This is a genomic window from Rufibacter glacialis (genome assembly GCF_008271745.1).
Lineage (GTDB): Bacteria > Bacteroidota > Bacteroidia > Cytophagales > Hymenobacteraceae > Nibribacter > Nibribacter glacialis.
Genome location: NZ_VKKZ01000020.1, coordinates 57,672 through 856,613, shown reverse-complemented (window position 1 = coordinate 856,613; position 798,942 = coordinate 57,672). Strand labels below are relative to the sequence as shown.

642 protein-coding genes, 7 tRNA genes, 1 rRNA gene, 2 other RNA genes and 1 pseudogene are annotated in these 798,942 nt (G+C 51.0%); 323 read left to right on the top strand and 330 right to left on the bottom strand.

Annotated elements, in window-relative coordinates:
• Positions 1–9: 9 nt before the first annotated feature.
• Both rrf and FOE74_RS11710 read left to right on the top strand, forming a co-directional pair.
• A 5S ribosomal RNA gene (rrf, locus tag FOE74_RS11715) occupies positions 10–121 on the top strand.
• 1,058 nt (positions 122–1,179) lie between these two features.
• Complete coding sequence (locus FOE74_RS11710) at positions 1,180–1,650, top strand: CHRD domain-containing protein (protein ID WP_149098771.1); 471 nt, start codon at positions 1,180–1,182, stop codon at positions 1,648–1,650.
• 575 nt (positions 1,651–2,225) lie between these two features.
• On the opposite strand, the gene FOE74_RS11705 is transcribed toward FOE74_RS11710, so the two are convergent.
• On the bottom strand, positions 2,226–3,473 hold the full coding sequence (locus FOE74_RS11705) for a PQQ-dependent sugar dehydrogenase (RefSeq protein ID WP_149098770.1): 1,248 nt from the start codon (positions 3,471–3,473) through the stop codon (positions 2,226–2,228).
• A 223-nt stretch (positions 3,474–3,696) separates the two neighbouring features.
• On the opposite strand from FOE74_RS11705, the gene FOE74_RS11700 reads away from it, so the two are divergent.
• The 9 genes from FOE74_RS11700 to pgl all read left to right on the top strand — a co-directional run bounded on the left by FOE74_RS11700 (position 3,697) and on the right by pgl (position 14,244).
• The gene (locus tag FOE74_RS11700) at positions 3,697–4,350 is read left to right on the top strand and encodes a hypothetical protein (RefSeq protein ID WP_149098769.1); all 654 of its coding nucleotides are present in this window, start codon (positions 3,697–3,699) and stop codon (positions 4,348–4,350) included.
• 98 nt (positions 4,351–4,448) lie between these two features.
• Positions 4,449–5,534: an FUSC family protein gene (locus tag FOE74_RS11695; protein ID WP_149098768.1), complete on the top strand. Its 1,086-nt coding sequence runs from the start codon at positions 4,449–4,451 to the stop codon at positions 5,532–5,534.
• A gap of 298 nt (positions 5,535–5,832) precedes the next feature.
• Entirely contained in the window at positions 5,833–6,462 is a 630-nt protein-coding gene (locus FOE74_RS11690; protein WP_192576610.1) for a serine hydrolase domain-containing protein, read from the top strand.
• Between the two features lie 494 nt (positions 6,463–6,956).
• Complete coding sequence (locus FOE74_RS11680) at positions 6,957–8,465, top strand: sensor histidine kinase (RefSeq protein WP_149098766.1); 1,509 nt, start codon at positions 6,957–6,959, stop codon at positions 8,463–8,465.
• Between the two features lie 28 nt (positions 8,466–8,493).
• A complete protein-coding gene (locus FOE74_RS11675) occupies positions 8,494–9,174 on the top strand; it encodes a LytR/AlgR family response regulator transcription factor (RefSeq protein ID WP_149098765.1) in 681 nt (226 codons plus the stop codon).
• A gap of 232 nt (positions 9,175–9,406) precedes the next feature.
• The gene (locus tag FOE74_RS11670; RefSeq protein WP_149098764.1) at positions 9,407–9,892 is read left to right on the top strand and encodes a hypothetical protein; all 486 of its coding nucleotides are present in this window, start codon (positions 9,407–9,409) and stop codon (positions 9,890–9,892) included.
• 634 nt (positions 9,893–10,526) lie between these two features.
• Positions 10,527–11,936, top strand: a complete 1,410-nt coding sequence (gene gndA, locus FOE74_RS11665) for an NADP-dependent phosphogluconate dehydrogenase (protein WP_149098763.1) — start codon at positions 10,527–10,529, stop codon at positions 11,934–11,936.
• 34 nt (positions 11,937–11,970) lie between these two features.
• Entirely contained in the window at positions 11,971–13,506 is a 1,536-nt protein-coding gene (gene zwf / locus FOE74_RS11660) for a glucose-6-phosphate dehydrogenase (RefSeq protein WP_149098762.1), read from the top strand.
• Between the two features lie 9 nt (positions 13,507–13,515).
• Entirely contained in the window at positions 13,516–14,244 is a 729-nt protein-coding gene (gene pgl / locus FOE74_RS11655) for a 6-phosphogluconolactonase (protein WP_149098761.1), read from the top strand.
• A 275-nt stretch (positions 14,245–14,519) separates the two neighbouring features.
• Here pgl and FOE74_RS11650 read toward each other — a convergent pair whose 3' ends face one another.
• Both FOE74_RS11650 and FOE74_RS11645 read right to left on the bottom strand, forming a co-directional pair.
• A complete protein-coding gene (locus tag FOE74_RS11650) occupies positions 14,520–15,362 on the bottom strand; it encodes a transglutaminase-like domain-containing protein (protein WP_149098760.1) in 843 nt (280 codons plus the stop codon).
• Positions 15,359–16,102, bottom strand: coding sequence for a peptidase (locus FOE74_RS11645; protein WP_149098759.1), 744 nt, complete (start codon positions 16,100–16,102; stop codon positions 15,359–15,361). Before FOE74_RS11645 ends, FOE74_RS11650 begins: the two co-directional genes overlap by 4 nt.
• A gap of 661 nt (positions 16,103–16,763) precedes the next feature.
• Between FOE74_RS11645 and FOE74_RS11640 the strand changes: the two genes are divergently transcribed.
• The 5 genes from FOE74_RS11640 to FOE74_RS11620 all read left to right on the top strand — a co-directional run bounded on the left by FOE74_RS11640 (position 16,764) and on the right by FOE74_RS11620 (position 22,351).
• A complete protein-coding gene (locus FOE74_RS11640) occupies positions 16,764–17,222 on the top strand; it encodes a phosphatidylglycerophosphatase A family protein (RefSeq protein ID WP_149098758.1) in 459 nt (152 codons plus the stop codon).
• A 264-nt stretch (positions 17,223–17,486) separates the two neighbouring features.
• Complete coding sequence (locus tag FOE74_RS11635) at positions 17,487–20,093, top strand: DUF5686 and carboxypeptidase-like regulatory domain-containing protein (protein WP_149098757.1); 2,607 nt, start codon at positions 17,487–17,489, stop codon at positions 20,091–20,093.
• A 180-nt stretch (positions 20,094–20,273) separates the two neighbouring features.
• Positions 20,274–21,083, top strand: coding sequence for a metallophosphoesterase family protein (locus tag FOE74_RS11630; protein WP_149098756.1), 810 nt, complete (start codon positions 20,274–20,276; stop codon positions 21,081–21,083).
• Between the two features lies 1 nt (position 21,084).
• Positions 21,085–21,687, top strand: coding sequence for a hypothetical protein (locus tag FOE74_RS11625; RefSeq protein WP_149098755.1), 603 nt, complete (start codon positions 21,085–21,087; stop codon positions 21,685–21,687).
• Positions 21,688–21,697: 10 nt separating this feature from the next.
• Entirely contained in the window at positions 21,698–22,351 is a 654-nt protein-coding gene (locus tag FOE74_RS11620) for an HAD family hydrolase (RefSeq protein ID WP_149098754.1), read from the top strand.
• 89 nt (positions 22,352–22,440) lie between these two features.
• Here the strand turns inward: FOE74_RS11620 and FOE74_RS11615 are convergent, their stop codons facing one another.
• Positions 22,441–23,577 (bottom strand): formylglycine-generating enzyme family protein, encoded by a 1,137-nt coding sequence (locus tag FOE74_RS11615; protein WP_149098753.1) that lies wholly within the window; start codon positions 23,575–23,577, stop codon positions 22,441–22,443.
• Positions 23,578–23,777: 200 nt separating this feature from the next.
• Positions 23,778–24,857: a LacI family DNA-binding transcriptional regulator gene (locus FOE74_RS11610; protein ID WP_149098752.1), complete on the bottom strand. Its 1,080-nt coding sequence runs from the start codon at positions 24,855–24,857 to the stop codon at positions 23,778–23,780.
• 753 nt (positions 24,858–25,610) lie between these two features.
• Between FOE74_RS11610 and FOE74_RS11605 the strand changes: the two genes are divergently transcribed.
• From FOE74_RS11605 to FOE74_RS11585, 5 genes are all read left to right on the top strand, one after another.
• On the top strand, positions 25,611–27,158 hold the full coding sequence (locus FOE74_RS11605) for a sulfatase family protein (RefSeq protein WP_149098751.1): 1,548 nt from the start codon (positions 25,611–25,613) through the stop codon (positions 27,156–27,158).
• Positions 27,159–27,526: 368 nt separating this feature from the next.
• Complete coding sequence (locus tag FOE74_RS11600; RefSeq protein WP_225840779.1) at positions 27,527–29,164, top strand: beta-N-acetylhexosaminidase; 1,638 nt, start codon at positions 27,527–27,529, stop codon at positions 29,162–29,164.
• 107 nt (positions 29,165–29,271) lie between these two features.
• Positions 29,272–31,299: a glycoside hydrolase family 2 protein gene (locus FOE74_RS11595; protein ID WP_149098749.1), complete on the top strand. Its 2,028-nt coding sequence runs from the start codon at positions 29,272–29,274 to the stop codon at positions 31,297–31,299.
• A gap of 340 nt (positions 31,300–31,639) precedes the next feature.
• Positions 31,640–35,050, top strand: coding sequence for a LamG-like jellyroll fold domain-containing protein (locus FOE74_RS11590; protein WP_149098748.1), 3,411 nt, complete (start codon positions 31,640–31,642; stop codon positions 35,048–35,050).
• Between the two features lie 442 nt (positions 35,051–35,492).
• On the top strand, positions 35,493–36,101 hold the full coding sequence (locus FOE74_RS11585) for a TetR/AcrR family transcriptional regulator (protein WP_149098747.1): 609 nt from the start codon (positions 35,493–35,495) through the stop codon (positions 36,099–36,101).
• A 141-nt stretch (positions 36,102–36,242) separates the two neighbouring features.
• Here the strand turns inward: FOE74_RS11585 and FOE74_RS11580 are convergent, their stop codons facing one another.
• On the bottom strand, positions 36,243–37,118 hold the full coding sequence (locus tag FOE74_RS11580) for an AraC family transcriptional regulator (protein WP_149098746.1): 876 nt from the start codon (positions 37,116–37,118) through the stop codon (positions 36,243–36,245).
• Positions 37,119–37,491: 373 nt separating this feature from the next.
• Here FOE74_RS11580 and fucP point away from each other — a divergent pair, with 373 nt between their 5' ends.
• From fucP to FOE74_RS11525, 11 genes are all read left to right on the top strand, one after another.
• The gene (gene fucP, locus FOE74_RS11575) at positions 37,492–38,829 is read left to right on the top strand and encodes an L-fucose:H+ symporter permease (protein WP_149098745.1); all 1,338 of its coding nucleotides are present in this window, start codon (positions 37,492–37,494) and stop codon (positions 38,827–38,829) included.
• A 20-nt stretch (positions 38,830–38,849) separates the two neighbouring features.
• Complete coding sequence (locus FOE74_RS11570) at positions 38,850–39,179, top strand: L-rhamnose mutarotase (protein ID WP_149098744.1); 330 nt, start codon at positions 38,850–38,852, stop codon at positions 39,177–39,179.
• Positions 39,176–39,919 carry a (Fe-S)-binding protein gene (locus FOE74_RS11565; RefSeq protein ID WP_149098743.1) on the top strand — a complete coding sequence of 248 codons (744 nt, stop codon included), beginning with the start codon at positions 39,176–39,178 and terminating at the stop codon, positions 39,917–39,919. Before FOE74_RS11570 ends, FOE74_RS11565 begins: the two co-directional genes overlap by 4 nt.
• The gene (locus tag FOE74_RS11560; RefSeq protein WP_149098742.1) at positions 39,900–41,300 is read left to right on the top strand and encodes a lactate utilization protein B; all 1,401 of its coding nucleotides are present in this window, start codon (positions 39,900–39,902) and stop codon (positions 41,298–41,300) included. Before FOE74_RS11565 ends, FOE74_RS11560 begins: the two co-directional genes overlap by 20 nt.
• Entirely contained in the window at positions 41,297–41,893 is a 597-nt protein-coding gene (locus FOE74_RS11555; RefSeq protein WP_149098741.1) for a LutC/YkgG family protein, read from the top strand. Before FOE74_RS11560 ends, FOE74_RS11555 begins: the two co-directional genes overlap by 4 nt.
• The gene (locus FOE74_RS11550; RefSeq protein ID WP_225840778.1) at positions 41,890–43,548 is read left to right on the top strand and encodes a UxaA family hydrolase; all 1,659 of its coding nucleotides are present in this window, start codon (positions 41,890–41,892) and stop codon (positions 43,546–43,548) included. Before FOE74_RS11555 ends, FOE74_RS11550 begins: the two co-directional genes overlap by 4 nt.
• Before the next feature lie 17 nt (positions 43,549–43,565).
• On the top strand, positions 43,566–44,327 hold the full coding sequence (locus FOE74_RS11545; protein WP_149098740.1) for an SDR family NAD(P)-dependent oxidoreductase: 762 nt from the start codon (positions 43,566–43,568) through the stop codon (positions 44,325–44,327).
• 29 nt (positions 44,328–44,356) lie between these two features.
• Positions 44,357–45,214: a fumarylacetoacetate hydrolase family protein gene (locus FOE74_RS11540; protein WP_149098739.1), complete on the top strand. Its 858-nt coding sequence runs from the start codon at positions 44,357–44,359 to the stop codon at positions 45,212–45,214.
• The gene (locus FOE74_RS11535) at positions 45,201–46,034 is read left to right on the top strand and encodes an amidohydrolase family protein (protein ID WP_149098738.1); all 834 of its coding nucleotides are present in this window, start codon (positions 45,201–45,203) and stop codon (positions 46,032–46,034) included. The genes FOE74_RS11540 and FOE74_RS11535 overlap by 14 nt, the downstream gene beginning before the upstream one ends.
• A gap of 11 nt (positions 46,035–46,045) precedes the next feature.
• A complete protein-coding gene (locus FOE74_RS11530) occupies positions 46,046–46,828 on the top strand; it encodes an L-fucose dehydrogenase (protein ID WP_149098737.1) in 783 nt (260 codons plus the stop codon).
• A 627-nt stretch (positions 46,829–47,455) separates the two neighbouring features.
• Positions 47,456–48,916 (top strand): sulfatase family protein, encoded by a 1,461-nt coding sequence (locus FOE74_RS11525; protein WP_149098736.1) that lies wholly within the window; start codon positions 47,456–47,458, stop codon positions 48,914–48,916.
• A gap of 57 nt (positions 48,917–48,973) precedes the next feature.
• On the opposite strand, the gene FOE74_RS11520 is transcribed toward FOE74_RS11525, so the two are convergent.
• The 6 genes from FOE74_RS11520 to FOE74_RS11495 all read right to left on the bottom strand — a co-directional run bounded on the left by FOE74_RS11520 (position 48,974) and on the right by FOE74_RS11495 (position 55,331).
• A complete protein-coding gene (locus tag FOE74_RS11520) occupies positions 48,974–50,032 on the bottom strand; it encodes a ComEC/Rec2 family competence protein (RefSeq protein ID WP_149098735.1) in 1,059 nt (352 codons plus the stop codon).
• A gap of 182 nt (positions 50,033–50,214) precedes the next feature.
• A complete protein-coding gene (locus tag FOE74_RS11515) occupies positions 50,215–50,871 on the bottom strand; it encodes a response regulator transcription factor (protein ID WP_225840777.1) in 657 nt (218 codons plus the stop codon).
• A 4-nt stretch (positions 50,872–50,875) separates the two neighbouring features.
• Positions 50,876–51,643 carry a sensor histidine kinase gene (locus FOE74_RS11510; protein ID WP_149098734.1) on the bottom strand — a complete coding sequence of 256 codons (768 nt, stop codon included), beginning with the start codon at positions 51,641–51,643 and terminating at the stop codon, positions 50,876–50,878.
• 13 nt (positions 51,644–51,656) lie between these two features.
• On the bottom strand, positions 51,657–52,319 hold the full coding sequence (locus tag FOE74_RS11505) for a hypothetical protein (protein ID WP_149098733.1): 663 nt from the start codon (positions 52,317–52,319) through the stop codon (positions 51,657–51,659).
• Between the two features lie 1,072 nt (positions 52,320–53,391).
• Positions 53,392–54,834, bottom strand: coding sequence for a family 43 glycosylhydrolase (locus FOE74_RS11500; protein ID WP_149098732.1), 1,443 nt, complete (start codon positions 54,832–54,834; stop codon positions 53,392–53,394).
• A gap of 143 nt (positions 54,835–54,977) precedes the next feature.
• Positions 54,978–55,331, bottom strand: a complete 354-nt coding sequence (locus FOE74_RS11495; protein WP_149098731.1) for a hypothetical protein — start codon at positions 55,329–55,331, stop codon at positions 54,978–54,980.
• 418 nt (positions 55,332–55,749) lie between these two features.
• On the opposite strand from FOE74_RS11495, the gene FOE74_RS11490 reads away from it, so the two are divergent.
• From FOE74_RS11490 to FOE74_RS11425, 14 genes are all read left to right on the top strand, one after another.
• Positions 55,750–59,004, top strand: a complete 3,255-nt coding sequence (locus FOE74_RS11490; RefSeq protein ID WP_149098730.1) for a tetratricopeptide repeat protein — start codon at positions 55,750–55,752, stop codon at positions 59,002–59,004.
• A gap of 1,017 nt (positions 59,005–60,021) precedes the next feature.
• A complete protein-coding gene (locus FOE74_RS11485; protein WP_149098729.1) occupies positions 60,022–62,493 on the top strand; it encodes a metallophosphoesterase family protein in 2,472 nt (823 codons plus the stop codon).
• Positions 62,494–62,504: 11 nt separating this feature from the next.
• Positions 62,505–66,047, top strand: a complete 3,543-nt coding sequence (locus tag FOE74_RS11480) for a DUF6603 domain-containing protein (RefSeq protein ID WP_149098728.1) — start codon at positions 62,505–62,507, stop codon at positions 66,045–66,047.
• Positions 66,048–66,065: 18 nt separating this feature from the next.
• Positions 66,066–69,350 (top strand): hypothetical protein, encoded by a 3,285-nt coding sequence (locus FOE74_RS11475; RefSeq protein WP_149098727.1) that lies wholly within the window; start codon positions 66,066–66,068, stop codon positions 69,348–69,350.
• A gap of 9 nt (positions 69,351–69,359) precedes the next feature.
• Positions 69,360–74,213: a hypothetical protein gene (locus FOE74_RS11470; protein WP_149098726.1), complete on the top strand. Its 4,854-nt coding sequence runs from the start codon at positions 69,360–69,362 to the stop codon at positions 74,211–74,213.
• A gap of 33 nt (positions 74,214–74,246) precedes the next feature.
• On the top strand, positions 74,247–75,986 hold the full coding sequence (locus FOE74_RS11465) for a hypothetical protein (protein ID WP_149098725.1): 1,740 nt from the start codon (positions 74,247–74,249) through the stop codon (positions 75,984–75,986).
• A gap of 745 nt (positions 75,987–76,731) precedes the next feature.
• Complete coding sequence (locus FOE74_RS11460) at positions 76,732–77,724, top strand: peptidoglycan-binding domain-containing protein (protein WP_149098724.1); 993 nt, start codon at positions 76,732–76,734, stop codon at positions 77,722–77,724.
• A gap of 503 nt (positions 77,725–78,227) precedes the next feature.
• Entirely contained in the window at positions 78,228–81,710 is a 3,483-nt protein-coding gene (locus FOE74_RS11455) for a patatin-like phospholipase family protein (RefSeq protein WP_225840776.1), read from the top strand.
• A 481-nt stretch (positions 81,711–82,191) separates the two neighbouring features.
• Positions 82,192–82,485 carry a hypothetical protein gene (locus FOE74_RS11450; RefSeq protein WP_149098723.1) on the top strand — a complete coding sequence of 98 codons (294 nt, stop codon included), beginning with the start codon at positions 82,192–82,194 and terminating at the stop codon, positions 82,483–82,485.
• Between the two features lie 248 nt (positions 82,486–82,733).
• Positions 82,734–83,345 carry an RNA polymerase sigma factor gene (locus FOE74_RS11445; RefSeq protein WP_149098722.1) on the top strand — a complete coding sequence of 204 codons (612 nt, stop codon included), beginning with the start codon at positions 82,734–82,736 and terminating at the stop codon, positions 83,343–83,345.
• Between the two features lie 219 nt (positions 83,346–83,564).
• Positions 83,565–84,929 (top strand): BNR repeat-containing protein, encoded by a 1,365-nt coding sequence (locus FOE74_RS11440; protein ID WP_149098721.1) that lies wholly within the window; start codon positions 83,565–83,567, stop codon positions 84,927–84,929.
• A 71-nt stretch (positions 84,930–85,000) separates the two neighbouring features.
• Entirely contained in the window at positions 85,001–86,152 is a 1,152-nt protein-coding gene (locus FOE74_RS11435; RefSeq protein ID WP_149098720.1) for a glycoside hydrolase family 88/105 protein, read from the top strand.
• 161 nt (positions 86,153–86,313) lie between these two features.
• Complete coding sequence (locus FOE74_RS11430) at positions 86,314–88,359, top strand: DUF2264 domain-containing protein (protein ID WP_149098719.1); 2,046 nt, start codon at positions 86,314–86,316, stop codon at positions 88,357–88,359.
• A gap of 230 nt (positions 88,360–88,589) precedes the next feature.
• A complete protein-coding gene (locus FOE74_RS11425; protein WP_372427413.1) occupies positions 88,590–89,414 on the top strand; it encodes a 3-keto-disaccharide hydrolase in 825 nt (274 codons plus the stop codon).
• Positions 89,415–89,972: 558 nt separating this feature from the next.
• Here FOE74_RS11425 and FOE74_RS11420 read toward each other — a convergent pair.
• A complete protein-coding gene (locus FOE74_RS11420) occupies positions 89,973–92,849 on the bottom strand; it encodes an outer membrane beta-barrel protein (RefSeq protein ID WP_149098718.1) in 2,877 nt (958 codons plus the stop codon).
• A 338-nt stretch (positions 92,850–93,187) separates the two neighbouring features.
• Here FOE74_RS11420 and FOE74_RS11415 point away from each other — a divergent pair, with 338 nt between their 5' ends.
• A complete protein-coding gene (locus tag FOE74_RS11415) occupies positions 93,188–95,530 on the top strand; it encodes a beta-galactosidase (protein ID WP_149098717.1) in 2,343 nt (780 codons plus the stop codon).
• 55 nt (positions 95,531–95,585) lie between these two features.
• On the opposite strand, the gene FOE74_RS11410 is transcribed toward FOE74_RS11415, so the two are convergent.
• Positions 95,586–95,888 (bottom strand): hypothetical protein, encoded by a 303-nt coding sequence (locus tag FOE74_RS11410; RefSeq protein ID WP_149098716.1) that lies wholly within the window; start codon positions 95,886–95,888, stop codon positions 95,586–95,588.
• A 92-nt stretch (positions 95,889–95,980) separates the two neighbouring features.
• Positions 95,981–96,901, bottom strand: coding sequence for a toxin-antitoxin system YwqK family antitoxin (locus FOE74_RS11405; protein ID WP_188686645.1), 921 nt, complete (start codon positions 96,899–96,901; stop codon positions 95,981–95,983).
• A gap of 227 nt (positions 96,902–97,128) precedes the next feature.
• Here FOE74_RS11405 and FOE74_RS11400 point away from each other — a divergent pair, with 227 nt between their 5' ends.
• Positions 97,129–98,658: a DUF6770 family protein gene (locus FOE74_RS11400; protein WP_149098714.1), complete on the top strand. Its 1,530-nt coding sequence runs from the start codon at positions 97,129–97,131 to the stop codon at positions 98,656–98,658.
• Between the two features lie 563 nt (positions 98,659–99,221).
• On the opposite strand, the gene FOE74_RS11395 is transcribed toward FOE74_RS11400, so the two are convergent.
• Both FOE74_RS11395 and FOE74_RS11390 read right to left on the bottom strand, forming a co-directional pair.
• On the bottom strand, positions 99,222–99,947 hold the full coding sequence (locus FOE74_RS11395; RefSeq protein ID WP_149098713.1) for a LytR/AlgR family response regulator transcription factor: 726 nt from the start codon (positions 99,945–99,947) through the stop codon (positions 99,222–99,224).
• Positions 99,916–100,956 carry a sensor histidine kinase gene (locus FOE74_RS11390; RefSeq protein WP_149098712.1) on the bottom strand — a complete coding sequence of 347 codons (1,041 nt, stop codon included), beginning with the start codon at positions 100,954–100,956 and terminating at the stop codon, positions 99,916–99,918. The genes FOE74_RS11395 and FOE74_RS11390 overlap by 32 nt, the downstream gene beginning before the upstream one ends.
• Before the next feature lie 489 nt (positions 100,957–101,445).
• Here FOE74_RS11390 and FOE74_RS11385 point away from each other — a divergent pair, with 489 nt between their 5' ends.
• Together FOE74_RS11385 and FOE74_RS11380 are read left to right on the top strand one after the other, a co-directional pair.
• On the top strand, positions 101,446–102,375 hold the full coding sequence (locus tag FOE74_RS11385) for an ABC transporter ATP-binding protein (RefSeq protein WP_149098711.1): 930 nt from the start codon (positions 101,446–101,448) through the stop codon (positions 102,373–102,375).
• Positions 102,372–105,995 carry an ABC transporter permease/M1 family aminopeptidase gene (locus FOE74_RS11380; protein WP_149098710.1) on the top strand — a complete coding sequence of 1,208 codons (3,624 nt, stop codon included), beginning with the start codon at positions 102,372–102,374 and terminating at the stop codon, positions 105,993–105,995. The genes FOE74_RS11385 and FOE74_RS11380 overlap by 4 nt, the downstream gene beginning before the upstream one ends.
• Before the next feature lie 213 nt (positions 105,996–106,208).
• Here the strand turns inward: FOE74_RS11380 and FOE74_RS11375 are convergent, their stop codons facing one another.
• A complete protein-coding gene (locus FOE74_RS11375; RefSeq protein ID WP_149098709.1) occupies positions 106,209–107,732 on the bottom strand; it encodes an ArnT family glycosyltransferase in 1,524 nt (507 codons plus the stop codon).
• Between the two features lie 572 nt (positions 107,733–108,304).
• On the opposite strand from FOE74_RS11375, the gene FOE74_RS11370 reads away from it, so the two are divergent.
• Both FOE74_RS11370 and FOE74_RS11365 read left to right on the top strand, forming a co-directional pair.
• Positions 108,305–108,880, top strand: coding sequence for a hypothetical protein (locus tag FOE74_RS11370; RefSeq protein ID WP_149098708.1), 576 nt, complete (start codon positions 108,305–108,307; stop codon positions 108,878–108,880).
• Positions 108,881–108,897: 17 nt separating this feature from the next.
• Positions 108,898–109,485 (top strand): OmpA family protein, encoded by a 588-nt coding sequence (locus FOE74_RS11365; protein WP_192576608.1) that lies wholly within the window; start codon positions 108,898–108,900, stop codon positions 109,483–109,485.
• A gap of 262 nt (positions 109,486–109,747) precedes the next feature.
• Here the strand turns inward: FOE74_RS11365 and FOE74_RS11360 are convergent, their stop codons facing one another.
• From FOE74_RS11360 to FOE74_RS11330, 7 genes are all read right to left on the bottom strand, one after another.
• Complete coding sequence (locus FOE74_RS11360) at positions 109,748–109,930, bottom strand: lysozyme inhibitor LprI family protein (RefSeq protein ID WP_192576607.1); 183 nt, start codon at positions 109,928–109,930, stop codon at positions 109,748–109,750.
• Between the two features lie 150 nt (positions 109,931–110,080).
• The gene (locus FOE74_RS11355; RefSeq protein WP_149098705.1) at positions 110,081–110,509 is read right to left on the bottom strand and encodes a hypothetical protein; all 429 of its coding nucleotides are present in this window, start codon (positions 110,507–110,509) and stop codon (positions 110,081–110,083) included.
• Positions 110,510–110,635: 126 nt separating this feature from the next.
• On the bottom strand, positions 110,636–111,244 hold the full coding sequence (locus tag FOE74_RS11350; protein WP_149098704.1) for a hypothetical protein: 609 nt from the start codon (positions 111,242–111,244) through the stop codon (positions 110,636–110,638).
• 91 nt (positions 111,245–111,335) lie between these two features.
• Positions 111,336–111,842, bottom strand: a complete 507-nt coding sequence (locus tag FOE74_RS11345) for a hypothetical protein (protein WP_149098703.1) — start codon at positions 111,840–111,842, stop codon at positions 111,336–111,338.
• Positions 111,843–111,845: 3 nt separating this feature from the next.
• Complete coding sequence (locus tag FOE74_RS11340; RefSeq protein WP_149098702.1) at positions 111,846–112,376, bottom strand: hypothetical protein; 531 nt, start codon at positions 112,374–112,376, stop codon at positions 111,846–111,848.
• 673 nt (positions 112,377–113,049) lie between these two features.
• Positions 113,050–114,117: an SDR family oxidoreductase gene (locus FOE74_RS11335; protein WP_149098701.1), complete on the bottom strand. Its 1,068-nt coding sequence runs from the start codon at positions 114,115–114,117 to the stop codon at positions 113,050–113,052.
• Positions 114,118–114,202: 85 nt separating this feature from the next.
• The gene (locus FOE74_RS11330; RefSeq protein ID WP_149098700.1) at positions 114,203–114,553 is read right to left on the bottom strand and encodes a winged helix-turn-helix transcriptional regulator; all 351 of its coding nucleotides are present in this window, start codon (positions 114,551–114,553) and stop codon (positions 114,203–114,205) included.
• Positions 114,554–114,794: 241 nt separating this feature from the next.
• Between FOE74_RS11330 and FOE74_RS11325 the strand changes: the two genes are divergently transcribed.
• Positions 114,795–115,928 (top strand): LLM class flavin-dependent oxidoreductase, encoded by a 1,134-nt coding sequence (locus FOE74_RS11325; protein WP_149098699.1) that lies wholly within the window; start codon positions 114,795–114,797, stop codon positions 115,926–115,928.
• A gap of 15 nt (positions 115,929–115,943) precedes the next feature.
• On the opposite strand, the gene FOE74_RS11320 is transcribed toward FOE74_RS11325, so the two are convergent.
• The gene (locus FOE74_RS11320; RefSeq protein WP_225840775.1) at positions 115,944–116,171 is read right to left on the bottom strand and encodes a winged helix-turn-helix transcriptional regulator; all 228 of its coding nucleotides are present in this window, start codon (positions 116,169–116,171) and stop codon (positions 115,944–115,946) included.
• Positions 116,172–116,290: 119 nt separating this feature from the next.
• Here FOE74_RS11320 and FOE74_RS11315 point away from each other — a divergent pair, with 119 nt between their 5' ends.
• The 20 genes from FOE74_RS11315 to FOE74_RS11225 all read left to right on the top strand — a co-directional run bounded on the left by FOE74_RS11315 (position 116,291) and on the right by FOE74_RS11225 (position 145,759).
• Positions 116,291–117,007, top strand: a complete 717-nt coding sequence (locus tag FOE74_RS11315) for a nitroreductase (protein WP_149098698.1) — start codon at positions 116,291–116,293, stop codon at positions 117,005–117,007.
• Between the two features lie 16 nt (positions 117,008–117,023).
• Positions 117,024–118,034, top strand: a complete 1,011-nt coding sequence (locus tag FOE74_RS11310; RefSeq protein WP_149098697.1) for a zinc-dependent alcohol dehydrogenase family protein — start codon at positions 117,024–117,026, stop codon at positions 118,032–118,034.
• A gap of 137 nt (positions 118,035–118,171) precedes the next feature.
• Complete coding sequence (locus tag FOE74_RS11305) at positions 118,172–119,515, top strand: NtaA/DmoA family FMN-dependent monooxygenase (protein ID WP_188686642.1); 1,344 nt, start codon at positions 118,172–118,174, stop codon at positions 119,513–119,515.
• Between the two features lie 11 nt (positions 119,516–119,526).
• Positions 119,527–120,279 (top strand): NADPH-dependent F420 reductase, encoded by a 753-nt coding sequence (locus FOE74_RS11300; protein WP_149098695.1) that lies wholly within the window; start codon positions 119,527–119,529, stop codon positions 120,277–120,279.
• Positions 120,280–120,297: 18 nt separating this feature from the next.
• Positions 120,298–120,723 (top strand): organic hydroperoxide resistance protein, encoded by a 426-nt coding sequence (locus FOE74_RS11295; RefSeq protein WP_149098694.1) that lies wholly within the window; start codon positions 120,298–120,300, stop codon positions 120,721–120,723.
• A 57-nt stretch (positions 120,724–120,780) separates the two neighbouring features.
• Positions 120,781–121,833, top strand: a complete 1,053-nt coding sequence (locus FOE74_RS11290) for an LLM class flavin-dependent oxidoreductase (protein WP_149098693.1) — start codon at positions 120,781–120,783, stop codon at positions 121,831–121,833.
• A gap of 170 nt (positions 121,834–122,003) precedes the next feature.
• On the top strand, positions 122,004–122,912 hold the full coding sequence (locus FOE74_RS11285) for an NmrA family NAD(P)-binding protein (RefSeq protein WP_149098692.1): 909 nt from the start codon (positions 122,004–122,006) through the stop codon (positions 122,910–122,912).
• A gap of 1,099 nt (positions 122,913–124,011) precedes the next feature.
• A complete protein-coding gene (gene tyrS, locus FOE74_RS11280; protein WP_149098691.1) occupies positions 124,012–125,217 on the top strand; it encodes a tyrosine--tRNA ligase in 1,206 nt (401 codons plus the stop codon).
• A gap of 400 nt (positions 125,218–125,617) precedes the next feature.
• A complete protein-coding gene (locus FOE74_RS11275) occupies positions 125,618–125,959 on the top strand; it encodes a superinfection immunity protein (RefSeq protein WP_225840774.1) in 342 nt (113 codons plus the stop codon).
• Positions 125,960–126,369: 410 nt separating this feature from the next.
• Positions 126,370–128,472 carry a hypothetical protein gene (locus tag FOE74_RS11270; protein WP_149098690.1) on the top strand — a complete coding sequence of 701 codons (2,103 nt, stop codon included), beginning with the start codon at positions 126,370–126,372 and terminating at the stop codon, positions 128,470–128,472.
• Between the two features lie 158 nt (positions 128,473–128,630).
• Positions 128,631–129,824: an AVAST type 1 anti-phage system MBL fold metallo-hydrolase Avs1a gene (avs1a, locus tag FOE74_RS11265; RefSeq protein ID WP_149098689.1), complete on the top strand. Its 1,194-nt coding sequence runs from the start codon at positions 128,631–128,633 to the stop codon at positions 129,822–129,824.
• Positions 129,821–135,646, top strand: a complete 5,826-nt coding sequence (locus tag FOE74_RS11260) for a S1 family peptidase (RefSeq protein ID WP_188686625.1) — start codon at positions 129,821–129,823, stop codon at positions 135,644–135,646. The genes avs1a and FOE74_RS11260 overlap by 4 nt, the downstream gene beginning before the upstream one ends.
• Positions 135,643–135,888 carry an AVAST type 1 anti-phage system protein Avs1c gene (gene avs1c, locus FOE74_RS21700; protein ID WP_372427404.1) on the top strand — a complete coding sequence of 82 codons (246 nt, stop codon included), beginning with the start codon at positions 135,643–135,645 and terminating at the stop codon, positions 135,886–135,888. Before FOE74_RS11260 ends, avs1c (FOE74_RS21700) begins: the two co-directional genes overlap by 4 nt.
• The gene (gene avs1c / locus FOE74_RS11255) at positions 135,845–136,120 is read left to right on the top strand and encodes an AVAST type 1 anti-phage system protein Avs1c (protein ID WP_149098687.1); all 276 of its coding nucleotides are present in this window, start codon (positions 135,845–135,847) and stop codon (positions 136,118–136,120) included. Before avs1c (FOE74_RS21700) ends, avs1c (FOE74_RS11255) begins: the two co-directional genes overlap by 44 nt.
• A 1,577-nt stretch (positions 136,121–137,697) precedes the next feature.
• Complete coding sequence (locus tag FOE74_RS11250; protein ID WP_188686621.1) at positions 137,698–138,978, top strand: tyrosine-type recombinase/integrase; 1,281 nt, start codon at positions 137,698–137,700, stop codon at positions 138,976–138,978.
• On the top strand, positions 138,971–139,744 hold the full coding sequence (locus FOE74_RS11245; RefSeq protein ID WP_192576606.1) for a hypothetical protein: 774 nt from the start codon (positions 138,971–138,973) through the stop codon (positions 139,742–139,744). The genes FOE74_RS11250 and FOE74_RS11245 overlap by 8 nt, the downstream gene beginning before the upstream one ends.
• A gap of 51 nt (positions 139,745–139,795) precedes the next feature.
• Positions 139,796–140,080, top strand: a complete 285-nt coding sequence (locus tag FOE74_RS11240; RefSeq protein ID WP_188686619.1) for a helix-turn-helix domain-containing protein — start codon at positions 139,796–139,798, stop codon at positions 140,078–140,080.
• Between the two features lie 63 nt (positions 140,081–140,143).
• Positions 140,144–140,614 carry a hypothetical protein gene (locus FOE74_RS11235; RefSeq protein WP_149098683.1) on the top strand — a complete coding sequence of 157 codons (471 nt, stop codon included), beginning with the start codon at positions 140,144–140,146 and terminating at the stop codon, positions 140,612–140,614.
• A gap of 50 nt (positions 140,615–140,664) precedes the next feature.
• On the top strand, positions 140,665–142,017 hold the full coding sequence (locus FOE74_RS11230) for a primase-helicase family protein (protein ID WP_149098682.1): 1,353 nt from the start codon (positions 140,665–140,667) through the stop codon (positions 142,015–142,017).
• 463 nt (positions 142,018–142,480) lie between these two features.
• Positions 142,481–145,759: a type ISP restriction/modification enzyme gene (locus tag FOE74_RS11225; protein ID WP_149098681.1), complete on the top strand. Its 3,279-nt coding sequence runs from the start codon at positions 142,481–142,483 to the stop codon at positions 145,757–145,759.
• 1,082 nt (positions 145,760–146,841) lie between these two features.
• Here FOE74_RS11225 and FOE74_RS11220 read toward each other — a convergent pair.
• Positions 146,842–146,925 (bottom strand) — tRNA-Leu (locus FOE74_RS11220).
• 46 nt (positions 146,926–146,971) lie between these two features.
• Positions 146,972–147,511 (bottom strand): iron-sulfur cluster co-chaperone HscB C-terminal domain-containing protein, encoded by a 540-nt coding sequence (locus FOE74_RS11215; RefSeq protein WP_149098680.1) that lies wholly within the window; start codon positions 147,509–147,511, stop codon positions 146,972–146,974.
• A gap of 365 nt (positions 147,512–147,876) precedes the next feature.
• On the opposite strand from FOE74_RS11215, the gene FOE74_RS11210 reads away from it, so the two are divergent.
• Positions 147,877–148,560 carry a response regulator transcription factor gene (locus tag FOE74_RS11210; protein WP_149098679.1) on the top strand — a complete coding sequence of 228 codons (684 nt, stop codon included), beginning with the start codon at positions 147,877–147,879 and terminating at the stop codon, positions 148,558–148,560.
• Positions 148,557–149,927, top strand: coding sequence for a sensor histidine kinase (locus FOE74_RS11205; protein WP_149098678.1), 1,371 nt, complete (start codon positions 148,557–148,559; stop codon positions 149,925–149,927). The genes FOE74_RS11210 and FOE74_RS11205 overlap by 4 nt, the downstream gene beginning before the upstream one ends.
• Positions 149,928–150,086: 159 nt before the next feature.
• Here the strand turns inward: FOE74_RS11205 and FOE74_RS11200 are convergent, their stop codons facing one another.
• The 6 genes from FOE74_RS11200 to FOE74_RS11175 all read right to left on the bottom strand — a co-directional run bounded on the left by FOE74_RS11200 (position 150,087) and on the right by FOE74_RS11175 (position 158,361).
• Complete coding sequence (locus tag FOE74_RS11200) at positions 150,087–150,776, bottom strand: hypothetical protein (protein WP_149098677.1); 690 nt, start codon at positions 150,774–150,776, stop codon at positions 150,087–150,089.
• Positions 150,777–151,031: 255 nt separating this feature from the next.
• The gene (locus FOE74_RS11195; protein ID WP_149098676.1) at positions 151,032–154,172 is read right to left on the bottom strand and encodes an efflux RND transporter permease subunit; all 3,141 of its coding nucleotides are present in this window, start codon (positions 154,170–154,172) and stop codon (positions 151,032–151,034) included.
• Between the two features lie 115 nt (positions 154,173–154,287).
• Complete coding sequence (locus FOE74_RS11190) at positions 154,288–155,397, bottom strand: efflux RND transporter periplasmic adaptor subunit (RefSeq protein ID WP_149098675.1); 1,110 nt, start codon at positions 155,395–155,397, stop codon at positions 154,288–154,290.
• A 26-nt stretch (positions 155,398–155,423) separates the two neighbouring features.
• On the bottom strand, positions 155,424–156,734 hold the full coding sequence (locus FOE74_RS11185) for a TolC family protein (protein ID WP_188686616.1): 1,311 nt from the start codon (positions 156,732–156,734) through the stop codon (positions 155,424–155,426).
• Between the two features lie 146 nt (positions 156,735–156,880).
• On the bottom strand, positions 156,881–157,171 hold the full coding sequence (locus tag FOE74_RS11180; RefSeq protein WP_149098673.1) for a putative quinol monooxygenase: 291 nt from the start codon (positions 157,169–157,171) through the stop codon (positions 156,881–156,883).
• Between the two features lie 407 nt (positions 157,172–157,578).
• Complete coding sequence (locus tag FOE74_RS11175; protein WP_149098672.1) at positions 157,579–158,361, bottom strand: SAM hydrolase/SAM-dependent halogenase family protein; 783 nt, start codon at positions 158,359–158,361, stop codon at positions 157,579–157,581.
• A gap of 109 nt (positions 158,362–158,470) precedes the next feature.
• On the opposite strand from FOE74_RS11175, the gene FOE74_RS11170 reads away from it, so the two are divergent.
• The 5 genes from FOE74_RS11170 to FOE74_RS11150 all read left to right on the top strand — a co-directional run bounded on the left by FOE74_RS11170 (position 158,471) and on the right by FOE74_RS11150 (position 165,844).
• A complete protein-coding gene (locus FOE74_RS11170) occupies positions 158,471–159,511 on the top strand; it encodes a PhoH family protein (protein ID WP_149098671.1) in 1,041 nt (346 codons plus the stop codon).
• A 76-nt stretch (positions 159,512–159,587) separates the two neighbouring features.
• Positions 159,588–160,022 (top strand): GNAT family N-acetyltransferase, encoded by a 435-nt coding sequence (locus FOE74_RS11165; RefSeq protein ID WP_149098670.1) that lies wholly within the window; start codon positions 159,588–159,590, stop codon positions 160,020–160,022.
• On the top strand, positions 160,015–162,123 hold the full coding sequence (locus FOE74_RS11160) for a ComEC/Rec2 family competence protein (RefSeq protein ID WP_149098669.1): 2,109 nt from the start codon (positions 160,015–160,017) through the stop codon (positions 162,121–162,123). Before FOE74_RS11165 ends, FOE74_RS11160 begins: the two co-directional genes overlap by 8 nt.
• A gap of 504 nt (positions 162,124–162,627) precedes the next feature.
• Positions 162,628–163,446 (top strand): hypothetical protein, encoded by an 819-nt coding sequence (locus FOE74_RS11155; RefSeq protein ID WP_149098668.1) that lies wholly within the window; start codon positions 162,628–162,630, stop codon positions 163,444–163,446.
• A 484-nt stretch (positions 163,447–163,930) separates the two neighbouring features.
• Positions 163,931–165,844 carry a RecQ family ATP-dependent DNA helicase gene (locus FOE74_RS11150; protein ID WP_149098667.1) on the top strand — a complete coding sequence of 638 codons (1,914 nt, stop codon included), beginning with the start codon at positions 163,931–163,933 and terminating at the stop codon, positions 165,842–165,844.
• 514 nt (positions 165,845–166,358) lie between these two features.
• On the opposite strand, the gene FOE74_RS11145 is transcribed toward FOE74_RS11150, so the two are convergent.
• The gene (locus tag FOE74_RS11145) at positions 166,359–167,567 is read right to left on the bottom strand and encodes a phosphoglycerate kinase (protein WP_149098666.1); all 1,209 of its coding nucleotides are present in this window, start codon (positions 167,565–167,567) and stop codon (positions 166,359–166,361) included.
• Between the two features lie 186 nt (positions 167,568–167,753).
• Positions 167,754–168,335, bottom strand: a complete 582-nt coding sequence (locus FOE74_RS11140; RefSeq protein ID WP_225840773.1) for a hypothetical protein — start codon at positions 168,333–168,335, stop codon at positions 167,754–167,756.
• A gap of 350 nt (positions 168,336–168,685) precedes the next feature.
• Here FOE74_RS11140 and FOE74_RS11135 point away from each other — a divergent pair, with 350 nt between their 5' ends.
• Genes FOE74_RS11135 through FOE74_RS11120 form a run of 4 tightly spaced genes read left to right on the top strand, consistent with a single transcriptional unit; the run spans position 168,686 to position 174,333 of the window.
• Positions 168,686–171,385 carry a D-alanine--D-alanine ligase family protein gene (locus FOE74_RS11135; RefSeq protein ID WP_149098665.1) on the top strand — a complete coding sequence of 900 codons (2,700 nt, stop codon included), beginning with the start codon at positions 168,686–168,688 and terminating at the stop codon, positions 171,383–171,385.
• A gap of 4 nt (positions 171,386–171,389) precedes the next feature.
• Complete coding sequence (locus tag FOE74_RS11130; RefSeq protein WP_149098664.1) at positions 171,390–172,184, top strand: PASTA domain-containing protein; 795 nt, start codon at positions 171,390–171,392, stop codon at positions 172,182–172,184.
• A gap of 8 nt (positions 172,185–172,192) precedes the next feature.
• Positions 172,193–174,028 carry a T9SS type A sorting domain-containing protein gene (locus FOE74_RS11125; RefSeq protein ID WP_149098663.1) on the top strand — a complete coding sequence of 612 codons (1,836 nt, stop codon included), beginning with the start codon at positions 172,193–172,195 and terminating at the stop codon, positions 174,026–174,028.
• The gene (locus FOE74_RS11120; RefSeq protein WP_149098662.1) at positions 174,025–174,333 is read left to right on the top strand and encodes a rhodanese-like domain-containing protein; all 309 of its coding nucleotides are present in this window, start codon (positions 174,025–174,027) and stop codon (positions 174,331–174,333) included. The genes FOE74_RS11125 and FOE74_RS11120 overlap by 4 nt, the downstream gene beginning before the upstream one ends.
• A gap of 322 nt (positions 174,334–174,655) precedes the next feature.
• Here FOE74_RS11120 and FOE74_RS11115 read toward each other — a convergent pair whose 3' ends face one another.
• Complete coding sequence (locus FOE74_RS11115; RefSeq protein ID WP_149098661.1) at positions 174,656–175,780, bottom strand: site-2 protease family protein; 1,125 nt, start codon at positions 175,778–175,780, stop codon at positions 174,656–174,658.
• On the bottom strand, positions 175,770–176,414 hold the full coding sequence (locus FOE74_RS11110; RefSeq protein ID WP_149098660.1) for an HAD family hydrolase: 645 nt from the start codon (positions 176,412–176,414) through the stop codon (positions 175,770–175,772). The genes FOE74_RS11115 and FOE74_RS11110 overlap by 11 nt, the downstream gene beginning before the upstream one ends.
• Before the next feature lie 72 nt (positions 176,415–176,486).
• On the opposite strand from FOE74_RS11110, the gene FOE74_RS11105 reads away from it, so the two are divergent.
• Positions 176,487–176,560, top strand: a tRNA-Ile gene (locus tag FOE74_RS11105).
• Positions 176,561–177,054: 494 nt separating this feature from the next.
• On the opposite strand, the gene FOE74_RS21695 is transcribed toward FOE74_RS11105, so the two are convergent.
• Positions 177,055–177,177 (bottom strand): hypothetical protein, encoded by a 123-nt coding sequence (locus FOE74_RS21695; RefSeq protein ID WP_225840782.1) that lies wholly within the window; start codon positions 177,175–177,177, stop codon positions 177,055–177,057.
• 37 nt (positions 177,178–177,214) lie between these two features.
• The gene (locus FOE74_RS11095; protein ID WP_149098659.1) at positions 177,215–177,643 is read right to left on the bottom strand and encodes a hypothetical protein; all 429 of its coding nucleotides are present in this window, start codon (positions 177,641–177,643) and stop codon (positions 177,215–177,217) included.
• A gap of 415 nt (positions 177,644–178,058) precedes the next feature.
• Between FOE74_RS11095 and FOE74_RS11090 the strand changes: the two genes are divergently transcribed.
• The 5 genes from FOE74_RS11090 to FOE74_RS11070 are packed head-to-tail and all read left to right on the top strand — an operon-like array spanning position 178,059 to position 182,176.
• Positions 178,059–178,454, top strand: a complete 396-nt coding sequence (locus FOE74_RS11090; RefSeq protein WP_149098658.1) for a hypothetical protein — start codon at positions 178,059–178,061, stop codon at positions 178,452–178,454.
• Positions 178,455–179,654, top strand: a complete 1,200-nt coding sequence (locus FOE74_RS11085) for a PfkB family carbohydrate kinase (RefSeq protein ID WP_149098657.1) — start codon at positions 178,455–178,457, stop codon at positions 179,652–179,654.
• Positions 179,654–180,280, top strand: a complete 627-nt coding sequence (locus tag FOE74_RS11080; RefSeq protein ID WP_149098656.1) for a 7-cyano-7-deazaguanine synthase — start codon at positions 179,654–179,656, stop codon at positions 180,278–180,280. The genes FOE74_RS11085 and FOE74_RS11080 overlap by 1 nt, the downstream gene beginning before the upstream one ends.
• Positions 180,264–181,235, top strand: coding sequence for an AAA family ATPase (locus FOE74_RS11075; protein ID WP_149098655.1), 972 nt, complete (start codon positions 180,264–180,266; stop codon positions 181,233–181,235). Before FOE74_RS11080 ends, FOE74_RS11075 begins: the two co-directional genes overlap by 17 nt.
• A gap of 2 nt (positions 181,236–181,237) precedes the next feature.
• On the top strand, positions 181,238–182,176 hold the full coding sequence (locus FOE74_RS11070) for a DUF4435 domain-containing protein (protein ID WP_149098654.1): 939 nt from the start codon (positions 181,238–181,240) through the stop codon (positions 182,174–182,176).
• A 597-nt stretch (positions 182,177–182,773) separates the two neighbouring features.
• Here the strand turns inward: FOE74_RS11070 and FOE74_RS11060 are convergent.
• A complete protein-coding gene (locus FOE74_RS11060; RefSeq protein WP_149098652.1) occupies positions 182,774–184,078 on the bottom strand; it encodes an McrC family protein in 1,305 nt (434 codons plus the stop codon).
• A 3-nt stretch (positions 184,079–184,081) separates the two neighbouring features.
• A complete protein-coding gene (locus FOE74_RS11055) occupies positions 184,082–186,718 on the bottom strand; it encodes an McrB family protein (RefSeq protein WP_149098651.1) in 2,637 nt (878 codons plus the stop codon).
• A 384-nt stretch (positions 186,719–187,102) separates the two neighbouring features.
• Here FOE74_RS11055 and FOE74_RS11050 point away from each other — a divergent pair, with 384 nt between their 5' ends.
• The 5 genes from FOE74_RS11050 to FOE74_RS11030 all read left to right on the top strand — a co-directional run bounded on the left by FOE74_RS11050 (position 187,103) and on the right by FOE74_RS11030 (position 198,247).
• The gene (locus tag FOE74_RS11050; protein WP_149098650.1) at positions 187,103–189,196 is read left to right on the top strand and encodes a type I restriction-modification system subunit M; all 2,094 of its coding nucleotides are present in this window, start codon (positions 187,103–187,105) and stop codon (positions 189,194–189,196) included.
• Positions 189,193–190,356, top strand: coding sequence for a restriction endonuclease subunit S (locus FOE74_RS11045; protein WP_149098649.1), 1,164 nt, complete (start codon positions 189,193–189,195; stop codon positions 190,354–190,356). Before FOE74_RS11050 ends, FOE74_RS11045 begins: the two co-directional genes overlap by 4 nt.
• On the top strand, positions 190,353–193,559 hold the full coding sequence (locus tag FOE74_RS11040) for a type I restriction endonuclease subunit R (RefSeq protein ID WP_149098648.1): 3,207 nt from the start codon (positions 190,353–190,355) through the stop codon (positions 193,557–193,559). Before FOE74_RS11045 ends, FOE74_RS11040 begins: the two co-directional genes overlap by 4 nt.
• Positions 193,560–193,602: 43 nt before the next feature.
• Positions 193,603–196,971 (top strand): AAA domain-containing protein, encoded by a 3,369-nt coding sequence (locus FOE74_RS11035; protein WP_149098647.1) that lies wholly within the window; start codon positions 193,603–193,605, stop codon positions 196,969–196,971.
• A 199-nt stretch (positions 196,972–197,170) separates the two neighbouring features.
• Positions 197,171–198,247 carry a PDDEXK nuclease domain-containing protein gene (locus FOE74_RS11030; protein ID WP_188686612.1) on the top strand — a complete coding sequence of 359 codons (1,077 nt, stop codon included), beginning with the start codon at positions 197,171–197,173 and terminating at the stop codon, positions 198,245–198,247.
• Between the two features lie 417 nt (positions 198,248–198,664).
• On the opposite strand, the gene FOE74_RS11025 is transcribed toward FOE74_RS11030, so the two are convergent.
• The 7 genes from FOE74_RS11025 to FOE74_RS10995 all read right to left on the bottom strand — a co-directional run bounded on the left by FOE74_RS11025 (position 198,665) and on the right by FOE74_RS10995 (position 204,823).
• Positions 198,665–199,054, bottom strand: a complete 390-nt coding sequence (locus FOE74_RS11025; protein WP_149098646.1) for a hypothetical protein — start codon at positions 199,052–199,054, stop codon at positions 198,665–198,667.
• A 156-nt stretch (positions 199,055–199,210) separates the two neighbouring features.
• A complete protein-coding gene (locus FOE74_RS11020) occupies positions 199,211–200,098 on the bottom strand; it encodes a BT4734/BF3469 family protein (protein WP_188686610.1) in 888 nt (295 codons plus the stop codon).
• A 26-nt stretch (positions 200,099–200,124) separates the two neighbouring features.
• Positions 200,125–201,588 (bottom strand): DUF3987 domain-containing protein, encoded by a 1,464-nt coding sequence (locus FOE74_RS11015; protein ID WP_149098644.1) that lies wholly within the window; start codon positions 201,586–201,588, stop codon positions 200,125–200,127.
• Between the two features lie 5 nt (positions 201,589–201,593).
• Positions 201,594–202,310, bottom strand: coding sequence for a hypothetical protein (locus tag FOE74_RS11010; protein WP_149098643.1), 717 nt, complete (start codon positions 202,308–202,310; stop codon positions 201,594–201,596).
• Between the two features lie 11 nt (positions 202,311–202,321).
• A complete protein-coding gene (locus tag FOE74_RS11005) occupies positions 202,322–202,666 on the bottom strand; it encodes a helix-turn-helix domain-containing protein (RefSeq protein ID WP_149098642.1) in 345 nt (114 codons plus the stop codon).
• Between the two features lie 83 nt (positions 202,667–202,749).
• Positions 202,750–203,580 (bottom strand): hypothetical protein, encoded by an 831-nt coding sequence (locus FOE74_RS11000; protein WP_149098641.1) that lies wholly within the window; start codon positions 203,578–203,580, stop codon positions 202,750–202,752.
• A 7-nt stretch (positions 203,581–203,587) separates the two neighbouring features.
• Positions 203,588–204,823 carry a tyrosine-type recombinase/integrase gene (locus FOE74_RS10995; RefSeq protein ID WP_149098640.1) on the bottom strand — a complete coding sequence of 412 codons (1,236 nt, stop codon included), beginning with the start codon at positions 204,821–204,823 and terminating at the stop codon, positions 203,588–203,590.
• Positions 204,824–205,414: 591 nt separating this feature from the next.
• Between FOE74_RS10995 and FOE74_RS10990 the strand changes: the two genes are divergently transcribed.
• A complete protein-coding gene (locus FOE74_RS10990; RefSeq protein ID WP_149098639.1) occupies positions 205,415–206,461 on the top strand; it encodes a glycoside hydrolase family 43 protein in 1,047 nt (348 codons plus the stop codon).
• Positions 206,462–206,578: 117 nt separating this feature from the next.
• Here FOE74_RS10990 and FOE74_RS10985 read toward each other — a convergent pair whose 3' ends face one another.
• A complete protein-coding gene (locus FOE74_RS10985) occupies positions 206,579–207,457 on the bottom strand; it encodes an AraC family transcriptional regulator (RefSeq protein WP_149098638.1) in 879 nt (292 codons plus the stop codon).
• 616 nt (positions 207,458–208,073) lie between these two features.
• Here FOE74_RS10985 and FOE74_RS10980 point away from each other — a divergent pair.
• On the top strand, positions 208,074–208,364 hold the full coding sequence (locus FOE74_RS10980) for a DUF983 domain-containing protein (RefSeq protein WP_229726169.1): 291 nt from the start codon (positions 208,074–208,076) through the stop codon (positions 208,362–208,364).
• Between the two features lie 111 nt (positions 208,365–208,475).
• Here FOE74_RS10980 and FOE74_RS10975 read toward each other — a convergent pair whose 3' ends face one another.
• The 4 genes from FOE74_RS10975 to FOE74_RS10960 all read right to left on the bottom strand — a co-directional run bounded on the left by FOE74_RS10975 (position 208,476) and on the right by FOE74_RS10960 (position 214,937).
• Positions 208,476–208,913 (bottom strand): hypothetical protein, encoded by a 438-nt coding sequence (locus tag FOE74_RS10975; RefSeq protein WP_149098637.1) that lies wholly within the window; start codon positions 208,911–208,913, stop codon positions 208,476–208,478.
• A gap of 285 nt (positions 208,914–209,198) precedes the next feature.
• Positions 209,199–210,920, bottom strand: a complete 1,722-nt coding sequence (locus FOE74_RS10970) for an amidohydrolase family protein (RefSeq protein WP_149098636.1) — start codon at positions 210,918–210,920, stop codon at positions 209,199–209,201.
• Positions 210,920–213,865, bottom strand: coding sequence for a S8 family serine peptidase (locus FOE74_RS10965; protein ID WP_149098635.1), 2,946 nt, complete (start codon positions 213,863–213,865; stop codon positions 210,920–210,922). The genes FOE74_RS10970 and FOE74_RS10965 overlap by 1 nt, the downstream gene beginning before the upstream one ends.
• A gap of 721 nt (positions 213,866–214,586) precedes the next feature.
• On the bottom strand, positions 214,587–214,937 hold the full coding sequence (locus FOE74_RS10960) for a hypothetical protein (protein ID WP_149098634.1): 351 nt from the start codon (positions 214,935–214,937) through the stop codon (positions 214,587–214,589).
• Between the two features lie 769 nt (positions 214,938–215,706).
• Here FOE74_RS10960 and FOE74_RS10955 point away from each other — a divergent pair.
• The 7 genes from FOE74_RS10955 to FOE74_RS10925 all read left to right on the top strand — a co-directional run bounded on the left by FOE74_RS10955 (position 215,707) and on the right by FOE74_RS10925 (position 225,056).
• The gene (locus FOE74_RS10955) at positions 215,707–216,210 is read left to right on the top strand and encodes a cupin domain-containing protein (protein ID WP_149098633.1); all 504 of its coding nucleotides are present in this window, start codon (positions 215,707–215,709) and stop codon (positions 216,208–216,210) included.
• Between the two features lie 761 nt (positions 216,211–216,971).
• On the top strand, positions 216,972–218,630 hold the full coding sequence (gene glgP / locus FOE74_RS10950) for an alpha-glucan family phosphorylase (protein WP_149098632.1): 1,659 nt from the start codon (positions 216,972–216,974) through the stop codon (positions 218,628–218,630).
• Between the two features lie 282 nt (positions 218,631–218,912).
• Positions 218,913–220,139 (top strand): Bcr/CflA family multidrug efflux MFS transporter, encoded by a 1,227-nt coding sequence (locus FOE74_RS10945; RefSeq protein WP_149098631.1) that lies wholly within the window; start codon positions 218,913–218,915, stop codon positions 220,137–220,139.
• Positions 220,140–220,397: 258 nt separating this feature from the next.
• Positions 220,398–221,081 (top strand): response regulator, encoded by a 684-nt coding sequence (locus tag FOE74_RS10940; RefSeq protein ID WP_149098630.1) that lies wholly within the window; start codon positions 220,398–220,400, stop codon positions 221,079–221,081.
• Positions 221,078–222,463, top strand: a complete 1,386-nt coding sequence (locus FOE74_RS10935; protein ID WP_149098629.1) for a sensor histidine kinase — start codon at positions 221,078–221,080, stop codon at positions 222,461–222,463. The genes FOE74_RS10940 and FOE74_RS10935 overlap by 4 nt, the downstream gene beginning before the upstream one ends.
• A 344-nt stretch (positions 222,464–222,807) precedes the next feature.
• Positions 222,808–224,370: a SulP family inorganic anion transporter gene (locus tag FOE74_RS10930; RefSeq protein WP_149098628.1), complete on the top strand. Its 1,563-nt coding sequence runs from the start codon at positions 222,808–222,810 to the stop codon at positions 224,368–224,370.
• A 14-nt stretch (positions 224,371–224,384) separates the two neighbouring features.
• Complete coding sequence (locus FOE74_RS10925; protein WP_225840772.1) at positions 224,385–225,056, top strand: carbonic anhydrase; 672 nt, start codon at positions 224,385–224,387, stop codon at positions 225,054–225,056.
• 78 nt (positions 225,057–225,134) lie between these two features.
• On the opposite strand, the gene FOE74_RS10920 is transcribed toward FOE74_RS10925, so the two are convergent.
• Positions 225,135–226,526 carry a hypothetical protein gene (locus FOE74_RS10920; protein ID WP_149098627.1) on the bottom strand — a complete coding sequence of 464 codons (1,392 nt, stop codon included), beginning with the start codon at positions 226,524–226,526 and terminating at the stop codon, positions 225,135–225,137.
• Between the two features lie 312 nt (positions 226,527–226,838).
• Between FOE74_RS10920 and FOE74_RS10915 the strand changes: the two genes are divergently transcribed.
• From FOE74_RS10915 to FOE74_RS10900, 4 genes are all read left to right on the top strand, one after another.
• Positions 226,839–229,298, top strand: coding sequence for a type IA DNA topoisomerase (locus FOE74_RS10915; RefSeq protein WP_149098626.1), 2,460 nt, complete (start codon positions 226,839–226,841; stop codon positions 229,296–229,298).
• Positions 229,299–229,565: 267 nt separating this feature from the next.
• On the top strand, positions 229,566–230,552 hold the full coding sequence (locus FOE74_RS10910) for a septal ring lytic transglycosylase RlpA family protein (protein ID WP_149098625.1): 987 nt from the start codon (positions 229,566–229,568) through the stop codon (positions 230,550–230,552).
• A gap of 181 nt (positions 230,553–230,733) precedes the next feature.
• A complete protein-coding gene (locus tag FOE74_RS10905) occupies positions 230,734–231,513 on the top strand; it encodes a TIGR02757 family protein (protein ID WP_149098624.1) in 780 nt (259 codons plus the stop codon).
• Positions 231,514–231,688: 175 nt separating this feature from the next.
• Positions 231,689–234,097, top strand: a complete 2,409-nt coding sequence (locus tag FOE74_RS10900; protein WP_149098623.1) for an endonuclease MutS2 — start codon at positions 231,689–231,691, stop codon at positions 234,095–234,097.
• A gap of 131 nt (positions 234,098–234,228) precedes the next feature.
• Here the strand turns inward: FOE74_RS10900 and FOE74_RS10895 are convergent, their stop codons facing one another.
• From FOE74_RS10895 to FOE74_RS10885, 3 genes are all read right to left on the bottom strand, one after another.
• A complete protein-coding gene (locus FOE74_RS10895; RefSeq protein WP_149098622.1) occupies positions 234,229–234,567 on the bottom strand; it encodes a hypothetical protein in 339 nt (112 codons plus the stop codon).
• Between the two features lie 31 nt (positions 234,568–234,598).
• Entirely contained in the window at positions 234,599–235,618 is a 1,020-nt protein-coding gene (gene murB / locus FOE74_RS10890; protein WP_149098621.1) for a UDP-N-acetylmuramate dehydrogenase, read from the bottom strand.
• Positions 235,619–235,767: 149 nt separating this feature from the next.
• Positions 235,768–237,063 carry a sugar MFS transporter gene (locus FOE74_RS10885; RefSeq protein WP_149098620.1) on the bottom strand — a complete coding sequence of 432 codons (1,296 nt, stop codon included), beginning with the start codon at positions 237,061–237,063 and terminating at the stop codon, positions 235,768–235,770.
• A 250-nt stretch (positions 237,064–237,313) separates the two neighbouring features.
• Between FOE74_RS10885 and FOE74_RS10880 the strand changes: the two genes are divergently transcribed.
• Positions 237,314–238,498 carry a THUMP domain-containing class I SAM-dependent RNA methyltransferase gene (locus tag FOE74_RS10880; RefSeq protein WP_149098619.1) on the top strand — a complete coding sequence of 395 codons (1,185 nt, stop codon included), beginning with the start codon at positions 237,314–237,316 and terminating at the stop codon, positions 238,496–238,498.
• 59 nt (positions 238,499–238,557) lie between these two features.
• On the opposite strand, the gene FOE74_RS10875 is transcribed toward FOE74_RS10880, so the two are convergent.
• From FOE74_RS10875 to FOE74_RS10860, 4 genes are all read right to left on the bottom strand, one after another.
• Complete coding sequence (locus FOE74_RS10875) at positions 238,558–239,355, bottom strand: DUF4349 domain-containing protein (RefSeq protein WP_188686606.1); 798 nt, start codon at positions 239,353–239,355, stop codon at positions 238,558–238,560.
• A gap of 201 nt (positions 239,356–239,556) precedes the next feature.
• Positions 239,557–240,861, bottom strand: a complete 1,305-nt coding sequence (murA, locus tag FOE74_RS10870) for a UDP-N-acetylglucosamine 1-carboxyvinyltransferase (protein ID WP_149098617.1) — start codon at positions 240,859–240,861, stop codon at positions 239,557–239,559.
• Positions 240,862–240,867: 6 nt separating this feature from the next.
• Entirely contained in the window at positions 240,868–241,536 is a 669-nt protein-coding gene (locus FOE74_RS10865; RefSeq protein ID WP_149098616.1) for a DUF4290 domain-containing protein, read from the bottom strand.
• 192 nt (positions 241,537–241,728) lie between these two features.
• The gene (locus FOE74_RS10860) at positions 241,729–243,966 is read right to left on the bottom strand and encodes an ATP-dependent helicase (protein ID WP_149098615.1); all 2,238 of its coding nucleotides are present in this window, start codon (positions 243,964–243,966) and stop codon (positions 241,729–241,731) included.
• 326 nt (positions 243,967–244,292) lie between these two features.
• On the opposite strand from FOE74_RS10860, the gene FOE74_RS10855 reads away from it, so the two are divergent.
• Both FOE74_RS10855 and FOE74_RS10850 read left to right on the top strand, forming a co-directional pair.
• The gene (locus FOE74_RS10855; protein WP_149098614.1) at positions 244,293–244,721 is read left to right on the top strand and encodes an STAS/SEC14 domain-containing protein; all 429 of its coding nucleotides are present in this window, start codon (positions 244,293–244,295) and stop codon (positions 244,719–244,721) included.
• A gap of 130 nt (positions 244,722–244,851) precedes the next feature.
• Positions 244,852–245,427 (top strand): DUF3109 family protein, encoded by a 576-nt coding sequence (locus FOE74_RS10850; protein ID WP_149098613.1) that lies wholly within the window; start codon positions 244,852–244,854, stop codon positions 245,425–245,427.
• An 86-nt stretch (positions 245,428–245,513) separates the two neighbouring features.
• Here the strand turns inward: FOE74_RS10850 and FOE74_RS10845 are convergent, their stop codons facing one another.
• From FOE74_RS10845 to FOE74_RS10785, 13 genes are all read right to left on the bottom strand, one after another.
• Positions 245,514–246,113, bottom strand: coding sequence for a DUF6340 family protein (locus tag FOE74_RS10845; protein ID WP_149098612.1), 600 nt, complete (start codon positions 246,111–246,113; stop codon positions 245,514–245,516).
• Positions 246,114–246,122: 9 nt separating this feature from the next.
• Complete coding sequence (locus FOE74_RS10840; RefSeq protein ID WP_149098611.1) at positions 246,123–246,401, bottom strand: hypothetical protein; 279 nt, start codon at positions 246,399–246,401, stop codon at positions 246,123–246,125.
• 184 nt (positions 246,402–246,585) lie between these two features.
• The gene (gene accC / locus FOE74_RS10835) at positions 246,586–247,929 is read right to left on the bottom strand and encodes an acetyl-CoA carboxylase biotin carboxylase subunit (protein ID WP_149098610.1); all 1,344 of its coding nucleotides are present in this window, start codon (positions 247,927–247,929) and stop codon (positions 246,586–246,588) included.
• Positions 247,930–248,044: 115 nt separating this feature from the next.
• Positions 248,045–248,527, bottom strand: a complete 483-nt coding sequence (gene accB / locus FOE74_RS10830) for an acetyl-CoA carboxylase biotin carboxyl carrier protein (RefSeq protein ID WP_149098609.1) — start codon at positions 248,525–248,527, stop codon at positions 248,045–248,047.
• 4 nt (positions 248,528–248,531) lie between these two features.
• Positions 248,532–249,095 (bottom strand): elongation factor P, encoded by a 564-nt coding sequence (efp, locus tag FOE74_RS10825; RefSeq protein WP_149098608.1) that lies wholly within the window; start codon positions 249,093–249,095, stop codon positions 248,532–248,534.
• 123 nt (positions 249,096–249,218) lie between these two features.
• Complete coding sequence (locus FOE74_RS10820) at positions 249,219–250,217, bottom strand: beta-ketoacyl-ACP synthase III (protein WP_149098607.1); 999 nt, start codon at positions 250,215–250,217, stop codon at positions 249,219–249,221.
• Between the two features lie 36 nt (positions 250,218–250,253).
• Entirely contained in the window at positions 250,254–251,195 is a 942-nt protein-coding gene (gene plsX, locus FOE74_RS10815) for a phosphate acyltransferase PlsX (RefSeq protein ID WP_149098606.1), read from the bottom strand.
• Positions 251,196–251,259: 64 nt separating this feature from the next.
• Positions 251,260–251,454, bottom strand: a complete 195-nt coding sequence (gene rpmF, locus FOE74_RS10810) for a 50S ribosomal protein L32 (protein ID WP_062544815.1) — start codon at positions 251,452–251,454, stop codon at positions 251,260–251,262.
• Positions 251,455–251,486: 32 nt separating this feature from the next.
• Positions 251,487–252,044 carry a YceD family protein gene (locus FOE74_RS10805; protein WP_149098605.1) on the bottom strand — a complete coding sequence of 186 codons (558 nt, stop codon included), beginning with the start codon at positions 252,042–252,044 and terminating at the stop codon, positions 251,487–251,489.
• Positions 252,045–252,397: 353 nt separating this feature from the next.
• Positions 252,398–252,865 carry a DUF3368 domain-containing protein gene (locus FOE74_RS10800; protein ID WP_149098604.1) on the bottom strand — a complete coding sequence of 156 codons (468 nt, stop codon included), beginning with the start codon at positions 252,863–252,865 and terminating at the stop codon, positions 252,398–252,400.
• Positions 252,849–253,076 (bottom strand): UPF0175 family protein, encoded by a 228-nt coding sequence (locus tag FOE74_RS10795; protein ID WP_149098603.1) that lies wholly within the window; start codon positions 253,074–253,076, stop codon positions 252,849–252,851. Before FOE74_RS10795 ends, FOE74_RS10800 begins: the two co-directional genes overlap by 17 nt.
• Before the next feature lie 116 nt (positions 253,077–253,192).
• Positions 253,193–254,200, bottom strand: a complete 1,008-nt coding sequence (pdxA, locus tag FOE74_RS10790; RefSeq protein ID WP_149098602.1) for a 4-hydroxythreonine-4-phosphate dehydrogenase PdxA — start codon at positions 254,198–254,200, stop codon at positions 253,193–253,195.
• A 4-nt stretch (positions 254,201–254,204) separates the two neighbouring features.
• A complete protein-coding gene (locus FOE74_RS10785) occupies positions 254,205–255,641 on the bottom strand; it encodes a leucyl aminopeptidase family protein (protein WP_149098601.1) in 1,437 nt (478 codons plus the stop codon).
• A gap of 55 nt (positions 255,642–255,696) precedes the next feature.
• On the opposite strand from FOE74_RS10785, the gene rsmA reads away from it, so the two are divergent.
• From rsmA to FOE74_RS10770, 3 genes are read left to right on the top strand one after another with little or no spacing between them, the layout of a single operon-like run.
• Positions 255,697–256,479, top strand: coding sequence for a 16S rRNA (adenine(1518)-N(6)/adenine(1519)-N(6))-dimethyltransferase RsmA (rsmA, locus tag FOE74_RS10780; RefSeq protein ID WP_149098600.1), 783 nt, complete (start codon positions 255,697–255,699; stop codon positions 256,477–256,479).
• Positions 256,469–257,821 carry a magnesium transporter gene (gene mgtE, locus FOE74_RS10775; protein WP_149098599.1) on the top strand — a complete coding sequence of 451 codons (1,353 nt, stop codon included), beginning with the start codon at positions 256,469–256,471 and terminating at the stop codon, positions 257,819–257,821. The genes rsmA and mgtE overlap by 11 nt, the downstream gene beginning before the upstream one ends.
• 49 nt (positions 257,822–257,870) lie before the next feature.
• Positions 257,871–258,842: an NAD(P)-dependent oxidoreductase gene (locus FOE74_RS10770; RefSeq protein ID WP_149098598.1), complete on the top strand. Its 972-nt coding sequence runs from the start codon at positions 257,871–257,873 to the stop codon at positions 258,840–258,842.
• Between the two features lie 497 nt (positions 258,843–259,339).
• On the opposite strand, the gene FOE74_RS10765 is transcribed toward FOE74_RS10770, so the two are convergent.
• Positions 259,340–260,665, bottom strand: coding sequence for a type IX secretion system plug protein (locus FOE74_RS10765; RefSeq protein WP_149098597.1), 1,326 nt, complete (start codon positions 260,663–260,665; stop codon positions 259,340–259,342).
• Positions 260,666–260,873: 208 nt separating this feature from the next.
• Positions 260,874–262,805, bottom strand: a complete 1,932-nt coding sequence (locus FOE74_RS10760) for an ABC-F family ATP-binding cassette domain-containing protein (RefSeq protein ID WP_149098596.1) — start codon at positions 262,803–262,805, stop codon at positions 260,874–260,876.
• Positions 262,806–263,049: 244 nt separating this feature from the next.
• Here FOE74_RS10760 and FOE74_RS10755 point away from each other — a divergent pair, with 244 nt between their 5' ends.
• Positions 263,050–263,634: a 2'-5' RNA ligase family protein gene (locus FOE74_RS10755; protein WP_149098595.1), complete on the top strand. Its 585-nt coding sequence runs from the start codon at positions 263,050–263,052 to the stop codon at positions 263,632–263,634.
• Between the two features lie 17 nt (positions 263,635–263,651).
• Here the strand turns inward: FOE74_RS10755 and FOE74_RS10750 are convergent, their stop codons facing one another.
• The 4 genes from FOE74_RS10750 to hslV all read right to left on the bottom strand — a co-directional run bounded on the left by FOE74_RS10750 (position 263,652) and on the right by hslV (position 267,990).
• Positions 263,652–265,091 (bottom strand): pyridoxal phosphate-dependent decarboxylase family protein, encoded by a 1,440-nt coding sequence (locus FOE74_RS10750; RefSeq protein WP_149098802.1) that lies wholly within the window; start codon positions 265,089–265,091, stop codon positions 263,652–263,654.
• Between the two features lie 183 nt (positions 265,092–265,274).
• Positions 265,275–265,868: a DUF4136 domain-containing protein gene (locus tag FOE74_RS10745; protein ID WP_149098594.1), complete on the bottom strand. Its 594-nt coding sequence runs from the start codon at positions 265,866–265,868 to the stop codon at positions 265,275–265,277.
• A 510-nt stretch (positions 265,869–266,378) separates the two neighbouring features.
• Positions 266,379–267,350: a deoxyhypusine synthase family protein gene (locus FOE74_RS10740; RefSeq protein ID WP_149098593.1), complete on the bottom strand. Its 972-nt coding sequence runs from the start codon at positions 267,348–267,350 to the stop codon at positions 266,379–266,381.
• Positions 267,351–267,450: 100 nt separating this feature from the next.
• Positions 267,451–267,990 (bottom strand): ATP-dependent protease subunit HslV, encoded by a 540-nt coding sequence (hslV, locus tag FOE74_RS10735; RefSeq protein WP_149098592.1) that lies wholly within the window; start codon positions 267,988–267,990, stop codon positions 267,451–267,453.
• Positions 267,991–268,310: 320 nt separating this feature from the next.
• Between hslV and nagB the strand changes: the two genes are divergently transcribed.
• Positions 268,311–270,233 carry a glucosamine-6-phosphate deaminase gene (gene nagB, locus FOE74_RS10730; protein WP_149098591.1) on the top strand — a complete coding sequence of 641 codons (1,923 nt, stop codon included), beginning with the start codon at positions 268,311–268,313 and terminating at the stop codon, positions 270,231–270,233.
• 589 nt (positions 270,234–270,822) lie between these two features.
• On the opposite strand, the gene FOE74_RS10725 is transcribed toward nagB, so the two are convergent.
• Together FOE74_RS10725 and FOE74_RS10720 are read right to left on the bottom strand one after the other, a co-directional pair.
• Positions 270,823–272,565: a pyruvate dehydrogenase complex dihydrolipoamide acetyltransferase gene (locus FOE74_RS10725; protein WP_149098590.1), complete on the bottom strand. Its 1,743-nt coding sequence runs from the start codon at positions 272,563–272,565 to the stop codon at positions 270,823–270,825.
• Positions 272,566–272,702: 137 nt separating this feature from the next.
• Complete coding sequence (locus FOE74_RS10720) at positions 272,703–273,317, bottom strand: histidine phosphatase family protein (protein ID WP_149098589.1); 615 nt, start codon at positions 273,315–273,317, stop codon at positions 272,703–272,705.
• A gap of 52 nt (positions 273,318–273,369) precedes the next feature.
• On the opposite strand from FOE74_RS10720, the gene FOE74_RS10715 reads away from it, so the two are divergent.
• From FOE74_RS10715 to dnaN, 9 genes are all read left to right on the top strand, one after another.
• Positions 273,370–273,789: a hotdog fold thioesterase gene (locus tag FOE74_RS10715; protein WP_149098588.1), complete on the top strand. Its 420-nt coding sequence runs from the start codon at positions 273,370–273,372 to the stop codon at positions 273,787–273,789.
• A gap of 6 nt (positions 273,790–273,795) precedes the next feature.
• Entirely contained in the window at positions 273,796–275,010 is a 1,215-nt protein-coding gene (locus tag FOE74_RS10710; RefSeq protein ID WP_149098587.1) for a chorismate-binding protein, read from the top strand.
• Positions 275,007–276,716 carry a 2-succinyl-5-enolpyruvyl-6-hydroxy-3-cyclohexene-1-carboxylic-acid synthase gene (menD, locus tag FOE74_RS10705; protein WP_149098586.1) on the top strand — a complete coding sequence of 570 codons (1,710 nt, stop codon included), beginning with the start codon at positions 275,007–275,009 and terminating at the stop codon, positions 276,714–276,716. The genes FOE74_RS10710 and menD overlap by 4 nt, the downstream gene beginning before the upstream one ends.
• A gap of 107 nt (positions 276,717–276,823) precedes the next feature.
• The gene (locus FOE74_RS10700; protein WP_149098585.1) at positions 276,824–277,345 is read left to right on the top strand and encodes a DoxX family protein; all 522 of its coding nucleotides are present in this window, start codon (positions 276,824–276,826) and stop codon (positions 277,343–277,345) included.
• A gap of 170 nt (positions 277,346–277,515) precedes the next feature.
• Entirely contained in the window at positions 277,516–277,983 is a 468-nt protein-coding gene (locus FOE74_RS10695; RefSeq protein WP_149098584.1) for a DoxX family protein, read from the top strand.
• Between the two features lie 99 nt (positions 277,984–278,082).
• On the top strand, positions 278,083–278,907 hold the full coding sequence (gene menB / locus FOE74_RS10690) for a 1,4-dihydroxy-2-naphthoyl-CoA synthase (RefSeq protein ID WP_149098583.1): 825 nt from the start codon (positions 278,083–278,085) through the stop codon (positions 278,905–278,907).
• Between the two features lie 256 nt (positions 278,908–279,163).
• Positions 279,164–280,258 carry an AMP-binding protein gene (locus tag FOE74_RS10685; protein ID WP_149098582.1) on the top strand — a complete coding sequence of 365 codons (1,095 nt, stop codon included), beginning with the start codon at positions 279,164–279,166 and terminating at the stop codon, positions 280,256–280,258.
• Between the two features lie 248 nt (positions 280,259–280,506).
• The gene (locus tag FOE74_RS10680; RefSeq protein ID WP_149098581.1) at positions 280,507–281,253 is read left to right on the top strand and encodes a hypothetical protein; all 747 of its coding nucleotides are present in this window, start codon (positions 280,507–280,509) and stop codon (positions 281,251–281,253) included.
• A 423-nt stretch (positions 281,254–281,676) separates the two neighbouring features.
• Complete coding sequence (gene dnaN / locus FOE74_RS10675) at positions 281,677–282,801, top strand: DNA polymerase III subunit beta (RefSeq protein ID WP_149098580.1); 1,125 nt, start codon at positions 281,677–281,679, stop codon at positions 282,799–282,801.
• Between the two features lie 99 nt (positions 282,802–282,900).
• Here dnaN and FOE74_RS10670 read toward each other — a convergent pair whose 3' ends face one another.
• Entirely contained in the window at positions 282,901–283,758 is an 858-nt protein-coding gene (locus tag FOE74_RS10670) for an energy transducer TonB (RefSeq protein ID WP_149098579.1), read from the bottom strand.
• A 396-nt stretch (positions 283,759–284,154) separates the two neighbouring features.
• On the opposite strand from FOE74_RS10670, the gene gldC reads away from it, so the two are divergent.
• Positions 284,155–284,505, top strand: coding sequence for a gliding motility protein GldC (gene gldC, locus FOE74_RS10665; RefSeq protein WP_149098578.1), 351 nt, complete (start codon positions 284,155–284,157; stop codon positions 284,503–284,505).
• Between the two features lie 63 nt (positions 284,506–284,568).
• On the opposite strand, the gene FOE74_RS10660 is transcribed toward gldC, so the two are convergent.
• From FOE74_RS10660 to guaA, 8 genes are all read right to left on the bottom strand, one after another.
• Positions 284,569–285,045, bottom strand: a complete 477-nt coding sequence (locus FOE74_RS10660; RefSeq protein WP_149098577.1) for a hypothetical protein — start codon at positions 285,043–285,045, stop codon at positions 284,569–284,571.
• 221 nt (positions 285,046–285,266) lie between these two features.
• A complete protein-coding gene (gene dcd, locus FOE74_RS10655; RefSeq protein WP_149098576.1) occupies positions 285,267–285,803 on the bottom strand; it encodes a dCTP deaminase in 537 nt (178 codons plus the stop codon).
• 202 nt (positions 285,804–286,005) lie between these two features.
• Complete coding sequence (locus tag FOE74_RS10650) at positions 286,006–286,974, bottom strand: glycoside hydrolase family 5 protein (RefSeq protein ID WP_149098575.1); 969 nt, start codon at positions 286,972–286,974, stop codon at positions 286,006–286,008.
• 180 nt (positions 286,975–287,154) lie between these two features.
• A complete protein-coding gene (locus tag FOE74_RS10645) occupies positions 287,155–287,559 on the bottom strand; it encodes an acyl-CoA thioesterase (RefSeq protein WP_149098574.1) in 405 nt (134 codons plus the stop codon).
• A gap of 77 nt (positions 287,560–287,636) precedes the next feature.
• Positions 287,637–288,944 carry an NCS2 family permease gene (locus FOE74_RS10640; protein WP_149098573.1) on the bottom strand — a complete coding sequence of 436 codons (1,308 nt, stop codon included), beginning with the start codon at positions 288,942–288,944 and terminating at the stop codon, positions 287,637–287,639.
• Positions 288,945–289,148: 204 nt separating this feature from the next.
• Positions 289,149–290,447 (bottom strand): glutamate-1-semialdehyde 2,1-aminomutase, encoded by a 1,299-nt coding sequence (hemL, locus tag FOE74_RS10635; RefSeq protein WP_149098572.1) that lies wholly within the window; start codon positions 290,445–290,447, stop codon positions 289,149–289,151.
• Positions 290,448–290,648: 201 nt separating this feature from the next.
• Complete coding sequence (locus FOE74_RS10630; RefSeq protein WP_149098571.1) at positions 290,649–292,331, bottom strand: ABC transporter substrate-binding protein; 1,683 nt, start codon at positions 292,329–292,331, stop codon at positions 290,649–290,651.
• Between the two features lie 27 nt (positions 292,332–292,358).
• A complete protein-coding gene (gene guaA, locus FOE74_RS10625; RefSeq protein WP_149098570.1) occupies positions 292,359–293,888 on the bottom strand; it encodes a glutamine-hydrolyzing GMP synthase in 1,530 nt (509 codons plus the stop codon).
• A gap of 299 nt (positions 293,889–294,187) precedes the next feature.
• On the opposite strand from guaA, the gene FOE74_RS10620 reads away from it, so the two are divergent.
• The 7 genes from FOE74_RS10620 (at position 294,188) to FOE74_RS10590 (ending at position 299,891) form a co-directional block, all read left to right on the top strand.
• A complete protein-coding gene (locus tag FOE74_RS10620) occupies positions 294,188–294,850 on the top strand; it encodes a hypothetical protein (RefSeq protein WP_149098569.1) in 663 nt (220 codons plus the stop codon).
• Between the two features lie 259 nt (positions 294,851–295,109).
• Positions 295,110–295,209: signal recognition particle sRNA small type (gene ffs / locus FOE74_RS10615), an RNA gene on the top strand.
• Between the two features lie 531 nt (positions 295,210–295,740).
• The gene (locus tag FOE74_RS10610) at positions 295,741–296,985 is read left to right on the top strand and encodes a PAS domain-containing sensor histidine kinase (protein WP_149098568.1); all 1,245 of its coding nucleotides are present in this window, start codon (positions 295,741–295,743) and stop codon (positions 296,983–296,985) included.
• A gap of 259 nt (positions 296,986–297,244) precedes the next feature.
• Positions 297,245–297,901: a fructose-6-phosphate aldolase gene (fsa, locus tag FOE74_RS10605; protein WP_149098567.1), complete on the top strand. Its 657-nt coding sequence runs from the start codon at positions 297,245–297,247 to the stop codon at positions 297,899–297,901.
• A 90-nt stretch (positions 297,902–297,991) separates the two neighbouring features.
• Positions 297,992–298,195, top strand: coding sequence for a fructose-6-phosphate aldolase (locus FOE74_RS10600; RefSeq protein WP_149098566.1), 204 nt, complete (start codon positions 297,992–297,994; stop codon positions 298,193–298,195).
• A gap of 105 nt (positions 298,196–298,300) precedes the next feature.
• Positions 298,301–299,011: a cell division ATP-binding protein FtsE gene (locus tag FOE74_RS10595; protein ID WP_149098565.1), complete on the top strand. Its 711-nt coding sequence runs from the start codon at positions 298,301–298,303 to the stop codon at positions 299,009–299,011.
• Entirely contained in the window at positions 299,001–299,891 is an 891-nt protein-coding gene (locus FOE74_RS10590; RefSeq protein WP_149098564.1) for a glycosyltransferase family 2 protein, read from the top strand. The genes FOE74_RS10595 and FOE74_RS10590 overlap by 11 nt, the downstream gene beginning before the upstream one ends.
• Positions 299,892–299,995: 104 nt before the next feature.
• Here the strand turns inward: FOE74_RS10590 and FOE74_RS10585 are convergent, their stop codons facing one another.
• On the bottom strand, positions 299,996–300,847 hold the full coding sequence (locus FOE74_RS10585) for a DUF6565 domain-containing protein (RefSeq protein ID WP_149098563.1): 852 nt from the start codon (positions 300,845–300,847) through the stop codon (positions 299,996–299,998).
• 253 nt (positions 300,848–301,100) lie between these two features.
• On the opposite strand from FOE74_RS10585, the gene FOE74_RS10580 reads away from it, so the two are divergent.
• From FOE74_RS10580 to FOE74_RS10565, 4 genes are all read left to right on the top strand, one after another.
• Positions 301,101–302,231 (top strand): DegT/DnrJ/EryC1/StrS family aminotransferase, encoded by a 1,131-nt coding sequence (locus tag FOE74_RS10580; protein WP_225840771.1) that lies wholly within the window; start codon positions 301,101–301,103, stop codon positions 302,229–302,231.
• Between the two features lie 97 nt (positions 302,232–302,328).
• The gene (locus tag FOE74_RS10575; protein WP_149098562.1) at positions 302,329–303,360 is read left to right on the top strand and encodes a Gfo/Idh/MocA family protein; all 1,032 of its coding nucleotides are present in this window, start codon (positions 302,329–302,331) and stop codon (positions 303,358–303,360) included.
• An 83-nt stretch (positions 303,361–303,443) separates the two neighbouring features.
• On the top strand, positions 303,444–304,130 hold the full coding sequence (locus FOE74_RS10570) for a class I SAM-dependent methyltransferase (protein WP_149098561.1): 687 nt from the start codon (positions 303,444–303,446) through the stop codon (positions 304,128–304,130).
• 23 nt (positions 304,131–304,153) lie between these two features.
• Entirely contained in the window at positions 304,154–305,230 is a 1,077-nt protein-coding gene (locus FOE74_RS10565) for a glycosyltransferase family 4 protein (protein ID WP_149098560.1), read from the top strand.
• A gap of 79 nt (positions 305,231–305,309) precedes the next feature.
• Here FOE74_RS10565 and FOE74_RS10560 read toward each other — a convergent pair whose 3' ends face one another.
• From FOE74_RS10560 to FOE74_RS10550, 3 genes are all read right to left on the bottom strand, one after another.
• Positions 305,310–306,797 (bottom strand): lipopolysaccharide biosynthesis protein, encoded by a 1,488-nt coding sequence (locus FOE74_RS10560; protein WP_149098559.1) that lies wholly within the window; start codon positions 306,795–306,797, stop codon positions 305,310–305,312.
• Positions 306,798–306,925: 128 nt separating this feature from the next.
• Positions 306,926–308,251: a polysaccharide deacetylase family protein gene (locus FOE74_RS10555; protein WP_149098558.1), complete on the bottom strand. Its 1,326-nt coding sequence runs from the start codon at positions 308,249–308,251 to the stop codon at positions 306,926–306,928.
• Positions 308,252–308,331: 80 nt separating this feature from the next.
• Entirely contained in the window at positions 308,332–309,651 is a 1,320-nt protein-coding gene (locus FOE74_RS10550) for a glycosyltransferase family 4 protein (protein WP_225840770.1), read from the bottom strand.
• Between the two features lie 219 nt (positions 309,652–309,870).
• Here FOE74_RS10550 and ffh point away from each other — a divergent pair, with 219 nt between their 5' ends.
• Positions 309,871–311,208, top strand: a complete 1,338-nt coding sequence (gene ffh, locus FOE74_RS10545; RefSeq protein WP_149098557.1) for a signal recognition particle protein — start codon at positions 309,871–309,873, stop codon at positions 311,206–311,208.
• A 204-nt stretch (positions 311,209–311,412) separates the two neighbouring features.
• Here the strand turns inward: ffh and FOE74_RS10540 are convergent, their stop codons facing one another.
• The 8 genes from FOE74_RS10540 to FOE74_RS10505 form a co-directional block, all read right to left on the bottom strand.
• Positions 311,413–312,171 carry an OBAP family protein gene (locus tag FOE74_RS10540; RefSeq protein ID WP_149098556.1) on the bottom strand — a complete coding sequence of 253 codons (759 nt, stop codon included), beginning with the start codon at positions 312,169–312,171 and terminating at the stop codon, positions 311,413–311,415.
• A 292-nt stretch (positions 312,172–312,463) separates the two neighbouring features.
• The gene (locus FOE74_RS10535) at positions 312,464–312,946 is read right to left on the bottom strand and encodes a nucleoside deaminase (protein ID WP_225840769.1); all 483 of its coding nucleotides are present in this window, start codon (positions 312,944–312,946) and stop codon (positions 312,464–312,466) included.
• A 67-nt stretch (positions 312,947–313,013) separates the two neighbouring features.
• On the bottom strand, positions 313,014–313,535 hold the full coding sequence (locus tag FOE74_RS10530; protein ID WP_149098555.1) for a DinB family protein: 522 nt from the start codon (positions 313,533–313,535) through the stop codon (positions 313,014–313,016).
• Between the two features lie 65 nt (positions 313,536–313,600).
• On the bottom strand, positions 313,601–315,934 hold the full coding sequence (locus FOE74_RS10525; RefSeq protein WP_149098554.1) for a hybrid sensor histidine kinase/response regulator: 2,334 nt from the start codon (positions 315,932–315,934) through the stop codon (positions 313,601–313,603).
• Between the two features lie 11 nt (positions 315,935–315,945).
• On the bottom strand, positions 315,946–316,374 hold the full coding sequence (locus FOE74_RS10520; RefSeq protein ID WP_149098553.1) for a response regulator: 429 nt from the start codon (positions 316,372–316,374) through the stop codon (positions 315,946–315,948).
• 59 nt (positions 316,375–316,433) lie between these two features.
• Complete coding sequence (locus FOE74_RS10515) at positions 316,434–316,847, bottom strand: response regulator (RefSeq protein ID WP_149098552.1); 414 nt, start codon at positions 316,845–316,847, stop codon at positions 316,434–316,436.
• An 87-nt stretch (positions 316,848–316,934) separates the two neighbouring features.
• Positions 316,935–317,657, bottom strand: a complete 723-nt coding sequence (locus FOE74_RS10510; RefSeq protein WP_149098551.1) for a sensor histidine kinase — start codon at positions 317,655–317,657, stop codon at positions 316,935–316,937.
• Positions 317,650–319,161, bottom strand: a complete 1,512-nt coding sequence (locus FOE74_RS10505; RefSeq protein WP_149098550.1) for a sensor histidine kinase — start codon at positions 319,159–319,161, stop codon at positions 317,650–317,652. The genes FOE74_RS10510 and FOE74_RS10505 overlap by 8 nt, the downstream gene beginning before the upstream one ends.
• A 413-nt stretch (positions 319,162–319,574) precedes the next feature.
• Here FOE74_RS10505 and FOE74_RS10500 point away from each other — a divergent pair, with 413 nt between their 5' ends.
• The gene (locus tag FOE74_RS10500) at positions 319,575–320,291 is read left to right on the top strand and encodes a class I SAM-dependent methyltransferase (RefSeq protein WP_149098549.1); all 717 of its coding nucleotides are present in this window, start codon (positions 319,575–319,577) and stop codon (positions 320,289–320,291) included.
• Positions 320,292–320,387: 96 nt separating this feature from the next.
• Here FOE74_RS10500 and FOE74_RS10495 read toward each other — a convergent pair whose 3' ends face one another.
• The 3 genes from FOE74_RS10495 to FOE74_RS10485 form a co-directional block, all read right to left on the bottom strand.
• Positions 320,388–320,807 carry a hypothetical protein gene (locus FOE74_RS10495; protein ID WP_149098548.1) on the bottom strand — a complete coding sequence of 140 codons (420 nt, stop codon included), beginning with the start codon at positions 320,805–320,807 and terminating at the stop codon, positions 320,388–320,390.
• Positions 320,808–320,910: 103 nt separating this feature from the next.
• Complete coding sequence (locus FOE74_RS10490; RefSeq protein ID WP_149098547.1) at positions 320,911–321,894, bottom strand: pyruvate dehydrogenase complex E1 component subunit beta; 984 nt, start codon at positions 321,892–321,894, stop codon at positions 320,911–320,913.
• A 153-nt stretch (positions 321,895–322,047) separates the two neighbouring features.
• Positions 322,048–323,754: a tetratricopeptide repeat protein gene (locus tag FOE74_RS10485; protein ID WP_149098546.1), complete on the bottom strand. Its 1,707-nt coding sequence runs from the start codon at positions 323,752–323,754 to the stop codon at positions 322,048–322,050.
• A 207-nt stretch (positions 323,755–323,961) separates the two neighbouring features.
• Between FOE74_RS10485 and FOE74_RS10480 the strand changes: the two genes are divergently transcribed.
• Complete coding sequence (locus FOE74_RS10480; RefSeq protein WP_149098545.1) at positions 323,962–324,180, top strand: PspC domain-containing protein; 219 nt, start codon at positions 323,962–323,964, stop codon at positions 324,178–324,180.
• Here the strand turns inward: FOE74_RS10480 and FOE74_RS10475 are convergent.
• From FOE74_RS10475 to FOE74_RS10415, 13 genes are all read right to left on the bottom strand, one after another.
• Positions 324,145–325,203 carry a glycosyltransferase family 2 protein gene (locus FOE74_RS10475; RefSeq protein ID WP_225840768.1) on the bottom strand — a complete coding sequence of 353 codons (1,059 nt, stop codon included), beginning with the start codon at positions 325,201–325,203 and terminating at the stop codon, positions 324,145–324,147. The genes FOE74_RS10480 and FOE74_RS10475 overlap by 36 nt on opposite strands.
• Positions 325,193–325,528, bottom strand: coding sequence for a YbaB/EbfC family nucleoid-associated protein (locus FOE74_RS10470; RefSeq protein ID WP_149098544.1), 336 nt, complete (start codon positions 325,526–325,528; stop codon positions 325,193–325,195). The genes FOE74_RS10475 and FOE74_RS10470 overlap by 11 nt, the downstream gene beginning before the upstream one ends.
• A gap of 220 nt (positions 325,529–325,748) precedes the next feature.
• Entirely contained in the window at positions 325,749–326,792 is a 1,044-nt protein-coding gene (locus FOE74_RS10465; protein ID WP_149098543.1) for an acyltransferase family protein, read from the bottom strand.
• Positions 326,793–327,076: 284 nt separating this feature from the next.
• Positions 327,077–328,723, bottom strand: coding sequence for a T9SS type B sorting domain-containing protein (locus tag FOE74_RS10460; RefSeq protein ID WP_149098542.1), 1,647 nt, complete (start codon positions 328,721–328,723; stop codon positions 327,077–327,079).
• A complete protein-coding gene (gene hutH, locus FOE74_RS10455) occupies positions 328,720–330,225 on the bottom strand; it encodes a histidine ammonia-lyase (protein WP_149098541.1) in 1,506 nt (501 codons plus the stop codon). Before hutH ends, FOE74_RS10460 begins: the two co-directional genes overlap by 4 nt.
• Positions 330,225–331,607 carry a histidine--tRNA ligase gene (gene hisS, locus FOE74_RS10450; protein ID WP_149098540.1) on the bottom strand — a complete coding sequence of 461 codons (1,383 nt, stop codon included), beginning with the start codon at positions 331,605–331,607 and terminating at the stop codon, positions 330,225–330,227. The genes hutH and hisS overlap by 1 nt, the downstream gene beginning before the upstream one ends.
• A gap of 245 nt (positions 331,608–331,852) precedes the next feature.
• Positions 331,853–333,130 carry an O-antigen ligase family protein gene (locus tag FOE74_RS10445; protein WP_149098539.1) on the bottom strand — a complete coding sequence of 426 codons (1,278 nt, stop codon included), beginning with the start codon at positions 333,128–333,130 and terminating at the stop codon, positions 331,853–331,855.
• Positions 333,108–334,223 (bottom strand): glycosyltransferase family 4 protein, encoded by a 1,116-nt coding sequence (locus FOE74_RS10440; protein ID WP_188686602.1) that lies wholly within the window; start codon positions 334,221–334,223, stop codon positions 333,108–333,110. Before FOE74_RS10440 ends, FOE74_RS10445 begins: the two co-directional genes overlap by 23 nt.
• Positions 334,224–334,296: 73 nt before the next feature.
• Positions 334,297–335,418: a glycosyltransferase family 4 protein gene (locus tag FOE74_RS10435; protein WP_149098537.1), complete on the bottom strand. Its 1,122-nt coding sequence runs from the start codon at positions 335,416–335,418 to the stop codon at positions 334,297–334,299.
• A complete protein-coding gene (locus FOE74_RS10430) occupies positions 335,399–336,709 on the bottom strand; it encodes an O-antigen ligase family protein (protein ID WP_149098536.1) in 1,311 nt (436 codons plus the stop codon). The genes FOE74_RS10435 and FOE74_RS10430 overlap by 20 nt, the downstream gene beginning before the upstream one ends.
• On the bottom strand, positions 336,706–337,743 hold the full coding sequence (locus FOE74_RS10425) for a glycosyltransferase family 2 protein (protein ID WP_149098535.1): 1,038 nt from the start codon (positions 337,741–337,743) through the stop codon (positions 336,706–336,708). The genes FOE74_RS10430 and FOE74_RS10425 overlap by 4 nt, the downstream gene beginning before the upstream one ends.
• Before the next feature lie 56 nt (positions 337,744–337,799).
• Positions 337,800–338,669: a glycosyltransferase family 2 protein gene (locus tag FOE74_RS10420; RefSeq protein ID WP_149098534.1), complete on the bottom strand. Its 870-nt coding sequence runs from the start codon at positions 338,667–338,669 to the stop codon at positions 337,800–337,802.
• 127 nt (positions 338,670–338,796) lie between these two features.
• The gene (locus FOE74_RS10415) at positions 338,797–340,098 is read right to left on the bottom strand and encodes an oligosaccharide flippase family protein (protein WP_188686599.1); all 1,302 of its coding nucleotides are present in this window, start codon (positions 340,096–340,098) and stop codon (positions 338,797–338,799) included.
• 296 nt (positions 340,099–340,394) lie between these two features.
• On the opposite strand from FOE74_RS10415, the gene FOE74_RS10410 reads away from it, so the two are divergent.
• A complete protein-coding gene (locus FOE74_RS10410; RefSeq protein WP_149098532.1) occupies positions 340,395–341,279 on the top strand; it encodes a hypothetical protein in 885 nt (294 codons plus the stop codon).
• Between the two features lie 99 nt (positions 341,280–341,378).
• On the opposite strand, the gene FOE74_RS10405 is transcribed toward FOE74_RS10410, so the two are convergent.
• The 10 genes from FOE74_RS10405 to FOE74_RS10360 form a co-directional block, all read right to left on the bottom strand.
• Positions 341,379–342,932 (bottom strand): bifunctional GNAT family N-acetyltransferase/carbon-nitrogen hydrolase family protein, encoded by a 1,554-nt coding sequence (locus FOE74_RS10405; protein WP_149098531.1) that lies wholly within the window; start codon positions 342,930–342,932, stop codon positions 341,379–341,381.
• 240 nt (positions 342,933–343,172) lie between these two features.
• Positions 343,173–343,829 carry a 3-oxoacid CoA-transferase subunit B gene (locus FOE74_RS10400; protein ID WP_149098530.1) on the bottom strand — a complete coding sequence of 219 codons (657 nt, stop codon included), beginning with the start codon at positions 343,827–343,829 and terminating at the stop codon, positions 343,173–343,175.
• A gap of 148 nt (positions 343,830–343,977) precedes the next feature.
• Positions 343,978–344,334 carry a four helix bundle protein gene (locus FOE74_RS10395; RefSeq protein WP_149098529.1) on the bottom strand — a complete coding sequence of 119 codons (357 nt, stop codon included), beginning with the start codon at positions 344,332–344,334 and terminating at the stop codon, positions 343,978–343,980.
• Between the two features lie 82 nt (positions 344,335–344,416).
• Positions 344,417–345,127, bottom strand: a complete 711-nt coding sequence (locus FOE74_RS10390; protein ID WP_149098528.1) for a CoA transferase subunit A — start codon at positions 345,125–345,127, stop codon at positions 344,417–344,419.
• Positions 345,128–345,253: 126 nt separating this feature from the next.
• Positions 345,254–345,658 (bottom strand): hypothetical protein, encoded by a 405-nt coding sequence (locus tag FOE74_RS10385; RefSeq protein ID WP_149098527.1) that lies wholly within the window; start codon positions 345,656–345,658, stop codon positions 345,254–345,256.
• Between the two features lie 96 nt (positions 345,659–345,754).
• Entirely contained in the window at positions 345,755–346,681 is a 927-nt protein-coding gene (locus FOE74_RS10380) for a bifunctional riboflavin kinase/FAD synthetase (protein WP_149098526.1), read from the bottom strand.
• On the bottom strand, positions 346,659–347,369 hold the full coding sequence (truB, locus tag FOE74_RS10375; protein WP_149098525.1) for a tRNA pseudouridine(55) synthase TruB: 711 nt from the start codon (positions 347,367–347,369) through the stop codon (positions 346,659–346,661). Before truB ends, FOE74_RS10380 begins: the two co-directional genes overlap by 23 nt.
• Positions 347,369–348,211, bottom strand: coding sequence for an undecaprenyl-diphosphate phosphatase (locus tag FOE74_RS10370; RefSeq protein WP_149098524.1), 843 nt, complete (start codon positions 348,209–348,211; stop codon positions 347,369–347,371). Before FOE74_RS10370 ends, truB begins: the two co-directional genes overlap by 1 nt.
• The gene (locus FOE74_RS10365) at positions 348,212–348,433 is read right to left on the bottom strand and encodes a DUF3098 domain-containing protein (RefSeq protein WP_149098523.1); all 222 of its coding nucleotides are present in this window, start codon (positions 348,431–348,433) and stop codon (positions 348,212–348,214) included.
• Between the two features lie 16 nt (positions 348,434–348,449).
• A complete protein-coding gene (locus tag FOE74_RS10360) occupies positions 348,450–349,349 on the bottom strand; it encodes a cell division protein FtsX (protein WP_149098522.1) in 900 nt (299 codons plus the stop codon).
• A 211-nt stretch (positions 349,350–349,560) separates the two neighbouring features.
• Here FOE74_RS10360 and FOE74_RS21210 point away from each other — a divergent pair, with 211 nt between their 5' ends.
• The gene (locus FOE74_RS21210) at positions 349,561–349,734 is read left to right on the top strand and encodes a hypothetical protein (protein ID WP_188686582.1); all 174 of its coding nucleotides are present in this window, start codon (positions 349,561–349,563) and stop codon (positions 349,732–349,734) included.
• Between the two features lie 53 nt (positions 349,735–349,787).
• Here the strand turns inward: FOE74_RS21210 and FOE74_RS10355 are convergent, their stop codons facing one another.
• On the bottom strand, positions 349,788–354,359 hold the full coding sequence (locus FOE74_RS10355; RefSeq protein ID WP_149098521.1) for a translocation/assembly module TamB domain-containing protein: 4,572 nt from the start codon (positions 354,357–354,359) through the stop codon (positions 349,788–349,790).
• A 96-nt stretch (positions 354,360–354,455) separates the two neighbouring features.
• On the opposite strand from FOE74_RS10355, the gene tsaD reads away from it, so the two are divergent.
• Positions 354,456–355,460: a tRNA (adenosine(37)-N6)-threonylcarbamoyltransferase complex transferase subunit TsaD gene (gene tsaD / locus FOE74_RS10350; RefSeq protein WP_149098520.1), complete on the top strand. Its 1,005-nt coding sequence runs from the start codon at positions 354,456–354,458 to the stop codon at positions 355,458–355,460.
• 289 nt (positions 355,461–355,749) lie between these two features.
• Here tsaD and FOE74_RS10345 read toward each other — a convergent pair whose 3' ends face one another.
• Complete coding sequence (locus FOE74_RS10345; protein ID WP_149098519.1) at positions 355,750–355,998, bottom strand: hypothetical protein; 249 nt, start codon at positions 355,996–355,998, stop codon at positions 355,750–355,752.
• A 178-nt stretch (positions 355,999–356,176) separates the two neighbouring features.
• Between FOE74_RS10345 and FOE74_RS10340 the strand changes: the two genes are divergently transcribed.
• The 4 genes from FOE74_RS10340 (at position 356,177) to FOE74_RS10325 (ending at position 361,462) form a co-directional block, all read left to right on the top strand.
• A complete protein-coding gene (locus FOE74_RS10340) occupies positions 356,177–357,649 on the top strand; it encodes a M14 family metallopeptidase (protein ID WP_225840767.1) in 1,473 nt (490 codons plus the stop codon).
• Between the two features lie 103 nt (positions 357,650–357,752).
• On the top strand, positions 357,753–358,826 hold the full coding sequence (locus FOE74_RS10335) for a DUF1611 domain-containing protein (protein WP_149098518.1): 1,074 nt from the start codon (positions 357,753–357,755) through the stop codon (positions 358,824–358,826).
• Entirely contained in the window at positions 358,823–359,890 is a 1,068-nt protein-coding gene (locus tag FOE74_RS10330; RefSeq protein ID WP_149098517.1) for a mandelate racemase/muconate lactonizing enzyme family protein, read from the top strand. Before FOE74_RS10335 ends, FOE74_RS10330 begins: the two co-directional genes overlap by 4 nt.
• A 339-nt stretch (positions 359,891–360,229) precedes the next feature.
• Positions 360,230–361,462 carry a nucleoside recognition domain-containing protein gene (locus FOE74_RS10325; protein WP_149098516.1) on the top strand — a complete coding sequence of 411 codons (1,233 nt, stop codon included), beginning with the start codon at positions 360,230–360,232 and terminating at the stop codon, positions 361,460–361,462.
• Between the two features lie 152 nt (positions 361,463–361,614).
• Here FOE74_RS10325 and FOE74_RS10320 read toward each other — a convergent pair whose 3' ends face one another.
• Genes FOE74_RS10320 through FOE74_RS10310 form a run of 3 tightly spaced genes read right to left on the bottom strand, consistent with a single transcriptional unit; the run spans position 361,615 to position 366,723 of the window.
• Positions 361,615–362,094, bottom strand: coding sequence for a hypothetical protein (locus FOE74_RS10320; protein WP_149098515.1), 480 nt, complete (start codon positions 362,092–362,094; stop codon positions 361,615–361,617).
• A gap of 20 nt (positions 362,095–362,114) precedes the next feature.
• Positions 362,115–363,617 (bottom strand): SusD/RagB family nutrient-binding outer membrane lipoprotein, encoded by a 1,503-nt coding sequence (locus tag FOE74_RS10315; RefSeq protein WP_149098514.1) that lies wholly within the window; start codon positions 363,615–363,617, stop codon positions 362,115–362,117.
• Between the two features lie 7 nt (positions 363,618–363,624).
• Positions 363,625–366,723 (bottom strand): SusC/RagA family TonB-linked outer membrane protein, encoded by a 3,099-nt coding sequence (locus FOE74_RS10310; protein WP_149098513.1) that lies wholly within the window; start codon positions 366,721–366,723, stop codon positions 363,625–363,627.
• A gap of 162 nt (positions 366,724–366,885) precedes the next feature.
• On the opposite strand from FOE74_RS10310, the gene FOE74_RS10305 reads away from it, so the two are divergent.
• Positions 366,886–367,917 (top strand): MBL fold metallo-hydrolase, encoded by a 1,032-nt coding sequence (locus tag FOE74_RS10305; protein WP_149098512.1) that lies wholly within the window; start codon positions 366,886–366,888, stop codon positions 367,915–367,917.
• 203 nt (positions 367,918–368,120) lie between these two features.
• Positions 368,121–368,357 (top strand): hypothetical protein, encoded by a 237-nt coding sequence (locus FOE74_RS10300; RefSeq protein WP_149098511.1) that lies wholly within the window; start codon positions 368,121–368,123, stop codon positions 368,355–368,357.
• A gap of 73 nt (positions 368,358–368,430) precedes the next feature.
• Here the strand turns inward: FOE74_RS10300 and FOE74_RS10295 are convergent, their stop codons facing one another.
• Complete coding sequence (locus FOE74_RS10295; RefSeq protein ID WP_149098510.1) at positions 368,431–369,687, bottom strand: serine hydrolase; 1,257 nt, start codon at positions 369,685–369,687, stop codon at positions 368,431–368,433.
• A 369-nt stretch (positions 369,688–370,056) separates the two neighbouring features.
• Here FOE74_RS10295 and FOE74_RS10290 point away from each other — a divergent pair, with 369 nt between their 5' ends.
• From FOE74_RS10290 to cphA, 9 genes are all read left to right on the top strand, one after another.
• Complete coding sequence (locus FOE74_RS10290) at positions 370,057–370,452, top strand: thioesterase family protein (protein ID WP_149098509.1); 396 nt, start codon at positions 370,057–370,059, stop codon at positions 370,450–370,452.
• Positions 370,453–370,926: an SsrA-binding protein SmpB gene (gene smpB / locus FOE74_RS10285; RefSeq protein WP_149098508.1), complete on the top strand. Its 474-nt coding sequence runs from the start codon at positions 370,453–370,455 to the stop codon at positions 370,924–370,926.
• A 308-nt stretch (positions 370,927–371,234) separates the two neighbouring features.
• On the top strand, positions 371,235–372,014 hold the full coding sequence (locus tag FOE74_RS10280; RefSeq protein ID WP_225840766.1) for a C40 family peptidase: 780 nt from the start codon (positions 371,235–371,237) through the stop codon (positions 372,012–372,014).
• 95 nt (positions 372,015–372,109) lie between these two features.
• A complete protein-coding gene (locus FOE74_RS10275; protein ID WP_149098507.1) occupies positions 372,110–372,619 on the top strand; it encodes an HNH endonuclease in 510 nt (169 codons plus the stop codon).
• Positions 372,583–373,275, top strand: a complete 693-nt coding sequence (locus FOE74_RS10270) for a hypothetical protein (protein WP_188686576.1) — start codon at positions 372,583–372,585, stop codon at positions 373,273–373,275. The genes FOE74_RS10275 and FOE74_RS10270 overlap by 37 nt, the downstream gene beginning before the upstream one ends.
• A gap of 283 nt (positions 373,276–373,558) precedes the next feature.
• Positions 373,559–375,451, top strand: a complete 1,893-nt coding sequence (gene rpsA, locus FOE74_RS10265) for a 30S ribosomal protein S1 (RefSeq protein ID WP_149098505.1) — start codon at positions 373,559–373,561, stop codon at positions 375,449–375,451.
• A gap of 134 nt (positions 375,452–375,585) precedes the next feature.
• A tRNA-Cys gene (locus FOE74_RS10260) sits at positions 375,586–375,656 on the top strand.
• Positions 375,657–376,325: 669 nt separating this feature from the next.
• Positions 376,326–377,225 carry a cyanophycinase gene (locus FOE74_RS10255; protein WP_149098504.1) on the top strand — a complete coding sequence of 300 codons (900 nt, stop codon included), beginning with the start codon at positions 376,326–376,328 and terminating at the stop codon, positions 377,223–377,225.
• A gap of 42 nt (positions 377,226–377,267) precedes the next feature.
• Positions 377,268–379,898: a cyanophycin synthetase gene (gene cphA, locus FOE74_RS10250; RefSeq protein ID WP_149098503.1), complete on the top strand. Its 2,631-nt coding sequence runs from the start codon at positions 377,268–377,270 to the stop codon at positions 379,896–379,898.
• Between the two features lie 380 nt (positions 379,899–380,278).
• Here cphA and FOE74_RS10245 read toward each other — a convergent pair whose 3' ends face one another.
• Positions 380,279–381,220, bottom strand: a complete 942-nt coding sequence (locus FOE74_RS10245) for a hypothetical protein (RefSeq protein WP_149098502.1) — start codon at positions 381,218–381,220, stop codon at positions 380,279–380,281.
• Positions 381,221–381,327: 107 nt separating this feature from the next.
• Between FOE74_RS10245 and FOE74_RS10240 the strand changes: the two genes are divergently transcribed.
• Positions 381,328–381,945 carry a methyltransferase gene (locus FOE74_RS10240; protein WP_149098501.1) on the top strand — a complete coding sequence of 206 codons (618 nt, stop codon included), beginning with the start codon at positions 381,328–381,330 and terminating at the stop codon, positions 381,943–381,945.
• 159 nt (positions 381,946–382,104) lie between these two features.
• Positions 382,105–382,926 (top strand): 3-deoxy-8-phosphooctulonate synthase, encoded by an 822-nt coding sequence (gene kdsA / locus FOE74_RS10235; RefSeq protein ID WP_149098500.1) that lies wholly within the window; start codon positions 382,105–382,107, stop codon positions 382,924–382,926.
• Positions 382,927–382,994: 68 nt separating this feature from the next.
• Here kdsA and FOE74_RS10230 read toward each other — a convergent pair whose 3' ends face one another.
• Both FOE74_RS10230 and apaG read right to left on the bottom strand, forming a co-directional pair.
• On the bottom strand, positions 382,995–383,765 hold the full coding sequence (locus FOE74_RS10230; protein WP_149098499.1) for an O-methyltransferase: 771 nt from the start codon (positions 383,763–383,765) through the stop codon (positions 382,995–382,997).
• A 29-nt stretch (positions 383,766–383,794) separates the two neighbouring features.
• Complete coding sequence (apaG, locus tag FOE74_RS10225) at positions 383,795–384,181, bottom strand: Co2+/Mg2+ efflux protein ApaG (RefSeq protein WP_149098498.1); 387 nt, start codon at positions 384,179–384,181, stop codon at positions 383,795–383,797.
• A 107-nt stretch (positions 384,182–384,288) separates the two neighbouring features.
• On the opposite strand from apaG, the gene ung reads away from it, so the two are divergent.
• On the top strand, positions 384,289–384,951 hold the full coding sequence (gene ung / locus FOE74_RS10220; protein ID WP_149098497.1) for a uracil-DNA glycosylase: 663 nt from the start codon (positions 384,289–384,291) through the stop codon (positions 384,949–384,951).
• Positions 384,952–385,276: 325 nt separating this feature from the next.
• On the opposite strand, the gene FOE74_RS21465 is transcribed toward ung, so the two are convergent.
• The 14 genes from FOE74_RS21465 to FOE74_RS10155 all read right to left on the bottom strand — a co-directional run bounded on the left by FOE74_RS21465 (position 385,277) and on the right by FOE74_RS10155 (position 402,394).
• Positions 385,277–385,954 (bottom strand): polysaccharide deacetylase family protein, encoded by a 678-nt coding sequence (locus FOE74_RS21465; protein ID WP_225840781.1) that lies wholly within the window; start codon positions 385,952–385,954, stop codon positions 385,277–385,279.
• Positions 385,955–385,974: 20 nt separating this feature from the next.
• On the bottom strand, positions 385,975–387,804 hold the full coding sequence (locus FOE74_RS10215) for a glycoside hydrolase family 9 protein (RefSeq protein WP_225840765.1): 1,830 nt from the start codon (positions 387,802–387,804) through the stop codon (positions 385,975–385,977).
• A 159-nt stretch (positions 387,805–387,963) separates the two neighbouring features.
• Positions 387,964–389,070, bottom strand: a complete 1,107-nt coding sequence (lepB, locus tag FOE74_RS10210) for a signal peptidase I (protein ID WP_149098496.1) — start codon at positions 389,068–389,070, stop codon at positions 387,964–387,966.
• Between the two features lie 10 nt (positions 389,071–389,080).
• On the bottom strand, positions 389,081–389,797 hold the full coding sequence (gene dapB, locus FOE74_RS10205; protein WP_149098495.1) for a 4-hydroxy-tetrahydrodipicolinate reductase: 717 nt from the start codon (positions 389,795–389,797) through the stop codon (positions 389,081–389,083).
• Between the two features lie 4 nt (positions 389,798–389,801).
• Positions 389,802–390,461: a DUF5683 domain-containing protein gene (locus FOE74_RS10200; protein WP_149098494.1), complete on the bottom strand. Its 660-nt coding sequence runs from the start codon at positions 390,459–390,461 to the stop codon at positions 389,802–389,804.
• A gap of 1 nt (position 390,462) precedes the next feature.
• The gene (locus FOE74_RS10195) at positions 390,463–391,383 is read right to left on the bottom strand and encodes a ParB/RepB/Spo0J family partition protein (RefSeq protein ID WP_149098493.1); all 921 of its coding nucleotides are present in this window, start codon (positions 391,381–391,383) and stop codon (positions 390,463–390,465) included.
• A gap of 23 nt (positions 391,384–391,406) precedes the next feature.
• Positions 391,407–392,186 carry a ParA family protein gene (locus tag FOE74_RS10190; protein ID WP_149098492.1) on the bottom strand — a complete coding sequence of 260 codons (780 nt, stop codon included), beginning with the start codon at positions 392,184–392,186 and terminating at the stop codon, positions 391,407–391,409.
• A gap of 8 nt (positions 392,187–392,194) precedes the next feature.
• The gene (locus FOE74_RS10185) at positions 392,195–392,875 is read right to left on the bottom strand and encodes a metal-dependent hydrolase (protein WP_149098491.1); all 681 of its coding nucleotides are present in this window, start codon (positions 392,873–392,875) and stop codon (positions 392,195–392,197) included.
• A 671-nt stretch (positions 392,876–393,546) separates the two neighbouring features.
• Positions 393,547–395,367 carry a membrane protein insertase YidC gene (gene yidC, locus FOE74_RS10180; RefSeq protein ID WP_149098490.1) on the bottom strand — a complete coding sequence of 607 codons (1,821 nt, stop codon included), beginning with the start codon at positions 395,365–395,367 and terminating at the stop codon, positions 393,547–393,549.
• 15 nt (positions 395,368–395,382) lie between these two features.
• A complete protein-coding gene (locus FOE74_RS10175; RefSeq protein ID WP_149098489.1) occupies positions 395,383–397,005 on the bottom strand; it encodes a CTP synthase in 1,623 nt (540 codons plus the stop codon).
• Between the two features lie 240 nt (positions 397,006–397,245).
• Positions 397,246–398,727, bottom strand: coding sequence for a glycogen-binding domain-containing protein (locus FOE74_RS10170; protein ID WP_188686574.1), 1,482 nt, complete (start codon positions 398,725–398,727; stop codon positions 397,246–397,248).
• A complete protein-coding gene (locus tag FOE74_RS10165) occupies positions 398,724–399,755 on the bottom strand; it encodes an aspartyl protease family protein (protein ID WP_149098487.1) in 1,032 nt (343 codons plus the stop codon). The genes FOE74_RS10170 and FOE74_RS10165 overlap by 4 nt, the downstream gene beginning before the upstream one ends.
• Before the next feature lie 185 nt (positions 399,756–399,940).
• On the bottom strand, positions 399,941–401,113 hold the full coding sequence (locus tag FOE74_RS10160; protein ID WP_192576605.1) for a hypothetical protein: 1,173 nt from the start codon (positions 401,111–401,113) through the stop codon (positions 399,941–399,943).
• 252 nt (positions 401,114–401,365) lie between these two features.
• The gene (locus FOE74_RS10155) at positions 401,366–402,394 is read right to left on the bottom strand and encodes a threonine aldolase family protein (protein WP_149098485.1); all 1,029 of its coding nucleotides are present in this window, start codon (positions 402,392–402,394) and stop codon (positions 401,366–401,368) included.
• Positions 402,395–402,470: 76 nt separating this feature from the next.
• On the opposite strand from FOE74_RS10155, the gene FOE74_RS10150 reads away from it, so the two are divergent.
• On the top strand, positions 402,471–402,650 hold the full coding sequence (locus tag FOE74_RS10150; RefSeq protein ID WP_149098484.1) for a hypothetical protein: 180 nt from the start codon (positions 402,471–402,473) through the stop codon (positions 402,648–402,650).
• Between the two features lie 100 nt (positions 402,651–402,750).
• Here the strand turns inward: FOE74_RS10150 and FOE74_RS10145 are convergent, their stop codons facing one another.
• Both FOE74_RS10145 and pyrE read right to left on the bottom strand, forming a co-directional pair.
• Positions 402,751–403,248 (bottom strand): metallophosphoesterase family protein, encoded by a 498-nt coding sequence (locus FOE74_RS10145; protein ID WP_149098483.1) that lies wholly within the window; start codon positions 403,246–403,248, stop codon positions 402,751–402,753.
• Between the two features lie 202 nt (positions 403,249–403,450).
• Entirely contained in the window at positions 403,451–404,089 is a 639-nt protein-coding gene (pyrE, locus tag FOE74_RS10140) for an orotate phosphoribosyltransferase (RefSeq protein WP_149098482.1), read from the bottom strand.
• Between the two features lie 113 nt (positions 404,090–404,202).
• On the opposite strand from pyrE, the gene FOE74_RS10135 reads away from it, so the two are divergent.
• Complete coding sequence (locus FOE74_RS10135) at positions 404,203–404,886, top strand: NUDIX hydrolase (protein WP_149098481.1); 684 nt, start codon at positions 404,203–404,205, stop codon at positions 404,884–404,886.
• Here the strand turns inward: FOE74_RS10135 and coaD are convergent.
• The 3 genes from coaD to FOE74_RS10120 all read right to left on the bottom strand — a co-directional run bounded on the left by coaD (position 404,840) and on the right by FOE74_RS10120 (position 408,913).
• Positions 404,840–405,319 carry a pantetheine-phosphate adenylyltransferase gene (gene coaD, locus FOE74_RS10130; protein ID WP_149098480.1) on the bottom strand — a complete coding sequence of 160 codons (480 nt, stop codon included), beginning with the start codon at positions 405,317–405,319 and terminating at the stop codon, positions 404,840–404,842. The genes FOE74_RS10135 and coaD overlap by 47 nt on opposite strands.
• A 644-nt stretch (positions 405,320–405,963) precedes the next feature.
• The gene (locus FOE74_RS10125; protein WP_149098479.1) at positions 405,964–406,701 is read right to left on the bottom strand and encodes a response regulator transcription factor; all 738 of its coding nucleotides are present in this window, start codon (positions 406,699–406,701) and stop codon (positions 405,964–405,966) included.
• 31 nt (positions 406,702–406,732) lie between these two features.
• Positions 406,733–408,913, bottom strand: coding sequence for a sensor histidine kinase (locus FOE74_RS10120; protein ID WP_149098478.1), 2,181 nt, complete (start codon positions 408,911–408,913; stop codon positions 406,733–406,735).
• Between the two features lie 147 nt (positions 408,914–409,060).
• On the opposite strand from FOE74_RS10120, the gene FOE74_RS10115 reads away from it, so the two are divergent.
• The 3 genes from FOE74_RS10115 to FOE74_RS10105 all read left to right on the top strand — a co-directional run bounded on the left by FOE74_RS10115 (position 409,061) and on the right by FOE74_RS10105 (position 412,933).
• Complete coding sequence (locus FOE74_RS10115) at positions 409,061–410,128, top strand: T9SS type A sorting domain-containing protein (RefSeq protein WP_149098477.1); 1,068 nt, start codon at positions 409,061–409,063, stop codon at positions 410,126–410,128.
• 102 nt (positions 410,129–410,230) lie between these two features.
• Entirely contained in the window at positions 410,231–412,225 is a 1,995-nt protein-coding gene (locus FOE74_RS10110; protein ID WP_149098476.1) for a M1 family aminopeptidase, read from the top strand.
• A 231-nt stretch (positions 412,226–412,456) separates the two neighbouring features.
• Positions 412,457–412,933, top strand: a complete 477-nt coding sequence (locus FOE74_RS10105) for a GreA/GreB family elongation factor (protein WP_149098475.1) — start codon at positions 412,457–412,459, stop codon at positions 412,931–412,933.
• A 107-nt stretch (positions 412,934–413,040) separates the two neighbouring features.
• On the opposite strand, the gene FOE74_RS10100 is transcribed toward FOE74_RS10105, so the two are convergent.
• A complete protein-coding gene (locus tag FOE74_RS10100) occupies positions 413,041–413,469 on the bottom strand; it encodes a DUF2147 domain-containing protein (RefSeq protein ID WP_149098474.1) in 429 nt (142 codons plus the stop codon).
• Between the two features lie 118 nt (positions 413,470–413,587).
• On the opposite strand from FOE74_RS10100, the gene FOE74_RS10095 reads away from it, so the two are divergent.
• Entirely contained in the window at positions 413,588–413,944 is a 357-nt protein-coding gene (locus tag FOE74_RS10095) for a hypothetical protein (protein WP_149098473.1), read from the top strand.
• A gap of 605 nt (positions 413,945–414,549) precedes the next feature.
• On the opposite strand, the gene FOE74_RS10090 is transcribed toward FOE74_RS10095, so the two are convergent.
• Complete coding sequence (locus FOE74_RS10090; protein WP_188686571.1) at positions 414,550–415,152, bottom strand: C40 family peptidase; 603 nt, start codon at positions 415,150–415,152, stop codon at positions 414,550–414,552.
• 126 nt (positions 415,153–415,278) lie between these two features.
• Between FOE74_RS10090 and FOE74_RS10085 the strand changes: the two genes are divergently transcribed.
• Entirely contained in the window at positions 415,279–417,081 is a 1,803-nt protein-coding gene (locus FOE74_RS10085) for a M61 family metallopeptidase (RefSeq protein WP_149098471.1), read from the top strand.
• A 144-nt stretch (positions 417,082–417,225) separates the two neighbouring features.
• Here FOE74_RS10085 and FOE74_RS10080 read toward each other — a convergent pair whose 3' ends face one another.
• Entirely contained in the window at positions 417,226–419,172 is a 1,947-nt protein-coding gene (locus FOE74_RS10080; RefSeq protein WP_149098470.1) for a KUP/HAK/KT family potassium transporter, read from the bottom strand.
• A 416-nt stretch (positions 419,173–419,588) separates the two neighbouring features.
• On the opposite strand from FOE74_RS10080, the gene FOE74_RS10075 reads away from it, so the two are divergent.
• Positions 419,589–419,957, top strand: coding sequence for a hypothetical protein (locus FOE74_RS10075; protein WP_149098469.1), 369 nt, complete (start codon positions 419,589–419,591; stop codon positions 419,955–419,957).
• Between the two features lie 210 nt (positions 419,958–420,167).
• On the opposite strand, the gene FOE74_RS10070 is transcribed toward FOE74_RS10075, so the two are convergent.
• The 3 genes from FOE74_RS10070 to FOE74_RS10065 form a co-directional block, all read right to left on the bottom strand.
• On the bottom strand, positions 420,168–420,791 hold the full coding sequence (locus tag FOE74_RS10070) for an FKBP-type peptidyl-prolyl cis-trans isomerase (RefSeq protein WP_149098468.1): 624 nt from the start codon (positions 420,789–420,791) through the stop codon (positions 420,168–420,170).
• A 103-nt stretch (positions 420,792–420,894) separates the two neighbouring features.
• Positions 420,895–421,023: a hypothetical protein gene (locus tag FOE74_RS21565; RefSeq protein WP_262713745.1), complete on the bottom strand. Its 129-nt coding sequence runs from the start codon at positions 421,021–421,023 to the stop codon at positions 420,895–420,897.
• Between the two features lie 182 nt (positions 421,024–421,205).
• Complete coding sequence (locus tag FOE74_RS10065; RefSeq protein WP_149098467.1) at positions 421,206–424,619, bottom strand: methylmalonyl-CoA mutase family protein; 3,414 nt, start codon at positions 424,617–424,619, stop codon at positions 421,206–421,208.
• A 186-nt stretch (positions 424,620–424,805) separates the two neighbouring features.
• Between FOE74_RS10065 and FOE74_RS10060 the strand changes: the two genes are divergently transcribed.
• Positions 424,806–425,432, top strand: a complete 627-nt coding sequence (locus tag FOE74_RS10060; RefSeq protein WP_149098466.1) for a trimeric intracellular cation channel family protein — start codon at positions 424,806–424,808, stop codon at positions 425,430–425,432.
• 56 nt (positions 425,433–425,488) lie between these two features.
• Here the strand turns inward: FOE74_RS10060 and FOE74_RS10055 are convergent, their stop codons facing one another.
• From FOE74_RS10055 to FOE74_RS10005, 10 genes are all read right to left on the bottom strand, one after another.
• On the bottom strand, positions 425,489–426,046 hold the full coding sequence (locus FOE74_RS10055; RefSeq protein ID WP_149098465.1) for a DUF1003 domain-containing protein: 558 nt from the start codon (positions 426,044–426,046) through the stop codon (positions 425,489–425,491).
• 508 nt (positions 426,047–426,554) lie between these two features.
• Positions 426,555–427,970 (bottom strand): B12-binding domain-containing radical SAM protein, encoded by a 1,416-nt coding sequence (locus tag FOE74_RS10050; RefSeq protein WP_149098464.1) that lies wholly within the window; start codon positions 427,968–427,970, stop codon positions 426,555–426,557.
• Between the two features lie 136 nt (positions 427,971–428,106).
• A complete protein-coding gene (locus tag FOE74_RS10045; RefSeq protein WP_188686569.1) occupies positions 428,107–429,726 on the bottom strand; it encodes a serine hydrolase domain-containing protein in 1,620 nt (539 codons plus the stop codon).
• Positions 429,727–430,109: 383 nt separating this feature from the next.
• On the bottom strand, positions 430,110–430,382 hold the full coding sequence (locus FOE74_RS10040; protein ID WP_149098462.1) for a hypothetical protein: 273 nt from the start codon (positions 430,380–430,382) through the stop codon (positions 430,110–430,112).
• A 96-nt stretch (positions 430,383–430,478) separates the two neighbouring features.
• The gene (locus tag FOE74_RS10035; RefSeq protein WP_149098461.1) at positions 430,479–430,769 is read right to left on the bottom strand and encodes a hypothetical protein; all 291 of its coding nucleotides are present in this window, start codon (positions 430,767–430,769) and stop codon (positions 430,479–430,481) included.
• 82 nt (positions 430,770–430,851) lie between these two features.
• Positions 430,852–432,096, bottom strand: coding sequence for a DUF4153 domain-containing protein (locus FOE74_RS10030; protein ID WP_149098460.1), 1,245 nt, complete (start codon positions 432,094–432,096; stop codon positions 430,852–430,854).
• A 474-nt stretch (positions 432,097–432,570) separates the two neighbouring features.
• Positions 432,571–432,879, bottom strand: coding sequence for a winged helix-turn-helix domain-containing protein (locus tag FOE74_RS10020; RefSeq protein ID WP_149098458.1), 309 nt, complete (start codon positions 432,877–432,879; stop codon positions 432,571–432,573).
• A 7-nt stretch (positions 432,880–432,886) separates the two neighbouring features.
• Entirely contained in the window at positions 432,887–433,510 is a 624-nt protein-coding gene (locus tag FOE74_RS10015) for a hypothetical protein (RefSeq protein ID WP_149098457.1), read from the bottom strand.
• 315 nt (positions 433,511–433,825) lie between these two features.
• Positions 433,826–434,317 carry a VOC family protein gene (locus tag FOE74_RS10010; RefSeq protein WP_149098456.1) on the bottom strand — a complete coding sequence of 164 codons (492 nt, stop codon included), beginning with the start codon at positions 434,315–434,317 and terminating at the stop codon, positions 433,826–433,828.
• A gap of 109 nt (positions 434,318–434,426) precedes the next feature.
• Positions 434,427–435,131 carry a class I SAM-dependent methyltransferase gene (locus FOE74_RS10005; RefSeq protein WP_149098455.1) on the bottom strand — a complete coding sequence of 235 codons (705 nt, stop codon included), beginning with the start codon at positions 435,129–435,131 and terminating at the stop codon, positions 434,427–434,429.
• 339 nt (positions 435,132–435,470) lie between these two features.
• Here FOE74_RS10005 and lepA point away from each other — a divergent pair, with 339 nt between their 5' ends.
• The 3 genes from lepA (at position 435,471) to FOE74_RS09990 (ending at position 439,155) form a co-directional block, all read left to right on the top strand.
• Positions 435,471–437,258: a translation elongation factor 4 gene (gene lepA, locus FOE74_RS10000; RefSeq protein ID WP_149098454.1), complete on the top strand. Its 1,788-nt coding sequence runs from the start codon at positions 435,471–435,473 to the stop codon at positions 437,256–437,258.
• A gap of 55 nt (positions 437,259–437,313) precedes the next feature.
• Positions 437,314–438,045 carry a DUF4184 family protein gene (locus FOE74_RS09995; protein WP_149098453.1) on the top strand — a complete coding sequence of 244 codons (732 nt, stop codon included), beginning with the start codon at positions 437,314–437,316 and terminating at the stop codon, positions 438,043–438,045.
• A 228-nt stretch (positions 438,046–438,273) separates the two neighbouring features.
• Positions 438,274–439,155: a bifunctional 5,10-methylenetetrahydrofolate dehydrogenase/5,10-methenyltetrahydrofolate cyclohydrolase gene (locus FOE74_RS09990; protein WP_149098452.1), complete on the top strand. Its 882-nt coding sequence runs from the start codon at positions 438,274–438,276 to the stop codon at positions 439,153–439,155.
• Positions 439,156–439,721: 566 nt separating this feature from the next.
• On the opposite strand, the gene thrC is transcribed toward FOE74_RS09990, so the two are convergent.
• From thrC to FOE74_RS09975, 3 genes are all read right to left on the bottom strand, one after another.
• Positions 439,722–441,041 carry a threonine synthase gene (thrC, locus tag FOE74_RS09985; RefSeq protein WP_149098451.1) on the bottom strand — a complete coding sequence of 440 codons (1,320 nt, stop codon included), beginning with the start codon at positions 441,039–441,041 and terminating at the stop codon, positions 439,722–439,724.
• Positions 441,038–442,003, bottom strand: coding sequence for a homoserine kinase (locus FOE74_RS09980; protein WP_149098450.1), 966 nt, complete (start codon positions 442,001–442,003; stop codon positions 441,038–441,040). Before FOE74_RS09980 ends, thrC begins: the two co-directional genes overlap by 4 nt.
• A 117-nt stretch (positions 442,004–442,120) precedes the next feature.
• Positions 442,121–443,527, bottom strand: coding sequence for an aspartate kinase (locus FOE74_RS09975; protein WP_149098449.1), 1,407 nt, complete (start codon positions 443,525–443,527; stop codon positions 442,121–442,123).
• Between the two features lie 570 nt (positions 443,528–444,097).
• Between FOE74_RS09975 and FOE74_RS09970 the strand changes: the two genes are divergently transcribed.
• Positions 444,098–444,679 carry a 7-carboxy-7-deazaguanine synthase QueE gene (locus FOE74_RS09970; RefSeq protein WP_149098795.1) on the top strand — a complete coding sequence of 194 codons (582 nt, stop codon included), beginning with the start codon at positions 444,098–444,100 and terminating at the stop codon, positions 444,677–444,679.
• 3 nt (positions 444,680–444,682) lie between these two features.
• A complete protein-coding gene (locus FOE74_RS09965) occupies positions 444,683–446,608 on the top strand; it encodes an OmpA family protein (RefSeq protein ID WP_149098448.1) in 1,926 nt (641 codons plus the stop codon).
• Between the two features lie 209 nt (positions 446,609–446,817).
• On the opposite strand, the gene FOE74_RS09960 is transcribed toward FOE74_RS09965, so the two are convergent.
• The 3 genes from FOE74_RS09960 to ligA form a co-directional block, all read right to left on the bottom strand.
• A complete protein-coding gene (locus FOE74_RS09960; RefSeq protein ID WP_225840764.1) occupies positions 446,818–447,777 on the bottom strand; it encodes a gamma-glutamyl-gamma-aminobutyrate hydrolase family protein in 960 nt (319 codons plus the stop codon).
• A complete protein-coding gene (locus FOE74_RS09955) occupies positions 447,765–448,772 on the bottom strand; it encodes an amidoligase family protein (RefSeq protein WP_149098447.1) in 1,008 nt (335 codons plus the stop codon). The genes FOE74_RS09960 and FOE74_RS09955 overlap by 13 nt, the downstream gene beginning before the upstream one ends.
• 312 nt (positions 448,773–449,084) lie before the next feature.
• On the bottom strand, positions 449,085–451,136 hold the full coding sequence (ligA, locus tag FOE74_RS09950; protein ID WP_149098446.1) for an NAD-dependent DNA ligase LigA: 2,052 nt from the start codon (positions 451,134–451,136) through the stop codon (positions 449,085–449,087).
• A 142-nt stretch (positions 451,137–451,278) separates the two neighbouring features.
• Between ligA and FOE74_RS09945 the strand changes: the two genes are divergently transcribed.
• Both FOE74_RS09945 and FOE74_RS09940 read left to right on the top strand, forming a co-directional pair.
• Positions 451,279–451,809 (top strand): gluconokinase, encoded by a 531-nt coding sequence (locus FOE74_RS09945; protein WP_225840763.1) that lies wholly within the window; start codon positions 451,279–451,281, stop codon positions 451,807–451,809.
• A 716-nt stretch (positions 451,810–452,525) separates the two neighbouring features.
• Positions 452,526–453,671 carry a DEAD/DEAH box helicase gene (locus FOE74_RS09940; protein ID WP_149098445.1) on the top strand — a complete coding sequence of 382 codons (1,146 nt, stop codon included), beginning with the start codon at positions 452,526–452,528 and terminating at the stop codon, positions 453,669–453,671.
• Positions 453,672–453,765: 94 nt separating this feature from the next.
• On the opposite strand, the gene FOE74_RS09935 is transcribed toward FOE74_RS09940, so the two are convergent.
• On the bottom strand, positions 453,766–454,482 hold the full coding sequence (locus tag FOE74_RS09935) for a 3-ketoacyl-ACP reductase (protein WP_149098444.1): 717 nt from the start codon (positions 454,480–454,482) through the stop codon (positions 453,766–453,768).
• 679 nt (positions 454,483–455,161) lie between these two features.
• On the opposite strand from FOE74_RS09935, the gene FOE74_RS09930 reads away from it, so the two are divergent.
• Positions 455,162–455,962: an alpha/beta fold hydrolase gene (locus FOE74_RS09930; RefSeq protein WP_149098443.1), complete on the top strand. Its 801-nt coding sequence runs from the start codon at positions 455,162–455,164 to the stop codon at positions 455,960–455,962.
• A 68-nt stretch (positions 455,963–456,030) separates the two neighbouring features.
• A complete protein-coding gene (locus tag FOE74_RS09925; protein ID WP_192576604.1) occupies positions 456,031–456,447 on the top strand; it encodes a hypothetical protein in 417 nt (138 codons plus the stop codon).
• 100 nt (positions 456,448–456,547) lie between these two features.
• On the opposite strand, the gene FOE74_RS09920 is transcribed toward FOE74_RS09925, so the two are convergent.
• Together FOE74_RS09920 and FOE74_RS09915 are read right to left on the bottom strand one after the other, a co-directional pair.
• The gene (locus tag FOE74_RS09920; protein WP_149098441.1) at positions 456,548–457,045 is read right to left on the bottom strand and encodes a DUF4920 domain-containing protein; all 498 of its coding nucleotides are present in this window, start codon (positions 457,043–457,045) and stop codon (positions 456,548–456,550) included.
• A 65-nt stretch (positions 457,046–457,110) separates the two neighbouring features.
• Entirely contained in the window at positions 457,111–457,854 is a 744-nt protein-coding gene (locus FOE74_RS09915) for a TapB family protein (protein WP_192576603.1), read from the bottom strand.
• A gap of 145 nt (positions 457,855–457,999) precedes the next feature.
• On the opposite strand from FOE74_RS09915, the gene FOE74_RS09910 reads away from it, so the two are divergent.
• The 3 genes from FOE74_RS09910 to FOE74_RS09900 all read left to right on the top strand — a co-directional run bounded on the left by FOE74_RS09910 (position 458,000) and on the right by FOE74_RS09900 (position 459,394).
• The gene (locus tag FOE74_RS09910) at positions 458,000–458,209 is read left to right on the top strand and encodes a hypothetical protein (protein WP_149098439.1); all 210 of its coding nucleotides are present in this window, start codon (positions 458,000–458,002) and stop codon (positions 458,207–458,209) included.
• Positions 458,210–458,211: 2 nt separating this feature from the next.
• Positions 458,212–458,562: a hypothetical protein gene (locus FOE74_RS09905; protein ID WP_149098438.1), complete on the top strand. Its 351-nt coding sequence runs from the start codon at positions 458,212–458,214 to the stop codon at positions 458,560–458,562.
• Between the two features lie 199 nt (positions 458,563–458,761).
• Positions 458,762–459,394 carry a cytochrome c oxidase subunit 3 gene (locus FOE74_RS09900; RefSeq protein ID WP_149098437.1) on the top strand — a complete coding sequence of 211 codons (633 nt, stop codon included), beginning with the start codon at positions 458,762–458,764 and terminating at the stop codon, positions 459,392–459,394.
• A 152-nt stretch (positions 459,395–459,546) separates the two neighbouring features.
• On the opposite strand, the gene FOE74_RS09895 is transcribed toward FOE74_RS09900, so the two are convergent.
• The 3 genes from FOE74_RS09895 to FOE74_RS09885 all read right to left on the bottom strand — a co-directional run bounded on the left by FOE74_RS09895 (position 459,547) and on the right by FOE74_RS09885 (position 462,963).
• Entirely contained in the window at positions 459,547–460,434 is an 888-nt protein-coding gene (locus tag FOE74_RS09895) for a DUF3822 family protein (RefSeq protein ID WP_188686566.1), read from the bottom strand.
• 257 nt (positions 460,435–460,691) lie between these two features.
• Positions 460,692–461,828, bottom strand: coding sequence for an FAD-dependent monooxygenase (locus tag FOE74_RS09890; RefSeq protein ID WP_149098435.1), 1,137 nt, complete (start codon positions 461,826–461,828; stop codon positions 460,692–460,694).
• 49 nt (positions 461,829–461,877) lie between these two features.
• On the bottom strand, positions 461,878–462,963 hold the full coding sequence (locus FOE74_RS09885) for a 3-oxoacyl-ACP synthase III family protein (RefSeq protein ID WP_149098434.1): 1,086 nt from the start codon (positions 462,961–462,963) through the stop codon (positions 461,878–461,880).
• 25 nt (positions 462,964–462,988) lie between these two features.
• Here FOE74_RS09885 and FOE74_RS09880 point away from each other — a divergent pair, with 25 nt between their 5' ends.
• Positions 462,989–463,216, top strand: coding sequence for a hypothetical protein (locus FOE74_RS09880; protein WP_149098433.1), 228 nt, complete (start codon positions 462,989–462,991; stop codon positions 463,214–463,216).
• Between the two features lie 441 nt (positions 463,217–463,657).
• Here the strand turns inward: FOE74_RS09880 and FOE74_RS09875 are convergent, their stop codons facing one another.
• From FOE74_RS09875 to FOE74_RS09865, 3 genes are all read right to left on the bottom strand, one after another.
• A complete protein-coding gene (locus FOE74_RS09875; RefSeq protein WP_149098432.1) occupies positions 463,658–466,078 on the bottom strand; it encodes a TonB-dependent receptor in 2,421 nt (806 codons plus the stop codon).
• A 536-nt stretch (positions 466,079–466,614) separates the two neighbouring features.
• The gene (locus FOE74_RS09870) at positions 466,615–466,962 is read right to left on the bottom strand and encodes an MmcQ/YjbR family DNA-binding protein (RefSeq protein ID WP_149098431.1); all 348 of its coding nucleotides are present in this window, start codon (positions 466,960–466,962) and stop codon (positions 466,615–466,617) included.
• Positions 466,963–467,041: 79 nt separating this feature from the next.
• On the bottom strand, positions 467,042–467,860 hold the full coding sequence (locus FOE74_RS09865) for an ion transporter (protein WP_149098430.1): 819 nt from the start codon (positions 467,858–467,860) through the stop codon (positions 467,042–467,044).
• 372 nt (positions 467,861–468,232) lie between these two features.
• Between FOE74_RS09865 and FOE74_RS09860 the strand changes: the two genes are divergently transcribed.
• On the top strand, positions 468,233–470,077 hold the full coding sequence (locus FOE74_RS09860; protein WP_149098429.1) for a glycoside hydrolase family 10 protein: 1,845 nt from the start codon (positions 468,233–468,235) through the stop codon (positions 470,075–470,077).
• Between the two features lie 337 nt (positions 470,078–470,414).
• Here the strand turns inward: FOE74_RS09860 and FOE74_RS09855 are convergent, their stop codons facing one another.
• The 18 genes from FOE74_RS09855 to FOE74_RS09770 all read right to left on the bottom strand — a co-directional run bounded on the left by FOE74_RS09855 (position 470,415) and on the right by FOE74_RS09770 (position 490,559).
• A complete protein-coding gene (locus tag FOE74_RS09855) occupies positions 470,415–471,287 on the bottom strand; it encodes an alpha/beta hydrolase (protein ID WP_149098428.1) in 873 nt (290 codons plus the stop codon).
• A gap of 224 nt (positions 471,288–471,511) precedes the next feature.
• Positions 471,512–472,252 (bottom strand): metallophosphoesterase, encoded by a 741-nt coding sequence (locus FOE74_RS09850; protein ID WP_225840762.1) that lies wholly within the window; start codon positions 472,250–472,252, stop codon positions 471,512–471,514.
• 190 nt (positions 472,253–472,442) lie between these two features.
• Positions 472,443–472,958 (bottom strand): hypothetical protein, encoded by a 516-nt coding sequence (locus tag FOE74_RS09845; protein WP_149098426.1) that lies wholly within the window; start codon positions 472,956–472,958, stop codon positions 472,443–472,445.
• A gap of 57 nt (positions 472,959–473,015) precedes the next feature.
• Positions 473,016–473,765, bottom strand: coding sequence for an arylamine N-acetyltransferase family protein (locus FOE74_RS09840; protein WP_149098425.1), 750 nt, complete (start codon positions 473,763–473,765; stop codon positions 473,016–473,018).
• The gene (locus tag FOE74_RS09835; RefSeq protein WP_149098424.1) at positions 473,758–474,267 is read right to left on the bottom strand and encodes a flavodoxin family protein; all 510 of its coding nucleotides are present in this window, start codon (positions 474,265–474,267) and stop codon (positions 473,758–473,760) included. Before FOE74_RS09835 ends, FOE74_RS09840 begins: the two co-directional genes overlap by 8 nt.
• A 131-nt stretch (positions 474,268–474,398) precedes the next feature.
• The gene (locus FOE74_RS09830; protein ID WP_149098423.1) at positions 474,399–474,620 is read right to left on the bottom strand and encodes a hypothetical protein; all 222 of its coding nucleotides are present in this window, start codon (positions 474,618–474,620) and stop codon (positions 474,399–474,401) included.
• A 210-nt stretch (positions 474,621–474,830) separates the two neighbouring features.
• Complete coding sequence (locus FOE74_RS09825) at positions 474,831–475,844, bottom strand: zinc-binding alcohol dehydrogenase family protein (RefSeq protein ID WP_149098422.1); 1,014 nt, start codon at positions 475,842–475,844, stop codon at positions 474,831–474,833.
• A gap of 467 nt (positions 475,845–476,311) precedes the next feature.
• Positions 476,312–476,932 carry a hypothetical protein gene (locus tag FOE74_RS09820; RefSeq protein WP_149098421.1) on the bottom strand — a complete coding sequence of 207 codons (621 nt, stop codon included), beginning with the start codon at positions 476,930–476,932 and terminating at the stop codon, positions 476,312–476,314.
• Positions 476,901–477,638, bottom strand: a complete 738-nt coding sequence (locus tag FOE74_RS09815) for a hypothetical protein (RefSeq protein WP_225840761.1) — start codon at positions 477,636–477,638, stop codon at positions 476,901–476,903. Before FOE74_RS09815 ends, FOE74_RS09820 begins: the two co-directional genes overlap by 32 nt.
• Positions 477,635–477,916, bottom strand: coding sequence for an SRPBCC family protein (locus tag FOE74_RS09810; RefSeq protein WP_225840760.1), 282 nt, complete (start codon positions 477,914–477,916; stop codon positions 477,635–477,637). Before FOE74_RS09810 ends, FOE74_RS09815 begins: the two co-directional genes overlap by 4 nt.
• 240 nt (positions 477,917–478,156) lie before the next feature.
• Complete coding sequence (locus FOE74_RS09805; RefSeq protein WP_149098420.1) at positions 478,157–478,801, bottom strand: HNH endonuclease; 645 nt, start codon at positions 478,799–478,801, stop codon at positions 478,157–478,159.
• Positions 478,798–480,018 carry an AAA family ATPase gene (locus FOE74_RS09800; RefSeq protein ID WP_149098419.1) on the bottom strand — a complete coding sequence of 407 codons (1,221 nt, stop codon included), beginning with the start codon at positions 480,016–480,018 and terminating at the stop codon, positions 478,798–478,800. Before FOE74_RS09800 ends, FOE74_RS09805 begins: the two co-directional genes overlap by 4 nt.
• 199 nt (positions 480,019–480,217) lie before the next feature.
• Positions 480,218–483,160, bottom strand: coding sequence for an FAD-binding and (Fe-S)-binding domain-containing protein (locus FOE74_RS09795; protein WP_149098418.1), 2,943 nt, complete (start codon positions 483,158–483,160; stop codon positions 480,218–480,220).
• Between the two features lie 289 nt (positions 483,161–483,449).
• Positions 483,450–484,259: a hypothetical protein gene (locus FOE74_RS09790; RefSeq protein WP_149098417.1), complete on the bottom strand. Its 810-nt coding sequence runs from the start codon at positions 484,257–484,259 to the stop codon at positions 483,450–483,452.
• 259 nt (positions 484,260–484,518) lie between these two features.
• Complete coding sequence (locus FOE74_RS09785) at positions 484,519–484,932, bottom strand: SRPBCC family protein (RefSeq protein ID WP_225840759.1); 414 nt, start codon at positions 484,930–484,932, stop codon at positions 484,519–484,521.
• Between the two features lie 70 nt (positions 484,933–485,002).
• On the bottom strand, positions 485,003–487,939 hold the full coding sequence (locus tag FOE74_RS09780; protein ID WP_149098416.1) for an outer membrane beta-barrel protein: 2,937 nt from the start codon (positions 487,937–487,939) through the stop codon (positions 485,003–485,005).
• 157 nt (positions 487,940–488,096) lie between these two features.
• Positions 488,097–489,092, bottom strand: a complete 996-nt coding sequence (locus FOE74_RS09775) for an alpha/beta fold hydrolase (protein ID WP_149098415.1) — start codon at positions 489,090–489,092, stop codon at positions 488,097–488,099.
• Between the two features lie 156 nt (positions 489,093–489,248).
• On the bottom strand, positions 489,249–490,559 hold the full coding sequence (locus tag FOE74_RS09770; RefSeq protein ID WP_149098414.1) for a PQQ-dependent sugar dehydrogenase: 1,311 nt from the start codon (positions 490,557–490,559) through the stop codon (positions 489,249–489,251).
• A 768-nt stretch (positions 490,560–491,327) separates the two neighbouring features.
• On the opposite strand from FOE74_RS09770, the gene FOE74_RS09765 reads away from it, so the two are divergent.
• Positions 491,328–491,576, top strand: a complete 249-nt coding sequence (locus tag FOE74_RS09765) for a hypothetical protein (protein WP_149098413.1) — start codon at positions 491,328–491,330, stop codon at positions 491,574–491,576.
• 40 nt (positions 491,577–491,616) lie between these two features.
• On the opposite strand, the gene FOE74_RS09760 is transcribed toward FOE74_RS09765, so the two are convergent.
• From FOE74_RS09760 to rnpB, 7 genes are all read right to left on the bottom strand, one after another.
• Positions 491,617–491,922, bottom strand: coding sequence for a hypothetical protein (locus tag FOE74_RS09760; RefSeq protein WP_149098412.1), 306 nt, complete (start codon positions 491,920–491,922; stop codon positions 491,617–491,619).
• A 498-nt stretch (positions 491,923–492,420) separates the two neighbouring features.
• A complete protein-coding gene (locus FOE74_RS09755; RefSeq protein ID WP_149098411.1) occupies positions 492,421–493,524 on the bottom strand; it encodes a chorismate mutase in 1,104 nt (367 codons plus the stop codon).
• On the bottom strand, positions 493,521–494,714 hold the full coding sequence (locus FOE74_RS09750; protein ID WP_149098410.1) for a pyridoxal phosphate-dependent aminotransferase: 1,194 nt from the start codon (positions 494,712–494,714) through the stop codon (positions 493,521–493,523). Before FOE74_RS09750 ends, FOE74_RS09755 begins: the two co-directional genes overlap by 4 nt.
• Entirely contained in the window at positions 494,711–495,604 is an 894-nt protein-coding gene (locus FOE74_RS09745) for a prephenate dehydratase (protein ID WP_149098409.1), read from the bottom strand. The genes FOE74_RS09750 and FOE74_RS09745 overlap by 4 nt, the downstream gene beginning before the upstream one ends.
• Positions 495,605–495,951: 347 nt before the next feature.
• Positions 495,952–496,584, bottom strand: coding sequence for an START domain-containing protein (locus FOE74_RS09740; protein ID WP_149098408.1), 633 nt, complete (start codon positions 496,582–496,584; stop codon positions 495,952–495,954).
• Between the two features lie 85 nt (positions 496,585–496,669).
• A complete protein-coding gene (locus tag FOE74_RS09735) occupies positions 496,670–497,296 on the bottom strand; it encodes a carbonic anhydrase family protein (protein ID WP_149098407.1) in 627 nt (208 codons plus the stop codon).
• 485 nt (positions 497,297–497,781) lie between these two features.
• An RNA gene (gene rnpB, locus FOE74_RS09730) (RNase P RNA component class A) lies at positions 497,782–498,241 on the bottom strand.
• Between the two features lie 378 nt (positions 498,242–498,619).
• Here rnpB and FOE74_RS09725 point away from each other — a divergent pair.
• A complete protein-coding gene (locus tag FOE74_RS09725) occupies positions 498,620–500,473 on the top strand; it encodes a pyruvate kinase (protein WP_149098406.1) in 1,854 nt (617 codons plus the stop codon).
• A 446-nt stretch (positions 500,474–500,919) separates the two neighbouring features.
• On the opposite strand, the gene FOE74_RS09720 is transcribed toward FOE74_RS09725, so the two are convergent.
• Complete coding sequence (locus FOE74_RS09720; RefSeq protein ID WP_149098405.1) at positions 500,920–501,882, bottom strand: Smr/MutS family protein; 963 nt, start codon at positions 501,880–501,882, stop codon at positions 500,920–500,922.
• A 360-nt stretch (positions 501,883–502,242) separates the two neighbouring features.
• On the opposite strand from FOE74_RS09720, the gene FOE74_RS09715 reads away from it, so the two are divergent.
• Complete coding sequence (locus tag FOE74_RS09715; RefSeq protein ID WP_149098404.1) at positions 502,243–502,965, top strand: hypothetical protein; 723 nt, start codon at positions 502,243–502,245, stop codon at positions 502,963–502,965.
• A gap of 746 nt (positions 502,966–503,711) precedes the next feature.
• Here FOE74_RS09715 and FOE74_RS09710 read toward each other — a convergent pair.
• Positions 503,712–504,653, bottom strand: coding sequence for a DUF2279 domain-containing protein (locus FOE74_RS09710; protein ID WP_225840758.1), 942 nt, complete (start codon positions 504,651–504,653; stop codon positions 503,712–503,714).
• 413 nt (positions 504,654–505,066) lie between these two features.
• On the opposite strand from FOE74_RS09710, the gene FOE74_RS09705 reads away from it, so the two are divergent.
• The 9 genes from FOE74_RS09705 (at position 505,067) to FOE74_RS09665 (ending at position 514,471) form a co-directional block, all read left to right on the top strand.
• Entirely contained in the window at positions 505,067–506,479 is a 1,413-nt protein-coding gene (locus tag FOE74_RS09705; RefSeq protein ID WP_149098403.1) for an anthranilate synthase component I family protein, read from the top strand.
• 99 nt (positions 506,480–506,578) lie between these two features.
• Positions 506,579–507,202 (top strand): anthranilate synthase component II, encoded by a 624-nt coding sequence (locus FOE74_RS09700; protein WP_149098402.1) that lies wholly within the window; start codon positions 506,579–506,581, stop codon positions 507,200–507,202.
• Positions 507,199–508,185, top strand: a complete 987-nt coding sequence (trpD, locus tag FOE74_RS09695; RefSeq protein ID WP_149098401.1) for an anthranilate phosphoribosyltransferase — start codon at positions 507,199–507,201, stop codon at positions 508,183–508,185. The genes FOE74_RS09700 and trpD overlap by 4 nt, the downstream gene beginning before the upstream one ends.
• 13 nt (positions 508,186–508,198) lie before the next feature.
• Entirely contained in the window at positions 508,199–509,017 is an 819-nt protein-coding gene (gene trpC / locus FOE74_RS09690) for an indole-3-glycerol phosphate synthase TrpC (protein WP_149098790.1), read from the top strand.
• Positions 509,018–509,231: 214 nt separating this feature from the next.
• The gene (locus FOE74_RS09685) at positions 509,232–509,867 is read left to right on the top strand and encodes a phosphoribosylanthranilate isomerase (RefSeq protein ID WP_149098400.1); all 636 of its coding nucleotides are present in this window, start codon (positions 509,232–509,234) and stop codon (positions 509,865–509,867) included.
• A gap of 69 nt (positions 509,868–509,936) precedes the next feature.
• A complete protein-coding gene (gene trpB, locus FOE74_RS09680) occupies positions 509,937–511,133 on the top strand; it encodes a tryptophan synthase subunit beta (protein ID WP_149098399.1) in 1,197 nt (398 codons plus the stop codon).
• On the top strand, positions 511,120–511,896 hold the full coding sequence (gene trpA / locus FOE74_RS09675) for a tryptophan synthase subunit alpha (RefSeq protein WP_149098398.1): 777 nt from the start codon (positions 511,120–511,122) through the stop codon (positions 511,894–511,896). The genes trpB and trpA overlap by 14 nt, the downstream gene beginning before the upstream one ends.
• A 326-nt stretch (positions 511,897–512,222) precedes the next feature.
• Positions 512,223–513,236, top strand: a complete 1,014-nt coding sequence (gene aroF / locus FOE74_RS09670) for a 3-deoxy-7-phosphoheptulonate synthase (protein WP_149098397.1) — start codon at positions 512,223–512,225, stop codon at positions 513,234–513,236.
• A 482-nt stretch (positions 513,237–513,718) separates the two neighbouring features.
• Positions 513,719–514,471 carry a hypothetical protein gene (locus FOE74_RS09665; RefSeq protein ID WP_149098396.1) on the top strand — a complete coding sequence of 251 codons (753 nt, stop codon included), beginning with the start codon at positions 513,719–513,721 and terminating at the stop codon, positions 514,469–514,471.
• A 206-nt stretch (positions 514,472–514,677) separates the two neighbouring features.
• Here FOE74_RS09665 and asnB read toward each other — a convergent pair whose 3' ends face one another.
• From asnB to FOE74_RS09640, 5 genes are all read right to left on the bottom strand, one after another.
• Complete coding sequence (asnB, locus tag FOE74_RS09660; protein ID WP_149098395.1) at positions 514,678–516,363, bottom strand: asparagine synthase B; 1,686 nt, start codon at positions 516,361–516,363, stop codon at positions 514,678–514,680.
• A 435-nt stretch (positions 516,364–516,798) separates the two neighbouring features.
• Entirely contained in the window at positions 516,799–517,245 is a 447-nt protein-coding gene (arr, locus tag FOE74_RS09655; RefSeq protein WP_149098394.1) for an NAD(+)--rifampin ADP-ribosyltransferase, read from the bottom strand.
• A gap of 269 nt (positions 517,246–517,514) precedes the next feature.
• The gene (locus FOE74_RS09650) at positions 517,515–518,072 is read right to left on the bottom strand and encodes a hypothetical protein (protein WP_149098393.1); all 558 of its coding nucleotides are present in this window, start codon (positions 518,070–518,072) and stop codon (positions 517,515–517,517) included.
• A 57-nt stretch (positions 518,073–518,129) separates the two neighbouring features.
• The gene (locus FOE74_RS09645) at positions 518,130–518,687 is read right to left on the bottom strand and encodes a DUF6624 domain-containing protein (RefSeq protein WP_149098392.1); all 558 of its coding nucleotides are present in this window, start codon (positions 518,685–518,687) and stop codon (positions 518,130–518,132) included.
• A 674-nt stretch (positions 518,688–519,361) separates the two neighbouring features.
• Positions 519,362–520,042: an arylesterase gene (locus FOE74_RS09640; protein WP_149098391.1), complete on the bottom strand. Its 681-nt coding sequence runs from the start codon at positions 520,040–520,042 to the stop codon at positions 519,362–519,364.
• Positions 520,043–520,195: 153 nt separating this feature from the next.
• Between FOE74_RS09640 and FOE74_RS09635 the strand changes: the two genes are divergently transcribed.
• Together FOE74_RS09635 and FOE74_RS09630 are read left to right on the top strand one after the other, a co-directional pair.
• Entirely contained in the window at positions 520,196–520,882 is a 687-nt protein-coding gene (locus FOE74_RS09635) for an ABC transporter ATP-binding protein (protein ID WP_149098390.1), read from the top strand.
• A gap of 270 nt (positions 520,883–521,152) precedes the next feature.
• The gene (locus FOE74_RS09630; RefSeq protein ID WP_149098389.1) at positions 521,153–523,690 is read left to right on the top strand and encodes an ABC transporter permease; all 2,538 of its coding nucleotides are present in this window, start codon (positions 521,153–521,155) and stop codon (positions 523,688–523,690) included.
• On the opposite strand, the gene FOE74_RS21205 is transcribed toward FOE74_RS09630, so the two are convergent.
• Both FOE74_RS21205 and FOE74_RS09625 read right to left on the bottom strand, forming a co-directional pair.
• Positions 523,679–523,855: a hypothetical protein gene (locus tag FOE74_RS21205; RefSeq protein WP_188686563.1), complete on the bottom strand. Its 177-nt coding sequence runs from the start codon at positions 523,853–523,855 to the stop codon at positions 523,679–523,681. The two genes, FOE74_RS09630 and FOE74_RS21205, sit on opposite strands and share 12 nt — an antisense overlap.
• Before the next feature lie 502 nt (positions 523,856–524,357).
• Complete coding sequence (locus FOE74_RS09625; protein ID WP_149098388.1) at positions 524,358–524,828, bottom strand: Mpo1 family 2-hydroxy fatty acid dioxygenase; 471 nt, start codon at positions 524,826–524,828, stop codon at positions 524,358–524,360.
• A 745-nt stretch (positions 524,829–525,573) separates the two neighbouring features.
• Between FOE74_RS09625 and FOE74_RS09620 the strand changes: the two genes are divergently transcribed.
• The 18 genes from FOE74_RS09620 (at position 525,574) to FOE74_RS09535 (ending at position 542,782) form a co-directional block, all read left to right on the top strand.
• Positions 525,574–526,251, top strand: coding sequence for a response regulator transcription factor (locus tag FOE74_RS09620; protein ID WP_149098387.1), 678 nt, complete (start codon positions 525,574–525,576; stop codon positions 526,249–526,251).
• 1 nt (position 526,252) lies between these two features.
• A complete protein-coding gene (locus tag FOE74_RS09615) occupies positions 526,253–527,647 on the top strand; it encodes a HAMP domain-containing sensor histidine kinase (protein WP_149098386.1) in 1,395 nt (464 codons plus the stop codon).
• 406 nt (positions 527,648–528,053) lie between these two features.
• Positions 528,054–529,451 carry a porin gene (locus tag FOE74_RS09610; RefSeq protein ID WP_225840757.1) on the top strand — a complete coding sequence of 466 codons (1,398 nt, stop codon included), beginning with the start codon at positions 528,054–528,056 and terminating at the stop codon, positions 529,449–529,451.
• Positions 529,452–529,481: 30 nt separating this feature from the next.
• Entirely contained in the window at positions 529,482–529,787 is a 306-nt protein-coding gene (gene ureA, locus FOE74_RS09605; RefSeq protein WP_149098385.1) for an urease subunit gamma, read from the top strand.
• Between the two features lie 31 nt (positions 529,788–529,818).
• Complete coding sequence (locus FOE74_RS09600; RefSeq protein ID WP_149098384.1) at positions 529,819–530,232, top strand: urease subunit beta; 414 nt, start codon at positions 529,819–529,821, stop codon at positions 530,230–530,232.
• A gap of 26 nt (positions 530,233–530,258) precedes the next feature.
• Entirely contained in the window at positions 530,259–532,094 is a 1,836-nt protein-coding gene (gene ureC / locus FOE74_RS09595; RefSeq protein WP_149098383.1) for an urease subunit alpha, read from the top strand.
• Between the two features lie 62 nt (positions 532,095–532,156).
• Positions 532,157–532,636: an urease accessory protein UreE gene (locus tag FOE74_RS09590; protein WP_149098382.1), complete on the top strand. Its 480-nt coding sequence runs from the start codon at positions 532,157–532,159 to the stop codon at positions 532,634–532,636.
• 9 nt (positions 532,637–532,645) lie between these two features.
• Positions 532,646–533,332, top strand: a complete 687-nt coding sequence (locus FOE74_RS09585; protein ID WP_149098381.1) for an urease accessory protein UreF — start codon at positions 532,646–532,648, stop codon at positions 533,330–533,332.
• Between the two features lie 36 nt (positions 533,333–533,368).
• Positions 533,369–533,995, top strand: a complete 627-nt coding sequence (gene ureG, locus FOE74_RS09580; protein WP_149098380.1) for an urease accessory protein UreG — start codon at positions 533,369–533,371, stop codon at positions 533,993–533,995.
• The gene (locus FOE74_RS09575) at positions 533,988–534,896 is read left to right on the top strand and encodes an urease accessory protein UreD (RefSeq protein WP_149098379.1); all 909 of its coding nucleotides are present in this window, start codon (positions 533,988–533,990) and stop codon (positions 534,894–534,896) included. Before ureG ends, FOE74_RS09575 begins: the two co-directional genes overlap by 8 nt.
• 63 nt (positions 534,897–534,959) lie before the next feature.
• On the top strand, positions 534,960–535,304 hold the full coding sequence (locus FOE74_RS09570) for a hydrogenase maturation nickel metallochaperone HypA/HybF (RefSeq protein ID WP_149098378.1): 345 nt from the start codon (positions 534,960–534,962) through the stop codon (positions 535,302–535,304).
• A gap of 19 nt (positions 535,305–535,323) precedes the next feature.
• Complete coding sequence (hypB, locus tag FOE74_RS09565; protein ID WP_225840756.1) at positions 535,324–536,040, top strand: hydrogenase nickel incorporation protein HypB; 717 nt, start codon at positions 535,324–535,326, stop codon at positions 536,038–536,040.
• A gap of 29 nt (positions 536,041–536,069) precedes the next feature.
• Positions 536,070–536,531: an urease accessory protein UreE gene (locus FOE74_RS09560; protein ID WP_188686560.1), complete on the top strand. Its 462-nt coding sequence runs from the start codon at positions 536,070–536,072 to the stop codon at positions 536,529–536,531.
• 466 nt (positions 536,532–536,997) lie between these two features.
• Positions 536,998–538,008 (top strand): ABC transporter substrate-binding protein, encoded by a 1,011-nt coding sequence (locus FOE74_RS09555; protein ID WP_149098376.1) that lies wholly within the window; start codon positions 536,998–537,000, stop codon positions 538,006–538,008.
• Positions 538,005–539,009, top strand: a complete 1,005-nt coding sequence (locus FOE74_RS09550; protein ID WP_149098375.1) for a FecCD family ABC transporter permease — start codon at positions 538,005–538,007, stop codon at positions 539,007–539,009. The genes FOE74_RS09555 and FOE74_RS09550 overlap by 4 nt, the downstream gene beginning before the upstream one ends.
• On the top strand, positions 539,006–539,767 hold the full coding sequence (locus FOE74_RS09545) for an ABC transporter ATP-binding protein (protein WP_149098374.1): 762 nt from the start codon (positions 539,006–539,008) through the stop codon (positions 539,765–539,767). The genes FOE74_RS09550 and FOE74_RS09545 overlap by 4 nt, the downstream gene beginning before the upstream one ends.
• Positions 539,768–539,773: 6 nt before the next feature.
• The gene (locus FOE74_RS09540; RefSeq protein ID WP_149098373.1) at positions 539,774–540,313 is read left to right on the top strand and encodes a GNAT family N-acetyltransferase; all 540 of its coding nucleotides are present in this window, start codon (positions 539,774–539,776) and stop codon (positions 540,311–540,313) included.
• A gap of 24 nt (positions 540,314–540,337) precedes the next feature.
• Complete coding sequence (locus FOE74_RS09535; protein WP_149098372.1) at positions 540,338–542,782, top strand: TonB-dependent receptor; 2,445 nt, start codon at positions 540,338–540,340, stop codon at positions 542,780–542,782.
• A 138-nt stretch (positions 542,783–542,920) separates the two neighbouring features.
• Here the strand turns inward: FOE74_RS09535 and FOE74_RS09530 are convergent, their stop codons facing one another.
• Positions 542,921–544,447, bottom strand: a complete 1,527-nt coding sequence (locus FOE74_RS09530) for a hypothetical protein (protein ID WP_149098371.1) — start codon at positions 544,445–544,447, stop codon at positions 542,921–542,923.
• Between the two features lie 232 nt (positions 544,448–544,679).
• Here FOE74_RS09530 and FOE74_RS09525 point away from each other — a divergent pair, with 232 nt between their 5' ends.
• Positions 544,680–546,842 carry a dipeptidyl peptidase 3 gene (locus FOE74_RS09525; protein WP_225840755.1) on the top strand — a complete coding sequence of 721 codons (2,163 nt, stop codon included), beginning with the start codon at positions 544,680–544,682 and terminating at the stop codon, positions 546,840–546,842.
• Positions 546,843–546,934: 92 nt separating this feature from the next.
• Here the strand turns inward: FOE74_RS09525 and FOE74_RS09520 are convergent, their stop codons facing one another.
• The 4 genes from FOE74_RS09520 to FOE74_RS09505 all read right to left on the bottom strand — a co-directional run bounded on the left by FOE74_RS09520 (position 546,935) and on the right by FOE74_RS09505 (position 551,202).
• Complete coding sequence (locus tag FOE74_RS09520; RefSeq protein WP_149098370.1) at positions 546,935–547,483, bottom strand: DinB family protein; 549 nt, start codon at positions 547,481–547,483, stop codon at positions 546,935–546,937.
• Positions 547,484–547,563: 80 nt separating this feature from the next.
• Complete coding sequence (locus FOE74_RS21630) at positions 547,564–549,057, bottom strand: OmpA family protein (protein WP_149098369.1); 1,494 nt, start codon at positions 549,055–549,057, stop codon at positions 547,564–547,566.
• A 280-nt stretch (positions 549,058–549,337) separates the two neighbouring features.
• Entirely contained in the window at positions 549,338–550,435 is a 1,098-nt protein-coding gene (gene ychF, locus FOE74_RS09510; protein WP_149098368.1) for a redox-regulated ATPase YchF, read from the bottom strand.
• Positions 550,436–550,869: 434 nt separating this feature from the next.
• A complete protein-coding gene (locus FOE74_RS09505; protein ID WP_149098786.1) occupies positions 550,870–551,202 on the bottom strand; it encodes a DUF3276 family protein in 333 nt (110 codons plus the stop codon).
• A gap of 458 nt (positions 551,203–551,660) precedes the next feature.
• Between FOE74_RS09505 and FOE74_RS09500 the strand changes: the two genes are divergently transcribed.
• Positions 551,661–552,578 carry a DUF58 domain-containing protein gene (locus FOE74_RS09500; RefSeq protein ID WP_149098367.1) on the top strand — a complete coding sequence of 306 codons (918 nt, stop codon included), beginning with the start codon at positions 551,661–551,663 and terminating at the stop codon, positions 552,576–552,578.
• A 155-nt stretch (positions 552,579–552,733) separates the two neighbouring features.
• Here FOE74_RS09500 and FOE74_RS09495 read toward each other — a convergent pair whose 3' ends face one another.
• Positions 552,734–553,360, bottom strand: coding sequence for a DNA-3-methyladenine glycosylase family protein (locus FOE74_RS09495; RefSeq protein WP_149098366.1), 627 nt, complete (start codon positions 553,358–553,360; stop codon positions 552,734–552,736).
• A 418-nt stretch (positions 553,361–553,778) separates the two neighbouring features.
• On the opposite strand from FOE74_RS09495, the gene FOE74_RS09490 reads away from it, so the two are divergent.
• Positions 553,779–554,627 carry a hydroxymethylglutaryl-CoA lyase gene (locus tag FOE74_RS09490; protein WP_149098365.1) on the top strand — a complete coding sequence of 283 codons (849 nt, stop codon included), beginning with the start codon at positions 553,779–553,781 and terminating at the stop codon, positions 554,625–554,627.
• Positions 554,628–554,638: 11 nt separating this feature from the next.
• Positions 554,639–555,376 carry a (Fe-S)-binding protein gene (locus FOE74_RS09485; protein WP_149098364.1) on the top strand — a complete coding sequence of 246 codons (738 nt, stop codon included), beginning with the start codon at positions 554,639–554,641 and terminating at the stop codon, positions 555,374–555,376.
• A gap of 675 nt (positions 555,377–556,051) precedes the next feature.
• On the opposite strand, the gene FOE74_RS09480 is transcribed toward FOE74_RS09485, so the two are convergent.
• From FOE74_RS09480 to FOE74_RS09465, 4 genes are all read right to left on the bottom strand, one after another.
• Positions 556,052–557,011 carry an alpha/beta hydrolase gene (locus tag FOE74_RS09480; protein ID WP_149098363.1) on the bottom strand — a complete coding sequence of 320 codons (960 nt, stop codon included), beginning with the start codon at positions 557,009–557,011 and terminating at the stop codon, positions 556,052–556,054.
• A 31-nt stretch (positions 557,012–557,042) separates the two neighbouring features.
• The gene (gene dapA, locus FOE74_RS09475) at positions 557,043–557,921 is read right to left on the bottom strand and encodes a 4-hydroxy-tetrahydrodipicolinate synthase (RefSeq protein WP_149098362.1); all 879 of its coding nucleotides are present in this window, start codon (positions 557,919–557,921) and stop codon (positions 557,043–557,045) included.
• A gap of 286 nt (positions 557,922–558,207) precedes the next feature.
• A complete protein-coding gene (locus FOE74_RS09470) occupies positions 558,208–558,936 on the bottom strand; it encodes a LytR/AlgR family response regulator transcription factor (protein WP_149098361.1) in 729 nt (242 codons plus the stop codon).
• Positions 558,937–558,953: 17 nt separating this feature from the next.
• Positions 558,954–560,006, bottom strand: coding sequence for a sensor histidine kinase (locus tag FOE74_RS09465; RefSeq protein WP_149098360.1), 1,053 nt, complete (start codon positions 560,004–560,006; stop codon positions 558,954–558,956).
• 204 nt (positions 560,007–560,210) lie between these two features.
• Here FOE74_RS09465 and FOE74_RS09460 point away from each other — a divergent pair, with 204 nt between their 5' ends.
• Genes FOE74_RS09460 through FOE74_RS09450 form a run of 3 tightly spaced genes read left to right on the top strand, consistent with a single transcriptional unit; the run spans position 560,211 to position 562,181 of the window.
• Entirely contained in the window at positions 560,211–561,170 is a 960-nt protein-coding gene (locus FOE74_RS09460) for an ABC transporter ATP-binding protein (protein WP_149098359.1), read from the top strand.
• A gap of 4 nt (positions 561,171–561,174) precedes the next feature.
• On the top strand, positions 561,175–561,951 hold the full coding sequence (locus tag FOE74_RS09455; RefSeq protein ID WP_149098358.1) for an ABC transporter permease: 777 nt from the start codon (positions 561,175–561,177) through the stop codon (positions 561,949–561,951).
• Positions 561,952–561,995: 44 nt separating this feature from the next.
• Complete coding sequence (locus FOE74_RS09450) at positions 561,996–562,181, top strand: hypothetical protein (protein ID WP_149098357.1); 186 nt, start codon at positions 561,996–561,998, stop codon at positions 562,179–562,181.
• Between the two features lie 7 nt (positions 562,182–562,188).
• On the opposite strand, the gene FOE74_RS09445 is transcribed toward FOE74_RS09450, so the two are convergent.
• The 3 genes from FOE74_RS09445 to FOE74_RS09435 all read right to left on the bottom strand — a co-directional run bounded on the left by FOE74_RS09445 (position 562,189) and on the right by FOE74_RS09435 (position 564,236).
• Complete coding sequence (locus tag FOE74_RS09445; RefSeq protein ID WP_149098356.1) at positions 562,189–562,812, bottom strand: AlbA family DNA-binding domain-containing protein; 624 nt, start codon at positions 562,810–562,812, stop codon at positions 562,189–562,191.
• Positions 562,813–562,848: 36 nt separating this feature from the next.
• Positions 562,849–563,706, bottom strand: a complete 858-nt coding sequence (locus FOE74_RS09440) for an SDR family oxidoreductase (protein ID WP_149098355.1) — start codon at positions 563,704–563,706, stop codon at positions 562,849–562,851.
• 143 nt (positions 563,707–563,849) lie between these two features.
• Positions 563,850–564,236 carry a DUF3127 domain-containing protein gene (locus tag FOE74_RS09435; RefSeq protein WP_149098354.1) on the bottom strand — a complete coding sequence of 129 codons (387 nt, stop codon included), beginning with the start codon at positions 564,234–564,236 and terminating at the stop codon, positions 563,850–563,852.
• A 186-nt stretch (positions 564,237–564,422) separates the two neighbouring features.
• On the opposite strand from FOE74_RS09435, the gene FOE74_RS09430 reads away from it, so the two are divergent.
• Entirely contained in the window at positions 564,423–565,364 is a 942-nt protein-coding gene (locus FOE74_RS09430; protein ID WP_149098353.1) for an isoaspartyl peptidase/L-asparaginase family protein, read from the top strand.
• Between the two features lie 283 nt (positions 565,365–565,647).
• Here the strand turns inward: FOE74_RS09430 and FOE74_RS09425 are convergent, their stop codons facing one another.
• Entirely contained in the window at positions 565,648–566,532 is an 885-nt protein-coding gene (locus FOE74_RS09425; RefSeq protein ID WP_149098352.1) for a cyanophycinase, read from the bottom strand.
• A 330-nt stretch (positions 566,533–566,862) separates the two neighbouring features.
• Here FOE74_RS09425 and FOE74_RS09420 point away from each other — a divergent pair, with 330 nt between their 5' ends.
• A complete protein-coding gene (locus FOE74_RS09420; RefSeq protein WP_149098351.1) occupies positions 566,863–567,357 on the top strand; it encodes a YciE/YciF ferroxidase family protein in 495 nt (164 codons plus the stop codon).
• A gap of 72 nt (positions 567,358–567,429) precedes the next feature.
• Here FOE74_RS09420 and FOE74_RS09415 read toward each other — a convergent pair whose 3' ends face one another.
• Positions 567,430–569,226: a M1 family metallopeptidase gene (locus FOE74_RS09415; RefSeq protein ID WP_149098350.1), complete on the bottom strand. Its 1,797-nt coding sequence runs from the start codon at positions 569,224–569,226 to the stop codon at positions 567,430–567,432.
• A 279-nt stretch (positions 569,227–569,505) separates the two neighbouring features.
• Here FOE74_RS09415 and FOE74_RS09410 point away from each other — a divergent pair, with 279 nt between their 5' ends.
• Entirely contained in the window at positions 569,506–571,179 is a 1,674-nt protein-coding gene (locus tag FOE74_RS09410; RefSeq protein ID WP_149098349.1) for a L,D-transpeptidase family protein, read from the top strand.
• A 1,398-nt stretch (positions 571,180–572,577) separates the two neighbouring features.
• Positions 572,578–573,009, top strand: a complete 432-nt coding sequence (locus FOE74_RS09405; RefSeq protein WP_149098348.1) for a hypothetical protein — start codon at positions 572,578–572,580, stop codon at positions 573,007–573,009.
• A 457-nt stretch (positions 573,010–573,466) separates the two neighbouring features.
• Here FOE74_RS09405 and FOE74_RS09400 read toward each other — a convergent pair.
• From FOE74_RS09400 to FOE74_RS09390, 3 genes are all read right to left on the bottom strand, one after another.
• Positions 573,467–573,540 (bottom strand) — tRNA-Asp (locus FOE74_RS09400).
• Positions 573,541–573,656: 116 nt separating this feature from the next.
• A complete protein-coding gene (locus FOE74_RS09395) occupies positions 573,657–573,986 on the bottom strand; it encodes a hypothetical protein (RefSeq protein ID WP_149098347.1) in 330 nt (109 codons plus the stop codon).
• Positions 573,987–574,512: 526 nt separating this feature from the next.
• Positions 574,513–574,586 (bottom strand) — tRNA-Asp (locus tag FOE74_RS09390).
• Between the two features lie 234 nt (positions 574,587–574,820).
• On the opposite strand from FOE74_RS09390, the gene FOE74_RS09385 reads away from it, so the two are divergent.
• The 5 genes from FOE74_RS09385 (at position 574,821) to FOE74_RS09365 (ending at position 578,783) form a co-directional block, all read left to right on the top strand.
• The gene (locus FOE74_RS09385; protein WP_149098346.1) at positions 574,821–575,768 is read left to right on the top strand and encodes an acetyl-CoA carboxylase carboxyltransferase subunit alpha; all 948 of its coding nucleotides are present in this window, start codon (positions 574,821–574,823) and stop codon (positions 575,766–575,768) included.
• A 49-nt stretch (positions 575,769–575,817) separates the two neighbouring features.
• Complete coding sequence (locus tag FOE74_RS09380) at positions 575,818–576,660, top strand: MBL fold metallo-hydrolase (protein ID WP_149098785.1); 843 nt, start codon at positions 575,818–575,820, stop codon at positions 576,658–576,660.
• Between the two features lies 1 nt (position 576,661).
• Complete coding sequence (locus FOE74_RS09375; RefSeq protein WP_149098345.1) at positions 576,662–577,444, top strand: patatin-like phospholipase family protein; 783 nt, start codon at positions 576,662–576,664, stop codon at positions 577,442–577,444.
• 92 nt (positions 577,445–577,536) lie between these two features.
• A complete protein-coding gene (locus tag FOE74_RS09370; RefSeq protein ID WP_149098344.1) occupies positions 577,537–578,157 on the top strand; it encodes a hypothetical protein in 621 nt (206 codons plus the stop codon).
• A 167-nt stretch (positions 578,158–578,324) separates the two neighbouring features.
• Positions 578,325–578,783 carry a 1-acyl-sn-glycerol-3-phosphate acyltransferase gene (locus tag FOE74_RS09365; RefSeq protein WP_308422692.1) on the top strand — a complete coding sequence of 153 codons (459 nt, stop codon included), beginning with the start codon at positions 578,325–578,327 and terminating at the stop codon, positions 578,781–578,783.
• A gap of 211 nt (positions 578,784–578,994) precedes the next feature.
• Here the strand turns inward: FOE74_RS09365 and FOE74_RS09360 are convergent, their stop codons facing one another.
• From FOE74_RS09360 to pckA, 5 genes are all read right to left on the bottom strand, one after another.
• Positions 578,995–579,228, bottom strand: coding sequence for a hypothetical protein (locus FOE74_RS09360; RefSeq protein ID WP_149098342.1), 234 nt, complete (start codon positions 579,226–579,228; stop codon positions 578,995–578,997).
• A 513-nt stretch (positions 579,229–579,741) separates the two neighbouring features.
• Positions 579,742–583,302, bottom strand: a complete 3,561-nt coding sequence (gene smc, locus FOE74_RS09355; RefSeq protein ID WP_149098341.1) for a chromosome segregation protein SMC — start codon at positions 583,300–583,302, stop codon at positions 579,742–579,744.
• Between the two features lie 497 nt (positions 583,303–583,799).
• Complete coding sequence (locus FOE74_RS09350) at positions 583,800–584,465, bottom strand: DUF4159 domain-containing protein (protein WP_149098340.1); 666 nt, start codon at positions 584,463–584,465, stop codon at positions 583,800–583,802.
• Between the two features lie 27 nt (positions 584,466–584,492).
• Positions 584,493–585,206 carry a 16S rRNA (uracil(1498)-N(3))-methyltransferase gene (locus tag FOE74_RS09345; protein ID WP_149098339.1) on the bottom strand — a complete coding sequence of 238 codons (714 nt, stop codon included), beginning with the start codon at positions 585,204–585,206 and terminating at the stop codon, positions 584,493–584,495.
• A 123-nt stretch (positions 585,207–585,329) separates the two neighbouring features.
• Positions 585,330–586,943: a phosphoenolpyruvate carboxykinase (ATP) gene (gene pckA / locus FOE74_RS09340; RefSeq protein ID WP_149098338.1), complete on the bottom strand. Its 1,614-nt coding sequence runs from the start codon at positions 586,941–586,943 to the stop codon at positions 585,330–585,332.
• Between the two features lie 222 nt (positions 586,944–587,165).
• Between pckA and FOE74_RS09335 the strand changes: the two genes are divergently transcribed.
• The 3 genes from FOE74_RS09335 to FOE74_RS09325 all read left to right on the top strand — a co-directional run bounded on the left by FOE74_RS09335 (position 587,166) and on the right by FOE74_RS09325 (position 590,452).
• Positions 587,166–588,755, top strand: a complete 1,590-nt coding sequence (locus FOE74_RS09335; RefSeq protein WP_149098337.1) for a peptide MFS transporter — start codon at positions 587,166–587,168, stop codon at positions 588,753–588,755.
• A 143-nt stretch (positions 588,756–588,898) separates the two neighbouring features.
• A complete protein-coding gene (locus FOE74_RS09330) occupies positions 588,899–589,741 on the top strand; it encodes a glycoside hydrolase family 25 protein (protein ID WP_149098336.1) in 843 nt (280 codons plus the stop codon).
• Between the two features lie 117 nt (positions 589,742–589,858).
• A complete protein-coding gene (locus FOE74_RS09325; protein ID WP_192576602.1) occupies positions 589,859–590,452 on the top strand; it encodes a hypothetical protein in 594 nt (197 codons plus the stop codon).
• Between the two features lie 129 nt (positions 590,453–590,581).
• Here the strand turns inward: FOE74_RS09325 and groL are convergent, their stop codons facing one another.
• The 10 genes from groL to FOE74_RS09275 all read right to left on the bottom strand — a co-directional run bounded on the left by groL (position 590,582) and on the right by FOE74_RS09275 (position 601,846).
• Positions 590,582–592,225 (bottom strand): chaperonin GroEL, encoded by a 1,644-nt coding sequence (gene groL / locus FOE74_RS09320; RefSeq protein ID WP_149098334.1) that lies wholly within the window; start codon positions 592,223–592,225, stop codon positions 590,582–590,584.
• Positions 592,226–592,269: 44 nt separating this feature from the next.
• Positions 592,270–592,560 carry a co-chaperone GroES gene (groES, locus tag FOE74_RS09315; RefSeq protein ID WP_062546033.1) on the bottom strand — a complete coding sequence of 97 codons (291 nt, stop codon included), beginning with the start codon at positions 592,558–592,560 and terminating at the stop codon, positions 592,270–592,272.
• 316 nt (positions 592,561–592,876) lie between these two features.
• Positions 592,877–593,266 (bottom strand): preprotein translocase subunit SecG, encoded by a 390-nt coding sequence (secG, locus tag FOE74_RS09310; protein ID WP_149098333.1) that lies wholly within the window; start codon positions 593,264–593,266, stop codon positions 592,877–592,879.
• 7 nt (positions 593,267–593,273) lie between these two features.
• Positions 593,274–594,890: a hypothetical protein gene (locus FOE74_RS09305; protein ID WP_188686554.1), complete on the bottom strand. Its 1,617-nt coding sequence runs from the start codon at positions 594,888–594,890 to the stop codon at positions 593,274–593,276.
• A gap of 110 nt (positions 594,891–595,000) precedes the next feature.
• A complete protein-coding gene (lptE, locus tag FOE74_RS09300; RefSeq protein WP_225840754.1) occupies positions 595,001–595,537 on the bottom strand; it encodes an LPS assembly lipoprotein LptE in 537 nt (178 codons plus the stop codon).
• Entirely contained in the window at positions 595,524–596,798 is a 1,275-nt protein-coding gene (locus FOE74_RS09295) for a sigma-54 interaction domain-containing protein (protein ID WP_149098331.1), read from the bottom strand. The genes lptE and FOE74_RS09295 overlap by 14 nt, the downstream gene beginning before the upstream one ends.
• A 101-nt stretch (positions 596,799–596,899) precedes the next feature.
• Positions 596,900–598,333 (bottom strand): tRNA (N6-isopentenyl adenosine(37)-C2)-methylthiotransferase MiaB, encoded by a 1,434-nt coding sequence (gene miaB, locus FOE74_RS09290; protein ID WP_149098330.1) that lies wholly within the window; start codon positions 598,331–598,333, stop codon positions 596,900–596,902.
• A gap of 153 nt (positions 598,334–598,486) precedes the next feature.
• Complete coding sequence (pabB, locus tag FOE74_RS09285; protein ID WP_149098329.1) at positions 598,487–599,782, bottom strand: aminodeoxychorismate synthase component I; 1,296 nt, start codon at positions 599,780–599,782, stop codon at positions 598,487–598,489.
• 222 nt (positions 599,783–600,004) lie between these two features.
• Positions 600,005–600,742, bottom strand: a complete 738-nt coding sequence (locus FOE74_RS09280) for a zinc ribbon domain-containing protein (RefSeq protein ID WP_149098328.1) — start codon at positions 600,740–600,742, stop codon at positions 600,005–600,007.
• Between the two features lie 6 nt (positions 600,743–600,748).
• Positions 600,749–601,846, bottom strand: coding sequence for a Nif3-like dinuclear metal center hexameric protein (locus FOE74_RS09275; RefSeq protein ID WP_149098327.1), 1,098 nt, complete (start codon positions 601,844–601,846; stop codon positions 600,749–600,751).
• 60 nt (positions 601,847–601,906) lie between these two features.
• Between FOE74_RS09275 and lpxK the strand changes: the two genes are divergently transcribed.
• The 3 genes from lpxK to miaE all read left to right on the top strand — a co-directional run bounded on the left by lpxK (position 601,907) and on the right by miaE (position 605,895).
• Entirely contained in the window at positions 601,907–602,968 is a 1,062-nt protein-coding gene (gene lpxK, locus FOE74_RS09270) for a tetraacyldisaccharide 4'-kinase (protein ID WP_149098326.1), read from the top strand.
• A 16-nt stretch (positions 602,969–602,984) separates the two neighbouring features.
• Positions 602,985–604,937 (top strand): putative porin, encoded by a 1,953-nt coding sequence (locus FOE74_RS09265; protein WP_149098325.1) that lies wholly within the window; start codon positions 602,985–602,987, stop codon positions 604,935–604,937.
• A 364-nt stretch (positions 604,938–605,301) separates the two neighbouring features.
• On the top strand, positions 605,302–605,895 hold the full coding sequence (gene miaE, locus FOE74_RS09260; RefSeq protein WP_262713744.1) for a tRNA-(ms[2]io[6]A)-hydroxylase: 594 nt from the start codon (positions 605,302–605,304) through the stop codon (positions 605,893–605,895).
• 319 nt (positions 605,896–606,214) lie between these two features.
• Here miaE and FOE74_RS09255 read toward each other — a convergent pair whose 3' ends face one another.
• A complete protein-coding gene (locus tag FOE74_RS09255; RefSeq protein WP_372428175.1) occupies positions 606,215–607,486 on the bottom strand; it encodes an asparagine synthetase B in 1,272 nt (423 codons plus the stop codon).
• A gap of 127 nt (positions 607,487–607,613) precedes the next feature.
• Here FOE74_RS09255 and FOE74_RS09250 point away from each other — a divergent pair, with 127 nt between their 5' ends.
• Both FOE74_RS09250 and FOE74_RS09245 read left to right on the top strand, forming a co-directional pair.
• Positions 607,614–608,846 carry an ABC transporter permease gene (locus FOE74_RS09250; protein ID WP_149098324.1) on the top strand — a complete coding sequence of 411 codons (1,233 nt, stop codon included), beginning with the start codon at positions 607,614–607,616 and terminating at the stop codon, positions 608,844–608,846.
• A gap of 131 nt (positions 608,847–608,977) precedes the next feature.
• The gene (locus tag FOE74_RS09245) at positions 608,978–610,300 is read left to right on the top strand and encodes a chloride channel protein (RefSeq protein ID WP_149098323.1); all 1,323 of its coding nucleotides are present in this window, start codon (positions 608,978–608,980) and stop codon (positions 610,298–610,300) included.
• A 76-nt stretch (positions 610,301–610,376) separates the two neighbouring features.
• Here the strand turns inward: FOE74_RS09245 and FOE74_RS09240 are convergent, their stop codons facing one another.
• The 4 genes from FOE74_RS09240 to FOE74_RS09230 all read right to left on the bottom strand — a co-directional run bounded on the left by FOE74_RS09240 (position 610,377) and on the right by FOE74_RS09230 (position 616,546).
• Entirely contained in the window at positions 610,377–610,991 is a 615-nt protein-coding gene (locus FOE74_RS09240; RefSeq protein WP_225840753.1) for an OmpH family outer membrane protein, read from the bottom strand.
• Between the two features lie 160 nt (positions 610,992–611,151).
• On the bottom strand, positions 611,152–613,593 hold the full coding sequence (locus tag FOE74_RS09235; protein ID WP_149098322.1) for an outer membrane beta-barrel family protein: 2,442 nt from the start codon (positions 613,591–613,593) through the stop codon (positions 611,152–611,154).
• Positions 613,594–613,679: 86 nt separating this feature from the next.
• Positions 613,680–613,835 carry a hypothetical protein gene (locus tag FOE74_RS21200; RefSeq protein ID WP_188686551.1) on the bottom strand — a complete coding sequence of 52 codons (156 nt, stop codon included), beginning with the start codon at positions 613,833–613,835 and terminating at the stop codon, positions 613,680–613,682.
• Positions 613,836–614,107: 272 nt separating this feature from the next.
• On the bottom strand, positions 614,108–616,546 hold the full coding sequence (locus FOE74_RS09230; RefSeq protein ID WP_149098321.1) for a TonB-dependent receptor: 2,439 nt from the start codon (positions 616,544–616,546) through the stop codon (positions 614,108–614,110).
• A 679-nt stretch (positions 616,547–617,225) separates the two neighbouring features.
• Here FOE74_RS09230 and FOE74_RS09225 point away from each other — a divergent pair.
• Positions 617,226–618,284: a bile acid:sodium symporter family protein gene (locus tag FOE74_RS09225; protein WP_149098320.1), complete on the top strand. Its 1,059-nt coding sequence runs from the start codon at positions 617,226–617,228 to the stop codon at positions 618,282–618,284.
• 104 nt (positions 618,285–618,388) lie between these two features.
• Here FOE74_RS09225 and mtaB read toward each other — a convergent pair whose 3' ends face one another.
• A complete protein-coding gene (gene mtaB / locus FOE74_RS09220; protein ID WP_149098319.1) occupies positions 618,389–619,708 on the bottom strand; it encodes a tRNA (N(6)-L-threonylcarbamoyladenosine(37)-C(2))-methylthiotransferase MtaB in 1,320 nt (439 codons plus the stop codon).
• Positions 619,709–620,059: 351 nt separating this feature from the next.
• Positions 620,060–621,907 (bottom strand): LTA synthase family protein, encoded by a 1,848-nt coding sequence (locus FOE74_RS09215; protein ID WP_149098318.1) that lies wholly within the window; start codon positions 621,905–621,907, stop codon positions 620,060–620,062.
• 241 nt (positions 621,908–622,148) lie between these two features.
• Between FOE74_RS09215 and FOE74_RS09210 the strand changes: the two genes are divergently transcribed.
• Complete coding sequence (locus FOE74_RS09210) at positions 622,149–624,341, top strand: glutamine synthetase III family protein (protein ID WP_149098317.1); 2,193 nt, start codon at positions 622,149–622,151, stop codon at positions 624,339–624,341.
• A 115-nt stretch (positions 624,342–624,456) separates the two neighbouring features.
• Here the strand turns inward: FOE74_RS09210 and FOE74_RS09205 are convergent, their stop codons facing one another.
• On the bottom strand, positions 624,457–624,948 hold the full coding sequence (locus FOE74_RS09205; protein ID WP_149098316.1) for a hypothetical protein: 492 nt from the start codon (positions 624,946–624,948) through the stop codon (positions 624,457–624,459).
• Between the two features lie 121 nt (positions 624,949–625,069).
• Here FOE74_RS09205 and FOE74_RS09200 point away from each other — a divergent pair, with 121 nt between their 5' ends.
• Complete coding sequence (locus FOE74_RS09200) at positions 625,070–625,444, top strand: hypothetical protein (protein ID WP_149098315.1); 375 nt, start codon at positions 625,070–625,072, stop codon at positions 625,442–625,444.
• 95 nt (positions 625,445–625,539) lie between these two features.
• Here the strand turns inward: FOE74_RS09200 and FOE74_RS09195 are convergent, their stop codons facing one another.
• Positions 625,540–626,022 (bottom strand): hypothetical protein, encoded by a 483-nt coding sequence (locus tag FOE74_RS09195; RefSeq protein WP_149098314.1) that lies wholly within the window; start codon positions 626,020–626,022, stop codon positions 625,540–625,542.
• Between the two features lie 383 nt (positions 626,023–626,405).
• Between FOE74_RS09195 and ispG the strand changes: the two genes are divergently transcribed.
• From ispG to FOE74_RS09185, 3 genes are all read left to right on the top strand, one after another.
• Entirely contained in the window at positions 626,406–628,397 is a 1,992-nt protein-coding gene (gene ispG / locus FOE74_RS09190) for a (E)-4-hydroxy-3-methylbut-2-enyl-diphosphate synthase (protein ID WP_188686549.1), read from the top strand.
• An 83-nt stretch (positions 628,398–628,480) separates the two neighbouring features.
• Positions 628,481–628,651 (top strand): DUF6728 family protein, encoded by a 171-nt coding sequence (locus FOE74_RS21195; RefSeq protein ID WP_188686546.1) that lies wholly within the window; start codon positions 628,481–628,483, stop codon positions 628,649–628,651.
• A gap of 77 nt (positions 628,652–628,728) precedes the next feature.
• Entirely contained in the window at positions 628,729–629,124 is a 396-nt protein-coding gene (locus tag FOE74_RS09185; protein WP_149098313.1) for an MmcQ/YjbR family DNA-binding protein, read from the top strand.
• A gap of 132 nt (positions 629,125–629,256) precedes the next feature.
• On the opposite strand, the gene FOE74_RS09180 is transcribed toward FOE74_RS09185, so the two are convergent.
• Positions 629,257–629,553, bottom strand: a complete 297-nt coding sequence (locus tag FOE74_RS09180; protein ID WP_149098312.1) for a hypothetical protein — start codon at positions 629,551–629,553, stop codon at positions 629,257–629,259.
• A gap of 173 nt (positions 629,554–629,726) precedes the next feature.
• Entirely contained in the window at positions 629,727–632,498 is a 2,772-nt protein-coding gene (gene leuS, locus FOE74_RS09175; RefSeq protein ID WP_149098311.1) for a leucine--tRNA ligase, read from the bottom strand.
• Between the two features lie 492 nt (positions 632,499–632,990).
• Here leuS and FOE74_RS09170 point away from each other — a divergent pair, with 492 nt between their 5' ends.
• Complete coding sequence (locus FOE74_RS09170) at positions 632,991–633,647, top strand: PKD domain-containing protein (RefSeq protein ID WP_149098310.1); 657 nt, start codon at positions 632,991–632,993, stop codon at positions 633,645–633,647.
• 100 nt (positions 633,648–633,747) lie between these two features.
• Here the strand turns inward: FOE74_RS09170 and FOE74_RS09165 are convergent, their stop codons facing one another.
• Complete coding sequence (locus tag FOE74_RS09165) at positions 633,748–634,479, bottom strand: spheroidene monooxygenase (RefSeq protein ID WP_149098309.1); 732 nt, start codon at positions 634,477–634,479, stop codon at positions 633,748–633,750.
• Between the two features lie 119 nt (positions 634,480–634,598).
• Complete coding sequence (locus FOE74_RS09160) at positions 634,599–635,099, bottom strand: pyridoxamine 5'-phosphate oxidase family protein (RefSeq protein ID WP_149098308.1); 501 nt, start codon at positions 635,097–635,099, stop codon at positions 634,599–634,601.
• A gap of 118 nt (positions 635,100–635,217) precedes the next feature.
• Here FOE74_RS09160 and FOE74_RS09155 point away from each other — a divergent pair, with 118 nt between their 5' ends.
• Entirely contained in the window at positions 635,218–635,808 is a 591-nt protein-coding gene (locus FOE74_RS09155) for an acyl carrier protein phosphodiesterase (RefSeq protein ID WP_149098307.1), read from the top strand.
• A gap of 563 nt (positions 635,809–636,371) precedes the next feature.
• Here FOE74_RS09155 and FOE74_RS09150 read toward each other — a convergent pair.
• The 4 genes from FOE74_RS09150 to FOE74_RS09135 form a co-directional block, all read right to left on the bottom strand.
• Positions 636,372–636,884, bottom strand: a complete 513-nt coding sequence (locus tag FOE74_RS09150; protein ID WP_149098306.1) for an FKBP-type peptidyl-prolyl cis-trans isomerase — start codon at positions 636,882–636,884, stop codon at positions 636,372–636,374.
• Positions 636,885–637,070: 186 nt separating this feature from the next.
• On the bottom strand, positions 637,071–639,026 hold the full coding sequence (locus FOE74_RS09145; RefSeq protein ID WP_149098305.1) for an AAA domain-containing protein: 1,956 nt from the start codon (positions 639,024–639,026) through the stop codon (positions 637,071–637,073).
• A gap of 104 nt (positions 639,027–639,130) precedes the next feature.
• Positions 639,131–639,496, bottom strand: a complete 366-nt coding sequence (locus FOE74_RS09140) for a hypothetical protein (RefSeq protein WP_149098304.1) — start codon at positions 639,494–639,496, stop codon at positions 639,131–639,133.
• Positions 639,493–640,311 carry a hypothetical protein gene (locus FOE74_RS09135; protein WP_149098303.1) on the bottom strand — a complete coding sequence of 273 codons (819 nt, stop codon included), beginning with the start codon at positions 640,309–640,311 and terminating at the stop codon, positions 639,493–639,495. Before FOE74_RS09135 ends, FOE74_RS09140 begins: the two co-directional genes overlap by 4 nt.
• A gap of 663 nt (positions 640,312–640,974) precedes the next feature.
• On the opposite strand from FOE74_RS09135, the gene glgX reads away from it, so the two are divergent.
• The 3 genes from glgX to treY all read left to right on the top strand — a co-directional run bounded on the left by glgX (position 640,975) and on the right by treY (position 649,724).
• Positions 640,975–643,122 carry a glycogen debranching protein GlgX gene (gene glgX, locus FOE74_RS09130; protein WP_149098302.1) on the top strand — a complete coding sequence of 716 codons (2,148 nt, stop codon included), beginning with the start codon at positions 640,975–640,977 and terminating at the stop codon, positions 643,120–643,122.
• A complete protein-coding gene (gene treZ, locus FOE74_RS09125) occupies positions 643,115–644,953 on the top strand; it encodes a malto-oligosyltrehalose trehalohydrolase (RefSeq protein WP_149098301.1) in 1,839 nt (612 codons plus the stop codon). The genes glgX and treZ overlap by 8 nt, the downstream gene beginning before the upstream one ends.
• 538 nt (positions 644,954–645,491) lie before the next feature.
• A complete protein-coding gene (gene treY / locus FOE74_RS09120; RefSeq protein ID WP_149098300.1) occupies positions 645,492–649,724 on the top strand; it encodes a malto-oligosyltrehalose synthase in 4,233 nt (1,410 codons plus the stop codon).
• 231 nt (positions 649,725–649,955) lie between these two features.
• Here the strand turns inward: treY and FOE74_RS09115 are convergent, their stop codons facing one another.
• Positions 649,956–650,303, bottom strand: a complete 348-nt coding sequence (locus FOE74_RS09115; protein ID WP_149098299.1) for a type II toxin-antitoxin system PemK/MazF family toxin — start codon at positions 650,301–650,303, stop codon at positions 649,956–649,958.
• Complete coding sequence (locus FOE74_RS09110; protein ID WP_149098298.1) at positions 650,284–650,523, bottom strand: hypothetical protein; 240 nt, start codon at positions 650,521–650,523, stop codon at positions 650,284–650,286. Before FOE74_RS09110 ends, FOE74_RS09115 begins: the two co-directional genes overlap by 20 nt.
• Positions 650,524–650,910: 387 nt before the next feature.
• Here FOE74_RS09110 and FOE74_RS09105 point away from each other — a divergent pair, with 387 nt between their 5' ends.
• Positions 650,911–651,393: a DUF2911 domain-containing protein gene (locus FOE74_RS09105; RefSeq protein WP_225840752.1), complete on the top strand. Its 483-nt coding sequence runs from the start codon at positions 650,911–650,913 to the stop codon at positions 651,391–651,393.
• A 420-nt stretch (positions 651,394–651,813) separates the two neighbouring features.
• Here FOE74_RS09105 and FOE74_RS09100 read toward each other — a convergent pair whose 3' ends face one another.
• A complete protein-coding gene (locus tag FOE74_RS09100; protein WP_149098296.1) occupies positions 651,814–652,077 on the bottom strand; it encodes a TFIIB-type zinc ribbon-containing protein in 264 nt (87 codons plus the stop codon).
• Between the two features lie 249 nt (positions 652,078–652,326).
• Between FOE74_RS09100 and FOE74_RS09095 the strand changes: the two genes are divergently transcribed.
• On the top strand, positions 652,327–653,028 hold the full coding sequence (locus FOE74_RS09095) for an MgtC/SapB family protein (protein WP_149098295.1): 702 nt from the start codon (positions 652,327–652,329) through the stop codon (positions 653,026–653,028).
• A 164-nt stretch (positions 653,029–653,192) separates the two neighbouring features.
• Here the strand turns inward: FOE74_RS09095 and FOE74_RS09090 are convergent, their stop codons facing one another.
• The 8 genes from FOE74_RS09090 to FOE74_RS09055 all read right to left on the bottom strand — a co-directional run bounded on the left by FOE74_RS09090 (position 653,193) and on the right by FOE74_RS09055 (position 663,387).
• Positions 653,193–653,969: a DUF3307 domain-containing protein gene (locus tag FOE74_RS09090; RefSeq protein WP_149098294.1), complete on the bottom strand. Its 777-nt coding sequence runs from the start codon at positions 653,967–653,969 to the stop codon at positions 653,193–653,195.
• A complete protein-coding gene (locus FOE74_RS09085) occupies positions 653,969–654,694 on the bottom strand; it encodes a hypothetical protein (protein ID WP_149098293.1) in 726 nt (241 codons plus the stop codon). Before FOE74_RS09085 ends, FOE74_RS09090 begins: the two co-directional genes overlap by 1 nt.
• Positions 654,695–655,062: 368 nt before the next feature.
• Positions 655,063–655,290, bottom strand: a complete 228-nt coding sequence (locus FOE74_RS09080; protein ID WP_149098292.1) for a hypothetical protein — start codon at positions 655,288–655,290, stop codon at positions 655,063–655,065.
• Between the two features lie 190 nt (positions 655,291–655,480).
• Positions 655,481–656,314, bottom strand: a complete 834-nt coding sequence (locus tag FOE74_RS09075; protein ID WP_149098291.1) for an MBL fold metallo-hydrolase — start codon at positions 656,312–656,314, stop codon at positions 655,481–655,483.
• Positions 656,315–656,426: 112 nt separating this feature from the next.
• The gene (locus tag FOE74_RS09070) at positions 656,427–657,353 is read right to left on the bottom strand and encodes a helix-turn-helix domain-containing protein (RefSeq protein ID WP_225840751.1); all 927 of its coding nucleotides are present in this window, start codon (positions 657,351–657,353) and stop codon (positions 656,427–656,429) included.
• Positions 657,354–657,600: 247 nt separating this feature from the next.
• Entirely contained in the window at positions 657,601–659,877 is a 2,277-nt protein-coding gene (locus FOE74_RS09065; RefSeq protein WP_149098290.1) for a TonB-dependent receptor, read from the bottom strand.
• A gap of 9 nt (positions 659,878–659,886) precedes the next feature.
• A complete protein-coding gene (locus FOE74_RS09060; RefSeq protein ID WP_149098289.1) occupies positions 659,887–661,230 on the bottom strand; it encodes a tetratricopeptide repeat protein in 1,344 nt (447 codons plus the stop codon).
• A gap of 69 nt (positions 661,231–661,299) precedes the next feature.
• Entirely contained in the window at positions 661,300–663,387 is a 2,088-nt protein-coding gene (locus tag FOE74_RS09055; RefSeq protein WP_149098288.1) for a T9SS type A sorting domain-containing protein, read from the bottom strand.
• Between the two features lie 792 nt (positions 663,388–664,179).
• On the opposite strand from FOE74_RS09055, the gene thpR reads away from it, so the two are divergent.
• The 3 genes from thpR (at position 664,180) to FOE74_RS09040 (ending at position 667,437) form a co-directional block, all read left to right on the top strand.
• Positions 664,180–664,725, top strand: a complete 546-nt coding sequence (gene thpR, locus FOE74_RS09050; protein ID WP_149098287.1) for an RNA 2',3'-cyclic phosphodiesterase — start codon at positions 664,180–664,182, stop codon at positions 664,723–664,725.
• Positions 664,726–665,507: 782 nt separating this feature from the next.
• Entirely contained in the window at positions 665,508–666,125 is a 618-nt protein-coding gene (locus tag FOE74_RS09045; protein WP_149098286.1) for a pseudouridine synthase, read from the top strand.
• Between the two features lie 448 nt (positions 666,126–666,573).
• Positions 666,574–667,437 (top strand): MBL fold metallo-hydrolase, encoded by an 864-nt coding sequence (locus FOE74_RS09040; protein WP_149098285.1) that lies wholly within the window; start codon positions 666,574–666,576, stop codon positions 667,435–667,437.
• 116 nt (positions 667,438–667,553) lie between these two features.
• Here FOE74_RS09040 and FOE74_RS09035 read toward each other — a convergent pair whose 3' ends face one another.
• Positions 667,554–668,036 (bottom strand): DUF4126 family protein, encoded by a 483-nt coding sequence (locus tag FOE74_RS09035; RefSeq protein WP_225840750.1) that lies wholly within the window; start codon positions 668,034–668,036, stop codon positions 667,554–667,556.
• Between the two features lie 350 nt (positions 668,037–668,386).
• On the opposite strand from FOE74_RS09035, the gene FOE74_RS09030 reads away from it, so the two are divergent.
• Positions 668,387–670,237: a serine hydrolase domain-containing protein gene (locus FOE74_RS09030; protein ID WP_149098284.1), complete on the top strand. Its 1,851-nt coding sequence runs from the start codon at positions 668,387–668,389 to the stop codon at positions 670,235–670,237.
• A gap of 85 nt (positions 670,238–670,322) precedes the next feature.
• Complete coding sequence (gene msrA / locus FOE74_RS09025) at positions 670,323–670,877, top strand: peptide-methionine (S)-S-oxide reductase MsrA (protein WP_149098283.1); 555 nt, start codon at positions 670,323–670,325, stop codon at positions 670,875–670,877.
• A gap of 238 nt (positions 670,878–671,115) precedes the next feature.
• On the opposite strand, the gene FOE74_RS09020 is transcribed toward msrA, so the two are convergent.
• A complete protein-coding gene (locus FOE74_RS09020) occupies positions 671,116–671,991 on the bottom strand; it encodes an aldo/keto reductase (protein ID WP_149098282.1) in 876 nt (291 codons plus the stop codon).
• A gap of 474 nt (positions 671,992–672,465) precedes the next feature.
• Here FOE74_RS09020 and FOE74_RS09015 point away from each other — a divergent pair, with 474 nt between their 5' ends.
• A complete protein-coding gene (locus FOE74_RS09015; protein WP_149098281.1) occupies positions 672,466–673,218 on the top strand; it encodes a Mut7-C RNAse domain-containing protein in 753 nt (250 codons plus the stop codon).
• Positions 673,219–673,321: 103 nt separating this feature from the next.
• Here the strand turns inward: FOE74_RS09015 and FOE74_RS09010 are convergent, their stop codons facing one another.
• Together FOE74_RS09010 and FOE74_RS09005 are read right to left on the bottom strand one after the other, a co-directional pair.
• On the bottom strand, positions 673,322–674,740 hold the full coding sequence (locus FOE74_RS09010) for an SDR family oxidoreductase (protein WP_149098280.1): 1,419 nt from the start codon (positions 674,738–674,740) through the stop codon (positions 673,322–673,324).
• A gap of 237 nt (positions 674,741–674,977) precedes the next feature.
• Positions 674,978–675,484, bottom strand: a complete 507-nt coding sequence (locus FOE74_RS09005; RefSeq protein ID WP_149098279.1) for a 2'-5' RNA ligase family protein — start codon at positions 675,482–675,484, stop codon at positions 674,978–674,980.
• A 140-nt stretch (positions 675,485–675,624) separates the two neighbouring features.
• On the opposite strand from FOE74_RS09005, the gene FOE74_RS09000 reads away from it, so the two are divergent.
• The 4 genes from FOE74_RS09000 (at position 675,625) to FOE74_RS08985 (ending at position 679,485) form a co-directional block, all read left to right on the top strand.
• On the top strand, positions 675,625–676,287 hold the full coding sequence (locus FOE74_RS09000; RefSeq protein ID WP_149098278.1) for a transmembrane-type terpene cyclase: 663 nt from the start codon (positions 675,625–675,627) through the stop codon (positions 676,285–676,287).
• A gap of 256 nt (positions 676,288–676,543) precedes the next feature.
• The gene (locus FOE74_RS08995) at positions 676,544–677,440 is read left to right on the top strand and encodes an aldo/keto reductase (protein WP_149098277.1); all 897 of its coding nucleotides are present in this window, start codon (positions 676,544–676,546) and stop codon (positions 677,438–677,440) included.
• A gap of 214 nt (positions 677,441–677,654) precedes the next feature.
• Entirely contained in the window at positions 677,655–678,641 is a 987-nt protein-coding gene (locus FOE74_RS08990) for an aldo/keto reductase (protein WP_149098276.1), read from the top strand.
• A 382-nt stretch (positions 678,642–679,023) separates the two neighbouring features.
• Entirely contained in the window at positions 679,024–679,485 is a 462-nt protein-coding gene (locus tag FOE74_RS08985; RefSeq protein ID WP_149098275.1) for a DUF4268 domain-containing protein, read from the top strand.
• Between the two features lie 129 nt (positions 679,486–679,614).
• Here the strand turns inward: FOE74_RS08985 and FOE74_RS08980 are convergent, their stop codons facing one another.
• The 11 genes from FOE74_RS08980 to FOE74_RS08930 all read right to left on the bottom strand — a co-directional run bounded on the left by FOE74_RS08980 (position 679,615) and on the right by FOE74_RS08930 (position 688,053).
• On the bottom strand, positions 679,615–679,938 hold the full coding sequence (locus FOE74_RS08980) for a hypothetical protein (protein WP_149098274.1): 324 nt from the start codon (positions 679,936–679,938) through the stop codon (positions 679,615–679,617).
• 162 nt (positions 679,939–680,100) lie between these two features.
• Positions 680,101–681,288 carry a molybdopterin molybdotransferase MoeA gene (locus tag FOE74_RS08975; protein WP_149098273.1) on the bottom strand — a complete coding sequence of 396 codons (1,188 nt, stop codon included), beginning with the start codon at positions 681,286–681,288 and terminating at the stop codon, positions 680,101–680,103.
• 18 nt (positions 681,289–681,306) lie between these two features.
• The gene (locus FOE74_RS08970; RefSeq protein WP_149098272.1) at positions 681,307–682,071 is read right to left on the bottom strand and encodes a sulfite exporter TauE/SafE family protein; all 765 of its coding nucleotides are present in this window, start codon (positions 682,069–682,071) and stop codon (positions 681,307–681,309) included.
• Positions 682,071–683,159, bottom strand: coding sequence for a HesA/MoeB/ThiF family protein (locus FOE74_RS08965; RefSeq protein ID WP_149098271.1), 1,089 nt, complete (start codon positions 683,157–683,159; stop codon positions 682,071–682,073). Before FOE74_RS08965 ends, FOE74_RS08970 begins: the two co-directional genes overlap by 1 nt.
• Positions 683,143–683,745 (bottom strand): NTP transferase domain-containing protein, encoded by a 603-nt coding sequence (locus tag FOE74_RS08960; RefSeq protein WP_149098270.1) that lies wholly within the window; start codon positions 683,743–683,745, stop codon positions 683,143–683,145. Before FOE74_RS08960 ends, FOE74_RS08965 begins: the two co-directional genes overlap by 17 nt.
• Complete coding sequence (gene moaC / locus FOE74_RS08955; protein ID WP_149098269.1) at positions 683,732–684,211, bottom strand: cyclic pyranopterin monophosphate synthase MoaC; 480 nt, start codon at positions 684,209–684,211, stop codon at positions 683,732–683,734. The genes FOE74_RS08960 and moaC overlap by 14 nt, the downstream gene beginning before the upstream one ends.
• A gap of 178 nt (positions 684,212–684,389) precedes the next feature.
• Positions 684,390–685,382, bottom strand: a complete 993-nt coding sequence (gene moaA, locus FOE74_RS08950; RefSeq protein ID WP_225840749.1) for a GTP 3',8-cyclase MoaA — start codon at positions 685,380–685,382, stop codon at positions 684,390–684,392.
• A gap of 8 nt (positions 685,383–685,390) precedes the next feature.
• Positions 685,391–685,801, bottom strand: a complete 411-nt coding sequence (locus FOE74_RS08945; protein WP_225840748.1) for a molybdenum cofactor biosynthesis protein MoaE — start codon at positions 685,799–685,801, stop codon at positions 685,391–685,393.
• Between the two features lie 10 nt (positions 685,802–685,811).
• Positions 685,812–686,051, bottom strand: coding sequence for a molybdopterin converting factor subunit 1 (moaD, locus tag FOE74_RS08940; protein ID WP_149098267.1), 240 nt, complete (start codon positions 686,049–686,051; stop codon positions 685,812–685,814).
• A gap of 241 nt (positions 686,052–686,292) precedes the next feature.
• Positions 686,293–686,889, bottom strand: coding sequence for a nucleotidyltransferase family protein (locus FOE74_RS08935; RefSeq protein WP_149098266.1), 597 nt, complete (start codon positions 686,887–686,889; stop codon positions 686,293–686,295).
• Between the two features lie 21 nt (positions 686,890–686,910).
• Positions 686,911–688,053, bottom strand: coding sequence for an XdhC family protein (locus FOE74_RS08930; RefSeq protein ID WP_149098265.1), 1,143 nt, complete (start codon positions 688,051–688,053; stop codon positions 686,911–686,913).
• Between the two features lie 788 nt (positions 688,054–688,841).
• Here FOE74_RS08930 and FOE74_RS08925 point away from each other — a divergent pair.
• Genes FOE74_RS08925 through FOE74_RS08915 form a run of 3 tightly spaced genes read left to right on the top strand, consistent with a single transcriptional unit; the run spans position 688,842 to position 691,667 of the window.
• Entirely contained in the window at positions 688,842–690,209 is a 1,368-nt protein-coding gene (locus tag FOE74_RS08925) for a sensor histidine kinase (RefSeq protein ID WP_149098264.1), read from the top strand.
• 37 nt (positions 690,210–690,246) lie between these two features.
• Positions 690,247–690,624 (top strand): response regulator, encoded by a 378-nt coding sequence (locus FOE74_RS08920; RefSeq protein WP_149098263.1) that lies wholly within the window; start codon positions 690,247–690,249, stop codon positions 690,622–690,624.
• On the top strand, positions 690,624–691,667 hold the full coding sequence (locus FOE74_RS08915) for an adenylate/guanylate cyclase domain-containing protein (RefSeq protein WP_149098262.1): 1,044 nt from the start codon (positions 690,624–690,626) through the stop codon (positions 691,665–691,667). The genes FOE74_RS08920 and FOE74_RS08915 overlap by 1 nt, the downstream gene beginning before the upstream one ends.
• A gap of 51 nt (positions 691,668–691,718) precedes the next feature.
• On the opposite strand, the gene FOE74_RS08910 is transcribed toward FOE74_RS08915, so the two are convergent.
• From FOE74_RS08910 to FOE74_RS08890, 5 genes are all read right to left on the bottom strand, one after another.
• Positions 691,719–692,183 (bottom strand): hypothetical protein, encoded by a 465-nt coding sequence (locus FOE74_RS08910; RefSeq protein ID WP_149098261.1) that lies wholly within the window; start codon positions 692,181–692,183, stop codon positions 691,719–691,721.
• A 366-nt stretch (positions 692,184–692,549) separates the two neighbouring features.
• Complete coding sequence (locus FOE74_RS08905) at positions 692,550–692,798, bottom strand: hypothetical protein (protein WP_149098260.1); 249 nt, start codon at positions 692,796–692,798, stop codon at positions 692,550–692,552.
• Positions 692,799–693,086: 288 nt separating this feature from the next.
• On the bottom strand, positions 693,087–693,533 hold the full coding sequence (locus FOE74_RS08900) for a hypothetical protein (protein ID WP_149098259.1): 447 nt from the start codon (positions 693,531–693,533) through the stop codon (positions 693,087–693,089).
• Between the two features lie 360 nt (positions 693,534–693,893).
• Entirely contained in the window at positions 693,894–694,085 is a 192-nt protein-coding gene (locus FOE74_RS08895) for a cold-shock protein (RefSeq protein ID WP_149098258.1), read from the bottom strand.
• Between the two features lie 189 nt (positions 694,086–694,274).
• Positions 694,275–697,001 (bottom strand): S8/S53 family peptidase, encoded by a 2,727-nt coding sequence (locus tag FOE74_RS08890; protein WP_149098257.1) that lies wholly within the window; start codon positions 696,999–697,001, stop codon positions 694,275–694,277.
• A gap of 735 nt (positions 697,002–697,736) precedes the next feature.
• On the opposite strand from FOE74_RS08890, the gene FOE74_RS08885 reads away from it, so the two are divergent.
• From FOE74_RS08885 to pncA, 16 genes are all read left to right on the top strand, one after another.
• Positions 697,737–698,327, top strand: a complete 591-nt coding sequence (locus FOE74_RS08885; protein ID WP_149098256.1) for a TetR/AcrR family transcriptional regulator — start codon at positions 697,737–697,739, stop codon at positions 698,325–698,327.
• On the top strand, positions 698,324–699,400 hold the full coding sequence (paaE, locus tag FOE74_RS08880) for a 1,2-phenylacetyl-CoA epoxidase subunit PaaE (RefSeq protein WP_149098255.1): 1,077 nt from the start codon (positions 698,324–698,326) through the stop codon (positions 699,398–699,400). The genes FOE74_RS08885 and paaE overlap by 4 nt, the downstream gene beginning before the upstream one ends.
• Before the next feature lie 167 nt (positions 699,401–699,567).
• Entirely contained in the window at positions 699,568–700,518 is a 951-nt protein-coding gene (gene paaA / locus FOE74_RS08875) for a 1,2-phenylacetyl-CoA epoxidase subunit PaaA (protein ID WP_149098254.1), read from the top strand.
• Between the two features lie 51 nt (positions 700,519–700,569).
• Entirely contained in the window at positions 700,570–700,860 is a 291-nt protein-coding gene (gene paaB, locus FOE74_RS08870; RefSeq protein ID WP_149098253.1) for a 1,2-phenylacetyl-CoA epoxidase subunit PaaB, read from the top strand.
• A 5-nt stretch (positions 700,861–700,865) separates the two neighbouring features.
• Entirely contained in the window at positions 700,866–701,669 is an 804-nt protein-coding gene (paaC, locus tag FOE74_RS08865) for a 1,2-phenylacetyl-CoA epoxidase subunit PaaC (RefSeq protein WP_149098252.1), read from the top strand.
• 260 nt (positions 701,670–701,929) lie between these two features.
• Positions 701,930–702,421 carry a 1,2-phenylacetyl-CoA epoxidase subunit PaaD gene (gene paaD / locus FOE74_RS08860; protein ID WP_149098251.1) on the top strand — a complete coding sequence of 164 codons (492 nt, stop codon included), beginning with the start codon at positions 701,930–701,932 and terminating at the stop codon, positions 702,419–702,421.
• Positions 702,422–702,425: 4 nt separating this feature from the next.
• Positions 702,426–703,211: an enoyl-CoA hydratase-related protein gene (locus FOE74_RS08855; RefSeq protein ID WP_149098250.1), complete on the top strand. Its 786-nt coding sequence runs from the start codon at positions 702,426–702,428 to the stop codon at positions 703,209–703,211.
• Positions 703,208–704,365 (top strand): 3-hydroxyacyl-CoA dehydrogenase NAD-binding domain-containing protein, encoded by a 1,158-nt coding sequence (locus FOE74_RS08850; RefSeq protein WP_149098249.1) that lies wholly within the window; start codon positions 703,208–703,210, stop codon positions 704,363–704,365. The genes FOE74_RS08855 and FOE74_RS08850 overlap by 4 nt, the downstream gene beginning before the upstream one ends.
• Before the next feature lie 328 nt (positions 704,366–704,693).
• A complete protein-coding gene (pcaF, locus tag FOE74_RS08845; protein ID WP_149098248.1) occupies positions 704,694–705,899 on the top strand; it encodes a 3-oxoadipyl-CoA thiolase in 1,206 nt (401 codons plus the stop codon).
• The gene (locus tag FOE74_RS08840) at positions 705,896–706,492 is read left to right on the top strand and encodes an acyltransferase (protein ID WP_149098247.1); all 597 of its coding nucleotides are present in this window, start codon (positions 705,896–705,898) and stop codon (positions 706,490–706,492) included. The genes pcaF and FOE74_RS08840 overlap by 4 nt, the downstream gene beginning before the upstream one ends.
• Positions 706,493–706,810: 318 nt before the next feature.
• The gene (paaZ, locus tag FOE74_RS08835) at positions 706,811–708,862 is read left to right on the top strand and encodes a phenylacetic acid degradation bifunctional protein PaaZ (RefSeq protein WP_149098246.1); all 2,052 of its coding nucleotides are present in this window, start codon (positions 706,811–706,813) and stop codon (positions 708,860–708,862) included.
• Positions 708,863–709,197: 335 nt separating this feature from the next.
• Positions 709,198–709,968, top strand: a complete 771-nt coding sequence (locus tag FOE74_RS08830; RefSeq protein ID WP_149098245.1) for an enoyl-CoA hydratase/isomerase family protein — start codon at positions 709,198–709,200, stop codon at positions 709,966–709,968.
• Between the two features lie 88 nt (positions 709,969–710,056).
• The gene (gene proB, locus FOE74_RS08825; protein WP_149098244.1) at positions 710,057–711,154 is read left to right on the top strand and encodes a glutamate 5-kinase; all 1,098 of its coding nucleotides are present in this window, start codon (positions 710,057–710,059) and stop codon (positions 711,152–711,154) included.
• Positions 711,155–711,222: 68 nt separating this feature from the next.
• Positions 711,223–712,470 (top strand): glutamate-5-semialdehyde dehydrogenase, encoded by a 1,248-nt coding sequence (locus FOE74_RS08820; protein WP_149098243.1) that lies wholly within the window; start codon positions 711,223–711,225, stop codon positions 712,468–712,470.
• A 90-nt stretch (positions 712,471–712,560) separates the two neighbouring features.
• Positions 712,561–713,187: a peptidoglycan recognition protein family protein gene (locus FOE74_RS08815; RefSeq protein ID WP_225840747.1), complete on the top strand. Its 627-nt coding sequence runs from the start codon at positions 712,561–712,563 to the stop codon at positions 713,185–713,187.
• 29 nt (positions 713,188–713,216) lie between these two features.
• Positions 713,217–713,828: a bifunctional nicotinamidase/pyrazinamidase gene (gene pncA / locus FOE74_RS08810; RefSeq protein ID WP_149098242.1), complete on the top strand. Its 612-nt coding sequence runs from the start codon at positions 713,217–713,219 to the stop codon at positions 713,826–713,828.
• 55 nt (positions 713,829–713,883) lie between these two features.
• Here the strand turns inward: pncA and FOE74_RS08805 are convergent, their stop codons facing one another.
• The gene (locus tag FOE74_RS08805) at positions 713,884–715,365 is read right to left on the bottom strand and encodes a nicotinate phosphoribosyltransferase (protein WP_149098241.1); all 1,482 of its coding nucleotides are present in this window, start codon (positions 715,363–715,365) and stop codon (positions 713,884–713,886) included.
• A 288-nt stretch (positions 715,366–715,653) separates the two neighbouring features.
• On the opposite strand from FOE74_RS08805, the gene FOE74_RS08800 reads away from it, so the two are divergent.
• The 5 genes from FOE74_RS08800 to FOE74_RS08780 all read left to right on the top strand — a co-directional run bounded on the left by FOE74_RS08800 (position 715,654) and on the right by FOE74_RS08780 (position 720,759).
• The gene (locus FOE74_RS08800; protein WP_149098240.1) at positions 715,654–715,980 is read left to right on the top strand and encodes a hypothetical protein; all 327 of its coding nucleotides are present in this window, start codon (positions 715,654–715,656) and stop codon (positions 715,978–715,980) included.
• A 310-nt stretch (positions 715,981–716,290) separates the two neighbouring features.
• Positions 716,291–716,653: a cupin domain-containing protein gene (locus FOE74_RS08795; protein ID WP_149098239.1), complete on the top strand. Its 363-nt coding sequence runs from the start codon at positions 716,291–716,293 to the stop codon at positions 716,651–716,653.
• A gap of 35 nt (positions 716,654–716,688) precedes the next feature.
• Entirely contained in the window at positions 716,689–717,594 is a 906-nt protein-coding gene (locus FOE74_RS08790; RefSeq protein WP_149098238.1) for a LysR family transcriptional regulator, read from the top strand.
• Positions 717,595–717,664: 70 nt separating this feature from the next.
• Positions 717,665–718,861 (top strand): threonine synthase, encoded by a 1,197-nt coding sequence (locus tag FOE74_RS08785; protein ID WP_149098237.1) that lies wholly within the window; start codon positions 717,665–717,667, stop codon positions 718,859–718,861.
• 698 nt (positions 718,862–719,559) lie between these two features.
• Entirely contained in the window at positions 719,560–720,759 is a 1,200-nt protein-coding gene (locus tag FOE74_RS08780; protein WP_149098236.1) for a dipeptidase, read from the top strand.
• 56 nt (positions 720,760–720,815) lie between these two features.
• Here FOE74_RS08780 and FOE74_RS08775 read toward each other — a convergent pair whose 3' ends face one another.
• The 3 genes from FOE74_RS08775 to FOE74_RS08765 all read right to left on the bottom strand — a co-directional run bounded on the left by FOE74_RS08775 (position 720,816) and on the right by FOE74_RS08765 (position 723,292).
• On the bottom strand, positions 720,816–721,634 hold the full coding sequence (locus FOE74_RS08775; RefSeq protein WP_149098235.1) for an aminotransferase class IV: 819 nt from the start codon (positions 721,632–721,634) through the stop codon (positions 720,816–720,818).
• Between the two features lie 54 nt (positions 721,635–721,688).
• Complete coding sequence (dprA, locus tag FOE74_RS08770; protein ID WP_149098234.1) at positions 721,689–722,813, bottom strand: DNA-processing protein DprA; 1,125 nt, start codon at positions 722,811–722,813, stop codon at positions 721,689–721,691.
• A gap of 140 nt (positions 722,814–722,953) precedes the next feature.
• Complete coding sequence (locus FOE74_RS08765) at positions 722,954–723,292, bottom strand: MerR family transcriptional regulator (RefSeq protein ID WP_149098233.1); 339 nt, start codon at positions 723,290–723,292, stop codon at positions 722,954–722,956.
• A 265-nt stretch (positions 723,293–723,557) separates the two neighbouring features.
• Between FOE74_RS08765 and alaS the strand changes: the two genes are divergently transcribed.
• From alaS to FOE74_RS08750, 3 genes are all read left to right on the top strand, one after another.
• Positions 723,558–726,179 (top strand): alanine--tRNA ligase, encoded by a 2,622-nt coding sequence (alaS, locus tag FOE74_RS08760; protein ID WP_149098232.1) that lies wholly within the window; start codon positions 723,558–723,560, stop codon positions 726,177–726,179.
• Positions 726,180–726,521: 342 nt separating this feature from the next.
• Complete coding sequence (gene gatB, locus FOE74_RS08755; RefSeq protein ID WP_149098231.1) at positions 726,522–727,979, top strand: Asp-tRNA(Asn)/Glu-tRNA(Gln) amidotransferase subunit GatB; 1,458 nt, start codon at positions 726,522–726,524, stop codon at positions 727,977–727,979.
• 18 nt (positions 727,980–727,997) lie between these two features.
• On the top strand, positions 727,998–729,122 hold the full coding sequence (locus FOE74_RS08750) for a TlpA disulfide reductase family protein (protein ID WP_149098230.1): 1,125 nt from the start codon (positions 727,998–728,000) through the stop codon (positions 729,120–729,122).
• 74 nt (positions 729,123–729,196) lie between these two features.
• On the opposite strand, the gene FOE74_RS08745 is transcribed toward FOE74_RS08750, so the two are convergent.
• The 3 genes from FOE74_RS08745 to FOE74_RS08735 all read right to left on the bottom strand — a co-directional run bounded on the left by FOE74_RS08745 (position 729,197) and on the right by FOE74_RS08735 (position 731,178).
• Positions 729,197–729,853, bottom strand: a complete 657-nt coding sequence (locus tag FOE74_RS08745; protein ID WP_149098229.1) for a hypothetical protein — start codon at positions 729,851–729,853, stop codon at positions 729,197–729,199.
• A gap of 28 nt (positions 729,854–729,881) precedes the next feature.
• A complete protein-coding gene (locus tag FOE74_RS08740) occupies positions 729,882–730,403 on the bottom strand; it encodes an acyl-CoA thioesterase (protein WP_149098228.1) in 522 nt (173 codons plus the stop codon).
• A gap of 124 nt (positions 730,404–730,527) precedes the next feature.
• Positions 730,528–731,178, bottom strand: a complete 651-nt coding sequence (locus tag FOE74_RS08735) for a protein-L-isoaspartate(D-aspartate) O-methyltransferase (RefSeq protein ID WP_149098227.1) — start codon at positions 731,176–731,178, stop codon at positions 730,528–730,530.
• Positions 731,179–731,361: 183 nt separating this feature from the next.
• Here FOE74_RS08735 and FOE74_RS08730 point away from each other — a divergent pair, with 183 nt between their 5' ends.
• Positions 731,362–732,768: a sugar transferase gene (locus tag FOE74_RS08730; protein WP_149098226.1), complete on the top strand. Its 1,407-nt coding sequence runs from the start codon at positions 731,362–731,364 to the stop codon at positions 732,766–732,768.
• A 199-nt stretch (positions 732,769–732,967) separates the two neighbouring features.
• Entirely contained in the window at positions 732,968–733,555 is a 588-nt protein-coding gene (locus FOE74_RS08725) for a riboflavin synthase (protein WP_149098225.1), read from the top strand.
• A gap of 77 nt (positions 733,556–733,632) precedes the next feature.
• Here the strand turns inward: FOE74_RS08725 and FOE74_RS08720 are convergent, their stop codons facing one another.
• On the bottom strand, positions 733,633–734,205 hold the full coding sequence (locus FOE74_RS08720) for a phosphatase PAP2 family protein (RefSeq protein ID WP_149098224.1): 573 nt from the start codon (positions 734,203–734,205) through the stop codon (positions 733,633–733,635).
• A 3-nt stretch (positions 734,206–734,208) separates the two neighbouring features.
• Positions 734,209–735,105, bottom strand: coding sequence for an oxygen-dependent coproporphyrinogen oxidase (gene hemF, locus FOE74_RS08715; RefSeq protein WP_149098223.1), 897 nt, complete (start codon positions 735,103–735,105; stop codon positions 734,209–734,211).
• A 131-nt stretch (positions 735,106–735,236) separates the two neighbouring features.
• Here hemF and FOE74_RS08710 point away from each other — a divergent pair, with 131 nt between their 5' ends.
• Positions 735,237–737,318: an alpha-ketoacid dehydrogenase subunit alpha/beta gene (locus FOE74_RS08710; RefSeq protein ID WP_149098222.1), complete on the top strand. Its 2,082-nt coding sequence runs from the start codon at positions 735,237–735,239 to the stop codon at positions 737,316–737,318.
• Positions 737,319–737,464: 146 nt separating this feature from the next.
• Here FOE74_RS08710 and tamL read toward each other — a convergent pair whose 3' ends face one another.
• The gene (gene tamL, locus FOE74_RS08705) at positions 737,465–739,876 is read right to left on the bottom strand and encodes a translocation and assembly module lipoprotein TamL (RefSeq protein WP_192576600.1); all 2,412 of its coding nucleotides are present in this window, start codon (positions 739,874–739,876) and stop codon (positions 737,465–737,467) included.
• Positions 739,877–739,928: 52 nt separating this feature from the next.
• On the opposite strand from tamL, the gene FOE74_RS08700 reads away from it, so the two are divergent.
• Complete coding sequence (locus FOE74_RS08700; RefSeq protein WP_149098220.1) at positions 739,929–740,675, top strand: RNA methyltransferase; 747 nt, start codon at positions 739,929–739,931, stop codon at positions 740,673–740,675.
• 329 nt (positions 740,676–741,004) lie between these two features.
• Here the strand turns inward: FOE74_RS08700 and FOE74_RS08695 are convergent, their stop codons facing one another.
• From FOE74_RS08695 to FOE74_RS08685, 3 genes are read right to left on the bottom strand one after another with little or no spacing between them, the layout of a single operon-like run.
• Positions 741,005–742,153: an outer membrane beta-barrel protein gene (locus tag FOE74_RS08695; RefSeq protein ID WP_149098219.1), complete on the bottom strand. Its 1,149-nt coding sequence runs from the start codon at positions 742,151–742,153 to the stop codon at positions 741,005–741,007.
• A 12-nt stretch (positions 742,154–742,165) separates the two neighbouring features.
• Positions 742,166–743,080: a hypothetical protein gene (locus FOE74_RS08690; RefSeq protein WP_149098218.1), complete on the bottom strand. Its 915-nt coding sequence runs from the start codon at positions 743,078–743,080 to the stop codon at positions 742,166–742,168.
• 12 nt (positions 743,081–743,092) lie between these two features.
• Positions 743,093–743,632 carry an RNA polymerase sigma factor gene (locus tag FOE74_RS08685; RefSeq protein WP_149098217.1) on the bottom strand — a complete coding sequence of 180 codons (540 nt, stop codon included), beginning with the start codon at positions 743,630–743,632 and terminating at the stop codon, positions 743,093–743,095.
• 392 nt (positions 743,633–744,024) lie between these two features.
• Here FOE74_RS08685 and FOE74_RS08680 point away from each other — a divergent pair, with 392 nt between their 5' ends.
• The gene (locus FOE74_RS08680) at positions 744,025–744,360 is read left to right on the top strand and encodes a rhodanese-like domain-containing protein (RefSeq protein ID WP_225840746.1); all 336 of its coding nucleotides are present in this window, start codon (positions 744,025–744,027) and stop codon (positions 744,358–744,360) included.
• 89 nt (positions 744,361–744,449) lie between these two features.
• Here FOE74_RS08680 and FOE74_RS08675 read toward each other — a convergent pair whose 3' ends face one another.
• Together FOE74_RS08675 and FOE74_RS08670 are read right to left on the bottom strand one after the other, a co-directional pair.
• Complete coding sequence (locus tag FOE74_RS08675) at positions 744,450–744,809, bottom strand: CoA-binding protein (RefSeq protein ID WP_149098215.1); 360 nt, start codon at positions 744,807–744,809, stop codon at positions 744,450–744,452.
• Between the two features lie 73 nt (positions 744,810–744,882).
• A complete protein-coding gene (locus FOE74_RS08670; RefSeq protein ID WP_149098214.1) occupies positions 744,883–746,460 on the bottom strand; it encodes an NAD(P)/FAD-dependent oxidoreductase in 1,578 nt (525 codons plus the stop codon).
• Between the two features lie 615 nt (positions 746,461–747,075).
• Here FOE74_RS08670 and FOE74_RS08665 point away from each other — a divergent pair.
• Positions 747,076–750,201, top strand: a complete 3,126-nt coding sequence (locus FOE74_RS08665; protein WP_149098213.1) for a SusC/RagA family TonB-linked outer membrane protein — start codon at positions 747,076–747,078, stop codon at positions 750,199–750,201.
• Between the two features lie 23 nt (positions 750,202–750,224).
• Positions 750,225–751,700: a RagB/SusD family nutrient uptake outer membrane protein gene (locus FOE74_RS08660; protein ID WP_149098212.1), complete on the top strand. Its 1,476-nt coding sequence runs from the start codon at positions 750,225–750,227 to the stop codon at positions 751,698–751,700.
• Between the two features lie 575 nt (positions 751,701–752,275).
• Here FOE74_RS08660 and FOE74_RS08655 read toward each other — a convergent pair.
• A complete protein-coding gene (locus tag FOE74_RS08655; protein WP_149098211.1) occupies positions 752,276–753,244 on the bottom strand; it encodes a tryptophan 2,3-dioxygenase family protein in 969 nt (322 codons plus the stop codon).
• A 223-nt stretch (positions 753,245–753,467) separates the two neighbouring features.
• Between FOE74_RS08655 and sdaAB the strand changes: the two genes are divergently transcribed.
• From sdaAB to FOE74_RS08635, 4 genes are read left to right on the top strand one after another with little or no spacing between them, the layout of a single operon-like run.
• A complete protein-coding gene (gene sdaAB / locus FOE74_RS08650; RefSeq protein ID WP_149098210.1) occupies positions 753,468–754,148 on the top strand; it encodes an L-serine ammonia-lyase, iron-sulfur-dependent subunit beta in 681 nt (226 codons plus the stop codon).
• Positions 754,149–755,615 (top strand): TolC family protein, encoded by a 1,467-nt coding sequence (locus FOE74_RS08645; RefSeq protein ID WP_149098209.1) that lies wholly within the window; start codon positions 754,149–754,151, stop codon positions 755,613–755,615.
• Between the two features lie 7 nt (positions 755,616–755,622).
• Positions 755,623–757,005 carry an efflux RND transporter periplasmic adaptor subunit gene (locus tag FOE74_RS08640; protein ID WP_149098208.1) on the top strand — a complete coding sequence of 461 codons (1,383 nt, stop codon included), beginning with the start codon at positions 755,623–755,625 and terminating at the stop codon, positions 757,003–757,005.
• Positions 757,002–758,006, top strand: coding sequence for an NAD(P)H-dependent glycerol-3-phosphate dehydrogenase (locus tag FOE74_RS08635; protein ID WP_372428190.1), 1,005 nt, complete (start codon positions 757,002–757,004; stop codon positions 758,004–758,006). Before FOE74_RS08640 ends, FOE74_RS08635 begins: the two co-directional genes overlap by 4 nt.
• A gap of 274 nt (positions 758,007–758,280) precedes the next feature.
• On the opposite strand, the gene FOE74_RS08630 is transcribed toward FOE74_RS08635, so the two are convergent.
• Genes FOE74_RS08630 through pdxH form a run of 3 tightly spaced genes read right to left on the bottom strand, consistent with a single transcriptional unit; the run spans position 758,281 to position 760,810 of the window.
• Complete coding sequence (locus FOE74_RS08630) at positions 758,281–758,850, bottom strand: Maf family nucleotide pyrophosphatase (RefSeq protein WP_149098206.1); 570 nt, start codon at positions 758,848–758,850, stop codon at positions 758,281–758,283.
• Positions 758,837–760,114, bottom strand: a complete 1,278-nt coding sequence (locus FOE74_RS08625) for a DUF1015 domain-containing protein (protein WP_149098205.1) — start codon at positions 760,112–760,114, stop codon at positions 758,837–758,839. Before FOE74_RS08625 ends, FOE74_RS08630 begins: the two co-directional genes overlap by 14 nt.
• A gap of 42 nt (positions 760,115–760,156) precedes the next feature.
• Positions 760,157–760,810, bottom strand: a complete 654-nt coding sequence (gene pdxH / locus FOE74_RS08620; RefSeq protein ID WP_149098204.1) for a pyridoxamine 5'-phosphate oxidase — start codon at positions 760,808–760,810, stop codon at positions 760,157–760,159.
• 215 nt (positions 760,811–761,025) lie between these two features.
• Between pdxH and FOE74_RS08615 the strand changes: the two genes are divergently transcribed.
• The 5 genes from FOE74_RS08615 to FOE74_RS08595 all read left to right on the top strand — a co-directional run bounded on the left by FOE74_RS08615 (position 761,026) and on the right by FOE74_RS08595 (position 764,434).
• Positions 761,026–761,580, top strand: a complete 555-nt coding sequence (locus tag FOE74_RS08615; protein WP_308422687.1) for a YqgE/AlgH family protein — start codon at positions 761,026–761,028, stop codon at positions 761,578–761,580.
• A gap of 112 nt (positions 761,581–761,692) precedes the next feature.
• Positions 761,693–763,828, top strand: coding sequence for a DUF349 domain-containing protein (locus FOE74_RS08610; protein WP_188686539.1), 2,136 nt, complete (start codon positions 761,693–761,695; stop codon positions 763,826–763,828).
• 130 nt (positions 763,829–763,958) lie between these two features.
• Positions 763,959–764,031 (top strand) — tRNA-Thr (locus tag FOE74_RS08605).
• A 101-nt stretch (positions 764,032–764,132) separates the two neighbouring features.
• Positions 764,133–764,205 (top strand) — tRNA-Thr (locus tag FOE74_RS08600).
• Between the two features lie 19 nt (positions 764,206–764,224).
• Entirely contained in the window at positions 764,225–764,434 is a 210-nt protein-coding gene (locus FOE74_RS08595) for a hypothetical protein (RefSeq protein ID WP_149098202.1), read from the top strand.
• An 83-nt stretch (positions 764,435–764,517) separates the two neighbouring features.
• Here FOE74_RS08595 and FOE74_RS08590 read toward each other — a convergent pair whose 3' ends face one another.
• Complete coding sequence (locus FOE74_RS08590) at positions 764,518–764,883, bottom strand: cupin domain-containing protein (RefSeq protein ID WP_149098201.1); 366 nt, start codon at positions 764,881–764,883, stop codon at positions 764,518–764,520.
• A 334-nt stretch (positions 764,884–765,217) separates the two neighbouring features.
• On the opposite strand from FOE74_RS08590, the gene FOE74_RS08585 reads away from it, so the two are divergent.
• From FOE74_RS08585 to FOE74_RS08555, 7 genes are all read left to right on the top strand, one after another.
• Entirely contained in the window at positions 765,218–766,594 is a 1,377-nt protein-coding gene (locus FOE74_RS08585) for a hypothetical protein (protein WP_149098200.1), read from the top strand.
• A 2-nt stretch (positions 766,595–766,596) separates the two neighbouring features.
• Positions 766,597–767,010, top strand: a complete 414-nt coding sequence (locus FOE74_RS08580; protein WP_149098199.1) for a hypothetical protein — start codon at positions 766,597–766,599, stop codon at positions 767,008–767,010.
• A 3-nt stretch (positions 767,011–767,013) separates the two neighbouring features.
• A complete protein-coding gene (locus FOE74_RS08575; protein WP_149098198.1) occupies positions 767,014–768,465 on the top strand; it encodes a hypothetical protein in 1,452 nt (483 codons plus the stop codon).
• Between the two features lie 290 nt (positions 768,466–768,755).
• Complete coding sequence (locus FOE74_RS08570) at positions 768,756–772,211, top strand: hypothetical protein (protein WP_149098197.1); 3,456 nt, start codon at positions 768,756–768,758, stop codon at positions 772,209–772,211.
• Positions 772,212–772,299: 88 nt separating this feature from the next.
• The gene (locus tag FOE74_RS08565) at positions 772,300–773,328 is read left to right on the top strand and encodes a hypothetical protein (RefSeq protein WP_149098196.1); all 1,029 of its coding nucleotides are present in this window, start codon (positions 772,300–772,302) and stop codon (positions 773,326–773,328) included.
• 247 nt (positions 773,329–773,575) lie between these two features.
• Complete coding sequence (locus tag FOE74_RS08560) at positions 773,576–775,330, top strand: hypothetical protein (protein ID WP_149098195.1); 1,755 nt, start codon at positions 773,576–773,578, stop codon at positions 775,328–775,330.
• Positions 775,331–775,336: 6 nt separating this feature from the next.
• Positions 775,337–775,996, top strand: coding sequence for an OmpA family protein (locus tag FOE74_RS08555; RefSeq protein WP_149098194.1), 660 nt, complete (start codon positions 775,337–775,339; stop codon positions 775,994–775,996).
• A 138-nt stretch (positions 775,997–776,134) separates the two neighbouring features.
• Here FOE74_RS08555 and FOE74_RS08550 read toward each other — a convergent pair whose 3' ends face one another.
• Entirely contained in the window at positions 776,135–777,229 is a 1,095-nt protein-coding gene (locus FOE74_RS08550; RefSeq protein ID WP_149098193.1) for a BamA/TamA family outer membrane protein, read from the bottom strand.
• Between the two features lie 298 nt (positions 777,230–777,527).
• Here FOE74_RS08550 and FOE74_RS08545 point away from each other — a divergent pair, with 298 nt between their 5' ends.
• The 4 genes from FOE74_RS08545 (at position 777,528) to FOE74_RS08530 (ending at position 782,542) form a co-directional block, all read left to right on the top strand.
• Positions 777,528–778,313: a DUF547 domain-containing protein gene (locus FOE74_RS08545; protein ID WP_149098192.1), complete on the top strand. Its 786-nt coding sequence runs from the start codon at positions 777,528–777,530 to the stop codon at positions 778,311–778,313.
• A 99-nt stretch (positions 778,314–778,412) separates the two neighbouring features.
• Positions 778,413–779,099, top strand: coding sequence for an HD domain-containing protein (locus tag FOE74_RS08540; protein WP_149098191.1), 687 nt, complete (start codon positions 778,413–778,415; stop codon positions 779,097–779,099).
• A gap of 19 nt (positions 779,100–779,118) precedes the next feature.
• Positions 779,119–780,780 (top strand): M14 family metallopeptidase, encoded by a 1,662-nt coding sequence (locus FOE74_RS08535; protein ID WP_149098190.1) that lies wholly within the window; start codon positions 779,119–779,121, stop codon positions 780,778–780,780.
• 10 nt (positions 780,781–780,790) lie between these two features.
• Positions 780,791–782,542: a M14 family metallopeptidase gene (locus FOE74_RS08530; protein WP_149098189.1), complete on the top strand. Its 1,752-nt coding sequence runs from the start codon at positions 780,791–780,793 to the stop codon at positions 782,540–782,542.
• An 82-nt stretch (positions 782,543–782,624) separates the two neighbouring features.
• Here the strand turns inward: FOE74_RS08530 and FOE74_RS08525 are convergent, their stop codons facing one another.
• Complete coding sequence (locus FOE74_RS08525) at positions 782,625–783,389, bottom strand: hypothetical protein (protein WP_149098188.1); 765 nt, start codon at positions 783,387–783,389, stop codon at positions 782,625–782,627.
• 129 nt (positions 783,390–783,518) lie between these two features.
• Between FOE74_RS08525 and FOE74_RS08520 the strand changes: the two genes are divergently transcribed.
• From FOE74_RS08520 to FOE74_RS08500, 5 genes are all read left to right on the top strand, one after another.
• Entirely contained in the window at positions 783,519–783,776 is a 258-nt protein-coding gene (locus FOE74_RS08520) for a hypothetical protein (protein ID WP_149098187.1), read from the top strand.
• A gap of 70 nt (positions 783,777–783,846) precedes the next feature.
• Positions 783,847–786,441: a DNA gyrase subunit A gene (gyrA, locus tag FOE74_RS08515; protein WP_149098186.1), complete on the top strand. Its 2,595-nt coding sequence runs from the start codon at positions 783,847–783,849 to the stop codon at positions 786,439–786,441.
• Between the two features lie 97 nt (positions 786,442–786,538).
• Positions 786,539–787,645 carry a tetratricopeptide repeat protein gene (locus FOE74_RS08510; RefSeq protein ID WP_192576599.1) on the top strand — a complete coding sequence of 369 codons (1,107 nt, stop codon included), beginning with the start codon at positions 786,539–786,541 and terminating at the stop codon, positions 787,643–787,645.
• Between the two features lie 140 nt (positions 787,646–787,785).
• Complete coding sequence (locus tag FOE74_RS08505; protein ID WP_149098184.1) at positions 787,786–788,187, top strand: methylglyoxal synthase; 402 nt, start codon at positions 787,786–787,788, stop codon at positions 788,185–788,187.
• 141 nt (positions 788,188–788,328) lie between these two features.
• On the top strand, positions 788,329–788,826 hold the full coding sequence (locus tag FOE74_RS08500; RefSeq protein ID WP_225840745.1) for a DUF4136 domain-containing protein: 498 nt from the start codon (positions 788,329–788,331) through the stop codon (positions 788,824–788,826).
• Between the two features lie 145 nt (positions 788,827–788,971).
• Here FOE74_RS08500 and FOE74_RS08495 read toward each other — a convergent pair whose 3' ends face one another.
• From FOE74_RS08495 to FOE74_RS08485, 3 genes are all read right to left on the bottom strand, one after another.
• Complete coding sequence (locus FOE74_RS08495; RefSeq protein WP_149098182.1) at positions 788,972–789,352, bottom strand: hypothetical protein; 381 nt, start codon at positions 789,350–789,352, stop codon at positions 788,972–788,974.
• A 155-nt stretch (positions 789,353–789,507) separates the two neighbouring features.
• Positions 789,508–790,104 carry a DUF417 family protein gene (locus FOE74_RS08490; protein ID WP_149098181.1) on the bottom strand — a complete coding sequence of 199 codons (597 nt, stop codon included), beginning with the start codon at positions 790,102–790,104 and terminating at the stop codon, positions 789,508–789,510.
• Positions 790,105–790,152: 48 nt separating this feature from the next.
• Positions 790,153–790,983 carry a helix-turn-helix domain-containing protein gene (locus FOE74_RS08485; protein WP_149098180.1) on the bottom strand — a complete coding sequence of 277 codons (831 nt, stop codon included), beginning with the start codon at positions 790,981–790,983 and terminating at the stop codon, positions 790,153–790,155.
• Positions 790,984–792,203: 1,220 nt separating this feature from the next.
• Here FOE74_RS08485 and FOE74_RS08480 point away from each other — a divergent pair.
• On the top strand, positions 792,204–797,777 hold the full coding sequence (locus tag FOE74_RS08480) for a malectin (RefSeq protein WP_188686535.1): 5,574 nt from the start codon (positions 792,204–792,206) through the stop codon (positions 797,775–797,777).
• Positions 797,778–798,220: 443 nt separating this feature from the next.
• On the opposite strand, the pseudogene FOE74_RS08475 reads toward FOE74_RS08480, so the two are convergent.
• Positions 798,221–798,802, bottom strand: a pseudogene (locus FOE74_RS08475) (TIGR02117 family protein).
• Between the last annotated feature and the right edge of the window lie 140 nt (positions 798,803–798,942).

Sequence of the window (798,942 nt, the reverse complement as noted above, 5' to 3'; positions counted from 1 at the left end):
GCGAAAGATAATGGTGGCTATGTCGCGGGTGTCCACCTCTTCCCATTCCGAACAGAGAAGTTAAGCCCCGCCGAGCCGATGGTACTGCGGTCACACGCGGGAGAGTAGGTAGCCGCCAACCCCCTTACACCAGACACCCCCTCCTGCCCGTGCAGGAGGGGGTTCTTGCGTCTATCCCCAGGAGAAGGAGAGAGGAAGTTGATGGCAGCAGACAAAGGATTATAAAAAGGAAGCTTGGTGAAGATCATCCTCCCCAACAAAAGCCTGTACCCCAGGATAGAAACCGAAAGGTCCTATCTTGGGGTACAGGCTTTTTTTCTTTAACCTTAGTTATTAGGGGCATTCTTCATTGTAAATCCGTATTACTTAATCGCTCATGATTCTTAAGGCAATCTTTTTTGTATCTATCGTATTTTCTAAGTTTTAATCAATCACCATGAATTAGGGTTTTTCTATTAGTCGCTGATGGGGATGAATTTTCAAAAGTAGTGTTCCATTCGCACAGGTGAAGCTTATGATCTTTGCTTTAGGAGTTTAAGAACCTTCTATCAATTTGGTTCTTCAACTTAGGGAGTTGAGTCAAGAATTATCCCTTAACGTTAATTTGTCCTTGGAAAAAAGATTAATCTAGGCCTTGGTGTAGTCTTAGTAAGTTCATTTTATAAGCTGTTCACTTTAGAAGATTGGTGTATTTGCTGGATATTCTTTCCTAAACTCCTTTATACAAATTCTAAGGGTTGAACATTTTTGTGGGTTTCAAGTACACCAACTACTGGAGAAGGGGAAAAATATGTCAGCAAACAAACCTTTTTTTGGTTACTTGGTTCTACACAACGTGTATGGGCCTAGAACTAATTGGCCGGTAGTATGTAGAGCTTCTTTAGAAAAAATTTCAATCCGTACCTGTTGGCTCCAGTTGTAAATCCTTTTTGGTATTCCCCTATAAGAATTCCCTTGTTTTGGTTTAGTAGCTGGACCCTTTGTTAAAGGCTCAACCGTTGAAATAATAGTCGGGTAAAAGGTTAGAAGTTAGGCAGTTCGTTTTTTTTAGCTGGTAAAACAATCCAACAGAAGATTTATAAAGTTATTTGATTTTGATCCTTGGCGCAGCACGTCTCTTGTGCTGAGTGGAATGACTTACCCTTTTATAAGACAAATATCAAATGAAAATTTACTTTCATGAAAACTCCCTATTCCCTTGCCCGATTAATTTTTGCCCTGTTCATGTCCTTGGCCTTCGTAACGGTTGGTTGCAGCGATGATGATGACGATGATGATCAACCCACGAACATTGTCAAATTTCAGAACACCACTATAAGAGGTTCTGAAGAGGTACCTGCTAATTCATCTCAGGCAACCGGTACGTTTACTGGTTCTTATAACAAAGACACTAAGATTCTTACCTATACCATTACCTTCTCGGGGCTAACTCCTACGGCCATGCACTTTCACAGAGGAGACGTGGGCGTGAGTGGACCCATCGTGATTCCGATTGGCTCTGCCCCATATACCAGCCCCATTAACGCCCAAACGCCTGCTTTGACCGCAGACCAAGAGGCCGAACTTTTGGCTGGTAAATACTACGTGAACATCCACTCGGCACAATTCCCGGGTGGAGAAATCAGGGGCCAGGTGAGGCCGCAGCCTTAAGGAGAAGCTTTATAAAGTATCGAATCCTATCTCACTTGGGGCAGGAGAAGATTCTTTGGTATATATCAGAGGGTATGCTCCCACAAAATGGCGATGAATTAAACGCTATTTTGTGGGAGCATACCCTCTGATATTTTATGCCTGTTTTACCAAAAAGACCCTGAAATAGGGTGTTGGAGTATCCTAGGCCTCTTGTTTAAAAAAACAACTTTTATAAATTGGATGACGAATTATGTAGCATTTCCATGGTCCTCTTCAGGAAGCCAATCCAATGGAATTCTGGTTTTTGCCTTTTCATGATTCTATTCCCTCATCCAGTGAAGGCAATCCTTTAGCTGGTATGTTGGGAGGTAAATACCATATTGATGAGGAGTCACGTTTATTTGGGTTTGAATTATTTTTCCTTTTTTGCTCCACTTATTCTTGCATCTAGAGGCCATGTTGTTCGATTAACAGGAAAGAAGGGTAAACTACCTCTTACCTCCCGTGTTGGGGCTTTTCTTCTGAAACTTCCTTGAAACCAGTAGAGGAACCGAGTTTTTTTTTCCTGTGCCTACACTTCCTGTGGCAGGGAACTACCGTTGAGGAGTAATTTTCCAGAGTTCTCCGTTGGCTTGGTCGGTGACTAGGTAGAGGGCACCGTCTGGTCCTTGGCGTACGTCCCGGATCCGTTGGCCCCTGTCAGTGAGCAGGTGCTCTTCCCCGGTGACTCTGCCTTTCTCAATCTTCAAGCGTACCAGGCGCCTGTCTTTCAAACTTCCCACCAAAAGGTTTCCTTGCCATTCAGGGAATGCTGCTCCTGTATAAAATTGAGCCCCTGAGGGAGCAATAACGGGGTCCCAGTAATAGACTGGTTGCTCAAAACCAGCCTTGGCCGTGACGGAATTAGGTACCGGGTTCCCCGAGTATTCTTGGCCGTAGGTAACTAATGGCCAACCATAGTTCTTGCCTTTCTCCAACTGGTTTAACTCATCTCCACCCTGCGGACCCATCTCCACTATCCAAAGTTTACCTTCCTGGTCAAACGCTGCCGCCTGCACATTTCTATGTCCTAGAGTCCAGATTTCAGGTAGAGCGCCTGCTTCTGAAATGAAGGGATTACCAGGAGCGGGAGTACCGTCTGGGGTAAGGCGCAGGATCTTGCCCATGTGGCTGTTCAGGTGCTGCGCCTGGGGCCGTACGGCCAGATCTGACCGCTCACCTAACGTGACGTACAGCATGTTGTCTGGCCCAAAGGCCAGGCGGGAGCCGTAGTGCATGGTGCCGTTGTAGGTAGGCAAAGCCCTGAAAATGACCCGCACCTGCTCCAGACTCCTGCGGTCGGGAGACAAGACGCCGCGGGCGACACTGGTGCCGTTTCCGCCAGTGCGGGGTTCTGAGAAGCTCCAGAAGATGGTTCGGTCTGAGGAGAAGGTGGGGCTTAGCGCAACGTCCAGCAGACCTCCCTGCCCGCGGGCATCTACCTGGGGTAATCCACTAATAGGGGGGCCCACTTCCCCGGTAGGGGAAATGAGGCGCAACCGGCCCGGTTTCTCGGTGACCAGCAATGATCCATCGGGAAGAGGTTCCACTGCCCAGGGATTTTCCAGCCCTTTTGCTAAAACCGTTACGTTCAAGGCCACGCCAGAAGTAATACCACAGGCCCTGGTTTGGCCGGCAAAGGCAGGTTTTTGTGCCGGGGCATTGGCGGTTCGGTTTTCCAGGGGAGTGCAGCTGCCAACAGGGTTAGGTGATGGCGTTTCTTCCTGCTGGTTATCTTTTTGGCTACAGGCGGCGCCAGCCAACGTGAAGGCTACCAGGGCAAGGTTGACTAGTTGTTTCATGGCTTCAATTTTAACGGGAATCCCTCTGTTCGTCATTAATGACTTTGGTGGTCAGAACCAGAGCAGGTTTCCTATAGGTTTTTACTTCTTTCAACCGCAATAAGTTGGGCTTGTTTAACCTGGGAATACGTGCCGTGTTTTTTATACCTGGTTCACCACCTCCCTTCGGCGGTAGCCGTTAAAAAAGAACGGGAAATGGAATAGAACCGGAGGGCAGAATAAGATGGGCTTTTTCAGAAAGGTGGGGTGGCTGGTGGTAGCGACAATGGGAAGCTGCCTTCCCTCTGTAGGGCAGGGCCTCACAGCAGAGGTGTTTGCGGGCACTTCCTGGAGCCTGCCCACGCGCCTGAAAATTGAGCAACCTGGTCAGCCTCCTATTCAGATCAGGGCCCGCTACAAAACCCGCCCCTGGACCGGTTCCCCGTACTACGCGTACCGGCTGGGGTACCGGCAGTGGAGCGCTGAACTGGTGCACCATAAGCTCTACCTGGAGAACCCCACCCCCAACCTGGAGCATTTTGAGGTGTCACATGGTTATAACCTGGCAATGGTAAGCCGGGCTCTGCCGGGCCCCATGTCAAAATCATGGTTCAGGCTGGGGCTGGGGTTGGTGATTGGCCATCCGGAGGGGCGTTTGAGGGGCAAGAGCATCAACCCGGTGAAAAGTCTGCTGGGCGGCGGGTACCATATTTCCGGACTATGCCTGCAGGCCGCTGTGGGCCCAAAGGTTGGGTTTGCTGATCATTGGTTTTTCAGACCAGAGGCAAAACTAACCGCGGCCTGGGCCAGGATGCCCTTGGCGGGCGGTGGTTCCGCTACCGTCCCTAACATTGCTTTCCATACGCTATTTGGTATTGGTTACCGCAGCCACCGCTAAGGAAATGGCCATACCGGTGGTCGTTTTTCTATAGTGCCGAAGGTCCGAACGCCAACCAAAAACCACTATAGAAGTAAGAGTACCTAGTGGACAAGCTCATGAACATATTGGGCAGGGTGGGGTTGACCCTGCAGATAACCAAGACCGCTTTTGCGGCAGCCTTGTCCTGGTTTGTAGCTTCTACGCTCCTGCAGTCGGAGTACCCGTATTTTGCCGCCGTGGCCGCCATCCTAACAGTGCAGGTGACCGTGGCAGATTCAGTAGATAAGGCTACGCACCGGATCATTGGCATTATTGGCGGTGTTCTGGTGAGCATGTTACTGGGGCATTGGTTCCAGATTGGGGCAGTTTCCATTTTCTTCATCATCCTCCTGGGCATGGGTCTGGCTAAGGCTCTCCGCCTGAATCCGCAGATCATTTCCCAGGTGGCCATCAGTTCTTTGCTGGTGCTCGCCTTTGGCCAAACCCGCGAAGGGTACGCCTTTGAAAGAATCATAGAAACGGTACTGGGCTCTGGCATTGCCGTGCTGATCAACGCCCTCATTATTCCCCAAAACGCGATACCTGAGGTTGAACGGAGCATCTTGGCCTATAGCAGTCTTTCGGCTAAGACGCTACAGGGATTGGCGGTGCTGTTGGAAGACCTGGGCCCGGCCCGGAAAACCGGTAGGTCAGAGGTGGATGCTTTGATCAAGGAGGCCCAGGCTTGCCGGAAGTCACTGGATCTGGCCGAACAGAGCCTGAAATACAACCCCTTGCTCACGCACAAGCGCGAACGCCTCCATCACCTGGCAGAAACCATCGTGCAATTGGAAAGCATCACCATCCAGATCAGGGGCATTCGGCGGAGCTTGGCGGATATCCAGGAAAACCAGCCTCTCTACTTGGAACAGGCCTATGTGCAGCGGCTCAAACAAGCTATGGAAGCCACCGCGCACATCCTTTCGGCGTATGGGCTGGCGGCGGTACATGTCACCGCTGATACCCTCCAACACCTGCAAGACGCTATTGAAACCGCCCGGGTGGAGCAGGCAAGGTGCCTGGACAGCCTGAACAAAATCAGCTCTCTGGAGACCATCCGGGACATGGGTAGTATTCTCACTGATTTAGGGCGCATGGTGGCCGAAGCCCAGCCCTTGAAAGTTGCCAGGGAAACTGCCTGGCCTCCACCGGTGGCCTCCTGAAGAGCTCCGTTCCTTTTTCGCCTGGTTTTCCAGAAAGACGGGTAAAACGCCTTCTGTTACCTGCTGATTAAGCCTTTTGGAGCCGGTTACCAGCCAAAATTTTACCTGAACCCAGTTTCCATCCCATTTTGTAGGGCTTCCGTCACATTTAGTTTTTGTTGGTGTAAATGCTTCCTATCCTTGTCTTAAAGTTGCAGGGTTTTACCAGTGTTTAACGAAAACGATCATGGAAGCTATACCACAAAAATCTTTTCCCGGGGCCCAGCATCATGGAAGAAGCCTGGTCCTGAAAACCTTCTTGCTCTTGTTCGTCCTGGCAGGCGGAATGCTAGCCGGATGTGCGTCTACTGACTGTATTACCCCCCAGGCTTCCCGATCCAATACCAAACTTGCGCCCCCGGCCGAACCTGATTTGAGTGGGTTGGAGGCCTTGGCAGATTCATTGGCCCACAGTTATTTGGTGGCGGGAGACCTGCCGGGCCTTAGCCTGGCCATGGCGCAGGCGGGGGAGATGGTGTTATCCCAGGGGTATGGAGATTCCAACGGCGAAATGGGCATTCCTATTTCTCCGCACACCGTGTGCAAGATCAGGTCTTTGACGAAGCAGTTCACCGTGGCCCTCCTGCTGCGCCTGGCAGAGGAGGGGCAGGTACCCTTAGAGGATACACTCACGTTTTATCTGCAAGATTTACCTGCTCAAGGCCAGGAGGGCACGATGCGCCAATTTCTGAACCCTGCCTCGGGCCTCACCCAAGCCAGCTCAAGCCTGAACCGGCAAACGGCGCTAGCCCGCGGGGAAAAGCAATGGTCTAAGCTGGACTTGGCTTACCGTGAAATGGTCAAACGATTCGGGACCTGCCTTTTGCCTTCATCCCCGGCCAGAAGTACCAATACAACCACCTGGAATTTTGTTTGCTGGGCGCGGTGATGGCCCGGGTTACCAGCATACCCAACCAGGAAAACCTGGAAAAGGAACTATTGGAGCCGCTGAGCCTAGGATGAATTCAGTTCGCTTTGCCACCGCTTATCCCTAACCGCGCCCTGGGTAACGAGTTCTGTGACGACCAGCTGCTGAACGCAACCTGGGGCAGGAGGCGCCGCGGGAGCCATGTGCTCTACCTTCAGGAGATTTAGTACGCCGGCCGGCTTTTACACCAAGGCAATCAGGTGTTCCTACCGGAAACCAAAACGGCATGCGCATCACCTTTTTATTGGACAATGGCTAGGGTCAGCACCTCAAGATCAAGAAAGGGCCCTGGGGAAAACTCCTAGCGGTCTCAAGTCCTAAACCAGTCCTTGCGCCTGGGCTCACCTAGTTGCCGAAAGCGGATTTGGAGGTCCATCACATTTTAAGCGGCATTCGTCACATTTTCTGTTTTCCCTTATCCCTTTACCCTAACATTGTTTTATAAATAGAAGCACATGAAAGACCTCATCCACAATCCGCAGTATCTCAAGAAGATTGAATTCTGGGCGGTGACCACCATCTTTGTTTTTGCGGTGTTTTTTCTCAATACCACCTATCCGTATAGGTTAGAGGGCCGGTTCAGAGAGGCCAATACCCCCTTTTACTTTTACCAGGATTATTTCTTCCCGCTGTTTATCCAGTACCTGACCCTTTTTCTGGCGTTTCTGGTGCTTAATTTTATAGTAGTACCCAAACTGATCCTAAGGCAGCAACCCATCAGGTGCGCCTTGATTATCCTAGTCTCTTTTGGGGTGATTGGGTTGGTGTTTGGCACCACCAACACCTACGCCAAGAACTACCTGTTTGCCCGCTATGCCACTGAGCAGGACACCTATGACGCCTTGTTCAAAGAAAGCTTCTTCTACGCGTTCTGGCTGCTGTTGCTCTTCGGGGTATACTCGGTGATCAAATACGCGGGTTTGTACCTGCTCTCCAACTCAGAAGTCATCCAGGCCAAGTACAAGATCATTACCAGAGACGCCCTTGTAGCGTTCGTGCTCTGGATGATCAGTATGTTTCTGCTGCTCATTGCAGATGCCGAGGGAGAGTTGATAGTAGGCTGGGCGATTTTATTCCCCGTCGCCATTTTATTGTACTGCTATTCGTTTTACGCGCTCATTCCGGCGGCTTTACCAAAGAAGAATCCGTTTAGGGCTTATTTATTGAAAACCTTGCTTTTACTGGTGCTGTCTGTGCCGCTGGTGGGTTTATTGGCGGTGCTCATCACCCGTAGCCTTGATTACTCCTTTGGGTTTGCCATGTTCAATGTGGCCTTCCAGGTGCTTATTACCGCGCCGCTGGCTTGGGTCTTGTACAAGCGCCAGATGCGTGGCAACGCCGAGATCCATGACCTGAAGAAGGAACTGGGGCAATCCACGGCCAGCTTTGACTTCCTGCGGTCGCAGATCAACCCGCACTTCCTGTTCAATGCCCTCAACACCATTTACGGAACGGCCATCCAGGAAAAAGCCGAGCGCACGAGCGAAGGGATTGAGAAACTGGGCGACATGATGCGTTTCATGCTGCAGGAAAACATGCAGGAGAAAATACCCCTGTCCCGCGAGATTGAGTACCTGAACAACTACATCAGTTTCCAGCGCCTGCGCACTGATTCCAGCCCTAACGTGAACATCAGTTCGGTGATTGAATGCCAGCCCAACACCATCCAGATCTCGCCCATGTTATTGATCCCATTTGTGGAAAATGCCTTCAAACACGGCATCAGCCTCCGGGAGCCGTCGCACATCAGCATTACCCTGGAGGTGAAAGACCGCACGCTGTACTTTGACGTGCACAACAGCAAGCATCTGAAGCAGGGCACCGACCCGGAGAAACACAAAAGCGGCATCGGGCTCAAGAACGTGAAGCAGCGCCTGCACCTGCTGTACCCGGGCAAGCATGAGGTGATCATCCGGGAAACGGGCAAAGAGTTTTTTGTGCACCTCACGTTGCAGGTGGCATAGGTGCCGGGCTATTTGTACCTTGTGTTCCATGAAAGCGATTGCCATAGACGACGAACCTATTGCCCTGGAGATCATCCGGTCACACGCCTCCAAGGTTCCGTTCCTGGACCTGCGGGCCGAGTTCACCGATGCCTTCAAGGCCCTGGAGTACCTGCAGAAGGAACCCATTGACTTGCTTTTCCTGGACATCAAGATGCCCGATATCTCGGGCATTGACTTCTTCAACTCGCTCAGCAAAAAGCCCCTGCTGATTTTCACCACCGCCTATTCTGAGCACGCCGTGACCAGTTTTGAGATGGATGCCGTGGATTACCTCCTCAAGCCCTTTTCTTTGAGCCGCTTTATCAAGGGGTGCAACAAGGCGTTTGAGCTCTATAATTTCAGAAACTCCTCAGAAACCCAGGACCACCTCTACGTGAAAACCGGCTATGAGCAGCTGAAGATCATGTTTGACGAGATCCTGTACCTGGAGGCGACCGGCAACTATGTGACCTTCGCCCTGAAGGACAAGAACGTCTTGTCCAGGAGTACCTTCATGGAAGCCATTCAGCTGCTGCCCGCAGAAAAATTTGTGCGGGTGCACCGGTCGTACGTGGTGGCGGTGCATAAAATTGAGAGGGTGGAGCGGCATCAGGTCACTATCCACCAGAAAACCATTCCGTTAAGCGAGGCCTACCGGCAGAACCTCACCGCCGTCTTGGGCAGATAACCAGGAAATGATTCTCTCTGAGGGCATACTTTTCATTTTCTTTCCTTGTATGAAAAAAGCAAAACCCCGTTATTTGGCTTTAAACCAAGATCAGCGGGGTATTTCCCTGGCCAGGTGATCTAAAACACTTTCCCCCAGGCTGCGGAAGCAGCCGGTGCCTTAAGAGCCTGCGTTGATCCTGGACGACAAAACGTCTGAATAAGATTTTGTCTCCTTTTCAAAACCACCAAGGATGACGCACCAAGACCTGGTTCCTATTGCCTGCAAATGGCTCTTGACAGAAGCAAGCTGTGCTACTGTTTTTCAAGGCTGTGCCACTGGAAACGACCCGCCGCAGGACCCGGTGGTGCTGGGAGTGGGCTCTTTTGGAAGAAGTATATTCATTAAGTTTTTTGTTTCCCGCTCAGATTTTGAGAAAGAGACCCAAACCCAGTTCTGGCAATTACCGGTCAACGGGGTAGGGCGCTACCGGTTCCTGTGCGTACCCTCTGGCCTGGTCAAAGAAGAGGAAACGCCACCCGGCTGGGGGCTGCTGAATATAAGCGAAGGAAAACAAGCCTCCTGCATCTTGAATCCCTATTGCCCCACGGGCAGCGAGTTCTGGCGCCACGGTTTTGAGGATTTTGCCCTCTATGACGTGCTCCGGAAAAACGATGGCATGGCCAGTGCCCTGCATCGGCTGCAGTTCAAAGCGGTGGTAGACCTTTCCCTGGAATAAGTCTTTCTATTTAGCAGCATCACGAACAGCGGGTAGGGGCAAGGCCTGGTCAATGCCCACCTTATCTAAAAATAGAAACCTCCCCGCAACCAAAGCGGCCTCTACTCCTCCCTTTGGACTTAAGACCGGTGCTCTGTTCCTCCGGTAGGTAGTGTTCTGGTTGAAGGACCCTTGACACCAGCACCTTCAGGACACCCTGTCTAATGTTCTGGACTATACTTAGAAGCGAGCTGAAACCGGTCTTCTTTTTAAAATTCCCACCTCTGCTTTCCGGCTGTTTTTGCAAAAGAAGGGCCAAAACCGGTTGAACCCCATTTAACCCCTAGTAAATTACGCTGACGACAGAAGCCGCCCCTTCAATTTCCGTCCAGAGTCTGGTTTGTTTTCTGTTTTTATAAAACAAGGCTTAAAATGAGGCTGTCAGGTTAAAATAAGGTGGAGTACCTAAGTGAAAAGGAGCGGGTTACGGGCCAGCAGGAAGTGCATAGGTATGCCAAAGGTGGGCGGAAAGGAAGCACCTGGGCCCAGCCGCCGACAGGGTGGCGCCCACATTTATTAGGGAAATACCTTATTGTTTATCAAATTACCTCCGTTTCTCAATTTCCAATGAATCACATAAGCTTGCAGTACCACTATGGAATATGACTTCGGTATAGTAGGGTTGGGCGTAATGGGCCGAAATTTACTTTTGAATATAGCTGATCACGGCTTCTCTGCGGTGGGTCTGGACCTGGACCCTGCCAAAGCCGCGGCTTTTGAGGCTGAAGCCACCCTCGGCACCACCGTGAAAGGCACCACGTCCATAGAGGAATTTGTGGCGTCTCTGCAGAAACCACGCGCCGTGATGTTACTGGTGCCGGCCGGCAAGGCAGTTGACGCCGCTCTTGCCTCTTTGACCCCGCTGCTGGAACCCGGTGATATTGTCATTGATGGGGGCAATTCCTACTTCCCAGACACTGATCGCCGTGTGCTGGCCCTGCGCGAGATGAACCTCCATTTCTTCGGAATGGGCATTTCGGGCGGCGAGAAAGGGGCCCGGTTCGGGCCCAGCATGATGCCCGGCGGCGACCGGCAGGCCTATGAGCGCCTACGGCCGGTGTTTGAGGCCGTGGCGGCCAAGGTTGACGGCGAGCCGTGTGTGACCTACCTGGGCAACGGGTCAGCGGGCAATTACGTGAAAATGGTGCACAACGGCATTGAGTACGGCATCATGCAACTCCTGGCAGAGACCTATGACCTACTGAAGCGGGGCCTGGGGTACTCAGACGAAGCCTTGCAGCAGCTGTTTCAGTCCTGGAACACTACCGAGGTGCAGTCATTTCTGGTGGAGATCACCGGCCAGATTTTGGCTAAGAAAGATGATTTGACCGGCCAGCGGCTGGTGAGCATGATCTCTGATTGGGCGCGCCAAAAAGGCACCGGCAAATGGACCTCGCAAAACGCCATGGATCTGCAAGTGCCGCTGCCCTGCGTAGACATGGCCGTGACCATGCGGGACATGTCAGCGTACAAGCAGGAGCGCATATTGGCGGCCCAACAGCTGGCCGGCGTATTCGCCCCCACTAATGCTGCGGAAAATGACCCGCTTTTTGAGAAACAGCTGCTAAACGCCTTCTATTTTGCCATGCTGGTAACCTACGCCCAAGGGCTGGTACAGCTGCGCGTGGCTTCCCATACCTACCAATATGACTTGCAATTAGCCGAAGTGGCCAAAATCTGGCGAGGTGGCTGCATCATCAGGGCAGCGTGCCTGGAAGACATCCGGCAGGCCTTTGCCACTTCCCCAGACCTGCCTAACCTGTTGCTGGATGCTGCCATTGGGCAAGACCTGGTGCGCCGGCAGCAAGACCTGCGGGCCGTGGTGAAAACCGCCATTGACAAAGGTATTCCCGTACCGGGAATGATGGCCTCGCTGGCGTACTTTGATGCCTACCGCAGCGAGACCTTGCCTACCAACCTGATTCAGGCCCAACGTGATTATTTCGGCGCCCATACCTATGAGCGCATTGACCAGCCAGGGGTTTTCCATACCCAATGGAACTAGCGTGTGCCAACCGCAAAAAAAAGTAATTGATTGAATGAAAGTAACTAAGAAGTCTGGTAAGGAAGCCGTTCCTACCATAGTAGTGATCTTTGGGGGCACCGGTGATTTGACCAAGCGCAAGCTGCTACCCGCCTTTTACAACCTGTTTCTGGCCGGGTGGCTGCCGGAGGAATTCGCGATCATCGGGCTAGGCCGCTCTGCTTTTACGGATGAGAAATACCGGGCCCACCTGCAGGAAGGCTTAACCGAGTTTTCCCGCACCGGAGAGCCCAAAGCCGATATCTGGGATTCGTTTAACCAGAAAATCACCTACCTGCAGTCTGACATCCAGGATGCGGGCGCCTATAAAAAACTGGGCGACAAGCTGGATGCCCTGGACCAAGCCTGGGGTTTGCGCGCCAACCGCCTGTTCTACCTGTCGGTGGCGCCGCAGTTCATTGAAGCGGTTACGGTCAACTTGCACGAGGCGGGCCTGGCCAATGAGGTGGAGAAAGATCACCTGATCGTAGAAAAACCCTTCGGCAAAGACCTGGAATCTGCCCGGCACCTGAACAAACTGCTGACCCAGCATTTCCAGGAAAGCCAGATCTTCAGGATAGACCATTACCTGGGCAAAGAGACCGTGCAGAACATTTTGGCGTTCCGGTTTGCCAATGCCTTGTTTGAGCCGCTCTGGAACCGTAACTACATTGACTTCGTGCAGATCAGCGTGATGGAGCAGGTAGGCGTGGAAGACCGCGGCGGCTACTACGAGGGCGCCGGTGCCCTGCGCGACATGATCCAGAACCACCTGCTGCAACTCATGTGCATGGTGGCCATGGAACCACCCGTTTCTTTTGAGGCCGAGGAGATCCGGAACCGAAAAGCCGATGTGTTGCGGGCCATCCGTCCTTTGACCCATGAACAAGTGACCCGGTACGCGGTGCGGGGCCAATACGGTCCCGGTTGGCTGCAGGGCAAACAAGTGCCCGGTTACCGTGAAGAGCCCGGCGTAGACGCCCAATCCAACACCGAGACGTACGCCGCCGTGAAGTTCTACCTGGACAACTGGCGTTGGCAAGGGGTGCCGTTCTACCTACGCACCGGCAAACGCATGCAGGAAAAGACCTCTACCATCACGGTGCAGTTCCGGCCCGTGCCACACTCCACATTCTCCAACAAGCTGTCTGAGAATCTGCTGCCCAACCGTCTGACCATCAACATCCAGCCCCAGATGGACATCCGCCTGCGGTTCACGGCCAAACGACCTGGCCTGGAGATGGAGCTGACCCCGGCCGAGATGGTTTTTGACTATGACACCTGCTCTACCCAAACCCCCGAGGCCTACGAGACCCTGCTCCTGGACGCTCTGCAAGGTGATGCCACCTTGTTCATGCGCTCTGACCAGGTAGAGGCGGCCTGGGAGGTGATCACGCCCGTGCTGGAAACCTGGGAGTCACGCCCCTCGTTGGAGTTCCCTAACTACTCAGCGGGTATGTGGGGTCCTGAGAACGCGGAGGCGCTGATTGCCCGCGAAGGACACACCTGGGCGGTTTCAAATTTTTACAACGGCCAGAAAAAAGGCAAATAACGCAACGGAATGATTCAAGTTTATAAGACTACCGAGGAGCTGAGCAAAGCCGCTGCCGATCTTTTTGTGCAGGCAGCCCAGGAAGCCGTGCAGGCGAACGGCCGCTTTACCGTGGCCCTCACCGGAGGTTCCTCGCCCGAGCAGTTATACAGAATGTTGGCCCAGCCGCCCTACCGGGACCTGGTGCCGTGGCAGCAGACCTTCGTGTTCTGGGGCGACGAGCGCTGGGTGAACCTGGAGGACGACCGCAGCAACGCCAAAATGGCCTTCACTACCTTGCTGCACCACGTGCCGGTGCCCCAGGAGCAGGTGTTTCCCATGTGGGGAGAAGGAGAGCCCGAGGAGTTTGCCATTGACTACGAGAAAAAGCTCCAAAGCCATTTTGCCAACATGCCAGCCCAGTTTGACCTGGTGCTTTTGGGCATGGGCGATGACGGACACACTGCCTCGCTTTTCCCCGGCACCCCGGTGCTTAAGGAAAGGGAACGTTGGGTGCAGGCCTATTACCTGGAGCCGCAGTCTATGTACCGCATCACCTTGACCGCGCCTTGCCTGAACCAAGCCCGCAAAATCGTGTTCATGACTTACGGTGAGAAGAAAGCCAAGGCCCTGCAGGAAGTACTGCAAGGGGAGCACAACCCAGAGACTTACCCGGCCCAACTGATCCAGCCCCAGCAAGGGGAAACGGTTTGGCTCGTGGACGAAGCGGCAACTTCCTTATTAACTGCCCAGCCCTGATTTCAGCCTCTTTTCTTGAAAACAACCCTAAAACCCTCAGGTCTTCTCATCAGAAGATAGCCTGAGGGTTTTTCTTTCTTTGGAGAAAAGGGTGCCCGACTACTTCTTGCCTGAATAGCCTTTATGGGAAGGAGGCCCGCTGGGGAAGTCGCTTGTTTCCTGGCTATTTTGTGAAAAGTGGGCCAAATCGTGGGCAGTTGAATCTAGCCAAATCCCACTGAGCCCTTTTAAAGGAGTTTCTCTGTCAAGAGAGGCCCCGTACTAGACCTTCTTACTTATTGAAGACAATATCCATGGGTAGGGGAGGAACCGTCTACAGGTGTAAAATCAGGGTCTAGCAGGTGAAAGTCCACGGCCAGTTCCTGGAACTGGAGCTGGCCAAACGTACTGGCTACCGCCGTTTCGGCGGCATCCACGCCCGTGGCAATCTTCACCAGCCCGTTCAGCGGCACCAGCTTGGTGGCGTCAAACAAAACCCAGTGGCCGCCCAGGTACACCTCAAAGCAGGCGTGGAAATCGGCGGGTTGCAGCCGGTAGGCGTAGCCGGTGCAATAGCGGGCCGGAATGGTGAGCGCCCGGCAGAGGGTGACGCCCAAATGGGCGAAGTCGCGGCAAACCCCTACGCGTTCTGTCAGGGTGTCAAGGGCCGAGGTATGCGGGGTGGTATAGCCGCCGCTGTATTCTACGTGGCTGTGGATCCAGTCCCGCACGGCCATGACCTGCTCAAACGCATGTTCCAGGTGCCCGAATTGGCTGGCCGCCAGCCGGTAGAGCCGGTCAGACTGGCAATAGCGGCTGGGGTTCAGGTAGGGCAGCACAGAAGCGGGCATTTCGGCTATGGGCACATGGTTCAGTTGTTCAGCCGGAAGCACCGTGAGGTGGTTCTCTACTAAAACGTTGTAGGAGAAGGTGACGGTGCCGGGCGTGACCACCTGCAGGCGGCTGATTCTTTTTTCTCCGGCCACGGCCCGCAGTTCTTCTCTTTCTGTATCTGGTGGCAAGGTGAAATGCTCTTGTATCACCTTTTGGCGCTGCGTTGGAAAGGGCTGCACCGAGAGCAGGATGGTGGAAGGGGAATCAACCGCATAAGTTAAGTGGGTGGTGATTTCTGCTTTCATAAAGGAGTGGCTGGGGTAGGGGGAAGTTTCTGGAAGGCCGCCTGCATCCAATCTTCCGGCAGGCGGTCTAAGGCACATTTCAGTTCGTGGGCCCATTGCTCAGACACCAATGCCAGGTCTTTGGCATCATAGCGGTGCTCTACCATCTCAAAGCTGTGGTTGCGGTACAGCACCACATCTATGGGGAAGTCCACGTCATTGGCGCTGACCCGGGTAGAATCAAAAGAAAGGAAGCCGGCTTTGAGGGCCATCTGCATGGAAGAGTCTTCGGTGACAGCCCGGTTCAGGATAGCCCGCCCGTGCCCAGAGTTCCCGATTACCACAAACGGTGCGCCCTGGCCCAGTTCCACCCAATTTCCCTCAGGGTAGAGCAGAAACAGTTTATGTTCTTCGTCGTCTTTTAGTTGGCCGCCAATGATGGTGTTCAGGTTGAACTTGAACCCGGCGTGTTCCAGGTCTTCCCGGTCTTCGCGCGCCACGCGTTTCACCTGGGCGCCAAATTCATTCACGGCCTTGTATAGTTTGTTATAGGTGGTACCGCTGTCAATGAGTTCCTTAAAATACAGCACCGCCTTGTCCCGCACCGACCGCAAACCGCTGGTCATGATAAAAAGGGCATGGTGGTCTTGTTGCTGCACGTAGATCTTCTTTTTCTCCGTGGTTTCTGACCCCGCGGTGATTCTAGTATCAGCAATGGCTACCAGTCCTTCTTTTACTTTTATTCCCAGGCAATAGGTCATATTCAGGCAATTAAAACGGTGAACGAAGCTGCCGCAGGTACACTTTTGGTGCCACAAGACAGGCGGTTTCTTCTATCCTTCGCACAGCATACGTGTTTTTCCGAAACCAAGGCAGAAATAAGTAAGGCAGTTCCGCTCATTCTTAAAGGCGTGCCGGTAAGGTATAGGCAAGGTGAAAATTCAGGAGCTACTTTGGTGCTGCCTACCTGGTTCTTTATGTTGCGGGAGACTATCCTAGAGGATATCTGGGGAAGGAAATCTGCCATAAAGTATTACCTTTGGACCGAAATACGTTTTGGGTCTAATTTTTATAAAGGAGAGAGGAAGCAAGGTTTGGAACAGGGCCATTCACCCTGCCTACCCTTCTGTTCTAATGAGGCCGTAAAACGGGAGGAGCCTGGCCAAATTCCTGTAAAGGCAAAAGTACGCAGGCGAATCATGATAATAACAGAGGAGAAATCTATGAAGACATAAGTACCCTTAGCTTGAAAGAGACTTTAGGATCGGGATACCCTACCTCAGGCGAGCTACTCAAACTTCTTCCATCAACAAAGGAAAGTCCTGGAAGGCGTTGCCACCCAAGAGGAGCCAGGACTAAAGTGCTTGGAGGGGCTACTATCCGGAACTCAGAAGACACCCATTATCCGCGTATAACCGCAAGATGATCCAGCTACACAAACTCATTTCCAGCAGCCTTGGCATTGGGTACCTGGGCAAAGGCGGCGGCACGGTGGCTGCCATGGTCACCTGCCTGGGCTGGTATCTCTGGCCGCGTGATGGGCAGGACCTTGTTTTTTGGCAGGTGGCGGTGACGTTTCTGATAACGGCGCTAGGCATCTGGTCAGCTAACGCGGTGGAGCCCCACTGGGGCAAAGACGACAAGAAAATAGTGATAGACGAGGTAGCGGGCATGTGCATCAGCTTGCTGTTTGTGCCGGTAACCCTTCCTAACGTGTTAGGGGCCCTGGTTCTGTTCCGCTTCTTTGACATTGTGAAGCCTTTGTTCATCAAAAAGATGGAAAAATTGCCGGGCGGTTGGGGCGTGATGCTGGATGATGTATTGTCTGGCGTTTACGCCAACGGGCTCTTGCAGCTTCTCCTTTATCTAGGCTTCTTCTAATGGTCTATGTTCTACCCGGTGCAGGCCAATTCTTCTGGACTACCCCCTACTGATTTTCTGATGCTGACGACCGCCAGGAAACCAGGAAAATAGGGCAAAAGAGAGCCACCTTTCTGGGCATTTTCTGTAGTGGAATCACCTTCTCCCCAAAGACCGCACCTGGGTGTCCCTATCCACCCAACCACTTGGGTGGGGTTTATTTTTCGAAAGTCCTTTTCCCGGTGAGGGTGGGCTTTTTTTACCGTTTTATAGATCAATAGAGTTATGTATTTAGTTAACAAGGTATATGTGAACCTCTTGCATATACTGGTTTGCTGCGTGGCCTTTCTAGCCATGGGAGCCTCCTCTCATCCGGTACTGGCCCAAAGCGCTGCTACCACCCTCATCAAAGGAACCATCAAAGACGCCTTGACCCATGAACCGCTCATTGGCGTCTCCATCTTTATTCCGGGGACCAACGTGGGGGCCAGTTCAGACCTTGAGGGTAATTTCTCCCTTAAGACAACCCAGCCCCAGACCACCATCCAGTTCACCTATCTGGGCTACAAACCCAAAACCGTCACCTTTACCCCAGGCCAGACGCAAATCCTGCACGTGCGGTTGGAGAGCGACGCCAAGAAACTGAACGAGGTGGTGATCAAAGGCCGCAGCCGGAACTACAGCAACAAGAACAACCCGGCGGTAGACCTGATTCGGTTGGTGGTAGATCACAAGTCGCAGAATCGGCTGGAGAGCTATGACAACGTGCAGTACCAGCAGTATGACAAACTCCAACTGGCCCTGGCCAACACCCCCGAGAAGCTGAGCAATAACCTTCTGCTGAAGAAGTATGACTTCCTCCGGAAGAACCTGGACACCACCACCCTGTCCGGTACCGCCCTTTTGCCGCTGTACATGCAGGAAACCATTTCTGACCAGTTTTACCGAAAAGACCCCGAAAAGAAGCGTACCCTGGTGCAAGCCGAGAAGAAGGTGGATTTCGGCGAGTTCGTCGTGATCAAATCCTATGTAAAGCACATGTACCAGGACATCGACCTTTACAAGAACAACATCACCATACTCACGAACCAGTTCCTGAGCCCAATTGCTGACCTGGCGCCCACGTTCTACCGGTTCTACATCACAGATACCGTGGTAGTGGATGGCCAGAAACTGACCGAGCTTTCCTTCAGCCCCAAAAACGAGACCGACTTCCTGTTCACGGGAAAACTTTACGTGACCACAGACGGCAGGTATGCCGTGCAGAAAGTAGACATGGAAGTGGGCAAGAAAGTGAACATCAACTGGGTCCGCAGCCTGCACATCCAACAGGATTTTGCCAAACTGGCCGACGGGCGCTACAACCTGAGCAAAAGCGTGGTGAAAACGGAGTTCGCGGTATTGGAGAAAGACAAAGGCGGCGTGTATGGCGAGCGCACCGTGACCTACCAGGATTATGAGGTAAACCAACCCCAACCGTCCAATTTCTATGAAGGGGAGGCCCTTGCCCAGGCCCCGGTGGCCACCCAACAAGATGACGCGTTCTGGGCCACCCACCGGCCCGATAGTTTAAGTTTATCCCAGGCCAACACCTACCTGAGCATGGACAGCCTACGGAACACCCGGTCCTTCAAAAGAATCCTGGACTATGCCACTCTCTTCATTGCGGGGTATAAACACGCCGGGCCTTACGTGGAGATTGGTCCGGTGAACACGTTCTACAGCTTTAACCCGGTAGAAGGGTTCCGGCTGCGGGCCGGAGGCAGGACCACCACCACGTTCAGCAAGAAAGTGATGCTGGAGTCTTACGCCGCCTACGGGTTCAAAGACGAGAAATGGAAGTACTACCTGGGCGGAACCTATTCCTTCACAGACCGCTCCATCTTCGCGTTCCCGGTGCGCGCTTTGCGGGTGAATTACCAGAAAGACACCAAAATCCCGGGGCAGGATCTGCAGTTTGTGCAGGAGGACAATTTCCTGCTTTCGTTCAAGCGCGGCGACAACGACAAATGGCTCTATAACGAAACCTACAACTTAGACTACCTGCATGAGCTGCGCAACCACTTCTCCTTTAGGGTAGGGTTCAAAAACTGGAAACAAACGCCGGCCGGAAGTTTGGAGTACCTCAAAGCAGGCACGGTTTCACCCATTGAAGGAACCCCCACCACTTCCCCCGACCGGGTGGAGCACCTGACCACCTCTGAGATGCGGTTGGAATTGCGCTGGGCGCCGAAAGAAGAGTTTGTGCAGGGCAAGCTGTACCGGTTCCCCATTGTCAATAGGTACCCTGTCTTCACGCTGCGGGCGGCAGCCGGGGTGAAAGGGCCCTTCAACGGCGAGTATGACTACCAGAGCCTGACCCTGAACGCGGCCAAACGCTTTTACCTGTCGCAGGTGGGGTTCTCAGACGTGGTGGCCGAGGGCGGGTACATCTTTGGCCAGGTGCCGTTCCCGCTCTTGTCCATCCATAGGGCCAACCAGAGTTACTCGTACCAGTTACAGGCCTATAACCTCATGAACTTCCTGGAGTTTGTGAGTGACCAGTACGTCAGCCTGCATGTGGACCTCTGCTTCAACGGGTTTCTCTTCAACAAGCTGCCCTTGATCAAACACACCAAACTGCGCGAGTTTGCCACGGTGAAGGTGCTGTATGGCAAGGTGCGGGAAGAGAACAACCCCGCGTACCACCAGGAGTTACTGGCCTTCCCCACCAATCCCCTTGGGTTGCCTTTCACGCATTCCCTGGACAAGAAACCCTATGTGGAAGCCAGTGTGGGCGTAGGGAACATCTTCAAGTTCTTCCGGCTGGATGTGGTGAAACGGCTGTCTTATCTAGATCATCCGGGAGTATCAGAGCTGGGGTTGAGGGGGAGGTTCAAGTTTGATTTCTAAGCCGAAACCGCCGTGCCTGACCCTACCCATGGAGTGGCTTGCCATCAGGTAAGCACTCCGTAATGCCCAGGTTTGGGGCTACTCCATTGGTAATTCCTCCAATAAAATGAACCCCAATAGCTTTCTCCTTTTATACTACTCAGAAGGAGTGTTTTTCCAAATGAATGACCGCTAATCCATATGAAATTACGCTTACTTTGGCTTTTGTTACTGGCGCAGCTCCTGGTTTCCTGCGACGGGCTTTTTGAATACCACCCCAACCAGATCATCCTGGAGGAGAGCGAGAAAAACCTGACCCAGAAAAACCTGAACCGGTTGTTGGCCCAGCCTCCGCAGGATACCCTTACCATTCTGCTCATGGGAGACACCCAGCGGTTCTATGACGCCACCCAGGCCTTTGTGAAGAAGGCCAATACCTACCCCCACATTGACTTTGTGGTGCACCTGGGGGATATCTCAGACTTTGGCATGTCACAGGAATACCAGTGGGTGCATGACCTCATGAAAGACCTGCGGTGGCCGTACCTTACCGTGATTGGCAACCATGACATGCTGGGCAACGGCCGAAAGGTCTACCGCAAAATGTACGGGGCCTTCAACTATTCCTTTGTGTACGGCACCACCAAATTTGTCTTGGCAGATACCAATGGCCGCGAAGCCGGTTTCAGTGGCAAGGTGCCCGACCTGGACTGGCTGGCGGCAGAGCTTACCCCGGAACCCGGCGCCACCTGGCAGCAGGCGGTGGTTCTTTCCCATGTGCCACCCTTTGACAATGATTTTGACCCTGCCCTGGAGCGGCCCTACCATGAAACCCTGGTTCGCAGCAAACGGGTTCCGCTCAGTCTGCACGGCCACAAGCACAGCTGGACCACTGAAGCTAAATACGGCGGTCAGGTCCTGTACCACGTGACCACCTTTGTGAAAGAAAGAGGCTTCACCCTGCTTACCTTATGGCAAGGGGGGTACCGCCTGGAAAGGGTCTACTACTAACATGCGGCTGATATACCTAAGTCTCGCGCTGGTTCTGCTGACTAGCCTCACCTCACCCGTCCTCGCCCAGAAATTACCTTTAGACTCGCTTAGAAAGCCTTCCCGGCATTACGCCAAATCCCAGTTTGCCGGCGATATTGGCTTGGTCTCCCTGGGGCTTGGCCGCCAGTTTCTCAGAAACAGGCTGGAAGCGGACCTTTCCCTGGGGTTCCTGCCCAAAAAAGTGGGCGGCGATGACATCTTCACCCTGGCGGTCAAAGCCACGTATCTCCCTACCAAGCCGGTGGCGGTGGGCAGGGTAGACTGGTGGCCCATCACCCTGGGCGGCCAACTGGGGTATACCTTCGGGGAAGAGTATTTCGCCTCTGAAAGATACCTGAGCAAATACCCCAACTCGTATTACCGGTTCTCTACCGCTTTGAACACGTATTTCTTTGCCGGGGGCCAGGTGAATCTGGCCAGGATAAGAGGCGGACAGCGGTGGACCGGGTATTATGAGGTAGGTGCCCCCGGCGAGTATCTTGTTTCGTACCTCACCAATCCCCGCTACCTGAGCCCGGGAAAGATTTTCAACCTGGCCCTGGGAGCGAAGTTTTCCTTATGATTTCCTGAAAATGACCGAAAAACAGAAAGGTACCACCAAAACGGCAGGGGAGAAGCTCCGGGAACTGAGCCAAGGAGAGTTTAAAGCCTTCCTGTATGACTGTGACGGCACCCTGGCCGACAACATGCAAGCGCACAAAGACACGTATGTACAGGTGGCGCAGCGCGGCGGAGTAACCCTTGACCCGGCCATCATTGATGAGTTGGCGGGCTTTCCCATACCAGCGGTGGTGGAAGAAATCAACCGGCGCTACGGCAGCCAATTTGACCCCGAGGAATTCACCGCCCTCAAATCAAAGATCTTCTACGAGGAATTTCTGCCCAACACCAGGCCGGTGCCCTTTGTAGTAGACCATTTAATCCGCCACGCGGGCCGGGTGAGAATAGGGGTGGTGTCAGGAGGCTCCCAGAAAATGATCCGGAAAACACTGGAGGTGTTGGGCATAGACCACCTGGTGGAGACCCTGGTCTGCGCCGAAGATACTCTGAAGGGCAAGCCTCACCCAGACCCGTTTCTGTTGGCCGCCCAACGGCTGGGGGTACCGCCTGAAGCCTGCCTGGTCTTTGAAGACGGTGAACCCGGCGTACAGGCCGCCGAAGCGGCCGGTATGAAATGGATTAGAGTAGATAAAATCAGGGAAAAGCAAGGAATACCTAATTCCTGAATGATTAAAGCCGAAAAGAGCCTGTTTTCTCAAAAACAGGCTCTTTTCGGCTTTATGGATTAATAGGCAGCGGCTCTTCTTCCTTGTCTTTATTTGTCTTTCACACACCGGAAGCCCACATGTTCCATGCCGCTGTCGGGGGTGCTTTTCATGCGGGCTGCCACCCTGAACCCGGAGCAATAACTGTCATTGCACAGGAAAGAGCCGCCTCTGATGACTCTTTTGGGGGCATAGGGATCATCCGGGTCAAGGCTTTTGGCGGGGCCCTTGGGGTTGTGGACGCCCGCCGGGCGGGCCGTCATCTCATAGTACTGGTGGTGGTACAGGTCAGAGCACCACTCCCACACGTTGCCGGCCATGTTGTAGAGCCCGTACCCGTTGGGTTTAAAGGCGGTAACGGGGGCCAGGTGGTAATACCCGTCTTTCTTCGTGTTCTTAACCGGGAAACTCCCTTGCCAGGAATTCGCCTTAGGGGCACCCGTGTCTATGGGTTCATTTCCCCAAGGGTACACCGCGTCTTTTAAGCCGCCGCGGGCGGCCCATTCCCATTCCGCCTCGGTGGGGAGCCGTTTGCCAGCCCATTGACAATAGGCTTGCGCGTCATGCCAGGAGATATGCACCACCGGGTAGTTTTCCTTGCCTTTGATGGAACTGCCGGGGCCGTGGGGCTGTCGCCAGTTGGCGTTTTCCTTCCAGACCCACCAGGTGGCGTAATTGCGCACATCCACCTCCCCGGCAGGAGCCTGGAAAACGAGAGAAGCGGCCACCAGCAGGTTGTCATCAGGTTTCGGGGTACCCGGCGGAAGCTGCTGTTTCATCTCCTCCCAATCTGGTTTTTTCTCTGCTGTGGTCACATAGCCGGTAGCCTCCACAAATTTGGCAAACTGGGCGTTGGTGACCTCGGTGGCGTCCATCCAGAAACCGTTCACCGTCACCTTGTGCTTGGGAAATTCATCAGGCCGGGCCTGGTCATTGTCGGCCCCCATAAGGTAGGTGCCACCGTCAATCCAGACCATGTTGCCGGTCTCTTGATCAGAAGCCGGTGTTACGGCCAGCGGCGACTCCTGCGCCGCAAACCGCTGGGGAATGGAAGACACGCAGCAAGCCGCTTTCTGCCCATTTTCTGAAACGGGCGGTGAAACCGGGTTTTCCGCCTCTTTTTTCTGGGAGCAGAAAGAAAGGGAACCTGCCACCCATCCTACCAAGACTACTTCACGTACTTTCATGCTCTTTTGGTTCAAATTCTTTGCCTTCCGCTGCCACCATGCTCTTGCCTAGGTGGGGCAGCGGGTGGCGCTACCTTTTCCAGGCATCTTTCTCTTTCCTTTTTCACCCGCGCTCACCAAAGAAGAGGTGGGCCAAAGGGCAACGGGAGTACCTGTTTAAGGGCTGTTTTCCTGAAACCAGGTTCTTTACCCTTTCTCGTTTACTGGTTGTCTGCCTCTATGTAATACTGGATGTTCTCCCGGGTAAGGATGTCCAGCGGTAAATACTTGATGGAGCTCACCTTCTTTTGGAACACCAGAAAATCTGATAAGCCGTGAATGCCCCAATATCCTTGCCCTTTGGGGTTCTGGTTGATGAGGAAGTCAATAGTGCCGTTGTTGAGGTAGTGCAGGTTCCGGTCCATGAGGTCATAGCCAATCAACCTGATCCTTTTTAATTTTCGGGTAAAAAGGTACTCGGCCACGCTGCTGGGCCGGGAGTTGGTGACATAGATGCCCCTGATGGAGGGGTTCTGCTGAATAACCTGGTCCAGCTGCGCATGGAGGGCAGTTTGGTCAAGACTGTTGTGGAACGTGGCCTCCACAATAGTAAAAGTGGCTTCCCCGGCGTTTTGGGCAAAGTAGTCGGAAAACCCCTGCTCTTTTCTGATGAGGTGCGAGGAGTTCAGCACGTTCTCGTCAATGTGGGCCACCAGAAAACTAGCCCCGTCTGGGTAGCTCTGGTGCAGCAGCTTGCCGGCCAGCAACCCGCTCTGGTAAGAGTCCTGCCCCACGTACATGAGGGGCTCAAAGTCAGGGATGTAGGTGTTGAACTGGATAAACGGAAGCCCCGTGCGTTTCCACTTGCTGAAATAGGCCAGAGATTCATGGTAAAAGCTGGGGGCAATCAACACCCCGTTAAAGTTCCCTTCGGTGATCTGGTCACATTTCTCCCGGAAAGAGCTGGCCTGCTGGGGATCAAAAAGAAAGAGGGTGACAAAAAAGTGGTACTGCTTTAATTCTGCCTCGGCTTTCTCAATCCCTTTCTGGGCGGCTCCCCAATAGCTGTCTTCCAGGGGGGCCGGGATCAAAGCGGCCACATGGTAGGTTTGGGTAGCAGCCAGGGCTCTGGCGTGGATATTAGGCTCGTAGCTTAATTCTTTGGCAATCCGCAAGACCTTCTCCCGCACCAGGTCTGCCACCCTTCCGCGGTTGTGGAGAACCCTGTCAACGGTCCCGGTAGAGACACCGGCCAATTCGGCGATGTCTTTTAACCGTACTACCCCCTTTTTTTTATTCATAGATACTGCTGATCGTTGCTGTTACGGGCCTTCTGGTTCCTTAGGAACCTTTCTAGGCCATAGATAAAATACCGGCCCCTGCACTCGGCCGGTCAGGTGACCATTCCCCGGGACCCCTCTGGTCCAGGTGGGGAGGGCGATGGCTGCTCTTGGTTCACCCGCCTGCTGGTTCCTCACTCCCAAGGAATCCACTAAGACCTTGAAGGCCTGGCAAGAGCATCCCTTTTGGAAAATCCCTCTTTGCCTCCTGTTAAAAGGAGGAGCGATCATGTTCTGCTTTTTGCTTGGTGTCACGCCTAATGGGTTCAGGGCCGTCTCCTGAAAAAGGAGTAGCCCTGAACCTGGCTTTTTCCCTGGATTATATTGCAACATACAGAAAAATGGGGAAAAAGCCCACCTTGCGTGGGCGCCCACACTATTTAACTGAATTATTTGGATTACTACATTCTTTCTCCTAGGTTTAGGGAAGATTTTGCGATTGAAAGGCGGGTCCTTATATTTGGTTTGCATGTGCACGACCACATATACAGCCAAATAGCCAGGGCTTCCTTTTTTGCAAAAAAACTTTCTACCTAGGTTGGTACCGGAAGGAAGAGGCCGGTAAAACGGGAAAGCAGGCAGGAGGCTTTATGCAGGGTACCCCAATTCTATACCAAATCCTTTCAAAAGGAGAGGGGGAAGGAGGCCAGAGAGGCAATGGGTGGTACAACTTGCGGCAAGCCGAAAAAAAAAGATTCATCAAACCGAGTACATATGAAGAAGTTTTTTTTACTCATGGTGTCAGGCTTGCTCTTGCTTTCGTCGGCCTCCGGGCAGCAAAAGTCCGCTAAGCCCAACATCATTATCATCATTTCAGATGACCACGCCTTCCAAGCCATCAGTGCCTACGGCGGGGGCAAGCTGATGCAGACCCCCAACATTGACCGCATTGCCCGCGAAGGGGCCCGCTTCAACAAAGCGTATGTAACCAATTCCATCTGCGGGCCTAGCCGGGCCGTAATCCTCACGGGCAAATACAGCCACAAGAACGGGTTCAAAGACAACGAGACCTCCAACTTCAATGGCAACCAGGACACCTTCGTGAAACGGTTGGGAGCCAACGGCTATTCCACCGCCTGGATTGGCAAGTGGCACCTGCAGTCAGAACCTAAAGGATTTGATTTCTGGCAGGTATACCCAGACCAAGGCCATTACTACAACCCAGATTTTCTCCTGATGGACGGGTCCAAGAAAAGGGTGGAAGGGTATGTGACCAACCTGACCGAGGACCTGGCCGAAGAATGGCTGGATAAACGGGACAAAGACAAGCCGTTCTGCCTGGTCATCGGGCAGAAAGCCACCCACCGCACCTGGATTCCGGATACCGTAGATATGGGCCTATTTGACAAAAAGACCTTCCCGCTCCCGGCCACGTTCTATGACACCTATCAGAACCGAGAGGCCGCTAAGGTGCAGGACATGAGCATTGCCAAGACCATGATCATGGGCTATGACCTCAAGATGTTCCCCAAGGAAAGAGAGATCGCAGACGAGAACATCACCCGCATGAACCCCGCCCAACGCGCTAAGTTTGATGCCTATTACCAACCTATACAGGCTGACCTGGAAGCCAAGAAACTGCAGGGGAAAGCGCTGGTAGAATGGAAATACCAACGGTACATGCGGGACTACCTCAGCACCGCGGCTTCCCTGGACCGGAACATTGGCCGCACCCTGGACTACCTGGACAAGCATAACCTGGCCCAGAACACCATTGTCATCTACATGTCAGACCAAGGGTTCTACCTGGGGGAGCATGGGTGGTTTGACAAGCGGTTCATGTATGAAGAGTCTTTCCGGACGCCTTTGGTGATGCGCTACCCGGGCAAGATCAAGCCCGGAACCACCACCAATGAGCTGGTGATGAACCTGGACATTGGCCCCACCTTGCTAGACGCCGCTGGGGTGAAAATCCCTCAGGAGATGCAGGGTGAGTCGTTCCTGCCTCTGGTCACCGGTCAGAAAGCCAAAGGCCGTGATGCCATCTACTACCACTACTATGAGAACGGTGAGCACTCTGTTTCCCCGCACTTCGGCATCAAAGGCAAACGGTACAAACTCATCCACTTCTACAAGAGGGTAAACACCTGGGAACTGTATGACTTGGAGAAAGACCCGCAGGAACTGACCAACCTGTACGGCAAGAAAGGCTACGAGAGCATCACCGCCAACCTCAAGAAAGAGCTGGAGCAGCTGATCAAGAAATACGAGGATGAAGACGCCCAAAAGCTTTTAGCCCAAGGTGCCGGTAAAGCCCTCTAAGAAGGTCTCAGGTTCCTGCCCGGGTGGATTCAGACCTTGTTTTCAGAAAACGCCCTGGAAACAAGCTGTACCCGCTCCGCAGTGGCAAGAAGGCACCTTTATCAAGACCCTCCGGGGCGTTTGCGCTGGCTAAGGCTCTATAGAGATAGTGTTTACCGGGTATTTTGGGCAGAACAGGTAAAAATCAGATCCTTACCCCTGGCAACTTTCCTTTGTCATGGCGACAGGGAGCCACCCTAGAGGAACGCTTACGCAGGGCATGATTTTAAGGAATTGATGCCCGCTCAAGACCATAATATAATGTTTGAAGTATGATTCATCCGCGCCTTTGGCTTTTTTGCTTTCTACTGCTTTTGGTTGGTGCATCTGTGGCCACAAAGGTTTTCGCGCAGGCCCCGCCAGCCATTATCCCGCAGCCGGTGAGCCTCACCTTGAAAGACGGCTTCTTCACCATTGACGCCGCCACTTCCCTGCAATTCAAGGCGAAGGACAAAGAGCTGGAGGGGTTGGGCCAGTTTTTCGCGAAACACGTCAAAAATATCTCGGGGCTTGAGGTGCCGCTGAACAAGAAGAAGGCCAAAGCCATCCGGTTTGAGCTGGCTTCATTAGATGGGCTTGGGAAGGAGGGCTATACGCTTTCCGTTTCACCGGAGGCTATCCTCATCAAAGGCAATACTACCGCCGGGGTGTTCTACGGGTTGCAGTCCCTGATTCAGACGCTGCCCGCGGTGCGCACGAACCAGGCCTTGCAGGTGCCTGCCATGGAGATCTCAGATGAACCCCGCTTTGGCTGGCGCGGCATGATGCTGGACGTGAGCCGGCACTTTTTCACCGTAGAGGCCGTCAAGGAATTCATTGACCTGCTGGCCCTTTACAAGATGAACACCTTTCACTGGCACTTAACGGATGACGAAGGCTGGCGGCTGGAGATCAAGAAATACCCGCGCCTGACCAGCGTGGGGGCCTGGCGGCAGGAGCTGCCCAGAGGCATCTTCTACAAGAAAGACTCGGCCTACACCGCCTCGCTAGCGGGGAGCAAACCTTACCGCTACGGTGGGTTCTACACCCAGGAGCAGGCCAGAGAAGTAGTGGCCTACGCCAAGGCCCGCAGCATCACCGTGATCCCCGAGATCGAGATGCCGGGCCACTCGGCGGCGGCCCTGGCGGCCTACCCGCACCTGGCGTGCAACCCGCACCCGCAGGAAGTACCCAACTCCACCGTGAAAAACGCGGTGGTGGACAACACCAAGGTTAACTTCAACTACTGCGCCGGCAATGACAGTTCCTTTGTTTTCCTGCAGGATGTGCTGAAAGAGGTGATGGCCATTTTCCCCTCGGAGTACATTCACGTGGGTGGCGACGAGGTAGACAAATTCTACTGGGAGGCCTGTCCCAAATGCCAGAAAAGGATGAAGACCGAAGGCCTGAAAAACGCCGAGGAACTGCAGAGCTACTTCATCAAGCGCATGGGGAAATACCTGGTGGCGCACCAGAAGAAGATGCTGGGCTGGGACGAGATCCTGGAAGGCGGGCTGGCACCCTCGGCCACGGTCATGAGCTGGCGCGGCGAGAAGGGCGGGATAGAGGCCGCCAAGTTGGGCCATGACGTAGTGATGTCGCCCAGCAACCCGCTCTACTTCAACCGGTACCAGGCCGGGCCGGAAGGGGAGCCGTTGGCCGCTAAATTCTCCATCAACACCCTGTACAAGGTCTATGCCTACAACCCGCATTCCAGCGCCCTGACCCCGGCGCAAACCAAATTCGTGCTGGGCGGCCAGTTCGCCATCTGGACCGAGTTCATCTCTTCGGTGGGGCACCTGGAGTACATGCTGCTGCCGCGCATGCCCGCCTTGGCCGAAGCCCTCTGGACCCCCGTGGCCAGGAAAGATTTCAAGAGTTTCACCGACCGCCTGAACCGCTGGCATTTCACCGGATGGGAAGAGAAAGGCCTGCGGTTCCATCCGGCTTTCTACCAGAGCCGCATGCACGAAGGCACCCGGCAGTAAGCTGTTTTCTGTCCGTTTTTTCAAATAGAACCTTAAACCGCCACTACTTTTTCCCTAACCCTGTTTTAAACCCCTGTATCACCAATCAAACCATTAACCAATCCTTTATGAAGTACCTATTGACCCTTTTCTTCTGTGTTTTCCTAAGTTTGGCCTCCCAGGCCCAGCGGGATACCATCGCTTTGAATACAGACTGGCAATTTGCCGTTGACTTGAAAGCCGAGGGTATGCCGCAGCAATGGTTTACCAAAGCCTTGCCCAATGCCCGCAAAGTGCAGATCCCGCATACCTGGAACGTGGAGAAAGACACCGAGAACCACTATGGTTGGGGTTGGTACCAGAAGAGCCTCTCGGTTCCGGCCAGCTGGAAGAACAAGAACGTGGTGCTTCAGTTTGGGGCCATCAACCACACCTCCCATGTGTATGTGAACGGGAAAAAGGTGATGGAGAACATTGGCGATGGCTTCAACAAGCTGTTCGTGAACCTGAACGGCAAGCTAGAGTACGGCAAAGAAAACATCATCACCGTGGCCAGCAACAATGACTACGGCAAGAACAAGGCACCTTACACCAATTCCTTTGACTGGCCCAATGACGGCGGCCTTATCCGGACGGTAGCCCTGCTGGTTTCTGACAAACCGGCCATTTCCTACATCAATGTGTTGCCTACCCTGCAGGTAAAGGACAACTCCGGTAAAATGCAGGTGAAACTGGGTTTTGAGGAGCCGGGTGCCAAGAACCTGAAACTGCGCATCTCCATTATTGAGGAAAACCAGCCCACTAAAAAAGTGGTGCACACGGCCACGGTTACGCCCACCTGGAACAAGAATGAGGCGCACTACAACCTCTCCCTGCCCAAGGTGAACCCTTGGCACTTCGATTTCCCCAACCTGTACCGGGTAGAGGTGACCGTGCTCAACGGCCGCAAAGCCGTGGACAAGGTTACCACTGACGTGGGTTTCCGTGAAATCAGATTTGAGAACGGCAAGACCTACCTTAACGGCGAACACATCAAGATGATGGGCGTGGAGTGGACGGCCGGTTCCAACCCAGATTACGGCCTGGCCGAGCCGAAGTCGGAGATCATCAAGCACGCCAGGATGATGAAAGACGTGAACGCCATCTTCAGCCGCCAGCATTTTCAGCAGAGCGATGAGTTCTATGATTTCTGTAACCGCAACGGCATCATCCTGCAAGAAGAGATTCCGCTGTGGGGCCCTGAGACCCCTTCCAATGAAACCATCAAGAGCATTGCCACCCTGCAATTGGAGCGCATGGTACGCAACCATTATAACCACCCCTCTATCTTCGCCTGGGGGGTAGGAAATGAGCTGGATGGCCGCAATGCCAACATGAAGGCCATGATTCAGGGCCTGCTGGACAAGGCCCGCGCCTTGGATCCCAGCCGCCACGTGACCTACGTGAGCAACACGCTCAAGAACGGCTTCAACACCAGCCCCAACTTCGTGCCGGATGCGGGCAGCCTGGGTGATTACCTCATGATGAACGAGTACGGCGGCAGCTGGTGGGACATTCCCGTGGGCACTATTCACCAGTACCTGGACAGCATCCACATGTCGTACCCAGACAAGCCGTTCTTCATCTCTGAGTTCGGGCTGTGCGGCCCCAACTTCAAAGGCGGCGACGAGCGCCGGATTGAGGACCTGATCTACCACATGGCCGTCTATGAGACCAAGCCTTACATTGAAGGCGCCATCTACTTTGACCTCACTGACTACCGCACCCATTACCCCGGCACCTCAGAGAAAAACAAGTTCAGACGCCGCGTACACGGGGTGTATGACATGTATGGCAAACCCAAACCGTCTATGAAAGTGCTGCGCGAGGTTTCTTCCCCGCTGGAGGTACAGCAGGTGAACGTCAGAGGCAAGGGCAAGTCTTCGGTCCTTATCTACGGCAGCAAGGGCTTGCCCCAGCATACGGTGAAAGGGTACAAGCTCTACATCTCAGACAAAACCGACAATTACGCTACCACCAAAGCCTATGACCTGCCGGAGATCAAGCCGGGTCAGCGCGTGACCATTGAAGTGGAAGACCCCTTTGACGGCAAAGGCATTGTGACGGTGGTGCGCCCAACCGGTTTTATCACCTCCCAGAAATCCTTTCTGGAATAAAACACCAACGGGAGCGGCACTGGCCTCAGGAAACACATTTTTGAGCTGATTTTCAAAAAAAGAGGCCAAAAACAAGTTTCCTGCCCCAGTAGCCCCACGAATACTCCCGGCTTTCTTCTTTCTTACCTATCCCCAAAAGGACTGCCTCCCCAGGCAGTCCTTTCCCAGGCGCTTTCTTTCATTCAGGACAGAAGGCGCCTTTTTTCTTTCTCTTTCCTTCCGCTCTTCGTTTGTCTTGCACCTTTTACTGGACCGTCCATGGTTTAAAAAGAGGTGTCCTGGCGGCCTTGTGCCTTACCTGCTTTACGCTTGTTTACTTTCATTATCAAACCGTAACAGTATGAAAAGAGTCTTTACCTTATTGCTCCTGCTATCTGCCGCCGTGGTGTCTTACGGGCAGGCTACCAACAGAGCCGCGGCTTTCGCCGGCACCGCCACTAGTACCGCTTCCTTCGGGAATGTGCAGGAACTCAACGGGGTTTCCCAGTTTACCTTTGAGGCCTGGGTGTACATTGACCAGTGGAACGAGAACAGCTATGTTTTCAGCAAGATCGGCTCCACCACCAACCGAATAGATCTGCAGTTGGGCACGGCTGCGAACAAACGCCTTTATTTCCATGTAGCCAACAACGCCAACATGTACGCCGCCGCTGACAATTCCCCCATCACGGTGGGCAAATGGCACCACATCGCCATGGCGTATGACGGAAGCCAGAGCGCCTACAACAAAATCCAGGTGTTCCTGGACGGGGCACCCTTGAAACTTTGGTACAGCGGCGGCAACGGCATGCTTCCGGCCACTACCCCCACCACCACCACGGCGCCCTTTGAACTGGGGAAAAATTTCGCCGGAAAAATTGATGAGGTCAGGTTATGGAATTTTAAACTGAACGCGGCTGATCTGGAACTGCGGAACACCCTGAACCCCCAGCATGCCTTGTTCCCCAACCTGATCGCCTATTGGAAACTGGACCAAGCAGCTAGGCTGGTAGATGAGAAGGCAACTTATCCTGGGGTGCTGAACAGTGCCACCCTTGTCACGGTGCTGGACAACCCGGTGTTCAAGTACAGGCTGGTGAGCTCGTACATCAGGTCCAATTTCTATGAGACCGGCCGTATTGGTGAGGCGGCGGTGTTGAACAACAATGATATTATCTACCTGGCGGCCAACGTGTATGCCAATGGGGATCTTTTCTTTGAATACCCGGAAAACCACGGAGTTTTGCAGAATGCCAGCCACTTAAGCTCTTTTTCGGGCAGGAACGGGGTGCTGGATTTTGTCGGTGGCGGTGCCTCCATGAACACGGGGAAAGACTTGTTGAACAAAGCCAATGGCGGCGTCTCTACGTTCACGTTTGCCACCTGGGTGTACGTGGACCAATGGGTGCCCGGCAGTTACCTCTTCCGGAAGCAGGAGTCCGCGCTCAAGACCATTGATCTGCAATTAGGGGAGGCCAGCACTTCCACGCTGGTATTGCACCTGGCCAATGGGGCAGACAATTATGTATCAGTGCCTTCTTCAGGGTTAGCCCCTGGGCAATGGCACCACGTAGCTGTGACCTACAACGGGAACGGAGCCGCCTTTCAGCAGGTGAAGGTGTACGTGAACGGCGTCAGCAAAGCCCTCACCTTCAAGAACGCGGACGGGTTGTTGCCCAGAACTGGTCCTTTTATAAGATCTGATTTTGAGTTGGGCGTCAACTTTGACGGGAAATTGGATGAAACCAGCCTGAACCTGTTGAGCCTGAGTGCGAACGAGGTGGTGAACCTGAAAAACAATCCCCTGGTCGTCAACTCCTGGAACATGAGCAAGACCAACGCCTACTGGAAGTATGATGAAGCTACCCAACCAGGCAAAGATTCCCGTACCTGGGTAGAGGTATTGGATAAGCTGAAGACCACCTTCCAGGACAAAACCGGCGCCACCCTGCGGTTAGGGGTTACGGGCGGAGATTGGCGAATCTTTATGAAAACCGATGCCGCGCGTCGCAATTTTGCGAGTAAGGTGAACGCGGTCTTGCAGGCCAAAGGGCTGGACGGAATCGATTTTGACTTTGAATGGGCCGAGACCACCCAGGAGTGGGCGGACTACAGCGCGACCATGCTGGCCATGAACGATGTCTTGCCTGCCGCGTCAATGTTCACCGTCTCGTTGCACCCGGTGTACTATAAGATCTCGGCCGCCGCCATTGCCGCCGCTGATTATATCTCTATCCAGAGCTATGGCCCCAGACCAAACAGATTCCCGTATGACCAGTTTGTGGCAGATATCAACAGCATGGTGGCCTACGGCTATCCGCGGCACAAACTGGTGATGGGCCTCCCGTTTTATGGCGCTAGCATAGACAATACCCTCAATACCGCCGCCTACTTTGATTTTGTGAAGGCGGTTCCTACCCTGAACCCGGCCTCTGATACCATTACCGTCACCTTGGGCGGTACTACCAGAACGTATGCCTACAACGGGCAGAACACCATCATCAAAAAAGCCCAGCATGTGCGTACCCAAGACCTGGCAGGGCTGATGTATTGGGACTTAGCCACCGACGTGGAGTATGGCAACCAACTATCGTTGCTGCGGGCTCTCAACACGGTGGTCAATGCCAACGTAGCCACCAAGGCAGACCAATTGCAAAGCCCGCAAGCGCCTATGGTGAGCGCACAAACCATAGAGTTTGCACCTCTGCCAGAGAAGCAGCTGGATGACCCTGGTTTTGAGGCTGGTGCCACTGCCAGTTCTGGTTTACCCGTGACCTACACTAGTTCCAACCCGGAGGTAGCCAGTATTCTGGAAGGGAAGATCCAGGTCATTGGTCCAGGGACCACCGTGATTACCGCTTTGCAGGAAGGCAACCTGTTCTATAGTGCAGCGGAACCAGTTACACAAACCCTGGTGGTGGTACCTGATACTACTCCTCCCACGGCGCCCACTAATCTATCCGCTACCGCCACTGATTTTACCGCCGCTCTCATTTGGAGTCCGTCTACAGACCGGATGGGTGTCATCGGTTACCAAGTGTTCCAAGGGGAGCGTTTGCTGGAGCTAGTGCAGGAAACGGGTTTCGTGGTAACAGATCTACAAGCAGCCCAAAAGTACCGGTTCACAGTCATAGCCATTGATAAAGCTGGAAATGCCTCTTTGCCTGCTACCCTTGAAGTGACCACGCCAGATACCCAGGCACCCACTGCCCCTGCCGCACTTACGGGCGTCAGAACCACCAAGCACAGGATAAACCTTACGTGGCAACCGGCCTCAGATAACGTGGCGGTACTGGGGTATCAGGTGTATCTGAACAATGTAATGTTGAATGTCAACTTAATTGCCCAAACCAGTTATGAAACAGAAAGACCCATTGGCAACGACATCTATGAATTTGTGGTGAAAGCCGTAGATGCCGCCCAAAACCTTTCTGCTCCGAGCAACAGCTACCGGGAAATGAACGGCAACCGGGAAGAAACCCCTGCTACCATTTCTGCTTCTCTGCTTTCAGTGGCCTCAGATGAAAAAGCGGTAAGGGTAGCTCCTAACCCGGCTTCAGGGCATACGCGGGTAACCGTAACTTGTAAAGATGAGGGTGCCCTTTCTATAGTTCTGCTGAACAGCACCAGAACCGTTATCAAATCTATCAAAAGCTATAAAAAAGGTACGTTTGAAAAAGACTTGAGCCTGGAAGGCCTACCCGCAGGTATGTACTATGTGCGGGCCACAGTGGGGACTTTCTCCCAAACAGTTAAGCTTTATATTCAATAAAACATCCCCTAAACCGAAGGTTCCACGCAAGAGGTAAGCGCTATCTGCCCTAGTCCAGGAGAGACAAGGGGAAATAGACAATATTTCCTGCCTTTCTGGCGCGGAGTAACAAAGGTTCTTTAGATCATGTCAGCTACTCAGTTTTCATGGTCTGAAGAACCTTTTTATTTGGGCTCTTATCGTGTGGAAGTATAGTCACCTAGGCAGGAAAAGGCCTTTACGGTGGGCTTGTAGAGGACGATGGTCAGGTGATGGGGAGATGTAAGGAAGTTTATGGAGTTCCTGAATTTTCTTGATCGGTTTCAGTTAAAGGAATAAGGCATTGTTTATCGCTTCTTTTCCGGGAATAAGGGGCAAAAGGAGGCAAGACGGCCGCCTGCCTTTTTGATGGCCGTGTTAATCATCGTAAATTCGGACTGCAAAACGTTTTTAGTCAAAAACCATGGGTACCAAGGATGAGATGATAAAGGCAGAAGTGTTGGCGCAGGCGCAGAAACTGTTCCGGCACTATGGGTTGACCAAAACCACCATGGAAGACATTGCCAAGGCGGCAGGGAAAGGGAAGAGCACGCTGTACTACTACTATAAGAGCAAAGAGGAAATCTACAAAGAGGTCGTCATGGGCGAGATGAACGAGACGTTTTCCTTTCTGAAAGAAGCCGTAGAAGCAGCCGAGACCGCCGAAGATAAACTTCGGGCCTATTCCTTGACTAAGTTCAGGGTTTTGCAAGAGAAAGTAAACCTGTACACAGTCATCTGCGGGGATATTGAATCTAATTTTCAGCTCATGATGGAGCTGCACAAGAACTATGAAAGCCAGGAACTGCAACTGGTAAAGGCCATTTTGGATTTAGGGCAGGAGAGAGGAGAGTTTCCCGGCATCATCAACGCCAATACCGATCAATTGGCGTTCACCATGGTCTGCGCCGGCAGAGGGTTACAGATGGGGCTGGTGTTCAACAACAATTTCGTGGACTTGGATTCCCGGATAGACCTCATGAGCCGTATTCTGATGTACGGCTTGAAAGGAGAAAATCCTGCGCAGAAATAGATTGTCAAAACCAGGTAAGGATATTAGAACATCCTGAATACTACTTAAAGAATTATTACCTGATAAAGCCTTTATTTTTCACCTGTTCTCAAAAAATTAAGCCAAAAACAGGAGGCAATCTTTTCTATTCCATCCTCTTATTCATTTCTTATTGAAAAACTCCTGCTGGTAGTGCAGCGGGGTTTTGCCCGTGGCGCTCTTGAAGGATTTATGGAAGCTGGTGAGGTTGTGGAAACCACTTTCAAAACAGATGCGCTTCATGTCCAGCCGGTTTTCCCGGATGAGTTTGCAGGCCTGGCCTACCCTTAATTCCATGAGAAACTGGGAGTAGGTTTTACCGGTCTTCGATTTGAAATACCGGCAGAAAGAATTGGTGCTCAGGTGCGCCACCTCGGCAATCTTCTCGGTTTCAATCCGGTTTTTGAAGTTGGCAAAGGAGTACTCGTAAATCCGGTTGATGCGGCCCTCCTCGGCATTTTCCGGCAAGTCTTTAAACCCCAGCGAAGAGAGTTCCTGCACCTGTTGGCACTTGGCCGTCAAATCAAGAATCTGGAGGAGTAGAATTATCTTTTTGGTCCCCTCGGCCAGCAGGCACTCTTCTAATAATTGGCCCACAGCTACTTTGGTGGGTCCTACAATCCGTAGGCCTAGCTTTGCGCGTTCCAGCAAGGATTTGAGCAGGGCGTTCTCAGGCAGGCGCAGGAACTGGTCTCCCCAAAATTTCTCGCTGAAATGAGCCACCCTAATGTCAGCTTTTACTGGTGGGGCATCCCCAAAATAAGCCTCGTCAAAACGCCAGTAATGGGAGAGGTTGGAGCCAATGAGCAGCAATTCATCTGAGGCGAACCGTTGAATGCTGTCTCCCACAAATTGCAGGCCTTCCCCTTTTTTAATATGGATCAATTCCACCTCTGGGTGGTAATGCCACCGGTTATTGATGTAGGGCACGGTGTCTTGCCTGATGCTGAAGGACTGCAACGGTCCGCCGGTAGAAAGCTTTAGCAGGTGCGGTTTCATGAGTGCGTGGGTACGGTGAGGAAGAAATAAATAGCTTAAAAACTGGTGACACGCAGAAGTATAGAAGGAAGGACTTTCTTTTGGCATGAATATAAGCGTTTGCTCCTTAATCAGGATAAAATCTCTTAATAATTAGGTAAATGTCTACAGGTTTTAATGTGTTGAATTCTCTTTATTTGTAAACAAGCCTTGGCTGAATTCTTCCTCAATTGCCTTTGATAAACCTTTATTTGGAGCCGTTGGCAGCAGGAAGAAGGCCTTCCCAATAAGGAGGCAACGGACTATGAAAATAAAGCTGTCCGGGAAGGTAATGATCAGAATGCAGGCCCGGATTCGCCCTTGAAATTCATTTAACACCTAACCTACAGGAACCATGGAGTCAGCTACTAAGAAAGTCTCGCTTTTCAGGTCAGGCAATGTCTTACCGTTTGTGTTAGTCACCAGCCTATTCTTTCTTTGGGGCTTGGCCAATAACATGACGGATACCTTGCTGGCGGCTTTCAAGCGCATCATGAGCATGTCAGATTTCCAGACTTCCTGGATTCAGATTGCTTTTTATGGGGCCTATTTCTGCCTGGCTTTGCCTGCGGCGATTCTCATTAAAAAGTACACCTACAAGACGGGTATTCTGGTGGGGTTGGGCTTGTTTACGCTGGGGTCGTTGCTATTTTACCCAGCCAGCCAATTTATGTCGTATGGTTTTTTCCTGGTGGCGCTCTACGTGCTGGCGGGTGGACTTTCCATTCTGGAGACGGCTGCTAACCCTTACATTGTGGCGCTGGGGCCGGAAGAGACAGGTACCCGCCGCTTGAATTTAGCGCAGTCTTTTAACCCCATTGGTTCTATCTCCGGTGCCCTGCTGAGCAAGTTCATTATTTTGTCTGCCTTGAACACCTCCTCAGCGGAAGAACGGGCTTCCATGGATGCGGAGCACTTGAAGGCCATGCAATACGAAGAGCTTCAGGCGGTGATGACCCCTTATGTAGGCGTCGCGCTGTTTTTGGTGGTGCTGTGGTTGGCGGTAAAGTTCACTAAAATGCCCAAAGCCTCAGACACTGATACCACCCTGGATTTAGGGCCGACCTTCAGAAGACTGTTGAAAAACAAGAACTACGTGGCCGCCGTGGTGGCGCAGTTCTTTTATGTGGGTGCCCAGATCGGGGTTTGGTCGTTTGCCATCCGGTACGTGATGCAGGAACTTCAGGTGAACGAAGACGAGGCCTCTAATTATTACATCGCCTCCTTGGTGTTGTTCATGGTGAGCCGGTTCGTGTTCACTTTGCTCATGAAATACATAAAACCCAAAACCCTGCTGTTCCTGACAGCGGTGGCCGCCGTCATTTGCTCGCTCCTCGTGATTTACGGAAGCGGCCTGCTTGGGGTCTACGCCTTGATCGGGATCTCAGGCTGTATGTCTTTGATGTTCCCTACCATTTACGGCATGGGCATTAAAGGCCTGGGGCAGGACACCAAAATAGGCGGGGCTGGTTTGATCATGGCCATTCTGGGTGGGGCGGTGCTAACCTCGGTGCAGGGGTATTTCTCAGACCTGACGCAAGACGTCAGCTTTGCCTTCTATGTGCCCATGTTCTGTTTTCTGGTGGTGGCGGTTTATGCCCTGGTTTCTGAGAAACTGGAGGCTGCCCGCCAGAGAAGTACCGGATTCGTTTCTTCCCAAGAGCCTACTCCCGTTGTATTGCAGAATTCTTAACTCCCCCTTCATCCCTTCCCATGCCGCGTTATTGCCTCACCCTTGACCTGAAGAATGACCCTGCCTTGATATCAGAATACGAGCAGTACCACCAAGCCGTCTGGCCCGAGATAATACAAAGCCTTTTAGCCGCCGGGATAGAGCACCTGGAGATTTACCGGTGGCAAAACCGCCTGTGCATGCTGCTGGAGGTAAACGAGGCCTTCAGCTTTGAGCGGAAAAACCAACTGGATGCGGCCAACCCTAAGGTGCAGGAGTGGGAAAAGCTCATGTGGACCTACCAGCAGGCCTTGCCCGGCACGAAAGAAGGCGAGAAATGGCAACTCATGAATCCCATCTGTGCCCTATGAAAGTAGGATTGTTCATTCCGTGTTATGTAGACCAGTTTTACCCGCAGGTGGCCGTGGCTTCCCTGCAGTTGCTGGAGAAACTGGGGGTAGAGGTGGACTACCCGCTCCAACAAACCTGCTGCGGGCAGCCCATGGCCAACTCTGGGTTTGCATCGCTCGCCACCGGTTGCGACGCTCTCTTTGCCCGAAACTTTGCGGGCTATGACTACATCGTGTCACCTTCTGGTTCCTGCGTGCTGCACATCAAAGACCATCTGCAGGTGCCCGGGCAGGAGGCCGAAACCACCCACATCAGAAACCACATCTATGAACTAAGTGAGTTCCTCACCGATGTGTTGCAGGTGAAAGAACTGCCGGCCCGTTTTCCGCACAAAGTAGGGTTCCATCTGGGCTGCCACGGGCAACGGGGCCTCCAGCTGGCGCAGATGTCTGAGCTGGCCGCCCCGGCTTTCTCCAAACCGGGTTATCTGCTCAGCCTGGTGCAAGACCTGGAAGTGGTGCCTCTTTCCCGCCCAGATGAATGCTGCGGTTTTGGCGGTTCTTTCTGCGTGACCGAAGAAGCTGTCTCCGCGAAGATGGGCCAGGACCGGGTAGCCGACCACCAGGCCAACGGCGCGGAATACATTGCCGGGGCAGATGTTTCCTGCCTCATGCACCTGGAAGGAGTTTTGCGCCGCCAGAAAAGCCCACTCCAAGTCATTCATTTAGCCCAGATATTAAATGGACAAGTTGACGCCTAAGACTATCCCCGTACCAGATCATCCGGCCGCAGCCGCGGCTTTTCAAGCCGATGCGGAAAGGGCTAACTGGCATGACCAGGCGTTGTGGTTTATCCGGGAGAAGCGGGACGTAGCCTCCAAGCAAACCCCTGACTGGGAACTGCTCCGCGAAACGGCCTCGCAGATAAAAGAACACGTACTGGCCCACCTGGATGAGCTTTTGATCCAGTTTGAGGAAAAGGCCCGTGAAAACGGCATCCAGGTCCATTGGGCCGCCGACGGGGAAGAACATAACCAGATCGTCCTGGGCATCCTCCGGCAACATGGCATCCGGAAGCTGGTGAAAAGCAAATCCATGCTCACCGAGGAATGCCACCTGAATGATTTTCTGGCTGCCCAGGGAGTGGAGGTAGTGGATACGGATCTGGGGGAGCGGATAGTGCAGTTGGCCCAGGAACCGCCCAGCCATATTGTGCTGCCCAGTATCCATAAACGCAAAGAAGAAGTAGGGGAGTTGTTCCACCAGCACCTGGGCACCGAGAAAGGGGCTTCCGACCCAGCTTATCTGACAGAAGCCGCCCGCCAACACCTCCGCGAAAAATTCCTTTCTTCTGACCTGGCCATCACCGGCGTCAATTTCGCGATTGCTGAAACCGGCGGGCTGGTAGTGTGCACGAATGAAGGCAACGCCGATTTGGGCGTGCATCTGGCCAAGGTGCACATTGCCTGCATGGGCCTGGAGAAGATCATCCCCAAAGCTGAGGATCTGGGCGTGTTTCTGCGTCTGTTGGCCCGCAGCGCTACCGGGCAGCCCATCACCACCTATTCCAGCCATTTCCATAAACCGGCGCCCGGGCAGGAGATGCACCTGGTGCTGGTAGACAACGGCCGCAGCACCCACCTGGGCAAAAAGGATTTCTACAAGGCATTGAAGTGCATCCGGTGCGGGGCCTGCATCAACACCTGTCCTGTGTACCGCAGAAGCGGCGGCCACAGCTACCACCATACCATTTCTGGTCCAATCGGTGCCATTCTGGCTCCCAACCTGGACCGGCAGAAAAATGCCGATCTGCCTTTTGCCTCCACGCTCTGCGGATCCTGTACCCATGTTTGCCCGGTGAAGATTGATATCCACAACCAGCTGTATCTCTGGCGGCAGGTGCTGGCCCAGGATGGGCAGGTACCCAAAGCCAAAGCGGTAAGCATGCAAGCCATGGCCACTGTGCTGGCCAACCCCAAGGTGTACCGCCTGGCAGGCCGGTCGGGCCGGTTCATGTTGCGGTGGCTGCCGGGAGTGGCGCAAAACAAACGCCTCAATGCCTGGGCCCGGCAGCGGGACATGCCCTCGCCTCCTAAAGAAAGCTTCCGGGACTGGTACCTTAAAAACAGGAAAACGAAATGAGCAGCCGCCAAGCCATCTTAGACCGCATCAAAGAGAACAAGCCGGCGGCCCCGGCTCCTTGGGTCAAACCCCCTTTTCAGGTTCCCCTGCCCCAGGACCGGTTGGCCTTGTTCCAGCATAGCATCGGCGCAGCCGGCAGTGTGGGCGTGCTGGTGCCAGACCTGGTCAGCGTGGGGATTTATCTGCAAGAAAGATTCATGTCGCCGGACCGGGTGGTGAATACGGTAGCAGGGGTGGGTTTTGGGAGAGACGTTTCAACGGCTATTTTAGAAAAAGAGGCCTTAGCCCAGGTAGAAGTGGCCGTGGTGGCTGGGGTTTTGGGCGTGGCCGAAAACGGGGCGGTGTGGGTCACGGAGGAACAAGTACCCGTGCGGGTGCTGCCCTTTCTCTGTGAGCATCTGGTGCTGGTGGTGCGGCAACAGGACCTGGTAGGCACCATGCAGGAGGCTTACGCGAACATCAAGGTAGACGCCACCGGCTACGGAACCTTTATTGCCGGCCCCTCCAGAACCGCCGACATTGAGCAGTCGCTCGTGATTGGGGCGCACGGCCCCAAAAGAATGCATGTGTTTATAATACAATCTGAGTTATGATGGAAAAGAACCCTAAGCAGGCATTTCTGCAAATCCACCCCAAAGATAATGTGCTGGTAGCCCTTCGGGATTTAGCGGCCGGAGAGGCGGTTTCTTTCCAGGGGCAAATCCTCACCTTAAAAGATCAAGTCAGCGCCAAGCATAAATTCACCCTTCAACCCATGGCAACGGGCGATGAGGTCTTCATGTATGGCGTTCTGGTAGGCAAGGTCACCCAATCCCTGCCCCAGGGAACCTTACTTACCACCCAGAACCTGAAACACGCCGCCGGCGATTTCTCCCAAAAAACCGAGGAGTACCAGTGGCAGGCCCCCGACATCAGCAAATGGCTGAACCGGAGCTTTATGGGCTTCCATCGGGAGGACGGACAGGTGGGTACCCGCAACTACTGGCTGGTGTTGCCCCTCGTGTTCTGTGAGAACAGAAACGTGGAAGCCTTGAAAGAAGCCTTCCTCAAAGAGTTGGGATACGCCACGTCCAGCCAATACCAGCTACAGGTAAGGGAACTGGTGAACCAGGTGAGGCAGGGCCAGGACTTAAAAAAAGCCCCCCTTCCGATAATCTCTACCTATGTGGCCAGTCCCCGGGTTTTTGAACAGGTAGACGGAATCAAATTCATTGTGCATGACGGGGGTTGCGGTGGTACCCGCGAAGACTCCGAGAACCTGTGCGCTGTACTGGCCGGCTATTGCGTGAACCCTAACGTGGCCGGTATTACGGTGTTGAGCCTGGGGTGTCAGCACGCCCAAGTGTCTATTCTGCAGGAAAAAATCCGGGAGCGGGACCCTCATTTTGCCAAACCCTTGCTGGTTTTTGAGCAACAGCAGATGGCCTCTGAAGCCCAGATGATGACCGATGCCATCTATGAAACCTTCGTAGGCCTCACCCAGGCCAACCAGTGCCACCGCGCACCAGCCCCTTTAAGCAAATTGGTGGTAGGGGTTGAATGCGGCGGCTCCGACGGCTTTTCCGGGATATCAGCGAACCCGGCGGTAGGCTATGCCGCAGACCTGGTGGCGGCCCTGGGCGGCAGCGTCATGCTGAGTGAGTTCCCGGAGCTTTGCGGGGTAGAGCAGGAGTTGCTCAACCGGTGCGTGGACCAGGAAACCGCGGGGCGTTTTGAGACGCTCATGCGGGACTATGCCGGTCGGGCGTTGGCCGTTGGGTCGGGGTTTGACATGAACCCTTCGCCCGGCAATTTCAAGGACGGCCTCATCACTGATGCCATCAAATCGGCCGGGGCCGCCAAGAAAGGAGGGACCTCGCCAGTCACCGATGTACTGGGCTACGGCCAATATGTGCGCAAACCCGGCCTTACCTTGCTCTGTACCCCCGGCAATGATGTGGAGTCTACCACCGGTCTGGCGGGTTCTGGGTGCAACCTTATCCTCTTTACTACCGGCTTGGGCACCCCCACGGGCAACCCCGTTTGCCCCGTGGTGAAAGTAGCCAGCAATACCCAGCTGGCGACCCGCCTGTCAGATATCATTGACCTGGACGCGGGAGGCATCATTGCCGGTGACAAAACGGTGCAGGAAACGGGCGAGGAATTTTTAGAATACATGATTGGCTTGGCCAGCGGCGAATATGACACCAAAGCCATGGCCCTGGGCCAGGACGACTTTATTTTCTGGAAGCGGGGAGTTTCCCTTTAATTTATAGAACTAGCAACATGTTTACATTGACAGGAAAAACTGCGGTAGTAACGGGCGGGGGCAGCGGCATCGGGAAAGCCATCTCCCAGGTTTTCGCCCGGCAAGGCGCCGAAGTCCACATACTGGAGCTTCAGGAAGAAAACGCCCGGGAAGCCATTGCTGCCATTGAAGCGGCGGGAGGCAAAGCCGTGGCGCACAGCTGTGACGTGAGCCAGCAGGAACAGGTTCGGGCCGTGTTTGCCCGACTGGGGCAGGTCCATATTCTGGTGAATAATGCCGGCGTGGCCCATATTGGCAACGTGGAGACTACCACTGGGCAAGACCTGGACCGGATTTACCAGGTAAATGTGAAGGGGGCCTTCCATTGCCTGCAGGCCGCGGTGGAAAAAATGAAAGGCCAGGGCGGCGCTATCCTGAACCTGGCCTCTATTGCGGCGCATGTGGGCCTTCTGGATCGGTTTGCCTATTCCATGAGCAAGGGCGCCATCCATGCCATGACCCTTTCGGTGGCCAAAGATTACCTGGCGCACAAGATCAGGTGCAACAGTATTTCCCCGGCCCGCGTGCATACACCCTTTGTAGACGGATTTTTGGCCAAAAGTTATCCCGGCCAGGAAGAGGAAATGTTTGAGAAATTATCCAAAACCCAACCCATTGGCCGTATGGGCAAACCAGAGGAAGTAGCGGCGTTGGCCTTGTTCCTTTGCTCTGACGAAGCCGGGTTCATCACCGGTTGTGACTACCCCATAGACGGCGGGTTTATCACCCTGAACAACTAAAGCAATCACCTTACTAAGTACCCATACCTATGAAATTATTCAGATTTGGAGAAGAGGGGCAGGAAAAGCCCGGTGTTCTCCTGGAGAATGTGCCATATGATGTTTCGGCCTTCGGCGAAGACTACAACGAGGCTTTTTTTCAGAATAACGGGCTGGCGCGGCTGCAGGCTTACCTGCAGGAGCAAAGAGCGCAGCTGCAGGAAGTACCGGCCGGGGTAAGGCTGGGATCTGCCATTGCGCGGCCTTCCAAGATTGTGTGCATTGGCCTGAACTACGCAGACCATGCCCGCGAAACCAACGCCAAAGTACCCGAGGAACCCATCCTTTTCTTTAAAGCCACCACCGCCCTTTGCGGCCCCAATGATGCCGTCGTGATTCCCAAAGGATCAGAGAAACTGGATTGGGAAGTAGAGTTGGGCGTAGTGATAGGAAAGAAAGCCAGCTATGTCTCTGAAGAAGAGGCCCTGGACTACGTAGCAGGTTACGTGTTGCACAATGACTATAGTGAGCGCGCCTTCCAGCTGGAGCGGGGCGGCCAGTGGGTGAAAGGCAAGAGCTGCGATACCTTCGCGCCGGTGGGGCCGTTTCTGGCCACCCCAGAGGAAGTAGGCGATATTGACAACCTGCGCCTCTGGCTCACCGTGAACGGAAAAACCATGCAGGACGGCAATACTTCTAACCTTATCTTCAAGATCCCTTTTCTGGTGTCTTACCTGAGTCAGTTCATGACTTTGTTACCCGGAGACCTCATCACCACGGGTACGCCCGCCGGGGTTGGGTTGGGCATGAATCCGCCACTGTACCTCAAGGCCGGAGACGTAGTAGAGTTAGGGATTGACGGTCTGGGTTCTTCCCGGCAGGAAGTGAAAGCCTATGGCCAGAATTGACGCCCACCAGCACTTCTGGAAGTTCAACCCCGTGCGCGACAGCTGGATCACGGAAGAAATGGCCGTCATTCAACGGGATTTTTACCCGGAAGACCTGGAACCGGTGTTGCGCCAGCACGGCTTTGACGGCTGTGTGCTGGTGCAGCATTCCCAGCCCGAACACGAAAATGACTTTTTGCTGGAAACAGCCCGGAAACACGAATTTGTGAAAGCCGTGGTAGGCTGGGTTGATCTCCTGGCAGAGGAGGTAGGCGAGCGCCTGGACTACTATAGTCATTTCCCAAAGCTGAAGGGGTTCCGATACGTATTGCAGGGCCACCCAGACCCAACCATCATGCTGCGCCCCGAATTCCTGCGCGGGATTGCCCAACTGGAAAAGTACGGCTTCACCTATGACGTCCTGATTTACCCCGACCAGTTGGTCAACACGGAAAAACTGATGGCCGCTTTCCCAAACCAGCCTTTTGTTATTGACCACCTGGCCAAACCCCGGATCAAAAACGGGGAGCTGGCGGAATGGAAAAAAGGCATGCAGGCCCTGGCCCGGCATGAGAATGTGAGTTGCAAGGTGTCGGGCATGGTGACCGAGGCCGACTGGCAGAACTGGAAAAAGGAAGACATCTACCCTTACCTGGACTCCGTGGTGGAAGCCTTCGGCCCCAGCCGGCTCTTGTATGGCTCTGACTGGCCCGTCTGCCTGGTGGCAGCCTCCTATGAGCGCATGCTTTCTCTGGTGGAGGAGTATTTTTCCGGTTTCAGCCAGGAGGAGAAGGAAGCTATTTTCGGAGGAAACGCCACCGCTTTTTATCATCTGACTTAATAGAGCAACCCATGGATTTACAGCTAAAAGAAAAAGTCATCATTGTTTCAGGCGGAGCCAAAGGCATTGGGGAAGGGATTGTGAAAGCCCTGGCTGCCGAGGGGGCCTTTCCGGTGATTTTAGGCCGAAATGAGGAAGATAACCTCAAAACGGTGGCCGAGGTCCAAAAAGAAGGCGGCCTGGCTGCCCAGGTGGTGGCCGAGCTATCAGATCCGGAGCAATGTAAAAAAGCGGTGGAGGAAGTACTGCGGCAGTTTGGCCGCATAGACGGACTGGTGAACAACGCGGGGGTGAACGATGGGGTAGGGCTGGAGAAAGGTAATTACGAAGACTTTGTAGCCTCGCTCCATAAGAACGTCATCCACTATTACCTGCTGGCCCACCATGCCTTGCCTGCCCTCAAGGCCGCCAAAGGGGCCATTGTGAACATCGGGTCTAAGACTGCTGAGACAGGTCAGGGCGGCACCTCGGCCTACGCCGCGGCCAACGGTGCCCGCAACGCCCTTACCCGCGAGTGGGCCGTAGAGCTGTTGCCCTATGGAATCCGGGTGAATGCCGTGATCGTAGCCGAAGCCTGGACCCCGCTCTATGAATCCTGGATCAGCACCTTTGATGACCCGGAGACCAAGCTGAACTCCATCACCGCAAAAATCCCCCTGGAGCAGCGCATGACCACCCCCGCTGAGATTGCCGCCATGGTAGTTTTTCTGCTCTCCCCGCAGTCCAGCCATACCACGGGCCAACTCATGCATGTAGACGGCGGGTACGTCCACCTGGACCGCTCCATTGGGTAATATATTAAGTGTTGGCTCAAGTCTAATAAGGCAATTGATTTAGTTGTTTCCGGGCTTCTTTCCTCTAGATAGGCTGAAACTAGCCCTCCCTTGTAGTTGCTTAGCGGTGCTAAAGCGATGGGGCAGTTAGTTCCTGAAGTAGCCTGAACGAAGGTAGAATTGCCAGATTGTTTAGGGCGTGTTTTCTCAGAAGCAGGCCCTAAACAACCATTTTCTCCCTTGGTAGTGGGTCCCTGTTCTTCGTGATTTAGCTACTTACTCTTTCATGCTCGTTTCTGGGAAACTAGCCCAAAAAGCCAAAGAAATAGGGGAGTAGCGGCCATGGTGGTATCTCCTATTTCATTCAGTAAACAGGAAACAAGTCAGACGGTGGGCAGGAAACAACCCTACTACCTTTCTACTTTACTTTGCTTATTGGTGCTCCATTCCCCTTTAAAGCACCTGAAAATATAACCTTACTGCCTCTGCAGGAAGCCGCTTGTCCAGCAATGCCACTTTAACACATAAGTACTAAAACACATGAATCCTTTCCCCATTCCTACAGGAAGAATCTTTCCTAGTATAGCCAAATTCATTTTAGCCCTGCACCTTTTAGTACTGAGTAGCCTTTGGGCTAGCTTTCCGGCCATGGCGCAGAAAAGGCCCAACGTGGTGCTTATTTATGTGGATGACCTGGGGTACGGTGACCTGAGTTCCTACGGGGCTACCAAAATAAAGACGCCGCACCTGGACCAACTGGCCAAAGAAGGAATCCAGTTCACGAACGGCCACTCCACGTCTGCCACCTGCACCCCCTCCCGCTATGGTCTCATGACCGGCGAATACCCCTGGCGCAAGTCCGGGACGGGGGTATTGCCCGGAGATGCTGCCCTTATCATTCCGGAAGGGATTACCACGCTGCCGGCGCTTTTCCAGCGGGCGGGCTACCGGACTGGGGTGGTGGGGAAATGGCACCTGGGCCTGGGCACTGCCGTGGAGAAAGACTGGAACGCAGAGATCACCCCCGGCCCCAATGAACGCGGATTTGACTATTCGTTCCTCTTTCCGGCCACGGCAGACCGGGTGCCCACCGTGTTCATGGAGAATGGCCGCGTGCTGGGTCTGGATCCCTCTGATCCTATTCAGGTGGATTATGCGAAAAAAGTAGGCCTGGAGCCAACGGGGAAGGAGAACCCTGAACTGCTCAAGATGAAGGCCTCGCCCAACCACGGGCATGACAACACCATCGTGAACGGCATAGGCCGCATAGGGTACATGAGCGGGGGCACCAAGGCGCGCTGGACCGACGAAGAGGTGCCTTTGACGTTTCTGCAGAAAGCCAAGGACTTCATGGGCGCTGGCCGTGACCAGCCCTTCTTCCTCTTCTACAGCCTCACCGAGCCCCATGTGCCCCGCATGCCCTCTACCTTTTTCAAAGGCAAAAGCGGGCTAGGCTACCGGGGTGATGTGATCCTACAGATGGATTGGGCGGTGGGGGAGATCCGCCAAGAGCTGGAGAGGCTGGGGCTTGCCAAGAACACGCTCATTATCTTCACAAGCGACAACGGCCCCGTGCTCAATGACGGCTACGAAGACGAGGCTGTCACCAAACAAAACGGGCATCTGCCCGCCGGCCCGCTCAGGGGCGGGAAGTACAGCGCGTTTGAAGGCGGCACCCGAGTCCCATTCATCGTGGCGTGGCCGAGAAAGGTGAAGCCCGCCATCTCAGATGCGTTGGTAAGCCAGGTTGATTTGGTAGCGTCTTTCTCTGCTTTCTTGCGGCAACCCCTGGCGGCCACAGACGCGCCAGACAGTGAGAATCTGATGCCCACCTTGCTGGGTAAATCCAGCATGGGCCGCGAGGTGCTGGTGCAGCAAGGCGGTGCCCTGGCTTTGGTAAAAGGAAACTGGAAGTACATTGAACCCAACAAAGGCCCGGCGCTGAATACGCTCACCAACCTTGAAACCGGCAACGCAGAGGCTCCCCAGCTGTATGACTTGAGCACAGACCAGGGCGAGACCCAGAACCTGGCCCAGAAGCATCCCGAGAAAGTGCAGGAAATGGCGCAGTTGCTGCAGCAGTTGAAACAGAGCCGCAAAACAAGGTAAGAAGCTTTTTTAGTATTCCGGAGAAGGTCAATTCGGGTGAGTTACCAGGGGCTTTCCTTAGATAGGAAAGATAAGGCAGCCGGAAGTTTTGGTGGATCTGACGGATTTATCCACTGTGTTCCTGGCAATGCAATCCAATACATGCTGGTCCTGGTGCCGGTCGCCGGAGCTGTCGGCATACTCCGGGCGCATAAGGTCTATGAGTTCTTTGGAAATGTTGTTGTCGCTGCCGTGATGGGGAACTTTGAGCCAGTAAAGGTCTTTCAGCTCCTTTTCCCAGGCTGGGATTGCTTTGAAGGATGGAATACCTGCATCACCCGTAAAAAGGAAACGCTGATCTCCCTTGTCCAGGGCTATAATAATGCTGGCTTTGTTCGTAGCCGTCAGACTCACCCTGGAATCGTCTTTCAGCCTAAGACAGGGATCCTGGACTGGGTTTGGGTTGGTTTTTTCCTTTACCTCAACCGCCCCAGGGGTGGCTGTCAAAAAGTCACGGGTTTCTGCTACTACCAGGTCCTGTAAAGAGGTGCAGGCGGGGAAAAGCTTTTGGTAATACCCCTTTTCAGGCCCCAGGACTTTTATCTCAGGCCAACCTGGGTAGGAATCGCCATGGAATACCTGCCGAACCATTGTTGCTGGCAGAAGGCCTAAGAACGTATCTAATTGTTTTAGGGATTCTATCAGTAGAGCCGATTTGCTGGTGATCGTTTCCAGGTGGCCGGTGTAAGTTTCCCGGGCAAGTGATTCTTCCAAACGCTCCAACCCCAGGTGCTTTAACCGCGCCTTTTTATCAGAGGAGGCCAAAATCTGTCCGTCCTCAGGACCTAGCTCTGGGCTACGGTGTACCCACACTTCCTTTATCCCGAGCAGGTAGTCCTGCACCAAGGGGATTAAGCCGCCGATATGGTCACTGTCATAATGGGTGGCAACTATAATGTCTGGGGCGATTTTGTTTAGTTCCTGTAGCAGCTTTGAGAGGGCCGGTTTTACCACCTGTTCATAATGCCGCTCCTGGCCACCATCAATCACTAGGACCAGGTCTTTGCCCTCTTTGTGCAGGTGCACCAGAATAGCATCGCCATCGCCTACATCTAATAACTGTATGGTACCAGTCATGCGTTAGGTTTTTAAAGAACAGGTTAAGTTACCTTTTCTCTACATGATTGTAATAAGAAAAGGGAATAAGCTAAGTCTATAGACCCCGGCAGAAAAGTTTGATGTGCCTATTGATAGCCCTTTTGTCCTGCTCTGGGTTTTCTTGGCATTTTGGAGAAAAGACGGGTAAAACTCAGGTAGGGCTATTCCACCTTGTAAATACCGTGCTTGATGGCGTACAGCACCAGTCCCACTTTGGAGACAGCGCCCAGCTTCCGGAAAAGGCTTTCGCGGGTGGCCTCCACGGCCCGGTCAGATATATTAAGAACAGGGGCCATGGATTTGTAGGGCAGTTCCTGGCACACCAACTTTAGGAAGTCCATCTCCCGTGGGGTCAATTCCACCTCCGTCTGGTGGGTTCCCTTCAGGTCCCTTTTCAGGATTTCGCCCACGCTGCTGGCGTAGTAGCTTCCGTTAGACTCCAGGGCCTCCAGGGCCATCCGGAGCTCAGAGGGATCGGCGTTCTTCAATACGTAACCGTCTACCCCGCATTTCAACATGCGAAGGACCGTCTCATCATCTTTGCTCATGGAAAGAGCCAGGATCCTCACCTCGGGGTAATGCTCCTGGAGCCACCTGGCGGTCTCAAAGCCGTCCATCACGGGCATGCTGATGTCCAGAACCACAATGGCGGGCAGGCTCTCGGGGAGGAGTTTTCGGATAAAGTCTTTCCCGTTCTCTGCTTCCAGCCAAACGGTGTAGCCGCTGAACCCGTTGATGAGTTCCTGCAACCCTTTGCGGAAAAGCTTGTGGTCATCTACCAGGGCGACTTTAGTAGGGGTAGGGGAAAGCATCATCATTGTTTTAAGGGATTTCAATTAATACCTGGGTGCCAGCCGGGCTGCTCTGGATGGAGAGTCTGGCCCCGATCAGCGCGGCCCGGTAGTACATGTTATGGGTGCCCGTGCCTTGGGGCGAAACCTGTCCTGCCGTAGGGAAGCCTTTCCCGTCATCTCTGATCTGCAACACCATCTTATCTGGGGCAAAGCTGAGTTCTACCCAGATAAACGAGGCCTCAGCATGGCGGATGATGTTCTGGAGCGCTTCCTGCGCGATCCGGAGCAGGAGCAGCTTCTTCTCCGGCTCCAGGGCCTGTTCCTCGCCCACCAGCCTGAAAGAGGCTTCCAAGGCCCCCGTTTTCTGTAACAAGCCAAGCTGGAACTGAAGTAGGGACGACAGGCTCTGCTGCACCACGTAGTTGCTGTTGAGCCTTTTAGATAAGTCGCGCAGGTCCTCAATGGCCTGGTCCAGGAGCTCTTTGCTGCTCTCCACCTTCTGGAGGGAAGAAGCATTGCCGCCGCAATCTAACGTACTGACATGGAGCCTCACCAAAGACAGTACCTGGCCCACGTTGTCATGGATCTCTTGTGATATGGCCAGGAAAGTCTGCTCCTGAACCTCTACCTGGGCTTTGAAAATCTCTTTTTGATAGGCCTCTGACAGACCTTCCACTTCCTTCTGGTGTTCCATGCGCTTTCTGTTGTAGGCGAAGGTGATAAAGGAAATGAAGAGCCCAAGCGCCAGCATGAGGGCCGTCCCGATACAGACAATCAAATACACATCAGACATCATCGGATAGTAAGGTTCAAGGGCTTGGAGCCAAGGCGAGGTTCCCGGAGGTCTGCTTTCTGGCCAGCGCGAAGGAGATCAGGATGGTCACATTCAGGAGCAGCCCTAGTACTACGTTGATGAAATAGAGCGTGTGGCCCAGTTCATAAGACTGCTCTAAGATATGGTTCATCAATCCATCTACAAAGAAGTTCCCGAGGGAATAGAAAAGGAAGCCCGTACTGATCCAGAACATGGGTTCCTTTTCCAGGCGCTGGACCATCAGGCCTTTGAAAACGTCTGTGTAATAAAATAGGGCCCAAGCGGCCAACAACACGTTTTTCAGGGACCGGGCCAAGGAATTGTATTCATTTGATACCTGGAGACTTACCAAGATAAACATCACCGCCAGCAGGTAGGCCGGAATGGAGGCCAGGGCCGCTTGCTTTACCTTTGGCCTGTGAAAGGCAAAATAGAACACCAGCGTGTATAAGGTGTATTGGATGGGAATGAGCAGATGGTACATGTACAGGTTCCTCTTCAACTGGAACATCAGATAGGCGGCATAACCTTCCATGCCCAGGTTGAGAAGCAAGGCGAAGCCCAGCACCTTCAGGCCCGTCGCCAAACGCCCGTAGCAGGATGCCCAGAGCCCGATGCTGAGGATCAGTAAGCCAAAATAGATATAAACATCCCACATATAGGTTCAAGAGAGAGGCATAGACGTATTCCCGGTCTCTAATTTAGGAGTTATGACTTCCATTCCAGCAATCCCTTTACCCCTTCAGGGTGGTAGCTCCTGTAATGCGACAGCCTACTCACTAGGTAAGGAATAGAAAATGAAAGCATAAAATGATTATTAATAGGTGTGTAAGGGAAAGGCCCTTTTTTTTTTTAATGGCTGTATTGGAAAAGTAACAAACTGAGTATAAGCTAGCTACGTATCACGGGTGAAGCTGATAGAGGAGGATAATCAGCTTCTTTGTGCATACCAGCTTTTCTGGGAAAAGACTGGGGATGCCCGGGCAAATTCCTTTAGGGGTCTGTGAAAAATCACAGGGCGGGGTTGGGAATAGCCCAGGGCCAGGGATGGGGCAGAAGCAGGGAAACCTGGGTAGATTTGTTTTCGGTTCAACTTGAGAAGAAATGGATGGAAACGGGGAGTTGATTCCCGTTTTACCCCAACCTCAGGGAACCTTCCCCACTTAGCTCTGCCACTGGACTGGGAACGTTATTCCAGCAGCCAAGACCTGAACCCTAACAAAAGACACCGGAATCCTAGAGGAACAGGTGCGTAAAAAGAATTTATCCAATATTTAATACCTTAAACCTGGCACAAAGCCAGACCTGAAAATTGAATACCAGAAAGAAATGCCCTGGCTTCCGCCGGCTTTACCTGAAGGATTGGTGAGATGGGCGGAAGTCAGGGTTTTTTAAGAAAGCTGTTTGGTGAAACTGGGCAAATTTTCGCCACTTGGAAGGGCAGGGAGACCGGAGCTATGGCATTTTAGGGCTACTTCTTCAAAAGGGGCTTTCTTTTGGGCAAGTAAATTTTATTTTTTCAGTTACTTCCCTGCAACTTTTAAACGCCCATCTTCAAACTCACGTGTGCTGAAGAGTGCTTCAATGGGATAATTGGAAAATAGGTGAAATAGCCAGCCGTAGAAGAAGGCTAGCATTATGGATGTCAGATCCAGCATACCTACTTATACAAAGCGGGGCAAATGAGAATTCTTGCTTCTCCTCTTCTATAAGTATGTTCTGGAATAGAGTCAGACCACTAGGACACCGTCGGGTTCAAATTGTATAGGTACTGAAAGCAAGGCGCGGAACTGTTTGTAGCCAGCCTTTCCGGGATAATATGCGTGAAGTAGCATCTGAGAATTTCCATCTGGTCCCACTACTATCGAAGGATGTCCCGGAGCCCACCACTCTGAATTTGAACGCAAAAGCGGTTCGTCCATTTTTGTGAAAGGACCAACCGGTGATTCGGCAATACCTACACCTATTCCATACTGGTCAGTGGAAAAGTCATTGCCTGAATAGAAGATATAGTATTTGTCATTCCGCTTGGTTATCCATGTCCCTTCCACTAAGTGAGCTTCCCATTCCTGGTCGTTTTCGATGACCTTCTGTTTATCCCCCATAAGCTTATACCCAGCTGGTGTAAGTTGCTGGGAATAAATGGGAGTCCTTAATACTTCAAGGAGTGATTTGATTTCAATTTGAATAGAGTTTGGTTGTTGGGCCATAAACCCGGTTAACCGTTCATAAAAGGCTGAGAATTCAGAAACAACCGCTTCAATTAGTACTTGGTTAACCATGAATCGCTCCATTGGTTTGAGCGTTTGGGTCCACGGCCAAAGCGTAAGAACGAAGGAGGCAGTGACTTGATTTTCTTTGGTGAGGAAGAGATCCTTGATGAAAAGTGGGTTCCGATACAGGAAATCGAGAAGTTTACTGGGCCAAAGGTCGTTATTGTCCTCTTTCCAATAAAAATAGACCCTCTTGTCATCATCCACAAAAATGTGTGGATCAATGACATTCCCTTTTAAAAGTGGTTCTTTTCCTGAAACAAAGGGACCAGTGGGTTCGGGTGACGTAGCGATGCCGATGCATAGTTCATGGGTTTCCTTTTCACGGGCGACGAAACAGGTGACATACTCCTCCTGAATTTTATGCATTTCGGGAGCCCAGAAATCACTGATGTTCTCACCGTCAATAGCCCATTCTGGTTTTTCCCCACTTGGGAAAACAAAGGACACAAACTCCCACTCCGTAAGGTCCCTTGACCGGATAATTGGAAAAGAGTTTGGGGCATCGTTGGAGGTGGCAAGCAGGTAAAACCATGGTTTTTCCTGGCCTTCTTTTCCATCTACCCGAATAGCTGCCGGGTCTCCATATCCATATAGGATGGTGGGGGCAATATTCTTATTCAGTAGTGTGTTGAAATTGTTCTTGACAAATAGTTTTTCTTCACGACGTCTGTTCAATGGTACACGCAAATCAAAGTCTTTTGCTAAGGTGTCATAAAAATTAAGATACGCAACATGGCTTTTGTCAGCCAATAAATAGGAACTGGTTATTACCTGGTCTGTTTTTGGGTCTTTACCAGTAACTTCAATGGAGAATTCAGATGTATCCTTCTCATGATTATCTCTCAAATTGATCTTAAAGATGAAAGGTGCATCATGAGGAGAGGTTAAGATAGCCATCTTTGATAATTGAAAGGTTCATTGAAATCCAAAAGTATACTAGATAAAATACTTTGAGCATCTTCTCAGAAACAGGGTTTAAACCATTCAAATACGTGAACCCTTACAACGCTACATGAGCGCAGGAAACTCCTTTCATTGAATCAGGTAGCAGAAGGGGCACAGATTTCTTTCAGTGACTCAGCAATCTTGGCGGCATCCTCGGTTCCTCCTTTGAATATGATCGATTTACCATTGCACTCAATGGTAAACTCAGCTTTAGATCCATAGGCTCTGATAAAGTCCGCAATTCCTTTCGCTAGCTCTACCAATACCGGAGCGCCCAATATTAGGACAAGGGTAGCCCCAAAATCCATTGTGTCGGTAGCTTCTTTCTTGATATCGATTTGTAATTCTTCTATTTCGCTTTTAAGGTAGCTTCTAAGTTCCCTGGCACTTTGGGTAGCCTCGTTTGATTCTACTTTATCTATTCTGATAGTGATCTCCTTCTTTTCCATGTTCTCTGCTGTTATTAGGTTTCTTATTTAAGTGTGAATTAGTTTGGAGGTGGAAGACTGCCCAAAAGGAGTTCTCCAAAATCAACCACCCTACTCTGATTTCCTATACCTTCATCTTTGCCTTAAACTGGTTAGGGCACTTTTGTGGGTGAATTAAAAGTAATAGTCAATTCTTTTGATGAATATGGGTCACCGAGAATAACATGTCTCTACACTCTTTTTAGTTATCTAACCTCTCATCATCTGCCCAATAAATTCAAAGTCTCCCCATAAGGGATAGGGAGCTGAGACCTAATTGTTGTATCAGTTCTAAAACAATGAGATTAAAGATAAAAAATATTGTCAAAATATAAAAATTATTAAAAAAAATAGTATTTTCATAGTAAATACGTAAAGGAAAACTTTTTGACTTAATGATATGGCAACTGTTAAGACCAAGCCAACTGGTGAAACCACCCTGGTGATTTTACTTGGCGCAAGTGAGTATCCAAAAGCCATAAACTTCAATAATGGGATAAATGCCTTCATGCATGCTTCTAACAGCGTGCGCGACTATTTCATGAGTCACTTCAATGTCCCTAAGGAAAATTTTCTGGATTTTTTTGACACTCCTCTTTCCGCTTCAGATATCCACGTAGAGATGGCTCGGTTCCTTGAATCAGGCATTGATCGTCTTCGTGCATCAGGAAGCAAGGCAAAGGACTTGATCTTTTATTATATCGGTCACGGTGATTTTGTCGAAAGGGGACAGGAATATTACCTGGCTATCAAGGGAACAGAAGGAAGTAATCCCGGTCCCACTTCCATCGGGATCCGCTCACTAGCCTTTACTTTAAAAGAGTTTGCCAGTCATATTCGTAAGACGGTTATCCTTGATTGTTGCTTCTCAGGGTCTGCGGCCAAGGATTTTATGGGATTGGCAGAAAAGGCTGCCACCATACAGACTCTCGAAGTTTTCAAGGAGGTAGGTACCGGAGAAGATGTTCTGGAAGTAGTGCCTGAAAAAGGAACCGCCTTATTTTGCTCTTCTAATCATACCAAACCTGCTCTCATTGCTCCAGATGGCAGTACCACCATGTTTACAGACGGATTGATTTCTGCCTTGGTTTCTGGAAAAAGGTGTTATCCTGACTATATGTCACTGCGCACGCTAGCTGAACTCACAGAGCAATATCTTGTCGACAAGTATGGTGGAGCAGCCCCAAAACCAGAAGTGCATTCTCCTGACCAGAGGCAGGGTGATATTGCCAAAATTCCTTTTTTCCCTAACAAAGCTTCTTACGGAAAGAAAACCTTAGATGAGAGGTCCCCAATTATAAGAATACACTCTGGTGAAGTTCCTATCCCTGTCAATAAATTTTTTGGCCGGCATGAGGAGAAAGCCTTAATTAAGGAATTTTTCCGCCCATATGGCAGTAAGATAGTTACCTTGACAGGCTGTAATGGAATAGGCAAAACACGGTTAGCTATTGAAATAGCGAAAGAATTGGCCGATGTAGACGTTCGTTTTATTCCCTTAGCCTCTGTACTTAACCCTAAACAAGTTCCCACGGAAATTGCCCCCACAGTTGAATTCCCTGAGGTCAAATCTCCTCGTCACCTGATTAATTTTTTGAAAAAGAAAAGCTTTTTATTGGTGCTCGATAATTTTGAGAATTTACTGGATGCAAATGATTTTATTCAAGAGTTGCAGGCAAATTGTGAGAATTTAAAACTGCTTATTACCAGCCAATGCAAACTTGGTATTGAACAGGAGAACGTAATTAAGTTATTCCCTTTAAATTTTCCTAAGCCAGCCGACCTGACTTTGCCTCCAGAGGACCTGATTGCTAATTTCTGTTCTATCAGTCTCTTTGTGGAACGTGCCCAAGAATTCAATTCCTCCTTTGAATTAACAGAAGCCAATTCTAGGGAGGTCGCGGAGATTTGCATGCGAACAAAGGGCCTCCCTTTAGCCATAGAAACCATATCAAGCCATATAGATAAGGTAGAACCTAAAGTTGTCTTGAAAAGAATAAAAAGCAGTGGCTTCTTGAATAACAGTAACACCTATCTAAATATCATTGAACTGTATAAGACAATCCAAGAAACAAACAGTTGGAATTATTCTTTTTTGAAGGACGAGGAAAGACAAGTCTTCCGGTTTCTATCGGTTTTTGAAGGAGGTTTTACGCCTATTATGGCAAAGTGCTTTTTTAAGAAAATCAAGCAGAGCAATTTCAATAGCACAAATAAGTCTAAAATTAACGACCTGTCTGATGAAGATATTGACAATGCCATAGAATCTTTAGTGGGCAAAAGGCTTTTGAAAAAAGGAACCCAGATTCAGTTTGACGGGCAATTCAGGTATAGTATGCTGGAGACTATCAGGTCCTACGCCCTTGAACGCTTGAAAATAAATGGTGAGATGTACTTCATCAAAGAGATCCACTCCCGCCTTTTTTTTGATTTTGCCGCAGAGGCAGAAACAAAGCTTACCAGTGCGGAAAGAGGTCCGGGTAGGTGGCTGGATAAACTGAATCTGGAGTATGAGAATTTCAGAGCAGTTCTAGAATGGTGTTTGGAAAATGCAGACATGTGTCAACTAGGTTTAGGGTTAGCCGGAAACCTTTTCTGGTTCTGGAACCTGAGAGGTCACTTAAGTGAAGGGCGCAAGTGGCTAGAAGCCTTGTTAGATCAGACAACCGGTTCTGATTCTTCCGTTTCACGTGCCAAGGCTTTATACGGTGCTGGTGGGTTGGCATTTCTCCAAAGTGATTATACCATGGCACTTTCCAAACTCAATGAAAGCATTGAAATATGGGGGAAATATGAAAAAGACTTCAATGCAGAGGCAAAGGTGAAAGATGATGCCAGGCGTGGGCTGGGATACTGCAAGATAATAGTAGGGGTTATCCTGTTAAACCAAGGAAATTATAAAGACGCGAAATGGGTGCTGAAAGAAAGTCTACGGCTATTTGAAGAGTTGCTAGATGAATGGGGGAAAGCCCTTTCTCTGAATGATTTAGGTAGGGTTTTGACGGCAGAAAAAGATTATGAAAAAGCAGAAGTCTTTTATAATCAAAGTTATGATATCTGGGAAAAATTCGGTGACAGGTGGGGCTTACCCTTGACGCTTAATTGCTTGGGAGTTCTTTCCTACAAAAAACAAGAGTTTACAGAAGCCATAGACTTCCTTAATAGAGCTTTAGACTTACAAAGACCAACCGATAAATGGGGCAAAGCCTTAAACTATAAAGAGTTGGGCGCCGCTTTTTACCATCTGGCTAATTCCAAATCAAAAGGCAATTATCAAAATGCTAAAAATGATTACATCAAATCTATACAGTATTTTGACTTAAGCCTGGTAAAACACCAGGAATTAGGAAGGAGGCAGTTAGTAGCTGAATGTTTGGAGGGTTTAGCCAATATTGCTTTTTCCCTAAAAGAGCCCAGAGAAAGTGTGATTTTATTCGGTGCCTCCATGCAATTACGTGAGGCGGCCAAAGCTACTTTACCGGAGCTGGAGTATGAGGAAGATCTTAAAACTTTGAAACTTCTTGAGTCCACCCTTGGCCATCAAGCTTATCAAAAATCTTGGGAAAAGGGATACCAATCAGCGACAGAGAGCATAGTGGAACAAGCCCATAGGGATGCGTTGAGGTGGATAGATGAACTTCAGCAATCTTATTAAAATCTAGAATTTTTATATAAATGGGTCTTCCTTAGGTAAAAAGGAAATGAACGGTTTTTCTAGATACCAAATGATTTAAGTTTCTACCACCAATTGTTTAGTATATTAAAATAAGGCAAGGTCTCTACTTGTATTAAGGTAATAAATCGCGCTTGGGTGAAAAAGAGTTCTATAGTAAGGCATAGCCCCTAAGTTCAGGATAGAGGAGATCTTTTAGCGCTCTTCTTCTTGCAAAATTCATCTTGATTGGCATCCTAGATAAAGACCTTAGATAGTAGATAATAGTAGATATAAGAAATGCTCCCTATTATTTCTTTTTATTAAGATTCTCAACCTTCATGAAGGGGTATCTGAAAGCTTGACAGGCAGAATACCTCCCTATGCACTTTTCCTCCTGATAGCAAGTGAAAAGCTTTCCCCTCTACCTTCTCCATTCTTTGGATCCCAATTCCTGTTAGGGTATGGTTAGCTATCATCCTTTACCGACCTTTTTAGCAAGTGGACTCCTTAAGGTAGAGGGGTAAGGTTTACCGGCAATTTCAATTCCGATTCCCTTAGTTCCTATGGTAGAAAGGAGTACAAAGAGGGCCCTGTTTAATCAGAAGCGGGTTTTTTTAAAGGTATTTTGTTTAAATCTTCGGATTTATACCCATTAGTAAGTATTGATTTACGCTCTTCATCGCCTTAATTTAATATAGTCACCTCCGGCTTAAAAGACGGTTTTCATATTACTACCCCCCCCAAGATTCCCCGAGGATTGCTGTCAATAACACGACACGTTTGGCTAGGCGATTCGGCTGATACAGGTTCATGTGTACTTATCTTAGCTACATGACCCTGTTAGGTAGAAAATAGGATACTATATCTTCTCCATCCGCATATTCCTTAAAGGTTATGTCACTCCCGAGAATAATTGCCGGCCCTATTTTAAGGAGGGTGGAAAAGAAGTCAGTTTCGGTTTGGCTGGCGTGTTCCAGTAATTTCCATTGTTCCCTTAAAATTTACCAAGGAGACCACGTGGAAGTAGGGGAAGATGGGGTGACCACCACCGCCACCCTCATTGAAACAACCAAAAACGAAGCCCCTACGGTACAGTTCGGAAAAAATCTCTGGATAGCAGTGGTGACGGCTGAAATAGGGGCGGTGAGCCTGCAGGCCGGGAAAATCTATAGCTATAACCTATTGATTGATGATAAACAAGAGGTGGCAGTAAAGGGGAATTTACGCACCGAAGGGTTTTTAACGGATGCAGACACCCCGGTGCCGCAGAAAGCTTTAGGGTACAAATCCAATATCCTGCCTTCTTTTGCCATTCCGGCAGAAAAACCCCAAGACCTTTTCATTGCGCAGGCTTCTTGCCGAAAAATGCATGGCCAGGGAGATGACGCTCTCGCCTACCTGGATTCAGTTTTGGAATCTTACTCCAAGGAAACCAGTCCTCAGATAAAAAACAGACCGCAGCAACTGCTTCTCACCGGAGACCAGATTTATGCAGATGATGTAGCCGGCATTTTGCTGCGGTTTGCCGGTACCCAGGGAGATACCTCTCGGGTGGGCGAAGAAACCATTGCCATCAGGGTAGATACCACCAGTAAAACCGAAGAACTGTCGGCCGAGCATGTCACCTTTCCCCCGTACCTGCGGCAGCATGTGATCAATACGTACGCCGGTTTTACCAGCGGGGCCGCCGGGTGCCACCTCATGAGTTTTGAAGAATTCGCCGGCGTGTATCTGAACTCTTGGAGTCTAAGGTCCTGGAATGAGGATTTCTACCGGAGAATCAATGAGATTCTAAAAGAGCCCACCAAAGCAAAAATAGCCAGCGTGGCCAAAGACCTGCTGGAAGGCACCGGAACATTAGATGATCCTAATTTTCTCTCTTTGATGAAGGATGTAGACAACCTGATGGGCGAGGCTAAAAAGTACGTGTACCATGAGAAATTAACCGAGATTCTGAAGGGAAGCCCTTCCAGTGAAAAATACACCAAATGGTTGGATAAAATCAAGAATACCTTGGAACGGGAGCTGAAGGAAGTAGCGAATTTTGCGAAGGTACTGCCCCAGGTGAGCCGGGTAATGGCCAACGTGCCGTGCTACATGATTTTTGATGACCATGAAATAACCGACGACTGGAATCTAACCCAACGTTGGAGAAACCAGGTATATTCCAAACCCCTGGGGCGGGACATTATCCGGAATGGCTTGATGGCCTATGCCGTTTTCCAGGATTGGGGCAACGTACCCTCAGAATACAAAGCCATTGAAGAAACCGGCGAAGATACCACCACCCTCACAGAGAGAACCAGGTTTCTCAGGCTCACCGCCGAATACTGCGACCGGGTAGCCACTCAAACCGGGTTAGACACCCTCAGGAGCGAAGTCATTGGGCCCATGGAAACCTTGCTGGGAATGGGAAGCGAAGCCTCCAAAGTCAAATGGCACTATAACTTCCCCACCGGCCCGGTACAAACCTACGTGCTCAACACCAGAACAAGCCGGGAATACCCTTCCTTGAACGCATCTCCGGGCTTGATACCCGCAGACGAGCTGAAACTTCAACTACCGGAGGTGCTGCCCAATCCTGAGGCTCCCTTTGTAATGGTCGTGTCGCCGGTGCCGGTACTGGGCTTAGCCAGCTTTGAAGAATTGATTCAGCCGGCGGCTGCTGCGGTGGTGGGCATTAAGGATAGTGAGGGCTCAGAAGTGGGGGTGATTGCCGGGGAAATCGAATTTGATTTAGAGTCCTGGGCCTTCAATGTACCCGCCTTTGAACGCCTGATTGAGCGCTTGAATACCTATAAGAAGGTGCTCCTGCTGTCTGGGGATGTCCATTTTGGCTCTACCGCGGTCTTGGATTACTGGAAAGGGACAGACGCAGCGCCTTCGGGCAGAATTCTGCAGTTAACCTCCAGTGCCTCCAAAAACGCCTGGATGGAGAACCTGGCTTTTTTCAAATCAGCCATCATCCAGAAGATCTTCACCGGTATTGGGGCCGATTTGGAAAAAGTAGGCTGGAAAGGCAAAGTCCTCTCCGTTACCGGGAAGGTCAGCATCCGGAACAGGCACCGGCTGCGGCAAGACCTGGCGGTGATTCCTACGGCGGGCTGGCAGACCGGGGCAAAAGTGAATGTGGAGCCGGACTACCGCTGGCGGCTCCGGTTTTTGGCAGATGAGAGAGAAAGACCAGATGAACACATCAAAACAGACATCATCCCCACCAACCAGGAATCGCTCAAAACCGGCTACCAGAAGGTGGTGCAGCGCCACCAGGACACCTTTATCTCAGGAGTGTCCCGGAGGCTCATCTGGCCCTCTAATGTAAGTAAAATCACCTTTGAAGAAGACGGTACCAGTTGGAAAGTGCACCATGAGTTCTTTTTCAGAAAAGGCAACCGAAAACCGGCCGAGAGGACAGTTGGAGCGCATATCAAGCACGTGGCTTCTTTGAAGGCCATGGGAGATGAAACCAAAAGACCGCAACTGGTATAATTTCTACGGCCATGGCTGAAAAGACGCAGGAAAAAGACCTTTTTCAATCTATCCTCAAAACGGTCAGGGATATTCTCTCGCCCGGCATCAAGCTGCTAGGCGATCCGGCTTCCCGCACTGAATTCCTCAACAGCCTTGGTTTGAAAGAGACCAGCCAAGGCCCGGACGCCACTTCCACGGAAAGCCTGGACAAATACATCAACAAGGAGAAAAAAGAGGTGGACGCTATCCTGTTAGCGGACGCCATGGCCAACCTGACCCAACTCATGTTGAGCCTGGAAGGCTTTTTCAGGGCCGCGGCGGTGTCAGAAGAGGACAAAAACTTTGCCGCCTCAGAAGCCCTGGACACGTTCACCAATATCCTGGTGATTGATTACATCAGAAGACGCAGGCCCACGTTTCACAGTGTGATCCAGTTGATCAGTGTGGTAGGGCGGCAAACGGCGGCCGAAGGCGGCTCCATCAAGTTTGTCAAAGACATCCTGATTGGCTATTTCAAACGGTTGGGCCAGGGGTTTGATAAATTTGCCACCGAAGAGGACGCGAAAACCGTATCTGATTGCATCTTCCTGCTGCTGGGCTCCGGCTTCTTTCTGCTGGACAAGTTGGTGCTGGAGAAGTACGGGATAGAAACTGTGCAGATAGAATCCTGGTACGGGTTTGAGGGCGTGAAAACCACCCGCACCCCGGTCGCGGACAGCATCACAGACCGTACCCTCAGCTATTCCATCACCATTACCCCGGCAGACAAGGCAGAAACCACCTTTTACAACACCCTTTCCTGGGTTCCCAATGACCATGGCGGGGTTTCCCTGCTGGTGAACCAAGCCGGGATACTAAATTACCTTCTTTCTGTGGGGGATGGCAAGTCTGTGAAATTTGATGCCGCCGGCGAAGGAATCTTCCGGATTGGTAACCAGCCAGACAAAGGCCTGGGCCTGAATAACCACCTGGGGGTAGAATACAAGCATGAGCGGAAAACGCCCTCTATGTGGTCTATGTTCAACCGGCCAGCTATCAAGATAGGGTTTGGCACCTACGGCCTTGGCCTCAAGATTACCCCAGATGACTTTGTGCTGTATTTCAAATCAGAGATGCCTTTCTTTTTCGGGCGCGGGGGCCTCACCGGTTTTCCGTTTGACAAGCTTCCTGAGAAAGTAGAGGAGAAAATACCGCTTTCCTTCGGGTACTCGCTCCAGCGCAATTTCTTTTTCGGGGACAGCAGTGCCGGTACGCCCGCCAAGACAAGTACCACTACCTCGGCCCTTTCCAGAGACGGCGATGGGGGTGGAACAGGAGCAGGAGCAGGTGCCTCTGGGGGCGAAGGCGGTTTAGTGGCTGGTTTGGCCAAAATGATCCTAAACGCCATTGACCTGCGGCTGCCGCTGCACAAAAACATCGGCAATGTGGTGGGGCTGGAGGTGCTGAATGTCAAGACTGGGGTTCAGGGCAATTTTGAGAATATTGTGCTGGAAACGTCCCTTGATTTCTGGTTGAAATTCGGGCCGGTGCTAACGCTTGCCGTGAGCCGGCTGGGAATGAACCTGAATTTAAATAAACGGACTGTTACCGGCGGCATAGGCGGATATGATCTTGTGCCAAGTCTCAAAATGCCCAACGGCGTAGGAGTGAAGATCAACGCTGAAGTGATCAAGGGCGGTGGGTTCCTGTACATAGATGAGCCTCGGGGAGAATACTTCGGATCCCTGGAGTTGGAGTTTAAGAACTCCTTCACCCTGAAAGCCGTGGGGTTGATCAACACCATCATGCCAGACGGCTCCAAGGGCTTTTCCATGATCGTGATCATCACCGCTGAGTTCGCTCCCATGCAACTGCCCTTTGGCTTCACCTTGCTGGGCGTAGGCGGCTTGCTGGGGCTCAACCGAACCGTACAGGTAGAAACTCTTCGCCTGGGGTTGAAGACCAATGCCATCAAGAGTGTCCTGTTCCCAGAAGATGTCATTGGAAACCTGCCCAGGATCATCAGTGACCTGAAACAGATTTTCCCTATTAGGGAGGGGCAGTTTTTGATTGGGTTGATGGCCAAGATAGGGTGGGGAACGCCTACCCTCATCAAGATCGAGCTGGGGCTCATGGTGGAGATACCTGATCCTAAAATTCTGATCCTGGGGGTGATCAGCACCAAACTCCCCACTGAGGAAGCGGCCTTGCTCAAATTGCAGGTCAACTTTTTAGGGGTGATGGACTTCCAGAACAAATTCATCTATTTTGAAGCCCAGCTATTTGATTCCATGCTGGTAGGTTTTCCGCTGACGGGCAGTCTGGCGTTTGCGGTGGCCTGGGGAAACCAAAGCGTGTTTGCCATCAGCGTGGGCGGGTTCCACCCAGATTTCCGGGATTATCCTTCCGTTCCCACCTTGCCCTCGGCCTTCCGTGACATGGTGCGGATCGGGCTTTCCCTGCTCAGCGGCAACAACCCCCGGCTCACGATAGAGTGCTATTTCGCCATCACGTCCAATTCCCTGCAATTTGGGGCTAAACTGGAACTGCTGGCAGCCGGGCCAATGGGATTCAACCTGTATGGGTTGCTGGCCTTTGACGCCATCTTCATCTTTGATCCATTCGGGTTCACCATCTCTTTGGAAGCCACCCTGGCCATCCGGAAAAACACCAGCATTCTGTTCGGGATCCATTTCAAAGGGGTTCTCTCCGGTACCACGCCTTGGCATATTGTAGGGGAGGTAACCTTCGGGCTGCTGTTTTTTGATGTCACCATCGGGTTTGATGCCACCTGGGGAGATAGCCCTGTGAAGATAGATCAAGCCACCGAAGATCTTCTGGGCAAGGTGAAAAGTGAGCTGAAAGATATCAGGAACTGGCGCGCGGAATTGCCGGAAACCCAGCACCAGGCGGTCTCCCATAGAAGCTTTGAGGAAGAGGAAAATCCTCCCCTGGTGCTGTATCCCTACGGAGAACTGCGGTTCAGTCAGCGCACCATCCCGCTCAATTACAAGATGGAGCAATACGGCAGCTTACTGCCGCGCAAGGAGAACCTGATCACCATCTCCAAGGTCTTAATTGACACAGAAGTACAGGCCACTGATCCTGAGAAGGAGATGTTTGCGCCGGGGCACTTCACCAAATTAAGTGAAAGCGAAAAATTGTCCAGGAAATCATTTGAGATGCTGGACAGCGGGTTCAAGCTCAAAGACAGCGGAAAGCTGTTGACCGCCAAACCCCACCTGAAACCGGTAGTCATGAACTATGAGTTGAATTACACCCAAGATGATGACCAGGTGTTTTTCCCCGTCCATGATCTGGCTTTCAGGCACCTGGTAAGGCAATCAGCGGTTTCAAAATCTAATTTAAGCTGGGGCAAGACGAGTACCCGCCCCCTCAACAGCCCTGCCAAAGTAGAAGTGAATCCGGTAGGGTTTGCCATTGCCAACACGTCTAACCTCACTGATTTTGCGGGTGGCTTTAGGGCCAGCACCCTGGTAGAGGCCAAAGAACACATCGCTTCTCTGGTGAAGGGCAACCCGGCGTTAGCAGATAAAATTCAGGTGGTAGAAAGTTTCGAGCTCGCTCTTTAACCTTAAGACCCAAAACGTATGAGTTTCGGTAAATACCAGTTCCTTTCCTGGGCACGCAGGGGCATCGCCAGGAATATAAAAGAGACAGATACCCTGGGGGCGTCTGCCGGAGACAAGGTGGAAAGGGCGCAGATTTCCATTGACGTGCAGGTCAATGGTGCGGTGGGAGATTCAGGGCTGAAAAAGGATTTTCTGCTGATTGGCCCCGGTGACGTGACCGGCATCCAGAACAGCATGATCATCCGGACGGAGCCTTTGTTGGGTATCGCTGACTATGAACCTAACCTGCTGCCCTACATTGAATTCTATGACGAGGACTTTCCCTGGAGATATACCCCTGCCTCTCCTGCCGGGGCCAACAAAGACCATCAAAGGCCCTGGCTGGCGCTGGTGGTCCTCAAAGAAGGCGAATTTGAAGACACCACCAGAAGACAGCCGTTGCCATCCATCAAAGTGCTGGATCAGACCAATCTGCCGCCGGCTGATCAGTTGCACCTGTGGGCCCACATGCATTCCAACCTGGCCCATGAGAAATCCGAATTGGAGACCTTCCTAGATGACCTGGAAGAAGATGCCAAACGAGACCCAGACGGGGTGTACAGCAGGATTCTGTGCCCGCGTAAACTGGCGCCTAATGTGCTATACCATGCATTTTTGGTGCCTAGTTATGAAACCGGCCGCTTAACCGGGCTAGGCCGTCCTACGGCTGGAGTAAAGGCCCAGCAGGTTTCCTGGCCTTCCCCAGACGGGGAGTTGCCCATTTACTACCGCTGGCATTTCAGGACTGGCCAGAACTTTGATTTTGAGTTTCTGGTCAAGCAACTGGAACCCCGTATCATGGACGAGCGGGTGGGGGTACGGCCCATGGATTGTTCCAAGCCCGCTTTTGTGCAGGCAGATCAAAACAAGGAGGTGTCCGCACCGGTGCCTCCGGTCATGATGCTGGAAGGAGCCATGAAAGCCCCTAACGCCAAATCAACTGTTTTTCCGCCGAAGGACACCCCGCAACCTTTCTTTGCCGAGGTGCAGAAGCTGCTCAACCTGAACCTGTATCAGCAGGAAAATCCGCTGGAAGACCCCTATGTTTCCATTCCCTATTACGGGATGTACCACGCCATGAAAATGGACCCGGCGATCCCCGGCAAAAAAGTGATTCCGGCCGCCGATACAGCTTCTGAGGTCTGGTACAATGATTTAAATAGAGACCCCAGGAACCGGGTGCCGGCCGGCTTTGGGGCCAGGGTGGTACAGGAGAACCAGGAAAAATTCATGGACCGGGCCTGGAAACAGCTGAGTGAGGTGCAGGACGCCAACAAGAAAATGCGCCTTTTCCAGTTCACCACGGCCGTTTCTACCTTTATGTACCGGAAAACTGTGGAGAAAAGAACCTCAGAAGACCTGTTGAGCTTCACGCAGCCCCTTGCCGCCAGAATCTTAGCCGGGTCCAGAACGGTCAAGCTGGCCGTGGAGCAGAGCCTTCTGCCTAAAGCGGTCTTTGAGGGAAGCTTCCGGCGCATCACCAGAAACAATACCTCTTTTACCAAAGGCCTTGGGAATGTCCTGCAACGGAACACCGCCCTGATCCAGCAAATGAACAAGGTCAATGGCCTTACCACGGAGGCGAAACAGACTTTCAGAGGAATTGATCTGCTGAACAGTATTACGGCTTTTGAGCCGCCTACTAATTTGGATACCCTCGCTGTCTGGAGCAGGCAATCCAATCTGGAAGACGATTTTGCCTACAATATCCCCAATTTCAAAGGTGGTTTTCCGGAGGTAAAACAATGGAAAGGACCTTTCAAACCCGTCGTGGTCAAAGATTTGGGAAATATTCCCATAAAACGGGAAACTCCCCAAAACGCAGAAGGCCCTAATCCCTTTATCTTAAAGGCAGATGATCTAAAGCCAGTCCCAGGCAAGGCTGATGGCCCTTTGATTCTCAGGCCTGGAGGCACGAAGCCGAAAGGCCCCGTCATTCTTTTAGACCCTACGGGTACAGGAGGAAGACCGGGAGGGCCTATCATCGTGGACCGGGGGCCAATCACTACCGTTTCACCGGCCATCAACAAATTAGATAAAACGGTTTTTACCAAAGCGGTGAACCAGGCTTACTTGAATACCAACGTCAGGTACCAATTCCAGGAGGTGAAAACGCTGGCTCCGGTCTTGGAAGTAGCCTCTCTGGAAGCCCAGGTCAAAAGCAACCTGGATCCTTCCTTATCTTTTAAAAAACTGAAAGATGCCCGGATCAGGTTTCCCGAAGGAATGGTTAAAATTCCCAAAGAGGAGTTTCTGGAAGCCATGGCGTACCCCGATATACCGGAGGCGTCTTACAAGTATCTGGTGGACCTGGACAAGGAGTTTCTGTTGCCCAACCTGCACCTGATTCCCAATAACACCCTCTCCCTGCTCAAAACAAACCAGAAGTTCATTGAGGCCTACCTCATGGGGCTGAACTATGAAATGGGAAAGGAACTGCTGTGGCGGGAATACCCCACCGATATGCGGGGAAGTTACTTTAGGCAGTTCTGGGACGTGAGCGGATTTGTGACCCCAGACACCACCCCCAAAGACGCTGACAGCCTGAAAGACATCAAACCCATCCATATGTGGCCGGGGGCAAGTGTCTTAGGGAAACACAATGCCAGAGATGCGAAAGGCGATACTGAGCAATTGGTTTTTGTGATCAGGGGTGATTTGTTGAAGAAATTTCCCAATACGGTCATTTACGCGCAGAAGGCCTTCCCTAAAGAAACCAAGAAGATCATCCATACGGAACTCACCCCAGAAGCCTACCAGAAGGAGGTGAAGTTCCCCTTGTACCAGGCAGAGATTGGCCCTGACATTAAATTGCTGGGCTTTGACCTGACCATTGAGGAAGCCGCAGGGTTGAAAGCCACGCCCAACTTCACCGATAAACTTGGCTGGTTCTTTATTCTGGCCGAAGTGCCCGGCGAGCCCCGGTTTGGGATGGACGTCACCTTTGACCCGAATGAACCCGATAAAATAACCTGGAACGACCTTTCGTGGGAGAATTTCGGGGCCCGGGAAATCAAGTTCCTGAGACCCGAGGTGGTGCCCGGGAATACCGTGAAGGCGGGCGTTACCTTTACCGCGCCCAATGATCCTGCTACCGGAATCTGGGGAAAAAGCTCGTCCGACATGGCCGCCATTTTATTCCAGAGACCGGTGATGGTAGCCATTCATGCTACTGAAATGCTAGACGTGAAAGTTCCGGAGGTGATAGACAAAACAAAGGTGATCACCCTTCTGGAGCATATTACTATTTCCAGGCTGCGCTAAAATGTACTTATGGCTCCCATTGATACCAACCTTCTGAAAATTGCCGAGGCCCGGAAACAAGTAGACGCAGCCTCCCGCCAGCTGTACCTGGACAAATCATTCCTCCAGAAATCAGAGAACCCTAATTTATCTGGTTCTAACCAGGAAAAGATACGGGCTTCCAATGAGGCTTATAACATTGCCCAGGCCCGTCTGCAGCAGGAGATAGAATCGCTGTATAAACTAAATAACCATCGGGCGGTGGCGGCCGAAATGAAAGGGGAGGTTCCAGTGCTGTTTTTACCCGTTCGCTTGGAGACCAGGTTTGTGACCCTGCCCACCGGGCAACAGGAGCTGTGGGTGAGAATTTACCCCGATGACTTCCATATCCATTCCCATGAACCATTGTTAACGGAAAATGAAAAAACAGCCGGGAAACAGTACTGGACCAGCCTGGTACGCGCCAACCGCGAGGGCGGAGAAAAGAAGGAAGCGTTGAAGAAAGAGGCATGGCTCACTTTCTCAAAGCCTATTGGGACTCAAAGGGGCATTTGGGTGGCAAAGCAGACGCAGCCTTTGAATTGGTCGGCTGATCTGGCGGTAGCGGATGCCCAGGTGCAATTCAAGGAGATAGCCCAAACCAAAACCCATGCGTGGACTATGGCTCCCCGCACCCAACTGCTACCAGATAGGTTTGCGGTGCACCTCATCAATGACAACAAAGTAGTAGACACCTTTGTGGGAGCGGTGGTGCCAGACACGGTTTTCCTAGGGCCTGACCCGTTCCTGGCCGAGGCTGCTTTCAAGAAATCAGGGACTTCTATTGAACTGGACGAGAGTTTCTCTTGGCTGGCCAACTTTGACAAGGCCGTTGAGCAGGGGCTTGGCCTCAAGATCCCAATGAAGCCAGAGTATTTGCGGGGCGGTAAGGTGGAGCGCCTGGTGGTGATGGGGCTGCTTTCATCCTCTACTCCCAAAGAAAGCCAGGTTTTGCTGGAGCAGGTGTTGGAGAACCATCTGTATTCCAGAAAGGGCTTCAGTTTATTACCGCAGGGAAGTGCCACCAACAACACCCAGGGCAGTGGGTCTGCTTACACCAAAAACGAGAATTACCTACCCAAGGGATATTACGAGGGGCCGGTGCCAAGCAGTACTGCTGCTCTGGAAAATACAGATGCAGCCCAACTGGCAAGGGCCCTGGGGGTGAACCCTGCTTTTTTCCAGGAGGTAAACCATGCCCAGATCCGTGATAGGTTTGAGGCCGCTGCCATGAACCAGGCGCTGTATTCGGCTACCATTGGCTATTACATGGAGATCTTAGCCGCGCCCATCTTAAGCAAGCAGCAGCAAACCTTGTTGCGGGAGTTCTTTACCAGCCATGTTACGGCCGCCGGGGCATTGCCCGCCTTCCGGATAGGAGACCAGCCTTATTCCATGCTGCTGACCAGCGATTTCACGGCTTGGGAAGAAAACGGGAGAGATGTCTTCAGTCAGGGTTTAACTGGTGTTTTAAAGAAACTACAGCAAAAATGGGATGCCATCACCACGGAGAAGGTGGCCCATGTAGGCAGAGGAGGAAACGCTTCTGAGACCATGCTGGAGATTCTGGGGCTAGACGCCGGTTCCCGGACCTTCCACCAACGGTTAGGACATTTGCCTGACGTGCTGCTGTCTTCCTCTAACGGGAGCAGGTTTGAGGAAGCCATCAAAGCAAAGCAGCAAAACACCGCTTCTTTCCTGCAAGGGTTAGGGCTGGTGAAACCTGAGGACGAGAATAATTCCATGATCACCTTTCTCAACTTCTATAAATCCCTGAACAGCATTCCGTTTGATAAGCTGGTAGACGGCCTTCCTCCAGCCCCAGACCGCTTCCTGGAGAAGCTGGGACCCCAAAAATTGAATTTCATTGAATGGATTTCCCAGGCCAACCGGCTAAACGACCTTTTGGTCCACAACCTGGGAACCCGGCCCCCCAACAGTATCCTTTACCTCATGCTCCGGCATTCTATTCTACAGGAGTTACAAACCGCCACTGAGGAATATTATTTCACTTCTAACATTCTGGTGAAAAAAGCCTCTTTTGAAAAGAGCTTGCTGAATTTCAGCACCGAGTTCAAAGACATTACCAGTTGGGAAGTGCTGCAGGGCAGTCCATCGGCCATTGACCCTGCCAAGCTGAAAGTGGTTGGTCCCATTGGGGACTATTTCTTAGATGCTGGGAATAAAGCCGCAGAGGGCCGGGTCTTACAGGAGATGAAAGGGGCCATGAAGGTGTTAGCCCAGCTGCCTACCTCCCGGTTGCATAAGGACCTGTCAGACCATATAGACTTGTGCACTTACCGTCTAGACGCCTGGGTGACAGGTCTGTTCCAAAGACGGCTCCAGAATAACCGGAAAACCGCCCCAGAAGGAATTTACATAGGGGCCTATGGTTGGGTAGAGAATTTGAAGGTAGCGGAGAAAAAAGTGGTGGAAGTACCAGAAGCCATGAAACCTGCCAACGGCGCACCGGTCTACCAGGTGGCCTCCAATGCGGGCTTCGTGCAAACCCCGTCGCTTAACCACGCCACGGCGGCAGGGGTATTGCTGGCAGGGTACCAAAACCACGCCACCAAGGCCGACCCAGGCAACTTTGCCATCACCCTCTCCTCTGAACGGGTAAGAAGGGCGATTTTTGTGTATGAGGGCATCCAGAACAACCAATCTTTGGAGGCCTTGCTGGGCTATCAATTTGAACGGGCCTTGCATGAGGTCACCAGCCTGAACCCCGCCAACAACCTGAACCAATACATCCTGAGCTTCCGCGAGAAGTTTCCCATCAACCATGCTTCCATTCCGCAGCAAGGAACCGTGGCCCAGGAGACAGTGCCGGCCTATTCGGTGGTAAACGGCCTAAAAATCGTTTCCGCAAAAGAGGCGGAAATCGCCTCGGTGGTACCCAATACCAGTCATCTGGCCCTGGTGCTCAAAGAGAAAAACCGGCTGGAAGACACCATGGATGCCCTCAATGACCTGTTAGTCTCAGAAACCGCTTACCAGGCCACCCAGGGAAAAACCGATAGAACCGCCGCCTTGCTCAATGCCGTTAAGAACGCGGAGATGCCGCCTGATCTTGAATTCCACAGAACTCCCCGTACCACCCACCTTTCCTTTACCAACCGGATTACCATGCATTTCAATCCTGGCGTTTCTACCGCAGAAAGAAAAAACTGGCCTGAAAACCCCAGCCCGCGTTCTGCCCTGGAACCGGGGTTAAACCAATGGCTGGGCACCATGATAGGCAATCCCGCTGATATCCTGGCCACGGCCGCATTAGTGGATGAAAACGGAGTGGAATCTAATAGTGCGCCTGTTTCTCTTGCTGACCTCAAACTGCAACCCATTGACTTGATCTATGCCGTGGGTACAGATAGGCAGTCCGGAGCCCAGGAACTGGAGGCCCGGCTAGAACAAGTCTATACCGCCACTACGCCGGTGCCGGCCAAAAGTAGGCTGAAAATAAGTTTCGGGCCCGAGGTAGCTCCCGGAAAGAGGACACTCGCCCAGGCTATTCCCTTGCTCAGGGCCTTACGGGTGCTGTTGACGGGGGCACGCGCCGCCAGCGCCAAAGATTTCTCGCCCCGTACCAAAACGGAAGTCAAAGACGCGGGTCTGCTGTATGGCTGGGAGGTAACCGACCTGAAAACCAGGGCAAGCCGTTGCGTGGAAAGCCTTGCCCTGTTTCAGAAAACGGTGGAGAGCACCGCGCCAAATGAAAGTGCCACGGCCGGAACACAAGCCACCACGTTTCAGGGGCTTTTTACCCAATATCATCAAAAAGGGGCCGACCGCAGCGTCTTGGAAAAAGTTACCGTGTCTGCCAACGGAAGCGCCCAGCTGCACCAACTCCTGGCAACGGCACCTCTGTACGGCATTAAAACCACCTTTGTAGAGAATGCAGGCCACAGCCCAGAGACCCGCTTGGTGGATTTGCTTTCCGCTGCCGCCGGGGTCTGGCAGAACATCAACCAGCGGTTACAACTGGCCCAAGATAAAATGGCAAAGGCCAGTTCTGAGACCAACCCAAACACCCAGGTCACCAGGCTCACAGAGGCGGTAAAAGCGGTTCTGGGAGACGACTTCCTGGTGATACCCCGCTTCCGGTACCTCAATCCCGCCGACGTTTCCAAAGTCTTGGGGGATGAAGGCAACCAACTCTTGCGCCACATCAACAAGGTACAGGGCACCACCAACGAACTGGCCGTGGAGACCTGGCTGGAATCGGTGGCGGCCGTCCGGCAGAACATGAAGCACCTGGAGCAGGTAAGGATGCTGTCAGAAGCCCAGGCAGAGACCGACACCCCCTTCACGGCAGCCCAGTTCCCGCCGTTGGAGGTCAACAGTTGGTTAGCGGTGGAGTTTCCTGAAATCAATGAGAAAACCGGCGAGAAGTTTGATATTCTGGATGATACCATCTCCATGGCCATTCACGGCGCCCAGTCAAGGAAAGTGGAGGAACTGCAGTCTGCTCTGCTGATTGATGAATGGACAGAGGCCATTCCCAATGACAAAGAGATCTCGGGCGTCGCCTTCAACTATGACCAGCCCAATGCCTCGGCCCCCAATGCCCTGTTGCTGGCGGTAGAACCCAAAGGGGCTGCCAAATGGAATTGGGACGTTTTGCTGGGCATTTTGAACAATACGCTTTCCCGGGCCAAGACCCGGGCCGTAGAGCCGTCGCACCTCATGGCTGATGCCGGCATGGAAAATCTGATCCCCATGACCGTGGCCCGGTTTGACGTGAAAGAGGCGAATGTTTCCCTGGATTACCTGGCTTCCAATGACAACTTCCTGGAATACATTGCCCGGCAGAAATTTGAGCTCTACAGGCCGTACACGCAATAACCCCCGCATTTCCCTATCCATAACGCAATCTCCATGGCAAAGCTATTAGTCCCTATCTCCAAGGTGAAATTAGAGGCGGAGAGGTACATCTTCCCTTTGATAAGCAATTACAACCGGTTAGAAGGCAGCCCCCGTTCCAAGGATTTTGGGCATAGCCTCCGCATGGAAATCAGGGATCCCCTCTGGACGGTTTGCCGGCAGTGGCAGTTCGGGGAATTCCAGGGGGAGGATGCCGGTACGCCGTTTCAGGCCTCTATTTCAGGAAAACACACCAAACCGCAGGAAATCGTCCTGAAAAACGGGGAACGGATTCCGTACAAACCTGATTTCCCACTGGAGACCTTGGTGGAGCAGGAACCGCTGGAGGCCACCATCTTCCTGAAAGCCCAAATGGGGAGGCATTTTATCAAGCTCCTGAAATCCTTTAAGCTGAACAAATACCTGCCTCTCCTGCTGGGCAAATACGTCCTTTCGGCCGAGGTTCAGCCAGATGATGAAGAAGGCCGGTATTTTACCAAAGGAATCCAGGGGTTGCTGCCAGATGGGTATAAAATTTACCAGGAGATTCAGAATGGCAGTTTTGCGTCTTGGGTGGCCGCCGAGCCCCAGCTGGAGAACTCGCATCGGGCTTTGTTCACAGAGATCGCGGGGGCTTACACCAAATGGTTTGGGCACCTGTACCAGCAGCCGGCCAAAGACCAGGCGGCTTGGGTACCGGAACACCTGGAATACAATTTCGCCCTGGAGAGCAACGGGCCAGGAACCAGCCAACGGTTGGTTGCGGATCAGTACAGCTCAGGGCACCTGGACTGGAAAGACTTCGACCAGGAAACCGTCCGGAGTAACCGAAACGCAAATCTGCCAACCACAGGCGAGCAGGTATTACAGACGTTTATCCCAACTCCCCTTAAATTCAGCGGCATGCCTCATCCACGCCTGTGGCAGATGGAAGACCAGGAAACAGATTTCGGGAAGATAGAGGCATCGCCTACCGCCTTACTCAACTTACTTTTGGCTGAGTATGGCCTCACGTATTCCAATGATTGGTTTATCCTGCCGTATGAACTAGGTATCAACACCATCTGCCAGATTGAAGGGATTGTGGTAAAAGACGTATTCGGCCAACACCAGTTGGTGGCGCCCACCACCAAAGACCCTGAAATGAACTGGCAGGAGTTTGCCGTTTTCCACCAGACCGAGAGGGACAATGCCACCGTGAATGAAAGCGTCTTTTACATGGCCCCCTCCGTGGGGAAACTGCTGGAAGGGGAGGACCTGGAAAAAGTCAACTTCATCAGAGACGAAATGTCTAACATGGTGTGGGCCATTGAACAGGTGGTGCCCTCAGAGGCGGGGTCAGGCAGAATGCTGAAGCGGCATGTGCCCGATCTGAAGGAATTCACTCCCCTTGAAACGGAAGCCCAGATTCGGTATGTGCTGGGAAATACCGTGCCTGATAACTGGATTCCCTTTCTACCGGTGCAGAAAAAAGGAGCCGCAGGCGAGGTGACCCGGGAAATAAGGCTGCAACGAGCCAGAATGCCCCAAGGCACCAGGCCCCTCAGCCGGGTAGTGTCAGAGAATAAGCCTACTTTCTTTATTGAGGAGGAAGAGATTCCCAGGGCAGGGGTGATCATCAGGAGGAATTTCCAACGGACCCGCTGGCTCAATGGAAAAACCTACCTGTGGGTAGGCCGTCGCAAGCAAGCCGGAAGGGGCGAAGGATTGGCCAATCTGATGTTTGACCAGATCCTACCCATCCAACGGGCTTAGGGCGAATCATACCTATCGGAAAAATAACTATTAGAAGGTGTTCTACCGATGTGCGCCTTCCTCAGGAGGAATATTCGCTCAAGCAGGAAGTATGGATGCACTTTTGAGGGAGGCCTGGTATGCTGAGATAAGTATTTAGCGCCTGATTTGCTAAAAACAGGCGCTAAACACGGGAAGAGTTTTAAAGATATACGGTCATGCAACTTTGGTTTGTAGCGAATTTGAAAAGGTAGAAGCTGATTGATTTCCTGCTGAAAGGCTTATTCAAATTGGATACAGAGAAGAACGCCTTTTATAGCTGTTTCATGGGATTTTTAATATAAGCAGCTAAAAAACAAGATTTTCCTTGATGATAAGTATTGATTTTTACTTATTTTAATAGTAAACTTACTTAATTCATAACCTAGGCCTACTGTTTGTTTCGATTTTAGTAATTTTTAGAAATACACCCCTGAAACGTAAGTACTTTGGTTGGGCAGAATCTAGCTGATTTTGGGCTATAGAACTGCAATAAGGGGATAATGCCCTTATGACTCTGACCGCTTTTCGCACCATTAAAGGAAATTGAGCGAAAGGGAAATGGAAAAGATTTACCAAAAGGCACCGTAGCGTTAGTTTCCATCCAGGTGCCAAACAACGCCCTCGGTTTCCCCAACCACGGGGTAAAAAGCCTTAACAACGCTGGGTAAACTATACTTTCCATTTGTAACTGACTTCTTCAAAAATACCTCTAAAACAGAAGGCCATGTTTGAGCTTAGGGAAGAGCATTTGGTACAGCTTTTAGACCAGAACTGTTTTGTGAAGCCATCCAAGGGAATGGTGTTCTTTGGCTTGCGGGGGTGTCTCCCCATTGATTTGGATGATTACTCTTTCAGTGATAAGCACCTGCTGCAGGTCGCCAATATCAACTACCTTAACCCCAGGTGTACCTTGGGACAATGGGTTCCGGGCAAAGGATTCGCGGTTTTTCCGGGAAGTACGGTGCCTAGCCAGACCTATGTCTCCAAAGCGAAAAGCCGGAACGGGATGGGGGCCAACCAATTGCTGACCGGTTTTTATGAAGATTACCGGAAAGGCGTGCACCATGCGGGAAGCCGTTCCGGACATGAGGCCTTCCGGCAGGTGAACAAACTCCCCATCCGGCGAACCGCCGATGATCTGGATTTTGACGTCCATGACCGGGTAGAATTCATGTCGCCGTTTGATAACCTGCATAGCGCCTGGAGCATGGGGGTGAGTGATGGTTACGCTAGTGCTGGGTGCCAGGTGGTGGTGGGGTATCCCAAATGTAAAAGCAGGAAAAATCAGCCCAATACCGGGGCCTGGAAAGCTTTTCACGGAAATGCCTACGCCTTGCCGCAAGACAGCTTTTCCTATTTTCTGCTGGAAGGGCGAGATGCCCAGAAAGTAGCCCTGAACGGCACAAGTTCCTTGACGGCTCGTCTTAGGTATGGCTCAAAAGGAAAGCTGGTAACCAGGCTCCAGGAGGAACTGCGCAAGAAGAAATTCTATGAAGGCCGGTTGGACATGGATTTTGGGGTAAGGACCCTATTGGCCGTGCTCAACTTTCAGGCTACCCATTTTGGGCTGGAAGCCAGCGATGGGATAGTGGGCCCCAATACCGCAACCGCCCTTAACCTGACGCTTCCCACTATCAAGGATCATGCACCCTTAGAGGAGTTGGTCGGTGAACCAAGCACCCCTATTTTCTCTGAGTTGCACAATCCTCTACAGTAGACCCAGCCTGGCGCTGGGAAACTGCCCTGGAATGGGTTAACAGGGAAAGCCATCCACTCTCTGCCTGGCCGGTTAAAGGAAACCCCTTTTCATGGCAGGGCCGTCAAGTTCTAACAACATAGCTGGTTCAAGTTTCCAACTTGGACCCAAAATGAGCTGAAGTTTGCAACTTCAGTGAGGCGAAAGCCTCAAACTAGGCAAGAATGGTCATTAACTGCACCCCAGTTTAAGCCCTCAGGTAGAACTCAACGGACCTACCTTTACATGGGGTGCTGAAAAAGGCCAGGTCAATTTCCTGAGGTTGCCTTCACTGCTTTTGAAGAAAGGCCAGCCCCGGTTTAGTGGCCGAATGGAAATTTTGGTCCGTCAACGCAAGGCATACGTGGCAGGCAGCAGCCTGAAAGTTTAGTTTCCAACGCCTCCTTTAGGTCTGGGCTTCCTGCGCCAGATTCTCTTACTTCTGCCTCTACTTCCTTTTCCTCACCTACCAGCCATTTTCAACTATGGATGCCATATTAGATTTAACATCCAGGGCCGTGTCCATCATTGGGTTGATGCAGGACATGGTGCGTTCCACACCCAATGTTCTGGCAGAAGATGGGGCTGATTCTGTGGTCCTTTTGGAGAAAGACAAGAAAAGCATCTTGCAACAACTGGAACAAGTGATAGACAATGAGCGGTTCGTGGACCGGGCCAGAGAACTGATCTGGTTGAAGAAACCAAAAGACGGAGAGGAAAACCACTATGCCCCAACCTTCCTTTCTATCTCTTCCAACTTACTGGATTGGCTCCAGAAACGAGCCCCCGAATTAAAGACCAATCTTGAGCTTGAAGTGGGTGCGGGCACCACTTTTCTGCCCAAAAATGGGTCATCACCTAAGCCAAAAACGAAGGTAAAACCGTTTCCAACCCCTCAGCAATGGCGGGTGGCCCTCCGGCTAGTCCTTCATAATACCCAGGAATCCCGCACTTCTTTGGCAGAGGCCTTGGAATATATGCCGGTGCAGGTGGTACTGGCCATAGAGGGAGGGAACTGCAGCGCCTTCAAACAGCGGGAACTTCAGGAGAACTTGGTCACAGACCCAGAAGCCAGGGCACTGCTGGAATCAGATGAAACCTTGGTGAAAAGACTTCTGGAAAAGAAGGTTTCCTTACCTTTTGAGACCATTTTCAAAGAAGAGTTACAGGAAGTAACCGCCAGCCGAACCCTACGGCAGCAACCAGGTACCATAAAAAGGGGAGACCCCATTCAACAGGCCGCAGATTTGGAGTTGCGGGCCCTCGCCTTTTCGGGCGGCGGCATCCGGTCGGCTACTTTCAATCTGGGAATCCTCCAGGGGTTATCCAAGGCCGGGGTGTTGCCTCAGTTCGATTACCTGTCCACGGTTTCCGGGGGAGGGTATATTGGTTCCTGGTATTCGGCCTGGATTGAAAGGGAAGGCTCTTTGTTCAAAGTCCAGGACAGGTTGAATCCTGAAAGGTCACCAGACCCAATGGGAGAGGAAGTGAAGCCCATCCATTGGCTCCGTATGTTCAGCAACTACCTGGCCCCTAACAGTAGCATCATGTCGGCAGACTCCTGGACGGTAGGCATGACCTGGCTGCGCAATACCCTGCTCAATCAGGTGGTCATCATGCTCTTACTCTGTACTGTTATAGCGGCTGGCCTTTGCCTGTATATTTTTTGGCAGCAATTATGGCCCGCAGGCACCAGCCCCTCCCTGGTGCATTGGGTGATCAGTGGCCTCCTTCTGGTGGGGGCGGTTCTGGCCGGGAGGGGCATGTCTTCCTATAGCCAGCATCTGCCCCCGGTCAATTTCTTGAAAGCCAATAAAACGTATCTGATCACGGGTGGCCTGCTGCTCATTGGGTTTTTACTGGCTTTTATGGTAAGCAGTTGGATCTACCAGAATGCCTTGAATGAACATGGCAGTGCCCCCATCTCAGTGATGGATCGGTTCACCCTGCTTAGGCCTATTGCCATCATAGGATCACTCGGGCTTTTGATGGTGGCTGCCCTGGGCCGGTATGATGCCTGCCTTCCCAGATATTCGACCCTTAAATTAAGCGGGGCCATATTTCTCCTGGTGGTTTTCTCTGTTGTGTCAGCCTTTGCCGGGGTTATGTTGCTGGCCTTGGTTTGGAGTGGGTTACATTTCCTGGTTGATTTATCCTTATCCGTATCTTCTCCTTCCTGGGCACAATATGAGCCCCCCTTTACCTTTGAAAAGTTCGTCAGGTCAAAGGAGTTTCTGGTGAACATGGTGTTCATCCTGGGCCCTCCTTTGATCATGGAGGTTTTGAGCCTTACGGTGGTTACCAGGATGGCCCTGTTGGGTAAGTTTTTTCCCGATGACCGGCGGGAGTGGTGGGGACGCATGGGGGCGCATGCCCACCGTGGCATGTTAGCATGGGTGGTCTTATCGGCCATTTGCCTCTTGGGACCTAAATTGATTCTGGTAGTGCATGACCATTACCTACTGCCGTTGGCCGGTGGTTGGTTCGCCTTCATAGGAATAGCGGTCAGGTTTGCCTTTGGGTCGGGCACACCTGCCCTCCAGAGCTCGTCTACCAACACCTCCCGTTGGAAGGATCTTCTGGTACGGGTGGCTCCCTATCTTTTTATTGTAGGAATGCTCATTATTGCCTCAAAAGTAATAGGCATGGCCATGGACTATATAGAGGTGCCGGCAGATGTGCTTTACAAAGCCTTGGGTCTGTTCTGCGCCTTGGCTGCCCTCACCTGCCTGCTGGCCTGGAGAATAGGGGTGAACGAGTTTTCCATGCACCATTTTTATCGGAACAGGTTGCTGCGGGGGTATATGGCCGCTACTCGGCGCCAGACGGAACGGGCAGCTACCGCCAATCCCTTCACCGGTTTTGACAGCCAGGATGACCTGAAGCTCGCCCAGTTGCGAACAGACCTCGGCTACCAGGGGCCTTTGTTGATCATCAATACCACCTTGAATGCCACCCAGGCCACTGACTTAGACCGGCAAGACCGCAAAGCCGAGTCTTTTGTGTTCACGCCCCTGTACTGTGGGTATGACATCAGCCGCAACCGGCCTTCTGCCTGTGCCGCTAACAAATCATTTGAGTATGGCTTCAGGCCTACCAAGTACTACGCGTATCCAGAAGATAAGAACTCTTTAGGCGGCCCCGGTATAGGCACCGCCATGGCTATCTCGGGGGCAGCGGCGAATCCAAACCAAGGGTACCATTCCTCGGCGGCCACCGCCTTCCTGATGACGATTTTCAACGCCCGGCTTGGGTGGTGGATGGGTAACCCCCGGCGCGCCCAATGGGAGAGGGCAGACCCCCGGTTTGGCTTAGGGTATCTGATTTATGACCTTTTAGGAAAAACTGATACCAAAAGGGATTATGTATGCCTTTCAGATGGGGCCCATTTTGATAACATGGGGTTGTATGAACTGGTTAGGCGAAGGGTTAGGTTGGTGGTGATGGGAGACGGGGAGCAGGACGACAAGTTTACCTGCGGCGGCCTGGCCAACGCCATCAGAAGGTGCCGGATAGACTTTGGGGTAGAAATCGAGATTGACGTAACCCCTATCACCAACCGGAATAAGGAAACTTCTTTCTCGTCACAGCACTACGCAGTAGGGACTATCTGGTATCCGGAGGATCCTATTGGCAAGCCTTCTGGAAAACTGGTGTATCTGAAGTCTTCTTTGATGGGAGATGAAACAGTAGATGTACGCGAGTACGCCCAAGAGTTTCCCGCTTTCCCGCACCAGTCCACGGCAGACCAGTTTTTCAGCGAAGCCCAATTTGAAAGCTACCGGAAACTAGGGCTGCACATTATGGAATATGCCTTGAAAGATGACAAGGTAAGGGTTCTGTTCGGGCTTGATAAATTAAATGCAGCCTCCGGGCAATCCCATCAAGCAACAAGAGGGCGTAACACCAAGCCAGTATTGGGGAAATGGTATAAAGAGATCGTTCCTCCATATCACCGCTTCTTATGAAGAAAAGGTGGCTGCCCGGGGATTGGTACAAAGGAGGAACATGGTGAATAAGAAGCCTTCTGTTACCAGGGTCTATTTCAAAAAGTACCTAAAAAACGGAAATCAACTTCTCTTGCCCTTTTCCAGCCTTTTTCTATTTGTAAACCTATAGAATAGAAAGTTATGTAAAACGTTCTTCTAATTATGTAAGCAAACTTTCTTCTCTTTCCAAGAACTTTGCCCCACGAACCCTGGGCATTTAATTTAGGTGTAGCCTGGTGCCAGGAAAATGTCATCTTCTCAAAAGATCAATAGACCAATGAAAATAAGCGCTTTCTTATCCTCCGTTTTTGCCGTACTAATCTTCACTTCCTGTTCCTCAGATCAAGGCCCAACACAGCCTGAGGCGGTTTCTTCCGCAACCAAAAATCCTGCAGTTGTTCACGCCACTGAAGGGCATGCGGCCATGCCGGCGGACCAAAAGGAACAAATACCGCCCAGCATGACCAAAGACGGGCTACCAAAAGAACTGGTCTGCATGGTGAACAACATGTACATGGGGAAGAAGCAATTTCCGGTGGAGTTTGCCGACAAGATGTATTACGGTTGCTGTGAGATGTGTGTGAAGACCATTAAAAATGAAAGCCAGGTGCGGGAAGCGCTTGATCCGGTAACCGGAAAGAAGGTAGACAAGTCTTCCGCTTTCATCGCTTTGAAGAAAGGCAGCACCAACGGGGATGTAGAATATTTTGAATCTGAGCAAAACTATAAAAAGTACCTCGCCCAAACCCTGTAAAGGAGTTTCAATAAAGGTTTAGCCAAATTGGATGTAAAACAAAAAGCCTATAGTTTCTATAGGCTTTTTGTTTTACATCCAATCATGGAGGATAGGTGTTTTTTTTATAAACCTATTGAATAATTGTCAAATTAACATTAAATTTAAAGCATAGGGTCAACAGGAGAAGAGAAGAAACAAGGGAGGTGCTAAAGACCATTTGATAAGGGTTTTAGGAAACGTTTCCGGCCCCTTTGAACAGCTGACGTATGCAAGCAATTTCCACCAACCGTACCCGCCTACCAAATGGTCTCCAACTAAACGTTGATGATAATGAGGTCTGGAAACGTTTTCAATCAGGCGATGAAGGTGCTTTTGCCACGCTCTATGAAAACTATGTTCAGGTCATTTACCAGTATGGGCGCAAGTACTCAGAAGACCCAACGCTACTAGAAGACTGTATTCATGGGCTGTTCCTTGATTTATGGAAGCGCAAAGGCAACCTGGCCCAACCCACTTCCATCCGCTTCTATCTGTATGCTTCCCTGAAAAGACGGATTCATAAGGAAATACAAAACAGGAAAGAAGTCCCTTGTGAGAACCTGGGAGAGATAGCCCGAGGCTGCGGAGGTTCTCATGAGTCTGTGGAGAATTCCATGATCCTGGCGCAGGCTAAACTAGAACAAAAAGCCTCCCTGAAGAAAGGTTTGCTTCTGTTGCCCGTGAACCAGCGAAAGGCTGTTTTACTTAAATTCTATAAAAACCTGACCTTCCAGGAAATCTCGGGTACCATGGAGTTGAGCATTGACAATGCCTACAAATTAGTGAGCAGGGGGTTGTTGGGGCTCAAGAAGAATGTCAAATACCTGAATGGGACGTAACAGGAAAACCTTGGGAACAAGGCCAGAGAGCGCACCTTCCTCCTGAGGCAAAGCCAAGAAAATTTCTTCAACACCTTTGTCCCTTCCTCTTAAAAGTGAAAGGGCACCGGGAAGTATTCCATCTACACCCAAACAAGAGGGCACCACTACTACGGCACCCAAAGCTTGCTCACCAAACGCTTATAACCTCCAGGGTACCATGCACCTACTTGTGACCACATGAACCAACCTTTGAAAAAGAAACGCAAGGCATTACTTCCCTTTATTGCCCTGGCCCTTTTGGTAGGGGTATACGGGTGTAGTTCCTCTAAAACTAGGACAGATTCCCCAGTCAAGGCACCTAACGTATCCACGGTGGCAGAAGGAGGGTGGGCGAACAACTCCGTGAATGTGGTTGCCTTCCGGAAGAACTCACTGGTGACGTTTCAGGGAACCCAATACACCGCCTGGTATGACAGTGACCGATCTGTGATGTTGGCGAAAAGGAAAAGCGGCGCAGAGACGTGGGAGGTGGTAAAGACAGATTTGAAGGGAAATGCCTCTGATGCCCATAACACCATCAGCTTGATGGTAGATGGCCATGGATTCCTGCACCTTTCCTGGGACCACCACAACCACCCATTGAATTACGCCCGCAGTGTTCGGCCTGGCGCACTGCAACTCACCGAAAAGATGCCCATGACGGGCCAGAGAGAAAAGGCCGTTTCGTATCCGGAGTTTTACCGGCTGCCCAACGGAAACCTCCTGTTCTTCTACCGCGATGGGGGCTCAGGGCAGGGCAACTTGGTCATCAACCGCTATGACACCAATTCCAGGCAATGGACGCAGGTGCACAGCAACCTCATCAACGGGGAAAGAAAGCGCAATGCTTACTGGCAAGCCTACCTGGACAAGAAAGGCACCCTCCATGTGTCCTGGGTGTGGCGCGAAAGCCCGAACGTAGCCAGCAACCATGACCTGGCCTACGCCTGCTCCCGTGACGGGGGCCAAACCTGGGAGAAGTCTACCGGCGAAAAATATACCCTGCCCATCACCGAAGCCACCGCTGAGAAAGCCTTCACCATCCCGCAGAACAGTGAGTTGATCAACCAAACCTCCATGGCCGCTGATGAAGACGGTAACCCTTACATTGCCACCTACTGGCGCGCGGAGGGCTCCACCATTCCCCAATACCATCTGGTGTACCATAACGGAAAAGCCTGGCAAAAACTGGAGCTGGATTTCCGGAAAACACCTTTCAGCCTGAGTGGGGTGGGCACCAAACGCATTCCCATCGCCAGGCCTCAGGTTGTGGTGAAGAATGCCGGAGAAAAGGCCTCGGTTCTGATGATCTTCCGGGATGAGGAAAGAGAAAATAAGGCCTCGGCGTTGATTATCAAAAAAATCTCAGACCCTAAATGGGCCATTCTTGACCTGACCCCTGAATCGTTGGGGTCCTGGGAACCCACCTATGACACCGAGCTTTGGAAAGACAAGCAGGTGCTCAATTTATTTATCCAGAAGGTGGACCAGGTAGACGGGGAAGGCCGCTCCAGCCTGGGGCCGCAACCCATCCAGGTGGTGGAGTGGAAACCTGACTTTTGAAAAACCATTATTGCCCTGTTTTCCTGGAAATACCTTAAAACCAAGATGTTCCTCCCCGTTTAAAAGTTAATATGCGTCAGAAGAAAATCTATTTCCCGTTTCTCCTCCTGCTGCTCGGTTCCTGGGCCGTGACCGCGGGGGCCAAGCCCAAGCACCCCTTGCTACCCAAAGCCAAGCAGGAGGTCGCTGACCAGCTGCACAGAGCCAACACGTATTGGCAAACCACCAACCCCCACCCGGGCTGGGCGTTCTGGGACATCGCTGCCTACCACACAGGGAACATGGAAGCCTATAAAGTGACCAGAAAAGAAGAGTACCGGAAATACTCTGAGGCCTGGGCCGAGAAAAACCAGTGGATGGGGGCTAAGTCCACGGACCGAGCCAAATGGAAGTACAGTTATGGCGAGAAGGACGACTACGTGCTGTTCGGGGATTGGCAGATCTGCTTTCAGACCTACATTGACCTGTACTGTTTGGAGGGTGCCAAAGACCCTAAAAAAATAGCCCGGGCGCGGGAAGTGATGGAGTACCAGATGAGCACGCCCCGCCAGGATTACTGGTGGTGGGCCGATGGGCTCTACATGGTAATGCCCGTGATGACCAAGCTTTACCGGGTAACCGGCAACAAACAGTACCTGGAGAAACTGCAGGAGTACCTAACGTACGCTGATTCCATCATGTATGACCAGGAAGAGAAACTGTATTACCGCGACGCCAAGTACGTGTACCCCAAGCACAAGAGTGCCAACGGGAAGAAAGACTTCTGGGCCCGGGGCGACGGATGGGTGTTTGCCGGTTTCGCCAAAGTTTTGCAGGATCTGCCCAAAAAAGCTCCCCACCGGAAAGAATACGAACAGCGGTTCAAAGACATGGCCCAATCCATTGCCAAGGCCCAGCAACCCGAAGGCTACTGGACCCGCAGCATGCTGGACCCCGCCCATGCGCCCGGCCCCGAGACCAGTGGTACCGCCTTCTTTACCTATGGCTTTCTATGGGGTATCAACAACGGCCTATTGGACAAGAAAGAATATTTGCCGGTGGCGGCCAAAGGCTACCATTACCTCACCACCACGGCGCTGCAGCCCAATGGGAAATTAGGCTACGTGCAACCCATTGGGGAGAGGGCGATCCCCGGGCAGGTAGTAGATGTCCATTCCACCACGGGTTTTGGGGTAGGGGCCTTTCTGCTCGCCGCTTCTGAGATGTACCGCCTGCTTGATTAAAGAGCTTCCGCTTCCCTGGTTTAGAGGCTGATTTTAGAGAACCAGCCCCTAAACCAGGGAGGCAAGCGCTTCAAGGAAATCATGGCTGTTTGTTCTGCTCCTCTCTTCCTTTTGAGGGTTTCACGCTTCTTCCATTAGCTGTTTCATTTTCCTACTCCTTTATGAAATACCTCCCCAAAACGCTGCTGTTGTTTGCCTTCCTGTTCACAGGAAATTTGCTGAAGGCCCAAACAGAGGCAGGCCCGGTCAATGCCGCACCAAACCCGCGAACCTTCCAGCTGGTCAACCCCGATTTCAAGACCAGTCCGCAAACAGGCATGACCAGAAAGCATTGGAAAGACGCGGCACATTACCTGCTCACGGGGGCGTTTAGTTATGTCAAAACCCTGGATGACCCTATGGTGTTTCCCAAACAACCGGGTAAGAGCTACCCGCGCGATGGGGTGCACACCAATACCGAGATGCTGGAAGGCCTTTGCCGAACCTTGTTCATGGCGGCGCCCCTGCTCAAAGAGAACCCAGACCTGCAGATCAACGGCCTCCAAGTAGCGGAGTATTACCGCCATCAGCTGGTGAAATTGACGGATCCCACTAGCCCTACCTATGTGAAGCCCCGGGCGAAGAACGGTGGTGCGAACCAGATATTGGTGGAGTTCGGGGCCTTGGCCATTTCGCTGTTCAATATCCCCGAGGTTTTGTGGGCACCGCTTACCCCAACCCAGAAAGAAGCCTTGGCCAACACCATGCTCAGCTACGGCGACGGACCTACCATTGCATCTAACTGGCGGTTCTTCAACATCTTTGTATTGAGCTTCTTCCAAGAGCAGGGGTATCAGGTGAATGAAAAGCTGATGCAGGAATACCTTGATAAGTCCTTGGAGCAGTACCGGGGCCAGGGCTGGTACCATGACAGTCCAGCCTATGACTATTACAGCATGTGGGCGTTCCAGGTGTATGGGCCGCTTTGGGCAGAGTTCTTCGGCAGAAAGCACTACCCCGCCTACGCCGCCCGGTTCATGGACAACTTCAAAGAAGTGAAGGACAACTACCCTCACTTGTTTGGCCGGGATGGGAAGATGATCATGTGGGGCCGCAGCATTTCGTACCGGTTTGCTGCGGCCGGGCCTTTCCCGCTCATGGCCTTTGCGCAGGAACCAGGCACCAACTACGGCTGGATGCGGAGAATCGCCTCCGGTAATATGCTTCAGTTTCTGCAGAACCCGCACTTCATAGCCCCCGATAACCTCCCCACCCTGGGCTTTTACGGGCCCTTTGAGCCTGCCGTGCAGATCTACAGTGCCCGGCCCAGCGTGTTCTGGATGGGCAAGATATTCCTGGGCCTGCTTGTGCCGGAGGATCATCCTTTCTGGACCGTGAAAGAGAATGAGGGGGCCTGGGAAAAAGAGCTCCGCCAAGGCCACGTCTACAACAAATTCCAGGAAGGCTCCAAGCTATTGATCACCAACTACCCCAATATTGGGGCCTCTGAGGTGCGGGCCTGGTGCCATGAGACAGTGGCCAAAGACTGGCAACAATTCCGGTCCACGGAAAACTACAACCGCCTGGCGTATAACAGTGCCTTCCCGTGGCAAGCCGATGGCGCCCAAGGGGAAGTGGCCATGAATTACGTCTTCAAAAACAAAAAGAACGCCTGGGAAGCGCTGCGCCTCTACACCTTCAGGAAGTTTGAAGACGGCGTCTACTACCGTGATGTGGTGTTGGAGACAAGTGATAAAATCAAGCTGAACCTGGCAGATATCACCTTGCCCAACGGCATCCTGAGAATAGACCGTAACCTCAGCACAGAGGCTACCCAGGTGCGGTTGGGGCACTACGCCTTGCCGCAGAAGAACGGGCCCATCAAAGAAACGTCCCGAACCGTGAAAGCCCACCCGGTGAAAATCATTGACAACGGCGAGTACCAGCTCGCTATGGTGTCCCTGCTGGGGTGGGAGAACCTGGAAACCGTTAACGCTACCGGTCTGCACCCAGAGAGTCAGAATAGCTCGGTGATCAACGCCACAGATAGTTTTGTGCCGGGGCAACAACCAAAAGTGTACGCCACGCTTATGCTCTGGAAAAGATCTGGCGAGAAGTGGACCGACAAGGAGTTGGTGCCGGTGCAGAAAATAGAGGAAGACCCCACCGGGAAAACCCTCACGGTTTCTTTCAGAAAAGGAGACCAGAAAACCGTCCGCTTTGACTAAGGACCAGAGGAATATTCTGTCTTGAGCCTGATTTACCGCCTTTTGCCAGAAGCAAGCCCCTCTATATAAGCATCTGTTTTTAGGTTGTTTTTGGGAAAAACTGCCAGAAACAGACTTGCTCTAACCCAAAGAGCATAATCGGGATTTGGGGCCTATAGGAAAGGGAAAACCTAAGCAGCTTCTATGTATGTTTGCAAAGCCGAAAGGCTTGGAACCCTAAAAGTCTGAAAATGATGCACCGGAAAACAAGACGTACCTCCTTCAAGGCTGTCCTGTGGCCTTCCCTCATGTGGCTGATCATCTCCTCCTGTTCCCCCACTTCCCTGAAGGAAAAGAGCGAGCGGGAAAAGGAGTGGAAATCCCTTTTCAATGGCAAGAACCTGGAGAACTGGGTAGTGAAGATCCACCACCATGAGGTGGGCGATAACTATGCCCAAACCTTCCGGGTGAAAGATGGGCTCCTGCAGGTGAACTATGACGATTACCAGACCTTTGACAACCGGTATGGGCACTTGTTTTACAAAGAGCCTTTCTCTTCCTTCCACCTGAAATGGGAGTACCGCTTCACCGACCAATGGCTGAAAGATGCCCCTAGCTACACGTATAGAAACAGCGGCATCATGTTCCATTCCCAAAGCCCGCAATCCATTCTGAAAGAGCAGGATTGGCCTATCTCGGTGGAGTTCCAGCTGCTGGCTGGGGCAGGAGATGGCAAACCCCGCCCAACCGGGAACATGTGCTCCCCGGGCACCGATGTAGTGTACGAAGGCAAAATTGATCCCCGGCATTGTATCAATTCATCTGCCCCTACTTTTGAGTGGAACCAGTGGGTAAAGGCCGAATTGATCGTCTTAGGCGATTCCCTGGTCACGCATGTGATAAATGGCGATACCGTTTTGCAATACACCCGTCCGCAGATAGGAGGGGGCGTCACCAACAACTATGACCCGGCCGTAAAGCAGGACGGAAAGCCTCTGACCCAAGGCTACATAGGCCTGCAGAGCGAAGGCCAGGGCATTGAATTCAAAGACATCCGAATCAAGAAACTAAACTAGTGAGTTGTTTCAGGCCTGAATTCTAAAAATAGCCTAAAAACAAGGAATAGGTTTGCGCTCTGGCCAGGCCGGGAGGTTGCTGTGCTTCAGAGCCCATCACTGAAGTTTGTTTTCAAGCCATTTTCTTGAAAATGAGCCCAAAATAGAAGTCAGTTGGCGTAGATCAACCTTCGCCGCTGTCACGCCCGGAATACCAGTAAAGCCAATCATCACAAAAGCCACTCAGGGTAATCTTGCAGAAGAAGATCTTTGCTTGATTACCCTGAGTGGCTTTTGTGATGATGGACCTGTTCTGTAAAAAATAATAAAGAATTGCCCTACTGTGGATTTTCACCAATAAGCCAGGCGGCTCTGGTTAGGATTGCCGGTGTTCCTGCCATTACTCCTTGTCTAAGCGGCCATGCGTACGACGTTACAGTGTAACGTCGCTACAGAACCCGGATATGTAGCCTCGGTACACTGTAACGAGGTAAGACGGCTGGATCAGATGCTCTATCTTCCTGATTTACTAAACTAGTCCGAAGTCAAGTGTAAGGCAGCAGGTAAAAGGATCTGTACTTATTGGTTACGGTTCCTGCCTCCGCCCATTCCTCCTTGTCCGCCGGGGCGCATGGTTCCTCTTTCACCTGGCATTCTCTGGCCGGGACCTCTCTCACCGGGAGCGGCACCGGTGAAGGAGCGGATGTTATAGGAGAAGGTAAGCATGGCGAAGCGCTGCAGCACCGAGGTCTGCACGTCCTGTATGTAGGCATCGGTTTGGGTGCGCTGCACGCTGATGTTCTGCCCTAGCAGGTCATTCACGCTCAGGCTGACTTCGCCCTTCTGGCTTTTGAACACTTTCTTGCTGAGGCTCATGTTCAGGAGCGTGAAGGAGGTGTTGCCCAGGTTGCTGGACAGCCCTGAATTGAGTTGGTGGCTAAGTTCAGTGCGGTACACCAGACCTTTCCAGAACCGAATGTTTGCCCGCAGGTGCGTGGACTGGTTGAAGAAGTTGTTGTTGCTAGTGTTCTGGGAGCGCTTCAGGGTAGTGCTGATAACGTTGTAGCTGGCGTTGGAAGAAAGGTTGAAGTCTATGTTCTCACTGATGTTACTGCTGAGAGAGGCGCCTAGCCCATAGTTGGTAGAGGTGGAGAAAAACAGCTCCTTGTTGAACAGCCCTGGCGTTTTGTTGTACCCTACAGACCCGTGGAAGTTGATGTTTGACTTGAGGAGGTTGAGGGGTTGGCCATAGCTTACAAAAGAGCGGGCATTCCAGTTACCGTCCAGGTTGACCGGCCTGATGAACTGGGCGCCTACGCTTGGTTCAAAGCCGAGCCACTCCTCATCCTTCTCGGTTAGTTCTAAAGTGCTGTTGGTGATGTAGTCATTCGTTTGGGCCGCATTCACGAAGAAGGTGAAAACGTGGTTGTTCTCGGTGTTGAAGGACCGGTAGCGTACGTTCACGGAGTTTTGATACGCCTGCACCAATCCTGAATTCCCTGTCCGGAACCGGAGCGGGTTGGTATTGTCTATCACTTCCTGCAGCTGGGTGACGCCGGGCGCATTGGTGTTGGTGCGGTAATCCACCTGCAGGTTCTTGGTCTTGGTGAACTTGTATTCAAATTGGGCGTTAGGCAGCAGGTTGTGGAACGTGCGGTTTACCTGATACGGGGTGGGGAACTCCTGCTCGTTCTGCAGGTTCGCTACCTGGTATTGGGCCTCTACCTGTACCCGTACTTTGTCTGTATTGTACTGGTAGCTGGTTTTGGCCTGTTGGGCCAGGTAATCACTTTCAAAGGAGTTACTCAGGCGGGCGTTAAAGTCGGTGTACTCGCCTTCGCCAAAATCATAGGCCAGCCGTTCCGAGTCTTCTATCCGGTTGCTGATGTTGTACTCGGCCTGTACCCGGGCCTTTTCCCCCACTTTCTCGCCCAGGGCAACGCTTCCGCGCCAATTGAATCCGTCTCTGTTGGCTTTGATCAATTGGTTCAGGTAAATGCTTCTGCTTGGCCGAATGAAGTCTTCTACGTTGGTTATGCGGTAGGTGTCGCCGTTGTTGACGTTGTACCCCGTGTTCAGGTTAATGGAAAAGGTACGCCCCGGCTTGTTGAACCGATGGCTGAAATTGATATCATTACCCAGGTTGTACGAGTAATTGTCGGCGTCAGTAACGTTATCTGTGGTGGTTAAGGTAGTCGCGTCATACGATTCATTCGTGGAATCGGCGTCAAAGATAGATTGCCCAATGGTGTTGGAGGCGGTGCTGTTTTTCTGGATAGAGAACCGGGGGGTGATCAAAAGCCGGTTTCGGTCGTTGATTTTGTAATCCAGCCTGAAATTGAACTGATGGTTTTCGTTGCGGTTGGCTGAATAGCTTTCGTCTGCATTCTGCTGGTCAAAGAACCGGGAGATTTGGTAATCGCGGTACACGAGCCGGTTGTTCTCGTTCTTGGTGTTGTTGTAATTGTAATTACCGCTTACCTCTATCTTCTGCCCCCAGAAATCTGAGTAGTTCAGCCCGAAATTATTGGTGGTGGAAATGCCGCTTCCGCCGCCAGCGCCACCGCCGCCACCCATGTTCCGGCGTCCTCTCATGCCGCCTCCGGGCGCTTCACCCACCGAGAAATCCTGCAGGTTTATGTTGTTGGTGAGCCCATTGATGGTGAAGCGCCGGTCGCCTTTGAAGATGTTCAGGCTGGTGCCGGCCATGTATTTCTCCGCTGGGCCCACGCCCACAGATACTTTCCCAAACTGGCCCTGCCGCCGGTTTTTCTTGGTCACGATGTTGAGGGTCTTGGCGCGGTTACCATCGTCAAAACCACTGAACTCGGCCTGGTCGCTCTTCTTGTCAAAGATCTCAATGTTCTCAATCACCTCGGCAGGAAGGTTCCGGAGGGCGGTATTGGCATCTTCCCCAAAAAAACGTTTTCCGTCTACCAGCACCTGCCGCACCTCTTCGCCCTGCGCCTGCACTTTGCCGTCTACCACGGTCACCCCGGGCAGCTTGGTCACCAGATCCTCGGCACTGGCATCAGCGGCAACCTTGAAGGCGCCGGCGTTGAAGACCGTGGTATCTCCTTTCTGCGTACCCAGCGGTATTTTGCCTACTATCTCAATCTCCTTCAGCAAGGTAGAAGCCTCCTCTACGGTAAGCTGCCCCAGGTCCAAGGCCGTGTTCTGCACCTGTATCGGTCTTATGTAAGGTTTGTGCCCGATGAAGTTGACCTGAAGCGAATAGGCGCCTGGGTTCACCCCCGGGAAATGGAACTGGCCATCCTTGTCGGTAGACACGATAGTCCTCACAGAATCTGGTAGTCTGATCAGCTGCACGCTGGCCCCCGGGAGGGTTTCTTTGTAATGGGCGCTGTAGACGCTGCCGGTAACTTTAGCGCCCTGGGCCTGAACGTAGGCAGTACCACAGAAGAAGAATAGGAGAACGAGGAGATGTGTTTTCATGCCAGGCAGAGGTGATTTTGTTCTTTGACATGAAAATCTGCCAATAGTTTATTTTATATATTGTAATTCTGTTAATTTATTTTCCTCTACCCTTACATGGTGCTAAACGGTGGTTATCTTATCTGTCAGGCTTGGCTAGCTGAGAAGAAAGCACGTCTCCTCCTGTTTGGAGCCTGTTTTTAAGGAACCGGCCCTAAATCAGAAGTGGTGAAACAAAAAATAAGGACATAGCTGTCCAAAAACAGACTAGTCCTTCCTCTGCTTATTGATGGAAAACGCAAGAGATTGCCTCTTCAATTTTTCTTTATTTTAACTCCTGGCCAGTACTACCTCTTTTTATGCTACGTCTATATTTTGTAACGCTCCTCTTACTGCTCAGCCTCACCGGGCACGCGCAGAAACTGGGCGAGAAGCCCGGCGACTTTACCCTCGGGAACAAGGAGTTCCTGCTCAACGGCAAACCTTTCGTGATCAGGGCCGCGGAACTGCATTACCCGCGTATTCCGCGGGAGTACTGGGAGCACCGCATCCAACTGAGCAAGGCCATGGGCATGAATACCATCTGTATTTACCTGTTCTGGAACCTGCATGAGCAGCAACCAGGGGTGTTTGACTTCAAAGGCCAGAACGATGTAGCGGAATTTGTGCGGCTGGCGCAGAAGAACGGCATGTACTGCATTGTAAGGCCCGGCCCTTACGTGTGCGCCGAATGGGACATGGGCGGTCTGCCCTGGTGGCTCCTGAAAAAGAAGGACGCTCAGGTGCGAACGCTCCAAGACCCTTATTTCATGGACCGGACCAAGTTGTTCCTGAAAGAGGCCGCCCAGCAGTTGGCGCCCCTGCAGATCCAGAACGGCGGCAACATCATCATGGTGCAGGTGGAGAATGAATATGCCACCTTCGGCAGTGAGCAGGCCTACATGGAAGCTACCCGCGATGCCGTGCGCGAAGCTGGGTTTGACAAGGTGCAACTCTTCCGGTGCGACTGGCCCTCTAACTTCAACAAGTACCAGTTGGACGGCGTGGCCACCACGCTCAACTTCGGGGCCGGTACCAACATAGACAACAGTTTCAAGGCGTTTCAGCAAGCGTACCCCACCTCCCCGCTCATGTGCAGCGAGTACTGGTCGGGGTGGTTTGACCATTGGGGGCGCCCGCATGAAACCCGCTCGGTGAGCAGCTTTATAGGCAGCCTCAAAGACATGATGGACCGCAAAATCTCCTTCAGCCTGTACATGGCCCATGGCGGGACTTCTTTTGGGCAGTGGGGTGGCGCCAACGCGCCCCCTTATTCGGCCATGGCCACTTCTTATGACTACAACGCCCCGGTAGGCGAGCAGGGAAACACCACTGAGAAGTTTTTCGCGGTACGGGACTTGCTCAAGAACTACCTGCAGGAAGGGGAGACCTTGGGAGAGATCCCGGCCGCGAAACAGGTGATCGAGATTCCTACCTTCACCCTTACCAAAAGCGCTGCGCTGTTCGCAAACCTGCCAAACCCCAACAAGTCTGAAAACATTCAGCCCATGGAGAACTTTGACCAGGGCTGGGGCCGCATCCTGTACCGCACCACCTTGCCTGCCTCGGCCGCCGGACAAAGATTAATCATCACCGAGGTGCATGACTGGGCAGCGGTGTTTTTGAACGGCAAACCCATTGGCAAACTTGACCGGCGCAGAGGCGATACTACTGTTAAACTGCCCGCCTTCACGGGCGATGCCCAACTGGATATTCTGGTAGAAGCCACCGGACGGGTAAACTACGGCAAAGCCATCATAGACCGCAAAGGCATCACCGAGAAGGTAGAAGTCTCTGACGGAAAGAACACCACCGAACTCAGGAACTGGCTGGTCTACAACTTCCCGGTGGAGTATGATTTTCAGAAGAAGGCGAGGTTCAAAAAAGGAACGGTAGAAGGACCCGCCTGGTACCAAGGATCCTTCACACTGGACCAAACCGGTGATACGTTTCTGGATGTAAGTACCTGGGGCAAAGGCATGGTTTGGGTCAACGGGCAGAACCTGGGCCGTTTTTGGAAAATCGGGCCGCAACAGACCCTGTTCATCCCGGGCGTATGGCTGAAGAAAGGCAAGAACGAGATTCTGGTGCTGGACGTGGACGGGCCAGAGGCAGTCACCGTGGCAGGCCTCAAAGCGCCTGTTTTGGATCAGCTTCGGGCCGATGAATCCTTGTTGCACCGGGCCAAAGGCCAAGAACTGGATTTGACTAAGGAAACACCGGTCCTGGCGGCCTCCTTCCCGGCGGTGAGTGGCTGGCAGGAGGCGACCTTCGGGAAACCCGTGACCGGACGCTACTTCTGTTTTGAAGCGTTAAGCTCCCAGAAACCTGATGAACCCTTTACCTCCATAGCGGAACTGGAATTGTTGGATGAAAAAGGAAATCCCATCCCGCGGCTGAAGTGGAAAGTGGTCTACGCCGACAGCGAGGAGGTAACCTCCGCGAATAATGCCGCCGACCGGGTGTACGACCAACAGGAATCCACCTTCTGGCATACCCAATACGGCGCCGCCAAACCAAAGCACCCGCATCAACTGGTCCTAGACTTAGGGGAATCCGTGACGGTGAAAGGCTTCCGTTATCTGCCCCGGTCAGACAAAAGCACCTCAGGCATGGTGAAGGAGTACCGGGTTTTCCTGAAAGAGCAACCTTTCAAGATGTAGGAGGAGGAATGGAGTTGATAGATGGAAAGGGAGGTTTTGGTCTTTCCTTTCTGTTTTACAGGATAAACGGCAAATCAGAAACTGGAAGGGGCCCAGCATGCGTCAGGTATTCGGCAGGATTCGCCAAAAACAGCGTCATCAGCTGGCGTTGTTCCTCCAGTGGTGTTTCGGTGAAATGGCCGGTTAACAGCTGTATGGTCAACTCCATGGTTTTGTCTTTCGGGTAGCCTAGTTCCAGAAGGTCTTTGCCCGTGAGGGAGAGGTTGCGTTTGCCATAGCTTTGTTGTTTTTGTGGATTAACTCTGGCAAAGCAAAGGAGCTTCTGCGCAGTGTTTTTGCGCAGATGCAAGAAAATCAAATAAATTTTAATACGAAGGAGATTAGCGGCTGTTTTTCCAGAAATAGGCGGAAAGCAGGAGGTATTATGTTTATTAAAAACTCTAGTATTTCTTACTTGATAGTGCTCTCGCTCTTCTTTACTCCGTTTTTATAAACTACCATTTTAGTCTTATCGCCTGCGGAATTGAAGAGCTCCCAGTTTTTATCCCGGAGGCCTTTATTGAAGGCTCCAATGGTTTTAGGGGTACCGGTTTCATGCCATTCCAACCATGGCCCGTGCTGTAGATTATTCAGATAGGTGGTGGCCTGGCTCTTGATACCGTTGGGGTACCATTCTGTATAGGTTCCGGTTAACCCATAGGGCGAATACGTTGCCTTTACTCTGGGTTTTCCGTTGTCATGCCATTCCGTCCATTCGCCCAGTTTCTGGCCGTCAAGGTAATGGCCCTCGCTTTTTTTCTGCCCATTGGGGAAATGAGTAACTACCTGTCCTTCTAGTTTACCGGCTTTGTTGTAGAATTCTTTTTTCACCAGTTGTCCGTCTTCGTACCATTCTTGCCACTGGTCAACTTTTTTATCTTCGGCATAGGTACCCTCTCGTTTAAGCTGCCCGTTCTCATGCCATTCCTGGAACAAACCGGTTTTCTGCCGGTTATGGATAATCTCTTTTTTCCTGGGGTTTCCATTGGCGTACCACTCTTGCCACAAGCCCTGGTAGGCTCCGGCATAATAGGTGCCTTCTTTCATTTTCTGCCCGTTAGGGTGCCACTCTACCCAGGGGCCGTCCTCTATAATAGACCCGTTGAAATCAACGCTGGCCTTGTACTGCTGCTGGTAGCGCATCTGGCCATTTTCATAATATTCGGTCACCAAGCCATGGCGCCTTCCCCGATGGAAATTTTCCACCTTTTTCAGTTGTCCGTTCTCATACCATTCTTTCCATTCCCGGTGCTTGTAATGCTTGTCATCATAGAACCCCAGGATCTTAGGGTTACCATTGGGCCAGTGGGATTCTTCTTTCCCTTGGGCCATCAAAGACTGGTTTACCAGTGTAAAAAACAGGAAAATAAGGAAGGAGAAAGGGTAGGTACAACCAGGCATGTGAGAGAGTGTAGCGGCCAATAAAAAGCTTGCTTAAAGCGGTGGAAGATGGATTGGAATAAAATCTTTTAAATATAAAAATAAAGGAAACAACCCGCAGGAAAAATGATAATTTGCACAGTTAAACCTACCTAACCCTTATTAACATTGTTTAATTTATGAGAAAAATTTTACTGTCAGTACTCTTCCTGTTTCTGGTGGTTATTTCTGGATCTGCGCAGCAGGCGCAAATCACGGGAGTGCGCAAAAAGGAATTCAGAGGAGTGGAATCTATCAAAGACAAAGGGTATTATACCTTTTATGTAAACGAGAAAGCCAAAGGCGGCATGGTAGAGTTCATGCTGGAAATCTATGACCTGGAATTGAACCAGATTAAAAAGACCCCAATCCTTATCACCAAGAACTCGCAATTGATTGGTGGTGAATTTAACGGGAAAGATTTCTTATTTGCTTTCTCAGATTTCAACAAAAAACAGAACACCTTTGCCACAGTAGACTTAGAAGGAAACATCATTAAGCAGGAAACGCGGCAAAATAAGAAAACCGCCACTGCCGGGAGTACTGCCATCTATGCTTCCATGGACGAAGACGGATTCTTCATTACCCAAACTGTGAAAGAAAAGGCCTGGGGCTACCACGTAGAGAAGGTAGACCGCAACCTTTCCCCGCTGTGGGAGAAAACAGTAGCCAATAACAAAGGAATTGTGAACATTGAAGCCGCAGAGGCCGGCAATGGACAACTCCTGCTAATATCGGCGGAACGGCCTGGTGCCCTGTCAAGCAAGGTCACTGGGAAAATTGTATGCTTGAATGGGCAAGACGGGGCCATTAAATATGAACAGCCCTTATTTGATGGTAAAGTAACGGGGATCCCCTCTGCTTTTTTGATTGACAAAGAAGGGAACGTAGTAACGGCAGGTATGTACTTTGATGGTGAGAAATGGGATGCAGTTAATTCAGACGGGATCTTTTTCATGAAGCTCTCTCCGGACGGAAAAAAAACCGCCTATAGTACCATTGACTGGGACAATGGAATCCAGAATACCCTCAAAGCGACGTCGCGCAAATTCAGCATTGGTTCAAAACCTAAAGTGCTGTTCCATAAGATAGTGGATACCGGAAATGGATATCAGATCATTTCTGAAACTTTCCGGAAAACGGTGAAGGCGGGAACAGTGCTGGCTATGGCCGCGGGTAGCAATCCTAATGCTATTCCATGGGGCTTTACCGTGATGGACTACATTATCTTTAATTATGATCAGAACGGCAAAGCCTTAGATATCAATAAGATTGAGAAGCCATATAAATCCATTTATGTAGATGGCTACATCGCCTCTATGGGAGGGGTTTCATTGGCGTATCACCTGCGCAAGTACAAGATGTTTACCTTTGATTTTGCCACCCGCCTGAGAGATACAGACCAGCCGGTTATTGTGTATAGTAATTTTGAGGATGCGGGCATAGGAAAGGGGAATCCATACGTGGGGATTTCCACTATCAAAATGGGCGAAGTTTCCCAAACTACCAAAATGCCCCTCACCAAGAAGCTATCTCCCTACCTGACAGATTCGCCGGATGATGCCAAAACCGGGGCCTTACTTTCAAAGCCTGGTTTTGTGTGCATGTACCATTATGATAAAAAATCCCAGACCATCAACTTGGTTTTGGAAGAGTTAAAAATGAAATAAACATACCTGCCTTAAACCTATCAAAAAGCCCTGGACTTTGTACCAGGGCTTTTTGATTTATAGATGGGGTTTATATTCCCCTGTTACGGAAGTATAGAACTCCTGCCACGTTTGCCCCAGGTTTCGTTTATCTTCTCCAGAGGTGGTTGTTCTGGTAAATCAGAGGCGGCGTAAAGCGTAGGCCTCTTGTCAATTCGTACTTCGGCCATAGCTACTCACTGGTCAATTTAAATTTTGTAGAAAGACATAGTGGCTATGGGCTCCAGGCCACTGGGAATAGAGCTTCGGGAAGTGTCATCCTAAAGGCTATAAAAGAATGACCTAATTCTCCAACTAAGTTAGGGAAGGTGACTAAAGCAGTAAAATTAATGGGAAATGATTAGGAGTCACCTCTGCTCTTGTCTCTTATGAAAATTACCTTCCCGAAGCCGAACCAACAGTATTCTTATGTATCCTTTGAAAGGATTAAAGGAAGAGGTTTTAGAAATGTCTTTTTACAGTTAATCTAAAATTAAGTCACCCTCTGCTGCCAGTATAAAATAATAGAAGTAAGGCCCCTTTTTCTAATTTCCCTTCAGCATTTTATAAAAAGCATCGGCGTAGGTGTCACTTATGGGAATCAACTGGTCGGCTATTTTGATTCTGTTTTTTTCAATGTGGTCTATTTTATCAATCGCTACCATGAAGGACCGGTGCACCCGGATGAAATTCTGGGAAGGTAGCAGTTCCTCCAGTTTGGCGAAGCTGGTAAGGGTCATGATCTTTTCCTGGGCGGTATGCACCCGCAGATAGTCCTTCATACCTTCTATCAAGATAATGTCCCGGACGGCAATTTTCTGGAGGCGGTGGCCCACCTTCAGGAAAAGATACTCCTGCTCATTTCTAGGCTCAGCTTTACCTTCCTTCTTGTCAGGGGACTGCCTGGCGCTATGTTCCTGGTATAAGCGCAGCACGCCTCTGTAAAAACGCTCAAAGGAGAACGGTTTCACCAGGTAGTCTTTCACCTCTAAATCAAATGCCTTCAGCGCGTATTGGTCGTAGGCGGTGGTAAGGATGATCATGGGTCTGGGGTTCAGCATGGGAATGAAGCTGAGCCCGTCCAGGTCAGGCATATTGATGTCCAGGAAGAGCAGGTCTGGTTTATCGGTTTTCAGGTTTTCCGCTGCCTCCAGAGGGCTCATAAACGTTCCTTTCCATTCCAGGAAAGGAACTTTGGCGACGTATTCTTCCAGGATCTCCTGGGCCAAAGGCTCGTCATCAATGATGTAGCAGGTGAGTTTCTCTTTCATGGATGGGAGCATGAGTACCGTTGATTTCTAACCTTACCCCGAACGTTTCACCAGAGTTTTCAATCTCTATCCGGTGCCGCCCCGGGTACAGCAAGTGCAGCCTCTTCTGAACATTCGGCCATCCTATTCCCCCAGGTTCCTCTATTACTTTATTCTGGTGCTTGCCTATTGGGTTCTGGATATGAAAGGTAAGAGAATCGGTCTTTATTTCCACCTTGACTTTTATGTCACCTGGCCCCAGCCGGGCTGGGCTGTGCTTGTACGCGTTTTCCAGGAGGTGAATGAACAGCAGCGGGGCAATCTGGCAGGAAGTAGGGTCCCCGTTTATTTCCAACTCCACCACCGGCGACATCCTGTACCTGAGCTGCTGCAACCCCATATAATCCTGCAGGTAATTCATCTCCCGGGTAAGCGGCACGGTGGGGGCGTTAGATTCATAGATCATGTAGCGCATCAAAGACGCCAGGCGCAGAACGGCCTCGGGGGCAGTGGGAGCCTGCTTGTACACCAGCGTGTGGATGTTGTTCAAGGTATTGAACAGAAAGTGGGGGTTAATCTGAGATTTCAGGTAGTGCAGTTCGGCCTCCGCGGCCTGTTTCTCCAGCTGCTCTTTTTTGATGGTATTCAGGACCAGGTTCTCAGTGACTCTGGCCAACCAGCTGAGAAAGAGGAAAATGGGTACGATAGAAATCAGCACCATGGCATAGTACTCAAAGAAAAGATCCCAGGTGTTCAGCTTTTTAGGGTGGAAAAACACGAAGGGGAGAGGCCCGGTCAAGACAATCCCGGCCAGCCGGAGGAAATAAGCTCTCTTTTTATTTTTACCCAAGTACCGGGTCAGCAGATAGAAGTGGCTGTAAAAAACGTACAAACAGGTCACCAGGAACCATATGGTTAAGGGGAGCCAGTAAGATTGGCCATCTGTGTGCAATTGCAAACCCACCAAAAAGGTGAATAGCACCCAGCTGGAAAGGTGAACCAGCCGGAAGATGTTTTTGACTCGCTGCATAGAACAAAGATACCTTTTCCCTGCCACCCCGGCACCTCTACTCGACCAGTCCCTTATCTCCCTCTACCAAAAGAAAACCACAGTCTACCAGCGCACTCACGGATGAAAAGCCGCCCCTGGTCGATTGCTTTGCAAAGGCTGCATATCAGTTTTTGGGCTTTGGTAGGAAGGTGGTTCTTTTACCCTAACTGAAGGGCAGGCGAGAATAGAAATGCCCTCTCATTCCTTTTTCAAATGAAAGGATAAAATTCATCTTACTGTCCTCCTGAAAGGGTCTTGTGGGCGAACTAGAATAGAATTTAAGGAGCGCAACTACCGTCCGCAACCAAGATCCTTTCAGGAGGACAGAAAAGAGGAGGTAAAGTTATTCCTGCACAGGTTTTTATCAAGGTCAACTCCTAAATAATTATAGTACAGCTGTTTAATGGCTTCTTTCTAAAAATAAGCCGATAACAAAAAGAAATGTACAGCTGCTTAAGCATGAAAAATATGGAAAATACTCTGGAGAGCTTACTCATAAGAAATGTCTCTAAAACTTATGCCAACGGCGTGCAAGCCTTGGCTGACATTTCGCTGACTATTCCACCTGGCATGTATGGTTTGCTGGGGCCCAACGGGGCGGGCAAATCAACGCTCATGCGCACCTTGGCCACGCTGCAAGAGCCGGACCAGGGGCAGATATTCCTGGGCAAGTTGGATGTGGTGCACCAGAAGGAGGAGGTGCGTCAGACCCTCGGCTATTTGCCGCAGGAATTCGGGGTATACCCCAAGGCCACCGCCGAGGAATTGCTGGATTACTTTGCCGTGCTCAAAGGCTTTACAGAACGGGCCTCCCGCAGAGAAGTGACCGAGGGCCTCCTGAAAAAAACCAACCTCTGGGACAAACGCAAACAGAAACTAGGCGGCTACTCAGGGGGCATGCGGCAGCGCTTCGGGGTGGCGGTAGCCCTGCTGGGCAACCCCAAACTTTTGATTGTGGACGAGCCCACGGCCGGACTGGACCCCGCGGAGCGCATCCGGTTTTTGAACCTGCTGAGTGAGTTAGGCGAGAACAGCGTGGTGATTCTCTCCACGCACATTGTAGAAGATGTGTCTGAACTGTGCACCAACCTGGCTATCATCAACCAAGGGAGGATCTTGCTGGAGGCGCAGACGCAGGAGGCGGTGGCCGCCCTACAAGGGAAGATTTGGCGAACGCTGGTAGAGAAGAACAAACTGCCCTCTTTAGCGCAGGAGCACCAGGTCATTTCTGCTAAACTCCTGGGCGGGCGCACCCTGGTCCACGTGTTTAGCCTAGTAAACCCCGGCAATGGTTTTGAGCCCGTAGCCCCAGACCTGGAAGATGTGTACTTCAGCGCCATGTCCGGTGTGCATGGTCAACCAGCACCCCCTCAAGAAGTGGAGGAGGTACAGCCATGAAGTTCCGGAAGATTTTTCACCTGGAATTTACCTGCCAGCTTCGGCAGGTGTCTACGTGGGGGTACTTTACGGTCCTGCTCGTGCTCGCTTTCCTGTTCCTGACTGCCAACTATGCATCTGATGCCCGGGAGGGGTATGTCCTGCTCAATGCGCCCATTGTTATTGCAGCGGTCACCGTTTTGTGTTGTGTTTTCTGGCTTTTGATGGGCGGGGCGGTAGCAGGCGACGCGGCGGCAAGGGATGTGCAGACGCGCATGTTCTCCCTCACGTACACGTCTCCCGCCAGCAAGGCCGAGTACCTGGGCGGGCGGTTTCTGGCGTCTTTTCTGCTAAATGTGCTCATACTATTGGCCATACCCGCGGGCATTTTGCTGACCCTCTATGGCACCGGGGTGGAGGCCGAGATTCTGGGTCCGTTCTGGCCAACGGCTTACTTCAGTTCCTACTTCTTTCTGGTCTTACCCAATGCCTTTATTGCCACGGCTATCCAATTCTCCCTGGCGGCGCTTTCCCGCAAAGCCATGGCCAGCTATTTGGGGGGCGTTATCCTCTTTGTGGCGGCCTATGGGGTAGGGCAGGTGCTGGATGCCTCCACTGGGCATCGGGGTTTAGGGACCTTGGTAGACCCCATGGGTTTTACGCCCGTCATAGGCCATCTGAGCAATGAATGGAGCCCTATTGAAATGAATACGCGCCTTCTTAAACTGGAGGGGGCGTTTCTGGTAAACCGGATCTTATGGATTTGCCTGGCGCTGGGCATGTTGGCGCTTACCTATTACCGTTTTCAGTTCATTTTACCCCAAACAGGCCGAAAACAGCAGCGGGCACTTCCAGCAGGTACTACAACGGCTGGGCTGGCGTGGCTGACATGGGAAAGAGCCGAATCGTTACCGGAGAGTAGGGGGACCTTCAGTTTCAAAACCAATTTGCACCAGTTAAAGCGTATCACTAGCGACTCCTTCTGGACACTGGCAAAAAGCCGGATTGGGCTGCTTCTATTGGGTTTTATAGCGTTGGTGGTAGGCTTGGCTATGCCCGGCAATTTAAAGGGCAAGGGAGTTCCCTTGCTACCCAGTACAGATCAGATTCTAACTATCCTGGCTGCTCCCCTCACGGAGCCCGGAAAGTTCTGGATGCTTATTTTCCTGCTCACTATTTTCTACGCCGGCGAGTTGGTCTGGCGCGAAAGGGAAACTGGTCTGAACCACCTCTCTGACGCGGCTCCGGTGCCGGAGTGGGTGCTTTTCCTGAGCAAGTTTCTGTCCCTTGGTCTTTTGCTTATCTGTGGGCTCGTTTTCCTGCTGTTTTCCGGAATCCTGGCCCAAATAGCCATGGGGGGCGCCCAGGTGGAGGTAGGGCTGTACCTGCAAGTTCTCTTCGGGTTTCAGTTGGTGGAATGCCTGCTCTTTGCTCTGCTGGCGCTGGTGGTGCACGTGGTGGTCCACCAGAAATACGTTGGTCATTTAGTGGCGCTGCTGGTTTTTGGTTGCATTATGTTTGCTTCCACCTTAGGTCTGGAGCACAAGCTCCTTATTTTCGGGGCTAGCCCTAAGTGGTCGTATACCAGCATGGGTGGTTTTGGGGCATCGGTGGAGCCCTGGTTGTGGTTTAAAGCCTATTGGGTAGCGTGGGCGCTGCTGCTGGGGGTGGGGGCAAGGTTGCTTTGGGTGCGCGGCCGCGAAGTAAGTTGGAAGGCCCGGCTTCAATTGGCTCGCCATCGCTTTACCTGGGCTACGGCCTTGACCACTGCTGGGGCATTGGGTGGCATTCTCCTGTTTGGCGGCTTTGTCTTCTATAACACCAATGTGCTGCATGACTACACCAGCGCTTTCGCCTCAGCGGCGCAGCGGGCTGCCTACGAGCAGCGCTACAAACCCTACCAGAACGCGCCCCAGCCTCGGCTAACCGGAGTAAACCTGCAGGTAGAAATGTTCCCTACCCAGCGGGCGGTGGAAATTCAGGGCACGTACCTGCTGGTGAATAAGAGCCAGGCGCCCATTGACTCGGTTCATTTGTCTACGGGGGCGAGCGTGGAAACAACTGCGGTAACCTTTGGACAGCCAGCGAAGGAAGTACTCACAGACGAAGAGCATAACCACCGGATTTACGCCCTGGCAAAGCCCCTTCCACCCGGTGATTCTTTGCGCCTGAACTTTCAGGTCACCTATAAAGCGCAAGGCTTTTCCAACAACGGAGCCGATGGCCAGGTAGTGGAAAAGGGCATCTACTTCCGGAATATGGAGTGGCTACCTGTTATAGGGTACCTGCCTTACCGGGAGTTGGATGAGGCCGCCGCCCGGAAAGAAAATGGCTTGGCACCCCGGCCCGCTACCGCTTCGCTCTTCGACGTAGAGGCCCGCCGGTACGCCCCATTTCCTGAGCAGATCCGTTTTGAGGCCGTTGTCGGGACAGAGGCCAACCAACAGGTGGTGGCACCGGGCACGTTGCGCCGGACCTGGACCAAAGACGGGCGCCGCTACTTCCATTATGCCACAGAGGCGCCCATCCGGAATGAATATGCCTTTTTCTCGGGTAAGTATGCGGTGCAGGAAGGAAAATGGCGAAACCCGGCGGCTGGCCCGGGGCAAGAGGTAATCCTCCAGGTTTTCTATCCGGTGGGGCAAACGGAGAACCCGACGCGGATGGTGAAAAGCGCAAAAGCTTCACTGGACTATTACACCAGGCAGTTTGGCCCGTACCCACACCGGCAACTCCGGTTTGTCGCCCATGCCGGGTACGGCTTCGGGAACCATGCCGCGCCCATCAACATTACGGCGGAAGAAGGTTTTTTCCTCTTGAACCCGAAGGCGGATGAGCGGGGTTTTGACCTGGTGACGGCAGTGGTGGCGCACGAGGTTGCGCACCAGTGGTGGGGAAACCAGCTCAAACAAGCGTATGTAGAGGGAGCAGGCCTGATTTCCGAAAGCCTTGCCTGGTACTCAGCCATGGGGGTGCTGGAGACCACCTACGGGCCTTCGCACAAGAAAAAGCTGTTGAGTTTTTTGAGGGAGGAGTACGAGAACCCGCAAACCAAAGCTGCCTTACCGCTGCTGCAGGCCGATGATTGGTACCAAAATTACCGCAAAGGCCCCATGGCGCTGTATGCGATGAGCCAATACATAGGAAAAGACCGGGTAAACGGGGCACTCCGGCGCTTGCTCCAAAATCATCCCCCAGGAAAACTTCCGTTCCCCACTTCGCTGGACCTCTACCAGGAACTGGAAGCGGCCACCCCAGATTCGCTCCAGTACCTGCTCCAGGACCTCTTTCAAGCCAACACGTTCTGGGACCTGAAGACAAACCAGGCAACTGTTCAGCAGACCAAAGCTGGTACCTGGCAAGTGACCCTCCACGTGCAGGCCCGCAAAGAGGTGGTAAGCGAAGCCGGTTTAGAGAAAGAAGTCCCTTTGAAGGATTGGATTGAAGTTGGGGTTTACGCTACTTCCAAACCGGGTGAAGAACTGGGCAATCCTCTTTACCTCCAGAAGCACTTTATCCATTCTAAACAGCAGACCATCACCGTGACGGTGCCAGGCAGGCCAGCTCAGGTAGGCATAGACCCGAACCATCTGCTGATTGACTGGAACACGAAGGATAACGTAGCAGAGGTGAAGCATTGAGGAGGGAAGACGCATTTAATAGGTGCGCCTCCTTCGCGCTACTCCACATGCTTATTACCTAAGGCGACGTCAAAAAAACGTTAATTTGTCTAAAAGAGGCCTTAAATAGGAGATGAACCCTACGGGTTTGTTCTAATCAATAGCCCTTAATTCCCGGGTATACCTGGATGCCTTGAAGGCGATGGCCTTTCATGTTCCTTCTTCTACAGGCGGTCAGTGGTAGTTTTTTGTTTCCTCAATTTCTTCTTGTATTCTCTTGTTGATGTTCACCCTAGCCCCTAAAAAAGTGTAGATGGTAGTTCGATATTCTCTGGCAAATGGGTTGGTTATGGAATCAGATACAAGCGAAGTATGAAAATACGGACTTGTTTCCTCTAATTCACGGTCCCTGCCAGAATAGGTTTTTACCCTTATCAGATGCTCATAGGATTGGTCAAGATTAAACCAGTTGATATAGTCGGCGTTGAACGTAACCGCCCTGATCTTCTTTTTGGTGTAATAATTGATTGCTCCGGCCTGGCCATAATTATCGCACAGAACCAAGGTTTTGCTTGGTTCAGGAAGATCCGCATAAACCTTATCCACTTTAGCGGCCAGTGCTTTCCACCCGAGCATGTCAGCGTAGTCTTGGGGGATTGCATGGTCTTTGCCGTCTTCCCACCTTAGCATTCCCAGCTCCTTGTACTGCTTTTGATGTTGCAGGATGTATTCGGGGCTTTTATTAGGAAAGGCAAAATTGTACATCGGAATGAAGAACAAAACCGGAACGGCAATGGCAACGGGTTGCAAATATCTTCTCCATCCGGTCCTCAGCAGGTCGGCCAAAAAAACGGCCCCGAAAGCGATATAGATGGGGTACAGCCCAATGGCGTAATAGTCCTTCGCCTTGAAATAAACAAAAACAGCAAGCGTAAATAGGATAGCCCAGAAAAAGGCTTTGTATTTATAAAAGGGCTTGTAAACCAGCAAGGCGTACAGGGCTGCCAAGATCACGAACAAAGAGCCTATATAAAAAAGCACCTGCGATTTCAGAAACCCCCATGTGTCTACATGGACCAGCTGGGTATCAGCCAGTTCTTTCATATGATGGATAACCGGGAACCCGTTAAGGTATTGCCATAAAAGGTTAGGCAAGATGAGCAGCAGCCCTAAAAGCAGGGCCAGGTAAAGGTGCTTCCTAGCTAGTATCTCACGTTGTTTGGTCATTAAGATTGCCGGGAAAAGGCCTATCAGCAGGAAGACGATGTTGTACTTGTTCAGGAAGCCGATGGCAAATACCATTGCCCCCACATACAGCCACTTCGGCTTTTCCGTATTCAGGTACTTTATGACCACGAAGTAAAGCGTCGTCCAACACAGAACGTCTAAGGAGTTAGGTTGAAAAAGGGTATTGAGCCTTAACAGCGCGGAAAACAGAACGCCGGTTGCCCCTAGAATCAAGGCCACCAGGTTCCCGTTTAGTTCTTCCATCGCTTTCCAAACGACCACAATGGTTAAGGCGCCAAATAGGGCAGGAAAAAACTTAACCCAGAACACGCCGTCGCCCAGGAGCTTGATGAGGAAGGCGATCCAGGCAGTCATGGGAGGTATGGATACATAGCCCCACGCCAAATGGTTGGCCTGGTCCAGGTGGAGGTATTCATCACGCTGCAAATCATACTCTGGGCTTATCAGGAGGTACTGTAAAAGGAATTTCAAGAGGATAAAGCCTGTCAGGATTGTTGCTTTTCGTGCCATCACGTGCTGTGCTTTAAATTACCACCAAGGGCTTCAGGTAAACGACGACAAGATAACCGGTCGGGGTGGAAGTTTAATACCGTGTTACCGGACGTTTTTATTTAGGCAAAAGAATCACCCCTTCAAACATATATCTCCGTCAAAGACAGAAATCAATGGGGTTTTTGCCTCTTAAGGCCAATTTAGGTGATAAACCAGCTTCCTATATTTTAGGTACACGGCCAGTAAGGCTACTGAATACTAGACAATACTTCTGTTGCTCCCCCTGTTGTTGTTGCCCACCGGCTATACCCAAGGCTTTTTTTGCGCCCCACCGCATTAACTGCCTAGTCATGTTCTCGCTGCTGACTGGGATGGTAGGCTTCTACAAAATGCATATCCGCTACATCACCGAAAACGCCATGAATCCTGACAATCGCCGCTAACCGGCACATTAATGGTCATTTTAATGTAGGTTATTCTTTCATTTCCAGGGATAGGAAAGAAAGAAGCTAAGAAGAGACGGCCACAGGAAGGTCAGAAACCCCGGTGGAAACATCCCGTACTTGGGTAGTTAAACATCCCGATGAACTATGAAAAAGTTGCCTCTTATGATCGCATGTGCCCTGGGTGTAGGCATGGCGGCCTGTAGCCAGGAAAAAACGACCGAAACCACTGCAGTTCAAACCACTTCTGCCCCCTCAGAAACCGCACCCCCTGCCTCCGAGGTAGGCGTGGAACGCACCCAGGCCTCTGCCCAGCAGCCTGAACCAGCCTCTGCTACGCCGGCATTAGACACTCAGCAGGGCCCCAAAGGCATGCAGGTAGCCTTAACCAAAGCGCGCGTGGTAGGCGACATTCTGACCATAGAAGTGCAATACTCCTTGCCTGCTTCCGCCAGCGGCACTAAGTTTACCTATCCCGCTTTAGACAATATCACCTACATTGATGATGCTACCTCGCGCAAGTATAACCTGCTCAGAGACCAGGCCGGCAGGTACATGGCCAACCCTATAGAAACCAGCGGCAAAAGGTCACGGGTGAAAGTAAAAGCCGACGAGCCCGGTGTGGCCAGTTTTAAATTCCCGGCCCCGCCGGCTACTTCCCAGACTGTTTCTGTTTCTATTCCGGAGGTAGGATCTTTTGACGGCATAACAGTTCAAAGATGAAACGGCGGTTTTTAGCAATGGCCGCAGGGGCCGCGTGTTTTCTGTTGGCCAGCTGCTCAGAGAACACTAAAACCCAGGAGCAAGCGGCTCTTTCCTCTCCCCCGGCCCAAAGGCTTCCCACCGCCCCGGAAAACGGTCCTGCTTCCGTAGAACAGCCTGCGGACCAAGGCCAGAAACTTACCGGCGAGGTAAGTGAGCTCTCGGCAGAGGCCAGTGACCTGGGTGCACAGATGACGGACCTGGGGTTGATGATTCAGTTTAACACCGATGTGCTGTTTGATTTCGACAAAGCTGAAATTCAACCCGATGCGCAGGCGGATCTGGAGAAACTGGCCAGGGTGGTGCAGGAGTATGCCAAAAGCAAGGTAACCATTGTGGGACACTCAGATGCCAAAGGTGATGCCGCCTATAACCGGGCATTGTCGGAGCGCCGGGCCCAAGCCATTGCTGATTGGTTGCAGCGCCACGGCGTAAGTTCTACCCAAAAGTTCAAGGTAGAAGGGCTGGGTGAAACCAAACCCATCGCGCCCAACACCAAAGCAGACGGATCAGACAGCCCCGAGGGCCGCCAGCAGAACCGCCGGGTAGAGATTGTTATCTCTTAACCTTCCCCTGCCACTGGAGCAGTGACAATTTACCGTTCCTTTGAACTTCCCCTCCTCCTACGCTTCTCCTGGACAGAGGAGGGAAGGAGGAGGGGAGTTAGCTACTCTATGGTCAGATTGGCTATGTAGCTCCCGAGTTCCAGCGCCCGCTTTCTGATTTGTTCCTGATTAGTCTGGGCGGCAACTATAACCCACACGGTGCCTCTTAAGGTGCTGTAGAGTGGTGTGAAGAAGCTTAATTTCCTTTTCGCGATTATTCTATCTACTTTCTTTGTACTGCCTTCAGTCTTCCTTTCTGCTGGGGTGCTAGCAGGGCCAGGAATGCTTTGTAGTGCTGGTTCAGCTCGCTTTCCCATTCTTCGGTCGCTCTTGCAAGGCAGTCCATCATGCCACTGGTGGTATAGTTTTGGGGTGTGTCCAGGCGAGCCTGAAGCTCCCCATCCATCGGGTGGTTTTTGGCACCCTGCATGAAAAATACCTACAGATACAAAACCAAGGCACTTGTCCATACTAATCTGGTTGAATGGGCTTTTTTATTTATTCTGGCTAGCTTGCTAGTATAAAGGATGGTGAGGCCGTCGGCCGAAGCTGAATTTTATACAATGTTAGGTATACGTTCTTTTTTATTTTTCTTAAGGGTGTAATCTATTAGATAAACCAATAATAGATATGGGGAATAGAAAATATAACCCATTATGGCTTTAAGTGGCCACCCGATTCCCAACATACTAATTTTAATTCTTTCAACCCTGGTCAAGTTTTCCTCACCCACCTTTGCAAGTCTTTCTGTCTCGTTCCAGCCATCAAAGTTATATCCGTAATGCGATAATAGAATTTGATTAGAGGCGTCTACCCACCAAGCGAAGGTAAAAGTGATGAATATAGTCACCATTATTCCATAGGTGAGGTAGGCTAATAATTTAAACCGTATGTTTCTTTTATTTAGTGTGAATAGAATTAAGAATGGAGACCCAAGTAATCCGGAGAGTAAAATAAATGAAACGATGGTGGTTAAAATCTCCATCTTAAAATCTCTATTTTTTGGAAATAACTCCAACGGCCTCAAGTAAACAACGGGCAAAGATTTTGGCCGAAGTATGATGGTTACAAACTGTCAGCCCATGGAATCTATAGGGTTAACTTAAATTACTCATTCCCTTTCCTTCTTGGCTAATTTCATTAGAAGGGCTATGTTTTCTTTATGGATGGAATCGGCTACAAGCTTGAATTCCTTGTGGCATTGCTCCCCATAGATTCTCAAATGAGTTTCAGAGTCCTTTTGGGGGACAATCTCTGAATTGTGCCTTGGTCTGTTTGACCACTGTTCGTTGGGCTCTTTCAGTAATTTTTGAGTAGTCTCCTTCAATTCATAATATAGCAATCTGGCATAGAAATAATTCTGTCTCCTATTGATGAAGGAATCGCATCTTTCAAATTCCTTAAATCTCAGTTTCTTGCTCCAGCTAAATTCACCAAGGTGGTTCAACACCATCCTCTTTTTATTAAAGGTTATCCTCCATTTTTCACCTTCATACACTCCATCCTTAAAACAAAGAGTGTCAATACTTCCCCCTGATAACTTTCCATAACTAATTCGGTAGAGAAGGTAAACAGAATCATCTGGTATCAATAGCGTTTCAGTGCTTCCCAATAATCCCCAGGCATCTAAGCTAGAATTGTAAAAAACCTTTTCAGTCTTCTGAGCAAATAAACTGTAAAAAGGCAAGCAAATGAGGAATGCCAATATTAAACTTTTCATTGTTGTTATTTGCGCTAACGGCTTGTACAAAAGGTGAGAGAGGCGCAGCTGAAGCTTAACTTTTGTGCTGGGTTAGCCATTGCTTTTTTGTCTAAGAAGCCGCCCAAAGCATTCCCATTGCTGAGTCCAATACTTCTTTGGGAGATTGTGTGAGTGCTCTTGTTTTTCTTTTTTGGAACCTTATCTGCCATTTCTCTCTCTCCATTTGCGATAAAAGCATTTTAGCTTCTCCTGATGAGATTTCATACTCTGCACCAAGCTCAGGTACAGTTATGAAGTTTTCCGAATATTCCATATTTAGCAACTTATTGAGCTTATAGTCCTCCTCACTTATATTAAGCGTAAGGCAAATTTCGCCATTTCTGTTAAACTCGATAAGCTTCTTCCTATATATCGCTAACCCTGCTAAGCTTAACAATCCTGTAAGTAGAGGTAATCCGCTGATAATCATAAGGTATGCTATTGCTTTGGTCGTAAATTCATTAGTAAATAAGGCCAAGATGAAGATGATAAGCCATAGAAACGTTAAGCTAAAAACAGAGACATTTATTGCTCTATTCAAGGCCTTCCTTTTTTTATCAAGTATAGGGAGTTTCATTATTCAAGATAAGGCTAACTGTTCGTGCAGAATGCGGGGAGGCATAGCTGAACCTAAACTATGCACTTTGTTGGGCGAAGGCATTTTTATTCTTTTGTCTACTGCATTGTAAATCCAAAGCCCGACAGTAAAAGGTGTAAAAAGAACAGAAATCACAGCTAATGTTAAAGGGACTTCAAGTCCAAAGTAAGTATCTAATCCCTTATTGGCGACTAGATACACCAACAGAAACACTGACCAGATTACAAGATTGACAAGTGTAGGGTATTTCATGATTGACCAGAACCTACCCTTGTTCGCATAGATGTCTCCTGCTAACATTTTTCCTGCAAACCAAAGAATCAAGGTAAAGGCAACCAACAATCCTAAAGTAGGGATTCCATTTGTAAAGAACCACCCAAACAGGAAGAGGCTTTCTCCTGTGATGAGAACAGATACCATTGCAAAAAGCACCATCGCAGAGATTCCTAAGGGCAAACCCAAGAATAAGGAAGCCCTTGCTCCAGTACTTTCGATGATTTCCTGTTTTCTCATTTATAAATTTACTTACGCCCAACTATTGTATATAAGGCCTCCTCCGGTTATTAGCTCTTTGGGTGGAGGCAAATATCCGTATATCCATCAGGCATAGGCTGTATAAACGGAACCGGACCACCTAATATACTATATATAATTTAGTAAATACTAATTTTGGGGAAATCTACTACTGTTCAAATATTGTTCAAAGAATTTAATGGGTCTGTCATTTCCCCTGAAAACAAGAAGGCCTTGCAAATTATTAATTTACAAGGTCTTCTATGTGTTCTGAGTATCCAGAGCCATTCTTATATGACTTTTAATAAGTGTAATAGAGTGTGAACACGTATTTAGACCAAATAATTAGTGATGTTGAAATAGCTTTTGAATGGTAAACATAACTTACTTTATTTTTGCCACCTATTCTGCAATCGGTCTTTAAGCAAAATATGGGGTTTTAGACGGTGGTGCATAACCCGTTTCCCTAATTTCAATATTGAATATTTGTACCTCACTAATGATATGGAAGAGATAATTGATTTTCTATAAAAGCCTCAGTTGAACACAATACTCATCTAAGTCAGTCCTTTGCGCTTCCCAATTACAGATCTCAATAGATACAAGGTTGCAGGTCCATCAATCTCGCCTCCTTATTGGATGCTGATTCCTTTTCGTGTGTGAAAAAGTGAGGTTAAGGAATTAACCGGTCAGTGCGTAATTGGGTGAATAAGTCAAAAAAGGAATCCTCTGTACTCTGGTATTCCAAGAACCCTAATTTGCGGCTCTTGGACATGTCGGTCATCACCTCAATAGGGCGCCCCAGGTCCAAGTCGGTGTGCCAGGCGGAGGCAAGCTTGTCCAAATCAGGTTCTAGTAAACCATGCCGCTCTGTTATCTCCCGCCAGACAGGGGCGTCATTGGCTATTTCAACTTCCAAAGGACGAATGGTTCTGTCAAACCCCATGGCCTCTACGCCAAACCAAGTAGCAAGGCGCGGCCACAGCCATTTCCATCGGAAGTAATCCCCGTTTACTATATTGAAAGCCTCATTACGGGCTCCTTCGGTGGTGGACGCCCAAACCAGGTGCTTGGCCAATACCCGGGCATCTGTCACATCAGAAAGGCCGTTCCATTGCGCCTCAGAGCCTGGGAACTGGAAAGGACGGCCTGTCTCATGACAGATGGCGGCATAGACCGCCAGGGTAGTGCCCAGGTTCATCTGGTTGCCTACCGCTTTTCCTATTACGGTGTGAGGCCGGTGGACACTCCAGGTAAAGCCATCACGTACTGCGGCGGCATATACCTCATCCTCTTGGGCGTAATAAAAGTTCTCTATATCTAGTCGGGGTTGTTCCTCGCGCAAGGGTGTTTCGGGTAGAAAACCCTGTTGGGCGTAAGCCTCAAAAGGTCCCAGGTAATGCTTGAGCCCTGTTACCAACGCCATGTGCTGCACAGATTTTTTAGGAGCCAAAGCATTCAGCAGGTTCCTCACCATGGCAGCATTCACCCTAATGTTTTCTGCCTCCGTGTGCATGCGGGTCCAACTGGTGAAAAACACTTGTGTGGGTGAAATGCTGACGAGTGCGGCTGCCAGACTCTCGGGGTTTAACAGGTCTGCAGCTATTGGCTGCAAACCCTCCATGCTTATATAGGGGTTTCTAGCCAATCCATAGGTAATCCACCCTTGCTTTACCAATTCCTGGGCAAGGTTGCTTCCCGTTATGCCGCTTATCCCCACCACTAACGCTACTCTGCTCATACCTCAACTTTCAGTTTTAAATCCCTCAAGGGTATAGGTACGTCATTTAGGGTTCAGGGGCTGTTGACAATACAAAAAGACTGGTTTATGCCTTGCTGAAGATCCTTTCCCGGTGGGTGAGGCCCCAAACTTTTAAGGCCTGTATGATGGGAGTTAGGGTATCTGCGTAGGGTTCGGGCTTGTACAGGATCTTCACCGGGTAGTCCTCTATCACAACCCTCTTTATCAGTTGGTGCTGCTCCAGGTCCTTGAGTTCCTTGGCCAGGACCTTAGGGGAAATCCCAGGAATGCTCCCCTGGATATCAGTGAACCGCTCGTTGCCGGTCATCACAGAGATGATGATGGACAGTTTCCACTTGCCGTTGATCACGTCAATCGCATCCCGCACCGGCTTCACCGTGTCCAGGCAGGACAGGTATCCTATTTTATTGGCCATAACCCTCAAAATAAAAGTATTTCGCTTTCCTTTAGGAAAGTACTATACAAAGGTAAGTGAATACCCGTAATTTTGCAACAGTCTATTCAGCTGCAGCTCATCATCTTGAAAGAGAGGTAAATGGGAAAGGTAATACGACAGAATAAGTCTGAAAGAGAGATTGAGTTTCACTGAATAAGCCCTTGCCGCTTAATTAATTGAACAGCAGGCAAAGCCACTGAACATTAGAAGTCCGAACGTGATGAGTAAGAGAAAGAAACTGAAGATGGGAGCCGTCTTGGATGGCTTGGGGTGGAACCACATGGCCTGGCAACACCCAGATATGCCCGCAGATGCGAGTGAGAACATCGATTTTTATATACAGCAGGCCCAGCTGGCGGAGGCTGCCAAATTTGACACGCTTTTCCTGGTGGACGTCAGCCACGTAGGCCCCGGCAATATACCCCATTACCTCAGCATGTTTGAGGGCGTCAGCATCATGTCGGCCCTGAGCATGAAAACCAAGACTATAGGGTTGTCTGCCACCATCGCCTCCTCTTACGGTGATCCATACAGTGCCGCCCGGCAGATCCTGTCGCTGGATAAGATCAGTAAGGGGCGGGCCTCCCTTAATGCCATCACCTCCAACCCAGGCGGTATGGTAAACTTCAGCCGTGGGCATCTGGGTAAGGAAGACCAGTACCCCATGAACAAGGAGTTCCTTGAGATCCTGATTGGTTTGTGGGACACCTATGAGGAGGATGCCTTTATCCGTGATAAGGCCCGGGGGATCTATTTTGACCACCGCAAGATGCATACGCTAAACTACCGGGGCGATTATTTCTCCGTTGACGGACCACTGAACCTTAGCCGTTCCGTGCAGGGCAGACCTGTACTGTACACGGCAGGTACCTCCGCTAAATTCATTGACCATGCCACCAGCTACACGGACGGGGCCTTTACACATGGCGAAACGCTGGAAGACACAGTGGCTGTGGCAGGAAGAATACGGAAAAAACTGGCGGAAAAAGGGCGGAAGGCAGAGGATTTTATCATCGCCATCTCCCAGAACCCCATTGTCGGCAGAACGGAGAAGGAAGCCGTAGAGAAGTATATGGAGTTGTTGAGCCTTCGCCCAAGAAACAGCCTACCGACACCTCTGTTTTTCGGTTCGGCCGAAACGGTTGCGGACCAGGTCCAGCTTTGGTACGAGTCCGGGGCAATGGATATGTTCATGATACGGCAGGACCATCCGCATGGGCAGCGTGATTTTATAGAGCTGGTGGTTCCCATTCTGCAGGATCGTGGAATATTCAGAACCGAATACGAGTCTGATACCCTCAGGGGAAACCTTGAGATTCCAAAGCCGGCTTTTAGAAAAGTGGGTGTTGGGTAAACACCTGAAATCGCTTTACACCCAATTTATAAAGCGATTAATAAAAGAGCAATACAAGGATATGTAAAAGAAGCATGAAGGACTGATCCCCGGGATGCTCTCCTGGATGTCGGTGAACCGCTCATTGTCGGTACCCACGGAGATGATGATGGATAGCTTCCATTTTCCGTTGATCACCTTCAGGGCATCCCGCACTGGCATCACCGTGGCTAGGCAATCACTGCATGCTTTCTTTACAGCCAATGGTCTATTTATATAGGAATATCACTCTCCTTTAGTAAGGTGCTATATAAAGGAAAGTATATTCGGTTAAATTTGCAACATCATTCTCCGCAAGGTTCCTATCATTCATTTAGTGGCATATGGAAAATCCGACATCGACCAAAGATAATACCGGGAGCCAAAGCACGGGCCTGGCTTTCCAAGACGTAGTCCGAAGGCGCAAATCCTGCCGCGGGTTCCTGCCGACGGCAGTCCCCGGGGAGATCATCACTTCGGTGCTGGAAGATGCCCAACAGGCCCCCTCCAACTGCAACACGCAGCCCTGGAACACGCACATCGTGTCAGGGGATAAATTGAGAGAGCTGTCTGCAGCCCTACTGAAGGAACTTGAAGCCGGGAACTTCACCCCGGACTTCACCTTTGACAACGATCATTTCTATGGTACTTACTCCGATCGCCAGAAGGCGCAAGGGAAGGCGTACTATGAAGGGATGGGTGTAGCCCGCGGTGACAGGGAAAGTCGCAGGGCAGTCGAAGCGCTGAATTGGAAATTCTACAATGCGCCGCATGCGGCTTTTCTCTTTATGCCCTCCTTCGGAGACCATGTCAGGGTAGCTTCCGACATGGGTATGTACGCACAAACGTTTCTTCTGTCCCTTACCGACCATGGCCTGGCCGGAATTCCACAGACCGGGTTGGGCTTTTTCGCAGAGACAACTAGGAAAGTATTGAATGTTTCCGATGAGTTTAAGCTGCTATTCGGGATTTCTTTCGGATTCGCTGATCCCGATGCACCGGGCAATTCCATTCAAATGGGCCGGGACCCAATTTCTAAAAATGTAACTTTTCACGGGTAAACGTTAAGATAAAAAGATGAAAGCTATCCGATTTACGAATGAAGGCCGAAGCCTGGCCTTGAATGAAGAGCCCACCCCTAAGCCGGGCCGCTATGAGGTACTGGTCAAAGTACACGCTGCTTCCCTTAACTACCGTGACCAGGCGATATTGGATGGAGAGTATGGTGGTTCATTTCAGAAAACCGGTGTGCCTTTATCAGATGGTGCCGGCGAAGTTTTTGCAATTGGAGAGGGCGTTACACGGGCAAAAGTTGGCGACCGTGTTAGTGCCAATTGTCACCCGCATTGGATTGGCGGAAGTAATCTTCCAGAATATCAGTCCGATAGCCTGGGTATGATCAGTGATGGCTGGCTGGCCGATTATATCCTGGTGCATGAAAATGGAATTGTTCACCTACCTGCCTATATGTCTTACATCGAGGCGGCCTCGCTGCCATGTGCTGCCGTTACAGCCTGGACGGCCCTTAACCTTGGGTCGCCACTGCAACCGGGCCAGACGGTACTGGTACAAGGAACCGGTGGTGTTGCCTTGTTTTCCCTCCAGGTAGCACGCATGTTCGGCGCACGTGTGCTGGCGATTACCTCTACGGATGAAAAAGCGGAAATACTAAAGGGGTTAGGAGCAGAAGCAGTCGTTAATTACTGCACCTTTCCGGATTGGGAACAGGAGATACTTTTCCTTACCGGCGGCAAAGGCGTAGACAAGGTGGTCGATATTGCCGGAGACAAAACAATCGTGAAATCGGCAGCCTCAACCCGAAAAGGAGGTGATATTACCATCGTGGGTTTCGTTAGCGGCTTTGGCGGTGGGCTACCTCCGATAGACATCCTTTCTCGAGCTTTGAGTGTTCATGGCACAGGCATCGGTCCCCGGACAAATTTTGACGCGTTACTTAAGGCAATGGACTTGCACAAAGTGAAACCGGTCATCGATCAGGTCTTCCCTTTTGCGGAATACCAGGCGGCGTACCGGCGCATCGAAAGTGGAAACCATGTCGGGAAGGTAGTCATCGAGGTAGCAAACTGAGCAGCCGCATACCATATAAGCTAAAGCGTGCATCTGAAAGAAAGCAATCAAAAATTTTTGAAAGAATAAATAACCGAGAGCCGAGGCATCATCCTGGTTCTCAGAATAGAGGAGATTAAGTAATGGGTAAAAATAATATGGGACAAATGCACATCATTGCGCAATTGTCCGCTGGGCAAGGGCTGGAGCCGGGCGGCTGGCGGTGGCCGGGTGAAGACAAAGCCGCCTTCATGAACGATGATATTTTCATAAAAGGGGCACAGCTTGCCGAAAAGGGAAAGCTGGACGGGTTCTTTTTGGTGGATGTCCCGGCAATAAGTGCCGATATCGCTACAACCCCACAGGGAAGCAGCCTGGACCCTATCGTCCTGATGGCGCTGATGGCTAAGGCTACTACCCATATTGGGCTTATCAGCACCATGTCCACCTCCATCTACGAGCCTTACAGCATTGCCCGGACCATGCGGTCACTGGACTTGGTTAGCAAAGGAAGAATGGGCTGGAACGTAGTAACGACTGGTAACCCCCATGCCTTGCTCAACTACTTTGCCGGAACCCCGGCACATGGAGAGAAACATGGCCGCGCCCAGGAAGTATGGGAAGCCGTACTCCGCCTGTGGGGAAGCTGGCCTGAAGGTGCTTTGAAATTAGACGTGGCGTCCGGGCATTTTGCGGACGACAAGCTTATTAAGCCTATCAACTTCAAGGGAGAATATGTCTCCTCCAAAGGGCCTATCAACCTGCCGCCCTCTCCCCAGGGCATGCCGGCGGTGTTCACGGCCGGTGGTGGACAGTACGGCTATGATTTTGCCGCTACCAAGGCCGATGCCATGTACGGCAACCCGCCCACGCTGGAATATGCAAAGGCATTTTGGCAGCAGCTATCTTCAAGTATCAGGCAGGCCGGCCGCAATCCGGACGAGTTCACGGTTTTCAACGGCATCGGGGTTTCGATTGCCTCCTCCGAGAAAGAGGCGCTGGAAAGGCGGATTGCCCTGGATGAACTGGGTGACCCATCTTCACGACAACAGTATCTAAGCCATATGCTGAGTATTCCTATAACAGGCTTGGATATTGATGCCCCCATTCCGGATCGTTTATTGAAACTCGCCCGTCCCAACCGGCAGGATCACCGCTCCCAATATGCCTATGACCTGGCGATGAAGGGTTTTACCATCCGGGAAGTGTTAGCCCACGGCCCCATCAATTACCATCCTGTTTTCCTGGGAACTCCTGAAAGTATCGCAGATAAACTGCAGCAATGGTTTGAAGCTGGCACCGGAAAGGGATTTAACATCATCGGGGATACCGGGCTGAGCTCACTGGCTGATTTTGTGGACCAGGTGGTGCCTATTCTACAAAAAAGAGGTTTGTTAAGAACCGAATATTCCGGTTCCACCCTGCGAGAACATCTGGGCCTGCCATACCGGAACGGCTTCGCTGAATTTGAGGCGAAAGCCCCACAAGCGACTATAAAGTAAAAATCAACAGCATGAGAATAGGAATAATTGGAACAGGTGCCATAGGAAGCATTTTAGCAGAGAGATTTTCTCAAGCTGGGCATCATGTAAAAGTAACCAACACCAGGGCAATGCCTGAATTAGAGAAGATAGCAGCCAGTTTAGGCGCAACCGCTGCCACCATACACGATGTGGTCAAAGACGTGGATGCCATTATCTTCTCAATGCCCTTTGGAGCATACAAAGACTTACCTAAGGACTTGTTGAAGGCTGTACCGCAAGATGTAGTGGTAATGGATACTTCCAACTATTATCCTTTCAGGGATGGTGAGATTGCTGAACTGGAGCAAATATCCGAAACTGAATATATTTCCGGAATACTAAACCGCCCGCTTGTTAAGGTTTTTAATAATATCCTGGAACACACCCTAAAATACAAAGGCAAAACAGCCGGTGCGGAAGGAAGAATAGCAATTTCTATAGCTGGCGACAACGAGGAACATAAAAAAGTGGTTGCTCAACTGGTTGATATCACAGGTTTTGATACCGTTGATGCCGGAAGCCTAGCCGAATCCTGGCGACAGCAGCCCGGCACGCCAGCCTATTGCACCGAATTGAATGAAGCAGAACTAAAGAAGGCACTTGCTGACGCTGAAAAAGGAAAAGCCCCTGCCATCCGGGATTTTATCATGGATGATCTGAGGAGAAAGCCTACCTGGCCTTCCTACGAAGAAATTTTAGCGGGAAACCGTAGAATTCAAATGGGAAGAAATCAAAATCAGTAACGTTTAAAACAAATAATTATGAAAGTTTTGTATACGGCAGAGGCAACTGCTACCGGAGGTAGAAGTGGTCAGGTAAAAAGTGATAATGGCATTTTGGATCTACAGGTAAGACCACCCAAAGCAATGGGCGGTGCGAACGATGATTACACTAATCCAGAACAATTATTTGCAGCCGGTTACGCGGCATGTTTTGATAGTGCACTGAACCATACCATCCGCTTGGAAAAAGCAAAGACTGGCGAAACCTCAGTTACTGCAAAAGTGTCAATTGGCCCTCTTGAAGGTGGTGCATTTGGACTGGCGGTAGAGCTTGCGGTAAATATTTCAGATGTTTCTATTGAAGAAGCGCAACGACTTACTGAACGGGCGCACCAGGTATGCCCTTACTCCAATGCGACCCGCAATAACATCGAGGTGAAACTAACGACAACCAATAATCAATGAGTTGCCGTGTATCGGAGCAGGGCAATAAGCCACACCACCCCAATATTATCGAATTCTATGAATACCCAAAAGATTGCCCATTCCATTTTAGAGCTTGCCATTGTTTCTGAGGGGAATACCATAAAACAGACCCTAAACGATTCCTTGGCGCTGGCGAAAGAAGCGGAGGCAAATAACTACAAACGCATCTGGTTTGCCGAGCACCATAACTCAGACAGCATCGCCAGTAGTGCCACCTCCCTGCTCATCGGGTACGTGGCAGAGAATACCTCTATCATCCGGGTGGGCTCGGGGGGCATCATGCTCCCCAACCACTCTCCTCTGATTGTGGCAGAGCAGTTCGGTACCCTCGCGCATCTATACCCCAACCGCATTGATCTGGGGCTTGGCAGGGCGCCCGGCACAGACCAGGCCACCGCGCAAGCCATCCGGTCAGATTTCATGAAGGCGGCCCATTCCTTTCCTGAGGAAGTAGCTAAAATCCAGAAGTACTTTTCACCGGAGAACAAGAATGCCTCTGTAAGGGCAGCCGTTGCCGAGGGCACGGAGGTGCCGTTGTATATCTTGGGGTCCAGCCCAGACAGCGCCCACCTGGCAGCCTCAAAGGGCTTGCCCTATGCGTTTGCCAGCCACTTTGCCTCCACGCACTTACTCAACGCTTTGAAGATTTATCGCCAGGAGTTTAAGCCTTCTGAGTTTCTGGACAGGCCCTACACCATGGCTGGGGTAAACGTCTACCTCGCCGACACGGATGAAGAGGCGGAAAGGCTGTTCACCAGCCTGATCAGGATGTTTGTGGGCGTGCTGACCGGGGCCAAGGACCCGCTGCATCCACCCACTGAGATGACGGATGAATTGAAAGACCTGCTTCAACACCCTGCCGTAAATCAGATGCTGAAGTATTCCTTTGTGGGGAGCAAGCAGACCGTGAAGAAGCAGATTCAGGCGTTCCTTGACCAGACCCAAGTGAACGAGCTCATTGCCGTGTCCACCATGCACAACCATGAATCGCGTATAAAATCTGCCCAGCTGTTTGCTGAGGTGATGGCGGAGATAAATGAAGGCGCCACCAAAGAGGAAGGTAAGAAAGCTACACAGGGAGGGCTTTAAAAACGATGGCTTAATCAGGTAGTGACAGGGGGGCAACTAAACGTGAAGATTCAACTATAAAGGTCTTTAAGCTGCGGACGGAAGTAAAGGTAAACATGAGCCGAGCCCGAGAGGAGAATTAACAAAAGCACTCTATCGGGTTGCAAATAAAAATATCTGAACAAACACGAATGGAAAATAATCAGTATCCGACCATACTCGTTTTAGGCGCCAGCGGAACGATCGGCAAGCAAGTCGTAAAGGACCTTGAGGGTAAAGCTGTCAAGGTCCGCATCACTTCGCGTAAACAGGACGTGGTGGAGCAACTTCGTAGCGAAGGGAAAGACGGCAGGTACCTTGACCTAGATGACCCGCAAACGTTTGCGCTTGCCCTTGCTGGCGTTGACCGGGTATTTCTTCTAACTGGGTACACGGTGGGTATGCTCACGCAGAGCAAAACATTAGTGGATGCTGCGAAGAAAGCAGGTGTCAGCCATATCGTACACGTAGGTGTATTCGCGGAGTGGGATACGACGGATGCTCACTTTGCGTGGCACCAGATGATCGAGAAATACATTGAGGCGAGCGGGATTGCCTGGACACACCTCCATCCGAATATGTTTATGGAAGCCATTACAAGTGCTTACCTACCGAAAAATCTTACCTATACTACCTACTGGGAAGACCGCAGGGTAGGTTACATTGCTTCAAGTGATATAGCGGCCGTTGCGGCAAAAATTCTTGTGGACGGACCTCAACGGCACGCCAGTAAGGATTATTGGCTGAGTGTAGAGAGCCATAATGGAAAAGAAATTGCTCAGCTCATGAGCGAGGTAACCGGCCTTGAAATTAAGTGCGAGGAAAAAGGCGTAGAAGAATTCAAACAGCTGATTGAAGCATGGATATCCGAAGGGGCAGACAGTTGGTACGCAAGCGCAAACATCGAATTTGTTACGCAAATGCTGGATGGAAGAATGTCGTATATGTCAATGGTCCAGAATGACATTCCGTACATCCTCGGCAGGCCTGCAAAAACAGTCCGGGAATACTTACTTGAAAATAAAGACGTGCTGGTAGCCTCGGCTAGTCAAAAAGAGTAGGTATACTTTTCGCTCACCGAGTAGTCATCCTTGCCTATGAGCATTTTCAACATCAAGAAGCTGGAATCCTAAGTAATATGGACATTCATCAGACCTTCAGGAAACGAAATAATCAAATTCACCTTTAGTAAGCGAACAGCTCAATCCTTAAATCAATGATTGATTTGAATTCGCCTGTTGGCCAGTTACTGAGATTTTCTTTTTCTAATTTGCTCCTTACTTTTCTGAAGCCCAGCGGAGTATTTCACCTTATTAAAGTTCATTTTGCTGGTATAAAGCGTTTGTAAGGAGAAGTACTTATCAGAGCGAAACTATAACACACTAAACAAGCAATGATAGAACATTGCTAATCCTAGCATTAGTAAGATCAAGTTGCGTTTTGGTTTTCTACTTTTGACGTCTCACAAACCATCCTATGATTTAATAGATAAATTGAGTTATTGGGATAGCTTCGTAAGAATGTTAATCATGCCCTTAAGGCTCATTCTTTTAATAGAAAATCAGTTAAAGGGCATAGATATAAAGTTATAGTACTAAAAATAAAGAAACTTTAAAGGAGGCTACTTTTATTGCCACACATAAAACAAAATGAGCCACTGATACTCAGCGGCTTATTTTGTTTCTGTACCCTCTAGCGGGCTCATGTCGAACTTTTTCATAGATGAATTGGAAAGTATCATCTGTTTCTATGATGACCACGAACATCTGTTTATATAGACTTAGGGGTGATTTTTAGGTCTTTCCTTTTTGTGCTGAAATAACTAACGCTCCTTTCTGCTGAACACATCAAAGACAGTCACTTTTAAGGTTTTAAAATTTGCAGTGATTTATAAGGGGGGACTTGACTATGAGAGTTTGAATGAAGCTTCTTCCTTATAGCATAAATTTTGTTCCTGATGTTATTACTAATTAACTTTGCACCAGAAATGAAATTCTTGAACAGCATACTTCGCCTTCCTTTCTTCAGTACCTATTACGCTATAGTAGATGCTCGGGAAGGGTATGTTCATACTTCAGTTCTAAAACTACTGTAACAAAGGATATTTACATAACCAGAAGCCCGAGCAGCAATGCTCGGGCTTTTTTTATTTATGGGAAAATGGAAACAATCAACAGATTAAAAGAAAACGTGGAAATCATCCTTCCCCAAGATGGGTTGGAACAGAAATTGGAGCAGGCTAAAAATGAGAACCGCAGTCTGGTCATAAAGTTAGGCTTTGACCCAACTGCACCAGACCTGCACCTCGGACACGCTGTTGTTCTCAAGAAGATGAAGCAGTTCCAGGATTTCGGGCATCAGATTGTAATACTGGTTGGAAGCTTCACTGCAACAATCGGAGACCCGACTGGTAAGAACAAAAGCCGAAAGCCCTTAAGCATTGAAGAGGTGCAGCACAACGCAGAGACCTACATCAGCCAGTTATCAAAGGTGATTGATGTTAGCAAAGCCAAGATTGTCTTTAATTCTGAATGGCTGGACAAACTTTCTTCCAGTGAACTAATACAGCTACTGTCTAAAGTTACGGTTGCCCAATTGATGCACCGCAACGATTTCAACAAGCGGTTTACCGAAAACACGCCTATATCTATGCATGAACTGCTGTACCCAATTCTACAAGGGTTTGACTCGGTTAAACTGAACTGTGACGTTGAGATGGGTGGAACAGACCAACTATTCAACTGCACCATGGGACGGCAATTGCAGGAGACATTTAATCTGAGTCCACAAATCGTCATGTGTATGCCTTTGCTGAAAGGGTTGGACGGAAAAGAGAAAATGAGCAAATCGCTTAACAACATCATTGGTCTGACAGATGAACCTACTGAGATGTTTGGCAAAACCATGTCTATTCCAGACAACTTGATTTTAGAATACCTGGATTTGGCTACTGACTTTTCACCTGAAGAAAAACAAGTGGTAAAGGAAAGGTTATCCACTGGTGAAAACCCAATGGACATAAAGAAAGCCATTGCCAAAAATATCATCTCGCAGTACCATAGCAAGGAGGACGCTGACAAAGCAGAACGGTTTTTCCAAAACCAGTTCCAAAACAAAAAGTTTGACGAAAAAGCTTTCACTCCCGTTGCCATCGAATCACTGGAAGCACAGAATACTGCATTAGCCTTGATTAACCTATGTCAGAAATTGAAGGCTGACATGACTAAATCTGCACTAAAGAGATTGATAGAAGGTGGGGGTGTCCAGGTAAATAATGACAAAGTCATGGATTCCTTCCTGGATATTGAATTGGTGGCAGGTACTAAAATCAGGATAGGTAAAAGAGACTTTTATGAATTGTTATAAGTTTTCTAACCTTAAGGATCTTAGGCAACCCTGCTTGAAGCTTAAATGTCCCCGGAAATCAAGAAGGCCTTGCAAACTTTCGTTTACAAGGCCTTTTGAGTACCCAGAGCCGTTCTTCTATGGGTTTTTAATGGTTGTGACTCTCTTAAAATGTGCGTTTATAAAGCCTAATGTAGGTTGTAAACAAAATTTAAGATATGTTAACATATTTTAGCTAATGTTTTGCCACCTATTCTGCCACCTCACATATTTGATATAGAAATAGTAGTGTATTGTTTATTAACATTATCATAAGTTTGTATTTTCCAGTTGCAAGCAATTTTAAACAATAGTTTTCCTAGTCAATTGCTTTGATAGCGTGTAACCCATCATCACTTATAAAGCTTTTAAAGCACTTATCATGGACAAATTCAGCATGAGTAACCTTGGCATCGGTGAGGCACTCATTATCTTAGGAGTTCTCCTGTGTTTCTATTTCCTTCCAAGTGTAGTAGGTGTTCGGAAGCGCAACTTCTGGGCTATCTTCGCAGTCAACCTGTTTTTCGGCTGGTCCTTCATTGGATGGGTGATAGCCTTTGTTTGGGCCTGCTCGAGTGACGCCATGCCGGTACAGGTAGTGCACGTTGGTGAGAAGCCTCACAAATCATTGGCATCCGAATTGGAGAGCCTGCGGGACCTCAAGGAATTAGGGCTTCTCACAGATGACGAATTCAGCAAAGCCAAAGAAAAGCTTTTGGCCTAAAAGGTGAAGGCTGGCATTTGGTAAACAGCTCATGCTTGGCAGCCTTAGTTTTACATAATCTCCATTATGCGCCTTTTGACAAAAGGCCGGAATTAAAGCAAGGGCCACCCCACGCACGCCGCTCGTTTGTCACCAGCCTGCTGGAGCAGGGCGCTGACTTGCGCTACATCCAGGCTCCTCGCGCATGCCGCCTACTCCCAGGATTAAATTGTGAGCTTGCTGGATAACCTCTGAAACTTTCCTACTTTAGGTAAAAATACATGGAGAGGCTTTGTCATTTTGCGCTATACTAAAAACAGCTGAATAAAGCACTGAACCTACTTCAATAAATAGTTCAGATAAACGGAATAACTCCGTTTAGCAATTAGTTGGCGGTCATTTAAGAAAGAAAGATACAAAGGATATAAGCAATGATTAAAAATAGAGCCGTACTTAATTCGGACACAGTAAACCGATATGGTTATAGATTTTCTGTTGGCGCTTTAGAAGACGCTTTAGAACAAAAAGCATTGGAAGGTGTGCCTACTTGTTTAGGACATGATATGCACAAACCATTAGGATGGACAATTCCTTTTGGCTTATACTTTGAACCCGGAATGTGCCGCTTAGTAGGAAATCAAATAATTGCTGAAACTGATGAAGAACAAAAATTTATAAATAAAGCTCACTTAACAGCTTTAAAGAAAAGATATCAAGAACAATGTTTACCGCACATAGACGAATTAAAAAGTCTTTTGGCCGGACACTTGACAGAAAACGCTACTTATCTTTATGCTGGTTGCGTATGTTATAATGAAAAAAAAATTGTTGAACGTGTTTTTTCAAAGTTATTTGAAAAACAAGACAAAGACGGCCTGATTTATTTATCGGATTTACTTCAACAGTTTACGTACAAAGGACACGGAATTTTCAAAGATAATGATTCCGAATTTGCAGTAATTGCCCATCAGTTTTTTCGTAAATCCTTATCACTTCACAACAATCTTAATTATTTTTTGATTGATGAATTAGTAAAACAAGTTAAAAACGAAAAAATAAAGGTCAGAATTTCACTGGACAGGAATTTAATTGGTCTTGCAAAAACTTACAATGACACTATTGAGTTAGAATATTGGCGAGGACCGCAGTTTAATAATGATGTATCAAAAATTAAATCAGGAGTTACTGTTTATGGAAGTAGTGAGTATCAAAAATTATACTATGGTATAAGTCAGACTGAATTTTGGTGGAAACATGAAGAAGGAAAACAAACTTTAGAAGTAGAAGAAGTAAAAGAACACCCGTCTCTGGGAATTGACAATGACAACTATGGCTGTCGTTATGTTCATTCTATTTTTGACGAAGCAACAAATTCTTTTGAGCATTTTGACGGAGCTATACGAATGTGTGACACAGAAAAGATGCTTAGTAGAATTGAAAATGATATCAAAAGTGCGGGAAAGCAATCTGAGTATACAAAGTTATTTAGGGTTGATGGTGAGTTGTCTATTGAAGATTGGAAATCATTGACTTGTCATTATTTTCAAGCAAACCCGTTAATACATGAATACTTTGACGAAGCCAAAGAAGAAGCAAATGCCCCCCACCTTATTGAAGAAAAAGCAAAATCTGTTTTCGAGGAATTAATTCCCTATTCAATAAATGAAGGAGACGGAATACGATTATTTGTTTCCTATCATGAAATTCAAAAGCGTGAAGATGATATTCATACAGAAAGATACATATCAGGGTATGATATCATTTCTATTGGAGAAACAAGTCTTAGAGTAATTGAGACAGATATTCTTGAAGTTGTTAAAGCTTTAAAAAGAATAGGTGAGAAATTAGATTTACCTAAAAATGTTACTCTTGCTAGTTTTGAGGATATGTATTGGAATATTCCAGCAATAAATCATGGAATAAATGAAAATACAGAATTTAATGTTTCTAAAACTTTACAAGCCTTAGAAATGATTTTTGCAGCTAAGGTTTCAAGAAACAAGGATACTGTTGCAGCATTTACTTTAAGTTGGGAAAGACAAGATGAAAAGCAAGTATCGGTTTCTGTAATGGGGCACTCCGTTGATATTTTAAAATGGTTAAATGAAAATAAGATAATTCCAGTTGATAAGAATAAGTTTAAAAACTGGCTTGAAAAACAAAGTACGTTCATAAATAAATACCCTTTAAAGAGAGACAGTCCGCCTCTTTTTGAAATGGTTTGTGGTGATGGAGTTCAATACATTAGGAGGAGAGGAATTGCACCAGAAATCAAGTACCAATTAAAGCCTGACCAAAACGGAGGAATTATCATTGGATTTGCGTTCACTAAAGAACAGTATGACTTAGCAAAAGCTTATGAAACACGAAAAATTGATGTTACACCTGGATACTTACTTAAAAAGCAAATCTGCACAAAATGTGGCAATGATTATAAATATTGCGAGCATTCAACAAACTTAGATAACGATGTTTCGGTAAGTATTGACGACTTTCAACTATTAAATTTAACTTGGACAGACCGAAAAGCATAACAAAAAGCAACATTGGATAAATATTAGAATTAAATAACGGAGAGAACAAAAAACGAACCGCCAACATTGTGCATAAGCCATGCTTCGGCCGACGGCCTTGCACACCTCATGCACGAGACCGTTGTAGGCAAACTTGAAAAGCGACCATTATCTAAAATATGTTAATAACAATTAAATCTTACCCAGCCAAAAATGGAGATTGTTTCTTAATAAGTTTTGGGGAAACTGAAGAAGGGAAAAAGCATTTGCTTATTGACTGCGGCTATGTTGATACTTACCAAAATTATCTAAAGAAAGATTTAATACAAATTGGTGAAAGCGGAGCATCCCTTGAAAAGCTAATTCTGACACATATTGACGCTGACCATATTCAAGGAGCAATAAAGCTTTTAAAAGAAAACAATTCTAAAAAATTTGTAACAATTAAAGAAGTTTGGCATAATACGTATCGTCATCTCTGTGAACAAAAGGAAGTTGAAATAGATAAGAAGCAAGAGCGAATTTTACTACAGTTAATTCGAAGAGGATATCCCCAAAACGAAAGCAAGCAAGGAGAGCAAGTAATCAGTGCAGAGCAAGGTACAACAGTTGGTGCATTGCTTTTACAAGGGAAATACTCATGGAATAGCGATTTTAATAATCAAGTTGTTTGTATTGAACAAAAGTCCACAGTTGAACTCAATCCTGATACCAATATTTACCTTCTATCTCCTGACAAGCAAAAGTTAGAAAAGCTGAAAAAACTTTGGAATGATGAGTTGAAAAGGTATGGTGCTAATTTCAATTTGGGAAATTCGCAATTATATGATGATGCTTTTGAGATGCTTTTATCATGGGAAAAAGAGAAGGCTAAGGTAGTTCCAAAGCAAATTTCCGCTACAAGAGAAACTCTTGAAGAATTACTAAAGACGCCTTTTAAGGAAGATGACACTGCTACAAATGGTAGTTCTATTGCCTGTATTTTACAGATTCGAAACAGAAAATTACTTTTTCTGGCAGATGCCCACCCTGGGTTAATAGTTCAGTCTCTTAAAACATATCAAAACGAAGGAACAATAATCTTTGATTTGATTAAAGTTTCTCATCATGGCAGTTTTGGTAATATCAGCCGTGAGTTGTTAGATAAAATTGATTCAGAAATGTATCTTATCTCTACTAATGGTCAAAAGAATAATCACCCAGACAAAGAAACGATAGCACATATCGTTACCAGAAAAACAGATTTTCATAGAAAATTATACTTTAATTATATAACTGCTAACTCAAAATATTTTGAGAGGGAAGATTGGATGGAAGAATATAATTACTCAATCCACTATTTAGATCAGCAGCCTTATACTCTAACATTGTGAATGTAAAAATATTAAACCCAAAGCAAATAGAAGTAGCAACTGTGCAAGTCGATTGCGGAGGCAAGTCAGGTACAGCCTTTTTTGTTCCAACAGAAGGGGATAAGCAAGTCTTACTTACATCTGAGCATAATCTGCCTGAAGGTCACCCGATAAAACTATATCTAAATGAAACGGAGGTAGAAGCTGAAATTCTGGAAAGAATTTCAGATCGAGATGTTGCCATACTGGAACTTAAAAATCAATCTTCAATAATTATTCATACGCTTCCTTTAAAAAAAATAGAGACTCCCTACAATGAGCATTGGGAAACTTATGGATTCCCGAAACAAAGGGTAAACTCTGGTGGAAGATATACCGGTAATGTCTCTCGGACTAATGAAGGAACAAAATGGGATGTAGATTTAGAATGTGAGCAATACAACAATATTGAACAATTTGATGGGTTGTCAGGCTCGCCCTTAGTAATTAATGGGCATGTTGTAGGAGTTATTGGCTACGATACAGTAGGAACAATTGGCGCAACAAGTATCAGTAGCATTGCTGAGGTTTTGAACAAGCACCATATCATTGTCACTATCGAAAAAGGGCATTCTATACCAGATTCGATAGAAAGTGATATATCAGATACTACGCCAAATGAGGAAGTGTTGCAAAAAATAAATAATGTAATTGCAACGCAAATTGATGGGAGTTATTTTTTGGTAAGTGGGAGCCCGGGTTCAGGCAAAACTACTATAGCTGCTCAATTGGAATTAGTGGCTGACAATCATATTATAAGCGACCGTTTTTTTGTAAAGGTTCCGGAGAGCGAAGAAATTCCAACACAAATCAGGGCGACACCGGATTTCTTTATGAGATGGGTAGAGGAAGTTTGTCATCGTACCCTATATAACAGTCCGCCACCCAAACCCAAGGCTGAAAAATCATTAAATGACAGGATAATAGAAATCCACCAGGCGATACAGCAGTTATCCTTGCATTATCAACAACAAGGGAATATAGCCTTTTTGATAATAGACGGTTTGGACGATGTTAGCGAATCTAAAATAGATAACTATCTCTCCGTGTTGCCTGTTAAGTTACCTCCACACATCAAGGTGATTTTCTCATGTACATCAAAAGAGTTATTACCTAATGCATTCCAGGCCGCAATAGATGCATCAAAAGAAATTAAGGTTACACCACTGTCAATTCAGAATGCGGAAAAATATCTTTCCGAGCATGTAAAAGAAAGAGGGCTTAACACAAAACAAATAGCTGCACTGGCAGAAAAATCAGAAGGACATCCTCTTTATTTAAGGTATTTGACCAAGTATATTTTAGGAGTGGACGAAATACCTTCCATTGATGATTGGATCAATTCAATTCCTGTAATTGGTGGGGAAATAGAAAACTATTATAACAAAATATGGCTGCAAATAAATGATCACCCGGAAGAAATCTGGCTTGCAGCTACTTTATCAAGGTTAAGAGTATCGGTAGATAAGAAAACCTTATCAGAAATACAGCCCGAAGCTACGAAGCACAGTTTCCTGTCAAGCTTTAAGAAGATCGAACACTTGTTAAGAGACAATGAAGCGATAAGTATATATCACACCTCTTTTTCTGATTTTGTAAATAAAAAGACAGATGCAATAGACAAACAGGTACATAAAAACATAAGTAATTATATTCAAAGACACTCTCAGACAAATTTTAGCCTGTCTGAGAAAGTGTATCACTTGGCACATGGAGATGAGCAAAGCAAAAGAAATGCATTAGATGAATGCAACCAGGCATGGATTGATGACTGTGCACTGAACAGTATTAACCCTGATATTGTTTTGGCAGACGTTAAAAATGTAATTGGTCTTGCCGCCGAATTGGGGATAGCGCACAAAGTCATTTCTTTATTGCTTCTTTCGCAGCGGGTAAATTTTAGGTACAATACACTTTTTCAGGAAAACGCTATTTTTCTTGTAAATGCTTTATTGGCCTTGGGCAGACCAGAAGAAGCAATAAGGTATGTTGTACGCAATAAAACGCTAATCACTGCTGATGGAGATGCATTGTACCTTCTACAAAAATTTTACGAGTATGAGACAGATGAAGAAGCTGAAATCTTATTGAATGCGATTAATCAAACCTGCAGAAATATAATTGAATCAGATCTGAAATCCGATTCATTCAATCGATTTATTCATTTAAAATGTAGTGCTGTTACACTGTCTTCAAATGTAGATTTTAAAGGAGCTTACCGTGAATTTGGCCATATTAAAGATACAGCCATTAAAATGATTGAAACAAGCGGGAATCCACCAGAAGCAGTTCACAAATTTAAAGATGATGTTGGCTCGTATAATAGTGGTTACTTCATTTGGCGATTTAATATACCTCCATTCACAAAACTCACAGAAGACAAATTTAAATTTGATGAAAAGTCAAGTGGCTTTATCGCATTGAGTATATATCATGCATTAGAATTTCAGGAAAAAAGCCCCATTGTTAAAACAGAAGACAATATCCCTGCTTGGATAGAAGATTTAGAGTACGTGATTGACAAGTATGGTACTCATCCTGATTATCATTTCTTTTTACTTTATATTCTATTGGGAAGATCAAAGAGGTTTGATCTCATTGAGAACCTGTACACGAACGTCTTTCTAGGTGCTGAAGAATTCGATTTGCGAAAAGAAAATGGCGTTGACTTAAATCATCAATCCATACATCGGTTTACACTCTATGCAGAGTGCCTTGGGTATTTTGATGCTGAGGATCAATTTCCGGCACTTTCGCAATATGGGTACTCATACAATTGGGAAGAAAATATAAAGTCTGTTTTTAAGTATCTATGTTTCCTGACAGGAAAAGTAAAGCGTTATAAAAGTGATGGCAGGAATGAAGAGGTTAAACAGCTTCAGAGCAAGCTAACTGTTCTGATTGAAAAGCTAATTCCAGACTTAAGGGATAGGATGAATTGGAAGAAAAGCTATGCTCTTCCGGAATTAATTTACCCGGTCATCTACAAAAGCCTTATTCATTTATTAATGGATGCTTTCACCGATTATATTCCTGTTTTTGTTGAGCAGATAGTCAACAAGAAGTCATATCAGCTTGGGCTTTACACCGAAGGCTACACAGATAGCTTGTTTGTTATAGCTAGGGAATTAGCTAAGGAACCCAAACATGAGGTTACGGCCTTCAAAGTAGTAAAAGTGTTAGAAGAGCATATTATAAACACTATAGAAAATAGATGGGAAAGAAATGAATACCTGTTGAGATTAGTTGAATTGTATGCGCTCCTGAAGAATCATGATAAAGCTAAGCAAGTTTTTAAGGAAATGATTGATACCTCAATGGGGCCATCATGGTATAAAGAAGCCCAATTGGGTATAATAAATACTGCTGTTACGAATATTGTCCCTAAAGATGGTAACCTATCCTACCTTCAGGAGTTCGCCGCGCATCTTCATAATTCATCCGGCGAGATGACATTTCAACGATATGTGAAACAGCAGCAGGAAGAGTTTGTCGGTGACCTAGCTAAAGTAGGTTTTTTAAATAAGTCAATTGAGTACTTCAAGTACTTGTTGCTTCCGGATCATCAAACCATTATTACCAATGCCGAATCGGGGTTAGTTGATATGCCTTACACAGGCGAGGGATATATATTGGGAGCCAGGGCAATCGAGGAGCAGAGTGCTATAATGAACATGCTGCGGAATATTGAAGATTCAGGGTCTCTTATCGTTTGGGGACTAAGTGAATTGTTTATGCTTGGGGACGATAGATATATCAGAGGTTATGCAAAGATTCAGGCAGGTATTCTGAACCATTTAGAAAACAGCGAGCCAGGAAAGTTAGACATAGTATTCAAACGTGTGGCTCGGTTTGTGGTTGCCGAAATAAGCGATGAATTTCGTTATGAGTATCTGCGGGAATTGTTTAGCGAATTAAGCACCTCAAATTTTGATAAGGTGAAACCGTATTTGGAAGCGGTTGGAATGCAACCGACTCAACCTTCAAAAGAAGAGACTGAAGAAGAAAGAAAACCTTCAACTCCTAGACGAGAAGAGAAAGATGCTCTCGACGACCTAATTATTGCAAAAGAAGAAGCACAGCGGAAAATTGATACAGAAAATAAGAGCGGTGCAAGAAAAGTAATAGCCGACGCATTGCAAAAAGTTCAGGATGAAAAATATGGGGTATGGTCATTTAACTATTCCAATAAAATTAATGACATAAGAAATCTTTTTGCTGAAACGTACGATAACTCAGCAGAATTTATCAAAGACATAAAACAACTGATTATTAATGAGCCCTATTTTGAAGAATGGGTAATTGCTAACCAAATTATTTCATTGCTTCGGAATATAACTGATGAGCACGAAAAGCAGTTGATCTTAGAAGCTGTTCTGGAGCATATTAATTTGATGGTGAGGACTAGCCGGCATTTTTATGACCGGTATGAATGGCTGAATAAAGGAGCCGATAAAATAAATACCGATGAACAAGATGATCATTTACTAAAGTTCCTTATTTGGTTTTTAAGTCACCCTTCATTAGTTGTAAAAAATCGAGTTATTGAAACCTTGGTTTGGCTCGGCTCTATTTACCCAGGCATTATTTTGCGAGCAATAGTAAAGGAAATACTTAGTGACTGCTATAGCATTTCAAAAGAACTTTCCTCTTCTGTTATTCATCAACTCTCAAATTTAAATCCCAAAGGTTTTGCCGAAAATCTTAAAGCTGTTTTAGAAGAAAACGAACAAGAGCTATTAAAGATTAACCACTTTATGATAAGAGAAGCTATTCTTGCATCTCTTACCGAGCTAAAAAATCTTGGACTTACAGATCTGGATGATTTAATTATAAAGTTTGAGCAAACGTTTACTTCAACTAATAAAAGCAAGGGTGAAATAGTATTTGAAGAAGAATATTTGGAACCGATAAGTGACCCCTTATATGAGCTTAATGAGCTAAATATTTTGACCAAACAATTTGCTGAAACATTGTTGGGACAGGTAAAAGGATTAGCCCCATTATCTATTGAGGATAGTCAGAAAGCAAGTGGGTATATTAATCGGAGTTTTAATGACCATAACGACATTTCTCTTATTTCGGATTTCGATACTCTTTTGAGATATGCTTTAAATGTCGCTGTTTACACTTGCACTACACTCAGTGACAGAGAGAAAGTTGCTAATATACTAAGGTTTTATCAGCCAACTTTCCCGGAAAACACCTTGATACCTCAGTTTAATAGCAGTACTGAAAGTTTTGAAAATGCTGTAAAAGATTTTTTTGAAACCGGAATTATTGCTTTTGACAAACTATTGGTTAACAATGAACTGCCATTGAACTATTATGCGGCAGTACACTCGGAATCTCGCCGGAGCGCTAAAGAGAAAATAGAACTCACAGCCTACCTGATCCCAGTAGCAAAATTCTCTTCAAAACACCCCTCTTATCCCCGGCCGACTTTTGCTGCGAATAGTTATCCTAGTACTGTTTCGGAGGAAGAAGATGTAATTCCGCTATTTATCAAGAGTGAATATGCAGGTAATGTTGCCGGAAGTGAGTTGGTTCCGGCTATAATGAATGCAACGTTAAATACTCTAATTCCAAATTTCAAAGACAATACTATATCGGTATACTGGCGAAAAGGAAGAAATTGGGATAACAGGGAGCAAGGGGTAGCTGAAAATACAGGCTATTATACAACAGTAATAAAAGGCAAAATAGAAACGCTGAAATCCGAGTATAAATTGATTTGGAAAATATATTACGGATATGACCCTAAATACGTTGATGTTTTTGAACAAAAGGAAATAAAAAGATGATTACTCCAAATAATAGGAAGGATTTTGAAAGGCATATTAACATCCTTGTTGAAAGCATTGAAAAGAGAACATTTCATCTGCCGCCCAGTCGAAGAATGCTAAATAGCTTGCTAAACGCCAAAAAATTGCCGAATAGACGTACTAATTTTTTGACTATTGACGAATCCACACGGCTGTTAGCTAATTCATTAGCAAATTTTGAGAGACCAGAATTTAAAAACAGAAATAATGCCAAACAGTAGGAGAGAATTTGAACGTAATATGTTTTTTTTGTCCGAAGGTTTTGAAAGAGATCAGGTGAAGATTAGTCGCTCTAACATCAAATCAATCAAAGGAATAAAAAATGCCAGACTAGCCCCTAACAGGAGAGCTAACCTTAATACAGTTGATGAAATGGCCCGGTTGATGGCAAATACAACTGCCAATATGGTGCAACAAAAGGAATTTAAATCAAAGGAAAATGGAGAAGATTAAATATGGTATGCCTCCGCCTAAAGCAAGAAGGGAATTCGAACACAATCTTTTTTCTATTGGCAGAAGATACAAATAGGATAGTTGAAAGTGATAATGATGGTTTAATCAGGAATTTTATATGGGCAACATATCCCCATATAAAAAAATATAAAAAACCATCCTAATGGACGACTAAATTTTTTAACGATAGATGAAGGAGCACGCTTACAAGCTAATATGAAAAAGTGGATGGGGGAAAGTGAAGTAAACTAGATTAGTAATCTTCGAAATATAAAAAAAAAGCCTGCCTACAACATTGTATAAGCGTAATGCGGGCTGAGCGGCTAAAATTAACCATTATTGCTTCTAAGAAACTTTGCGGTTGGTGGACAGTTGAATTGCTCCGAAACCCGCACTACGCTTATACCTGATCGTCAAGACACGCATAAGGTCGCTTACTGAGGCAAGGTGCGAGAGCCTTTCGTTAGGCACTGCCTATTCATAATTTAGTAGTATTAACCGCTGACTTAGTGAGCAGTACTGACCTTCCCATCCTACAAAGTCTATCTGTTCCCCCAGGTCTGCCCCTTGGGCTCTTATAAATAATGATCCTACTTTCTGTCTCGTAAAACGGCCATTTTACGGGATAGGATTATGCCCCCACCTTTATCTGCCTAATTTTCTGTGAATTCGTCTCTATTTGCCATCTCAAGAATCAAAATTGAATACCAATTTTTGAGACGGATTAATGAGACAGCACTTTGGATGTAGGCTGTGCCGCTTGCTACCGTCCATAGAAGAAAGGCAAGAACCGAAAGGCAACGGATTGGTCAACGTAAAAGTCAACACCCTGGTCAACGCAACAGTCAGCATGGATTCACCTGCTCGCTGTCTCGCAAGCCGATAAGATTTAAGCGCATTTACCCGTTTTTAGAGGCACAGCGGACATTTCTTGTTTATATTCTTTGGTATAGCCATCATAGCTAATTGTATTTTTGTCTGGGTTTGAAGCTTTGGTCAACGTAAAAGTCAACGTAAATCCAATCTCTGTCAGGAACCTTGGCCTGGTTACTGGATATATACCTCCTTAGTGCTGACTTAAGAGTTTGAAGGCTCTCTTAAAGGCAGGACCGATGAGCACAAGATTCCTACTTACTGGTTGTTTAATGTATAAGTCTGCAGTGATTGTACAAAGGGGTAGTCAATCTTTTTTGGGTTACTTTAATAAGGCGCACGCTATCCATTGTACAACGCCTTGTTATATGTTTTACTGAAGAGTAACTGATAGCTTTTTATAAAGAAAAGCAATGCTTTTTGAAGTTGCCTCTGAAGTTTCCCTAGAGTGGCCTTAAGGCCGCTTTATGTTTATAGTCAACGGCGCTCGCATGCCATAGACTCCACATTTAGAGCCTAGGCACTATGGTTGTAGCTATGGAGATTGTCTTTTAAGAGATTAATAATCAACATGTAATATTGAATTTTCAAGATTAATTGCAGCAACCTTTTAGATTGTGATGAAAAAAAAATGAATAAGTTTGGATAAATGTTTATAAGAATTTATGTTTGTAAACATTTGTAACAAACTAAGCATTTTCTCAATGGCAAATCTAAGCTTCAATCTTCTCTTTAATAAAAAGGACAGGAAAGGTGAGTGCCCGATAATGATGGTACTTACCTTTGAAGGAGTAAGGATAAGAAAGCAGATTAAAGTCAAAGTGAAGCCTGCCCATTGGAGTATAGCAAAAAGCAGGGTAAAGCCTTCACTCAAGGGTGAGCCAGAGAATAATTTTGAGGTTTTTAATGCCACCCTTGATAAATATAGGAAGAAGGTGCAGGATATCTTTAATGATGCACTTCTAAATGATATTAGGTTAACCAAGGAATATGTGCAAAATCAATTAGATGATGCTTTTTTGACTCTTGTGAGAAGCAGAAACTTTTTTGAGGTTTTTGGTGAGTTCACAGAAATGTACCTTTCCTCAAAAGCAATGAGAACTTACAAAAAGCATAATACAGCACTCAACTTCTATAAGGAGTTTGAAAGCTCTACTAAATATGAGTTAAGATTTGATACCATTAACCTTGATTTTTTCGATAAGCTTCAAAAGTATGCCTTTATAAGTAGGGTAGATGATGGGAAAAAAGCCTGCTCTGATAACTATTTTGCCGCTTTGGTAGCATCTTTGAAAACTTTTCTAAGATGGGCTGATGAAAGAGGGTTGAATAGATTTGATTCTTATAAGAAGTTCAAAGCCTCAGAAAGAGATGTTGACATTATATACTTAACTTTTGAGGAGCTTATGTTTCTCAATGATTTTGTTTTTAAGGAGGATGAGTTAACAAAAGTTAGAGACGTCTATTGTTTTGGCTGTTATACAGGACTAAGATACTCTGACTTAAATACTCTCAACTCAAGTCATATAAAAGGTAAAACCATTATAAAAACCATTGTAAAGACAAAGGAAACAATGAGGATTCACCTTAATGATTTCGCCCTTGATATCATAAAGAAATATGATGGATCACCATACTACCCCCTCCCAAAGATTGTTGAGCCTAGGTTTAACAAACTGATTAAGGATTGTTGCAAAGAAGCAGGAATTAAGCAACCTCAGACTATTACCAAATACTCAGGGGGAAAGGCAAAAGAGTTCACCTTGCCGAAGTATGAACTTATTACTTCGCATACAGCTAGAAAAACATTTACGACTCTCTCTATCGAAGACAATGTAAACCTAAAGGCCTTGAAAAGCATGACTGGACACAAGAAAGACGCGAGTTTCAACAAGTATATAAATATCACAGAATCTTTCCAGATACAAGAACTTGATCGCACCTGGAACAAGAGAGCACGTGAACAAAAACAGAAGAATGGGTAAGATAACTATTAAGCATTATTTGAATAAAAGCTTATCCAATAAGGAAGGAAAGAATGTGCGTCAAACAATCTATGTGCAAGTTACTGTTAAAAGGCAGGTGAATAGAATGCGAAGCCGTGCGAATAAGTTTGCTGGGTTAACTGAAATCGAGCTACAGTCTACACAGCAAGAGCTTGATAATTCCTTGGCGGGGGGGCTGGACATGGGGCTTGGGAGAGGTCTCTCAATGGAGAATAGTATAATACATGATATTATCACCTATTTAAGACCCTTTGATAGGGACAGCTTTACCTTAAAAGCTTTTACCCTTATATACGAAATATGTACAGAGGAAATGTTAGAGGTCATGTCCCAGGCAGGGAAAAACTTCCTTAGGGAAAGAATGAGCGACTTGTGGCATCAGCCTTTTTATATTCTTGATTGGGACAAACCCTATATTGAGTTAATAGGAGGTTTAACTGAACTAGGAGAAGGTAATAATGCTTTTAATCTAACTGTTTTACAAGATATAAATATTGAATGCTTCAATATAGCCATTGAACACTATGGAGAATTTCTAGATGCTAGTTTCAACTATGAGTACCTAGTTGATGATTACAAAGGTTTTTTGGCCTTCTATTGGTTTAAAGGGGAACATACTAGAATGTACCTTACATATTTAGAAAAGAATGGCCACATCTCTGGTAGTCAAGTACCAGTTATGAAAAGGATTTTTGATGACATGTATGATTCAGTCATTACTACTATAAAGGAGCTCAGTAGCTAGGGCTTTTTTTTAATTAAAATGTTTACAAGAAAAAAATTAAGTTATCTAAATATGAAAACAGAAGACAAACAAGTGGTAATCATTTCAATGACAAAGCAGGAATTAGACGGGTACATTGAAAAGTATATGAATTCAAAATTCATACACTCTAAGGAAGAAAGAGGTGAGAAGTTAACTCAAAAACAGGCAGCAGCTCTGTTTGGCGTCACAACAGTGACCATTATAAGGTGGCAGAAGAAGGGAATAATTCCCTTCAACAAGGTAGGTAGAACGGTATTTTACTATAAGTCTGAGCTGTTAGATATTGCCCAGGTATCACCCGGATTACTCAAATGATACTATTCAGATTTATGGATAAGAGAACTATAGAAGATGTTTTAACCATGAGGAATTAAATGGATGGATAACTCATACATTTTTGAAATAGAAATGACACTCAGGAAGTCTCTAACTCAATTAGATAGAACAATCAAGGAAGATTTGCAAGACTTAGATAGGTATAGGAGCTATGTTCATAAAAAGCAAAATGTAGAGGTGAAATGGGCTGAAAAGATACTTGTTTACCAAAATGCCTATGAACAACTAAAGTTTCTAATTAACAGGTCAATTATGGTTGACCATGAAAGATCAGCTTGCTACCAAAAGTTAAATGGCTTTAAGAGAGAAGTGAAAACGCTAAACTCCCATTTAAGGATTATGGCTATGTGTAAGAGGCTTGAAGTTGATGCAATGGTTAAAATAAAGACTAGGCAGGAGGTAGACAAACTATGCAAACAAGCCAACGATGAATTACTTGAGGATTTGGATAGGCTGTGGTTGACAGGAACTTTAGACTTAAAGATTAATGAAAAGCAGGTCGACTTAATATAATAGATAAGAACGGAAGAGAGTAATCAATTCTAATTAACCATAGCAAACAAATGACAACCATAGATATAACCCTAGAAAGTCTAAGTTCTTTTAAGGAACCGCATGAAGAATACATTAAGGTTGGTACCAACTATTTTAGAAAAATCCTTATCCCAGCAGCGACACCAGGTAAGCATTTAGGAGAGAGGCTTGATGCATGGAAAAGGATCACCATCATTGAAGACTATGATAGAAACGAGGCCAAGAGCATTCTCCATAAGATGAAGAAATATAAAGCCTTTGTGATCAGGCCTCAACACATAAAATATGAGCGGGACATAGAGGGCTGTTATAATTTATATGAACCATTAAAGTATGTACCATCAGCAGAGCCTTTGCCCTTCCCACATACTTTAGACTTTCTAAAACATATTTTCGGGGAGCAGTATGAGATAGGGTTAGATTACCTGCAGCTACTTTATACCAAACCTCTTCAAAAATTATATGTGTTTTGCATAGTATCAGATCTTAGGAATACGGGTAAAACCACTTTTCTGAATTGGTTAAATCTTATCTTCGGTAAAAATTTTACTCGCATCAACAGTGAGGATATAGAAGGGAAATTCAACAGTGACTGGACGACCAAACTGTTAATTGGAATTGATGAGACTTTCATCGATAGCAAGAAAGCCGCGGAGCGAATTAAGAACCTATCCACTACGTCGGTATTCAAAACTGAGGCAAAACAGAAGGATAAAGTGGAAACTGAGTTCTTTGGAAAATTTGTCTTTGCGTCTAACAATGTCAGGGATTTCCTACCGATAGAGGAGGAGGAAATCAGGTATTGGGTAAGGTATATCAACCCGCTGGAAAGTGACAACGTCAACTTCATTGAGCAACTTGAGAAAGAAATTCCTGCATTCTTGAAATTTTTATTAGAGAGGGAAATGCACACTCCAAAGCCTATGACTAGAATGTGGCACAGAGAGGAGGATATCTGGACTTCTGATCTAGAGGTGATTATGAAAGGCAGTAAAAGCAATATAGAAAAGCTATTGATTGATACTGTCTTAGACTACTACCAGGATTTCAATGATGAGATTATTAGCCGTGGAAACACAGAACCTTGGTTAAAGCTAGCATTAAATGATATCGCTGAATTAATGACTCTGGCAAATGGAAAGAAATCAGTTTATAGTATAACTGATATTAAGAAAATCATTTGTGACAAGTGGGGTTTAGAGTCAACCAACAGTACATATAAGGTTTATAAGTGGATAGAGATTCCAGATGGCAATGAAAACACTAAAATGGCCCTTAGTTATACTAATAAGAAGGGTAGATTCTTTTTAATTCCTTTAGAAAAGTTGTTGCCCTTAAAAAAATCTGTTGACAGTCAAGTGGAAGTCTGTGTAAATATTTAAAAATGAGGTGTTTAAGAATGGTATTTTAGTCAACAAGTCAGCAACCTAATGTCAACAGGTCAACAGCCATAAACAATACAATCCTAAAGCCTAAAGTTGTAACATTTAGATAACCAATCATTTAAGGTATTGTCAACAAGTCAACAGGAAATAAGAGTTTTTATGAAAGTCAATGATTAATCTATTCAAATGAAAAGGTATTCGTCCGTTTAGCATACCCATAAAATAAGAGAGCCGTTGATTTTCAGCGGCTTTCTTATTTTATGGGTATGCCAGCTACAGTTTTAGATATTAATAAGATGCCTAAAAGTCTCTAATTATAGAGACCTATTGAACCTCTGCACCTTTGGACAGTCTAACCTAAGTATTAGATCCTTTTTGTGTAAAGTAATACTCTCCCTATTGCTCTAGCAGTTTATTCATTAAATTCTATCTTTACCTACCGCACAGAAGACTTCTCCCGATGACCATACCTGAATACCTAAACCGCATACAGACCCGCTACCAGACCGGTATCAGCAGAGAGCACAGCTACCGTGGTGATTTGCAGACGCTACTGGAGAGTTTAGCTGATGACGTACTGGTGACCAATGAGCCGGCCCGCGTGGCCTGCGGCGCGCCTGATTATATCATCACGCGCAGGGACATTCCGGTGGGCTACATTGAGGCGAAGGACTTAGGCAAACCTCTCAACAGCAAAGACTACAAAGAACAGTTTGACCGCTACAAGGCCTCTCTAAGCAACCTCATCATCACCGACTACCTGGACTTCTGGCTCTTCAAGGAGGGCGAGCTGGTGACCACGCTCAAGATCGCCGAGATCGTCAACGGGCAGGTAAATCCTTTACCCCAGAATTTTGCGCTTTTTGAGGCCTTCATCATAGACTTCTGCCAGTTCACGGGCGTCACCTTGAAGTCGCCGGCCAAGCTGGCGACCATGATGGCGGACAAGGCGAAGTTTCTGGCGCAGATCATTGAGCGGGCGCTTTCTGCCGAAGGAGATGACTACGAGAACCGCACCCTTCATGAGCAGATGCAGGCGTTCAAAGAGATTCTATTGCATGAGATTACGGCCAAGGAGTTCTCAGACATCTACGCGCAGACGGTGGCCTACGGCATGTTCGCGGCGCGGCTGCACGATCCCACGCTGCCCACCTTCTCAAGGCAGGAGGCCGCCGAGCTGATTCCCAAGACCAACCCGTTCCTGCGCAAGCTGTTCGGGTACATTGCGGGGCCGGACATTGACGACCGCATCAAGTGGATAGTGGACGCGCTGGCAGACGTGTTCAGGGCCACCGACATCAAGGCCATCCTCAAGAACTTCGGGAAGAGCACCCAGACGCACGACCCCATCATCCATTTTTATGAGACCTTCCTGGCCGAGTATGACCCTGCACTTAGGAAGAGCCGCGGCGTCTGGTACACCCCGGAGCCGGTAGTGAACTTTATTGTGCGCGCCGTGGATGACATCCTCAAAACGGAGTTCGGACTCAAAGACGGGCTGGCCTCTACCGAGACCACTGAGATTGAGGTGGACGTGCAGCACAAGAAGGCCAAGGGCAAGCAGACGGTGCACAAGGTGCAGGTGCTGGACCCGGCCACCGGCACGGGAACGTTCCTGGCCGAGGTGGTGCGCCACGTCTACCAGCGCTTTGAGGGGCAGGAGGGAATCTGGAGCCAGTACGTGGAGAAGCACCTGCTGCCGCGCCTCAACGGCTTTGAGATACTCATGGCCAGCTACGCCATGTGCCACCTCAAGCTGGACCTGCTCCTGCAGGAAACCGGCTACGTGCCCCAGAACCCGCGCCGCTTCAAAGTGTACCTCACCAACAGCCTGGAGGAGGCCTCGCCCAGCCAGCTCAGCCTCTTCGCCTCCTGGCTCTCAGACGAGGCCATGCAGGCCAACGCCGTAAAACGTGAGACTCCCGTGATGGTGGTCCTGGGAAACCCTCCGTACTCCGGTGAGAGCCAGAACAAGGGCAAGTGGATCATGGACCTGATGGAAGACTACAAAAAAGAGCCCGGCGGAAAGGAGAAACTAAAGGAAAAGAACTCAAAATGGATTAACGATGACTACGTGAAGTTCCTGCGCTTCGGGCAGCATTTCATTGAGCAGAATGGCGAGGGAATTCTGGCCTTCATCAACCCGCACGGTTTTCTGGACAACCCCACGTTCAGGGGAATGCGCTGGAACCTGCTCAAGACCTACGACAAGATCTACACCTTAGACCTGCACGGCAACAGCAAGAAGAAGGAGACTGCGCCGGACGGCTCCGCTGATGTGAACGTGTTTGACATCATGCAAGGCGTATCAATAAATCTATTTGTAAAAACAGGGAAGAAAAAGCCTGATGAATTAGGCAAGGTTTTACATTATGACTTGTTCGGGAAGAGGGAATCGAAGTATGATTTCTTGAATCAGCAAAGTTTAAAATCTATAAAATTTGTAGAACTTGATGTTTCAGAGCCTAATTACTTCTTTGTAAAGAAAGATTACGACTCCCTAATGGTATATAATGAAGGATTTTACCTTAAAGACCTTTTTGTAGTCAATTCTATCGGACTTGTGACTGCTAGGGATGAATTTACACTTCACGATTCTAAAGAAAAGGTAAAAGGCGTAATCGAGGAATTTTTGCAATTAGAAAACGAGATTGCTAGGTCTAGATATTCTTTGGGAAAGGATGTTAGAGACTGGACTGTTGAGCTCGCTAAAAAGGATTTAATAAAATCTGGGCCTGACTTTAGGAACATTGTTCCCATCAGTTACAGACCATTTGACACGAAATACACTTATTTTACAGGCAAATCGAAAGGTTTTCATTGCATGCCTAGAGGAGAGGTTATGCAACATTTCATTAAGGGGCCGAACATCGCCCTGAATCTATGCAAGATGGGTAGGTCTGTTGATTCCCACAATTACTTCTTGAGTGATAAAATCACTGATAAAAACCTCACCTCTTCATTAGACAGCGTCAATACTTTCCCCCTCTACATCTATCCCGAAACGAACCACCAGCAACTAGACGGGATGCAGGCGGCGCGCACGCCCAACCTGGCCACCCAACTGGTGCAGAAGATTGCCGAGGGGCTGGGCCTCACCTTCGTGCCAGAGAAGGAAGCAGAAGGCGAAGTCTGTTTCGCGCAAAGCTCCGAGGTGCGATCTGAGTTCCGTCAGACCTTCGCGCCCATTGACCTGCTGGACTACATCTACGCCGTACTGCATAGCCCCGCCTACCGGGAGCGCTACAAAGAATTCCTGAAGATAGACTTCCCCCGCGTGCCCTATCCGCAGGACGCTGACCAGTTCTGGCAACTGGTGTCCCTGGGCGCTGAGCTCCGCCAACTGCACCTTCTGGAGCACAAAGCCGTGGAGAAGCCCATTACCCAATACCCCATCGGCGGCGACAACGTGGTAGGCAAAATCAGGTTTGAGGAGAGCTATGAACTGCTGGGCAAAGGCGGCTCTGTGACCATGGTGGAGCCCGTGTACCGCATGGGCCGTGTGTACATCAATGAGTCCCAGTTCTTCCAGGGAGTGCCCCTGCAGGCCTGGGAATTCTACATTGGCGGCTACCAACCCGCTCAGAAATGGCTAAAGGACCGTAAGGGCCGTACCCTGGAGTTTGAGGACATACTACACTACCAACGCATGATCGTGGCACTGTTTAACACCGCAGAAATGATGGAGGAAATCGATAAGGTGTTAGAACTTAGTGAAATTCAGCCAGTTCTTGATTAGATTTCGTTTTTCACAGTCCTCAATCGGGAGAATCACATATTTTTAATAAAAAGCTGGCCTTTAGATAGGGATAACAAACTTTAAAGGATAGAAACGAGCTAATGTGGCTCTGTAATAAGCCATTCTGGAATGTTGACCTGGCGTTGCCTGGAACGTTGCCCGATCTAAAATCTACGTTGCCCTTTGCGTTGCCCGGGATGTTGCCCAGGGCGTTTGCTTACGTTGGCTATTCCTTTGGTTGAAGGTGTCTAGGATTTTTACCAAAGCTTAAAACCTAATGAGGAATTATTGATTTGTTCAAGGCTAAACTTGGTTTAAACACGATGGGGCAAGCTTTCATTCCCATAAAATTGGTATAAACTAGGTAAATTACCTCACACAGCGATATGAAAAACAGTTAAATGCTTGGTTGACCAGATGGTTGACTATGGTTGACCTTTTGGTTGACTATGGTTGACTTTTTGGTTGACCGGCGCTTCAAACCCATGCGAGAACCAATCAAAATGTTTCAACCAGTTATTTGGTAAAAAACACAAGATATTAGCGGGAAAGGCTGTGCATACCCTTAAAAACGGGTTATTATGCCTTGAAGAAACCTAGTTTACGGTAAGAATATGGGTTTAATTTTGTGTTCACCTCAACGCTGACCATGGTTGACTTACACGCTGACCAGAAGGTTGACCACGAGGCCGACTAGGCGTTGACTACAACCAATGCCCATATAAAGATATATTCAATAGTAACGCAAGAGGCATGGGCAATATCTTGGCCGTATGTAGAATTTAACTACTTGCCAAAGCCAAAAGAGGGTAACAGGTTGAAAAGGGATTCATAACGGTGTTCTCATGCGGGCAACACCGAAGTTCAGCAACGTTGCCTTAAACGTTGCCCTGTTTGATTGCTGAGTTTGATGGTCAACTATTAACTTTATAAAAGAGGCTTTGACTTTCTAATCGTGTCAATGAAAGTTAATAGATTATAGAAGTGACATCATAAGTGTTATACCACACATTTTGCCACCATTCTTGCCACCTATAAACGAAATAAGCCGCTGATTATCAGCGGCTTATCCATCTAAAAAGTACCCAGAGCCGGAGTCGAACCGGCACATCCGTGAAGATATTGGTGTTTGAGACCAACGCGTCTACCGATTCCGCCATCTGGGCATTTGCTCTTTTTCGGTAGATTCTGAGAAATGTGGCGTGAAACGCTTTATCTGTCAGAAGAGGATGCAAACTTATTCAATGATTCCTTTATACGCAAGAGGTAACGCTGCTTTAGGTAGTAATTTTTTACCTCCTTCAGGGCTTCTGCCTGAGCATCAGGGGGTAAATTTTCATAGGTTTGTAGCACCGGCCAGATGTGCGCCTTCAAAGCACCCTCAATTTCATGGGTTTGGTCAGACACAATCTTGAACTGCAACTTGTCAGGTTCCATCTTCAGGTCCATCAATTGCTCGTTCAATTCCATCATCTCCATGAGGAAATCCTGGGGCAGGTCGTTTTGCCCGCCTTCTTCCAGCAGGCCGTGTTGCTCCAGAATGTACTGCATACGGCGGTCAAAATGGGAAAGCGTTTTATAGGCATTCGTGTTGAGGGTAGACTTCTCCAGAATCTCCTGTTGTTTCTCCTGTGGTTCCAGGGTGTAGAAATCAGGGTGGAACTCGCGGCTCAGGGCGTAGTATTTGGTCTGGATGGCTTTCTCATCGGGCAGAAAGCTTTCGGGGAGGCCATAGAATTGAAAGTAGTTCATGTGATTTCAGTATAAGGTCCTTGAAGGTAAGGAGGGGCAAGGACGTTGTCCCTGTAAAATTACTCGTTTCCCACACATTTGTTCCTGCTATTTGGAAATTGGGCCAGAATCGGCCCGCAGGGCATTCCTGTAAGACATGAACCAGTTCAACCTATGGTTTACACACCCTAAAGAGAATGGGGCGTTGCTGTAATTCAGGCTCTGCCGTTGTTCTAGGTTGGAGGAGGCTAGGGCCTGTAAGTAGGGCAAGTAACTTAGTTCAGATACCCTGGTAAGGGCATTAATTCATTACTTTTACCATACTTCCTTAAAAAGAGGGCAGAAACAAGGGTAAGGTACAGGATTACCAAAAGCGAACAGGCAGCATGAAGATACTGGTCATTGAAGATGAGCCCAACGTAGCGGCATTTATCAAACGGGGCTTGCAGGAGCAGACCTTTGACGTAGAGGTGGCTTATGACGGAAACCTGGGGAAGCGGCTAGCCCTGCAGAACGACTACCAGGTCATTATCATGGACATTATCATGCCGCACCTCAGTGGGCTAGACCTGTGCCGGCAGTTACGGCAAGAGCAGGTGCGCACTCCTATCTTACTGCTTACCGCTCTGGGCACCACCGATGATATTGTGGACGGCCTGGAAGCCGGGGCAGATGATTACCTGTCCAAACCCTTTAAATTCAAAGAACTCTTGGCCCGGGTGCGGGCGCTGGCAAGGCGGGCCGAACCGGGCCAAGCCAAAAGTCTGTTGCAGGCCGGTGATTTGCAGATGAACTTAGATACCAAAGAAGTGGTCAGGGCCGGAAAGGAGATCAACCTTACCGCCCGCGAATTTGCCCTGTTAGAATACTTCCTCAGAAAGCAGGGGAAAGTGCTGTCTAGGGTAGATTTGTTGGAGAATGTCTGGGACCTTCATTTTGACTTGGGCTCCAACGTGGTTGATGTCTATGTTAACTACCTCCGCAATAAGGTAGACAAAGACTTCCCGGTGAAGTTGCTGCACACGGTGGTAGGCATGGGCTATATCTTGAAAGGGCCCGAGAGCAAATGACTTTCAGAAACCAATTGACGCTCACCTTCACCGGGCTTACCACCGTCATCCTGCTGGTCATGTGTGTCATCATCTACCTGGTGGCAGAACAATTCACGCGCCGCCAGTATTTCCAACGGCTGATGGATAGGGGCATGGTGGCCGCCCAGATGTACCTGGAACAGGACGAGTTCAGCGCCCAGCGCATCCAACGTACCCGCCGTAAGTTCTTTCAGAGCCTTTCAGATGAAAAATTCGCCATTTATGACCAAAACCGGAAGCTGCATGCGGCATCAGACTCCATTGGGATTGTTATCTCAGACAAGGTGTTCCAGCAGGTTAAAAAAGAGGGCTTTTCTGAATTCTGGCAGGGAAACCAGCAAGGCGTAGGCTTGTGGTATGAAGACAACGAGGGCGACTTCTATGTGCTGGTGCTGGCCTCTGACATCACCGGCACCAGTAAACTGCACAACCTCAGGGATATCCTTATCATTAGCGTGTTGCTGGGGTGCCTGGTCATGGTGCTGGCCGGCCATTTCTTCGCGCGCAAAGTATTGCAACCCATTGTGGCCATTGTGCAGGAGGTGAATAAAATAAGGGCCTCCCACCTGCACCTCCGCGTACAGGAGCGGCCCACGCGTGATGAGATAGGGGAACTGATCCACACCTTCAACCAGATGCTGGAGCGCCTGGAGACGTCCTTCTACATGCAGAAAAGCTTTATCGCGAATGCCTCGCATGAGCTGCGGAATCCGTTGACGGCCATCAGAGGCGAACTGGAAGTTACTTTGCTGAAAGACCGGGGGGCAGCCGAGTACAAAGAATCCTTGGAGACCCTGCAGAAAGAGACTGAACGCTTGGAAAAGCTTACCTCAGATTTGATTCTCCTGGCCCAGACCGGGTTTGATGAACAGGTAGTGCGGCAAGAGCAGGTGCGTCTAGACGAGGTGTTGCTGGAGGTGAAGGCCGATTTGAATCACCAGCAGCCGCAGAACCAGATCCACCTAAACCTTTCGGCGTTGCCGGACAACCCTGACCAGGTCACCGTACCAGGAAACCCGAACCTCTTGCAGATCGCCTTGAAGAACGTATTGGAGAACGCCTCCAAGTTCTCAGATCACCAGGAGGTACGGGTACTGCTTTCCTGGCAAGAACACCAAGTGACCGTGCAGGTGCAGGATCAGGGAATAGGTATTCCTGAAACAGAGATAGGCCGCGTGCTGGAGCCTTTCTACCGTGCCCAAAACGCGCGTTCCCGCACCGGAACCGGCATAGGCCTGGCCATGACGGAGAAGATCATGCGGTTGCACGGCGGCTCTATCCAGATTGAATCATCAATGCAGAAAGGAACTACTGTCACGCTTCTGTTTCCTTCGGTTCAGCAGTAACCTTGTTAAGGAGGGAGTTTTCCAAAACTGAGCCTGAAACGAAAAGAGGAGAGGGCCTTAGAAGAGGGAAGAGGAATGTTAACCAGGCTTAGCCCCAATTAGCTAAAGAAAAGGAAAGCAGACGTGCCAGCAATCTCTGCTATTCTGCCGGGGTCTTTTTTAGGAATTGGCTCCTGGGTTGCTTACTTCCAGAGCATGGTTTTTAAGTTTATTGATCCGGGTGTATTGTTCATAAAAGTGGCTCTGGTTTTTGCATGGCTTCTTGAGAATTCGCCCAATCAGGAACGACAGGGTGAGTTCCATCTTCTTGTCAAAACAGTCTAAGTCTTCCTGCACATCAAAGTTCTCACATTCCAGCTTATTTATTAACAGTTTTATTTTATTCACCTCCAGATCAGGCCTGGAGATTTCATAAACCCCAGCCGGTTCTTCGGGTTCTGTCAGGCTCCTTCTGAAGTAGGTAGCATGCACCCCTAATTTGCTACACAAGTTTAAAATAGCCGAGTTGTTCAAGCTGTTAGAGATCTTGTCCTTTTCCTCAATCTGGTAAAACGTTAACAGGTTTTCCAAGGCCTGCTTCTGCTGGAATACGGCGCTTAAAACCCCATAGAGCCTGAGGTAGCGCCCGCCTACGTCAGGGTGCCGGGCTGGGCCAGGTAATCCGTGCTTGATAAAATTCTTCTTGGCCAGTTCCCCAATCTCTAACACATAGAGGGCATGGTACAGGACGTCTACCTGGTGGCTCTGGTGGTCTGTGGCCTGGCTTTCCTTCCCTGGGTGCCCCTGGTCAGTAACATCATGGGCTATTTGCTTCAGGAGGTTATGATACTTCTCTATGATGGTCTTCATGTTGGTATAATTAGGATTACTCTATAAAAAATCGCTTCCACCGTTTAGCAAGCGCCAAAGGGGTAGGCTCAGATAGTGGTCTTTGTTTAAAAAGGAATAGCTCTGTCTTCTTATGATTTTTAAGAAGACCATTTTAGCCATCATTTCTTTAAAACGCCTTAAAAGCACCCTGAAACCAAAGTAACCGGGGTGACCTAAGGCCACCCCGGTCCACTCAAGCACGAACCGAAACACAAACAGTTAAACCTATCAAAACTATGCGGGCACAGCGCTTAAATTCTGAGCCACGCGGGTACTGGTCCGTTTCTTGAGTGTTCTTTTGTAAACGCTGTCAAACAGCAGCGGGAAAATGAGCAGGGTCAGGATGGTGGCACTGATAAGGCCCCCAATCACCACAATGGCCAGAGGCTTCTGAGTCTCAGAACCGATGCCGGTAGAGAGGGCAGCCGGCAGCAGGCCAATGGCCGCCATCATGGCAGTCATCACCACCGGACGGGTACGTTCCTTCACGCCTTCTTTAATGGCCTGTACCAGGGGCATGTCCTCTAACAGGTTCTTTTTGAAGACCGAGATCAGAATCACCCCGTTTTGCACGCATATTCCGAAAAGAGCGATAAAACCTACCCCTGCGGAGATACTGAAGTTGGTATTGGTGATGAGTAGAGCCAGAATCCCGCCAATCAAAGCAAAAGGCACGTTCAGAATGACCAGAGCCGCATCACGGCCATTGCCGAACAGGGCGAACAGAATCAGGAAAATCAGCAACAAACTCACCGGTACCACTTCCATAAGGCGGTCGGTGGCCCTAATCTGGTTTTCAAACTCACCCTTCCACTCCAGGTGCATGCCTTTGTCCAGGGTTACCACCTGGTTTACCTTTTCCTGGGCCTCTTTGATGGTGCTGCCCAGGTCGCGGCCCCGCACCGAGAATTTGACGGCAATGAAGCGGGCGTTGTCTTCGCGGTACACAAAGGCCGGCCCGGTCACACTCGTAATCTTGGCGATTTCATTCAGGGAGATGTTGCCGCCGTGGCTGGTGGGTACCCGCAGGTTACCCAGCTGGGTCTCATCGTTCCGGAACTCCTGCTGGTAGCGGATTCTGATGTCAAACTTGCGCTCGCCTTCATACAGGCTGCTGGCGCCTTTCCCGCCAATGGCCATCTCAATCACGGCCTGGGCATCGGCGGTGGAGACGCCGTAAGAGGCCATGCGCTGCTGGTCCAGTTCAATCTGCATCTCTGGCTGACCAATCAGATTGATGACCCCCAGATCATCAATGCCTTCAATTTTGCTGAGCACGTTGTAGACGCTGTCGCCCACCACCTCCAGCCGCTGCAGGTTATCACCGAACACCTTCACGGCCATAGAGCCCTTCACCCCAGACACGGCTTCTTCCACGTTGTCCATGATGGGCTGCGAGAAGTTAAAGCTGATGCCCTGGTAAGACGCCAGATGGGTCTGCATCTCCTGGATAAGGTCTTCTTTGCTGATCTTCCGCTGCCAGTCGTCCTTCGGCTTCAGGTCTACGTGCAGCTCTATGTTGAAGAAGCCGGTAGGGTCGGTCCCGTCGTTGGGACGGCCGGTTTGGGACATCACCTGTTTCACTTCGTCAAACGAACCAATGGTCTTCCTGATCTTCTCTGACATCTCAATGGATTGCTTCAAGGAAGTGCTCATAGGCATGCTGGCCCGTACGTACACCGCACCTTCGTTCAACTGCGGCAGGAATTCAGAACCCAAAAACCGGAAGGTGAAAAGACCCACGGCCATCACCACCATGGCTACCACCAGACTGGCCCGCTTGTGTTCATAAGTGAAGCTGAAGCCTTTATAGACGTATTTGTTTAGGAAATTTACGAAGGGGTTGTTCTTCTCCCGCACATTCTTGTTCAGGAGCATGCTGGAAAGCACCGGCACCAGCGTGAGGGTAAAGAACAAGGCGCCCAGCAAGGCGAAGCCCAACGTGTAAGCCAGCGGCGAGAACATCTTTCCTTCCACCTTCTGGAAAGCGAAGATGGGCAGCAGGGCCGTGATGATGATGAGCTTGGAGAAGAAGATGGACTTGCCCAGGTCAATGGCCGTTTTCTTGATGAGGCCCCGCTTTGACAATAGATTGAAGCGAGTCATGCCCACCTCGTGTGCTTTCTTGTCCAGCACCACAAACAAGCCCTCCACCATTACCACAGCGCCGTCAATGATAATCCCGAAGTCAATGGCACCCATGGAAAGCAGGTTTGCCGACATGCCTTTGAGCCGCATACACACAAAGGCAAAGAGCAAGGCCAACGGAATAATCACGGCTACCGTCACGGTGGTACGCCAGTCGGCCATGAACAGGAACACGATGGCCGTCACCAGCACAATTCCTTCCAGCAGGTTATGCGATACGGTTTTGGTGGTGAAGCCAATCAGATCAGAGCGGTCATAGAACGGCACAATTTTCACATCGTCCGGCAGAACCTGCTCGTTCAGTTCGGTGATTTTATTTTTCAGGAGTTCCAGCACCTCACTGGGGTTCTCGTTCTTGCGCATCACTACAATGCCCTCCACCAGGTTGGTCTGCTCGTCGCGGCCCACGTAGCCCAGGTTGGGTAAGTGTGATTCTGTGACCGTGGCCACGTTGCGGATGAGGACCGGCACCCCGTTGCGGTCGGTGACCATCACGTTTTCTATCTCTTCAATGTTGTTAAGCTGGCCGATGCCCCGCACCACGTAGGCCTGGCCGTTTTTCTCTATCACATCGCCCCCCACGTTGAGGTTGCTTTTGGCAATGGCCTCGTACACGTCGGGCGCGGTGATGTTATATTTCCCAATCAGGCTGGGGTCAACGCTCACTTCGTAGGTCTTCACTTCTCCCCCAAAGCTCACTACGTCGGCGATTCCCGGTACGCCCTTAAGTTTGCGGTCGATTACCCAGTCCTGAATGGTTTTCAGTTCGCGTACATCCTTGGTTTTGCTTTCCAGGGTGTAGCGGAATATCTCGCCGGTGGGCCCCGCGGAGGGCTGCATCTCGGCGTCAATGCCCTCAGGCAGATTCACGGTGGCCAGTTGGTTCGCTACCAGCTGCCGGGCGTGGAAATCGTCTACCTCGTCCTCAAAAATCATGGTCACCACTGAGAGCCCAAAGAGCGAGATGGACCGGAGGCTGGTCTTTTTGGGCACCACGTTCATTTCCACCTCAATGGGGATGGTCACAAACTTCTCTACCTCTTCAGCGCTGCGGCCGGGCCACTGGGTGATGATCTGCACCCGCGTGTTGGTCACGTCCGGGAATGCTTCTATGGGCGTGTGCAGAAAACTGAAGATACCGGCCAACACAATGCCGGCGGTGATGAAGAAGACCAGGAATCTGTTCTTCAGCGAGAACGAGATGATATTTTTTATGAAGGCATTCATGGGCAAAAACGAATTGCTGAGACAAGGGGTACCCGGGGCCAGGCACAGAATACCTGACAGACGTTATGGCCCATTGTCTTTATGATTTGAAAATCGCGGGAGGTGCTACGCCCGTTTACTTTGATTTGGCGGCATTGAACACCAGCAGCGGGTACTTACTGATCACGCTTTCCCCTTCCTGGAGGCCGCTTTTGAGGTAGGTGGTTTCCCCAACGGTTTGGTACAAGTGCACCTCCCGCATTTCCACGTCACAGCGCTTGCGGTATACCATCACGTAGTTCTTGCTTTGGTCAAACACAATGGACTGCGAGGGAACCGCCAGCAGTTGCTTGTCACTTGGGTACTGTAGGCGGATGTTGGCGAACATCTCCGGCTTCAGGGAGAAGTCTGGGTTGTCCAGCCGCACCCGCACTTTCATGGTGCGGGTCTCGGGGTCCAGCACGTTGAAGATGCGGTCTGTCTTGCCCTTGAATACTTTGTCTGGGTAGCTGAGCGTGGTGACTTCGGCTTCATAACCTTCCTTGATCTTGAAGATATCAGATTCAAACACGTTGGCTATGACCCAGATCTCATTCATGCTGGAGATGGTGAAGATATTGGTGTCATTGTCTGAGCGGATTTGCATGTTGGCGTTGATGTTTTTCTCCACCACAAACCCCGCCGAGGGCGCTTTTACTACATACTCAGCCCCTTTGCCAATGCTGTAGATGCCGTAGATCTGTTTGAGGCGTTGAACCTCCGCATCGGCGTTCTTTTTCTCCTGCTGGGCCGCCAGCAGTTCCCTTTCTGAGATAAGGCCGGCGGTTAAAATATCCTTGGCCACCTCCAGATTCTTCTGCGCTACCTGCTGCGCCGATTGTGAGGCAATACGCTGCTGCTCAAACTCAGCAATCTCGCCGCTGCTGATCACGGCCAGGGTCTGTCCCTTCTGCACGTAGTCGCCCAGCTCCACTTTCACAGACTGAACATGGCCGCCCACCAGCGGAAACACCTTGAATACTTTTTTCTCATCCAAGGCGATTCTGCCCACCAACTGTAATTGGTTCGTGACTTGCTGCAGGCGGGCCGTGTCTATTCTAACCATGTTGGAGAGGGTATCGGTAAGGCAAAGTTCAGTAGGGGCCAGGGAAGCGGAAGCTTCGGGCTTGCGGCCTTCAGAGCACGAAGTGAGGAAAGCGGTGCTGCTTAATAAGGCCAGGATGGGGGTAAAGATTATTCTTTTCATATAGTTTCAGGGAGAGGAGGAGACAATTAATACGTGATGACCGGTTTGCCCACGGCGAAATTGATTTCCTCTAGGGTGCGTAGGCGGTTGGTGCTTAGTTCCAGCAATTGGGTGATGCTGTCGGTGTAGGTTTCATAGTAATCCAGGAACTCAATGAGGCTGATGTTGCGGCGCACAAAGCTGGAGGTAACACCTTCCAGCAGGCGGTCAAAGTCTTGCCGGAAGTTAGGGTCAAAGGAGGCATAGAACTTCTGTGCCTCCTGCGCCTTCTGATAAGCCTGCATTACCTCGTTCTCTACTACCAGTTGTTGCTGCGAGAGCAGTTGCTGGCTGCGCTCAATCTCATGCCGCGCCATTTTGATGTTTCCCTGGTTGCGGTTCCAGAGCGGAAGGGGCATAGAGACGTTCAATCCCACATAATCCCGGATGAAATTGCTTTGCCGGTCATAGTTGGCACCTACCATCAGGTCTGGCATGGCCAGGGCCTTCTGAAGTTTCAGGTTGCTTTCCTGTAGCCGTACCTCCGTCTCAGCGGCTTTCAAGTCATAGCGGTTTTCCTGGGCGGTTTCTAAAAGTTGGGCATAGGAGAATTGATCACCGTTGAGGTTGTTCAAGGCGCCCTCATCTACCACCGGCACTAGCACCGTGGTGGCGGGCGTGCGGGTGAGTAGCCTGAGGTCTGCCTGCTCTTCCTGGATCTCGTTGAGCAGACTCAACTGCTGGTTGCCTAACTGGAACAGCAAGGCTTTGAGGCGGGTGATCTCCTTAAGCGGGATGTTGCCTTTTCTGTATTGGGCATCTAGCGCGGTGACCAGCCGCTGCACCGTCTGGGTTCTTTCCTGCAGTACTTTGAACCCCTGCAGTTTGTAATGCAATTCAATAAAGCTGGTGCGAAGCTCGAACCGCAGGGTGCGCAGCAGATCAAAGTAGGCTTGCTCCGTTAACTGGGTGTTCAGCTGTTCTACCTGTACCCGTTTTTTGCGTTTGCCGGCCAGGTAAAAGAGTTGGTCTAACTGCACATAGGTCTGCCCTTGTTGCGAAATGTCAAAGTAGCGGCCGTTGGTGGGGTTGTAGGTGCCCTGGTCAAGGCTTAGGGTAGGGTTCTCAAATAGTCTGGCTTGGATGATGGCGGCCCTTGACGCTTCAATGGCCGTTTTCTGGGCCAACAGAGGAAGGTTGCGTTCCTGAAAAAACCGTTCGGCCTCAGGTAAAGTAATCTGAAGCGAATCTAAAGGAGCTGATAAGGTACTGGGGGAATTTGGGCTACGTTGTGCAAGGGCCGGCTGGAGGGTAAAGGCCAGCAGGAAATGCAAAAAGATCAATCTGGGTTTCAGCATGGGCATTCTGTTTAAGAATGTCCAAAAGTAGACTACCCGTATTATAGACCCGTTAGAGTCAGATTAGAATGTGATTAGAGACCAAAATCAGGTCAAAAACCCACCGATTCCTTTTACTTTCTAGGTCAGGGGGAAAAGAAGAAAGATTAATAAGAAGCTGGTTTAAAGGAGAAAGCCTGGGCAGGTTCAGCAAACAGGGCCTTGGTTGGTTTCCAGACGCTGCCAAACAATTCAGAGGAGCGGTAGTGGTTAAGAGCCGCGTCTGAATCCCAGAGGCTGTAGGTGCTGTAGATGTGCGGCACGTGGTAATCCTGCAGCAACTCTACGCTGCGGCACCCGGGAAACGCGCTGATCTTGGCGTGGGAAGCCTTGAAAATCTCCAGAAATGCCGCCACGTTCTCTGGCGCAAACGTCATCCTTACTACCCGGATCAACATGGTTTTTTTATTAATTAGGAATTAGGAATTAGGAATTAGGAATTAGGAATTAGGAATTAGGAATTAGGAATTAGGAATTAGGAATTAGGAATTAGGAATTAGTTTTTCCCTTGCTGCCTATGTGGTTTTGGCGGTGTTTTCAAGAAAACAAACCAAAAGCCCTTCCCCTTTTCCTGTCATTCTGAAAGGATCTTGTGAGCGAACTAGAAAGGCCTTAATGAACCGCCAATCCCGTTCGCAACCAAGATCCTTCCAGGATGACAAAAAGGAGTAGAATGGTAGAATCAAAAATAGAAGCAGAAAACGGAATGATTAGAAGAAGAAGGCAAGGAAGAAATAATACCAACAACAGATAGGTTACTTCCTCACTGGCCCCTGATTCCTAATTCTTAATTCCTAATTCTTAATTAAGAATCAGCAGGTTCTGGGGCAAAGCGCACTTCCACGGGGGAGTCAAAGTACATGCCCAGTAACTCAGAGGCGTGCCCTTTGTTGATCCCGATGGTCAGGAAGCCCTGGCGGTTGAACAAAGCCACGCTGTCTCCCTCGCTGGGTTGGCTGTAGCGGGTGCTGACGCGGTCAATCACTTCGCGGTTGAAATGGATAGAGCATCGGCGGCCGTGCCCAATAGCTTCCACGCTGTCTTTGCTGATGTCGGTGATGAGGTTACCGTAATGGTCCACGTGCACCACGTGCCCGGTGATGGAGTGGTCGTTTAATCTTAGCTGGCGGTTGATGAGCTGTACCATGCCGTCGGCTAGTTCGCCTACCTCGGCCATGGAGGCTCCCTGGGCCAGGGCAACGGCGGCGGGCACCATCACATCACGGGCAGGGGAGGAAGAGTCTGGCTGGGCGGGCAAGTCTATCAACTGCTCCGGGTCGCTCTCGGTGAGCAAGGAAAGAAGCCCATTGTCGGCGCAGACGAAATAATGTCCTTTGTGACGGGCCACCTGGTACCGGCCACTGCGCGAACCGTGGGTGTCTATGGCAATCAGGTGCACGGTTCCCGCGGGGAAGTCCTGGAAAACAGCGTTGATCACATGAAAGCCATGGGCAATGTTGAAGGGCTCCACGTGGTGTGAGATGTCTACGATTACTTGCGCCGGGTTGATAGTCAGTATTTTAGCTTTTACAGCGGCCACGTAGTGATCTGTGGTGCCAAAGTCTGACATGAAAGTGAGAATTCCCATGGGAACGGTTGGTCAAAAGAACTTTAATATTTGTAGAATTGTCTTATAACAAATCTACTATATTTTCAGTAGATTGGTTTAAATAGCACCTAATAATCAGAAATAGCCTTTGGTAGAAAAAACAATCACCCTAGAGAATATCTCCCTGTTAGATTTCCTGGGCCTCGAAAATCAAAATATCAAGCAGTTGGCCGCCGCTTTTCCAAGCAGCAAAATCATCTCCCGTGGCAACGAGATCAAGATCCAGGGCCAAACCCCAGAGATCACCAAAATACACGAAATCCTTTCCTCGCTCATTGAGCATTACCACCAGTACGGGAAAATCACGGACAAAAGCGTGCATAAATTCCTGACCGCCGACAATGACTTTGAGGAGGACGTGGTGATCACGTCACCGGATGTGATTGTGTACGGCAGCAAAGGCGGTGTGATCAAGGCCAAAACCCCCAGCCAGCACAAACTGGTTGAGGCGGTAGCCAAGAATGACCTGGTTTTTGCCCTGGGACCCGCCGGTACCGGTAAAACGTTTATCTCGGTGGCCATGGCCGTGCGCGCGCTAAAGAACAAAGAGGTAAAGAAAATCATCATCTCCCGCCCGGTGGTGGAAGCCGGTGAAAGCCTCGGGTTCTTGCCCGGTGACATGAAAGACAAAGTGGATCCGTATCTGCGGCCGATCTATGATGCCTTGGAAGAGATGATTCCGGTGGAGAAGTTGAAATATTACTATGAGAACAAAATCATAGAGATAGCTCCCTTGGCCTACATGCGCGGACGTACCCTGAACAACGCCTTCGTGCTGTTGGACGAGGCACAGAACACTACGCCCATGCAGATCAAGATGTTCATGACCCGGATGGGACCCACCTCCAAGGTGATGATCAACGGTGACCGCACCCAGATTGACTTGCCGCGCAACCAGCGGTCGGGCCTTATTGAGGCCATGACCGTGCTGCGTGACATCAAAGGGATTGGCTTTGTAGAGATGCAGGCCGAGGATGTGGTACGTCACCGCCTGGTGAAGAACATTGTGGAGGCCTATACCAAGTTTGACGAGAAGCGCCAGAAAGAGCGCGAAGATCGGGAAAAGGTAGAGGCAGATGGTCAGGACGCCCCGCGCCGCCGCCAGAACTTCCGCCGCTACGACGACTAATTTTTAAGTTCGGCAAAGGCGCATTCTCCTCCCGGGGGATGTACCTTTGCCGTCTTTTTTACCAAGAAGTTGTACCATGACCGTATCTGCCCACAGAATCACCGACCCGCAGGAACAGGCCCAGGCTTTCAAGATCAGAGAGCAGGTGTTTGTCCAGGAACAGAACGTACCCGCAGAAGCCGAGTACGATGAACACGAACCCACCGCCACCCATTACCTGGCCACGGTAGACGGCCAACCCGTAGGCACCGCCCGCTGGCGCGAAACCGACAAAGGCATCAAACTGGAGCGGTTTGCCGTGTTAGCCCAATACCGCAATAAACAAGTTGGTAGCTTCCTGCTGAAGAAGATCATGGAAGACCTCACCGGCGCTTTGAAACCTGGTCAACAAGTGTACATGCACGCCCAGTTGCACGCGGTGCCGTTCTACCTTCGCCACAGTTTCTCTACTGTAGGAGATCTTTTCACTGAATGTGATATTGAGCATTACAAAATGGTGTTGAATGGCTAACGCAACGCTCACCGGCTCTATGCGCCTGGTGGGTTGCTTTCTGACAGGGATTGTCCTGTACCATTTTTTAGGCCACGGCTTTTCCTTTGCGGGAGAAGCCGTGGTTTTTTTATTGCTCCTTTTCCTGGGGCTGGGGTGGCTGGCTTTGAGGAAGCCTTTGGTGCGCTACCGCCGTTGGGCAGGGGTAGCGGGTATGGCCACGGTTATAGCGTTCTCGTTTTGCACCAGTTATCTCAAAAACACGCCGCAAACGCTGCCAGTGGCGCCGCAGAAAATCACCCATTACCGCCTCACGCTGGTGAAGGGCGTGGCGGTGAAGCCTACTTCGGTCAGTTCGGTGGGCCGGGTAGATGCAGTGTTGGCCCAAGGCAAATGGCATGCCGCCAGCGGGCAGGTAGCCGTCTTTTTCCCGAGGTCTGCGAAAACAGATACCTTGCGCTACGGGCAGGAATTGCTGGTGCAGGGTACCCTTGTGCCACCAAAACCACCGGCTAACCCCCACCAGTTTGATTACCGGCGGTACCTGGCATTGAAACACATTGCCTGGCAGGCCTATCTTCCTAACAGTACCTGGGTGCCCATGGGCTATGCTCCGCCTAGTAGGGTGGTGGCGGTAAGTTTGCAGGTGAGGAAAACGCTGGAGCAGGCCTTTCAGGAACACATCACCCCCCGGCGGGAAAAGGCCCTTGCCTATGCCCTAGTGCTGGGGGTGCAGGACGACCTCGATACTGCTATCAGGAATGCCTATGCCCGTACCGGTACCATGCATGTGCTGGCGGTCAGCGGTCTGCACGTGGCGCTGTTGTACGGGGTGCTGTTGCTTTTCCTGAAACCTTTTGGGCGGGACAAGACCAGCCGCTTGGTGGTGTTTCTGGTGACGGTGGGCGTGGTATGGTTCTACGCGTTCATGACCGGGTTGTCGGCGTCGGTGCTGCGGTCCGTATGCATGTTCTCCTTGGTAGAGGTGGGGCGGGTACTTCGCCGAAGGGCTTCGATTTTGAATACCTTGGCGGTGGTGGCGCTGGCCTTGCTGCTGTATGAGCCTAATTTTCTGTTTGATGTCGGTTTCCAGCTTTCGTTTTTAGCCGTGGCAGGAATTGTATTGCTGCAACCCCTCTTCCTGCAGATCTGGCACCCTGAGCACCGGGCGATTAAAGCGGGGTGGCAATTGCTGTCTATCTCAGTGGCGGCGCAGCTGGCTACTCTCCCCTTGAGTTTGCATTACTTCCATCAGTTTCCGGTGTATTTCTGGGTAGGCAACCTGGTGGCGGTGCCGCTATCCTCAGGCGCGCTGTACCTGGGCATTGCGTTTATGCTGTTCTTCTGGGTTCCGGGGCTCAACGTTGTCCTTGGCCGATTGCTGGAGTGGACTTTGTGGGCCATGAATGAAGGGCTGCTGTGGCTGGAGCAATGGCCGGCCTCTGTGCTGGATGGGTTCGTGATTACCCCGGGGCAAGTACTGGCCTTGTACCTGTTGATGATCTGCCTGGTGCTGTTCCTGGTGAGGAGGCAACTGCCTTGGTTGGCGGTGGCGGTTCTGTGTTTAACCTTTTTCTCTGGTACAGAGCTGGCCAAAGCCTATCACCTACGAGATTCTAGCGAGCTGGTCCTGCATAGTGTCAGAAGAAGTAGTGCCACCAGTGTGGTGCAAGGCCGCCAGGTAAATTTTCTAGCCGACTCTGCCTTTTACGCGCAGCCCCAGCTTTTCTCCTACCAGGTGCAGCCTTATTGGTGGGCAAAAGGAGTAAGGGATGAAATTCGTTTAAGGCCTGATTCTTCAGAAGTGCCGCAAAAACTAAAAGTAGCCCGTCAGCTGTTGCCAGAGGGCAACCAGTTGGTGGTATGGCAGGGCAAGAAACTTTTCTGGTTAAAACGGTTACCCAAACAGGCAGGCCAGCCGCTTCCCCTGGATGCCGTGGTGCTCCAACATAACGTCTGGGCGCCGGCAGAACGGCTACAATCCTTCACCACGGCCCGTACCATTGTCCTGGATCAAACCAATTCGCGTTGGTATACCGGCAAAAAAGCCACCGAATTGCGGGCCGCCGGCTACCGGGTCCATGTATTGGAAGAGCAGGGGGCATGGCGGCTCGTCTTATGATAACCCCTGCTAGATCGTCTGAACCCCTAACGGCTGCAAATGAGGGGGGAAGGCAAACAGGGGGGACAGGTTAGAGCATTCCTTAGTGTTTCCCGGGTTGGTCTTTTCACCTTGCCTATTTTAAGCCTCTTCTCTAAAAACAAGGTAAATAACACCTCCTTTCCTTTCTTTTGCTGAGCAAGATGCCCGTTGCTATCCTTCCGATAAGTTTCTGCCCCTAAGGATTACATATTAATTGGGGTTTAGTAAAACATTGAAAACCAATTGAATGTATAAACTATTTCCCCTCCTTTTAAACCTTTTAAAACCGAAGGGGGAAGGGTTCTGCTGTGGCAGGCTTAAGCTGAGATTTGGCTCCTCTGAAATTGCTAAAAAAAATTTAGCAATTGATTGTAACATGCTGTGTTTCAATTAGATAATTTAAGTAAAAATTAGACTTGAAATGCACTTTTACTACCACTGCTCTGTTATGAATCTGAACAGAAACTAATGAGAATGCAGACCATGACCAATCAAGTAACCAACGAAGAAAAAGTGTCTAAGAAGAGCAAAATCGAGAGCTATGATATTGCTCGCTCTGATGAGACCATGCACCTGGCTATTGATTTGGCCAAGTTCATCAAGGAGAACCGCCTTTTCCAGAACATTCAAGGCAAAGAGTACGTGAATGTGGAAGGCTGGCAATATGCTGGGTCTCGCCTGGGTATTCTACCCGTGGTAGACGAGCTGATCAACATGAGTGACAGCACCGAGATCAAGTACCTGGCCAAGGTGAACTTGTTGAATCTGCGCACAGAACAAACCGTAGGTGCTGGTTTTGCCATCTGCTCTAACAAAGAGCAAGGCCGCAAATACTACCAGGAATATGCCATTGCCTCTATGGCCCAAACCAGAGCCATTGGGAAAGCTTACCGGAACGCACTGGCCTGGATCATCAGGGCCGCCGGCTATGAGCCAACCCCTGCCGAGGAAATGGATTACCAAGGCAACGTGCAGGAGTCAAAGGTGGAGCAACAGGTGAAACCTGCCGCAGCGCCCAAGACCATGAAAGCTGTGCCGGTAGACGCCGTCGTAGAAGTAGCACCTGCACCGGCTGCTAAATCAGAAGCCCCAGTGGCAGAGGAGGCACCGGTGAAATATGCTACTGCCAAGCAGAAGGAAGAGATCATCCGGTTGCTGAACAATCCAGTGATTACGCGTCAGGAGAAAACCAAAATGCTCCTGAACATCAACAAACTTGATGAGGAACGCGCCAAGCAGTCTATTGTGAAGTTGAAAAAGGTGATTGAAGACCGCGAGCATGAGCAATCTGCCGCTGCTTAATAGGCAAAATAAAGGTGAATGTACAGAAGCCCGGCCCCATGCCGGGTTTTTTGTTTTTGGGGCTTTTTAAAAAACCATTTGGAGCCATTGCTCATTGCCTCTAATCTTCATAAAACGTTAGCTATCCCCCGTATTGATGTTACGCAGGACTGCCGGTGGTCCTGGACCACTAGAAATTAGCGCTAATTGCTTTTTAACCTGTGAGGTCTCCAAGACCTCACAGGTTTCCGCAAATCTACCTTTTCTAATAAATCCGGTTTCTAAAATCTTTCCCAACCCATCTCCGCAAGAGAAGGGCTGGGGAACGGTCCTTTTGGCGGGAGGCGTGGGATTTAGAAACCACCTATTAGCGCTTTGTCGGGGAGTAGGGATCAAAACTTCTTATCCTTCACAGGCCATCAGGTCCTGGTGGGAGCTGGATTATATCTGTCTGTTGAAGTGACTTGCCACCCGCACCCAAGTATTTCGTAATTTTGGATGATCTATGGCAGACGTACAAGACATCCTGAAGCAATATTGGGGGCATGAAGCCTTCCGGCCGGGGCAGGAGGAAATCATCACCTCGGTGCTGAAAGGGCAGGATACCCTGGCTATTTTACCAACCGGCGGCGGTAAGTCCGTGTGTTTCCAGTTGCCGGCCCTGGTGCTGGGCGGGGTTTGCGTGGTGGTGTCGCCGTTGGTGGCGCTCATGAAAGACCAGGTAGAGAACCTCCGCAAGCGCGGGCTAACGGCGGCGGCCCTGCACGCGGGGCAACCGGAACGGGAACGCGACATGATCCTGGACAACTGCGTGTTCGGTGGGGTGCAGTTCCTGTACGTGTCGCCGGAGCGGTTGCAGACCGAGCTGTTCCTGGAGCGGGTGAAGCGCATGAACGTGTGCCTGCTGGCTGTAGATGAGGCGCATTGTATCTCGCAGTGGGGCTATGACTTCCGACCGCCTTATTTAGAGATTGCCAAGCTGCGCGAGGTGCTGCCGGATGTGCCCGTGCTCGCCCTGACGGCCTCGGCCACCCAGGTAGTGAAGGAAGACATCCAGGAAAAACTGCAGTTCAAGAAGCAGGTGGTGGTGCAGCAGAGTTTCGCCCGGAAGAACCTGTCGTACTCGGTGTTGCCTACCGAGGACAAAGAAGGGCGGCTGCGCGAGATCCTGCAAAAGATGAACGGCACCGCCATTGTATACGTGCGTAACCGCCGCCGCACCGTAGAACTGGCCGACTGGCTTAATCGGCAGGGCATCAAAGCCGCTGCCTACCACGCCGGTTTGCCGCACCAGACCCGCGCCTCGGCGCAGACCGACTGGATCATGGACCGGGTCCGGGTGATCGTGGCTACCAATGCCTTCGGGATGGGGATTGACAAACCCGATGTGCGCCTGGTGGTGCACCTTGATTTGCCCGATTCGCTGGAGGCGTATTACCAGGAAGCCGGCCGGGCCGGGCGGGATGGCAAATACAGCTACGCTACGGTCTTGCTGGGTCCCGAAGACACCAGTCTGCTCCTGAAGAAGACGGAGGAAGCCTACCCCCCCGTAGAGACCCTGAAGCGGGTGTACCAAGCCCTGGCTAATTTCTACCAATTGGCCACCGGAAGCGGCGCGTTCCAATCTTTTGACTTTGATTTAGCGGAGTTCAGCCGCACCTACCAGATATCACCCATTGAAGTGCATTTCGCCCTGAAACAGTTGGAGCACGAGGGGCTTCTGCAGTTGAACGAAGGCTTTTACAGTCCGTCTAAGGTGTACTTCCTGCTCAGCAATACACAATTATATGAGTTTCAGATCCTGAACGAGAACCTGGAGGCGGTCATCAAAAGCTTGCTGCGGTTGTACGGGGGCGAGATGTTCCGGGACTTTGTGCGAATCTCTGAGAAAGGTCTGGCGAAGCATCTGTCGGTGCCGGAGGCTACCATCAAACAGCACTTACAGCACCTGCACCAGCGCAAAGTGCTGGTGTATGAGCCCCAGCATGATGGCCCGCAGGTGCAGTTCACCGCTCCCCGGTTTGACGCCGCTTCTTTGCCCGTAGACCAGAAACGGCTGAACCTCTTCCGGGAGCGGGCTCTGGAGAAAGCGCAGGCGGTAGTCGCCTACATGCAACCCGCCACCCAATGCCGCACCCTCCAGATTCTGGCCTATTTTGGCGAAATCTCCACTGCTCCTTGCCGCATCTGTGACTATTGCCTGGCCCAGAAAAAGAAAAAGAAGTTGGACGAGAACAAGCTGCACATGGAAGCCCGCGTGCTGAGCCACCTGAAAGAAACACCGCTGCACCCCAAATCCATTGCCATGCACTTCAGCTCCTCAGAGCAGGAGTTACTGGGAGACCTGTTGCAGGAGATGCTGGAGAGCGGACAGGTTAGGTATACTTCTGAAGGGAACCTAAAGCGGAAAGAGGTGTAGTGTCTTTGGGTGTAAAATTATGTTAAATATTGGATTTTGAGATTTGGTTAAGGAGGATTTGGCAGGCTCGCTTATTTCCTTTTGTCCTTTTCTTTGATGTCCTCTTCTTCTTTTGTTCTTCCCTTTTTATGCTTCTCTTTTTGTCATCCTGAAAGGATCTTGTGAGCGGACTAGAAAAGCAGTTCTGAAAGGCCATTACCGTTCGCCCACAAGATCCTTTCAGGATGACAATAGGGTAGAATAAAGGGGGGAGTAAAAAGTGGTAGTATGAGGAGAAAGTAGTGAAAAGAGGTAGTAGTGAAAGAAGGTAGCGTACTAAGGGAAGAGGTAAAAGTATGAACGATAATCCTCTACTTAAGCATGAATCCTTTTCAAAAAAATTCTTCGTATTCTCTGATGAATTCTATACTCTTATTTTTAATAAAAAGCCTATAAACAAAGAGGTAGCAGGCTGAAAACAGAAGCGGCGGCAAGAAAGATCTTGCCGCCGCTTCTGTTTAAGATAAAGCTCTGCTTAGGTAAGAGGAGTCTCTTCCATCTGCAAGGCAATGACGCCCGGCAATTGTTTGCCTTCCATGTACTCCAGCAAGGCACCGCCGCCGGTAGATACATAGGAAACGTCATGGCTGTGGCCCATCTGAGTAACCGCCGCTGCGGAATCTCCACCGCCAATCAAGGAGTAGGCACCGTGTTTAGTGGCGTCTACCACAGCTTCGGCAATGGTTTTGGTACCAATGGCAAAATTGGAAAACTCAAACACGCCCATAGGGCCGTTCCACAGGATGGTTTTAGAGTTTCGTACCACTTCCGCGAACTGCGCCCGGGTGTCAGGTCCTATGTCTAAGCCCATCCAGCCGTCAGGAATGGTGCCGCTGGGGACCACGTCAGTGTTTGCGTTATTGTCAAAGGCATCGGCAATGACAGAGTCAGTGGGAAGGTAAATCTTTACGCCTTTTTCCTCGGCCTTTTTCAATAATTCCAGGGTAAGCTGCTGCTTGTCTTCCTCCAGCAAGGAGTTGCCAATGTGGCCCCCCTGCGCCTTGGCGAAGGTGTAGCTCATGCCGCCGCCAATGATCAGGTTGTCTACGCGGTCCAGCAACTGTTCAATCACCTGGATCTTATCTGAGATCTTGGCCCCGCCCATGATGGCGGTGTAGGGGCGATCCGCGTACGCGAGTACCCGCTGGGCATTCTCCAGTTCGGCCTGCATGACAGAACCACACACTTTATCATGCGGGAAATAGTCTGCGACAATAGCGGTAGAGGCGTGGGCGCGGTGGGCGGTACCAAAGGCATCGTTCACGTACACCTCGCCCAAAAGGCTCAGCTTCTCGGCGAAGATCTGGTTGCCTTGCTCTTCCTCCTTATGGAAACGCAGGTTTTCCAGCAACAGGATTTCGCCGGGTTGCAGGTTGTTGGCCATCTCTACCGCCTGGCTGCCAATACAATCTGGGGAGAATAGGACCTGGGTCTGGAAGATGTCCTCCAAAGGTTTGATGAGGTGCTTCAACGAGTATTTTTCCTCTGGTCCGCCTTTGGGTCTGCCCAAATGCGACATGAGCACCACTGAGCCGCCCTCATTCAGGATTTTCCTGATGGTTGGCACCGCCGCCCTGATGCGGGTATCATCAGTGATCTCAAAATTGCTGTTCAGAGGCACGTTAAAATCTACGCGCACCAAGGCCCGTTTGCCCCGGAAATTGTACTGGTCAATGGTTATCATAGGCTGATTCGTTTGGTTCTGGCTATGCCGCCCGAAAATATCAGGCTGGGCAAATATAATAATTGTTCTGAGTGTTGCTCCGTGCGTTATACGCAAGCAGCGGTTTGGGGGCTATTTTCAGAAAACAGGGCTTTAAAACGGGACGGACCAAGCCTCTCGTCCAGCTTCCCCCTGCAGTCTCAGACGCTATTTATTTTTAGGAAAGGTTAGGGAGAAGGTAATGCCTATGGCGTTGGCCGAAACCGTGTGTTTGTTTTTGTGTTGGTAGTTCAGCACGGTATAGGAAAGGCCCACCGCGCTATAGGCGATCTCAAACACGGCCCCGGCACCGCTTTCAAACTGTTCGTTTTCGCCCAGGCCATCGGTATTTAAGGAAATGCCTTGGTGCGTGACAACCCCCGCGCCAAAACGCAGTTTCTCGGTAGCCATGAAATTGCCCGTTAGTTGCAGCGGAAAGCGCGTGAGGCGGATGTGGGCATTATCTGCCGCCGTAGTCACGTATTTAAAGCCCACCGTGCCGCGTAATAGAAATTTCTCGGCCTGCGGGATTTGGTATTGCGCTCCTACGGATAGGGTGACGCCATTGCCTGCCTTGATCGCCTGGGTATCGCCATTGGTGAACATAACTTCCCCTACCTTGTCACCCCCAGATTCCAAGGCCCCGGTTACCAAAAACTTGAACGGTTTGGCAGGGCTTTCGGTGGTTTGGGCGAAAGAATAGGTGAACCCTGAAAGGGCAATAAGAGAGGTGAGTAACAGTTTTTTCATGTAGTAAGAAAGGGTTAGGTTGGGTAGTCGGGTTTTTAGTGCTTTTTTGGGAGTATCAGCAAAAAAGGAACGGGTTCTTTGGATTAAAACGCTTTTTAAATGTTGCTTTCCGCTATTGGTTCAAATGTAAAGGTCTTACCTAAATATTCAATGTTTTATATATATATTTCGCAGCCATCCAAGTCGCTTTCCGACCAGAAGGTGTGGTGGGTTTTCAGGCTCATTTCCAAATACTGGGTCAAAAACAGAAACCAGCCCAATTACCGCTGTTCCGGGCCTCCCGTAAGGCCACTGCAAGAAGCCGCTAAACCACTAGCGCCGAACAACCAAAAACCAGTATCTTTGCCCTAATGAAAATTGGAATCATCTTCGGTGGACCGTCCCGGGAGCGCGAAATTTCTTTCGCCGGTGGCCGCACCGTCTTCGATAATTTAGATAAATCCCTGTTTGAGGCCGTGCCGGTGTTTGCCGACAGCCTGGGGAACTTCATCCTGCTAGACTGGCACTACATCTACAAAGGAACCATCCGCGATTTCTACCCGCCGGTAGACGTGTTGCCGGCTTCGGAACACGGGTTGCAGATGTACCTGGAAAGCCTGGGCCAACTGAGCGAGGAGGAACTGGAAGACATTGCCGCCCGCGTGGGTCGTCGCATCCATCCGCACCAGTTCAAGGGGCTGTTTGATTTCGCGTTCTTGACCCTGCACGGGCCGTACGGCGAAGATGGCAGCATCCAGGGCCTGCTGGAGTGGTACGGCATTCCGTACTCGGGCTCCGGTATTCTGCCGTCGGCCATTGGTATTGACAAGATCGCACAGAAGGCCTTGTTGCAGCAGCACGGGTTTGCCACCCCTGATTACCGCATCCTGAGTTTGCAGGAGTGGCACGCCACGCAAGACCGCGCCGGTATGCTGGATAGCCTGGTGGCGGACCTTGGGCTGCCGCTGGTGTTGAAAGCACCGCACCAAGGCTCTTCCATTGGCGTTTCCATCATCAAAGAAAAAAACCTGCAGCTGTTTGAGGAAGCCGTAGCCCGCAGCCTGTTCTCGCTCACCCTTCGCAAAAGCGACTGGAACGCCAAGAACGAGGCCCAGCAACTGAACTTCGTGAAGACCCTGACCGATATCCGCGAGGGAATCGGCTTGCCGGTACAAACCCAGGACGGTCAGTTGATCTATGCGCCGGAAGAACTGCTGAGTCTACTTTCTGCTACGTTCGCAGAAAACGGCCCTGAAACGCTCACCCTCACCAACGTGGAGAGCGAGACCCAGGTACTGATTGAAGCTTTTATCAACGGCCGCGAGTTCTCCTGCATTGTGGTACAGGACCAGCAGGGGCTGCCTATCGCCTTGCCTCCCACGGAGATCAAAAAAGGCGGCGAGGTCTTTGACTACCGTTCTAAATACCTGCCCGGCCTGAGCCGGAAGATCACGCCCATTGATTTGCCCACTGAGCAGATCCAGGAGATCAGGCAGCAGTGCGAACGCCTGTACACCAGCCTGGGCTTCAACGTATATGCGCGTCTGGACGGCTTTATCACCGAAAACGGCGAGATTTTCCTGAACGACCCCAATACCACTTCAGGTATGTTGCCGTCTTCGTTCTTCTTCCACCAGGCTGCTGAAATCGGGTTGAACCCCTCGCAGTTCCTGACCTACATTATCCGGACGTCTCTGGCGGAAAGAGTGAAATCCGGTAAAAACACCGCCTATTTGACCGGCTTGCTCAGGAAACTGGAAGCGGCCATGGCCGATGAGCGCGCCCACCGCCACGACAAATTGCGCGTGGGTGTGATCATGGGCGGGTACTCTTCTGAGCGCCACATCTCCGTAGAAAGCGGCCGGAACATCTATGAGAAACTGGCTTCTTCTACCAAATACGAGCCCATTCCTATTTTCCTGACCGGAAACGAGGAAACCCACCAGCTGTACCAGATTCCCATCAACATCATGTTGAAGGACAACGCGGATGACATCAGGGAGAAGATAGAAGCCTCTGAGGCCGGCGTGCCTACGCACCCGGTGCTGGCCCAGATCAAGGAAGCCGCTTCGGGCATCACCAATCTGTACGCGGGTAACTCGCTGCAGAAACCGCAGCGCCTCACCTATGAGCACCTGCAAAGCCTGGTAGACGCGGTCTTCATCGCGCTGCACGGCCGTCCCGGCGAAGACGGGGAACTGCAGACCGAACTGGAGAAATTCCAAATCCCGTACAACGGATCGGGCATCCAGTCCAGCCAGGTGACCATCAACAAGTTTGAGACGAACAAGATCCTGCGCGAGAACGGGGTGCACGTGGCAGAACACATGCTGGCCTTCAAGAAAGACTGGCAAGATAACCCCGCTGCTTTCTTCCAACACATTGAAGAGCGGTTCGCCTATCCGTTCATCTGCAAGCCTGCTGATGACGGTTGTTCCTCGGCGGTGAAAAAGATCAAGACCCGTGCTGAGTTAGAGGCGTTTGCGGAGCTTATTTTCAGAAACACCGTTGAAATACCCGAGAACCCGGCCCAGGTGCTCAAGCTCAGCTTCAAAGAGGAGGTACCCATGAAAGGTTATTTCCTGATTGAAAACCTCATCTCCCGCGAAGGAGCGAAGCATTTCCTGGAAATCACCGGCGGTTTGCTCACCAGCTACGGCCCCGACGGACGCACCCAGTATGAAATATTTGAGGCCTCTGAGGCGTTGGCTGAAGGAGAGGTTTTGAGCCTGGAAGAGAAGTTCCTGGCGGGGGAGGGGCAGAACATCACCCCGGCCCGTTACGCCAGAGACCAGCAGGAGCGGCAACGCATCTCAGACCAGGTAAAGCAAGACTTGAAGCGCGTGGCAGAAATCCTTCGCATTGAAGGTTACGCCCGCATTGACGCCTTTGTACGGGTACACCCAGATGACACCGTGGAGACCATCATCATTGAGGTGAACTCTCTGCCCGGTATGACCCCGGCCACGTGTATCTTCCACCAGACGGCCATCAACGGGTACAAACCCTACGATTTCATTGACCGCATCCTGCAGTTCGGCATGGAGCGCACCAAAAAAGTTACCTCTTAAGTACATGAGTAGTTTTCTGAAAGCCCAGACCCTGGGAGACGTGTTCAAGCATGTGACCATTATGGTGGCCATTGTGTTGGCGCTGCTGTTTTTGTTCTTCTTTGTGTACCTGCCCAGTACCACCAACCACGGCGAAACCATCTCGGTGCCTAACCTGGCCGGTATGTCGGTAGATGAGCTGGAGGATTTCCTGGCCGACAAGGATTTGCGTTTTTATGTGAGCGATTCCACTTATGAGCAGGGCAAAGAGCCGTTCACGGTGATCACGCAGGAACCCAAAGCTGGCGAGAAAGTGAAAGAAGGCCGTAAGATCTACGTGAGCATCAACATGAAGAACCCGCCGCTCATCAAAATGCCCAAGCTGATTGACGGGTCGGTGCAGAACGCAGAGATGATTCTGAAGAGCTATGACCTGAACCTGGGCGAGATCAAATACGTGCCAGACCTGGCGCACAACTCGGTGCTGCGTCAGTTGCTGCACGGCAAGGAGATTCAGCCAGGTGACCCAGTGGCCAAAGGTTCACGGATTGACCTGGAGGTAGGCAACGGCCTGGGCGAAACGGAACTGGATGTGCCGGCGCTGGTGGGCATGCCCATTGATGAGGCCACCATGCTAGTGACCGGCCAAGGCTTGAAATTTGGTTCCGTGATCTACATGGAAGCCCCCAACGGCGAGGCCGATGGCACCGTATTGAGACAAAGGCCTATCGCGGGTGACAGTGTCAAAACCAAGATCAGGACCGGAGAATTGATTGACATTTGGGTGGCCGGCCCTCAGCCCGTGACCCCCATCCAATAAAAGAACCTATGCGCCAACGGCTCGTCCTCTATCTGATTTTATTCTTGGGCGGATGGGCCGCTCGGGCGCAAGTCTTGACTCCCTTGAATAGCCTGCCTGTGCAGGCTATTTCTGTTCAGGCCAAAACCGGCGTGCCGGGCGCTACCCCTCAACCATTGGCGGCGGGCGATACCTTGGGCTTGCCTTTCTTTGACGATTTCGCCAAGGGCGAGGGTGGCCCTGATCCCGCCCGCTGGCGTACCCGCGGCGGCGTAGCCGTCACGAACCGCCTCGCGGCTAACCCGCCCACCATCTTCGCGGCCAGCTTTGACGGCCTGCAGGCCGATGGCCAACCCTATGGCGGCCCAAACGCCACCGGCCCCACCGACACGCTGACCTCAAAACCGCTGTCCCTGGGCAATTATCAACCCCAGGACTCGCTCTACCTGAGTTTTTACTGGCAGGCCGGAGGATTGGTAGACGCACCTGACTTTTCTTCGGCGGGCATCTATTCCCTGCAACTGGAGTTCAAGGAAGCCAACGGGACCTGGTCCACGGTCTGGTCGCAGAAAGGAACCGGCCGCAACACGGCCTTTGCCCCGGCCATGGTGGCTCTCAAAGAAAGCCGCTTCCTTTACAACGGTTTCCAGTTCCGGTGGGTCAGCAGCGGCAAGCAAAGCGGCCTGCGGGATGTCTGGCACCTGGATTACGTTTACCTGAACCGGAACCGGCGGCAGGGACAGATGCAGGTCGCAGATGTGGCCCTTACCCAACGCCTTCCCTCGCTGTTGAACCGGTACTCGGCCATGCCCATCTGGCAATTCCTGGTGAACCCCGCGGGAGAGACCCGGCCGCAGGTGGGGTCAGAAATGGCCAACCTCAGCAATATTCCGGCCGCCATCAGCTGGCGGGGCTTTGTCCGGAACCTGTCTACCGGCGCAGTAGATACTTTTCTGCGCGGAAGTGCGCCCGTGAGCGGTGGCACCAGGACTGCTCTTGCGGCGGCCCCCTCCAGTGCCTTCCTGAGCAGCCAGAGCCAACCCTTCTCCGTGCAGACTACCTTAATTCTCAATACGCGTGAGCCTGATTTCAACACCCGGTACAATGACACCCTGCGGCGCCAGACCGACCTGCAGGATTTCTACGCCTATGACGATGGCTCCGCCGAGACCGGGTTCAGCTATCCGTCGGGGACCACGGTTCAGTTGGCCTACCAATTTGACCTGAACAAACCAGACCGAATCAAGAGCGTCCGGATTTTCTTTACGGGTGCCAACACCCCCGGCACCGAACTGTTCCTGCGCCTTTGGGCAGATCAGAATGGCCAACCCGCCGACCAGCCTTTGTATGAACAGCGCTTTGTGCTGCCGGCCGCCTCAGGGTTGAACAACTGGTTAGAGATACCTCTAGAACGACAGGTAGAGGTGCAGGGCCGCTTTTATGTAGGCTACCGCCAACCCGTTGCCGCTGTCTTTGTGAATGTGGGGTTTGACCTGAACGAGAACACCAACGGCAAACTGTTCGCCATGAACGGTGCCAGTGCCTGGGGAACTGTCCCTGATCTGGGCGGGGCCCTGCAGATACGACCGGTTATGACCGGCACGCTCACCTCCTCACCGGGTGCCTTGGCTTCCCCGGAAACCTATCTGTACCCAAACCCCACCGGCACCGGAGACTTCTCCCTGAGCCAGTCCGCCGATCAGGTCCAGCTCTATTCCAGCACCGGGCAATTGCTCCAAACCTGGGCCAAGGTGCGGGAAAGACAGCCGCTTTCCGTCTCTCCAGGACTTCCGGCTGGAATTTATCTTGTGAAAACCCAAAAAGGAAACCAACTTAGAGCCGTCAAATTAATCCTTACCAGATGATTACTTCAGATATCACCGCTGCTGAACTGAAACAACGTTTAGCCAATAACGAAACCCCTATAATCCTGGATGTGCGGGAGCCTTGGGAGCACGAGGAACAGAACATTGCCAGTGCCAAGCTGATTCCTTTGGGTTCCTTGCCGGAGCGCCTGCAGGAATTGGAGGAATACAAAGACCAGGAGATTCTGGTGCACTGCCGTTCAGGCAAACGTTCTGCTACCGCCCAGGCCATCATGCAGCAAAGCGGCTTCAAAAACGTGCGCAACGTGCTGGGTGGCATGATCGCCTACAACGAAGCCCAGTAACTTAAACCAAGTAAAAGGCGGTGCGCTTTGGCAGTGTTTCTTTAAAACACCGCCAAAGCGCACCGCCTTTTAACGTTTCCTTACCTCCAACCAACCTTCCTTCACGGCTGGGGTAAGGACTAATTTCTCTTCTTTGGGGAATAGCCGTTTCAGGCCCGTTTTAAAAAAGAAGCCGTTAAACCCAGCCTTTGCTCTTTTTCACTTGGGACAAAAGAGGTCTACCGGGGAGGGAAAAGGCATTTCCTTCCATTTCATTTTATTGCCTGGTGGGGCTTTCCGTTTAACGGCTGTTTTTAACATAATTGCCGCTAAACGGAAAGCCTTAGTCCACGATAAAAGGGGCCGGACTGAAGCAAAGAATGAAGATTACCAAGGCAATCCAGCCCAGGATAAGTCTTCCTTTAGACAAGGGGGCTTCATTGGGGCTAGGCGGGTGAAACACCCCCAAGGCCCGGGACAAGACCAGCCCGAACACCAGCCAGCCGTTGTACCCCTGTACCTGGGGCCACACCACCTGCACCAGTAATTGAGCAATGAGTACCCCGGCAGCTAACCTGGTGCCCTGGCTGGGTTGGGGAAACAGGGGCCTGAACACGATGAGCAGGTACAACGCGTATCCCGCCCATTTCCACCAATCCTCCTCCAGGTTCACTTCCAAGGAAAGTAATCCCAAGCCGGCATAAAAGATGAAGATCGTGTACAGAATAGGCGATAAGCGGTTGAACCGTTCATACCCCATCATGCCATATAGGATATGCCCACCATCTAACTGGCCAATGGGCAGCAGGTTGAGCGCCGTAAAAAACAGCGACAGAAACCCGGCGAACAGGAAAGGGTAATGCACGATCTCGTAGCGGCTAGGCAAAAGGGCCTGGTCTGCCACGGTGTTTTCAAAGAGCCAAAAAAGCAGGTTCTTGCCAATGGCAAGGTCGTCTGGCCGGAAGTACACGTAGGAGGCGTAGTTCTGGCCCCACACCCGGTACTCTGGATGGATCTCATACAGGTAGTCCAGGGGCGGAAGGTGGGTGAAGCCATAGCCAAGGATTCCCAGCGCTACCACAAACCCCGCCAGCGGACCGGCAATGCCTATGTCAAAAAACTCCTTTCGGGAGTAGATCCGCTCTTTGATCCGGATGAAGGCCCCCATGGTCCCTATCCCGAACGTGATGCCCAGCCAGATGGGGATGTAGTAGGGGAGGGTCACCCGCACCCGGTAGAACCGGGCCGTCAGGTAATGCCCGAACTCGTGCGCCGTCAGGAACCCCAGGAACGGCAAGGAGAAGGCCAGTCCACCCGCCACCTGGCTCCAGGTGATGGTAGGCGGCCAGAGAAACCCCTCGTACCCGTAAAAGAAGGACCTTCCGTACCGCCATTCTGCCCCTGCCAACGTAGTGGTGGCCAGGGTGAGCAGGAACAGAAGCAGTTGCAGCGCCAGATTACGACTCATGCTCCGCCACGGCCTCCTTCAGTACCTCGTTAATGGTGAGAGGCGGGGCAAGGTGCAACGTTTGAAGGCCTACCGATTGGGCGCCCACAATGTGTTGGATGCTGTCGTCAATGAACAGGGTCTCCTGGGCGTTTAGGCCGTTTTCCTGTAAAATGTGCTCAAAAACCTCAGCCCCTGGCTTCCGCTTGCGCACCAGATGGCTGTAATAGGCTTTTTCAAAAAGACCGTCTAAACCGGGAATGCCGTGCGCTTGCTCTACAATCTGGTTGAAGGCCTTCATGTGGATGGCGTTGGTGTTGCTCAACAAAAACAACCGGTATTGCTTGGAAAGGGCGCGCAGTAAGGCGATCCGTTCGGCGGGAATGTCCAGGAGCATGGTGTTCCATGCCTCGTCAATCTGCTCATCGGTGGCGGTGATTCTGTACTCCTGACGCAATCCGTCTCTAAATTCCGCGCAGGAAATGTCGCCCCGCTCATAAAGGTCAAACAGTTCTGATTGAGCCTTTTGGCTGAAGTCTACTTCGGTTGACTGGGCCGCGAAGGCGCGGAGGGCGTCTGTGCTTTTGGCATAATCAATGTTGATGATGACCCCACCCAGGTCAAAAATGATATTCTTAACAGAAGAAAAGTCCACGATAATCAGGGTTTGTTTTGCGTTTTAAAACACAAATTTGTAGAATTGCACTCCCAAATCAAAGATTTGGCCGGGCCTATAGCTCATTCGGTTAGAGCAACTGACTCATAATCAGTAGGTGCTTGGTTCGATTCCAAGTGGGCCCACCTGATAATCAGCCACTTACGAGATAAAACTTGTAAGTGGCTTTTTTATTTGCAAACAATTTGAGAAACAAATCTCTTTTTGAGTTTCGCCATCAATGGTGAGGAAGCTAAATGTTCCTTGACGTTCTTTTCAAAATAATGCCAAGGAGCACTACCTGAGTTTTTATAATAGTGGAGCTGTCTTTGCTCCTTACCAAGGTTCAAGCAGTTGTAGCGGTAGGTGCAGCTAATATCCAGTTTCGCTGTACTCCATTACAGCCTTTGGTCTACTGCCTCGCTTTACCCAGCAACATGCCCAAGAGCAGGTCAATGTCATAGAGCAGCACCTTGCTGCGCGCTGACACAGGCTTTTGTATGGAGCCTGACACGTCTCAGCCGCCACTACCAGCTGCTATCTGAGAAACCGAACAGATGCCGTATGCTGTGTTGCACGGCCTCTACAAGTGCGTGAGCACACGTGGCGCATCTGGTGAGAATAATTCCTTCACCTAGCGTTAGGTTAAGAGAAAGATGTATAGCAGAAGGCTTACCTTCTGCTCCGCCTTTGGGTCGTACAGGGTCTGGCATACATTCCTGAGGTGCGTCGAAGACACGTTAATTTCCAGAATTTTACGCAGGTTGCGTAGCAGGGCTATGTAGCTCAGCCAATGGCTGTTAATGAGCTTTTCCCAATTGTGTCGGAACGCCAGTTTCCGCTAGTAGCCATCCCGGAAGCGCTGCTGCCCCAACGCCGACAACTCCGTTCCCCAAGTGTAGGGCGTGGGCAGCGAGTCGGGTGGCAATTTGGTCAAAGGCCCGTTGCTGCTGTGCGTCTTTAGCCTTTGGGTGCGCCAGGAACAGGGCATCGCGGAGTTTGACTTCGGCGGCGCGGTTGTACTTGGCGAACTGGTTAGCGTCAATGTGGTTGAAGGCCAGGGGCACACCCCGCAGCAACTGCTTTGAGAGCCTATGCAGTTTATTGGTGCCTTGGAGTCCATTCTGGAACTGGTAGTAAGCCAGCAGCTCCGTGATCTCATTGGCGCGTTGCAGGGTCTGAACCAACGCGCGGCTCACCAGGCTGTCGCCGCGGTGGGTGAGCGCCATAATCCACCAACAGCACCATGGACACGCTGCGCAGGTGTATGTGGTTGTACACGGCTAGCTTGGCCACAAACTCCGGCTCGTTCTAAGCCACCAGCGTCTGCAACTGCTCCAGCCGCGCGTTAGCGGTTTGGTAGAAGCCGTCTTGCAAAGAGGCCGTGACGGCTGCCGCGTACAGCTCGGGCTTTGCTACCAGTTTCAAGCCAACGCGCCCTCGTGGCTCTGGGTGCGTATCTCGTTATCTCTGCTTTCGGTCTTAAGAATTTAAATCGCATCGTGGTAGTGGTTAGTGAGGGGCTCCTGCGCAGTCTTTTTGCGCAGGTGGAGAAAGTTTGAAAATTATTCTAAAATCTAATCTATGTTTTTGTAATAATGTTGTATTATTAAGTTTACTACAAAATTCTAATTGCAAAATTTGATGTCTCAAATACTAAGAGAAGTATTGCTTTGCAAGAGAATTTACTTGTTATCAATCATTTGTAAAATAATATATTATATGGGAGGAGGAGGAAGACCACCAAGAGGAGCTGGAAAAGTCAGTGAAATGAGCTGTGAAAACTTAGTTATCCATACTCAACTATCTTCACCAAAAGCGGCAGTATTAATAAATGTAAATAAGGACGATATTCTGGAATTGTCTTTGTCTTCACCTACAGGCCCATGTTTAGTCTTTCATAGAGAGCAAGAAGTAGGTGCCATAATTAATGCTGATTTAAAAAAAATAATTGATTGTATGAATCAAGGTCATGATTATATAGCAATTGTTAGAAGTGTAGAAGGAGGTAAGTGTTCGCTTAAAATCAAACATGCTTAGATGGTTCTTAATATTATAGGAGGAACATATTTTGAATACTGTATAGAGCCACATTGGAGTGAGCTCTACGGCTCGGGACTAAGGGCTGTGCATGCATTATCTGAAAAGGGTTTAAATATTAACTATCACACGTTCATAGATAAATCTACTTTAGAAAATTTAGAGGTAATTTGTTCTGCCCTAAATGTATCTCTTTACCCTAAAGTGATTGATCAGACAAGTAGTTTTACATATTACCATCCATTATCACACCCGGAAGTTTTTCCAATACCTCCTGAAAAGGATAGCCCTATTATAGCTGTTAAAGGTGATAATGTTTTACTCTTTGGTACTATTGAAGGAGAAACCAAAGTTATAGGCGATAGGGTTGTTTATGATCCTCAATCCCCTTATAGCCCTAGTACGTTTTGGAAGAATGGTTCAAGTGCTAACAATCTAATATGGGTTGCGAATGAACAAGAAGTAAGAAGTATTTCAAATTCTTCTAAATTGTCTGAGATTAAAAGATATTTCTTTGTAGAAGAAAAAGCTAGTGCTGTTATAATCAAGAAAGGTTCTGATGGAGCGTTGATAATACAACCTGATAAAGAGGATGTTGTAATACCTTCATATCAAACCGACTCTGTTTGGCCAATAGGTACTGGTGATATTTTTAGTAGCATTTTTGCCTCTAAATGGCTAATGGAATTACTTCCAATTGAAGAAGCTGCTAATATTGCTTCTATAGCTACGGCTTATTATGCAAACAGTAGTACTTTACCTATTCCAGCTGACCTAAGCTTAAATTCATTCAAATCATTTTACAGAACTTCTAGTGAACCTAAAAAAGTTTATTTAGCAGGTCCTTTTTTTACAATGTCCCAGCGTTGGTTAATTAACCAATTTCGAGACTCACTTTTGAAGATTGGGTTAAAAGTGTTTTCTCCATACCATGATGTAGGAGTTGGCGCCGCCGAAGAAGTTGTGCATTTAGATATAGAGGCATTGAATTCTTGTGATGTAATTGTAGCTATACTTGATGGATTAGATTCAGGAACTTTATTTGAAGTAGGATATGGGAGAGCAATTGGTAAACCAGTCGTTGGATTTCTAGAAAGTGGTATGCAAGAATCTATGACTATGCTGGAAGGGACTAACTGTATAATTGAGAAAGATTTCTCAACTGTAATTTATAAAGCGGTTTGGGAATCAAATAAATAATGAAGAAAGCAATTCTTTTATCTGGTGGAATAGACTCAATTGCATTAGCTTATTGGTTCAGCAGAGAAATTGAACTGGCGATAACAATCAATTATGGCCAAAAGAGTGCTATAGCAGAAATTGACGCTAGCAGTCAAGTAGCAAAAGAGTTATCTATAGAACATAAAGTTTTAGATATTGACTGTAGTGTCTTAGGGAGTGGAGAAATGTCAATTGACCAAAAGAAATTGTCATTTGCTCCTGTGCCGGAATGGTGGCCTTTTAGAAATCAACTTCTTATAACTTTAGCAAGTATGGAGGCAGTCCATAATGGAGTTGAAGCATTGATTATAGGGTCTGTTAAATCTGATAAATCCCATATAGATGGAACAAAAAAATTTATCAAAAGAATAAATGACCTTATTTCAATGCAAGAAGGAAATATTCAGATTATTGCTCCAGCTGCAAACTTAAGCTCCTCACAATTAGTAAAGTCATCAAAAGTTCCAGAATCAATTTTATATTGGGCACATTCCTGTCATACAGGAAATTATCCATGCGGGGAGTGTAATGGGTGTTATAAATACTTGAAGGTCTTGAGTAGACTTAGAAATTCAGTAATAGATAATAATGAATTTGGAAATTAAAAGATTTAGAATATTAGGGCTGCATTATTATCAAGATTTTGATATAGTCTTTGATGAATCAATTAAAATTTTGGTTGGTGAGAATGGCTTAGGTAAAACAACTGTTTTAAACGCATTGTATTATACACTTACCATGCGTTGGCATATATTAGAGGATATAGGTTTTGATTTTATTGAGCTTTATATTAATGATCAAATTATAGAGTTTTCCCACAGTGATTTAGAGAATTATTTAATTGTTAAAAAAGGCTTTTTAAAATCGACTCATAGTCATGAACAATTTGCATCATTAGGAGAATATATCCATAAGTTTATTTTGTTTGAAGAGATTCTAGAGAATATATCTCATAAAATAGTCTATTTCCCTGTTAATAGAAATATTGAAAATCAAATGGAGACTTTCGGATTAGGTCTTCACACTATTATCAATAGTGAGGTTAAAGCAAGGAAAAGGAAGAAAGGAACTCATAATGAAGATTTTGAAGCTTTGATTGAAAGGATGAGCATTCTCAAGGATACAATTATAAAATTAAACATGGAGGATGTTGAGAGGATGTTTGCTGATTCAAAAGCATCTATTTCATTAATGGAGCATTTTATAAATGTTTGTAATCAATATTTGGTAACAACTGAGTTTTACATTAATAAAAATAGAATTGATCTAGAAGTAAGAAATAAAAAGACAAAGGAAGAAGTGAGTCTACGACAGTTGTCTTCTGGTGAAAAGCAAATTGTATATATCTTTACTAAGATATTTTTATCTAGACAAGATGATTTGATAGTTTTGTTTGATGAGCCTGAGCTTTCCCTATCAATGCTATGGCAAAAAAAGCTTCTTGTAGACATTGTGAACTCAAAGAAATGTTCCTTTTTATTTGCAGTGACTCATTCACCATTTGTGTTTAAGAATGAGTTGGATAAGTATGCTATTGGAATGAATGTTTATATAGACTAGTAATGTTAATTGATGAATTAAGAGAAGAGTCTGTTAGCGGTGTTGTAGCTTATGCTGAATTCGCTGAATCTTTTAATAAGAATTCCACTGAATCTATGTATTGCTTTTTTGAGGGCGATGACGATTATGATTATTATAGAGCTCGTATACATAGTCATGCTAAGCAAAAAATAATACTTGATTTTAATTGTGGTGGGAAAGATTATTTGCTTAAAGCATATAGTTTAATAAAGGATAAGCCTGTATATGCAAATGCAACTACAGCTTATTTTATCGATCAAGATTTTGACTGTTATATAAATAATCCAGATATTTATATAACACCATGTTATAGTATAGAGAATTTTTATTCAGATGTTGAATCATTTAAGTCAATATTAAAAAGCCGCTTTAAGATTCCAAGAGATTCAAATGATATGGAAATTTGTTTACAGCTTTATTTGAATACTATTGATAAATTTCATGATAAAGTTTTGTTTTTAAATTCTTGGTTATCTTGTTATGCGGATTTAAGAAATCAAGGAGTAGTTAATAAGCGATTGTTTATTGAAAAGAAAACAAAAAAACTTTTCGATGATATAGTACACGTAAATGTTGAAGATGTAAAAGATTTTACGGAGTTTAATAATTTTCTGTCTTTAAAAGCATTATTCGATAATAATGAAGATGTTAAAGAAGAGGTTTTCTTGAAAAAGGTAGAGCAATATAAATACGTTGATAAATCTAAAGTTTTTCGAGGAAAATTTGAATTAAGGTTTTTAATAAGTTTTCTGAAAAGATTAAATGAGTTAATTGGAAATAAAGCCAAGACAATTTGTAGTAAAGCATATGCTAGTACTATGCCATTTAATGAGCCATATCTAACTCTTCTAAGTGGTTTCGCAATCACGCCGCCTTGTCTTATTGATTATCTCAGAAGAATTGATGAACCTTCAAATTAACTTCATTTCCTCTCTAAATATTGCCCATTCCCGCACATGCGAACAATCCTTGGTGTAAATGTTCCGACTACGTCCACCAGTTCCTGCTGAGCTGCCATGTCTTAATGGATGTCTTTGTATGCCATGGGTGCTTTGTCCAGATCCGAACCGATGATTTCTACGCCTGTCTCTTGCAGGTGCCGTTGTGCCTAGTGCAAGGAAGAGGCTGTACTTGGCCTGAGTGCGGGACAACTGGCGTCCAGCTTGGTGGTAGGCGGAGTTCACCGAGCTTGCCCTGCCGTGTCTGCGCACTAGAAAACATGGGGCCGTCATAGAGCCGGTTTAACATCTGGAGTTTAACTGCCTTGACTTGCCTGATGGTTTAGAATGGTTGAAAAGAGATACCCTCTAATAGCTAAAAAGCGAACATCTACCTGTGCCCTGTGTTTACGAGTTAAAACTTGTAATTTGTTTTTTGTTGTAAATAAATTGAGAAACTAAACATTAATAAGTCTACTCTTCGGTATTTTTAAAAAACACCATTTGACCTTATTATAAAAACTTTGTAACGGAGCATTATCTAAATGTTTTTGGTAGCCTGAAATTTTTTTTTGTTTCTTACTTGCTAACAGTTGGAGTTAGAAGTTTAGGTAATGTTCTTTCTTGTGTGTGCATCAACCATTCTTCTAACTCCTTTCCGATAAATGTTTGCCAATCCTTGATAGAATTTCCCACACTTAAAGTCAAGACTGAACATTCTTTGTCTGTTTCAGCTCCATGACTTGGATGAAGGTAAAGACCACTAGTTTTGCTTAAATTATTACCAGGGTAAACTAAAGCAACTTTTTGAGCTTGAAAATATTCGTGATAAACAAATAATTGCCTGAGGTCTTCTGCCGATGGATTATAGCCGTTCAAGTTCTTCCACTTGGTATCTAGCACTGCAAAATTTTTACTATTAAATTTAATGAGAATATCAGGTATGATTTTAGTCCTATAGCCATCCTGAGGCTTCCAAAAATATTTTGTGGTTTGAGCAGTTACGCTGAACGAAGATTGTTCTTTCCGGAAGTATTTACGCAAAGTGACTATCACAAAGTGTTCCCAGAGTAAGTTCATATCAAACATGAGGGCTAGCACGTGGTTTTTACCTTTGGCTACGTCTGGGTGGTAGTTCATCAGTAGCAGGCGAGCAATCTCAATAGCATTTTGATAAGGCTCCGTTTTGCGGTTGAAGCTAATTTTATGAAATGTTGTCTCTGTTACTTGAATCTCTTCCTGTTCAGGAAAGTTGAGCAGTAGGGCTCCTATTCTACTTTGTAAATATGCGCTCGTGTTTATGCGACTAAGCAGTATAATTACTTTGTACAGAATCCTGTGCAAGGGGTGTTGGACATCATAGATGCTGTGGCGTACATAGAACCGCTCCTGGTGCACCTGGTTTTTCTGTATGTGCTGGGCAAACTGGAGGCTTCCCTTCAAAGCCGTTGTGTTACCCTCTGTTTTGCGGTATCTCTTCACCAATCCGCGGTGCATGAGGTATTCTACCTCCTGAATGAATAGCTCAAAGTATAAATCTAAAATAGAATTGGCTTTCAATTTGAGGTTACTGTTGCTAGGAGCATGGATATCAAATATCCCAACTGCTTTCAACATACCAATAAGCATTTTCTGCCAGTGGGCTTTATCATCTGTTTTATCAGCTTTGGGGAGTACTTCTATGGTGAGGTTTCCCACCTGTAGTACCCCTACAAATTCATTGAACCGCACGCCCTTGTGAATCAATGAATAAAACGGAACTCCTTTCTCTCCATGGAAAGCCTGCAACGCCTCTAATTGTGGTGTTGACAGACGCTCATTTCCTTTGTGGTCCCAAAGGCACTGATGCTCAAAAACGGTAAAATGTTTCTTCTCCTTTCCCACTGCTTACCGCATTAAAGTATCTATGGCTGCTTTGAATTGTTCCTCTGGCATTTGCTCTTCATTCAGCACATTCACCAAATTATACACCTCACGCTCAGCCAATCCGTCTGCATCATATTCACCAAACTTGGCGAAGATCTCATGGCCGCTTTCTGGTGCTTTTTTTACAAATCCTTCACCTAGAACCAAACCAATTTTACCGTAGTCGCCAAAGAAGTATTCCTGTAACAGAGGTATGATTTTATTCTGGAAAACGACTTTTAGATCATGCAAACTGTTTACATTGATAAAGTAGCTGTGCCCAATAAGGTGGTCTTTATCTAATAACTTTTGAATTCGTTGGTTAATAGTCTTAAGAAGAGATTTTAGATTGATTCCTTTAAACTCTACTATATCCTTAAACACATTTTTGTCTTTAACTTCTTCGTGCGGAAGTGCTTCAAGCCCTATATAGGCTTGTTTATCTAAAATGTGTCCGTCCAGCAACTGTAGCAGGTTTCTCTCTTGCTGTATCCAGAGAGGATCATTCCATTCTGAATCTGCATGCTTCTCCCATAGCCGCCATAACATTCGGTGGGAATCTAAAAGCTCTTCCTGAGGAGGCATCTCTATGAAGCTAAAGCGCCTCCTTAAAGCTGTGTCTAATGCTTCTACACTCCTATCAGCAGTATTCATTGTGCCAATTATATGTAGGTTAGCTGGTACCCCAAACTTCTCTTTGCTATATGGTAAAGTTACCATAAGGGCCTCTTTTTTTTCTAAGCGCTTGTCTTCTTCAATGAGAGTGATGAGTTCACCAAAAATTTGGGATACGTTTCCGCGGTTTATTTCGTCAATGATCAGGACGAAGTTCTGAGAGGACTTAGTGACGGCATAACTATAATTATAATTTACCTTCAAATGGTTGATAATGCCGTTGAAGTAACCTTCCCAACCAATAAACTTTGGTTCTCCGTTTATCTGCTTTTGAATGTTCTCCTTCGTAAGTACTCCTTGCTTTTCCTTTGAAGGTCCTGTATGCAAAGAAAGGTTGCCATTTGAGTTTAAAGAAACAGAGAAAGGTTTTCCAGTATGTGTTTTTAGTTCTAATAATTGGCCCTCTTTTTCAGCTAAGTCTTTCACCAAGCTTTCATAAGCTTTTGTGAAATCTACTTGGTTAGGAGTTTTGGCAGCATTGCAGACTTCTTTAAAAATACCGGGCTTTACCGTATAGGTGACGTTACCATCTAAGGTTTCAGGTTTTATACCCTCAATGAAATCTTCATAGCTCATGCTCTGGTGAAAGGTAGTAAACACTATTTGGCCGGTAGCTACCCTTCTGTCAAATTCAATTTTAAGCTCTTCTCGCGCTTTTCCTTCTATTGCAAACCCACAAACTTCTAAAGCTTTGTTAATAGTGTTGTAAGTCTTGCCGGTGCCGGGAGGTCCATACAATACTTGGTTTAAAGGGTGCTTTGAGTTATAATCTTTTGCTCTATCTTTCTCTGGTAAAGGTTCAGGTCCGACCTTTTTATCATCCTCAGCTTCAGTTGTTAGTTTGATTAAAAAGTATGGCTCAAATATTAACTTGTTTGCGTCTTCTAATTCAATTTTTTTAATGATAATACAAGTGCTATTGTCACTGGGGGTCCACCATTTAGAAGGTCCTTTGTACTTAGACTTATTTTTGGAAAATGTTATTACCTCAAACTCTCTTTCCAGCCATCCTTCTTCTCCTAAATTATTTATAGGAGTTAAAACAGCATCCCCTGTTACTCTTCCCAAAAGCTTAATAGGATTATCGTTGTTGCCATGTGTCAGATAGAAGTAGTCTCCTATTTGCATTCTATTTTTAAACATCTGACCTTGGGTTTCAATGGAAGTTGCCTTAGCGGCAGTGTCTTGATGTACAAGAACCTTTTTTTGGTCAATGCAAGACTGGATATCACCAAGGCTAAATTTCCCCATGGAAATTTTAAAAACACTGGCGTCTCCAATCTCTATTTCTTCTAGTCCCTTGTCTAACATTCTATAGAGGATATCTTGCGCTAATATTAAGTATTGTTTGTCAGGGTAAGCATCATTGGGTAGAAGGTTAGCTACAGTAGTTAATAGTTCATTACTTGGTTTTATATGATTCTTTATAAAGTCATCCACCAGTTGCATATAATGAATATACTTTTCGCCCTTTGGCTTTGCCTTTTGACCTATTAGCTTACAGTATTTCTGGTAGAAAGAATCTTTATAGAAAGGGTACTTGTCTGGATTGTAAAATGCCAGAAAAGTGGCCATGGTTCTTTCGTCTTGGTGGTGGGCATACTTTTCTTCAGGAACTAACTCTCGGTAAAGTTTGAGCGTTTCTGAATTGAAATGTTTTATGCGATGCTCCAGGGGTAAACTCTCATTGAATAAAATCCTAAAGCATTGACGGTACTGTTCAGGTCTTTCTTTAGCCAGATGATAAACAACCGCTAAGCCGACGGGATAGATGAGATTACCGTATTTAATATTCTTGATTTCATTATAGAAATCTGGAGCATCTAAATTTGGACAACCTTTGAATTGATTTACCAGCTTCCACTTATATACCTCGTCTGCTAACTGGTTTTCTTCTAGATATTTCTTGTATTTTTCAATAAGTGCCTTTATAGAATCTGCCATGAAGTGGGGTGTGACTTTTAAGTTTTTTTCTGTACTATCTGTCTGTGCGAAGAACTCTGTTTTTGAGCTGTTTTCGAAAAAATGCTTAAAACAGAAAGTTGATAGAACTAAACTTAAACAATAAAATTGAATTAGCTGAATTGCTTTCCTGGCTAAGCTCTACCAGGATGCTCACATTCCTGTTTTGGGCCTGTTTACCAGAAACAGGCCTAAAACGCAAATCTGCTTTCTGTAGAATTACACTTTTCCTTTACTGTATAGTCAAAATACCTAACAGGCTTAGTAAAACTATTAATTATTCTATAAAAATGAAATTTTAATCAGCTCTTCCCATAGAAAAAATATATCTTTAGCTTACCAATAATTTGCCCTTTACAACCCTATATGGAGAACTTGGAACAACTGGAGCGTAGGCTATGGTCTGCCGCTGACCAATTACGCTCAAACTCAAAGCTAACCTCTACAGAATATTACATGCCCATACTGGGCCTTATCTTCTTGCGTCATGCCTACAACCGCTTTCTGGTAGTAAAGAAAGAGGTGGAGGCAAGCCTTCCATCGCGCGGAGGCGTGACACGCCCTCTAACCAAAGAAGATTTCAAACGCAAGGGTGCTTTGTACTTGCAAGAGCAGGCGCAGTATGAGTATTTGCTCACGTTGCCGTCGGACCAGGACGTGGCCGGAGCCATCATCAAGGCTATGGAGCTGATTGAGGCAGATTATGCCCCACTGCAAGGTGTGCTACCCAAAGACTACCAGATTTTTGAGAGCGATGTGCTCAAAAACCTGCTCAAGACCTTTAATGACCGAGCGCTTCAATCTGCATCTGGTGATATGTTTGGGCGCATTTATGAGTACTTCCTGATGAAGTTTGCCATGCAAGGAGCGCAGGACAATGGCGAATTCTTTACGCCGCCCTCATTGGTGCAAACGCTGGTGAACGTCATTGAGCCTGACCACGGCATTGTAACTGACCCCGCTTGTGGCTCTGGCGGAATGTTTGTGCAAACCAGCCACTTCCTGGAGAAGGTGGGTAAACCTACGCATGAGGCCGTTACCTTCTATGGGCAGGAGAAAACTGCCGCTACCATTAAGCTGGCCAAAATGAACCTGGCCGTGCACGGGCTGGAGGGAAGTATTGCCGAAGGCAACAGTTTCTATGAAGACCAGCACAACCTACTAGGCCGGGCTGATTTTGTGATGGCCAACCCGCCGTTCAACGTGGACGAGGTAGACGCTGAAAAGATAAAGAACGACCCGCGTTTACCGTTCGGCTTGCCGGGCGTGAACAAAAACAAAAAGGTAAGCAACGGCAACTACCTCTGGATTTCTTACTTCCATAGTTACCTCAATGCTACCGGACGGGCAGGTTTTGTCATGTCTTCGCAGGCGAGCAGTGCTGGCAATGCCGAGAAGGAAGTACGGCGTAAACTGGTGGAGAGCGGAGACGTAGATGCCATGGTTTCCATTAGGTCTAACTTCTTCTACACCCGCACCGTGCCGTGTGAGCTTTGGTTCCTGGACAAAGGCAAACCCGCGGCCATGCGTGACCACGTGTTGATGCTGGATGCCCGCAACATCTATAGAAAAGTGACTCGCAAAGTGTATGATTTCTCGCCGGAGCAGTCGCAGAACCTCACCGCCATTGTGTGGCTGTACCGCGGGCAGCAAGACCGCTACCTGAAACTGGTGAACGATTACCTGAACCAAGTCTGCGCCGAGGCCGCCCTTGTGCCAGAGCAGTTATTGGCCTTTGACCAGAACCTGAATAAGCTGGAGAAAGCCTTGATGAAGTTCAAAGAGGCGGTACCGGCTTCTGAGGCGGGCATAGCCGAACTAGAGGCCAACCTGGAGGAATGGCTGCTCACGTTTGGCAACTACTCCCATGACCGTGAGGCCCTGTTGCAAGGCCTGGCCAGCTACCGCGAAACCTGGTGCCCCAACGTGCTGCAAAGCAATGAGTGGCAGCTACAGGCCCGCGAGGCATTTGAACCACTAGCCACCAAAGCCAAAGGCCTGAGCAAACAGCTTGATTTGTTGTACAAAATAGCTAGCCGTACGCTAGAAGGAGCTCAGGCACTGGCCAAAAGTTCGGGGCTACCGCTTTCAATTACTGAAGACGGCCCCGTTGGGCAGCAGCGAAAGAATCTGGAGGCGCAACGTCAATTAACTATCGAGCAGCTTATGGAAATGGCCTATTTCCATAAGCAGGCAGCTTGGCTGCAAACCCGATTCCCTGAAGCAAAGCTGCGCAATGTAGAGGGATTGGTAAAACTCACCAGCCGCGATGAGATTGAAACCAATGACTGGAGCCTTACGCCAGGACGCTACGTGGGTGCGTCTCCGCAGGAAGTAGACGAGGATTTCGATTTTGAAGAAACGCTCCGAGATATACATATTGAATTAGCAGGCCTAAATGAAGAAGCTGCCGAGCTAGCGCAGAAGATTCAATTAAATTTTGATGAGTTAGTTTTATGAGTTTTGTGGAAACACCATTTGGAGAATTGTATGCTGAACCTTCCAGAAATGGAATTTATAAACCGAAAGAATTTCATGGTTCAGGATACAAAATAGTAAATATGGGAGAGCTGTTCGGATATGATTTTATTGGAAATCAGGATATGAAACGAGTAGCTCTAACAGATGCCGAAATTGAAAAGAACTATTTATCTGATGGTGATTTACTATTTGGTAGAAGGTCATTAGTAGAGTCTGGCGCAGGAAAATGCTCATTGGTGGTTAACCCAAACGAGAAGCTTGTTTGTGAATCATCAATAATTAGAGTTCGCTTAAATAAAGACAAGGTAGAACCCAAATTTTACTATTACTATTTCTTATCCCCTAAGGGAAGAGCTCGGATAGGTTCTATTGTGACAGGCACAAATGTTAAAGGTATACGTGGTAGTGAACTGCAAAAATTAAACGTTCTTTTACCCCCTATCCATACCCAACAAAAAATAGCTTCAATTCTCTCTGCTTATGATGAACTGATAGGAAACAACCTGAAGCGTATTACCCTGCTAGAAAAATCGGCAAGGATGCTGTACGAGGAATGGTTTGTGTGCCTTCGCTTCCCTGGCAATGAGCATATTCGCATTGTTGAAGGCGTCCCTGAGGGGTGGGAAAAGAAATTTGTAAGTGAATTGCTTTCAAAAAATCCCAATACAAAAAAGATACCTAAAAATGATTATTTAGATAAAGGAAAGGTTCCTTGTGTAGACCAATCTTCTGAATTTATTGGAGGGTATACAGATGATGAAGAAGCAAAAATAACATCGCCATTACCTGTAATAATATTTGGTGACCATACTCGTGTTCTAAAGTATATTAATTTTCCATTTGCAAGAGGTGCGGACGGAACTCAGATTTTATACCCTAATGATGAAAAAATAAGTACTGTGTTCTTTTATTATGCCTTACTCGCTTCAGATATTTCTAATTATTTTTATGCAAGGCACTTTAAATTCTTGAAAGCTCAGGAAGTCTTAATTCCATCTAAATCAATTCTAGATGCATTTACAAGCTTTGCTTTTCCTAAAATGGAATTAATTAAATCTTTAAGAGACCAAAACCAAAAGCTGAAACAAGCCCGTGACATTCTGTTGCCGAAACTGATAAACGGAGAGATACCTGTATGAACCAGCTAAACGAAGATAACCTGGTGCAAGCCGAAGCCGCCAAATTCTTCCAAGAGGATTTGGGTTGGGAAAGTGTGTATGCTTACAAAGAGGAAGTGCTGGGCCCGGAGGGAACCTTGGGCCGCACCTCCTACAAAGAAGTGTATCTGGTGCGCTACCTGCGCCAGGCACTGCAAAAGCTGAACCCTGGGTTGCCTTTTGAGGCCTATGAAGCGGCCATCCGGCAGATAACGGAAACCCGACCGGGCAACAAGGTTAACCTGCACCTGAACCGGGAGAAATACAACCTCTTCAGAAACGGTGTAGTGGTGGAGTACCGCACCCCATCGGGTGAAATGAAGAAGCCGCGCTTGCAGGTCTTTGATTTTACCCCCGCCAACCGAAACCATTTTCTGGTGGTGCGGGAGCTCTGGGTGTCTGGTACTGTCTATAACCGTCGCCCGGACATCATCGGGTTTGTGAACGGCATCCCGCTACTCTTTATTGAACTCAAGAACGTCAACAAGAATATCAAAAACGCCTATTCAGATAACTTTACAGATTACAAGAACACCATTCCGCACCTGTTTGACGCCAACGCCTTTGTAGTCATCAGCAACGCGCATGAGGCTAAAATCGGCTCGGTTACCGGCAAGTACAACCATTTTCATGACTGGAAGCGCCTAGAGGAAGAATCTCCCGGCAAAGTAAGCCTGGAGGTTCTGCTTCGTGGTGTCTGCACCAAGGCCAATTTCATGGACTTGCTGGAGAACTTTATCCTCTTTGATGACAGCAAAGGCAAACTGGCCAAAATTGTAGCCCGTAACCACCAGTTCCTGGGCGTGAACCGTGCTGTACATGCAGTACGCAACCGTGAGCAACTGCAAGGCAAACTGGGGGTTTTCTGGCATACGCAAGGCTCGGGTAAGTCCTATTCCATGGTATTCTTCTCAGAGAAAGTACGCCGCAAGCTCACTGGCAATTTCACCTTCCTGATTGTAACCGACCGCCTTGAACTGGATGACCAAATCTACCGCACCTACGCCGGCAGCGGTTTGGTAGATAATGACGCCAATCCTTGTCGGCCCGGTTCAGGCAAACATCTGCAAGAACTGTTTCAGGCAGACAAGCCCTACTTGTTCTCTCTGGTGCACTTGTTTAACCAAGACGTCACAGTAGAGAATCCTTATTCTACCCGTTCAGATATTATTGTCATCTCTGATGAGGCGCACCGCAGCCAGTACGGCCGTTTGGCCTTGAACATGCGTACAGCTTTGCCTTATGCCAACTACATTGGGTTTACTGGGACACCGCTGTTCAAGAACGATGAAATCACCAGCCGCATATTTGGCGAGTACGTCTCTACCTATGACTTCCAGCGGGCGGTAGATGACGGTGCCACCGTGCCCCTCTACTATGATAGCCGCGGCGAAAAACTCCAACTCAACACCACTGAGGTAAACGAGAAAATAGCCGAAAAGCTGGACGAACTCAGCGCCGACCTCACCACCGATGAGGAAGCCCTGCTGGAAAGAGAACTTGCCCGCGAGTACCACATCATCACCGCCAAGAAACGCCTGGATGCCATCGCCCGAGATTTTGTAGAGCACTACACCACCCAATGGGAGAGCGGCAAAGCCATGTTTGTGTGCATTGATAAAATCACAACCGTGCGCATGTATCATCTGGTACAAAAGTACTGGGAAGAAAAGAAGCAACAACTACAGCAACAGCGCGAAGTCAGCTTCAACCAGGAAGAAATGCAGCAGGCGAAAACCCTGTTAGACTGGATGGAGCAAACCCAGATGGCGGTAGTGGTAAGCGAAGAGCAGAACGAGATAGACCGCTTCCGCAAGTGGGGGTTGGATATTATTGAGCACCGTAAGCTTTTGAAGCAAGGCTTTGAAACGCCAGACGGCAAACGCCTAGACTTGGAAACAGCCTTCAAAAAAGACGAACACCCATTTAGGGTAGCCTTTGTCTGCGCCATGTGGCTCACCGGTTTTGACGTGCCAAGTCTATCAACATTATACCTGGACAAACCACTCAAGGCGCACACCCTCATGCAGGCCATCGCCCGCGCCAACCGTGTGTATGAAGGCAAGAACAACGGTCTTATTGTAGACTACTGCGGTATCTTAAAAAGCCTGCGTGAAGCCTTGGCCACGTTTGCCACCGGTGTACCCGGCGGCGGCGAAACACCAATAGTAGACCCTGTTGAGCCAAGTCCAGAGCTGTTGAAAGACTTGGCCGAAAGCATACATATGGTTAGGGCTTTCTTACTAGAGAAGAAATTTGACTTAGATTCAGTTTATGAAAAGACAGCTGCTTTTAGCCAGGCTACCGCTATTCTTAACGCCAAAGAAGCCATCAACTACAGCGAGGAAACCCGCAAGCGCTTTGAGATTTTAGCCCGCGAAGTATTCAAGAAGTTCAAAGCCTGCCTCACCCTTCAAGGCGTGTTGGACTACCGGGCAGACCATGATGCCATCAGCGTCATCTACGGCAGCCTGCAAAACGACAAAGAGAAGGCGGACATCACAGATATACTCATAGAGTTACATGCTATAGTTGATGAAGCGGTAGACCCTATTGAATTCCAGGCAGAAGACCCTAACAGAAAGCCTTATGATATCAGCAAAATCGATTTCAATAAACTGAAAGAGGAGTTCGCTAATTCAAAGAAGCGCAACACCACTGTTCAGAACCTGAAGAACTATATAGAGCAGAAGCTGGCCAAGATGATGCGCCAGAATCCGCTCCGCAATGACTTTTACAAACGGTACCAGGAAATTATAGCAGACTACAACAACGAGAAAGACCGCCGCACCATAGAGGAAACCTTTGAGCACCTCATGCGCTTTATGCAAGACCTCAACGAAGAAGACATGCGTGCTTCCCGCGAAGGTTTGAATCAGGAACACCTGGCCTTGTTTGACCAACTCCAGAAGCCCAATTTATCCAAATCTGACCGGGAGCGCATAAAGAAGGTAGCTAAAGATTTGCTAGAGGCTCTTAAAATTAATCAAACCAAATACAGCCGCTGGCGCGAAAAAGAAGCCTCGCAGGCAGATGTGAAAACCTTTATCTATAATCATCTCTGGGATGAAGTAAACGGTCTTCCAGAATCTTTCACCCCAGAAGAAATCCAAGAGAAGAGCAACAAACTTTATGGTTTCATCTTTGACCATTATCCTACTTTTGGTGCTACTGTAGCAGCATAATCCTTTATTTGAATATTTAACTTATTAGTTTATTACAGATTTTATGTCCTTTGATAGTTATTTGATTGAAAAATACAGCTATACTCAAGAAAACCAATATTTTAGGAAGCTTTCTGATGCTCTGAAAAGCACCTTTGAGGGTGTGAAAGGTGAGCACATATTAATAGGAAATATCAGCGTCAATGGCCATTTTTTTGACGCTTTGTTTTTTAGTAGAGGTCTAGTCACCGTAATTGACTTTAAGAATTACGGTGGTAAACTTAAGTTCTCAGAGAATGGTCCATGGCTTATAGAAACAAAAGGAGGCGGTGAAGTTTATGTGCAGGGCGGGGCTCAAATGCGCAACCCTTACCAACAAGTGCGCGCCTACCGGTTTTCTTTAATGGAGTTCCTTGAAGATAATCAGAATGAAATTTTTGAAGGTGTTAGGTCAAATATTAACTGGAGCCATATTGGAAGTATAGTTTTATTCCAGCAAAAGGTCTCCTATGATTATGACTCTATTCCGGGCTTAATTAGACCATGGTTTCATATTGCAGATAATGACACAATACAAACACTTCTTTTAGATAAGAATTCAGATAACTTAAACCTAACAGATGCTGAAATAAGAAATATTCTTACTGCCTTAAATGTATCTCCAGAGCAGCTCTTAGAAAGATTTTCTTTTACAGATGATTCTCCTACTAGAAAGCAAACTAATGTATCTGCAGAAAAAATCGCGTTCATCAAACGGCTGATTGACGGAAATGTACAGGAGCCACAATCAACCCGGTTACTAAAATATTATCGCACCTTAATTCAACTAGAAAGGTTTAAGGAGCCTTCTGCTGAAAATCTTAACTATTTTCCTTTTAACTCCAATCAAGACCCGGAAAGATATAGTGTAGACCTTTCTGAAAACAGAAATTTCCATGAAGCATGGCAGAGAAATAAGCAGGAACTATATCCTAAAAACGTGTTTGTGGGGATTGAACTTGAGTTGAACGGCAAAGGCAAGACTTTACTTTATACTGTTTTACTTACCTCGGAAATTAAAAATATTCAGAGGCTAGAAATAAACCTGAACCAATTTGAGCTCTATGTAAAAGAATTAGAACAGATGGGTTTAGATGAAGTTGTTATTGATGATCTTAGTACGGGTATTAACGTAGCCAATACTTTATCTGCTAAGGTTGAAGTCTTTCAGTCAATCTTGTCTGAGTCAATTAAACTTGGTACTAGGCTGATTGTTGGCCTAAGCAGCGAAAGCCTTTTTACTGCTCAACTCCAGTCTGAACTAAGTTCTCTCATTAAGAATAATTCTGTAGACCTAAATGCCGTTTTTGATTCTTTTCTTTATCAGGATAACAAATTAAAAAACGCAGATCCTTTAACTCTTGATCCTTTTATACAAATAACTCCTCTGAATTCTTCTCAAACAGAGGCTATTCAACAGGCCTTTAAGCAAGATATAACCGTTATTACCGGCCCGCCAGGTACTGGTAAATCACAGGTGGTAACCAATATTCTTGCAAACGCAGCCCTAAACAACCATTCCGTTCTATTTGCCAGCAAGAATAACAAAGCTGTTGACAATGTGAAAGAAAGATTAGACGCGTTGGTAGGTAGAGAGGCAGTACTTCGGTTTGGGTCTAAAAGTGATCTGATTGACGTTACTAAGCCCACCCTTGAAAAACATTTAAAGAAAGTAGGTAATGGTGATTATGAAGATGTGTCTGAACAACTTGCAACTATAAAGCAATCCATTAAAAACTTACATAGTAGGAAATCAACCTTAGAGAAGCTCATAGAAAAGATTTCTCTTCTTGAGGGTCAATTAATAGAGTATGATAATGCAAAAGTGAATTCCATTGATAAAAGGATTGAATGGGAAAATACGGTGGCTATCAATCTAAAAGACCTTTTTGTTACTCAACGTTTGTCTTTTTCTGTAGACCCAATTGAACTTACGTTAAAGTTAAAAACAATTACTAAAGCAAAGTATGGCTTTTTTAATAAGCTATTTTTTGATTTTTTTCAAAAAGCAAGAGTAGTTGATTATGTTAAAAGGGTTAATAACCAATTGCCTACTGCTTTTAAAAACTATATTGAAGAGGGAGCACCTTTTGTCAGTTTAGAGCAATCACTGATTCAATCATTAGAAAATAACCTTCTATTCATTCTAGAACTTCACAAAGAACAGAATGCAATTCTGTCAAAACAGAAAAACTTCGATGCAGAATTGATTGGAATAGAAGAAAAGTTAGCCAAAGCCCGTACGGAATTAGAGACCCTTATAGAACAAAGGCCAACCTACATAAAGGAAATAAATGAAATCACGGCTGACTTACCGAAAAAGGGTTTAAATGCTTTCAGTTTGAAGTTAGATGATGATTTGTGCAAAATCAACAGAAGTTCTATTCAGAGCTTTCTAGATTTCATTCCTGCTAAAGTGTGGAAAAATGAAGATATTCTAGATTTTACTCTTGCTAGTGGTAATTTCCTAAAATCATTCAATATTGTTTGTGTAACATCTTTGTCCATCAAGAATTCTTTTCCCTTAAAAGAGCAATTATTTGATTTAGTAGTAATAGACGAAGCCTCGCAGTGCGATCTGGTATCTGCTTTGCCAATGCTCTTCAGAGCTAAGAAAGCTGTTATTATTGGTGATCCGTTGCAACTAAGACATATTACCAGTGTGCAGAATTATGAAGAAGAGTATGTTTTGGAAGTGCTTGATTTACAAAGCCTAGGCAAAAGGTACACCAATACTTCACTTTATGACTATGCAGATTCATTGTCAAATAAGTCTAACCTCAAAAGTGTATTCTTAAAAGAACATTACCGGTGCCATCCTGAAATTATTAATTTTTCCAATGATCAATTCTATGAGAAGCGGCTAGGTCAAAGTATGGATGTAATGACTCGCGGGAAAGATTTCAAATTTGGTAATCCAGGTTTAAACTGGAAATCGGTAAAAGGTGAAATGGCCAAAGATAAGAACCTCAACGTCATAGAAGCTGATGCTTGCATAGCCTTGGCTAAGCAATTACTAAGGGATAATCAAGGAGCTTCTATTGGGGTAGTAACCCCATTCAAGGATCAAAAAAAATACATATTTGATGGATTAACTCCAGAGTTAAGGGAGCACATAAAGGTAGATACCGTCCATCAATTCCAGGGGGATGAGAAAGATATTATGATTTTAAGCTTGGTTATAAGTTCTAACAGCTCCATTAGCAAAGCCAACTTTTTAACTAAAAATGAATTTTTGATTAATGTTGCTTTAACACGTGCCAAGAGTAGTCTTTACATAGTAGGAGATTGGCAATACTGCAATAGTCTTTCTTCTAAAGGCACAATGCAATCTCCATTGCAAAAATTAGCCAAATATTCTCAACAATTAAGGAGGCAAGTAATAGAAGTTTGACTCTAGTTTTAGGCTTATTATAAATTGCAATATTTGAAGAAAGTGGCTATAGTGTAGGTATATCCATCCCTTAAACAGCTGTTATACAATTTATCAGTTTTAAAAGTAGAGTACTTAAAATGAAATTGTCTTACTTGGTGAAAGTTGAGTTTTTTCTCTTCCTAAACAGTTCTATTTTTGGGTAAGCTTACAGTACACTATGCCTAATATATCAGCTTTAATCAATCCTGAAAATACGGCCGATCTCTTTGAGAAAGTAGCTTTACTCATCTCTGATGCCCGCCGTAAAGTGGTGGCTACGGTAAACCTCACCATGGTGCACACCTACTTTGAGATTGGGCGCATGATTGTGGAAGAAGAGCAGCAAGGCAAGGAACGAGCTGCCTATGGCAAAGCCGTGCTCAAAGAGCTCTCCGTGCAGCTTAGCCGGGAGTTTGGGAAAGGTTTCTCTGTGGAGAACCTCGATAGGATGCGTTTTTTCTACAAGACATACTCCCTAACAAATTCGTCAACAGCGTTGACGAATTCGGAGGAAAAAGAAGAAGGTGGAAAACAGGAGACGCCTTCCCGTGATTTTATGCTTTCCTGGTCGCATTACATCCGTCTCATGCGCATAGAGAATCCAGCTGAACGTAGGTTTTATGAACTGGAATGTGCCCAAAATAACTGGAGCCTGAAAGAACTGCAACGGCAATTTGACAGCGCCCTGTATGAACGCTTGGCACTAAGCCGAGACAAGGAACAGGTAAAGGAACTAGCCGAGAAAGGGCTGCAACTCCAGCGGCCGCAGGATGTGGTGAAAGACCCATACGTGTTGGAGTTTCTGGGCCTGAAAGAAGAAGCAGTTTATTCAGAGTCTATCCTGGAGCACCGCATCATTGATGAACTTCAGCAATTCCTGCTGGAGCTGGGCAAAGGCTTCACATTTGTGGGGCGGCAGGTGCGGTTTTCCTTTGATGACAAGCATTTCAGGGTAGATCTGGTGTTCTACCACCGCTTCCTGCGGTGCTTTGTGCTATTAGACCTGAAAATTGGCGAGGTGAGTCACCAAGACTTAGGGCAAATGCAGATGTACGTGAACTACTATGACCGCTTCGTGAAAACCGATGACGAGAACCCTACCATTGGTATCATTTTATGCAAAGAGAAAAACAACGCGCTGGTAGAAATAACCCTGCCCAAAGAAAACAGCCAAATCTTCGCAAGTAAATACCAGACGTTTCTACCAAGTAAGGAAGAGTTGAAGGCGGTTCTAAATGAAACGATGGAAGATTAGGAAATAAGCGGAAGAGAAGAATGAATAGAGTATTTATTCAATGCCAATTCGTAACTGAAGAAGATGTAATAGCAGCCAACTGAAGAAGCCGACTATTGAGCCTGACGATTTGACTTTGCCTTGGACGTTTAAGCATCTTACCTATGAGTTTGAAACCATTCTGATTCTCACTGGAGCTTTGGTTTTCCGTCGGAGTTTACTTATGAACTGTTTGGCAGAGAGTTCCAATCTTTTGCTATTGAGATCCCTGTAAATTCTTCTTCACACAAGAAAAAATTATCCCCATTGTATACAATGTCCTGAATTGTATACAATGGGGTAATGGACGGCTAAAGTTATCGACGGTTTGTATGCTGCTATCAAAGTTGGCTACTACTCTGTTTCATTTCCAGTCTAATGCCCACAGAGAGATAGATATCAATGTTCTCGATCATTGAATACATGTTTCTCAAAGTCTGGCAAGTCAATCAGGAAGTATACATACTGCCTGGACATATAGTCAAACAGCTTATTCAATGATTTGTACGGGAACTCAGTGATTTTCCGTATCCCCGCTTTGCCGTTGTAAGGGTTTCCTTTGTGTAGCTTTACCTGGGGAATATACCCCTTGAATTTGCCACGTTCATACACCTCCTTGCACTCGAGCTCCAGACCAAGATGTTCCCCTAAAAACTCAAGGGCATCATAGTAATTCAAGTCAACCCTAAGGCTCTTTCTATACCGCTCAATAACCTGCATGCCTTTGTTGTCTGGGTTGTTCTTGATCAGGTTTTTAACTTCTCTATTGAATGTATAAAAATGATTCATTTTATCTTTTTGTAGTGATTAGATGGTTTATTCTACATTCTGAATTCATTCAGAATGAGATGTAATCAATTAGTTGTTTAGTTGGGGAATCTGCCTTGGTGGGTTACACCGATGCCTCTGAATAATTTAAGCGGTGTTTTGCCCGTATGAGCTAGGCTATCTCTTGCAATACTTGAAGAAGGTGGCAATCGTATAAGTATAACTCCCTCTCAAGCAACTGTCATACAGCCTATCGGTTCTAGTGCTAGAGTACTTGGGGTGGAATTGGCTTACCCGGTGGAAATAGCACCTGCCTTCTTCCCCAAACTCAGCCGCCAGGCTGCACCCAACCTCAAACCATGCGGCATAGGAAGAGGTGACATCAATACCTTTTCCCTCTAGCGCAGTAATGCGCAATTCCACTCTGTCCTTAACCTGTGAATCATGGCTGCCTGGCTTGCCGGAATAAGGGTTAGGCTTTTCCTTCTGGAATGACTCATAGCGGGCGAACACCGCGGCGCTGTGGTTGAAGTACGCCTCTTCGTCATAGCTGTATCCCCTAAGGCTGGCAATATTCCTCGGCTTCACATCAATGGTAATGCCCAGTTGCAGGAAGGTCTTCCTGAGAGCCTCAAAATGCTCCCGGTGCCTTTCCCTGAATGCGATAGGTATCAGACCCCAGAAACCGTGGCCGGAGACGGAGAGGCCGCAGTAGGCGACATTGGGGATGTTAGCTATCTGCCGCTTCAGGTCATAAAAATTGTCTAAGTGCGTGTTTTCCTTCAGGTCAATGTCGAACTGGATCAGTCCGCTGTGACTAATCAGGTCTTTCTCGCTTCTATAGGTGAAGGTGCCGCTGGGGGTGATGGCTGGAAGCCTGCCCTTCAAGCTATCCCGCACCTGCTTGTCATCTGTTACCCTTATTTTTTTCACCTCTTTGGCGTAAGCGCCACAGGAGAGCCAATCCAGCAGGTTTACGGTTTTGGGGTCTGTGGCGGTGCCGTAATTGGCGAAGCAGGAGACCTCCACATCCAGAATTGAGTTACCGGTTCTGTCCCGTCCCATTTCTGGGACAAACGGAATGTGAGCACTTAATATCCCTTTATCCATCGGTGAACGGTTGACTTATGGCTGTCCGATCCGAACACCAGAATTGATATCTCCCTTACATTGGTCATCCCCTTGCCATTGAGCTCAAGGCATTGCCTCTTCTGCTCCAGCCTCAGCGCGTCCTTATCCCCACTATTCTCTACTGTAATACTCTTCAATCTGGGTAGCTTATCGTAAACGGCGACCATGTGCTTTGTGAAGGTATTCAATATCCTTAAAGAGTTCTCGAAGTCCTGGTCGGTGCACTCCAGTATGTGTGGGAGTGTGCCGCCCTCATAGGCCCTTATTACACTGAGTTGCATGGCTATACGGAAGCATATCATGCCCATCCTGTTAACCGTTCCTCCTAAGGCCATACTCACGTGCTCCCTGAGCTCACTTTTCTGCTCCGAGAACTCCTTCAAGAACCTTTCCTGTTGATGGGGCTTAAGCTCGAACTCGATAGGGTAACTCAATGTGGTCAACTCACTATGCATTTTCCTGAACCAGACGCCCATCTCCGTGAAGTACTTGCTGTAGCCGTTCTTGTTCTTATCAAACACGTTGTTGAACTCGGGAGTGGAGTCAAACTCATAATAGAGAAAGCGGCTGAACAGGCCGTTCTCCACCGAGGGGATCAGCTTCAAAAGCTGGTCAAACGTGCTGGACAGCACGACGGAAAGGGAAGGGGATGGTATCTCCACATCTTCGCTGTTGGTACGCCTGAAAAAACTCATGGGCTCATGGCCGAAAGCTTGCCTCAGCACATCAGAGAAACCGCCGTGCTCTTGCCTCATTGCCTCCGCCAGCGTGTCGGCCTCAGTTTCAAACATGATCCCCCTTCCGCTGTTCTCGACAAGAAGCTGCAACATGCCTGTCTTCCCTATATTGGAGGGGATGTACATCTTCAGGTGCGGCGGCTGTTTGGGTTGCTCCGGCATGGTGGAGGCCTTTCCCTGCTCAAACATCTTGGACTCCATCTTATATCGCGCCATCTCCTCCTTATGGGTGTTCACCAGCTCTGCTGTCTTTTCGTGTTTCTCCTGATGTATGGCCTCAGCGAGCTTCCTTGCCCACATGAGCCCACTCTTGCCCTCCCCGTAGGGTCCCAGGGTGTAGGTGTAAAGGTTAGGCTCCAGTTTTTTGCCGCCGTAATATCCGTATACATTGGGTAAGATGCCGCTGGTCACGCCCAGCATACCTACGAGGAAAACTTCTCTCTCTATGGGATCGACTATCCTGCGGCAAAGCGCCCCCTGAACATCGGGTAGGTTTGCATACACTTCTTCAGGGAAAGCTTTGGTGCTTTTTAGCCCCATACCGCCCAAGTTGCTGGACGGTATGGGGCAGTTGAGGTCGGTGCCCGGTGGTACGTTTACTGTTATTTTGAAGGCGTTACCGATGCTTCCACCGGCCAGGGAACCAGTGGAAACATTGGGTTTCATCGGAAGTGATACTGTCTCCATTCCAGCTAGATGATGGGTTGGAAGAAGTCCGTGTATAGAAAACTCTGCCACACATGCATGTCACGAGGCTTCATGTCTATTCGATGAGTTTTGTCCTCCATAAACCTTTCCGGCCCAGAGAGAATATGCTGCATGGTTGACTCGATCTCCCGCAGAGCCTTTACGGCCGGAAGGGTTTCCGTGCCATCCTCCAGTTGGAAGGCCAGGATCTTCGTGTACTGTATCAAGCGTTTGACCCGCCTAACGTAGAAGGAGTAGGCGGAGACATCGATTAACGTATCCATGGAATGTAATTCAATAAACTCTGATAGAAAATCATGGATATCATCCTTGAGCAGCGCCGTCTGCATCATCAAAAGCTTGGCCTCGGCAAGCGTATAGCTCACTTTATGCGATACAGGCTCCCTTTCACTGATTTTCAGCCCCCGTTTGGCATGATTATATGTATCAAACGGTGTGTCACTAGCTGTATTCCTAGCTGTCTCACCTGTATCATAAGGTGTATCAATGAGTGTGTCGATGCGTGTATCGGCTGTATCGAAGCCTGTATCAAAGAGTGTATCGTTCTCTGTATCACTATCCAGGAAGGAGGTCTCAAGCAGTTTCCTCAGGATGCGCTGCACCTTTGATTTGTCTATGCCTAGCTCAGAGGCGATTCCGCGGATGGATAAACCAGCGGCTTGCATTTCCTGCACCTGCTGTTCAATGGTATATGAATTCATATGAAAGGGGATTAGAATTTAGAAGGCCTACGGGTATGTATTCTTACTTCCTTCTCAATTTGACTCTGTGTCTTCTTTTCCCCTGAGTCAATCCATTCCAAGAGCTGTGAACGCTTGAACCTAAGCTTTCCGCCCTTTTTGTAGTGGGGCAGCTTTGATTTGTTTACCAATCCGTAAATAGTGGAAGAAGCCAAGTTTAGCAACTTAGCTGCCTGTTGCACATTTAGGATTTCAGATAGGCTGTCTGTAGCTGTCTGCTTCTGGCGTGACGAGTCTAATGCCAGCCTAAGCTCTGTACTGATGGCCTGCGTGATCAATTCACGCAAATGGGTTTCTGTTGTAACGATAATATTCATTGTATCAGTTATGATTAGTTATGATACAATGATAGATGTAGAGAAAGCAAGGGTGCAGAAACCCTTGCTTTTACCCTTGCTTTCTAAGAGGATAACCTATTGATAATCAAATCTATTCTTTTCTTTAAATGTTTGTTTGCAGGATTGATACCCTTGCTTTTGACGGAATATAAATCCTTAGATTCTTTACCGTTGAAGATAAAGTGTTTTGCGACAACTGTAACCGAGGACGATCCCTTTGAATGAGTGTAAAACCCTACGTTTATATACTTCGCAAGTTTGTCTAAGAGATAGAAGACTAAAGCCTTTTGTGCTAAGAAATTGATGGGCTCCTTTTGTACAATACCTTCAAAGTGCTTCCTGAATATATTCAGGTCAATTTCTCCGATGATTTTTTCCTCTGTCAAGGATGCATGAAGCTTGTTAAACATTTGACTATTTCCAACCCAAACCAGGGTAGTTTTACCCTCTCCCTTTTTACTATTCTGGTTATTGCTGTTAGATAAAGTTAGCTTCAAACCTGTAATTCTAGATTTAAGATATTCTAAGTAATCTAGATTACTATAGAACTTAGCTAGAGGATTAATGAAATCTAACTTTCTCTCTTCATATGGGCTCTGATACACTTCTATTCTGTTTTCTATAATTGAAGGTGTATCAAACTCCTTTTGCTGTAGCTCCTTTTTGGTGAACTTCTCTGGAAGAATGAAATGTCCGGAAGGAGACTTTAGTGTATCTTTCTTTTCAGCTAAAAGTTTTTCAAAGAACTTCAATTCTTCTTCTAGCCCTAGCCCCCCAGTTAATATCCTTGCATTATATTCAGTCTTCCCAATTTCTTCTTTTATAATCTGCTTTATTTTAGACTTGATTCTGTTATAGAAGTAGTCCAAAGCCAATTTTCCATTGTCTTCCATATCAGTCCTAATTTTTCTTAAATGCTAATAGGCTATTTGAGAACTGTTTCTTGATGTCATCTTCGAAAGAGTCTAGATAATGCTCTGTTGTTTTAGAATCTTGATGCCCGAGGGATTCCTGTATGTATTCCTTTGAGGCTCCGCTTCTCTTAAGAACCGTGCTGAATGAGTGACGAGCAACGTAAGTAGTCAGATTAATGTCCAGTTCTAATTCAGTTGCAATCCGCTTCATGTAGGTATTGATGTTCTTAGTAAGTTGATTTATAATCTGTCTTTCTCTTGTGGGTGTTTCACAATCGTTAAGAAAGGGATAGACGTAGCTTTCTGACCCGATGTATTTATTCCCCCATTTGTCAATGATTTGCTGAGCTTCAGCAGGAAGAATGAATTCAATAGGTTTAGGGTCAATTCTGGTTGTTCGTTTGGTTTTTGCTCTATAGAAAGAAATTTTACCGTTGGAGATGTTTTTACCTTTCAATAAACAGATGTCTTTTATATTCATTCCATTACACAGGTAGCTAAAGAACCAAAGATCCCTAGCTTTCTCTTCCATCGTTCCCTCCTCAACAGGATGGTAGTATATTTTCTCAATCTGGCTCAAGTTAAGCGCCTTCTTAACATTTCTTCCTTTTGGTATAGTGTATCGCCTGGTTCCGAACGGATACTGTTCTGGTTTCACAATGCCTGCTTCTTTGGCTTCATTGATAATAGTTCTTAGACTTCTTAGATAAAAGCCAATTGTGGTTAGGGACTTGTTGTTGCCCAGCATCCACTTCTCGTATTTATGTAGGAACTCAGGCGTTACATCATCAAAGAGCAGCGGCTTCCTGAATTTAGATAAAGAGCTAAGGGCATTTCCGTAGCTTAATGCTGTCGTTATGCGACCTTCTTCTTGCAAAGATTTGATGTAATCCTCAAAGGAGCTATAGACATCGTTCTTGTTCCGGTTTGATTTGAAGCGTTTCTCAAATTCGGCAAAAGAGAAGAGGGGGATTTCTTTGATGACACCTCCAGCCTTATGTTCTAGTGCTTTCAGTGCTTGCCCAATTTCTTTATATGGTGAACGGGGTTTAGGCCCTACCACTTTCTCCCATTCATCAGGTGAAAGAGCAACCAGCTCATTGTCCACGATAGCAGAGTAGTATTTAGACCTACGGTTAAAGGTAATCCTTATCTTTATGGGGAATCTGCCGTCCGCTTTTTCTCTGCGGGTATCTAATATAATGGTAGCTGTTGCGTTCATGTGTTTACAAATTTGAGAAACAATTTGAGAAACAAATGAACGCAAATGTTAGAAATAAAGCTAAGCGTTAGGAGTATTTATTTATTAAAAGCCTTAAAAAAGCCTGTTTAAGGGGTTTTTGCTAAGAAAGGCAAAAATGGATAAACGTTCAAAAAATGACTCATAATCAGTAGGTGCTTGGTTCGATTCCAGGTGGGCCCACATAACGCCAATTAATCCCTAGTCACTTCTTGTTGGCTAGGGATTTTTTCTTGCTTAAAATGCTGGAAAAGCAGGTTTGACATGTTGTCCACCTCGGTTCATTATGGTTCACCCATACTAAAAAGGGTCCCCTTTTGCTTTTGAAAGGCAGTGTGAATCAGCGCATGCTAAAAATAAAACTTTCCTTCAAAAAATAGGCACCTCCCTAAAATTGAAAATTAAATAGTGGCAATTAATTCAAGAGGCCTGTTTCCCGGGCAGTTTTTAAAAAGTGAGGAAGAAACAGGGTCATTCTGCTTTTGCTAGTCATAAATGTATTTTTTACATTTATGACTAGCAAAAGCAGAATCCTAAGGGAAATCTGTTTCGCTTCACCAAAGCCCACCACCTATGGTCTCCACCCACTTCTGCCGGAATATTCTTGTGGCAGTTCTCCTACTTGCCGGTTTTACCACCAATGCGCAAAAACTCAAGAGAAACCAGTTCATGAACCCATTGGCTTTGCAAAGGGCCGATCCGCATGTCTGGAAAGCAGAAGATGGCACCTATTACTTTGTGGCCACCGTGCCGGAATATGACCGGTTGGAGATCAGGCGTGCCAGGACCATCAATGGCATCAAAGATGCCTTACCGGTAGTAGTATGGCGCAAACATGGGAAAGGAGCCATGGGCAATCATATCTGGGCCCCGGAGCTGCACCAGATAGATGGGAAATGGTACATTTATTTTGCAGCCGGATCAGCGGAGGATAAATGGAAAATACGCAAATATGCCTTGTCTAATGCCTCAGCAGATCCTACCAAAGGCGAATGGAAAGAGGAGGGGGAAATCATTAGCCAAAGAAATGAATTTAGCCTGGATGCTACCACCTTTGCCCACCAGGGGCAGCGCTACATGATCTGGGTAGACAGAGCTTCAGACAAGGTAAGAAACACAGGTTTATATATTGCCAAAATGACCAGCCCTACCACTTTAGGTGACAAACAAGTGGTCATTTCGCAACCTGAATTCGCCTGGGAAATCCAAGGTCACCGAGTGAACGAGGCCCCGGCCGTGCTTATCCGCAACGGGAAGGTGTTTGTGACGTTTTCCGCCAGCGCCACTGATGCCAATTATTGCCTTGGTTTACTTTGGGCCAAAGAGGGAGCGGATCTTCTTGATCCTGCCGCCTGGCACAAGCTGCCAGAGCCGGTATTTTACTCTAATGAACGACTCAAACGTTTCGGGCCGGGGCACAACAGCTTTACTTTAGCAGAAGACGGCAAAACAGATGTGATGCTTTACCATGCCCGCGACTATAAAGAGATCAAGGGTGAGCCATTATACGATCCGAACCGCCATACCCGCGCCCGGGTTCTGAGGTGGACCAAAGACGGAATGCCTGATTTCGGTCAAGAGTTAGATGACCATGAGGTGGCCCAGAAAAAGAAAAAGTAAGCATTGAAAGGTCGTTTTTTTCCTTTAACAGGCCAAGCACGCTAAAATCCCTTGCATCCCCTCAATTCTACCAGAAGCTAAGAAAGCCTTCCAAAATTGGGCAGAGGGCAATTCGACTTACCTATGCCGGCTCCGGAATTGCTCTGGGGTACACTCGGTATGCTTCTTGAAGAAACGGAAGAAGTAGTGGTTGTCAAAATACCCTAATTCCGCGGCTATCTGGCTACTGGTCAGTTCTGAATGCACCAAAAGCCTTTGCGCCTCCAGCACGGCCCGCTCCTGGATAAGATCCGTCGTGGTTTTCCCTAAAGAGCGTTTGCAGATGTTGGTGAGGTGTTTGGGGGTTACATGCAGTTGGTCGGCGTAAAAAGTTACTGGAAGGTGTTCCTTGTAGTGTTTCTCCAGCAGGCCCTCCAGTGACTGCAACAAGGAGAGTTCTCCCCGCAAAACCTCCATCTCATTCCCCTCAGCCTGATACAGGCGCGACAGGTGAATCAGAAGCAGGTCTAAGTAGCAGCCCAGGGCCTCCTGGCGCATCAACGCTTGGTTTTGGTATTCTTCCTGTAACCGGCGAAAAGTAGGGAACACTTTTAGAGCCTCTTCCTGAGCCATAGGTAGGAAAGGAGTATGCAGCAAGGCATTGAAAAAGGGAAACCCAGACAATTTGAGGGTAGGAGAAACGGTTTGGTAAAATTCCTGGGTAAAGAAAACCACAAAGCCGTCAGCGTCTTCAGAAAGTTCCCAACTGTGCACCTGCCCCGGAACCAGAAAGAAAGCCATGTTTTCCCTTACCTCATACTTTTTAAAGTCAATGGTATGGGTGCCGGTGCCTTGGGTGATGAAAATGATGATATAAAAATTGTGCTTGTGGGGCTCCCGGATGAACAAATGCTCTTGCAGGTGGGCGGCAAAGGTGCTGAAGTAAAAGTAACGCTCTTTCTGCGCCTGCGCATGAAAGTCCTGGATCTGATAAATGGGCAAATGTTCCTTTGACATGAAGAAAGGCGTGAGAAAGGCCAAGTTAATAAATTTGCCTTTTTCCTATTGGTAGCTGCCTGCAAAGATACAGGTCCATTGCCAGGGTTTTCCTGGTGAGGAAAGGGGAACCATTCCAGGTGTAAAGGTCGCTCCTTTTGCTACACCTTCAGCACCTATTTTGAAGGGTATTGCTAGCCCTTTGGGTTCAACTCCTTGATGAGAAATTCAACACACTAGTCTGTCTGTCAAACCTCAACGGGTTTAATCTTGCAGTTGGTTTACTTTTATTTCTGTCCTGTTAGGAAAGAGTTGAAACTTAGGTGTGTCCCTGAAGAAGATGAAGTAGCCATGAAACGGAGCAGGTTGAAAGTTGTAAATAAGCCAAAGAGCAGGTAGCCGGTTGAAGGTTGACTCAAGGTTTCAGGGCACCGGGAGGAAAAGTCCATCACAAAGGATTTTTTGTCCCGTACCGTCATGAAGCACCTTTTGTATCTTTGTGGGGTAAAACAAGTACAACTAGGTTATGAGCCAGCGCAGATCCTTTGTATATGGCATTGCAAACGTAAAATGCCCACGATGCCGGGAAGGGAACATGTTCCCGAAGGGGACTTTATATTCAACTAAGTTCGCGGACATGAACAAACATTGTTCTTGCTGCGGGCAATCCTTTGAGCCGGAACCTGGCTTTTACTATGGGGCCATGTACGTGAGTTTCGCCTTCAACGTAGCGGTATTTTTGGTAGCCCTCTTTGTCCTGTCGCAGTTTGTGGAAGAAGTAACCATGGGCATGCTGGTGGGGATTGTACTGGTGACGGTGGTAGGCATGTTACCCATCTTCTTCCGGTTGGCCCGGGTACTCTGGATCAGCATCTTTGTCCGGTATGAGGGACCAGCCAGCAAGATCCCGCAGAAAGCCCATGTCTAGGTGGTGCTACCCCAGAAAATGAATGCTGCACCTAGACAACCCAGGTAGCAAAGTGGGCGGGAAACTGGTTAAATGGTTGCTCACTTGGTGCTAAAGGAAGGCTCTTATAATTTACTCTTCCATTGCCTCTTCAGACAAAAGCCAGTTTAAAGCACTTTCATGGTCAATGAAGACTTCATGCCTTATTTGCCCTTTGGCTTGGTAGCCTTGCTTCCCCTTTTCCGTGAATTCAGTATTAGCCACTAAGGAGGGATAATAGTCGGGTGTCACCACCGCCAGTTTCTGCAGGGAGGTTTGGGAGGCTTCCCCTTGAAACTCAGACAACACCCATTCCTTTTCCTCTGGAGTTATTATAGAAAGCTGCAGATCATCTATCAACCAGTATAGGAGGCTCATCTCCCTGGTCAGGTCCAAGGCTTTCCCGAAGCCTATTTTCCGCTCCTGCAGGGTGATTTGACGTCTCCACTCCAGGACAAGGAGCGAGCGGACGGGCTCTGTGGTGATAAGGACAAAATCAGTTTGGAAGGCGGCAGAAGGTTGCTCGTTCATCTCCTTTCTTAGTTTGGGCCAATAGCTTTACGGGCGGGAAAGGGGCAGGGGGATGGCCTTTCAAGAGCTTTCTTAGGGAAAATTGCACACTAGTTTACTAAAAATATAGAGGTTACACAACAGGCTGGGTTTAGTCCCTCTACGGGTAAACCTGGGAAAGATGGTCTAACTATAGGTAATGGCCTTAGTAAGAGGCCAAACCCTTTTCCAAGTGGTGTAGAACCTATGAAACGGGGTTTAGCCTCTTAAAGGATTTTCCTCTCTTTTTACATAAACGCCTTCTTTTCAACCCCACCATTCTTTGAGAAACTGCTCTCCGTTGGTGTAGAAGACCTGCCGTAGCACCTGGTTGGTGAGCAGGTGTTCGCCTTCTCTCCGAATTAAAGACGTTTTGCCTTCATGGGTTTTCAGGTAAGCTTTTTCCGCCTTGGGCAGGTAGGCCTGCAGGACCTTCTCAAATTGGGGCAGCGACTGGGCGGTATTAGCCGTCTTAAGCGAGTCAATGAGGCCGTCAAAGTCTGAGCCAATACAGAGAAAATCCCAACCGTCTTTGCCATGGCGCTCAAGGGCAGGCATCTTGTTGATCACGGCCACTACGTGCAGCAAATTAAGGCAGAAAAGGTACAGTTCCCGTTTACCACGGTCGGCTAGGCCGGGTATCAGGCTCTCTTTCGTGGCCGGTAAGGCCACCTCCTGGGCCGCCGGGCCCGTTGGTGGTTCCTCTACCGGGGCCAGCCGGGGAAGCCGTTGAGCCAGGTCTGGGAAAAGCTGCGCGAAATCCTCGCGGGAGAAGTAGTCATAATCTGGCTGTTTCCGGCCCAGGATGCCTTCAAACCCTAAGATGCGGGCATCCAGGCTGATGCCGATCAGGCCCCGGCTGCGGGCAATTTCCTCAATGTCATCATCAAAGAGACTAATGGAAGCGGGGTTGAAAAAGACATTGTCCAACCCGATCCCTTCCGGCAGTTTGGCGGCCTTTTCCCGGCCCAGCTGCACCCGGACGCTGAACTCGTTTCCGCGTTCCACCCCATATTCCTTGATGTAATCCCGCAATTCGCCACTCCTAAACCCAGTTACCCCCATGTGGGTGGCTAAAATAGGCCACCAGGCTTTCCCGCTTACCTCTTTTGGCGCTTTGAATCCGTCTGGCTTGGTCTCCAGGAGAAGCCGGCGGTAGGCGTAGAAGTCATGGCGCCCCTGCAGGCTCATGTGTTTGATGTCAATCAAAATAGGGTTGGCAGTTTGCTGCGTGTCTACGCAAGCCCTGACCACCTTCTTGCCCAAGAGCGTAAGGCCTTTGATCTGAGGCCGCGCCTCGGCAATGTCCTTCACCATCTTGAACCCGAAGGCATGGGTACACAGGAGTTGCTCTGGCACATGGGAAAGGTGCGTGAGCGTGAGGTACAGGAAATCCACCAAGGGGTTCTGCCGGTAACCGGTCACTACGGCGGCCGGGTCGGCCTCGCCCGCTAACTGGTTGATGAAACGCTTAGACAGGTTATGCCCGCCTTCAATGGCCAGGGCCAGGTTGAGTTTGCCTTCCTGCAGCTCCAGCCCTCCCTTTTTTTTGCGGGTCAGCAAGTTGATATGGAACCGCAGGTTGGTTTGCTGCGCCACCCATTGGTAAAAAGCGAGTTCTTTGCTGAAAAGGGTGTTGTAACTGCCCGCTCCGTTCCGGATGAAGTCAAAGAGCCTGTTGTCCAGCGGAGCCACCACATCCTGGCCAAACACCTCCAGTTCCAGGAGCTTTAGCATCCCTTTTTTGGTGGCGAACACGTATTCAATGGCCACAATGTTGGCTACGCCTAACAGAATTCGGCCGGAGACGGCTTGTGACACGCAACCTTGGCTTTGCAGAATGCTACCGCTCAGCTTATCTACCACCCCGCCAATGGGAGGAAGCGGAATAGGTTCGGTGCAGAGTTTGTTCTGCCTTTCCAGGTCATTGAATTGCACCAAAAACCGCTTGGCCAGGGGGTGGAAATGAAAGTCGAAATAAGTTTCCATTATACAATTGTCTCAGGTGCAGCAATGTTGGTCACTTCCATGGGTTCTTCTTCGTTGTCTTCGCCAATGGCGTAAGAGGGTTTCGCCTGGGCCCGTACCTGGTTCAGGGAGAGCAACCTGGCATAGGCCGCCTCAGGAGTGGTGGAAAGACTGCCCATGGATTCCACGGTGGTCACAGCCGTCTGGCTGCCTGCTTGGCCCGCCTCCAAGGACCGGGCAAAATGCACCGAAGCCGCACTTCTGGAGGCGCCTGCCGCGCTACCAGTTCTTTCCTGTAGTTTGGCTAGTAGGGTACTTTCTCCTTTAAGCGGTTCACTGAAGACCGCCTGCCAGTCTTTGTATTCCATTTCCCGCAGGGCCAAAGGTGGTTTGCCCTGGGCTTTCTCCAATCCAGCAGACCCCATGTAGGCATGACGCAATTGGCCAGGCTGGGGCAGCGGGGTCACCAGCAACTTGCCGATGTCCAGCAGCCCCGCCCCAAATTGGTTACTGGGCAGCTTGCCTTCTTTTCTGGCTGATTTCTGTAAACAGAACCTAAACGCCTCTACCCGTTGCCAAGGCTGGGTGTACCATTTATCTATTTCGCGCTTGTTTTTGGCCAGCCAGAGCAAGGCCGCCGCCGCTACGTGCGGGGTGGCGTAACTGGTGCCGTTCCCGAAGGTCATGTCTTCTTTGTTGCCGTCTCCCAGGACGGGCACGTAGATGAACTCACCGGGGGCGGTGATGTCTACCTCCGGGCCCCGGCAACTTCCGGTCCAGGGGGCATCATCTGGGTTAGAGGCCGCCACGGAGATCACCCCGGGGTATTTGGCGGGAGCCACCACTACCTTCACCTCGTTGCCGGCCGCACAGCACCAAATCACCCCCCGTTCGTACGCCGAACGGGCCAGGTCGCGTAACACGGGGCCACCCGGCAGAACACCCATGCTCATGGTGAGCACCTGATACCCGCTGCTGATGGCCCGGGTGGCCGCGTCCACCAACTCGCTGATGCGGCCTATAAGGATAACTGATTTGGCTACCCTAAACGGGGTAATGACCAGCGGCACTTTGTCTTTCTCCGTGATGGCGCGTAACAAACCTACATTGCCCTCGCGCGAAGGAGAAACCTCACTGTCTGAGACACCGATCAAGATGCTGCCCGTGCGGGTGCCGTGCCCGAAATGCTTTAAAATTCCCCCTGACCGGGCATCCATGGCCTCATTGTCTTCCTCTATGGCATCATAATCCATGTTGAGGTTAAAGCCGCCCTTTACTTTGGAATGGGTGGTGTAGCCGGTGTCAAATTGAGCCAGGCGTAAAGAAGACAGTTCCTCCAACCCAGACCGGCCCAGCAGTTTGGTTATTTCCGTTTCTGAGAAGTTGACGGCCCGGTGGCTCCATTTCCTGATCTGCGCTTTGCCGGCCGGCGTGTTTCGGTCCAGTTTTTTGAAATAGGGGCTGGAAACCCAGTCGGTCTCCGTGGGGGTGGAGCCTCGGCCGCTCTCTGTGAGGCGGGGAAGGAGGGAAGGGGACTCACTGGCCGGGTCTCCCAATCCTCCAATGGAGGTGAATCGGGGCAGGTCTGGTTCCGCCACTTCTACGCCGTCTATGGCCTCCAGGGCGGCGGCTGTTACCCAGGGGTCAGCTGCACTGGAAAGGTCTACCTTGAGGTAGGCGCCCAGACGCGTGTCTTCTTGGCCTTCCAGCAGGGAAGAAATGTGGCTGGCCGGGAACTGCTGCGTGATAGCAGAGACCACGTACTCTCGCACCAGCGGCAAGGAGCTGGCTTTCACCAGGAACCTCTGCGCTACCGAAGAGGTCAGAACGGGGGCTTCGGGCTTTGCCTCGGCCTTCTCACTGGGGAAGCTGGGTGTGCTGACCTTTGCTGGTTTGGCGCTCACCACCACTGACTTCACCCGGTGGTCTATCCGGTCCAGCAGGTCCCGGCGTTTTGCCTCCATTTCCGGCGAAAGAGGCGGAAAATTGCGCAGTGCTTCTACAATCTTGCTGATGCGCACGCCCTGGTTTGCCACCCAATCTATCAGGTCTTCTGATTCCCCTTCCTGCCAGGGGCTGCTGTCTTTTTTAAGGAACCGGCCCTGGGCGTCTTTGCGGGGCACGCTGGCATTGTGCAGGGCAATGATCTCTCCCGTGCCCAAGGCAATCACAATGCTGCCGCTGGATCCTTGCAGGGTGTCGCTCTCATAGTACAGGTGGTAGTCAGCGCCGGGAAGGTTCTGAATTGCCAGTAGCCGGATGTCGCGCAGCACCACCTTTTTATAATCACCGGCCGGGTGCTGGATCACCAGGCAGTTCTCCCCCTCAATGGCTTTGCCCATTTTGTCATCCAGCACCACGTAGCCATAGTCTGAGAGAGGTTTTCCGCCGGAGCTTACCTCCTCTACGCCCACAATGGTGAAGTCTAATTCTCCCTGCAGTTCACCGTCCGGGGTTTCACGGGGCGTCATGAAAAACAGGTCGGGCCGTAGCCGGAAGGTTTCGCCCAGGAGAGGCTCGCCTACCACGGTACGCTCATAGCCCAGGTTCAGGAAGGACCCTTCGGCCACTGCCTTATTGGGCAACACGTGGTGGTTGGTGATCAACAGGCCTTGGCCAATAAGCCAGCCGGTGCCGTACCCGCTGTCGGGTAACATGACCCGCCCCACGGTGCGGGCAAAGTCTACCAGCCGGTTCAGGAGGCAGGCTTCCTGGAAATCAGGGTTCAGGATTACCCGTTCCCGCGCGAATTTAGCGGGATTGGATGTGTCCTTGGCCATGGACATCTCCCGGCTGATCCGGGCTTTTACCCGGTTGGGGTCTGGCGAGATCTCAGTGATGTCTTTGGTGCCCTGTTTAACGAGAACGATGTCTTGTCTGACCCGCTCAATTTGCGATGCGTAATTCTGGTATTGGTCAGCTGCTTGCTGAATCACTTTCCATTGCAGCGGAGTTAAGGAAGCCATACACAATAGGTTTGCAGGATTCTGGGGGTAATAGAGAGGCAGTAAAGCACTTGCTGAGCAAGACGAAGGAGGGTAACCAGCTGAACTGTCCCCGAGGGATGGGACTGAATTGGATTATGCTTGTAAGGAAAATAATAAAATCAATATTAAAAAGAAAAAAGTGCTTTGTTTTCGAATTCTGGCCATTTTAAGACAGCCAGCTTTTCCTGCCTTTCTCTAAAAACCAGCTGCTTTTTGCCACTGGTTCATTCAAATGGGCACTAAAATTTCATCCTCAAAACCAATTTTGTCTAATTGGTTATTGAATAAAGTGCTGAAAAGTAGATTGTTAGAAGGAAACGGTGGGAATGTCTGGTGGGAAACTTACTGTGGTTTGCCTAACCCTTGGGTCCTTCAACCGCATGCCTGTGTTGTCGGAGGCCCAGAAACCGCTCTTCATCGTTTAGGTAAAGGTGGTCTAAAGGGGTTAAACGAAAAGCTGGCGGATGAACTTTAGCCTTATTCTGTGGTAGGTTGGCGCAAAGGCTGTTGGGTCTCAGGGGCTAATACGAAGGTGAGAAAACTGAAACCTGAACCTGAAAAGGGTGAAGTGCGCCTGTATTGTTAAAGGCAAACCCTCGACCGCTTTATTTAGGAGATGCGCTTGGAAAGAATGGGTTTGCAGGCTAAAAGTTTGGTCAACCAGTACCAAGCATAAGAAATCTTGAGGTGCAATTTTCCCCTACACAAGGGCAAAGTTTAAAAAAGGATGGCCTTTCTTCATGGTGTCGCGCAGACCGTGTAAGGCTTTGAGGTAAAGAAAGAGGTCATGGTTAGGGTTCTTCTTCATGTTGCCCGCCTCGTGAATAAGGTTGTCTAGGTGCCAGTAAAGGAGCTTGTGGCTCTCTGAGTCCCGCAGACCCGCATCTTGGTCCAAGGCAGTCCGGTAGCGCATAGCCATTTGCAAGACCTCTTCAATGGATTCACCACGCTCATACACATCAGACCATAGAATGGAAAATAATTGTTGAAAGGGGCCTCCTGCAAAGAGACCTTCTTTTTCCTGGATGGGGGAACGGTTATTACTAATCATGCTATGCTCTTCACTACCTACTGTTGTTGAGGCAAATATAAATTATTCTATTATCAGACAAGTTTCATTATTTAAACAAGTTAATAGGATAATTTATATAAATGGGGAAAAGCTGCCTATGGCCTGGTTTTACCGCTGTTTTCCCTCTTAGCCTTCGCGTCTAATAAAGCAGAAAAAAAGAGTAGGAGGATAACTTCATTTTGTAAGAAGGTTACAATCATTTAACTGAAAATTTAGGTTAGTCTATGATAGTGAATAAGTTAAATGTTGTTTAAATGGAAGTGATTTTTACCTAATTATTCAAGTATTTTACATCAAAAAAGGCTAAGTATTAAAAATAGAGGAACTGAGAATTTTGAGAAATGCCTTTTAATGGCTTTCGATTTTTTCGTTTGAAGGATTTAGGTATGTAATTAATTAAAGGTGAAGTAAGCCTCATATAAGGGTTCATGCTTTGAGCTACTGCGAATCAAGATAAAAACAATTATAAATTTCAAGATAAATAAGAAAGTAACCTGGATAGGACTACTTCTAATCATAAGCACCATAAAGTTGCTCAAACCTAGCTTGGAGTTATTAGTCATGAATAGGAATGCCCTAGTCCACTCTTCGAAATCAGGGAAATATCGACATCTACAGCAAAAATTTCCTGCTTAGAAGCGGTTAATAATGGTATATGCGGGGCAGGTGGTAATCTTTTCTAGTCTCAGGAAGGTTAATTAAACCGGCTCTGTTAAATTAGCCCGATAAATATTTGAAAGAAACATCCATGACAACGGACCACCAGAAACAAGCGCTTTTTCAGGAAATAGAGCAGGAACTCACTGCCAAGGGATTTACCATCGCCAGCCAAGACCAAACCCGGCCCTGGGGAGGCTTTTTTGTGATTGATGAAGCACAGGCCCAGCAATTCGCCGACACTTACTTTGATGGGACCTCTGTGGAGGATTTGCGGATCTCTGGCAAACTCAGCCCTAAGATCCTGGTAGTTGCCCCTGAGAAACGCTTATCCTGGCAGTACCACCACCGCCGGGCGGAGGTCTGGAAAGTAGTGAAAGGCAAGGTAGGCGTAGTCACCAGCAACACCGACGAAGAAGGGGAAGTGCAGAAATTAGAGCCGGGCGCGTTAATCACCTTACGTCAGTCTGAGCGGCACCGCTTGGTGGGCTTGCAGGAATGGGGCGTGCTGGCTGAAATCTGGCAACACACAGATGCTGCGAATCCCTCTAATGAAGAGGACATTGTGCGTGTGCAAGATGACTTCGGCCGCTAAGAATCACTAGCCATCTTCATGTTTGCCACAAGGAAAGTCACGATTGATGCTGTACCTTAAAGGTTAATACAGGATAAGATCATACTGCTTTTGTTTACCAATCCCTAACCTGGTTTAGGCTTGTTTTAGTTGAAACAGGCCGTAAACCAAGTTGGGAAGCAATCGACACTGGAGGGGAGGATAGGCTTCCTCCCCATCCCTCTCTATCTGCCTACTATCAAGGTCAAGCTGGATAGCAATAGCTAGATAGTTCCTGGCCCGAAGACCTCCTGTTTTAACCTTGTTTTTCCTTAAAGAGGCCAAAAGCAGGGTCAAGTTGTGCATCCGGTGGCCTCATAGCTTTTGCAGGCAGCAATGGGAGCCAGGGAAAAAACCAGAAGAAGCTCTTCCAATTTTACCTTGGTGGAAGCAGGGAAGGAGAAGCTTCCAAAAGATATGGCTTGCCTTCTTTAGGCTTTTATGGGTTGATTTTCTAAAAAGGCCCCAAAAACTGGAAATGGTTTCTAAGATAGAACCTGCCCTGCAAAGCGGCGCGAGGGCGGGTTTGCGTAGTCTATTGTGAACTTATTCAGGGAAGCCAAGCGGAAGAAGGCAAGGCTGCCCTGGCCACGTCTTATCATAGGCTTGTTTCTAAGGCAGATTATAACTAGTATTAGTTCTGAGAACTTCGTGGGCCGGGCGGTATTTGCCGGGCCATGGCGGTTCAGGAGCCTAGAGCCCTTTTCCGCTCCATCACTTTATCATAGCGCTTCAACTTTTATATGGGAAACTACAGCACTTGGTATCATCCGTATGCCATCAATGAAAAGTACAGTGAGCGGGTTGCTTACTTCAGCATGGAGTTTGGAATCCATCAGGCTCTGAAAATCTATTCAGGCGGCTTGGGGTACCTGGCTGGTTCACACATGCGCAGCGCCTATGAGTTGCGGCAGAACATGATTGGGATAGGGATTCTCTGGAGCTACGGCTACTATGACCAGGTGCGCCAGGATGATCAGTACATGGGGGTGCAGTTCCAGAAAAAGAACTACACCTTTCTGGAAGACACCGGCATCATGGTGCAGGTGATCATCCACAACAACCCGGTGTGGGTGAAGGCGCTGGTGTTACCCGCTGAGACCTTCGGCACCGTGCCCATGTATTTCCTCACCACTGATATTCCTGAGAACGACTACATCAGCCGGACTATTACCCACCGCCTGTATGACAAGGAGTTGCCCACCCGCATCGCGCAAAGCATTATTTTGGGGATTGGGGGCACCAAGGTAGTGGAAAGCCTGGGCGGGGCCGCCATCTACCACATGAATGAAGCCCACGCGTTGCCCCTGGTGTTTCACCTCTTTGACAAGTACCGCGATATCCATGAGGTGAAAAAGCGCATCGCCTTTACCACCCACACCCCAGAGAAAGCCGGTAACGAAGAGAACGATGTAGACCTGCTGGCGAAGATGACCTTTTTCGGGCCGTTGCCGGTAGAGGAGGCACGCCGCATTTCGGGTACCTACGGGCCCAGCCTCAATTACACGCTCACGGCCCTCAGGCTGGCTAAGATGGCCAACGGAGTCTCTAAGCTGCACGGTGAGGTGTCCCGTGACATGTGGTATGACAACGAAGGCGTCAGCGAGATCAAGTCCATCACCAACGCCCAGAACATTACCTATTGGCAGAACCCAGAGTTGCGCAAGGCCTTAGACACCAATGATGATGAACGCCTGGTGCAGCTAAAGGCGGAGATGAAGAAGCCCCTCTTTGACCTGGTCGCCGACCAGACCGGGAAGCTTTTCAAGACCGACGTGCTTACCATTGTCTGGGCCCGCCGGTTTGCGGCCTACAAACGAGCTGACCTGCTGCTCTACGACCTGCACCGCTTCTTTGAACTCATCAACCAGGAAGGGCAACCCGTACAAGTCATCTGGGCGGGCAAGCCGTACCCCTTTGACTTAGGGGCCATCAGTATCTTCAACAAACTTATAGAGGTATCGCACCAAAAGAAGAACGTGGCGGTGCTCACGGGCTATGAACTGGACCTTTCGGCCAAGCTGAAGCAAGGCGCAGACATCTGGCTCAACACCCCTCGCCGGCCCCGCGAGGCGTCCGGCACCAGCGGCATGACCGCCGCCATGAACGGAGCCATCAACTTCTCGGTGCAGGATGGCTGGATCCCGGAGTTTGGCCGGCACGGGGAAAACAGCTTCCTGTTTCCTGTGGTGGACACGTCTTTGCCAGACTATGACCAGGACCAGATTGACTACACCAACATGATGGACATCTTAGAGCAGGAAATCATTCCGGCCTACTACCAGGACCGCAAGAAGTGGGTCAGCATCATGAAGCAGAGTATGCGCGAGGTGGTTTCGTACTTTGGTTCTGAGCGCATGGCAGATGAGTATTACCACCTGATGTACCAAGACGGGAAGTAAAGCACCTTGGGTGACCTTTTGCTAAGGGCAGCAGGAAGACATTTCTGCTGCCCTTTTTGGTCTGGAAGCCGAAAACGGTTCCTATGCCGCGACCAATAGGGAGCCAGTTTCCACCGCCTCCAGTATGTTTTAAGGCTGTTTTCCTGAAATGAGACTTAAAATACTGGAGGCGTACTCCAGGCGCAGGCAAAACAAGTTTCTCCAAGGGAACCGGATTATTCCACTTTTTCATGTCAATGAAAGGTAGGCGCCGTACCTTTGCCTTCTTTTTCAGATTCTGACATGACGCGCAAGCAATATATCCTCATCATCCTTATCCTGGGCTCCCTCTCCACCATCAGCCCTTTCTCCATTGATATGTATCTGCCTGGTTTTCCGGCCATTGCCGAAGATCTGGGGACCACTATCTCCAAAGTGCAGCTGTCCTTGACAGCCTACCTCATCGGTATCTCGGCGGGGCAGTTGCTGTATGGGCCGCTGCTGGACCGGTTCGGCCGCAAGTTCCCTTTATACGCCGGTTTGTTGGTCTACATTCTGGCCTCTATTGGCTGCGCGATGACCAATTCAGCGGACATGCTCATTTTCATGCGTTTTCTGCAGGCCGTGGGTGGTTGTGCCGGCATGGTAGCAGCGCAGGCCCTGGTGCGGGACCTTTTCCCGGTTTCTGAGACGGCCAAGGTGTTTTCCTGGCTCACGCTGGTGATTGCCGTTTCCCCAATGATTGCCCCCACGGTAGGCGGATACATGACGGCCGCCTTCGGGTGGCATTCGGTGTTCTTGGCGCTGGCCTTGATCACGCTGCTGATCCTAGTTGGTATTATCTATTTCCTGCCGGAAGGCAAGCAGCCTGATCCCTCCATGTCGCTCAAGCCCAAGGCCGTTCTCGGTAACTTCTTGACCGTGTTGAAACACCCGCAGTTCCTGGTGTATACTTTGGTGGGCGGCATTGCCTCAGCGGCGCCCTTTGCCTATATCTCCGGTTCCCCAGATGTGTTCATGAACATCTACCGGGTGAGCGAGCAGGAGTACGGCTGGATCTTTGCCATTCTGGCGGTGGCCATGATTGGGTCTCCCCAGTTCAATCACATTCTCCTCCGTAAACTCACCAGCGAGCAGATCATCAGGATTGCCCTGGTGTACCAGATCCTGGTAGGCGCGGTGATGGTGTTGGGGGTGTACGCCGGGTGGTACGGCAAGACCAGCCTCATTGTGGTGCTCTTTCTGTTTTTACTGGGGCAGGGGCTTACTGCCCCCAATTCCTCGGCCTTGTCGCTGGCGCCGTTCTCCAGGTTTGCCGGCAGTGCCTCGGCCCTGGCCGGGAGCTTTAGAATGGGCATTGGCGCCCTAGTTTCTGGCACGGTGAGCTTGTTCCACAACGGCACCGCCTTGCCCATGGTAGGGGTCATGACTTCCTGTACCGTATTGGGCATCGTGATTTACTTCCTGGGCCAGGCGAAGGCGGCCAGTTATCGCGCGGCAGAGCTGGCCGGGGCGGTGCCCGAAGTTTAAAAGAGACAATTTAGCCATCTAAAGGCCGTTCAGGGGGAAATGCCACTCCTTGAACGGCCTTCCTATTTCCCAGGAATAGCCTGGTAAATGCCGCAGAGCGAGAATTCATGGCTTTCAGGTGTGATTTTAGAAAATAACCCTGGAAAAGGCCAGATAGATGAACTAAGGGTCTTTTTTGCCGGCGGAAGGAGCCGTGTTAGCCGGGACAGATTTAGCCTGCTTATCTGATAATCCTATACAACTTTCTAACTTAGCCCCATGAAAATACTGCTGATTGAAGATGAGCCCAAGGTAAGTGCCTTCATCAAGAAAGGGCTGGAAGAGCAGATTTATGAGGTAGAGCAGGCGTACGACGGGTTTTACGGAGCCAAACTGGCCACCGAGAATGAGTATGCCCTGGTCATTCTGGATGTAATCTTGCCCCGCATGAATGGGGTAGAGGTCTGTAAACTGATCCGGCAGCAGAACATTGCGGTTCCCATTCTCATGCTGACCGCCCTGGGCAGCACCGACGATAAAATCCTGGGGCTGGATTCCGGGGCCGACGATTACCTGGTCAAGCCTTTTGAGTTTCAGGAACTGCTGGCCCGCATCAGAGCATTGACGCGCCGGGCGCAGGAAAGCGTGGGCACCGAAGTGCTCAAGGTCGCCGACTTGGAACTGGATGTGCAGAAGAAAACCGTCTACCGCAAAGGCATGCCCATTTCCCTGACCGCCCGTGAGTTTGCCCTCCTTCACTACCTGTTGCGCAACAAAGAAAGGGTGGTTTCCCGGGTTGACATCATTGAACAAGTCTGGGAAACGTCTTTTGATACCGGCAGCAACGTCATAGACGTGTACATCAACTTCCTGCGCAAGAAAATAGACAAGGATTTCTCGCCTAAGCTCATCCATACGTTGGTGGGCATGGGGTATGTGTTGAAGGAAATGGACGAGAAATGAAAATAAAAACCAAGCTTACCCTTCAGTTCTCCGGCATTTTCACGGGCATCTTGCTGGCTTTCTGTGTGTCTGTCTACTATTTCAGTGAGATCTTCCGAGAGAACGACTTTTACGGTCGCATCCTGAACCGGGCCTACGCCACCGCGCATTACGTGCTGGATGCTGATACCGTGAGCGCCCAGCAGCACGCTCTGGACCAGCGCCTGTATTTCCAGATGCTGCCCCGCGAGGTGGTAAAGGTGTATGACCAGGACCGGAAACTTGTTTTCACCGACGGCGAAGATGCCGTGCACGTACCCACCCAATTGCTGCAGCAGTTGACCACAGAAGGCGAGGTACGTCTGGCGCAGGGAGACCGCCAGATTGTGGGCATCCGGTACCTGCACCGCGGAAAAACCTATTTCGTGCTGGCTTCCTCCATTGACTTGTACAACCAGAACAAGCTGCACCATTTACGCACCCTGTTGCTCATAGGCTTTGTGATGGCCCTGGTCATTGTGGTCATCAGTGGGGTCATCTTCTCCAGGGCTGCTTTGAAACCGTTTTTGAAGGTGGTCTCTGAAGTGGAGAAAATAAAGGCCTCAGACCTGCACCGCAGGCTCAGCCAGGCCGACGGTCAGGATGAGGTGGCCCATCTGGCCAAAACCTTCAACAACCTGCTAGACCGGTTAGAGACGGCCTTCGAAGTACAGAAGACCTTTGTCTCCAACGCCTCCCATGAACTGCGCACTCCACTCACCACCATGATTGGGGAGTTGCAGGTGGCGCTCATGAACCGCCGCGAACCGGAAGAATACGAACGAGTGCTCAAATCTAACCTGGAAGATGCCCAGCTCCTGGCCCAACTCTCCAACGGTCTTCTGCAAATGGTGCAAGCCAGCTCAGATTCCTCTAAGGTGCAGATGATTGAGCTGCGTCTGGATGAGCTGGTGTGGCAAGCCTGCGGCGAAGCCCAGAAAAGGCAGCCCAACATTCGGGTAGAGGTAGAATACGCCAACCTGCCGGAAGATGAGAATGAACTGATGGTCAAAGGCAACGAAGCTCTCCTGCTCATTGCCACAGTGAACGTGCTGGAGAATGCCGCCAAATTCTCTGGGGAGAACCAGGCCATTTTCGCTTCCATTGAGGTGCAGGAGCATACGTTGCTGCTCAAAGTGCAGGACCGGGGCATTGGTATGGCGCCGGAAGACGTCAGGAAAGTCTTCGTGCCGTTTTTCCGGGCAGAAAGCGTGCGCGATATCTCCGGCCATGGCATTGGCCTTCCGCTGGCGGAGAAAATCATCAAGCTGCACCGGGGCTCCATTTCTGTGCGGTCGCAACTGAACCAGGGCACCGAGGTGACCATTACGCTTCCCAAACTATTTGGGATGTACAGGATCTAGCAGGCTTCCCATAGAGGAAGAAGGCACTCAGGAAGGGGAGGTGTTTTCCTCCTGTTTTAAAGGAAAAGCCCGCAAAACAGCCGGTAATCAAACCCAAAGTTCTTTGGCGGGTGGTTGTTGGATAAGGAAAGCGTTTCACCTATAGTTTGTGAAAACCAGCCCTTAAACCTGCTCTGGTTCAGCTTTCAAAAGGCCTCTGCGTTAAAAAGTATTGTTGATTTTAATCAAATTTTAATCTGGTTTTAATTCGATCTTAATTCCATTGCGTGACTTTTGTGCGAGAATCTATAAAAAAGGTAAAGCACAGTTGCAAGTTTGGCAACTTGACGCCAAAAGAAGCGCATATGAAAGAAAGAGGGATGTTTGATGCGATAGGCAAAGACCTATCATCCGGATTAGTGGTATTTCTGGTGGCGGTTCCTCTCTGTTTGGGGATTTCGCTGGCCTCTGGGGCTCCCCTTTTTGCTGGGTTGATAGCCGGGGTGGTAGGCGGAGTGGTGGTTTCCATGCTGAGTGGTTCCCAACTGAGTGTGAGTGGGCCGGCTGCGGGCCTCACCGTGATCGTCTTGAACGGAATCACGGAACTAGGCACCTTTGAGGCCTTTTTGCTGGCCGTAGTGATCTGTGGGGTGCTGCAGATTGTCTTAGGCTTCCTGAAGGCGGGCATCATTGGGCTATATTTCCCATCTTCGGTGATCAAGGGTATGCTGGCCGCCATTGGCTTGATCCTGGTGTTAAAGCAGATCCCCCACTTCCTGGGTGCTGATGAGGATTTCCTAGGGGACCTTAGTTTTTCCCAGGCAGATGGCCGGAACACGTTCTCTGAGATTTCTTACGCGTTTAGTAATAAACTACAGGTAGGTTCGCTGATAGTGGGGGTGGTTTCTTTGGCTATCCTGCTCTTGTGGGAGCAACCCTTCATGAAGAAAATCAGGGCATTCCAACTGGTGCCGGGCGCTCTGGTGGCGGTGCTGGTCTCCATTTTGCTTAATCTCTTATTCTCCAGTTCTATACCGGCCCTGGCCATTGCAGATTCCCATTTGGTGCAACTGCCTGAGATCTCTGGTCCTGCTTCTCTGCTGGCGGAACTGCGGTTCCCAGATTGGTCTGCTTTCGCCAACCCGGCGGTATATGTGGTAGGGGTTACCCTGGCCATTGTAGCCAGCCTGGAAAGTCTTTTGAGTGTAGAAGCCGTAGATAAATTAGACCCCCATAAGCGCCGCACCCCCACCAACCGGGAGTTGAAAGCCCAGGGGGTAGGTAATTTGCTCAGCGGTCTGATTGGCGGTCTTCCGGTTACCTCGGTGATCGTCCGCAGTTCAGCCAACGTGAATGCCGGTGGGCAGACCAGATTTGCCTCTTTCTTCCACGGTATCTTCCTTTTGTTAAGCATCCTGTTTTTGACCAGTTTTCTCAGAAACGTGCCTTTAGCGGCTTTGGCGGCGGTACTCTTGCAGGTAGGTTTCAAACTGACCAAGCCGGCCCTTTATAAAACCCAGTGGAAATTAGGCTTAGACCAGTTCCTGCCGTTCATCATCACCATTGTGGCCATTGTGTTCACAGATTTGCTAAAGGGTATTTCCATCGGTTTGGTGGTAGGCGTTTTCTACATCCTGAAAGCCAACTACAAGTCGCCGTACTTCTTCAAGCGCGAGAACCATAACGGCGAGGAGAAAATACATATCAAGCTCAGCGAGAACGTCTCTTTCCTGAACAAGGCCAGCGTGGCGCTCACCCTAGACCATCTGCCTGAGAAAAGCGAAGTCCTCATTGACGGCTCACACTCCACCTACATTGACTATGATGTGCTGGAGGCCATTGAAAACTTTAAAACGGTTGCACATGAGAAAGATATCCGGTTAACGCTCCGCGATATTCCCTCGGTAGCCACCATGAACATGCACTAATCAGATAAAACAATATGGAAAGAATTATTGATAGCCAGCCCCTGCACCCAGACATGGAGAAAATCTTCAAAGGAAACCGTGAATGGGTAGAGTTCAAGCAACAGGAAGACCCTGGGTTCTTTGAGCGCTCTGCCAAAGGCCAAGCCCCTAAGTACCTCTTCATTGGCTGCTCAGACAGCCGGGTTCCCTCCAGTCAGATAGCCGGAACCGGTCCGGGAGAAATGTTCGTGCACCGGAACATCGCCAACATGGTGGTGCACACAGACATGAACCTTTTGTCTGTGCTGCAATATGCCGTGGAGGTGCTTAAGGTGAAACACGTGATGGTAGTAGGGCACTACGGTTGCGGCGGGGTAGCCGCGGCCATGAGCGACAAGCAATTTGGCCTCATTGACAACTGGCTCACCAACATCAAAGACGTGATCAGGCTGCACGAAGAGGAGCTGGATGCCATCACTGATGAAAATCAGCGTTTGCGCCGGTTGGTGGAGTTGAACGTGACAGAGCAGGTGATCAACCTCTCCAAAACGTCTATCATCCAGAATGCCCTCAAAAACGAGGAGCCCCCGCAACTACACGGGTTGGTGTATGACATCAATGACGGCATCCTGCATAACCTGAATATCAAAACCGGCATGATCAAGCGGTTTGAGCATATTTACGGCATGCAAGAGGCAGGGCGGTAGAAACCTTTGTTTACATTCGTTTTATAATAAGAAAGCCCCACCAAATTGGTGGGGCTTTCTTATTTCTATAGGAGGTAATTACCAGCCGGCATTGTTTGAGCCGGACCCATAGTTATAGGGTGGGGTGCCGGAAGAAGAGTTTCTCCGGTTGCTGTCATAGTCATTGTTGTCATCATCGCCGGCTATGCTGTTCCAGGCGTCTTTGATGCCGTGCGTGATTTTTCCGAAGAAACCTTCGTCTTCCCGGTTGTCATCATCATTACTGCGGTTCTGGCTGTACCTATCTTGGTCATAGCTGCTGCCGCGGTTCATGTTAGACGGATGGCTGTAGTCATCTGAATAACGGTTCTCGTTGGCGTTTCCGTGGCTGAAGCGGGCATGGTCATTGTCATCATCCTGGTTCATCCAGCTGCTGCCGCCGCGATGGCTGCTTTGGTTGTTGGTACCGTACATGTTGGAGTTTCCGCTGGAGTGGCGGTCACTGTCCCAAGAGTTGGAGCCGCGGTTCATGCCAGAGGAAGACCCCATACCGGAGCCCATGCCCATTCCTGAGCCGCTCATTCCATATCCAGAACCGCCTCTGGATGACTGCCCGTAATTAGATTCAGAATTGTTCCCATACGAAGACCCGCTGTGTCCAAAAGATCCTCCGTAATTGCCGGAGCCAGAGGATTGGCCTCCGCGTTGGCTCCCATAGCTGCCAGATGAGCCGTAGCCAGACCCGGAGCCTCTGAAGTCATTGGAGCTTCCGTAGTTGCTGTAGGCGTTGCCTCTGTCCATGGCCCCACCAGAGGTGTGCCCGGATGAAGACCCGGCGTAGCCGGAACGGGCGCCCCCATAGGTTCCTATGTTAGAAGAAGAGCCGCCGGTGTTGGAAGAACCGCTTTGGCCGTAGTTGGAACCACTGTGCGAGCCGTGGCTGCCTGAACCTGAACCATAGGCACCATAGCCACCGGTGTTCATGCTGTTCTGGCTGCCCATTCCTGAGCCGCCCATGTTAGAAGAGCCATACCCTGAGCTACCCATGTTAGAGGAACCGTAGCCCCCCATATGGGATGATCCGCCCCGGTTCTGCATGGAGTTGCCGCCCTGCATAGAGTGGCCGCTCCAGCCGCTGGAGTTGCCGTACTGGCCGCCGCTCATATTGCCTCTGTTATGGTCTTGGTTTCCGCTTTGGTTGCCAGAGCGGTATTGGTTTCCTCCGTAGTTGGAGCCTTGGCTGCTGTAATGGTTTTCTTGTCTGTCACCCAAGCGGCCACTGTAAACTGATCCGCCTTGGCTGGTGAAATTGCTTTCACCACGGTCTCCGGTGTTGCCGCGGTTGCCGCTGCCCCCGTAAGACTGGTAATCCTTATTGCCTTGGCCTTCCGTACGGTTGCCCAAGCTGCCCCATTCACTACGATTGGTGTTCTCGTGTCCAGAACGATACGTGTTAAAGGCATCGTACCCTGAATTTCCGTGATTTCTCATAGTTGTTTATAGTTTAAGGTGAATGATGGATTCTGCAGATGCCACCAAAGGCACCGGTTAGTTTATACGAGGCTGTTTGGGCTTGGTTAAGTGTAAATCCCAAAAATGGATAGGTCTTCTTTATGCATAGAAGGTTGTATAAGGGAGGTAACTGATTGATGGAGAAATGGTAAAGGAAATCGGTTTTTGGTTGATAAAATTTTACAACATAGGTAAAGTGCTATATGTTAGGAGTCGGTCCAAGGTTGGTGGAAACCTTCTATTTTGCGTACCTTTGCCTGTCGATTTTGACGTAAATAGTAAGAAACTGCCTTGAAACTCTGCATCGCCGAAAAACCCAGTGTCGCCCGTGAGATTGCCCAAGTGCTTGGTGCCCGCACCAAGATGAACGGCTATTTTGAAGGCAACGGGTACCAGGTCACGTGGACCTTCGGGCACTTCTGCCAGCTCTGCGAACCCGACGACTACAACCCCAACTGGAAACGCTGGTACCTGCCAGACCTTCCCCTGGTGCCAGAGCGGTTTGACATCAAGCTCATCAGCAACAAAGGGGTAGAGCAGCAATTCAAGATCATCCAGACCCTGCTGGACAATGCCGAGGAAGTGATCAACTGCGGGGATGCCGGCCAGGAAGGGGAGGTGATCCAGCGCTGGGTCTTGCACCAGGCCAAATACCGAAAGCCCTTCAAGCGCCTCTGGATTTCCTCTCTCACCGAGGAAGCCATCCGGCAGGGCTTCGCGCAGCTACGCGACGGCAAGGAGTTTGACCAGCTGTACCAGGCCGGCAAGAGCCGCGCCATTGGCGACTGGCTCCTGGGCATCAATGCTACCCGCCTTTTCACCGTGAAATACGCCCAGGGGCGGCAACTGCTGTCTTTGGGACGGGTGCAGACACCTACCCTGGCCATGATTGTGCACCGCCATTTGGAGATCGTCAACTTCAAATCAGAACCCTTCTGGGAGCTGAAGACCGTGTACCGCGAAGTTACCTTCAGCAGCACCTCGGGCCGTTTCAAAGACGAAGCCCAGGGGCAGGCCATTCTGGAGCAGATCAGACCCGCCGAGTTTGAGATCAAAGACGTGGAAACCAAACGGGGCACTGAGAGTTCGCCGCGGCTCTTTGACCTTACCTCTTTGCAGGTGGAGTGCAACAACAAGTTTAGCATGTCAGCAGACGAGACTCTCAAGACGGTGCAGAGCCTGTATGAGAAGAAAGTGGTCAGCTACCCCCGGGTAGACACCACGTTCCTTCCAGATGATATCTACCCCAAGATCCCCAACATTCTGAGCGGCCTCACGGGCTACCAGCACCTCACCCAGGAACTGCTGGGCAAGAAGATCAGGAAATCAGCAAAGGTCTTCAACAATAACAAGGTCACCGACCACCACGCCATTATTCCCACCGGGGCCGAGGCCAGAGGATTGTTCGGTACCGAGGCCAAGGTGTTTGACGTAGTGGCCAAACGGTTCATTGCGGCTTTCTATCCAGATTGTATCGTGAGCAACACGGTGGTAAACGGCGAAGCGGCCAAGCATGCTTTCCGGGCCAAAGGAAAGCAGATCCTGGACCCAGGCTGGCGCGTGGTCTACGGGCCCGAGGAAAACCCGGCCGCCCCTAAACCCGCCGGCAAACCTTCCGCCGAGGGCGAGGAGAAAGAAGAAGACCTGGCAGTGCTGCCGCATTTTGACGCCGGCGAGCGCGGTCCGCATGAGCCCCTGCTGGAGCGCAAATCCACCAGCCCGCCCAAAGACTATACTGAAGCCACCTTGCTGCGGTCCATGGAAACGGCCGGCAAGCAGGTGGAAGACGATGAACTGAAAGAGGCCCTGAAGGAAAACGGCATCGGCCGGCCTTCCACCCGCGCCGCCATCATAGAGACCCTGTTCAAACGCAACTACATCCGGAAGGAGAAAAAGAAGATCCTGCCCACCCAGATGGGCATTGACCTGATCCAGGTTATCAAGAACCCCACGCTTAAGTCGGCGGAGATGACGGGGCAATGGGAGAAAAAGCTCCGGCAGATTGAAGGCGGCGAGTTTGGGGCCGATGTATTCCTGCAGGAACTGAAGCAGTTGGTGTGGGAGATGGTACAGGAGGTAAAGCAGGACACCCATACTGTGACCTTGCAACCCCTGGAGGCCGCCAAACCCCAGGAAAAAGAACCAGCCAAAAAAGAGCCGAAACCCAAAAAAGAGGCTAAAAATGCTCCTTCGGCGGCGGGGGTGCTAGGCGCCTGCCCGGCCTGCGGCACTGGTTCTATCTTGAAAGGCAGCCAGGCCTACGGCTGTGCCCGCTTCCGGGAAGGTTGCACCTTCAGGTTGCCCATGTCTTTCCAGGGCAAACCCTTAGGCGAAAAGCAGGTGCAGGCGCTCCTGAAGAAAGGCAAAAGCCCGGTTATCAAAGGATTTGTAGACGAGGCCACCGGCGAGAAATTTGATGCGGCCCTGGTGTTGTCTCCGGCGCATGAGCTGCAACTGGAGAAAGCCGAAGCCAAGGAAACCAAGCCGCTGGTCATGATCTGCCCTAAATGCAGTCAGGGCCAGTTGCTCAAAGGCAAAACCGCGTACGGCTGCAGCCGCTTCCGGGAAGGGTGCCAGTTTGTGGTGCCGTTTGAAGTGCACGGTAAGGCTTTGTCAGAAAGCCACATCAAGGCCTTGGTGTTGAAAGGGAAGACCGGGAAGATCAAAGGATTCACCTCGCCCAAGACGGGTAATAAATTTGAAGCGGCCCTCAAGCTGAACGAAGAATATAAAGTGGTCTACCTGTTTTAGGCCCGATTTCTGCAAAGGAAGCAAAAAACAGCCCCCGGCAGAAGCAAGACGTGGCAAAGCGGCCTCTAAACGGAAATGCAGGGAAGAAGGTTTCTAACTTTTTTGGTAACTTACACCCCCGCAAGGGTTTTGGCCGTTTAAAGATAGGCTGGGAGGTGCCGTTGGTTGTATGAAACTCCCGTTGTTGGGGAGGGCAAGACGTTTCTGCGGAGGCCTTTGCCCCAAAGCCTGCCCTTTATGTTGTATTAGCTAATTGAAATAGAGTCCATGTTAAAGAAGTTTGTGTTTGTGTTAGGTTGTGCTCTGTTTTCATACAGTGCCGCCTCTGCTGAGACTTTGTTCCTCCGTGATTCCACCGGAATCAAAACCCAGAACGGGAAAACCTACATCACCCATAAGGTGACCCCAGGGGAGACCCTCTATGCGCTGGCCCGCAAATACGGGGTGGCCGTGGCGAAGATTGTGGAAGCCAACAAGAACGTGGACAAGGCCCTGGTAGTAGGGCAGACGGTGCTTATTCCTTTGAGACCGGGCGCCTCTGGTACCGCTTCAGCAGCCGCTGCTTCCCCGGAACCGGTGGCCAGTCCGGCGGCGAACCGTACCTATGAGGTAGACGCCAAGGGAAACAAGCGCCACACAGTACAGGCCCGTCAGACGCTTTTCTCCATCGCCAACCAGCATAATGTGAGCATTGACGATCTGAAGAAGTGGAACAACCTGACCGCTTCCACGGTGAAGGTAGGCCAGAGCCTGATTGTGGGCGTGGGCGAAAAAGCCCCTAACCAAGCCGCCGCCAGCGCCAAGGTATATACCCCAGAGACTGATGACGTGGTTACCGCCCCTAAAAAAGCGGTGAACACCCCCGCCACCACGCCAGCAGTGGCCACCACGGCCAAGCCCATCACGCCAGCCAAACCTGCGGCGACTGCCCCTAAACCAGATAGCGCAGAAGAGAGGCCCGTAGCCAAAACCACAGAATATGTGTCTCGAGTGAATGAGAGCGGCATGGCCGAACAGATTGAGACCCGCACCGACGCCAATAAATTCCTGGCCCTGCACAAAACCGCCCCGGTAGGCACCATCATGGCGGTGAAAAACCCCATGAACGACCAGACCGTGTACGTGCGTGTGATTGGCAAGCTGCCCGCTACCGGTGACAATGACAAAGTGTTGGTGAAACTGTCCAAGAAAGCCTGCCAGCAGATTGGAGCCGTAGATAAACGCTTCAGAGTAGAAGTGTCTTACATGCCTTAGGTTTTCTCTAATTTTTGATGGAAAGAGGCAAAAAACGGGACTTCCTTAGGAACCGTTTTTTGCCTCTTTTTCCATTTAAACAGGGAAAACTGCTCTTCCGGCTAAAAGGAGTTTCTTGTTATTTTTAACCAAACCACCCCTTTTCTGTTTCTTACCCAGTGGATTTACCCAATTGCCCTTCATGACCTATAGCCATGCCCAACTAGAAGCTTTACTGGAAGACCGCTTCCGGCGGTACAACACCCCAGACTTCATTCCGCATGACCCGGTCTCTATCCCGCATTTGTTCACCCAGAAGCAGGACATAGAGATTGCCGGGTTCTTTGCGGCCATTCTGGCCTGGGGGCAGCGCAAGACCATTATCAGCAAATGCCACCAATTGCTGCAACGCATGGACCACGCGCCCTACCAGTTCATCACGCAGCACCAGGACGAGGACCTGAAACAACTCCTCGGCTTCAAGCACCGCACCTTCAATGACACTGATTTGCTGTACCTGGTCCATTTCTTCCGGTGGTTTTATGAGCGGCATGAAAGTTTGGAGGAGGCATTCATGGGAGAGGGGGCCGTACCGCTAGCCACTCAGAAAGCCCGGCTGGAGCACTTTTACAACCTCGTGTTCTCGTTGCCGGAGGCTCCTCACCGTACCCGGAAGCACATTTCCACCCCGACCAAGAAATCAGCGTGTAAACGCATTAACATGTACCTGCGCTGGATGGTCCGCCAGGATAAGGCCGGAGTAGATTTCGGGATCTGGAACCAAATGTCTGCTGCAGATCTGGTTTGCCCCTGTGATGTGCACGTGCAGCGCGTGGCCCGCAGACTAGGCATTATCCAACGCACCCAATCAGACTGGGCCATGGCCGAGGAACTTACCCAGAACCTGCGCCAGTATGATCCCGCAGATCCAGTGAAATATGACTACGCGCTGTTTGGCTTGGGGATAGAGGAAAAGTTCTGATGGTGTCTTTAGGTGGAAATATATGTTAAGTTAGGAGTGCCTGAATAATTCTTAGGCGTCACGGAACATACCGGGGCAGCGAGGTGTTCTGAAATGCTACCCAATCCCGTATTTGCGCTACTTTTGTAAAAGCGGGCCAGAAGCAGAAAAAAATAAAACTAGAAAAAGAAGAGACTTGATATATCCATCAAATTTTGAGCAGAAAATAGGGTTTACCCAAATTCGGGAGATGTTGTCTGAGGCGTGCCTGAGTCCGCTGGGGCGGAAGTTCGTGGAGCGCGTGTCTTTCCTGGACCGCTTTGACCTGGTGCAGCGCCTGTTACTGCAAACGCATGAGTTCGCCAATATCCTGCGCTCCGGCGAGGATTTCCCCGCCAGCTATTACTTTGACGTCACCGAGCACCTGAACCGCGCTTCTTTGGAAGGGGCGTTCCTGGAGGTGCGCGGCGTGTTTGAGGTGAAGATGTCCTTGCGGGCCATCCGTCAAGCCCTGGGCTTCTTTGTGGAGTCGGAGGAAGGCGAATACCCCACCCTCAAGGCCTTAACCGAAGGCGTGGAGGTAGACCGTGCCTTGGTGGCGTCGCTGGAGAAACTGGTAGACGACAACGGCCACGTGAAAGATGATGCCTCGCCGGAACTACAACGGGTGAAGCGCGACCTGATCGGGCAACAGACGCAGCTCCGGAAGACCATCAGCAGCATCCTGCGCCACGCCAAGAACGAAGGCTGGACGCCTGGAGATGCCGAGCCTACCATTCGGGGTGGCCGTTTGGTGATCCCGGTCATTGCCGAGTACAAGCGCCGCATCAAAGGGTTGATCCATGATGAATCGGCCACGGGCCAGACCGTTTTCCTGGAGCCCGAAAGCGTCTTTGAACTGAACAATGACATCAAAGACCTGGAGAACGCCTACCACCGCGAACTGATCCGGTTACTGACCGCGGTCACAAACCAGGTGCGGCACCACCTGCCGGGCTTGCGCAAAGCGTACCAATTCCTGTCTTTGCTGGACTTTATCAGGGCCAAATCGGTGGTGGCCAATAAACTGGGTGCCATCATGCCGGAGCTGCAAAAGCGGCCGGTCATGAAATGGAAGAACGCCCGGCACCCCATTTTGCACCTTACCTTGCAGGCACAGGGCAAGAAAGCCGTGCCTTTGTCGCTGGAACTGGATCAGGAACAGCGTATCCTGTTGATCTCGGGTCCCAATGCCGGGGGTAAATCCGTGGCCATGAAAACGGCTGGCCTCTTGCAGTACATGCTGCAGTGCGGTCTGTTGATTCCGGTGGAAGAAGGTTCAGAGGCCGGCCTGTTCAGTGACGTGTTCCTGGACATGGGCGATGAACAATCCATTGAGAATGACTTGAGTACTTACAGCTCCCACTTGCAGAACATGAAGCAGTTCGTGTTGCTGGCAGATAAGAAGTCATTGGTGCTGATTGATGAGTTCGGGACGGGTACGGAGCCCGCCCTGGGCGGGGCCATTGCCGAGGCCGTGTTAGGCCAGTTGCACCAGCAGAAAGTGTTTGGCGTGATCACCACCCACTACACCAACCTGAAGAACTTCGCGGAGAAGAACGATGGCATTGTAAACGGGGCCATGCGTTACAACCCCGCTGAACTGCAACCGCTCTACCAACTGGAGATAGGCAAACCCGGTTCTTCCTTCGCCCTGGAGATCGCCCGTAAAATCGGCTTGCCGAAGCACATCATTGACAAGGCGGGTACCCTGGTAGGGAAGGAGAAGATACGCTACGACAAATTGCTTGAGCAACTGGAACAGGAGAAAACCGACCTGGAGCGCCGTAACATCGCGGCAGCCAAGCATGAGCGGAAACTGCAGAAACAGGTAGAAGAGTATACTGCCCTCAAGCAGCACCTGGAGGAAAGCAAGCAGGACATCATCCGGACTGCCAAAGGTCAGGCCAAGCTGCTCTTGAAAGATGCGAACCAGCAAATTGAGAGTACTATTGAGCAGATCAAGCGCAGCCAGGCTGACAAAGAGCAGACCAAGGTAGCACGCCAGGAATTAGAGACGTTTAAAGAAAAGCTGATTCCTGAACCTAAACCGGTGTTCAAACGCAATGGCTCAGTGCCTACCGGACCTTTACAACCCGGTGAACGGGTAGCGTTGATTGGCCAAGATTCGGTAGGCGAGCTGCTGGCTATCAAAGGCAAGACCGCGGAAGTGAGCTTCGGGGGCTTGAAGACCATTGTGAAGCTGGAGAAACTGGAGCGCCCAGACCCAACCGTGGTGCGTGAAAAGGCGAAGAAGGAAAAGGAACTGGCCACCGCCACGGTACCATCCAGAGGCCTGGATGTGACACAGCGCATGGCTGATTTCCAGTACACGCTGGACGTACGCGGCCAACGCGCCGAGGAATCCCTGACCACCGTGATGAATTTCATGGATGATGCCATCATGCTGGGCATGCCCGAGGTGAAGATCATCCACGGGCGCGGAAACGGCATCCTGAAGATGATCATCCGGGATTACGTGCGCACCCTGCGCGAAGTAGCCAGCGTAAGTGATGAGCACGTAGAGCGCGGCGGTGACGGCGTGTCCGTGATAGTGTTGAAGTAATAGGTGGTTTTGACCTTGGTTTTTAGGAATCAGGCTTGAAACGGATTAAACAGAGAGGGGAGCCAGTGAAAACTGGCTCCCCTCTCTGTTTTTTAATCTGTGCATCAGGTTCTAACTGTACTTTTTACTCGTTACCCTGCTTTTTTGTCATTCTGAAAAGGCTTTGGGTACTTTCTATAATGGAATGGAAGAAGCGCTTGTACCTGTTTGTAACAGCATGCCAATCTGGAGATTGGCGGTTCAATTGTGCATAGAGCGCTGCCGCTAACTCTACGCACAACTGAGCGGACAGCAGAGCTAACTCTACGCACAGCTGAGTTTCTTCCTGTTTTCAACCCCTGTTTTCCTTCACCTTTCTCCTTTGTCATCCTGAAAGGATCTTGGTAGCGAACGGTAATGGTGGAAAATAAAATTCTGAATAATTCGCCACCAAGACCTTTACAAAATACCTGGAAGAAGAAATCTTTCAATTAGGAAAAGGTTTGGGTTTTGTCTAGCTCCTTAAATAATATTCACCTCTGGGGTAAGGCGGATGCCGAATTTCTCCTCTACGGATGTGATGATCTCGTAGGCGAGGGTTTTTACGTCATTTCCGGCGGCACCGCCGTAGTTGACCAGCACCAGCGCCTGGTCTTTGTGCACGCCATGAGCCCCCAATACCTTGCCTTTCCAGCCGCATTGCTCAATGAGCCATCCGGCGGGTACTTTCACGGTTTCAGGGGTAACCGGGTAGCCTGGGATGCCGGGGTACTGTGATTTCAAAATTTCAAACAGGGCCAGCGGAATCTCGGGGTTTTTGAAAAAGGAGCCGGCATTCCCGATTTTGGCCGGGTCTGGTAATTTGCTTCTCCTGATGTGGCACACCGCCTCACTGATGGCTTTCAAGCTCAGTTCCTTCACCTGTTGCTGGGCCAGGGTATCCTGGATAGCCCCGTAGGAGGTATTGAACTGGTGCTCTTTGGTTAGCCGCAGCGTAACTGAGGTGACAATAAACTGACCTTTGGCTTCCTTCTTGAAGACGCTTTCACGGTATCCAAAACCGCATTGCTCTTTATTAAAGGTGACCACGTTCCCAGTAGCCATTACCAAGGCTTCCAATGATTGGAAAGTGTCTTTCAACTCTACGCCGTAGGCGCCTATGTTTTGAAGCGGAGCCGCGCCCACCGTTCCCGGAATAAGCGACAGGTTCTCAATCCCACCCAGGTCGTTCTCCAGCGTGTAAAGGACCAGGTCGTGCCATGTCTCGCCGCTGCCTGAGGTAACCAGCACGTGTTTTCCGTCTGCCTCTGGGGTTTGGGTAATGCCTTTGATCCGGTTTAAAAGCACCGCTGCTTCCACATCCTGGGTGAAGAGCACGTTGCTGCCTCCTCCTAAGACTAACGTAGGCAGGGCCTGTACCTCGGGGTTTTGAAGGAGTTCCCGGAGTTCTTCCACCGAAGAGAACTCTGCCAGAAGGCTGGCTTTTGCGTCTATACCAAAGGTGTTGTAAGGCTGCAAAGACGCCTCTTTTTGAATCATCATGAACGGGTACGCTGAGTGTGGGGCAAAAGTACGGAAATGCGCAGAGAAAACGGCAGACCTGGTTACCATAGAAAAAGCCACCCGGGTTGGGGTGGCTTTTTCTATGGGTTTGGCCGTCTTATCAAAAAGCAGGCTGAATACGGAAGGACTTACCGGGTTCTGATTCTATACCCAATGGCCGCGAAATACCAGATAAACAGGTAGCACGGTACCATCATCCAGTAAGCTTGCTGCGGATTGATGATGTCAGCCAGTAAACCGTACAGAAGCGGAAGGAGTGCGCCTCCAGCGATACCCATAATGAGGAGGGAAGAACCCATTTTGGTGAAGCGGCCCAGATCAGCAATGGCCAGCGGGAAAATAGCAGGCCACATCAATGAGTTAGCGATACCCAGCAAGGAAATGCTCAATACAGACACATACCCTTCGGTGAAAATGGCCGATAAGGTGAAAACCACTCCCAAAATGGCACAGATCTGCAAAGCCTTCTGCTGAGTCAAATACTTTGGAATGGCAATAATTCCCACAATGTAACCGGCAATCATGGCCCATAAGGTGAAGGTGGTAAAGCGGGTGGCTTCGTCTAAGGGAATGCCCTGGCTGGAGGCGTAGCTGATCACGGTATCACCGGCCATTACTTCCACGCCCACGTACAGGAACAAGCTCAATGCCCCAATCACCAGGTGAGGGAATTGGAATACGCTGGTTTTGCCCGTGTTGGCGGCCGCTACGGTTTCGTCCTCCTGCTCGGTGTCTACTTCAGGCAGACCTGAGAAATAGGTGAACACCGCCAGGATTACCAGAATACCGGTGATCACCAGATAAGGAGTGATCACGCGCGAAGCAAGCGCATCCAGACCGGCTGCTTTCTGCGCCAGGTCCATGTTCTCCAATCCGGCTACCAGGTCATCGGCGCCTGCCAGTAAGATACTACCTAAGATAAAAGGAGCGGCAGAACCGGCTATCTTGTTACAGATACCCATGATACTGATGCGTTTGGCGGCACTCTCCGCCGGTCCGATGATGGACACGTAGGGGTTCACCGCCGCCTGCAATACTGTTAAGCCGGTACCCTGCACAAACAAGCCCAGTAGGAACAACGCATAGGTACGGCTCATGGCCGCCGGAATGAAAATCAGGGCCCCAATGGCAATGATCAGCAAGCCCGCTGACATGCCTTTTTTGTAGCCGGTTTTTTTCAGAAGCCAGCCGGCAGGAATGCCCATGACCAGATACGCGATGTAAAAGGCGAATGCGACCAGATACGACTCAAAGTTATTAAGTTCGCAGGCGATCTTGAGGTAGGGGATGAGGACTGAGTTGAGCCAGGTTACAAACCCGAACACAAAAAACAAGGCCCCGATGATGGCCATGGACCGGGTGTAATTTACCTGGCTGCCCTGGGCTGCTTGATCAGAGGGGTGAGAAGACATTACTTTTGACATGTAAATTAAGTAGAGTTTGATAGAGGTGCGTGGAATACCAAATATGCGGGAAAAATCTTGTTTTAGGTGCAGGTATACCGCTAATTAAAATAAATTTTTTTAATAAGTGCGAGCGTTTATTCACTAACCCATTTGGTCAATGCACCTAAGTTGACAAAACAGGTGTGTGGCAGCCCCGTATTTTTTCCGAAATTGCCCCTTCTTTTGAATCTGTCGGGCCACCGCCCGCACAAACTATTTCAGGCATTCTATGGCTAAATCAAAAACATCTGCCAATTTCAACATGACGGCCACCACCCTGGCTGGTTTAGAGGAAGTACTGGCGCAGGAACTCCGCGACCTAGGGGCGCAATATGTGAAAGTAGGCGTGCGGGCCGTCACCTTCAGCGGAAACCAGTACCTGCTGTACCAGGCCAACCTCTGGTGCCGCACCGCCATCAGGATCCTGAAGCCTTTTGCCCAGTTCAAAGCCCGTGATGAGAAGGAACTCTACCTGAAAGTGAGGGAGCAGGACTGGAGCCAGTTCCTGGGAGTGAACGACACCTTCGCCATCAACGCGGTGGTGGCCCGTTCCACTTTTGAGCACTCGTTGTTTGTGTCGCAGCTCACCAAAGACGCCATTGTAGACCAGTTCCGGGACAAGACCGGCCAGCGGCCCAGCGTAGACGTGACCACCCCAGATGTACGCATCAACCTGCACATGCACGAGAACATCGTGACTTTGGCGCTTGATTCTTCCGGCGATTCTCTGCACCGTCGTGGTTACCGCCAGCAGACGAACGTGGCCCCGCTCAATGAAGTGCTGGCGGCCGGTATCCTGCTGCTGAGTGGCTGGGACAAGAGAACCCCGCTCTATGACCCCATGTGCGGCTCGGGTACGTTCCTGGCCGAGGCAGCCATGCTGGCCCATAACATTGCGCCTGGCCTGTACCGCAAGGATTTCGGGTTCATGCGCTGGCCTGATTATGACGCTGCCTTGTATGAGCGCGTACGCCAAGACGCCCTGGCCCTGGAAGACCCAACGGTTGAGGTGGAGATCTTTGGGTCTGACGTGGACCCTGACTTTGTGGAGGCCGCTTTCCAGAACCTGGAGTATGCAGAACTGGAGCATCTGGTACGGGTAAAGCAACTGGACTTCAAAGAGGCCGTGAAACCAGCCGAACAAGGAATGGTTGTCATGAATCCCCCTTACGGCGAGCGGATAGGGGAGGAAAGCGAGATCAATGGCCTCTACAAAATGATCGGAGACACGCTTAAGACCAATTTCCAGAACTGGGACGCCTGCCTCTTCACCGGAAACCTGGAAGCCGCCAAACACATCGGCTTAAAGCCTTCACGGCGTATTCCGCTGTACAATGGGCCTATAGAATGCCGATTGTTTAAGTACGAACTCTACCGCGGCAGCCGGAGGGAGAAAGAAGGATCTGAGGATTGAGGTAACTTCCTGTTTAGGGGCTTCTTATTAGAAAAGGACCCCTAAACAGGAAGTTTGTTTTACACCATTCTATGCTTGCGAGCCAGCCAGAACCCTAGCAGGAGAAGCACCACTGGCCATAGATAACAGACGCCTACCAGCAAAGAAATGAACAACTGCCATCCGGTGCCAAAGGCATTGTAGAAGCGGCTCCCCAAACCCACCCGTTCTGAGAAACTCATGGGCACTATTTGGTAGATACTCAGCTTGATGGTGCTGTAGGCAGTCTGATCAGAAAGGTGCCTTAGCCGGGCATCAGCCCGCTCAATGTCTTCTCTGATCCGCTGCAACTCATATTCCACCTTGATGATCTCCTCTATGGTTTTGGCTTCCTTCAGGAGGCTAAGAAACCTTTCCTCTGTCGTTCTTTTGGCCTTAAGGCGAGCGGCCACATCCACCATCTCAAGGGAGACATCATCCGTGGAAAGGGTGCGGTAGTCCAGTTTGGTGCTGTGCTGTTGTAGTTGGTCTAGCAAAGGCAGGAAGTTCTGGGGGCTCACCCTGATCTCGAAGTCTATGGTGTGCTCGTCTCCCTCCGTATGTTGACCCGTATTGGTAATCAGGCCTTGGTGCTTTCGGGCGGTACTTTCAATGTATTGGGTAGTGCTTGCCATGTCCTGCACCTGAAACCGGACAGCCGCATGTTTGATGATATTTTGCTGGGGTGGGGTTTCCTTATTTTCCGCAGTGGCATCTGGGGAAGCGGTAGCTTCCATCGCCTCTGAAGAGGATTGTTTCGGGGATGACTCACAGGCCATCAACAGGGAAAAGATCCCCAACAAGAGCATCCATACGGGTACAGTCTGAACAGTTTTCATAGGCATAGGTTTTTAGCCTTAATGCCGTCAGTACCAATAAGTAACCCGCAAAAGGGGCAGCAATAAGTTAGCAGGTGTAATCGTTTGAGCCTTCGTTTCCTGGTTTAAAAAGGCCGTCAGGAAAGCAAGACAAAAAAAGGGAAGCCATGTACATGACTTCCCTTTTTTGATATAAATCGGCTATGGCCGTTATTGTGATCGCTAGATACGGGTGATCTGCGCGCCCAGGGCGTTCAACCTGCCGTCAATGTTCTGGTACCCGCGGTCAATCTGCTCAATGTTGTGGATCACACTGCGACCTTCGGCCGAAAGGGCGGCAATCAACAAGGCAACCCCTGCTCTGATGTCAGGCGAGGTCATGGAGATTCCGCGTAGAGGCACCTGCTTGTTCTGCCCGATCACGTTGGCGCGGTGCGGATCGCAGAGGATGATCTGCGCGCCCATGTCAATGAGTTTGTCCACGAAGAACAAGCGGCTCTCAAACATCTTCTGGTGAATGAGTACCGTACCCTTGGCCTGCGTAGCCACTACCAAGGCAATGCTCAGCAAGTCAGGCGTGAAGCCAGGCCAGGTATGGTCAGAAACGGTCAGGATACTGCCGTCAATGTAGGTGTCAATCTCGTAGGAATCCTGGGCCGGGATGAAGATGTCATCGCCATGGAACTCCATTTTGATGCCTAACCGCCGGAACGTGTCCGGGATCAGACCCAATTCCCTTATCTGGGCGTCTTTGATGGTGATCTCTGAGCCGGTCATGCCCGCCAGGCCTATGAAAGAGCCAATCTCGATCATGTCGGGCAGCATGCGGTGCTCGGTCCCGCCTAGTTTCTCCACGCCGTCAATGATGAGCATGTTAGAACCTATGCCGCTGATCTTGGCGCCCATGCGTACCAGCATCTTGCACAGCTGCTGCAAATAAGGCTCACAGGCGGCATTGTAGATGGTGGTAATGCCTTCGGCCAAAACGGCCGCCATCACAATGTTGGCGGTCCCGGTTACGGAGGCCTCGTCCAGCAGCATGTAGGTGCCTTTCAGGTTTTTTCCTTCCAGGTGGTAGAAGCTGTCATTGGCGTCATAGGTGAACTTAGCACCTAACTTCTCAAACGCCAGAAAGTGCGTGTCCAGCCTTCTGCGACCAATCTTGTCTCCGCCGGGCTTAGGCAGTTTGGCCACCCCGTAGCGGGCCAGCATAGGGCCCAGGATCATCACAGAGCCTCTGATGGCACGCGCCTGCTCCACAAATCTTTCTGAGGAGAGGTAGTCCAGGTTGACGTTCTCGGCTTTGAACACATAGGTGTCTGGAGCAGTCTGCTCCACGTCTACCCCCATGTCGCCCAAGAGCTCAATCAGCTTGTTCACGTCCCTGATGTTGGGGACATTGGAAATGGTAACTGGTTCTGGGGTAAGTAATACAGCGCACAGGATCTGTAACGCCTCATTTTTTGCTCCCTGTGGGATAATCTCGCCGTGTAAAGTACGGCCGCCTATTACTTCAAAAGAAGCCATGCGTTCTTATTTATTCTTGCTGCGATTCTGATTATTCTTGTTCTGGTTGTTGTTGTTCTTGTACTTCTGGTTGCTTTGTTCCCGTTGGAAGTTGTTTCCAGGGCCCTGCGGCGTTTTAATGGTACTTTCAAACAAATTGCCTTTTTCCAGCAGAGAAGGATCCAGGTCCAGCTCTTTCTTGGAAAGTTCGCGGAGGTTCTCCAGAATGACCTCATCTGTGACGCTGTCCTTGTTGTAGGTGCGGTACAGGACTTTCATCAGTTTCCCGATGGAGATGATGGCGGCTTCCCGTTCCTGCGGATCATTGATCTGCTTGGCTTTGTCAATGAGCCGTTCCAGGTTAGAGCCATAGTGCTTGTAACGGGGCGTCTGCGTAGGGTAATCTACCCGCTGGGGCTTGTCATTCAGGTAGTCCATGGCGCTCAGCTCAAACGGGGCGTCTACGTCCAGTTTGCCGTCAGACATCACAAACAAGTGATTCCAGAGGGTGTGCTGGGCATCCTGGATGTCCTTTACGTTGGGGTTCAGGCGTCCCATCAGGTTCACCAGCAGCTGGGCCAGCTGGTTGCGTTTGGTGCGGTCCTCTACGGTGAGAATGTACTGTACAATGTTCTGAACGTTGCGGCCGTACTCCCGCAGCAAAAGCTCTTGTTTAAATGAGGAACTGGCTACCATGGTGATAGTGTGTGTTGCAAGGTCAAAAGTAAGAATTAAATACGGATGGACATAAGACACCAGACATAAGACACAAGATTTTCCAGGGTGTCATGATTAACTTACCCGTTTTAGGCCTGATTCAGGAAATAAAGCCTAAAACGGGTAGTAAGGGAAGTCTTCTGTCTTATATCTTACGTCTTGAGTCTTCGTTTAGGCGTGTATGCGCAGCTTGGCGAAACTGAGGAGCAGGGTTTTCTCGCCCACCCCTTCAAAGTCAATAATGGCTTTCACAGAGTTTCCCTGGGTGTCCATTTTGGCCACCGTGCCAAACCCGAATTTAGGGTGCTCTACGCGCATACCGGCCTGTAGGTTAGAGGTGTCACTAGGCGTAAAGTCGGCCGGAGGGTTGTAGTTAGGGGCCGCAGACGGCTTCTTCACCGGCGAAACCAGTTGTGAAACCGGCGTTTTCCGCTGCAGTACCTTCTCAAACGTGGGGCGCTCCTCCCCGAATTTGAAGTTGAGGAAGGTTGGGTCTATCTCGTCAATAAACCGGCTTTTCTCGGCGGCCCGCAGGTTCCCCCACTGGTAGCGGCTGGTGGCGTAGGAGAGGGTCAGTTTCTTCTCAGCGCGGGTGATGGCCACGTAGAACAGACGGCGTTCCTCTTCCAGGTCGGCGCGGCTTTGCAGCATCATCTGGCTCGGGAACAGGTTCTCTTCCATGCCCACAATGAACACGTTCCGGAACTCCAAGCCTTTGGCCGAGTGGATGGTCATCATGGTCACGTACTCGCCTTCCTCTTCCTTCTTGGTGTCAGAGTCGGTGAGCAGGGCAATGTCTTGCAGGAACAGCGCCAGCGAATTGTCTTCCTTCTCGGGGTCGTCCACGAACTCTTTGATGGCGTTCAGCAGCTCCTGGATGTTCTCGTACCGGGCTAGCCCCTCTACAGATTTGTCAGCGTATAGGTCGTCTACCAACCCGGAGTGCTTCGCAATATAAGTAGCCGCCTCAAATGCGTCCTTCTGTTCGGCAATAACCGCGAAGCTCTTGATCTTAGTGGCGAAATCATCAATGGCCGCGCCCGCTCTTCCGCCTACCAGTTGGGTGGCGTGACTCACCACTTCCCAGAGGCTGTGGTCGGTTTCATTGGCGGTCACAATCAGTTTCTCAATGGTGGTGTCGCCAATGCCGCGTTTAGGGTAGTTGATCACCCGGCGCAGGGCCTGCTCGTCGTTATGGTTAATGGCCAGGCGCAAATACGAAATCAAATCCTTGATCTCCTTGCGTTGGTAGAACGACAAACCGCCCACAATGCGGTATTTGATGTTCATCTTCCGCAGGGCCTCTTCCATGGCCCGGCTTTGGGCGTTGGTTCTATAAAGGATGGCGAAATCCTCATAGGAGAGGTGCTGGTTCATCTTCTCCTCAAAGATGGCGTGGGCTACCAGTTTACCTTCCTCGTTGTCTGAGCTGGCTTTGATCACGTCAATGAGCTGGCCTTCCTCGTTTTCAGAGAACACGTCTTTGCGCAGCTGGGCCTTGTTGTTCTTGATGACGCTGTTGGCCGCCTTTACAATGTGCTGGGTAGAGCGGTAGTTCTGCTCCAGTTTGAAGACTTCCAGTTCTGGGTAATCACGCTCAAAGTTGAGGATATTCTGGATATCCGCGCCGCGGAAGGCGTAGATACTCTGGGCATCATCCCCTACCACGCAGATGTTGCGGTCTTTCGCCGAAAGTTTGCGGGTGATCAGGTACTGGCTATAGTTGGTATCCTGGTACTCGTCTACCATCACGTACCTGAAAATATGCTGGTATTTGTTCAGCACGTCCACATGGTCTCTGAAGAGCACGTTGGTGTTGAATAGCAAATCGTCAAAGTCCATGGCGCCGGCCTTGAAGCAGCGTTCCGCATAGGTTTTGAAAATCTGGCCTATTTTCGGGCGGAGCGCGGCTTCGTCATCAGCTTGGATGGCCGGGTCGCGCAGGTACTGCGCTACCGAAATGAGTTTGTTTTTGGCCGCCGAGATGCGCCCCAGCACCATGTTGGGCTTGTAGAGCTTGTCATCCAGGTTCATCTCCTTCACAATGTTCCGGATGAGCGTTTTGGAATCATCAGAGTCATAGATGGTGAAGTGGCTGGGATAGCCTATTTTCTGGGCCTCGGCCCGAAGGATACGCGAGAAAACGGAGTGGAAGGTTCCCATCCAAAGGTTCTTGGCCTCGGGGCCCACTACTTTCTCAATCCGGCCCCGCATTTCTTTGGCGGCCTTGTTAGTAAAGGTGAGGGAGAGGATATTGAACGGATCAATCCCTTTCTCCAGCAAATGCGCAATGCGGTAGGTCAGCACCCGGGTTTTGCCGGAGCCCGCCCCGGCAATAATCATACAAGGGCCTTCGGTATTTAAAACAGCGGCTCGCTGTGACTCATTCAGGAGTTTCAGGTAATCCATGCTCACAATAATTCTATCTTCAGGGAGAACACAAAATTACGGAATAAAGTGGCATTATCAGAGGGCATGTTCTGCATTCCTGCTGGTTTGCCTGTAGCGGTTCCAATTATATAACGAGGATGCTTCATTCCTTTAAAATTTAACCCAAAATTCTTTTGGGGCCTGCCTTAACCCGGAGGTCAGGGCCTTGTTGAAGATGGGAAGAAAAGAATAGGGTTATTTCTTACATTTGTTCCTAGGGCAGTGCGCTGGAGAAGGAAGTGCCTGATAATACGAATAGCTCAAAGCAGGGTATTATCGGTCATTTCAGAAAGAATAGATCTCCCATGCCCATAGACAAACAGACAGACCACAACATGATATATTTCAAAAACGATAAAATCATCATTACCTATGATGAGAACCTCAAGTTGGTCCGGACCCAGTGGCAAGACTTTGTCAACAGTGAGGAATACCGGCAAATTCTTGACATTTACCTCCAACTGGTCACAGAACATCCGGTAACCCGATGGATAGGGGACAATACCAACGCGAAAGCCATCAGACCCGCAGACCAGGAATGGACCGCCCGGGAGTGGGCGCCCGAGTTTTCAAGGAGGGGGCAGGTAAAACGGATGGCGGTGATTGTGGCTACTGATATTTTCAACAAGATGGCCGTAGAGAACATGCTTATGAAAGGGGGCGGAGGAGTGGCGTTTGACACCCATTTTTTTGAAAACGAGACAAAAGCCCTGGCTTGGGTTATGGAGGTTTAGGTATTTTGTCCTTTTTGTAAAAAACCTCCACAAAAAAGGCGGTGTTCCTGATTTCTGATATTCTTATTCCTGTTTTTGCGGTCGAACTTAAATAGCGGTACTTTTGTCTTTCTGCTGTAAGAAGAAGCTCATGATAGTACTACAAAACACCGTTCTCTCAGACGACCTAAAAGAAAAGTTCTTTGTCTGCAATCTGGAGAAATGCAAAGGCGCCTGCTGCGTGGAGGGGGATTTAGGTGCCCCGCTGGAACAAGATGAATTGCCTATCCTGGCGGAGGTCTATGCCTACGTAAAGCCATATATGTCAGCAGAAGGCGTAGCCGCCGTGGAAGCGCAGGGTTTATTTGTAGAAGAATTCAACGGCGACTTCAGTACCACCACCATTGGGAACCGCGAGTGCGCATACGCTATCTATGACGAGAACCTTACCCTCAAGTGTGCCATTGAGGCAGCCTACCTGGATGGTAAGATCTCTTGGAAGAAGCCTATTTCCTGCCATCTGTACCCCATCCGAATCACCAAATATGACGGATTTGAGGCCTTGAACTACGACCGCTGGGAAATCTGCAACCCTGCCTGCTCTTTTGGGCAGGAGTTAGGCGTACCAGTTTACAAGTTTCTGCGGGAACCGCTCATCCGGCGCTACGGCCAGGAGTGGTTCCAGGAGTTGGAGGAATTGGTAACGAATGAAGCCTTGGTGAAATAAGCACCTGTCCTGGATAAAAAGCAATTCACCCGTTTGGGGCCTGTTTATTGAAAAACAGGCCCCAAACGGGTGAATTGCTTTTAGGGCTATCGGTTTTTATCCAGGTCGGCCAGCATCTTGCGTGCCAACCCATCTCCTGCCTGGGCAGCCTGTTGGGCCCATAGCCTGGCTTCTTCTCGGTTGCCCTGCGCCTCAGAGAGTATGGCCAGGTTGTACGCTGCTTTGATGGATACCGGAGAAGAGCCGGAAGAGGCCAGGGGCAGAAGCAAAGCAGCGGCTACGGGCCAGTTTCTGGCCTTGATCCATTCAGCAGCCGGCGCCAGATCACCAGTACGGTAGTAGGGGCGATTCACCACTATGTCTTTTGCACTCAAGCGCTGGGCATATATCTGACCATTGGCCTTGGCGGCCGCACTAATGGAAGCACCAGACTGGGCCGGGGAGGGGGTAAGAATAGTGAGGCTTCGGGTATTCTCTGCGGAGAACACGAAGGGGGTGCGGGCAGAAACCAGAGCAGAATCCACTACCAAGCCTTGGCGGTCATACAGTACCCACTGCGCGGAAACCAGAACGGTGTAATGCCATATATAACCTGGGCGCCCTACCTTGGGGTGAACCGGCACCTGGTCGCCTATGGTGACTCCGGTTCTTTGGATGTCTGCCGTCAAAGAATGCAGGGCCAGCACATGCGTGGTTTATTTCTGGAGACACAGTTCCTGCACCACTTCCCGCGAAAGGGGGGACTTCTGCAAAAGGGTTGGGACCCCATCGGCACTGTCTGCCAGGATGGCCTTGGTGATATTTCTTTTAGCTACCTCTTCCTGAACGCTGGCCAAGGCTTGCTGTCTGGCCTTGGAATAAACCGCCTTCGTTTTCTCAGAGGATCCTTTTATAGGGACATTATCCAGAGAGAGTACCAAAAATTGGGCAGGAGCGGAGGCGAAGGAAACCGCTGCTGGTTGCTGCACTTTCATATACAGCTGATCTGTACAACCGGTACACGCCAGTAACAGCCCGGAGAGGCACCATCTAAAAAACGAATGCATTCTTAAAAGGGAGGAGTAACTAAATCCTAGGATAAGAATCTGAAAAGCCCACCAACGGAAAAGCAGCCCGGGTGAGGCTGCTTTTCTGTTGGTGGGTAAAGTGGCAAGCTTCTTACAACTGCGTGAAATCGTAGCTATCCAGGTAGCTGGTGGTGAAGTTTCCGGATTTGAAGCCTTCATCATCCATCATGGCTAAGTGGAACGGAATGGTGGTTTTTACGCCTTCAATCACAAACTCGCTCAAGGCCCGCTTCATCTTCACCAACGCCTCTTCGCGCGTTTGGGCGCTCACAATCAGTTTCGCGATCATGGAGTCATAGTTAGCTGGAATGGTGTAACCCGCATAAACGTGCGTGTCTACGCGTACCCCGTGACCACCTGGAATGTGCAGCACGTTGATCTTGCCGGGGCTAGGGCGGAAGTTGGCCTTAGGATCCTCGGCGTTGATGCGGCACTCAATGGCGTGCATCTGCGGGTAGTAGTTCTTGCCCGAGATAGGGATACCGGCCGCTACTTTGATCTGCTCTTTGATCAGGTCATAGTTCACTACTTCCTCGGTGATGGGGTGCTCCACCTGAATACGGGTGTTCATCTCCATGAAGTAGAAGTCCTTGTGCTTGTCCACCAGGAATTCAATGGTTCCCACGCCTTCATAGTTGATGGCGGCAGCACCGGCAATGGCTGCCTGGCCCATGCGCTCGCGCAGGTCGTCGTCAATAAAAGGAGAGGGGGTTTCTTCAATCAGTTTCTGGTGGCGGCGCTGGATGCTGCAATCCCGCTCAGACAGGTGACATACCTTGCCAAACTGGTCGCCCACGATCTGGATCTCGATGTGACGGGGTTCCTCCACGAATTTCTCCAGGTACATGCCGTCGTTCCCGAAGGCCGCTTTGGCTTCCTGGCGGGCATCGTTCCAGGCTTTGTCAAATTCATCAGCTGATTTGATGATGCGCATCCCGCGCCCACCACCACCAGCGGTGGCTTTGATGATCACCGGGTACTTGATTTTGGCGGCCAGTTTCTTGCCTTGCTCAGCCGACTCTAATAACCCGTCAGAACCTGGAATGGTAGGCACCCCGGCTCTTTTCATGTATTCCTTGGCCGAGGATTTGTCACCCATGGAGTTGATCATCTCTGGGGAGGCGCCAATGAACTTGATGCCGTTTTCAGCGCAGATTCTGGAAAACTCCGCGTTTTCAGACAAGAAACCATAACCAGGATGGATGGCGTCGGCGTTGGTGATCTCCGCGGCGGCAATCAGGTTAGGCATGTTGAGGTAAGAGAGGGCACTAGAGGCAGGCCCAATGCAAACGGCCTCATCCGCGAAACGCACGTGCAGGCTTTCCTTATCGGCGGTAGAGTACACGGCTACCGTCTTGATTCCCATTTCTTTGCACGTTCGGATCACCCTAAGCGCAATCTCGCCACGGTTGGCAATTAGTATTTTTTTGAACATGTTGTCAGATTAGAAGATTTGAAGATTTGGAGATGGGAAGATGATATGATGAAAAAGGAGACACAAATAGTATCTCCATTTCCAAATCATCTAATTTTCAAATATTCAAATTGAATTAGCTAGGGTCTACCAAGAACAGGGGTTGGTCGTATTCCACTGGGGTGGAATTGTCAACCAATACCTTTACAATTCTGCCTGAAACTTCAGATTCAATCTCGTTGAACAGTTTCATGGCTTCAATGATACAGATGACCTGGCCTTTTTTCACCTCGTCGCCCACGTTCACGAACGCTGGTGTTTCTGGGTTGGCTGACCGGTAAAGGGTACCAATCATAGGCGCCTTGATGGTGAGGTATTTGCTGGAGTCATCAGCGGCCGGTTGAGGGGCTGCGGGTGCGGCAGGGGCGGCCTGTGGGGCCGGGGCAGCTGGCAGGGCCTGAGGCGCCTGTGGTGCCTGCGCAGGGCCAGTAGTGTATTTCACTTTCTGGCTGGCTTCCCGTTGCACGGAGATTTTAAACTCCTCGGTCTCAATGTCAACTTTGTTCAGGCCTGATTTCGCGATGAAATCAATCAGTTCTTGGATTTCCTTGGCTTTCATAGTTCTATTTTACTCGTTCGGCGTAGGTATAGGTACGCGTGTCTACCTTGATTTTCTCGTCCTGGCCAATGAACAGGGGCACAGAAATAGTGGCTCCGGTTTCAACAATGGCTGGTTTTAGGGTATTGGTGGCGGTATCTCCTTTGATGCCCGGTTCTGTATACGTGATCACCAGCTCTACATACGTAGGAAGTTCAGCGGTGAGCGGCGTTTCTGTCTCCGCGTGGAACAGGATGGTCACTTCCTGGCCTTCCTTCATCAGGTCAGCGAAAGGCACCATACGCTCTTCCAGGCTTACCTGCTCAAAAGACTCCAGGTCCATGAAATTGTAGCCGTAATCGTCTTTGAAGATGAATTGGTGGGGCCGCTGCTCAACCCGGGCGGTGGTTACTTTCACCCCGGCGGTAAAGGTGTTGTCCAGTACTTTACCGGTTTTGATGTTTCTCAGTTTGGTGCGAACGAAAGCGGGGCCCTTGCCTGGTTTCACGTGCTGAAACTCAGAGATGAGCCATAAGTCGCCGTTGAATTCAATGCAAAGCCCGTTGCGGAAATCAGCGGTTGTTGCCATAGGGTATGGTGTATTTCGGTTTAAAATGTCTACGGGTTTTTCCCGTTTGGACATAAAAAAATTCGGCCAAAGATAGCCGAATTTTTTGATCTATTTTATAAAAGAAGACGAAAAACAGTCTGCTTACTTGGGGTCATACGCCCACTTGAGGTAAATGGAGCCCCAGGTAAATCCACCGCCAAAAGCCGCTAGAACCACATTATCTCCTTTTTTAAGTTGATTTTCATACTCCCACAGGCACAAGGGAATGGTGCCGCTGGTGGTATTGCCATATTTCTGGATGTTGATCATCACCTTCTCAGGGCCTACGCCCATACGGTTGGCCGTAGCGTCAATGATGCGCTTGTTGGCCTGGTGCGGCACAAGCCAGGCAATGTCGTCGGCGGTCAGGTGGTTGCGCTCCATGATCTCGGCAGACACATCGGCCATGCCTTTCACCGCGAACTTGAATACTTGCTGCCCTTCCTGGAACGCGAAGTGCTCGCGGCGGTCAAGCGTCTCCTGCGTGGCCGGACGGCGGCTGCCGCCCGCTTTCTGGTGCAGGAAAGGAACCCCGGACCCATCGGACTTCAGGATGCTGTCCTGCACCCCTAATCCTTCTGTGTTGGGCTCCAGCATGACCGCTCCGCCACCATCTCCGAAGATGATGCAAGTAGCGCGGTCTGTATAGTCTACAATAGCGGACATCTTATCAGCGCCCACGATGATGATTTTCTTGTATTTACCTGTCTCTATGAACTGCGCCCCAGTGGCCAGGGCAAACAGGAAACCAGAGCAAGCAGCCTGCAGGTCATAGCCAAAGGCGTTGACACAGCCGGTTTCAGCAGTGATGATATTGGCCGTAGCCGGGAACACCAGGTCTGGGGTGGTGGTGGCGCAGATGAGCATTTCCACCTCAGCAGGGTCGGTGTTGGTTTTTTTCAGGAGGTCTAACACGGCCGGAATGGCAATGGCCGAGGTGCCCTGGTCTTCCCCCTTCAGGATGCGCCTTTCCTTGATGCCCGTGCGGCTCACGATCCATTCGTCGTTGGTGTCCACCATGGTCTCCAACTCGTGGTTGGTCATCACATACTCTGGGGCATATCCGCTCACACCGGTGATCGCGGCGGTTATTTTGCTCATATCGTTCTGAAGGGTTGTCTGGTGAAGGAGTGCCTGTTAGGCACCAAAGTATTTTCTGAATCTGTCTGAGATATGGGACTCTGCCATTTTGTTGGCCAGGTGCAGCATATTGCAGATAGCAGTAGGGGTGGAGACGCCGTGGCCAATGACCGCGTTCCCGTTCACCCCTAAAATGGGGCTTCCGCCAACCGCCTCATAGTTGAAGCGGTCAAAGAAGGGATCATTGATTTTTTTCTCTACCAGGATGTCATAGATAGACTCAGCCAGTTTCAGAATGACGTTTCCGGTGAAGCCATCGCAAACGATGACATCGGCTTTGTCATTGAACAGGTCGCGGCCTTCAATGTTCCCGATAAAGTTGATGGATTTGTTTTCTTTGAGGAGTTTGTAGGTAGGCTGGGTCACCATGGTGCCTTTGCCTTCTTCCTCTCCCAGGTTCATGAGGCCCACGCGGGGTTTCTCAATGTCCAGCAGGAACTCTGCGCAGATAGAGCCAATTTCTCCAAACTGCTCCAGAATCTCTGGTTTGCAATCGGCAATGGCGCCTACGTCTAACATGACCCCGTACCCGCCAGTGAGTTTGGGCACAAAGCTGGCCAGCGCCGGCCGAAGAATGCCTTCTACCTGTTTCACGCTGAACACGGCCCCCACCAGCATGGCGCCGGTGTTGCCAGCGCTGCAGAAGGCGTCTACTTTCTTAGAGGCCAGCATGCCGTACCCTACCGCAATACTGGAATCAGGTTTCTGGGTAAGGGCTTTAGTAGGGTGTTCACCCATCCCAATGACTTGAGATGCGTGAACAACCTGTACTCTGGAACCAGTGTAGTGGTGCTTTTGAAGGAGGGAATGGATGCGGTCTTCATCTCCTATGAGGAAAATCTCCACCTTATCCTTTAATGTCTCAGCCGCCAAAAGTGCGCCTTCTACAACTGCGTCGGGGGCGAAATCGCCGCCCATTGCATCCAGAGCTATTTTCATGTAAAGCGTGTTTCGTAAATTATCCTACAAGTAACTAAAATAAAGCCTGAACAGGCAAGCTTTATTAGGCAACAGAGGTATAATTTTTGATCGCCACTTTACCGTTGTGGTACAAATCTCCGTCTACCACGTAAGCTCTGTGGTATTGGTGCACCTCCCCGGTGTTAGGGCAGATAGAAATCGCCTTTGGAGTGATTTTGTCGTGCGTTCTTCTCTTATCTCTTCTGGTTTTGGAGATTTTTCGCTTAGGATGTGCCATCGCAGGTAATTATTACAAAATTGGTTATAAACTTATTTTAACTTTTTAAGGGCGGCAAAGCGCGGGTCCACCGGACCGTCTCCGTCCTCGTCGCCATTTTCTTCCTCATCTTCCTCAGAGCCGGTGGAGTAGATCAGCAAGCCTTCAGCTTGTGGGTCATCTTCCAATTCCTGGTCTTCCTCCACAAACCGCGGATGCAGCTTTTTCATGGGGATGGCCAGGCCTATATAATCATAGAGGTGCTGGGCAATGTTGATGTATTGGGTCTCTGGTACAATCTGCAGCACGTTCTCATCCAGTTCCAGGTCTTCGGGCCCAAACCGTGCAAGAAGCGTCTGCTGAACTTCCAGGGGATGCTCAAACTCCTCCAAACTCCGGTCGCAGATCAGACGAACCGTCCCCGTGATGTGGAAATCGAACTGCAAAAGAAGCTCCGACTTGTGCAGCACGACGTCTGCCTTCAAGTTGCCGCCCAGGATCAGCTCCTGCTCAAACAACCCAAAGAAGTTATTATCCAACTCAAACTCGTAGCTGTGGCTCTTGTTGCCCAGCTTCACAAGGTGAATGTCGTATTTCTTAATCTCCTTCACGTTGCCTCTTTTTTTGCAAGTCGCAAAATTAGCAAGAATATCTGAATTATAAAATCCAAATGCCTTTTTTGCGCTGGTTAATAAATACCCATTTTTGGGCTTGTCTTGGGTAAAACAGCACGTTTGTGGGACTAGTTCATTGTGAGGAAGATAGATTCGATTGGATAGGGGTAGTAAAATATAACCATGAAGCCAAGGGTGATTTTGTCAGAAACTACTTCTTTTATCTTCTGAAACTCTTGCTTCCAGTAAAAGCACCTTAATGGGAGTTGAGGTACCTTCATCATGGGAAAATTAGAACCTATGAATCCCGCGAAGTTTATTTCCTCGCGCCCGCGCAGGGTTCATTTTGTTCAGAGTTCACCTGCTGCTTTAAGCATGTTAGTAAAGACTTCCTCGCTGAACCTGAAATTGGTTTCCCTTATCTTCTGAACGATGGGTTTCACAGATGGTATAATGCCTTCTTGTTTGGCTTTGGCAATAAGACCCAACGTACCGGTGAAAGATAAGCCTAACCTTTGTGCTAAGTTACGAGTTTGCAGATCGTCTAGGATCAGCAGGCTGTTTTCTTTTTCAGATCCAAGAGCTATGGCGCTGGCTTCCCCTTTGTCTACCTCCAACTCTAAAAGCCTCTGATATTTCGTATTGGTAACTTCTTCAATAGAAATCCAATCAGGTAAGACGCTGCCGAACTCAGAGGCGATAACGGTGGTGGTAACCACCTGAATGAATAAGTGCCTGAGCAGGATGAGCTCGCCAATCTTGTCTAAAAGAATAAAGCAGCTGGTGTCAGCGATTACTACTCTAGATGGCAGCGGCATCTTGTATTATTTCACTGGCTGGATAATTGAATAGCGAAACATTGAAGTCGCTCAGAATTTCTGCGAAGGCTACTTTAGAAAGACCTGCTAGTTCGGCTGCATGGCCCAGAGACAATTTCCCCGACTCGTACAACTTAGCGGCCAAGAAACGGACCGTCTGCCTTTCATCTAAATCCACGTTCTCTGGCAAGTTTAAAACAACTGTTCTCATATACCTAATATACGCATCTTCTTTGGGGCAATAAGAAGAATAAAAAAGCGTTTTAGAACCGTTCCCCCATAAACAGCCCTAAAACGCTTTCATTCCTTTTTATACCTGGTAAAGGGTTAAACCCCGGCTCTGGCCCGTAGGATATCAATGGCGGCAAACAAGGCCTCCCGGAAAGAGGTCTCATCTGCCTTGTTCTGCCCCGCAATGTCATAGGCGGTGCCGTGGTCAGGCGAGGTGCGCACAATAGGCAAACCAGCCGTGAAGTTCACTCCACGTTCAAAGGCAAGCGTCTTGAACGGGATCAGGCCCTGGTCATGGTAGAGCGCTAGGGTGGCATCAAACTTCTGGAAGCTGCGCGTGCCAAAGAAACCATCGGCGGGGAAAGGCCCGAAAACCAGGTTGCCTTTGTTTTTGAACTGTTCAATGACCGGCAATACGATCTCGGTTTCCTCCGTTCCCAGCAGTCCGTTCTCCCCGGCGTGCGGGTTGAGGCCCAGCACGGCGATCTTGGGCTTCTGAATACTGAAGTCCTTGCGCAGGGAATTGTCCAGGATGGTGAGTTTACGGATGAGCAAGTCTGCAGTAAGGCGGCTGGCTACCTCCTTCAAGGGAATATGCCCGGTCAGGGTGGCTACTCTCAGGCCGTCGGCCACCAGGAACATCAGGCTCTCCGGTGCATTGAAATACGTGGTGAAGAACTCGGTGTGGCCGGGGAATTGGAACCCTTCGCCCTGGGTGTTGTCTTTGTCAATGGGCGCGGTCACCACGGCCTGGATGTGGCCTTCCTTCAGGTCCTGAGCCGCGCGCAGCAAGGCAGCCCGGGCCAGGGCTCCGGTAGCCGGAGATGGTACTCCGGGCGTAAACTCCAGCTCCTCTTCCAGGCAGTTGAGCACGTTCACCTTCTTGGGGTGCAATTGGTCAAAAGCCTGCACCTGATGGAAACTGAAGTTCTCCAGCGCCAGAAGCTTCCGGTACCGGTTCACCACTGAGGCGCTGCCATAGATAATGGGCGTGCAGTAGTGCAACACCCGGTTATCTGCGAGGGCCTTCAACGCTACCTCCAGGCCTATACCGGCAATGTCTCCTATGGTGATCCCTATGCGGGGTTTGGTTTTTTGCTCCATTAATTTAGGCGGTGGCGTAGGAAGAAAGGAAATGGTAGAGCAACCGTACGCTGCTGCCGGTGGCGTGCTTGCCACGGTAAGAGTCTGGGCTCAACAGATAGGCCGTGCCGGCGATGTCCAGGTGCACCCAAGGGTAGTTGGTGAAGAACTCCAGGAACTTACCCGCGGAAATGGCCCCGGCTTCGGCACCGCCGATGTTCTTGAGGTCGGCAATCTCCGATTTCAGGTGCTCGTGGTACTCGTCCCACAGCGGGAACTCCACCAAGCGCTCGTGGGTCATTTCCCCGGCCAGTTTCAGGTCTGTTTTTACCAAATCATCGGCAGTGCCCATCATGACAATGCCTTCGCGGCCCACGGCGCGGGCGGCGGCCCCGGTAAGGGTGGCAATGTCAATGACCAGAGCTGGGTTGTAGCGCTTGGCGAAATGCAGGGCATCGGCTAAGATCAACCGGCCTTCAGCGTCGGTGTTCAGGACTTCCACAGTATGGCCGCTGTGCATGGTGATCACGTCGCCGGGGGCGAATCCTTTGGCACTGATCAGGTTGTCGGTGGCCGGGATCAACCCGATCACGTACTGCGGTACTTTATTTCTGGCCAGGGCTGCCAGGGTACCCGCCACAGCGGCCGCCCCAGACATGTCTGACTTCATGTAGTCCATTGAGTTGGGCGTTGGCTTCAGGCTGAGCCCGCCGGTGTCATACACCACGCCTTTGCCTACTAAAACCACTGGTTGCTCGTTAGCGGCGTTCTCAGGTTTCCACTCCAGAATGATAAACGCGGCCGACTCATCAGAAGCCTGGTTCACGCTTAAAAGGCCGCCCATTTTCAGGGATTGGATCTGCACCTGGTCCAGCACTTCTATTTTAATGTCTGTATCGGCCAGCATTTCCTGGATCTGCTCGCTCAGGAGCGTAGCGGTCTGCAGGTTGGGTGGCGTGTTGATGAGGTCGCGGGTTTGATAGACCGCTTCCAGCAGGTGCGCCAGTTCAGAGACTTGGGTAGTGGAAACGCCCACCCCTGAGATCATCACTGACTGAAGGAGGGGAGGCGTCACCTTCTCGGTTTTATAGCGCTGGAAAGCATAATTGCTCAAGACCAATCCTTCGGCCACGCACAGAGCGGCCTCGCCGTCCGCGCCATCCAGTAGCACTACCCTTTCCACCTTGTCGGCGACCAGGCGTTGGTGCAGGGCGTGGCCCGCTTTGCGCAGGGCTTCCTGGGTGAGGGTTTCTTTGGCCTTAGGCTCCGTCATGACCAGATACAGCTGGTGCGTGAACCGGTTGATGGCCACCAGGGTGCTCTTCAACCCCAGCTGGCGGGTGATGTATTCCTGTTCTTGGGGGGAGAAAAGTTCCTGGGGGAGGTGCTCAGGGCCCGGAACCAAGACGGCGGTGCTGGTATTAGCCGGTAATGTTGCGGCGTAGGTCAGTTCTGTGCGCATAAGATGTGTATCTTTGAGCTGCAATATAGCCCTAACAAACGGAAACCGAAAACCAGTGAAGCCCGTCCAGCCCAAGAAACACCTAGGTCAGCATTTCCTCACCGACCTCAACATCGCCCAGAAAATAGTGGAGGCCTTGCGCCTGCCCAACGGCGTGCAGGAGGTGTTAGAGGTAGGCCCCGGCATGGGCGTGCTCACCCAATACCTGATCCAGCACCCTGCGTACAAAACCACCATCGTGGACATTGACCGCGACTCCATTGCCTGGCTCAACGAGCATTTCCCGCAGTTGGAGGGCCGTGTGCTTTTGGCTGATTTTCTGAAAACCGACCTGAAAACGCTATTCTCCGGACCATTCGCCGTCATCGGGAATTTTCCGTACAACATCTCCAGCCAGATCTTCTTCACCGTGCTGGACCACCGCGACCAGGTGCCCGAGGTGGTGGGCATGATCCAGAAAGAGGTGGCCGAACGCATTGCCGCCCCGCACGGCTCTAAGACCTACGGCATCATGAGCGTGCTCTTGCAGGCCTTCTATACTATTGAGTACCTGTTCACGGTGCACGAGCACGTGTTCAACCCGCCGCCTAAGGTGAAAAGCGCGGTGGTGCGGCTCACGCGCAATGAGGTGACTCATTTGCCCTGCGATGAGAAACTGTTCTTCAAGGTGGTGAAAGCCAGCTTTGCCACCCGCCGCAAAACCTTGCGTAACTGCCTCAAGCCTTTTAACCTTCCCGTAGAGGTAACCCAGGATACCCTGTTTGACAAACGCGCCGAACAGCTTTCCGTGACCGATTTCATCAACCTGACCCTTCTGATCCAGCAGCATGCCGTCTGAAATCACCCGCGAGTTCATTGACCAGATAGAAGACGCCATTGAGCGGCGCGATGCGGAGTTCATTCTCTCCAACATGGAGGAAATGTACCCCGTGGACATCACCACCGTCTTGTACGAGCTCAACACGGAGCAAAGCAAGTACGTGATGGATGTGCTGCCCGCCGAGGTAGGCGCTGAGATCCTCAGTGACCTGGACTCTGACGTGCGCGCCAGTTTCCTGAAGAACTTCACCATTGAGGAGATTGCCCGCTACATAGGCGAGATGGACTCTGATGACGCGGTGGATTTGCTCAACGAGCAGCCCGTACAACGCAAAGAGGAGATCATCGCCCAGCTGGAAGACCAGGAACACGTAGCCGACATCATTGAGTTGTTGCACTATGATGAGGACTGCGCCGGCGGGCTTATGGCCAAAGAGCTGATCAAGGTGAACATCAACTGGCGGGTTGGCCAATGCACCGAGGAGATCAGGCGCCAAGCCGAGAACGTGGAAAAGGTCTATGCCATTTACGTGGTAGACGACCGTGACAAGCTGGTAGGGCGGCTGGGCATGAAAACCCTGTTGCTCTCCAATGACCAGACCCCCATCTCTCAGATCTATGAGGCCGATGTGATTTCCATTGAGTCGTTCAAAAGCGACCAGGAGGTGGCAGCCGTCATGCAGAAATACGACCTGGAGGCCATCCCGGTGGTGAACATCCAGGGGCGGTTGCTGGGCCGCATCACCATTGATGACGTCATTGACGTGATCCAGGAACAGGCCGAGTTGAGCCGCCAACTGATGACGGGTATCACCGAGAACATTGAGGAAGACGACAGCGTGTTCCGGCTCTCCCGGGCGCGGTTGCCCTGGCTTATGGTGGGCATGGTGGGCGGTTTGCTGGGGGCTCGGTTCATCGGGCTCTTTGAGGGGGATATTGCCATCATTCCGGCTTTGGCCATGTTCACGCCGCTTATCACCGCCACCGGCGGAAACGTGGGCATTCAGTCTTCGTCCATCATCATCCAGACCCTGGCGAACAAAACCATCATGTTTGACAACTTCACCTCGCGTATCATCAAGGTGTTGCTGGTGGCGGTCATCAACGGGCTGGTCATGTCTGGGCTGGTGCTGGGCTTCAACATCCTGTTTGGGGTGCAGCTCACCTTATCTTTGGTGGTGGCCGTGGCCTTGTTCAGTGTGGTGTTGCTTTCTTCGTTCATGGGCACCGTTACACCTATGATTCTGGATAAATACGGTGTAAACCCCGCAGTCGCTGCCGGGCCCTTTATCACCACCGCCAATGACTTACTGGGCCTGGGAGTTTATTTCCTGGTGGCGCACCTCTTGTTGAACCTTTGATTTCCGGCTCATTTTCCTGAAATCACCTCATAAATACAACCTAGTACCTATGTCCCTTGCTTCTGCTTCTGCTTCTGCCTTCCGCTGTCTCCTTATTGACCTTATGCACGAAAGCCTGCTGCCCATGCTGGAAAGCCACGGCGTGGAGGTTACCTACCTGCCTCAGGTGAAAAAAGAAGAAGTCCCGGCGCTTCTGCCGGAGTACCACATGCTGGTGGTGCGCAGCAAAATGCGGATTACGGCCGATTTATTGAAAAACGCCCCAAAACTGGAAGTGCTGGCCCGGGCAGGGGCCGGCGTAGATAACATTGACGATGGGGTGTTAGAGGCCCGTGGCATCACCTTGATCAATGCCCCCGAAGGAAACCGCGATGCCGTGGGCGAACATACCCTTGGCCTGCTGCTCACCCTGTTCCGGAAAATCAACCAAGGCGACCGGCAGATTCGGCAGGGGCAATGGCTGCGCGAAGACAACCGTGGTGAAGAGGTAGGTGGGAAGACCATCGGTTTGATTGGCTTCGGGCACATGGGCAAGGCCTTCGCTATGCGCCTGCAGGGCTTTGATTGCGAGGTGCTGGCCTATGACCAACAGCCGGTGGAGAATCCCTTTCCGCACGTGCGGCTTTGCTCTCTGGAAGAACTCCAGCAAAAAGCCCAGGTCCTGAGTCTGCACATCCCGTACACAAAAGAAAACCATTCCTTTGTCAATGAGCAGTTACTGGCCGGGTTTCAACAGCCGCTGTGGCTCCTGAACACTGCCCGGGGCGAAGTGTTAGACCATGCCGCTCTGGTGGATGCCATGAAGGTAGGCCGCATACGGGGAGCTGCCTTAGATGTGCTGGAAAACGAGAAGCTAAACGCCCTCAGGCCTGAGCAGCAGGAACGGCTGATGTATTTAAAGGAGCACCCCCGCGTGATTCTGACTCCCCACGTGGCCGGCTGGACGCAGGAATCCTACGTGCGCATCAACGAAGTCCTGGTAAGCAAACTAACCACCTATCTGGCTGTCAGAAATAAATAGATGTTTCAGGGCTGTTTTTGTATAAACGCAGCAAAAGCCTCAAGCTTCCGGCTATCCTTTACTGAAGGAAGGTTCTTCTCATTGGAGGGCATTAACCTATACAAAACGTTTTTTTACCTGGTGCGTGATTGGTGTCTCGTGCCTAAGGATGACGTGAGTCTCTAAACTCGCCGGGAGCCAGGGGTTGTGCCATAGACTCTCGCAGGTCTTCCAGACGCAACGAGGTCTTTAGCGGCATATGGAAGGGGGAACTTCATTTCAAAAGAAGGAAGGTGCCTGTTATAGGCTTGTGCGAGAATAGTTAAAGAAGTATCACCTATTAACAGCACAAGTTTCGCTGCTCCCGCAGCGAGGGGAGACTGGAAGCTCCCCGGCATCTATAGGCAAGAGTTGCAAACACGCGCCAGCTTGGACGTCTACCAAACTACTTCTAATAAAATCCTCCTAATCACCAACTCCTAAACACTAACTACTAAACACTAACAACTAGCACTACCTTACCGCTGGCCATTGAAGGTGATGGTGGAGTATCCTATGAGCAGGTCGGCTCTGGAGCCGGGGGGGCGGTAGTAGACCAGGGCGTCATACTCGTTCTCGGTGGCGAAGTGGCTGCCTTCAAAATATTGGGGGGCGGCTTGGCCATCGGGTCCTTTCAGGGCAAAGTAATAGTTGTAGTAGCCTTGCTTGAGCAAGGCGGTGGCGGTGTAGAGCTGCTTCTCAGCGTCATATGTCATCTTGAAGGGTTCCTTCAGTTGCCAGTCCGTGAGGCCACCAAACACGTACACGGGGCCGGGAGCCGGCTCAGGGGCTTGAAGCTGGAAGACGACCTGTTGGTAATCGGCGTTGAGGGGAGCGTTCCCGTATTCGCGGCTGCCGAAGAGGAACTTGCCGTTGGCGTCTGGCTGGCTGCTGTAGACTTCCGTCCCCCGGCTCCGGCCTACCACGGTGTACACGCGGTCTGGGATGGCGGAATTGTCCCTGCGTTCTACCCCTACGCCGCTGAAGCGCTCACTGCGCGTGTCCAGGGGTCGGAATTCAGACAGGCCCAGGAATGCCTGGTTGGGTTCAAACAACTGGTATTCCAGCCGGCGCTGGGCTTCCTGGATAAAGGTGGGACGGGTGAACAGCTTGGCATTGTCCCAGCGGTGGTTCTGGCGCAACACCACTTTCACTTCCTGGGCCGGGTTCACCAGGGGGTATTGCGGGTAGAAGACGTTGAAGTCCATCTGTTGCCGCTGGTACCGGTCTCCGGCACCCGCCGTGGCCACCGGCCTTAAAGCGATAGACACTTGTTGCTCATACACCGAGAACCGCCGGCTCAGCAGCAGGTTGCCGCCTTCCTCAGACACTTCCAGAACATAATTCCCGCTTACTTTTACAGGAGGAACCTGAAAACGGTAATGCCAGTAAGGCACCTTGGTGGCAGTAGACGGGTCTACCTCCAGAATGAAGAATTCGTTGTAATCCTGAACATATTGGAGGGGCTGCAATTGGGAAGGCTGCCAATTGGCATTGCAATGGTGCAGTTTTACCACGGCCCGCGCCCGCGGGGCAGCCATGCGGTCAAATTCCAGCAGGAGGGGTGTGCTTTGATCCATGGGAATCACCGGCGGGGCCAGCACGTCGCCTAGGTTGTTGTTTCTGGCATAAAACTGCACTGAGTGCACGTCAGCGGAATAGACGGCATCTGTATAGGTCAAGGCGCTGGTGCGGGTGGCCCCGGTTCCCGAGCCCGTTGACTCAACCGGGACGCAGCCGGTAAGCGAAGTACCCAGCAGGGTGAAGGCCAGGAGGGTGGTTTTCCAGTTGAAGGGGAAGGTCATGTTGGTCAAGTTAATAGTATCTGGGCGACAGCGCCGCAAGAGCGGAAGGCAAGATAAAAACTTCCGGCTGATGTCTGATAAGTTTGGGTAGTACCTGTTTTTACGTACGCTCCGGAGCTGGATTTATTTTCGGTTTCTGGCCAATTTCCTGAAAAGAACCCCTAAACAGAAAACCTCACCGGTTCTTGAGGCCAGTGAGGTTCCTATTTTATTTAAGTTGGTTTTCCAGTTCATCTGCCTGGAGCATGAGCTGTTCCCAGGCGCCTTGTTCCTTGTCTAGCTGGCCCTTGATCTTGTTGAACTGTTGGGTGGCCTCATGCAAGGCATTGGGGTCAGCGTAGGTGCTGGGGAGAGCCAGTTTGCTTTCGCAGTTCTTCAGTTTGCCTTCCAGTTCGTTCACCAGGCCTTCTACCTGTTTCAGTTTCTGGTTTACTTTTTTCAGTTCCTGCTCCAGTTCCTGTTGCTGGCTGGGGGTGGGCTTGGGCTTGGCCGGAGCCTTCGCATTGGAGGCGGTCTGTTGCGGAGTGGGTCGTTTAAGGCCTTTATCGCGCTGTTCCATCCAATACTCATATTCGTGGTAGGTGCCGGGGTATTCTTTCAGCACATGGTCTTCAATGTACCAGATCTTGTTGGCCACGTTCTCCACAAAATACCGGTCGTGGGAGATGACCACAAAGGTACCCTCGTATTGCTCCAGCGCCTGGATCAGGATGTTCACCGACTGCATGTCCAAGTGGTTGGTAGGCTCATCCAGCAGCAGGAAGTTGGCTTCTGAAATCAGGGTTTTGGCCAGGGCAACCCGGCTTTTCTCTCCCCCGGAAAGTACCTTGATCTTCTTGAACACGGTGTCGCCGGTGAAGAGGAAGGAGCCCAGTACCCCGCGCAGTTCCATCTCGGTACGGCGGCTACCGGCCTGTACCATCTCCTGCAGGATCTCATTCTCCACGTGCAGGCTCTCCAGCTGGTGCTGGGCGTAGAAGGCCATGATCACGTTGTGGCCCAGCTGGCGCTCGCCTTTAATGGGCTCGTCACCGGCAATGATGCGCATGAGCGTGGACTTTCCTTTTCCGTTGGCGCCTATCAAGGCAATCTTGTCGCCGCGCTCAATGTTGACGTGCGTGTTCTGGAAGATCAGCTTCTCGCCGTAGCTTTTGCTCACGTTCTCCAGGCGCAGGATGTTGCGGCCCGGCTGCACGGTAAACTGGAACTTAAAGTTCACCACGGGGGCGTCACCGGCCACGTCTTCAATGCGTTCCATCTTGTCCAGGGCTTTCATGCGGCTTTGGGCCTGCTTGGCTTTGGTGGCTTTTGCCTTAAAACGGGCTATAAACTGCTCGGCCTGCTTGATCTGCTGCTGCTGGTTCTCATAGGCGCCTTTCTGGATCTCGTTCCGAAGCTCTTTTTCCTCCAGGTAGAAGCTGTAGTTACCGGCATACACGTTCAGTTTACCACCGGAGACTTCCACGGTGACGTTGGTAGTCCGGTCCAGGAATTCGCGGTCGTGAGAAACAATCACCAGGGCTCCTTCATACGCGCTGAGGTAGTTTTCAATCCACTTGATGGACGGTAAGTCCAAGTGGTTGGTAGGCTCATCCAGTAACAGTAAGGAGGGTTTCTGCAAGAGGATTTTGGCCAGCATCACGCGCATACGCCATCCTCCGGAGAAGGTCTTGAGGGGCTGCTGCAGTTCCTGGGTCGTAAAGCCCAGGCCTTCCAGGATTTCCTCGGCCTTTATCTGCATGTTATATCCGTCCAGGGCCTCAAAATGCTCCTGAAGCCGGGCCAGTTTATCAATGTGTTCGTCCTGGTAGTCGGTTTCCATCTGGTGCAGTACCTCGTCTATCTGGTGCTGCAGCTGAATGGCCTCCTCAAAGGCTTGCATGGCCACGTTAAGGATGCTCTCATGGGTGTCATAAGAAAGCAGGTCCTGGTTCAGGAAACCCAGGGTGGTCTCACGGCTCATCTGGATGCTGCCGCCATCTGGCTTGTATTCCCCCACCAACAGGCGCAGCAAGGTAGACTTGCCAGTCCCGTTCAGCCCTACCAACCCTATTTTGTCTTTGGGCTTGATGTGCAGGTTGGCGTCTTCATACAGGGTACGGCTCCCGAAATGGAATTGTAGGTTATTAATGGAAATCATGGATAAACGCGTGATAAGGCGCAAAGGTACGCAATTCTGTACAAACCTTATTCTCAGGTTTTCCAGGGGGAAAGAGAGCCGGCCCGTTTCTATACCGGGTAGCGGCAGGGGCTTTGAGGTGGGGTAACTACTGATTTTAACCTCCTTTTAAACCCTGGCCTTCTAATCTCGTTGTGGGTAAAAGTTAATTTGGTTTTTGCCGTTATGTTTGGGAAAAGACCAATAAACCTTAAACTTGCCGTCTATGGTAGCAATTGTATCCCTCCTCAACGCACAGGATTCAGATAAAGTAAATCAACTGATTTTTAGCTTGGAGAGGGAGTTTGGGTTGAAGGGCGTGCAAATGACCCCGTACCCGCACCTTACCCTGGTCACGGTGAATGACGGGAGCTTGCCTAACCTGAAGGAAATCCTAGGGAAAACCTCCGGGGTCTGCTGCCGGCTCAAGGTCACTACCACTGGTTTGGGTATCTTCACCGGCGAAAAGCCTATCCTGTACATCCCCATCCTCAGAACTGCCGACCTCAACCACTTCCATGCCCAACTGCACCGGGAGGTGAGCCTGGTGTGCCAGGAGGTGGGTCCGCTGTACCATCCCAACCTTTGGATGCCGCACCTGTCGTTAGCTTTGGGTGACACCACGCCTGAGGTAGTGGCTCAGGCCCTGCTTTTCCTGAGCCGGGAGAATTTCAACTGGCAGGTGGAACTGGACAATCTTGCCCTGCTCACCAAGCACGGGGACCTGTTCCTCAAAGATGACGTGTTCCCTCTGGTGGGGGAGGAAGCGAAAGCTTCTGTTCCGTTTTCTGCAGGGAAAGTCCGACTCTAGGCAGACCCTCCCACTTTTTATTTCTCTTCTTTATGCGACTGCTCCAGTTGTTGCGCCTTCTCTAGCAGGATCTCCAGGGCCAGGTCAATGGTGTCTTGGTGCGTTCTGAAAGAGAGAATGGCCAGACGCAGCATGAACACCCCGTTCAGCAGGGTAGAAGACAGAAACACCCGTCCATCAGACTGCACGGCTTTGATCAGATTCTGGTTGAACTCATTGGCCTCTAGGCCGGCCGCGGGAAGATACCGGAAAATCACCACCGACAGTTCCGGAGCCACCGGTACCTCAAAGGCAGGATGTTGACGTAATTGATCGTACGCGTACTGGGCTAGGGTAAGTTTTTCCTCCAGCGCCTCCCTAAAAGCCGCTACCCCATGCAGTTTAAGCGGAAGCCACAGCCTAAGTCCTCTGAAGTGTTTGCTCAATTCCGGCGATAAGTCGGCGGGAGATAGTTCCTGGGTGGCGGAGAGGGCGTCTTGCATGTAATTGGCCTGGTAATGGTGGGTGGCTGCCGTCTGCTCCGCGTTTTTGATGAGCACTGCCCCCAAGCCATAGGGGATAAACAAGCCCTTGTGCGGGTCCATCACCACAGAATCGGCGGCTTCAATACCGGTCAACTTCTCCTTGCCAGAAGCCGCCAGGGCGAAGAACCCGCCGTACGCCGCATCTACGTGGAACCAGAGGCGGTGCTGCCGGGCTATCTGGGCCAGCGCAGGGAGCGGATCAATGGCTCCCACGTCAGTGGTGCCGGCGGAGGCAATCACGAGCCAGGGCGTTAACCCGGCCGCTTTGTCCGCGATAACCGCTTTTTCCAGGGCCTTGGGGTCCATCCGGTACTGGGTGTCCATGGCAACATAGCGCAGGGGGCATTCTCCCAGGCCAGCAATCCGGAGGGCTTTGTCAAGGCAATGGTGGGCATGTTCCGTCAGGTACACTACCGCGTCTGGGATCTGGCGGGACTTGATGCCCTGGGCGTCGCGGGCCGTAGCCAAGGCAATAAGGGTGGCGATGCTTCCGCCGGAGGTGAGGTTGCCCACGGCCTGTGCCGGAAACCCGATCATACCCGCCATCCACCGCAGCAGCATGTTCTCCATGCGTACGGCCCCCGGTGCGGCAAAGAAAATCCCGGCGTATTTGTTCGTCACCGCGGCCAGGTAATCCCCTAAGCCAGAGTAGTACAACCCTCCACCCGGTATGTAACCAAGATGCCCTCCAGAGGCGGCCGTGATACCGGGTTCGTTCACTTCGGTCTGCAAGAGGCGCAGAGCTTCTTCAATGTGGCCGGGATGTTCCTCAAAGGGACTTTCTAGCAGGCCGGCTCCTTTAACGGGCGAGGCTATGAAGGCAGGCAAAGAGGGCAACTGGCGCAAGAAGGACTGCACGTAGGTCTCTACGGCTTGCTGAACCTGGAGCCGGTCAGCTTCATTGGGTTCCAGGGGATAAGAGGAAGGGTGCATCACAAACAGGCTGGTTATGGAAAGGAGTTCTTGTTCTAATAGCAACTTCCAAGTTACTATTTAGTGGACAGGTCTTTTGGGCTTTGGGAAAGCGAAGGCAAAAAAAGAGGCCGGTTTAGGGGCCTTTTTATAAAAAGACGCCCTAAACCAGCCTCTGCCAGGAATCAACCTGGCAAATTAAAGTTAATTAGCAGAAGAGTTCTCGCGCAGGTAGCCTTTCCGGAAAACGCGGTACTGGTCAAAGATGGTCCTTACGGCCCGGTTCAGGTAGGCGGTGCTTTCTGTGTTGGGATCTGAGAGAACCCCTGACGTGTACCCCTGCCAGACAGCGTTCTGCTTCTTGTGGTCCAGCAAGGTCACCAGAAGCGTGCCTTGGCTCATGTACATTTTGATGGGCCTATAGGCTTCGTGTTCTTTGGTAGGTTCCTCATTGTTCACCAGCCAGATATCAAATTCCTCCTGCTCATATCCTTTCATGTTCAGGTCATTGTAGTAAATGTAATAGCTGACCAAAAGATCAGGCTTCTTGTCGCTAAACTCGTAACCCTGGATTTCCAGCCGCTCCCGGATGTATTTCTTCAGCACTTCATAGTTCTTCAGCGTAGCGCTATCTTCTTCAGAGGCGTGGGTGATAAAATTGAAGGTGCGGTACTTATGGAAGGCACCCGCGTAACTGTAATCTGACCCAAACTTACGATTGCCAAAACCAAGGCAGCTACTTAATGTGCCTATTAACAACACTAGTAGAAGGGTGGATAGGTGGTTAAGATTTCTCATTTTCTTCCGGCTTTAAGGTTCTGCTTATCCGATACTTACGGCATTCTATTCAGGGAAGGTTCTAATTAATATAAGAAAAGTAAAAACAGTTATTTACTTGCTTAAAATTGGTAGAATAATTGGAAGATTACCTTAAGAATTTGTAAGGTATTCTATCACCATAGCATTTGACGGTAATTAAGTGAGAAATTCAGGTGAAGGCAGGGGGAGGGAGTTTGGACAAAACAGGCCCAAAACGGAAGAGAACGGTATCGCTTTTAGGGGAAAAGCAGAGGCAGTAGGCCTTACCAAGGGCGGGTTAAGCCATTGGGTTGAACATTGCCGATGTCCGGTAGGAGCAGGGGCACTAAAGAATAGCGGGCGTATGGCCATGAGTACCAATGCGTTTAGGTAATTGGTATCTTAAGTCTTCTCTTCAAGGTACAAAATTATATTTGTATTGTTTTACAAAAAGGGCACAAAAAAAGGCGGGAACAAGTCCCGCCTTTCTGTTTTTATCAAAGCTAAGCCTTACATATCTAACACAATGGCAAAAATCAAGGGAGCCACAATGGTCGCGTCAGACTCTATCACGAATTTAGGCGTGTGGATGCCCAGCTTGCCCCAGGTGATTTTCTCATTGGGCACGGCACCGGAATACGACCCGTAAGATGTGGTGGAGTCAGAGATCTGAGCAAAATAACCCCACAATGGAACGCCTGTGCGCTGCAGATCTTGGTGCAGCATAGGTACCACACAGATAGGGAAGTCGCCGGCAATACCGCCGCCAATCTGGAAGAACCCGATGGTGGAATCTTCTTTGGCTGTATTCGTATACCACTCGGCCAGCTCCATCATGTACTGGATGCCCGTTCTCATGGTGTGTACGTTCTTGATGTCACCGGAGATCACGTGGCCCGTGTAGATGTTACCCAGGGTAGAATCTTCCCAGCCCGGTACAAAGATGGGCAGGTTTTTCTTGGCCGCTTCCAGCATCCAGCTGTTTTTGGGGTCAATTTGGTAATGCTGCTCCAATTCACCAGAAAGCAGGATCTGGTAGAAGAACTGGTGCGGGAAATAGGCTTCACCGGCCTGGTCGGCCTTTTGCCAGTATTTCAGCACCACATGCTCTAAACGGCGCATGGCCTCTTCCTCTGGAATACAGGTGTCTGTCACCCGGTTCAGGTGGCGGTCCAGCAGGTCTTGCTCGTCCTGAGGCGTCAGGTCACGGTAATTAGGAATGCGCTCATAGAAATCATGCGCCACCAGGTTGAAGATGTCTTCTTCCAGGTTGGCTCCGGTACAGGTAATGGCCTGTACTTTATCCTGCCGGATCATTTCAGCCAGAATGATGCCCAGTTCGGCGGTACTCATAGCACCCGCCAGGGTAATCATCATTTTACCACCCTCGTTCAAATGGGTTTTATAACCTTCAGCGGCATCAATAAGAGCGGCTGCGTTAAAATGCTTGTAATGATCTTTCAGGAACTGCGTTACCTTCATGCTGTTCAAATAGGTTTGGAAATAGGTTATTAGTACTTCTGTTATAAGCTTTTTAGCCTCTGTTTAAGAGAACCATGGACCAAACAGGAAATGACCGGGGTTAGTTCGGTTTCTCTATGATGAGGTTATGATTTGTGTAGATACAGATATCGGCGGCAATGGTCAGGGCCTCGCGTACCATTTCCTCAGCGGTCAGGTGCGGGGCATGTTTCTTGAGTGCCAGCGCGGCAGATTGGGCATAGGTGCTGCCAGACCCAATAGCCGCTATCTGGTGGTCTGGTTCCAGCACATCTCCGGTACCGGAGATAATGAGCAACTCCTCTTTGTTAGCCACCACCATCATGGCTTCCAGCTTGCGCAGGTACTGGTCTTTGCGCCAGTCTTTGGCCAGTTCAATGGCAGCCCGCTTCATGTTGTTGCCGTAGGCCCCCAGTTTCTCCTCAAAGCGCTCCAACAAGGTGAAGGCATCGGCGGTGGAACCGGCAAAACCCGTCACTATTTTTCCATCTTGCAGCTTCCGCACTTTGCGCACGTTACTTTTGGCGATATATTTATCCATGGTGGCCTGGCCATCGGCTCCCAAGGCTACTTCCCCGTTATGGTAGATCCCCAATACGGTGGTAGAACGTATTTTCGGCATGTTTTTCTTTCTTAAATAAGACGAGCTTAGCGTTAAGTCCATCAACCACGAAAGTACGACAAACTTTCCTAATACCCGAACCTGCTCCTTAAATGAGACTATTGCCTGCTTAATGGAGGTGGGGGTAGAGACACACCCTTAAGAATCCCTTTCCAACCAAACTACTCAATGGATAGGGCGAAGAAGGCCAGTAAGGCAACTTTTATTAGGATATTTAATAATTTTTAAAATAATTTAGATGTTCTTAAATTTTGTAAAATAGTAGGTCTTTTTACCTTTGCGGGTTCACTCCCTTTTAAACATCAAACAGAGAAAAAACTATGAGCAGGCTTAATCTATTGGAGGAGACGCGTTACGAGAAGGTCCCGGTGACGGTGTACGCAGACCAAGCAGAGGCTTCTAAGGCAGTGGCTCGCCGAATTGCGGAGCTGATCAGGAACAAGCAGGCCCAGGGAGCCAAGACCGTGCTGGGCCTGGCCACGGGAGCCACTCCGGTAGGGGTGTATTCTGAACTGGCCCGCCTGCACCGGGAGGAAGGATTGAGCTTTCGGGATGTGATCACCTTCAACCTGGACGAATACTATCCCATGCGCCCGGAAGCCCCCCAGAGCTACGTGCGCTTCATGGACGAGAACCTGTTCAACCACATAGACATTGACAAGGCCAACGTGAACATCCCAGACGGCACGCTCGCTTTGGAAGAGATTCCGGCGTTTTGCCTGGCCTATGAGAAAAAGATTGAAGAACTAGGAGGCCTTGACTTACAGGTACTCGGGATCGGACGTACGGGTCACATTGGTTTCAATGAGCCGGGCTCTGCGCCTAACTCCGGTACGCGGTTAGTGACGCTTGATGACCTGACCCGCCGTGACGCTTCGCGTGACTTCGGGGGCAAGGAGAATGTTCCTACCAAGGCCATCACCATGGGGATTGGCACCATCTTCAAGGCCCGTGAGATCGTGCTCATGGCCTGGAACGGGAAAAAAGCTTCCATCGTGCGTAAGGCGGTAGAAGGCGAGATCTCGGGCGAGGTTCCTGCCACCTACCTCCAATTGTCTGACAACGTGGAATTCGTGCTGGACCAGGACGCTGCTTCCGGCTTGACCCGTTTTGGTACCCCTTGGCTCGTGAAAGACTGCGCCTGGGATGCCCAATTGACCAGAAAAGCCGTTATCTGGCTTTCTGACACCGTAAAGAAACCTATCCTAAAACTCACTGAAGAAGATTACAACGCCCACGGCATGGCCCAGCTAGCCGTAGACCGCGGCCCGGTGTACAACATCAATATTGATGTCTTCAACCAGCTCCAGCGCACCATCACCGGCTGGCCCGGCGGGAAACCCAACGCTGACGACACAGACCGTCCGGAGCGGGCGGTACCAGCCAAGAAGCGGGCCCTCATCTTCTCTCCGCACCCAGATGATGACGTGATCTCTATGGGAGGAACGTTCATCCGGCTCGTGGACCAGGGGCATGATGTGCACGTGGCTTACCAGACCTCCGGCAACACGGCCGTATGGGACGATGACGTGTTGCGCTATATGGAGTTTGCCATTGACTTCAGCAAGAGCATTGGACAGGACGGAGTGAGCTTGACGGCCATCTATGAGAACATGCGCACCTTCATTGGCCAGAAGCAGCCGAACCAGGTAGACCCCAAGGAAATTCAGGACGTGAAGGCGTTCATCCGGAAAAGTGAAGCCATTGCCGGCGCCCGGTACGCAGGCCTTCCTGATGACCACATCCATTTCCAAGCCCTGCCATTCTACGAGAGTGGCAAGACCAAGAAGAACCCGGTCACTGATCTGGACGTGCAATTGACCATGGACCTGTTGCGCCAGGTGGAGCCTCACCAGGTGTTCGCTGCCGGCGACTTTGAAGACCCGCATGGTACTCACATAGTCTGCTTCAACATCATTGTGGAGGCCCTGAGAAGGCTGCGCGATGCAGGTGAGGAGTGGGTGAAGGATTGCTGGCTGTGGATGTACCGCGGAGCCTGGCATGAGTTTGAGACCTATGAGATTGAGATGGCCGTGCCGCTTTCGCCGCAGGAGGTGGAGCGCAAGAAGATCGCGATCTTCAAACACCAGAGCCAGAAAGACCGTCCGGTTTTCCCGGGAGATGACGAGCGCGAGTTCTGGGTACGCGCCCAGGAACGCAACCGCGCCACTGCCCGCCGCTATGACCGCCTGGGCCTAGCGGACTATGAGGCCATGGAAGCCTTTGTCCGGTTCCATTATTAATCTGAAACAAGAATATTAGATTAACGCAAAGCCGCTTCGGGTAACCCCTGAAGCGGCTTTTTGCTTTTTGGTATTACTCTGCATTTAGAGGCAGTTTCCAGGGAAATAGCCTCTACATGCAGCTGTAGTGCAATCCCTTGGGAAACGGCTAAAAGGAGATTTATCGGCTCTTTTTCTAAAATAGGCCAGAAACAGCTGGTAAGGGCAATCCCTTGTGTTTAGGCTAAAGGTAATGGGAGGCATTCCTCTGTATGTTTTCGCTTCATCGCTGGCTCAACAGACCTCGTAGTGTCCGCAGGTCCTACGAGTGTCTTAGTTGGAGGCTTCTCTCCCCGCACAAAGTCTAAGTAAATTACGTGCCTTGCTTTCCGATTCATCCTATAAGCGTTTCCACGTGTGTAAACACCCCCCTTCGCCCCCCTCAAGGGGGGAGTCCGGCCTTTGGAAACGTTACTACCAATGATCCAGTTTAGGGCCTATTTTCTCTAAAACAGCTGAAAAACAGAAAGAGCCGGTGAATCTCTCCACCGGCTCTCTCCTATATAAAGTTCGTCTTCTAAGAACGAACAACTATCAACTAATCCCTACCTCACACCAGCATTCTCACCGGGTCTTCCAGGAAGCCTTTCAAGGTCTGTAGGAAGGCGGAACCTACGGCGCCGTCTACCACACGGTGGTCGCAGGAAAGGGTTACTTTCATCACGTTACCGATTTGGATCTGGCCGTTTTTCACCACTGGCGTCTGCTTGATACCGCCAACTGCCAGGATACAGGCATCTGGTGGGTTGATGATGGCGGTGAATTCCTCAATCCCGAACATGCCCAGGTTAGAGATGGTGAAGGTGCTTCCTTCCCAGTCAGATGGCTGTAATTTTTTGGATTTGGCTTTCCCGCCCAGGTCTTTCACCTCCGCAGAGATGGTGGACAGAGATTTCTGATCCGCATTGCGCACCACTGGAACCAATAAGCCTTCTTCCACGGCTACGGCCACTCCAATGTTCACCACGTTGTTGTAGCGAATCTTGTCGCCTAACCAAGAAGAGTTCACGGCTGGGTGCTTGCGTAGGGCAGCAGCGGCGGCTTTGATCACCATGTCGTTGAAAGATACTTTTACCGGGGCCACCTCATTCATGCTCACGCGGGCTTCCATGGCTTTGTCCATGTCAATCTCCATGGTCAGGTAAAAGTGCGGGGCGGTGAACAAGCTCTCAGACAGACGGCGGGCAATCACCTTGCGCATCTGTGATACCGGAACCTCGGTGAAGGCCTCACCAGTTTGGGCAGGCACAGCGGCCGCCTGGGGAGCTGGGGCCGAAGCCGCGGCGGGTTGGGCTTGGGTTTTGGGAGCAGCGGCACCAGGGGTGAAGTTCTCCACGTCACGCAGCACAATACGGCCGTTCTCGCCTGAGCCTTTCACGTCTGCCAGGCTGATGCCTTTTTCCTGGGCCACTTTCTTGGCCAGGGGAGAGGCCAGTACGCGGCCTTGGTTTGCAGAAGAACCAGCGGCAGCGTCTGCAGTGGAAGTTCCTTGGCCGGGTACCGGGGCACCAGCGGTTTCATTCACGCCGTCACCGGACTGGGACTGCTCTTCGGTTTTATGCTCTTCGCGGCGGGTGGCTTCTTCGTTGCTGGTTGCTTCTGCCGGATTGGCGTTGCCGCCAGAGGTGTTGCCACCACCGTTCAGGAGGGCCTGGAAGTCAGCACCGGCTTCGCCGATGATGGCCAGTACGCCGTCCACCTGCACAGAAGCGCCGGCTTCTACACCAATATATAAAAGGGTTCCGTCTTCATAAGACTCCAGTTCCATGGTGGCTTTGTCGGTTTCCACCTCGGCCAGCAAGTCACCGGATTTCACCTTGTCGCCCACTTTCTTGTGCCAGGCCACAATGGTGCCTTCCTGCATGGTGTCGCTCATCTTGGGCATGCGTACCACCTCGGCGTTCACGTTGGCGGCAGCGGCCGGTTGGGCAGCAGGGGCAGGAGTGGCGGCTGGTTTCGGTTCTTCCTTGGGCGCCTCGGTTTTAGGAGCTTCCTGGGCAGCGGGGGCAGCGCCTCCACCGTTTACTTCGGCCATAAGGCCAGAGATATCTTCACCTTGTTTCCCAATGATGGCCAAAACGCCGTCAACAGGAACAGATTCACCATTTTTAGGGCCGATGTACAGTAACGTCCCATCTTCGTAAGATTCCAATTCCATGGTTGCCTTATCGGTTTCCACTTCAGCAAGAACGTCCCCAGATTTCACAGAGTCACCAACTTTCTTTAACCATGAGGCAATGACCCCATCGGTCATAGTGTCACTCATCTTGGGCATTCGGATGATTTCGGCCATAGTTTTTTGCTCGGTTTTAAGGCCTCAAAAATAGAGGCAAAAATGCTGTAATACAAATATGCGTTTAAGAGATTCTGGGTGGTTTTTTGGCTAGTTTTCAAGAATTAGGGCCAAAAACCGGAAAGTTGTTGTTTTCTCTAGGTTAAATGTGACACATCGGCAAAGCGCTCTACCCAGAACATAGAACCTGTGTAATTGAGCTGGTACATGCACAGGTTCTGGTGCAGGAAGCGGTCCATCTGGTGCAGCGGGTAGCGCAGCAGTTGGGCCAGCAGCACGCGCATGGCTCGGCCGTGCATGCAGATCAGAATCGTCTTTTCCTGGGGCCGGGAAAGGATCAGGTCAATGACCGGTCTCTGCCGGTCGGCCACGTCTTGGGGGCTCTCGCCGCCTTCAATGGGTTCGCTGGTCTCCCCGTTCTGCCACCGCTGGAGCATGTCAAAGTAATAGGCGTCTTCCTCTGGGGTAATGCGGGTGCCTTCCCGGGTGCCCCAGCAAATCTCATTGAGCCCGGCGTGCCGCTCATGCGGAATGCCCAGGTCAAGGAAGCCCTGCACACTCTGCACGCTCCGCTGCAGCACCGAGGTATAGACCTTGTCAAAGGCGATGTCTTTGTAGGCCTGGAAAAATTTATCGGCTTGCCAAAGGCCGGTTTCATTGAGGATACTGTCAATCCCGCTTCCCTGCACAATACCCTGCAGGTTAAGATCCGTTTGACCGTGGCGAACGAGGTAGATTTTTTTGAGGCTCAATTTTACGCTAATTTGCAGCCTCTAAGATAGGCCATAATTACGAGAACTCTTGATGAAAAGACGCGCAGATGTAACCCTGGAACAGTTAAATGCCTGGAACAAAAACACCTTAGGGGAGCATCTGGGCATGGAGTACACTGAAATAGGTGATGACTACCTGATAGGGCGCATGCCGGTGGACCACCGCACGCACCAGCCGTTGGGCCTCCTGCACGGGGGTGCCTCTGTGGCCCTGGCCGAGACCCTGGGCAGTGTTGGGGCCACCATGTTCCTGGATCTGGATAAACAGTATTGCGTGGGGCTGGAGATCAACGCCAACCACATCAAGAGCGTGCGCAGCGGCTATGTTTACGGCAAGGCCACGGCCCTGCACGTGGGCCGCAAGACCCAGGTCTGGGAAATCCGTATTACCTCAGAAGCCGGTGACCTGGTCTGCATCAGCCGCATCACCATGGCCGTTCTGGATAGATAACCTTCCATGTCCCAAGAAACCCTTTACTCTTCCCCCCATCTGGCAGGTTCCGTAGAAGAAACTGCCCACCATATTTTCAGGGCCGCGTTAGCCGCCCACCTTCCCGTGGCAGTCTGGCGGCTGCCCAACACCCAGGCACTTCAGGTGGTAGTAGCTTCCGAAATCCAGCCCACCGTGCCGCCCTTGGAAGGTCCTCAGCAAGGGTTCGCGTTTTGCCCTTTCCAGGTTTCTGAAGCCAGTCCTAACGTCTTCCTGCCCGCCGACCTTTATTTTTCCGGGAAACCGGGTGCCCAGCCAGAGAAAGGGAACCAAGATTTACCTCCTGTTTTTTGGCAGGAATTAGAAAAACAGGCGCAAATTCGGGGGCAGCTGGAACCGTGGCCGTGCCATCCGGCGGGGGCGCCAAAGACCATCCCCAGAGACGCCTTTGAGCAATCAGCTACCGCTGCCATCAAAGCCATGCAAGCTGGTTGTCTGGAGAAGGTGGTTCTTTCCCGTACTAAAACCTTGCCCCTGTATGACGGGTTTGAGGTACTGCAGGCATTTTCCCAGCTGGAGAAGCTCTACCCTACGGCCTTTGTTTCCCTGGTGGCCATTCCCGGCCTGGGTACCTGGCTGGGAGCCACCCCCGAACTGCTGGTGCAGATAGACCGGCACCAGGTCTTCCGGACCGTGGCTTTAGCTGGAACCCAAGTCTCTACCAATGGCCTTACGCCCGCAGATGCCATCTGGCGTCAGAAAGAGATAGAGGAACAGGCCCTGGTGCAGCGCTACATCATCAGTTGTTTCAAGCACATCAGGCTCCGCGATTATGTAGAGATGGGTCCGCGCACGGTGGCGGCAGGTAATCTGCTGCACCTTCGCTCAGAGTATAGTGCGGCCATGGAAGAGGTGGGTTTCCCTCATCTGGGCACGCAGATGTTGGAACTCCTGCATCCAACCTCGGCGGTAGGGGGCATGCCTAAAAAAGCCGCTCTGCAGATGATCAACGATCTGGAACAGCATGACCGACGGTACTACAGCGGTTATTTGGGACCAATCCAGTTGGGGCAGGAAACGAACCTGTTCGTGAACCTGCGGTGCGTGGAATTGGGCGAGGGTACAGTAACCGCTTACGGTGGGGCCGGTATGACTGCTGATTCCAACCCTGCCCAGGAGTGGGTAGAGACCGAGCACAAGATGCAAACCGTGCTCCGTTTATTTAAAGCCTCTGAATCATGATCTTGCAAGCCGTAATAGATATTGCCGAGATCTGTGCCCGAAAAGGGGTGCAGGATATTGTTTTGTCGCCGGGGTCACGGTGCGCGCCTTTAACGCTGGCTTTTGCCCGGCACCCCCAGCTACGGGTGCGCACGGTACCCGATGAGCGGAGTGCCGCCTTCATAGGTTTAGGCATCGCGCAGCAGACAGGCCTCCCGGTAGTTCTAGTGTGCACTTCCGGCACTGCCGCCTATAATTACGCCCCGGCCGTGGCCGAAGCCTTTTACCAGCACATCCCGCTGTTGGTCTTAACCGCCGACCGGCCGCCGGAATGGATAGACCAGCTGGACGGGCAAACCATCAGGCAGTCGCATATTTACGGTGGGCACGTAAAGCGTAGCCTGGATTTTCCGGTAGGGAGCACCCACACGGATGACCTTTGGTTTGCGGGCCGCTTGATCAACGAAGGCCTGAACGAGGTGGCGGCTTACCCCCCCGGGCCGGTGCATATCAATATTCCCCTGCGGGAACCCTTTTATCCGGAGCCGGGGGAGGAGTTTGCCTTTTCCCAGGACGTGAAGGTAATAGCCGAACTTCCCTCCAGTTTCGGGCTGGCGCCCGAGGCGTGGGAGCATCTGAAGAAGGAAATGCAGCGGTACCAACGCGTACTGGTGGTAGCAGGGCAGAATAAAAAAGACGAAGCGCTGTATGCGCAGGTAAAGCAGTTCTGCCAGGCCACCGGGGCGGTCTTTGTCACCGATGCCATCAGTAACCAGCAGGTAGCCGGAGAAAGCATTAATTACCATGACGTGTTCCTGGGGGCGAAGAACGTTTCGGACTCTACCGCGCTGGCACCGGATCTGTTGATCACCTTCCACAAATCCCTTATTTCCAAAAACCTGAAACTCTTCCTGCGCAAGCAGAAGCAATTGCACCATTGGCACATCCAGCCCGCCGGCATGGTAGCCGATACCTTCCAGGCCCTGACCCAGATCATCAGGACCACACCCCAGGAATTCTTCCGGCAGATGGCTGCTGGACCTAGGCTTCCAGTCTCGCCCGCCTTTGCCCAAGCCTGGTTTAATCTGGACCAGAAAGGCAAGGCCGTTTTAGAGGCTTTTCAGGAAAACAGCCCCTTTTCCGAATTCCAGGCCTGTTACCACTTTTTGCGGAGCCTGCCTGCCCAGAGCCAGGTGCACCTGGCTAACAGCATGAGCGTGCGGTACGCCAACCTCATCGGCGTAGCCGAAAAGGAGGGGGTAGAGGTATTTGCCAACCGGGGCACCAGCGGAATTGACGGCAGCACCAGTACGGCGGTAGGAGCTGCGTTGAGCACAGATACATTGGTGACTCTACTCACCGGTGACATGGCCTTCCTATACGACCGCAACGCTCTTTGGCACAATTACCTGCCCCAGAACCTGCGCATTTTAGTGTTGAACAACCACGGGGGCGGGATCTTCAGAATGCTGGAAGGCCCCAGAAGCCAGCCTGAGTTACGGGCTTATTTTGAGACGGACCAACGGCAAACCGCCCAAAGAACTGCGGAAGATATGGGCTTGCAGTACCACCAGGTTACTGATGCCGCCGCGTTGACCGCCTTGTTCCCTACTTTCTTTGACCTGGCTGCCGGTCCCCAGCTGATAGAAGTAGTGACAGACAGTTCCGAAAATTTTGCCGCTTTTTCTTTGTACAAAGAACAGGTGGCAAAAATTAGCAATGGTTAGCATTCATCTTTGAAATATTTGGAAATAATTAACATCCTGGTCATTGACTTAGGGAAAAATAAGTCGTAAATTCCTATTGGAGACGCTGCTGTAATGGCGTGAAAATCATGGAGTTTACCAAAGATGTTGAGAAATGGCACCATAAACACCGGGTGGTGCTGTATGACTACGGCAGAATTGCGTTAGGGTGTTTTCTCTTATTCAAAGGGGTTCAGTTTCTGTTCAACATCACCGCGCTGGAGCAAATCCTTCTGGAAAGTAAGTTATATTCTCTTTCTACCTTTCTGGCCTACACCATTGCCAGCATCCACGTAGTGGGCGGCCTGATGATCATGGTGGGCTGGCACACCCGCATCGCCTGCCTGGTGCAGATCCCCATTGTGATGTGTGCCGTTCTGTTTTTCAGTCCAACCCATGATCTGTTCTCCCTGTACTCCCCGTTTGCGGTGGCGCTGTACACCTTGCTCTTTCTGGCGTTCTACCTGGTAGGGGGCTCAGGGTACTATTCTTTTGACCACAAACAGATGGTAGAGCGGAAACATCTGCTCAAAAGACATAAATCCCAGACCCTTAAGGCCCGCCTGATGCGCGAGGACCGGGGGGTGAATACCGGCCTGCCCCAAATGTAGGACCACTACGGCCCTTCTTTAGATTTAGATAAGGCGACGATGGCTCCCCACCCTTGGATGCACCTGCCTTTCGCTGTTTTAAAGGCAGTGTGGTCCCCAAGAAAGGTTATCTGACGCGTGAGTAGGAGTGCTTGAATTCAAACGGAGGCGCTTAGCAGAAGCGAAAAAAGATGAGTTGGGTACAACAAGTAGACCGGTGGCAACATGAGCACCATCCGGTGGCGTATGACTACGGTAGAATCATTCTGGGCCTTTTTATCCTGTACAAAGGCATCATGTTCATCTCTGACACCTCGGGCCTGGCCCAGATCATCCAGAACAGCCAATTCCATTTTGTGGCCCTGGGACTAGCGCATTATGTGGCGTTCGCGCATTTGGTGGGAGGGGTTCTGATTGCCCTGGGGCTGATCACGCGGGTGGCAGTGGGGTTCCAGATTCCTATTCTGGTGGGGGCGGTTTTCTTCTTCAACCCTGACCAGGGTTTTTTCTCCGGTAACCCCCAGTTCGCGGTTTCTCTGGTGACCTTGATTGCCCTCATTTTTTACTTTGTAGGCGGTTCTGGGTATTACTCAGTAGACCACAAATTTGAGATGAACGAGAAAAGGCTGCAAGAGAAGAAGAGGGGTATGTCTGTTTAAAATTCTTGCGGATGAGCGCATTTCTCCGCCTACCTTTGCATATTCCGGCAAGGGCATTGTACCTTTATGCCCTGAAAAGTTCCACCAAAACTGAGGTTCATGCAAAGCACCATCCACTGGACTACCCTAAAAGAATATCAGGAAATACTCTTCCAATTTTATAACGGCATTGCCAAGATCAGCATCAACCGGCCGCACGTGCACAACGCCTTCACGCCCCGCACGGTAGCCGAGATGATTGATGCCATGAACATCTGCCGCGACAACGCCGAGATTGGCGCCATCATCTTAACCGGCGAAGGCGGCAAGGCTTTCTGTTCGGGCGGTGACCAAAGCGTGCGCGGCCATGGCGGCTACATTGGCGAAGACACCGTTCCCCGCCTCAACGTGCTGGACCTGCAGATGCAGATCCGCCGGATTCCTAAACCGGTGATTGCTATGGTGGCCGGCTGGGCCATTGGCGGCGGGCACGTACTACACGTGGTATGTGATCTTTCCATTGCAGCGGAAAATGCCCGGTTCGGCCAGACTGGCCCTAAAGTAGGATCTTTTGACGGCGGATTTGGCGCCTCTTACCTGGCCCGTGTGGTGGGGCAGAAGAAGGCCCGTGAAATCTGGTACCTCTGTGACCAATACAATGCCCAGGAAGCGCTGGATATGGGCTTGGTGAACAAAGTGGTGCCGTTGGAGCAACTGGAGGCTACCACCGTGGAGTGGTGCCAGAAAATCCTGGAGAAAAGCCCGCTGGCCCTGCGCATGCTCAAGGCCTCTTTCAACGCCGAATTAGACGGTCAGTCAGGCATCCAGCAGCTGGCCGGCGACGCCACACTGTTGTATTACCTCTCTGATGAAGCCAAAGAAGGTAAAAACGCCTTCCTGGAAAAACGCAAGCCGGATTTTTCCAAGTACCCTAAATTCCCTTGATTTTTTAAGACTCAAGACGCTAGATATAAGACCCAAGATTTTTTCTCTCCAAGAGGTAGCTTTTATAAAAGCTACCTCTTTCCTTTTACAACTTACCTTGCCTTTGTAGGCTTCCTTCATAGGTTTTCAAGAAAAGTCTTGAATCTTATGTCTTGTGTCTTACGTCCCTTAAGTCTTGTGTCTTACGTCCCTTAAGTCTTGTGTCTTACGTCCCTTAAGTCTTGTGCCTTACGTCCAATTCCCAAACACTGTACCTATGCCTGACCACCTGCTCCTGAACGGAAAGAAATTTTACCTAGACGAAATCCAGCATTACTCCTTCCGGGAAAGCATCCCCCTGGACGGTTATGAGGCTAAGACCCTGGAGTTCTGTAAAAATTGGCTGCAAGGCGTGCAGGAATTTCCGGTGCAGACCTCCGGAAGCACCGGTACCCCCAAGCTGATAGAGCTGCACCGGGACCGGATGGAGGCAAGTGCGCGGCGCACCCTGCGTATTTTTGACCTGCAGCCAGAGGACCGGGTATTGGTATGCCTCAATACCGAATATATAGCCGGCATGATGATGCTGGTACGCGGATTGGTGGGCAACCTGCACCTGACCATCATTGAGCCTTTGGGCAACCCTCTGGCTAGTATTGACCCTGCCGCTGACTTTGATTTCGTGTCACTGGTGCCGCTGCAATTACAGACCATTCTGGAGCAGACCCCTGAGAAAGTACCCAAGCTTAACCAGATGAAGGCGATTTTGTTAGGAGGTGCCCCCATTGCCAAACCGCTGGAAGAGGCGGTGCAGGCGTGGGAAGTACCTGTGTACCAGAGCTACGGCATGACCGAGACCATCTCCCATATTGCCGTGCGCCGGCTCAATGGCAAAGGCAAATCTGAGTTTTACACGGCTCCCCCGGAAATCACCCTGGGGCAGGATGACCGTGGCTGTCTGACCATTGCCGCCGAGGTGACTGGCCAGGAAACCCTGGTGACCAATGACCTGGTAGAGCTGGGAGAAGCCAATTCGTTCCGTTGGTTGGGCCGGGCCGATAACACGGTGAATTCTGGTGGGGTGAAGGTGCAGTTGGAGAAGGTAGAGGCGGCCCTAGGCGAAGCCCTGGCGGAGCTTGGCATCTCGCGCCGGTTTTTTGCGGCCTCCCTGCCCGATGAAAAACTAGGCGACCGCTTGATTGCCGTTCTGGAAGGTACACCCTTAACCGACACAGAGGAGGCCAACCTACAGGGTAAATTAACGCAGTCGCTGTCTAAATATGAAATCCCGAAACAGTTTGGCTACCTGCCCCGCTTACCAGAGACGGCTACCGGAAAGTTAGACCGCCGTAGCGGCTTGGCGCTGCTTTAAAAGACCATCACTTTGGCATCTACTGCGGGGTCATGTTTCTGTCTGGGTTTTGGTATTCAAGAGGGAATTTGTATTTGCTTCTATTGGTATCTAAAACAGAGGATTAGACTTAGTATTCCAAAGTGGAAAAATTATTTTCTTGATAATGAAGGCGTTATAAATTAATGGATTAATTTAATTATAAAACTATTTCTTTTTCATTGGAATAGCGTAGAAGGAGCATTTGAATATTTACAACTCCTTCTTTTATGAAACGAATTCTATCTCTCGCGTTCTTTTCTTTTGCCGCTTCCTTTCTGATGTCTTGTGAAAAAGAAGAGGTGGAGCCACTTTTAACCGGTACCACGGCGTCTGATGCCCGGGCCATCAGCTGTCTCAATTACTCGTATTTCAACAAACAGTCGGGAATGGTAGATTTTGGCAAAGCCAGAGGAGAAGTAGTACTTGTAGGATTCGTGGAAGGCCTCACGATGCAGGAAAAACAGCAGCTTTTGGGCCGTTTCCCGCATTTCCAGGGCATAGAAGGAGAGGTGGCCATGGATTCTGGCGTGATCACAGTAGTGAGGCTGTCAACGGGTACCAATTGCTCAGACGTTGAGAAACTGCTGGTGAAACTGGTGAAGGAACCGTCTATCTCTTTTGCCCACCCATTTTTTGAAGAAAACCCCGCCGACCCAGAGGCACCCATGACCGGGCTTTCCAATGAGTTCATGGTCTCTATTGAAGGCAGCGGTACCCTGCAGGAACTGGAGCAGTTCATTGCGGAGACCAACACCAAGATCGTTTTTTCCTTCTCAGATGAAATCCATGTGCTGAGCGCCGATAAGAATTCTGCCGGCAGCATTCTGGACATCTGCACTAAGTTTAACCAACAGGCTTTTGTGACCTCGGCAGAGCCGAACCTGGTTTATAGCTTCCCCGCCCTTGCCTCTGGCGGCGTGACTTATGAAACCGTGAAAGGAAAAAACCAGAATGCTTATAAGCGCAATAAATAACTGATTGACCAGAAGACCATAGCGGAACATAACTGCTTGAAAAGACCCTGTTGTGCGTGAAAGCACGGCAGGGTCTTTTTCATTATAATCTAGGCAAGGGTTAATGAACTGTTTTGGCTAAACCAGGGGTAAATCAGGATGTCTTTTCCGGCGAGTTGCTTTTAAGTTTAGGACACTCCCTATTATCTGACCATGAGTGGGTTCTGCTGCGTAAAAAAGAAGGAAATGGCAGCTACTGGGGAGGCGGAATACCCGGGCAAGAACCTCGCTAGGAACTGCCCAGGTGGTTTCTGGGCCGTTTCCCGAAAAACAGCCCGTAAATAGGGGACAAGGCCAGATAAAAACCGCCTTCCAGGTAGGAAAAAATCCTTTTTTGGTTAACTTTGCCCGGTAATCGACCTTATCCTAACTGAACTATAACGGATGAAATTCATTGTATCTTCTACGGCGCTGCTGAAGCAGCTTACCAGCATCAACGGGGTAGTGGCCAACAACCCGGTGGTGCCGATCTTGGAGAACTTCTTGTTCGAGATCAACGACGGTGTCCTGACCATCACGGCAAGTGACCTGGAAACCTCCATGATCACGGAGATACACGTGGAGGCCAGAGAGAATGGCCGTATTGCTGCCCCCGCCCGTATCTTGATAGATACCTTGAAAAACCTGCCAGATCAGCCGGTGACCTTCACTATTGACGAGGAAACCTATACCATTGAGATCAGCTCTTCTAATGGCCGGTACAAACTGTCTGGTGAGAATGCCACCGACTTCCCTAAGGTTCCGGTAGTAAGGGGCGGAAACGCCATTGAGATACCTTCTAACGTGTTGGGACGTGCCATCAACAAAACCATCTTCGCGGTGAGCAATGATGAGTTGCGCCCTGCCATGACTGGTATCTTTGTACAGTTGAGCAGCGGCAACATCACGTTTGTGGCTACTGACGGGCACCGCCTGTTGCGCTACCGCCGTCAAGATGTGAGCAGTGAGAACGCCGCTTCCATCATCATCCCTAAGAAAGCCTTCAACTTACTTAAATCTACCTTGCCCAGTGAGGCAACGGCGGTACGAGTAGAGTTCAATACCTCCAACGCGTTCTTCAGCTTTGACAACATCAGAATGATCTGCCGCCTCATTGATGAGCGCTACCCAGATTATGAGAACGTGATTCCGGCCCAGAACCCCAACAAATTGACTATAGACCGGTACGACTTCCTGAGTTCTGTGAAACGGATCTCTATCTACTCCAACAAAACCACCCACCAGGTGCGCCTTCGCATCACGGGCAGTGAGCTGCAAATTTCGGCCGAGGATCTTGATTTCTCCAATGAGGCAAACGAGCGCCTGACCTGCCAGTACGACGGCGAGGACATGGAGATTGGCTTCAACGCGAAGTTCCTGACGGAGATGCTGAGCAACATTGATTCAGATGAAATCACCCTGGAGCTGTCTACGCCTAACCGCGCGGGCCTCTTGATGCCTTCTACCAATGATGAAGACGAGAGCATCCTGATGCTGGTAATGCCGGTCATGCTGAACAACTACGTGTAAGCGGTTTAAACACCAAAGGAAAGCCTCTCCAGTTTGTTGCTGGAGAGGCTTTTTTGTTTTAAGCGGTTTACCATAGGCAATGAGGCGGACTGGCTGGCTTTACCTCATTCCCGGACGGGTTTTGGGGCGTTGGGTATCAGGTTGCGTTACCACGCGGGTTTTCACTTTAATAGGGACCGAATAGGAAAACTCCTTGGGCTGTCCTTCCTCGGTGGCCGGGCTGAAGTTGGGCAAGGAATTCACTACCCGTAAGGCTTCGTCATCAATATCTGGGTGAATGGATTGAAGGATTCTTGCCTCATGCACCGCTCCTTTTTCTGAAACTATGAATTGAACGACCGTCACGCCGGAAGCCTCGCTTCGTGCGGCTTCTCTGGGCATCCTGAAACTGGAGGTGATCAGTTTCATAAGGATACTGGTGCCACCTGGGAATTCAGGCTGCGTGAAGTGCGGGTAATAAGGCACCATGGAACCGTTCTCTGCGTAGCATTCTCCTGTAGTGAGTTCTCCTTTGGTAAACTGTTCCCGCCTTCGCAATTGGCCCGAAGGGTAAAACCCCAGGGCTTCTCCTTCCAACTTCCCGTTGACCTTGAGGCCCTTGTAATACACTTGCCCATTCTCATGCCACTTGGTTAGTTGCACCTCATGGCCTGTAAACAGCTGTTCTTCTTTGACTTGTCCATTCTTATAGAAGTACCTGGTGGGGCCTTCTTTCCGGTATTTCCCTTTTGCTTCTTTGACCGCTTCCTCCTCATAATACTTCTCTCCCGTCAGGTAATGGGTGGTCAAGTGTCTTTTCTCTTTCTTAGCCCCAGAATAGGTGGTAAACCTATAATACACGGCCTCCTGCTTGTTTTTAATGGTGCGGTAGTATTGGTCCAGGTATTCTGGATCTGGTTGACTTAAAGCTGCCAGGCTGGAAAAGGCAAGAAAGGAAAACAGAAGAAATTTTTTCATGAATGTTTACTGGATAGTTAAGGTATATAAATGCATTTAATCAAGAATCTAATCTAAAGAAAGTAGGCTAAGAACGCATATATTATTTAGGAGCCCGAGCGGCTTTTCACCCGAAATCCCCATTTCTTCTGCAATTACCAATTTATCGCCAACCGTCTTTGTAAGGCTCTCCGCAACTCTGGAGGGGTATAGGATGGCAGGGAAAAACCAGAAGCAAGGCTGAATGTCTACAGGTGCAGGCACAGGAGGTCCGTTAAACGGCAGATTTTATCAAACTGAGGCTAAAATAGGAGGGAGGAGTAGGATTGGAGGAGCAACTAGCCATGGAACTCCGAAAAACATTTTACCTTTGTGGTTTGAACCTAAGCGCCCTCAGCGCCAAAGCCCTTGAAACAAATGAAAAAATCAGAGATACACTTCAGTATTGCCTTGGATGATCAGCGCGTGCCAGAGGCCATCAGTTGGACCGCCACAGATGCCGGTAACGATATCCATTTCGCCAAAGCCATCAACATCGCTTTGTGGGACCGCAATGATTCCGGTACCATGAAAATTGACCTCTGGACCAAAGACATGCCCGTAGATGAGATGAAGTATTTCTACATTGACACCATGGGTGCCATGGCCCAAAGCATTGAAACCGCCACCAATGACAAACTGATGGCCGAAAAAATGCGGAGCCTTTGCCAGGAACTCATGCAGCATGTGGAAGAGCAGCAAAAGCGCAACGCGCAGAACCCTCTATAACCAAAAGCTTACGCATAAAAAAAGCCACTTGAAGAAGTGGCTTTTTTTATGCGTAAGCTATACTTAATTTTTAGGCGATGACTCTTTGATGATGGCGGCTTGCGGCTCAGGGAACGAGCGCTTGGCATCTGTCTTATCCTGGGCTACCAGGGTTTTGGCTACCCGGCCGTTCTCTTTCTGCAGGAGCTGAGCGTACTGGCGGTCAAAGCTGTTGAAAGACTTGCGGGCGCCGTAGTACTGTGAATACTGAGCAGTGCTCAAGAGCCTTTCCAATTCCACATCACGCTCCTTACAAACCCCGTTGATACATTTTTCCAGTTCGGCTGGGTTGTTGGCGAACTTGTTCTCAAAATCAACCATTTTCTGAGCGTTCTTCAGGTTGATTTCCCGCAGTTTCCTAGACTGGAAGTTGTTCAACTGCAGTTCCCGGATCATCTTATCTGATAGGTTCTTGGCACGTTGTTCAGCAGTACCAGTTTGGGCAAACGTGGTCAGACTTACCAGGAGAACAAGGGCTAAGGTATACACTAATCTTTTCATGGTTGTTCAGTTTTGAGAGGTTCTACACAATTCCTGTGCCATCTTTTGTTGAACAAAACCGATAGCAAAAAAGTTGACTTCTTGATAAAAATGAACGTGTTCCTCTGGAGTTTGTTTTGCCCAGAAGCTGATTTAACCGCCTGAAAATAAAGTTCTTCCTGTATTGCAATTAGATAGTTGGTATTATACAAATTTGTGCGGGAAGAGGGTGCCAACAGACCTTAGAACTTGTTCTTCCACATCATAGACTCCACCGGGTACACGGACCGCTGGTTGTATTTGGCGTTACTTTTCTGGTTGTAGTAGTTCTCAATCCCACCGTTTACCACAAAATAGATCAGCTGGCCTATGGGCATGTTGTGGTATACCCGCACTTTCTGGCTTACAGATATTTCCAGCGTCCAGTGGTTGCAGAACCCCACGTCACCTTTCCCGGCGGTGGCGTGGATATCAATGCCCAGGCGGCCTACGCTTGATTTGCCTTCCAGAAACGGGACGTGAGCGTGGGTCTCGGTGTATTCCTCGGTGACGCCCAGGTACAGCCGGCCCGGTTCCAGAATGTAACCTTCCTCGGGTATCTCAAACACCTCTATCTGGTTGTGTTTGCGGGCATCCAGTACCTCGTCTTTGTAAAAAGCCAGGTACTTGCCCAGGTGCACATCATAGGAGTTGGTGCCCAGGCAGGAGCGGTCATAGGGTTGGATCAGGATGGTGCCTTTGTCTATTTCTTCCAGGATCTGACGGTCAGTGAGGATCATGCGGTAAGGAGCTAATTTTAGGGCCGCAAGGTACGGGTAAAATCCGTTTGATACCATGCCTGGCCCTGGTGCCAGAACGGTTAGAAGGTTCTTTTCTGAAATTACCCCGTAAACGCTGAGATAAAAAAGGCATGAGAATACGTGACAGGCGATTAGAAGGAGTTTTCTTAAAAGTAGCTCCTAACCCTCCGCTTGCCGTTGCTTATTGTTTGGCGGGGGATGCGTATTTTCTCAGCAGGGCCCTGGTTTTCAAGCCAGACGGTTTCAAGTCTGTATCTTGCCAGTTACCGGTGGCAGAGGCCGAAGGAAGCAGGACTGAGCACGTCTCGTTTTTATCTGACACCGACCAGGTGACCCAACTTACCTTGTTCTTCTCTGCCCAGTCAATCCATTTCTGCCATTCTCCTTCATTCAGCGGTCCATCTCCGGTGGCTTCCATGCCCGCCGATTCTGAGATGAAGAGCGGAAGGCCTTTGCGCAGGGCGTAATCGGCGCGGTCGCGCAGTTCCTGTTTGTGGGTGGCGGCGTAGAAGTGGAGCGTGTACATGAGGTTCTGCGCGCCTTTGATAGGATCATCGGCGGCCAGGTGCACGTCCTGGTCCCAATGGGGCGTGCCAACCAGAATAAGATTGTCAGGGTCAATGGCTCTGATGGCGGCAATCATTTCCTCTGAGTAAGCTTTCACCTGGGGCCAGGTCTCTTCATCGGGTTCGTTGAAGATCTCATAGATCACGTGCGGGTTCTTTCCGTAGGTGCGGGCCATTTCTATGAAAAAGGCTTTGGCCTCTGGCAGGTTGATGTTGTGGCTGTGCCAGTCAATGATCACGTACAGGTTCTCTTTGATGGCGGCATCTACCACAGTTTTAACCTTCTCTTTAGACCACTCCGGTTTTTGCAGGTACCCATTAGTCGGTTCTACGCCCATGGCAGCCCTGATCACGTTGATCCGCCAGTCTTTCTTGAGCCAGCTCACTGTCTCAGCGGTATAGAAACGGGGCCAGAAATTATGCCAGCCAAAACTCATGCCCCTCAGCATCACGGGCTGGCCTTTCTGATCTTCCAGTTGGGTGCCCTTCACGCGCAAGGAGCCATGTTCTTTCACGGTTTGGGCCGAGGCCAGGTAACTGCCGCTGACCAGGAGCAAGGCACAAAGGGATTTCCTGAGAGTCATAATCCTTCTTAAAGGTGGTGAAACCCAAAGAAAAGGATTTTACCCAAGCAAGGTATAGCACTACTTTATCCATTCTTTTCAGAAAAGAGCCCTAAAACCAAAAATACCGAAGATCCCCTTGGGAAGTAAGGCTCCAGTAATTCCAGGATTGGTGGTTAGGCCTGCCGACGATAACCTCTATTACAGTAAAGCCACCACCTCCTGGTCAATGCGTTTAGGGCGTAGCGTTTTGGCGTCTACCAGGCACCAGGTGGTTTTGGCCGAGGCCAGCATCAGCTCTGTTCCTTCGCGGTACAGGGCCACGAAACGCTCAAACTTAGCACCCTGGTAGTCACCCACCCACGTGTACCCTTTGATGGTGTCTTCCCTGAAAGCGGGTTTATGGAAATCTATCTCGTGCCGAAGCACCACCCATAAATACTTTTCTTGAAGCGCTGCCGGAGCCACCTGAGCCCAATGCGCCGCCGATACCTCCTGCACCCAGCGGAGGTACACTACGTTGTTCACGTGCCCTAAGGCATCAATGTCAGCCTCGGTGACGGGAATGGTAAGTTGGAAGGTTGCGGTAAGGTCTGTTGGCACCATAGCTAAGGGGTTAAAAAAGGAGTACCGATAAGAAGACTTTTACGGGTGATTCGGGAAAAGCAGGCCATAAACCAGCGCTATTCCAGAAGCAGGGCCAGAATACAGAAAATGTCCACGATCAGCAGGGGCAGGGGTACCTCGTGTTTCTTGCCGGAGAGAATCTTCAGAACCGTCCAGGAGAGGAAGCCCCAGATAATGCCCTGGGTGATAGAGTGGGTAAAGGGAATCAGGACCATGGCCAGGAAAGCCGGGATGGCCTCATCCAGTTGTTGCCAGTTGATCTTCACCACCGGGCGAACCATGAAAACCCCAACCAATACCACGGCCGGCGCGGTGGCAATGGCGGGCACCATAGAAAGCAGGGGTGCCAGGAAAAGGAAGGGCAGGAACAGCAGCGCCCCCACCACCGCGGTGAGTCCCGTGCGCCCACCCGCCTCAATCCCTACCGCCGACTCAATGTAGGCAGTACCGGGGCTGGAGCCCACCAAACCGGCCAGGGTGGTGGCAATGGCATCTACCATCAACGACCTTTTCACGTTGCGGGGCTCGCCGCGTTCGTCCAGCAGGTTCGCTGCCTCTGCCAGCCCCACCAGGGTGGAGAGGCTGTCAAACATGTCGGTGAATACAAAGGCGAAGATGACCGGCACCACCGCCCATTGCAGCGAGTTTACTAGGTCTAACCTGAAAAAGAGGCTGAAATCAGGGGCTGCGAAAATGCCTTGCCATGTGATGAGCGGATCAGCGCCCTCCATTCCCCACCAGCGGCCCAGGGGATAGGCCGCGAGCGTGGTAAAGACAATCCCCATCAGGATGCCCCCCTTCACCTGTTTAGTCACCAGCACCGCCGTGACCAGAAGCCCGGCCAGAAAGGTGAGCACGGCCGGGGTCAGTTCCCCCGGGCCCAGAATGGTAGCGGGATTCGCGGTGATGAACTTGGCATTGGAGAACCCGATTAGGGAGATGAACAACCCGATGCCCGCGGCAATGGCATATCGCAGCGGCCGGGGAATAGCCTTGATGATGTAGGTTCTGATGTTGAAAGCCGAAAGCAGCAGGAAAACGATCCCCGACCAAAATACGGCCCCCAACGCCACTGGCCACGGCACCTGCATACCTAGCACCGCCGTGAAGGTGAAGAAGGCGTTCAAACCCATGCCTGGCGCCACTAAAATAGGGTTCTTGGCATACAGGCCCATCATGAGGCTGCTGAAGGCACACACCAGTACGGTAGCGGTCAGAACCGCTGAGAAAGGCATGCCAGCCTGGCTCAGGATGCTGGGGTTCACGATGATGATGTAAGAGGTGGCCAGGAAAGAGGAAATTCCGGCAATGATCTCGGTTTGCACCGTGGTGCCATATTTCTTCAGCTCAAAATAAGAGGTCATGGGCAAAGCAATAGGGAAAGTAGCTGATTGGTTTACGGGTAATAAAGGGAAAAGGAACGTAGCTGGGGGATAACCCGAAGCAGGCCATCAACCGCCAAAGGCTATACGTTCCCTTTAAGGTATGAGAGGGGGCGGGAGGGAAGTAAAGCAGCAGCGGCACCTGGTGGGTACCGGGTGCCGCTGCTGCTTTATGTTGATCCTGGGTTAGGCCTGCAAGGCTTTCAAAGCCTCCAGGTTAGCTGCCAGGTAAGTATCAGCCAAATCCTCTGTGATGGCCGCGGAAACAAACAGGGTCTCAAACTGCGACGGGGCCAGATAAATGCCCCGCTGGAGCATCTCATGGAAGTAGCGGCCAAACATCTGGAGGTCTGAGGTCTTCGCCGAGTCAAAATCAGTGACCGGTTGTTCCGTGAAAAACAAGCTGTACATGGAGCCTACCTGGTTTACCGTGAAGTTAAGTCCCAGTTGCCGCATGTTTTCTTTAGTGCCATTTACCAGTTTATCTGAGATGCGCTGAAGGTTGGTATAAACTTCCGGGTGCTCGTTCAAGTATGTCAACGCGGCCATTCCGGCTGCCATGGCAATAGGGTTGCCGGAAAGGGTTCCGGCCTGGTACACCGGTCCGGCCGGTGCCACCGCGTTCATGATATCTTTCTTTCCGCCGTAGGCGCCTACGGGCATGCCCCCGCCAATGATCTTGCCCAGGGTAGTCATGTCAGGCATTACGCCAAACAGTTCCTGCGCTCCACCTTTGGCTAACCGGAAACCGGTCATAACTTCATCAAATATGAGCACGATGCCTTCTTTGGTACAAAGGTCACGCAGACCTTGCAGGAACCCCTGGGCCGGAGGCACCAGGCCCATGTTGCCTACCACCGGTTCCAGAATGATGGCTGCCACCTGAGAAGGGTTAGCATCGATCAAAGTCTGTACCGCAGCCAGATCGTTGTACGGGGCGGTGAGGGTGTCATTGGCTACGCCTTTGGTAACGCCTGGGCTGTCTGGCACGCCCAAGGTAATAGCCCCGCTACCGGCAGCGATCAGGAAAGAATCACCGTGTCCGTGGTAGCAGCCTTCAAACTTGATGATCTTGTCACGGCCGGTGTACCCGCGCGCCACCCGTATGGCCGACATAGTGGCCTCGGTGCCGGAGTTCACCATGCGTACTTTCTCCACGCTGGGAATCATGGATACAATGAGTTCGGCCATCTCCACCTCGCGGCGGGTAGGGGCACCAAAGGAAAGCGAGCCCGGTAAGGCATCACGCACAGCCTTCTCCACCACCTCATGGGCGTGGCCCAGAATCATAGGGCCCCAGGAGTTGATCAGGTCCAGGTATTGGTTTCCGTCTTCGTCATAAAGATAGGCGCCTTTGGCCGCTTTCATGAACAAAGGCTGACCGCCTACCGCTCTGAACGCCCGTACGGGCGAATTAACGCCTCCCGGGATAGTCTGTTGGGCGCGTTTGAACAATTCCTGGCTGGTGGTATGGGTAAGTGACATGGGTGATTGAATGATTGAGAGAATGAATGATTGAGAGAGTGAATGATTGAGAGATTGAGAGAATGAATGATTGACGGAGTGAATGTGGTTTAGAAGAAGGAAAGCTGGAAGGAAACGGATTGCTTTTACAGGAAAACGTGTGGTTCCTTGAATTCACACCTACTCCACTTCACTCACTCTCTCAATCGTTCAATCATTCAATTAAAGAACCGGGTTCACGACCAGCAGCCGGCCGTTTTCTAATTTTACAATGGGCAGGTACTGGTTGTCTTGGGCTTGGTTTCCGGCGGAAGTCTGGTAGCCGATGCCTTGGTAGAAAAGGGCGGGCCGTACCTCGCTTAACCTGGGAGGGGCAGAATAACCGAATTCCCGTAGTTGGCGGCCAAAGTAGTGCAGCAGCTCAAAACCAGAATAGGTGAAAGAGGAGGGAGGCAGCTTGTAGCGGTTGGTATAGGCCCGCTTGAAGGTCTGCACCGCCGGGCTCTCCTGGTCAATAAACTTGGGGGCCGTGAAGTACAGTTCCAGAAAGTCTAACTGATCTAAGCCTAATTGCGGCACCTCTAGCCAGGCTTGGGGAACCATGACCGGAACTTTAGAGGCCCGCTGCTCCAGGAACCCTACCGCACTGGTAGCTACGTTGGCCGCGGTAGATTGCACCACCAGCACGCCCACGTCTTTCAGGTTCAGGGCTCCCAGCACGCCTTGCACGTTGCCGCTGGTCTTGGAGTTTATCTTCTGAAAGGCCACTACCTTGCCGCCCAGGGCGGTATACGCGCGCCGGAAGCTTCCGGCAAAGGTGGTGTCATTCTTCTCGCTGTCAAACACGATGGCCGCAGTTTTCTTGGGGAACGTCTGGTAAGCATAGGCGGCCGCCTGTCTCCCTTGGGTTGCCAATGAGGTCTCCATCAGGTACAGGTAAGGGTTGCCTTTGGTGACCTCCACATCATCTGAGAAGGGGTTCACCATGTTGATGTTCCGCTGCTGGGCTATTTTGGCGGCAAAGGCGCTGTTGTTTTTGTAGATAGGGCCGATGACCAGATCCATGGAGGCAATCTCCGGGAGTTCCATCACCTGCCGCACTTGGGCGGTGTCATTGCTGGTGTCATACGGGAACACGTTCACTTGCACTCCCTGCCGTTGGAGTGAATCCCGCGCAGAAAGTAGACCGGCGTAGAAGTCAGTGATGTACAGGTTTTTTTTGTCTACCCGTACGCCCTGGGCCGTCACGTTGAAAGGCAGCAGCACCGCTACGTTATAGGCTTGCTTTTTCACCGGCTCCGGCCGTTTCAGGTAGTCACGGTTCAGGTTGAACTGCCGAACCATGGCTTCCAATTGCGGACGGTCCTTTTCTGTGTACCAGCCGCTCATCAGTTTGTCGGCATAGGCCTGGGCCAGGGTGGCATCTTCCGGAAACTGGCGCATGAGGTACTGGAACGTGGTTTTGTCTGGCAGTTGCAGCATGTAGTGCCGTTTCATGGCCGCTACCTCTTTTTCCAAGGAGGCATCCTTGATAGGGCGTAAGGCGTTGAGGGCCCGCAGGTATTCCTTTTTCTCAAATAGTACTTGCCCGTGCAGGAAGTGCGCATCTGCCAGCCCGGCCCAATTGGAATGCTCCGCAGTCAATTTTGTGAGCATCTTGTCTGCCTCTGCCCACTTCTTCTGTTTGGCAGCCGCTACGCTGTACAGATAAGCGGCATCTGGGGCAAACGTTTTGCCTGTGGTCCCGGTCAGGGGCAGCAACTCGGCCATGGCCAACTCATACTTCTGCTGGTCAAGCAACAGCTTCCCGTTTTGGAGGCTTATGTTCAGATCAGCGTTGGTTTGAGCCTGCACGTTCCAGCACAGGGCAAACCCAGCAACGGCAAGTACTATTCGTTTTTTCATGTGTTTTCAGAAAACTATGCCTAAAGCTTACTCCCACTCAATGGTAGCGGGTGGCTTTGAGCTGATATCATAGACCACGCGGTTGACGCCGCGCACCTTGTTGATGATCTCATTGGAGACATCTGCCAGGAACTCATACGGCAAATGGCACCAATCGGCGGTCATGCCGTCAATGCTGGTCACGGCGCGCAGGGCCACCACACGCTCATACGTGCGCTCATCGCCCATTACGCCCACGCTCTGGATAGGCAGCAGCATGGCGCCTGCCTGCCACACCTGGTCGTACAAGCCGGTGTTCTTGAGCGAGGAGATGAAGATATGGTCTACCTCCTGCAAGATGGCTACTTTCTCTGGGGTGATATCTCCTAAGATACGGATAGCCAGGCCCGGACCCGGGAAGGGGTGACGGCCAATAATGGTATCAGGGATACCCAGCGTTTTGCCTACCAGCCGCACCTCGTCTTTGAACAAAGTCTTGAGGGGTTCCACTACCTGCAGTTTCATGTAATCCGGTAATCCGCCCACGTTGTGGTGCGACTTGATGGTAGCCGATGGTCCTTTCACCGAGACGGACTCAATCACGTCTGGGTAAATGGTGCCCTGGCCCAGCCATTTGGCGTCTTCCACCTGATGCGACTCCTGGTCAAAAACATCAATGAAGACCTTGCCAATGGCTTTGCGCTTGGCTTCCGGGTCAGTAAGACCCGCCAATGCGTCATAGAACAGGTTCTTGGCATCTACGCCTTTCACGTTCAGGCCCATGTCTTTGTAGGAGTGCAGCACGTCTTCAAACTCGTTCTTGCGCAACAACCCGTTGTCCACGAAGATGCAGTAGAGGTTTTTGCCAATGGCCTGGTGAATGAGCATGGCCGCCACGCTGGAGTCCACACCCCCGGAAAGGCCTAGGATCACTTTATCCGAGCCGATCTGCGCGCGCAGGTCAGCCACGGTGCTTTCTATGAATTGGTCTGGGGTCCAGTCCTGGGAGCAGCCGCAGATGTGCACCACAAAGTTACGCAGCAGGCGCTTGCCTTCGGTGGAGTGCGTTACCTCTGGGTGGAACTGGATGCCGTAGGTTTCCTGGTCTTTGACTTTGTAGGCCGCCACCTGCACAGACTCTGTGCTGGCAATGATCTCAAAGGTATCTGGGATCTGCTTGATGGTATCGCCGTGGCTCATCCAAACCTGGGAGTCCATGGTGATTTCCTTGAGCAGGCGGTTGTGCTGGTCTACGTGGCTGAGCTTGGCCCGGCCATATTCTCTGATGGTAGAAGCGATCACCTCTCCGCCGCCTTCCTGGGCCATCAACTGGGCCCCGTAACAAACCCCCAGCACGGGAAGGTTTCCTAGAAACGCCGACAGGTCTGGGTTGGGGTAATTCTCTTCCCGCACAGAGCAAGGGCTCCCGGACAGGATGACACCTTTCAGGTCGGTCAGGTTTTCAGGGACTTTGTTGAAAGGGTGAATCTCACAGTAAACGTTGAGTTCGCGGACGCGACGGGCAATCAGTTGGGTGTACTGAGAACCGAAATCGAGGATAAGTATCTTTTCTGGCATGTGCAAAGGTACATGGCTCCGGTATAACTTGAAAATGAAAATTACCCGCTTGAAGTAGGATAGGGAAGGGAAGACGAAAAGAGTATATTGCCCTGTTGAGAACAGACTACTTGGCAGAGGCCTTATCTTTTCCCAGAGGTTCCTGCCCCCGGCTTCCGGTTATTAGCTTTCTTTTTACTGAATTTTGCCAAAAGGGGCATGATAAGGCACAAAATCTAAAGTTGGTTGCGCTTTTGGCAAGATTTTCGCAATGGAACATAGAAAAGATTCTATACTTCTTTCAGAAACCGCTGTACTAGATGAGACTACCCTTACTCTTTTATAAAGTTACCACCGCGGTAAGCGCCCTGGCCCTTTCGCTTGTGATGGTTTCCTGCTCCCCTGAAACAGAGGAGGAACCGGTAATGGCCGCTGGCCCCCAGGAAGTCAGCTTCACCATGGTGGACAGCCTTAAGGTGAATCCGTTCTTCCAGAGCTCTTACCCAGAGGCGTACACCAACTTCAACGGAAAGACCTACACCCTGACCTCCAGGAACCAGGCAGAGGCCTTTTTCGTGGAGCACAACAACCAGGTGGTGCTGTATTTTCGGGATAAATCAAAGGAACGGGAGAACCCCTGGGTATCTTTCACCTTCAAAAACCGCACGGTGCAGCAACTGCCCACTACTTTCTCCGCCAAAGAGGCGCAGGTGGTGTGCGTAGAGGATGGCCAAAGCTTCGCCGATGGTTCTTCAGCGCTTTCGCCGGGTTGTGACACCATCTTGAACGGGACCGTTAATCTGCAATATGACCCGGCCACGGATGTGATCAGCGGATCAGTCTCAAACCTTAAATTTTCCCTGGAATATTACGTACCCCAGTTCTCTTTCCCTAACCGGTATGGGAACGTGTTAAAAACAAGCGGGTCCACCAGAAACCTGGACCTGACCTTTAAGAACGTGAAGCGCAGAAAAACAGATTAGGCAGGTAGCCTCTCGCTCCTTATATAATATATAATAGTAGCCCAGTTTTAACTCCGTTTTTAAAGAAACGGCGCTAAAACTGGGCTACTTTCTTTTAGTAGGAGGTAGAAGGCGAAAGGCGGCGCGATTACGGGCCACAGATTCCGCTGCCGGGGCAGGAAGGTATTATTTTAATCCGTTGAATAAGATGAAGATAGCCTGTTTTAGGAAAAATAAGCCAGAAACAGCTTGCTATGCAAGAAAGCCTTCTTATCTTTGTAACGGCAAATCGGTACGGCCAGCTCCTGCTGAACTCCCCCAGGCCCGGAAGGGAGCAAGGGTAGGTGGTTGAGCGGCGCGATACTCGGTTTGCCGCTTTTTTTTGCCCATACCCCAACGGATTTTCTTCCGTTTCTCGCTTTGTTCCATTACCTGTTTTCTGCTGGTTCCTTATAAACAAAGCTAAATCAACCAATCTCCTGCTTCCTTTGCCCTCAAGTTCCTTTCCTCCCTTTGTAGATTAGGTGCGGCTGAAGGTTTTTTGACGTCTTTCTCCAAATAGAGTACGTTTACGTTCCCTTTGGACGTAACATGAGTTGATTGAAGTTGCGTATGTAGGAAAGAAGAGGAGGCGAATGCCTTCCTTGGAGCCTGCGTCCGCCTTTTCTTCTCATTTTCTTGTTTTTCTGTTCCAGAATTCCTTGTTCGTCTATTGACCCGCAAGGAGAAGGAGTAAAGCGAATACTTTTAGGTTTGGCATGTGGTTTTGAATCTGCTTCCTACTTGGCTAGGTGGTGGAGAAAAAGCCCATTGGTTTGTTTAGGGGCAGGTCCTTCAATGAATTTCCCCATTCCTGTCCAGGCTCATGAAAGCAGGTACTTTTTATTAATTAGCTATTAAACTATTGCCCCATGCAGAGCCTGAACGGTAGCAAGGAATATTCTGAAGAAAAATACCGGCAGTTAGTAGCCGAAAATTTAACCTTGCGCGCCGAGAACCGGAGTTTGCGGGCTGAGGTTTCTGACGCTCTCTTCAAATTAGAAGAGCAGATTGCCATAGAGACCCAGTATAAAGAAAGCCAGTCCCGGTTCCAGACTATCTTCAGCAAGTCAAAGTTGGGGAATAAAATCATAGCCCCAGACCTCCGCATTATCCAGGTAAATGAGGCGCTTCAAACCATGCTGGGATATTCAGAGAAGGAATTGGTGGGCTCCCGGGTGATTGATTTCGCCCACCAAGACTTCGCCCACCATTGGCTTGACCTGCAAGACCACCTTTGGTCCAGGAAAATTCCTTCTTTTCAGATTGAGACGTGCCTGATTAGGAAAGATGGGACCGTGCAGTGGTGCCAGGTGACGTCTATCCTTTTCAGAGACCAGAATTCTACCTTGGGGTATACCATAGTAGAAGATATCAAAGAACGAAAAGAGCTGGAGCTGAAAAATAAAACGCTTTTTGAGGCCCAAGAGACCATTTTGCACATGGTGGCGCATGACTTGAAGAACCCGCTGAATAACATCAGGTTGCTGGGCGGGTTCCTGAAAGAGAACCTGGTTAATTCCGGCGGGGCAGGAAGTGAGGAAACGAAGGAAAACCTCACCTATACCACCATGATTGCGGAAACCTGTGAAAAGGCTTTTGACATCATCAAAGACTTGCTCTTCATTGGTAATATGAATGCTCCTGTAGTTTTGGAGCCAGTAGATGTCTCCGCCTTTATAGCCTCTGAGCTAAGTCATCTAAGCGTAGATGCTAAGAAGAAGGGAGTGGCCATGGCATTTCATCCTTCAGAGACTCCTCTCTTCTTGCTTATCAATAGGGAAAAGTTCACCAGGGCCCTGGAGAACCTAATCTCCAATGCGGTGAAATTTACCAAACCGGGTGGACAAGTAACCATTTCCTTAAAAAAGGAAAACAAGAAAGTACTACTGCAAGTGCGTGACAACGGCATTGGCATCCCCGAAGAATTGCAAGGAAGTATCTTTGATAAGTTCACCAAAGCAAACCGCCAAGGTACTGAGGGAGAAAACACCACGGGATTAGGTCTATTCATTGTGAAGCAGATCGTGGACTTACATAAAGGCAAAATTTGGCTGGAAAGCCAGGAAGGCATAGGAACCACCTTCTTTCTGCAATTAAAAGAAGCCCAGCCGTAGCCAATTTTACCTTTTACTTTTAATTTGCCCTGAAGCCCCTTCTTGGTGAACTAGAGGTTTCATTCTAGGTTGCCTTTAAGATCGGTTCCCAACCGGTTGTCCGTTACTTTGGGTAACCAGGACCATTGCCACCATTCAGAGTCTGCTTTCCACTTTGAAGGCTTCTTTTAAGGTGCCAGAGGGCATTGAAAATACTTCCTCCCCGGGTTCGGTTTTAAGGCAGATTGAACTAGATTTGTGTTTCAAACCCAATTGAGCTATGAAATTTTTCATTGATACCGCCAACCTTAACGAAATTCGGGAAGCCCATGATTTAGGCATTCTGGATGGTGTGACTACCAACCCCTCTCTTATGGCCAAAGAAGGCATAGTAGGCTATGACAACGTCATGAAGCACTACAAAGCCATCTGTGAGATCGTGGACGGAGACATCAGCGCGGAGGTGATTGCTACTGATTTTGAGACCATGGTGAAAGAAGGAGAGGAGCTGGCCCAGCTGCACCCCAACATTGTGGTAAAGGTTCCTATGACGAAGGACGGCGTAAAAGCCATCAAATATTTCACAGACAAAGGCATCAAGACCAACTGCACGCTGATTTTCTCTGCAGGGCAGGCTTTGCTGGCCGCCAAAGCCGGAGCTACGTACGTTTCCCCGTTTGTGGGCCGTTTAGATGATATCGGGACCGATGGCCTGGACCTGATTGACCAGATCGTGAACATCTACCAGAACTACGGTTTCGCGACAGAGGTGTTAGCCGCCTCCGTGAGACACGTGATGCACCTGGTGAAATGCGCCGAGATTGGTGCCGATGTGGTGACGTGTCCGTTGAACGTGATTACCGGTCTTTTGAACCACCCCCTCACCGACAGCGGCCTGGCCAAATTCCTGGCAGACCACAAGAAAGCGAACGCGTAACTTAATTAAGAATTTAGAATTAGGAATTAAGAATTAAAAATGGCGCAAACCATTCCTAATTCTTAATTCCTAATTCCTAATTGAAAGAAGGTGTACATTATAAAAGTAAAAGGCAAGGCCAAGATTCCGGATTATATTCAGCTGCGCGATGAGAACTTCGTGCTGATTGCCTATTTCCGGGCCGATCGTCCTTTGAAGAACCTGGACCGCTACGGCCTGGAAAACAAAGAAGAGGCCCTGGCCGCGGTCATTGCCGGCCTTGACTTTGGGAAACTCCAGAAACTGGAGATCTAACCACGTCGGCTGGTCTTCCCGGGGTCATTTTTTGCGCTTTTATCTTTTACTATTGGCTTAACCTTGGTACCGGTTTCCTGAGGCCGGTGTCTACAATTACTCTCTATGGAATTTTCGTCTAACCCAGTGGTCCTGCTGCACAAGGTTTCCATCTTCCAGGATGTGAACACCATCTTGAGCGAGGTCAGTTTCTCTATTGAAAAAGACGAATTCGTGTACCTGGTAGGGCGCACGGGGAGCGGAAAAAGCTCTCTCCTGAAAACCCTCTACGGCGACCTACCCCTGAAAGTAGGCACGGCCCAGGTGGCGGGGTTCAGCATCCAGTCCCTTACCTGGAACCAGGTGCCTTTCCTGCGCCGCAAGATTGGCATTGTCTTCCAGGACTTCCAGTTGCTGTTTGACCGCAGCGTAGCCGATAACCTCCGGTTCGTTTTGAAAGCCACCGGCTGGAACGACAAGTCCCGGATCAAGAACCGGATCTCTGAGGTGTTGATGCGCGTGGGCCTTGATTCCGTGGCGAACAAAATGCCGCACCAGCTTTCAGGGGGGGAGCAGCAGCGCGTGGTGATTGCCCGGGCTCTCCTCAATGAGCCCTTGATCCTGTTCGCAGATGAACCCACCGGTAACCTGGACCCTGATGTGACCCATGGCATCATGGACCTGTTCCAGGAGATCAACAACAGCGGAACGGCCGTGCTTATGGCTACCCACAACCACCACATTTTGAAACGTTACCCACGCCGCATCCTCAAGTGCGAGCGGGGTAGGGTACTGGATTCTGCCCGCGAAGAGTTCACGCTCATAGATGGCATTTGAGCTATCCATCTTAATCCCCGTTTATAACCAGCCCGTGGGGGCTTTGGTGCAGGCTTTGCGCCAGGAAGCCACCTCTCTGCCTGGCCCCGTTGAAATTCTGGTATTTGACGATGGGTCTGCCCAGGCCACCAAAGACCAGAACCGTCACCTCATTGGCCTTTCCGGGGTGATATACCAGGAACTGTCCCAAAACGTAGGCCGGTCCCAGATCAGGCATCTGCTGGCCCAGGCCGCTACCTACCCGCACCTTCTTTTCCTGGACAGCGATGTGCTGCCCGTACACCCAGATTTCCTGCGCAGGTACCTTGAACAACCGGCCGAGGCCGTGGTGGTAGGAGGGGTAAGTTATGCTGAGGAAAGGCCTTCCGCCGGAACTTCTTTGCGCTGGGTGTACGGCAAAGCCCGGGAAGAAGCGCCTGCCGCCGTGCGGCAGAAGTTTCCGTATGAGCGGGTGTTCGCCAGCAATCTTCTGGTGCCCCGGGCCCTTTTCCTGGAGCATTTTCCTAAGCTGGAGATCACCGGGTATGGGTACGAAGACACTCTTTTCGCCTGGCGCCTTCAAAACCAGCATATTCCTGTAAAACACCTGGAAAACCCGGTATGGCATCTGGGGGTGGAGCCCAATGAGGTTTACCTACTGAAAACGCAGCAAGCACTGCAGAACCTGGTGGTGCTACACCAACGGTTTCAGGTAGGGGAGAATTCCAGGTTGTTCCAGGCTTACCATGCCTTGGAAAGAAAAGGGTTATCCAGATGGCTGGTGAAGAGCAAGCAATGGCTCTTCCCGATCCTCCAGCGGAACCTTACCTCTCAATACCCAAACCTTTGGTTTTTTGACCTTTATCGTCTTTTGCTCCTGGCCCAGTACCTGCGTCGCTGATTTGTTTGGGGCTTCTTTTCTGAAAATTGCCCAAAAACCTTCAGACACAGAAAAGCCCCTCACCAGGAGGGGCTTTTACTTTGAAGGGGAAGACAAAAGAGGGACTAGTTATCGTCTTTCACTACCTCGCCTACCTTTTGGCCGGCTTTCTTGGCAGTGTTTCCAACAGCTTTCCCAGCGTCTTTGGTGGCTTCGCCTACTTTGCTGTTAGACACGTCTTTGCCTACCTCTTTCACGTCTGAACCAATTTTAGAGGCGGTGTTGCCCGCTTTGTTAGCGTTTTTCATGGTCACGTATTTGGTTTTCGCTTTCGCGATCTCCCACTTGTCTTTGTCAGTTAACTGGCTCTGGATGGCATTTTTGCGGTCATCCAGTTGGTTCCAGTATTTCTCTACGAGCCGCCAGTCACTGTTGCTGAACCCAGATTTGTTTGTTTCCACGTGGGCCACAAAGTCTTCATAGGCTCTTCTGATGTCAGTGGCGGTGTAGGTAGGGATTTTGTTCCCGTCTAATGAGAAGGAGGCTCGTTTGGTAGAGTCTCCGGCTGCCATGCCCGCTCCCTGGTGAGTCTGACGCCAAGTGTTGTACTGTTGCTCACGGGTAGCCCAGGCGGTGTTGTAGCGGGTCTCAAGTTCCGCATATTCCTTGCGCTGGTTATCGTCAAAATCAGCCTCGTACTGTGACAGGGCATTCCGGCGGGTTTCATAGTCGTTTTTCCATTGGGTCATGCGTTGGTCCGCATCCGTAGCAGTGGAATCCCAACCCCGTTCCACATCAGACTCCAGGGTGGTGACATAGTTCTTGTAGTCATCATAGGCCTGGTCTTTGGTGGTGGTAGTGGTAGTAGTGGTGGTTTTGGTGTCGGTTTTCTCTGTTTTACTGCAGGCCAGCTGCACAAAGGCCAGTGAAAAAGTAGCCGCATACACAAACGTGTGTTTCTGAAGGAAATTTGGCATTTTCATAGTTTGTAGGTTGGGTTAAAAAAAATACGCACTCAACGTGTATAAATACGCAGTTTTCAGACTTCTTGAACGAATGGTTCTTTAAAATGTTACAAAACGAATATGAGGCCGGTTTAGGACGGTTTATCATTGGGTTTTTTTTAGATTCCCGTTACAGCACCGGGCTCTTTTCCCAGGCGCAATAACTGCCGCTACCTTCGCCGGTAAACCAATTCAACTGCCTATATTTGTCTTTTCAACTGAACCCATGAACCAGCTCCAGATGGTTGACCTGAAAGGTCAGTACCAGCGCCTTAAACCGCAGATTGATGCCGCCATGCAGGCGGTGGTGGAGAGCACCGCTTTCATCAACGGTCCCCAGGTCAAAACCTTCGCCCAGAATTTAGCGCACTACTTGCAGGTACCCCACGTGATTCCCTGCGCCAACGGCACTGATGCTTTGCAGATCGCTTTGATGGCCCTGGACCTGCCCGCCGGGGGCGAAGTGATCGTGCCGGCCTTCAACTACGTGGCTACCGCCGAGGTGATTGCCTTGCTGGGATTGAAGCCGGTGTTTGTGGATGTGTTGCCTGATACCTTCTGCCTGGATCCCGCCAAAGCCAGATTGGCCGTGACCGAGAAAACCGTGGCCATCATGCCCGTGCATTTGTTTGGGCAGTGCGCCCCTATGGAGGAAATCATGGACTTGGCCATTGCCCAGGAGATGTTCGTAATTGAAGACAACGCCCAGGCCATTGGGGCCCAATACGTAGATGCGCAAGGCGCCACCTCTTTGGCCGGTACCATTGGGCACATTGGCACCACCTCGTTCTTTCCGTCCAAGAATTTAGGCTGCATGGGCGACGGCGGCGCCATCTTTACCCAGGATATTGACCTGGCCGCTACCTTGCAGCAGATCGCTAACCACGGGCAGCATAAGAAATACCACTATTCCCGCGTAGGCGTGAATTCCAGGCTAGACACACTTCAGGCAGCTTTGCTGGATGTGAAACTTACCCATCTGGACGACTTTATCTTCCGGCGCCAGAAAGCCGCGGGCGTTTATGACGCTTATTTCGCGGAAGTGCCCCACATCAGGATTCCGGCCCTGGCCCCCTACAGCAGCCACGTATTCCACCAGTACACCCTTCAGGTGCCGGCAGAACAGCGCGACGCCTTGAAAGCCTATCTGCAGGAGAAGGGGATTCCCAGCATGGTGTATTACCCGGTACCGCTGCACCTGCATGAGGCCTACGCGTACCTGGGCTACAAAGCGGGTGACTTCCCCATTTCGGAAGGCTTGTGCCACACCGTGATTTCCCTGCCCATGCACACTGAACTAACCGAGGAGCAGCAAGCCTTTATTGCCGAAGCCGTGGTCGCCTTTTTCAAAGGATAGAAAGCAAGGTAACCTGAAAGTAAAATCACCAACAAGAGATAAAAGGAGGATGAGTTAGAATCAGAGAATTCCTAATTCTTAATTCTCAATTACAAAAATGTCAGAGAAGATAACGTTTGCAGTAATAGGCGCGGGCCACATTGGAAAACGCCACGCCACCATGGTAGAACGGCACCCAGAAGGGCAGTTAGTGGCCATGGTAGACACAGATCCTGCCCGGCAGGCGGAAGTGGAGGCGTTTGGGGTTCCGTTTTTCCCCAGTATGGAGGCTTATCTGGCTTCCGGCCCCAAGGCCGATGTGGTTTGCATTTGCACTCCCAACGGCTTTCACGCCGAACAGGCCATGCTGGCCCTGGAGAGCGGAAGCCACGTGGTCTGCGAGAAACCGATGGCCCTGAGCAAAGCCGACTGTGAGCGCATCATCTACAAATCACTGCAGACGTCAAAACTGGTGTTCTGCGTGATGCAGAACCGGTACAGCCCGCCGTCTCTGTGGCTCAAGGAAATGGTCTCAGAAAAGCGCCTTGGCGAGATCTTCCTGGTGCAGATCAACTGCTACTGGAACCGCGACGACCGCTACTACAAAGCCGGTACCTGGAAAGGGGACCAAGCCCTGGACGGGGGTACCCTTTTCACCCAGTTCAGCCATTTCATTGACATCATGTATTGGTTATTTGGGGATATCAAGAACATTCATGGGCGGTTCATGGATTTCAATCACCAGCACCTCACCCAATTTGAAGACAGCGGCCTCATCCATTTTGATTTCATGAACGGCGGGGCCGGGACCCTCAACTATTCCACTGCCGTGTGGGACACCAACCTGGAAAGCAGCATCACCATCATTGGCGAGAAAGGCAGCATCAAGGTAGGGGGCCAATATATGAACGAAGTAGAGTATTGCCATGTGCAGGATTACGAGATGCCAGAACTGGCGCCCAGCAGTCCCGCCAATGATTACGGCCACTACAAAGGCAGCGCCGCCAACCACCACTTCATCTTTGAGAACGTGATTGACACCATCAAAGGCAAGACCTTCGCCACTACCAACGCCTTAGAAGGCCTCAAAGTGGTAGAGATCATTGAACGCATTTATTCCCTTCGGGAACAAGCTAGAATTAAGAATTAAGAAGGATGGCTATTTTTCAAGTCATTCTTTTCTACTTATTTGCTAATTCCTAATTCCAGATTCTTAATCCTTAATTAACAGAAATGGCTGTTTCAGACTTCTACGACGAATACACCGAGCAACAGTTCCAGAAAGGAATCCATATCCGGCACCGGACCATTTTGAAGAACCTGAAGGAGGCCGGCCTCAAAGCCAATTCCAAAGTGCTGGAGGTGGGCTGCGGTATAGGAACTGTGACGCACCTCATTGCCAAGGCTACCCCGCAGGGGAAAGTGCTGGCCGTGGACATCAGTCCCAAAAGCATTGAGATGGCCCGCAAGTTCAACCTTCAGTTCAACCACCTGGAGTTCATGGTCTCGGACATGACGGATTTCCAGCGCCCGGAGAAATTTGACTTTGTGGTCTTGCCGGATGTGATAGAGCATATTCCGCTGGAGCAGCACCCGCATCTGTTCCAGGTGTTGGCCCAGCACTTGCACGAGAACTCGGTCATTGCCATTAACATCCCCCATCCGCTGTACCTTACCTGGGTGCGCGAACACCAGCCGGAGCTGTTGCAGGTGATAGACCAGCCCATTCACACCGATGAACTGCTGCGCAACACCTACGCGGCCGGCCTGTACCTGCACAAGCTGGAAAGCTACTCGCTCTTCTCGCAGGTAGAAGATTACCAGTGGATTCTGCTCAAGCAGCGCCTGGTGCCCAAAAACGTGCAACCCAAATCCAAAGTAGACCTGAAGCTACAGGATTTGTCTTCTAAGTGGCTGTAGCCGATTTACCTGTCCTTTGACCCATGCCGGCCCGTAAACCTGTCCTACTTTATTTCTATCCCGCCCAGTCTTCCTTTGTAGTGAAAGACCTGCGGCTGATAGAACGGGAATATGAGGTACGGCACCGCGGCTTTCTACCCACCGAAAAGTGGCAGACGCCGTTGGTGTGGCTGGGCCAGATATTTTTCCTGCTTCGGCACATTTGGCAAGCCGAGGTTCTGGTCTGCATGTTTGCTGGGTACCATTCCTTTTTCCCAGCCCTTTTCGGGAAAATAGCGGCAAAACCCTGCCTGATTGTAGCCGGCGGCACCGACTGCGTTTCTTTCCCTAGCATAGGCTATGGCTGTTTCGCCAACCCGCTGTTAGGGCGCTTTGCCCGTTGGTCATACCAGTTGGCGGCCCACATTGCCCCGGTGCACGAGAAGCTGGTCTGGCAGGATTATACCTATCAACCAAACGATTACCCACACCAGGGCTTCCGGTTTCATTGCCCTGATCTCAAGACGCCTCATACGGTAGTGTACAATGGCTATGACGCCCAGTTTTGGCAGCCAGACCCTGCCATAGTCCGTGAGCCTAACACCTTCCTTACCGTCTGCGCCGGCCTGGACATGCGCTTTACCCAGCGGCTCAAAGGAGTAGACCTGATTCTGGAAGTGGCGCCAGGGATGCCCCAGGCAACCTTCACCATTGTAGGCGCGCCCGCGGGATTTACTTTTCCAGGGCAACCAGCCAACGTACGCTTGCTGCCCAAAATACCCCTGGCAGATCTTAATGCCGTCTACAGCGCCCACACCTATTACCTGCAGCTTTCTATGTCGGAGGGTTTCCCGAATGCCTTGAGTGAGAGTATGCTGTGCGGGTGCGTTCCGGTAGTGAGCCAGGTAGGGGCTATGCCCGATTTAATCAACGGTAGCGGTTTTGTGCTGCCCGTGAGAAAGGCGGAGGTTTTGGAGCAACTTCTAAAAAAAGCCCTGGAAACAGAAGAGGTGCAGACTCTAAGCCAAAAGGCCCGGCGCCAGGTAGCAACCCATTACCCAGAGCAACGCAGGGAACAGGAACTACTAGCCCTTTTGCAATGGTTACAGAAAAATAGCTGAGAAACGCTCCTTCGGCTATAGACTCTGCATAGTTTCTACTGCAAAACAATGCCTTTCCACTGCGGCCCTGTTTTCAGGCTTATTTTGCGAAACCAAAGCGTAAAAGCGTTTTCCTGATCCCGTTGTTCACCTCCGGCGACACCTTTAAGGCCACTATCAACCCGCCGTACACTACCGTGATCAAGATTGACCGCACCGCAATATCCAGCAGCAAGTAAGGCAGTTGGGGCAAAAGCCAGGAGGCGCCAAACGCAAGGCCTGAAATCAACACAATCAACAGGGAGTCCCACCCGAAAGGCTGCATCTTGAAGAATTTGGCCACCACCATCACCCTAAAGAAGTTGTAGATGATGAAGACCACCATGGAGGCGAAGGCCGCTCCGCTGATGCCGTAGGGCGGGATCAGGAGGTAATTGGTGTACACCACCAGGGCCATCATGAGCAGGTTGAAATACAGGTCATAGCGGTACTTGTTAGAGGTGAGCAAAATCATGCCGTTGATGCCCGTGGCCAGGTCAAACAGGCGCGAAAGGCCCATGAACAGAATCACGTAGCGTCCCTGGCTGAAGTCCTTGGGCATGAGCGCGAAGATATTGTCCACGTTGCACCAGATGCCCAGGAACAGCAGAAAGCCCACCACCATGTTGACCCGGGTCATGTTCTTGTAGAGCTTCGCCAGGCCGGCCATGTTCCCGGACTTGAAGAAATCCGCCACCTGCGGCGAGGCGATCTTGTTCAGGCCCCGGGAAGGCACCATGATGGCCGAGGTGATGAAATACCCGGTCGTGTAATAGGCCACGCCATCTAGCCCAAGGTAATGGGCAATCATGGCCTGGTCAATGAAACTGATGATGGACGAGGACACATTGCCCATGAAGGAATAGAGCCCGTACTGCACCACCTCCTTCATGCGCACCACCTGGAACATGCCCCGGCCGGGCGTCACAAAGAACTGCCGCAGCCACAAGAGGTACACAATACTGATGAGGGAAATGGCCGAGTTGGCGCCAATGAAGATCACCAGAAACCACTGGAAATCCACCCAACCCCAGGCATAGCAAAGCACCGCCGCCAGCATGAGAATACGCTCCAGGAAATCCTTCAGGAACGACTGCACCACCGTCTTGTACAACGACCTGAGATAGGCGTCCAGCAAAATGAACAGAAGCGTGAAGAAACTGAGCGGGATAATGTAATAGTAATACTCTACGGCCAGCGGCGAGTTTTTTCCGAAGTAGTCCACCACCGCCGGTTTCAGGAGCACGAACAGCCCCGTCACCACCGCAAAACCCAACAGCGGGATAGCCAGCATCAAAAACAGGAACCCGTGGTGCTTCTTGTCGCGGTCTCTAAAATAGGGGAAGTACTTGGCACTGATGTTGGTGAAGCCCAGCGCCGCAAACTGCGAATAGATGGCCGCCACCGACACCAGAAAACGAGTCAGACCCAGCTCGTCGGCATCTGGGATGAGCACCGGGAACAGCAGCACCAGGTTCACGTACCCAATGACCATGCCGGCGTAGGAGATAATGGTATTTAAGAAACCCTGCTTACGGATAACATCCATGGAGTGCGCAGGCGCTTAAGGGCTGTTTTCCCGGAAACGGGTGCAAAACGGCCTTCGCCCGAAAGGCAAAAATAGCAGCTTCTGCGGTGGCTTCCGCTATGCGCTGGAAAATTGGCTTCGCCGACGGATTAATTCTTCTCCGTGCCCGCAACCGCCGCATGCATAGAAAGAAAGGCGGTGCCCTTCGATTGCACAAATGCGGTGATGTCCCGGAACATCTGGAGCCCGCCTTCCAGGCCGTAGGGGCTGAAGTTCTCATTGTGCCACAGCAGGGTGAACACCCCATGGAACCGCATGATTTCCTCCAGCATAGGCGTGAGGACTGGCATCACCTCAGCAGGAGTCAACTGAAGGTAGTTGGGGTGGTGCAGGGTGATGTCCATCAGGTTCAGGGGCAGTTCCCACACGGAGGTCATGCGCCGTTCCTTGAAGTGGAATAACCTGAACGGGTGGCAGTAACTGTTCCGGAAACCGAAATGCTCGGGAAAGCCCAGGCTGCTGTCATAGGCAAGTCCCAGTTCCTCCAGCAGCGCGGGGGACTTTTGAGGGTCAAACCGCAGGTAGTGAAACCGGTTTCCTTTGACAGGTGTAGGAAGTTTGCCCAACTCGGTTTGTAACTGCCGCCGGTTGCTGCCCGTGCCGTGACTACCATGGAGGCCAATCTCGTGCCCGGCCGCCGTCAGTTCCTTTATTTGCTGCTGAAGCGGGGGCGAGGTTACCTCATAATCGGCGTTGGGGTGGCCTTCAAAAGGAGCCGACTCCGGCAAAAAGAAAAAAGTAGCTTCCGCCGGCAGGCGCTGCAGTTCCTGGGCCACCTGGGGCAGGTTGAACCAGGCATCTTTCCCCTTGGCTTTCTGCAGGGCAAGTTGCAGGAAAAGCGAGAGGTTCCCTTTCTTCAAGGCTGGAATGCCGGCCACTTTCCAAGCGCTTTGGCAATAGTCCACGTCATGGGTAAGGCAGGTGGCGAACGGTTTTCCCTGCCAGAGCCGGGGCTGCACCTCCTGGCCATAGGCCAGTTCCACCGCCTCGCGCAGGATCTGCAGGTAATAATTGACCAAGGGTTTGGTGATGAACCGGTGGCGGGCCTGCTGTGAAGCGCGGTACGGAAAGCGTCCAAATTGGTCCCGTTCCTGTCCGTAGAACTCTTGCCAGCCACTCAGCAGGTAAAAGGCCGAGGCTATCAAGTCATACTGGACCTCTACCTGGCCCTGCCCGTTCTGGGTAAACCAGGGGGCGTCAGTGGCTTCGTCAAAAAAGAGGGGGATTTGGGCGCCTTGCCAGTCTTTCCAGACGGTTTGCACTGGTTTAGGCTGTTGGCGCTCAAAGAAGGTGCTGGTGGTAGCCCTGATCTGGACCCTGCCGGGGCTGTCTGGCCCGTAGCCTAACTCCAAGGGGGAAGGCAGGTGGTAGAGGCGCTGGAAATGAAAAAGGACGTAGTCAAAGATGCTGGTCACGGGAAGGGAACGCTCCTTTTTCTGGTTCTGGTATGCGCTTTGGGGCCGATTTTATGAAATCAGCCCCAAAGCGGGGCTGATTAGCCGTTGATCAGTTTCGCCATTTTCTCTGAAAGCGAACGGCGCGAATACTGGGTATAATTGATGATGGGCAAGTCCAGGTTAGGATTGATCTGCCAATTTTTGCTCAGCTGCATTAAGTAATCCAGGATGAGTTCATAGCCCGAATAATGGAACACCCGCCCGGCACCGCACTCGTCCAGCACTTTGTCGGCGTCGCCGTGCAAGGGACCAATGCAGATAATGGGCTTGTTGGCGGCCAGGTACTCAAACAGCTTGCCGGTCAAAATCCCGAAGTTGTTCTCCACGTCTGGAATGGCCATGAACAGCACCGTGCTGGACATCAGGTATTTGATGGATTCCTCATGGGGAACGTAATCAATGTACTCGGTAATCAGCGGCAGGCCGGCTTCTTCTATCTGCCTTCTGATCTCCGCTGACACCTTGCCCACGAACCGGAGCCGGTACCGCATGAGCGGGTTGCGGGTCATGGTCTCACAGAGAGCCTGAAAGAAGCCGATCACGTTATAGGCTTCGGTGATGGTGCCGGTATAGGTGATCACGAACTCCTCAGAAGAGGGATTGGAAGGATGCCCGAAATCAGCCTCGTCATACCCGTTGGGGATTACGTGGATCTTCTTAGGGTCTAAGGTGGTAGACTTGTTCAGGAACAGACGCTTCATGTCTTCTGAGACCACCACCACCGCATCTGCTTTTTCCAGGACTTCGCGCTCGTATTTGGCGTCCAGTTTCTGGGCCAAGGCCGTATGATTCAGGTCAGCGTAGTAGTAAATATCGGTCCAGGGGTCGCGCAGATCGGCAATCCAGCGCAGGCCGAATTTCTTTTTCAGGGTCAGGCCTACCAGTTGGGTAGAGTGCGGCGGGCTGGAGGTGATGACGGCTTTGATGGACTGACTTTTGATGATTTTCTGGGCCGCGTCTACCGCGTACCGGTTCCAGCCCACGCGCGGGTCTGGGATGAACAGGTTGCCGCGCAGGAACTTGAACAGCTTCTGGGTCCAGGTTTCCTGGCCGGAATTGGCGAATCCCCCAAAGGGGATATCTTTCTTGCCCGTCAGTTTCTTGTAGAATTCAAACGGCTCCCGGGTACCGGTCCTGATCACGGGTACGTCAGCGGGTACCTCTTTCTGGAGCGAGGTGTCCAGCACCGGGTAAGAGGCCTGCTTCTCATCTACCGTGATCACGGTAGGTTTCACCCCGAATTCAGGCAGGTGCTTCACAAACTTGAGGCAGCGCTGCACACCGGCTCCGCCCGATGGGGGCCAGTAGTAGGTGATCAATAAAGCATGGTGGGGAGTGGGTTCGCCAGACGGTTTCAATAGCTTTTTTCTTCAGGTAATAGATACACAGGAGCGAACGGAAACCATTTTTACATTGTTTTAGGGAAAACAGAACAAAAACGGGTTGCGGCGCCACCTGCACAGTGACGTCCGAATATACGCACCACACGGTAAAAGATGGTGAACTTCCGCAAATTCTCCCTATTTTTGTCTTTGTCATTCCCTGAAAAAATTAATTAACTCAGTCATATACCACACATGTTTGAGAATTTAAGTACCAAGCTGGACCGCGCCTTTAAAACCCTCAAGGGCCAAGGCAGCATTACCGAGATCAACGTTGCCCAGACCATCAAAGAAGTGCGCCGCGCCTTGGTAGACGCTGACGTGAACTACAAGGTGGCCAAAACCGTGACCGACAAGATCAAGGACGAGGCCATGGGCCGCGACGTTCTCATTGCCGTGTCTCCGGGGCAGTTGATGGTCAAGATCGTGCACGAGGAACTCACTGAGTTGATGGGGGGCGAGAAGAAAGATATCAGCCTCAACGGCTCTCCGGCCATTGTGCTGATTGCCGGTTTGCAAGGGTCTGGTAAAACCACCTTCACCGGTAAGCTGGCCAACATGTTGAAAAAACAGGGCAAAGGCGTGCTGGTGGCAGCCTGCGACGTGTACCGTCCGGCAGCTATTGACCAGCTCAATGTGCTGGCCGAGCAGGTGGGTGTGGAGTTCTTCGCGGAGCGTGAGTCAAAAGATCCGGTATCTATTGCCCGTAACGCCGTGGAGCACGCCAAACGCACCGGTAAGAAAGTAGTCATCATTGACACCGCCGGCCGTCTGGCCGTAGATGAGGCCATGATGCAAGAGATCTATGACATCAAGGAGGCCATCAAGCCTACGGAGACCTTGTTTGTGGTAGACTCAATGACCGGTCAGGATGCCGTGAATACCGCCAAAACCTTCAACGAGCGTATCAACTTTGATGGCGTGGTATTGACCAAGCTGGATGGTGACTCACGTGGTGGAGCTGCCCTTTCCATCAGAGCCGTGGTGGAGAAGCCCATCAAGTTCATCTCTACCGGGGAAAAGATGGAAGCCCTTGACCTGTTCTACCCAGACCGGATGGCCCAGCGTATCTTAGGTATGGGTGACGTGATCTCTTTGGTAGAGCGTGCGCAACAGACCTTTGATGAGGACGAAGCCAAACGGATCAACAAGAACATCCGCAAGAACCAGTTCAACTTTGATGACTTTTTGTCTCAGTTGGAGCAGATCAAGCGCATGGGTGATATCAAAGACCTGGTAGGCATGATTCCGGGCGTGAGCAAGATGCTGAAAGACGTGGACATTGACGAAAGTGCGTTTGCTCCTATTGAGGCCATCATCAAGTCTATGACCAAGGAAGAGCGCCAGAACCCAGACATGATCAGCGGCAGCCGCCGGAACCGGATCGCGAAGGGCTCTGGAACCACGATCCAGCAGGTGAACAACCTCATGAAGCAGTTCAACGACATGCGCAAGATGATGAAGAGCATGAACAAGATGGCCGGCACCAAAGGCGGTCTGGCCAAGCTAGGCAGCATGATGGGACGCCGGTAGATTTAGTGACAAGTGTTTAGTTGTTGGTGATTAGAAAACTGACGACAGAAATTATAAAAAGACCCGCACCAGAAAGGTGCGGGTCTTTTGTTTTAGGTCAATTTTGTGAAAAGTAGAGGCAAAAGGTGAGACATTCAATTGAGCAGGAAGGTATCTTACCTAGGAAAAGGATTCCTAATTCCCAATTCTTAATTACCCAAAGGTCTAGTGCTGATGCTCTGGGGCGGTGTATTGGTTCGTGAACTGTAGTTGCCGTACGTTGCCTTTCTCCCAGGCGTTGGCGCCTTCTATTACCTGGGGCATAGGAATGTCTTCGCGCTGGGTGCGTTTCTCAGCGCTGGAAACCTTGAATCTCTTATCACGGTCTGTCACCAGCTCCTGCTTTAGCTGCCCGTCTTTGGTGAAGCCCATCATGAGCATGGGGCTGCCGTAGGGGAGTTCCAGGTCGCGGTCGGTGTGCCAGGTGTGGATGATCTTGCCGTAGGTGCTGACCAATTTCTCCATGAGCTCGTGTTCGGCCACGTCTGGGATGCCCGGGGCTATGAGCGTGCCTGATTTTACCTCGTGGTGGTGGCTGTGCCACAGGGCACGCTCTTCCATGGGTAATTTTTTGAACAGGCGCTCTGAGATGATGTACTCCACACCCATGAGTTTGGCATTGGGTCCGTTTCCGTCATACATCACGGCTTGGTGCAGGTCTTCGTTCAGCTGGGTCACGTAGTGGTGGGCCTCCATCTGGCCCTGCAGGTTGCCGTTGTAGAAATGGAACCCATTGAGGTAGGCATCTACCTTAGAAAGGGGCGTCTTCTTTTGCAGCACATCGGCGCCCGCCTCCAAAACCTTTGTTTTAGCGGTCTTTTCCGCGCCGGGCGCCTGAACATTAGAGTCTGTATTGTTTCCGCCGCACCTGGTGAGCAACGGCAAGGCCAAAAGTAAGAGCAGGGACCTAAGGTTCTTTTCCATATAGTATAGGCTGAGTAGGTACCAATTAACTACGGAACCAGGTTCTCCCTGGGCCAAGAAAGAACCCGATAATTTGGTTTTCAGCCTGGTTTGGGAAAAGGGGGCCATAAACCAGAACTGGTTAGTGAAGAATGCTTTGATCCACTTAACCCGTTTTCGATACGCTGCGGTTAGCTTGGAGACTCCCCGTTATCCAGAGGCACGAGTTGGAAACCGGCGCCAGTTCCTGCTAGCCCGGTCCATAAGGCCTACCTCCAAAATTCGCCAGCAACTAATCACCAACAACTAATCACTAATACTCGGTTTTGCCTTCGTGCTTTTCCCATTCTTTGAAACCTTCCAGGGCTTCCTCGCGCAGGAATTGCTCCATGGGCAGTGACCGGGAATGGAGGGGCAGGTCTAGTTCTTCGTAGATAAAGGCATCATCAAACCCAATGGCGGCCGCGTCTGCTTTGGTATTGCCATAATACACCTTGTCCGGACGAGCCCAGTAGATGGCGCCCAGGCACATGGGGCAAGGTTCACAGCTGGTGTAGAGCTCGCAGCCGGTGAGCTGGAAGGTGCCCAGCGCCTGGCAGGCTTTCCTGATGGCGTCTACCTCGGCGTGCGCCGTGGGGTCATTGCTGGACGTCACGTTGTTGAAGCCCCGGGCAATGATCTGGCCGTCTTTCACCACCACTGCCCCAAATGGGCCGCCTTTGCCTTCTCTCATTTTCTCAATGGAAAGCTTGATGGCTTCCCGCATGAAGTATTCTTTGGAAGAGGTTTCTGCCATGGTTTCAAAGATTAGGGTTAAACGTATGTCTGCCGTGGTACGGCAAAAGGGCCGCAAAGATATGAATTTAGGGAAGAAGGCGCTGCATCTGCCGGCGGTGGTGCTCGGTATGATCTTCCAGGAACTGCAGCGTCTGGGGCAACGACAGCATGCCAGCCCTGGGGTGGAAAAAAGCTTCCTTGTCCAGTTCCTGGGCAGGATAGGCCTCTAGCAGCGCCTGTAACCTGGAGCGGGTGGTTTGCCACTCTTGCACTACCTCAGAAACGTTAACGGTATCAGGTACCTCCCGTACCGCTGGCGGGGCTTTGAATTTAATAGGCAGGCGCAGCGCCCACTTGAGCAGGAAGGCCCGCACTTTGGCTTTGAATCTCAGTGGCCTAAGGGGTTTGCCGCTGGCTATCCTCTTTTCCAGAGCGGTGACCACCTGCTGGTCTACCAGGGCGAGGTGGAACAACACCTGTGCCGCCGACCATTGGTTGGAGCCGGGCTGCCGGTATTGGGCGGCCGCCGGCGCGTTGGCTACCCAAGCACTGAAATAGGTCCGTTGCTGTTCCAGCCGATCAAAAGAAGAGGCAAGGGGTGCATTCATGGCAAAAGAGGAAAAGGTGATGGAATACGTGGTGTTTTGGCGAAAAAGCTAACAAAAAGGAAACCCTATTTGCGGGCCATTCTGAGGTTCTCCAGTTCAGCCTGTAGTTGCTGAATGGATTGCGTGACCAAGGTCACCATCTGTTGCACCAGCATAGGTAGGTTCTCCATGTTGGTCCGGTTAAGGGCAGACTGTTCAATGGTGGTATTCAACTCCTCTAGCTCCTGAATGCCCACCAACGCGATGGACGGCTTTATCTTGTGGGCCAGGGTCCGGGTTTCAGCCCAGTTGGAAAGCGACACCGCCCGGGCCAGTTCCTGCACCAGCCCCGGGGTCTGGTCAATGAATAATTGCAGAATGTCGCGCATGAACTCCACGTTGCCGTTGGCGAAATTCTCCAGATAGGTCAGGTCTACCTGCACCCAACCTGTGGAATTTGCAGCCTCCAGTTGAGCCGCCTCTAAACCTTTAGGAGGCAGTAAGGTCGTAATCTCCCGCAACAGGTCTTCCTCCTTGAACGGTTTAGAGACGAAGGCATTGGCGCCTGCGGCCAGGCATTTCTTGGTCTCAGAGCCGGAGGCGTGCGCCGTCAAGGCAATGATGGGAATATCCTGGACCTCAGAGGAATGTTGCCTGATGTGCTGCATGGTTTCATACCCGTCCATTTCCGGCATCTGCATGTCCATCAGGATCAGGTCAAAGGCGTGCTGCCGAAGATGTTCCAGGGCTTCCAGGCCGTTGTTGGCCACGGTTACCTGCACCCCGTAATCCTGCAGCACTTTTTTGACCAGCAGCTGGTTCACCGAATTGTCTTCGGCCAGCAGGATTCTGGTGTGGCGCAGCACTTCCCGGTTCTGCGGGCTAAGGTGAGAAGAAGCAGAGGAGGGGGCCGGTTTTAAAGCTATTTTCTTGAAAGGCAGCACAAACTGGAAACTGCTTCCTTTGCCTACCTCACTTTGAACGCTCAGGGTGCCGCCCTGGGCCTCTACCAGTTCTTTGGCAATGGAAAGGCCCAATCCGGTGCCCCCAAACTTACGGGTGGTATCACTGCTGCCCTGGGTGAACTTCTCAAAGATGGTGACCAGTTTTTCCTCGGGTATGCCTATGCCGTTGTCTTTGACCGTGAACTCCACCAAAAGCTGGTCTTCGTCCTCGGCTAGGATCTCCACGTGCAGGCGAATGATGCCATTCTTGGTGAACTTGATGGCGTTGCCCAGCAGGTTGTTGAGGATCTGGCTTAACCGGAACGGATCGCCTTCCACCAAGGGCGGAATGTCAACGTCAAACAGAAGCTTGAGGGAATTCTTCTGGTCATTAGCCCTAATCTCAAGAATATCAAGTAGTTGTTTGATGAGCTTCTTCAGTTCAAAGGGGATGACCTCAAAGGTGATTTTGCCCGCCTCTATTTTAGAGAAATCCAGGAGGTCGTTGATGATGACCATCAGGTTGTTGGCCGAGGTATGGATGCCCTGGAGGTATTCTTTCTGGCTCTGGGTTAGGGCCGTTTTGGCTAAAACCTCGCTTAAACCCAAAATCCCGTTCATGGGGGTTCTTATCTCGTGGCTCATGTTGGCCAGGAACTGCTCTTTGACCTGGGCCATGCTCAAGGCCTCGTCTTTGGCTTTCTTCAGCTCTTCCTCAAACTGAACGCGCTCTGTGATGTCATAGCTAACCCCAATCACGCCGGCCACTTGCCCTTGAGAACCCAGGAGGGGCAGGAAAAGGCAGTCAAACCACACGCCCCGCACCTTGACCGTGCATTTGGATTGTTGCCCGGAAAGGGTGCGCCGGATACAGGCGGTGAAGGAGGGAAGGTGCTGGTAAATCTCATACACAGACTCGCCCACTGATTCTGAGTCTTTCTTGCCAATGAGCGCCAGGCCTTTGCCGCGGGACATGGTGATAATGCCTTCCTGGTCGGTGGCCCAAAGGATAATAGGGGCGCCGTTGATCACGGTTTCCAGCTGATTCTGGGTGCGGGTGAGCTGTTCCTGCGTTTTCAGGCGTTCCTGCTCTATCCGGTGCAACCTGATGGCCGACCGGATGCTCTGCGAGATACCTTCCGGGGTGAGCAGGGTCTTGGGCAGATAGTCGGAGGCCCCGGTTTTCATGGCTTCTACCGCAATGCGCTCGTCTCCCTGCGAGGTCACAATCTGCACGGGGGTAGTGATGCCCCGCTCCCGAATTTTCTGGAGCAGTTCCAGCCCGTTCATGTCCGGGAGCATGAAATCAATGAAGATGAAGTCAAAGGTTTCCCTAGCCAGGGCTTCCAGGGCTTCAGACCCCAGGGCGGTGTTGGTGAGAAGCGCCTCCACCTGGGCAGTGCGGAGCGACCGTTTTATAATCAACCGGTCTACTTCATCGTCATCTACAATCAGAAGTTTTACCGCAGGCTCCATGGGGGTTTGGATTAGTTGGGAAGTTCAATGAGGTTCCAGAAAGAATGCAGGGTGGCAATGGTTTCCAGGAACGAGCTGTACTGGATGGGCTTCACGATGTAGCCGGCCACGTTGAGCTCATAGGCTTCAGTCATGTCGCTCTCTGAACCCTGGCTCGTCATCACAAACACCATGCAGGCCTTCAATTGGGGCGAGTTCCTGAGTTCTTTCAGGAATTCCAGCCCTCCCGTGCCGGGAAGGTCCAGGCTCAGCAGAATAATCTGCGGAATGGGCCAAAGGGCAGGCCTGCCTCTGCCCAACAGCATATCTAAGGCTATTTTCCCGTTTTGAGCCACGTGAATAGGATTTTCTACCCCCTGCGCCAGGAAGGCACGCTTGGTGGTGGCTACATCCAATGGATTGTCCTCAACCAGCAGAATATGGGCTTGTTTGCTTTTCACAAATGGTCTAGAATGGGGTTAATGCCTGGATTTCTAAAAGTACGGTTTAAATGGTTCTCTCAAGGCCTTTCGCATAATTTCCAGTACCGGTTCAAGGTAGCCACTGAGGTCAGGAACTTCTCAAACGAAAGGGGTTTCAAGATGTACCCGGCCACGTTCAGGTTATACGCATTTATCTTGTCGCTGTCTTCATTGGAGGTAGTCATCACAAACACGCTGATGCGGTTCAGCGCCGGGTCTTTCCGAAGCTCCTGCAGAAACTCTATGCCATTCATTTTGGGCATGTTGATGTCCAGGATGATGATGGGCTGCATGGGAATGACCTTTGACCTCAGGATTTCCAGCGCCTCTAACCCGTTACGGGCTATGTGCAGCGGGTTGGTGATGTTGTTTTTTTTGAAGGCCCGCTGCACATTCATGATATCTACTTCATCGTCCTCCACCAGGAGGATGTTCACTTCTTTCTCTTCCATGTTCATTGGTAACGGATAAAAAGGTAATTCCTTGTTTAAGCGGGCACTGGCCAGAACCTTCACCTGCCAGCGCCTTTTTGGTATAAATTAGAGGGCAGGCTCCTTAACTGTTTTGGGCCAGGTGAAGGTAAAGGTAGCGCCCTGACCGGCCTCCGACTCCAGTGAGATGGAGCCTCCCACAAACTGGATGATCTTGCGGGAAATGGAAAGACCCACCCCCAGGTTCTCCTGCTGCTCTTTGGGTTGCACAGAGTAAAAGATTTTGAAGACTTTGCTGTGGGAATCGGGTGGTATGCCTATCCCGTTGTCTTTCACGGTAAACACGTACTGGCTTTCCTGCTCGGCCGCCTCCACCCATACCTCAGGGGTGTCCTGGGTGTTGAACTTCAGGGCATTCTGCAGCAAATGGTGCAGCACGGTCTCCAGCTTTCTGGCATAAGTGGTGAAAGTAGGCAAGTGGGCCGTGTGCACCTTGGCGGGAACATCAGGACCTTGGTCGGCAACCCATTGAGTTACCAGGTTTTCTACGTTCACTTCCCGCACCTCCAGGTCATAGCGCGGCACCCGGGAAAACAGGAGCAGGCCGTTGATCATGCGCTCCAGGCGCTCGGTGCGGTGCTGAAGCAGGTGGATATTGTTCTGGATGTCGGGGTCCAGGCCTTCGCCCAGGTCTTCCCTGATCCAGGCAGACAGGTTGTGGATGGCCCGCAAGGGAGCCTTCAGGTCATGGGAGACAATGTAGGCGAATTCCTCGTATTCTTCTTTGAGGGCCTCCAGCTGCTGCTGGCAGGAAGGGTCTTGGCTATTCATGGGCAACAAAAGAAGAGGTGGGGCTGGTTTCAGGTTGTTTGGGCCAGGTGAAAAAGAAGGCGGTGCCCTGGCCTTTCTCAGATTCAATCCAGATTTGGCCGCCTTTTTCCTCTATGATCTTCTTCACAATAGACAAGCCTATGCCGGTGCTTTCTTTTACGTCACGGGCGTGCATGGTCTGGAAAATCCCGAATACCTTGGAATGGTATTCTTTGGCGATGCCCGGGCCATCATCCCGCACCTCAAATTGGTAAAAGTCCGGCAATTCCCTGGCACTTACCACTATTACGCCTTCCTGGGTGTGGTGGTACTTGAAGGCGTTGCTGAGCAGATTGGAAAGAACCTGGTAAAAAAGCGTCCGCTCTCCGCAAATGGTAGGCAGGGGAGCCGGTACCTTCACCTGGAAGGAGGCCGCCGGGGCCAGGTTCTCCAGGGTTTCCTTGAGCAGGTCCTGGGTGGAGAACGTGCTGGGGGGCAAGGCCTGGCGGCCCACCCGTGAATAGTCCAGGATGCCGTTGATCAGGTTCTCCATGCGTAGCACCCGGCCCCGGAGAATGGTGAGGTTGTTGAGGATGTCCGGGTCATCGGTCTTCAGGTCTTCCGCTATCCATTCTGCCAGGTTGTTGATCGCCCGCAGGGGGGCCTTCAGGTCATGCGATACCACATAGGCAAACTGGTCCAGCTCCTTGTTCATTTTGGTGAGGTGGTTAAAGCTGGTGCGCAGTTTCCGGGCCATCACGTTGAGGGAGTGGGTCAGGCTGCTGATCTCGTCCTGGTGCTTGTCTTCCAAAGACACATTGTAGTCTCCCTGGGCAATGCGGTAGGCCAGGTGGTTCATCTTCCGGAACCGTTTTCTGACGGTTTTGCCAAACAGATAGGCCGTGATACCCCCAGCCAGGATAGAAATCAGGGTGAGGCCAATGGCGATCTCGTTTGTTCTGGTGAGGGAGAAATTCAGGTCTCCTAAACGGTTCAGTTTCACCTGCTCCTCGTGCTTTTCCATGGCTTCAAACCGGGTGCGGGCCTGGTCCATGATCTTCTTTCCGGTGCCCTGTTGAGCGGTGGCCTGGAACAGGGAATCGTATTGCTGCCGATGCTTAGGACTCAGGTGGGTTTTGGCCCTGCTTTCCAGCAGCGGAGTGGCAAAGGAGTTTATCCAATTCTCCGCATCTTTCCGGACAAGTTGGATTTGCCTGTTCTGCCGCGGATGGTTTTTGGTGAGGGAATCAAGCAAGGCAAGACTGAAGGTGAATTGAGATTTGCCTTTGTAATAGGGGATGAGAAATTCTTTGTTGCCGGTGAGCAGGTACCCCCTGAACCCGGTCTCCATGTCCAGCATCAGCTTTTGCGCCTGTTCCCCTTCCCGTATGAGGTTGGCGGTGTAGAGAACGTCATCAATGCTTTTCCTGACCTTCTTGGTTTGCCACAGGTACCCTGCCGTCACAATACAGAACATGGCCAGAATCAACCCGACGGCGGTGTAAAAGGTGGTAATTAACTTCATAAGGCAAAGCCCTTAACGGGGGAAGGGTGGTCAATGAATGTTCCAAAGATAAAGGTTGCCGCCAGACCACAAAAAGAAGAAAGGCCTTATTCACCCCAGTAAGGGAAATCTCTGCCCATACATTTAGGTCTTTCGGACCGAAAAACCCTTGCCTGAAGGGAAGATGACCCCGGTAAAGAAGCCTGCCGAAAGTACCACCGCCTAAGCCAATCAGAGCAATCACTGGAAAGAAACAGAGAACAACTTGGTTCTGGCAGGGATTCTCAACCACATGACTTTCCTAAACGTTTACCGGCGATTTTAAGAAAATAAGGGAGAAAAGGCCGGTTGATAAGTGCGGGCGCCATGCGGATGTAGAAAACGCAAGGGAAGCCGCCGGGGAATTCGTAATTTTGGGTTTTACCTACTGTTGCATGTTATCAGAAAAACCAGATCCCATGGGTGCCGCCATCAAGGCCTATTGGGAAGGAAATAAAAAAGCCTCCATCACCGTCTATTCAGACCAGATGGAAGCCGATGAATTGCCCGCGGCTTACCTTTTCCGGGAATTTGCCGAGATGCCGGAACGGGAGCAGTTGGCCCTGAACCTGGCCACGGGCCGGGTGCTGGACGTAGGGGCAGGAGCCGGTTCACATGCGCTGGCCCTGCAGGCCCGCGGAGTGGAGGTGACGGCCCTGGAAATCTCTGAGCGCGCCACCCAGGTGCAGAAAGCCCGGGGTGTTAAAAACGTGCTGCCCGGTGATTTCTTCACGTTGCCGCCTGCACCGCATGACACCTTGCTGCTGCTCATGAACGGCATTGGCTTGGCCGGCACTTTGGAAGGGCTGCCGGATTTCCTGGCTACCTGCAAAAAATGGTTGGCGCCTGGCGGGCAGATCCTGCTGGAATCCTCTGACATCCTGTACCTGTATGAAGAGGAAGACGGCTCTGTGCTGCTGGATTTGAACGGGGCCTATTACGGCGAACTCACCTACCTCATGGAATTTGGGCAGGAGCGGAGTGAGCCTTTCCCTTGGCTTTTCATCAATTTTGACCTGCTGCAGGAGTACGCCCAGGAAGCCGGCTTCAACGCTGAACTCCTCCTTCAGGAAGAGGACGACCACTACATCGCGCGGCTGACCTTGGCCTAACCATCCTTTACCTAAAACGCCCGTGGCCCCGTTTACGCCTTATTCCTTAGAAACAAGGCGTAAACGGGGCCACGGCTTTGAAAGCTTTTCAAAGGTTTATTTCACCTCTATGGAATCTACCAGGTACTTGTTGTCGGCTTGCCAGAACCGGAAATAATGCCGGCCCGGGGTAGTGGTCTTATACCGGAAGGTAAATGCCACCTGCTTTGAGATGTCCGCGCAGATGGCTTGCTGGCTCTCTAGCGGGTAGGCGGCGAATATGGTCAAATCCATTCTCTGGGGGGTGACCACCGAGTCGGCCCGGGAGAACCGCCCGCACCCGTTCTCTGGCCGGTACAGCACTTTGAGGGTGATGGTGGTGTCACGCGTCAAGGGCACCCGGGGGAAATCCACGGTTTCTTCCACGGGAACCGGCAGCACCACTTCCTCCAGTTCAGAGGTTTCAGTACAGGCTGCCGTGGTGGCCAGGAAAAGAACCGCCGCCGCCAGCACCGTCTTAAGGTTTTTCTGGATCATCCTGTTTAAAGGGGCTTTTAGGGAAACCAGGCCAAAAATGGCTTGAAAGACAAGAGCCGACCATTGCTATAAAGGTCGGCTCTTGCAGGTTATTATTGAAAGACTACGCTTTGGCGTAAGTTACGTCTTTTACAGCCTGGATCACACGCTTCACGTTAGGCAGGGACGCCTCAATCAAGGTAGGGGCATACGGCAACGGAACGTCGCGGCAGGTCACCCGCTTCACCGGGGCATCCAGGTAATCAAAAGCGTTGTGCTGCACATGGAAGGCGATCTCAGAAGAGATAGAGGCCAGTGGCCAGGCTTCTTCCACCACTACCAGGCGGTTGGTGCGTTTCACAGACTCCACAATGGCTTTGTAGTCAATTGGCCGCACAGAGCGCAGGTCAATCACCTCTGCTTCTACGCCGTCTTTGGCTAATTCCTCGGCGGCCTGCAGAGCCAGCTTCACCATTTTCCCGAAGGACACGATGGTCACGTCTTTGCCTTGGCGCTTGGTATCGGCTACGCCGATAGGGATGAGGTATTCTTCTTCTGGCACTTCGCCTTTGTCACCGTACATGAGCTCAGACTCCATGAAGATCACCGGGTCATTGTCTCTGATGGCCGACTTCAACAGGCCTTTGGCGTCATAGGGGTTAGAAGGAACCACTACTTTCAGGCCGGGGGTGTTGGCGTACCAGTTCTCAAAGTTCTGGGAGTGCTGGCTGGAAAGCATACCGGCGTTCCCGGTAGGGCCTCTGAACACCATAGGCGCAGAATACTGTCCGCCAGACATAGACATCACTTTGGCGGCAGAGTTGATGATCTGGTCAATGGCCACCAAAGAGAAATTGAAGGTCATGAACTCAATGATGGGCCGAAGACCGTTCATGGCCGCGCCTACCCCAATACCGGCAAAGCCTAGTTCAGCAATAGGAGTGTCAATCACGCGCTCCGGACCAAACTCGTCCAGCATGCCCTGGCTCACTTTGTAAGCACCGTTGTACTCGGCAACTTCCTCGCCCATCAGGAACACCTTCGGGTCGCGGCGCATTTCTTCGCTCATTGCCTCACGCAATGCCTCTCTGAATTGTATGGTTCGCATAGTAAGATTTTTCAACGTCTATCTAAAGGGTAAAATTAAGACATGCCGCACAATAAAAAAAACGCATCTGCCTTAAAGGGAACGATTGGTGGCATCTGTTTTAGGGGCCTTTTTCCTAAAAGGAGACCTAAACCGCAGGGGCGGGTACCAACCTTATGGTTTGAGGGCCGCGGCAAAGGCCGCCGATTTGTGGTACTGCTTGAACTCCAGGTCGTCAATGGCTTTCTCCGCCAGGGTGGGTTTGGCTTTCACGGCCTGCCGAAGGTGCTGGGCCATGAGGTCTTCCTTCTGGCTGCGGGCCCCTATCACGGCCATGAGGTAATGGGCGGTAGGGTCTTTGGGGTAACTATCCAGAAGTTTCTGCCCCAGTTCCGCGGCGCCCTCATAGTTCTCTTTGAGGAAGTATAACAGCGTCATGTTGAATTGGGCGGCATATCCGCTGCCGGCGTACGAAAGGCTGCGCACCGCATCATCATACTGGCCAATGCTCAATTCAAGGGCTGCTTTGTCGGTGAAGACCTGTTGCAATACCGGTAGGGGACCGCCCAGCCGAATGGCGTAGTCATAGCTCTGCAGGGCCTCCAGTGGGTCGCCGTGCTGGTGGTAGGCCACGGCCAGATTGTAGAATTGCTGGGCCTCGGGCTTGCGGTGGGCGGCGTACCTGAGGTTCAGGATGGCGCTTTCCAGCAGGTTTTTTTTTACCTTGGGTCTGATCTCTTTCTGGGCCTGCTCAAAGAAAACCATGCCCAGGTTATTCAGCGACTGCCAGTTCATGTACGTTTCCACGGCAGATTCATAGATCCGCTTCTTCTCGGCTAGCAAAGGGGTAAGGGTGGCGGCGTAGCGCATTTCCTCGGCGGTGAGCACGTCGGCGTTGGCCCGGTTCTCTACTATTTTCTTGGCCAGCAGGTACACCTCGTAATCCCGGCGCGGGTTGGCCTGGTAATCCACGGTCACCTCCGCGAAGCGCAGCACGGGGTACACGTACATCTCCAGGTAGTCATAGGAGGGAAGAGCCTGCAGTTTCTCCTCTTTCTCGGTGAAGGAACCGGGACCGTTCACAATGCCCAGGATCTGCTGGATCTGCTCTTCGGGCATAGCTGAGTTCTGTACCCTGCCCAGAAACGCGTCCCAGTTCTTCTGCAGGGTGCGTACCTTGAAATCAATGGCTGAGACGGTATTGTTATAGGCCTCGGTCTCTATTTTCTGTTTGATGAACCGCTCCACCGCCACCCCTCTTCTGGCGGCCAGGTTGCGGGTGGTGGTTTCTTCCTGGTCCGGGGAATGCATGGCCAGGATGTCTATCTTGCGGGTTTTCTGATTGGACTTGATGAACTCTTCTAACAGTTGGAGGTTGGTGCCGTAGCCCTGCCGCAGCGTGGCCAGCCCCTGGTCAAAGAAGATAGGGAATTTTAGAGGTCCCGGATTCTCTTTCTGGAAGGTCTCCGGGGCGTAGGCCGGCGCATGCACCGTTTGGATCAGGTGGGGCGTGGTGATGATGCCCTGGGCCAGCACTTTGGCCTTCGTATATTTCTTGCGGCCCTTGGGGTCTGTGACCACGCCCTGCGCCAGGAGTTGCCCGGTGCTTTTGGAAGGGGAATACGGGAAGGCGAAAGCGCTCATCATGGTTGGCTTGCCTTCCACAAAGTTGTAGTTCCCGAAATCAAACCCCAGCGACCCTACGTGTTCCTCTATGCCTTTGGTGCCTTTGTAATACACCCTGATGCCGTACCGGTAGTCATTGCGCAGCAGGTTTTTAGGGAGTTGCGCCTGCACCTCTACCGGAACCTTATCCCCCCGCACCATCAGCACCTGGGGTTGGGCCGTAATCACCTGCCCCTTCTCAGCCTTCTTCGCCATTCTGGAAAGGGTGCAGCCTGAAAGGAACAAGGCGAATAAAACGAAACCGAACGCAGAAAAGGGACGAAAGAGTACTGAAGGCATATCTTAAAAACAACAAGAAACGTATAGAAACGTTACTAGACGCAAGTGGCTAATCTTAACTAATGGGAAAGTTACGGTAGAATTTGTAATTTTATTTATCTTAGAGGTTTAACTTTTCAAACCATGAAGAATATACAGCATTTCCTGGAAACCCAGGCCTTTGGGGTATGTACCAAGGTAGGGGAAAAGTTAGGGTTCGCTACCAGCAGCATCCGTCTCTATTTTATCTACCTCTCTTTCCTAACGTTCGGGTCGCCGCTGTTGGTGTACCTGGTGCTGGCTTTCTGGCTCAACGTACGCAAGCACCTACGCCGGGAGCGCAGTACCGTCTGGGACATCTAAGGCAGAGAATTCTTTCTTCCCCTTCACAAAGTATTGCCACACCACGCTCTGCGGGCTCCAGCCGGTGAGCTGGCTCGTCCTTTTTTTGACAGGACCTTCCTTCCTTTTCTGCTGCCAGAAAGGTTTATCGGCAAAGAAATGCCGGTGCGCCCGGTAAATGGCTTTCACTTCCTTCCACTCGCCTTTCAGGAAATACTGGGCCGCAGCCACGCCGTCCAGCACCAGCCGGGCGTTCAGGACCTTGTTTACTTCTTCCTCGGCCAGGTTCCGGTAGAGCAGGGCCGCCCCATTCCTGAAGTTCAGGTACGTTTTCTGCGGATTGGCCTTGGGCAAAGTGCCCCCGCCCACGTGGTACACGGTGCTGTGGCCCTGGTAATAGATCTGGTACCCCAGGTTCTGCAGCCGCCAGCAAAGATCTATCTCCTCCATGTGCGCAAAAAACTTCGGCTCCAGCCCGCCCGCTTCCCAGAACGCCTGGGCTCGGATGAACAGGCAGGCACCCGTGGCCCAGAAAACCGGGCGCACGTCATCATACTGGCCGCGGTCTTCTTCCAGGGTGTCAAAAAGGCGGCCGCGGCAGAAAGGGAACCCGTAGGCATCTAAAAAGCCGCCGGCCGCACCTGCGTATTCAAAGTGGGTGCGGTGGTGGAAGCTTTTGATCTTGGGCTGACAGGCGGCAATCTGGGGATTCTGTTCCAGCAGGTCTACCAGCGGGGAAAGCCAGCCGGGAGTGACCTCTACGTCTGAGTTGAGCAGCACATAATAGGTGGCCTCCACCTGCCGCAAGGCCTGGTTGTAGCCTTCGCAAAAGCCGTAATTCTCTGCCAGGGGAAGAAGCCGTACCTGCGGGAAATGCTCCCGCAGAAACGCCACCGAGTCATCAGAGGAGGCGTTGTCGGCTACCACTACTTCCGCTTCAGGGCTGTTTTGGAGAACGGAGGGCAAAAACTGCTCCAGCCAGCGGCGGCCGTTCCAGTTCAGGATCACCACCGCCACCGCCACCGTAGGGGAATTATAAGCCAAAGTTGCTCAGGTCTAAGCCAGGAATGTTGGGGAGCATGCCTTCGGTTTGTTTCTTGATTTCTTCCTTGCCGCGTTCGCCGGCCTCGTCCATGGCTTTGTTCACGGCGGCCACGATCAGGTCGGCCAGCATCTCTTTGTCCTGGGGGTTCATGAGGGTCTCGTCAAATTCCACCTTGAGCAGGCGGCGGTCACCACTGGCGGTGGCTTTCACCATGCCTCCGCCGGCTTCCGCCGATACCTGGATGTGCCGGAGATTCTCCTGGGCCTCTTTCATCTTGGCCTGCATCTCCTTCACTTTATTCATCATCCCGAACATGTCAAACATAGTCTTCTTCTTTTAGTAAGTTTTCTCAAACATAACGGCGAATCAAGGGCAGAAGATACCCGCCCTTGATCCTGGGCCCAAAAGTAAGGTTTTTAGGTGAAGGAGCGAAAGCCAGAAGAGGGCCGTTTTAAGGGTGGTTTAGACAAAACAGCGTCTAAACGGTACCCTTCTCCTAAAGAAGTGGAGGATGCGGAAGGCAGATGGTTCAGGATCCCTATCACTACCGGGGTACTGACACGGGGGCGTTTCTGGCCCGTTTTCTCCCAATCTGCACAAAAGGCTTCTCAATGAAGGTGTAGGTGAAATAGGAGACCAGAATAGTGGCTCCCAGGCCCACCACCGTGGAAAGGTACACATTCTCTATCTGCGGAAGCACCAAGGCCAGCACCGTGGCCTGCACTAGATACAAGGAGTAACTGATCAGGCCCAGGAACAGGAAGGGTTTGGGGTAAGAGAGCCGCCGTAGCAGAAAACAGCCGGTAAACAGAAGGTAAGCGAGCAGGAAAGCATTGGTCACGGGCCAGAAACTTCTGGTGCCCAGAGCGTCTGGGACATCCTTTCCGTAGAGGTTGAAATAGGTGATAGCAAAGAGAACCAGCAACGCGCCCAGTACCACCAAGCTCCAGGTTCTACCGGTAACCTGACCCTTCATGTGGCGGTAATAGACGGTACCCACAAACATGGTCGCCAACTGGAAACACAATCCCCAGCCGGATTCAAACAGGTGCAGCACCTGCGTCCCTACCACGCCCACCAGCAAAGCGGCGACCAAGGCCAGCGCCGCAAGCAGCGTACTCTTTCTTAGCAGGCCCACCAGAAACAACCCGGTTACCAGCAGGTAGAAAACCATTTCCAGGTTCAGGGTCCAATAGAGGCCCAGCACCAAAGGCTGCCCCAGGAATTTAGCCAACATGACAGCATTAGCGGCCAGGCTAGCCACCGAAGGTACGCTTCCTTCTATCCACCCCAGGTAGATCAGCACCAGTGAAACCAGAATACTGGTGTAATACAAAGGGAATAACCGGTACACCCGATTGATCCAAAAGGCTTTCAAAGACGGGGCCTTCTCTATGGAGACGGGGATGATGAAGCCACTCGTCAGGAAGAACAGCGTGACCCCAAACACCCCAAATTGGAAGTAGTCAGTGCAGAATGCCGCGAAGGCCAGGGACTTGCTCTCCAAAGTATGTTGGAGCATGACGGCGAAGGCCGCTAAAAACCGAAGAAAATCAAGGAATTCCAGTCGCGGGGAGGGAGCCTGCATGGAGTAGAAAAGGAAGCAACGGGAGGTCCCCGTTTGGTTAGGAGGCCTTCCTTGTTTAAAAAGCCCGCGCGAAAATAGGCAAATGATTTCGCACTTCTACTTATGCACTCTGGGTAAAGTACTTTTTTAAGGGGAAGATTCTCAGGCAAGTAGGTGAAATAGGATCCTTGCAGGGCTTTTTGCCTCCAGATGCCAAGGAGGCCAATAACTAGTTAGACAGAAGAAATAGGGAATGGAGAAAACACAACATTTATGGGTCGCTTTTCATAAAACACCCACAAAACCTACCTGATCAAAGTGACGGTGCCTTTCTGGGTGATCTTCTGGCCGTTCACATCCACGGCTTCCATGCGGTACAGGTACGTTTCCGGAGGAGCGGGTTTTCCGCCGTGGGTGCCGTCCCAGCCTGCTTTAGGGTCTTTGCTCTCAAACAGGATCTGGCCCCAACGATTCAATACCTGCAGGGTGAAGCGGGAGGCAAAGGGAGCGCCCACCGGCCGGAAGACATCGTTCAGACCGTCTTGGTTGGGCGTAAAAGCCGTAGGGAAACGGAATTGGAAGCCCTGGTCTACGGTGGCGGTGTTGGAGAAGCTTTCGTAAGGGGCATTCTGGGCGGTAGAAACCAACCGGTACGTCAGGCGCTGGTATTTCTCCTGCGGCTGGGCATCCAGGTAGGTATGTCCGGTCACGGGAAGGCTCCAGTAAACGGTGCCTTGCTCGTCCAGCAGTTCCAGCCGCTGGCTGCCAACCCCGGTGGGGAATCCTTCATACGGTTTCCAAGTGAGTTCCACGCCCCCGTTGGGCTGCAGGGTGGCGGTCAACAGGGCGGGGCAGGCTGAGGCACTTCTGGGAGAAACCAACCTACAGGAATCGGTGTAGGCCACCTGGTAACACAGCGAAACGGGCAGGGAGGAAAGGCTGGCGTCCACCGTGGTTTTGGGCTGATTTTCTAAAATAGGGCTGAAAGCGCCGCCATTCTGGCTTCTGAAAACCGTTTGCTTCAGAAAGGTCTCCTGGGCCGGTACCACGTTGTCAAGCTTCACTTTGTTCTGCAGGTCAAAACTCACCAGTAACAAAGGGGCGGCGGGCGGAGTGGTCCCTTTGGTCTCCACCTCCAAGGGTAAAGAGGCAGTTTGCCCGCCGTTGGGCAGCAGCGCGACGAGTTGGTAGCTGTATTTTCGGCCGCAAGCCACCTGGGCATCCGTGAAGGAGGTTTGGGAGGCGGGTAATGTTTGGAACGGTTCTCCGCCCCGCAGCAGTTGGTAACCGGTGATGGGGCCAGGGCTTCCGTTCGGGGTCCAGGAAAGTTGGTTGCGCCTATCCCCGGCCGTCACCTGCAGATCTTGGGCGCAAACGGGAGAAGAGACAATGGTAGCATTGGTGCAACTGTTGGTGACCCGTAACCGGAAGCAGCCCGTGGTAATGGTAGTCTTTAACGTTTGCAGACTAGAGCCAACCGGCACATTCTTGATGGTATCAATGGGGGAGAATGCTCCCCCCGGAGAAGCCGCCCGTTCCAGGATCAGGTCATTGACTGCCGTGGAATTCACCTGGATCTGCACGCTGTTGGGAATAAAGGAAAGCCTCTGGATCTGGGGTGGGGTGGCAGGCGCTTGAGCCTTTACCGTAAACGTAATGGGGCGCTGGTCAAACCCGTAGGCCAGCTGTACAACCACCACTTCGCCGGGTACGGTGAAAATATGGCTCGTGCCCTCAAACTTCTCCTGGTTGTCTTTCCCGTTGAAATCGTAGAACTCGGTGAAGTTGGGGTCTGCGCTGCGCGGGGTGTTGTCTTTGAACCTGATGCGTTCGCCCACACAGAAGGTAGTGACCGGTTGGTTCTGCTCATTATAGGCCAGAAAGGAAGGCTGCGCCCAGGCGCCCAGGCTACAGACTAACCAAAACAGCAGAAGGGCAAACCGTTTTCTCACGTCATCAACTCCTCAAAGGGAAACTCCTGAACAAACCTGGTACTTTTCTCTATATCTGGCTGAAGCACCCGGTCCTGTTCCAGCGGGGCCACTTGGGCCCGGTACGCGGCAATGACCTTCTCCAGCGCGGGGGAAGTGCGCAACGGCCGCCTGAACTCCAGGGCCTGCACCGCCGCCATCAATTCAATTGCCAGAATGCGCTCCACGTTCTGCACCACCCGGTAGGCTTTCACGGCGGCGTTGGCGCCCATGCTCACATGGTCTTCCTGGCCGTTGGACGAGACAATGGAGTCTACGCTGGCGGGGGTACACAGTTGCTTATTCTGGCTAACGATTGAGGCGGCCGTGTATTGCGGAATCATGAAACCAGAATTCAGCCCCGGTTCCTGAATCAGGAACTGCGGCAAACCCCGTTGCCCAGAGATAAGCTGGAACGTGCGCCTTTCTGAGATGCTGCCCCATTCGGCCAGGCCGATGCTCAGGAAATCCAGGGCCAAGGCCAAAGGCTGCCCGTGGAAGTTGCCTCCCGACAGGATCAGTTCCTCGTCCGGGAAGATGTTGGGGTTATCGGTGACGGCGTTAATCTCCGTGGTAAAGACTTTTTCAGCGTAATCCAGCGCATCCAGGCTGGCGCCGTGCACCTGGGGCACGCAACGGAAAGAATAGGGGTCCTGCACCTGGGACTTCGGCTTTTGCTGTAGTTCACTGTGGGCCAGCAACTGCAAGATGCGGGCGGCAGTTTGGACCTGCCCCGCATGCGGCCTTATCTGGTGGAGCTGCGGCGAAAACGGGGCACTGAGCCCGTCAAAGGCCTCTAAAGAAAGGGCGGCTACCACATCGGCGGCCGCCGCGATCTGCCGGGCCCGCAGACAAACCAGCGCGCCATAGGCTGCCATCAACTGGGTGCCGTTCAGAAGGGCCAGGCCTTCCTTGGCCTGTAGCTTTATCGGTTCCCAACTGAAGATGTCCAGCACCTCGTGGCCTTTCAGCTTGAATTCCTGAAACCGGACCTCGCCCAACCCAATCAAGGGGAGGCAGAGGTGCGCCAATGGGGCTAAATCGCCGCTGGCCCCCAGCGAGCCCTGTTGGTAGACCACCGGGTACACATCGCGGTTAAAGAAGGAAAGCAGGCGATGCACCGTGGGTAATTGCACCCCGCTGTACCCGTACCCCAACGACTGCACTTTGAGGAACAGCATGAGTTTCACCACCTCGGCCGGCACCTCATCTCCGGTGCCGCAGGCGTGCGACATGACCAGGTTCCGTTGCAGCGTTTCCAGGTTCTCCGGGGAGATGGTGGTATTGCACAAGGCCCCGAATCCGGTGTTGATTCCGTAAACGGGCCCCGAAGCAGTTTTCAGGTGTTGGTGCAGGTAGGCATGGCTGCGCAGAATCCGCTGCTCCACTTCCTCAGAGAGGGCCAGGCTGGCGTTGCTTTTCAACACGTGCCGGATCTCCTGCAAGGAGAGCGGGGCCAGGGAGATAAGGTGCTGCCCGGCCATCAGTGCGAACCGTTTGGTTGTAAGCGTTCCAGGATCTGGGGCACGGTCAGGCGGTCTTGCACTCCGGTGCGCATGTTGCGCAGGTTCAGCAGTCCGCTTTCCATTTCCTCTGAGCCCACCAGCAATACATATGGGATGCTCTTCTGATCGGCGTAGGCCATCTGCTTTTTCAGCTTGGCGGCCTCTGGGTACAGTTCCACCGCTATACCGGCTTGCCGCAGCGCCTGCAGCACCGGAAGGGAGTACAGCATGGAAGCCTCGTCAAAATTGGAGATGAGTACCTGGGTAATGGTCTGGCTATCCTCGGGGAACAGGTTCAGTTCCTCCAGCACGTCAAAGATCCGGTCCACGCCAAAAGAGAAGCCTACGCCAGACACGCCCGGTAACCCGAACATGCCGGTGAGGTTGTCATACCGGCCACCGCCGCTGATGCTGCCCATCTGGGCATTGTTTACCTTCACCTCAAAAATGCAGCCGGTGTAGTAGGAGAGGCCTCTGGCCAAAGTCACGTCCAGTTGCACTTGCGCTTTGTGCACGGTGAAGCTCTCCAGGTAAGACAACATGGCTCTGATGTCCTGCATGCCACGCTGCCCTTCTGCTGAGTTTTGGAGCAAGGTGTCTAACTGGGGCAGTAAATCAGCGATTTCGCCGGTAAGCCCCAGGATTGGCCGGAGTTTGGTCAGGGAATCTTCTTCAATCCCTTTCTGCCGAAGCTCCTCATTCACGGCCTCTTTGCCTATTTTATCCAGTTTGTCTATGGCCACGCACAGGTCCGCCTCGCGGCCTTTGGCGCCAATGGCTTCGGCAATGCCGGCCAGCAGGCCCCGGTGGTTGAATTTGATAGTGAAATCATCCAAGCCCAGGGTGCTCAGCACCTCGTCTATCATCAGAATGATCTCGGCTTCGCAGAGAAGGGAGTTGGTGCCCACCACGTCGGCGTCGCATTGGTAGAACTCGCGGTACCGGCCCCGCTGCGGACGGTCAGCGCGCCATACCGGCTGAATCTGGTAGCGCTTGAACGGAAAGGTGATCTCATTGCGGTTCATGACCACGTAGCGCGCAAACGGCACGGTAAGGTCATAGCGCAGGGCTTTCTCTGAGATCTTGCGGGTAAGCGGCTTGTAGCCGGCCTCCAGGTCCTCGCCTGAGATCTTGCTCAGGAAGTCACCGGAGTTCAGGACCTTGAAAATAAGCTGGTCGCCCTCGTCGCCGTACTTGCCGGTCAACACCGACAGGTTTTCCATGGCCGGGGTCTCCAGGGGCAGAAACCCGAATTTCTCAAAGGTGCGCTTGATAACGGAGAAAATATAATTTCTTTTCACCACCGTGGCCGGCCCGAAATCACGGGTGCCCTTGGGGATGGATGGTTTGTCTTTGCTCATGCGGAAGTTGCTAATGCTGCGAAGATAGCAATTTCAGAAAAGAAACTGACCAGATGGGTACACAAGGTTCCACCAAGGGGTTGACCCTGTTTAAACAAAAATACCCCGGAAACCAGAGAGGAACCTGAGCACCTTCAGAAACCCACCTTCAAAAAGTGCTGGGTTAATTGACAGGGGAATTTTAGCTAGGTGGACTATTTCCTTTTAGGCCCTGTTTTAGGAAAAGAAAGACTAAACGGGGCTGATTAATGGAGCAAGGTTTCCTCTTTTGGGCTCCTGGGCTGGTGAACCAGTAGGTTTTCCTTGGGGCTAAAAAAAAGCAGGGCGGTGATAAAAGAAAAGAGTAGGGTCCCGTCCCGGCGCTGGAGCAAGGATTCCGTCAGGCAGCAAAGGGCAAAAACCGTCACAAAGGTGAAAAGGATGAAATTATTGCGGCGCACCGCTTCCCGCAGGAAAAAGAACAACACCAGCAAAAGGGCCAATACTCCCACCAGCCCCAGGGAAACGCCGTGCATGAGGTACTGGTTATGGGCATCAAACCGGCCGGTTACTCCCTCCTGGAAGCCATAGGCAGCATAGCGTTGCACCAGGGCATCTTCGGTGTCACCGGGGCTGAAGCCTAATATAGGGTTCTTCTTTATCAGGTCTGCCGCCGACTTCCACATGATTTCCCGCTGGGAGACGCCCGCACTTTCCTTAAACTTGGCCCGCAGGTAAGGCACCTTTTCCAGGAGCAGGGCGCTGCTTCCAACCGTTGTCACCACCACCGCCAGCAGCAGCAGGTACTTTTTAGCCTTGAAGGCCAGGTAAACGGCTACCAGGGAAAGCACTGCCACGGTAGCCACCAATGACATTCTTGAGGAAAGAAGCGCCTGAAAAGCGAAGAAAAAGAGCCAGAGCAGCGCGTATCCTGCTAAAAGTAGCTTGTTTTCCTTTCCCCTGCAGGTGTACAGGAAATAGGACAGGATAATCAGGCAGGTACCAATATAGAGGCTGTAGTAAGGCGCGTGGAACTTGATGTATTGCGGCAGGAAATAGGAAAAGTAGGTCCAGTCCAAGGAAACCAACGAATGGAACTGGGCTGGAATATCTGTTTGATACCGGTTAATGGTGTAGAGAAGCGCATAAACAGACAAGGCAAAGCAGCTTAAGCAGAAAAGCAGCAGGGCCCGGTGCACCTGGGGCCAGGTGAGTTTTCGGTAGAAAATTATAGGCAGCAGGAGGAGGGTGCTCTGCCTTAAAATGAACTCAAATGTTTCAATGGGATCGGAGGTATATAAAACTGAAAGCAAGCAAACCCCCAGGTATCCAGCAAGGGCCTTGAAAGCATTACTTCTCCACAGAGACAAATCCAGGAATTTCGTTCTGCTGACCTGCCAGGCCAGCAGGCCCAGGAAGAGGAACAGAAGCACGGTTTTCAGGTTAAACCGCAAGGGCAGGGCTACGGCATACAAGTAAACCAAGTAAACAAAGGCCTTTTCCCCGAAGTTGTTCCCGGTGTTAGAAACGTTGCCTGAGTTCATGGTATTTCTCCTGTACAAACTGCCTGATTTCTTCCCTGAACCTTTGTTGATTGAATTTTTGGGCGGTTTTTCTGATTACCTGCGGATCAAATCGGGAACCTTCCAACTCAAACTGCAGCACGGCTTCTTTCAGGGCCTCTTTTTCCTGTTCATAAAAGAAAATACCGGTTTCCGGGGTTACGGTTTCCAAGGCTCCGCCTTTGCCAAAAGCGATTACGGGTGTGCCGCACGCCATGGCTTCCACCGGGGTGATCCCAAAATCTTCCTCCGCCGCAAACACAAAGGCCTTGGCCCGCTGCAGGTGGTCTTTGAGCACCTCAAATGGCTGATACCCTAGCAAGGTCACATTAGACTTGGCCATGGCTTTCACCTTCTCAAAATCCGGCCCCTCGCCAATCACCAGCAGCTGTTTGTCGGGCATCTCATTGAACGCTTCCACCATGAGGTCAATACGTTTGTAAGGCACTAACCGAGAGGCCGTGAAGTAGAAGTTTTCCCGGGCGGGCGCCAGCGTGAAGTTCTCCACGTCTACCGGCGGATAGACCACGGTAGCTTCCCGGCCATAATTTTTCCTGATGCGACGCGCGATGTACGTTGAATTGGCCAGGAAGTAATCTACCCGGCAGGCGGTAAACATGTCCCAGCGCCGGAAACGGTGCAATACCAATTTTGCCAGGAACCCTTTGAGGCCCTTATTTAACCCGGTTTCCCGCAGGTACTGGTGGTAGAGGTCCCAGGCATAGCGGGCCGGCGAATGGCAATAGCAGACATGCAGCTGGTTGGCATGGGTGAGAACACCCTTGGCCACCGCGTGGCTGCTGGAAAGCACCACATCATACCCTGTCACATCCAGTTGCTCAATGGCCAGCGGCATCAGGAACAGGTAATTCCGGTAATGCTTCCGGGCAAAGGGAAGGTCTTGGATAAAGGTAGTGGTGACGGGTTTGTGCTGGATGTGTTTCTTCAGGTGCTCGGGCATGAATTCAATCACGGAGAAAAGATCTGCGTCTGGGAACACCTGCAGGAGCTGCTCCACCACCTTTTCTGACCCGGAATAATCCACGAACCACTCATGTACTATGGCTACTTTCACTAAAGTTCTGATGATTGGTATAAACTAATGGCCTTCCCGCGTTTCATGGTCCTTTTAAAGAAACCCCTTTTTCTTACGCGAAAGCCGCCAGCGTGTGGAACAGTTGTATATGTTGGTGGGCCGAACTTTCCCAGGAGAATTTCTGGCTTTGCTCAAACCCTTTCTGCCTAAGCTCCTGTTGCAGCCTTTCCTCCCGTAAAACCAGCTCTATCTGACTGGTCAGTTCTTCTGGGTGCAACGGATTGAAATACATCGCGGCCTGCCCGCAAACCTCCGGTATACTGGCGGCATTGGAGGCCAGAACCGGGCATCCACAGGCCATTGATTCCAGTGGGGGAAGCCCGAAACCCTCATACAGCGACGGAAAAACGGACAAAGATGCGCAATTATAGAGGAACGGCAAAAGGGGATCTGGCACATACCCTGTGAAATGGACGCGCTGGGCCAGTCCGGGCTCTTGCTCCAAAAACGAGAAAACCTCCTGGTCTGGGGTTAAAAAGCCTTCCTTTTTTCCAACCAGTACCAGACCATATGTTTCCCGCACCTCGGGCGAAAGCTTTGCGTAAGCCCGTAACAAGGTAATCAGGTTCTTGTGGGGTTTCACGTTGCCCACGTACAGCAGGTACTTTTCCGGTAAATGGGGCATAGCCCGCTGTAAGGTTTCGCGGGCATTTTCTGAAAAGGAGGGCCTAAACAGGGTATGATCCAAACCGTTGTAGATGACCTTGACCTTGTCGGGAGAACATTTGGTGTGGTGGATGATCTCCTGGCGGGAGAAGTTCGAGACCGTTACAACTTGGTCAGACAGCTTTGTGGCGGCCCGCATCACCACTGGGGCATACACTTTCTGGGCCAGTGTCAAGGTGTGCCAAAAGGCCAGGTGGTAGGCGTCATGGATGGTGACCACCCGCCTCTTGGCCCGGATAGGGAATAACGGGACATTGTATTGCGGCGACCAGAAGATATCACAGGCCGGAACCTTGGAGAAAAGCGCCCTTTGCTCTTTCAAAGAATAAATAGGAGAGGCATCCGGGATAACAGAAAATTCCGCCTGCTCCCGTAGCTCGGTAAACTCCTCTACCTTGCCTAATAAAGTAATTTGGAAATGGGCGGCAACCAAGGGAATCAGCTGCCGGAGGTACACGCCAATGCCCGATGAGTGGACCATTCTGGCATCAATGACGAGGGAGGGCATGGTGGCTTTTTTTCGTGATCAGGCGTTGCGCCACAATAAGGCCGAACAAGACCCAGTACAAGATGAAATTCACCCTTCCTATAAAAGCGGAGTTGATGAAGGAGGCGGCGTAATAATACACGCTGAGGCCCAGAAACGCCAAGCAAAGCTGTTTCAACAGCAGATTTTTGGTTTTCAGGAACGCCTGTAGCGCATATAAGAGACAGAAGAGGTAGAAGGCCAGGTAGACCAGGCCCAGCGGGAGGCCATTCTCCAGGAAAAGCTGGAACCAATACCCATCTGTGATGATGACCGTGTCTGGATTGGCGCTTGGCCCCTGTGACCCAATGCCAGACCCTGCCAGATAATGCTCCTTCAGATACAGAATGGACTCGTCTATCATGCTGAAATGCCCTTCATTGGATGAAATGGTGCTCAACTCACGGCCAGTTACCCGTTTTACCAAAAAGGTGTCCCGGAAATAGTACCCCAGCCCGAAGATCAAAGACAGCAAGATGGAAAGAGACACTATGACCTTGAGTGCGTAGTGTACCGTCCACCGGCCCGTATGCAAAACCAGAATAGCCATCCCGATCAGAAGGAAGCCCACCAGCGTTGCCCGGGTGTAGGTAAAATAGTTGGCGGTGAGAACAATCGCCAGAATGAGCAGGTAGATTCGTTTTCTTTGTGTGATGTATTTTGAAAAAAGCAGGGAAAACAGCAGCAGCGTGAAACTGGCGAAGATGATGGTATTGCCCATCAGAGCCGTAGGGCGGGTTATGTCCTGGTCATAGAAACTGAAGGCTCCTTCGCCCCTCAACACCAGCCAGGTTAAAGAGAGGTGCGAGGAAAAAACAAATTGGAAAACGGCGAACAGACACAGGAACACCCCGCCTGTCAGCAGAAAAGTTATGCTTTTTTTGATCAGGTGCTCCTTTTGGAGAAACAACGGCAAATACACCACCGGCAGGCAATAAATAAGGTTGTTCCGAAGCCCCAGAACCCGGTCACGCAGAGCATTATCGTCAATGAAAAGAAGTTTGGCCAAGGTGAGCAGCAACAAGACCAGCCAGATGCCGGCTAAGAGATACCACTCCTTGTCTATCTTTTGGTTGGTGAAATAAAGGTAGACTAAGGTCAGAACCAAGTGAGCTATCTGAAGCATGATCAGTAGGTCTACCAGCAGGGTTCCCAACCCAAAGGAAGTAAAGGAGAGAAAATTTGTGATAAAGCCGTTGAACAGGAGCAGGAGGATCAGCGTCACCAAGAACACATAGGAAAGGGAGAGGCGGTAGCTAAAAGTGGTGTTCATTTCGCGCCTCCTAATAATTGTAGTACCCGCCAGGCTCTTTTGAACTGGAACCTGCTCACCCGCAGAACAGCCGAAGCCAGGACCAGCGTGTTCAATTGCCAGGCTCTTTCTGGGTAGAATTTCCGGAAGAAGATGATCTTGCTGCGCATGCCATGGTAATCTGCCAGGTCACTTTTTTTCTTTCCCGCTGAATGGGAGCCAATAGAACGGCCTTCTTTGTGGTACACTTTACTGGCCGGCACAAAGCCCAGGGAAAAACCGGCCTTTTGGCCCCTTTTGGCCCAATCCAACTCCTCAAAATATAAAAAATAATCCTCACTTAAAGGACCCACGGCTTCAATAAAGGCCCGGCTCACAAAAAGAGAGGCACCTACCACATAGTCTAGGGAAGGATGGGGTTCCTGGTAGGTCAAAGAATCTTTCTGACCTTCGGCCAGATGGGTGGTAGTCAAAGTGGTCAGGTTCAGTTTCCCGCCAATCGCCTGAATGGTGTCGCGCTGGTGGTAATACAGGAGTTTAGATCCCCAGATGCCAATGGGGAGGCCTTGCTTTTGGTCCTGCTGGGCTTGCTGCACCAGCTGGGTTAGGCTATCGGATTCTACCACCGTGTCATTGTTCAGAAACCAAACAAAGTCTGGTGCAAAAAGGGATTGGGCTAAGCGCAGGCCTACATTGTTGCCCCCCGCAAAGCCCAGATTCTGTCCTGCCTGTACAGTAGTGACCAATGCTTTTTTTGTTTCTGAAGAAGGCCAGGACTGGCCGGGCGCATAGGGTACCTGCTGCCAGAAGGCACCAGCCGCTTTTATCTTACTTTGTAGGCTATCCGTTTCTAGGCTGTTTTTTTGCAACCAGGCGTTTATATGGTCAAGCGATTGGTCAGGAGAGTTATTGTCCACCACCACAATGGAAAAAGAGGGGTACTCCAGCTTGAACAGGCTTTCCAGGCACTCTATGGTGTCTTGGTACCCATTGTAATTGAGCAGGATAATGCTGACCCAGGGAAAACGGGGAGCAGGTGCATGTTCAAAGGTCATAGGGTTAGGTCCTGGTAAGACTAATAAATAGGCTAGGGGAAAGCGGGGGAAGAACTTTATTTCTGGAATTTACCAAACCTCCTGTTTCGGAAATCCCTTATCCCGTAGCCCATGTACCTCAGTTTTTTCAATTTATCTTTTTCGAAAAAGGTGATTCTTATCACATCTTTCAGCAAATCTAAGACCTCTTGTTTAAAGTACCCTGGAAAATGCCTTTTATAGGTTTCCATCACCTGCAGCCGGTTGCGTGTGATATAGTATCTCCGCAGCGCCGAGTGGTTGGAGGCAGTGATGTGGACCCCTAGAAAACTGTTCAGGGTTATGTCACCTACGCTATGAAATAAAACCGCCTGCGGGTTCTGCAATATCTTATACCCTTGTAGCCGCAGGCGCAGGCAAAACTCGTAGTCCAGGTAATCAATGAAGAACTCGTCCTTGAAGGGCCCAACGGCAGAGTAAGCCGAAAGGCTAAGCAGGTTCCCTGAAGTCATGACGGCCTCCACCTCCTGAATCCCCTCTTGCCTTGTCTGGCCCTGGTTGTCTTTGTCCTGTTGGAATGGGGCTACTATGGCCACCTTCTCTTCCTGAGTGTGTGCCAAGGCTTGGCGCAGGAGGGGGATCATTCCGGTTTGGGCTGCACTATCCTGGTCCATGGTCAGGAGCCATAGGAATTCTTGTTTTATGGCCAGGGCAGCGCCTTTGTTCAAAGCTGCCGCCAAGCCCTTATTTCCCTGGAGATCCAGGTAGTGCACCTTAGGGGTGGCCATCAACTTTTCGATCAGGCCGTGGTTTTTTTCCTCTGAATTGTCAAGGCAGTAGAGCACAGCAAGGTCAGGCAGATAGGTGGCTATATTCGCCAGGACATCCACTTGGGGGTTATAAAGGACCACTACGCCCGCTGTATTTTCTAAAGTGGAAAGGTGCATTTGCCAACTGTAAATTATAGAAGTAACCTGCGCATTTAAAGGAACAAGTGGGAGTGAGGTTACCCAACACTGGTATTTGCCCTCTTTTTTAGTTTAAAATCCAGGTAGACTTAAAACCACCCGGTCATTAGCTTTGGTTTACGGGGCGTTTTGTAAATAATAGCCCAAAAACAGGGTTTTTGGATTCAAGAACCGCTATCAACCCAGCCGTGATAAAAACCTCGGTGATCATGACGGCCACGGCGGTACCCTGGGCCAGGTAAAAGTAACTTAACACCGTGTTCAGGAGCAAGTTAAGCAAAGACCCCAGCAAAAGAGTGGTCCGGTAACTCTCTGTATAGCCAAAGATGAGCAGGAACTGGTTAGACGGGATATTTAGCGCCACAATAAACGGTACAAAGCTCAATACCTTGATCAGGTAGATAATCTCAGGAGCCGAGGTGCCAGAGAAATAGAGGGTAAGTTCCTCTGAGAAAAAGTAAATAGCCCCGCACAAGAATAAGATGGCTAACGAAAAAGGAACGTGTAAACGCAACGTGACGTCTAGAATCTCTTGTTTTGTCTTGGCTACCAGATTGCACATAGAAGGGTAAATGGCCTGAAAGTAGACCCCCAGTAATTGCCTGACCGCATTGATGATCTTTTCTGCCACGCTGTAAAAGCCAACTACCTCCACAGAGGCAAAAAGCCCCAGAATCAGGATATTGGAATTGGAGTACAGGTTCACCGCGAAATTAGAAATGAAAATGTCTTTCCCTTCCCGGAGATGGTGTTTCACCCTCTGCAGCGTGACGGGCCTATACCCCAGACCATATTTCTTTTTGATGAACACCAAACTGATGGCCGCTGCCAGCATGGTACCCAGACCCAGGAAGAAGTTAATATAAATATAATCTGCCGGGCTTGTGACGAACAGCACAATCAAAATTACCGAAACCACTTTGGAAAGGGTGTTGACGATAGTGATGTACTTCATGTCTTCCAAGCCATGGAACAGCCAGATGGGAAAGGCCGCTTGTCCCAGCACCAGCGTGAAAGAGAGCAGATACAGCAGCGGATTAGTTTCTGGAGGACTTAAGAGGGGCACTAATCCCAGCAGAAGCAGGAAACTGAAGCCTAGCAGCACCAATTTGGTTGTAAGCACCTCGCTGTATAGGGTTTCAATCACCGCCTTGTTGTCCCTGTTCTGCGAGATGTGCTTTGTGGCCGTGATGTAGAAGCCATAGTCCGTGAGGATATTGAAGTAGGAGATCAGCGCCTGAGCTACCGCCACCCTTCCAAAGTTCTCCAGCCCTATCACGCGAACCAGGTACGGCGACAGTACCAGTGGAATCAGGAAGTTCAGGAGCTGCAAAGACCCTAAGGAAGCTAGGTTCTTCAAAACCCGGCCACCAATAAAATCTTTGCTGTTTCTTTTGTTTTTTAACAAGGGATTCTTTTTTGGTCTGGAAAAATGCCGGTGCGTAGGACTGCTGATTAGGAAATTAACGAAGCCAATCCCATTTCAGCATTACTTACGCTTCCCTTTAATTGAACACGTGCTTCCTGGGTGCCAAAAATAAAAATTAAGCCGGGGCACATATCTGCAAAGGTAGTTTATTAAAAAGGGAAGCGCCAAAAGAAGCCCATAGCCCCAGGCAAGCTTTTAAACGGGATTCTGTAAACTTTTCCTATTTTTGAGGAGAGTAGACGAATGACGGTCCCATGGAAAAACCAGTTCCCAGAGTGCATAGAGAAACCGATGAAATTGATTTAAGGGAAGTTTTCCAGAAACTGGGTTCTCTCCTGAAAAGTATATGGGCGGGGATCACCGGCACCTTTTATATGCTGCTTCGCCGGTGGCCCCTGGTGGTGCTGGTGACTTTGCTGGGAATAGGGGTGAGTTACCTGTGGCACCAATCCAAACGGCCCTACTACATGTCCTCGCTCACCCTGGCTCCTTCGGCCCTGAGGAATGAGTTTTTCGCTGATCAGGTGCATCGCCTTTCCCTGTTGGTAGCCGACGGCAATTGGAATGTAGTGGCTTCTGATCTCCAACTCACGCCAGAGGAAGCAACCAACATCAAGTCTGTCAAATACATCAGCATTGACCATGTACGGACACCCGAAGACAGTGTCATGGTAGGCTCCCCGTTTAAGGTAGACGTGGAACTATATGACAACAAATTCTTTGCTCCCTTGCAGGGGGCACTGTTGGGGTATTTTAAGAATAACCCCTATTTCGCCAAAAGCACCCAAACCAAAAGAGAGCAGTTACAAGCCACCGTGGCTAAACTCAAACAAGACATTGCCTCTATTGATAGTATCAAGCAGGTAGCCGTGGCGTTGAAAGGCCCCACCAATGGTTTTGTCTACGGAGAGCCCTTAGATCCCACCAACCTGTACAAGCAAAGCGCTGCTCTATTTGAAACCCAGGCCGCCATGGAGGCCGAATTGAAGGAACTGGAAACGGTGCAGGTGGTGGTGGGTTTCGCGCCCTTGGTGCACCCCAGCGGACCCAGGTTGAAGATCCACCTTTTGTCAGGAGCCATCGCTGGCTTTGTACTGGCTGTTTTAGCGGCCTTTTGGGCAGAAAGCAGGAAAAACAAGAGACTCCTTAGAGGGGCGTAACAAAAGAAACAAAGGCAGCAGCAAGCGCCACCCTTTCAACGCACTAAAACAGAAAAGCCGGTAAACATTACCGGCTTTTCTGTTTTAGGTCACTTTTACTTAAATCTCAGTCAAATCATCTTCTTTCTGGTGGAGCCAGCTAAGGTTGTAAAGGTCCTTGCGGCGGTCTCTCAGGTTCCTGACGCTGCCGGTGGTGTTCAGGTCCTTGAGCAAGTCCAGGTCCAGGTCGGCAATGAGGGTCATCTCGGTGTTGGGCGTGGCCTCTGCGATGATGGCATCATGCGGGAAGGCCACGTCTGAGGGCGAGAAAACCGCCGACTGCGAATACTGGATGTCCATGTTCTCCACCCGGGGTAGGTTGCCCACGCTGCCGGTGATGGCAACGTAGCACTCGTTCTCAATGGCTCTGGCTTGCGCACAATGCCGCACCCGCAGGTACGCGTTCTTGGTATCGGTCTGGTAAGGCACAAAGAGAATCTTCATTTCCTGGTCAGACAGCATCCGGGCCAGTTCAGGGAATTCCACGTCATAGCAGATCAAGATTCCCACTTTCCCGAAGTCGGTGTCAAAAACGGCAAGTTTGTTTCCGCCGCGCATCCCCCAGTAATGCGACTCATCTGGGGTCACGTGCAGCTTGTACTGCTTGTCATAGGTACCATCTCGGCGGCAGAGGTAGCTTACGTTGTGCAGCTTGTTGTCAATGTACTCGGGCATGCTGCCCGCGATGATGTTGATGTTGTAGGAGAGGGCCAGGTGAATGAGGCGCTCCCTAATGCCATCCGTATACTCGGCCAGTTTCCTGATGGCCGCCGATGGGGTTCTCTCGTCTGAAAGAGCCATAAGAGGAGCGTTAAAGAACTCCGGGAACAACACCAGGTCCGCTTTGTAAGAGCTGACGGTGTCAATGAAGAACTCCACCTGCTGCTCAAAATCCTCCAGGGAGGTCATCTGGCGCATCTGCCACTGGATTACCCCAATCCGCACAATGCGTTTCTTGCCGCCCACCAGGGTTTCTTTTTCCTCATAGTAGACGTTGATCCACTCCAGCAGCGAGGCATAGGCTTTAGATTCCTTGTCCTGGGGCATGTACCCTCTGATGATTTTCCGGACGTGGAAGCCATTACTAAGCTGGAAGGTGAGAATAGGGTCATAGATCTCCTTGTTGCGGACCTGCTCAATGTACTTGCCCGGCGTCATCTTGTCGGAGTGCTCTTTGTACCCGGGAATTCGCCCGCCCAGGATGATCCCGCGCAGGTTCAGGTTCTCACACAGCTCCTTGCGGGCGTCATACAAACGCCGGCCCAGCCGAAGGTTACGGTACTCGGGGTGCACAAATACGTCTACACCATACAGGGTGTCGCCGTCTGGGTCATGGGTGTCAAACTTGCCGCCCCCCACAATCTGCTCATAGGTGTGCTTGTCGCCGTGCTCTGAGTACTGCACAATGATGCTGAGCGCCGCGGCCACTACCCGGCCTTTGTCTTCAATACAAAGCTGGCCTTCAGGGAAGCGCTTGAGAAGGGAGGAGAATTCTTTCTGGGTCCAGGAGCCGCCAATGTTGGTGTAGACCAGCTCCATAATTTGTTTTACTTCCTTGTAATCAGACGTGGTAAGCTGCCGGAGGATTAATTTGTGTTCGGTATTTTCACTCATGTTTGGTAAAATCAGTTATAAAACGCCTTTTGTTCCTTGCCACTCTGGTAAGGGACAATCCCCAACTATGGTGCAGCGGAAAGGCATTCCTTCAAAGTTACAAAAGCTTTAATCGGCGGCCAAGCCAAGGGCCGGTTGGCAGGTATACGGGTTTTGGGCCTGTTTTGCTAAATAAGAACCCAAAACCTTCCCCTGTTTCCTTGCTTGAGGCTTAATACGCCTTTTTTGTAACAAGCAGCGTCACACTTTAATTTCAGGAATCTCGCCTTCCACCAAAAGTTTCCCTTGGGTAGCGGCTTTGATCTGCTCCACGGTCACGCCGGGAGCCCGCTCCAGCAATTTGAAGCCGTCTGGTGTTACTTCCAGCACCGCCAGATCCGTCACTATCTTCTTCACGCACCGCAGCCCCGTGATGGGCAGGGAGCAGTCGGTCAAGAGCTTGGATTGGCCGTCTTTGGAAGTGTGCTGCATGGCCACGATGATGTTTTTGGCGGAGGCCACCAGGTCCATGGCGCCGCCCATGCCTTTCACCATCTTGCCGGGTATCTTCCAGTTGGCAATGTCACCGCGCTCAGAGACTTCCATGGCCCCCAAAATGGTCAGGTGCACGTGTTCTCCCCGGATCATGGCAAAACTCTCCGCTGAGCTGAAAAGGGCTGACCCAGGCAGGGTAGTGACCGTTTGTTTGCCGGCGTTGATGAGGTCGGGGTCTACCTCGTCCTCGCTAGGGAAGGGGCCCATGCCCAGCAGCCCGTTCTCGCTCTGCAGGACCACGTTCATTCCTTCCGGGATATAATTGGCCACCAGAGTAGGAATCCCGATGCCCAGGTTCACATAGAAGCCTTCTTCCAATTCCTGGGCTATTCTTTTGGCAATGCCGTGTTTATCTAGACTCATTTCATTCGTCAATTTGAAGATGGGAAGATGTGTAAATTTGAAGATGTGTAAATTTGAAGATGAGAGAATTTGGAGATTTGAAGATTTGAAAATGTGGGGATGTGGAAATTAAGTTTTGTCTTCTTTCAATGCCCTTTTTCTGCTGCTTTCAATTTTTTGTTTTTGAGCTGATGATGATTTTGGAGATGATCTTTTTGATGGAATGGAGATCCTTTTGAAGATGGTCTGGATTTGGATAGGTTGGTGCGCGGTGACAAAGCATTAACCAGTACTCAGTCTCTTCCACTTCTTTGGCTGCTATTTTGAACTTGTGGATGAAATCTGCTTTGCTTTCGGCATTTTGCGCCTCCTTTACATTGGCTCCAATAGAAGTTCCGCTTTTCAGGAGCTGGTTGGCCACCACAAATTTTCTCTGGGCCTCCAACTGTTCTGCATACTCTATAACCGATACAGAAAAGTCAAGGGTAAGATCTAAAATGAGATTCTGCGGCTGTTGTTTCTCCATGATGATCGTTTAACCTGTTTTTACAATCCCCACATCCTCCCATCCACACATCCTCACATCTCCTAATTTCCAAATCTCCACATCAAGAGACAGGCTTCGCCTGCCGAACAGTCCGCTGCTCAATCCGTTTCTCGTAGTCCTTACCTTGGAAGATGCGCTGTACGTAAATGCCGGGGGTGTGGATCAGGTTGGGGTCCAGTTCGCCTTCGGGCACCAGTTCCTCTACCTCGGCAATGGTGATCTTACCGGCGGTGGCCATCATGGGGTTGAAGTTGCGGGCGGTTCCCTTGTAGATGAGGTTGCCGGCCGTATCGCCTTTCCAGGCTTTTACCAAGGCAAAATCAGCTTTGAGCCAGGTTTCCATCAAATACATCTTGCCGTGGAACTCGCGGCTCTCTTTGCCTTCGCCTACCTCGGTGCCGTAGCCGGCCGGCGTGAAAAAGGCCGGTATGCCGGCGCCACCGGCTCTGATGCGCTCCGCCAAGGTGCCCTGTGGAATTAATTCCACCTCCAGCTCCCCCGAGAGCAACTGGCGCTCAAATTCGGCATTCTCGCCCACGTAGCTGGAGATCATTTTCTTCACCTGCCGTTTTTGCAGCATCAGCCCAATCCCGAAATCATCTACCCCGGCATTGTTAGAGATACAGGTAAGGTCTTTGATGCCTTTGCGCAGGATTTCCTGGATCGCGTTTTCGGGGATTCCGCACAGGCCGAAGCCGCCCAGCATAAGCGTGGCCCCGTCTGGGATATCATGGCAGGCCGCGGCCGCATCTGGTACTACTTTATTGATCATAGGTATAGTAAGGATAACGTAGAAGAACACGTGGATGTAAACAGAATACGGAAACAGCTGCCTTCAAGAGGAAAAACGACCCTTTACCCTGCCTTTTCTGAAAAACAGCTCTAAAACAACTGGGGCCTACGGCATGCGCCGCGCTGCCATGTTGCCGCCGAAATACGCCATGGGCAGGTACAGCAGCAGAGAAACCACGGCAAACCAAAGGGGGTGCGGAAGGGCCAGCAGGTTCGCGATCCCGGCTACCATGAGCAGAAGGCCGGCCAGCAAGGCATGCAGCACCTTCCTGGTATGGGCATAGCGGGCCGCCACCATGCCGGCCAAGAAAGAACCCAGGGCGAAACCAAAGAGAACGAGCAGCAGGGCAGCGGTGGGGGCATTTTCCAGGGCGGAGGCCACCGCCTGGCCTTGGTTGGGGTTTAGGTGCGCGGGCACGGGGTAGAGCTGGTGGCTCATGTATTGCACCAGACTGATGGTGAATACCCCAATAGCGGCTCCGCCTACCACAGAGAGAATGCTTCTGAACATACAGCAGTAATGCGTTAGATGATCTACCAGAATCCGGGCTTGCTTCCCTCTGTCTCTATCGTGAAAGCCCGAGGTGAAGTTACGGATTTACCTGATTTATCCTAACACTTGTAAGGCTGCGGTCCTGTCTAGACGTAATTGGGCAATAAGGGCGTCCAGGCCGGAGAACTTCTGCTCGGGGCGCAAATAGGAAGCGAAGGAAAGGGTTAAGTCTTGACCGTACAGGTCACCGTTGAAATCAAAGAGGTGTACTTCAATGGTCTGGGACGTGCCGTTCACGGTGGGGCGGGTGCCGATGTTCAGCATTCCCTTATAGGTACCAGAGCTAGTTTGCACCTGTACGGCGTACACGCCCTGCGCAGGAACCAGCTTCAGTTTTTCAGGCAATTCCAGATTAGCCGTAGGGAACCCGATGGTGCGGCCCAGTTGCTTTCCGGTTACCACCGTGCCGGTGAGGGCGTAGGGGCGGCCCAGGTACTTGGCAGCGGTAGCCACATCGCCTTTCTCCAGGGCGGTCCTGATCTTGCTGGAGCTTACGCCTATGGCGTCCACATCCTGCCGGGGAATCTCCTCTACCACAAACCCGTACCGGGAGGCATTCTGCTGGAGATAATCAAAGCCTCCTTCGCGGTTCTTCCCGAAGCGGTGGTCATAGCCTATCACCAGCTTCTTGGTCCGGATGGTCTTAATGAGGATCTGCTGGATGTATTCCTCTGAGGAAAGCTGGGCGAATTCTTTGGTGAAAGGCAGAAGCAAGAGGTAATCTACCCCAAAAGCCCGCAGCGCCTCTATACGTTCCTCCACCGTAGACAGCAAACGTAAAGAATCATCTTCCGGCCGTAGCACGGTGCGCGGATGGGGCCAATAGGTGATGACCACACTTTGGCCCTGGTCCTGGCGGGCAGCCTCTATGAGACGTGAAAGGATTTTCTGGTGGCCCACATGCACGCCATCAAACGTACCCGAGGTGACCACCGCCTGCGATAGGGCAGGAAATTGGCTAAGCTCCCGGATGACGATCATAGTGCGCCTGTTGTTTTTTGCGGAGTTCTTGCAGTTGGTCCAGGCTCATAGCATCTTCCAGGCGGTATTCCCCAATGCGGGTGCGGACCAATTTGGAAAGGTAGGCCCCGCACCCTAGTTTCTCGCCCAGATCGCGGGCCAGGCTGCGGATGTAGGTGCCTTTGGAGCACACTACTTTAAAGTGCACCTGGTTGCCTTCAATGGCGGTTAGCTCAAATTGCTTGATGGTGATGCGCTTTGATTTGATCTCAGCGGTGTCTCCCCGGCGCGCCAGGGTATACGCCCTTTCCCCGTTCACCTTCACCGCTGAATAGATGGGCGGGGTTTGGTCAATCTCGCCTAAGAAAGAATCTGCCGCTTCCTGAATGGCCTCAGGGGTGAGGTAATCAATGGGAGCAGTGGAATCTATTTCCGTTTCCAGGTCGAAGGAAGGAGTGGTGTGCCCTAAAACGAAGGTACCCGTGTATTCTTTCTCCTGCGCCTGAATCTCTTCAATGCGCTTGGTGAACTTGCCCGTGCACATGATCAGCAGGCCGGTGGCCAGGGGATCCAAGGTGCCGGCATGGCCGATCTTCTTGATGCGGAGGGCGAACTTGGTTTTCTTCACCACGTCAAAGGAAGTCCAGGTAAGGGGTTTGTCTAGCAAGAGAATGGCCCCGGCCTCAAAGTCATATGGAGTTTCCTGCATCACACTATTTGTAAATCTACTCCTAAGGCCAGCAATAACAGAATCACCAGCCCTACCACAATGCGGTAATAGCCAAACAGCTTAAATCCGTATTTGGTTAAAAAGCCCACAAAAAACTTGATGGCGGCCATGGCTACCAGAAAAGCCACCACGTTGCCTACCAGCAGCACCTGCCATTCCTGGGGGGTGATGGAATCAAAGCCATGCTGGATCTTGGGCAGGTTGAACGTGAGTACGTCTGAAATCTCCAGGTGCAGCAGGTCTTTGATCACGCTGTACACGGTGGCTGCTAACATGGTAGGCACCGCCATGAAAAAAGAGAACTCCGCAGCCGATTTCCGGGTCATGCCTTGCGTAAGTCCCCCAATAATGGAGGAAGCCGAGCGGGAAACCCCCGGAATCATGGCAATACACTGGAACAGGCCAATGACAAAGGCATTCTTGTAGCTGGGGGTGGTCACCGGGTTCTCCCGGTCATGGAACCAGCGGTCAATGAAAATGAGCACCACACCGCCCAGTACCAGGCTAATGGCCACAATCTCTACCCGTTCCAGCATGCTGAAGATCAGATCCTTCAAGGCAAATCCAATAGCCAGGGCTGGAATGACCGCGGTCATCAGCTTTTTGTAAAAATCTAGGGAGGTGAAAAAGCGCTTCCAGTACAGCACCACCACTGACAGGATAGCCCCGAATTGGATGGAGATGGTGAACATCTTGGTGAACTCAAACGCACTAATGCCCATCAGACTGGACGCAATGACCATGTGACCAGTAGAGGATACTGGTAAAAATTCCGTCAATCCTTCCACTATGGCTAGGATGATGGCTTGCCAAATACTCATCTAGTTACTCTTTCTCGGTTTGGCCAGAATGGCGAAAAATTGGATGATAAAACCGATGACCAACACAATGGGGCCTAAGGTGAGCCCTAAGAAACCATATCCGTACGGCTGGGAATCCAGGGCCATGATAATGAAACCAATGGCCATCACCAGGAGGCCTAAGAGCATGATCTGGTAGTTGCGTTTCCCAAAAGCGAAGGGAGAGGGGTTCTTGTTTTCCATGAAAGGATAGAGGTTCTTAGTATAAATCGTCTAGGGAAGCCCTAAGGTATTTCTTTACGGCCCGGTAAGAAGAGAAAAAGCCCAGTACCCCGCCTAAAATAAGCAGCGAGGCCATCAGAATCAGCATCTGGTACTCATCGCGCAGCAGATACAGTTCGGCAATCTCATGGTAAGCGTACTGGAGCAAGCCAAACAGCAGGAGCGAGGCCAGGGCCCCGCTTACCAGCCCTTGAAAGGTAGCCCGGTTCAGGAATGGCCGCTGAATGAAGAAAGAAGTGGCGCCCACCAGCTGCATGCTCCTGATCAGGAACCGCTGGGAATACAAAGCCAGTTTGATGGTGTTGTTGATCAGGATGATGACCACCAGCACCAGAATACCGGCAAAGGCCAGCAACACAATGCTCACCCGGCGCAGGTTGTGGTTGATGGAGTCAATGAGGCTCTCCACGTAATCCACCTCATGAATGCCGGTGGTGTTCTGTAAATCAATCTTGATGTTCTTGAGCTGGTCTGAGGTAGCGAATTCTGGGTTGATGCGCAGGATAAAGGCATCACGCAAGGGGTTTTCGCCCAGAAAGGTCAGGAAGTCTTCCCCGCTCTCGTCAATGAATTCCTTGGCGCCCTCTTCCTTCGACATGAAAATCACCTGGGGCTTGCTCTCCTCATAGGCAATGTACTCCTTTCGGGCCAGGGTCTTCCGCAGCTTCTCTATCTCCAGCGGCGACATCTCGCGGTCCAGGTATACCTGCACCTCAATGTTCTGTTTCACCAGGTTAGAGAGCTTGCTGGCATGAATGAGCAGCAGCCCAAAAGAGCCAATCACAAACAGCGCCAGGGTAATACTGAAGATCACCATGGTGTGCGGGTAATTGCCAAGCTTTTTCTTGCGGGTGTGTTTTAGGGGTTTAGCAGCCATAGGAACGTATGCCGGCAAAAATAGTAATAATTTAGAAGAAGAACGGAGCAGATGTGGTTTTTCGCCTGTTTTCTCTAAAAGACCCTGGAAAAAGGAAGCTGGCCAACCAGGAAGTGAAAAGGATAAATAGCCTTCCTGCGCCCGTTAAACCTTACTTTTTGGCGGAAGGAAAGTTACTCCTTCAGGCAAGAGAATGGAACCGCATCTGGTTATGAAAAAAAGAATAGGAGAAGTCTGGCAGCAAACCTGGTTCACAAACCATGCGCTGTTTCCTTGCCTTATTTCTGAAAAAGGAAAGAAAACAGGCTTGGTAGGAAAGGAAATTGGAAAGGCACAGGAAAGGATTTCCTGCCGGCCAGTCAATGAAAAGGAAGTAGGATTCTAAAACCTTGACGAATCGTTTTAAGCTGGTTTCCTGAAAAGGCCCGGTAAACTGTTTTAAAAGTTCTGCCGGGGCGTAGGTGTATCGTCTTCGAGTTTGATCATGCGTTCCCGCTCGGCAGCGCGCTGGGCACGTTTACTCAGGTTCCTTCTTCTAAACAGCTCCCCGAAGCTATCAAAGTTGGCCTGGTGCAGAATACTGATGGTTTGCCTGCTGGCGGTAGCGGTGGCTTCAAAGTCGCGGGGCGTGGTTTCATAGGTGGCCCGCAAGCGTAATTGCCCGCTTTGGCTCAGATAATACTCCACTGACCAGTCACCGGCGGCGGTAGAACGGTTGTTGCCCAGGCGGTTATTGTTTACGCTCCCCTCGCGGGTTACTTTCAGGCGGCCTTCCAGGAAGGTATAGCTCAGCTTCAACTGCACATCATCCAGCACCTGGTCCCCGTAGCCGCTCACTCCAATGTCTACTTCCAGATTGGTATCTATCTGCGAGAGCCAGTAGCTGAGTTGGTTAGAGAAAAGTTCGCCCACGCTGCTGCCCAGATCGCCAACGCCCAGGCCTACCTGGAATTCATCCTGCGCCGACAAGCGCTTGAAGGCCAGGAGCGAGAACACCTGCCGGTTCAGTTCCTGCTCATCGTTCCGGATGTTGTTCAGGTAGCGGGTTACCTGTGATTCCAAAAGGCTGGGGGTGTCATTGAACTCCAGGTTCAGACGGATCTGGGGCGTGGTAAGCGGGCCGTCCAGGTCCATCACAGCGGTCACCGGATAGCGGGACCGGGCCGCGGCAGACTGCTGGTCCTGCTCGCTCAAGTCACCTAAGATGGGAGCCAGGGATACCCGTTGGGTGTAGGTGGCGGTGATCTTGAGCAGACCGTCCAGCGGATCGCCATTGAAGGTGACGGTGCCCCCGGGCCGCACGTTGAATTCCTTGTTGATCACGCCCAGCAAGGTAAAGTTGTAGCGACCCTGCACAATCTCATAGTTGCCGTACATGGCGAACTCGCCCCGCGTGTCAATCTCCATGCGGATGTTCCCGCGCCCCCGGCCCCGGATAATATCCCCGGACCGCTGGTCAAAGATCAGCTCAATGTAGGCGTTCTCGTTGACCTCCAGGTTGAAGTTAAGCCGGATGCCGCTGAGGTCCACGGATTTTTGCACTACCGGAGTACCCGCCCCCGCGCTGTCTTGCTTGGCGGGGTTGTTGTTCACGAACGAAATGAAGTTCTGCCGCTCCAGAGAAGAGGTGTTGTCTAGCGGAATGGAGATATTGGTGTTGTTCTCGCTTCGGGCGGTGATGTTGACCTGCAGGTTAGACGTGGCGCCCAGCGCCGTGACTTCGCCGGTGGCGAAAGCGGTACCGTAATACAGCGGGTTGTCAGCGCGGGTGGTATTCAACACCATGAACTTGTTGAACCGGGCCCGCAGGTCCAGCACCATGTTCTGGAACCCGTTGTGGTAGATGCCCCCGTTCAAGACCGCCGTGTTGTTGTAGATGTCCCGGATGCGGACGTTCTGGAAAGAGATGTCGTTCTCGGTGAAAAAGACGCGATCAGAGAACGTGTACCGGGTATTGAGGTAATTGAAGATAAAGGAGCCGTCAGAGACCATGACAGAACCTTTCAGAATAGGGCCCGACAGCCTTCCGGAGATACGTACCCGGCCATCCATGGTGCCGCCCAGATCAGACATGATGGTCTTGAGCACCGGTTCCACCAGTTTTAGCTGCGCATTGTCTAAAACAGCCAGTAAATCAAGTTCCTGGTCCTCGCCGCCTTTGGGGTTATACGTTCCCGTGAGCGACAGCACCTTTTTGGCATCCCGGCTAATGCCCAGATCAACGTTCATGCGGCCCTGCTGGCTGTCCCAGGAGGTAGTGCCAGCCACGTTCCCAATCAGCTGCCCGCCAATCATGAACGTGTCCACGGCCAGGCGAGACGAAAGGTGTACCTCGCTGTAAAGATCGCGCACCTGAAGTTCACCATTGAGCAGGCCGTCAATCTCGTCGGGCAAGATGGGGTTCAGGTTCTCCAGCCGGAAATTGGAAAGGTTCACGCTTAACACATCCTGCGGGTTTTTGGAAAGAACCCCAAAAATGCTCACACTCTGCGGCCCGTTGGAGAAGGTCACGTTCTCAAATTGCAGGGCCCCGTCTTGAACAGAAATGGTATTGTTAGGCGAAATAGTCCAGACCTTGTCCAGCACGTTGATGTTAGAGCGGTTGAAGACAATCTGGATCTGGTCCTGCTCAAATGCGATGTTCCCGCTGATGTTGGCGCGGTTGGTGGTACCGGTCTGGGCAATGTTGCTGGAAAAGTGGATGAGGCGCTCGTCCCAGACACCTTCTATGTACAGTTTCTCCGTGTCACCGGCACTGCCCAGCTTTTGCCGCTCAGAGGTAATGATGGCGTTGGCCAGCACGTCTGGGGTGTTCCACAGCTTAGAGGAGGTAACTTCCAGGTGGTTCTTGTAAAACTCATTGTTGCCGTACCGGATGGTGTCCATCTTGCCCACCAGGGTCAGAACCGCAGTAGGACCGTTCCGGAACGTGCCCTCCATGGTGGAGAAGTCAGAGATGGAAACCTGAGGCAAGAACGCCTGCAGCAGTGGGTTGACCTGGCGCAGGTGCACGTCCAGATCTACCTCATACGAGGCCGGTGGGGCAGAGGCTTTGCGGCGGTAGTAGTTTTGGATCTTTAGGGGATTGTTCTCCAGGTTCAGGCGGTATTCCTCATACAAAGTCTGTAGGTCCCGGAAGAAGGTGGAGTACAGGAAGTTTCCGCCGGCCTGGAGCGCCAGCAGCTCAGACCCCACGTGCAGCTCCCTGATGCCGTCATGGAAATGCGATTCAATGGTGAGTGAATCAATGTTCACCTGCCGGCCGGCGTAGGAGAGTGTCGTCTTTCTGAATTCGGCCAGCCCAACAATCTTGTCCAGTTCAATGCCCGTGAAGTCCACGTCTGCCTGGGTGGAGAGCACTATGGGTTGGTCAGTTAGCCCCAGGGCATGCAATCTGGCAGAGGAGATATTGGTTCTGAGGTCAAACACCTGTCGGTTGTTCTGCAGGTTGATCTGCCCGCTGGCCGTCATTTTAAGGTTGGGGTCATTGATGCGGATATCCCCGTTGAACTTCTGGCGGCTCAGGTCAGCGTTGACCACAATGTTGCGGTAGTTGTAGTTCTTGAGGTTGATCGCGTTGATGGTGGCGTCCAGGTTCAGGTGGGCCGTGGCAAGGCTGAAACCGCTGCCCTGTACGCGGCCGTCCATGGCTACCCGTTTGATCACGCTGCGGTCTCCCAAGAGGCCTCCCACGTCAAACCCCGAGGTCTTAAGGTAGCCCCGGTAAGCGGAGCGGTCAATGTTGTTCTTGTCAAACTTGAGGTTGATGTCAGAGACCACGTTCCCCAGGGCGCTTTTGAAGGAGCCGTTCGCCACAAAGTCGTTGTAGAAGCCGGTGAACTCGCCCTCCAGGTGCACAGTGCCGGCCCGGGCAGCCATGGCATAGGCTTTGGCCGGCAGGAAATGCTTCAGGTCGCGGGCGTTGATCGTGCTGGGCCCCAGCACCAGGTCGGCAAAGGTGTTCTTGAAATTGGGCAGCCCATCGGCAGAGATGTCCCCGGTAATGTGGGTGTATTGCCCGTACCGGAGGTCAATGTCCTGCGCCCTGAAGTTCTTCACCTTGCCCTTCACCTTACCGGAGATCAGCACCTTTTCATCCCAGTCTTTTAAAACAGTGGCAAAAAGAGCCACATCCTCTGAGGTGATATAAGTGCTGTCAAATGTGGCGGTTACGTTCATGCTGTCATTGAACTCCTTGAAGTTCATGAACCGCTCATAGTCAAAGCGCACGTACTTGGCCAGGTGGCTGTTGTTCACCCGCAGGTTCAGCTCATCCCACTCCCAGAACTTGGGGGAGAAGGTCATGCGGGTGTCTAGGTCCTTGAGGTAGGTCTGGGAGTTCTTGTCAATGGTGGTGAGGCTGGTAATCACCGTCTGAATGGTGTCTCCTATGATGTTGATCTCCGAGAACCGGCCGTTGATGCGCTGCAGGTCCATGTGCTGGTAATCCAGGCCATGGGCAGTGGTGGGTTCGTTGTAGTCGTGGTAACTGAAGTGCCCGTTCTTGAGCACGATCTCGTCAATCTTGAACTCAAACGGATTCTGGCTCTGGGCGGTGTCAGTGGTGATGAGATTGGATAAGGAGGCGATAAAAGTACTCAGGTTCAAGGAGTCGGAGCCTTTGTACTGAATCAGGTTGGCCTCAGGCCGGGTGAGCGTGAGCGAGGCAATGTGGAGCTTGTTGGGCGGGAACTTGGGCAGGGGAATGGTCAGCTTGGAGCCGCCGGGCAAGGTAAGCTCTGTCTCCTCTTTTCTGAAAAGGCTGAAGAAACTAATGTCTGCTTCGGCCTGCCCGATGTAAAAAAGCGTCTTTTTCTGCCGGTCCAGCACCCGCACGTTGTGGAGCACCACCCGCTTGAAGAATTTGATATCTACACTGTCAATGGTGACCTGGTGGTGGATGGTGTTGGAGAGAAGGCGGGCCGCTTTTTGGGCCACTTTGGTCTGGACAGCCGGAAAACGCAAAGCCAGGGTGAGCGCGCCCACCACCACTACCACCACCAGAAGCACGCCCAGAATTATTTTTAACAGAGCTTTTGCTATAACTTGCGGGTAGTTTTTCTTTTTTTCTAGCGTTTCTTCTTGGTCTTGCGTCTCCAACGGAATATGAACCCTACACTATTAGCAATAGAATCGTCTTGTGATGAAACCTCGGCCTCTGTTATCCAAAACGGCCGCGTGCTCTCAAACATTGTAGCCACGCAGGCAATCCATGAGCAATACGGCGGCGTGGTGCCAGAGTTAGCGTCACGGGCGCACCAGCAAAACATCATACCCGTGGTGGCCCAGGCCCTGCAAAAAGCAAATATAGCAAAAAGCCAATTAGATGCGGTGGCTTTTACCCGCGGCCCCGGACTTTTGGGCGCCTTGCTGGTGGGCTGTTCCTTCGCGAAATCCTTTGCCTTGGGCCTGAACCTGCCGCTTATAGAGGTGAACCACATGCAGGCGCATATCCTGGCCCATTTCATTGAGGAACCCCGGCCCAATTTCCCTTTCCTGTGCCTGACCGTGAGCGGCGGCCATACCCAAATCGTATTGGTGCGCAGCCACCTGGACATGGAGGTGCTGGGCCAAACCACAGATGACGCCGTGGGCGAGGCCTTTGATAAATCAGCGAAGCTGCTGGGTTTGCCGTACCCGGGCGGACCTCTGCTGGATAAACTGGCTTCTACCGGTGACCCCAACCGGTTCCAGTTCCCCATTGTGAACATGGATGGCTATGATTACTCTTTCAGCGGGATCAAGACCTCTATCCTGAATTTCGTGAAGAAGAACACCGCCGCCCAACCCGACTTTGTGCAGGAGAACCTACCGGATATCTGTGCCAGCATTCAGCAGGCCTTGATTCAGACTTTGCTCAAGAAACTGGTATTGGCGGCCAAAGAACAAGGCATCCAAGAAATCGCTATTGCCGGCGGCGTGTCAGCTAATACGGGGCTGCGGGCCGCCCTGCAGGAGCATGCCCTGCGCCTGGGCTGGAACGTCTATATCCCCGGGTTTGAGTACTGCACCGACAATGCCGCTATGATTGCCATGGCCGCCCATTACCAATACCTGGCCGGTGATTTCACCACCCAATACGCCAGCCCAGACCCGCGGCTGAAGGTGTAAGGCCACTTAGTTTTCAGGGCCTTTTCAGAAAAATAAAGGGAAAACGGGCTAGTTTTCTTTTTGAGTGATTGGCCCCAGAAGGCAGGATTTGGAGAGGCGTTTGGTTTTAGTTGTTCTTTTTGAGAAATGAGATAAAAGGCTGAATGTTAGGATGCTATAACTGAAAATAAATACTTTTATTATAGTCCGAGCTTCTTCATGGCCTCCGCTTGCTATGGAAGATTGCTGAGGATCAGTTTTGGGTTTCTTAGTCGAATAAATCCGCTGTCCATGGGGCAAGGCTGTTCGTTCAAGTTGAACCGTACTGGGTAGTTGTAGCCCAAGCATTTTCGAAAAGGTAACCAGATGAGCCGGAAATAGATTTGATATCTCCTTGGTGCGGAAGGGCGGAAAAAGCCTTATTCACCCTTGGGATAGGAAACCGCTTTTTGATTTTTTCCTTCCTTTCTCTTTCTATTTCCCGGCTAGTTTCTGACCCTAATTCTTTGTCAACACCAGTTCCTGGGTTAAGCTTTCCCCTTTTGTGCTTCTTTTCCAAAAAAGGGGAGATAAACAGGTTGGACCCTCACGCAGGGGCAGGAGACAGAAATTCTTGGCTAATTTTTTCCGTTCCCCAGAATTCGTCCTTACATTGACCGCCTGAACCGCCTTGGCTCTTGGCCGGATACCAGACCTCCCGCCACTGCCGGGGCGCACCACTTAAACCACGTGGTTCCATGCGCATCCTCCTTCTTTTCATCTTTTCTTTCATGACCGTTTTGAGTGCCGATTGCCAAACCAGCCCGGTGACCCGGGTGGCCCGGAAAATATTTGAACAACACCACACCTATCGGGAGCCCAGCATCACCCACCGCCGGTTCAAACACGGGCAGGTGGTGCCCCTGTTGGAAAAACTAAAGCAGAACCCCCTGTTCCAAGTGCAGGTAGTAGGTAAATCGGTGGAGAACCGGGACATCTACCTGGTCAAAGCCGGTACCGGGAAAACCAAGATCCTGCTGTGGTCTCAGATGCACGGCGATGAACCTACCGCCACCATGGCCTTGCTGGATATCTTCAACTTCCTGCAAGGTTCTGATGAACTAGACCCGGTGCGGCGTGAAATCCTGGAAAACAACACGCTCTATTTCGTGCCCATGCTCAACCCAGACGGCGCCGAGAAGTTCATCCGCCGCAACGCCCTGGAAATTGACCTCAACCGGGATGCCGTGCGTCTGCAAAGCCCCGAGGCCCGTCTCCTCAAAAGCCTCCGCGACAGCATTTCCCCAGACTTCGGCTTCAACCTTCATGACCAGAGCCGGCTCTATACCGTGGGCAGTACACCCCAACCGGCCACCATCTCTTTCCTGGCCCCCGCCTATAACTATGCCCAGAGCGTGAACGAGGTGCGGGAACGGGCCATGCGTACCATTGTGGGCATGAATGAGAGCATCCAGCAATTCATACCGGGGCAGGTGGCCAAGTACTCAGACGAGCACGAGCCCCGCGCCTTCGGCGACAATATCCAGAAATGGGGGACCAGCCTGATTCTGATTGAGTCCGGCGGATTTCCCGGAGACCCTGAGAAGCAGTTCATCCGGCAGTTGAATTTTGCCTCTATTTTGTCTGCGGTGCACCTCATTGGCCACCAGGGCTATCAGAACTACGAGACCAAAGAGTACTTCAAGATTCCGGTGAATGAGCGCAATCTCTTTGATGTGGTGTTGCGCAACGTGCGCTACCAGGTCAAAGGCCGGGATACGCTGTTAGACGTGGGCATTCTAAGGAATGAAGCCCGGGCTGCCAACCCGAAAGGCTTTTACCACCGCAGCTCGGTGGAGGAAATTGGCGACATGAGCGTTTTCTACGGCTATGAAGAAGTAAACGGCGAGGGACTGTCCCTGATGCCCGGTAAAGTCTATGAGCAACCCCTGCCCGACGTAGCCGCCCTCACCCCGGAGCGTACCCGGGAATTATTGGCCTCCGGTTACACCACCGTGAAATTGACCCAGCTGCCCAGGAACCATGACCCAGCGGCGCTGCCCTTGAACGTGGTGGCCGTGTCTGGGCGGGTGAACCATGCCCTGGGCCTGGACAAAGCGGCCAACTTCACCCTGCAAAAAGACGGGCAGGTGCGCTACGCCATCGTGAACGGCTTTGTCTATGACCTCAGCCAGCCCATGCCGCCGCTCTTCCATGGGTTGGTGCTGTAGGCTTCCCATTGGGGACCCTTTTTCCTGAAAACAACCTGAAAACCTGATCTTACCCAATACCTTAACTAACAAATTATTCACTTCTTTTAACCTCAGTTTCTCAATGGACGGAAATGCCATTATCCTCACCAATGGTTTGCTAAACCAATTCCCCGCCAAAACCGCGCACGGCCTCATCAGGGGCACCGAGCGTTTTCAGATTGTAGGGGTCATTGACCAGAATTCAGCCGGGCAAGACGCCGGCGAAGTGGTAGACGGGAAAAAACGGAACATTCCGGTGTACGCTGATTTAAGCCAGTTTTTGCAAAAAAGCCCCCAAAAGGCAGACTACTGCCTGGTAGGCATTGCCCCAAAGGGTGGCAAACTACCGGCCAGCATGAAGCAAACCATTGCCGAGGCCATCAAAGAAGGAATGAACATTGTGAGCGGCCTGCACGAGTACCTGAGCGACATGCCTGACCTAGCCGCCCTGGCGCAGGAGCACGGGGTGCAACTCATTGACGTGCGCAAACCAAAGCCCAAAAGCGAACTCCATTTCTGGACCGGTAAAATCAAAGACGTGCCAGCACCACGGGTGGCCGTACTGGGCACCGACGTGCGCATGGGCAAGCGCACCACCACACGTCTCCTCACCCAGGCAGCAGAGGCGGCGGGCCTCAAGGCCCAGATGATCTTCACCGGCCAAACCGGCTGGATGCAAGGCCGGGGCAAAGGCTTCATCCTGGACTCCACTTACAATGATTTCGTATCTGGGGAACTGGAGCACGCTATCCTGACCAGCTACGCCGAGCATAAACCTGATGTCTTCTTCGTGGAAGGGCAGGCGGCGCTCCGCAACCCCAGCGGTCCCTGCGGTTCTGAGTACCTGGTTTCGGGCCAGATGAAATACGTGGTACTGCAACACGCCCCGGCTCGCATTTACTTTGATGACAACGAGGAGCTGGGTTTCAAAATCCCGCCCATCTCCACTGAGATCGAACTCATCAGGTTGTATGGTTCCAAGGTGATTGCGGTGACGTTGAACACCGCCGGTCTGTCTCTGGAAGAGGCCCGGACCTACCAGAAGCAATACCAGGAGGAGTTGAACTTGCCGGTGGTGCTTCCCTTGGAAGACGGGGTAGACCAGATCATTGACCTTATCAAGCAGGAAGTGGTGAAGGAGACGGAGGCCGTATGAAAATCACCGCCATCAACGTCTGGAAAGCTGATTTAGCATTAACCCGGCCCTACACCATTGCCTTCAAGACTGTATCTGCAGTAGAGAATGTGGTGGTGGAGCTGGTGGCCGAAAATGGCTTGACCGGGCTGGGCACCGGCAACCCCAGCACCGAAGTGGTGGGCGAGAAACTCGCGGAGACCCTAGCCGTGCTACAGCCCGAAAACCTGGATTGGCTTCTGGGGCAGGACCTCCGCAGTTTTCAGCGGCTCTGCGATGAGCTTCCGCAGCGCCTGCCCCGCAACCCGGCCGCCCGCGCCGCCCTGGACATCGCCCTGCATGACCTTTTTGCCAAGTTCCTGCAGGTACCGTTAGTCACCTTCCTGGGTCAACGCCTGGAATCATTGCCCACTTCCATCACCATCGGGATCAAATCCGTAGCCGAGACCCTGGCGGAGGCCGAGGAATATGTGGGCCGGGGTTTCACGCACCTGAAGGTGAAGGTGGGGGAGACGGTGGAGCAGGACCTGGAGCGCCTGGTGAAACTGCGCGAGGCCCACGGCCACCACGTCACCATCCGGATTGACGCCAACCAGGGTTGGACCTCCTATGACCTGGCCAATTTCTGTTCCCAGGCCCAGAAGCTGGACATAGAACTGATTGAGCAGCCGCTGCCGGCTCCCATGATTGATGATTTACGTGAACTGCCAGATTCGGTTAAAGACTTGGTAGCCGCTGATGAGTCGTTGCTTACTCCATCTGATGCGTTCCAGTTGGCCGGTAAGCCCCGCGCTTGTGGTATTTACAACATCAAGCTCATGAAGTGTGGGGGCGTGTATGCGGCTCGTCAGATCGCGACTATTGCCCAACAGGCCGGCATTGACCTCATGTGGGGTTGCAACGACGAGAGCATTGTGAGCATCAGTGCCGCATTACACGCGGCCTTCTCCTGCGCCAACACCCGCTACATTGACCTGGACGGCAGTCTTGACCTGGCCCGGGACGTGGTTTCCGGAGGCTTCCTGCTGGAGAACGGCATCATGCGCCCCAACGGCAAACCCGGCCTAGGCGTAGAGCGGATTTAGTGAGTGAGTGAGTGAGTGAGTGAGTGAGTGACGGAAGCTTCATTGGAATTGCTCCTCTTTCTTGACTGATTCAGCCTGTTTTCTAAAAATAAGCCTTAAAACAACTTCACGAGCAAAGGCTCTCCGGGGCTGAAAATAAAGGATAGAAATGTATCCTAATATGAAACCGCAGGACTGGGTAGACAGACCTGCGGTTTTTATTTTCCGGCTGTGTATCTTTCGGTCGGTTATGCCTGAAATAGGGAGAAGAAACGGGCCTAGGCAACTTTTGCCAAAACCTCCATTTCTTCCCTCCAATAATCAGTCAATCAACTTCTCTCAATCACTCATTCATCTCGCATGATTTTAAATTATCTGTGGGTGGCGTTTTTCCTGATCGCCTTCTGCATTGCCCTCTTCAAGCTCATTGTCTTCCAGGATGTTGAGGTTTTCCAGAAAGTAGTTGCCAGCACCTTTGACAGCGCCAAAACCGGTTTTGAGATCTCCCTGGGGTTAACCGGGGTCATGACGCTGTGGCTGGGTCTGATGAAAGTAGGGGAACGGGGCGGCATCATCGCTATTTTCGCGAAGGCCGTGGGGCCTTTCTTCAACCGTCTTTTCCCGGAAGTACCCAAGAATCACCCCGTTTTCGGTTCTATCCTGATGAACTTCTCCGCGAACATGCTGGGCCTGGACAACGCCGCTACTCCGCTGGGCCTCAAGGCTATGAAGGAACTGCAGGAACTGAACCCCAGTGAAGACACCGCCTCCAACGCCCAGATCATGTTCCTGGTGCTCAATACCGCAGGCCTGACCCTTATTCCTATCAGTGTGTTGGTTTTCCGGGCGCAGATGGGCTCGGTAGACCCGTCAGCGGTGTTCATTCCTATCTTGCTGGGCACGTTCTTCTCGCTGTTGGGTGGTTTGCTGGCCGTGGCCATTTACCAGCGCATCAACCTCCTGGATAAAGTGGTGCTTTTGTACCTGGGTACGCTGGGCGGTCTGATTGGCGGCTTGATCTATTATTTCAGCACCATCTCCCAGGAACGCATTGCTTTGATTTCCTCGGTGGCCAGTAACATCATCCTTTTCTCCGTGATCATTTCCTTTATCACCCTGGCCCTCGTGCGGAAGGTGAACGTGTATGAGTCCTTTATTGAAGGAGCCAAGGAAGGCTTTGGGGTAGCGGTTTCCATTATCCCGTACCTGGTGGCCATGTTGGTGGCCATTGGCGTATTCCGGGCTTCCGGCGCATTGGATTTGCTGGTACAGGGTATTGGCAGTCTGTTTGCCTGGCTGGGCTTCAACACTGATTTCGTGCCGGCCTTACCGGTGGCCCTGATGAAACCTTTAAGCGGCAGCGGTGCCCGCGGCCTTATGGTAGATGCCATGAAAACCTACGGCGTAGATTCCTTTGTGGGCAATGTGGCCGCTGTGATCCAAGGCTCCACCGAGACCACGTTCTACATTCTTGCAGTGTACTTTGGCTCCGTGGGCATCCGGAAAACCCGTTACGCGGTGGTTTGTGGTCTCATCGCTGATTTAGTGGGCATTGTGGCCGCAATTTGGCTGGCATACCTGTTCTTCCATTAATATTCATTTACTGGCTTTTTTTAAAGAAAGGGCTGGTAAACACAACGGGGCCATCTTCAGGAATCACGTTTTCTGTTTCTTTCCTGGAAAATACCCCTAAAACAAAAGGGCTTCCTACCTGGAAGCCCTTTTGTTTTAACTGCGGTGGAATTTTATGGTCTGATTCTGATCCATAAGGTTCTGATTACGTTCAGGTTGTTCTGGTTCAGGACCTCGGTTTCAATTCTCACGTTGGTTTCAGGCGGAGCCTGTGGAACAGTATAAGAAACCACCAGGGTATCAGTGCGGTCAACCTTGGAGAAAGCTGGCGCGTAGGGATAGGTTTTTACCTTGGTTCTGGCGCCAGCGCCCACCGTTTGATACACGTTTATTTCTTTTACCGGAGATTCAGAGAAGAACTGGAGTTCATATCTGATCTCGGTACCCGGCGCGTATTGCCTGGTGTTGGCATTGTTGGCGGTAGAGATGGCCGTATTGGTAGCCAAGTCAAACAATTCATTGGCGCTCACCGGGGCACTTCCTACTCCCGTAGGAGTGGTATTGTCGGCAATAAAATCGGGCTCATCATAACAGGCCGTCAAAGACAGACCGCTCAGGGCTAACCCACAGAGATAGAAAGCTATTTTCTTCATGTTTTCTGGAAATTAAGTCATTATTGATCCCACCACATTTTCTCAGCCAAGCCTTTGGTCACCTTGGTTACTTCCGCTGCATTGCGGGCGGCCTCAGACTCTGGGTATAGAATTCTCCTGATGAATTGGCCATTCAAGGCAGGGTTGTGCTCTGTAGGAAGCTCCATGGTAGGATAGATAGCCGGTGAGTAGTCATAGCGGCGCACGTCTACCCAGGCTTCAGGGTTCAGGTAAAGCGCGATGAGTTTTTCTTTCATGATCAGACTCAGCGTGAGATTGGCAGCTCCCACCGCCACCTGCGGATGTGTCAAATAAGCCTGAACCTGAGCGGAAGGAACTCCCAGTTTGTCCATATGCGCTCTGATTCCGTCCAGATAAGCTTGGTAAGCTTGGGCCGTGCTGCCCCTGGAGGTACGGGTACCGCCATTGGCCAGAAAGCGGGCCTCGGCTTCAATGAACTTCATCTCGCTGAAGGTAACCATCATAAGCGGCGAAGCTGGTTTGGCATAGAAGGTATTGGCCGTCAAATTGGTGTTGCCCCCTGTTCCTGCCCCGTTTTTGTACCCCAGGTAATTGTCCGGAGAGGTTCCTTTGTCTGCCATGAAGGGCAGGCGAGGGTCTACCAGACCAGCATAGGTGAGCCCGTTCATCAGGTTGATCAGGGTCAGGGAGGGAGCTATGATAAAGTTACCGGTAGTGGTTCCAATGGCAATCTCCCGGTTCCAGGGGTTCAGGTTGCGGTCATTGTGCAGGATCTCCAAGTCATCTGCGTTGGACGTAAAGGCTTGGGCCACAAAGGTGAGCGCGGTATTAGCGGCTGCCACGCCGTTTTTCTCCACCAAATGGATGGCATAGCGGGCTTTGAGCGCATTGGCGGCTCTGATCCACCGGCTTATCTGTACGGCCTGGGTTGGGGCGGTGGTCACGCCTGGCTTCACCACCCCATAGATGAGGTCATCGGCGCCAGGCCGCAGGGTAGAAGTGGGTTTCTTGAGTTCTACCAGGGCATCATCTAATAGCTTATTGATGGTGGTGTACAGCTGCTCTTCCTGGTCATAGGCGGGGGTGAATTCTGCGGCGCCCTGAAAAGCCTGGGAAAAAGGAGCCGCTCCCCAGTTATCCGCCAGCAGCCCCAGGTTCAGGGCCTGCAAGACTTTCCCAATGCCCACGTAATGCGAAGAACCTTCGGTGGAGGCTTGCTTCACCAGCAGATCCAGGTTGTTGAGGTTGTTGAGGTAAATCATGTTCCAGGCCCTGTTGCTCCGCACGTCAATGTGCCGGTCAAACTGCTGCGGACCAGAGGCAAAGGCCGCCATCTGCTGCGCGAAAAGGCTGGTGTGCAGCCCAAGCTCATAATGGGCAGTTCCGGTAAAGACCTGAATGGGGGAAAGCAAAGCATCTGAACTTACCGCCGCCGCCCGGTTGGGGTCATCGTTGATGTCCAGAAAAGAATCGCAGCCAGCCATGGGAAGCAAGGCCAGCAAGCCCATGGTGATATATCGTCTAGAGAAAGTAAGCATCATCAATGAATTAAAGGGTGATGTTCAAACCAAAAACATAGCTCCTGACGGCCGGAATGCCATACCCGGTATAGCCCAGGGCGTTGCTGCCCGCGCCATACGTGGGCGTCTCAGGGTCAAAACCTTCAAAGGGCGTGATCAGGAACAGGTTATTACCGGTTACATGGACCCTGATGGATTTAAAGGGGGTTTTCCCGATGAGGCTGGTGGGCAGGGTGTATGCGAGTTGGGCGTTTCTCAGGCGTACCCAGGAAGCGTCTTGCAACAGCACATCTGCGGCATCATTGTAGCCGCCGGTGTTTCTGTAGAAGTTTTCATCCAGGACAACGGGCGTGGTGTTGGGTTCCCCATTGGCTTTTACCCCGTTGAAGATAACCTGCTCATACCGGTATTGGGTTCTAACGTCAATGCCGTTCCTGATACGGTTCCGCATGCTCACATCATACACATCGCCGCCCTGGCGAACCTCCAGCAGGGCGGTCAGGCTTACTCCTTTAAAGGAGATGGTGTTGGTGATGCCGCCTTGCCAGTCTGGGAGCGCGTTCCCTACTTTCACCAGCGGGGCTGCAGGACTCAAAATGGGGAAGCCGTTGGCGCCAATGATAAGGCGGCCCTGGGCGTCCCGGTTGAATACCCGCCCATACAGATCACCGGCTGAACCGCCTACCACCAGCTTGTTCATGATACGGTCATCCTGGAAGATGATTTCACTGACCGCCTCATTGATGGAGACCACCTCACTGCGGTTCCGCGACCAGTTCACGATCACTTCCCAGTTGAAGTTGTTGGTTTTGATAGGGGAACCTGACAAGAGCAACTCCACCCCGGTGTTCTGGATTTCGCCGGCGTTGCTGATGTAGTTCAGTAACCCCGAGGTAACGCTGGTAGGAATAGACAAGATCTGGTCACTACTATTGGCTCTATACCAGGTAGCGTCTACTGCCATTCTCCCCTGCAGGAACTGCAATTCAGTCCCAAATTCAATGGAGGTAGTTCTCTCAGGTTTCAGCTCCAGGGAACCCTGGGTGGTACTTACCGCAAAACCGCTTCTAGACCCAAAGGGGAAACCAGTGGCGGACCCAAAGTAAGTGCCCACCCGGTAAGGTTGCGTATCTTTCCCCACCTGAGCCCACGATGCCCGCAATTTTCCATAGTTCAGGAACCGGTTGTCTTCCAGGCCCAGCAGTTCACTAAAGACAAAGCTGGTGCTCACCGAAGGGTAGAAGAAAGAGCGGCTCTTTTTAGGCAGGGTAGACGTCCAGTCGTTACGGCCGGTCACGTTCAGGAACAGCATGTTTTTGTAATCAACCCGGGCGTCAAAGAAAGCTCCTATCACGCGACGTTCGCTGATGGCATTGGAGGTGAAGATGTTAGACGTGTTGGATAAGTGGTAGAACAACGGCACGCCGAAACGTTCGCCACGGGTATTCAGGATGTCAGAGAATTGGTTTTCAATGCTGTTCCCCAACATCAGAGAACCCCGGAAATCATCTGTGAAACTATGTTCTGCGGTTAAAAAGGCGTTGGAGGTCAATTCACGGTAATTCACCCGCTCCTCTATTAAGAATCCTCCGGTGCCGGCGGCAATATCCAGGGTAGGGGCACCCGGGAAAATGGGGCCTGGCACTAACCGTTGGCGGCTGTCACTGTACACGTCTGCCCCTATTTTGTAGTTGAACCGCAACCAGGGCATAAAGTCATAGTTGAAGCCGATGTTCCCGATGATGCGGTTCACGTCATCTTTCAGGGTGCTGTGCTCGGCCAGGTAGCGGGGGTTGTCAATCACCCCCGGGGCATACACTTTCATGGTCCCGTTGGGGTTGACGTAGTCATTCACGTCAAAGGTGGGGGTGTGGTAGGTAAGCGCAGACATGATGCCTTTGTCCCCGGAGGCAGCTTTGTTGCCGCCTGATTGGCTGTAGCTCACGGTACCGGTTACTCCGAATTTAGGGGAGACGTTGACCATTCCGCCTAACTTGACGGTGGTACGGGCCCAGTCTGAGTTAGGCACAATTCCTACCTGGTTAAAGTGGGAGGCCGAGGTATGGAAAGTAGCTTTCTCATTTCCCCCGGACACACTCACGTTGTTGTCAAACCGGGTGCCCGTCTGGAAAAAGTTCTTGAAGTTGTCATAGAAAGGCTCATCCGTCACCACCGGACCAAAGGTCTGGAACCGGTTGGGAGCGCCTGCGGAGGTATATCTAAGTCTTCCGCCCAGGCCTTCGCGGTACCGGGTTTGGTATTCAGGCGTCTTGTTGATGTTGTCAAAACCGTAACTGGAGCTGAAAGTTACCGAAGTAGCCCCGGCTTTCCCCTTTTTGGTGGTGATGATAATAGCCCCGTTGGCCGCCCTGATCCCATATAGTGCCGTGGCGGCGGCTCCTTTCAGAACCGTCATGCTTTCCACGTCGTCCGGGTTAATGTCAGCGGCCCGGTTGGTGAAGGCAAACGACTGCTCGTTTCCGCCGGCCTCTGCGGTAGCCACGGTGCCGGCGCTGGGCAATTGGTTACCGGCGATGGTTTCATTGCTGATGGGAATACCGTCTATCACAAACAGAGGCTGGTTGTTGGCCCCCGGGTTCAGCGAGTTGATGCCTCTGATCTGGATGCGTGAACCGGCTCCGGGCGTGCCTCCCGTGCCCAATACCTGCACCCCCGCCACGCGGCCCTGCAAGGCGTTCACCACGTTGGGGTGCTGGGTTTGTTCTATCTGCTCCGCGCTTATTTCCTGCACCGAGTAGCCCAGCGTCCGCTTTTCCTGCTCCCGGCCAAAGGCAGTGACCACCACCTCATTCAGTTGCTGCACATCGGGCTGCAAAGAGATATTGATGGAGCTTCTCCCGTTGATAGGCACCTCCTGCGAAGTGAACCCTATAAACGAAACCACCAGGGTGGTGGCCGCCGGCGGAGCAGAAAGCGTATAATTGCCGTTGGCATCTGTGTTGGTGCCGGCGGTGCTGCCTTTCACAATCACACTGGCCCCAATGACTGGCGACCCATCTGCCGTAGACAAGACCCGGCCGGAAATTTGCCGGCTCTGTGCGGCCAGTTCTTCCTCCAGGCAAAGAAAAGCGCAGAAGAACAGGAGTACTTTGTACAGATTTTTCATGTGGTAAGAATTAAGAGTATTTGGAATAATTCATATATAATTTTGTGAAAAAATAAGCCGAAAGCAAGCAGACCTAAGATTTTATTGTGGCAGGCCCCCAAGGGTGGGGAGTACCGGAAGAATCATCTATCTTAACTTTTTTAGGAATGAATAGCCTAGGTCTTGGCTTCATCAGAAGCCCTGGCCTGGCCCAGCAAATATCTCATGGCAGATCAGTTCATCTATAATCCCCAGCTACCTACCATCAGAGAGGATTGGCCGGGCAACCGAAGCAGGAACGGCAGGTTCCAGAATGAATTCAGGCAGGCAGACCATTCCATGAAGCTGGCTTTGCGCTGGAAACTGACTAAAAACCCTCAGAAAGAAGAGAAGCAGCAAGATGACTGGCTGCCGGAGGTGAAAGACCCGCGGCCTTTCCTCAATAGCACCCAAGATGGCTTGGTGTGGTTGGGCCATGCCACTTTCTTTATCAGGTTAAGCGGCGTGACCTTCCTGACCGACCCAGTGTTCTATGACGTTTCCTTTATCAAACGGAAAGTCCCGTTCCCGGTCCCGCCCCAGGAACTGCCGCCTCTTGATTACGTGCTGCTGTCGCATGGGCATTTTGACCATTGTGACCAGGAAAGTCTGAAAGAGCTGCACAAAACGCATGCTTTTTCGGTGTTGACTTCCCTTAACATGGGTTCGCTTCTCCAAAGCTGGGTGCCCAACGCCCCTATTCAGGAAGCCGGGTGGTACCAGCAGTACCAATTGCCTCAAGATGCGCCTGAGGTGTATTTCCTGCCTGCTTACCACTGGCACAAGCGTGGCCTGCTGGACAATGACCGCATTCTGTGGGGAAGCTTTATGCTGCAGACCCCGAAGCACACCCTGTACTTCGGGGCCGATTCAGGCTATGACCAGCACTTCCAGGGGATCCAGCAGCTGTTTCCCCGGATAGACACCTGCCTTTTGGGGATTGGGGCGTATTCGCCTGCCTTCATCATGCAGCCCAGCCATACGAGCCCTCTGGAAGCGGTGCAAGCCTTTAAAGATTTGAAAGGAGGTTCCCTGGTGCCCATGCACTATGGTGTTTTTGACCTGTCTGATGAACCCTTTGGAGAGCCCCTGAGATGGATAAAGAAGCTAGAAAGCCAGGGCGCAATTCCCGGAAAACTGAAATGCCTGGCCATTGGCGAGGCGTTGACGTTCTAACCCAGCGCCTGTCACCTGCCACTGGCTTCTTCCTGTTTTTAGGGTATTTTTAGAAAGAAGGATGAATGCCTGTTTTGGCTAAAACGAGGCAGAAATGCCCTTCAGGTGGCTGGGCTAGCTTCCATGCGCGAAGGTTTCAGGTATCTGTTCTGCTGGTTTCCCGTATTTATAAGGAAATGATTTTTCACTTAAGCGGAATAGATATGAGTACGGAGAAAAATAAAAACCTGGAAAACAACCAGAACACCGAAAGCAACCAACCAGAGGCGGGCCGGGTGCCCGAGGCGATTGGCAAACTTCCCTTGCCCACGGATGTGAACGATGACCCAAGCTACATTGAAGATAGCCCGGGCGTGGTTCCGAGCGCCAGCGGCCGCAGAGGCAACATCAGCGTGGAAGACGGGGGAAATGTAGAAGGAAGTTCCACAGGAAGCCGCTAACCCGCAGCTTGCTAAAGAAAAAAGGAGGCCCGGGCTGCATTGTAGCCCGGGCCTCCTCTTTTCAATTTAAACCTTATTTGTCGTACTGCAGCTGGAAGGTGCTCAGGTTAGGCACGTGCTTCCGTTTGCGTTTCAGTTCATGGTCGTAGATCACCTGGCCCAGGTCGCGCAGGAACGGGAACCCGATGGAGTCGTACTCGTATTTGCCGTCGTTGTAGATCTGGTCCTCGTTCACGTGTACGGTGGCGCTGAGCAGGAATTCTATCTTAGTATCAAAATCAACGATGTAGGCATTGTCGGTGAGGTACCCGAACGATTGGCCGATTTTGTTGAAGATGCGGATATTGGCCGGGATACGCTCTTTTCGGGTGGGGCCGCCAAACAGCAGGTACTTCACAAAAGCGTCTGGGTATTCTTTCTCGGCATAGGCAGGATGCGATGTCTCACGGGGCAACTGCGACAGGTATTGGTACAGGAACCGGTAATCTTCCTGTGTCAACCGGAAACGGTGCTGCTCCGGTACTGACTCGGGGAAGAGCACGGCCCGCAGCATCAGGTGCTGGTCATCTAAGGCAAAGGTGTTGGAATAGGCGAAATCGCGGGGTTCCATCACCAGCTTATCGTCATTGGTGTAGTTTCCAATCCCTTTCAGGATAGGGGTGGGGTTCTTGTAGTCCTTGCTGCTTTTCACCAAGCCCTGCTGGTACAGAACGCGGCCGTTTTCCAGAAAACGCACCGGATTCGTGTACCGGTCCAGCTCTATGGGCAGAAAAGTGGTCAACCGAATGGGCAAGCGGATACTGGAATAGCCTTTGGCTTTCAGGCCTTCGTTGAGCGGCTCCTGGCCAATGAACTCATACAGGCGGTTGTAGGCGTCATTGTCACTGGTGACCAGGATCTTCTTGATGTAGTGGGCAACGGAGGGGAAACCGGTGGCCGAGGTAGGGTCTGCCAACACTTTGGTCTGGCCCTGGTAGGCACTGTCGGTGAGCATGGTGGTTTCCTTCGTAAGGCCGGGCACTTGCAAGGTGTTAAGTTTTTCCAAGGCCATGAGCGTGGCCGGCAGCTTTACCGTGCTGGCTGGGTTGAAATATTGCTGCGGGTTTACCTGGTACTGGAAGGTCTTGAAAGACGGTTTGTTGTTCTTGTCGCGGTCAATCTGGGTGTAGATGATCTGGATCTCGTATTTCTCAGGATGTTGCAGCAGCTTACCGAATTTTTCCGGGTTTTTCTGAAGGAGCTGGGCGAGCCACTTATCGGTTTTGGTTTGGGCGTTGGTCATAGAGGGGCATGCCAGTAAGAGCAGCAGCAACGGGAGAAGGAGTTTCATAGTAGGAACGTGAGTGGGCAATGGAGGCTTCAAGTTGCGCAAAAATTCCAAAATTCCATAAGAGGAAGGAGCAGCCTCCGTTTTACCGCTGTTTTGATGAAATCAAAGGGAAAAGGGGATTGGAGAAGATCGTGCTGCTGGTCAGAGCCTGCTTAAAAGATAAAGAATCTTTCTATGTTAGAGACCTGTTAAGTTTACCCTCACCCTTTGGGAGGAAGGGTGAAGCAAAGGCTGTTTTTCCTGTGATTTCAAGAAAAGAGCTTTGAAACACCATTTAACCTTAGGTCTGCTTTTCCTTATTAGGTTAAGCAACTAAGGATACTACCGGTTTAGGTTGTACTTTTAGGAAAAAGCCTCCCAACCAACCCCATGCAGAACCCCTTCCAGGAAAAAGACACCAAAGTGTACCTGAAAACAGTAACCGAAGAGGACCTGGCCCGTTTTGAGACTGGGCTGGTGCACCCGGTGTGCTCCACCTTCGCGCTAGCGCAGGCCATGGAATGGGCCTCTAGGCTGTTTGTGCTGGAGATGAAGGAAACCGACGAGGAGGGCATTGGCACCATGCTCCACATTGACCACCTGGGCCCCGCCTTTGTGGGCGAACAGCTGCACATTGAAGCTACCTTTGACACGCTGCAGGGCCATGAGTTGCGCTGCACCCTCACCGTAACCGTGGGCCCCCGCCTGGTGGCCACCGGGCAAACGGGACAAAAAATTTTGAAAAAAGAGAAGATCCACCGACTTTTGACGAACAGTAGAAACTAAATGGCGAAATCAAGAGAGAAAGACAGGCTGCAGAAAACGGTACACATCTCAAACCGGCGGGCGTCTTATGAGTATCAGTTTCTAGACAAATACACCGCCGGCATCATGCTGCGCGGCACTGAGATCAAATCCATCAGGGAAGGCAACGTGAACCTCTCAGACGGGTACTGCACCTTCCATGGCACCGAGTTGTTCCTGCACCAGGTTACCATCTCCAAATATACTGAGGGCACCCACTACAACCACGAACCCACCCGGGACCGCAAACTCCTGCTGAACAAGCGCGAACTGAAGAATCTGAAAGAAGGCATCCAGGAGCAAGGCGTGACCATCATTCCCACCAGGCTTTTCATCTCAGACCGCGGCTTTGCCAAAGTGGAAATCGCTCTGGCCAAAGGAAAGAAACTGTTTGACAAACGCGAAGACATCAAAGAACGCGACGTGAAACGCGAAATGGCCCGCGAACGGTTTTAACTTAATTAGGAATTAGGAATTAAGAATTAAGAATTAAGAATTAGGAAAAAGGTACTTGGGCGGTTGGGAGTACCTGGGGAACTTCTTTCTTGTGCTGTTTAAAAGGTTATAGCGAGGTGAACAGTAGTTCTAATATACATTGGCCTATCTAGTTCGCCCACAAGATCCTTTCAGGATGACAAAAATGGGGAGATTGGGCTTGTCATTTGACATTACCACATCTCCAAATTCCCATATCTCCAAATTTCCTAATTGCCACATTAGCACATTACCACATCAGCACATTTTCAAATTAGCACATTAAAACCTTGAACTTCGGGATTTGCAAATTGAGCCTGGTGCCGGTGCGCCGCGAGCCTTCTGACAAAAGTGAACAAACCACCCAGCTGGTGTTTGGCGAATGCTATGAGGTGCTCCAGACCCAGGAAAAATGGGTCCAGGTCAGAAACGCCGCCGATGACTACGAGGGGTGGATGGACGTAAAGCAGCATTTCCCGGTGTCAGAAACGTATTTCCAGGAATGGCGCGGGGCCCAACACGCCCGTTCCATGGATTTGGTGCAAACCGTGACCTGCGGAAATACCGTGACGCCCATCGGGTTTGGCAGCGTCTTGCCTTTCTTTGACGGCATGAGCATACGGGTAGGGGAGGAGCGCCTGCTCTACAATGGCCGGGCCTCCAATCCCGGCTTGCCCTACCGCGAGAATTTCCTGCAGAAGATTGCCCTCCAGTTCCTGCGGGCGCCCTACGTGTGGGGCGGTAAATCCATCTTCGGCATTGACTGCTCTGGTTTTGTGCAGCAGGTGTACGGGGTTTGCGGCTACCAGCTGCGCCGGGATGCCTACCAGCAGGTGGAGCACGGGCAAGAGGTGCATTTCGTGAGCCAGACCCGCCCCGGCGACGTGGCGTTCTTTGACAACGACGAAGGCCGCATCATCCACGTAGGCATTGTGCTGGAAGACCAGCGGATCATCCATGCCTCCGGCGAGGTGCGTATTGACCAGCTGGACCACCACGGCATCTACAACCGCGACACCAAGCGCTATTCCCATAAACTGCGCATCATCAAACGCCTCCTGCCAGACTAATCACTGAAACACGAAGCCCTGAAAATCAGTTAGTAAAATCTGTGGTAAAGTTTTTTTACGTAACTTACCTTAGGATTTACTGAGCAGGAATTCGTATGAATGAGAAGGTGCTTTTACTTAATCAAGACTACTCCGCTATTGCCGCGTGCAGCCTGCACAAGGCGTTTGTCTTGCTGTACCTGCAAAAGGCAGAAATGATAGCAGAAGATCAGATAAACGTACTGCGGACCGTACGGCAGTCGTACCCCCGGCCCCTGGTGATCCGGCTGCACCGGTACGTGCGCGTGCCTTATAAAGGCATCTCCCTCACCCGCCAGAACATCATGCGCCGTGACCGCAACCGTTGCCAATACTGCGGCTCCACCAGAAACCTCACCCTTGACCACCTGCTGCCCCGGTCGCGCGGGGGCGAGAGCTCCTGGTACAACCTCATCACCGCCTGCGCCCGCTGCAATTCCATTAAAGGCGACCGCACGCCGGAGGAGGTTTCCATGAAACCCGCCTCTAAACCGTTCAAGCCGTCCCTGGTATGGTTCCTCCGGGAAAGCATCCAGGAATCTGACCATGCGTGGATTCCTTTCCTGGGAGAACGGGCCCGGGCCTGACATCTGAATTTAAATGTATGAATATGAATAAACCTCTTTTATATAGTGTTGCCTTGGCGGTAGTGACGTTGCTGCCTTTTAATTTAAGTGCACAAGACCTGCTGCCTAAAAAGAAAGGACTAGGGGAAAAGACGTATGCGGTTAAGACCATTTCTTCTTCCCAGCCCCTTTACTTGCTTAAGACAGATTCAGCCAACGTGCCAATCAATCAAGCGGCTTTGCAGGAGTTAAAGCAAGAATGGGTAAAGTCGGTCTCGGTGCTGAAGGACACACCGGCGGTGGAACAATTTGGGGCCCACGGGAAGCATGGGGTGGTTTTAATAGAACTGGAACCAGCGCACGAACAGGCCTACCTCCAACTCCTGAAAAAACAGAAAGCTTCCTCTGAAACGGCAAGGGACACTAATCTTGACGGAGGAACAGGGGTGGCCTTGCCGGTGCCCTTGTACCTGGTCAAAACGCAGACTGGGGAAGTGGCGGTCAGCAAAGAAAAGATTGCACTTGTCAATCCCCAGTGGATCAAATCAATAGAGGTCCTGAAAGATGCCGAGGCGGAAAAAAGGTACCAAGAACAAGGCAAAAACGGGGTGATCCTAATCACTTTCCTTCCTGAAAAAGAACAGGAAGTGCTCCGGCAGGTCAAAGCCAATAAGTAGCAAAAGGACTCTTTAGCAGGTAAGGGTTTAGGGGCTGTTTTGTTTAAAATAGCCCCAAAACCCTTACCTGCTTTCATACCCTGACCACCTGGTTGATTATCAGGAAGATCATGGATTTTTTAAAGGGTCTGGAAAAGAAGTTTCCGTAAATATTTGTACCTTCGCGCCGCGTTCAAGGTGAATGCCCCGGTTTCCGCAGTGGAAAACGGGTATGTAAAAGAAGCTACGGAGAGGTAAGTGGTTCTGTGCCTAGCCGTTATATTTTGTGAACCAACATAGCAATATGGCAAATGTAGATGATTTTAACTGGGACCAGTTTGAGTCTCAGGGTTTCGGTGGAAGCTACTCTGCTGCGCAGAGAGCCGAACTGGAGCAAATGTACGCCGACACCCTGAACACCGTTCAGGAAGAGGAAGTGATCAAAGGTACCGTTGTTGGTATCACTGATCGCGACGTTATCCTGAACATCGGATTCAAATCTGATGGGTTAGTGCCTGTTTCAGAATTCCGCGACATGCCGGACCTGAAAATCGGTGATGAGGTAGAGGTGTTCATTGAAGACCAGGAAGACCCGAACGGTCAGTTGATCCTGTCTCGCAAGAAAGCCAAAATCGTGAAAGCGTGGGAAATGATCTACGGCGCTTTGGAGAACGACACTGTACTGGAAGGTGTAGTGAAACGCAGAACCAAAGGTGGTCTGATCACAGACCTTTACGGCGTAGAAGCCTTCTTACCAGGTTCACAAATCGACGTGAAACCTATCCGCGACTTCGACATCTATGTTGGTCGTAAGATGGAAGTGAAAGTGGTGAAAATCAACGCCGCTTTTGATAACGTAGTAGTATCGCACAAGGTGTTGATCGAGAAAGACCTTGAGCAGCAGCGCGCCGCTATCCTGAACAACCTTGAAAAAGGTCAGGTTCTGGAAGGGGTGATCAAAAACATGACCAACTTCGGTGTATTCATCGACCTTGGTGGCGTGGATGGTCTGTTGCACATCACAGATATTTCATGGGGCCGCATCAACCACCCGCAAGAGGTGTTGGAGCTAGACCAGAAAGTAAACGTGGTAGTTCTGGATTTCGACGACGACAAGAAGCGTATTTCTTTGGGCATGAAGCAGTTGACGGCTCACCCTTGGGATGCTCTTCCTGCCGAGGTGGAAGTTGGTTCACGCGTGAAAGGCAAGATCGTGAACGTAGCCGATTACGGTGCGTTCTTAGAACTGATGCCAGGCGTAGAAGGCTTGATCCACGTGTCAGAAATGTCATGGTCTCAGCACCTGCGCAACCCACAAGACTTCATCAAACAAGGTGATGAGATTGAGGCCGTTGTGTTGACCATGGACCGTAACGACCGCAAAATGTCTCTGGGCATTAAGCAGTTGACCGAAGATCCTTGGACCAAGGAAGATGTATTGACGAAGTATGCCGTTGGAACTACCCACACTGGTGTGGTGCGTAACCTGACAAACTTTGGTTTGTTCATTGAGCTGGAAGAAGGCGTAGATGGTCTGGTACACGTATCTGACTTGTCTTGGACTAAGAAAATCAAGCACCCATCTGAGTTCGTGAAAGTTGGTGACAGATTAGACGTAGTGGTTCTGGAGCTTGATGCTTCTGCCCGTCGTCTGGCCCTTGGTCACAAGCAACTAGAAGAGAACCCATGGGATACATTCGCTACCGTATTCAACGTAGGATCTACGCACAAAGCAACGGTGTTGGAGAAATCTGACCGTGGTGCCACGCTGGAACTGCCTTACGGTATTGAAGGTTTCGCGTTCCCTAAAGGTCTGGCCAAAGAAGATGGTTCAGCCGTGGAAGCTGGTGAGCAATTAGACTTCAAAGTAACGGAGTTCTCTAAAGATGACCGTAAGATTATCTTGTCGCACACTGCGGTTCACACTGCCCAGCCAGAAGACGCCAAGCGTAAGAAATTTGAGAAGAAAGATGCCCCTGCTGCCGCTGGTTCAGCCAAAGCTGCCGCTCCTGCTGCCCCTAAGAAAGACGAAGTTCGTTCTACCTTAGGTGATCTTGATGCTCTTTCTGCTTTGAAAGACCAAATGATGGAAAACGAGAAAGAAGCCGGTGAGAAGAAATTAGCCGCGGCTGCCAAAGCCCGCGCTGACAAATCTACTGATGCTCCTGAGGCGGAAACCACTGAGTCAGCTGAATAATTTTTAGGTAGGTAACTACCTGATTTAGAGAAAGAGCCTCTGCAAAGAGGCTCTTTTTTTATGCGCTTTAAAGAAATAGTTGCTTTAAAATTGTGATCGTAATAGATCCTGGCTATATTTGCACTCCGAAACACGGTAACGTGGCCGAGTGGCTAGGCAGAGCTCTGCAAAAGCTCGTACAGCGGTTCGAATCCGCTCGTTACCTCTCCCGGAAAAAGCCTGCTTATTTTAAGCAGGCTTTTTTGTTTTGCCCCTGTTTTTCCTGAAACGCCCCTCTAACAAAGCCCTCCCTATTTCCCCCTTCTTTCCCTAAACAAGCCCTTAAACGATAATAGCCTGATCCTTAATTAGTAAGGAAGAAACTGCCTATTTTCACGCAATTTAAATTTCTTTCTAGAGGGAATTCCAGCCAATTGATTAGTATTTCCTGCTGGTTAAAAAGAGTATATCTTTTGATTTAGAAAGTAATACACCTGTAAAAAACGGGTGGCATACCTGAATTATACTTAATTAATTGTAGACCAATTTGTTAAGAAATAGACTGTATTATAAGAAGAGGAAAATTTTTAAATTTCACAATTCAGCTTGGTCACACCACCTGCTTTATTTTATATTGGCAATAAAAGCGGCTTTTTAAGTTTTTTTTGACAGATAAGAAGAAGATGGCTTACCCGTACTAAGTACTTGCCGCAAATTATTTACGGTAAATCCTCTATATGTAAATATCCTAATCTTTTAAGGCAGATTTCCGTATTCCGAAGCACCAATTGGAAGAAATAAACTTGAAGGGTATTCCCTTAAATATCAGCCTAATTGGTTTGTATTAAGAATTGTTCCGCTTGTCAATTCATTTGCGTCCCCCAGTAATAGTGCCATGACCAAAAAAACAGTACATAGGAAGTTGGGCGAAGAGGCTGCACCCCGGGCCGCCATTGAGTACAAAATCCCCAAAGGAACGCTCATCGCCATAGGAGGCAGTGAGAACAAAGGGGATGACCCGGAAGAAGATCGTGCCAATGCTGAAAACCTGAATTTTGAGAAGACCGAGATCCTGGAACGGTTTGTAAACGAGTTGAGCGGGCAAAAGCCGCTGGTCCTGGTAATCCCTACGGCTTCTTCCATTCCTGAAGAAGTGGGCAAGTCGTACGTAGAGGTGTTCAAGAAACTGAAGGTTCCCCAGGTGAAGGTGCTGGATATCCGGTCTCGGGAAGATGCCTGTAACCCTGAGTTCCTGGAATTAGTACGGAAAGCAGCCGGTATCCTGTTTACCGGCGGAGACCAGCTTCGGCTTACCTCCCTGCTGGGCGGAACCGAGTTTATCCGGTTGATCAAAGAACGCTACTACCAGGATTCCCTGGTTGTGGCAGGCACCAGTGCGGGGGCAGCAGCCATGTCCACGCAAATGATTTACCAGGGCATGAACGGTGGGGGCTTCATCAAAGGGTCTGTCAGTATCACGGCAGGCCTGGAACTGCTCAATGACGTAGCCATAGATACCCATTTTATCTCACGGGGTCGTATAGTGAGAATGGCGCAGATGATTGCCACCAACCCCTCTTTCATTGGCATTGGCCTGGAGGAAGACACCGGGGTGGTGGTGAAAAAAGGAAATGAGATAGAGGTGATTGGCAGCGGCCTGGTGGTCTTGGTAGACGGGCGGGGCAGCACCCACACCAACATATATGAGGTAGAGGAAGGAGTTCCTGTGACCATAAGAGATTTGAAGGTACACCTGTTGGGCAAGGGAGATACCTATTGCCTGGAAGTTTTTTAACCAATACCATATACACCTGCATCCTAACTGGATTCTATTTCTATGAAAATCGCAGAATTACGCATTATGCGTGGACCAAACTATTGGTCTGTGAAACACCCTAAAATTGTAGTGCTCAAACTAGACATGGAGGAATTTGCAGGTCTGCTGACCACGCAGATCCCTGGTTTTGCTGACCGCTTAGAACAGATGTTCCCCGGCATGTTGGTTCACCGGAGCACAGAAGGGCAGGAAGGCGGCTATCTGAAACGGGTGCGGGAAGAAGGGGTTTCCTTGAGTAATGTAGTAGAACATGTGGCCCTGGAACTGCAAACCCTGGGCGGTATGGAGTCGGGCTTCGGCCGGTCATATCCTGCCCCCCAACCAGACTTTGACTATGTAGTTTTCTCGTATCAGGAAGAAAAAGCCGGTGAATACGCCGCGCATGCCGCCATCAGGGCCACCACAGCCTTGGCCCAGAACCAAGCCTATGACATTGCGCCAGACGTAGCTGAACTGCACGAGATACGGGAAGACGAACATATTGGCCCCAGTACCTATTCCATAGTGTCTGAAGCCGTGGCCCGCGGCATCCCTTATATCCGGCTCAACAAAAGCTCCCTGATCCAGTTAGGCTACGGCGTACATCAAAAGCGCATTCAGGCCACCATGACGTGCCGTACCGCTGCCTTTGCCGTAGAGATTGCCGGTGACAAGAACAACACAAAGGAAATGCTGCATGAGGCCGGGGTACCCGTGCCGGAAGGCGAAACCGTGTATACCCTGGACGAACTCAAAGAAGCGATCGATTACCTGGGCTACCCCATTGTGACCAAACCACTGGACGGGAACCACGGCAAAGGGGCTGGCATCAACCTCAAAACCTGGGAAGAAGCCGCGGCCGGGTTTGAGATGGCCCAGAAGTACTCAGAGGCGGTGATTGTGGAGCAGTTCATAGAAGGCTATGACTTTAGGCTGCTGGTGGTGAACAAGAAGTTCATTGCCGCGGCCAAGCGTACCCCGGCCATGGTCATTGGCGATGGTACCTCTACCGTGCAGCAACTGGTAGACAAAGTGAACAGCGATCCCCGCCGGGGGGTAGGGCACGAAAAAGTGCTCACCCGGATCGCGATTGATAAAGATTCCACCGGTATTTTAGAGAAGAAAGGGTACACCCTGGACACCGTATTGGCCGCAGGTGAGGAGCTGTTCCTGAAGAGTACCGCCAACCTTTCCACCGGTGGTACCGCCACCGACGTGACCGACCTGATTGACCCGTACAACGTCTTGATGGCAGAGCGCATTGCCGGCACCATAGGCTTAGACATCTGTGGCATTGACGTAGTGACCTCAGACATCGCCATTCCCCTGCCGGAGGCCCGTGGTGCCGTGATTGAGGTGAATGCCGCGCCAGGTTTCAGGATGCACGTGGCGCCTACCGAAGGGCTACCCCGCAACGTGGCCGAGCCCGTGGTAGAAATGCTCTTCCCGGATAACTGTCCCTCCCGTATCCCTATCATCGCTGTCACGGGTACCAACGGTAAAACCACCACCACCCGCCTAATCGCGCACATGGTGAAATCCTGCGGCTACCAGGTAGGCTTCACCACCACAGACGGTATCTACATCCAGGACAAACTGCTGGAGAAAGGAGATACCACCGGTTCCAAAAGCGCCGAGTTCGTGTTACGCGACCCTACCGTGAATTTTGCGGTGCTGGAGTGTGCTCGCGGAGGCATGTTACGCGCTGGGCTGGGCTTCCGGCAGTGTGACATCGGCATTGTGACCAACGTAGCTGAAGACCACATGGGCCTCCGGGACATCTATACCCTGGAAGACATGGCCCGCGTGAAAGCAGTGGTGCCCAAGAGCGTGAGCAAAGACGGGTATGCTATCCTGAACGCAGATGATGACAATGTCTACCAGATGGCCAAGGAGGTGGAATGCAAAGTGGCCTTCTTCAGCATGGATGAAAACAACCCCCGCATCTTGAAGCATGTGGCCAAGGGAGGTTTAGCGGCTGTTTTTGAGAACGGCTTCATTTCCATTTTCAAGAACACCTACAAAATACGGGTAGACCGGGTGGCAGATATTCCGCTGACCTTTGGGGGCCGTGCTAAGTTTAACATTGAGAACGTTTTAGCCGCTACCCTGGCTGGGTATATTTCCCGGTTTGAGATTTCTGAGATCAAAACAGCATTGCGCACCTTTGTGCCCTCAGCTTCCAAGACCCCAGGAAGAATGAACCTGTACAAGTTCCCTACTTTTGAGGTACTGGTAGATTACGCGCACAACCCGGCAGGCATGAAAGGCATCGCAGATTTCCTGCAGAATGTAGATGCCCGTAAGCGGGTAGGGATTGTGGCGGGCGTAGGAGACCGCCGTGACGAGGATTTCGTGGAATTAGGCAGAATGGCGGCGCAGATGTTTGACGAGATCATCATCCGGTCAGACAAAGACCTCCGGGGCCGGTCAGCCGATGAGATTTACCAGAAGATCATTGAAGGCATTGAACTGGAAGATCCGCGGAAGCCCTACAAAGTGATTGGCCAGGAAATGGTGGCCATTGCCTATGCCCTGGAGCACGCCGAGCGGAATTCCTTTATCACCATTTTCTCTGAAGACATACCGGAGGCGATCAAAATGATTGAGAATTTCAAGGTAATCCAAGACCGAAGGGTGATGGTTGATTGATTGAGAGATTGAATGATTGGGAGAATGAATGCGAAAATTAAGTAAATCAGAGAATGAAGAAGTAAAAGTTGAGCGAACGATTTGAAGGAGAGAGGGTAGTAAGTGAGAGGAGGGTAGGCTTTCTTGGGTGCCAACCAATAACTAGTTTAAGCCATGTTTTTATGAAAGTTGGCCTAAAACATTTCTCTCTCCATTAATAGACTGTCATCTTTCTCCCACTCATCCATTCAATCCTTTATTCTCTCAATCATTAATTCTCCCACTCACTCCATCCATCATTCCTTCAATCTCTCAATCATTCAATCACTCCTTCCCAAAAAAGAGCCCCGAAACGTATTACACGTTTCGGGGCTCTTTTTTGGGAAGGAAAGGTAATTCGGTTATTTCAGGGTAAAGGAGGTGGTACCGATCAGGAAGCCGTCTGAGTAGATTTCCACCAGGTGTTTCCCGGTTTTGAAAGGCGCCCCTTTGGAGTAGATAAAGGAAACCTGTTGCTGCGTGTTGTCAAAGATGATGTCGCGCTTGGCGGTGTAGAACTGCTCTTTCCCCTCAAACTCAAAGGTGCCCGAGCCGGTAGCCAGGTTGTAGACCGCTGCTCCGTCGGGCTCAATCAGGCGCATGAGAATCTCTTTGTTTTCTTTGGCGGCCACCTCATTCTTGCCTAGCTTGAAGGAAAGCTTGATTTTGTCTACCTTTTTAGCTTTGTATTCTTCCTCTGAGTCCTCTTTTTCTTTTCCTTTGGGGTTGATGATGGTCACGGCAATGTTCTGGGCCTCCAGTTTAGACGCCAAGTTTACTTTGGCCTCCAGTTCCTTGTTGTTCGTGGCCAGGGAGGTAATGGAATCAGATAACTTGTTTTGGGTGGTTTTCAGGCCGGTGACTTCGGTGAAGAGTTCTTCGTTGTTTTCCTGCAGCTTGGCTACTTCTTCGTCTTTCTTCCGGAGGGCGAGTTCCAGGTTCTGGGCGCGCTGCTGGAACCTGCGCTGGTCAGCCACCGTGAAAGAGCTGTTCCGGAAAGCCCTTAGTTGGGCCAGGTCCGCGTTGATCGCAGCAATGCGGGTTTCCAGGGAGTCGTTGGTTAGGCCCATGGCGCCCAATTCCGCTTTCTGGCGTTCGTAGTCGGCTTTCAGAGTCTCAAATACTTTGATCTGGTTTTCCAACTCGGTGCTTTTCACCTTGATGATCTCTTTCTGCTCCTCGCTCTCCTGGGTTTTCTGCTGTTGCATGTAGATGAGAATACCGTTGATGCTGAGCAGCACAATGATAAGGCCTACAACTAATAATTTTCGGTTGCTATCCTTTTCGGGTGTTTCGGTCGCCATGGCGGAATGTGGGGTGGTTAGTGTTGTTTTGGACAATACCTATTCTTACAAAAATACGGTTCTATCTAGCCTTTGCAAATTACGGGGTAAAATAGTTACTTGAGTCTATGAGTGAAAAAGCCAGTTTAGACGAGGAGTATTGGGAGCACCGGTACCGGCAGAACCGCACAGAGTGGGATGTGGGCACCATTACCCCACCCCTAAAAGCCTATATAGATCAACTGCCCAACCAGGATCTGCAGGTTCTGGTGCCAGGGGGCGGGAACGGGCATGAGGCCGAGTACCTGTTCCGGAAGGGTTTCCATCGGCTGCATCTGCTTGATTTTGCAGCGGCCCCATTGCGTAATCTCAAGGAGCGGGTACCGGCATTTCCCCAGGGCCAGCTTCTGCAGCAGGATTTTTTCTCTTTAACGCCTAACCAGTATGATCTGGTATTGGAGCAGACTTTCTTTTGTGCCTTACCCCGCGAAATGCGCCCCGCCTACGCCCGCCAGATGCACATGATCCTGAAACCAGGTGGTAAATTGGCGGGCGTTCTTTTTTCAGAGGAGTTTGCGGCGGAAGGGCCCCCGTTTGGTGGAACGGCCCTGGAATACCAGGCGTATTTTGAGCCTTATTTCCAGTTCAACGTCTTCGAGCCTTGCCGTAACTCTATCTCTCCCCGGCAGGGGAGGGAGCTATTCATAGAGTTGGAACGGCGCGAAAGGCCACAGTTTATCGCGTAGAATTCTGTACTTTTAGGCCTTGAACGCCAGGATTGATTTTGACGCCGGGCTACCGGAGGAAGGCCCGTGAAACGGAACTTTCCCCACCGGGTTCATCAAAAGGGCACCATCTTGTAAATAGCCTTTTCGCATTCTCAACTTTGATTTAACCTCTGAAACATGAACATCGACATCCCTAAATTACAGCATACTTCTTCCGGTAACTTCTTTCTCATGGCCGGGCCTTGCGCCATTGAAGGAGAAGACATGGCGCTGGAAATAGCCCAGGAGTTGGTCCGGATTTCTGATCGCCTGCATATTCCGTTGATTTTCAAGGGCTCGTACCGGAAAGCCAACAGATCCAGGAAAGACTCTTTCACCGGCATTGGAGACGAGAAAGCACTCAAGATCCTGGCCAAGGTGAGCCACACCTTCGGTGCACCCACCGTCACCGACATCCATGAGGCGCATGAAGCCGCTATGGCCGCCGAGTACGTAGATGTACTCCAGATCCCGGCTTTCCTGTGCCGCCAAACCGACTTATTAATTGCGGCAGCGCAGACGGGCAAGGTGGTGAACATCAAGAAAGGCCAGTTTTTGTCTGGGGAATCTATGCGGTTTGCGGTGGAGAAAGTGAAGGAATCAGGGAACCACAACGTGATTCTGACCGACCGCGGAAACTCCTTCGGGTATTCTGACCTGGTGGTGGATTTCCGGAACCTGCCCATCATGCGGGAGAACCAGGTACCGGTAGTCATGGACGTGACACATTCGCTGCAGCAACCCAACCAATCCTCCGGGGTGACCGGCGGACGCCCGGCTTTGATTGAAACCATTGCCAAAGCCGCCATTGCGGTAGGGGCCGACGGATTGTTTATTGAAACCCATCCAGATCCAAAATCGGCCCGCTCAGATGGCGCCAATATGCTCCCGCTGAACCAGCTGGAAAGCCTGATGAGAAGGCTACTCAGAATCAGGGAAGCGATTAGGTTTGAGTCTTAAAACATTTGAGGCCTGCTTTTGTAAAAGCAGGCCTCAAATGTTTTATATGGTTCATCTTTCGGAAGAGCTTAGAACCTGAGGGTGAAGTGCTGTTTTGGTTGGTTTGTCCGGAAGAAGACCAGGCCCATATAGAAAAGGTCAACGGTGAGCAGAACCTGCGGGTGCTGCTTTATTTTTTTCCAGGCCTGCGCCATTTCACCAGACCAGTAAATATCATCAAAGACAAAGACGCTGCCTTCATGGGCCTTGGCCAGGCATTGTTCAAAGTACCTAAGGGTAGGCTCCAGACGGTGGTTTCCGTCAAAGAACACAAAATCCACCTTCTCCAGGCGCGTCAAGGTTTGGGATAGGGTCTGGTCCAGGTTTCCTTCTATTAATTGCACCTGCTTCAAGCCTAGAGAGGTCAGATTCTTCCGGGCTTGGGCCGCAATGGCAGGGCACCCTTCAAAGGTGTACAAAGCAGCCGTCTGGCGGGCGAGTCCCAGATAACCGGTGGTCAAACCCAGGGAAGTGCCTAACTCCAGCACGGTGTTGGGTTGAAAGTGGTTGGCCAGCCTGAAAAGCAATTGGCCCAATCGGGCGGGTTTGGCGGCGGTGCGGGCAATGTCGGAGACTTTCCGCTTTTTAGTAGCGCCGGCGTGGGAGCCAGCCCCAAAGTCAGTCACCTCCAGCACCGTGTGATCCTCCAATAACTTCTCCCGAAGATTTTCTACCGCATCATACGCCGCAAAATGCCCTTGGTGGTGAATGATGTGGCAATATAGGTTGAAGACAAAAGGAGAATGCAAGCCATGGGCATTCCCTGAACGCCACCAGAAGGAGGCGTACCTGTAGATCATGGCGGCGTGTTGCAAAGCCAGAAGCGGGATTAATTGAGTTTATAGGGAATGATGAGTGTGAACTCAGGAATGGTCACGTGGAATTGCCGGCCGTCTACCAACCGTTCCATCAAGTAAGTACCAGCCATTTTACCAATACTGGTTTTTAGGTTACAGCCCGACACGTACTGGTGGCTCTCGCCGGGTTCCAGCACGGGTTGCTGGCCTACTACGCCCTCGCCCTCTACCTCGCGTATTTCGTTGTTGGAATCATAGATATGCCAGTGGCGGCGTAATAACTTTACCGTAAATTCGCTGTTGTTCTGGATGGTGATTTTGTAAGCGAAGACAAAGTGTTGCTGAGCCGGACTGGAATAGTCAGGGAGGTAATTTGTCGTGACGTTGACAGTGACTCCTTGGGTTGTTTTCGTATCCATGCGTGCCTTAATTTGGTATAACTGGAACAGGCTTTCTGGCTTGAAAGTTTAGCCAGCCGGATTCTAAAGTAAAAATACGCTAAAAACCTTTAACTGATACCTCTTCTATGCAGGTAAAAATTGAAAACAGTTGGCAACAGGTGCTGCAGGACGAATTTGAGAAGCCTTACTTCCAGAACCTGATCTCGTTTGTGAAGACCGAATACACCACTACCGAGGTCTATCCGCCGGGGCGGCAAATCTTCCATGCCTTTGATGAATGCCCCTTTGACAAGGTGCGGGTAGTGATCCTGGGTCAAGACCCGTACCATGGCCCTGGCCAAGCCAATGGCCTGGCTTTCTCTGTGGCAGACGGTATGCGCACGCCCCCTTCTCTGCTTAACATATTTAAAGAGATAGAAGCTGATCTGGGTAAACCCATTCCCCGGTCAGGGAACCTGGAGCGCTGGGCGGAGCAGGGGGTTCTCTTGCTGAATGCCACCTTGACGGTACGCGCCCACACCGCTGGCTCCCACCAGAAGAAAGGGTGGGAGGAATTCACAGATGCCGTTATCAAGAAAGTCTCTGACGAGAAAGAGCACGTGGTGTTTCTGCTGTGGGGTGCCTATGCCCAGAAGAAAGGGTTGATCATTGATGAGAAAAAACACCTGGTATTGAAGGCGGCCCACCCCTCACCGTTTGCGGCCGACAAAGGGTTCTTTGGCACCCGCCACTTCAGCAAAGCCAATGCCTACCTGCACCAGCATGGCCTGCCAGAGATTGACTGGTAATACTCCTTGGTTTCAGGTGCATTTTCAAGAAACAAGCTAAAAAGGAGGGAAGGGTTTGGTGCCTAAAGGAAGGTTCCTTGTCTCCCCATTTTGAATATTTTTTTCAGAATAGATCCTTAAAACCCGCCTCCTTGGTTGGTGATCACACTAACTAAGGAGGCGGGTTTTCTATGCTTTGTTTTCCTAAAAAGGGTCCTTAATTCGTTGAGCCTTTGAGGAAGGAGAAACCATCTTAAAATGGAAACCGAGGGGGAGACGAACAGCCCACCAAATCCTTATTCATCGGTTTTAGCAGCCTTTTTTGAAAACAAGTCTTAAAACGAAACTACTGGATGACCTCCTGCAAAGGAGCCATTTGATATCCGCGGCGGGTTAGTTCCTGGAGCAGTTCGTCTAGCCGGTGGTAGAATTTGTCGGTGCGGGCTGGGTCTGTGCCGAGGTGCAGTAACAGCAAATACCCATTCAGCCCGTGTGGGTCCTTTTGTTCCTGGTTAAGGATGGAAGTGTATATAAACTCACTGGTACGGTACTGTTTGCCTAGGCTGGGATAGGTATAGTCTGCGTGGGAGAGGGTACCCGGCGTGTAGTTGATCAGGGTGAACCCCGTCTCCTGGCACCAGTCCGCAATTTGCTGGTTATACCACTCATACGGGGGCAGGAAGAAAGGAGCGGCTTCCCTCTTAATCCCGAATTTGGCCATCTCCGCATAATTGGCCAGCAAGTCTGTAGTGAATGTTTCCTTAGTTACCAATAAGGAGTCTCTCTTGCCCCAGTCATTGTACAGCAGGTGCCGGTCTGAATGGGCGCCCAGGAAGTGGCCTTCCTTTTTCAGCCCTTTGATGACCTTGGCAAAAGCAGGGTTCCGGTAGAAATCGCCCGTCAGGAAAAAGGAGGCTTTGACGTTGTTCTTCCGCAGCGCCTTCCGGATAGTGGGGTAGCCATCCGCAAATTCATGGCCTGTGAAGAGAAGAGCAAGTTTCTTTTCCGCTGTGTCCCCTCTAATGATAGCTCCCTGAAAGGTGGTTACTTTTTTTTTACCACGCTGCCTTTCGTGCGCCCTTCCATCTGCAAGGCAGAAAACAAAAAGCTAAGGCTGGCGGTGCCGTCCATGGTAGGTTCATTGGTGGAATAGTCGCCGTGGTCATCATGGTACACCGCCAAAGAAGATTGAAAGGGAGCGAATTCATCAGGAGCGTCCAGTTTCAACCCCTTGAGGTTGCTGTAAATACTGTTGTAGACAGGGCCGTCTACCAAGCCACCATCCAGGCGGTACCCCTTCAGCAGGGAAAGGGAAGAATGAGGATTCTCAGGCGTTTCTCCTTTGCGGGGCAGCCCAATGATCATGCTGGTGCCCCACGGGTTAGTTCCTAAAAGCCAGTCGCGTAAAGAAGCCTCCATCTGGTTGAAGCGAAGGTCGCCGGTGAGCTGCCGGTACAGCATGGCCTGCGTGGCCAGTCCCGCCACCAGGTTGTTAGAGCACCAGATAAAAGGAACACCCATGAGAAAGGCGTTTCCCTGGCCGCGTTGCTGAACCGCCTCTAAACCCGCCCGTAGATTCTGCAAAAACTCTTTACGGGTGCCTTCCTCACCAGCGGAAGCCAGGTAGTAGTGGCCTAAATTGATGAACGGGTACCACTGATAATGCCGGGCAGTGTCTTTCCCCAACCAGGGAGTGAGCGGCTCCATTCTTCCGTATGTGGCGGCTTGGTTTAAAAAGAGCTTCTGGCCTGTAAGCCGCGAGAGCTGCACGGCGGCCAATTCCATATCATCGGCCCAATTGTCTTCCTCATAGAAATAAGGCGCCCGCCCGGGAGCCGTTTGACTGACACCTGGCCTTGCCGCCCCAAAGTCATAGGCTTGCTGGGCCTTGGTCTGAAGTTCTTTGGCAAAGGCCGGGTCTAGTTTAGCCAGGACCTGGGCTCCCAGGCTAAACGCCGAGGAGAATTTGCCCGCAGTGGAGGCCACGCCGGTGGAGCGGTTCTGGTAGTTGAAAGAGCCCTGGGGTTGGCCAGTGACAACATATACCGGGCGCCCCTTGCCTGGGCCCTTGCCATAGTCCACCAGGTCATGGTTGGGCAGCCGGTACCCGGCGTGGTCCCGGTCATCCGCTATCTGGTTGAACATGAGGTCTGCTTTGGGATACATTTTCAGGAGCCAGTCCAGGCCCCATTTGGCCTCATCCAATATGTCTGGAATACCATTGGCACCTGGCAAGCCGTTGGCCTTGAATTCATCGCCAAACGCCCCTGGGTTCTGCTGGTAGGCGAACAGCAGCTGAAAGGTAGCGTTGGCCGAGGTAGTCACATATTGCAGATAATCAGAGGCATCATGCCAGCCCCCAGTGGCGTCAATAAAGGTTGAATCCACTTTTTTGTCTGGGTGAAACACCACAAACCCGTCTTTGGTATGGCAGGAGTCTTTCAGGAAAGGGTTAAAGCCGCACCGCTGCTGGCGCATGTACCGAAGCAGGAAATCCGCAGTCTGGTCATATACCTTAGGCCCGATGGAAAAGCTGGGGGAACGGGTGTCGTTTACCTTCAGGTAATAGGAGCCGGGTTTGCTGACTTGGGAGAAATCCAGCCGGTACGTTGAGGTAAAGGCAGCATAGGCGCCGTATCCCGTGACTTTGGTGCTTTTCAGAACCCTTTTATGGGTTTGGGCGTCATGCAGGGTAAAGGAGGTAATGGGTTGGTCCTGCTTGGAAGCTAATACCGCTACTTTGATGGAATGCGGCAGATACCCCAGCTGGTTTACCCTGATCCAGGAGGAGGGGGAGGATTCTGTAGCCCCTTGCGCTTGGGCCACCTGGGAGAACAAGAGGAAAGAAATGAGTAACAGCAGGAGAAATCGCATGGCAGTGGGGCTTAATCAACAACCAATATAGTGCAAAATACGCTTTACCAAAAAAGGAGCATCAAAAAGGGCGACTACTTATGTAGCCGCCCTTTTTGATGCTCCTTTTTTTCTGTTTAAGGCCTATTTTCCTAAAAAGGAGTCCTAAACCAGAGGTGCTTATTCAATGCCTTTGAAAATGCGGCTCCACCGAATTTTGTTGAACAGGGTCTCAGTTGGATCCGCTGACATCCAGATCAGCACCGCTTTTCCCACCACGTGGTCTTCCGGTACGAAACCCCAAAAGCGGGAATCTTCTGAGTTATGGCGGTTGTCTCCCATCATCCAGTAGTAGTTTTGTTTGAAGGTGTACTCTTTGATCTCCTGGCCGTTGATGAGGATCTTGTCATCAGAGACAGCTACCTCGTTTTCTTTGAAGCCTTCGTATTTCCGGATGGCCATTTCATAGAAAGGAATGGTTTGAGGCGTGATGTTTACCGTCATGCCTTCTTTGGGAATGACGAAAGGCCCGAAGTTGTCTTTGTTGTAGGGGTACATGGACGGCTTGAAAGGGAAAACCTCGGCCCTCACTGATCCTATGCTGTCTTTGTACAACACTACCTCCTTGATGAAATCATAACCTTTCAGCTTTTCAGCCATGGCAGGCGTGGTGTTTACCACGTAGCCAATACCGCCGTAGGCCGCCTGCACATCGGTGATGTCGTTCTCTTTGAAAAACTTGTCGTTGATGGGCGTAGTGGTCAGGAGGCCGTAGGCGTACTGCACTTTTTCCGGTTCCGGCATCAACTTGTCATTGATGTACACTTGCATGTCGCGCATCTCAATCTTGTCACCGGCAATGCCAATGCAGCGTTTGATGTAGTTCATGCGCAGGTCTGTGGGGTGCTGGGTGTCAGCGGGCCAGTTGAACACCACCACGTCATCGTTCTTCACGGTGGTGAAACCGGGCAAGCGATACGACTTGAGCTGAATGGCATCTGAATAGGAGGGAATGTTGGTTCCCCAGATGGTCTGGTGGGTCAACGGCACCTGCAAGGGGGTAATGGGGGTGCGGGGCCCATAATGCAATTTGCTCACGAAGAGGTAATCCCCCACCAGCAAGGTCTTCTCCATGGAAGGGGTAGGAATGGTATACGCCTCAAAAGTAGCCCACCGGATCAACGTAGCCGCTACTACGGCAAAGAGAATGGCGTCTCCCCATTCTCTGAAAAAGCCTTTCTTCTGTTTGGGCTTGGTTTCTTTCTTAGTCCAAAAACGGATGCTCATGCAATCAAGTTTAGAGTTGTAGCAGGTCGTTCATGCCAAATATGCCCGTCCGGCCCGGAAGCCATTCCGCCGCCAACAGGGCACCAGAGGCAAACCCTTCTCTGCTGTGGGCAATGTGGTGTAATTCAAAGGTATCGTTTTCTGAGGTGTATTGCACAATGTGGGTTCCTACAACTTCACCTTCGCGCTCAGAAATCACGCCTAATAGCTCTGGAGCCACCGTGACTTCATTGACCCAACCCTGTTTCTGCGGAAAATGCTTTAGAATACCGTCTGCTATGGAGAGGGCGGTGCCGCTGGGTTTGTCCAACTTGTGCACGTGGTGGATCTCCTTCACCTGCACGCCATATTCAGGGTACTGCTGCATTTTCTGGGCCACGTACTCATTGAAATGGAAAAACAGGTTCACGCCCACACTGAAGTTGGAGGCATAGAAAAGGGTGCCTTGCAACTCCTGGCATTTTTCTTCTATCTGCGGCAGGTGCTGCAACCAGCCGGTGGTACCCACCACTACCGGAATTTTGTTCTTAATACAGGTCAGGATATTACCAAGGGCCGCGTGAGGGGAAGTGAATTCTATGGCGACGTCTACCTGGTCTGAGGTGAAAGAGGCTAATCTGCCTGCCTCTTCTACGGTAAGGGCTCCTACAATCTCATGGCCTTTGGCCAGGGCCAGGCGCTCAATGGTTTGTCCCATTTTGCCGTACCCAATGAGTAATATGCGCATAATGTTATTTCAGGTTCAATTGGAGAGACAGGCCTGCTGAATAGGAGGGGGTGCCGCGCAGCGGTTGTAGGTTTGGTTTCAATTCAAGTGAAAGGTCTTCACTTACGTCAAAGGCCCTTAAGTGTGCATCTACGTGCGCTTCCATGATGTTCAGACCCCAGGCCAGTACACCTAGAATGATATCCAAATCGCGGTATTTACGATGGAAGTCTCTAAATCTTCGAAGGTTGATGGTTCCTTGATTATTGGCTAAGCCTTCTGCAAAGCCATACGTATTAGAATAAGGATCTATGGTGTTTGGGTTTCCATCAAGCCTGATCCGCAGCGCTGAGGCATAATCCTGGTACTTCCGGTTGTTGTCATAGATGAAGTACCCAATAACTGCTCCGGTGGCGTAAACCAGAGGGATTTTCCAGTAACTCTTGTTATAGGCCTGTCCCAAGCCCGGCACCACGGCTGAATAAAAGGCAGCTTGGGCCGGCTTGCTCCATCTCCCTATCGCTTCCTTCACATTCTTGGGCTTGGGAAGTTCTAAGGTATCTGTTTGGGCCTTAGCTCCGGAGACCACGACAGAATCTGGACCGGCCGTAACCACCTGCGCGGTGCCGGTGCTGCTGCAAAAAGAAAAACCAACAAACAGGAACAGGGCCGCGAACTGCCGCATGTTAGGCGTAATTTAAGATTTCCAGGATACGGTTCAGCTCGTCTACTGACACAAACGGGATCTTGATTTCCCCTTTGCCCTCAGGAGAGGCCTTCACGTGTATGCGGGTGCCAAAGTAAGAGGAAAGCCGTGACTCTACCCGCTTCACTTCGTTCTCTAACGGGTGAAGGTCTAGTTTAGTCTGTGGGTCTGGCTTTTTGTTCTGCAGGTTGATGTTGCGCACCAGTTCCTCCACCTTGCGTACCGACAGCTCCTCGTTCACGATCTTGCGGTACACCTCCAGCTGTTTCTCCACGTCATCAATGTTGATGATGGCGCGGGCGTGGCCCATGGAAATAAGGTTGTCCCGGATCCCGATCTGGATATCTGGGGGCAATTTAAGCAGCCGCAGGTAATTGGTGACCGTGGTGCGTTTCTTACCCACGCGCTCGCCCAGTTCTTCCTGTTTCAGGTCACATTCAGATAAAAGGCGCTGGTAACTGAGGGCAATCTCTATGGCGTTGAGGTTTTCACGCTGGATGTTCTCAATCAAGGCCATTTCCAGCATCTGCTGGTCATTGGCTTTTCTGATATAGGCCGGTATGGTATCAAGGCCCGCTAATTTAGCAGCCTGATAACGGCGCTCACCAGAGATCAATTGATACGCGTCGGCACTTAGCTGGCGTACCGTGATGGGCTGGATAATGCCCTGGATGCGGATAGACTCAGCCAATTCTTCCAGTGCCACCTGATCAAAGTGGGTACGCGGCTGGAAAGGGTTGGTCTCAATCTGGGTTAAGCTTATATCTGCGATTGTATTGACGGCGGTTAAGGTGGGGGTGGGAGAAACTGTTTCGGGCTTGCGGTCATAGCTGCCCGTAATCAAGGCATTGAGGCCTCTTCCAAGGCCACTTGGTTTTTTCTTGGCTGAATTATCAGACATGTAGATGATTTAAGCTAAAGGTACTATTGGACAACGGCTACCCCGTTTTTCTCCACAATCTCGCGCGCCAGGTTCAGGTAACTGATGGCTCCCTTGCTTTCCGCGTCATGGAGAATAACCGGTACTCCAAAACTTGGAGATTCACTCAACTTCACGTTCCGGGGAATGATGGTGTCAAACACCATCTGCTGGAAGTGCATCTTCACTTCCTCCACCACCTGGTTAGACAGGCGCAGACGAACGTCATACATGGTCAGCAGCAGGCCCTCAATCTCCAGGTCTGGGTTCAGGCGCGACTGGATAATCTTGATGGTGTTCAGTAGCTTGCCAAGGCCTTCCAGGGCAAAGTACTCGCACTGCACCGGAATGATCACTGAGTCTGCGGCCGTCAGGGAGTTCACCGTGATGAGGCCCAAAGAAGGAGAGCAGTCAATGATGATGAAGTCATACTTCTCCTTGAGGGGCACCAGCACCTGCTTCATCTTGTCTTCGCGGTTAGGCAGGTTGATCATCTCTACCTCAGCCCCCACCAAGTCAATGTGCGAGGGGATCAGGTCCAGGAAATCAATGGGCGAGGACATGATGATGTCTTCGGTCTTCACCCCGTCTACCATGCACTCGTAGATGCTGTTCTCAATGTCTTTCGGGTCAAACCCTATGCCAGAGGTGGCATTGGCCTGCGGGTCAGCATCTACCAACAGGGTCTTATATTCTAAAGCGGCTAAGCTGGCTGCCAGGTTAATGGCCGAAGTGGTTTTCCCTACTCCACCTTTCTGGTTGGCAACGGCAATTATCTTTCCCATTCTACAGGTTACAGTTCTATGGTTTGACCAATCTCCATCAAAATCAACTCCTTCTGCTGGCGCCGGGCTAGTTCCAGGGCCTCCACATGATCAATTTCTATGTACGGGAAGGTGTCATAATGCATCCCGATGATTTTTTTCGTGTTTACGTAATTAGCGGCCACTAACGCATCTTCCACATCCATGGTGAAGTTGTCACCAATGGGCAGAAGCGCGAAATCCAGGTGGTAGCGCTCGCCAATCAATTTCATGTCCAGGTGCAGGGCGGTGTCTCCGGCGTAATAGAACGTCTTGTCTGCGCTCTGGATCACGAAGCCGGCAGCACTTCCCGCATAAGACCCGTCTGGCAAAGAGCTGGAGTGAATAGCATTCACCATCTTCACCGTGCCGAAGGGCAGATGCACCTTGCCACCGGTGTTCATGGAGTGAACGTTCTCAATACCCTTTTTCTGATACCAGGTCACAATCTCAAACGTGGCCACCAGGGTAGCCCCGGTTTTCTTGAGCAGGTACTCGGCATCTGCCACGTGGTCTGCATGCCCGTGCGACAACAGGATATAGTCACAGGAAATGCTGTCTATATCAATTTCTGAGGCTAAAGGGTTAGGAGAAATGAAAGGGTCCAGCAGCACGTTGGTTCCTCCCATCTCGAAGAGAAAACAAGATTGTCCGTAATAAGTAATTTTCATCTTTCTTTTGCCAAGGTGTCGTTTCACAAGGAAATACAGCATCCGCTTCTACAAAGATAAGGGAATTTGAAGAGACTTTTAACCCCGACTTATTAACAGTTTGCAGTTATTTATCCCCAATTCAGCCTGAAATCCGGCTTTGTCAGCTTCTTGAACAGGGTAAAGCTAGAAGCCTGGTATTTATCGTTTTAGGTGGCGGTAAGGGTAGCAGGTAAATAGCCTGTTCTTTCCGCTGGGCCGCCGCTCTGGCAGACCCTAAGGGATCCCTGCCGGGGAGCGAAAGAACGGGTAAAACAAAACGAGAAAGCCTTCCTATTTCTGGAGGTGCTTCCCCAGAAAAGGGCTTCAATTGATCTAAAAATAAAGTGGAGGCCCAGCACGGGAGGCCGTTTTTTGCGTCATTTCCATAATGGAGGACCAAAACGCGAAGAGCCGCTGGAGGCTGGATCGATCCCTCCGCTCCCTTAGGGGACCAAGAATGTTTTAGGCTTGTTTTGAAGGAAACGTAGCTAAAACAGGAACTGATTAAAAGCAAGCCCTTGCCGTAATCATTAGTGGAAGGGTGGTAGTGTAACTGTCTGAGGGTTAGCACGTTTTGGAAAAACGATAAGAAAGTAGATAAACAAAAAAAGCCCGGATATACCGGGCTTTTTTACTGTGGTTTTTGAGGCTTACTTGGTGCCTTTCTTGCGTTTGGCCTCTTGTTCGGCGGCTGCTTTCATGGCTTCCTGGAGGCGCTTCTGGAAGCCTCCTTTCGGCTCTTTGCCTTTGTTCTTCTCCTGGTACTCTTCCAGGTTCTGGCGGATCTTGTTCTCGTCTACAAAGTACCTGATCAAGGCCTGCTGCCCGAAGGTGACAATGTTGGACACGAAGTAGTAGAAGCTAAGACCTGCCGGGAAACTGTTCAGCACGAACATGAAGATCACGGGCATCAGGTACGAATAGAACTTCATAGGCCCCTGGATGGTGCTCACCTGGTTGTTAGACCACGTGTACAGAATGGTAGAGGCCGTCATGAGCAGGGTGAACATACTCACGTGGTTTCCATAGAACGGGATGGTGAACGGCAGCATGGCGAACACATCATACGTGCTCAGGTCATGTGCCCACAGGAACGGCTCCTGGCGTAGTTCAATGGAGTTAGGGAAGAAGTTGAACATGGCAAACAAGATGGGCATCTGCAGCAGCATAGGAATACAGCCGCTCATCGGGTTCACGCCCATCTTCGAGTACAACGACATGGTCTCAGCCTGCGTCTTCTGCATGTCACCCTCGTTCTTCTCCTTGATCACGTCAATCTCCGGCTTCAAGACCTTCATCTTGGCCATGGAGATGTATGACTTATAGGTAAGCGGGCTTAAGATCAGCTTGATGTACAACACCAGCAAGATGATGATGATGCCATAGGAAGGCACAAAGTCTTCCAGGAAATCAAATGCCGGGATGATAAGGAGCTTGTTCACCCAGGCGAAGATTCCCCAACCCAGTTCCAGGTTCCGGTCAAAGCCTTCGGTCACGTTCTTGAGCACGTCATAGTCGTTGGGCCCGAAGAAGTACGTGAACTGCGCCTTTCCCGTAAGGGCGTCAGAAACCGGAATGGAAAGCCTGGACTTCAGGTTCTTTACCTGGCTGGTATCAGCCTCCGTGAATGAGCTGCTTACCTGCGCGTCAGAGAACGTGTTCTGGGCAATGATGGCGGCCGTAAAGAAGTTCTGCTTGTTGGCCACCCACTTCACAGGCTCTTCAAGTTTTTCCGACTCAGGATCGGTAGAAGAGGCGGAGAGGTAGTCAAAATCCCCGTCAGCGGTGTAGTAGTTTACAGTAGAGTGGTTGCGGTTCTGCTTGATATCCCTTTCCAGTCGCTTCAATTCATCCGTCCAGGTAAGGACAACGGGCTGCTGGGCCACCACAGCCTCCATTCCTCTGAAGTTCAGCGCGTAGCCTACCTCATAAGAATCATCTTGCAGGGTATACACCTGCTCAATGGTTTGGCCCGGGGCCACCTGTGCGGTATACGTGATGCTTCTGGCTGGTTTTTTATTTACCGTCAGGTTCTTCACCTCAGATGGCTGGAAAAACAGGTCAGAAAGGCGGATGCTGCGCCCGTTCTTGGTCTGGAACGAGAATTCCTGCTGGCTCGTCTCCTTGTCAAACAAGATCAGCGGCTTCTTGTCCCAGGTTTTGTAGTTCTTCAGTTCTACTTCCTCCACTTTTCCGCCCTGGCTTCCTAAGGAAACCCGCAGTACCTGGTTTTCCAGAACGGTGGTTTGGTTCTGGCCTGTCGCCAAAGCCCCAAACTCTCCTAGTTGCGCCACACGCTGAGCGTTAGCCAGGGAATCATCTGGGGTGGTGGGAGTGGCCTTGGTGGCGGCAGTAGTGGTTTTGTTCGCTTTCTGCACCGGTTGTTGCACCGGCTCCTTCATGAAGAAAATACTGTATACCAGTATGATCACGGCAATCAGGCCCATGCCTATTGCGGAATTTTTATCCATAAGAGATACTAATTGTTATTTGTTTTTATTTTTTGATTGGGTGATGGCTGCTTTGATAAAGCGAACGAACAGCGGGTGGGGGGTAAGCACGGTGCTCTTTAACTCTGGGTGGTACTGGGCAGCTACAAACCATGGGTGGTTCTGCAGTTCAATCACCTCTACCAGCCCGGTGTCTGGGTTGATGCCCGAAGCCACCATGCCAGCTTCTTCAAAAGCTTTCAGGTACTGGTTGTTGAATTCATAGCGGTGACGGTGACGCTCCAAAATGTGGCTCTTGCCATAGGCCTGGAAAGCTTTGGAGCCTTTTTTAAGGTCGCAGACATAAGAGCCCAACCGCATGGTGCCGCCTTTCTCGGTCACGCTCTTCTGCTCTTCCATCATATCAATAACCGGATGGGGGGTAGAAGGATTCATCTCCGTGGAGGCCGCGTCTTTCAAGCCCAGCACGTTGCGGGCGAACTCAACCGCAGCGCACTGCATACCCAGGCAAATCCCGAAGAACGGGATCTTGCTTTCCCGCACGTACCTGATGGCCTCCAGCTTGCCTTCAAAGCCGCGTTCCCCAAAACCGGGGGCTACCAGCACTCCGTCCATGCCTTCCAGGTGCATGTGCACGTTCTCAGGGGAGATGAATTCAGACTGGATCGTTTTCAGGTGCACCTTGCACTCATTGGCCGCACCCGCGTGGATGAACGACTCAATAATGGATTTATAGGCATCTGGCAGTTCCACGTATTTCCCTACCAGGGCAATGTTTATTTCTTCGGTGGGGTTCTTGAGACGGCCCAAAAACTCTTTCCAGGAGTCCAGGTTGATTTCCTGGCGGCTGGTGAGCTTGAGTTTCTTCATGACGCGCTCATCCAGTTTCTCCTTCTTCATGTGAAGCGGCACGTCATAGATGGTTTCGGCATCCAATGACTCAATGACTGAGTTGGTGGCCACGTTGCAGAACAAGGCGATCTTCTTCCGCATTTCTGCGGGAATAGGATATTCTGAGCGGCACACCAAGATGTCTGGCTGTACGCCGGCCTCAGACAAGGCTTTCACCGAGTGCTGGGTTGGCTTGGTTTTAAGTTCGCCGGCGGCTTTCAGGTAAGGGAGCAGGGTAAGGTGAATCACCACCGAGTCACTGGGGTTGAGGTCCCAGCGCAGCTGCCGCACGGCTTCAATGAACGGCAGAGACTCAATATCACCTACGCAACCACCAATCTCGGTGATGACCACGTCAAATTCTCCAGTCTCTCCCAAGGCCAGCATGCGGCGCTTGATCTCATCTGTGATGTGGGGAACCACTTGCACGGTTTTCCCCAGGTAGGCGCCTTTGCGTTCCTGGGTGATCACGTTGTGGTAGATTCGGCCGGTGGTTACGTTGTTAGCCTGAGAGGTAGGAACGTTCAGGAAACGCTCGTAGTGACCAAGGTCTAGGTCGGTCTCAGCGCCGTCATCCGTGACGTAGCACTCGCCGTGCTCATACGGGTTTAGGGTACCCGGGTCAATGTTGATGTAAGGGTCGAATTTCTGGATGGTTACAGAGAAGCCTCTCGCTTGCAGAAGTTTAGCCAATGAAGCAGAAATGATGCCTTTTCCAAGTGAGGAAGTCACGCCCCCCGTAACGAAAATGTATTTAGCAGAAGCCATAAGTAGTATTTGTCTTATGGACTGCAAAGTTACTCTAAATAAATTAGAACGGGGCGGAAAATGTTTTCATTGTCCTACTCTTGGGCCATAAAAGCTGCCTAAGACGGGCTTTTTTACCTATTCTTGAAAAAGAGACACTAAACGAGAGGCGGTTAGGGAGCGGCCCCGCCGAGAACCCAGACAGATAAAATTTTAGGTTGGCCTTCTGGTTAAAGGACCTCCTGAGAGCCTTAGGGAAAACTACTGGTTCTCTACCCAGATAATGGAATTACCGGTGTTGTACTCGTTCTGTTCCCAGAGTTTGTTGCTGGGGTCAATGATCCACTCGCCGTCCACGAAGAACTTGTAGCGGTTCTTTCCCACGGGCAGGTGCACCTGGAAAACCCAGTCCTCGCCCTCGCGGGTCATGCGCAGGGCGGTGGGGTCCCAGTTGTTGAAGTCGCCGGCCACATAGGCTGCCTTGGCCTTGCCGTGGTTTTTCAGGCGGAAGGTGTGGTTGGGCGAGACGATCAGGAAGGAATTGCCGGTTCCTTCAGGGTTACCTACTTTGAGGGGGTTGGCCGGGTCCAGAACCCACTTCCCGTCTACCTTGAACTTATAGGCATAGTTGCCGGGGCCAATGGTGTAGGGCAGTTCCCATCCGGTGGGCGTTTTCTTCATGCGCAGCTCAAAATCGCGCCAGTGGTTGAAATCCCCCGCCAAAAATACTTCTTGGGCGTTAGGAAACCCGTCTAGCCGGAACACCCGCGGGGTGCCTAGGCGCAACAACGAGTTATAGCCTCCGTGTCCGTCGGGCACGGTCTCAGGGTTAACGGTGTCATGGTACCACTGCCCGTCTACTATGAACTTATAAATATGGGTGCCCTGGGCCAGGAACAAGGGCAGTTCCCAGCCGCGGGAGGTCTTGACCAGAGGCAAATCCCGTTCGCGCCAGTTATTGAAAGAACCGGCTAGAAACACTCGTTTGGCGTTCTGGAAGGAAGGAAGTCTGAAAAGCGTGTTGGTTTTGAAAAAGACCGAGTTAACGTTGCCAGAACCGTCATTCTCTCGCAGCTGGTTGTCTGGGTCCACCACCCAATTCCCGTCTACCACAAACTTATACCAGTGCTTGCCGGGAACTAGAGCCACCCGGGCAATCCAGCCGCTGTCGGTTCTGGTCATGGCGTGTTGGGCCGGTGCCCAAGCGTTGAAGCTCCCTGCCAGAAACACTTGCCTGGCCTGAGAGGCGTTGCGGAGGTAGAAGGTTACCACCGAGTCTTTCTCCGGGAAGGCGTTCTTGTTCCGGAACCGGTTGTACCCGTAGGTGATCCCGCGGTTGATGGCCGGGAAGAGGGAGGAGCTTTGGTTTTCCTTCCCCGCCAGAATCATTCTGTCTAAGGGGTTGTTCACGCTCCCCACCGGCATCAAAGGTTTGCTGAACATCGTCTGGCCGCTGTTGGTCTGTTCCACGCGCCACCCCTGTTGATGCAGCGAATCGGCGGAACGAGTCTGGAAAAACTGGTGGAAGCCCAGGCCTTTGAGGTTGAACTGTTCCAAAAAAGTGTCCAGCGCCGCCGGGCTCATTCCTTTGCCCAGCTCAATCAGCATCTTGCCGTCTTTGATGGTGTATTTCTTAACCGGGTCCTGGCCGTTCACCGGCAGTTGGAACCAAAGCAGGATGAACAGGGAAACCCGGCAGAGGCGGAGAAGCCGGGACCAAGAAGAAAATATATGCCTGTTCACTTCCATAAGTATAATTCGCGCCTCACAAAATTAAAGCCAATTTTATTGTTATTCACCGCCAGGAAGTCAAAGCCCAAGACGCCGTTGATACACCCGTTATACGAAAAACAGGTGTTTTCCAGATTAGTGACCAAAACCGGCAGCGAGGGAATGTCCTGTCTGCCAAACCGGATGCCTTTCAAATCGCCCCGCAAGGCCTCTACCTTTTTGTTACCAGTGCCCGTGAGCAAGACCCGCCCTGTTACCTCCACCTTCTCCAGGATCTTGTCAGGCAGACGGCTGTCTAGGAGGCTGGTCTCGGCGCCGCAATCAATGATAAACTCCATTTTCTTGCCGGCCAGCGCAGTTCGGGCAATGATGCGGTTGTCTTTGAGGTCAATGGGAATGGTATGATACGCCGAGGTGTCTTGTAGCTGCCGGCTTCTATAGGTGTTCTCTTCTTTCCGGCCAATCTTGTGCAGGTAGATGAGGCTGCGTTCATAGTCAATGATCATCTCGCATTGCCGGAAGAGCTCCATGCCCAGGAGCCCCAGGATCTTTACCCCTTTGGTGTTCTCCAAGTGCCCCAAAGGAACCAAGTCTGCCTTAGCCCTCACGTACCGCAGGGTTCCAAACGAAAAGTCTTTGACAACGGTCTTCACCACCTCTGATCCGGTTCCCGTGACACTGGTGCGTTGGGCGTTGGGGTCCCTTATTTTAGGGTAATCCCGGAAGTAGGTGATGTTCAGCACCAGGTTTTGGGCGCCCGTGTCCAGGATAAAGGTTCCCTGGGTGGTGTCAGCGCGGGCTTGGAGCAGGATCAAGTTGCCCGCCCGGGTAAAAGGCAAAACGCAGGAAGTAGAGTCATTGCCCGCCAAGAAAGCGGCAAGCGACATGGAAACGGGGCTGGTCTTGAGTAAAGGAAGCGATCGCTTAGGACGGGCCGCCTTTTTCCCTTTGGGGGTTACGCCCAAGGCAGTCTCTCCGCTTGCCAGCAGGACCAGAACCAGGAAGACCCTTACCAGGGAAAGCCGAAGGCAAAATGACATGGAGACAACCTTATATAATATAGACTCCTTTTTTTGATTACAGGTGCGGTAATGGGGCAAAGGCCGAAAAGTAATTTCCCTCTGTTACTGAGCTTTCCACTTCCTTGTCTGTTTTTCTTCCGTTTCTAAGATAACAGCAGGGAAAAACAGCCCTTCCCCTAAGATCGTTTTCACGCCGAAGACCCCTATTGGGTAGTCATTGCCTGATTTCTTTTTTTCAGCACATAGCCCACGCCCATGGAGAAGATCTTGTCGGCTTTGGGCGAAATCCCATAATTTTCTACACTCACTGATACTTTGTATTGACGGACATAAGCACCGGCGCCCAGGTGGAGAAACGGCAGGTAATCAAACCGCTCAAGATTTCTGATAAAGGACACCTGCGGAGTTATGCCAAGGTTCAGGAAGGGAGAAAACGCCGCCTTTGGTACCTGGCGTAAATTGACCTGGACCGCAAAAGGAATCCTTAGGAAGTAGGCCTGGTCTTTTTCCGTTACCTGCTCCCGTTTATGGAAAGACCCGTCATAGGAGATGATTTCCTGCTGGCGCTCGTAATTCATCAGCAGGAAATTGATTCCAAGCCGGGAACTGATCCGTTGGCTTAAGTCTGGCTTTGTTACGTCCCAGAAAAAACCCGCCCAATAGCCATTGGTGTTCCTGAAAGGGATATCTGATGCGGTATACAACATGGCGTATCCCATTTCCGGCCCTTTTTTCACTTGCGAGGCGACCGTGTAATGGTGTTCTACGCTGGGCGAAGCTGGATCAAGGCAGGTGTTGTATTTCTGAAGAAGCTGTACCAGCGGGGCATCTTGGAAGGGCACGGTAGCGAGGACAGAGGCCGGAATAGCCGGGCAATCTTTCAGGAGAAACGTGAGCATGCCCAAATATCTTTTGTCTACGCCTCTTCCGTTGGCAGCCGTGAGTTCATATTGGGCCAGAGTGAAGAAAGAGGTGTCTTTTTTGACAACGTATACGTGCGTGTTATCTGTCAGGAAGGAGGCAGATTGCTCATGCTCCTGCAGCTGTAATTTGTACAGGCTGGTGTGGCCAGAAACCAATTTTTTTGCAAAGCGGGTCACTTTATCGGCTGGAGCAAGGGCGCGGATCATTACCTTGACCCGGGCAAAATGGAGGCCGCTGCCTTCAAACCCAAATCCTTCCAGTTCCTCGGGGCCAAAATAACGTGCCACTCCGGAAACCTCGTCTTTAAAATGGATCCCCAGACTCAGCTTTATCTCATCTGAGCGTTCTATGAATCCCTTGACTGTGTCATTGCCGGACTTAAGGAGGTAACCGGGTTCAAAAAGGCTGCCCTGGGCTCTCAGATTGAAGTGAATTCCAAGAAAAAGCAGCAAAAATAGGAAACGTGGGCTCATGTAGCAGAGGCAGGGACAGGGATTACCGCCAGTTTAACCAAAGGGGTTCGCTTTCCCTTGCTGGCTTTTAAAGCTAGTACTTTTCCTTGAATTTTCACCTTTTCATTATGGCCTCCTAGCTGATCTTCCTCCCGCTGGTTTTTTTCAGATAAAAGAGAAGTAAAACCAAATCCAATCCCGGTTTAACCCCTGTTTTCCAAGAACAGCCGCTAAACCGGGTATTGATCAGTTTTATGCCTGATACCCTTCAATTGCCTGGATAATGGCGGTCACCATGTCAGGGGAGAGGTCTAAGTGGGTGACAAACCTGATCATCTGTGGCCCGAAGGAAGTGCCTTGGATGCCTTTCTGCGCCAGGTACCCCAGGAAAGCATCAGTGGTTACTTCCGGCGCAAGCGTGAAGATGACGATGTTGGTCTCTACGGGCATGACAGAAGCTACATATGGCGCCTGCGCCAGGGCGTTGCCTAGGAGAGTAGCGTGGTCATGGTCCTCCTGCAAACGGGTTACGTGGTTTTGGAGCGCGTAAAGGCCTGCCGCGGCCAGAAAACCAGCCTGGCGCCAGCCGCCACCCAGTACCTTGCGCACCCGTTTGGCTTGCTCTATGAGGGGCTTGGGACCCAACAGCAAAGAACCTACCGGCGCCCCCAACCCTTTGGAAAGGCAGACGGAGATGGTGTCAAAGTAGCGGCCATATTCTCTTGCCTCTTCTCCGGAGGCCACCAGGGCATTGAACACGCGGGCGCCGTCTAAGTGCAGCGGGAGGTGGTGCTTTTGGCAGACCTCTGAGATGGCCGCAATCTCTGGCAGGGTATAATAAGAGCCGCCTCCTTTGTTGCAGGTATTCTCTAAAGAAACCAAGCTGGTTACCGGGAAGTGGATGTTGTCTGGGTTGATGGCTGCCGCTACCTGCTCCGGCGAAATCTTTCCGCGCACCCCGTCCAGCAATTGCACCGAGGCTGCCGAGTTGAACGCGATGCCACCGCCTTCATACACGTAGATGTGGCTGTTGCGCTCACAGATAACCTCAGAGAGGGGCTGGGTGTGTAATTTAATGGCGATCTGGTTGGTCATGGTGCCGGAAGGGCAGAAGAGGCCGGCCTCCATACCGAAGAGGTGGGCGCCGTAGGCCTGTAACTCATTCACCGTGGGGTCTTCACTGTATACATCGTCCCCTACCTGCGCCTGAAACATGGCTTCCAGCATGGCAGGGGTGGGTTTGGTGACCGTATCGCTTCTAAGGTCAATATATGGATTCATGTGTTTTTTTAAGCTGAATTGTTGAGATTGTAAAAGTAATAACTTACTTTTGCGATTCAATTTTAAATATTGACCGATGGCAGTTACTAGATTAAAAAGAAAAGACCGCAAGAATAAAGCAAGACAGAACAACAAACAACGCATCATTAAGCAATTGTTGTCTACTCCAGTTATCAAGAACGTAGATGTTGAAGAGCTGAAAGCTCGTTTCGCTTCCGCTCCAGCTGCAAACGCTGCCGTAGCTACCGCTGAGTAATTCTGCGTTTTTTCGTTCGCCTACTGCCTTTCGGCAAACTGGACGCGAGTACTCATTCAAGAAGATACTAGAAAGTGTGACCCCTGGGGCCACACTTTTTTTATGCCCGCTTGCCCAGTTCAATGACCTGCAGGTCCTTCACCTTGCCCTCCTGTACAGAGAACCGCATCATGGTGCGCACCTGGTGGAACCCATGCCGGCCCGCCGCCCCGGGGTTCAGGTGCAGCAAGTTCCCATGCTTGGGGTCGGTCATCACCTTCAGGATATGCGAATGCCCGCAGATGAACAGGTCTGGTAGCTTGTCTTTCAGCAGGGTACGTACTTCTGGGGCGTATTTGCCGGGGTAACCGCCAATATGTGTCATCAAGACCTCCAACCCGGCGCAGTTGAATCGTAGGTTTTTGGGGTGCAGGGCGCGCACGTCTCCAGCGTCAATGTTGCCATACACCCCTCGCACCAGGGCTATTTCAGACAGGCGCTCAGAAACCGCTGCCGTGCCAAAATCCCCGGCATGCCAGATCTCATCACACCCCGACAAATGCGCCAGAATGCGGTCATCCAGGTAACTGTGGGTATCTGAGAGAAGGCCGATTTTCATATTGAGAGATTGAATGATTGAATGAGTGAGAGATTGGTTTATAAAATACGGATAATTTAGGATTGGAGGTTTGTTTGCCTGTTTCCAGAGAATTAGCCTCAAAACGCCTTTTCACCCTTTCAATATTTTATTCTTCCATTCTCTCAATCATTCAATCTCTCACTCATTCAATCTCTCAATCTCTCATTCATTCAATCAAAAATTATTTCCCCCACGTCTCCGGTTGTTGGCGCCATTGCTCCAGGGTGGTGATGGCCTCTGGTGAAATGTAGCCTTGGGCGGCCGCGGTTTCCAGAAGGGCATGGTAGTGGCTGAGGCAGATCATGGGAATGCCGGCGGCAGCGAAATTGTCTTCGGCTTGCTGGAACCCATAGGTGAAGATGGCCGCCATGCCAATAACGTCACCGCCAGCCGCTTGCACGGCTTTAGCCGCCTTGAGCGAGGAACCTCCGGTAGAAATCAGGTCTTCCACCAACACGATTCGCTGGCCTTTTTCCATTTTTCCTTCAATTTGATTCCCCATTCCATGGCTTTTTGGCTCAGGGCGTACGTATAAATACGGCAAGTTGAGGATGTCTGCCACCAAAGCGCCTTGCGCGATGCCAGCAGTGGCCACCCCGGCAATGGCCTGAACGCCCGAAAAGCGCTCTCGGATGGCCTGGGCCAGCGCCTCTTTAATGAACGAACGGATATGCGGATAAGAAAGCGTGACGCGGTTATCACAATAGATAGGGGAGTTCCAGCCGGAGCTCCACTTGAACGGTTGCTCTGGACGAAGGCGCACGGCCTGGGATTCCAGAAGGTAAGCCGCTATCTGAGCGGCGGTTTGAGTTTGTGGCATGGGCGAAATTACACAAATAGTAGTAATCTTTTCCCCACCGCCCTGGCTTGTGCCCTATGAAAATTCTTTCTTATTTTGTATCTCCATACGCTCCGTACATAAGCGATACCTGCATGAATGTCTTTATCAACGATATCCCACTGATCATCAAAAGAAGCAGTGACAAGATCTTTAAGCACAAATATGATTTGGTGCTAGGTAAAGACGACCAGTTCACCTCCAAAGACCTGATTGGCGACGTGCTCATCAGGGACGTGGATTCTGTGCTCATTGACCGCCTGGTACGGCTCATGGAAGTAAAGAAGCTCAAAAAACTGGATTCTCTCACCCTGGTCACCGATAAGAAGAAAAAGCTCATTGACCACCTCAAAGACCAGTTCAAGATCATCAAAGCAGCCGGTGGCCTGGTAGTGAAAGAAGGCAAGATCCTGATGATCTACCGCATGGGCATGTGGGATCTACCCAAGGGAAAGATCAAGAAGTCTGAAGAAACCCAACTGGGCGCGTTGCGGGAAGTGGAGGAAGAATGCAACATCAAGGTGGCCATTACCGGGGAACTCCCCAATACCTGGCACTCCTACGCCTTCAAGGGAAACAAAATCCTGAAGAAAACCAGCTGGTTCACCATGCAGTGCCTGGATGATACCTACATGAAGCCCCAGGCCGAGGAATTCATTGAGGAAGTACGGTTCATGACCCCAGATGAAGTGCTGGAAGTTCTACCCGAGTCATATGCCTCCATCCAATTCGTTATCCGGGACTATTTGAAGGCAATGAAGAAAGGTGGAAGGGGATAAAATCCTGGACATTGCCCCCAAACCGGTGGATCTCCCTGATGATGGAGGAGTTGATGGCCGCCAGGGTGGGCGAGGTGATGAGAAAAACCGTCTCTAGCTCTGGGTTCACGTGCCGGTTGGCCTGCGCAATGGTGTTCTCATACTCAAAGTCAGTCGTGTTGCGCAAACCCCGCAGCAGAAACTTAGCGCCCACCTCCTTGGCGAAGTCGGCGGTGAGGCCCTTATAGGCCTGCACCCAGACCTGCGGATTGTCTTTGAACACGCCCTCAATAATTGAAACCATCTCCTGCACCGGAAAATACCTGCTCTTGCTGCTGTTGTTGCCAATGGCAATGATGATGTTGTCAAACAGCTCGCACCCGCGCTGTACCACATCATGGTGACCATTGGTGAAAGGATCAAAAGAGCCCGGGAAAATGGCAATGCGCTTCATGGGAGGGATAAATAAACGTGAACAGGAGTGTTTCCGGTCGTGAAGATGCGGAAAAATTCTACACTGTTCCCTTTCCGGGGCCTAAAAGTTCTCCCCAACCTGATTTCTGCGCATTTTCTGAAAAACAAGCCCAAAATCAGTAAGCCTTCTTAGTAAAGGTTGGAGCCCTGAGGAATGCCCATTCTCTTGTGGATGCCCCTTCGCCTTCTTTTCCTATCTCTTGTTCCGTAGGGCTTCAATAGCTTTTTTAATGCACCGGAATTTCGTCCCCCTTTGAAGGGGGTAGGAGATGAACAATCCGCCTGAAGAACCTTCTGTGCAATAAAGCGATAACCCAAAAGGATACTAAAGATCCCCAACAGCAGGAGTAAACACCCCTCTTCGCTCACCTAAAGGAAAGAATCCAGACGGTAGAACTAGTTGCCTGGGCGGCCATAAGGGATTGCCCCTACATCTGACTTTGCCCTTTTTGTTCATTTCGGGACCTTGATCTTTTGAAAACTTAAACAATTGCCTTTCCTGCGCTTATTATCACGAACTTGGTTTTCTACCTCTGTAGCAAGCAAAAATGCGTGTTTTGTGCCTGCTTATGGAAAATCAGACACAAAACACGCATAGCTGGATAGAGCCAGAACTAGCTGATTTTACATAGAAGGAGCCAGAATCTGGGCTTCGTTCACCGGGGCCACCAGCCGGAAACCGTTCCCGTGCACGTTGATGATCTCTACGCTGGGATCTGCCTTCAGGTATTTGCGCAGCTTGGTGACAAACACATCCATGCTGCGGGCCGTGAAATAGTTGTCGTCTTTCCAGATTCTGCTCAGGGCTACCTCGCGGGGCAACACATCATTGAGGTACTGGCAAAGGAGCAGGAGCAATTCCGCCTCTTTGGGTGAAAGCTTCTGGGTTTCGCCATCATGGGTGATCAAGCGGGTTTTAGCATTGAAGTGGTAACGGCCCAGTTGATACTCCGTGGACTGGGTTTTCTCTGGGGCCGAGGAGATGGCCTTGCGCTGCAAAATGGCTTTCAGCTTGCAGAGCAGGATCTCAGAATCAAAGGGTTTGGTGATGTAGTCATCGGCGCCTATCCTGAACCCCTCTAGCATGTCGGCTTTCATGGCCTTGGCGGTCAGGAAGATCACGGGCATCTGCGGGTCTGCTTTCTTGATGTCGGTGGCCAGGGAGAAACCATCTTTCAGGGGCATCATGACATCCAGGATGCAGGCGTCAAAGGCTTCTTTCTGGAACGTGCGCAGGCCTTGCAGGCCATCGGTGCACAAAGTGACCTCGTAATCATGGAGTTCCAGGTAATCTTTCAGGACCATGCCGAAGTTAGGGTCATCTTCTACCAGAAGAAGGCGGGTGGCGGTATGTGCTGTCATGGATGGAAAGCGTTAAAGTTAGATAAGCTGCTTAGCTGACATGTTTCTGAAACGGGAGCCACAAGGTGAACTTGCTGCCTTTCCCTAGCTCGCTGCGGAGGTGGATGCTTCCGGAATGGGCCTCGGCCATGGTCTTGACGTAGCTGAGCCCCAGCCCGAACCCTTTCACGTTGTGCACGTTGCCGGTGGGTACCCGGTAGAATTTCTCAAAAACCCTTTTCTGGGCTTCCCTGGACATGCCTACTCCTTGGTCTTCCACGGTGATGTGCAAGCCTTTGGCAATGGTGGAGGTCTGGATCACGATTTTTGGGGCGTTGGGTGAATATTTGTTCGCGTTGTCCAGCAGGTTGCCGATCATGTTGGCCAGGTGCCCGGCATCGGCCCAGATCTCGGCTTCCTGGGCATCCAGTTTCAGGTCCAGTACCCCTTGGCGCTGCTCAATGTGCAGTTGAAAGGGTTCGGCCACTTTCCTGATCAGCTGGTGCACGTCTACCTTCTCAAAGGCCAGTTGCTGCGCCTTGCGCTCCATCTGGGCCGTCTGCAGCACTTTCTCTACCTGTTGGTGCATGCGTTTATTCTCGTCTTTGATGATGCGGGCGTAATAGTCTACCCGTGCCTCATCTGTGCGCACCTTGGGGTTCACCAACGCATCCAAAGCCAAAGAAATGGTGGCAATGGGGGTTTTGAATTCATGCGTCATGTTGTTGATGAAGTCGTTTTTGATCTCTGAGATCTTCTTCTGGCGCAGAATGGTGTATAGCGTGAAAGAGAAGGTGCCAATGATGATGAGCGTAAACAGCACTGAGATAAGCGAAGGGATCAACAGGCTCTGCCACACGTACAGGTTGCGGTTGGGGAAATTGAGCAACAGAAAGCCCGGCGCGGTCATGACATCATTGGGGAACAGCCGCACGGCGTATTCGTTCTCCCGCAGGTTGGCCGGCAGCACCAGGTTATTAGACGAGGCCAACACGATCTCCGCGCCGTTTCTACCTGCCACGGTCTGAAGCTTGCAATGATACGGGGTAAAGATGTTGCGGGCCTGTAGTTCAGAAGCCAACAGGTCATTGAGGTGCAGTTGCTGCAGGCGTTCTGCCAGCGGCTTTTCTTTTCTCACGTATTCTACCGCCATCTGCTGCATGACCTGGTTCAGGTGCTGGGCCTTGGCTTCGGCTTTTTTATGAGGGGCTTTTTCCGGAGCCAGCTTTTTCACGGGGGCAGGGGCTGGTTTCTCCTTTTTTACCGGAACCCTGGTGGGGGAAAGGGTATAAGTAAAACCGTGCGTAGAAGAAGCCGTCCCGACTACCGTATTTCCTCTCCTGGTCTTCGCGTAGACGGGCACCGTAGTGGTTAAGGAGTCTCTCTGCAAAGTGATGGCCTGCCGCCACGTTTTATTGGGCAGGGTGTCTACCATGATGGCAATGCTTTTGCCTTTCTCTACCCGTACTTCCTGAATGTTCCTGTTTTTGATCTGGCGTAACAGTTCCTGCTGGCGGGCCCGGGTGAGGGAATCTGGGCTCATCCTGAATACCACCCCAGAATCAACTCTGGCCGGAAGGTACTTTATGGGGTGATTTCTGTGAAAAGAGTCAATAATCGGCTTCTGGGAGGCAATGATTTTCCAGATAACCACCGAGTCCGTGGCTCCCTTCCCGAAAATCTCCACTGGTTGGCCTCCCGTTACCGGCTTGCCGCCGTGAGCCATCACGCGCGCGCCCCTCAGGTAGGTGCTGGTCCTAAGCTCTTTCCCCGTGGTGAGGGTAGCGGCCTCCGCCCGAGTGATGATGACATTGGGGGCAGTAACCGGGGCCATCTGGCTGGGGGCTACCATGATCTGGTTAGGGGAAAGCAGGACTGGGTGCCGCTGGGAGGGTGCTTGGGCAGCAGGGGGGGTGGGGGCAGACGCTGGCCTGGGGCTACGTGGGGTTTTGTGGGCCATCACCCGTTTGGGCTTTTCCGGTTCGGGAAGAGACGGTGGCTCTGGTGACAGGACGGCGGCCCGTATCTGGGGGGCTTCTTCCTTCAGGAAATGCACCGCTTCCTGGGTTTCCAGCCGGCGCACTACCTGGTGCAGGGCATCGTTCACGTTCCGGTCAAATACCTCCTCTTCCATCTGCACGGCATGGTGGATCCAGAACGCCTGGAACCCGATCAGCCCAATCAGGGAGATCGTCATCAGAAAAATGACCCATAGCAATGTTTTCTTTCTCATCTAGGCAAAGATAAAAGCTTACCAATGGGGTATTTCTACTTTAACGTTTCTTTAACAGACTTTAACCAAGCCTTAACCACCGGTTAAGATCCTACCCGGTAATATTGTAGACATCAACCAGATAGCTTTACCTAATGTACTAATGTTATGAGAAAGAAACAATACTCACTTTTAGGGCTCCTTTCCTTTCTGTTACTGGCCGGCGGGCTCCATCTGCCGGCCCAGGCCCAGGAGAAAGAGAAAGCCCAGGCAGGCGCACCCAAAAAGGCCAAAGTGAAGATTTTCCGGCAGGAAGGGGATACGTATTACGTGCTGGATACCACCCTCACCATCCCGGCGGGCACGAGCATGGGCAAAGCCTTGGAAAAACTTCAGGCAGATTCGGCGTCTTTCAAAAAATTAGGGGCTAAACCCTTGAGCCCGGTGCGTATATCAGCTGGGAAACTGGGGGAGGTAATCAAGGTGGTACCTTCTCAGGGAAGAGATTCACTTAGAACCATGGTTTTCAGGTTAGCTGCTCCAGATTCTGTTTTTTCCCGAAACAAGGAGATTCGGGTATATGGGGCCACTACTTTAGGCGGCGACTCCCTGCGGAGAACCCGGGTAAGGGCCTTCACCTTGCGGGGCAACCCTACCGTGGTACATCGGGCCATCACTATTGATTCCCTGGTTAATCCCCGGATCTTCAGAATTGACAGTACCTTTTCCCTGTCCGGGGATTCCCTGTTGGGGAGAGAGACCATTCGGGTGCTGAAAGAGGAGGGTACTGAGGGAATCACCATCAGGAGGCTCCGGAAGAAAGACACCGGGGAGGTTATTGAACCCGGTGATTATGACGTGGTGAAACTCAGAAGGGGAGACAATACCAGGATCATCCTTCTACAAGAGGCGAAGGCCACGATTAATTCAGGGGAAAAGCAGGCAGCCAAAGGCAGGAAAAAGAAGGAAGCCCAGAAAGCGGCTAAATTGGAGCTCCGCTTCTTTCCCAACCCTACCAGTGGGCCGGTCACCTATTCCTTCACCTCTCCCAAAAAGGCCAAAGCCCAGGTACGGGTGGTAGACAACCTGGGAAAAACCGTGCACCAGGAAGATCTGGGAACGGTAGAAGGCACCTATTTCCGGGAGCTGAACCTGACCCGGCTTGGGAAAGGGACCTATACCATTCAGGTAATCGTGGGCAAAACCACCCAGGCAGGAAAAGTAGTGGTGCAGTAGATTTATTGACTATTTTGCAGAAAGAGACCTGAAATAAAATTTCAGGTCTCTTTCGCGTTTTAGCAGTACCTTCCACCCAAAGAAAATCCGTATAGCTCGCGTATGGTACAACGATTTACCGCTCTCCAATTCCTGGTTTTCTTTAAGCTGCTGAGGCTGGGTCTTTTGCTCTTTCCTTGTGGTCTTGAGGCGGTGGCGCAGGCCCCAGACAGGGACCTGCACCTCTGCGCGGCCTCCCGGTTACAGACTGTGCCCGCCCTTCTGGCGGATGGCATTACCTCGCCTCCACACCGGGACCTGATGCGCCAGTATGACCTTCACTGGTACAAGCTGGATCTGCAACTGGAGCGGAATTCTTTGGACATCAGCGGGAACGTGGTGCTCAATGCCTCGGCGGTAGCCATCACGGTGCGCCAGTTTGCCTTTGAGCTGCATTCCAATTTCAACATCCAACAGGTGTTGCTGAACGGGACACCCTGCATGGTGCGCCGCTCGGGCAATGAAGTCACCGCAGAATTGCCCACTCCCGTTACGGCCGGGCAGAAATTCCAAGTGCAGGTTTTCTATGCGGGCCGGGCGCCGTCGGGGGCGAGTGCCGCCATTGGCAACGGGTTCAATACTGGTATTGCGCAGCCTTGGGGGCAACAGGTGGCCTGGAGTCTGAGCGAACCCTTTGCCGCCTCAGAATGGTTTCCGTGCAAGCAGTTGCTGTATGACAAAGCAGATTCAGTCACGGTTTGGGTCACCACTGATGTGTCTAACAAGGTAGGGGCAAACGGGCTGTTGCAGCGCATTACCCCCTTGCCTGATCAAAAGCACCGGTATGAATGGCGTTCTACCTATCCTATTGCCTATTACCTCATCTCGGTGGCCGTAGGTCAATACGAGGAATATTCCTTTGACGTGGCTTTACCGGGGGCTCCTAAGCCGGTGCTGGTGCAGAATTACCTCTATCCGCAGGCCTTGGCCACCTTTAAACCCGAAATTGACAGAACAGGACCTTTTCTACAGTTATTTTCTGAGTTGTTTGGGCTTTACCCTTTTCACCGGGAAAAGTACGGCCATAGCATGGCGCCCATTGGCGGCGGCATGGAGCACCAGACCATGACTACCCAATCCACCTTTGAGTTCACCCTTACCGCCCATGAATTGGCCCATCAATGGTGGGGAAACGAAGTCACCACTGCAGACTGGAGCCACATCTGGTTGAATGAGGGCTTCGCCTCTTACAGTGAACTGCTGGCCCTGGAAAAGCTCTGGCCCGCAGAAAGAGCCAATTGGCTTAACCGGGCGTACCAAAGCACTTTAAGCCAGCCAGCCGGATCAGTTTTTGTGAAAGACAGCACCAACGTGGCCCGCATTTTCAGTTCTGCCCTTACGTACCGCAAAGGAGCGCTGGTGCTGCACATGCTGCGCCATGCCCTGGCCTCAGACGCTTTGTTCTTGCGGGTGCTGCAGGAATACCGCCAAGCCTACCAGCATAAAGTGGCTACCACCAGAGATTTCCAGCAGGTGGTGGAACGGGTAAGTGGCCGCTCTTTCCAGTATTTCTTTGACCAATGGGTATACGGCGAAGGATTCCCCATTTTTGACGTGTCCTGGGCGCAGGCAGGAAACAAGGTGTACCTAAGAAGCCTACAAACTACTTCCAGCCCGGCTACTCCTTTGTTCACCACGGAGGTGGAGTATAAGATCAGAACCTCCTTGAAAGATACGGTAGTAGTGGTGCGGCACCGGCAACAGCAGGAAGAGTACCAGTTTCAGGTAGCCGGGACGGTGTTGGGCGTTGAAGTAGACCCCAACCAATGGCTTCTGGAGGTGGTAAAATCGGTTCGGGAAGATGCCTTGATCATTCCGCCGGCCCCGCCGGCCGGAACCCTGGTGCTTTACCCTAACCCCACGTGGGGCGAGGTACACCTACGGGCAGGGCAGGGGGTGCCGCAAAAGATTGCCATCTATGATATGGTAGGGCGGCATATCCGCACTTTCGCCCCCGCGGGTACCACTTTCTCAGTGGCTGATTTAGGGGCAGGCACTTATTTCCTGAAGCTCTGGTATGATACAAATCTGGTGCAAACCCGGCTAATAAAGCTCTAAAGGAGGATTAATTGGTAGAATCCCAACTTTTTCATGGTTTTTATCCAACAAAAAACCATATTATCAGTTTAAAGCTTTGCGTGTTATACTGAAGCCCTCTGTTGCTGTTTACCGAGCCCTTTGCTGAAAAGTGCCGGAATACAGGTCCGTCGCAGATAACCAGAGGCCCCTTTCCCTCCTTTAGTAACGCCCAAAAAGTAGAGAGCATCAACTGTTGTACCTTATAAAACTATGTCTATGACTTCTGAAACTACCCTTGACCTGGATATAAAACATAGGTTGTTAGAAGAGTGCCTTCGCCAGCAAACTGATTTCGTGGAGAACGCGCGGCAAGCCATGGAGGAAGCCCAGGCCAGCGCGAACGAAAGCCAGGGAGCCATTGAAGATAAGTTCGAATCCTTCAGGGAGGCCTGCCACATTCAGCGGGATATGTTCGCCAAGCAATTGGACGAGGCCATTGCCAAGCAGAGCATCTTGAAGCGCATTGTGCGTAACAAGGTGAACGAAGATGTTTCACTGGGGTCTATTGTGCGCACAGACGCGCAGAACTATTTCATCTCCGTGAGCCTGGGCGAGATCAACCTAGCTGGCGAGAAATTCTTCGCGATTTCAACCGCCTCACCAGTTTTCCAGGCCATGGCCGGCAAACGCAAAGGGGAGTCTTTTGTATTCCGCGACAAAAAAATCAACATCCTGGACCTGTTCTAAGACCAGGCCCGATTTCTGGCCTGTTTTTTCAGGGAAAGCCATAAAACGCCAACGGGGACTTCTGAATCAGAAGTCCCCGTTGGCGTTTTATGGTAAAAAGTAGTGGCTTAGTTCACCCTGGTCCAGGTTTGGGACCGTCCAATCAAGGAGATGCCAATATAGCCTTTCACCTCCAGCTTGCCGTTGCCCAGCAGCTTCATGTAAGAGGAATAGGTCTTGCCAGATTTTGGGTCATAGATGGTGCCGTCGTCCCATTTGTTATCGCCCACGGGGGAGAAGTTCTTCAGGAACACCAAGCCCATCACAGGACGTTTCTGCAGTTTTGGGTCTGGGTTGAATTGATCTACTTTAGGTTTGCCGTCTCTGTTCGGTTCACTAAGCCAGATGATCTTGCCACAGAGTTTATCGCCGCACTGGTAAATCTCAAAGCGGGCTTCTTTCTCTTCATTGGTCCAGATGCCAATGGGAGATTTTTTCTGCGCCCAGCCAAGGGTAGTCAAGCAAAGGAAGAGGGCAAGTAAAAAGATCTTTTTCATACACGCTGCTGTTTGGTGGTTTAGGGTTTTAGGTATTAAATATAAGCAAATTACAATCCAAAAATCTCCGGCCCAGAAAGTTTCTCGCAGAAGGGCCTGCACGTATGAAAAAGCACCTATGCGAAAATGGCTTTTACTAGGGCAGGGGAGTTACTTTGCCCTCACCGGGGTTTGGCCCCTTTTGCACATGCCCAGCTTTCTGGCAGTGACCGGCCCCAAAAACGAAGTGCGGTTGGTGGTCACGGTTGGCTTGCTGATCCTGGCCATTGGGGCCGCCCTGCTCACGGCGGCCTTCTTGCCGCAGGAGGAGAAAAGCCCGCAGGTGCTAGGTTTCTTCAGTGCGCTGGCCATGGGGGCGGTAGACATGCGCTATGCCACCCGGGACGAGATTTTGGACGTGTACCTGCTGGATGCTTTAATAGAATTCACAATTGCGACCACTTGGGTCTGGTTATTTTTCAAGAAACAGGGATGAAAATACGGTCGAATAAAAGAGTATTTTTTTCATCAAACCTTTTGAACTATCCAACCGTTTTTTAACTTTATAAAACGGAAGCGAGTGCTCCGGGCCTCTCTAGCCAAACCATAAATTACTTGGCGCAGCGGATGGGTTTATGTCGGACTTAAAGAAAGGAGGTAAAAGTGTCTAATCCCAGTAAAAATGTATTAAGCCTAGCTCATGTGTCAACCGTTAACCGTGTTGAAGCTTGCTAACTAGACTTCGTCTACTGGCGAATCCGGCATGAGGTAGCCCATGCGACTGAGAGGCAGTTCTCTTTCGTGTCGCTTGATACCATTTCAAAGGATTCCGTACCCGGCTACTGCAGTGGCCGGGTATTTTTTTGCCTTATGTTTTTTTTCGTTTATGGAGGCTGGTGGGCTTTAAACGCCAGAACGGGTTTGAATTTAACCTGTTTTCCTGAAAACGCTCTCAAAACAATACTCTTCAAAAAGTACCGCCAACCACAGAAAACAGGAACGCTCCCTCCTTAATTGGAGAATGGCAAGGTAAGGCAGGAGCCACCCTTGCTTATGCTGGTGGGTAAAATAGAAGGGAAGGATGATCTTTTCCTTTAAGGACTAAGGCAAAACCCGCCTCACATCCAGGAAGCGCTGCTGGTATAAGGTGCCTTCCACCTCACTTACCTTTACGCCCCCGTTTGAGGAAGAATGCACGAACTGCACTCCTTTAGGAGGATTGGTGATCACGATGCCCACGTGGCCGGGCGTGCGGTCTTCTACCTTGGTGCCCGTGAAAATGATCAGATCCCCTTTCCTAGCCTGCTCCAGCGGAACACTCTCGCCTACCTTCGCCTGAAGCGAAGAGCCGTGCGGCACCGTCACTCCAAACTGGTCATAAACGTAGGTGATGAAGCCAGAGCAGTCAAAGCCCTCTTCGGTGGCTCCCCCGTAGCTATAGTCAATGCCGTACCGCTGCAGGGCAAACGCTACCATGCTGTCTTGTTTTGTGGCATAGTTGCCTTTTAATACTCCCAAAGATGCCCGCTTCTCTTCTGGCCCGGCCAAGGTGTCTGAGGTGTGGGAGCCATGGAAGTCGTGGTCGCGGCCGTCTGCGCTGGTGCGGCGTACCATGTTCCCGGGGGCCTCACTTGGCTTTAATACAAAAGCGTACACCACCAGGGCGGTAAAAAGCAAACCAAAGCCGATCCAAATTTTCTTCATATTCTTTATTTTCCAGTGCATACGTTTTTGCCCAGGGCTTCGGTTACCTCAGGCGGTCCCTTCCTTGGTTTCTCCCGTTTTTAGCCGTATTATGCGGTATTAATCCAAACTACCCCACACTTGTTTATGCAAAAAATAATCCATTCCTGGGCGTACGGGGTGCTGTTGCTGCTGGCAGTAGCACTTTCGTCTTCCGCGTACGCGGCGCCTTCCATTTCATACCGGTTGTCAATGCCAGAGCCCCACACCCATTACTTTGAGGTGGAGATGCGGCTGGAAGGCTTCAGGGGGAAAAACCTGGAGGTGACCATGCCGGTTTGGGCCCCGGGGTCTTACCTCATCAGGGAATTCCCAAAGAACGTGGAAGCGTTTCAGGCGCACGTAGGCAAAAATCGGGTCAAAGCGGAAAAAACCGATAAGAACACCTGGCGCGTGGCCACCGGCGGAAAAGACGTGACCGTTACCTACAAAGTGTACGCCTATGAGTTGAGCGTGCGCACCAGTTTCATTGACGCCACCCACGGCTATTTGAACGGTACCAGCGTGTTCATGTACCCCGAAGGCCACAAGGACCTGCCTTCTACCTTAACGGTAGTGCCCTACAAGGGCTGGAGCAAGGTGTCTACCGGGTTACCGGTGGTGGAGGGCAAACCTTTCACCTACCGCGCCCCCAACTATGACGTTCTTGCGGATTCCCCTATTGAGATAGGCAACCATGAGATCCTTTCCTTTGAGAGCAACGGGGTAAAGCACGAGGTAGCCATGTACGGCGATGCCAACTATGACCCTGCCAGATTAACCGCCGATATGAAACGCGTGACCGATGAGTCGGCCAAGGTGTTTGGGGAATTGCCCATCAAGTACTATCTCTTCATTGTCCATAACCTGGCGGCCGGCGGCGGCGGGCTGGAGCACTTGAATTCCACCACCCTGCACGCCACCCGCACCACGTACGGCAACGAGAGAACGTACAAAGGCTTTCTGAACCTGGTAGCGCACGAATACTTCCACCTCTGGAACGTGAAGCGCCTGCGCCCTATTGAATTGGGCCCGTTTGACTACAACCAGGAGAATTACTCGCGCCTGCTGTGGGTGTCTGAGGGCTTCACCACCTATTACGCTGACCTGATCATGCGCCGTGCGGGCTTCACCTCTGAGCAGGAGCACCTGGAGAAGATTGCCAGCAGCATCACCAGCGTAGAAAACACCCCGGGTAACAAGGTGGTCTCGGCGGCCCAATCCAGTTTTGACGCCTGGATCAAGCAATACCGCCCCGATGAGAACTCCTACAACACGCACCTCTCTTACTACAGCAAAGGCGCCCTGCTGGGCATGCTGCTGGACATGGAGATCCTGAAGGCGACCAACGGCACCAAAACTCTGGATGACGCCATGAAAGCGATGTATGACCTGTACTACAAAAAGAAGAACCGCGGCTTCACCGAGAAGGAATTCCAGGAAGGCATAGAGAAATTCACCGGCCGTTCCATGGATGACTTCTTTAGCCGGTACGTCTATGGGGTAGAAACGCCTGATTACAACGCGTTTTTAGGCACGGTTGGTATTACTTTGAAAGATTTGAACCACGGCACGAACCAGCCGCTGCTGGGGGCGGGAATCTCCCTTGCCACGGGCAAACCAGTAGTGACCACCGTTACACGTAACGGCAGTGCCTGGCAAGCGGGACTTAACGTGCATGATGAGATTATCGGCATGAACGGCTACCGGGTAACTGATGACCTGAACAAGATTATTCCTGCCTACCAGGTAGGTGATGCGCTGGAACTGGTGGTGAGCAGAAGTGGGCAACTCATGATCCTGCCGGTTACGTTGCTGAAAGACCAAACCGTGAAATACCGGGCAGAGCGTAGTTCTCCCGTCACAGAAGCCCAGAAGATGAACTACCTGGCCTGGACCGGCAGTAACTAGCGTTTAAGACCTGGTTCTATAGAACAGCAATGAAACTGTTCTTTCTCTTGATGTTTCTTCTAAAACAGAACGGCCACCTCTTCAGGTGGCCGTTCTGTTTTAGGGTGGTTTCCTTAAAATAGCCTTAAAACCGAGTAACAAGTGTTACCGCACGCGCTTCAATTCCACTTCCCGGGCGGGTTTGATGATCAGGGGCACCTTTTCGATTTTCACCGAACTGGTATCCAGGCCAAACCATTTGCCTTCTGACGGGGTGAACTGTTTGATGTAGAAGTACGACTGCATGATGGTGTTTTCCCAGAAAGGCAGGTCGTTCTCGTAGCTCAGGAACTTCTCCAGCACCACAAACCTGAAATCGCCTATCAGGTTCTGCTTGTTCAGGGAACTGTACCGGCTGGTGATGTCTACTTCCTTGTTCTGGACCAGATCTTCCACCACCTTCCTAAAGAAAAGGTTGATCCGCTGCTCCACCCTAAAGCCCAGGTTGAAGTCAATGCGCACCACATCCTGGTTGGCCAGTACCTTTACCTTGTAGTCCATGGTGTAAGGCTCATCCAAGGTATTCACGTGAATGAACCAGTAGATGTCGGCCCGTTTGGGCCTCTTTTGGAAAATAGAGTAGATAATCTTCGATTCTATGTCGGTGGTACGGTCAGCACTGGTCATGAACACCAGGTGCGTGGTGTACTTGGGAATAGAATCGTCTTCGCTCAGTTCCCGCAGGGCAGGCACGTATTCTGGCAAGGGCACGTATTCGGTGAGGCGGCGCTTGATGTAAAAGGCCTTCAGCCAGATGTACATGATGGAGATCAACAGGAACCCGATCACCAGGGTTACCCATCCGCCGTGCGGGAACTTGATGAGGTTGGCAATCAGGAAAGAGCCTTCAATGGCCAGATACACAGCCAGGAACAAGCCCACCCAGACCTTCGCCACGCGCCGGGTGATCAGGTAATAGCTCAGCAGGGTAGTGGTCATCAACATGGTCACCGTGATGGCCAAGCCGTAAGCCGCCTCCATGTTCGCCGATTCCCGGAAGTACAGCACCACGCCCACGCACCCCATCAAAAGCAAGAGGTTGATGCTGGGCACATACAGCTGGCCCTTCACGTTGGTAGGGTAGATAAGCCGTACTTTTGGCCACATGTTCAGCCGGATGGCCTCGCCGATCAAGGTAAAGGAACCGGTGATCAGGGCCTGGCTCGCGATAACGGCGGCAATGGTGGCAATGATAATGCCTATGAGCAGGAACCAGTCCGGCATAAGGCCATAAAAGGGGTTGTTGGTGGAAAGTGTGCCCAATCGTTGCCCCTCAAACTGCATAAGCCAGGCACCCTGCCCAAAGTAATTGAGCAAAAGACAGCTTTTCACAAAAGCCCAGCTGATCCTGATGTTTCCCTTGCCGCAATGGCCCAGATCAGAATACAAGGCCTCGGCCCCCGTGGTACACAGAAAGACCGCCCCCAGAAGCCAGAAACCGCCCGGGTAGTTGGCCAGCAAGTCATACGCGTAGTAAGGGTTCAGGGACTTCAGGATCTCCGGGTGTTGTAACACAGAGTTGATGCCTAAGATGGCCAGCATACTGAACCAAAGGAACATGACCGGGCCAAACGTCTTGCCTACTATTTGCGTCCCGAAGCTTTGCAGCAGGAACAGCAGCACCAGTATGCCGATGACAATGGGAACGGTAGGAATGTCTGGGTTAAGGATGTGGAGCCCTTCCACGGCCGAGGAGACCGAGATAGGCGGGGTAATGATGCCGTCGGCTAATAAGGCGCTTCCTCCCACCATGGCCGGGATGGTGAGCCAGGAGGCTTTCCTGCGCACCAGCGCATACAAAGAGAAAATACCGCCTTCGCCCTTGTTGTCGGCCTGCAGGGTCAACACCACATATTTAATGGTGGTTTGCAGGGTAAGGGTCCAGACCACGCAGGAAATACCCCCGTACACCAAAGTAGCGTTGATAGGGGTAGAGCCAATCACCGCCTTCATCACGTACAGCGGAGATGTTCCTATGTCTCCGTAGATGATGCCCAAGGCAATAAGTAAACCTGCTCCGGAAATCCGTTGAGCGTGGTTGGTATTGTTCATCTTTCTAATAGATAAAAAATGTACCTCTTCTGGATCTTCCTTCTGGGAAGGCTCCTATATTCCTTCACTCCAGGGGCAGTATTTTAACCTACCCGCTTGAGTAAAGTGGGCAAAAGTAACAGCTAGTTTCATATAAAAGCATACCTATCCAGAAATTATTCTTTGCAATAAAAGACCCAAGGAATAGGTGAAGTACAAAATACTTTTATATAAAGAGGAGGTAAGTTTTAAAATAGGATAAAAAAAATAAATACTTAAACTTATTAGCTGATTGATATATTTTGTTGTAGGTTTATGTAAATAAAAATATAGATAATGTTATTTCTTCATGTAATAGGAAAATTCTGTATTTAAATTATCATATGGGTTCACTTGAGACTGACGCCTATCAATTAGCCTTAGACCTACCAAACCAAATGGCCAGTTTAATCTGGAAAAAGGAAGTTTCCTTAGAGGAGTGCCAACTGGGGGTGAACCAATTGTTCCAGCTCCTGAATGAACATGAGTTGGGGAAATGCCTGATAAACAGCCATCAACGAAGTAACCATTCTGTAGAAGCCGAAGAGTGGGAACTGAACATGCTGCAGGGAGACCATTTTAATTTTATCGCCATAGAACTTCAGGTGGCCCTGGTCTTGTCAGAAAACAAATACCAACAATTTATCCATGACTATTCCCTTAACCGGTTCTGTTCCTTTAACCTGCCTATCAAAATCAACTTCTTCACCCAAGATGAGGAAGCATTAGACTGGCTGTTGCATGAACCCGATCCCCTGGCCTCCTAAAAACCTGTAGAAAGGGAGAGAGCTGGAACCTAATTGAAAGAACACTGCCGCCTTACCCGCTGAACCAGCCGCTTAAGGAATATGGTTGCTGCACTTGCCACCGAAGACGTCTTTTCTAATATAAAACTTGATGAAAGATCTTCGGGAACAAAAAAAGGAGCGGTGCTGTGGTGCACCCGCTCCTTTTCTACTTTTAATAAGATAAGATCCTTAGTTATTGACGGTGATCAGCTCCACATCAAAGATAAGAGTAGCATTAGGCCCAATGTCTGCGCCCGCACCTCTTGAGCCGTAGGCCAGGTTGCTTGGAATAAACAGACGCCATTTATCGCCTTCTTTCATCAACTGTAAAGCTTCTGTCCAACCAGCAATAACGCCATTTACCGGGAACGACGCTGGTTCACCGCGCTCATACGAAGAATCAAAAACGGTTCCGTCGATCAAAGTGCCGTGGTAATGGGTAGTCACGTTTGAGTTTCTGGTAGGTGTTTTGCCAGAGCCGCTTTCCAACACTTGGTACTGGAGGCCGCTGGGCAGGGACTGAACTCCTTCTTTCCCTTTATTAGCCTGAAGAAAAGCTTCACCCTCTTTTTTATTCTGTTCGCCGGAAGCACCAGCAGTTGCCTGCTGCTTTTCCTGCATTTGCATCTGCAATTGCATCATGGCTTGTTGCACTTCCTCCTGGCTTAGTTTAGAAGGAGCGCCGCCAATGGCCTCTTTCAACCCAAACAGCAAGGCTTCGGGTTCTACTTCAATTCCTTGTTTGGCAAAATTGGCGGCCATGTCGCGGCCAATGATGTAACTGATTCTCTGGGAAAGGTCTTTTAATTCCATAGCTTGTCTTTTGTAGAGTAAAGGTACGGTTTCTGGCCTATTTTGATTCCCTAAAACAGAAAACCCCGCCACGGCGGGGTTTTTGTTTTAGCAGCACTACACTTTATAAGTAAAGGTGGAAGTCTTCATCAGAAAGATCTACATGCAGATTTCCTGGGGTTAACCATGTGGTGGCTAAAAAGCCTAAGGCGCCAAGCAGCAAAAGGGAGGAAATTGTTGTGATCTTTTTCATGGCTGGTTGCTTTGATCGTTTATATTTATAACGTAAAATACTACAATTAAGTTAACTTAGCTGTTACCGTATGATTATCTTTAGGTAAAGCCTTCAACTTCTTGTAAGATAAGTTATTAATGCAAAAAGGGAGCCAAATCTATTGGCTCCCTTTTAAGGGGGTTTTTAGGAAAAGACCCGGTTTACATGTTTCGGCGGTATTGGCCCCCTACCGCAAACAAAGCGTTGGTGATCTGGCCCAGGGAGCAGAATTTGGAAGCCTCCATCAAAGCCTCAAAGATGTTCCCGTTCTGCACTGCCACCTCCTGCAGTTGCTTCAGTAGCTGAGGTGCTTTCTCTGCGTGGCGGGTTTGCAACTCCTGCAGCATAGAGATCTGGTACTGCTTTTCTTCCTCAGTAGCCCTGATCACTTCCGATGGGATGACCGTAGGGGAGCCCTGGCTGCTCAGGAAAGTGTTCACCCCAATAATGGGGTACTCACCGGTGTGCTTCAGGGTCTCGTAGTACAAGCTTTCCTCCTGGATCTTGCCGCGCTGGTACATGGTCTCCATGGCGCCTAATACGCCGCCGCGCTCCGTGATGCGGTCAAACTCCAACAGGACGGCTTCCTCTACCAGATCCGTCAGTTCCTCAATGATAAAGGAGCCTTGCAGCGGGTTCTCGTTCTTGGCCAAGCCCAACTCGCGGTTGATGATCAATTGGATGGCCATGGCGCGGCGCACGCTTGCCTCGGTAGGCGTGGTGATGGCCTCGTCATAGGCGTTGGTATGAAGCGAGTTACAGTTGTCGTAGATCGCGTAGAGGGCTTGCAACGTGGTTCTGATATCGTTGAAGTCGATCTCCTGGGCATGCAGGGAGCGGCCCGAGGTCTGGATGTGGTACTTCAACATCTGGGAACGGGAATTAGCGCCGTATTTCAGCTTCATTGCCTTGGCCCAGATTCTTCTGGCCACCCGACCGATCACCGCATATTCAGGGTCAATGCCGTTGGAGAAGAAGAAGCTCAGGTTAGGCGCAAACGCGTTAATGTCCATGCCGCGGCTCACGTAGTACTCCACAAAGGTGAAGCCGTTAGCCAGCGTGAAGGCCAACTGCGAGATAGGGTTGGCGCCTGCCTCCGCTATGTGGTACCCACTGATGGACACCGAGTAGAAGTTGCGCACGTTGTGGTCAATGAAGTACTGCTGCACATCGCCCATGAGGCGCAACGCGAACTCCGTGCTGAAGATACAGGTGTTCTGGGCCTGGTCTTCCTTCAGGATATCGGCCTGCACCGTACCCCGTACCGAAGCCAGCGTTCTTTCCTTGATTTGGGCGTACACGTCTGCCGGTAACACCTGGTCGCCGGTTACGCCCAACAGCATCAAGCCCAAGCCATCATTACCAGCCGGAAGTTCACCTTGGTAGACGGGGCGTTTTTGGCCCGATTCCCGGAAAATAGCCTCAATTCGTTTGTTTACCTCGTCTTCTAACCCTTGCTCTTTGATGTACAGTTCGCACTGCTGGTCAATGGCGGCGTTCATGAAGAAACCCGTGAGCATGGCGGCCGGGCCGTTGATGGTCATGGACACCGAGGTCATGGGGTGCGCCAGGTTAAAGCCCGAGTATAGTTTCTTGGCATCATCCAGGCAGCAGATGCTCACACCGGAATTCCCGATCTTGCCATAGATGTCAGGGCGCAGGTCTGGGTCTTCGCCGTACAGGGTCACCGAGTCAAAGGCCGTGGAAAGGCGCTTGGCAGGCAGACCCTTGCTTACGTAGTGGAACCGGCGGTTCGTGCGCTCTGGTCCGCCTTCGCCGGCGAACATGCGGGTAGGGTCTTCACCTTCACGTTTAAAGGGGAACACGCCCGCGGTGTAGGGGAATTCGCCCGGTACGTTTTCCTGCAGGTTCCATTTGAGTAGATCCCCCCAGGCCTCGTAGCGGGGCGTGGAGATTTTAGGGATCTGCAGGTGCGAAAGGCTCTCGGTGTGGGTGGCTATCTTGAGCACTTTGTCCCGCACTTTGAATTCGAAGAACTCATTTTTATAGGCCTGCCGTTTCTCTGGCCAAGCCTCCAGCAGCTTCTTGTTCTGCCCATCCAGCCTTAAAGCGGTTTCTTCATAGGCATACTCCAACCCTTTGATAAGACGGTCTTTATCTTCTACCTCAATAGCCTGAATAGCTTCGATGGACTGACGGATGCCGTACAGCTTCTGCGCCACGCTGGCCTGTTCCTGCACCCACTTGTCATACCCGCGGTTGTTCTCCGCGATCTCAGAAAGGTAGCGGGTGCGGCTTGGCGGAATGATGTACACTTTCTCAGACATCTCGCCGGTGGCCTGCAACTGGGAATCAAAGACCACCTCGGTTTTCTCAGAGATCTTGGCAATAACCGCTTTATACAGCCGGTTCATGCCCGGGTCGTTGAACTGGGAGGCAATGGTGCCGAACACGGGGATTTGGTCATCGTGCACGTCCCAGAGCTGGTGGTTGCGCTTGTATTGCTTCTTCACGTCGCGCAGAGCGTCCAGGGCCCCGCGCTTGTCAAATTTGTTCAAGGCAATGATGTCGGCGAAGTCCAGCATGTCTATCTTCTCCAGCTGGGTGGCGGCACCGTACTCGGGCGTCATCACGTACAGGCTGGCATCTGAATGCTCTATGATCTCGGTGTCTGACTGGCCAATGCCGGAGGTTTCCAGGATGATGAGGTCAAACTCGGCGGCTTTCACCACGTCTACCGCGTCTTGCACGTATTTGCTCAGAGCCAGGTTGCTCTGGCGGGTGGCCAGGGAGCGCATGTACACGCGGCTGTTGCTGATGGCGTTCATCCGGATTCTATCGCCCAGCAAGGCGCCGCCGGTTTTGCGCTTAGACGGGTCTACGGAGATGATGGCAATGGTCTTTTGGGGGAAATCAGCCAGGAAACGGCGCACCAGTTCATCTACCAAAGAGGATTTACCCGCCCCGCCCGTTCCGGTGATGCCTAACACAGGGGTTGCCAGTTGGGGATGGTGGGTGTTGGTGGATAATTGCTCCACATCGGCTAATAACTGCGTTTTCACCTTGGCAAACTCCTCGGGGAAGTTCTCGGCGGCAGAGATGAGCCGGGCAATAGATTTGGCGTCTTTCTCCTTCAGGTGCTTCACCTCGCCGTTCAGGTTCTGGCCGGTGGGGAAGTCGCATTTCTGAAGCATGTCATTGATCATGCCTTGCAGACCCATGGCGCGCCCATCATCCGGGGAATAGATACGGGCAATGCCGTAACCGTGCAGTTCCTCTATCTCAGTAGGCAGAATCACGCCGCCGCCACCCCCGAAGATGCGCACATGCCCGCAGCCCCGCTCGTTGAGGAGGTCATACATGTACTTGAAGTACTCCAGGTGCCCTCCTTGGTAGGATGTAATGGCAATGGCCTGGGCATCTTCCTGAACGGCACAGTCCACGATTTCCTGGACGGAGCGGTTGTGGCCCAGGTGGATGACCTCCGCGCCGGAAGCCTGGATAATGCGGCGCATGATATTGATGGACGCATCATGGCCGTCAAAGAGCGAGGCAGCCGTCACAATGCGGACATGGTGCACTGGTTTGTAGGGGTGCGCAGTAGTAACTGACATTTGTTAGGTTGGCTAGTGAACGTTGTGCGAAAGTACGAAAATTCAGACAGATCGAGAAGGTCGCCTTTGGGGCAAATCAAACGTTTAAGACCTGTTTAGGCCAAAACACCTTAAAAGCAGAAATAGTGCGGCCAATTTTTCTGGCCACCAAGGTTTGCGTAGTTTGCCTTTTTACGTGAGCACCTCATGACAGAACTTTCTCCCCTTACTTTTTTCCCCGCCATTGATGTGGTGGGCACCTTTGTGTTCGCCATCAGCGGCACGCTCACCGCCGCCGATAAAAAACTGGATCCCTTTGGGGCCTCGGTTATTGCCTTCGCCACGGCATTGGGTGGGGGAACGGTGCGCGACCTGCTTTTGAACCTAAGGCCCATTTGGGTGCAGGATGAGCGCTATTTGATCGCCGTTTTTGTCGCGGTGGTGGTGGCAGTGGTGTTCCGACGGCAGATTGGGCGCCTCAGAAGAACCATGTTCCTCTTTGACACCGTGGGTATTGCCATTTTCACCGTGCTGGGCATGGAAAAAGCCTTGCGGCTGGGGGTGCCACCGCTGATTGCGTTGGTTATGGGGGTAGTGTCAGCCGTTTTTGGCGGGGTGGTGCGTGATATCCTGTGCAATGAGATCCCTTTGATTTTCCGCCGCGAGGTGTATGCCACGGCCTGCCTGGCTGGTGGGGCTGCCTATCTGGTAATGGGGCTCTCTCCGGTGGGGCTGGGGCTGCGCGTTTGGGTAGCCATCGGGATCATCATCCTGATCAGAGTGCTGGCCGTAAAGTACCGCTGGGCCTTCCCCAACCTGCGGCCGGAGCAATAGGAAAGAAGCCGTTTTTTATAAAAAAGGTCGGAAATCACCAGCATCGGGAGGAGACGTCACCTTTTGTCTTTCTCCATTCTGGCCTGCTGGTGCTCCATGGTGTCCATCACCTTTTCAGGTTGTACATCCCTGGCCAGTTCATCTATCTCCGGGTCGTGGGCTTCGGCAATGTCTAATTTTTTAGCGATGGCGGTCACCAGGGTTACCAGCCGCGTAATCTCATGCTCGGCCAAAAGGCTTACCTGTAAGTCCAGGTCGGCTCGTTTGTCTGCCTGAATGTTCATGCGGTTCTGGCTGATCAGGACAAACGTGGAAAGGAAGATGGCTTCCACGGAGGCGAACATGGCCAATACCACAAAGGATTCATCAAAGGGAGGAAGCCCCAGCCAGCCCAGGTTCCAGACCACCCAGATCCCAAACAGGAGCAGGTGGAGGCCAACAAAGAGCATACTGCCCGTGAATTTGGTCACCCCATCTGAGATTCGCTCAGAAACCGTCCGGTTATGTTCTTCTGTTTTTCGTCGTTTTAAAAGAGCCTGGATGTTGCGTTCCACGATCTCTGCCATATGCCCTTCTGTGCCCCGGAAGACGCCTGAATCTCTCTCTTCTGCCATTTCGCTTTTATCTATCTGGGGAGTATACGAGGCGGCGGAAAAATAGCAGCGAAGATTTTCGGGAAACCGGATTTTTTTTGGACAATTTTTTTGCCTCTTGCATAAAAGCGTTTTCAGCTTCTTTTGCTGAAAACCACCCGCCACCAGCCTATGTCTCTTTAGGTCTAATCCCTGATTAGACGCACCGTCCACCAGGAACCACGCCTGTACCACCAGGGGGAAAAATAGGCAGCAGTAGGAGTAGCAAATATGATAGCATTACCCATTTTTCCTTGGTTTTGGGGTAGCGTATGGAATCTCCCTTGTTTGATGTGTTTATCAGGATGTAGGGCCGGAAACAAGGCAAATCCATAGGGGCGGCCGAAGTCCTGCCAAATAAAGAGATGCCGGGGATTCACTCTGTCTTCGGCTAAGCTGAGCCAGATTAACCGCTGCCCAACCTGAAGAGAGCGGGTAGCCTGGGCAGCGGTGGCGGTAAATCTTGTCTGTTAACTTTTCCCAATTGTATTTAAGGCAAGGCAACAGGAGATGCTACGGCTGGGGATGGTTTGGCGCTGTGCTGGCCTTCACGGAAGAAAGGGACGGGTGCTACCAGGTTGACATCTGACCGTTTGGCCATGTCTATTGGGTAGTTTTTCCTGATCCTTTTGTAGGTGTAAAAAGCATTCATGAAAAAGGATAGGAGGAAGGCCCCAGGTCTTAAGGTGAACAATCCTCTTAAAATCCTTCTGAAGGAGTAAAGCGGTGAGAAGGATTTTTTCCATAAGGTTCTGTGCGCCAGCAGCAGCTGGGCTTCGCTTATTTTTTTGGGTTGGAAGGCCACGTTATAGCCATTGTAGAAATTCCAGTTTCTGTCTGGGAGCATACGGCCTTCCAGCTTTAGCTGGGAATAAATAGGGGTTCCCCTGAAAGGCGTCATGATACTCAGGAAGGGAACATCAATCCCGATCTCCATCAGTTGAGGGGCCATGTGCACGATGCTCTGTTCATCATCATGGTCAAACCCCGCAATAAAGCCCGCCATGACCGCTATGCCCCGTTTCCTGATGGCCTGCACCGCCTGTTTATAGTTGGCTATTTTGTTTTGCTTCTTGTTGGCATCTGCCAGGGAATCAACGCCAAAGGATTCTATCCCCAAAAACACGCCTATGCAACCAGAGGCCTTCATGAGGTCCAGCAGCTCCGGGTCTTTGGCAATGTCCATGCTGGCTTGGGTAAGCCACCACTTCTTGAGGGGGATCATTTCCTGTAAGAGCTGTTTGATGTAGGGCCTTCTAATGGTGAGGTTATCATCCCAGAACCAAACCACTTTTCTTTGCCACCAGTGGGGGAAATGGTCATAGGAGGCGTCGCGTAGTACGTCCTGGATGGGCCTTAGCCTGAAACCGGGGTTGAGGGAAGGAACCGTGCAAAAGGAACAGGAAAACGGGCAGCCCCGGGTGGCTTGGATTACTTTTTTGATAAAGAACTTGTTGGGCAACAGGTCATACCGTGGGGTGGGTAAATTGGTCATGTCACAGGGTGACCCGGCATACACCTGCTGCAACTGACCCGCTTCCAGGTCCTGTAACAGGGCAGGCCAAACGTTTTCTGCTTCCCCCGTTACAATAGCGTCAAAATAGGTGAGGGCTTCTTCCTGGCAGTAGGTGACATGGGGGCCGCCGGCCACTACAATTTTCCCTCTCTTTTTAAATTCCACCGCTAAATTATAGGCTGCCACGGCGAAGCCACTGAAAAAGGAAATGGCAATCACCTCAGCCTGCGTCTGGAAGTCTATTTTGTCCACCTGCTGGTGAAACACCCGCACCTCATGTTCTGCGGGAGTGATGGCGGCCAGATGGATGCCCGTGATGGGCGGAACGAAATCCCGTTCGTGCCCGAATTCATACCGCTGAACATAGGCGATGATGAGGTCTATTTTCATGTTCTTTCTTTTAGATGCTGGAGGTAGTTTGAATCATTAGAGGAAGGAGAGAATCCCTCCGCCTTCTGATTAGGGGTTGTTTCAGGAAAAACAGACCCTAATCAGAAGGGCTTTTTAAGGAAGGGGTAAGGAAAGATTAGCGGCGGCTGGTGAGGTCATGCTGCCTGGTGAACCTGATGTTGCGGACCACCGGGTTGCTGTAATCAAGGGCTACCACCTTTCCGGCTTTGTCCCGCACGAAGCGCAAGGTGATGCCGGCAAACTGGAAGGTGTCACGGGTAACCGGTTTGAATTGAAATCCGGCGCCCGGGGCATCATTGGCACGACCCATTAAGCCCTCTTTTCCAGAAAACAGGTCAAAAAAGGCCCCCACCTCCTTGCTGGTGTAGCGGCCGGTGAAGGCCTGAAAATCTGCGGTAGTGGGAGCATAGGGCTGGGCCCGGCGATACAGGGTAGTTTTGCCTTCCATGGACTTGAGAGCAAACTGGTCTGGTGACAGAAAGTGGAGTTCAAATTCGTCCTGAGACATGAACTGCACAAAAGCCCCGTGCCGTTGGTACCGGTCTTTGGCCACCGGAACCAGGCCGGGGCCCCCGGCCACCCGGAACCGGTCGCGGTCCACAGCCAGCCGAAGGGGTTCCCCGGTACGCTCGTTGAAGAAAAGCCCGGTTCTGCTTTTGGCTTCCTCCAGAGCCTCACCAGACAAAGCGGGTGGGGTTTTGGCCATGGCCTGGGGAGAATCAGCATAGGTTACGAATTGGTCGGTGAGGCGTTCTGCCACCGCAGTAGCGGGCATGGCGTCTGAATTGCACAGCACCGCCACAGAGATGCCCTGCTCCGGGAACCGGCCCAGCCAGGCATGGTACCCGGCCGCGCCGCCAGAATGCCATATCTCTTTGACTCCCCGGAAATTCTCCAGGAAAAGGCCCCGGGCGTACCCAAGCTTTCTACCGTTGTTCAGCTGAGCCGGTTCCTGAAGCTTTTGGGTCACAAAGGCCCCTAACCGGTTGGCGGTGAGGGCGTCATTCCAGAGCACCAGGTCACCAGCGGTGCTGAGGATGGCGCCACCGCCCCGGTCATTGCCCAGGTACATATCCAATTTCCAGCCGTCTTTCTGCTTTTCATAAGCCAGAGCCCGGTTTTTGACCGTGGCGGTCATGTCAGTGACGTAAGCAGTAGATTTCATGCCGAGCGGTTCAAACAAACGTTGGCGGGCAAACTCGGCAAAGGGCATGCCGCTGGTACGGGCCACAATCTCCACCAGTAGCACGTAGCCGCTGTTGGAGTAAGAGAATTCCTCGCCCGGCACGAAATTGAGGCCGCGCTGGCGGAGAATGAGCGTCAATGCGTCTGGGTTGCCGTTGGCCAACGACAACATCCCGGTCCAGTCCCGGATTCCGCTGGTATGGGTGAGTAGGTGGTCCAGCGTGATTTTGTGGCCGTAATCAGGCAATTCCGGAAGGTATTTATGGATGTCTTCAGCAAGAGAAAGGCGTTTTTCTTCTACCAGCAGAAGGGTGGCTGCCGCAATGAACTGCTTCCTCACCGACCCGATATCAAAGATGGAGTTTGGGCTTAAAGGCACCTCCCGCTCCAGATCGGCGGAGCCGTAGGCCCGGTTCACCACTACTTTCCCGTTTTGCGAGACCGCGCAGGCACACCCAGGGGTGTCTTTGGTGGCCCAGTTGAAGATCTTGTCTATCTCGGCCGTTTTATCCTGCGCTGTACCAGAGAAGGGTGCCAAGGAAAATGCCATCGCCAGGAAGGCTAAATGAAATAGGCGCAATCGGGCAGGCAAATCTTGTATTTTTTGGCAACTGATAGGTTTCCAGCTGATGGGGAAAGGATTTGTAAGGTTCATATGCGTTGGGTTTTAGAAGGTTAATGATTTGTTTGGTATTAAAAAGTGCTTTGCGTTTCAAAGTGAACGGCCAAAAAAAAGTAAAATTTTTTTCTGATTTTACCCCAGGATCTTCCTGTAGAGCAAGAGGTAAACAAACGTGGCATTCATACTGGTGTTGCTTTCTGGCGGCAGGTGGTTTGAAGCTTATTCAGGTCCATGGAAATCCCCCAACCGCCTAAGTATTAGAGGTCCAGCTGTTGGGTAAAGTCAAAAATTTTGCTTCCCTCTTAGGGAAACTACAGTTTGTCCATCATGTCTCCTAAGTCGCTCACGCCTAAGGTGAAGAGGAGGAGCACAATGCCCAGGAGAATCTTAAGGGCAGCAGGAATAGAAAAGTTGAACCTCCTTTTAAGGTGGGCATTGACCGGCGGCCAATACACCAAGGAAAGAAGCAGGTAGGCTATTCCAGGGACTGGGTGAACTAAAAACAAGTTCAGCACCCCAATTATAAAGACAAGAGTACCAAAGGCCCAGCCAAAGAAAGAGGGTATTGTCAGTTTCGCTTCCATGTAGATTTCTAATCTTATTTTTAAAGAATCGCCTCAAAACAAGGTTCAGTCCAAGGGAAGTTGAAAGCCGCAGGACATGGAACCTGGTCGGAAAGCTTATACATCCATCATCATCAGGTCAATCTTATCAAATAATTCTCCCACGCCCAAGGCGGCCATGATGATGAACACCCCCAAAAGAAGTTTGGCAAATAGGGGAATGGCAAATCCAGTCTTTTCCTTGAGCATCACGTTGGCCGGCGGGAAGTAAACGAAAGCCAGCAGGATCAGGAAAATCCCAAATCCCGGGTCATTGCCCCAAAACGTATTGATGAGGCCTACCGCCGCCACTAAAAGGCCAAAAAACCAACTAATTAAATGACCACCTAGGTTAAGTGTCTTGTTCATCGTTCTGCTATTTTTATAGGTTATAAATTTCATTGCCTTGAAAAGGCGGGTACTTTTTGAAGGATAGGGCCGGCTGGTTTTCTTATTTAAATCCGAAAACCAAGGGGAAAACGAAAACAACCAGCACGGTCCAGATGAGATACACCGGAAGATACAAGGCAATGGCCCTTCCTACCTCTGCGGTAGCTGCCTTCTTGGTGATGGCTTTGAAGAGCATCACCGTAACCAAGAGAAGGTGGACCAATATCAACACGTTTCCGCCCAGAACAGCCACCCGGTTCGGGGTGATTCCCCACTCAGAGATCCGGAAGGAGATCGCCGACAAGGCAATGCCATTCACTACCACCGTCACAATAGATAAGAGGAGGAGGACCCAGAGGGCAGAGGTAGATTTTTCTTTGGTAGAACTTTCTGCTACGGAGAAGAAGATCAAGGCCATGACGCCTATCAGCAACAGGTTGAATAGCAACAGGAACTCCCGGTCATTGTAAGGATCTTTGCCAGAGAAAATGATAGCCCCCAAATAGATCACCAGCATAACCAACACCAACGGACTGAAGATTTTGGCGATCACCGGCGATACTTTGTTCACCAGTTGCGGGTTGGTTTGGGTAAGAAACGTAGCCACAATGGGCACCGCTGGTAGCCCAAACGCCACCACATACTCAAAGTAGAACTTCTCAATGTTGAACCCGATCAACGAAAACAACCCAATGGTGATCCCGGTCATGATCACCCCGGCAATCACTAGCAAGGCGGCCATCACGGCAAGGTCCCCGTTGAAACGCAGGAAGTCAAGGCGCTTTCTATGATCACGGAATTCATTTCCCGCAAACGACACCCCCAGCACGCCCCACAGCAGTAAAGGCAGGTGAAGGCAGGCCAGCACCAGGGTATCACTGTTGGGATTGTGGGGCAACGAGTTGATGTACACCAGGCACACGAGGACCACACCGGCCAGCAGGGCGGTTTTAGCTAAGCTGAGTTTATTCTTCCAGCCGAAGTAGGCCGCTAAAAAGGGGAATACCAGGAAGCTGATGTTGCGGGGATAGAAGAATTCCTCCTCAATGCCGAAAATGGCCGGAAATTTAGCCAGGATGCCTGCTATGAGCGAAGCGACAGCCACAAACAGAAGTTCATTTCTGGACCCCCAGGAGATATCATCTGTTTCATAGTTCAGCCGCTCATGCCAGTAATCTGCGAGGGTATTGCCTTTCAACTCAGGGTATAACCCACTGAACTCGCGTTTAAAAGGAGTTTTGTTGCCCCGGTACAACTTCTCCAGTTGTCTGGGATTCTGTAGATTGGAAAGTATTTCGTCACGCATGGCTTTGTATAAATGAAGTTTATAAATAAGACGAGTAAATAGGGAAGGCTCTGGTGCTTAGTCCCAGTGGCCAGTGACACTAAGGGCCGCTACCAGGCTAAGCCAGAGAAGAACCAGGTACAACAGACTTCCTGCAAAAAGCCCGATTCTCGTTTGCCAAACCCTTTGATTTTGCAAGAGGCCCATCAAGTAGGAGAGGAGAACACCGCCCATGGCACCCCCCAAAGACACCGTGGCCATAGGTAAGAAAACCCACGCTCCATAGCTGGAATCCCCGCTGCCTAAGAGCAGCACAAAAAAGGAAACAAGTAGAAAGGCGAGGCCGGCCCCCATCAAAGCAGCCTTAAGGAAAGGCGGGAGAGGCTGGTGATGCGGAAGGTTATGTTGCTTTGCCATAGTGGTAGGAGTGAAGATGGACTTTGAGATAATTTACGATTAAAGTACTTTGAGTTTCAAAGTGGAAGAACAAAAATTTTAGTCTTTTTGGCGGTTGTTTAAAATTAGTTGTTCCAAAGCATCTAAATGGCTTTTGAAGGCTTCGCGGCCAGCGGGGGAGGCATAGTAGGTGGTCTGGGGTTTACGGCCTACGAACTGCTTTTCTACGCGCAAGTATTCAGCTTCTTCCAGGGCCCGTAGGTGGCTGGCTAGGTTGCCATCTGTGAGTTGCAGGGTATCTTTCAAGGTATTGAAATCCACCTTCTCCTCTACCATCAGCACCGACATAATGCCCAACCGCGCCCTGCTCTCAAAGGCCTTGTTTATATTTTCAAGATAGTTTTTCACAGGTCTGCTAGCGTTCGTATTTAAAGTACACCAGCGCCCCGTAGACTATGTGCAACATGCCAAATCCTACGGTCCAGAGAATCAAGCCATAACTTACGAATACGCTCGCCAGCAACCCCAAGACAATCTCAAAGATGCCAAGGTAGCGGATGTCGCTTAACGTGAATTTGCTGCCGTTCAGCAAAGCCAATCCATAAAAAAGGAGCATGGCAGGGGCCACCAGGTAATAGAGTTGGTGGTAAACCAGGATAGCGCAGAAAGCCCCGCCGGTGGCCAGGGGAATGGCCAGGTTCATCAACAACCGCTTGGATTGGTTGTCCCAGGTGCGCTGGTTCTTTTTGCGGGCGTTACGGGCGGTGAAATACGTGGCGGTACAAGAGGCGAGGATCAGTACCCCAACCCCCACCGCCACTAAAAACAAGATATCTTCGCGGGTAAAGCTTCGGTCAAGGTCTTGGTAATAGTTAATATTGTGTTGGCTAAAGTACCATTTCACCACCGCAGCCCCAGCCAAAGCCGATAGACCGGCAAACACGCCAGACAATCCGCTGAGCGAGATGAAGCGGGAAGAACGATCCATGATGTTCCGGATCTCGTGCAGGGCTTCTAGTTGGTCTTGCTGTTGATTCATAATAAAGTACTTTGCGTTTCAAAGTTAAAAAGAAGCCCGGGAAAAACAAGAGCCATCGGTAATAATATTTCAAACCCCGGGAAAAGGGGAGATACATCTGTTTACCTGGTTTATGATCTCGTGGGTTTTTTTAACTGAAAACCGCTAAAAGGATATTATCTGCAAGATTAAGCATGAAAATGAAGTAGGATAAACGCACCTTAAAAGAAACAAGACTTTGAAAGGACTGAGGGAAGGTAGTAATGGGGCCCTTCCCATACCGGCTTATCTTGAAACAAGAAGACCCTTCGTTGGCTCCTTTTTAAACCCTGTCCTCTAATAGACTTCTTTTATCAGATCATTGAGATTCAATTCTTTTGTGTACATGTCCAGGGAGCCGTCTGGTTTGGAGGGCCAGAGTTCTTTGGGCAGGTCCCAGTATAACTCTACCCCGTTCCCATCTGGGTCGTTCAGGTACAGGGCCTCAGATACACCATGGTCGCTGGCGCCAGAAAGGGGATAGTTCGCTTTCAAGAGCCGAACCAAAATGCTTGCCAGATCCTTCCTGGTTGGGTAAAGTATGGCGGTGTGGTAAAGCCCCGGGCTGTTTCTCGGGGCAGGAGAGGCTCCTAGGCTGTGCCAAGTGTTCAATCCAATGTGGTGGTGGTAACCTCCCGCGGAAAGAAATGCCGCCTGGGTCCCGTACATGATGGTCACCTCAAAGCCCAGCAGATCGCGGTAAAACCCAAGGGATCTCTCCAGATCGGCCACCTTTAAATGGACATGGCCTATCTGGGTTTGGGTAGGGATAGTGTAGTCGTTTTCCATACCTAAGGTATACGGTAAACTCAGGTACAGTTTTTAGTCATAAACCCAATTAAGAAAGTAGGGAGGTGTTTTTGCCCCTTTTTTTAAAAATAGAACCTAAACCGCAGGATTAGGGCGCCCATTTTCTTAAAACAACATCATAGAAACCTTCCTGGTGTAAGCACAGGTAAAGCATCTCATACTGCTCTTCGATCATGAATTGATGCACCGCTTTAGGTACCCCAAAAGGGAATAAGCCATTTTGGTCAAATAAGGTATAATCGTTGAATTGGATAATGCCCGTTGGTTTAATCTTATGCTTTATGACTTCTATTTCCTTCGCAACAGATTCATAGGTATGGTCAGCATCCACGTACATAAAGTCAACCGAATGGTCAGGAATTTCCTGAAGCATTGCCCAGGAAAGACCTTGTTTTACCTGCGCTATATCTTTGTCTATATATTCCTGGAGTTGCTTCTTATAGTATTCAAGGTGGCTGCATTTAGTTTCCTTAAGGAACTGACAACCCCATGGTTCCTTGCCTTCTTTAAAACCAAAGATATCAATGCCGATAAATTTTTCTGGTTGTACGATTTCCAAAATATGTTTGCTGAAATCCCCATAGCCAACACCCACCTCAACAGCTACTCCTCCTTTGGGTAATAATTTCAAGGCTTCAATTCTATCCACACAAACTTTGGCGTTGCTAACCAAGTGATTTGGCAAGGGGGAGAAAACTGCATTTTCCTTTACATTTTTCCGAATATCACCTTTTAATAGGGTATAGCCTGATTTGAGTAAAAGCGTTTTTAAATAATCTTTGATAGGATTCATTTTTAAATAGATAATACTGGATCTACCCGAATTGATGTCACCTTTATGTTCTTGAAGGAGCTTACTGGCTCTTTTTTATAAAGTGGTTTAAAAGGGGCCTTCCGGATTTTTAGTACGTCTTATTTTTTAGCTTTTTTAAGGACTTGCCCATAGCAGAGGTAAATCTGCTATGGGCAAGTCCTTTGTTAGGCCCCTGAAAGGTACCAAAGGCAGGAGGCGGTAAGTTTTCAAAAATTATCTAAAAAAGTAGACTTCTCCATAAAAAGTCGCACCTGCGGCCCTAAACCCATTCCAGCTGCCCGGTTTTCTTTGTATCTTTGGTCTTTGTAATTGATTCCTATGAAGAACATCCGCAATTTTTGCATCATTGCGCATATTGACCACGGTAAGAGTACGCTCGCTGACCGCCTGCTGGAGTTTACCCAGTCGGTGTCTGAGCGGGAAATGCAGCACCAACTCTTAGACAACATGGACCTGGAACGGGAACGCGGCATCACTATCAAGAGCCACGCCATCCAGATGAACTATATATACAAAGGGGAGCCCTTTGTGCTTAACCTTATTGATACCCCGGGCCACGTAGACTTTAGCTATGAGGTATCGCGGTCTATTGCCGCCTGTGAAGGAGCCCTTCTTATTGTAGATGCCTCCCAGGGCATTGAGGCCCAGACCATCTCCAACCTGTACTTGGCCATTGGCAACGACCTGGAGATTATTCCGGTGCTGAATAAAATAGACCTGCCACACGCCATGCCGGAAGAGGTGAGCGACCAGATCATTGACCTCATTGGCTGCGAGAGAGAAGACATTATCCATGCCTCGGGCAAGGCAGGTATCGGTATTGAGGATATCCTGAACGCTATCTGCGAACGTATCTCCGCCCCGAAGGGTGATCCGGATGCTCCTTTGCAGGCCTTGATCTTTGACTCGGTGTTCAACTCGTACCGCGGGATTGAAGTGTACTTCCGGATCATGAACGGCACCCTGCGCAAAGGCGATAAGGTGAAATTCATTGCCACCGGCAAGCAATATGAGGCCGATGAAATTGGCGTGCTTAAGCTAAACCAGGAACCAAGACAGGTGCTGGGAGCTGGCAACGTGGGGTACCTTATCTCGGGCATCAAGAATGCCAAAGAGGTGAAGGTAGGGGACACCATTACCCATGCCGCTAATCCTGACACCATCCAGATCCAGGGGTTTGAAGAGGTGAAACCTATGGTATTCGCCGGTATCTACCCGGTTGAGACTACGGAGTACGAAGAACTGCGCTCTTCCATGGAGAAGCTTCAATTGAATGATGCTTCTTTGGTGTGGGAGCCGGAAACTTCGGCGGCCCTGGGTTTCGGGTTCCGGTGCGGGTTTTTGGGCATGCTCCACATGGAGATTGTGCAGGAACGCCTGGAGCGCGAGTTTGACATGACCGTGATCACCACGGTGCCCAGTGTGCAGTTCAAAGCCTTTACCACTAAAGACGGGGAGATCAAGGTGAACGCACCTTCTGAGATGCCGGAGCCGAATTACATTGACCACATTGAGGAGCCGTTCATCAAGGCGCAGATCATCTCCAAAGCAGAATATATTGGGCCTATCATCTCCCTTTGTATGGACAAGCGGGCCATCCTGAAAGCCCAGAACTTCCTGACCTCTGACCGGGTAGAGCTGATCTTTGAGATGCCGCTGGCTGAGATCGTGTTTGACTTCTTTGACAAACTCAAAACCATCAGCCGGGGCTATGCCTCGCTGGACTACGAGCTCATCGGGTTCCGGGAATCGCACATGGTGAAACTGGACATCATGCTCAACGGGGAGAAGGTGGATGCCCTGAGTGCCATTGTGCACCGTGACAAAGCCTATGACTGGGGCAAGCGCCTCTGCGAGAAACTGCAGGAACTGTTGCCCCGCCAGATGTTCGAGATTGCCATCCAGGCCGCTATTGGGCAGAAGATCATTGCCCGGGAAACAGTGAAAGCCCTGCGCAAGAACGTATTGGCCAAGTGTTACGGAGGGGACATTTCCCGTAAACGGAAGCTCCTTGAAAAACAGAAGAAAGGGAAGAAGCGTATGCGCCAAGTGGGCAACGTGGAAATTCCGCAGGAAGCCTTCCTGGCAGTTCTTAAATTGGATTGATTCCAGAACCCGATGCCCAGGCATCGGGTTTTTTGTTTTCCCTTAGCTTCTTCGTATGCCTTTCACCTTCTCCCACCCAGCAGTCATACTTCCCTTCAAAGGTTTGACGGGCAAAAGGGTTTCTTTAACGGCCCTGGCCTTGGGGAGCATGGCCCCGGATTTTGAGTTCTTTTTCAGAATGCGCGCCGAAACGGACATCAGTCACACGCTCAAGGGTATTTTCCTGTTTGACATCCCTGTGGTTCTCCTGATGGCAATTCTCTACCATTGTTGGATAAGGAGCCCTTTGATCAACCATTTGCCTCCTTTTCTGCGGCACCGATTCTCCGTGTACCAAGACTTTGATTGGCTAGCGTATTTTAAAGAAAACTGGCTGGTGGTTATGACCTCTGCGTTCCTGGGGATTGTGACTCATCTGCTTTGTGACGACTTTACCCATGATTATGGCTGGACGGCCAAGAACTTACCTTTGCTTAGTTCCTCGTATCATCTCGCTGGCTACGCTGTTCCCGGTTACCACCTTTTACAATATCTCAGCAGCCTGGTCCTTGGAATTTTCCTGGTGGTGGAAGCTTTCAAATTGCCCCGTGTTTCTCACGAAGGATTTTCTTCCACCTTTTTTCTATTCTGGGGCATCAACGTGCTCATCACCATCCCCACCTTTATTCTGAGATTTACCCTCAGAGACCGGGAAATGACCATGGATGATACCATCATGACCGCCATAGCAGCCGGGCTGCTGGGCTTATTGGTGGCGGCCTCGGTAGTAAACCTCTTAAAGAAGTAGGTTTCCTATCAACTTCTTTTTCCTATCTAAAGGATGTAAGGGCTGAGTACTCAAAACAAGCCTCTAAATGCTCCTTAGAGAATCTGGTAACTGTCCTAGCTCCAATGGCACCAGGAAAAAGAAGAGGAGGTTTGGTTTGGGTTCTACGAAATAACTCTAAAAACCCGAGGCACTTTCCGCAATCGCTTGTACTTTTGCGCCTAGTATCATCTCTCATTTCTCGTACCCATGACCCTTTTAGACGGAAAGAAAACCTCTGAGGCAATCCAAAGTGAGATTGCCGCGGAAGTTGCCGAAATCAAAGCACAAGGTGGAAAGGTACCTCACTTAGCCGCTATTCTAGTTGGCCAGGACGGAGGTTCAATGACGTATGTCAACAACAAAGTGATCGCCTGTGAGCGCGTTGGATTTGCCTCTACTTTGCTTCACTATGAAACAGACATCACCGAAGAAGAACTCCTCACCAAGATCAGGGAGATAAACGAAGACCCGGAAATTGACGGATTGATTGTCCAGTTGCCGCTTCCAAAGCACATCAGTGGAGACAAAGTGCTGGAAGTCATGGATTACAAGAAAGACGTAGACGGTTTCCACCCCGTGAACGTGGGCCGCATGGTAGCCGGCTTACCCGCCTATCTTCCGGCCACGCCGTACGGCATCATGCAACTGCTGGAACGCTACCACATTGACACCAAAGGCAAGCACTGTGTGGTGGTAGGTCGAAGCAACATCGTGGGCACGCCCATCAGCATCTTGATGAGCAAATGCACCATTCCCGGCGAAAGCACCGTCACCATCTGCCACCGCAACACCGTTGACCTGGCCCACCATACCCGCCAGGCAGATATCCTGATCGTGGCCGTAGGAAGACCCGGCCTCATTACCGCCGACATGGTGAAGGAAGGTGCCGTGGTCATAGACGTAGGCACCACCCGCGTCACAGATACCACCCGTGAGAGAGGCTGGCGCCTGCGCGGCGACGTGGACTTTGACAGCGTAGCCCCTAAGTGCAGCTACATCACCCCGGTACCCGGAGGTGTTGGTCCCTTGACCATCTCCATGCTGTTGAAGAACACCCTGAGAGCCGCCAAGAAAGAGGTTTATTCCTAAGAATAAAGTATCAAATTTAACAGCGAAGCCACCATTCCTTCTGGAATGGTGGCTTCGCTGTTTTCGGGGTGTTTTAGTGGAAAGAGGGTTTATTTAGCAGATAGGGACATGTTTATTGACCCTAGTCCAGTGCATCTTCCATTTAATTGAAGCCTAGAACCAGCTAAGAATATGCTTGCCTGCTTCCGGTTTCGTTATGGGATAAAATATCAGTTCATTACGGAAAACGCCGTGGCCCTCCAAAATAGGTCAAATACAGGAAATGCCATTGCACTGCAAAAAGGGTTCATAGCGGAAAGACCCGTTGCAGTGCAACGGCGCTACAGAGAATTGTAGAGACGTTACACTGTAAGGTCTTCCGCATCCTACCTTGTTTTCTATAAAACCAATTGGCCTTGAATGCTGTAACTACCGCAACGACCAAATAAACCCCTACCGCCTGTTTTTGGCCTACTTTCTTCAAACCTGACCTAAAAACCTACCACAGGCGCGAGTCTGGAAATTCCATCTTTAAGAACACGGGCTACCTTTTTGACTTGTTTCTTAAAACCAGCCTGAAAACAGTCTTACAAGGTGCCCTCTTTGTGCTCTTGCATCAGCAGGAGTTTGAAACCGGCAAAATCGTTTGGCAAGTCGGTGACCTGCTTCTGCCGGCCAACAAAGACTTTCAACTGTTCCGGTAACTCAATTTCCTGCCCCAGCACTTCTTCCATGCTTTTCTTGAATTTAGCCGGGTGCGCGGTTTCCAGGAAAATACCCGGGGTCTTCAATTCGGGGAGTAACTGGCGGAGGCTTAAATACCCGATCGCGCCATGGGGGTCTAACAGGTAGCCGGTTTCCTGGTGTACTAGTTTTATTGTTCCTTTGATTTCATCATCGTCGGCCCAGAAGCCTTTGACTACCTGTTGCAGCGCCTCCAGTTGATGACCGAACAGCTCCTGGATTCGGGGGAAATTGTTGGGGCTTCCTACGTCCATGGCATTGGCAATGGTGCAGACAGAAGGGGCAGGGTTGTACACACCGGTCTCTAGGTACTCGGGAACGATCTTGTTCTGGTTGGTGGCTGCCACGAAATAAGTGACGGGTAGCCCCATTTGGCGGGCCAGCAAGCCCGCCGCCAGATTCCCGAAGTTGCCGCTGGGCACAGAGATGGTAACGTCCACGGCGTTTGGGTTCTGTTTTTTCCATTGACCCCAGGCGTAAAAGTAGTACACCATCTGCGGAAGCCACCGGGCCACGTTGATGGAATTGGCTGAGGAAAGGTTCTTTTTCTGGTTTAACTCCTCATCAGAAAATGCTTGTTTTACAAGGGTTTGGCAGTCATCAAAGGTGCCTTCTATGCCCACGGCGCTGGTGTTCTGGCCCAAAGTTGTGAACTGCATTTCCTGGATTTCGCTCACGCCCTGTTGGGGATACACCACCACCACGTCAATGTTATCCAGACCCAGGAAACCGTTGGCGACAGCGCTGCCGGTATCCCCGGAGGTAGCCACCAGCACAGTCACCGGTCGGTCAGGTTCTGCGAAGGCCTGTAGGCAGCGTGACATAAACCGGGCCCCTACGTCTTTGAAGGCGCAGGTTGGGCCATGGAAGAGCTCCAATGCATAGATATCCTGCTCTACTTCCACCAGGGGGATGGGGAAGTTGAACACCTCGTCGCAAATTTTCCGGAGGTCCTCCGGGGAAATATCTGGAGTGACATAAGGGGCCAATACTTCAAAGGCTATCTCCGGCAGGGAAAGGGAGGGAAGCGATTGAAAGAAATCCTCAGATAAAGTGGGGATCTCCTTCGGGAAGAAAAGTCCCTTGTCCTGGGGAAGGCCTTTAATGACGGCCTCCTTGAAACTCAACTGGGAAGCGTAGTCGTTGGTGCTGTAGAAGTTCATAAGGGCAAAGCAGGTTGAAAGGTGGACTGGGTTACCAGGCGAACGCCTTGTTCCGGCACCTGAGATACATAGGTTTTAGTTTCAATGCCGCTGCCGGCGTAGGTGGCTTCCATGGCTTGCCTCACGGCGTTTGCCTGGTCCAAAGAGGCAGATAGGGCGAAGATGGAAGGGCCTGAACCAGAAATCCCGGCACCTAAGGCTCCGGCCTTCAAGGCGGCTTCTTTCACCTGCTTGAACAGCGGGATCAGGACCGAGCGCTCCGGCTCAAAGATCTCGTCGTGGAGGCTGCGCCCGATGAGGCCGTAATCTTTCTTCAGCAGACCGGCCATCAAACCCGCCAGGTTTCCCCATTGCCGGATCCCTTTCTTCAAGGGTATTTCCTGCTTCAATATGCTGCGGGAAAGGGAGGTCTTCAGCTCAATCTGCGGATACAAGATGGTGCAGTACAGATCAACCGGCACGCCCAGCGGCACCACGTCCAGCGGCTCATAATCGCGCACCAGCACAAAGCCGCCCAGAAGGGAAGGGGCCACATTATCAGCGTGGGCCGAACCGGAGGCTTTGCGTTCCCCTTCCATGGCAAAAACCACCAGCTCCTGGGTAGTGAAAGGCGAACCCAGCAGTTCATTCACGGCAAAGGCGGCGGCGGCAGAACTGGCGGCGCTACTACCCAGCCCGCTGCCCACGGGCATGCCCTTGTGCAGCTGCAATTCCAGTCCCTGCGAAATTCCAAGGGCCTCCAGCATCTTCTGGGCCACTACCCCAATCACATTTTCTTTTGGGTCTGAGGACAGGTCTTCAATGCCTTGGATGGCAGAAATGGTAATGCCGGGAGTTTCGGTTTTCCGGGCCCAGACTTCATCGCCGGGTTGGTCCAGGGCAAACCCCAACACATCAAAGCCGCAACACACGTTGGCCACCGTGGCAGGTGCATAGGCTTTTACAAAATTATTATCGTTCATCTATAAAATGCTTGTTATTAGCAGGAAAGGATAGTTCTAGTAAAGAGAAGGGTGAAGATGGATTCGGTCCTGACTTTTAGAAAAAGGTTTAAAAACGCCTTTCCTCGTCCAACTCTTTTACGCTTGAATAACCTCCGCCGGCTCTGCCACCGGAAGGAAAAAGCGGTCGTGGAGGAGGTTGACGGCGCGGTGGGCCTCCTGCGAGTTAACCACCACAGAAATGATTCGCTCGGTGGCTCCTTGCGCAATGGCCCTGATGTTGATGCCGTGGTCACCCAGGAGGGAGAAGGCCTTGCCCGCCACGCCTGGCTGCCGGATCATGCCATCGCCTACCAGCGCAACAATGCTCATAGGTGTTTCCAGGCTCACCGGGTTCAGTAGCTCCTGCGCAATGTCTTCGGCAAACTCCTGGCTAATGGCCTGCACCGCTTTCTCGCCTTCGGCCTCGGCCAGGCCAATGGTGATGCTCTGCTCAGAGGAGGACTGCGTGATGAAGTAGATGTTGATGCATTCCTGGGCCACGGCTTTAAACAAACGCATGGCCACGCCCGGTACGCCCACCATGCCGCTTCCGCTCACGGTCAAAACCGCCATGTGGTCAATGCAGGAAATGCCTTTCACACTCTGGGCGCTGGGGGCGGGCGAAGAGGAGATGAGGGTGCCTTTATGGCCAGGGTTAAACGTGTTCTTGAGCACCAGCGGAATTTGGGCGGCCACCAACGGCGCAATGGTGGGCGGGAACAGCACCTTCGCCCCGAAGTAGGCTAGTTCCATGGCTTCTTCGTAGCTCAACTCTTCTATGGAATAGGCAGCGCTCGCCTTGCGGGGATCAGTGGTATACATACCATCTACGTCAGACCAAATCTCCAGAAGGTCAGCGCGTAAGGCGGCGGCATATAAAGAAGCGGTGTAATCAGAGCCTCCTCGGCCTAATACCGTGGTTCTCCCTGTCTGGGACCGGGAAATGAAGCCAGGGGCTACCAGAAGCGCTACTTTAGGTACGTTCTCCTGCATGAGGGCGTAGGTAGCTTTGAGGTTCACCTTCGCGTTGAGGTAGGTGGAATCAGTGACAATAAAGTCGCGGCTGTCCAGCAGGGTATTGGGCAAGCCGTGGTGCTGCAGGGCTACGGAGATAATGGCCGAGGACAGCCTTTCCCCGTAGGCCATGACCCGGGCCTTGGTGCTGTCGCTGAGTTCATCCAGCAGGTACACGCCGCGGCAAATATCCTCCAGCTCCCGGAAAATCATCTTAATGCGGCCTTTGATGTCAATCTGTTGGCTCATGGGCACCAGTTGCTCAATGGCGTCCATGTGTTTGGCCTCCAGTTGGGTCAGCAGGTCCAGGTAAGAAGCGTCATGGGCGGCGGCTTTCTGGTACAGGCTAATGAGCAGGTCGGTGACTTTAGACATGGCGGAAACCACCACCAGCATGTGAGGGTTCTGCTTCTCCTGCAGAACAGAGATCAGTTGACGGATGGCCTCCGCATTGGCCACGGAGGTGCCTCCAAATTTTAAAACCAGCATAGGGTCAGGCTTTACAAGAAATGAAAAAAGAAAGGGTGATGTTGGGCCATGGGCCAGGCAGCCAATTAAACCAATTGGCCCCAGAAAGGACGATATGTGCAGCTATACCCCCGTAGGGGTAATGGTAATAATGCCCGTAAAAAAGGGAATAGGTAAAATAACAGTAGCCGTCTCCGGGCGGGAAGAGGAGAGCAAAGCAGTAGATATGTTAGTAGTTTTTACCATTAGTGCTGGCAATATCTGAAAATATTTTAAAGAAAAAACCAAAACGGTGAAAAATAAATAATTTTCAGCCTTGACCCTGCTTCTATACCCGCACTGCGCTTTCTGCGCCGGAATAGTTATCTTTGCCGGGCCAAAACAAGCCTTGGAGCCGGGAAAGAAGCCGGCGAGGGCAACTTAAATCCGCTAAAGCTTGTTGCGCGAGTACCATAGTTCCCGTTTTAAGGCCTTTTTTTAAGAAAAGCGGCCCAAACGGCAACGTTTATTTTTTTGACTTTGGAAGCTACTTTAGATACAAAAATCGCCTCAGTACATACTGTTCCCAAAGACGGGACCAAGCTGCCTTTGATGGAGCATTTCTATACCATTCAGGGCGAAGGCTACCACACGGGCAAAGCCGCCTACTTCATCAGGTTAGGGGGCTGCGACATAGGGTGCCACTGGTGTGACGTGAAAGAATCCTGGGATGCGAACCTGCACCCGCTCACCGACACCGACTGGATTGTACAGCAGGCCGAACAATACCCCGGAAAAGCGGTAGTGGTGACCGGCGGCGAACCCCTGCTCTATAACCTGGACTACCTCACCTCTGAACTGCAGAAACGGGGCATCCAGACCTTCATTGAGACATCAGGCGCTTACCCTTTGAGCGGTACCTGGGACTGGATCTGCCTTTCGCCTAAGAAATTCAAAGGGCCGCACCCCAGCGTGCAGCCCCAGGCCGGCGAACTGAAGGTGATCATCTTCAATAAAAGTGATTTTGCCTGGGCCGAAGAACATGCCTCTCACGTGGGGCCAGAAACCCGCCTGTTCCTGCAACCGGAGTGGAGCAAAGCCGACCAAATGATGCCGCTGCTGGTGGATTATGTAAAGGCCAACCCTAAATGGCGTATTTCACTGCAAACGCATAAATTCCTGAATATCCCGTAGCTTATGCACTGTCTCGCGCGTCTTTGCCTTTTCTTGTTTCTGTTGGTAGGGTGGGTGGTGCCGGTGGCGGCGCAGACCCCGGCCGGGGGCTCCAGTAACACCAAGGCCCAGAAAGCATATGAAGAAGGCATTAAGCAGGTGCAGGGCCGGAACTTTGAGAAAGCCCTGCTCGCGTTCCAAGATGCCGTGAAGCGGGACACTGCCTTTGCCGAGGCCCATTTGCAGGCCGCTAACCTGTTCCGCATTCTGCAGAAAGAGGAAGAGGCCTATCAGCACTACCGCCGCGGCCTGACCCAGCGCGAATTGAAACCTTCCGGCTACGCCGATTATTTCAATTTCGCGGAACTGGCTTTTGCGCGGGGGCAGTATGAGGAAGCCGAGACGTTTTACGGCCATTTCCTGAAATTCGGGCGGAAAAATACGAAGCAGGCGCAGGTAGCAACCCAGCAACTCAAAAACATCTCCTTTGCCCAGAAAGCCATCAAGGCGCCGGTGAATTTCAATCCGAAAGCATTAGGTGATCAGGTAAACCAATTCCGACTGCAGTATTCGCCCGTGCTCACCACCGACCAACAAGCGCTGCTGTTCACGGCCCGGCAAGGAAGCGGCCCTAATGACGACGAGGATCTTTACCTGGTTTACCGTAAAGAGGGGGCGTGGCAAACCCCTGTGTCCGTTTCAGAAGCCATCAACACCGAATTGAACGAAGGCGCGGCCTCCCTTTCGGGTGATGGCCGAGTGCTGGTGTTCACCTCCTGCAACCGCCCAGATTCCTATGGCTCCTGTGATCTCTACATCAGCTACCGCGAAGGCCAGGAATGGAGCAAACCTAAAAACATGGGCCGTACCGTGAACACGGCCTCCTGGGATTCCCAGCCCAGCCTTTCGGCCGATGGGCGCACCATTTACTTTGCCTCTAACCGCAAGGGCGGGCAAGGCGGCGAAGACATCTGGGTCACTAAACAACAGGAAGACGGCACCTGGAGCATACCCGTGAACATGGGCCCCACCATTAACACGCCCGGACGGGAAAACTCCCCGTTTCTGCATGCCAGCGGGAACACGCTGTACCTGGCCACCGACGGCCGGGAAGGCATGGGCGGTCTGGATTTGTTCAAAGTAGACCGGCAGAAAGACGGCTGGGGAACCCCGCAGAACATGGGTTACCCCTTGAACACCCACCGCGATGAAAGCTCCATTTTTATCTCCCCCGACAACAAAACAGGTTACTACTCCGGTCAACTGGCGGGGACCGGGAAGGTGGAGGTGGCCTTGCTGCAGTTTGAGGTGCCGGAGGTCTGGAAAGGCAAGACGGTTTCTTCTTTTGCGCAGGGACGGGTGTTTGATGCCCAGACCAAAAAGCCCCTTAAAGCTACCGTGCAGGTGTATGACCTGGATTCGGCGGGAGTCATCACGCAGCAGGTTTCCTCAGACGGCACCTCCGGCGAGTACACCATCGTGCTGAACCAGAAGCAGCGGTACGCCCTTTATGTGACCGCCCCCGGCCATGTGCTGGAAAGCCGCCACATCTCAGCCACCTCTACCACGGAGCCCTTAGCCTTAGACTTTTACCTGCAGCCCCTGAGCAAAGGCGCCAAAGCGGTGCTCAGCAATATTTTCTTTGATACCGGCAAAGCCGAACTTCGACCCGAATCCCAGACCGAACTGGACAAGCTGTTCCAGTTTCTGCGGTCAAATCCAAAAATCAAGGTAGAAATAGCGGGCCACACCGACAATGTGGGCCAGGCCGCCGCCAACCAGAAACTATCAGAGGCCCGTGCCCAGGCAGTAGTGGCCTACCTGGTGAAGAAAGGAGCACCCGCCTCCCTGTTCCAGGCCAAAGGCTACGGCCAGACCCAACCAGCGGCGCCTAATACCTCAGAAGAGAACCGCCAGTTGAACCGCCGCATTGAGCTTCGGATTTTATAGGTAAATAATTTTAAATGAACTTAAAACAATAGGGCTGGCTGCTGGTTCTATTAGCAGAAGTACACCTTAGGTTTAGTTGTTACTTATTTAGTAGAGCAAAAAAAGCGGCGAGGATTTTCCTCGCCACTTTTTTTGCTAAAACACAGCTAAAACGGGTGATTCAAATTTCTTCCTATGGTAGATGATGCCTCCTGTACCTGCGTAGCTTCTCATCTGTCAAGAACCCTGGGCTGTAAGGAAGAAGATGCTTTTTGTTCTTCCTTCCGTTCCAACTCTTCCAGGGCGCTGTTCTTAGGTGCCGCCAGGGCCGTTTGCAGGTCCGGGGCCTCAATTTGGTGGTGCACCTCTTTCGCTTTCTGCACCAGAGCCTGGAATAGGCGCCGTTGCTCCTGGCGGCGGGGCAGGTATTCGGGGTGCCACTGCACGCCAATCAGGAAGGGTCGGGTGGTATGCTCAATGCCTTGCACCATCTGATTGGCCTCCCAGGCCACTACCTCTAGGCCTGCGCCGGGCCTTTGCACGGCCTGGTGGTGCAGCGCATTGACCTTCAGTTTCTGCACGCCCATGATCTGGGCCAGCTTGCTGCCGGCGAGAAAGGTCACTTTCTTGACCGGGAAAATGCTGGAGGGATTGGGTTCCTCGCGGTAGAACTCCTCTATGTCCTGGTAGAGCGTGCCTCTGAAGTACACGTTCAGCAATTGGGAGCCGCGGCAGATGCCCAGCACCGGCAGGTTTTTTTTGACGGCCTGGTCAATCAGTTGAAACTCCAGATGGTCCCGGGCCTGGTCTAAGGCCCATTGGGGTTTCCGGCTGAAGAGTTTGCGCAAAAAGAAAAGGGCGGGATAATACAACCAGCGGGTAAAACGCCATACTCTTTGGAAGAAGGTCTTCTTGGGGTGGTGCAGGGTGCGCTGCAGGTATTCTTTGAACACGGCCTCCTGCTGATACGTTTGGGGGTCTACATCGGCCCCGCCGCCCACAATCAGCCCCTGCAGCCCATCGGCGGTGCGGGGGAAAGAAGGCGTGATGTGCACCGGTTTTCCGCCGGCCAGCCACACGCCTAAGGCGGTGAACCACCACGCTATCTCGCCCCCTTTGTCTGGCCCCGTGATGCCAATGGTGGGTTTGTTGCGGTTGATTACCTGAGTAGAGGACGCTAGGTTAGCCACTGTGCCGTTTGTTTAGACCATTTTGCCTCAAACCCAAGCAGGGTATTTTCCTTCAGGTTCAGGAATTGGGCACTCATCTGCCTGATACGGTCAGGTTTGATGGCTAGTTCCTCAATCACCACCCAATTGTTCCATTCCTGCGCCAAGGTCCAGTCAGGGTCTGAGACGCACGAGTTGGGCAGGCGATAATGAAACGTTTTGCGGGCCTTTACACTACCCAAATTTGTGAAATGGCTTACCTGTTCCTCCCGCAGAAAAGCGAACAAGGGGTACAGGTCCAGAGGGCGGTTCCGGTCTGGGTTGTAGTGGTGGTAATCGTCAATGAGCTGCTCCAGAGACGGCGCATATTCTGGGTTGAGCACCAGCGCGGTGTATTCTGCCGGAAAAGGGTTGATGAACGAGGTCAGGTTCTTACGGGCAAAATCGGTTTCACCGGCTTCCAGGAGCCAGGGGTAGAGCAGCAGGAACGCGCGCAGGTACCGGAGAATGGTGTCTGGGTTGGTGTCTGGGATCTCAGTGTTGATGTGCGTACCGAAGGCGTTGGTGAAAAAGGCCTCCGTGCCCTTGGCATGATGGTCATACAAGGCTTGCCGCAGTTGCTCCAGTTGTTCCAGTTGGTTGAACGGCAGCGGCGGTACCCCAATCTCATAGGGGATCACCTTCTGGATGATTTTTTCCAGGGCATCGTCAATCACGTTCTCCAGGGTTTCCTGGCCCAGTTTCAGGTGCTCAATGTCAATGTTGAGTTTGTGGAAGACGGTCTTGTATTGCTTCTCGGTTAACAGCTTGAGGTCAATCTCCACGCTGAAATCACCCAGGCGGGTTTCTACCACCTTGGCGCAGAACCGATTTTCCATCTCCACCCGGCCGCCGTACAGTTCCTGCACAATGTGCAGGCATTCTTCAATTCCTACGTTGGCAAACTCCAGCTCAAAGCCTACGGTCCGCACCTTTCCCTCCTGATTTAGCTCTACTGGTAGTGGCCTGAATGACATAATCTTATGTTTGGGTACCTACTTGTTTTTTCCAAGTACACCAACGAGATTGATAAGGGAGCGTTTCATTCCTTTTGTGCTATTTTCAGCTGGAAGGAAAATTCCGTATTTACCGTTGTTCCTTATCAGTATGTAAAAGCCTGTTTTCTGCTCTTTTCCTTAAAGAACGGCCAAAATAAAACCCTGGAATAAGAGGCTGGCGTTTATACCCCAAAAAACAAAAAGTAGGACCGAACCATGCTTTTGGTTCAGCCCCACTTTAGTATGAGTATCACTCTTCTTATGCCAAACTTGCCAGCAGAAGAGGACCGGTTAATCCAGCATCTGGTTGAATTCCTCCTCAGAAATGATCTTCACGCCCATGGTGGTGGCTTTCTCAAGTTTGCTGGGGCCCATCTTGTCGCCGGCTACCAGGTAAGAAAGCTTCTTGGAGATGGAAGAGACAATCTTTCCGCCGTGGGCGACAATGGTATCCTGCAGTTCCTCGCGGGAGTAACCAGAGAACACGCCGGAAACCACAAAGGTGAGTCCCGCCAACTTATCAGAGGTTGGTTCTACCACGGCCAATTCCCCTAAGTCTAACTGCAGCCCGTGGGTTCTTAGGCGCTCTACCACGTGTACATTGGCCAGATCCTGGAAGTATTCCCGTACCGAAGCCGCTATGCGGCCCCCGATCTCAGGAACGGAGATGAGTTCTTCCTCGGTGGCGGCGCGCAGGGCATCTATGTTGCGGAAATGCTGCGCCAGTTTCTGCGCCACGGTATTGCCCACAAACCGGATACCCAAGGCGAACAGTACCCGGTCAAACGGTGCTTCCTTCGAGTTCTCCAGGGCTTTGAGGATGTTTTCCACCGTGGTTTTCTGGAAGGTGACTATACGGCTCTTGCCGGTTTCCTCGTTCACAAACGTCTTTTTCAGACCGAAGAGGGTGTCATAGGTCAGGTCATAGAGGTGGTCTGGGCTAGTGACCAGGCCTTGTTCGGCCAGCAGCTCAATCTTGCCTTCGCCCAGGCTCATGATGTTCATGGCCTTGCGGCTGATGAAGTGCTCCAATTTACCTTTCACCTGCGGCGGACAGCCTTTCTCATTAGGGCAGTAATGGTTTGCTTCGCCTTCTGAGCGTACCAATGGGGTGTTACAGGCCGGGCAAACCGTGGGGTACACAATGGGGGCGGCATTATCGGTTCTGAACTCAGTTTTCACCGCCGTCACTTTAGGTATGATCTCACCGCCTTTCTCCACCACCACTTTATCCCCGAGCATCAGGCCCAGGCGTTCAATTTCATTCGCGTTGTGCAAGGAGGCGCGCTTCACGGTGGTACCGGCCAGCAAGACCGGTTTCATGAGGGCCACCGGGGTGACCGCTCCCGTACGGCCCACGTTGTATTCTATGCCCAGCAAGTCGGTGACGGCTTCCATGGCTTTGTATTTGTAGGCCATGGCCCAGCGCGGGCTTTTGGCGGTATATCCCAGCTCGTCCTGCTGCGCGTAGGAATTCACTTTCACCACAATGCCGTCGGTAGCGATGGGCAGTTCAAACCGTTTGGTTTCCCATTCATGAATGAAGTCCATGACCTCCTCAATGGTAGTGCATTTGCGCCAGGTAGGAGACACGTTCAAACCCCAGCGTTGCAGCGCCTCCAGGCTTTCTGAATGGCTCTGGAAAAGGGTGGGGGTGCTGAGCAGGGCATAAGCGTACATGCTCAGGCGGCGGCGGGCTACCCCTTTGGAATCCTGCAGTTTTAGGGTGCCGGAGGTAGCGTTGCGAGGGTTAGCCATCAAGGCTTCCCCTATCTCCTCGCGCTCTTTGTTCAGTTCCTCAAACACATGGAACGGCATGAACACCTCGCCGCGCACCTCCACCTCTGCCGGTACATCATCTCCGTGCAGGTGCAAGGGAATAGTGCGGATGGTGCGCACGTTGGGGGTGATGTCGTCGCCGCGGGTGCCATCGCCGCGGGTGACGCCGGCCGTCAAGGCGCCGTTGGTATAGGTGAGGCTCATGGCTACCCCGTCAAACTTGATTTCGCAGATGTACTCCACATGGTCGCCTGTGACCTTGCGCACGCGGTTGTCAAATTCCCGTACCTCGTCTTCTGAGTAGGTATTGCTCAGCGAGAGCATGGGATATTTATGCCGAACGGTAGGGAAACTCTTGGTGATGGTGCCACCCACGCGTTGGGTGGGGGAATTGTCTGAGCGGTACTCCGGATGCTGCTCTTCCAGTTTCTGCAGTTCCACAAGCATCTGGTCAAACTCGTAGTCAGATACTTCGGATACGCTGTTCTGGTAATATTGGTAGTTCAGGTAGTTCAGGCGGTGGGTCAGCTCCAAAATGCGGGCTTCAAGGTTCTGCTCAGGCATGGGCGAGGTTGGTTTTAAACTGAGGGGCAAAGGTAGGAAAAACGAAGGTTGGGAACCGCATCTCGGGCTGCGGAAAGGAACCAAAGACGGTAGGTATAAATAACACCTGCGGCCCTCCTGCGTAAGCGGAGGTACATCAAAGATGAGAAACATGTCATACATGGTCATGGGCGTTTCAGGAAGTGGCAAAAGCACGGTGGGTAAATTATTGGCCCAGCATCTGCACCTGCATTTTATTGACGCCGATGACCACCACCTGGCCCCCAGCATTGCCAAAATGAGCCAGGGAATTGCCCTCACCGACGGGGATCGGGAAGAGTGGCTGGCCAAACTGAACAGCCTTCTGGTCAAAGCAGAGGAGACGGAACAGGAAGTAGTCATGGCCTGCTCCGCCTTGAAAGAAAACTACCGGCAGGTTTTACGGCAGAATTTGCAAAAAGGGCTCAAAATCGTATTCCTGCACGGAGATAAGGCTCTTCTGAAAAGCCGAATGGGCAACCGGGAAGGCCATTTCATGCCCGAAACCCTCCTGGCCTCCCAATTAGAAACGCTGGAAATACCAAAAGAGGCCCTGACCTTAGACATCAGCCATACTCCTGAAGAATTGGTACAGCAGATAATTCAAGCCCTTCCCCCTGACCCTGCGTTTTCTGGCCCTTTTTCTGAAAAATGAGCTCAAAGCGGTTTCTAGGCGGCACTTCCTTTTCCTGCTTCTTTCTGTAAATCAGGTCCAAAACGCAATACCGGGGTTCCTTCTCCCTCAGGGAGAAGGTTAGGATGAGGGGGAGTAGGTTCCTGACTGGAGAAGCCTTTGCCTTGAAGCACCGTTGCCCCTCACCCTAGCCCTCTCCCCAAGGGAGAGGGAATTCCTCTTATCCTGCCTTTTCTCTGATATGCTTCTTTGCCTTAAGCCCTTCCTTTAGCTTTATCTATTTGTCACGGCAATAAATCGGCGGCATAGAGGTGGCGAACCCAAGACCTCACAGGTTTTTAAAACCTGTGAGGTCTACTGCACTTTCCGCACGCATAGCCTATTTCCAGCCTTTCGCCTGAGTTCCTAGGCCTCGACCGCCCCTGAGCGTAAGCGAAGCGAGCGGAGTAGAGGGCACAGCGTGAGGGCGGAAGCCGGGGCCTCGCGGCCGTGAGCGCTTCGGCAGCTATGCAAAGAGCCGGTTGTGGATCAACGCTAGCAGCAGAAATCCCTAGGGAGCAGCGAAAGGCTTGTACAAGAGCATAAAACAACCGTGGCTCTTCACTTGATAGGAAGGACTTTTGCCCTGCGAACGTGAGACAAGGCAGTGCCTTGTCTCTACAAATCCCATACAAAGCAAAACCCAGTTAATCTAGCTATCTTTACAACCTTATAATACCTTCACCAGTCCTTCCAGTATGTCCTTTTCAGACCTGGGCTTATCTGCGGCGGTTGTCAAAGCCGTTGCCGCCCAAAAATACCCGCACCCCACGCCCGTTCAGCAAGCCGCCATTCCAGAGATTTTGAAAGGAAAAGACCTGTTGGGAATTGCGCAGACCGGCTCTGGGAAAACCGCCGCCTATGCTTTGCCGCTCCTGGACAAAACCCAGACGAACCGGGCGTTCAAGAACCGCCACGTGAAGGTGCTGGTGCTGGTTCCCACGCGTGAACTAGCCTTGCAGGTAGGGGAAGTATTTCTTTCCTTCAACGCGCACATGCCCATTCAGATCAAGACGTTGGCGGTGTTTGGGGGCGTGTCCATCAATCCGCAGATGATGAAATTGCAGGGCACCGATATTTTGGTGGCTACACCGGGCCGGCTCCTGGATCTGGTGGACTCAAAAGCGGTGTATCTGTCTGACGTGGAAACCCTGGTGTTGGATGAGGCCGACAAGATGCTGAACCTGGGGTTTGAGGAGGAGATGCGCCAGATTCTTGCCCTTTTGCCCAAAAGAAGGCAAAATCTCCTGTTCTCCGCTACGCTGGACAACAAAGTCACCGCCATCCAGGAAACCCTGCTCCGTGAGCCAGTCACGGTAGAGATCAAAGCCGAAGAAAGCAACCTGGACACCCTGATCTTTGAAGTTGCCTACCTGGTGGCCACTGAACGCAAAGGACCATTTCTGCGCTACCTGATCAAGCACCGGCAAATGCAGCAGGTGCTGGTCTTTGTTTCTGCCACCCAACGTGCCGACCATCTGGTGACCAAGCTCGCCAACAACGGAATCAAAGCCGTGGCCCTGCACAGTGGCAAAAGCCAGGGCGCCAGAACCGAGGCGCTGGCCCTGTTCAAGAAAGGGAAGGTGACGGTGCTGGTAGCCACAGACCTGGCCTCTCGGGGCATAGATGTGCAGTTCTTGCCGTTTGTGATCAACTATGATTTGCCGCGCTCTTCCAAAGACTACATTCACCGCATTGGCCGCACGGGCCGGGCAGAAGCAGTAGGGGAGGCTTTTACCCTTGTCACACCCGAGGATGCGCACCATTTCAAGATCATCCAGAAACAAACCAAGCGCGTGATCCCTACCCAGGAAACCCAAGACCTGGACCTGAAAGGGTACTAAAGCAATAAATTAGATTTCACCCTATACCTGAAAAGGTCCTGTTTTTGGTTAAACAGGACCTTTTCAGGTAATACCAGCAAGCTTTCTTGAAGACTTAAGGATTGGTAGACCAAAGGCCAGCGTCTTTCAGGAACACCCGGCGGTTCAATTTAAGCTGGCACACCACAAATTCGGCAAAGTCTTCAGGCTGCATCACATTCTCGGTGTTCCCGTCGGTGAGTTTCAGTCCCAAAGACAGGTCTGTTGTGACGGTGCTGGGGGTGAGCGTCGTGACTCTAATACCGTGCTTCCGGACCTCCTGCATCAACGACTCAGACAACCCGATCAGACCGAATTTGGAGGCACTGTACGCACTGGTCACGGCGGAGCCCCGCTGACCCGCCGTAGAGGAAATATTCACTATGTCGCCGATCTTCTGGGAGATCATGGCGGGTAAAACAGCTCTGGTCACATAATACGGCCCCATCAGGTTCACCTTGATGATGTGTTCCCATTGGTCGGGCTCCAGTTCCAGGAATTTCCCGAAGGAGGCGACGCCTGCATTGTTGATGAGAATGTCAATGAACCCCAACTCTTGCCGGGCCTGCTCTACCGCCTCGTTCACGCTGTGGAGGTCGGTCACATCGGCGGTGACCACCGAGGCCTCCACGCCATAGGCCTCCACTTCAGCGGCTACTTTCTGTAAATCGCTTTGGGTACGGGCCAGAAGGGCGGTGTTCACGCCTTCCTTCGCCAATGCCAGAGCAATGGCCCTACCTATTCCTTTTCCGGCCCCGGTTATAAGGGCGGTTCTTCCTTTCAAAGATTCCATAAATACGTTCAATAAAAATTCAAAACTAGCAGATGCAGCTCTGCTCACCATTGGTCACTGGGTATCCTTTAGGAAAGGAGCATCCCATTTACTTGTTTAACGGGCAAAAGAAAGGCATGTTTGTTTCTTTGCCTGGCCTTTACCATTCGGGATAGGAGAAATGGTAACCAAGAGCACCCCAGAAACCAGGTGCCAAACAGGTTCTTTTCCTCCAGGAAGAAACCTCGTACCAGGGGCCTTCGTTTCCAGTAAGGAATCTTTGCCTAAGGCGAGAGGACTGAAAAACATTTCTGCCACCTTTCATGGTGAATGGATTGCCTAGGGTCTTTGAGAAGCTGGTTTATGGGAAAAGCAAGACGGTGACCTTATCCCTTGCTTGCCTCGTATGGGCAGGCGTTTATGCTGCCTATTTATAAGGATAGAAGTTAAAACCCAGTTAAGAAAGAGAACGCAGACCCACTTCAGAAGCTGGTTGGCTATAAGCAGGAATTTTCTGAAAATGGGCTGTTTTAAGCCCATGGTTAAAAATAGTGGGGCAGTTACTGATGTTTAAAAATAATAGTTTGATTTCCAAGAAAAGGGAAAGAATCTAAAAGAAACCAAGTCCTATATTATTTGGGTTGTATATTTGCCCGGGTAGGCTAAGCTCCCTGGTATTTACTAACTCAATCCCCCAGTTATGAATGTACTTCAACGCAACAATGTAAAAGTAATTGGCAAAGGAAAGACTCCCATGCTTTTTGCCCACGGCTATGGTTGTGACCAGGACATGTGGCGCTATATCACCCCTGCATTTGAAGAGGAGTACAAAATTATCCTCTTTGACCACGTGGGCTTCGGCAAGGCTGATGTCTCGGTGTACACGCAGGAACGGTATTCCTCCCTTCAATCCTATGCCGTAGACATTCTGGAGATCTGTGAGGAGCTGAACCTGGAGAAGGTGATTTTTGTAGGCCATTCCGTTAGCGCCATGATTGGGGTGTTGGCTTCCATTTTGTCTCCGCAATTATTCTCAAAACTGGTTTTGATTGGGCCCTCACCACGGTATATCAATGATGAGGGGTATGAAGGCGGTTTCACCCAGGAAGGAATTGACGCTCTTTTAGATTCCTTAGACAGTGACTACCTCAGCTGGTCGGCGGCCATGGCTCCTGTGATCATGGGCAACCAAAACCGTCCGGGGTTGGGCCAGGAGTTAGCGGCAAGCTTTTGCCGCAGCAACGAGGAAGTAGCCAAGGATTTCGCCCGCATCACGTTCCTGTCAGACAACCGGGCAGACCTGGCCAACGTGAAAACCGAAGCCCTTATTCTGCAGTGCTCAGAAGACGTGATCGCGCCTTTACCCGTAGGGCAGTACATGCACCAACAACTACCCAACAGTACCTTCAAGGTGCTGGAGGCCACCGGGCATTGCCCCAACCTGAGCGCCCCAGAAGAAACCATTGCGGCCATGAAGGAATTTTTGCATCCTGCCCAGTAAAGGGCATTGGTTAAGAAAGCGGGAGTGGAAGTGCAGTACCGGAACCAATGACCCTGAGCTACGGAAATATGGACAAAATGGAGCTGAAAAAGCCTAACGGGGATGTGTATTTCGAGGCTTGGCGGTTATCCGATAATTCCTGTATCAAGGTAAACTGGATTGGAATCCAGTCCCTGGAAACCGTGGTCATGGGAGGGAACCTGGTTTTGACCATGCTTCGGGAAAAGTCCTGCCCCGCCATCTTGAACAGCAACCGTGAACTGATAGGCCCCTGGGAATCTTCTGCCAATTACATGGCTCAAAAATGGGCACCATCGGCGAAACGGTTGGGCTTGCAATATTTCGCCCATGTGCTCTCCCCGGGTATTTTTGGCCGAAGGTCCTTTGATTTGTTTCTCCAGCTCCTCACTACCCCTTTGACCGTGAAATCCTTTGAAGACGAGGAAACAGCGGATGCCTGGCTTTTCCTGCACCATTCCTCCTAAACGCCTTCCGGAAATCTAAAAATTTGTTTGCACCGGGAAATGGTAATCCATTTCCCGGCTGTTTTTCCTGAAACGCCTTTGTTTCGTTTTAAGCATTCATTTACTCCTTAATCTGTACCCCTGAGGCGATGAAGGTGATAGATGGCTTGGGAGACGTGATGGCTGCGATCTCTTCCTTGCTTTTGCCGGCGTCTTCAGCATAATGGCGTTGGTCATCTACTGAAACAGTGTCCCTCACCACTACTCCCTCAAACACGATCTCTTTGCCTACAATGTCTTTGGGCATGAAGAAGCCATAGTCCTTGAACGTGACCCGCATGGGTTCCTGACCGTCAACAGCCACCTTGATCCAGCAACCTTTTTTCTGGCACACCTCTACTACCTGGGTAGCCACCGTTGTCTTGGCCGAGTCTTCGTTAGCCAGCAGCGCCGGAAGGGCAGAGGGGGCCACCGCTTTCTGGGGAGAGACGGCATCACCAAAGGTTGCCCCTTTGGCAGAGGTGGCCGGCTGTCCCGTAGGGGCGGTTTCCGTGGATTTGGTACAGCTGCCTGCCAGTAACAACAAGGCTAAGGCAGAGGTGGTAAGGTATTTTTCCATATCAGAGGCAATTGGGTTAAGTGCCTAAAGCTACAGAATGCCAGGGAAAGTACAATAGCCCGCTTTTACTTCTGCAGGGCTTGCGCCGGGCTCCGTTTGGAGATCAGTTCCAGGCCTTTGGCTTTCTTGCCTCGTTTGGTGGTGAACTGGCATTTGATCAGGCCATGTTCCGGCGAGAAGTATTCTTCCACCTGGAAAACATCCCGCAGGGGAAGCCCCATGGCATCCAAGTCCACCACATATTGGTAGCTGATCTTGAACGCATCAAAAGTGCCCGCCGGGGTGGTGATTTTCTCCTGCGCGTCTACCTTTCGGTTGATGGCCGCCATCTTGATTTGGCTTACATGGCTGTTGGTGGACCGTGCCTTGACCCCTAAGCTCCCGTTGGGTAACTTCTGGCCCACCTTCATCTGCAAGGGGTAGGCGATGTCTACGGGGGAATAGGTAAAGTCCTGCCCTTCAAAGGTCTTGAGAACCTGTTCCCGCAGCAAGAGCATGGCGTCAACATAAATGGTGTCTTTAGAGCACCTGATCTGGTATTCTTCTGAGGTGGAGGAGCGGTTGGTATTGCTGATGCGGGCGCTTTTGAACGTAGTCACATATACCCCTTTTTTGTCAGCCGCCTGCTGCACCACCTTGTTGGTCACCTTGCCGTGGTTGCGGCCTTTGTCAGTGACCTGGTACACGAACTCTGTATTTTTAGATAATCCCAGTGGCTGCAGGCATTCCTGCGCCTTGGTTTCTTCCGGCAGTGCCCAGGCGCCCAGCAGCCACACGAGCCCCTTCGCCATAAAATGATTTTTCATCATAGTAGAAGCCACCTCCCTTAGAGGAAATAAGCTTCTGTTTATACGTAGAAGGATATACTTAGATATTTTGGATTATTTAAACTAAAATGGGGAAAGAAACGAGGGGCTTGTGCCTTCGTACGTTTTGTGTGACCTTATCTTTTACATGATGGAAAATTCTACCCAACCCGTAACCAAACTCTCTGACTTGGCCGCTGTTCTGCTTGAGAAACTAAAAGCCGCCCAAACCAACATCACCCTTGATTTTGACGATGTGGCCGTGACCGGACCTGGTCCGCTGGGACAACCCGGGCAATGGAAGCTCAACGGTAAACTGACCCTTACCACCAAATCCACCGGCCCCAATCTGTCCTGACCATGGAAGCATTTCCTTTTGAGGTATCCGGAAGGCTGGTGCTCACGGTCTGCGGAGACCAGGTGCTGGTAGTGGCCGAGGAGAATTTCGTGATCGTGAATTTCAAAGACCATGCGGCCCTGGAACGGGTCATGAAGAACCTGCTGCCGCCTTCTTCCTCGGGTAAAGGCGGCGGACTGCTGGAAAGCCTGGAAAAAGCTAAGGATGTCAACCTGAAAATAGGCCAGGCCGGTCTGGTAGTGGACATCAGGGTCAATAACAGGACCTATGTGGAGCTTGGTTCGGGCCCTTCGCCCCGCATTACGGCCAATGCCGTTTTTGGGAAAGTGGGTTCCTGGTTCAAGAAAAGCTGAGCCGGAAAGATCTCTGCTTTCTGGCCTGTCCGTTGCGGAGGAATACGGAAAGGAGGGGAGAAAACGTTCTTTTGAAAAACTGCCGTAAATATGTGTCATCTGCTAAACATTCTATTGATTTACAGGGTAGTACATATAGCAAGCAGTCTGTGCGTTGAAGGCAAGTGGCAATGAAAGAAGGCCGTTGAAGTAGCGAACCATGAAATCAGAGAACCAAAATAAAATTGGGGCTGGTAAAATGTCCAGCTTTGAGAAAATTGAGAAGGTGCCCCCGCTCAAAATGCTCCTGTATGCCAGTATGGCGGGCATGGGTATTTTGTTTCTGCTCTTGACCGTCATGTTCCTCTACAAGGCCAGTGAGGAAACCACCCCCGTAGGATTCATATTACCCAAGCTGTTCTCAGTTAGCACGGTGCTCATTCTGGTGAGTGGGTTCTACATGCAGCAGGTACCCGCTTTCTATGCCCAGGATGACCTCATGAATATGAAGAAACGGTTGGTCTGGGCGCTGGTGTTGGGGCTGGGGTTTGCCCTGGCTCAGATTGTGGCCTGGTATGAGATGGCCGAGGCCCGGGTATTCTTTGATGGGCACCCCGCCGGCACGTTCCTGTATTTACTCTCCGCCTTGCACTTGTTGCACATAGCCGGAGGGTTGGCCTTTACCTCGTACCTTTTCCTGAAGGTGAACCGCGCCTCCAAAGACCCTATCCGGAGCCTTGTGTTCAACCGTGACCCCTACCGGCTCATGCAGGTGCAAACGTTGCGTTCCTATTGGAATTTCCTGGACGGACTCTGGATTGCGCTTTACTTTGTTTTCCTTTTTGCGCTGTAAGACCAGCGGCTGAGAGTGAACCTTTCAAATAAAACAGGAAGAGGGACGTACTATCCGGTACGTCCCTCTTCCTGTTTTAGGGCTAATAGTTTTGAGCGTCCTTTTGAAAAAATAAGCCGAAATCAGCCTCCTGACTTTTGGAACGCTTTTGCCTAGTCACAGAAGTGAAGGCTGTACATGTCAAAGTTGCGGTGGTTGAAGAGGGTATCAAACCGGTAGCTGAAGCCCACATCTGTAGGTTTTTTACCGAACTGCACGTGCCGAATATACGTGCGCAACACCTCGTGGAGTTCCGAGTCCAGCAGTAATTCGCCCCATACCATTACCTGGTCCTGGTCTGGGTTCATCTTCTTTTCCTGCAAGACAAAGAGCACATAATAGATGAAGTCTTCTGAGGTGGTGAAGAAAAACGAATTACAGAACTCCAGTTTCAAGCCTTGCAATACTACCAGCGTGACATAGTTCTTGTCCACGTAGATGAAGAGCTGCGGACGCGTGCTGCGTTCAGCCATGTGCAGGAAACCTTCCATGAGGGCAGAGGTCTGGTGCACAAATTCAACGGGGCTGTCCAGGAACTGCATAGCCAACCAGGCTTCCAGGGCCGCGGGTACCGTGAAAACGTTTACCAACTCCAGGCGGGGGTGCTCATGGTGGTCTACTACTTCCTGCTCCGGCTCTACCACCGCGTTCAGCCTCAGGTATTCCTCCCGGGCGTTCAGGTCAAAAAGCGTCTCCGGGATAAGGGTGAATTGTTGGTTTTTGATCCCTATGCGGACCTGCTGCCATTTCCTTTCCTGCAGCAACGGGTTAGAGGCGCTCAGGTCCTGGAGCGTGGCAATGGCATTTTCTACCGTAGAAGGCGTTTCTGCCTCATAATCTTCCAGGGCCACAAACTTGTTACGTTGGGCATCCAGCACGCCCACCCGTATGCGGTGGGCGCCAAAACTGATGTATAAGTGGGCGCTGGCGCTTTCGCTGGGGGCAAAAGCATCGTCTAAGACGCGTTGGGTCTGTCTGAAAGCCGGCACGGACGTATTCAAGGGGTAGGAAGTAAAATGAGAATGTGAGTACAATATTACTCAATTAAAACCTACTACCCATGCTGCCCCGGCAGTTTTGCTTCCCCTAAAGCGGCCTATCCAGGAATTAGGTACCTGAGGCTAAGCAGGTAGCAGGATCAATAAAAATTGTGGAGGCCGCCTTAACCCTTTCCTGTAGAGCTGGTCTTGCCCAAAAGAACGTTTAGTTAGCCTTTTCGAAAAACAAGGCCTAAAACCATGCCCGAGGAGGGCCCTGGCTAAAAGTCAACGGCATACACTTTTTCCAGTTGCTTTTCATTGACCCAGGTGGGCAGATGGCGCAGCCCGAAATTCCGGAGTTGGATGAAGACCGGGTTTTGCGATTGGGCCACTTGCCCCAAAAGCCGGGACTGGCGGGTGATCCAGTGGGTGCGGGGCCGCCGGATTTTCTCAAAACGCTGCGCTGCCTGGTTGAAGTCATAATCTTTTTGAAGCTCCAAGGCAAAGACTACGGCATCTTCCACCGCCTGGCAAGCGCCTTGTCCCATATTAGGGGTGGTGGCGTGGCCGGCGTCGCCTAAAAGAAGAATATCTTGAAATGCGTACTGAGGCAGCGGTGCCAGGTCATACAGGTCATGCCAGAGTAGCTGGTCAGGTTTGGTATGCCGGAAAAGATCTGGAATAGGGGCGTGGTACTGACTGAAATGCTGGTACAGTTCTTCTACTCCCATGGCCTTCATGGCGGCACTGTTCTGGGGGGCGTTGATACAGGCAAACCAATAGATCTTGTTACCTTGTAAAGGGGTCCAACCTACGCGGCCAGCCTTGCCCCAGGTTTCAGAAGCATAGAGGCTTTCCAACCCTGGGTTTTCAATAATGGCCCGCCAGCACGTGTAGCCCGCGTAGCGGGGAACCGCCTTGGGAACAAGTTGCTGCCTGATGGCCGAATGGATGCCGTCTGCCACCAGCACATGGTCAAAGGTCTGGCTTTCACCTTGCTGAAAATGGACGGTTACTCCTTTCTCTGTGGCCGTGGTGCCTAAGGCCCGCCGGTTGGGGTGCAGGGCAGAGGCCGGTAATTGCCGGACCAATACTTTGTGCAGATCCGCCCGGTGAATGACAAAATTGTCCAGCCCGTATTTTTCGCTCATGGCCCGGCTGTCGGTGCGGTTAATGAGGCGGCCCTGGTCATCAAAGATATGAAAACCGTCCAGACAGTTGCCCTCGGCCATGACCTCCTCCGCGATGCCCATTTGCTGAAAGCCCTTGATGGCGTTGGCCGCCAGGGCCAAACCGGCGCCCAGCGGTTCAAATTTAGGGGCCGCATCAAAGACCTTCGCTTGCACGCCAATTCTCTGTAAAGCAATGGCAGTGGACAAGCCGGCTATTCCTCCGCCTATGATTCCTAGGTTCATGCAGTATGGTAAAAGACGAAAGGGAAGAAGCGGTTTTAGTTGGTTTTACTTATGGAAACCGATATACCACGGCATTGGCATTCATGCCGGCGCCCACAGAGGCAAACACCACCAGGTCACCCGATTGAAACTGCTGGCCGTCAAAGTCTCCCCGGGCAATAAGGTCATAAAGCACGGGAAGGGTAGCCACCGAGTTGTTGCCCAGGGTAGAGATGGTCATGGGCATGATGCCCGCTGGAATGGTGTCCAGCCCGTACAGCTTGAAGAGCCGTTCCAGCATGGCCTCGTCCATTTTCTCATTGGCCTGGTGCAGCAACACCTTCTTGATCGCTGATAACGGAACCTGCGCCTTGTCCAGGCAGTCTTTGATCAATTGGGGTACCCGGGTAAGGGCATATTCATAGATCTTGCGGCCATCCATCTTGATGTACAGGTCTTCCTGCGACACCTCTGGATTATACGACGGGGAGGAGTTGAGCCAGAAGGTCTGGGTAAGGGTGTCTGACACGGTGAGGTGCTGCAAGACCCCGGCTTTTGGACCTTCGGTCCGCGCCTCCAGCACTACCGCTCCCGCGCCGTCAGAAAAGATCATGCTGTCTCGGTCATGCGCGTCACTTACCCGCGACAAGGTTTCTGTCCCGATCACCAGTACTTTTTTCGCCTCTCCCGACTGCAGGAAGTAGTGCCCCTGGATCAAGGCCTGGAGCCAACCGGGGCAGCCAAAAGGCAGGTCATACGCTACGGTGTAAGGGTTGGCAATCTGTAGTTTATGCTTGATGCGCGAGGCCAGGGGGGGCATCATGTCTACGCGGCGGGAGCCGGCTTTCACATCACCGAAGTTATGGGCCACAATAATGTAATCCAGCGTCTCGGGGTCAAGGTTGGCCCGCTGGATGGCTTCCTGGGCCGCCAGGTACCCCAAGTCAGAGGCTACCTGATCCTCCAAGGCAAACCTTCTTTCTACAATGCCCGTTATCTGCTGGAATTTCTGAATGATGACCTCATTGGTATTGGGTAATCTCTTGCCAGAAGGGTCATAGAACTCGTTGTGCAGGAAATCCTGGTTAGACACTACCTGTGAGGGTAGGTATCTTCCAGAACCGGTAATGACGGTGGAAAGCGTGGACGCAGGCATAAAGGGTGGGTAGGAGTGGCGGTAAATGCTAATAGTAAAAACTGGCGAGTGTTTTAAGGCTAGTTTCTTAAAACCAAGGCCCAAAGGTAACCTCCAGCAGGAACCTGAGCGTGGTCAATGTGCAGATTTTTTTCCAAAAACAGAAATGGGAGAAGGTGTCACCAAGGTTATTAGGCAGGCTAACCTGCTGCAGATCAGTGTATCAGCATTCCATTGGAAAGAAAGGGAAAACACAAAAGAGCTCACCCTTTAATCATCTATTCAGGGGATTGTAAGGCAAGACTTTGCTCAATTTGTTCGGTGGAGAAGGCCGGCCTAATCCATGATCATCTTGGCGCCACCCACAAAAATGAAAATCCAAACCAACCCTTTGATCAGGAAGAACAGAAAGCCTGCCACTCCAAACTTTTTAAGCCAATTTTTCCAGTTTGCCATGTTGTATTAATTTTTGGTCGTTCATCAACGTCCAGAAGGAAACCCTAAGAAACGCGTTTTACGGCACAATTTCAAAAAATACCCTCTAAACAAGGTTCCTTTCAGGTAACCGAACCTGAAGGAAAACTACTCCCTATGCCTTAGGGTCGTCTCTTTGCCTGCAAGGGTTTCTGATTCTACAAATAACGCGGAGGTTGCCAAAATTGTGCGCCCTTACCTGAAAAAGGCGCAACTCCTTAGAAGTTGCGCCTTTTGTTGGTTACAGTTTATATGAGAGGGTTGCCATGAATTGCCGAGGGGCAATCGGGTTGATGCTGTTGTCGTCGTGGGCGTTGTAGGTGAGTTTGTCCAGGAGGTTGGTCATCTTCAGGCGCAGCGAGAGGCGCTGCAAGCTGTAGCCCACGTGTGCGTCAAATAAGACGTAGTTGGGCAGCGCGATGAGGCGGAAGGCATCGTTAGGGACCGTGAGGCGGGTGTTCCGGCCCGCTAGCCGGTCTCCGGCGTAGAACGAACTCACTCCCAGGTTCAGGCCCCGCAGGTGCGTGTTCTGGAAGGTGTAGTACACGCTGGCGTTGGCGGTATGGGCCGGGTTGTAGCGCAGGCGGTCGTTCTTCTGGAAGATGTTGCTCTTGGTGTAGCGGGTGTCATTGTAGCTGTATCCGCCCAGGAACGACCATCCGTTGATGCTTTTGCTCATGAGGTCTACTTCCACTCCCTTGCTGGTGATCTCGCCGGCTAGTTCTCTGATGGTGGTGTTGGCGTTGGGCTTACCTTCGGCGTCAAATAAAGCGGTTTGGGGCGAGGCGCTGTTCTTGATCTGGTACAAGGTGAGGTTGGCAGAAAGCAGGCCCTTGAACAATTCGTTTTTCATGCCTACCTCATACTGATCTATGATAGACGGATCAAGCGGTCTGAAGTAGATGTCAGTACCGGTGTTGGGCGTGAACGAGTTGGCATAGCTCGCAAATAAGGACATATTAGGCGTAGGCTGGAACACGATGCCTGCCCGCGGGCTGAAGGCGTAATCATACGAAGAGGTGGTCGTGCGGGTGTCGGCTCCTTTTACCACGGTATTGCCTTCGCCTTCTATATCTATGGCGCTGTAGCGCAGACCAGCCAATACCTTCCACTTTTCAGAAAGAGAGAGAAAATCCTGCACGTACACGCCAATGCGGCGGGTCACATTCTTGGTGTCATAGGTGCGTCTGCCCAGGCTGGGGATGCTGCGCCGCGGCTCATATTTTTCCGGTTGGTAGATATTGATGGTGTCAAAAGCGGCCAGGGTGATGTAGGACGGGCTTTGAGTGTCATATTTATCGGCGTCGGCGCCTACCAGCAGGGTGTGTTCTATTGAACCGGTTTTGAATTTACCAGTGATGTCAAACTGGCTGAGGTAGTACTTTTCATTGGAGGCAGTCTGCTGCAAGCCCCGGGCTAAATCGCCGTTGAAGGTTCCGTCTTTTTTGCTTTTGATGAACCCGGTAGGGCGGGTGCTGGTGATCTGGCGGGCATCATAGTTCTGGAAAGAGTTGGTGCTCCTGATTTCCCAGTTGGGGTGCAGACGGTGCGTGATGGTAGCGGTGGCGCTTTTCTGCTCCACGTTATTCTCCCCGAAGGAGACACCCAGGTACCGGCTTCGCGGCACATTGGCAATGGTATAATTGATGGCGCCCACGCCAAAATCAGGGGTGCGGGTGTCTTTAAGGTAATCGCCTTCCAATAAAACGTCTGTCTTGGCCCCGGCTTTCACCAGAAGCGAAGGATTGATGTAAAAGCGCTCTGAGGTAACGCCGTCGCGGAAGCTACCCGCATTCAGGTAGGTGGTGTTCAACCGGTAGGCTACCTTCTCACTGTTGTTGATGGCGCCGTACACGTCCAGGGAAGGTTTGTAGTAGTCATAGGAACCCACCCGCATGCTCACCTCTCCGCCAGACTCAAACCGGGGCTTCTTGGTGACCAGGTTCAGCACCCCTCCGGCGGCCACGTTCCCAAACAAAATAGCGTTGCTGCCTTTCATGACTTCTACCCGTTCCAGGCTGGACATCTCTGGCATAACGCCATTGTTGAACCGGGCGCCGTTTTTAAAGGTGTTATTACTGCCGAAGGCAAAGCCCCGGCCCCCGATCTCTTCCTGGGTACCACCGGTGGTTCCCATCAGGTACACCCCGTTTACGTTCTGCAAAACCTCGCTCAACACCTGGGTTTGCTGTCTTTCCAGCACCTCACTGCCAATGATGGTGACACTTTGGGGCAAGTCTAAGGGTTTGATGGGCACCTTGCCAATGCTCAAGGGCTTCTCGTTCAGGGTTTGCCGCCCGGTCACCGTCACTTCGCCCAGGCGCTGGTTGCTTTTCTCCAGCAGCAGGTCATGGGTGACGGTTTTGTCATAAGAAACGGTCACCTGCTGTTCCATGGGCGTGAACCCCACACAGGTGGCTTGTAAGGTATAGGTGCCCGCGGGGACATTCCGGAAGTAAAAACTGCCTTCTTCTGAGGTAAGGGTGGTTTTCTGGAGTTCTTTAAGTAAAACGCTAACAAAAGCCGCCGGCTCCCCTTGGGGAGTGGTAATGCGGCCGCGTAGATGGCTGTTCTGGGCAAAGGCCGAACTGGTCATGAGCAGAAACGCCATGAAGAAGAACAAGCGCTGAAGGAAAGAAGAGGTGTGGTATAGGTAGGTCATAGGAGTTTTCTTTATTTAGATTATTTCTAAACAGTGGCAAACTAAAGACCTATTTAGACAAGTTCCAAATAAGAAGTTGAAAAACCTGTCCTTTTTTTGGGAAGTAAAGCCTATTCCGGGGTAGCGTATAGAACCTGTTTCTAAGGGGAATCCCATAGAAGTCTATCCCCGCAGATGAAAATGGGTAGAGGATCTTCTTAAAATGTAAAATGCAGCAATACCGTTTAGGTGTTGGCAGAGCCTACATTTCGGTCCTATAGAGAAGCTGTTGAAAGGAAACCAGTTTTAGGCCTGGTCCAAATAAAGTAGAAAGCAGAAGAGGCGCAGGCGATAAAGGGGCTGATAGGGTAAGCGGTATTCGGTGTTGGGTAGAGGATAGGGAAGAAAGGCACAGACTGCGCAAGGTACCGGCCATGCAGAAGTATAGGAGGTAATAGATGGCTTTACCGGGAGAGGGGAAAGGAGGGTGGGTTAAATACCCAAAATAGAAAAAGCTGGCTCAACAGAACACTGCTGAGCCAGGCTAGCCTAAATCACTACAGTAATCCTACGGCTTTCAGGTCTTTCTTGGGAAGCTTAGCTTTCACATGCTCATACGATTGCCTGATCAGGTGCTGGAGTCTTTCCAGGTCCAGCGCACCGGCTTCCTGCACGAGCACCCACTTGTACCGGGCCAGGTAAGGAGCGGGCACAATGCCGGGACGGGCTATCAACTCTTCAAATTCCTCGTCAGTCACCTTTAACGAGAAGGTAAATGGGGCTTCTAAGCTGGCCACGCAGAACATCTTGCCCGCGATCATGAAACAAAGGTCATGCTCCCATTTGACCCCCTCGGTCACGGCAGGAAACGAAAGGCAGAGGGAACGTAATGCTTCTAAGTGCATGAAGGCTTCTGGTAAAAGGTGGCTAAAGAAGGAGATTCAGGTGGTTGCTCAATAAGACCGAAGTGGCTAATACCACCTATCAGGGCAGGAGCGGATGCCCGCAGTTCCGGCAGAAATTATCTGTTTTATGCACGGTTTCTGAACAATTGCCGCAAAACAAAGGGGCGGGCAATTCTTCCCCGGGGTTTTTCATTCTGGATAGTTCCACGGTCACTATGCCCGTGGGCACGGCAATGATGGCGTAACCCATGAGCATGACGATAGATGAGATCACCTGGCCCAAGGGGGTGTGGGGGGTAAGGTCGCCGTAGCCCACGGTGGTAATGGTGACAATGGCCCAGTAAATACTCTGCGGTATACTGGTAAACCCATTGCTTTCTCCTTCAACCACATACATAAGGGTGCCCACAATCAGCACCAAACTAAACACCGCCATGATAAAGACCGTGATTTTGTGAAAACTGGCTATTAACGCCTTTTTGATGATCTGACCATTCTCCACGTAGCTGGTGAGCTTCAGAATTCTGAAAACCCGCAGTAAACGCAGGACGCGTATGGTCATGATGTAGCGGATGCTGGGCACGAAGATGGCCAGGAACGTGGGCAGGATGGAAAGGAAGTCAATGATGCCGTAGAAACTGAAGATATACCGCAGGGGCCGGGGGTTGCTGTACACCCGCAGAATATACTCTAAGGTAAAGGCGATGGTGAACATCCACTCCAGCACAAAGAAAATATGTTTGGAGGCTGCCCGGTACGCAGGCACGCTTTCCAGGCACACAATGAGGGTAGACAACAGGATCATCCAAAGGAGCGCCACATCAAACCTTCGCCCGGCCTTGGTGTCAGTGCCATGGATGACCTGGTAAATCTTCTTCCTGAGTTCAGCGTTTCGCATAGGTGTTCACTTCTTCTTGTCTTGGCAGCTTCCCCAGGGAGCGTTTCCCTGCCTATTTAGCAAAAACAGGGGTAAAACCCGAACTTCCTGCCCCTCCTTTTATATCTCCCGGTCCTTTGGTTAGAAGGCGCTGTTGGTGAACCTCGCCAAGTTTTCCCTTGATGAGGCAGCAGGCGGGCCTTTACCGTTTCGGCCTCTGGCTTGGTTGCCCAATAATATAGGTAAAGGTATCGTTTTTGGGTGATTACAGAGGCAATTGTAGCGCAAAGCGGGTTGGACCAGAAAGGAAGGACCAGATTTACCCGCTATCTCTTTACCTTTGTAGAACGTTTTGTTTCGTTTCCCCCGCTGGTTCTACCACATTTCCTATTTATGCTGAAGAGACTTTTTTCCCTTTGGGCGCTGGTGCTGCTGTTCTGCAATGCCCCCACCCAAGCCCAGGAACTGCCTAACCGTGAATTCAGGGGGGTGTGGGTGGCCACGGTGGCCAACCTGGACTGGCCGGTGCGTGGTGCCTCTGCTGAGAGCCAGAAAGCCACCCTGCGGGAAATGTTAGACCGCATCAAGGAAGCCAACCTGAACGTGGTCTTTTTCCAGATCCGCACCGAGTGCGATGCCTTTTACAAGTCCAGCTACGAGCCCTGGTCTCGGTTTTTGACCGGAACCCAGGGCAAAGACCCCGGCTATGACCCTTTGGCCTTTGCCATTGAAGAAGCCCACGCCCGTGGGTTGGAACTGCATGCCTGGCTTAACCCGTACCGGGTGGGTACCGTCTCCAATCCGGCGGTATACTCTGCCCAGCACGTGTCCAAGGCCAAGCCAGAGTGGCTGCTGACCTTCGCCAACGGCAAGAAGATCCTGAACCCGGGGCTGCCGCAGGTGCGGGAGTATATTTCTGCCATCATCAAAGAAGTAACCCAAAACTATGACATTGACGGGGTGCACTTTGATGATTATTTCTACCCATACCCCGAGGGGCCTTTTCCTGGCATAGGGCAGGAAGACGCCCAGACGTTCCGGCAGTACGGGAGCGGCTTTGCCAGTATCAAAGACTGGCGCCGGCACAACATCAATGAAACCATCCGGCTTACCAATGAACAGATCAAGGCGCTGAAGCCGCAGGTTCGGTTTGGGGTGAGCCCCTTCGGGATCTGGAAGAACGGAGAACCGGCCGGCATTTCGGGCATGGACGCCTACCACGCCATTTACGCTGATGCCGTGCATTGGCTGGACAACCGGTACCTGGATTATGTAACCCCCCAGTTGTACTGGGCCATTGGCGGCCGTCAGGACTACCGGAAGCTTCTTTACTGGTGGTCTGAGAAAGCCCACAGTGCCGGCCGCCACCTGTACCCCGGCCATACGGTACACCAAGCCGGTTTCACCCCGGAAGAGGTGCCGCACCAGATTGAGATCACGCGCTCCAACCAGATGAAGAATGCCTTGGGCAGTGTTCTGTTCAGAGCAGCCAACCTGAAGAACAATACCAATCTGATTGCCACTTCCTTCAAGGCGGCCACGTTCCGGTTGCCGGCCGCGCCCCCGGCCATGGGTTGGCTGGGCGGAAAAGCACCGGGTGCCCCGCAGGACCTGGCCGTCACCTTGAATGAAGCCACTGGCCAATACGAAATCCGCTGGACCCGCCACCCCGGCAACACCCACGCCTTTAAACGGTATCTGCTTTATACCACCGCCGCCATGCCCGCCACCGGTGCCCTGGCCCCCGATGGGTCGGTTAGGGCCTTCACCTCTTCTGAAACCCTGACCATTGCCGCCGCTGATGTCCCGTCTACGTCGGTTTTCTGGGCGGTCACGGAGATCAGCCCGGCCAACGTGGAAAGCTCTCTGAGCAATGTGGTGAAGCTAGGGGGAGGGACCGGTCCCGTGCTGGCCCAGCAGGAGGAGCCGCTTTTGTCTTTAGGGCAAATGCCCGGCCTGGTTACCGCCGAAGTGCCCGCCTCGGTTTCGGCTACGGTTATCCCAACGTCTACTGCTTCAGGTAACCTGTACGTGCCCATTCACCTGAAGAAAAAATCCAAAGTAAAGGCTGAGCTCTTCACCCTGGACCGGAAGAAGAAAACGAACCTCCTGAAGAAGAAATACAAAGCCGGCAAACACACCCTTTCTTTCCAGAGAGGAAAACTGAAGCCCGGAACCTACCTCCTGGTGTTGGAATACGCCGGGGAAAGGTCGGTGCAGAAGGTGGTTTTCCAGTAGGGGAAGCCTGAGTTTTTCTGAAGGCTATCTGGTTGGCAGGGGCAGCTTTTAAGGGAGGAAAGCTTTTTTTATACGCCTTGCCTACTTGGATCATGTAGAACCCTTTTCGGGCCCCTTTTCAAAAAACGGGTCCGAAAAGGGTTCTTTTGCTTCTGCTCAAGGACTATTTCTTAGAGGTAAAGTAAGCCCTGCTTTCATTGTTTTCAGACCAAGGTTTCTTACCCGTTTTTTTTTAAATAGTGCTGAAAGTATGGCCTTTGTTACCTGGCTTTCTATTTAAAGCATAGGAAATAGAGGGGCATGAAAGGTTGGGTAGAGCCAACAACTGAGGACTTCTTTATTTTTTTGCTGGAACAGGGTATAAAGCCCGGAAAGCATTGAAAACAGCCTGGTGCGTGATGGTGGCATGGTCTTCGTCTGGCAGATAGTCAAAGTACACTGAGAGGTTCTTGTTATCGGTTTTCCGGAGTTTCTCCACCAATAGATTCACGTCTACCTCCATGACCCGCGGTATATCTCCAGGGGTTAGTCCTTCTTTTCCTACCCCTAGGTAGACTTCCGTTTTGGGGGTGAAAGACTTTTCTAAGATAGCCGGAGCCTGGGTTAAGATAGACCCGTTGTCCCACCAGATACTGGGGCTGATGATGATGTATTTGTTGAACAGGGTAGGCTTCTTGAAGAGGATCTCGGTGGCTAAAAGACCGCCCAAGGATTGCCCGATGAGGGTTTTACTGGGGTTGGTAGGGTAGTTTTTTTCAATGTACGGCTGAAGCTCCTTTTCCAGGAAAGAAATGAAGTTCTCAGATTTGCCGGCGGTTGGGTATCTTTTTTGGTCGGCTGGCAGGGTGGTGGGGTAGGTGAAGTCTTTTCTGCGGTCTTTGTTGGCAATGCCCACCACAATGGATTTAGGAACCCGTTCTATCCAGGGGAAGTTGTTGAACTGGACCAGCCCCACCACATGGATAAAGTCTTCATCGGCACCGCCATCCAATAAATAAATGACCGGGTATCTGACCGTGTCTTTCGGGTTGTACCCTTCGGGCAGGTAAATGTTTAAGATCCGTTTCTCGTCTAAAATTTGGGATGGTATCTCGTCAATGACCCCTAAAACAAACGGTTTGGAAGCTGTTTTTGCTTCCTTTTTTCGCGATTGGCCCCAACCCGTAACACAAACTAAGGTGAGAAATAAAAAGAGGAAGGATCGTCTCATGGTTGGTGCTGGGGTAAGGTATTTGGTCTTTTAATGGTTGCCTAAGGGAATGGACGGAAGAAATGTAACCAGGCAGAAGCCCGTCTTGCACCTATGCCTGATGCCATACATAGTCTATTACTGGATTGCTTCTATAGGGGTTGGTCCTTAAAAAGTGGAGTTAAACTTATGCTTACCGGGTTGGTTACCGCCTACGTTTATCTTTTTAAGACCCTTCCACCCTTCTAAACGGCCACCATTTTAAAGACCGTAATCTCTGGTCTCACGTTGAATCTGACTTGCCATAGATGCCCCAAGGCCCGGTTGATGTATAGGGTTCTGTTACCTGGGAGGTTTATTTTGCCCGCGGAGTACCTTCTGTTCTTGACTGGAAGCATAGGCGGCGGTAAGAAAGGTGGTTTGCACTGGCCTCCGTGGGTATGCCCTGCTAATATCCAGCCCTCATAGCCATTCCACACCTCTAAATCACAAACATCTGGGTTATGGCAAAGCACTAATGAAGGTTTGGTAGGATCCAGCTGGTTTAAGATAGGGTGGGGATTGAAATTCAAGCCCCAGTAATCGTCAAGTCCTATTATGTTCAGGCCAGAGAATTCCTTTTGGTCATTTCGTAAAACGGTGACTCCGTTTTGCTCCAGCAGCCCGCTGATTTTATCGGCTACTGTAGCTTGCCTCCAGTTTTTTCCATAGTCGTGGTTGCCTAAAATTCCCACGGTCGCTAGCTTGCCTCTCACACAGTGGGACAAGGTTTCTTCTAATTCTTTGAACTGTACTTCATCTTTGTAGGTGCTGACATAATCACCCGTGTACACCACAAAATCTGGAGCATAAGCCTGGGCTTTTTTAAAAGAATTGATTAAGAACTGGTGGTCAAATCGTTTCCCTACATGTATATCGCTGATCTGCATCAACGTTTTCCCATTCAGTTCTTCAGGAAGTTGTTTTATGGGCATTTCCAGTTCCACGAATTCCAGCAGAAAAGGCTCTACTTGCCAGGCGTAAAGGCCACTTAAAACTCCTATCCCAGTTAGGCCGGTGACGGCATTTAAAAATGTGCGACGTTTCATTTAGGATTGGCTGCTAAAGAGGGCCGTGTATACCCTCAGGGGGCGGTGTATGATGTTTGAAAATACAGATCGTAAGAAAACCCGACCGTTATCTATTGAATGTATTCTGCTTCCTTACCAATCTATCCACCTCTGTTTTGATGTCTTCCCTTTCTAAGTAGATGCTCAAGGTGTCTCCGTTTTTAAAGTCCTGGCTCCACTTGTTGATCCAGGTTCCTGCAGAAAAAGTTTTCCGGTTGTTTAAATCAGGATAAACAGGGGTATCATATTCTACAAAGACTTGTTCAGATTTAATCATATACCTCGTCTCCTCTTTATTTCTTTCAATTTGAAGATGGAAGGGCTTGTAACCTGGTTTTGAAATTTGCAGGATAGGATCTTGAAACGGCCCAGTTTCTGAAAATACTTGGAAAAGTCCGTTGCTGGCAGTTTTTTGGATATCGCCTCCTTCTAACAAGTTCACGGTAGTGCCTTCTATGGGGAGCCCTGTTTCTTTGTCAAATACCCATCCTATCACTCTCACAGAAAAGGAGCAGGCTTGCAGCGGAAGTAATAGAATGCAGAGAAACAGATGTTTCCTTGTCAGTTTTCCTTTTGAGACCATGCTTAAAGTTTAGGAATATGCAGAGTTGGCTTCCCTGGGTAAAGGATAGTAATGGCCTTATACTTCAATGTGAAAGTATTCTTTCAGCTTACTGAGGAAAAGTGCTTCTTCAAACTCTAGTTTCGTCTCAGTATCTCCTTCTGTGATTTTCAACTGCGTGTCATTAAGGGTGATTCTACCGCTGGTAGTAGCCATAGAAACTACTTTTTTTTGGGTGAAAGGAGATTCCTGGCTTGTTTGATGGAACTGGCACATGCCTTTAAATTCTGAAAACTCTCTTTTGGTATTTTTAAAGATATATTGAGGCATTAAGGTGTTATTTTCAAGGGTATTTATTCTCCAATAATCATTTTGGTAAATGTCAAAGGTAAACAACCCATAGGGATCAGGTAAGACCACATGCGGTGTTACTTCCAGCGGTTGAAAAGAAAATTTCCCGAAGCCTACATCCACCAGGTAGGTATTTCCTTCCACCTTGGCAAGAAGGGCCAAATGGTCATATTCCTCGCCGTACGTCCCGTTCTTGGTATAAACTCTGGCGGAAATCATCTGGACGTCAAAACCAATATTTTTTAGAAGCTGGTAAAACAACCCATTCAATTCATAGCAGAACCCGCCGCGTTTCTTATCTACCATCTTTTCAAAGATGGATGCTGCCTCCAGGGTGATTGGCTTGTGATAATGGATGTCTAGGTTTTCAAAAGGCACGTTCAGCAAATGTGCGGCCTGTAATCCAAAGAGAACCTTCTTATTGACGGCTACCTGTTCCTTATAGTTTATCCGGTTAAGATACCGCTGATTATTCATTTTTAACGGCTGTAAGGAAGTTGTTTAATTCTGTTTCATTAATAGTGGGAGAGCCATTTTTCTCCACGCAGTACATATCTGCCTTGTAGGTCATTCCTAAATAGTGAGCTGTCTCCTGAAAAGGCATGTAGAAACCATCTTTTAACTTGGCATCACAACCACAGCTGATCACCGCCATCTCCATGCCCCTTAATTTTCTACCCGTTTCTTTTTCTGTCATTAAACAGTCTGAAATCCGGTCAAAGAAGGTTTTCATGATGCCACTCATGGAATACCAATAGACAGGAGTAGCAAACACTATTATCTGGTAATTCTCTACTATTTGTTTCAGTAAGGGAAGGAAATCATCCCCTCGGTTCTTAAACGTATAGTCAAATTCTCCTATATGTTTGGTTTTCAGATCAATGATAGGAAATCCTGTCTTCTGGCTCACCAAGGAAGCTATCTTTTGGGTGGACCCGTAGCTGTTTGAACTGCCTAAAATTATAATTCCTTTCTTCATCAAGTATTGATCATTTTACGGAGTGGGGTATGAGATTCTTGGTTAGGGGCAGGGAAGGGGTCTTGCAAGTGTGGTGTTTCTAGATCTGTTTCTTTTGCCATGGGTGTCTTCCTACCACCAAGAATCGCTTTCTAATCCTGGGTGTTCCCCGCCCTTCCATTTGCAGTCCCCAACAATGGAGTTCCCGCCAGAAACCAGACCGGATGGGCGTGCCAGATCCTGCTTTCCGCTTCGGTCAGTTCTGCGTCAATGGCGGTGGTCAGCAGGTCACAGACTTTTTTGTGTGCCGTTGATTGCTTGTTGTTGAAAGCCAGAAGGTCCCTTGCCTGGTTGAATGCTTTGTGTTGGTACAAGATAGCAGACCACTTGATGATATAGAATACGGTATCTTGTTTTTTGGCTGTTTTCAGAAAAAGAGGCTGATAACAGAAGTTTACAGCACCGCCCGCTTTTCAATAGTGAGCATTTCCTGCCAACTTGCCAATCTCTGCCTCTTCTTTGATAACTTATACCGCTCAGTAAGTAGTTACGCCAGCCTGAGGGCTACAATGCAGTATTGTCTTTTAGAACTTCAGGACCACTTTTCCAATGGCTTTGCCGCTTTCCAGTAAACGGTGCGCTTCTTTCAGGTTTTCGGTGGTCAAGCCTTGCATGGTGGTATGAAGGGTTGTTTGTAAGATGCCCTCATCCAGCAGTTGCGCAATTTTGTTTAAAATGTGGTGCTGCGCTACCATGTCTTCGGTTTGGTACATAGAACGCGTAAACATCAGCTCCCAATAAAAGCTGACACTCTTTCTTTTTAGCTGCTGTAGTTTTACAGGTTCTGTCGGGTCACTGATAGAGCCTACCTTTCCCAGTGGTTTAATGAGTTCTACTATGGCCTCCCAGTATTGATTCAGGTCTACAAAGTCTACAATAAAGTCTACCTGTTCAAAGCCGATGTTTTTTACCTCACTCACCAGGTTGGTGTGGTCAACGACATGATCTGCGCCCATTTTCTTGCACCACTCTATGGTAACGTCTCTGGATGCGGTGGCAATAATGGTTAACCCCAGCAGCTTTTTAGCCAGTTGGATGGCAATGGAACCAACACCACCGGCACCGCCAATAATAAGCAGGGTTTTGCCTGCATCTTTTTCCTTGCTCAATTGAAAATGGTCAAAGAACAGTTCATAGGCCGTAAGGGAAGTGAGCGGCATGGCGGCAGCCTGTTCCATGAGTATGTTTTTCGGGGCGAATCCTACAATGCGTTCATCTACTAATTGGTACTCCTGGTTAGAGCCTTCTCTGGTAAGGTCTCCTGCATAAAATACCCGGTCACCTTTCTGGAAGAGGGTCACTTCCTCGCCGGTAGCCTCTACGGTACCAATCGCATCCCAACCAATGACTTTATGGGTATCCTGTTGCTTGTCTTTGAGGCTGTTTCTTCTTATTTTATAATCTACAGGGTTAACCGAGATGGCTTCCACCTTTACCAGAATGTCTTTTCCTTGCGCAGTTGGAATTTCTTTTTCAAACTGGAGAAAGCTATCTGCTTCCTCAATGGGTAATGACATTTTAAATCCAATTGCTTTCATGAGACCTGTCTTTGGTTTTAGATGGTAGTTGTAGAAACTGTTACCCATAAATTCCGGTGGTGTGTCAGAAATTCTTCTTTGCCCTATAGCTTTCAGTTCTAACCTTCGGGACGATGAAGGCCAACTTACTTGGCTAAGGCACGTTTTAGAGTGTTATAACTGCGACGGTATACCGGATTATTTTATTTGAAATTTCTTTTTAGACCTTTCAAGGAGAAATAAGCTAAAAACGATAGATTTAAACTGCCATGATTTTTTAATTATACTGATTTCTCCTGCTAATACTCTTAATAATGCAATTTATTAAAAGATAATCTATGAACATAAGAAACATAGTAATAGGGTCATAAAGAGTAAAAATATCCAGTTAGGCAGTTTTATGTAAGTTTTTGTATGTATTTATTTAAGCTTATAAATAAGTAAAAACTATACGCTGATAGTTATAATTTGATGATTTTTTCAAAGTTTTATTTGTCAAAATTTCGCTTTATAATAGTTAATTGGATATTATTTTGTGCGCAATGACTTTCAAAATCTTTCAACCTAATCAGAGCAGAGTCTTCATTAATAAATTCTTCTAAATTATAACTTTTAAAAATCATAATTGAGTTTTCATCCTTTAGTTTGATTCCAGAGTTTTTGAGAACAAAGTCACTAGTGTTCCAATTATTTCCCCAAGGTTCCCAAAGGTTTTTACCAGCCACAAAAATTAATTTTGTATCTGAATTTTCCGCGCTTTCAAAAGAGGAAACTTTAGTCTTGCTAGTTTTAGAAAGTTCATTTGCTGCAAAGAAGCCAGTATCATTTAATATAAATACCGAAAAAGCTATTTCATGTTGTCCAATGTTCAATTTGCCAAAATAAAATTCGTAGAAGTAAAATGGTAGCCAATCCCATGCCCAATTTGATAAGCTTCCTTTTCCATTTCTGGGTGTAGGTCCACTAAACTTAGTGAATCCACCAGAATAACGAAACCCATAGCTGCTGCCTATATAGCTTACTAAGTCTAAAACTCTTTTTTGGTATTGAAACAAGAAACGGAAAGAATTTCGTACATCAATTAATATTTCCTTTATTTCTGTTGGCATAATTAAATAATGATTCAGTAATTTTAAAATGTATTCTGTTGCGATTATTCAGGTTTTCTAACCACGTCTTTTTGAAATACTGATGTAATTCAAAACCTCTGATGATATCATCTAAAATTCTCTTGTAAGGAGTTATAGAAGTAATTTCAATATGATCAATTGCTCTTCTCTCTTTGGATACTTGGTTTAGAATTCTTGACCAATCTGTTTTGCAAATTATTATTAACTTGTCCTTGTATTTTTTGTCTTCGACATTGTCTTTGTGGTGTAATCCTCCAAGTTGTATATAATAAACATTTTTGCCTTCTTCACCAAATTCATTGTAGTATGATGCTATTTGGGTAATTAATTGATTATCATTTTGCTGAAATTCATCATATCGTTTTGCTTCTATAATAATGTCAAAGGCCCTATATCTTATAAATATATCAGGTTCTACAAATCTAATATTATTTGTATGTTTTGGACTCCATCTTTCCCAAAAAAGCAATTCTAAAATTTCACCACTATGATCAGGTAGTTTGTCTTGGTAAAGAGATTTTTTTAAAATATTCCAAAAAAGTTCTGCTGGCAAATACTTGAGCAAATCAAAAATAGATGCAGTTAAACTGTCTTCACATATTGCAAGTCTTCCTTTGTTTTTGCTAAAAAAAGAAATCATATCTAGAATAAAATATATAATATTTTGTTGCTGATTTTTACTCATTTACGCTTAAGAAGCGGCCTAAACTGCTTTAGAAACAGGTAATCTGCCAGCTTGCCCAACAAACTTAAAGGCGAGGTATAGTGGAACATATCTGTCATGCGGGTAGCTTCTCCGGCTAAAGCCTCAAACCTGTGCTCATGCCTGAAGCTTTTGAAAGCGCCGGTGAGCATTTCATCTGCAAAGAAGTAGGGGCGTTCAAATGCCGTAATGTGGCTGCTCAACCTTTGCCGAACGCCCAGGTGTTTTGCTTCCCACGTGACGGAGTCTCCTAACTCCATCTAGCCCGCTACTACACCCTTGATGACCTTCTCTTCTGTTTGTGCAGTAGAAACCTGATGCAAATCATCTCTTCTGGATAGGTTATAAAAACATCCAATTGTGCTTAGCTGTTGGCTTTGTAGGTGATAATAGGCAAAATAGATATGTAATTGTTATTAAATTATCAGTTCACTAGATTGCTTTTATATGAAGTGAGATATTGCAAGTTTTTTAATATATTTTCGCTTAAAACTATTTATTTAAAGACCATATTTATCCAATATAACTTCAAACATTCTTGAGAAAGAATTGTCTTTTCTTTTAAAACTATGAATAGTAGACAATTCATTTTGATTTAAGGTGCTTCTGTTCTCTGCTTGTTGGTTGTTTTTTATTTCTATTAATGCCTTAAGGAATATCTTTATTTGTTTCAACCTTCTATTATCTAATAGTTCCGTGTCAAGTCTATACTTTTGAATCGTTTTTAAGCCTAACTCAGAATTATTTCGGGGTAAAATTATTTCATCATCAAATGTTAAATGTTCTTTTATCTCAGAATCTGTATGATGACAGGGATCAAGTGCTTCTTGAATAGGAATAGTGGAATGCGGTACTTTATTGTTGCAATTGTCACAAGATAAATATAAGTTATTCCATTTAAAAGATAGAGTTTTATCTACACTAACCTCTATTTGATGGTCTACTTCTTTGGGGCTTCCTTTAAGTTTTGTTTCGCAATAAAAACATTTATAGTAACTTGTTGAATTTAATTGAGCTATAACTGATTTATGTGCATATTTACTTGAATCTGGCCTTTTATTTCCTGAAGCAAGAAAATTGTTTTTCCAATTCTCTTTTTTGTCAATTAAGATTTGAGGTTCAGGAAGTCGGTGAAGTCCTCTCATTTCTTTATAGATTTTAAAATTGTATCTAAATTTAAGTAGTTAAAATATTCAGGATTAATCTTTAATAATTGATTTTCAATTTCTTTAACTTTCTCAGTGTTGTTATTATGTATAGCCGCCTTTCTTTCTTCAATCAGCATTGAAATTCCAAAACTAAAGTTGTTGGTGTTAAATAGAGGACTAAGTAAAATTTCTTCTATTGGTTTGTTGATGTAATAATCAGTTTCTTCCTCAACTAACGAATAATCTACTTGGCTCTTACATACATAAACTCGAGTATTTAGGATTGAAGAGACAATAAACGGAGAATGTGTTGAAACGATAATTTGAAGCTTGGGGAATAGGGTAAGTATATTTGATAGAAAAACTTTTTGCCATTTAGGGTGTAAGTGGTTTTCAGCCTCATCTATAAGTAATAGACCTTTTATATTTTTATAATCAGCAATAGGCTTGTTGTTTAAAGTGCAAATAGAATATACTTGACTTAATAAACTTGTAAATCGTTGTATTAGGTAAAGATTGCCGCTGCTTAATTTATCTAGTGACACCTCATTGTTTCCAATTTTTATAATTGGTTTTAAATTTATTCTTGATACGTGAGATAGTTTTCCATGTGATATAGATAAATTAATAATTTTTTCCAATAAGGAATATAAGGAGCTGCCTAATTCTTTTTCTTGTTCGTTTGTGCTATCCTTTAAGTAGTCGAAAAATGAAATGAGTTTTGATAGGTCTATATTTTTGTGAATTCCAGATAGTGATTCATCTAAGTATTTTTTTGCTTCAACAGTTGTAATGCTATTAATGCTGAAACTATCATTAGACAATTTTGATGTCCAATAATCTAGTATGAAATCTTTTTTGTATTTTGGTTCGAACTGAGAATGAAACAATTGATTTATATTCATATCATTAGTATCAAAGCTTTCGTTTCTTTCATACTTTCTGGAGGTGGAGAAAATTTTGTTAGATTCATTTATGATTAAATTTGTTTCTATTAGAAAATTCTCTGCAGATGCAATTTCTCTTTCTATACTTTTAAATCGTCCTTCAAATAAGGCTCGAATAGCATCTAATATGATTGATTTTCCTGTTCCATTTTCGCCTGTTATACATATAACGGGTGGGTATTCTAATTCTCGTTCATTAGAAATAAAATCTAGTACAGCCTCCTTGAAGGGGCCAATATTTTTTAATATTAAATTTTTAAGTCTCATATTTAATTTTAATCAAAGTTTTATTATTAACACTAACCAAGTTGTAAGTAGAGTAAGTTTAATTTAATATATGGAATATTAAAACACTTAATCAATTTTTAATAATTTAGATTGTGATATCAAACATAATATCAGTGATGATATAATAAAGTTTCTGTTTTAAGGCTGTTTTTACAAATACACCTCCAAAACAGAACTCCTACCTCAACGCCTCATACAACACCTCAATCGGGTGCTGGGCGTCTCTGCCGGTGCCGTCGTGGATTTGATGGCGGCAGCTGGTGCCGGGGGCGGCGATGATGACATCGGCGGGTTGTTGGCGGACGGTAGGGAAGAGCACCAGTTCGCCTACTTTCATGGAGACCTCGTAGTGCTCGGCTTCATACCCGAAGGAGCCAGCCATACCGCAACAACCCGAGGGAATCACTTCTACCTTGTAGTTGGCCGGTAAGCTCAGCATCTGCTGGGTGTACAGCACGCTGGAAAGCGCCTTCTGGTGGCAGTGGCCGTGCAGTTTAATCAGGCGGGCCTCGTCTTTGAAGAGATCCTTCTCAATGTTCTTGTTCAGGATTTCACGCGCAATGAACTCATCAAACTGCAGGCAGTGGATAGAAAGCTTTTTGGCATCTTCCAGTTGGTCTTCGTCTACCAGATCAAGGTATTCATCCCGGAAGGAGAGGATACAGCTGGGTTCAATGCCGATGAGCGGCGTCTCAGAAGAGATTAGTTTGTGCAGCATAGCCACGTTCTTCTGGGCCAGTTTCTTGGCTTCGCGCACCAGACCCTTAGACAAGTACGTACGGCCACTTTCTTCGTGCTCTGGTAGCACCACCTCATAGCCCAGTTTCTCCAGCAGCAGCACCGCTTTAATACCAATGGGCGTGTCATTGTAGTTGGTGAACTCGTCGCAGAACAGGTACACCTTCTTTTTGAAGGTCTTGCACTCCTTCAGTTTCTCTTGCTGGTGCTTCTTAAACCAGCTACGCAACGTGGTTTTGTGCAGCAACGGCAACGTACGCTCTGGCGCAAAACCTACGGCTTTCTTGAAGGCTTTGGCCGTGAAATCGTTTTTGAAGAGCAGGTTGTAGGCACCCGGCAGGAGCGAGGCCAGTTTGTTCGCGTTATTGAAATTAGAGATGAGGCGCGTCCGGAATGGAATACCGTTGGCATCATAGTAATGCTGCAGGAACTCGGCTTTCAGCTTGGCGACGTCTACGTTAGAAGGGCACTCAGACTTGCAGCCTTTGCAGGAAAGGCACAGGTCCATGGCATCCTTGATTTCATGGTGGTCAAAGCGGTTGGCTTTTGGGGAGCGGGTCAGGAACTCACGCATCACGTTGGCCCTTCCGCGGGTAGTGTCTTTCTCGTTGCGGGTGACCATGTAGCTGGGGCACATGGTACCGCCGGTGAGGTGCGTTTTGCGGCAGTCGCCGGAGCCGTTGCAAAGCTCGGCGGCTCTGAGCACGCCTCCCGCCTGGCTGAACTTGAACACCGTATCAAATTCCGGGGTCTCCTGTCCGGGTTCATAGCGCAGGAAGGTATTCATAGACGGCGTGTTCACAATCTTGCCCGGGTTGAAGATGTTGCCCGGGTCCCACACGCGCTTTACTTCTTCCAGCAGCTTATAGTTTTCGGCACCAATCATGAACGGGATAAACTCGCCGCGCAGACGGCCATCGCCGTGCTCACCGCTCAAAGAACCGCGGTATTTCTTCACTAGGTGGGCAATCTCGGTGGCAATGTCCCGGAACAGTTGGTTGCCTTCCTCGGTCTTCAGGTCAATGATAGGCCGAAGGTGCAGCTCACCGGTACCCGCGTGGGCATAGTGCACGCAGTACAAGCCGTACTGCTCCAGCGTAAGGTTAAACTCCCGGATGAACTCCGGCAGGTCTGCCACATCTACCGCCGTATCTTCAATGACCGCCACTGGTTTGGCATCACCGGGGATGTTAGACAACAACCCGAGGCCTGCTTTTCTTAGGGTCCATACTTTCTTGGTATCAGTGCCCAGCACCAGCGGATAGTGGTAGCCCAGTTTGTTTTCTTCTAAGTCTTTGATCAGCGCGTTCGCCCGTTCCTGAATGGCGGCCTGGGTATGGTCAGTAAATTCCACCACCAGAATAGCGCCCGGGTCACCTTTCACGAAGAAGCGGTTCTGGCTCTGCTCAATGTTGGTTTTGGTACACTCCAGCACGTAGTGGTCCATGAGTTCACTCGCGCTGGGGTTATGGTGCAGTGCCACCAGATTCGCCCTGAGGGATTCATCTACGGTCTCGCAGTGGATACACAGCAAACCAATTTCCTTCGGCGGAAGCGGATCGGCGTGCAGTTTTATCTCGGTGAGGAACGCCAGCGTACCCTCAGAACCGGCAATCAGTTTACAGAAGTTGAAATGCTCTTTGCCTTGGGTAAACGGCTCGGTTTCCAGCAATAGGTCAATGGCATATCCGGTGTTCCGGCGCTGCACGCTGGGCTTCGGAAACTCTGCGCGGATGTTCTCCTGAGTTTGTCCGTGGCTCAGCATGGCCTTGGTGGCCTGGTAAATGCGCGTCTCTAAGTCACCGCTGGTATTCTCGCCGCGGCATTTTGCCTCAAACTCTTCTAAAGTCAATGCGCTGAACTCGGCTTCAGTACCATCGCTCAGAATCGCTTTCACGCTGAGCAGGTGTTCGCGCGCACTGCCGTACACAATAGAGTTAGAGCCGCAGGAGTTGTTGCCCACCATACCGCCAATCATGGCACGGTTAGCGGTTGACGTCTCCGGCCCGAAGTACAGGCCATGCTGCCGCAGGAACAGGTTCAGTTCATCGCGTATCACGCCCGGCTCCACGCGCACCCAGCCTTCTTCAGGGTTTACTTCCAGAATCTTGGTGAACGTGCGCGAAACGTCCACTACTATGCCGCTGCCCACTACCTGACCCGCCAAAGACGTGCCTGCCGTGCGCGGAATTAAGGAAGTACCTTCCAGCCGGGCAAAGGAAATAAGGGTTTTAAGGTCGGCTATGTTTTTGGGGAATGCCACGGCCAAGGGCACCTCGCGGTAAGCCGAGGCGTCTGTCGCGTAAAGCGTACGCATGGTGTTGTCAAAGTGGAATTCTCCCTCCAGCTTACTGGCAAGGTACTGTAATTTCTCTGGGCTCATGGGAAAAGGTCGGTTTCAGTAGGTCTTTGGCTGGTCAATAAGACCTAGCAGGTTGCCTCCTGTACACCGAATTAATAGGCAAACAAAGCTCTTTTTCTGCTGAAAACAATCTCTATTACTCCCAAAACCTGATGGGATGAACAGATATTATGCTGGCAGAAAGAAGAATTCCCAATGTAATGCAGGATAGGGGAAAGTCAAAAGAGAAATAGGCTCGTTCACCATTTCAGAGGCGGAAATCGCCAATTGTTTTATGGCCCTTTTTTGAATAACAGGCCCTAAACAGAATCTAAATGCCTATCTGCTGCAACTGCTTCACTAGTCTTGTGTCTAGGAGATCTGTAGCGTTTCTGGTGGTGAGTGAGTACTTCTTGAGCACGGTAGGCTCCTCCCGCAGCTTTCCGTTCTGGTTCTGGTCTACGCCAAAGGTGAGGGAGATCTCGTCTGATCCGTGCAAGATGGTGTATTCCTTTAGTCCCATGTGGGGAAAGCTGATTTCCTGGAGTTGTTTGGCTTCTACGTCATAGAGATAGAAAGCCTGCAAGTCATTATTGTTCAGACTGCCATTTTTGTCAGTGTCCTGGGCTGAGGCCTTGATCAGGAGGAAGTAATTGCCTTTGAGCTGGTAGCTTCTGAAATCATTGATATGGACCAGCTTATTAAATACCACTTGGTTATTTCCGGCAGGTTGGTTGTAGATAATGATGTTGCGGTAAGTGCCTTGGTAATTCCTATATTCTGATCTGGAAGAGCTTACTTCTGAGGTGACGATTTCTGTGTAAGTGTCGGTGTCATTTTCCTGGTCAGGGTTGGTCATGGAAACCGGAATGAGGTAGAGTTGTTTCGCCGAGTCCAGAAGGTCGGGAGATTCAAAAGTTACTGTCTGCTGTTTTTTCGTTTCTTCGGGCCTGGTGGCGGAAGTTCTGAGGCTAAAAGAATCCCGGGAACTACTTTCTTCAGAATCATCTGAACTGCGGGATCTGAACAAATCTGATCCTAAAAGAAAAACCCCAATAAGGACAATCACTAACAAGCTACCCACAATCAAGGTCCCTATGATGGCTAGAAGTCTTTGGTTGTAGGTGGTAAGTTTGTCCATGGTGAAGGCAGGTGAGGAGTGGCTTATTTTGGTCTAATGTTACTCAAAAATTAGGAAAATCCTATATTGAATTTACTCTTTTCTAATAGAAAGAACCTGCCTACATCGTTTTAGGCCTGATTTTTTAAACCAGGACCTAAAGAGTTCAAAACCTTATAGGGTTGTGACTACTTTAAAATCTTTTACTGTTGCAAGACGGCTTTCCATTGAATTGATTCCACTCCTTTTTTGATGACTTGGTTCTGCTGGTGCAGGCGCGTCATGAATCTTTCCAGAAACACAACTTTGGAAAATATCCCAGGAAACTCAAGGGAGAAATGTAGTCGGAAGTGTCCGTCATGCGGGTTTCATCCGGCGATATGGCTTCAAAACGGTGCTCGTGCCAGATACATTTAAAGGCTCCTTTCTCCATTTCATCTACAAACCAATGCGGCCTTTCCATGGCTGTGATCCTACTGGTGAGTTGCTGCCGGACCCCAAAATGCACAGCTTCCCAAGTGACTTTCTCATGCAAGTCAATCATGCCAGCAACTACACCCGCCACGGCTTTCGCGTCTGTTTGATGGGTGGAAAGGATGTGCAAGTCAATGCTCCGGGAAAGGTCAAAGCAGCGCTCAACGGGAGCCTGGATAAGGGTTGGTGTGAACAGCGTTAAGACAAGGCCTGAACGCAAGAAAGCCGTTCCGGCCCCGTTTTTTTAAAACAGGCCCGAAACGGCTTTCAATAAGAAGGGTCCGGAACGCTTAGAAACCTCTGCCGCCGCCTGGGTATCCACTGCTTGGCATAGCAGGTGGGGTATTGCCCCGGGCTGAACCAAACTGACGCAGGTTGTAGTTAAAGCTCAGCATGAAATAACGCTGCAACACGGTGGTCTGAATATCCTCTGTGTAAGCGCTATTATTTACCCGCTGAATGCTTTTGTTCTCTCCCAGGATATCAAAGGCAGACAAGCGAATCTCAGCCTGGCGGTCTTTCATGAATTTATATCCCACGCTTCCGTTTAATAGCATGAAGGTAGGGTCAATGTTACTGGAAAGCCCGCCGTTGTATTGGTGGTTCAACTCTGAGGTGAATGTAAGACCTTTCCAAGCCACCCAGTTCAACCGTAGCATGCTGCTTTGGTTGTGGTAGGTGTTGTTCTGGGCTACCAGGTACTCGTACTTCACCTTGTTGTAAGAGGCATTGGTAGATACCAAAAAGTCAAAATTCTCGCTGATGTTACTGCTGATCACTACCCCGGCACCCAGGTTAACATTCTTAGTGGCATTGGAAACCGACTGGAACCCCGTTTGGAAATCACTGTAAAGGGCTGGGTTCTTGGAGTAGGTGGCATTCACGTTCAGGTTCAGGTTAGACTTGATGAAACCAATAGGCAGGCCATAATTCAGGAAAGAACGGAAAGAATGCTGCCCACCCAGGTTCACCGGTCTGGAAAGCTGTTGCCCTCTCAAGAGTGACACGCTGTCTGGGGTGATATAAGGCGGATCAGCTTCATTGGGGCCATTTAGGTCTGGGCTGGAGTTCATAATGGTAAGGCGGCCAATGTAGTCCTGGGCCGCTGAGCCACCCAGCACCGCAAAAAAGGAGGAAGATTTGCCCGGGTTAGCGGCGGAATACCGGATGTTCAGGTTGTGGTTGAAGCTTTGGCCCAGGGTGGGATTCCCCTGTGACAGCAAGTTAGGGTTAGAATTGTCAATGGCACTCTGCAACTGCTCTACAGAAGGAGTCTGTGAACGGCCATTATAGAAAACCCGCACGTTCCGGTCTGCATTGAAATTGTACCGCAGCATGGCAAAAGGCACCACATTGTGGTAGGTTCTGGTGGTGTCTACAATGGTAGGGTAAAGCTGGTCGGTGGTCAGTTGGAGCCACTGGTACCGGGCATTTAACATTACCTGAAAGTCTTTGGTATTGTAGCGCCAGCCCCCGCCAAACTCCTGGGTCAGGGTCCGGTTTTCCACCGAGCTGGACTGGTTAGCCACCAAGCTGTCATAGGCATCAAATTCAGGGCGGTACTGGATGGTGCTTTTATCACCGTCAGAGTTGCTGTGGTTGGTACCGTAGGTGAGTTGTAACTGGGTGTTTTTGGTCAGAGGCTCCGTGTAGTTCACGTTGGCGCCCAAGGTATACCCGTTGTTGTCCAGGTTGGAATTGAACATGGCCAGGGAGTCATCCCCTTCGTTTACCAAGTCTCTCAGGAAAGAGAAGGAAGAACGGCTATTACCTTTGTTCTGGTTGTAGCCAGTATTCACATCCAAACTGATGGTACGGCCGCGCTTGGCAAAGCTGTGGCGGTACAGAATGTTGTTGTTGAAGTTCAGACCCGTCAAGTCAGAGGCGAAGGTGTTGTCCAGGTTATCCGACAGAGTAGTGCCGGCCAAAAGGCGCGACTCCGTGAAACTGGTTCCCTCGTTTTTCTGGAAGCTCAGGCGAGGCCGGATGATGATGGAGTTAGCCGAGTCAATGTTATAGGTAAGGCGCAGGTTGAACCGGTGGTTCTGGTTCTGGGCATCAGAAGCCCCTAATTCCCGCACCGTTCTGCCATTCTCAGAAGCCCGGGAGTAGAAACGGTTAGAAGAATAGTTGTAGTCATTGTTGGTGTGGTTGAAGAAGTAACTGCCCTGCACGTCTACTTTCTTGCCCCACTTGTCCAGGTAGTTGATTCCTATGGCGTTGGTAGCGGCAATGCCGTTGCTGGAGTTCACCAGAAAGTCGCCGGTGTTGTTACCACCGCCCCAGCCCCCTGGTCCGCCACCGCCCCCACGGGGACCACCACCACCGCCGCCGCCGCGGTTTCCGCCGCCGCCCCGGCTAGAGGCACTGGCCACGCCTACCAGGTCTTCTGAGGAGAAGTTCTGCTCATTCACGTTGTTGCTCAGGCCCACAATAGAGATGCGGCGGTCGCCTTCAAACTGGTTGATGTTCCCGCTGATGCGGTAGCGCCCGTCTGATCCGGCCCCCGCGCTGATCCGACCGAACCGGCCGGTTCTGAATTCAGGCTTGGTCACGATGTTAATCGTTTTCTGCTCGTTACCGTCACTGAAGCCTGTGAACTGCGATTGGTCACTCTGGCGGTCAAACACCTGTATTTTGGAGATCACCTCAGCTGGCAGGTTTTTCAGCACGGCGCTAGGGTCTTCCCCGAAGAATTCTTTTCCGTCTACCAATACGCGCTGCACGCGCTCACCCTGGGCCTGCACCTGTCCGTTCTGGATGGTGATGCCGGGCATTTTCTGGAGCAGGTTCTCGGCGTTGGCGTCTTTGTTTACTTTAAAGGCCGCTGAGTTCATCTCGGCGGTGTCCTGTTTCTGGATCACCGTGGCCGCCCGGCCCACCACTTCCACTTCCCGCAGATTGGTGGCCCCTTGGTTCAGGGTAAGAGTGCCTAGGTCAATAGGAGCCCCGGTGGCCGTAACCGGCCTAAATAAATCACGGAAGCCCAGGTAGGAAACCTTCAGGATAAAGCGCCCGTTGCGCACCCCAGCCACCTCAAATCTGCCCTCCATGTCCGTGGAGGCCCCTTTATAGACCGAAGAATCCTGCGCGTTCAGCAGCGCCACGGTGGCCGCAATCAGGGGAGAACCGCCTCCCACGGCCTGACCCTTGATGGAAGTAGTCTGGCTATGCCCTAGAAAAGAGAGCGTGAAAAAGAAGAGAAAGAGTAAAGATGTTTTTTTCATTGCCTAATGGTTTGGATTTAGACCAGACCGCCGGCCTTTGGTTTAACCAGGCAACAAAAAAAAGATGGAAGGCTCCTGTTCCGGTAAACGGGAGCCTTCCATCTGGTAGAAGATAATAGGCTAACGTAAGCCTTCGGCCGAAGGCGGGAAGGGCTTTTTAACCTCTCAAAAAGGCCAGCAGCGGCTGGATAAATCGCTCGTAAGCTTCTATGTGCGGCAGGTGCCCCACGTTCTCCAGTTCCACCAATTTTGCGTTCTTAATTTTTTTGGCGGTCTCTTTGCCCAACAGGGGGTAATTGCCCAATTTCTCGCGCACGGCGGCTGGGGCGTTGGCTTTGCCCAGGGCGGTGCGGTCGCGTTGGCCCATGATCAGGAGCACGGGCATTTGGAGCTGGTCAAACTCATACACCACCGGCTGGGTGAAAATCATGTCATAGGTCAAGGCCGCATTCCAGGCTACCTGAGGATAATCTGGTCCGGTGATCCAGCCGGCCAGCAGGTTGGCCCATTGGTCGTAGGCTGGTTTCCATTGGCCGCCGTAGTAATTCTCCAGCTGGTATTTCTTAATGCCTGCCTGCGTCTGCTTCAACTCACCGGCGTACCATTTCTCCACCGATTGGTACGGCACCCACCGCTTCCAGTCTTCCAGCCCGATGGGATTCTCCAGAATAAGTTTCTCGGTGAATTCTGGGTACATGAGGGCAAAACGGGTGGCCAGCATCCCGCCCATGGAGTGCCCCAACACGGCGGCTTTTTTAACCCCCAGACTATCCAACAAACCTTTGGTGTTCTGGGCCAGCATCTGGAAGGTGTACTGGATGTTCTGGGGCTTTGACGATTTGCCAAACCCAATCTGGTCTGGTATGATGACCCGGAAGCCATTTTTAGCCAGGTCCTGCGCCGTCTGTTCCCAATAAGCCCCATTGAAGTTTTTCCCGTGCAGGAGCACCACCGTTTGGCCGTTCGGCTTCTGGGGCTTTACGTCCATGAAGGCCATTTTGAAGGCTTGCTTCTGCACCTTCACCGGATGGAAAGCCACCGGGAAAGGATAGGTATAATTCGTTAACTCAGCGTCTAACGGTTTTAGCTGCGCCTGGGAAAAGAAAGCGCTAAACAGGAAGAGAAAGAGGAGGGAGGTTCTGAAACGTTTCATGGTTAAGTGGTCAGGTAAGCCAGGTAAAATACTGGCAGCGGCAAAGGCCCCGGCGGGTAGCGTTTTTTTTTTTGCCTGTTTTTGCCAAAAGGGCCCCAAAGCTCAACGCGCCGTTTCGGCTCCTGGTATTCAGGTGGCCCTGGCGGCGGAGGGAGGCTATTTGGCGGCCACGCGCCAAAGCGAGCCGCTGGCATCATCTGCCACCAGCAGGGCCCCGTCTTTGAGAACCGCCACCCCCACAGGCCGACCATGCACTTTTTTGTGGTCGGCCTCTGAGACAAAGCCGGTCAGGAAGTCCTCAGGTGGACCGGCGGGCTTGCCGTTATGGAAAGGAACGAACACCACCTTATACCCTGACAGCACAGACCTGTTCCAGGAACCGTGCTGCCCAATGAAGGCCCCGCCCCGGTACTTGGCCGGAAAGGCGGCCCGGTCATAGAAGGCCAATCCCAGAGAGGCGGTGTGCGCCCCCAGGGGAACATCAGGAACCAGGGTTTTCTTTACCAGGTCTGGGCGCTGGCCTTTCATTCTGGGGTCTTCATTGGGCCCGAAATAAGCATAAGGCCAGCCATAGAACCCGCCGTCCTTCACGCTGGTTAGGAAATCGGGGACCAGGTCATCGCCTAGTTCATCGCGCTCGTTCACGGCGGTCCAAAGGGTGGTGGTGCCCGGCGCCCAGCCCATGCCTACCGGATTGCGGAGGCCGCTGGCGTACACGCGCTCGCCGGTGCCGTCTGGGTTGATCTCCAGGATATTGGCCCGCCGCACCTCGTGTTCCATGCCGTTCTCGCCGTTGTTGCTGCCAGAGCCAACCGCTACGTAAATTTTGGAGCCGTCTGCGTTGGAGATAAGGTTGCGGGTCCAGTGGTTGTTATAGCCACCGGCGGGTAAGTCCATGATTTTGGTGCCCCGGCCTTTGATCCTGGTTTGCCCCGGCTGGTAAGGGTAGCGCCAAAGGCCATCGGTATTGGCTACGTAGAAGTAGTTGTTCAACACCAGCATCCCGAAGGGGCGGTTCAGGCCGCTCAGGAAAATGGTTTGCACCTCGGGCACGCCGTCTTCGTTTGCATCGCGCAGCAGGGTGATGCGGTTGGCGCTTCGGCCAATGTTCTGTGATTTGGCTAACCCCGACCGTTTGGCCTCTATCCGCTCCTTGCCTCTTTTCTCCGTGGTGGCTTCGGCCACGAAAATATCGCCGTTAGGGGCCACGTAAATCCAACGGGGGTTGGCCAGGTTCCTGGCGAACTCCGTGACGGTGAAGGCCGCTGGGGCCTGGGGCATTTTCCCGTCGCGCCAGCCAATGACCTCGCTGTAGTTGGTAACCGACTCCGTGGCATAGGGAGCAGGCAGGTTGATCTGGTTCAAGGCTGGGGTGCCGGCAGCCTTTTCTTTGTTTGAGGAAGTGTTACAGGCCGCGAGCATACTTCCCACCAGCAGGCAGGCGCCGGGGATCTGGTATAATTTCATAAAAAGAGGAGACCGTAAATGAGGTTGTATACGTGCTTTCCCCAGGAAGTTAAAACAAGCCCCTAGGCCCACTCCAACCTCCCCAGGATTCAGGACCGTTTTCACCGAATAAGGCCAAAAATAGGCAGTAATCTCCGGGTACCAAAGTTCAGAGGGGCTCAGGGGTGATAGACTACACCGCAAGAATACCCCTGGCACTAGTGTCCTCTACTGCTTCCCGGATCGTTTTCTCCGCTGGGGTTCAACTTCCTGAGGTCATTAAAAGTGGAAGAATAAAGGAATCTTTCTGCTAACAGAAAAAGTATAAGTATTTTTTATCCTATAACTGCGCTGGAGCAAATGCTTTTATTGAAAAATAAGACAAAAACAGACCGAAGCCTTGGCAGGGGCAGTCCTTTGTTTAAAAGTCCGTTCAAGATGCAACCTGGCTCAGTGCGAGAAATCAAGTGCTTGCATTCAAGGGATGAATTTGGTGGATGAGGGGCCTGTAGCTTCTTTTCCAGGGGTACCTAATCACCTTGGTTGAAAGTCTGAAAAATAGGATAATTATGGAGGATGGCGGGGGTGGGGTACCTACTGAGCATAAGGAGCCCCAGGCTTTTTCCATTTAAGATTAGCCGTGCCTTTCCCTTACGGGGAAGTAAACGGTTTATAATGAGAAGGTAAACGGTTTATACTGTTCTTTACGGGAAAATACGCTTTCTCTAAGAAGGATTCATAGATGAGAGGGCAACTTCCGTATACTGGTTCTGGAATAATAATTTACTTATGAGAAGAAAGGATGTAATACTGACAACGCTCCTGGACAACGTGGAGGGTACCGCTGAGCCAGAGGATCATCCTACGTCTTGTCATCTGGTTTCAGACGTGACCCAACTTCCGGTACACCACGTGATTTCCCTTAGTGAAGAACTCGCGGAAGAAGGATTTGTCACCATCAGTACGCTGCATGATCCGCCCTTGCTGTATTTAACAATTCCGGGAGTGGCCCGCGCCCGGCGGCAACGGAACCAATAGCGAGAACCTTTCCTTTTGCCTATTTTTGGAGAAGCGTGGTTCACCCAATTTCCTTCAAATAATAATGCAGCACGTGCTGCGTGAATTTCAATCCTTCCTCTACATCGCCGTACTCTACCTGGGTTTTGGCAAATTCCAGTTTCATGATGCAGTAGTTGATCACGTGCCCGTGGATTGCCTCCATCGCCTTGTCTTCATAGACCTCCTGCAAAAGAGCCAGGGCCTCCTTCAGATAACCCAGTAACTCCAGGCTGATTCCTTGCTCCTCCTGCGCCGTCACCTCCAGGTTTTCCAGCTTTGCCAGAAGATCTTGGAGAGCCTCCGTCGTTGTTTCCTTTCTCTCCATCGCCGTGCTACCGTTTAAGGCCCATTATTTGTGAAATAAGCCCGAAGTACAAGATCCTAATCCTCAGAATGCGGAAGGTGTTCCGTTGCCGTTGATCCTAGCCCCAGACGCCCCTAGCGGCCTCCGGGTTTTTCTTAAGTAGATATACGCGCCGGTGCCTGCCTATCTATGGATTATTCGGTTAAGTTAGTTGGAGGGGAGGTAGCGCCATATTTTTGAGAAACCCTCTGGTTTAAGGCCGTTTTTAAATAAATAGGACCAAAAACCAGTCTTTTTCCTCTTTTTGTAGGAGGAATCCTTCATTCGCTTGCCTTCTGATTCTTTCAATAGGAGCAAACCTTGATTCTGCTTGCACCGCTTGGCTGTGGTAACAGATGCTGAATTCTGCTTCCTTAAAGGGGAGAGAAGCTTGTGGTCACCCATACGGGAACATACAAAACCCCGGCTGGTGTGGCCGGGGTTTGTAAAAAAGTAGGGAAAGTCAATACTTTCAGGAGGTTAGAGAACCACTTTAGTTGGCTCTGAGGCAGCCTGCACGTGCAGGGAGTGCTGGTGGATTTCCTGGAAGATCGCTTTCACAAAAACCTCCTCCAACCCTTCGCGGGCGGCGGCTTTCAGGCGAAGGTCCATCACCTGCTCCCAACGGCCCGTCTGCAGCAGGTTCATCTTGTTTTCTTTCTTCAGGATACCAATCTGCTTGGCCACCGCTGACCGGCGCGCCAACACGTTGATCAGCTCATTGTCCAGGTAATCAATCAGGTTCCGGAGCTCGCTCAGTTCTTCTTCGTTTTGGGTAGATTCCAGGGAAACCCGCTCCACCACCAGGGAGGCCAGCAGTTGCGCCAATCCTTCCGGGGTCACCTGCTGAGAAGCGTCACTCAAGGCTACGTCAGGGTTGCAGTGGGTCTCAATCATAAGGCCGTCTACCTGCAGGTTCAAGGCCTCCTGGCTGATTTGCTGCAGTAAAGAGCGTTTGCCGGCAATGTGGCTAGGGTCACAGATCAACGGAATCTCCGGTAACAGTTTCTTGAATTCGTAGGCCATGTTCCACTTGGGGTGGTTGCGGTACGGACGGCTGTCAAAAGAGGAGAAGCCCCGGTGGATAGCGGCCAGGTCTGTGATGCCGGCGCGGTTCAGTCGCTCCAGCGCTCCCAGCCACAGTTGCAGGTCAGGGTTAACCGGGTTTTTCACCAACACGGGAACGTCAACGCCTTCCAGCGCATCTGCGATCTCCTGCACTGAGAAGGGGTTCACCGTGGTACGGGCGCCTACCCACAGAATATCCACGCCTTGTTTGAGGGCATCATTCACGTGCTCAGCGGTGGCTACCTCACAGGCGGTGAGCAGGCCAGTTTCCTCTTTCACGGTCTTCAGCCATTTCAGGCCCTGTTTCCCTATCCCCTCAAATGCGCCTGGCCGGGTTCTTGGTTTCCAGATACCGGCCCGGAAAATGGTGACTTCAGGCACCGACTGCAAACCGCGGGCGGTGGCCAACATCTGCTCTTCGCTCTCGGCGCTGCAAGGCCCCGCAATAATCAAGGGTTGGCCGTCGGCCCGTTTAAAGACTGATTTAGGCGCGAGGTTTAAATGCTTTGTACTCATAAGGAAAGTTCGGGCTTGGCCGAGGTTAAATGGGTTGAAATTCTGTTTGTAGCTTCTTCAATCTTGTTTTCGGGGAGGCAGAGGGACACCCTGAGGTATCTTTCTCCCTGGGTCCCGAATATTTTTCCGGGGGTGAGGAACACGCCCGCTTCGTAGAGGATCTCGTCTAGAAAGGCTTCCACGTCGGTGACTGTTTGGGGCACCCGGGCCCAGACAAACATGCCCACCGCGTTTTTTTGGAAAGAACACCCCAGGAGTTCTAACAGTTCATAAACCTTCTGGCGGCGCTGGGCATACACGGCGTTGCGGGCCTGGTGCCAGCTTTCTGGGTTAGACAAGGCTTTAATAGCGGCGTGCTGCACCGGCTGGAACATACCGGAATCCAGGTTGCTTTTAACCCGCAGCACGTTCTGGAGGTAATCCTGGCGGCCCAGCACCATGCCCACGCGCCAACCCGCCATGTTGTGGGATTTGCTCAGGGAGTTGAATTCCAGGCAGCACTCACTGGCCTGGGGCAGCGAAAGCAGACTCAGGGGTTTGCCGTGGGGCAGCACCAGGCTGTAAGGGTTGTCGTTGGCCAGCAGGAACTGGTGTTCCAGGGCTAGTTGCACCAAGTTTTGCAGGGCTTCGGCCGTGGCCTCGGCGCCGGTGGGCATGTGCGGGTAATTCACCCACATCAGTTTCACGCCGCCTTCGGCCAGCAATTCCTGTAGTTCCTGCGGGTCTGGCAGCCAGCCGTTTTCTTCTTTCAAGGTATAAGCCACGGGCACTGCGCCCACCAATTTGGCGGTGGCGGCGTAGGCCGGGTAGCCAGGGTTGGGCACCAGCACCTTGTCGCCGGGGTTCAGGAACGCCATAGACACGTGGAAGATGCCTTCCTTGGAGCCCATCAGGGGCAGGATTTCCTTTTCGGGGTCCAGCTCCACCGCGTACGTTTGCTGGTACCAGCGGGCAATGGCCTGCCGCAGCGGGGCAATGGAGTTGTACGGTTGGTAGCCGTGCACCCCGGCCGTTTGGCTTGTGTTCACCAAAGCCTGCACGGTCTCTTCAGACGGGTCCATGTCCGGGTCGCCTATGCCCAGGTTGATGATGTTGCGGCCCTGGGCGTTGAGGGCGCGTACTTCGGCCAGTTTGCGGGAGAAGTAGTATTCCTGCACCTGCTGCAAGCGGTCTGCGCTGGGTATGATCATGCTAGTTCTGGTTGGGCTTTTAAAATATCTGACAGGCAACCGGCCATCCGGTCCTGCGGAAGGGGAGCCTCGGCTTTAGGGTACACGCCCAGAATGGTGTGCGTAGGGGCCACCGTCTGGAGGGCGGCCAAGGCCTGGGTGATGCAGGCCGCCTGATCGCTTTCCAACTCCAACACCCATTCTTCCGGCTGGCCGGGGTTAGGCGAAGGAAGCAGTTGCAGCATGGTCACGTCCAATGCGCAGGGCTCCAGTTTCTCCAGGATGCTCTCCAAAGAGAACTGTACCACGGGGTAGGGCAGCAGCAAGGTAGCTTTGGTAGCGGCCTTGGGTTGGGTTTCGCGGGTTAATACCACAAATCGGGTGTAATTCTCCACGTCATTGGCCACGTTGTGGTGCAAGACCTCCAGCCCGTATAACTCGGCGGCTTTCTGGCTCGCAATGGCGGCCACGCCGGTAATGTGGTCTTCTTTCAGCAACCGGGCCGTGTCTGCCGTGTCTGAGGTTTCCTTCGTGCTGACGCCAGCCATGCCCTCCAGGTAATCACAGCACTGCAGCAAGGCAATGGGGTGCGACCACACTTCTTTGATGTCTTCCAGTTTCTGTCCGGGTAAGGCCATGAGGGTCTGGTCCAGCAATAACCAGCACTCGGCGGTGATGGAGAAGTTAAACTGGTCCATGAGCCGGTAGTTGGGCAGCAGGGGGCCGGCCAGGGAATTCTGAACCGCCATGACCGCGAAGTCTGCCAGGCCAGAGGCCAGCGTTTGGCACAGTTCGGTAAAAGAGGCGCAGGAAAGCGTGCTCACCGAAGAGGCTGGGAACAGTTGTTTGGCGGCAGTTTCGTGGAAAGAGGCGGGGCCTCCCTGGATGGCGATTTTTAAGGCTCTGTTCATAACGAAAAAAGCCCCGCTAATGGCGGGGCTCTGAGGTTTTTCTTTTTGTATGTTAACGCAAAGTCTTACCTGTTGAGCCCCGGCTGAGGTCCAAAAAAGTAAAAACCGTAAAAGTAAGAATTGCGCTGAATCATTGTCTTGCTGTAAGGATGCTCAAACTTACGTGCCGCCTCTTTTACTTCCAAACCTTTGGGGAAAAATAATTAAAAAAATTTACTAAAACGCTTGTTAGTTTGAAGGATTTACCCCATAGTCAATCATTCGTTTGAAAAGTATTAAGGAATTCTCCGCCTTCAGCTTCTTTTAAAGGCCTTTTTCTAAAAACAGGCAAGAATTGGATGGTTGGTCTATTGGGTTTGCTTTTTGGCTTTCTGGGCTAAAAGAGCCCTCAGTTTCTGGAACGTCTTTAAGGTACCTATGTCGGCGGTGGCGTTCACGAGCCAGCTGGGAATGGCCCCGCCCGGGTCAACGGAGAACTGGTATTCCACCTTGATCTTGTTGCCCGGCAGCTGCCTGATGTCCCAGGTGGCCAGGGAGGAGGGAATCCGGACAAACCCTTCCTGGTTGGGCAGATACCCGGGCAGGCTGCGGACCTCTACCCGCGCGGCGTTGTCTCTGGCCACGGGGAAGAAAAGGGCCTCTACCACCAGGTCCTGGTCGGTGAGGGGCCAGGGCATGTCGGCTTGGGTATAATAAACCAGGGCGTTTTCGCTCTTCTTTTTCAAAAGGGTGGTCTTCCGGTTCAGGTAAACCCAATCTGGGTGGTGCTCCACGTTCTTCAGCACCTGCACCAGGTTCTGGGTGGTACCAGGCAATTCGCACACTACCTTTAGCTGCTTTAACTGGGCCTTTTCCAGGTTTTTGGTGTACACGGCAATGCCGTCCTGGTTTTTCCGGAGTTGCCAGGTTTCCTGGCCGTGGGAAGGGGAAAGAAACCAGGGAGCCAAAAAGAGGAAAAGAAGAAGGCGGTACTTGTTCATGCCCAGGATAAAAGAGGGGCAGGCCCCTTTGAAAAGGCCTGCTGTCCCGTGAGGAAAGAAAGACAGGGCGCTACTGGATTTAGGTTTATTTTTCAAAAAAGGTCACTAAACCGGTTTCCACGTCATACATGCCGCCAACCACTTTGATGAGGCCCTGCTGTTCCAGGTCAGCGATAATAGGGCTTTCGGTCCTGATTCTTTGCAGGGTTAAATGCACATTGGCCTCGGTGACCTGGTATACAAAATCAGGGGTGCTGCCGGAGTCATGCGGAGGATTGGCGCTGACCTGGTCAATGGCCGGTTGTATTTTATGAAGCAACCCTGTGAGGTAACCCAGTTCCACCTTGTTACAGGCCCCCGAGATGGCGCCGCACCGGGTATGGCCCAGCACCAGAACAATCTTGGTGCCTACCACCTTGGTGCCAAACTCCATGCTGCCCAGAATGTCCTCGTTCAGGATATTGCCCGCAATCCTGATGCTGAAGATGTCGCCCAGGCCCTGGTCAAAGATCAGTTCCGCTGAGGTGCGGGAGTCCATGCAACTCAGGATGGTGGCGAAAGGGTGTTGCCCTTCCTTGGTTTCGTTCACCTGCTGCAACAGGTTGCGTTGGGCTTTCAGGTTTTTGATGAAACGCCCGTTGCCTTCTTTCAAGAGCTGGAACGCCTGGTCTGGGGTTAATTGATTCTGGGTTTCTTTAGATTGGGTATACATGCAATAGCAGTCTTAGGAAGGATTATAAAATATAGAAGCCGAAAGGTACCTGTACGGAATGTCTTTCTTGTGGGAGCATTTGCTTCAGGTTGGTTTCAAGGATTTTGGCAATGGTAGTCAAGGGCGCAAGATTACTGCGCCGGTTCCGAAACGGGCCCTGTAAATAAAAGGCAGATTTCTCCCACAGAAAAAAGATAGACAAAAACACCTAGAGCAAAGGAAGCTCAAACACCAGCTCCACTTCCCGCAAAGAAAACGAATGAAGAGGACAAACCAATGAATTGCCAAAAGCTGTATCAGGAGGTAGGTGGGGCAGACAAAGAACAATGAGGTCTTTCTAGGAATAGCCGCCCTTACAAGTGATGGAGGAGTTCCAGAACGAGGCAAAATAAGGCTTGGGCTTGCTTATCTTTTGCCACTGGAATATAAGGAATAGGAACTGGCGGGAATGGCAGGGAGAAGGCTCGTCTCTGAAAAAAAAGTAAAAAATCGGCAAGCCTGTAAGCCGGGTTTTGTCCTCTGCCCAAAGGCAGATGGCTTATCATTTATCTAGGCCCGCCCTCACGGAGGGGCTCCATCAACCTACCCACTGACATCGGACGAGCAGCCCTTAGCCTCTCCCGAAGGCGAGGCGCTGTCAGCCTATTTGGTCTTTCAACTCCTGAGGTTTACCCAGCCGGACTAGTCGCCTAACCGCTGGTGCGCTCTTACCGCACCTTTTCACCCTTACCCTCTTTTAATTAAGAATTGGCAATTTAGAATTAAGAATCAATTCGTAATTCCTAATTTTTAATTCCTAATTAAAAAGAGGGCGGTTATTTTCTGTGGCACTGGCTGTCACCTGGCCGTCGCCCGCCAGGTGCCTTCCCGTTAGGAAGCAGGATGCTCTGCGTTGCCCGGACTTTCCTCCCCGCCCGAAGGCGCAGCGATAAGCCGGCTTGCCGATTTTTGACAAAGGTAACGCTTTCTGCCCGCATCTGCGGTACCCGGCGGTTCTGTTTTAGCTTCGTTTTCCCTATAACAGGCCTGAAGCCTTGCCTTTCCTGTCTAATGTCTAAGCCTCAAGCATGGAAGCAGGAATTCTTTCCTTACAAGTCGGGCTTCCGCTGGTTCCTTCGCAGGGAATTCCCTAACTTAAATTCAGGTCTTAGGTCTGGGTATCCCGGGCTTTCCCTGCTTCCTACGCCGCCAATAGCTAAGGTACGTATGGAAGAAGGAGTAGCCCCAGGGAGGTTCTTTACCTTCCAGTAAAAAAGGGGGTAAGCACTTGAACCCTGAGGAGACCTATAATAATCCGCCATGCGTGAAAACGGAAAGATTTTTATGGAAAGAATAGCTGATAATGACCTGGCTCACCTGCTGGATCAAATAGAAGGCCTGCTGCAGGAAGGGGCGGCGCTGGAAGAAACCTTCGCATCTCCCTTACAGAAGGTGCACCCGGTGTTTGCTGAGGGCGCCAGAAACCTGATCCACTACCTGGCCCTGCGCAAACACGACATCAGGGTTCTTCAAATGCAGTTGTCGGCGCTGGGGCTTTCCTCCTTAGGGCGGGCCGAAAGCCACGTGCTGGCCAACCTGATGGCGGTACGCAACCAGTTGCGGCTGCTCTGGGCCTATACAACCCACACCACGCCTGATCTGGTACCTTTTCCGCCAGCCAATACCCACCTTTCTTCCCACATCACTGCCTTGCTGGGGGAAGCCTCGCCTGGCCGGAAAGGCCGCATCATGATCACGTTTTCCTCCGACATTGCCGAGGACTATACCATTGTGCGCGACTTGTTGCTGAGTGGCATGAACTGCGCCCGCATCAACTGCGCCCATGATGACATCACCGTGTGGGAGAAAATGGTAGGGCATATCAAAAGAGCCGAACAGGAAACCGGCCTCCGGTGCAGCATCTTGTTTGATTTGATGGGACCCAAGCTTCGGACCGGTGTCTTAAAACCGGGGCCCCAGGTGGTGGCTATTCACCCGCGGTTCAACGAGGTAGGGGAGATCCTGGCGCCCGCCAAAGTGTGGTTGGCGCCCAAAGGCGCCACTAGCCCAAGCTCGGTAGACCTTTCGTTGGAAATGCCAGCCGATTGGTTGGCGAACGCCAGCGAAGGGGATACTATCTTCTTCAAAGATACCCGCAAAAGGAAAAGGGCCTTTACGGTGGTGAAAAAGCGGGAAGACGGTCTGCTGGTGCATCTGCTTAAATCGGCGTTCCTGAGCACCGGCACGCAACTCATGCTGACCACCAAAACCGGCAAGAAATTCAAACAGGCCATAGGAGAATTACCTTCTATGATGGTCCCGCTGAACCTGAGAATAGGGCAGGAGCTTGTGCTGCACCGCGAGAACATTCCCGGCGAAGCTGCCCGCTATGACCACGCCGGCTATGAACTGGAGCCGGCCCACATTTCCTGCACCTTGCCTGAGGTCTTTGCCCGGGTGAAGCCAGGGGAACCCATCCTGTTTGACGATGGGGAGATAGAAGGCGTGATTGAAGAGGTAACCCCAGACCTGTTACGCGTGCGCATCACCGCCGCCGATGAGGCTGGCAGCAAACTTCGGCCCGACAAAGGCATCAACCTGCCGGAGAGTGACCTGCAACTGCACAAGCTCACCGAGAAAGACCGCGAAGACCTGGCCAAGGTGGTACCGCACGCCGATGTGGTGAACCTCTCCTTTGTGAGTCACCCGGGTATGGTGGAGGAGTTGCAGGAGGCCCTGGTGCAGCACGGTGCTGAGCACATTGGCATTATGCTCAAGATTGAAACGAAGGCCGCTTTTGCCCACTTGCCTCACCTGCTGCTCACTCTCATGCGCAAGCACCCGGCCGGCATCATGATCGCCCGCGGCGACCTGGCCGTAGAATTGGGCTGGAAACGCCTGGCCGAAGTACAGGAGGAAATTCTCTGGATCACCGAGGCCGCCCATCTGCCGGTGGTGTGGGCCACCCAGGTACTGGAGAAACTAACCAAGAAAGGCCGGCCTTCGCGCGCAGAAATCACGGATGCCGCCATGGCCCAGCGCGCCGACTGTGTCATGTTGAACAAAGGCCCCTTCATCCTGAAATCCATTTCCCTGTTAGACGATATCATGAAACGCATGCAGGAACACCAGCACAAAAAAACCTCCCTGCTCCGGATGCTGCACGTCTCAGAAGTAGGAGGCCAATTGATGGGTTAGTTGTTAGTTATTAGGAGGAAGACCTGCCTGTCTTAAACTAGCGCAAGTCACCGGATTTGGGCTGGCGGATGAGGGGAGTCTCCAGACTCCCGCTATGATTTAAATAAATGGTAGAATTTTCTAGGCATGTATCATTCATTTTGAATCCACTTCTTAGAAAACAGGTGGTAAACCTCCTCCTGCCAGCATAAGGAAAACTTTTTTCAAGGCTCAGGAATTACTTCCGAGCCTTAAAAGAGTTAGATAGGCATGGAAGAAACCTCCACGTCTTAGAAAACAGATGAAGCCCCTGTAGGATTGAATTCCATACAGGGGCTTCATCTGTTTTGGAGCTGTTATAAAGAAACCAAGCTGAAAACTTTCAAATTTCCAGCAGGCTACAACTAATCACTAACAACTAACAACTAATCACTAAAAACTAAACACTAGCAACTAACCATAGGCAACTACTTCAGAGATACTTTGGTAGCCCCGTACCCGAACTTCTCCTTGCGGGCATCTTCATAGAACTTGATGTGCGGGTTGCGGCTGAGCAGTTTCTGGATTTCCTTTTTCAGGACACCGTTGCCTGTGCCGTGGATGAAGATGATCTCGTGCATGTTGGCGGCCAGGGCGCGGTCCAGGTTGTCCTGGAAAACACTTAACTGGTGGCGCAGGATCTCTGAGTTGCTCATCAATTTTGGGTCCTCATTGGGCAACAATACTTCTATATGGAGGTCTACCTCATGGTTGGGTGCGGCCACTTTGGTGGGATCTGTTTGGCCGCCGGCTTCGGTTAACTGCTCCTGGATCTTATCTGGGTTCACCAAGACCGGTTTGGCGTCCAGCTGGAACACATAGCCTTCTTTCTGCAGGACCGGGGCGGTTTTCTTGCTCTTATAGAAAGAAGAGGCTTTGAATTTCAGCTTACGGGTAATGGGTTCCAACAAGGTGCTGGTGCCGGTTTTATGCTGCAGGTATTGCACCACCAGGTCGGGCCATTTCTCAAAATCATTGAGGTGCAGGTGCGTTACCGGTTTGGTTTTCTTAGGGGTGAGTTTGTCGTTGTTCAGGGCGCGGTAGCCTTTCTCGGTTTCCTCGCCAAAGGTGAACAGCAGGTCGAACTCCGAATTGTTCACCAGGTGCACGGCCAACAGTTCCGGCGTTTGGTGCACCAAGGCCACGTAGATGCCCGCCACGGCCGTGGAAGGAACCACAGGGGCTTCCTTCTTCTTAGGCGGTTCAGGGGCAGCCGGGCCAGTCCGGAACATCTCCGCTTCTTCAGGGGCAATCACCACCACCTCGCGGCGCATAACCGGAATAGTGAAATCATTGTCAATGGCCACTTCCACCAGGTTGTTGTCCAGGAAGCGGGTGATCACGCCTTGTTCTTTTCCGTGCATCAACCGCACGCGGTCTCCTATATTCATGTTGCTTTAAGTCAGATTTTAATAAAAAAGGCCATAAACAGAGCCTTTCCACAAAGGTACGCAAAAGGTAGGGGATAGAGAGTTGTTGATCCTTTCCATTACTTCCCTAGAGTATGTTCCTCTATTCAAGATCTTTATGGCCTTAGCTAACCATTTGACGGTTTGGGATTTCACTTAAAAAAGGTGGGGAGGTAGGTGGAAGGTATCTTTAACCTAAGGAACCAAGCTCATATAAGGTAGGAATGATTAGGTAAGTTCACACCTCCTCAGCATCTTAACACTCTCCTTTTTAAATTATTTTAAATTTATTTCTTGAGAAAATTATGGATTCACCTAACTTGAGCGATCAAATCTTGAATAATGGCAGAATTAGAAGTTGTTAAACACACCAAAGCAGTTTTTAAAATCATGAAAGATTCCAAAACAGATTGGAAGCACAAATTAAAAGAGACTTTCATTGAAATTGGGATCATTGTCTTTGCTATCACCTTGTCTTTATGGCTGCATAACTGGAGTGAGCAAAACCATGTAAGACAGGAGGAAAAGGAGTTTTTGACCGGTCTAAAAATAGACCTCGAAAAGGATCTGGAAGAATTGAAAGGAGATGCAAAGACCTATAGGTTTGTACATGATGGGTTTGGCTACTTTTATAGTGTAGCCTATGGAACACCGTTGCAGCAGGACAGTTTGAAAAAATACCGATGGATCCTCTACAACACTACCCAGTTTAATTCAAATAACAGTCGTTTTGAAGGATTGAAGGCTTCTGGCAAATTAGGTATAATAGAGAACAAAGAATTGCTTACCAGTATTCTGGAGTTATATCAAGAAGACATACCATGGCTGATAAGCCTGAACGCTGATCACAACACGTATAAATCGGAGAAGCTGGAACCTGCTATGTTTACTCATTTGATTCTGGATAAGAATCAAAATGGCAACTGGGAGAGCGCATTCCGGGAACCCAAGGTTCAAAACTTATTATGGCAGTTTTCGAACTTTAAAGAGGTAATAGGGCAGTACGAAAAGGTAATCGCAAAAAATAACAAAATACTAGCCCTAATTGATAAAGAGGATTTATAAGTTTTTATAAGATTTTAAAACATAATCCACCTTGCTTCCCAGCCTGAGGGAAAGGTATTTGAAAACGGTTAATCCTAAGAATGCCTCCATTTAATTAGCTACCGAAAGGAAAATCTTAGCTAAGGGGGGAAAATGCTTAAATATTACTTCTGTTATACTTCCAGCCTGAGGGTACCTTAAAGATTGGGGTCTTAAAAGACCTTTCCTTTCTACGGAAAGCCTATCCCAGCCTATCACTTGAACGCCTGATACCCGGCAGCCTCTGAATCGCTAGTCACGGTAGTAAATCCGCGCCATAGAGGTAGTGGCAGACCTCACAGGTTTTGAAAACTTGTGAGGTCTGCCACTACCACCCTTTTCCAGAGGGAAAAACCTTTGCAAAAAATAGGAATGCGTGGGAGACAAGGCGGTGCCCTTGTCTCTACAAGGGTTTAAACACCACCGTTTCTGCTACTTTCCCTTGTTCCAGTCTTCCCCGAGCGCGCCTCGCTTTTGGCCCTAGATATACAGTTACTAAGAGAGACAAACAGCTCAGGCCGAAAGGGCAGTGCGAGAGGGGAAGACGGGGCCTCGCGGCCGTGAGCGCTTACCGGCAGCTATGGAAAGAGCCGTGCCTGGGCCACCGCTAGCAGCGGAAATGCCGAGGGAATAGCAGAAGGCATGCATTACACCGCTTATTATCAAAAATAGGCAGAGCGCTCACGAAAACAACCACCACAAAGGAATTTGAGGAACCTTAAACTGCCTCAAAAATACAACCCATGCATCTTCCATCCCTGCCTTCCATTATACTCCAACGCCGGGGCCGGAAACTTAAAGATGGACAACACATAAAAAGCACTTTTCAGGAATTTGCTACGGGTGTGAATAGCCTGCCAGTTCAGGTCTACGCTGAGATAATACTGCCGATAAGCGTGCAAGCCCAGCGTCCGGTTGGCCGCGGCGTCATTAAATACCATTTCCTCAACCCCATACCCTAAAGCAGGGTTCAGCCATTTAGGGAACCGGGAGGTAGGGGAGAGAAACTTAGCCAGGTCTACACTAAGCCAGTAGGTGTGGCCATTATAGTCTTTCAGGAATTCTTCTGAGAGCCCGTTTCCCAAGACATTGGGGCGCAGGGGAGCATAAGGAGTTCGATGGAAGGAATATTTGGGAAGCACCCGCAGTTCCCCCCAGGCCAGTTGCTGGCCAATGACCGCTAAAGAGCCCGCGGTATTTGCGGCGATGTCCGTGAACGAGGCGCCATAGGCAGGGGAGCGGCCGTCAAAGTATTCAATAGGGGTCTGGAGCACAAACCCCAGGGCGCCGCCATACCAGATGGCCTTCTTCTCAGAAACGCCCGCTTTCCGCAGGAGATCCGCCCCCAGCCGGCTTTCATGGAAAGCACCCCAGAAATGGCCGGCCTTGTCCAGCTGTTTCCATTCATGCGAATCATTAAACCAATGGAAACGGGTTTTTTCCTTTTCATACCAGGTGTGGTTCAGGTAGACGAGCCCACCTACGTAGACCGTAGCCGCGCCGGCCGCCAACCATGGAAGGTGCCTTTTAAACGAAGGCACAGTGTCTCTGGCAAGGGCTGTTTCCTGGGTATATACCGATTGCGCCTGGGCCGGAAAGGTAGCGGAGACCCACAGAAGTAGCAACCTGGTGAGCAGAAGATAGGAAAAGCGGTAAGGCTGTTTGGGCACAGGGTAAAAATACGGAATGAATCTGCTTTTCGCCTTCTTTTTGAAAAACAGACATTTTTTTCGGGGTTTATTTGCAAATCATTTTCTGGCTCCTACATTTGCAACATGAACAATACGCAATTCACGCACATCGCCTGGTGGCACACACGTCAAAACTGATGGGTGAACCACTTGCTGTGCAGAAATGCAATAAATAACAAGGCTCGGATTCACCCGGGCCTTTGGTGTTTTTAAACCGTTCTACTAACCGTTGAATCAAACCAGAATGAAGCAGGTACATCTAATCGTGAAGAACTATTGGTGGCACTCATCAGATGATGTGTGAACAGCAGGCCTTTGCCTAGACTAAACTTGCCTATTTTATAAAGGCTTGCTGTTCCACCTAAACAGCAAGCCTTTTTTTATACTTTTTTATGAAGACCTACACCTTACAAACCAAATACCGCCAACTGCTCGCTGATACCGTTACCCCGGTAGGCATTTACCTGCAGCTCCGCGACAAATACCGCAACTGCCTGCTGCTGGAAAGCTCCGACTACCACGGCCACGAGAACAGCTTCACCTACATCTGCTGTGAGCCCATCGCCGAGTTCCGGTTGAAAGACAGTGTACTGCGCCAGTCGTACCCAGACGGGACGGTAGAGGAGCAGGAACTGGTGGAGAAGCGCGAGGCGGTGGCTTTGCTGCAGGCCTATTGCGGCAAGTTTAAATCAGAGCAGGGGCCGTTTGGGTTTATCCAGAATGGGTTGTTCGGCTATATGTCGTTTGAGGCGGTGCAGTACTATGAGCAGCTGAACCTGCGGCAGAAAGAAACAGCCCACCCCGAGATGCCCGAGATCCTGTACCAGGCCTTCCGGTTTGTCATTGCCATTGACCACTTCAAAAACCAGCTCTACATTTTTGAGCATTCCCTGGAAAATGCCCCGGAAACCGACGGGCTGGATGAACTGGAGACCAACATCCGGAACAAGAACATCCCGTCCTTCCATTTTTCCACCACCGGCCAGGAAACCACCAACTTCACCGATGAGGAGTTCCTGCGGGTGATTGAGGAAGGCAAGCGCCACTGCCACCTGGGCAACGTGTTCCAGATTGTGCTCTCGCGGCGGTTCTCGCAGGGCTTTCAGGGCGATGAGTTCAACGTATACCGTGCGCTGCGCTCCATCAACCCTTCGCCGTACCTGTTCTTCTTTGACTACGGCAACTTTAAGATCTTTGGGTCTTCGCCCGAGGCGCAGTTGACCATCAAAAAAGACACCGCCACCATCTTTCCCATTGCGGGCACCTTCAAGCGCACTGGCAATGACCTGCAAGACGCCGAGCTGGCGCAGAAACTCTATGATGACCCCAAGGAGAATTCAGAGCACGTGATGCTGGTAGACCTGGCCCGCAACGACCTCAGCCGCCACGGTGACCAGGTAAAGGTGGAGGTGTTCAAAGAAGTGCAGTATTACTCACACGTGATTCACCTGGTGTCTAAGGTAACGGCCCAGTTATCCAACCCCCAAGGCTCAGTGCAGATGGTGGCCGATACGTTTCCGGCGGGTACGCTGTCGGGGGCTCCTAAGCACCGGGCGCTTACCTTGATTGATGAACTGGAGCCCACCGGGCGCGGGTTCTACGGGGGGTGCCTGGGTTACCTGGGGTTCGGGGGCGATTTTAACCACGCCATCATGATCCGTTCGTTTATGAGCGTAAAGAACAAACTGTACTTCCAGGCTGGGGCAGGGGTGGTGGCCAAATCAGACACCCACAGTGAGCTTAATGAGGTGCACCACAAATTGGCCGCCCTCCGCAAAGCCCTGGAGAAAGCCGCCACCATTTAAGGAAATAAACAGAATCATGTTTAAAGCCTTTCTTTAACTATAGAGGCCTAAAATAAGAAGTACCTAAATTTTACAGATAACGGCAGACCTATTCCTATCATGAAAATACTTGTCTTAGATAACTACGATTCCTTTACCTACAACCTGGTGCAACTGCTTCGGGAGTTGGGCTACGGGGAACAGCTGGAGGTGCACCGCAATGACCAAATCAGCCTGGAAGAGGTAGAGCGGTTTGAGATCATCCTGCTTTCGCCGGGGCCGGGGGTGCCCAGTGAGGCGGGTATTATGCCGGCGCTCCTGCAGCGGTACGCGCCTACCAAACGGATCATGGGCGTGTGCCTGGGGCACCAGGCCATTGGCGAAGCCTTCGGGGCTCAGCTGGCCAACCTGCAGGAGGTTTTCCACGGGGTTTCTGCCACCATGCGGGTGGTGAACAGCAAAGAACCTATGTTCCACCAGCTGCCACCCACCTTCAAGGTGGCCCGCTACCATTCCTGGACCGTGGTGCCGGAGTCGGTGCCTTCTGCCTTATCTATTACGGCGGTAGACGAGACGGGGGAGGTCATGGCCCTTCGGCACAGCCAGTACGATGTGTGCGGCGTGCAGTTCCACCCGGAATCCATCCTCACCGACTACGGCAAGGAGATGATGCAGAACTGGTTGCAGAACCCCACCAAGCGTAAAAAACAATGGACCACCTTTGCCGCCTCCCTAACTCTATGAAACAGGTACTGCAACAATTGATAGAACACAAAGCCCTTTCCAAAGACACTGCAAAGCAGGTGCTCCTGAACATTGGGCGCAACCAATACAACCCCAGCCAGATGGCGGCCTTCATGACCGTGTACCTCATGCGCAACATCACCGTGCAGGAACTGGAAGGGTTCCGGGAGGCCATGCTGGAACTGTGCCTGGTGCCGGAACTAGGTACCGACCAGGTAATTGACCTCTGCGGCACCGGCGGCGATGGCAAAGACACCTTCAATATCTCTACGCTGGCTTCTTTTGTGGTGGCCGGCGCCGGGTACAAAGTGGCCAAGCATGGCAACACCGGGGTGTCCTCTATCTGCGGCTCTTCTAACGTGATGGCGCATCTGGGCTTCACCTTCACCAATGACAGCGCCACCCTGCGGCAAAAGCTGGAAGAAACGAATATCTGCTTTTTACACGCGCCCTTGTTCCACCCGGCCATGAAAGAGGTAGCCCCCATCCGGAAAGACCTGGGGGTGAAGACGTTCTTTAACATGCTGGGCCCCATGATCAACCCGGCCAAGCCGAAGTTCCAGATGGTGGGCGTTTTCAGCCTGGAGTTGCTTCGGTTGTACACCTACCTGTACCAACAGACCGGCAAGCGCTTTGTGCTGCTGCACGCCCTGGACGGTTATGATGAGGTTTCCTTGACGGGCGCCTTTAAAATGGTGACCCCACAAGGCGAGCAGATTCTGCAACCTTCAGACCTGGGCTTGCCCACCTACCAGGAAAGTGACCTGTCGGGGGGCAGCACCATTGAAGCCTCAGCAGCCATCTTCATGAACGTGCTGGAGGGCCGGGGAACCCCCGCCCAGCAAGATGCCGTAGTAGTCAATGCTGGTTTGGGTATTTATTGTTCAGATGAACGCCTTACCTTGCAGGAATCTTTGCAGAAAGCCCGCCAGTCGCTCAACAACGGATTGGCTTTGAAAACCTTTCACGCGTTATTAGCTTAACTTTTTTATGTCTTTGACCATTTTAGATAAGATCATCGCCCACAAAAGGCAGGAAGTAGCCGACAAGAAAAGCCTGGTGCCTACTGCCCTGTTAGAACGCAGCCTGTATTTCCCTGCTCAACCGGTGTCCATGCGCAAGTATGTGCAGCGCCCAGACCTGACTGGCATCATTGCCGAGTACAAGCGCAATTCCCCCTCCAAAGGAGTCATCAATGCCTACGCCCCGGTAGAGCGTACCTCTATCGGGTATATGCAGGCGGGGGCTTCGGCTTTGTCTATCTTAACGGATACCACCTTTTTTGGCGGCAAGAACGAAGACCTCACCACCGCCCGGAAGTTCAATTTCTGCCCTATTCTGCGCAAAGACTTCGTGGTGGAGGAATACCAGATCCTGGAAGCCAAGTCTATCGGGGCCGACGCCATCCTGCTCATTGCGTCGGTGCTTTCCAAAGAGGAAGTGAGCCAGCTGGCCCAGTTCGCCCATTCCCTGGGGCTGGAGGTGCTGCTAGAGGTGCACAACCGCGAGGAACTGGAGCGCACCCTCACTCCGCACGTAGATCTGATAGGTGTGAACAACCGCAACTTGCATGATTTCAGCGTAGACCTGAAAACCTCCGTGGAACTGGCCGGTTTTATTCCTGACGAGTTCGTGAAAGTATCAGAAAGCGGGTTGAGCGAACCGGCCAGTATCCTGGAGCTTCGGCAGCACGGATATGAGGGCTTTCTGATGGGAGAGGCCTTCATGCGCCAAAGCCGGCCCGAGAAAGCCTGCGCCGCCTTTGTGGAGGACCTGAAAAAACTGGAGGCCGCTGCGGCCACTTTCTCTATCTGATCCGTTTTGCGGCGGTTTCTGAAAAATTACGGGAAAAACCAGGCCTGACAAGCCACCCCTAGATTCTTCCCCTGCCGTTATTACCTTTGCTTTCAGCCTCTTCAGACAAAAAGAGGCGGAAAACCGCCCCACCACCATACCACCCAGCCGCCCCAGAGTCCTGCTCTGGTACCGCTTTCCACAGAACCAGACAAACAAACAAATACAACATAGAATGCCAAATAGAAACCTTAAAATAAAGGTATGCGGCATGAAGTACAGTGAGAACATTGAAGAACTCCTGTTGCTCCAGCCAGATTTCGTGGGCTTTATCTTTTATGAGAAGTCCCCCCGGTTCATCACCACGCAATGGGCGGTTTTCTCGTCCGTCTTTCCGGAAGATACCCGCAAGGTGGGGGTCTTTGTAGACGAGGAAGTGGAGGTGATCTTACACAAAGTGACGGAGATGGGCCTGGAAGTGGTGCAGCTGCACGGGCAGGAGTCTCCGCAGATGTGCCTGGAATTGCAGGACGCCGGACTTACGGTTATGAAGGCCTTCCGGGTAGAGGCTGATTTTGATTTTGAGGAACTGCGCGCGTACCAGGACTGCTGCAACTACTTCCTCTTTGACGCCAGCGGCGCCCATCCGGGGGGGAACGGGGTTCGGTTCAACTGGGAATTGCTTCGGGAGTACCCTCTGGATACGCCTTATTTTTTAAGCGGCGGCATTGGCCTGGAGCACCTGGAAGAGATCAAAGCCCTTCGTTTACCCCACCTGTACGGGGTTGACCTGAATAGCAAATTTGAGGTGCAGCCGGGCTTGAAGGACATTGATCGGTTGAAAGGATTTATGGAAGGATTGCGTGCTTAATATTTGTTTTTGAATACGTTATAGGAAGTGAATGAAAGTTTTCCTTCCTGTGCAATATACTTTACTTACATGGAATACAGAGTAAATGACCGTGGCTACTATGGCCAATTTGGCGGGGCCTTCATTCCTGAGATGCTGTACCCCAACGTGGAAGAGCTGCGGGACAAGTACTTGGGCATACTGCAGGAGCCGGACTTCCAGGAGGAGTTGCAGGAGCTGCTGCGAGATTACGTGGGCCGGCCCACACCCTTGTACCACGCCAAGCGTCTGTCAGAGAAATACAACACCAAAATCTACCTCAAGCGCGAAGACCTGAACCATACCGGGGCCCATAAAATCAACAACACGGTTGGGCAGATTTTGCTGGCGAAACGGCTGGGCAAGACCCGCATCATCGCGGAGACCGGGGCCGGGCAGCACGGCGTGGCCACCGCCACCGTCTGCGCGCTGGCGGGGCTGGAGTGCATTGTGTACATGGGCAAGATTGACACCGAGCGGCAGCGCCCCAACGTGGAGAAAATGCGGCTGCTGGGTGCCACTGTGGTGCCGGTGACCTCTGGTTCCCAAACCTTGAAAGACGCCACCAATGAGGCCATCCGGGACTGGATCAACCACCCCGAAGACACGCACTACATCATCGGTTCAGTGGTGGGGCCGCACCCATACCCCGACATGGTAGCCCGTTTTCAGGCCGTTATCTCAGAGGAGATCAGAAAACAGCTGCTGGAGAAGGAAGGGCGCGAGTTACCGGATTATGTTGTAGCCTGCGTGGGCGGCGGTTCCAACGCGGCCGGGGCTTTCTATCATTTCCTGGATGACCCATCGGTGAAACTAGTGGCCGTGGAAGCGGCAGGCCTAGGCGTAGATTCCGGGCACTCGGCGGCTACCTCCATGTTAGGCAAAACAGGCATTATCCACGGCAGCAAGACCTTGCTCATGCAAACCGAAGACGGCCAGATCACCGAGCCTTATTCCATCTCCGCGGGTCTTGATTACCCCGGGGTGGGGCCGCAGCACGCGCACCTTGCCCAAACCGGCCGCGCCCGCTTTATCGCCATCACAGACGCGGATGCCATGGAAGCCCTGCGGGAGCTGAGCCGCCTGGAAGGGATCATCCCTGCCATTGAAAGCTCACACGCCCTGGCGGCCCTCAAAGAGATAAACGCCGGCCCAGACGAGGTGGTGGTACTGAACCTATCGGGCCGTGGCGACAAAGACCTTTCTACCATTCTCACTTACTTTGAACAACAAGATGCCTCAAAATAGACTCACGCGCCTGTTCCAGGAGAAAAGCGGAAATCTACTCAATATCTACTTCACCGCCGGTTACCCCAAGTTGGAAGACACGGTGACCATTTTGGAGGAACTGGAAGCCGCCGGCGCTGATCTGGTGGAGATCGGTATGCCTTTCTCTGACCCGCTTGCCGATGGGCCGACTATTCAAGCCAGTAATCAGGTGGCCTTGGAGAATGGGATGTCTATCAAGATGTTATTGAGCCAACTGGCTCAAGTGCGGGAGCGGGTTTCTTTCCCCATTATCCTGATGGGTTACTTGAACCCGGTCATGCAGTACGGCTTTGAGCGCTTTTGTGAAGAGGCCGCCCGGGTTGGGGTTGACGGCCTTATTCTACCTGACCTTCCGTTTGCCGAGTACGAGGAGGAATACAAGCCGGTGCTGGAGAAACACGGCCTCAGCCTCATTTTTCTTATCACGCCCCAGACCTCAGAGGCCCGCATCCGGCAGATTGACGGGTTGACTAATTCCTTTATCTACATGGTCTCCAGCGCCAGCACCACCGGCAGCCAGGTACAGGCCAGTGATGCCCAACAGGCGTATTATGCCAAAGTGCGCAGCCTGGGCCTGAAAAACCCGGTGCTTATCGGTTTCGGCATCAGCGACAAGCCCTCCTTTGAACTGGCGTGCCAATCAGCCCACGGAGCTATCATTGGCAGTGCCTTCATCAAAGCGCTGCAGAAACCCGCTGAGGTACGTGAAAATGTAAGGTCGTTCCTGAAAACACTTAGGTAAATTTGGAGATTTTAAGATTTGGAAATTTGGTGATGAGAAAATTTGAAAATGAGATGATGTTGTGCCCTTGTTGGTGTTTTCACCAACAAGCAGAATAGCCCTTCCTTTGGGTTTGTTGGTGAGAACACCAACAAAGGTGGCTTATTTCCTCGTTGATTTTCTATACTTTGCCCTTGTTGGTGTTCTCACCAACAAGCAGATTAGCGCCTACTTTTGGGTTTGTTGGTGATAACACCAACAAAGGCGGCATTCCTCTTCACATATCCCAATACCTAAATTCCCAATCTTCAAATCTCCACATCCCCAAATCTTCAAATCAAGAAAACATGCTCATCCAACTGCAACCAGATATACGGCCCGAGGACAAAGCGGCTATTGAGGCCAAAGCCAGGGAATTGAAGTACAAAACCACTGAGGTGGTGACCCAGGCGGGGCATTACCTGGTGGGCACCGGGAAGGCGGAATTTGATGTTCGGGCTCTTGGCCAGTTGCCGGGCATCAAAGACATCCACATCGTGTCAGATGATTACCGGCTGGTTTCCAGGAAATGGAAGGTAAACCCCACTGTCATTGATTTCGGGGATGGTCTGCGGGTGAAAGAAGGGGAGTTTACTATCATGGCCGGGCCCTGCTCCATTGAAAACGAAGACCAAATAGAGAAAACCATCCAGCATTTGGTGGCGCAGAATGTGCGGTTCATGCGAGGCGGCGTGTTCAAGCCGCGGTCTTCACCCTATTCTTTCCGGGGATTGGGCATAGAAGGCCTTCAGCTGTTTTACAGCATGTGCCGCGCCAATGGGATCAAGGTAGTCACCGAAGTGATGCAAGTGTCCCAGATAGCGGATATGGAGCCCTACACGGATGTGTTTCAAGTAGGAGCCCGCAACACCCAGAACTTCAACCTGCTGGATGAACTGGGTAAGGTAGACAAACCGGTGCTTTTAAAACGCGGCATCTCCGGCACCATAGATGAACTGCTGTACTCCGCTGAATATATCTTTTCAGGCGGCAATGAAAAACTGATGCTCTGTGAACGGGGCATCCGGACGTATGAGACCGCCAGCCGCAATACCCTTGACCTGAACGCTATCCCTATCCTAAAGGAGAAAACCCACTTGCCTGTCATTGTAGACCCGTCACACGGCATAGGCATCAGGGAATACGTGGAGCCCATGGCACTGGCCGCCATCATGGCCGGGGCCGATGGCATCATCTATGAAACCCACGAGAAACCGGAGGAAGCCGCCTCAGACGGGGCGCAGACCCTGAGTTTCTCGGAGAGTGAGCGGCTCATCAGGAAAATGCGGAAGACTTTTGAACTGCGGAAAGAACTGGCCTAAACGCCATCCTGCCAGGTTCAGTTTTAAGCCTTGTTTTAGGAAAAGACTATCAAGAACCTGTTTAGGATAGAAAAATCAATGAGCAATTAGGCCGCCTTTGTTGGTGTTATCACCAACAAACCCAAGTGCAGCGGCTAATCTGCTTGTTGGTGAGAACACCAACAAGGGCAAAAGAAAAGGCCTAACCGTGCCTTCATCCAACTAAGGTTTTAAGCTCTTCTTAGGAAAAGGCACCTGAAAAGCCCTTAGGTAAAATAAAGCGGGAATATCTTGCTTTATAGATAAAGGAAGTCTATATTCGTTCCAGTTATGAAAGCATTCGCCCTGAATCTAATTATGGTCACCTGCAAACCGTATGCACTGCATACCGGAGCGGAGACTTTATGGGCTGAATCTAAGTGACCTAACCTAGAAATTCAATAACCCACTATAAAGCCTGGCTTCGGTAAAACGAAGCCAGGCTTTTTTTATGTACCAAAACCATGTATCAGCAACAGTACCACCAGTACACCATCCAGCAGCAACAGACCTGGAACATCTTGTACACCAAGCGGGCAGAAGCACTTTCTGCCACGGTTTCTGCCCCATTCTGGGCCGGAATAGATGCGCTGGAACTGAAGGCTTATTTTATTCCTGACCTGCAGAAAATCAATTTCCTGTTGAAGCGCCTGATGGGTTGGGAAGTGGTAGCGGTAGAGGAGGCCCTGCGGCCACGGCAGGTGCTGGCCCGCTGGGCGCAGAAGAAATTACCCGTGGTAGCTAACTTGCGGGAAAAGCCAGACATTAACTCAGGCTCCTCAACCACTGATCTTTTCCACAATGCCTTTGGCTTCTTGCCCTGGATGCTTCAACCAGAAGTGGCCGACTTCATGCAGCGGGTGGGGCAACTGTCTGTACAGGTAAAAGACCCTGCGGCCACAGAATTGCTGTGGCGTCTGGCCCAGCACTTGTTGGGCAACGGACTGATTCGAGATGGGGAAGGCAAGGTGACTTTGTTAGGTGCCAACCTGGTGGCTAACGGGCAAGCCGCAGCCGAGGCCTTACGGAGAGAAAATGCCTGGCACCCGATTGTGCTGGAAGAGATCCTGGGGCAACCTTTCAAAGAGGAGGAATCACCAGAGGTGTATTTCGTGCTGGAAGGATGGGAGGATTTGACCAGGTTGATTGACCAGTTAGAGAAAGAAGGAGTTCCGTTGGTAGAAATCCCCGCCCAATGGCAGGCCTTGGTAGGGTAGGAACTGTTTGAGGCTTCTTTTTCAAAAAGAAGCCTCAAACCAAACCTTTAAAACAGGCTTTGCTGGCCTTTTTCTCCTTGCCCTGATGAAGTAGGGCAGGGTCGTACTTCTTCTTGTATTCATCATTTATTAGAAGCCCAGGCAAAAAGAAGCCCCACCGGTATTTATAACCAGTGGGGCTTCTTTTATTACATTGGATTAAGGCCCTATTCGGCTATCTGTACCTGGACATAGGCATCTGCATGCACGCTGGCCACGGCCCGGCCCGAAGGATCGTTCAGGTTCCGGAAGGATTCATCCCAGGCCAAAGCCACAGGGCTGCTGCAAGCCACGGAAGGCACCGAAGGCACCGATAAGGCGGCCGCATCACTTGGGAAGTGTTTCGCGAAGATAGACCGGTAATAGAATTCCTCTTTGCTGGAGGGCGGCTGGATAGGGAAAACCTGGCTAGCATTGGCCAACTGCTCATCGGATACCTTTTGGTTCACCATCTCTTTGAGGGTGTCAATCCAGTTGTAGCCTACTCCGTCAGAGAACTGCTCTTTCTGGCGCCACGCCACGCTGGCCGGCAGGTAGTCTTCAAATGCTTTGCGCAGCACCCACTTCTCCATGCGTTCCCCGTTGATCATTTTGTCCTGCGGGTTCAGGCGCATGGCCACGTCCATGAACTCTTTGTCCAGGAATGGTACACGGCCTTCAATGCCCCAGGCGCTCAACGATTTGTTCGCACGGAGGCAGTCATACATGTGCAGCTTGTCCAGTTTCCGGACAGTCTCCTGATGGAGCTCCTTCGCGTTAGGGGCCTTGTGGAAATACAGGTACCCGCCAAAGATCTCATCTGAGCCTTCCCCCGACAACACCATCTTGATGCCCATGGACTTGATGGCGCGCGCCAGCAGGTACATAGGAGTAGAGGCACGCACGGTGGTCACGTCATAGGTTTCCAGGTGGTAGATCACGTCTTTGATGGCGTCAATCCCTTCCTGAATGGTGAATTTCACCTCATGGTGTACCGTTCCCAGATGATCCGCTACCTTTTGGGCAGCGGCTAAATCTGGGGAACCTTCCAGGCCAATCGCGAAGGAGTGGAGTTGCGGCCACCAGGCGGTTTCCTGGTCATTGCTTTCAATGCGTTTTTCGGCGTATTTTTTGGCAATGGCCGAAGTGATAGAAGAATCCAATCCCCCGGAAAGCAAAACCCCGTAAGGAACGTCGCTCATGAGCTGCCGGTGAACGGCGGCTTCCAGGGCTTCTCTCAGTTCCTGGATGCTGGTCTCGTTTTCGGCCACGTTCTCGTACTCCATCCAATCACGGGAATACCATTTCTGGAATCCTTCTTCGTGGCTAGACAGGTAATGACCCGGCGGGAACAACTCAATTTTAGCGCATTTGCCTTCCAGGGCCTTCAGTTCAGAAGCCACGTAGAAGGTGCCGTTCTGGTCCCAGCCAATGTACAGCGGAATAATGCCCATGTGGTCACGGGCTATGAGATAGGCATCATTGGCTACGTCATAAATGGCAAAGCCGAAGATCCCGTTCAGGTCATCTAAGAATTGGGTACCCTTCTCTTTGTACAAGGCCAGAATGATCTCACAGTCAGATTTTGTCTGGAAGTTATAGGAAGTGGTAAGCTGATTTCGAAGTTCAAGGTGGTTATAGATTTCCCCGTTAGCGGCCAAAACGAGGTTACCGTCTTCGCTGAACAAAGGCTGCTTGCCTGAGGTAGGATCCACAATGGCCAGGCGCTCATGCGCTAAGATGGCGTTCTCATTGCTGTAAATCCCGCTCCAGTCTGGGCCGCGGTGACGGATACATTTAGCCATTTCCAGTAACTGAGGCCTAAGCGCCTCTACTGGCTCCTTTAGATCGAATGCACAAACAATTCCACACACAATACGTCAGATTTAAATTTAATGATTATCAAATGTATTGATAAAACTTCTAACAAACTAAAAAGTTGCAACATAAATTATTAAAACATGCGAAATATGTAACGTTAAGCCTTCCATTATGAAATTATTGTTAGAACTAGCAGATTCTGTGGCAGGTAAGAGAAGGGGAGGATATGGGGCAAGTAGTCCACTTTCTTGCCCAAGGGTGGACTTGGTTTTCTCTTTCACCTCTGAGCTTTACACTGGAAAAGAAGCAGTTCTCTACTAGTAGAAGTAAATAGGAGCCGACTGACGAAGATTCGAATTACTACGATCCAGGGGCGTAAGAACCTACCTCAAGGAAAACTAGAAAGTCGGTAGTTCGGGTTCTTCCCAAATAAGGATATGGATTTTCTGAAGGGCAAGTAGAGAGCAAAAGAATTGATTAACTCTAGTTTAGTCCTCAAGGGCTTCAATCCCTAGCTGCTTTAAGCTTTCCAGGTGTTCCTGCATGGCCTTGAGTTGCTCCGGGGAATGTCCCTGCCAAGGGGTGACTTCTCCCACTATCCTGAGCGGGTGCTGGGTGCGGTAAGACTTGGTGGGGTTGCCGGGGTACTTTTTGTCGGTCAAATTGGGGTCATCTTCTATGGGGCCGGTGGGTTCCACCAGGTAAATTTTGCCGGCTCCTTCGCCCAAGGCTAACTCGGCTCCCCAGATAGCGGCCTCCATAGTTTGGGTTAGATACACATATGCTGCTTTCTTTCTCTTGCCGTAGTTTGAGTTAAAACCAGGCAGGATCAGATCCCCAGGCTTGAGGTCCGCCTTGGTGCCATGGTAGAACCGCGAGGGCTGTTGGCTCTCTGCTATTGGATTAGAATTGTCTTTTTGGGTATTTCCTTCCATATGCCTTAGGGGTGATCATGAAGAATGGTAGAGGTGCTGCCACAGGAAAAACCAAGATACTTTTTTCTTACTGAATACCACCACTACCTGCCGATCATAAAAAGAAGCCTTCCAGCGGATTAAGATTGGATGGACTTATGGCTGCCGCCCTTCATCCCCTTTTTGACTTTTTTAGTTTGGTTGAGCGACAAGGAGAAAGGCTGATCTAAGACAGGTGAAAAAACAGAAAGGGAATTGACCTGAAGGAGGATTTTTGTAGCAAGCTATTTTTAGAACCGATATCCTATTCTCAGGTGTAAATTCAAGACCGTATCACGTTCCCAGTAAGATATACTTTCCCAATAAATAACCCTAATTCCCACACCAATCCCTGTTTCATAGTTGAATTTTGTTCCTAGGTTTCTTCTGATTCCCCAGGTAGGAATTACTGATACCTGATTGGGTATAGTGATATTATCATGGTTTGCTATTTGAAACCAATCAGGCGTATAGCTTGATTTTAAAGAAAAGAAATTCCCGCTGTTTCCTGAAATATCTTTACCCTTTAAGCTTCTTTTGTTGAGGTTATAGTACCATCTTGGCTCTAAGGTTAATACCAGGGCCATAACGAAGGTATTTTTGTCATAGGCACCACCCCCATAAAAATTGGTGTCAAACCCCAATTCAGAACGTAAAGCAAACCGGTTTCCTATTTTACCTTCATTATGCAACCACATGCCTTTTACGCCTACTTGAAGGCCCGAGGTAGATTTATCCACGCTGGCCTCCTGTGCTTTAGATAAAAAGGGGACTCCTAAAAGTGTAAAGATTAGTAAAGGAATTTTCAATTTAATATTAGTTATATGGATTAATAAAATAGCTATGGGGGCGAAGGTAAGCGAAAGTTAATTTTGAGGGATGCTTTTTTTCTTTGGGAGTTCTTCTTTGGGGTTAAACTCAGCCCCAAGCCGTTTGGCATCCTCTTCAACGGTTGTGGTAAAGCCTATCTCTTTCCTGCGTTTGTTCACGTTCTTTACGTCTTCAATGGGCCAGATGACTTGCCCTCCTTCTGGTCTTACCCATCCTGCGGCCTGGGTCCCATACATTTGTTTCTTACCTTGAAACATGAGTAGCCTGTCCCTCATTTTTGCTGCATCCAAGGCATTTGATTCGCCTTGTTTTGCCAATGCCTCCATTTGGGGAAGATATTTTTCTATGGTTTTAGAGTTGGAATGCTGCACCACATAAAAGAGAGCTCTTGCTGCCTTTTCGCCCACCTTGCTTTTTGGCAGCCAACCGTATTCCTCAAGAATAGGAAGTATTTTTGTTTGGTTCAAAGAATCAATAGCCATCATCTTTTTAGACATTGCTACGCTTTCTTCTGGGCTGGTCACGGTATTCCAGTCTAGGTTCTTTCTGGCGTTTTGGTCAATGTCATATAATTCTTCCAGTTCTTTTCTCAAGAAGGCGTATTCTGTTTTTTTCCTCTTCCGTTGTTGGAATTAAAGATGGAGAAAGAACTGATTGGCACCCTGCCAGGGATAATAGGAGAAGGAGGGCTCTACTAGATTTCATATTTAATTTTATATAATGACCTCAGGATGGATATTAGGCAGTTTTTCTCCAAACCTTTATCCGTTTGGAGAAATTATTAAAGGGGTTTATCACTAAGGTTATAAGCCTTCATCCCAATAGGCTTTTACCTGCCTTTTTAACCCATTTCAAGTTTGTGAATTTCTACTTCTTTAGGGAGGCATATGAAACCTTTTCTACCTGATTAATTCTTAACCAGCTCACTATTCAAGTTTAGCCTAGCTTTTTCATGAATTCAATTATTCAACTGCTGAATAAACTTCCATGAAATGGAGGCCCATCGCCTATTGCCTAGTGTTTACCAATGCCAAAATATTGATCAAGATACCTTTTTCCTTGGTGTTTAGAATGTCGAAAAAAATAGTGCCTTTATGGGAGGGTCCGTTGGGCAACAGAGGGACAGGTAGGTGGACTTAGTATTTAAGTTTACTAAATTTTTCAGGTTAGGTCTTATTAATCAAGCCCCTAAAATAGAAAATCTCCTTTTCGGGGCGTTTCTAGAAAAACACCCCGAAAAGGAGAGAAAACAGGAGAAGGGTTTCTTTTACAGAATACCTTTCAAAACCTGCCACACGTTATTTGCCAGTATCTTCTGACCTTCAGCGGTAGGGTGAACACCATCTTGCTGGTTCAAGGATTGAACCCCGCCTACGCCTTCCAGCAGGAAAGGCACCAGCGCCATGTTGTTCTCATTGGCCAGTTCCCGGAAGATAACCCTGAACTCACCCGCGTATTTGCCGCCCATGCTGGGAGGAACCTCCATGCCGGCCATCACCAGTTTGGCTTCGGGGTATTTGGCCCTTACTTTGTCTACTATGGCTTGCAGGTTTTTCTTGGTTTCAGAAGGAGGGATGCCCCGTAACCCGTCGTTGGCGCCCAGTTCCAACACAAACACGTCTACCGGTTGGCGCAAAAGCCAGTCAATGCGGTTCTTGCCCCCGGCGGAGGTTTCCCCGCTCAGGCCCGCGTTGATGGCCTTGTAGTTCAAGCCCAATGAGTCTATCTTCTTCTGGATCAGTGACGGAAATGACTCTGAAGGGTTTAACCCGTAGCCGGCGGTGAGGCTATTGCCAAAGAAAAGAATGTTTTTCATAGGAGTGGGGGCCTTTTTGCCTGTTTCCTGAGCGGTGGCGGTACCGGTTTCCTGAGAGGTCTCTCCCTTGCCAGAGCAACCCACACACCACCACACCACTAGCAACAGGAACATGAATGAATGCTTATACATGGTATTCCTTTTTCTTGTTCTACTGCAAAGAAAGTACTTATAACTCTTTAAAACCGTTTGAGGTTTAAACAATGGAAATTAACACGGGTTCTGTAACTTACCAGCTTCTTTACGATTTCCATCTCTTTTCTGCCCCATTAGACCCATTTGCTTGTGACGCCCATTCTGCATATCCAAGACTTAACCAAAACCTACCAAAGTACCGGCCACACCTTAACCGTGTTAGATTCTATCAATTTCTCTGTGGAGGAAGGATCTACTTTAGCCATTATAGGGCCCTCCGGAAGCGGCAAAACTACGCTGCTGGGCTTGTGTGCCGGGTTAGACCGCTCCAGTGCCGGGCTGGTGGAATTGAACGGGATCCGACTGGACAACCTCAACGAAGATGCGCGCGCACAGGTCAGGAACCAGCATGTGGGCTTCATCTTCCAGAACTTCCAGCTGTTGCCCACGCTCACCGCCCTGGAGAACGTGATGGTGCCGATGGAACTGCGCGGCGCCAAAAACATCAAACCGCAGGCCATGGACCTGCTGGACAAAGTTGGCCTCGCCGACCGGGCCCACCACTATCCCACTCAATTATCGGGCGGGGAGCAGCAACGGGTTTCCCTGGCGCGGGCCTTCTCCAACAAACCAAAAATCCTCTTCGCCGATGAGCCCACCGGTAACCTGGATGCCGAAACCAGTGAAAAAGTGGTCAAACTCATCTTCGACCTGAACCGGGAAGCCGGCACCACCTTGGTCCTCGTGACCCATGACGCCGAGCTCGCCGCTAAAACCCAACGCATTCTCCGGATGAAAGGCGGCAAACTCATCTCAGATGAAAGAACGGTTGGTTAAGGTGCTGATTTTAAGATTTGTAGATGTGAAAATTTGGAGATGTGGAAATGAAATAAACCTGTTTTTGTTAAATAATTGGAAGCTTAAGAAAAGAGCCTTTCCTCTATTAGCATTCGCTACTTCATTTCAAAGGCACACTTTCTCATCAAATACTTAGACTACTGTACCCTACATATTGCTCCATTTTCACATCTACTTCTTTCCAAATCTTCAAATTCCCAAATCTCCACATCTCCAAATCTTCAAATTAAAAATCAGCACCTTACCCCAATGAATAAACTCAGCTTCCCATGGTTGGTAAAGATGGCCTGGCGAGACAGCCGCCGGAACCGGTCACGGTTGTTCCTCTTTATTTCCTCTATCATTTTGGGCATAGCCGCGTTGGTGGCCATTTTCTCCTTTGGCTATAACCTGAAGGAAGACATTGACGACCAGGCAAAGGAAATGATCGGGGCAGATTTGGTGATCACCAGCAACCGCCCCGTGAACCCCACCATGAAGCCGCTCCTTGATTCCCTGGGCAACCGGCGGTCGCAGGAGCGGAGCTTTGCCTCTATGGTGCTGTTCCCGAAAAGCCAGGGAACCCGGCTGGTGCAGATCAGGGCCTTGGCCGGAGAATTCCCCTACTACGGAGCCTTAGAAACCTTGCCAGTGGCGGCTGCCCAAACCTTCCGGGAAGGGCAACAGGCGCTGGTAGACAAAACCCTTATGCTACAGTTTGGGGTGGAGGTAGGCGACTCTATCAAAGTAGGGGAGGTTACCTTTGAGATTGCCGGCATCCTGAACAAAGCGCCGGGCCAAACAGGGATTTCGGCAACGGTGGCACCTGCCGTGTACATCCCGTTGCGGTATCTTCCGCAGACGGGGTTGGAACAGAAAGGCAGCCGCATCAACTACCTCTACTACTACAAGTATGACACCCGCGTAGACATCAAACAACTGGTAGAGAAGTTGGAGCCTCGCTTGGAGAAGGAATACCTGAACACCGAAACCATTGAAACCCAGCGGGAAGACATGGGGCGTTCGTTCCGGGATTTGACTAGTTTCCTGGCCCTGGTGGGGTTCATTGCCCTGTTGCTGGGCAGTATTGGCGTGGCTAGTGCCATCCATGTATACATAAGAGAGAAGCTTCGGTCCATTGCCATCCTGCGGTGCCTGGGCGTGAGCGCTGCCCAAGCCTTCCTGATTTACCTCATCCAGATCATGGGCATCGGGTTGTTGGGTTCCATTATTGGGGCTGCTCTGGGAACGGTGGTGCAACAGTTATTACCCCAGGTGCTGCAAGACCTGCTGCCCGTGCAAATCACCGTGGGTATTTCCTGGTTGGCTATTCTGCAAGGCATTGGGTTGGGGTTGATCATCTCGCTGCTGTTTGCCCTGTTGCCGCTGGTGAGCATCCGGAACGTGTCGCCCCTCAACACGCTGCGCATTTCTTATGAGAGCACCAGTTTATTCAAAGATCCTTTGAAATGGGCGGTTTACGCCCTGATCCTGGTATTCATCTTCGGGTTTACTTACCTGCAGACCCAAAAAATGAAAGAGGCCGGCTACTTCACCCTGGGGGTATTGGTGGGCTTTTTGGTGTTGGCCGGAATTGCCTGGGCCTTGATGTGGACCGTGCGCCGGTTCTTCCCGGAGTCTCTGAGCTACATCTGGCGGCAAGGCCTGGCCAACCTCTTCAGGCCGAACAACCAAACCCTCATCCTCATCATCTCCATTGGCCTGGGCACCGCCTTTATCAGCACCCTGTACTTTGTGCAGACCATCTTGCTGAACCAGGTCACGCTGTCAGCGAGCGAGAACCAGCCCAACATGGTGCTGTTTGACATTCAAGGGGGGCAACGGGAAGCAGTGGCCGACCTCACCCGCCGGCAGGGCTTGCCGGTGATAGACGAGGTGCCCATTGTGACCATGCGCATGGAGGAAATCAATGGCCTCACCGCAGAGGAAGTAAAAGAAGACAGCACCTCCGGAATCTCGCCCCGGGCTTTCCAGCGGGAAATCAGAACCACCTTCCGGGGAAACCTCACCGATTCTGAGAAGATCACCCAAGGCACCTGGCAGGGTAAAGTGAATTCGCCAGAAGATACCGTGTACGTGTCTCTGGATGCCGGCTATGCCGAACGGATTAAAGTAGAGGTGGGCGATAAAATCGTATTTAACGTGCAGGGCGCCCTCATCCCCACGGTGGTAGGCAGTTTGCGGGAAGTAGACTGGAATCGGATCCAGACGAACTTCAGGGTGGTATTCCCGGTGGGCGTGCTGGAGGCGGCCCCGCAGTTCCATGTGCTTATGACCAAAGTAGGGACCGCCGAAGAGTCGGCTCAATTTCAGCAGGAGGTGGTGCGGGAATTCCCCAACATCTCTATCATAGACCTGGAGTTGATCCTGAGCGTGATGGATGAACTGCTGGACAAGATCGGCTTTGTGATCCGGTTCATGGCGGCTTTCAGCATCATCACCGGATTGGTGGTATTGATTTCTTCGGTGCTCATCAGCAAATACCAGCGCATGCAGGAAAGCGTGCTGCTCCGTACCCTGGGCGCCAGCCGTTCGCAGATTTTCGCCATCACCGCGCTGGAATACTTCTTCCTGGGCGCTTTGGCGGCGGGCACGGGCATTGTGCTTTCGCTGGCCGGAAGCTGGGCGCTGGCCAAATTCAGCTTTGAGACCAGCTTTACGCCGCAGCTTTGGCCGGTGGTGGTGCTCTTCCTCCTGATTTCCGGCCTCACCGTATTGATAGGGTTGTTCAACAGCCGCGCGGTGGTGCAGCAATCTCCGCTGGAAGTGCTTCGGTCAGAAGGATAATAGAGCCTGTTTCTGCCTTGCTTTTTCAGAAAGCAAGGCAGAAATTATTTTTAATATTTCATCATTTTGGAAGATTGCTTTTGGTGCTTGCTTTTTAGTGCTAGCCTTGTGCAGTTCCCTTGGCTTAACTGCTTCTAGCAATGATCCAAGTACGGCTCTTTGCATAGTAACCGATAAGCGCTCTCGGCCGCGAGGCCCCGTCTTCCCCTCTCGCACTGCCCTTTCGGCCTGAGTTGTTCTTCTTTCTTAGTAACTGTATATCTAGGGCCAAAAGCGAGGCGCGCTTGGGAAAGACTGGAACACCCTGTAGAGACAACGGCACTGCCTTGTCTCCCACGCATGCCTTTCTTTCCAACTGATTAAGCTCATGATAATGATAGGAGGTAGGTTTAGCTATTAGCCATCTTATCGCATCAGCATCTTCTATCGGTAGAACATTGATAGTACCAACAACAAAAGAGCGTTTCAAGGGTGCTTTCATGAAAACATCCTTGAAACACTATATCAATGGAAAATACCGAATACAAATGCCTGGTCCGGTTTCCTTTGCTTCACCACCAGATACCAAACTTCCCCCGGCTTTTCCTGCTTCTGAACTTAGCTGATTTCAGGTAAAGCTGATTTAGGCCTTTTTTAAAAACAAACCAAATTCTCGGTACTTCTAGACCTAATACCTGATGCCTATTTTTTGGTAGATAAAGCTTAACAGCCAAACCGGCCCAATCAATAGGAACTGCAGGTCCTTGAGGAAGGAGGGTTTCTTGCCTTCAATTTTATGCCCTATGGACTGCCCCACCCAAGCTAGCACAAAAATGAGGAGGCACAGGGCCCAGAGCGGCAAGCGCTGCACTTGGTCCAGCTGGTACACCACCCAAAGAAAGAAGGAAGTGACCACAACCATGCCCAGCGCCAGACTAGGGGAGAGGGCGAAATAATAGACCATGCACAGCAGCACAAAGAGAATGCCCCAATTCACCAGAAACGGAAGGTTCTGCAGAAACTCTGGGACGGGAATGGACCACACCAACCCCACCAGGCTGATCATGATGGCCGGAACGCAGATCCAGTGAATGAGTTTGTTCGTGCCGTTGCGGTGGCTTTCGGCGTACTCTTCCAGTAAAAGGTGAATGGCAGCCATGGCAGTTTTTTACTTTAAGGTACAATTTCTGCCACAGGAAGTAAAGTGCTTTCTTTCAGGGATTACTGAAAATTAAGGCCGCAGCTCCACTTGTTGTGTTTTCTTCTTTGTAAAGCTAGATCTAGGGAACAGTAACCGTTTCGGGTCCTATTTTAAAAATGAGGCCGGAAACCGAATTCGGTCTTTGCTCAAAGAGAAAGTTGCTGGTTGAGTATCTTCTTAGATATAATTCAGGAAGGTAGACCAGCAAAGATTTGAACCGCTTCAGGCCCTTTTGTTAATTTTAAAAGAAGATCCTTTTTGTACTCTGGAAGTTTCTGATCTGTTTTTTATAAAACACCATTGAATCATATCGTACCTTTGCCCTTCCGGAGAAACCGACGGGCAGGTTCTAAGACGGAACCCGCGATGAGCGGTAAGGTTGGAACCAAAAGGTTGGGCTGAGGATTCTCCCTTTTGACCCCTTTTCCTAGTAAGAGGCTTAAAACTCTTTCCCTTACTGTTCTCCACCTGATCGGACGGCTGCTTCCGGTTTTGGCAGATTCGGGGGAACCCCAGCCGTAGCGCCTGCTTCTTGTAGCGTCAGCTTAACCTAACCAGGTGCTGGGTCAGAAGATATCCTGTAAATCCTATTCTCATTTTTTTGGGTTTACAGCTAAGGGCACTTTCCTACATCATAAACTAAACTTCACTTTTTTTCTGGCCTCCACATGCTTTTCTGGAGGCCTATGTAAATGATACACGCATGAAGGTTTTACTGTTAGAGGATGAGCCCAAAGTGGTGTCCCTTATAAAAAGAGGGCTAGATGGCGAAGGCTATGAGTTTTCTGTGGCCATGGACGGGTACACAGCCCTGAAGATGGTGGGCCTCAACCATTATGACATAATTATCCTGGATATTATGGTGCCTGGCCTCAATGGTTTGGAGGTCTGTAAGCAGATCAGGGAATCAGACCGTACCACACCTATCCTTATCCTGTCGGCCCTGGGCTCTACTGAAAATATTGTGGAGGGCTTCAACAGCATCGCGGATGATTACATGGTCAAGCCCTTCAACCTGGCCGAACTCCGGGTTAGGATGCAAAGCCTGATCAGGAGGTCCAACAGAAACGTTTCTGAGCAGAACATCATGACCATCGCTGATCTGAAGGTAGACTTAGACACCCTGGAAGTCACCCGGAACAACAAGCTTATCTCTTTGACTGGCACTGAGTTCAGGCTGCTGGAGTACCTCCTGAAAAACAAAAGGAAGGTCTTGCCTCGGCTGGATATACTGGAGAATGTGTGGGGAGCAGATCTTGACATGGGAACCAACGTGGTAGATGTTTACATCAACTACCTGCGGAAGAAAATTGACAAAGACTTTAGCCCCAAGCTGATCCATACGGTGGTAGGTATGGGCTATGTGATGCGCGCCCAGTAACATGAAATTACAATATTCCCTTATCCTGATCTTCACGGGCCTCATGGCCTTGATTTTGTTAGGCATCAACTTGGTGATGTATTCCATGTCATCGGGCTACCGGAAGCACGGGTTTTACCTTAGCATGGAAAACAGTGCCACTATTGTGGCCAGGGCGGTATTGCAGCAGGAGAAAGCAGAGGATTACTATGAAATCAAAAACAGCATCCTGCAACACCTGGAAGACGAAGAGGAGTACATTATCAGGGTAAGGAGGGATAAAACCAACCTTAAATTCCCTGAATCGCTTCCTTTGGAAAAAGCCTTTTACTGGGAAGCCATCAAAAACGGACGCGCCCACCATTACCAGGATGGGGTGTATTATGTGGGGCTCTTTATCCATAACAGCAACAGCGAAGATGACATTCTGGTTATTTCCACTGCCCGCGACTATGAGGGGGATGCCTACCGCAAAAGGCTGAAAACCACGCTGGCCGCTACCTATCTGGGAGCTCTCTTATTGATGACCCTGACCAGCATCTTTTTCTCTAAAAAGCTGTTCGGGCCCATGGTCCAGATCATTCAGAAGGTAAACAGCATCAATGCCTTTAACCTGAACGACCGGCTGGACAAGGAGCATAGCCTTGATGAGATCAGTGAGCTCCAGAGCACCCTCAATGAGATGCTGAACCGGATAGAATCCGCTTTCAAGGCCCAGCAGGATTATGTAAGCAATACGTCCCATTCCTTACGCACTCCGCTGACCATCATTGCCGGAGAGGCAGAAATCGCCCTGGCTGCCATTGAACCAGGCCATAAAGCCAAGCATTCGCTACAAATGATCATGCAGGAAACCGTGAAGCTGAAACATACCGTCAACACTTTGCTGGAGCTGGTCAAAGTAACAGGGAGCGGCCAAAAAGACACCTGGAAAGTCACCCGTCTGGACGAGGTTTTGCATGAGGTGCTGCAGACGGTGGGTAAGATGGACGGGAGCTTCAGGCTTAAGATCGATTACAGTGACCTGCCGGAGAATGAATCTCAGCTTATGGTCAGTGCCAATGAGCATTTATTGAGCCTGGCCCTTTCCAACATCATCCTGAATGGGTTTAAATACTCCGGTAACAAAGAGGTATGGGTAAAGCTGATCTCCCAAACAGATACCATCCGCGTTCGGGTAACGGACTACGGCATCGGCATTCCGGAGGAGGAAAAAGAATTAATTTTCACCCCATATTTCAGAGCTTCCAATACCGAGGGATTTGAAGGATTTGGTATTGGGCTTCCCCTTGCCTTAGAGATCATCAGAATGCACAACGGGGATATTCAGGTGGACTCCAAACAGGGAAAAGGCACCACGGTTATGATCATGCTGCCCGTGGCAAAATTACTGCAAAGGGAAGGCCAGGAGGCATAGCGTTATCCTCTTGCTTTACTGTTGAATAAAGGTGTTAAATAATTATTGGCCATTTATTTAAGTTTATTAGAATATCCATTTAAGGAGCCCTGTTTACTGCTTGGCTTTACCATTGACGGTACCTGGTAGTAGTAATAGGCTACAAGTGCTGCTACCCCACCTTTCGCCCTTCCAGCCTTTCTGGAAGGGCTTTTTTATTGAGCCTTCTTCCTGGCGGTAAGCAATACCAAATCTTAAAGTTTCACATTCCCAGCCAAACGATTTTCTAATCTCATTCTAATCTTTCTCTTAAATGAGCTTAATAAGTGGTACCTAATTTCGAGCCGTTTAGGAGGTTTTCCCCTGTAAATGATCCAGTTAGATCAATAAGGGGTAAGTCCTTGGATTCTCTAAAGGCAAGTGAGACATGTTCAGGCGTTTCAAAAAGACTATTCTGTGTGCGGTAGGTGCTTATTGTGTAGGGGTGTTATCTGTACAGGGGCAAAATGCGCCCGAGTATAACGGTGGCCTTAAAATCAAACTGAATGACAAGGAAGACTACTATGTGCGCTTTATGTTCTGGAACCAGATCTGGGCCCGTCACACAGAGCAGAACCCGGGCACCCTGGTAAACAATACCCCCCAGGAAAGGTCTTTTGACATTGGGGCCCGCCGCCTGCGCCTGCTGGCCATGGCGCAACTGTCGCCGCGGTTCATGATCATGACCCACTTTGGCATCAATAGCCAGACCTTTGTAGGGGGCGGCGCTGCCGGAAGCGGTGGCACCGGCAATTACGGAGCCGGAAAAAAGCCGGGCATGTTCTTCCATGACTTTACGAGTGAGTATACCCTTTTCCCGGCGGTCAATGCTCTAACGGGGGAGAAAAATACCTTCTCCCTGACTTTTGGGGCCGGGTTGCATTACTGGCTGGGGGTGTCTAGGCTCACCATGGCCAGCACCACCAACTTCCTCACCCTTGATTCTCCTATCTTCTCTTTCCCCACCGTGGACCAGAGCGACCAGTTCGTGCGCATGTATGGGGTATATGCCAAAGGCAAGGTAGACAAGCTGGAATACCGGCTGAGCGTGAACAAACCTTTTGCCACCAACCTGGTGCCGGAGCAGGAAAATGTGGCCGTGGATAACAACGGAGTAAGCAAACCTTCGGTGGCAGGCTACTTTGAGTACCAGTTCCTGGACCAGGAGTCTAACACGTTGCCTTTCAAGGTGGGTACCTACCTGGGGCAGAAGCGAATGTTCAACCTGGGAGTCGGGTTCTATACCCAACAAGACGGAACCAAAAGCTTGCAGAACGACCACCTGAAATCCCATGACATCGCTCTTTTGGCGGGTGATGTTTTTATAGACCTGCCCTTTTACCTGGGTTCCAAAGAAATGGCCCTGACGTCCTATTCCGGGGCATACCGCTATGATTTCGGGCCGAACTACCTGCGCCACTCTGGCACCATGAACCTGGGCACGGCAAACCCGGCCTATGACGGACCAAGATCCATCTCCGGTCCCGGCAACGCCCGTCCCATGCAGGGAACTGGTGACATTTACTACTCGCAGGCGGGCCTTTTGCTGCCCCGCCTAGGGCAACAGGACAAGCTTCGGCTTCAGCCCTTTATGGCCTATACCCGCAAGAACCTGGAGGCCCTGGAGAAGGGGGGAAACTACTGGGATTTTGGCAGCAACCTGTTCATTCAGCAGCACAACGCCAAGGTATCCTTCCAATACTCGCTCCGGCCTAACTACCTGGCCACCGATCAAATTGACGGTAACCGGGGAGAGTTTATCGTCCAGTTTCAGACATTTCTGTAAAGAATTTCCTTTTATAACCAATTAATAACTATGCACTTAAACCCAGTTGAAACCGAGAAACTATTGCTGCATATGGCTGGAGAGCTGGCGGCAAAAAGGTTGAAAAGAGGTGTAAAGCTCAACTACCCTGAGTCCGTTGCCTACATCTGTGGCGTTTTGATGGAAGAAGCCCGCGACGGAAAGAAAACCGTGGCCGAACTCATGAAATACGGCGCTCAGCTGCTGAAAAAGAACCAGGTAATGCAGGGGGTGCCCGAGATGCTTCACTTTGTACAGATTGAGGCAACTTTCCCGGATGGGGTGAAGCTCATTACGGTTGACCACCCTATCCGCTAAATAAAGTCCAACGCAATAATTGACCACAACTATGGTACCAGGTGAATACATCCTGAAAAAGGGGGAGATTAAAATGAATGAGAAGGGCAAGACCCTTCATGTGACAGTGGCCAACACCGGTGATCGTCCTATCCAGGTAGGTTCCCACTATCATTTCTTTGAGACCAATAAAGCCCTGGAGTTTGACCGGGCCGCAACCATTGGCATGCGCCTGAATATCCCTGCCAGTACGGCGGTACGGTTTGAACCGGGAGAGAAGAAGAATGTGATCCTGGTAGAGATTGGCGGGCAGAGAATCATCCATGGTTTCAATAACCTCACCGAAGGGGATGTGACCAAGAAGAGCGTCCGCGAAAATGCCCTTAAAAAGGCGCAGAAGGAGGGATACAAGGGAGCTTCTACCACCAAGGCCCCCAATGCTCCTAAGCCTGCTAAAAAGAAATAGAACGAATCACCATTTAATAAGAAACCATGTCAAATTGGAGTAGACGCGAATGGATAAAAGTAGTTGGCCTTTCCACGGCCGGGCTTTCCCTTCTGGGGCTGGACGCGCTGGGAAGCGACTCTTCTTCTGTAAAATATATTAATGGCGAACTCTATATCCCCAGAGACCGCTACGCCGCCCTTTTCGGCCCAACCACGGGGGATAAGGTGCGCCTGGCAGATACCGAGCTGTTCATTGAGATAGAGAAGGACTTCAACGTGTACGGGGAGGAAAACAAGTTCGGGGGCGGGAAAACCATCCGGGACGGTATGGGCCAATCCACCTCGGCCACCCAGGACGATGTGCTGGATCTGGTGTTGACCAACGCCATCATCATAGACCACTGGGGCATCGTCAAGGGTGATATAGGTATCAAGAACGGCAAGATCGTGGGCATTGGCAAAGCCGGTAACCCAGATACCCAGGAAGGGGTGACCAAAGGCATGATCATTGGGGCTTCTACGGAAGTACATGGCTGCGCCGGCAAGATTGTGACGGCAGGTGCCATTGACACGCACATCCACTTCATTGCCCCCCAGCAGATTGATGTGGCCCTGTACAGCGGTACCACCACCATGATTGGCGGGGGTACAGGTCCGGCCGACGGTACCCTGGCCACCACGGTTACTCCGGGTAAATGGTGGATTGAAAGCATGCTGGAGGCCTCTGAAAGTACTCCTATGAACTTAGGGTTCTTCGGGAAAGGCAACACCTCTTCTTTCAAGGCGGCCGCTGAGCATGTGGAAGCCGGAGCCCTGGGCCTGAAAATCCACGAGGACTGGGGAGCCACGCCTTCCACCATTGACAACGCCCTGCGGGTAGCTGATAAGTATGATGTGCAGATTGCCATCCACACCGATACGCTGAACGAGGCGGGCTTCCTGGAAGACACCATGAGAGCCATAAATGGCCGCACCATCCACACCTTCCATACCGAGGGTGCCGGGGGTGGGCACGCGCCGGACATCATCAAGATCGCCATGTACCCCAACGTGCTGCCGGCCTCTACCAACCCCACCAAGCCTTTTACCATCAATACAGTAGATGAGCACCTGGACATGCTGATGTCCGTGCACCACCTGGACAAGAAGATCCCGGAGGATGTGGCTTTCGCTGATTCCCGAATCCGTCCGGCCACCATTGCCGCCGAGGATATCCTGCAGGACATGGGCGTGTTCAGTATCATGTCTTCTGACAGCCAGGCCATGGGTCGGGTGGGAGAGGTGATTTGCAGAACCTGGCAAACGGCCCACAAGATGAAGATCCAGAGAGGACCTTTGGCCCCGGATAAAGGCAAAGACTCCGATAACTTCCGCGTGAAGCGCTACATCGCCAAGTATACCATCAATGCGGCCTTGGCCCAGGGAATAGACCACTACGTGGGGTCTATTGAAGTAGGCAAGTATGCGGATCTGGTGTTATGGGATACTGCTCTGTTTGGGGTGAAGCCTGACATGATCCTGAAAAACGGTTTCATTGTAGGCGCGAAGATGGGTGACCCCAACGGCTCCATTTCCCTGCCGCAGCCTGTGATCTACCGCCCTATGTTCGGTACGCTGGGTAAGGCTGTCAGACGCGCCGGTTTCAACTTCGTTTCCGGTATTTCGCTTGAAAACGGCAACATCGGGCGCCTGGGCTTGTCCAAAAACTCGCTGCCGGTGAAGGGTTGCCGCAAGGTGACCAAGAAGGATATGATCCATAACAACGCCATGCCAAAGCTGGCCGTGGATCCGGAAACCTACACCGTAACCGCCGATGGCGTGGTGCTGACCTGTGAGCCCCTGAGTGTGGTGCCCATGGCGCAGCGCTACTTCCTGTTCTAGTTTTTCAACGTGTTGCCAGCTGGCCCCACGCCGGGGTAGGCTGGCAATACTATTACCCCACTATGATTCTGGTAGAAAAGATACTAGGCAATCTGGCAGGCACAGAGACAAACGGCAGAACCGTGGATGTGCTGGACCTGGATTGGTTTGACACCGGCAAGACCACGCTCCGGAAGAAAACCAGGGCGGGTCAGGAGGTAGGTATCCGGAAAGATACAACTCCGCTGGAAGACGGCGACCTGCTGTACCTGGACCAGGAGCGGGCCATCGCGGTCAATATCCTGCCCTGCGAGTGCATTGTCTTCAAACCGCAAAACTTCAGGGAGATGGGCACCATCTGCTTTGAAATAGGGAACAAACACATTCCCATCTTCATCAATGAGGAGGCCGAGGTAAGTGTGGAGTTTGAGAACCCGCTCTACCGGCTACTGGAAAAATATGGCTACCAACCCCGAAGGGAAGTGAGAAAGCTATTGAAGACGCACGCCTTGACCGTGCGCAGACATGAAAACAAATACAATCGGGTCATCACCATCAAATAAGGTACGCACATGCAGCCATTGTTAACCCTGCTCCAGATCAACGATTCCATGTTCCCTATTGGGGGCTTCACGCAGTCGTACGGGCTGGAGTCTTATGTAAGCCAGGGCATCGTAAAAGATACGCCCTCTGCCACCGTCTATGCCCGAGACATGCTCTCGCATAACATTTACTACAATGACGCCGCCTTCCTGCAAATGGCCTGGAAGCTGCTGGAAGCAAAAAAATCAGCCCGGGAATTCCAGAAACTGGATGAGTTGATCACGGCCCTCAAGGCTCCTTCTGAGATCAGGATGGCCAGCAAGAAGTTAGCCATCCGGTTCCTGAAGCTCACGCAGGGTTTGCAGGAAGTGAAACGCTGCAGCAACTACCTGAGCAAAATCCAGGAAGGAAAGCTGCACGGGCACTACCCGGTGGCTTTTGCCATGTATGCCTTTGCCCACGGTATTTCTCTGAAAGATGCCCTCATGGCCTTTTATTACAATACCCTCAACGGCATAGTAACCAACTGTGCCAAGCTGGTGCCCATCAGCCAGAACGATGCCCAGAAGATCCTTTTTAACCTGCAGCCTACCATCAGCCAACTGGTGGAGAAGCAGGAGGAACTGGACGAGGAACTGGTGGGGCTTTGCTGCATAGGCCAGGAGATCCGGTGCATGCAGCATGAGAAGCAGTATTCAAGACTTTACATTTCTTAATAATTCCTTCCAACGATTGACCTAAAGATAGAACCTATGTCAAAAACACATGTGAGAATAGGGGTGGCAGGGCCGGTAGGCTCTGGAAAGACGGCTTTGATAGAAAGGTTGACCCGCAAACTGTCAGGTGACTATAGCATCTGTGTGGTAACGAATGACATTTACACCCGGGAAGATGCTGATTTCCTGATCAAGAATTCCAGCCTTCCGGCCGACCGGATCATTGGCGTAGAGACTGGCGGCTGCCCCCACACCGCCATTCGCGAAGACGCATCCATGAACATTGAGGCCGTGGAAGAGCTGGTGGAACGCCACCCAGATACCGAGATCGTTTTTGTGGAGAGCGGCGGCGACAACATTTCCGCCACTTTCAGCCCCGATTTGGCCGACGTGACCATCTTCGTGATTGACGTGGCCGAAGGAGACAAGATGCCTCGTAAAGGCGGACCGGGCATCACGCGCTCAGACTTGCTCATCATCAACAAAACCGACCTGGCCCCCTACGTGAACGCCGACCTGGCCATGATGGACCGGGATTCTAAAAAAATGCGGGGGGAGCGTCCCTTCATTTTCACCAACCTGATGAAGCTAGAGGGACTGGACGAGGTGATTCAGTGGATCAAGACCTACGCCTTACTTGAAAAACAAGAAGAGCATGCTTAGTAAAATAGTCATAAACGCGGAGAAAGAGGGGGAGCTTACCTTGTTGAAAGACAGCTACCATAATGCACCCTACAAGGTGGTGCATTATGGTTCCCGTCATTTGCAGAAGCACCTGGAACTGATCCTGATGAGTTCCTCCCCGGGGCTCATGGATGAGGACGAAGTCACCATTACCGTAGATGTGCACGAAAATGCCCACCTCAAGCTGTTCACGCAGTCGTTCAGCAAACTGCATCCTATGAAAAAGGGGGCGGTGCAGAAAACGACCGTGAATATTAAAAAAGGTGGTGTGTTCAAATACATTCCGCATCCGGTAACGCCCTTCGCCAATTCCATCTTCAAGACCGTCAACGAGATCCAGATGGATGACAGCGCCACGCTGATCTGGGGCGACATTATTGCCTCAGGCAGGGTGTATTCCGGGGAGTCGTTTGCCTTCAAGCGGTTCCACAGCGTCACCAAGGTAACCTGCGGCAAAAAGCTGGTCTTGCTGGACAATCAGTTGCTGGAGCCGGGCCGGCAGCCCATGGAATCTATCCTTTTCTATGAGGGCTATACCCACCAGGCCACTTTGATTTATGTGTCGCCTTATGCAGAGGAGTTGAAAGCCGAACTGGACGAGATTCTGGTAGAGAAATTTGACCACATAGACTTTGGCTTCACGCAATGCGCTCCCAATGCGGTCATGTTGCGGGGCATGGGCAAAGACGGAGGAGTGCTGCATGACTGGCTCAGTACCATGGGGCAACTGTGCTGGGAGTTCACCAAACACAAGGCGCAGCCTGAGGACGAGGAAAACGAGGCAGGCGAGGAGTTAGCCGTGGTAGATGCGCTGGCACCCGAAGCACAAGCAGAGGCTTTAGAGACTGTTGCTGAGCCACTGATAGTAGACGCGGTTTAGCCCTATTTGCAACAAGAAGAGGCCGCAAGCTAATACCGAGGCAAAAGGAAAGGAGAAGCGAAAATGCATGAGATATCCATTGTGAGGAACGTGTTTGACACCTTGCAGGAAACCTACCCAGATAAGTTTGACCAGATCACCAAGGTGCAGATGGAGGCAGGTTTGCTGAGTAACATCCAACCCATCCTGATCCAGAATGCTTTTGAGGCCTTGATTTTGGAGGAACCCGGTCTGGCCGACATTGAACTGGAGGTGGTGCAGCTACCCATCATCGCGCATTGCGATGCCTGCGGGCAAGACTTTGAAGTTGTGCGGCACCGGTTCGTATGCGCCTGCGGAACTCCCTCCAAAAAGATTGTGCAGGGAGAGGAGTTACAGATAAGTAAAGTAGAATTCTTCGGGAATTAAACAGATAAAAGAGAAAGATATGAGTACGCCAAAATATCCAAAAAGCAACCAAATGTCCGTAGGTTCCATCCAATGTGATAATACCACGCTGAACCTATTGAAGGCTAACGACTTCGTAGCCAAAGCCATCCGCGAGAAACTGTCCGATGTGCTGGTCATCAACGTGTGTTCGTCGCCGGGGAGCGGCAAGACCACTCTCATGCAGGAAACGGGCAAGCGCCTGAGCGACAAGCTGAACCTGGCCGTGCTGGTGGGTGACCCGGAAACCGACCGCGACGCGGTGCGCATGAAAGAGGTAGGGATCAACGCGCTGCAGATCGTGACGGGCGGCATGTGCCACATTGAGGCCCAGATGATTCTCCAGGCCCTGGATCACATTGACCTGACCGGCGTGGATCTGCTTTTTATCGAGAACGTGGGCAACCTGGTGTGTCCGGCGGCCTTTGACCTGGGCGAGGACATCCGGGTGACGGTGTTGGCGGCCACAGAGGGTGATGACAAGCCCAAGAAGTACCCGCGCATGTTCCTGACCAGCGAGCTGATGGTGGTTTCTAAGGCAGACCTGCTGCCTTACGTGCCGTTCTCGGTGGAAGCCGTGACCCAGGATGCCCGGGAGGTAAACCCCGCCATTGACGTGATGGCCATCAGCAGCCTGAAAGGCGATGGCATGGACGAATGGTGCGATTGGTTGATGGCCAAAGTAGCCGAGAAGAAAGCCAGCTTAGAGACCGCCTAGATCATCCATTAAACCTTTTTCTTTTGACGATGATGCATCAACCCATTGAAATTTCAGCTGCGCTGGGCAGAGGCCTGGAGGTAGGCCAGAGAAGCGTTGATGTGCTGGAAGTGGAGTGGCATGAAACGGCCAAGTCGCGGCTGCGGCGCAAGACCGTGGGCGGCCAGCAGGTGCTCATCAACCGGGCGGACAGAGGTACTTTTCAGGATGGAGATGTGCTTTATCTGTCAGAGGAAATGGCCATTCTTCTTCGCATAAAGCCCTGCGATTGCATTGTGCTGCGCCCCAACAGCTTGCAGGAAGTGGGTACCCTCTGTTTTGAGATAGGCAACAAACACGTGCCCATTTTCATGACCGATGAACAAGAGGTTTGCGTGGCCTATGACGGGTATTTGTACCAGATGCTCCAGAGCGGAAATTTCTTCCCCACCATAGAGGAGCGGGTGCTGTACCCTTACCAAATGGTGAAAGCCTACGGAAACATAGCCTGAGCCATTTAAAACGAGAAGATTATTTTTTTAAGGGGAGTTAGTGAATTGGCAGCCAAACTAGGAATTACCTGGTTTGGCTGCCTCCTTCTCATGAATCCAGGTTCTGGGGAATTCACCAGAAGAATTTGTTGGGTGTTTTAGGCGGGTTTTCAGAAATGCAGCCTTAAAACGGTGGCCATAGCAGCCGTTTTCGACAGAGAAAGATTAAGTCTCATTTAGAGGCTGTTTTCGGAAAAATAGCCTCTAAAGGATCGCTCCCTCTGAAGCTTCCCATAGAATTAATAAACACCTTATTTTGGAGCTGTTTTAATGAAAGTAGTATCAAAACGAAGCCGCCGGCAAATCCGAGAGTACCAAGGGGAAAGCTTAAAAAGCCGGTAAAGGAAAACTCTAAATGATTACTGCTAAAAGGTAGCCTGAGAACCAGATGGTGGCAAAGACATTGTGAAGTGGAGGTAAAATAGAAATGACTAAAGTAATAACTTTTTTAAGCGTGTGCCTCCTGTTGCTCAGTTCCTGCAACAAGCAGGGCCAGGAAAACACAAGGTCTGAAAAGGACATCGTGGCCACTGATATCCGGGGGAAGGAAGTGCGCCTGCAGGAGCCGGCCCAGCGGGTCATCGTGCTCTTTCAGGCTGCCCTGGATGGCATGTACATGCTGAATGCCGAGCATACCATCATAGGAATCCAGAGCCGGATTTACTCAAATCCTGAATCGTTTCATTATTTCAGCAAGCTGGATCCGCGCATTGCCAGGAAAGAGTTGGCTACTCCCGGGAACTGGGAGAATTCGGCCAACATGGAAAGCGTGATAGCACTCAACCCAGACTTAGTCATTGTGGATGCCCGGCAGACCGATGCGATCAGCCTGCTGGAAAACCTGGACATCAATGTATTCGCTGTGTCCTCCAATACCAACGAAGAGCTGTTCCTGGAACTGGAAGGAATTGGAAAACTAACCGGCACGCAGGCTCGGGCAAAGGAACTCCTGGCCTATACGCAATCGAAACTGGAGGAGATCAAAGCGAAAACCCAGGATATCTCGCCCAAAAAATCGGTGTACTATGCGTGGTCGGGCGGGCGCATTTACTCTACCTCGGGCAGAAACAGCCGGATGAACGATTGCCTTGAGCTGGCCGGGGCCGTGAATGCCTGCACCTTTGCCATAGACCAGCCTAACGTGAACCCGGAGACGCTGATCTCCTGGGACCCAGACCTGATCCTTCTCTGGGGCACAGACCCACAGGCGGTTTACAGCAAAAAGGAGCTAAGGGTGTTGAAAGCCGTCCAGAACAAGGAGGTGTATGTCCTGGAGCCTTCCTTCTATTATGACCCCCACACCTTAAAGATTCTCAGTGCCGCTATTCTCTTGAACAAGTTCTGCTACGCTGACAAAGGAAGCTTTGATTTGGAAGAGAGCCGCAAGGAGATCATGATGAACCTATATGGGGCCAAAGCTACGGCTTTGTTCCAATGAGAAAGGCCCTGATCGCATTCGTCATTTATGGCCTGCCTATTCCGCTCTTGCTGTATTCGTTGACCGTCGGGCCCTCGCAGGAAGTGGGTCTGGCGGATTTTTGGGATTGGGGCAAAGCGGTTTGGTCAGGTACCCAGGAGAGCAATACAAGGCTCAACATGATCAATAACATCATTGAAAACATTCGGCTACCAAGGGTGCTTCTGACCTTCATCATTGGGGCTGGTTTGGCCTCCTCGGGGGGAGCGCTACAGGGCATTTTCCGCAACCCGCTGGTAGACCCTTATGTGTTGGGCATCTCTTCCGGCTCGGCCTTTGGGGCGGCACTGGCCATTGCGTTTCCGCTGATCAATATCAATATCTCGGCCTTTGTGCTGGGGGTGGTATCGGTGATTCTGACCTATTCTTTTGCCTTTTCTGATAAAAAGGCCTCCCTGGTAGCGGTGATCCTATCGGGCATGATCGTGTCTGGGATATTCACCGCCCTGCTCACCATTGTGCAGTACATCAGCGACCCATACAAATTGCAGGCGATTGTGCAGTGGACCATGGGCAACCTGCACCACGCCTCCTGGGACAAGATCAACAGTGCCGCGCTGCCCATCGCCGTGGGCGTGGGGGGCATGTACTTGCTGCGCTGGCGGCTAAACCTGCTGGCCCTGGGTGACCAGGAGGCCAGAGCCGTGGGCGTCAACCCCAACCGGGACAAAATCATTCTGGTGGTGTTGGCAACCCTGACTACTTCTTCCTCGGTGGCGGCCGCGGGCATCATCAGCTTGTACGGCTTGTTTGTGCCCCACCTCACCCGCATGATGGTGGGGCCAGATAACCGGAAGGCCATGCCGGCCAATATCCTCTTCGGGGGCTCCTTCCTGGTCATCATTGATAATTTCTCCCGGTCTTTGATGGAGTTCGAGATCCCGATCGGGATTTTCACCATGCTGTTGGGGGCGCCTTTCTTTATCTTTTTAATGAAGAAAAACAAAATAAACTGGGTATGACAAAGCAGGCGATAGAGGTAAGAGACCTGAGTTTCAGTTACGGGAATACCTCCATTCTGGAGGAGGTGAACGTTTCTTTCCCGGAGGGGAAATTCTCGGTGGTGCTAGGCAGGAACGGAAGCGGGAAATCAACGCTCTTCAATATCCTTTCTGGAATGGCTACCTACCGCCAGGGCTCAGTGAAGCTGATGGGCCGGGAACGGAAGGAATTGTCCTTCGCTGACTGCGCCCCCTTGATGGGGTTTCTGCCGCAGTTCCATAAATCGGTATTCCCCTTTCAGGTGCGGGATGTGGTGTTGACGGGGCGGGCGGCCTTTTCTTCTTTCAGCCCCAAAAAAGCAGACCTGGAAAAAGTGGAGCAAGCCATTGAGGAACTGGAAATCACCCACCTCCTCAACCGGCCCTATACCGAGCTTTCAGGCGGGGAGCAGCAACTGGTGATGATTGCGAGGGTGCTGGTGCAGAACCCGTCCATCATTTTGTTGGATGAGCCCACGAACCACCTGGACGTGTACTACCAGACCTTTGTGCTGGAAAAGCTGCGCAAGCTGTCGCAGGATAAGTTCACGGTCATTGCCATCATGCACGACCCCAACCTGGCTTTCCTGTACGCCGACCACTGCTTTTTCATGAAGAACAAAACGGTGGTGAAGACGAACTTGAGCAACCATGACAGCGAGCTGCTGCATTACGTGTACAACGTGCAGTTTACGGCCGTGCAGGTAAAGGATAAAACCATTGTAGTCCCCACGCTTTAAGGAGCTATGGAAATAGAGATAAAAGAAATTGAGCAGGGGAGAATACCAGAGCTGGTGACCTACGTGCGGGAGTTCCGGAAAGGGCTGTTCCCCATGATTGACCACAGCGTGATCCCCGAAGACCTGGCGAATTTTGAAGCATGTTATGTGCAGGATGAAAAGGCGGTTTTTCTGGTGGCTTCCGAAGCGGACGGAACCATCATAGGTACCATTGGCATGCGAAGGTATGACCACCGTTTTCCCCACTTGGACTATTCCGGGCAGGTGGCTAATGAGGTGCTGAAACTATTCGTGGAGCCCGCTTACCGCAAAATGGGGCTGGGTAGAAGCCTGGTCAATGCCTTGAAGGAAGAGGCTACCCGCCGAGGGGTAGAAACGCTCTACCTGCACACCCACCCGTTTTTGTCCGGGGCCAAGGAATTCTGGACGAAGCAGGGGTTCCAGATGGTATGTCAGGATGATACCGAAGTTTTCCGCACCATTCACATGGACTTGGCCCTCCTGCAAACGGTGAATGCCAGAGCATACGGCCATGGGGTTACCTAATCATTTTTAATTGTTCTAAGCGAAATGTACTTGAATATGAAATGGATGGGGGTAGTGTTAGTATTACTCCTGTTCCGGGTTTCTGCGGTGGCCAATGGGTTGGGAAGCGTCAGCGGAAAGGTGCTGGATAAGCAAGGGAATGCCTTGGTAGGCGTATCCGTCACCATAGGAAACCTGGGCAAAGGCGCGCACACCCAACCCGATGGCACTTTCCGCCTAGCTCAGCTACCCTACGGGAAGTATGTGCTGCTGGTGAAGGGAATAGGCTTGATGGAGAAGGAAATCGCCTTGACTTTAACTGAACAAATGGAGCACGTGCAGTTGGAGATACAGCTAGACCGGCAAACGCACGCCATGCAGGAGGTGCTGGTAACGGGCCGGAAGGAGACTAACTACGTGAACGATTATAGCTTTGTAGGTACTAAGCTGCAAAGCCGCGTGATAGAGGTGCCGCAGACCATCTCTTCGGTGACCAAAGAACTGATGGAAGACCAGCAAGCCTTTCTAGTGACGGACGTGGTGCAGAACCTGGCAGGAGTGAACCAATACTCCTCCTATGATGACCTCACCATCCGGGGCTTCCGGAACGGCTATGAGACCGGATACCGGTTAGTAAACGGACTACGGTCAGGGTACGGGTATGGGACTAGCTTCTTCCGGGTGCCGCTGACCGTTAACCTGGAAAGCGTGGAGGTGCTCAAAGGACCGGGCGCGGCGCTCTTCGGCGACATCAATCCGGGTGGGACAGTGAACCTGGTGACCAAAAAGCCCCTGGAAGAAAACCGGAAAGCGATGACCTTTTCGGTGGGTAGCTTTAACACCATGCGCGGAACTTTAGACCTGACGGGTCCGCTCAACGAAGACAAGAGCTTGCTTTACCGGCTCAACATCGGTTACGAAGACACTAAGACCTTCCGGGAAGTGAACGACCGTAGTTCCCTCATGATAGCGCCCACCGTGACCTTCCGGCCCACGGACAAAACCACCGTGAACGCCGAGCTGGTTTTTAGCAAATTTGACGGGTACCTGGACCGCGGCATGGGCATACGGGGAGGCGATCTCTACGCGCTGCCCAGGTCTTTCACGTTGAGCCAACCCAGTGATTACTACCGGGTCAACGATGTGTCACTGAATGCGTCCCTTCACCACAAACTCACCGACTGGCTCACCTTCAACGCAGCCTACCTGAAGTTTGTGTACCACGAGGAATTGAGTGAGCACCGCACGCTCAATACCTTCGCAGATGCGCCTGCCAATACCATCATGAACCTGCGCTACCTGGAGAAAAAGGTGAACGAGTATACCGATAACCTTTCCACCTATTTTTCTGCCAACTTTAACACCGGAAAGGTGCAGCACAACCTAGTGGCCGGCCTGGACTACATCAAGTTCCAGACCGACCAACGGGGGCACCAGTGGGAAGCCCGAGAGATGGAAGTTGCTGGGAAACGGGTACCCCTGACCTTTGACCTCCACAACCCCTCCTACGAACTGCGCGACCCCAGCAAGTACATCCGGCGGCCCCTGGCTTCCTTCTTCGTGGATTATCTGAACGCCAGCTACAGCAGCACCGGGGTTTATGTGCAAGACCAGGTAGGAGTAACCGATAGGCTGAAGGTGCTGCTGGGCTTGCGCTATGAGTTCTTCCGAGACCAGCGGCAGTATGGCCGCGGGGAAGAAAAGGTACACCAGAATGTATTGCTCCCCCGGCTGGGCCTGACCTACAAAGTACGAGAAAACCTTAACTACTTTGCCAGCTACAGCCAGGGCTTCAAACCCATTGACCCGGCTTTTGTACGGAACTTCCAGAACTACGGCGGCACTTCTCCTTTTGACAGTGAGAACAGCTTCCAGGTAGAGTCCGGCCTGAAAGGGGAGTTCCTGGAAAAGCGCCTGTTCGCCACGCTTGCTTTCTTCCACATTGAGAAGCGGAATACGCTGGTAAACACCGGCCAACTGACGGAAACGGGTAACCCCATCTACCGCCAGAACGGCCGCGTCAAGTCGCAGGGAGCGGAATTAGAGGCCACCGGAAGCCTAACGCCTGCCCTGAACCTCAGCCTGAACTACGCCTTCAACCACACCGAAGTGGTGGCGTCTGACCTCAAAGGAGAACAAGGCCGGCAGACGGCCAACGCTCCCCGGCACTCGGCCGGTCTGTGGGCTAAATACACCTTTACCGGAACCGCCCTGGAGGGCTTTGGACTGGCCTTGGGCGGTAACTACGTGGGAGACCGGAGGATGGAGCTACAGGTACAGGACGTGCTTACTGGTGAAGGGATATGGGCCTACTGGCCTTCTTACACGGTGGTAAATGCGGCCGCTTTTTACCGGGTGAATAAATTCAAACTGAGCCTGAACGCCAACAACTTGTTAGACAAATATTACTTTGTAGGCGGCTATGATTACCAGCGGGCTTTTCCGGGAGCACCTCGTAATTTTATCTTGTCCATGGGCTATACTTTCTAACGGAAGGACTCAGGAGCTTATAAATAATACAGCATCAGACCCGGAACTGCCTATTTAAAGATATAAAATGAGTGTACCACCAAGCGCCTATTTCCTGACCAAGGAGATAGGCGCTTGGTGGTTTAAAGCATTAGGGATTTAAGGAGTTAAGTCGGAAACCAGGTAGAGGGGACCTGCCCCGTAAAAAGTAGGGCAGGAGGCGATAGGTGTTAACCGGTAGTTTTTGAAAAAAGAGGCGGCAAACGGCCTCGCCACAAACCATTTACGGGAAAGCACTGCTGGTTCTTGGTTAAAATCGGTGAGCACAGGTTGTCCCTGCGCACGAGCTACAGCCAAGGCCTGAGTAAGAACTTCTGGGGCCGCTTCCGTTTCATAGGTATGGGCAGGGTAGTGGCCGGTGTGATAGAAAAAAAAGGTGTCAAACCCATTTTCATCCTGTAAAAAAAAGGTGGCCTTGGGTTGCTGCAGCACGACCTGAGAAAGGCAGGGGAAATTGGTAAAGGAATACAAATGAAGCGGTACCAGCCCGAAGGACAGGTTCCAAACCAATAAGCCGCTTCCGGCCAGGAAAAGGGCCCTGGAGCGGTGATAGGTACCGCAGGCCAAGAGAACGGCCATTAACCAAGGTACCATCACCATGAATTCCGCATTGCCCACTGCAAACCAAGCGAAAAGCAGCTGTAAGCCCATAATTCCCCCGTGGGTTTTGAAGACAGGTCGGTGCCGTAAATTTTCCCAGTTCCTGCCGATTTTGATGCGTTTTAAGAAAAGAGCGCCTAGAACAAGGGTCGTCATCCCAAACATTATGTAAACCCAATGATGCTTCAGCAGGAAAGGGATGCGCCCGTGGACTTCCAGAAAAGTCCTGCCAAAGGAGATGCCCGTCAGCAGGAAGTTCTTGTACGTGATTTGAGTGTCCACCTGGCCTTGGTAAAATCCTTTGAACACAAAGGTCAACGCTTGGGTAAAGGGGATTTCCTGTAGAAGCAGGGCCACCGCGTAACCTAAAGGCACTACTAGCGCGGGAAGCCCGAACCAAACCAAGACCAGCCTTTTCTTATGGGTAGAAAAGAAAACGCTTGAAAAAAATAAACCCAGCCACCAGAAGAAGTGCACCTGGTGGTATAGACACGCAAATGCCGCCCAGAAGCTGCTCCAGACCAGGTCAGAAGCCTGGCCCTTATGGTGATACCGCAGCCAGTACAGGCTCCCCAACCCAGAGAAGAAAAGAGGGAGTACGTAAGTCTCGTTTTCCGTGGCATAGCGCATAGTGCCAAAAGATGCCCCCGCCAGTAACACCAAGCCTGCCTGCACCTTTACTGAGGGCTGCAGCTGGGCTAACACCCGCCACAGGACCACCAGACTGCCCGCCGCCAAAACTCCGTTCAGGAACTGGAGGAGGGGCAGCGGTGCCACCTTGAACCCTAAATTCTGCAACAAGGTATAAAGCCCCAGTCCCGTCACATTGTAAAGCAGGTGGTGCGGTTGCCACAGATCTTCCTGCCACCGCACACTGGCCGCATAATCATACGCATCTGAGGAGGAATTCTGCGTGGGGAGAAGGACATACATCAGCCCTAAGCCTAAGATCAGGAACAGGGGCAGTAGCCGCTGAAAAGCAGAAGCAGGAGGAAGGAGCGCTTTTGGAGCGGGAGTCGGTTGCAAACTACGGCTGGTTTTTCTGGCCTTAAAGGTATTTCTTTCTGTTGGGTTTCAACCACCCTAGGCGGAAGGTTCTTGTCAATCCAGGCACTGATGAACTTTGGTTGTTTTAGGCCTGATTTATGGAAAACGGCCAGAAAAGCCGAAGGAGCGGGTTCCCATGGCAATCGGTGCGGTTTTTGCCATCCACTGGGTAATTGAGTACTTTTATCCAGAAATGATTCTACCGTATTTTATGAAAAACACCCCAATAGCTGCTTCGGCGCTGTTGCTGGCGTCTTTGCTGGCCAGCAGCTGCACGAAGAAAACCACGGCCACCACATCTCCGGCACCCGCCAAAACCATGATGCCCGGCGAAGCCAGCATCGTGCGGAACCAGGAGACAATAAGCGCCACCCAGGTTTCACCGCCGCAGGTGATCACGCCTAACCCCGATTTCAAGTATGTAACCGAGCAGTTTGCTGATCTTCGCATTCTTCGCTACCAGGTGCCTGGCTTTGACAACCTGACCGCCAAGCAAAAGGAACTGCTGTACTACCTGTATGAAGCCGCTTTGTCGGGTCGTGACATTATCTATGACCAGAACTACAAGCACAACCTGCGCATCCGGAGAACCTTGGACGCCATTGTCCAGAACAAGCGTGACCGCTCCACCTCACCGGACTGGGAGAAGTTCATGGTTTATACCAAAAGGGTATGGTTTGCCAATGGCATCCACCACCACTATTCGGCCAACAAGATGCTGCCCGAGTTCAGCCAGGACTTCTTGGCGGCTTCCATCAGGAAAGTGCCCGCCAACCGGCTGCCTTTGCAGAAAGGCGAGACCGTAGAGACCTTCATCAAGTGGATCACCCCCGTCTTGTTTGACCCTAAGTTAGACGCGAAGCAGGTGAACAAAGCTTCGGGCGAAGATTTGATTAAAACCTCAGCGGTGAACTTCTATGAAGGCGTGAGCCAGAAAGAGGTAGAAGCGTTCTACGCCAAAAAGGACGTGAAGAACGATCCGCGCCCGGTGTCGCATGGCCTCAATTCCAAGGTGGTGAAAGAAAACGGCCAGGTGGTGGAGAAAGTCTGGAAAAGTGACGGCATGTACGGCCCGGCCATCCAACGCATTATCTTCTGGCTGGAGAAAGCCGTAATGGTGGCCGAGAACGACAAGCAGCGCCTGGCCCTCCAGAAACTGGTAGACTTCTATCGCACCGGCGACCTGAAGACGTTTGATGAATACAACATTGCCTGGGTGCAGGACGTGGATTCGCAGATTGATGTGGTAAACGGCTTTATTGAAGTGTATGATGACCCCCTGGGCTTGAAAGGCTCCTTTGAGTCTGTGGTGTCTTTCAAAGACGTGGAAGCCACCAAACGCATCAAGGCCATAGGGGACCAGGCCCAGTGGTTTGAAGACAACTCACCCTTGCTGCCGCAGCACAAGAAAAAGAACGTGGTGGGCATCACGGCCAAGGTGATCACCACCGTGGTAGAAAGCGGCGATGCTGCTCCGGCTACTCCGATTGGCATTAACCTTCCCAATGCGAACTGGATCAGGAAAGAGCACGGCTCCAAATCGGTGAACCTGGGCAACATTGTACATGCCTACAATGAATCGGCGAACACAGGGGGCAGTGCCTTAACGGAGTTCGCTTTCAGCCAGGAAGAGATTGACCGGGCCAAGAAATACGGCTCCCTGGCCAGCGACCTCCACACCGACATGCACGAGGTCATCGGGCACGCCTCTGGCCAGATCAACCCTGGCGTGGGTACGCCTAAGCAGACCCTGAAAAACTACGCCAGCACCATGGAAGAAGGCCGCGCTGACCTGGTGGCCCTGTACTATGTGATGGATCCCAAGCTAGTGGAAATTGGCGTGATGCCTTCATTGGAGGTGGGCAAAGCCGAGTATGATGCCTACATCCGGAATGGGTTGATGACCCAATTATCCCGATTAGCGCCCGGCGAGGTGATAGAGGAAGACCACATGCGCAACCGCCAGATGGTAGCGGGCTGGGCCTATGAGAAAGGCAAGAAAGACAACGTGATTGAGCGGGTGACCAAAGACGGCAAAACCTATTTCAAGGTGCATGACTATGCCAAGCTGCGCGAGCTCTTCGGGCAACTGCTGCGCGAAACCCAGCGCATCACTTCAGAGGGAGACTTCAAAGCCGCTGAGAAACTGGTGGAGACGTACGGCGTAAAGGTAGACCAGGCCCTGCACAAGGAAGTGTTGCAACGGTACAGCAAGCTGAACATAGCTCCATACAACGGCTTTATCCAACCTAAACTCACCCCGGTAGTGAAGGATGGTAAAATTGTGGATGTGCTGCTGGTGTACCCAGACAACTTCACGCAACAGATGCTGGAATACGGGGAAACCTACAGCACGCTGCCAGATTACAACTAGCCTGTTTCAAGGCCGTTTTACCTAAAACGCCTCTTAAAAAGAAATGCCTGGGCAAATGGTCCAGGCATTTCTTTTTAAGAGGCGTTTACTTTTTAAGGTTGGTTTTCATTGGTCTCTGGTATCCCCATTCCAGCCTCCAGAATACGGGCAGTGACCAGCAGTTGCCCCACGTGCCGTTGGGTGTGTTCCGCGGCGTGGAAGAGAAGGCCTAAGACCGTGGAAGGAATCTGAGCCCGGCCTACGCCCCTGGTTTCTAGCAAGGTTTGTTCCCTGGTCGCTTTTAACTGCTCCAAAGCCTGATCCACCTGCCGGTGGAATGCCACCACCAACGTTTGTACCGTGGTTTCAGGGCCGGGGGCAACTCCTTCGGCTTTAAGGTAAGCCAGCGCCTGAGGAAATAATTGCTCGCCCTGGGCGTACGTAAACAGCCGGTCTAAGACCCCAGTCAGGTGTTGCAGGTGGAATCCTACGGAAGCCAGGTTGGCGGGCCGTTCCCATAGGAGGTGCTCAGGAAACCGGGCTAAATGCCGTTGCACTTCTTCCCGGGCCTGTAGCAGCGCATGGGCTACCGGTTGCAGAAGCGGTGGAATAGCAGGTACGGGGCCTCTTAACCATACCTCGGGTTGCTGTTGTTTTTCCATGTGTTTTCAGTAAAACTGCCTTAAACTAAAAATGCCCGGTCAGCTGACCGGGCATTTTCTAACCTATCTCAATAGATCCGTTACTGGATGAAGAGACGGAACTCAGCGCGGCGGTTTCTAGCGCGGCCGGCGTTGGTGGTGTTAGGGGCAACTGGACGCTCTTCGCCGAATCCTTCGGTGATGATACGGTCAGAAGCTACTCCTTTGGTGTTGGTCAAGTAAGACTTGGCAGCGTCAGCTCTGCGAACAGAAAGCTCCTGGTTGTACTCGTTTGAACCAATGTGGTCAGCGTGGCCAGAGATACGCAGGTTGTAGTGCGGATACTTAGACAACATAGTTGACATTCTGTCCAGAGTTGGGTAAGAGGTTTTCTTCAGAACTGCTCTGTTGAACTCAAACTCAATCTTAGGAACACGGGCCATGTAAGTGCTGTCTTCCACGTCTAAGGCTGGGCAACCCATGTTAGCGGCAGAACCGGCAACATCTGGGCAACGGTCTACATCATCGTTCACGCCATCACCGTCACGGTCAACTACAACTGGGCAACCGCTGGCATCCACGCGGGTTCCGGCTGGAGTGTTAGGGCAAGTGTCGTTTTTGTCAGCAACACCGTCACCGTCTGCATCTGGACAGCCTCTGGTTGCTGCTGGACCGGCTTGGTCTGGGCACTCATCTTCAGAGTCACGAACACCATCACCGTCTTTGTCTGGGCAGCCTTCCAAAGCGGCAGTACCAGCTTCAGTAGGACATTTGTCTTGGTAATCCGGAACTCCGTCACCGTCACCGTCTAATGGGCAACCGGCTTTGTCTACCTGTACGCCAGCAGGGGTGTCAGGGCATTTGTCGCGGCGATCAGAAACACCGTCACCGTCTGTGTCTTTGGCTTTGCCTAACCCGAAGGAAAGACCGAACTGGTGCTGCAGGTAACGGTCGTTCAACTCATCTGAACCGGCAGGGGAGATACCATCAAGCAGGTTGGTAGAGGGGTAGTTCAAGGTTGTCTGTGCAAAAAGGCTGATGCCTTCTGTGATCTTGAAACCGATACCGGCACCTCCCATGTAGTTCATGCGAAGCATTCCTTCGTCATACTTGAACTCATTGGTTCCGCCTGGTCTGGCTACTGGAAGATACGCTTCCACGCTGGCATACTGGGCACCAATTCCGGCGATCAGGTAAGGCTGCAGGAAAGCAGTTTCACTCAGGATCTTGCCGTTGTTCAGCTTCAGTTTAAATCCGAGGTTGGCGGTTCCAACTTCATTGTCAAATCTTCCGCGTCCAAATCCAGTTACGTTGTAAGTAACATTGTTTGCCTCCTGCTTCAGGTTGAAGTAGTTTAACTGCAATGTTGCATCAAAAGATGGTGACAAGTATCTGTTGATGCCTAGACCACCACCCCAAGATGAATTACTCATGTCCCAGATATCATTTCTTATGTTCGTCCGGGCCTGGTTGGCGCTACCATAGAGTGATAAGCCCCAGGGCCTGTCCGCCGATTGGGCTTTTGATTCTGTGGGGGCCACCATAGACAGCAGCATGGCGCTGAGTACAGAAGCCTTAAGTAGGGTTTTTTTCATAGTTTTTGAGAGTTGAAATATAGTAATCTGCACATATTTACAGGTTTTTCGATAAAATGTTGCCTTTCATGATCAAAAAGTAGCCGGTAGATTGTGTAACTACCACAAAATGAGTAAAATAGGTATAATAAATTTTAATCTTTTTACGTTGTTGGCCAGGTAAAGCTTCCTTTCTCCTCAAGAAAAAAGAGATATTTTGGCCTGAAATGAAATAAGGTGGGGGCCAAAAAAAAGGAGAGCCTTACAGCCCTCCTTTCTCAGTATTGGATAAAGGTTCAAATTACACATTGAACCGGAAGTGCATGATGTCTCCATCCTGCACCACGTAGTCTTTTCCTTCCAGGGCCATTTTACCGGCTTCTTTGATTTTAGCCTCGGTTTTATACTCCATGTAGTCTTTGAGCTTGATCACCTCCGCTCTGATGAAACCCTTCTCAAAGTCGGTGTGGATGACACCGGCGGCCTGAGGCGCTTTCCAGCCTTTCCGGATGGTCCAGGCCCGCACTTCTTTTACCCCGGCGGTGAAATAGGTGACCAGGTCCAGCAGGTAGTAAGAGGCTTTGATAAGCTGGTTCAGGCCGGATTCCTTGAGGCCGTATTCTGCCAGGAACATTTCTTTCTCTTCCGGCTCAGTGAAATCGGCGATCTGCTCTTCAATGGCCGCGGAGATAACCACCACCTGGGCGTTCTCTTCTTTCACGTGCTCTTTGAGGGCTTCCAGGAACTTGTTCCCGGTCAGGATGGATTCCTCGTCTACGTTGGCCACGTAGATCACCGGCTTAATGGTAAGCAGTTGCAGGTCTTCCACTGATTCCAGGTCTTCCTCGGTGACCTCCAGGGAACGGGCATTCTTGCCGCTCTCCAGGTGCTGCTTGAAGCGCTGCAGGCTCGCGAATTCTTTCTTGGCCTTGGCGTCTCCTGATTTGGCAGTGCGCTCTACCTTGGCAATTTTCTTATCAATAGACTCCAGGTCTTTCAGCTGAAGCTCGGTGTCTATCACGTCTTTGTCAAAAACAGGGTCTACGCCACCCGCCACGTGCACAATGTTGGGATCGTCAAAGCAGCGCACCACATGGATGATGGCATCTACCTCCCGGATATTGGCCAGGAACTTATTGCCCAGACCTTCGCCTTTGCTGGCGCCCTTCACCAGGCCGGCAATGTCCACGAATTCCATAACGGTTGGCAATACCCGCTCTGGGTGCACCAGCTCCTCCAGGATCTGCAGCCGCTCATCTGGCACTGTGATCACGCCCACGTTGGGTTCAATAGTACAGAAAGGGTAGTTAGCCGATTCGGCTTTGGCATTTGACAAGGCATTGAACAGCGTAGATTTACCTACGTTTGGCAATCCCACTATTCCACAACGAAGTCCCATAAATATAAGGTTGGTCTAAAGTCAGATGAATGAAGATGCGTTCAGGCTGCCACTCTCCAGTAAAAGGAGGGAACGAACCTGGTAAACGGCCGCAAAGATACAAATTCTGCCGGTATTCTTGAAGGAGAGGAAAGGGGAGGCCGATTTAAGGTCTGTTCCTAAAAACAAGCCCTAAAACAGCAGCCCCCGTAGCGTGGTAACTCTGTAACAACAGGGCACCTTCGCAGCAGTGTCTTCCCTTTTTTTTATTACCCTACATCTGTGGTGGGAGATATCAGGCGAAGAGGAGAGGTTATGGAAAAACGGCCTTATGATAGAAAAGGAACCCAGGCAGTTTTTGTCCTCCTTTCCTGGAAAAGGAATGAAAACGGGGCCTTGCAGGCATAAAAAAAGCTCACGCGAGGCATGAGCTTGAGGAGAAATAGGAGCAGGGGTTATTCCCACTTGAGTTCTTCATCCACGGCCGCTTCAGATTCAGCGTGCTCCAGGCGCTCCAGTTCTGCTAATGCTTCTTCAGACAATAACTCACCTTTCACATGGTTGACGGTATCCTGCAACGCTTCCAGGAACTTGGCAAAGTCTTCTTTGTACAAGAAAATCTTGTGCTTCTCGTAAGAGTAGTTGTCATCTTTGAATTTTCTCTTGCTCTCCGTGATGGTCAGGTAATAATCATTGGAGCGAGTAGATTTTACATCAAAGAAATAGGTGCGCTTTCCTGCCCTTACTCTCTGCGAGTAGATTTCTGCTTTGTCGTTGTTCTCTTCCACCATAACTTGAAGGTTACTTATTTATTTGAAGTAGCCAATTTAAAGCAAGTGATCCAGATCTAAAAATTTTTACTGTTAATTTTAATAGGTAAATTAGAATGTACTAATGTTTGTAATGACCAAATGGACAATGGAATAAATCAATTCTTCCTTAGCCTCTGTCTTTTGCCGGTGATCACCAGAACAGAAACTTCATTTAGCGCCTTTTTTTTTAATTATACACTAAAAACCAAGGCCGTTGGTGGTTAGTCCTTTCTTGGTATGTTTTTCAAAACTAATCATCTAGTTCAAGCGGAACTCATTAGGCATTCTGGAACCCATTAATAGGAAAAGCAAATAAAAAGAGGGGCCTTTGATCTGTTGCTGTTTATCTTGCGTTTTGGTAAAAGCAGGAGTAAAAAAGCGTGCCATAGTAGAATATTCAAGACCTTTCGAATTCACCACGTACCTAGTACCGCATGAGCAGAATAACCGTTGATTTAGACAGTGTGCGCAACATCCAGAACCTGGAGTTTCTGGCCAAGCGCCTGGTGGAAGGGTTTATCACGGGTTTGCACAAGTCGCCGTACCACGGCTTCTCAGTGGAATTCTCTGAGCACCGGCTCTACAACACCGGAGAAAGCACCCGCCATATGGACTGGAAAGTTTTTGCCCGCACGGAGAAGCTTTTTGTGAAGCGGTATGAAGAAGAGACGAACCTGCGCTGCCAGCTGATCCTGGACGTGTCTGGCTCTATGTATTACCCCACCCACAATTACGGCAAGCTGGCGTACGCCGTCTTGAGTGCCGCCGCCATTGCCACCCTTCTGCAGAAACAACGGGATGCGGTGGGACTGACCACCTTCTCCGACCAGATTGAGATGCAGACGCCCATTAAATCCACCGGGGCGCACCTGCATACCCTGCTGCTGGCCTTGCAACAGCAACTGCAGAAACCGGCGCCGCCGCAGAAAGAGACCCGGGTCGCCGCCATGCTGCACCACATTGCCCAGCAGTTACCCAAGCGGTCATTGGTCATTCTTTTCAGTGATTTACTGAGCCAATACGAGCAGTTGGATGAAATTTTCCTCGCCCTGCAACACCTGCGCCACCAGCAGCATGAAGTGTTGCTGTTCCATTTCACGCATGCTGAAACAGAAGAGGAATTCCATTTCCCAGACAAGCCCTTCATGTTCCATGGGCTGGAGAACGGCGAGAAAATAAAGGTGCAGCCCGCAGAGATCAGGGAAGAATATGTCAAGGCCATGCGCCAGTTCAAAGAAGAGCTAAAGTTGCGCTGCGGCCAATACCGCATTGACTTGGTTTCCGTGGACCTGCGCGAACCCATTGATAAAGTATTACAAGCCTATCTAATCAAGCGGCAGAAAGTGCGGTAACATTTTTGGGCTATTTCTGGATTTTCAGCCCATAAACGCTTAATCAACAACTGGGTCCCAAGACTCAAGACTCAAGACTCAGGACTCAGAACTCAGGACTCAGAACTCAGGACTCAGGACTCAGGACTCAGGACTCAGGACTCATGACCCAGGACTTAACCCTCAGCACTCTTTAAAGGTGCATTGTTGAGCGATTGCCACAGGTACCGGCAGGCGAGGGTGCGGTGGGGCCGCCAAGCCTGAGAAAGTTCTAGCATCCTGGATTTAGCGGCCTTGCCGGTTTCTGAGAATCCATGGAGACGTTTCATGGCATTGTAGATCCCCAGGTCATCTACGGGCATCACATCTGGCCGGTCCAGGGCGAACATCAGGATCATCTCCGCGGTCCAGCGGCCAATTCCTTTGATTAGGGTGAGGCGGGAAATCAGTTCCTCATCTGGTAAATGGGCCAATTCTGTGTCTTCCAAATGGCCCGAGGCCTTGTGCTGGGCTAGGTTCTGGAGGTAGCCTATTTTCTGCCAGGATAGCCCCACCGCACGCAATTGCTCCTGAGGAGTAGCCAGCACCAAGGCTGGATCTGGGTAGTTTTCCGGAAAAAGGGGCATAAACCGGGCTTTGATGGTAGCCGCCGCCTTCACCGACAATTGCTGGGAAATCACCGAACTCAATAAGGCCTCATAAATGGGTTTAGGCGCTCCATTTTCAGTAAGAGAATCAGCTTGCTGTACCAGGAGGTGCAACTTCGGGTCCCGGGTAAATAAAGCGGCATGTGAATTTCCCATTTAGTAATATTGTGAGAGTGGCTGAACTGTTCAAAAGGCCTGCCATGCTTTTTATGTCTGGCAGGTTCTTCTAAAAATTACCTTCCAAAGATAGAGGTATGATCTAGTTTAAGAAAAACCAGCCAAAAAGGCTTAGCCCTGAGAGCTAGGTGTTTTTATTCGCCTGAATTGACTTAGTAATTAAGTGTAAATGTCGATGAGTTGTCGTAAAAACCAAAAAGACAAGGGTGTAAGAATATTACTGAGCTATTTTTAAAAGTACTTAGTGAGTCATCTGGATTCCTTTAGTTGTGTAGGAGTGGGTGATCTGTCCTAATTTTCTGACATAACGGAGGCATTACATTGAGCGTTTTCGTACTGCTGGAAGAAGCTTGCGGCTGCGGTAAAATGCAGCGTTCCTAAACTAAACCTTGAACCTATGAAAATAATAGAGTGCCCCCGTGATGCCATGCAGGGTTTGTCGGCGTTTGTACCCACCCCAACCAAAGTGCAGTACCTGCAAACTTTGCTGGAAGTGGGATTTGATTCCCTGGATTTTGGCTCTTACGTTTCCCCCAAAGCCATTCCGCAGATGCAGGACACCGCTGAGGTGCTGGCGCAACTGGATACCTCACGCACCCAGACTAAATTACTGGCTATTGTGGCCAATGTGCGGGGCGCCCAGCAGGCCGCCGGGCAGGAAGCCATCCGGTACATCGGGTTCCCTTTGTCGCTGTCTGAAGAGTTTCAGCGGCGCAACACAAACAAAAGCATTGCCGAGGCGCTGGATGAGGTGGCCCAGATGCAGGACCTGTGCCAGCAACACCACAAAGAGTTGGTGCTGTACCTTTCCATGGGGTTCGGGAACCCCTACGGTGAGCCCTGGGAGCCCGCTCTGGCAGGGGAGATGACCTACAAGTTAGACAATCTGGCCATCAAGACCATCTCTTTGTCAGATACCATCGGGGTTTCTACCCCTGAGACCATCAAAGCCCTTTTCTCTACCCTAATCCCGGCCTTTCCGCAGATAGAGTTTGGGGCGCATTTGCATACCAGTCCCGCTACCTGGCGCGAGAAGGTGGAAGCCGCCTACGAGAGCGGTTGCCGCCGCATGGACGGGGCCCTGCTGGGCTATGGCGGTTGCCCCATGGCCAAAGACGACTTGGTGGGCAACATGCCAACCGAGAAAATGCTCTCCTATTTACAGGAGAAAGGCGTACCTTTGAACCTGAACCAAGAGGCGCTTTCGCGGTCCTTGACCCAGGCAACCCACGTTTTCCATTCGTAGTATTAAACCAGATGCCACAGCCGGTAGTAGATATTTTTATCCCCTGTTTCATTGACCAGTTGTTTCCGCAGACCGCCTGGAACATGGTAAAGCTTTTAGAGGCCCTGGGCTGCACGGTGCGCTACAACACAAACCAAACCTGCTGCGGACAGCCGGCTTATAATGCAGGCTTCCAGAATGAATGCCGCCAGGTGGCAGATAAATTCCTGGAAGACTTCTCCTCAGAAGACAGTGACTATATCGTGGCGCCTTCGGCCTCCTGCGTGGGTATGATCAGAAATGCCTACTCCAACATCTTTGTGACTTCCTCTAACTTCACCCGGTACCGCACCATGGAGCGCAAGGTGCTGGAACTGACTGAATTCCTGACGGATGTGCTGCAGGTAAAGGAGATTCCCGGCGCCCGCCTGGATGCCAAAGTAACCTACCATGATTCCTGCAGCGCCCTGCGCGAATGCGGTATCAAAGAAGGCCCCCGCCGCTTACTAGACATGGTGGAAGGCCTTCAGCTGGCTGAAATGCAGGAAACCGAAACCTGCTGCGGGTTCGGCGGTACCTTTGCGGCTAAATTTGAATCCATCTCAGTGGCCATGGCCGAACAGAAAGTAGAAAACGCCCTCAGCACCGGTGCCGAATACATCGTGTCCACTGACACCAGTTGCCTCATGCACCTGGAGGCCTATAGCAAGAAGCAAGGCAAACCTATCAAAGTCTTGCACATTGCTGATGTTTTGACGAGTGGGTGGTAATTTTGGCAGGTTCACCAGTATTTTCCCAACTACTGCCTGTTTAGAGTCTTCTTTTTGAGAAAGAGCTTCAAAATAGACTCGCCGTTGTTGGTGTTCTCACCAACAACCAAAACTGCGGCTCCCTACTACTTGTTTCACCTATGGCTGCTAAGTGCATGCCTTTTGCCATGGCTGGCGTGGCGGGCGCTGTCTGCGAGGCCCTTATGCTTGGCCTTTCCATAGCTACTCTCCGAGCGCTCACGGCCGCGAGGCCCCGTCTTCCCCTCTCGCACTGCCCTTTCGGCCTGACCTGTCTATTTCTCTTAGGAACCGCCTATCTAGGGCCAAAAGCGAGGCGCGCTCGGGAAAGACTGGAACAGGAAAAAGTAGCGGAAACGGTAATGATGCCCCCTGTAGAGACAACGGCACCGCCTTGTCTCTTTCGCATTTCTTTGTCTCTTACCCATTGCCTTGTCTCTTACCCATTGTCTTTTCTCAGCCACCCCTTCTCATCTTTCTATATTTTTAATGGGCAGAAGTTAATTTCGTTCCTACAAAAAGCTACGGAAACAAAAAGGCATGGAGGTACCTTTAGAACCATTGGAGTAGGCTATGGCGATTCCTATGATAGCAGAATCCTGTTTTGGGCCCAATTTGATGTAATGGCCCCAAAACAGGATTCTGCTATTAAATAATCTACTTTATTGACTTCACGAAGGCCACTACTGCCGGCATTAATGGGGGTGCCAAGGGAAGCGTGGGGTTGGCATAGGTACTGAAGTTTGCGGTACGGTCAGGGGTGGTTTCTTTGAGCACGTGGTTCATGTTCTCTATCTCCACCAGTTTGCTCTTGGGCGAGGCAGCGGCTAGTAACTGGACTTCCTGCCGACTTACCTGTAGATCCTGGGTGCCTTGCACCAGCAGAACTGGAACAGTGAGTTTCCGAAGCTCGGCTTGAGGGTCTTGTTTAAACCAGGAGATGAGGTAGGGCTGCACACTGGGTCTGAACAAGGCGGCCAACATGGGATTCACCTCGGTCACCGCCTTGCCTTGGGCCAGTTGGTCCAGGATAGGGAAGGCCGCGTCTTTTACCTGCTGGGGCTGCGCCTGCAGTTGTTCCCGGATGACTTGGTCGGCCGTTTGGCCAACACCGGCCACTGAAATGAAGCCATCAGCCTTGGCCTGGCGGGCAGCCATCATCCCAATGAGGGAACCTTCGCTGTGGCCCAAAACCACCACCTTGCTGAATCGTTTGTCCTCTTTTAGTTTCTGCACCCATGCAGCGGCATCCTGCACGTAGTGGTCAAACCGAAGGTCAAACTCAGAGACGGCCGCGGCCGTGCTTTCGGCAATGCCGCGCTTGTCATACCTGACGGAAGCGATTCCCTGGGCTTGCAGGGCCTCGGCCACCATTTTCAGGCTGTTGTTTTTCATGGCCGGGTTGTTGCCATCCCGGTCTGTGGGGCCAGAACCGGAAATCAGCAACACCACCGGCACCGGTTTTTGACTGACGGGCAGGAGCAGCGTGCCTTTTAAGGGGGCCTTTTCAGAAATCAGCTCTAAGGGAGAACCAGGGGCCGGGGCCATGGTTTGGGCGGAGGCCAAGGGCCCTAGCAGCAGGCTGGAAAGCGCCCAGGTAAGCAGTCTTTTTTTCATCTGTTTTCTGAAAAGGAGCCTAAAAAAGCAATTATTGGAACAGGGGAGCCGCAGCTTCCTGAATACGTTGTACCAGACTCTGGGAAGCAGGAGCCAGCGGAAGGCGCACGTACGGGTCACAGATGCCGGCCAGTTGAAGGGCCAGTTTCACGCCCACCGGGTTGGCTTCCTCATACATGAGCGGGTTGATTCTACCGAAGGAGCGTTGCAAAGCACCCGCTTCCTTGAAGTTCCCGTCCAAAGCCAGACGGGTCATCCGGCTGAAGCGCTCCGGGAAGGCATTGGCCAACACCGAAATGATGCCGTCGCCACCCACGGCGATCACTGGAACCGTATGCATGTCATCACCGCTGATGATCAGGAACCCTTCCGGCCTCTCCTCCAGCAGTTGCATGTATTGTTCCATGTTGCCACAAGCATCTTTGGTCCCGATGATGTTAGGGTGCTGGGCAAGCCGCAGGGTAGTGGCGACAGTCATGTTGATGCCCGTGCGACCGGGCACGTTGTACAGGATAACCGGAACCGGAGAGGCATCGGCAATGGCGGTGTAATGCAGGAACACCCCTTCCTGCGAAGGTTTATTATAATAGGGGCAAACCGAGAGCAGGGCATCTACGCCGGTGAAGTCCAGTTGCTTTATCTGCTCCAGTACGTACTGGGTGTCATTGCTGCCTAGGCCGTACACCAGGGGCTTGCGACCCGCCACCCGTTCTTTCGCGAAGGCCAGCAGTTGGGCTCTTTCCTCTGGGGAAGTGGTCACCGACTCACCTGTGGTTCCGTTCACTACCAGGTAATCAATGCCATTGTCTATATTAAAATCTATTAACCGGCCAAAGGCTTCCAGGTCAACGGAAAGGTCGGCTTTGAAAGGAGTTACCAAGGCCACACCTGTTCCTCTTAATGCTTGCATGTCTGTACGTTTGATGAATTTTTGCTGCGCCAAAGATACAGGTTTCCCCCTAATGTTGGTTTACCGTACGAACGCTTGTTTTTTTAATTATTAAAGTCTGGTACAGCCCTGGTTTTAGAAAAACTACCTCTAAGATTCCTCAACGTAACAGACACACGATGGAAATAAGCAGAGCTCCTTTAAGTCGCCTCTTTAGAAAATTGACCCGCCTTGGCATAGTCTACTCTTAATGATGGTCTCAAGACCCCAGACTCAGGACACAAGACTCAGAACTCAAGACTCAGAACTAAATATTCTTACTCTCCACCCCCCGCATGAAATGGTCCCGGTAGCTGTCGCCAATGGGGACCTCCTGATCCTTGATTTTAATGCGGCCCTTCTCAATGCTTTCAATGTGCGACAATGCCACAATATACGATTTATGCACGCGGGTGAACTCTTGCTCCGGCAGTTTCTCCATGATCTTGTTCATAGATAACAGCGTGATGATCTTACGGGTAAGCGTGTGGATGATCACGTAATCCTTGAGGCCTTCAATGAAGAGGATGTCTCTCAGGTTTACCCTCAGAGTTTTATAATCGGCTTTTACAAAAATGAAATCCTCGTTGTCCGGTGGGGTGGTGGGGGGCAAGAAAGAGGCCGGTAAGACTGGCTGCCGTTGGGTTCGCTCATAGACTTTGTTCACGGCCTTGAAGAACCGGTCAAAGGGGATGGGCTTGAGCAGGTAATCTACGGCGTCTAAAGTGAAGCCATCCAGCGCGTACTGCGGATAGGCGGTGGTGAAAATGATGGCGGGCCTATGCGAGAGGGATTGGGCAAACTGAACGCCGGTGATCTCGGGCATCTCAATGTCCAGGAACAGCAGGTCAATGGGTTGCTGCTGCAGAAGGGGCAGGGCTTCCAGGGCGCTGGAGCAGGTCTGCACCAGCTTCAGGAACGGGATCTTGCTGATGTAGGAGCGCATGAGGTCCAGCGCGAGGGGTTCATCATCAATGGCGAGGCAGGTCAGTTGCATCTGGTGAAGGTAGGGGTTTAAGACAGCCTGGTCAAGGTGAGGGTAGCGGTAAATTCCTGGTCTTGTTGCTGGGTGGAGAAAGAATGGGCGTTGGGGTAGAGGAGCTCCAACCGTCGCTTCAGGTTCTGCAAACCAATGCCGCCAAACGTTCTTTCAGGATTAGTGCCGGTTTTGAGGCGGTTGTGGGTGGTGAAGGTAAGGGTGCCGTTCTCTACGGTTACCTGCACCTGCATGGGCGCCGAGGTAAGGCCATGCTTGAACATGTTCTCCACCAGCGGCATCAGCAACATAGGCGGAACAGAAACCTGACCTGTTTCTCCCTTCACCTGTAAACCCAGTAAGGAGGGATTGGTGAGCCGCAGCCGGTGCAGGTCCAGTAAATGGTGCAGGTGTTCCACTTCGCGCGCCAGCGGTACCAACTGGGCATCGGTTTCATAGAGCTGGTACCGTAGCAGAAGGGAGAGCTTCATAATGGCGTCAGCGGTAGAGGGAGATCCCTGGTAAGCCAATGAATATAAGTTGTTTAACGTGTTGAATAAAAAGTGGGGATTTACCTGCGCCTTGAGTAATTCTAACTCGGTGGTGGCCTGCTGAAGTTCCAGTTCCTTGCGGCGGCGTTCGGTGCGCAGGTAATCTCCGGTAACTTTCAGGGCGGAACTCAGGAACACGTTCATGATGCCCATGACCAGCAACGGAATCATCACGTTTTTATAGTCCAATTGCCCTGGGTGTCTCGTAAGCTGCTCCGCGAATTTAGGGTCTCTGCTAGCCTGTTTCTTATTCTGGAAGATCTCTATAGGGCTTCTAACGGCGGCAAAAACTACTAAGGTAGTCACCACGGCCAAGGCGTAGGCGGCTACGTTGCCTTTGGCCAGCAGGCGGGGTAAAAGCACAAACCAATTGAAATAGAACAAGGCCAGATGGAAAGCGAAGGTCTGCGCCACATCCAAAGCTACCCAGGTCCAGGGGACCTGTTTTTGGTCTAGGTTGAAATGGACCCATAGGGAGAAGGAAAGGAGCGCCAGCCACAGGAGGACGTGTAGCAGAACCGACAGTAGTTTTTTCATCATTTTTCTGAAACGAACCCAAAACTACTGAAACCAGGGAGCTTTCAGTAGAGAAGCGGCAGGAACTAGACCAAGCGGTCCATACCATCGACGAACAGGTTCAGGGGGACAAAGCAGGAGTTGGTCCAGAGGAAGGAGGGGTTGATATAGTTTAGTTGCAGGTCGGCCCAGGAAGCATTTCATTTGATACAACCTAAGCACAACACCATGACCGCACCTCTCATTTCTACCCATCAGCTCACCTACCACTATGGTTCCCTGCAAATCCTGCAGGGGTTGAACCTGGAGGTCCCGAAAGGCAGCATCTATGGGTTTCTGGGACCAAACGGGGCCGGCAAAACCACCACCATCCGGTTGTTGCTGGGCTTGCTGAAACCAGCCGCCGGAACCGTTGAGCTTTTCGGGCAGGCGTTTGTCAGGCACCGGGTGCCCATTTTGCAACGGGTGGGGGCAATGATTGAGACCCCCAGCCTGTACCGCCATCTTTCCGGGAAAGACAACCTGGAAGTAGCAAGAAGGATGCTGGGTCTGGAGAAGAAGCGGATAAACCAAGTATTGGAGATTGTGCGGCTTCAGCAAGACGCCCACCGGCCGGTGAAGCACTATTCCCTGGGCATGTGCCAGCGGTTAGGCATTGCGCTCGCGCTGCTCTCTGACCCGGAGCTTTTGATCTTGGATGAACCCACCAACGGCCTTGACCCCAGCGGCATCAGGGAAATGCGGGAGCTTCTAAAGGAGCTGAACCAGGAACACGGGAAAACGATCTTCCTCTCCAGTCATTTGCTCAGCGAAATAGAGAAAACCGTGACCCACGTGGGCATTCTGGATAAAGGGCTGCTCCGGTTTCAGGGGAGGGTAGAGCAATTGCAGCAGACCGCGCTTTCAGCCTCCACGCTGGAGGTGGAAGTAGATAACCTGCTACTGGCCAGGGAGCTTCTGCTTGCCAACGGGTACCAGATTATCTCCAGCAAGAAACAACGGCTTCGCGTAGCGGTGCAGGAAAAAGAGGAGGCGGCCCATCTGAATCAATTGCTGGTGCTGGGTGGGGTTTCTGTGTCTGGTTTGTCTTATGCCGCCCAAAGCCTGGAAGAGGTTTTCCTTTCCTTAACCGAGCCCCAGGTTGCTGAGCCTGTCAACTCTCTTTCCTTTTCCATTCTTCCAGCCTAATCCTATGAGCACCATTACTACCTATCTTGGCCGCGGGGTTTCTGCGGAAGCATTGAAACTGAAACACACCTGGGCCTTGTGGCTGTCTTTGCTGGCGCCGCTTTCCATTGTGAGCATGACATTTCTGGTTTTCTTTTTCAAAGGACACCTGCTGCTTAAGCCTGGTTCTGACCCTTGGTTCTTCTGGGCCACCAATAACTTTTTGGCCACTTCCCAATTATTGTTGCCCTTGTTTCTGGCCTTGCTGACCGCTTTGGTGAACGGCACTGAGCATCAATCAGGCGGTTGGAAGCAGCTGTACACACAGCCCGTTCCAAAATGGTCGGTGTTTCTGAACAAGTACCTGCTGGTGTTGGGGTTGGTGGTCTTGAGTTTTGTCACCTTCTGGGTTGGTCTGTTGGTGGGCGGATACTTTCTGGGTTTGCTTCGGCCGGAACTGGGCTTTCAGAAGTACCATCATGAGCAGGAAATCACGCTGGCAATCTTCCGGATTCTGGTGGCCTCTCTCTTCGTTTTCACGCTTCAGTTCTGCCTCTGTTTCAGGTGTAAGAGCATTGCCCTCAGCATTGGCTTGGGTATCCTGTTCACCATGGCCTTCCTCATCGGGTCCCGGTGGGAGCATATTGGCTATTACCCGTACAGTTGGACCTATTTCGCTTCGGCGGCGTTTAGCGCCCGCACTACCGAATTTTTTGTGCCGCAGATGTGGTACAGCCTGGTAGGCAGCCTTGGCTTGTTTGCGTTGGGGTTGTGGGATTCCTGCCGAAGGCAGATCCAGTAGGTTTATGGCTTATTTTTCTAAAAACAGGTTACTAACACGCTGTTATGAAATTCTTATTTATGTTGGGGATAGGTGGGGCAATAGGCTGGGCCACAGCATTTTTTGATGTTGAAGGCCAAATGGCCCTGGAGCAGCATCAGGAAAAGATAGAAAAAACTATTTCCTATCAGGCGGCGGCAAAAGAAGTAGAGGAGGCCACACCAGCTGCTTTTCTGTTCCGGTGGCCCTGAGTAGATGTTAGCTCAAGGTATAGAACGGCTCCTTTTCCTTGTCGTGCAGGCGAACCTGGCCTTGCAGCACCATGTAGACCAACAACCGCTTGGCCCGTTGCTTTGACAGATTGGCCATTTGCGTGAAATCTTTAAGGGTGAGTTTGCGGTATTTTTTCAGAAGCTCCAGAATGCGCTGCTGCTGGTGGTCTACTTTTTCTTCCAGGGTCTCGGTGGCGGGTTCCAGGGTGAGGGACTTCTCCACCAGTTTGCTTGTCTGCACGCTTTCGTCTTTCACCCGGATGTAACTGCGCCAGTCGTCTTCCTTGACCTTGGCCAGGTGGGGTTTAGCAGCGCTTTCCGGGATAATCACTTTCAGGACGGTCCCCTCGTCCATTTCCACCTCTTGGTAGATCACCTGCACCGGCGGGTCACAGAAAGAGTGGATGGCCAGGTCTAAGGAGTATTTCTCCTCCTCAGGGTCTACGCCACAGATACTGCCATCATCCTGCACGCCCACCAGAATCTGCCCGCCGCGGGTATTGGCAAACGAAACCAGGGTGCGGGCAATACGGGCGGGATGGGTGATGGTCTTTTTGAATTCCAGAACCTCGCTTTCCCCCTGAAGGATCAACAAGTACATTTCCTGCATAAAAAAGCGGGCTGATTTAAGGGTGTTTCCTGAAAACTAGGCGTTAAATCCGGTCTGCTCGGCGCTGATGTCCCATAGCCGGCGCGCAATATGGAAATTATAAGAATCTGCGGCAGATTTTACCTGCTGGCTATTCTTGAAGTATTTTCCGCTTACCAACTTAACGTACGGCGAGGTGGCCAAGTATACAGAGGTCTGGGCGCCTTTTGCGGGCGATTTCATGAAAAAGCGGCTTAAACGGAAGAAGTGGCGGATAAAGAAATTGCTGTTTCTCCCAAACCCCGAGGCAATGATGCCTGGGTGCAGGCAGTTGACCGTCAGGTTCGTGAACTCAGTTCGACGGGCCAGTTCATAAGTGAAATGGATGTTGGCCAGCTTGGAATCGGCGTACGCCGTGATGGCGCTGTATTTCTGGGGTTTGCCGGCATGCTCAAAATCTATCTGGCCCAGGCGATGGGCTTCTGAGCTGACATTGATGACCCGGCCTTGTTCAGAGGCCAGCAATTGGTCCATTAACAGGTTGGTGAGCAGGAAAGGCGCCAGGTGGTTCGTGGCCCAGGCTACCTCAAAGCCGTCTGGGGTGGTTTCAAAATAGCCCGGAATAAGGCCCGCGTTGTTGATCAGGACGTCAATGACCGGAAACGCCGGTTGCAGTTCCTCGGCCAGCCGGCGCACCTCCTGCAGCGAGGATAAATCAGCCAGGAAAAGGTGGAGCCGCGCCTGCGGGTTCTTCTGCTGGATCTCGGTTAGGGCCTGCTGGCCTCTTTGCTGGTTGCGGCATACCAAAATTAGTTGGTGCCCATGCCGGGCCAGGGCCTCAGCGGTGGCTTTGCCTATGCCCGAACTGGCGCCGGTGATCAGGATGGTCTTGTCTTCTTCAGTGTTAGGTGTCATGTGCGCTTCTACTCCAGGGTGACCGGATAAGGGCACTACGGAAAACTTGCACTTTTCGCTGTCTTCCCTCCGGTTTTAAGTGGGGCCATAAAAAATGCGGCCCCAGAGAGGCCGCATTCTATGATTGCTAAGAAAAGGTTTCCTTAGAAAGGAAGGTCATTGTCCATGTCATCGCTGATGAAAGACGAGCTGGATTTTACCGGCTGCTGGGCATAGGGGTTTCCTGACGCCTGTGGCTGGGAGCCCGCGTTGCTGGCGTGCTCTACTCTCCAAGCCTGCAGGTTGGTGAAGTACATGGTGGTGCCGTTCTTGGTGAAGGGTTTCCCGCTCAGGTTGAACGCCACTTTTACTTCATCGCCTGTTTTATAGTTGTCAAGAATACCGCACTTGTCTTGGGTAAGCTGAAACTTGGCATACTGCGTATAAGAGCCGTCGGGGATCTCCAGAACGAATTCGCGTTTCCGGAATTTTTCGCTCACTTGGGTTTCGTCAAAGATTTCGTGCAATCTTCCCTGTACATCAAAAGACATAGGTGATAATTTTATTAGATTAGTAAAGTAAACTCTACAAATATACAAAGAATAGGAGGTGAAGATTCCCGCAGATGGACTTAAATTTATCAACGGTCTATCCGCTTCTGTAGCAAGCCACAGTACGGCCCAAGCCGATGTGGCGGCTGGCTTCCCCCTTCCTCATTCGGCCGCAAAACCACCACTATGGACAAACAACACCCCTTTGCCCTGGCCTTGCACGGCGGGGCCGGCACCATTACCAGAGCCTCCCTCACCCTTGAACAAGACCATCAATACCGTCAGGCCCTGGAGCAGGCGCTGCACACCGGCTACCAGATATTGAAACAGGGAGGAGACGCCCTGCAGGCCGTGGAAGCCACGGTGGTGGTTCTGGAAGACTGTCCCCTCTTTAATGCCGGGCGGGGCTCGGTGTTCAACAAGCAGGGGAAGCATGAGATGGATGCCGCCATCATGTGCGGGAAAACCCTGGCGGCGGGTGCCGTGACCGGGGTCAGGAACGTTCGCAACCCCATTCAACTGGCCAACCAGGTGCTGCACCACTCAGACCACGTGTTCCTGTGCCAGCACGGGGCCGAGGAATTTGCCCGCAACCACGGCATCGCCTTTGAGCCCGATGCCTACTTCTTTACCCAGCAGCGCCATGACCAATGGCTGGCCCTGCGGGATTCTGATACCTACATGCTGGACCACTCAGAAACGAGGGAGAAGAAGTTTGGCACCGTGGGCGCGGTAGCCCTGGACGTGCACGGCAACCTGGCGGCCGCTACCTCCACGGGCGGCATGACGAACAAGAACTTCAACCGGATTGGGGATTCCCCCATTATTGGGGCTGGTACCTATGCCAATAACCGTACCTGCGCCGTTTCCTGCACCGGCCACGGCGAATTCTTCATGCGCTACGTGGTGGCCTATGACATCTCGTGCCTCATGGAGTACAAAGGGCTGTCTTTGGCAAATGCTTCTGCGCTGGTGGTGCATAAAAAACTGAAGGAGCATGGGGGAGAAGGCGGTTTAGTGGCGGTGAGCGCTACCGGGGAAATCGCTTTGCCGTTCAACTCAGAGGGCATGTACCGTGGGGCTTGGGTAGCAGGGAAGGAGCCGGAAGTAGCCATCTACCAGGAGTAAACTTTCCCAAGCCAACGCATCAGCCATTTAGGTCTAAAAGAGGGAATGCCTTTGATGCAAATTTTCTTGCAGCCAGTATCTTTTGGGCGCTAATGAAGGCTTGTTGAACCACTCCTTCCGTTGGCTATTAAAATCATAAAAGAGGACCTAAACGGAGGTATCGGTGGGGGATGAATTAAACTTTTTGCAGGCAATCAATGCCTTTAGGTTTTAGGATAGGCTATTTTCCAAGACATCCGGTTTTGGGCTTGATTTTGAGAAGGAAGCCGCAAACCAAGCTAATCTATTCCTCTGGTTGGTGAACCTTCTGACCCACGTAAAATTTCCGCTCTCTTATATCATAGAAATTTCCGAAGGCCAACACGTGCACCCGCAGGTTCTCAATGGAAAGCGGGGTGCCCGGGGCGGCGTAGGAGGCGTTGCTGTGTTGGATGTGGTGGCCGTCTACCACAATAACCAGGTTTGAGCCGATGGTCTCAATCAGGTGGCCCTGGCTGATCAGAACACCGGTGTCTTCGCCTAAGCCAATGCCAATCTTGAAGGGGTGCGTGGCCACGGCTTCCATCAAGCGGCCAAAACGGCCTCTTTTTACAAAATGCGAGTCAAAGATCACATTTTCCTGGAAAGCCAGGCCCCGGTCCAGCTTCACAGACCCTTTCAGCAAAGACCGGCTGCTGCTGCCCCCCTGGATCATGATGTCTGACATGGCCATGGCCCCGGCGCTGGTGCCGGCAATGACAAAACCTTCCTCATGGCGGTAGCGGTCCAGCAGGATCTGGTGAAAAGCGGTGCCGGAGAAGATCTGGAACAGGCGGGACTGGTCGCCCCCCGTGAACATGACCCCCGAGGCCTGCCGCAACCGCTCCAGTTTTTCTGGTTTCAAGGCATCGGCTTCCTCCCTTATGTCTAAAACCTTGACCTGTTTGCATCCCAGAACCTGGAACGCGTGGAGATAGAGCGCACCCAACTCTTCGGGAATCATAGAGGCGGTGGTGATCACTTCCACCCGGGCCTCAGGACCGCCCATCTCGTCAATGATCCTTTTCAGGATGCCTAACTCAAAGAAATTCAGGTGGAACTGCTTTTTTGCGCGAGGGTAGGTGCCTTTGTCTTCGTTTCCGCCCACGGCGATGAGAATGCCTTTGGGAGCCTGCTCAAATTTGGTCATGTATGCGTAAAATTATCCTGTTCTGCAAAAGTAGGAGTTTATACGGGCTTACAGGTGATGCTGCCCACTCCGTTGCCAGTTCACCAAAATAGTCCAGATTCTTCTGGATTCATTTAAACTACCCGGGTAAGGCACCGTATAGAAGGTAAACCCTACCTGTTTAGGAAAGCGATAAGGAAAGAGAGGTCATTTGTCAGAAATAAGGGTCTCCCAGCTTCACTTCAGCTGGATACCTCCTCGCCGGTAAGGTTAATTGTATAAGCCAGTTCCCAAGGCCTTGCCTTTAGAAAACAGGTTTACCCAAAGCATTTTTAACCAAATTAGATAGCTATGAAATTAACATCCTTGAATGACCTGTTCCTCCACCAAATGAAGGACCTATATAACGCCGAGCAGCAGTTGATGAAGGCGATGCCGGAAATGATGGAGATGGTTTCTAGCCCAGAGCTGGCCAACGCCCTGGAAACCCACATGCGGGAAACCCAGCAGCAGATTCAACGGCTGGAGCAATGCTTTCAGGTGTTGGGCATCAGCGGCGACGGCGAGAAATGCATGGCCATGGAAGGTATCTTGAAAGAAGCCAAAGCCTTCATGCAACATGACGCCGACCCTGAAGTGATGGATGCCGGCATCATTGCCTGCGCCCAGCGGGTAGAGCATTATGAAATCGCCGGTTACGGCACCGCTTGTACCTATGCCAAATTCCTGGGGCACACAGATGTGCTGAACCACTTGAAAGAGATCCTGAACGAGGAGAAAATGACCGATGAGAAGCTGACCATGATCGCGGAAACCGCCGTGAACCGGAGAGCGGAGAACCATTGATCCTTCCTTAGAAAACGCAGTACAGCCCGCCCGATTCTTCAGGCGGGCTGTACTGCGTTTAAGTCCTTATTATTACAAAAGAGCATCTAAAGAGTTAGTGGACACCGCATGGTAATTGGGGCGGGCTTTCTGGTAGATATCCTTGGCTATGGCGGTGCCTTCCGGGGTTTGCAGCAAAGCTTTGTAGAGCGGTAACAGGAACTTCCGGCGGCCTACCCGCACCAGAAACTCCTCCAGGGCGGCAAAAGCAGGGCGGTAGTGGTGGCGAATGGCATGTTTGAACCATTCTGCCTGGATCTCTGCGTTGCCGGAGGATGTGAAATGAAAGGTGCTGTCCAGCTCCGCCAGTTGCTGGGTCTTTAAAGTCTTGGCTAAATTGCTCAGGAAAAATAACCATTCATGGGTGCTCCAGCCTTGGGAAGAGAGTTCCGCCGCTTGGGTACCTTGTTGCCACCGGTGCAGTTCCTGGCTCACTTTCTTGAAAAGGATGGACTCTGGGGCCGGCGTGCCAGCCGGGATGCCAGGGGTATGGATCCAGGTGGCGGGTTGCAGCTTCTGTTTCAGGTCCTCCTTCCCGTTTAAAAGCTCTTTTTCCAGAAACCGCTCAAAAGAAGCCGTGTCCATGGAGGTGAATTGGAAGGTGCTGAAATACAGGTTTACAAAGGCGTCAAACTCATCGCGGCCCACTAATTTTTCTATCTGGCGCAGAAACAGGTTGCCTTTCTCATAGGCGATTTCAGTGAGTCCTTCGTCGGGATCGCGGTTCCCCAGGTTCAATTCAAGGCAGGTGTCCTGAGGGGCGTGCTTCAGTTCGTCCAGGGTGTGCAACAGGTCCTGGTACCCCAGGGTATGTAGCATCTCCGCATAATCCCGGCCATACAAGGCTTCCATAATGCGGCGCTCAAAATAGACGGTGAAGCCCTCGTTGAGCCAGAAGTCATTCCAGGTGGCATTGGTGACCAGGTTCCCCGACCAGGAATGCGCCAGCTCATGGGCCACCAGGCTGGTCAATGACCGGTCGCCAGCAATGATGGTGGGGGTGGCGAAGGTGAGTTTAGGGTTTTCCATGCCGCCAAACGGAAAACTAGGCGGAAGCACCAGCAGATCATACCGGCCCCATTGGTAAGGACCATACAGGCTCTCCGCCGCCAGCAGCATCTTCTCGGTATCAGCAAACTCATCAGCGGCCGCCGCCAGGGTGGCAGGCTCGGCATACACCCCGCAGCGCTCGCCCACGGGCGAAAAGGCCAGGTCGCCAACGGCCAGAGACAGCAGGTAAGAGGGAATAGGCTCCTCCATCTTAAAGAAATAGGTGCCGCTGGCATTTTTCTCCTGGGGATTGGTGGCGCTCATGAGCGGCAACAGATGCGGGGGCACCTTCACCTGGGCGGTGTAGGTAAACCGAATGCTGGGGCTGTCCTGGCAGGGCAGCCAGGTGCGGGCCAAGATCGCCTGGGACTGGGTGAACAGGAATGGCTCTTTCTTGCCCGCCGTTTGCGAAGGCTCCAGCCACTGCAAGGCCGCTGCGGCCGCCGTGGTTTCAAAGGCGAGGTGCACTTTTTGGGTGTTGGGCACTAAAGGAATCAGCAGGCCCTGACCCAGGAAAGGTTTCTCTGGGGTTAAGGTAACGGGCACTTCAGATTCTGAATCGTCTAGTCTGATACTCTTGATCAGGAGGTGATGGCAGTCCAGGACCAGTTCAGGAGCCCCCTGGTGATGAACGAAGTAGGTGCCTTGGCCCCTTATCTTCTTCAGCTGAAAATCGACCTCCAGGGTCCAGTCAACGTGGGTGATGCGGGCCACCGCAGGATCAGCGAAACTGTGCGGGTCTTTAGGGTAAGAGGCAGGGGAATTGTGGCTATAATCCATTTTAGTTACAGGTTGGGTTTGTTTAATAAAGCAGAGTTGGAGCTAAGTGACCAGCGTTGATTAGTAAAAATGGAGAAGAAAAAAACCTTTTATCTGGATAATTGTTCTGCTCTTCTCCCTCTATCGGCATACTATTTGAGACTTTGAATGATTTAAACCCGGACTTTGATCGCAGAAGTCACCATATATGATTTCTCCAATTTTAGGGGCTTAGAAGGATTTAACTTTTTACCCCGGATTAAGTATAAGTACCACACCTCAAATTCAGGAACAACCCTTATGAAGTTAAATAAACCTATTTTTCCTCTTTTTCTGCTAAGCTTGGTTCTCTTGGTGCTGGTTTCGGCTTGCGCCAAGTCAGGTGACAAGCAGCAAAAAAAGGTGGCGCTGGCGAATGCCAAAGAATTTCCCCAGCAGACAGACAGTGTATACGTAGTCACATTTACAAAACAGGACCCAGATTTCAAAAAGCACCTGGACCTCATGAAACTGTTCTACCGCGAGCGGCAGTACCGCTTTGCCTGGTTTAAGAACGGGGAACTGGTGCCCCAGGCATTCAAATTTATGGAGGTCCTAAACAAAGCCCATGAAGAAGGCTTAAACCCGCAGGACTATGACCGCCGGAACCTGAAGCAGATGATCCAGACCCTGGAGCAGGCCAAGGATGATTCAGTGCGCCATAAACTGCAGGAGGAGCTTGATGTGACCCTCACCGCCTCCTATTTCAAGTACGCCAATGATTTCTACCGCGGAACGGTTGACCCCCGTAGCATTGAGAGCATTGAGTGGGAGGTGAAGAAAAACAAGATCAAGCTGCACAAAGCCCTGCAAACCATTCTGAAAGAGCGGGAGAGCCGCTATCCGTACTATGAGTTTGAGGCCTTGCACCCTGATTATATCCGGTTGCGCCAGGCCCTGAAACAATACCGCGAGGCCAAGCAGAAAGGCGGGTGGCCCAAGGTGGAGTTGGCTACTAAAATGCTGAAACCCGGAGATTCTGCTCAGGCAGTGGTTACCCTGCGGCACCGCATGCTGGGTGCACCGGCGGCCAATGCCCCGCAAAGCCTGGTCTATGATGACGCTCTGGCCTCGGCCGTAAAAGCCTTCCAGGTTCGGCACGGCTTAAAGCCAGATGGCGTAGTGGGGGGTGAAACCCTGCGGGTCATGAACGTACCCATTGAGCAAAGAATTGACCAGATCATCATCAACATGGAGCGTTGGCGCTGGGTACCCAAAAAATTTGAAGACAAATACGTGTTCATCAACATCCCGGAGTACATGCTGCATGTGTATGAGAAGGGGAATGAGGTCATGAACATGAAAGTGGTGGTGGGGAAAGAAATGCACGCTACCCCGGTTTTCAGTGACAAGATGGAGTACATTGTGTTCTATCCTTATTGGAACGTAACGGCTCAGATTCTGGCGGAGGAAATCGCCCCGGCCCAGGCCCGCAACCCCAACTACCTTGCCTCCAATGACATGGAATTGGTGAAAGACATTGGCAACAACAAAGTAGAGGTAATGTCTCCTTCTTCAGTGGATTGGCATTCTGTAGACGAAAAATTCAAATACAGGGTGCGGCAACGGCCAGGAAGCAAGAACCCACTTGGGTTTGTGAAGTTCATTTTCCCCAATGAACACAACGTGTACCTGCATGACACCCCTTCTGACCATTTGTTCAACCAAACAGAGCGGGGCTTCAGCCACGGCTGTATCAGGATTGAGAAGCCGTTTGAGTTGACCCAGTACCTTCTGAAGGACCAGAAGCAATGGACACCATCGGCTATCAATGCGGCCATGCACGGAGGCCAGGAAAAGTACGTCAACCTATCGGCTAAGGTACCGGTGTATATTGTGTACTTCACCGCCTGGGTAGATAAGAACGGGGCCGTTCATTTCCGGGATGATATCTACAACCATGACCGTGATTTAGAAATGGCCTATTTTAGATAAACAAGCACCTTTTTGTTCCTCTTTTGGCAAGCCCCCTATGCTTAGATTTCTAAGCATAGGGGGCTTCTGCTTTTAGGTCGTATGGTAGTGAATGCAGGAAAGAGGAGGTGGAATATAGAGCTAGTTTTAAAACTGTTTCTGCCTGTTCTCAGAGGCAGTGGGCTAACAATGGCAGCTGCCTGCTTAGAGGGTTAATGAAGCAAGTAAAATTAGATGGAAGGGCTGTATTAGGCCCGAAATAAAACTTTGCTAGGTAAAGGATGGACAAACACAGTCTAGGGTCCTGCAGGTGCTGAGGGTGGCCACTAAGCTCCTATCATTTGTTCATTCTACTAAGTAGTCTTCTATCTCCGTCACCAAATTTGTAGATTAACTCTTAAGTGAATCCCTTATTTAGTGGAGGCAAGGAAGAAACTTCTATCAACTCGATCATTCGTTTCTGCCTGTTTTCTTCCCGTTGAAATGCAAAAGGAAAACTAAACCTCTTTTTTTAACTCAATTATTCAAAACCTCCCAACCCCACTGAGTGAATAAGAAATAAATTCAAGTAAAAGACCGTCCTTACTGGCAGTTGAAGTTGTCCAGAAAAGGGGAACTCTTCGTGGTTCCAAATTTCCTTGACAGCCGCAGCTCAATAAGAAAGTTTATGGCAGACTAAAAACGATTAAGCCATAGTCCTACTTCCTACAGAATAGCGTTCTGGTTCTTCTGCATTACCATAAACATCTGCATTACCATAATCAGGGAAGAAGAGATTCAGACAAGAAGAAGAGATTCAGACAAATATAAATTGGGGCCTTAGAGTCTCATGCTGGTTTTTAATTGCTTGATCATTCTTCCTTTCGACACGACACGAATCCTATAGAAGTGAAATTCTTAAAATGGTGCGCTTTTGTTTCAGCTTCTAATTTTCCTACACCAAAAATGGCCTCTCTTGTGATTCTTACTAAGGATGGCAAGGGTGGTGTTTTATGCCGGTCCCATTTAAACTTTCCTTTCACCAGCAGAAAAGGAGGCAATCCCATGTTATCTCTATAGGATAGACAAATATAGGGAATGAAATTACAATTGTAAATAATGGCCTAGTTTACAATTGTTCTAAGAATGTATGGCTGTTTTTAGATATGATTATATTGATAGCCAGTGATTTGCCTATTGGCCATAGAATAGATTAAATGTGCTAGAATAAATTAGACCCTTATGGAAGAGTGAAGAGACCAATTGAAGGTAAAAGAAAGTTATCAATTGTTTCTGAATAAATAAATGTAAACTAAACAATTTATTCACAATTGTTATATTTTTAATTCATACAACAAATGTTAATTAAATTATTTATTTACATTTGGTGCCAATATTTGAAAAATTTATTTTTGTGTTTATTTCTAATTTACTTCTGATATGGATCTATTAACAAGGATTACTGATTTGATCCATTGGGCTGATTTAGGCCCAACTGCCTTCGCGGACGAGATCAGCGTAGCAAGGCCGGTGATGAGCCATATTCTTTCTGCCCGCAACAAGGCTAGCTTGGAGGTGGTGCAGAAAATTATTCAGCGGTTTCCGGAGGTATCTCCGGGCTGGTTGATTACTGGCGAAGGAGAGATGCTCATAGACAACAGTTCTCGCCCACTAGCTTCAGCCAAAAGACAAGGGAACCAAATTTCTATACAATCTGGTAAAAATGAGGCGGGGGCAGAAGGCAAGGCCAATCTAAGTGATGCGGCTGATGAAAACCCTGAACTTGGCAAAGAGCCGAAGAAAACCTTAGTAACTGTGATGCTCCTGTATTCAGACGGAAGCTTTGATAGTTATTCGCCTTCCCCAGGATGAGGGATGATGGTGCGGCCAATTACCCCTTGGTCTTTTAGGTAGTTGTCAGTCCAGATAATTACCCGGTACTAGGTAATTAAAAAAGAGCAAAAAAGGCTGATCTACTCCTTATATAATATAAGGAGTAGATCAGCCTTGCCTGGAAAAACAATTTGCGGTGCTAAGACAGTAGGGTGTACCATGAGAAGCAACCCTTTCCTTATTCAACAGGGATTAAATAGTGGGTATTTGCTTCTTAAGTAATTGGCTAGGCTAAGAAGCTTCAATGCCTACTGAGAAAGCCTTCCCGTTGGATGTAGGTCAAAGAGGCGGTGATTAGCGAGATCATTCATCTTTTAAGAAAGGGAGGTCCATAGATGATTAAGTAGCTAATAAATGAAAGGTCTCCTAGGTGAACAGAAGAGGGAGAAAACAAAAAAGCCCGTCCGCTTGAGAGCGAAAGGGCTTTTCCTTACTGCGGTCCGGACGGGACTCGAACCCGCGACCTCCGCCGTGACAGGGCGGCATTCTAACCAACTGAACTACCGGACCAACTTCCTCCGGAGACCTATTGTCCCCGTTTGATGCTGCAAATATGTAGGATTAAATTTTACGGTGCAATAGAAATCTTCAGGATCGTGAAAAAAAATGTCAGATGCAGGAACTTTTTAAAGATTTTCTGCCTGTTCGGCGGCGGCTTCTATGGCTATCTCCTTTAGAAAGAACATGATAACCGATTTAGTGAATTTAAGGCCTTCTTCTACATCATCATTCTCAATCTGCTTTTTTGCAAACTCCAATTTCATGATGCAGTAATTGATCACGTGGCTGGGCTGTTCCTCTGTATACCCGTTCCTGAAAAGGAACCGGAAAACGTCCAGCGCATCATGCAGGTAATCCAGCACCAAAGAGGTGGTTTGTGGGTCCTCAGGATGCAGCGTCTCTAATCTTTCCAGAATCTCCTGTAAGTCGTTCAGACTTTTCTCTTTATTTTCCATAAAATTCAGAAAGGCTCTGGTAGTGATTTAAATCCGTTTTGTCCAATAAGCAGGAAAAGAAGATGATCAGCAACGGTATTGAAAATAGCTGTTGAACGTGTATTCTTAAAGCTGTATTATTTGGCTATAAAGGTACAGGTTTAATTCTTATCCTGTGCCTGGATTTTATTTGATTGCGGGAAAATTTTACGGAAAGGCCCAAAAAATGAAGCAAACGCCTGTTAGTATAAGGTATTAGACTTTTTATAGAAAATGTAACCTTCTTTAAAAATTGCCGTTGGCCTTGATTTATGGCCTGTTTTAGCTAAAAAAGGTTCTAAATAGAATCCAGAAAGCAGGAGAGGGCAAAGCAGTCTATCAAAATCTCCCGTCCAAGTGGTTTTAGTTCTAAGGGATAGGAACAGAAGAGGCTCCATGGAAAGGAAGGGCGGGGTAAGGTGTTGCACCTTGAGGGAGCAGGGGCAGGTAAGAAAGCCTAAAACAAAAAAGCCCGTCCGCTTGAGAGCGAAAGGGCTTTTCCTTACTGCGGTCCGGACGGGACTCGAACCCGCGACCTCCGCCGTGACAGGGCGGCATTCTAACCAACTGAACTACCGGACCAACTTCTTCCGGAGACCTATTGTCCCCGTTTGATGATGCAAATATGGGGGGAAGAACTTTACCACACAACAGGAACCCCTAAAAAAGGCCAAAAGAAAAGCTTTGGTGAGGGTAACGGGTTCATTCTCAAACCAAAAAATTTCATCTAAAACTTGAAAAAACTCATTCTACAAAACTTTGCAAGTTTCGTTTACCTTTGTAGTCACACTTTAGCTAAACGTAAGGGGCATAACTATGCTGTTAGATTTTGAACAACCCATTGCTTCCCTTGAAGGGAAACTAGCCGAAATGAAAAAACTGGCTTCTGAAAGCCAGGTAGACGTAAGTGAGGCAGTCATCTCCTTGGAAGAAAAGATAAAGGCGCTGAAAAAAGAAACCTATGCCAACCTGACCCGGTGGCAGCGGGTACAACTCTCCCGTCACATTGAGCGGCCGTACACCTTAGATTACATCAAAGGGCTCACTACCTCCTTTGTGGAACTCCACGGGGATCGCAATGTGCGCGATGACAAGGCTATGGTGGGTGGTTTTGGCGATATAGATGGCAAGACGGTCATGTTCATTGGCCAACAGAAGGGACGCAACACCAAAGAGCGGCAGTTCCGCAATTTCGGGATGGCCAACCCAGAGGGGTACCGCAAGGCGCTCCGGCTGATGAAATTAGCTGAAAAGTTCAACAAACCCATTGTCACCTTTATAGATACCCCAGGTGCTTTCCCAGGATTGGAAGCCGAAGAGCGGGGCCAGGGAGAAGCCATTGCCCGCAACCTGAAGGAAATGTTCATGCTCAAGGTGCCCGTGATCTGCATTATCATAGGAGAGGGAGCCTCTGGCGGTGCTTTGGGTATTGGCATCGGAGACCGCGTGTTCATGCTGGAGAATACCTGGTACTCGGTGATCTCTCCTGAATCCTGCTCCTCTATTCTATGGCGCAGCTGGAACTACAAAGAACAAGCCGCTGAAGCACTCAAGCTCACTGCCAAAGACATGTTAGGAAATAAACTGGTAGACGGCATCATCAAGGAGCCATTGGGAGGAGCCCACGTGAATCCGGAGAAGATGATCAAGACGCTCCAGAAAAAAATCCTTTCTACCCTGGAAGAGTTAGAGGCTATTGCCCCTGAAGACCGGATCATGCAACGCATTGAGAAATTCGGGGAGATGGGCGTGGTCCAGGAGTAACCCATTTCCTGGCCCTTTTTCTAAAACACCTTAAAAAGCAGGCATGGCCTTGACCTTATACCCCATTCCCACCGGTAATTTCAAACTAGACGGCGGCGCCATGTTTGGCGTGGTACCCAAGTCCCTCTGGCAACGCAGCAACCCGGCAGATGAGAACAACCTCTGCACCTGGGCCATGCGGTGCCTGTTGGTAGAAACCGGAGACCGGCTGGTGTTGATTGACAACGGGATAGGGGACAAGCAGGACGCCAAATTCTTCAGCCATTATTACCTGCACGGCGATGACAGTTTGGAGAAGTCCTTGCGCCAAGCCGGTTTCGGCCATGCCGACATCACAGATGTATTTCTGACCCACCTGCATTTTGACCACTGCGGCGGATCCGTGCGGTACGGGAAAGACGGCCAGTCCCTGGAAACGGTTTTCCCCAATGCCAGGTACTGGAGCAACCAGGACCATTGGCAATGGGCTACTCAACCCAACCCCAGGGAGAAAGCCAGTTTCCTGAAGGAGAACATCCTGCCTATTCAGGAAAGTGGACAGTTGGAGTTCCTGGCCCCTGGTCAAGAGTCCCTGCTGCCCGGCTTTGACGTTACCTACGTAGATGGTCATACTGATAAGATGATGATTCCGCGGCTGCAGTACAAAGGCCGCACCGTGTGCTTTGTCGCTGACCTTCTGCCTTCGGCTACCCATATTCCGTTGCCTTACGTGATGGGCTATGATACACGGCCGTTGCTCACCATGGAAGAAAAGGAGAGGTTCCTGAACCAGGCCGCCGATGAGCAATGGGTATTGTTCTTTGAGCATGACGCGCAAAATGAGTGTTGCACCGTGAAGCACACTGACAAAGGCGTACGGGTAGACCAGGTATTTCCTTTCTCTGCCCTCTAGCATGCAGAAGATTGGTCTTTGTTTGTCTGGGGGGGCTGCCCGGGGAGTAGCTCATTTAGGAGTTTTGCAAGCCCTGCAGGAATTAGGGGTGCCCATCCATGCTATTTCCGGGGTTTCCTCGGGTGCCATTATGGGAGCCTTTTTTGCGGCTGGTTTTTCGCCGCCCCAGATCCTGGAGCTGGTGAATGACCTCCCTTTGCCCAGGTTTTTTAGACCGGCTTTGAACAAAGGCATTCTTCATACCCAGGCCCTGCATTCTATTTTTGAGGAACATCTGAAAGACCGCACCTTTGAAGAGTTGCCGGTGAAACTCATTATCTCCGCCCTGGATCTGGTGGAGGGCAGTACGGTCTATTTTACCAAAGGCTCTTTGGTGGATGCCTTGAAAGCCTCCTCGGCGGTGCCGGTCTTGTTCAAGCCCAGCCAGCAGGGAAAACGGTTGTTGGTAGACGGAGGCATTGTGAACAACCTGCCGGTGGAATGCCTAACCGGGGAGTGCGACAGCATCATTGGGGTGCATGTCAATCCTACCTTATACCACGCTGATATCAACAGTATCAGGCAGGTGACCGAGAGAATCTTCCATCTGGCCTTGCATGCCAATGTGCTAGCCAGAGTCTCCTATTGTACTATTCTCTTAGAGCCTCCTCAACTAGTGAATTTCCATATCTATGACCTGAAAAGGGCAATGGAAATGTATGTTATTGGGTATGAATACACTATGGAGTTGGCGGCGGAATTAAAAGCGCTTGCTTCTGCTGGTAAAACAACCGGGGCTATATAAATTATCCTATCACTTAACTTGAATAATTAATTTTATTTTTTAGCGTTCTCGTATAAGCCATCGTGAGGCTCCCAAACCTTTAAAATGACTATATGAGAAAGTTGCTCTACTTAAGCCTTCTTCTGTTACCTTTCCAGCAGGTGAACGCACAGGAGAACCGGGGTACGCTGGTGCCTACTAAAATTTTCCAGCGCACCTTAATGGTAGGGGGGAGCCTCTCCGGATCCTACAAACGGATCAATATCACCAGTGTGGGGGAGCCCGTCTCCGGGCATCGGCAACAGGCAGACCTGGATGCTAAAGTAGGTTACTTCGTGCTGGGCAATGTAGCGGTAGGAGCCAAAGCCACCATCTTCCATTCTAAAGAAGAACTCTCCGGTCAAATGCCGGTACAGTCTACCAATCTTCTAGCCGGACCCTTTGCCCGGTATTATCTGAGAAACGGGATATTTGGCGAGGGAAGTGCCGTAGTAGGAATCAATAACCGGCCCGGGGCAGCCAAAACAGATATTGCGGAATACAAAGGAGGAGTAGGCTATGCCATTTTCATCAATCCCAAGGTAGCCGTAGAGCCCGCCTTGTTGTTTTCTTATTACCAGGAAAAAAGACCCGCTGAAAACAACCGGAAACTGACAGAGTGGGGGCCATCAGTCAATGTGGGGATGCAGGTATATCTTTTCAGGGAACGCAAATTCAAATTAGCCCCCAGGTAATTCAGGGATATTATAAAGGAAAACCAGCTGGAAGGCTGGTTTTTTTGTAATATTGTCCTTCGAACCAAGTCAACATTATGTTTGGAAAGGCATTAGCAAAGGTCATCTTCAAAGTGAGTGGGTGGAAGTTAAAGGGCTCCATGCCACCTGGTATTAAACAAGCCATCATGATAGCCGCGCCCCACACCAGTAACTGGGATTTTGTGTACGCCAGGGCCGCTTTTTACCTCATGGATGTGCCCGTGAAGCTCACCATAAAAAAGGAGGCCTTTTTCTTTCCAATGGGCGCCTTACTCAAGTCTATGGGAGCCGTGCCCGTAGACCGGAAGAAGAACAACAACCTGGTAGCTGCCATGGTTGACCTTTTCAAAGAATACGACGAAATGGTGATGATGGTCACCCCTGAGGGAACCCGCAAGTACCAACCCCGTTGGAAAAAAGGATTCTACCATACCGCGGTGCAAGCCGGGGTGCCTATTCTACTAGGCTACCTGGACTACGCCAAAAAAGAAGCCGGCATAGGGCCTACTATTCACCCCACCGGAGACTTTGAAGCCGACATGGTCAAGATCCTGGACTTCTACCGCACCGTTACCCCAAAATTCCCAAGCCAGGGAGTGAGATAAGCCAACTAATAGGGAAGTTTCAAGTGTTTAGGGCCTGCTTTCTTGAAAACAGGCCCTAAACACTTTTTGTTTTTAAAGGAAGAGCCAAAAGATTTCTGAAGAACCATTTCCTGAAAAAGAAAAAAGACAATGCCCCTTCCCTCACCAGTGTTGGAACAATAATGTAGAGACAAGGCATGCCTTGTCTCTACGGCTCAAAATGCGTTGTGCCCTAATAAGGGGAAAAAGGTTTCTTGTAACAGGAAAAGAGGTTGCTTAAACAAACCAACAAAGGGGCAATCCCTTGAGGTTGCCCAAACTCTACAAGGCTTACCTTAATGAAGGGCACAAATAAACCACCACCACCAACAACAACAACAACAACAACAACAAATAAGCGATTGGCACAAACTGGATTTAACAAACCAACCAAAATTCCAGAAAGATGCTCCAACCAAACCAGCATATCACCCTGAAAGATGATGCAATTAAACCACTTTTGTCATCCTGAAAGGATCTTGTGACTGAACTAGAAAAGCTTTGGTGAACTGCTACTACTGTTCGCCCACAAGATCTTTTCCAAGATGACAAACGTTGGAGAGCAATTAATTTAAAAGAGGATAGGGTAGGAAGAGAAGAAGAAGAAGCGGCAGGAGGAAGTCAAGGAATTAAATTAGGGAAGGGGTAGGAAGGAAGATGTGGCAAAAGGGAAGCAATGGCAAGAGCTAGGCAGTCTTATGCCAGGCATCTTCCATTTGAAGTAATATAGAAGAAGTGAATTCAAAGAAATACCGCAAGGGTAAGAAAATTGTTGGTGAGCAAGTTTTCTGATTAAGAACTGATTTCTCTTCCAATCACTTTCTTTCAGCCACCACCATCTTTTTAACAAAAACGCCTCTGCCGTTTAAAGCTCGTTTTCAAGAAACAAGCCTTAAACGGCAGAGGCGTTAGTATAAATAAAATTTTCCTAAGTCAGACCCTAAGCAGACAAGGCGGCTCGGGTTTCTGGTTCTGGGGCCAGGTCGCGGAGGTCTACCGGGATTACCCTTGACACGCCTACCTCCAGCATGGTGATGCCGTAGATCACATCCGTGGAAACCATGGTGCGTTTGTTGTGCGTGACCACAATAAATTGCGAGTCATGGGAAAACTTCTTCACGATGTTGTTGAACTTGTCAATGTTGGCATCGTCCAGCGGCGCATCTACCTCGTCAAAGATACAGAACGGCGCGGGCTTGAGCAGGTAAATAGCGAATAGGAGCGAAATGGCCGTCAAGGTTTTCTCCCCACCCGAAAGCTGGTTGATGGTGAGCGGGCGCTTGCCTTTGGGGCGGGCCATGATCTCGATCTTCGACTCCAGCGGGTTGCTGGGGTCCGCGATGTACAGGTCACAGGTATCTTCATCTGAGAAGAGCGACCGGAACACCCGCATGAAGTTGTCCTTGATCTGGTCAAAGGCAGTGAGGTACTTCTCCTTGGCCACGGTGTCAATTTCCGCGATGGTGTCTAGCAATTGGTTCTTAGCATCCAGCAAGTCGTTCTTCTGGGTCAGGATGAACTGGTTGCGGGTATCAATTTCCTGGTACGCCTCGGCGGCCATGGGGTTCACCGGACCGATGTTCTCCAGCTTCTGTTTCACCGTTTGTACCTGCTGGCTCAGCTCCTCGTTGCTGATGTCCAGCTTCTCGGTAGGGGCCTCGGTTAAATCTTCGGGGTTCATGTTGAACTCCGCCGAGAGGCGCTCAATCACCGACACCAACTTGATGCGGGTATCTGTGATGGCCTGGTTCATGGACTGGAATACCTCGTCGGTGTTCTGCTTTTTGCGCTGCAGTTCTCTAATGTTTTTCTCTTTCTCGTCAATCTCGCCGCGCAAAGAAAAATAGGCTTTCTCAATCTCGTCCAACTCCCGGGCCATTTCCTTGCGGGCTACCATGCCTTCCTCTAAAAGGTGGTTCTGGTCTTCCACAAACTGGTCCAACGAAACGGTCTCGTCTTCGGCGCGGCTTAACTCGTCTTGCAGTTGCACCAGGCGCTCCTGGTGGTTCATGACCGTCTTCTGCTTGTAAGCCAATTCCTGTTGGATGCTCTGTAGCCGGTTTTTGAGCTGGTGGAACTTGATGTTCTCCTGATTGAAAATGCCGCTGACCTCCGAGATGATTTCATTCTGTTTTTCCAGAACCTGCGTTAAACCGGCCAGCTCCTGTTCATAGCTTTTCAGGGCCAGGTTCTTGCTTTCAGCATCCGGCATCAGGTCCGCCAGTTTATCGCCTAGTTCCTGAATTTTCTCGAATAACTCGTCTTTCTTGGAGGCCTGGTTCTGCTGGTTCAAGAGGAACTGCTCATACCGTACCTTGTGGCTTACCAACTCCTGCTGCAGGTGGTTGATGTCGCGCTCCTGTACCCTTATCTGTTCCTGCTGGGTGCTTTCCTTTTGGTTCTGCAGCACCTGCTGCAGGGTAGTGATCTTCACTTTCAGCTTATCCTGCTCTTCCTGCAGAGTTTCCAGTTCTTCGGCTAGTTTCTCCAGGTTCTGTTTTCGGCCCAGGCGGTTGCCGTCAAACAAGCCCACGGATCCCCCGGACAAGCTCAGGGGTTTTTTGATCGCTGAACCATCCGTAGTAATATAGGTGCGGCCGTCGCTGAGGAACAGTTCGGTGTCAGCGGTATCGGTTAAATACACTTCGCTGAGCATGAAGCGCAGCAGGGAGTGGTACTTCTCCTCAGCGGCTACTACTTCCAGAGCGGCTTTGTATTTGGGAGTGCTGAGGGTATCCGGGATTTCCATTTCCTCCACCTCTGAGAGGATGATGAAACTTGCCCGGCCCTGGTTCTGCTCTTTTAGTAAGTCAATGGCCTCCACGGCTTCATGCGGCGTGTCTACCACGAAGAAATTCATGTACGGCTCCAGGTAGGTCTCAATGAGGTTCTTGTACTCGGGGTCGCAGGAGATGATATCAGAGAGGAGCGGGGCCGGTTTTTTCCAGTTCTCTTCTTTGTAGAGGAATTTGATGGCCTCAGGGAAACCCTCCAGGTTGTCTACCAGAGACTTCATCAGGTGGTACTGGTTCTTCTTGGCGTCGTGCTCGCGGTTCAGGTCAATGAGCTGCTGGCGTAACTCGTGCAGCGTCTCCTCGGTTTTGACCATCTCCGCCCGAAGCTCGTTTTCTGCTTCCTGCAGCTCCGCCAGATTTTCCTGGGCTTCTTCCAACAAGATCCTGGTTTCGGCTAACGCCGATTCGTGCTGCTGCGCGATCTCGTTTTCGTGGCCTTCCATCTGCTGCAGGCGCTCCAGCTCCATACGGTGGCTCTGCATCTGAACCTGCGTAATCTCAATGCTTTTGTTCACCGTGAAGGCCTCGTTCTGCACCTGGCGCTGGGCCATGGTTTTTTCCTGCAGTTCTTTCTGCAGCTCGGCTTTCTGCTGGTTTACATGCTCCAGTTCCTTTTTGGTCAACCCCAGCTGCTCCTCAGAAATGAGTAACTCTTCCTGGATCTGCTCCAGGTCGTTCTGTAGCTGGCCCAGGCTGTTCTCCGTTTGGCTGATGTTGGTGGTGTCCTGGTTTATTTGGGTGTGCAAGGTTCGCACGCGCTCCTGCAGGTACAGGTTCCGCTCGCTTTTCAGCTTGATGTCGTTCTCCAGTTGGCGCAGTTGGCCGGTGTGGTCATTGACTTCTTTCTGCTTGTTCTGCAGTTCGTGCTGGGTGCGGTCTAAAAGGGTCTTCTGTTCCTGCAGGGTATCTTCCAACATCGCCAGTTCCTCAGAGTAGGAGCCCTTGCGGTCGGTTTCCTTCTTGAGTTCGTTTTCCAGCCGCTCCAAAGCCTCCTGGTGGTGGCCTATGTTGCGGCGGGCGTATTCCAGGCTTAGTTTCTTGTATTCGTCTTTGAGGTGGAGGTAGCGCTCCGCGGTTTTTGCCTGGCGTTCCAGGCTTTTGAGGTTCTTGCCAATCTCAAACAGCACGTCTTCCACGCGCTCCAGGTCGGCATCGGTTTCCTCCAGTTTTTTGAGCGTCTGTTTCTTGCGTACTTTGAATTTAGAGATTCCGGCAGCCTCCTCAAACAGATTCCGGCGCGAGTTGTCCTTGTCCGTGAGAATATCGTCCACCATCTTTAGTTCGATGATGGCGTACGAGTCAGAGCCAATGCCCGTGTCCAGGAACAGATCGTTGATGTCTTTGAGACGGCAGGTGACGTTGTTGAGCAGGTATTCACTTTCTCCGGACCGGTAGTAGCGGCGGGTGATGGTCACCTGGGAGTACTCGGTGGGCAGGATGCCTTTGTTGTTGTTGAACGTGAGCGACACCTCGGCCATCTGCTGCGGCTTCCGGTTCTTGGTGCCGTTGAAAATCACGCTCTCCATCTTGTCGGAGCGCAGGTTCCGCGTCTTCTGCTCGCCCAGCACCCACCGGATGGCATCCACGATATTGGATTTCCCGCACCCGTTAGGCCCCACAATCCCAGTAATGCCGCTGTCAAAGTTAATAGTGACTTTGTCGCCGAAACTCTTGAAGCCCTTGATCTCTAATCTTGCTAATTCCATACACATGGGCCAGATAGTCTGACCTCCACACCAAAAATACAAAAAAGAGATTTCAGTTCCGCAACCTTATTCAAGGGAGTAAAAAGCAGGAAGGGTTTTTGGCGCTGTTTAAGGAAAAGAGGCTCAAAACGCAGGTAAGTGGCGGAGACACTCGCAGGTCCTCCGGACACTCCAAGGTCTTTTGAGTTGGCAGTATTGCAGTAGGTAGAAGTTTGTGATTTTTGCCTCTTAGAAAGAAATTTCCAGGTATGGTTTTCTAATTAAAGAAGGTGAGCGAACCGACCATGCCTTCTCATAAGACCTCGGAGTGTCCGGAGGACCTGCGAGTGTCTCCGCCATTAGCTTCTTTGCCTCCGGTTCCCTACGGATTTTGAACATACCACTTACTTTGTCAATATACCTTAGCCTCTCGCCACCGGAGGGCGCAGGCAAATGTGTTTTAAAGGCCTTTTCAGAAAACAAGCCTAAAAATGAAAGGCAGGTGAAAGAAAAGACTTTTAAAAGTTTGTCAACGCATAAGACACCAAATTGGCTCCCATGCGCAAAGCAGCCTGGTGTTTCTCTATGGGGTCATTGTGCACCGACTGGTCTTCCCAGCCGTTGCCTAAGTCACTCTCATAAGAATAAAAGCAAACCAAGCGGCCTTGGTAGATGATGCCAAAACCTTGAGCCGGCTTATTGTCGTGCTCATGAATCTTGGGAAGGCCTCTGGGAAAATCAAACTTCTGGTGGTAGACAGGGTGGTTGTACGGCAGTTCTATAAAGTCCAACTCCGGGAAGACTTTCTTCATCTCGCGCCGCGCGAATTTATCCAGCCCGTAGTTGTCATCAATGTGCAGGAAACCGCCGCCGGTGAGGTATTTGCGTAGGTTCTGCACCTCTGCCTCGGTGAAGATGACGTTGCCGTGCCCGGTCATATGCACGAACGGATAGTCCAGCATTTCTGGGCTGCCTGGCTCCACGGTTTCCTCCTGCGGTGCGATGTTCGCCTTCAGTTCACGGTTACAGAAAGAGATGAGGTTGGGCAAGGAGGTTTTATTTGAATACCAGTCACCACCGCCGCCGTATTTGAGGCGCGCGATTTTGAAACTGGGGCGCTGCGCCCAGGCCTGAGAGGCACCCAACACCACCAGGAAACACAGGAGAAGAAACCGTTTTTGCATGGATTTTCTGAAAAGAAGCTGTAAACCTTAAACGTCTAACAAGACATGGATGGTATGGCACGCCGCTAAGGCAGCCGTCTCGGTCCGTAACCGGCTTTGGCCTAAGGTAACGGGTTTAAAACCAGCCTGCAAGGCCTGCGCTACCTCCTCGGGGCTGAAATCTCCTTCGGGGCCTATTAATATAGTGTAGGTATCAGGTGCGGTGATGCTTTTTGCCAAGGATTGGCGTTCCTGTCCCTCCACCAGATGCGCAATGAACCGCTGCCCCTGAAGCGGGCGCTGCAGGAAATCTGCATAGCGGGTCAAGGGGTGCAGGGTAGGCAGGTACGCTTTCATGGACTGTTTCATGGCGCTCACTGCAATTTTCACCTGGCGCTCCAGGTTCAGGTTCTTGCGCTCAGAGCGGGCGCATTGCAGGAAGGTGATCTCATCAATACCCATTTCCACGGCCTTCTCCACGAACCACTCCATCCGGTCCATGTTCTTGGTGGGCGCTACGGCCACATGGATCTGGTAAGGTCGTTTCTGGTATTCTGCGTGGTGACGTAAGATGCTGATTTTAGTCTTCTTAGGGTTTGGCTCCGCAATCTGTGCTTCAAACATTCCGCCTTGGCCATCTATCAAGGTAACGGCGTCTCCCTGACCCAGCCGAAGCACCCGCGTGCAGTGCTTCGACTCTTCCTCAGACAAGGTATAGGAGGTATCTGATGGTAGCAGGTCTGGGGTGAAGAAGAGGTGCATAGCGATTTAATTTTAGGCTGGTTTCCCAAAAATACGGCAAATTCAGGCAGGGTGGGTGCTGAAATAAAAAAAGCCCTCCACAGGGTGGAAGGCTTTAATAAGGTGAAGGAAATAATTAAAGTCTTAGGCCTCTACTGCCACTTCTGGGGCGCCGGCCAATATCTCTTTGTTTGCATAATCTGCGTACTTGCTGAAGTTCTTAATAAAGGACTTAGCCAGGTCATTGGCCTTGCTGTCATACGCCTCTTTGTCTGACCAGGTGTTGCGCGGGTTCAGGATCTCAGTTGGCACATTAGGGCAGGAGGCAGGAATTTCAACGCCAAATACCGGATGTTTGCTGAAGGCGACATTCTGCAGTTCGCCGTTCAAGGCCGCGGTGATCATGGCCCGGGTATAGCCCAGTTTCATGCGGGAACCAACGCCATACACCCCGCCTGTCCAGCCGGTGTTCACCAGCCACACGTTCACATTGTTCTCGGTCATTTTCTTGCCCAGCATCTCTGCGTAGGTGGTAGGGTGCAAAGGAAGGAACGCCGCCCCGAAACAAGCCGAAAAAGTCGTCTGAGGTTCGGTCACACCTACCTCTGTGCCGGCTACTTTGGCGGTATACCCAGAGATGAAGTGGTACATGGCCTGGCACTTGTTCAGCCGCGAGATAGGAGGCAACACGCCAAAGGCATCAGCGGTCAAAAAGAAGATGTTCTTAGGGATGTCTGCGCGGGACGGCTCAATGGCATTGTCAATGTGGTTAATGGGGTAAGCGGTACGGGTGTTTTCTGTGACAGTTTTGTTTGTGTAGTCTACGGTGCGGGTGCCGGGTATGAATCTGGTATTCTCCACGATCGCCCCAAACCGGATGGCATCCCAGATCTGAGGTTCTTTCTCGCGGGTAAGGTCAATGACTTTTGCGTAGCAGCCACCTTCAAAATTAAAGACGCTGTCTTCGGTCCAGCCGTGCTCGTCGTCGCCAATAAGCCCGCGGTTAGGATCAGCCGAAAGGGTGGTTTTACCGGTACCGGACAATCCGAAGAAAATAGCAGTGTCCCCGTCTTGGCCCACGTTAGCAGAGCAGTGCATGGACAGGGTGTTCCGTTTGTGGGGCAACAGGTAGTTCAACACTGAGAAGATTCCCTTCTTCATTTCGCCGGCGTAGCCCGTGCCGCCAATCAAAATCATCTTGCGGCTAAAGTTGATGATGGCGAAGTTGGGTTGTCTGGTTCCGTCCACGGCGGGATCAGCCACAAACTCGGGGGCGTTGATGATGGTGAAATCTGCTATCTGGGTTTGAAGGTCTTCTTCTGATAGCCGCAGGAACATGTTATAGCAGAAGAGGTTATGCCAGGCCTGGGTGTTGACAATGCGCAGGTTGAGGCGGTACTCTGGGTGAGCGCCGGCATAGGCATCACGCACGTATAGTTTGCAGTTGGCCAGGTGGGCCAGCATCTTTTGGTACAAAGCTTCAAATTTGGCCGGGTCATAAGCAATGTTCACATCGCCCCACCACACAGATTGCTCTGTCTCAGCATCGCGCACCACATACCTGTCTTTGGGAGACCGGCCGGTGAAGGCACCCGTGTCGCACATAAGGGCCCCGGTATCCGTTAAATACCCTTCGCCGTTCTTGAGAGCCTCTTCCACTAACTCCGCCGGTGAAAGATTCCAGAGGATCTCTTTTGCTGTTGTGATACCTAGGCTTGATAAATCCATAGTGCTTGACTTCTTGCCAATTTCTTTCATAAAGGAAGCTTTTATTTTTAAAAATTCAAAATGGAAGGAAGGAATTGAACTTCGGTTTGCAAATCTATAAAAAAACTAACGTATGTTATCATTATAGATGAAAGATTCTTCCAATCCCTTCCCCAAGGGGGGAAGTTTGTCCATCTGCGGCTATTATGATATATTTACCTTTTATAGGAGTACCAGACTCTTCAAAACAACCAACAATTAAACCTTCACTTTATGTCTGAAAAAGACCATCCGCTTTCTGACAACGTCAGCAAGCACAACATTCCATACGGAGAACATCCGGTAGAGATTGACAATGGGCACCCTCCGGGGCTGTTTGTTTTGTTCTTCACCGAAATGTGGGAGCGTTTTAGCTACTACGGAATGCGGGCACTTTTTGTGCTTTTCCTGACCTCCTCGCTGGTGAAAGGCGGCTGGGCCTGGGAAAGGGACGAGGCCCTGCGCCTGTATGGGATTTACACCGGTCTGGTGTACCTGACCCCCATTGTGGGCGGTTTCATTGCCGATAAGTTCCTGGGATACCGGATGGCCATTATCATAGGTGCTCTTTTAATGACCTTGGGCCACGCCAGCATGGCCGTGGAAACCGAGTTCTTCTTTTACGTTGGCTTAGGGCTTATCATTCTGGGGAACGGGTTGTTCAAACCCAATATCTCTTCTATGGTAGGGCAGTTGTATACCAAGAACCCCGCAAAGAAAGACGCGGCCTACACTATCTTCTACATGGGCATCAACTCCGGGGCCTTCCTGGGGATTCTGCTGTGCGGTTATATTGGTGAGAAAGTGGGCTGGAGCTATGGTTTCGGACTGGCCGGTATCTTCATGTTCTTCGGGATGCTGCAGTTCGCCTTCTCCAAGAACCTGTTCGGTAAAATTGGGCTGGGGCCTAAACATATCCTCAACAACGACGCCTCTGTGAAGGCAGCCGAGAAGGAGGCAGAGGAGCCGGCTAATGTGGTGCGGGACCGGATTATCGTGATCTCGGTACTGGCGTTCTTCACTATCTTTTTCTGGATGGCCTTTGAACAGGCGGGCGGTTCCATGACCATCTTCGCCAATGATTACACCAACCGGGTGCTGGAAGGAAGCAGTGCCACCATCTTCAAGTGGGTGAATGCCCTTCTGGTGGTGGTCCCTATGCTCATCCTGACTTATGTGCTCTGGAACCTCTTCCGCCAGACCTACAAGAAGATTCCCATCTCCAACCTGTTCCTGGGTTCCAGTTTCCTTATTATCTGGGGAATCATCATCTGGATGTTGAACAAGGAGTTCTCTGCGGATGCCACCGAGGTACCCGCTTCCTGGTTCCAGATCCTGAATTCCTTCTTCATCATTTCCCTGGCCCCTATTTTCTCTAAAATCTGGGAGAGTAAACTGAACCCCTCAGGGCCGGTGAAGTTCGCGTTGGGTCTGTTCCTGCTGGGCATCGGGTTCGGTATCCTGGCCTACGGCGGGCTTTCCATCCCACAAGGGGCAAAAACTGCCTCCGTGAGCATGGTGTGGCTTATTCTGGCCTATCTGTTCCATACTTTGGGGGAGCTGTGCGTTTCTCCGGTAGGGCTTTCCTACGTGAGCAAGCTTTCCCCTGCCAGGCTGGTAGGCCTGATGTTCGGGATCTGGTTTATCGCCAACTTCGTGGCAAATTACCTAGCTGGTTTGACCGGTAGCTTCATTGACCACATTACGGAGCAGTACTCCATTACCATCTTCTTCCTGATCTTCACGGCCATGCCTATTGTAGCAGGTCTGATCATGCTGGCCCTAAACGGCACCTTGAAAAAGAAAATGCACGGCATCCACTAATTGCTTTTCCTTTAATTTTCAAAAGCCTTTGCCACATCTGTGGCAAAGGCTTTTTTGTGGAGGTTCCTCAGGTGCCAAAAGAATTGGTAAATTTGTAGGAGGCTAGAAAGCCATGCCCAAACCTTTACTTCCCCGGTAGGGATATGAGAAAAACACCCGTTGCCCCCCGTAAGCGAGCAGGAAAAACAGGTCCCCGCAAAAAGCAGGCATCTGGCGGCACCTGGTGGAAGCCCTTGTCTTTTGGGATAGGCGGGTTTCTGGTGCTTTGCCTGGGGATAGAGTATTTCAAGGAAGGCGGCAGGCTGGCGTATCTTCGGCATACCATAGAAGAGGCTACGCAGACCAATACCTTGACTGCCTTGAATCCCGCGGGGTATGAGGTCAAGGGCCTGGATATATCCCACCATCAGCGGCAGGTAGACTGGAAAGCTGTGAAAGCCCAACACATTAAATTCGTTTTCATCAAGGCTTCTGAAGGCATCACGCACCAGGACAAGTACTTTAACCGGCACTGGCGCCAGGCGAAGAAACACGACGTACTGAGAGGCGCCTATCACTTTTTCCTGCCTGCGCGGGACGCTGAAAGCCAGGCCCGGAACTTTTTGAAAAAGGTAAAGCTGGAAGCCGGAGACCTGCCCCCGGTGCTGGACGTGGAAGTGACGAACCACCAATCTGATGAGGAGATACGGGCAGGGGTACAGCTGTGGCTGGACATGGTAGAAGAGGCGTATGACCTTAAGCCCATCATCTATACCAATTACGCCTTTTATGAGCAGCACCTGGCGGGGTATTTTGATGACTATCCGCTGTGGATTGCGCATTATAATCCCAAAGAAAACCACTTGCTGGCCAACAGCAAATGGGCGTTCTGGCAACATACGGAACACGGCCGGTTAGAAGGGGTGAAAGGCCACCTGGATTTGAACGTCTTCAATGGCACCATGGAGGATTTGTACAACCTGTGCTACGAGCCAGACACGCCGTAGTCTTTGATTTGTATAATTACACTTAAAATTGAATCTTTTGTAAGTTATATATAATCAAGGGAATAGGGCATTTAGAGTGATTGAAGTTTCCTAAATTGCTTCAACTAATCTAAACCCATGCAACCCTTTATTAAAAAAATCACATTACTCGCCGTAATGCCCTTCTTGTTCCTGTCCTGTGAAGTAGTAGAAGATGCCGTAAAGCCCCAAGAACCCATTGTAGAAGAAGGTACCACGTACTCCATCAAATCTGGCGGCCATGAAACCACCAATCCTTTTGTGATGGTGAAAACCAATTCCATAAAGTTTGAGGTGCGGTTTGATTCTACGGCCATCTATGCCACCAAAGACCCAGGCAACCAAGCTGACATCAACAAACTGTACGGTATGTCTGACTGCAGCACGTTCCACCATGAGAACAGCGCCCGCTTTGCCTGGCGGTGGTACCAGAACCGGCTGGAATTGCATGCCTATTCCTACAACGGCGGCAAGAACACCTCCACCTTCATTACGGCCATAGACCTCAACAAGACCTACACCTGCATGCTTACCTTAACAGACTCCAAGTACATCTACCAAGTAGGGAATGCCGCCGTAGAACACGCCCGCGCCTGTACCGGGGAGGGGAAAGGGTATCAACTGTACCCTTATTTTGGCGGAGATGAAACGGCCCCCCATGACATCAAGATCAAAATCAAGCTGGTGAAGTAAGGCAGTTGTTTTTAGCTTCTTTTGCTGAAAGCAGGAGGTTTTCCCGCTTCCGGCCAAAGGCACTAAAAACAAAAGGCCCGGTGCAAACGCACCGGGCCTTTTTATGTTCAGCAGACGCTGAGGGGCTGATTACATCATGCCACCCATGCCGCCCATACCGCCTGGCATTCCGCCACCGGCACCGGCGCCACCTTCTTCAGGCTCGTCAGCGATCACACATTCTGTGGTCAGCAACAGAGAGGCTACAGAGGCAGCGTTCTCCAGGGCCAGACGGGTTACTTTGGTTGGGTCAATGATACCAGCGGCGAACATGTTCTCAAACTTGTCGTCGCGGGCGTTGTAACCGAAGTCGGCTTTACCGGCACGTACTTCATTTACAATCACTGAACCTTCGCCACCGGCGTTGGCCACAATGGTTCTCAGAGGAGACTCCAGCGCCGTGCGGATGATCTGCACCCCGGTTTTCTCGTCTTCGTTGCGGGTCTCAACATCGTTCAGGGCATCAATAGCTCTGATCAAGGCCACACCACCACCAGCTACAATACCTTCTTCTACGGCAGCTCTGGTTGCGTGCAAGGCATCATCTACGCGGTCTTTCTTCTCTTTCATTTCTACCTCAGTAGAGGCACCAATGTAAAGGATAGCAACCCCGCCAGATAATTTAGCCAAACGCTCTTGCAGTTTCTCTCTGTCATAGTCAGAGGTAGTTTTCTCTATCTGAGACTTGATCTCGTTCACGCGGGCAGTGATACCGTCTTTCTCACCACGACCATTCACAATAGTAGTATTGTCTTTGTCAATGATGATGCGTTCCGCCTGACCTAAGTACTCAAGAGTAGCGTTGTCCAGTTTGTAACCACGCTCTTCAGAGATCACCGTACCACCCGTCAGGATAGCGATGTCTTCCAACATGGCTTTACGGCGGTCACCGAAACCTGGGGCTTTCACCGCCGCGATTTTCAAGGATCCACGCAGTTTGTTTACTACCAGGGTAGCAAGGGCTTCGCCGTCTACGTCTTCAGAGATGATCACCAAGGCTTTGCCAGTTTGTACCACTTGCTCCAATACCGGAAGCAATTCTTTCATGGTAGAAACTTTCTTATCGTAGATCAAAATGTAAGCGTTCTCAAACTCAGCTTCCATTTTCTCTGGGTTGGTCACGAAGTAAGGAGACAGGTAACCGCGGTCAAACTGCATACCTTCTACGGTTTTCACCTCGGTCTCTGTACCTTTGGCTTCTTCTACCGTGATCACACCGTCTTTGCCCACTTTGTCCATGGCATCGGCGATCATCTGCCCAATTTCGCTGTCGTTGTTGGCAGAGATAGTACCTACCTGGGCGATCTCAGAAGAGTTCTCGATCTTCTTAGACTGCTCCTTCAGGTTAGCCACTACTTTAGAAACGGCTTTGTCAATACCGCGCTTCAGGTCCATTGGGTTGGCACCGGCCGCTACGTTTTTAGAACCGGCTGTGTAAATAGCTTGGGCCAAAACGGTGGCAGTGGTAGTACCGTCACCAGCCATGTCAGCGGTTTTGGAAGCTACTTCTTTCACTAACTGAGCGCCCATGTTTTCCACGGCGTCTTTCAGTTCAATTTCTTTGGCAACGGTAACACCGTCTTTGGTGATGCTAGGAGCACCGAATTTCTTGTCGATGATTACGTTGCGGCCTTTTGGGCCTAAAGTTACTTTCACGGCGTTCGCCAGTGTGTCCACGCCTTTTTTGATCTTATTGCGCGCTTCTACGTCGAAAGTGATGTTTTTAGATGCCATAGTTTCTTATGATAGATTATGGTTGAGATTAAGAAAAATAAAGATTAAAGAACCGCCAGGATGTCAGACTCCCGCATGATCAGGTAGTCAGCGCCATCTAACGAGATCTCTGTGCCGGCATATTTGCCATACAGCACTTGATCGCCAACTTTCAACTGTGACTTTACTAAAACACCTTGATCGGAGATTTTTCCTTCTCCAACGGCAACTACTTCGCCGCGTTGTGGTTTTTCTTTGGCAGTGTCCGGAATGATGATACCAGATTTGGTTTTTTCTTCAGCCGCAGCAGGTAACACGATTACTCTGTCTGCCAATGGTTTTAGATCTAAGGCCATAGGGTTGTTATAAAATTAGATTAAGTTAACGATAATGCCCGGCAGCAAGCCTACCGGGGTTGGTATCCCTATTAGCGATTCTTGTGCCAACTCCCGTTTCCTGCCAAACTTGCCGCTTTCCACCCTCAGAACAAGGAAAACCCTGTGTTTTCCCTGACACGGATGGTCAGGACGGCTTTAATTTTGTCAGTTCAGAAACTGTCAAAATGTGCGTTTAGAGCCTTCTTTTGGCAAAACCGCCAGGGAACGGGGCAAAAAAAAGTCCGGGCCACTTAAGGCCCGGACTCCAACAAAGGGTTGTCTGTATCGGCTTTTATTAATTCGCTGAGTCAGCAGTAGGAGCCGGGGTAGCTGGGGCCGGAGTGGCCGCGCCAGCAGGGGCTGCATTCTGTTGCGGGATAGCCGGAGCAGCAGGGGCAGGAGCGGGAGCCGCTTGGCCAGCACGCTGCTCGTTGATGGTACGGTTATCGGCAGCGCCGTCTGAGACAATGGTATGGGAAGCCAAGGTCAATACAATGATTCCGATCGCGAAGCCCCAGGTTAACTTCTCCAGAAGGTCACCGGTACGTTTCACGCCCATTAATTGGCTGGTGCCGCCGCCGCCAAACTGGCTGGACAATCCGCCGCCTTTTGAGTTCTGAGACAAGACCACCAGAACCAACAGCACGCACAGGAAAAGAATTACGCTGATCAGAGCAATGTACATAATTGGATTATTCGTTTCTTAATTTTTCAATTTGTTCAGCAAAGTAACTCTTTTTTTCGGGAAACTTCACTATAAGTTGTTCATAAATTTTGACGGCCTTCTTACCCTTTCCCTGTTTAATGAAGATGAGGGCCAGGTTTTCAGACACCAGCGTCTTTTTGATCTTAGAGCTTTTGGCCGAAAGATCTTCCTGCGGCTCCAGGGTGAGTTGGGCGTTTGCCAGGGTCTTGCGCTTGGGCGTGGTCTTCAGGAACTGGTTGATGATGTCCAGTTGCTGGTCCAGTTTAGCCATAGGCGCTACGTCTGGGGCGGGAGCGGGCTCGGCTTTGCCTTTCACGTGCTCCAGAATCAGTTCTGGCTGGAAGTAGAACGGCGTGGCAGAGGTAAGGTCATCTTTCAACTGGATGCTTTCCCCTAAACGGCTGGAGCCCATCCAGTACGCCAGATTGTTCTGGGTGAAGATGGATAGGTAAGGATCCTGGGCGTTATCAGCATCTGAAGCGGGGGAGGGCACTTCGGGCAATTTAAGCGTAGGGAACTCATAGCCAGAGGTGTCATACAAGGAATCCAGCTCCGCGATCTGCAGGTAAGCGCTGAGGCCCGGGTCTTCCTCAGGGGCAACGAGCGCCTTCACCTGAGCCGGCAAGTTGGAGTCTGTGTTGATGGGAAGGATAATTTCCTCCTCGGTTTCCTGCTCCCTGTTGTTGATGCCAGAAGTCAGCTCAGAGATGATTTCCTCGTGGCTCAGATCAACGCTGGGGTAAGGAAGGTTGAAGGTGGAAAGGCTGTTGATCTGAATCAGTTCCAACAGCTCATCCAGGTTGTCTTCTTCCTCAGATAAGGAAATATCTTCTGGCAACTCGATATCCTCTTCCTCCACAAAAGTCTCTTCTACTGCTGTTTCAGAGTTGTTTTCAGGAAAAGAGGTCAAATCAGAATAAGATGCTTCTGCCTCCTCTGCCAAAGGTTCTTCCAGGGGAAGTTCCTCTACCAGGATTTCCTCTTCGGCGGGGGCCGGCAACATCAGATCTTGTTCTTCTAAAGCTGTAAGGTCTTCAGTGGTCTCTTCTTCCTCTGTTTCTTCTAGCACCGGAAGCAACTCCATGGGTTCCTGAACCGGCGCTTCTTCAAATTCTTGAGCAACCGCTGGCTCATCTATTTCTTCCGCTACCAGGGGTTGTTCCTCTACTTCCGGTTCTGCCAAGGAAAGGGCAGGCGCAGTAGGTTCCAAGGCCTCAGTGGAGGTTAGAAGGAGTTCTTCCTCCGTTTCCTCCGGGGCGTTTAAAGGCTGATTTTCAGTAAAAGGCTCAGAAACGGGTGGTGGGGCTGGTTCCTGCTCCATTATTTGTTCTTGCGGCAGAACAGGGGCTTCTTCCAGTGCCGGGTAAGCATATACCAGTTGTTTGAGCAGTTGCCGGTTAGACACGTGGGCAGCAGCCCGCCGCAGCTTTTGAGTGGACAGCATGCTGCCGCGGTCATGGGCGGCTTTGGCCAGGAGAACGTGGGCGGTTTGGCAGTAGGGGAAAGACACCACCAACCGTTCCAGGTCATCTACTTCCTGGTCCTGGATAGGGGCTACCTGCCGTACAATATTTAGAAATGCCGCTTTGTTCATGGAACTCATTGTAGCCTGGCCTTGGGTAAGACACAGACAAATTACTCTTTATAAGGATAGTAGATGATAAAGGCACTGAAATTTTTCTTTTCAGTGCCTTTATGGGGCTGCAAAGATACTTACCAATTCGCTACCGTTTTGGTAAAAACGCTATAAATAATGCGTTCTGTGATTTGCCTGATCTGCGCCTGGCTTATCTGGTTGATATCCAGCGAAGGAGGGAAATCGGCAAAGCCGGAGAAGCTTTGGTCAAAATTGTTGGTGGGGTTCTTGGTGTCTGTGTAGTTGATCTGCACCACAATGGTAAGGCGGTTAGCACCGGCCTGGTCCAGCCCAATGTTGCCGCCGGTAGGGATGTCGCTGCGCTGGATAGCCGCTGGGCTGAAGGTGTAGCTCAACACCTGGCCTTCAATCTGCAGGTCTCCGCCCTGGGGCAGGATACGCAAGGTGGTATTCCGCTGGAAGTAATCTTTGAAGTCCTCAGTGATAAACTGCTGTAAGTTAGAGGGTCCCTGGCCAGAGGCGTTGTTGAAGTTGGTGATGGAGATGGTTTTTACATCCTGTGACAGGTTCACCCCAGAGAAGGAGTAGCAGCCGCTCAGCAGGAACGGCAGGCAGAGCAGAAGCAGGAAACGGGCAGGGTTATAGGTCTTCAAGGTCGTATTGTTTTAATTTGCGGTAAAGGGTGCGTTCTGAGATGCCCAGGTCTTTGGCGGCGTATTTGCGTTTGTTCCCGTGCTTCTTTAACGCTTTCAGGATCATTTCCTTTTCCTTGTGCTCCAGAGAAAGGCTTTCCTCCTCGGTTTCATGCGAAATGTCCTCCACCTTCTCCTCGTATTCCTCGTCGGGTTCGTCTACGGCCAGCATGTAGCCATCCCGGCGTTCAGGGGAGCGGTACACGGGTGGTTTTTCAAACGGCTGCACCTCTTCAAACAAATGCCGGTTGTTTTTGAGAAGTTCCGTGTCAGCTGGCTGGTGCGACAACAAATCAAAGACGACCTGCTTCAGGTCATTCATGTCTTTGCGCATGTCAAACAAGACCTTGTAGAGCAGGTCACGTTCAGAAATGCCGTTGCCGCCTTCGGCCTGCCCGTGCTGGTGGAACAGTGCCGGCAATTGGTTTTGCTGTTCCTGCGGAAGGTACTTACGCAAGGTGGTAGCGCTGATCTCGCGGTCGTATTCCAGCACCGAGATCTGCTCCACGATGTTCTTCAACTGCCGGATGTTGCCCGGGAACCGGTACCGCAGCAGTTCCTGCACCGCTTCTGAGGTGAGGGTGATGGGCTTTACGTGGTATCTTTCCGCGAAATCACTGGCGAACTTCCGGAAGAGCAAATGGGTGTCTTCTCCGCGTTCCCGCAAAGGGGGCACACTGATGGGCACAGTGTTCAACCGGTAATACAGGTCCTCACGGAACTTCCCGCGCTCCACGGCCTGCATCAAATTCACATTGGTGGCGGCCACCACGCGCACATCGGTCTTCTGCACTTTAGAAGAACCTACCTTGATGAACTCCCCGTTTTCCAGCACCCGCAGGAGCCGGGCCTGGGTGCCCAGGGGCATCTCCCCAATCTCATCCAGAAAGATGGTACCGCCGTTGGTGACCTCAAAATAGCCTTTGCGGGCTTCCTGCGCCCCGGTGAAGGAACCCTTCTCATGCCCGAACAATTCTGAGTCAATGGTGCCCTCAGGGATGGCGCCGCAGTTGATGGCAATAAACTGGCCGTGTTTGCGGGGGCTCAGGTGGTGGATGATCTTGGAAAAGGATTCTTTCCCGCTTCCGCTTTCCCCGTTGATCAGGACGGTCATATCCGTGGGAGCCACTTGCACGGCCACCTGAATGGCGTAGTTCAGCAAAGGGGAATTCCCGATGATGCCGAACCGCTGCTTCACCGACTGTATTTCAATATCACGCATGAAATAGATTTGAAGATTTGAAAATGAGAAGATTTGGAAATAGGTAGCTTCTGCTTTGGAGGAAATCCATTTGCAAATTTCCTCATCTCCAAATTTTCAAATTAAAGAACCGGTTCCCCGAACAAGGTGCCCACGGAGCAGTCATGCACCAGCACGTTCACGTAGTCGCCTTTCTGGAAGTGCATCTTTGGGAAGATCACTACTTTGTTCTGGTCATTGCGGCCGCTGAGCATGTCGTCTGACCGCTTGGAGAAGTTCTCTACCAGTACCTTGTGGATTTTGCCCACGTCCAGTTTGTTCCGCTCATAGGAGTAGAACCGCTGCTTGTCAATGATTTCCTGCAGGCGACGCTTCTTGGTTTCCAGGGGCACGTCATCTTCCAGCTTGCGGGCCGCCAATGTGCCGGGGCGCTCTGAGTAGAAGAACATGTAGGCGTAGTCATACTGCACGTAGTCAATAAGCGACAAGGTGTCCTGGTGCTCTTCCTCGGTCTCAGAGCAGAAACCCGCGATCATGTCAGTGGAGATGCCGCATTCCTGGCCTAAGATGCGCCGGATGGCGTCTACGCGCTCCATGTACCAGGCGCGGTCATAGGTGCGGTTCATCAGGTCCAGCACGCGGGAGTTGCCGCTTTGGGCCGGTAAGTGGATGTATTTGCAGATGTTGTCGTACTTTTTCATGGTGTACAACACGTCATCTGTGATGTCTTTGGGGTGCGAGGTAGAGAAGCGCACCCGCAGGTCTGGGCTGATTAACGCCACTTTTTCCAAAAGTTGGGCAAAATTAACCCGGTCGGTGCCATCTTCAGAAGCCCATTTGTAAGAGTCCACATTCTGGCCTAGCAGGGTCACTTCTTTGTAGCCCTGGTTAACCAGTTCCTGGGCTTCCCGCACAATGGAATGGGCATCACGGCTGCGCTCGCGGCCCCGGGTGAAGGGCACCACGCAGAAAGAGCACATGTTGTCGCAGCCCCGCATGATGGAGACGAAGGCGCTCACGCCGTTGCTGTTCAGGCGGATGGGATTGATGTCAGCGTAAGTTTCCTCGCGGGAAAGCAGCACATTCACCGCTTTCTGGCCGCTGTCCACCTCATTGATGAGCGAGGGAAGATCACGGTACGCGTCTGGACCTACGACTAAGTCCACCATTTTCTCTTCTTCCAGCAGGTTCTTCTTAAGGCGCTCGGCCATGCAGCCAAGCACGCCCACCACCATACCGGGTTTCTTTTTCTTTAGATGCTGCAGCTGAGTCAGGCGGTGGCGCACGGTTTGCTCAGCTTTTTCCCGGATAGAGCAGGTATTCAGCAATACCAGGTCCGCATTGTTCACTTCTGAGGTGGTGTCAAAGCCGGCCTCAAACATAATGGAAGAGACGATCTCGCTGTCAGAGAAGTTCATCTGGCAGCCGTAACTCTCAATATATAGCTTCCGCTGGCGTCCGGTGTTGGAGTCAACCGTAACTTTCGTGTCACACGCGGCGGCTTGTTCCGGCGTACGGTTGTCTATAAAGTCTAAGTCCAGGATGGGTGCGTGCATAAAAGGCATTTTAAAACGCAAAGATACGTATATTACCGCGTTTGTGACAGAATGGCAGTTTATTTTTTATCCTTCAGCCGAAGGGTTTTGGTACCCTTTTGGGGAAAAGAGCCTGAAAACTTTGGAAATCCTGTGGTGGAGGGCGAGGGTAGATTACCGTGGTAGGTTCTGGAGCACCTGGTTGATGGCCTCGGCCTTGAGCAGGCATTCCTGGTATTCCTGCTCCGGGTCTGAGTCATAGGTGATGGCACTGCCTACTTCAAAGGAAAGGTAGCCTGATTGGGCGTTGTACTGCAAGCTGCGGATAACCACGTTAAAGTCAAAGTCGCCGTTGGGCAGGAAATATCCCAGTGACCCAGAGTAAAGGCCCCGCTTGGTTTGTTCGTATTGCTCTATCAGCTCCAGGGCCCTGATCTTAGGAGCGCCGGTCATACTACCCATCGGGAAGGTGGCTTTCAGGACCTCCACCGGGGAGACGGAGTCAGGCACCTGGCCGGTTACCGTGGAGATCATCTGCCACACGTAGCGGAAGCCGTACAGACCAAACAGCTCCTCTACCTGCACTGTGCCGGTGGAGGCTACCCGGTTCAGGTCATTGCGCACCAGGTCCACAATCATCATGTTCTCGGCTTGTTCCTTTTCGCTGGAGGCCAGCAACTGGCGTTGGTGTTCGTCTTCCTGCGGGGTGTTCCCGCGCCGGATGGTGCCTTTGATGGGTTGGGAGATGAGTACGTTCCCTTCCTTTTTCAGGAACCGTTCAGGGCTGGCGCACAGCAGGTACCGGTCTTCAAGTTTAAGGAATCCTGCAAAGGGCGTAGGGGAGGCCTGGTTCAGTTTCCAGAACAGGGGCAGGGGAGAAAGGCGCACCTCCTCGGCATAGAACTCCTGGCAGTAATTCACCTCATATACATCCCCTTCCAGGATGTGCTGCCGCAGTTGCTCCACAGTCTGGAGGTAGTCTTCCTTGGCCACCCGGGCCTGCGTTTGGATGGGGCTTTGCGAAAAAGAGCCGGTAAACGAGGTGGCGAGAATGGCTTGGGCTACCGCTTCTGGCTCTTCTACCGTGGAGGAGATGGTGATGCTCTCTGCGGAAAAGGTGATCCAAGTCTCAGGGGCAAAGAAGGTGAGCTCCGGGAACCCAAGGTAGTCTGGGTGCTGACTGTGCAGTTTTTCCAGTCCGTTTTTAAGGTCATAGGTGAGGTAGCCCATGAGCGGACAGGGCCTGGGCAGAACCAGGTTTTCCTGAAGGGCCGACCAGGACAAGATCAGGTCTTGGGCCTTCCGCCGTACGCCCAACAGGTTCTGGAAAGCGCCGTGCCGGTACGGAATATCATTGGGTTCATAATAGGCTACTACCTGGTGTCCCGCTTCAGCCCACGCCAGGGCTTGTTGTTTCCATTGCTGGACAGGAAGAGGCAAGGAGGCAACGGGCAAGGAAAGCTGGCGCATGGAGGATGGGTGGTAAACGAACAGGCGGCAAAGATACGCAGTTTGTTTGGCTTGGCTAAGCCGCGCCGCCAAGGAAAGCCTTTCTTGAATTGGACGCTTTAGAGGTGATTTCCTAAAAACAAGCCCAGAATTACAATGGCGTAAAAGGGCAGAGGCCACCTAGACAGGCAAAGAAAAAGGGATGACTTTCGCCATCCCTTTCCTGTTGATTTTTTCTTAAACCTATTGGGTTATTACTTTTTGCTCAACATCGGCTAAGATACGGCCGCAGTGCTCGCACACGGTGATCTTTTTCTTAGAGGCGATGTCTGACTGGCGTTGCGGGGGAACAGTGTTGAAACATCCGCCGCAGGCGTCACGCTTCACCGTTACCACGGCCAGGCCGTTACGTACGTTTTTCCGGATCCGGTTGTAGGCGAACAAAAGGCGTTCCTCAATGTGGGTGATGGCTTCTTCCTTTTCCTCGTTCAGCTTGCGCTCGTCGGCTTCGCTTTCGTTCACCATCACCTGCAACTCACTGTTCTTGGTGTTGAGGTCTTTTTGGCGCTCTTCCAGGCGGTTCTTGGTTTCCTGGATGTCCTGGTTTTTCTGCTCTATCTGAAAATTGGCCTCGCGGATTTTCTTCTCGTTGATCTGGATTTCCAGTTTCTGCAGCTCCACTTCTTTGGTGATGGCGTCAAACTCGCGGTTGTTACGCACATTCTCCTGTTGCTCTTCGTATTTCTTGATCAGCTTCTCAGAGTCTTTGATGGCCTGCTTGCGGCTGGCAATAGACTGCTGTAGTTCAGCGATCTCCTCATCAAATTTGCTCACGCGTACTTGGTAGCCGGCAATCTCATCTTCCAGGTCACGAACCTCTTCCGGTAGGTCGCCTCTAACTTGTAGAATTTGGTCTAATTGAGAATCTAAGCTCTGAAGTCTTAGAAGTGCATCTAACTTACTTGCTACAGTACTTTCCATGTATATTTAGCTGTGTCTTACTGGATTGGTATGGGTAAAGGCCAATTCGACTGCAAAATTAGAAAAAGTTTTCGTAAGTATATCATAAAAAAGCTCCTTCGTATAAACTTCGCTTTCATAATGGCCCACGTCTACCAGGGCCAGGTGCTCCGTGGCTTCAAAAAAATCGTGGTACTTCAAATCAGCGGTCAGGAACACCTGGGCACCAGCCGCTTTGGCCTGCCGGGTCAGGAAACTGCCGGCCCCGCCGCAGACCGCCACCCGTTTGATGGGTTCTGTGGGCCAGGCCGTATGCCGGAAGGTGCTGATCTGAAGGCTTTCCTTCACGTGGCGGGTAAACTCCTCGCCGGAAAGGGCGGTCTCCAGCTCGCCCACCATGCCCGCGCCTACTTCCTGGTTCTCGTTCTCCAGCGCCACCAGGTAATGGGCCACCTCTTCATAGGGATGGGCTTTGAGCAGCGCCCGCATGATCTGCGCCTGCTTGAAGGCTGGGAATACCACCTCAATCTTGTTCTCTATGGTTTCCTCGGTCTGGCAAGGCTCTCCTATATGTGGATTGGCTTGGGCCGAGGGCGTGAACCGTCCGGTGCCAGTTATCCGAAAGCTGCAGTCTGAGTAGTCACCGATCTGCCCGGCACCCGCCGCATGCAGAGCGGCCAAGACCTTCTCGGTGTCTTCCAGGGGCACATAGGTTTCCAGTTTGGTGAGGATTTGCGTTTTGGGGGCCAGAATCTTGGGGTTCTGCAGGCCCAGTTTTTCGCAGAGCTTCCGGTTGACGCCGTTGTGCACGTGGTCCAGGTTGGTGTGGCAGGCAAAAATGGCGATCTGGTGTTGCAAGGCCTTGAGCAGGATGCGTTCTACCGGGGTTTTGCCAGTCAGGTTCTTGAGCGGCTTGAAGATGACGGGGTGGTGCGCCACAATGAGGTTACAACCCCGGTCAAGGGCCTCCTGCACCACTTCCAGGGTACAGTCTAAGGTGACCAGCACGCCGGTCACGGTAGCCTCTGGGTCGCCCACCTGCAGCAGGGCATTGTCATAAGATTCCTGATAGGCGGGCGGGGCGTATCGCTCCAATACCTGCAACACTTCTTTTATCTTGGTCATTTTTTAGGTTTAAAGCCGGTAAAGGCAAAGAAAGGCAAAAATCATGTACTTTTGCAGACCATGCCCGCACTGCCGCCCGTCCTTCGGTTCTTTCTTTCCCCGTTCGCCTTTTTGTACGGCACAGGGGTGCGTTTTCGCAATGTTTTATACGATAAAGGTCTTTTTTCTTCCTACCAGGCACCGATCCCAGTGGTTTGCGTGGGCAACCTGAGCGTGGGCGGAACGGGCAAAACCCCGCAGGTGGAATACCTGGCCCGGCTGTTGCAGCCGAAGAAGGTGGCCATCCTGAGCCGGGGGTACAAGCGCGCCACCAAAGGTTTCGTGTTGGCAGATGCGGCGGCTACTGCCCATACCCTGGGGGATGAACCCTTCCAATACACCCAAAGCCTGCCGGGAGTGCGCGTTGCTGTCAGTGAGAAAAGGGCCGAGGGCATTCAGCGCTTGCTCCAACTTTTCCCTGACCTGGAGGTGATCCTGCTGGACGATGCGTTCCAGCACCGGGCCGTGAAGTCTTCTTCCTATCTGCTCCTTTCTGAATATAAAAACTTGTTCACCCAGGATTACCTGCTGCCCATGGGCCGGTTACGGGAACCCCGGGCAGGAGCCCGGCGCGCCGACGCCGTGGTGGTGACCAAATGCCCCGCTGAACTTACTGCTGAAAAGCAGGCTCAGGTGAGAGAACAGGTGCGGCGGTACACTCGCCCAGAAATTCCAATTTTCTTCTCGCAAATTGTCTATGGTCCGGCTGTACCTTTAGGGCGGCAACAGACGTTAGGCAACAGGGTAGTTCTGGTGACGGGTATTGCCAATGCGCAGCCCCTGGTGCACCACCTGGAAGACAACGGTTTTACCATTTTACGTCACTTTGACTGGCCTGACCATGCGGCCGTTACCCCCGCTCGGGTGGCGGAGGTGCTGGGCTTCTTTGCGGCAGCAGGGGAAGGGGCCGACGGAATTGTGATGACCCAGAAAGACGCCGTAAAGTGGCAGGAACCGAACCTGAGAGAACTTTGGCAGGAGCACCCGGTTTTCTTCCTGCCTATTACCAATACTTTTGCCGCCCAGATCCCTTCTTTTGACCAAACCGTCAGGGAGTGGGTGTCTACCCGGGTTCAGATTTAAATGCCTACTTTTGAACGTGACTTGTAAGAAAATTTTTGCTGCGGCTTTGCTGGTTTGGCTGGGCTTTCCTGGGGAGTCCGAGGCCCAGATCCTGAACGACTCTACCAAGGCCATCTATGGCTCGGCCACCACCATGGTGCTTTATGAAGCCGATATCTTCAAGGGAAACCTGACGCCCTCCCGTATTGATACTTCCCTGACCAATCTCTCCAGTTTCCGGCATTGGTACTATGACTCCACCCTGCAACAGAACCTGGGCAACATAGGCACTGCGTCACAGCCACTTTTCTGGCGCATGCCCACCACCTTGGGGAACCGCTTAGGCCGAAACGCCTTTGATCCGTACGCGGTGAACCCCGCCGCCATGGAGTATTATGACACCAAATCGCCCTTCACCTTCCTGAATTATTCACAGGGAGCCTTAGGGGAGCAGATCTTCCGGGCCAAGCATACGCGTAATGTGGCGGCTAACTGGAACGTGGGTATTGGGTATGAGCGGGTAGGGTCTGAACGGCAGATAGGAAGTCTGGGCAGCGGCATAGACGGGTTGGTGAGCCATTACGGTTTTCAGGCGTTTACCCATTATTACAGCAAAAACGAACGCTACCGACTCATGGCCAACTACAACCTGAGCAGCCATGAGCAGGTAGAGCAAGGAGGCATCAGGCCAGAGCCGGGCGAGCCGCAGGATAGTCTCTTTGACTATAAATCGGAGCCGGTCTGGTTGCAGCATGCGGTGTCTGATGAGAAACGCAATAATTTCCATGCCACTCATTGGTACAAGCTCCTGGGCGCCGGATTGCAGCTCTACCACACCCTGGATGTTAATTCGCAGACCAATGCGTACTCTGATACTGAATTGCCCTATGATACCTTAGGCTCAGGAAGACCTAGCCGCCTTGTCTTGCAATTTTACCCAAGGGCCCGCCTGGATACAGCCCGCACCTATGATGATTCTTATTTCAGGCAGATTGAGAACACCTTCGGGGTAATGGGCAACAGCCGCCTGTTTGTGTACCGGGCTTACGCCAAACGGCGCGACGGGTCTTATGAAGTGACGGCCGAGGGACGCAATTTCTCTCGAGATGCGGAAGGGAAAGTGGTTACTACGTCTACCATGGAAAGGGAGAAACGCACCATCGCAGATAATTTCATTGGCGGTGAAGCCCAGTTCCGGTTAAAAAACGATATCTACGTGACCACTGACGCCGAGGTGCAGATTGGCGGCGGCGATTACCGCTTGAATGCTGAGGCCCGCTATCGGTTCCTGTCGCTGCGCCAGACCCGTTCTTCTTATTCACCTACGTTGCTGCAACGCGTGTTCATCAGCAACCACTTCAAATGGATAAATGACTTTGAGAATACGCAGGCCACCCAAACCAATGCCTCTTTGGAAGCCGGTTACAAGAACCATTACCTGAACGGGTACCTCCAATTCACCAACCTGGTCAACCACGTGTACTTCCAGGATTCCATGGCAGGGGCCTGGGCGCAGCCGGCGCAGGTAGATGGCTCTTTGAACTTGGTGCAGGCCGGCCTTCGGTACAGGGTGAATGTAAAGTCTTTCGTGCTGGATAACCACTTGGCCTACAACAAGGTGAATGGGGGAGACGCGATTAGAATGCCGGAATGGTACGTGAATTCTAGGTTGTACGTGCAAGGCCCTGTCTTGAAGGGAGCTTTGAAAGTACAGACCGGGGTAGAGGTGACGTGGCATTCAGATTACTTTGCCGATGGCTACATGCCCGTTACTCAGCAGTTCCACCTCCAGAACAATTTCCTGATCACCCGGTACCCCACCCTTGACGTGTTCCTGAACGCCGATATCAAGACCATCAACTTGTTCCTGAAGGTAAGCCACCTCAACTCCGCCATCAGCAGCTGGGAGCAAGGGTACTTCACTACCCCGCTATATGTCGCCAACCCCTTCAGCTTCGCCTTTGGCCTGCGGTGGAACTTCTATGATTAGGAGGAAATTTGAAAATGTGCAGATTTGAAGATTTGAAAATAGGGAGAATGGTAGAAGTGGGAAGGCGGAATAAGGTGCTAATTGGAAATGGAAAGAAAGTCTGATTTAAAGGTTACTTTTAGGTAATAGTACCTAAACCAAGGCTCTTCTATTGCATGAGGGTTTTTTCATGCCATAGAAGATTACAACAGCTTTATAGAAGGCCCACAGTTGTTAGACTATAATACCTTCCCATCATACCAAGAATTCACATCCTCAACTCTGCATTTTCAAATCTTCACATATCCCTCATCTTCAAATTTCCTAATCTTCAAATCATCTAATCTTCAGATTTCCAAATCTTCACCTCTTCAAATCTAAAAAAGTGGCTAAATCTATCTTAAAACTTCAATTGCCTACTGACCCTAGGTGGGTGAATATCGCGGAGATGAACATCCAGGATATTCTGGTAGATCATGCGTATTGTGAGCAGAAAGCCGCCACCTCGGGCATCTCGCTAATTGTGAAGTACCCCGATAAGACCAAGCTGGTGGAAGAGATGACTGCTCTGGTGGCCGAGGAATGGAGCCATTTTGAGCGGGTGTTGGAAGAACTGAAGAAGCGAGGCTACGAGTTAGGCCGCAACCGGCCCGATGAATATGTGGTACAGCTGAGCAAGCACATCAGGAAAGGCGACAAACGCGAACGCCAACTCATGGACCATCTCCTGGTGAATGCCCTCATTGAGGCCCGGTCCTGCGAGCGCTTCAAGCTTCTCTGGAAGAATCTGCAAGATGAGGGTCTGCAGAAGTTCTACTATGAACTCATGGTCTCAGAAGCAAGCCATTACGTGAGCTTTGTGAAGCTGGCCAAGGAATACATGCCCAAAGAAGTGGTAGACGCCCGGCTCCAGGAACTACTGGAAATTGAAGCTAACATCATCGCCAACCTGGAGCACCGCCCGGACCGGATTCACTGATTTTTGAATTTGTAGATTTGGAAATTTGAAGATGTGCAGATTCATCAATTAGAAGATCCGGAAATCTTAAGATGGATAGGTATTCCTGTCTGTTTGCCGGCCTCTGTTTTCTAATCACACACCCTCTTGTCCTCCTGAAAGGATCTTGTGGGCGAAAGGTAAAGATATCTATGCGAAGCCGCTGCTAGTTACATCTCTAATTCATAATTTCCCCATAAAAGAAAGAGGGGTTTAGCGGCTGTTTTAGGGAAAACAGCCGCTAAACCCCTCTTTCTTTTATCATCCTCACATCTTCAAATCTTCACATCTCCAAATTTAATTACGTCTTCTGTTTCTTTTTCTTAGCCGCCGGGAACAGGATGTTGTTCAGGATCAGCCGGTAGCCCGGGGAGTTGGGGTAGAGCGAAAGGTCGGTGGGTTCCTCTTCCACGAAGTGTTGGTAGTCCTCTGGGTCATGGCCGCCGTAGAACGTCCAGGTGCCTTTTCCGAAGGTGCCGTGGATGTAGCGGGCCTCGTCAATGGCTTTGTTCTCGCCCATCACCACCACCTCAGATTTAATGAGCCTTTTCTTGAAACCAGTGGTTAATCCCATAAACCCCTTAATGGTTTTGACGTGGTTCTGGGTGAGCATGGTAGGAATGGGATCCCACTTAGCCGAGTAGGTAAAGAGCTGGAAAAAGTCGTTGTTCTCCCGCAAGCCCCGCTCTAATTGGGAATTGTCAATGTTGGAGAACTCCGGGTGATATGGATCTCTGATCAGGGTGAAGTCCTTGAAGGCAAAGGTGTGGTTGAAGTTGAGCTTCTGCTGGGCTTGAGGGTCTGAAGGGTCGCCGTCAAACATGCTTTCGGTGATGTCCAGACCCACGGCGGCCAGGGCAATGTCATAGGTATCCGTGGCTGAACACATGGCGAACATGAAGCCCCCACCGGCGCAGAAATCCCGGATGCGCTGCGCCACTGCACTTTTCAGCTGGGGCACTTTGGCATACCCGAACCGCTTGGCAGTAGCCTCGGCCTCGCGCTTCTGCTCCAGGTACCAGGGTGCGTTGCGGAAGGCGGTGTAGAACTTACCGTGCTGGCCCGTGAAATCCTCATGGTGCAGGTGCAGCCAGTCGTACTTCGGCAGTTTGTCTTCCAGGATCTCCGGGTCATAGATGATATCATAGGGGATCTCAGCGTAAGTGAGCACCAGGGTCACGGCATCATCCCAGGGCTGTTTTGACTTGGGCGAGTACACCGCAATCTTTGGCGCCTTCTCCAGCTTCATCACGTCCATGTTAGACTCCGGGGCGGCAATCTGGGCAAGGATCTGGCTGTACTGCGCGTCTGAAATAGACTGGTAACTGATGCCCCGCACCACCAGTTCGTTCTCCAGCGCGTTGCTCTGTTTAAACCCAAAGGCACCGCCTTTGTAATTCAATAGCCAATCAACCTCCACTTGCCGTTGCAAGGCCCAATAGGCTATGCCATACGCTTTTAAGTGGTTCTTCTGGCTTTCGTCCATGGGAAGCAGCAGGTAAGAGGCCCAACCAGAGTGGGCTACTGCCATGAAAGCCAGCAAGAGAAAGAAAATCCTGGACAACGTCTTCATTGATAACCGGTTTGGAACGAATGTAAGAAAAACAGCCAATAAACAGGAAAACCATTACTTTTATAACAGTAAGAAAGAGTTCGCTTTTACGACAGATAGTCTGTAACGGTACTGGCCCCGAGAAAACATGAATCTTTTAGAAAACACGAAAGAAGGTTTCCGCTCCATCAAGAGCAATTTGCTCCGTACGGTGCTCACGGCCCTCATTATCTCCATCGGGATTATGTCTCTGGTAGGAATATTAACGGCAATTGAAGGCATTAAGTCTTCGGTTTCCAGCACATTTTCCACCTTGGGGGCTAATTCTTTTGACATCGAGAAGAAATGGAGCGGTGGCCAGCAAGGCGGGCGGCAAAGCAAGGTGTACCCCAACATCACCGAGTTCCAGGCCAAGCAGTACAAGAACCTCATGACCGACAAAGGCAGGGTGAGTTTGTCTGCCTGGGTAAGCGGGAACGTGTCTGTGAAGGCGGGCAGCATCAAAACCAACCCCAACATGAGCGTGATAGGGGGCGACGAGAATTACCTGGTGAACGAGAACTATGATTTAGAGCTGGGTAGGCCTTTTTCCAGCCTGGAGATAGAATCCGGCGCCCCCGTAGCCATTATTGGCGAGGAAGTGGCAGATAAATTATTTCCCAAGCAGAGCCCCGAAGGCAAGAGCCTGATCATGCTGGGCCGTCGGTTCAAGGTGATTGGCAAAATCAAAAGCGAAGGCGGCGGGTTGGGTGGTGGCGGCAGTAACCGCCGGATCATCATCCCGCTGGAGGCAGCCACTCAGATTCCTACCCAATCGCCTTTAACTTTTGAGATAAAAACCGCCATCCTCAATGGCACCAGCCTGGCCTTCGCCATGGAAGAAGCCACGGGCATTATGCGCAAGGTGCGGCAAGACCGGCTGGGCCAGGAAGATTCCTTTGAGATCACCCGCAGCGATTCTGTGGAGCAGACCCTGAACAAGATCACCGGCTACCTCAAAACCGGAGGCTTCCTGGTGGGCTTCATCACCTTGCTGGGGGCTTCCATCGGGTTAATGAACATCATGATGGTGAGCGTAACCGAACGCACCCGGGAGATCGGGATCAGAAAAGCATTGGGGGCCACTATCAAACAGATACGGCTTCAGTTTTTGATAGAGGCCATTGTGATCTGCGTGCTGGGCGGAGTGGTTGGGATTATCCTGGGCATTCTGATGGGGAACGGCATTGCCATGCTCATTGGCAAAGGAGAGTTCTTTGTGCCTTGGCTTTGGATGATCGTGGGCATGGTGATATGTATCACTGTGGGCCTGGTTTCTGGGTATTATCCCGCCTACAAAGCCTCTAAACTAGATCCTATTGATTCCCTCAGGTACGAGTAAATCGTATATTGACCACCCCATTTTCCACCCATTTTAACCAAAACAAGCGGTAAACTTCTTTTTTGATTATGTTTTTGAGGCTCCTTTTTGTTCATAAAAAACTGCCGCATTCCCACCTACATTAGTTTTGCATGTTTCCTTTCAAGAAGAGGCTTTCCCTGGGCACGCTTTCAAGGGGAAGCCTTTGGCTGGAATTCCAACTTAACAATGCCTATTTGCTGCGGTGGTTGGTTCTGGCACTGGTAGTAGGGGTGTTGGCTGGAAGTGCCTCGGCCTTGTTTCTCTGGCTCCTGGACTGGGCCACCGCCTTCCGCGAAACGCACCTTTGGATCATAGCCTTTTTGCCCGTGGCGGGCTTTCTCATTGGCTGGCTTTACCACCGGTGGGGCAAAGAAGCGGAAGCCGGCAATAACGCTGTACTGCGAGCCATTCAACAACCTGCTGCCACCCAGGTGCCATTGATCATGGCGCCATTGGTGCTGGTAGCCACCATTCTTACCCATCTGGTAGGCGGTTCTGCGGGCCGCGAGGGTACGGCCGCCCAGATGGGAGGCGCCCTAGCCGATCAGGTGGCGCGCCTGTTCCGCCTGCGGCCCCGGTACCGCCAGTTGCTGTTGATCTGCGGCTTGAGTGCCGGTTTTTCCTCCGTTTTCGGGACCCCACTGGCCGGCGCTATTTTTGGGGTAGAGGTGTTCTTGCTGGGGCATCTTCGGTACCAGGCGCTGCTCCCCAGTTTACTGGCTGCATTGATTGCGCATGTGGTGACTACTGCCTGGGGAATAGAGCACACCTTGTTCCCCGTGGTGGAGGGGCCCACCCTGACGGGTTGGACGTTGGGGGCTACTTTATTGGCGGGCATCTGCTTCGGCCTCGCTGCCCGGCTATTTTCCTGGGCCACCCAAGCCGTAAGTCACACCTTCAAGACTACTATTGCTTACCCGCCCCTGCGGCCGGTGGTAGGAGGAGTGTTGCTGGTTTTGGTCGTCTGGGGCCTGGGCACCACCAAGTATATTGGCCTGGGGATTCCTACTATTGAGCAAGCCTTTGTTTCTGGGTTGCCCCCTTATGATTTTCTATTGAAGCTGGCGTTGACGGCCCTCACGCTGGGCTGCGGCTTCAAAGGAGGCGAGGTCACACCTTTGTTTTTCATTGGTGCCACGCTGGGCAATGCGCTTTTCCCCTGGTTCCCTTTGCCACTGGAGGTGTTTGTGGCTCTGGGATTTGTGGCGGTGTTTGCGGGCGCCTCCAATACGCCATTGGCCTGTAGCCTCATGGCCATGGAACTGTTCGGCGCAGGGATTGGGGTTTATGCCGCTTTGGCCTGCGGGGTAGCTTATCTGTTCTCCGGACATTCCGGGATCTACGGAGCCCAGGTGGTGGCTACCAGCAAGAACCCGTATTATGCGCGGGAGGCAGGCACCCGCCTGGCAGAACGTAAACGCCGGTTCCTCTAACGCTTCTGTAACTCCAAGTACATGAAAAAAGCCTGACGAGCGTCAGGCTTTTTTATCAATGTGTCTTCGGCAGAAGTTATTTCTTTGAAGAAGCTTTGCTGGCTTTGTATTCTTCGTTCAAGCCTTTCACTGCTGCTTTGGTGATGTCCAAAGAAGAGTCACCGTACAGGATGGCGCTATTGCCTCGGGTGTAGGTCAAGACCATTTTATAGCCTTTCTCCTGGCTTATTTTCTTGAGGTGCGCCTCTACTTTCTCGTAGATCTTCTTCATCTCATCATTCTCGTCTTTGGCCAATTGGTTGCCCGAAGTCTGCTGTTGGGCAGCTAGTTGTTGTTCTTTCTGAGCCAATCTTTGTTCAGTCGCGGCGCGTTGCTCCTGAGTCATGTTAGCCCCGGTTTGTCTGTACTGCTCCACTTCCTTCTGGAAACTGGTGGCTTTGCCTCTCAGGTCATTCTCCATTCTTTTCCCTTTGGCTTCCAGGCGGGCTTTCACGTCTTTGAAGTACTGGTACTGGTTCAGCAGGGAGTCAGAATTCACATACACGATTTCTGGCGCTGGGGCAACGGTTTCAGGGGCGGTTTCAGCCTCCGTAGCCGTGCTGTCAGAGCCGGCGGCCGTCTGGCTGGTGGCCGGGGTGGTTGTTTTGGGAGCCTGGTCATTTTTGCAGGCTGCAAAGGAAGCTGATAACACAGCCAGTAAAACAAGCTTTTTAGAGATGCTCACAGTCAATAATTAAGGATGGTGAATAAAGGGGCAGGGGCCGCAAGTACATGATCGCGGCCCCTGATCCTGCGTTAGGGGTTCAATTTAAGAAAATAATCCGGAAGCCTGAGAACCTGGCCTGGTAAGATTAATTTCCGCTGGCCCGGTTCACCTCCTCCAGGCTGGCATTACGGCGTTTCACTTCAAACTTTTCGCCTTTGTTGAAGCGGTAGCGCAGGTTCAGGCGTACGCCCTGGCCATACTGGTACATGTCCAGCACGTTGACATTCCCGTTCACGGCCGAGGTTCCTTTCATTTTCTGGGACCGGAAAAGATCTGTCAGGGCCAGGCTCACGTCCAACTGGTCTTTCAGGAAGGAGCGTTTCACAGCCACGTCTACCCACACGGCGGCGGCGGTTTTGTAGATGTTGAACACGCCTTTGCCGCGGTAGGTGCCGTTCACCTCTACCTTGAAATTATTAGGCAGCAAGATGTTGTGGTTCATCTGGGCTGTGAACATGGTTTGGGCATTGTACACGGTGGTGGTATCTACAGGTGTGGTGAATTTCTGGTAGGCCACGGTCACATTGTTGCTCATGTTCCATTTAGAGGTCACGGTTACCGGCACCACAAAGGTAGCGTTGGCAGTCTCGCTCTCCACGTTGCGTTGCTGGAAGATCATGGTGTTGGTTTCTGGGTAAAAAGCGGGTACTTCTGAAATATCGTCTTTGGTGTGGGCATAGCCCAAAATCACGTTGTAGTTCTTCCGGAAGGTTTGGGTTACCTGGAACGAGTTGGTGTATTCTGGCTTCAGGTTCGGGTTGCCCTGGGCATAGGTGTTGGCGTCAATGAAAAACCGGAACGGGTTCAGGTGGCTGTAGCGGGGCCGAAAGATGCGGCGGCTATAGTTGTACCCGATCTGGTAGTTGTCGGTGATCTTCTGCTGCACGAACACACTCGGGAAAAAGTCAAGATAGGAGCGGGGCGTCACTTTATTTTCAGGAATAGAATTACCTTCCGATTGGGTGTATTCAGCCCGGAGACCTGCCTGGATGGATACTTTTGGGGTAAGGGTGGCGCTGAAATTAGAGTAGCCAGCCAGAATATTCTCTTCATAGATGAAGTGGTCTCCCCGGCGTAATGGGTCTGGTACCCTTTGGCTCCCCTGGAAGGAAAAGAAATCTATCTGGTTATCAGACTCTACGTAGCTGCCTTTGGCCCCCAATTCCAATTTGCCTTTTACCTTAGGGAAAGGTTTTACATAATCCAATTTGGCGGAATAGATCTGGTAAGAGGTAGGGTTGTCCGTCTCAAAATAAACTTTCTCCTCTTTAGAACTGGTGGCAAAAGTTCTCAGGTTAAAGAAATCACTGCGGCCGTGGTCGTTGATGCGGGCCACGTCTACATCTGCCGAGAGGGTGGTGCCTAGGGTGTCCAGTTTGCCAAGGTAGTGGGCGTTGAAGGAGGCACTGTTGAACTTTCCGTTGTTGTGGGTGCGGGTCTGGTTAAAAACCGTGCCGGCCAGCCGCGGGTCTTCCAGCGTGGAGGCGGTGGATACCCCAGATCTGGTGTTGGAGCCTGATAAGCTCAGGGTGGCACCCACACTGTGGTTCTTGTTCAGGTCATAAACGGTGCCAAAGCGGGCCGAAGGGGCAAAAGTACGTCCATCCTCTTTGCCAGCTTGGGTGAGGACAGAGTTCTTGCCTTCCTGGACAAAGATACGGTCCATGGTGAAAGACCGCTTGCGGGGACGTTCTGCCAGGTCAACGGTAGCAGAAGAACTCCATTTGCCTTGTTTCAGGTTGAGGTTGAGGCCGCCGTTGCCGCCGCTATTGGTATTGTTCAGGTATCCGGCGTACACACTGCCGTTGAGGCCGTTCAGATTGTTTTTCTTCAGGTTGAGGTTTATGATGCCCGCAGAGCCTTCGGCGTCAAATTTGGCCGAGGGGTTGGCGATGATCTCCAGGTTCTTCAGGTTATCAGCGGGCATGCCCTGGAGCAGGGTCTGCAGCTGTTTTCCGTCCAGGTAGGTCAGTTTGCCATCGATCATCACCTTCACGCCCTGTTTCCCGTTCAGCTGGATGTTGCCGTCCTGATCTACCCACACCCCCGGCGACTTGGCCAGCACATCATAGGCTGTATTGCCGGCCGCCATGGCGGTACCTTCCACGCTCACCACCATTTTATCTGCCTGCACGTCTACGGTTGGCCGCAGGTTCTGCACGGTTACTTCCTTGAGCACCTTGGCATCCTGTTTCAGGGCTATTTTACCAAAATCACGGGAATAACCCTCTGAGGTAACCTCCAGCACAGGCAGGTCCTGGGTTGCAAAGCCCATAGCGCTGATGCGCACCAGGTACTTGCCTGCTGCTGGGGTCTTCATCTTGAAGGTACCATTCAACTCTATGGCCGTGCCTGTGAGAACCGAAGCATCAGCGGCTTTCAAGAGGGCTACGGTGCCATACGGCAGGGGAGCACCTTTGTCATCTACCACCAAACCGGTGAGATGGCCGGGGGTTTGGCCCAGGGCCGCCTGGGTGATAAAGGCCAGCGCGGCCATTAAGAGGAGAATGTTATAGAACTTTTTCATGGCAGTAAAGGTGTTTTTGAATGGGTTTGGATTTCTATATAGTACTGTGTAATGCAAGGTACATGGCTAAAAAAAAAGCCTTAGGTCTACAGCGGCAGTTGCGGGGTGATAGGGGCCAGGAAGGAATTGCCCTTATTTTTTTGGCTTGAGGTTAGATACACGTACCCAAACAGGAGGCCGGTGAACGAGGAAAGAAACAATGTGACCTGGAGAAGCAACTGGAGAAGGGCGGTAGTTTCCATAGCTATAGAAGGATTAGGTTGTATTTTTCTCTAAGGATGAAGCAAAGATATTATAAGGTACTATGTAAAGCAAGGTACTGTTAAAAATATTTTTTTGTTTCGTTTGCCAGCCCTTTGACGCCAGGAAATAAGAAGAGGGACCTTATAACAGGAGGAGGTATCCTGTACCTTCCTTATCTATAATCCACCGAGGCAGTATAGGCGCTGTTTTTTGAAAAGATGCTCCAAAGCTGCCTCGGTGAAAAAAGTATTGTATTGGGGTGGGTGAGGCCTTAGTTACCGCCGGCGCGGTTCAGTTCGTCCAGGTTGGAGTTGCGGCGTTTCATTTCAAAGGACTGGCCTTTGGTGAATCGGTAGCGTAGGTTAACTCTTACGCTTTGGGCTCCAAAATACTGATCAAAGGCATTGATATCCTGGCCAATGTTGGCGGCCCCTACCACGTAACGGGTCCGGAAAATATCGGTGACCGAGAGGGAGGCCTCCAGTTGGTCCTTCAGGAATGACCGTTTTACCGCCGCGTCCAGCCACCAGTTTTGCTCAATTTTGTACAGGCCGTAGGCCTGGGGGCCCTGGTAGCCGGCGTTCAGCTCCAACTTCATTTTCTGGGGCAGCAGCACGTTATGGTTGGAGTTGAGGGTGTAATAGAACTGGCTGTTTTCCTGCAGTTTGTCCTGGAGCCAGATAGAGAATTCCTGATAGCCCAAATTCAGCGTGTTGTTGATATCCCATTTTTTGGAAACTTTTATGGGCACTACGAGGGTGCTGAACAGGTTGTCAAAGTCATCCACGTTCTGGGGGCCGAAGGTGGTGGTATTATTTTCCTTGTTCTGCACCGGTATCTCCCCAATGAAATCCGTGGTTTTGGAATAGCCCAGGGTTAGGATATAGCTATTTTTGAAGGTTTGGGTCATTTGGAAGGAGTTGGAATACTGCGGCCGCAGCCCAGGGTTGCCCTGCGCCCAGGTGCGGGGATCCAGGTAGAAAATGAACGGGTTAAGGGAGCCGTAGTTAGGCCGGCTGATGCGGCGGCTGTAGTTGTAGGTGAGCTGGTAGTTGTCTGACACCTTCTGCTGCAGGAACACGCTGGGGAAAAAATCCAGGTAATCTTTGGGGGTGGATTTTTGCAAGGTAACGGAGTAGCCCTCAGAGCTGGTGTGTTCGGCCCGCACTCCAGCCTGCAGGCTCCATTTGGCGCCTAGGTTCAGGCTGTAGTTCAGGTACCCGGCCAGAATGGTCTCTTTGTAGATGAAATGGTTGCTGCGGAGCGGATCGCTTACCCTGCTAGAGCCTTCCTGGGCAAAGAACCTTAACTCATTGTCTGACTTGACATAACTGGTTTTGAGGCCGATTTCCAGCTTGCTCTTGTTCAGGTATTTTTTAATAAAATCCGCCTTGGCAGAGTAAATGAAATACCCAGAAGGGTTTTCGCTGCCCAGGTTTTCTGCTTTCATCGGTTTGCCACTGTTGGGGTACTGATATGAGTTCAGGAACTGGGAGGTGTTTTTATCCCCGATGCGCACAAAATCCAGGTCAGTGGTAAAGGTGCTGCCCAACGTATCTATTTTGTAGAGGTAGTGGCCGTTGGTGGTCACGTTGAAATAGGAGCCCTCTACCGCGTTACGGGCCTGGATGAATTCGTTGTCCTGGGGGAGAGGCTCCAGCAGGTCAGAGTCGGTGTGGTAGAAGTTGTCGGAGGCTTGGGTGGTAAAGTTTACGGTGGCGCCTAGGCTATGTCTGTCATTAAGGTCATAGTCAGAGCCTAAGCGAAGGGACGGGGTAATTCTGATGCCTTCTTCGCGGCCTACCTGGTCAAACCAGGTACTTCCTTTTTCTGAATGGAACAGCCGTTCCATGGTATTAGTGCGGAGGTTTCCCCGCCGGGAAAGGTTCAGGTTGGCAAAGGAACTCCACTTCTGGGCCTTGTGATTAAGGTTGCCCCCACCTGAAAACCCATGCAGGCCATTGTACTGGTAGCCGGTGTACACGCTGCCGTTCAGGCCGGCCTGGGTGTTCTTTTTCAGGTTGATGTTGATGATGCCGGCGTTTCCTTCGGCGTCAAACCGGGAGGAAGGGTTGGAGATGATTTCCAGTTCCTTCAGGTTTTCTGCCGGCATGGACTGCAGCATGGTCTGCAGTTGCTTCCCAGATAAGTAGGAAGGCTTGCCGTCAATCATCACCTTCACCCCGGCTTTTCCGTTGAGCTGGATGTTGCCATCCTGGTCTACCCACACGCCCGGCGACTTGGACAGGACTTCCAGGGCCGTGCTGCCCGCGGCCATGGCCGTCCCTTCCACGCTCACCACCATTTTGTCTGGGTGGTTCACAATGGTGGGACGAAGACCTTCCACGGTTACTTCTTTGAGCACCTTGCTATCCTGTTTCAGGCCTATTTTCCCAAAATCTTTGGAAAAAGCGCCGGAGGTGACCTCAAACGGAGGGGTTTCCTGAGTAGCGAACCCCAGGGCGCTGATCTTTAAAATATAGGTGCCAGGCGCCGGGTTCTTTAGGTGAAACCGACCGGTGGCTTCCACGCCGGCTCCGTCTATGATCGCGGCGTCCGCTTTGCGCACCAGGGCCACCGTACCATAGCTTAGGGCCTCCCCCTTATGATCTAAAATCAGACCTGTGAGGCCAGGGCTGGCTTGCGCAAAGGAAGTTTGGGACCAACAGATAAAACAAAGTAGGAACAGAAACTGATAAAAATTCTTCATAGGATTAGGGTTTAGTAGAGTAAGGCAGTGCAATTAATTATTTGGGCTGTACAATGGGGTTCTTTGAGTGATAGATGGCAGCAGAGTAAAAGTGGTTGCTTGGGCTGGTGAAATTTATTTTCCTAGGAAGGAAATTGTGGTCATAGATAATGCTCCGGTTTCTTAAAGAGGTCAACTATTTGGACAATGAAAATCCTCCTTTTCCGGCTCCTCTGGCACTTTCAATCACCAAAGCCACTTCGCTTGGTCAGTATGAAAAGAGCCAATTGATATTGTTTACCTGATCAGTCTGAAGGAAGGGAGAAGGATTGAAAAGAAGATGGTCAACGAGGAAAGGCTAAGGATTTATTTTATCTTTTTCCGGCCTGATTTTGGAAAATAGAAGGAAAACCGAAGGCTTACTGTAGAATACTTTTGCACCTTCTTGACTAGAGCAATTCGTACGGCCTCCGTAATCCGCCTCCTGCCCTGATCCTCCTCTTGAAGCCTGACGTTCCTGGTCAGTTTTCGAAAAACAAAGGGTAAAAGAGGTACTACTATCAAATGGACCAGGGGACAAAAAGGCCCGCCGGAAACCTTCTTCCTGGTCTTTGGGTATGGGAACCGGAGCTTGGATTCACCTTGCTTTCGTAGATTGCCGCCTGAAACCGCTGCTGGGCGGCAGAAAGAGAGAAGAAGCATGAAAGATTTGAATACCCCTCCGGCCGAGGCCGCAGAAAAGAAGAACAGCCTTTCCATTATCCTCAAACGGTTTGGGTTAGACAATTTCCTGCTGTTCTTGCTGGCCATGATCCTGCTGGCCTACCTATGGCCTGAATTAGGCGAGGAGGAGGGGCCTTTGCCGCTGGAGGAGATCACCACCTATGGCGTGGCGCTAATCTTTTTCTTTTATGGGCTGCGGCTGAGCCCGGCCAAACTTAAGGAGGGCCTCAGTGATTGGCGGCTCCATCTGGTGGTACAGGCTACTACCTTCGTGCTTTTTCCGCTGCTGGTGTGGGCGGGGCATCTGGTGGCGGGCCCGGGAGAGAATCCTGCGCTTTGGCTGGGCGCTTTTTACGTGGCGGCGTTGCCTTCCACGGTTTCTTCGTCGGTGGTGATGGTGTCTATTGCGGGCGGGAATATTCCGGGGGCCATCTTCAACGCCAGTATCTCCAGTCTGATTGGGGTGTTTATGACGCCGCTCTGGATGAGCTTTTTCGCCAGCACCAGTTCCGCGGCCCAAATGGATTTGACCAGCGTTATCCTGAAGCTGATGCTGCAGGTAGTATTGCCCGTGACCCTGGGTATTCTGCTGAACAAAAAGTTTGGCGCCTTCGCCGAAGGCCAAAAAAGCCGCCTCCGGGTCTTTGACCAAACCATTATCCTGCTCATCGTCTATTCTTCTTTCTGCGATTCCTTCGCCCGCAACATGTTCCAGGGCTTCAGCGGCCTGGATTTGTTTTTGCTGGGGGCGGTGATGGTGGGGCTTTTCCTGCTGGTGGTAGGTTTAACGGCCGCGATAAGCCACCTGCTGGGTTTTTCTCGGGAGAACCGGATTACCGCAATTTTCTGCGGCTCTAAAAAGTCCCTCGTGCATGGAACGGTGATGTCTAAAGTGCTTTTCCCAGATGCCAATGCCGTGGGGATCATCCTGCTGCCGCTCATGCTGTACCACGCCCTGCAATTGATCATTGCCAGTATGCTGGCCCAGCGCATGGCCCGGAAAGAGATAACTTCTGCCCAGCAAATGGCGGGATAACCTTATCTTTTCCCCGCAGCCCTTGTTCTTGAGAAGCAGAAGGCCCCACGGAGGTATCTCAATGGGGCCTTCTGCTTTTGGGCTTATTTTATATAATCAGGCTTTTAATGCGCCAGTAGTTCATAGTAGGTTTCTTCGGCTTCCATCAAGCCGGCCGGAGTGAGGTTAGTGAGGCGCACGTGCTTTTCCTCGTTTACCAGCACCGGGTCGTATTTGGCTACCACCCGCACGTAGTTCTCGGTGAAGCCTTCTATCTGACCATCGGTGATATCAGCTTCAAATAGTACTTTTCCTTCGTACCCGATCTGGCTTTCATAGTAGGCCCGCTTCTTTTTCTCAGAGAGGATGCGGAGCATGTCGGCGCGACGGTTGCGTTCCTTTGGCGGTACCACACCCGGTAAATCAAGAGCCATGGTGTTGGCACGCTCAGAATACGGGAACACGTGCAGGTAACTGATGTCCAGTTCGTTCAGGAAGTTGTAAGTCTCCAGGAATTCCGCCTCTGTCTCCCCGGGGAAGCCCACAATCACGTCTACGCCGATACAGGCGTGCGGCATGGCCGCCTTGATCCATTCCACGCGCTGGGCGTATAGTTCGCGCAGGTACCGGCGGCGCATAAGCTTCAAAATCTTGTTGCTGCCCGATTGCAGCGGCACGTGGAAGTGCGGCATAAAGCGCTGGGAGCCTGCCACGAACCGGATGATCTCCTCACTCAACAAATTAGGTTCAATGGAAGAGATGCGGAACCGGCTCACGTTCTCTACCTGGTCCAGGGCCTGCACCAGTTGGAAGAAATTCTCTACCCGTACCCCATCCTGCAACCCGAAGTCACCGGTGTTCACGCCCGTCAGCACTATTTCCTTTACCCCAGATTCGCCGATGCTTCGGGCCTCGGCCACCACTTTCTCAAGGGTGTTGCTCCTGGATTTACCACGGGCCTGCGGAATGGTGCAGAAGGTGCAGGAATAGTCGCAGCCGTCCTGCACTTTCAGGAAGGTGCGGGTACGGTCTCCAAAGGAATAGGCGTTCACGAAAGTATTGGCCTCCGACACCGGGCTGGCGTGTACCTGCGGGGCGTCTTTCTTTTCAAAAGTCTCCAGAATATCTACCAACTGAAACTTCTCAGCAGCCCCTAACACGGCGTCTACGCCCGGTATCTCAGAGATCTCCTTCGGCTTGAGCTGAGCGTAACAGCCCACAATGGTAATGAACGCGTTAGGCGAATGCTTGAGCGCTTCCTTCACCACCTTGCGGCACTTCTTATCGGCGTTGTCAGTGACGGAGCACGTATTGATGACGTATATATCTGGCGTATCAGTGAACTCCACTTTCTCAAAGCCCCGCTCCTGGAATATCCGGGACAGGGTGGAGGTCTCAGAGAAATTGAGCTTACAGCCTAATGTATAAAATGCTACCTTTTTCATAATCAAGGCCCAAAGATACGGAGAATAGGGAAATAGTTGTTGGTTGCTAGTGTTTAGTTGGTAGTGATTAGTTGCTTGTGATTAGTAGTTGGCTGAATTGGGGGCGTTTTTATAGAAAGGACACAAAAACATAGGATAAAGAAGTGCAGGGGGAACGAAGGTTTAACCGGTAAGCTATCCTACATGTTGAAAATGAAAAGGGCACCTACAAGAGGTGCGCCTACCTTTTATTATTACACTGTGTGAAATGCCTGCCCTGTTTTCTACTTGATTTTCAGAAATGAAGCCTAAATCCCTCTCCTCTAAACACCAACAACTAATCACTAATCACTAACAACTAAACCCCAGCCACTACTTCTTCAGGAAGTCCCCAAAACTGGTTTGCATGTAGGCTTTTCCTTGTTCTACCTGTTTGTCAGAGACACCTGGGTCGCGCAGGATGGGGCGTTTGGCTACGTTGTCAAAGGTGACGGTGCCGTTGGGGGTGACCATGCCAAAGCCGTCGTTGAAGACGTAGAACGCGAAAGGGGTAGCTTTGGCATCCAGCAGGTTTTTGCTCCAGCCGAAATGATGGGTGGGTTGGCCCATCTGTTGCAGGAGGGTAGGCACAATATCCGTTTGAGAACCTACAATAGTCACAACCGTGTCCCGTACGGCCAGCGCGCCCCCGGTAAGAAGCAAAGGAATCCGGAATTTGGAAGGGGCATCGTTCTGGTCCCGGCCGGGGAAATGGTGTCCGTGGTCGGCTACCAGCACCACCAGGGTGTTCTGCCACAAGGGCATTTTCTTGGCGGCGGCTATAAAACGGCCCAACGCCCAGTCGGTATAATAAAAGGAGTTCTTGAACTGCGTTTCCTCCTCGGTTCCCGGAAACTTGGCCGGAATGGGAACGTCATAGGGTTCATGGCTGCTGAGGGTGAAGATGGTGGTCAGGAAGGGTTGGGCCGGGTTCTGGTGGTCGGCCAAGACTTTGTCAAACAGGATATGGTCGTGCACGCCCCATTTAGAGTTGTAATGCTCGCTCCCGAAGTCTGATTTCTCCACCAGGCGGTCGTACTGCCCGTTGATGAGGTACGACTTGATATTCGCGAAGGCCAGTTCCCCTCCGTAATAATAGCTGGTGTGGTAGCCTAACCCTTTTAATTCCGATGCCAGTTGGGGCAGCCGTTCTGTCTTTTTGGGTGTTTTGATAATGGAGGTGGTGGTTTGCACCGGGTAGCCGCTCAACAAGGCCACCATGCCTTTCTCGCTCCGGTCACCGGCCGCATAGATGTTCTGGAACAGGATGCCTTCTTTAGCCAAGGCATTGAAATTTGGGGTCACCTCCGGCGGGCCGCCCAAGGCCCCGATGAATTTGGCGGTGTAGCTTTCCAGGATGATGAACAGCACGTTTGGCTTTTGAACCCGCAGCAGCGAAGGCACAGTGTCGCTTTTAGGGGTGTAGAGTTCCTGGACCAGGGCCTGCGCCTGCTGTTCTTCCATGTACAGGTAAGGGTTCTTGGTGTTGTGGTTCTTCTTCAACACCGAATGCATCACGTTCCAGGGCACGTTCACCCCAGCGTGGTTCGCGAATACCTTTTGCGAGAAGTACACATCACTTTGGTTCAGGGGAATCTGCTGCCATCCTCCCCGGATGGGGAGCACCAGCAAAGCCAGCAGAAACAGACTAAGCAATAATTGGCCCGCCAGCTGTTTCGTGCTGGTTTTAGGACTGGTTTCCCATTTTCGGCGGAGAAACGTAAATCCCGCCCAGCCCAGCAAAGTCAGGCTAATAAAAATCAGCGCCAAAAGCCACACCGGGGCGGAAGCTGTGGACGCCAGCATCTCGGCAGGCGTGTTCAGGTATTGCAGGGGCGTGGAATCCAGCCTAAAGCCCCAGGCCGAATATAATTCCAGGTCAATGGTCAACAGCACCACCACCACCGGCAGCAGCACATAGGTGAAGGCAATGGCTATTTTCAGAAAAATCTTCTTCCGGAAAGCCACCTCGTTTAAAAAGAGCAAGAACGGGATCACGCTCAGGTAAGCGGCAAAGGAAAAGTCCATCCGGAGGCCGTACCCCAGTACTTTACCTATTTCTAGGGCAGTTAAAGAAGCCGTTTTGGAGGCGTGGTAGAGGAGGAAAACAATTCTTCCTATCTCAAAGAAGAGGACCCAGAAGAGGAAGTAACTGATGGTTCTAAAAAGTATTCTTTTCACAGGTCAAATATACCGCTTATCCGATTCTTACAAAAAGTCCCTTAAAAAGCAGGGGGTATCAGATTCAAGGGGGTGTTGTTCAGTTTTGATACCATTTTTGCAAAAGTGCCCAGAAATTAGAGGGGGTCTTCTGAGGTTTTGATAGGGTTTAAAAAAAACAGGTATAAAAAAAGAGGGGGGTTGCTTGATTGTAAAAATTTCTCCGTTACATTTGGAGCAGATAATAAACCTAATAAAATCCATGGCCATTCTTCGTTTCAAGGCTTTAGAGTTGGTAAACCAACGGGCACCAGTAGAGGTGAAGCTACCTTCTGACAAAATCTCTGATTATTATGGATCCAACGTTTTTGGTTTAGAGGCCATGCGTTCTACCTTATCAGGTGATTATTTCAAACGTTTACAATACGCCATCAAGACGGGTACCAAGGTAGACCGTAACCTAGCAGATGCCGTGGCGGGGGCCATGAAAACCTGGGCCATGGCCCACGGTGCCACCCACTACACGCACTGGTTTCAGCCCTTGACCGGTGAAACGGCAGAGAAACACGATTCTTTCTTCGACCTTGGTTCTGATGGCCGCGCCCTGGAGATTTTCAAAGGCAGTGCCCTGGTACAGCAGGAGCCAGACGCTTCTTCTTTCCCTAACGGGGGAATCAGGAACACCTTTGAGGCCCGCGGCTATACTGCCTGGGATCCTACTTCGCCCGCGTTCATTATTGAGAATGCCGGCGCCAAGACCCTTTGTATTCCTACCATCTTTGTTTCCTATACCGGGGAGGCCCTGGATTACAAAGCTCCTTTGCTTAAAAGCCTGGACCTGGTAGAGAAAGCCGCCGTAGAGGTTTGCCAGTTTTTTGACAAAGACGTCACCAAAGTGACCACCACGCTGGGCATTGAGCAGGAATATTTCCTGGTAGACCGTGCCTTGTATGATGCCCGCCCTGACCTGGTGATGGCCGGTAGAACCGTATTTGGCCATGAGCCTGCCAAAGGCCAGCAGCTGGAAGACCACTATTTTGGCGCTATCCCGTCACGGGTACACGCCTTCATGATTGATTTTGAGGCAGAGTCGCACAAGCTGGGTATTCCACTGCGCACCCGCCACAATGAGGTAGCCCCTAACCAGTTTGAGTGCGCTCCTACCTTTGAGGAAGCCAACCTGGCCGTAGACCATAACCAATTGTTAATGGATATCTTAGACCGAGTGGCTGAAAAGCACCACTTTAAGGTATTGCTGCACGAAAAACCCTTCAAAGGCGTAAACGGAAGCGGCAAGCACAACAACTGGGCCTTGAGCACCAACACCGGGGTGAACCTGTATGCCCCCGGCCGTCGGCCGAAAGAGAATCTGCAGTTCCTTACCTTCTTCATCACTACCGTGAAAGCGGTGCACCGGTACGCAGACCTGTTGCGCGCCAGCATCGCCTCGGCCAGCAATGACCACCGCTTGGGGGCCAATGAGGCCCCGCCCGCCATCATGTCGGTTTTTGTGGGCAAGAAATTGACTGAAGTGCTGGATGAACTGGAGCGTACCGCCAAGTTACCGTTAGACAAAGGAGACAACGTGTACCTCAAACTGGGCATCGACAAGATCCCGGAGATCCTTCTGGACAATACCGACCGTAACCGTACCTCGCCTTTTGCTTTCACCGGCAATAAGTTTGAGTTCAGGGCAGTTGGCTCCTCGGCTAACAGCTCCAACGCCATGATCACCCTCAACACCATTGTGGCCGACCAATTGCTGGACTTCAAGAACAGCGTAGAGGAACTGATGGCACAGGGCAAGAAAAAAGAAGTGGCCATCATTGACGTGCTGCGCGAGTACGTGATTTCTTCTAAAGCCGTTCGGTTTGAAGGGAACGGGTACTCCAAAGAATGGGAAGAGGAAGCCGAGCGCCGTGGGTTGAGCAACATCCGCAAAACGCCGCAGGCCCTGGATAAACTGGTAGATGAAGCTGCTTCAGAGTTGTTTATCAGGCATAACATATTCAACTCTCGTGAGTTGCATGCCCGTCATGATATTCTGCTCGAAGACTACATCAAGCGGGTGCAGATTGAGGCCCGCGTCATAGGTGACTTGGCCACGAACCACATCATTCCAACCGCCACTGCCTACCAGACCAAACTGGTGGAGAACATCAAAGGTCTAAGAGAAATTGGTCTGGAAGATGATGAGTACACGAAAACCACTCTTGATACCATCAAGGCTATTTCTAGGCACCTTACGGTCATCAAGACCAATGTGACGGCCATGATTGAGAAGCGGAAGGTAGCCAATAAAATAGAAGATACCCGGGAGCGTGCCATCATGTACACCGACGAGGTGCTGACCTTTTTTGACATCATCCGCCGCAGCGTAGACAAGCTGGAGCTGATTGTAGACGATGAGCAGTGGCCCCTGGTGAAATACCGGGAAATGATGTTCCGCCACTAATCCTTTTGGACTAATCATAAAAAAAGCCTCTGTCATCTGCAGAGGCTTTTTTTTATGATTCATTTGAATGCCGATCTGGGTAAAACGCCACTAAAGCGGACAGACAGCTAAGTGCTCAGTGCGGTAAAGGTGAATCAGGGGGCAAAGGGGACCGCAAGGGCTTCAGGTTCTTTCCTTTCTCCAATACCTTTGCTTTGATTTGCTCCAGGGTAGGGAGGCGGTGGCGCCATTCTTGTTCTTGCCACCAGGTCTGAACGGTAGGGTTCTGCTGGGCCATTTTATACACCCGTTTCAAAACGAAAGGCAGGAGCAGAGCTACTATGTTGGTCGCCATGGCTCCTCTAATGCCCAGGTGCAGCATCAACCTCAGCAGCAGCAGGTCTTGTAGTTTGTCTAATAATAGCTTAGGGCCTTTTTCCTGCACTTGTCCTTTCAGTACCTGCAACACCTGCTTTGCATTGCCGCTTTCCATTTCCTTTTGCAGCCACTGCTCCACGGTTTCGCGGGTGACCTGTACGGCCTGCGGAATCTGGCTCACCGTTAAACCTGCCTTGTGCAGGAGGCGAGCGGCCACTACATGGCTTCTCTGTAAAAAGGGAGGGTTCATCTGCTGAATTGCTACTGTTTACTACGCTACGGGTTTCCTGACCCAAGGTTCCTGCCGCCGCTGTTAACCTCCCGCGCCGGCCCGCGTAACGGAAAGGAGTTTAACCCAATCAAACAAGCCGATGGATTTCAACGTGCCGGAATTTAAAAAGCGCCTGGAGCAAGAGCGCCTGATGGGCAATTCGCCTGAGCAAGTCATTCAGCAAGAAATACGGGAAGCGGAGAATATCAAAGCCGGTCTTTCAGAAGAAACGAGCCATGCCGCCGAATTCGTGTCAGAGGCTATTAACCGCATAGACACCTACATTTTCCAGCTCCATGAAATGGCCAAGGAGTTGAACCCGCACGAGTTTGACCTGGACCAGCAGACCTACCTGAAAGACACCCGTATGCACGAGCGAATTGAAGGCAGGATTAACCGCTTAAAAGAGCAGGGCGAGGCAAACGCCTCCAATGAAGACCCGTTGTTACGGAAAGGAGAGGAGGAGCAGGAATAACCCCTGACTGCCTCCGTGTTCCTCTTTAATTATGATAAACCCGAGTAGGTTTTAGGCTTCAATCTTGTAAACCAGAGGAAAAACAAGTACCCTCCTTAGATAAAAGCGCCGCTTTCTGGGGCTTGGTTCCCGGAAAAAGTCTGGCCTACTTGGCGCATTTTAGTCTTAATGGCTTCTCGGTTAGGGAAATGCCGCCGTAAACTCATGTTGTCCCACCAGCACCTGAACTGTGGGTTTTTCTGCATCAGCTCCACCAGCCGTTTCAAAATGAAGGGTAGGATGATGGTAGCGGTTTTGGAGGCCACTTCATAATCCATGGACAGGCGCACAATGTATTTGGCCACCACCATATCTTTCAACTCATCAAACAACAACTGGGAGTCTTTCTCCAGGGTATCGCTCTTCACCATCTGGAACACCAGCGGAAGGTTTCCCTGCTCCATTTCCTGATGGAGCCAATTTTCAGCAGTTTCCCGGGTGATCTGAATAGCCGAAGGAATATGTACCTGGTCCATGCCCGCCTTCCGGAGCAAGGCCGCCGCCTGGCGTTGGCTTTGGGATAAGAATAGTATAGGCATATTGGTAGTATCTTTAGATATGTATTGTACGCCAGCAAAACGGCCGTGTTTCCTATGTTTGCCGTTCCTGTGAGGGCTACACGAATTAGGCACTGTTTTAAGGCTTCTTTTTTAAAAGAAAGGCTAAAGCTGCTAACGTATTTATTAATTGATCCTGAGGTTTTTATAAAACTTTTCCATTTGCCGGTTTTAGGAAATATAGGAAAAGTGACTTTTTTTAAAAAAATGAAGAAAAACAACCCAAACCTTCGCCTCCTGGGGTGTTGGCGGCTTCAGGCACACGTTTAGCTGCATGACTTAAAAAAACCTCGTACTTTTACAGAAGCTGCGCTGAACAAACTGTTTTAGCCAATGGTTGAAGTAGTAGGTAAACCCCTTTTCCCATGAACATTGAATCCTGCGCCTTGGGCGGCCTGTATTGCCCCAGCCTCACCAATTATTCCCGGCGGGTTACCCGCGAAGTACGCATCGGCGACCTCGCTCTGGGCGGGAATAACCCCATAAGGGTACAGTCCATGACCACCGTTGACACCATGGATACTCTAGGGTCAGTGGAGCAGGTGATCAGAATGGTAGAGGCCGGTTGTGAGTACGTGCGCATTACCGCCCCCAGCGTAAAGGAGGCCGAAAACCTGGGACTGATCAAAAACGAACTTCGGGCACGTGGGTATTCCGTACCGCTTATCGCTGATATTCACTTCACGCCCAACGCCGCCGAACTGGCTGCCCGTTTGGTGGAGAAAGTGCGCGTGAACCCCGGCAACTACGCCGACAAAAAGAAATTCCAGATCCTTGACTACACAGATGCCACCTACCAGGCCGAACTGGATAGAATCCGGGAACGCTTCACGCCTTTGGTGAACATCTGCAAGGAATACGGCACGGCCATGCGCATCGGCACAAACCACGGGTCTTTGTCTGACCGTATCCTGAGCCGCTACGGAGACACGCCGCTGGGCATGGTGGAAAGTGCGCTGGAGTTCCTGCGCATCTGCGAAGACCTGCACTACTATGACGTGGTGCTGTCTATGAAAGCCAGTAATACCCAGGTAATGGTGCAAGCTTACCGACTGCTAGTCCAAAAACTGGAAGAGGAAGGATTACAACCCTACCCGTTGCACCTGGGGGTCACCGAAGCCGGCGAAGGCGAAGACGGACGTATAAAATCTGCCGTAGGCATTGGCACCTTGCTGGAAGACGGATTAGGCGACACGGTTCGTGTTTCCTTGACCGAGGCTCCTGAACTGGAAGCACCCGTGGCCAAGATGCTGATTGACCGGTACGCCACGCGGGCCGGCCACACACCCATCAAGCCTATCTGTCAGCTGCCCTACAACCCGTTCCAATACCACCGCCGCGAAACCCGCGAGGTGCTCAACCTGGGCGGGCACAACGTACCGCGCGTGGTAGCTGACCTGAGCCGTTTAGAAGACATTACCTTTGAAGACCTTAGGCCCATAGGCCACATCTATTCCCCGGCCCTGGATAAATTCCACATGAGTGACCAGGGCGCCGATTTTGTCTATACCGGCAGTACGCCCATCCCGTTTATGTTGCCCAACGGCTTAAAGGAGATTATTGACTCCGATACATGGGTGGCCAATGAAAAAAAGGAAGACCAATTCCCGCTGTTCACGGCCATGCAGTTTGAGTTATCAGACGCCTGGCACCCGCTGCTGAATTTTGTGCAGGTATCACTGGGCCAATTAACCCCTGATTTCATAGAAAAATTGCATAATCGTCCGGATGTGGTGCTGATCCTGGAAACAGAGAACGAGCATGCTATGCCAGAGCAGCGGAAAGCCTTTGTCCGGCTCATGAACCAGGGGCAACCGGTGCCGGTCATTATCAAACGTTCTTATGAAGACCTCACCGATGAGCAGGTGCAGCTCTACGCCGCCACTGATGTGGGCGGACTGCTGATTGACGGCATGGGCGACGGGATGCTCCTGAGTACCCAGGACCTGAGTTATCGCAGCAAAGAAGACTGGGGCTATACCCTGGAAGGGCTGAACAAATTAGCCTTCGGGATTCTGCAGGCGGCCCGTACCCGCATGAGCAAAACCGAGTACATCAGTTGCCCCAGCTGCGGCCGTACGCTGTTTGACCTCCAAGAAACCACCGCCATGATCCGCAAACGCACCGACCACCTCAAAGGCGTGAAGATCGGGATCATGGGCTGCATTGTGAACGGTCCCGGCGAAATGGCCGACGCAGACTACGGTTACGTAGGCGTGGGCAAGGGAAAGATTGCGCTGTATCGCGGGCAACAGGTCATCAAGAAGTCGGTGCCGGAAGAACGCGCCGTAGACGAGCTGATCGAGTTGATCAGGGAAGACGGCAACTGGATTGAACCTGCCGGGTTGGAAGGCTGAAAATAATCCCCTAATCTTAAATCATTCGCCTGTTTGAAGTGTTTATAAGCTAGACAGGCATTCCATTAAACTAGATAGCTCATATGAAAGGTCTCTTTGATTTCTCAGAAGTTGCCACCTACTTCTTCCGCAAGAAGGACCCAAACCGGAAAACCAATTTCAACCTGCGCACCATGCATACCATCAACAAGGTGTCTATGCTCATGTTCCTGGTCGGGTTGATTTACCTGGTGTTTAAATTAATGACTCGGTAATAGATTTCTCCGTCATTCCTGTAGATATAAAAACCACTTGTCTTTGGGCAAGTGGTTTTTTATTTACTTTAGATTCTATGAACATAGAAGAATTCAGGGACTACTGCCTCCGCAAGCCCCAAGTGGAAGAGACGTTGCCCTTTGATCAGGACACGTTGGTGTTCAAGGTAGCCGGTAAAATGTTTGCCTTGTGCAGCCTATCTGACTATGCCGCCGGAGTGGCTCTCAAATGTGACCCGGAACGGGCCGTGGAACTGAGGGAGCAATACCCCGCCGTCCAACCGGGGTACCACATGAGCAAAAAGCACTGGAACACGGTATTGCCTGAGGCTTTTCTCCCTTTGGGTCTGTTGCCCGAATTGATAGACCATTCCTATGGGTTGGTGGTGCAGGGACTGCCAAAGAAGGTGCGGGTGGAACTGGGGCTGTGTGGCATGGGTGCTGATGTAATGAAGGTAGGAGTACGATTTTGATAAGAAAACTCACTGCCTCTGCACGAATACATCTTTACAGTATAACGAGGCTACAAGACCAGGTAAATTGTAGCGACGTAACACTGTTACGTCGTAGGATGCGCTAAAAGGTAAGAACATCACATGACACCATTAGGAGAACCGTTTCTGGGTTTGCCCTGTTTTTGCAAAAATTTGCCGTTTTCGGCTGATTAAACCGGAGAGGATGAGGCCAATTCCTAAGGTGGTTAAGGCGCCGGTGAACCCTGCATCATAATTGTAATGCCATTCCACCCGCCAATCCTTTTTTGCCTCCAGATCCTGGTAGACGGACTTACTAATCTCTTCGCCCGTGGTGCGATGAAAATACCGGTTTTGGTTAAAGAAATAACCGGTTCCTACTGCGACTAGTAAGGCAATGCCCAGGATGATATTATACCGTTTCACCATAGAAGGAAGATAGAAATATTTTACCTCCTAATAGCTATAATTGCCAGGCTTTTTACTTTAAGAACTTCTGACGCTGTGACTTATTCTTAAATCAAAAGCCTGTTCTTTACAGGAACAGGCTTTTGATTTAAGAATTGTTTTAGGGTTGTTTTATTGAAAACGCAAGAGAAATGCTATACCACAACGTTTACAATTTTACCGGGCACCACAATCACTTTTTTCACGGGCTTGCCGTCCAGGAGTTGAAGTACCTGCTCTGAGCTTAACACCTCTTTCTCAATTTCCTCCTTTGGCATTTTCAGGTCGAAGGTGAGTTTCGTCTTTACTTTTCCGTTCACCGAGATAGGGTAGTCAAAGGTGCTCTCCGTCAGGTATTCTTCTTTCCAAATTGGGAAAGCAGCGTAGGTGATGCTTTCAGTATGTCCTAATCTGGCCCAAAGTTCCTCCGTGATGTGCGGGGCATACGGCGCCAAGGCAATGGTAAGGGGTTCCAAGATAGCCTGCTTTTTCGTTTTCAAGGCGGTTAGCTCGTTCACGCAGATCATGAACTGGCTCACGCTGGTCCCGAAGGAGAAGCGCTCAATGTCTTCCTCTACTTTCTTGATGGTTTTGTGCAAAGCCTTTAATTCCGCTGGCGTAGGATCTTCCTGGGTCACGGCAAAGGTGCCTCCCTCGTCAAAGAACAGTTTCCAGAAGCGGCGCAAGAATTTATACACGCCATCCATGCCATTGGTGTTCCAGGGCTTGAATTGTTCCAGAGGGCCTAAGAACATCTCGTACATGCGCAGGGTGTCAGCTCCGTATTCCTCTACCAGCACATCTGGGTTCACCACGTTGTGCTTGGACTTGGACATCTTCTCAATTTCTACACCCACTTGGTATTTCCCATCTTCCAAGATGAATTCTGCATTGGCAAAATCAGGACGCCAGGCTTTAAACCGCTCCAGATCCAAGACGTCATTCTCCACGATGTTCACATCCACGTGCAGGGCAGTGGTGTCATATTGATCTTTCAGGCCAAAGGAGACAAAGGTGTTAGAATCCTTCACCCGGTACACAAAGTTGGACCGGCCCTGGATCATGCCTTGGTTGATGAGCTTTTTGAAAGGCTCGTCCTGGTTTACCAGGCCAAGGTCAAAGAGGAACTTGTTCCAGAAGCGGGAGTAGAGGAGGTGGCCCGTAGCGTGCTCTGAACCACCAATGTACAAATCCACGTTCTGCCAGTAATCAATGGCTTCTTTGCTGGCGAAAGCAGTGTCATTCTGGGCGTCCATGTAGCGGTACCAGTACCAGCTGGAACCCGCCCAGCCTGGCATGGTGCTTAATTCGTACTCAAACTCACCGCGGTACTTCCAATCCTGGGCCCGACCCAACGGCGGCTCCCCCGTTTCGGTGGGCAGGTACGCGTCTACTTCCGGTAACACCAACGGCAGTTCGCTTTCTTCCAAAAGGGCTGGAATGCCATCTTTGTAATAGACAGGCACCGGCTCCCCCCAATACCGCTGACGGCCAAACACTGCATCGCGCATGCGGAAGTTGATGCGGGCTTTACCCACGCCCAGTTCCTCAGCGCGCTGGATTCCGGCGTTGATGGCGTCTTTCACCTCCAGCCCGTTCAGGAACCCGGAGTTGATGATCTTGCCTTCTTTCCCGGCATAGGCTTCTTTGGTCAAATCGCCCCCGGCCACTACTTCCGGAATGGGCAGGTTGAATTTCTTGGCGAAGGCGTAGTCCCGAGTGTCATGTCCGGGTACGGCCATCACGGCACCAGTGCCATAACCGGCCAGCACGTAATCAGCGATCCACACTGGTACTTTCTCCCCCGAGATAGGGTTGATGGCATAGGCGCCGGTAAAGGTACCGGTCACCGATTTCACGTCACTCATTCGGTCGCGCTCAGACCGGTTCTTGGCCCAGGCCACGTATTCTTCTACCTCAGCGCGTTGCTCCGCGGAAGTGATCTCCGCCACAAACTCGTGCTCGGGTGCCAGCACCACAAAACTCACCCCGAAAATGGTGTCAATGCGGGTAGTGAACACGGTGATGTGCTTGTGCTCATGGCCGTCTACCTGGAAGCGCAGTTCCGCACCCACCGATTTCCCGATCCAGTTGCGTTGCATTTCTTTCACCGGCTCGGGCCAGTCTATGGTGTCCAGGCCTTGAAGTAATCTTTCAGCGTAGGCAGTGATGCGCATCATCCATTGCTTCATGAGCTTGCGCTCCACAGGGTAGCCGCCGCGCTCAGAAACACCGTCTTTCACCTCGTCATTGGCCAGCACCGTTCCCAATTGCGGGCACCAGTTCACTACGGCTTCAGAAAGGAACGTGAGGCGGTATTTAAGTAACAGGTCTTGCTGCTCTTTTTCGTTCAAGCGGGCCCAGGCATCGGCGGTCACGTGAGGGGTGTCCTCGTCACAGGCAGCGTTCACGTGGGTGCTGCCCCGCATTTTGAACTCTGCCACCAATGTGTCAATGGGCTCTGCTTTGTCTGTGTTGTAGTTATACCAGCTGTTGAAGAGCTGCATGAAGATCCACTGGGTCCATTTGTAGTAGCTGGGGTCGGAGGTGCGCACCTCGCGGTCCCAGTCAAAGGAAAAGCCCAGGTTATTCAGCTGCTCAATATAGCGGTTAATGTTCTGGGTGGTAGTCACAGCAGGGTGCTGCCCCGTCTGGATCGCATATTGCTCGGCCGGTAGGCCGAAGGAGTCAAAGCCCATTGGGTGCAGCACGTTGAACCCTTTGAGGCGCTTGTACCGGCTCACAATGTCAGAGGCGATGTATCCTAGCGGGTGCCCCACGTGCAAACCAGCCCCAGAGGGGTACGGAAACATGTCAAGCGAATAAAACTTGGGTCTGCTCAGGTCTATCTCGGTCTTGAAGGTCTTGTTCTCGCTCCAGAAGCGCTGCCACTTCTGCTCTATGGATCGGTAGTCGTACTCAGACATGGGTAGGATATGGTTGTGTGCGGTTAAGGCGCAGGTTAGGTTCTATGATTTCTTAGCCCCAGGGGCTAAAGGCAAAAGTAAGGAATTTCTTTGTAGCCTGATATATGCGAATATGTGCCGTTTTATCAAAGAAGCGATTCAGAGAAAAGAGGAATAAGGACAATAGCAGGTGTACCTAAAAATTAAATATCAACTAATGGGAAAAGAAATTTAAAAAAACGTTTGACTTGATGTGTGATAGGAGAGGTGCACAGAGGTGAGAACTTCACTCAGAATATCTTCAAAGATTAGACATATTCTTAAGAAAGATAATTGTTTCATTGTAAAATATGAGAAAAAGGTCTAGTTTTAAGATACCATTCTTAATTGAATCTGCTCTTACAAAAAAAATGTAAAATAAATTAGTATTCTAACTTGAGTTGGTATTAATATAAAACAGCTTATCTTAAATTATTTTAAAAGTAAAATTTCAAGTGATAATTTATATCAGTTATGAAAATAATAAAAAATTATGTGTTGCTAATTTGTTTGTTTTCTTGGGTATTTTCATTTTGTAAAGACCAAGATGAAGAAGTTTTACCAAAAAACGCCCATTTCATAGTACAGAAAGATTCAAATTATTTGCACAATGATTTTGAGTTTGAGGCAATAGATTCCTTACCAAATATAAAGTACAAATGGAATTTCGGAGATGGTAGTTTATTGGAAACAGGTCATAAAGTATCCCACAAGTATAAAACCCCTGGAACTTATACTGTTAGCCTTACCTTGGGAAATGTGACCAGTTCAAAAGAAGTACTGGTATATCCAGGTACGCTCAGTTACCAGATAAAGAATGAAAGCAAGAACGTATTGCATCTTGAAACATATGTTGACAATTTAAGAGATAATGGTTCAGTAGTTTTTACGTTAGGTGCAGGAAGAACATCGGATCAAATTTTTTCAAAGACTATTTTTGTTGGAGGAGTTAATGCAAGAGGTTTACTAGGTGTTTTTCTTACCTATAATAATATTAAATATATTTACAGACCTTCTATATGGCTTGAATTATTTCAAAATCATACGTTTGTATTAACTAATTCAACAGAGTTTCATAGAGTATCAAGCAATGATATAGGGCCAGAAAGAATAAGGCTGGAAAATTTATAAATTTTTTATTAATGTTTAACCTTCTTTTAGAAGGTCTCCCCTTTAGAAAGCCTGTCACAATAATAAATTGTAGCAGGCTTTTTTTTAAAAGCAAATGCAACTATCTAATTAACCCCGCCAATGGATCAACTCCATTCCAGGTTCCTTTGCTAGAAAGAGGCGTAAAACGGGCGAACAATTCCTCGGCGTACCACCCGCGGGAACGGGTGTTTTTTACCACCTCGCGGTGGGCGGCCATCCGGTAGGCATATTCTTTCATACTGGCTTCGTCTTTCCAGAGGCTGAAGGTGGCCTGGCGCAGGAAGGGCGCTTCGCCTAAACCAATGGAAGCAATCAAACCGGTGGCTTGGTCAAGGCTGGCACTGGCCTGGGGCACGTGCCGCCAGAAATCGATCGCTTTGGTTAATTTGATGGTGGCCCGGGTCAGTACGGCGATGGGCACACCTGCCGGAGCCGGATGGGTTTCTTGGGTGAAGGGATTCTGGCCGTTCCAGAGACCATGCGCCTGCAAGGGCTGCAACTGCAGGGTGTACTGCTCAAAGGTGTGCTGGCGGTATTCCTCCAGCAGGGGATGGGCTTGGTAAAAATCCTCGGCGGCGGCGGGAGAGTCCCAGGTGGCCATGAGGCCGTAGCGGTACCAGTTCGGCTTCAGGCTGAAGCCTCGGCCCTGACCGCTGCCCAATAGTTTAAAAAACCTCAAGCCTTTCACCTGCTGCAGCACCCGCACCGAGGTGCCCATCTGCGCCAGTCCCCAGCGCCATTGGCCAGGCTTTACGCCAAACAAGGTGAGGGTGGTATGGGCAGGAACGGAGGGTGCGGAAAATGGTGCCAAACTGGAAGACAATAGAGAGTTTCAGGCCTGTTTTCATTTAAATAGCCCCAAAGCAAAGATACCTCCAGGCCGCTTTTAGGCAAGAAAAAAGGGAGCCGAAACTCCCTTTCCAATATAACCTACAAATTGATCTTTTTGTTTTCGCCGGGGTGGGCGGGTTCCCCAGTTAAGGCGGCTTTTACCATGCCGTACAAATGCACCACCGCACTGTTAGGGGTATCCCAATATTCTGCTTGGTCAATGGTCACTTTCAGCAACCCGATATTAGGGTCTTCCTTTCCACCGGGAAACCAGGCTTTGAGCGCCGGGTTCCAGAGTTCCTCTATTTTCTGCTGGTCACGCAAAAGCTGTGCGTGCCCTGACACTGACACGTACAGGTTGTTGTTGGGCTGGGCGTAGCTCAGGTTCACGTGGCTGTCTTGCTTGATCTCATGTGATTTACCCGATTCATACCCGGTGAAGAACCAGATGGTGCCGTCTTCCTGAACGGTCATGTGGCGCATAGGGCGCGAACGGATGGTGCCATCTGGCTCCACGGTACTGAACATGGCCGTGTCTATATCCTTGATCTTTTCTATAAGGGCCTTCAATTCTCCCTGCTGATTTTGTTTGTTTTCCATAGGATGATCTGTCTTTTTCTGATGTAAAAGAATACGGCCTACCCCAGGGAAGGTTCCTTTTGACGGGCAGGTGTCCATTCATAACCAAATTGCGTACCTTTGGTTTAAACGCCAGCCCTTGAATTACCTCGCCCATCTTTTTCTTTCCGGTGACGATGCCGATCTGCGCCTGGGCAACTTCATTGCCGACAGCGTGCGGGGCGCCCAGATCCTTCAATACCCGCCGCGGGTGCAGCAGGGCATCCGGCTGCACCGCCTCATAGATTCTTTCACTGACACGCACCCGGTGGTAGCCGAGTCAAAGAACCGGTTGCGCCCCACCTGCCGAAAGTATGCCGGGGTCGTAGCCGATGTCTTCTATGATCATTTCCTGGCCTCTTCCTTTCACCGGTACAGCCCCCTTTCTTTACCTGATTTCGCCTCGGCCGCCTATGCCCAGATCCAGCAGCACCCAGACCTGTTGCCCCCGCGGGTGCACCACTTCTTGCCCTATATGGTGAAACAGAATTGGCTGGTATCCTATGCGCACATTTCCGGAATCACCAGGGCCTTGACCGGCCTCAGCAGCCGAACCTCTTTTGACTCTGGAATGGAAAAAGCAGGCGAAGAACTGGAGCTTTATTACCCTTACTACCTTAGAGAATTTGAGCAGTTTTTCCCTGAGTTGCAAGCCTATGTTTCCCAACAGATTGAGTTAATTAGGAATTAGGAATTAGGAATTAGGAATTAGGAATTAGGAATTAGGAATTAGGAATTAGGAATTAGGAATTAGTTTTTCCCTGATCGCTTTTAATAAGCACTAGTTTCTTTTTTAGCTGGCGCCCGGTTGCAGCTCATGGCTTCCTCTGGTGATCAAAATCTGCTGGTCAACCATAGCTCAATATTGCTTAGGTGCAGACAAGAGTTGCGTGCACCTGTCAGCGGGAGAGGCTTTTTCTACCGAAGGGCTTGTTTAGATAAATACAAGCAAATAGGGGTGTAGCTTTCGCCGCATGGAGGTTACAAACTTCCAAACATTTTAGGTCCAAATTAGAAACTTGAACCAGTATATTGGGTTGATGATTATGCTATTTAATTAAACCGTATTTTGGGTTAAGTGGTTAGGTTTAACTAGTGATAAGCCGTGTTTTTACCTTAGCTATTTTAGGGCATTTTTCTTTAAAAAGGCAAAAAAACAGCAAAGGCCGTCTATTAGTAGACAGCCCTTGCTCAATTTGAATAGAAAAGGATCTTATACTGATTCCTAATTCTTAATTCCTAATTTAAAACCTCCTAGTGGTGATGTCCGCCTTCGCCGTGAACGTGGCCGTGAGAGATTTCTTCCTGGGTGGCTTCGCGCACGCTGATGATCTTGCCTTCAAAGTGCATGTCCATGCCGGCCAGGGGGTGGTTGAAGTCCATGAGCACGTGGTCGTTCTCTACGCTCACAATGCGGCCCTGCATGTGGTTGCCTTCGTTGTCAGACATAGGGATGTAGTTGCCTACCTGCACCATTTCCTCGTCAATCTTGCCCTCTACCTCAAAAACGTTCTTTGGTACCGGAACAATAGCTGACTCGTCCAGGTCGCCGTAGCCTTCCTCTGAGGCAACGGTGAATTTGAAGGCTTCGCCCGCGGATTTTCCTTCCAGCTCCTGCTCAAATTTCTCAGGCAGGCCACTCACACCAAACAAAAAGACCATGGGATTTTCCTCGTCGGCGGTCTCCACCAGCGTGTTTTCGCCTTCTTCGTCGGTTACGCGCAGCTCGTAGGTGAGCGACACCACTTTGTTCTCTTCGATTTTCATTTGGTGATGGTTTATGAGGTTGTTAATGTAAAGGTAAAAAATCAAGGGGAAGTACCATGGCTTCTCTTCTCTTTCCCGGGCAAGTTTAAGGCAGTAGGTGCCGTTTCCAGGGGTAGGAAAAGAGGCATTACAGACCCTTTTCTACTGATCCATAATGCCTCTAACGAAGCAGGCGGGGCAAAGGATTTATTCCGCCTCCGGTGAAATCAACTCCCAGGCGCTGCGGTAGGCCCCTATGTTTTCTGCGTACGCCAGGAATTCCTGGTAAAAGAGATTCTGCCCCAAGGTGGCGCTATCTCCCACAATCACCATTTTTCGCTTCGCCCGTGTCATAGCCACGTTCATCCGGCGCACATCGGCTAGAAAGCCGATTTCTCCTTCTGGGTTGCTGCGTACCATGCTCAGGTACATGATGTCGCGTTCCTGTCCCTGGAAAGAGTCTACCGTTCCCACCGACAGTTGCCGCTGGGCTTGTAAGGCAGCCAGTTTAGGTTCGTGCTCTACCTGGTCATTGAGGTAGTTGATCTGGGCCCGGTAGGGGGCAATGATGCCAATGCGTAGCGGTGCCGCTTCTTCCTTGTCTCCTGGTTCATAGGGCGCCAGAAGGTTCACCAGGTGCCGGATGAGCACATCGGCTTCCTCTGGGTTGGCGGTGCTGCTGCCTTCGCCCATGGTCTGGTCCTGGAAGCCGCAGCCGGCCGTGTCAATGAATTCCACCACCAGCCCCGGTTCAAATGCCGGGAAAACATCTGAAAGCGTGGTGGTGCGCACGCTTTCATGGGCCTGTAGCTCTCCGCGGTAAAACTGCCCGTTAGAGAAGCCCATGATGTGCTCATGCATGCGGTACTGGGTGTTCAGCATCACGGCGGTTTCCGGCTGGCGCTCAATGCACTTCTCAAACAAGGTGCGGGCCAGGCCACCTCGCTCAGCGGCGATAGATTTCACCGTTGGGGGCAGCTGACAATGGTCACCGGCCAGTACTACCCGGTTAGCGCGGGTAATGGGAATCCAACAGGCAGGTTCCAGGGCCTGGGCCGCCTCGTCAATAAACACGGTGTCATACTGCAGGTGCCGGATGGCGCGGTTCGCGGAGCCTACCAGGGTACAGGTAATGACTTCCACCTGGTCCAGCAGATCCTCCGTGATGTAATCTTCAATATCATCTGCCTGGGACAGCACCCGCTTGCTTTCTTCTTTCATGAAGCGCCGGTGTTCCCGCTCTTCCGGCCCGAAGTTCCGCTTGTACTGGGTGGCCATGGATTTGTATTCCTGGGCCGTTTTCCTGAGCTTTTTGAGTTGCTTGTACTCCCGGTGGTGCATGATCTGGGCATCAAGGGTATGTTCCAGCAATACTTCTGAAACCCGTGACGGATTCCCGATCCGGATCACGTTCACGCCATGCTCCGCCAATCTCTCGGTGAGCAGGTCCACGGCGGTGTTGCTGGGCGCGGTCACCAATAATTTCTTTTCGCCGGTGCTCAGGGTGTGCAGAATGGCTTGCACCAGCGTGGTGGTTTTGCCGGTTCCCGGAGGACCATGGATAATGGCCACGTCTTTGGCTTGCGCGATGTTCTGGACGGCGGCATTCTGGGAGTCGTTCAAAGAAGCAATAGGGGTGAAAGGCCGCTCCCGGCGGAAGGTGGCAGGTTGCGCCCCCAGCAGAATATCGCGCAGCTGGGCAAGACGGGATTTCTCGGCTTCCATCACCTTCATGAGCGCGATTTCCATCTCGCGGTAGCTTACCTCATCAAAGGTAAGTTCTACCCCAAGCCGTGATCCGCCCTCAATCCAGTCGGGCAGGTCTTCTTTGGAGGTGGCCAGGCGCAGTTTGTTACGTTTTACTTCCAGCACCACCCCGTTCAGGGCACCGCCTTCGCCGTTGGTGAACAAGGCCGCCGAAGAGCCCGCCTGGAACATGTGTAACTGGTCTCTGCCGGAGGTGCGCTCCAGTTCCACCACTACTTTGTTCCCAAAGCCTACTTCCTGTTTGATCACGCTCACCGGGTACCAGCAAATGCCCAGGCGTTTGCGCTCTGTAATACTGGTTTGGGCGTTTTTTAATTGGTATTGCTTGCGGTCTTCGTCCTGCTCCAGTTTAAGCAGCGCCCGCACATCTAATAGTTCGTCTAAGATTTTGTCCATGAAATTGGTAAGACCTAGGAGGGGAGATTTAGAGGCTTGACTTCTGTTGGGCGTGTGTTCCTTGTGGTCCTGCATCTGGGCTCCAGCGTCTGCGTTGTAATGGGTTAAGCAAAAAAGGTATGGCGGCAGCCTTGGCATTGGTACACCGTGGTGCCGGCATAAAGAACCTTTTTCCACCAAGATAAATTCCTTTGGGGTTCTATCTCTGCCGCGCCGCAGGCTTGACACTTGGGTGCCTCATGGGGTTTTTCTGCCTGGTTTTGCGAAAAGGCCTCTAAAAGGGGCTGGGCCGACGGTACATCTTTCTCCTGGACCTGTACTTGGAAATACAGCCCCTCGCCAAAAGGAAGCGTGGGAGGACCACAGGATTTCACCAGGGCGGAGATCCCCGTCTGGGTAAGTTGTTGGTAAAGGTCTACGGCTTCAGAGTAAGTAAGGTATTGGGCGGCGGGCACCAGGCGCTCCCTCATGCCTTCACCCGGTTGCTGGTGCGGCTGTTAGCTACCTGGCCCCTCAACCGGATAATATAACCAATGAGTAAAAGGCAAAGCATGGCAAAGAAAGCGGCAATGGCATCGTGTTCAAATTTGGCGTCTTTTGAATCCTGCAGCTTTTCCTCCAGGTCCTTGATCTTCCGGTCTTTGCTCTTTAATAGGTTCTGGGCATTGGAAACAGAGGCTTTCAAGTCATAGATATTATCGGTGATCACCCGCTTGTCGCCTCTGACCTGGTTGTTCAGCAGCTTGCTTTCCTTCTCCAGTTCAGCGGCTCTTTTGGCCACGCTGCGGCGGGTTTCCAGGTTCGCCTGCTCTACCGCCTGAATGATCTGCTCGTCTTTCTGCAAAACTTCTTTCAGGGCCTCTATTACGGCGCGCATGTCTTCTTTAGAAGCTTTCCCCCAGAAGTTGTTGCTTTGCGTTTTGAAGTAGTCATATTTAAGCACCAGCTGCTCCCGTTCCGTGATGAGCCGGTCTACTTTAGACTCACGGCGGGGAGCCGCCGGTTTGGGCGGCGGGGTGGCCTGGGCAGGAGTGGCCTCAGAAGAAGCGGTGGCCGGTGCAGCTGGCTTAGCGGCGGGGGCGGTTCCTTTGGTGTCTGAGGCGGGCTTTTCAGGGTTTTGCTTTTTAATGATGGCGTTGATCTTGGTGCCCAGCTTAGGGTCCTGCTGCTTGGGAGTAGCGGTAGAAGTAGTGTTGGCCGGAGGCGTAGCCAGGGTTTGGGCTGCCAGATGGTCAGCTGGCACCAGCATACAGATGGCAATCAGGGCAGGGAATACAAGCTTCATGGGTATGGTACGCTATTAAAAACAATTGTAAAAGCTCACCTAAGCACTTGCCACACATTTGGCTTCGGGCACTTTTGTGTAAAAATAGGCGAAAAACAACACATAGCCTTCAATAATCTATCCACTTCCGGGATTCCTTTCCTTCCGCTGGCCCAGCCAAGGCGAAGACCTTGATTACCAGCGGCGGCAAGGACAAAAATTAGTTTAGAAGTCTCCGTGGTTTTTATTTATAAAAATAACCTTATTTACCATATAAATAATGCAGAAGTTAAAGAATCTCAAGAGAGAAGGAAAAGCCATGGTCATTTTGTTAGAAAGAAAGGGTTTTGCTTAGCCTTCAGTCATCCTTATCCTAAAGGAAAAAGAGCTTTGCGTAAGGGAGAGGAGGCCTGATATTTGGGTCAGGTTTTTTTCCATATGGGTATTTACCTTCCATTTTTTTATTAAGTACGAAAAATGTCCTCTGGTTAAGTTGCCAGTTCCTGGATCCATAGGCGAGCTGGGTGAAACCACTTGCCATGCGAATCAACCTGAAGTGATCCGAACCCGATATTTTTCATTCCTATAATTTCATATAGACTTAAATCCAGGAATTGCGTAGATGGTACCCGAGGAAAATTAAATAGCCTTCTTGACCAACACCCATACCAGACCCTGCAACCTATGAATTTTATTACCTATCCGGGTAAGCCTTTTCCTTTGGGCTCCACCTGGGACGGAAACGGCGTGAACTTCGCTCTTTATGCCCACAATGCCATTGGGGTAGAACTTTGCCTGTTTGATTCCCCTGAGTCGCCTTCAGAATCGGCGCGCTTCAAGATGGAAGAACGCACCTATGAAGTGTGGCATACCTATGTGCCTGAACTGAAACCCGGCCAATTGTATGGGTACCGCGTGTACGGTAACTATGAGCCTGAAGAGGGCCACCGGTTCAATCCCTACAAATTACTCATAGACCCTTATGCCAAAGCCATAGCCGGTACCATCAACTGGCATGAGTCTTTGTTTGGCTACAAGTTTGGCCACGTAGATGAAGACCTGAGTTACAGTGACCTGGACAGCGCGCCTTACCTTCCCAAGTCAGTGGTGATTGATCCCAGCTTTGACTGGGGAGATGATAAATCGCCTAACCTACCGTATCATAAATCCATTATTTATGAGGCGCACGTGAAAGGTTTTACCCAGCGGCACCCCGCCATTCCGGAAGAGATACGGGGCACTTACGCCGGCATTGCCCATCCTGCTACCATCCAATACCTGCTGGACCTGGGCATCACGGCCATTGAGTTACTGCCAGTGCACCACTTCATCACCGACTGGCACCTGCAGGAGAAAGGCCTCACCAATTATTGGGGGTATAACACCATCGGATTCTTTGCCCCAGATGTGCGCTACTCCAGCAGCGGGGTATTGGGCCAGCAGGTAACAGAGTTCAAGCAGATGGTCAAGGCCCTGCACCAGGCCGGCATTGAAGTCATTCTGGATGTGGTGTACAACCACACCGGCGAAGGCAACGAAAAAGGACCCACGCTTTCTTTCAGAGGAATTGATAATGCCTCTTATTACCGCCTGGTAGAGGAAGACAAACGGTATTACATGGACTATACCGGCACCGGCAACACCCTCAATGCCAACCTGCCCAGCGTGTTGCGCCTCATCATGGACAGCCTTCGGTACTGGATCACGGAGATGCACGTAGACGGTTTCCGGTTTGATCTGGCCTCTGCGCTGGCGCGGGAACTCCATGGGGTAGACAAACTAAGCTCCTTCTTTGACATCATCCACCAAGATCCTATCATTTCGCAGGTCAAACTCATTGCCGAGCCCTGGGACGTGGGCGAGGGTGGTTACCAGGTTGGGAATTTCCCGCCGGGCTGGACCGAGTGGAACGGCATGTACCGCGACTGCATGCGGGATTTCTGGCGCGGCGAAGACAGCATGCTGGCTGAGTTCGCCAACCGCTTCACGGGTTCTTCTGACCTGTACTATGATGATTACCGCCGGCCTACCGCCAGTATTAACTTCATTACCGCCCATGATGGCTTCACTCTGCATGACCTGGTGTCTTACAACGAGAAGCACAACGAGGCCAACGGCGAAGACAGCAAAGACGGCGACGACCATAACCGGTCCTGGAACTGCGGGGTAGAAGGCCCCACGGATGACCAATGGGTAATTGACCTCAGGAACCGTCAGAAACGCAATTTCCTGGCCACGCTCTTCCTGTCGCAGGGGGTGCCCATGCTGGTGGCCGGCGACGAGATGAGCCGTACCCAGCAGGGCAACAACAACGCCTACTGCCAGGACAATGAAATCTCTTGGTTAGACTGGGAGAGCGCAGATGCCAGTTTGCTTGAGTTTTCCAAAAAACTCATCCATTTCCGCAAAAGCCACCCGGTGTTCCGCCGGCGCCGTTGGTTCCAGGGGCGGGCCATCAAAGGCCACGGCTTAGAGGATATTGCCTGGTTTCTGCCAAACGGCCAGGAAATGGCCTACGAGCATTGGGAGCAGGACCACGCTAAATCATTGGGCGTATACCTGAATGGCAGGGGCGTGCACTCGCGCGGTCCCAAAGGCGAGGTGGTGCTGGATGATTCCTTCTACGTGATCTTCAATGCCTACCATGATTCCCTGGTGTTCCATGCCCCCAGTGAGAAATACGGCCTGTCCTGGACGGTGGCCTTAGACACCTTCCGGAACCAGGTGGAGCCAGAAGAGCCTACCGTCTACAAAGCGGGTGAGTCTTTCCATGTGGAAGGCCGGTCTATCTTAGTTTTAAAGAACCCTATTTTTCATAGCCCAAATGAATAAAATAGACGTGCATAATAAAGCCCTGGGGGTTTCTTTCACCAACAACGGCCTGGCCGAGGTATTGGTATGGGCACCCAAGGCCCAGCAGGTGGAACTTTGCCTCAATGATGGCAACACCACCATTCCCCTGCGCAAAGGCGAGTTCGGGTACTGGCATGAAACCACCGACCAGCTCTCTCCCGGTGATACCTACAAATTCCGGCTAGACGAGGAACAGGAGTATCCAGACCCGGCCTCCGTGTCGCAGCCGGAAGGCGTGCACGGGCCTTCCCAGGCCTTGGATCTTCTGAAGTTCAACTGGACCGACGAGGCCTGGCAGAACCTGCCTCTGGAAGACTATGTGCTCTATGAACTGCACACCGGTACTTTCTCAGAGGAAGGCACCTTTGCCGGATTGGAAGAAAAGCTGGATTACCTGAAAGACCTGGGGGTGAACGCCATTGAAATCATGCCCGTGGCCCAATTTCCCGGAGACCGGAACTGGGGCTATGACGGGGTTTTCCCCTTCGCTGTACAGGATTCTTATGGAGGGCCTAAAGCCCTTCAGCACTTGGTGAATACCTGCCACCAGAAAGGTTTGGCCGTGGTCTTAGATGTGGTGTACAACCACTTGGGACCCGAAGGCAATTACCTGGGCGAGTACGGCCATTATTTCACTGATAAATACAACACCCCTTGGGGGCAAGCCCTCAACTTTGATGATGCCTGGTGCGATGGCGTACGCCGCTATTTCACCGAGAACCTGCTCATGTGGTTCCGGGACTTCCACATTGATGCCGTGCGCATGGACGCCGTGCACGCCATCAAAGACTTCAGCCCCAACCACATTCTGCGCGAGATGAAGCAGCAGGTGAACGAGCTGGTGGAAGCCACCGGCCGCACCCATTATATGATAGTGGAACTCGACCTCAATGACACCCGCTTCATCAATCCGTTGGAGGAGCAGGGCTACGGCATGGATGCCCAATGGGTAGACGAATTCCACCACGCCCTGCGCGTGACCATGACCGGCGAGGATAGCGGGTACTATTCAGATTTCAGCGGCATCGCGCACCTGGCAAAAGCCTATGAAGACGCGTATGTCTATGACGGGCAGTTCTCGCCTCACCGCAACAAGACGTTCGGGGTAAAGGCAGCCCATAATCCTGGCCAGCAATTCATCGTTTTCACCCAAAACCATGACCAGGTGGGCAACCGCATGCTGGGCGAGCGTCTGGGCGAACTGGTGAGCTATGAGATCCAGAAACTGGCCGCCGCCGCCGTAATCTTCAGCCCGTTCCTGCCCATGCTTTGGATGGGGGAGGAGTACGGAGAACCCAACCGGTTCCAATACTTCGTGAGCCACACGGACCCAGACTTAGCCGAAGCCGTGCGCAATGGCCGCAAAGCCGAGTTCGCCGCCTTCCATGCCCAGGGCGAAGCACCTGACCCAATGGACGAAGAGACCTTCCAGAACTCCAAGCTGCAATGGGACCTGGTGCAGAAAGGCCAGCATCATATTTTATTCCGGTACTACCAGACGCTGCTGCGCCTGCGCCGCGAGCTACCGGCCTTAAAGAACCTGACCCGTAAAAACCTGGAAGTATCCTGTGACGAGGCCCGGAAAACCCTCACCTTGCGCCGCTGGCACGGGGATCAGCAGATTATCTGTCTCATGAACTTCAATGCCTCAGCGCAACCCATGGCGTTGCCCTCCGGTGGCAAGACCTGGAACCTGGTCCTGGATTCCGCCGCCCCAGATTGGGACGGTCCTCAAGCCGCACAACCCACCGCCGCCAGCGGAGCCCAGGTAACGGTGCAACCTGAGAGTGTGGTGGTGTACCAGGCTTAGGTTCTAACAGGAAAGGTGACCTCAGGTAAGGCTGTTTCTGCTAAGGATTTTCAGTTAATGTATTATCAGGTAGTGTGATTTCAGGTGTTGTAGAGACAAGGCAGTGCCTTGTCTCTACGGTTCCTCACCCATCTAACGGAGCTACTCCTGTTCTTGCCATTCCCTTGCTGGCGCGAGCTTCCAGCTCGTGTCCGCACGCATACCTGGATCAAATTTTGTCTGCTTGAAGAGAATCCCTTCATTACCTACTTCAAGTTTGAGCGCAGCGGTAACTAGGAGTGATTAATACAGCCAGTTTGTAATTGGCGAAACCAATAATTTGAGGGTGTTCCTCGCCAGTTACCGCTTCGCCCAGACTTGCGGCAGAGTGGGAAAAACAGAAGAGAATAAAAGAAAGAAAATTATATAACTGTTTTCTGGGGCTTTTCCGTAAAACGGGCCTAAAACCACGTACCCTGTATTGGCAACCTGAAGGAGTTAAACAAAGGAGGGATACTTTTTTACATCGCCTCCTCTTCAAATTTTCAAATCATACCCTATGCATAACCCTGTCGCTACGTACCGTTTGCAGTTCCATAAAGAATTCACCTTCCAAGACTTTGAGCGCATCATTCCTTACCTGCAGAAACTGGGGGTGAGCACCATTTATGCCTCGCCTATCTTTGAGGCCACGCCCGGTAGTACGCACGGCTATGACGGAGTGAATCCGCATGGGGTGAACCCCGAGGTGGGGACCGAGGAACAGCTGAAAACCGTGAGCGGCCATTTGAAGGAGAACGGCATCAATTGGTTGCAGGACATTGTGCCCAACCACATGGCCTTCCATCCCCGCAATTCCTGGCTTATGGATGTGTTGGAGAAAGGCACGCTCAGCCAGTACCATTCCTTCTTTGACATTGGGTGGACCAGTTCGCTGTACAACGGGCGGGTGATGGTGCCCTTTTTAGGCGCGAAATTAGAAGAAGTGGTGCAAAACGGCGAGTTGCAGGTGGCTTTTGACGAAGAGCAGCACCGCCTGGTGCTCAAATACTATGACAGTGCCTATCCTTTGAACCTGCGGTCCTATGAGGTCCTGCTCAAAGGGCAAGGTGAGGCCAACCAAGCCATCGGTCAACTGCTCAACAAACTGGAGGACGTGCACCAGGACGAAGAACCTAAAAGCTTTGCGCTGAAATGGGACGAGTTACGGCAGCAACTCACCGCCTTGATGAAGAACGAGGAGGTACGAACGGTAGTGGAGACCAGATTGGAGCGGTTCAACCAAGACAAAGAGCGTCTGCTGCACTTAACCCAAGAGCAAGTGTATCAACTTTGCCACTGGCAGGAAACAGATTCCCAGATCAACTTCCGGCGGTTCTTTACCGTGAACGGCTTGATCTGCCTCAACATCCAGGACCCCAAGGTTTTTACCACCTATCACCAATACATCAAGCAACTGCAGGACGAAGGGGTATTCCAGGGGCTGCGCATTGACCACGTAGATGGTTTGTATGACCCCACCGGTTACCTGCAGCAATTGCGCGAACTTGCCGGCGAAGAGACATATATAGTAGTGGAGAAGATTTTGGAACCCGGTGAGGAGCTTCCCCAGAACTGGCCTATCCAGGGCAGCAGCGGGTATGATTTCCTTTCGCTGGTGAACAACCTGTTTACCTACAAACCCGGCGAGGAAGGCTTCAACGCCTTGTACCACCAACTGGTAGGCGAGGGAGCCGAGGTGCAGGAGCAGATTCATGAGAAGAAAGCCTACATCCTGAATGAGCACATGGGCGGCGAGCTGGAGAACCTGTACCAACTGTTTTTAGAGCAGCGCCTGGTAGACGAGGAGGTGTTGAGCTCGGTGGAGCCGCAAACCTTGAAGGCCGCCATAGGGGAATTCCTGATCCAATGCCCGGTGTACCGTTACTATGGGAACCAGATGCCGCTGGACGGTGCCGAAGCCGAGGCTGTGCAGCTGATTTTTAACCGGATTCGTGAAAACAAGCCCGAAATGGCCGGGGCCGTGGAGTTGCTGGAAGGAGCCATCTTAGGCAACTCGCCGGAAGGGGAAGACGATACATACCTGGAACGTTCGCAGAAGTTCTACCAGCGTCTCATGCAGTTCAGCGGTCCGTTGATGGCCAAAGGGGTAGAGGATACCATCATGTACACCTACAACCGCTTCATCGGGCACAACGAGGTGGGCGACGCCCCGGAAGCCTTTGGGATGACGGCGGAGGAATTCCATACGGCCATGCAGGACCGGCAGCAGAAATGGCCATTGGCCATTAACGGCACCTCCACGCATGACACCAAGCGCGGTGAAGACGTACGCGCCCGCCTGAACGTGCTCACCGAAATGCCCGAGGAATGGGCTGCCGCCGTGCAGGAGTGGCGCGAACTAAACCAGGACCTGAAGCAGAACGACGCCCCCAGCGTGAACGACGAATACCTCATTTACCAGACCTTGCTGGGTGCGTTCCCCATGCCGGGCCAGAACGAAGATGACTTTGAGAACCGCGTGCAGGAGTATTTGCAGAAAGCCCTGCGGGAAGCCAAAGTCAACTCCAACTGGACCACGCCCAACGAGGCTTACGAAACCGCTACCAAGAACTTCGCGGTGAAACTGCTGGACAAGAGCCGGCCGTTCTGGAGCCGTTTTGAGGAATTAAGGGCCAAAACCACCGACATCGGCATTGTAAACTCCCTGAGCCAGGTGCTTTTGAAATTCACCGCGCCGGGCATTCCAGACGTGTACCAGGGTACGGAGCTGTGGGACTTCAGCCTGGTAGACCCCGACAACCGCCGCCCCGTGGATTACGAGAAGCGGCAGGCCTGGCTGGAGGAACTCAACGATTATGACCTGAACAAGCAGGAAACGCTGTGGGAGAACCTCTGGGACAACCGCCATGACGCGCGCATCAAACTCTGGCTTACCCGCACCCTTTTCACCGAGCGTAAAAACAACGCCGACCTCTTCGCCAAGGGCGAGTACCTGCCCCTCACGGTAGAGGGCGAACACAAAGACCACGTGCTGGCGTTTGTGCGCAAGCACCTGCACACTTGGTACGTGGTGGCGGTGCCGTTGCACCTGGCGGCCCTGGCCAAAGCCCAAGGCGTAGACACCATCCAGGACATTGACTGGAAAGACACCAAAGTGATAATTCCGGAAGAGGCGCCTAAAGACTGGCAAGACACGCTGATTAGGAGCACGGGCAACTATGCGCACGAACTCAGGGTGGCCGACCTGTTCGGGATTTTCCCACTGGCCATGCTCAAGCTGCGGGCGCAGAACGAGCGCGGCGCAGGCATTCTGTTGCACATCACCTCGCTGCCCTCGGCATTCGGAATTGGCGATATGGGGCCCCAGGCGCGTAAATTCGCTGATTTCCTCCACGCCAGCAACCAGAAATACTGGCAGTTACTGCCGCTCAATCCCATTGAAGCGGGGCAAGGTTACTCGCCGTACAGCTCCATCTCCAGCCGCGCCGGAAACCCCTTGCTCATCAGTCCGGTGGCCTTGGCCAAAGAAGGATTGTTGCAAGAAGACGAGTTGCCGCAATACCATTTGCCGCAGACTGGTAACGTTGATTACGTAGAAGCGCAACGCGTGAAAGATGCTTTGCTGGAGAAGGCGTGGCAAACGTTTAAGTCCGGTGATTTCCCTACGCTGCAGCAGCAGTTCATAGATTACGTGGGCTCAGAGGCCAGCTGGCTCAATGACTTCGCTATGTTTGTGGTGCTGAAAGAAAAGCACGAGGGAAGTGCCTGGTTCCAGTGGCCGGAGGAATTCAAACAACGCCACCCGGAAGGGCTGGAGCGCCTGGTTGGGCAAAACGGGGATGCGCTGGAGAAAATCAAGTGGGTACAATTCATCTTCAACAAACAGTGGAAGCGCCTGCGCACGTACTGCAACAACCGCGGCATCCAGATGTTCGGCGACATGCCCTTCTACATCAGTTATGACAGCGTAGACGTCTGGGCAAACCGTGAGATCTTCGCGGTAGACTCGGAAGGCACCATGACCGGCGTGGCGGGCGTTCCACCCGATGATTTCTCTGAAGACGGGCAGCTTTGGGGCATGCCGGTGTTTAAGTGGGAGGTGCTCAAAGAGCAGGATTACAACTGGTGGATAGGCCGTCTGCGCAAAAACATGGAACTGTATGACCTGGTGCGGCTAGACCACTTCAGGGCGTTCGCCGATTACTGGGAAGTTCCCGCCGGGGAAACCACCGCCAAGAAAGGCGAATGGAAGCTGGGGCCAGGAGCTGATTTCTTCACCTTCGTGGAGAAGGAAATGGGCAGCCTGCCGTTCATTGCCGAAGACTTAGGCGAGATCAACGACCTGGTGCTGAAACTGCGCGACGACTTCAACCTACCAGGCATGAAGATCCTGCAATTCGCCTGGGGCGAGGAGATGCCTCAGAACGCCTACATGCCGCACAATTACGCCCGTAACTTCATTGCCTACACCGGTACCCATGACAACAATACCACCCTGGGCTGGTACCGCAACGAAGGCAAGGAGTTCCACCAGCAGATTGAGCACTACGTAGGCCGCAGCCTGGGTGAAGATGACATCTGGTGGGTCTTCGCCCGCTTGGCCTACGCCTCGGTGGCCAAAACCGCCATTCTGCCGCTGCAAGACGTGCTGGGCATTGACGAACTGGGCCGCATGAACACCCCCGGCAAAGGCGAAGGCAACTGGGGCTGGCGCTTGATGCCTGACCAGATCACCAAGCAAACCGAGGAGCAACTGCGGGAATGGACGAAGTTGTATAATAGAGACTAAGAGTAGTATAGCAGATAAAGTAAAAAGCCATGGGAGGGAAGCTTCCATGGCTTTTTACTTTATGATAAATGATCTAAAAGGAACATAACCAGGAAAGCCACTAATTCTCTCCTATTGTCATCCTGTAAGGATCTTGTGGGCAAACTAGAAGAGTTTAAAGATGCGCATTTACCGCCATCCACAAAATCCATTCAGGATGACACTAACGTATAAGTCATTTATTAACCGTACCTATACCTCCAAATCCAGCACAATTCTTACGTTCTCCTTTATCTTCTTCCGTAACTCCTCATCTAAACTGCCAATTTTGTGCAGTAGCCGGGAATTGTCAATGGCTCTGATTTGGTCAATCATGATATCGCAGTTTTCCTTCACGTTGGCGGTGCCTTTGGGCAAATGGACGCGCAGGATTTCAGCGTCGGGCTGTACGTTGGTGGTGATAGGGCAGATGATGGTGGAAGGGTGCGTTTTGTTCAGCAGGTCGGTTTGGAGAATGACCACCGGCCGGACTTTTCCTGTTTCAGTTCCTATCCTGGGGTTGAGGTCGGCTACCCAGAGATCAAATTGCTTTATCTGCATCTTCCAGTGCCTCAAATTCCTTTAATACAGAGAGAGAGTCGTCGGCTACCAGATGAGATTCCTTCGCCAGTTGTTTCGCCAGGAGTCTCCGTTTCTGTAGTTTATTATAAAATTCCAGCGCCTCATTGATGTAGCGGTTCCGGTTGGTGTGGAGCTTGCCCAGAATGCTTTCCGTTTCCTGAAAAATTTCGTCTTCCAGCTTCAAAGATAAGTTCTTCATTTCCTGTCTGTTTTTACAAAGGTATATTCTTTTTGTATATACTTTGGTATTCCTCTGGAAGTTCCTGGCTGGGTAAATAAAGAGTGAGATTGATAATGCTGCTTAATGTCTATTCTTAAATCCTTATAGCGTGTTACTATCATGAACCAAATAGGTAGAATAGCATTTTGGACCTGATTTTCAGGAAGTAGGCCAAAAATGGGTGCGTAAGGAAGAGATTCAATTGGATAGGGAGGTCGTACAACACAAGAAGTAAAAAAGCGTTCTTGCAGAAACCTTCCTTAGAACAAGAAAATCTTTACTTTTACCAACACAACTTAATGTAATATTACTATGCCTACTCCAAAGAAAAACTTATTACTTCTAACAGTCCTTTTCCTGTTAGCCATGACCACCTCGGTCTTTGCCCAGGATGCTCCTAAACCTAAAGCCAGCCCGGCGCAAACGGCTATCGGCAAAGTGGGGGCCGCCAACATTTCCATCGCCTACAGCAGCCCATCAGTGAAAGGGCGGAAAGTGTGGGGAGAGCTGGTGCCGTATGGCAAAGCCTGGAGAGCCGGCGCCAACGAAGCCACTACCTTCACCACCGACAAAGACATTACCGTACAAGGCAAACCCTTGAAAGCAGGCAAGTACAGCGTCTTCATGGTACCCGGGGAAAGTGAGTGGCAAGTGATCTTCAACTCCCAGACCGGCCAATGGGGAACCAGCCGCCAGGGAGCCAATTTTGACCCGGCCAACAATGTGTTAACGGTGAACGTGACGCCTAAGAAAGCAGCCAAGATGAATGAGGCTTTGGCCTACAATATTACTCCCAAAGGTTTTTCTCTGCTATGGGAGAACCTGGAGGTGCCGGTAGCCATCAAATAGTACCTAATTGTAAAGTAAATCAACGAGGGAATAAACCGCCTTTTTTGGTGTTTTCACCAACAAACCTAAAATAAGGGGCTATTCTGCTGGTTGGTGTGAACACCATCCAGGGCAAAAGAAATAGTTGGTTTTTCCTCAACAGGTTCCTGGTAAATTAGGAACAGGAACCATTTCTAAAATAGGAGAGGGTGTTTAGGGGTTGTTTTTAGCAAACAGCCCCTAAACACCCTCTTTTCTATTTCCTGTGCAGGGGTTGGTTTCCCGCTCTGGAATTATGGGCGCTTCTTTGGTCTACTTTTAGGTTTGCTCCTCCTTTTGTAGACTCTGTCCCTATCCTTTCGCCTTGGGAGCGGCCCTATCTTTCCTAAAAACAAAACGCCCTGACCTACGGGGTAGATCAGGGCGTAGAAATGCTTTAGGTTAGTCAAACAATTCGCTCAGGAACGATTTCTTCTTTTTATAAGGGTTGTTGTGCTGTTGGTCTTTGCCATACTCGCCGTACCCGTACCGTTTGTAGTCTGATTCATAGTTCTCCTTCTTGGAATAGTGGTCGGCGGAGCGGTCTATGATTTTCTCCAGTTCGCCCCGGTCTAACCAGATGCCCCTGCACTTAGGGCAGTAGTCGATTTCAATTCCGTTCTTTTCACTCATTAATAAGGTTTCTTGACACGAGGGGCATTTCATAGGAGTACTTTTTTGGTGGATAATAGATGCAGGAAGCGAGCGGAGGCCTTTGGTTGAGCAGCCGCTTTTGCCTTTTGGGCAAAGTCCTGCCTTTAAAACGGGCCGCGCTTCCCTTTTAGTATGAAAGTAGAGTTACTCCCAGCAAAGCCAGCCAAAGGGCCTCTCCTTTTTGGGAAGCAGGTTTATTAGGGCTATCTTTAAAGTTTGCGTACAACACCCTCCCAGGTTTGTCTGAACCTTTTGATTGCTATGGACTTTCCTTTTCTGGAATCGAATGATATAACGTTGCCTACTATTGCCACGCGGCTTCTGCTCAGTATCCTGCTAGGGGGGCTGCTGGGTTGGGAAAGGGAACGGAACCGACACATTGCCGGGTTGAGGACCCTCATTATTATTTGCGTAGGTTCCTGCCTGCTCATGCTCATCTCTGTGTACATTCCGCAGACTTTTTCAGAATACAAGAATGTAGATCCGGGCAGGATTGCGGCGCAGGTGGTGTCGGGAATCGGGTTTCTGGGAGCGGGAGCCATTTACAAGCTGGGCGTGAATACCCATGGGTTGACCACGGCCGCCACTATCTGGGCCGTGGCGGCTGTGGGCTTGGCCACGGGGGTGGGCATGTATGAGGCGGCCATTCTGGTGGCGCTGCTTTTGTTATTTGTGCTTTCTACCCTGGACAAACTAGGAAGAAAGGTATTCAGGGGAGGGTCTCTGAAGACGCTCAAAATCAGCTTTGCCTCCGCTAAACTGGAGACCAGCCGCGTCCTGGCTATCCTGGAGAAATATGAAATCGCTACCAAGAACATTAACGTGGTACAGTCTACCAATAAACAGAATTCCAAGATCCTCCTGTTTGTGTATTTCCCTGAGAAGGTGAGCGTAAAGGAGCTGTACAAAGACCTCAACGAACTCAAAAACGTGAGCCAGATTTCCCTGGGCCAGGATTTTTAACATTGTTGTGATTTGGTAGCCTTTTTAGAAAACGAGGGTTAAACGAATAAGACACTCCATTAGATCCCTAGTAGAAGAAATGAACAGGGCTGACTATTTATCCAACCTGCCTAACCCTGCTCCTTCATCTGAAACTGCAAGGCACTGAGCGGCTTCTTCTTTTATTACTTCAAGCCCAACAGCAGCTTCATGCCCAGCGCCAAAAAGATGGAAAGGCTGATGCTGAGCAGGGTGCCAAACAGGAAGTATTCTGATTTGCGTTGGTCGGTTTCCTTGAACCGGATAATGGTTTTGGCGGCAATGAGGAACCCGATGGCTTCATACTGGTCCAGCAGCACGAAGGAGATAATAAGCACCCGCTCAATAATGCCTATCCAGCGCCCGGCCTCTTTTAATTCGGTCCACCGGCTGTCTTCTGGTACGCTGGGTGGGCTTCCCGCAGTACTTCCGTTTTCACTGGTTGTTCTGGTCCGCGGTTGGCGGTGTCCGTTTCCCCATTTGGCCGTGAGCACCTTGATCACAATACTTAGCGGAAAGGTGGCTATGAAAAAGCCGGTAAGGTAGACCATGAACCGATAATTCATGAGCACGGCCTCGGGCGCCACCCGACCCTCTACGTAGAAAAGCCAGCCTGTACCTAGCACCACAAAATGCAAGACCTGGTCTAATAGGAAATAGAATGTGTTGCGTTTCTGGTACGCTTTCCAGAGGTCAATGAGCAGGTGGGTGGCAGTAATCCAAAGGGTGAGGTCCCAACTCTGGGTTAGCAGCAGGGTGACGGCTCCGGTCAGGCCTATGTGGTAGTACAGGTACTTTGACTTGTATTTCCGGCGCGCGCGGTCTTCTACCCATTTGCTGGGCTGCAGCGCGAAATCAGTGAGACAATGCGCCAGCACCAGTTTGAGCAGGAGCAGGATTTCTGGTTGGGTAAAGCCGGCCATTAGAAGAGTTGTTGGGTTTTTTTCTGGAACAGGGCCAGCGCTTTTTCCACTTCCTGCCAATGGGCGGTGGTGGTGCGTTGGCTAACGGAGGCCTGGCTGATGTGTAGCATCTCCGCGATCTCCTGTTGTTTCTTTCCTTCCAGCAGCTCAAAGACCACCTCGGCTTGTTGCAATGACCAGCTGTTGATGAACACATCCAGAAAAGAACAGATCACCTCTTGGTAGGCATTGAATTCTTGGTGAGGCGTGGCCACCACCAGGCGGGGGCCTTTGCTTTTCAAACTGTCCAGCGCCCGCCCCGACAGTTGAAAGGCTTCTCCGTCTGAGGTTCTGATGTGGGGGCTTTTATAACCTGTTTTTCCCAAACCTATGGCAATACGGGCATCCACTACTTCCTTTTTGTAGGAGTAAAGGAGCGGGTTGGCCTTCTTATTCTCAATCCCTTCGGTCTTTTCCTGGGTAACGTCCTGCTGGAGCTGGTCTGAGATAAGGCTTTTCCGGAGGAGGCACCTTACCTGTAAGGCCGTTTTCAGAGCCAGGCTAGGGTCTTCCAGTAAGATCTGGAAACTGTCTCCCCGGAAGATTTCATGCTGGTCTTTGCCCACTAAGGTGGTGAGGCCCTGGGTTAAGGCTTGGTTGAGCCGGGTTCTTTCTGTCGCAGAAAGGAGCGTTGATTCCACAATGTCGCCGGTTAAGACGGCGATGGTTTTGGCTTCTGTTTCCAAAGGAGTTAGGGAAGAATCCTTATAAGTTGTTTTTATAAGTCTTTTAACCTATAAATAGTTGTTATAGGTCTAAAAGCTTATAATAATACAGTTCCTCAAAGAAAGAAGCAAGAATTATTTAGAGGGAAAGGAGGAGGAAAGCTGAACCCAGAGGAAAGGTAGCCTCCTTTGAAGACAAATCATTATTCTATCGCCCTATATAAAAAGGCGCTACCAGTCTATTGCAGGCATATCCTTAGGAAGAACAGCGCGTTTTCTGGCATAATTAAAGAAAACAGCCCAGAAACACCAGACCGCCTAAAATAAGAGAAAGCCATAGACCTTGATCTATGGCTTTCTCTTTAGAGATACGAATAGCAGAATTTGGCTTATCTGTTCTCTGGCTCGTTTGTTCTGCTTTTCAGGTCATCTTCGTCCTGGCGGGAAAGGAAGCCCTCGTGGCCGGTGTTGCCCGAGGTGCCCGCATCATAGGTAGAGGAGGAGGCGCTGTTTCTCAATTCCTCCGCGTCTGGTGTATAGCTAGCATGCGAATCTTCCTCGCTCTTCTTCCCTGGGGTGGGGTTTGGGTCCTGCTCTTTTTTATTTTGCTCTTCCATGGTCAAGGTCTGATTAAGGCGTGTTTTCCCAAAAGTGGTCTTCTTATTACGAGGAGGCACACCAGTTGTTGAACAAGACAAGGAATAATCTTAGGAGCCGCAAAAGAGAAGAGGTGGAGCGAAGCCCCTTATTCTTGGGGCCTCTCTCTACCTCTTTTTTCACTAAAAGAAGTAGTAATCCTGGATAGTACTACAAGACAATCGTCTCCCCATCCTGCGGAATCATCAGTTTTTTAGGACTGATCTTCCATTCATCCGCTTTCTTCCTGAGGGAGGCTCTGGTGGTGCGGCAATGATCCAGGGCATCCATATGGACGGCAATAATTTTTGCCTTGCCGCTCTCCCCAATCAAAGCCATGGTCTGGTCTTCCTCCATCAGGATAGGGGTTTGCTCAAATCCTTTTATAACTGCCCCTCCAGAGTTGACAATGATATAGTCAGGCTGAAAGGTCTTGATGTTCTTTTTGACCTCATCGGTCCAGAGGGCATCTCCAACCACATAGATGGTAGGTTGGTTTTTGGCCTTCAGCACAAAGCCCGACGTCTGGCCCATCATCTTCAATACCTGGCCGGTACCATGCTGTCCCTCTACCCGGTGAATGCTGATGTTCTTCCAGGTTCTGTTGTCTTCCAGCGCGGCTGCGTTTATGAATCCTTCCTTGGTAAAGAAATCCTTGTCGGCGGGTTGGTTGATGAGATCAATGGATTTAGGCAGGGCTTTACTGGCAGCCTCATCAAAGTGATCAGCGTGGCTATGGGTGACCATAACCAGGTCCAGGTCCTTGATAAGGGGAGCAACAGGTATTTTCAAATCAACCGTTGGATTTCTTGCAACCCCTCCCCAAGACTCAATCGCTCCTTTAGAAGATAACATGGGGTCCACCAGGATTTTATGGCCGGCATACTCCAGGATCAAGGTAGCGTTCCGGACTAACTGGAGGCTTGCGTTGGGGTGGGTTTTGCCCTGGGCAAAAGAAAAGGTAGCCGATAAGGTGAGCGCTACCGCTAAAAGTACTTTTTTCATTTCTGTTTTATTTATTTACTGAAGCGTTTCAACCACTCTTTTTTCTGAGGTAAAAGAGTTTGAACGCAGGGCAAAGGTCAGAATAGGGAAGGGTATCCAGGCTACCAAAGCTTTAGGCCTTGGTACCATTTTGATAATCAGCTAAGAATTGGGAGGTGGTAAAGCCGGTCTGTGCCTTGAAGAACCGCATGAGGTGGTTAGGTTCAGAGAAGTGCAGCGCCTCTGCTATCTCATGGACCGTGAGTTCAGCATGGATCAGGTAGTTCTTTATTTCAAAGACCAGCCGCTGTTTGAGTAAATGCGCGGCGGTGACATTGAACTGGGCCTGCACCGCCTTGTTGAGCGTTACCCGGCTGATGCCTAAAAGCGCAGCATACTCGTTGACCCGCTGCATCTCCTTCACGTGTTGCTCTATCAGCTTCTTGAACTGGTAGGCGTAGTGGTTCTCAGGTTTCTCCAGGGGCAGCTGGTTCTGGGTGGCATACTCCCGGTTGAGTTTCAGAAGCAGGTAGTACAAAAGGGACCTAACCAGGTGCTCACTGTCCAGCTTGGGTTGCACCAGTTCCCCTTTGATCTCGGTCAGTTTTTCGCAGAAGCTTTCCATCTCCCTGGCCTGAAGCGGCAAATCCAGCGCATGGTCCAGTTGGTAGAAATACAGCAGCCGGTAAGTGAATAGCTTGTCGGCAAAGAAGTCATTCAGGAAATCCTCCTGAAAGATGAGAAAGGTGTAGTCTGCCGGCTCCGCCTCTAGTTTCCAGTGCCTTTTCTGAAAAGGAGACATAAACAGGACCATGTTGTCACGGATCTCTATTTTCCTCTGGTTCAAGATCACGTGGCCGCCCGCCTTTTTGAAAAAATAGATCTCAAAGGAGTCGGTGGTGTATACCCCGGAGTCCTGGGCATTGAATTCCGGATTGATTTCCAGCAGCTCATGCCCAGCCCCTACATTGAGTAATAGCTCTACCCCGCATACCGTCTTATGGAATCTGATGTTTTTCACCGCCTGCTGCTGTCTGGAACCACTTAGTTGTAGGTCCAAAACTAAACATGTTTTAACTCATCCGCTACCCAAAGGCCATGCTTTTCAATTAACCCAGCCTCAGGAGGTGAACAGGGGAAAGGGTGCCTGTTCCTTTTTGCAGGGCTCCCTGCATTCAACTCTACACTGGTATGCTTCCCAACCGGGGAAGGACGGCAGAGACCCGGGCAAAACACGAGCGGGGGAAAGCGTTTGAGTGCCGTTTTCTTGAAAACGGCACTCAAACGGGATGATAGTCTCTCTTGGTTTATAACCCGAAGGTATACGAAACCCCCAACTTGAGAAAGAACGGGGTACCTGGCGTGAAATGGATCTCGGAGACAGGGTCAATTTCACCTGGCAACCGGGACTCGGTTTCAAACTGGGCTTCTTTCCAGGCGCTGTTCAGCAGGTTTTCGCCGCTCAGTTTGAACTCCAGTTTTTTAAGCATGTAACTGGCCACGGCATCTACCAGGAAATACCCCTCGGCGGTAAGGCTGTAGTCTTCATTGGCGGCCCGATCGGCTACATAACGGTACCTAAGGCTTCCTTTCAGGCCTTTTTTGTTTTGGTAACTCAGGCCGCCGGTGCTGGTGAAAGTAGGAGCCAAGGGAATATAGTTGTTACCTTTGGCCTCATCCCGCGCCCTAGGCCGGGCCAGGTTCAGGTCCGAATCCAGGTACAGGTAATCCGTTAGTTGGCCCCGCACCGAGACATCTACCCCATACCGGCGCGATCTCCCAGAGGGTTCCACCACGCCCTCGTCACCCACGTACACCAGCTCCTGATCCAGGTCCAGGACCCAAAGGGCCGTGTTCAGGAACCAACGGTTGGTGGGCTTGAAGGTAAGGCCCACATCGGTTCCCCGGGCAACGGGTAAGGCCTGCCGGCCGCTGGACCCCGCCGATACGCGCGCGTCATTGGAATGGTAGCCCATGCCCGTATGCACATATACCTGCACCACCGGCGAGACCGCGTAGGTAAGGTTCAGCTTGGGACTGAAGCGGTTCTGCGCGTTCTTCTGCACCAGGGCTCCCTCTGCCTGCTCCAAGGCACTGCGGTACGTAAAGAACAAACGGTCAGCCCGAAGCGCGGCTTGCACGGTGAAGCGGGGGGTGAGTTCCCAGGTCTCGCTTAGGTAAGCGTAAGCGTTCAGTTCCTGGATGTCTCCCTTCTGCACCTGCGAGAGCGTGTAGGTACGGCTGAGGGTACGGGACAGTTCCGAGTCATGGATGTTGTCATACCTGAACCCCAGGCCCACCTTGTGGCGCAGCGGCAGGCCCAGCAGTTTACCTGCCTGCTCGTAGCTGCCCCGGTAGCCGTAGATTTCCCGGTTTTCCTTCTGCCTGATCTGGTCCCCGTTTTCCAGGTCGTTCAGGAAGAAGGTGAAGTTGGAGTACAGCTCAAACCCATACTTCACGGCGTAGGCCTGGTTAGAAAAAAGCCCCCCGTTGCCGAAGGTTTTATCTAAGGTAAGGTTGGCGTTGTAGCGGGAGGTGTAGCCGCCCTCGGTATCATCAATGGCCCCAAACCGGGTAATGCTGCCATTGTTAATGGCCCGTTCCGGAATCTGGCCCGAGGCATCCCAACTGCTCTTGAAGCCCGAGAGCGAGGCGGAGAAAATGGTGTTTTCGTTGAAAATACCCTGGTAACGCCCCAGCACATTGAACCGTTCTAAGCCCTGCGGCGATTCAAAATAGCCGTTGCTGAACAGGAACTCAGAGGCAAGGTAGGCATTCTGCTGCCGGAGGCGCGCATTCGGGCCCAGCAGGTTCACCATGCCCACGGCCCGGTAGGTGTCAAACACGCCCGCCTCCAGTTTCACCATGTTCTGGTCCAATACCCGTCGGGTCCTGAAATCGGCGTAGCCGGCGGTGGCGAAATTCCCTTTCTCAGCGTGATAGGGCCCTTTCCCGAAATCCACCGCCTCAATGGTCTCAGGTATGAGGAAGTGCAGGTCTGAATACCCCTGGCCGTGGGCGTGGGAGACCATGTTCACCGGCAGGCCATCGGCGGTCAGGCTGATGTCGGTGCCGTGGTCAATGTCAAAGCCGCGCAGAAAGATCTGCTCGGCTTTGCCACCGCCCGCGTGCTGGGCAATGACCAGGCCCGGCACCATGCGCAGCATCTCCTGGGCATTCTGGATAGGGCGCAATTGGGCGTCTACGGCACTGATGAGGTGCAGCGGGTTCTCCTTTTTAGCCACCACGGAAACCTCCTGCAGTTCCAGGTTGCTGGTTTCCAGATAAGAAGTCACCAGGGCCGGTTCAGTAGGGGAGACGGTCACGGTTTTCACTTCCTGCAAAAAGCCCAGGTAAGACACCGTGAGTTGGTAAGCCCCAGCCGGTAGATCATAAAAAGCGTATTTGCCAAACCGGTCGGTGATGGAGACCTTTTGCAGGGGAGCCAAGGACACCACGGCTCCTTCCAGCGGAACCAGGGTATTTTTTCCGTACACCAGGCCTTTGATGGCCACCCCATGCGCATAGCAAGCCGCCGGGGACAGGAGTACACACAGGATCAGTAGTACCAGGAATCTTCTCATAGCCCGCGTTTATATTTTGGACAAGGAAGAACCCAACAGGCTTTTTGCTTCTGAGCCCAGCGGGCTGGTTTGGTACGGGTTGATGGTAAACGACTTCCTGATCAGGTTTTGCCCGGCGGCCAGGTTGCCCATGCGGTAGTTGATGAGGCCGGCCAGACACAGAAGATCCGCGTCCTGGCTGTTGGTGCGGGTGGCTTTCTTGATATGGAAGGCGGCCTTGGGGTACTGCTGCTGGTGGTAATAGATGTTGGCCAGCGTCTTGTTCACGTCAATGTTGGCGGGCCGGGTTTTGTATTCTTTAAGGGCGTATTCCAGGGCGGTAGGGTAATCTTTCTTTAATTCCTGGTGGATGTTGGCTAATTCCAGATCCACGGTGTGGCCCGCTTCCTGGTCTTCCTCCATGCCCTCAATCAGCTCCTGCAGGGTTTCTTCGGCCTTGCCGTTTTGCCCGTGTTTTTGGTAATACCGCACTAATTCCTCCTGGAAGGAAAACTCAGGCAAGGTGTTGGCTGCTTTGGTGAAAAATTCCAGCGCCTGCTTTGGCTGGTTTCTCTTTAAGGCGAGCCGGCCCAAGCCGCCCAGGGCAAAAGCGTACTGGTTGTAATCAGCCAGGGCAATCTTGTACTGCAATTCTGCTTTATTCAGATCGCCGGTTTTCTCATATAGGTGCCCAAGGGCCACCTGGCACCAGGCGGTTTGCTCCAGCCCGGGAAAACCTGCTTTCACGGCGGCTTGCATGGCTTCTATAGCCCCCGGAAGATCGCCGTGGATCTCCCGTAGGTAAGAAATACGGGAATAGGATTTCAGGTCAGGGCGCAGGGAGGCCATCTTGTCGGCCATAGCAATGGCCTCTTCGTACTGACCTAATTCCAGGTAAGCATCACAGAGAACGCCGTACACTGCCGCCCCTCTGGGGTTGATGGCCTGGGCGGCTTTTCCTGTGGCCAGGGCCTGGTGGAACTGGTGCAGCGAAAGCAGGATAGACGCTTTGGCCACGGTGGCTTCATACACCATAACGGGTTCTTTAGGATCGTCCTCCAGCACTTCCTCTGTCAGTTTCAAGGCGGCCGGGAAGTAGTAGGGGTGATCACCGGTGACGCGGGCTTCCTGCATGTAGGCCAAGGCCAGCAATAATTTGCTTCTGTGGTCATTGGGTTTTTCGCGCAGCGTCCTTTGCAGGCCCTGGATGGCTGCTTTGGTGTTGAGCCATTCGCTGGAGGTGGAGATAGGGCCCGTGCGTTCTTTCAATGCCGGAATGGCTGGTTCCTGCTGGCCTTTGTACAGGTAGAAGAAGCCGAAAGCCACTAAGAAAACTGTGGCCAGAACAGAAAGGTAGAGGTAGTTTTTTTTCATAAGGGAAGAAGTTGGAGATAGGAAAAAAAAAGCCAAGACCGGCACCAGCGGCACCGGTCTTGGCTTCCATTATTTATTCACAATGAATTTAACCGTGTAAAAGGAGTCTTTCCCCGTTTGGATTCTGGCGAAGTACAATCCGTTTTTCAGGGTTTTCACATTCACTACCTTTTCATGCACGCCAGCCGCCATTTGTTCATCTTTCAAAGGTGAGGCCACTAATACCCCCGCCTCATTATAGATTTGCATGTTAACTTTACTGGCCTTCCCTATTTTAAAGCGGAAAGTGGAGACATCTCTGGCCGGGTTAGGGTAGTTGTCTACCTTCTGCAGCATCACGTCTGGCGTGGCCATCTTCATGCCCATGCCGGGGGTGAGGGTGGAGGCGGCCACTGGGTTGCCGTTCACGTCACAATTGATCATGATGTGCCCATCACGGAAGCCTTCCCAAGGTTTAGCCAGGTAAGGGAACTGGGCCTGGAACTCTTTGTCGTTCTTGTCTACCCCTTCGGTAAAGCTCAGCACATCTACCAGGTCTTGGGTGACAGGGCTACCGCCAGGAACATAGTCATCATACCACAAGCCAATTGCCGCCAATACCACCCCACTTACTGCCTGCAACTCAATGCGGGTAACATCATCCTCTAAGCGGCGCCCGTTGGGGAAACCGTCCATGTTAGGAATAAACTGGAGGTCTGTGGTGGTATTGAACCGTGGGTCCGTCAACCCTAGCACGGCTGCCTGTACCAAGCCTAGGTTGCTGAAATCTGGGGAGTTGCGGGGCGTCACCGGAACAGCCATGTTGATCCGCAGCATATCACCAAAGGTGGGCAGGAAGTTGTTGATGAAGGGTTTGCCTTTGGCCAGCGGGTTATCTCCTTTGCCAGTCGCCAATTGGTATGGCGGCAGGTTAGGTACCCCCGTCATAAAGAGCGGCAGTAAATCCACGGACCGTGGCTGGTTAGGTCTCAGCAGGTAATTCCCGAAAAGGTTGGGATCCAGGGCGGTGCCAAAGGTGGCCGGATTCCCGTACAATGGGTACAAGCCCGGGGCGCCGTTCCGGAAGTCAAATCTTCCCAGTGATTTGGTTTGGATTCTCAAAGGGGCAAAACCAGGTACAGCACCGCCAAATTTAGAGTCGTCCATGTACAAGGCCAGCTCTGGGTTCACGAAATACTGCTCAAAATCCTTCTTGTCCATGGTAGAAGGAGTGGCGTTCCATTCGTCTTTGCGGCCAATGGGAATGATCACCTCATTGGTAAGTGGCATACCTAAGCGGGAAACCTGCACATACGGTCCTGATTGGGTCACGGTACCGTCTGTGTTTCTTACCGTCATCTGTTTACGGCTGGCAGAAGCCCACACCCCAATGGTGAACCGTGAATCAAGAATATCAAACGCCTGGTCAATAGGCCGGAAGAATTCTGTAACCCGGTAGATGGGGATTTCCATGGCAATGGTATGCACGTTCAGTTTGGCCAGGCCATCTGGGGCATTAGCGGCTCTGATATTGCCTAAGTCCATGATACCGCCCACATCAATAAAGAAAGGATCATCAACTGGTCCACAGAATACTTTGGAATCATCAGTGGTGCTCATGATGGAAGATCTCATCAAGGCATCATAGTTAGAATTTAAGCCCACTGCGCTTTCAATAGACCGCGGACCAACATTGTAAGGTGCCACACGTCCGTTGTCCAGGATCATGCTCCAGGTTTTCCCGCCATCCAGGCTTTTATTGATAGTGTACGTGGCTTTTACATTTTCCTTACCCAGTCTGATTTTGAAGAAAGTGGTAGGATCTTCATTTTCCTGCTTGAATTCAAACCGGTAAATAACGTCGCTGTAATCTGTCCGGGCATTGTTCTTCACATGGATGTCATAGGCAATGTCTTCCCCAAAATTATAGTAGTTGGGACCACCGTGGGGCAGTTGGAAGGGAATGAAATTGGCAACGATCACCACGTTGTTTGGATTGGTAGGACTGCGGAAAGCATACACGTCCGTATTATCCGCTAATGGGTCATTGGCGATAATCGGGGCTTCCCGGTGGCTGGAAGATTCCAGGTAGTTACTGCTAACCCCTGCGGCAAACAGAATGGCAACAGCCAACCCTGTGAGCCAGATTTTTGGTGGTAATCCGGTAAAAATTCTCATAAGCTTTAGTAGTTAGGAATTGTTAACATCTTACTAATCAGTAAGCTATACCCAACCATGTACGCGGAAAGAATGTAAACCGGATTTATAAAATTATACTAAAATAAGGTTGAATATGAAAATTATAATCCAAAAACAGCTTCTTAGCTATTTGCAGCCTCATCTGTGTTCAAAAGATGAAAGAAGATTTTTTTAAGGCACAATTCCCCATGTATTTATTCTTTAATAGCATTTTTCCTTTAAAAGGGCAAAAGAATGGTTAAAAGAAAAGGGAGTTCTTTTCATTTTATTTCCTCTATCATTTTTAAAAAGAGGCCTAAAAACACGTGGCAGGTGTCAGGAGGAAATATCCTGCTCGGTTACAAACCCATTTACCTAAAAACCAGATTTATTAAGAATTCAGACCAGAAAAACTGTGATTAGGATAAAGCAAAAAGCGTCTAAAAATTCCTCCCTCTTCTCAAATTTAACCGCTCATGGGGATTGAAGTAGTTAGGGGAGAAGCCTGCGTTTTAAGCATATAAGATCAGACCTTCTTAGGTGAATCTCTTTGGGCTAATTTGAGCTTTTCAAAGAAAAGCCAAAAGCAAGAAAAAACTGAAAACAGGAAGCTACCCCAACGGCCCGAGGAAAAAGGGGTGATTTTTAAAAATTACCTCCTAAATAGTGGGCTGTGCCACAGATATTTTGAGCGGAAATTTAATTATCTGTTTCGCTTTAGAAAAAACCAGCAGCTGAAACGGTGGAAGGGCTGATGTGCGTATTGCAATAGAAACTGAAAATAATCTTTTTATGCAGGACCAACTGAGGTTATTCGTGGCGGCCCAAGTGCCAGAGGAAGTGAAATCCTACCTGGGGCAGGCGCGGCACGTGTATGATCTGCCTGGTATCAAAGCCGTGCCGGACCAGAACCTGCACCTCACCCTATACTTTCTGGGGAACGTACCGGCCACGGAAGATTCCTTTATCCGACAAAAACTGGCCGAGGTGGCACAGCGACATCAACCTTTCACGCTGGCCCTGGAAAGACTGGAACCGGGCCCTAAGCCGAAAGCACCGCGTCTGATTTGGGCCCGTTTTGCGCAAAACGACCCCTTTTCCAAAATAAGTAAAGATCTGGCCACCGTTCTTTCCCCAGTTCCGCCCAGGCAGGAAAAGTTTATTCCGCACGTGACCTTGTGCCGTTTCAAAAAAGAGGGAGGCCTTCCCCAGGAGCTTCCGCTGGTAATCCCTGATCAGGAAGTACTGTTCCCCGTGCAGTCATTAGCCCTCTGGCAATCCCAATTAGCCTCACCTCACCCCATTTACACGGTGGTAGAGGAGTTCCTTTTGGGTTAGATTTTATGGGAATAGGAGGGAAACAGGCTTTAGAAGTGCAGTTGCAAACTTCAAGCCATGGGAGGCCGAAGATGTAATCATGGCCTTTGGGTTTGTTTTGCCGGAAACGAGGAATTTATGGCGCACATTTACTTTCCTGACCGGCTATTTATTTATCGTTGATTATAGAAGATTAGCATCGCCATAATAGGTTAAGGATAGCATGGCAGTTACAAACTGCCGGTAAAGTAGGTCCAAGTTGAAAACTTGAACCAGAGTTTAGTAGGGAAGATGGCTAGGGCTTTTCTTAGATGCCGATTTATTTCTGATGCTAACGGTTATAAATAATTGAAAGGCCCTGAAGCTAATCCGAGTCATTGAGGAAGAGAGCCAAGACCTCACAGGTTTTCAAAACCTGTGAGGTCTACCAGGATACCTTGACGCATCGCCTTTTCCAGCCTTTCGCTTGAGCGCCTAGGCCTCGACCGCCCCTGAGCGAGAGCGAAGTGGGCGGAGTAGAGGGCACAGCGCGAGGGCGGAAGGCGGGGCCTCGCGGCCGTGAGCACTTAGCAGCAGCTATGCAAAGAGCCGCTCCTGGATCAACGCTAGAAGCGGTAAAGCCAAGGGATTAACATACTGCATACACAAAACTGAATCTAGGTAAAATGGCTGTTCCGCTAACGCATCTGCATAGGGCACAAACGGCACAGCCAAAAGGCTATTCCTTCTAAAGAGGAAAGAAACCCCCATTTCCATTTCTGCCCTTATTTCCGGAAATTTGCCCTTCACCTCCTGAATCCTTCGTGTCTGACCCTGAAAACGACCACCGTCATTTTATCCTGCACAAACCCTTTGGGTACCTGAGCCAGTTCATAGGCAACCCCAAAAACAAGAAGCTGCTGGGCCAATTGTACGACTTCCCGGCCGGCACCATGGCCATTGGCCGGTTAGACCAAGACAGCGAAGGCTTGCTGCTGCTCACCACCAACGGTAAAATGAGCGAATTTGTGCGGGGGCGCAAAGTAGAGAAAGAATACTACGCCCAGGTAGATGGCCGCATCACCCAAGAAGCCCTTGCCCGGTTGCAAGCCGGTGGAATAGAGATTACCCACGAGAAACAGCCTTATTTTACCCTCCCGTGCACAGCGAGGCTGCTTGACCCGGCCCCAGAAATACCTGAACGCTCCCGCCGGGTACGCGACGACCGCCATGGCCCCACCAGTTGGGTGTCCATCACCCTCACCGAAGGCAAAAACCGCCAGGTCCGGAAAATGACTGCGGCGGTGGGGTTTCCCACGCTGCGCCTCATTCGCGTACGGATTGGCGCCATCACTATAGGTGATCTCGCTTCTGGGCAGGTGCGGGAAGTCCCAGAGTTCCGCTTGACTATAGAAGAAGCAGAACTACCCAAGGTTGGCTAGTAATCCGGGCCGTAACCTGTTAATCTCTTATCCAGGGCCGAGCATCAGCAGCTGCCCTTTGCACCGTCTTTCTCAAGGCTATTATGCCTCCTGGTGGCTTGTGCAAGGGTTAACATACTTATGTACTTGCTTCTACCAAGTTTTAGACAATAAGGCTAAGAATTTCCCGCCCTTTTTCCTGAAAACGTATAAGAACCAATCCATAGGCAAAACCCTTCCTGGGTGGACTCGTTTTATAAACCATATCCCAGCTGTTTGGCATAGGGGCCTTTGCCCTGAAGTTTAATTGCTTGGGATCGGTACCCGTTTAGGGGGTGGTTTTCTCAAAGAAGGCGCAAAGTCTATTGACCGGAAATCTGCCTTACCTGAAACTGCCTGGGCTCCTGCGACACCAGGGCGGCCAATATGCAATGGGTACAGAATCAGGTAACCTTTAAACCAGCTTCTTATGGATTCAAATTTGAAACAAAGCGACGATAACAAGTTCATTCCCATGACCTCCATCTCTTCTGGCAAAGGGTGGCAGGTGCGGCCCGACGTGTATTACTACACCAACCAGATCGTGAACTTCGTGATCATAGGCTCACGGGAGCATTGGGTGCTGGTAGATGCCGGTATGCCCAAATGCGCCGATGAAATCCTGGACCTGGCCAGAAGCCTTTTTGGGGAGGGCGCGCGTCCCAAGGCCATCATCCTCACCCATGGTCACTTTGACCACGTAGGCAGCCTGGTAGGGTTGCTGGAAGCCTGGGATGTTCCCGTGTACGCACACCTCTATGAATTCCCTTTCCTGACGGGGAAACAGGCTTACCCAGAACCAGACACCACGGTAGAAGGCGGGATGCTGGCCAAGATTTCCTCTATCTATCCGCATGAGCCCATCAACATCAGTGGGGCTAACCTGCAGGTGCTGCCCGAAGACGGAACAGTTCCTGAACTTCCGGACTGGCACTGGGTTTTTACCCCGGGGCACTCGCCAGGGCAGATCGCGCTGTTCCGGGAAAAGGACCGCACCCTCATCTCCGCTGATGCCGTGATCACCGTCAAGCAGGATTCGTTCTACAAGGTGCTCATGCAGACCCAGGAGATCCAGGGGCCGCCTCGCTACCTTACCACCGACTGGACCGCGGCCTGGGAATCAGTTAAAAAATTGGCGGCCCTGAACCCGGACCTGATCATCCCCGGCCACGGTAAGTACATGGCGGGAGAGGAGCTTCGGCAAGGATTGCAGAAACTAGTGCAGGAATTTGACACCATTGCCATACCCAAACACGGCAAATTCGTGGATGGGCACGAGAAGCCTGCTTCCTGACCTCAAGTAACTTAACTTAGAAAGGCCAAGAGCGCATTCCCGAAGGGGTTTGCGCTCTTGGCCTTTTAAGGAAGAAGCCCCTCTGGGCAAAAGTTTTATTTCAATCTGCCTAGAGTTTAACCTTTGAGAATAGCGGTACCGGCTTTCACGGCCAGGGCATCTTCTAAAAGGGCGAAGGAAGCATCTGGCAAACCGATCATCTTGCCCAGGTTCTTCCGGAGGTAAAAGAAAGCATACGAGGCGGCCAGGGCACCTACCACCCCTAACAAAGCCCCGGTCACCCGGTTTTCACCGTTGGCTTCCGCAAGGGTAGCACCCACTAAAGCTCCGGAAAAAATCCGCGGCACCAACTGCAAGGGTTTGATTCGGTTGGGGGTCATGGGCAGCTTGTCCCCAATCAGTTCTGCTACCGCCAAAACTTTCATGCCGGTCGCTACCCCAGACTTCTGCAGGTAATCCAGTTGGGAGCCTTGCAGGAACAGGGTTGGGGAGTTGGACAGGTGGTTGGAAAGAATAGCAGGGGCTACCATGGCTCTCATGCCAGCAATGGCCCCCATGGCCAATGCTTTTTGGTTTGTGGTGGAGGGAGTGAGTCTCATATTTCTTGGCTGTTTTTTAAATTCTATACCAAATCCTATACGCAACAGCAGGCACGGGGTAAACCAATTAAGGAGAGAAGACCTGAAAAATGGAAACACCCCACCCTTGGGCAAGGCGCTAAAAATTATATCAAGCAGATTATCCGCTATTAAAAAGTTGGGGGTTCATGGGGAAGTGAAGCTTTCTTATTCCCCCAAATTCACGCCTTTGGGGTATATCCAGAAGAACTTCAGGTCACTGGGCCATAATTTTTAGTAACTTGACCGTTTCAATTCCCGGAAAGAACAGGTGTTTCTTTCCCTCAAAAAAACAGGGCCCAGCCCTTCCGCTGTTTCCAAGTACCAAAGCAATGTTATATCATCCGTTTAGAAAAAGGGTAGCGCAGGTTTGCCTTACGTTAGTCCTCATGGCTGGGGCTTCCTGCAGCACGGTGGCGCAGAAAAACGAAAACAAGAAAAGCCAGACCTGGCTCCAGCAGCATAGAGAAGCCAGCCATACCACGGTTCTGCTGAACAATCAGAAGGGGGTAATCCCTCTCCAGAACCTGGAGCAGAAAATCGCCAGCGTGGCTCTGGAAATGCCCCATGCCGCCACCTTTGACAGCCTCCTGAACAAGTACTCCGCCGTAACAGCGTTCCCGGCAGCACCTTATGTGCAAGGCGGTTCTTTCCAGCCGCTGCTGCAGGAGCTGGCCCCGTACCAGACCGTGATTGTGCAGCTGGGCGCCTCTTCCCTGACTGACGAAAAAACGCTTACTTTCCTGAAAACGCTGGAAAACCGTCAGCAACTGGTGGTGGCGGTGTTTGGCAAAGGATCTGCCCTGGCGGCCACCGCCTCTTTAACGGCCCCCATCATCTGGTCTGAGAAAGCCTCCGCGGCCACGGCCAACTATGCGGCCCAGCTGGTATTTGGAGGGGTTCCGGCTTTGGCTACCCTTGATGACACCTTCTCGCCCAAGTTCGCGAAAGGTCAAGGCTTCAAGACCAAGGCCATCCGGTTGAAGTACAGCGTACCCGAGGAAGTAGGGATCAGGAGCGGAGATTTGCAGGCATCCATAGATGCGCTGGTGGCCGAGGCCATTCGGGAGCAGGCCACCCCAGGGGCGGTGGTGTTGGTCGCCAAGGAGGGCAAAGTCATTTTCCAGAAGGCTTACGGGGCCCATACCTATGACCGTACCCAGGCCACCCAGATCTCAGATATCTTTGATGTGGCCTCTATCACCAAAGTGTCTGCCACCACCATGGCCGTCATGAACCTGTATGACCAACAGAAGCTGGTACTTGACTCTACCTATGGGTTTTATGTGCCATCCGCCAGAAACACTGACAAAGCCGGTATCTTACTGAAGGACCTGCTGCTGCACCAGTCGGGATTGCCGGCGGGGGTGCATTTGCCGTTGGGGCCAAAGGATGTGGCTTCCACCTTTAGCACCAACTACCCGGTGAAGGCCGGGGATAGCGCCTTCATCAGGAAAGAGTATTTCCAGGAGGTGGTCTGGCCCCGCATGCTCAACGCCAAAATGGGAATCCCTGGCAAATACGTGTACGCCGATGTAGGCATGTATTATCTGAAGGAAGCCGTGGAGCGGCAGGCCCATATGCGTATTGACTCTTTTGTGGCCTCCAGGTTTTACCAGCCCCTGGGCATGCAAACCGCCGGTTATCTTCCCTTAGACCGCTTTCCGCAGAGCCGCATAGTCCCCACCGAGGTGGATGCCTCCTTGAGGAAGGCCTTGCTGAGAGGGTATGTGCACGATGGGGGTGCCGCCCGGTTAGGCGGGATCTCTGGCCACGCGGGTTTGTTTGCCACCGCCAATGATTTGGCCATCCTTTTCCAGATGATGCTCAACGGCGGCACCTACGGGGGCAAACGCTACCTGCAGCCGGAAACGGTCCAATTGTTCACCCAGAAGTATTCTTCCCTGAGCCGCCGCGGGCTTGGGTTTGACCGCTGGGACCCAGACAGTACGCAGGGGTACCCTTCTAAACTTGCCTCGCCGGCCACCTACGGGCACACAGGTTACACCGGCACCTGTGTGTGGGTAGACCCTAAAAACCAATTGGTGTATGTGTTCCTGTCTAACCGGGTGCACCCGAAGGTGTCTAACAAGCTCATCTCCCTCAAAACCCGGCAACGTATCTTAGACGCCATCTACACCGCTCTGCCAGATGCCATTGTGACGCCTACCGTGGGGAAATAAGTCCGGGTAAGCACAAGCGGGGACAACCCCCGGCTAAAACTTATTGGCCGCACAGGAGTTTAATACGGATATACAACCAACCGCCATGGAAGAAACAACTGATCATAAAGAAAAGAAGTACGAAACCGCCACCTTCGCGGGCGGATGCTTTTGGTGCATGGTAAAACCTTTCCATAAATATGAAGGGGTGCTGGAAGTGGTGTCGGGGTACACCGGAGGGCACGTGCCCAACCCCACCTATGAACAGGTTTGCTCAGAAACTACCGGACATTACGAAGCCGTGCAGGTACTTTTTGACCCCGCGGTGATCTCTTACCCCCAGGTGCTGGAGATCTTCTGGCAATCCATTGATCCCACAGATGCCGGGGGCCAGTTCGGGGACCGGGGATCTTCTTATAAGACGGCCATCTTCTACCATTCAGAACAGCAGAAGGAGCAGGCGCAGGCCTCCAAAGAGAAAATCCAGAAAGAGGGTCCTTTTGAGACGCCTATTGTGACGCCAATATTGCCGGCCGTCACCTTTTATCCCGCCGAGGACTACCACCAGGATTACTACAAGAAAAACCCAGGCCATTACGGCCGCTATTTTGTAGGATCTGGCCGGGCAGGATTTCTGGAACGCAACTGGGGGCAAAGCTAAGACAGGAAAATCTTAATAAGTGGTTGAAAGTAGTAGCGACCTTCAACTGAACAAAAAAGAGGAACCCCACACAGGGTCCCTCTTTTTTTGTTCAGGTTATTTCAGAAGTAAAGGATCTGCCTCAATCGCCTTTTAGGAGCTGTTTTTCAGGAAAAGGGCCAAAATCATTACCACCGACCCAACTTCTGTTTATACTTAACCTTGAAAAGGGATTCCTTCCTTTCCTGGTCAGCGGACGTTAGCCGGTAAAGGTCTGTGCGCCGGCCTGGTTCAGGGTTTCATAGTCTTCCTCTGAGAGCCGGATAGAAGCTGCCTGGTAATTTTCTTCCAAGTGTTTTACCTTGGAAGTACCCGGGATCAGGAGGATGTTGGCCGAGCGGTGCAGTAGCCAACTCAGGGCCACCTGGTGGGGAGAGGCGCCGTATTTCTCGCTTATCTGCGCCAAGGTTTCTTGCGCTTTCAGGTTGCCGCCGCCCAAAGGATACCACGGAATGAAGGCCATGGCATTGTCTTCACAGTACATAAGCTCTGCTTCCCACTTACGGTTGTCAAAGCTGTACATGTTCTGCACCGACACGATCTCCACGTATTTCTGCGCCTGCTGAATCTGGTCTATGGTCACCTCAGACAAACCTATGTGCCGGATCAGGCCTTCTTCCTGGGCATCCTGTAGAAACTCCAGGGTCTGTTCAAAGGGAACGGTGGGGTCTACACGGTGCAACTGGTACAGATCAATGCGGTCTAATTTAAGACGTTGCAGACTGCCTTCCAGCGCTTCCTTCAGGTGGTCCGGTTTGGCATTGATGGGCCACTGGTTGGGCCCGGTGCGCAGCAATCCGCCCTTGGTTCCGATGACTAAATTCTTGGGGTACGGATAGAGGGCTTCGGCAATGAGTTCCTCAGACACGTTGGGACCATAAGAATCGGCGGTGTCAATGAAGGTGATGCCTAATTCTACCGAGCGCTGCAATACCCTAAGGGCTTCCGCCCGATCTTTGGGCGGTCCCCAGATGCCATCGCCGGTGATGCGCATGGCCCCGAAACCCATCCGGTTCACGGGCAGGTCGCCGCCTAAAGAGAAGTCAAGTGAAAAGGTGGGTGGTGTCTCAGCCATAAGTCTTTAAAATATCGTTTCACGTCTCTAAGTGTACCGGTTTCTCTCCAGGAAGTTGTGAGGATAAGGTGCTTCACCAGGAAAGGAAGGTTTCCGCTCCCCGTTTTATAGCAGGTTTACCCATTGATTATGTAAGCCCTGTTTCTATAAAAGGGCAGCTAAACCTACCATCAGGATTTAATGGGTTACTTATTTAGGCCAAGGCTTTTAGTCCCTAAAGGAAATGAGTAATAGGGCAGGGCAAAAGGCAACCAGGCGAGAAGGTCGGGCCCCGAAACTAGAAGGGGAGAAGACACGCCTGAAATGGCTAAGGTATAGCTCCTTACGCTACCTTACCTTTCTTTAAACAACTTGATTCCGTCCTCTTGTCCATTTGGGCTCCTCCTTCTTAAGAGGCGCTTTTTTAACCCTGCACCAGATGCTCAAAACCTTCTGCCTTTTTGGTAGTACGCGTGAATACACCCCATCTTCACCATGGCAAACCTGGCCTATTTCCTGTTTCATGGCGCGCTCAACGATTTCCTGCCCAAAGCCCGGCGCGGCAAATGGCTGACCTATTCTTTTGAGGGTGCACCGGCGCTGAAAGATGCGGTGGAGGCCTTCAACGTGCCGCACCCCGAAGTAGGCAGCCTGCACCTGAACGGCCGGGACAAGGCAAGTGGAGATGCTCTGCTCCCTCACGGGAAAGTAGAAGTATTTCCGGCGGTGGCCGAAAGAGTAGGAGAAGCTTTGCCGCTTTGGCAGCATCCAGCACCGGTCCCTGCCCGGTTTATCCTGGATGTGCACCTGGGCAAACTAGCACGCTACCTGCGTTTGTTAGGGTTTGATACCCACTATGACAAAAACTATGATGATGCCACCATTGCCCAATTAGCCGAACAGCAGGAGCGCATTATCTTGACCCGGGACGTGGGTTTGCTGAAACTGAAGCGGGTGAAATGGGGCTATTGGCTGCGGTCACAGCAGGGAGAAGAACAATTGCAGGAGGTATTGTACCGGTTTAGCTTAGCGCATCATCTTAAGCCCTTCACCCGGTGCATGGCCTGCAACGGGCCTATCCAAGAGGTAGCCAAAGAAGCAGTAGTACCATTTCTAGAGCCCAAAACCGCTCTCTTTTTCCAATCCTTTTACCAATGCGTCCAATGTCAGCGGGTGTATTGGCAAGGATCCCATTTTGAGCGCATGCAAAGGTTTTTACATCGTATTTCCGCCAAAGTCTCACCTTAAGGCAGTCAAGGGCCGGAAACCTGGTGCATTACCAGGAACCATATGGAAACCTCGGTTTTTAAAAGCAAGCCAGCAGAAGGAGCCAAGGGTGCGGCAAGGCTATTCAAGTAGCAATGCGTTGCAGCATGTTTTTGAAAATGAAGGCGTGAAAGGGCAGTACCGAGTACCAATAAAGCCGGCCCCAAACCCCCAAAGGACGGAAGGTGGCCGTCTGGTACAAGGTATGGCCTTCCAACCGGAATTCAAGCCAGGCTTCGCCAGGAAGTTTCATCTCTGCGTAGAGCAGCAAGCGCTTTTCCTCCTTGTTCGCGTACAACACGCGCCAAAAATCCAGGGATTCCCCGGCGTGGATGCGGGTACTGTTCTTCCGGCCCCGGCGCAAACCCACGCCCCCCACCAACTTGTCCAAAAAGCCTCTCAGTTTCCAGAGCCAATCAGCGTAGTACCAACCGGTTTCTCCTCCTATGGCCCAAATCCGTTGGACGGCCCGGTCTACCTGCGTTACCTGCGCCTGCCGTTTATCTGTGAAGCACCCAAAAGTGGGCACTGTCAATAACCTGGAGATGCCCCCGTGCAGCACCTGGCTGGACTGCGCATCTTTCCAACTGGCGATCACCCCTTCGTTCTGGATCCGATCAAAAGCGAGTTTGATGGCCGTGTCATACGGAAGCAAGTGGATTCCTAACTGCTCCCGGAGGTTATTCTCGCGGCAAATGACTTCCACCCGCATGCTCTGCACCAGGTTAGAAGCCAGCGTATAGGAAATGGAGGTGACAAAATACAGCCAGTAAGACGAGAGCTTAGGCGTCATGACCGGCACGGTAAGAATGGTTCTTTTCAGATGGCGTACCTTGGCAAACCCTTGCAGCATCTCTTTGTAGGTGAGCACGTCTGGGCCGCCAATGTCATAGCTCTGGTCATAGAAGGCTTCCTGCAGCAACACCCCCTTCAGGTATTCTATCACGTTCCTGATGGCGATGGGCTGCGACCGGGTATTCAGCCATTTAGGAGCAATCATAACGGGCAGCTTCTCCACCAGATCCCGCATGATCTCAAAGGAGGCGCTGCCAGACCCTAAAATAATGCCCGCCCGCAAGGTGGTGAGGTGGAAGGTGCCTTCTCGCAGGATTTCTTCCACCACCTTACGGGATTGAAGGTGCTTAGACAGGTTCTGGTCATTGGTGATGCCCCCCAGGTACACTACCTGCTGGGCCTGGGTTTCGGCCAGCCGATCCCGGAAATTCTGGGCGGTGGTTTTTTCCAGCGCTTCAAAGTCTTCCTTTTCCGCGGACATGGAATGGATGAGGTAATAGGCCGCCTGGATGTCCTGGGGGATGTGCCGAAGCGAAGCCCGGTCCAGGAAATCCACCTCTATGACCTGTAAATTGTGGGTGCCGTACTTAGCGGCATCAAACCGGCTTTTGTCTCTCACGCAGCAGACCACTTCATGCCCGTCTTTTAACAAAGCCGGAAGCAGGCTCTGGCCAATGTACCCGGTGGTACCCGTGAGTAAAATTTTCATACGCAAACCAGTACTTAAAGCTAAGATAGGGTTTCAGGGGCCTTTTCTGGAAAACACCCTGCCAACAAATTCCTTCCCAAGAACAAGGCTGGAGGCCAAATGTTCTGCTTGCCCAGAAAGGAGCAGTAAAATAGGCAATACCTGCAGCTAAATTACTTTAGGAGCCAATAGATTCTTGTCCTACAGTAGTTTAGAGCCCCTTATATTATAAACTAGTCTAAACCAAAAAGGCTGGGGCTATGGCTGAAAATCGAACTGGCGGTAAAAGTCCCAGGGCCCTCCCGCGTATTCCCAGACCGTCAGCCCCGTGCCGGTGATGGCAAAAGGAGAGAAAGTAGCTGTTAGTTGGCGTTCCAATTCCTGCGCCTGGGCAGGTGTTACTTTGTTTTGCACCGTGATGTGCGGACGTAGTTTCTGGCGGTCCTGCGGGGTAAGAAAGGGCTCCCATTCCTTTTGCAGGGCCAGGTGCAATTGCTGTAATTGTTCACCGGCAACCTGATAGGCCACTCCTTGTCCCAGACGCATCAAACCCGTAACCTGCAGGGGGATGGTGGCTTGTTTTTGGCAAATTAGACTTAAATGCTCCAGGATCTCAGGCTGGTTGGGCGGCAGGTGGTGGAACAAGGTCAGGTGGGCGCTCAGGTAATTGCGGTCCGGCGGAAAATGCTGGGTGCGCAGGGCCGTAAAGAAGTCAAATGCCTCCTGGTTCAGGGTGAGCGCCACTATAAGCGGTTTTTCTTCCATTCCTTTTTTTCTTAATGGTACATACGGCACCTGGCTTCTTAGGAAAACCAAGGGAAGTCCTTTGTTCTCCTTAAGAGGAAGGCGGCAAGAAAAATAATTATCGTCTTAACCTAAAGGGGGCTTTTTGGTTAGTGAAAAGTATGTTGCAAAATCCGGTTCACCTTGATGCCACCCTAAGCGCCTTTCTGCAAATCTGCAGTGGCCTGTTCTGGACCATTACCTATCTCCTGATCCTGCGCCGGGGCTACCAGGACAAACTTTACGGCATGCCCATGGTGGCTCTCTGCGCGAATCTGGCCTGGGAGTTTATCTTTTCCTTTGTGTACCCGCATCCGCTGCCACAGTTATACATTGATTACCTGTGGCTGTTGTTTGATCTGGGCATCATGGTCCAGTACCTGTATTATGGTCGGCAGGAGTTTCCGCAGAACCTTCCTAGGAACCTGTTCTACCTCACCTTTGGCTTTACCCTGGTGTTCAGTGGCCTCCTCATCACCGCCATGGCCCAGGAGTTCAAGGACTTCATTGGTATCTACGCAGCCTTTGCCCAAAACCTGATGATGTCGGTGCTATTTGTGCGGATGCTGCTGAAACGCGGTTCATCGGCGGGCCAGTCGGTGTACATCGCCTTGAGCAAAATGGTGGGTACCATGTTCCCGTCGGTGCTGTTTTACCTTTATTTCCCCGACTCTTTCCTGTTGCTGCTCCTTTTCATCGGCATCTTTATCCTGGACCTGGTGTATTTCCTGCTTCTGTACCACAGAATGAAACTGGAAGGCCTATCGCCCTGGCGAAAGGTATAAGTGCCTGGAAAGGATGGCCTGTAGAGAAGTCATGCCCCAAGGGAGAAGATGGGAAGCCCGACTGCAGGATTTAAAGGCGGTAAAAAAGGGCCAATAGGTAGGGCAGGAGGTACATCTTCTTCCGGTGATCTCCGTTGTAGAAAGGAAGGCCTCTTTCCTTCTTTTTTAGGTTACTTTATGGAAACCAGCTCCTAAACAGCTTTCCTGGTACCTTTGGCTTGGGAGGTAACTCTCCTGTTAACCTAGCACATGAACAATGGAATATAAACAACTAGGCACCTCCGCCTTGAAGGTGAGCGAAGTAAGTTTTGGCTGCATGTCATTGGCCGGAGAGGAAGAGGAAAACATCCGCTTGCTGCACCAGGCATTGGAGGGCGGTATCAATTTCTTTGACACCGCCGATCTCTACGCCAAAGGGGAAAACGAAAAACTGGTGGGCAAGGCGTTCAAAGATAAAAGAGACCAGGTGGTGTTGGCCAGCAAAGTGGGCAACCAATGGAGGCCCGACGGCAGCGGCTGGGATTGGAATCCTACAAAGGCCTATATTCTGAAAGCCATAGAGCAAAGCCTGCAGCGCCTTCAAACTGATTACCTGGACCTCTACCAATTGCACGGCGGCACCATAGAAGATCCTATAGATGAGACAATTGAAGCTTTTGAACTCCTGAAAGAACAAGGCAAAATCAGGGAATACGGCATTTCCTCTATCAGACCTAACGTGATCAGGGCGTATGTAGACAAGTCTAACCTGGTGAGCGTTATGATGCAGTACAGCCTGCTAGACCGCCGTCCCGAAGAGCAGATGCTGGAATTGTTGCAGCACCACCAGGTGGGGGTGCTGGCCCGGGGCAGCCTGGCCCAGGGGCTTCTATTGGGGAAACCTCCAAAACTGTACCTGAATCACACCGTGGAAGAAGTAGGCCAGGCTGCCGAGGCCCTCAAAGCCATTGCCGGCGAAGCGCAAGTCATGGAAACTGCCGTAAGGTACGTGCTGCAACACCCGGCCATCACCACAGCCGTGCTAGGCATCAGAACGGATACGCATTTACAGCAGGCCTTTTCCGCAGCCCAGGCGGCAGGTTTAGATCCTAATATCCTGCTCTCGCTCCAGCGACAAATCCCGAAAGAGGTTTACGAACAACACCGGAATTAGCGCATATTCCGCTGGAAAAGTATGAAAGTAAAAATAATAAGCTATTTAACCTTAATGGTTTATCTCAAGCGTTTTTAGGGATTGATTTAAGGAAATCAACTTAAAAGCCCTTCCCTGTTTTAACCTTCTTTGGCATTAGCACAAATAACAAATTTTTACCTCGGGCCGCTTTTACCCGTACATCCGCAACAGATAAACCACTAGAATAGATGATATGAAGTATAGAAAATTAGGGAAAACCGGATTCAACGTCTCTGAGATCTCCTTGGGCACCTGGCAGGTAGGGGGCCGCTGGGGAGAACCATTCAATGAGAAGACCGCCGAAGAAATTGTGCATTCGGCCATAGACGCGGGCGTGAATTTCATTGACACCGCTGATGTGTACAGTGACGGCCAAAGTGAAGCTGCCGTGGCGCGGGTGGTCAAGGAGCGCTCAGAAGAGGTTATTCTGGCCACCAAATGCGGCCGCCAGATTCAGCCCCATACCAGCGAAGGGTACACGCCAGAACGCCTCACGCACTTCGTGGAGGAAAGCCTCCGCAACATGAACCTGGAAACCCTGGACCTCATTCAGTTGCATTGTCCGCCCACGGAGGTGTATACCCGGCCCGAGATCTTTGAGACCTTTGATCGCCTGAAGGAGCAAGGGAAGATCAGGAACTTGGGGGTGAGCGTGGAATTGGTAGACGAGGCCTTGCTGGCCATGAAGTACCCCAACGTGACCACAGTGCAGGTTATCTTCAACATGTTTCGGCTGAAGCCCAGCGAACAGCTGTTTCAGGTGGCCCGGGAAAATAACGTCGGCCTGATTGTGCGGGTGCCGCTGGCCAGTGGTCTGCTCACCGGAAAAATGTCGCCTGACACCACCTTTAACCCCCAGGACCACCGCGCTTTTAACCGTCAGGGAGAAGCCTTTGACAAAGGTGAGACTTTCTCCGGCGTTGATTTTGAGGTAGGTCTGGAGGCCGTGGAGAAACTGAAAACCCTCTTTCCAGGACAAGAACCCTTGGCCGCCTGGGCCTTGCGTTGGATTCTGATGTTCCCTGAGGTGAGCACCGTGATCCCGGGCGCCTCAAGGCCCGAACAAATTGCCAGTAACCTGCATGCTGCGGAATTACCAGCCTTGTCTGCGGCCCAGATGGAAGGCGTGAAGGCCGTGTATGAGCAGTACCTGAAACCAGAGGTGCACCAGCAATGGTAGCTGGTGACCAGTGTTAGGGTTTACCATAACAAAGGGTAGGAGAAAGGTAGAAAAGACAAAGGTGGGACCGCACGGTCACCGATTTTGATGCTGCACCCGGTAAAACAAAAAGGGGGCGTCCCCCGATGCCCCCTTTTCTAAAAAACCCTGTAATAGAGATTGCCGTGCCTGAAAATGCGCTGCAAATCCTCCATCTGCTAACAAATAACTGGGGTTTTGCAGGTAGAAAAAATACTTATAATTAAGTATTTTTTAAGCTTCTGGAGTAGTTTTACCCATAGAATCAATAAAGTAAAGGGAAAACAGGCCATAGCAACCAATAGGTCTACTCCAGGTAAAGCCGCTTTTCAGGCTGTTTCCCCTTAGAATCAGATTTCATTTCATGTATACCAAAGAACAAGCCTCCCAACTCAGACAAGCCTTCTGGACCGCCTTTGGGCAATACATTGCGCCCCATCCTTCGGCCGAAGGGTTGAAGATCAATTGGTCTAACTATAAAACGGGAATCAAACACCTGTATTTCAGAATGCGGGCGGAGTCAAAATCAGCCTCTATTGGCATTGAGATAACCCACCCAGATGCGGGTATTCAAGAGTTGTTCTTTGAGCAGTTCCTGGAGCTAAGAGGGTATCTGCATGAGACACTGGGAGAGGAGTGGGAATGGGAACTGCATGGCGCCAATGAGTTTGGGGAGACGGTTTCACGCATCTACAAGGAGATTTCCCCCGTGAATGTTTTCAACAAAGAAGATTGGCCGGCCCTCATTTCATTCTTTAAGCCCCGCATCATTGCCCTGGATGAATTCTGGAGTGATGCCCAATACAGCTTTGACGCCCTCAAGTAGCACCCGCTCCCTAATATGGAAACAGAGGTTTAACAGGCTGTTTTATAAAAATTAACCCCAAAAGCTAAGACATCTCACCTTAAGTAAAGAACCAATCATTTCGCCACCAGGTGATCCCTTTGGGTTAGGTTACCAAAGATGGTTTTCGTCGTCTTCCTGGTCGTTTTTGGCATGCCGGTAAAACCCAGATTGGTCGTGCAAAGGATCGCCTTTTCCTTCCAGGTGGTTTTGCAGGTCCTGGTGCATTTTCTGCTGGTCTAACTGGAGGAACTCTTCCCAAAGGAGCTGGTCGTTCAAGGTCATGCTTTCCACCAGCTCTTCCAACTGAACACTTTTGCCCGCTGAAACCTGCTTTTGCAGATGCGGGTCGGTGGAGAGCAAGTGCTGGATTTTTTCTCTGAAATAGATGTTCAGTTCTTTGTACCGGTCGGCGTCCCAGGGTGTATTTTCCATTGTTTCTTCTTTTAGTCTATTTCCTGCTTTTTACGCAAAATAAGAGCCGATAGTAATGATTTTTGGGGTCTTTGGTCTTCCTCTTTTGCCCCGATTTTATAAAATCAATCCTTAAATGGGAGCAGGGACAAACGTACTGTTCATGAAACTAGTGCAAGGCCTTCAGATAAGCGTGACGGGGAAAACCTCGCCTTCCCGAAACGTGGTTTGGTGGGCCGGCAAACTGAGGTAAGCGGTCGCTTTCAAAAGGCTGGTCAGGTCACCAGAGCCGGTGGAGGTAACGGGGGTGGCCCGTAAACAGCCGCTTTGGTTGTGCAAGACCACGGGGAGGTGGTACGTGAGCGCGGGCTTGAAAGAAACGTCCTGGTCTAATTGGGCCCAAGCCTGTGCCGTGGGCAAGCCTAAAGACGCCTGTAGCCAGGGCTTGAAGTAGAGATGGTAGCAGACGAAGGTAGAGACGGGATTCCCCGGAAATCCGAACACCACCCGTTGGCCCGGCATGGTGCCAAACAACATGGGCTTGCCGGGTTTTTGGGCTATTTTATGGAAAACGAGTTGTAAACCCAACTCCTCCAGTACCTGGGGCAGGAAATCGAATTTGCCTTTAGACACCGCCCCGGAAAGCAACACCACCTCATGCTCCTGCAAGATAGAAACCAGGCTTTCCTTCATTTCTGCTGCGGAATCTGGTAGATGGTAAAGAGAGGCAGTGATGTTTTCTTCCTGCAAAGCGGCGGCCAGCATAAAACCGTTCGACTGCCGAATTTGGTGCGGCAGGGGGTGTTGAGCTATAGGAACCAGTTCATCGCCGGTAGAGCAAATAGCCACCCGGGGCAAAGACAGCACCTGCACCTGCGCCCTGCCTTCCGTGGCCAGGGCGCTCACCACGGCCGACGTGATCCTTGTCCCGCGGGTTACCACTACCTCACCCGCCTTACTGTCTGAGCCTTGCTTATGGATGTTTTGCCCCGGCAGAACCTGTTCCGCGAGAATATAGGCCTCATGGCCCAGGAAGGAACAGGATTCATACGGCACCACCGCCGTGGCTCCTTGAGGCAACATGGCTCCCGTCATGACTTCCAGACAAGTTCCCGGTTCCCCTAAGGCCATACCTGGGGCACCCGCCGCCTGAACGCCAGTCACATGAAAGGTAGTGGTGCCCGCCTGCACCTCTTCGGCCCGAAGGGCAATCCCATCCATGGTGACCCGATCAAAAGGAGGAAAATCCCGGTCGGCCAGCACCTCCTGCGCCAGCACCCGGTCCAAGGCCTGGGAAAGAGGTACTTCTTCAGGAGCTAACGTGGCTTTGTGCTGCAGCACCAAGTGCAAGGCTTCTTCAACAGAAATCATAGGGTAAAACAGGGAAATTCAAACATACGTGAAAACCAGCTTGAGCCCAATGCCTAAAACAAAAAGTCCGGTTAACCCTTTCACCGCCTGGGGCGGAATACGGTGCAAACTGAGGCGGGTTCCCAGTTGTCCGCCCACCAGCACCGCCAGCAGCAAAGGGAACAGAATGGCAGGGTCTACCTTGAAATTATTTCCGGCCAGTTGTCCGGCCAAACCGGCCAGGGAGTTGACCAGAATGAAAAAGGAAGCCAGGGCCGCAATGGATTTGGGAGGTCCCCACTTAAGCAAGTGCAGCACCGGCGACACCAGAATGCCACCCCCAATGCCCACCAACCCTGAAACAAAACCCGCGCCGGCACCCAGAAAAGGGTTCAGGATTTTAGAGGCAGGGGCGTAAGTCATTTGCCGGGCCAGGGGTAAGGTAAAGAATTGCAGCATGAGCAAGGCCCCTGAGAACGCCAGCACCAGGCCTAGGCAAACAAAGAAAACCGGTTGCGATAGCGAAAAAGTGGCACCCAGAAAGGCCGCCGGCACGCTGCATAGCACCAGGGGCAGAAACTTGCGTCCGTCAAAAAGGCCTTCCTTGCAAAATAGGTAGGTGCTGCCCATCACCACCACCAGGTTGCAAAGCAGCGCCGTGGATTTGATTTCCAAAAAATTGGGCAGAAACAACGCCAGCAAGGCCAGGTAACTGGAACCGCCCCCAAAACCTACCGAGGAATAAAGGGTGGCAATAACCAGGAACCCTAGCACCAAGCCTATAAAAGGAAGGTCTACCGCCATCACTTCACCACGTATGCCTGGGGGAAAATCCGGAGCCATTCGTCCATGCCGCCCGCAAGGCTAAAGACTTCCATACCAGGTTCTTTATCGGTCAATAACTCGGCGGCTTTGCGGCTGCGGCCTCCTTTCTGGCAAACGGTCACCACGGGAAGGTGCAGGGGCAACTGGTCTATTTGGGTAGGTAGCACAGCCAAAGGCGTGAGCAGGGCTTTCTGCAGGTGCGATTGCGCATATTCCTCCTGTTCCCGCACATCCAGCAGCAGGAACCGCTTGCCTTGGGTAAACCATTCGTGCACTTCCTGCACCGTTAACTCAGGAACGGTACTGCACGGGGCAGCTACGGCATAAGAGTTTTGCAGGCCCGGTAGGTGCTGGTTGGCCGGATTTGCTTTCAGTTTAATCTTATGTTGGGTCTGGTTCAGGAAGTCCAGCAAAAGCAGATAACCTGAAATGGTTTTTCCCACTCCCGTGAGCACCTTCACCGCTTCCAGGGCTTGTTGCAGGCCAATCAAACCTGGCACCACGCCTAACACCCCTGCCGTATTGCAATCGGGGATCTCGGCGGCCGAGGGCGGCGTAGGGTAGAGGCAGCGGTAGGTAGGGCCTCCGTTAAAGTTAAAGACGCTTACCTGTCCTTCAAACTGGTGTAAGGCACCGTACACAAAGGGCTTGCCCAACAAGACACAGGCGTCATTGATGAGGTAACGGGCCTCAAAATTATCAGTGGCATCAATGACCAGGTCATAATCTGCCAGGGTGGGAAGGGCGTTTTCTGGGTTGAGGTGAAAGGAGTACGGAACCAGGCGGATGTCAGGGTTCAACTGGCGTAGTTTGCGCGCAGCCACCTCCACCTTCAACTGACCTACCTCCGCCGTGCTGTACAGCACCTGCCGGTGCAGGTTGCTCAGGCTGATGTGGTCCCCGTCTACCAGACCCAGGGTACCCACGCCCATGCCGGCCAAATATTGCAGTACCGGAACCCCCAAGCCTCCGGCCCCAATAACCAGCACCTTGGCTTTCTCTAGTTTCTGCTGCGCCTCTGGCCCGAAGCCCGGCAGCTGCAATTGGCGGCTATAACGGTTTTCCATGGCTCAGTTTCTGGGTGATAAAAGCAAATTCCTCGGGGTGGTTGGCGTTGAACAGTTCCTCGTCCGAATCCGGATGAATCAATTTGATGTCTTCCTGGAGCAGGAACTTGCGCGGACAAGTTTTGCCTGTGTCGGAAAAGGCCAGGGCAGGAGCATAGGCGGCCGGTTCCCATATTGCCAACAGAGGCTCTGGCAGGGGCGAACCCGCGGCGGCATAGGCAGTGGCTATTTTGGTATTGTCTCTTTCTGCTACCAGTTTTTGCAGCGTTTTTTCAGAAACCAGCGGTAAATCACAGGCCACCACGAGCCAAGCCTTTTGTGGGTGCTGGTGCAGGGCACTCAAAATACCGTTCAATGGTCCACGGACGTCGTGATTGTCCAGCAGGAAGTTTACACCGCTAGTCAGGCCTTCCTCCTGGCCTGGCCGCAAGCTCAGGAATACCCGGTCGCAGACCATTTGCAGGAGTTGGTAGAGGTACTCCCGCTGGGGTACTCCGTGGTACCTTAATAGCCCTTTGTCCTGGCCCATGCGGGAGCTTTGCCCGCCGCTCAACACCAACCCATAAAGTTCTTTATCTGCCGGCATGGACGTCTGATTTGCCACCGGTTTTCTGCAGCAGTTTCACCTCTTGGATCGTGATGTCATGGGTCAGGGCCTTGCACATGTCATAGATGCAGAGCGCCGCCGCACTCGCGCCGGTCAAGGCCTCCATCTCCACGCCGGTCTTCCCTTCGCACCGCACCAGGCACGTCACCTTCAGCGAAGATTCCTGGGTAGGGGCTATGTCTATCTGGCAGGTAGAGAGGGCCAACGGATGGCACAAGGGAATAATGTCTGAGGTTTTCTTCGCGGCCATCACGCCAGCAATAATCGCGGTCTGGAACACAGCGCCTTTCTTGGTAAGGAAATGCTGCCCCGCCAGTTGCTCAAAGACAGCGGCTGGAAACACAACCGTTGCTTCAGCCAGGGCCGTTCGGGTGGTAACCTTCTTGGAGGATACATCTACCATAGAGGGCAACCCTTGTTCATCTATATGGGAAAGTGCGGTCATATAACAAACTACTGTAATGTGATTTATGGCCTGTTTTAGAGAAATAGCTTCAAAACAGGATTTTCATTTTCAGGCAGAAAAGGAAGCAAGGGAAATCGTAAAATACGAAGCTTGTTTTTGCCCCGTTTTCACTGAAAAGGCCTGAAAGCGTTTCTACCAGCTGACCTTATTTTCCTGCCTATCCCCCTAATACCGACATGGATTCATGGACTGCAGTCCCATGGCTGGCCTCCGCGGCGAAGCCGTCTTTCTCCCGTTTGCTCACTGCCCTTAGAATTTCCTCTTCCAGCAGGGCGGATGAAGCGCCCTGGCGTAAAAAGTCGCGCAGGTTGGTGGCGGGTGGGCCATACAGGCAGGTGCGCAACTCGCCCGTGGCCCCTAATCTGATGCGGTTGCAGGTGCCACAGAAGGTCCGGCTGAACGAAGGGATAATCCCGAAAGACCCTGCGTACCCCGGCACCCGGTAATTAACGGAAGTGGAGGAAGGCTCGCTTTCCAGCTTTTGCAGGAGCGGATAATGGGCCGAAATGTGCGCGTATATCTCCCGGTAACTCCATTGTGGTACCTGAAAAGAGTTGCTGCCGTTGAAGGGCATCTCCTCCAGAAACCGCACCGTCAATGGATAGGTTTTGGTCAGTTCCACAAAGGGGATAAGGTCTTGGGTGTTCTTGTTCTCCGCCACCACGCAATTAAGCTTTACTTCAAACCCAGCCGTCAGTAACTGCTGGATAGAGCCGAAAACGGTATCAAAAGTGTCGCGGCGGGTGATCTGGAAGAAGCGTTGCCGGTCCAGCGAGTCAAGGCTGATATTGATCTTCCGGATGCCGATTTCCTGGAGGGCCAGGATCTGTTTCTGGGACAGGGAACCGTTGCTGGTGACGGTGATCTCCTGCAGGCCTGGTACCTCGCTTAATTTCCGAAGAAAGGGAGTTATGCCGGCGCGCACGAACGGCTCGCCGCCCGTGATCCGTATTTTGTTCACGCCCAGGCGGCAGAATACCGTGGCCAGTTGGAGCATTTCCTCAAAGGAGAGCAGTTCCTGGCGGGCGGCAAAATCCATTCCTTCCTCTGGCATGCAGTAGTAGCACCGGAAGTTGCACCGGTCGGTGACCGAAAGGCGCAGGTACGTGAGTTGCCGGCCGTGGGAATCAAGCAAGATGGGTTGGCTCATGGAGGAGATTAAGGGTGGGCGTTGACCCATACGCTGTTGTCTTGGTAAAATTCTTTCTTCCAGATAGGCACGGTTTTCTTCAGTTCGTCAATGAGAAACCGACAGGCCGTGAACGCGGCATCGCGGTGGGCCGAGGCCACCCCAATCAACACAACCGGTTCCCCTACCAGTTTCTCGCCCACGGCGTGCAGCATCACCAGCTTTTCAATAGGCCATTGTTGCTGCGCGGCGGCGGCCAGCTTTTCCATTTCCTTCAGGGCCATGGGAGCATAGGCTTCAAACACCAGTTTTACCACTTCCTTGCCCTGCGCATGGTCCCGCACGGTGCCCACAAATAAATCAATCCCGCCCGCTTTAGGGGAGAGAAGGAATTGGTAAGCTTCCTGAAGGTCTATGTCTTCTACAATCTTTATCAGCATGCGTTCCATATCAGCCCCCGCTCACCGGGGGAATAAGGGCCACTTCCTGACCAGGGGACAAAGTTTGATGATCATGGGCGTATTCACTGTCTACGGCCACCGCCAGCGAGCTCAGCTTATTCAGGGCCGGGTATTGCGCGCCCAACCAAGCCTTCAATTGTCCTACCGTTTGAATGGTTTCTTTTGAAGGCACTTCCAGCGAATTGCGGCCCACTATTTCCCTTGTTATCCCGAACAGCAGTATTTCCATAGGGTTGTTTTCTTTCTTTTACGGTGAAGCTGGTGAACCAAGCCAAAACCAAAGTTAAATCTACCGCTCTTTTTAAGGTAGGACAAGACAGGAATTCTTTTTAACCGGTATTTGGGCTGTTTATGCCAAAACGCCCGCAAACCGCAAATGTTTAAAAGAACCCAGGTTTATCTTTTTTAGAGGAAAGAAAATGGTACTGGCCTTATTCCCTCAGTAGCCCCACTTCTCTAAAACAAGAAGTTCAGGAGGGGTTATCCTGGCTCATCAGGGCGGCATAGTCTGCCTGGGTGTCAATGTCAATACCTCCCTGAGGAAAGGCGATAGAGGTTGTCTCTGCAGGGTAGAGGGAAAGTAACTTCTTGGCGCCTTCCTGGCCCTTAAGCAGGAGCAGGCTGGCAAAGAGGCTGCGGTCAAACAAAACAGGAGCCCCAAGGGTGTCTTGGTAGGCGCAGGCCACTATCCGTTTTTGGCGCTCCTTTTTTTCCTGAACCATCTGCTGGAGGAGCCAAGGTGAAACGAAGGGTTGGTCGCAGAGCAGGAGCAAGGCCCCTGTGGTGGTTGGGTGCTGTTGTTGCAGAGAAGCAATGCCCGCCCGTATGGAGGAGGCCATGCCTTCTTCCCATTGAGGATTGTGCACCTGTTGGATTTCCGGGGAAATGCCTTGGTCCAGGATCGTGTCTGCGTTGGCGCCTAAAACTACCAAAACAGGTCCTAAATGGGAATCAAGAGCCGCTTGTATGGTCCGGTGCAGCAAGGTTTTGCCTTGAAAACATAGCAGTTGCTTGGCCTGTCCCAGACGGGAAGAGGCACCGGCTGCTAAGATGATGATTCCTACCATGACAAGTTACGAAAAGGAAGTTTACGCCTCCGCCGGTTGGGTGGAGGAATGAATGGGCTGCTTTTTCTCCCGCAAAGATCCTCCGGTGCCGTGGCTGAAGACGGTCTTTATTTCCGCCAGAATGGAAAGCGCGATTTCTTCGGCGGTCTCAGCGCCCAAGTCTAAACCTGTGGGTCCATACACCCGCTGCAACTGTTCTTCGGGAAGAGACATTCCTTCCTCCTGCAGTTCCTGTAATAGGCGGTTCAATTTCTTTTTAGGGCCCAGTACGCCTATGTATGGCACGGGAAGAGGCAGCAGTTGCCGAAGCATGGCCAGGTCATAGTTGTAGTTGTGGGTGAGCAACAGAAATACCGTCTGCTCCTCAAGGGGTACCTGTTCCAACACGTGCTCTGGCTTGGCCACCAACACCTTAGTAGCCTTTGGAAACCGTTCTGCGATGGCATAATTGGCCCTTCCGTCAAATACCGTGGTGGGCCAACCCAGCAGAGCCGCCATGTTCACCAAGGGCATCACGTCATTGCCCGCCCCGCAGATCACCAGGGAGGGACCCGGTTGCAGCACCTCTACAAAAGCGGAAAGTGAAGCGCCCGCTAAAGAGTAGGAAGTAAGGAGGGAAGTCCGTTGGCGAAGGGCTTGAGGCGCGTCTTGTTGCACCCGTAGCCACACTTCTTCCGGTACGGGTTGGCTAAAGAACCATTCCTTCCCTAGGTAAAGGATGGTGGAACCTGGTTGCTCCGCCTGGCGGTCTTCCAGAGAAAAGAACGTCACTAGCACGGCCGCCTCCCGTTTAGAAGTTACCATCTGCAGAAACATCAGCGGGTGATTCTCGGAACCAGGGAGAATAGGTTCTATCAGGATATGGATAATGCCGTTGCACCCCAGGCCAACCCCCAAGGTGGCATCCTCCTCATCCATGGTATCATAGGTGACCAAAGCGGGTTTTCCCTGGCTCATGGCCAAACGGGCTTTGCGCAGGGCATCACCCTCCAGGCAGCCCCCGCTGATGGCCCCAGTCAACTCCCCGGTTTCAGCCACCAACATGCGGGCCCCGGGCCTGCGGTAAGAAGACCCTTCCACGTGCACTACCGTGGCCAGGGCGGTTTTCTGCCCCAGGTTTTGGTGGCGCTGGTAGGCCGCGACAATGTCTTGTAATTCCTTCATGTAGAAAGGTGCTTTTTACGTCTTGGTCTTTGTACTAAAGAGGCTGATTTTAGTTTCTGGGTAGTTTTCTGTAACAAAACCTAAAAGTAAAGTTTCCTCATTTAACCTTCCTTTTGAAAAATGGGTCCAAAAACAAGATGGACAGTGGAATCACAGGGCTGTAACCTGCTTGGTTATATCGCTATTTAATACAGAGGGGAAACGAAATATTTTACTTTATAACATTAAATAAATTGAATATTTTTTGTTACATTTTCAATACATCTCACGAACGTGGTTAAAAGGAAAAAAATAATAGGCATACCCGGCCTCCCCCAATGGCAAACCCCAAGAGAAGGGAAGTCATCCTGCTGAAAGACCCTTTCTAATAAAAGGCAAGTTCTTCTACAAGCGCTGCGGGATGAGTGGTTTTAAGGAAGTAGGTGAAATTTAGTAAAGTTTAGGTCATCAATTGAAAGGATAAAGGGTCTCCTAAAAGCAACACTCGGCAGAAGTCTAACTGATAAGGAACGGTTTGCTCAGGAGCTACAAAGCTTGGTACCCCAGCCAGCGAATTTACTTACCTGAATTTCCCTATTCTATAGAATGGGAAAGGTGCCAAGGAAGAAGGTCAGCTTGATCACCTCTATTTTTCTCTGATGAAAAAGAACCTGCTTTTAACATTCTTTTTTCTTTTCTTCCAATGCAATGAGGCTATTGCCGCCTCAGGTTTGGGACAAAAGAGTGCGCTTCCGTCTGCTTTCGTTCTGTGTGTTGTCCTGTAAGACCAGATAAACCTGTTTTGGCCCATGCATGTCTTTTCCTTCATCGCCGCTTTCCTGCTTTTACGGCATTTGCTCAGGTTCGTGAAAGGAACCTCCCTGGCGCCTGGTTGGGAAACCATTTTGAACAAGGCCAGCTGGGCAACGGTGGGGGTTTTTCTGGTGGCTACCACCCTTTTCCAGGATGGCATGGCCGATGTGATGGGCGCTATTTACCTGATCGCTCTGCTGGCCTTCTTCACCAAGAACCCCGACTTCAAGCCCACCTTCCCGGTGTTGCAGGCTTTTTTCCCCTATGCCTCAGTGATTGCGGTTTCCATCTTGGTGCAGCTTTTTGCCCGGGAGTTTTACGGGGAATGGGACAATTACTTCGGGATGGCCATGATAGCCGCCTTCGTGTATATTTTCGCCTCCTGGGCCAGCTACCGCAAAGGCCAGAAGGAACTGGAAAAAGAGCGCCAGAAACGCCTGTATGAGGAAGAACAGAAGAAATTCATCTCCATTAAGAAAACGGAGCTGGAAATCATTGTGGCCTCCCGCACCGCGGAGCTCATTGTGCAGAAAGAGGAACTGAAGAAAACCATCAAAGAACTACAGGCTACCCAAACCCAACTGATCCAGCAGGAAAAACTGGCCTCATTGGGGGAACTTACCGCCGGTATCGCCCATGAGATTCAGAACCCGCTCAACTTCGTGAACAATTTCTCAGAGGTGAGCATAGAGTTGCTGGAGGAGTTAAAAGAGGGTCCTTTGCAGCACCTTCCGCCAGAAGAGCAGGAGCATGCGACCGAGATTCTCCAAGACTTGTCCCAGAACCTGGAGAAGATCACCCACCATGGCAAACGGGCCGACTCCATTGTGAAAGGCATGCTGCAGCATTCCCGCGCCAGCACCGGGCAAAAAGAACCCACTGACCTCAACGCCCTGGCAGATGAATACCTGCGGCTTTCCTACCACGGGCTAAGGGCCAAAGACAAAAGCTTTAACGCCTCCCTGCAAACCGAATTTGACCCGGCCGTGGGGCAGGTGCCCGTCATTCAGCAAGACATTGGGCGGGTGTTCCTTAATATGTTCAACAACGCTTTTTACTCGGTGGCCCAAAAAAAGAAGAACCTGAACGGGTCGTTTGAACCCATGGTGCAGGTGCGAACCAAAAAAACCGAGGACCATATTGAGATCGCCGTTAAAGACAATGGGGTGGGGGTTCCGCAACAGGTTCTGGATAAGATCTACCAGCCTTTCTTCACCACCAAACCCACTGGTGAGGGAACAGGCTTAGGCCTTTCCTTGAGCTATGAGATCATCACCAAAGGCCATAACGGCGAAATGAAGGTCAGCTCTGAGGAAGGCGAGTTTGCCGAATTTGTCTTCACGATTCCTTTAGAAAACAGCTGAAAACCTATATCTTATTGAAAGCTAAAAACAGAAGGCCATGCATGTTCTTGTGGTAGATGATGAGGCAGACGTTCAACCGTTGTTTCAGCAACGGTTCAGGAAAGAGATCAGGAACGGGCAAGTGGTCTTTTCCTTCGCCCTTTCCGGCGAGGAAGCTTTAGGCTACCTGGCCCAGAATCCCTCTAAAGTGGTGCTGATCTTGTCAGACATCAACATGCCCGGCATGAGCGGGATTGAATTGTTGCACATCATCCGGCAGGAATACAACTCCCCGCCTCCGGTGGTCATGATGGTGACCGCCTACAATGACCAGGAGAACTATGAGCAGGCCATGAAGGAGGGGGCGAATGATTTTCTCACCAAACCCCTTGATTTCACCGCGCTCAAAGAGAAACTCAAAACCGTAGCTGAGTAATGGCCAAGATATTAGTAGTAGATGATGAGGCGGATCTGGAGCTGCTGATCAAGCAGAAGTTCCGGCGGAAGATCAGGGAGAAACGCTATGAATTCGTGTTTGCCCAGAACGGCGCCCAAGCCCTGGAAATGGTGCACCAGCACCCCGACCTGGACATTATCCTGTCAGACATCAACATGCCCGTAATGGACGGGCTTACCTTGCTGAGCAAGCTGCCCGACGTGAACCCCATTCTCAAGGCCGTCATTGTCTCTGCCTACGGCGACATGGCCAATATCAGAATGGCCATGAACCGCGGCGCGTTTGACTTTGTCTGCAAACCCGTCAACTTTGAGGACCTGGAAGTGACCATGGAGAAAACCGTGCAGCACGTGGAGCAGTTGCGCGAGACGGTGAAAGCCATCAAGGAGAATAACATCCTGAAGATGTACGTAGACGAGAACGTGCTCCATTTCATGACCCACCAGGAGTTTGAGCAGAGCCTGCTGCAGAATGAGACCATAGAGGCCACCGTGGTGTTCATTGATATCTGTGGGTTCACCGCCATCACAGAACATGTCTCCGCCAACAAGGTGGTGACCCTGATCAACGGCATCTTTGACCTGATGGTGCAGGAGATCATTGGGCACGGCGGCCACGTAGACAAATTCATGGGTGATGCCGTGATGGCCGTCTTCAAGGGAGACTTCCACCGCGACCGCGCCATAGAGGCCAGTCTGGCCGTGCGGGAGAAAATAAAAAATGCCAACCTTTTAATTCCCGGCGAGACCGACTATACCCCACAAGTGTCTATTGGCATCAATTCAGGGGAAATGATTTCTGGCAACATAGGTTCCGCCTCTTTGAAGCGCCTGGATTACACGGTGATAGGAGATGCGGTGAACCTGGCCCAACGGCTGCAATCCAAAGCCCAACCTAACCAAATCACCATCTCAGAGGAATTGTATGAGAAGGTGAAAGTATCTTTCCATTGTCAGAAAGTAGGGGAATTCCCGCTTAAAAATAAAACCAAACCCGTGGTCATCTATGAGGTGATGGAGTAAGATTAGCTGGTCAAGCTCCCTTGTTTAGGGCCTTTTTTGCAGAAAAGAAGCTTAAAAGGAATCATCGTCTGGGTCCTGGGCCTGTACCCCGGGCGGATTGAAAAGCCCCCAACGGTCGTTCACGTAGTTCCAAGGATCAAAACCCTGCACCCAGTCAATGAACAGGAACCGGTATTCTTCCAGGGCTTCCCGGAGAAGCGGGAGGTAGTGGGTATCGCGGTAGCCGAACATCTCCAGGCTGGTGCAGTGGGAGAGCAGGTCTAAGGCGGCCTTTCTAATGAAAGTGGCGTTTTCCATCCTGAGGTCATACAGGTCGGCCGCCTCGGCTCCTGCCACTTTTACGGTCAGCAGGGAAGCATCAAATAGCATGCACTCTTTCAAAGAGGAAAGCACCTCGTCCTCCTCTTCTATCAATCCGGCAATTTTTTTGGTAAGGCTGTAGATTTCCCTGCCCTTTTGGTAAAGAGGAAGCTGTTCTGGCACAGTGAAGCCTTCGTCATCTTCAGGAGGGAGCATGGGCAATGGGTTTTAAGTAAATTTACCAAAGATTACGGGAAGCGTAGCCATTCCCATAGGTAAACTACTGCCCGGAAGCAAAAGATTCTTTCCCTTTAAATAAAAGTGGAATTGGAGGAGAAATTCAAAGGCGGTAATTTTTTTTCAGAAGGGAGGTAATTGGTTGTTTACCATTATTTTACTTCTTCTGCCCGATTCCAAAGAAGAAAAAATTCAAATTGTGGGTAGTAATAGAAACAACCAAATACAGGAAAACCTTTTTATTTATTAGTCCTTTACTCACACTCTTAAAAGCCTTAGAATGGATGAATTGCAAAAAAGATTAGCGTTAATTGGTGGTAATAAAACCAGAAATAGAAAGACGAATTAAACCGTTTTGTTTTTTGCTGGTAACTGATTCTTTTTGGTTGGCAGGGTAAGTTCCGGGCAGGGTTCTTGCATGAGTGCGCTACCGGGAATGGGACTCCAGGAGCCGGTGACGAATTCTGCGATATAATCCTGGGAATGCCCCATTCTCAACAAACGCAGGGCCAATACCAGGTTCGCCACTGACATTTGCTCAGTGGGACCAGCATACTGGTGCGCTTTTAATCGGCTTCCGTATTGATGCTCCATGGGTGTTAGATACTATCCTATCTAAGGAGGCTTGTTTTCTCCTTACAGATCGAAATATAAGTAATTCCCACAAGAAGCACCACAAGGAATAAACTTATTTAAGGCTTATTTTATTTAAATCGGGCCAAAAAGAAAAAGCCCTTTTAAAAACTAAAATAAATAACAATAGCTAAATATTTTAGTTTTATCATTTAAGCCCTTTTCTTTGTTTTCTTTTATTTAGCTAAGAGCTTAAGATGCTAAATAAATGGAGGAAGTTGAAGCTAGAAGGGTCTGATGCTGCGCCACTTATAAGGTTTGCAGTTTTTGGGTGATTTCATCTATTATCTCTTCGCACCAGCGGGAGGCGGTTTCCTCCATTTCCTTTGAAGTCCAACTTTCCAGGTAAGGCTTTTCTAACCAACGGGTATTTTTGTCTGGCCCCACGGTGTAGGTGGAGTACTCCAAGAGGAACACCAGGTCTTTGCTGAGGTCAAAGGTTTGGGCACCCGCCGCCTGGAAGCCATTGAGCCGTAACCGGAGGCCCATCTGCTGCACATTCCCATTCTCCAGGCTGATTTCTTTCTCTGAGGTAGTGTTCCGGTCTTTGGTCCAGGTGTCTACTACTTTTTCCAGATGGAAGTCATCAAACAGCGGGGTGACTTCGGTCAGGTTCTGGTAGATCTTCTCGGCGAGAGGAGGTAAAATCTTGTTGTATAGGTGCAGAACGGCTTCTTTGTCTCTTTTATGGTCCACTTTTTCTCTTTTTTAGGTAAAACAGCCGAAGGAAAAAAGAAAGATGTTTCCTCGGCTCTCAAAGATACGGCAGAAAGGCTAGGGAGTCAGCACTTCACCTACTTTCCAATCTAGAATAGAACCAGCCAAGGGCCAGCAGGAGTAAGGCCACCCTATACAAGGAACTTCTATTTAAGCCCTGTTTTTCAAAGAAAGCCGGCTAAATGCAACAGTGGCCAGGAGAAGGAAGGGCGTTCTATTTGGAGCACTTTCCTTTTGACCCTGTTTTCCTGGAAAAGCAGTTTAAACGCGGAAAAATAAGGGCAAAAAAAAAGCCTTGCCAAAGGGCAAGACTTTTTTTTAAAGTCTTTATAGCAAAGACTAAGCGAGTCTAACGTTTACTGCGTTTAGCCCTTTTTTGCCTTCTTTCAGTTCAAAGGTAACCTCGTCGTTCTCTCTGATTTCGTCAACAAGACCAGAAACGTGTACGAAATACTCTTGATTTGAATTGTCGTCTTTAATGAAACCGAAGCCTTTTTCGGAGTTAAAGAATTTTACTTTACCGTTGTTCATATTGTTTTTAATTATACAGGTAGTACCAAGTAAGTAAAAAAAACGTTCAATAGTATCTTTAGAAAGTAATTTTTTTTTCAGCCAAGCGGCAGATTTCCTCTCCAGTGACCAGTTTGGGCATTGAGCCTGAACAAGAAGAGGCTTTTCCTTAGGGGGAAAAGCCTCTTTGGTGTGCTTCAGAAGGAAGGTCTATTTAGTCAAGACCATTTTGTTGCTGATCTCTTTGCCCGGGGTGCTCACCTTGTACAGATAGGTACCTGTAGGTAAATTATCTGCCTGGAAAGGAACGGTATAGGTACCAGCCGGTTTTTCCTCCGTTACCAGCGTGCGCACCTTGCGCCCATGTAGGTTATAGACTTCCACGGTCACAAAACCGGCTTCTTCCACAGAGTAGGAAATGGTGGTGCTGCCGGTGAACGGGTTCGGGTATGAGTAGTTTTTGGCTTTCTCCGCCGCAGGGACTCCTAACACGGCGGCACTGGTGGCCACCGGGTCGGTAGCGGCGTTCCAGCTGGCGTGGGTACGGGTAATGATCACCGCAAACTCAGCTCTGGTCACGTCCTGCAGGGGTTTGAAGGTGGCGTGCAGCTTAGGGAACAAATCAAACGGGCCCTGGGTCACACCATAGAAGGCGTTGATGAGGTTCAGGTCCAGGGCCAGGCTTACGTACCCTTCCAGACCGGCCGGAATAGAGGAGGCGTCTTCCACCGGATAGGATTGTCCGTTGACTGTCACCGTAACAGGCTTGCCGTTCCGTTGCAAGGCATACTCCTGGAACCCGAGCGCTTGTACCAGCGAATAAGCCAGGGCTGCCCGGTTTACATTGCCGTTGGGGTTGAATTTGCCAGCCGAGACCAGGGTCATCACGCCTTTTAAGGCATGGGTACGGTCTCTTAGAGCAGCCCCTTTGGCCAGGACAGATTCAGCCAACAGCAACGGTGCCCCGGTCACGTCGCTCACCGTGGCAGCCCCAGAGGTAGGCATGAACTGCCGGATGGCCTGTCCCATCACCAAATAATCAGCTAACTGAATGCGCTTGAGGACCTCATTTGGTTTGAAGCCAGTGGGCAAGGCGTCTACCAGTTTAGCCGCCACAGCCATTTTGATAGAGGCTTCGGCCGGATGGCCGGCAATGTCTGCCAAACCTGAGGTTCCGGTGGTCTGGGTCAGGTGCAGGGTGCCGTTGATGGTCTCTGGTAAAGCCAGGCCGTTCAACCCTTCGGCTTTCAGGGTCCAGGTGCCCGCTTCCGGAGAGGCGACCGCCATGCCACGGTCAGAGTACAAGGCAAACGCCACCGGTATACCTGATCTAAACTGCTGCCCGCTGGGCGAAATCAGGATCAGGTTCACCGGGTTGCCGGTTTGTCCCAGAAGTCCGGTAGCGTTGAGTTTAGCCTCCAGGCTGTTGGTCCCTGAGGCTACCTGAAAGGTCAGTTGGTTGCCCGCAGTGACAATGGGGTTGAAGTTCAGGCTGAAGGCTTTTGTCTCAGAAGAAGTATTGACTGCGCTGTTAAAGGTTCTGGTATAGTTCAGGAAAGTCCCGAAGGTAGTGTTGCGGTAAATATGGTCTATGGCCGCATAGGCGTTCAGGTACCCGGCACCCACCTCCCAGGACGCATGGCCGGGCATGTTAGTGGCGGTTTTCTGCAGGATTTCTTTTACCTGGGCCGGCGTAAGCGATGGATTGGCCTCCAGCATCAAGGCCACTACGCCTGCCACGTGCGGAGTAGCCATGGAGGTGCCGCTCATGTGGGTGTAGAAGGGGAGATGGGCCGGCTGCAGCAGTTCAGCGTCCATCTGCGCCGATAAAGAAGAAACCGGAGCTACTGCTCTGGTGGAGACAATGTCTACGCCCGGGGCAACTAACGTTGGCCGGTTCTCATAATGCCAGGTTTGATTACCTACCGTAAAAGAGCCGCCTTCCCCTTTCACGCCGCGCGACGAGAAATCAGCTAATTTGCCGTATTTGTCGCCGGCACCTACTGAGATCACCCATGGAGCAATGGCATAGGGGTTGTGGGTATCAGAACTGGGACCATCATTTCCGGCCGCAAAAACAGAAACTATGCCCAAATCATAGGCTTTCTTTGAAACGATGTTTACTGGGTCTGCGGGGTCAAAATCGCCGCTGGTGCCCCAGGAGTTACTGATAACCCTGATCCCGTACAGGTACTGGTGCGTGAGGGCATAGTCATACCCGCCAATAGCGTCCAGAATAAAAAGGGCCGCACCAGACCCGTAACCTACCAAAGTAGCACCTGGGGCCGCCCCAGCGAATTCCCCGCCAGACTTAGCCCCGTTTCCGCCCACCGTTCCGGCGCAATGGGTGCCATGGCCGGAGTTGGTGTCGGTGTTAGCGACGTTCTCCAGGTAGGTGATTGGCAGCAGGGTAGAAAGAGAGTTCAGGTTGGTGCTTCCCATCACGTTCTGTACCAGGTGGGTGCCCAGCTTGATGTCCTCATGGGTACCGTCCACGCCGCTGTCGTTGATCATTACCCCTACACCCTTGCCAGAAACCGGCACACCTTTGTTTTTAGAGATAATAGCAGGATCGGTACGCAGACGCTGCACCCCGGTCAGGTGGGTGCCGTTGCTATTGAAATACCGGAGTCTCTTGTTGAGGTACACAGAGCGTACGTAGGGGCTTTTCGCCAGGGCATCTACCTGGGCGGGGGTGGCCAATAAACCGGCTATTGGAAGGCTCTTAAAGGTAACACCTTTGGAAAGGCCCAAAGACTGGAGGAGTTGCAGGTGGGCCGGGGTAGGGGCTCCCTCACCGGTAAAGGTAACCACTACCTGAACGGGCGTCAGGGATTTCTGTAGTTCCTGCACCAGTTGCGGGTCTACCACCGCCTGACCAAATAATCTGGTCGCCATCAGAAAGGAAAGGGCAAAGACACATACTAGGTTCTTCATGTTACAGACGTAAAGGTGGGACATAGATAAAGGTTTGGTGAAAAATGGAGGTACTTGAGAAGAGACCTCGGGCGCTAGGGCACCCATGGTTTCCAGGTTGATCCAAGGTGAAAGGAGTACCCACCTTTCTATGAGGATCTAAGCGGGAACAGGAAGGGGTAAGGAAAAAGGGATTTATGATTTTCCCTCTCTACTGCGAGTACGAGACCAAAGTTTCGGAAAGGTTTAACCGTCAGGTAACTATGAAAATACTAATATATAAATGGTATAATAAGCGTAGGAAGAGGATCTTATCCTTATGTATAAGTCTTAAAAGGGAACTAAAACCATCCTTGTATTCTATTCAAAACACGATAAAGTTTAATTTTGGATGGAAAGGAAATCGTTGGAACCTCCTTGGGATTAGTAAAGGGAAGTACTACATTATAAAAAAACAGCTTCCAAGGGAGGGGTGACTGACAAAGACCGCCTAATGACAAGCTGAAAAGCTCAATGGGTTTTATTTCGTGACCTCTAAGGCAGACACATTTTTAGCTTATTTTCCAAAAAAATGCCCTAAAATCAGACTTGCAATTCCTTAAAACTAGAAAGGAGGAGGGCCAGTGATAAAAAAAAGTCAAACGAACATTTGACTAATTATTAAAAATCTCGTACCCTTGTTATATAAACCATGAGGCTTGCCTTGATGCCTTCCCGAAGTTGAGGCAACCTTGAATTTTCCTTGGTTTTATAAAAATGGCCAAAAAAAAGAGAGACATACGCCGCGAAGGCATCATGGAGGAAGCGGCCAAACTGTTTAAACAGAAAGGCTTCGGCGGAACCTCTATGCGAGACTTGGCCGAGCAAGTGGGGATGGACGCCGCCACCATGTATCATTATATAAAGTCGAAAGACGAGATCCTGAAGACCATCTGCTTTGATATTGCACATACCTATGTGACCCAGTTAGCAGAGATGGAAGCGTCGCCTTTTTCCTATACCCAAAAGCTGAAGGCCCTGGTACGTTTGCATATCCACCTGATGACCTCCAAAGGGGCCGAAGTTTCCGTAGCGAACAATGACTGGAAGTTTCTGTCTGAGGAGGCGCTGCAGGAATTCAAGGGGCTTCGTAACCAGTATGAGAGAAGCCTGGCCTCGATTATAGAGCAAGGAATCAAGGCTGGGGAACTGAAAGATGTGCACCCCTCGGTGGCCTTGTTTACCTTATTGTCGGCGGTGCGATGGGTAGAATTGTGGTGGAAACCAGACCGCGGGGTCACTACCCAGGAACTGGAAGATTCCATCCTGGCTATTTTATTCAGCGGGCTAGAGAATACAAAACCATGAGCAGATTCCATAAAGTAAAGATAAAGCAGGTGCACCGCGAGACGCACGACAGCGTAACCGTGACCCTGGACGTGCCCGAGGAACTGAAAGACACCTTCCGCTACACGCAGGGACAATACCTCACGTTCCGGCGGCACCACAATGGCGAAGAGCTTCGGCGGTCATACTCCATCTGCTCCAGCCCGCTGGAGAACATCTGGAAAGTGGCCATCAAGAAAGTACCGGAAGGCCGGTTCTCCTCTTTCGCCAATGAGGCGCTGCAACCAGGCGAGGAGCTGGAGGTGATGCCGCCCATGGGTAAATTCTACACCGAACTGCACCCCGAGCAGCAGAAAAGCTACGTGATGGTAGCGGCCGGCAGCGGCATCACGCCCATCCTGTCCATCATCAAAACGGTGCTGCTCTGCGAACCTAAAAGCCAGGTGCTTCTGCTTTACGGCAACCGGGGGCGCAACTCCATCATGTTCAAGGAGGAGATAGAAGGCCTCAAGAATAAATTCCTGGACCGCTTCAGCCTCTACCACGTGCTCAGCCGCGAGCACGGCGACACAGAGCTTTTGTTTGGGCGCATAGACAAGCCCAAAACCCAGCAGTTTTTGCAAAAGATCATCAAAGCAGATGACATAGATGAGTGCTTCCTGTGCGGACCTGAAGAAATGATCTTCGGGGCGAAGGAGGCCTTGGAAGAAGCGGGCGTACCCAAAGAAAAAATTCACTTTGAGCTGTTCACCACCGCCGACGGGGGGCAGAAAGCCGCTGAGAAACGGACGCGCCCAGCCGGCGAGGAAGACAAGAAAAGCCGGGTGCAGGTAAAGTTGGACGGCAACTACCTGAACCTGGAGATGTCGTACTACGGCAACACCATATTAGACGCCGCCGCTGAGACCGGGGCCGATGTACCTTATTCCTGCAAAGGAGGCGTCTGCAGCACCTGCCGCGCCAAAGTGTTGGAAGGAGAGGTGGAAATGGACGTAAACTATTCCCTGGAACCCGAAGAAGTAGCCGCCGGCTATATTCTCACTTGCCAGGCCCGGCCCCTGACTGAAAGGGTAGTGGTGGATTTTGACCAGTAAGGTAATGAAGGGGTATTCCTAGGTGGTTGCCCTTTGCTGTGAGAGACCAAAAGGATGGTTCCTGCAGGTTCCGTTTTACGGCTAATTTGAGAAAAACAGGCCAAAAGAAACCACCGGCTGGAAGGCGATTAAGAAACGTAAGTATCAGAACAACTGTTAAGAGAGGTATGGAAACGATCATAGAGAAATCACTGGAAGAAGTTTTTGAGGAGAAGATCGCCAATGACATCCGGATAGAACCTAAAGACTGGATGCCTGAGCAGTACCGCAAGACGCTGGTGCGCCAGATCTCGCAGCACGCCCACTCTGAGATTGTAGGCATGCTGCCCGAAGGCAACTGGATCACCCGCGCCCCATCGCTCAAGCGCAAAGCCATCCTGCTTTCCAAAGTGCAGGACGAGGCCGGCCACGGCTTGTACCTCTACAGCGCCGCCGAAACGCTGGGTACCACCCGCGACCAGATGATCGCTGATCTGCACTCCGGCAAAGCCAAATACTCCAGTATCTTCAACTACCCCACCTTGTCCTGGGCCGACATTGGGGCGATCGGTTGGCTCGTAGACGGGGCCGCCATCATGAACCAGGTGCCCCTGATCCGGACATCGTACGGACCTTACGCCCGGGCCATGGTGCGGGTGTGCAAGGAAGAAAGCTTCCACCAACGCCAGGGGTTCGAGATCATGATGACCCTGTGCAACGGGGCTCCCGCCCAGAAACAGATGGCCCAGGAAGCCTTCAACCGTTGGTGGTGGCCTACCCTCATGATGTTCGGACCTAAAGATTCTGAATCGCCCAACACCGAGCAATCCATGCGTTGGAAAATCAAACGGTTCACCAATGATGAGCTGCGCCAGCGCTTCGTGGACATGATGGTGCCGCAGGCGGAGTTCCTGGGGCTGACCGTCCCGGACAAGGACCTGAAGTGGAACGAAACCAAAAACGGCTATGACTTTGGTGACGTGGATTGGGAGGAGTTCTGGAACGTGGTGAAAGGCAACGGCCCCTGCAACAAAGACCGCCTTAGCGCCCGCGTGAAAGCCCACGAGGAAGGCGCCTGGGTAAGAGAAGCTGCTTTGGCCCATGCCCAGAAACGCGCCCAGCGCGAAGCACAGGCTTAATTCTGTTTTCATTCCTTCAATCACTCAATCTCACATTCATTCAATCATTCCATGAGCCAGCAAAAAGATTGGCCCCTGTGGGAAGTCTTCATCCGAAGCAAACAGGGTCTTGACCATAAACACGTAGGCAGCCTGCACGCCGCGGATGCGGAGATGGCCATCCAGAACGCCCGTGATGTCTACACCCGCCGCATGGAAGGGGTAAGCATTTGGGTGGTGGAGTCAAAGCACATCCACGCGTCCAACCCAGACGAGGCCGCCGCCTTCTTTGACCCGGCCAACGACAAAGTGTACCGCCACCCCACGTTCTATGAGGTGCCTGCGGAAATCAAAAACATGTAAGCCCTATGGATCTTCACCATACCCCAACCCCTGCGGGGCAGGAGTATCTGCCGGAAAAGCGGGCGCTGCTGCTGGACTACACGCTGCAACTCGCAGATACTAGCCTCATCTTGGGGCACCGGTTATCGGAGTGGTGCGGCCACGGCCCTATTCTGGAGCAGGACCTGGCCATGGCCAACATTGCCCTGGATTTGATAGGTGAGACGCGAAGTCTTTACCAATACGCCGCCGAACTGGAAGGCCAGAGCCGCACCGAGGATGACCTGGCGTACCTGCGCGAGGCCGTGCACTACAAGAACCCGCTTCTGGTGGAACAGCCCAATGGCGATTTCGCCCACACCATTTTGCGGCAGTTCCTCTTTGACGGATACCACTTCCTACTGCTGCAGCAATTGCAAAACAGCCCCGACCAACGGCTGGCAGCCATCGCGGCCAAGTCGTTCAAAGAAGCCAGCTACCACCTCAAATGGAGCTCAGAGTGGGTGATCCGCCTGGGCGATGGCACCGAGGAAAGCAAAGCCCGCCTCCTGAAAGCTATGGACCATCTCTGGATGTTCTCAGGTGAACTGTTCCTGATGACGGAAACGGAGCAGCAATTAGCCCAGGCAGGCATCATCCCAGATTCTGCGTCCCTGCTTCCGCAGTGGGAGGCTCACGTAGCCAAGGTTTTCGCGGAGGCCACGCTGGAGGTACCGCAGAACGTGTTCATGCAGAAAGGCGGCAAAATCGGTCGGCACTCAGAGCACCTGGGCTATATCCTCACGGAACTGCAATACCTGCAACGGGCATATCCTGGGTTGGAATGGTAAAACTGCGGAAAGCCATCCGGAGGAGCTGCGCACACTACGAGGTCAGGTTAAGACTTGACTCCAGAATCACAAGTTCTGAGTCTTGAGTCCTGAATCTGTTGATAGAACCTGCTGGCGCGTGAATAAAGTCTCGTGACTTGGGATGAATCAAGTCTCCAGACTCGCCGTGAACCACCCGCATGAAGCCATAAAACCAAAAAAAGCCTTATAAAAGTACCTCATTTACTTGTTACCTGATACGTGCTACTTGATATCCCAAAATGACTCCTGAAGAGAAAATATGGCAACTGCTGGAAGAGGTCTCAGATCCTGAGATCCCGGTCCTGAGTATTCTTGACCTGGGAGTGCTGAGGCAGGTGCAGGTGCGGGAAGACGGCAAGGTGCAGGTGACCATCACGCCCACCTATTCCGGGTGCCCAGCCATGAACACCATTGCCACTGATGTGAAGCTGAAGCTGCTGTCAGAAGGATATAAAGACGTGGCCGTGGATCTCCAACTCAGTCCCGCCTGGACCACCGACTGGCTCACGCTGGAAGGAAAGCGGAAACTGGAGGCCTATGGCATTGCGCCTCCCGTAGAACCAGACGGCGACATCCATGCCCTCTTCGGGCGGGACCCGGTGGTGAGGTGCCCCCTCTGTCAATCAAAAAGCACCAGACTGGTCAGCCAGTTTGGCTCCACCTCCTGCAAAGCCCACTACCAGTGCCAGGACTGCCTGGAACCCTTTGACTACTTCAAGTGCCTCAAATAACCCTATGAACCAAACTGACTTCATCAAATATTCCCTTGAAAACGGCGTAGCCACGCTTACCCTTAACCGGCCCCACGTCTTCAACAGCTTCAACCGCGAAATGGCCCTGGCCTTACAGGAGCGCCTGCGCCAATGCGCCGAGGATGAGGCCGTACGGGCGGTAGTGCTGACCGGAGAGGGCAAAGCCTTCTGCGCCGGGCAGGATCTGGCCGAGGCCACCGGAGCCGGAAGCATGGAAATCTCTGAGATTGTGGTACAGCATTACAACCCCATCATTCTGCTGCTGCGCGCCCTCCCCAAGCCCGTGGTGGCCGCCGTGAACGGGGTGGCCGCCGGCGCCGGGGCTAACCTGGCCCTGGCCTGTGACCTGGTCGTAGCCAAGGAATCCGCCTTGTTTATCCAAGCTTTCAGTAAAATCGGCCTTATTCCAGACAGCGCCGGCACGTTTTTCCTGCCCCGCCTGGTGGGTCTGCAGCGGGCCTCAGCCCTGATGATGACCGGCGAGAAAGTGTCTGCGCAGCAGGCAGTGCAGATGGGCATGATCTACCAGGCGTTTCCCGACGATATTTTTGAAAACGAAGCCAAAACGCTGGTGCTGAAATTGGCCCAAATGCCCACCAAAGGATTGGCCTATACCAAGCAACTCCTGAACCAGACCTTTGAGAACAACCTGGAAGAACAACTGCACCAGGAGGCAGTCTACCAGCAGAAAGCCGGTAAGACCCAGGATTTCCAGGAAGGGGTAGAAGCCTTTATCCAGAAACGCACCCCTAATTTCACCGGACAATGATAGTAGGCATCATAGGAAGCGGGGCCATGGGCGCCGGCATTGCCCAGGTCATCGCCACGGCAGGCCACAAAGTCCATTTGCTGGACAAGAACGCACAGGCCCTGGAGCGGGCACAGCAACAAATCAGAAAGGCCCTGGGCAAGATGTCCTCCAAAGGCCGTATCTCTGAAATTGACGTGATGGACATCTCAGACCGCCTGCACTTCACGGAGTCTTACCAGGATTTCGGGGATTGTGACCTGGTGGTGGAAGCCGTGGTAGAGGACCTTCAGGTAAAGCAGAATCTATTCAGAGAGGTAGAAATGATTGTCCCTCAGGATTGTATTCTGGCCACCAACACTTCTTCCTTGTCCATTGCCTCCATTGCTTCGGCCTGTGAAAAGCCTGAGCGGTTCATTGGTCTTCATTTCTTTAACCCGGCGCCCCTTATGCCGCTGGTGGAGGTGATTCCGGCGGTTCAGACGCGGGAAGGCCTGGGCGAGGAAATGAAGCAACTGGTGCAGTCCTGGGGCAAAACACCGGTGCTGGCCAAAGACACCCCCGGCTTTATTGTGAACCGGGTAGCCCGTCCGTACTACGGCGAAGCTCTTCGTCTTCTGGAGGAAGGAACTGCGGACATCGCCACTATTGACTGGGCCTTAACCCAATTTGGCGGCTTCAAGATGGGCCCGTTCACGCTCATGGACTTCATTGGTCATGACGTGAACTACCGCGTCACCGAGTCCGTTTTCGCCTCCTTTTTCTTTGATCCACGGTATAAGCCTTCCTTCACCCAGAAACGGTTGTTTGAAGCCGGCTACTTCGGACAGAAAGCGGGCCGGGGCTTCTATGATTACCGTGAAGGAGCAATTACGCCAGAACCACTTAAGGACGAGGCTTTGGGGCAAACCATCCTGCACCGCATCCTGGTCATGCTTATCAACGAGGCCATAGACGCTTTGGCCCTAAATGTAGCCTCTGCCCAAGACCTGGAACTGGCCATGATAAAAGGAGTGAACTACCCAAAAGGTCTGTTGGCCTGGGCCGATGAACTGGGCCTGGAAAAGGTGCTGGAAACTTTGGACAATCTGTACCACGAGTACCACGAAGACCGCTACCGCGCCAGCCCGCTACTGAGGAAGATGGTGCGGGAGAACAGGAGGTTTTTGGAATAATTCTTTTCTTGGAAGGGGCGGAGGTAACTCTCGCTCTATTAAGGAAATAAAGAAAGGAAAGAGCATAAAAAGGCCATCCCTTCTCCTGTCATCTTAAAAAGATCTTGTGGGCGAACTAGAAAGACGTTTACTAGCCTCTATTACCGTTCGCCACCAAGATCCTTTCAGGATGACAAAAGGGAGGAGGCAACAATAGATAAAGACTTCGGCAACAATGGGAGACCATATAAGGCCGTAGTACCAAATAGAAAGAATTTGACTTGAAACTGATTGATGCCTGCTTTTAGAAAAGTAGGCTTAAAGCAGCAATCACAGAAACCGAATCCAAATGAAGCAAGCATATCTAGTAGACGGCATCCGGACCCCCATCGGGAATTTTGGCGGGTCTTTGGCCACTGTGCGGCCCGATGACCTTGGAGCCTTGGTTATCCAGGAACTGATGAAACGCAACCCAACTGCTGACCCTACCGCCATTGCCGAGGTGGTCTTGGGCTGCGCGAACCAGGCTGGCGAAGACAACCGCAACGTAGCGCGCATGTCCTTGCTATTGGCGGGGTTGCCGTTTTCTGTGCCCGGTGAAACCGTGAACCGCCTCTGCGCCTCGGGCCTGTCGGCGGCGGTGGCGGCGGCCAGGGGCATCCAGTGCGGCGACGGGGATTTGTACGTGGCCGGCGGCCTGGAGAACATGACCCGGGGGCCTTGGGTGATCTCCAAAACCAGCACGCCTTTCGGCCGCGATGCCCAGATGTTTGACTCCAGCTTCGGGTGGCGGTTCGTGAACCCTAAAATCCACGAGGTCTTTGGTACCGATGGCATGGGCGAGACAGCCGAGAACCTGGCCCGCCGCGAAGGCATCACCCGCGAAGACCAGGATGCGTTTGCAGTCTGGTCGCAGCAGAAAGCGGCCAAAGCCCAGGAAGTCGGTATTTTTGCTGAGGAGATAGTACCAGTCAGCATTCCGCAGAAGAAGGGAGAGCCCAAGCTGTTTGCCCAGGATGAATTCCTGAAACCCACCACCACCCTGGAGGTGCTGGCTAAGCTGAAACCAGCCTTCCATAAAGAAGGCACCGTCACCGCCGGCAATGCCTCCGGGTTGAACGACGGGGCCGCGGCCTTGCTGTTCGCCTCTGAGGAAGGCTTGAAGCAATTCAACCTCACCCCTAAAGCCCGTTTTGTATCGATGGGCGCGGCCGGGGTGGAACCCAGGTACATGGGCTTCGGACCAGTGCCTTCCACCGAAATGGCGCTCAAAAGAGCCGGCCTCACCATGAAAGACATGGATTTGATTGAGATCAACGAAGCCTTCGCCTCACAGGTATTGGCTTGTACCCGCGGCTTGGGCCTTGACGACCATGATCCGCGCATCAACCCGAACGGCGGCGCAATTGCCCTAGGGCATCCGCTGGGCATGAGCGGCGCCCGAATCTTGAACGCGGCGGCGCTGGAACTGCATCGGCAGCAGAAACGCTTCGCGCTGGTGACCATGTGCGTGGGCGTGGGGCAAGGGTACGCCGCCATCATTGAACGGGTATGATTTACGAATTTAACGGCTATATCCCGGTAGTGCACGAGAGTGCCTTCCTGCATCCGCAGGCCACAGTAACGGGTAATGTGACCATTGGGAAAAACGTGTACGTGGGTCCGGGCGCAGCCATCAGGGGCGACTGGGGCGAGATCATCATTGAAGACAATTGTAACGTGCAGGAAAACTGCACCCTTCATATGTTCCCCGGCACCACCGTGCACCTGAAAGAAATGGCGCACATTGGGCACGGCGCCATCATCCACGGGGCCACCATTGGTCGGAACGTGCTGGTGGGCATGAACGCGGTGGTGATGGACCGGGTAGAAATTGGAGATGAATGCGTAGTGGGGGCGCTGTGTTTTGTACGGGCCGATGAAAAGATCCCGCCGCGCAGTGTGGTGGTGGGCAATCCGCATAAAATAGTGAAGCAGGTAACCGACGAGATGCTGGCCTGGAAAACCGAAGGTACCCAGATTTACATGCAGCTCCCGGCTGATTGCCATGCCTCCCTGAAACCTTGTGAGCCTTTGCGCGAAGCACCTGAGAACCGGAAGAAGCAGGCCTCCCATTACCAGACCTGGAACGAGCGGAAAGGGGAGTAACAAGAGAGGTTAAAGCCACCTGCTTGAGGTGGGCGAACCTGAAGATAGTCGCATAGTAGAGCAGCTATTCTCTGGAAGCAGGATATTTTTTGGCCTTTTTCGCACAATCAGGTTTAAAATGCACCTCCTGGCCAAGCCCTCCCTTTGTCATCCTGGAAGGATCTTGTGGGCGTACTAGAATAACTTTGATTTTGTGCCTTTACCATTTGCCACAAAATCCTTTCAGGATGACAGTTAAAGAGTGAGCTTAAGCGGATGAAGGATGGTGAAAGAGACTAATTACTAATAACTAACAACAAGCAACTAACAACTACCAATATGACCGCAGTAGTGCAGAATTATGCCATGGGGCAATGGATGCCCGGTTCTGGCAAAGAAAGCGAGATCTTGGACGCCGTCACTGGCGAGCATATTTACACAGCCTTCAGCGGCGGGGTTGATTTTGAAGCTATGCTGGAATACGGCCGCGCAAAAGGAAACAAAGCCCTCCGTAAAATGACGTTCCAAGAGCGGGGCCGCATGCTCAAGGCTTTGGCGCTGCACCTCCTGGACCGCAAAGAAGATTTCTACCATCTCAGTTTCCGCACCGGGGCCACCCGCGCTGATAGTTGGGTGGACATTGAAGGCGGCATCGGGAACCTGTTCGCCTATGCCTCTTTGCGTCGGCAATTCCCTGATAAGCCGTATTACGTGGAGGATGAACCCATTGGCCTGTCAAAAGGTGGCACGTTCATGGGGCACCACATCCTGGTTCCCAAAGAAGGCGTGGCGGTGCACATCAACGCGTATAATTTTCCGGTTTGGGGTATGCTGGAGAAGATTGCCGTGAACCTACTGGCAGGCATGCCGGCCATTGTGAAGCCTGCACCCATTACCGCTTTCCTTACCGAGGCAGTGGTACGCGAGATCATCCATTCCAAGCTTTTGCCCGAAGGAGCCTTGCAACTGGTAACCGGTTCTGGCGAAGGCATCCTGGACCACCTCACCTACCAGGATGTGGTCACGTTTACCGGTTCAGCCCATACGGGCAGGTTACTGAAGGCCCACCCACGGCTCATCCAGGAAGCCGTCCCCTTCACCATGGAAGCGGATTCCCTAAACAGCTCGGTGTTAGGTGAAGACGCCGTACCCGGTACGGTAGAGTTTGATTTGTTTATCAAGGAGATCCGCAAGGAGATCACCGGCAAGGCCGGACAGAAATGTACGGCCATCCGGCGCGCTATTGTGCCGGAGAATCTGGTAGAGGACGTGCAGATCGCCTTGGGCAGGGAATTAGCCAAAACCGCCATTGGTGATCCGCAGGCCGAAGGAGTGCGGATGGGCGCTTTGGTGGGCCGTGAGCAACTCAAGAAGCTGCGTGAGCAGGTGAAGGAACTGGCCAAACAAACGCCCATCGTCTATGGCGACCTGGACAAGGTGAACCTCATTGGGGCGGACCAGGAGAAAGGCGCTTTTATCTCCCCCATTGTGATGCTGAACCCAGAGCCGTTCCGTTTTACGGCAACCCATGACGTAGAAGCCTTCGGGCCGGTGGCCACGCTGATGCCCTATAAAGACCTGGGGGAAGCCATTGAACTGACCAAACTGGGCAAAGGCTCTCTGGTGGCCTCCATCGCCACCGCTGATCCCGCCGTTGCCCAGGAATTCGCCATCGGCGCAGCCTCTCACCACGGGCGTATTCTGGTACTGGACAGTTCCTGCGCGAAGGAAAGTACTGGGCACGGGTCTCCCATGCCTATGCTCATCCACGGGGGGCCGGGGAGGGCCGGGGGTGGCGAGGAAATGGGCGGTATCCGGGGCGTGAAGCACTTCATGCAGCGCACCGCCATCCAGGGATCGCCCACCATGATCACGGCCATTACGGGGGTGTACCAGCCAGGGGCGAAGCAGATAGAGAAAGACGTCCACCCGTTCCGGAAGCATTTTGAGGAACTGGAGATCTCGGAGACCTGGGTGACCCACCGCCATACCGTTACCGAAGCTGACATCACCAACTTCGCCAACGTTTCGGGCGACCACTTCTATGCGCACGTTGACGCCACCTCGTTGGAAGGCACTTTGTTCACCGGTCGGGTAGCCCACGGTTACTACATCCTATCCAAAGCCGCCGGTATGTTCGTGGACCCCAAAAAAGGTCCGGTACTGCTGAACTATGGCCTGGAGAATTGCCGCTTCACCAAACCCGTTTATCCAGGCATGACCATTGGGGTAAAACTGACGGTAAAAGAAAAAGTGGCCCAGGAGAAACGCAATGAGGAAGACGTAGCTAAAGGCATTGTGAAGTGGCTTGTAGACGTCACCGATGAAACCGGCGAAACTGTGGCCATTGCCACCATCATGACCATGGTGAAGAAGCGGGATCAGGGGTGATAGATTTGGAGATGAGGAAATTTGAAGGTTTGGAGATTGGAAGATGTGAAGATGCCTCCTTTCCAAGGTAAAATTTCGATTTTGACCTGTTTTGGTGAAATCAGTTCTAAAACGGGATCCTCTTTCTTTGGCGCGAGACTCTGGTTTCGTGACTGAGGTTGGGGCGATCCTCCAGAAACGGCGAAAGCTACCTTCGCATCCTTCAGATCCACTAAACGTAATGTCGCTGCTGATGCAGCGAGGGTAGTCATAGACGACCCATCATCCCCAGGCGCGAATCTTCAGACTCGCACTAGTAAAACTTAAGGATAAAAAGTAAAAAAATACACCCTAAAATGACAGAAGCCGGCCACGTAACCCTTGCCATTGACGAAGCAGGAATAGGTACTATCACGTTCTTTCATCCTTCCCATAACTCCTTGCCCGGAGCCCTTTTACAACAGTTAGCTCAAACTATTACCCAAGCTGGGCAAGAGGAGCGGGTGAAGGTGGTGGTTTTGAAAAGCGAAGGGGAAAGGACCTTCTGCGCCGGGGCCTCTTTTGATGAACTCATTTTCATTGAAGACAAGGAACAGGGGTTTGCCTTTTTCTCTGGTTTTGCGAAAGTGATCAATGCATGCCGCACTTCCCCTAAAATTATCCTGGGCCGGGTGCAGGGCAAGGCCATTGGCGGCGGGGTAGGCGTGGCCGCTGCCACCGACTATTGCTTTGCCACCCAGCACGCGGCGGTGAAGTTGAGTGAGATTGCCGTGGGCATTGGTCCGTTTGTGGTGGGGCCGGCGGTAGAACGCAAGATAGGGGTATCGGCTTTCTCTCAATTGGCCTTGGATGCCACTGAATTCAGAAGTGCCGCCTGGGCGAAGGAAAAAAGCTTGTACGCCGAGGTGTATGAGACGGTAGAGGAACTGGATGCCGCCGTGTTGGCCTTCGCGCAGAAACTAGCCAGCTATAACCCAGAGGCCCTGTCTGCCTTAAAAAAAGTTTTCTGGCAGGGGACAGAGCATTGGGAACAGTTGCTGGTGGAACGCGCCGGCATCAGTGGTACCTTGGTGTTATCTGAATTTACCCGGTCGTTTATCCAGGGTTTTAAGAAAAGTAGCAGATAAACTGCTAATCAAGGCATAAACTTGATAAGGCTTTAGGTCTTTTGATGATATTTCCTTAAAATTACTTTTTCTAGAGAGGAAAAGTAACATGGCCTTCGCCTATAAAAGAATCATCGTCAAAATCGGTTCCAACGTGCTCACCCAGGGGAATGGCCTGCCAGATGAAGCCCGCATGCAGCATCTGGTGGACCAAATCGCTGCCTTGAAAAAGGAAGGCAAGGAGGTGATTCTGGTTTCTTCCGGGGCCGTAGCTGCCGGCCGAAGCCTTTTAGGTACCCCAGAGAAAACCGATGCCGTTAGTTCGCGGCAGTTGCTGGCCTCTGTGGGGCAGGTGAAGTTGATTAATACGTACGCCCAGCTCTTCGGCCAGCACCACCTTACCTGCGCCCAGGTGCTGGTGACCAAAGAAGACTTCCGGGACCGGGGGCATTACCTGAACATGAAGAACTGCTTTCAGGTGTTGCTCCAGAACAGCGTTATCCCGGTGGTGAATGAAAACGATGTGGTCTCGGTCACCGAACTGATGTTCACCGATAACGACGAACTGGCGGGCCTCATCGCCTCTATGCTCAACGCCGACGCCTTGCTGATCTTGAGCAACGTGAACGGCATATACAACGGTGACCCCAAAGACCCCAGTAGCCAGGTGATTCAGGAAATAAATGCCTCGTCGGCTAGTTTTGTCCCGTTTGTGACGGCGCAACGGTCACAGTTTGGGCGCGGGGGCATGCTCACCAAATGTTCTATGGCCCGCAAGGTGGCGCAATTGGGCATACCCGTGCACATCGCCAATGGTAAAACCGAACATGTCCTGCGCCTTCTGTTAAACGGGGAGCTGGAACATTCGCGGTTCAGCCCAGATAAATCACGGTCCGGTAAAAAGAAGTGGGTGGCGCATTCGGGCACTTTCGCCAAAGGGGTGGTGCAGGTCAATGAGGGAGCCAAGACGGCCCTTAGTTCTACTGCCAAAGCGGTGAGCCTATTGCCGGTAGGGGTGGTCCAGATCCAGGGCACCTTCCAGAAAGGGGACATCGTGAAACTGGTTGATGAGCAGCACCACGAATTGGGGTACGGGATTGCAGAGTATGGGTCAGAAAAAGCCCTGGAGCGCTTGGGCCAGCAAAAACAGAAGCCGCTCGTGCATTATGACTACCTGTTCCTTAGTCCTTCCCCCGCTGGCGTTTAGTGAGTAATTTTCAAAAAGCCCCTGAAAACGGAGGGGCACCCTTTACCTCACCCCAGGCCCTTATTCCCATGGAGTACACCCACTTTTTCAAAAAAGCTTTGGCGGCTAGCCGCGCAGCAGCCGTCCTGTCACCAGACCAGGTAAACGCGGTTCTTCGCGAGGTGGCGGCGCAGGCCCGGGAGAAAACGGATTTCCTGCTGGAGGCCAATGCCCAGGATTTAGCCCGAATGGAGGCAGCAGACCCGGCCTACGACCGCCTCAAACTCACACCCGCCCGATTGCAGGACCTGGCCCAGGATCTGGAGAAAGTGGCTTCCCTGACTTCGCCCCTGGGCCAGGTCTTGCTGCAGAAATCTTTGCCTAATGGTCTTTCCCTCTCCAAGGTGCGGGTTCCCTTGGGAGTAGTAGGGGTGATTTATGAGGCCCGCCCCAACGTGACCTTTGATGTGTTCTCGCTTTGCCTGAAAACCGGGAACGCGTGCCTTCTGAAAGGAGGTAGTAACGCCCATTTTTCTAACCAGGCCATTGTGTCGCTTCTGCACCAGGTGCTGGAGCGGCAGGGGCTGGACGCGGGGTTAGTTACCTTACTGCCCCCGGAACGGGAAGCAACGCAAGCCCTCTTGCAGGCGGTAGGGTACGTAGATGTGCTGATTCCCAGGGGAAGCCAGGGGTTGATTGACTATGTGCGTCAGCAGGCCAAGGTGCCGGTTATTGAAACCGGGGCGGGCATTGTGCATACGTATTTTGATGTTTCCGCTGATCTGGAAATGGGCCGCCAGGTGATTTTAAACGCCAAAACCCGGCGGGTGAGTGTCTGCAACGCCCTGGATTGCCTGTTGGTGCACGAACACCGGGTGATTGATCTTCCTCTTCTGGCAGCGCCCTTAGCGGAAGCAGGGGTGGAGGTTTTTGCCGATGCGCCCGCCTTTGCCGCTTTACAGGGCGAATACCCCGCGGCCTTGTTGCATCCGGCTACGGAGGAACACTTCGGCACCGAGTTTCTGGCCCTCAAAATTGCCATCAAGACCGTAGCCGATCTACCGGCCGCCCTGGACCATATTTCCCTCCACAGCTCTAAACACAGTGAAGCCATTCTGGCCGAAGACCCTTTAGCCATTGAAACCTTTTTGAACAGCGTTGATGCCGCTGCTGTCTACGCCAACGCATCCACTGCCTTTACAGATGGAGCTCAATTCGGCTTGGGTGCCGAGATTGGCATCAGTACCCAAAAGCTGCATGCCCGGGGGCCAATGGGCTTGGAAGAACTGACCAGCTACAAATGGATCGTGCGCGGAAACGGCCAAACCCGTTCTTAACCCCTCGTTTAAGGGCGATTATTTGAAATTCAAGCGGAAAAGGGTATCATTGTCTTCTTGTACCCTTTCCTTGGCAAACGCCATTTTTCGATGTCTTTTTTGAAAAACACCCCTAAAATCCTGCCTCTTCTCGTTTTGATTTTCCTGGCTATGGCCTGCCGGTCCTCCCAAACCGTTTCCTTGCCTAAAGGGGTACCCATCGTGACCCGGGCGCAATGGGGGGCGGCGCCGTCGGTGCTGCCCATGAAAACGCATGTCCCTAAGAAAATCACTTTGCACCACACGGCCGTCAAACAGAACCCTGACCGGACCCTGGCCGCGAAACTCCAGGCCCTGCAGAAATTCTCCATGGAGCGAAGCCAACTTTCAGGTGGGCGCATGAAAGAACCCTGGGCCGACATACCCTACCATTTCTACATTGATGTGCACGGGGAAATAGGCGAGGGGCGCCCGCTCCAGTACGTGGGCGACTCCAACACGCCTTATGACCCCACGGGCCACGCGTTAATTGTGTTGGAAGGGAATTTTGAGGTGGAGAAAGTAAGTGCGGCCCAGCGGCAAAGTCTGGAGAGGCTGATGGTCGCCTTGGCCAAGCGCTGGAACATCACCCAAGACCACATCTCCGGCCATAAAGACAACGCCTCTACCGCCTGCCCCGGGGCTGACCTCTACCATATGTTGCCCCAGTTACGTACTTTGGTTTCGTCTTCCCGCTAAGGAAATACCCAGAAATCAGACTTCTTCTTATGAAAACGCTGCTTCTTATTGATATCCAGAATGACTTCCTGCCGGGTGGTGCTTTGGCGGTGCCAGAGGGAGATGCCATTCTTGGGGTGGTCAACGCCTTGCAACCGCAATTTGACCTGGTGGTGGCCACGCAGGATTGGCACCCACTGGGGCATAAAAGCTTCGCCTCGCAACACCCTGGCCAACACGTGTTTGCCAAAACCGTACTCCAGGGGCTTCCCCAGGTCCTGTGGCCAGACCATTGCGTGCAAGGCACCTGGGGAGCAGCGTTCTCCCCGGACCTGAACCTGAATAAAGTGGAGGCCGTCTTCCGAAAAGGCATGGACCCTGAAATTGATTCTTATAGCGGGTTTTATGACAATGGGCACCGCAAGTCCACGGCCTTGGCCGAATACCTGAAAGCGAAAGGCACCCAGGAGGTCTATCTGGTTGGTCTGGCCGCAGATTACTGCGTGTATTTTTCGGCTTTAGATGCCTTGCAAGAGGATTTCCAGGTATTTCTTGTCCAGGATGCCACCCGCGCCATTGACCCTACAGGTTTTGAGCGGGCCAAAGCAGACCTACTGGCTAAGGGCGGGAAAGTGATTTCAAGTCAGGAGCTATTATCCTGATATAGCCTGTTCCAGGCCTGTTTTTCTTAAAGCAGGCCCGGAACGGGAATAGGGATTACGCTCCTTTGGTTTGCGCGGTAGTCCTTAACTGAACAATTAAGGCTAATTTTTTCTCGTGCAGTTGTTCCTCCAGGCCTACCTTGTAGAGATGGGGGTTGAGGAAACGGCGGTAGGTGCCATGCAGGAGTTGCAATTGTTCCTTCGTTCGTTGCTGGATAGCCCGCAGATCCGGGGAAGTGTATACCTGCTCCCCGGCTTTGAAAACCGGCACCAGCAAGTCTTCGTGAACACACTCCTGCGTGAAGTTCTTCCGCTGGGTAGGGTCATTGGGGTGCACCATGGTAACCGCCGGGCTAATGCCTAAAGGCTCAGAGTAAATCATGTCTCCCACCAAGGCGCCCTCCTTGGAAAACCGCCGTACCTGCAAGATTCCTGGGGTAGAGATCTTTGCCAGCTGTTCAGAAAGCTTCACTTTATACTCCCATTCCCCGTTTGGCTGGCGCAGGGCGGCCAACTTATAAACCCCGCCCAGGGCGGGCTGGTCATAGGCCGTTACTAGTTTGGTGCCAATGCCCCAGGTATCAATTTTGGCCCCTTGCAGCTTAAGGCTTTCAATGAGGTATTCGTCCAGGTCATTACTGGCCAGAATGGCCACTTGGGAGAAACCCGCTTCGTCCAGCATCCGGCGGCCTTCAATGCTCAGGTAAGCCAAGTCTCCTGAATCAAGCCGGATCCCCTTTAGCTCAGCCCCATTTTTGCGCATTTCCCTGGCCACCTCAATTGCCTTCTGAATGCCCTCTAAAGTATGGTAGGTGTCTACCAGAAACACAGAATCGTGCGGGAAAACCTCGGCGTACGCCGCAAACGATTCCTGCTCCTCCTCAAACGACATTACCCAACTATGGGCGTGGGTGCCTTTGACCGGGATATTGAATAACTGGCCGGCCAACACGTTGGAGGTGGCGGCTACGCCTCCAATAAAGGCCGCCCGGGCCGCTGATAAGGCCCCGTCTGGACCCTGGGCCCGACGCATTCCAAATTCCAGGACAGGATCACCCTGGGCGGCCTCTACCACCCGGGCAGCCTTGGTGGCCACCAGGGTTTGGAAATTGAGGATGGTCAGCAGCGGTGTTTCCAGTAACTGGCACTGCAGGATAGGGCCTTTGATGCGGAGGAGGGGCTCATTGGGGAAGACCACGGTTCCTTCTGGAATGGCGTCTACATCACAGGTGAAAGTGAGGTCCCGCAAATGCTGCAGGAAACCTTCCTCAAAGAGGGGTTGTCCCTGGCTTCCGGTCAGGGCTTTAAGGTAGGTTAGGTCCCCTTCGGTGAACTTGAAATTCTGGAGCAGGTCCAGCGCATCTGCCAGGCCGGCGCACACGGTATAGCCTCCTTTGAAAGGGTTTTTCCGGAAATACAGGTGAAAGACCGCTTCCTGTTCGGCCAGGCCTTTTTTCCAGTAGCCTTGGGCCATGGTAAGCTGGTACATGTCCGTGAGCAGGGTAAGGGAGAGCTGGTAGCGTTGGCTGATGGTCATGAGGCATTTGAATTTAGGGGTCTTTAGAGGAAGGGCAAAAGTAAAACCCTTTCCGGGCCGCCGCAAAGAAACCGGCCAATTTCCTAGTGGAACTGATTGGTTCTACGGAGGCATGAAAAGCCGAATGGATTCTTTTATCAACGGTCAAGAAATATGGAAATGGTATTGAAACTTATCAAGAAAAAATATACCTTTACTATATAAGAATCGTATAATAGTTACGCACTACAACCGGTAGTGCGGGTTTTCCATGTAGTGCAATAGGGACCCTTAAAAAAACAGGACATCATGAAGAAAGACCAGTTATCTACCCTGATTGCCGTTGGATTCTTCGCTGGTACGTTTGTAATAGCGTTCACTTCCAATGACAGTGACACTGCGGCTATGCGGGTTTTGGCCTACTTAGCCATTGGTTGTTTACTCTCCCTCGTTGCTATCTTCTGGGACAGAATCATAGGTTCCTCAGAAAGCAAACCCCCTGCCACACCTAGTGCCTCCAACAAAGAAGCCGAAAGCTTCACTGCCAGGTTCAATGACATGTATGTATCGCCTGATTCCAGGAAAAACCAACGGACGCTACACGATGACACTTCCGTGACCGGAAGCCCCATCTAATTCCACCTTAACTGCCTTGCGTATGAAATAAAACTACATTTCGTTTTTTACCTGGAAGCCCTGTCTAAATGGTGGGGCTTCCTTGTTTTTAAACTTATTCTAAAAAGTAGGGACAAAATGCATGGACAGGCCATAGATAGCTTAAGAGAAAGGTACTTAAGCAGCAGTAGGGGCAGAAACAAGAGCTGCTTCCGGTTTTACCATCCTTTCTTTAAACAGTTTTTAGAACAGGTTTTCAGTTTCCCACCAAAAAGGCCAAGTAGAATCGCTTTCTATCGTTTACCTTCACTACCTAATTTCTATTTGTGCCATGCAAAAAGTAAATATCTCTGAAAAACTGCAGCTTTTCTCTGACCACTGGAACCCCCGGGTGGTGGGCGAATTGAATGGGCAGCACGTCAAACTGGCCAAGTTGAAAGGAACCTTTGTCTGGCACCACCACGAACACGAAGATGAATTGTTCCTGGTGGTGAAAGGGCACCTCAAGCTTGAATTCAGGGATAAAACCATTGAGTTGCGGGAAGGGGAGTTCCTGGTGGTGCCCAAAGGGGTAGAGCATAGGCCCGTGGCCGAAGAGGAGGTAAGCGTGCTCCTGTTTGAACCGGCTGCCACCGTAAACACCGGTAACCAGTCAGAAAGCGAGTACACCAAGCCTACCTTGGATTGGCTTTGAACCTATAGTTAAGGATCCTCTAACTACTTTTCTCCGTGATTTCTCATAAACACGCCGTTTTCCTGGAAGTTGCCCGCCAACTCAGCTTCACCAAAGCCAGCCAGCTCCTGTACATTAGCCAATCGGCCATCAGTAAGCAGATAAAGGCCTTGGAGGAGTATTACAAGACGGGGCTGTTTGAGCGACATGGCAATACCATTAGTCTGACGCCCGCCGGCCAGCTGCTTTTCCATAAACTTGAGGCGGTGCAGCAGATCCAGAATGACCTGCACCAGGAACTTCCTTTGCTGAGCCAGGATTTCCAGCCCAAGGTCACGCTCATTTTGGGGGCCAGCACCACTATTTCCCTTTATATCCTGCCCCCGGTGCTCTCTGCGTACCTGACCCAGAACCCCCGGGTAGAGCTGAGCCTGCGCAACCGGAACAGTGAAAACATCCTCAAAGCGCTGCTGGACCATGACATTGACCTGGGCATCATTGAGGGAATCAACAAGATCAGCCAGGTGACCTATACACCCTTCCTCACCGATGAGGTGGTGGCGGTGTGTTCGCCCCGCAACCCTCTGGTCAAGCACGACCTGGACCTGAAAGACCTGTACCAAATTCCGTTGGCTTTGCGCGAGACGGGTTCCGGCACTTTGGCGGTGCTGGAGGATGCCTTGGTGCAGCACGGGGTGAAGCTGGCCCAATTGCCGGTACGGGTAAGGTTAGGGGGCACGGAAGCCTTAAAAAATTTTGTGCGGGTAGACACCTGTCTGGCTTTTCTTCCCCGGCAGGCGGTGGTCAAAGAGTTAGCCTCCGGCGAATTGGTAGAGGTGAAAATCAATGGGTTTGAGGTGCACCGAACGTTTAACTTCATTCAAAGGAAAGGCACAGAAAACAATGCCCCTTACAAAAACTTCATCCAGTTCATGCGCCGCCAGTATTTCCAAACGGAATAGGCTATACCAAAAGGGTATTTGATTTGCTCATGGCACTTTCCCTATTTGCCAGGGTAAACCTTGACCAGATATGCAAGCGCAGATAGCCACCAGCCTAAGTACCATTACGCATTTAGCATGTTCTACCTGTGGGCAGGAATATGCGCATGATGTGCTGCAACGCGTGTCGCCTTGCTGTAACATGCCACTGCTGGCCCGGTACGCCTTAAACGGGAGTTTTTCAAAAACTGCCTTGAAAGGAAGGGAAGGCACCATGTGGCGCTACCAGGAGGTGTTGCCCTTGCTTGACGAATCAAACAAAGTTTCTTTGGGCGAAGGTCTTACCCCCCTCATGGAGTTGCAGAATTTGGGAGCGGCTTATGGGTTTGAAAACCTTATCCTGAAAGATGAAGGCCAGAATCCCACGGGCTCCTTCAAGGCCCGGGGTCTGAGCATGGCCATTTCAAAGGCGCTGGAAGTAGGAGTGGAAGGGTGTATCATTCCCACAGCCGGCAATGCCGGAGTAGCCATGGCCGCCTACTGCGCCAAAGCCAATCTCCCGGCCGTGGTGGTCATGCCCCGCCACACCCCCAAAGCCTTCAAAGAAGAATGTTATTGGTATGGCGCCCAGGTGCACCTGCTGGATGGGCTCATCAACGACTGTGCCGCCGAGGTTCGTCGGTTAAACCAAGGTGAAGCTCTACTGGATGTGTCTACGCTCAAAGAACCTTACCGGCTAGAGGGCAAAAAAACCATGGGCTATGAAATAGCGGAGCAACTGGAATGGCAGTTACCCGACGTGATCCTTTATCCGGCCGGTGGCGGGACCGGGCTCATAGGCATCTGGAAAGCCTTTCAGGAAATGACTGCTTTGGGTTGGTTGCCCAAAGACATTAAATTACCCCGTATGGTAGCGGTTCAAGCCCATAATTGCCGTCCGGTAGTAGATACCTTCCTTGGTCTTCAAAAGAATTCACAGCAGTACAATGGTCTGCCCACCTTGGCCAATGGCTTGGCCGTTCCCCGGCCTTTAGGCGAACCTTTGATGTTAGAGGTGCTGGAACAATCGGGCGGCACAGCCATTTCCATTACCGAAGAAGAAATGGTGGAAGGGGTGCGGGAATTGAGCAGAAAGGAAGGCCTGTTTGTAGCCCCGGAAGGTGCCGCCGTCTGGATGGCTGCCCGCCACCTCCTGAAAAAGGGATGGCTTCAGGCCCATGAACGGGTTCTTCTGCTTAATACCGGCTCCGGCCAAAAGTACCTGGACAATATAGAAGGAAGATATTAAGAGGGAGTTTAGAGTCTTGAGTCCTTTTGTGGAGGGCGCCATTTTTCGCCGTTATTGGTGTTAACAGGGGCCCAAAACCAAAACTACGCCTCCTTACTTCTTTTGCTTTAGATAACCTAGTGCATGCCTTTTGCCGTTGCTGGCGTAGCGACTACCTATAGCGAGGCCCTTATGCTGGGTTGTTCCATAGCGGCCCTCCGTGCGCTCACGGCCGCGAGGCCCCGTCTTCCCCTCTCGCACTGCCCTTTCGGCCTGTACCGTTCTGCTCTCTTAGACATCGTCTATCCAGGGCCAAAAGCGAGGCGCGCGAAGGAAAGACTGGAACAGGGCAATGCGTGGGAAGGAGGGGATAACCTTCGTAGAGACAATGGCATCGCCTTGTCTCTCATGTTTCACACTGCCTTTGCGGTCAGTAGCCCTTGGCAAAGAATGTATAATCTTCCTGCTGACTCTTTCAAAGCAAAGGTAATGGAAAGTCAGGTTTTGGCAGATTTATGTTCTGGTGATTCATAACATAAAGAGCCCCTCCATTTCCTGAAGTGATCCGCAGCTGAGACTGGTTAAAGGCTTTACCCTCCCAGCGGCTCTTCCTCTTTTCTCCCTTTCCTTCAAAATAACCCGAAAAACCTTCCTTGGGGAAGTCCTGGTTTTTGTGTAAACTGGACGCTTAAACCCATTTCCTCGATTTAGCTCTTTTCATGAAAGCTCCTTTCTTTCCCGTAGCGGCCCTTTCTTTCGGTTTCCTTTTTTCCTGTAGCAGTTCTTACCAAACCATTCACCAGAAGGCGGTTCTGGTAGACACCCACAATGATGTGTTGTCTCAGGTGATTTTTGAAGGCCTTTCGGTGGAGCAGGATCTGACTGGAAAAGCGCACACCGACCTCCAGCGGATGAAAGAAGGAGGGCTGGACGTGCAGGTATTCGCCGTGTTCAGTGATGAGACCTATGGCCCGGGCCGGGCCTTCAAATTCGCGAACCAGCAGATAGATTCCCTGGAAGCTTTGGCGCGCCGCAACCCAGACAAGCTGCAGATGGTGTATTCCCCCGCCCAAATGCGGGAAGCTGTGAAAGCCAAGAAGATTGCTTCTTTGACGGGAGTTGAGGGAGGCCACATGATTGAAGACAACCTGGACAACCTGAACCACCTGTACGGACGGGGCGTGCGTTACCTCACCCTCACCTGGAACAACAGTACCTCCTGGGCCTCTTCGGCCGCAGATGAAACCAAGACTTCCGGATTCACCCAAAAGAAAGGCTTGAATGATTTCGGGAAACAGGTGGTACGCCGCATGAATGACATAGGCATGCTGGTGGATTTGTCCCACGTGGGGGAGCAGACGTTTTGGGATGTACTGGCTACCACCACCAAACCCGTTTTAGTGTCGCACAGTTGTGCCGCCGCTTTGTGCCCGCACCCACGCAACCTCAAAGATGACCAGATCAAAGCTTTGGGCAAGAACGGCGGCGTACTACACCTGAATTTCTTCTCTGAGTTCCTGGACCCGGGCTATTCACAGCGCATCAAAGGATTCATCAGCAAGCATGAGGCAGAGATTTCTGAACTCCAGAAAAAAGGCATGGGTGGAATGGCCATTCGGGAGGCGCTTTTCAAAAAATACCCGGAGGAGTCTAAAAACGTTAACCCACCCATTTCCCTACTCATTGACCATATAGACCATGTGGTGAAACTAGCAGGGGTAGACCATGTAGGGCTGGGATCGGACTATGACGGCATCAGCTCGGCTCCCGCCGGTCTGGAAGACGTAAGCACCTATCCCTTGATCACCAAGGCCCTGTTAGAGCGGGGGTACAAGAAAAAAGACATCGAGAAAATCCTAGGAGGAAATTTTATTAGAGTCTGGGAAGCAAACGAACCCAAGCCTGTAGCCAAAAAATAAGCCTCTGAGGTTTTTGAGCACTTTTTAGGAAAACATACCAGAAGCCTATCTGGCCCTTAATGGAAAAGCTCTTTCTCTAATTGGGAGAGGAAATCGGGGTTGGTTGACAAAGCCTGCCCTTGCAGATCCTTGATGGGCTTCAGGCCGGTAACATTCCCGGCAAAGGCAAAGTCGGAAGCGTATACTGCCGCTGGTTCATAAAGGCCTTCGTGCATCTGATAGTTGCTTTTAGAAGCCCATTCAAAGAGGGCACGGCGCAAGACCCCGTTCAGGCAGCCGGTTTCTAAGGCGGGCGTGAAAAGCTGCTGGTCCTTGATCCAGAATAGGTTGGAGGCAGTCAATTCCGCCACATGCCCTGCAGGGTCCAGCAACACTAGGTCATCCAGTTGTCTCCTAGCTCTTTCTTGACTTGCCAAGACGTACAGCAAGGAGTTGAATCCTTTGAAAGATGAAAACGGCGAAGGCAGAGTCTTTACCGTTTGGCAAATTCCTACCTGCAGGGGTTGCGAGGCAGGAGCTGGCATAGCCTGAACGGTTAAAAGCCAATCCGCGGAATGGGTTTGGGGTGTATACAAACCTTCTCCGGCCCGCCATACCTTCAATTTAACTCTGGCCAAAAATCCCGTTGCATTGTTGGCGGCCAAATCCTCTACCAGCTTCAAAAAAGTATCACCTTTTAACGCTTCAGGCAAGAGTATCTGCAAAGTGGAGGCCGCTTCCTGCATCCTTTCCTGATGATGGTCCCAAAACCTTAACAAGCCTTTGTCCAGCACCATGGTCTCAAAGAACCCGTCATTGTATTGAAAGGCCCGGTTGGTAAGGGGGAGTACCAGGTCTGCTTCTTGAAGTAGTTGGCCGTTGTAGAGGAGATACAAAAGAAGAAAGAATTAGGTGAAGAGGATTTTGAAGAAATTGCTGGATAAACCGTTTTAGACCAGTAAATACTGCTTGCCCGGAAGCGCCTTCACCCAACCGCTCATTTCTAAAGTAAACAAGAGGGAGGAGACTTGGCTGATGTTAAACCTGGTATGCCGGCAAAGGACATCAATGTGCAATGGGCCAGCTTGTTGCAGCGCCCGAAGAATTATCTGCTCCTCCTCCGGAAAAGAACTCAATGATAGGGTAGGTGCTGCCTGTACGGGTTTAGAAAGGGACCGAGGCGCGAGGGCTTTGTCCCAGTTCAGCAGCTCTTCCAGGTCTTTGGGCTTGGTATAGGGTACGGCTTTTAGGCTTCTGATGAGTTGGTTACAACCCTGAGAAGTTTCTGAGGTGATAGGCCCGGGCACCGCCATGACTTCCCGGTCATAGCTATGGGCAATATCCGCGGAGATGAGCGAACCGCCTTTGCTCGTAGACTCCACCACAATGGTACAATCCGCCATGCCGGCAATGATTCTGTTCCTGGAAGGGAAACGCGGGGCATCTGGCTTGGTGCCGAAAGGAAACTCCGATAGTAAGCCACCGTGCCGGAGCATGTTCTCCGCGTCGCGCTGGTGGGCAGTCGGGTACACCGTCTCCACGCTATTGGCCATGACGCCAACGGTGGGCAAACCATGTTTCAAAGCCGCTTTATGGGCCAGAATGTCAATCCCGAAGGCCAGGCCGCTTACCACCAGTACCTCATGCTGCACCAAACCCTGCACGATCTGTTCCGTTACCTGGCGGCCATAGTCGGTGCTTTTGCGGGTACCCACAATGCTCACCACTTTAAGGGCATTCAGGTCAGCGGTGCCTTTGTAATACAGCAGGAGCGGGGCATCTGGCACGTGCTGCAACCGTTGCGGGTAATCGGCATGCGTGAAAGGCAGCAGCTGTACTTCTTCTTTCTCAGCCCGTTGCATAACTTCCTCCGCCTGCCGTAAGGCGTTAATCCTGCTCTGAAGAATACTCTTGGTGATGACTTCGCCAATGCGGGGCGTTTTCCTCAGTTTTTCCGGGGCGGCAGCGAAAACAGCCTCGGCAGAGCCGAAATGCTTTACCAGCGTACGTGCCGTGCCGCCTCCCACGTGGGGAATCAGGGGCAAGGCCACTTGGTAAAGGAGTTCGTTGGACACTGTGGGGTGAGTTCTGAGTCTTGAGTTCTGAGTCCTGAGTTTTTTGGATTTGAGTTCTGATTCTTGCAATGCTATTTCCAGTACTTGAAGTACTGATTTAAGTCAGTACTCAAGACTCAGAACTCAGGACTAGCTTCCTGCTAAGGAAGCTGCCCTTTAATGCTGATCAAGAATTCCTTCACCTTCTCTAAGGACTGGATCATCTCAAACTTTTCTTTGGCCTGCACGCCCCGCGTCTTGAGCATCTCGCGGGCGCCTTGAATGGTATACCCACGTTCCTTTACCAGATGATACACAAAGCGCAGGTTTTCAATGTCCTTTGGCGAAAAGAGACGGTTCCCCTTTTTGTTTTTCTTGGGCTTGAGGATGTCAAATTCGGTTTCCCAGAACCTGATCAGGGAAGGGGCTACTTCAAACATGGCGGCAACTTCGCCTATGCTGTAGTACTGTTTTTCTATGTCTCGTTCTTTGTAGGGCACTGCTGTAAAGTTCTGAGTCTTGAGTTCAGAGTTCTGAGTCTGGCGATTTCTTGAACTGACTCAGGACTCAAGACTCAGAACTCAGAACTCATTTTCGCCTTGTTTTCTGAAAAACAGCACGAAAACCTAGGCCTTTCCGCCGCATTTTGGTAAAAAATCTTACTTTTGCGTTAGGCGAGGTGCGCGCTGAAAAGGCAAAAATTCGCTTTTTCTTTCGCATTTACAAGACCTTGTGCCTCCTATTTAGAAGCTATTATTTAAATACATGACCTCCGCCGAGATACGCCAGCAGTTCCTCGATTTCTTCGCCTCCAAAGGCCACCAGATTGTGCCGTCGGCGCCCATTGTGGTGAAAGACGATCCCACCCTCATGTTCATCAACTCGGGCATGGCTCCTTTCAAGGACTATTTCCTAGGCAACAAACCCGCGCCTTCGCCCCGCGTGGCAGATACGCAGAAGTGTCTGCGCGTGTCTGGCAAGCACAATGACCTGGAGGAAGTAGGCTATGACACCTACCACCACACCATGTTTGAGATGCTGGGCAACTGGAGCTTTGGCGATTACTTTAAGCATGATGCGCTGGTATGGTCCTGGGAACTGCTCACGGAGGTGTATAAGCTACCCAAAGACAGGCTGTACGTTTCTGTCTTCCAGGGAGACGCTTCTGAGAACTTGCAAATGGACCAGGAGGCCTTTGATATCTGGAAGACCATGATAGCCGAAGACCGCATCTTGATGGGCAACAAGAAGGACAACTTCTGGGAAATGGGCGAAACCGGTCCTTGCGGTCCTTGCTCTGAAATCCACGTGGACCTTCGTTCTGAAGAAGAGCGCGCGCAGGTGGACGGAAAGACGCTGGTAAACAATGACCACCCGCAAGTGGTGGAGATCTGGAACAACGTGTTCATGGAGTTCAACCGTCAGGCCGATGGCTCTTTGGTGAAACTCCCTGCGCAACACGTAGATACAGGCATGGGCTTCGAGCGTTTGTGCATGGCCATCCAGGGCAAGCAGTCCAACTATGACACCGACGTCTTTCAGCCGATGATCCAGTTCATTGCCAAGGAAGCAGGCGTGACCTACGGCGAGAACGAGAAAACCGACATCGCCATCCGCGTGATCGCAGACCATATACGGGCCATTTCCTTTACTATCGCTGATGGGCAGTTGCCCAGCAACAACAAAGCTGGTTACGTGATCCGCCGGATCCTGCGCCGCGCGGTCCGGTATTCGTTTACGTACCTCAACTTCAAGAAGCCGTTTCTGAACTCTATTGTGCCCGTGCTGGCGGATCAATTGGCGAATGTGTTTCCGGAGCTCAAAGCCCAGCAGGCCTTTGTGCAGCGCGTGATTGAGGAAGAGGAGAACGCTTTCCTGCGCACGCTGGAGAATGGCTTGAAACGGCTTGATTCTTTACAGGACAGCTTCAAAGCGAACAACAACTCCATTGACGGAAAAACTGCCTTTGAACTCTATGACACCTTCGGCTTCCCGCTGGATCTGACGGCCCTTATTGCCAAAGAGAATGGCTTTAAAGTGGATGAGGCCGGCTTCACCGCCGAGATGGAGCAGCAGAAAAACCGTTCCCGCAACGCCGCCCAAACCGAGCAGGGCGACTGGGTGGTGCTGCAACCCGACACGGAGACGGAGTGGGTAGCGTATGACGCCGAAGAGGTGGAAGCCCGCGTGGTGCGGTACCGCCAGGTGATGGCCAAAAACAAAAAAGAATTCCACGTAGTGCTGGACCGCTCTCCTTTCTATGCCGAAAGCGGCGGACAGGTAGGTGACACCGGCGTTCTGGAGTCTGCCGGGGGCAGCGTGAAAGTGCTGGACACCAAAAAGGAGAACGACCTTATCCTGCACATTACCGCTGAACTGCCCAAAGACCTGGAAGCACCGCTCAAAGCCAGAATAGACAGCCAGCGCCGGGCCCTCATCAAGAAGCACCATTCGGCCACGCACTTGCTGCACGCCGCCTTGAAACAAGTATTAGGCGACCACGTGAACCAAAAAGGCTCTTTGGTGAGTGATAAGCTCCTGCGTTTTGACTTCTCCCACTTCACCAAAGTTACCGAGGAGCAGATCAAAGAAGTAGAACAGATCGTAAATACCCGCATCCGTGAATCTATTGAGAAGGATGAACGCCGCAACGTGCCCATTGAAGAAGCCAAGCAATTAGGCGCCACCGCTTTGTTCGGGGAAAAATACGGCGAGTTTGTGCGCGTGATCACCTTTGACCGGGACTTTTCTATTGAATTGTGCGGCGGCATCCACGTGCAGAACACCGGGAACATCGGGTTCTTCAAGATCGTGAGCGAAAGTTCAGTGGCCGCCGGGGTACGCCGCATTGAAGCGGTGACCGCTGATGTGGCTGAGCAGTTCGTGGACGAGCAAATCACCCAGTTTGAGGAAGTAAAGCAGCTCCTGGGTGTGCAGAAAGAGTTCGGCAAGGCCATTGAGAAACTCCAGGACGAGAACGCCGCCTTGCGCAAGCAACTGGAAGCCTTTGAACTGAAGCAGGTGACGGCCCAGAAAGAGAAACTGGCTGCTGCTGTTCGGGAGGTGAATGGCCTGAATTTCCTGGCTGCCCGCGTGGAAGTGAGTTCGGCTGACTACCTGAAGAAGCTGGCCTTTGACCTGCGCAGCGTGGTGAACAACCTGGTGTTGGTGCTGGCTGCGGAAGTAGACGGAAAACCCCAACTGGCCGTTATGCTGTCAGATGAAGTGGTGTCAGGCAAAGGCCTGAACGCGGTGCAGATGATCAAGGAACTCGCCAAAGAGATCAAAGGCGGTGGCGGCGGACAACCGTTCTACGCCTCAGCCGGCGGAAAAGAAGTAGCAGGCTTAGATGCTGCCCTCGCCAAAGCGGAAGGATTGCTGCCATAACAATCTCTGATTTGGGATTGTTTTTAAGAAAACAGCACAAATTCAGAATTCTGTAAGGTTTCAGTAACCTCCCTGGGTTGAGGTTGATTCTACCATTGCACTTGGAAAGATTTTAGAACTCGTAACCATAGATGTAGGGGGCTTCCAGAATCACTGGGAACCATGGGCAGAAGAAAAAGAGTGTCTGGAGACTCAAAACCTCCTCCGGAATGGGTCTTAATACTCGCGGCGGATAGGAAAATAAACAAGATTAAAACAAGCACCGATTTAGGGCTGTTTTCTAAAGAATAGACAAAAAAACAGAAATCGTGTTACGTGCTACGTGATACGTGCTACTAAAACATGAACGAAGAAACCCGTTCCCAGTACCAGGCCATTATTGGGCTTGAGGTGCACGCGCAGTTATTGACCGAGAGCAAGGCGTATTCAGCTGACTCCACTGAGTATGGTATGCTGCCTAATACGAACCTGAGCGTGATCACGCTAGGCCACCCTGGCACCTTGCCCCGTGTAAACAAAAAAGTAGTAGAAATGGCCATGAAAATGGGTCTGGCTACCGATTGCCAGATCACCCGCACGAACTACTACGCCCGCAAAAACTACTTTTACCCAGATCTTCCCAAAGGGTATCAGATCACGCAGGATAAAACCCCTATCTGCACCAAAGGGCATTTAGACATCAAAACCAAAGATGGGGGCGAAAAACGCATCGGGATCACCCGCATCCACATGGAAGAGGATGCCGGTAAATCTATGCACTTGGCCGGGGAGACGGAAACCTTGGTGGACTTGAACCGCGCCGGTACGCCGTTGATTGAGATTGTGTCGGAGCCGGACATCCGGGATTCAGAGGAAGCTTATGCCTACCTGACCCAGATCAAGAAATTGGTGCAGTACCTGGAGATCTGCGACGGGAATATGGAAGAAGGTTCTTTGCGCTGCGATGCCAACATCTCGGTGATGAAGAAAGGCGCCAGCAAGTGGGGGACCAAGGTGGAGGTGAAGAACATGAACTCCTTCCGGAATGTGCAGCGCGCCATTGAACACGAGATCGATCGTCAGATTGAGATTCTGGAGAACGGGGGCGTGGTGGATTCCGAGACCCGTAACTTTGACGCCAACTCCGGTACCACTACCGGCATGCGCTCTAAGGAGACCATGAACGATTACCGGTACTTCCCGGAGCCGGACCTTCCGCCGGTGCTCATTTCTGAGGAATGGCTGAACAACGTGAAAGAAAGTATGCCTGCCTTACCGCAGGCTCTCTACAGCCGCTTTACCCAGGAGTACGGTCTTTCTGACTATGATGCCGGCGTGTTAACCGACACCAAAGAGATTGCCCTATACTTTGATGCGCTATGCCAGCAAACCAAGAACTACAAAGCAGCCGCCAACTGGATAAGTGGTCCGGTGAAATCTTACCTGAACGAGCTGACGCTTTCCATGGAGGCTTTCCCGCTGAAGCCGGAGCAGATTGCCGGGTTGATAGAACTGGTAGACAGCAACAAGGTGAGCCATAGTGTGGCCGCCAAGCAGATCTTCCCGTTCCTGCTGGAGCACCCGGAGAAAACGGCCCAGCAGGTGGCTACGGAGCAGAACCTGGTGCAGGAATCTGATGAGGGCGCCCTCCAAGGCCTGATTGATCAGGTACTGGCGGCCAACCCGCAGAAGGTAGCCGAGTATAAGGCAGGTAAGGCCTCTTTGTTGGGTATGTTCATGGGCGATCTCATGAAGCAGACGAAAGGAAAGGCCGATCCTAAAATAGCGAATAAACTATTGAAAGAGAGTTTAGATAGATAGGCTCAATTCCAGAAAAACATGAAGAAGCAAATGATCTTGGCCGCTGCCTCGTTACTCGCGATCAGCGCCTGCCAGAAAAAAGGGGTGGCCACCGGAGACTCTAATAAAACTTACCGGATCACCGGCAAAATCAACAACATGACCACCGGCAAAGTCTTTTTGGATGAGCTGGGAGAGCAAGCCTTTGTTCCTTTTGACACGGCCCACATCAACAAAGACGGGACTTTTGTCATGGAAGGCACCGTGGCAGAACCCGCCATTTATAAGCTGGGGTTTGAAAACCAGGAAGGCATCATGTTGGTGGTGGAGAACAAGCCCATTGAGATCACCGCTGATTCGGGTAAGGTGGCGCAAAGCTACACCGTGAAAGGGTCTAAAGACTCAGAGCTGATCCAGCAACTCAACACCATCATGCAAGGCATGCAGGGGAATGCGACTACCTTGAACCAGCAGTTTCAGCAGGCTTCCAGCGAGGGAAACCAAGCGGAGATGAAGCGCCTGCAGGACCAGTTCATGAAAATGCAGCAGGAAAACCAGAACCAACTGAAGGCGTTTGTCAAGGCGAACCCGGGGTCGGTGGTGTCTGTGTATACGGCCGGCAACATCCTGAACCTGGACGAGCATTTCCTTTTTGTGGACAGCATGGCCACAGCCTTTAAATCTACGCTCCCCAATTCCAAATACACGAAGTCCCTGGATGCCCGCTTGGCGCAGATGCGCGGTACTGCGTTAGGCAGCGCCGCCCCAGACATTAAATTGCCTTCGCCGGCCGGACCAGAGGTGGCTTTAACGTCGTTGCGCGGCAAGTATGTCTTGATTGACTTCTGGGCCAGCTGGTGCGGGCCTTGCCGCCAGGAGAACCCCAACGTGGTGCGCATGTACAACAAGTACAAAGACAAAGGCTTTGAGATTTTTGGGGTCAGCCTGGACCAGGACCGCACCAAATGGTTGAAAGCGATTGAAAATGACAAACTTACCTGGCCGAATGTCTCTGACCTGAAGGGCTGGGAAAGCAGTGCCGCCACCTTGTACGGCATTACCGCCATTCCGCAGACAGTGCTGTTAGACAAAGAAGGAAAGATCATTGCCAAGAACCTTCGTGGGGCGGCCCTGGAGGAAAAACTAGCCTCCTTGCTGGACTAAGCTGCCTATAAATCAAAAAGAAAGGGCTGCCGTTTTACCACGGCAGCCCTTTCTTTTTGATCCTTTTGTCAATTCTACGGCAGAAATATCTTCTGCAATACATCCCAGAGTTTCTTTTTGAGTTCCACACTCTTCTCAATGTCTTCCAAAGCGTCTACCAAAACAAACCTGGATTCCTCAAACTTATACATCCGGTAGAATTCCATGCGGGAGAGATTCGCAACAGGAAGCCCCTGTCCGAAGAGCAGGATGTGTTTGGCTTGTTGCTGCGCGGCAATGGTTTTCACATCATGTTCTATGGATCTGGAAAGATTACCAAACTGCACCTGACCCGTATTCAAGCCCACGGCCGCCAATACCTTCTGCAGGAACGCATGCTGGGGCAGGGACAGGAAGGTGGGTTCTGGCACCTCAAATAACAAATAGGTGCCTTTTACCGCTTCGCCCTGCCAGCGGATATTTGGAGCTGGGGCTTGGGGCGCAACAGCCGGAACGGGGGGTATTGGGGTGGCCAATGGTTCTTTTACCGCTATCACGGGTTCTTTAGCAACTGCAGGTTCTTCCAAAGGACTTTCCACCTGGCCGCTAGCGGGTTTGGGCAGCGAGGGTGTTGCCTTAGCGGTGGTGGTCAGGGGCAAGTTCTCCAGGCCGGCTGGTTCAGGAATGACATACAGCGTATCCTGGCCGAACAACTGCTGCAAGAAGGGGAGGTCAGGAGTGGAAGGGAGCATGTTGGTTAAATTAAAATAATAGCGGTGGTTAGTCCTGCAAATTGAAGAGTGCCTTTAACTCATTGGCATCATTGGGTTGCATGCGCCCTCCTAAAATCAGGCGAAGCTGCCGCCGGCGCAAGGCTCCCGCGAATTTCTCTATTTCCTCCTCGTTTTCCGGAACGGCCTCTGGAACCGCCACTGCTTTTCCGTTTTCATCAAGTGCCACAAAGGTAAAATAGGCCTCATTTGACTTCACTTTGGTACCAGAGGGAATGTCCTCAGCCCACACCGTGATGTGCACTTCCATGGAGGTGCTGAAGGCCCGGGTAACCTGAGCTTCCAGGGTGATCACATTCCCTAGTTTGATGCTCTCCTTAAAAGAAACGTTATCAACAGAGGCCGTTACTACAATGCGGTTAGAGTGTTTCTGGGCAGCAATGGCCGAAACAATGTCCATCCAGTGCATCATTCTGCCTCCCATCAAGTTGTTGAGGGTGTTGGTATCATTGGGCAGGACAAGTTCCGTCATTCGGACGTAGGAATCTTTAACAGATTTTTGCTTTCGCATAAAGAAGAAATGAAATTGAGGCAGCAAAGATACAGTACTTCCGGCAAAGCCAGTTTCCTTTTTTTGCCGCAGTTCTGGCAAAAGACCCCGCTTTCTATAAGTGAAGTAAGGAAAACGCGAGAGGCTATTTCCAGCCTTGTTTTCCTAAAAGAGGAACAAATTTGAAGTTGTCGAACTCCTCTTTGAGGAAGTCATCCTCGCCCACCCGGGTGATGCGGAACATTTTCTGCAGGGCGGTATCACCTACCGGGATCACCAGTTTGCCGCCTAGGGTTAATTGCCGGAGTAGGGTCTTGGGAATAATAGGAGCCCCCGCCGTGACCAGGATCTTGTTGAACGGGGCGTGTTCCGGCAGGCCCTCTGAGCCGTCTCCCAAAAAGGTGAACGGGGTGAGCCCCATGAGCTGGAACTGCTTTTTGGCTTTGTGGTACAGCACCTCGTTGTATTCAATGGTGAACACGTGGGGCGTTAACTGCAGCAAGATCGTGCACTGGTACCCAGACCCGGTGCCAATCTCCAGCACTTTGTCGTGCGGTTCAATTTCCAGCAACTCCGTCTGGTAGGCTACAGTATAAGGCTGCGAGATGGTCTGTCCCTCGCCAATGGGAAAGGCTTTGTCTTGATAGGCCTGCTCTAGAAACGCTTTCTCGAAGAAGAAATGCCGAGGCACTTGTTCCAGCGCCTTTAACACCTTTATGTCTTTGATGCCTTTTCTCTCCACAATACGCACCAAGCCTTTGCGCATGCCTTTGTGCCGGTAAGTGTCTATCAACATAATGGGTCAGGTAACAATCTTTATACGAAGAAGGGGCCAGGGGGAAGGCTTCAGCGCGCTAATTTAACAAATAGCGCTGCATTGCTCCCAAATAAAATTTAGGCCCAGTTTTTGGAAATAGCATGTAGCTTTGCGCAGGAATGGGGCCCGCATTGACTACCTGCCCTGTTTTTCAGAAAACCCATGCAGTTACACCGGAACCAGCATTTATACAAAGTAATCCTTGGCGATTTCTTGGCTGCCTTTGGGGCTTGGTGTGGTTTTTACCTATCCAATAACTACCTCTTCTTTGACCTCACCCATTCCCTGGCCACGGTCTCTGTGGGGAGGCCATTTGTGATTGCCTCCTTCTGGGTGATCCTGTATGCCTTATTGGGCAGGTACCGGAACATCTACCGCCTGTCCCGGTTAAAAGAAACTATTCTACTGATGGGCATTTCTTTAGGCGGCGCCATGGCCATTTACCTGGCCTTTCTCTTGGAAGAGCCAGATCTGGAGAAGTTCCAAAGGTACACTGGGCCCATTGGTATGTATTTCCTGATGCATTTCCTGCTGTCGGCTACCTTCAAGATGATCACCCTCAGCCACCTCAAGAAGCTGGTTTACCGGGGGCACGTCTACTTTAAGACCATAGTGGTAGGCTCCAGCAGCAATGCCCGGGAGGTATATAATGAGCTGGAAAGCAATAACCGGCACCTGGGGCTCAGAATTGTAGGGTTTGTGCAAAGCGAGGTTTCTCAGCCGCACTCTTTCCAGGAGCAGATCCCGTCATTGGGGGCCTTTCACCTGTTGCCCTCGTTGATCAAATCTCATGACGTACAGGAGGTCATCATTGCCATTGAACCTTCAGAGCACCGTCTCATAGAGCAGATCCTCAGCTCCCTGGAGGGGGAAAACGTGCGCATCAGCATCTTGCCTGATGTTTATCAGATTCTGTTAGGTTCTGTGAAGGTATCGCATTTGTTTGGGACTCCCTTGATTGAGGTGAAACGGGACCTTATGCCCATTTGGCAGCAACTGCTGAAGCGGGTCATAGACCTTTTGGCCGCGGTGCTGGTGTTGGTGTTCCTGTCGCCGGTGTACCTCTTGTTAGCCGTTTTAGTCAAAGCCTCCTCGCCGGGCCCGGTTTTTTTCAAGCAGGAGCGGATTGGCTGGTTAGGCCGCCCCTTCAACATCTATAAATTCAGGACCATGTACCTGGATGCCGAAAAAGCCGGTCCCGCCCTGTCTTCTGACTATGACCCCCGGGTGACCAAACTGGGCCGCTTCCTGCGGAAAGTGCGCCTGGATGAACTCCCGCAATTCTACAACGTTCTCATAGGGGAGATGAGCCTGGTGGGCCCCCGGCCAGAGCGGCAACATTTCATTGATCTGATTACCCTGCAAGCCCCCCATTACAAACACCTGCAACGGGTAAGACCAGGCATCACCTCCCTGGGGCAGGTAAAATTCGGGTACGCCCAAAACGTGCAGGAAATGGTAAGACGCCTTAAATATGACATCCTCTACATTGAAAACATGTCGCTCATCATGGATTTCAGGGTAATGCTGTACACCATTAAGATCATCATTCAGGGGAGAGGGAAGTAATTTTGGATTTGGAGATTTGAAGATGTGGAGATTTGTAAATGAGAAAATTAAATGAGCCCGAATAACAAATACTTACTACTTCAAGAAAAGCTTAAGTTAAATCCTCTTTTATTCTCACTAAACAAAGCTTCCATTCCCATTCCTTCAAATCCTTTCATTTCCAAATCTTCAAATTTCCTCATCTTCAAATCTAAATAACATGTTCACAGGAATCATAGAAGCTCAGGCGGAGGTAGTCAGCATCATAGAGGAGCAGGCGAATAGGCATTTTACCTTCACTTGCCCGTTCACGCATGAACTGAAGATAGACCAGAGCGTGGCCCATAATGGGGTATGCCTGACGGTGGTCGGTTTGCAGGAGGAAAGGTATACGGTGACGGCCATTGCGGAAACCTTGTCCAGGACTAATTTGGGCCAGCTCAAAGCAGGGGACAAGGTAAACCTGGAGCGGTGTCTTTTGGCCAATAGCCGGTATGACGGGCATATAGTGCAGGGGCACGTGGACCAGGTTGGCATTTGTGAGGAAGTAAAAGATCAGCAAGGCAGCTGGCTTTTCCGGTTCTCGTACCAGCCGCAGTCCGCTGGGCACATGACGGTAGAGAAGGGTTCCATCTGTATCAACGGCATCAGCCTAACGGTGGTCGAGTCAGGCGATGACTTCTTCTCGGTGGCCATTATTCCTTATACCTATGAGTTTACGAACCTGCATGCGGTGAAACCCGGTGACCAGGTGAACCTGGAGTTTGATATCATTGGCAAGTACGTGGCCCGGCTACTGCAAAAATAAACTCCTGCTTTGGGCTTCTTTTTAAGAAAGTAAGCCCAAAGCAGGAGCAGAGGATTAAAAAATATATCAGGTTTCTTTTACTGTTGCCAGTAGACGTACTTTTTAGAAAGTAGCCGGTAAATGTAGATGCTCAGCCAAGCGGTTCCTACACCTATCAGTGCGCCGGCGGTGATGTCACCGGGGTAATGTACGCCTAGGTACACCCGGCTATAGGAGATGGCCATGGCCCAAACCAAAAGCAAGCCTTTGAACACCCACTGTTTTTTAGGCAGAAGGAAAATCACGAAAATGGCTACCGCAAAGGCATTGGCCGCGTGCGAAGAAACAAAACCGTAAAGACCTCCGCAGCCATCCACGAAATTAACATTTGCATTGATCAGTTGGTCATGGCAGGGCCTAAGGCGGGCAAAGTACGGTTTTAAAATGCCAGAAGAGATAAAATCGGCTAAGCCCACGCTGGCTCCCAGGCAGAGCACCATGAGCAAGCCCCTTCTCTTATTGAAGTAAATAAGCAGCCCGGCCAGCACCCCATAAAAAGGGAACCAGACGTATTTGTTCGAGATCAAAACCATAACCGCATCCCAGAAAGGGTTGTGGTACCCGTTCAGCTCCAGAAACAGGGCCTGATCAATTGCTTTTAATTCATCCATGGCTTACGCGGGAGTGACCCAATCAATGCCTTTCTGAAAACATGCCAACGCCTCTGCCTCCGGGGTGCCCGCTGCGGGCGTATGGCTGTAATGCCAGCTGGCCAGGGGCGGAAGGCTCATCAGGATAGACTCCGTGCGACCATTCGTTTCCAGACCGAATTTAGTGCCCCGGTCGTTCACCAGGTTGAACTCCACGTATCGGCCCCGCCGAATCAACTGCCACTCTTTCTCCTGCTCACTGGCTGCCAGATGCTTGTTCTCGTTCACAATGGAAGTATAAGTAGGCGCGAAGGTGTCTGCCACCGCCTGCACAAAGGCAAACCGGTCTTCCAGCGGGATTTCTGGAGTAGGGGTCAATCGGTCAAAAAAGATGCCGCCTACGCCCCGGGTTTCCTTGCGGTGCGGAAGGTAGAAATAATCATCGGCCCATTTCTTGAACTCAGGGTAATAGGTGGGTTGGAAACGGTCACAGGTATTTTTGAGTTGCTGGTGAAAGAACCGCACCTGTTCTTTGTTCACGTAGATGGGGGTTAAATCAATACCGCCGCCAAACCAGGCCTCGCCGTTTCCGGCCTCAAAATAGCGCACGTTCATATGCGTGATGGGCACGTGGGGGTTGCGCGGGTGAATGACCACTGACACGCCCGTGGCGAAGAAATGCGGGTCAGGAAGCAAAAGCGCCGCCGCCGCTTTCTCGGGCAGCACGCCCTCTACGGCAGAGAAATTAACGCCTCCTTTTTCAAAAACGGCCCCATCCTGTAGCACCCGGGCCGCACCCCCGCCGCCGCCCGGTCGTTCCCAGGCATCTTCCTGGAACTTGGCCTTGCCATCACAGGCCTCCAGGTCAGCACTTAACCGTTCTTGGAATGACTTAAACCATTTCTGTATCGTATCTCTCATGACTGTCGGTCGTTTCCCTGATTAGGGCATGTTCTGGCAAAAATAGGCGATAAATAGGAGAGACCCACTATTTCATGATTTTGCTTTCTTCCGGATAAGCCGTACTTTAGAAAACGAACAAATGTTAGCTTATGAACCAGACTTCTGTTGAGGCCCCTCCGCAAGTGGAGTTGGCGCTTCTTTTAAAAGCATATCGCCTCATGCTCACGGCCAAGACCATGGCAGAAACCTATGAGGACAACAAAGCCATTTGCAGTAAATACGTCCATAGCACCTCCCGGGGGCATGAAGCCATCCAGTTGGCCACTGCCTTCCACTTGACTCCCAAAGATTACCTCTCCGTTTATTACCGTGATGAATCCATCTTGTTAGGGCTGGGGTTAACGCCCTACGAACTCATGCTCCAGCTCATGGCCAAACGTGACGACCCGTTCAGCGGCGGTAGAACCTATTATGGGCACCCGTCGCTCAGGAGAGAGGGTTTCCCGGTGATCCCGCACCAAAGTTCGGCTACCGGCATGCAGGCCATTCCGGCAACCGGCATGGCCCACGCTTTATCTTTCCTTGAATCACAGCACCTGCTTGAAGCTTCTGAAGGCCGGGTGGCCCTCTGTTCTTTGGGCGATGGCTCCGTGACAGAGGGGGAAGTGGCCGAAGCTTTCCAGATGGCGGTGCTGAAGAAGCTGCCCATCATTTACCTGGTGCAAGACAACGACTGGGGTATCTCAGCGAAAGGGTCAGAAATGCGCGCGATGGACGCCTATGAATACGCGGCCGGCTTCAAAGGCTTGGAACGTATGCGGGTAGACGGCGCTGATCTCGTGGATTCCTACACTGGCATGGCCGAAGCCTTCCGGATTGCCCGAAATGAGCGGCGCCCGGTTCTAGTGCATGCCAAATGCCCTTTGCTGGGCCACCACACTTCCGGGGTTCGGCGGGAGTGGTACCGCGGAAACGACCTCAATGAGCACATGCTGCTGGACCCGCTCCCCAGGCTGGGCACCTATCTGCTGGAATTAGGCCAAACCGCCGATGAACTGATCGCGATCTCTCAGGAGGTAAAGGAAGAAGTACAAGCCCATTATGAAAGAGCTTTGGCTGCTCCCAACCCAGACCCAGAGTCCTTCCACCTGCATGAATTCGCGCCCACGCCGGTAGTAGAGGAAAAAGGAAACAGAGCCCCTGAGAAGGCAGAGAAAGTCACCATGGTAGATGCCGCCCTGCACGCCGTGGATGATATCTTAAAGCAGTACCCCGAGGCGCTTTTCTACGGCCAGGATGTAGGCGGCGAACTGGGCGGTGTGTTCCGGGAAGCCGCCTTGCTGGCAAAAAAATACGGCGATGCCCGGGTGTTCAATACCCCTATTCAGGAAGCCTACATTGTGGGATCTACGGCGGGTATGTCGGCGGTAGGGTGCAAGCCCATCGTGGAAATCCAGTTCGCAGACTACATCTGGCCAGGCATCAACCAGTTGGTGGAGGAACTGTCCAAGAGCTGTTACCTGAGCATGGGTAAATTCCCGGTGCAGGCGTTGATTCGGGTGCCCATTGGGGCCTACGGCGGGGGCGGGCCTTACCACTCGGGCAGTATTGAATCTACGCTGCTCAACATCAGAGGCATCAAGGTCGTTTACCCCAGCAACGCCGCCGACATGAAAGGATTAATGAAAGCCGCCTTCCTGGACCCTAACCCGGTGGTGATGCTGGAGCACAAAGGCCTGTACTGGTCTAAAGTTGCCGGCACCGAGGACGCCAAAACCCCGGAACCAGATGAAGACTATATCTTGCCTTTGGGAATAGCCAATGTGGTGCAATCCGCTTCAGAAGAACAGATACAAGCCGGAAACAGCCTGGCAGTGATCACCTACGGCATGGGGGTGTATTGGGCCAAAGCCGCCAGTAAGGAACTACCGGGGTCGGTGGAGATCGTGGACCTTCGTACGCTCAATCCCCTGGATTTTGCCACCGTAGAGGCCGCCGTTAAACGGCATGGCAAAGTCTTGGTGCTCACCGAGGAGCCGCTTATGAATTCCTTTACCGAGTCTTTGGCCGGACGGATAGGGAAAACCTGTTTCCAGGTGCTGGATGCCCCCGTATTCACGTTAGGGGCCGAGAACCTGCCGGCGGTCCCGTTGAACGTGGAGCTGGAAAAAATGATGCTGCCTAACGCAGATAAAGTCTTGAAATCCTTGCAGGAATTGCTGGAATACTAATGACTTGCCATCTGGTGCCTGTACCATCCCATTAAGGGAAGGAAAGGGCTAAAGGCCAAAGAAGAAGCTGCCGTAATTGCCTTGTTTTTGGAGAAACGCGGCAAATACGGCAGCTCTTTTATTTTGGGGTTATGCCTGGCCCAGCTTTAGAAAGGATACCCGATGCCCAGGTTAAAGGTAGTTTGGGTGTTGCTGCCAAAGATGCGATCTCCCCTGAATCTGTTGATGATCAGGCGGTCTCCCTGCTGCATGGCCGGGTCATACACTTTAGTGGCGATGTCAAACCGGAGAATGGCAAACGTAAAGTCCAGGCGTACCCCAAACCCGGTGCCTACCGCCAATTCTTTGTAGAACCGGTTGAACTCAAACTTGGCGCCTGGTTTGGCTTCGTAGCGTTCTGGGTTGGGGTTGGTGTTCCGCTCGTCAAATAACCAGATGTTTCCGGCGTCTACAAACAAGGCCCCGTTCACGTTAGTGTTGCCAAACCGGAACATCCTGAACCGGAACTCTGAGTTCAACTCCAACAGGATCTCCCCGGTCTGCTCAAAAAGGTAATCTACCTCGTTGGTGGTTTTGTTCACCAAGGCGCTGGAACCGGGACCCAACCGGCGCGGGAGCCAGGCCCGTATGCTGGAAGACCCACCGGCAAAAAAGTACTTGTCATACGGCAAGGCCCGGGAATCTCCGAAAGGTTTGGCCACCCCGCCGTTCGCCCGGTACACGAAGGTCATGTTGTTGCCCAAGGCGTGGTAGCGGCGGTAATCCAGGTTGAGTTTGGCAAAGCGGTATGTATTCAGGTTTTTGAACTGCTGGGCCACATAATTCCAAAGCAATCCACCCGTCTCCACAAAGATCCGCATGAACTTGGCATCATTGGACTGGTTGTAGTTGGCGGTGTTGTATAGGCTGGTAAAGTTGATAGAGGAGACAAAGGCATCCCTGAAACTTTCATTCAACGGGTTTCCAGACCGCCGCAAGGTATCCAGATACCCCTGGAAGGTTTGGGAGATACGTGGCGTGCTGATCACGTTGATGTCCAGGGGCGAGAAGCTGAACTGGTGGATGTTCAGGCGCTGCCAGATGTAGTCAAAAGAGAAGTCCAGGTTGGTGCGGGTGTACTCATTGCGGTCCACGTACGTATACCCCGTGCTGAACCTGGTGCGCGGGTTGAACCGGATCAATAAGTCATTCGTCCGGAAAGGAACCAGGATCTGCGGGAAGGTCACGCCCATGTCGGCCCCTATTTCCGTCCGGCGCCCCACCTCAGCCACGTTCCGCTGCAACTGTCCCTCCACGCCGGCTCTCACCCCTACGTCAAAGATTTCGGCCCCGCCGAAGATATTCCGGATCCTGAACCGGATACTGGAGTAGGGACCGGGTACTTTTTCAGTGAAGGTACCGCCTACCTCGGTTGTTTCCTGGAACCGGGGCAGCAGGGCAGTATTAATATGGGCGTTCAGCAGGCCTTCATGCGGAGCGGTTTCCAGCGTGTCAATTTTGGAGTAGCTGATGGTGGTGTACTTGAAAACATCCAGGTTGCTGATGATGCGCTGGTTGTTGAGCGTGCGGGTAGCCGAATAGGTTTGGCCTGGCCGCAGGATCACCTTCCGGTTCAGGATCTTGGGCTTGATGCGGGGTTCGTAAAAAAGGAAATGGGCGTTGTTCAGCTCCACGGTGTCTCTGGACCGGCCAAAGCGGTTCAGGCCGGCATCTGTGGTGAAGTACACATCGCGCAGGGTGTACACTTTGTGCACGGTGCTGTCTGTTGGGTTCGCCACCAGGGTGCTCAACCGTACGGTGTAAGCCTCATAACTTGTATCGGCCTCCACGGTGATGAATTGCTGCCGGAAGTCAAAGTACCCGTTGTCTTTCAAAAGCTTTTCCAGCCGCGAGCGTTCGTCTGCGAGCAGGGCCTCGTCAAAGTTCTGGTTTTTTTTAATGAGGCTGGCACTCTCATGGGCCCTGAAAAGCCGTAGGATGGCGGTGTCTGGCACTTGGTAGGTGTGCTGCGAGATCAGGTACGGCTTGTCTTCCTGCACCTGCAGGGTCACGTATACTTTTTTATTCTTGGTCTGGGTGCTGGAGGAGACCTGGTTGCGGAAAAATCCCTTAGAAGCAAGGTAGATGCCCACCTGGTCTTCGGTCTGCACCAATTTGAGGGAGTCAAAGATGGCGGGTGGTTCCCCCACGGTGCGCATAAGCCAGTTGCCGTTCTCTTTTTTGTTCTGGAGCTTGGTGAGTTTGTTCTCCTTTTTTTCGATGAGCTTGTCTACCTTCACCGAGTCACTGCCGGCCCGCTGGATGCGGCGGTTATAGTCCTGGGTTTCCTGGTCTATGTTCTGCTGGATTTTCTCTGGGTTGTAGAAGCTCTTGCCTAAATAATAAAGGTTCAGGTAGATAGGCACGCCCAAAACCCGGCGGTTAGGCTTCTGCTGGTACAGCTCCGTAATAGCCGACTTGTTCGCCTGCTTAACGCCCTCCAGTTTGATTTGCCAGAACAGCCGCTCTTTCTCCGCCAGGTGGCGGGTAGGGGAACAGCCCATAGAAAAGCCCAGCATTGTGAATACCGCGCCGAATACGTAACATCGTAGCTTCAAACGTAGGAATGTTATGATCTCAAAAGGGCTTTTGAAGTACATTAGGTCACTGCAAATAAAGAAATATCGGCTGCTTCACCAAGCTTTCACGGTGGAAGGTGAAAAGAGCGTGGCTGAACTGCTCCGGTCAGACTTCGAACTGGAAACCCTGTTCGCCACCCAGAAATTTTTAAACAAGCATACCCTTCTGCTTCTGAAAGGTTTTGAGGTGGTGGAGGTAGGTGAGGAGGAACTGAGCAAGGCCGGAGCCATGGAAACAAACAACGCCGCCTTGGCCATTGCCAAAATGCGGCCCGCTTCTCCTTTTGACTGGCAGGAACACCCTTTTGTCCTGGCCTTGGACGAGGTACGGGACCCTGGCAACCTGGGCACCATCATAAGGATAGCCGACTGGTATGGGCTCTCTTCTATTGTGCTTTCAGAAAACAGCGCCGACTTCTACAACCAGAAGGTGATTGCCGCCACCATGGGTTCTTTTACCCGAGTCTTGCCTCATTACGTTGATTTGAATGCCTTTCTGGAAAATCGGCCGGAAAACGTGCCTGTCTACGGGGCGGCGCTGGAAGGGGAGAACGTGCACCGCTTGGAGTTGCAGCCAGCCGGTGTGCTCATCATGGGCAATGAATCAAACGGAATCCGGCCAGAAACCATGCAGCAGGTCACCCAGCCCCTGCATATCCCCGGCCGGGGAGGCGCCGAGTCTCTGAACGTGGGAACCGCCACCGCTATTTTGCTGGATAATTTCTTCCGGAATCTGTAAGGTGTACTTTGGTACTGTTGAGTTTAGTTCTGCCGCTCCTTATAAAGAACCTTGAAAGGAGATTGAACCTAGGCCAGCCTTTTTACGGTGTTGGTCTTGTTTCTCCAAATAAGTATGAAAAGCAGTCTTTGCTTTAATTTCTTCTTTAAATAGGAAAACCACCGCCACCATAAGCTTTTTGCCAACCAATTTCCCAGAGCAAAAGAAAAGCTAAAGCGGGAGGCCTGTATAAAGGTAGGGACTATTTAAGGGCTAATTTTGAAAAAAGGGATAAAATAGAAAGAGGAGCCGTGACAGCTCCTCTTTCTATTTTTGTTTAGTATAGTGGGTTAGAACTTCAGGATTCTTAAGCCCAGGGCAATGGCATTGACTTGTGGTCCTTTGTTTTCCTCAAATAACTCGTTGAGGTTGTATTTCACGAAGAACTCCAGGCTTCTGATGCCTACAAACCCAGAAAGGCCGTACTGGAAGTCGTTCAGGAAGAAGTCATCCTTGGTTTTGTCTTTGTTGTTGTTTCCCTCTCTGGAATATTTGATTTTGGAGTGGCTGCTGAGCGTATAGCCTACAAAGCCCCCGCCGCCCACCTTAAAGGCAGTTTTACCTTTGCGGTTTTTGAAGTTTAGGCCCAGCTCTAAAGGCACGTTCAAGGTGGTGGTGGCCAATTTGCTTTTCGCCAGGTTCAGGTTCAGGCTATTGGCGTTGATGAATTCCACTTTCTCGCCTGTGGTCTGAATCATGAGGTTGTCGTCAAACATGTAGTTATGGAAGTCAGCAGTGAAGCCGGTGATCAGGCGCACGGGGCTTTCCTTGCCGCCAATCCGGTAGTGCCACTTGCTGTTCAGGCTGATGTACCGAGAACCCAAAGGCTTGAGGTTTACGTCTGTGATGGCGCTGCCCGGTAAGGCTTTTTCGTTCAACCAGTTAGATACCCCCAGATCGATCTGGAAATCATATTCTTTTCTGGGATGCCGGTTTTCATAGCGTTTCTCATCCCGTTCCTTTACTTCCAGAGAATCACCGGCGCCTACTTTCACCTTTACCTTGGTGGAATTGTTTTCCTCGTCTCGGTCTATGTCAATGCCTACTTTGTCGGTGATCCGGATGCGGTTTTTCTCTTTGATGACTACTTCCGTGCCGCCGGGCCCGTTCTGGGTGATGGTGATTTTCACGTCCTCAGAGGTGTTGGCCTCCGACTTGTCAATGGTCACGGTGACTTCCTCGCCTTTTTTACCGGCCGCCTCAATCTGGTCGGCGTATTTTTCCAACAACAGCATGAGGGAGTCAAGGTTCTGGTTTTTTAGATTTTTCAAATCCTTTACATCTTTCACTACTACCAACAGACGGGCCTCGTTTTTAAGCTTCAGGATGAGCGTATCCTGGATAGCAGCCGGAGAAAGGCGAAAGTCGCTGGCGTGGGAAGGCAAGGCGATAGCTGCAGCCATCATGATGGCCGAAAGCAGGGCGTACAAACGTTTCATGGAAATTGGATTTTAGAGTTCTATGGTCTTTGAGATTTTTTTGTTGCCTATGATGGTTTCCAAAGCATAGGTGTGTTTGGTGATTCCTAAGTCTGATAATTTCACTTTCTCCCCGTCCCTAAGGTTCTTCACTTGTTTCAGGATGCCTTTCAGCACTCTCCCTGATTCAGGCTGGTCCTCTTCCTGCGGAAGGTTTGTTTCTTTAGTAGATGCGTGGGCCAGGGAAGTGGTTGCCTGGGCATCATCTAATTTCACAATTATTTCCAGAGAAGCTGGTGCGGAGGAGTTTTTAGCTGCTTCCTGGGCTTTAACCGGGGTAGTGGCGGCCATCAAAGCCGGCTCCTGGGTTGGCTGGGCCTCTTTGGGCTGAACTGCCAGGTTCTCTTCTTTCTTAGAAAGGGAAGTGGTAGTCGCGCTTTCTTTAAAAGCCTCCGGAGCTGCCTTAGAAGGCACCGAAGCCAAGGCCTGGTTTGGTTCGATGGACTTAGAAGCGGCAGTAGATGCAGGGAAGTTGGCTTCATTATTTGCTCCGTTCTTCTGGGTGCCCTGGGTAATAACTTCTTCAGTTGAACCTGCTGGGGCTCCAGTAGAAGAAGGAGCGGTTCTGGCAGTTGGTGCCTGCTGGTGTTGCTGCACATTGGCTACCGTGCCTGAGGGCTGTAAGGGATCAATGTTATCGCGGTTTACCCAGAGCCCCACGCTGAGCACCATGGTGACAGCGGCAGCGGCCGAATAATACCACATTCTCACGGTGCCGCGCTCTTCCTTTTGTTCAGCGGCCGCAGGAACCAGGAACGGGTTAGGCGTTTCCTGCTGCTGGGCTTCCTGCATACGCGCCTGCAGCCGTTCCCACGCTTCGTTTCGGGGTTGCACCGGCTGGTTTTCCAGCTTGTTTTTGAATAATCTATCTAAATCTTCTGCGCTCATGTCTTTTTCTGTTTAAAGGGCGATCAGGACACCTTGCCTGGCCAGCAGTCGTTGCAGCATGGCCCTGGCTTTACTTAACTGTGATTTGGAAGTACCTTCGGTGATCTGGAGCATGTCAGCTATCTCTTTGTGCGAGTAGCCTTCAATGGCATACAGGTTGAACACCGCTCGGTAGCCCGCCGGAAGTTCCAGCAGCAGTTCCATCATTTCCCCGGCGCTCATGTCACTGTCTGCCGAAGCATCTTCTGAGGCCAGGTAATTATGTTCCTTCTCAATGGCCAGGTGCAAGGGTTCCTGCTTACGTAAGTGCTGCAGGGCCTCGTTCACCATGATACGCCGCATCCAGCCTTCAAAGCTTCCTTTTTGCTCAAATTTGTTTACGTGCTGGTACACTTTCATGAACCCGTTGATCAAGACTTCCTCAGCATCCATCTCATTCTTGAGGTACCTTACGCACACCCCCATCATGGGGCCTGCGTAGCGATCGTACAAGATTCGCTGGGCTTTGGCATCGCCTTTTTGCAGTGCTAGTACCAGTTCAGACTCATTCACGGGTGGTAGAAGTTTAAGCTATAGTTTGGCTGTTTGTAAGGATAGATGCACTACCTTTTATTTCGGTTGCCTGAGGTGCAGGAAAAAAATTTAAGTAAATATAAAGAGATGCGCAGATGATCCTCTTTTTGCCGAGCTGAAATCCAAAGAACTTGCTTTTTCCAGCAGGGAGCTGAGTTGTGCCTGGCAGGTTGGGGCTTTGACAATAAAATGGAACAACCTTATTATCAATAGGTTAAATGCCTGTTTTAGAAGAACAGGAGAAAAACTATGGCCCAAGATCTGTAGGTTTTTAGCGTCAATCCTCTGACCTTTGCCTTATGAGAAATTTATTTGTAGCTCTTGTTCTTTTTTGTGCGCTTCCGCTTTGGGCTCAGGAAAAACCAAATCAGTTGGCTCCTGCAGAGTACAAGGAAATCAGTAAGAAGGAAAAAGGAGTTTTGGTAGACGTGCGTACGCCAGAGGAGTTCAAGGCAGGGCATTTGAAAAAGGCCAGGCATTCAGATCTACGCGGTGGCCAATTTGCAAATGAATTCGCAGATTGGAACCGCGACCAGACCTACTATCTTTATTGTGCCTCGGGCAACCGGAGTGGGCAGGCCCTAAAACTGATGCAGGAAGCCGGCTTTACCAAGGTGTACAACCTTGGCGGTTACAAAGACTTGAAAGCGGCCGGGGTTAAAACCAAAGAACCCAAGCAGAAAAAGGAGAGAAGCAAATCCCAATAAGAGCTATTCCCGTCCATAAAAGGTGAGGGGTTTTGGGGCCGTTTTATATAAAACTGCCCCAAAACCCCTCTTTTGGTTACTGAACTTCCCTAGTAGTTACCCACTGAAAGCATTACCAAAGTACAGGCGTGCATCGTTTTGATGTTCTGCTCTTTCGCTCTCTTCTCCAGTTCCATGTTTTCGGTTCCGGGGTTGAAGATGATGCGCTTTGGTTTGAGTGACAGAATATAGTCATACCAGGACGGTTGGTTCTGCGGGCCCACATATAGAGTGACCGTATCTACTTCGTCCAGGGCAGGTTTCTCTGTTTCAATGGGTAAACCCGCTACTTCCCCTTTCCTTATTCCTACAGGCACTACCTCATGGCCCGACCGTTTCAATTGGTGAACGGCCTTATAACTAAAGCGCCCCGGGTTGTCAGATGCGCCAATCACCACTGTCTTTTTCATCTTGTTTTAGGCTTAATTTTTAAAAAATGGCCGCAAAGACCTTCCGTGTTTATACTCCAAAATCGAGGGCGGGTTAACGGCCCACAAGCACCGCCACCTGTTCGGCACACCTTTCCCCGTCCATGGCGGCTGAAATGATACCACCTGCGTACCCGGCGCCTTCGGCACAAGGGAAAAGGTTCTGGATCTGGGGATGCTGCAAGGTTTCCTTGTCTCTTGGAATCCGCACGGGCGAAGAAGTGCGGCTTTCCACGCCTACAATCTGGGCCTCATTGGTAAGATAGCCCCGCATTTTATACCCGAATTCCTGGAAACCGCCTCTTAACCGCTGCCCGATCATGGGCGGTAGCACTTCCAGCATGTCTACGGAGGCTAGCCCCGGTTGGTAGGAAGTGTCTAGTAAGGAAGCAGAGACTTTCCCTTTCACGAAATCCTGCAGACCCTGCGCCGGAGCCACCTGGGTGCCGCCGGCGGCGGAACAGGCTTTCTGCTCCAGCGCTTGCTGCAGCCGCAAGCCCGCCAGAGCCCCGTATTGTTTCAGGTCCATGTCTTCCAGGTTCACTGCTACCACAATGCCTGAATTAGCGAATTTGGAATCGCGACGGCTGGGAGACATTCCGTTTACCACCACCTCACCGGGCGCGGTAGCCGATGGGACAATGAAACCGCCGGGGCACATGCAGAAGGAGAATACGCCCCGGTCCTGGCCTTTAAAAGGGACTTGGTGGACCAAGGCATACGAAGCAGCCGGCAGGTGAGGTCCCCGATCGCCGTCGCAGTGGTACTGGATACCGTCAATCAGGCTTTGCTGGTGCTCTACCCGTACCCCCATGGCAAAAGGTTTGGCCTCAATAAGGATGTTCCGGGCCTGTAGCAACTCATAGATATCCCGGGCCGAGTGGCCGGTGGCCAGGATTACGGCTTCGCCTTCCAGGGTGGACCCACTGGCAGTCACTACTCCTTCCATCTGGTTTTTCTCCAGAATGAAATCAGTGACGCGGGTGTTGAAGTGGATTTCACCCCCGGCCGCCAAGATGGTTTCCCTGATCTCGGAAATGAGGATGGGTAATTTATTCGTGCCGATGTGGGGGTGGGCATCAAAAAGGATATCAGGCGTAGCCCCGTGCTGCACCATGATCTGGAGGATGCGTTGCACATCACCCCGTTTTTTGGAGCGGGTGTACAGTTTGCCGTCTGAGTACGTACCGGCGCCCCCTTCGCCAAAGCAATAATTGGAATCAGGGTTCACCAGGTGCTCTTTGTTGATGGCCGCCAAGTCCCGGCGCCGGCTGCGCACGTCTTTGCCGCGTTCTACCACCACTGGTTTAAGCCCCAATTCAATGCAGCGCAAGGCCGCAAACAAACCTGCCGAACCAGCTCCCACTATCAAGACCCGTTTAGCGTCTGGCTTCAATTCTGGGTAGCCATAGGTGGGGGTGATAGAGGAAAGATCCGGGGTTTGCAAGTACACATCGGCCCGGACCTTTACCTGTACCTTTCGACCCCGGGCGTCAATGGAGCGTTTTATTTTATGGATGAAAACCGCCTCGGCGGGTTGTGTGATGCCAGCTTGCTGAAGGAGCTCCCGCTCCAGAAGGGCAGGGTCAAAGGCTACTTCGGGCGCCAAGACCAAGTCAAGTTCTTTTTTCATATGGGTGGTAAGGTAGTTAACCTTAAAATAGTGAGTAAGCCAAGATCCAGGCCTACAAAGAATGCAAAGATAGCTACTCCAGGGTAACCAAAAACAAGGCAGGAAAATTCGTTTTGACTTCTTTGGTCAGGTTTTTTCGCTTGAAAAAATTTCTTGGTTCAAATCAGTATTGGTATAAGATAATTTCAACTTTTTTCAGGGGTTTTCCTTTTGAAAGACATACCTATTTGCACTGTGGGCTAGGAAAAAATTAATAAAATTGAATTATTATAATAGATTTTGCTATCTGGTAAATTTATGTAATAACATGTAAAAGTTGTTCGTTTATTTTGTAGGCCAGAAATCCTGGACAAGAAGTTGAATTTTAAGGAAAGGAGGAGGGTAGAAAGGAAAGGTACAAAAGAGAATTATTCCAAGAATTACCACCAAAACGCTTTCGCTGGGGTACATCGTATATCCGGCCTTACCAAACTCATCAGTTCCTACCCAAGCGTTGAAAAATAGGAGCTATTTTTTTTGCGAACGGGAAACAGAACGCTTGCGCCACCTCAGACTTCTACAGACACATGAATTCTGGCAGCAAGGTTTCCTGCTCATAAACAATCAAAAACTTAAATGAAGAGAATACTTTTTTTCAGCTTCGTCTTGATGCTGTCGCTGGTTAGCCATGCGTGGTCTCAAAGCCGGACGATCAAAGGAACAGTGACAGATGCCCAGACCGGCGAAGGCATGCCTGGCGTTACCGTTCAAGTAAAAGGTAGTACAAACGCCGCTCCCACGGGCATATCCGGTGAATACGAGATCATGGTTCCTTCCGCTGAGGGAACATTGGTTTTCTCTTTCATTGGGTATGCAAACAAAGAAGTGGCCATTGGCACCCAAACCACCATCAACGTGGCCTTGGTGCCTGACCAGACGCAACTCAATGAGGTTTTAGTGGTAGCGTACGGCACGGCAGAGGAGAAATCCTATACCGGTTCAGTTACCTCGGTAAAATCCGAATCTATAGAGAAAATGCAGGCCAATGACGTGACCAAAGCCTTAGCGGGCTTGGCTCCCGGGGTGCAGGTGACTTCTTCCAGCGGACAGCCTGGTGCCACCAGCTCTGTACGGATCAGGGGGATTGGTTCAGTGAACGCCAACAGCGCCCCGTTATACGTGGTAGACGGTGCTCCTTATTCAGGAGATATCAACGCCATCAACCCGCATGACATTGAGTCTATGACGGTGTTGAAAGACGCTACGGCGGCTTCTTTGTACGGTTCACGGGCGGCCAACGGGGTAATCGTGATCACGACCAAAGGCGGTTCTGCTCCCAAAGAGCCTACCATCACCTTTGGTGCTACCGTAGGGGTTTCTGACTTTGCCGTTGATGATTACAAGACAGTAAATGCAAGCCAGATGTATGAACTGACCTGGGAGGCGCTGCGCAATGATGCCAGAGCCACGGCTTCTTTATGGCAGGGCAAATTTGCCTCACCGGAGGAGTATGCCACTAAAACGGTAGTAACCCGTTTAGCAGGCGCCGGCAACGGTCAGCAATACAACCCTTTCAGTGACGCGGAGCCGGTTGGTTTGGATGGCAAGATCAAGCCAGGCCTGACCCCAGCCTGGGACGAAGACTGGAGAGACGCCTTGTACAGAAAAGCGATCCGTCAGGAGTATGACCTGAGCGTGCAGGGTGGAAATGAGAAGAGTAACTACTATTTCTCAGGGAACTACCTGGACCAGGAAGGTGCTTTTATCACGTCTGGCTTTAAACGCTACTCTACCCGCATGCGCCTTAGCTCGCAGCTGCGTGACAACATTAAAGTAGGCTTAAGCGCTAACCTTTCTTATACAGACCAGAACGCGCCCACCTCCAGCGGTACGTCTTTCCGGAACGTGGTATCCTGGGGAAGAAACATCTCCAGCATTTACCCAATCTACCGCAGAAAGAACGCTGACGGATCACTGTTCACCGGTGGCAATGAGTTTGACTTCAACACGGCCCGCCCTTATGGCGGGAACAGTAACCCAGTGGGTACCACTGCCCTTGACATCATCAGAGGCACTAACCTGACCTGGGGCTGGAATGGGTACGCAGAGATCACTTTCCTGAAGGATTTCAAATACCGTCCATCATTGGCTCTAAACGGAGACAACTACCGCGGCGAGACCTTCTACAACCCTAACTTTGGTGATGCGGCCGGCTCTATTGGCGGACGTGGCACCCAGACCCGGAATTCCTTCACTGAATATACCTTCAACCATATTCTGAGCTGGAACAAGAAGTTTGGCATCCACAGCATTGACGCTTTGGGCGGGTACGAGGTCTTCAACCTTTCCTCTAACTCTGTGTCCACCCAGAAAACCGGTTTCATTCCAATTGCAGGAATGACGGAACTGGACAACGCCGCTACCATCGTAAGCTCCAACTCACAAAGAGACAGACGGGCACTGGAAAGCTTCTTGGGTCAGGTGAACTACGGCCTGGCAGATAAGTATTACGTGTCTGCCTCTTTCCGCCGTGACGGTTCTTCCCGTTTTCAGAAAGACGAAAGATGGGGTAACTTCTACTCTGTTGGTGGATCCTGGAGACTTTCTGAAGAGAACTTCATGAAAGAGCTTTCTTGGGTGAACAACGCCAAACTGCGCGCCAGCTATGGTACCTCAGGTAACGAGAACCTGGGTTCTTACTACGCTTACAGAGGTCTGTACAACACGGTATATCCTGACTTGTCAGCCCCTGGAATGGTGGTAACCACCTTAGAGAACCCTTACCTTACCTGGGAAAAGCAAGCCATCTTCAACGTTGGTTTAGACGCGACCATCTTCAAGAGAATTGATGTATCCTTGGACTACTACAACAGAGAGTCTAAAGATCTTCTCCTGAACAAGCCTATGGCTCCGTCCACTGGTTTCGTGGCCGTTTCGGACAACCTGGGTGCTTTACGCAACAAAGGGTTTGAGGTGAACATCACCGCGCACCTGATTGACAAAGCTGACTTTACCTGGTCTGCTAACCTGAACGCTGCCCACAACACCAATGAGTTCACTGAACTTCCCCAGCCAACCATTCTGGCCGGAACCAAGCAGTACAAAGTGGGTCAGTCTATCTATGACTTCTTCATTGAAGACTTTGCCGGCGTAGATCCTAAAACAGGATTGAGTATGTGGTACCGTGACGTGAAAAACGCTGAAGGGGTAGTGGAAAGACAAACCACCACCAACTACGCGTTGGCCACCCGTTACTACGTAGGAAATGCGCTGCCAGACATCACTGGTGGTTTCTCCAATAACCTCCGTTACAAAGGCTTTGACTTTAACCTGTTGTTCGCTTATAGCTTCGGCGGTAAAATCCTGAACACAGACTACAGCGGCCTGATGGGCGGTGGTTCTTCTGCCGGTACCAACTGGAACGCAGACATTCTGGACAGATGGCAAAAAGAAGGTGACATCACAGATGTGCCTCGCTTAGGAACGGGTCAGTCTTTGAACGCCAACGCCCGTTCTTCCCGCTTCCTGACAGACGCTTCTTACGTGCGTATGCGCAACATCACCCTGGGGTATACCTTGCCTTCAGCGGTTCAGGAGCGCATGAGAATGAAAGGACTGCGTGTATTTGTGCAGGGAGACAACCTGTGGACCTGGTCTAAAGGACTGGATGGAATGGACCCAGAGCAGTCGCTTGACGGGATCACCTCCAACAGCTTCCCTACCATGAAGACCTATTCTATTGGGGTGCGTGCCTCTTTCTAATCACAGACAAATAACTAGAGTAGATGAAAATTAATAAAGCAAGAATATATACCATCATTCTGGGCGCGGCGCTGGGACTTGGGGCCTGCCAGGATGATCTTCTGGAGACGGTTCCTTCCAATGCGGCGTCTTATGAGCAGGCGTTCAGCTCGCCGGCGGCGGTAGAGGCAGCCTTAACGGGTATTTACCGGTTAATGCGTGATGCTCCTTTGAACTCCGGTTCCACCCCAAGCCACGACTCTTACGGAGTTCCACATTTCAACCTTACCTGGGATGTGATGGGGCAGGATCTGATGGCCAACGCTGGTTGGTTTGTGTTCCAGTACGAGCTGGACAACAAACTCCCCACGTACCGCGGAACCTACATGTTATGGGCCACCAACTATAACATGATCACCAACGCCAACAACATCATCGCGAATGCGCCAAAAGTACCTGGAATCACCGAGGCACAGCGTACCGCGTTTGAGGCAGAGGCGAAGGCCCTACGGGCTTTTGGGTACTTCAACCTGGCCCGTACCTACCAGCATACGTACCTGAAAAACCCGGAAGCCTTGGCGGTACCGTTGGTGTTGGAGCAAACCACCATCAACACCGAAGGAAAGCCAAGAGCCACCCTTAAGCAAGTGTATACTCAGATAGTAGAAGACCTTACCACCGCTGAAAAGGGGCTTTCCACTTCCAGAGTATCTAAAAGCCGCGTAAACAAAAACGTGGTGCAGGGTTTGCTGGCCCGGGTGTATCTGGAAATGGGAGAATGGGCGTTAGCCGCAGACTATGCGGTAAAAGCACGCCAGGGTTATTCTTTGATGACTCCTACCCAATGGAAAGAAGGATTCAATACCTATACCAGCGGCGAGTGGATCTGGGGCTTAGCCCAGTCTGCTGACCAGCAGGTAGCGTTCGCCTCTTTCTATTCCACCATGGACGGCCGTTACACGGTTGATTCCAAAGGCAACAGAACGTATGTGCGCAGAGGCTACAACAACATTCGCGCGAATGACAAATTTGTGGAGTTATTTGCCTTGACTGATGCCCGCCGGGAGTTTCAAGAAGCCGTTGGTACCACCAACTCAAACCGCTACACCGTGACCAAGTTTAAAGACTTACCTGACCTGAGCGGTGACTTCGTGTTGATGCGTTCAGCGGAGATGATCCTGATTGAGGCGGAAGCCAAGGCTCGTCTAGGCGAGCATGACGCTGCCCAGCAGTTGGTGCACACCTTACGCCAGCAGCGCTTCACCGTAGCTGCTGATGCCGTAAAGCCTACTACCACTGATGCGGCCCTGGTTGATGAGATCTGGGTAGAGAGAAGAAAGGAACTGTACGGCGAAGGATTTGGCCTCATGGACATCAAGCGTCTGCAGAAGCCATTGGTACGTACCGGTAACCACACTGCTGTGATTGGTACCACACCTGCCAACAGCGACCTGTTTATCTACATGTTCCCTCAGTTGGAGACCATCAACAACCCTAATTTCGGACCTCAGAACCCATAAGCTGAGCTTTTGTATTGCTTTTAAAAATGGCTGCCCTTTTTAGGGGCAGCCATTTTTTATTTAGGGCCTACTTTTGAAATATAGCCCTAAAACGCAGTTATCAAAAATAGCTTGCCACCTAACTTAAAAGGTTCTTCAAGTATGAGTTCTCAGCTAATAATGCCCTCTTCCTTGCCATTAAAGTTTTTCAACTAACAGGGGCCAGCAATTTTCAGGAATGAGTTCATCATACAGACAGAGGCGGTTTGTATGCACTTTTTAAAACAAGCCTGATTTCGCTCCGAAAAAAATAATCTTGGAATCCACCTTGGCACAACAGATGGATAAACCAGCCAGATTCTAGTTTTAACTTGCCATAACTACCTAGAAACAAACCAAAAAGGACCTTCTATAATATAGGTGAAGGTAGATCAGTTCACTTAAAAATGCCTTCCCTACATTTAAGGCCTATTTTCAGAAAACAATCCCTAAACACATTCATCTCTAAAAATGAACATCCCCGGAAAAGTGGCTCCTTTCTATAAAAGAGCTCCTTTTCGGGGCTGTTCCTTTTATTCCTTTGGAAAGGCGAGCCGTTAACTTACTTCCCCTATGATATCATTGACCCATCCCTTGCCCCAATTGTCTTTTTCTTCCTGGGTCCAGATCTCTGGGAAAAAAATGCGTTTCTGGAATTTGGGTGGTAAATACTTTTGCCAGTTGGTTCCGCCGGTAGCGGCAATCATGTCGGGGTCGCGGTGCAGGTAGCGCACGGCTGACTTGTAGTGCATCAGGGGCCAGTTCACGTTCACGTTGCTGTCCAGCTCCTTCAGGTGGTTGATGAGCTTCTGGTTCTGCCGGTCCTCCGGCGAAAGCTGGCTAACCACGTGCCACACATTCTTGGTTTGGTATTCACGGGCGTGCTGCAAGAGCTCCTGCGAGTATTTTTCCTCAAACTGCAACAAGGTTAGGGTCTTGGCCCCCGTGGCGGCCTCGGTGGCGCCTTCTTTCCAATAGATGCAGCCAAACATCTCCTCCTGCGTGGTCTGCAGCCCAAGGGCCTCTCTTCTGGCTTTGTCAGTGAGGTTGCGCAGGTCAGTAGAGCAGATCTCTATCTTCCGGTATTGCACTGACTGGAAACCACTGGCGGGCATGAGGGCCATCCTGAACCGCAGGAACTCATTTTTGCCCATGCCGTCTACCATCACCTCAAAAGAATCAATCAAATTCTCAAAGTACCGGTTAATGCGGCCAACCCGCATAATGAGCATGTCTACAGTGGGGGCAGGGTCTTCCCCAATCTGCTTGTATTCATGCAGGCAAAGCTTGAAGTACAGCTCGGTGATCTGATGGTACATGATGAAGATCTCCTCGTCTGGGATCTTGGTGCGGGGGGTCTGCAGGCTCAGCAGGGTGTCCAGGTGAATGTAGTCCCAGTAGTTGAGGAAATCAGAGTACAAAAGCCCTTCCAGGTAAGAAGCCAGGTCTTGGCCCAGCGGGCGGTATTTCTGTTGGAGGCGCTCCAGCAGTTCCAGAACCTGGGGTGAGAAGGAGGGATCTGCCATATATTATTTTCTATATGTTGTAATTATCTTTCTTTACTTGCGACAAAGAAAGTAAAACTATTTGGATTGGTTTTGCTCCTAAAGGAAGAATTACCGGGGCTCAAACCATCAGAAACCACTTCCGGCTTCTCTATTAGAAGGAGGCGATTTGGAATTTTAGGCAAGGGGTGCCTTGGGCTGAACAATATATTTAACTTTGGTGCTGGAAGAACGCACGAAGACCATGGCAGAGAAAAGTAGCATTTTTGATATGATAGGTCCTGTAATGATTGGCCCCTCCAGTTCCCATACCGCCGGTGTGGTTCGGATAGCCAGGGCCGCCATCAGGATTCTAGGGACTATCCCGGAAGAGGCGACCATTACGTTCTACAACTCCTTTGCCCGCACCTATGAGGGGCACGGCAGTGACCGGGCCATTCTTGCCGGTTTGCTGGATTATAAAACCGACGACCTCCGGATTAAGGAATCATTTGACCATGCCAAGGAGCAGGGGTTAAGGTACACCTTTAAGTCCGTGGGAAACGCCTCCACCATGCACCCTAATACCATCAAGCTCAATTTAACCGCCCCAGATGGCCGGACGGCCGAGGTGATAGGCCAAAGCCGGGGCGGCGGGGTGATCAGCATAGTGGAGGTGGATGGCTTTCCTTCCAACTTCTCCGCCAACCTGCATACCCTCATCATTGACGCCGATGACGTGACGGGCAGCATCGCCTTTATCAGCAGCATCATTGCCCATGATGACTGTAACATTGCCACCATGAACGTGTCCCGGAAAGGCCGCAACGAGGTGGCCCGCCAATTCATAGAAATGGATTCTGGGTTGCGCCCAATCTCACTAGAGTACCTGCGGCAACTGAGTTGGGTAAAGAATGTGATCTACATCCCTAACATTGACTTATAAATGCGACGTTTTTCCTCAAAATTACTCTCAACGCTGGGGCTGGTCATTGGCTGCCACACCTTTTCCCTGGCCCAAACATCATCCCCCGCAGAGTCTGTCTGGAGTTTAGAACGTTGCGTGGAGCATGCTGCCAAAAACAACCTGCAGGTCAGGCAGTCGGGCCTTTCCATAGAGCAGTCGGCCATTGATGTGAAACAATCCAGGGCAAGCCAATTGCCATCCATCAACGGAAGCGGCTCGCATGGGTTTAACAACGGTTTTTTTCTGGACCCGGTGCGGAACCAGATCCAAAACACGCAGATCTGGTCGGGTAATGTGGGGGTTAGTGGCTCTGTGAACCTCTACAGTGGGTTGCAGACGAACAACACCATCAAGCGCAACAGACTGGAGTTAGAGGCTAGCCAACTGGACCAGCAGAAGGTGCAGAATGACGTTACCCTGAACGTGGTCACCGCGTACATGAACGTCTTGCTCAACCAGGAAATCCTTAAAACGAACCAGGAGCGGTTGAACCTGACCCAAAGCCAACTGGAGCGTACCCAAAAGCTTTTCCGAGCTGGGAGCGTGCCTGAAAGCAATGTATTAGATCTGAGCGCACAAATAGCTAGTGATGAACTGAATATCATCACGGCCCAGAATAATATTGAGCTGGCTGAACTACAGTTGATCCAGCTGTTGAACCTCACAGATGCCAATCCAATCAATTTCTCCATTGTTATCCCAAACATCCCAGATCCTGACCAAACGGTGATTGGCTTCGATGCCGAAGATGTGTACGCCACCGCCTCAGACAGAATGCCGGAGATTTTGCGGGCCAGACTACGGATTCAGAGCGCAGACAAATCCATTGCCATTGCCAAAGGCGGCTATCACCCCAGCCTGAATCTGGTGGGAAGCATCAATACCCGGTATTCCAGCGGGTCTTCCTTGATTTCGCTCGGTAATCCTTTCATTGAAAGAACATTGGTGGGTTACCAGGACGAGAACATGAACCAGCCCCTCTATATTTATAACCCTTCCGTTCAAAGGACCCCTCGGGAGTACCCTTACTTTAACCAGTTACAAGATAACATTGGTCAGTTCATTGGGTTGAACCTGAGCGTTCCCATCTTGAACGGGTTCAGGGTGCGCAACAATGTGCAGCTATCAAAAATTGGGCTCAGAAACGCAGAGATCAATTCAGACATTGCCAAAAACGAATTGAAACAGACCATTGCCCGTGCCTACACAGATGCAATTGGGGCGCAGAAAAGGTTTGTGGCCGCCAAAAGGCAATTAGAAGCCTTTGAACAAGCCTACAAGAACGCGGAGATCCGGCTCAACAACGGCCTCATCAACAATGTGGATTTCAACGTGGCCCGCAACAACTTAGTGAAGGCCCAATCTGACATTATCCAGGCTAAATACGATTACACATTCAGACTCAAGTTCCTGGAGTTCTACCAGGGCAAAACCATTACTCTCTAAGCAACTCATGGCAAAACGCAAATCAAACAGACTGATCTACATTTTGGGAGGCCTTCTAGTGCTTCTGCTGGTAGGTTTATTAGTAGCAAAAAAGAGTGGCTGGATTGGCAAGGAAGAAGGGATAGAAGTAGCAGTGGCCAAAGCCAAACCCGCCTCCATCATAGAAAAGGTAAGTGCCTCCGGCAAAGTGCAGCCCGAGATTGAGGTAAAGATAAGCCCAGACGTATCAGGCGAAATCACTGAGCTGTATGTGAAAGAGGGTGATTCCGTGGTGGCAGGGCAGTTGCTCCTCCGCATCCGGCCCGACAATTACCAGTCCATGGTGGAGATGCAGTCGGCCTCTGTGAACACGCAACGCGCTAACCTGGCCCAAGCCAGAGCCCGCCTGAACCAGGCCCTGGCTAACAGCAAGAATGTGCAGCAGTCGTATGAGCGTAACCGCAAACTCTTTGACCAAAAAGTGATATCCCAGTCAGAGTTTGACGCGGCCCGTGCCCAGTACGAGGCCAACCGCGCTGAAGTGGATGCTGCCCGGCAGAGCGTTCGGGCCGCTGAGTCTACGGTGCGCAGTGCCAATGCTTCTTTAGATGAATCACGCAAGAACTTAGACAAGACCACCATCTATGCCCCGGTGAGCGGCACGGTTTCTAAACTGAACGTAGAGCGTGGCGAGCGGGTGGTGGGTACCTCCCAGATGGCGGGTACAGAGATCATGCGCATCGCTAACCTGAACAACATGGAAGTACGGGTGAACGTGAACGAGAACGACATTGTACGGGTTCAGTTAAATGATTCAGCCTTGGTGGAAGTAGATTCGTACACCAACTCTAACCGGAAGTTCAGGGGTGTGGTGACCTCCATTGCCAATACTGCCAAAGACGCCGCCACTTTAGAAGCGGTAACCGAGTTTGAGGTCCGCATCAGGTTACTGAACGACTCCTACCAAGACCTGATCCAGAAAAACGGCCGCACCCCGTTCCGGCCTGGTATGACCGCCTCCGTAGATATTATCACGGAGCAGAAAGACAATGTATTATCGGTGCCGTTGGCTTCTGTGACCACGCGGGCCAAGGACAAACCTAAAGGAACCCCCACTACCACGGTAGCGCAGGGAGAAGGCGATAAGCCTGTGCGGGCCGAAGACCGGCCAGACGAAGTAGTGTTCGTGCATGAGGGTGGTAAGGTGAAGATGGTGAAAGTGAAAACCGGTATCAGTGACTTTGACAACATAGAGATTCTCTCAGGGTTGAAGCCTGGCCAGGAAGTAGTCTCAGGTCCGTTCAAGGCGGTGTCTAAACAACTTAAAGAAGGTGATTTAGTTACTGTGAAAGACGAGAAAGCCCTGAGCAAAGAACTGAAAGAAGAGGAAGAAGAGACAGAAGATAAATAGCCTTGCAGGAAAGAGAAAGAATTGCCGTATTAGGCGGAGGCAGTTGGGCCACCGCTTTGGTGAAAATACTATCAGAGAATAAAACAGACGTTAGCTGGTGGCTGAGGAGCAAAGAAGACGTGCAGCACCTCCAGCAATATGCCCATAACCCCCGGTATCTGAGCGGCGTGCGCTTTGACCTGGAGTTCGTGCACCCTTCCAATAACATCCAGGAAACGGTGGCTAACGCGGAGTGGGTCATTTTAGCAGTACCAGCCGCCTTCGTGGAACAGGCCCTGGAGGCCCTTCCTCCAGATGCTTTCCAAGGGAAAACCTTGGTATCTGCGGTGAAAGGGATGATACCTGGTAAGAACCTGCTGATCACAGATTTCCTGGAGCAGACCTACGGCGTACCAAGCGACCGGCAATGCGTGATTGCCGGCCCTTGCCATGCCGAGGAGGTGGCCCTGGAAAAGCAGTCTTACCTTACCATTGGCTCCCATGACCTGGCCCGCGCCGAGATGTTCTGTGCCTTGTTGCGCAACCGGTACGTAAAGGCCAACCCCCTAGATGACATTGACGGGATTGAGTACTGCGCCGTCATGAAGAACGTCATCGCGCTGGCCTGCGGCATTGCCCACGGCCTGAACTACGGCGACAACTTCCAGGCCGTGATGGTGTCAAATTCCATGGAGGAGATTGAGCGGTTCTTGGATGCCCTCATGCCCCTGCACCGCGATTTGAAAGGCAGCGCCTATCTGGGTGATTTGCTCGTGACCGCATATTCTCAATTTAGCCGCAACCGTACCTTCGGTAACATGATTGGGCGGGGCTATACCGTAAAATCAGCGCAGGTAGAAATGAACATGGTGGCCGAAGGCTACTATGCCGTGCAGAGCATCTACCAGCTCAACCAGCGCCTAAACGTGGAAATGCCCATTACTACGGCCGTGTACAACATTCTATATGAGCGGATCGCGCCGGGCGTGGAAATTGAAATCCTGAAAGATAAGTTTAAATAAAGATTTTCAAAAATAGCCCAGAAACAGAAAGCCCACTATTTGCGGATAGTGGGCTTTCTGTTTCTGGGCTATTCTAATAAAAAGATCCCTTATCCAGGAAAGCATCCGCAGAAGGTAGAAAAGGACTTCCCGGTGTTTTAGCCCTCCTTCTTTGAAAAGGCGCCTAAAACGCTTAATTCGGGATTAGGAGGTTTCTGTAGAGACAAGGCACTGCCTTGTCTCCGGCCCATCAGGCTAAAGCAACCAAGCACCTCTCTTGAGTGGATACCTAAACCTAAAACGTCTGCAACTCCTGGTACAACCGGTGAACCGGTAACCCCATTACATTGAAGTAAGAGCCTTCAATACGCTCAATGCCCACCAATCCCAGCCAGTCCTGGGCGCCGTAGCTACCGGCTTTGTCAAAGGGTTTGTAGGTGTTGATGTAGAAGTCAATCTCCTCGCGGGTAAAGTCACGGAAGTGCACGGTGGTCACGTCATGGAACACCAAGCTTTTCTCCTGGCTCAGGAGGCAAACGCCAGTATACACCTCATGGCTGCGGCCCGACAGCATGGTGAGCATACGCGTGGCCTGGGCGTGGTCATATGGTTTGTTCAGTACCAGTTCATCCAGGCAGACTATGGTATCGGCGGTGATGATGACGTCTTCCGGGTTAAGGCCCTCCTGGTAGAAACTGGCTTTGTGGGCGGCCAGGTATTCGGCCACTTCCGCGCGGGCCAGTTCCGGGGGGTAATTTTCGTCTACCTCTTTTACCCGCACCTCAAAAGTGAGACCCAGGTTGGTGAGCAGTTCTTTACGGCGTGGGGAATTAGAGGCCAGGATAAGGTTTCTAGTGGAATTCATTTTCTGCGATTGAGCTGAATAAAAACCCGCAAATGACTTTGGGGTAAAAGAACGTTGATTTTTGGGGCATAACCGCACCAGAATGGCACACCCGCTGTACTTCTTCCATTTTCACCTCATTGGTGATAAGGGCGAGCTGGGCTTTTCCGGCATCCACTTTGGAGAGGCACTCGGCAAAGGAGCGTACGTAGGAGAGGCCCTGGTATTGTCTCTGTTCCTCCGCCGGAATGCCCAACACCTCCTCCAGGATAAAGTAATGCATGACGGTCAGGTCCAGGTCTTTTACTTCCTGCGGCATGTGCCAGGAAAGCTGCGCGTGCACCTCAGGTTTCAGCCGCACTTTGTAGGCTTCTCCCTCCAGGTATACCCCAAACGCCCATTTCTTACCGGTGATGATCTCATCCAGTTCAAAAGGGTCAGCAATAGGAAGCACCGTGAAAAATTCTTGCAGCCTCTCCAGGAAAACTTCAGGTGCCAAAGGCAAAGTATCTAAGAGCCGGTGGGTTGGCAGTATTCTTAAATCATCTGAGGCGGCGTTGGTGAGGTACATCAAGTGATAATGGAAAGGCTCCTCCCCGGTAGTATCCGGGTACGCCTGCAGCATCTTCTGGCGGTACTGCAAAGACCCCTCGTACCGGTGGTGGCCATCTGCCAGAATCACCTGTTGGTCTCTAAGCAGGTCCACGAACTTCTGAATCACCTCCGCATCATGAATCACCGAGAGCACATCGCGCACCCCCTGGTAATCCTCTGATTCATACAGGGGAGAGGTGATACTCTCGTCCATGTACTGCTCCAGGGTGAACTCTGGGTCGGTGAAGAGGCCATGGGTGGCGCTGGTATGCATCTGGGTTTCCTCCAGCAAGGCAATGCGGTCATTCACCGCCGCCGGAATAGTGTTCTCGTGCCGCAGGATCACCTGGTCTTCCCAGGGGTAGGCTTTGATATGGCACATGAACCCTTTGCGGCAGAATTCCCGGCTGGACCCCGGGAGGGTAAAATACTGGTAATACACGTAAATGCCGGGCAGCGGGTCTTGCTGCAGGATGCCGGCGCGTTTCCAATGCTCCACCGTTCGCCGGGCACTGTCAGCGGGGTCAGGCCCCGGGGGAACCGAAAGGTGGATGCTGTTATAGGAATTCCTGTACAACGCCTGCCGCTGCTTTATAGACACCACGTCAAAAAGCGGGGAGGTGAGTGCGTCAATGGAAAAGGGCAGTTTAGGGTTGTACCGAAACCCCTTGATGGGAAGTATTTCAGCCATGGCCAGGTTTTAAGACTGTTTTTTGAAATAGACCGGCATAACTCAGGGGGCCAACCGCTGGATACGCCAGTTCCCGCTGCTTTCCAACTCGTACAGGAGCCGGTCATGCAGGCGGTTTTGCCGGCCCTGCCAGAACTCTATGCGCTGAGGCCGCACCAGGTACCCACCCCAATGGCTTGGCCGGGGTAGCACTTCCTGGTCTTTGAATTTAGCGGTGTATTCCTGTTCCAGGTGCTGCAGAACGAACCGGTCGGGTATGGGTTGGCTTTGCGGCGATGACCAGGCGCCAATCTGGCTGCCCCGGGGGCGGCTCTGGAAGTACGCGTCTGACATCTCTTCCGGCACCCGTTCCACGGTTCCCTCTATGCGAACCTGCCGTTCCAGCGAGGGCCAGAAAAAGGTAAGGGCGGCGAAGGGGTTTTCCTGGAGTTGCTGGCCTTTGCGGCTCTCATAATTGGTGTAAAAGACGAAGCCTGCCTTCTCCAGGGCCTTGAGCAGGACCACCCGCGCCGTGGGCCGCCCCTGGGCTGTGGCCGTGCTCAGGGTCATGGCCGTGGGTTCATCGGCCTTGGCCGCCAAGGCTTCCTCCATCCAGGTGCCAAATTGCTGGAGCGGGTCCTGGGCAACAGATTCCTGGGTGAGTTCCTTCAAGGAATAGTTGATCCTGATATCAGCGAGAGACAAGGGTTTTTCCATGGCGTGGGGCTTGACAGGTTGTGGAAGCCAAAAGTAGGGCTTTCTCCTGAAAAGGTATAGGTTCACCTAAAAAAGGCCTTTCTTTTAGTTCTTAGCAGATACCACCCTACCTTTGCCCGCGTTAATAGAAAGCAATTCAACCGCTCCCGCAAACCAATTGCAAACCGATACAGTAAGTATAGAGAGCAAAATCCAGGGAACAGATGGCAAGAAAGATGATGAAAGAGATACAGAACGGAAGCATATTGATCTCAGAGCCCTACCTGGGAGACCCCAACTTTGAAAGAAGCGTGGTGGTCATCTGCCAGCATGACAAAGAAGGCACCGTAGGCCTGGTGCTGAACCGCATTTCTGCCCTCCATTTATCAGATGTGGTGGAAGTGAACGGAGAGGTCTTTGACATGGCCTTGGCAGTAGGAGGGCCCATGCAACCCAACACCCTGCATTACATCCATCGATTGGCGCAACTGCCTGAGGCGCAGCCCATCTCAGAGGGCTTGTACTGGGGAGGCGACTTCGAAGAACTCACCCGCCTGCTGAACCAAGGCTTGGTGGCACAGGACGATATCAGGTTTTTTGTGGGTTATTCCGGGTGGAGCCCGGGCCAGTTACAGGAAGAAATTGAGAAAAATGTTTGGTTTGTTAATAACAATGCTGCGAATAAATTGCTTTCTTTGAATACAAATACCTTGTGGCGCGATATTTTAAAGGAAATGGGAGGCAAATACAAGATGTACGCCAACTACCCCGCAGACCCAAGTTTAAACTAATCCAACGGCGCAAAGCCCCACGTGAATGATGAACCAAGATCCGGAAAATCAGCAAATCGGAAATACGGAAGAAAGAACGAACCAGGATCCGGCGCAAGAACAGCGTAAAATCTTGGAAGACCGTATAGCCGAGATAAATGGCCGCCAGGAGGAACCAGGAAACCCTGCGGACATGATGGAAGAATCACCTGCCGTGGAGGAAGCCCCCGCCTCTAGTAGCGCCTCGCCTGTAGATGGCTCTGACGTAGCTGCCCCTCAGGTAGACCCAGACCTCACCCAGTCCAGTGTACTGGCCACTGAAACGCCGGCCATGGGCTCCATGGAAGCAGACCCGGAAGACCCTGGCCAGGCCAGTGGTGTTGCCGCAGATGCATCGGCAGAGCCAGAAAACAGCCCAGGAACAGCGCCTGCCCAGTTTGAGACTAATGTGGAAAGCCCAGCAGCTGCCACTGAACAAGAAGGCGTAGGTGCCTCTGAGCCTGCTCCGGCCATGCCGGCCTCTGAAGAGGTGCACCCTGAAGAGGAAGAGCTTCATTTGGAAGAGGATTTCTCGCATCTTCCCATTGAGGAAGTAAGAAACCGCATTCTGGCCTTGGCCCAGGAAGGAAATGCCCGCAAATCTGGCCGGGCTTTGGGCACCCTGTACCGGGTATATGAGCAGCAGTTCCAGGAGGAGCGGCAGGAAGCCTTGAACCGGTTTGTGGCCGAAGGTGGCTCAACAGATGACTTTGAGTACAACGCCCCGCGGTCGCACAAAGATGTGGAGCAGGCCATGCAGCGGTTCCGGGAAGCCAAGTTCCGGGAGCAGCGCCAGGAAGAAGAACAGAAGGTGGTGAACCTGCAGAGAAAGCGGGAGTTGCTGGAGCGCCTGCGGGTGTTCATTGAATCTTCTGAGACCCAGACCAGCGGCAGCTCCATCAAAGAACTGCAGAATGAGTGGAAAGCCATTGGCCAGGTTCCTACGGCAGAGGCCCAGCAGTTGTGGAATTCCTACCACGCCCTGCTGGACATGTATTACAACAACCGCAGCATCTTCTTTGAACTGAAGGAGCTGGACCGGAAGCGGAACCTGGATGCGAAAAACCTGCTCTGCGAGCGGGCCGAAGGCTTGGCCAAAGAGGAGAACATCAACAAGGCGTTGCAGGAACTGCGGCACCTGCATGATGAGTGGAAGCACATAGGCCCAGTGCCCAATGACATGCGCGACCCCGTGTGGAACCGGTTCATCCAGGCCTCTGAGCAGGTGCATGAGCGCAAGAAAGCCTTCTTTGAATCCAGAAAAGCCGAAGAGATGGCCAACCTGGACAAGAAGAAAGAATTGCTGGCACAGATTGAACAGTTCTCCCACTTCACTTCAGACCGCATCAATGACTGGCGTGATAAAACAGACCAGATCCAGCAACTCAAAGAAGCCTGGGATGCGGCCGGCCTGGTGCCCAAAGAAAACGCGGAGGAGGTGAACAAGGCCTTTTGGAGCTCTTACAAGGCCTTTTTCCACCACAAGAACACCTTCTTCAAGGCCTTGGACGAAGAGAAGATGCAGAACTACCGCCAGAAGGTAGCCCTTTGCGAAGAAGCTGAAAGTCTGCAGAACAGCGAAGAATGGGACAGCACCAAGGAAAAACTCATTCAGCTGCAAAAGAAATGGAAAACCATTGGCCGGGTGCCAGACAAGTACTCAGACAAGATCTGGAACAGATTCCGCACCGCTTGTAACGCATTTTTTGACCGCTTGCACCAGGAGGCCCAGCAGAAGGAAAGCCAATTGAATGAGTTGTCGGCGCAAAAGCAGACCTACTGCGAGCAACTGGCTTCTAAAGTGGCAGACCCTACCTTTGTGGGTTCTCTGGACGAGTTCAACCAGATCCATCAGGAATGGCACGCGTTCTCTAATGAACCCAAGCGCAACCCAAAGGTAGAAGACCGGTTCCATTCCTTGCTGTCTAAGTACCTGGACAAGGTGCCCGAGATGAACAAGGAGCAGAAAGAGCAGACCCTGTTCCAATTGCAGTTGAACCACCTCAAGGCCAGCCCAGATGGGGATCAGAAGCTGTACCAGAAAGAACAGCACCTGCGCCGCGATATCACCTCGCTGGAGAACGACATCTCTACCCTGAAAACCAACATTGAATTCTTCGCGCGTTCCAAGAATGCCGAGAAGCTGCGGGAAGAATACCAATCAAAGATTGACGAGGCCCAGAACCGCATCCAGCACCTGAAAAGGCAGTTGAAAGCCCTGCGCTCCTAAATTTTTCTGATTGACTTTCAGGCCCTTTATCAAAAGGAAACAAATAAGTTAAGAGGTCTTTTTGCAAATATCAAAAAGACCTCTACTTTTGTATCGCTTTCAGAAACCACCTGGGTTTCCGACAGCAAAAGCCTCCTTAGCTCAGCTGGTAGAGCAACTGACTTGTAATCAGTAGGTCGCTGGTTCGATCCCGGCAGGAGGCTCCTTAAAAAAAAACACCTTCAGTGTACTTCTCACAAGGCTGTTTTTATAGAAATTCACCTTATTACCGCTTCCTGTTCCTACCAGAAACAGGATGGCAAAAGCCTCCTTAGCTCAGCTGGTAGAGCAACTGACTTGTAATCAGTAGGTCGCTGGTTCGATCCCGGCAGGAGGCTCTTTTTTAAAAGCCCTTACTTGGCCCTGCCGGTAAGGGCTTTTTGTTTTCAGGCTGTTTCTGCAAAAACAGCCTTTTTGCAGAAACAGCCTGAAAACATCAAGGGGCTTTTGGTTCCAGGCCAAGTTTTCATGCCTTGGGAAAGCCATCACGAGCAATCTCCTGTATTAGGTTTACTTACTGAAAATAGGCCGCAAAACCCCATTTCTTACTCTCCGGAAGATTCTTGACCGCGGGTTCCCCCTTCAGCCCAAGGCTTTATAAATAAATCTCTCTTCTACCTGCAACCCGGTCCTAGTCTTACGGGAAGAGGCTATTCTCCTTCATCAGGTACAAAATTTATCTGGGTGTCTTTTTGAAACACCACATACGCCCGTTTCCAGGGTTCATCCCCCAGCATGCGCCATTTGTGGCCGCTGCCCACGGTGTCCATGGCAATGAGCACATCGCCTGGGTGTATGATGAAGGTAGCTCCCAGACTGGTGGTGAATTGGAGGGTGCCTGATAACGTTAACACGTATTGGGTAGTAGGGGCGGTGTGCCAGTCATAAGCGTAGTCAGCGGGGGTTTCTTTGAAATGAAGCGCTTCCACGCCCGTCAGCTGTTTCTCAGTGATGGTGCCTTTTTGGAAGTACGAATGGCCATCTTCCCCGGCAAAAAGTTTGTAGGCTGTGATCATGTTTTCTGGTTCTTATTGAAATAGTATACCTAAAACGGGGAGAGGAGTTGACAATCCCCAAATAATTGGCCCCTGCTAACGTTAAAATTTCGTTTACAGGAAGGAGAAGGGAAAACGGTTCATTATAAAGACCTACATAAGAGTCAATTATTAGGTCAAAGAGGGGGTTCATTTCCTTTTTTATATATTGCTTTTTCAACAAGCCATGGCTGCAACCACCTAAAGGCAAAGATTTTACCTTTTAGGCGTTTTTTTAGTCCCGCTTTGGATGTTTTGAAAGATAACCTTTTTACTATATTGTAAGTAAGTGCCCATTAATACTCATACAAAGAGCATGTACAGAACAAGGTGTATTGGTAGAAGTAAAATCCTATTGTTGGCGGGTGCGCTGGCTTTTACGGGCTGCTATAAAAAGGAAGCCAGCCAGGAAACTGTCTCGCCAGAAACTACCAAGGCCCCTGTCAAGGAAGCCCCCACCCAAGAGAACCGCTCGCAAGCTTCTAACCCGGCTCCGGCTCCCACTACGGCAACTAAGGTAGACGTAGACCTGTACCTGGAGGTGTCTAACGGCATGAAAGGCTTTATGCCACCCCCGGCCGCTGACAAAGAACCGACCACGTTCCAAAGCCGCCTGAACAAGCTGATTTCAGAAGTGCAGGATGGCGTGTACGTAGACGACCACCGCTATTACCTGGCCAAGCAGAACGCACAGGGCAATCCGGTGCTGGATAGTGTTTCTTACGGAGTTTTGAAAAACACCATTGTCAGTGGCATCAACGCCGATGTACGGGGCACGCCCTTGCCTCAATTGTTGGAGGCAGCCCTACAAAACTCCATGGAAAAGGGAGCGGTGAGTGTGATCGTCTCTGACTTCATTCATGGGCCGGACCCCAACAACCCAGGTCAGTTCCTGTCACTTGATTCAGACATCAGAAGCAGCCTGAAACAGGCGGAGCACCAAAACCTGGTGGTGGCGGTCCTGGCTGAAGCCTCGCCTTTCTTCGGGAACTACTACCCGGCGGTGAAGAAGCCGGCGGTAAAGCAGACCCTGGCCGGAAAAGAAGTCCCGTTCTACATATGGGTCATTGGCAAGCAGCAGGAGGTGCAGACGGTGATCAACAAAGTGCTGCGGAACCTGCCGGCCCAGCAGGCCTATTTCGGGTTCAACTACCCATCTATCCCTTTCTCTGCCCTGCTTAAATCCAATATCTTCCGGCCGGTTGGCGTTGTGTATTGTACCAGCCGTACCGCCCAGGTGTGCACCAGCATCAATTTAGGTCCGCAGAAAGAAGAACCCGTAGAATTTACCATTGGCCTGGACCTGAAAGACTTACCTTCTTCCATGCAGGACGTGGGCTTTCTGAAGCGGAACCTGAAGCTGGCCATGACTGGCGGCAAAGCAGCTATTGGTACAGTAATTGCGGCATCAGAGGAAGTGAAGGCCACGCCAGATTTGGCAAAGTACACGCACTTTGTGCGGATACACGTCCCGCAATTAACCGCCAATGCCGGATCCATCACGCTACAGTTGCCGCAGGTGGTGCCTACCTGGATCAATCAATGGACCACCACCAATGACAATAACCCGGCCGCAGCTCCCCGTAAAACGTACCAACTGAACAAGATCATGGAAGGGGTGCAGGCGCTGTACCGTGATAAAAGCGAATTTGTATTTAGTGTGACAATGAAGTTTAACAAAGAAACCAAATAAGGATGATCCAAAATTTCTTCTCCGGCCTGTATGAGCTGTTCCTGGGTAGGCCTATGCCTGCCAATTTTACCAATGATTACCGAGAGGTGATTTTCCCTAACACCGGCATACAGTTGATTCTGATTTCATTGGCATTGGTTCTCCTGTATTATTATGTCTTGAACCGGGCCATGAGCACCGGCCTGTACAAACCCAAGCATTGGATTATCCTGCTCATCATCAATGCCGTGATCGCGTTTATCGTGCCTATTTCACAGGTGAGCAGCAATGGCGTAGAAACCCATTCCTACACCTACACCTTTGCTTTGGTGAACGCGATCCTCAGCCTCATCCTGTTTTTTATTTTTTCTCTATTGCTTAAGAAAGGATCTGTCCAGGCCTGGACGACTCCTATGAAATGGCCACACACAAAATAACCTATGGCAAAACTTTTTGTATTCGGAATTGGTGGCACGGGCTCCAGAGTCATCCGCTCTCTGGTGATGCTCATGGCGGCCGGTGTCAAGATCAAGAATTGTGATAAAATAGTCCCTATTATCATTGACCCCGACACCCAGAACGGGGACATGAACCGTACCGTTGAACTGCTCAAAACCTACAAGCACCTGCACGACCAGCTGGGCAAACGCGACGAAGGTTTCTTCCATACCAACATCAGCACCCTTTCCAGCATTGCCGGCGACGGGGCCGCTAAAATCAGAGACTCGTTCGTGTATGACTTCGGGGGCATCAACAAGCCGTTCAAAGACCATGTTGGGTACAACCAGCTGGACATAGACTCCCAGGCGCTGGTAGACCTGCTGTTCACTCCAGAGAATTTGAACAACAGCCTGGACGTAGGTTTCAGAGGAAGTCCCAACGTGGGCAGCGTGGTGCTCAATGAGATCATTGATTCACCGGAGATGCGCTTCTTCGCCTCCAACTTCCAGGCTGGGGACCGTATTTTCTTCGTGAGCTCCATTTTTGGGGGAACCGGGGCTGCCGGATTTCCGCTCTTGCTCAAGAACTTCAAAGACAGCCATTCAAAGCTTCCGAATGCCTCCAGCCTGAACTCCGCGCTCACGGGAGCCATGGTAGTATTGCCGTACTTCTCATTGGAACAACCGGCTGCCGGGGTAGAGGCAGACTTTATTGATTCCAATACCTTCACCACCAAGGCCAAAGACGCGCTGTCTTATTACCAGAACCACCTCACCGGGGTGAATGCTACCTATTACATGGGGGATACGCCAGACAAACCTTTGGAGAACAACCCGGGCCGGGCCAGCCAGAAGAATGATGCCCACCTAGTGGAACTCTTGAGCGCCTTGTCGGTGATTGACTTCATGGATTACTCTGACAATGACCTGACTGGCAATGCGCTGTTCCATGAGTTTGGCTTGCGCGAAGACGTGGATAATGTGCAGTTCTCGCATTTTGACCAGGAAACGCGCGACCGCATTGCCAAGCAATTGATCCGGTTCCACTACTTCTCCCGCTATTTCAACACCCATGTGCCGGATGATGCCCAGGCAGCCTATGCCAAAGGCGTGGACCTCAACGGGGCCATGCGTAATGAGCCTGTTTTCAAGGAATTGAACAAATTCCTGTCCAGCCATGACTTTGGGTATGAAAGCTGGCTGAAAGAACTGGGCCGCATGGAGCGCACCTTCTCCGCCTTCCACCTTAACGAGCCTGACTTTAACCGCATGGTCGCTGACAAGCAAGTGGAGACGGGCTTCCTGAACAAGGGAATCTCACAAGGGGCTTTTGTGAAAGAACTGAACCGGGCCTCAGAATCTGTATCAGACCGTGAAGCGTTCAAAGCCACTATCAAAGCCTTTGAGATTGCCACCAAGAACCTGGTAGAAGACAAGCTAAAGTATTCCTAGAATCACGGATTCCGTCGCCCTTAGAAGGGAGGTATGGGAATGATTAGCCGGTGGAAGAACCGTGATCTTTTGTTCTCTGTAATTGCGCATAATTAGCAATTAAGCTTGAGAATTAAATAGAAAGCTTCATCAGCATGAGAAACATCCCCAGTTCTCTTACAAAGAGGGGCGCAGAAGTGACAAATAGCCTCTTTTAGAGGAATAGTAAAAGGAATAGGGAAAGAGCACCTGGATAGCCAAGGCTGATTCAGGCTTCTTTTCCTGAAAACACCTTAAAAACTGAATAATTTATGCCGAAAGTACTTCGACTACATAAAACCGGCTCCAACGTAGAAGGTTGGGCCAAGACAAGCCAGATTACCAGTACCGAAATCAAAGATATGGTAGATGGGGCCGGGGGAAGGGCTCAGAAGATCAACGCTTCCATACCCACGCCTTTTGCGCGCATGCACTTGTTTGAGACGGCGTTCGACTTTGTGAAACAAGGCGTCACCAGCTCTACCAACAGCATCTACCACAAATTTGTGACCCATTTCTGGGATCTATGGGAACTGCTCTACAACCACCAGAGCTACGCCCAGGGCGGAAACAAGATTGTGATCCGGCGCTGGAACAAACACCAGCAACTAGCCTCCATGCAGGCGAATCCTAATACCAACTTGTTGGGCAAAACGCTGGAGCTGTTCATGAACGACAACCGGTTCAGAGGGGTTGAAGACTTGTTCCTGTTTTACCTGGAGTCCACGAACGCCCGCGGCGAGCGCCATTTGCAGTTGTTGGGCGGTACTTCCCCGCTGACCTTCATCTTCGTGTCTCCTAACGTGCAGCCGCTGGCCATCAACCGGGCGCAGAACATGGGCGTGTACTTTGACAATAACTACATCTCTTTGCAAGACCGTGAGCGCGACTTCAAAGAGTATGTGCACAAGCTGTTCGTCTCCAACCCGGCGTATATCCAGGCATTCCCGGCCGTGTACAATGCCTTAGATGAGCACCTGCTCAAGAGCATCAGCATGTCTGGCGTGGTAGGGCAAAATGCCATTGCCGCTGATTACCTGCCGCTGGTGGATCTGCAGCAGAACCCGGTACACGTAGGGCACCTGACGTTCCTGGTGAAGAAAGACCAGACAGCCGTTACCAGCAGTGACCTTTTCCTGCGGCCTTCCAATGGACTGTTCAACGGTGACCGGCCTATCGTGCTCAAGCCCGACCTACGGTTGGCGCCGCACATGAAGTACGTCAACAACCTGGCCTGGCCTCCCAATACCCCGGTGGGTTATTCAGACCCTAAAGAGATACCGGCCCGGTCGTTGCCAGGAGTAGGGTTCAACTACCCGTACCTTACCATCAATGACCTTTTGCAGGAAACCATTGTGCAGGTGCCCTATGAAGTGAACATTGATCGCTTTTACAGCGGCACCGTGCTCTTTCAACCGGGCGTAACCGATAAAGTGTTCAATTACCTGTTACCGGTGACCAGCCTATACTTTGAGTATTTCACCCCAGAGGATTTGGCCACGCACCTTACTTTCTACGTGGATGTGAACCATGTGCGCGTCACCTTGCAGATTCCCACGGAGCAGGGCCACGTGGTGTATGAGCGCAGTTATTATGACAACCCGCTCAACTCCAAAGATGCGCACGGGCAGATTATCCCGGAGAAAGGCCATATCCTGAAATCAAGGGTGGGCGTGGGCGTGTTCCCGTTCTACAAATTCACGGATGCGCCTACCTACAATGACTTCTACAAGGTCATGCTGGTGGACGAAGACATTGACCCGCTGTTGGTAAACCGGAACCATTCCTTGGCCTTTTTCTCAGGCGGACGGCTATTGGACGCTGGTGGAGGCATCATCTCGGCCACGGCCCAGCGCCGCACGAAGAAAAGCAACAGCAGCGCGGGCAGCACCTACTACGAGATCAGAGGCACCCACTTTGATTTTGCGGAACTCACGCATGCCGGGGTAGACGTAACCGGAAAGGCTTTGATCGTGCCTAAGTTCCAGCAGGTGCAGCAGGGCATCCAGAACTTCACCTTCGCGATTGACTTCGGTACTTCCAACACCCACATCGCCTACACCGCCGGCGCGAACCAGGCCCCAAAGGAATTTGCCATCACGGCCAATGATCTGCAACTGGTCATGCTGAACAAGCCTTCTGATGATGCTTCCCTCACCGATTACCAGCGTTTTCACAAACGGGGCTTCGGGCGCTTGTTTGCCGTGGAGACCTTGCTAAAACGCGAGTTCATTCCGTTGATTATCAACTCCGGTGGTTCCCTGTATTCTTTCCCCACCAGAACCGCCACCTGTGAGTCCATTGACTTTGAGAACCAGATCCCAAGCTTGTTCGGGAACATCAACATCGGGTTCTCCATCAACACCGAAGGCACGCACCAGGACCAGTACAAGCAAACGTACCACACCGACCTCAAGTGGAGCGAGACTCTTTCCAATACTGGTAAACGCCGCATTGAAGCCTTCTTCACCGAGATCATGCTGCTCATCAAGAACAAGGTGGTCTTGAACCACGGCAATGTGGCCAACACCAAAGTGGTGTGGTTCGCGCCGCTGAGCTTTGATGATTACTCGCGCAACATGTTCCAGAACGTATGGGACGGGGTTTACCACAACATCTTCAAAAACGGGCGGAATACGGCCTGCATCACCGAGTCGGTGGCGCCGTTCTACTTCCTGTCCAGAACCGGGGCCGTGGTGCCTAGCCAAAACGAGAACCTGATCAACGTGGACATAGGCGGTGGTACCACCGATGTGCTTTTGTTCACGAACCGGAAACCGTCGCACAGCGCGTCGTTCCGCTTTGCGGGCAATGACCTGTGGGGCGATGGCTTCGCCTCGGTGAGAACCAGCAAAGACAACGGTCTGCTCCAATACGGGGTGGCGCACGTGCTGCAGATTCCGCTAACGGAGGAAGGCAAGGAATACAAGAAGTTCCTGGAAACTGCCCTGGATAACCCTGATTTCGGATCAGCGGACATCACCAGCTTGCTCTTCAGCTATGACAAGGAGTTGCATTACAGCTCGCAATTACTGCAGGCCCGGCAGCTGCGCCTCATGTTCTACCTGCACTTTGGGTCATTGATGTACCACCTGGCGCAGCTAACCCAGCAAATTGGGGCGCAAGTTCCCCGGTATATCTGCTTCAGCGGGCAGGGCAGTTTGTACATCAAATTGCTGAGCGCGGGCAACAACCTCACCAATGTGGAGCGGTACGCCAAAACCATCTTCAAGAAGGTAACCGGCCAGGAGCCTCCGGCCAACTTCAAACTGGTGCTGGTAGACAACCCCAAGCAAGTGACCGCCAATGGAGGAGCCATGGCCCTGGAAGGAACCAACCTTTCAGACCTGACGGATATTCCGATCATGCGTCCGACGGGTGCTGCCCCTGGCGAGCATTCGCTGATTCCGGTGAACAAAAGCCAGATTGCCTCCCCGCTGCGCCAGGAAGTGCTGGCCAATGTGATGGGCTGCCTGGAACTGCTGCTGGACGATGCCGACATTGCCCCACTTATGCGCACCATGGGCGTGGAGGTAGATCCGCATTGGGTGTTGAATTTCATGCGCAACCACATTCAGGACAGCTATACCATGGTACTGGAAGAAACCCTGCGTGGGCTTTCAGACCGGGAACTGATACCGGAGACCATGTTCTTTATGCCGCTTAAACAATCCCTTTACCTGTTGTCTAAAGAATTGTACCAGCAACAGGTAGGTGCATTGGTGTAACCCAACCAGATGCCTTCTTTGCTCTCCAGATAGAGTAAGGAAGGCATCTTTCCTTATTTATTTTTATATCCTATAACAACGTGATGGTATGACATATGTACCTTTAATCTTAGCAATCCTGGCCATTTTAGTAGCCGGGTTTACCTTCTACAAAGCAAGTGACCTGGTGTACCGAATCAAGAACCTGGAGAAAAAGAACCGCGAATTGGAAGCGGGCCTGAAATCTATGGAGAACCTGATCAAACGGAACAACAAAGGCGCACAGCCGGAAAACACCCGGGGCGGCCGAGGCCAGCAGCCTGCTCCGCAGCCCCAGCAACCCGGTAGAGGGCAGCAACCGCCTCAGGAACCCCGCCAGAAACAGCAGGGACAACAAGCCGGCAGAGGACAGCAACCGCAGGAACCAAGAAACCAGAGCCAGCCACAGCAACAGAGAAACCCGCAGGAACCAAGGGTAAAACAGGAAGGCCAGCCCCAACAGCAGCAAAGACCGCCGCGCGAGCCCCGGGAACCACGGGAGCCCAGAGAAAACCGCCCACCGCAGGAACCCCGTCAAAAGCAGCCGCAGGCGCAGCCATTGAACAGTGATGGAACACCCCAGGCCGCGCGGGGGCAACAGCAACCTCAGCAGAGAAGAAACGAAAACCGCAGAAGAGAGCCTATGAACACCCCAGATCCTGAACAAACTCCCTTGGACCAATCCTCGGTTAGCCCTACTTTGGGTAGCGGTATTGTTGGGGATGATCTTCTCAATGAGCTCACCCAGCAGGAGGCCCCTGCAAAGCAAGAGGCCCCGGTGAGCAGAACGCGCTATGCCATCATCCCCGAAGACGGGATCATCAAAACCCACCAGTTGCAGCACCGCCCTGATTCTGACAGCTACCTGGAGATTGATACTCCCGCCGAGGGAAGCCCCAGCACCCGGTACCGTTTCAACCTTTCAGGAAACCAGGCGTTTGTGATCTCCCAGGGCATGGACCGTCTGGAAAACGCCTTTTCCTTTGAGAAACCTTCTAACCGCATGGTGAGCCAGATCGTTTTGCAGGGAGACGGCATCTTGTCCCGCACCAGCAGCGGCTGGAAGATACAGGAGAAAGCCAGAATTGATTTCAGGTAAACCTGCCCCAGAAGAAGCATCATTCTTTTTCTTTACAAGCAGAAGAATGCGAGTTGAGTGAACGGAGGAACCGTTTTTGGCCTGTTGTAAGAAAAACAGGTTAAATACGGTTCCTCCGTTATTTAGGCCAAATGCTTAAATTGGGGCTTTACTCCAGATTCTTACAAAGAAGAAGCTTTTCTGTTGGCCGCTTCGTCAGGAACCAGCCAGGTATATCCCTTAGCTTACCGTTACCACACCACCATCCATGGAAGGAATATTTATTTTTGAAGCCATCCTGGTCCTCCTTATTCTGGGGTACCAATGGCGCGTGTACCAGGCCAACCTCGCCAAGATAAACCAGATAACCGGCCTTTTCCCGGGGGCAGAAAACCTATCGGTGGCCCGCCGCACTGGCAAAGAGAACCCGTTGGCCGCAGCGGCGCCGGGACTGTCGCTGGAGCAGCAGTGGGAAAAACTCCTGTACGGCGAGTACTTCCGGGAATTCTCGCCCACGAACCCAGTTTTGAAACGGATCATTGCCGTGGATGCCGAGGAACTCCACATTGAGGTGCAGAATGGTGAGACCCCTTTCTATACCATCGCCATTGACAAGTTCAGGCAGCTACTGAACAACGGCAACCTTTACCTGGCCTCTGCGGCCCCCGCCGTTTCTCCCCCGGATTCTGCCGAACAGGGCGAAACCTTTGACTTGATTGAGGTGCGGGAGCCCTCGGCTACGTTCCAGAAGATCATCCAAAGCACCAATGACTACCTGCGGGTGAACAAAGGGGCCGCTGCTGACTTCAATATCCTGAAAGACGTGGCCGAGCGGTATGCGGAGGCGCAGGACAATGAGGTGCAGTCCACGGTGGCCACCCCCTTGTATGTGGGTTTGTTGGGCACTTTCTCCGGGGTGATCATAGGTCTTTCCAGCTTGGTGTATACGGGTTTGGGCGGCTCCGCCGAAGACGGGTCTTCGTTCATCACGGACCAAAACATCCCGTCGTTTCTGTTTGGGGTGCTTATTGCCATGGCTGGGAGCCTTTGCGGTCTGTTGTTGACCATGATGGGCAACAATGCGCTCAAGAACGCCCGCAGCACTCGTGATCGCCTCAAAAATGACTATTACACGTTTCTGCAGACCCACCTGCTGCCCAAACTGAATTCAGACATGGCGGCCAGCCTGGGCAACCTGAAGTCGGTGCTGGATTCCTTTAACCGAGATTTCCTGGACAAGATCATGGGGTTCCGGCCCATCGTGGAAAGCCTCACCGACAACATCAGCACCCAAAAGGAATTCATCCAGAAGCTGGATGAGATCGGGTTTACCCAGATGGCCAACGCCAACCTGCAGGTGTTTGACAAGATCAAGGAGAGCGAGCGGCTGTTTCTGAACTTTCTGCAGTACCAGGAGGCCCTGAATGAGTCGGTACGGAAAGGAGGGGAGCTGACAACCAATATCACCCAGGTGCTCAACCGGTTAACCAAATTGCAGGAAGGCTTTGATCAGGTGCCCGGTTATCTGCAGCAGCACGATGAGTCAATTCAGCGGCAGATCAACTTCTTCGCCCGCCATGAGGAAGAGCTGGACACCATTGCCAACCGCACCGAGCAGTATTTTGACAAAGCAGCCCTGAAACTCACGGACCTCATGCAGGCCCGGTTGCAGCACCAGGAACGTGATGCCCAGAATGCTTATGAGAAATGGCAGGAACACTTCCGGCGCCTGAACGAAGACAACCTGTACCAGCGCATCCTGGATTACATGCAGCCGTTCCAGAACCTGACTGGCCAGCAAGACACCCTCAACCGTCAGCAGCAAGACCTGGCCCAAGAGATCAAACAAACGAATGAGCGCCTCTTGCAGAAGATAGACACCGACTCGGAGATCCAGCAGCGCCTGCTGCAACAATTGGCCGTCTTGAACGCAAACGTGGAGAAGAGCATGGAACCTGGACCATTGAAAGCCGCCATGGGCAAAATCTTCGGGAGCGGACAGAATCACCGGCGCAAACTGTAACCCACCATGAACAAAGACAACCGAGACTTCTTCTGGCCCAGCTACGTAGACCTCATGACGGTGCTTTTCCTGATCATGCTGGTGCTGTTCGTGCTAAGCTTCAAGATGTTCACTGACAAAAATTCTGAGAACATCCGCAACATTGCGCGCCTGCAGGTAGAAGTGCAGGAGAAGCGCAAACTGGATGAAATCAAAGCCGCGCTGTCCAGGTTAGATGGCCGGTACTTCCAGTACAATGAGCGGCACAAACGCCATGAATTATTGGTAGATGTGCTCTTTGCCCAAAGCAGCGCCACCATTCCAGAGAAATCACTGATTCCATTGAAAAGGGCCGGCGAAGAGTTGAGCCGCGTGATCAACTCTGTCAAAGGCACTGATGTAAAGTACCTGATCGTGATTGACGGACGGGCGGCCAGTTTTCCCAAGGGAGACCCCCGAAACGTGACCCAACGCGAATACGCGCTGGAATTAAGTTACAAACGGGCCCTGTCTCTACTGCAGTTCTGGCGCAGCGCCGGCATCAAATTCCCCAAAGACCGTATTGAGATCATCGCCTCCGGCAGTGGTTTTGAGGGAGCTGGCCGTACCGGCGATGTGCGCGACCGGCGGTTCGTGATCCAGGTCCTTCCCAAGGTGGGATCATTGGACACCCGTGAGATTAGGTAAACGTAATGAGGTATTCCTTTAAGCATCAGCTTATTGCAAGGCAAATTCTCCCTTGGAAGAGAGAATTTTCTGGCAAAAAAGAAGCCGCGACCTTTATTGGCCGCGGCTTCTTTTTTGCCTGTTATAGGAAAACGAGGGTTAAAATGCCTCCGCGAAGGAGAAGTACAGGTACATGCCCTGGTTGGAGAAAGCCACGTCACCGCGTACCACCATGCCTTCTTTGTTAAGCTTGTACCGCAGCCCACCGCCCCCGGCCACATGGAATTCATCAAGGGCAAAATCGGGGATTCTTTTTGACACCTGACCTGCTCCGCCGAACACGGCCCCCCCAATGCGGCCTTTGATGGGGAACCGGTAATCTACTTGTCCCACTACGGCATCCTCATCCCGGAAACGGCCTTCCAGGAAGCCCCGCATCACGTTCACCCCCCCAATGGGTGCCAGGAATTGGAAAGGAGCATCGCCTACGGTGAAGGTAAAGAGCCCCTGCACCGCCAATACCCCTGGTCCCAGGCCTGACATGTACTTCCGGAGGTCCAGTTTGTAACGGGTAAAGTTGTCTTCGCCTCCCAGGTATTTACCAAAGAAAACCGCTGAGAACTGGTGGTAATCACCGGCAGAAGGGGTATACACGTTGTTCCGGCTGTCCACCATGAGCAAGGGTCCCACTCCGGAGGCTACTACACCCTCACTACCCACTATGCTTTTCTGCGCTAAAAGCCCTTCAGGGGCTACCTCAGGGATGGTCTCTCTTTTGAATTCATACCGGGCTCCCAAGTACACCTGCTTGAAGACCCTCTGTTCAAATTGCCCGAAGAAATTGATGGTGCGGCTGGTATAGGCTTCCTCGGCTTCATCTGGGGTATTGTTCCCAATCCCGAAGAAGAAATAAGGATAATCATTGTACTCTACTTGCGCCGAAAGGTGCTGACCGTTGTGTTTCCGCCATACATCAGCGGATAAGGCGGTCAAAATCTGCTTCCGGGAAGTGTACACCAGGGTAGGGGAATACAGGTCAGGCCGGTCGGTTTCCAGGGCCCCCGCTGATTTCCTGACGTGTACCAGCTTGGTGCCAAACCCGAACTGGGTTTCTGGGGTGTAATACAAAACCGGATAGATATTCCATTTCCGGTAAGCTGGGGCAACAGAGTCTTGGGGCGCTACTTCCGGCGTTTGCGCAGAAGCGGAGAAACCCAGGGTGACAAAGGCCAGCAGGAGTAGTTTTGTTTTCAAGTAGGAGATGGTTTATAGTTTGCCTTACTATACGCGTTTACCGTAATGATAACCTATAACGGCCTCATAATTATTTCTTTAATTTCGCCTATTTGCCTCTAAAACCCAAACCCACACCTCCTTTCGTACCTTGAAAAGGAGAGCCGGAGGTGAATTGAGAAAGATGCCTCCTTAGCTAACTTTTCTAAGGGCTGATTTAATCAGGGTTTGGTTACCTAATCAGCTGAGAAGAACATTTTTAGGCTTCTTTTGGCAAAGTGGCAGGAAAACGAAAAGCCCCCAAGGCCACTTTAAGTATATGAAAACAGAGAATAAAAAGAAGGCGAAAATTCATTTGATCTACGTAAGCCTGCTGTGGGCAGTTTTTGGTTGGTCTGGCTGTGGGTTTTCATCGCCCTCTAACGCGCAGTCAAAGCCCGTCAGCCATGCGGTCTGGGATCAACAAGTAAAGAAATTCGTGAGCCCCAACGGCAGGGTCAATTACAAAGCCTGGCAGCAGGACCGGCCCGCGCTACAGGCGTACCTAAAGCTGTTGGGGGAAAACGCGCCTAATCAGAACTGGTCCCAGGAAGAACAACTGGTCTACTGGATCAATGCCTACAACGCCTTTACCGTGGAGCGGATCTTGATGGACTACCCCGTGAAGAGCATCAAAGACCTGGGCGGGAAAATCCCTTTCGTAAATACCGTCTGGGATCAGAAGTTCATCAAAATAGGCGATAAACGCTATTCCCTGAACAACCTGGAGCACGACATCCTCCGGAAACAGTTTGACGAGCCCCGCATCCATTTTGCCATCGTCTGTGCCTCAACCTCCTGCCCGCGCCTTCGGAACGAAGCCTTCACCGGCGCCAGGGTAAACGCCCAGCTGGAAGACCAGGCCATCCAATTCCTCAATGACCCTACCAGAAACAAATTGGCTCCTGCTAAAGCGGAACTCTCTGCTATCTTTCAATGGTTTGCTGGCGATTTCAAGAAAAATGGCACCCTGCTGCAGTTCATCAACCGCTACAGTAAAACCAAGGTTAACCCGAACGCTTCTGTTCGCTACCTGCCGTATGACTGGTCCCTGAACGGCTTCTGATTTGGTCCTTCTTTTTCCAAAATGGGACAAAAACAGGTTTATCACCCGCTGTCTCCACCCGGGGAAGAGCCTTTGCTTTTTTATGCCTATTTTTCGGACATGAATGCGGAAGAATTGGTGGCAGTTACTGCCCAACATGTAGAACGGCTTTTCGCCGGAGAGGGGTCTGGGCATGACTGGTGGCATATAAAGCGGGTTTGGCAGAATGCCCTTAAAATAGGAGCCCAGGAAAAAGCAGACCTGACGGTGGTGCAATTAGGCGCCCTTTTGCATGACATAGCTGATTGGAAGTTCCATGGCGGTGATGAAGAGGCAGGCCCACGCGCTGCCGCGACCTGGCTACGTGAGCAGGAGGCGCCTGAAACCTTGATTTCAGACGTCTGCCAGATCATACGGGAGGTTTCCTTTAAAGGGGCAGGGGTAGACACTACTCCTTCTACCCTGGAAGTCCAGGTAGTGCAGGATGCGGACCGCCTAGACGCCATCGGGGCCATAGGCATTGGTCGGGCCTTTGCCTACGGAGGCTTTAAAGGGCGCGAGATGTACCACCCGCATCAGGAACCGCTTTTACACGCTTCTTTTGAAGAATACAAGAAGAACCAGGGCCCCACCCTGAACCACTTCTACGAAAAGCTTTTCCTTTTGAAAGAACGCCTGAACACCACCGCAGGGCGGCAATTGGCCCAGGAACGGCATAGCTACATGCAGGAGTTTGTGCGTCAGTTTCTGCTGGAATGGCACGGAGAAGAGCCGGCCCCAGCTGCTTTCCATTTACAGGCAAACTAAGGTTTTACAGCATCTTTTCATGAAAAGTACCTTAAAAGCCGCCTTTCTGGTTCTGGCTTTCACCGGCATTAGTTCTTGGGCCCACGCCCAGCGTGATTACCAAAGCTATGCCCAGCTCACCAGCCGCCTGCAGAAGTTGAGCGCCCGGTACAGCAAACTGGCTTCGCTCACCACCATTGGCAAAACCGCCACTGGCAAGGAAATCTGGCTTCTGACCCTGGGCCGCGACAATGCTGCCAATAAACCCGCTCTGGTCATTGCCGCCGGACTGGAGGGGACCCAATTAGCCACCACTGAGCTAGCCCTGCAAATGGCCGAGCAAATGCTGCAGGGAGCGGTGCTCCAGGACTCGGTGCGGGAACTGCTGCAGCAGAAGACTTTCTACATCTTGCCCAACCTGAACCCAGATGCCTCTGAACAGTACCATGAGAAACTTCGCTGGGAGCGTCTGGGCAATGCCCAGCCCGTAGACGATGACCGGGACGGCCGCATGTTTGAAGATCCATTTGAAGACCTGAACAAAGACGGCCTTATCACCCTGATGCGCGTGAAGAGCCCTTCCGGAACCCATAAACCGTCAGAGGAAGACCCCAGGGTCATGGTGAAAGCTGATGTCGGGAAAGGGGAGCAAGGCGAGTACCTTCTCTTGACTGAGGGGATAGACAACGACAAGGATGGTAAATGGAACGAGGACCCGGAAGGGGGCGTGCAGTTCAACCGAAACTTTACCTTTGACTACCCATATTTTACGGAGGGAGCAGGGGAGCACCCCATGTCAGAAAGGGAAACCAAGGCCTTCGCTGATTTCATGTTTGATGCCTCCAATGTCTATGCCGTTTTCTTGTTTGGACCGGCCAATACCCTCTCTGAGCCTCTTCGGTTTAACAAAGACAAAGTAGGTACGCGCATCATCACGGGGCCTTTGGAAAAAGACGCGGCCGTCAATGAACAGGTCTCCAAACTCTACAACCGTACCACGCTACTTAAAAACGGCCCCAAGGTAGATCCTTCTCCGGGTGATGTGCTGCAATGGGCCTATTTCCATTACGGGCGGTACAGCTTCAGCACCCCCGGTTGGTGGACTCCGTTGGTACCGGTCGCTTCAGAAAGTTCAGATGGGGCTGCTCCGTTAGCGCCCTCGGCCCATGAAGACGTTAATTTCCTGCGCTGGGCGGAAGCCAACGACGTGGTGGGCACCTTCGTGAATTGGAAAGCCATCAAGAACCCAGACTTTCCTGGCCAGGAGGTGGAAGTGGGAGGCTTGGCACCGTATGTGAAAAATACACCTCCGGTCCGTATGCTGGAGCCCATCGCCCAGAAGCACTTCCGTTTTTTCTCGGCTTTTGCCAAAGCAATGCCCTCCCTGCAGATCGTGAACATCAGTGCCGAGAAAGCGCCAGGAGGCAATACCCGCATCACGGCTGAGGTCTATAACCAAGGTTCGCTACCTACCCATTCTGAACTAGGCGACCGGTCGCGCTGGGTGCAGAAAGTGCAAGTAACCCTGCACACCAATGACAACCAGAAAATCTTGTCCGGCAACAAGATCCAACTGAGCAATGCCGTAGCCGGAGGCGAAAAGTTTCAGGTTTCCTGGCTGGTTAACGGAAAAGGATACGTTACCGTGACCGCTAGCAGCCCTACCGCCGGCAAACAGACCAAAGAAATCTACCTCCGCTAAAATCAACGCTATGAAGAAAAGACTTTCCGCTTGCGCGCTTTTGCTTATAGGTTGGTTGGGTACGGGGGAGAATAACGTACAGGCCCAAACGCCAGAGCAGGTGTTCAATGCCGCTGGCCCCCCGCAAAACCCCAAAGTGCCCATCAGCTGGAACCGCTATTATGACTATGCCGGCATCACAGAGATATGCGCTAAACTGGCCAAAGCCTACCCAGACCTGGTCAAGTTGGAAACCATTGGTGATTCTTACCAGGGAAAGCGTATTTGGGCTTTGACCATCTCTGACTTCAACACCGGTGACCCCTTCCGCAAACCGGCCATGTACCTGGACGGCAATGTCATCTCCAATGAGCTCCAGGGATCTGAGTTTGCCTTGTATACGGCCTGGTACCTGGTAGAGAACTTCCAAGACAATGCCTTCATAAGGGAACTGCTGCAACAGAAGACCTTCTACATCCTGCCCACCATCAACCCAGATGCGCGGGACAATATCATGCACCGGATCAATTCTGCCAATGCCACCCGGGCCGGAATGATTCCCCTGGATGATGACAGTGACGGCCTGGTAGACGAAGACCAACCAGATGACCTTAATAAAGACGGCCACATCACCTTTATGCGTCGGAAATCAGCCAAAGGGAGGTATGTGGTGGATCCTCAGAATCCATTACGCTTGATACCGGCTAAGGCCGGGCAGTCGGGCGAGTATGAACTGCTGGGTTATGAAGGCCTGGATGCGGATGGAGACGGGAGAATGAATGAGGATCCTCCGGGGTATTATGACCCTAGCCGTGACTGGGCCTGGAACTGGCAACCGGATTATATTCAGCATGGGGCCCTCAAATATCCGTTTTCTGTACCCGAAAACCGGGCCGTGAAGGACTTTGTGCTGCGGCACCCCAACATTGCCGGCGCCCAAAGCTACCACAGTAATGGCGGCATGGGCTTAGAAAGCCTAGATGCAGTGGAAGAAGGAAATACGGAAAATCAAGGGCACAACCAGGTAAATGACCTGTTGAAGAGATACGCTGAGCAGGTGATTCCGGGGTATACCTACCAATTGGTATACAAAGACCTGGATTCTGCTTTTGGTGGCAAGTTAAATTGGCTTCACCACGCCCGGGGTATCTTCACGTTTTCCAATGAGTTGATGTCGCCGTATCTGCAGGTTGACCGCCAAAAAACCAAGGACCCAGAACAAGAAGCTGGGCCGGTGGACGTCAATTACATGCCCCCGTTCCAAGATGCCTATGTAGAATGGGTACCATTTGAGCACCCAACCTACGGCAACATTGAGATTGGTGGTTTCAAGAAGAACTTTCCTCAGGCTCACCCCGGTGATCTTTTACAGGAAGATGCCCACCGTAACATGGTCTTCACGCTGTACCAGGCTTACCAGCTTCCCCAGCTAGAGATACGTGAGGTTCTGACCAGGAAACTATCCAATGGGTTAACGGAGATCACCGCCACCGTGGCTAATACCAGAATCCTCCCCACGCATTCAGGCCAGGACCTGAAGCACAAGATAGAGCGGCCAGACTATATCTCCCTCAAAGATTCCACGGTGGTAGCAGGCATGGTACTCCATAACCCAGACCAGCAACCGGGCAGAGAACAGAAACTGAACTTGGCCCGCCTGGAGATCCCCAATATCCCGGGACTTGGTTTCATTAAGGTGCGGTGGGTGGTTCTAGCCAACAAGCCTAACCTGGTAGTAGAGGTAGACAGCCGCAAAGGCGGCGTAGTACGGAGGGCATTTTAGGCGTATTTTTCCAAAAAGCCCCATAAAAAGAGCGCGGGAGCCACATGGCCTTCCGCGCTCTTTTTATGGGATAGTATTTCTATTATAGTGTCTGGGAATAAGCCACCACCTTAATTAAATCAGTCTCTGAGTTCATGGCTATTTTTTGACTGGAGATGAATGACTTAAGTTTTTCTGCCTGATCAGGTAAGGCTTCCAGCACTGATTTACGGTTCAACTTTACGCGGCGCATGGCACCATTGGCTACTACGTAGTACTGGGTCTCGTCAATCAGCTCGTCATAGGCTTGGCCCGAACTGTAGGCACCCTTGAAATTGGCTTCTATTTTAGACTTGGCCACCCGTTTTACCAGTTTGGCTTTTCCTCCTTCACTATCCAGCACGACCGCAAAAAAGCTTTCGGCCAAGGCCGGGTCAAGCGCTTTGGCTTCTTTCAGCCGGGTGAAAAGCAACGGAGAAGGATTGGTGGGCAGTTCAAGGGAGAACGTGAGAACGGGTGCGGTGCTGAATTGGATGGTGTCTTTGGTTTGGGGAAGTACCGCAAATAACAGGTTCGTGAACACATCATACTTTAACCGCAGATCTTTGAATACCTCAGATTTACCGGTGTTGTTGGTTTTCAGCTCCACGGTTCCCGGTACCCAGGCCTCTAAGAAATACGGGCTGCCTTTCACCCCCTGGTACCGGTTGTCAAACATCCTGACGTTAGACGTGGCAGGCGAGGTGGCCAGGGCATTCAGGTTCATTTGGGCATCAGTGCCAATGGGCGTGGACGTCTGGCCTACGGCCACAGTAGAAGAAGCTACCCCAATCGCCAAAAAGGCAAGGGTTTTAGAGAATTGAGTCATATCCAGACAAGGCCTACTTTAAGGTAGAAAGTCCTCCTAAGGTATGAATATTACAGGAAAATTCAAAAGACCAATTCCAGTAGGTAAGTTTTCCCTTATTTTGTAGCCTAACCTATTTTCAGTTACCCTATGGTTCGTTTGCTCCAAAAAAGCGCCCTTACCTTTCTGGTTCTTTTCTCCAGCGGTTTGGCCTTTTCCTGCCGCCCCAGTTGCCCCATCAATTCCTGCCAAACCCGCATGGTGCACCGCCATGGCGAAGGGGAATACAGAGGCATGCCCTGGTACAAAAAACAGAACCCCAGGATAGGGGAGAAGCTGCCCAAGCCCTCTAAGGAAATGAAGAAGCAAATGGAAGGCAAGAGTAGCCGGAACAAGGGTAAAAATTAGCAAATCACTATCTTTTTGCGTAAATTGCAGGCTTACAAATAGTACAAATTTTAAGCTCTATTGAAGTAAAATGGCAGAAAACGAGCGAATAATTCCCATCAACATAGAAGACGAAATGCGCGGGGCGTACATTGACTACTCAATGTCCGTTATCATTTCGCGGGCCCTCCCAGATGTGCGGGACGGCCTCAAGCCTGTGCACCGCCGGGTGTTGTATGGAATGTCTGAGTTAGGGGTTACTTATAACAAAGCCTATAAGAAATCAGCCAGAATTGTAGGGGAAGTATTAGGTAAATACCACCCGCACGGCGACTCCTCAGTATATGATACCATGGTACGGATGGCCCAGCCCTGGTCCTTGCGTTACCCGTTGGTTGACGGCCAGGGGAACTTCGGGTCCATTGACGGGGATTCACCCGCTGCCATGCGTTATACAGAAGCCCGTCTTAAACGAGTGGCTGATGAATTGCTGGCCGACCTGGAGAAGAATACCGTAGACTTCGTGCCCAACTTTGACGACTCTCTCAAAGAGCCCAGCGTTTTCCCGGCTAAATTCCCAAACCTGCTGGTAAACGGAACCTCTGGTATTGCCGTGGGTATGGCCACCAACATGGCGCCCCACAACCTCACCGAGGTAGTGAACGGCACCATAGCCTTTATTGAAGACCCGGAGATCTCCATCGCTGACCTCATGAAATACATTACCGCCCCTGATTTTCCAACGGGTGGGATCATCTTTGGGTATGACGGCGTTAAGTCTGCCATGGAAACCGGGCGGGGGCGGGTGATCGTGCGCGCGAAAGCCGTGATTGAGACCTCTTCCACCGGTAAAGACCAGATCATTGTCACTGAGATTCCCTACATGGTGAACAAAGCGGCTATGATTGAGAAAACTGCCGCCCTGGTCAACGAAAAGAAAATAGAAGGTATTTCTGACCTTAGAGATGAATCTGACCGCGAAGGCCTGCGCATTGTGTATGATTTGAAGCGTGACGCAGTGGCCAATGTGGTCTTGAACAACCTCTTCAAATATACTCAGCTGCAGTCTTCTTTCGGGGTAAATAACGTGGCGTTGGTGGGTGGTAGGCCCATGACCCTGAACCTGAAAGACCTGATCAAGCACTTCGTTGATCACCGCCATGAGGTGGTGATCCGGAGAACGGAGTATGAACTGGAGGAAGCGCGCAAGCGGGCCCACATCTTAGAAGGTTTATTGATTGCCCTGGACAACCTGGATGAAGTCATCAACCTGATCAGAGCTTCCCGTGACCCGGAAGTAGCCCGTGCCGGTTTGATTGAGCGCTTCCAGTTGTCTGACATCCAGGCGCGTGCTATCCTGGAGATGCGTCTCCAGCGTTTGACCGGTCTGGAGCGTGATAAGATTGAGAAAGAGTACAATGAGCTGAAACAGCTGATAGACTACCTCATCAGCGTGCTCGCAGATGAAGGCCTGCGGATGGAAATCATCAAGCAGGAACTGACCGATATCAAAGAACGCTACGGGGATGAGCGCCGCACATCCATAGAGATGGTGTCCAGTGATATCTCCCTGGAAGACATGATCCCAGATGAGAACATGGTCATCACCATCTCGCATGAAGGCTACGTAAAAAGAACACCGCTCACCGAATACCGGAGCCAAAGCAGAGGCGGTGTAGGTTCCAGAGGAGCCGCCACTTCCAAGCAAGATGATTTCACTGAGCACCTCTTCATTGCCAGTACCCATAATTACCTCCTGATCTTCACCGAGTCTGGGAAAGTATTCTGGTTAAAGGTATATGAAGTGCCTGAAGGCGGAAAGACTACCAAGGGCCGCGCCATCCAGAACCTCATCAACATTGAGAAAGACGACAAGGTACGGGCGGTGATCAACGTACATGGGCTCAAGAACCCAGACTACGTGCTCAACAACTACCTGGTGTTCTGTACCGAGCAAGGGACCATCAAGAAAACTCCACTGGAGGCCTATTCAAGACCAAGACAAGCCGGTATCCAAGCCATCACCATCAATGAAGGGGATCGTTTACTGGACGTTAAACTAACCAATGGCGCCAATGACATTGTGATTGCCCTGCGTTCCGGAAGAGCCGTGCGGTTCCCGGAAGAGAAGGTAAGAACCATGGGCAGAACCGCTGCCGGAGTGCGCGGTATTACGTTAGCCGGTGAAGACGACAAGGTAGTTGGTATGGTTTGTGTACAGAATCCTGAGACCAACCTTTTGGTGGTTTCTGAAAAAGGATTCGGGAAACGATCTTCTTTAGAGGAATACCGTATCACCAACCGGGGCGGAAAAGGTGTAAAAACCTTGAATGTGACTGAAAAAACCGGGCACTTAGTAGCCATCATGGGTGTTATTGACTCCGATGACCTGATGATTATCAATAGATCCGGTATTACCATCAGGTTACGCATAGCGGACCTCCGGATTATTGGCCGGGTATCACAGGGAGTAAGGTTGCTGAGGCTGAACGAAGGCGATGAAATTTCCTCGGTGGCTAAAATTGAGGTGGAAGACAAAACAGAAGTCATCTTGAATGAATCAGAACTTCCGCTTGATGAAGCCTTAAACCCAGAGGATTTGATTGACCCAGATAAAGAAGACGATCTTCTCGATTCTGACACCGCCTCTGACCTGACTGACCCTGATACCATCAGTGAAAATTAACAAGCGGAACACCTAAACCATCCATAAAATCTAACCTAACATAGAGAAAGCAATGAGAAAGTTTCTTTTAACAGCAGCAGCGGCAGTTACCATGCATATGGCAGTTGCTCAGACTTCTGCCATCACCAACGCCATCATGTATCAGCAGAAAGGTACCTTGGACAAGGCCAAAGAAGAAATTGACAAAGCCGTAGCCCATGAGAAAACCAGCTCCAACCCTAAGGCGTGGTATTACAAAGGCGTTATTTACCAGGATCTGTCGCAGCACCCCATCTATGGTAAACTGATGGATCCGGCGGAGGCTTCTAAGCAGGCGTATGAGGCGTTTGCCAAGGTTCCGGCTCTGGAAACCAAGAAAAAGGAATTCACAGATGAGGCCAAGAAGCGTCAGGAGATGTTGGTGAACAACATGTATGCCTTTGCCCTGAATTCAGGGGTAGAGAACTACAACAACAAAAAGTTCGCTGAAGCCCAGAAGGCTTATATGCAGGCCATCACCTACAAGCCAGAAGACACCACTGCCTATATCTATGCCGCTTATGCCGCCGCTGGAGCAGAGGATTACGCATCTGCCAAGAAACTGTACAACCAGTTGGTAGACAAGAACCTTGCTTCACCCGCCGTTTTTGGCCAGTTGCTGTACATTGCCAACAACGTGGAGAAGAACGACAAAGAAGCTTTGGCCATTTTAGAGAAAGCACGCGCTAAATACCCCAATGACCGTAACTTCATGCTGCAGGAACTTGACCTGTACCTGAAATCTGGCCGGGAGAAAGAAAGCATGGACAAACTGGACGCTGCCATCAAAGCAGACCCTACCAATGCCAACTTATACACCGTACGTGGGAATATCCTGGAGCGCGTGAACAAAGCTGATGAGGCATTGGCTTCTTACAAAAAAGCAGCTGAACTGGACCCCAATAACTTTGATGCCCAGTACAACCTTGGCGTGTTCTATTTCAACAAAGGTGCTAACCTGAACAACAAAGCCAACAAGATGAGCCTGGCGGAATACCAAAAAAGCGGAAAGGCTATTCAAGCTGAAGCGAAAAAGTATTTCACGCAAGCCATGCCTTACTTTGAGAATGCCTTGAAAGCACAACCGAAGGACCGTACCACCATTCAGTCTTTGCTGAAGGTGTACACCGCCCTTGACAAACAAGCGGATGCCAAGCGCATGGATGCCTTGCTCCAGACTTTATAAGATGAATTATTGAAAAAAGGGCCTTTCTTGTAGAAGGCCCTTTTTTTGTGCACTTTTTGCAAAAACAGTCCAGAAACTCCGGGAGAGAAAGGCACTAATCCAGAAAATCCAGTAGTTTTAGCTCCTCAAGAATATCCCTTATGGCAACTGAAAAAAGAATCGCGATCATTGCCCATGACGGTAAAAAAGCCGAAATGGTAGCCTTTGTGAAAGACCATACCGCTCTTTTCCAGAACACCAAGCTGGTGGCCACCGGCACCACCGGCAACCATGTAGAACAGACCGGCCTCAAAGTAAAGAAACTCCTCTCCGGTCCCAAAGGGGGGGACGCCCAGATTGCCAGCCTGGTGGCCGAAGGAAAGATTCTGGCCGTCTTGTTTTTCCGGGACCCCCTGGGCAAACACCCGCATGAACCAGATGTGCAGATGCTCATGCGCCTCTGTGATTTGCATAACGTGCCCTTGGCCACTAACCCCTCAGCGGCCCGGCTTCTGGTCAAAGGCCTGGAAGCCGAAATGGCAGCCAAAACCAACAACCGGTAAACGCCAGCGGCTCGCCACAACCAAAGTCCCTCAAACAAGTACAAGTGGGTGGAAAGAAGTTTGCGGCAGATGAGAAAATTCACTTTTGTTTTTTTGTGGGTAGGGCTTTTGGCAGGAGCTCCGGCCTGTTCCCCGGTAAGAGTGCTGAATACCCAAACCTCCCCTGGGTTTAACCTGGGAAGCTATCAGACCTTTGGGTTTATGGAGGTGAAGGCTGATTCCTCCGGCGTAAATATCCCTTCAGAATACCTAGCCTCGCTGCAAAGAGAGGTAGCCTCTCAGCTAAAGCAGCGGGGATTAACCCAAACCACTACTGAACCCGACCTACTGGTGAACCTGGGGGTGGTGGTGCAGGAGAAAACCCAAACCCGCCAAACCGATATAAGGTCTGATCCTCCTTATTATATGGGGCAGCGCCGGTATACCTGGAAAAGCAAAGAAGTGGAGGTAGGCCGATACAAAGAAGGCACCATATCCGTCCATCTGGTAGACCGGGCCCGGAATGAGTTGGTCTGGGGAAGCGAGGCAGAATCAGTCATACCCGGAAAGGAAGGCAAAGTACAGGAGCGGATTTCAGCAGGAGTGGAGAAGCTTTTCAGTTCTATTCCAGTTACGGGCGGTGTCTCAGGCAAGCCTTAGCCAACCCAACCCTTACTCGGCCTTAAGTAAAAGATAAATCCAAAGAAAAAGCCTTTCCTGTGAGGAAAGGCTTTTTCTTTGGATTTAGAAACTGTTTCTGGTTCAATTTCCTGAAATTACCCTTAAAACTAGGGGAGAAGCCGACTTATGATTTCCTTAAATCAGCGATGAACTCATCTAAAGTTTCTTTGCCATACCCAATTCTCCGGGCGTATTCCAGGCAAAGCTGATATTCACGGTCTTCAATCTGACCATCCTGCAGCACCATCATCACCAGGCTTTGCAATTCCAGGGTGCGGTGTAAACCTTCTTCCGGAATGATGAATGAGAGAACCGACAGGTTGTCAGCAATGGGGGTGGTATCCTCTTCTGTCAGGCCCAGCCGCTGGCCAATGGACACCAGGAAATCGCTTTCTTTCTGGTCTACATATTTATCAGCAATGGCCACCAAAATCAGGTTTTGGAAGAAGGCCAGTTTCTTTTGCTTGGTATTCAATAATTCGTCAAAGAATGTCTGTGTAGCCATAGGTACGCTAGTTGTTTTCTTTTATCACCTACCGATAAACGCCTGGTAAAGTTGTGCCAACTTCCAAAACCCGTGGTTAGAACAAGGACAGTCCTGCAGGTATTATGGAAGAACAAGGAGCCTTCCTTAGCCAAAGAGGCAGGAAATCCCCATACCTATGCCTTTGCCAACGAAGCGGGTCTTTGGCTGCGTAAAAGGGTTCTGGCCGCGTCTGAAGCCACTACTAATCCAGCACCGAGCATGATAATGTCTTTGATGACCAACCTTCCGGCAGCTGATAGGTAAGGGAAGCCATGATCTGGTCCGCCCAGGTTAGGCACGAAGGTCTCTGGGGTGGTTATCAGGAAGGAGAGGGTGACAACGGACATGCCCGCAGTAAGCAGGCCTCCAATAAGCCCTAGTTTCGCATTGAAAATGCCAAACAAGGTCAAAAGCCCAATGGTTATGATGACGGCACCCAGGCCGTAGGAAAAGGTATAGGTGTTGTTTTCCTGGTGCCAGGTAATGTTTTCTGGTACTACCTCACCTTCCTTGTTCTTGTATTGCTGGTATTCCGGCGCGTCTTTGCTGTAAAAGAAGCTCATGAAGGGGCTGTTGGCCACGAAGGGAACAATCCCATCGGCTTCATACTGGAAGGCCTTGAGGCCGCCAATCCAAGCCATGACAAGGAAGATAGCGATCCTGGTAAAATGGATAAAAGTAAGTTGGGCATCTGCCACTACCTGCAGGAATTTATAGGTGGAGTCTTTCATGACCCAAAACTACCCCAGGTAAGGCTGGAAGGGAATGGACAGAAGCGGCTATCTCATGGACAAATCTGCCACAATGGAAATACCCACTTTTTCCCGGAAGACGGTAGGGGAGATTCCCGTGTGTTTTTTAAAAAACCGGCTGAAATAATGCTCATCCTCGAATTGAAGGAAACCGGCGACTTCTTTGATGCTTTTACGGGTGAGGTGAAGCTGCTTTTTTGCTTCCAGCATTACTCGTTCCTGAATCAGCAGGGAAGGAGGCTTGCCGAAGAGGAGCTTACACTTTTTAGTGAACACGGTGGGTGAAATGGCCAACTGGTCGCTATAGAACAAGGGGCTTCGTTGGGTCAAAAAGTGGGCCTCCAGAAGCTCCTGGAATTTTTCCAACCCTGACTCAATGGAGCTTGGCTCCAGTTGCTGCTCTTGCCTTTTGATCTTGCTTGAAATGGCCAGCACTAATTGCAGGTAGGTCCTTAGAACAGGTTCTGAATAAGGTTCATCCTTTTCTACTTCAAAGCGCAGTTTCTCAAAGACCTGGTCTAGTTCCTTGTCTTTGAGGTGGATAAAAGGCTTCTTGTAGATATTGTTGAATAGCAACCCGTTGCAGGCCACTTCCTGTTTATGGTATTCAATACAGTAGAAGTCCCCATGAAAAGCTAATCGGGCAACGGGCAGGTCAACAGGGCTGGAAATGCTAAGGTGCTGGTAAGGAGTAGTGAAAAGGGCGATCTTCCCCTCAAACTCATATTCTGTAAAATCAACGCTGATGGTTCCGTTTCCTTCCAACAACAGAATCTGGTAAAGCTCTGAGGATTTAGGGTGATGGAAGAACCTTGCCGTCAAGGCTTGGAGCTGAAACATGTCTGGCACTGAAATCATAACCGGGACTTACTGGGAAAGACAAAGATAAACCTTACGTCAGCTAAAGTTCCAAATCTCTTTATTAGTCCAATGGCAAAATAACTCTGGCCAAAGGATGAGCAGGTCACTTGTATTGGTATATGCCTACTTCATCAAAACAAACGCAAAAAGAGGGGAAAGATTTTATAGGCCATCGTAGGCAAAAAAGAACTAAAGCTTAACGAAGAATAACAGGCTATGTTTAAAAAGCGCTTAACATAATGTAAGGAGTAGCTACTAAAAAGGAATTTTATTTTTCATAACACTAAAGAAATGAAAAAAATCAAGGAGTATTAATTGAAATTAGGTAAACTTTAACTAAAATTTATTGATTTTTTAGAATCTTCTTATTTACTTCCATAACAAATAAGGGGAGAAATTTACGGTACGTCTTTCTTTGTGAAAACTAGAATCCGCTCCTTTCTGTTTGCGAGAACCATTGCAGTAAAAATCATATTTTATTTTCAAAGTGAATACCAGGTCCCACTAGTGGAATGAGAGCCGTATAGAAAATTTTACGGGTGACGTTAAAAGGTAGTTATAAGTACGTTTAGGGCTTCTAATTAGAAAAGTGGTTCATTATTGTTTTTTAATAAAACCTACTGTAACAGCTGTGATTTGTTGGTTGTGTGTCTTTGGTGGCTGATTGTTAGATTGGTTTTACGTTAATGCCTCTCCGCATCCTGTGAGATATATGGTGTATCCGTGGCTACAGTAGCCTAAAAAAGGTAACCCAAAAGATTTTCCTTTATTCCTCCCTTTCATCTTTAATTTCCTAAAATCCTCTTGTTAGATTATTTGTAGAAAGATGTAATTACATGCATTTATTTTACAGGTCAATTAACCCTAAATAATTTAGGTCAGGGCCGTTCATGCGATCTCCAGATCAGGTTTTCCATTCTTAAGGTTTCTACCTCTAGTGTAGAAATCCTGCGGGGCTTTCATTTTTCAAATTTGAAGTAATACAAGCCCATTTGGTAATCATCGTCAGCGTAAAAAATCATTGAGTAAGGTTTAATATGAAAAAGGTATCTACAAAAAAACTTGTGGGTAAATGGTCCTGCCTTCTATTTTTTACTTTTTACCTAGTACTTTTTCCTGGGCTCTCTAACTTGGTTCATGCCCAGGGCAATGGTGACCAACCAAAAAGAGAAAAGAAACCAAAAGCCAAGCTTCCGCCAGAAGATTTAACGGGTGCCATGCTGGCCAATGCTCAATTCAGCTTCTCCACCAGTGGCTTGAAGAACATCACCCTTGACAACCCCACCTCCCTCCAGTTTGGGCCCGATGGTAGGTTATATGTTGCCCAACAGAACGGGTTCATCTTTGCCTTGACCATTGCGAAAAATGGGGCTAATAACTACTCCGTCACCGCCCAGGAATCCATCAACCTGATTAACCTCATTCCCAACCATGATGATGATGGGAATTTGGCGCCTGGTTGGCTTACTACCCGGCAGGTGACCAGTCTCCTGGTCACAGGAACGGCAGCAAACCCTATTCTATATGTCACTTCCAGCGATAGTAGGATAGGGGGGCCTGGCGGAGACCAGAACCTGGATACCAATTCCGGTATTGTCTCCCGCCTTACCAAATCAGGTGGCTCCTGGAGTAAAATAGACTTGGTAAGAGGATTACCCCGCTCGGAAGAAAACCACTCTACCAATGGCATACAGCTAGACGAGGCGAAGAATATCCTTTACCTGGCCTTGGGAGGCCATACCAATGCAGGGGCCCCGTCCGTTAACTTCGCCTATTTAAATGAGTTTGCCTTGAGTGCGGCTATTCTGTCTATCGACCTGAATGCCATCAATGCCATGCCTACCAAAGAAAGCGGTAACACGGCCTATAAATATGATTTGCCCACCCTGGATGACCCTACCCGGGCCAACGTAGGCACTGCCGATGTAGGGGATCCTTTTGGGGGTAATGACGGCCTCAACCAAGCCAAATTAGTCACTGGGGGACCGGTGCAGATCTATTCCCCAGGTTTCAGGAATTCCTTTGATTTGCTTATCACCAAAACCCCCGGGAAAGCCGGCCGCATCTATACCATAGACAATGGGGCAAACCAAGGGTGGGGAGGATATCCTGATAAAGAAGGACCTGGTGGCACGGCTACGAACAATTACCTTTCCAGCGAACCAGGTTCAACAGGCCCCGGCGTCAATGACCCCATGGTGAATAACAAGGATAACTTACATTACATAGGGAATACAGCTACCTATGTTCCCGGAAGCCATTACGGTGGTCACCCTAATCCTTTGAGAGCAAACCCAGGCGGCGCCGGGTTGTATACCCATAATGGCTCTTCTGGGGTCTGGCGCACAAGTACCTCAGGAGCCAATCCTTTGCCTGTAGATTGGCCTCCAGTGCCGGTAACCAAAGCCAATCCTATTGAAGGGGATTTCCAAATGCCGGGCGTGACCGACAAGGCCCTGCTCACCTTCCATACTTCCACCAATGGGATAGCCGAATACACTGCCTCTAATTTTAGCAATGGGTTAAAAGGATCCTTACTGGCCGCTAGCTTTTCTGGTGATATTTTCAGGATCACACCCACAGAAGACGGTACCAATGTCACCAATTCCAAGACCACCTCTGATAAGACCAATACTGATTTACCTTTTGCCTCAGGATTCGGTTCCCAACCCTTAGATGTCACTACCCAGGGTGACACTGATATTTTCCCAGGCACGGTTTGGGCCAGCACCTACGGGGCAGATGCCATCACTATTTTTGAGCCCCAAGATGCCTTTGTTTGTACCGGCAGTTACAGTACCTCTGATGAAGACGGAGATGGGTATTCTAATCAAGACGAGATAGACAATGCATCTAACCCATGTTCGTCTTCCAGCATGCCCCCAGACAATGATAGCGATAAGAAATCTGACCTGAATGACCCAGATGATGACAATGATAGTGTAGGGGACAATGTGGACTTCTTTCCCATTGATGCCACAAATGGAGTGAACACCAACATACCTATCAATTATGAACTGTTCAATAATAGCCCGGGCACAGGCTTCTTTGGGTTAGGGTTTACCGGGCTCATGACCAATGGCCAGGCCACCAATGATTATTACAACCTGTATTATGAGGAAAACCTGATCGCTGGCGGAGCGGTAGGGGCCTTCTCTGTGGTGGCAGTGTCAGCGGGTGATGCGTTAGGCACCCTGAATAACCAGGAAAATGCCTTCCAGTTCGGTTATAAAGCTTCCGCTTCTGCCTATACGGTGCAGGGAAGGTGCTTGGGTCCCTTCTTCAATGGAAACACCCCTACTGGGTTCCAATCTCAGGGGATCTTCTTAGGGAAAGGGGATCAGGACAACTACCTTAAAATTGTCTTGAACGCGAATGGCGGGGTAGGAGGCATTGAGGTGGTCTATGAAAATGCAGGCGTGGTCACCAAGTTCCAGTACCCTTTGCCGGGTGGCCTGCCATCCTCTGCGCTGGATCTCTATTTCTCCGTTAATCCTTCTACCGGAATGGTTCAGCCTAAGTATGCCAAAGATGGAGGCGCCATTACGGCTTTAGGTTCTCCCATTCAACTAGGGGGCTCCCTCTTGACCACTATGCAGGGAGGAACCCCAGTGGCCACCGGTATTATCTCTACTTCCAGAGGAGGAAGCGCCTTCACCGCCACCTGGGACTTTATCAAAATAAATTATGATGGTCCTACCACCGCCCAACCGGCTTTGTACCAGATTAACTCCGGTGGGGGGGCAGTGAACACCTCTATGGGACCATTTTCTGCGGACCAATACTTCTCCAATGGAGGCACCTACACCACCGGGAACGCCATTGCCAACACCACAGATGATGCCCTCTATCAAAGCGAGCGGTACGGCTGGGGCCAGACCCTCTCGTATGCCATACCAGTGAGCAATGGGCAGTACCGGGTGGTGCTGCACTTCGCTGAAATTTACTTCCAGAACCTTGGGCAACGGGTATTCGATGTAAGTTTGGAAGGGGCAAAAGTGCTAGACAACTACGACATCGTCAAGAAAGTTGGACCTTTGGCTGCCGTCACAGAGACCTTCATCGTGTCGGTGACGGATGGGTCGTTGAACCTCAACATGTCTGCCCTGGCAGCCGATGGGGGGATGGACAATCCAAAGATCTCTGGTATTGAGGTCTACCCTGGGGGATCTACGCCTCCGCCTTCGCTGCCGGTGGCCAACGCAGGTCCTGACCAGAGCATCACTTTGCCGGTGAGCAGCGTGACGCTGAGCGGCTCGGGCACCAGCTCCTCGGGAGCCATCACGGCCTACGAGTGGGCGCAGGTGAGTGGCCCCAACACGGCGGCCTTCAGCTCCAAGACGGTGGCCTCGCCCACGGTGAGCGGCCTGGTGGCCGGCGACTACGTGTTCAGCCTGAAGGTGACCTCCTCGGCGGGCGTGAGCCCGGCTGATCAGGTGGCCGTGAAGGTGAACCCGCAGCCTACCTCGTCCACCGCCCTTTACCGGCTGAACGCAGGAGGGGGGGCGCTGAACACTTCCATGGGTAATTTCTCTGCAGACCAATATTTCTCGGGTGGGTCCCCGTTCTCTGTGGGAGACGCCATTGCCAATACCACTGACGACGGCCTCTACCAAACCGAGCGGTGGGGACCAGGAACGCTTTCGTACGCCATACCGGTGTCAACCGGCCAGTACCGGGTGGTACTGCACTTCGCCGAGATTTATTTCCAAAGCCCTGGGCAGCGGGTGTTTGATGTGAGTCTGGAAGGGACCAAAGTGCTGGATAATTATGATATCACCGGGAAAGTAGGCCCACGGGCAGCTGTCATGGAGACCTTCACCGTTTCAGTTTCTGACGACATGCTGAACCTGTTGTTGAGTTCGGCACCAGCCGATGGTGGGTTGGATAATCCGAAAATCTCTGCTATTGAAGTGTATAGCACCGGAACCACGCCTCCGCCTTCGTTACCAGTGGCCAACGCAGGTCCTGACCAGAGCATCACTTTGCCGGTGAGCAGCGTGACGCTGAGCGGCTCGGGCACCAGCTCCTCGGGTGCCATCACGGCCTACGAGTGGGCGCAGGTGAGCGGCCCCAACACGGCCGCCTTCAGCTCCAAGACCGTGGCCTCGCCCACGGTGAGCGGCCTGGTGGCCGGCGACTACGTGTTCAGCCTGAAGGTGACCTCCTCGGCGGGCGTGAGCCCGGCCGACCAGGTGGCTGTGAAGGTGAACCCGCAGCCTACCTCGTCCACCGCCTTGTATAGGCTTAACTCGGGAGGGGGGGCAATAAGCACTTCCCTGGGAGACTTCTCTGCGGACCAGTACTACGCTAGCGGAGGAACCTACACCACCGGGAACGGTATTGCCAATACCACAGATGATGCGCTCTACCAGAGTGAGCGGTACGGCTGGGGCCAAACGCTTTCGTATGCCATACCGGTGGCCAGTGGCCAGTACCGGGTGGTGCTGCACTTCGCCGAAATTTACTTCCAGAACCTAGGCCAACGGGTGTTTGATGTGAACCTGGAGGGCGTCAAAGTGCTCGACAACTACGACATTGTCAAGAAAGTAGGGGCGATGGCAGCGGTTAGTGAGACCTTCACCGTGTCAGTGACGGATGGATCGTTGAGTCTCTATATGTCTGCCCTGGCGGCCGATGGGGGGATGGACAATCCCAAGATTTCAGGGATTGAGGTGTATAGCACCGGAACAACCCCGCCGCCGCCTTCGTTACCAGTGGCCAACGCAGGGCCTGACCAGACGATCACCCTGCCGGTGAACAGCGTGACGTTGAGCGGTTCGGGCACCAGCTCCTCGGGCGCCATCACCGCCTACGAGTGGGCGCAGGTGAGCGGCCCCAACACGGCCGCCTTCAGCTCCAAGACCGTTGCCTCGCCCACGGTGAGCGGCCTGGTGGCCGGCGACTACGTCTTCAGCCTGAAGGTGACCTCCTCGGCGGGCGTGAGCCCGGCCGACCAGGTGGCCGTGAAGGTGAACCCGCAGCCTCCAACCTCTACGTCTACGTACCGCCTGAACGCGGGAGGGGGGGCGCTGAACACTTCCTTTGGGGCTTTCTCCGCGGACCAGTATTATACGGGCGTTTCGTATGCCAACTTTAACAGCAAATCTATTTCAGGCACCTCAGATCAGCTTTTGTACCAGACAGAACGCTACGGTGACAAGACGCTCACCTACGCTATTCCGGTGATAAACGGGCAATACAAGGTGGTGCTCCACTTTGCAGAACTGGTTCATAATAAGGCGGGTAAACGGGTTTTTGACGTGTTTTTAGAAGGAGCCAAGGTAATGGACAACTATGACATCGTGAAAAAAGTAGGTTGGCGCGCGGCGGTGACGGAAACCTTCACGGTGAATGTCACAGATGGGGTGCTGGACTTGCGCCTGAGTTCCCTGGCAGCTGACGGGGGCATAGACAATCCTAAAATCTCAGCTATTGAGGTGTCTGGTGCAGTGAGCGGAACTTCCACCGCCATGGCAGTAGCCTCTGTGGCCGAAAAGCCGGAACCCAACCAGAAAGGAATAGCTGTTTCAGTTTCTCCGAATCCTTTTGACCAGTCAGTGAATCTAAAGGTTTCCTCAGAAGTTCCGCAGCAGTTCAGGATCAGGGTAATGGATTTGATGGGCCGGCAGCTCTTCCAGCGGGAATTCACTGGAACATCTTCAGGGCCAGAAACCATAACCTTTGATTTTGAGGAGAGCAAGATCCCGAGAAACAACCTGTATCTGATTGAGGTGGAGACAACGGACAAATCTTTCAGGAAAGTCATGAAGCTTGTCCGGAACTTGTAGTTCTACTAAAGGAAGTTTCCCTGGATTTTCTTTTGAGCCTGTTTTGGCCAAACGAAGGCTAAAACGGGTTTAAAAGAAAATCCAGGGAAACTTCCTTACCAAGGTCAAAATAAGTTGACAGTAGGCATTAGGATAACATGGTTCTATGGCTGTTAGTAGAGAAATCTAACTTCGGCCATAAAACCATGTTATTATTGTAGGTGTAGGGGAATCTGATTTATACTTGGAAGAAGTAGTTAAGGTGAGTAATTACATTCCATAGAGAAACACTTACTTTACATAATATAAATTATAAGACTATTAAATCGGTCATTTTATTATGCAGCCCATTAACTAAAGTAGACCTATACATTAAGCCTTATACCTTATTATATGTTAAGTAGAGACGCTTATGTTAAGTAAGTAAGCAAACTCGGCAAATACTAGATCAATTTTAAAACGGTCTACCTATACTGGTAAAAAATCCCGTGGTAAAAAGGCGTCCAGACGCAGGCTTTCTGACCGCAGGCTTTCAAACCGTCGTTGGCCCAGGAATTACAGGTATAGAACAGATTATAACTTCCCTTGGCCTCATAAAAGGCATCATTCTCGCCTTAATTGGCGTTGGTTGGAATATAAATGGGCAAGCCATCAGCCTTAGTGTCAAAACGGCTTTTGATAAATTGGACCAGTTTTTCATACTGCACCCGGCTGAGCATAATCCGTTTGCAGGCTTCGTTTTCCTCAACGCTTTTATAAAAAGTGGCGTGAATCGCAGATTCGCTGAGACCAGTGGCGGCTTTGAAGGCGGTGCTGGCTTTTAAATCTGCCCACGTGGGTGTTTCCAGGTAAAAGCCTTTGTCGCCCCACCCAAAGGCCACCCAGTTCACGTGCTGGTCCTGGCCTTTGGTGTCCTGTACCTGAACAAATGAGCTCCAGTCTGCCACCTCATTCCTGATTGGGACCACCAGATCTGTATGCACGCCATTGGTTAAAATAAAAATAGGGATCTCAGGATTAGACTGAGGTTCAGGCCGAACACTCATGCGTGACAATAAAAAAGCGGCGATAAAATAAACCACCACGCCAGCTAAAAGCGCCAATAATGCATAAGAGACAAAGACCAAGGCAGTTTTCAAGGAGAATAAAGTAAAAACCTCTGGAAACCATTTTATTGCAGCCCAGA

What these genes read in the sequence shown, in the direction of transcription:
- FOE74_RS11710 (WP_149098771.1), top strand. Translation starts at nt 1,180, where the DNA reads ATGAAAACTCCCTATTCCCTTGCCCGATTAATTTTTGCCCTGTTCATG.
- FOE74_RS11705 (WP_149098770.1), bottom strand. Translation starts at nt 3,473, where the DNA reads ATGAAACAACTAGTCAACCTTGCCCTGGTAGCCTTCACGTTGGCTGGC.
- FOE74_RS11700 (WP_149098769.1), top strand. Translation starts at nt 3,697, where the DNA reads ATGGGCTTTTTCAGAAAGGTGGGGTGGCTGGTGGTAGCGACAATGGGA.
- FOE74_RS11695 (WP_149098768.1), top strand. Translation starts at nt 4,449, where the DNA reads ATGAACATATTGGGCAGGGTGGGGTTGACCCTGCAGATAACCAAGACC.
- FOE74_RS11680 (WP_149098766.1), top strand. Translation starts at nt 6,957, where the DNA reads ATGAAAGACCTCATCCACAATCCGCAGTATCTCAAGAAGATTGAATTC.
- FOE74_RS11675 (WP_149098765.1), top strand. Translation starts at nt 8,494, where the DNA reads ATGAAAGCGATTGCCATAGACGACGAACCTATTGCCCTGGAGATCATC.
- FOE74_RS11670 (WP_149098764.1), top strand. Translation starts at nt 9,407, where the DNA reads ATGACGCACCAAGACCTGGTTCCTATTGCCTGCAAATGGCTCTTGACA.
- gndA (WP_149098763.1), top strand. Translation starts at nt 10,527, where the DNA reads ATGGAATATGACTTCGGTATAGTAGGGTTGGGCGTAATGGGCCGAAAT.
- zwf (WP_149098762.1), top strand. Translation starts at nt 11,971, where the DNA reads ATGAAAGTAACTAAGAAGTCTGGTAAGGAAGCCGTTCCTACCATAGTA.
- pgl (WP_149098761.1), top strand. Translation starts at nt 13,516, where the DNA reads ATGATTCAAGTTTATAAGACTACCGAGGAGCTGAGCAAAGCCGCTGCC.
- FOE74_RS11650 (WP_149098760.1), bottom strand. Translation starts at nt 15,362, where the DNA reads ATGAAAGCAGAAATCACCACCCACTTAACTTATGCGGTTGATTCCCCT.
- FOE74_RS11645 (WP_149098759.1), bottom strand. Translation starts at nt 16,102, where the DNA reads ATGACCTATTGCCTGGGAATAAAAGTAAAAGAAGGACTGGTAGCCATT.
- FOE74_RS11640 (WP_149098758.1), top strand. Translation starts at nt 16,764, where the DNA reads ATGATCCAGCTACACAAACTCATTTCCAGCAGCCTTGGCATTGGGTAC.
- FOE74_RS11635 (WP_149098757.1), top strand. Translation starts at nt 17,487, where the DNA reads ATGTATTTAGTTAACAAGGTATATGTGAACCTCTTGCATATACTGGTT.
- FOE74_RS11630 (WP_149098756.1), top strand. Translation starts at nt 20,274, where the DNA reads ATGAAATTACGCTTACTTTGGCTTTTGTTACTGGCGCAGCTCCTGGTT.
- FOE74_RS11625 (WP_149098755.1), top strand. Translation starts at nt 21,085, where the DNA reads ATGCGGCTGATATACCTAAGTCTCGCGCTGGTTCTGCTGACTAGCCTC.
- FOE74_RS11620 (WP_149098754.1), top strand. Translation starts at nt 21,698, where the DNA reads ATGACCGAAAAACAGAAAGGTACCACCAAAACGGCAGGGGAGAAGCTC.
- FOE74_RS11615 (WP_149098753.1), bottom strand. Translation starts at nt 23,577, where the DNA reads ATGAAAGTACGTGAAGTAGTCTTGGTAGGATGGGTGGCAGGTTCCCTT.
- FOE74_RS11610 (WP_149098752.1), bottom strand. Translation starts at nt 24,857, where the DNA reads ATGAATAAAAAAAAGGGGGTAGTACGGTTAAAAGACATCGCCGAATTG.
- FOE74_RS11605 (WP_149098751.1), top strand. Translation starts at nt 25,611, where the DNA reads ATGAAGAAGTTTTTTTTACTCATGGTGTCAGGCTTGCTCTTGCTTTCG.
- FOE74_RS11595 (WP_149098749.1), top strand. Translation starts at nt 29,272, where the DNA reads ATGAAGTACCTATTGACCCTTTTCTTCTGTGTTTTCCTAAGTTTGGCC.
- FOE74_RS11590 (WP_149098748.1), top strand. Translation starts at nt 31,640, where the DNA reads ATGAAAAGAGTCTTTACCTTATTGCTCCTGCTATCTGCCGCCGTGGTG.
- FOE74_RS11585 (WP_149098747.1), top strand. Translation starts at nt 35,493, where the DNA reads ATGGGTACCAAGGATGAGATGATAAAGGCAGAAGTGTTGGCGCAGGCG.
- FOE74_RS11580 (WP_149098746.1), bottom strand. Translation starts at nt 37,118, where the DNA reads ATGAAACCGCACCTGCTAAAGCTTTCTACCGGCGGACCGTTGCAGTCC.
- fucP (WP_149098745.1), top strand. Translation starts at nt 37,492, where the DNA reads ATGGAGTCAGCTACTAAGAAAGTCTCGCTTTTCAGGTCAGGCAATGTC.
- FOE74_RS11570 (WP_149098744.1), top strand. Translation starts at nt 38,850, where the DNA reads ATGCCGCGTTATTGCCTCACCCTTGACCTGAAGAATGACCCTGCCTTG.
- FOE74_RS11565 (WP_149098743.1), top strand. Translation starts at nt 39,176, where the DNA reads ATGAAAGTAGGATTGTTCATTCCGTGTTATGTAGACCAGTTTTACCCG.
- FOE74_RS11560 (WP_149098742.1), top strand. Translation starts at nt 39,900, where the DNA reads ATGGACAAGTTGACGCCTAAGACTATCCCCGTACCAGATCATCCGGCC.
- FOE74_RS11555 (WP_149098741.1), top strand. Translation starts at nt 41,297, where the DNA reads ATGAGCAGCCGCCAAGCCATCTTAGACCGCATCAAAGAGAACAAGCCG.
- FOE74_RS11550 (WP_225840778.1), top strand. Translation starts at nt 41,890, where the DNA reads ATGATGGAAAAGAACCCTAAGCAGGCATTTCTGCAAATCCACCCCAAA.
- FOE74_RS11545 (WP_149098740.1), top strand. Translation starts at nt 43,566, where the DNA reads ATGTTTACATTGACAGGAAAAACTGCGGTAGTAACGGGCGGGGGCAGC.
- FOE74_RS11540 (WP_149098739.1), top strand. Translation starts at nt 44,357, where the DNA reads ATGAAATTATTCAGATTTGGAGAAGAGGGGCAGGAAAAGCCCGGTGTT.
- FOE74_RS11535 (WP_149098738.1), top strand. Translation starts at nt 45,201, where the DNA reads ATGGCCAGAATTGACGCCCACCAGCACTTCTGGAAGTTCAACCCCGTG.
- FOE74_RS11530 (WP_149098737.1), top strand. Translation starts at nt 46,046, where the DNA reads ATGGATTTACAGCTAAAAGAAAAAGTCATCATTGTTTCAGGCGGAGCC.
- FOE74_RS11525 (WP_149098736.1), top strand. Translation starts at nt 47,456, where the DNA reads ATGGCGCAGAAAAGGCCCAACGTGGTGCTTATTTATGTGGATGACCTG.
- FOE74_RS11520 (WP_149098735.1), bottom strand. Translation starts at nt 50,032, where the DNA reads ATGACTGGTACCATACAGTTATTAGATGTAGGCGATGGCGATGCTATT.
- FOE74_RS11515 (WP_225840777.1), bottom strand. Translation starts at nt 50,871, where the DNA reads ATGATGATGCTTTCCCCTACCCCTACTAAAGTCGCCCTGGTAGATGAC.
- FOE74_RS11510 (WP_149098734.1), bottom strand. Translation starts at nt 51,643, where the DNA reads ATGATGTCTGATGTGTATTTGATTGTCTGTATCGGGACGGCCCTCATG.
- FOE74_RS11505 (WP_149098733.1), bottom strand. Translation starts at nt 52,319, where the DNA reads ATGTGGGATGTTTATATCTATTTTGGCTTACTGATCCTCAGCATCGGG.
- FOE74_RS11500 (WP_149098732.1), bottom strand. Translation starts at nt 54,834, where the DNA reads ATGGCTATCTTAACCTCTCCTCATGATGCACCTTTCATCTTTAAGATC.
- FOE74_RS11495 (WP_149098731.1), bottom strand. Translation starts at nt 55,331, where the DNA reads ATGGAAAAGAAGGAGATCACTATCAGAATAGATAAAGTAGAATCAAAC.
- FOE74_RS11490 (WP_149098730.1), top strand. Translation starts at nt 55,750, where the DNA reads ATGGCAACTGTTAAGACCAAGCCAACTGGTGAAACCACCCTGGTGATT.
- FOE74_RS11480 (WP_149098728.1), top strand. Translation starts at nt 62,505, where the DNA reads ATGGCTGAAAAGACGCAGGAAAAAGACCTTTTTCAATCTATCCTCAAA.
- FOE74_RS11475 (WP_149098727.1), top strand. Translation starts at nt 66,066, where the DNA reads ATGAGTTTCGGTAAATACCAGTTCCTTTCCTGGGCACGCAGGGGCATC.
- FOE74_RS11470 (WP_149098726.1), top strand. Translation starts at nt 69,360, where the DNA reads ATGGCTCCCATTGATACCAACCTTCTGAAAATTGCCGAGGCCCGGAAA.
- FOE74_RS11465 (WP_149098725.1), top strand. Translation starts at nt 74,247, where the DNA reads ATGGCAAAGCTATTAGTCCCTATCTCCAAGGTGAAATTAGAGGCGGAG.
- FOE74_RS11460 (WP_149098724.1), top strand. Translation starts at nt 76,732, where the DNA reads ATGTTTGAGCTTAGGGAAGAGCATTTGGTACAGCTTTTAGACCAGAAC.
- FOE74_RS11455 (WP_225840776.1), top strand. Translation starts at nt 78,228, where the DNA reads ATGGATGCCATATTAGATTTAACATCCAGGGCCGTGTCCATCATTGGG.
- FOE74_RS11450 (WP_149098723.1), top strand. Translation starts at nt 82,192, where the DNA reads ATGACCAAAGACGGGCTACCAAAAGAACTGGTCTGCATGGTGAACAAC.
- FOE74_RS11445 (WP_149098722.1), top strand. Translation starts at nt 82,734, where the DNA reads ATGCAAGCAATTTCCACCAACCGTACCCGCCTACCAAATGGTCTCCAA.
- FOE74_RS11440 (WP_149098721.1), top strand. Translation starts at nt 83,565, where the DNA reads ATGAACCAACCTTTGAAAAAGAAACGCAAGGCATTACTTCCCTTTATT.
- FOE74_RS11435 (WP_149098720.1), top strand. Translation starts at nt 85,001, where the DNA reads ATGCGTCAGAAGAAAATCTATTTCCCGTTTCTCCTCCTGCTGCTCGGT.
- FOE74_RS11430 (WP_149098719.1), top strand. Translation starts at nt 86,314, where the DNA reads ATGAAATACCTCCCCAAAACGCTGCTGTTGTTTGCCTTCCTGTTCACA.
- FOE74_RS11425 (WP_372427413.1), top strand. Translation starts at nt 88,590, where the DNA reads ATGATGCACCGGAAAACAAGACGTACCTCCTTCAAGGCTGTCCTGTGG.
- FOE74_RS11420 (WP_149098718.1), bottom strand. Translation starts at nt 92,849, where the DNA reads ATGAAAACACATCTCCTCGTTCTCCTATTCTTCTTCTGTGGTACTGCC.
- FOE74_RS11415 (WP_149098717.1), top strand. Translation starts at nt 93,188, where the DNA reads ATGCTACGTCTATATTTTGTAACGCTCCTCTTACTGCTCAGCCTCACC.
- FOE74_RS11405 (WP_188686645.1), bottom strand. Translation starts at nt 96,901, where the DNA reads ATGGCCCAAGGGAAAGAAGAATCCCACTGGCCCAATGGTAACCCTAAG.
- FOE74_RS11400 (WP_149098714.1), top strand. Translation starts at nt 97,129, where the DNA reads ATGAGAAAAATTTTACTGTCAGTACTCTTCCTGTTTCTGGTGGTTATT.
- FOE74_RS11395 (WP_149098713.1), bottom strand. Translation starts at nt 99,947, where the DNA reads ATGAAAGAGAAACTCACCTGCTACATCATTGATGACGAGCCTTTGGCC.
- FOE74_RS11390 (WP_149098712.1), bottom strand. Translation starts at nt 100,956, where the DNA reads ATGCAGCGAGTCAAAAACATCTTCCGGCTGGTTCACCTTTCCAGCTGG.
- FOE74_RS11385 (WP_149098711.1), top strand. Translation starts at nt 101,446, where the DNA reads ATGGAAAATACTCTGGAGAGCTTACTCATAAGAAATGTCTCTAAAACT.
- FOE74_RS11380 (WP_149098710.1), top strand. Translation starts at nt 102,372, where the DNA reads ATGAAGTTCCGGAAGATTTTTCACCTGGAATTTACCTGCCAGCTTCGG.
- FOE74_RS11375 (WP_149098709.1), bottom strand. Translation starts at nt 107,732, where the DNA reads ATGGCACGAAAAGCAACAATCCTGACAGGCTTTATCCTCTTGAAATTC.
- FOE74_RS11370 (WP_149098708.1), top strand. Translation starts at nt 108,305, where the DNA reads ATGAAAAAGTTGCCTCTTATGATCGCATGTGCCCTGGGTGTAGGCATG.
- FOE74_RS11365 (WP_192576608.1), top strand. Translation starts at nt 108,898, where the DNA reads ATGGCCGCAGGGGCCGCGTGTTTTCTGTTGGCCAGCTGCTCAGAGAAC.
- FOE74_RS11360 (WP_192576607.1), bottom strand. Translation starts at nt 109,930, where the DNA reads ATGGATGGGGAGCTTCAGGCTCGCCTGGACACACCCCAAAACTATACC.
- FOE74_RS11355 (WP_149098705.1), bottom strand. Translation starts at nt 110,509, where the DNA reads ATGGAGATTTTAACCACCATCGTTTCATTTATTTTACTCTCCGGATTA.
- FOE74_RS11350 (WP_149098704.1), bottom strand. Translation starts at nt 111,244, where the DNA reads ATGAAAAGTTTAATATTGGCATTCCTCATTTGCTTGCCTTTTTACAGT.
- FOE74_RS11345 (WP_149098703.1), bottom strand. Translation starts at nt 111,842, where the DNA reads ATGAAACTCCCTATACTTGATAAAAAAAGGAAGGCCTTGAATAGAGCA.
- FOE74_RS11340 (WP_149098702.1), bottom strand. Translation starts at nt 112,376, where the DNA reads ATGAGAAAACAGGAAATCATCGAAAGTACTGGAGCAAGGGCTTCCTTA.
- FOE74_RS11335 (WP_149098701.1), bottom strand. Translation starts at nt 114,117, where the DNA reads ATGAGCAGAGTAGCGTTAGTGGTGGGGATAAGCGGCATAACGGGAAGC.
- FOE74_RS11330 (WP_149098700.1), bottom strand. Translation starts at nt 114,553, where the DNA reads ATGGCCAATAAAATAGGATACCTGTCCTGCCTGGACACGGTGAAGCCG.
- FOE74_RS11325 (WP_149098699.1), top strand. Translation starts at nt 114,795, where the DNA reads ATGAGTAAGAGAAAGAAACTGAAGATGGGAGCCGTCTTGGATGGCTTG.
- FOE74_RS11315 (WP_149098698.1), top strand. Translation starts at nt 116,291, where the DNA reads ATGGAAAATCCGACATCGACCAAAGATAATACCGGGAGCCAAAGCACG.
- FOE74_RS11310 (WP_149098697.1), top strand. Translation starts at nt 117,024, where the DNA reads ATGAAAGCTATCCGATTTACGAATGAAGGCCGAAGCCTGGCCTTGAAT.
- FOE74_RS11305 (WP_188686642.1), top strand. Translation starts at nt 118,172, where the DNA reads ATGGGACAAATGCACATCATTGCGCAATTGTCCGCTGGGCAAGGGCTG.
- FOE74_RS11300 (WP_149098695.1), top strand. Translation starts at nt 119,527, where the DNA reads ATGAGAATAGGAATAATTGGAACAGGTGCCATAGGAAGCATTTTAGCA.
- FOE74_RS11295 (WP_149098694.1), top strand. Translation starts at nt 120,298, where the DNA reads ATGAAAGTTTTGTATACGGCAGAGGCAACTGCTACCGGAGGTAGAAGT.
- FOE74_RS11290 (WP_149098693.1), top strand. Translation starts at nt 120,781, where the DNA reads ATGAATACCCAAAAGATTGCCCATTCCATTTTAGAGCTTGCCATTGTT.
- FOE74_RS11285 (WP_149098692.1), top strand. Translation starts at nt 122,004, where the DNA reads ATGGAAAATAATCAGTATCCGACCATACTCGTTTTAGGCGCCAGCGGA.
- tyrS (WP_149098691.1), top strand. Translation starts at nt 124,012, where the DNA reads ATGGAAACAATCAACAGATTAAAAGAAAACGTGGAAATCATCCTTCCC.
- FOE74_RS11275 (WP_225840774.1), top strand. Translation starts at nt 125,618, where the DNA reads ATGGACAAATTCAGCATGAGTAACCTTGGCATCGGTGAGGCACTCATT.
- FOE74_RS11270 (WP_149098690.1), top strand. Translation starts at nt 126,370, where the DNA reads ATGATTAAAAATAGAGCCGTACTTAATTCGGACACAGTAAACCGATAT.
- avs1a (WP_149098689.1), top strand. Translation starts at nt 128,631, where the DNA reads ATGTTAATAACAATTAAATCTTACCCAGCCAAAAATGGAGATTGTTTC.
- avs1c (WP_372427404.1), top strand. Translation starts at nt 135,643, where the DNA reads ATGATTACTCCAAATAATAGGAAGGATTTTGAAAGGCATATTAACATC.
- FOE74_RS11250 (WP_188686621.1), top strand. Translation starts at nt 137,698, where the DNA reads ATGGCAAATCTAAGCTTCAATCTTCTCTTTAATAAAAAGGACAGGAAA.
- FOE74_RS11245 (WP_192576606.1), top strand. Translation starts at nt 138,971, where the DNA reads ATGGGTAAGATAACTATTAAGCATTATTTGAATAAAAGCTTATCCAAT.
- FOE74_RS11240 (WP_188686619.1), top strand. Translation starts at nt 139,796, where the DNA reads ATGAAAACAGAAGACAAACAAGTGGTAATCATTTCAATGACAAAGCAG.
- FOE74_RS11235 (WP_149098683.1), top strand. Translation starts at nt 140,144, where the DNA reads ATGGATAACTCATACATTTTTGAAATAGAAATGACACTCAGGAAGTCT.
- FOE74_RS11230 (WP_149098682.1), top strand. Translation starts at nt 140,665, where the DNA reads ATGACAACCATAGATATAACCCTAGAAAGTCTAAGTTCTTTTAAGGAA.
- FOE74_RS11225 (WP_149098681.1), top strand. Translation starts at nt 142,481, where the DNA reads ATGACCATACCTGAATACCTAAACCGCATACAGACCCGCTACCAGACC.
- FOE74_RS11215 (WP_149098680.1), bottom strand. Translation starts at nt 147,511, where the DNA reads ATGAACTACTTTCAATTCTATGGCCTCCCCGAAAGCTTTCTGCCCGAT.
- FOE74_RS11210 (WP_149098679.1), top strand. Translation starts at nt 147,877, where the DNA reads ATGAAGATACTGGTCATTGAAGATGAGCCCAACGTAGCGGCATTTATC.
- FOE74_RS11205 (WP_149098678.1), top strand. Translation starts at nt 148,557, where the DNA reads ATGACTTTCAGAAACCAATTGACGCTCACCTTCACCGGGCTTACCACC.
- FOE74_RS11200 (WP_149098677.1), bottom strand. Translation starts at nt 150,776, where the DNA reads ATGAAGACCATCATAGAGAAGTATCATAACCTCCTGAAGCAAATAGCC.
- FOE74_RS11195 (WP_149098676.1), bottom strand. Translation starts at nt 154,172, where the DNA reads ATGAATGCCTTCATAAAAAATATCATCTCGTTCTCGCTGAAGAACAGA.
- FOE74_RS11190 (WP_149098675.1), bottom strand. Translation starts at nt 155,397, where the DNA reads ATGAAAAGAATAATCTTTACCCCCATCCTGGCCTTATTAAGCAGCACC.
- FOE74_RS11185 (WP_188686616.1), bottom strand. Translation starts at nt 156,734, where the DNA reads ATGCTGAAACCCAGATTGATCTTTTTGCATTTCCTGCTGGCCTTTACC.
- FOE74_RS11180 (WP_149098673.1), bottom strand. Translation starts at nt 157,171, where the DNA reads ATGTTGATCCGGGTAGTAAGGATGACGTTTGCGCCAGAGAACGTGGCG.
- FOE74_RS11175 (WP_149098672.1), bottom strand. Translation starts at nt 158,361, where the DNA reads ATGGGAATTCTCACTTTCATGTCAGACTTTGGCACCACAGATCACTAC.
- FOE74_RS11165 (WP_149098670.1), top strand. Translation starts at nt 159,588, where the DNA reads ATGACCGTATCTGCCCACAGAATCACCGACCCGCAGGAACAGGCCCAG.
- FOE74_RS11160 (WP_149098669.1), top strand. Translation starts at nt 160,015, where the DNA reads ATGGCTAACGCAACGCTCACCGGCTCTATGCGCCTGGTGGGTTGCTTT.
- FOE74_RS11155 (WP_149098668.1), top strand. Translation starts at nt 162,628, where the DNA reads ATGACCAATCAAGTAACCAACGAAGAAAAAGTGTCTAAGAAGAGCAAA.
- FOE74_RS11150 (WP_149098667.1), top strand. Translation starts at nt 163,931, where the DNA reads ATGGCAGACGTACAAGACATCCTGAAGCAATATTGGGGGCATGAAGCC.
- FOE74_RS11145 (WP_149098666.1), bottom strand. Translation starts at nt 167,567, where the DNA reads ATGATAACCATTGACCAGTACAATTTCCGGGGCAAACGGGCCTTGGTG.
- FOE74_RS11140 (WP_225840773.1), bottom strand. Translation starts at nt 168,335, where the DNA reads ATGAAAAAACTGTTACTCACCTCTCTTATTGCCCTTTCAGGGTTCACC.
- FOE74_RS11135 (WP_149098665.1), top strand. Translation starts at nt 168,686, where the DNA reads ATGAAAATTGGAATCATCTTCGGTGGACCGTCCCGGGAGCGCGAAATT.
- FOE74_RS11130 (WP_149098664.1), top strand. Translation starts at nt 171,390, where the DNA reads ATGAGTAGTTTTCTGAAAGCCCAGACCCTGGGAGACGTGTTCAAGCAT.
- FOE74_RS11125 (WP_149098663.1), top strand. Translation starts at nt 172,193, where the DNA reads ATGCGCCAACGGCTCGTCCTCTATCTGATTTTATTCTTGGGCGGATGG.
- FOE74_RS11120 (WP_149098662.1), top strand. Translation starts at nt 174,025, where the DNA reads ATGATTACTTCAGATATCACCGCTGCTGAACTGAAACAACGTTTAGCC.
- FOE74_RS11115 (WP_149098661.1), bottom strand. Translation starts at nt 175,780, where the DNA reads ATGAGTCGTAATCTGGCGCTGCAACTGCTTCTGTTCCTGCTCACCCTG.
- FOE74_RS11095 (WP_149098659.1), bottom strand. Translation starts at nt 177,643, where the DNA reads ATGGCGCTCACCCACCGCGGCGACAGCCTGGTGAGCCGCGCGTTGGTT.
- FOE74_RS11090 (WP_149098658.1), top strand. Translation starts at nt 178,059, where the DNA reads ATGTCTCAAATACTAAGAGAAGTATTGCTTTGCAAGAGAATTTACTTG.
- FOE74_RS11085 (WP_149098657.1), top strand. Translation starts at nt 178,455, where the DNA reads ATGGTTCTTAATATTATAGGAGGAACATATTTTGAATACTGTATAGAG.
- FOE74_RS11080 (WP_149098656.1), top strand. Translation starts at nt 179,654, where the DNA reads ATGAAGAAAGCAATTCTTTTATCTGGTGGAATAGACTCAATTGCATTA.
- FOE74_RS11075 (WP_149098655.1), top strand. Translation starts at nt 180,264, where the DNA reads ATGAATTTGGAAATTAAAAGATTTAGAATATTAGGGCTGCATTATTAT.
- FOE74_RS11070 (WP_149098654.1), top strand. Translation starts at nt 181,238, where the DNA reads ATGTTAATTGATGAATTAAGAGAAGAGTCTGTTAGCGGTGTTGTAGCT.
- FOE74_RS11055 (WP_149098651.1), bottom strand. Translation starts at nt 186,718, where the DNA reads ATGGCAGATTCTATAAAGGCACTTATTGAAAAATACAAGAAATATCTA.
- FOE74_RS11050 (WP_149098650.1), top strand. Translation starts at nt 187,103, where the DNA reads ATGGAGAACTTGGAACAACTGGAGCGTAGGCTATGGTCTGCCGCTGAC.
- FOE74_RS11045 (WP_149098649.1), top strand. Translation starts at nt 189,193, where the DNA reads ATGAGTTTTGTGGAAACACCATTTGGAGAATTGTATGCTGAACCTTCC.
- FOE74_RS11040 (WP_149098648.1), top strand. Translation starts at nt 190,353, where the DNA reads ATGAACCAGCTAAACGAAGATAACCTGGTGCAAGCCGAAGCCGCCAAA.
- FOE74_RS11035 (WP_149098647.1), top strand. Translation starts at nt 193,603, where the DNA reads ATGTCCTTTGATAGTTATTTGATTGAAAAATACAGCTATACTCAAGAA.
- FOE74_RS11030 (WP_188686612.1), top strand. Translation starts at nt 197,171, where the DNA reads ATGCCTAATATATCAGCTTTAATCAATCCTGAAAATACGGCCGATCTC.
- FOE74_RS11025 (WP_149098646.1), bottom strand. Translation starts at nt 199,054, where the DNA reads ATGAATCATTTTTATACATTCAATAGAGAAGTTAAAAACCTGATCAAG.
- FOE74_RS11020 (WP_188686610.1), bottom strand. Translation starts at nt 200,098, where the DNA reads ATGGGACGGGACAGAACCGGTAACTCAATTCTGGATGTGGAGGTCTCC.
- FOE74_RS11015 (WP_149098644.1), bottom strand. Translation starts at nt 201,588, where the DNA reads ATGGAGACAGTATCACTTCCGATGAAACCCAATGTTTCCACTGGTTCC.
- FOE74_RS11010 (WP_149098643.1), bottom strand. Translation starts at nt 202,310, where the DNA reads ATGAATTCATATACCATTGAACAGCAGGTGCAGGAAATGCAAGCCGCT.
- FOE74_RS11005 (WP_149098642.1), bottom strand. Translation starts at nt 202,666, where the DNA reads ATGAATATTATCGTTACAACAGAAACCCATTTGCGTGAATTGATCACG.
- FOE74_RS11000 (WP_149098641.1), bottom strand. Translation starts at nt 203,580, where the DNA reads ATGGAAGACAATGGAAAATTGGCTTTGGACTACTTCTATAACAGAATC.
- FOE74_RS10995 (WP_149098640.1), bottom strand. Translation starts at nt 204,823, where the DNA reads ATGAACGCAACAGCTACCATTATATTAGATACCCGCAGAGAAAAAGCG.
- FOE74_RS10990 (WP_149098639.1), top strand. Translation starts at nt 205,415, where the DNA reads ATGGTCTCCACCCACTTCTGCCGGAATATTCTTGTGGCAGTTCTCCTA.
- FOE74_RS10985 (WP_149098638.1), bottom strand. Translation starts at nt 207,457, where the DNA reads ATGTCAAAGGAACATTTGCCCATTTATCAGATCCAGGACTTTCATGCG.
- FOE74_RS10980 (WP_229726169.1), top strand. Translation starts at nt 208,074, where the DNA reads ATGAACAAACATTGTTCTTGCTGCGGGCAATCCTTTGAGCCGGAACCT.
- FOE74_RS10975 (WP_149098637.1), bottom strand. Translation starts at nt 208,913, where the DNA reads ATGAACGAGCAACCTTCTGCCGCCTTCCAAACTGATTTTGTCCTTATC.
- FOE74_RS10970 (WP_149098636.1), bottom strand. Translation starts at nt 210,920, where the DNA reads ATGGAAACTTATTTCGACTTTCATTTCCACCCCCTGGCCAAGCGGTTT.
- FOE74_RS10965 (WP_149098635.1), bottom strand. Translation starts at nt 213,865, where the DNA reads ATGGCTTCCTTAACTCCGCTGCAATGGAAAGTGATTCAGCAAGCAGCT.
- FOE74_RS10960 (WP_149098634.1), bottom strand. Translation starts at nt 214,937, where the DNA reads ATGATTAGTAATAACCGTTCCCCCATCCAGGAAAAAGAAGGTCTCTTT.
- FOE74_RS10955 (WP_149098633.1), top strand. Translation starts at nt 215,707, where the DNA reads ATGACAACGGACCACCAGAAACAAGCGCTTTTTCAGGAAATAGAGCAG.
- glgP (WP_149098632.1), top strand. Translation starts at nt 216,972, where the DNA reads ATGGGAAACTACAGCACTTGGTATCATCCGTATGCCATCAATGAAAAG.
- FOE74_RS10945 (WP_149098631.1), top strand. Translation starts at nt 218,913, where the DNA reads ATGACGCGCAAGCAATATATCCTCATCATCCTTATCCTGGGCTCCCTC.
- FOE74_RS10940 (WP_149098630.1), top strand. Translation starts at nt 220,398, where the DNA reads ATGAAAATACTGCTGATTGAAGATGAGCCCAAGGTAAGTGCCTTCATC.
- FOE74_RS10935 (WP_149098629.1), top strand. Translation starts at nt 221,078, where the DNA reads ATGAAAATAAAAACCAAGCTTACCCTTCAGTTCTCCGGCATTTTCACG.
- FOE74_RS10930 (WP_149098628.1), top strand. Translation starts at nt 222,808, where the DNA reads ATGAAAGAAAGAGGGATGTTTGATGCGATAGGCAAAGACCTATCATCC.
- FOE74_RS10925 (WP_225840772.1), top strand. Translation starts at nt 224,385, where the DNA reads ATGGAAAGAATTATTGATAGCCAGCCCCTGCACCCAGACATGGAGAAA.
- FOE74_RS10920 (WP_149098627.1), bottom strand. Translation starts at nt 226,526, where the DNA reads ATGAGAAATCACGGAAATTCAGGGTACGATGCCTTTAACACGTATCGT.
- FOE74_RS10910 (WP_149098625.1), top strand. Translation starts at nt 229,566, where the DNA reads ATGTTAAAGAAGTTTGTGTTTGTGTTAGGTTGTGCTCTGTTTTCATAC.
- FOE74_RS10905 (WP_149098624.1), top strand. Translation starts at nt 230,734, where the DNA reads ATGACCTATAGCCATGCCCAACTAGAAGCTTTACTGGAAGACCGCTTC.
- murB (WP_149098621.1), bottom strand. Translation starts at nt 235,618, where the DNA reads ATGATGATTCAAAAAGAGGCGTCTTTGCAGCCTTACAACACCTTTGGT.
- FOE74_RS10885 (WP_149098620.1), bottom strand. Translation starts at nt 237,063, where the DNA reads ATGTCAAAAGTAATGTCTTCTCACCCCTCTGATCAAGCAGCCCAGGGC.
- FOE74_RS10880 (WP_149098619.1), top strand. Translation starts at nt 237,314, where the DNA reads ATGGCTAAATCAAAAACATCTGCCAATTTCAACATGACGGCCACCACC.
- FOE74_RS10875 (WP_188686606.1), bottom strand. Translation starts at nt 239,355, where the DNA reads ATGAAAACTGTTCAGACTGTACCCGTATGGATGCTCTTGTTGGGGATC.
- murA (WP_149098617.1), bottom strand. Translation starts at nt 240,861, where the DNA reads ATGGCTTCTTTTGAAGTAATAGGCGGCCGTACTTTACACGGCGAGATT.
- FOE74_RS10865 (WP_149098616.1), bottom strand. Translation starts at nt 241,536, where the DNA reads ATGGTAGCCAGTTCCTCATTTAAACAAGAGCTTTTGCTGCGGGAGTAC.
- FOE74_RS10860 (WP_149098615.1), bottom strand. Translation starts at nt 243,966, where the DNA reads ATGGATTACCTGAAACTCCTGAATGAGTCACAGCGAGCCGCTGTTTTA.
- FOE74_RS10855 (WP_149098614.1), top strand. Translation starts at nt 244,293, where the DNA reads ATGCCCATAGACAAACAGACAGACCACAACATGATATATTTCAAAAAC.
- FOE74_RS10850 (WP_149098613.1), top strand. Translation starts at nt 244,852, where the DNA reads ATGATAGTACTACAAAACACCGTTCTCTCAGACGACCTAAAAGAAAAG.
- FOE74_RS10840 (WP_149098611.1), bottom strand. Translation starts at nt 246,401, where the DNA reads ATGAAAGTGCAGCAACCAGCAGCGGTTTCCTTCGCCTCCGCTCCTGCC.
- accC (WP_149098610.1), bottom strand. Translation starts at nt 247,929, where the DNA reads ATGTTCAAAAAAATACTAATTGCCAACCGTGGCGAGATTGCGCTTAGG.
- accB (WP_149098609.1), bottom strand. Translation starts at nt 248,527, where the DNA reads ATGAAAGCCAAGGAAATCCAAGAACTGATTGATTTCATCGCGAAATCA.
- efp (WP_149098608.1), bottom strand. Translation starts at nt 249,095, where the DNA reads ATGGCAACAACCGCTGATTTCCGCAACGGGCTTTGCATTGAATTCAAC.
- FOE74_RS10820 (WP_149098607.1), bottom strand. Translation starts at nt 250,217, where the DNA reads ATGAGCAAAATAACCGCCGCGATCACCGGTGTGAGCGGATATGCCCCA.
- plsX (WP_149098606.1), bottom strand. Translation starts at nt 251,195, where the DNA reads ATGAAAATAGCTCTGGATGCAATGGGCGGCGATTTCGCCCCCGACGCA.
- rpmF (WP_062544815.1), bottom strand. Translation starts at nt 251,454, where the DNA reads ATGGCACATCCTAAGCGAAAAATCTCCAAAACCAGAAGAGATAAGAGA.
- FOE74_RS10800 (WP_149098604.1), bottom strand. Translation starts at nt 252,865, where the DNA reads ATGCCGCTGCCATCTAGAGTAGTAATCGCTGACACCAGCTGCTTTATT.
- FOE74_RS10795 (WP_149098603.1), bottom strand. Translation starts at nt 253,076, where the DNA reads ATGAGAACAGTTGTTTTAAACTTGCCAGAGAACGTGGATTTAGATGAA.
- pdxA (WP_149098602.1), bottom strand. Translation starts at nt 254,200, where the DNA reads ATGGAGCAAAAAACCAAACCCCGCATAGGGATCACCATAGGAGACATT.
- FOE74_RS10785 (WP_149098601.1), bottom strand. Translation starts at nt 255,641, where the DNA reads ATGCGCACAGAACTGACCTACGCCGCAACATTACCGGCTAATACCAGC.
- mgtE (WP_149098599.1), top strand. Translation starts at nt 256,469, where the DNA reads ATGCCGTCTGAAATCACCCGCGAGTTCATTGACCAGATAGAAGACGCC.
- FOE74_RS10770 (WP_149098598.1), top strand. Translation starts at nt 257,871, where the DNA reads ATGTCCCTTGCTTCTGCTTCTGCTTCTGCCTTCCGCTGTCTCCTTATT.
- FOE74_RS10765 (WP_149098597.1), bottom strand. Translation starts at nt 260,665, where the DNA reads ATGACCTTCCCCTTCAACTGGAAAACCACCCTCCTGGCCTTCACCCTG.
- FOE74_RS10760 (WP_149098596.1), bottom strand. Translation starts at nt 262,805, where the DNA reads ATGATTTCCATTAATAACCTACAATTCCATTTCGGGAGCCGTACCCTG.
- FOE74_RS10755 (WP_149098595.1), top strand. Translation starts at nt 263,050, where the DNA reads ATGGTAGCAATTGTATCCCTCCTCAACGCACAGGATTCAGATAAAGTA.
- FOE74_RS10750 (WP_149098802.1), bottom strand. Translation starts at nt 265,091, where the DNA reads ATGCACCCTTCCTCTTATCCCCTGGAACCCAATGAAGCTGACCGGCTC.
- FOE74_RS10745 (WP_149098594.1), bottom strand. Translation starts at nt 265,868, where the DNA reads ATGAGAAATCTTAACCACCTATCCACCCTTCTACTAGTGTTGTTAATA.
- FOE74_RS10740 (WP_149098593.1), bottom strand. Translation starts at nt 267,350, where the DNA reads ATGAAGGTAACGCAGTTCCTGAAAGATCATTACAAGCATTTTAACGCA.
- hslV (WP_149098592.1), bottom strand. Translation starts at nt 267,990, where the DNA reads ATGCCGAAAATACGTTCTACCACCGTATTGGGGATCTACCATAACGGG.
- nagB (WP_149098591.1), top strand. Translation starts at nt 268,311, where the DNA reads ATGAGCAGGCTTAATCTATTGGAGGAGACGCGTTACGAGAAGGTCCCG.
- FOE74_RS10725 (WP_149098590.1), bottom strand. Translation starts at nt 272,565, where the DNA reads ATGGCCGAAATCATCCGAATGCCCAAGATGAGTGACACTATGACCGAT.
- FOE74_RS10715 (WP_149098588.1), top strand. Translation starts at nt 273,370, where the DNA reads ATGAAAAGACGCGCAGATGTAACCCTGGAACAGTTAAATGCCTGGAAC.
- FOE74_RS10710 (WP_149098587.1), top strand. Translation starts at nt 273,796, where the DNA reads ATGTCCCAAGAAACCCTTTACTCTTCCCCCCATCTGGCAGGTTCCGTA.
- menD (WP_149098586.1), top strand. Translation starts at nt 275,007, where the DNA reads ATGATCTTGCAAGCCGTAATAGATATTGCCGAGATCTGTGCCCGAAAA.
- FOE74_RS10700 (WP_149098585.1), top strand. Translation starts at nt 276,824, where the DNA reads ATGGAGTTTACCAAAGATGTTGAGAAATGGCACCATAAACACCGGGTG.
- FOE74_RS10695 (WP_149098584.1), top strand. Translation starts at nt 277,516, where the DNA reads ATGAGTTGGGTACAACAAGTAGACCGGTGGCAACATGAGCACCATCCG.
- menB (WP_149098583.1), top strand. Translation starts at nt 278,083, where the DNA reads ATGCAAAGCACCATCCACTGGACTACCCTAAAAGAATATCAGGAAATA.
- FOE74_RS10685 (WP_149098582.1), top strand. Translation starts at nt 279,164, where the DNA reads ATGCCTGACCACCTGCTCCTGAACGGAAAGAAATTTTACCTAGACGAA.
- FOE74_RS10680 (WP_149098581.1), top strand. Translation starts at nt 280,507, where the DNA reads ATGAAACGAATTCTATCTCTCGCGTTCTTTTCTTTTGCCGCTTCCTTT.
- dnaN (WP_149098580.1), top strand. Translation starts at nt 281,677, where the DNA reads ATGAAATTCATTGTATCTTCTACGGCGCTGCTGAAGCAGCTTACCAGC.
- FOE74_RS10670 (WP_149098579.1), bottom strand. Translation starts at nt 283,758, where the DNA reads ATGAAAAAATTTCTTCTGTTTTCCTTTCTTGCCTTTTCCAGCCTGGCA.
- gldC (WP_149098578.1), top strand. Translation starts at nt 284,155, where the DNA reads ATGAAAAAATCAGAGATACACTTCAGTATTGCCTTGGATGATCAGCGC.
- FOE74_RS10660 (WP_149098577.1), bottom strand. Translation starts at nt 285,045, where the DNA reads ATGAAAAGATTAGTGTATACCTTAGCCCTTGTTCTCCTGGTAAGTCTG.
- dcd (WP_149098576.1), bottom strand. Translation starts at nt 285,803, where the DNA reads ATGATCCTCACTGACCGTCAGATCCTGGAAGAAATAGACAAAGGCACC.
- FOE74_RS10650 (WP_149098575.1), bottom strand. Translation starts at nt 286,974, where the DNA reads ATGACTCTCAGGAAATCCCTTTGTGCCTTGCTCCTGGTCAGCGGCAGT.
- FOE74_RS10645 (WP_149098574.1), bottom strand. Translation starts at nt 287,559, where the DNA reads ATGGTGCCAACAGACCTTACCGCAACCTTCCAACTTACCATTCCCGTC.
- FOE74_RS10640 (WP_149098573.1), bottom strand. Translation starts at nt 288,944, where the DNA reads ATGACCTCTTATTTTGAGCTGAAGAAATATGGCACCACGGTGCAAACC.
- hemL (WP_149098572.1), bottom strand. Translation starts at nt 290,447, where the DNA reads ATGTCACTTACCCATACCACCAGCCAGGAATTGTTCAAACGCGCCCAA.
- FOE74_RS10630 (WP_149098571.1), bottom strand. Translation starts at nt 292,331, where the DNA reads ATGAAAAAACGAATAGTACTTGCCGTTGCTGGGTTTGCCCTGTGCTGG.
- guaA (WP_149098570.1), bottom strand. Translation starts at nt 293,888, where the DNA reads ATGCCAGAAAAGATACTTATCCTCGATTTCGGTTCTCAGTACACCCAA.
- FOE74_RS10620 (WP_149098569.1), top strand. Translation starts at nt 294,188, where the DNA reads ATGAGACTACCCTTACTCTTTTATAAAGTTACCACCGCGGTAAGCGCC.
- FOE74_RS10610 (WP_149098568.1), top strand. Translation starts at nt 295,741, where the DNA reads ATGCAGAGCCTGAACGGTAGCAAGGAATATTCTGAAGAAAAATACCGG.
- fsa (WP_149098567.1), top strand. Translation starts at nt 297,245, where the DNA reads ATGAAATTTTTCATTGATACCGCCAACCTTAACGAAATTCGGGAAGCC.
- FOE74_RS10595 (WP_149098565.1), top strand. Translation starts at nt 298,301, where the DNA reads ATGGAATTTTCGTCTAACCCAGTGGTCCTGCTGCACAAGGTTTCCATC.
- FOE74_RS10590 (WP_149098564.1), top strand. Translation starts at nt 299,001, where the DNA reads ATGGCATTTGAGCTATCCATCTTAATCCCCGTTTATAACCAGCCCGTG.
- FOE74_RS10585 (WP_149098563.1), bottom strand. Translation starts at nt 300,847, where the DNA reads ATGCCAAATTTCCTTCAGAAACACACGTTTGTGTATGCGGCTACTTTT.
- FOE74_RS10580 (WP_225840771.1), top strand. Translation starts at nt 301,101, where the DNA reads ATGAACCAGCTCCAGATGGTTGACCTGAAAGGTCAGTACCAGCGCCTT.
- FOE74_RS10575 (WP_149098562.1), top strand. Translation starts at nt 302,329, where the DNA reads ATGTCAGAGAAGATAACGTTTGCAGTAATAGGCGCGGGCCACATTGGA.
- FOE74_RS10570 (WP_149098561.1), top strand. Translation starts at nt 303,444, where the DNA reads ATGGCTGTTTCAGACTTCTACGACGAATACACCGAGCAACAGTTCCAG.
- FOE74_RS10565 (WP_149098560.1), top strand. Translation starts at nt 304,154, where the DNA reads ATGCCGGCCCGTAAACCTGTCCTACTTTATTTCTATCCCGCCCAGTCT.
- FOE74_RS10560 (WP_149098559.1), bottom strand. Translation starts at nt 306,797, where the DNA reads ATGGATGTTATCCGTAAGCAGGGTTTCTTAAATACCATTATCTCCTAC.
- ffh (WP_149098557.1), top strand. Translation starts at nt 309,871, where the DNA reads ATGTTTGAGAATTTAAGTACCAAGCTGGACCGCGCCTTTAAAACCCTC.
- FOE74_RS10540 (WP_149098556.1), bottom strand. Translation starts at nt 312,171, where the DNA reads ATGGAAAAGAACCTTAGGTCCCTGCTCTTACTTTTGGCCTTGCCGTTG.
- FOE74_RS10535 (WP_225840769.1), bottom strand. Translation starts at nt 312,946, where the DNA reads ATGGCAGAAACCTCTTCCAAAGAATACTTCATGCGGGAAGCCATCAAG.
- FOE74_RS10530 (WP_149098555.1), bottom strand. Translation starts at nt 313,535, where the DNA reads ATGAATGCACCCCTTGCCTCTTCTTTTGATCGGCTGGAACAGCAACGG.
- FOE74_RS10525 (WP_149098554.1), bottom strand. Translation starts at nt 315,934, where the DNA reads ATGGAGCCTGCGGTAAAACTTCTGATTGTAGATGACGATGAAGTAGAC.
- FOE74_RS10515 (WP_149098552.1), bottom strand. Translation starts at nt 316,847, where the DNA reads ATGGAAGAGAAAGAAGTGAACATCCTCCTGGTGGAGGACGATGAAGTA.
- FOE74_RS10510 (WP_149098551.1), bottom strand. Translation starts at nt 317,657, where the DNA reads ATGAATAGCCAAGACCCTTCCTGCCAGCAGCAGCTGGAGGCCCTCAAA.
- FOE74_RS10505 (WP_149098550.1), bottom strand. Translation starts at nt 319,161, where the DNA reads ATGAAGTTAATTACCACCTTTTACACCGCCGTCGGGTTGATTCTGGCC.
- FOE74_RS10500 (WP_149098549.1), top strand. Translation starts at nt 319,575, where the DNA reads ATGTTATCAGAAAAACCAGATCCCATGGGTGCCGCCATCAAGGCCTAT.
- FOE74_RS10495 (WP_149098548.1), bottom strand. Translation starts at nt 320,807, where the DNA reads ATGATCCAGAAAAACCTTAAGACGGTGCTGGCGGCGGCGGTTCTTTTC.
- FOE74_RS10490 (WP_149098547.1), bottom strand. Translation starts at nt 321,894, where the DNA reads ATGCGAACCATACAATTCAGAGAGGCATTGCGTGAGGCAATGAGCGAA.
- FOE74_RS10485 (WP_149098546.1), bottom strand. Translation starts at nt 323,754, where the DNA reads ATGGCGAAGAAGGCTGAGAAGGGGCAGGTGATTACGGCCCAACCCCAG.
- FOE74_RS10480 (WP_149098545.1), top strand. Translation starts at nt 323,962, where the DNA reads ATGAAGAATATACAGCATTTCCTGGAAACCCAGGCCTTTGGGGTATGT.
- FOE74_RS10470 (WP_149098544.1), bottom strand. Translation starts at nt 325,528, where the DNA reads ATGTTTGACATGTTCGGGATGATGAATAAAGTGAAGGAGATGCAGGCC.
- FOE74_RS10465 (WP_149098543.1), bottom strand. Translation starts at nt 326,792, where the DNA reads ATGCAGGCTCCCTCCCCGCGACTGGAATTCCTTGATTTTCTTCGGTTT.
- hutH (WP_149098541.1), bottom strand. Translation starts at nt 330,225, where the DNA reads ATGGCCGGGCAGCACCTTATCTCCCTGGCCCCGCTCTCCTTGCAGGAG.
- hisS (WP_149098540.1), bottom strand. Translation starts at nt 331,607, where the DNA reads ATGAGCAAAGACAAACCATCCATCCCCAAGGGCACCCGTGATTTCGGG.
- FOE74_RS10445 (WP_149098539.1), bottom strand. Translation starts at nt 333,130, where the DNA reads ATGAACTCAGGCAACGTTTCTAACACCGGGAACAACTTCGGGGAAAAG.
- FOE74_RS10435 (WP_149098537.1), bottom strand. Translation starts at nt 335,418, where the DNA reads ATGCCCTCCCTCGTCATTGATGCCAGAATGGTCCACTCATCGGGCATT.
- FOE74_RS10430 (WP_149098536.1), bottom strand. Translation starts at nt 336,709, where the DNA reads ATGAACACCACTTTTAGCTACCGCCTCTCCCTTTCCTATGTGTTCTTG.
- FOE74_RS10425 (WP_149098535.1), bottom strand. Translation starts at nt 337,743, where the DNA reads ATGACCTTTGAACATGCACCTGCTCCCCGTTTTCCCTGGGTCAGCATT.
- FOE74_RS10420 (WP_149098534.1), bottom strand. Translation starts at nt 338,669, where the DNA reads ATGCACCTTTCCACTTTAGAAAATACAGCGGGCGTAGTGGTCCTTTAT.
- FOE74_RS10405 (WP_149098531.1), bottom strand. Translation starts at nt 342,932, where the DNA reads ATGAGTGAAAATACCGAACACAAATTAATCCTCCGGCAGCTTACCACG.
- FOE74_RS10400 (WP_149098530.1), bottom strand. Translation starts at nt 343,829, where the DNA reads ATGAGTCTAGATAAACACGGCATTGCCAAAAGAATAGCCCAGGAATTG.
- FOE74_RS10395 (WP_149098529.1), bottom strand. Translation starts at nt 344,334, where the DNA reads ATGGAGAAACAACAGCCGCAGAATCTCATTTTAGATCTTACCCTTGAC.
- FOE74_RS10390 (WP_149098528.1), bottom strand. Translation starts at nt 345,127, where the DNA reads ATGATCAATAAAGTAGTACCAGATGCGGCCGCGGCCTGCCATGATATC.
- FOE74_RS10385 (WP_149098527.1), bottom strand. Translation starts at nt 345,658, where the DNA reads ATGTTCAGAAGCATTCTCTCTGTGGTAGGCGGAGCCGCTATTGGGGTA.
- FOE74_RS10380 (WP_149098526.1), bottom strand. Translation starts at nt 346,681, where the DNA reads ATGATCGTCATCCGGGAGCTTAGCCAATTTCCTGCCCTATCGCAGGCG.
- truB (WP_149098525.1), bottom strand. Translation starts at nt 347,369, where the DNA reads ATGCAGGAAACTCCATATGACTTTGAGGCCGGGGCCATTCTCTTGCTA.
- FOE74_RS10370 (WP_149098524.1), bottom strand. Translation starts at nt 348,211, where the DNA reads ATGAGTATTTGGCAAGCCATCATCCTAGCCATAGTGGAAGGATTGACG.
- FOE74_RS10365 (WP_149098523.1), bottom strand. Translation starts at nt 348,433, where the DNA reads ATGGAAAACAAGAACCCCTCTCCCTTCGCTTTTGGGAAACGCAACTAC.
- FOE74_RS10360 (WP_149098522.1), bottom strand. Translation starts at nt 349,349, where the DNA reads ATGGCTGCTAAACCCCTAAAACACACCCGCAAGAAAAAGCTTGGCAAT.
- FOE74_RS21210 (WP_188686582.1), top strand. Translation starts at nt 349,561, where the DNA reads ATGAAAAAAAGAATAGGAGAAGTCTGGCAGCAAACCTGGTTCACAAAC.
- tsaD (WP_149098520.1), top strand. Translation starts at nt 354,456, where the DNA reads ATGAACCCTACACTATTAGCAATAGAATCGTCTTGTGATGAAACCTCG.
- FOE74_RS10340 (WP_225840767.1), top strand. Translation starts at nt 356,177, where the DNA reads ATGCGCATCCTCCTTCTTTTCATCTTTTCTTTCATGACCGTTTTGAGT.
- FOE74_RS10335 (WP_149098518.1), top strand. Translation starts at nt 357,753, where the DNA reads ATGGACGGAAATGCCATTATCCTCACCAATGGTTTGCTAAACCAATTC.
- FOE74_RS10330 (WP_149098517.1), top strand. Translation starts at nt 358,823, where the DNA reads ATGAAAATCACCGCCATCAACGTCTGGAAAGCTGATTTAGCATTAACC.
- FOE74_RS10325 (WP_149098516.1), top strand. Translation starts at nt 360,230, where the DNA reads ATGATTTTAAATTATCTGTGGGTGGCGTTTTTCCTGATCGCCTTCTGC.
- FOE74_RS10320 (WP_149098515.1), bottom strand. Translation starts at nt 362,094, where the DNA reads ATGAAGAAAATAGCTTTCTATCTCTGTGGGTTAGCCCTGAGCGGTCTG.
- FOE74_RS10315 (WP_149098514.1), bottom strand. Translation starts at nt 363,617, where the DNA reads ATGATGCTTACTTTCTCTAGACGATATATCACCATGGGCTTGCTGGCC.
- FOE74_RS10310 (WP_149098513.1), bottom strand. Translation starts at nt 366,723, where the DNA reads ATGAAAAATCTGTACAAAGTACTCCTGTTCTTCTGCGCTTTTCTTTGC.
- FOE74_RS10300 (WP_149098511.1), top strand. Translation starts at nt 368,121, where the DNA reads ATGAGTACGGAGAAAAATAAAAACCTGGAAAACAACCAGAACACCGAA.
- FOE74_RS10295 (WP_149098510.1), bottom strand. Translation starts at nt 369,687, where the DNA reads ATGAAACTCCTTCTCCCGTTGCTGCTGCTCTTACTGGCATGCCCCTCT.
- FOE74_RS10290 (WP_149098509.1), top strand. Translation starts at nt 370,057, where the DNA reads ATGCAGAACCCCTTCCAGGAAAAAGACACCAAAGTGTACCTGAAAACA.
- smpB (WP_149098508.1), top strand. Translation starts at nt 370,453, where the DNA reads ATGGCGAAATCAAGAGAGAAAGACAGGCTGCAGAAAACGGTACACATC.
- FOE74_RS10275 (WP_149098507.1), top strand. Translation starts at nt 372,110, where the DNA reads ATGAATGAGAAGGTGCTTTTACTTAATCAAGACTACTCCGCTATTGCC.
- rpsA (WP_149098505.1), top strand. Translation starts at nt 373,559, where the DNA reads ATGGCAAATGTAGATGATTTTAACTGGGACCAGTTTGAGTCTCAGGGT.
- FOE74_RS10255 (WP_149098504.1), top strand. Translation starts at nt 376,326, where the DNA reads ATGACCAAAAAAACAGTACATAGGAAGTTGGGCGAAGAGGCTGCACCC.
- cphA (WP_149098503.1), top strand. Translation starts at nt 377,268, where the DNA reads ATGAAAATCGCAGAATTACGCATTATGCGTGGACCAAACTATTGGTCT.
- FOE74_RS10245 (WP_149098502.1), bottom strand. Translation starts at nt 381,220, where the DNA reads ATGGCGACCGAAACACCCGAAAAGGATAGCAACCGAAAATTATTAGTT.
- FOE74_RS10240 (WP_149098501.1), top strand. Translation starts at nt 381,328, where the DNA reads ATGAGTGAAAAAGCCAGTTTAGACGAGGAGTATTGGGAGCACCGGTAC.
- kdsA (WP_149098500.1), top strand. Translation starts at nt 382,105, where the DNA reads ATGAACATCGACATCCCTAAATTACAGCATACTTCTTCCGGTAACTTC.
- FOE74_RS10230 (WP_149098499.1), bottom strand. Translation starts at nt 383,765, where the DNA reads ATGATCTACAGGTACGCCTCCTTCTGGTGGCGTTCAGGGAATGCCCAT.
- apaG (WP_149098498.1), bottom strand. Translation starts at nt 384,181, where the DNA reads ATGGATACGAAAACAACCCAAGGAGTCACTGTCAACGTCACGACAAAT.
- ung (WP_149098497.1), top strand. Translation starts at nt 384,289, where the DNA reads ATGCAGGTAAAAATTGAAAACAGTTGGCAACAGGTGCTGCAGGACGAA.
- FOE74_RS10215 (WP_225840765.1), bottom strand. Translation starts at nt 387,804, where the DNA reads ATGCGATTTCTCCTGCTGTTACTCATTTCTTTCCTCTTGTTCTCCCAG.
- lepB (WP_149098496.1), bottom strand. Translation starts at nt 389,070, where the DNA reads ATGAGCATCCGTTTTTGGACTAAGAAAGAAACCAAGCCCAAACAGAAG.
- dapB (WP_149098495.1), bottom strand. Translation starts at nt 389,797, where the DNA reads ATGCGCATATTACTCATTGGGTACGGCAAAATGGGACAAACCATTGAG.
- FOE74_RS10200 (WP_149098494.1), bottom strand. Translation starts at nt 390,461, where the DNA reads ATGCGGCAGTTCGCGGCCCTGTTCCTGTTTGTTGGTTTTTCTTTTTGC.
- FOE74_RS10195 (WP_149098493.1), bottom strand. Translation starts at nt 391,383, where the DNA reads ATGTCTGATAATTCAGCCAAGAAAAAACCAAGTGGCCTTGGAAGAGGC.
- FOE74_RS10190 (WP_149098492.1), bottom strand. Translation starts at nt 392,186, where the DNA reads ATGGGAAAGATAATTGCCGTTGCCAACCAGAAAGGTGGAGTAGGGAAA.
- FOE74_RS10185 (WP_149098491.1), bottom strand. Translation starts at nt 392,875, where the DNA reads ATGAAAATTACTTATTACGGACAATCTTGTTTTCTCTTCGAGATGGGA.
- yidC (WP_149098490.1), bottom strand. Translation starts at nt 395,367, where the DNA reads ATGGATAAAAATTCCGCAATAGGCATGGGCCTGATTGCCGTGATCATA.
- FOE74_RS10175 (WP_149098489.1), bottom strand. Translation starts at nt 397,005, where the DNA reads ATGGCTTCTGCTAAATACATTTTCGTTACGGGGGGCGTGACTTCCTCA.
- FOE74_RS10165 (WP_149098487.1), bottom strand. Translation starts at nt 399,755, where the DNA reads ATGTCATTTTGCCTTCGGCTTTCCCTGGTAAGGGTCTTCCTGGTTCTG.
- FOE74_RS10155 (WP_149098485.1), bottom strand. Translation starts at nt 402,394, where the DNA reads ATGAATCCATATATTGACCTTAGAAGCGATACGGTCACCAAACCCACC.
- FOE74_RS10150 (WP_149098484.1), top strand. Translation starts at nt 402,471, where the DNA reads ATGGCAGTTACTAGATTAAAAAGAAAAGACCGCAAGAATAAAGCAAGA.
- FOE74_RS10145 (WP_149098483.1), bottom strand. Translation starts at nt 403,248, where the DNA reads ATGAAAATCGGCCTTCTCTCAGATACCCACAGTTACCTGGATGACCGC.
- pyrE (WP_149098482.1), bottom strand. Translation starts at nt 404,089, where the DNA reads ATGCCACAAACTCAAACCGCCGCTCAGATAGCGGCTTACCTTCTGGAA.
- FOE74_RS10135 (WP_149098481.1), top strand. Translation starts at nt 404,203, where the DNA reads ATGAATGTCTTTATCAACGATATCCCACTGATCATCAAAAGAAGCAGT.
- coaD (WP_149098480.1), bottom strand. Translation starts at nt 405,319, where the DNA reads ATGAAGCGCATTGCCATTTTCCCGGGCTCTTTTGATCCTTTCACCAAT.
- FOE74_RS10125 (WP_149098479.1), bottom strand. Translation starts at nt 406,701, where the DNA reads ATGACAGCACATACCGCCACCCGCCTTCTTCTGGTAGAAGATGACCCT.
- FOE74_RS10120 (WP_149098478.1), bottom strand. Translation starts at nt 408,913, where the DNA reads ATGAGAAAGAAAACATTGCTATGGGTCATTTTTCTGATGACGATCTCC.
- FOE74_RS10115 (WP_149098477.1), top strand. Translation starts at nt 409,061, where the DNA reads ATGAGAAAGAAACAATACTCACTTTTAGGGCTCCTTTCCTTTCTGTTA.
- FOE74_RS10110 (WP_149098476.1), top strand. Translation starts at nt 410,231, where the DNA reads ATGGTACAACGATTTACCGCTCTCCAATTCCTGGTTTTCTTTAAGCTG.
- FOE74_RS10105 (WP_149098475.1), top strand. Translation starts at nt 412,457, where the DNA reads ATGTCTATGACTTCTGAAACTACCCTTGACCTGGATATAAAACATAGG.
- FOE74_RS10100 (WP_149098474.1), bottom strand. Translation starts at nt 413,469, where the DNA reads ATGAAAAAGATCTTTTTACTTGCCCTCTTCCTTTGCTTGACTACCCTT.
- FOE74_RS10095 (WP_149098473.1), top strand. Translation starts at nt 413,588, where the DNA reads ATGCGAAAATGGCTTTTACTAGGGCAGGGGAGTTACTTTGCCCTCACC.
- FOE74_RS10090 (WP_188686571.1), bottom strand. Translation starts at nt 415,152, where the DNA reads ATGAAGAAAATTTGGATCGGCTTTGGTTTGCTTTTTACCGCCCTGGTG.
- FOE74_RS10085 (WP_149098471.1), top strand. Translation starts at nt 415,279, where the DNA reads ATGCAAAAAATAATCCATTCCTGGGCGTACGGGGTGCTGTTGCTGCTG.
- FOE74_RS10080 (WP_149098470.1), bottom strand. Translation starts at nt 419,172, where the DNA reads ATGAACAATACCAACCACGCTCAACGGATTTCCGGAGCAGGTTTACTT.
- FOE74_RS10075 (WP_149098469.1), top strand. Translation starts at nt 419,589, where the DNA reads ATGGCCAGTTTAATCTGGAAAAAGGAAGTTTCCTTAGAGGAGTGCCAA.
- FOE74_RS10070 (WP_149098468.1), bottom strand. Translation starts at nt 420,791, where the DNA reads ATGGAATTAAAAGACCTTTCCCAGAGAATCAGTTACATCATTGGCCGC.
- FOE74_RS21565 (WP_262713745.1), bottom strand. Translation starts at nt 421,023, where the DNA reads ATGAAAAAGATCACAACAATTTCCTCCCTTTTGCTGCTTGGCGCCTTA.
- FOE74_RS10065 (WP_149098467.1), bottom strand. Translation starts at nt 424,619, where the DNA reads ATGTCAGTTACTACTGCGCACCCCTACAAACCAGTGCACCATGTCCGC.
- FOE74_RS10060 (WP_149098466.1), top strand. Translation starts at nt 424,806, where the DNA reads ATGACAGAACTTTCTCCCCTTACTTTTTTCCCCGCCATTGATGTGGTG.
- FOE74_RS10055 (WP_149098465.1), bottom strand. Translation starts at nt 426,046, where the DNA reads ATGGCAGAAGAGAGAGATTCAGGCGTCTTCCGGGGCACAGAAGGGCAT.
- FOE74_RS10050 (WP_149098464.1), bottom strand. Translation starts at nt 427,970, where the DNA reads ATGAAAATAGACCTCATCATCGCCTATGTTCAGCGGTATGAATTCGGG.
- FOE74_RS10045 (WP_188686569.1), bottom strand. Translation starts at nt 429,726, where the DNA reads ATGGCATTTTCCTTGGCACCCTTCTCTGGTACAGCGCAGGATAAAACG.
- FOE74_RS10040 (WP_149098462.1), bottom strand. Translation starts at nt 430,382, where the DNA reads ATGGAAGCGAAACTGACAATACCCTCTTTCTTTGGCTGGGCCTTTGGT.
- FOE74_RS10035 (WP_149098461.1), bottom strand. Translation starts at nt 430,769, where the DNA reads ATGAACAAGACACTTAACCTAGGTGGTCATTTAATTAGTTGGTTTTTT.
- FOE74_RS10030 (WP_149098460.1), bottom strand. Translation starts at nt 432,096, where the DNA reads ATGCGTGACGAAATACTTTCCAATCTACAGAATCCCAGACAACTGGAG.
- FOE74_RS10015 (WP_149098457.1), bottom strand. Translation starts at nt 433,510, where the DNA reads ATGAATCAACAGCAAGACCAACTAGAAGCCCTGCACGAGATCCGGAAC.
- FOE74_RS10010 (WP_149098456.1), bottom strand. Translation starts at nt 434,317, where the DNA reads ATGGAAAACGACTACACTATCCCTACCCAAACCCAGATAGGCCATGTC.
- FOE74_RS10005 (WP_149098455.1), bottom strand. Translation starts at nt 435,131, where the DNA reads ATGAATCCTATCAAAGATTATTTAAAAACGCTTTTACTCAAATCAGGC.
- lepA (WP_149098454.1), top strand. Translation starts at nt 435,471, where the DNA reads ATGAAGAACATCCGCAATTTTTGCATCATTGCGCATATTGACCACGGT.
- FOE74_RS09995 (WP_149098453.1), top strand. Translation starts at nt 437,314, where the DNA reads ATGCCTTTCACCTTCTCCCACCCAGCAGTCATACTTCCCTTCAAAGGT.
- FOE74_RS09990 (WP_149098452.1), top strand. Translation starts at nt 438,274, where the DNA reads ATGACCCTTTTAGACGGAAAGAAAACCTCTGAGGCAATCCAAAGTGAG.
- thrC (WP_149098451.1), bottom strand. Translation starts at nt 441,041, where the DNA reads ATGAACTTCTACAGCACCAACGACTACGCTTCCCAGTTGAGTTTCAAG.
- FOE74_RS09980 (WP_149098450.1), bottom strand. Translation starts at nt 442,003, where the DNA reads ATGAACGATAATAATTTTGTAAAAGCCTATGCACCTGCCACGGTGGCC.
- FOE74_RS09975 (WP_149098449.1), bottom strand. Translation starts at nt 443,527, where the DNA reads ATGCTGGTTTTAAAATTTGGAGGCACCTCCGTGGCCAATGCGGAGGCC.
- FOE74_RS09970 (WP_149098795.1), top strand. Translation starts at nt 444,098, where the DNA reads ATGGAGCATTTCTATACCATTCAGGGCGAAGGCTACCACACGGGCAAA.
- FOE74_RS09965 (WP_149098448.1), top strand. Translation starts at nt 444,683, where the DNA reads ATGCACTGTCTCGCGCGTCTTTGCCTTTTCTTGTTTCTGTTGGTAGGG.
- FOE74_RS09955 (WP_149098447.1), bottom strand. Translation starts at nt 448,772, where the DNA reads ATGTCATTCAGGCCACTACCAGTAGAGCTAAATCAGGAGGGAAAGGTG.
- ligA (WP_149098446.1), bottom strand. Translation starts at nt 451,136, where the DNA reads ATGCCTGAGCAGAACCTTGAAGCCCGCATTTTGGAGCTGACCCACCGC.
- FOE74_RS09945 (WP_225840763.1), top strand. Translation starts at nt 451,279, where the DNA reads ATGAGAAACATGTCATACATGGTCATGGGCGTTTCAGGAAGTGGCAAA.
- FOE74_RS09940 (WP_149098445.1), top strand. Translation starts at nt 452,526, where the DNA reads ATGTCCTTTTCAGACCTGGGCTTATCTGCGGCGGTTGTCAAAGCCGTT.
- FOE74_RS09935 (WP_149098444.1), bottom strand. Translation starts at nt 454,482, where the DNA reads ATGGAATCTTTGAAAGGAAGAACCGCCCTTATAACCGGGGCCGGAAAA.
- FOE74_RS09930 (WP_149098443.1), top strand. Translation starts at nt 455,162, where the DNA reads ATGAATGTACTTCAACGCAACAATGTAAAAGTAATTGGCAAAGGAAAG.
- FOE74_RS09925 (WP_192576604.1), top strand. Translation starts at nt 456,031, where the DNA reads ATGGACAAAATGGAGCTGAAAAAGCCTAACGGGGATGTGTATTTCGAG.
- FOE74_RS09920 (WP_149098441.1), bottom strand. Translation starts at nt 457,045, where the DNA reads ATGGAAAAATACCTTACCACCTCTGCCTTAGCCTTGTTGTTACTGGCA.
- FOE74_RS09915 (WP_192576603.1), bottom strand. Translation starts at nt 457,854, where the DNA reads ATGATGAAAAATCATTTTATGGCGAAGGGGCTCGTGTGGCTGCTGGGC.
- FOE74_RS09910 (WP_149098439.1), top strand. Translation starts at nt 458,000, where the DNA reads ATGATGGAAAATTCTACCCAACCCGTAACCAAACTCTCTGACTTGGCC.
- FOE74_RS09905 (WP_149098438.1), top strand. Translation starts at nt 458,212, where the DNA reads ATGGAAGCATTTCCTTTTGAGGTATCCGGAAGGCTGGTGCTCACGGTC.
- FOE74_RS09900 (WP_149098437.1), top strand. Translation starts at nt 458,762, where the DNA reads ATGAAATCAGAGAACCAAAATAAAATTGGGGCTGGTAAAATGTCCAGC.
- FOE74_RS09890 (WP_149098435.1), bottom strand. Translation starts at nt 461,828, where the DNA reads ATGAACCTAGGAATCATAGGCGGAGGAATAGCCGGCTTGTCCACTGCC.
- FOE74_RS09885 (WP_149098434.1), bottom strand. Translation starts at nt 462,963, where the DNA reads ATGCCTGCGTCCACGCTTTCCACCGTCATTACCGGTTCTGGAAGATAC.
- FOE74_RS09880 (WP_149098433.1), top strand. Translation starts at nt 462,989, where the DNA reads ATGCTAATAGTAAAAACTGGCGAGTGTTTTAAGGCTAGTTTCTTAAAA.
- FOE74_RS09875 (WP_149098432.1), bottom strand. Translation starts at nt 466,078, where the DNA reads ATGACCTACCTATACCACACCTCTTCTTTCCTTCAGCGCTTGTTCTTC.
- FOE74_RS09870 (WP_149098431.1), bottom strand. Translation starts at nt 466,962, where the DNA reads ATGCACTTAGAAGCATTACGTTCCCTCTGCCTTTCGTTTCCTGCCGTG.
- FOE74_RS09865 (WP_149098430.1), bottom strand. Translation starts at nt 467,860, where the DNA reads ATGCGAAACGCTGAACTCAGGAAGAAGATTTACCAGGTCATCCATGGC.
- FOE74_RS09860 (WP_149098429.1), top strand. Translation starts at nt 468,233, where the DNA reads ATGCTGAAGAGACTTTTTTCCCTTTGGGCGCTGGTGCTGCTGTTCTGC.
- FOE74_RS09855 (WP_149098428.1), bottom strand. Translation starts at nt 471,287, where the DNA reads ATGAGACGATCCTTCCTCTTTTTATTTCTCACCTTAGTTTGTGTTACG.
- FOE74_RS09845 (WP_149098426.1), bottom strand. Translation starts at nt 472,958, where the DNA reads ATGGTCTCAAAAGGAAAACTGACAAGGAAACATCTGTTTCTCTGCATT.
- FOE74_RS09840 (WP_149098425.1), bottom strand. Translation starts at nt 473,765, where the DNA reads ATGAATAATCAGCGGTATCTTAACCGGATAAACTATAAGGAACAGGTA.
- FOE74_RS09835 (WP_149098424.1), bottom strand. Translation starts at nt 474,267, where the DNA reads ATGAAGAAAGGAATTATAATTTTAGGCAGTTCAAACAGCTACGGGTCC.
- FOE74_RS09825 (WP_149098422.1), bottom strand. Translation starts at nt 475,844, where the DNA reads ATGAAAGCAATTGGATTTAAAATGTCATTACCCATTGAGGAAGCAGAT.
- FOE74_RS09820 (WP_149098421.1), bottom strand. Translation starts at nt 476,932, where the DNA reads ATGCCAACAGAAATAAAGGAAATATTAATTGATGTACGAAATTCTTTC.
- FOE74_RS09815 (WP_225840761.1), bottom strand. Translation starts at nt 477,638, where the DNA reads ATGAGTAAAAATCAGCAACAAAATATTATATATTTTATTCTAGATATG.
- FOE74_RS09810 (WP_225840760.1), bottom strand. Translation starts at nt 477,916, where the DNA reads ATGGAGTTAGGAGACTCCGTCACGTGGGAAGCAAAACACCTGGGCGTT.
- FOE74_RS09805 (WP_149098420.1), bottom strand. Translation starts at nt 478,801, where the DNA reads ATGAGAGGACTTCACCGACTTCCTGAACCTCAAATCTTAATTGACAAA.
- FOE74_RS09800 (WP_149098419.1), bottom strand. Translation starts at nt 480,018, where the DNA reads ATGAGACTTAAAAATTTAATATTAAAAAATATTGGCCCCTTCAAGGAG.
- FOE74_RS09795 (WP_149098418.1), bottom strand. Translation starts at nt 483,160, where the DNA reads ATGAGCCCAGAGAAATTACAGTACCTTGCCAGTAAGCTGGAGGGAGAA.
- FOE74_RS09790 (WP_149098417.1), bottom strand. Translation starts at nt 484,259, where the DNA reads ATGGACAAACTTACCACCTACAACCAAAGACTTCTAGCCATCATAGGG.
- FOE74_RS09780 (WP_149098416.1), bottom strand. Translation starts at nt 487,939, where the DNA reads ATGAAAAAAACATCTTTACTCTTTCTCTTCTTTTTCACGCTCTCTTTT.
- FOE74_RS09775 (WP_149098415.1), bottom strand. Translation starts at nt 489,092, where the DNA reads ATGAAACGTTTCAGAACCTCCCTCCTCTTTCTCTTCCTGTTTAGCGCT.
- FOE74_RS09770 (WP_149098414.1), bottom strand. Translation starts at nt 490,559, where the DNA reads ATGAAATTATACCAGATCCCCGGCGCCTGCCTGCTGGTGGGAAGTATG.
- FOE74_RS09765 (WP_149098413.1), top strand. Translation starts at nt 491,328, where the DNA reads ATGAGAAGAAAGGATGTAATACTGACAACGCTCCTGGACAACGTGGAG.
- FOE74_RS09760 (WP_149098412.1), bottom strand. Translation starts at nt 491,922, where the DNA reads ATGGAGAGAAAGGAAACAACGACGGAGGCTCTCCAAGATCTTCTGGCA.
- FOE74_RS09755 (WP_149098411.1), bottom strand. Translation starts at nt 493,524, where the DNA reads ATGAGTACAAAGCATTTAAACCTCGCGCCTAAATCAGTCTTTAAACGG.
- FOE74_RS09750 (WP_149098410.1), bottom strand. Translation starts at nt 494,714, where the DNA reads ATGATCATACCCAGCGCAGACCGCTTGCAGCAGGTGCAGGAATACTAC.
- FOE74_RS09745 (WP_149098409.1), bottom strand. Translation starts at nt 495,604, where the DNA reads ATGAACAGAGCCTTAAAAATCGCCATCCAGGGAGGCCCCGCCTCTTTC.
- FOE74_RS09740 (WP_149098408.1), bottom strand. Translation starts at nt 496,584, where the DNA reads ATGAACAAGTACCGCCTTCTTCTTTTCCTCTTTTTGGCTCCCTGGTTT.
- FOE74_RS09735 (WP_149098407.1), bottom strand. Translation starts at nt 497,296, where the DNA reads ATGTATACCCAATCTAAAGAAACCCAGAATCAATTAACCCCAGACCAG.
- FOE74_RS09725 (WP_149098406.1), top strand. Translation starts at nt 498,620, where the DNA reads ATGGAAAGAATAGCTGATAATGACCTGGCTCACCTGCTGGATCAAATA.
- FOE74_RS09720 (WP_149098405.1), bottom strand. Translation starts at nt 501,882, where the DNA reads ATGAATATAGGAGACCGCGTGCGGTTGATGCACGGAAAAGAACAAGGC.
- FOE74_RS09715 (WP_149098404.1), top strand. Translation starts at nt 502,243, where the DNA reads ATGGCAGAATTAGAAGTTGTTAAACACACCAAAGCAGTTTTTAAAATC.
- FOE74_RS09705 (WP_149098403.1), top strand. Translation starts at nt 505,067, where the DNA reads ATGAAGACCTACACCTTACAAACCAAATACCGCCAACTGCTCGCTGAT.
- FOE74_RS09700 (WP_149098402.1), top strand. Translation starts at nt 506,579, where the DNA reads ATGAAAATACTTGTCTTAGATAACTACGATTCCTTTACCTACAACCTG.
- trpD (WP_149098401.1), top strand. Translation starts at nt 507,199, where the DNA reads ATGAAACAGGTACTGCAACAATTGATAGAACACAAAGCCCTTTCCAAA.
- FOE74_RS09685 (WP_149098400.1), top strand. Translation starts at nt 509,232, where the DNA reads ATGCCAAATAGAAACCTTAAAATAAAGGTATGCGGCATGAAGTACAGT.
- trpB (WP_149098399.1), top strand. Translation starts at nt 509,937, where the DNA reads ATGGAATACAGAGTAAATGACCGTGGCTACTATGGCCAATTTGGCGGG.
- trpA (WP_149098398.1), top strand. Translation starts at nt 511,120, where the DNA reads ATGCCTCAAAATAGACTCACGCGCCTGTTCCAGGAGAAAAGCGGAAAT.
- aroF (WP_149098397.1), top strand. Translation starts at nt 512,223, where the DNA reads ATGCTCATCCAACTGCAACCAGATATACGGCCCGAGGACAAAGCGGCT.
- FOE74_RS09665 (WP_149098396.1), top strand. Translation starts at nt 513,719, where the DNA reads ATGTATCAGCAACAGTACCACCAGTACACCATCCAGCAGCAACAGACC.
- arr (WP_149098394.1), bottom strand. Translation starts at nt 517,245, where the DNA reads ATGGAAGGAAATACCCAAAAAGACAATTCTAATCCAATAGCAGAGAGC.
- FOE74_RS09640 (WP_149098391.1), bottom strand. Translation starts at nt 520,042, where the DNA reads ATGTATAAGCATTCATTCATGTTCCTGTTGCTAGTGGTGTGGTGGTGT.
- FOE74_RS09630 (WP_149098389.1), top strand. Translation starts at nt 521,153, where the DNA reads ATGAATAAACTCAGCTTCCCATGGTTGGTAAAGATGGCCTGGCGAGAC.
- FOE74_RS21205 (WP_188686563.1), bottom strand. Translation starts at nt 523,855, where the DNA reads ATGCAAAGAGCCGTACTTGGATCATTGCTAGAAGCAGTTAAGCCAAGG.
- FOE74_RS09625 (WP_149098388.1), bottom strand. Translation starts at nt 524,828, where the DNA reads ATGGCTGCCATTCACCTTTTACTGGAAGAGTACGCCGAAAGCCACCGC.
- FOE74_RS09620 (WP_149098387.1), top strand. Translation starts at nt 525,574, where the DNA reads ATGAAGGTTTTACTGTTAGAGGATGAGCCCAAAGTGGTGTCCCTTATA.
- FOE74_RS09615 (WP_149098386.1), top strand. Translation starts at nt 526,253, where the DNA reads ATGAAATTACAATATTCCCTTATCCTGATCTTCACGGGCCTCATGGCC.
- FOE74_RS09610 (WP_225840757.1), top strand. Translation starts at nt 528,054, where the DNA reads ATGTTCAGGCGTTTCAAAAAGACTATTCTGTGTGCGGTAGGTGCTTAT.
- ureA (WP_149098385.1), top strand. Translation starts at nt 529,482, where the DNA reads ATGCACTTAAACCCAGTTGAAACCGAGAAACTATTGCTGCATATGGCT.
- FOE74_RS09600 (WP_149098384.1), top strand. Translation starts at nt 529,819, where the DNA reads ATGGTACCAGGTGAATACATCCTGAAAAAGGGGGAGATTAAAATGAAT.
- ureC (WP_149098383.1), top strand. Translation starts at nt 530,259, where the DNA reads ATGTCAAATTGGAGTAGACGCGAATGGATAAAAGTAGTTGGCCTTTCC.
- FOE74_RS09590 (WP_149098382.1), top strand. Translation starts at nt 532,157, where the DNA reads ATGATTCTGGTAGAAAAGATACTAGGCAATCTGGCAGGCACAGAGACA.
- FOE74_RS09585 (WP_149098381.1), top strand. Translation starts at nt 532,646, where the DNA reads ATGCAGCCATTGTTAACCCTGCTCCAGATCAACGATTCCATGTTCCCT.
- ureG (WP_149098380.1), top strand. Translation starts at nt 533,369, where the DNA reads ATGTCAAAAACACATGTGAGAATAGGGGTGGCAGGGCCGGTAGGCTCT.
- FOE74_RS09575 (WP_149098379.1), top strand. Translation starts at nt 533,988, where the DNA reads ATGCTTAGTAAAATAGTCATAAACGCGGAGAAAGAGGGGGAGCTTACC.
- FOE74_RS09570 (WP_149098378.1), top strand. Translation starts at nt 534,960, where the DNA reads ATGCATGAGATATCCATTGTGAGGAACGTGTTTGACACCTTGCAGGAA.
- hypB (WP_225840756.1), top strand. Translation starts at nt 535,324, where the DNA reads ATGAGTACGCCAAAATATCCAAAAAGCAACCAAATGTCCGTAGGTTCC.
- FOE74_RS09560 (WP_188686560.1), top strand. Translation starts at nt 536,070, where the DNA reads ATGATGCATCAACCCATTGAAATTTCAGCTGCGCTGGGCAGAGGCCTG.
- FOE74_RS09555 (WP_149098376.1), top strand. Translation starts at nt 536,998, where the DNA reads ATGACTAAAGTAATAACTTTTTTAAGCGTGTGCCTCCTGTTGCTCAGT.
- FOE74_RS09550 (WP_149098375.1), top strand. Translation starts at nt 538,005, where the DNA reads ATGAGAAAGGCCCTGATCGCATTCGTCATTTATGGCCTGCCTATTCCG.
- FOE74_RS09545 (WP_149098374.1), top strand. Translation starts at nt 539,006, where the DNA reads ATGACAAAGCAGGCGATAGAGGTAAGAGACCTGAGTTTCAGTTACGGG.
- FOE74_RS09540 (WP_149098373.1), top strand. Translation starts at nt 539,774, where the DNA reads ATGGAAATAGAGATAAAAGAAATTGAGCAGGGGAGAATACCAGAGCTG.
- FOE74_RS09535 (WP_149098372.1), top strand. Translation starts at nt 540,338, where the DNA reads ATGTACTTGAATATGAAATGGATGGGGGTAGTGTTAGTATTACTCCTG.
- FOE74_RS09525 (WP_225840755.1), top strand. Translation starts at nt 544,680, where the DNA reads ATGAAAAACACCCCAATAGCTGCTTCGGCGCTGTTGCTGGCGTCTTTG.
- FOE74_RS09520 (WP_149098370.1), bottom strand. Translation starts at nt 547,483, where the DNA reads ATGGAAAAACAACAGCAACCCGAGGTATGGTTAAGAGGCCCCGTACCT.
- FOE74_RS21630 (WP_149098369.1), bottom strand. Translation starts at nt 549,057, where the DNA reads ATGAAAAAAACCCTACTTAAGGCTTCTGTACTCAGCGCCATGCTGCTG.
- ychF (WP_149098368.1), bottom strand. Translation starts at nt 550,435, where the DNA reads ATGGGACTTCGTTGTGGAATAGTGGGATTGCCAAACGTAGGTAAATCT.
- FOE74_RS09500 (WP_149098367.1), top strand. Translation starts at nt 551,661, where the DNA reads ATGAGCAGAATAACCGTTGATTTAGACAGTGTGCGCAACATCCAGAAC.
- FOE74_RS09495 (WP_149098366.1), bottom strand. Translation starts at nt 553,360, where the DNA reads ATGGGAAATTCACATGCCGCTTTATTTACCCGGGACCCGAAGTTGCAC.
- FOE74_RS09490 (WP_149098365.1), top strand. Translation starts at nt 553,779, where the DNA reads ATGAAAATAATAGAGTGCCCCCGTGATGCCATGCAGGGTTTGTCGGCG.
- FOE74_RS09485 (WP_149098364.1), top strand. Translation starts at nt 554,639, where the DNA reads ATGCCACAGCCGGTAGTAGATATTTTTATCCCCTGTTTCATTGACCAG.
- FOE74_RS09480 (WP_149098363.1), bottom strand. Translation starts at nt 557,011, where the DNA reads ATGAAAAAAAGACTGCTTACCTGGGCGCTTTCCAGCCTGCTGCTAGGG.
- dapA (WP_149098362.1), bottom strand. Translation starts at nt 557,921, where the DNA reads ATGCAAGCATTAAGAGGAACAGGTGTGGCCTTGGTAACTCCTTTCAAA.
- FOE74_RS09470 (WP_149098361.1), bottom strand. Translation starts at nt 558,936, where the DNA reads ATGCAACTGACCTGCCTCGCCATTGATGATGAACCCCTCGCGCTGGAC.
- FOE74_RS09465 (WP_149098360.1), bottom strand. Translation starts at nt 560,006, where the DNA reads ATGATGAAAAAACTACTGTCGGTTCTGCTACACGTCCTCCTGTGGCTG.
- FOE74_RS09460 (WP_149098359.1), top strand. Translation starts at nt 560,211, where the DNA reads ATGACCGCACCTCTCATTTCTACCCATCAGCTCACCTACCACTATGGT.
- FOE74_RS09455 (WP_149098358.1), top strand. Translation starts at nt 561,175, where the DNA reads ATGAGCACCATTACTACCTATCTTGGCCGCGGGGTTTCTGCGGAAGCA.
- FOE74_RS09450 (WP_149098357.1), top strand. Translation starts at nt 561,996, where the DNA reads ATGAAATTCTTATTTATGTTGGGGATAGGTGGGGCAATAGGCTGGGCC.
- FOE74_RS09445 (WP_149098356.1), bottom strand. Translation starts at nt 562,812, where the DNA reads ATGCAGGAAATGTACTTGTTGATCCTTCAGGGGGAAAGCGAGGTTCTG.
- FOE74_RS09440 (WP_149098355.1), bottom strand. Translation starts at nt 563,706, where the DNA reads ATGACACCTAACACTGAAGAAGACAAGACCATCCTGATCACCGGCGCC.
- FOE74_RS09435 (WP_149098354.1), bottom strand. Translation starts at nt 564,236, where the DNA reads ATGTCTTTTGATGTACAGGGAAGATTGCACGAAATCTTTGACGAAACC.
- FOE74_RS09430 (WP_149098353.1), top strand. Translation starts at nt 564,423, where the DNA reads ATGGACAAACAACACCCCTTTGCCCTGGCCTTGCACGGCGGGGCCGGC.
- FOE74_RS09425 (WP_149098352.1), bottom strand. Translation starts at nt 566,532, where the DNA reads ATGACCAAATTTGAGCAGGCTCCCAAAGGCATTCTCATCGCCGTGGGC.
- FOE74_RS09420 (WP_149098351.1), top strand. Translation starts at nt 566,863, where the DNA reads ATGAAATTAACATCCTTGAATGACCTGTTCCTCCACCAAATGAAGGAC.
- FOE74_RS09415 (WP_149098350.1), bottom strand. Translation starts at nt 569,226, where the DNA reads ATGGATTATAGCCACAATTCCCCTGCCTCTTACCCTAAAGACCCGCAC.
- FOE74_RS09410 (WP_149098349.1), top strand. Translation starts at nt 569,506, where the DNA reads ATGAAGTTAAATAAACCTATTTTTCCTCTTTTTCTGCTAAGCTTGGTT.
- FOE74_RS09405 (WP_149098348.1), top strand. Translation starts at nt 572,578, where the DNA reads ATGGATCTATTAACAAGGATTACTGATTTGATCCATTGGGCTGATTTA.
- FOE74_RS09395 (WP_149098347.1), bottom strand. Translation starts at nt 573,986, where the DNA reads ATGGAAAATAAAGAGAAAAGTCTGAACGACTTACAGGAGATTCTGGAA.
- FOE74_RS09385 (WP_149098346.1), top strand. Translation starts at nt 574,821, where the DNA reads ATGCTGTTAGATTTTGAACAACCCATTGCTTCCCTTGAAGGGAAACTA.
- FOE74_RS09375 (WP_149098345.1), top strand. Translation starts at nt 576,662, where the DNA reads ATGCAGAAGATTGGTCTTTGTTTGTCTGGGGGGGCTGCCCGGGGAGTA.
- FOE74_RS09370 (WP_149098344.1), top strand. Translation starts at nt 577,537, where the DNA reads ATGAGAAAGTTGCTCTACTTAAGCCTTCTTCTGTTACCTTTCCAGCAG.
- FOE74_RS09365 (WP_308422692.1), top strand. Translation starts at nt 578,325, where the DNA reads ATGATAGCCGCGCCCCACACCAGTAACTGGGATTTTGTGTACGCCAGG.
- FOE74_RS09360 (WP_149098342.1), bottom strand. Translation starts at nt 579,228, where the DNA reads ATGCTGGTTTGGTTGGAGCATCTTTCTGGAATTTTGGTTGGTTTGTTA.
- smc (WP_149098341.1), bottom strand. Translation starts at nt 583,302, where the DNA reads ATGGAATTAGCAAGATTAGAGATCAAGGGCTTCAAGAGTTTCGGCGAC.
- FOE74_RS09350 (WP_149098340.1), bottom strand. Translation starts at nt 584,465, where the DNA reads ATGCAAAAACGGTTTCTTCTCCTGTGTTTCCTGGTGGTGTTGGGTGCC.
- FOE74_RS09345 (WP_149098339.1), bottom strand. Translation starts at nt 585,206, where the DNA reads ATGCACCTCTTCTTCACCCCAGACCTGCTACCATCAGATACCTCCTAT.
- pckA (WP_149098338.1), bottom strand. Translation starts at nt 586,943, where the DNA reads ATGAAAGAAATTGGCAAGAAGTCAAGCACTATGGATTTATCAAGCCTA.
- FOE74_RS09335 (WP_149098337.1), top strand. Translation starts at nt 587,166, where the DNA reads ATGTCTGAAAAAGACCATCCGCTTTCTGACAACGTCAGCAAGCACAAC.
- FOE74_RS09330 (WP_149098336.1), top strand. Translation starts at nt 588,899, where the DNA reads ATGAGAAAAACACCCGTTGCCCCCCGTAAGCGAGCAGGAAAAACAGGT.
- FOE74_RS09325 (WP_192576602.1), top strand. Translation starts at nt 589,859, where the DNA reads ATGCAACCCTTTATTAAAAAAATCACATTACTCGCCGTAATGCCCTTC.
- groL (WP_149098334.1), bottom strand. Translation starts at nt 592,225, where the DNA reads ATGGCATCTAAAAACATCACTTTCGACGTAGAAGCGCGCAATAAGATC.
- groES (WP_062546033.1), bottom strand. Translation starts at nt 592,560, where the DNA reads ATGGCCTTAGATCTAAAACCATTGGCAGACAGAGTAATCGTGTTACCT.
- secG (WP_149098333.1), bottom strand. Translation starts at nt 593,266, where the DNA reads ATGTACATTGCTCTGATCAGCGTAATTCTTTTCCTGTGCGTGCTGTTG.
- FOE74_RS09305 (WP_188686554.1), bottom strand. Translation starts at nt 594,890, where the DNA reads ATGAGTTCCATGAACAAAGCGGCATTTCTAAATATTGTACGGCAGGTA.
- FOE74_RS09295 (WP_149098331.1), bottom strand. Translation starts at nt 596,798, where the DNA reads ATGCGTGATATTGAAATACAGTCGGTGAAGCAGCGGTTCGGCATCATC.
- miaB (WP_149098330.1), bottom strand. Translation starts at nt 598,333, where the DNA reads ATGCACGCACCCATCCTGGACTTAGACTTTATAGACAACCGTACGCCG.
- pabB (WP_149098329.1), bottom strand. Translation starts at nt 599,782, where the DNA reads ATGCGCCAGCTTTCCTTGCCCGTTGCCTCCTTGCCTCTTCCTGTCCAG.
- FOE74_RS09280 (WP_149098328.1), bottom strand. Translation starts at nt 600,742, where the DNA reads ATGGAAAGTACTGTAGCAAGTAAGTTAGATGCACTTCTAAGACTTCAG.
- FOE74_RS09275 (WP_149098327.1), bottom strand. Translation starts at nt 601,846, where the DNA reads ATGACCAAGATAAAAGAAGTGTTGCAGGTATTGGAGCGATACGCCCCG.
- lpxK (WP_149098326.1), top strand. Translation starts at nt 601,907, where the DNA reads ATGCCCGCACTGCCGCCCGTCCTTCGGTTCTTTCTTTCCCCGTTCGCC.
- FOE74_RS09255 (WP_372428175.1), bottom strand. Translation starts at nt 607,486, where the DNA reads ATGAAGACGTTGTCCAGGATTTTCTTTCTCTTGCTGGCTTTCATGGCA.
- FOE74_RS09250 (WP_149098324.1), top strand. Translation starts at nt 607,614, where the DNA reads ATGAATCTTTTAGAAAACACGAAAGAAGGTTTCCGCTCCATCAAGAGC.
- FOE74_RS09245 (WP_149098323.1), top strand. Translation starts at nt 608,978, where the DNA reads ATGTTTCCTTTCAAGAAGAGGCTTTCCCTGGGCACGCTTTCAAGGGGA.
- FOE74_RS09235 (WP_149098322.1), bottom strand. Translation starts at nt 613,593, where the DNA reads ATGAAAAAGTTCTATAACATTCTCCTCTTAATGGCCGCGCTGGCCTTT.
- FOE74_RS21200 (WP_188686551.1), bottom strand. Translation starts at nt 613,835, where the DNA reads ATGGAAACTACCGCCCTTCTCCAGTTGCTTCTCCAGGTCACATTGTTT.
- FOE74_RS09230 (WP_149098321.1), bottom strand. Translation starts at nt 616,546, where the DNA reads ATGAAGAATTTTTATCAGTTTCTGTTCCTACTTTGTTTTATCTGTTGG.
- FOE74_RS09225 (WP_149098320.1), top strand. Translation starts at nt 617,226, where the DNA reads ATGAAAGATTTGAATACCCCTCCGGCCGAGGCCGCAGAAAAGAAGAAC.
- mtaB (WP_149098319.1), bottom strand. Translation starts at nt 619,708, where the DNA reads ATGAAAAAGGTAGCATTTTATACATTAGGCTGTAAGCTCAATTTCTCT.
- FOE74_RS09210 (WP_149098317.1), top strand. Translation starts at nt 622,149, where the DNA reads ATGGCCATTCTTCGTTTCAAGGCTTTAGAGTTGGTAAACCAACGGGCA.
- FOE74_RS09205 (WP_149098316.1), bottom strand. Translation starts at nt 624,948, where the DNA reads ATGAACCCTCCCTTTTTACAGAGAAGCCATGTAGTGGCCGCTCGCCTC.
- FOE74_RS09200 (WP_149098315.1), top strand. Translation starts at nt 625,070, where the DNA reads ATGGATTTCAACGTGCCGGAATTTAAAAAGCGCCTGGAGCAAGAGCGC.
- FOE74_RS09195 (WP_149098314.1), bottom strand. Translation starts at nt 626,022, where the DNA reads ATGCCTATACTATTCTTATCCCAAAGCCAACGCCAGGCGGCGGCCTTG.
- ispG (WP_188686549.1), top strand. Translation starts at nt 626,406, where the DNA reads ATGAACATTGAATCCTGCGCCTTGGGCGGCCTGTATTGCCCCAGCCTC.
- FOE74_RS21195 (WP_188686546.1), top strand. Translation starts at nt 628,481, where the DNA reads ATGAAAGGTCTCTTTGATTTCTCAGAAGTTGCCACCTACTTCTTCCGC.
- FOE74_RS09185 (WP_149098313.1), top strand. Translation starts at nt 628,729, where the DNA reads ATGAACATAGAAGAATTCAGGGACTACTGCCTCCGCAAGCCCCAAGTG.
- FOE74_RS09180 (WP_149098312.1), bottom strand. Translation starts at nt 629,553, where the DNA reads ATGGTGAAACGGTATAATATCATCCTGGGCATTGCCTTACTAGTCGCA.
- leuS (WP_149098311.1), bottom strand. Translation starts at nt 632,498, where the DNA reads ATGTCTGAGTACGACTACCGATCCATAGAGCAGAAGTGGCAGCGCTTC.
- FOE74_RS09170 (WP_149098310.1), top strand. Translation starts at nt 632,991, where the DNA reads ATGAAAATAATAAAAAATTATGTGTTGCTAATTTGTTTGTTTTCTTGG.
- FOE74_RS09160 (WP_149098308.1), bottom strand. Translation starts at nt 635,099, where the DNA reads ATGGAAAACAAACAAAATCAGCAGGGAGAATTGAAGGCCCTTATAGAA.
- FOE74_RS09150 (WP_149098306.1), bottom strand. Translation starts at nt 636,884, where the DNA reads ATGAAAATCGAAGAGAACAAAGTGGTGTCGCTCACCTACGAGCTGCGC.
- FOE74_RS09145 (WP_149098305.1), bottom strand. Translation starts at nt 639,026, where the DNA reads ATGGACAAAATCTTAGACGAACTATTAGATGTGCGGGCGCTGCTTAAA.
- FOE74_RS09140 (WP_149098304.1), bottom strand. Translation starts at nt 639,496, where the DNA reads ATGAGGGAGCGCCTGGTGCCCGCCGCCCAATACCTTACTTACTCTGAA.
- FOE74_RS09135 (WP_149098303.1), bottom strand. Translation starts at nt 640,311, where the DNA reads ATGAAGCTTGTATTCCCTGCCCTGATTGCCATCTGTATGCTGGTGCCA.
- glgX (WP_149098302.1), top strand. Translation starts at nt 640,975, where the DNA reads ATGAATTTTATTACCTATCCGGGTAAGCCTTTTCCTTTGGGCTCCACC.
- treZ (WP_149098301.1), top strand. Translation starts at nt 643,115, where the DNA reads ATGAATAAAATAGACGTGCATAATAAAGCCCTGGGGGTTTCTTTCACC.
- treY (WP_149098300.1), top strand. Translation starts at nt 645,492, where the DNA reads ATGCATAACCCTGTCGCTACGTACCGTTTGCAGTTCCATAAAGAATTC.
- FOE74_RS09115 (WP_149098299.1), bottom strand. Translation starts at nt 650,303, where the DNA reads ATGCAGATAAAGCAATTTGATCTCTGGGTAGCCGACCTCAACCCCAGG.
- FOE74_RS09110 (WP_149098298.1), bottom strand. Translation starts at nt 650,523, where the DNA reads ATGAAGAACTTATCTTTGAAGCTGGAAGACGAAATTTTTCAGGAAACG.
- FOE74_RS09105 (WP_225840752.1), top strand. Translation starts at nt 650,911, where the DNA reads ATGACCACCTCGGTCTTTGCCCAGGATGCTCCTAAACCTAAAGCCAGC.
- FOE74_RS09100 (WP_149098296.1), bottom strand. Translation starts at nt 652,077, where the DNA reads ATGAAATGCCCCTCGTGTCAAGAAACCTTATTAATGAGTGAAAAGAAC.
- FOE74_RS09095 (WP_149098295.1), top strand. Translation starts at nt 652,327, where the DNA reads ATGGACTTTCCTTTTCTGGAATCGAATGATATAACGTTGCCTACTATT.
- FOE74_RS09090 (WP_149098294.1), bottom strand. Translation starts at nt 653,969, where the DNA reads ATGGCCGGCTTTACCCAACCAGAAATCCTGCTCCTGCTCAAACTGGTG.
- FOE74_RS09080 (WP_149098292.1), bottom strand. Translation starts at nt 655,290, where the DNA reads ATGGAAGAGCAAAATAAAAAAGAGCAGGACCCAAACCCCACCCCAGGG.
- FOE74_RS09075 (WP_149098291.1), bottom strand. Translation starts at nt 656,314, where the DNA reads ATGAAAAAAGTACTTTTAGCGGTAGCGCTCACCTTATCGGCTACCTTT.
- FOE74_RS09065 (WP_149098290.1), bottom strand. Translation starts at nt 659,877, where the DNA reads ATGAGAAGATTCCTGGTACTACTGATCCTGTGTGTACTCCTGTCCCCG.
- FOE74_RS09060 (WP_149098289.1), bottom strand. Translation starts at nt 661,230, where the DNA reads ATGAAAAAAAACTACCTCTACCTTTCTGTTCTGGCCACAGTTTTCTTA.
- FOE74_RS09055 (WP_149098288.1), bottom strand. Translation starts at nt 663,387, where the DNA reads ATGAGAATTTTTACCGGATTACCACCAAAAATCTGGCTCACAGGGTTG.
- thpR (WP_149098287.1), top strand. Translation starts at nt 664,180, where the DNA reads ATGCAGGACCAACTGAGGTTATTCGTGGCGGCCCAAGTGCCAGAGGAA.
- FOE74_RS09040 (WP_149098285.1), top strand. Translation starts at nt 666,574, where the DNA reads ATGGATTCAAATTTGAAACAAAGCGACGATAACAAGTTCATTCCCATG.
- FOE74_RS09035 (WP_225840750.1), bottom strand. Translation starts at nt 668,036, where the DNA reads ATGAGACTCACTCCCTCCACCACAAACCAAAAAGCATTGGCCATGGGG.
- FOE74_RS09030 (WP_149098284.1), top strand. Translation starts at nt 668,387, where the DNA reads ATGTTATATCATCCGTTTAGAAAAAGGGTAGCGCAGGTTTGCCTTACG.
- msrA (WP_149098283.1), top strand. Translation starts at nt 670,323, where the DNA reads ATGGAAGAAACAACTGATCATAAAGAAAAGAAGTACGAAACCGCCACC.
- FOE74_RS09020 (WP_149098282.1), bottom strand. Translation starts at nt 671,991, where the DNA reads ATGGCTGAGACACCACCCACCTTTTCACTTGACTTCTCTTTAGGCGGC.
- FOE74_RS09015 (WP_149098281.1), top strand. Translation starts at nt 672,466, where the DNA reads ATGGCAAACCTGGCCTATTTCCTGTTTCATGGCGCGCTCAACGATTTC.
- FOE74_RS09010 (WP_149098280.1), bottom strand. Translation starts at nt 674,740, where the DNA reads ATGAAAATTTTACTCACGGGTACCACCGGGTACATTGGCCAGAGCCTG.
- FOE74_RS09005 (WP_149098279.1), bottom strand. Translation starts at nt 675,484, where the DNA reads ATGGAAGAAAAACCGCTTATAGTGGCGCTCACCCTGAACCAGGAGGCA.
- FOE74_RS09000 (WP_149098278.1), top strand. Translation starts at nt 675,625, where the DNA reads ATGTTGCAAAATCCGGTTCACCTTGATGCCACCCTAAGCGCCTTTCTG.
- FOE74_RS08995 (WP_149098277.1), top strand. Translation starts at nt 676,544, where the DNA reads ATGGAATATAAACAACTAGGCACCTCCGCCTTGAAGGTGAGCGAAGTA.
- FOE74_RS08990 (WP_149098276.1), top strand. Translation starts at nt 677,655, where the DNA reads ATGAAGTATAGAAAATTAGGGAAAACCGGATTCAACGTCTCTGAGATC.
- FOE74_RS08985 (WP_149098275.1), top strand. Translation starts at nt 679,024, where the DNA reads ATGTATACCAAAGAACAAGCCTCCCAACTCAGACAAGCCTTCTGGACC.
- FOE74_RS08980 (WP_149098274.1), bottom strand. Translation starts at nt 679,938, where the DNA reads ATGGAAAATACACCCTGGGACGCCGACCGGTACAAAGAACTGAACATC.
- FOE74_RS08975 (WP_149098273.1), bottom strand. Translation starts at nt 681,288, where the DNA reads ATGATTTCTGTTGAAGAAGCCTTGCACTTGGTGCTGCAGCACAAAGCC.
- FOE74_RS08970 (WP_149098272.1), bottom strand. Translation starts at nt 682,071, where the DNA reads ATGGCGGTAGACCTTCCTTTTATAGGCTTGGTGCTAGGGTTCCTGGTT.
- FOE74_RS08965 (WP_149098271.1), bottom strand. Translation starts at nt 683,159, where the DNA reads ATGGAAAACCGTTATAGCCGCCAATTGCAGCTGCCGGGCTTCGGGCCA.
- FOE74_RS08960 (WP_149098270.1), bottom strand. Translation starts at nt 683,745, where the DNA reads ATGCCGGCAGATAAAGAACTTTATGGGTTGGTGTTGAGCGGCGGGCAA.
- moaC (WP_149098269.1), bottom strand. Translation starts at nt 684,211, where the DNA reads ATGACCGCACTTTCCCATATAGATGAACAAGGGTTGCCCTCTATGGTA.
- moaA (WP_225840749.1), bottom strand. Translation starts at nt 685,382, where the DNA reads ATGAGCCAACCCATCTTGCTTGATTCCCACGGCCGGCAACTCACGTAC.
- FOE74_RS08945 (WP_225840748.1), bottom strand. Translation starts at nt 685,801, where the DNA reads ATGCTGATAAAGATTGTAGAAGACATAGACCTTCAGGAAGCTTACCAA.
- moaD (WP_149098267.1), bottom strand. Translation starts at nt 686,051, where the DNA reads ATGGAAATACTGCTGTTCGGGATAACAAGGGAAATAGTGGGCCGCAAT.
- FOE74_RS08935 (WP_149098266.1), bottom strand. Translation starts at nt 686,889, where the DNA reads ATGGTAGGAATCATCATCTTAGCAGCCGGTGCCTCTTCCCGTCTGGGA.
- FOE74_RS08930 (WP_149098265.1), bottom strand. Translation starts at nt 688,053, where the DNA reads ATGAAGGAATTACAAGACATTGTCGCGGCCTACCAGCGCCACCAAAAC.
- FOE74_RS08925 (WP_149098264.1), top strand. Translation starts at nt 688,842, where the DNA reads ATGCATGTCTTTTCCTTCATCGCCGCTTTCCTGCTTTTACGGCATTTG.
- FOE74_RS08920 (WP_149098263.1), top strand. Translation starts at nt 690,247, where the DNA reads ATGCATGTTCTTGTGGTAGATGATGAGGCAGACGTTCAACCGTTGTTT.
- FOE74_RS08915 (WP_149098262.1), top strand. Translation starts at nt 690,624, where the DNA reads ATGGCCAAGATATTAGTAGTAGATGATGAGGCGGATCTGGAGCTGCTG.
- FOE74_RS08910 (WP_149098261.1), bottom strand. Translation starts at nt 692,183, where the DNA reads ATGCTCCCTCCTGAAGATGACGAAGGCTTCACTGTGCCAGAACAGCTT.
- FOE74_RS08905 (WP_149098260.1), bottom strand. Translation starts at nt 692,798, where the DNA reads ATGGAGCATCAATACGGAAGCCGATTAAAAGCGCACCAGTATGCTGGT.
- FOE74_RS08895 (WP_149098258.1), bottom strand. Translation starts at nt 694,085, where the DNA reads ATGAACAACGGTAAAGTAAAATTCTTTAACTCCGAAAAAGGCTTCGGT.
- FOE74_RS08890 (WP_149098257.1), bottom strand. Translation starts at nt 697,001, where the DNA reads ATGAAGAACCTAGTATGTGTCTTTGCCCTTTCCTTTCTGATGGCGACC.
- FOE74_RS08885 (WP_149098256.1), top strand. Translation starts at nt 697,737, where the DNA reads ATGGCCAAAAAAAAGAGAGACATACGCCGCGAAGGCATCATGGAGGAA.
- paaE (WP_149098255.1), top strand. Translation starts at nt 698,324, where the DNA reads ATGAGCAGATTCCATAAAGTAAAGATAAAGCAGGTGCACCGCGAGACG.
- paaA (WP_149098254.1), top strand. Translation starts at nt 699,568, where the DNA reads ATGGAAACGATCATAGAGAAATCACTGGAAGAAGTTTTTGAGGAGAAG.
- paaB (WP_149098253.1), top strand. Translation starts at nt 700,570, where the DNA reads ATGAGCCAGCAAAAAGATTGGCCCCTGTGGGAAGTCTTCATCCGAAGC.
- paaC (WP_149098252.1), top strand. Translation starts at nt 700,866, where the DNA reads ATGGATCTTCACCATACCCCAACCCCTGCGGGGCAGGAGTATCTGCCG.
- paaD (WP_149098251.1), top strand. Translation starts at nt 701,930, where the DNA reads ATGACTCCTGAAGAGAAAATATGGCAACTGCTGGAAGAGGTCTCAGAT.
- FOE74_RS08855 (WP_149098250.1), top strand. Translation starts at nt 702,426, where the DNA reads ATGAACCAAACTGACTTCATCAAATATTCCCTTGAAAACGGCGTAGCC.
- FOE74_RS08850 (WP_149098249.1), top strand. Translation starts at nt 703,208, where the DNA reads ATGATAGTAGGCATCATAGGAAGCGGGGCCATGGGCGCCGGCATTGCC.
- pcaF (WP_149098248.1), top strand. Translation starts at nt 704,694, where the DNA reads ATGAAGCAAGCATATCTAGTAGACGGCATCCGGACCCCCATCGGGAAT.
- FOE74_RS08840 (WP_149098247.1), top strand. Translation starts at nt 705,896, where the DNA reads ATGATTTACGAATTTAACGGCTATATCCCGGTAGTGCACGAGAGTGCC.
- paaZ (WP_149098246.1), top strand. Translation starts at nt 706,811, where the DNA reads ATGACCGCAGTAGTGCAGAATTATGCCATGGGGCAATGGATGCCCGGT.
- FOE74_RS08830 (WP_149098245.1), top strand. Translation starts at nt 709,198, where the DNA reads ATGACAGAAGCCGGCCACGTAACCCTTGCCATTGACGAAGCAGGAATA.
- proB (WP_149098244.1), top strand. Translation starts at nt 710,057, where the DNA reads ATGGCCTTCGCCTATAAAAGAATCATCGTCAAAATCGGTTCCAACGTG.
- FOE74_RS08820 (WP_149098243.1), top strand. Translation starts at nt 711,223, where the DNA reads ATGGAGTACACCCACTTTTTCAAAAAAGCTTTGGCGGCTAGCCGCGCA.
- FOE74_RS08815 (WP_225840747.1), top strand. Translation starts at nt 712,561, where the DNA reads ATGTCTTTTTTGAAAAACACCCCTAAAATCCTGCCTCTTCTCGTTTTG.
- pncA (WP_149098242.1), top strand. Translation starts at nt 713,217, where the DNA reads ATGAAAACGCTGCTTCTTATTGATATCCAGAATGACTTCCTGCCGGGT.
- FOE74_RS08805 (WP_149098241.1), bottom strand. Translation starts at nt 715,365, where the DNA reads ATGACCATCAGCCAACGCTACCAGCTCTCCCTTACCCTGCTCACGGAC.
- FOE74_RS08800 (WP_149098240.1), top strand. Translation starts at nt 715,654, where the DNA reads ATGAAGAAAGACCAGTTATCTACCCTGATTGCCGTTGGATTCTTCGCT.
- FOE74_RS08795 (WP_149098239.1), top strand. Translation starts at nt 716,291, where the DNA reads ATGCAAAAAGTAAATATCTCTGAAAAACTGCAGCTTTTCTCTGACCAC.
- FOE74_RS08785 (WP_149098237.1), top strand. Translation starts at nt 717,665, where the DNA reads ATGCAAGCGCAGATAGCCACCAGCCTAAGTACCATTACGCATTTAGCA.
- FOE74_RS08780 (WP_149098236.1), top strand. Translation starts at nt 719,560, where the DNA reads ATGAAAGCTCCTTTCTTTCCCGTAGCGGCCCTTTCTTTCGGTTTCCTT.
- alaS (WP_149098232.1), top strand. Translation starts at nt 723,558, where the DNA reads ATGACCTCCGCCGAGATACGCCAGCAGTTCCTCGATTTCTTCGCCTCC.
- gatB (WP_149098231.1), top strand. Translation starts at nt 726,522, where the DNA reads ATGAACGAAGAAACCCGTTCCCAGTACCAGGCCATTATTGGGCTTGAG.
- FOE74_RS08750 (WP_149098230.1), top strand. Translation starts at nt 727,998, where the DNA reads ATGAAGAAGCAAATGATCTTGGCCGCTGCCTCGTTACTCGCGATCAGC.
- FOE74_RS08745 (WP_149098229.1), bottom strand. Translation starts at nt 729,853, where the DNA reads ATGCTCCCTTCCACTCCTGACCTCCCCTTCTTGCAGCAGTTGTTCGGC.
- FOE74_RS08740 (WP_149098228.1), bottom strand. Translation starts at nt 730,403, where the DNA reads ATGCGAAAGCAAAAATCTGTTAAAGATTCCTACGTCCGAATGACGGAA.
- FOE74_RS08735 (WP_149098227.1), bottom strand. Translation starts at nt 731,178, where the DNA reads ATGTTGATAGACACTTACCGGCACAAAGGCATGCGCAAAGGCTTGGTG.
- FOE74_RS08730 (WP_149098226.1), top strand. Translation starts at nt 731,362, where the DNA reads ATGCAGTTACACCGGAACCAGCATTTATACAAAGTAATCCTTGGCGAT.
- FOE74_RS08725 (WP_149098225.1), top strand. Translation starts at nt 732,968, where the DNA reads ATGTTCACAGGAATCATAGAAGCTCAGGCGGAGGTAGTCAGCATCATA.
- FOE74_RS08720 (WP_149098224.1), bottom strand. Translation starts at nt 734,205, where the DNA reads ATGGATGAATTAAAAGCAATTGATCAGGCCCTGTTTCTGGAGCTGAAC.
- hemF (WP_149098223.1), bottom strand. Translation starts at nt 735,105, where the DNA reads ATGAGAGATACGATACAGAAATGGTTTAAGTCATTCCAAGAACGGTTA.
- FOE74_RS08710 (WP_149098222.1), top strand. Translation starts at nt 735,237, where the DNA reads ATGAACCAGACTTCTGTTGAGGCCCCTCCGCAAGTGGAGTTGGCGCTT.
- tamL (WP_192576600.1), bottom strand. Translation starts at nt 739,876, where the DNA reads ATGCTGGGCTTTTCTATGGGCTGTTCCCCTACCCGCCACCTGGCGGAG.
- FOE74_RS08700 (WP_149098220.1), top strand. Translation starts at nt 739,929, where the DNA reads ATGATCTCAAAAGGGCTTTTGAAGTACATTAGGTCACTGCAAATAAAG.
- FOE74_RS08695 (WP_149098219.1), bottom strand. Translation starts at nt 742,153, where the DNA reads ATGAAACGTTTGTACGCCCTGCTTTCGGCCATCATGATGGCTGCAGCT.
- FOE74_RS08690 (WP_149098218.1), bottom strand. Translation starts at nt 743,080, where the DNA reads ATGAGCGCAGAAGATTTAGATAGATTATTCAAAAACAAGCTGGAAAAC.
- FOE74_RS08675 (WP_149098215.1), bottom strand. Translation starts at nt 744,809, where the DNA reads ATGAAAAAGACAGTGGTGATTGGCGCATCTGACAACCCGGGGCGCTTT.
- FOE74_RS08670 (WP_149098214.1), bottom strand. Translation starts at nt 746,460, where the DNA reads ATGAAAAAAGAACTTGACTTGGTCTTGGCGCCCGAAGTAGCCTTTGAC.
- FOE74_RS08665 (WP_149098213.1), top strand. Translation starts at nt 747,076, where the DNA reads ATGAAGAGAATACTTTTTTTCAGCTTCGTCTTGATGCTGTCGCTGGTT.
- FOE74_RS08660 (WP_149098212.1), top strand. Translation starts at nt 750,225, where the DNA reads ATGAAAATTAATAAAGCAAGAATATATACCATCATTCTGGGCGCGGCG.
- FOE74_RS08655 (WP_149098211.1), bottom strand. Translation starts at nt 753,244, where the DNA reads ATGGCAGATCCCTCCTTCTCACCCCAGGTTCTGGAACTGCTGGAGCGC.
- sdaAB (WP_149098210.1), top strand. Translation starts at nt 753,468, where the DNA reads ATGGCAGAGAAAAGTAGCATTTTTGATATGATAGGTCCTGTAATGATT.
- FOE74_RS08645 (WP_149098209.1), top strand. Translation starts at nt 754,149, where the DNA reads ATGCGACGTTTTTCCTCAAAATTACTCTCAACGCTGGGGCTGGTCATT.
- FOE74_RS08640 (WP_149098208.1), top strand. Translation starts at nt 755,623, where the DNA reads ATGGCAAAACGCAAATCAAACAGACTGATCTACATTTTGGGAGGCCTT.
- FOE74_RS08630 (WP_149098206.1), bottom strand. Translation starts at nt 758,850, where the DNA reads ATGAATTCCACTAGAAACCTTATCCTGGCCTCTAATTCCCCACGCCGT.
- FOE74_RS08625 (WP_149098205.1), bottom strand. Translation starts at nt 760,114, where the DNA reads ATGGCTGAAATACTTCCCATCAAGGGGTTTCGGTACAACCCTAAACTG.
- pdxH (WP_149098204.1), bottom strand. Translation starts at nt 760,810, where the DNA reads ATGGAAAAACCCTTGTCTCTCGCTGATATCAGGATCAACTATTCCTTG.
- FOE74_RS08615 (WP_308422687.1), top strand. Translation starts at nt 761,026, where the DNA reads ATGATGAAAGAGATACAGAACGGAAGCATATTGATCTCAGAGCCCTAC.
- FOE74_RS08590 (WP_149098201.1), bottom strand. Translation starts at nt 764,883, where the DNA reads ATGATCACAGCCTACAAACTTTTTGCCGGGGAAGATGGCCATTCGTAC.
- FOE74_RS08585 (WP_149098200.1), top strand. Translation starts at nt 765,218, where the DNA reads ATGTACAGAACAAGGTGTATTGGTAGAAGTAAAATCCTATTGTTGGCG.
- FOE74_RS08580 (WP_149098199.1), top strand. Translation starts at nt 766,597, where the DNA reads ATGATCCAAAATTTCTTCTCCGGCCTGTATGAGCTGTTCCTGGGTAGG.
- FOE74_RS08575 (WP_149098198.1), top strand. Translation starts at nt 767,014, where the DNA reads ATGGCAAAACTTTTTGTATTCGGAATTGGTGGCACGGGCTCCAGAGTC.
- FOE74_RS08570 (WP_149098197.1), top strand. Translation starts at nt 768,756, where the DNA reads ATGCCGAAAGTACTTCGACTACATAAAACCGGCTCCAACGTAGAAGGT.
- FOE74_RS08565 (WP_149098196.1), top strand. Translation starts at nt 772,300, where the DNA reads ATGACATATGTACCTTTAATCTTAGCAATCCTGGCCATTTTAGTAGCC.
- FOE74_RS08560 (WP_149098195.1), top strand. Translation starts at nt 773,576, where the DNA reads ATGGAAGGAATATTTATTTTTGAAGCCATCCTGGTCCTCCTTATTCTG.
- FOE74_RS08555 (WP_149098194.1), top strand. Translation starts at nt 775,337, where the DNA reads ATGAACAAAGACAACCGAGACTTCTTCTGGCCCAGCTACGTAGACCTC.
- FOE74_RS08545 (WP_149098192.1), top strand. Translation starts at nt 777,528, where the DNA reads ATGAAAACAGAGAATAAAAAGAAGGCGAAAATTCATTTGATCTACGTA.
- FOE74_RS08540 (WP_149098191.1), top strand. Translation starts at nt 778,413, where the DNA reads ATGAATGCGGAAGAATTGGTGGCAGTTACTGCCCAACATGTAGAACGG.
- FOE74_RS08535 (WP_149098190.1), top strand. Translation starts at nt 779,119, where the DNA reads ATGAAAAGTACCTTAAAAGCCGCCTTTCTGGTTCTGGCTTTCACCGGC.
- FOE74_RS08530 (WP_149098189.1), top strand. Translation starts at nt 780,791, where the DNA reads ATGAAGAAAAGACTTTCCGCTTGCGCGCTTTTGCTTATAGGTTGGTTG.
- FOE74_RS08525 (WP_149098188.1), bottom strand. Translation starts at nt 783,389, where the DNA reads ATGACTCAATTCTCTAAAACCCTTGCCTTTTTGGCGATTGGGGTAGCT.
- FOE74_RS08520 (WP_149098187.1), top strand. Translation starts at nt 783,519, where the DNA reads ATGGTTCGTTTGCTCCAAAAAAGCGCCCTTACCTTTCTGGTTCTTTTC.
- gyrA (WP_149098186.1), top strand. Translation starts at nt 783,847, where the DNA reads ATGGCAGAAAACGAGCGAATAATTCCCATCAACATAGAAGACGAAATG.
- FOE74_RS08510 (WP_192576599.1), top strand. Translation starts at nt 786,539, where the DNA reads ATGGCAGTTGCTCAGACTTCTGCCATCACCAACGCCATCATGTATCAG.
- FOE74_RS08505 (WP_149098184.1), top strand. Translation starts at nt 787,786, where the DNA reads ATGGCAACTGAAAAAAGAATCGCGATCATTGCCCATGACGGTAAAAAA.
- FOE74_RS08495 (WP_149098182.1), bottom strand. Translation starts at nt 789,352, where the DNA reads ATGGCTACACAGACATTCTTTGACGAATTATTGAATACCAAGCAAAAG.
- FOE74_RS08490 (WP_149098181.1), bottom strand. Translation starts at nt 790,104, where the DNA reads ATGAAAGACTCCACCTATAAATTCCTGCAGGTAGTGGCAGATGCCCAA.
- FOE74_RS08485 (WP_149098180.1), bottom strand. Translation starts at nt 790,983, where the DNA reads ATGATTTCAGTGCCAGACATGTTTCAGCTCCAAGCCTTGACGGCAAGG.
- FOE74_RS08480 (WP_188686535.1), top strand. Translation starts at nt 792,204, where the DNA reads ATGCTGGCCAATGCTCAATTCAGCTTCTCCACCAGTGGCTTGAAGAAC.